At 71.9% G+C, this 922,746-nt stretch carries 833 protein-coding genes, 15 tRNA genes, 2 other RNA genes, 4 pseudogenes and 1 riboswitch (1 of these 855 only partly in view); of the genes and pseudogenes, 439 read left to right on the plus strand and 415 right to left on the minus strand.

The genetic code is table 11. From position 1 onward, the window contains the following. Positions 1-146 precede the first annotated feature (146 nt). From gltX to ACIP6W_RS07375, 3 genes are all read left to right on the plus strand, one after another. Entirely contained in the window at positions 147-1,634 is a 1,488-nt protein-coding gene (gene gltX / locus ACIP6W_RS07365; protein WP_251155140.1) for a glutamate--tRNA ligase, read from the plus strand. Positions 1,635-1,644: 10 nt separating this feature from the next. Further along, the gene (locus ACIP6W_RS07370; protein ID WP_400428891.1) at positions 1,645-2,604 is read left to right on the plus strand and encodes an NAD(P)/FAD-dependent oxidoreductase; all 960 of its coding nucleotides are present in this window, start codon (positions 1,645-1,647) and stop codon (positions 2,602-2,604) included. Between the two features lie 46 nt (positions 2,605-2,650). After that, positions 2,651-2,722 (plus strand) — tRNA-Gln (locus ACIP6W_RS07375). A 268-nt stretch (positions 2,723-2,990) separates the two neighbouring features. Here ACIP6W_RS07375 and ACIP6W_RS07380 read toward each other — a convergent pair. Further along, positions 2,991-3,869, minus strand: coding sequence for a glycoside hydrolase family 16 protein (locus tag ACIP6W_RS07380; RefSeq protein ID WP_271827093.1), 879 nt, complete (start codon positions 3,867-3,869; stop codon positions 2,991-2,993). Next, the gene (locus tag ACIP6W_RS07385; protein WP_400428893.1) at positions 3,859-6,078 is read right to left on the minus strand and encodes a hypothetical protein; all 2,220 of its coding nucleotides are present in this window, start codon (positions 6,076-6,078) and stop codon (positions 3,859-3,861) included. Before ACIP6W_RS07385 ends, ACIP6W_RS07380 begins: the two co-directional genes overlap by 11 nt. 229 nt (positions 6,079-6,307) lie before the next feature. Between ACIP6W_RS07385 and ACIP6W_RS07390 the strand changes: the two genes are divergently transcribed. The 3 genes from ACIP6W_RS07390 (at position 6,308) to ACIP6W_RS07400 (ending at position 9,919) form a co-directional block, all read left to right on the plus strand. Beyond that, positions 6,308-7,648 carry a glycosyltransferase family 2 protein gene (locus ACIP6W_RS07390; RefSeq protein ID WP_271827091.1) on the plus strand — a complete coding sequence of 447 codons (1,341 nt, stop codon included), beginning with the start codon at positions 6,308-6,310 and terminating at the stop codon, positions 7,646-7,648. Between the two features lie 487 nt (positions 7,649-8,135). Next, positions 8,136-8,963 (plus strand): glycosyltransferase family 2 protein, encoded by an 828-nt coding sequence (locus ACIP6W_RS07395; RefSeq protein WP_066654892.1) that lies wholly within the window; start codon positions 8,136-8,138, stop codon positions 8,961-8,963. Beyond that, positions 8,960-9,919 carry a glycosyltransferase family 2 protein gene (locus ACIP6W_RS07400; protein WP_251159663.1) on the plus strand — a complete coding sequence of 320 codons (960 nt, stop codon included), beginning with the start codon at positions 8,960-8,962 and terminating at the stop codon, positions 9,917-9,919. Before ACIP6W_RS07395 ends, ACIP6W_RS07400 begins: the two co-directional genes overlap by 4 nt. 92 nt (positions 9,920-10,011) lie before the next feature. Here ACIP6W_RS07400 and ACIP6W_RS07405 read toward each other — a convergent pair whose 3' ends face one another. From ACIP6W_RS07405 to ACIP6W_RS07420, 4 genes are all read right to left on the minus strand, one after another. Next, positions 10,012-11,565 carry a lipopolysaccharide biosynthesis protein gene (locus ACIP6W_RS07405; protein ID WP_400428895.1) on the minus strand — a complete coding sequence of 518 codons (1,554 nt, stop codon included), beginning with the start codon at positions 11,563-11,565 and terminating at the stop codon, positions 10,012-10,014. Beyond that, positions 11,562-12,467 (minus strand): beta-1,6-N-acetylglucosaminyltransferase, encoded by a 906-nt coding sequence (locus ACIP6W_RS07410; RefSeq protein ID WP_209682167.1) that lies wholly within the window; start codon positions 12,465-12,467, stop codon positions 11,562-11,564. Before ACIP6W_RS07410 ends, ACIP6W_RS07405 begins: the two co-directional genes overlap by 4 nt. Before the next feature lie 102 nt (positions 12,468-12,569). Continuing rightward, positions 12,570-12,773: a hypothetical protein gene (locus tag ACIP6W_RS07415; protein ID WP_209682169.1), complete on the minus strand. Its 204-nt coding sequence runs from the start codon at positions 12,771-12,773 to the stop codon at positions 12,570-12,572. A gap of 74 nt (positions 12,774-12,847) precedes the next feature. Further along, positions 12,848-14,194: a glycosyltransferase gene (locus ACIP6W_RS07420; protein ID WP_400428898.1), complete on the minus strand. Its 1,347-nt coding sequence runs from the start codon at positions 14,192-14,194 to the stop codon at positions 12,848-12,850. 102 nt (positions 14,195-14,296) lie between these two features. On the opposite strand from ACIP6W_RS07420, the gene ACIP6W_RS07425 reads away from it, so the two are divergent. From ACIP6W_RS07425 to ACIP6W_RS07435, 3 genes are all read left to right on the plus strand, one after another. After that, positions 14,297-14,929 carry an MBL fold metallo-hydrolase gene (locus ACIP6W_RS07425; RefSeq protein ID WP_251155132.1) on the plus strand — a complete coding sequence of 211 codons (633 nt, stop codon included), beginning with the start codon at positions 14,297-14,299 and terminating at the stop codon, positions 14,927-14,929. Between the two features lie 98 nt (positions 14,930-15,027). After that, a tRNA-Glu gene (locus tag ACIP6W_RS07430) sits at positions 15,028-15,103 on the plus strand. Positions 15,104-15,161: 58 nt separating this feature from the next. Then, positions 15,162-15,237, plus strand: a tRNA-Glu gene (locus ACIP6W_RS07435). A gap of 111 nt (positions 15,238-15,348) precedes the next feature. On the opposite strand, the gene ACIP6W_RS07440 is transcribed toward ACIP6W_RS07435, so the two are convergent. After that, positions 15,349-15,873, minus strand: a complete 525-nt coding sequence (locus ACIP6W_RS07440; protein ID WP_251155131.1) for a MarR family winged helix-turn-helix transcriptional regulator — start codon at positions 15,871-15,873, stop codon at positions 15,349-15,351. Between the two features lie 85 nt (positions 15,874-15,958). Here ACIP6W_RS07440 and ACIP6W_RS07445 point away from each other — a divergent pair, with 85 nt between their 5' ends. Continuing rightward, a complete protein-coding gene (locus ACIP6W_RS07445; protein ID WP_209682177.1) occupies positions 15,959-17,164 on the plus strand; it encodes an FAD-dependent monooxygenase in 1,206 nt (401 codons plus the stop codon). Positions 17,165-17,218: 54 nt separating this feature from the next. Here the strand turns inward: ACIP6W_RS07445 and ACIP6W_RS07450 are convergent, their stop codons facing one another. After that, positions 17,219-18,340, minus strand: a complete 1,122-nt coding sequence (locus ACIP6W_RS07450; protein ID WP_400429641.1) for an NAD(P)-binding domain-containing protein — start codon at positions 18,338-18,340, stop codon at positions 17,219-17,221. A 200-nt stretch (positions 18,341-18,540) separates the two neighbouring features. On the opposite strand from ACIP6W_RS07450, the gene ACIP6W_RS07455 reads away from it, so the two are divergent. The 7 genes from ACIP6W_RS07455 to ACIP6W_RS07485 all read left to right on the plus strand — a co-directional run bounded on the left by ACIP6W_RS07455 (position 18,541) and on the right by ACIP6W_RS07485 (position 25,816). Then, positions 18,541-20,040: a pyridoxal phosphate-dependent decarboxylase family protein gene (locus ACIP6W_RS07455; protein WP_400428901.1), complete on the plus strand. Its 1,500-nt coding sequence runs from the start codon at positions 18,541-18,543 to the stop codon at positions 20,038-20,040. Next, positions 20,037-21,548, plus strand: a complete 1,512-nt coding sequence (locus tag ACIP6W_RS07460) for a lysine N(6)-hydroxylase/L-ornithine N(5)-oxygenase family protein (protein WP_400428903.1) — start codon at positions 20,037-20,039, stop codon at positions 21,546-21,548. Before ACIP6W_RS07455 ends, ACIP6W_RS07460 begins: the two co-directional genes overlap by 4 nt. Next, positions 21,545-23,881 carry a GNAT family N-acetyltransferase gene (locus tag ACIP6W_RS07465; RefSeq protein WP_307810334.1) on the plus strand — a complete coding sequence of 779 codons (2,337 nt, stop codon included), beginning with the start codon at positions 21,545-21,547 and terminating at the stop codon, positions 23,879-23,881. The genes ACIP6W_RS07460 and ACIP6W_RS07465 overlap by 4 nt, the downstream gene beginning before the upstream one ends. A gap of 84 nt (positions 23,882-23,965) precedes the next feature. Further along, on the plus strand, positions 23,966-24,373 hold the full coding sequence (locus ACIP6W_RS07470; protein ID WP_251155126.1) for a RidA family protein: 408 nt from the start codon (positions 23,966-23,968) through the stop codon (positions 24,371-24,373). Positions 24,374-24,378: 5 nt separating this feature from the next. Further along, complete coding sequence (locus ACIP6W_RS07475; protein ID WP_251155125.1) at positions 24,379-24,828, plus strand: CrcB family protein; 450 nt, start codon at positions 24,379-24,381, stop codon at positions 24,826-24,828. Then, on the plus strand, positions 24,825-25,214 hold the full coding sequence (gene crcB, locus ACIP6W_RS07480) for a fluoride efflux transporter CrcB (RefSeq protein WP_400428906.1): 390 nt from the start codon (positions 24,825-24,827) through the stop codon (positions 25,212-25,214). Before ACIP6W_RS07475 ends, crcB begins: the two co-directional genes overlap by 4 nt. Beyond that, positions 25,211-25,816, plus strand: a complete 606-nt coding sequence (locus ACIP6W_RS07485; RefSeq protein ID WP_066654871.1) for a histidine phosphatase family protein — start codon at positions 25,211-25,213, stop codon at positions 25,814-25,816. The genes crcB and ACIP6W_RS07485 overlap by 4 nt, the downstream gene beginning before the upstream one ends. Positions 25,817-26,295: 479 nt before the next feature. On the opposite strand, the gene ACIP6W_RS07490 is transcribed toward ACIP6W_RS07485, so the two are convergent. Continuing rightward, positions 26,296-27,363: an FUSC family protein gene (locus ACIP6W_RS07490; RefSeq protein ID WP_271826064.1), complete on the minus strand. Its 1,068-nt coding sequence runs from the start codon at positions 27,361-27,363 to the stop codon at positions 26,296-26,298. A gap of 204 nt (positions 27,364-27,567) precedes the next feature. Between ACIP6W_RS07490 and leuC the strand changes: the two genes are divergently transcribed. The 6 genes from leuC (at position 27,568) to ACIP6W_RS07520 (ending at position 34,091) form a co-directional block, all read left to right on the plus strand. Then, positions 27,568-29,040: a 3-isopropylmalate dehydratase large subunit gene (leuC, locus tag ACIP6W_RS07495; protein WP_251159671.1), complete on the plus strand. Its 1,473-nt coding sequence runs from the start codon at positions 27,568-27,570 to the stop codon at positions 29,038-29,040. Then, on the plus strand, positions 29,040-29,636 hold the full coding sequence (leuD, locus tag ACIP6W_RS07500; RefSeq protein WP_066654867.1) for a 3-isopropylmalate dehydratase small subunit: 597 nt from the start codon (positions 29,040-29,042) through the stop codon (positions 29,634-29,636). Before leuC ends, leuD begins: the two co-directional genes overlap by 1 nt. After that, the gene (gene murA / locus ACIP6W_RS07505; RefSeq protein ID WP_066654865.1) at positions 29,636-31,003 is read left to right on the plus strand and encodes a UDP-N-acetylglucosamine 1-carboxyvinyltransferase; all 1,368 of its coding nucleotides are present in this window, start codon (positions 29,636-29,638) and stop codon (positions 31,001-31,003) included. Before leuD ends, murA begins: the two co-directional genes overlap by 1 nt. A gap of 4 nt (positions 31,004-31,007) precedes the next feature. Then, positions 31,008-31,856, plus strand: coding sequence for a lysophospholipid acyltransferase family protein (locus ACIP6W_RS07510; protein WP_251159672.1), 849 nt, complete (start codon positions 31,008-31,010; stop codon positions 31,854-31,856). Positions 31,857-31,947: 91 nt separating this feature from the next. Then, positions 31,948-32,961, plus strand: a complete 1,014-nt coding sequence (locus ACIP6W_RS07515) for an NAD(P)H-dependent glycerol-3-phosphate dehydrogenase (protein WP_066658371.1) — start codon at positions 31,948-31,950, stop codon at positions 32,959-32,961. A gap of 32 nt (positions 32,962-32,993) precedes the next feature. Then, positions 32,994-34,091 (plus strand): D-alanine--D-alanine ligase family protein, encoded by a 1,098-nt coding sequence (locus tag ACIP6W_RS07520; protein WP_066658373.1) that lies wholly within the window; start codon positions 32,994-32,996, stop codon positions 34,089-34,091. 44 nt (positions 34,092-34,135) lie between these two features. On the opposite strand, the gene ACIP6W_RS07525 is transcribed toward ACIP6W_RS07520, so the two are convergent. Next, complete coding sequence (locus tag ACIP6W_RS07525) at positions 34,136-34,621, minus strand: DUF3515 family protein (RefSeq protein WP_400428909.1); 486 nt, start codon at positions 34,619-34,621, stop codon at positions 34,136-34,138. Between the two features lie 34 nt (positions 34,622-34,655). Between ACIP6W_RS07525 and thiL the strand changes: the two genes are divergently transcribed. Beyond that, a complete protein-coding gene (gene thiL / locus ACIP6W_RS07530; RefSeq protein ID WP_400429644.1) occupies positions 34,656-35,648 on the plus strand; it encodes a thiamine-phosphate kinase in 993 nt (330 codons plus the stop codon). Positions 35,649-35,714: 66 nt separating this feature from the next. Here the strand turns inward: thiL and ACIP6W_RS07535 are convergent, their stop codons facing one another. After that, a complete protein-coding gene (locus ACIP6W_RS07535) occupies positions 35,715-36,275 on the minus strand; it encodes an RsmD family RNA methyltransferase (protein ID WP_066654862.1) in 561 nt (186 codons plus the stop codon). Between the two features lie 123 nt (positions 36,276-36,398). On the opposite strand from ACIP6W_RS07535, the gene ACIP6W_RS07540 reads away from it, so the two are divergent. The 7 genes from ACIP6W_RS07540 to ACIP6W_RS07570 all read left to right on the plus strand — a co-directional run bounded on the left by ACIP6W_RS07540 (position 36,399) and on the right by ACIP6W_RS07570 (position 45,530). Beyond that, a complete protein-coding gene (locus ACIP6W_RS07540; RefSeq protein ID WP_400429646.1) occupies positions 36,399-38,591 on the plus strand; it encodes an ATP-dependent DNA helicase RecG in 2,193 nt (730 codons plus the stop codon). Positions 38,592-38,617: 26 nt separating this feature from the next. After that, positions 38,618-39,112, plus strand: coding sequence for a pantetheine-phosphate adenylyltransferase (gene coaD / locus ACIP6W_RS07545; RefSeq protein ID WP_066654861.1), 495 nt, complete (start codon positions 38,618-38,620; stop codon positions 39,110-39,112). 70 nt (positions 39,113-39,182) lie between these two features. Then, entirely contained in the window at positions 39,183-39,773 is a 591-nt protein-coding gene (locus ACIP6W_RS07550; protein ID WP_400429648.1) for a YceD family protein, read from the plus strand. A 43-nt stretch (positions 39,774-39,816) separates the two neighbouring features. Further along, positions 39,817-40,020: a 50S ribosomal protein L32 gene (gene rpmF / locus ACIP6W_RS07555; protein WP_058728177.1), complete on the plus strand. Its 204-nt coding sequence runs from the start codon at positions 39,817-39,819 to the stop codon at positions 40,018-40,020. 14 nt (positions 40,021-40,034) lie between these two features. Beyond that, complete coding sequence (gene rnc / locus ACIP6W_RS07560; protein ID WP_066654858.1) at positions 40,035-40,760, plus strand: ribonuclease III; 726 nt, start codon at positions 40,035-40,037, stop codon at positions 40,758-40,760. A gap of 4 nt (positions 40,761-40,764) precedes the next feature. Beyond that, entirely contained in the window at positions 40,765-41,736 is a 972-nt protein-coding gene (mutM, locus tag ACIP6W_RS07565) for a bifunctional DNA-formamidopyrimidine glycosylase/DNA-(apurinic or apyrimidinic site) lyase (RefSeq protein WP_400428911.1), read from the plus strand. Between the two features lie 32 nt (positions 41,737-41,768). Beyond that, entirely contained in the window at positions 41,769-45,530 is a 3,762-nt protein-coding gene (locus ACIP6W_RS07570) for a chromosome segregation SMC family protein (RefSeq protein WP_400428913.1), read from the plus strand. A gap of 236 nt (positions 45,531-45,766) precedes the next feature. On the opposite strand, the gene ACIP6W_RS07575 is transcribed toward ACIP6W_RS07570, so the two are convergent. After that, a complete protein-coding gene (locus tag ACIP6W_RS07575; protein ID WP_400428914.1) occupies positions 45,767-46,792 on the minus strand; it encodes a TerC family protein in 1,026 nt (341 codons plus the stop codon). 214 nt (positions 46,793-47,006) lie between these two features. Between ACIP6W_RS07575 and ftsY the strand changes: the two genes are divergently transcribed. From ftsY to ACIP6W_RS07595, 4 genes are read left to right on the plus strand one after another with little or no spacing between them, the layout of a single operon-like run. Next, a complete protein-coding gene (ftsY, locus tag ACIP6W_RS07580; protein ID WP_400428916.1) occupies positions 47,007-47,876 on the plus strand; it encodes a signal recognition particle-docking protein FtsY in 870 nt (289 codons plus the stop codon). Continuing rightward, positions 47,873-49,243 (plus strand): hypothetical protein, encoded by a 1,371-nt coding sequence (locus ACIP6W_RS07585; protein WP_400428918.1) that lies wholly within the window; start codon positions 47,873-47,875, stop codon positions 49,241-49,243. The genes ftsY and ACIP6W_RS07585 overlap by 4 nt, the downstream gene beginning before the upstream one ends. Further along, the gene (locus tag ACIP6W_RS07590; RefSeq protein WP_400428920.1) at positions 49,240-50,610 is read left to right on the plus strand and encodes a hypothetical protein; all 1,371 of its coding nucleotides are present in this window, start codon (positions 49,240-49,242) and stop codon (positions 50,608-50,610) included. The genes ACIP6W_RS07585 and ACIP6W_RS07590 overlap by 4 nt, the downstream gene beginning before the upstream one ends. Positions 50,611-50,665: 55 nt before the next feature. Continuing rightward, positions 50,666-50,824: a DUF4175 domain-containing protein gene (locus ACIP6W_RS07595; protein WP_137767577.1), complete on the plus strand. Its 159-nt coding sequence runs from the start codon at positions 50,666-50,668 to the stop codon at positions 50,822-50,824. Positions 50,825-50,922: 98 nt separating this feature from the next. Here the strand turns inward: ACIP6W_RS07595 and lipA are convergent, their stop codons facing one another. Beyond that, positions 50,923-51,906 (minus strand): lipoyl synthase, encoded by a 984-nt coding sequence (lipA, locus tag ACIP6W_RS07600; protein ID WP_209682212.1) that lies wholly within the window; start codon positions 51,904-51,906, stop codon positions 50,923-50,925. After that, the gene (gene lipB / locus ACIP6W_RS07605) at positions 51,903-52,595 is read right to left on the minus strand and encodes a lipoyl(octanoyl) transferase LipB (protein WP_400428923.1); all 693 of its coding nucleotides are present in this window, start codon (positions 52,593-52,595) and stop codon (positions 51,903-51,905) included. The genes lipA and lipB overlap by 4 nt, the downstream gene beginning before the upstream one ends. Positions 52,596-52,681: 86 nt before the next feature. Here lipB and ffh point away from each other — a divergent pair, with 86 nt between their 5' ends. Then, a complete protein-coding gene (ffh, locus tag ACIP6W_RS07610) occupies positions 52,682-54,238 on the plus strand; it encodes a signal recognition particle protein (protein ID WP_400428925.1) in 1,557 nt (518 codons plus the stop codon). Between the two features lie 71 nt (positions 54,239-54,309). Here the strand turns inward: ffh and ACIP6W_RS07615 are convergent, their stop codons facing one another. Further along, positions 54,310-55,440 carry a glutamate--cysteine ligase gene (locus ACIP6W_RS07615; protein WP_251159680.1) on the minus strand — a complete coding sequence of 377 codons (1,131 nt, stop codon included), beginning with the start codon at positions 55,438-55,440 and terminating at the stop codon, positions 54,310-54,312. A 79-nt stretch (positions 55,441-55,519) separates the two neighbouring features. Between ACIP6W_RS07615 and ACIP6W_RS07620 the strand changes: the two genes are divergently transcribed. The 5 genes from ACIP6W_RS07620 (at position 55,520) to trmD (ending at position 59,786) form a co-directional block, all read left to right on the plus strand. After that, positions 55,520-57,670, plus strand: coding sequence for an FAD-dependent oxidoreductase (locus ACIP6W_RS07620; protein ID WP_400428927.1), 2,151 nt, complete (start codon positions 55,520-55,522; stop codon positions 57,668-57,670). Between the two features lie 183 nt (positions 57,671-57,853). Further along, positions 57,854-58,270 (plus strand): 30S ribosomal protein S16, encoded by a 417-nt coding sequence (rpsP, locus tag ACIP6W_RS07625; RefSeq protein WP_066654835.1) that lies wholly within the window; start codon positions 57,854-57,856, stop codon positions 58,268-58,270. 4 nt (positions 58,271-58,274) lie between these two features. Continuing rightward, a complete protein-coding gene (locus ACIP6W_RS07630; protein ID WP_058730104.1) occupies positions 58,275-58,511 on the plus strand; it encodes an RNA-binding protein in 237 nt (78 codons plus the stop codon). A 19-nt stretch (positions 58,512-58,530) separates the two neighbouring features. Then, on the plus strand, positions 58,531-59,091 hold the full coding sequence (gene rimM / locus ACIP6W_RS07635; RefSeq protein WP_307810335.1) for a ribosome maturation factor RimM: 561 nt from the start codon (positions 58,531-58,533) through the stop codon (positions 59,089-59,091). A gap of 2 nt (positions 59,092-59,093) precedes the next feature. Further along, complete coding sequence (trmD, locus tag ACIP6W_RS07640; protein ID WP_066654831.1) at positions 59,094-59,786, plus strand: tRNA (guanosine(37)-N1)-methyltransferase TrmD; 693 nt, start codon at positions 59,094-59,096, stop codon at positions 59,784-59,786. A 223-nt stretch (positions 59,787-60,009) separates the two neighbouring features. Here the strand turns inward: trmD and map (ACIP6W_RS07645) are convergent, their stop codons facing one another. Beyond that, complete coding sequence (gene map / locus ACIP6W_RS07645; protein WP_066654828.1) at positions 60,010-60,801, minus strand: type I methionyl aminopeptidase; 792 nt, start codon at positions 60,799-60,801, stop codon at positions 60,010-60,012. A gap of 164 nt (positions 60,802-60,965) precedes the next feature. Here map (ACIP6W_RS07645) and rplS point away from each other — a divergent pair, with 164 nt between their 5' ends. The 9 genes from rplS (at position 60,966) to ACIP6W_RS07690 (ending at position 68,115) form a co-directional block, all read left to right on the plus strand. After that, the gene (rplS, locus tag ACIP6W_RS07650) at positions 60,966-61,319 is read left to right on the plus strand and encodes a 50S ribosomal protein L19 (RefSeq protein WP_058730094.1); all 354 of its coding nucleotides are present in this window, start codon (positions 60,966-60,968) and stop codon (positions 61,317-61,319) included. A 183-nt stretch (positions 61,320-61,502) separates the two neighbouring features. Beyond that, the gene (gene lepB / locus ACIP6W_RS07655; RefSeq protein ID WP_066654826.1) at positions 61,503-62,246 is read left to right on the plus strand and encodes a signal peptidase I; all 744 of its coding nucleotides are present in this window, start codon (positions 61,503-61,505) and stop codon (positions 62,244-62,246) included. After that, positions 62,243-62,947 carry a ribonuclease HII gene (locus ACIP6W_RS07660; RefSeq protein WP_066654823.1) on the plus strand — a complete coding sequence of 235 codons (705 nt, stop codon included), beginning with the start codon at positions 62,243-62,245 and terminating at the stop codon, positions 62,945-62,947. The genes lepB and ACIP6W_RS07660 overlap by 4 nt, the downstream gene beginning before the upstream one ends. A gap of 49 nt (positions 62,948-62,996) precedes the next feature. Then, positions 62,997-63,320: a DUF2469 family protein gene (locus ACIP6W_RS07665; protein WP_058730091.1), complete on the plus strand. Its 324-nt coding sequence runs from the start codon at positions 62,997-62,999 to the stop codon at positions 63,318-63,320. Positions 63,321-63,455: 135 nt separating this feature from the next. Beyond that, entirely contained in the window at positions 63,456-63,812 is a 357-nt protein-coding gene (locus ACIP6W_RS07670; protein ID WP_066654821.1) for an Lsr2 family protein, read from the plus strand. Between the two features lie 153 nt (positions 63,813-63,965). Then, positions 63,966-64,319, plus strand: a complete 354-nt coding sequence (locus ACIP6W_RS07675; RefSeq protein ID WP_311205524.1) for a YraN family protein — start codon at positions 63,966-63,968, stop codon at positions 64,317-64,319. After that, positions 64,316-65,836, plus strand: a complete 1,521-nt coding sequence (locus ACIP6W_RS07680; protein ID WP_081984920.1) for a YifB family Mg chelatase-like AAA ATPase — start codon at positions 64,316-64,318, stop codon at positions 65,834-65,836. The genes ACIP6W_RS07675 and ACIP6W_RS07680 overlap by 4 nt, the downstream gene beginning before the upstream one ends. Beyond that, complete coding sequence (gene dprA / locus ACIP6W_RS07685; RefSeq protein WP_400428931.1) at positions 65,833-67,083, plus strand: DNA-processing protein DprA; 1,251 nt, start codon at positions 65,833-65,835, stop codon at positions 67,081-67,083. The genes ACIP6W_RS07680 and dprA overlap by 4 nt, the downstream gene beginning before the upstream one ends. Positions 67,084-67,110: 27 nt before the next feature. Beyond that, a complete protein-coding gene (locus ACIP6W_RS07690; protein WP_400428933.1) occupies positions 67,111-68,115 on the plus strand; it encodes a tyrosine recombinase XerC in 1,005 nt (334 codons plus the stop codon). Between the two features lie 64 nt (positions 68,116-68,179). On the opposite strand, the gene ACIP6W_RS07695 is transcribed toward ACIP6W_RS07690, so the two are convergent. Next, positions 68,180-68,794, minus strand: a complete 615-nt coding sequence (locus tag ACIP6W_RS07695) for a M23 family metallopeptidase (RefSeq protein WP_400428935.1) — start codon at positions 68,792-68,794, stop codon at positions 68,180-68,182. A 388-nt stretch (positions 68,795-69,182) separates the two neighbouring features. Between ACIP6W_RS07695 and ACIP6W_RS07700 the strand changes: the two genes are divergently transcribed. From ACIP6W_RS07700 to ACIP6W_RS07745, 10 genes are all read left to right on the plus strand, one after another. Further along, entirely contained in the window at positions 69,183-70,622 is a 1,440-nt protein-coding gene (locus ACIP6W_RS07700) for a sugar porter family MFS transporter (RefSeq protein WP_066654813.1), read from the plus strand. A 440-nt stretch (positions 70,623-71,062) separates the two neighbouring features. Continuing rightward, positions 71,063-71,971: a 30S ribosomal protein S2 gene (rpsB, locus tag ACIP6W_RS07705; RefSeq protein ID WP_066654811.1), complete on the plus strand. Its 909-nt coding sequence runs from the start codon at positions 71,063-71,065 to the stop codon at positions 71,969-71,971. Positions 71,972-72,051: 80 nt separating this feature from the next. Continuing rightward, entirely contained in the window at positions 72,052-72,879 is an 828-nt protein-coding gene (tsf, locus tag ACIP6W_RS07710) for a translation elongation factor Ts (RefSeq protein ID WP_066654809.1), read from the plus strand. Positions 72,880-73,034: 155 nt separating this feature from the next. Further along, entirely contained in the window at positions 73,035-73,754 is a 720-nt protein-coding gene (gene pyrH / locus ACIP6W_RS07715; RefSeq protein WP_058729969.1) for a UMP kinase, read from the plus strand. Between the two features lie 45 nt (positions 73,755-73,799). Further along, the gene (gene frr, locus ACIP6W_RS07720) at positions 73,800-74,354 is read left to right on the plus strand and encodes a ribosome recycling factor (protein WP_400428936.1); all 555 of its coding nucleotides are present in this window, start codon (positions 73,800-73,802) and stop codon (positions 74,352-74,354) included. Continuing rightward, entirely contained in the window at positions 74,354-75,364 is a 1,011-nt protein-coding gene (locus ACIP6W_RS07725) for a phosphatidate cytidylyltransferase (RefSeq protein ID WP_209682237.1), read from the plus strand. The genes frr and ACIP6W_RS07725 overlap by 1 nt, the downstream gene beginning before the upstream one ends. 72 nt (positions 75,365-75,436) lie before the next feature. After that, positions 75,437-75,985, plus strand: coding sequence for a DivIVA domain-containing protein (locus tag ACIP6W_RS07730; RefSeq protein WP_400428938.1), 549 nt, complete (start codon positions 75,437-75,439; stop codon positions 75,983-75,985). Between the two features lie 60 nt (positions 75,986-76,045). Next, the gene (locus ACIP6W_RS07735) at positions 76,046-77,026 is read left to right on the plus strand and encodes a transglycosylase SLT domain-containing protein (protein ID WP_400428940.1); all 981 of its coding nucleotides are present in this window, start codon (positions 76,046-76,048) and stop codon (positions 77,024-77,026) included. A gap of 14 nt (positions 77,027-77,040) precedes the next feature. Beyond that, entirely contained in the window at positions 77,041-77,346 is a 306-nt protein-coding gene (locus tag ACIP6W_RS07740; RefSeq protein WP_251159688.1) for a hypothetical protein, read from the plus strand. Further along, a complete protein-coding gene (locus ACIP6W_RS07745; protein ID WP_400428942.1) occupies positions 77,343-78,071 on the plus strand; it encodes an alpha/beta hydrolase in 729 nt (242 codons plus the stop codon). Before ACIP6W_RS07740 ends, ACIP6W_RS07745 begins: the two co-directional genes overlap by 4 nt. A gap of 177 nt (positions 78,072-78,248) precedes the next feature. Here the strand turns inward: ACIP6W_RS07745 and ACIP6W_RS07750 are convergent, their stop codons facing one another. Next, a complete protein-coding gene (locus ACIP6W_RS07750) occupies positions 78,249-80,096 on the minus strand; it encodes a hypothetical protein (protein ID WP_066654799.1) in 1,848 nt (615 codons plus the stop codon). A 185-nt stretch (positions 80,097-80,281) separates the two neighbouring features. Here ACIP6W_RS07750 and ACIP6W_RS07755 point away from each other — a divergent pair, with 185 nt between their 5' ends. Both ACIP6W_RS07755 and ACIP6W_RS07760 read left to right on the plus strand, forming a co-directional pair. Continuing rightward, positions 80,282-82,021, plus strand: a complete 1,740-nt coding sequence (locus ACIP6W_RS07755; protein WP_400428944.1) for a hypothetical protein — start codon at positions 80,282-80,284, stop codon at positions 82,019-82,021. After that, positions 82,018-83,052, plus strand: coding sequence for a tetratricopeptide repeat protein (locus ACIP6W_RS07760; RefSeq protein ID WP_271826048.1), 1,035 nt, complete (start codon positions 82,018-82,020; stop codon positions 83,050-83,052). Before ACIP6W_RS07755 ends, ACIP6W_RS07760 begins: the two co-directional genes overlap by 4 nt. Before the next feature lie 219 nt (positions 83,053-83,271). Here the strand turns inward: ACIP6W_RS07760 and glgB are convergent, their stop codons facing one another. The 3 genes from glgB to ACIP6W_RS07775 form a co-directional block, all read right to left on the minus strand. After that, positions 83,272-85,974 (minus strand): 1,4-alpha-glucan branching protein GlgB, encoded by a 2,703-nt coding sequence (gene glgB / locus ACIP6W_RS07765; protein WP_400428946.1) that lies wholly within the window; start codon positions 85,972-85,974, stop codon positions 83,272-83,274. Then, the gene (locus tag ACIP6W_RS07770) at positions 85,971-87,971 is read right to left on the minus strand and encodes a maltotransferase domain-containing protein (protein WP_400428948.1); all 2,001 of its coding nucleotides are present in this window, start codon (positions 87,969-87,971) and stop codon (positions 85,971-85,973) included. Before ACIP6W_RS07770 ends, glgB begins: the two co-directional genes overlap by 4 nt. 153 nt (positions 87,972-88,124) lie before the next feature. Continuing rightward, positions 88,125-90,179: a glycogen-debranching protein gene (locus tag ACIP6W_RS07775; RefSeq protein WP_066654790.1), complete on the minus strand. Its 2,055-nt coding sequence runs from the start codon at positions 90,177-90,179 to the stop codon at positions 88,125-88,127. 60 nt (positions 90,180-90,239) lie between these two features. Between ACIP6W_RS07775 and ACIP6W_RS07780 the strand changes: the two genes are divergently transcribed. The 7 genes from ACIP6W_RS07780 to ACIP6W_RS07810 all read left to right on the plus strand — a co-directional run bounded on the left by ACIP6W_RS07780 (position 90,240) and on the right by ACIP6W_RS07810 (position 96,580). Further along, on the plus strand, positions 90,240-91,403 hold the full coding sequence (locus tag ACIP6W_RS07780) for a cysteine desulfurase family protein (protein ID WP_400428950.1): 1,164 nt from the start codon (positions 90,240-90,242) through the stop codon (positions 91,401-91,403). A 108-nt stretch (positions 91,404-91,511) separates the two neighbouring features. Next, positions 91,512-92,621 carry a peptide chain release factor 2 gene (gene prfB, locus ACIP6W_RS07785; protein WP_066654787.1) on the plus strand — a complete coding sequence of 370 codons (1,110 nt, stop codon included), beginning with the start codon at positions 91,512-91,514 and terminating at the stop codon, positions 92,619-92,621. A gap of 72 nt (positions 92,622-92,693) precedes the next feature. After that, positions 92,694-93,452, plus strand: a complete 759-nt coding sequence (ftsE, locus tag ACIP6W_RS07790; RefSeq protein WP_066654786.1) for a cell division ATP-binding protein FtsE — start codon at positions 92,694-92,696, stop codon at positions 93,450-93,452. After that, a complete protein-coding gene (gene ftsX, locus ACIP6W_RS07795; protein ID WP_209682249.1) occupies positions 93,449-94,363 on the plus strand; it encodes a permease-like cell division protein FtsX in 915 nt (304 codons plus the stop codon). Before ftsE ends, ftsX begins: the two co-directional genes overlap by 4 nt. 213 nt (positions 94,364-94,576) lie before the next feature. Next, positions 94,577-95,053 (plus strand): SsrA-binding protein SmpB, encoded by a 477-nt coding sequence (smpB, locus tag ACIP6W_RS07800; protein ID WP_066654782.1) that lies wholly within the window; start codon positions 94,577-94,579, stop codon positions 95,051-95,053. A 132-nt stretch (positions 95,054-95,185) separates the two neighbouring features. Beyond that, positions 95,186-95,563: a transfer-messenger RNA gene (gene ssrA / locus ACIP6W_RS07805) on the plus strand. Between the two features lie 174 nt (positions 95,564-95,737). After that, positions 95,738-96,580, plus strand: a complete 843-nt coding sequence (locus ACIP6W_RS07810; RefSeq protein ID WP_400428952.1) for a hypothetical protein — start codon at positions 95,738-95,740, stop codon at positions 96,578-96,580. A 20-nt stretch (positions 96,581-96,600) separates the two neighbouring features. Here the strand turns inward: ACIP6W_RS07810 and ACIP6W_RS07815 are convergent, their stop codons facing one another. From ACIP6W_RS07815 to aroA, 10 genes are all read right to left on the minus strand, one after another. Continuing rightward, the gene (locus tag ACIP6W_RS07815; protein ID WP_400428954.1) at positions 96,601-97,905 is read right to left on the minus strand and encodes an LLM class flavin-dependent oxidoreductase; all 1,305 of its coding nucleotides are present in this window, start codon (positions 97,903-97,905) and stop codon (positions 96,601-96,603) included. A gap of 2 nt (positions 97,906-97,907) precedes the next feature. Beyond that, the gene (locus ACIP6W_RS07820) at positions 97,908-99,311 is read right to left on the minus strand and encodes an O-acetylhomoserine aminocarboxypropyltransferase/cysteine synthase family protein (RefSeq protein WP_400428956.1); all 1,404 of its coding nucleotides are present in this window, start codon (positions 99,309-99,311) and stop codon (positions 97,908-97,910) included. A 75-nt stretch (positions 99,312-99,386) separates the two neighbouring features. After that, the gene (locus tag ACIP6W_RS07825; RefSeq protein ID WP_251159698.1) at positions 99,387-99,983 is read right to left on the minus strand and encodes an NUDIX hydrolase; all 597 of its coding nucleotides are present in this window, start codon (positions 99,981-99,983) and stop codon (positions 99,387-99,389) included. Between the two features lie 192 nt (positions 99,984-100,175). Further along, positions 100,176-100,889 carry a M50 family metallopeptidase gene (locus ACIP6W_RS07830; protein WP_081984914.1) on the minus strand — a complete coding sequence of 238 codons (714 nt, stop codon included), beginning with the start codon at positions 100,887-100,889 and terminating at the stop codon, positions 100,176-100,178. Between the two features lie 167 nt (positions 100,890-101,056). Next, positions 101,057-102,895, minus strand: coding sequence for a glutamine--fructose-6-phosphate transaminase (isomerizing) (glmS, locus tag ACIP6W_RS07835; RefSeq protein WP_400428958.1), 1,839 nt, complete (start codon positions 102,893-102,895; stop codon positions 101,057-101,059). Positions 102,896-103,313: 418 nt separating this feature from the next. Further along, a complete protein-coding gene (locus ACIP6W_RS07840) occupies positions 103,314-106,028 on the minus strand; it encodes an AAA family ATPase (protein WP_400428960.1) in 2,715 nt (904 codons plus the stop codon). Positions 106,029-106,554: 526 nt separating this feature from the next. Continuing rightward, a complete protein-coding gene (locus tag ACIP6W_RS07845; RefSeq protein ID WP_209682271.1) occupies positions 106,555-107,340 on the minus strand; it encodes an inositol monophosphatase family protein in 786 nt (261 codons plus the stop codon). A gap of 18 nt (positions 107,341-107,358) precedes the next feature. Then, a complete protein-coding gene (locus ACIP6W_RS07850) occupies positions 107,359-108,501 on the minus strand; it encodes a hypothetical protein (RefSeq protein WP_400428962.1) in 1,143 nt (380 codons plus the stop codon). Between the two features lie 84 nt (positions 108,502-108,585). Next, entirely contained in the window at positions 108,586-109,644 is a 1,059-nt protein-coding gene (gene rsgA, locus ACIP6W_RS07855) for a ribosome small subunit-dependent GTPase A (RefSeq protein WP_209682276.1), read from the minus strand. Then, the gene (gene aroA / locus ACIP6W_RS07860; RefSeq protein WP_400428964.1) at positions 109,641-111,029 is read right to left on the minus strand and encodes a 3-phosphoshikimate 1-carboxyvinyltransferase; all 1,389 of its coding nucleotides are present in this window, start codon (positions 111,027-111,029) and stop codon (positions 109,641-109,643) included. The genes rsgA and aroA overlap by 4 nt, the downstream gene beginning before the upstream one ends. A gap of 135 nt (positions 111,030-111,164) precedes the next feature. On the opposite strand from aroA, the gene ACIP6W_RS07865 reads away from it, so the two are divergent. Next, on the plus strand, positions 111,165-111,941 hold the full coding sequence (locus tag ACIP6W_RS07865; RefSeq protein WP_400428966.1) for a sigma-70 family RNA polymerase sigma factor: 777 nt from the start codon (positions 111,165-111,167) through the stop codon (positions 111,939-111,941). Further along, on the plus strand, positions 111,938-112,180 hold the full coding sequence (locus ACIP6W_RS07870; RefSeq protein WP_066654764.1) for a zf-HC2 domain-containing protein: 243 nt from the start codon (positions 111,938-111,940) through the stop codon (positions 112,178-112,180). Before ACIP6W_RS07865 ends, ACIP6W_RS07870 begins: the two co-directional genes overlap by 4 nt. Positions 112,181-112,183: 3 nt before the next feature. Here ACIP6W_RS07870 and ACIP6W_RS07875 read toward each other — a convergent pair whose 3' ends face one another. After that, positions 112,184-113,602, minus strand: coding sequence for a LamG-like jellyroll fold domain-containing protein (locus ACIP6W_RS07875; RefSeq protein WP_251159705.1), 1,419 nt, complete (start codon positions 113,600-113,602; stop codon positions 112,184-112,186). A gap of 46 nt (positions 113,603-113,648) precedes the next feature. Beyond that, entirely contained in the window at positions 113,649-114,224 is a 576-nt protein-coding gene (locus ACIP6W_RS07880) for a CalY family protein (RefSeq protein WP_251159706.1), read from the minus strand. A gap of 107 nt (positions 114,225-114,331) precedes the next feature. Between ACIP6W_RS07880 and ACIP6W_RS07885 the strand changes: the two genes are divergently transcribed. Further along, entirely contained in the window at positions 114,332-114,772 is a 441-nt protein-coding gene (locus tag ACIP6W_RS07885; RefSeq protein WP_066654762.1) for a GNAT family N-acetyltransferase, read from the plus strand. Positions 114,773-114,937: 165 nt separating this feature from the next. Here ACIP6W_RS07885 and ACIP6W_RS07890 read toward each other — a convergent pair whose 3' ends face one another. Then, a complete protein-coding gene (locus ACIP6W_RS07890; RefSeq protein WP_400428969.1) occupies positions 114,938-118,684 on the minus strand; it encodes a multifunctional oxoglutarate decarboxylase/oxoglutarate dehydrogenase thiamine pyrophosphate-binding subunit/dihydrolipoyllysine-residue succinyltransferase subunit in 3,747 nt (1,248 codons plus the stop codon). Between the two features lie 289 nt (positions 118,685-118,973). Here ACIP6W_RS07890 and ACIP6W_RS07895 point away from each other — a divergent pair, with 289 nt between their 5' ends. Continuing rightward, on the plus strand, positions 118,974-120,413 hold the full coding sequence (locus tag ACIP6W_RS07895) for a GuaB1 family IMP dehydrogenase-related protein (RefSeq protein ID WP_251155094.1): 1,440 nt from the start codon (positions 118,974-118,976) through the stop codon (positions 120,411-120,413). A gap of 179 nt (positions 120,414-120,592) precedes the next feature. Here ACIP6W_RS07895 and ACIP6W_RS07900 read toward each other — a convergent pair whose 3' ends face one another. The 4 genes from ACIP6W_RS07900 to ACIP6W_RS07915 form a co-directional block, all read right to left on the minus strand. After that, positions 120,593-121,663, minus strand: coding sequence for a hemolysin family protein (locus ACIP6W_RS07900; RefSeq protein WP_066658342.1), 1,071 nt, complete (start codon positions 121,661-121,663; stop codon positions 120,593-120,595). Between the two features lie 23 nt (positions 121,664-121,686). Beyond that, positions 121,687-123,075: a hemolysin family protein gene (locus ACIP6W_RS07905; protein WP_400428971.1), complete on the minus strand. Its 1,389-nt coding sequence runs from the start codon at positions 123,073-123,075 to the stop codon at positions 121,687-121,689. 237 nt (positions 123,076-123,312) lie between these two features. Continuing rightward, the gene (locus ACIP6W_RS07910; RefSeq protein WP_400428973.1) at positions 123,313-124,395 is read right to left on the minus strand and encodes an NADH:flavin oxidoreductase/NADH oxidase; all 1,083 of its coding nucleotides are present in this window, start codon (positions 124,393-124,395) and stop codon (positions 123,313-123,315) included. Next, the gene (locus ACIP6W_RS07915) at positions 124,392-125,030 is read right to left on the minus strand and encodes an HAD family phosphatase (protein WP_066654754.1); all 639 of its coding nucleotides are present in this window, start codon (positions 125,028-125,030) and stop codon (positions 124,392-124,394) included. Before ACIP6W_RS07915 ends, ACIP6W_RS07910 begins: the two co-directional genes overlap by 4 nt. 24 nt (positions 125,031-125,054) lie before the next feature. On the opposite strand from ACIP6W_RS07915, the gene ACIP6W_RS07920 reads away from it, so the two are divergent. Continuing rightward, positions 125,055-125,915 (plus strand): ADP/ATP-dependent (S)-NAD(P)H-hydrate dehydratase, encoded by an 861-nt coding sequence (locus ACIP6W_RS07920; protein WP_251155092.1) that lies wholly within the window; start codon positions 125,055-125,057, stop codon positions 125,913-125,915. Positions 125,916-126,225: 310 nt separating this feature from the next. On the opposite strand, the gene ACIP6W_RS07925 is transcribed toward ACIP6W_RS07920, so the two are convergent. Continuing rightward, complete coding sequence (locus ACIP6W_RS07925) at positions 126,226-126,942, minus strand: YceI family protein (RefSeq protein ID WP_400428975.1); 717 nt, start codon at positions 126,940-126,942, stop codon at positions 126,226-126,228. A gap of 61 nt (positions 126,943-127,003) precedes the next feature. Between ACIP6W_RS07925 and ACIP6W_RS07930 the strand changes: the two genes are divergently transcribed. Both ACIP6W_RS07930 and ACIP6W_RS07935 read left to right on the plus strand, forming a co-directional pair. Next, entirely contained in the window at positions 127,004-128,284 is a 1,281-nt protein-coding gene (locus ACIP6W_RS07930; protein ID WP_209682290.1) for a glycosyltransferase 87 family protein, read from the plus strand. Further along, on the plus strand, positions 128,281-128,589 hold the full coding sequence (locus ACIP6W_RS07935; RefSeq protein WP_209682293.1) for a thiamine-binding protein: 309 nt from the start codon (positions 128,281-128,283) through the stop codon (positions 128,587-128,589). The genes ACIP6W_RS07930 and ACIP6W_RS07935 overlap by 4 nt, the downstream gene beginning before the upstream one ends. Before the next feature lie 11 nt (positions 128,590-128,600). Here ACIP6W_RS07935 and ACIP6W_RS07940 read toward each other — a convergent pair whose 3' ends face one another. Continuing rightward, positions 128,601-130,307 carry a DUF6119 family protein gene (locus ACIP6W_RS07940; RefSeq protein ID WP_209682295.1) on the minus strand — a complete coding sequence of 569 codons (1,707 nt, stop codon included), beginning with the start codon at positions 130,305-130,307 and terminating at the stop codon, positions 128,601-128,603. 332 nt (positions 130,308-130,639) lie between these two features. Further along, positions 130,640-130,819: a hypothetical protein gene (locus tag ACIP6W_RS07945; protein ID WP_209682297.1), complete on the minus strand. Its 180-nt coding sequence runs from the start codon at positions 130,817-130,819 to the stop codon at positions 130,640-130,642. Positions 130,820-130,918: 99 nt separating this feature from the next. Here ACIP6W_RS07945 and ACIP6W_RS07950 point away from each other — a divergent pair, with 99 nt between their 5' ends. Both ACIP6W_RS07950 and ACIP6W_RS07955 read left to right on the plus strand, forming a co-directional pair. Further along, complete coding sequence (locus ACIP6W_RS07950; RefSeq protein ID WP_400428978.1) at positions 130,919-131,137, plus strand: hypothetical protein; 219 nt, start codon at positions 130,919-130,921, stop codon at positions 131,135-131,137. 395 nt (positions 131,138-131,532) lie between these two features. Continuing rightward, entirely contained in the window at positions 131,533-132,798 is a 1,266-nt protein-coding gene (locus ACIP6W_RS07955; protein ID WP_066654725.1) for an MFS transporter, read from the plus strand. A gap of 80 nt (positions 132,799-132,878) precedes the next feature. Here ACIP6W_RS07955 and ACIP6W_RS07960 read toward each other — a convergent pair whose 3' ends face one another. The 5 genes from ACIP6W_RS07960 to ACIP6W_RS07980 form a co-directional block, all read right to left on the minus strand. Then, complete coding sequence (locus ACIP6W_RS07960) at positions 132,879-133,550, minus strand: response regulator transcription factor (RefSeq protein ID WP_066654724.1); 672 nt, start codon at positions 133,548-133,550, stop codon at positions 132,879-132,881. A gap of 96 nt (positions 133,551-133,646) precedes the next feature. Next, positions 133,647-134,969 carry a hypothetical protein gene (locus tag ACIP6W_RS07965; protein WP_066654722.1) on the minus strand — a complete coding sequence of 441 codons (1,323 nt, stop codon included), beginning with the start codon at positions 134,967-134,969 and terminating at the stop codon, positions 133,647-133,649. Then, a complete protein-coding gene (locus ACIP6W_RS07970) occupies positions 134,966-136,123 on the minus strand; it encodes a sensor histidine kinase (protein ID WP_209682299.1) in 1,158 nt (385 codons plus the stop codon). The genes ACIP6W_RS07965 and ACIP6W_RS07970 overlap by 4 nt, the downstream gene beginning before the upstream one ends. A gap of 186 nt (positions 136,124-136,309) precedes the next feature. Beyond that, positions 136,310-137,509: a homoserine O-acetyltransferase gene (locus ACIP6W_RS07975; RefSeq protein WP_400428980.1), complete on the minus strand. Its 1,200-nt coding sequence runs from the start codon at positions 137,507-137,509 to the stop codon at positions 136,310-136,312. Between the two features lie 104 nt (positions 137,510-137,613). After that, a complete protein-coding gene (locus tag ACIP6W_RS07980; protein WP_066654715.1) occupies positions 137,614-138,945 on the minus strand; it encodes a bifunctional o-acetylhomoserine/o-acetylserine sulfhydrylase in 1,332 nt (443 codons plus the stop codon). A gap of 284 nt (positions 138,946-139,229) precedes the next feature. On the opposite strand from ACIP6W_RS07980, the pseudogene ACIP6W_RS07985 reads away from it, so the two are divergent. Continuing rightward, a pseudogene (locus tag ACIP6W_RS07985) lies at positions 139,230-139,307 on the plus strand (DivIVA domain-containing protein); the annotation flags it as partial. Between the two features lie 72 nt (positions 139,308-139,379). Further along, positions 139,380-139,496, plus strand: a pseudogene (locus ACIP6W_RS07990) (DivIVA domain-containing protein); the annotation flags it as partial. A gap of 13 nt (positions 139,497-139,509) precedes the next feature. Here the strand turns inward: ACIP6W_RS07990 and ACIP6W_RS07995 are convergent. After that, positions 139,510-140,607: an acyltransferase family protein gene (locus ACIP6W_RS07995; protein ID WP_271826027.1), complete on the minus strand. Its 1,098-nt coding sequence runs from the start codon at positions 140,605-140,607 to the stop codon at positions 139,510-139,512. Between the two features lie 71 nt (positions 140,608-140,678). Here ACIP6W_RS07995 and ACIP6W_RS08000 point away from each other — a divergent pair, with 71 nt between their 5' ends. The 5 genes from ACIP6W_RS08000 (at position 140,679) to ACIP6W_RS08020 (ending at position 144,203) form a co-directional block, all read left to right on the plus strand. After that, positions 140,679-141,488 carry an SDR family oxidoreductase gene (locus ACIP6W_RS08000; protein ID WP_209682304.1) on the plus strand — a complete coding sequence of 270 codons (810 nt, stop codon included), beginning with the start codon at positions 140,679-140,681 and terminating at the stop codon, positions 141,486-141,488. 117 nt (positions 141,489-141,605) lie between these two features. After that, a complete protein-coding gene (locus tag ACIP6W_RS08005; RefSeq protein ID WP_235426338.1) occupies positions 141,606-142,139 on the plus strand; it encodes a phosphoribosyltransferase in 534 nt (177 codons plus the stop codon). Continuing rightward, positions 142,136-142,855 carry a Type 1 glutamine amidotransferase-like domain-containing protein gene (locus tag ACIP6W_RS08010; protein ID WP_251159720.1) on the plus strand — a complete coding sequence of 240 codons (720 nt, stop codon included), beginning with the start codon at positions 142,136-142,138 and terminating at the stop codon, positions 142,853-142,855. The genes ACIP6W_RS08005 and ACIP6W_RS08010 overlap by 4 nt, the downstream gene beginning before the upstream one ends. Positions 142,856-142,860: 5 nt before the next feature. Further along, entirely contained in the window at positions 142,861-143,541 is a 681-nt protein-coding gene (locus tag ACIP6W_RS08015) for a uracil-DNA glycosylase (RefSeq protein WP_081984910.1), read from the plus strand. 53 nt (positions 143,542-143,594) lie between these two features. Further along, entirely contained in the window at positions 143,595-144,203 is a 609-nt protein-coding gene (locus ACIP6W_RS08020) for a GNAT family N-acetyltransferase (RefSeq protein WP_066654705.1), read from the plus strand. Between the two features lie 370 nt (positions 144,204-144,573). Here the strand turns inward: ACIP6W_RS08020 and ACIP6W_RS08025 are convergent, their stop codons facing one another. After that, the gene (locus ACIP6W_RS08025) at positions 144,574-145,296 is read right to left on the minus strand and encodes a FadR/GntR family transcriptional regulator (RefSeq protein WP_400428983.1); all 723 of its coding nucleotides are present in this window, start codon (positions 145,294-145,296) and stop codon (positions 144,574-144,576) included. A gap of 261 nt (positions 145,297-145,557) precedes the next feature. Here ACIP6W_RS08025 and ACIP6W_RS08030 point away from each other — a divergent pair, with 261 nt between their 5' ends. Together ACIP6W_RS08030 and ACIP6W_RS08035 are read left to right on the plus strand one after the other, a co-directional pair. Continuing rightward, positions 145,558-147,123, plus strand: a complete 1,566-nt coding sequence (locus tag ACIP6W_RS08030; protein WP_400428985.1) for a GntP family permease — start codon at positions 145,558-145,560, stop codon at positions 147,121-147,123. Beyond that, positions 147,123-147,671, plus strand: a complete 549-nt coding sequence (locus ACIP6W_RS08035; RefSeq protein WP_400428987.1) for a gluconokinase — start codon at positions 147,123-147,125, stop codon at positions 147,669-147,671. The genes ACIP6W_RS08030 and ACIP6W_RS08035 overlap by 1 nt, the downstream gene beginning before the upstream one ends. A 6-nt stretch (positions 147,672-147,677) precedes the next feature. On the opposite strand, the gene ACIP6W_RS08040 is transcribed toward ACIP6W_RS08035, so the two are convergent. The 4 genes from ACIP6W_RS08040 to ACIP6W_RS08055 all read right to left on the minus strand — a co-directional run bounded on the left by ACIP6W_RS08040 (position 147,678) and on the right by ACIP6W_RS08055 (position 151,764). Then, positions 147,678-148,601: a L,D-transpeptidase gene (locus tag ACIP6W_RS08040; RefSeq protein ID WP_400428989.1), complete on the minus strand. Its 924-nt coding sequence runs from the start codon at positions 148,599-148,601 to the stop codon at positions 147,678-147,680. Positions 148,602-148,695: 94 nt separating this feature from the next. Beyond that, positions 148,696-150,360, minus strand: coding sequence for an ABC-F family ATP-binding cassette domain-containing protein (locus ACIP6W_RS08045; RefSeq protein WP_400428991.1), 1,665 nt, complete (start codon positions 150,358-150,360; stop codon positions 148,696-148,698). Positions 150,361-150,390: 30 nt separating this feature from the next. After that, entirely contained in the window at positions 150,391-151,002 is a 612-nt protein-coding gene (locus tag ACIP6W_RS08050; RefSeq protein ID WP_251155078.1) for a TetR/AcrR family transcriptional regulator, read from the minus strand. Between the two features lie 9 nt (positions 151,003-151,011). Further along, on the minus strand, positions 151,012-151,764 hold the full coding sequence (locus tag ACIP6W_RS08055; protein ID WP_251155077.1) for an acetoacetate decarboxylase: 753 nt from the start codon (positions 151,762-151,764) through the stop codon (positions 151,012-151,014). 76 nt (positions 151,765-151,840) lie between these two features. Between ACIP6W_RS08055 and ACIP6W_RS08060 the strand changes: the two genes are divergently transcribed. The 3 genes from ACIP6W_RS08060 to ACIP6W_RS08070 all read left to right on the plus strand — a co-directional run bounded on the left by ACIP6W_RS08060 (position 151,841) and on the right by ACIP6W_RS08070 (position 154,099). Further along, the gene (locus ACIP6W_RS08060; RefSeq protein ID WP_066654690.1) at positions 151,841-152,704 is read left to right on the plus strand and encodes a 3-hydroxyacyl-CoA dehydrogenase family protein; all 864 of its coding nucleotides are present in this window, start codon (positions 151,841-151,843) and stop codon (positions 152,702-152,704) included. Between the two features lie 100 nt (positions 152,705-152,804). Further along, positions 152,805-153,401 (plus strand): NAD(P)H-dependent oxidoreductase, encoded by a 597-nt coding sequence (locus ACIP6W_RS08065; RefSeq protein ID WP_066654687.1) that lies wholly within the window; start codon positions 152,805-152,807, stop codon positions 153,399-153,401. Beyond that, positions 153,398-154,099 carry an HAD family hydrolase gene (locus ACIP6W_RS08070; protein ID WP_066654686.1) on the plus strand — a complete coding sequence of 234 codons (702 nt, stop codon included), beginning with the start codon at positions 153,398-153,400 and terminating at the stop codon, positions 154,097-154,099. The genes ACIP6W_RS08065 and ACIP6W_RS08070 overlap by 4 nt, the downstream gene beginning before the upstream one ends. Before the next feature lie 7 nt (positions 154,100-154,106). Here ACIP6W_RS08070 and ACIP6W_RS08075 read toward each other — a convergent pair whose 3' ends face one another. Genes ACIP6W_RS08075 through ACIP6W_RS08085 form a run of 3 tightly spaced genes read right to left on the minus strand, consistent with a single transcriptional unit; the run spans position 154,107 to position 157,121 of the window. Then, the gene (locus ACIP6W_RS08075; protein WP_251155074.1) at positions 154,107-154,775 is read right to left on the minus strand and encodes a response regulator; all 669 of its coding nucleotides are present in this window, start codon (positions 154,773-154,775) and stop codon (positions 154,107-154,109) included. Next, positions 154,772-156,163 carry a sensor histidine kinase gene (locus ACIP6W_RS08080; protein WP_400428994.1) on the minus strand — a complete coding sequence of 464 codons (1,392 nt, stop codon included), beginning with the start codon at positions 156,161-156,163 and terminating at the stop codon, positions 154,772-154,774. The genes ACIP6W_RS08075 and ACIP6W_RS08080 overlap by 4 nt, the downstream gene beginning before the upstream one ends. Further along, positions 156,150-157,121, minus strand: a complete 972-nt coding sequence (locus tag ACIP6W_RS08085) for a CPBP family intramembrane glutamic endopeptidase (RefSeq protein WP_066654678.1) — start codon at positions 157,119-157,121, stop codon at positions 156,150-156,152. The genes ACIP6W_RS08080 and ACIP6W_RS08085 overlap by 14 nt, the downstream gene beginning before the upstream one ends. A gap of 121 nt (positions 157,122-157,242) precedes the next feature. On the opposite strand from ACIP6W_RS08085, the gene ACIP6W_RS08090 reads away from it, so the two are divergent. Both ACIP6W_RS08090 and ACIP6W_RS08095 read left to right on the plus strand, forming a co-directional pair. Further along, positions 157,243-158,157, plus strand: coding sequence for an NmrA family NAD(P)-binding protein (locus tag ACIP6W_RS08090; protein ID WP_400428997.1), 915 nt, complete (start codon positions 157,243-157,245; stop codon positions 158,155-158,157). 11 nt (positions 158,158-158,168) lie between these two features. Further along, positions 158,169-159,608, plus strand: a complete 1,440-nt coding sequence (locus tag ACIP6W_RS08095; RefSeq protein ID WP_400428998.1) for an amidase — start codon at positions 158,169-158,171, stop codon at positions 159,606-159,608. Between the two features lie 321 nt (positions 159,609-159,929). Here ACIP6W_RS08095 and ACIP6W_RS08100 read toward each other — a convergent pair whose 3' ends face one another. From ACIP6W_RS08100 to ACIP6W_RS08125, 6 genes are all read right to left on the minus strand, one after another. Then, complete coding sequence (locus ACIP6W_RS08100) at positions 159,930-160,712, minus strand: ABC transporter ATP-binding protein (RefSeq protein ID WP_209682341.1); 783 nt, start codon at positions 160,710-160,712, stop codon at positions 159,930-159,932. Further along, positions 160,709-161,521: an ABC transporter ATP-binding protein gene (locus ACIP6W_RS08105; protein ID WP_400429000.1), complete on the minus strand. Its 813-nt coding sequence runs from the start codon at positions 161,519-161,521 to the stop codon at positions 160,709-160,711. Before ACIP6W_RS08105 ends, ACIP6W_RS08100 begins: the two co-directional genes overlap by 4 nt. After that, complete coding sequence (locus ACIP6W_RS08110) at positions 161,518-162,498, minus strand: ABC transporter permease (RefSeq protein WP_400429002.1); 981 nt, start codon at positions 162,496-162,498, stop codon at positions 161,518-161,520. The genes ACIP6W_RS08105 and ACIP6W_RS08110 overlap by 4 nt, the downstream gene beginning before the upstream one ends. Further along, positions 162,495-163,448: an ABC transporter permease gene (locus tag ACIP6W_RS08115; protein WP_066654670.1), complete on the minus strand. Its 954-nt coding sequence runs from the start codon at positions 163,446-163,448 to the stop codon at positions 162,495-162,497. Before ACIP6W_RS08115 ends, ACIP6W_RS08110 begins: the two co-directional genes overlap by 4 nt. Positions 163,449-163,563: 115 nt before the next feature. Then, on the minus strand, positions 163,564-165,084 hold the full coding sequence (locus ACIP6W_RS08120) for an ABC transporter substrate-binding protein (protein WP_400429004.1): 1,521 nt from the start codon (positions 165,082-165,084) through the stop codon (positions 163,564-163,566). A 60-nt stretch (positions 165,085-165,144) separates the two neighbouring features. Further along, a complete protein-coding gene (locus tag ACIP6W_RS08125) occupies positions 165,145-166,089 on the minus strand; it encodes an alpha/beta fold hydrolase (protein ID WP_066654666.1) in 945 nt (314 codons plus the stop codon). Positions 166,090-166,149: 60 nt separating this feature from the next. On the opposite strand from ACIP6W_RS08125, the gene ACIP6W_RS08130 reads away from it, so the two are divergent. Further along, the gene (locus ACIP6W_RS08130; protein ID WP_400429006.1) at positions 166,150-167,079 is read left to right on the plus strand and encodes a siderophore-interacting protein; all 930 of its coding nucleotides are present in this window, start codon (positions 166,150-166,152) and stop codon (positions 167,077-167,079) included. A gap of 62 nt (positions 167,080-167,141) precedes the next feature. Next, a complete protein-coding gene (locus ACIP6W_RS08135) occupies positions 167,142-167,915 on the plus strand; it encodes an ABC transporter ATP-binding protein (RefSeq protein WP_066658332.1) in 774 nt (257 codons plus the stop codon). A 204-nt stretch (positions 167,916-168,119) separates the two neighbouring features. Here ACIP6W_RS08135 and ACIP6W_RS08140 read toward each other — a convergent pair whose 3' ends face one another. From ACIP6W_RS08140 to ACIP6W_RS08160, 5 genes are all read right to left on the minus strand, one after another. Beyond that, complete coding sequence (locus ACIP6W_RS08140; RefSeq protein WP_311205488.1) at positions 168,120-168,476, minus strand: Fe-S oxidoreductase; 357 nt, start codon at positions 168,474-168,476, stop codon at positions 168,120-168,122. A 2-nt stretch (positions 168,477-168,478) separates the two neighbouring features. Continuing rightward, the gene (locus ACIP6W_RS08145; RefSeq protein ID WP_400429008.1) at positions 168,479-169,882 is read right to left on the minus strand and encodes a dihydrolipoyl dehydrogenase family protein; all 1,404 of its coding nucleotides are present in this window, start codon (positions 169,880-169,882) and stop codon (positions 168,479-168,481) included. Between the two features lie 78 nt (positions 169,883-169,960). After that, the gene (locus tag ACIP6W_RS08150; protein ID WP_311205487.1) at positions 169,961-170,782 is read right to left on the minus strand and encodes an arginase family protein; all 822 of its coding nucleotides are present in this window, start codon (positions 170,780-170,782) and stop codon (positions 169,961-169,963) included. A gap of 45 nt (positions 170,783-170,827) precedes the next feature. Next, positions 170,828-171,553: a PspA/IM30 family protein gene (locus ACIP6W_RS08155; protein ID WP_066654658.1), complete on the minus strand. Its 726-nt coding sequence runs from the start codon at positions 171,551-171,553 to the stop codon at positions 170,828-170,830. 79 nt (positions 171,554-171,632) lie between these two features. Continuing rightward, complete coding sequence (locus ACIP6W_RS08160) at positions 171,633-173,546, minus strand: TPM domain-containing protein (RefSeq protein WP_400429010.1); 1,914 nt, start codon at positions 173,544-173,546, stop codon at positions 171,633-171,635. 343 nt (positions 173,547-173,889) lie between these two features. On the opposite strand from ACIP6W_RS08160, the gene ACIP6W_RS08165 reads away from it, so the two are divergent. Continuing rightward, positions 173,890-174,093 (plus strand): hypothetical protein, encoded by a 204-nt coding sequence (locus ACIP6W_RS08165; protein WP_058729997.1) that lies wholly within the window; start codon positions 173,890-173,892, stop codon positions 174,091-174,093. Positions 174,094-174,188: 95 nt separating this feature from the next. Here ACIP6W_RS08165 and map (ACIP6W_RS08170) read toward each other — a convergent pair whose 3' ends face one another. Further along, a complete protein-coding gene (gene map, locus ACIP6W_RS08170; RefSeq protein ID WP_400429012.1) occupies positions 174,189-174,959 on the minus strand; it encodes a type I methionyl aminopeptidase in 771 nt (256 codons plus the stop codon). 47 nt (positions 174,960-175,006) lie between these two features. Here map (ACIP6W_RS08170) and ACIP6W_RS08175 point away from each other — a divergent pair, with 47 nt between their 5' ends. Continuing rightward, a complete protein-coding gene (locus ACIP6W_RS08175; protein ID WP_209682366.1) occupies positions 175,007-175,312 on the plus strand; it encodes a helix-turn-helix domain-containing protein in 306 nt (101 codons plus the stop codon). Positions 175,313-175,328: 16 nt separating this feature from the next. On the opposite strand, the gene ACIP6W_RS08180 is transcribed toward ACIP6W_RS08175, so the two are convergent. Both ACIP6W_RS08180 and ACIP6W_RS08185 read right to left on the minus strand, forming a co-directional pair. After that, a tRNA-Arg gene (locus tag ACIP6W_RS08180) sits at positions 175,329-175,400 on the minus strand. A gap of 134 nt (positions 175,401-175,534) precedes the next feature. Next, positions 175,535-176,107, minus strand: a complete 573-nt coding sequence (locus ACIP6W_RS08185) for a hypothetical protein (RefSeq protein ID WP_400429014.1) — start codon at positions 176,105-176,107, stop codon at positions 175,535-175,537. Between the two features lie 72 nt (positions 176,108-176,179). Here ACIP6W_RS08185 and argS point away from each other — a divergent pair, with 72 nt between their 5' ends. From argS to prmC, 9 genes are all read left to right on the plus strand, one after another. Then, positions 176,180-177,850 carry an arginine--tRNA ligase gene (gene argS / locus ACIP6W_RS08190; protein ID WP_251159739.1) on the plus strand — a complete coding sequence of 557 codons (1,671 nt, stop codon included), beginning with the start codon at positions 176,180-176,182 and terminating at the stop codon, positions 177,848-177,850. 477 nt (positions 177,851-178,327) lie between these two features. Further along, positions 178,328-179,083, plus strand: coding sequence for an LmeA family phospholipid-binding protein (locus tag ACIP6W_RS08195; protein WP_209682376.1), 756 nt, complete (start codon positions 178,328-178,330; stop codon positions 179,081-179,083). A gap of 87 nt (positions 179,084-179,170) precedes the next feature. Further along, positions 179,171-180,571: a diaminopimelate decarboxylase gene (gene lysA / locus ACIP6W_RS08200; RefSeq protein WP_311205481.1), complete on the plus strand. Its 1,401-nt coding sequence runs from the start codon at positions 179,171-179,173 to the stop codon at positions 180,569-180,571. Between the two features lie 56 nt (positions 180,572-180,627). After that, positions 180,628-181,947, plus strand: a complete 1,320-nt coding sequence (locus ACIP6W_RS08205) for a homoserine dehydrogenase (RefSeq protein WP_209682380.1) — start codon at positions 180,628-180,630, stop codon at positions 181,945-181,947. Between the two features lie 50 nt (positions 181,948-181,997). Next, entirely contained in the window at positions 181,998-183,077 is a 1,080-nt protein-coding gene (thrC, locus tag ACIP6W_RS08210; protein WP_066654638.1) for a threonine synthase, read from the plus strand. Positions 183,078-183,109: 32 nt separating this feature from the next. After that, positions 183,110-184,066, plus strand: coding sequence for a homoserine kinase (thrB, locus tag ACIP6W_RS08215; RefSeq protein ID WP_251155148.1), 957 nt, complete (start codon positions 183,110-183,112; stop codon positions 184,064-184,066). A 177-nt stretch (positions 184,067-184,243) separates the two neighbouring features. Continuing rightward, positions 184,244-186,454, plus strand: coding sequence for a transcription termination factor Rho (rho, locus tag ACIP6W_RS08220; protein ID WP_251155059.1), 2,211 nt, complete (start codon positions 184,244-184,246; stop codon positions 186,452-186,454). A 3-nt stretch (positions 186,455-186,457) separates the two neighbouring features. After that, positions 186,458-187,540, plus strand: a complete 1,083-nt coding sequence (prfA, locus tag ACIP6W_RS08225; protein WP_066654635.1) for a peptide chain release factor 1 — start codon at positions 186,458-186,460, stop codon at positions 187,538-187,540. A 19-nt stretch (positions 187,541-187,559) separates the two neighbouring features. Beyond that, positions 187,560-188,435: a peptide chain release factor N(5)-glutamine methyltransferase gene (gene prmC, locus ACIP6W_RS08230; RefSeq protein WP_400429651.1), complete on the plus strand. Its 876-nt coding sequence runs from the start codon at positions 187,560-187,562 to the stop codon at positions 188,433-188,435. 123 nt (positions 188,436-188,558) lie between these two features. Here the strand turns inward: prmC and ACIP6W_RS08235 are convergent, their stop codons facing one another. Further along, the gene (locus ACIP6W_RS08235; protein ID WP_400338246.1) at positions 188,559-189,218 is read right to left on the minus strand and encodes an HAD family hydrolase; all 660 of its coding nucleotides are present in this window, start codon (positions 189,216-189,218) and stop codon (positions 188,559-188,561) included. Between the two features lie 25 nt (positions 189,219-189,243). Between ACIP6W_RS08235 and ACIP6W_RS08240 the strand changes: the two genes are divergently transcribed. From ACIP6W_RS08240 to ACIP6W_RS08345, 22 genes are all read left to right on the plus strand, one after another. Next, positions 189,244-189,918 (plus strand): L-threonylcarbamoyladenylate synthase, encoded by a 675-nt coding sequence (locus tag ACIP6W_RS08240; RefSeq protein WP_066654631.1) that lies wholly within the window; start codon positions 189,244-189,246, stop codon positions 189,916-189,918. After that, on the plus strand, positions 189,915-191,141 hold the full coding sequence (locus ACIP6W_RS08245; RefSeq protein ID WP_066654629.1) for an MraY family glycosyltransferase: 1,227 nt from the start codon (positions 189,915-189,917) through the stop codon (positions 191,139-191,141). The genes ACIP6W_RS08240 and ACIP6W_RS08245 overlap by 4 nt, the downstream gene beginning before the upstream one ends. Next, a complete protein-coding gene (locus ACIP6W_RS08250; protein WP_081984896.1) occupies positions 191,138-191,617 on the plus strand; it encodes a hypothetical protein in 480 nt (159 codons plus the stop codon). The genes ACIP6W_RS08245 and ACIP6W_RS08250 overlap by 4 nt, the downstream gene beginning before the upstream one ends. A 179-nt stretch (positions 191,618-191,796) precedes the next feature. Continuing rightward, positions 191,797-192,582, plus strand: a complete 786-nt coding sequence (atpB, locus tag ACIP6W_RS08255; protein ID WP_144411309.1) for a F0F1 ATP synthase subunit A — start codon at positions 191,797-191,799, stop codon at positions 192,580-192,582. 62 nt (positions 192,583-192,644) lie between these two features. Beyond that, on the plus strand, positions 192,645-192,881 hold the full coding sequence (atpE, locus tag ACIP6W_RS08260; protein WP_027465781.1) for an ATP synthase F0 subunit C: 237 nt from the start codon (positions 192,645-192,647) through the stop codon (positions 192,879-192,881). Positions 192,882-192,890: 9 nt separating this feature from the next. Beyond that, entirely contained in the window at positions 192,891-193,445 is a 555-nt protein-coding gene (locus tag ACIP6W_RS08265; RefSeq protein ID WP_066654628.1) for a F0F1 ATP synthase subunit B, read from the plus strand. Between the two features lie 2 nt (positions 193,446-193,447). Then, positions 193,448-194,242 carry a F0F1 ATP synthase subunit delta gene (locus tag ACIP6W_RS08270; RefSeq protein WP_066654626.1) on the plus strand — a complete coding sequence of 265 codons (795 nt, stop codon included), beginning with the start codon at positions 193,448-193,450 and terminating at the stop codon, positions 194,240-194,242. 109 nt (positions 194,243-194,351) lie between these two features. Further along, the gene (atpA, locus tag ACIP6W_RS08275) at positions 194,352-195,980 is read left to right on the plus strand and encodes a F0F1 ATP synthase subunit alpha (protein WP_066654625.1); all 1,629 of its coding nucleotides are present in this window, start codon (positions 194,352-194,354) and stop codon (positions 195,978-195,980) included. Next, positions 195,981-196,883, plus strand: coding sequence for a F0F1 ATP synthase subunit gamma (locus tag ACIP6W_RS08280; protein ID WP_069710758.1), 903 nt, complete (start codon positions 195,981-195,983; stop codon positions 196,881-196,883). Between the two features lie 46 nt (positions 196,884-196,929). Then, on the plus strand, positions 196,930-198,384 hold the full coding sequence (gene atpD / locus ACIP6W_RS08285) for a F0F1 ATP synthase subunit beta (protein WP_066654617.1): 1,455 nt from the start codon (positions 196,930-196,932) through the stop codon (positions 198,382-198,384). A gap of 1 nt (position 198,385) precedes the next feature. Continuing rightward, the gene (locus ACIP6W_RS08290) at positions 198,386-198,649 is read left to right on the plus strand and encodes a F0F1 ATP synthase subunit epsilon (protein WP_058729238.1); all 264 of its coding nucleotides are present in this window, start codon (positions 198,386-198,388) and stop codon (positions 198,647-198,649) included. Positions 198,650-198,654: 5 nt separating this feature from the next. Then, entirely contained in the window at positions 198,655-199,419 is a 765-nt protein-coding gene (locus tag ACIP6W_RS08295) for a YaaA family protein (protein ID WP_400429654.1), read from the plus strand. A gap of 108 nt (positions 199,420-199,527) precedes the next feature. Beyond that, entirely contained in the window at positions 199,528-200,139 is a 612-nt protein-coding gene (locus ACIP6W_RS08300) for a hypothetical protein (RefSeq protein ID WP_400429017.1), read from the plus strand. Further along, positions 200,136-200,867, plus strand: a complete 732-nt coding sequence (locus ACIP6W_RS08305) for an FHA domain-containing protein (protein WP_400429019.1) — start codon at positions 200,136-200,138, stop codon at positions 200,865-200,867. Before ACIP6W_RS08300 ends, ACIP6W_RS08305 begins: the two co-directional genes overlap by 4 nt. 52 nt (positions 200,868-200,919) lie before the next feature. Continuing rightward, positions 200,920-201,741 carry a protein phosphatase 2C domain-containing protein gene (locus tag ACIP6W_RS08310; protein ID WP_251159746.1) on the plus strand — a complete coding sequence of 274 codons (822 nt, stop codon included), beginning with the start codon at positions 200,920-200,922 and terminating at the stop codon, positions 201,739-201,741. Between the two features lie 152 nt (positions 201,742-201,893). Continuing rightward, on the plus strand, positions 201,894-203,303 hold the full coding sequence (locus ACIP6W_RS08315) for a serine/threonine-protein kinase (RefSeq protein ID WP_251155054.1): 1,410 nt from the start codon (positions 201,894-201,896) through the stop codon (positions 203,301-203,303). Continuing rightward, the gene (locus ACIP6W_RS08320) at positions 203,300-209,137 is read left to right on the plus strand and encodes an Ig-like domain-containing protein (protein WP_400429020.1); all 5,838 of its coding nucleotides are present in this window, start codon (positions 203,300-203,302) and stop codon (positions 209,135-209,137) included. Before ACIP6W_RS08315 ends, ACIP6W_RS08320 begins: the two co-directional genes overlap by 4 nt. A 48-nt stretch (positions 209,138-209,185) precedes the next feature. Then, the gene (locus tag ACIP6W_RS08325) at positions 209,186-210,157 is read left to right on the plus strand and encodes a MoxR family ATPase (protein WP_326496361.1); all 972 of its coding nucleotides are present in this window, start codon (positions 209,186-209,188) and stop codon (positions 210,155-210,157) included. Then, positions 210,154-211,566, plus strand: coding sequence for a DUF58 domain-containing protein (locus tag ACIP6W_RS08330; RefSeq protein WP_251159749.1), 1,413 nt, complete (start codon positions 210,154-210,156; stop codon positions 211,564-211,566). The genes ACIP6W_RS08325 and ACIP6W_RS08330 overlap by 4 nt, the downstream gene beginning before the upstream one ends. After that, entirely contained in the window at positions 211,563-214,079 is a 2,517-nt protein-coding gene (locus tag ACIP6W_RS08335; protein ID WP_400429022.1) for a transglutaminaseTgpA domain-containing protein, read from the plus strand. Before ACIP6W_RS08330 ends, ACIP6W_RS08335 begins: the two co-directional genes overlap by 4 nt. Further along, complete coding sequence (locus ACIP6W_RS08340) at positions 214,076-215,974, plus strand: zinc-ribbon domain-containing protein (RefSeq protein ID WP_400429024.1); 1,899 nt, start codon at positions 214,076-214,078, stop codon at positions 215,972-215,974. Before ACIP6W_RS08335 ends, ACIP6W_RS08340 begins: the two co-directional genes overlap by 4 nt. Before the next feature lie 109 nt (positions 215,975-216,083). Continuing rightward, on the plus strand, positions 216,084-216,950 hold the full coding sequence (locus ACIP6W_RS08345) for a hypothetical protein (protein WP_400429026.1): 867 nt from the start codon (positions 216,084-216,086) through the stop codon (positions 216,948-216,950). A 25-nt stretch (positions 216,951-216,975) separates the two neighbouring features. Here ACIP6W_RS08345 and ACIP6W_RS08350 read toward each other — a convergent pair whose 3' ends face one another. Continuing rightward, positions 216,976-217,968 carry an asparaginase gene (locus ACIP6W_RS08350; RefSeq protein WP_209682408.1) on the minus strand — a complete coding sequence of 331 codons (993 nt, stop codon included), beginning with the start codon at positions 217,966-217,968 and terminating at the stop codon, positions 216,976-216,978. A 70-nt stretch (positions 217,969-218,038) separates the two neighbouring features. On the opposite strand from ACIP6W_RS08350, the gene ACIP6W_RS08355 reads away from it, so the two are divergent. The 12 genes from ACIP6W_RS08355 (at position 218,039) to rbfA (ending at position 232,145) form a co-directional block, all read left to right on the plus strand. Next, positions 218,039-218,515 carry an OsmC family protein gene (locus ACIP6W_RS08355; protein ID WP_209682411.1) on the plus strand — a complete coding sequence of 159 codons (477 nt, stop codon included), beginning with the start codon at positions 218,039-218,041 and terminating at the stop codon, positions 218,513-218,515. Positions 218,516-218,521: 6 nt separating this feature from the next. Further along, on the plus strand, positions 218,522-219,493 hold the full coding sequence (locus ACIP6W_RS08360) for an FKBP-type peptidyl-prolyl cis-trans isomerase (protein ID WP_066654591.1): 972 nt from the start codon (positions 218,522-218,524) through the stop codon (positions 219,491-219,493). A gap of 3 nt (positions 219,494-219,496) precedes the next feature. Next, positions 219,497-220,582 carry a 1-deoxy-D-xylulose-5-phosphate reductoisomerase gene (gene dxr, locus ACIP6W_RS08365; protein ID WP_066654590.1) on the plus strand — a complete coding sequence of 362 codons (1,086 nt, stop codon included), beginning with the start codon at positions 219,497-219,499 and terminating at the stop codon, positions 220,580-220,582. A gap of 145 nt (positions 220,583-220,727) precedes the next feature. After that, positions 220,728-222,062: a M50 family metallopeptidase gene (locus tag ACIP6W_RS08370; protein WP_400429029.1), complete on the plus strand. Its 1,335-nt coding sequence runs from the start codon at positions 220,728-220,730 to the stop codon at positions 222,060-222,062. A 47-nt stretch (positions 222,063-222,109) separates the two neighbouring features. Continuing rightward, positions 222,110-223,558, plus strand: coding sequence for a cytosine permease (locus ACIP6W_RS08375; RefSeq protein ID WP_271825776.1), 1,449 nt, complete (start codon positions 222,110-222,112; stop codon positions 223,556-223,558). Beyond that, positions 223,555-224,130 carry a cysteine hydrolase family protein gene (locus ACIP6W_RS08380; protein ID WP_066654586.1) on the plus strand — a complete coding sequence of 192 codons (576 nt, stop codon included), beginning with the start codon at positions 223,555-223,557 and terminating at the stop codon, positions 224,128-224,130. The genes ACIP6W_RS08375 and ACIP6W_RS08380 overlap by 4 nt, the downstream gene beginning before the upstream one ends. A 50-nt stretch (positions 224,131-224,180) precedes the next feature. Continuing rightward, positions 224,181-225,314, plus strand: coding sequence for a flavodoxin-dependent (E)-4-hydroxy-3-methylbut-2-enyl-diphosphate synthase (ispG, locus tag ACIP6W_RS08385; protein ID WP_126892096.1), 1,134 nt, complete (start codon positions 224,181-224,183; stop codon positions 225,312-225,314). A 38-nt stretch (positions 225,315-225,352) separates the two neighbouring features. Further along, positions 225,353-227,107 (plus strand): proline--tRNA ligase, encoded by a 1,755-nt coding sequence (locus ACIP6W_RS08390; RefSeq protein WP_400429032.1) that lies wholly within the window; start codon positions 225,353-225,355, stop codon positions 227,105-227,107. Between the two features lie 143 nt (positions 227,108-227,250). Then, positions 227,251-228,246, plus strand: coding sequence for a transcription termination factor NusA (nusA, locus tag ACIP6W_RS08395; protein ID WP_066654582.1), 996 nt, complete (start codon positions 227,251-227,253; stop codon positions 228,244-228,246). A 99-nt stretch (positions 228,247-228,345) separates the two neighbouring features. Then, a complete protein-coding gene (locus ACIP6W_RS08400; RefSeq protein WP_082687788.1) occupies positions 228,346-228,663 on the plus strand; it encodes a YlxR family protein in 318 nt (105 codons plus the stop codon). 75 nt (positions 228,664-228,738) lie between these two features. Next, on the plus strand, positions 228,739-231,600 hold the full coding sequence (gene infB, locus ACIP6W_RS08405) for a translation initiation factor IF-2 (protein WP_400429034.1): 2,862 nt from the start codon (positions 228,739-228,741) through the stop codon (positions 231,598-231,600). Between the two features lie 89 nt (positions 231,601-231,689). Next, entirely contained in the window at positions 231,690-232,145 is a 456-nt protein-coding gene (gene rbfA, locus ACIP6W_RS08410; RefSeq protein ID WP_251159757.1) for a 30S ribosome-binding factor RbfA, read from the plus strand. 116 nt (positions 232,146-232,261) lie between these two features. Here rbfA and ACIP6W_RS08415 read toward each other — a convergent pair whose 3' ends face one another. Next, on the minus strand, positions 232,262-233,128 hold the full coding sequence (locus tag ACIP6W_RS08415; RefSeq protein WP_400429036.1) for an A/G-specific adenine glycosylase: 867 nt from the start codon (positions 233,126-233,128) through the stop codon (positions 232,262-232,264). An 85-nt stretch (positions 233,129-233,213) separates the two neighbouring features. Here ACIP6W_RS08415 and ACIP6W_RS08420 point away from each other — a divergent pair, with 85 nt between their 5' ends. From ACIP6W_RS08420 to ACIP6W_RS08440, 5 genes are all read left to right on the plus strand, one after another. Beyond that, complete coding sequence (locus ACIP6W_RS08420) at positions 233,214-233,660, plus strand: hypothetical protein (protein WP_144411305.1); 447 nt, start codon at positions 233,214-233,216, stop codon at positions 233,658-233,660. A gap of 48 nt (positions 233,661-233,708) precedes the next feature. Further along, positions 233,709-234,671, plus strand: coding sequence for a tRNA pseudouridine(55) synthase TruB (truB, locus tag ACIP6W_RS08425; protein ID WP_251159758.1), 963 nt, complete (start codon positions 233,709-233,711; stop codon positions 234,669-234,671). Beyond that, positions 234,668-235,033, plus strand: coding sequence for a hypothetical protein (locus tag ACIP6W_RS08430; protein WP_209682430.1), 366 nt, complete (start codon positions 234,668-234,670; stop codon positions 235,031-235,033). Before truB ends, ACIP6W_RS08430 begins: the two co-directional genes overlap by 4 nt. Before the next feature lie 65 nt (positions 235,034-235,098). Then, positions 235,099-235,539 carry a hypothetical protein gene (locus tag ACIP6W_RS08435; RefSeq protein ID WP_066654565.1) on the plus strand — a complete coding sequence of 147 codons (441 nt, stop codon included), beginning with the start codon at positions 235,099-235,101 and terminating at the stop codon, positions 235,537-235,539. 8 nt (positions 235,540-235,547) lie between these two features. Next, positions 235,548-236,510, plus strand: coding sequence for a bifunctional riboflavin kinase/FAD synthetase (locus tag ACIP6W_RS08440; protein WP_209682432.1), 963 nt, complete (start codon positions 235,548-235,550; stop codon positions 236,508-236,510). A gap of 261 nt (positions 236,511-236,771) precedes the next feature. Here ACIP6W_RS08440 and ACIP6W_RS08445 read toward each other — a convergent pair whose 3' ends face one another. Both ACIP6W_RS08445 and ACIP6W_RS08450 read right to left on the minus strand, forming a co-directional pair. Continuing rightward, a complete protein-coding gene (locus tag ACIP6W_RS08445) occupies positions 236,772-238,004 on the minus strand; it encodes a DUF349 domain-containing protein (RefSeq protein ID WP_400429038.1) in 1,233 nt (410 codons plus the stop codon). A gap of 149 nt (positions 238,005-238,153) precedes the next feature. After that, a complete protein-coding gene (locus tag ACIP6W_RS08450; protein WP_209682435.1) occupies positions 238,154-238,966 on the minus strand; it encodes a peptidylprolyl isomerase in 813 nt (270 codons plus the stop codon). A gap of 129 nt (positions 238,967-239,095) precedes the next feature. Between ACIP6W_RS08450 and ACIP6W_RS08455 the strand changes: the two genes are divergently transcribed. From ACIP6W_RS08455 to aroB, 9 genes are all read left to right on the plus strand, one after another. Next, a complete protein-coding gene (locus tag ACIP6W_RS08455; RefSeq protein WP_400429656.1) occupies positions 239,096-240,508 on the plus strand; it encodes a replication-associated recombination protein A in 1,413 nt (470 codons plus the stop codon). A 236-nt stretch (positions 240,509-240,744) separates the two neighbouring features. Beyond that, on the plus strand, positions 240,745-241,374 hold the full coding sequence (rpsD, locus tag ACIP6W_RS08460) for a 30S ribosomal protein S4 (RefSeq protein ID WP_066654559.1): 630 nt from the start codon (positions 240,745-240,747) through the stop codon (positions 241,372-241,374). Between the two features lie 136 nt (positions 241,375-241,510). Then, a complete protein-coding gene (locus ACIP6W_RS08465; protein ID WP_066654557.1) occupies positions 241,511-241,693 on the plus strand; it encodes a hypothetical protein in 183 nt (60 codons plus the stop codon). A 56-nt stretch (positions 241,694-241,749) separates the two neighbouring features. Continuing rightward, positions 241,750-244,407: an alanine--tRNA ligase gene (alaS, locus tag ACIP6W_RS08470; protein WP_251155042.1), complete on the plus strand. Its 2,658-nt coding sequence runs from the start codon at positions 241,750-241,752 to the stop codon at positions 244,405-244,407. Between the two features lie 8 nt (positions 244,408-244,415). Further along, positions 244,416-244,859: a Holliday junction resolvase RuvX gene (gene ruvX / locus ACIP6W_RS08475; RefSeq protein ID WP_066658313.1), complete on the plus strand. Its 444-nt coding sequence runs from the start codon at positions 244,416-244,418 to the stop codon at positions 244,857-244,859. Between the two features lie 89 nt (positions 244,860-244,948). Further along, positions 244,949-246,538 carry an endolytic transglycosylase MltG gene (gene mltG / locus ACIP6W_RS08480; protein WP_251155041.1) on the plus strand — a complete coding sequence of 530 codons (1,590 nt, stop codon included), beginning with the start codon at positions 244,949-244,951 and terminating at the stop codon, positions 246,536-246,538. A gap of 55 nt (positions 246,539-246,593) precedes the next feature. Then, positions 246,594-247,829 carry a chorismate synthase gene (gene aroC / locus ACIP6W_RS08485; RefSeq protein ID WP_066658306.1) on the plus strand — a complete coding sequence of 412 codons (1,236 nt, stop codon included), beginning with the start codon at positions 246,594-246,596 and terminating at the stop codon, positions 247,827-247,829. Then, the gene (locus tag ACIP6W_RS08490) at positions 247,826-248,470 is read left to right on the plus strand and encodes a shikimate kinase (RefSeq protein ID WP_400429041.1); all 645 of its coding nucleotides are present in this window, start codon (positions 247,826-247,828) and stop codon (positions 248,468-248,470) included. The genes aroC and ACIP6W_RS08490 overlap by 4 nt, the downstream gene beginning before the upstream one ends. Next, positions 248,467-249,564: a 3-dehydroquinate synthase gene (aroB, locus tag ACIP6W_RS08495; protein WP_200884091.1), complete on the plus strand. Its 1,098-nt coding sequence runs from the start codon at positions 248,467-248,469 to the stop codon at positions 249,562-249,564. The genes ACIP6W_RS08490 and aroB overlap by 4 nt, the downstream gene beginning before the upstream one ends. 177 nt (positions 249,565-249,741) lie before the next feature. Here the strand turns inward: aroB and ACIP6W_RS08500 are convergent, their stop codons facing one another. After that, on the minus strand, positions 249,742-250,086 hold the full coding sequence (locus tag ACIP6W_RS08500; protein WP_066654547.1) for a hypothetical protein: 345 nt from the start codon (positions 250,084-250,086) through the stop codon (positions 249,742-249,744). Between the two features lie 126 nt (positions 250,087-250,212). Here ACIP6W_RS08500 and ACIP6W_RS08505 point away from each other — a divergent pair, with 126 nt between their 5' ends. From ACIP6W_RS08505 to ACIP6W_RS08580, 16 genes are all read left to right on the plus strand, one after another. Further along, complete coding sequence (locus tag ACIP6W_RS08505; protein WP_400429043.1) at positions 250,213-251,901, plus strand: ABC1 kinase family protein; 1,689 nt, start codon at positions 250,213-250,215, stop codon at positions 251,899-251,901. 171 nt (positions 251,902-252,072) lie between these two features. Next, positions 252,073-252,636, plus strand: coding sequence for an elongation factor P (gene efp, locus ACIP6W_RS08510; protein WP_058729119.1), 564 nt, complete (start codon positions 252,073-252,075; stop codon positions 252,634-252,636). An 11-nt stretch (positions 252,637-252,647) separates the two neighbouring features. Further along, positions 252,648-253,133, plus strand: coding sequence for a transcription antitermination factor NusB (nusB, locus tag ACIP6W_RS08515; protein ID WP_066654543.1), 486 nt, complete (start codon positions 252,648-252,650; stop codon positions 253,131-253,133). Positions 253,134-253,190: 57 nt separating this feature from the next. Continuing rightward, a complete protein-coding gene (gene pyrR / locus ACIP6W_RS08520; RefSeq protein ID WP_209682451.1) occupies positions 253,191-253,787 on the plus strand; it encodes a bifunctional pyr operon transcriptional regulator/uracil phosphoribosyltransferase PyrR in 597 nt (198 codons plus the stop codon). After that, positions 253,784-254,746, plus strand: a complete 963-nt coding sequence (locus ACIP6W_RS08525) for an aspartate carbamoyltransferase catalytic subunit (protein ID WP_400429045.1) — start codon at positions 253,784-253,786, stop codon at positions 254,744-254,746. Before pyrR ends, ACIP6W_RS08525 begins: the two co-directional genes overlap by 4 nt. Next, complete coding sequence (locus ACIP6W_RS08530) at positions 254,743-256,116, plus strand: dihydroorotase (RefSeq protein WP_209682454.1); 1,374 nt, start codon at positions 254,743-254,745, stop codon at positions 256,114-256,116. The genes ACIP6W_RS08525 and ACIP6W_RS08530 overlap by 4 nt, the downstream gene beginning before the upstream one ends. A 16-nt stretch (positions 256,117-256,132) precedes the next feature. Beyond that, positions 256,133-256,675, plus strand: a complete 543-nt coding sequence (locus ACIP6W_RS08535; RefSeq protein ID WP_251155037.1) for a hypothetical protein — start codon at positions 256,133-256,135, stop codon at positions 256,673-256,675. Beyond that, a complete protein-coding gene (carA, locus tag ACIP6W_RS08540) occupies positions 256,675-257,904 on the plus strand; it encodes a glutamine-hydrolyzing carbamoyl-phosphate synthase small subunit (RefSeq protein WP_400429047.1) in 1,230 nt (409 codons plus the stop codon). The genes ACIP6W_RS08535 and carA overlap by 1 nt, the downstream gene beginning before the upstream one ends. Further along, positions 257,904-261,182 carry a carbamoyl-phosphate synthase large subunit gene (gene carB / locus ACIP6W_RS08545; protein ID WP_209682462.1) on the plus strand — a complete coding sequence of 1,093 codons (3,279 nt, stop codon included), beginning with the start codon at positions 257,904-257,906 and terminating at the stop codon, positions 261,180-261,182. The genes carA and carB overlap by 1 nt, the downstream gene beginning before the upstream one ends. Then, positions 261,179-262,063 (plus strand): orotidine-5'-phosphate decarboxylase, encoded by an 885-nt coding sequence (pyrF, locus tag ACIP6W_RS08550; protein ID WP_081984888.1) that lies wholly within the window; start codon positions 261,179-261,181, stop codon positions 262,061-262,063. The genes carB and pyrF overlap by 4 nt, the downstream gene beginning before the upstream one ends. 56 nt (positions 262,064-262,119) lie before the next feature. Continuing rightward, positions 262,120-263,013 carry a guanylate kinase gene (gene gmk, locus ACIP6W_RS08555; RefSeq protein ID WP_066658295.1) on the plus strand — a complete coding sequence of 298 codons (894 nt, stop codon included), beginning with the start codon at positions 262,120-262,122 and terminating at the stop codon, positions 263,011-263,013. A gap of 115 nt (positions 263,014-263,128) precedes the next feature. Further along, on the plus strand, positions 263,129-263,392 hold the full coding sequence (gene rpoZ / locus ACIP6W_RS08560) for a DNA-directed RNA polymerase subunit omega (protein WP_022906709.1): 264 nt from the start codon (positions 263,129-263,131) through the stop codon (positions 263,390-263,392). 5 nt (positions 263,393-263,397) lie between these two features. Next, positions 263,398-264,612, plus strand: a complete 1,215-nt coding sequence (metK, locus tag ACIP6W_RS08565) for a methionine adenosyltransferase (protein WP_066654523.1) — start codon at positions 263,398-263,400, stop codon at positions 264,610-264,612. Between the two features lie 7 nt (positions 264,613-264,619). Then, positions 264,620-266,602, plus strand: a complete 1,983-nt coding sequence (locus tag ACIP6W_RS08570) for a primosomal protein N' (RefSeq protein ID WP_400429050.1) — start codon at positions 264,620-264,622, stop codon at positions 266,600-266,602. Positions 266,603-266,758: 156 nt separating this feature from the next. After that, on the plus strand, positions 266,759-267,811 hold the full coding sequence (gene tdh / locus ACIP6W_RS08575; RefSeq protein ID WP_066658292.1) for an L-threonine 3-dehydrogenase: 1,053 nt from the start codon (positions 266,759-266,761) through the stop codon (positions 267,809-267,811). Beyond that, positions 267,811-268,992, plus strand: a complete 1,182-nt coding sequence (locus ACIP6W_RS08580) for a glycine C-acetyltransferase (protein ID WP_400429052.1) — start codon at positions 267,811-267,813, stop codon at positions 268,990-268,992. Before tdh ends, ACIP6W_RS08580 begins: the two co-directional genes overlap by 1 nt. Positions 268,993-269,086: 94 nt before the next feature. On the opposite strand, the gene ACIP6W_RS08585 is transcribed toward ACIP6W_RS08580, so the two are convergent. Continuing rightward, positions 269,087-269,542 (minus strand): DUF4383 domain-containing protein, encoded by a 456-nt coding sequence (locus ACIP6W_RS08585; RefSeq protein ID WP_174234689.1) that lies wholly within the window; start codon positions 269,540-269,542, stop codon positions 269,087-269,089. Positions 269,543-269,635: 93 nt separating this feature from the next. On the opposite strand from ACIP6W_RS08585, the gene ACIP6W_RS08590 reads away from it, so the two are divergent. The 19 genes from ACIP6W_RS08590 (at position 269,636) to ACIP6W_RS08680 (ending at position 292,428) form a co-directional block, all read left to right on the plus strand. Continuing rightward, positions 269,636-270,571, plus strand: a complete 936-nt coding sequence (locus ACIP6W_RS08590; protein ID WP_251159767.1) for a methionyl-tRNA formyltransferase — start codon at positions 269,636-269,638, stop codon at positions 270,569-270,571. Further along, positions 270,568-272,151: an RsmB/NOP family class I SAM-dependent RNA methyltransferase gene (locus ACIP6W_RS08595; protein ID WP_400429054.1), complete on the plus strand. Its 1,584-nt coding sequence runs from the start codon at positions 270,568-270,570 to the stop codon at positions 272,149-272,151. The genes ACIP6W_RS08590 and ACIP6W_RS08595 overlap by 4 nt, the downstream gene beginning before the upstream one ends. Before the next feature lie 183 nt (positions 272,152-272,334). Then, positions 272,335-273,210 (plus strand): Abi family protein, encoded by an 876-nt coding sequence (locus ACIP6W_RS08600; protein WP_307810340.1) that lies wholly within the window; start codon positions 272,335-272,337, stop codon positions 273,208-273,210. A 9-nt stretch (positions 273,211-273,219) separates the two neighbouring features. After that, the gene (rpe, locus tag ACIP6W_RS08605) at positions 273,220-273,879 is read left to right on the plus strand and encodes a ribulose-phosphate 3-epimerase (RefSeq protein ID WP_066654514.1); all 660 of its coding nucleotides are present in this window, start codon (positions 273,220-273,222) and stop codon (positions 273,877-273,879) included. 92 nt (positions 273,880-273,971) lie between these two features. Continuing rightward, positions 273,972-274,235, plus strand: coding sequence for a phosphoribosyl-ATP diphosphatase (locus ACIP6W_RS08610; protein ID WP_058726551.1), 264 nt, complete (start codon positions 273,972-273,974; stop codon positions 274,233-274,235). 75 nt (positions 274,236-274,310) lie between these two features. After that, the gene (gene hisG, locus ACIP6W_RS08615) at positions 274,311-275,150 is read left to right on the plus strand and encodes an ATP phosphoribosyltransferase (protein WP_066654512.1); all 840 of its coding nucleotides are present in this window, start codon (positions 274,311-274,313) and stop codon (positions 275,148-275,150) included. Between the two features lie 20 nt (positions 275,151-275,170). Beyond that, positions 275,171-275,968: an imidazole glycerol phosphate synthase subunit HisF gene (hisF, locus tag ACIP6W_RS08620; RefSeq protein ID WP_066658289.1), complete on the plus strand. Its 798-nt coding sequence runs from the start codon at positions 275,171-275,173 to the stop codon at positions 275,966-275,968. Positions 275,969-276,008: 40 nt separating this feature from the next. Next, positions 276,009-276,458 carry a phosphoribosyl-AMP cyclohydrolase gene (gene hisI, locus ACIP6W_RS08625; protein ID WP_066654510.1) on the plus strand — a complete coding sequence of 150 codons (450 nt, stop codon included), beginning with the start codon at positions 276,009-276,011 and terminating at the stop codon, positions 276,456-276,458. Next, positions 276,455-277,999, plus strand: coding sequence for an anthranilate synthase component I (locus tag ACIP6W_RS08630; RefSeq protein ID WP_066654508.1), 1,545 nt, complete (start codon positions 276,455-276,457; stop codon positions 277,997-277,999). Before hisI ends, ACIP6W_RS08630 begins: the two co-directional genes overlap by 4 nt. Continuing rightward, positions 277,996-278,700 (plus strand): Trp biosynthesis-associated membrane protein, encoded by a 705-nt coding sequence (locus ACIP6W_RS08635; RefSeq protein WP_066654506.1) that lies wholly within the window; start codon positions 277,996-277,998, stop codon positions 278,698-278,700. The genes ACIP6W_RS08630 and ACIP6W_RS08635 overlap by 4 nt, the downstream gene beginning before the upstream one ends. Further along, the gene (locus ACIP6W_RS08640; RefSeq protein ID WP_066654504.1) at positions 278,697-278,936 is read left to right on the plus strand and encodes a DUF6704 family protein; all 240 of its coding nucleotides are present in this window, start codon (positions 278,697-278,699) and stop codon (positions 278,934-278,936) included. The genes ACIP6W_RS08635 and ACIP6W_RS08640 overlap by 4 nt, the downstream gene beginning before the upstream one ends. A 13-nt stretch (positions 278,937-278,949) precedes the next feature. Beyond that, entirely contained in the window at positions 278,950-279,750 is an 801-nt protein-coding gene (gene trpC / locus ACIP6W_RS08645) for an indole-3-glycerol phosphate synthase TrpC (protein ID WP_251159794.1), read from the plus strand. 62 nt (positions 279,751-279,812) lie between these two features. Continuing rightward, entirely contained in the window at positions 279,813-281,027 is a 1,215-nt protein-coding gene (gene trpB, locus ACIP6W_RS08650) for a tryptophan synthase subunit beta (protein ID WP_066654498.1), read from the plus strand. After that, positions 281,024-281,827, plus strand: coding sequence for a tryptophan synthase subunit alpha (trpA, locus tag ACIP6W_RS08655; protein ID WP_400429057.1), 804 nt, complete (start codon positions 281,024-281,026; stop codon positions 281,825-281,827). The genes trpB and trpA overlap by 4 nt, the downstream gene beginning before the upstream one ends. Before the next feature lie 202 nt (positions 281,828-282,029). Next, a complete protein-coding gene (gene lgt, locus ACIP6W_RS08660) occupies positions 282,030-283,025 on the plus strand; it encodes a prolipoprotein diacylglyceryl transferase (protein ID WP_400429059.1) in 996 nt (331 codons plus the stop codon). Between the two features lie 347 nt (positions 283,026-283,372). Beyond that, positions 283,373-287,848: a glutamate synthase large subunit gene (gene gltB, locus ACIP6W_RS08665; protein ID WP_251159796.1), complete on the plus strand. Its 4,476-nt coding sequence runs from the start codon at positions 283,373-283,375 to the stop codon at positions 287,846-287,848. Between the two features lie 95 nt (positions 287,849-287,943). Further along, complete coding sequence (locus tag ACIP6W_RS08670; protein WP_066654496.1) at positions 287,944-289,401, plus strand: glutamate synthase subunit beta; 1,458 nt, start codon at positions 287,944-287,946, stop codon at positions 289,399-289,401. 139 nt (positions 289,402-289,540) lie between these two features. Beyond that, positions 289,541-290,986, plus strand: coding sequence for a pyruvate kinase (gene pyk / locus ACIP6W_RS08675; protein WP_066654495.1), 1,446 nt, complete (start codon positions 289,541-289,543; stop codon positions 290,984-290,986). A 365-nt stretch (positions 290,987-291,351) separates the two neighbouring features. Next, on the plus strand, positions 291,352-292,428 hold the full coding sequence (locus ACIP6W_RS08680; protein ID WP_400429061.1) for a VIT1/CCC1 transporter family protein: 1,077 nt from the start codon (positions 291,352-291,354) through the stop codon (positions 292,426-292,428). A gap of 88 nt (positions 292,429-292,516) precedes the next feature. On the opposite strand, the gene ACIP6W_RS08685 is transcribed toward ACIP6W_RS08680, so the two are convergent. Next, positions 292,517-293,089: an HdeD family acid-resistance protein gene (locus ACIP6W_RS08685; protein WP_158407755.1), complete on the minus strand. Its 573-nt coding sequence runs from the start codon at positions 293,087-293,089 to the stop codon at positions 292,517-292,519. A 223-nt stretch (positions 293,090-293,312) separates the two neighbouring features. Here ACIP6W_RS08685 and ACIP6W_RS08690 point away from each other — a divergent pair, with 223 nt between their 5' ends. The 3 genes from ACIP6W_RS08690 to ACIP6W_RS08700 are packed head-to-tail and all read left to right on the plus strand — an operon-like array spanning position 293,313 to position 296,530. After that, a complete protein-coding gene (locus ACIP6W_RS08690) occupies positions 293,313-294,854 on the plus strand; it encodes an aldehyde dehydrogenase family protein (RefSeq protein ID WP_066654488.1) in 1,542 nt (513 codons plus the stop codon). After that, positions 294,854-295,267, plus strand: a complete 414-nt coding sequence (locus ACIP6W_RS08695) for a DUF779 domain-containing protein (protein WP_251155023.1) — start codon at positions 294,854-294,856, stop codon at positions 295,265-295,267. The genes ACIP6W_RS08690 and ACIP6W_RS08695 overlap by 1 nt, the downstream gene beginning before the upstream one ends. A gap of 54 nt (positions 295,268-295,321) precedes the next feature. Beyond that, positions 295,322-296,530, plus strand: a complete 1,209-nt coding sequence (locus ACIP6W_RS08700) for a GAF domain-containing protein (RefSeq protein WP_400429063.1) — start codon at positions 295,322-295,324, stop codon at positions 296,528-296,530. Positions 296,531-296,614: 84 nt separating this feature from the next. Here ACIP6W_RS08700 and ACIP6W_RS08705 read toward each other — a convergent pair whose 3' ends face one another. After that, entirely contained in the window at positions 296,615-297,163 is a 549-nt protein-coding gene (locus tag ACIP6W_RS08705; protein WP_251155021.1) for a hypothetical protein, read from the minus strand. Positions 297,164-297,312: 149 nt separating this feature from the next. On the opposite strand from ACIP6W_RS08705, the gene ACIP6W_RS08710 reads away from it, so the two are divergent. The 6 genes from ACIP6W_RS08710 to ACIP6W_RS08735 all read left to right on the plus strand — a co-directional run bounded on the left by ACIP6W_RS08710 (position 297,313) and on the right by ACIP6W_RS08735 (position 301,852). Beyond that, positions 297,313-297,996, plus strand: coding sequence for a response regulator transcription factor (locus tag ACIP6W_RS08710; RefSeq protein ID WP_235426333.1), 684 nt, complete (start codon positions 297,313-297,315; stop codon positions 297,994-297,996). Then, a complete protein-coding gene (locus ACIP6W_RS08715; protein WP_400429065.1) occupies positions 297,993-299,570 on the plus strand; it encodes an ATP-binding protein in 1,578 nt (525 codons plus the stop codon). Before ACIP6W_RS08710 ends, ACIP6W_RS08715 begins: the two co-directional genes overlap by 4 nt. Then, positions 299,567-300,124, plus strand: coding sequence for an MOSC domain-containing protein (locus tag ACIP6W_RS08720; protein WP_066654478.1), 558 nt, complete (start codon positions 299,567-299,569; stop codon positions 300,122-300,124). The genes ACIP6W_RS08715 and ACIP6W_RS08720 overlap by 4 nt, the downstream gene beginning before the upstream one ends. A gap of 41 nt (positions 300,125-300,165) precedes the next feature. Then, positions 300,166-300,246: transfer RNA gene (locus ACIP6W_RS08725), tRNA-Leu, on the plus strand. Between the two features lie 231 nt (positions 300,247-300,477). After that, entirely contained in the window at positions 300,478-301,083 is a 606-nt protein-coding gene (locus ACIP6W_RS08730) for an ANTAR domain-containing response regulator (protein ID WP_022903868.1), read from the plus strand. Positions 301,084-301,381: 298 nt separating this feature from the next. After that, a complete protein-coding gene (locus ACIP6W_RS08735; RefSeq protein WP_400429067.1) occupies positions 301,382-301,852 on the plus strand; it encodes a GNAT family N-acetyltransferase in 471 nt (156 codons plus the stop codon). Positions 301,853-301,856: 4 nt separating this feature from the next. On the opposite strand, the gene ACIP6W_RS08740 is transcribed toward ACIP6W_RS08735, so the two are convergent. Further along, the gene (locus tag ACIP6W_RS08740) at positions 301,857-302,282 is read right to left on the minus strand and encodes a PaaI family thioesterase (protein ID WP_066658268.1); all 426 of its coding nucleotides are present in this window, start codon (positions 302,280-302,282) and stop codon (positions 301,857-301,859) included. 55 nt (positions 302,283-302,337) lie between these two features. Between ACIP6W_RS08740 and polA the strand changes: the two genes are divergently transcribed. The 15 genes from polA (at position 302,338) to ACIP6W_RS08815 (ending at position 323,756) form a co-directional block, all read left to right on the plus strand. Beyond that, positions 302,338-305,010, plus strand: coding sequence for a DNA polymerase I (gene polA, locus ACIP6W_RS08745; protein ID WP_251155017.1), 2,673 nt, complete (start codon positions 302,338-302,340; stop codon positions 305,008-305,010). 241 nt (positions 305,011-305,251) lie between these two features. Continuing rightward, complete coding sequence (locus ACIP6W_RS08750; protein WP_400429070.1) at positions 305,252-306,931, plus strand: DUF885 domain-containing protein; 1,680 nt, start codon at positions 305,252-305,254, stop codon at positions 306,929-306,931. A gap of 249 nt (positions 306,932-307,180) precedes the next feature. After that, positions 307,181-308,656, plus strand: a complete 1,476-nt coding sequence (gene rpsA, locus ACIP6W_RS08755; protein WP_066654468.1) for a 30S ribosomal protein S1 — start codon at positions 307,181-307,183, stop codon at positions 308,654-308,656. A gap of 89 nt (positions 308,657-308,745) precedes the next feature. Then, positions 308,746-309,348, plus strand: a complete 603-nt coding sequence (gene coaE, locus ACIP6W_RS08760; RefSeq protein ID WP_400429072.1) for a dephospho-CoA kinase — start codon at positions 308,746-308,748, stop codon at positions 309,346-309,348. A 96-nt stretch (positions 309,349-309,444) separates the two neighbouring features. Continuing rightward, positions 309,445-311,517, plus strand: coding sequence for an excinuclease ABC subunit UvrB (gene uvrB, locus ACIP6W_RS08765; RefSeq protein ID WP_066658265.1), 2,073 nt, complete (start codon positions 309,445-309,447; stop codon positions 311,515-311,517). Then, positions 311,507-312,430, plus strand: a complete 924-nt coding sequence (locus ACIP6W_RS08770) for an SDR family NAD(P)-dependent oxidoreductase (RefSeq protein ID WP_066654448.1) — start codon at positions 311,507-311,509, stop codon at positions 312,428-312,430. The genes uvrB and ACIP6W_RS08770 overlap by 11 nt, the downstream gene beginning before the upstream one ends. A 49-nt stretch (positions 312,431-312,479) precedes the next feature. Then, a complete protein-coding gene (uvrA, locus tag ACIP6W_RS08775; RefSeq protein ID WP_326496312.1) occupies positions 312,480-315,515 on the plus strand; it encodes an excinuclease ABC subunit UvrA in 3,036 nt (1,011 codons plus the stop codon). Further along, positions 315,516-317,687: an excinuclease ABC subunit UvrC gene (uvrC, locus tag ACIP6W_RS08780; RefSeq protein ID WP_400429074.1), complete on the plus strand. Its 2,172-nt coding sequence runs from the start codon at positions 315,516-315,518 to the stop codon at positions 317,685-317,687. A 108-nt stretch (positions 317,688-317,795) separates the two neighbouring features. Next, complete coding sequence (gene rapZ / locus ACIP6W_RS08785; RefSeq protein ID WP_066654437.1) at positions 317,796-318,707, plus strand: RNase adapter RapZ; 912 nt, start codon at positions 317,796-317,798, stop codon at positions 318,705-318,707. A 76-nt stretch (positions 318,708-318,783) separates the two neighbouring features. Further along, the gene (whiA, locus tag ACIP6W_RS08790) at positions 318,784-319,764 is read left to right on the plus strand and encodes a DNA-binding protein WhiA (protein ID WP_209682494.1); all 981 of its coding nucleotides are present in this window, start codon (positions 318,784-318,786) and stop codon (positions 319,762-319,764) included. 256 nt (positions 319,765-320,020) lie between these two features. Continuing rightward, positions 320,021-321,031, plus strand: coding sequence for a type I glyceraldehyde-3-phosphate dehydrogenase (gap, locus tag ACIP6W_RS08795; RefSeq protein ID WP_058749583.1), 1,011 nt, complete (start codon positions 320,021-320,023; stop codon positions 321,029-321,031). Continuing rightward, positions 321,028-322,245 (plus strand): phosphoglycerate kinase, encoded by a 1,218-nt coding sequence (locus ACIP6W_RS08800; protein ID WP_251159780.1) that lies wholly within the window; start codon positions 321,028-321,030, stop codon positions 322,243-322,245. Before gap ends, ACIP6W_RS08800 begins: the two co-directional genes overlap by 4 nt. Beyond that, positions 322,242-323,021: a triose-phosphate isomerase gene (gene tpiA / locus ACIP6W_RS08805; RefSeq protein WP_400429076.1), complete on the plus strand. Its 780-nt coding sequence runs from the start codon at positions 322,242-322,244 to the stop codon at positions 323,019-323,021. The genes ACIP6W_RS08800 and tpiA overlap by 4 nt, the downstream gene beginning before the upstream one ends. A 120-nt stretch (positions 323,022-323,141) precedes the next feature. Next, the gene (gene secG / locus ACIP6W_RS08810; protein ID WP_058727797.1) at positions 323,142-323,393 is read left to right on the plus strand and encodes a preprotein translocase subunit SecG; all 252 of its coding nucleotides are present in this window, start codon (positions 323,142-323,144) and stop codon (positions 323,391-323,393) included. 3 nt (positions 323,394-323,396) lie between these two features. Continuing rightward, complete coding sequence (locus ACIP6W_RS08815) at positions 323,397-323,756, plus strand: RNA polymerase-binding protein RbpA (RefSeq protein ID WP_066654425.1); 360 nt, start codon at positions 323,397-323,399, stop codon at positions 323,754-323,756. Positions 323,757-324,052: 296 nt separating this feature from the next. Here ACIP6W_RS08815 and pgl read toward each other — a convergent pair whose 3' ends face one another. The 5 genes from pgl to tkt all read right to left on the minus strand — a co-directional run bounded on the left by pgl (position 324,053) and on the right by tkt (position 330,963). Then, a complete protein-coding gene (gene pgl, locus ACIP6W_RS08820; RefSeq protein ID WP_251159782.1) occupies positions 324,053-324,823 on the minus strand; it encodes a 6-phosphogluconolactonase in 771 nt (256 codons plus the stop codon). A gap of 106 nt (positions 324,824-324,929) precedes the next feature. Continuing rightward, the gene (locus ACIP6W_RS08825; RefSeq protein WP_066654421.1) at positions 324,930-325,874 is read right to left on the minus strand and encodes a glucose-6-phosphate dehydrogenase assembly protein OpcA; all 945 of its coding nucleotides are present in this window, start codon (positions 325,872-325,874) and stop codon (positions 324,930-324,932) included. Then, complete coding sequence (gene zwf / locus ACIP6W_RS08830) at positions 325,871-327,409, minus strand: glucose-6-phosphate dehydrogenase (RefSeq protein ID WP_066654419.1); 1,539 nt, start codon at positions 327,407-327,409, stop codon at positions 325,871-325,873. Before zwf ends, ACIP6W_RS08825 begins: the two co-directional genes overlap by 4 nt. A 191-nt stretch (positions 327,410-327,600) precedes the next feature. Beyond that, a complete protein-coding gene (gene tal, locus ACIP6W_RS08835) occupies positions 327,601-328,713 on the minus strand; it encodes a transaldolase (RefSeq protein ID WP_066654417.1) in 1,113 nt (370 codons plus the stop codon). Between the two features lie 156 nt (positions 328,714-328,869). After that, positions 328,870-330,963, minus strand: coding sequence for a transketolase (gene tkt, locus ACIP6W_RS08840; RefSeq protein ID WP_209682499.1), 2,094 nt, complete (start codon positions 330,961-330,963; stop codon positions 328,870-328,872). 373 nt (positions 330,964-331,336) lie between these two features. Between tkt and ACIP6W_RS08845 the strand changes: the two genes are divergently transcribed. Next, a complete protein-coding gene (locus tag ACIP6W_RS08845; RefSeq protein ID WP_066654411.1) occupies positions 331,337-332,281 on the plus strand; it encodes a heme o synthase in 945 nt (314 codons plus the stop codon). 653 nt (positions 332,282-332,934) lie between these two features. Here the strand turns inward: ACIP6W_RS08845 and ACIP6W_RS08850 are convergent. Further along, on the minus strand, positions 332,935-333,921 hold the full coding sequence (locus ACIP6W_RS08850) for a heme A synthase (protein WP_251159784.1): 987 nt from the start codon (positions 333,919-333,921) through the stop codon (positions 332,935-332,937). Between the two features lie 250 nt (positions 333,922-334,171). Between ACIP6W_RS08850 and sufB the strand changes: the two genes are divergently transcribed. From sufB to ACIP6W_RS08875, 5 genes are all read left to right on the plus strand, one after another. Next, positions 334,172-335,590: a Fe-S cluster assembly protein SufB gene (gene sufB / locus ACIP6W_RS08855; protein ID WP_066654410.1), complete on the plus strand. Its 1,419-nt coding sequence runs from the start codon at positions 334,172-334,174 to the stop codon at positions 335,588-335,590. Beyond that, the gene (gene sufD, locus ACIP6W_RS08860; protein ID WP_081984872.1) at positions 335,591-336,925 is read left to right on the plus strand and encodes a Fe-S cluster assembly protein SufD; all 1,335 of its coding nucleotides are present in this window, start codon (positions 335,591-335,593) and stop codon (positions 336,923-336,925) included. After that, the gene (locus ACIP6W_RS08865; RefSeq protein ID WP_081984870.1) at positions 336,925-337,251 is read left to right on the plus strand and encodes a non-heme iron oxygenase ferredoxin subunit; all 327 of its coding nucleotides are present in this window, start codon (positions 336,925-336,927) and stop codon (positions 337,249-337,251) included. Before sufD ends, ACIP6W_RS08865 begins: the two co-directional genes overlap by 1 nt. A gap of 62 nt (positions 337,252-337,313) precedes the next feature. Then, positions 337,314-338,081 carry a Fe-S cluster assembly ATPase SufC gene (gene sufC, locus ACIP6W_RS08870; protein ID WP_400429079.1) on the plus strand — a complete coding sequence of 256 codons (768 nt, stop codon included), beginning with the start codon at positions 337,314-337,316 and terminating at the stop codon, positions 338,079-338,081. Beyond that, positions 338,081-338,410, plus strand: coding sequence for a metal-sulfur cluster assembly factor (locus ACIP6W_RS08875; RefSeq protein WP_022902786.1), 330 nt, complete (start codon positions 338,081-338,083; stop codon positions 338,408-338,410). The genes sufC and ACIP6W_RS08875 overlap by 1 nt, the downstream gene beginning before the upstream one ends. Positions 338,411-338,662: 252 nt before the next feature. Here the strand turns inward: ACIP6W_RS08875 and ACIP6W_RS08880 are convergent, their stop codons facing one another. Continuing rightward, entirely contained in the window at positions 338,663-339,304 is a 642-nt protein-coding gene (locus ACIP6W_RS08880) for a biotin transporter BioY (protein ID WP_308301845.1), read from the minus strand. A gap of 74 nt (positions 339,305-339,378) precedes the next feature. Between ACIP6W_RS08880 and ACIP6W_RS08885 the strand changes: the two genes are divergently transcribed. Then, positions 339,379-340,977: an ABC-F family ATP-binding cassette domain-containing protein gene (locus ACIP6W_RS08885; protein ID WP_066654400.1), complete on the plus strand. Its 1,599-nt coding sequence runs from the start codon at positions 339,379-339,381 to the stop codon at positions 340,975-340,977. Between the two features lie 134 nt (positions 340,978-341,111). Here the strand turns inward: ACIP6W_RS08885 and ACIP6W_RS08890 are convergent, their stop codons facing one another. The 3 genes from ACIP6W_RS08890 to ACIP6W_RS08900 are packed head-to-tail and all read right to left on the minus strand — an operon-like array spanning position 341,112 to position 342,852. After that, the gene (locus ACIP6W_RS08890; RefSeq protein WP_400429081.1) at positions 341,112-342,071 is read right to left on the minus strand and encodes an SURF1 family protein; all 960 of its coding nucleotides are present in this window, start codon (positions 342,069-342,071) and stop codon (positions 341,112-341,114) included. After that, positions 342,068-342,376: a hypothetical protein gene (locus tag ACIP6W_RS08895; protein ID WP_400429083.1), complete on the minus strand. Its 309-nt coding sequence runs from the start codon at positions 342,374-342,376 to the stop codon at positions 342,068-342,070. The genes ACIP6W_RS08890 and ACIP6W_RS08895 overlap by 4 nt, the downstream gene beginning before the upstream one ends. Then, positions 342,376-342,852, minus strand: a complete 477-nt coding sequence (locus tag ACIP6W_RS08900) for a DUF3099 domain-containing protein (RefSeq protein WP_251155007.1) — start codon at positions 342,850-342,852, stop codon at positions 342,376-342,378. The genes ACIP6W_RS08895 and ACIP6W_RS08900 overlap by 1 nt, the downstream gene beginning before the upstream one ends. Positions 342,853-343,031: 179 nt before the next feature. On the opposite strand from ACIP6W_RS08900, the gene fabG reads away from it, so the two are divergent. After that, positions 343,032-343,745 carry a 3-oxoacyl-ACP reductase FabG gene (fabG, locus tag ACIP6W_RS08905; RefSeq protein ID WP_066654398.1) on the plus strand — a complete coding sequence of 238 codons (714 nt, stop codon included), beginning with the start codon at positions 343,032-343,034 and terminating at the stop codon, positions 343,743-343,745. Positions 343,746-343,869: 124 nt separating this feature from the next. Here the strand turns inward: fabG and serB are convergent, their stop codons facing one another. Together serB and glgC are read right to left on the minus strand one after the other, a co-directional pair. Beyond that, on the minus strand, positions 343,870-344,508 hold the full coding sequence (gene serB / locus ACIP6W_RS08910) for a phosphoserine phosphatase SerB (protein ID WP_209682507.1): 639 nt from the start codon (positions 344,506-344,508) through the stop codon (positions 343,870-343,872). Positions 344,509-344,656: 148 nt separating this feature from the next. Continuing rightward, entirely contained in the window at positions 344,657-345,898 is a 1,242-nt protein-coding gene (gene glgC / locus ACIP6W_RS08915; RefSeq protein ID WP_066654395.1) for a glucose-1-phosphate adenylyltransferase, read from the minus strand. A 47-nt stretch (positions 345,899-345,945) separates the two neighbouring features. On the opposite strand from glgC, the gene glgA reads away from it, so the two are divergent. From glgA to ACIP6W_RS08930, 3 genes are all read left to right on the plus strand, one after another. Beyond that, the gene (glgA, locus tag ACIP6W_RS08920; protein ID WP_066654393.1) at positions 345,946-347,145 is read left to right on the plus strand and encodes a glycogen synthase; all 1,200 of its coding nucleotides are present in this window, start codon (positions 345,946-345,948) and stop codon (positions 347,143-347,145) included. A 9-nt stretch (positions 347,146-347,154) separates the two neighbouring features. Continuing rightward, complete coding sequence (locus tag ACIP6W_RS08925; protein WP_066654391.1) at positions 347,155-347,937, plus strand: ABC transporter ATP-binding protein; 783 nt, start codon at positions 347,155-347,157, stop codon at positions 347,935-347,937. A gap of 136 nt (positions 347,938-348,073) precedes the next feature. Then, positions 348,074-348,322 (plus strand): type B 50S ribosomal protein L31, encoded by a 249-nt coding sequence (locus ACIP6W_RS08930; RefSeq protein WP_022905175.1) that lies wholly within the window; start codon positions 348,074-348,076, stop codon positions 348,320-348,322. A gap of 841 nt (positions 348,323-349,163) precedes the next feature. Here ACIP6W_RS08930 and ACIP6W_RS08935 read toward each other — a convergent pair. Together ACIP6W_RS08935 and treS are read right to left on the minus strand one after the other, a co-directional pair. Beyond that, positions 349,164-349,862: a 3'-5' exonuclease gene (locus tag ACIP6W_RS08935; protein WP_066658248.1), complete on the minus strand. Its 699-nt coding sequence runs from the start codon at positions 349,860-349,862 to the stop codon at positions 349,164-349,166. 310 nt (positions 349,863-350,172) lie between these two features. Beyond that, positions 350,173-351,885: a maltose alpha-D-glucosyltransferase gene (treS, locus tag ACIP6W_RS08940; protein WP_251155510.1), complete on the minus strand. Its 1,713-nt coding sequence runs from the start codon at positions 351,883-351,885 to the stop codon at positions 350,173-350,175. A 215-nt stretch (positions 351,886-352,100) separates the two neighbouring features. Between treS and ACIP6W_RS08945 the strand changes: the two genes are divergently transcribed. Together ACIP6W_RS08945 and ACIP6W_RS08950 are read left to right on the plus strand one after the other, a co-directional pair. Next, positions 352,101-353,114, plus strand: a complete 1,014-nt coding sequence (locus tag ACIP6W_RS08945) for an alpha/beta fold hydrolase (protein WP_081984863.1) — start codon at positions 352,101-352,103, stop codon at positions 353,112-353,114. Between the two features lie 5 nt (positions 353,115-353,119). Continuing rightward, complete coding sequence (locus ACIP6W_RS08950; RefSeq protein ID WP_066658246.1) at positions 353,120-354,193, plus strand: glycosyltransferase family 1 protein; 1,074 nt, start codon at positions 353,120-353,122, stop codon at positions 354,191-354,193. Positions 354,194-354,240: 47 nt separating this feature from the next. Here ACIP6W_RS08950 and ACIP6W_RS08955 read toward each other — a convergent pair whose 3' ends face one another. The 3 genes from ACIP6W_RS08955 to ACIP6W_RS08965 all read right to left on the minus strand — a co-directional run bounded on the left by ACIP6W_RS08955 (position 354,241) and on the right by ACIP6W_RS08965 (position 356,705). Beyond that, positions 354,241-354,966 carry a hypothetical protein gene (locus tag ACIP6W_RS08955; protein WP_066654388.1) on the minus strand — a complete coding sequence of 242 codons (726 nt, stop codon included), beginning with the start codon at positions 354,964-354,966 and terminating at the stop codon, positions 354,241-354,243. A gap of 168 nt (positions 354,967-355,134) precedes the next feature. Beyond that, a complete protein-coding gene (locus ACIP6W_RS08960; protein ID WP_311205430.1) occupies positions 355,135-355,770 on the minus strand; it encodes a histidine phosphatase family protein in 636 nt (211 codons plus the stop codon). Continuing rightward, a complete protein-coding gene (locus ACIP6W_RS08965; protein ID WP_400429662.1) occupies positions 355,767-356,705 on the minus strand; it encodes a Sir2 family NAD-dependent protein deacetylase in 939 nt (312 codons plus the stop codon). Before ACIP6W_RS08965 ends, ACIP6W_RS08960 begins: the two co-directional genes overlap by 4 nt. 74 nt (positions 356,706-356,779) lie before the next feature. Between ACIP6W_RS08965 and ACIP6W_RS08970 the strand changes: the two genes are divergently transcribed. Further along, positions 356,780-357,607: an RNA methyltransferase gene (locus ACIP6W_RS08970; RefSeq protein ID WP_066654382.1), complete on the plus strand. Its 828-nt coding sequence runs from the start codon at positions 356,780-356,782 to the stop codon at positions 357,605-357,607. Positions 357,608-357,643: 36 nt separating this feature from the next. On the opposite strand, the gene ACIP6W_RS08975 is transcribed toward ACIP6W_RS08970, so the two are convergent. Continuing rightward, positions 357,644-359,215, minus strand: a complete 1,572-nt coding sequence (locus ACIP6W_RS08975) for an AtzH-like domain-containing protein (protein WP_400429086.1) — start codon at positions 359,213-359,215, stop codon at positions 357,644-357,646. Continuing rightward, positions 359,212-360,450 (minus strand): acetamidase/formamidase family protein, encoded by a 1,239-nt coding sequence (locus ACIP6W_RS08980; protein ID WP_400429088.1) that lies wholly within the window; start codon positions 360,448-360,450, stop codon positions 359,212-359,214. The genes ACIP6W_RS08975 and ACIP6W_RS08980 overlap by 4 nt, the downstream gene beginning before the upstream one ends. A 140-nt stretch (positions 360,451-360,590) precedes the next feature. Here ACIP6W_RS08980 and ACIP6W_RS08985 point away from each other — a divergent pair, with 140 nt between their 5' ends. Then, complete coding sequence (locus tag ACIP6W_RS08985; protein WP_144411301.1) at positions 360,591-361,922, plus strand: D-alanyl-D-alanine carboxypeptidase family protein; 1,332 nt, start codon at positions 360,591-360,593, stop codon at positions 361,920-361,922. A gap of 10 nt (positions 361,923-361,932) precedes the next feature. After that, positions 361,933-363,330, plus strand: coding sequence for a serine hydrolase domain-containing protein (locus ACIP6W_RS08990; RefSeq protein WP_400429090.1), 1,398 nt, complete (start codon positions 361,933-361,935; stop codon positions 363,328-363,330). A 73-nt stretch (positions 363,331-363,403) separates the two neighbouring features. On the opposite strand, the gene ACIP6W_RS08995 is transcribed toward ACIP6W_RS08990, so the two are convergent. Further along, the gene (locus ACIP6W_RS08995) at positions 363,404-364,195 is read right to left on the minus strand and encodes an SGNH/GDSL hydrolase family protein (RefSeq protein ID WP_209682530.1); all 792 of its coding nucleotides are present in this window, start codon (positions 364,193-364,195) and stop codon (positions 363,404-363,406) included. 23 nt (positions 364,196-364,218) lie between these two features. Here ACIP6W_RS08995 and ACIP6W_RS09000 point away from each other — a divergent pair, with 23 nt between their 5' ends. The 7 genes from ACIP6W_RS09000 (at position 364,219) to ACIP6W_RS09030 (ending at position 372,173) form a co-directional block, all read left to right on the plus strand. Next, positions 364,219-365,376, plus strand: coding sequence for an acyl-CoA dehydrogenase family protein (locus tag ACIP6W_RS09000; RefSeq protein WP_209682533.1), 1,158 nt, complete (start codon positions 364,219-364,221; stop codon positions 365,374-365,376). 45 nt (positions 365,377-365,421) lie between these two features. Next, positions 365,422-366,672 (plus strand): DNA polymerase IV, encoded by a 1,251-nt coding sequence (dinB, locus tag ACIP6W_RS09005; protein ID WP_400429093.1) that lies wholly within the window; start codon positions 365,422-365,424, stop codon positions 366,670-366,672. Between the two features lie 164 nt (positions 366,673-366,836). Next, complete coding sequence (locus tag ACIP6W_RS09010) at positions 366,837-368,636, plus strand: DEAD/DEAH box helicase (protein ID WP_066658243.1); 1,800 nt, start codon at positions 366,837-366,839, stop codon at positions 368,634-368,636. Continuing rightward, a complete protein-coding gene (locus ACIP6W_RS09015; protein ID WP_066654373.1) occupies positions 368,633-368,842 on the plus strand; it encodes a hypothetical protein in 210 nt (69 codons plus the stop codon). Before ACIP6W_RS09010 ends, ACIP6W_RS09015 begins: the two co-directional genes overlap by 4 nt. An 87-nt stretch (positions 368,843-368,929) precedes the next feature. After that, on the plus strand, positions 368,930-370,258 hold the full coding sequence (locus ACIP6W_RS09020; RefSeq protein WP_066654372.1) for an NAD(P)/FAD-dependent oxidoreductase: 1,329 nt from the start codon (positions 368,930-368,932) through the stop codon (positions 370,256-370,258). A 182-nt stretch (positions 370,259-370,440) separates the two neighbouring features. Then, positions 370,441-371,580, plus strand: coding sequence for a zinc-dependent alcohol dehydrogenase (locus ACIP6W_RS09025; protein WP_251155504.1), 1,140 nt, complete (start codon positions 370,441-370,443; stop codon positions 371,578-371,580). Between the two features lie 11 nt (positions 371,581-371,591). Next, positions 371,592-372,173, plus strand: coding sequence for a hypothetical protein (locus ACIP6W_RS09030; RefSeq protein ID WP_400429096.1), 582 nt, complete (start codon positions 371,592-371,594; stop codon positions 372,171-372,173). A 176-nt stretch (positions 372,174-372,349) separates the two neighbouring features. Here the strand turns inward: ACIP6W_RS09030 and ACIP6W_RS09035 are convergent. After that, positions 372,350-372,435, minus strand: a tRNA-Leu gene (locus ACIP6W_RS09035). Positions 372,436-372,622: 187 nt separating this feature from the next. On the opposite strand from ACIP6W_RS09035, the gene ACIP6W_RS09040 reads away from it, so the two are divergent. The 3 genes from ACIP6W_RS09040 (at position 372,623) to mshC (ending at position 376,072) form a co-directional block, all read left to right on the plus strand. Continuing rightward, positions 372,623-373,939, plus strand: coding sequence for a M20/M25/M40 family metallo-hydrolase (locus ACIP6W_RS09040; protein ID WP_400429098.1), 1,317 nt, complete (start codon positions 372,623-372,625; stop codon positions 373,937-373,939). A 61-nt stretch (positions 373,940-374,000) separates the two neighbouring features. Further along, positions 374,001-374,831, plus strand: a complete 831-nt coding sequence (locus ACIP6W_RS09045; RefSeq protein WP_326496292.1) for an undecaprenyl-diphosphate phosphatase — start codon at positions 374,001-374,003, stop codon at positions 374,829-374,831. Beyond that, positions 374,828-376,072, plus strand: a complete 1,245-nt coding sequence (mshC, locus tag ACIP6W_RS09050; RefSeq protein ID WP_400429100.1) for a cysteine--1-D-myo-inosityl 2-amino-2-deoxy-alpha-D-glucopyranoside ligase — start codon at positions 374,828-374,830, stop codon at positions 376,070-376,072. The genes ACIP6W_RS09045 and mshC overlap by 4 nt, the downstream gene beginning before the upstream one ends. Before the next feature lie 309 nt (positions 376,073-376,381). Here the strand turns inward: mshC and ACIP6W_RS09055 are convergent, their stop codons facing one another. Continuing rightward, positions 376,382-377,317, minus strand: coding sequence for a proteasome assembly chaperone family protein (locus ACIP6W_RS09055; RefSeq protein WP_066654364.1), 936 nt, complete (start codon positions 377,315-377,317; stop codon positions 376,382-376,384). A 158-nt stretch (positions 377,318-377,475) separates the two neighbouring features. Here ACIP6W_RS09055 and ACIP6W_RS09060 point away from each other — a divergent pair, with 158 nt between their 5' ends. The 9 genes from ACIP6W_RS09060 (at position 377,476) to ACIP6W_RS09100 (ending at position 388,004) form a co-directional block, all read left to right on the plus strand. Then, positions 377,476-378,186: an HAD family phosphatase gene (locus ACIP6W_RS09060; RefSeq protein WP_271827136.1), complete on the plus strand. Its 711-nt coding sequence runs from the start codon at positions 377,476-377,478 to the stop codon at positions 378,184-378,186. Continuing rightward, positions 378,183-379,313, plus strand: coding sequence for a tRNA (adenine-N1)-methyltransferase (locus ACIP6W_RS09065; protein ID WP_400429102.1), 1,131 nt, complete (start codon positions 378,183-378,185; stop codon positions 379,311-379,313). Before ACIP6W_RS09060 ends, ACIP6W_RS09065 begins: the two co-directional genes overlap by 4 nt. A gap of 40 nt (positions 379,314-379,353) precedes the next feature. After that, positions 379,354-380,280, plus strand: a complete 927-nt coding sequence (locus ACIP6W_RS09070; RefSeq protein WP_400429104.1) for an FKBP-type peptidyl-prolyl cis-trans isomerase — start codon at positions 379,354-379,356, stop codon at positions 380,278-380,280. Between the two features lie 72 nt (positions 380,281-380,352). Continuing rightward, positions 380,353-381,441, plus strand: a complete 1,089-nt coding sequence (locus ACIP6W_RS09075; RefSeq protein WP_400429105.1) for a helix-turn-helix transcriptional regulator — start codon at positions 380,353-380,355, stop codon at positions 381,439-381,441. Continuing rightward, positions 381,434-382,405: a YafY family protein gene (locus tag ACIP6W_RS09080; protein ID WP_066654356.1), complete on the plus strand. Its 972-nt coding sequence runs from the start codon at positions 381,434-381,436 to the stop codon at positions 382,403-382,405. Before ACIP6W_RS09075 ends, ACIP6W_RS09080 begins: the two co-directional genes overlap by 8 nt. A gap of 262 nt (positions 382,406-382,667) precedes the next feature. Then, on the plus strand, positions 382,668-383,420 hold the full coding sequence (gene tatC, locus ACIP6W_RS09085; RefSeq protein ID WP_066654351.1) for a twin-arginine translocase subunit TatC: 753 nt from the start codon (positions 382,668-382,670) through the stop codon (positions 383,418-383,420). After that, entirely contained in the window at positions 383,420-385,861 is a 2,442-nt protein-coding gene (locus ACIP6W_RS09090; protein WP_400429107.1) for a DEAD/DEAH box helicase, read from the plus strand. Before tatC ends, ACIP6W_RS09090 begins: the two co-directional genes overlap by 1 nt. Positions 385,862-385,872: 11 nt before the next feature. Further along, complete coding sequence (gene lnt / locus ACIP6W_RS09095) at positions 385,873-387,549, plus strand: apolipoprotein N-acyltransferase (protein WP_400429109.1); 1,677 nt, start codon at positions 385,873-385,875, stop codon at positions 387,547-387,549. Between the two features lie 104 nt (positions 387,550-387,653). Continuing rightward, a complete protein-coding gene (locus ACIP6W_RS09100) occupies positions 387,654-388,004 on the plus strand; it encodes an RNA polymerase-binding protein RbpA (RefSeq protein ID WP_058727838.1) in 351 nt (116 codons plus the stop codon). Between the two features lie 69 nt (positions 388,005-388,073). On the opposite strand, the gene ACIP6W_RS09105 is transcribed toward ACIP6W_RS09100, so the two are convergent. Both ACIP6W_RS09105 and ACIP6W_RS09110 read right to left on the minus strand, forming a co-directional pair. After that, entirely contained in the window at positions 388,074-389,228 is a 1,155-nt protein-coding gene (locus tag ACIP6W_RS09105; RefSeq protein ID WP_271827052.1) for an SPFH domain-containing protein, read from the minus strand. Then, on the minus strand, positions 389,225-389,695 hold the full coding sequence (locus ACIP6W_RS09110) for an NfeD family protein (protein WP_400429112.1): 471 nt from the start codon (positions 389,693-389,695) through the stop codon (positions 389,225-389,227). Before ACIP6W_RS09110 ends, ACIP6W_RS09105 begins: the two co-directional genes overlap by 4 nt. 188 nt (positions 389,696-389,883) lie before the next feature. Here ACIP6W_RS09110 and ACIP6W_RS09115 point away from each other — a divergent pair, with 188 nt between their 5' ends. The 4 genes from ACIP6W_RS09115 to ACIP6W_RS09130 all read left to right on the plus strand — a co-directional run bounded on the left by ACIP6W_RS09115 (position 389,884) and on the right by ACIP6W_RS09130 (position 391,851). Continuing rightward, a complete protein-coding gene (locus ACIP6W_RS09115; protein WP_251160213.1) occupies positions 389,884-390,645 on the plus strand; it encodes an SDR family oxidoreductase in 762 nt (253 codons plus the stop codon). Positions 390,646-390,684: 39 nt separating this feature from the next. After that, the gene (locus ACIP6W_RS09120) at positions 390,685-391,140 is read left to right on the plus strand and encodes an NUDIX hydrolase (RefSeq protein ID WP_066654338.1); all 456 of its coding nucleotides are present in this window, start codon (positions 390,685-390,687) and stop codon (positions 391,138-391,140) included. A 115-nt stretch (positions 391,141-391,255) separates the two neighbouring features. Next, positions 391,256-391,567 carry a DUF4190 domain-containing protein gene (locus ACIP6W_RS09125; protein WP_066654336.1) on the plus strand — a complete coding sequence of 104 codons (312 nt, stop codon included), beginning with the start codon at positions 391,256-391,258 and terminating at the stop codon, positions 391,565-391,567. Positions 391,568-391,686: 119 nt separating this feature from the next. After that, positions 391,687-391,851, plus strand: coding sequence for a hypothetical protein (locus ACIP6W_RS09130; RefSeq protein ID WP_158407754.1), 165 nt, complete (start codon positions 391,687-391,689; stop codon positions 391,849-391,851). Between the two features lie 748 nt (positions 391,852-392,599). On the opposite strand, the gene ACIP6W_RS09135 is transcribed toward ACIP6W_RS09130, so the two are convergent. Beyond that, a complete protein-coding gene (locus ACIP6W_RS09135; protein WP_368004015.1) occupies positions 392,600-393,004 on the minus strand; it encodes a hypothetical protein in 405 nt (134 codons plus the stop codon). Between the two features lie 106 nt (positions 393,005-393,110). Between ACIP6W_RS09135 and ACIP6W_RS09140 the strand changes: the two genes are divergently transcribed. Together ACIP6W_RS09140 and ACIP6W_RS09145 are read left to right on the plus strand one after the other, a co-directional pair. Next, entirely contained in the window at positions 393,111-393,761 is a 651-nt protein-coding gene (locus ACIP6W_RS09140; protein ID WP_368004014.1) for a hypothetical protein, read from the plus strand. Positions 393,762-394,102: 341 nt separating this feature from the next. Beyond that, complete coding sequence (locus ACIP6W_RS09145) at positions 394,103-394,558, plus strand: hypothetical protein (protein WP_368004013.1); 456 nt, start codon at positions 394,103-394,105, stop codon at positions 394,556-394,558. Positions 394,559-394,715: 157 nt separating this feature from the next. Here ACIP6W_RS09145 and ACIP6W_RS09150 read toward each other — a convergent pair whose 3' ends face one another. From ACIP6W_RS09150 to ACIP6W_RS09180, 7 genes and pseudogenes are all read right to left on the minus strand, one after another. Further along, on the minus strand, positions 394,716-395,762 hold the full coding sequence (locus ACIP6W_RS09150) for a hypothetical protein (RefSeq protein ID WP_368004012.1): 1,047 nt from the start codon (positions 395,760-395,762) through the stop codon (positions 394,716-394,718). A gap of 3 nt (positions 395,763-395,765) precedes the next feature. Further along, complete coding sequence (locus ACIP6W_RS09155; RefSeq protein WP_368004011.1) at positions 395,766-396,383, minus strand: recombinase family protein; 618 nt, start codon at positions 396,381-396,383, stop codon at positions 395,766-395,768. Positions 396,384-396,517: 134 nt separating this feature from the next. Then, complete coding sequence (locus ACIP6W_RS09160; RefSeq protein ID WP_400429116.1) at positions 396,518-397,330, minus strand: AAA family ATPase; 813 nt, start codon at positions 397,328-397,330, stop codon at positions 396,518-396,520. Continuing rightward, positions 397,327-398,721, minus strand: a pseudogene (locus tag ACIP6W_RS09165) (Mu transposase C-terminal domain-containing protein). Before ACIP6W_RS09165 ends, ACIP6W_RS09160 begins: the two are co-directional and overlap by 4 nt. A 6-nt stretch (positions 398,722-398,727) precedes the next feature. After that, on the minus strand, positions 398,728-399,330 hold the full coding sequence (locus tag ACIP6W_RS09170; RefSeq protein ID WP_002857200.1) for a recombinase family protein: 603 nt from the start codon (positions 399,328-399,330) through the stop codon (positions 398,728-398,730). A 140-nt stretch (positions 399,331-399,470) separates the two neighbouring features. After that, complete coding sequence (locus ACIP6W_RS09175) at positions 399,471-400,055, minus strand: uracil-DNA glycosylase family protein (protein WP_368004009.1); 585 nt, start codon at positions 400,053-400,055, stop codon at positions 399,471-399,473. Continuing rightward, complete coding sequence (locus ACIP6W_RS09180; protein ID WP_368004008.1) at positions 400,052-401,209, minus strand: TDT family transporter; 1,158 nt, start codon at positions 401,207-401,209, stop codon at positions 400,052-400,054. Before ACIP6W_RS09180 ends, ACIP6W_RS09175 begins: the two co-directional genes overlap by 4 nt. On the opposite strand from ACIP6W_RS09180, the pseudogene ACIP6W_RS09185 reads away from it, so the two are divergent. Continuing rightward, positions 401,208-401,483, plus strand: a pseudogene (locus ACIP6W_RS09185) (LysR family transcriptional regulator); the annotation flags it as partial. The gene ACIP6W_RS09180 and the pseudogene ACIP6W_RS09185 sit on opposite strands and share 2 nt — an antisense overlap. A gap of 12 nt (positions 401,484-401,495) precedes the next feature. Beyond that, a complete protein-coding gene (locus ACIP6W_RS09190) occupies positions 401,496-402,206 on the plus strand; it encodes a LysR substrate-binding domain-containing protein (protein ID WP_400429665.1) in 711 nt (236 codons plus the stop codon). Here the strand turns inward: ACIP6W_RS09190 and eno are convergent. The 6 genes from eno to ACIP6W_RS09220 form a co-directional block, all read right to left on the minus strand. Next, positions 402,191-403,525, minus strand: coding sequence for a phosphopyruvate hydratase (eno, locus tag ACIP6W_RS09195; protein ID WP_400429119.1), 1,335 nt, complete (start codon positions 403,523-403,525; stop codon positions 402,191-402,193). The genes ACIP6W_RS09190 and eno overlap by 16 nt on opposite strands. 137 nt (positions 403,526-403,662) lie before the next feature. Then, positions 403,663-404,148, minus strand: coding sequence for an inorganic diphosphatase (locus ACIP6W_RS09200; RefSeq protein ID WP_288468033.1), 486 nt, complete (start codon positions 404,146-404,148; stop codon positions 403,663-403,665). A gap of 47 nt (positions 404,149-404,195) precedes the next feature. Beyond that, complete coding sequence (locus tag ACIP6W_RS09205; RefSeq protein WP_251160802.1) at positions 404,196-404,567, minus strand: CrcB family protein; 372 nt, start codon at positions 404,565-404,567, stop codon at positions 404,196-404,198. Beyond that, the gene (locus tag ACIP6W_RS09210; RefSeq protein WP_368004005.1) at positions 404,564-405,067 is read right to left on the minus strand and encodes a CrcB family protein; all 504 of its coding nucleotides are present in this window, start codon (positions 405,065-405,067) and stop codon (positions 404,564-404,566) included. Before ACIP6W_RS09210 ends, ACIP6W_RS09205 begins: the two co-directional genes overlap by 4 nt. Beyond that, complete coding sequence (locus tag ACIP6W_RS09215; protein WP_400429678.1) at positions 405,064-405,801, minus strand: 2,3-diphosphoglycerate-dependent phosphoglycerate mutase; 738 nt, start codon at positions 405,799-405,801, stop codon at positions 405,064-405,066. Before ACIP6W_RS09215 ends, ACIP6W_RS09210 begins: the two co-directional genes overlap by 4 nt. 5 nt (positions 405,802-405,806) lie before the next feature. Beyond that, positions 405,807-406,313 (minus strand): universal stress protein, encoded by a 507-nt coding sequence (locus ACIP6W_RS09220; protein WP_400429122.1) that lies wholly within the window; start codon positions 406,311-406,313, stop codon positions 405,807-405,809. A gap of 388 nt (positions 406,314-406,701) precedes the next feature. On the opposite strand from ACIP6W_RS09220, the gene ACIP6W_RS09225 reads away from it, so the two are divergent. After that, positions 406,702-407,886 carry a permease gene (locus ACIP6W_RS09225; protein WP_368004003.1) on the plus strand — a complete coding sequence of 395 codons (1,185 nt, stop codon included), beginning with the start codon at positions 406,702-406,704 and terminating at the stop codon, positions 407,884-407,886. 34 nt (positions 407,887-407,920) lie between these two features. On the opposite strand, the gene ACIP6W_RS09230 is transcribed toward ACIP6W_RS09225, so the two are convergent. Then, on the minus strand, positions 407,921-408,421 hold the full coding sequence (locus tag ACIP6W_RS09230; RefSeq protein ID WP_368004002.1) for a DUF4396 domain-containing protein: 501 nt from the start codon (positions 408,419-408,421) through the stop codon (positions 407,921-407,923). Positions 408,422-408,625: 204 nt separating this feature from the next. On the opposite strand from ACIP6W_RS09230, the gene ACIP6W_RS09235 reads away from it, so the two are divergent. From ACIP6W_RS09235 to ACIP6W_RS09260, 6 genes are all read left to right on the plus strand, one after another. Further along, the gene (locus ACIP6W_RS09235) at positions 408,626-409,081 is read left to right on the plus strand and encodes a hypothetical protein (protein WP_368004001.1); all 456 of its coding nucleotides are present in this window, start codon (positions 408,626-408,628) and stop codon (positions 409,079-409,081) included. Between the two features lie 108 nt (positions 409,082-409,189). Further along, positions 409,190-409,786: a DUF305 domain-containing protein gene (locus ACIP6W_RS09240; protein WP_368004000.1), complete on the plus strand. Its 597-nt coding sequence runs from the start codon at positions 409,190-409,192 to the stop codon at positions 409,784-409,786. Between the two features lie 377 nt (positions 409,787-410,163). Further along, complete coding sequence (locus ACIP6W_RS09245) at positions 410,164-410,877, plus strand: M23 family metallopeptidase (RefSeq protein WP_368003999.1); 714 nt, start codon at positions 410,164-410,166, stop codon at positions 410,875-410,877. A gap of 95 nt (positions 410,878-410,972) precedes the next feature. Continuing rightward, positions 410,973-411,347: a hypothetical protein gene (locus ACIP6W_RS09250; protein ID WP_368003998.1), complete on the plus strand. Its 375-nt coding sequence runs from the start codon at positions 410,973-410,975 to the stop codon at positions 411,345-411,347. 78 nt (positions 411,348-411,425) lie between these two features. After that, positions 411,426-411,779, plus strand: coding sequence for an ArsR/SmtB family transcription factor (locus ACIP6W_RS09255; protein WP_400429125.1), 354 nt, complete (start codon positions 411,426-411,428; stop codon positions 411,777-411,779). Next, positions 411,776-412,459 carry a cation diffusion facilitator family transporter gene (locus tag ACIP6W_RS09260; protein WP_368003996.1) on the plus strand — a complete coding sequence of 228 codons (684 nt, stop codon included), beginning with the start codon at positions 411,776-411,778 and terminating at the stop codon, positions 412,457-412,459. The genes ACIP6W_RS09255 and ACIP6W_RS09260 overlap by 4 nt, the downstream gene beginning before the upstream one ends. Before the next feature lie 31 nt (positions 412,460-412,490). Here ACIP6W_RS09260 and ACIP6W_RS09265 read toward each other — a convergent pair whose 3' ends face one another. Further along, positions 412,491-412,889 carry a winged helix-turn-helix transcriptional regulator gene (locus ACIP6W_RS09265; protein WP_368003995.1) on the minus strand — a complete coding sequence of 133 codons (399 nt, stop codon included), beginning with the start codon at positions 412,887-412,889 and terminating at the stop codon, positions 412,491-412,493. Between the two features lie 59 nt (positions 412,890-412,948). On the opposite strand from ACIP6W_RS09265, the gene ACIP6W_RS09270 reads away from it, so the two are divergent. The 4 genes from ACIP6W_RS09270 (at position 412,949) to ACIP6W_RS09285 (ending at position 416,614) form a co-directional block, all read left to right on the plus strand. After that, entirely contained in the window at positions 412,949-413,785 is an 837-nt protein-coding gene (locus tag ACIP6W_RS09270; protein ID WP_368003994.1) for an SDR family oxidoreductase, read from the plus strand. Positions 413,786-413,989: 204 nt separating this feature from the next. Next, a complete protein-coding gene (locus ACIP6W_RS09275) occupies positions 413,990-414,175 on the plus strand; it encodes a hypothetical protein (protein WP_400429128.1) in 186 nt (61 codons plus the stop codon). Between the two features lie 29 nt (positions 414,176-414,204). Then, positions 414,205-415,161 (plus strand): hypothetical protein, encoded by a 957-nt coding sequence (locus ACIP6W_RS09280; protein WP_400429130.1) that lies wholly within the window; start codon positions 414,205-414,207, stop codon positions 415,159-415,161. Between the two features lie 55 nt (positions 415,162-415,216). After that, a complete protein-coding gene (locus ACIP6W_RS09285; protein WP_400429132.1) occupies positions 415,217-416,614 on the plus strand; it encodes a hypothetical protein in 1,398 nt (465 codons plus the stop codon). A gap of 77 nt (positions 416,615-416,691) precedes the next feature. Here ACIP6W_RS09285 and ACIP6W_RS09290 read toward each other — a convergent pair whose 3' ends face one another. Then, a complete protein-coding gene (locus tag ACIP6W_RS09290) occupies positions 416,692-417,471 on the minus strand; it encodes an alpha/beta fold hydrolase (protein ID WP_400429134.1) in 780 nt (259 codons plus the stop codon). 34 nt (positions 417,472-417,505) lie between these two features. On the opposite strand from ACIP6W_RS09290, the gene ACIP6W_RS09295 reads away from it, so the two are divergent. Further along, positions 417,506-418,429, plus strand: coding sequence for an AraC family transcriptional regulator (locus ACIP6W_RS09295; RefSeq protein WP_400429136.1), 924 nt, complete (start codon positions 417,506-417,508; stop codon positions 418,427-418,429). 229 nt (positions 418,430-418,658) lie between these two features. Then, a complete protein-coding gene (locus ACIP6W_RS09300) occupies positions 418,659-419,246 on the plus strand; it encodes a hypothetical protein (protein WP_400429138.1) in 588 nt (195 codons plus the stop codon). A 189-nt stretch (positions 419,247-419,435) separates the two neighbouring features. Here the strand turns inward: ACIP6W_RS09300 and ACIP6W_RS09305 are convergent, their stop codons facing one another. Then, on the minus strand, positions 419,436-420,635 hold the full coding sequence (locus ACIP6W_RS09305) for a Fic family protein (protein ID WP_368003989.1): 1,200 nt from the start codon (positions 420,633-420,635) through the stop codon (positions 419,436-419,438). 109 nt (positions 420,636-420,744) lie between these two features. Further along, on the minus strand, positions 420,745-421,407 hold the full coding sequence (locus ACIP6W_RS09310) for a nuclease-related domain-containing protein (RefSeq protein WP_400429140.1): 663 nt from the start codon (positions 421,405-421,407) through the stop codon (positions 420,745-420,747). A gap of 666 nt (positions 421,408-422,073) precedes the next feature. Here ACIP6W_RS09310 and ACIP6W_RS09315 point away from each other — a divergent pair. Continuing rightward, entirely contained in the window at positions 422,074-423,243 is a 1,170-nt protein-coding gene (locus ACIP6W_RS09315) for a hypothetical protein (RefSeq protein ID WP_400429142.1), read from the plus strand. 470 nt (positions 423,244-423,713) lie between these two features. Here the strand turns inward: ACIP6W_RS09315 and ACIP6W_RS09320 are convergent, their stop codons facing one another. The 6 genes from ACIP6W_RS09320 to ACIP6W_RS09345 form a co-directional block, all read right to left on the minus strand. Further along, positions 423,714-424,943, minus strand: a complete 1,230-nt coding sequence (locus tag ACIP6W_RS09320) for a Fis family transcriptional regulator (protein WP_400429143.1) — start codon at positions 424,941-424,943, stop codon at positions 423,714-423,716. A gap of 232 nt (positions 424,944-425,175) precedes the next feature. Beyond that, entirely contained in the window at positions 425,176-425,523 is a 348-nt protein-coding gene (locus ACIP6W_RS09325; RefSeq protein WP_368003985.1) for a helix-turn-helix domain-containing protein, read from the minus strand. Further along, entirely contained in the window at positions 425,516-426,562 is a 1,047-nt protein-coding gene (locus tag ACIP6W_RS09330) for a tyrosine-type recombinase/integrase (RefSeq protein ID WP_368003984.1), read from the minus strand. Before ACIP6W_RS09330 ends, ACIP6W_RS09325 begins: the two co-directional genes overlap by 8 nt. A 351-nt stretch (positions 426,563-426,913) precedes the next feature. Further along, entirely contained in the window at positions 426,914-427,282 is a 369-nt protein-coding gene (locus ACIP6W_RS09335) for a cupin domain-containing protein (protein WP_400429146.1), read from the minus strand. Positions 427,283-427,347: 65 nt separating this feature from the next. Further along, a complete protein-coding gene (locus ACIP6W_RS09340) occupies positions 427,348-428,379 on the minus strand; it encodes an alcohol dehydrogenase catalytic domain-containing protein (protein WP_066654332.1) in 1,032 nt (343 codons plus the stop codon). Between the two features lie 73 nt (positions 428,380-428,452). Further along, positions 428,453-429,133: an SDR family NAD(P)-dependent oxidoreductase gene (locus ACIP6W_RS09345; protein ID WP_066658234.1), complete on the minus strand. Its 681-nt coding sequence runs from the start codon at positions 429,131-429,133 to the stop codon at positions 428,453-428,455. 102 nt (positions 429,134-429,235) lie between these two features. On the opposite strand from ACIP6W_RS09345, the gene ACIP6W_RS09350 reads away from it, so the two are divergent. Then, complete coding sequence (locus ACIP6W_RS09350) at positions 429,236-430,075, plus strand: helix-turn-helix transcriptional regulator (RefSeq protein WP_251160215.1); 840 nt, start codon at positions 429,236-429,238, stop codon at positions 430,073-430,075. Between the two features lie 45 nt (positions 430,076-430,120). Here the strand turns inward: ACIP6W_RS09350 and dhaM are convergent, their stop codons facing one another. The 3 genes from dhaM to dhaK are packed head-to-tail and all read right to left on the minus strand — an operon-like array spanning position 430,121 to position 432,496. Beyond that, a complete protein-coding gene (dhaM, locus tag ACIP6W_RS09355; protein WP_251160216.1) occupies positions 430,121-430,840 on the minus strand; it encodes a dihydroxyacetone kinase phosphoryl donor subunit DhaM in 720 nt (239 codons plus the stop codon). Then, the gene (gene dhaL, locus ACIP6W_RS09360; protein WP_251160217.1) at positions 430,837-431,463 is read right to left on the minus strand and encodes a dihydroxyacetone kinase subunit DhaL; all 627 of its coding nucleotides are present in this window, start codon (positions 431,461-431,463) and stop codon (positions 430,837-430,839) included. Before dhaL ends, dhaM begins: the two co-directional genes overlap by 4 nt. Positions 431,464-431,494: 31 nt before the next feature. After that, entirely contained in the window at positions 431,495-432,496 is a 1,002-nt protein-coding gene (gene dhaK, locus ACIP6W_RS09365; RefSeq protein WP_066654323.1) for a dihydroxyacetone kinase subunit DhaK, read from the minus strand. Positions 432,497-432,808: 312 nt separating this feature from the next. Between dhaK and ACIP6W_RS09370 the strand changes: the two genes are divergently transcribed. Continuing rightward, positions 432,809-433,534 (plus strand): MIP/aquaporin family protein, encoded by a 726-nt coding sequence (locus ACIP6W_RS09370; RefSeq protein WP_251155489.1) that lies wholly within the window; start codon positions 432,809-432,811, stop codon positions 433,532-433,534. 43 nt (positions 433,535-433,577) lie between these two features. Further along, on the plus strand, positions 433,578-435,089 hold the full coding sequence (gene glpK / locus ACIP6W_RS09375) for a glycerol kinase GlpK (RefSeq protein ID WP_209682576.1): 1,512 nt from the start codon (positions 433,578-433,580) through the stop codon (positions 435,087-435,089). A gap of 215 nt (positions 435,090-435,304) precedes the next feature. On the opposite strand, the gene trpD is transcribed toward glpK, so the two are convergent. Next, complete coding sequence (trpD, locus tag ACIP6W_RS09380; RefSeq protein WP_066654317.1) at positions 435,305-436,360, minus strand: anthranilate phosphoribosyltransferase; 1,056 nt, start codon at positions 436,358-436,360, stop codon at positions 435,305-435,307. Between the two features lie 70 nt (positions 436,361-436,430). Between trpD and ACIP6W_RS09385 the strand changes: the two genes are divergently transcribed. The 5 genes from ACIP6W_RS09385 to ACIP6W_RS09405 all read left to right on the plus strand — a co-directional run bounded on the left by ACIP6W_RS09385 (position 436,431) and on the right by ACIP6W_RS09405 (position 441,832). Then, positions 436,431-437,069 (plus strand): heme-copper oxidase subunit III, encoded by a 639-nt coding sequence (locus ACIP6W_RS09385; protein ID WP_058727853.1) that lies wholly within the window; start codon positions 436,431-436,433, stop codon positions 437,067-437,069. A gap of 21 nt (positions 437,070-437,090) precedes the next feature. Then, positions 437,091-437,894 carry a cytochrome c gene (locus ACIP6W_RS09390; RefSeq protein WP_066654316.1) on the plus strand — a complete coding sequence of 268 codons (804 nt, stop codon included), beginning with the start codon at positions 437,091-437,093 and terminating at the stop codon, positions 437,892-437,894. Positions 437,895-437,927: 33 nt separating this feature from the next. Next, positions 437,928-438,995: a ubiquinol-cytochrome c reductase iron-sulfur subunit gene (locus tag ACIP6W_RS09395; RefSeq protein WP_066654314.1), complete on the plus strand. Its 1,068-nt coding sequence runs from the start codon at positions 437,928-437,930 to the stop codon at positions 438,993-438,995. Further along, on the plus strand, positions 438,995-440,689 hold the full coding sequence (locus ACIP6W_RS09400; protein WP_066654312.1) for a ubiquinol-cytochrome c reductase cytochrome b subunit: 1,695 nt from the start codon (positions 438,995-438,997) through the stop codon (positions 440,687-440,689). Before ACIP6W_RS09395 ends, ACIP6W_RS09400 begins: the two co-directional genes overlap by 1 nt. Positions 440,690-440,872: 183 nt before the next feature. Continuing rightward, positions 440,873-441,832 carry a phosphodiesterase gene (locus ACIP6W_RS09405; RefSeq protein WP_251160218.1) on the plus strand — a complete coding sequence of 320 codons (960 nt, stop codon included), beginning with the start codon at positions 440,873-440,875 and terminating at the stop codon, positions 441,830-441,832. 307 nt (positions 441,833-442,139) lie between these two features. On the opposite strand, the gene ACIP6W_RS09410 is transcribed toward ACIP6W_RS09405, so the two are convergent. The 4 genes from ACIP6W_RS09410 to ACIP6W_RS09425 all read right to left on the minus strand — a co-directional run bounded on the left by ACIP6W_RS09410 (position 442,140) and on the right by ACIP6W_RS09425 (position 446,336). Continuing rightward, positions 442,140-443,693 carry a stealth conserved region 3 domain-containing protein gene (locus tag ACIP6W_RS09410; RefSeq protein WP_209682584.1) on the minus strand — a complete coding sequence of 518 codons (1,554 nt, stop codon included), beginning with the start codon at positions 443,691-443,693 and terminating at the stop codon, positions 442,140-442,142. An 86-nt stretch (positions 443,694-443,779) separates the two neighbouring features. Then, positions 443,780-444,223 carry a DUF6804 family protein gene (locus tag ACIP6W_RS09415; RefSeq protein WP_400429150.1) on the minus strand — a complete coding sequence of 148 codons (444 nt, stop codon included), beginning with the start codon at positions 444,221-444,223 and terminating at the stop codon, positions 443,780-443,782. Further along, entirely contained in the window at positions 444,223-444,807 is a 585-nt protein-coding gene (locus ACIP6W_RS09420; RefSeq protein WP_209682587.1) for a GDSL-type esterase/lipase family protein, read from the minus strand. Before ACIP6W_RS09420 ends, ACIP6W_RS09415 begins: the two co-directional genes overlap by 1 nt. Continuing rightward, positions 444,804-446,336 (minus strand): SDR family oxidoreductase, encoded by a 1,533-nt coding sequence (locus ACIP6W_RS09425; RefSeq protein WP_251155484.1) that lies wholly within the window; start codon positions 446,334-446,336, stop codon positions 444,804-444,806. Before ACIP6W_RS09425 ends, ACIP6W_RS09420 begins: the two co-directional genes overlap by 4 nt. Positions 446,337-446,378: 42 nt before the next feature. On the opposite strand from ACIP6W_RS09425, the gene deoC reads away from it, so the two are divergent. The 3 genes from deoC to ACIP6W_RS09440 all read left to right on the plus strand — a co-directional run bounded on the left by deoC (position 446,379) and on the right by ACIP6W_RS09440 (position 449,044). Further along, positions 446,379-447,140, plus strand: coding sequence for a deoxyribose-phosphate aldolase (gene deoC / locus ACIP6W_RS09430; protein ID WP_400338111.1), 762 nt, complete (start codon positions 446,379-446,381; stop codon positions 447,138-447,140). 199 nt (positions 447,141-447,339) lie between these two features. Beyond that, complete coding sequence (locus ACIP6W_RS09435; protein WP_066654306.1) at positions 447,340-448,299, plus strand: ROK family protein; 960 nt, start codon at positions 447,340-447,342, stop codon at positions 448,297-448,299. A 166-nt stretch (positions 448,300-448,465) separates the two neighbouring features. Next, a complete protein-coding gene (locus ACIP6W_RS09440; protein WP_400338110.1) occupies positions 448,466-449,044 on the plus strand; it encodes a type IV toxin-antitoxin system AbiEi family antitoxin in 579 nt (192 codons plus the stop codon). On the opposite strand, the gene ACIP6W_RS09445 is transcribed toward ACIP6W_RS09440, so the two are convergent. The 14 genes from ACIP6W_RS09445 to ACIP6W_RS09510 all read right to left on the minus strand — a co-directional run bounded on the left by ACIP6W_RS09445 (position 449,031) and on the right by ACIP6W_RS09510 (position 463,367). Continuing rightward, on the minus strand, positions 449,031-451,373 hold the full coding sequence (locus ACIP6W_RS09445; protein ID WP_235426327.1) for a bifunctional (p)ppGpp synthetase/guanosine-3',5'-bis(diphosphate) 3'-pyrophosphohydrolase: 2,343 nt from the start codon (positions 451,371-451,373) through the stop codon (positions 449,031-449,033). The genes ACIP6W_RS09440 and ACIP6W_RS09445 overlap by 14 nt on opposite strands. A gap of 57 nt (positions 451,374-451,430) precedes the next feature. Continuing rightward, positions 451,431-451,793, minus strand: coding sequence for a rhodanese-like domain-containing protein (locus ACIP6W_RS09450; protein WP_081984848.1), 363 nt, complete (start codon positions 451,791-451,793; stop codon positions 451,431-451,433). Next, on the minus strand, positions 451,793-452,797 hold the full coding sequence (gene secF, locus ACIP6W_RS09455; protein ID WP_066654302.1) for a protein translocase subunit SecF: 1,005 nt from the start codon (positions 452,795-452,797) through the stop codon (positions 451,793-451,795). The genes ACIP6W_RS09450 and secF overlap by 1 nt, the downstream gene beginning before the upstream one ends. Further along, complete coding sequence (gene secD / locus ACIP6W_RS09460) at positions 452,797-454,548, minus strand: protein translocase subunit SecD (protein WP_066654296.1); 1,752 nt, start codon at positions 454,546-454,548, stop codon at positions 452,797-452,799. The genes secF and secD overlap by 1 nt, the downstream gene beginning before the upstream one ends. Before the next feature lie 92 nt (positions 454,549-454,640). Then, on the minus strand, positions 454,641-455,036 hold the full coding sequence (gene yajC, locus ACIP6W_RS09465) for a preprotein translocase subunit YajC (protein ID WP_066654294.1): 396 nt from the start codon (positions 455,034-455,036) through the stop codon (positions 454,641-454,643). 168 nt (positions 455,037-455,204) lie between these two features. Next, positions 455,205-456,233: a Holliday junction branch migration DNA helicase RuvB gene (gene ruvB / locus ACIP6W_RS09470; RefSeq protein ID WP_066654292.1), complete on the minus strand. Its 1,029-nt coding sequence runs from the start codon at positions 456,231-456,233 to the stop codon at positions 455,205-455,207. Next, complete coding sequence (gene ruvA / locus ACIP6W_RS09475; protein WP_066654290.1) at positions 456,230-456,850, minus strand: Holliday junction branch migration protein RuvA; 621 nt, start codon at positions 456,848-456,850, stop codon at positions 456,230-456,232. Before ruvA ends, ruvB begins: the two co-directional genes overlap by 4 nt. Positions 456,851-456,860: 10 nt before the next feature. Next, positions 456,861-457,502: a crossover junction endodeoxyribonuclease RuvC gene (gene ruvC, locus ACIP6W_RS09480; RefSeq protein ID WP_235426326.1), complete on the minus strand. Its 642-nt coding sequence runs from the start codon at positions 457,500-457,502 to the stop codon at positions 456,861-456,863. Between the two features lie 4 nt (positions 457,503-457,506). Beyond that, complete coding sequence (locus tag ACIP6W_RS09485; RefSeq protein ID WP_066654289.1) at positions 457,507-458,271, minus strand: YebC/PmpR family DNA-binding transcriptional regulator; 765 nt, start codon at positions 458,269-458,271, stop codon at positions 457,507-457,509. Positions 458,272-458,434: 163 nt separating this feature from the next. Continuing rightward, positions 458,435-459,028: a pyridoxal 5'-phosphate synthase glutaminase subunit PdxT gene (gene pdxT, locus ACIP6W_RS09490; RefSeq protein ID WP_400429153.1), complete on the minus strand. Its 594-nt coding sequence runs from the start codon at positions 459,026-459,028 to the stop codon at positions 458,435-458,437. Continuing rightward, on the minus strand, positions 459,025-459,945 hold the full coding sequence (gene pdxS, locus ACIP6W_RS09495; protein ID WP_066654286.1) for a pyridoxal 5'-phosphate synthase lyase subunit PdxS: 921 nt from the start codon (positions 459,943-459,945) through the stop codon (positions 459,025-459,027). The genes pdxT and pdxS overlap by 4 nt, the downstream gene beginning before the upstream one ends. 12 nt (positions 459,946-459,957) lie before the next feature. After that, positions 459,958-460,506: an HIT domain-containing protein gene (locus tag ACIP6W_RS09500; RefSeq protein WP_251155514.1), complete on the minus strand. Its 549-nt coding sequence runs from the start codon at positions 460,504-460,506 to the stop codon at positions 459,958-459,960. Between the two features lie 176 nt (positions 460,507-460,682). Next, a complete protein-coding gene (thrS, locus tag ACIP6W_RS09505; RefSeq protein WP_066658210.1) occupies positions 460,683-462,671 on the minus strand; it encodes a threonine--tRNA ligase in 1,989 nt (662 codons plus the stop codon). Between the two features lie 153 nt (positions 462,672-462,824). Further along, the gene (locus tag ACIP6W_RS09510; RefSeq protein ID WP_066654284.1) at positions 462,825-463,367 is read right to left on the minus strand and encodes an adenine phosphoribosyltransferase; all 543 of its coding nucleotides are present in this window, start codon (positions 463,365-463,367) and stop codon (positions 462,825-462,827) included. Positions 463,368-463,554: 187 nt separating this feature from the next. On the opposite strand from ACIP6W_RS09510, the gene ACIP6W_RS09515 reads away from it, so the two are divergent. Beyond that, positions 463,555-464,544, plus strand: a complete 990-nt coding sequence (locus ACIP6W_RS09515; protein ID WP_400429155.1) for a glycoside hydrolase family 6 protein — start codon at positions 463,555-463,557, stop codon at positions 464,542-464,544. A gap of 241 nt (positions 464,545-464,785) precedes the next feature. On the opposite strand, the gene ACIP6W_RS09520 is transcribed toward ACIP6W_RS09515, so the two are convergent. The 3 genes from ACIP6W_RS09520 to ybaK all read right to left on the minus strand — a co-directional run bounded on the left by ACIP6W_RS09520 (position 464,786) and on the right by ybaK (position 468,919). Next, positions 464,786-465,019: a hypothetical protein gene (locus tag ACIP6W_RS09520; RefSeq protein WP_400429157.1), complete on the minus strand. Its 234-nt coding sequence runs from the start codon at positions 465,017-465,019 to the stop codon at positions 464,786-464,788. Positions 465,020-465,734: 715 nt separating this feature from the next. Then, entirely contained in the window at positions 465,735-468,338 is a 2,604-nt protein-coding gene (locus ACIP6W_RS09525) for an ATP-dependent Clp protease ATP-binding subunit (protein WP_400429159.1), read from the minus strand. Between the two features lie 95 nt (positions 468,339-468,433). Then, complete coding sequence (gene ybaK, locus ACIP6W_RS09530) at positions 468,434-468,919, minus strand: Cys-tRNA(Pro) deacylase (RefSeq protein WP_400429161.1); 486 nt, start codon at positions 468,917-468,919, stop codon at positions 468,434-468,436. 67 nt (positions 468,920-468,986) lie between these two features. Between ybaK and ACIP6W_RS09535 the strand changes: the two genes are divergently transcribed. Both ACIP6W_RS09535 and ACIP6W_RS09540 read left to right on the plus strand, forming a co-directional pair. Continuing rightward, positions 468,987-469,289: a hypothetical protein gene (locus ACIP6W_RS09535; RefSeq protein WP_400429163.1), complete on the plus strand. Its 303-nt coding sequence runs from the start codon at positions 468,987-468,989 to the stop codon at positions 469,287-469,289. 57 nt (positions 469,290-469,346) lie between these two features. After that, positions 469,347-470,084 carry a YidC/Oxa1 family membrane protein insertase gene (locus ACIP6W_RS09540; protein WP_400429165.1) on the plus strand — a complete coding sequence of 246 codons (738 nt, stop codon included), beginning with the start codon at positions 469,347-469,349 and terminating at the stop codon, positions 470,082-470,084. A 29-nt stretch (positions 470,085-470,113) separates the two neighbouring features. On the opposite strand, the gene ACIP6W_RS09545 is transcribed toward ACIP6W_RS09540, so the two are convergent. Continuing rightward, positions 470,114-470,359 (minus strand): hypothetical protein, encoded by a 246-nt coding sequence (locus ACIP6W_RS09545; protein ID WP_326496612.1) that lies wholly within the window; start codon positions 470,357-470,359, stop codon positions 470,114-470,116. A gap of 109 nt (positions 470,360-470,468) precedes the next feature. Between ACIP6W_RS09545 and ACIP6W_RS09550 the strand changes: the two genes are divergently transcribed. Next, positions 470,469-471,377 (plus strand): hypothetical protein, encoded by a 909-nt coding sequence (locus ACIP6W_RS09550; RefSeq protein WP_400429167.1) that lies wholly within the window; start codon positions 470,469-470,471, stop codon positions 471,375-471,377. A gap of 233 nt (positions 471,378-471,610) precedes the next feature. Next, positions 471,611-472,993: an MFS transporter gene (locus ACIP6W_RS09555; protein WP_066654264.1), complete on the plus strand. Its 1,383-nt coding sequence runs from the start codon at positions 471,611-471,613 to the stop codon at positions 472,991-472,993. A 98-nt stretch (positions 472,994-473,091) separates the two neighbouring features. Here the strand turns inward: ACIP6W_RS09555 and ACIP6W_RS09560 are convergent, their stop codons facing one another. The 5 genes from ACIP6W_RS09560 to ACIP6W_RS09580 form a co-directional block, all read right to left on the minus strand. Further along, positions 473,092-475,380, minus strand: a complete 2,289-nt coding sequence (locus tag ACIP6W_RS09560) for a carboxypeptidase regulatory-like domain-containing protein (protein WP_400429170.1) — start codon at positions 475,378-475,380, stop codon at positions 473,092-473,094. Positions 475,381-475,475: 95 nt separating this feature from the next. Then, positions 475,476-475,946: an NUDIX domain-containing protein gene (locus ACIP6W_RS09565; RefSeq protein ID WP_400429172.1), complete on the minus strand. Its 471-nt coding sequence runs from the start codon at positions 475,944-475,946 to the stop codon at positions 475,476-475,478. Positions 475,947-475,979: 33 nt separating this feature from the next. Further along, positions 475,980-477,017 carry an SGNH/GDSL hydrolase family protein gene (locus ACIP6W_RS09570; RefSeq protein ID WP_066654256.1) on the minus strand — a complete coding sequence of 346 codons (1,038 nt, stop codon included), beginning with the start codon at positions 477,015-477,017 and terminating at the stop codon, positions 475,980-475,982. Positions 477,018-477,127: 110 nt separating this feature from the next. Continuing rightward, on the minus strand, positions 477,128-477,484 hold the full coding sequence (locus tag ACIP6W_RS09575; protein ID WP_209682631.1) for a PRC-barrel domain-containing protein: 357 nt from the start codon (positions 477,482-477,484) through the stop codon (positions 477,128-477,130). A 61-nt stretch (positions 477,485-477,545) separates the two neighbouring features. Beyond that, positions 477,546-478,523 (minus strand): glycosyltransferase family 9 protein, encoded by a 978-nt coding sequence (locus ACIP6W_RS09580; protein ID WP_400429174.1) that lies wholly within the window; start codon positions 478,521-478,523, stop codon positions 477,546-477,548. Between the two features lie 61 nt (positions 478,524-478,584). On the opposite strand from ACIP6W_RS09580, the gene ACIP6W_RS09585 reads away from it, so the two are divergent. The 7 genes from ACIP6W_RS09585 (at position 478,585) to ACIP6W_RS09615 (ending at position 485,725) form a co-directional block, all read left to right on the plus strand. Beyond that, a complete protein-coding gene (locus ACIP6W_RS09585; RefSeq protein WP_400429175.1) occupies positions 478,585-479,136 on the plus strand; it encodes a D-glycero-alpha-D-manno-heptose-1,7-bisphosphate 7-phosphatase in 552 nt (183 codons plus the stop codon). 71 nt (positions 479,137-479,207) lie between these two features. Beyond that, on the plus strand, positions 479,208-480,260 hold the full coding sequence (locus ACIP6W_RS09590) for a glycosyltransferase family 9 protein (RefSeq protein WP_400429681.1): 1,053 nt from the start codon (positions 479,208-479,210) through the stop codon (positions 480,258-480,260). 147 nt (positions 480,261-480,407) lie between these two features. Then, positions 480,408-481,409, plus strand: a complete 1,002-nt coding sequence (locus tag ACIP6W_RS09595; protein WP_311205391.1) for a glycosyltransferase — start codon at positions 480,408-480,410, stop codon at positions 481,407-481,409. Next, positions 481,406-482,812: a glycosyltransferase gene (locus tag ACIP6W_RS09600; RefSeq protein WP_400429177.1), complete on the plus strand. Its 1,407-nt coding sequence runs from the start codon at positions 481,406-481,408 to the stop codon at positions 482,810-482,812. The genes ACIP6W_RS09595 and ACIP6W_RS09600 overlap by 4 nt, the downstream gene beginning before the upstream one ends. Then, positions 482,809-483,435, plus strand: coding sequence for an SIS domain-containing protein (locus ACIP6W_RS09605; protein WP_066654250.1), 627 nt, complete (start codon positions 482,809-482,811; stop codon positions 483,433-483,435). The genes ACIP6W_RS09600 and ACIP6W_RS09605 overlap by 4 nt, the downstream gene beginning before the upstream one ends. Beyond that, positions 483,432-484,883: a PfkB family carbohydrate kinase gene (locus ACIP6W_RS09610; protein WP_400429179.1), complete on the plus strand. Its 1,452-nt coding sequence runs from the start codon at positions 483,432-483,434 to the stop codon at positions 484,881-484,883. The genes ACIP6W_RS09605 and ACIP6W_RS09610 overlap by 4 nt, the downstream gene beginning before the upstream one ends. A gap of 137 nt (positions 484,884-485,020) precedes the next feature. Further along, positions 485,021-485,725 carry an SDR family oxidoreductase gene (locus ACIP6W_RS09615; RefSeq protein WP_066654246.1) on the plus strand — a complete coding sequence of 235 codons (705 nt, stop codon included), beginning with the start codon at positions 485,021-485,023 and terminating at the stop codon, positions 485,723-485,725. A gap of 278 nt (positions 485,726-486,003) precedes the next feature. On the opposite strand, the gene ACIP6W_RS09620 is transcribed toward ACIP6W_RS09615, so the two are convergent. Continuing rightward, the gene (locus tag ACIP6W_RS09620) at positions 486,004-487,125 is read right to left on the minus strand and encodes a glycosyltransferase family 9 protein (RefSeq protein WP_400429181.1); all 1,122 of its coding nucleotides are present in this window, start codon (positions 487,123-487,125) and stop codon (positions 486,004-486,006) included. Between the two features lie 156 nt (positions 487,126-487,281). Here ACIP6W_RS09620 and ACIP6W_RS09625 point away from each other — a divergent pair, with 156 nt between their 5' ends. Genes ACIP6W_RS09625 through ACIP6W_RS09635 form a run of 3 tightly spaced genes read left to right on the plus strand, consistent with a single transcriptional unit; the run spans position 487,282 to position 491,140 of the window. Then, the gene (locus ACIP6W_RS09625; protein ID WP_400429183.1) at positions 487,282-488,703 is read left to right on the plus strand and encodes an aldehyde dehydrogenase family protein; all 1,422 of its coding nucleotides are present in this window, start codon (positions 487,282-487,284) and stop codon (positions 488,701-488,703) included. Continuing rightward, positions 488,700-490,253, plus strand: a complete 1,554-nt coding sequence (gene rfaE2 / locus ACIP6W_RS09630; protein WP_400429185.1) for a D-glycero-beta-D-manno-heptose 1-phosphate adenylyltransferase — start codon at positions 488,700-488,702, stop codon at positions 490,251-490,253. Before ACIP6W_RS09625 ends, rfaE2 begins: the two co-directional genes overlap by 4 nt. Then, positions 490,250-491,140, plus strand: a complete 891-nt coding sequence (locus ACIP6W_RS09635) for a glycosyltransferase (RefSeq protein ID WP_400429189.1) — start codon at positions 490,250-490,252, stop codon at positions 491,138-491,140. The genes rfaE2 and ACIP6W_RS09635 overlap by 4 nt, the downstream gene beginning before the upstream one ends. A gap of 46 nt (positions 491,141-491,186) precedes the next feature. On the opposite strand, the gene ACIP6W_RS09640 is transcribed toward ACIP6W_RS09635, so the two are convergent. From ACIP6W_RS09640 to ACIP6W_RS09665, 6 genes are read right to left on the minus strand one after another with little or no spacing between them, the layout of a single operon-like run. Then, a complete protein-coding gene (locus ACIP6W_RS09640; protein WP_066654237.1) occupies positions 491,187-491,843 on the minus strand; it encodes a TetR/AcrR family transcriptional regulator in 657 nt (218 codons plus the stop codon). Beyond that, on the minus strand, positions 491,840-493,885 hold the full coding sequence (locus ACIP6W_RS09645; RefSeq protein ID WP_400429191.1) for a CocE/NonD family hydrolase: 2,046 nt from the start codon (positions 493,883-493,885) through the stop codon (positions 491,840-491,842). The genes ACIP6W_RS09640 and ACIP6W_RS09645 overlap by 4 nt, the downstream gene beginning before the upstream one ends. Beyond that, entirely contained in the window at positions 493,882-495,714 is a 1,833-nt protein-coding gene (locus tag ACIP6W_RS09650; RefSeq protein WP_400429193.1) for a dipeptide ABC transporter ATP-binding protein, read from the minus strand. Before ACIP6W_RS09650 ends, ACIP6W_RS09645 begins: the two co-directional genes overlap by 4 nt. Beyond that, entirely contained in the window at positions 495,711-496,589 is an 879-nt protein-coding gene (locus tag ACIP6W_RS09655; protein ID WP_066654231.1) for an ABC transporter permease, read from the minus strand. The genes ACIP6W_RS09650 and ACIP6W_RS09655 overlap by 4 nt, the downstream gene beginning before the upstream one ends. Beyond that, positions 496,586-497,587, minus strand: coding sequence for an ABC transporter permease (locus tag ACIP6W_RS09660; RefSeq protein WP_209682659.1), 1,002 nt, complete (start codon positions 497,585-497,587; stop codon positions 496,586-496,588). The genes ACIP6W_RS09655 and ACIP6W_RS09660 overlap by 4 nt, the downstream gene beginning before the upstream one ends. Continuing rightward, complete coding sequence (locus ACIP6W_RS09665) at positions 497,584-499,185, minus strand: ABC transporter substrate-binding protein (RefSeq protein WP_400429196.1); 1,602 nt, start codon at positions 499,183-499,185, stop codon at positions 497,584-497,586. The genes ACIP6W_RS09660 and ACIP6W_RS09665 overlap by 4 nt, the downstream gene beginning before the upstream one ends. A gap of 249 nt (positions 499,186-499,434) precedes the next feature. On the opposite strand from ACIP6W_RS09665, the gene ACIP6W_RS09670 reads away from it, so the two are divergent. Both ACIP6W_RS09670 and ACIP6W_RS09675 read left to right on the plus strand, forming a co-directional pair. Continuing rightward, positions 499,435-500,028 carry a molybdopterin-dependent oxidoreductase gene (locus ACIP6W_RS09670; RefSeq protein ID WP_066654225.1) on the plus strand — a complete coding sequence of 198 codons (594 nt, stop codon included), beginning with the start codon at positions 499,435-499,437 and terminating at the stop codon, positions 500,026-500,028. After that, positions 500,025-500,822 carry an FAD-binding oxidoreductase gene (locus tag ACIP6W_RS09675; protein ID WP_271826142.1) on the plus strand — a complete coding sequence of 266 codons (798 nt, stop codon included), beginning with the start codon at positions 500,025-500,027 and terminating at the stop codon, positions 500,820-500,822. Before ACIP6W_RS09670 ends, ACIP6W_RS09675 begins: the two co-directional genes overlap by 4 nt. 84 nt (positions 500,823-500,906) lie before the next feature. Here the strand turns inward: ACIP6W_RS09675 and ACIP6W_RS09680 are convergent. Continuing rightward, positions 500,907-500,978, minus strand: a tRNA-Gly gene (locus ACIP6W_RS09680). Positions 500,979-501,268: 290 nt separating this feature from the next. Between ACIP6W_RS09680 and ACIP6W_RS09685 the strand changes: the two genes are divergently transcribed. Beyond that, entirely contained in the window at positions 501,269-501,475 is a 207-nt protein-coding gene (locus ACIP6W_RS09685) for a hypothetical protein (RefSeq protein WP_066654223.1), read from the plus strand. Between the two features lie 58 nt (positions 501,476-501,533). Here ACIP6W_RS09685 and ACIP6W_RS09690 read toward each other — a convergent pair whose 3' ends face one another. From ACIP6W_RS09690 to ACIP6W_RS09705, 4 genes are all read right to left on the minus strand, one after another. Further along, the gene (locus ACIP6W_RS09690) at positions 501,534-501,869 is read right to left on the minus strand and encodes a hypothetical protein (RefSeq protein WP_400429198.1); all 336 of its coding nucleotides are present in this window, start codon (positions 501,867-501,869) and stop codon (positions 501,534-501,536) included. Further along, positions 501,866-502,357 carry a hypothetical protein gene (locus ACIP6W_RS09695; protein WP_400429200.1) on the minus strand — a complete coding sequence of 164 codons (492 nt, stop codon included), beginning with the start codon at positions 502,355-502,357 and terminating at the stop codon, positions 501,866-501,868. The genes ACIP6W_RS09690 and ACIP6W_RS09695 overlap by 4 nt, the downstream gene beginning before the upstream one ends. After that, entirely contained in the window at positions 502,354-502,911 is a 558-nt protein-coding gene (locus tag ACIP6W_RS09700; RefSeq protein WP_400429202.1) for a hypothetical protein, read from the minus strand. The genes ACIP6W_RS09695 and ACIP6W_RS09700 overlap by 4 nt, the downstream gene beginning before the upstream one ends. 118 nt (positions 502,912-503,029) lie before the next feature. Next, on the minus strand, positions 503,030-503,458 hold the full coding sequence (locus tag ACIP6W_RS09705; protein ID WP_400429204.1) for a winged helix-turn-helix transcriptional regulator: 429 nt from the start codon (positions 503,456-503,458) through the stop codon (positions 503,030-503,032). A 48-nt stretch (positions 503,459-503,506) separates the two neighbouring features. Here ACIP6W_RS09705 and ACIP6W_RS09710 point away from each other — a divergent pair, with 48 nt between their 5' ends. Continuing rightward, on the plus strand, positions 503,507-503,833 hold the full coding sequence (locus tag ACIP6W_RS09710; protein ID WP_400429206.1) for a hypothetical protein: 327 nt from the start codon (positions 503,507-503,509) through the stop codon (positions 503,831-503,833). Between the two features lie 128 nt (positions 503,834-503,961). Here the strand turns inward: ACIP6W_RS09710 and ACIP6W_RS09715 are convergent. The 3 genes from ACIP6W_RS09715 to ACIP6W_RS09725 form a co-directional block, all read right to left on the minus strand. Beyond that, positions 503,962-504,036 (minus strand) — tRNA-Val (locus ACIP6W_RS09715). Between the two features lie 45 nt (positions 504,037-504,081). Then, positions 504,082-504,155: transfer RNA gene (locus ACIP6W_RS09720), tRNA-Cys, on the minus strand. Between the two features lie 82 nt (positions 504,156-504,237). Continuing rightward, positions 504,238-504,309 (minus strand) — tRNA-Gly (locus ACIP6W_RS09725). 441 nt (positions 504,310-504,750) lie between these two features. On the opposite strand from ACIP6W_RS09725, the gene ACIP6W_RS09730 reads away from it, so the two are divergent. From ACIP6W_RS09730 to ACIP6W_RS09750, 5 genes are all read left to right on the plus strand, one after another. Continuing rightward, a tRNA-Val gene (locus ACIP6W_RS09730) sits at positions 504,751-504,823 on the plus strand. A 110-nt stretch (positions 504,824-504,933) separates the two neighbouring features. Further along, positions 504,934-506,448, plus strand: coding sequence for a DUF3375 family protein (locus tag ACIP6W_RS09735; RefSeq protein WP_209682687.1), 1,515 nt, complete (start codon positions 504,934-504,936; stop codon positions 506,446-506,448). After that, positions 506,445-507,215 carry a DUF4194 domain-containing protein gene (locus ACIP6W_RS09740; RefSeq protein ID WP_066654213.1) on the plus strand — a complete coding sequence of 257 codons (771 nt, stop codon included), beginning with the start codon at positions 506,445-506,447 and terminating at the stop codon, positions 507,213-507,215. Before ACIP6W_RS09735 ends, ACIP6W_RS09740 begins: the two co-directional genes overlap by 4 nt. Further along, positions 507,212-510,577, plus strand: a complete 3,366-nt coding sequence (locus ACIP6W_RS09745) for an ATP-binding protein (RefSeq protein WP_400429208.1) — start codon at positions 507,212-507,214, stop codon at positions 510,575-510,577. The genes ACIP6W_RS09740 and ACIP6W_RS09745 overlap by 4 nt, the downstream gene beginning before the upstream one ends. A gap of 623 nt (positions 510,578-511,200) precedes the next feature. Next, positions 511,201-511,509 (plus strand): hypothetical protein, encoded by a 309-nt coding sequence (locus ACIP6W_RS09750; RefSeq protein ID WP_326496586.1) that lies wholly within the window; start codon positions 511,201-511,203, stop codon positions 511,507-511,509. Positions 511,510-511,691: 182 nt separating this feature from the next. Here the strand turns inward: ACIP6W_RS09750 and ACIP6W_RS09755 are convergent, their stop codons facing one another. Further along, positions 511,692-513,155 (minus strand): peptide MFS transporter, encoded by a 1,464-nt coding sequence (locus ACIP6W_RS09755; protein WP_400429210.1) that lies wholly within the window; start codon positions 513,153-513,155, stop codon positions 511,692-511,694. Between the two features lie 209 nt (positions 513,156-513,364). Here ACIP6W_RS09755 and ACIP6W_RS09760 point away from each other — a divergent pair, with 209 nt between their 5' ends. The 3 genes from ACIP6W_RS09760 to ACIP6W_RS09770 all read left to right on the plus strand — a co-directional run bounded on the left by ACIP6W_RS09760 (position 513,365) and on the right by ACIP6W_RS09770 (position 516,687). Beyond that, on the plus strand, positions 513,365-515,464 hold the full coding sequence (locus ACIP6W_RS09760; protein WP_400429212.1) for an acyl-CoA dehydrogenase: 2,100 nt from the start codon (positions 513,365-513,367) through the stop codon (positions 515,462-515,464). A gap of 69 nt (positions 515,465-515,533) precedes the next feature. Continuing rightward, positions 515,534-516,127, plus strand: coding sequence for a DNA-binding protein (locus ACIP6W_RS09765; protein WP_400429214.1), 594 nt, complete (start codon positions 515,534-515,536; stop codon positions 516,125-516,127). Then, positions 516,124-516,687, plus strand: coding sequence for a hypothetical protein (locus ACIP6W_RS09770; RefSeq protein ID WP_066654204.1), 564 nt, complete (start codon positions 516,124-516,126; stop codon positions 516,685-516,687). Before ACIP6W_RS09765 ends, ACIP6W_RS09770 begins: the two co-directional genes overlap by 4 nt. A 114-nt stretch (positions 516,688-516,801) precedes the next feature. Here the strand turns inward: ACIP6W_RS09770 and csrA are convergent, their stop codons facing one another. The 13 genes from csrA to ACIP6W_RS09835 form a co-directional block, all read right to left on the minus strand. Then, a complete protein-coding gene (gene csrA / locus ACIP6W_RS09775; RefSeq protein WP_066654202.1) occupies positions 516,802-517,077 on the minus strand; it encodes a carbon storage regulator CsrA in 276 nt (91 codons plus the stop codon). 4 nt (positions 517,078-517,081) lie between these two features. After that, positions 517,082-518,056 (minus strand): hypothetical protein, encoded by a 975-nt coding sequence (locus ACIP6W_RS09780; protein WP_251160245.1) that lies wholly within the window; start codon positions 518,054-518,056, stop codon positions 517,082-517,084. Next, a complete protein-coding gene (locus tag ACIP6W_RS09785) occupies positions 518,031-520,085 on the minus strand; it encodes a flagellar biosynthesis protein FlhA (RefSeq protein ID WP_066654198.1) in 2,055 nt (684 codons plus the stop codon). The genes ACIP6W_RS09780 and ACIP6W_RS09785 overlap by 26 nt, the downstream gene beginning before the upstream one ends. Continuing rightward, entirely contained in the window at positions 520,082-521,272 is a 1,191-nt protein-coding gene (locus ACIP6W_RS09790; RefSeq protein ID WP_066654196.1) for a flagellar biosynthesis protein FlhB, read from the minus strand. The genes ACIP6W_RS09785 and ACIP6W_RS09790 overlap by 4 nt, the downstream gene beginning before the upstream one ends. Before the next feature lie 6 nt (positions 521,273-521,278). Continuing rightward, a complete protein-coding gene (locus ACIP6W_RS09795) occupies positions 521,279-522,055 on the minus strand; it encodes a flagellar biosynthetic protein FliR (protein WP_251155454.1) in 777 nt (258 codons plus the stop codon). Between the two features lie 2 nt (positions 522,056-522,057). Then, on the minus strand, positions 522,058-522,330 hold the full coding sequence (locus tag ACIP6W_RS09800) for a flagellar biosynthetic protein FliQ (RefSeq protein ID WP_066654192.1): 273 nt from the start codon (positions 522,328-522,330) through the stop codon (positions 522,058-522,060). Further along, entirely contained in the window at positions 522,330-523,154 is an 825-nt protein-coding gene (gene fliP, locus ACIP6W_RS09805) for a flagellar type III secretion system pore protein FliP (protein WP_066658197.1), read from the minus strand. Before fliP ends, ACIP6W_RS09800 begins: the two co-directional genes overlap by 1 nt. Further along, positions 523,151-523,771: a flagellar biosynthetic protein FliO gene (locus ACIP6W_RS09810; RefSeq protein WP_400429218.1), complete on the minus strand. Its 621-nt coding sequence runs from the start codon at positions 523,769-523,771 to the stop codon at positions 523,151-523,153. The genes fliP and ACIP6W_RS09810 overlap by 4 nt, the downstream gene beginning before the upstream one ends. Positions 523,772-523,774: 3 nt before the next feature. Next, positions 523,775-524,476, minus strand: coding sequence for a flagellar motor switch protein FliN (fliN, locus tag ACIP6W_RS09815; protein ID WP_271826152.1), 702 nt, complete (start codon positions 524,474-524,476; stop codon positions 523,775-523,777). Then, positions 524,473-525,354 (minus strand): flagellar motor switch protein FliM, encoded by an 882-nt coding sequence (locus tag ACIP6W_RS09820; protein ID WP_066654188.1) that lies wholly within the window; start codon positions 525,352-525,354, stop codon positions 524,473-524,475. Before ACIP6W_RS09820 ends, fliN begins: the two co-directional genes overlap by 4 nt. Before the next feature lie 154 nt (positions 525,355-525,508). Next, complete coding sequence (locus ACIP6W_RS09825; RefSeq protein WP_066654186.1) at positions 525,509-526,441, minus strand: flagellar motor protein MotB; 933 nt, start codon at positions 526,439-526,441, stop codon at positions 525,509-525,511. 2 nt (positions 526,442-526,443) lie between these two features. Then, positions 526,444-527,259 (minus strand): motility protein A, encoded by an 816-nt coding sequence (locus ACIP6W_RS09830; RefSeq protein WP_066654185.1) that lies wholly within the window; start codon positions 527,257-527,259, stop codon positions 526,444-526,446. A gap of 2 nt (positions 527,260-527,261) precedes the next feature. After that, entirely contained in the window at positions 527,262-527,564 is a 303-nt protein-coding gene (locus ACIP6W_RS09835; protein ID WP_066654183.1) for a flagellar FlbD family protein, read from the minus strand. Between the two features lie 115 nt (positions 527,565-527,679). Here ACIP6W_RS09835 and ACIP6W_RS09840 point away from each other — a divergent pair, with 115 nt between their 5' ends. From ACIP6W_RS09840 to ACIP6W_RS09850, 3 genes are all read left to right on the plus strand, one after another. Then, positions 527,680-528,882, plus strand: coding sequence for a hypothetical protein (locus tag ACIP6W_RS09840; RefSeq protein ID WP_400429222.1), 1,203 nt, complete (start codon positions 527,680-527,682; stop codon positions 528,880-528,882). Between the two features lie 92 nt (positions 528,883-528,974). After that, positions 528,975-530,552 carry a UDP-N-acetylglucosamine 1-carboxyvinyltransferase gene (locus ACIP6W_RS09845; RefSeq protein WP_235426588.1) on the plus strand — a complete coding sequence of 526 codons (1,578 nt, stop codon included), beginning with the start codon at positions 528,975-528,977 and terminating at the stop codon, positions 530,550-530,552. A 163-nt stretch (positions 530,553-530,715) separates the two neighbouring features. After that, complete coding sequence (locus ACIP6W_RS09850) at positions 530,716-531,837, plus strand: DUF475 domain-containing protein (protein WP_311205370.1); 1,122 nt, start codon at positions 530,716-530,718, stop codon at positions 531,835-531,837. Between the two features lie 31 nt (positions 531,838-531,868). Here ACIP6W_RS09850 and ACIP6W_RS09855 read toward each other — a convergent pair whose 3' ends face one another. Beyond that, on the minus strand, positions 531,869-532,603 hold the full coding sequence (locus ACIP6W_RS09855) for a hypothetical protein (protein ID WP_066654178.1): 735 nt from the start codon (positions 532,601-532,603) through the stop codon (positions 531,869-531,871). After that, positions 532,594-534,546, minus strand: a complete 1,953-nt coding sequence (locus ACIP6W_RS09860) for a hypothetical protein (protein ID WP_400429225.1) — start codon at positions 534,544-534,546, stop codon at positions 532,594-532,596. Before ACIP6W_RS09860 ends, ACIP6W_RS09855 begins: the two co-directional genes overlap by 10 nt. Before the next feature lie 107 nt (positions 534,547-534,653). On the opposite strand from ACIP6W_RS09860, the gene ACIP6W_RS09865 reads away from it, so the two are divergent. Further along, the gene (locus tag ACIP6W_RS09865) at positions 534,654-536,234 is read left to right on the plus strand and encodes a Na+/H+ antiporter (protein WP_400429228.1); all 1,581 of its coding nucleotides are present in this window, start codon (positions 534,654-534,656) and stop codon (positions 536,232-536,234) included. A gap of 39 nt (positions 536,235-536,273) precedes the next feature. Here the strand turns inward: ACIP6W_RS09865 and ACIP6W_RS09870 are convergent, their stop codons facing one another. Next, positions 536,274-537,005 (minus strand): FadR/GntR family transcriptional regulator, encoded by a 732-nt coding sequence (locus tag ACIP6W_RS09870; protein ID WP_251155446.1) that lies wholly within the window; start codon positions 537,003-537,005, stop codon positions 536,274-536,276. An 84-nt stretch (positions 537,006-537,089) separates the two neighbouring features. Here ACIP6W_RS09870 and ACIP6W_RS09875 point away from each other — a divergent pair, with 84 nt between their 5' ends. The 3 genes from ACIP6W_RS09875 to ACIP6W_RS09885 all read left to right on the plus strand — a co-directional run bounded on the left by ACIP6W_RS09875 (position 537,090) and on the right by ACIP6W_RS09885 (position 540,535). Continuing rightward, entirely contained in the window at positions 537,090-538,004 is a 915-nt protein-coding gene (locus ACIP6W_RS09875) for a proline iminopeptidase-family hydrolase (protein WP_400429231.1), read from the plus strand. Positions 538,005-538,157: 153 nt separating this feature from the next. After that, positions 538,158-539,606, plus strand: coding sequence for an APC family permease (locus ACIP6W_RS09880; RefSeq protein WP_400429234.1), 1,449 nt, complete (start codon positions 538,158-538,160; stop codon positions 539,604-539,606). Further along, positions 539,603-540,535, plus strand: a complete 933-nt coding sequence (locus tag ACIP6W_RS09885) for an acetamidase/formamidase family protein (RefSeq protein WP_251155443.1) — start codon at positions 539,603-539,605, stop codon at positions 540,533-540,535. The genes ACIP6W_RS09880 and ACIP6W_RS09885 overlap by 4 nt, the downstream gene beginning before the upstream one ends. Before the next feature lie 66 nt (positions 540,536-540,601). Here ACIP6W_RS09885 and ACIP6W_RS09890 read toward each other — a convergent pair whose 3' ends face one another. Continuing rightward, on the minus strand, positions 540,602-541,171 hold the full coding sequence (locus ACIP6W_RS09890) for a DUF6611 family protein (RefSeq protein WP_066654152.1): 570 nt from the start codon (positions 541,169-541,171) through the stop codon (positions 540,602-540,604). 140 nt (positions 541,172-541,311) lie between these two features. Between ACIP6W_RS09890 and ACIP6W_RS09895 the strand changes: the two genes are divergently transcribed. Then, complete coding sequence (locus ACIP6W_RS09895; protein WP_066654151.1) at positions 541,312-542,061, plus strand: inositol monophosphatase family protein; 750 nt, start codon at positions 541,312-541,314, stop codon at positions 542,059-542,061. Between the two features lie 117 nt (positions 542,062-542,178). Here ACIP6W_RS09895 and ACIP6W_RS09900 read toward each other — a convergent pair whose 3' ends face one another. The 4 genes from ACIP6W_RS09900 to ACIP6W_RS09915 all read right to left on the minus strand — a co-directional run bounded on the left by ACIP6W_RS09900 (position 542,179) and on the right by ACIP6W_RS09915 (position 548,114). Beyond that, a complete protein-coding gene (locus ACIP6W_RS09900) occupies positions 542,179-543,609 on the minus strand; it encodes a UDP-glucose/GDP-mannose dehydrogenase family protein (protein ID WP_200884143.1) in 1,431 nt (476 codons plus the stop codon). A 63-nt stretch (positions 543,610-543,672) separates the two neighbouring features. Further along, positions 543,673-544,842: a right-handed parallel beta-helix repeat-containing protein gene (locus ACIP6W_RS09905; protein WP_066654146.1), complete on the minus strand. Its 1,170-nt coding sequence runs from the start codon at positions 544,840-544,842 to the stop codon at positions 543,673-543,675. A 3-nt stretch (positions 544,843-544,845) separates the two neighbouring features. Further along, positions 544,846-546,759: a right-handed parallel beta-helix repeat-containing protein gene (locus ACIP6W_RS09910; protein WP_066654144.1), complete on the minus strand. Its 1,914-nt coding sequence runs from the start codon at positions 546,757-546,759 to the stop codon at positions 544,846-544,848. Then, positions 546,756-548,114 carry a glycosyltransferase gene (locus tag ACIP6W_RS09915; protein WP_209682738.1) on the minus strand — a complete coding sequence of 453 codons (1,359 nt, stop codon included), beginning with the start codon at positions 548,112-548,114 and terminating at the stop codon, positions 546,756-546,758. The genes ACIP6W_RS09910 and ACIP6W_RS09915 overlap by 4 nt, the downstream gene beginning before the upstream one ends. Before the next feature lie 547 nt (positions 548,115-548,661). Between ACIP6W_RS09915 and ACIP6W_RS09920 the strand changes: the two genes are divergently transcribed. Then, on the plus strand, positions 548,662-550,194 hold the full coding sequence (locus ACIP6W_RS09920; RefSeq protein WP_209682740.1) for a family 20 glycosylhydrolase: 1,533 nt from the start codon (positions 548,662-548,664) through the stop codon (positions 550,192-550,194). A gap of 66 nt (positions 550,195-550,260) precedes the next feature. On the opposite strand, the gene ACIP6W_RS09925 is transcribed toward ACIP6W_RS09920, so the two are convergent. From ACIP6W_RS09925 to melA, 4 genes are all read right to left on the minus strand, one after another. Beyond that, a complete protein-coding gene (locus ACIP6W_RS09925) occupies positions 550,261-551,133 on the minus strand; it encodes a carbohydrate ABC transporter permease (RefSeq protein WP_400338050.1) in 873 nt (290 codons plus the stop codon). Then, complete coding sequence (locus ACIP6W_RS09930; protein ID WP_400429239.1) at positions 551,133-552,089, minus strand: carbohydrate ABC transporter permease; 957 nt, start codon at positions 552,087-552,089, stop codon at positions 551,133-551,135. Before ACIP6W_RS09930 ends, ACIP6W_RS09925 begins: the two co-directional genes overlap by 1 nt. Then, positions 552,073-553,377 (minus strand): ABC transporter substrate-binding protein, encoded by a 1,305-nt coding sequence (locus tag ACIP6W_RS09935; protein WP_235426583.1) that lies wholly within the window; start codon positions 553,375-553,377, stop codon positions 552,073-552,075. Before ACIP6W_RS09935 ends, ACIP6W_RS09930 begins: the two co-directional genes overlap by 17 nt. A gap of 169 nt (positions 553,378-553,546) precedes the next feature. Then, positions 553,547-554,977: an alpha-galactosidase gene (gene melA, locus ACIP6W_RS09940; RefSeq protein ID WP_311205362.1), complete on the minus strand. Its 1,431-nt coding sequence runs from the start codon at positions 554,975-554,977 to the stop codon at positions 553,547-553,549. Between the two features lie 158 nt (positions 554,978-555,135). On the opposite strand from melA, the gene ACIP6W_RS09945 reads away from it, so the two are divergent. After that, on the plus strand, positions 555,136-555,975 hold the full coding sequence (locus ACIP6W_RS09945) for a helix-turn-helix domain-containing protein (RefSeq protein WP_400429244.1): 840 nt from the start codon (positions 555,136-555,138) through the stop codon (positions 555,973-555,975). On the opposite strand, the gene ACIP6W_RS09950 is transcribed toward ACIP6W_RS09945, so the two are convergent. The 4 genes from ACIP6W_RS09950 to ACIP6W_RS09965 form a co-directional block, all read right to left on the minus strand. Continuing rightward, positions 555,972-556,712, minus strand: coding sequence for a 3-keto-5-aminohexanoate cleavage protein (locus tag ACIP6W_RS09950; protein WP_251155440.1), 741 nt, complete (start codon positions 556,710-556,712; stop codon positions 555,972-555,974). The two genes, ACIP6W_RS09945 and ACIP6W_RS09950, sit on opposite strands and share 4 nt — an antisense overlap. Positions 556,713-556,722: 10 nt before the next feature. Next, positions 556,723-557,631: a MerR family transcriptional regulator gene (locus ACIP6W_RS09955; RefSeq protein WP_251155439.1), complete on the minus strand. Its 909-nt coding sequence runs from the start codon at positions 557,629-557,631 to the stop codon at positions 556,723-556,725. 96 nt (positions 557,632-557,727) lie between these two features. Then, positions 557,728-558,411: a hypothetical protein gene (locus ACIP6W_RS09960; protein ID WP_251155438.1), complete on the minus strand. Its 684-nt coding sequence runs from the start codon at positions 558,409-558,411 to the stop codon at positions 557,728-557,730. 16 nt (positions 558,412-558,427) lie between these two features. After that, positions 558,428-559,450, minus strand: coding sequence for an App1 family protein (locus ACIP6W_RS09965; protein ID WP_209682747.1), 1,023 nt, complete (start codon positions 559,448-559,450; stop codon positions 558,428-558,430). A gap of 103 nt (positions 559,451-559,553) precedes the next feature. Here ACIP6W_RS09965 and ACIP6W_RS09970 point away from each other — a divergent pair, with 103 nt between their 5' ends. Both ACIP6W_RS09970 and ACIP6W_RS09975 read left to right on the plus strand, forming a co-directional pair. Beyond that, positions 559,554-559,781, plus strand: a complete 228-nt coding sequence (locus ACIP6W_RS09970; RefSeq protein WP_251155437.1) for a hypothetical protein — start codon at positions 559,554-559,556, stop codon at positions 559,779-559,781. 150 nt (positions 559,782-559,931) lie between these two features. After that, positions 559,932-560,096, plus strand: coding sequence for a hypothetical protein (locus ACIP6W_RS09975; RefSeq protein ID WP_251155436.1), 165 nt, complete (start codon positions 559,932-559,934; stop codon positions 560,094-560,096). Between the two features lie 20 nt (positions 560,097-560,116). Here ACIP6W_RS09975 and ACIP6W_RS09980 read toward each other — a convergent pair whose 3' ends face one another. The 4 genes from ACIP6W_RS09980 to ACIP6W_RS09995 form a co-directional block, all read right to left on the minus strand. Continuing rightward, the gene (locus tag ACIP6W_RS09980; RefSeq protein ID WP_209682752.1) at positions 560,117-560,539 is read right to left on the minus strand and encodes an NUDIX domain-containing protein; all 423 of its coding nucleotides are present in this window, start codon (positions 560,537-560,539) and stop codon (positions 560,117-560,119) included. Between the two features lie 4 nt (positions 560,540-560,543). After that, positions 560,544-560,990, minus strand: a complete 447-nt coding sequence (locus ACIP6W_RS09985) for a GNAT family N-acetyltransferase (RefSeq protein WP_209682755.1) — start codon at positions 560,988-560,990, stop codon at positions 560,544-560,546. A gap of 157 nt (positions 560,991-561,147) precedes the next feature. Then, a complete protein-coding gene (locus ACIP6W_RS09990; protein WP_066654131.1) occupies positions 561,148-561,351 on the minus strand; it encodes a LacI family DNA-binding transcriptional regulator in 204 nt (67 codons plus the stop codon). A 149-nt stretch (positions 561,352-561,500) separates the two neighbouring features. After that, the gene (locus tag ACIP6W_RS09995) at positions 561,501-563,021 is read right to left on the minus strand and encodes a SulP family inorganic anion transporter (protein ID WP_209682758.1); all 1,521 of its coding nucleotides are present in this window, start codon (positions 563,019-563,021) and stop codon (positions 561,501-561,503) included. Between the two features lie 187 nt (positions 563,022-563,208). On the opposite strand from ACIP6W_RS09995, the gene ACIP6W_RS10000 reads away from it, so the two are divergent. Continuing rightward, positions 563,209-563,589, plus strand: a complete 381-nt coding sequence (locus tag ACIP6W_RS10000; protein ID WP_058728562.1) for a MerR family transcriptional regulator — start codon at positions 563,209-563,211, stop codon at positions 563,587-563,589. Between the two features lie 43 nt (positions 563,590-563,632). Here ACIP6W_RS10000 and ACIP6W_RS10005 read toward each other — a convergent pair whose 3' ends face one another. Then, positions 563,633-564,781: an MFS transporter gene (locus ACIP6W_RS10005; RefSeq protein ID WP_209682761.1), complete on the minus strand. Its 1,149-nt coding sequence runs from the start codon at positions 564,779-564,781 to the stop codon at positions 563,633-563,635. A gap of 290 nt (positions 564,782-565,071) precedes the next feature. Here ACIP6W_RS10005 and ACIP6W_RS10010 point away from each other — a divergent pair, with 290 nt between their 5' ends. Next, on the plus strand, positions 565,072-565,461 hold the full coding sequence (locus tag ACIP6W_RS10010; RefSeq protein WP_209682764.1) for a MerR family transcriptional regulator: 390 nt from the start codon (positions 565,072-565,074) through the stop codon (positions 565,459-565,461). A gap of 345 nt (positions 565,462-565,806) precedes the next feature. Next, positions 565,807-566,859, plus strand: a complete 1,053-nt coding sequence (locus tag ACIP6W_RS10015; RefSeq protein WP_400429253.1) for a BLUF domain-containing protein — start codon at positions 565,807-565,809, stop codon at positions 566,857-566,859. A 106-nt stretch (positions 566,860-566,965) separates the two neighbouring features. On the opposite strand, the gene ACIP6W_RS10020 is transcribed toward ACIP6W_RS10015, so the two are convergent. The 17 genes from ACIP6W_RS10020 to ACIP6W_RS10100 all read right to left on the minus strand — a co-directional run bounded on the left by ACIP6W_RS10020 (position 566,966) and on the right by ACIP6W_RS10100 (position 581,869). Further along, a complete protein-coding gene (locus tag ACIP6W_RS10020) occupies positions 566,966-568,147 on the minus strand; it encodes a flagellar hook protein FlgE (protein ID WP_400429256.1) in 1,182 nt (393 codons plus the stop codon). A gap of 89 nt (positions 568,148-568,236) precedes the next feature. Next, positions 568,237-568,668, minus strand: coding sequence for a flagellar hook assembly protein FlgD (locus ACIP6W_RS10025; protein WP_251155430.1), 432 nt, complete (start codon positions 568,666-568,668; stop codon positions 568,237-568,239). 26 nt (positions 568,669-568,694) lie between these two features. After that, the gene (locus ACIP6W_RS10030; protein ID WP_400429259.1) at positions 568,695-570,473 is read right to left on the minus strand and encodes a flagellar hook-length control protein FliK; all 1,779 of its coding nucleotides are present in this window, start codon (positions 570,471-570,473) and stop codon (positions 568,695-568,697) included. Next, positions 570,470-571,198 carry a C40 family peptidase gene (locus ACIP6W_RS10035; RefSeq protein ID WP_066654116.1) on the minus strand — a complete coding sequence of 243 codons (729 nt, stop codon included), beginning with the start codon at positions 571,196-571,198 and terminating at the stop codon, positions 570,470-570,472. The genes ACIP6W_RS10030 and ACIP6W_RS10035 overlap by 4 nt, the downstream gene beginning before the upstream one ends. Continuing rightward, a complete protein-coding gene (locus tag ACIP6W_RS10040; RefSeq protein WP_066654114.1) occupies positions 571,195-571,626 on the minus strand; it encodes a hypothetical protein in 432 nt (143 codons plus the stop codon). The genes ACIP6W_RS10035 and ACIP6W_RS10040 overlap by 4 nt, the downstream gene beginning before the upstream one ends. After that, entirely contained in the window at positions 571,626-572,957 is a 1,332-nt protein-coding gene (locus tag ACIP6W_RS10045) for a FliI/YscN family ATPase (protein WP_400429263.1), read from the minus strand. Before ACIP6W_RS10045 ends, ACIP6W_RS10040 begins: the two co-directional genes overlap by 1 nt. Further along, positions 572,954-573,616 (minus strand): hypothetical protein, encoded by a 663-nt coding sequence (locus ACIP6W_RS10050; RefSeq protein ID WP_144411291.1) that lies wholly within the window; start codon positions 573,614-573,616, stop codon positions 572,954-572,956. The genes ACIP6W_RS10045 and ACIP6W_RS10050 overlap by 4 nt, the downstream gene beginning before the upstream one ends. Continuing rightward, positions 573,609-574,658, minus strand: a complete 1,050-nt coding sequence (gene fliG, locus ACIP6W_RS10055) for a flagellar motor switch protein FliG (protein ID WP_081984829.1) — start codon at positions 574,656-574,658, stop codon at positions 573,609-573,611. Before fliG ends, ACIP6W_RS10050 begins: the two co-directional genes overlap by 8 nt. Next, entirely contained in the window at positions 574,655-576,331 is a 1,677-nt protein-coding gene (fliF, locus tag ACIP6W_RS10060) for a flagellar basal-body MS-ring/collar protein FliF (RefSeq protein ID WP_066654109.1), read from the minus strand. Before fliF ends, fliG begins: the two co-directional genes overlap by 4 nt. Beyond that, on the minus strand, positions 576,331-576,648 hold the full coding sequence (fliE, locus tag ACIP6W_RS10065) for a flagellar hook-basal body complex protein FliE (protein ID WP_400429684.1): 318 nt from the start codon (positions 576,646-576,648) through the stop codon (positions 576,331-576,333). Before fliE ends, fliF begins: the two co-directional genes overlap by 1 nt. 38 nt (positions 576,649-576,686) lie before the next feature. Then, positions 576,687-577,082, minus strand: a complete 396-nt coding sequence (locus ACIP6W_RS10070) for a flagellar basal body rod protein FlgC (protein WP_224442989.1) — start codon at positions 577,080-577,082, stop codon at positions 576,687-576,689. Then, positions 577,079-577,423, minus strand: coding sequence for a flagellar basal body protein (locus ACIP6W_RS10075; protein WP_066654107.1), 345 nt, complete (start codon positions 577,421-577,423; stop codon positions 577,079-577,081). The genes ACIP6W_RS10070 and ACIP6W_RS10075 overlap by 4 nt, the downstream gene beginning before the upstream one ends. 339 nt (positions 577,424-577,762) lie before the next feature. Continuing rightward, the gene (locus ACIP6W_RS10080) at positions 577,763-578,104 is read right to left on the minus strand and encodes a hypothetical protein (RefSeq protein ID WP_066654105.1); all 342 of its coding nucleotides are present in this window, start codon (positions 578,102-578,104) and stop codon (positions 577,763-577,765) included. Continuing rightward, on the minus strand, positions 578,094-578,570 hold the full coding sequence (gene fliS / locus ACIP6W_RS10085) for a flagellar export chaperone FliS (RefSeq protein WP_235426581.1): 477 nt from the start codon (positions 578,568-578,570) through the stop codon (positions 578,094-578,096). Before fliS ends, ACIP6W_RS10080 begins: the two co-directional genes overlap by 11 nt. Before the next feature lie 11 nt (positions 578,571-578,581). Continuing rightward, a complete protein-coding gene (gene fliD / locus ACIP6W_RS10090; RefSeq protein ID WP_400429267.1) occupies positions 578,582-579,985 on the minus strand; it encodes a flagellar filament capping protein FliD in 1,404 nt (467 codons plus the stop codon). A gap of 92 nt (positions 579,986-580,077) precedes the next feature. Then, the gene (locus ACIP6W_RS10095; protein ID WP_400429270.1) at positions 580,078-580,932 is read right to left on the minus strand and encodes a flagellin; all 855 of its coding nucleotides are present in this window, start codon (positions 580,930-580,932) and stop codon (positions 580,078-580,080) included. Between the two features lie 121 nt (positions 580,933-581,053). Beyond that, positions 581,054-581,869 carry a sigma-70 family RNA polymerase sigma factor gene (locus tag ACIP6W_RS10100; RefSeq protein ID WP_400429273.1) on the minus strand — a complete coding sequence of 272 codons (816 nt, stop codon included), beginning with the start codon at positions 581,867-581,869 and terminating at the stop codon, positions 581,054-581,056. A 492-nt stretch (positions 581,870-582,361) separates the two neighbouring features. Between ACIP6W_RS10100 and ACIP6W_RS10105 the strand changes: the two genes are divergently transcribed. The 6 genes from ACIP6W_RS10105 to ACIP6W_RS10130 all read left to right on the plus strand — a co-directional run bounded on the left by ACIP6W_RS10105 (position 582,362) and on the right by ACIP6W_RS10130 (position 587,859). After that, positions 582,362-582,847, plus strand: a complete 486-nt coding sequence (locus ACIP6W_RS10105) for a flagellar protein FlgN (protein WP_066654099.1) — start codon at positions 582,362-582,364, stop codon at positions 582,845-582,847. Between the two features lie 4 nt (positions 582,848-582,851). Continuing rightward, positions 582,852-584,270 carry a flagellar hook-associated protein FlgK gene (gene flgK / locus ACIP6W_RS10110; RefSeq protein ID WP_400429276.1) on the plus strand — a complete coding sequence of 473 codons (1,419 nt, stop codon included), beginning with the start codon at positions 582,852-582,854 and terminating at the stop codon, positions 584,268-584,270. Positions 584,271-584,272: 2 nt separating this feature from the next. Beyond that, positions 584,273-585,154 (plus strand): flagellin, encoded by an 882-nt coding sequence (locus tag ACIP6W_RS10115; protein WP_066654097.1) that lies wholly within the window; start codon positions 584,273-584,275, stop codon positions 585,152-585,154. Beyond that, positions 585,151-585,519, plus strand: a complete 369-nt coding sequence (gene fliW / locus ACIP6W_RS10120; RefSeq protein WP_209682800.1) for a flagellar assembly protein FliW — start codon at positions 585,151-585,153, stop codon at positions 585,517-585,519. Before ACIP6W_RS10115 ends, fliW begins: the two co-directional genes overlap by 4 nt. Positions 585,520-586,317: 798 nt before the next feature. Beyond that, positions 586,318-586,809, plus strand: a complete 492-nt coding sequence (locus tag ACIP6W_RS10125) for a hypothetical protein (protein ID WP_400429279.1) — start codon at positions 586,318-586,320, stop codon at positions 586,807-586,809. Positions 586,810-586,893: 84 nt separating this feature from the next. Beyond that, on the plus strand, positions 586,894-587,859 hold the full coding sequence (locus tag ACIP6W_RS10130) for a hypothetical protein (protein ID WP_400429281.1): 966 nt from the start codon (positions 586,894-586,896) through the stop codon (positions 587,857-587,859). Positions 587,860-588,048: 189 nt separating this feature from the next. On the opposite strand, the gene ACIP6W_RS10135 is transcribed toward ACIP6W_RS10130, so the two are convergent. Both ACIP6W_RS10135 and ACIP6W_RS10140 read right to left on the minus strand, forming a co-directional pair. Continuing rightward, complete coding sequence (locus ACIP6W_RS10135) at positions 588,049-589,017, minus strand: beta-ketoacyl-ACP synthase 3 (protein ID WP_209682805.1); 969 nt, start codon at positions 589,015-589,017, stop codon at positions 588,049-588,051. A 137-nt stretch (positions 589,018-589,154) separates the two neighbouring features. Further along, on the minus strand, positions 589,155-589,547 hold the full coding sequence (locus tag ACIP6W_RS10140; RefSeq protein WP_400429284.1) for a ChaB family protein: 393 nt from the start codon (positions 589,545-589,547) through the stop codon (positions 589,155-589,157). Between the two features lie 129 nt (positions 589,548-589,676). Here ACIP6W_RS10140 and ACIP6W_RS10145 point away from each other — a divergent pair, with 129 nt between their 5' ends. Beyond that, positions 589,677-590,648, plus strand: a complete 972-nt coding sequence (locus tag ACIP6W_RS10145) for an aldo/keto reductase (protein ID WP_400429287.1) — start codon at positions 589,677-589,679, stop codon at positions 590,646-590,648. 201 nt (positions 590,649-590,849) lie between these two features. On the opposite strand, the gene ACIP6W_RS10150 is transcribed toward ACIP6W_RS10145, so the two are convergent. Together ACIP6W_RS10150 and zapE are read right to left on the minus strand one after the other, a co-directional pair. Continuing rightward, positions 590,850-592,124: an ammonium transporter gene (locus ACIP6W_RS10150; RefSeq protein WP_209682810.1), complete on the minus strand. Its 1,275-nt coding sequence runs from the start codon at positions 592,122-592,124 to the stop codon at positions 590,850-590,852. A gap of 259 nt (positions 592,125-592,383) precedes the next feature. Next, a complete protein-coding gene (gene zapE, locus ACIP6W_RS10155; protein ID WP_081985283.1) occupies positions 592,384-593,334 on the minus strand; it encodes a cell division protein ZapE in 951 nt (316 codons plus the stop codon). 191 nt (positions 593,335-593,525) lie between these two features. On the opposite strand from zapE, the gene ACIP6W_RS10160 reads away from it, so the two are divergent. The 8 genes from ACIP6W_RS10160 (at position 593,526) to ACIP6W_RS10195 (ending at position 598,930) form a co-directional block, all read left to right on the plus strand. Then, the gene (locus ACIP6W_RS10160) at positions 593,526-594,437 is read left to right on the plus strand and encodes a sulfurtransferase (RefSeq protein WP_400429291.1); all 912 of its coding nucleotides are present in this window, start codon (positions 593,526-593,528) and stop codon (positions 594,435-594,437) included. Then, positions 594,434-594,883 carry a SufE family protein gene (locus ACIP6W_RS10165; RefSeq protein ID WP_400429294.1) on the plus strand — a complete coding sequence of 150 codons (450 nt, stop codon included), beginning with the start codon at positions 594,434-594,436 and terminating at the stop codon, positions 594,881-594,883. Before ACIP6W_RS10160 ends, ACIP6W_RS10165 begins: the two co-directional genes overlap by 4 nt. Positions 594,884-595,027: 144 nt before the next feature. Beyond that, complete coding sequence (locus ACIP6W_RS10170) at positions 595,028-595,762, plus strand: hypothetical protein (RefSeq protein ID WP_066654082.1); 735 nt, start codon at positions 595,028-595,030, stop codon at positions 595,760-595,762. Between the two features lie 69 nt (positions 595,763-595,831). Next, positions 595,832-596,353 carry a hypothetical protein gene (locus ACIP6W_RS10175; RefSeq protein WP_066654081.1) on the plus strand — a complete coding sequence of 174 codons (522 nt, stop codon included), beginning with the start codon at positions 595,832-595,834 and terminating at the stop codon, positions 596,351-596,353. Positions 596,354-596,480: 127 nt separating this feature from the next. Continuing rightward, positions 596,481-596,867: an Imm26 family immunity protein gene (locus tag ACIP6W_RS10180; protein WP_251154997.1), complete on the plus strand. Its 387-nt coding sequence runs from the start codon at positions 596,481-596,483 to the stop codon at positions 596,865-596,867. 140 nt (positions 596,868-597,007) lie between these two features. Next, positions 597,008-597,412 (plus strand): hypothetical protein, encoded by a 405-nt coding sequence (locus ACIP6W_RS10185; RefSeq protein ID WP_251161058.1) that lies wholly within the window; start codon positions 597,008-597,010, stop codon positions 597,410-597,412. Beyond that, the gene (locus ACIP6W_RS10190; protein WP_251161059.1) at positions 597,409-598,626 is read left to right on the plus strand and encodes a DUF6188 family protein; all 1,218 of its coding nucleotides are present in this window, start codon (positions 597,409-597,411) and stop codon (positions 598,624-598,626) included. The genes ACIP6W_RS10185 and ACIP6W_RS10190 overlap by 4 nt, the downstream gene beginning before the upstream one ends. Before the next feature lie 151 nt (positions 598,627-598,777). Further along, the gene (locus ACIP6W_RS10195; protein WP_158407750.1) at positions 598,778-598,930 is read left to right on the plus strand and encodes a hypothetical protein; all 153 of its coding nucleotides are present in this window, start codon (positions 598,778-598,780) and stop codon (positions 598,928-598,930) included. Positions 598,931-599,460: 530 nt separating this feature from the next. On the opposite strand, the gene ACIP6W_RS10200 is transcribed toward ACIP6W_RS10195, so the two are convergent. Further along, positions 599,461-600,684 (minus strand): S9 family peptidase, encoded by a 1,224-nt coding sequence (locus tag ACIP6W_RS10200; RefSeq protein ID WP_209682824.1) that lies wholly within the window; start codon positions 600,682-600,684, stop codon positions 599,461-599,463. A 23-nt stretch (positions 600,685-600,707) separates the two neighbouring features. Between ACIP6W_RS10200 and ACIP6W_RS10205 the strand changes: the two genes are divergently transcribed. The 4 genes from ACIP6W_RS10205 (at position 600,708) to ACIP6W_RS10220 (ending at position 606,036) form a co-directional block, all read left to right on the plus strand. Further along, positions 600,708-601,289 carry a DUF3000 domain-containing protein gene (locus tag ACIP6W_RS10205; RefSeq protein WP_066654075.1) on the plus strand — a complete coding sequence of 194 codons (582 nt, stop codon included), beginning with the start codon at positions 600,708-600,710 and terminating at the stop codon, positions 601,287-601,289. Between the two features lie 29 nt (positions 601,290-601,318). Next, complete coding sequence (locus ACIP6W_RS10210; protein ID WP_400429687.1) at positions 601,319-602,557, plus strand: HRDC domain-containing protein; 1,239 nt, start codon at positions 601,319-601,321, stop codon at positions 602,555-602,557. Between the two features lie 126 nt (positions 602,558-602,683). After that, positions 602,684-603,895 carry a thiolase family protein gene (locus ACIP6W_RS10215; RefSeq protein WP_081984825.1) on the plus strand — a complete coding sequence of 404 codons (1,212 nt, stop codon included), beginning with the start codon at positions 602,684-602,686 and terminating at the stop codon, positions 603,893-603,895. A gap of 2 nt (positions 603,896-603,897) precedes the next feature. Further along, positions 603,898-606,036 (plus strand): 3-hydroxyacyl-CoA dehydrogenase NAD-binding domain-containing protein, encoded by a 2,139-nt coding sequence (locus ACIP6W_RS10220; RefSeq protein ID WP_400429299.1) that lies wholly within the window; start codon positions 603,898-603,900, stop codon positions 606,034-606,036. Positions 606,037-606,198: 162 nt separating this feature from the next. Here the strand turns inward: ACIP6W_RS10220 and dxs are convergent, their stop codons facing one another. The 5 genes from dxs to dut form a co-directional block, all read right to left on the minus strand. Continuing rightward, positions 606,199-608,133: a 1-deoxy-D-xylulose-5-phosphate synthase gene (gene dxs / locus ACIP6W_RS10225; RefSeq protein ID WP_400429301.1), complete on the minus strand. Its 1,935-nt coding sequence runs from the start codon at positions 608,131-608,133 to the stop codon at positions 606,199-606,201. 187 nt (positions 608,134-608,320) lie between these two features. Continuing rightward, positions 608,321-611,158, minus strand: a complete 2,838-nt coding sequence (locus ACIP6W_RS10230) for an aconitate hydratase (protein ID WP_066654071.1) — start codon at positions 611,156-611,158, stop codon at positions 608,321-608,323. Positions 611,159-611,286: 128 nt separating this feature from the next. Further along, positions 611,287-612,003 (minus strand): DUF3159 domain-containing protein, encoded by a 717-nt coding sequence (locus ACIP6W_RS10235; RefSeq protein WP_066658133.1) that lies wholly within the window; start codon positions 612,001-612,003, stop codon positions 611,287-611,289. Positions 612,004-612,185: 182 nt separating this feature from the next. After that, positions 612,186-612,908 carry a DUF3710 domain-containing protein gene (locus ACIP6W_RS10240; protein ID WP_235426579.1) on the minus strand — a complete coding sequence of 241 codons (723 nt, stop codon included), beginning with the start codon at positions 612,906-612,908 and terminating at the stop codon, positions 612,186-612,188. Next, positions 612,905-613,399, minus strand: a complete 495-nt coding sequence (gene dut, locus ACIP6W_RS10245; protein ID WP_400429303.1) for a dUTP diphosphatase — start codon at positions 613,397-613,399, stop codon at positions 612,905-612,907. Before dut ends, ACIP6W_RS10240 begins: the two co-directional genes overlap by 4 nt. 77 nt (positions 613,400-613,476) lie before the next feature. On the opposite strand from dut, the gene ACIP6W_RS10250 reads away from it, so the two are divergent. Next, positions 613,477-613,908 carry a DUF3093 domain-containing protein gene (locus ACIP6W_RS10250; protein WP_066654067.1) on the plus strand — a complete coding sequence of 144 codons (432 nt, stop codon included), beginning with the start codon at positions 613,477-613,479 and terminating at the stop codon, positions 613,906-613,908. A gap of 274 nt (positions 613,909-614,182) precedes the next feature. Here the strand turns inward: ACIP6W_RS10250 and ACIP6W_RS10255 are convergent, their stop codons facing one another. Beyond that, positions 614,183-614,482 (minus strand): DUF4193 domain-containing protein, encoded by a 300-nt coding sequence (locus tag ACIP6W_RS10255; RefSeq protein ID WP_066658128.1) that lies wholly within the window; start codon positions 614,480-614,482, stop codon positions 614,183-614,185. A gap of 318 nt (positions 614,483-614,800) precedes the next feature. Between ACIP6W_RS10255 and sepH the strand changes: the two genes are divergently transcribed. Continuing rightward, positions 614,801-615,805 carry a septation protein SepH gene (gene sepH / locus ACIP6W_RS10260; protein ID WP_066654065.1) on the plus strand — a complete coding sequence of 335 codons (1,005 nt, stop codon included), beginning with the start codon at positions 614,801-614,803 and terminating at the stop codon, positions 615,803-615,805. A gap of 94 nt (positions 615,806-615,899) precedes the next feature. On the opposite strand, the gene ACIP6W_RS10265 is transcribed toward sepH, so the two are convergent. Continuing rightward, positions 615,900-617,066: an alkaline phosphatase family protein gene (locus ACIP6W_RS10265; RefSeq protein WP_066654063.1), complete on the minus strand. Its 1,167-nt coding sequence runs from the start codon at positions 617,064-617,066 to the stop codon at positions 615,900-615,902. A gap of 25 nt (positions 617,067-617,091) precedes the next feature. Here ACIP6W_RS10265 and ACIP6W_RS10270 point away from each other — a divergent pair, with 25 nt between their 5' ends. Further along, positions 617,092-619,578: a DNA topoisomerase (ATP-hydrolyzing) subunit A gene (locus ACIP6W_RS10270; protein ID WP_066654062.1), complete on the plus strand. Its 2,487-nt coding sequence runs from the start codon at positions 617,092-617,094 to the stop codon at positions 619,576-619,578. Between the two features lie 453 nt (positions 619,579-620,031). Here the strand turns inward: ACIP6W_RS10270 and ACIP6W_RS10275 are convergent, their stop codons facing one another. Beyond that, positions 620,032-622,149 carry a type IIA DNA topoisomerase subunit B gene (locus ACIP6W_RS10275; protein ID WP_066654061.1) on the minus strand — a complete coding sequence of 706 codons (2,118 nt, stop codon included), beginning with the start codon at positions 622,147-622,149 and terminating at the stop codon, positions 620,032-620,034. A 177-nt stretch (positions 622,150-622,326) separates the two neighbouring features. Between ACIP6W_RS10275 and ACIP6W_RS10280 the strand changes: the two genes are divergently transcribed. After that, positions 622,327-622,551, plus strand: coding sequence for a hypothetical protein (locus tag ACIP6W_RS10280; protein WP_066654059.1), 225 nt, complete (start codon positions 622,327-622,329; stop codon positions 622,549-622,551). A gap of 83 nt (positions 622,552-622,634) precedes the next feature. Here the strand turns inward: ACIP6W_RS10280 and ACIP6W_RS10285 are convergent, their stop codons facing one another. From ACIP6W_RS10285 to ACIP6W_RS10305, 5 genes are all read right to left on the minus strand, one after another. Beyond that, on the minus strand, positions 622,635-623,408 hold the full coding sequence (locus ACIP6W_RS10285; RefSeq protein WP_066654057.1) for a type 1 glutamine amidotransferase: 774 nt from the start codon (positions 623,406-623,408) through the stop codon (positions 622,635-622,637). Continuing rightward, complete coding sequence (locus tag ACIP6W_RS10290) at positions 623,405-624,664, minus strand: MurT ligase domain-containing protein (protein ID WP_209682856.1); 1,260 nt, start codon at positions 624,662-624,664, stop codon at positions 623,405-623,407. The genes ACIP6W_RS10285 and ACIP6W_RS10290 overlap by 4 nt, the downstream gene beginning before the upstream one ends. Positions 624,665-624,668: 4 nt before the next feature. After that, the gene (locus ACIP6W_RS10295; RefSeq protein WP_400429309.1) at positions 624,669-625,961 is read right to left on the minus strand and encodes an RNA polymerase sigma factor; all 1,293 of its coding nucleotides are present in this window, start codon (positions 625,959-625,961) and stop codon (positions 624,669-624,671) included. A gap of 192 nt (positions 625,962-626,153) precedes the next feature. Further along, the gene (locus ACIP6W_RS10300) at positions 626,154-627,479 is read right to left on the minus strand and encodes a nitrate/nitrite transporter (protein ID WP_400429311.1); all 1,326 of its coding nucleotides are present in this window, start codon (positions 627,477-627,479) and stop codon (positions 626,154-626,156) included. Positions 627,480-627,596: 117 nt separating this feature from the next. Next, positions 627,597-628,529 carry a proteasome assembly chaperone family protein gene (locus tag ACIP6W_RS10305; RefSeq protein ID WP_066654048.1) on the minus strand — a complete coding sequence of 311 codons (933 nt, stop codon included), beginning with the start codon at positions 628,527-628,529 and terminating at the stop codon, positions 627,597-627,599. A gap of 76 nt (positions 628,530-628,605) precedes the next feature. Between ACIP6W_RS10305 and ACIP6W_RS10310 the strand changes: the two genes are divergently transcribed. From ACIP6W_RS10310 to sucB, 3 genes are all read left to right on the plus strand, one after another. Next, positions 628,606-630,087 (plus strand): leucyl aminopeptidase, encoded by a 1,482-nt coding sequence (locus tag ACIP6W_RS10310; RefSeq protein ID WP_400429315.1) that lies wholly within the window; start codon positions 628,606-628,608, stop codon positions 630,085-630,087. A gap of 153 nt (positions 630,088-630,240) precedes the next feature. Beyond that, on the plus strand, positions 630,241-631,614 hold the full coding sequence (gene lpdA / locus ACIP6W_RS10315) for a dihydrolipoyl dehydrogenase (protein WP_066654046.1): 1,374 nt from the start codon (positions 630,241-630,243) through the stop codon (positions 631,612-631,614). A gap of 73 nt (positions 631,615-631,687) precedes the next feature. Continuing rightward, a complete protein-coding gene (gene sucB, locus ACIP6W_RS10320; RefSeq protein WP_400429318.1) occupies positions 631,688-633,184 on the plus strand; it encodes a 2-oxoglutarate dehydrogenase, E2 component, dihydrolipoamide succinyltransferase in 1,497 nt (498 codons plus the stop codon). Between the two features lie 145 nt (positions 633,185-633,329). Here the strand turns inward: sucB and ACIP6W_RS10325 are convergent, their stop codons facing one another. Further along, a complete protein-coding gene (locus ACIP6W_RS10325; RefSeq protein ID WP_400429321.1) occupies positions 633,330-634,271 on the minus strand; it encodes a hypothetical protein in 942 nt (313 codons plus the stop codon). Positions 634,272-634,398: 127 nt separating this feature from the next. Here ACIP6W_RS10325 and ACIP6W_RS10330 point away from each other — a divergent pair, with 127 nt between their 5' ends. Then, positions 634,399-635,112: a DUF4191 family protein gene (locus ACIP6W_RS10330; protein ID WP_400429324.1), complete on the plus strand. Its 714-nt coding sequence runs from the start codon at positions 634,399-634,401 to the stop codon at positions 635,110-635,112. Between the two features lie 364 nt (positions 635,113-635,476). On the opposite strand, the gene ACIP6W_RS10335 is transcribed toward ACIP6W_RS10330, so the two are convergent. Further along, a complete protein-coding gene (locus tag ACIP6W_RS10335) occupies positions 635,477-635,947 on the minus strand; it encodes an RDD family protein (RefSeq protein WP_271826540.1) in 471 nt (156 codons plus the stop codon). 141 nt (positions 635,948-636,088) lie between these two features. Here ACIP6W_RS10335 and glnA (ACIP6W_RS10340) point away from each other — a divergent pair, with 141 nt between their 5' ends. Then, positions 636,089-637,513 carry a type I glutamate--ammonia ligase gene (glnA, locus tag ACIP6W_RS10340; protein ID WP_111225920.1) on the plus strand — a complete coding sequence of 475 codons (1,425 nt, stop codon included), beginning with the start codon at positions 636,089-636,091 and terminating at the stop codon, positions 637,511-637,513. Positions 637,514-637,858: 345 nt separating this feature from the next. Here glnA (ACIP6W_RS10340) and ACIP6W_RS10345 read toward each other — a convergent pair whose 3' ends face one another. The 6 genes from ACIP6W_RS10345 to ACIP6W_RS10370 all read right to left on the minus strand — a co-directional run bounded on the left by ACIP6W_RS10345 (position 637,859) and on the right by ACIP6W_RS10370 (position 647,517). Continuing rightward, positions 637,859-639,283, minus strand: coding sequence for a UDP-glucose/GDP-mannose dehydrogenase family protein (locus tag ACIP6W_RS10345; RefSeq protein ID WP_209682874.1), 1,425 nt, complete (start codon positions 639,281-639,283; stop codon positions 637,859-637,861). Continuing rightward, positions 639,280-640,872, minus strand: coding sequence for a glycoside hydrolase family 26 protein (locus ACIP6W_RS10350; RefSeq protein ID WP_400429327.1), 1,593 nt, complete (start codon positions 640,870-640,872; stop codon positions 639,280-639,282). The genes ACIP6W_RS10345 and ACIP6W_RS10350 overlap by 4 nt, the downstream gene beginning before the upstream one ends. Beyond that, positions 640,865-642,466, minus strand: a complete 1,602-nt coding sequence (locus ACIP6W_RS10355; RefSeq protein WP_271826537.1) for a glycosyltransferase family 2 protein — start codon at positions 642,464-642,466, stop codon at positions 640,865-640,867. The genes ACIP6W_RS10350 and ACIP6W_RS10355 overlap by 8 nt, the downstream gene beginning before the upstream one ends. A 503-nt stretch (positions 642,467-642,969) precedes the next feature. Then, positions 642,970-645,942 carry a bifunctional [glutamine synthetase] adenylyltransferase/[glutamine synthetase]-adenylyl-L-tyrosine phosphorylase gene (locus ACIP6W_RS10360; protein ID WP_400429330.1) on the minus strand — a complete coding sequence of 991 codons (2,973 nt, stop codon included), beginning with the start codon at positions 645,940-645,942 and terminating at the stop codon, positions 642,970-642,972. Between the two features lie 21 nt (positions 645,943-645,963). Then, positions 645,964-647,301, minus strand: coding sequence for a type I glutamate--ammonia ligase (gene glnA / locus ACIP6W_RS10365; RefSeq protein WP_066654028.1), 1,338 nt, complete (start codon positions 647,299-647,301; stop codon positions 645,964-645,966). A gap of 36 nt (positions 647,302-647,337) precedes the next feature. Further along, complete coding sequence (locus tag ACIP6W_RS10370; protein WP_066654026.1) at positions 647,338-647,517, minus strand: SPOR domain-containing protein; 180 nt, start codon at positions 647,515-647,517, stop codon at positions 647,338-647,340. Between the two features lie 610 nt (positions 647,518-648,127). On the opposite strand from ACIP6W_RS10370, the gene map (ACIP6W_RS10375) reads away from it, so the two are divergent. The 3 genes from map (ACIP6W_RS10375) to rnpB all read left to right on the plus strand — a co-directional run bounded on the left by map (ACIP6W_RS10375) (position 648,128) and on the right by rnpB (position 650,362). After that, a complete protein-coding gene (gene map / locus ACIP6W_RS10375) occupies positions 648,128-648,991 on the plus strand; it encodes a type I methionyl aminopeptidase (protein ID WP_066658125.1) in 864 nt (287 codons plus the stop codon). 28 nt (positions 648,992-649,019) lie between these two features. Beyond that, positions 649,020-649,769 carry a polyphosphate--glucose phosphotransferase gene (gene ppgK, locus ACIP6W_RS10380; RefSeq protein ID WP_066654024.1) on the plus strand — a complete coding sequence of 250 codons (750 nt, stop codon included), beginning with the start codon at positions 649,020-649,022 and terminating at the stop codon, positions 649,767-649,769. A 238-nt stretch (positions 649,770-650,007) separates the two neighbouring features. Continuing rightward, positions 650,008-650,362: RNase P RNA component class A (gene rnpB / locus ACIP6W_RS10385), an RNA gene on the plus strand. Positions 650,363-650,462: 100 nt separating this feature from the next. Here rnpB and ACIP6W_RS10390 read toward each other — a convergent pair. From ACIP6W_RS10390 to ACIP6W_RS10435, 10 genes are all read right to left on the minus strand, one after another. After that, positions 650,463-651,197: a zinc ribbon domain-containing protein gene (locus tag ACIP6W_RS10390; RefSeq protein ID WP_066654022.1), complete on the minus strand. Its 735-nt coding sequence runs from the start codon at positions 651,195-651,197 to the stop codon at positions 650,463-650,465. Next, the gene (locus tag ACIP6W_RS10395; RefSeq protein ID WP_400429334.1) at positions 651,194-652,099 is read right to left on the minus strand and encodes a Nif3-like dinuclear metal center hexameric protein; all 906 of its coding nucleotides are present in this window, start codon (positions 652,097-652,099) and stop codon (positions 651,194-651,196) included. The genes ACIP6W_RS10390 and ACIP6W_RS10395 overlap by 4 nt, the downstream gene beginning before the upstream one ends. A gap of 39 nt (positions 652,100-652,138) precedes the next feature. Next, complete coding sequence (locus ACIP6W_RS10400) at positions 652,139-653,269, minus strand: hypothetical protein (RefSeq protein ID WP_400429337.1); 1,131 nt, start codon at positions 653,267-653,269, stop codon at positions 652,139-652,141. 106 nt (positions 653,270-653,375) lie between these two features. Continuing rightward, on the minus strand, positions 653,376-653,960 hold the full coding sequence (locus ACIP6W_RS10405) for an alpha/beta hydrolase (protein ID WP_251154983.1): 585 nt from the start codon (positions 653,958-653,960) through the stop codon (positions 653,376-653,378). 58 nt (positions 653,961-654,018) lie between these two features. After that, positions 654,019-654,984 (minus strand): AraC family transcriptional regulator, encoded by a 966-nt coding sequence (locus tag ACIP6W_RS10410; RefSeq protein ID WP_400429340.1) that lies wholly within the window; start codon positions 654,982-654,984, stop codon positions 654,019-654,021. A gap of 142 nt (positions 654,985-655,126) precedes the next feature. Further along, positions 655,127-655,540 (minus strand): ATP-binding protein, encoded by a 414-nt coding sequence (locus ACIP6W_RS10415; protein WP_400429343.1) that lies wholly within the window; start codon positions 655,538-655,540, stop codon positions 655,127-655,129. Further along, complete coding sequence (locus ACIP6W_RS10420) at positions 655,537-655,875, minus strand: STAS domain-containing protein (RefSeq protein WP_400429346.1); 339 nt, start codon at positions 655,873-655,875, stop codon at positions 655,537-655,539. Before ACIP6W_RS10420 ends, ACIP6W_RS10415 begins: the two co-directional genes overlap by 4 nt. Before the next feature lie 57 nt (positions 655,876-655,932). Continuing rightward, the gene (locus tag ACIP6W_RS10425) at positions 655,933-657,147 is read right to left on the minus strand and encodes a multidrug effflux MFS transporter (RefSeq protein ID WP_251154982.1); all 1,215 of its coding nucleotides are present in this window, start codon (positions 657,145-657,147) and stop codon (positions 655,933-655,935) included. Between the two features lie 128 nt (positions 657,148-657,275). Continuing rightward, entirely contained in the window at positions 657,276-659,927 is a 2,652-nt protein-coding gene (locus ACIP6W_RS10430) for a phosphoenolpyruvate carboxylase (RefSeq protein WP_209682897.1), read from the minus strand. Positions 659,928-660,206: 279 nt separating this feature from the next. Then, on the minus strand, positions 660,207-660,884 hold the full coding sequence (locus tag ACIP6W_RS10435; RefSeq protein ID WP_066654006.1) for a heme oxygenase (biliverdin-producing): 678 nt from the start codon (positions 660,882-660,884) through the stop codon (positions 660,207-660,209). Positions 660,885-660,941: 57 nt separating this feature from the next. On the opposite strand from ACIP6W_RS10435, the gene ACIP6W_RS10440 reads away from it, so the two are divergent. Together ACIP6W_RS10440 and ACIP6W_RS10445 are read left to right on the plus strand one after the other, a co-directional pair. Next, positions 660,942-661,838 (plus strand): siderophore-interacting protein, encoded by an 897-nt coding sequence (locus tag ACIP6W_RS10440; RefSeq protein ID WP_251161053.1) that lies wholly within the window; start codon positions 660,942-660,944, stop codon positions 661,836-661,838. Between the two features lie 68 nt (positions 661,839-661,906). Then, complete coding sequence (locus ACIP6W_RS10445) at positions 661,907-662,488, plus strand: GIY-YIG nuclease family protein (RefSeq protein ID WP_400429350.1); 582 nt, start codon at positions 661,907-661,909, stop codon at positions 662,486-662,488. A gap of 116 nt (positions 662,489-662,604) precedes the next feature. On the opposite strand, the gene ACIP6W_RS10450 is transcribed toward ACIP6W_RS10445, so the two are convergent. The 5 genes from ACIP6W_RS10450 to ACIP6W_RS10470 all read right to left on the minus strand — a co-directional run bounded on the left by ACIP6W_RS10450 (position 662,605) and on the right by ACIP6W_RS10470 (position 666,634). Next, positions 662,605-664,194 (minus strand): GMC family oxidoreductase, encoded by a 1,590-nt coding sequence (locus ACIP6W_RS10450; protein WP_400429353.1) that lies wholly within the window; start codon positions 664,192-664,194, stop codon positions 662,605-662,607. Further along, entirely contained in the window at positions 664,191-665,528 is a 1,338-nt protein-coding gene (locus tag ACIP6W_RS10455; RefSeq protein ID WP_400429356.1) for an alpha/beta fold hydrolase, read from the minus strand. The genes ACIP6W_RS10450 and ACIP6W_RS10455 overlap by 4 nt, the downstream gene beginning before the upstream one ends. A gap of 73 nt (positions 665,529-665,601) precedes the next feature. Beyond that, the gene (locus ACIP6W_RS10460) at positions 665,602-666,198 is read right to left on the minus strand and encodes a TetR/AcrR family transcriptional regulator (RefSeq protein ID WP_400429359.1); all 597 of its coding nucleotides are present in this window, start codon (positions 666,196-666,198) and stop codon (positions 665,602-665,604) included. 38 nt (positions 666,199-666,236) lie between these two features. Beyond that, positions 666,237-666,440, minus strand: a complete 204-nt coding sequence (locus ACIP6W_RS10465; RefSeq protein ID WP_066653993.1) for a hypothetical protein — start codon at positions 666,438-666,440, stop codon at positions 666,237-666,239. Then, positions 666,437-666,634, minus strand: a complete 198-nt coding sequence (locus ACIP6W_RS10470; protein ID WP_066653991.1) for a hypothetical protein — start codon at positions 666,632-666,634, stop codon at positions 666,437-666,439. The genes ACIP6W_RS10465 and ACIP6W_RS10470 overlap by 4 nt, the downstream gene beginning before the upstream one ends. Before the next feature lie 241 nt (positions 666,635-666,875). On the opposite strand from ACIP6W_RS10470, the gene ACIP6W_RS10475 reads away from it, so the two are divergent. Continuing rightward, on the plus strand, positions 666,876-667,844 hold the full coding sequence (locus ACIP6W_RS10475; RefSeq protein WP_400429362.1) for an AraC family transcriptional regulator: 969 nt from the start codon (positions 666,876-666,878) through the stop codon (positions 667,842-667,844). Here the strand turns inward: ACIP6W_RS10475 and ACIP6W_RS10480 are convergent. The 5 genes from ACIP6W_RS10480 to ACIP6W_RS10500 all read right to left on the minus strand — a co-directional run bounded on the left by ACIP6W_RS10480 (position 667,832) and on the right by ACIP6W_RS10500 (position 672,856). Next, the gene (locus ACIP6W_RS10480; protein ID WP_400429365.1) at positions 667,832-668,842 is read right to left on the minus strand and encodes a hypothetical protein; all 1,011 of its coding nucleotides are present in this window, start codon (positions 668,840-668,842) and stop codon (positions 667,832-667,834) included. The genes ACIP6W_RS10475 and ACIP6W_RS10480 overlap by 13 nt on opposite strands. A 63-nt stretch (positions 668,843-668,905) precedes the next feature. After that, the gene (locus tag ACIP6W_RS10485; RefSeq protein ID WP_066653985.1) at positions 668,906-669,157 is read right to left on the minus strand and encodes a DUF4287 domain-containing protein; all 252 of its coding nucleotides are present in this window, start codon (positions 669,155-669,157) and stop codon (positions 668,906-668,908) included. A 58-nt stretch (positions 669,158-669,215) separates the two neighbouring features. Next, positions 669,216-670,184 (minus strand): helix-turn-helix transcriptional regulator, encoded by a 969-nt coding sequence (locus tag ACIP6W_RS10490; protein WP_144411287.1) that lies wholly within the window; start codon positions 670,182-670,184, stop codon positions 669,216-669,218. Between the two features lie 142 nt (positions 670,185-670,326). Beyond that, positions 670,327-671,811 carry a reverse transcriptase domain-containing protein gene (locus ACIP6W_RS10495; RefSeq protein WP_400429368.1) on the minus strand — a complete coding sequence of 495 codons (1,485 nt, stop codon included), beginning with the start codon at positions 671,809-671,811 and terminating at the stop codon, positions 670,327-670,329. An 82-nt stretch (positions 671,812-671,893) separates the two neighbouring features. Next, positions 671,894-672,856 (minus strand): SDR family oxidoreductase, encoded by a 963-nt coding sequence (locus tag ACIP6W_RS10500; protein ID WP_066658122.1) that lies wholly within the window; start codon positions 672,854-672,856, stop codon positions 671,894-671,896. A gap of 98 nt (positions 672,857-672,954) precedes the next feature. Between ACIP6W_RS10500 and ACIP6W_RS10505 the strand changes: the two genes are divergently transcribed. The 3 genes from ACIP6W_RS10505 to ACIP6W_RS10515 all read left to right on the plus strand — a co-directional run bounded on the left by ACIP6W_RS10505 (position 672,955) and on the right by ACIP6W_RS10515 (position 675,678). Next, positions 672,955-673,218, plus strand: a complete 264-nt coding sequence (locus ACIP6W_RS10505) for a hypothetical protein (protein ID WP_066653980.1) — start codon at positions 672,955-672,957, stop codon at positions 673,216-673,218. Positions 673,219-673,356: 138 nt separating this feature from the next. Next, positions 673,357-674,667, plus strand: coding sequence for a PP2C family protein-serine/threonine phosphatase (locus ACIP6W_RS10510; RefSeq protein ID WP_271825634.1), 1,311 nt, complete (start codon positions 673,357-673,359; stop codon positions 674,665-674,667). Positions 674,668-674,799: 132 nt separating this feature from the next. Continuing rightward, positions 674,800-675,678, plus strand: a complete 879-nt coding sequence (locus ACIP6W_RS10515) for a family 16 glycosylhydrolase (RefSeq protein WP_400429372.1) — start codon at positions 674,800-674,802, stop codon at positions 675,676-675,678. 55 nt (positions 675,679-675,733) lie between these two features. On the opposite strand, the gene ACIP6W_RS10520 is transcribed toward ACIP6W_RS10515, so the two are convergent. Next, positions 675,734-675,943: a hypothetical protein gene (locus ACIP6W_RS10520; RefSeq protein ID WP_058729470.1), complete on the minus strand. Its 210-nt coding sequence runs from the start codon at positions 675,941-675,943 to the stop codon at positions 675,734-675,736. Between the two features lie 46 nt (positions 675,944-675,989). Beyond that, entirely contained in the window at positions 675,990-676,331 is a 342-nt protein-coding gene (locus ACIP6W_RS10525; protein ID WP_066653974.1) for a DUF3140 domain-containing protein, read from the minus strand. Between the two features lie 150 nt (positions 676,332-676,481). Between ACIP6W_RS10525 and ACIP6W_RS10530 the strand changes: the two genes are divergently transcribed. The 5 genes from ACIP6W_RS10530 (at position 676,482) to ACIP6W_RS10550 (ending at position 680,260) form a co-directional block, all read left to right on the plus strand. Further along, positions 676,482-677,705 carry a zinc-dependent alcohol dehydrogenase gene (locus ACIP6W_RS10530; RefSeq protein WP_209682923.1) on the plus strand — a complete coding sequence of 408 codons (1,224 nt, stop codon included), beginning with the start codon at positions 676,482-676,484 and terminating at the stop codon, positions 677,703-677,705. Then, on the plus strand, positions 677,702-678,610 hold the full coding sequence (locus ACIP6W_RS10535; RefSeq protein ID WP_066653970.1) for an SDR family oxidoreductase: 909 nt from the start codon (positions 677,702-677,704) through the stop codon (positions 678,608-678,610). The genes ACIP6W_RS10530 and ACIP6W_RS10535 overlap by 4 nt, the downstream gene beginning before the upstream one ends. A 106-nt stretch (positions 678,611-678,716) precedes the next feature. Beyond that, positions 678,717-678,857: a hypothetical protein gene (locus ACIP6W_RS10540; RefSeq protein ID WP_158407748.1), complete on the plus strand. Its 141-nt coding sequence runs from the start codon at positions 678,717-678,719 to the stop codon at positions 678,855-678,857. A gap of 138 nt (positions 678,858-678,995) precedes the next feature. Beyond that, positions 678,996-679,913 (plus strand): isoprenylcysteine carboxylmethyltransferase family protein, encoded by a 918-nt coding sequence (locus ACIP6W_RS10545; RefSeq protein ID WP_066653968.1) that lies wholly within the window; start codon positions 678,996-678,998, stop codon positions 679,911-679,913. A gap of 191 nt (positions 679,914-680,104) precedes the next feature. Then, positions 680,105-680,260: a hypothetical protein gene (locus ACIP6W_RS10550; protein ID WP_158407747.1), complete on the plus strand. Its 156-nt coding sequence runs from the start codon at positions 680,105-680,107 to the stop codon at positions 680,258-680,260. A 19-nt stretch (positions 680,261-680,279) separates the two neighbouring features. Here ACIP6W_RS10550 and ACIP6W_RS10555 read toward each other — a convergent pair whose 3' ends face one another. Then, positions 680,280-680,573: a hypothetical protein gene (locus ACIP6W_RS10555; protein WP_066653963.1), complete on the minus strand. Its 294-nt coding sequence runs from the start codon at positions 680,571-680,573 to the stop codon at positions 680,280-680,282. A gap of 141 nt (positions 680,574-680,714) precedes the next feature. Between ACIP6W_RS10555 and ACIP6W_RS10560 the strand changes: the two genes are divergently transcribed. From ACIP6W_RS10560 to ACIP6W_RS10580, 5 genes are all read left to right on the plus strand, one after another. After that, on the plus strand, positions 680,715-681,272 hold the full coding sequence (locus tag ACIP6W_RS10560; RefSeq protein ID WP_066653961.1) for an RNA polymerase sigma factor: 558 nt from the start codon (positions 680,715-680,717) through the stop codon (positions 681,270-681,272). Next, complete coding sequence (locus tag ACIP6W_RS10565) at positions 681,269-681,847, plus strand: Asp23/Gls24 family envelope stress response protein (protein WP_144411286.1); 579 nt, start codon at positions 681,269-681,271, stop codon at positions 681,845-681,847. The genes ACIP6W_RS10560 and ACIP6W_RS10565 overlap by 4 nt, the downstream gene beginning before the upstream one ends. A gap of 69 nt (positions 681,848-681,916) precedes the next feature. After that, positions 681,917-682,327, plus strand: a complete 411-nt coding sequence (locus ACIP6W_RS10570) for a hypothetical protein (protein WP_066653959.1) — start codon at positions 681,917-681,919, stop codon at positions 682,325-682,327. Positions 682,328-682,594: 267 nt separating this feature from the next. Then, positions 682,595-683,200, plus strand: a complete 606-nt coding sequence (locus tag ACIP6W_RS10575) for an HD domain-containing protein (RefSeq protein WP_066653955.1) — start codon at positions 682,595-682,597, stop codon at positions 683,198-683,200. A gap of 46 nt (positions 683,201-683,246) precedes the next feature. Then, a complete protein-coding gene (locus ACIP6W_RS10580; RefSeq protein WP_066653953.1) occupies positions 683,247-684,215 on the plus strand; it encodes an AraC family transcriptional regulator in 969 nt (322 codons plus the stop codon). 9 nt (positions 684,216-684,224) lie between these two features. Here ACIP6W_RS10580 and ACIP6W_RS10585 read toward each other — a convergent pair. Beyond that, positions 684,225-684,311: transfer RNA gene (locus ACIP6W_RS10585), tRNA-Val, on the minus strand. Positions 684,312-684,655: 344 nt separating this feature from the next. Further along, on the minus strand, positions 684,656-685,366 hold the full coding sequence (locus tag ACIP6W_RS10590; protein WP_066653951.1) for a hypothetical protein: 711 nt from the start codon (positions 685,364-685,366) through the stop codon (positions 684,656-684,658). 637 nt (positions 685,367-686,003) lie between these two features. Between ACIP6W_RS10590 and ACIP6W_RS10595 the strand changes: the two genes are divergently transcribed. Together ACIP6W_RS10595 and ACIP6W_RS10600 are read left to right on the plus strand one after the other, a co-directional pair. Then, positions 686,004-688,208: a phospholipase A2 gene (locus ACIP6W_RS10595; RefSeq protein WP_066653949.1), complete on the plus strand. Its 2,205-nt coding sequence runs from the start codon at positions 686,004-686,006 to the stop codon at positions 688,206-688,208. Positions 688,209-688,697: 489 nt separating this feature from the next. Then, positions 688,698-689,342 (plus strand): hypothetical protein, encoded by a 645-nt coding sequence (locus ACIP6W_RS10600; protein WP_144411285.1) that lies wholly within the window; start codon positions 688,698-688,700, stop codon positions 689,340-689,342. A gap of 867 nt (positions 689,343-690,209) precedes the next feature. On the opposite strand, the gene ACIP6W_RS10605 is transcribed toward ACIP6W_RS10600, so the two are convergent. Together ACIP6W_RS10605 and ACIP6W_RS10610 are read right to left on the minus strand one after the other, a co-directional pair. Further along, positions 690,210-690,285 (minus strand) — tRNA-Val (locus ACIP6W_RS10605). 221 nt (positions 690,286-690,506) lie between these two features. Then, complete coding sequence (locus tag ACIP6W_RS10610) at positions 690,507-692,102, minus strand: long-chain fatty acid--CoA ligase (protein WP_271825425.1); 1,596 nt, start codon at positions 692,100-692,102, stop codon at positions 690,507-690,509. A 486-nt stretch (positions 692,103-692,588) separates the two neighbouring features. On the opposite strand from ACIP6W_RS10610, the gene ACIP6W_RS10615 reads away from it, so the two are divergent. The 3 genes from ACIP6W_RS10615 to ACIP6W_RS10625 all read left to right on the plus strand — a co-directional run bounded on the left by ACIP6W_RS10615 (position 692,589) and on the right by ACIP6W_RS10625 (position 693,548). Further along, a complete protein-coding gene (locus ACIP6W_RS10615) occupies positions 692,589-693,152 on the plus strand; it encodes a MarR family winged helix-turn-helix transcriptional regulator (RefSeq protein ID WP_066653947.1) in 564 nt (187 codons plus the stop codon). 79 nt (positions 693,153-693,231) lie between these two features. Next, positions 693,232-693,381: a hypothetical protein gene (locus tag ACIP6W_RS10620; protein WP_400429378.1), complete on the plus strand. Its 150-nt coding sequence runs from the start codon at positions 693,232-693,234 to the stop codon at positions 693,379-693,381. Continuing rightward, a complete protein-coding gene (locus ACIP6W_RS10625) occupies positions 693,378-693,548 on the plus strand; it encodes a hypothetical protein (RefSeq protein WP_158407745.1) in 171 nt (56 codons plus the stop codon). The genes ACIP6W_RS10620 and ACIP6W_RS10625 overlap by 4 nt, the downstream gene beginning before the upstream one ends. Here ACIP6W_RS10625 and ACIP6W_RS10630 read toward each other — a convergent pair. Beyond that, positions 693,521-695,275 carry an AMP-binding protein gene (locus ACIP6W_RS10630; RefSeq protein ID WP_271825653.1) on the minus strand — a complete coding sequence of 585 codons (1,755 nt, stop codon included), beginning with the start codon at positions 695,273-695,275 and terminating at the stop codon, positions 693,521-693,523. The two genes, ACIP6W_RS10625 and ACIP6W_RS10630, sit on opposite strands and share 28 nt — an antisense overlap. Before the next feature lie 83 nt (positions 695,276-695,358). Here ACIP6W_RS10630 and ACIP6W_RS10635 point away from each other — a divergent pair, with 83 nt between their 5' ends. The 8 genes from ACIP6W_RS10635 (at position 695,359) to ACIP6W_RS10670 (ending at position 702,164) form a co-directional block, all read left to right on the plus strand. Beyond that, positions 695,359-695,916 carry a hypothetical protein gene (locus tag ACIP6W_RS10635; RefSeq protein WP_400429382.1) on the plus strand — a complete coding sequence of 186 codons (558 nt, stop codon included), beginning with the start codon at positions 695,359-695,361 and terminating at the stop codon, positions 695,914-695,916. Positions 695,917-695,980: 64 nt separating this feature from the next. Beyond that, positions 695,981-696,976 (plus strand): aldo/keto reductase, encoded by a 996-nt coding sequence (locus ACIP6W_RS10640; protein ID WP_209682957.1) that lies wholly within the window; start codon positions 695,981-695,983, stop codon positions 696,974-696,976. Between the two features lie 92 nt (positions 696,977-697,068). Next, positions 697,069-697,590 carry a hypothetical protein gene (locus ACIP6W_RS10645; protein ID WP_326496140.1) on the plus strand — a complete coding sequence of 174 codons (522 nt, stop codon included), beginning with the start codon at positions 697,069-697,071 and terminating at the stop codon, positions 697,588-697,590. Positions 697,591-697,679: 89 nt separating this feature from the next. Continuing rightward, entirely contained in the window at positions 697,680-698,057 is a 378-nt protein-coding gene (locus ACIP6W_RS10650; RefSeq protein WP_209682962.1) for a holo-ACP synthase, read from the plus strand. 93 nt (positions 698,058-698,150) lie between these two features. Then, the gene (locus ACIP6W_RS10655) at positions 698,151-698,438 is read left to right on the plus strand and encodes an acyl carrier protein (protein WP_209682965.1); all 288 of its coding nucleotides are present in this window, start codon (positions 698,151-698,153) and stop codon (positions 698,436-698,438) included. Further along, complete coding sequence (locus tag ACIP6W_RS10660; protein WP_400429387.1) at positions 698,435-699,649, plus strand: acyl-CoA dehydrogenase family protein; 1,215 nt, start codon at positions 698,435-698,437, stop codon at positions 699,647-699,649. The genes ACIP6W_RS10655 and ACIP6W_RS10660 overlap by 4 nt, the downstream gene beginning before the upstream one ends. Beyond that, complete coding sequence (locus ACIP6W_RS10665; RefSeq protein ID WP_209682971.1) at positions 699,646-700,587, plus strand: amino acid--[acyl-carrier-protein] ligase; 942 nt, start codon at positions 699,646-699,648, stop codon at positions 700,585-700,587. The genes ACIP6W_RS10660 and ACIP6W_RS10665 overlap by 4 nt, the downstream gene beginning before the upstream one ends. After that, on the plus strand, positions 700,584-702,164 hold the full coding sequence (locus tag ACIP6W_RS10670) for an alpha/beta hydrolase (RefSeq protein WP_311205322.1): 1,581 nt from the start codon (positions 700,584-700,586) through the stop codon (positions 702,162-702,164). Before ACIP6W_RS10665 ends, ACIP6W_RS10670 begins: the two co-directional genes overlap by 4 nt. A 73-nt stretch (positions 702,165-702,237) precedes the next feature. Here ACIP6W_RS10670 and ACIP6W_RS10675 read toward each other — a convergent pair whose 3' ends face one another. Both ACIP6W_RS10675 and ACIP6W_RS10680 read right to left on the minus strand, forming a co-directional pair. Then, positions 702,238-703,110, minus strand: coding sequence for an alpha/beta fold hydrolase (locus ACIP6W_RS10675; protein WP_400429390.1), 873 nt, complete (start codon positions 703,108-703,110; stop codon positions 702,238-702,240). Between the two features lie 32 nt (positions 703,111-703,142). Next, entirely contained in the window at positions 703,143-703,631 is a 489-nt protein-coding gene (locus ACIP6W_RS10680) for a peroxiredoxin (protein ID WP_066653934.1), read from the minus strand. Between the two features lie 237 nt (positions 703,632-703,868). Here ACIP6W_RS10680 and aceE point away from each other — a divergent pair, with 237 nt between their 5' ends. From aceE to ACIP6W_RS10710, 6 genes are all read left to right on the plus strand, one after another. Next, the gene (gene aceE / locus ACIP6W_RS10685; RefSeq protein WP_251160094.1) at positions 703,869-706,613 is read left to right on the plus strand and encodes a pyruvate dehydrogenase (acetyl-transferring), homodimeric type; all 2,745 of its coding nucleotides are present in this window, start codon (positions 703,869-703,871) and stop codon (positions 706,611-706,613) included. 34 nt (positions 706,614-706,647) lie between these two features. After that, positions 706,648-707,850, plus strand: coding sequence for a CdaR family transcriptional regulator (locus ACIP6W_RS10690; RefSeq protein ID WP_200884165.1), 1,203 nt, complete (start codon positions 706,648-706,650; stop codon positions 707,848-707,850). Between the two features lie 89 nt (positions 707,851-707,939). Continuing rightward, complete coding sequence (locus tag ACIP6W_RS10695) at positions 707,940-708,932, plus strand: ACP S-malonyltransferase (protein WP_400429393.1); 993 nt, start codon at positions 707,940-707,942, stop codon at positions 708,930-708,932. Next, positions 708,929-709,984, plus strand: a complete 1,056-nt coding sequence (locus ACIP6W_RS10700) for a beta-ketoacyl-ACP synthase III (RefSeq protein ID WP_200884140.1) — start codon at positions 708,929-708,931, stop codon at positions 709,982-709,984. Before ACIP6W_RS10695 ends, ACIP6W_RS10700 begins: the two co-directional genes overlap by 4 nt. A gap of 91 nt (positions 709,985-710,075) precedes the next feature. Next, a complete protein-coding gene (locus ACIP6W_RS10705) occupies positions 710,076-710,324 on the plus strand; it encodes an acyl carrier protein (protein ID WP_058729431.1) in 249 nt (82 codons plus the stop codon). 181 nt (positions 710,325-710,505) lie between these two features. After that, complete coding sequence (locus ACIP6W_RS10710) at positions 710,506-711,750, plus strand: beta-ketoacyl synthase (RefSeq protein ID WP_066653928.1); 1,245 nt, start codon at positions 710,506-710,508, stop codon at positions 711,748-711,750. A 313-nt stretch (positions 711,751-712,063) separates the two neighbouring features. On the opposite strand, the gene ACIP6W_RS10715 is transcribed toward ACIP6W_RS10710, so the two are convergent. The 6 genes from ACIP6W_RS10715 to ACIP6W_RS10740 form a co-directional block, all read right to left on the minus strand. Next, positions 712,064-712,543 carry a DUF3145 domain-containing protein gene (locus tag ACIP6W_RS10715; RefSeq protein ID WP_081984811.1) on the minus strand — a complete coding sequence of 160 codons (480 nt, stop codon included), beginning with the start codon at positions 712,541-712,543 and terminating at the stop codon, positions 712,064-712,066. Positions 712,544-712,736: 193 nt separating this feature from the next. Next, a complete protein-coding gene (locus tag ACIP6W_RS10720) occupies positions 712,737-713,555 on the minus strand; it encodes a DUF1684 domain-containing protein (RefSeq protein ID WP_400429397.1) in 819 nt (272 codons plus the stop codon). Continuing rightward, complete coding sequence (locus ACIP6W_RS10725) at positions 713,552-714,673, minus strand: AI-2E family transporter (RefSeq protein WP_200884164.1); 1,122 nt, start codon at positions 714,671-714,673, stop codon at positions 713,552-713,554. The genes ACIP6W_RS10720 and ACIP6W_RS10725 overlap by 4 nt, the downstream gene beginning before the upstream one ends. 7 nt (positions 714,674-714,680) lie before the next feature. Continuing rightward, positions 714,681-714,754: transfer RNA gene (locus ACIP6W_RS10730), tRNA-Ile, on the minus strand. A gap of 13 nt (positions 714,755-714,767) precedes the next feature. Further along, a complete protein-coding gene (locus tag ACIP6W_RS10735; RefSeq protein WP_400429399.1) occupies positions 714,768-715,988 on the minus strand; it encodes a glycosyltransferase in 1,221 nt (406 codons plus the stop codon). 214 nt (positions 715,989-716,202) lie between these two features. Next, the gene (locus ACIP6W_RS10740) at positions 716,203-717,114 is read right to left on the minus strand and encodes a DMT family transporter (RefSeq protein WP_174234721.1); all 912 of its coding nucleotides are present in this window, start codon (positions 717,112-717,114) and stop codon (positions 716,203-716,205) included. Between the two features lie 39 nt (positions 717,115-717,153). On the opposite strand from ACIP6W_RS10740, the gene def reads away from it, so the two are divergent. Beyond that, positions 717,154-717,729, plus strand: coding sequence for a peptide deformylase (gene def / locus ACIP6W_RS10745; protein ID WP_066653925.1), 576 nt, complete (start codon positions 717,154-717,156; stop codon positions 717,727-717,729). Positions 717,730-717,791: 62 nt separating this feature from the next. Here the strand turns inward: def and ACIP6W_RS10750 are convergent, their stop codons facing one another. From ACIP6W_RS10750 to dusB, 11 genes are all read right to left on the minus strand, one after another. Next, on the minus strand, positions 717,792-718,322 hold the full coding sequence (locus ACIP6W_RS10750; protein ID WP_400429402.1) for a hypothetical protein: 531 nt from the start codon (positions 718,320-718,322) through the stop codon (positions 717,792-717,794). A 224-nt stretch (positions 718,323-718,546) separates the two neighbouring features. After that, positions 718,547-718,619 (minus strand) — tRNA-Asn (locus ACIP6W_RS10755). Between the two features lie 137 nt (positions 718,620-718,756). Further along, positions 718,757-719,779, minus strand: a complete 1,023-nt coding sequence (locus tag ACIP6W_RS10760; protein WP_209682991.1) for a D-isomer specific 2-hydroxyacid dehydrogenase family protein — start codon at positions 719,777-719,779, stop codon at positions 718,757-718,759. After that, complete coding sequence (locus ACIP6W_RS10765; protein WP_251154962.1) at positions 719,776-720,714, minus strand: ATP-binding cassette domain-containing protein; 939 nt, start codon at positions 720,712-720,714, stop codon at positions 719,776-719,778. The genes ACIP6W_RS10760 and ACIP6W_RS10765 overlap by 4 nt, the downstream gene beginning before the upstream one ends. Before the next feature lie 143 nt (positions 720,715-720,857). Beyond that, positions 720,858-722,543: an ABC transporter ATP-binding protein gene (locus ACIP6W_RS10770; protein ID WP_326496156.1), complete on the minus strand. Its 1,686-nt coding sequence runs from the start codon at positions 722,541-722,543 to the stop codon at positions 720,858-720,860. Continuing rightward, positions 722,540-723,535, minus strand: a complete 996-nt coding sequence (locus tag ACIP6W_RS10775; RefSeq protein WP_066653922.1) for an ABC transporter permease — start codon at positions 723,533-723,535, stop codon at positions 722,540-722,542. The genes ACIP6W_RS10770 and ACIP6W_RS10775 overlap by 4 nt, the downstream gene beginning before the upstream one ends. 2 nt (positions 723,536-723,537) lie before the next feature. Beyond that, on the minus strand, positions 723,538-724,644 hold the full coding sequence (locus ACIP6W_RS10780) for an ABC transporter permease (RefSeq protein WP_209682997.1): 1,107 nt from the start codon (positions 724,642-724,644) through the stop codon (positions 723,538-723,540). An 84-nt stretch (positions 724,645-724,728) separates the two neighbouring features. Continuing rightward, a complete protein-coding gene (locus ACIP6W_RS10785; protein WP_066653919.1) occupies positions 724,729-726,345 on the minus strand; it encodes an ABC transporter substrate-binding protein in 1,617 nt (538 codons plus the stop codon). A gap of 964 nt (positions 726,346-727,309) precedes the next feature. After that, positions 727,310-729,235: a DNA primase gene (dnaG, locus tag ACIP6W_RS10790; RefSeq protein WP_400429406.1), complete on the minus strand. Its 1,926-nt coding sequence runs from the start codon at positions 729,233-729,235 to the stop codon at positions 727,310-727,312. Between the two features lie 294 nt (positions 729,236-729,529). Beyond that, positions 729,530-730,819 (minus strand): deoxyguanosinetriphosphate triphosphohydrolase, encoded by a 1,290-nt coding sequence (locus ACIP6W_RS10795; RefSeq protein ID WP_251160102.1) that lies wholly within the window; start codon positions 730,817-730,819, stop codon positions 729,530-729,532. After that, positions 730,816-731,988 (minus strand): tRNA dihydrouridine synthase DusB, encoded by a 1,173-nt coding sequence (gene dusB / locus ACIP6W_RS10800; RefSeq protein WP_066653911.1) that lies wholly within the window; start codon positions 731,986-731,988, stop codon positions 730,816-730,818. The genes ACIP6W_RS10795 and dusB overlap by 4 nt, the downstream gene beginning before the upstream one ends. 47 nt (positions 731,989-732,035) lie before the next feature. Here dusB and ACIP6W_RS10805 point away from each other — a divergent pair, with 47 nt between their 5' ends. Continuing rightward, a complete protein-coding gene (locus ACIP6W_RS10805; RefSeq protein ID WP_251160103.1) occupies positions 732,036-732,518 on the plus strand; it encodes an aminoacyl-tRNA deacylase in 483 nt (160 codons plus the stop codon). A gap of 8 nt (positions 732,519-732,526) precedes the next feature. On the opposite strand, the gene ACIP6W_RS10810 is transcribed toward ACIP6W_RS10805, so the two are convergent. The 4 genes from ACIP6W_RS10810 to ACIP6W_RS10825 all read right to left on the minus strand — a co-directional run bounded on the left by ACIP6W_RS10810 (position 732,527) and on the right by ACIP6W_RS10825 (position 736,237). Further along, entirely contained in the window at positions 732,527-732,697 is a 171-nt protein-coding gene (locus ACIP6W_RS10810; RefSeq protein ID WP_158407743.1) for a hypothetical protein, read from the minus strand. Then, positions 732,694-733,428, minus strand: a complete 735-nt coding sequence (locus tag ACIP6W_RS10815; RefSeq protein ID WP_271825391.1) for a DsbA family protein — start codon at positions 733,426-733,428, stop codon at positions 732,694-732,696. The genes ACIP6W_RS10810 and ACIP6W_RS10815 overlap by 4 nt, the downstream gene beginning before the upstream one ends. A 260-nt stretch (positions 733,429-733,688) precedes the next feature. Continuing rightward, on the minus strand, positions 733,689-735,074 hold the full coding sequence (locus tag ACIP6W_RS10820; RefSeq protein ID WP_066653905.1) for a glycine--tRNA ligase: 1,386 nt from the start codon (positions 735,072-735,074) through the stop codon (positions 733,689-733,691). 113 nt (positions 735,075-735,187) lie between these two features. Next, complete coding sequence (locus ACIP6W_RS10825; RefSeq protein WP_400429411.1) at positions 735,188-736,237, minus strand: aminotransferase class V-fold PLP-dependent enzyme; 1,050 nt, start codon at positions 736,235-736,237, stop codon at positions 735,188-735,190. Between the two features lie 70 nt (positions 736,238-736,307). Between ACIP6W_RS10825 and ACIP6W_RS10830 the strand changes: the two genes are divergently transcribed. Beyond that, positions 736,308-737,219 (plus strand): LysR family transcriptional regulator, encoded by a 912-nt coding sequence (locus tag ACIP6W_RS10830; protein ID WP_400429414.1) that lies wholly within the window; start codon positions 736,308-736,310, stop codon positions 737,217-737,219. 107 nt (positions 737,220-737,326) lie between these two features. Here the strand turns inward: ACIP6W_RS10830 and ACIP6W_RS10835 are convergent, their stop codons facing one another. The 15 genes from ACIP6W_RS10835 to hrcA form a co-directional block, all read right to left on the minus strand. Further along, complete coding sequence (locus ACIP6W_RS10835) at positions 737,327-738,133, minus strand: isoprenyl transferase (protein ID WP_066653897.1); 807 nt, start codon at positions 738,131-738,133, stop codon at positions 737,327-737,329. Then, positions 738,130-738,963: a DNA repair protein RecO gene (gene recO, locus ACIP6W_RS10840; RefSeq protein ID WP_066653894.1), complete on the minus strand. Its 834-nt coding sequence runs from the start codon at positions 738,961-738,963 to the stop codon at positions 738,130-738,132. The genes ACIP6W_RS10835 and recO overlap by 4 nt, the downstream gene beginning before the upstream one ends. Positions 738,964-739,465: 502 nt before the next feature. Then, positions 739,466-741,235 carry a 2-isopropylmalate synthase gene (gene leuA / locus ACIP6W_RS10845; protein WP_400429417.1) on the minus strand — a complete coding sequence of 590 codons (1,770 nt, stop codon included), beginning with the start codon at positions 741,233-741,235 and terminating at the stop codon, positions 739,466-739,468. 199 nt (positions 741,236-741,434) lie between these two features. Next, positions 741,435-742,835 (minus strand): FtsX-like permease family protein, encoded by a 1,401-nt coding sequence (locus tag ACIP6W_RS10850; RefSeq protein ID WP_400429420.1) that lies wholly within the window; start codon positions 742,833-742,835, stop codon positions 741,435-741,437. Next, on the minus strand, positions 742,832-743,584 hold the full coding sequence (locus ACIP6W_RS10855) for an ABC transporter ATP-binding protein (RefSeq protein WP_251154955.1): 753 nt from the start codon (positions 743,582-743,584) through the stop codon (positions 742,832-742,834). Before ACIP6W_RS10855 ends, ACIP6W_RS10850 begins: the two co-directional genes overlap by 4 nt. A 136-nt stretch (positions 743,585-743,720) precedes the next feature. Beyond that, positions 743,721-744,410: a response regulator gene (locus ACIP6W_RS10860; protein WP_066653881.1), complete on the minus strand. Its 690-nt coding sequence runs from the start codon at positions 744,408-744,410 to the stop codon at positions 743,721-743,723. Next, on the minus strand, positions 744,407-745,642 hold the full coding sequence (locus tag ACIP6W_RS10865; RefSeq protein WP_144411283.1) for a sensor histidine kinase: 1,236 nt from the start codon (positions 745,640-745,642) through the stop codon (positions 744,407-744,409). The genes ACIP6W_RS10860 and ACIP6W_RS10865 overlap by 4 nt, the downstream gene beginning before the upstream one ends. A 56-nt stretch (positions 745,643-745,698) precedes the next feature. Next, on the minus strand, positions 745,699-746,679 hold the full coding sequence (gene era, locus ACIP6W_RS10870; protein ID WP_311205310.1) for a GTPase Era: 981 nt from the start codon (positions 746,677-746,679) through the stop codon (positions 745,699-745,701). Then, the gene (locus ACIP6W_RS10875) at positions 746,676-747,998 is read right to left on the minus strand and encodes a hemolysin family protein (RefSeq protein ID WP_066653872.1); all 1,323 of its coding nucleotides are present in this window, start codon (positions 747,996-747,998) and stop codon (positions 746,676-746,678) included. Before ACIP6W_RS10875 ends, era begins: the two co-directional genes overlap by 4 nt. A 4-nt stretch (positions 747,999-748,002) precedes the next feature. Next, positions 748,003-748,464, minus strand: coding sequence for an rRNA maturation RNase YbeY (gene ybeY, locus ACIP6W_RS10880; RefSeq protein ID WP_066653869.1), 462 nt, complete (start codon positions 748,462-748,464; stop codon positions 748,003-748,005). Further along, positions 748,461-749,522, minus strand: coding sequence for a PhoH family protein (locus ACIP6W_RS10885; protein ID WP_245171450.1), 1,062 nt, complete (start codon positions 749,520-749,522; stop codon positions 748,461-748,463). Before ACIP6W_RS10885 ends, ybeY begins: the two co-directional genes overlap by 4 nt. A gap of 109 nt (positions 749,523-749,631) precedes the next feature. After that, complete coding sequence (locus tag ACIP6W_RS10890; RefSeq protein WP_066653863.1) at positions 749,632-749,988, minus strand: histidine triad nucleotide-binding protein; 357 nt, start codon at positions 749,986-749,988, stop codon at positions 749,632-749,634. 32 nt (positions 749,989-750,020) lie between these two features. Next, complete coding sequence (locus tag ACIP6W_RS10895; RefSeq protein ID WP_066653860.1) at positions 750,021-750,767, minus strand: 16S rRNA (uracil(1498)-N(3))-methyltransferase; 747 nt, start codon at positions 750,765-750,767, stop codon at positions 750,021-750,023. Continuing rightward, positions 750,767-751,879, minus strand: coding sequence for a molecular chaperone DnaJ (dnaJ, locus tag ACIP6W_RS10900; RefSeq protein ID WP_066653858.1), 1,113 nt, complete (start codon positions 751,877-751,879; stop codon positions 750,767-750,769). Before dnaJ ends, ACIP6W_RS10895 begins: the two co-directional genes overlap by 1 nt. A 111-nt stretch (positions 751,880-751,990) precedes the next feature. Beyond that, positions 751,991-753,013, minus strand: a complete 1,023-nt coding sequence (hrcA, locus tag ACIP6W_RS10905) for a heat-inducible transcriptional repressor HrcA (protein ID WP_066653856.1) — start codon at positions 753,011-753,013, stop codon at positions 751,991-751,993. A 108-nt stretch (positions 753,014-753,121) separates the two neighbouring features. Between hrcA and ACIP6W_RS10910 the strand changes: the two genes are divergently transcribed. Continuing rightward, positions 753,122-753,565 (plus strand): DUF4870 domain-containing protein, encoded by a 444-nt coding sequence (locus ACIP6W_RS10910; RefSeq protein ID WP_235426567.1) that lies wholly within the window; start codon positions 753,122-753,124, stop codon positions 753,563-753,565. Between the two features lie 22 nt (positions 753,566-753,587). Here the strand turns inward: ACIP6W_RS10910 and hemW are convergent, their stop codons facing one another. Further along, entirely contained in the window at positions 753,588-754,823 is a 1,236-nt protein-coding gene (gene hemW / locus ACIP6W_RS10915) for a radical SAM family heme chaperone HemW (protein ID WP_311205307.1), read from the minus strand. 28 nt (positions 754,824-754,851) lie between these two features. Between hemW and ACIP6W_RS10920 the strand changes: the two genes are divergently transcribed. After that, on the plus strand, positions 754,852-755,544 hold the full coding sequence (locus ACIP6W_RS10920) for an HAD family hydrolase (RefSeq protein WP_311205306.1): 693 nt from the start codon (positions 754,852-754,854) through the stop codon (positions 755,542-755,544). Positions 755,545-755,611: 67 nt separating this feature from the next. Here the strand turns inward: ACIP6W_RS10920 and ACIP6W_RS10925 are convergent, their stop codons facing one another. The 7 genes from ACIP6W_RS10925 to ACIP6W_RS10955 form a co-directional block, all read right to left on the minus strand. Beyond that, positions 755,612-756,259: a DUF1990 family protein gene (locus ACIP6W_RS10925; protein WP_066653852.1), complete on the minus strand. Its 648-nt coding sequence runs from the start codon at positions 756,257-756,259 to the stop codon at positions 755,612-755,614. 37 nt (positions 756,260-756,296) lie between these two features. Further along, positions 756,297-757,604: a family 16 glycoside hydrolase gene (locus ACIP6W_RS10930; protein ID WP_400429426.1), complete on the minus strand. Its 1,308-nt coding sequence runs from the start codon at positions 757,602-757,604 to the stop codon at positions 756,297-756,299. Next, entirely contained in the window at positions 757,601-758,539 is a 939-nt protein-coding gene (locus tag ACIP6W_RS10935; RefSeq protein ID WP_251160113.1) for a S26 family signal peptidase, read from the minus strand. Before ACIP6W_RS10935 ends, ACIP6W_RS10930 begins: the two co-directional genes overlap by 4 nt. After that, positions 758,536-759,159 (minus strand): hypothetical protein, encoded by a 624-nt coding sequence (locus ACIP6W_RS10940; RefSeq protein WP_251160114.1) that lies wholly within the window; start codon positions 759,157-759,159, stop codon positions 758,536-758,538. Before ACIP6W_RS10940 ends, ACIP6W_RS10935 begins: the two co-directional genes overlap by 4 nt. 10 nt (positions 759,160-759,169) lie before the next feature. Continuing rightward, positions 759,170-759,793, minus strand: coding sequence for a hypothetical protein (locus ACIP6W_RS10945; RefSeq protein ID WP_271825370.1), 624 nt, complete (start codon positions 759,791-759,793; stop codon positions 759,170-759,172). A gap of 338 nt (positions 759,794-760,131) precedes the next feature. Further along, positions 760,132-761,979, minus strand: coding sequence for a translation elongation factor 4 (gene lepA / locus ACIP6W_RS10950; protein WP_066653837.1), 1,848 nt, complete (start codon positions 761,977-761,979; stop codon positions 760,132-760,134). 157 nt (positions 761,980-762,136) lie between these two features. Then, complete coding sequence (locus ACIP6W_RS10955) at positions 762,137-763,303, minus strand: pyridoxal phosphate-dependent aminotransferase (RefSeq protein ID WP_400429429.1); 1,167 nt, start codon at positions 763,301-763,303, stop codon at positions 762,137-762,139. 216 nt (positions 763,304-763,519) lie between these two features. Between ACIP6W_RS10955 and rpsT the strand changes: the two genes are divergently transcribed. Continuing rightward, positions 763,520-763,780 carry a 30S ribosomal protein S20 gene (gene rpsT / locus ACIP6W_RS10960; protein WP_066653830.1) on the plus strand — a complete coding sequence of 87 codons (261 nt, stop codon included), beginning with the start codon at positions 763,520-763,522 and terminating at the stop codon, positions 763,778-763,780. 540 nt (positions 763,781-764,320) lie between these two features. On the opposite strand, the gene holA is transcribed toward rpsT, so the two are convergent. From holA to ACIP6W_RS11025, 13 genes are all read right to left on the minus strand, one after another. Continuing rightward, positions 764,321-765,295 (minus strand): DNA polymerase III subunit delta, encoded by a 975-nt coding sequence (holA, locus tag ACIP6W_RS10965; RefSeq protein ID WP_251155002.1) that lies wholly within the window; start codon positions 765,293-765,295, stop codon positions 764,321-764,323. Next, positions 765,204-767,780 carry a ComEC/Rec2 family competence protein gene (locus ACIP6W_RS10970; RefSeq protein WP_400429431.1) on the minus strand — a complete coding sequence of 859 codons (2,577 nt, stop codon included), beginning with the start codon at positions 767,778-767,780 and terminating at the stop codon, positions 765,204-765,206. The genes holA and ACIP6W_RS10970 overlap by 92 nt, the downstream gene beginning before the upstream one ends. Positions 767,781-767,783: 3 nt before the next feature. Then, positions 767,784-768,536 carry a ComEA family DNA-binding protein gene (locus ACIP6W_RS10975; protein WP_209683039.1) on the minus strand — a complete coding sequence of 251 codons (753 nt, stop codon included), beginning with the start codon at positions 768,534-768,536 and terminating at the stop codon, positions 767,784-767,786. Between the two features lie 102 nt (positions 768,537-768,638). Beyond that, positions 768,639-771,230 carry a leucine--tRNA ligase gene (gene leuS / locus ACIP6W_RS10980; RefSeq protein WP_400429436.1) on the minus strand — a complete coding sequence of 864 codons (2,592 nt, stop codon included), beginning with the start codon at positions 771,228-771,230 and terminating at the stop codon, positions 768,639-768,641. A gap of 63 nt (positions 771,231-771,293) precedes the next feature. Further along, positions 771,294-772,982: a thiol reductant ABC exporter subunit CydC gene (gene cydC, locus ACIP6W_RS10985; RefSeq protein ID WP_400429439.1), complete on the minus strand. Its 1,689-nt coding sequence runs from the start codon at positions 772,980-772,982 to the stop codon at positions 771,294-771,296. Next, entirely contained in the window at positions 772,979-774,643 is a 1,665-nt protein-coding gene (cydD, locus tag ACIP6W_RS10990; RefSeq protein ID WP_311205299.1) for a thiol reductant ABC exporter subunit CydD, read from the minus strand. Before cydD ends, cydC begins: the two co-directional genes overlap by 4 nt. A 9-nt stretch (positions 774,644-774,652) precedes the next feature. Beyond that, entirely contained in the window at positions 774,653-775,657 is a 1,005-nt protein-coding gene (cydB, locus tag ACIP6W_RS10995) for a cytochrome d ubiquinol oxidase subunit II (RefSeq protein WP_311205298.1), read from the minus strand. Between the two features lies 1 nt (position 775,658). Continuing rightward, the gene (locus ACIP6W_RS11000) at positions 775,659-777,071 is read right to left on the minus strand and encodes a cytochrome ubiquinol oxidase subunit I (RefSeq protein ID WP_209683048.1); all 1,413 of its coding nucleotides are present in this window, start codon (positions 777,069-777,071) and stop codon (positions 775,659-775,661) included. 287 nt (positions 777,072-777,358) lie between these two features. After that, on the minus strand, positions 777,359-778,279 hold the full coding sequence (locus ACIP6W_RS11005) for an ABC transporter substrate-binding protein (RefSeq protein WP_209683050.1): 921 nt from the start codon (positions 778,277-778,279) through the stop codon (positions 777,359-777,361). Continuing rightward, positions 778,276-779,004 carry an ABC transporter permease gene (locus ACIP6W_RS11010; protein WP_209683052.1) on the minus strand — a complete coding sequence of 243 codons (729 nt, stop codon included), beginning with the start codon at positions 779,002-779,004 and terminating at the stop codon, positions 778,276-778,278. Before ACIP6W_RS11010 ends, ACIP6W_RS11005 begins: the two co-directional genes overlap by 4 nt. Continuing rightward, the gene (locus ACIP6W_RS11015) at positions 779,001-779,717 is read right to left on the minus strand and encodes an ABC transporter permease (RefSeq protein ID WP_066653814.1); all 717 of its coding nucleotides are present in this window, start codon (positions 779,715-779,717) and stop codon (positions 779,001-779,003) included. Before ACIP6W_RS11015 ends, ACIP6W_RS11010 begins: the two co-directional genes overlap by 4 nt. Then, a complete protein-coding gene (locus ACIP6W_RS11020; protein ID WP_066653812.1) occupies positions 779,714-780,628 on the minus strand; it encodes an ABC transporter ATP-binding protein in 915 nt (304 codons plus the stop codon). The genes ACIP6W_RS11015 and ACIP6W_RS11020 overlap by 4 nt, the downstream gene beginning before the upstream one ends. 191 nt (positions 780,629-780,819) lie before the next feature. After that, complete coding sequence (locus ACIP6W_RS11025; RefSeq protein ID WP_066653809.1) at positions 780,820-781,467, minus strand: TetR/AcrR family transcriptional regulator; 648 nt, start codon at positions 781,465-781,467, stop codon at positions 780,820-780,822. Positions 781,468-781,619: 152 nt separating this feature from the next. On the opposite strand from ACIP6W_RS11025, the gene ACIP6W_RS11030 reads away from it, so the two are divergent. Both ACIP6W_RS11030 and ACIP6W_RS11035 read left to right on the plus strand, forming a co-directional pair. Beyond that, positions 781,620-782,684 (plus strand): App1 family protein, encoded by a 1,065-nt coding sequence (locus tag ACIP6W_RS11030; RefSeq protein WP_066653808.1) that lies wholly within the window; start codon positions 781,620-781,622, stop codon positions 782,682-782,684. An 88-nt stretch (positions 782,685-782,772) separates the two neighbouring features. Then, a complete protein-coding gene (locus ACIP6W_RS11035; protein WP_209683055.1) occupies positions 782,773-784,659 on the plus strand; it encodes a glycoside hydrolase family 15 protein in 1,887 nt (628 codons plus the stop codon). Between the two features lie 248 nt (positions 784,660-784,907). Here the strand turns inward: ACIP6W_RS11035 and ACIP6W_RS11040 are convergent, their stop codons facing one another. From ACIP6W_RS11040 to ACIP6W_RS11065, 6 genes are all read right to left on the minus strand, one after another. After that, positions 784,908-786,281: a glucose-6-phosphate dehydrogenase gene (locus ACIP6W_RS11040; RefSeq protein WP_400429445.1), complete on the minus strand. Its 1,374-nt coding sequence runs from the start codon at positions 786,279-786,281 to the stop codon at positions 784,908-784,910. A gap of 188 nt (positions 786,282-786,469) precedes the next feature. Beyond that, positions 786,470-786,886, minus strand: coding sequence for a cytochrome c oxidase subunit 4 (locus ACIP6W_RS11045; RefSeq protein WP_066653799.1), 417 nt, complete (start codon positions 786,884-786,886; stop codon positions 786,470-786,472). 4 nt (positions 786,887-786,890) lie between these two features. Beyond that, positions 786,891-788,627, minus strand: a complete 1,737-nt coding sequence (gene ctaD / locus ACIP6W_RS11050; RefSeq protein ID WP_066653797.1) for a cytochrome c oxidase subunit I — start codon at positions 788,625-788,627, stop codon at positions 786,891-786,893. 11 nt (positions 788,628-788,638) lie between these two features. After that, positions 788,639-789,541 (minus strand): cytochrome c oxidase subunit II, encoded by a 903-nt coding sequence (gene coxB / locus ACIP6W_RS11055; RefSeq protein WP_066653795.1) that lies wholly within the window; start codon positions 789,539-789,541, stop codon positions 788,639-788,641. Positions 789,542-789,832: 291 nt separating this feature from the next. Next, positions 789,833-790,207, minus strand: coding sequence for an iron-sulfur cluster assembly accessory protein (locus ACIP6W_RS11060; protein ID WP_066653793.1), 375 nt, complete (start codon positions 790,205-790,207; stop codon positions 789,833-789,835). A 183-nt stretch (positions 790,208-790,390) separates the two neighbouring features. Beyond that, positions 790,391-791,836, minus strand: coding sequence for a dipeptidase (locus tag ACIP6W_RS11065; protein ID WP_400429448.1), 1,446 nt, complete (start codon positions 791,834-791,836; stop codon positions 790,391-790,393). 51 nt (positions 791,837-791,887) lie between these two features. Between ACIP6W_RS11065 and ACIP6W_RS11070 the strand changes: the two genes are divergently transcribed. Continuing rightward, a complete protein-coding gene (locus ACIP6W_RS11070) occupies positions 791,888-792,463 on the plus strand; it encodes a DUF3043 domain-containing protein (protein ID WP_066653782.1) in 576 nt (191 codons plus the stop codon). A 506-nt stretch (positions 792,464-792,969) separates the two neighbouring features. Here the strand turns inward: ACIP6W_RS11070 and ACIP6W_RS11075 are convergent. From ACIP6W_RS11075 to ACIP6W_RS11195, 25 genes are all read right to left on the minus strand, one after another. Next, on the minus strand, positions 792,970-793,977 hold the full coding sequence (locus ACIP6W_RS11075; RefSeq protein WP_066658063.1) for a quinone-dependent dihydroorotate dehydrogenase: 1,008 nt from the start codon (positions 793,975-793,977) through the stop codon (positions 792,970-792,972). 65 nt (positions 793,978-794,042) lie between these two features. Continuing rightward, the gene (gene nrdR / locus ACIP6W_RS11080) at positions 794,043-794,540 is read right to left on the minus strand and encodes a transcriptional regulator NrdR (protein WP_066653777.1); all 498 of its coding nucleotides are present in this window, start codon (positions 794,538-794,540) and stop codon (positions 794,043-794,045) included. A gap of 72 nt (positions 794,541-794,612) precedes the next feature. Then, entirely contained in the window at positions 794,613-795,923 is a 1,311-nt protein-coding gene (gene hisD, locus ACIP6W_RS11085) for a histidinol dehydrogenase (RefSeq protein ID WP_209683068.1), read from the minus strand. Next, positions 795,923-796,747, minus strand: a complete 825-nt coding sequence (locus ACIP6W_RS11090; protein WP_251160121.1) for a hypothetical protein — start codon at positions 796,745-796,747, stop codon at positions 795,923-795,925. The genes hisD and ACIP6W_RS11090 overlap by 1 nt, the downstream gene beginning before the upstream one ends. Positions 796,748-796,757: 10 nt before the next feature. Then, on the minus strand, positions 796,758-800,240 hold the full coding sequence (gene dnaE / locus ACIP6W_RS11095) for a DNA polymerase III subunit alpha (RefSeq protein ID WP_066658059.1): 3,483 nt from the start codon (positions 800,238-800,240) through the stop codon (positions 796,758-796,760). 526 nt (positions 800,241-800,766) lie between these two features. Continuing rightward, positions 800,767-801,696: an RluA family pseudouridine synthase gene (locus tag ACIP6W_RS11100; RefSeq protein WP_066653773.1), complete on the minus strand. Its 930-nt coding sequence runs from the start codon at positions 801,694-801,696 to the stop codon at positions 800,767-800,769. Further along, positions 801,693-802,361, minus strand: coding sequence for a signal peptidase II (lspA, locus tag ACIP6W_RS11105; protein WP_326496195.1), 669 nt, complete (start codon positions 802,359-802,361; stop codon positions 801,693-801,695). Before lspA ends, ACIP6W_RS11100 begins: the two co-directional genes overlap by 4 nt. Before the next feature lie 2 nt (positions 802,362-802,363). Beyond that, the gene (locus ACIP6W_RS11110; RefSeq protein ID WP_400429453.1) at positions 802,364-803,059 is read right to left on the minus strand and encodes a DivIVA domain-containing protein; all 696 of its coding nucleotides are present in this window, start codon (positions 803,057-803,059) and stop codon (positions 802,364-802,366) included. 184 nt (positions 803,060-803,243) lie between these two features. Continuing rightward, entirely contained in the window at positions 803,244-803,540 is a 297-nt protein-coding gene (locus tag ACIP6W_RS11115) for a YggT family protein (protein ID WP_235426555.1), read from the minus strand. A gap of 73 nt (positions 803,541-803,613) precedes the next feature. Further along, positions 803,614-804,204 (minus strand): cell division protein SepF, encoded by a 591-nt coding sequence (locus ACIP6W_RS11120; protein WP_209683071.1) that lies wholly within the window; start codon positions 804,202-804,204, stop codon positions 803,614-803,616. 43 nt (positions 804,205-804,247) lie between these two features. Then, positions 804,248-804,967, minus strand: coding sequence for a YggS family pyridoxal phosphate-dependent enzyme (locus ACIP6W_RS11125; RefSeq protein WP_400429456.1), 720 nt, complete (start codon positions 804,965-804,967; stop codon positions 804,248-804,250). Between the two features lie 8 nt (positions 804,968-804,975). Then, positions 804,976-806,139, minus strand: a complete 1,164-nt coding sequence (gene ftsZ, locus ACIP6W_RS11130; RefSeq protein ID WP_066653758.1) for a cell division protein FtsZ — start codon at positions 806,137-806,139, stop codon at positions 804,976-804,978. 191 nt (positions 806,140-806,330) lie between these two features. Further along, positions 806,331-807,713 carry an FtsQ-type POTRA domain-containing protein gene (locus tag ACIP6W_RS11135; RefSeq protein ID WP_400429460.1) on the minus strand — a complete coding sequence of 461 codons (1,383 nt, stop codon included), beginning with the start codon at positions 807,711-807,713 and terminating at the stop codon, positions 806,331-806,333. Next, complete coding sequence (murC, locus tag ACIP6W_RS11140) at positions 807,710-809,137, minus strand: UDP-N-acetylmuramate--L-alanine ligase (protein ID WP_209683079.1); 1,428 nt, start codon at positions 809,135-809,137, stop codon at positions 807,710-807,712. The genes ACIP6W_RS11135 and murC overlap by 4 nt, the downstream gene beginning before the upstream one ends. Next, positions 809,134-810,234 (minus strand): UDP-N-acetylglucosamine--N-acetylmuramyl-(pentapeptide) pyrophosphoryl-undecaprenol N-acetylglucosamine transferase, encoded by a 1,101-nt coding sequence (locus ACIP6W_RS11145; protein ID WP_209683081.1) that lies wholly within the window; start codon positions 810,232-810,234, stop codon positions 809,134-809,136. The genes murC and ACIP6W_RS11145 overlap by 4 nt, the downstream gene beginning before the upstream one ends. Further along, complete coding sequence (gene ftsW, locus ACIP6W_RS11150) at positions 810,231-811,535, minus strand: putative lipid II flippase FtsW (protein ID WP_209683083.1); 1,305 nt, start codon at positions 811,533-811,535, stop codon at positions 810,231-810,233. The genes ACIP6W_RS11145 and ftsW overlap by 4 nt, the downstream gene beginning before the upstream one ends. Then, positions 811,504-813,033 carry a UDP-N-acetylmuramoyl-L-alanine--D-glutamate ligase gene (murD, locus tag ACIP6W_RS11155; protein ID WP_400429465.1) on the minus strand — a complete coding sequence of 510 codons (1,530 nt, stop codon included), beginning with the start codon at positions 813,031-813,033 and terminating at the stop codon, positions 811,504-811,506. Before murD ends, ftsW begins: the two co-directional genes overlap by 32 nt. Then, on the minus strand, positions 813,023-814,126 hold the full coding sequence (gene mraY, locus ACIP6W_RS11160) for a phospho-N-acetylmuramoyl-pentapeptide-transferase (RefSeq protein WP_066653744.1): 1,104 nt from the start codon (positions 814,124-814,126) through the stop codon (positions 813,023-813,025). Before mraY ends, murD begins: the two co-directional genes overlap by 11 nt. Beyond that, complete coding sequence (gene murF, locus ACIP6W_RS11165; protein ID WP_311205286.1) at positions 814,123-815,619, minus strand: UDP-N-acetylmuramoyl-tripeptide--D-alanyl-D-alanine ligase; 1,497 nt, start codon at positions 815,617-815,619, stop codon at positions 814,123-814,125. The genes mraY and murF overlap by 4 nt, the downstream gene beginning before the upstream one ends. Next, positions 815,616-817,241: a Mur ligase family protein gene (locus tag ACIP6W_RS11170; protein ID WP_066658047.1), complete on the minus strand. Its 1,626-nt coding sequence runs from the start codon at positions 817,239-817,241 to the stop codon at positions 815,616-815,618. Before ACIP6W_RS11170 ends, murF begins: the two co-directional genes overlap by 4 nt. A gap of 14 nt (positions 817,242-817,255) precedes the next feature. Next, positions 817,256-819,025, minus strand: a complete 1,770-nt coding sequence (locus tag ACIP6W_RS11175; RefSeq protein WP_066653741.1) for a penicillin-binding protein 2 — start codon at positions 819,023-819,025, stop codon at positions 817,256-817,258. 49 nt (positions 819,026-819,074) lie between these two features. Then, a complete protein-coding gene (locus ACIP6W_RS11180) occupies positions 819,075-819,821 on the minus strand; it encodes a hypothetical protein (RefSeq protein WP_209683087.1) in 747 nt (248 codons plus the stop codon). Position 819,822: 1 nt separating this feature from the next. Beyond that, entirely contained in the window at positions 819,823-820,779 is a 957-nt protein-coding gene (gene rsmH / locus ACIP6W_RS11185) for a 16S rRNA (cytosine(1402)-N(4))-methyltransferase RsmH (RefSeq protein WP_066653737.1), read from the minus strand. Positions 820,780-820,887: 108 nt separating this feature from the next. Next, on the minus strand, positions 820,888-821,319 hold the full coding sequence (mraZ, locus tag ACIP6W_RS11190; RefSeq protein WP_058729729.1) for a division/cell wall cluster transcriptional repressor MraZ: 432 nt from the start codon (positions 821,317-821,319) through the stop codon (positions 820,888-820,890). Between the two features lie 755 nt (positions 821,320-822,074). Beyond that, a complete protein-coding gene (locus ACIP6W_RS11195; protein ID WP_066653735.1) occupies positions 822,075-822,476 on the minus strand; it encodes a DUF3040 domain-containing protein in 402 nt (133 codons plus the stop codon). Positions 822,477-822,601: 125 nt separating this feature from the next. Between ACIP6W_RS11195 and ACIP6W_RS11200 the strand changes: the two genes are divergently transcribed. Beyond that, positions 822,602-823,720 carry a polyprenyl synthetase family protein gene (locus tag ACIP6W_RS11200; protein WP_066653733.1) on the plus strand — a complete coding sequence of 373 codons (1,119 nt, stop codon included), beginning with the start codon at positions 822,602-822,604 and terminating at the stop codon, positions 823,718-823,720. A 153-nt stretch (positions 823,721-823,873) separates the two neighbouring features. On the opposite strand, the gene ACIP6W_RS11205 is transcribed toward ACIP6W_RS11200, so the two are convergent. Further along, on the minus strand, positions 823,874-824,230 hold the full coding sequence (locus ACIP6W_RS11205) for an Rv2175c family DNA-binding protein (RefSeq protein ID WP_251160128.1): 357 nt from the start codon (positions 824,228-824,230) through the stop codon (positions 823,874-823,876). A 171-nt stretch (positions 824,231-824,401) separates the two neighbouring features. Between ACIP6W_RS11205 and ACIP6W_RS11210 the strand changes: the two genes are divergently transcribed. Next, positions 824,402-825,667: a LysM peptidoglycan-binding domain-containing protein gene (locus tag ACIP6W_RS11210; RefSeq protein ID WP_400429473.1), complete on the plus strand. Its 1,266-nt coding sequence runs from the start codon at positions 824,402-824,404 to the stop codon at positions 825,665-825,667. Between the two features lie 112 nt (positions 825,668-825,779). Continuing rightward, the gene (pknB, locus tag ACIP6W_RS11215; RefSeq protein WP_251160130.1) at positions 825,780-827,822 is read left to right on the plus strand and encodes a Stk1 family PASTA domain-containing Ser/Thr kinase; all 2,043 of its coding nucleotides are present in this window, start codon (positions 825,780-825,782) and stop codon (positions 827,820-827,822) included. Positions 827,823-828,060: 238 nt separating this feature from the next. Here pknB and ACIP6W_RS11220 read toward each other — a convergent pair whose 3' ends face one another. The 3 genes from ACIP6W_RS11220 to ACIP6W_RS11230 all read right to left on the minus strand — a co-directional run bounded on the left by ACIP6W_RS11220 (position 828,061) and on the right by ACIP6W_RS11230 (position 831,309). Further along, entirely contained in the window at positions 828,061-829,404 is a 1,344-nt protein-coding gene (locus ACIP6W_RS11220) for a class II 3-deoxy-7-phosphoheptulonate synthase (RefSeq protein WP_144411431.1), read from the minus strand. 187 nt (positions 829,405-829,591) lie between these two features. Further along, positions 829,592-830,314, minus strand: a complete 723-nt coding sequence (locus ACIP6W_RS11225) for a 1-acyl-sn-glycerol-3-phosphate acyltransferase (protein ID WP_066653708.1) — start codon at positions 830,312-830,314, stop codon at positions 829,592-829,594. A 41-nt stretch (positions 830,315-830,355) separates the two neighbouring features. Beyond that, positions 830,356-831,309 (minus strand): ROK family glucokinase, encoded by a 954-nt coding sequence (locus ACIP6W_RS11230; protein WP_066653706.1) that lies wholly within the window; start codon positions 831,307-831,309, stop codon positions 830,356-830,358. Positions 831,310-831,542: 233 nt separating this feature from the next. Between ACIP6W_RS11230 and ACIP6W_RS11235 the strand changes: the two genes are divergently transcribed. Continuing rightward, positions 831,543-833,390, plus strand: coding sequence for a long-chain fatty acid--CoA ligase (locus ACIP6W_RS11235; protein ID WP_307810358.1), 1,848 nt, complete (start codon positions 831,543-831,545; stop codon positions 833,388-833,390). A gap of 112 nt (positions 833,391-833,502) precedes the next feature. Here the strand turns inward: ACIP6W_RS11235 and ACIP6W_RS11240 are convergent, their stop codons facing one another. The 3 genes from ACIP6W_RS11240 to ACIP6W_RS11250 form a co-directional block, all read right to left on the minus strand. Then, positions 833,503-833,628 (minus strand): hypothetical protein, encoded by a 126-nt coding sequence (locus tag ACIP6W_RS11240; protein WP_268746771.1) that lies wholly within the window; start codon positions 833,626-833,628, stop codon positions 833,503-833,505. A 189-nt stretch (positions 833,629-833,817) separates the two neighbouring features. Continuing rightward, positions 833,818-834,321: a peptide deformylase gene (locus tag ACIP6W_RS11245; RefSeq protein WP_066653701.1), complete on the minus strand. Its 504-nt coding sequence runs from the start codon at positions 834,319-834,321 to the stop codon at positions 833,818-833,820. Position 834,322: 1 nt separating this feature from the next. Further along, positions 834,323-837,733 (minus strand): pyruvate carboxylase, encoded by a 3,411-nt coding sequence (locus ACIP6W_RS11250; protein WP_400429477.1) that lies wholly within the window; start codon positions 837,731-837,733, stop codon positions 834,323-834,325. Between the two features lie 60 nt (positions 837,734-837,793). Here ACIP6W_RS11250 and ACIP6W_RS11255 point away from each other — a divergent pair, with 60 nt between their 5' ends. Continuing rightward, positions 837,794-838,606: a ParA family protein gene (locus ACIP6W_RS11255; protein ID WP_058729211.1), complete on the plus strand. Its 813-nt coding sequence runs from the start codon at positions 837,794-837,796 to the stop codon at positions 838,604-838,606. 760 nt (positions 838,607-839,366) lie between these two features. Here the strand turns inward: ACIP6W_RS11255 and ACIP6W_RS11260 are convergent. The 7 genes from ACIP6W_RS11260 to ACIP6W_RS11290 form a co-directional block, all read right to left on the minus strand. Continuing rightward, positions 839,367-839,927: a MerR family transcriptional regulator gene (locus tag ACIP6W_RS11260; RefSeq protein WP_066658032.1), complete on the minus strand. Its 561-nt coding sequence runs from the start codon at positions 839,925-839,927 to the stop codon at positions 839,367-839,369. Positions 839,928-840,126: 199 nt separating this feature from the next. After that, on the minus strand, positions 840,127-840,831 hold the full coding sequence (locus ACIP6W_RS11265; RefSeq protein WP_066653699.1) for a MerR family transcriptional regulator: 705 nt from the start codon (positions 840,829-840,831) through the stop codon (positions 840,127-840,129). Further along, positions 840,831-841,310 carry an FHA domain-containing protein gene (locus tag ACIP6W_RS11270; RefSeq protein WP_066653698.1) on the minus strand — a complete coding sequence of 160 codons (480 nt, stop codon included), beginning with the start codon at positions 841,308-841,310 and terminating at the stop codon, positions 840,831-840,833. The genes ACIP6W_RS11265 and ACIP6W_RS11270 overlap by 1 nt, the downstream gene beginning before the upstream one ends. Positions 841,311-841,500: 190 nt before the next feature. After that, positions 841,501-843,099 (minus strand): chitinase, encoded by a 1,599-nt coding sequence (locus ACIP6W_RS11275; RefSeq protein WP_400429479.1) that lies wholly within the window; start codon positions 843,097-843,099, stop codon positions 841,501-841,503. Next, positions 843,099-845,534: a glycosyltransferase family 2 protein gene (locus ACIP6W_RS11280; RefSeq protein WP_400429482.1), complete on the minus strand. Its 2,436-nt coding sequence runs from the start codon at positions 845,532-845,534 to the stop codon at positions 843,099-843,101. The genes ACIP6W_RS11275 and ACIP6W_RS11280 overlap by 1 nt, the downstream gene beginning before the upstream one ends. A gap of 687 nt (positions 845,535-846,221) precedes the next feature. Then, positions 846,222-847,202: an iron chelate uptake ABC transporter family permease subunit gene (locus ACIP6W_RS11285; protein ID WP_326496221.1), complete on the minus strand. Its 981-nt coding sequence runs from the start codon at positions 847,200-847,202 to the stop codon at positions 846,222-846,224. After that, positions 847,199-848,251, minus strand: a complete 1,053-nt coding sequence (locus ACIP6W_RS11290; RefSeq protein ID WP_400429485.1) for a FecCD family ABC transporter permease — start codon at positions 848,249-848,251, stop codon at positions 847,199-847,201. The genes ACIP6W_RS11285 and ACIP6W_RS11290 overlap by 4 nt, the downstream gene beginning before the upstream one ends. 189 nt (positions 848,252-848,440) lie before the next feature. On the opposite strand from ACIP6W_RS11290, the gene ACIP6W_RS11295 reads away from it, so the two are divergent. Beyond that, the gene (locus ACIP6W_RS11295; RefSeq protein ID WP_400429488.1) at positions 848,441-849,973 is read left to right on the plus strand and encodes a S1C family serine protease; all 1,533 of its coding nucleotides are present in this window, start codon (positions 848,441-848,443) and stop codon (positions 849,971-849,973) included. A gap of 79 nt (positions 849,974-850,052) precedes the next feature. On the opposite strand, the gene ACIP6W_RS11300 is transcribed toward ACIP6W_RS11295, so the two are convergent. Beyond that, complete coding sequence (locus ACIP6W_RS11300) at positions 850,053-851,210, minus strand: hypothetical protein (RefSeq protein ID WP_311205276.1); 1,158 nt, start codon at positions 851,208-851,210, stop codon at positions 850,053-850,055. Between the two features lie 200 nt (positions 851,211-851,410). Then, positions 851,411-851,701: a hypothetical protein gene (locus ACIP6W_RS11305; RefSeq protein WP_235426549.1), complete on the minus strand. Its 291-nt coding sequence runs from the start codon at positions 851,699-851,701 to the stop codon at positions 851,411-851,413. Between the two features lie 97 nt (positions 851,702-851,798). Between ACIP6W_RS11305 and ACIP6W_RS11310 the strand changes: the two genes are divergently transcribed. Then, a complete protein-coding gene (locus ACIP6W_RS11310) occupies positions 851,799-852,161 on the plus strand; it encodes an RNA-binding S4 domain-containing protein (protein ID WP_066653687.1) in 363 nt (120 codons plus the stop codon). A 23-nt stretch (positions 852,162-852,184) separates the two neighbouring features. On the opposite strand, the gene ACIP6W_RS11315 is transcribed toward ACIP6W_RS11310, so the two are convergent. Together ACIP6W_RS11315 and ACIP6W_RS11320 are read right to left on the minus strand one after the other, a co-directional pair. Continuing rightward, positions 852,185-853,126, minus strand: a complete 942-nt coding sequence (locus ACIP6W_RS11315; protein ID WP_209683119.1) for a DnaJ domain-containing protein — start codon at positions 853,124-853,126, stop codon at positions 852,185-852,187. A 355-nt stretch (positions 853,127-853,481) separates the two neighbouring features. Further along, on the minus strand, positions 853,482-854,234 hold the full coding sequence (locus ACIP6W_RS11320; protein WP_081984784.1) for a phosphotransferase enzyme family protein: 753 nt from the start codon (positions 854,232-854,234) through the stop codon (positions 853,482-853,484). 150 nt (positions 854,235-854,384) lie between these two features. Between ACIP6W_RS11320 and ACIP6W_RS11325 the strand changes: the two genes are divergently transcribed. Beyond that, on the plus strand, positions 854,385-855,026 hold the full coding sequence (locus ACIP6W_RS11325; RefSeq protein ID WP_400429493.1) for a GntR family transcriptional regulator: 642 nt from the start codon (positions 854,385-854,387) through the stop codon (positions 855,024-855,026). Continuing rightward, complete coding sequence (locus tag ACIP6W_RS11330) at positions 855,023-856,276, plus strand: MFS transporter (protein WP_400429496.1); 1,254 nt, start codon at positions 855,023-855,025, stop codon at positions 856,274-856,276. The genes ACIP6W_RS11325 and ACIP6W_RS11330 overlap by 4 nt, the downstream gene beginning before the upstream one ends. 79 nt (positions 856,277-856,355) lie before the next feature. On the opposite strand, the gene ACIP6W_RS11335 is transcribed toward ACIP6W_RS11330, so the two are convergent. Further along, positions 856,356-857,300, minus strand: coding sequence for an NUDIX domain-containing protein (locus tag ACIP6W_RS11335; protein WP_251160138.1), 945 nt, complete (start codon positions 857,298-857,300; stop codon positions 856,356-856,358). A 68-nt stretch (positions 857,301-857,368) separates the two neighbouring features. Then, a riboswitch (TPP riboswitch) is annotated at positions 857,369-857,464 on the plus strand. On the opposite strand from ACIP6W_RS11335, the gene thiM reads away from it, so the two are divergent. The 3 genes from thiM to thiD all read left to right on the plus strand — a co-directional run bounded on the left by thiM (position 857,453) and on the right by thiD (position 860,630). Next, positions 857,453-858,361, plus strand: coding sequence for a hydroxyethylthiazole kinase (gene thiM, locus ACIP6W_RS11340; RefSeq protein WP_081985263.1), 909 nt, complete (start codon positions 857,453-857,455; stop codon positions 858,359-858,361). Its footprint overlaps the riboswitch before it by 12 nt. Beyond that, the gene (gene thiE, locus ACIP6W_RS11345) at positions 858,358-859,026 is read left to right on the plus strand and encodes a thiamine phosphate synthase (protein ID WP_400429499.1); all 669 of its coding nucleotides are present in this window, start codon (positions 858,358-858,360) and stop codon (positions 859,024-859,026) included. The genes thiM and thiE overlap by 4 nt, the downstream gene beginning before the upstream one ends. After that, complete coding sequence (gene thiD, locus ACIP6W_RS11350; protein WP_400429502.1) at positions 859,023-860,630, plus strand: bifunctional hydroxymethylpyrimidine kinase/phosphomethylpyrimidine kinase; 1,608 nt, start codon at positions 859,023-859,025, stop codon at positions 860,628-860,630. The genes thiE and thiD overlap by 4 nt, the downstream gene beginning before the upstream one ends. A gap of 124 nt (positions 860,631-860,754) precedes the next feature. Here thiD and ACIP6W_RS11355 read toward each other — a convergent pair whose 3' ends face one another. From ACIP6W_RS11355 to ACIP6W_RS11370, 4 genes are all read right to left on the minus strand, one after another. Further along, positions 860,755-861,264 (minus strand): metallophosphoesterase family protein, encoded by a 510-nt coding sequence (locus ACIP6W_RS11355; protein WP_400429505.1) that lies wholly within the window; start codon positions 861,262-861,264, stop codon positions 860,755-860,757. Beyond that, positions 861,261-861,797, minus strand: a complete 537-nt coding sequence (locus ACIP6W_RS11360; protein ID WP_400429508.1) for a MarR family winged helix-turn-helix transcriptional regulator — start codon at positions 861,795-861,797, stop codon at positions 861,261-861,263. Before ACIP6W_RS11360 ends, ACIP6W_RS11355 begins: the two co-directional genes overlap by 4 nt. Before the next feature lie 87 nt (positions 861,798-861,884). Next, positions 861,885-862,346 (minus strand): VOC family protein, encoded by a 462-nt coding sequence (locus tag ACIP6W_RS11365; protein WP_066653671.1) that lies wholly within the window; start codon positions 862,344-862,346, stop codon positions 861,885-861,887. Between the two features lie 56 nt (positions 862,347-862,402). Next, on the minus strand, positions 862,403-862,699 hold the full coding sequence (locus ACIP6W_RS11370; protein ID WP_066653669.1) for a GNAT family N-acetyltransferase: 297 nt from the start codon (positions 862,697-862,699) through the stop codon (positions 862,403-862,405). Here ACIP6W_RS11370 and ACIP6W_RS11375 point away from each other — a divergent pair. Together ACIP6W_RS11375 and ACIP6W_RS11380 are read left to right on the plus strand one after the other, a co-directional pair. Continuing rightward, on the plus strand, positions 862,698-863,447 hold the full coding sequence (locus ACIP6W_RS11375) for an NAD(P)-binding domain-containing protein (RefSeq protein ID WP_311205270.1): 750 nt from the start codon (positions 862,698-862,700) through the stop codon (positions 863,445-863,447). The genes ACIP6W_RS11370 and ACIP6W_RS11375 overlap by 2 nt on opposite strands. 174 nt (positions 863,448-863,621) lie before the next feature. After that, a complete protein-coding gene (locus tag ACIP6W_RS11380; RefSeq protein WP_400429511.1) occupies positions 863,622-864,884 on the plus strand; it encodes a hypothetical protein in 1,263 nt (420 codons plus the stop codon). 3 nt (positions 864,885-864,887) lie between these two features. Here the strand turns inward: ACIP6W_RS11380 and ACIP6W_RS11385 are convergent, their stop codons facing one another. Beyond that, positions 864,888-865,745, minus strand: a complete 858-nt coding sequence (locus ACIP6W_RS11385) for a LysR substrate-binding domain-containing protein (RefSeq protein ID WP_066653658.1) — start codon at positions 865,743-865,745, stop codon at positions 864,888-864,890. 141 nt (positions 865,746-865,886) lie between these two features. Here ACIP6W_RS11385 and ACIP6W_RS11390 point away from each other — a divergent pair, with 141 nt between their 5' ends. Beyond that, the gene (locus ACIP6W_RS11390) at positions 865,887-867,209 is read left to right on the plus strand and encodes an MFS transporter (RefSeq protein WP_066653656.1); all 1,323 of its coding nucleotides are present in this window, start codon (positions 865,887-865,889) and stop codon (positions 867,207-867,209) included. A 324-nt stretch (positions 867,210-867,533) separates the two neighbouring features. Here ACIP6W_RS11390 and ACIP6W_RS11395 read toward each other — a convergent pair whose 3' ends face one another. Continuing rightward, a complete protein-coding gene (locus tag ACIP6W_RS11395) occupies positions 867,534-868,187 on the minus strand; it encodes an NAD(P)-dependent oxidoreductase (RefSeq protein WP_066653653.1) in 654 nt (217 codons plus the stop codon). A gap of 90 nt (positions 868,188-868,277) precedes the next feature. Between ACIP6W_RS11395 and ACIP6W_RS11400 the strand changes: the two genes are divergently transcribed. From ACIP6W_RS11400 to ACIP6W_RS11410, 3 genes are all read left to right on the plus strand, one after another. After that, positions 868,278-868,640, plus strand: coding sequence for a helix-turn-helix domain-containing protein (locus tag ACIP6W_RS11400; protein WP_251154911.1), 363 nt, complete (start codon positions 868,278-868,280; stop codon positions 868,638-868,640). Positions 868,641-868,786: 146 nt separating this feature from the next. Beyond that, complete coding sequence (locus ACIP6W_RS11405) at positions 868,787-869,815, plus strand: NADPH:quinone reductase (protein ID WP_400429514.1); 1,029 nt, start codon at positions 868,787-868,789, stop codon at positions 869,813-869,815. Between the two features lie 153 nt (positions 869,816-869,968). Then, on the plus strand, positions 869,969-870,841 hold the full coding sequence (locus tag ACIP6W_RS11410; protein ID WP_400429517.1) for a patatin-like phospholipase family protein: 873 nt from the start codon (positions 869,969-869,971) through the stop codon (positions 870,839-870,841). Between the two features lie 177 nt (positions 870,842-871,018). Here ACIP6W_RS11410 and ACIP6W_RS11415 read toward each other — a convergent pair whose 3' ends face one another. Next, the gene (locus ACIP6W_RS11415; protein ID WP_066653643.1) at positions 871,019-872,212 is read right to left on the minus strand and encodes an acyl-CoA dehydrogenase family protein; all 1,194 of its coding nucleotides are present in this window, start codon (positions 872,210-872,212) and stop codon (positions 871,019-871,021) included. A gap of 63 nt (positions 872,213-872,275) precedes the next feature. Here ACIP6W_RS11415 and ACIP6W_RS11420 point away from each other — a divergent pair, with 63 nt between their 5' ends. Then, the gene (locus ACIP6W_RS11420; RefSeq protein WP_066653639.1) at positions 872,276-872,896 is read left to right on the plus strand and encodes a QsdR family transcriptional regulator; all 621 of its coding nucleotides are present in this window, start codon (positions 872,276-872,278) and stop codon (positions 872,894-872,896) included. A 24-nt stretch (positions 872,897-872,920) separates the two neighbouring features. Here the strand turns inward: ACIP6W_RS11420 and ACIP6W_RS11425 are convergent, their stop codons facing one another. From ACIP6W_RS11425 to ACIP6W_RS11435, 3 genes are all read right to left on the minus strand, one after another. Next, positions 872,921-873,358 (minus strand): VOC family protein, encoded by a 438-nt coding sequence (locus ACIP6W_RS11425; protein WP_400429520.1) that lies wholly within the window; start codon positions 873,356-873,358, stop codon positions 872,921-872,923. Between the two features lie 77 nt (positions 873,359-873,435). Next, complete coding sequence (locus ACIP6W_RS11430; RefSeq protein ID WP_235426541.1) at positions 873,436-873,894, minus strand: VOC family protein; 459 nt, start codon at positions 873,892-873,894, stop codon at positions 873,436-873,438. Positions 873,895-874,254: 360 nt separating this feature from the next. Continuing rightward, positions 874,255-877,725, minus strand: a complete 3,471-nt coding sequence (locus ACIP6W_RS11435) for a proline dehydrogenase family protein (protein WP_400429522.1) — start codon at positions 877,723-877,725, stop codon at positions 874,255-874,257. Positions 877,726-877,806: 81 nt separating this feature from the next. Between ACIP6W_RS11435 and ACIP6W_RS11440 the strand changes: the two genes are divergently transcribed. Next, the gene (locus ACIP6W_RS11440; RefSeq protein WP_209683161.1) at positions 877,807-878,709 is read left to right on the plus strand and encodes a LysR family transcriptional regulator; all 903 of its coding nucleotides are present in this window, start codon (positions 877,807-877,809) and stop codon (positions 878,707-878,709) included. 162 nt (positions 878,710-878,871) lie between these two features. Next, positions 878,872-879,504, plus strand: a complete 633-nt coding sequence (locus ACIP6W_RS11445) for an FMN-dependent NADH-azoreductase (protein ID WP_209683164.1) — start codon at positions 878,872-878,874, stop codon at positions 879,502-879,504. Between the two features lie 57 nt (positions 879,505-879,561). On the opposite strand, the gene ACIP6W_RS11450 is transcribed toward ACIP6W_RS11445, so the two are convergent. Then, positions 879,562-880,605: an MBL fold metallo-hydrolase gene (locus ACIP6W_RS11450; RefSeq protein ID WP_400429525.1), complete on the minus strand. Its 1,044-nt coding sequence runs from the start codon at positions 880,603-880,605 to the stop codon at positions 879,562-879,564. Positions 880,606-880,741: 136 nt separating this feature from the next. Here ACIP6W_RS11450 and ACIP6W_RS11455 point away from each other — a divergent pair, with 136 nt between their 5' ends. Both ACIP6W_RS11455 and ACIP6W_RS11460 read left to right on the plus strand, forming a co-directional pair. Then, complete coding sequence (locus tag ACIP6W_RS11455) at positions 880,742-881,785, plus strand: ATP-dependent DNA ligase (protein WP_066653615.1); 1,044 nt, start codon at positions 880,742-880,744, stop codon at positions 881,783-881,785. A gap of 101 nt (positions 881,786-881,886) precedes the next feature. Further along, positions 881,887-882,030, plus strand: a complete 144-nt coding sequence (locus ACIP6W_RS11460) for a hypothetical protein (protein ID WP_153257421.1) — start codon at positions 881,887-881,889, stop codon at positions 882,028-882,030. Between the two features lie 47 nt (positions 882,031-882,077). On the opposite strand, the gene ligD is transcribed toward ACIP6W_RS11460, so the two are convergent. Then, entirely contained in the window at positions 882,078-883,097 is a 1,020-nt protein-coding gene (gene ligD / locus ACIP6W_RS11465) for a non-homologous end-joining DNA ligase (protein ID WP_400429526.1), read from the minus strand. A 256-nt stretch (positions 883,098-883,353) separates the two neighbouring features. Here ligD and ACIP6W_RS11470 point away from each other — a divergent pair, with 256 nt between their 5' ends. Genes ACIP6W_RS11470 through ACIP6W_RS11480 form a run of 3 tightly spaced genes read left to right on the plus strand, consistent with a single transcriptional unit; the run spans position 883,354 to position 886,134 of the window. Further along, complete coding sequence (locus ACIP6W_RS11470) at positions 883,354-884,190, plus strand: DUF429 domain-containing protein (RefSeq protein WP_400429528.1); 837 nt, start codon at positions 883,354-883,356, stop codon at positions 884,188-884,190. 10 nt (positions 884,191-884,200) lie between these two features. Next, complete coding sequence (locus ACIP6W_RS11475) at positions 884,201-885,403, plus strand: glycosyltransferase (protein ID WP_066658004.1); 1,203 nt, start codon at positions 884,201-884,203, stop codon at positions 885,401-885,403. Further along, on the plus strand, positions 885,400-886,134 hold the full coding sequence (locus tag ACIP6W_RS11480) for a hypothetical protein (protein ID WP_400429530.1): 735 nt from the start codon (positions 885,400-885,402) through the stop codon (positions 886,132-886,134). The genes ACIP6W_RS11475 and ACIP6W_RS11480 overlap by 4 nt, the downstream gene beginning before the upstream one ends. A 407-nt stretch (positions 886,135-886,541) precedes the next feature. Here the strand turns inward: ACIP6W_RS11480 and ACIP6W_RS11485 are convergent, their stop codons facing one another. Continuing rightward, positions 886,542-886,970, minus strand: a complete 429-nt coding sequence (locus tag ACIP6W_RS11485; protein ID WP_209683174.1) for a DUF6892 domain-containing protein — start codon at positions 886,968-886,970, stop codon at positions 886,542-886,544. A 123-nt stretch (positions 886,971-887,093) separates the two neighbouring features. Here ACIP6W_RS11485 and ACIP6W_RS11490 point away from each other — a divergent pair, with 123 nt between their 5' ends. After that, positions 887,094-888,599 (plus strand): APC family permease, encoded by a 1,506-nt coding sequence (locus tag ACIP6W_RS11490; protein WP_245171099.1) that lies wholly within the window; start codon positions 887,094-887,096, stop codon positions 888,597-888,599. Positions 888,600-888,854: 255 nt separating this feature from the next. After that, the gene (locus ACIP6W_RS11495; RefSeq protein ID WP_209683177.1) at positions 888,855-889,469 is read left to right on the plus strand and encodes a hypothetical protein; all 615 of its coding nucleotides are present in this window, start codon (positions 888,855-888,857) and stop codon (positions 889,467-889,469) included. 2 nt (positions 889,470-889,471) lie between these two features. On the opposite strand, the gene ACIP6W_RS11500 is transcribed toward ACIP6W_RS11495, so the two are convergent. The 3 genes from ACIP6W_RS11500 to ACIP6W_RS11510 all read right to left on the minus strand — a co-directional run bounded on the left by ACIP6W_RS11500 (position 889,472) and on the right by ACIP6W_RS11510 (position 890,965). Then, a complete protein-coding gene (locus ACIP6W_RS11500; protein WP_144411277.1) occupies positions 889,472-889,912 on the minus strand; it encodes a hypothetical protein in 441 nt (146 codons plus the stop codon). Positions 889,913-890,051: 139 nt separating this feature from the next. After that, complete coding sequence (locus ACIP6W_RS11505; protein WP_326496248.1) at positions 890,052-890,579, minus strand: DUF6264 family protein; 528 nt, start codon at positions 890,577-890,579, stop codon at positions 890,052-890,054. Beyond that, positions 890,579-890,965 (minus strand): hypothetical protein, encoded by a 387-nt coding sequence (locus ACIP6W_RS11510; RefSeq protein WP_066653598.1) that lies wholly within the window; start codon positions 890,963-890,965, stop codon positions 890,579-890,581. Before ACIP6W_RS11510 ends, ACIP6W_RS11505 begins: the two co-directional genes overlap by 1 nt. Positions 890,966-891,078: 113 nt before the next feature. Between ACIP6W_RS11510 and ACIP6W_RS11515 the strand changes: the two genes are divergently transcribed. Continuing rightward, entirely contained in the window at positions 891,079-891,411 is a 333-nt protein-coding gene (locus tag ACIP6W_RS11515; protein WP_066653595.1) for a hypothetical protein, read from the plus strand. Between the two features lie 76 nt (positions 891,412-891,487). On the opposite strand, the gene ACIP6W_RS11520 is transcribed toward ACIP6W_RS11515, so the two are convergent. Continuing rightward, on the minus strand, positions 891,488-891,979 hold the full coding sequence (locus ACIP6W_RS11520; protein WP_209683183.1) for a DUF427 domain-containing protein: 492 nt from the start codon (positions 891,977-891,979) through the stop codon (positions 891,488-891,490). A 46-nt stretch (positions 891,980-892,025) separates the two neighbouring features. Between ACIP6W_RS11520 and ACIP6W_RS11525 the strand changes: the two genes are divergently transcribed. Beyond that, on the plus strand, positions 892,026-893,435 hold the full coding sequence (locus tag ACIP6W_RS11525; protein WP_271826449.1) for an amino acid permease: 1,410 nt from the start codon (positions 892,026-892,028) through the stop codon (positions 893,433-893,435). A gap of 64 nt (positions 893,436-893,499) precedes the next feature. Here ACIP6W_RS11525 and ACIP6W_RS11530 read toward each other — a convergent pair whose 3' ends face one another. Then, positions 893,500-893,856: a hypothetical protein gene (locus tag ACIP6W_RS11530; RefSeq protein ID WP_251160159.1), complete on the minus strand. Its 357-nt coding sequence runs from the start codon at positions 893,854-893,856 to the stop codon at positions 893,500-893,502. A gap of 81 nt (positions 893,857-893,937) precedes the next feature. On the opposite strand from ACIP6W_RS11530, the gene ACIP6W_RS11535 reads away from it, so the two are divergent. Then, a complete protein-coding gene (locus tag ACIP6W_RS11535; protein WP_400429536.1) occupies positions 893,938-894,897 on the plus strand; it encodes a hypothetical protein in 960 nt (319 codons plus the stop codon). 63 nt (positions 894,898-894,960) lie between these two features. On the opposite strand, the gene ACIP6W_RS11540 is transcribed toward ACIP6W_RS11535, so the two are convergent. From ACIP6W_RS11540 to ACIP6W_RS11550, 3 genes are all read right to left on the minus strand, one after another. Next, positions 894,961-895,248: a hypothetical protein gene (locus tag ACIP6W_RS11540; RefSeq protein WP_066653582.1), complete on the minus strand. Its 288-nt coding sequence runs from the start codon at positions 895,246-895,248 to the stop codon at positions 894,961-894,963. Positions 895,249-895,320: 72 nt separating this feature from the next. Next, the gene (locus ACIP6W_RS11545) at positions 895,321-895,770 is read right to left on the minus strand and encodes a BLUF domain-containing protein (RefSeq protein WP_235426535.1); all 450 of its coding nucleotides are present in this window, start codon (positions 895,768-895,770) and stop codon (positions 895,321-895,323) included. A 64-nt stretch (positions 895,771-895,834) separates the two neighbouring features. Beyond that, positions 895,835-896,398, minus strand: a complete 564-nt coding sequence (locus ACIP6W_RS11550; protein WP_400429539.1) for a hypothetical protein — start codon at positions 896,396-896,398, stop codon at positions 895,835-895,837. 95 nt (positions 896,399-896,493) lie between these two features. Between ACIP6W_RS11550 and ACIP6W_RS11555 the strand changes: the two genes are divergently transcribed. Genes ACIP6W_RS11555 through ACIP6W_RS11565 form a run of 3 tightly spaced genes read left to right on the plus strand, consistent with a single transcriptional unit; the run spans position 896,494 to position 900,582 of the window. Continuing rightward, positions 896,494-899,814 carry an SNF2-related protein gene (locus ACIP6W_RS11555; RefSeq protein WP_400429542.1) on the plus strand — a complete coding sequence of 1,107 codons (3,321 nt, stop codon included), beginning with the start codon at positions 896,494-896,496 and terminating at the stop codon, positions 899,812-899,814. 55 nt (positions 899,815-899,869) lie between these two features. After that, a complete protein-coding gene (locus ACIP6W_RS11560) occupies positions 899,870-900,166 on the plus strand; it encodes a hypothetical protein (RefSeq protein WP_271826447.1) in 297 nt (98 codons plus the stop codon). After that, positions 900,166-900,582, plus strand: a complete 417-nt coding sequence (locus ACIP6W_RS11565) for a type II toxin-antitoxin system VapC family toxin (protein WP_400429692.1) — start codon at positions 900,166-900,168, stop codon at positions 900,580-900,582. Before ACIP6W_RS11560 ends, ACIP6W_RS11565 begins: the two co-directional genes overlap by 1 nt. Positions 900,583-900,601: 19 nt before the next feature. Here ACIP6W_RS11565 and ACIP6W_RS11570 read toward each other — a convergent pair whose 3' ends face one another. Continuing rightward, complete coding sequence (locus ACIP6W_RS11570; RefSeq protein WP_400429545.1) at positions 900,602-901,381, minus strand: aldo/keto reductase; 780 nt, start codon at positions 901,379-901,381, stop codon at positions 900,602-900,604. A 93-nt stretch (positions 901,382-901,474) separates the two neighbouring features. Between ACIP6W_RS11570 and ACIP6W_RS11575 the strand changes: the two genes are divergently transcribed. From ACIP6W_RS11575 to ACIP6W_RS11590, 4 genes are all read left to right on the plus strand, one after another. Further along, the gene (locus ACIP6W_RS11575; RefSeq protein WP_400429547.1) at positions 901,475-902,371 is read left to right on the plus strand and encodes an HNH endonuclease family protein; all 897 of its coding nucleotides are present in this window, start codon (positions 901,475-901,477) and stop codon (positions 902,369-902,371) included. A 126-nt stretch (positions 902,372-902,497) separates the two neighbouring features. Next, the gene (locus ACIP6W_RS11580; protein WP_400337665.1) at positions 902,498-903,289 is read left to right on the plus strand and encodes an SDR family oxidoreductase; all 792 of its coding nucleotides are present in this window, start codon (positions 902,498-902,500) and stop codon (positions 903,287-903,289) included. A 181-nt stretch (positions 903,290-903,470) separates the two neighbouring features. Then, positions 903,471-903,914 (plus strand): SseB family protein, encoded by a 444-nt coding sequence (locus ACIP6W_RS11585; RefSeq protein ID WP_400429549.1) that lies wholly within the window; start codon positions 903,471-903,473, stop codon positions 903,912-903,914. Between the two features lie 460 nt (positions 903,915-904,374). Beyond that, a complete protein-coding gene (locus ACIP6W_RS11590) occupies positions 904,375-905,145 on the plus strand; it encodes a hypothetical protein (RefSeq protein ID WP_400429551.1) in 771 nt (256 codons plus the stop codon). A 20-nt stretch (positions 905,146-905,165) separates the two neighbouring features. Here ACIP6W_RS11590 and ACIP6W_RS11595 read toward each other — a convergent pair whose 3' ends face one another. The 4 genes from ACIP6W_RS11595 to ACIP6W_RS11610 form a co-directional block, all read right to left on the minus strand. Continuing rightward, entirely contained in the window at positions 905,166-908,657 is a 3,492-nt protein-coding gene (locus ACIP6W_RS11595; protein WP_400429553.1) for a TM0106 family RecB-like putative nuclease, read from the minus strand. A 32-nt stretch (positions 908,658-908,689) separates the two neighbouring features. Next, positions 908,690-909,163 (minus strand): hypothetical protein, encoded by a 474-nt coding sequence (locus ACIP6W_RS11600; RefSeq protein ID WP_400429556.1) that lies wholly within the window; start codon positions 909,161-909,163, stop codon positions 908,690-908,692. Then, positions 909,109-909,366 (minus strand): DUF1653 domain-containing protein, encoded by a 258-nt coding sequence (locus tag ACIP6W_RS11605; protein ID WP_400429558.1) that lies wholly within the window; start codon positions 909,364-909,366, stop codon positions 909,109-909,111. Before ACIP6W_RS11605 ends, ACIP6W_RS11600 begins: the two co-directional genes overlap by 55 nt. A gap of 111 nt (positions 909,367-909,477) precedes the next feature. Then, a complete protein-coding gene (locus ACIP6W_RS11610) occupies positions 909,478-909,957 on the minus strand; it encodes a hypothetical protein (protein ID WP_400429560.1) in 480 nt (159 codons plus the stop codon). 1,031 nt (positions 909,958-910,988) lie between these two features. Between ACIP6W_RS11610 and ACIP6W_RS11615 the strand changes: the two genes are divergently transcribed. The 4 genes from ACIP6W_RS11615 to ACIP6W_RS11630 all read left to right on the plus strand — a co-directional run. Then, a complete protein-coding gene (locus ACIP6W_RS11615; RefSeq protein ID WP_400429562.1) occupies positions 910,989-912,113 on the plus strand; it encodes a hypothetical protein in 1,125 nt (374 codons plus the stop codon). Positions 912,114-912,270: 157 nt separating this feature from the next. Then, positions 912,271-915,240 (plus strand): SNF2-related protein, encoded by a 2,970-nt coding sequence (locus tag ACIP6W_RS11620; protein WP_400429564.1) that lies wholly within the window; start codon positions 912,271-912,273, stop codon positions 915,238-915,240. A gap of 3 nt (positions 915,241-915,243) precedes the next feature. Beyond that, positions 915,244-919,932: an Eco57I restriction-modification methylase domain-containing protein gene (locus tag ACIP6W_RS11625; protein WP_400429567.1), complete on the plus strand. Its 4,689-nt coding sequence runs from the start codon at positions 915,244-915,246 to the stop codon at positions 919,930-919,932. Next, positions 919,929-922,746: the 5' portion of a DEAD/DEAH box helicase gene (locus ACIP6W_RS11630; RefSeq protein ID WP_400429570.1), read on the plus strand. 3,581 nt of this gene lie beyond the right edge of the window; the window shows 2,818 of its 6,399 coding nt (coding positions 1-2,818); its start codon is at positions 919,929-919,931; its stop codon lies beyond the right edge, outside the window. Before ACIP6W_RS11625 ends, ACIP6W_RS11630 begins: the two co-directional genes overlap by 4 nt.

Raw genomic sequence — 922,746 nt, forward strand, 5'->3', positions numbered from 1 at the left:
GAGAGTAGGACGCCGCCGGACTCAACTTCAGCAACACCAGGAAACCCCTGACCGTGATCGGTCAGGGGTTTCCTGCGTTAACGGGCCGACCCGCACACCGCCACCGCAGGTCGGGTAGCCTGGCGCGCCGGTAGGATCGTGTGGTCATGACTGCACCGTTCACCACTGCCACCGGCTCCGACGTCCGAGTCCGTTTCTGCCCGAGCCCGACCGGGACCCCGCACGTGGGGCTCATCCGGACGGCCCTGTTCAACTGGGCCTACGCGCGCCACACCGGCGGCAAGCTCGTGTTCCGCATCGAGGACACCGACGCCGCTCGGGACAGCGAGGAGTCCTACGAGCAGATCCTCGACGCGCTCCGGTGGCTCCGGCTCGACTGGGACGAGGGCGTCGAGGTGGGCGGTCCGCACGGTCCGTACCGCCAGTCCGAACGCTCGGACGTGTACGAGGACGTCATCGCGAAGCTGCGTGCGTCCGGCCACGTCTACGAGTCGTACGTGACACCGGAGGAGATGGAGGCCCGGAACACGGCCGCCGGTCGCGACCCGAAGCAGGGGTACGACAACCACGAGCGCGACCTGACCGAGGCCGAGCGCCAGGCATTCCGCGACGAGGGGCGGCAGCCGGCGCTGCGGCTGCGTGTGCCCGACCGCGACCTCAGCTTCGACGACCTGGTGCGCGGCGAGATCACCTTCAAGCAGGGCACCTTCCCGGACTTCGTGGTGGTCCGCCCCAACGGCAAGCCGCTGTACACGTTCACGAACCCGGTCGACGACGCCCTGATGGGGATCACCCACGTGCTGCGCGGTGAGGACCTGCTGTCGTCGACCCCGCGGCAGATCGCGCTGTACGAGGCGCTCGTCGAGGTCGGCATCACCGACGTCGTCCCCCGCTTCGGACACCTCCCGTACGTCATGGGGGAGGGCAACAAGAAGCTCTCGAAGCGCGACCCCGAGTCGAACCTGTTCCACCACCGTGCCGCCGGCATGGTGCCGGAGGGGCTCCTCAACTACCTCGCGCTGCTCGGCTGGTCGATCGGCCCGGACCGCGACGTCTTCTCGTCGGACGAGATGGTCGCCGCGTTCGACGTCGTCGACGTGAACCCGAACCCCGCCCGCTTCGACCACAAGAAGGCCGAGGCGATCAACGGTGACCACATCCGTCTGCTCGACGCCGACGACTTCCGCGGACGCCTGCTGCCGTACCTGACGGACTTCGTGTCGGTGCCGCCGACCGCCGAGCAGGAGCGGGTGCTCGCGGCGGCGGCCCCGCTGGTCCAGGAGCGCATGCAGCTCCTCGGCGAGGCTCCGGCGATGCTCGGCTTCCTGTTCACGACCGACGACGAGCTCGTGGTCGAGGACGACGCCCGCGCCACGCTGAAGGACGACGCCGGGGACGTGCTCCACGCCGGGGTCACCGCGCTCGAGGGCGTCGAGGACTGGACGACCGGGTCGATCGAGGCAGCCCTGCGGTCCTCCCTCATCGACGGCATGGGCCTCAAGCCGCGCGTGGCGTTCGGACCGCTCCGCGTCGCCGTGTCCGGGCGCCGGATCAGCCCGCCGCTGTTCGAGTCCATGGAGATCCTCGGCAAGGAGTCCACACTCACCCGTCTCCGCCGACTCGCGGACCGCTGACACCGTCGTGGTGACGACTCCGGGTGCGCGGGACGGCGACGTCCTGTCCGTCGACGTAGCGGTCATCGGTGCCGGTCCGGCCGGGCTGAGCGCCGCGCTCAACCTGGTCCGCGCCCGGCGCACGGTGCTGCTCGTCGACGCGAACCGACCGCGCAACGCCGCCACACTGCGCTCGCACGGCTTCGTCACGCGCGACGGGATCTCGCCGCTCGAGCTCCGGAAGCTCGGCCGGGTCGAGGTCGAGTCCTACCCGGAGGCGACCGTCGTGCAGTCGGTCGTCGACCGCGTGGCCCGCGACGGTGACGGCTGGTCGGTGCACGGTTCCTCCCGCGGGGCCGAGCTGCAGGCCCGCGCGCGGGCCGTCGTGGTCGCGACGGGGCTCCGGGAGGAGTTCCCGGCACTGCCGTCCCTGCGAGCCCTCTACGGCACGTCGGTGCACAGCTGCGTCGAGTGCGACGGGTACGAGCACGCAGGGCAGCCCCTCGCGTTCCTGTGCGAGACGCCCGACGTGGTGGACCGCGCGTTGCTCGTCGGTTCGTGGACCGACGACCTGGTGGTCTACACGAACGGTGCCGCGGTGCTGGACGATGCCGGCCGTGCGCGACTGTCGGCGGCGGGCGTGACGGTCGACGAACGGCCCGTGGCCGACCTCGAGGGCGGTCGGGACGGCCTCACCGGTGTCCGCCTGGCGGACGGCGACGTGCGGCCGCACACCGGAGCGTTCGTGCGACCCCTGTGGCACGCCGACCTCGACTGGCTCGACGCGCCGGCGGACCGGGACGCCGAAGGGCTCCTCCGCGCGGACCGCGTCGGTCGGACCCGGGTGCCCGGGCTGTACGCCGTCGGGGACGTCACCCCGCCGGGTCCCGAGCAGCTCGTCGTGGCAGCCGGTCACGGGGCGTCGACGGCAGCCGCGGTGCACCGGGACCTGGTGGGTGGTCTCGAGGACCTCCGGGATGCTGTACAGTAGTTGATCGTGCCCCGGACAACGGGGAACGGAAGGCCAGCAGGCCTTTTGGGGTATGGTGTAATTGGCAACACAGCGGTTTCTGGTACCGTCGTTCTTGGTTCGAGTCCAGGTACCCCAGCTCGAAGGAAAAGCCCCCGGGAGATCCCGGGGGCTTTTCCCGTTCCCGGGCGCCTCGTACGAGGAGACACGCCCGGATCGACACGGAACGCCCGAATCAACACCCGGCGCGCGAACGGACGCGGAACGCCCGAATCAACACCCGGCGCGCGAACGGACGCGGAACGCCCGGAACGACACCGGACGCCGGCACCGAGGAGCGCCGGTGTCCCGGAGGTGTCGACGGTCGGTCCGTCGTGGTCGGCGTCCGGGCAGGAGCCCGCTCGGCGTCAGTCGGCCGCGCGGTACGCCACGACCCAGTCGACGAGCACGTGCCCGTCGGACCCCGCCGGCACGCGGGCGTCGCCGATCGCGGTCTCGGCCTGCAGGGTGACGCGCATCGGCACTCTCGGCACGGCGCCCGCCGTCGAGGCGACGAGTGCACCGTCCCACCAGAAGCGCACGACGTCGGCGGTCCACTCGACGGTGGCGACGTGCCAGTCCTGCTGGCCGCCCGGCACCGTCGGAGCGTCCTCCGGCAGGAACCGCATGGTGCGGTCCGCAGCGTCGAAGCTGCCCGGCACCGCCGACACCGGGCGGACGTCGCCGCCCAGGTCGCCCTCCGGCCAGTCGATCTCGCCCTCGTTCCAGTCGCCCGACAGCGGCCAGAGGAGCATCACGAACTTGTAGCCGGGGGCGTCACCGGCCCGGTAGCGGATCGAGACGCGCTGGTGCGTGTACGACCGGTAGCCCGCGGGCAGCACGGCCGCGACGAGTGGCTGACCGTCCTCGGTCCGCAGGTGGAAGTCGAGCGTCGAGTCGTGGACCGAGACGACCTCGTCCGGGTGGTAGATCCCCTTGCCCGAGGTGTCGCGGAACCCGCGGTACTCGGCCATCGCCGGGTAGACCGCGAGCAGGTCGCCGTGGGCGGCGTCGCGGTCGAAGTCCTCGGCGAGGTACGGGACCCAGCGGACCCCGCCCGACTCGACCGTCCCCGAGGGCATCTCCGCGGGCACGGCACGGTCGGCCCGGCGGATCGCCGTCGGCAGGACGACGGCCACGGTGCCGGTCAGCGCCGCGGCGCCGACGAGTCCCGCGACGACCGCACCGCGGCGCAGCACGTCGCGCCGTGTGGGGCCCGGTTCGGGCGTCGCGGGCTCACGCCGCACGGGCGACCTCGTAGATCCGGACACCGTCGCGGTCGTAGCGCAGCGTCCCGCGATCCGCTGCCGAACGTTCGAGGGCGTCGACCTCCGCGCCCGTCGCGGTGCCGCGGGCGACCACGTCCGCGCGCTCGGCGTCGGAGAACACCAGCCACGCGTCCCCGCCGTGCGCCCGGTCCGCGAGCGACTCGTCGAGGTCGGCCGGCGTGATGCCGTCCGGGTACCACTGCGTGAGGTCGCCCAGCGACTGCACCTGGCCCCAGCGCTGCAGGTACGCGGGGTACCCGGCGCCGATGACGGCAGGGAAGCCGCCGACGGTCGTCAGGGTGTCGTCCGCCGTGAAGCGGCCGTCCAGCCACCGCGCCGCCAGGACCTCGCCGGCTGGCGTCCGGTTCGCCTGCTCGGCCTGGAACGTCGTCGCGACGAAGAGCAGCGTCGTGACGCCGACCAGTGCGCCGGTGAGCAGGAGACGGAGCCGACGCCCGTGCAGCGCGTGGACGGCGGCGATCGCCAGGAAGGGCGCCGAGAAGAGCACGACGCGGAACCTGCCCTCACCCCCGTAGCTCTGCCCGAGGACGAGCACGACCGGGCACGCGGCGAGCCAGAGCACGAGCAGTGCCCGGTGGCCGTGACCGGCACGCACCGTCCGCACGATGCCGACCAGGGCGACGACCGCGACCAGGGCGGTGAGGGCGAGCACCCCGCGGCTCTGCAGGGTGGTCGCGAGCGACGGGATCGCGATCGACGTCGAGGCGGCCGTGGCGTTGCTCACCGGGTCGAACCCGGTGGTCAGGCCGAACTTCTCCTGCACGTAGTCGAGGTTCGGCAGGAGGTACAGCAGCGGTGCGGCGACGACGGGCAGCGCGGTCCACCAGGGTCGGACGACCCCGATCACGACGAGCGGGACGAACGCGGCGACGAGCACGTAGGGCGTGAGCTGGTGCGACGCCGTGATCACCGCCTGGAGGAGCACGACCAGGACCACCGCGGTGACGGTCGCGGTGCGGGTGGCGGCGGTACCGGGGTCGACGGCCGCGGCGGTCCCACAGGTCGGCACGATCGGTGCCCGGCGGGCCCGGAGCAGCCGGGAGACGACACCGACGATCCCGCGCCCGAGCGCGTTCGGGGTGCTGCGCAGCGTGGTGAGCACGACGAGCACGACGGCGAGGAAGAGCGCGAAGGCGAACGCCTGCGGTGAGTAGTAGTCCTGACCGACCCAGTTCGCGGCGCTGAAGACCACGGCGGCCGTGACCGCCCAGCGGCCCCGGAGCCCGAGCGCCCGGGCGATGCCGAGGACGAGGGCACCGTCGAGCAGGGCGAACGCGACCTCCACGAAGCGGACCGGCGCGGCGGCGTCCGTGGTCCCCGTGACGGAACCGAGGAAGGCGCTCACCGCGAAGAAGCCCGGCCAGCGGTTGTAGATGTCGATCGCCGGGTCGACCGAGCCGTGCTGCTGGATGTACGCGGTGACGGCGATGTGCTTGAAGACCCAGGGCGGTCGGGGCTCGGCAGCCGCGAGGTTCGCCGTGCCGTACACGACCACGACGAGCACGGCGGCGGTGGCGGTGCCGAGCGCGGCCGGGAACCGACGGTCGACCAGCGCGACGACGGTCACCGCGAGGACCGTACCGGCACCGACCCACCACACCGGGGGGACGGCGGTGAGCAGGCCCCACTCGCCGAGCGCCCCTCTGGTGGTCTGCGCCGTGCCGACGACCCAGAGCGCGACCCCCGTGACGAGCACGCCGCCGCCGACCGCGAGCCGGACGACCGTACCGTCGCGGCGTGCTGCCCAGGCGGAGCGGACGGCGTGCTGCACCGACGCCCGGTCGGACGACCGGGCCGTGACGACCCCGTGCGCCAGCGCCGCCCAGCCGCTGACGACGAGGACGAGGCCCGCCGCCGGGACGGGGGCCCAGCGCTGGGTCCAGACCATGGCGAGGGCGACGACGGTGTCGACCGCGGCACCGGCGACGAGGACGAGCGCCGCCCGGCTCACCGGCTCGGTCAGGCGGAGGGGCCGGACGACGGCCGTCCCGGGCACGACGAGGAGCGCCGTCAGGACCACGGCGGTCTGCACCGGACCGGTCGTCCCGGTGAGCAGCACCGCCGTCGCCGCGAACGCCAGCACCGCGGCAGCGACCGCCGGCAGCGGGGACCGGTGCACCCGGTGCGCCCGGCGGAGTTCCACCCGCGTGGGCGCCGTCGCGGTCACGGGGTGACCACCGCGGTGGTGAGGGGCATCGGGCGTTCCTTCGGGTCGGGTGCCGGCTGTCGAGGCAAGTCGACCATCGTCGACCGCCACCGACGAGGGTGCCGACGGTGTTGTGCGGGTGCCCTGCGGCATTGCGGCATCACGCACGGTCGCGTTCGCTCCTGCGGGGGAACCGCAGGCTCCCCGCGGCCGCGTTGACGCCACCGCCGGGGCCGACGACGGTGGTCCCATGACCTCCACGCCGCCGCGACCGTCGTCGTCCCGCCTCGTGCTCGAGCGCACGATGGCGAGCCCCGAGCCGCCCACCTGGCCGGGTGCGGTCTGGGTCGGCGCCGTCGACGCGCACGAGGTCCCCGACGGCGACGTCGCGATCCCGCTGGCGGACGCCGCCGGCCACCGGACGGCGCGGCTCCTCGTCCGTGCGGGCACGTCGCCCCGGGGCTTCGTCGACCTGCCCGTCACCGACGGGGCGGTCGACGCCTCCGAGCTCCGCGCGGCCGTCGACGCGCTGCCCCCGGCCGAGCACCCGCCCGTGCCGGTGCGGCTCCCGAGCACGACCGTCGTGCTCTGCACCCGCGACCGCGCCGACCAGCTCGCCGACGCCCTGCGGTCGGTCCTCGCGCTCGACCACCCCGACCTGGAGGTCGTCGTGGTCGACAACGCGCCGTCCGACGACGCCACCCGTCGACTCGTCACCGCGCCCGGCACCGACCCGCGCATCCGGTACGTGCTCGAGCCGACGCCCGGGCTGTCCAGCGCCCGGAACGCCGGTGTCCGCGCCGCCCGCGGCGAGGTCGTCGCGTTCACCGACGACGACGTGGTGGTCGACCGCGGGTGGCTCCGTGCCCTCGCGTCCGGCTTCGCCCGCGGGGAGGACGTCGTGTGCGTCAGCGGGCTCGTGGCGAGCGGCGAGCTCCGCACGCCGGCCCAGCGCTGGTTCGACGAACGGGTGACCTGGTCGCGGAACCTCACCCCGCGGGTGTTTCGGCTCACCGCCCCGCCGGCGGACCGGCCGCTCTTCCCGTTCTCGGTGGGCGACTACGGCACCGGGGCGAACTTCGCGATGCGCCGTGACGCGGTGCTCGCGCTCGGGGGCTTCGACGAGGCGCTCGGCGTCGGCACCGCCACGGGCGGCGGCGAGGACATCGACGTCTTCGCCCGCGTGGTGCTCTCCGGCGCGGCCCTCGCGGTCGAGCCCTCCGCCCTGGTCTGGCACCGGCACCGCGCCGACGTCGCCGCACTCCGCACCCAGGCGGTCGGGTACGGCACCGGGCTCGGGGCGTGGCTGACGAAGACCGCCCTCCGGCCACGGACGCTCGGGATGGCGCTGGTCCGCGCGCCCGGCGCGGTCCGGCACCTGCTCGCCGGGGCGGCAGTCCCCGCAGCGGACGTCGCCGGTGGGCCGGCGCGCTCCGACCCCGTCCCCGCAGCGGGTGACAGCGCCTTCGACCGCGAGGTCGCCGCGGTGCGCGGCGTCGAGCTCCGCGCCGTGCTGCGGGGTGTCGGTCGCTACGCGCGGTCCCGTCACACGGTGCGCGCCCGCTCGGCTGCCGCCCGCCGGACCTCCTGATCCGGCACGCGGTCCGACCGCGTGCCGACCGGGAGGCGCGCCGTGCGCCCGCACCGCGGTCTGCGGCCCGGCCCGGTACCGGACCGCAGCGACCGTCGCGCGGCCGCACCCCGCGCCGCGACGCGACGACGTGCGGGACGTCGGACGAACGGTCCACCCGTCCCGCCCCTCCCGGTCGCCACGTGGCGCGTCGGGCGGTGCGTCGGAGCGTCAGCACGTGCCTCCCGGCCGCCGTGCCCGCACGATCCGCGCCCGCTTGCGGGATTCCGTACGCGCGGTCGCGGCTGCCGCAACGCACCCCGCGCCGCGTTGACCGGTGACCACGGCGCGGACGAAGGTGGGACCGCCGCGGGAACGGCGTACCCCCGTCCCCGCGGTGAGAGCACCCCACCCGCCCCACGGACCATCCCCACACGTCCCACCGGCGCCCACCCAGCGCCGGACCGACGGGACACGACCCACGCAGCCTGAACCCGACAGGAGCACCATGAGCACCACCGTCCGACCCCGAGACCCCCGTGTCTCGGTCGTCATCCCCGCACGCAACGAGGCGCGCAACCTCGAGATCATCCTGCCGATGCTGCCGCCCGTGCACGAGGTGATCCTCGTCGACGGGAACTCGGTCGACGACACCGTCGCGACCGCGCGGCGCCTGATGCCGTCGATCACGGTCGTGCAGCAGACCCGGAAGGGCAAGGGCAACGCACTGGCCTGCGGCTTCGAGGCGGTCACCGGCGACGTCGTCGTCATGTTCGACGCGGACTGCTCCGCGGACGCCGCCGAGATCCCGCGCTTCGTCGACGCCCTCGTCGCCGGTGCCGACGTCGCCAAGGGGTCCCGGTACGCGCCCGGCGGCGGCAGCGACGACATCACGGTGATCCGGGGCCTCGGCAACAAGGGGCTCAACATCATCTCGAACCTGCTGCTCGGTGCGCGGTACACGGACCTCTGCTACGGCTACAACGCGTTCTGGGCGGACACGCTGCCGACGGTCGGTCTGCTGTCCTCGACGCTCCCGCAGCCCGCCGACGGATCGATGCGGTGGGGTGACGGCTTCGAGATCGAGACGATCCTGACCTGCCGGTGGTCCGCCGCCGGCTTCGCGATCACCGAGGTCCCGAGCCACGAGAAGCTCCGCGTGCACGGCACGAGCAACCTCAACGCCGTGAGCGACGGCATCCGCGTCCTCACCTCGATCATGCACGAGCGTCGTCGCGCCGGCGAGGTCGCCGCCCGCGCCCGTCTCGCGCCGACGCCGGTGCGCGCCCGCGCCGTTGCGGAGCCGGTGGCCGTCCTCGACGAGGAAGCCGCGTGAGCCTGCCCACGGTCGCGGTCGTCATCTGCGCCTACACCCAGCAGCGCTGGGGCGACCTGCAGGCAGCCGTGGAGTCGGCGAAGCGGCAGCCCGAGGCCACCGAGGTCGTCGTCGTGATCGACCACGAGCCCGAGCTGCTGCTCCGCGCCGCGGCCAGGTGGCCCGAGCTGCGGGTCGTCCCGAACGCCGAGGAGCGCGGCCTGTCCGGCGCCCGGAACACGGGCGTGGCACTCGCCGCGTCCGACGTCGTGGCCTTCCTCGACGACGACGCCGCGGCGGACCCGGACTGGCTGATGCACCTCGTCGAGTCCCTCGAGCTGCCCGACGTCGTCGGGGTCGGCGGCCGCGCGACCCCGTCGTGGCCGGACACCACCGGCGCCGGACCGTTCCCGGACGAGCTGCTCTGGATCGTCGGCTGCAGCTACACCGGGCTGCCGACCGAGGCCGGCGACGTCCGGAACGTGATCGGGTCGAGCATGGCGTTCCGGCGGGACGTCCTGCTCGCCGCGGGCGGGTTCCGGTCCGGCATCGGTCGGGTCGGCAACCAGCCGCTGGGCTGCGAGGAGACCGAGCTCTGCATCCGGATCGCCCAGATGCGCCCGACGGCCCGGATCCGCTACGAGCCGCGGTCGAACGTCTCGCACCGCGTGTCGGCCGACCGGGTGTCGATGCGGTACGTCCGTCGTCGCAGTTACTACGAGGGGATCTCGAAGGCCGTCCTGAGCCGACGGGTCGGTGCGCGGGACTCGCTCTCGAGCGAGGGCACCTACCTGACCCGGGTGCTGCCGGGGGCGCTCCTGCGCGAGCTCGGGACGGTCGGCCGTGGTGGTGGTGTCCGTGCGCTCGCGATCGTGACGAGCGTCGTCGCCACGGTGACCGGGTACGCGGTCGGGCGGACGTTCGGCGCCGTCGTGGTGCGGGCGACGGCGCCGGCTCCGGAGCCCGTCGCGGTCTGACCCCGGCAGATGCAAGGCCCCCGGTACCCCGAGTGGGTACCGGGGGCCTCGCGCGTGCTGCCCGGGCGGGCGTCGGTGCGCGCGGGTGCAGGTCAGCGCGAGCCGCCGCGGGCCGCCCGGAGCCGCTGCAGGAACCAGGGCAGGCAGGCGACGACGCCGACGATGCGCACGACGTCCCAGACGGTGTCCTGCGGGGCGAGCAGGGAGGCCGCAGCCAGGAGCACGGCCGGCACCACGACGAGGGGGACCCGGCGGGCGGGTCCACGCCACAGCCTCCGGTCCCGCAGCGCGGCCTGCTGCAGCACGGCGAGCAGCGCGTACGACAGCACCGTGGACAGCGCGGCGCCGGCGATGCCGAGCGGTGGGACGAGCAGCAGGTTCGCGCCGACGTTCACGGCGGCGGCGGTGGCGGCGATCACCCCGACGGCGACACCGCGGCGCTCCACGACGAGCAGTCGTCCGGTGGCGCCGCTCGCGACGACCGGGAAGGCCGTCAGGGCGACGACGAACACCACGACCGACAGCTCCTCGACCCGGTACGAGGGCGGTGCCAGCACCGGGAGCGCGACCGGCGACACGAGGGTCACGGCGAGGAGCACCGGCGCGAGGAGCAGGTACAGCTCGTCACGCGCGTGCATCGCGAGGCGCCGTCGTGCGGCGGCGTCGCGGAGCGCGGCGAAGTGCGGCGCCCACGCGCTGTTCGTGAAGGTCAGGAGCAGGACGACCGCCGAACCGACGACGTAGGCGATCTGGTACCGGGCCACCTCGTCGGGTCCGAGGAGGCGTTGCACGACGATGCGGTCCCCGGCGTTCAGGACGAAGTAGGACAGGTTGCCCAGCGCGATCGGCACGCCGAGCCGGAAGGCGCGTGCCGTCGTCGCGTGGTCGACCAGCCCCCGCAGGCGCGGGCGGACGGCGACGACGCCGATCACCATCGCCACGCCCTGCGCGACCACGCCGCCCCAGGCGTAGGTGGTCGCGTCGGCGTGCACGAGCACGAGGAGGCCGAGGCCGATGACCGAGCCGCCCACCGACGACAGCAGGCTGGTGACCGCGAAGACGCGGATCCGGTCCTGCGCCACGAGGAGCGCCAGCGACGTCTGCACGACCGCCGCGGGCAGCGTCCAGAGCACCGCGACCAGGAGGAGCGGGTGCTCGCCGACGAAGCCGGCCGCGTCACCCCACGCCGGCAGCGACCCCAGCGCCGCGAGCGTGACGAGGCTCGCGAGGACCGCACCGACCGGGACGAGCCCGCGGGCCCGACGGTCGTCGCCGTCCTCGGCGCGTTGCAGCACCGCCGCCTGGTCGAGTCCGGCCACGGCGAGGACGCCGAGCGCCTGGAAGAGCGCGATGGCGGACGCGAGCACGCCGAACTCCGACGGCGGAAGCAGGTGCGCGAGGACGGGGGAGACGAGCGAGCTGACGACCAGCTGCATGGACCAGACGACCACGTAGAGCATGCCCCGGCCGAAGAGCGCCGAGGCACCCGTGCGGACGGCGGTGCTGCCGGTGTCGGTGCTGCCGGTGTCCGTGCCGGCGGTGCTGCCGGGGCTGCTCGTGGTGTCGCGGGTACGGGCGACGTGCCGCCCGGCGCGCCGCACCGTCGTCGTCCGCGTCGCACTCCCGGTGTCGGACGGGACGCTCACGGCGCGGTGGCCCCGGCGGGACGGTGCGCCCGCAGGCCGACGGCCGCGTCGACGAGGTCGAGCAGGTCGGCGCTGCGGCTCGTGGAGAACTTCCGCGCGAACAGGTACGGCGGCTGGTCGTCCGGACCGGTCCAGTGCTCCAGCAGGCGTCCGGCGTCCGGCGTCCCGAGCCACGGCGGGCTCTTCATCCGGGTACCGTCCCACCCGATGTACCAGAGCGGGTGCTCGAGGTGCTCGTCGGCGAACCCCGGGACGAGTGCGGGGGAGTTCAGGATCGAGGCCACGAGCGACTCGTCGGCGATCCACACGCGGCGCCAGAAGCGCACGAGGTCCGGGCGGGCGTCCACGACGTCGACCACGGCCTGCGCGTGCTCGCGACTGATCAGCTTCACCTGGGACCCACCGGTCAGGACGACCCCACGCGGCAGCCGACGCGGCACCGGCAGCCGCAGCATGTGCTTGCGCCACGCCCAGTGGCGGTAGCGGAACCGCGACCAGCCCCCGCCGCGCCAGTCCGGGTGCGGGAGCGGGTGGGTGACGAGGAACGAACGACCGGGGTGGCGCCCGAGCACCGCGCGCACCTCGTCGGCGGTGGCGAGCGGGTAGTCGCTGCCCGTCAGGACGGCGATGTGGCTCGCATCCGTCCCGGCGAGCGCGGCGCGGTACCCGGCGAGCTCCGCTGCTGCGTTCTCCCACCGCGCCCATCCGGTGCGCCGGCGGTCGAGCAGGTGGACGCGCGACGGGAGCCCGTCGGTCATCGCGTCGTGCACGGCGGCCGGAGTGCGGACGTCGCAGTGCAGGAAGACGGGGCAGGGGTCCAGCGCCTCGAGGAGTCGGCGGACCTGGGTCGCGTCCTCGTGTGCGAGGACGACGCAGGCGAGCTCCGCGGTGGGGGTGGGCATGCGAGCGACGCTAACTCCGGCCCCGGAGCCCGACAAGGAACCGCCGGGGCGGCTGCGGGGATGCAGCGGTTTCCCGCACGCGCTACCGCTCGAGCGCGGCGGTCAGCCCCGGCGACGGAAGCGCGGGCAGTCGCAGAGCGCGCAGTCCGAGCCGCGTCGGTAGTGCTCGTGCGCCTCCCGCTGGTGGCCGCACGCGCACGTGGCGGTGTCCGTCGCGCTCGGTGCGACGAGGTGCAGCACCGGCGCTGGACCCGTGGCGTCGTCCGCCGGGACGTCACGGCGCTCGGTGTCGGTACCCAGCAGCATGCGCCCTCCTCGCGCCCGACGCAGTCGTCGGGACGTGACCGATCCTACGGTCACGCGTGGCGCCGCGCCTCCGGTCACCCGGCGAGGGGACGTCCCGCCCCGACGGCGCGCCAGCGTCGACGACTGCGGAGCCATGCGGACGGTCCCGCGGGGAATCCCCGGAGCTCGTGGTACGCCAGCGACCGTGGCACCGGTGTGCTCGCCGGAGCCGGGAGGGTCGGGTCCGCGGCCGGTCGGTGGTCGGCGCCACGGCCGCGGAACAGGGCCGCTGCCGCGACCCGGGCCTTCGCCGTCGCTGCGAGGGGGACGAGCCGAGCGAGGACGGCGACGTGTCGTCGGTCCCGGGCCACGAGTGCGCAGAGCAGGGCGGCGAACCCGACGCCGTTGCCGTGCAGCTGCGCGTGCAGCTCCGCGACGGTCCGGCGGTGCCGGTGGTGCACGACGGCGCGGGGTTCGAAGCCGATGCGTCCGCCGCGCCAGAGGGTCTCGACGAACATCGCCAGGTCCTCGCCGCCGCGTGCGGGGGACCCGGCGCCGAGGGTCGGGTCGAACCCACCGACCGACTCGAGCAGTGTCCGGCGGAACGCCATGTTCGCGCCGGCGCCGTACGCACCGATGCCGTACACCGGGAACCGTCGCCGGACCGAGCCGTCCGGTCGCACCGCGGCCACGCGGGCGAAGCGCATCGCGCCGGGCACGTCCTCGGGGACGATGGTCACCGGCTCGAAGGAGCGCTCGCCGCTGAAGCCGCCGTAGTACGCCTCGTACCAGACCTGCGCGGGCGTCGCGAGCTCGGTCGGCAGGACCACGCCGACGACGGCGTCGAGCTCCGGCTCCCGGACGAAGCGCTCGCCGAGGGCACGGAGCCAGCGCGGGTCGACCTGCACGTCGTCGTCGGTGAACGCCACGACCTCGCCACGTGCCGCAGCGACCCCCGCGTTCCGCCCGGCGGACAGCCCGGGGCGCCGTTCCTCGACGAGTCGGACACGGCGTCCCGCGAGCAGGGCCGGCAGCGGGTCGTCCTCCGGGACCCGGACACGGTTGTCGACCACGATGACCTCGTGCTCCGGGTGGTCGTGGCGCTCGAGGGCGTCGAGCAACCGACCGAGGCCCTCGACGCGGTCGACCACGGTGGACACGACGACGGAGACCGACGGAAGGTCGTCGTCGTGCACGGGGGCCGGCGCGGTCGGGGTGGTCCCGGACGACGATGCGGCGAGCGCCCGCAGCACCCGCGCGGCGTCGGACGGGTCGGCCGTCAGCGTCAGCCCGGCCGTGCAGACGGGGTACCCGTCGCGGCGTCCGACGACGAGGGCCTCAGTGCCGGTCCCGTCGGCGACGAGCTCCGGCAGCGCGGCATCGAGGTCGACATGCACGACGCGCCGGGGTCCGGGCAGGGCGACGGCGGTGGTGGTGGCCATGTCCCGGACGCTACGGGCACGCATCGACGTCCGACAACGGCGTGCCAGGACCGTGGCGGGACCGGTGCGGAACCCCGCAGCCACGCGCGTAGGGTCGCCCGCATGGAGGTCACCAAGCTCGAGCACGCGTGCCAGGTCGTCACGAAGGACGGGGCACGGCTCGTCCTGGACCCCGGCGGGTTCACCCGCCCGGTCGACGTGACCGGGGTCGTGGCCGTCGTCGTGACGCACGAGCACCCGGACCACGGCACCCCCGAGCAGCTGCACGGGATCCTCGAGCGGAACCCGGACGCGGTGGTCCTCGGGCCGTCGGGCGTGGCCGCGGCGCTCGCCGACGCGGGCATCACGGTCGAGGTGGTCGGCGACGGTGACCACCGCGAGGTCGGCCCCTTCACGCTCGACCTGCACGGCGCCCGGCACCAGCGCATCCACTCCTCGGTGCCCCTCGTCGACAACACCGGGGTGCTGGTGGACGGTCGTCTCTTCCACCCCGGGGACGCGTACACGGTGCCCGGCGTCCCCGTCGAGGTCCTCGCTGCTCCGGTCGGCGCACCGTGGCTCAAGGTCGAGGAGATGATGGACTGGATCGCCGCGGTCGGTCCGCGGCGCGCCTACCCGGTGCACGAGGCGACGCTGTCCGAGATCGGCTTCGCCATGCACACCGACCGGCAGCGCGAGGCGCTCGGGGACGGGGAACTCGTCGTGCTCCGGCCCGGCGAGTCGCTCACGATCTGAGACGCTGCGGATCCGCCCGGAGGCGCGGCACACCCGGGCGACACGCCCCGTTTTGGCAGCGTGCGCGCGTTGTGCCATACTTATCGGGTTGTCGGAACGGCCCCATCGTATAGCGGCCTAGTACGTCGCCCTCTCACGGCGGTAACGCGGGTTCGAATCCCGCTGGGGTCACCACAGGTGGCTAGCCTCCGAGTCCGACAACGAGTGTGTCCCGCTCCCGAGCGGGGCGTGCGGCCCCATCGTATAGCGGCCTAGTACGTCGCCCTCTCACGGCGGTAACGCGGGTTCGAATCCCGCTGGGGTCACCACACCCGAGAACCCCTCCGAGCTCCGGCCCGGAGGGGTTCTCGTCGTTCGCGGCGATGCAGTGCTCTCGGGGATGCGGAGCCCGTCGCTCCCGGCGAGGCGCCGCCCGTTCATCAGTGGGCGGTCGCGGTGGTCGAGCCACCGTTCCGACGCGCCGCGAGGCGCGTGTTCGCCGCGGTCGCCGCCGTCGTCATCCGCGCGAGGAACCGCAGTGCGGCCCGGAGCTCGGCGGGGTCGCTCTCGCGCAGGGCGCCGGCGATCTCGCGCCCGGCGAGCGCGAGGAACGCCTCGTTCGCAGCCCGCGCCGCGGCGGTCGCGCGCAGGGTCACCCGCCGGCGGTCCGTGCTCTCGCGGTGGCGGGTCACGTGCCCTGCCGTCTCGAGCCGGTCGACGAGCACCGAGGTCGCACCGGACGTCATGCCGATCTGCCGGGCGAGCTGCGCGGGGGAGAGCGGCTCGCCCGCCTGCTCGGCCCACAGCACCTGACCGAGGGCGTTCGCATCCGTCGTCGACATCCCCATCCACACGCCGAGGTGCCGGTCGAGCTCCTCGAACGCCACGGCCCAGTCCCGGAGGTGGTGCATGACGGCGACCTCGTCGTCCTGCCAGTCCGTCGTGAGCGGGTCGATGTCGGGCATCCAGGTTCCTCCACAGTCAAGTCGCTTCACTGTAAAGCACGAGCGGTCGGTCCCAGCCGACCGCGCAGCACACGAGGAGCAGGACATGTCCGCACCACACGCAGTGATCTCGGGAGCGAGCATCGCAGGTCTGTCCGCCGCCTGGTGGCTCCGGCACACCGGTTGGGACGTCACCGTCGTCGAACGCGCTCCGGCCTTCCGTGACGGCGGGCAGAACGTCGACGTCCGCGGCGTCGCGAAGCAGGTGCTCGAGCGGATGGGGCTGACGGATGCGGTCCGTGCCGCGAACACCACCGAGACCGGGACCGTCCTGGTCGACACCGAGGGACGGGTGACCGCGACCCTGCCCGAGGGGCCGGACGGCGCGACCGCCGAGCTCGAGGTGCTCCGGGGCGACCTGGCCCGCACGGTCCGCGACGCGCTGCCCGACGAGGTGCCCTTCGTCTTCGGTGAGCGGATCACCGACGTCGACGACACCGCGCCCGGACACGTCGCCGTCACGACGACCTCCGGTCGGACGCTCCGGGCGGACCTGCTCGTGGTCGCCGAGGGTGTCCGGTCGACCACCCGGGCGCTGGTGTTCGACCACCCGGGCGACGTCGCCGAGCGGGACCTGGGCGTCACGATGGCGTTCGGGACGATCCCTCGGACGGACTCCGACGATCGACGGTGGCGCTGGTACAACGCCGTCGGTGGACGCCAGGTGCACCTGCGCCCCGACCCGTACGACACGACCCGCGCGATCCTGGCCTGGGCCGGCGACGACGACGGGGTGACCGGCGCCGAGCGCACGGGGGTGCAGGCGGGGCTCGAGGAACGGTTCGCCGACGCCGGGTGGCAGTCGCGCCGTGTGCTCGACGGCTTCGCGACGTCGGACGACGTCTACGTCGACCGGCTCACCCAGGTGCGGATGCCCGTCTGGCGGCGGGGCCGCGTGGCCCTCGTCGGCGACGCAGCGTGGTGCGTCACGCCCATGGGCGGAGGAGGCGCGTCGCTCGCCCTCACCAGCGGGTACGTGCTCGCCGCATCGGTCACGGGTCGCTCCTCGGACCGTGCGGACCTCGACCGTGCGCTCGCGGCGTTCGACGACTGGATGCGACCGCTCGTGGACGACGTGCAGGGCATCCCGCGCGGGATCGTCCGGTTCGCCTACCCCCGGACCCGGCTCGGGCTCGCGCTCCGCCACGTCGCCGACAGGGTGCTGCTCGAGGGGCCGCTGCAGGGCCTCGCGGCGAAGGCCACCCGCGTCGCCGAGACCGACCGCGAGCTCCCACCGGTCCCGGTGGCCTGAGGCTGCTCGGCGGCACCGCTCGGCGAGACGCTGACCGGGTCCGGGGTGCGGCGGTCAGCGCTCGACGTCAGCACTCGGCGGTCGACCGTCCCCGCGGGTGCCCTCGTGGGTGTCGAGCCAGCGGTCCAGGTCGCGGGCGGCGGCCCGGCCCGCGCGGTTCGCCCCGACGGTCGACTGCGACGGGCCGTACCCTACGAGGTGCACGCGCGGCTCGTCGGTCACCTGCGTACCGGCGACCGGGACGCCGCCGAGCGGGCCGCGCAGGTGCATCGGTGCCAGGTGGTCGAGGTCCGCGCGGTACCCGGTCGCCCAGAGCAGGACGTCCACCGAGGTGTCGGTGCCGTCGGCCTCCACGACGCCGTGCGGTCGGACCCGCGTGAACATCGGCCGCCGCTCGAGCACACCGCGCCGAGCGGCGTCACACAGCGCGCCGGTCCAGATCAGTCCGGTGTACGACACGATGCTCGCCGGCGGTCGACCGGCCCGGACGTCGGCGGCCACGCGTCGTTCCACGTCGACGCCGTCGACCTCGTGGACGAAGCCGCCCGGCAGGAACACCGGTTCGCGCCGGGTGTACCAGACGGTCGAGGTGACGAGGCTGATCTCCCCGAGCAGCTGCACCGCGGAGATCCCGCCGCCGACGACGGCCACGCGCCTGCCGCGGAAGTGCTCGGCGTCGACGAAGTCGCGACTGTGCAGCTGCTCGCCGAGGAAGGACGCGGCACCCGGCACGTCCGGGACCACCGGGGTGTCCCACGTGCCGGTGGCGTTCACCACGGCGCGCACCAGCCACGAGCCGTGGTCCGTGTCGAGACGGAGTGCCCCGTCGGGGCGGTCGTCGACCGGGGTCACCGACCGCACGCGGACGGGCCGCAGCACCGGGAGGGCCTCGCGCGCCTCGTGGTCGGCGAAGTAGCGGGGGACCGCGGTGCGGGCCTCCTCCGCAGGGTCGACGGGTGGGAGCGGCGTGCCGGGCAGGTCGTGGATGCCGTTCACCGTGGCCATCCGCAGCGACGCCCACCGGTGCTGCCACGCGCCTCCTGGCCGCTGGTTCGCGTCGAGCACGACGACGGTCCTGCCGGCCGGCCCGCCGCGGTCCCCGGCGCCGGACACGGCGCGGAACCCGCGTCGGCGCAGGTGGTGCGCGACCGACAGCCCGGCCTGCCCCGCGCCGATGACGGCGACGGTCGCGACTGCGTCGACCGTCGCGACTGCGTCGGCGGTCGCGTCCGCGTCGGCGTCGGCGGCGGACGGAGGGCTGGTCACCCGGCGAGCGTACCGGGGCAGGCCGGGGCGGGCCGAGCGCGACAGAACGACCGGTCTTCCCCCGGGTGTGGCTTCCGTTTCGCGGAGGAGTGAGGTTAGCCTTACCTAACGTGAACAGCTCCACGCCATTGCTCGAACTCCTCACGTCCGACCGCTCCGACCGGTACCGCAGGGTCGTCCGGGGCGCGGTCGACCGGACCGCCGACCGACTCGCGGCCGTCACCGCGCCGACCACCGACACGCCCGCCGCCGTCCTCCGACAGCGGATCGCGGCGGTCGACCTCGACCGACCGCTCGGGTCGGCGGAGGCTGCCGTCGCCGAGGTCGACGACCTCTTCACCGCGAAGGCCGTCTGGTTCCACGACCCCGGGTACCTCGCGCACCTCAACTGTCCGGTGGCGGTGCCCGCGGTCGCTGCCGAGGCGGTCCTCGCGGCGGTCAACCCGTCGGTCGACACCTGGGACCAGTCGCGGATCGGCACCGAGATCGAACGTCGGACGGTCCGGTGGGTCACGGACGCGATCGGCTTCCCGACGGGGGACGGGGTCTTCACCTCGGGTGGGACGCAGTCGAACCTGCACGCCCTGCTCCTGGCGCGCCAGGCCGCGACCGCACCGCTCCGCGCGGGAGACCGTGCGCACCGCTCGCCGGCACTCGACGACCTCGTCGTGTTCGCCACCGCGTCGAGCCACTTCAGCGTCCGGAAGTCCGCGATGCTGCTCGGCCTGCCGGAACGTGCCGTGGTCGACGTCACCGTCGACGCAGCGGGCCGGATGCGACCGGACGCCCTCGCCCACGCGATCGCCGACGCCCGGCGCGAGGGCCGGACGCCCGCGGCCGTCGTCGCGACCGCGGGCACGACCGACCGCGGCTGCATCGACCCGCTCGAGGCGATCGCCGACGTCTGCGACCTCGAGGACGTCTGGTTGCACGTCGACGCCGCGTACGGCTGTGGTCTGCTCGTGTCCCCGACCCGCCGACACCTGCTCGCCGGCATCGGACGAGCGCGGAGCGTCACCGCGGACTTCCACAAGTCGTTCTTCCAGCCGGTGTCGTCGAGCGCGCTGCTCGTGCGGGACCCGGAGGACCTCCGCCGGGCCTCGTGGCACGCGGACTACCTCAACCCCGAGGACGCCGACGAGCCGAACCAGGTCGACAAGTCCCTGCAGACCACCCGGCGGTTCGACGCGCTCAAGCTCTGGGCGACCCTCCGGGCGAGCGGCGCCGAGGCGATCGGACGGGCCTTCGACGCGGTGCTCGACGTCACGGAGCGGGTGCACGAGCACGTCGCGGCACACCCGGACCTGGTGCTCGTCGCGCCGACGCAGCTGAGCACGGTGCTCTTCCGCTGGCAGCCGGACGGGGTGTCGGACGCCGAGGCCGACGCACTCGTCGCGCCGCTGCGCGCGGCCCTGCTCGCCGAGGGTCGGGTGCTCGTCGCGAAGACCGTGATCGACGGCCGTCCGTGCAGCAAGCTCACCCTGCTCAACCCCACCACGAGCACGACGCAGGTCGTCGCGGCGCTCGACCACGTGGTCGACACCGCGGCGCGCCTGCACGCCAGCGGCGTCCCCAGCACGGCCGGCACGACGACGGGAGCGACCCGGTGACCACCAGCACCAGCACCACCAGCACCAGCACCACCAGCACCAGCGCCACCAGGACCAGCGACACCGGCGACGGTGCCGGCCGCGTCCTCGACCTGGTCGGGATCGGGATCGGCCCGTTCAACCTCGGGCTCGCCTGCCTGACCGACCCGATCGACGACCTCGACGCCGTGTTCCTCGACCAGGCCGACGGCTTCGCCTGGCACCACGGCATGATGCTCGACGACGCCACCATCCAGGTCCCGTTCCTGGCCGACCTCGTGACCATGGCGGACCCGACGTCGCCGTTCTCGTTCCTCGCCTGGCTCAAGGAGACCGGGCGGCTCTACCCCTTCTTCATCCGCGAGGACTTCCACCCCCTGCGCGTGGAGTACGACGCCTACTGCCGCTGGGCCGCCGAACGGCTCGACACGCTGCGCTGGGGCCGTCGGGTCGTCGCCGTCGAGCACGACGAGGACACCGACCTGTTCACCGTGCACGCCGAGACCCCGAGCGGGCCCGAGCGGTACGTCGCCCGGCACGTCGTGCTCGGCATCGGCACGGAACCCGCGGTGCCCGAGGCGCTCCGCGACCTCGACGGACCGGTCGTGCACTCCGCGGGGTACCTGCCGGCGCGTGACGCGCTCCGGAGCGCCGACTCGATCGCCGTGGTGGGGAGCGGGCAGTCCGCGGCCGAGGTCTACCGCGACCTGCTCGAGGGCATCCGCGACGGCGGCTACCGCCTCGACTGGATCACCCGATCGCCCCGGTTCTTCCCGATGGAGGACACCAAGCTCACGCTCGAGATGACGAGCCCGGAGTACACCGACCACTTCCACGCCCTGCCCGACGAGGTGCGAGACCGGCTCGGTCGCGAGCAGCGGGGGCTGTACAAGGGCATCAGCGCCGACCTGGTGGACGAGGTCTACGACACGCTCTACCGGATCAGCGCCCGCGGGCCGGTCCCGACGACGCTCCGGACCGACACCAGCGTCGTCGCGGCTGCGTGGCTGCCCGAGCGGGACCGCTTCCGACTGACCCTCCGACACGCGCAGCTCGGCACCGAGGCGGTGCACGAGGTAGCCCGGCTCGTCCTCGCGACCGGGTACCGACCGCGGGACCCGGACTTCCTCGCCCCGGTCGAGCACCTCGTCCGCCGTGACGACCGCGGTCGGTTCGCCGTCGCACGCGACCTGCACGTCGACACCCTCGGCGGACGGATCTGGGTGCAGAACGCCGAGGAGCACACGCACGGTCTGACCGCCCCCGACCTCGGGATGGGGGCGTGGCGGAACGCCTCGATCATCCGCTCCGTCACGGGGCGGTCCGTGTACGGCCTGGAGGAGCGGATCGCCTTCCAGGAGTTCGGCCTGCCCGGTGGACGGCCGGTTCCGGACGCTGCTGCCGACACCGGAGCGGCCGCTGCGGCCGGCACCGGGCCGGACGCTGCGGCCGGTCCCGTCGCCGACGCCCCGGCGAGCGCCGCAGCCGCGGCAGCCCGTCGGACCGCGACCGCCGGGGCCGCGTCGTGAGCGCCCTGGCGACCGTCGCCGCACGGGCGGACGCGACCACGGGCCTCCCGTCCGTCCACCCGGTGGTCCCGGACCGCGACGCCGCCGTCGTGCAGGCGTGGCTCGCCGCCCCGGCGTCCTCGTGGTGGGCGATGTCCGACCACGACACCGACGCGGTCCGCACGTACCTCCGTTCGGTGCAGGAGGACCCGGCGCAGGCGGGGTGGGTGCTCCGGTGGGAGGGCGAGCCCGTCGCGTACGCGGAGACCTACGACCCGGCGGCCGTGCTGCTCACCGACGTGTGGGACGCGGAACCGGGCGACGTCGGCATGCACCTGCTCGTCGCTCCGCCGCCCGACGAGGGACGTGTCCACGGGCTGACACGTGCCGTGATGCGAGCGGTGGTCGAGCACTGCCGCGACGCCCTCGGCGCGCAGCGGGTCGTCGTCGAGCCGGACGTGCGCAACACGGCGGTGCAGCGGAAGAACGCCGAGGTCGGGTTCCGTGTCCTGCGCGAGGTCGACGTCGACGGCAAGCGCGCGCTGCTGTCGGTCCTGGACACCGGCCGGATCGGCACGCCCGACGACGACGGACCCGCCGCGCACCTGCGGCCGGAGCACCTCGAGCCGGCCGAGCGGCACCTCGTCGCCAAGGCGATCGCGGAGTTCACGCACGAACGGTTGGTCGCCCCACGGCCCGACGGTGCGGGCTGGGTGCTCGACGCCGGGGACTCGACCTACCGCTTCCGCGCGCGGGTGCACACGCTCGAGCACTGGGTCGTCGACGAGGCCTCGCTCACCCGCAGCCGCGCGGGCGTCCCGGCGCCGCTCGATGCACAGGACCTCGTGCTCGCGCTGCACGAGCAGCTCGGGATCCCCGACGCCCTCCTCGGGACGTACCTGGAGGAGATCGCCTCGACGCTCGCCAGCGCCGCGGCGAAGCACCGGCGCGGCGGCCCCTCCGCCGCGCAGCTCGCCCGCGGCCGGTCGGACGGCGACGTGGTCGCGGGGTTCCAGGACGCCGAGGCCGCGATGACCGAGGGGCACCCGGCGTTCGTCGCCGCGAACGGGCGGATCGGGTTCGGGCTCGACGAGTACCGCGCGTTCGCCCCCGAGTCCGGCGGGCGCTTCCGGTACCGGTGGCTCGCAGCCCGTCGTGAGCACACGCACCTGGCGCTCGCCGCGGACCGGTCCGAGCACCATCACTGGGACGCCGAGCTCGACGCGTCGACGGTCGCGCGCTTCCACGAGGTGCTCGACCGACGCGGGCTCGACCCCGCGGAGTACACGTGGTTCCCGGTGCACCCCTGGCAGTGGCAGCACCGGATCGCGGTGACGTTCGCCCCGGACCTCGGGCGGCAGGACCTCGTCGACCTCGGCGAGGGGCCGGACGACCACCAGCCGCAGCAGTCGATCCGCACCGCGTTCAACCGTTCCCGGCCGGAGCGGTCGTACGTGAAGACGGCGCTCGCCGTGCAGAACATGGGCTTCCTGCGGGGAATGTCACCGGCGTACATGCGGACCGCGCCCGCGGTGAACGACTGGGTGGCCGACCTCGTGGGGTCCGATCCGGTCCTGGCCGACGCCGGCTTCGGGGTGCTCCGCGAGCACGCGGCGATCGGGTACACGGGGGACGTCTGGCACCGGATCGGGGCCGTGTCCGCGCAGCAGGGTGCACCGCAGCGGAAGATGCTCGCGGCGCTCTGGCGGGAGAGCCCGGTGCCGCGCCTGCTGCCGGGGGAGCGGCCGATCACCATGGCGGCGCTGCTCCACCGGGACGCGAGGGGGCGGTCGGTGGCTGCTGCGCTCGTCGCGGAGTCGGGGCTCGACGCCGCGTCGTGGGTCGAGCGGTACCTTCACGCGTACCTCCGCCCCGTCGTGCACTGCCTCACCGAGCACCAGCTGCTGTTCATGCCGCACGGCGAGAACCTCGTGCTCGTGCTGCGCGACGGTGCGGTGTCCCGCGTGTTCATGAAGGACATCGGGGAGGAGGTCGTGGTCGTCGGGGACGTCCCGGTGCCCGCCGGGATCGAGCGGATCGTGCACCCCGTGGACGACGACGAGGCGGCGCTCGGCGTCTTCACCGACGTGTTCGACGGGGTGCTCCGGTACCTCGCGGCGATCCTCGACGACGACGGAGTCCTGCCGAGCAGGGTCTTCTGGCGGCTCGTCGGCTCCTGCGTGGACGACACCGCGGCGGGACGGGCGCGGCCGATCGACCTCCGCGTGCCGGACTTCGAGCACTCGTGCCTCAACCGGCTGCAGCTGCGGAACACCCTGCAGATGGTCGACCTGTCGGCGCAGACCGACTCGCTCATCCGCGCCGGCCGCACGGCGAACCCCGTCGCACGCTGAGGATCCGCTCACACGGGCGGCTCCGGGCCGGTCCCGCGGGCGGCGGGCACGCTCCCGCGGGTCCGGTCGTGGCAGGCTGGCAGGGTGACCAGCGCCGTGCAGCTCATCCGCTCCGACCGACTCAGCTCCGTGGCGGAGTACGCGTACGCCGCCACCGCGCCTGCCGGTGCCCGACTGGTGTTCCTCGCCGGGGCCTGCCCGCTCGACGAGCAGGGTCGCACCGTCGCCGTGGGGGACCACCGTGCCCAGGCCGCTCGGTGCATGGCCAACCTCGAGACGGCGCTCGCCGCGGCCGGCGCCGGACTCGGTGACCTCCTGCACACCCGCGTGCTCGTGGCATCGTCCGACCAGGCCGACCTCGTCGCCGCGTGGGAGGTCGTCCGGGCCGCGATGGGGGACCACGACGTGCCCAGCACGCTGACGGGCGTGACCGTCCTCGGCTACGACGACCAGCTCGTCGAGGTCGAGGGCGTGGCCGCCCTGGTGGACTGACGTCCGTGGACACCCGCACGACCGACCGGCCCCCGCACCTGCGCTGGCGGTACCTCGGACTCGTCGCGCTCGGCGGTGCGATCGGCACCGGGGTGCGGGCTGCGCTCGCCGCAGCGTTCCCCGCGGTGGACGGCATCAGCTGGACGATCCTCGGCATCAACGTCGTCGGAGCGTTCTGCCTCGGGGTGCTCCTGGAGGCACTCGCGCACGCGGGTCCGGACCTCGGCCGACGTCGGGCGCTCCGGCTGTTCGTCGGCACGGGCGTCCTCGGTGGTTTCACGACCTACTCGACCCTCGCCGACGACACCGCCCGGCTGCTCGACGTCGGGCGGTGGGGCGCCGGCACCGGGTACGCGCTGCTGTCGGTGGTGCTCGGGCTGGCCGCCGCGGCAGCGGGAGCGTGGGTCGCCGGCGCTCGGCGCTCCCGGGGCGCTCGGAGCGGGGGTGCCCGGTGACCCTGCTCGGACTCCTGCTGGTCTCCCTCGGCGGCGGGGTCGGCGCTGCGCTGCGCTGCTGGCTCGACGGCACCGTCAAGGCCCGGGTGGACGGCACCGCGCTCGGATGCTTCCCGCTCGGCACGCTCGTCATCAACGTCACGGGATCGCTCGTGCTCGGGCTCGTCACCGGGCTCGGGGAGACCGGCGCCCTCGGCCCCTCGGTGGTCGCCGTGCTCGGGACGGGCATGATGGGCGGGTACACGACGTTCTCGACGGCGAGCGTCGAGACCGTGCAGCTCCTCCGATCCGGCAAGACCCGGACCGCCGTCCTGAACGGCCTCGGGATGCTCGTCGTCTCGGTCGGCGCAGCCGCGCTCGGCCTGCTCATCGGAAGGAACACATGACCTCGGAACGCCCCGGCGAACTCGTCCTCGTCCGCCACGGAGAGACGGAGTGGTCGAAGAGCGGTCAGCACACCGGCCGCACCGACATCCCGCTCACCGACGAGGGCATCGAGCAGGCGAAGCGCGCCGGCCGGTACCTCGCCGACCGCACCTTCGCGCTCGCGCTCTCGAGCCCGCTGCAGCGCGCGCGGGACACCGCTGCGCTCGTCGGCGTCGACCCCGAGCTCGACGAGGACCTGTACGAGTGGGACTACGGCGCGTACGAGGGCCTGACCACCCCGCAGATCAAGGTCAAGCGGCACGGCCCGTGGGACCTCTGGACCGACGGGGTCCCTGCCGGCGACACCCCGGGTGAGAACGCCGCCGAGGTCCGGGTCCGCGTCGAGCGGGTCCTGAACCGCGTCCGTCCGGTCCTCGCCGAGGGCGACGACGCGATCGTGGTCGCGCACGGACACGTGCTCCGCGCGCTCGGTGCCGCCTGGATCCGCCTCGCGCCGCAGGACGGAGCCGTGCTCAAGCTCGGCACCGCCACCGTGAGCTCGCTCGGCTACGAGCACGGCCGCCCCGTCATCGACTCCTGGAACGTCGCCCCGCGCGACTGACGCGCGCTCGCTGGTGCGTCCTGCTCCCGCACGACCCTGGGCACGTCGCGCCCCGTGTTCCCGCGGCGCGACGTGCTGGCGGCTGTGCGCGTGACAGGCGACCCGGTTGCGGTCGGGAGGCGCGGTGCGGGCTGACCACGCGCCTCCCGTCCGGCGCGGGCTCGCTGGTGCGTCCTGCTCCCGCACGACCCGGAGCACGTCGCGCCACGTGTTCCCGCGGCGCGACGTGCTCGCGGTCGTGCGCGCGACAGGCGACCCGGTTGCGGTCGGGAGGCGCGGTGCGGGCTGCCCACGCGCCTCCCGTCCGGCGCGGGCTCGCTGGTGCGTCCTGCTCCCGCACGACCCGGGGCACGTCGCGCCACGTGTTCCCGCGGCGCGACGTGCTCGCGGCTGTGCGCGCGACAGGGCGCGCGGCAGCGGCGCCGGCACCGGCGCGCCGCGTCGGCGCCGCGCCGCGTCGGCGCCGCGCCGACGCCGCGTCAGACGGTGCGGATCGCGCTCGTCGCGCCGAGCGGCCGGCCTCGTCGACGCTCGACGAACCGCCCGACCACCAGGAGCGCGACGCTCACGAGCGCACCGAGCAGCGTCTGCGCGATGCGGTCGAGCGCGAGGAGCTCCGGCGCCTCGGGCAGGCTCAGCCACGACACGGCGAGCGCGAGCGGCGTGAGGAACAGCAGGGTCACGGCGTAGTGCCGCGCGACGAAGATCTCCGCGAAGAACTGCCCGACGACGGCGATCACGACGATCCACCAGACGCTCGGCTCGAGCAGCAGGATCCCCACGGCCACGACCGTGCCCCCGACGGTGCCGACCACCCGCTGCCAGGCGCGACGCAGCGTGTGCCGCTGCCGGAGCGCGGGCAGCGTCGACACCACCGCGATCACCGCCCAGTACGGGTGTCCGAGCCCGGGGATCGTGACGGCGACCGCTCCGGCCACGACGGAGCCGACGACGTTGAGGGCGACGGTCTCCCGCAGCGCCGGCGTGCGCAGGACGTCGAGCGTGCGGTGCTTGCGTGCCGCCAGCGGCCGGAAGCGGTGCGGTGCCCGCGGGTGCAGGAGTCGACGGAGCACCGCGCCCGACATCGCCACGAGCCACGCCCACGCGACCGAGCCGACGATGATCAGCAGGACCGTCGGCAGGTCGGCGGGCCGCAGCGGGACGAGCGAGGAGACGACGAACGCGAAGACCGGGAAGATCGGCTGCGCGGGGATCGTCTGCAGCGCCGTGAGCGTGCACACGGCGAGGACGAGCACCACCACGAGCCCGACCGCCTGCAGCCACAGCGGGTGCCCGAGCAACGCGACGCCGATGCCCGCGAGCATGCACGCCGCCTGGAGCGCACCGGCGACGCCGGTCGTGACGGCACGCTGGCGGTACGGCTCGGTCGCGCCGAAGATCGCCGTGAACCCGGCGAACATCGCGAACGCTGCGTAGCCCGGCATCCCCAGGGCGATCAGCAGCGCGAGCGGTGCGCCGCCGGCGATCGCGGCGCGGGCTGCGCCCTCGAGGTTGGTGGTCCGGGTCGAGTGCGCAGGCGTCGTCATGTCGTCACCATCTTCCCACCGCGACGGGTGTCGCCGACGCGGGTCGCCTCGTCCGGACCGCACCACGGCCGGACGGGAGGCGCGTGGCGGCGCCGCACCGCGCCTCCCGTCCGTCCCGGCCCGCGTTGGTATACCAACCTGCTAGACTCGCCGGACCGAGCCGCGAGAGCGGTACCGCAACGTCGATGAGGAAGGGCCGGGCCGATGGGAAAGACGCTCGCCGAGAAGGTGTGGGACGACCACGTCGTGGTCAAGGGCGAGGACGGGAGCCCGGACCTCCTCTACATCGACCTCCACCTCGTGCACGAGGTCACGAGCCCGCAGGCCTTCGACGGCCTCCGCCAGGCCGGCCGCCCGGTGCGTCGCCTCGACCTGACCATCGCGACCGAGGACCACAACACCCCGACCCTCGCGATCGACCGGCCCATCGCCGACCCGACGAGCCGCACGCAGATCGAGACCCTACGTCGCAACTGCGAGGAGTTCGGCGTCCGTCTGCACTCGCTCGGCGACAAGGAACAGGGCATCGTCCACGTGGTCGGCCCGCAGCTCGGCCTGACGATGCCCGGCATCACCGTCGTGTGCGGCGACTCGCACACGTCGACCCACGGTGCGTTCGGTGCGATGGCGTTCGGCATCGGCACGAGCGAGGTCGAGCACGTCCTCGCCACCCAGACCCTGCCGCTGAAGCCGTTCAGGACGATGGCGATCACGGTCGAGGGCACGCTGCGCCCGGGCGTCACCGCGAAGGACATCATCCTCGCCGTGATCGCGAAGATCGGGACCGGCGGCGGGCAGGGCTACGTGCTGGAGTACCGCGGGTCGGCGATCCGTTCCCTCTCGATGGAGGGGCGCATGACGATCTGCAACATGTCGATCGAGGCCGGTGCCCGCGCCGGCATGGTCGCCCCCGACCAGACCACCTACGACTACGTGCAGGGCCGCGACCACGCGCCGACCGGTCAGGACTGGGACGACGCCGTCGCGTACTGGGACACGCTGGCGACCGACGACGACGCCGTCTTCGACGCCGAGGTCTTCATCGACGCGGACGAGCTCGAGCCCTTCGTCACGTGGGGCACGAACCCCGGCCAGGGCGTGTCGCTGTCCGAGACGGTCCCGGACCCCGCGGGCTACAGCGACCCGAACGACCAGGCCGCCGCGCAGCGTGCCCTCGAGTACATGGACCTCGAGGCCGGCACACCGATGAAGGACATCGCGGTCGACGCGGTCTTCATGGGGTCCTGCACGAACTCGCGCATCGAGGACCTCCGGGCCTTCGCGTCGGTCATCCGGGGACGGAAGAAGGCGGACGGCGTGCGGGTCATGGTCGTGCCGGGGTCCGCCCGGGTCCGGCTCGAGGCCGAGGCCGAGGGGCTGGACAGGGTCTTCACCGACTTCGGCGCGGAGTGGCGGTTCGCCGGCTGCTCGATGTGCCTCGGCATGAACCCCGACCAGCTCGCACCGGGGGAGCGGTGCGCGAGCACCTCGAACCGCAACTTCGAGGGGCGGCAGGGCAAGGGCGGCCGCACGCACCTGGTGTCGCCGCTCGTCGCCGCCGCCACCGCGGTCCGGGGCACGCTGTCGAGCCCGTGGGACCTGGAGACCGACGACGCGATCGCGACGGTCACCGACGACACCGCCGCGACGGCAGCGACCGCTGAAGGAGCCAACTGATGGACAAGATCACCACCGTCACCGGGATCGCCGCGCCGCTGCAGCGCTCGAACGTCGACACCGACCAGATCATCCCCGCGGTCTACCTCAAGCGCGTCACGAAGACCGGCTTCGAGGACGCCCTGTTCGCCGGGTGGCGCCAGGACCCCGACTTCGTGCTCAACCAGCCCGTCTACCAGGGGGCGCAGGTGCTGGTCGCCGGCCCGGACTTCGGGACCGGGTCGAGCCGCGAGCACGCGGTCTGGGCGCTCCGCGACTTCGGCTTCCGCGTGGTGGTGTCGAGTCGTTTCGCGGACATCTTCAAGGGCAACGCGGGCAAGCAGGGCCTGGTCACCGCGATCGTGACCGAACCGGAAGTCGAGGCACTCTGGGCCGAGATCGCGGCGAACCCGGGCATCGAGGCGACCGTCGACCTGGTCGCGCAGCGCGTGTCGCTCGGCGCGGTGGACGTGCCCTTCGAGATCGACGCCTACACTCGTTGGCGGTTGATGGAAGGGCTCGATGACATCGGGCTCACCCTCCGTGACGAGTCCTCGATCACGGAGTTCGAATCCCGCCGCTCCCGATGGCGGCCGAAGACATTGCCGGTGAAGTAGTGAACTCCCTCGTACAGGACGCAGCAGCAGCAGGGGCCCGCGTCGGCCTCAAGTCGGACGAGATCGTCATCCGGGGCGGCAAGCCGCTCGTGGGGCGCATCGAGGTCCGCGGCGCGAAGAACCTCGCGACCAAGGCGATGGTCGCCTCGCTGCTCGGCGACACCCCGTCGATCCTCAAGGACGTGCCGGACATCTCCGACGTGAAGGTCGTCCGCGGCCTGCTCGAGGTGCACGGTGTGCGGATCACGGACCCTGCACGAGGCGAGCTCATCCTCGACCCGGCGAACGTCGAGTCGGCGCACTTCGCCGAGATCGACGCCCACGCCGGCTCGAGCCGCATCCCGATCCTGTTCTGCGGTCCGCTGCTGCACAAGCTCGGCGAGGCCTTCATCCCCGACCTCGGCGGCTGCCGCATCGGCGACCGTCCGATCGACTTCCACCTCGACGCCCTGCGCGCGATGGGTGCCGTGGTCGACAAGCAGCTCAACGGCATCCACCTCACCGCCCCGGACGGTCTCAAGGGTGCGAAGATCGAACTGCCGTACCCGAGCGTCGGGGCGACCGAGCAGGTCCTGCTCTCGTCGGTCCTGGCCGAGGGCGTCACCGAGCTCCGCAACGCGGCGATCGAGCCCGAGATCATGGACCTCATCGCGATCCTGCAGAAGATGGGCGCGATCGTCACGGTCGAGCCGAGCCGCACGATCTTCATCGAGGGCGTCGAGTCGCTGCGCGGGTACACGCACCGCGCGATCAACGACCGCAACGAGGCCGCGAGCTGGGCCTCCGCCGCGCTCGCCACCAACGGCGACATCTTCGTCGAGGGTGCCGACCAGCAGGACCTCATGACGTTCCTCAACGTCTTCCGCAAGGTGGGTGGCGGGTTCGACATCCAGGAGGACGGCATCCGCTTCTACCGCGAGCGCGAGACCCTGCGCCCGGTCGTCGTCGAGACCGACGTCCACCCCGGCTTCATGACGGACTGGCAGCAGCCGCTCGTCGTCGCGCTGACCCAGGCCGAGGGCACGAGCATCGTGCACGAGACCGTGTACGAGAACCGCTTCGGCTTCACCGACGCCCTGAACGAGATGGGTGCCGACATCGTCGTGCACAAGGAGGGGCTGCCCGGGCACGACCGCCGTGTCGCCCGCCGCCCGTTCGAGCAGGCCGCGGTCATCACCGGCCCGACGACGCTGCACGCCGCGAACGTCCGCGTCCCCGACCTGCGCGGCGGCTTCAGCCACCTCATCGCCGCCCTGACGGCCGAGGGCGAGTCGCACATCACGAACGTCGGCATCATCAGCCGCGGGTACGAGCACTTCATCCCGAAGCTGCGCAAGCTCGGCGCCGACTTCGACTTCGCGGGCTAGGCGCGTGGACGGCACGACGGGCGGCGACGGCACGGCGAGCGGCGCGGGTGACGGCCTGGAGGCACGGCGTGCGTCCGCCTCCGACGTCACCACGGGCCTCCCGAACCCGGGGCGCCGGTGGCGGCGCGGCGAGCTGAACACCGCCTTCCGCATCACGGCGTCCGTGGTGATCCCGGTCTTCCGGTTCACCGCCCGCTACCACTGGCACGGACCGAAGCGCCTGCCGGAGGGCGGCGCCTTCGTGCTGGCCCCGAACCACTTCACGAACATCGACCCGCTCGTGGTCGGCACCGCCGTCTGGCTGTCCCGCCGTGCGCCGCGGTTCCTCGCGAAGGCGTCGATCTTCCGGGTGCCGGTCGTCGGCAAGCTCATGGCCGGCATGGGGCAGATCCCGGTCGAGCGTTCCGGCCGCACGCGCCTGAACGACCCGCTCGGCGGCGGCAGGTCCGTCATCGAGCAGGGTGGAGCGATCATCGTCTACCCCGAGGGCACGCTCACCCGTGACCCCGACCTGTGGCCCATGCGCGGCAAGACCGGCGCGGTGCGGATCGCGCTCGAGAACGACGTCCCGCTCATCCCGATGGCCCACTGGGGCACGCAGCGGATCATGGGCCGGTACGCGAAGAAGCTCCGGCTGTTCCCGCCGTCGCGCGTCGACGTGATCGTCGGCGACCCGGTCGACCTGTCGGCGTACCGCGGGAAGCCGCTCGACCAGAAGACCCTGCTGGCGGCGACCGACCTGCTCATGCGCCGGATCACCGAGCTGCTCGAGGAGCTCCGTGGCGAGCAGGCACCGGCGACCCGGTGGGACCCGGCCGCCAACGACCAGAAGGAGACCGGGAAGTTTGACTGACGACCGCTCGGGCCTGCGCCCGCACGACGACCACCCGGACCCCGCCGTGGCAGCCCCAGGCGCCGTCGACACCGCAGCCATCCGCGTGGTCATGCAGTCCACCGACAAGCCGCGCGTCGCCGTCATCGGTGCGGGCAGCTGGGGGACCACCTTCGCGAAGGTGCTGGCCGAGGGCGGTGCCGACACCGTCGTCTGGGCACGTCGGCCCGAGGTCGCACGGGAGATCACCGAGACGAAGCGGAACTCCGACTACCTGCCGGGCATCAACCTGCCGCGCACGCTGACCGCGTCGACGTCGCTGTCCGCGGTGCTCGACGGCGCCGAGCAGGTGTACGTGTCGGTGCCGTCGCAGACGCTCCGGTCGAACCTGTCCGCGATCGCGCCGCTGCTGCCCGAGGGCGTCCCCGTCGTGAGCCTGATGAAGGGCGTCGAGAAGGCCACGGGCCTGCGGATGAGCGAGGTCCTGCACGAGGGTCTCGGCATCGATCGCGACCGGATCGCGGTCGCGAGCGGACCGAACCTGGCGCTCGAGATCGCCCGTCGGCAGCCGACCGCCGCGGTCGTGTCGTCGACGTCGCTCGAGACGGCGACCGCGGTGGCCGCGGTCGCCACGAACCCGTACTTCCGCTCGTTCACGAACACCGACGTCATCGGCACGGAGTTCGGCGGCGTGCTGAAGAACCTCATCGCGGTCGCGATCGGCATCGTCGACGGCGTCGGCTACGGCGAGAACACCAAGGCGTCGATCATCACCCGCGGGCTCGCCGAGATGACCGACTTCGCGGTGTCGCTCGGTGCGCAGCCGTCGACGCTGTCCGGGCTCGCCGGCCTCGGCGACCTGATCGCGACCTGCCAGTCCCCGCTGTCGCGGAACAACACGGCCGGCCGCCTGCTCGGTCAGGGGTACCGCTTCGACGAGGTCGTGCGCCAGATGAACCAGACCGCGGAGGGCCTGGCATCGGTCGCCCCGATCCTCGAACTGGCGGCGGCGAACGGCGTCGACATGCCCATCGTCGGGCAGGTGGCCGAGGTCCTCGCCGGTAGGCTCGACCCGCGCAACATCGCGCCGCACCTCACCGAGACCGACGAGCCGCAGGGCGAGTGACCGGTCCGGTCCCGACCACCAAGGGGACTGCCATGCCCACGATCGCTCCCGCTCCCACGACCGTCGCCGTGCTGTTCGGCGGCCGGTCCAGCGAGCACGAGATCAGCTGCGTGACCGCCGGCGGGATCATGGACGTCGTCGATCGCTCGGTCTACGCGGTCGTGCCGATCGGCATCACGAAGGAGGGCGCCTTCACCCTGCAGTCCGACGACCCGGCGCAGTGGGCGCTCCGGGACGGCGCGCTCCCCGTCGTGCCGGACAACGGCACCCGTGTGGCGTTCCCCACGTCGCCGGCCACGAACGAGCTGGTCGTGTCGCACCCGGACGGCTCGGTCACGACGATCGCGGTCGACGTGGCGTTCCCGATCCTGCACGGTCCGTTCGGTGAGGACGGCACGGTCCAGGGGCTCCTCGAGGTCGCCGGGCTGCCGTACGTCGGCGACGGCGTCCTCGCGAGCGCCCTGGCGATGGACAAGCACACCGCGAAGGCCGTGCTCGAGCACGCCGGGCTGCGGGTCGCGCCCTGGACGACCGTGCTCCGCCGGCAGTGGTCGGCCGACCCCGACGGCGTCGCCGAGGCCGTCGCGGTGCACGGGTGGCCGCTCTTCGTGAAGCCCGCCCGCGCCGGGTCGAGCATGGGCGTGTCCCGGGTCGACGAGCCGTCGCAGCTCGCGGCCGCGATGGACCTGGCGTTCGAACACGACGCGAAGGTGATCGTCGAACCGCGCGTCGTCGGGCGCGAGGTCGAGGTCGCGGTGCTCGAGGGCCGCGACGGTGTCCCGCGCACGAGCCTGCCGGGCGAGATCGTCGTGGCGGAGGACGGTTTCTACGACTTCGCGTCGAAGTACCTGGGCGGCGACGAGGCGCTCCTCTGCCCCGCGCCCCTGACCGCCGACGAGACCGACGCGATCCGGTCGATCGGTGCACGGGCGTTCGAGGCGATCGGCGGTGCGGGTCTCGCGCGCGTGGACTGCTTCCTGACCGACGACGGCTTCGTCGTGAACGAGGTCAACACCATGCCGGGGTTCACGCCGCTGTCGATGTACCCGCGCTGCTGGGCGGCGTCCGGGATGTCCTACGGCGAACTCGTCGCCGAACTCATCGAGCTGGGACGGGTCGCCGTCCGCTGACGTCCGGCGTCGCGTGCGGCAGGCCGTGCGCGCCGCACGCGTCGTCAGCCCTGCACGTCCGAGGGGTCGAGGCAGCGGTGTCCGTCCTCCGGCAGCGTCGACACGACGTCCGACAGGTCCTGCACCACCTGGTTCGTGGTCTTCGTCGAGTCGATGACGACCTGCACCGCGGGGGAGCGACCGAACGTCGTGTAGACGACCTGCTCGCCGCGGTCGTCGCGGATCCAGTCGACGCCGCCCTGGCTGAAGCACGGCAGGTCGGAGACCGTCGGCACCGCGACGCCGCAGTGGTAGAGCGCTGCGGCCGGGTCGCCCCACGCGGCGGTCGACTGCGCGTTCGTGTTCCGCAACGGCAGGTCGTTCCCGACGGTCGTGGGGAGGCGGACCTGCACGGCTGCGCACGCGGCGGTGTCGGCGGACGGAGCGGGTGCCATCGACACGGCGTTCGTGCACCCGGTCAGCCCGGCGGCGAGTGCCACGGCGACGCCCGCGATCGCGGTCCAGCGGAGGGGTCGGCGCACGGTGTCCATCGACGTCCAGGCTACCGTTGCGGACGTGGACGAGATGGACGACGCCTGGACCGGACCGACCGTGGGACAGCTGGGGGAGCTCGCCGTGCTGGACCGGATCGTCCGTCGACTGCCGGCGGGTGCACCGGACGTCGGTCCCGGTGACGACTGCGCCGTCGTCGCGGCCCCGGACGGCCGGTTCGTCGTCACGACGGACATGATGGTGCACGGGCCCGACTTCCGGTGGGCGTGGTCGTCGCCGGCGGACGTCGGGTGGAAGGCGGCAGCGACGAACCTGTCCGACGTCGCAGCGATGGGCGCGACGCCGAGCGGACTCGTGATCGCCCTGGCCGCGCCGCAGGAGACCCCCGTCGCGGTGCTCGAGTCCTTCGCGGACGGGGTGCGGGCTGCCGTGGACGCGCTCTCCCCGGGCTGCGGCGTGGTCGGCGGGGACCTGTCGACCTCGGCCGTGTTCACGGTCTCGGTGACGGCGTTCGGCGACCTCGGTGGGCGAGCGCCGGTGCTCCGCTCGAGTGCTCGTCCCGGCGACGTCCTCGCGGTCTCGGGGGAGCTCGGCCGCGCCGCTCGTGGCCTCGCACGGCTGTTCCGCGACGGCGTCGACGCGCACGGAGAGCCCTCGCGGTCGGTGACCGTCGCGAGCGGCGCGGACACCGACCCCGACGTGGACCGGCAGCGACGCCCGGTCCCGCCGATCGCCGACGGTCCGCTCGCGGCCACGGCCGGGGCGACCGCGATGCTCGACCTGTCCGACGGGCTGGCGATCGACGCCGGGCGGCTCGCCCGGGCCAGCCGGGTGACGCTCGACCTCGATGCCGACGGTGTCGCGGGCGCCGACGACCTCGCACTGCACGGCGGCGAGGACCACGGGCTGCTCGCGACCTTCCCGCCCGGCGTGGCGCTGCCCGGCGGCTTCCGGCGCATCGGCGCGGTCGTCGCCCGCGGCGACGCGGACCTGGTGCGCGGAGGCGAGCCGGTCCCGACGACCGGGTGGGACCCGTACGCCGACTGGGACGGCGCCGCGGGCTGACCGTCGGGGCCGCGCCGGGCCTCCCGGCCGCCCGATCGCGCGACCGCGCGCGTCCGACCGCCTGCGTCAGGCCGGGGTGACGGCCTCCCACGCCACGGTCTCGCCGTAGCTGCGCTTGCTGAAGGGCTCCAACCCGGCCGGCCACGTCGGCTCCGGCGACCGCTTGCTCCGCTCGACGACGACCACCGCGCCCGCCGTCAGGCGCGGCACGAGTGCTTCGAGCACGTCCGCGATCTCCTGCTCGGCGACCTCGTACGGCGGGTCGACGAAGACGAGGTCGAAGGTCCGCACCGTGCTCCGCAGGTAGCCGAGCGCCGGCTGCGGCTGCACGTCGATCCGCACCCCCGGCACCCGCTGCTGCACGGCCTTCGCGTTCGCCCGGCACGCCTGCGCGGCAGCGGACGCGCGGTCGACGAGCACGACCTCCGCCGCCCCGCGGGACGCCGCCTCGAGCCCGAGCGCGCCCGTCCCGGCGTAGAGGTCCGCGACCGAGGTGCCCTCCACGAGCCCGCGCGCGCCGAGCGACGAGAACAGGGCCTCGCGCACGCGGTCGCTCGTCGGCCGGGTGCCGGACTTCGGCACCCGGAGCGTCGTGGAACCGGCGGCGCCGGCGATGATGCGGGTCATGCAGCCACCGTAGCGGCGTGCACGGCTTCCACAGGCCGGACGGGAGGCGCGCGGTGCGTCGGACCGGCCCGGTACCGTGGTCGCGTGGTCACCTCCGACACCCCCGACACCGAGGCGCCGCCGGTGCGGCCCGACCTCGGCCCCGCGCCCCTCGACGCCCGGCTGGGCGGGGTCCTCGGCGGACGGACGGCGAAGGCGATCGAGAAGGCCTTCGGGTACCGCACCGTCGGTGAGTTCCTCGAGCACGCACCCCGGCGGTACGCGGAGCGCGGCGCCCTGACCGCGCTCGACTCGCTCGCGATCGGCGAGTCGGTCACGATCGTGGCCGAGGTCATCGACGTGCGCGAACGGACCATGCGCGCTCGACGCGGCTCGATCCTCGAGGCGAAGATCGGTGACGGCAAGGGCCTGCTCACGCTCACCTTCTTCAACCAGGGGTGGCGCACGAAGGACCTCGTGCCCGGTGCCCGTGGGATCTTCGCCGGCAAGGTCGGCGACTACCGGGGTGCGCGGCAGCTCGCCCACCCGGACTACGAGCTGTTCGACCGCGACGACCCCCGCGCGACGGCGGACCCCGAGGACGAAGAGGCGATCCGCTGGTCACGGCAGCCCATCCCGATCTACCCGGCGACGGCGTCGCTGACCTCGTGGCAGATCGCGAAGGCGATCGCCGTCGTCCTCGACACCCTGCCCGACGTGCCCGACCCGATCCCGGCACCCGCGCGAACGCGACTCGGCCTGGTGCCGTTCCGCCGAGCACTCGAGCTCCTGCACCGTCCGGAGAAGGTCGCCGACTTCAAGCGCGCGCAGGACGCGCTGCGCTACCGCGAGGCGTTCGTGCTGCAGACCGCCCTCGTGCAGCGGCGCATCGCTGCCCGGGCGACCGCTGCCACCCCGCGTCGGGCGGCGCCCGGCGGGACCCTCGAGCGTTTCGACGCCTCGCTGCCGTTCACCCTGACCGACGACCAGCAGGCGGTGGGGGCCGAGATCGCGCACGACCTGGCGGGGGACTGGCCGATGCACCGGCTGGTGCAGGGCGAGGTGGGCTCCGGCAAGACCCTGGTCGCGATCCGGGCGATGCTGACGGTCGCCGAGTCCGGTGGGCAGTCGGCCCTCATCGCCCCGACCGAGGTGCTCGCGGCGCAGCACCTCCGGTCGATCGTCAAGTTCCTCGGCCCCGACCTGGCGGCCGAGCTCCGGCCGGTCATCCTGACGGGCTCGCAGTCGACCGACGAACGGCGCCGGGCACTGCTCGCGGCGGCATCCGGCAGCTCACGGCTCGTCGTCGGCACGCACGCGCTGCTGGGCGACCGGGTCGACTTCGCGGAGCTCGGTCTGGTCGTGGTCGACGAGCAGCACCGGTTCGGCGTCGAGCAGCGAGAGGCCCTGCGGACGAAGGGCGCGACCCCACCCCACGTGCTCGTCCTCACCGCGACGCCGATCCCGCGCACCGTCGCGATGACGGTGTTCGGCGACCTCGACGTGTCCACCATCACCGGGCTGCCGTCGGGCCGTGCCGGGGTCGAGACCTTCGCCGTCGGGCTGGCCGAGCACCCCGGGTGGGAAGGGCGCATCTGGACCCGGATGGCCGAGGAGCTCGCCGACGGGCGGCAGGCCTTCGTGGTCTGCCCGGCGATCGACGACGCCCACGCCGAGGACGACGGCGGCCCCGAGCCCGCAGAGGACGACGCGCCGAAGCGCGCGCCGGCGACGGTGCTCGCGACGGCCGAGCGGATGCGGGCCATGCCGGTCCTGCAGGACCGACGGATCGAGGTCCTGCACGGGCGGATGACCGCGGACGAGAAGGACCGCGTCATGACGTCCTTCGCGGCCGGCGACGTCGACGTGCTCGTCGCGACGACCGTGATCGAGGTCGGCGTGGACGTGCCGAACGCGTCGATGATGGCGGTGCTCGACGCCGACCGCTTCGGGGTCTCCCAGCTCCACCAGCTGCGCGGTCGCATCGGTCGTGGGCAGTACGCCGGGGTGTGCCTGCTCGTGACGACGGCCGAGGCCGAGACGACCGCACGCGAGCGCGTCGACGCGGTGGCGGCGTCCGACGACGGCTTCGAGCTCGCCCGCGTCGACCTGGAGCTCCGGCGCGAGGGCGACGTGCTCGGCGAGCGGCAGTCCGGCGGCCGGTCGTCGCTGAACCTGCTCCGCGTCGTCGAGCACGCCGACCTCATCGTCGACGCCCGGGGAGAGGCGGAGCGCGTGCTCGAGCCCGACCCCGAGCTGCGGGACCACCCCGCCCTGCGCGAAGCCCTGGCACGGCGGCTCGACGAGTCCGACGCCGCGTTCCTCGGGAAGAACTGACGCCGGCGGCCGGTAGCGTGACGGACATGGCCCAGATCGCCGTCGTCCCCGGATCCTTCGACCCCGTGACCCTCGGGCACCTCGACGTCATCGGGCGTGCTGCTCGGCTGTTCGACGAGGTGCACGTGCTCGTCGTCCACAACCCGGACAAGCAGCCCGCGATGTTCGCCGCCGCCGACCGGGTGCGGTTGATCGAGCAGTCCCTCGTCGAGACCGGGGCGCCGGACAGCGTCCGGGTCGGGGAGTGGACCTCCGGCCTGCTCGTCGACTACTGCCGACAGGTGGGTGCGGGTGTGCTCGTGAAGGGTGTGCGCTCGGGCGAGGACGTCGCGTACGAGACCCCGATGGCCATCATGAACCGGCACCTGGCCGACGTCGAGACGGTCTTCCTGCTGCCCGAGGCGTCGCGGGCGCACGTGTCGAGCTCCCTCATCCGCCAGGTCGCGACGCTCGGGGGCGACGTGACGCCCTACGTGCCCGTCGTCGTCGCGGACGCGCTGGCCGAGCACCTCGGGCGCTGACACGCCGCGTCCCGGGCGTCCTCGACGTCCGCAGGAGATCGCGGTAGACTCGTCGATCGTGTCTTCCCCCGTGAACAGCCCCTTCGCCCTGCGCGTGCGCGACCTCGCGCACCGGCCGGGCGAGATGCGCGAGCACTCGCTCGACGTCGAGGTGCCGGACGCGATGGGCGCCGGCGTCATCGCCGTGCGCGAGGGCGCCACGCTGCAGCTCGACGTGAAGCTCGAGGGCCTGCACGAGGGTGTCCTGGTCTCCGGACACGCCTCGGCCGAGGCCACGGGGGAGTGCTCGCGCTGCCTCATCGACATCAGCGAACCGGTCGAAGTCGACTTCGCCGAGCTGTTCGCGTACGATGTCTCGGAGGATTTCGACTTCTTCGTTCACGATGACCACGTGGATTGTGAACCGGTCGTTCGAGATGCGGTAGTGCTGGCGCTGCCGTTCCAGCCGGTCTGCCGGCCGGACTGCCCCGGCCTCGACCCCGACACGGGTGAGCGGCTGGCCGACCTCGGCGAGGTCACCCCGCGCGAGGTCGTCGACCCGCGTTGGGCCGCGCTGAGCGGCTTCCGGGGCGCCGACGCGGACAGCACCGACGCCGACAGCACCGACGCCGACGACAGCACCCCCACCCAGAGCCCCGAGGGCGACGGCCGCACGGCCTGACGCACCTCGACCCTGACCACCGACCAACCGAAAGAGAACCACCATGGCCGTTCCCAAGCGCAAGCAGTCCCGTGCCAACACGCACGCCCGTCGTTCGCAGTGGAAGGCCGCGCCGGTCCAGCTCGTGAAGACGATCGAGAACGGCAAGGTCACCTACAGCCTCCCGCACCGCGCGAAGGTCGTCGAGGACTCGGCCGGCACCGCCCTGTACATGGAGTACAAGGGCCGCAAGGTCGCCGACGTCTGATCGGACCGGACCACATGACAGCGACGTCCGGCGCCACGGGGTCCCGCCCCGTGGGGCCGGACGTCGTTCGTCTGCAGGGCATCCTCGACGTCCAGATCGACGCCGAGCTGCTCCAGCTCGCCCTCACGCACCGCTCGTACGCCTACGAGCACGGGGGCATCAAGCACAACGAGCGCCTCGAGTTCCTCGGGGACTCCATCCTCGGCCAGGCCGTGACCGTGAAGCTCTTCCGGTCGTTCCCCGACCTCGACGAAGGTGAGCTCGCCAAGCGGCGCGCCAGCCTCGTCTCGACGGTCGCCCTGGCCGAGATCGCCCGCATGATCGGGCTCGGCTCCTACCTGCGCCTCGGCAAGGGCGAGGAGCAGACCGGCGGCCGGGGCAAGGCGTCGATCCTGGCCGACACGGTCGAGGCCGTCATCGGTGCGACGTTCCTGTCCGCGGGCCCCGACGCCGCGACGGACCTGGTGCTGCGACTGGTCGAGCCGCTGCTCGTCGACCCGGACCGCTTCGGCGCCGCCATGGACCCGAAGACGAGCCTGCAGGAGCTCGCCGCGAGCCTGTCCCTCGGCAACCCGGCCTACCGGGTGACCGAAGAGGGCCCCGACCACGACAAGACCTTCCACGCGACGGTCGTGCTGCAGGGCGAGGACGTGTCGACGGGGTCCGGCACCAGCAAGAAGACCGCCGAGATGGCCGCCGCGCTCGAGGCGTGGACGCGGCTCTCCGGCCGGGCGGCCTGACCGCGTGCCCGAACTCCCCGAGGTCGAGGTCGTCCGCGCCGGCCTCGAACCCGCCGTCAGCGGTGCCCGCGTGCTGCACGTCGACGTGGTCGACGACCGCGCACTCACCCGGCACGACGGCCCGGCCGAGGACTTCGCCGAACGCCTGACCGACCGCACGATCGCCGCGGCCGTGCGCCGTGGCAAGTTCATGTGGTTCCCCCTCGTTCCCGAGCGCGACGGCGACCGACCCGAGGCACTCGTCACCCACCTGGGGATGTCCGGTCAGGTCCTGCTCGGCCGCGACCGACCGGCCGCGAGGCACCGCCGCATCCTGATCGACGTGCAGCCGACGGGGACCGACCGCGACGGCCGTCCCGAGCAGCCGGTCGCGCTGGAGTTCGTCGATCAGCGGACCTTCGGCTCAATGGCGATCGATGCCATGGTGCCGACCGTCGACGGCGCCCCGGCCGGGTCCGCCGGTGCGGTCGACGCCCACGACCCCGACGCGCCGTGGCGGAGGAGCATCCCGACCCAGGTGTCGCACATCGCGCGGGACCCGCTCGACCCGGCGTTCGACGACGACCGCTTCGTCGCGATGGCGCGGAAGCGCTCGAGCGGCATCAAGCGTGTCCTGCTCGACCAGGGCGTGGTGAGCGGCATCGGCAACATCTACGCCGACGAGTCGCTCTGGGCCGCGCAGCTGCACTTCGACCGTCCGGCCGACCGTCTGCCGCGGGCCGACCTGCACCGGCTCCTGGCCGAGGTCCGCAGCGTGCTCGCGCGTGCCCTCGAGGACGGCGGCACGAGCTTCGACGCGCAGTACGTGAACGTCAACGGGCAGTCCGGGTACTTCTCGCAGCGTCTCGCGGTGTACGGGCAGCAGGGGAAGCCGTGCCCGCGCTGCGGCACGACCATCGTGCGCGAGGCCTTCATGAACCGGTCGAGCCACCGGTGCCCCGTGTGCCAACCCGCTCCGCGCCGACGCAGGCGTTAGCCTGACGCGCAACCGAGCACCCGGAGACCCGCATGTACTTGAAGAGCCTGACCATCAAGGGGTTCAAGTCCTTCGCGCAGCCGACGACGTTCGCGTTCGAGCCCGGCGTCACCTGCATCGTCGGCCCGAACGGCTCGGGCAAGTCGAACGTGGTGGACGCCCTCGCCTGGGTGATGGGGGAGCAGGGCGCGAAGACCCTCCGCGGCGGCAAGATGGAGGACGTCATCTTCGCAGGCACCTCGACGCGCGGTCCGCTCGGTCGCGCGCAGGTGCTCCTGACCATCGACAACACCGACGGCCTGCTGCCGATCGAGTACTCCGAGGTGACGATCGCCCGCACGCTCTTCCGGAACGGTGGCAGCGAGTACGCCATCAACGGCGAGAACTGTCGGCTGCTCGACGTGCAGGAACTCCTGAGCGACACCGGGCTCGGTCGCGAGATGCACGTGATCGTCGGGCAGGGCCAGCTCGACAAGGTGCTGCACGCCACCCCGGAGGACCGCCGCGGCTTCATCGAGGAGGCCGCCGGGATCCTCAAGCACCGGCGTCGCAAGGAGAAGACGCTCCGCAAGCTCGACGCCATGCAGACGAACCTGACGCGGTTGTCCGACCTCGCGGGGGAGATCCGTCGGCAGCTGAAGCCGCTCGGTCGGCAGGCCGAGGTCGCGCGCAAGGCGCAGTCCGTCGCCGCGGTGGCCCGCGACGCCAAGGCCCGCCTCCTGGCCGACGAGGTCGTCCGGCTGCGCCGTGAGCTCCACGAGCACCAGGAGGTCGAGACGGGCCGGAAGTCCGAGCGCATCGTCCTGCAGGAGCGCCTCGACCAGACCCGTGCCCGGCAGCAGCAGGTCGAGCAGAGCATGGTCGGTGACGCCGTCGACCGCGCCCGGACCGTCGTGCACCGGCTGGAGAGCGTGCAGGAGCGGCTCCGCGGGCTGTCGAGCCTGGCGAACCAGCGCTTGATGTTCCTCGCCCAGCAGGCCGACGCGCCGCAGCAGGGCCCCACGATCACGCCGGAGCGGGTGCAGGGCGTCCGTGCCGAGGCGGACCGGCTCGAGGCCCGTGCTGCCGAGATGGCAGCCGGGTCCGGGGCAGCGGCGGCGGCCGTCGAGCAGGCGCGGGCCCGCCTGGACGCCCTCGACGAGCAGATCGCCGCGCAGGCCGCGCTCGTCTCGCAGCACGACCTCGAGGCCCAGCGCCTCCGCAACGCCGTGGACGTGCAGCGGTCGCGCCGCGCCTCCGTCGTCGCGGACCGCGAACGGCGGGCCCGGGCACTGGCCGAGGCCGAGGACCGAGCGGCGCGTGCCGCCGCGGCCCTGCACGACATCGGGGACGACCCCTCCGCCGGGGTGGACGCGGACGCACTCGCCGCCGCGCACGACACGGCGCGGCAGCGGCTCGAGGCAGCGCAGACGGCGCGCGAGACCCTGCGCGACCGGCTCCACGCCCTGGAACGCGAGCGCGACGCACTCGACGCCCGGGTCGCGGCCCTCGGCATGTCGATCGACGTCCGGGACGGGTCGCAGGCGGTGATCGACGCCCGGCGCGACGGCGTGCTCGGTCGCCTCGCCGACGCGCTGACGGTCGAGCCCGGGTTCGAGGCCTCGATCGCCACAGCGCTGGACGGGCTCGCCGACGCGGTCCTCGCCACCGACCGCGGCACCGCCCTCGCCACGGTCGCCCACGCGCGCGGCGCCGACCTCGGCCGCGTGGACGTCGTCGTCGCGGACGCGGAGCTCGACGGGCCGGGGCTCCCCGCGTCGCTGCCGCCGGGCGTGCGTCCGGCCCTCGACGTGGTGCAGGGGCCGACCGCGATCACCGCGGTGCTCCGTGCGACGCTGGTCGCGGTGGCGGACGACGTCGACCTGGAGGCCGTGCTCGCCGCCGCCCCGCACGCGACGGTCGTCACGCGGTCGGGTGACCTCGTCCGCACCGTCCGGGTGACCGGCGGTGGCGCGCGCACGGTCTCCCGCATCGAGCTCGTGGCGGAACGCGACGACGCGCAGGCCCGCCGTGACGCGGTCGCGGCGGACGCGGCGGACGCGGCCACGGGCCTCCAGGCCGCTCGCCAGGAGGTCGAGGACGTGCGCCGCCGTGCCGACGAGGCCGATCGCGCGCTGCGCGCGCACACCGCGGCGGTCGCCGACTACGACCGCTCCAGTGCCGCGGTCCGCGCCGGGGCGGAGAACGCCGCGGCCGAGGTGGAACGTCTGCGCGCCGCCCTGGGCGAGACGGACGGTGCGGTCGAGGCGGTCGACGCCGCGCTGGCCGGGGCCGAGGACGCGCTGCGGGGGTTCGAGGAGCGACCGCGACCCGTCGTCGACGCGTCCGGGCGCCCGGCGCTGCAGGACGCCGTCGAGTCCGCGCGGGCCGCGGAGATCGAGCAGCGCATCCAGGTGGAGACCGTGCGGGAGCGGGCCCGGTCGGAGCGGAACCGTGCGGCCGGTCTGCAGCGGCAGCTCGAGGCGGAGCGTGCGGCTGCGGAGGAGGCAGCGCGGCTCGCGGTGATCCGGCGCGGACAGATCGCCGTCGCCGAGGGGGTGCTCGCCGACCTGCCGGGCGTGCTCGGCGCGGTCGACCGGTCGCTCGCCGAGGCCCGGGTGCAGCTCGCGACCGAGGAGGCCGAGCGCACGAAGCGGAACACCGAGCTGCAGGTCGTCCGCAACGAGGAGCGCGAGCTCCGCGAGCGGCTGCAGACCATCACCGACGGCGTGCACTCGCTCGAGATGGAGATCTACGAGAAGAAGCTGCACGTGTCCGGCGTGCTCGACCGCGCGCAGAGCGACCTCGGGCTGAACGAGGCCGTGCTCGTCGCGGAGTACGGGCCGGACGTGCCGGTGCCGGTGGACGTCCTGGTCGACCCACGGGTGCTCGCGCGTCGGCACCGCGAGGCCGACCGGGCACGGGCGGCGGCGGAGGCCGCAGCGGCGCCCGACGCGGACGCTCCCGATGGCGACGCCGCCACGACCGCCGTCGCCGATGTCGACGCCGATGTCGATGTCGACGCCGACCTGCCCGGGCTCGTCGACGCCGAGTCGACACTGCCGGGCGGTCCGGCGCTGCCCGAGCTCGACACCACCGACGAGGTCGACCCCGCCGACGTCGAGACGGTGCCGTACGTCCGCGCGGAGCAGGAGCAGCGGCTCGCAGCGGCGGAGCGGGACCTCGGCCGGCTCGGCAAGGTGAACCCCCTCGCGCTCGAGGAGTTCCAGGCGCTCGAGCAGCGGCACGCCTTCCTCGCGGAGCAGCTCGACGACCTGCAGAAGACCCGGACCGACCTCCTCACCATCATCGAGGAGCTCGACACGAAGATGCAGACGATCTTCGAGGCGGCGTACAACGACACGAAGGCCGCGTTCGACGTGATCTTCCCGATCCTGTTCCCGGGCGGCACGGGATCGATCACGCTGACGGACCCCGACGACATGCTCGCGACGGGGCTCGACGTCCAGGTGAAGCCCGCGGGCAAGAAGATCGACCGGTTGACGCTCCTGTCGGGCGGTGAACGCTCGCTCGCGGCGGTGGCCCTGCTCGTGGCGATCTTCACCGCCAGGCCGTCGCCGTTCTACATCATGGACGAGGTCGAGGCGGCGCTCGACGACGCCAACCTCGGGCGGCTGCTCACCGTGTTCGAGCGACTGCGGGAGTCGTCGCAGCTCATCGTGATCACGCACCAGAAGCGCACGATGGAGATCGCCGACGCGCTGTACGGCGTCTCGATGCGGCAGGACGGCGTGTCCGCCGTGGTCGGCCAGCGCGTGCAGCGGCGCGAGCCCGCGGCCGCGGCCGTCGCGTAGCGCGCCCGCGCCGCGCTGGCGCGCTGGCGGCCGCACGGCGAGACTCGGCTCGGCGGGCACGTTCGTGACGGGGACACCGCGAAACCGTCCGCTGGAGCGAGTCTCGGGGTGCGGAGACGGACGGGAGGCGCGGTGCCAGCCGGCACCGTCCTCCCTCGCAGGCTCGGTCGGCGCGCCCCGCGCAACGCTTCGCGTTGCCGCTGAGCGGGGCGCGCCCGTCCGCCACGTGGTCGCGACTACTTCGCGTCGGCCTCCACGGCCTCCTTCGGCTCGCCCGTCGGGGTCAGGCCGCGCTCCTGGCGCTTCTTCGAGACGATGAGCGAGGCGGCCGTGGCCACCGCGATCGTCAGCGCGATGAAGCTCAGCGAGAACCAGATCGGGATCTCCGGGGCCCACTCGATGTGCTCGCCGCCGTTGATGAAGGGCAGCTCGTTGACGTGCATGGCGTGGAAGACGAGCTTGACGCCGATGAAGGCGAGGATGACCGCCAGGCCCTGACCGAGGTAGATGAGGCGCTCGAGCAGCCCCGCGATGAGGAAGTACAGCTGACGCAGACCCAGCAGGGAGAACGCGTTGGCGGTGAACACGATGAACGCGTCCTGCGTCAGACCGAAGATCGCGGGGATCGAGTCCAGGGCGAACAGCACGTCGGTGAGGCCGATCGCGACCATGACGAGCAGCATCGGGGTGAACATGCGCTTGCCGTCGACACGGGCCGTGAGCTTGTCACCGTGGTAGTCGTCCGTGGTCGGGATGATGCGACGCAGGACACGGATGAGCTTCGAGTCGCCCTCGGTCTCGTCGTGCCCGCCGCCCTTCGCCTGCGACCAGGCGAGCCAGAACAGCAGCGCGCCGAACAGGTAGAAGACCCACGAGAAGTTCTCGATGATCGTGACGCCGAGGGCGATGAAGACGCCTCGGGCGACGAGGGCGATCGCGACGCCGACCAGCAGGACCTTCTGCTGGAACTCCTTCGGCACCGCGAAGCTCGACATGATGATGAGGAAGACGAACAGGTTGTCGACCGACAGGGCCTTCTCGGTCAACCAGCCGGCGAAGTACTCGCCACCGGCCTGACCGCCGCCGAAGACCAGGATCCCGACACCGAACAGGATCGCGAGCCCGACGTAGAACGCCGACCAGAACGCGGACTCCTTGATGTGCGGGACGTGCGGCGTCCGCACGTGCGAGTAGAAGTCGAACACCAGCAGCGCGAGGATGCCCGCGATGGTGAGGAGCCAGACGAAGAGGGGAACGTCCAATGGATGTCCTTCAGGTTCGGGGCGTCCCGCGGAGCGGGTACGCCGATGCCTGAAGGTCTCCTCCGCCGTGTCGACCGACTGGTCGGACACGACCGGCGTCCCGGGTCTGGATCGTCCCAGACCGTACTGACGGGTGCGCCGCGCGGGAGTACTCCCCTTCAGGAACCGAGGATACCGGGCGCAGCGCCCACTGGTCGCGCCCTAAGCTGGGAGCATGGCGAGTTCCTGGTCACTGTCCACCCGTCTGCGCGGCCTGTTCCAGCGGAAGACCATCGACGAGACCACGTGGGACGATCTCGAGACCGCGTTGATCGGTGCGGATTTCGGCCCCGACATCGCGGACGAGGTCATCGAGGACCTCCACGCCCGCGTCGACCGGTACGGCACGACGGACCCCGCCGACCTGCAGCGCATGCTCCGCGAGGTGCTCGAGGAGCGCCTGTCGAAGCTCGACACGACCCTCAAGCTCAGCAACCGCCCGGCGGTCGTGCTCGTCGTCGGCGTCAACGGCGTCGGCAAGACCACGACGATCGGCAAGTTCGCGAAGTTCCTCAAGACCTACGACCGCACGGTCGTGGTCGGCGCGGCGGACACGTTCCGCGCGGCGGCGGTCCAGCAGGTCGCGACGTGGGCGCAGCGCGCCGGGGTCGAGGTCGTCCGACCGGCGCAGCCCGGCCAGGACCCGGCCTCGGTGGCGTACCAGACGGTCGAGAAGGCCATGCGCGACGGCACCGAGATCGTCGTGATCGACACCGCCGGCCGACTGCACACCAAGGCCGGCCTGATGGACGAGCTCGGCAAGATCAAGCGCGTCGTCGAGAAGCAGACCGAGATCGCCGAGGTGCTGCTCGTCCTGGACGCCACCACCGGGCAGAACGGTCTCGCCCAGGCGCAGGCCTTCATCGAGGGTGCCGGCGTCACCGGACTCGTCATCACCAAGCTCGACGGATCGGCCAAGGCCGGCTTCGTGCTCAGCGTGCAGGAGAAGACCGGCATCCCCATCAAGCTCATCGGGCAGGGTGAGGGCATCAACGACCTCACCGGCTTCACCCCGCACGTCTTCGTCCAGAACCTGGTCGGTTGAGCGCCGTGGTGTCGTCCGCGACCGCGCCGTCCACGACCGGCGGGCGAGGGACCCGACCGCCGGCCACCGTCTCGGTGCTCGAGGTCGTCGTGATGTGCGTGGTCGCGGTCGGGCTGACGATCGGCAGCCTGGTGCACAAGCTGCAGTGCGCCGCCCCCGGGGTCGACTTCGTGACCGCCACCCGCAAGGCCTGCTTCGCGGACACCGTGAGCCTGTTCTCCAGTCGCGAGCTCGCGTCGCACGTGTTCCCGTACGTGCAGCCGCTCGGCGAGAACGGGCTGCCGCCGGGGAGCCTCGAGTACCCGACGCTCAGCGGGATCTGGGCGTGGCTGAGCGCGCTGCCGGTGAGCTCGCTGCACGGGTTCCTCGTGGTCACCGCGCTGACCTTCGTGCCCGTGGTCGTCGTCACCGTCGTGGCGCTGGCCCGCGTCGCCGGACGCCGGGCGTGGTTCTTCGCGGCCACGCCGCCGCTCTTCCTCTACGCGCTCTACAACTGGGACCTGCTCCCGGTGATGTGCACGGTCGTCGCGATCGCGGTGGCGGTCTGGTGGCCGGCCGGGCGGTCGCTGGTGTGGCGGGCCGTCGTCGTCGGTGCGCTGTTCGGTCTCGGCGGTGCCTTCAAGCTGTACCCGCTCGTCTTCGTCGCGCCGTTCGTCCTCGCCCTGCTCGTCGACGCGACCGCGTCGTGGGGCGATCGCGTGCGCCGTGCCCTCGGCGCGGTGGCGGGCTCGGTGGGCGTGGTCCTCGTGGCGAACCTGCCGTTCGTGCTCATCAACGCCGAGTCGTGGTTCTCCGTGATCCGCTACCAGGGCATCCGGAACATCGACGGGGCGACGCTCTCGGTCTGGTACTACGCCTTCCAGCCGTGGTCGGCCGAGGACTCGCCCGCGTTCCAGCACACGCTGAACCTGCTGGCGACCGGAGCGACGGCGGTGGCACTGCTCGCGGTGCTGGTCACCGGGTTCGTCCTCGGGGTCCGTCGCGGTCGCATGCCCTGGATCGAGACCAGCGCGGCGCTCCTCTGCGCCTACCTGGTCGCGAACAAGGTGGACTCGCTGCAGTACGCGCTCTGGCTCGCGCCGTTCTTCGTGTTCGTCCGGATCCGCAGCGGTTGGGTGATCGCCTACCTGGCCGCGAACACGCTGCTCTTCGCCGGGTGGTTCCGGCACATCTACCTGCAGGCGATCGGGACCACCGTGCGGACCTACGCGGACGAGGCGATGTCGATCGGTGTCTGGGCGCAGATCGTCCTGCTCCCGATCCTGGCGGTCGTGTTCCTGCGCAGCCGGGCGGTGGACCGCGACGACGAGGTGTCGGCGGTGCACGGAGCGCCGGAGCCGCAGCGGACGCCCACGCCGAGCGCGTGAACGCGCGCGCGATCGCCGGCAGCAGCAGCGTCCGTCCGGCCGGCGGGGTCGCCGCCGTCGAGCTCGTCGTGATGTGCGTGGTCGCCGTCGGCCTGACCGTCGGGAGCCTGTTCCAGAAGCTGCAGTGCGCGGGCGAGGGTCTCGACCTGGCGTACGTGACACGGCACGCCTGCCTCGGCGACACCCTGAGCCTCTGGGGCATCCGCGACCTCGCATCGCACGTGTTCCCCTACGTCGGGCCGCTGACCACCCGCGGCCTGCCGCCCGGCACGCTCGAGTACCCGACCCTCACCGGCCTGTGGGCCTGGCTCAGCGCCCTGCCGGTCGGGTCCAGCCGCGGGTTCCTCGTGGTGACGGCGCTCACGTTCGTGCCGGTGGTGGTGGTCGTGACCGTCCTCCTCGCCCGGATGGCCGGCCGGCGCGCGTGGATCTTCGCCGCGACACCGCCGCTGTTCCTCTACGCGCTCTACAACTGGGACCTGCTCACCGTGGTGTGCACGACCGCGGGCGTCTTCGCCGCGGTGCGGTGGCCGGCCGGACGTGCGCCGGTGTGGCGTGCCGTCGTGGTGGGCGCGCTGTTCGGCCTCGGCGGAGCGTTCAAGCTGTACCCGCTCGCGTTCGTGGCACCGTTCGTCCTCGCACTCCTCGTGGACGCCGGGCCGTCCCGGCCGGACCGGGTCCGTCGTGCCGCCGGGGCGGTGGCCGGCGCGCTCGGCGTGGTCCTCGCCGCGAACCTGCCGTTCGTGCTCGTCAACGCCACGTCGTGGTTCTCCGTGATCCGCTTCCAGGGCACCCGGGACATCGACCCGAGCACCCTGTCGGTCTGGTACTGGGCGCTGCAGCCGTGGTCCGCGCAGAGCAGCCCGGAGGTCCAGCTCCGACTCAACCTACTCTCGACGGCGGCGACCGCCGTGGCCGTGCTGGCCGTGCTCGCCGTCGGTCTGGTCATCGGGCTCCGGCGCGGCCGCATGCCCTGGATCGAGACGAGCGCGGCGCTGCTGTGTGCGTACCTCGTCACGAACAAGGTCGACTCGCTGCAGTACGTGCTCTGGTTGACGCCGTTCTTCGCCGTCGTGCGGATCCGCCTCGGGTGGGTGGTGGCCTACGTGACCGCGAACCTGCTGCTCTTCGTCGGGTGGTTCCACTCGTTCGCGCTGAAGGCCGTGGGCGTCTCCGCCCGGACCTGGGCGGACGAGGCGCAGACCATCGGGATCTGGGGGCAGATCGTCCTGCTGCCGATCCTGGCGGTGGTGTTCCTGCGGAGCCGTGCGGTGGACCGCGACGCGGACCTCCCGGGGCCGGATCCCCGACCGGGGGCAGCTGCCGGGCTCCGTGCTCGGGGAACGGCGTCGCCGGCTCGCGAGTAGCGTCCGCTTCGGCCCGGGCGTCCGCTCGGTCTCGTTCCAGGGATTGGAGACCCTCATGCCCGCACTGCTGATCATCGCGATCATCGTCGGCCTCGTCCTGCTCTTCAGCGGCATCTTCGTCGGTGCGCTGAAGTTCCTGCTCTGGGTGGGCATCGTGCTCATCCTGCTGGCGGTCATCGGCTGGCTCCTCCGGAGCATCCGCGGTCGCGCGTAGCGTCGGCCGGTCACGTCGGACGTGACCACGGACGGACGGGAGGCCCGGTACCAGCTGGTACCGGGCCTCCCGTCCGTCCGTCGGTCGCCGGATCGGCGCTACACGGCCTGGCGACCCGGGGTCGCCTCGAGCAGGTGGGCGAGGTGCGGCGGCACCGTGCCGCCGCGCGCAACGGTGGCGCGTGCCCACAGCCGTCCGGCTCGGTAGGACGAGCGCACGAGCGGACCGGCGAGCACACCCGCGAAGCCGATGTCCTCGGCGATCTCGCGCAGGTCGACGAACTCCTCCGGCGTCACCCACCGCGCGACGGGCAGGTGCCGCGGCGACGGACGGAGGTACTGCGTCAGCGTGATGATGTCGGTACCCGCCTCGTGCAGCTGCTCGAGTGCGTCGACGACCTCGTGCCGTTCCTCGCCCATGCCGAGGATGAGGTTCGACTTCGTCACCAGGCCCGCGTCGCGGCCCTGCGTGAGGACGTCGAGCGAGCGCTCGAAGCGGAACGCGGGCCGGATGCGCTTGAAGATCCGGGGGACCGTCTCGACGTTGTGCGCGAAGACCTCCGGGCGGGCGTCGAACACCTGCCCGAGCTGGTCGGGGCGGCCGTTGAAGTCCGGCACGAGGATCTCGACGCCGGTGCCGGGGGAGTGCTCGTGGACCTGTCGGATGGTCTCCGCGTAGAGCCAGGCGCCGCCGTCGTCGAGGTCGTCCCGGGCGACCCCGGTCACGGTCGCGTACTTGAGGCCCATCGACACGACCGAGTCCGCCACACGCCGGGGTTCGCCCCGGTCGAGCGGGCTCGGCTTGCCGGTGTCGATCTGGCAGAAGTCGCAGCGCCGGGTGCACTGCGAGCCGCCGATCAGGAAGGTGGCCTCCCGGTCCTCCCAGCACTCGAAGATGTTCGGGCAGCCGGCCTCCTGGCAGACGGTGTGCAGCTGCTTGTCCCGGACCAGTGCGGAGAGGTCCCGGAACTCCGGGCCCTGCGTCGCGCGGGTCTTGATCCAGGCGGGCTTCGTCTCGATGGGTGTCGCGGCGTTGCGGGCCTCGACCCGGAGCATGCGGCGGCCGTCGGGGGCGAGGGTCATGCGGCGACCTCCTGTCGCGTGGTGCTGCTGATGCGGTGACCGGCGTGCATGCCGTCGACCGCCTGCTGGATCCGCGGCCCGACGAGGGCGGCGACCTCGTCGACCGTGACGTGGCGGCCGGTCGCGCGGCTGAGGGTTGTGACGCCCGCGTCGGCGATGCCGCACGGGACGATCGCGCCGTAGGGGGCGAGGTCGTTGTCGCAGTTGACCGCGATGCCGTGGCTCGAGACGTGCTCGGCGACGTGCAGGCCGATCGCGCCCACCTTGTCGTGCGGGCCGCCGCCCGGTCGGCGCACCCAGACACCGCTGCGCCCGTCGACCCGTTCGGCGGTGACCCCGACCGAGGCCGCCGCGTCGAGGACGACCTGCTCGAGGTCGCGGACCCACGCGACGACGTCGAGCGGGTCGGCGAGCCGGACGATCGGGTAGGCCACGAGCTGCCCCGGCCCGTGCCACGTGATGCGTCCGCCCCGGTCGACGTCGACGACCGGGGACCCGTCGGTCGGCAGGTCAGCGGCTTCGGTGCGGCGCCCGGCCGTGTAGACGCTCGGGTGCTCGCAGGGCACGACGACGCCGGGGGAGCGGCCGGCGACGACGTCGGCGTGGAACGACCGCTGGACGGCGAGGCCCTCCTCGTAGTCGAGGAGCCCGGGCCAGCGGATGATCTCGAGCTGGGGCACGTCGAGCACGCTACCCCGGTTCCTGGACGCAGTCCAACAACCGGGCGGTGGGCGGTCCGGGGCGGTCGGAGGTGGCCCTGTAGAATCGTCGGACCATGGCACAATTCGGCTCACTCTCCGATCGGCTGACCGAGACCTTCCGCAACCTGCGGAGCAAGGGTCGTCTGTCCCCGTCCGACGTCGACGGCACCGTCCGCGAGATCCGCCGGGCCCTGCTCGACGCGGACGTTGCGCTCGAGGTCGTCAAGGCCTTCACCGCCTCGGTGCGGGAACGTGCGCTCTCGGACGAGGTCAACAAGGCGCTCAACCCCGCGCAGCAGGTCGTCCAGATCGTCAACGAGGAACTCGTCGGCATCCTCGGCGGCCAGCAGCGCCGACTCGAGTTCGCGAAGCGACCGCCGACCGTGATCATGCTCGCGGGCCTCCAGGGCGCCGGCAAGACGACGCTCGCGGGCAAGCTCGGCAAGTGGCTCAAGAAGGACGGCCACACGCCGATGCTCGTCGCAGCGGACCTCCAGCGTCCCAACGCCGTGCAGCAGCTCCAGGTCGTGGGCGAGCAGGCCGGCGTGCACGTGTTCGCTCCCGAGCCCGGCAACGGCGTCGGCGACCCGGTCAAGGTCGCGAAGAACGCGATCAAGGCCGCGGTCGACCAGCAGTACGACACCGTCATCGTGGACACCGCCGGTCGACTCGGTGTCGACGCCGAGCTCATGAAGCAGGCGGCGAACATCCGCAAGGCCGTCGACCCGGACGAGGTCCTGTTCGTCATCGACGCGATGATCGGTCAGGACGCCGTCGCGACCGCTCGCGCCTTCCAGGAGGGCGTCGACTTCACCGGTGTCGTCCTGTCCAAGCTCGACGGCGACGCCCGCGGTGGTGCGGCCCTGTCGGTCGCCAGCGTCACGGGCCGCCCGATCATGTTCGCGTCCACGGGCGAGGGGCTCGACGACTTCGAGCCGTTCCACCCGGACCGCATGGCGAGCCGCATCCTCGACCTCGGCGACATCCTGTCGCTCATCGAGCAGGCGCAGTCCGCGTTCGACGAGGACGAGGCGCGCAAGGTCGCCGAGAAGATCGCGACCGACTCGTTCACGCTGAACGACTTCCTCGCGCAGATGCAGCAGCTCCGCAAGGCCGGCTCGATCAAGGGCATGCTCGGCATGCTCCCGGGCGCCAAGGGCATGCGCGAGGCGCTCGACAACTTCGACGAGAGCGAGATCGTCCGGACCGAGGCGATCATCCAGTCGATGACGAAGCAGGAGCGCGAGCTCCCGAAGCTCCTCAACGGCTCGCGTCGACTCCGCATCGCGAAGGGTTCCGGCACCACGGTGACCGAGGTCAACGCGCTCGTCAACCGCTTCGAGCAGGCAGCGAAGATGATGCGCACCGTCGCCCGTGGTGGCGTGCCGCAGATGCCGGGCATGGGGCCGATCCCGGGCATGCACGGCGGCAAGAAGAAGCAGCAGCAGGGCGGCGCCAAGAAGAAGAAGGTCGGCAACCCCGCCAAGCGCGCGGCGCTCGCGTCGGGTGCGGCGGCCCAGCCGCAGCAGCAGGCACCCACCGGGTCCAGTCTCGGACTCGGCGGTCCGAAGGGCGGCAAGGCGCCCACCGAGGAAGAGCTGGCCAGCCTGCAGAAGTTCCTCGGCCGCTAGACGCGACCCATGACGGACGGGAGGCCCGGTACCAGCTGGTACCGGGCCTCCCGTCCGTTCCGTGGTGTCGTCTAGAGCGACTCCCGCAGCTCCGTCACCAGGTGGCGGACCACCGCGCGGAGGTCCCCGCCGTTCTCCTGCGCCACCCGCAGCTGCCGCTGGTACGACGCGCCGTCGGCGATCATCGTGTCCAGGTGGTGCAGCTCCTGCTGGCAGCCCAGCCGGCCGGCGATCGGGTCGAGCCGCTGAACCAGGTCGTGGACCTCGTCGGTGACCAGGCGCTCGTGGCCGGCGGCGTCGGTGATGATCTCGGCCTCCATGCCGTATCGGGCCGCGCGCCACTTGTTCTCGCGGATGAACCACGGCTGCATCGACGGCAGCGTCTCGCCGCGGTCGAGGCGGTCCGAGAGTGCGGTGACGAGGCACTGGACGAACGCGGTCACGGCACCGACCTCGTGGAGGGTCGAGATGCCGTCGGACACGCGGTTCTCGAGCGTCCCCCACCCCGGCGACGGGCGGATGTCCCAGCGCAGGTCCTTGAACCCGTCGATCACACCGGTCTTCGTCAGGTCGTCGACGACGGTCTCGAAGCCGGTCCAGTCGTCGATGCCCGGCGGCAGGCCGCCGGTGGGGAGCTGCTGGAACATGAGGGCACGGTTCGAGGCGTACCCGGTGTCGGTCCCGCCCCAGAACGGGCTCGACGCGGTGAACGCCTGCAGGTGCGGGACGTACGCGAGCATCGCGTTCATGATCGGGACCGCCTTGTCGCGGTCGTCGATCCCCACGTGCACGTGCACGCCCCAGATGAGCATCTGCCGACCCCACCAGCGCGTGCGGTCGATCAGCGTGGTGTAGTGCTCGCTGTCCGCCGTGATCTCCTGCTGGTCCCACTGCGCGAACGGGTGGGTGCCGGAGCACATCACCTGCGCGTCGAGCGGTTCGGCGGCGTCGATCACCTCGCCGATGATGCCCGCGAGCTCGCTCGTCGCCCCACCGACGGTGTCGTGCACCCCCGTGACCACCTCGACGGTGTTCGTGAGGAGTTCCTCGGTCACCCGGTCGGGATCGCCGAGGCGCTCCTGCACGGCGGAGAGCACGGCGGGGGCACGGGGCGCGAGGTCGCCGGTGCCGCGGTCGACCAGCGGGAGCTCCCACTCGACGCCGAGGGTCGACGGGCGGGACTCGGTGAAGCGGATGTCCATGGGGCCATCCTGCCCGTCGGCTTGGAGGGTCGGCACAAGGAGTTCGGTCCCGGGCACGTCGTCCGGCAGAGTGGTCGCCATGAGCAGCGTTGCCGTGCCCGACCTCGCAGTCCTCTCCTCGTCCTGGAACCTCGGACCGCTCCACCTGCGGAACCGGGTGGTGATGGGGTCGATGCACACCGGGCTCGAGGTCCTCGACGACGGCGGTGCCGCGATGGCCGCGTTCTACCGCGAGCGCGCGGCGGGCGGCGTCGGCTGCATCGTCACCGGCGGGATCGCGATCAGCGACGAGGCCCGTGGTGGTCCGGACTTCGCGGTGTTCGGCAGCGGGGGCGCGGACGACCGGTTCCGGGTCGCCGTCGCGGCCGTGCACGACGAGGGCGGAGCCGTGCTCGCCCAGCTCTTCCACGCCGGCCGGTACGCCCTCGCGAACGGCCTGGTCGACCGGTACGGCCGACCCCAGCGCGTGGTGGCTCCGTCGGCGCTGCCGTGGGCGGCGGCGCGCGGGGTCCAGCCGATCGCGCTCACCGACGCCGAGGTCCGCCGGACGATCGACGACTTCGCCGCCGCCGCCCGGTCTGCCGCGGCGATCGGCTTCGACGGCGTCGAGATCATGGCGTCCGAGGGCTACCTGGTCAACCAGTTCCAGTCGCCGCTGACGAACCTCCGCGACGACGACTGGGGTGGGGACGCCGAGCGACGCCGCCGCTTCGCGATCGAGGTCGTCCGGGCCGTCCGCACCGCCGTGCCCGACCTGGCCGTCACGATCCGGCTGTCCGGTGCCGACCTCATGCCCGGGTCGACGACGGACGCCGAGGTCGACGCGCTCGTGCACGACCTGCTGCCGCTGGGCCTCGACGGGATCTCGGTCGGCATCGGTTGGCACGAGTCGCGCACGCCGACCGTGCAGGCCGCGGTGCCGCACGGCGCGTGGCTGGCGTACGCCGAGCGGGTCGCGGGCGTGGTCCGCGAGTCCGCGCACCCCGAGGTGCAGGTGATCGCGTCGAACCGGATGACCGACCTGCGCGACGGCGAGGCGGTGCTCCGCGGCGGGCAGGTCGACGCCGTGGCCCTCGCCCGTCCGTTCCTCGCGGACCCGGACATCGTCCGCCGGTCGCTCGACGGTCGCTTCGACCTGGTGAACACCTGCATCGGCTGCAACCAGGCGTGCCTCGACCACTCCATCGTCGGACGGCCCGTGTCCTGCCTCGTGAACCCCCGCGCCGGCCGCGAGCTGACCATGCCGCTCCGGCCGACCGTCGAGCCGAAGCGCGTCGACGTGGTCGGCGGTGGCCCGGCCGGGCTGGCTGCCGCGGTGGACGCCGCGCGGCGCGGGCACGCCGTGACGCTGTGGGAGGCGACCGACGCCCTCGGCGGGCAGTTCGCCCTGGCCGCGGCGATCCCCGGCAAGGAGGACTACGCCGCGACCGTCCGGGCGGCGCGGGCCGAGCTCGACGACCGCGGGGCGACCGTGCACACCGGCCGTGCCGCCACCGTCGCCGACCTGCTCGACAGCGACGCCGTGGTGCTCGCGGCAGGGGTCGTGCCCCGCGTGCTGGACGTCCCGGGCGCCGAGCTGCCCCACGTGGTGTCCTACGAGGACGCCCTGCGCGACGGGGTCCCGCCCGGCACCGTCGCGGTGGTCGGCGGCGGCGGCATCGGGGTCGACACGGCGGCCTTCCTGGTCGAGTCGCCCGACGAGGCGGTGCGCGCGGCGGAGTTCGCGGCGCGGTGGGACGTCACCGTCGCCGACGACCTGGTCGGCGACGTCCCGCAACGGCTTCCCGCGGTGGCACGGACGCTCCGCCCCGGCGCCGACGTCACGGTGCTCCGTCGGTCCGGGAAGTTCGGCCAGGGGATCGGCATCACCTCGCGCTGGGTGGCGGTCGGACGACTGCGCGACGCCGGGGTGCGGATGGTCGGCGGGGTGCAGGAGTACCTGCGCATCGAGCCCGGGACGCTGTGGATCCGGGACGAGGACGGTCGGGAGACCGCGGTACCGGCCGACCACGTCGTCGTGTGCGCCGGGCAGGAACGTGCACCCGCGGTCGAGGGCGACGAGGCCGAGGACGCGTCGGGGGTCGCCGTCGCAGGGGGAGGGCTCGCACCGGGCCTGGCTGCCGCGGGGGTGCCGTACGCCGTCGTCGGCGGTGCCCGGGACGCCAGGAGCGTCGACGCGGTCCGTGCCACGAGCGAGGCGATCGAGGCCGTGCGCGCCCTCGCACCGTGACGACACGGCGGCCACGGCGCGTCCCGGCTCGCTTCTCCGGCGGAAACCTGCAAGAATGAACGGTCGAATCGCGTCTGCTCGACCCTCTATCCAGCAGGTCGCGACTTCCTTCGAGCTTCCACCGCGCGTGCCCCCACGCCCGCGGTTCCGGTTCAACCACAACAACACGCAACAGGAGTAATTGTGGCTGTCAAGATCCGTCTCAAGCGTCTCGGCAAGATCCGTGCGCCCTACTACCGCATCGTCGTCGCCGACTCGCGCACCAAGCGCGACGGTCGTGTGATCGAGGAGATCGGTCAGTACCACCCGACCGAGGAGCCCTCGGTCATCAAGATCGAGTCCGAGCGTGCGCTCTACTGGCTCGGCGTCGGCGCGCAGCCGACCGAGCAGGTCGCGGCGCTCCTCAAGCTCACCGGCGACTGGGGCAAGTTCAAGGGCGAGGGCAACACCGAGTCCACCGTCAAGGTCGCCGAGCCGAAGCAGGCCTTCGTCGCGGACACTGCCAAGAAGGCCGTCCTGAAGCCGAAGTCGGAGAAGACGGCCCCCGCCGCCGCTCCGGCCGAGTCGGCCGACGACGCCGCAGAGACGACCGAGGCCTGATTCCTTGCTCGACTCTGCGCTGACGCACCTCGTCAAGGGGATCGTCGATCACCCGGACGACGTCCGCGTCGCCAGTTCCACCTCTGCGCGTGGCGAGGTCCTCGAGGTGCGTGTGCACCCCGAGGACCTCGGTCGCGTGATCGGTCGCGCCGGACGGACCGCAAAGGCGCTCCGCACCCTCGTCTCGGCTCTCGCCGACGGCAAGCGGGTGCGGGTCGACGTGGTCGACACCGATTCCTAGGGAGACGACCCAACTCCGGGTGGGTCGCATCACGAAGGCGCACGGGCTCAAGGGCGGCATCAAGCTCGAGCTCTACACCGACGACCCGGATCGTCGGTTCACGCCGGGGGCGGAGTTCACGCTCCAGGTCCCCTCGGACTCGCCGTGGTCGGGCAAGACCCTGACCATCGACGAGCTCCGCTGGTACAACGGCCACCCGGTCGCCTTCTTCGAGGGCGTCGCGGACCGCACCGCCGCTGAGTCCCTCGCGCGGGCGATCCTCTGGGTCGAGCAGGACGCCGACGCCGAGACCGGTGAGGACGACGCCTGGTACGACCACCAGCTGGTCGGCTTGCGCGTGCTCCGCGACGGCGTCGAGGTCGGTACGGTCGCCCGCGTCGACCACCTGCCCGCGCAGGACCTGCTCGCGATCGACACCCCGTCGCGCGGCGAGGTCCTGGTGCCGTTCGTCTCGGCGATCGTGCCGACGGTCGACATCACGGCCGGGACCGTCACGGTGACGCCCCCGACGGGACTGTTCGAGGACCCCGAGGACACCTCGCGGCCCGAGACGGTCACGCCGACCGACCGCGAGGGCTGATCGTGCGCATCGACATCGTCACGATCTTCCCGGAGTTCTTCTCCGTCCTCGACGTCTCGCTGCTCGGCAAGGCCCGCTCGGACGGGCTGCTCGACGTGCACGTGCACGACCTGCGGCACTGGACGACCGACCGGCACCGCACGGTCGACGACACCCCGTACGGCGGTGGCGCGGGCATGGTGATGAAGCCCGAGCCGTGGGCGCAGGCGCTGTCGTCGATCCTGCGCGAGGACGGTTCGTCGACGCTCGTCGTCCCCACGCCGGCCGGCACCCCCTTCCGTCAGTCGATCGCCCGGTCGCTCGCGTCCGAGCACGACCACCTCGTGTTCGCCTGCGGGCGGTACGAGGGCATCGATGCCCGCGTGTTCGCGTGGGCTGCCGAGCGGTGCTCGGTCGTCGAGCTCTCGCTCGGTGACTACGTGCTGAACGGCGGCGAGGTCGCGGCCATGGCGATGATCGAGGCGGTCGGTCGTCTCGTCCCCGGGGTCGTCGGCAACCCGGAGTCGCTCGTCGAGGAGTCCCACGAGGACGGCCTGCTCGAGTACCCGTCGTACACGAAGCCGGCACTCTGGCGTGACCTCGAGGTGCCGGACGTCCTGCTCAGCGGGCACCACGCGCGCGTCGCCGCCTGGCGGCACGAGCAGCAGGTGGAGCGGACCCGTCGCGTCCGCCCGGACCTGCTGCCCGACGCGTAGCGCCGGCCGCATCGCCGCGCGCGCTGCGCCGGCTGGTCCGGCAGTGGTGCTCCGCGCCGTTCCGGTCGCATGACGTGCCACCTCCGCACGTTCCGGTCGCGCGACGTGCCGCCGGGCTGGATCGTGAGCGGCAGGTCGCGCGACGAGGGCGCCCGCGTCCCGACGGATGGATGGACGAACGGACGGGAGGCGCGGGGCGGGGTCGCGCCGCGCCTCCCGGCCGTCAGGCGGTCGCCTCGGTGCGCTGGGCGCGTCGCAGGGTGAGCACCTCGGGACCGTCGTCGGTGACCGCCACGGTGTGCTCGACGTGCGCGGCACGGGATCCGTCGACGCTCTTCAGCGTCCAGCCGTCCTCGTCCTGCACGAGTTCGTCGGTGCCCTGCATGAGCCACGGCTCGATCGCGACCACGAGGCCCGTGCGGAGCTTCAGACCGCGGCCGGGGCGGCCGTCGTTCGGCACGTGCGGGTCACCGTGCATCGTGCGGCCGACGCCGTGCCCACCGAACTGCGTGTTGACGCTGTAGCCGGCGTCCTTCGCCACCCTGCCGATGGCGTAGGAGACGTCGCCGAGCTTGTTGCCCGGTCGGAACTGCTCGATGCCGGCCAGCAGCGCGCGCTCGACCGTCCCGACGAGTCGCTGGTCCTCGTCGCGGGCCGTGCCCACCTGCACCGTGACGGCGGAGTCCGCCACCCAGCCGTCGACGCTCGCGGCGAAGTCCAGGCTGACGAGGTCGCCGTCGACGAGCACGCGGTCGTACGGCAGGCCGTGCAGGGCCGCGTCGTTCACCGACGTGCACAGGTTCCGGCCGAAGGGGGAGTTGCCGAACGAGGGGTGGTAGTCGACGTAGCAGCTCACGGCGCCACGGTCGGCGATCATCCGAGCGGCCACGCGGTCGAGGTCGAGCAGGTTCACGCCCACGTCGACGGTCTCGAGCAGCTCGTCGAGGACGTCGGCGACGAACCGTCCGGCGGCGCGCAGGCCCTCCAGCTCGGCGGGGGTGCGGAGTTCGATCATGCGTCCATCCTGGTCGTTTTGCGAGCGGGCTTCCCTGTGGCATGATGGACCGCTGTGCCCTGGCTGGACTCTGCCACGGGGGAGTCGCCGATTCCGGGCACGCACACTTCTTTCCACACACCGATCCGCGGCGACCCGTGCGCGTCCGCAGAGAGTGAACGAACATGCAGCTCCTCGACCACGTCGACGCAGCGTCCCTGCGCACCGACGTCCCGGACTTCCGCCCCGGCGACACCATCAAGGTGCACGTCAACATCATCGAAGGCACGCGCTCGCGTGTCCAGGTGTTCCAGGGTGTCGTCATCGCCCGCCAGGGCCACGGCCTCGGCGAGACCTTCAAGGTCCGCAAGGTGAGCTTCCAGGTCGGCGTCGAGCGCTGGTTCCCGGTGCACTCGCCGATCATCGACCACATCGAGGTCGTCACCCGCGGTGACGTCCGTCGCGCGAAGCTCTACTACCTGCGCGAGCTCCGCGGCAAGGCGGCCCGCCGCAAGATCAAGGAGAAGCGCGACGCCTGATCGCCTTCACAGTGAGGGCCCGCGAGCCGGGTTCCACTGGACGCCCCCCGCCGATGTACGGTTGTGCATCGACGGGGGGCTTTCCCGTTGTGCGCGCTCCACGGAGCGCAGGGTCTTCCACGTCCGACGAGTGCGGGTGTGGGTCGGCACGCTGGTCGAGCGTGCATGTGAACGAGAGCGGACATGACGGACACCACCGAAGGATCGGGACGCCGCCCACGGGCTGAGCACAAGGGCAACGGCGTCCTGACGTTCCTGCGGGACCTCGTCATCATCTTCCTCGCGGCACTGCTCGTCTCGTTCCTCGTCAAGACGTTCCTGATCCGGTCGTTCTACATCCCGTCGGAGTCGATGGAGAACACCCTGCAGGTGAACGACCGGGTGATCGTCAACGAGCTCGTGCCGGACGTGGTGTCGCTCAAGCGCGGTGACGTCGTGGTCTTCAAGGACCCGGGCGGTTGGTTGACCGGCACGAACGTGCCGGGCGTCGCGCCGACCACGCAGCCGGCGAAGGCGATCGACTGGCTCCTCACCCAGGTCGGTCTCGGGACCGGCGACAGCGACGACCACCTCATCAAGCGGGTCATCGGCCTGCCGGGGGACAAGGTCACGTGCTGCAACGACCTCGGGCAGATGTCCGTGAACGGCGTGCCCATCAAGGAGCCGTACACGCTGCTGCCGAGCGGCGCCCCGGCGTCGGCCGACCCGTTCTCGGTGACCGTCCCCGAGGGCACGATCTGGGTGATGGGCGACAACCGCAACGACTCGAAGGACTCGCGCTACAACCGCGACACCCCGTCGAAGGGCTTCGTGCCGCTGTCGGACGTCACCGGCAGGGCGTTCGTGATCTCGTGGCCCACGAGCCGCTGGACGTGGCTCGACGACTACCCCGACGTGTTCGCGGGTGTGGAGGAGAAGGACCGGTGACCCCGGTCCGGCCATCGCTCCGGGTCGAGAAGAAGCTGCTCGGCTCCGGTCGCGTGACCGTGATCGGCATGGACGAGGTCGGCCGTGGGGCGATCGCCGGTCCGGTGGCCGTCGGGGTCGCGGCGGTGACGATCGACATCGGACGCGTGCCCCAGGGGCTCGCCGACTCGAAACTGCTGTCAGCCGCTCGGCGCACCGAGCTCGAGCCCGTCGTCCGACGGTGGGCACGGACCGCCGTGGGCATGGCGACGGCGGACGTGGTCGACCAGCAGGGGATCGTCCCCGCGCTCGGCCAGGCCGGTGCGGCGGCGCTCGGCGCGCTCGTCGACGACGGGCTGTGCCTCGACGACGCCGTCGTGGTGCTGGACGGCTCGTTCGACTGGTTGTCCCGTGCCGTCCCCACAGCACTGGTCCCGTCCGCCCGGCCGCTCGACGTCGTGGTGCGCGTGAAGGCGGACCGCGACTGCGCCTCCGTCGCCGCAGCGTCCGTGGTGGCGAAGGTCGAGCGCGACGCCCTGATGGTCGCTGCGCACGAGGGGGCTCCGCACTACGGGTGGGCGTCGAACAAGGGGTACGGGTCCACGGCGCACTACGACGGGATCCGGTCCGTCGGGGCGCACGCGCTGCACCGGAAGAGCTGGCTGCACCAGGCGTCGAGCGTCGCCCTGGACGGGTTCGACGAGCTGGCCGTCACCGGCTGACCCACCTCGTCGTCCATCGTCGGTCGGCTCGCCGTAGACTGTGCGGGCGATGGATGACGACGAATTCGACGACTACGACCGCGAGGTCGAACTTGCCCTGTACCGCGAGTACCGCGACGTCGTGTCGCAGTTCCGGTACGTGGTCGAGACCGAGCGGCGGTTCTACCTGGCGAACGAGGTCGACCTCGTCCGCCGTGACACCGAGCACGACTTCTACTTCGAGCTCACGATGAACGACGTGTGGGTGTGGGACGTCTACCGTTCCGACCGGTTCGTGAAGTCCGTGCGTGTCCTCACGTTCAAGGACGTGAACGTCGAGGAACTCACGTCGCGGGAACTCGAACTGCCCAAGGAACTCGCACTCGACGAGTGATCCACAGCTTTACTGGAATTGCGACTCGGGCTTCTTCCGACGACATTTCCGCAATTGTCGCGCTACGGTGGCGGTGAAGCTTTTCCCGTGACCCACCGTCACGGGGATCACCACCCCTCGACCCAGGAGCACGACATGGCACAGAAGGTCACCGTCCAGCTCGTCGACGACCTCGACGATTCGCCCATCGCCGCCGGCGAAGGCCGCACCGTGGAATTCGCGTTCGACGGTTCGAACTACGAGATCGACCTGTCCGACGACAACGTGGACAAGTTCCGCGAAGCGATCTCGGACTACGTCGCAGCGGCACGGAAGGTCTCCGGTCGTCGTTCCGGTGGCAGCAGTGGTTCCGCGCCGAAGTCCGCACCCAAGCGCGGGAACTCCGAGGAACTCGCGAAGATCCGCGACTGGGCGAAGGAGAACGGTTACGAGGTCTCGAGCCGCGGCCGTATCTCGACCCAGGTGCAGGAAGCGTACGCAGCCGCGCACTGACGCACGACCTCACGAGACCCCGGATGTCCTGACGACATCCGGGGTCTCGTCATTCCTGCACAACATTTCCATCAAGAGTGCTCATCCACAGTTCCGCCATCCGACCGACGGCGCCGGTTGCATTGCCGCATCGTCGTCGGTGGAGGCGACGACATGGAACGACGAACACTCGGGCAGTACGGCGAGGACCGCGCGGTGGAATGGCTCACGGCGCGCGGGTACCGATTGGTGGAACGGAACTGGCGGTGCGCACGCGGCGAGGTCGACGTGGTCGCCTGGCACGGGCGGACACTCGTGTTCATCGAGGTCAAGACGCGAGCGGGCACGTCGACCGGGCACCCGTTCGAGGCGATCACCACGGCGAAGACCGCGCGCCTCCGACGGCTGGTGCCGATGTGGTTCGCGGCGCATCCCGACACGCACGCCCCGGCGGTCCGTCTCGATGCGCTGGCGGTGCACGTGGCCGGTGACCGGCACGGCATCGAGCACCTGACGGGGATCCTGTGACCGGCATCGGTCGGTCCGCCGCGGTCGCCCTGCTCGGCGTGACCGGACGGCGGATCGAGGTCGAGGCGCACCTGACGAGCCAGCTGCCCGCCTTCAGCATCATCGGGCTGCCGGACACCTCGTTGGGCGAGGCCCGAGAGCGGGTCCGGGCCGCAGCGGCGAACGCGGGGGCGCCCCTGCCGGCCCGGCGGATCACGGTCAACCTGACGCCGGCGGCGATCCCGAAGCGCGGATCGGGCTTCGACCTGGCGATCGCCATGGCGGTGCTCGCCGGTGCGGACGTCGCGCCCTGCGTGAGCGAACGGGTCGTGTACATCGGGGAGCTCGGGCTCGACGGGCGACTCCGGCCCGTACCCGGGGTCGTGCCGATGCTGCTCGCGGCACGGGACGCCGGAGCCGAGCGGGTGGTGCTCCCCACGGGGAACGCCGAGGAGGCCCGGTTCGTGCGCGGTGTGGACGTCCGCGCCGTGGACTCGCTCCGTGCCGCCGCGATCGACGCCGGGGCGCTCCTCCCGCCGGTCGAGGTCGACCCGGTCGCCGCGCCGCCGGTCCTCCCCGAGCGATCACCCGTCGCCGAGCTGGCCGAGGTCGTGGGCAACCCCACCGGCGTCCGTGCCCTCGTCGCGGCGGCCGCCGGCGGACACCACGCCCTGCTCGTGGGACCGCCGGGCGCCGGCAAGACGATGCTCGCGGAACGGCTGCCGGGCCTGCTGCCGGACCTCGACGACGACGCGGCGCTCGAGGTCGCGGCGGTGCGGTCGGTCGCCGGGCACGGGGTCGCATCGTGGACCACGAGACCTCCGTGGGAGGCCCCGCACCACTCGGCGTCCGCGGTGTCCCTCATCGGTGGCGGCTCCGGCACGGTCCGACCGGGCGCCGTCTCGCGCGCGACTCAGGGCGTGCTGTTCCTCGACGAGGCCCCGGAGTTCCCGCGCGCGGTGCTCGACGCGCTGCGACAGCCCCTGGAGTCCGGACGGATCACGGTGCACCGGGCCGCCGGGGCCGCCGAGTTCCCCGCACGCTGTCAGGTCGTGCTCGCGGCGAACCCGTGTCCGTGCGGCAACGCCGGCTCGATGCGGCAACCGTGCGAGTGCGCGCCGGCCACCGTCCGCCGGTACCTCGGCCGCATGTCCGGGCCGTTGCTCGACCGCATCGACATCCGGGTGCGCGTGCCGCGGGTGACCACCGGCCTGATCCGCGGTGAGGACGGCACGACGCCCAGCACGGCGCAGGCTCGAGCGACCGTCGAGGCGGCACGCCACGCGATGCGCACCAGGCTCGTCGGTACGGGGTGGACCCGGAACGCCGAGGTGTCGGGGGCGTGGCTCCGCGGCCCCGGGCGGGTGGACCGGCGGGCGACGACGGCGCTCGACCAGGCGCTCGACCTCGGCACGCTGACGATGCGCGGCTGGGACCGGACGATGCGCCTCGCCTGGACGCTCGCGGACCTGCAGGGGGACGACCGGCCGGGCGAACGGCACGTGCGCGAGGCCCTCGCCCTCCGGAGTGCGCTGTGACCGGGGCGCCCGACCTGCTCGAGACGGTCGCGGTGCTCCTCGGTCGGGCTGTGGCCGACGCGGTGGACCCGGTGGAGGCAGCGGCGCGCGTGGCGTGGTCGGCCGTCGTGGAGCCGGGGGACGCGGTGGCGGGGATGCTCGTCCAGGGACTCGGGGCCGAGCGCTCGTTCGCGCTCGTCCGGTCGGCGTGCGACGACGGACCCGTGGGCCTGCTCGACTCCTGCATCGACCGGGGTGTCCCGGGGGCTGAGTCCCCGGCACCCTTCGCCCGCACGCTGCGGGTCGCCCTCGAGCGCTGGCGCCCACGGCTCGCCCGGGTCGACGTGCTGACGACGCTCGAGGCCGCGCGCGCGGTCGGTGCGCGGCTCGTCGTGCCGGGCACGGCCGGGTGGCCCACCGGCGTCGACGACCTCGGGCCGCACGCGCCCGTCGTGCTCTGGACGCGGTCGGGGCGTCGGGCCTCCGGTCCTGCCCTGGCCGTCGTCGGTTCGCGGGCGAACACCGTCGCAGGCGCCGAGGCGACCGCGGAGATCGCCTCGGCCGCCGCCGACGCCGGGTGCGCGGTGGTGAGCGGTGGGGCCTACGGCATCGACGCGACCGCGCACCGGGTCGCGGTCGCGGCGGGCACGCCGACGGTGGCGGTCCTGGCCGGCGGGATCGACCAGCTCTACCCGACGGGCAACGTCGAACTGCTGCGGAACGTCGCACGGCAGGGCAGCCTGCTGGCCGAGTCCCCGCCGGGTACCCGGCCGACACGGTGGCGGTTCCTCGCACGGAACCGACTGATCGCGGCGCTGGGTGCGGCGACCGTCGTGGTCGAGGCCGGGGCCCGCTCGGGCGCGTTGAACACGGCGCACCACGCTGCGCAGCTCGGCCGACCCGTGTTCGCCGTCCCGGGGGCGTTCTCGTCGTCGGCGTCGGTCGGGTGCCACCGTCTCGTGGCGCAGGGGCGTGCTCAGATCGTCGTGGGTCCGGGCGACCCCGTCGAGGCCGTCGTCGGACGACGCGGATCCGGGCGAGGACACCCGTCGAGGGACGCTGGGCCGACGCACGCCGACGAGCCGATCGGTGGTCGGCAGGACCCCGAGGTGGTCCGGGTCCTGGACGCATTGGGACGGCGGGCGCTCGGCGAGCAGGAGATCGCCGTGCGCTCGGGCATGTCGGCGGGTGCGGTGGCGGACGCGCTCGCGCTGGCCGAACTGCAGGGGCTCGTCACGCACACCGTCGGCGGGTGGACCAGGTCGTGACGGCGCCGGACGCTTACCCTGGGGCCCGTGGCGGAGCAGACGGACGGGCGACTCGTGGCGGCGGTGGAGTCGTTCCTCGACCACGTCCGTGGCGCGCGCGGTCTGAGCGACCAGACCGTCCGTGCCTACGCGAACGACCTCGACCAGCTGGTGCAGTTCGCCGACGAGCGGCGGATCGCCGCCACCGCGGACCTCGGTCTCGAGGTGCTCCGCGACTGGCTGTGGGAAGCGGACCGACGCGGGCTCGCCCGGTCCACGATCGCGCGCCGGTCGTCGTCGGTGCGGGCGTTCACCCGCTGGGCCAGCGAGACCGGTCTGCTCGACACCGACCCCGGCGCCCGGCTGCGCGCGCCCAAGGGGGCGGGACACCTGCCGCGCGTCGTGTCGACCGACCAGGTCCGGACGGTGCTCGACGGACTCGCGGCTCGGGCGGACACGGACGACCCTGCTGCGCTCCGCGACCTGGCGGTCGTCGAACTGCTCTACGCCGCGGCGATCCGGGTGAGCGAGCTCGTCGGCATCGACGTCGAGGACGTCGACCGAGACCGCCTGACCGTGCGAGTGCTCGGCAAGGGCGGCAAGGAACGGGTGGTGCCGTTCGGCGTGCCCGCAAGGGACGCGCTCGAAGCCTGGCTCGGACGGGGTCGCCCGGTCCTCGCTGCGCGCGCTGCCGAGCGGTCACCGGCCCCCGCCCGGCAGTCGGACACCTCCCCGCAGGCGGACCCCTCCGAGCAGCAGGTGCAGCGCTCCGGTGGGCCCGCGCTCTTCCTCGGTGACCGGGGTGGCCGACTCGGGGTCCGCAGCGTGTACCGGGTGGTCGCTCGAGCGCTCGGAGACCTGCCGGGCGCGGGTCCGAGCGGGCCGCACACCTTCCGGCACACCGCGGCGACGCACCTGCTCGACGGGGGAGCGGACCTCCGGGCCGTGCAGGAGCTCCTCGGGCACGCGAGCCTCGGGACGACGCAGATCTACACGCACGTCTCGTCCGCCCGGCTCCGGGAGGTCTACCGAACGGCGCACCCCCGCGCTTGACGGCGAACGGCCGGGCGGGAGTCCCGACGCCGTTCCGCCGCACGGCCTCGCGGCCTCCGGCACGTCACCCCGGCCACGCCGACTCCGGGAGCAGGACCGGCCAGGCAGCCGGCGACAGGAACCGCAGCGGATCGACGTAGCGACCCTCGACCCGTGCGCCGAGGTGCAGGCACGAACCGGCGGCGGGACAGTGTCCGACCGTGACGACACCGACCACCATCCCCTGCTGGACGGCGTCGCCCGTCGCCACCGAGGGTTCGACGGAGTCCAGCGTGCTCACGAGGCCCTCCCCGTGGTCGATGGTCACGATGCCCCTGCCGGCGACCTGCCCGGCGAACGACACCGTGCCGTCCGCCACCGCGACCGCAGGGGTACCGACGGACGTAGCCAGGTCGATGCCGCGGTGACCGGGCGCGTAGTCGTCCGCGGGTGCCTCGAACGGTCGGACCACCTCGCGCGTGCCCGTCGGCCAGACCCACGGCGCCGGAGCGACGTCCTCGCTCGCCACGATCGTTCCGGCCGAGCGGCCAGCCTCGTCGGACGTCGCCGGGTGCCCCGACAGGAGCGCACTCGCGAGCGCGACCACGAGCGGACCCGCGAGTGCGACCAGGAGTGCGACCGCGAGGACGAGGAGCCCACCCGGCCGCCCGGGCCGAGGGAGGAGCGGTGACCGTCTCATGTGACGAGGGTCGTCGAGACGCGCCCGGGCACGGGCGGCGGCGGGCCGATCTGGGGACGGTGCCCGCTGCCTCCAGGGCTGTGCAGGGACGGCTGTCGGACGGCGCCGCGCCACACCACGTCCTCTCGCGGTGCCGGCTGCGACACGACACGCGTCGATCGACGCGTGCAACGTCGGCGAACCCGTGCGATCCACGGCGACCCCAGAACGCGTCCAACCCCGCATGCCCCGCCGCGCCGCCGCGCCGCCGCGCCCCGATGTGCCCCGCGAGCCGCCAGCGAGTACAGTCGGGGCCGCTCCGGAACACGCAACGCCGCTCGGACGGCGAACCAGCCGACCGCCGGGGCACCGTGCGCCACCCAGCACGGCGGCAAGAACCTGGAGCACCGTGTCGAACACGTCCACCCAGCACGGCGAGGACCGTGCGTTCAAGGGGAAGGTCACCCTGTTCGCCATCGCGGCGGCAGTCGGCGGCTTCCTCTTCGGATTCGACTCCTCCGTCATCAACGGAGCCGTCGACGCGATCAAGGGCGAGTTCGGCCTGTCCGAGGCCGCCAGCGGCTTCGCGGTCGCCTCCGCGCTCATCGGCTGTGCCTTCGGTGCCTACTTCGCCGGTCGCCTGGCCGACCGCTGGGGCCGGACGCGCGTCATGTTCTGGGCAGCGGTGCTGTTCTTCGTCAGCTCGATCGGCTCCGCCTTCGCGTTCGCGACCTGGGACCTCGTCATCTGGCGTCTCGTCGGTGGCCTCGGCATCGGTACCGCGTCGGTGATCGCCCCCGCGTACATCTCCGAGGTCTCCCCGAAGGCGATCCGCGGTCGACTGGCGTCCTTCCAGCAGCTCGCCATCACGCTCGGCATCTTCGCCGCCCTGCTCTCCGACCAGCTCTTCGCGGTGACCGCCGGTGGCGCCTCGGAACAGGTCCTCGGCCTCGCCGCCTGGCGATGGATGTTCCTCGTCGGTGTCGTGCCGTCCGTCGTCTACGGCGTGCTCGCGATCACCCTGCCGGAGTCCCCGCGCTTCCTGCTCTCGAAGGGCCGTGCCGACGACGCCCGTGAGGTCATGGGCAAGATCGTCCCGCGTGACACCGTGAACACGAGCCTGGAGGAGATCCAGGACGGCATCAAGAAGGAGGCCAACGAGAAGAAGGGCTCCATCCGGGGCAACCGCTTCGGCCTGCAGCCCATCGTCTGGGTCGGCATCATCCTCGCCGTGCTGCAGCAGTTCGTCGGCATCAACGTGATCTTCTACTACTCGACGACGCTCTGGCAGGCGGTCGGGTTCAAGGAGAGCGACTCGTTCCTCATCTCGACGATCACGTCGATCGTCAACGTCGCCGTCACGTTCATCGCGATCTTCACCGTGGACAAGCTCGGCCGGAAGCCGCTGCTCGTGGCGGGCTCGTCGGGCATGTTCGTCTCGCTCACGATGGTCGCGATCGCGTTCTCGCAGGCCACGATCGTGGACGGCGCGCCGAGCCTGCCCGGCTCCTGGGGCATCATCGCGCTGATCTTCGCCAACCTGTTCGTGGTCTCCTTCGGCGCCACCTGGGGTCCGCTCATGTGGGTCCTGCTCGGCGAGATGTTCCCGAACCGCATCCGTGCGACCGCGCTCGGCGTCGGCTCGGCCGCCAACTGGATCGCGAACTTCGTGGTCACGATCTCGTTCCCGGTGCTCTCCGGCTTCAACCTGACGGTGACCTACGGCATCTACGCCCTGTTCGCCCTGCTCTCGCTGTTCTTCGTCATCGCGAAGATCCCGGAGACGAAGGGCCGCTCCCTCGAGGAGATGGGCATCACGGCAGAGGGCGACACGGTGTCGGCGAAGTAGCGTCCACCGGCGTCACCACCTGACGGGAGGCGCGGTGCGGGTCGGACCCGCACCGCGCCTCCCGTGCGTCCCGGCTCCGTCGTGTCCCGGGCACGGTCGTGTCCCGGGCACGGTCGTGTCCGGGCGCCGTCGTACCGGGCGCGGTCGTGTCCGGGCTCCGTCGTGTCCGGCGACGGCCTGGGCGTCCGGACCTGCTAGCATTACGACCGCAGCGCGCTCCGGCGCGCTGACTTCGCGCGTCCACAGTGCTCGTGCAACAGCAGTGCTCGTCCAACAGCAGTGCTCTCGCCACGACACGTTCCGCGGCCACCGGTCCTGCTCTCACGAGCGGGCGGCCGCGCGGACAGGGCGCCAGGGGTCACGGCCACCGGTCGCGACCGACACAACCGCAACCGTGCGCACGGCCGAACAGTCGTGTGCCGAGAACAAGGAGGGACGGCATGGCCGTCGTCACCATCCGCCAGCTGCTCGACAGCGGCGTCCACTTCGGACACCAGACCCGTCGGTGGAACCCGAAGGTGAAGCGCTTCATCCTCGCGGAGCGCTCGGGCATCCACATCATCGACCTGCAGCAGTCGCTGGCCTACATCGACCGCGCGTACGACTTCGTCAAGGAGACGGTCGCGCACGGTGGCACGATCCTCTTCGTGGGCACCAAGAAGCAGGCGCAGGGCTCCATCGCCGAGCAGGCGACCCGCGTCGGCCAGCCGTACGTCAACCAGCGTTGGCTCGGCGGTCTGCTCACGAACTTCCAGACGGTCTCCAAGCGCCTCGCGCGCATGAAGGAGCTCGAGGAGATCGACTTCGACGACACGACGAAGGGCTTCACCAAGAAGGAGCTCCTCATCAAGAAGCGCGAGCTGGACAAGCTCCACAAGACCCTCGGTGGTATCCGCAACCTCACGCGGACCCCGAGCGCGCTCTGGGTCGTCGACACCAAGAAGGAGCACCTCGCCATCGACGAGGCGCAGAAGCTCGGGATCCCGGTCATCGGCATCCTCGACACCAACTGCGACCCCGACGAGATCACCTACCCGATCCCGGGCAACGACGACGCGATCCGCTCCGTCGGTCTCCTCACCCGCATCGTCGCCGACGCCGCGGCCGAGGGCCTGAAGACCCGCCACAACGGCGGCGACGAGGAGACGGCCGAGCCGCTGGCCGAGTGGGAGCAGGAGCTCCTCTCCGGTGAGCAGGGTGGTGCGCAGGCCGCTCCGGCAGCCGAGGCCGCCCCCGCAGCCGAGGCTCCCGTCGAGGAGAACGACGCCGACGCGCAGGTCGCCGCGAAGGAGATCGGCGAGCCGATCGCCGACGAGGCCAAGAACGCCGAAGCCACCTCGGCCGAGTAGTCACCGGGGGCGCCGGGCCGGTCGGCTCGGCGCCCCTTCCCTCTCTCTCCACAACACCAGTCCAGAAAGGACTCCAGTCAATGGCCAACTACAGCCTTGCTGACGTGAAGAAGCTCCGTGAGGACCTCGGGGCCGGCATGATGGACGCGAAGAACGCGCTCGTCGAGGCCGACGGCGACTACGACAAGGCCGTCGAGCTGCTCCGCATCAAGGGCGCGAAGGCCGTCGCCAAGCGCGACGACCGTGCGACCTCCGAGGGTGTCGTCGTCGCGACGACCGAGGGTGGCGCCGCCACCGTCGTCGAGCTCGCGAGCGAGACCGACTTCGTCGCGAAGAACGAGAAGTTCACCACCCTCGCCGACAAGGTCGTGGCCGCGGTCGCCGCCGCCGGTGCGTCCGACGTCGAGGCCGGCAACGCCGCGCCGCTCGACGGCAAGACCGTCGCCGAGACGATCGACGAGGCCGCCGCCGCGCTGGGTGAGAAGCTCGCGCTGCGCACCGTCGTCCGTGTCGAGGGCGACGCCTTCGAGGTCTACCTGCACAAGACCAGCCAGGACCTGCCGCCCCAGATCGCCGTCGTCATCGCCTACGCGGGCTCCGACGCCGCCGAGGCGCGGTCGATCGCCCAGCACGTCGCGTTCGCGAACCCGACGTACCTGACCCGCGACGAGATCCCGGCCGAGGCCATCGAGAAGGAGCGCGCGACCGTCGAGGCGATCACGCGCGAGGAGGGCAAGCCGGAGGCCGCCCTGCCGAAGATCGTCGAGGGTCGCCTCAACGCGTACCGCAAGCAGGTCGCGCTCCTCGAGCAGGACTACGCGAAGGACAACAAGCTGTCCGTCGCGAAGGCCGCCGAGAACGCCGGTCTGACGATCCAGGGCTTCGCCCGCGTCAAGGTCGGCGCGTAACGAACCCGTGACGGGGCTCGGAACCACATCGGTTCCGGGCCCCGTTTTCTGCGCGCTGCGACACGCGCGGAGCCGGCCGGGAGGCACGACCTCCTCCGCCGGACCGGCTGCGGCCGGGTAGATTCCCACGAGACATTCGACGAAGGGTGCGCCACATGACGAACGAGAAGACCGGACGCCGCCGGGTCCTGCTGAAGCTGTCGGGGGAGGCGTTCGGGGCCGGGTCCCTCGGGGTGAACCCGGACGTCATCAGCACCATCGCCAAGGAGATCGCGCAGGCCGCGCAGGACGTCGAGGTGGCCATCGTGGTCGGCGGCGGCAACTTCTTCCGTGGTGCCGAGCTCTCGCAGCGCGGCATGGACCGCGGTCGTGCCGACTACATGGGCATGCTCGGCACCGTGATGAACGCGCTCGCGCTCCAGGACTTCCTGGAGCAGGCCGGAGCGGCGACCCGGGTGCAGTCCGCGATCAGCATGACCCAGGTCGCCGAGCCGTACATCCCGCGGCGCGCCGAGCGGCACCTCGAGAAGGGGCGCATCGTGATCTTCGGCGCCGGTGCGGGCCTGCCGTACTTCTCGACCGACACGGTCGCCGCCCAGCGTGCGCTCGAGATCGACGCGCACGAGGTCCTCGTGGCCAAGAACGGCGTGGACGGTGTGTACACCGCCGACCCGAAGAAGGACGCCACGGCCGAGAAGCTGCACCACGTCACGTACCAGGACGCCCTGCTGCAGGGCCTGAAGGTCGTCGACGCGACGGCGTTCTCGCTCTGCATGGACAACGGCATGCCGATGCACGTCTTCGGCATGGAGGGCGAGGGCAACGTCGCGGCCGCCATCCGCGGGGAGCGCATCGGCACGGTCGTCAGCAACTGACCCGCACGCTGACTAGACTCGACGCAGTACCGAAGGAGAACCACCGTGATCAGTGATGTCCTGACCGAAGCCACCGAGAAGATGGCGAAGGCCGTCGACGTCGCCAAGGACGACTTCGCGACCGTCCGTACCGGACGCATCAACGCCGCCCTCTTCCAGAAGATCCCGGTCGACTACTACGGCACCCCGACGCCGCTCGCGCAGCTCGCGTCGCTCCAGACGCCCGAGGCACGCACGCTCATCGTCACGCCGTACGACAAGTCGGCCCTCAAGGAGATCGAACGCGCGATCGCGACGTTCCCGAACCTCGGCGCCAGCCCGTCGAACGACGGCGAGATCGTCCGCGTGACGATCCCGGAGCTCACGCAGGACCGCCGCAAGGAGTTCGTGAAGCTCGTGCGTGGCAAGGGTGAGGACCACAAGGTCGTCATCCGGAACATCCGTCGCCGCGCGAAGGACGACCTCGACGCGCTGAAGGGTGAGATCTCCGACGACGAGATCGGTCGCGGCGACAAGGACCTCGAGGCCCTGACGAAGAAGCACGTCGACCAGATCGACGACGCGCTGAAGAAGAAGGAAGCCGAACTCCTCGAGGTCTGATGCGTCTCCCCGAGCCGGGCGGCGACCGCCCCACAGAACCGCGCCCGACCGGAGCAGCCCCGACCACGAAGAAGGGGCTGCGACAGGACTTCGATGCCCGTGCCCGTGCGGCGCGCGCCGACTTCGAGGCGCAGCTCAAGCAGCGCAAGGCGGACTTCGGCGCGCGCAACGAGGCACTGACCGCCCGCACCGGCCGCAACCTGCCGGCCGCGATCGCCATCGCCCTGGCGTTCGCGGTCGTCATGCTGGGGTCGCTCCTCATCTGGAAGCCGGCGTTCATGGTCGTCGCGGCCTTCCTGCTCGGGGTGGCCGTCTACGAGCTCGCGAGTGCGATGCGGTTCGCCGGGCGCGACGTGCCGCGCATCCCGAGCGTGGCGGCGGCCGTCGTCATGGTCCCGGCAGCGTTCCTCGGAGGGCAGGTCGCGGCGCTGTTCGCGATCCTCGGCGGCATCGTCCTCATCGCGGTCTGGCGGCTCGTCGAGGTCGCGATCGCGCGGGAGAAGCCGCCGGCCGGTCACGTCGCCCGCGACCTGACGAACGGTCTGTTCGTGCAGGCCTACATCACCCTGCTCGGTGCGTGCATCGTGCTGCTCTCGGCCCAGCCCCGCGGTGAGCTGTGGGTGATCGCCTTCATCCTGGTGGTCGTCGCCGTCGACACGGGTGCGTACGCCACCGGGCTCAACCTCGGCAAGCACCCGATGGCGCCGCGGATCAGCCCGAAGAAGACCTGGGAGGGCTTCGCGGGATCGGTCGCCGCGAGCATCCTGGTCGGCATCGTGGTGACCTGGCTCATGCTCGGTCTGCCCTGGTGGACCGGCATCGTCCTCGGTGTCCTCATCTCGGGCTCCGCCACGCTCGGCGACCTGACCGAGTCGATGATCAAGCGCGACCTCGGCATCAAGGACATCTCGTCGTTCCTGCCCGGGCACGGTGGGCTGCTCGACCGCATCGACAGCATCCTGCCGTCGGCGGCCGTGGCCTACGTGTTGTTCCTGGTGGTCGTCCACTGACCTGAGCGCCCGACGCCCTGTCGGACCGCGCGTCCAGGTGGCGCCATGGTCCGGTGCTGGCAGAATGTCGCCGTGGCCACGACCTTCCCCTCCGCAGACCGCAAGTCCCTCGGGTACGACGTCGACGAGGTCGAGCGGTTCCTCGAGGACGCCCGTCGTGCGTACACCGCGGGCGACACCGCTCCCGGCATCGAGGCGGTGAAGATCCGCAGGACCGCCTTCTCCATGCGCAAGGGCGGCTACTCCACGGCACACGTCGACGCCGCGCTCGAGCGCCTCGAGGACGCCTTCGCCGCTCGCGAGCGGGAGCGCGAGATCGCCGAGACGGGTCAGAAGGCCTGGTACGCCGAGGCCCGCGCCAAGGCGTCGGACGTCGTCGCGCGACTCGAGCGTCCCACCGGGCAGCGGTTCGCACGCACCAGCCCGCTCGGCACCGGCTACCACCCGAAGGACGTCGACGTCTTCGCGGAGCGGCTGGCGGGCTACTTCCGCGACGGCAAGCCGCTCAGCCTGACCGAGGTCCGGTCGGTGGTGTTCCGCCCGAAGCACGGCGGCTACCGCGAGGCGCAGGTGGACGCGCTGCTCGACGCGGTCGTCGAGGTCATGCTCGCCGTCCGCTGACGACGCGCGGGACACCGGTGCTTCTCTTCCCGTGACCGTTCCGTTATCCTGGACCCACTCATGGGCAGGCACACGGCAGACCTCAGCTCCGACCGCGGTACCCGCGAGCACCTCGACCGTCCGGTCGTCGGTGAGCGCCGCGCGGCACGCGACCGACTCCGCACGACGGGGCACTCGGTCCTCCACGCGACCCCGCGGGTCGAGACGGCAGCGCTGCCGTCGACACCGCTGGGCCCACCGGTGACGGCGCCGACCCCGGTCGCGACGTCCGCCGCACCGGCGACCGCTCCGGTCCTCGTCCGCGGACCGATCGCGCCGACCGGTGCTGCCAACCCGCGCATCGTCCAGCAGCGGCGCGCGGTCGCCGTACCGGCGAAGCCGAAGGCCGCCCGGACCCTCAACTCGTTCATGCGCGGACGCGCGACGATCCCGACGCTGTCGTTCTTCGCCGTCTTCGGCTTCGTCGGCGGCTCGCTGTTCAACCCGATGCAGCCCGACGTCGCCCAGGCCGCCGTCGTCGCCCCGGTGCTCGTCAAGGCGCCCGTGGAGCCGCAGCAGTTCACGGCACACGGCACGTACGCCGCGTTCGACGTGACGCGGGACGGCTACGGCGTCACGCTGCCGAAGCCCAAGGTCGAGGAGAAGCCGGCCGAAGCCACCAACGACCAGGCCGACCCGGCAGCGAAGAGCACGGCCGTCACGCCGTCGAACACGCTCGCGGCGACGGCCGCGACGCCGAACCCGGGCAGCGCGCAGGAGATCGCCCAGCAGATGGTCGCCGCACGCGGGTGGGGGAGCGAGCAGTTCAACTGCCTCGTGTCGCTGTGGAACAAGGAGTCGGGTTGGCGCGTCAACGCGTACAACCCGAGCGGTGCCTACGGCATCCCGCAGGCGCTGCCCGGCAGCAAGATGGCCACGGCCGGTGCGGACTGGCAGACGAACCCCGCGACGCAGATCACCTGGGGTCTCAACTACATCTCCGGCGTCTACGGCACCCCCTGCGGCGCGTGGGGCCACAGCCAGTCCTACAACTGGTACTGATCGGCAGTTCCGGGGTGCCGCGCAGCAACCGACCGCGGCGACCCCGTGGTCGTGGTCCCGAGCCGACCGAGGACGAGACCGGTCTCGACCGCCTCATGAGTTCGTGGAGGCGGACCGAGGTCCGTCGCGGTCGTACCTTCACCGTGCAACCGGTGTCCGCGGCGTCCGCACAGAAGGAGTACGTCTGTCCGGGCTGCGGCCTGGCCGTGCTGCCGGGTGTCGCGCACGTGGTGGTCTGGCGCGCGGACGGTGTGCTCGGGGACGACGCCGACCTGGCGTCCCGCCGACACTGGCACAACCACTGCTGGAGCATCGCATGAGCACCGAGATCCGCTCGAACACCGAGCTCCCCGCCCGACGTACCGACATCGAACTGGTGACGGACGACCACCTCACCCTCGTCGGCGAGCTCGCCGAGCCGCTCGACCGGCCTGCGCGGGGCACGCTCGTGACGCTCCACCCGCTGCCGACCGCGCACGGGTTCATGGACAGTCACGTGCTGAAGAAGGCGGCCTCGCGCCTGCCCGCGCTGGCCGACATCGCGGTGCTGCGGTTCAACTTCCGGTCGGTGACCTCGCCACGGGGCACGTCCGAGGGCGTCTTCGGTGACGGTGAGTCCGAGGGCTTCGACCTCCGCGCCGCCGTGCACGAGACCGTCGGACGCGGACTGCCGACCCCGTGGCTCCTCGGCTGGTCGTTCGGCACCGAGGTCGTCCTCAAGCACGGCATCGAACACGTCGCCGCGGGGAACGTCGCCGGCGTGGTGCTGCTGTCGCCCCCGCTGCACCGGACCTCGGACGACGAGCTCCGACGCTGGGCGGACGTGGACGTCCCGGTCGTCGCGCTGGTCCCGGAGCACGACGACTTCCTGCAGCCGGAGGACGCGGTCCGCCGCTTCGCCGTCGCGCCGAACGTGCGGGTCGTCCCCGTCGCGGGCGCGAAGCACCTGTGGGTCGGGGAACGGTACGTCCGCACGGTCCTCGACGCCGTCGCGGACCTCGTGGTCCCGGGCAGTGCGCCGCTGCCGACGCACCTCGACGACTGACCACACGGTCGGCGTCGCGACCGGGCTGACGCCACCGACCGGTCAGGGCCGGACGGCGACCGTGCCCCGCGAGCCGACCGTCCCGGGTGAGCGGGGAGCGCCACGGCTGGCGCGGGGGGACGCGACCCGGCCCGGAGGCGCGCGGTGCGCCTCCGGGCCGGGTCGCGGATGTCGTCCTCAGCGGGCGGTGGCGTCCTCGTCGAGGGCCTCGTCGTCCGCCGGCCGGCCGGCCGCCACGGGGGACTCGTCGAGGAGCCCGGTGGCGTGCGTGAGCACGCCGCGCAGGTTCTCCAGGTACCCGGCGACGGCGTCGCGCTCGGTGCGGATGGCGGCGAGCCGGTCCTCGGACTCGGCGATCGCCGCGGCCGACCGTTCCTCGGCCTCCGCGATCATCCGGTGGACTCGCTCCTGGGCGTCGCTGACGATGGTGCGTGCACGTTCCTGTGCCTGCGCGGTGCTCGTGCGCTCGAGGTCGTCGGCCTCCTGCTGCAGCCGCTCGGCGCGCTCCCGCGCCTCGGACGCGCGGCGGGTCGCCTCGGCGAGCTGCAGGTTGGCCTCGTCGAGGTACTTCTGCGTCTCGGCCACCGTCTCCTGGTGCTTCTGCAGGTAGTCCTGCTCGGCGTCGTCACGGCGGGCGGCGAGCTCGGACTCGAGCGCCGCGCGGGCCTCGTCGCGTTCTCGGGCGATCGCCGTGCGGACCTCATCGCGTTCCTGCTGCAGGTCGGCGCGCACCGTGTCGACCTCCTGCTGCAGCGCCGTGCGCTCGGCCTCGAGGTCGGAGAGCTCGGCCGTGCGGCGGTCGGCGATCTCGGTGTCGACCTCGGCGTGCTCCCGCTCGCGGCGCGCAGCGAGCTCGTCGGCGTGCTCGCGAGCGGCGCGCTCGGCGGCGGCGTCGGCCTCGGCGCGCTCGCGTTCGAGGCGGGCGCGGTGCTCCTCGAGTTCCGCGGCGATGCGGGCAGCGGTCTCCTCCACCAGGCGTGCGTTCTCGGCCCGGGTCTGCTCCTCGTCGACACGGAGCTGCGCACGGGCGGCCTCGAGCTCCTGGTCGAGGGCGGTGCGGGCCTCGGCTGCCTCGCGCTCCCAGCGTGCGCGGGCGGCACCGAGTTCGGCGTCGAGCTCACGACGACGGTCGCTGGTCTCCGCCTCGAGTGCGGCCCGGCCGCGCTCGACCTCGGACTCGAGCTCGGCCCGGCCGGTCTCGAGCGCGAGCTCGTGCGCTCGGCGCTGCTCGTCGCGCTCGCGCTGCCAGGCAGCGCGGCCCTCGGCGACCTCCCGCTCGAGGGCGGCGCGCCGCGTGGTCTCCTCGCGGTCGAGGTCCGCGGTGCGCCGGGCGTGGTCGGCCTCGAACACACTGCGTCGGTGCTCGGTCTCACGGTCGAGGTCGGCAGCGGCGCGACGGGCGTCCTCGGCCGCGCGCTGCGCGTCCTCGCGCAGCTCGGCGACCTCGCGCTCGACACGGGCACGCAGGGCATCGGTCTCGCGGATGGCGACCGAGCGGACCTCGGCGGCCTCGGTGACGGCTGCACCCCGGACGGCGGCGGCCTCGTTGCGGGCGTCCTGGGTCAGCAGGCCGGCCTCGGCACGGGCACGCTCGATCGTGTCGGACGACTCGGCCCGGGCGCGGGTGAGCTCGTCGGTCGCACGGGAGCGGGCGTCCTCGAGGGTCTCCGACGCCTCCTGCCGGGCTTCGCGGAGCAGACGCTCGGCCTCGTGCCGACTCGATGCGCGGAGCCGCTGGGCGTCGATGTCCGCCTGGCTGATGAGTCGGGTCGACTGCTCCTCGGCCACGCGCAGGGTGGACTCGAGGCGGGTGCCGAGCCCGCTGTAGGTCGGGGTGCCGGCCTCGTCGAGCTCGCCCTGCAGGTCCGCGACACGCGCCTGCAGGAGACGGATCTCCTTGGCGGCCTCGGCGCGGTCGGTGTTCGACTTGATGAGTTCGCGGCGGAGCTCGTTCACCGAGCGGTCCACCTCGTCGCGGCGGTACCCGCGCAGCTCGGTCCCGAACTCGGCCTCGTCGTTCGCCACGTGTTGCTCCTGGGGGTCGGCGGAGGGCCAGCCCTTGGCCCGCGGACGAGTCTAGTGGCGGCCCACCGGTGCCGACTGAGCCCGTGGACAGCGGTGGGGGATGCGATGTCCAGGGTGCCTCGCTATCCTGGAGCGCTGATTCGCGCGCCGATCCCCCCACCCCCGGCGCGGTAGGGAGAAGATCCGTGCGATTCGTCCTGGCGATCGTCAGTTTCGTCATCGGTCTGCTGCTCGTCGGTCTCGCGGTCGGGCAGCGCACCGTGTTCGCGCCACCCTCGTCGCTCGTCGCGGAGTCGTCGAGCGCGGCCTCGGCCCCGGTGACCGTGATCCCGGGGTCGACGCTCAACGCGAACCCCGGGTACCAGCGCATCGATGTCTCGGGTTCCGGGACGGTGTTCGCGGCCTACGGCAGGACCGCCGACGTCGACGCGTGGATCGGTGACGCGAAGCACACCACCCTGCGCTTCGACGCCGAGCAGGACCGCCTGGTCGGCCGCACGACGGGATCGGCCGACTCCGTGCCGGACCCGAAGGGCAGCGACCTCTGGTACCAGGAGTGGGACGGTGCGGGGCGGTTCACCGTCCGGTTGCCCGCCGACGTCTCGGTCGTGGTGCTCGCCGACGGGTCCGACGCCGCGCCGACCGACGTGTCGGTGACCTGGCCGCGGGACACCGCGACGCCCTCCGTCGGTCCGCTCCTCGTCGCGGGCGGACTCTTCCTGGTCGGTGGCGTCGCGCTGCTGGTCTGGGCGTTCCTGCACCAGCGTCGTGGTCGTGGTCCGCGTCGCCGCAGCGGTGGGTCGCGTCCGCCGCGCGTGCGGGCGTCGCGTCGTGCAGCCGCCGCGGGGGCACAGGTGCCGGTCCGCGGTCGTCGTGGCCGTCGTTCCCTGGTGGCCGTGCCGATCGTGCTCGTTGGGGCGCTCGGTCTCGCGGGCTGCTCGTCGGACTACTGGCCGCAGGGCGGTGGCTCCGGCGCCACCCCGACGCCGACCGCCTCGGCCACCGGCGCCGCGGACTCGACCGAACCGACCGCTGCGACCGAGCAGCAGATCCGCCGGATCGTCGAGCGGGTCGCCGAGGTCGCGTCGAAGGCCGATGCCGACCGTGACGCGACGCTGCTCGAGACCCGCTTCACCGGGGCCGCCCTCGACTTCCGCAAGGCGAACTACGCGATCCGCGAGAAGGACACCGACGTCGAGACGCCGCCCGCGATCTCGGCCGGTCAGGTCTGCGTGGCACTCCCGCAGCAGACCGACAGCTGGCCGCGCACGATCTTCACGGTCGTCGCCGAGGACTGCTCCGCGAAGACCGCTCCGCAGGCCCTCACCCTGGTGCAGGACAGCGCGCGCGACGACTACAAGGTCGCCTACGACGTGTCGCTCGAGGCCGCTGCGGAGATCCCGAGCCTGGCGCCGACGTCGATCGGTGCGGCACGGCTCGCCGGGGACACGAAGCTCCTGCGCATGGCACCCGACGACATCGCGGCCGCGTACGGCGACGTGCTGGCGAAGGACTCCGACAGCGACTCCGCCTCGCTCTTCGCCTCCGACGGCGACGGTCTGCGCTCGACGATCGGCAAGGCGTACAAGGACAAGAAGGCCGAGTCGCTGCCGGACACCGCGAAGATCGAGTACTCGTCCGAGGTGCCCGACGACGGCGCCGTGGCGATCGCCACGGACGGTGCGGGTGCGCTCGTGTCGGCCTCGCTCGACGAGGTCGAGAAGGTGACCCCGACCGCGGCCGGCGCCGAGGTCAACACCGAGGGGGCGGTCAAGGCCCTCTCCGGCGTCGACTCGAGCACGAAGGGGATCAGCGCGACGTACAGCGTCCAGCTGCTGTTCTCCGTGCCGCCGGTCGGCAGTGATGAGAAGGTGGTCCTGCTCGGGTTCACGCAGGGCCTGACCGCAGCGAGTGAGGTGCAATGACCAACGTCCCCCCGACCCCGTCCGGTCTCCGCGGAGCCGTCGACCTGTCGTCCCTCGTCGACCGCGCTCAGCGGCCGACGCAGCAAGCGGGTGCTCCCGCCGGAGGCCCGGGCGCAGCCGCGGGCACCGGCGGCGCCGGCGCCGCTGCCGTGCCGGGCGGCGTCCCGGCGACCGGTGCCGGTCCCGATGCCGACCTGACCGTCCCGTCGCTCGTCATCGACGTCACCGACCAGAGCTTCCAGGACGTCCTGCAGCTCTCGTCCGTCGTCCCGGTGATCGTCGACATCTGGGCGGAGTGGTGCGGGCCGTGCAAGCAGCTCTCGCCGATCCTCGAGCAGCTGACCGCGGAGTACGACGGTCGCGTGGTGCTCGCCAAGGTCGACGCGGACACCAACCCGCAGCTCGTGCAGGCGTTCCAGGCGCAGTCGATCCCGACCGTGGCCGCCGTGATCGGTGGTCGGCCGCTCGGACTCTTCGTCGGCGCGCTGCCCGAGGCGCAGGTGCGCGACGTCTTCGAGCAGGTCGTCGCCGCTGCCGAGCAGAACGGCGTGACCGGTCGGGTCACCGTCGACGGCGCTGCCGAGACGGAGCCCCAGGGCGAGCCCGCTCCCGAGCCGCTGCCGCCGCACCACCAGGCAGCGTACGACGCCATCGAGCGGGGCGACTACGCCGCCGCCGTGCAGGAGTACAAGACCGCGATCGCGCAGGACCCGAACGACCAGATGGCCGTCGCCGGGCTCGCGCAGGTCTCGTTGCTCGACCGGTTGAACGGTCGCACGGCCGACGAGCTCCGCAGTGCCGCGGCCGCGGCGCCGCAGGACGTCGAGGCGCAGATGGCCGTCGCCGACCTGGACGTCAGCGGAGGGCACGTCGAGGACGCCTTCGGGCGGCTGCTCGACCTGGTCCCGACGGTGTTCGGTGCGGACCGTGAGACGCTGCGCGTCCGGCTCGTCGAGTACTTCGAGCTGATCGGGGTGGACGACCCGCGTGTGGCCGCGGCACGGCGCCGTCTGGCGAGCGCACTGTACTGACCAACGCGCCACCGTCGGCCGGTACGAGACGCCGGCGTCAGTGCGAGACGCCGCAGGAACCACGAGACGCCCCCGGGAACGGGGGCGTCTCCTGTGTTCGGGGGCGTCTCGCGCGGCGTGCACCGCGGACGACACGGGCGGACGACGGACGGGAGGCCCGGTGCCAGCTGGCACCGGGCCTCCCGTCCGTCCCGTGGTCGCGTCCGCGCGGCGGCGGGGTCAGTCGGCCAGTCGCAGCCAGACCGCACCCAGCGGCGGGACCACCAGGTGGGCCGAGGCCGGGCGGCCGGCCCACGGCGTCTCGTCGGCCGTGACCGAACCCATGTTGCCGACACCGGACCCGCCGTACTCCGTGGCGTCGGTGTTGAGCACCTCGTGCCAGGTGCCCGCAGCGGGCAGCCCGAACCGGCGCTCGACGGGTACCCCGGAGAAGTTCACGAAGACCGCGAGGCGGTCGTCGCCGTCCTTCCGGAGGAACCCGAGCGTCGAGTGCGGCGCGTCGCCGCCCTCGATCCACTCGAAGCCCTCGGGGGAGGAGTCGTGCGTCCACAGCGCCGGGGTCTCCTTGTAGACGCGGTTCAGCGACGCCACGAGGTCCTGCACGCCGAGGTGTCCCGGATCGTCGAGGAGCCACCAGTCCAGCCCCCGGGCCTCGGACCACTCCGACGGCTGGGCGAACTCCTGGCCCATGAAGAGCAGTTGCTTGCCGGGGTGCGCCCACATGAACGCGAGGTAGGCCCGGACGTTCGCGAGCTTCTGCCACTCGTCGCCGGGCATCTTCCCGTAGAGCGAGCCCTTCCCGTGCACGACCTCGTCGTGGCTGATCGGCAGGGTGAACTGCTCACTGAAGGCGTAGACCAGCGAGAACGTGATCTCGTCGTGGTGGTACGCGCGGTACGCCGGGTCACGCTCGATGTACTGCAGCGAATCGTGCATCCAGCCCATGTTCCACTTCTGGCCGAAGCCGAGCCCGCCGGCGCTCGTCGGCTGGGTGACCCCGGGCCACGAGGTGCTCTCCTCGGCGATCATCACGATGCCGGGGTAGCGCTTGTAGGCCGTGGCGTTCGTCTCCTGCAGGAACGAGATCGCCTCGAGGTTCTCGCGACCGCCGTGGATGTTCGGCAGCCACTCGGTGCGGGAGTAGTCGAGGTACAGCATCGAGGCCACGGCGTCGACCCGCAGGCCGTCGATGTGGAACTCCTCGAACCAGTAGAGCGCGTTCGCCACCAGGAAGTTGCGGACCTGCGGGTGCCCGAAGTCGAACACGAAGGTGCCCCAGTCGAGCTGCTCACCGCGACGCGGATCCGGGTGCTCGAACAGCGCGTAGCCGTCGAACTTCGCGAGTGCCCACTCGTCCTTCGGGAAGTGTCCCGGTACCCAGTCCATGATCACGCCGATGCCGGCGCTGTGCAGGCGGTCGATCAGGTAGCGCAGGTCGTCCGGCGTGCCGAAGCGCGCGGTCGGAGCGTAGTACCCGGTGACCTGGTAGCCCCACGAGCCACCGAACGGGTGCTCGGCGAGCGGCAGGAACTCGACGTGGGTGAACCCGAGGTGCTGCACGTGGCCGATGAGCGCATCGGCGGCCTCGCGGTAGGAGAGCCCGGGGCGCCACGATCCGAGGTGCACCTCGTAGACGCTCATCGGCGCATCGTGGGTCGTCGTCTGCGCTCGACGCGCCATCCAGGCGGTGTCGCCGTCGGACCACGTGTGGTCGGAGGCGGTGACGACCGAGGCGGTCAGCGGCGGGACCTCGGTGCGTCGGGCGAACGGGTCCGCTCGCTCGACCCAGCCGGAGTCGGTGAGGATCTGGAACTTGTACCGCTGCCCGACGAGGGCGCCGGGCCAGAAGAGCTCCCACACGCCGAGGTCGTTCAGGCGACGCATCGCGGTGGTGCGGCCCTCCCACCCCTCGAAGTCCCCGATCACGCGGACGGCGGTGGCGCGGGGTGCCCACACGGTGAACGCGACGCCGTCGACGCCGTCGACGGTGCGGACGTGCGCGCCGAGGTGCTGCCAGAGCTGCTCGTCACGGCCCTCGCCGAGCAGGTGGAGGTCGAGCTCGCCGATGGTCGGCGCGAAGCGGTAGGCGTCGTCGGTGGTCCACGTCGCGTCGTCGGCGTCGGTGGACTCGTCGAGGTCGTAGTCGGCCTCGACGCGGTACCGACCGAGCGTGCCGGTCGTGGCGCCCGCCCAGAGACCGTCGCCCTCGTGGGTCAGTTCGACGTCGTCGCCGTCGGGGCGCACGATGCGGACGGCCGTCGCGAGGTGCCGGACGACGCGCACGCTCGTGCCCCCGTCCACCGGGTGCGGACCGAGCACGTCGTGCGGCTGGGACCAACGGCCCTCGGCCACCTGCTGGCGGAGCCAGTCCTCGACCGGCGCCGGCCGGGGAGCCGCTCCCGAGGTCGGGGCGACGTCGGAGCCGCCGGCGGGCGCTACGTGCTGCGGTGCTGCGTGCTGCGGTGCCGCGGGCTGTGGTGCTGCGGACTCGGGTGCTGGGACGAGGTCCGCCGCGGTCGCCGTCGCTCCCGGTGCCGCCGAGCGTCCGCCCTCGGAGAGCGGTGCGTCCGCGCCGTCCGCCGACAGACCGGTCGGGTCCGTGTGCTCCGGACCGGTCGGTGCCGGGGAGCCGTCACGAGCTGCGCCGGCGAGGGTCGCCGACTCCGGGACCCCGCGGTCCGGCGTCTCCTTCGCCACGGGCGCGGCGCCGGGGAGGTCCTCGTGCGGTGCCGAGACCCGAGGCTCGTACCGGGGGGCCGGTTGGTCGGCCGGCCGGACCACGCCTGGGGCACGGGAGCGGGTCACGGGCGGCGGCGGGGGCGGCACCGGCGGGACGCTCGGCCCCTGGCCTCGGTCCGGGGTGGCGGGGGTGGGACGGTCGGAGCCCATCGGCGGGGTCCCCTTCGGGTCGCTGTCGGTCATCGGACGGGTCCCTCCACGACGAGCAGGTGCACGGGCTCCTGGAAGGCGTCGAGGCGGACGTAGTTGGACGAACCCCACTCCCAGCGCTGCCCGGTGACGACGTCGCGGACGACGAACGGCTGCTCGTTCGGCAGCCCGAGCGCGGCGAGGTCGAGGTGCACGGTGGTCTCGCGCGCCGAGTGCGGGTCGACGTTCGCGACGACGATCACCGTGTCCGCGCGGCCCGACCGGATGAACTCGGCGGGCAGGTGCTTCGAGTAGACGACGATCGCCGGGTCCTCGGCGTCGTGGACGTGCAGGTTCCGGAGCTGACGCAGCGCGGGGTGGGCCTGACGGAAGCGGTTGAGCATCGTGACGTACGGCGCGAGGCTCGCGCCCTCGGCCTCGGCCAGGGCGAAGTCGCGCGGCTTGTACTCGTACTTCTCGTTGTCGATGTTCTCCTCGGACCCCGGGCGTGCGACGTCCTCGAAGAGCTCGTACCCGGCGTACATGCCCCAGGTCGGCGCCCCGGTCGCGGCGAGCGCGGCGCGCACCTTGTAACCGGCGCGACCGCCGAACTGCAGGTACTCGGTGAGGATGTCGGGGGTGTTCACGAAGAGGTTCGGGCGCAGGTAGGCGCTCGTCTCGTGGCTGAGCTCGGAGAAGTAGTCCTCGATCTCCTCCTTCGTGTTCCGCCACGTGAAGTACGTGTACGACTGCTGGAACCCGGCCTCGGCCAGGGCGCGCATCATCGCCGGGCGGGTGAAGGCCTCGGCGAGGAACACCGTGTCCGGGTGCTGGTCGCGGACCTCGCGGATGACGCGTTCCCAGAACCAGAGCGGCTTGGTGTGCGGGTTGTCGACGCGGAAGATGCGGATCCCGAACGCGATCCAGTGCTCGAGGACCCGCAGGACCTCGGTGACGATGCCCTCGGGGTCGCTGTCGAACTGGATCGGGTAGATGTCCTGGTACCGCTTCGGCGGGTTCTCGGCCGTGGCGATCGACCCGTCCGCCCGGACCGTGAACCACTCGGGGTGCTGGTCCACCCACGGGTGGTCGGGGGAGCACTGGAGTGCGAAGTCGAGCGCGACCTCCATCCCGCTGTTCTTCGCCGTCTCGACGAAGACGCGGAAGTCGTCCTCGGTGCCGAGGTCGGGGTGGATCGCGTCGTGCCCGCCCTCGGGACCACCGATCGCCCACGGGCTGCCCGGGTCGTGCGGTCCCGGGGTGAGCGTGTTGTTCGGGCCCTTGCGCGCCGTGGTGCCGATCGGGTGGATCGGCGGGAGGTAGACCACGTCGAAGCCCATGCGCGCGACGGCCGGGAGCCGGCGGGCCGCGGTGCGGAAGTCGCCGCTCCTCCACGAGCCGTCGGCGTTCTTCTTCGCCCCTTCGCTGCGGGGGAAGAACTCGTACCAGGCGCCGACGCCCGCGCGCTGCCGCTCGACGTCGAGGAGCTGCGTGGGGGAGTGCGTCCGGAGCGAGGTCAGCGGGGAGTCCTCGACCTCACCCGTGATGCGCGGGTCGTCGACGGCCGTGAGGCGCTCGGTCGGCTCGAGGTCGGTGTCCCGCAGCTGCTCGGCCGCGCGGACGGCGGCGCTGGAGTCGGTCTCGGCGGCGAGTCGGTCGAGCAGGACGGCGCCGTCGAGGAGCGTCGCCTCGGTGTCGACACCGGCGGCGATCTTGAGCCGGGCGGCGTGCAGCCACGTCGCCCAGTCGTCGGAGAACGACTCGACGTGCCACGTCCAGACGCCGACGTGGTCGACCTGCACGGTGGCCTCGTAGCGGTCCGTGCCGGGGGCGCCGAGCAGCATCGGCACGGTGCGTGTGCCGCCGTCCGGGCGTTCGAGCACGAGGTCGGCGCCGATGATCCCGTGGCCCTCGCGGAAGACGGTCGCGCCGAACGTGATCACCTCGCCGTCGAACGCCTTGCCCGGGAACCCGTTCGGGGTCGTCGGCGCGAGCTGGGTGATCGGGATGCGTCCGATCTTCGGTCGGCGGGGTCGATCTGCGGTGGCCACGGAGGCGACGCTACCCGGCCGGAGCGCTCGCGTTCCCCGGAACGCGTTCCCTGTGCAGTGTCGGGCGCGTCACACGGCCTGTGCAGGACGCGCACGTGCGGGCTCCGTCGCCCGTTCCTTCCCCGGACGGGCGCGCGGAGGGCCACGACCGCCCTACGCCACCTCGAAGACGTGGATGCCGGGGCCGTACGCGGTGAAGACCTGCCCGCCCGGCCGGAGCCGCTCGTGGTCGCGGTGCTTCTCGCTCGACCAGGCCAACCGGTACCCGAGCACGTCCTGGCGCGCCGGCAGCGTCAGGTCCCGCGTCCGCCCGCTGCCGTGCACGACCACGAGCACCCGGTCGAACGGCTCGTGCTCCGGGGTCGACTCGGCGAAGTACTGCACGACCCGGTGGATGGGTTGGTCCCACCCCTCGGGGGTCATCGGCTGCCCGTCCGGTCCGTACCACGCCATGCGCGACGCTCCGGGCGTCTCCCGCCCCTCGACCCCGAAGCGCGTCGGCCGGAGCGCCGGGTGCGCTGCGCGCAGCCGCGTGAGCGCCGCGACCGCCTCGGTCATCGCCTCGGCGTCCTCGTCGTCCGACCAGTCGACGGCGGTCAGGTCGTCGGACACGACGTAGGCGTTGTTGTTGCCGTGCTGCGTCCTGCTGCGCTCGTCGCCGGCGGTCAGCATCGGGATGCCCGCCGAGAGCATCAGGGTGCCGACGAGGTTCCGCATCGACCGGCCCCGGGCGGCACGCACCCCGCGGTCGGCCGTGTCGCCCTCGATCCCGTGGTTGAACGAGCGGTTGTCGTCGGACCCGTCCCGCCCGTCCTCGCCGTTCGCCTCGTTGTGCTTGCGGTCGTGCGAGACGAGGTCGAGCAGCGTGAAGCCGTCGTGGGCCGTGACGAAGTTGACGCTCGCGAGGGGGCCGCGCTCCTGGCCGAAGGTGCCGCGGGACCCGGTGAGCGCCTCGGCGAGCCGACCGATGCCCGCCTGCGGGGTGCCGTTCCGGCGTTCCTCGGCGACGTCGGTCAGCCAGAACTGGCGGACGGTGTTCCGGAACCCGTCGTTCCACTCGCTCGTGCCGGGGCCGAACGCCCCCGTGCGCCACCCGTCGGGACCGACGTCCCACGGCTCGGCGACGACGAGCACGTCCTGCAGGTCCGGGTGCTGCCGGATGCGCTCGAGCAACGGGTGCGCCGGGTCGAACACGTGGTGCTCGTCGCGGGCGAGCGCCGCCATCAGGTCGAACCGGAACCCGTCGACCTGCACCTCGCGCGCCCAGTAGCGCAGGCTCTCGACGACCATGTCCGCGGTGGCCTCGACCGAGGTGTCGAGCGTGTTCCCGCAGCCGGTGGTGTCGTAGTACGACGCACCGTCCTCGGTCCAGCGGTACCGCCCCGCCCCGTCGATGCCGCGCAGCGAGGTGGTGGGTCCGCCGGTGCCCTCCTCGGCGGTGTGGTTGTAGACGACGTCGAGCAGCACCTGGATGCCCGCCTCGTGCAGGAGTCGCACCATGCCCTTGAACTCGCGGAGCACCGCGGAGGCACCCGCGGCACGGGCGTCCGACGAGGCGTGGGCCGCGTGCGGTGCGAAGAACCCGAGGGTGTTGTAGCCCCACGCGTTCTCGCGACCGGCGTCCCGGAGCCACGCCTCGGTGTCGAACGCGTGCACGGGCAGCAGCTCGAGGGTCGTCACGCCGATGCGGCGCAGGTGGGCGATGGTGCTCGGGTGCGCGACGCCGGCGTACGTCCCGCGCAGGTGCTCGGGGACGTCGGGGTTCGCAGCGGTGAGCGTGCGGACGTTCGCCTCGTACACGACGGTCCGGTCCAGGGGGACGTCGGGCTTCGGCACACCGCCCCAGTCGAAGGCATCGTCGACCACGACGCTCGTCCACCGTGGGCCGCCGCTCCCAGCGACCGTCGCCGCGGGGACGATGCCACGCGCGTACGGGTCGAGCAGCGGTCGCGCGGGGTCGAACGCGTGGCGGGGTCCGTCCGGACCGTCGACGAGCAGGTGGTACCGATCGCCCGGCCGCACGTCCGGCGTCTCCGCCGCCCACCGGTCGGTGCCGTCGGTCCGCGACAGGACGTGGCGGGTCTCGACACCGTCGGCGTCGACGACCACGAGGGTCACCGCGGTCGCGGAGGCGGAACGCACCGAGAAGCGGGGCACGCCGTCACCGAGGCGGAAGCCGGGGGTCTCGTCGATCGCGGTGCGGTGCATGACGACCAGGGTACGAGGGGCCGGAGGTATCCTGTGAACGCACACGGAAGGGGCGCAGTCATGCCGGTCTACCTCGACCACGCGGCGACGACGCCCATCCTGCCCGCGGCGCTCGCCGCGTTCACCCGGGCCCTGGCCACGGTGGGCAACCCGTCGTCGATCCACAGCGCCGGCCAGCGCGCGAAGATGCTGCTCGAGGACGGTCGCGCCGCGGTCGCCCGGTCGCTCGACGCGGAGCCGGTCGAGGTCGTCTTCACCTCCGGCGGCACCGAGAGCATCAACCTCGCGGTCAAGGGGCTGTACTGGGCGCGGCAGCAGGACCGTCCGCGGCCGCGCATCGTCGTGCCGGCGGGCGAGCACCACGCCACCGTCGACACGGTCGAGTGGCTCGAGCGCCACGAGGGCGCCGTCGTCGACGTGGTCCCGCTGGACGCGCAGGGTCGCGTCGACCTCGTCGGCCTGGAGGCACGGCTCGCCGACGCCTCGGACGTCGCCCTGGTCACGTTCCTGTGGGCGAACAACGAGGTCGGGACCCTGCAGCCGGTCGACCGCATCGTCGAGCTGGCGCACGCCGCCGGTGTGCCGGTGCACAGCGACGCCGTCGCGGCGTACGGGCAGGTCCCGGTGTCGTTCGCGGCCTCCGGCCTCGACGCGCTCAGCGTGTCGGCGCACAAGATCGGTGGGCCGGTCGGGATCGGCGCGCTGGTCCTCGGGCGCCGTGCGACGGTCGAGCCGCTCATCCACGGCGGTGGCCAGCAGCGACAGGTCCGCAGCGGGACGCAGGACGCCCCGGCGGCGGCGGCCTTCGGGGTCGCCGCCGACGCCGGGCTGCACGACGCGTCGGCCCTGCGCGACCGGCTCGTCGCGGGGGTCCTGGAACGCGTCCCGACCGCCGTGCTCATGGGCGACCCGGTCGACCGGCTCCCCGGCAACGCCCACTTCACCTTCCCCGGGTGCGAGGGCGACTCGCTGCTGTTCCTGCTCGACGCGGCCGGGGTCGCCGTGTCGACCGGGTCCGCCTGCCAGGCCGGCATTCCCGAGGCGTCGCACGTGCTGCTCGGCATGGGCCTGTCCGAGGACGAGGCCCGCGGCGCCCTGCGCATCACGCTCGGGCACACCTCGACCGAGGCCGACGTCGACGCCTTCCTCGCCGCGCTGCCCGACGCGGTCGCCCGGGCCGGCGCAGCCGGCCTGGCGTCCCGGACGCCTCTGCTCGGACGCTGAGCGACCAGGTCCCCACGGCTCTCCACAGCGGCCACCTGCCGGACGCGAGCCCACACGGCGCAGTGCGGCGAGCCTCCCGGCCGGTGGGCACCGGTAGGATCGGTGACCATGGTCGAACTTGACTTCACCGAGCAGCTGTCCGCCCTCCGCGAGACCTTCGGCAACATCCGCTCGGTCGTCGACGTCGACCGGCTCCAGCGCGAGATCGCCGAACTGAGCGAGCAGGCGGGTGCCCAGGACCTGTGGGACGACGTCGAGCACGCGCAGCAGGTGACGAGCGCGCTCTCGCACAAGCAGGCCGAGCTCCGGAAGATGACCGACACCGAGCAGCGCATCGACGACCTCGAGGTCCTCGTCGAGATGGCGAACGAGGCCGACGACGCCGACTCCGCGGCCGAGGCGCAGGACGAGCTCAAGGCCATCCAGAAGACCATGGGCGACCTCGAGGTGCAGACCCTCCTCGACGGCGAGTACGACGAGCGCCCCGCGGTGATCACGATCCGCGCCGGTGCCGGCGGTGTCGATGCGGCGGACTTCGCCGAGATGCTCCTCCGCATGTACCTGCGCTACGCCGAGCAGCACGGCTTCAAGACCACCGTCATGGACACCTCCTACGCGGAGGAAGCGGGCATCAAGTCCGCGACGTTCGAGGTCGACGCGCCGTACGCCTTCGGCACGCTCTCGGTCGAGGCCGGCACGCACCGCCTCGTCCGCATGTCGCCGTTCGGTGCCGCGGGCAAGCGCCAGACCTCGTTCGCCGCGGTCGAGGTCATCCCGCTCATGCCGGAGACCGCGGTCATCGACATCCCGGAGAACGACATCCGGGTCGACGTGTTCCGGTCCTCCGGCCCCGGTGGCCAGTCGGTCAACACCACCGACTCCGCCGTCCGCCTGACCCACCTGCCGACCGGCACCGTCGTGTCCATGCAGAACGAGAAGTCGCAGATCCAGAACCGCGCAGCCGCCATGCGCGTGCTGCAGTCGCGCCTGCTGCTCCTGAAGAAGGAGGAGGAGAACGCGAAGAAGAAGGAGCTCGCCGGCAACATCACGGCGAGCTGGGGCGACCAGATCCGCTCGTACGTCCTCGCGCCGTACCAGATGGTCAAGGACCTCCGGAGCGAGCACGAGGTCAACAACCCGTCGTCGGTGTTCGACGGGGACCTGGACGGCTTCATCAACGCGGGCATCCGCTGGCGCAAGCAGGGCGACGATTCCTGAGCGAGCTCGCGGGGGAGTCGAGCCGCGCGCCTCGGTTGACTTCCGGCCCACCCGACCTAGCCTGATCCGGTCATGATCAAATTCGACCAGGTCACCAAGGTCTACTCGGGCAACCCGAGTCCCGCGCTCGACGACCTCTCCCTCGAGATCCTCAAGGGTGAGTTCGTCTTCCTCGTCGGCGCGTCCGGCTCCGGCAAGTCGAGCTTCCTCCGTCTCGTGCTCAAGGAGGAGAAGCCGACCCGCGGGCAGATCCACGTGCTCGGCCAGCGCCTCGGCGCGCTGTCGTCGCGCAAGGTCCCGTACTTCCGCCGCAACCTCGGTGTGGTCTTCCAGGACTTCCGGCTCCTGCCGAACAAGAACGTCTTCGACAACGTCGCGTTCTCGCTCCAGGTGATCGGCAAGAGCAAGGGCTTCATCAGCGAGGCCGTCACCGACGTGCTCAAGCTCGTCGGCCTGGCCGGCAAGGCCACCCGGATGCCGCACGAGCTCTCCGGCGGTGAGCAGCAGCGCGTCGCGATCGCCCGTGCGGTCGTCAACAAGCCGGCGATCCTGCTGGCCGACGAGCCCACCGGCAACCTCGACCCGACCACCTCGGCGGGCATCATGGCGCTCCTCGAACGCATCAACCAGGGAGGCACCACCGTGCTCATGGCGACGCACGACGCCAGCATCGTGAACCAGATGCAGCGCCGGGTCATCGAGCTCTCGAACGGCACCGTCCTGCGCGACGAGCAGTCCGGCGGGTACCAGACGCAGGCGCTGCCGATCCAGCGCGGCTCCGGCGTCTCGAACACGACCGGCATCCAGACGATCCCGGGGCTCATCCGATGAGGCTCGGGCTCGTCATGTCCGAGGTCGGCTCGGGCCTGCGGCGCAACGCGTCGATGGTGGTCTCGGTCGTCCTGGTGACCTTCATCTCGCTCACCTTCGTGGGCACGGCGATCCTGCTGCAGATGCAGATCAACCAGATGAAGGGGTACTGGTACGACCGGGCGCAGGTCGCGGTGTACCTGTGCACCGACACCGACACCACCGGCAACTGCACCGGTGCCAAGGCGACCGAGGACCAGCGCGAGCAGGTCCAGGCGCAGCTCGACTCGTCCACCCTGAAGCCGTACATCGAGAAGACGTACTACGAGGACCAGGACCAGGCGTTCACGCGGTTCAAGGAGCAGTTCAAGGACTCGCCCGCGACCGAGTTCGTGAAGCCGGAGTACCTCAACGAGACCTTCTGGGTGAACCTGAAGAACCCGTCGCAGGCGGACGTGCTCGTCGAGAGCCTGTCGAAGGTCGCCGGCGTGCAGAGCGTCGTCGACCAGCGCGGGTACCTGCAGCCGATCTTCAACCTGCTCAACGCATCGTCGTACACGGCGATCGGCATCGCGTCGCTGATGCTCGTGGCGGCCGTGCTGCTCATCGCGACCACCATCCGACTCTCGGCGTTCAGCAGGCGACGCGAGCTCGGCATCATGCGCCTGGTCGGGGCGTCGAACCGGTTCATCCAGACACCCTTCGTGCTCGAGGGGGTGATCGCCGCCGCGATCGGAGCGGTGCTCGCCGGTGGCGCGATCACCGCGGTGGTCTGGTTCTTCGTCCGGAACTACCTGGCGCAGCGGTTCTCCGGCACCGCCTTCATCGGCATGAGCGACGCGGCCGTGGTCGTGCCCGCGGTGATCGTGATCGGCGTGCTCCTGGCCGGGGTCTCGGCGCTCATCGCGATCCGCCGGTACCTGCGCGTCTGACCCGGCCCGGGCGGCGGTCGATCGTCCGGCGCGAGGCTCGCCGTGGCGGACATCTTCGCGGTGGTCCTGCCATGAACGTGTCCGCCTGCGCGAGCCTGGGGTTGCCGGCGCACCGCGGCGCGCCGGGAAGGTGCGCCGCGGTCGTCGTGTTCACTAGGCTGTAGGGCTGCGCAGCAGCACCGGGGCCCGTGCCCGGTCACGAAGGGAGTCACCATGGCGAAGGAACGCGGCGAGAAGATCGTGGCGACCAACCGTCGCGCGCGCCACGACTACCTGATCGAGGACACGTACGAGGCGGGCATGGTGCTCTCGGGTACCGAGGTGAAGTCCCTCCGCGAGGGGCGGGCCTCACTCGTCGACGGCTACGCGTTCATCGACGGTGGCGAGGCCTGGCTCGACTCCGTGCACATCCCCGAGTACACCGAGGGGACGTGGAACAACCACGCGCCGCGGCGGAAGCGCAAGCTCCTCCTGCACAAGCAGCAGATCGTGAAGATCTCGCACAAGACCGCGCAGGGCGGGTACACGCTCGTGCCGATGAAGATCTACTTCCACGACGGCCGGGCGAAGGTCGAGATCGCGGTCGCCAAGGGCAAGCGCGAGTTCGACAAGCGTCAGGCCCTGCGCGAGAAGACCGACAAGCGCGAGGCCGAGCGCGCCATGCGCTCGCGCAACCGCCTCGGCGAGTGAGCGCGGCGGGGTGAGCCCTCGGCGAACGTCGGTGGCGTCGTCCAGCACACCCCGCTAGGCTGGGGTCCGCTCCTCACGGGGAGCATTGGCAACTCAACAGCGTGACAGCGGCTCGCACGTCACGGCCCGTACGGGGATGATCGGTTTCGACATTGCCTGTGTGCCGACGGGAAGCGGGCCGAGGACCCACGGTCATCTCGTGAACGATCCGTGGAAAACAACAAGTGCCAATTCCAAGCGCACTGACTTCGCTCTCGCTGCGTAAGCAGCCCAGCACATGAAGTCCGTCGGCCAGGTGATCGTCTTCTAACCTGAGTTCCGGCGTCATCCAGAGGACTTGCTGCACGGTTGCGCCTCAGGGCCGTGCGGGACTTGCACTGAGACTGGGCCCGTCGTCCTAGAAGCCGGTAGCAAAGGACGGGGCCGAGCAGAACGACTCATCCGGATACGCCCGTAGAAGACGTCGAACCGCAGCGATGGACGGGGGTTCGATTCCCCCCATCTCCACCAACGCCGTACCGTCGAGCCGCTGTCGCGCTGATCGAACCGAGATCGCCACCCGAACGCCCCGTCGTCGTCCCCCAGGACGGCGCCGGGGCGTTCGTCGTTCCCCCGGGGTCCCGGACTACTGTCCGGAGCGAGCGCGGGGCTGGTCCTGCGTCGACCCGACCGGGAGGGCAGCACGTGGTGCAGGAGATCGCGATCCGAGTCCGTCTGCGCGAGCAGGACCGTCTGGGACTGGCGGAGTACGAGCGGATCGTGGGGTCCGTCGCGACCGTCGCCGCCGTCGTCGCCTGGCTGCCGACGCCCGGGTCACGGCTCGTCGTCCGCGGTCGTGGTGCCGAGCCGGTGCGCCTCGAGACGGTGTCGTACGGCACCGTGTTCGAGATGCTCGTCGTGCTCGACCAGCGCTCGGCCGCGGTGGAACGGGCAGCGTCGGCGGTGGCCGCGCTGGTGACGTCGGTGCGCGACGAGCACGTCGAGGACGACGACGCGGGCATCGCCGGCGAGTTCGACCGCCTCGATCGGTCGGCGCCGCGTGGTCGCTCGGCGGTGGAGCTGGCGCTGCGTGGGTTCCTCGAGGGAGCCCGGGCCGACGTGCTCGCACGGAGGACCACCACGCGGGTCCGTGCTGCCCAGGCGCTCCTGCGGCTCGCCGAGGACGGGGCGGAGCTCGTGGTGGAGCGGGTCGAGGACGCCCGGGCACCCGTGGTCGAGGAGCAGCAGGTCGACGTGCTCTCGGACACCGGCACGTCCGTCGTGGTCGAGCCGGTCGACGGGATCGCGCCCTCCGGTGTCCGCGCCTCGCGCACGGTGGTCGACGACGACTTCCCGGCGGAACAGCCCGGCGAGCAGGACGAGGGCACGAAGCCCGAGGACGAGGACGAGGACGAGAAGCAGTCCGACAAGAAGAAGAAGGACAAGAAGAAGAAGGACAAGAAGAAGAAGGACAAGAAGAAGAAGTCCGACAAGAAGCAGTCCGACAAGAAGCAGTCCGACAAGAAGCAGTCCGACAAGAAGCAGTAGGACCACGCGGTAGGGCCGGGTCAGAAGTCGAACAGGTTCGCCCGCAGGCCGCCGTCGCCGTACTCCCGGCGCAGCAGCCCCCGGCGGCGCAGTGCGGGCACGAGGTCGCCCGTCAGCCGGTACACCTGCGCCGGGTGCAGGTCGCCGGACAGGATGAACCCGTCGTTGTCCGCGTCCGCCCCGAGCTCCTCCACGAAGTCCGCGAACTCCTCGGCCGTCCCGACGAACCCCTCGCGCGCGCTGATCCGCCCGAGCCGGGCCTTCCGGGTCAGGAGTTCCCGGAGGGGCGCGTCCGGCGTGTCCCCGACCAGCCCACGGACCGTGCCCGCGGACACGTGGTCGCCGAAGGTCCCGTCCGGGATCGGTGCGTCCAGGTCGAGGGCGAGCAGGTCCGTCTCGGAGTCGCTCGACCACGCGACGGCGGCGGCTCGGAGATCGGCATCCGACGGGTGTCGTGACGCGGCGACGACCCGCTCGGCCTCCTCGACCGAGGGCACCAGGACCGGCTTGAGCACGAACAGCACCCGCAGGTCGTCCGCGCTGCGCCCGGCGTCGGCCGCGGCGGTCAGCACCCGGGACCGGTACGCACGGACCGCCTCGGCCGTCAACGGTGCGAGTGCGAGCTGCACGTCCGAGTGCGTCCCGGCGAACCCGAGCCCGCGTCCGGATCCGCCGGGGGAGACCACGATCGGGTCAGCGTCGAGCGGGAGCGCATTGAGCGGGCCGTCGGCGGTGAAGTACGCGCCCTCGTGGTGGAACGCGTCGAGTGCGTCGCCGTCGGCGAAGTGCCAGTCCGTCGGGTCCCCGACGTAGCCGTCGCTCCACGAGTGCCAGAGCCGTCGGAGCAGCGTGATCCACTCCTCGGCGCGGTCGTACGCGGCGTCGTGCGGGAGCGGTGCCGCACCGACGTGCCGGGCGCTGCCGGTGTCGGTCACGACGTTCAGCCCGAAGCGGTCCGAGGACAGGTGCGCGAGTGTCGCGGCCTGCCGCGCGGCGAGGTACGGCGGTGTGATGCCGGCGTTCACCGTCGGTGCGATGCCGATGTGCTGCGTCACCGCGAACAGGTACGGCGCGAGCAGCAGCGGGTCGTGCTTCGGACCGCCGTACGCCTGCCGGATCCGCAGGTCGAGGGTCGCCGGACTGCCGAGGGAGATCGCGTCCTCGGCGATCACGAGGTCCATCCCCGCCTGCTCGAGCGCCCGGACGGACTGCTGGTACAGGTCGGGCTTCGTCCAGTCGTGGCCCCAGTCCCAGTCGGACCGTCCCCAGGCCTGCGGGCCGAACCCCCGCGAGAAGAAGTACCCGAAGTGCTGCAGGTCGCCCACCGTCAGACCTCCTGCCCGACGAGGTGGCCCTGCGGGACGGCGCGTGCGAGGGCCGCGACCTCCGTGGCGGGGGCGGGGCGGGCCTCCAGGCCGGCGCCGTCCCGTCCGGTGGCCGCACGCACCGCCGCGAGGCCGCGCTCCACGTCGGCGAGCAGGTCGGTGACGTCCTCGATGCCGACGGACAGCCGGACCAGGCCGTCGCCGATGCCGAGCTCGGCCCGCTCGGCCGCGGTGCGGCCGGCGTGCGTGGTGGTCGCGGGGTGCAGCACGAGCGAGCGCACGTCACCCAGGTGGGTCATCCGACTGATGAGCTGCACCGCGTCGATGAAGGCGCGGGCGGCCGGCTCGCCACCGGCGAGCGTGAAGGCGAAGACCGAGCCGGCCCCACGGGGCAGGTAGCGCTGGGCGAGGTCGTGGTACGGACTGGAGGCGAGCCCCGCGTGGTCGACGCTCGTCACCTCCGGCTGGCGCTCCAGGAAGGACGCGACGGCCAGCGCGTTCGCGACGTGGCGCTCGACGCGGAGCGACAGCGTCTCGATGCCCTGACGCAGCAGGAAGGCGTTGAAGGGCGACGGCGTCGGACCGATCCGCGACGCGACGACGTCACGCGCGTACACCGCGAAGGCCCGGCTGCCGTGGCGCTCGACGTAGCTCTGCCCGCCGAGGGCGCGGTCCGGCGTCGTGAGGTGGGCGAAGCGTTCCGGCGTACGGCCCCAGTCGAAGGTCCCGCCGTCGACGACGAGCCCGCCGAGGCCGGCACCGTGCCCGGAGAGGAACTTCGACGCGGAGTGCACCACGACGTCGGCGCCGTGCTCGACCGGCCGCACCAGGTACGGCGTCGCCAGGGTGTTGTCCACGACGAGCGGCACGCCCGCCCGGTGCGCGGTGTCGGCGACCCCGGCGATGTCGAGGACGTCGTTCTTCGGGTTGGGGATCGTCTCGGCGAAGAAGAGCTTCGTGTTCGGTCGGACCGCGCGGGCCCACGCGTCGAGGTCGCGCTGGTCCGCGACGAAGTCGACCTCGATGCCGAGGCGCGCCAGGTTCTGCAGGAGCAGGCCCTTCGTGCCCTCGTAGATGCTCCGGGCGCTCACGACGTGGTCGCCCGCCTGCAGGAGCCCGAGGAGCGCCACCGTCACCGCCGCCTGGCCGCTGCCGACGAGGATCGCCTCGGCGCTCCGTTCGAGCAGTGCGACGCGGCGCTCGACGTCGGCGTTCGTCGGGTTGCCCAGCCGTGTGTAGGTGTACCCGTCGTCGACACCGGCGAAGCGCTCGCGGGCCTGCTCGAAGTCGTCGAAGAGGAAGCCCGAGGTCATGTGGATCGCGGGGACCCGCGCTCCGTGTGCGGTGTCGGGCAGGAAGCCGCCGTGCACCTGCTCGGTGGCGAAGCCGTGGCCGTCGTTCGACATGGGGTCCTCCTGGCGTGTCCGTCGTGCGGGTACTCTCGCAGGCCGGACGGGCCGGTGGGGCATTGCGGCGTCGGGTTACGGGCCGGCGGTGCCACCCCGAGCGGGAGCGGCCGTGCTCACGTCTGCGTCTGGGTCTGTGTCTGTGTCTGCGTCTGCTCCGGCGAGCAGTGCGGCGAGGCGTCGGGGGAGTCCCGGGGCGATCGGCTCCGGGAGCGCGTCGACCGGGAACCACCGGACGTCCTCGCTCTCGTGGCTCACCGTCGTCCGGGTGGATGGGTCCGCCGTGGCGACGAAGCCGACGTCCCAGTGCGCCGCGCAGGAGAAGCCGCCGTGCAGGTCGTGGCGGTCCAGGTCGGCCACGACGCCGTCGTCGAGCTCGAGACCGACGATGCCGGACTCCTCGCGGGCCTCGCGCCGAGCCGCCCCGGCCAGGTCGGCGTCCCGAGGCTCGAGGTGCCCGCCGAACTGCACCCAGAACCGGCCCTTGCGGTGCAGGCAGAGCAGGACGCGGGACCGATCGGGCGAGAACACGAAGCACGACGCCGTCAGGTGCTCCGTGCCGAGGGAACGGTCGAGTGCAGCGTCCCCGGTGCTGCGGACGAACCCGACGAACCGCTCGCGGTCGGGCGACGGCGCGTCGGTGAGCGCGGCGAGGGCATCGGCGGGGCGCATCCGACGATCGTGGCACGGCGGACGGGTACGTGCACGCGACGAGACGCGTGTCGATCGACGCGTGGGACGGTTCGTGCGCCGGCATCGTGTGCGTGTGCATCGTTCGACACCGCACCGGTCGATCGACGCGTGCGATGTCGCAGGAGCGCGGCCGGGCTGCCGACGCCGGTCCGCCGACGCCTCGGCCCCGGGTCAGAACAGTGTGCGCACCCCGGCGGCGACGGTGTCCCACGTGGCGAGGAGCGGCTCCCGGGCGAGCCACACCGCCACCCCGTTCACCGCCACGAAGAGCACGAACCACAGCACGGCCGGCACCCGCATCTCGGCGGCGGCGATGTGGAAGTCCGTCTGCACCCGGGCGCCGGTCAGCAGCCAGCGGGCGACGTGCACGAGGGACCGCAGACCGTCCACCACGAACGCGGTGCCGACCGCCGCGACGACGAGCACGGTGGCCTCCGACGGCCGGACCGCCACCCACAGCGCGAGCGCGTCGAAGCCGAGCACGACGAGCAGGCCGAACCAGTTCCGCACGAACGCCAGGGCCACCAGGCCGACGACGGCGAGCACCACCACGGGGAGCCACCGCGACCCCTGGAGCACCCCGGAGACGAGCAGCACCCCGGCCCAGAGCGGCGCGCTGTACCCGGCGAAGAGGTTGAGGACCCGGACCAGCCAGCGGATCGCCGCCGGCACGCGCCCGAGTCGGACCCAGGCCTCGCCGGAGCCGTCGGCGTGCAGGTCGATCCGGTCGATGCGTCCGCCGAACGGCACCACGACGACGCAGTGGCCGACCTCGTGCACGATGGTGGCCGCGATCCGGGCGACCCGGCCGACCAGGGGCACGACGGGCAGGACGGCGCCGACCAGGACGGCGACGAACACGAGGGGCGGGGCTGCTGCGGTCAAGACGCCAGGATGGCAGCACCCACCAAGAGGACGCTGACCGCGCGGGCCGTCGGGTCAGTGGACGGCGTCCACGACGACGAGCACCACCACGACGACCGTCGCGACGACCGCGAGGCCGGTCAGGACGACGAGGAACACCGTCACCCGGTTGCGCTGCACGTGCCTGGCTACTCGACCGTCACCGACCTCGCGGCGGCGCGGGGCTTGTCCACCGCGCAACCGAGCTGCAGCGCGAGTTCACGCGCCAGCATCTGCAGGGGCACGACCGCCTCGACCGGACCCCAGGGTGCGAGCGACCGTCCCCAGGCCAGGTCGGTGGCCTCCGCGCGGTCGGCGATCGCCGGTACGTCGGAGCCCGCACCGCCGATCGTGACGACGAGGCCGCCGCGGGCCCGGACCTCGGCGACGGCGGAGGCGATGCGCGGGTCCCCGTGGTCGACCACCACGACCGGGGTGCCGTCGTCGACGAGCGCGAGCGGACCGTGCTTGAGCTCACCGACGGGGCAGGACCGTGCCCACCGGTAGGCGAGCTCCTCCACCTTCAGCGCACCCTCGGCTGCGTAGGGCAGCCCGGGCCCGCGGCCGACGAACAGGAACCCGGGCGCGTCCCGGACCGTCGCGGCCAGGAGCGGGATGCGCTCGGCTGCGACCGCGGCGGCGGCCGCCATCCGCTCGGGCAGTCCGGAGAGCTCGTCGACCAGGGCTGCGGCGCGGGTCGGCTCGAGCCGGCCCGAGGCGACCAGTGCCGACAGGACCGCGGTCACGCCGACGACCACCTGCGCCGTGAAGGTCTTCGTCGCGGCGAGCCCGACCTCGTGGCCGGTGTGGCAGGCGAGCACCGCGTCGGCTCGGCGGGCGAGGGACGAGTGCACGTCGTCCGTCAGCGCCAGGACCGGGTACCGGTCGTCGAGCCGGTCGAGCGCCCGGAGGACGTCCGCGGTCTCCCCGGACTGGCTGATGGCGACGACGAGGGTGCCGCGACCGAGGACGGCGTGGTCCACCTCGCTCGCGACGACGATGTCGGTGGGCACGCCGCCGAGGGTGCGCGCGGTGCCGGCGACGACCTGGCCGGCGTGCAGCGACGTCCCGCAGGCCACCACGGCGAGCCGCTCGAACGCCGGCAGCCCGAGCCCCGTCCAGGTGCTGCCGTCCGCCGTGCGCTGCCGGACGCGCTCGAGCAGGTCGGCGACGACCCGGGGCTGTTCGGCGATCTCCTTGGCCGTGTGGTCCGGGTGGTCGCCGAGGTCGACGTCGAGCGCGGTCGTGGCGAACGGGGACGGGGTGGGGAAGGGCACGGGCACGGCGATGCCCTCCGACGACCAGCTCCACGCCTCGCCGAGCTCGACGACGTCGCCGTCCCGGAGCGGCACGAAGGTCTCGCACCACCGGGCGATGGTGCCGACGTCGCTCGCGACGAAGTCACCCCGTGCCGAGCGTGCGACGACGAGGGGCGACCGGTTCGCGGCGGCGACCATGCGGCCGTCCCGGGCGTCGAGCACGACGATCGCCCAGGAGCCCCGCAGTTGCGCGGTCGCGATCTGCACCGCGAGCACGAGGTCGGGATCGACGCGGAGTGCACGCTCGACCAGGTGCCCGATGACCTCGGAGTCGACCTCGGACCGGAACACGTGCCCCTGCTGCTCGAGCGTCGCCCGCAACCGTCCCGCGTTCTCGACGGTCCCGTTGTGCACGACGCTGATCCGGCCGGAGCAGTCGGCGTGCGGGTGCGCGTTCTCCTCGCGCACCGTCCCGCAGGTCGCCCAGCGGGTGTGCCCGATCCCGAGCCCGGTCGAGGCGTCCTCGGCCGGTACTGCGGCCGCCCGTGCAGCGAGGTCCGCCCGCAGGTCCGCGACGCGGGACACCGACCGGACCGTGGCGATCCGACCGGCGGCGGTCCGCACCGCGACGCCGACGGAGTCGTACCCCCGGTACTCCAGCCGTTCGAGACCGTCGAGCAGGAAGGGGGTCACGTCGTCGCTGACGCGCGCCGCGATGATGCCGCACATACGGTGTCCGTTCGGGTGGTGGACCGGCCCGGTGCCGGGGAGCGGCACCGACCGCCGCCGGGTCTGCCGCGGGTCCGGGTCCGTCGCCCGGCCGGTCCACCCGCGGATCAGGCGGGGGCGGACCGGGAGGGTCGGCGGTTCGGGTACCGGACGGTCGTGATCCGCGGACGGGCCCTTCCGGGAAGGGCACGACGGTCGGTGCACCACGAGCCTCGCCCGGCGGGTCCGCCGGGACAACACCGCGCAGCGGCTCTTGCGGTTCACCGCGCGAGCGGTGCGACCCGACGTGTCGTCGGTGCGGACTCCCGCAAGCCGGCTCGCGGTCCGACGTCGGGCGTGACGGACGGGAGGCCCGGTACCAGCTGGTACCGGGCCTCCCGTCCGTCGAGCGGTCGCCCTGCGTCCGCGGGTCGCGCGATCAGGTGAGCAGCGCGACGAGGTGCGAGCGCGAGCGCGCACCGACCTTCCGGTAGATCTGCGTCAGGCGCAGCTCCACGGTGCGCTGGGACATGAACAGCGACGACGCGATCTCGCGGTTGCGGTAGCCCTCGGTCACCTTCTGCACCACGGCGCGCTCCTCCGCGGTCAGCTGGGTGAGCACCACCGACGCGTCCGGGGCGCTCCGCGGTGACCCGGGGACCGGGGCGGACAGCACCGGTCCGGACCGCAGCGACGTCGGCACGCCGAAGGCCGGCATGACCGCCGTCGGCGCGGGCGTCGCCAGCGGTCGTCGCAGACCGGCCGCCTCGTACGCGGCCGCGGCGGCGGCGCCGAGGCGGGGCCGCTCGGCGTCCGTGCCCACCGCCGTCAGGGCGGCGAAGGTGCGAGCGCGCTCGTACTGCGAGTCGTGCGGCTGGAACAGCTCGAGGGCTCGACGACGCGCCGTCTCACGGGTGGCGTCGTCGGCGACGAGCGCCAGGCTGCGGGCCAGCACGAGCGCGCCCCAGCGGGACGGCCTGGCGTGGTGGTCGGCCGCGAGCCGGGCCGTCGCGTTCCGGGCGTCGTCGATCCGGCCGAGGCGCACGTAGCCCTCGACCAGGTCGCCGAGGTGCCGCAGCACGGTCGGGTTGCGCAGCGACCGGCCGACGGCGTCCGCCGCCTCGAGGGCGGTCACCGCCTCGTCGACACGACCGTCGAGCAGCAGCACACGCCCGCGGAGTGCGTGCAGCCGGGCCGTGGTGCCCCAGAGCAGCACCGTGGAGCGGAGCGCCAGGCACCGGTCCACCACCTCGAGCGCCTCGAGCGAACGGCCCTCGGCGAAGTGGCGCCACGCGACCGCGACCGCCCGCGACGGCTCGCGGAGCCGCTGCGCGGACAGGGCGCTCCCGGCCTCCCAGGCGTCGATCGCGCGGAGGGCCTGCCGGAAGTTGCCGGAGCGCAGCTCGTTCTCGGCGGACAGGTAGCGGGCTCCCTCGACCCACACGGCCTCGGTGTCCTGCCCGCGGGCGACGACGAGCGCGAAGACGCGACGTGCGCTCCGGTACCGCTCGGCGAGGCTCAGCGCGTGTGCCACGAGCAGGAGTGCCGGGTCGGACATCGCCATCAGCCGCGCCGTCGAGAGCCCGTCGTAGAGCTCCGTGTCGGCGGGCAGCGAACCGTCGAGCGCGGCGACGAGGCACTGCACGGCGCCGGCGATCTCCGCGGTGTGCGGGGTGACCACCGAACCGAGCTGCTCGACCCGGGCGAGCAGGTCGCGGGCCTGCTCGAGGTCCCACGTCTCCGCCCGGAAGCTGGCGACCATCGCCAGGAGCCCGGCGGTCGCGGGGGCTTCGGGTGCCTCCGCGTCCACGGGCACGAGGAGCTCGTCCGCGTGCACGGTCTCGCCGCGCAGGTACTGCACGGAGTACAGGACCCGCAGGCGCCGGACCTCGTCCGACCCGCGCCGGAACGGGCGCATCGCGGTGAGGTAGCGCGCGGCGAGCCCGAGCTGACGCTGTGCGAACAGCGCCTCGGTGACGGCGAGCAGTGCCGTCCGCTCGTCCTCACCGCCCGAGCCGACGTGCAGGGCACGCTCGGCCAGGGCGACCGCGGCGTGCGGTGCCCCGTCGGCGACGTAGCCCGCGGCGGCGTCGAGCAGCGCGACCACGTCGGGGACGTCGTCGACGAAGCTCCGGTGCCACGCGGCGGCGCGCGGGTCCGCCTCGGCGCTCGCCGCGGCGAGCTCGCGGTGCAGCGTGCGCCGGGTGCGTGCGGACATCCGCCAGTACAGGGTTGACCGCAGCAGCGGGTCGCGGACCGTGACGGTCTGGCCGCGCACGACGACGAGCCCGGCGTCGGCGAGGTCGTCGACGGCGTCGCGGTCCCATCCGGTCGTCCTGGCGACCGGCACGAGGGACAGCCGGGCGAGGACGTCCAGACCACGTCCCGCGTCGTCGGTGTCCGTGTCGGCGGCACCCTCGACCACGTCGAGGGTCAGCGCCGCGATGGCCTCGGTCGTGGCGGTCGGGCGCAACGGCAGCACGAGCGGCTCGGTGCCGGTCAGCTGGGCGGTCGAGAGCATGTCGAACTGCTCGCGGAGCGCGCCGGGGTTGCCGCCCGTCGCATCGGCGAGGATCGCGAGGACGCCGTCGTTCGCGCCCTCCGGTGCCATCGACCGGGCCAGCGCGAGGGACACGTCGGCGGCCAGCGGTTCGAGCCGCAGCACGGGGAGGGCCGTGAGCGGACCGTCCGACGGCACGGTCCGGACCGTTGCGACCAGACGCAGTGCCGTGCCGGCGAGCCGACCCGCCAGGAACGCGATGAGCTCCTGGCTCTCGCGGTCCATCCGGTCGAGGTCGTCGATCAGGACGACCGTCGGCGGCAGGGTCAGGGTCTGCACGGCCTCGAGGAAGTCGTGCGCGGCGGCGAGCCCGCTCGTCGCGCCACCGGCCTGCAGCAGGTGCGCGATGTGGGCGGTCGCCCGGGGATCGTCGAGTGCGGTGAACAGGGAGGTCACGCCGGCCAGGGGCCAGCGGGACTCGCTCCCGTTGACACCGACCCGCACGACGGGGAGGGAGACGCGGTCAGCGACCGCGTCGAGGACGCTGCTGCGCCCGGAACCAGGGTCGCCGACGACGACCATCGCGGACTCACGAGGGAGTACAGCGAGGGTCGCGATCCGGTCGACCTCGAGACGGCGACCGGTGAGTGCCATGACTCACCGGCCTCCGGGTCCGGGGACGGAGACTGCGGTGGGCGTCCGGTCGGCAGCGCGGCGGGAGACCACGGCGACGGACGGGATCCGGTCGGCGGCACGGGCAGGGACCGTGGCGACGGACGGACGCGAGGCGGCGACGGAGCGCACACCAGGGCTGTCGGTGAGATGACGCGGACGACGAGTGAGGGTGCACTCGGTTCCGCCTGGGAACGATGAAGTCATCGTCTGGACCACCCCTCGGGTCAGGGTTTTCGGACGAGTAATGGACGACGGACCCGACACGGTCCGGGTCTAGGGAACCCGGTGCGTCCGATCAGCCGTGAGCACGATAACCCGCCCATCGGACGCCACCGAAGTGCTCGTCAGCAGAGTGTCCGACTCGCCTGGCCCCAGTCCGGGGGGTCCCTGCCCCCGTCCGGGGGTCCGGCACCGTCGGCCGGGCCGCGCGCAGGGGACAAGCGGGGTACACCGCGGCGCAGTGTCCGCCCTGCCCCGGTGTCGCCCGTGTCGGGACGACCAGGGGCTACGGACGCCGGATGACGTCCACGACGGCGTCGTGCACGTGCCCGTTCGTGGCGAGGGCGCTGCCGTGCCACGGGCCCGGGTCGCCGTCGAGCGAGGTGAAGCGGCCGCCCGCCTCCTCGACGATCGGCACGAGGGCCGCGATGTCCCACGGCTTGAGGTCGGGCTCGCCCGCGACGTCGAGGACCCCCTCGGCGACGAGCATGTACGACCACATGTCGCCGTACGCCCGGGTGCGCCAGACCTTGCGGGACAGGGTGACGAGGGCGTCGAGCCGGTCGTCCTCGTCCCACTGCTGGATGCTGTTGTAGCTGAGGCTCGCCTCGGACAGCGCCGTGACGCCGGAGACCCGCAGGGGCCCGTCGGTCGAGTGTGCGCCGAGCCCCTCCGCGGCCCACCAGCGCTTGCCGAGCGCCGGGGCGCTGACGACGCCGAGCACCGGGCGGCCGTCGACGGCGAGTGCGATGAGGGTCGCCCAGACCGGCACGCCCCGCAGGTAGTTCGCGGTGCCGTCGATCGGGTCGACCACCCACTGCCGGTGCCCCTCGCTCAGGGCGTCGGCACCGGTGTCCGCCGTCGTCTCCTCGCCCAGGAACGCGTCGTCCGGGCGCTCGGCGGCCAGGCGCTCGCGCAGGGCACGCTCGACCGCCTGGTCAGCGTCCGTGACGTGCGTGCTGTCGGCCTTCGTCGTGACGTGCAGGTCGGCGGCGCGGAACCGCTCGAGGCTGATCGCGTCGGCGGTGTCGGCGAGGGAGCGGGCGAAGTCCAGGTCGGCGCTGAGGTCCACGGATGTCAGGCTAGCGCCCTAGGCCGCGACGACCTGCTCCTCCTCGTAGCGCGACACCGCGCGCTCGCGGGCGATGCGGGTCCGACGTGCGGCGAGCCCGTGCACGAGGACACCGAGCAGCACCGCGACGACCAGCCACAGCACGAGCACGACCACCGACCGGGTCAGCGACGCTCCGGGGAAGTACACGAGGTCCTGCGCGGCGCCGAGCCAGGCCGCGCCGCTCCAGAACGTGTTGAGCGCCGCGAAGAAGCCGGGCTGGAACGACGGCTGGAAGATCCCGCCGGAGCTCGTGAAGTTGAGCATCACGAAGAGCATCGTCAGGATCGGCGTGGTCCACCGCCCGAGCAGCGGGTGCAGCCCGACGCCGAGGGCGACGATGACGGCGTCGTAGAGCCACGCGAACAGGAAGACCTGCCAGCGGTGGTCCGGGATGACGCCGTACAGCGGTCCGGCGACCAGGACACCGATGCCGGCGACGACCCCGGCGGTGACGGCGCCGACGACGACCGTCCAGAGCGCGCGGAGCTTCGCGGCCGCCGCGGCGACGGCGATCGCGGAGGCGTACCCGCCGACGCTCAGGCCGACGAGCAGGAAGAAGAGTCCCTGGCCGGTCGGGTCCTCGTCACCGGTGGGCACGACGTCGTGCACGGTGAACGGCAGGTGCTGCTCGTACGCGATCGGCAGGAAGACCTTCTGGGCTGCGGTCGCGGTGGTCTCGCTCGCGGCCGTGGAGACGTAGAGCACGGCGCCGTCCGTCCCCGGGGCGTACACGGCGGCGAGGTCGCGGTCCCGGACCTGCCGTTCGGCCTCGGCTGTCGAGCCGACGACGTGCGCGACCAGCCGGCCGTCGGAGCCGTCGGTGACGGTCTGGGCGAACACCTGGGCCTCCGGGCCCTGTCCGACGATGCCGACCGGGAGCTCGTGCGGGGTCGGAGCGTGGAACGCGCCGAGGTAGGCGAGGCTCATCCCGACCGCCAGGAACAGCGGCACGAGGATGTGCGACCCGAAGGACCGCAGCGACCGTCCGAGGTGCTCGGGGCGCAGGACCGCCGCGATCGCCGCCGTGGGGCGGTCGGCTCGCGCCGGGTGCTCCGCCGCGTGGTCACCGTGGTGGACCGGTTCGGGTCTGGCTGTGTTGTTCTCTGCAACTTCGGGCACGAGGGGCAACGGTACACCCGCGCCGCACGCGACGGTCCCCACGCACGCGACGGTCCCCACGCGCGGGACGACCCCCGCCTCGGGTCAGTCCGCGCCGGGGTCGTCCGCACCCATGCCGGTGAGCAGGGCGCGGAAGGAGTCGAGCCGCTCGACGCCGGTCGCCCCGAGCTCCCCGTCGTGCACGCGGTCGACGATCTCCCAGTCGTGCGCCTGCGCGAGCGGGATGCCGTCGGCGGGCTCGCGCACCGGGACGGCGTGCGCCGCGAAGGCACGGAAGACGTTCTCGGGCTGCACGTGCCCGAGCCCGAACGACCGCACGCCGGGGGTGTCGATGATCCACCCACCGTCACGGACGCGCAGCGCGATCGAGGACGACGAGGTGTGCCGCCCGCGACCGGTGACCGCGTTGACCACGCCGGTCGCGCGGGTCGAGCCGGTGATGGCGTTCACGAGCGTCGACTTGCCGACGCCGGAGTGCCCGACCGTGACGGTCACCGTGTCGTCGAGCACCTCGTGCAGGGCGTCGAACGGCACGTCGTCCGACCGGCTCGTGACGATCCGGAGGTCCAGGCAGGCGAAGTGCGCCAGGAACGGTGCCGGGTCGGCCAGGTCGGTCTTCGTGATGCAGAGCACCGGGTCCAGGCCGGCGTCGAACGCCGCGACGAGGTACCGGTCGATGAGTCGCGGCCGCGGCTCGGGGTCTGCCGCCGCGACGACGATCAGCATCTGGTCGGCGTTCGCGACGATCACGCGCTCGACCTCGTCGCTGTCGTCCGCGCTCCGTCGGAGCAGGGTCGACCGCTCGGCGACCTTGACGATCCGCGCGAGCGAACCGGCGTCGCCCGAGACGTCCCCGGCGAGCGACACGCGGTCGCCGGTCACGACCGACTTCTTGCCGAGCTCCCGGGCCTTCGTCGCCGTGATCACCCGCTCGTCGTCCTGGCCGGCCGACACCAGCACGCCGAAGCGCCCGCGGTCGACGTTCGTCACCCAGCCGGTCGGGGCGTCGTCGTAGTTCGGACGGGTCTTCGTGCGGGGCCGGTTGCCCTTCGGGTTCGGCCGGATCCGCACCTTCGACTCGTACTGTCCGTACGGCTCGTCCTCGTCGGTGTCGTCCCCGTCGACGTCGTCCCACCAGCTCACGGCGTCACGCTCCCGTCCCGGTGGCCCGCAGCCTGGTCCGCACCGGTCGCCACCAGGTCCGCCCAGAGCTCGGGGAACTGCGGCAGCGTCTTCGCCGTGCAGCCGACGTCGTCGACGGCGACGCCGTCGACGACGAGACCGACGAGGGCGCCCGCGGTCGCCATCCGGTGGTCGTCGTACGCGGCCCAGCCACCGCCGTGGAGGCGGGCGGGCGTGATCCGCAGGCCGTCGTCGAGTTCCTGCACCGAGCCTCCCGACCGGTTCACGTCCGCCGCGAGCGCGGCGAGGCGGTCCGTCTCGTGGCCACGCAGGTGGCCGATCCCGGTGATCTCGCTCGGCCCGTCGGCCAGGGCCGACAGCGCGACGAGCGCCGGTGCGAGTTCGCCGCCGCGGGACAGGTCGAGCGTCACACCCGGCAGGGAGGCTCCACCCGCCACCCCGACACCGCCGTCGAAGACGAGGTCGTCGCCGTCCCGCGTGACGGTCGCGCCCCACAGGGGCAGGAGCGTCTCGAGGTCGGCACCGACCTGCGTCGTGTCGGTCGGCCAGGTGCGGATCCGGACCGTGCCGCCCGCGACGAGCGCAGCCGCCGCGAACGGCGCGGCGTTCGACAGGTCGGGCTCGATGACGACGTCGCGCGCCGCGATCGGGCCCGGGTGCACCACCCACTCGCCGACGGTCGGCTGGTCCACGCGGACACCGCGGGCACGGAGCGCCGCGACGGTCATGTCGATGTGCGGCAGGCTCGGCAGCCGCTCGCCGACGTGGGTGAGGTGCAGGCCCTCGTCGAAGCGGGGCGCCGAGAGCAGCAGCCCGGACACGAACTGCGACGATGCCGACGCGTCGATCTCGAGACGGCCGCCTCGGACCGCTCCGGTGCCGGTGAACGAGAACGGCATCGCGCCGTCGCCGTCGTCCGTCACGTCGACCCCGAGGTCGGCGAGGGCGCTGATGATCGCGCCCATCGGTCGCCTCCGCGCGTACGGGTCGCCGTCGACCGTCACGGGGCCGGTCGCCAGCGCGGCGAGCGGCGGCAGGAAGCGCATCACGGTGCCGGCCAGCCCGCAGTCGACGGCGACGTCGCCGTGCATCGGCGCGGGTGTGATCCGGAGGTCCGGCCCGTACGGGTTCGGAGCCGTGCCGTCCGCGGGGACGACCTCGTCGATCCCGACGCCGAGCTGCCGGAGCGCGGCGACCATCAGGGCGGAGTCGCGCGAGTGCAGGGGGAGCCGGATGGTCGAGGGGCCGTCGGCCAGCGCCGCGAGGACCAGCTCCCGGTTCGTCAGCGACTTCGAGCCGGGCAGGGCGACGTCGCCGCGCAGGGGTCCGCGGGCGAGGGGTGCGATCCAGGGATCGGGCTGCTGGGAATGCGTCGACTGGGCCATCGGTTCACCAGGGTACTGAACACCGCGGGAGGACCATTGGCGACAGCGACACTCGAACGGTCACGGACGGCACTGCCGACCGTGCGGACGACGATCGACGGCTCGCTCGGCGGGCTCGGCCTAGACTCGTCCGTGATGACGACCGACGAACCGCAGGCAGCACCGCACGACCTGGTCGAGGAGACCGAGGCGCAGGTCGACGCGGTGTCCGAGGAAGCGGACGCCCTCGAGCCCGAGGCCGAACCGGCGGACGAGAAGACCGTGTCCGAGGCCGAACTGCGATCCCTGTTCGAGGACCAGGCGCTCCCGTTCATGGACCAGCTCTACGGCGCCGCGATGCGGATGACCCGCAACCCGGCCGACGCGTCGGACCTGGTGCAGGAGACCTTCGTCAAGGCGTACGCGGCGTTCCGGCAGTTCCGTCAGGGCACGAACCTCAAGGCGTGGCTCTACCGGATCCTCACGAACACGTTCATCAACACGTACCGCAAGAACCAGCGGAACCCGTACCAGGGCACGATCGACGAGCTCGAGGACTGGCAGCTCGGCGGCGCCGAGAGCGTCACGCAGTCCGTCTCGGCGCGTTCCGCCGAGGCCGACGCGATCGACCACCTGCCGTCCTCGGCCGTGAAGGACGCGCTCCAGTCGATCCCCGAGGACTTCCGGATGGCCGTGTACTTCGCGGACGTCGAGGGCTTCTCCTACCAGGAGATCGCCGACATCATGAAGACCCCCGTGGGGACGGTCATGAGCCGTCTCCACCGTGGACGCCGGCTCCTCCGCGGGCTCCTGGCGGACCACGCACGCGAGACCGGCATCGTCCCGGACGCAGCGTCGACGGCGACGATGCGCGGGCGGGGCCGGAAGACGACTGCGGCCGCTGGTCGCACCGACGGGAAGGACGCACGATGAGCGGCTGCGACTGCTCGAAGGCCAAGGCCGAGCTCGAGGAGTTCCTGCACGACGAGCTCTGCCGCGAGGACGCCGCGGACATCCGCGAGCACATGGAGTCCTGCGAGGACTGCACGAGCGAGCACCGGGTCGGTGTGGTGCTGATGGAGACGGTGAAGCGCGCGTGCGCCGAGACCGCGCCGGACCAGCTCCGGACCGAGATCCTCGCGCGCATCCGCGTGGAGCAGGCGACGCACTAGCGGTCATCTCCCGACCGCGAAGTGCGTGGCGACCGACGTCCACGGCAGTTCTCGGTTGTACACGCGAGCCGTGTCGACCTCGCCGACGAAGTTCGGCTTGGCCTTGTCCGCACCCGGCCAGTCGGCGGTGGACTCGCGTCCGACGCGCCAGTAGCCCTCGTAGGTGAACGGCTTGGTGTTGTCGGAGCGGTCGGCCACTTGGACACCGTCGAGCCAGAGCGCCATGTGCCCGGGCGTGGACGTGCCCACGGCCATGTGCCACCGGCCGTCGTCGACACGCGCGGTCGAGGTGACCGAGCGTCGGGTGGCGTTCCCACTGTCCTGCACGCCGAACGCGAGGGTTCCTTCCGAGGTGATGTACAGACGGCGGTCCTTGAAGCCGGACGCGGCCGTCTGCCCGGAGCCGAAGGACATGATGCTGCCCTGGGCACGGTCTGTTCGGAACCAGATCTCGATGCTGAAGGTCGAGGGCGCCTCGATCTGCGTCGAGCTGGTGGCGCGCGGCGAGTCGGAGGCGTCTTCGAAGCGGAGGGACGGGTTGTCCGCGCACGAGGCGTCGTGACGCTGTGCGTGCCCCGTCATCACCGCGGGCTGCCGCCCGACGTGGTCGACGATGTCCGGACCCGACTTCTCGTCGAAGTCCCACGCCAGCGACGGCCTGTCCAGCATCCCGCGGAAGCACGGGAAGGTCTTCGCCGTCGCTGCCGCCGCCGCTGCCCCGGTGTCCGCCGAGAAGACCGCGCCCGCCCCGGAGCCGGTGCCGACCGCGGCGGCGGTCACGGCGGCGAGGACGGCGAGGAGCGTCGCGGGGACCGTCGAGACCGTCCGCTCCACGACGGGCGGCGGGGTCGCGAGGTCCACACGCGGCGTGCCGCACCCGCCACACGGCGTGCCGTTGCGCATCCCGCGATCGCTCCCGGCGAGGAGCACGAGCGCGATCGCGAGCGCGAGGGTTGCGGCGAGGTGCGCGACGTCGCCTTCGCGGAGCCACGTCGCCGGGAGACCGACCGCGGGGAACCGCAGCAGGGCGACGCCGCGGACCGCTGACGGCGCCACGGCACTCCGGTCGGGTCGCGGGTTGGCGTCGCCGCGGAGGACGAGCATCCCGTCGTCCCGCACCCGGTCGAGACGGTGCAGGCGGAGGCGGCCCGGATGGTCGGGATCGTCGACCAGCAGGACCCGCCCCGGCGTCCGGGCGGAGTCCGGCAGCGGGGCTGCGGCGACGACGTCGCCGACCTGGACCGCCGGGGCCATGGAGCCGCTCACCACCGTCGTCGTCGGCCAGCCGAGGCAGACGGGCACCAGCGCCCAGAGGAGGAGGGCCACAGCCGTGAGGAGCAGGGTCCTGGCGGCGGTGGCGATCCCGAGCGCGACCGCGTCGCTCGTGCAGCGCCGTCGCGTCCGGGTCGTGTCGCGGGGCATCCGTCGTCCTCTCTCAGCTGGTGGTGGTGTTGCTCCGGAGCGGCCGCTACTTCGACTGCGCCTCCCACACGAACGTGGCCGACGCGGAGGTGTCCTGCGCCGAGTTCGGGGTGTCCTCGCCGAGGGTGTACGTGATGCGGTAGACCGTGGCCTCCGTGCCGGTGGTCGGCGTCCAGGAGCCGTAGCCGTCGGCGAACGAGGTGGATGCCTCGAGCGCGCTCAGCGTGTCGGCGAAGACGCCGTCCTGCGCGTTGAAGCCCTGGCAGTCGGCCCCGGTCGCGGTCCCTCGCTCGACGATGAGGTCGAGGTGGTCCGCGGCCCCGTCGTTGACCACGTCCGCGCCGTAGAAGCGGACCAGCGCCGGCTTGGTGGTCGTCGCGGTGACGGTGATGCACTGCTCGCCGGTGTCACCGGGGACGAGGTCACTGACGTCGAACAGGGCGGTGCCCTGGTGGTCGTCGTCGAGCGCGACGGTGCCGGTGCGCCAGTTGTTGCCGGAGTTGTCGGTCGACGCGGAGAACGCGGCGTAGGACGCGCCGGAGATCACGGCGGCGCTGGCGACGAGGGCCAGCGGGACGGCGACGAGAGCGCTGCGGCGGCTGGAACGGGTAGAGAGGTGCATGGAGTCTCCTTCGAGTGGACGAGTCCCATGAAGGATACGAAATATCAAGTGTTTGCACAAGCGTGTGCTCGTCGTCACACGTCGCCGGCGCTGGGTAGGGTCGCCCCATGACCCTCACCGCCGAGTCGATCACCACCTGGTCCGACACGGACGTCGCCGACGTCACCGCCCTCGTCCGTCTGCTCGGGCACGTCGTCGACGAGTCCGCGATGCGCGCACGGCTGGAACGGCTCGTGCCCGAGGCCGGACACCGCACGTGGCTGGTCCGTGGCGACGACGGCCGAGCGGTCGCCGTGGCGGGTGCGCAGGTCACGTGGTCGTACGCGAGCGACGAGCCCACCGCGCAGCTCCTGCTGCTGGTGGTCGACCCGTCGGCCCGGAGGCTCGGGACCGGTTCCGCGCTCATCGACACGTTCGAGACGTGGGCGAGTGAGCAGGGGGCGCACCGGCTGAGCGCCGTGTCGGCCGCCGCGACGGACAGCGCGCACCGGTTCTACCAGAAGCGCGGGTACCACGAGGCCGGGGTCCGCTACACGAAGCTGAAGTAGCGTCGGGCAGCCCCTGGCGCTGCACGTCGGTGCTGCTGCGTGCCGCGTGCGGCCGCCGCTGCTGCCGCCGCCGTCGGTGCGTCTGCGTGCCCGGGAGATGCGCGCCCTGACGAACGATGCGCCCCGTCTCCACGGGGCGCATCGTTCGTCAGGGGGCGCGGCGGATCAGCCGAGTGCCTTGCGGACGACGTCGGCGGCCTCACCCGCGGAACGCTTCGACGAGCCCGTCGCCGGTGCGGCACTCGCCGGGCGCGAGGCCACGGAGAGCGGACGGCCGTCGAGGTGCGGGGACAGGTTCATGCACACGAACGGCCAGGCGCCCTGGTTCTCCGGCTCCTCCTGGGCCCAGACGACCTCGGCCTGCGGGTAGCCCGCGAGCACCCGGAGCAGCTCGTCGAGGGGGAGCGGCGCGAGCTGCTCCAACCGGACGAGGGCGACGTCGGTTGCGCCGGACTTGTCGAGCTCGGCGCGGAGGTCGTGGTGCACCTTGCCCGAGTGCAGCACGACGCGGCGCACCCCGGCCTTGTCGGTCACGCGGTCGTCGTCGAGCACCTCGTGGAAGGAGCCGTTCGTGAAGGCCTCGACCGGGCTCGTCGCCTGGCGGAGGCGGAGCATGGCCTTCGGCGTGAAGACGACGAGCGGCTTCTGCGGGCGCTCCCACGCCTGGCGACGGAGCAGGTGGAACCACGACGCCGGCGTCGAGGGACGCGCGACGATCATGTTGTCCTCGGCGCAGAGCTGCAGGTACCGCTCGATGCGCGCCGAGGAGTGGTCCGGCCCCTGACCCTCGTAGCCGTGGGGGAGCAGGAGCACCAGCCCGGAGCGCTGTCCCCACTTCTGCTCGGCGGACGAGATGAACTCGTCGATGACGGTCTGCGCGCCGTTCGCGAAGTCGCCGAACTGCGCCTCCCACAGCACGAGGGCCTCGGGACGTTCGACCGAGTAGCCGTACTCGAACGCCATCGCCGCGTACTCGCTGAGCAGCGAGTCGTAGATGTACAGGCGGGCCTGGTCCTCGGCGACGTTGGCGAGCGGCAGCCACTCCTGCCCGTTCACCCGGTCGTGGAAGACCGCCTGGCGCTGCACGAAGGTGCCGCGTCGGGCGTCCTGGCCGGCGAGCCGGACGGGCTTGCCCTCGACCAGCACCGAGCCGATCGCCATGAGCTCCGCCATCGCCCAGTCGATGCCGCCGGAGCGGGTCATCTCGGTGCGCTTGGTGAGGAGCTGCTGCAGCTTCGGGTGGATCGAGAAGCCGGCGGGCGGGTTGCTGTGCGCGTCGCCGATGGCCCGGACGAGTTCCTCGGAGATCGCCGTCTCGTGCACCTCGATCTCGGCGTCGTCACGCTGGGCCGTCGGACGCTCGAGACCGTCCACGGCGCCGTCGTCGTCCGTCGTGATGACGGGCATCGTGCCGGTCTGCGCCTCGTGGGTCTCGGCGAAGGCGCGCTCGAGGCGGTCCTGGAAGTCGCGGTGCGCCTCGTCGTACTCCTCCTGCGTGATGTCGCCGCGACCGACGAGGGCCTCGGTGTACAGGGTGCGGACGGAGCGCTTCGCCTCGATGAGGTTGTACATGAGCGGCTGGGTCATCGAGGGGTCGTCGCCCTCGTTGTGGCCGCGGCGGCGGTAGCAGACGAGGTCGATCACGACGTCGCGGTGGAACTCCTCGCGGTACGCGAAGGCGAGCTCGGCGACGCGGGCCACGGCCTCGGGGTCGTCCCCGTTGACGTGGAAGATCGGCGCCTGGATCGTCTTCGCCACGTCGGTGGAGTACACCGAGCTGCGCGCGGACTCCGGGGGCGTGGTGAACCCGACCTGGTTGTTGATGACGAGGTGCACCGTGCCACCCGTGCGGTAGCCCCGGAGCTGCGACATCTGCAGGGTCTCGACGACGACGCCCTGGCCGGCCATGGCCGCGTCGCCGTGCACGAGCACCGGCAGCACGCCGAAGGTGCCGGGCGGGGTGCGGTCCTGCTTGGCGCGCACGATGCCCTCGAGCACGCCGTCGACGGCCTCGAGGTGTGACGGGTTCGCGGCGATCGTGACGGGGATGCTCGAGCCGTCCGACGCGCGGAAGACGCCCTCGGTGCCGACGTGGTACTTCACGTCACCGGAGCCCTGACCGGACACGGAACCCGGGAGCGACGACCCCTCGAACTCGCGGAAGATCTGCCCGTAGGTCTTGCCGGCGATGTTCGTCAGCACGTTGAGGCGGCCGCGGTGGGCCATGCCGATGGCGACCTCGTCGAGGCCGGCGCCCGCCGCGTGCTGGATGAGGGTGTCGAGGAACGCGATGGTCGACTCGCCGCCCTCGAGCGAGAAGCGCTTCTGGCCGACGTACTTCGTCTGCAGGAAGGTCTCGAACGCCTCGGCCTCGTTGAGCTTGCCGAGGACGCGGAGCTGCTCGTCCTTCGACGGCTTCGAGTACGGCACTTCGATGTGGCCCTGCACCCAGCGGCGCTGTTCCGGGTCCTGGATGTGCATGTACTCGACACCGACGGTGCGGCAGTAGGCGTCGCGCAGGATGCCGAGCACGTCGCGCAGGGGTGCCGTCGTGGTGCCGGCGAGGCCGCCCGTGACGAACTCGCGGTCGAGGTCCCAGAACGTGAGCCCGTGGTTCTCGAGCTCGAGGTCGGGGTGGGTGCGCTGCCGGTACTCGAGCGGGTCGATGTCGGCCATCAGGTGCCCGCGCACGCGGAAGCTGTTGATGAGCTCCTGCACGCGCGACGTCTTGTTGACGCGGTGGGCCAGGTCGACGTTGATGTCGTTCGCCCACTGGATGGGCTTGTAGGGGATGCGCAGCGCCGAGAAGATGCCCTCGTAGAACCCGTGCTCGCCGATGAGTCGCTCGTGCACCTTCTTGAGGTACTCGCCCGAGCCGGCGCCCTGGATGACCCGGTGGTCGTAGGTGCTCGTCAGCGTGATCGTCTTGCCGACGCCGAGCTCGACCAGGGTCTTCGTCGCGGAGCCCTGGAACTGCGCCGGGTACTCGAGCGCACCGGCGCCGATGATCGAGCCCTGGCCCTTCGTCAGGCGCGGGACCGAGTGCACGGTGCCGATGCCGCCCGGGTTGGTGAGCGAGATCGTCGTGCCCTGGAAGTCGGCCGGCGTGAGCTTGTTGTCGCGGGCGCGCTTGACGAGGTCCTCGTACGCGGCGAGGAACTGGCCGAAGGTGAGGGTCTCGGCGCGCTTGATGCTCGGGACGAGGAGCGAGCGGGTGCCGTCCTTCTTCGGGACGTCGATCGCGATGCCGAGGTTCACGTGCGCGGGCTCCACCACGAAGGGCTTGCCGTCGCGCTCCTCGTAGAACACGTTCTGGCTCGGGAAGTCCTTGAGCGCCTGCACCATCGCCCACCCGATCAGGTGGGTGAAGGAGATCTTGCCGCCCCGGGCCCGGCGGAGGTGGTTGTTGACGACGATGCGGTTGTCGATCATCAGCTTCGCCGGGATCGTCCGGACGCTGGTCGCGGTCGGGACCGTGAGCGAGGCGTCCATGTTCGAGGCCAGCGTCTTCGCCATGCCCCGGAGCGGGGTCGCCACGTCCTCGTGGGTCTCCTCGTGGTCGTCGGCCTCGTCGTTGGCCTCGGCCGGGATCGGCTGCGGGGTGGGCTGGCGCGAGGTCGTCTTCGCCTGGATCGGACCGGCGGGCTTCGCCTCGCCCGGGGCGTCACCCGTGGCGGGCTGCTGCGTGGTCGACTGCGACGAGGACTGCGCGGGGGCGGGTGCGCTGGGCGTCGAGCCGGCGGCGGAGTCGCCCCCGGTCTGCGAGCGGTGGTAGCTCTCGAGCACGGGCCACCACGACTTGTCGACGGACTCCTTGTCGGCGACGAACTGCTCGTAGAGCTCGTCGACCAGCCACTCGTTCGCCCCGAATTCGCCCGCGGTCTCGTCCGTACCCGTCAGATGGCTCGACACAGCCGATCGCCCACTCTCCGTCGATAGATGCTCGTGTGTGTCGTGCGGGGCAACCCTGCTCCGCACTGGCCGCCAGCCTAGCCGTTCCGCGCCGACCGTTCGGTGACCGTCGGACGCGCGCCGCGCCTCCGGGCCGTGCTCGCGCGTGTCGGGACGGGGGCCGCCTGCCGGACCGGTGGACCCGACGACGGGTGTCGCGCAGCAGGGGTCCTGCTCCGGCGTCGACGGTGCGCCGGGGAGACCTCCCGCACGCGTGTCCGCGCGGCTGCGGAGCCGTACAGTGGCACCCATGAGGTTCTACGAGACGCGGCCGACGCACGACCTGACCTACTCCGACGTCTTCCTCGTGCCGAGTCGGTCCGGGGTGACGAGCCGCTTCGACGTGGACCTCGCCACGAACGACGGCACGGGCGCCACGATCCCGATCGTCAGCGCGAACATGAACTCGGTGACCGGCCCGCGGCTCGCCGCGACCCTCGCCCGCCGCGGTGGGCTCGGTGTGCTGCCGCAGGACATGCACCTGCAGGACCTCGACGCCGCGATCCGCTGGGTCAAGGAGCAGCCGGTCGACTTCGACACCGCCTACGACATGCGCGCCGACACCACCGTCGCCGAGGCGCTCGAGCAGCTGCTGCCGGTGGCAGGTCGCGGGGTCGTGGTCCGCGACGGGGCGGGGGAGTACCTCGGCTGCGTGCCCGCCGTGCGGCTCGGCACCGCGGGTGCGGACGCGACGATCGGTGACCTGCTGCACGGACCCTCGACGGCAATCGACGCCGACGACGCCGGTACCCCGCGGCACGTGTACGACGTGCTCTCCGCCGCCGAGGTCGACTTCGCGCCCGTGGTCCGGCACGGCAGGGTCGTCGGCACCACGAGCCAGACCAGCGCGATCCGCTCCGACATCTACACGCCCGCCGTCGACGGGGACGGTCGCCTGCGGGTCGCCGCCGCGGTCGGCATCAACGGCGACGTCGCCGCGAAGGCGAAGGCCCTCGCCGCCGCCGGGGTCGACGTGCTCGTGCTCGACACCGCGCACGGCCACCAGGAGGGCATGCTCCGCGCGCTCCGCACGGTCTCGGCGCTGGGTCTCGGCCTGCCGATCGTCGCCGGCAACGTCGTCACCGCCGACGCCGTCGCGCACCTCGTCGACGCCGGTGCGACGATCATCAAGGTCGGCGTCGGACCGGGCGCGATGTGCACGACGCGCATGATGACGGCCGTCGGTCGCCCGCAGTTCTCCGCCGTGCTCGAGACCGCCGCGGCCGCCCGGTCGCTCGGCGCACACGTCTGGGCCGACGGCGGCGTCCGCTACCCGCGCGACGTGGCACTCGCCCTGGCCGCCGGAGCCTCCGCCGTCATGATCGGTTCGTGGTTCGCCGGCACGCTCGAGGCGCCGGGCGTGCTCCGTCGCGACGCCGCGGGCAAGGCCTACAAGGAGAGCTGGGGCATGGCGTCGGCGAAGGCCGTGCGGGAGCGCTTCGAGCGCCTCGACCCGTACGAGCGGGCCCGCAAGGCGCTCTTCGCCGAGGGCATCTCGTCGTCGACGATCTACCTCGACCCGGAGCGACCGAGCGTCGAGGACCTGCTCGACATGATCACCACCGGCATCCGCAGCTCGGCGACCTACGCGGGGGCGTCCTCGCTGACCGAGTTCGCCGAGCGGGCGCTCGTCGGCATCCAGTCGGCCGCCGGCTACGAGGAGGGCAAGCCGCTCCCCGTGAGCTGGTAGCGGCGCGGGGCGCGGCCGTCGGCGGGCCGCCGTCGGCGCGAGACTCGGTTCCACGGACAGTTTCGCGGTCCCACCGCCCCGAACGTGTCCGCCTGGCCGAGTCTCGACCAGGACCGACAGACGGACGGGAGGCGCGGTGCTAGCTGGCACCGCGCCTCCCGTCCGTCGTCCGGTCGCGGTCAGCGTCGCCGGGTCGCGTCCTCGACGGTGCCCACCAGTTCCTCGAGGATGTCCTCGAGGAACAGCACACCGATCGTGCGCCCCTCGGCGTCGAACGCCCGCGCCACGTGACGGCCCGCCGCACGCATGGTCGCGAGGGCGTCCTCGAGGTCCATGTCCGTGTACAGGGAGATGAGCTGCCGGATCCGCTTCGGGGGCACCGGCACGTCGAACTCGTCCGGACGCAGGTCGATGACGTCCTTGACGTGCACGTAGCCCGTCGGGTCGCCGTCGTCGCCGACGAGCACGTACCGCGAGAAGCCGCGCTGGGCGACCGCGCGCTCGACGTCCTCGGGGGTGGCGTCCTCGGGGAGGGTGACCAGGTCGGACATCGGCACCGCGACGTCCTTGACCTTCTTCTCCGTGAACTCGAACGCCATCGCGAGCTTGCCGTCGTCCGTCAGGGTGCCCTCGCGGCGGGACTGCTCGACGATCGTCTGGACCTCCTCCACGGTGAACGCGCTGACGGCCTCGTCCTTCGGCTCGACCTTGAACAGACGGAGCACGGCGTTCGCGGTCTCGTTCAGGCCGACGATCACCCAGTGCAGGGCGTGGCCGATGTACCAGAGCGTCGGGACGAGCAGCAGTGCGGCCCGGTCGGGCATCGAGAACGAGATGTTCTTCGGCACCATCTCGCCGAACACGACGTGCAGGAAGGACACGAGCAGCAGCGTGAAGACGAACGCCACGGTGCCGATCACCTCGACGCTCCAGCCGGTCAGTCCGAGCGGGACCTCGAGCAGGTGGTGGATGGCCGGCTCGGACACGTTGAGGATGAGGAGCGAGCAGACCGTGATGCCGAGCTGCGTGGTGGCGAGCATGCGCGTGGCGTGCTCCATCGCGGCGAGCGTCGTCTGGGCGGCCTTCGACCCGGCCTCGGCGCGCGGCTCGATCTGCGAGCGGCGGGCGGAGATCACGGCGAACTCGGCGGCGACGAAGTACGCGTTGCCGAGCAGCAGGACGACGAGCCAGAAGATGCCCCACCAGTCGGAGCCGCTCGACGCGGACTCACCGGCGGCGAGGACGACCATGCCGTCGTGGACGGACGCGGCGCTCATCGGGAGCCCTCCTTCGTGGCGGGGATGATGATCCCGGTGGCCGGGCGCTGCGCGGTCGCGGTGCTGCCGGTGGTCGGGACGGGATCGGGGTGCGTCGGGGTCCAGCGGACGCGGTCGACACGGCGACCGTCCAACCGCTCGACGCGGAAGACGCCGTCGTCGAGCGCGACCTCGTCACCGACGGCGGGCAGGCGTCCGAGGGAGGACATGATGAACCCGCCCACGGTCTCGTACGGACCGTCCTCGGGGACCGTCACGCCGGCACGGTCCTCGAGCTCGTCGGGACGCAGGAGTCCGGGGAAGGTCAACCAGTTCCGGGAGCGCACGACGTCGATGCGTGCGCGGTCGTGCTCGTCGGACACCTCGCCGACGATCTCCTCGACGAGGTCCTCGAGCGTGACGACACCGGCGGTGCCGCCGTACTCGTCGACGACGATCACCATCTGGTAGCCGCGGCTCCGGACCTCGGCGAGCAGGGTGTCGCCGGGCATGGTCTCGGGGACGCGCTCGGCCTCGGTCATCAGGGCGCCGACCGGCACCTCGGGGCGCTTCTCGCGCGGGACCGCGACGGCCTGCTTCACGTGCACGATGCCGACGACGTCGTCCGCGTCCTCCTCGATCACGGGGAAGCGGCTGAAGCCGGTGCGGCGCGCGAGCGCGATGACGTCGTCCGCCGACTCCGAGACCCGGATGGTCGACAGTCGCGGGCGCGGGGTCATCACGTCGCTCGCGTCGAGCTCGGAGAACGCGATGGTGCGCTGGAGCAGCGTCGCGGTGTCCTGCTCGAGCGAGCCCTCCGACGCCGAGCGGCGGAGGAGCGAGCTGAGCTCCTCGGCGCTGCGGGCACCGGACAGTTCCTCCTGGGGCTCGATGCCCATCGACCGGAGGACGGCGTTCGCGGTGCCGTTGAGCAGGGCGACCGCGGGCTTGAACACGGTGGTGAAGGCGACCTGCAGCGGCACGACGAGCCGCGCGGTCTGGAGCGGCAGCGCGAGCGCGAAGTTCTTCGGCACGAGCTCGCCGAGGATCATCGACAGCAGCGTCGCGATGACGAGCGCCACGATCGAGCCGACGGTCTCGACGAGTGCCTGGGGCAGCTGCATCGCGAGGAACGGCGCCTCGAGCAGCGTCGCGATCGACGGTTCGAGCAGGTAGCCGGTCAGCAGGGTCGTCAGCGTGATGCCGAGCTGCGCGCTCGACAGGTGCGTCGACGTGACCTTCAGCGCTGCGATCACCGGCGCCAGGCCGGACTCGCCGCGGTCGCGCCGGGCCTCGACCTCGGCGCGGTCGAGGTTCACGAGCGCGAACTCCGAGGCGACGAAGACACCGGTACCGAGGGTCAGCAGGATGCCGCCGACCAGCATGACGATGTCGAGGGGACTCATTCTCCACCTCCCGACGCACGGGAAGCGGGGCTGCTCACCGAGTGAGCGCCGGATGAGTGGGAAGGCGAAACGGAATTCGGAGGATCGTCCACAGTGAGCAACATCGTAGTGGGTGCGCTGCGTCGGAGCCGAGAACACGTACAGGGAGCGCGCCGTGCCTCCCGGCCCGCACGCCGCGCGCCCCCGGCCGGTGTCGGTGACCGGTCGCGAGGCGCGCGGTGCGCTGGGTGCGCCGGCCTACGCCGTGACGCGCGCGCGGTGGTACTGCTGCGGCTCGTAGTCGATCGCCACGCCGAGCTCGGCGGCGGCGCGCAGGGCGAAGGACGGGTCGCGGAGGAACTCGCGGCCGACCATGACGACGTCGGCCTGGCCGGTGGCGACGACCTGCTCGGCCTGGAAGGCGGTGGAGATCATGCCGACGGCGATGGTGCCGATGCCGGCCTCGCGCTTGACCGTTTCCGCGAAGGGCACCTGGTAGCCGGGCCCGACCGGGATCGGAGCCTTCGCGACGTTGCCGCCGGTGGAGACGTCGGCCAGGTCGGCGCCGTGCTCGGCAGCCCAGCGGGCGACCTGCACGGTGTCCTCCACCGTGAGTCCGCCGTCGACCCAGTCGGTGGCCGAGAAGCGGACGACCACGGGGAAGCCCTCGCCGACCTCGGCGCGGACGGCGTCGATCGTCTCGAGCAGGGCGCGGGCGCGGTTCTCGAGCGAGCCGCCGTAGGCGTCGGTGCGGTGGTTGCTCAGCGGCGAGAGGAACTGGTGGAGGAGGTACCCGTGCGCCGCGTGCAGCTCGACCAGGTCGAAGCCGGCCTCGACCGCGCGGCGTGCGGCCGCGGCGAACGCGAGCGCCACGACGCGGATGTCCTCGGTCTCGAGCTCGCGCGGCACCGCGTAACCGTCGAAGGCCACGGCCGACGGGGCGACCGTCGCCCAGCCGCCCTCGGCCTCCGGCACGCTGCCCGAGGCCCCGGACCAGGGGCGGTGGGTCGATGCCTTGCGCCCGGCGTGTGCGAGCTGGATGCCGGCGGCGGCGCCCTGCGCGTGCAGGAAGTCGACGATCGGCCGGAAGGCGTCGCGCTGCTCGTCGTTCCACAGGCCGACGTCCTGCGGGCTGATCCGACCCTCGGGCACGACGCCGGCGGCCTCGACGACGACGGCGCCCGCGCCGCCCTTGGCGAACCCGCCGAGGTGCACGAGGTGCCACGGGGTCGGGACGCCGTCCTGCTGCTCGACCGAGTACTGGCACATCGGGGAGACCCAGAGCCGGTTGCGGACGGTCAGGTCGCGGATGGTGATCGGTTCGAACAGGGCGTGCGTCACGCGGGTGCTCCTTCGTCGGTCCGTGCCGCCAGGTCCTGCAGGAAGGTCCGCAGTCCGGCCGGCGACGTGAAGTGGTGGCCGACCGCCCCGATCGCGTCTGCACCGGCGGCGTTCTCGGCCCTGTTGTCGACGAACACCATCTGCTCGGGCGTGATTCCCAGGCGCTCGCACGTCGTGCGGTAGACGGATGCGTCCGGCTTGAGGACGTGCTCCTCGGCACTGACCACGACCGTCTCGAACACCGAGCCCATCGGCGACCAGCGGTACGGGTCGCCGAAGTCGCGCCCGGCGTTGGACAGCAGGGCGAGCCGGGTCCCGGCGGCGTGCAGCTCCTCGACGATCGCCAGCGCCTCGGGGTCCACCTCGAACCAGCCCGTGAAGTCGACCGCCCAGAAGCGGTGGATCTCGGTGAGGCTCCACCGTCGGCCGGTCCGCGCCGCGATCGCGCGCCAGTACTCGAGCACCGTGAGGTCGCCCCGGTCGAGGTCGTGTCGCAGCTCCTGGTACACCGGCAGCAGCTCGTCCGCGGGTACGCCGGTCATCGCGACGAGAGCGTCCCACGCGCCGTGCGGTGTCCGGCTGATCACCTCGCCGTAGTCGAAGACCACCACGCGACCGGGCAGGAACAGGCTCATGCGCTCCACCGTAACGTGGCGGTCGTGAACGACTTCGCCCCCTTCGCCCCGACCGACGCCGCTGCCTGGACCACCGCTCCGCACGGCGAGTCGACCAAGTACCGCCGGGGTGTGCTCGGCGTCGCGACCGGCTCCGACCGGTACCCGGGGGCGGCGGTGATGGGCGTCGACGCAGCGGTGCACACCGGCGTCGGGATGGTCCGCTACGTCGGACCGGACCGTGCCACCGACCACGTGCTCGCCCGCCGTCCGGAGGTCGTCTCGGGTGTCGGTCGCGTGCAGGCGTGGCTCGTCGGCTCCGGGATCTCCGCGGACTCGCTCGACGAGCTCGACCCGTCCACCGCTGACGCGTTCCGGCACGCCTCGGACGACGGCGTGCCGGTGGTCGTCGACGCCGGGGCGATCCCGCTGGTCGACCTCGGACCGCTGGCGGTGCTGACGCCGCACGCGGGGGAGCTCGCCCCGGTGCTCGAGACCTCACGCGAGGCCGTCGAGCGTGATCCGGCGACGGCTGCGGTGCGCGCGGCGGAACGGACCGGCAGCGTCGTCCTCCTCAAGGGCTCGGACACACACGTGGCGACACCGGACGGGTCGGTCCGGCTCGTGGCGTCGTCGGCCACGCCGTGGCTCGCGGCGGCCGGCGCGGGGGACGTGCTCGGCGGGGTGCTCGGGGCGCTCGTCGCCGCACGGCAGGGCGCTGCGGAGGCGTCCGGTGCGTCGCTGTCCCCGTCGGACCTCGCGCACCTGGCCGCGACCGCCGCGGTCGTGCACGGGATCGCCGCCCGTCGTGCGTCCCGGGGTGGTCCGTTCACGATGACGGCGCTGATCGAGCAGCTGAGCGGCGTGGTCCGGGACCTGGTCGTCGACGGCGACGCGCGGGGGTAGGGCGCGCGGCCGGGCAGGCGCGGGCGCGGGCGCGGGCGCCGGGCGTGGGCGCGGGTGCCGGGCGCGGGCGGGCCGGCGTGCGACATCGCGCTCGTCGATCGACGCGTGCGGTGTCGCAGGATGCGTTCGCATCCGATGCGGGCGCACGGTCCGACGTGACGCGCGTCGATCGACGCGTGCGGTGTCGGCGACGTGACCCACTGCCGGACGGGAGGCGCGGGGCGGGCTGGCGGCGTGCCTCCCGGCCGGTGGCGGGGCGCGTCGGGACGTGGGGTCGCGTGACCGGGCGGGGTCGCGTTCGACCGACGCGTCAGGACGCGGGCGTGGCGTGCACGAGGAACTCGACGGCGCCCGCGTCGTCGACCTTCACGAAGCCGAGGTCGGGGGCCTGCACGCCGAAGTCCGAGAAGGTGATCGGGACCGTGCCGGACACCGCGACACCGTCGCCGTCGAGCCCGATCTGCAGGTCGGCGCGGACCGGCTTCGTCACGCCGTGCAGCGTGAGTTCCCCGTCGGCCCGGACCTCGGTCGTGCCCGAGCCGCTCGGGACGGCGTCGGTGATCGGTCCGGTGAGCGTGAAGGTCGCCTGCGGGAAGGCCGAGACGTCGAGGGCGGAGTCGCGGAAGTACGAGTCGCGCTGCGCGGAGTCCGTGGTGATGTCGGCGACCTGCACCGTGACGGTCGCCTCGGTGATCGTCGTGCCGTCGACCCGCGCCGAACCGGTGACGCTGTCCGTGCGCCCGGTCACGGTGACGTCGGAGCCGTTGAGGACCTCGTGCACGCGGTACCCGGCCTCGGAGTCGCCGCCCACGGTCCAGCTGCCGGACAGGTCGGCCGTGTCGAGCGTGGACGGGGCGCGGCTCGCGGCGACCGAGGGCGCCGCCGACGCCTTCGCGTTCTCGCTCGACGTGTACACGTTCGTGCCGACGGCGACGCCGACGACGGCGAGCACCGCGACGAGCAGGACGATCCCCGCCCAGACGAGGGGCTTGCGGGTGGTGGGACGCTGGCGCGGGTCGGTGCTCACCCGGGAACGGTGACACGTCCTCCTCAGGAGAGCCTGTGGAGCGGCCCGCTACGCTCGCACGGTGCAGCAGCGGTTCCGGTGGGTCGAGGGCGTCTCGCTCGCCGTGGTCGTCGTCGTGGTGCACGCTGTGCTCTGGTGGCTCGCCACGACCGCGCCGAACCTGCCGCTGGGTGACGTCACCATCACCTACCGACGGTGGATCGAGGTCGGGCGGATCGACCACTCGTGGGTCGGGGTCGACTCCGACTGGGTGTACCCGGTCTTCGCGCTCGTGCCGATGGCCGCTGCGGCCCTCGGCGGCACCGCGGCGATCGCGACCGGCTGGCTCGCGCTCATGGTGCTGCTCGACGCCGTCGCCTGTGCCTTCCTCTGGCGGTTCCGTGCGTTCGGCGTGCGGGTCGTCTGGTGGTGGCTCGTGTTCCTGCTCGCGCTCGGACCCATCGCACTCGGCCGGATCGACACCGTGGCCACCGCGATCGCCCTCGTCGGCGTCGCCTTCGTCGTGACCCGTCCGGTGGTCGCGTCGGCGCTCTTCACCGCAGCGGCCTGGACGAAGGTGTGGCCGGCTGCGTTGGTGGGCGTGCTGGTGCTGCTGCGTCGGGGACACCGGAGTGCCGTCGTGACCGGGGCACTCGTCGTGACCGGGCTGATCGTGCTCGTCGACGTGCTCTACGGCGGAGCGCCGTACCTGTTGTCCTTCGTGACCGAGCAGAGCGACCGGGCGCTGCAGATCGAGGCCCCGCTCGCGACACCCTTCATGTGGGCGGCAGCGCTCGGGGCCCCCGGAGCGGCCGTCTACTACGACCGCGAGATCCTGACGTTCGAGGTGTCCGGAGCTGGCACCCACGCAGCGGCCGCGCTGTCGACGCCGCTGATGGCCGTGCTCGTCATCGGCGGCGTGGTCCTCGCGCTGCTCGCGGTCCGGCGGGGCGCCCGTCGCACCGAGGTGGCACCGGTCCTCGCGCTGCTGTTCGTCGCGGTGCTGATCGCGGTGAACAAGGTCGGGTCGCCGCAGTACGTCGGGTGGTACGCCGTGCCCGTCGTCTGGGGGCTCGTCGCCGGGTACCCGAGCGCGCGGCGCTTCCTGCCGGTCGCGATCGGGGTGCTGCCCCTGGCGCTGCTGACGCAGGTGATCTACCCGGGGTTCTACGACGAGCTCCTCGCGGTGCACACCTGGATGGTGTTCGTGCTCACCGTGCGGAACGTCCTCGAGGTCGCCGTGCTGGTGTGGGCGGTCGTCGTGCTGGTGCGGCTCGCGCGGCGCTCGCCGGAGCCTTCGTCGGTGCGGGTGTCCGAGCCGCCGGTGCGCGGGGGAGTCGACCGGGGCAGGATGGACGCATGATCGTCGCGTTCTCCGTTGCTCCGTCCGGTGGTCCCTCGGCATCGTCGGACGGGTCCGTGCACGACGCGGTCGCCGCAGCGGTGCGCGTCGTCCGCGAGTCCGGTCTGCCGAACCGCACCTCGTCGATGTTCACCGAGGTCGAGGGGGAGTGGGACGAGGTCATGGACGTCGTCAAGCGCGCCACCGAGGCCGTCGGTGCGTACGGCACCCGGGTGTCCCTCGTGCTCAAGGCCGACGTCCGCCCCGGGCACACGGGGGAGATCGACGGCAAGCTCGAGCGGCTCGAGGCGGCGCTCGGCGAGTGACTGTGCCGCCGTCACTCCCTCCGATCCCCCACGATGCGGAGGGTTGTCGGCACACCCATCAATGAGAACAGCCGCGAGGTTCTCGCGAAGCTGATTTGGCTGAAGAGGGGTAGTTGACTCAATTCTTGTCGCGTACGGTCTCTGCGCGAGAGGATCAAGTAATCGACTCGAATTCGACGATCCGTAATACGGCGCTCAATCTTGCTCGAAAGGTCCGCACCTACTAACTTTCGCCGTCGGCTCTCTTCGGGGCGCAAAGTGTTGTCTCGCTCGAATGCGTCCGAAGCCTTCACCTTCGGGAGGCCAAGCGTTTTAGAAGCTACTACTTTCTCGATGAGAAGTTGAAGCTTCGCTCTCGCCCCCGCGTCCCGTGTCAGGGCGAGTGCAGCCACTTGGCCTTGATAGAAGAGATGGCTCAATTCACTCGAATCGAACCCTTTTTTCACATGAGTGAGTACGAGCTCGTCCCGATCCATCCAAATGACATCACAGGGCTCGATTCCAGATGAGCCAGAGGCGATCGATTTGCGGTCAAGGCAAATTCCGCCAACCCGAGTCGCCATGTTCATGTTGTAATCGGCTTCCTGATAGTCGCGCGCCGATCGCAAAGGGTAGCGATTATCGATGAGCTGACGATCTCTGGATTCGCGGCCGGCGTCGTTCAAAAGATCCTTTTGGATTCGATACCAAGACCCATCCGCTAGCGCTAGCGTCTCGCCTTCAACTTGAAGAGTGCCGTTCAGGCAGTCATAAAGGCGCCTACGCGTCCGATAACCAGAGGAGGTGCGAATCGGCAATTCAACACTTTTCAGCACTTCTACGGCCCTGTTGCTCCTCGATCGCAATTCAGCCTCATCGACAAAGGAGGTGAAGTCCAGTGGATCCGAGGTGGAGTGCCACTCTCCGCTGGTGTCGGCGACGCTATTCCCGTCGGTGCTTCCTCCGATGGCCGGAACTTGAACGGAGAAGCGAGTGCTTTGTCGAACTTCCGCGAGGAGGGCTCGATCGGCTGCTCGCTCCAGCTTGAGGTCGCGTACTATTTGAACGCCATTGTCAGGACGCGGTTCTTTTGCCGCACTCTGATAGCTCCTGAACAAGTGTTCCGCGATGGATTCGAGCTTTGTGGCGGGGGCTGTCGAGCTGAACTGTACGCTCGCAGCGCCGGTCGCGCGGATCGGCAGCCCGGGAAATTGGTCAGAGACACGGCTGGTCAACCTTCGCAGGATTCTCTCCTGCACTTCTGGATCGACGTAAGCGAGAGTGCTTTCGGTTGGCAGGAGGTTTCGCTGCCGTCGAATGTTGGTCGGGTCGAGAGTATCGGCGGAAACGATACCCGCAGGCGAGCCGAAGTGCTCGACCAGTAGCAGGCCAAAATCCGGGACAATCGTGCTTTTGTTGATCAAATGCGTTACTGTCCCGAAGCAGAATATGACGTATTGCCTTCTGCGGCCATTTGCGCCGGGCTTTGCAACTTCTGCGATGGCGATCGCGCCTAGAACAGAGCGACCCCCGGTGTCCGCATGAAGGTCAGGCGCGGTGCAGCGGTCGACTACGCTTCCTGCCTTGGCTTCGTCGTCGCGTTCGGGGTGTGGCGATGTGTTGGACAGTCCGAGGTAAGGTAGCCACCACTGCTGCTGGGGCTCGCGTGAATAGGTGTAGAGCGGCAGCTTGAATTTGTCGTTCGCAGACGCGGTCAGTTTAAGACTCGCGAGTCTCACGGCGGAGCTCAGGGCTTCGCCTGGTCTCGTTAGGTATGCATGAAGTGGGGTGCGCGCCATGTACTGTCGTCTCGCCTCTGGTCAGATCTCATCATTTTCTACCGTTCAGTGCACGGCGAGGCAAGTGCTTCCGACCTTTCATCATTGAAATCCAGTCGTCCCGTAGCCAGAGCGCTATAGCTCCTCTCGGCTGGGTCCCAGCGCGAAGTCTGAACCGCTTCACGATCATGGAAGAGCGCGATCAGGAGGGGGTGCTGCACAAAATCCCTGTTTGCAATGGTGAAATGTTGCGGCGATCTCGGGGTGCTGGTGGCAGACAGGGGTGATCGCCCTCAGGGGTACATGCGGCCGTTGTTGCGGTCCCGCTCCGCCTGGCGGAGTGCCTCGGCGATCTCGGGATCACTGCCGTCGTACTGCCGCGAGCGTGAGCCGAGGTCCGTGAGGTGGTGCATCCACAGCCACAGCCCGACTGCAGCGAGCACGACGACGCCGGTCACGATCCACCACCCCATGGCCTGATCGTACGCCGGCTGGGAGGTGCGGGACACGCCAGGCGCCTGCCCCGGGATGTCGGTGGTCGGGTGTCTCATGGTGCGCATCGAGCCGCACCGGTGGCTCGGGACGACCCGGACGACGACGAGGAGCGCGTGATGATGCACGACGGCTGGTGCCCTGACTGCGACCTGCAGACGGTCGTCATCGACGGTGACGAGCAGGGCGGCGACGCCTGGGCGAGCTGCACGGAGTGCGGGTCCGGGTGGGTCCACCGCGACGAGCTGCCCGAGCCGGCCTCCGCGGGGTCGTCGCGCGAGGAGCGCCGCGCGGCCTGAGGCCCGTCGAGCAGCGACGACGCGGCGGAGGCCCTGGCTGCGGTCGCCGCTCGTGGTGTCCCCGCCGGTGTGATCCGGCGGCCGTGTTCCGGCCGCTGGGTCCCGGCCGCTGTCGAATCGATTCGGCCCGTCGTCTTCCGTCGGCTGTTTGGAGCGGTCTACACTGCTGGGACCGGGCCGCAGTACGCGTGCTCGGGCCGTTCGACGCCGAACACGGACCGACCCCGCTGTCCACTCCGCCGCCCTCCGGCCGCCGCCCTGGCGCCGTGCGGGTCCGGGAGCGAGGGAACCTCGTGCACCCTGCGCGACGCGGCGGTCCGGCCGGTGTCCCGGCGCGCGAGCCGGGACGCGGCTCCGTCCTCCCGCCCCCGTTCCTCCCGATCCAGACAGGTCGCATGACGCTCACCACGCCGACGCAGCGCGCGTTCGCCCTCATCGCCCTCGCCCTCGGTGGCTTCGCCATCGGGTCGACCGAGTTCGTCGCGATGGGCCTGCTGCCGAACATCGCCGAAGCCCTGCTCCCCGCGCAGTACGCGGCCGACCCCGCCGCCGGGGTTGCGCACGCCGGCTGGCTCGTCAGCGCCTACGCGCTGGGGGTCGTGGTGGGTGCGCCGACGATCGCGGCGATCTCCGCCACGTTCCCGCGCAAGGGCCTGATCCTCGTGCTCCTCGTCGGCTTCGTGGTCGCCACGGTCGCGAGTGCGGTCCTGCCGAACTTCGGGCTCGTGCTCGTCGCACGCTTCGTCGCCGGTCTGCCGCACGGTGCGTACTTCGGCATCGCGTCGATCGTCGCGGGCGAGATCATGGGGCCGGGCAAGCGCGGCAAGGGCATCGCGATGGTGATGCTCGGCCTGTCGATCGCCAACGTCGTCGGCGTGCCCGCCATCACCTGGATCGGGCAGAACGCCGGCTGGCGCATCGCGTACGGCGTCGTCTCGCTGCTCTTCGCCCTGACGTTCCTCGCCGTCGCGGCCTTCGTCCCGCGGAGCGCCGCCGACGAGCACGCGACCGTCGGACGGGAGCTCCGGGCCTTCCGGTCGCCGCAGCTCTGGATCGTGATGGGGCTCGGTGCGGTGGGCTTCGGCGGGTTCTTCGCCGTCTACTCGTACATCTCGCCGCTCGTGCAGAACGTCACCGGACTGCCCGAGTCCGCGGTCCCGCTCGTGCTCGTCGTGGTCGGCCTCGGCATGGTCGTCGGCGGGGTCCTCGGTGGGCACCTGGCGGACCACAGCGTCAAGCGGACGATCTACATCGGGATGCTCGCGCTCATCGGCGCCCTGCTCGTGACCGTCTTCACCGCCCAGTGGGTCTGGGGGGTGTTCCTCGGCGCGTTCCTGCTCGGAGCGACCTCGTCGGCGATCCCGCCGGCGGTGCAGTCTCGCCTGATGGACGTCGCCGGCGACGCGCGGACCATCGCGGCGGCGCTGAACCACTCGGCGTTCAACATCGGCAACTCGCTCGGCGCGGCGCTCGGTGGAGCGGTCATCGCAGCCGGGTTCGGGTTCCTGGCCCCCGCGTGGCTCGGTATCGTCCTCGCGCTGCTCGGTCTGCTCGTGACGATGGTCAGCTACGGCGTCGAACGGCGGACGGACCGCCGCTCCGCCCTGCGGTCGTCGTCGCCGTCGACCGGGCCGATCACCGCGCCGGTGCCGACGGTCTGACCGGAGTCGACGCACCCACACGACGGACGGGAGGCCCGTGGCGACACAGCCACGGGCCTCCCGTCCGTCGTGTGGAGCGACTACAGCCCGACCGGGCTGCCGTCCTGCACGATGATGCCGTCGGTGATCGCGCGCTTCCGCAGCGCGACCTTCGTGCCGACGTCGAAGCCCGCGACGCGGTACTTCTCGCGGATGCGCTTGAGGTAGCTCTTCGCGGTCTCCTCGGAGATGCCGAGCTGGTAGGCGACGCTCTTGACGGGCTCGCCACCGCCGTACAGCGCCATCACGCGGCGCTCCTGCGCGCTGAGCTTCGGCACGCCGCCGACGTCGCCGCTGTTGATCGCCAGGTCGAGCTCGGCGGAGACGTACTGCTCGCCGCGCTGCGCGGCACGGATCGCCTCGACGATCATGTCGGCGTCCTCGCTCTTCACGAGGTAGCCGAGAGCGCCGGAGCCGAGGGCCTCGCGGACGACGTTCGGCTCCGAGTACGTGCTCATCACAACGGTCTTCACGCCGGCGGTCTTGAGCGTCGAGATCTTCAGCGAGACCGGGATCGAGTCCTTGAGGTCGAGGTCGAGCAGCACCACGTCGACCGGGAACGCCGGGCTCGTCAGGAGCTCCGGCCAGGTCGTGACGGCGGCGACGAGCGTGATGTCGTCGGCGGCGCTGCGGATCCACTCCGTGAGCGCGCCGAGCAGCATCCGGTGGTCGTCGACCAGTGCGAGTCGGATCGGTTGCTCTGGAGTCGCCATCAGGCGTCCTTTCTCGAAGGCGGTGCACGCCGATCCTAGGTGTCGGGACCGTCCGGGCTGGGGATGTCGGCCGGGTGTCCGGCAGTTCGCGCCCGTCTACATCGACGGGTGTCGGTCGACGACGCAGTGCGAGACGACGCGGAGCACGCCGTCGCGGAACGACTCGGTGTACGGGCCGATGCGCTGCAGGGCACTCCACGCGGTCGGACCGAGGCGTCGGCGCGGGGTCCCGCGCGACTCGAACACGATCGGGACGTCCATGCGCTCGTCGGACACCGGGTGCCCGTCGGAGCCGATCGGACCGAGCGTGACCGAGACGACGGGGGCACCCGGCTGTGCGGGGCGACCGTCGCCGACCATCTGCCACAGGGCCTGCAGCAGGCCGTCCCGCTGGGCGGGGCCGAGGTGCCCGGCGAGGGACTGCGGATCGGCCACGCTGACGGCGCGCCCGAGGTGGTCGGACTCCGTGATCGCGTGGTACAGCCACGTCTCGCGGCGTCCCTCGATGAGGTGCAGGCGCAGCTCCGTCGCCAGCGACGCGGCGACGGAGGCCGAGGCGTCCGAGAGCGGCAGCGGGTCCGAGCCGTTCGCGACGGCGTCGAGGAGCTTCTCGGCGGCCAGGTCGAGCCGGGCGAGCTCGTCCGACGCGAGCATCCCGACGGCGAACTGCGGCGCCTGGACGTTGCTCTGCACGAGCACCCGGTCCAGCTCGCGCTGCACGAGCTGGCGGAAGCGGTGCACCACGAACAGTGCGATCGACGGCGGGACCACCACGAGCGCCAGCAGCGAGACGATGCCCGGCAGGGTCGCCGGGGTGATCGGCGTCGACACGGCCGCCATCACGGCGAACCCGAGACCGAGCACCGCGATGGCGGCGGCGACCTCGCGCGCGGGCCGGAGCGTCGCCACCGGGAGCAGGGCGAAGCCGGCGGCGACCGAGGCGCTGGCGGTGTGCGCGATGTCGTGCTCGGGGAGGATCCCGACGAAGTCGAGTGTCACGACGCACGCCAGGACGGCGCAGATCAGCGCGAACGCGGTGCCGGTGAGCCGCTCGCCGTAGGTCATCAGGCTGAGGCCGACGCCGATCGCCGCGACCAGGTACAGCGCCCAGGCGCCGGCGGGCAGCCACGGGTTCGCGTAGTCCGGCAGCCGGACCAGGAAGAAGACGATGCCGGCGACGGCCTCGATCGCGGTGAGGACCGCGGCGCCGAGGCCGAGGTAGCCGGCTCCGAGCGACGCACCGGGCTTGGCGGCCTGCCGGAGCGAACGGGCACCCGTCGAGGTCGAGGGGAGCCCGCGGGCCTGCCGTCGCTCGCTGCCCCGGTAGCGCTCGCGCGCTTCGCGACGGGTGCGCGGTGCCGGCTGCACGGTCTCGCCCGGGAGCCCGCGGTTGATGGTGTCCTCGGGGACGCGGGTCATCGGGGAGCCTCCAGGACGACGGTGGTGCCCGATCCCGGGGCGGAGAAGAGCTTGGCGTCGCCACCGACCTCGCGGAGGCGGTTGACGACGCTCTCCTTGTAGCCGAGGCGCTCCGCGCTCACCGCGTCGAGGTCGAAGCCGACACCGGCGTCGGTCACCATCGCGCGGACGGTCTCCTGGTCGTGGACGATCGTGACGTGCGCCTCGCCGACGCCGGCGTGGCGCCGGACGTTCTCGAGGCACTCGCCGAGGGCCAGCAGGAACGCGTCGAGCACGTTCGACGGCAGCAGGACCTGACCGGTGCCGTGCCAGCTGACCTCGAGCCCCATCCGGCCGAAGCGCTGCTTGACGGACTCGAGGGTCTGGCCGAGCGGCGACTCCTCGACGCGGGTGAGCGAGTAGTCGCCGGACTGCTGGGGCTGCGGGGTCGCGCCGAGTCGCAGGTGCCGGAGGAGCCTGGCGTCCTCGGCGGCCTGCTCGCGCATCGCCTGCTCGGACACGCCGACCCCGGAGTGGGCCAGGAGCGTGAGGGTGGCGAGCACGGTGTCGTGCAGCAGTCGGGCGCCCTGGCGTCGCTGCGCCTCGGTCTCGCTCGCCTGCCGTTCCGCGCGGTGCGCCGTGCCGATGCTCTGGATGCGCCGGGCGACGCGGGGGATGCTGCGCGCGATCCACACCGAGACCACGGCGACGAGCACCCAGCCGAGCACCACACCGGCGGTCGGGCCGGAGAGCGGACCGCCCGATGCCCAGACGACGGCGCCCACGGCCGCGACTCCGGTGACGATCGTCATCGCGAGCCCGACCGGCGCGCCGCGCTGCGCCATCAGCGGGGCGGACAACGACCCGGCCGCCAGCGGCACGACGGCGCTGGCGACGACGGGCCGCACGTCGGGGTCGGCACCGAGCAGCAGGAGCGCGAGGGCACCGAGGCCCGAGGCGAGTGCGAGGGCGGTCCACCACACCGACCCGTTCGTGCCGAAGACGAGCAGCGCCGCGATGAGCACCGCGATGCAGGCGAGCGCGCCGAGCAGGGGCACCAGCGGGACCGCGAGTGAGCTGACGATGCCGACGACGGAGACCAGGGCGCAGGTGATGCCGACGACACGGGTCGTCGACCGCAGCAAGCGGTCGCGTTCCTGTGCGATGAAGTCCATCGGTGTCCTGGTGGTGACGTCGGTTCGGTCGGGTCCGGTGGTTCGCCGGACCCCGCGGGCGGGGTACCCGTCGCCATCATTCCACGCGGCCCACCCGTTGTGGGGTGTTCGGCACGCGGACGTGGACAGATCGGTCCGCGGGTGCGCCGGGCGCGCCGCGCCCGTACCGCGCCCGTACCGGGCCGTTCAGTCGAGCAGCCGTCGCAGGTGCGCCCCGACCGCCTCGTGCTCGATGAGGAAGCCGTCGTGTCCGAACTCGCTGTCGAGCACCGCGGCCCGGCCCCCGTCCAGTGTGTCGGGGATCCCCGCCGCGATCCGGTGCTGGTCCTCGAGCGGGAACAGGCGGTCGCTCGACACCCCGACGACCAGCGTCCTGGCGGTCACCGCCGCGAGCGCCGCCGTCACCCCGCCGCGCCCGGCCCCGACGTCGTGCGAGTCCATCGCGTGCGTGAGCGCGACGTACGACGAGGCGTCGAACCGCCGGGTGAACCGGTTGCCGTGGAAGTCGAGGTAGCTCTCGACCGAGAACCGGCCGTCGTCGCCGAGCGGGGAGACGTCGCTCTGCCACGACCGCGCGAACCGCCCGTTGAGCTCGTCCGGCGCGCGGTAGGTCATCAGCGCCATCCGCCGCGCGAGCGACAGCCCGCGGTGCGGTCCCTCGCCGACCGCCGCCTCGAAGTAGTCACCACCGGCGTACGCGGGGTCGGTCTGGATCGCGGCACGCTGCAGCGAGTTCGCGGCGATCTGGTCCGCCGTGGTCTGGGCGGTCGACGCCAGGACCGCGAGCCGGGCGACCCGGGAGGGGTGCGCCACCGCGAACTCGAGCGCGTGCATGCCGCCCATCGAGCCGCCGACGACGGCGGCGAAGACGTCGATGCCGAGCGCGTCGGCGAGCTGCACCTGGACCGCGACCTGGTCGCGCACGGTCACGAACGGGAAGCGCGACCCCCACTCGACGCCGTCCGGCGCCACCGAGGACGGGCCGGTCGTGCCCTGGCACCCGCCCAGCATGTTCGGGGCGACGACGAACCACCGGTCGGTGTCGATCGCCAGGCCCGGTCCGACGACGTCGCCCCACCAGCCCGCCGTGCGGTGCCCGGGTCCGGCCGGACCGGTGACGTGCGAGTCGCCGGTCATGGCGTGCAGGAGCAGCACCGCGTTGCTGCGCGCGGCGTCCAGCTCGCCCCACGTCTCGTAGGCCACCCGCACCGACGGGATCCGTCCGCCGCGCACCCACTGCTCGCCGAGCGCGGCGAACCGCCGGGAGCCGGGGTGGTCGCCCGGGCGCCAGGCGCCGGTCACGGGCGGCTTGCCGAGCGTCCCGAGCTCGGTCCCGGGCACGAGGGTGGACGGGACCGAGTCCTCGGGGATCGTCTGCCAGTCCATCGTGTCCAGTCTGCCGGGAGGCACGCCCCACCTCCGCCGTGTTACGTCACGCCCGGCGCGTCACCGGCGCGTGCTCCGCGAGCGGGACGGGCCGGGCCGGGGCGCTACGCCCGCTGGCCCTCCTGCGAGACGGCCCGCGCCGCCGCGAGCCCCGCCTCGAGGTCCGCACGGAGGTCCTCGACGTTCTCGATGCCGACCGAGAGCCGCACCAGGCCCGGGGTGACCCCGGTGGTGAGCTGCTGCTCGGGCGTGAGCTGCGAGTGCGTCGTCGACGCCGGGTGGATGACGAGGGAGCGCACGTCGCCGATGTTCGCCAGGTGCGAGAACAGCCGCAGCTCGTCGACGAACGCCTTGCCGGCCGGCACCCCGCCCTTGAGCTCGAACGACAGCACGGCACCGACACCGCGCGGCGCGTACCGGTTCGCCGCCGCGTACCAGGGCGACGTCGGCAGCCCGGCGTACGACACGGAGGCCACCTCCGGGTGCCGGTCGAGCCACTCCGCGATCTCCTGGGCGTTCGCCACGTGCCGCTCCATGCGCAGCGACAGCGTCTCGATGCCCTGGAGCAGCGCGAACGCCGTGTCCGCCGAGTTCGACGCGCCGAGGTCGCGGAGCAGCTGCACCCGGGCCTTCACGACGTAGGCGAGCTCGTTGCCGACCGCCTGCGCGAACACCGCGCCGTGGTACGAGGGATCGGGGGAGTTGAACTCCGGGAAGCGGTCGGCGTGCTCCGACCAGGCGAACCGTCCGCCGTCGACGATCACGCCGCCGATGACGGTGCCGTGGCCGCCGAGGAACTTGGTCGCCGAGTGCACCACGATGTCGGCACCGTGCTCGAACGGCCGGATGAGGAACGGCGTCGCGATCGTGTTGTCGACGATGAGCGGCAGGCCGGACTCGTGCGCGACGCTGCTGACGCCTGCGATGTCGAGCACGTTGATCCGCGGGTTGCCGATCGTCTCGGCGAAGAAGAGCTTCGTGTTGGGGCGGACGGCACGACGCCACTCCTCGAGGTCGTCCTGGTCCTCGACGAACGTCGTCTCGATGCCGAGCTTCGCCAGCGTGTACTTGAACAGGTTGTACGTGCCGCCGTAGATCGACGACGACGAGACGATGTGGTCACCGGCCCCCGCGATGTTCAGCACGGCGTACGTCTCGGCCGCCTGACCGCTCGACACCAGCAGCGCGCCCGTACCGCCCTCGAGCGCGGCGATGCGCTGCTCGACGACGTCGTTCGTCGGGTTCATGATCCGCGAGTAGATGTTGCCCGGTTGCGCCAGCGCGAACAGGTCGCGGGCGTGGTCCGAGTTCTCGAACACGTACGACGTCGTCCTGTAGATCGGCGTGGCCCGTGCGCCGGTGGTCGGGTCCGGCTGCGCGCCGGCGTGGACCTGCGTCGTCTCGAACCGCCAGGCGGCTGCGTCGTTCGTGCTCATCGGGGCTCCTGTCGGGTCCGGTCCGTCATGGCGTCGCCGCGGACGACCGGGAGGCCCGGGGCGTCGTCGCGACGTCCGTCACGCTACGCAGGTGGCGGGGCGGGCACCAGCGGGGCCGCCTCGCGACGTAACGCGCGTGCGCGGCGCGCGTCCGTGGAGTCGACGCGACCAGCCGAGGGACGGGAGCGGCGCGGTGCGGTGCGCCGTGCCTCCCGGCCGGACGCGTCGGCCCCCGCCTGGCAGGATCGGACGGGACGAGAGGGGGCGTCGTGCGCGCTCAGGACGTGGCGGACAAGAAGTTCCAGCCGACGGTGTTCCGGAACGGGTACTCGCAGGACGACGTGGACGACCTGCTCGACCGGGTGCAGGCGACGTTCGCCGCCGCCGAGCAGGGCGGCCGTCCGGCGACGGGACGGCTGGCCGGCGCACGGACGGTGACCCCGGAGGACGTCGCGTCGTCGCGCTTCCGTCGGACCCGGATGAAGTCCGGGTACGACTGCGACGAGGTCGACGACTTCCTCGTCGAGGTCGTGGTCGCGCTCCGGGCACTCGCCCGCTGAGCGGTCAGCGCTCGACGGGCTCCCGGCGGAACAGCCAGTCGACGTTCGGCTCGAGCAGCCAGCGCATGCCGCGCCGCACGAACGGTTGCGCGAGGAACAGGCTCACCGCGCACGCCACGGCGACCATGAGCAGCACGTACGGCCACGCCGAGTGCTCCCCGGCCAGGACGCCGGACTCGCGGATCGGGTAGAGCACGAACGTGTGCAGCAGGTAGACGTACATGGTCGCGGCGCCGAACCGGGTGAGCCAGACCGTCCTGCGGGGCACGAGCAGCAGGAACGACGCCGTCAGCACGGTGGCGAGCAGCACCAGGCCGAGGCGGACACCGCCGGCCCACCAGGCGTCCTCGCCGAGCCCGGAGTACGAGTCGTCGTAGAAGAACCAGTGGTGCAGGTCGAAGCCCTTGAACTGCGGGATGAACAGCACGCACGCGGCCGCCCACACCGCGAAGACGACGACCGCGGCCGCGCGGAGACGGACCACGACCCGGCGGGGGGCCTCGTACCAGCGGTCGAACACCCCCCACTGCTTGACCTGCCACCCGAGCAGGAAGAACGGCAGCAGGCTGATCGCGCGTCCCAGGGAGAACGTCGAGTCGACGTTGTCGAGGTACCCGACGCCGACACTGAGCACCACGGCCCAGACGAGCGGCCACCGCAGGATCGCCAGGTAGGGCAGGATCAGCCGGAAGATCCCCAGCGCGAGCAGGAACCACAGCGTCCAGGTCGGCTTCGTCGGGTTGAACTCCTTGCCGCCCTCGACGATCGCCTGCACCACCGTCCAGATCGTCTGCATGACGATGTACGGCACCACGATGTCCGTGAAGGTCCGCCGCATCCGCTCTGCGGTCGGGGTCGCCGCCGACGAGAAGTACCCGCTGATGACGCCGAACGCGGGCATGTGGAACGCGTAGATGAAGGTGTAGAGCGCGAGGGCGTGCTCGCTGCCGGCCGTCTGCCGCTGGATCGCGTGACCGATCACGACGAGCGTGACGGCGACGAACCGAGCCGTGTCCCACATCGGGATGCGTCGCGGCGACCGGCCCGGCTCGAGCGGCGTCGCCGGAGCCGAGGGCGCGGGGGGAGCGGCGTCCGTCGTCATGGCCGGTCACGTTACCGGATCGTGACCTCGACGGGTCGGTACGGTGGTGCCGACACCCACTGGAGGAAGCCATGGCAGCACGTCCCGACACCGGTCGACCCGACACCACCGAGCGGCTCGCCGTCGTCACGGGGGCGAGCTCCGGCATCGGTGCCGCCACCGTCCGGCTGTTCCGCGAGCGCGGCTGGCAGGTGCTCGCCGTCGCCCGTCGTCAGGACCGGCTCGAGGCGCTCGCCGCGGAGACCGGGGCATCGTTCCTGGTCGCGGACGTCACCGACGCCGACGCCGTCGCGGCGCTCGCCGCCCGGGTGGACGAGGCCGGCGGCGCGGACGTGCTCGTGAACAACGCCGGCGGAGCACTCGGGTCGGCGAGCGTCGAGGAGTCCGACGTGGAGGACTGGCGCGCCATGTTCGAGGTGAACGTCATCGGCACGAAGCGGGTCACCGCCGCCCTGCTGCCGCAGCTCCGGCGCCGTGCGGCCACGGCCGGGGTCGCGGACATCGTGACCGTGACGAGCACCGCGGGACACGTGGCCTACGAGAACGGCGGCGGGTACAACGCCGCCAAGTTCGCCGAGCACGCCCTGGTCGGCGCCCTGCGGCTCGAGCTGAACGGCGAGCCGCTGCGCGTGGTCGAGATCGCGCCCGGGCTCGTCAAGACCGACGAGTTCGCCCTGACGCGCTTCCGGGGCGACCGCGAGAAGGCCGAGGCGGTGTACACCGATGTGCCGGGGCCGCTCGTCGCCGAGGACGTCGCCGAGGCCGTCGTGCACGCGGTCGAGCTGCCGGCGCACGTCAACCTCGACCTGGTGACGGTGCGACCGGTCGCGCAGTCGGCACAGCACAAGCTCGCCCGCGGGCCGCTGACGCCCCGGAGCTGACACCGGGCGCGCGGGCCGGTTCGATCACGCGCGCTGGCGGGCCGTGTGCCGGTCCCGGCGCGCGCGGTGTCCGGGCGCGGGTCGCGGCGGGTGGCTCCCTGCCGGTACCGTGGGCGGATGCCGATCAGCAGCGAACCCGGGCAAGCCGCGCAGGCTCCCTCGACCGTGACCGTGACGAGCGGGCCCGAGGTGCTCGGTTGGCTGGAGTTCGGTGACGCGGCGCGGCTGCTCGCCAAGGACGTCCTGTCGTCCGGCTTCGAGCCCGAGGTCGTCGTGGCGGTCGCGCGCGGCGGGCTCATCATCGCGGGCGCTGTGGCGTACGCGCTCGGCACCAAGGAGTGCGGCTCGATCAACGTCGAGTTCTACACGGACGTCGAGCAGCGTCTCGACGAGCCGGTCATCCTCTCGCCCGCCCTCGACGCGCCGAGCCTGGCGGGCAAGCGCGTCCTGGTGGTCGACGACGTCTCCGACTCCGGCCGCACCCTGCGCCTGGTGGTCGACATCATCCGGAACGCCGGCGCCGACGTGCGGAGCGCCTGCCTGTACTCGAAGCCCGGCACCGTGCTCGAGCCCGACCACGTGTGGCGTCGTGTCGACGGGTGGATCACCTTCCCGTGGAGCGCCCTCGCCCCGGTGACGGCCGAGTCGTGAGCATCCACCTCGTCGGCGGGGGTCCCCTCGTCGCGGCCGACGTCGCCGCCCCGTTCCTGGCCGAGGCCGCCGCGCGTTCCGCCGCGGTCGGCCGGAGCGTGCCCCGGATCGCCCTGCTCTCCGTGGCCGGCCCGTCCGGTGCCGCCCCGTCGTCGACCGCCGACATCGCCGAGGTCCTCGGTGGCGCCCGACAGGCCGAGGTCCTGGTGACCGAGGTCGGCGCGGGCGAGGTCTTCGCCACGACGGTGCTGAGCGACGTGGACGCGCTCGTGATCGGCGGCGGGGTCACCCCGGCGTACCTCGACGCGATCCAGCCCCTCGTCGACCAGATCCGGCTCCTCGTCTCCGACGGGTTGCCGTACCTCGGCTACTCCGCCGGCGCGATGGTCGCCGCAGACCGGGCGCTCGTGGGCGGGTGGCGCATCGGCGGCGTCGAGGTCTGCCCGCAGGGGTCGTCCGAGGGCCTCGACGAGGTCGAGCTCCGCGAGGGGCTCGGGCTGGTCGACCTGACGATCGACGTGCACGCCGTGCAGGCCGGCACGCTGGCCCGGCTCGTCGCGGCGGCCGAGGCGGAGTTCGTCACGGCCGGGCTCGCGATCGACGAGGACACCGCGCTGGTCGTCGGCGAGGGTGCGCTCGAGGTCCGCGGGACGGGCAGCGTCTGGCGCGTGGTCGCCGGCGACGAGTCCGTCTCCGTCGCGACCATGGGCGCCTGACCTCCGTGCGCCCGCACCCGCTGCGCGACCTCGTCGACCCCGGGTGGGCCGAGGCCCTCGCACCGGTCGAGGCCGACGTGCACCGGATGGGCGACTGGCTCCGCGACGAGGTCGCCGCGGGTCGGCACTACCTGCCGGCCGGTGACGTCGTGCTGCGTGCCTTCACGCAGCCGTTCGACGACGTGAAGGTGCTCGTCGTCGGCCAGGACCCCTACCCGACACCCGGACACCCGATCGGGCTGTCCTTCGCCGTCGACCCGCACGTGCGACCGGTCCCGCGCAGCCTGGCGAACATCTACCGCGAACTGCACGACGACCTCGGGGTGACGCCTCCGCCGCACGGCGACCTGCGGGCGTGGTCGGAGCAGGGCGTGCTCCTGCTCAACCGGGTGCTGACCGTCGAGGCCGGTGCCGCCGGCAGCCACCGCGGCAAGGGCTGGGAGGCCGTCACCGACCAGGCCGTCCGTGCGCTCGTCGCGCGGGGGAAGCCCCTCGTCGCCGTCCTGTGGGGCGCCCAGGCCGCGTCGGTCCGCCCGTTGCTCGGCGACACCCCGGTCGTGGCGTCGGCGCACCCGTCCCCGCTCAGCGCCTCCCGCGGGTTCTTCGGCAGCCGGCCGTTCTCGCAGGTCGACGCGCTCCTCCGCGAGCAGGGTGCCGACCCGGTCGACTGGACGCTCCCCGCCTGACACCCCTCGTGGTGCGATGGCCCCGGGCGCATCGCAGCCCGTAGGCTCGGACCGTGCTCGAGGAGGAATACCAGCGCCGTCGTGTCCTGCCGCGACACCTGCGTGCGCCCGTGCCCGCCGAGGCGACGTTCTCGTACACGATCCGGGCCGCCGACCCGCGGGACCTGCCGGACGTGCGCGAGATCCACACGCACTACGTCCGGAACTCGTCGGTGACCTTCGACCCGTCGGCGTTCACCTTCGCCCGCTGGAAGCAGCGCTACGACGAGGTGCGCCGGCGCGGGCTGCCGTTCCTCGTCGCCGAGAACCCCTCGGGGCAGATCCTCGGCTACGCCCTGGTCGACCCCTGGAACCCCCGCGACCGGTCGAACCACGTGGTCGAGGACTCGATCTACCTCGGTGCCGCGTCGGGCGGGAAGGGTCTCGGACGGGCCCTCATGGAGGCGCTGCTCGCGGAGTGCCGTGCCGCCGGCGTCCGCGAGGTCATCGCCGTGATCGCCGACCGGCAGGCCGAGGCCTCGATCCGGCTGCACGAGCGACTCGGCTTCGAGGAGGTCGGCCGCATGGGCAAGGTCGGCTACAAGTACGACCGCTGGCTCGGCACCGTCACGATGCGGCTGCGCCTGCGCGGCCCGCGGTTGTTCGCGCGCGCCGGGCGCTGACGCGAGCGGTCCGAGGCTGCGCCGTCGAAGCGGTGTCCGACGTGCGCGAGACGCCGGCGTCGGCGCGGAGCGCCCTCGACGTGCGCGAGACGCCGCCCGGATCGCGGCGTCTCGCCATCCGTGCGGCGTCTCGAGCATCCTGCGGCCTCCTGCACGGGTGCGGGTCCGTCGGTGTCGGGCGGCGCCGGGCGGGAGGCGCGTGGCGGGGTCGCCGCGAGCCTCCCGGCTGCCCGATCCTTCCCATGACGTGTGCGATGGCTGGTCGTTCCGGGCGTCCCTGGTGCTCTGGGAACGTCAGGTACGCCCGGTTCCGTCAGGTACGCCCGGTTCCGTCAGGTCCGCCCGATTGCGCCGGGCTCGCCCGGTTCCGTCAGGCGCCCGGCGCCTCGGCGATGAACTCGTCACGGGTCACGCGCAGCAGCGCCGTGGCCGCCTCGCCGGCAGCGGCGGCGTCCCCGGCGACCACGGCGAGCGCCACCGCCTCATGACGGACCGCGGCGTCGCGGGTCCAGCGGGAGATGGTGTCCCGCGACTCCGACGTCCGCGTCCGCAGGAGTGCCTCGACGGTGCCGGCGAAGTGCGTGAACACGGCGTTGCCCGACCCGGTCAGGAGTGCGCGGTGGAAGCGGACGTCGGCCTCGAGGTAGGCGCGACTGTCCTCCCGGCCCCAGGCGTCGAGCATGTCCCGCGCGGCGAGCAGGAGCGCCTGACCGGGCGAGCCGGTGTCGTCGGACGCTCCGGCGTTCCCCGCGACGAGGGCCGCTGCGACGGGTTCGACCCCGAGACGGAGCTCGAGCAGCTCCCGCTGCTGCACGAAGTACGCGGGCGAGGCGCCGCGCCACCGGATGACGGTCGGCGCCAGGAGCTCCCACGACGACACGGGGAGCACCTGCGTGCCGACCCGCTGCCGGGGCTCGACCAGGCCGAGGGACTGCAGGACGCGCAGGGCCTCGCGCACGACGGAGCGGGAGACGCCGGACTCGGATGCGACGAGCTCCGGCCGGACGACGGTGCCGGCGGGCAGCACCCCGTCGACGATGCGCTGGCCGAGGGTCTCGAGCACGTGGGCATGGAGGCCGCGGGCGGTGGTCATCGTTCCTCCGGTCGTGCTCTGCGGGACGGACGGCGCGTGACGGTCCCGTCCCTGTGACGCGGACTCCATCGAAGCGGCAGAATGCGCCGGACGGCGGGTGCCGCGCGGCAGATCGTTGTACAGTCTGATTTATCAGATTATTGGGGTGCCCGATCGGACACCCGGAGGCGGCCGCGCCGAGCGGCCGTCCGGAGCGTACGACACGCACACGCACACGAAGGCGACGGAGCCGCGAGGCAGCGGCTCCAGGAAGGGGCACAGATGCCTCACGCACCCACCGGAGGAACCGCGGCGGCCGACGCGCTGCACGGCCTCACGGTCCTGGCCGCCGAGGGCGGCGGCACGCAGACCGTCGACCCGTCCGGCCCGATCGGTCAGCTCATCGTCGCGGCGCTGCTCGGCATCGTCGTCATCATCGTGCTGATCACCTGGCTCAAGGTGCACCCGTTCGTCGCGCTGACGATCGGCGCGCTCGGGGTCGGGATCGGTGCGGGTCTGGCGCCCGACAAGACGGTCACGAGCTTCGGCACCGGCTTCGGGTCGACGATGACGAGCGTCGGCATCCTGGTCGGCCTCGGGTCGATGTTCGGTCGGATGCTCGTCGACTCCGGGGCCGCCGACCGCGTGGTCGACACCCTCGTCCGTCGCTCGTCGAAGGCCGCGCTGCCGTGGACGATGGCGCTCATCGGCGCGCTGATCGGCCTCCCGATGTTCTTCGAGGTCGGCCTGGTGCTCCTCATCCCGATCATCGTGCTGGTCGCGAAGCGCAGCGGTGTCCCGATCATGAAGATCGCGGTGCCCGCCCTGGTCGGCCTCTCCACCATGCACGCCTTCGTGCCGCCGCACCCCGGCCCGCTCGTCGCGGTCTCGACGGTCGGCGCGAACCTCGGCACGACGCTCGCGTTCGGCATCGTCCTGGCGATCCCGGTGATCGTGCTGGCCGGTCCCGTCTTCGCGCGCTTCGCGGCCCGCTGGGTCGACATCCCCGCACCGGACATGTTCGGCTCGCGCGGTTCCGGCACGTCCGGCAGCGGTGGCTCGGGGCCGTCGGACCCCGCGCACGCCGGCCGGGAGGCGCGTCGCGGCCCCGCCACGCAGGACACCGCGTCCCTGCCGAACGGCAAGAGCGACTTCACCCGCGTCATCAGCGAACCGCGCAGCCCGTCGTTCGCCGTCGCGCTCGTCGGCATCCTGCTGCCGGTCGTGCTCATGCTCGCCCAGGCGGTCCGCGAGGCGGTCGCCCCCGACGCCGCGGGTGGCTGGGTGTCGCTGCTCGACTTCCTCGGTACCCCGATGATCGCCATCGGGATCGCCACCGTCTTCGCCATGGTCTTCTTCGCGATCGGCGGCGGCATGGACCGGAGCGCCGTGGCGAAGTCCCTCGAGGACGCGCTGCCCCCGGTCGCCGGCGTGCTGCTCATCGTCGGCGCGGGCGGTGGCTTCAAGCAGGTGCTCATCGACACCGGCATCGGCGGGGTGATCGCCGACGCGGTGCAGGAGTCCGGCATCTCGGTCCTGCTCGTCGCCTGGGTGGTGTCCGCCCTCGTCCGCGTCGCCACCGGTTCCGCCACCGTCGCGACCGTCACCGCCGCCGGCATCATGGCGCCGATCGCAGCCGACCTGTCCACGCCGGAGACCTCGTTGCTCGTGCTGGCGATCGGTGCCGGGTCGGTGTTCCTGTCGCACGTCAACGACGCGGGCTTCTGGCTCGTCAAGGGCTACCTCGGCACCACGGTCGGACAGACGTTCAAGACGTGGACGGTGCTCGAGTGCCTCATCTCCGTCATCGGTCTGGTCGGCGTGCTCATCGCGGGGGTGTTCTTCTGATGGCCGCGACCGTCGACGCTCCGGTCGGCACCGACGGCACCGAGCCGCGCGTCCTCGTGGTGATGGGGGTCTCCGGCTCCGGCAAGTCGACGCTCGCCGCGACGGTCGCAGCGCGGCTCGGGTGGGAGTTCGCGGAGGGCGACGACATGCACCCGCCCGCCAACGTCGCGAAGATGGAGTCGGGCACCCCGCTCACGGACGAGGACCGCTGGCCGTGGCTCGGGACGATCGCGGAGTGGATCCGGTCGCACCTGGCCGACGACGCTCCCGGGGTCGTCACCTGCTCGGCGCTGAAGCGCTCCTACCGCGACGTGCTCCGGGCGCCCGGCGTGGTGTTCGTGCACGTCGCCGGCGACCCCGCCCTCGTCGAGCAGCGGATGTCCGCACGGGCCGGGCACTTCATGCCGACGTCGTTGTTCGCCTCGCAGCTCGCGACGCTCGAGCCGCCGCAGCCGGACGAGGCGCACCTGACGGTGTCGGCCGAGCGCTCGCCCGACGAGGAGAGCGCCGACGTCGTGGAGCGCCTGGGGCTCGCCACCGACCGGTGACCGACGTCAGGTGAACCAGATCGCGGTCCCGACCGGCAGCTCTGCCAGCGTCTTCGTCATCGCCGCGGAGATCCGGACGCACCCGTGCGAGCTGCCGTTCGGGTCCGGGTAGTAGTGCAGGGCGGTGAGGGCCGCGTTGCCGCCGTACTGCGGGATGCGTGACGAGTGCGCCCCGGTCAGGATGATCGGGTTGCCCTGCGTGTACGTCACGCGCGCATCGACGTAGGCGGCTTCGACGTACGTCGCGGTCGCGGTGGGTGTGGGGTCGTCCGGGGTCCCCAGGCGGGCGGGCTCCGACGCCGACACCGAGTCGTCCTGGTGCACGACGGACACCGTCGACGCGGCGACGTCCACGCGGACCATCCGGTCGACCGACGCGATCGAGAAGTCCGACGCACGCGCCCACGCGAAGGTGGCGCTCGGCGCGGTCGGGTCGCCGCCGTCGCCGGGCGTGCGGTTCCGGGCGGGGGTCGACACGAGGACCATGCCGCCGTCCTCCCCGTCCGACCGGCCCCAGACGGCGGTCGCTGCGGGCGTCTCGATCGTGGAGACCGTCGAGGCGAGTGTGGCGACCGGGCGCGCGTCCGCCGAGGGGGCGGCGTAGAGCGCGACGAGGCGCTGCTTCGGGGTGGCGATCTGCCACTGGTTGTCGGGTCGGACGGTGCTGCCGTCGAGGAGTTCCGGGACGACCGCGTCGTGGAACGCCAGGGGGAGTGCCGCGAGCTCGGCGTCGGACGCGGCTGCCGGGATCGCGGGCAGCGTCGGCCTCGGTGTCGGCGTCGGGGTGGCCGTCCGGGTCGGCACCGACGTCGGCCGCGCGGCGGTCGTGGCCGCCGGTCCCGGCTGCTGCACGGCCGCGCCGATCCCCACCGCGGCCAGCGTCGCTGCCGCCACCGCGGCGATCGTGATGCCCCAGGTCCTGCGTCGCATGTGTCCCCTCCCGCACCCAGTTCACCAGATCGCGGCCGTGAGCGTGTCTCAGGAGACGCTCGACGGGTCCACCACGGGCCTCCCCGCCGTCCCGTCACACCTCGGTGACGCGACCCGCCTCGACCCGCCAGCGCCGGTCCAGTCGGACGGTGTCGAGCATCCGCCGGTCGTGCGTGACGAGCAGCAGGGTGCCGTCGTAGGACTCCAGGGCCTGCTCGAGCTGTTCGATCGCAGCCAGGTCGAGGTGGTTCGTCGGCTCGTCGAGCACGAGCACGTTGACGCCGCGGGCCTGCAGCAGCGCGAGGCCGGCACGAGTCCGCTCACCGGGTGAGAGCGCAGCGGACGGGCGACCGACGTGCTCCGCCTTCAGCCCGAACTTGGCGAGCAGGGTCCGGACGTCGGCGGTGGTCATCTCGGGGACGAGCTCCTCGAACGCCGCGGCGAGGGGCTGCTCGCCCGTGAACGCCGCGCGGGCCTGGTCGACCTCGCCGATCGCGACGCTGGAGCCCAGCGACGCCGACCCGCTCGTCGGCGCCGTCCGGCCGAGCAGGGCGCGGAGCAGGGTCGACTTGCCGGCGCCGTTCGGGCCGGTGATGCCGATCCGGTCGCCACCGGAGACCTGCAGCGACACCGGCCCGAGGGCGAAGTCGCCCTGCTCGTAGACGGCGTCGGACAGCGTGGCGACGACGGCCGAGGACCGCGGGGCACTGCCGATGGTGAAGGCGAGCTGCCACTCCTTGCGGGGCTCCTCGACCTCGTCGAGCCGGGCGATGCGCGACTCCATCTGCCGGACCTTCTGCGCCTGCTTCTCGCTCGACTCGCTCGCCGCCCGGCGGCGGATCTTGTCGTTGTCGGGGTTCTTCTTCATCGCGTTCCGCACGCCCTGGCTCGACCACTCGCGCTGTGTCCGTGCGCGTGAGACCAGGTCGGCCTTCGTCGCGGCGTACTCGTCGTACGCGTCGCGCTTGTGCTGCCGGGCGATCTCGCGTTCCTCGAGGTACGCCTCGTAGCCGCCGCCGAACAGCCGGTGCGACGACTGCGCCAGGTCGAGCTCGAGCACGGCGGTCACCGATCGGGCGAGGAACTCGCGGTCGTGGCTGACCATGACGGCACCGCCGCGCAGCCCCCGGACGAACTGCTCGAGTCGGTCGAGCCCGTCCAGGTCGAGGTCGTTCGTCGGCTCGTCGAGCAGCACGACGTCGAAGCGGGAGAGCAGCAGGGCGGCCAGGCCGACCCGGGCGGCCTGTCCGCCGGACAGCGCGGTCATCAGCGAGTCCGGGCCGACGCCGGAGCCGTCCGGGGTCGCCTCCAGCCCGAGCTCGGCGAGCACGACGGGCAGCCGCTCCTCGAGGTCGGCGGCACCGGACGCCAGCCAGCGTTCCAGCGCGGTGGAGTACCGGTCGGCCGCTGCGTCGCCGCCGTCCAGGTCGCCCAGGGCCTCGGCAGCACGGTCCATGTCCGTCGTGGCGTCGGCGCAGCCCGTGCGCCGGGCGACGTACGCCGCGACCGACTCCCCGGCGATGCGCTCGTGCTCCTGGGGGAGCCAGCCGACGAAGGCGTCCGGCGGGTTCGTCGACACCGTCCCGGCGAGGGGCTCGTCGACGCCGGCGAGGAGGCGGAGGAGCGTGGACTTGCCCGCCCCGTTCACACCGACCAGGCCGATCACGTCACCCGGGGCGACGGTGAGGTCGAGGCCCTCGAAGAGCGTGCGGGCGGCGTACCCGCCGGCGAGGTCCTTGGCGACGAGCGTGGCGGTCATCCGGCAATCGTCCCACGGCCGGGACGGCGCTCAGGCCGGGCGCGTGAGCCCGAGGATGCACCCCTCGACCGCCGCGACCCGCACCGCGTCCGTCCCGTCGAACAGCACGCTCTGGCTGACCGCCCCGACGTGGGCTGCCACCACCGCACGCGTGTAGAGCGCCGGGTCGACGGTGGGGACCCGGCCGGCTCGTTCCAACGCTGCGACGAGGAGTGGCTGGAGCGTCGCGTGGAACCGGTCGGTGTGCGCGCGGAGCAGGGCGTTCACCTCGGGGTCGTGCCGGGCGCGCGTGGTGAGCACCGAGCGGATCGCGTACCAGCGGTCCTCGGGCGGCAGGCCGTGCACGACACCCTGCACGACCCCGTCGACCGTCGGGTGCCCGTCGAGTGCGGCGCCGAGCTCGTGTTCGAGCACGGCGAAGACGGCTTCGGCCTGCTGCTCGTAGACCGCGAAGAACAGCTCGTCGACCGTCCGGAAGTTCGAGTAGAACGCCCCGCGCGTGAACCCGGCGCGGGCGACGACCGCCTCGACGCTGACCGAGGTCGACCCGGTCTCCTGGAAGATCGCCTCCGCGGCCGCGATGAGCGTCGCCCGGGTGCTGCTCCGCCGGCGGACGGCGCGCGGCGCGGCTGGTTCGGTCACGGCTCCAGGCTAGGCCGAGTGCCGGTCGGCCAGGTAGTCGTGCACGGTGCGCACCGGGGCGAGGGTCAGGTCCGTCAGGATGTGCGAGGCGCGGACGACCTCGAGCACCGGCAGGTCCGCCATCGGTGCGAGGGCGTGTGCGAACAGCTGGAGTCGGGCGGGTCCGGTCCAGGCCTGCTCGACGGTCACGTCGGTGATCTCGGTGCGGACGAGGTCGGCCACCAGGTGGCGCTGGGTCCGAAGGTCCGGGACCAGCTTCACCATGAAGGTCGGCACGGTGATCTCCGCCAGGGCGGCGTCGTGGGCGAGCGGCTCCCACTCGTACGCCATGGTCGCGGTGGCCACCCGCTCGGTCCCGCGGTCGAGGGTGCCGACGAGCGCGCCCTGGTCGACGCGGAGCGCCGGCGTGCCGAGGACCTTCGGGTAGGCGCTCAGCTCACGGCCGGCGAGGGTCGCGGCCGCATTGTCGAGGTACATCGCGTGCAGGTACTCGCCGCGTTCGCCCTCGTGCTCGACCTGGATCGCCTGCCCGGACTCGACGTACGGGCCGTACCCGTCGACCTCGCCCATCTTCATTACCTCGAACCGGACGAGCGGTTCGGTGACCTCGAGCGGCTCCGGGACCACGGCGCGCAGCGCGTCGGGGTCGGTGCGGTAGACGACGTTGAAGTACTCGCGGCCGGTGAACCGGGTCGGCCGGAGTGGGTAGACCGGCGCGGCGAGCGGGGTGGTCAGGTGCTGGAGGACGTCGTCGGCGCGCATGCGCATCTCCTTCGGAACTTGGATACGATCTGTATCGAATACGAACTGTACCGAACTCGACCGAGAGCAGGAACCCGTGCCCTACCAGCCGCCCCGCGACACCGCCGACCGCCCCGTGACCGTGATCGGCGGTGGCACCCTCGGACGCCGGATCGCCCTGATGTTCGCCAGCGGCGGTGCCGAGGTCCGGATCCACGACCTGTCCGAGGAGGTCCGTGCCGCCGCCGTCGCGTACGTCGAGGAGACCCTGCCCGGGATCGTGGCCGCGCGCGACGGCGCGACCGCGGGGACGGTCCGTGGCGAGGCGGACCTCGAGGCCGCGGTGGTCGACGCCTGGCTCGTCGTCGAGGCCGTGCCCGAGCGCCTGGACCTGAAGACCCCGCTGTTCGGACGGCTCGACGCACTGGTCGCCGCGGACACGATCCTCGCGACGAACTCGTCCTCGTACGCCAGCCGCCTGGTGATCGACGAGGTCGCGCACCCCGAGCGCGTCCTCAACGTGCACTTCTACATGCCGCCGCAGCAGAACGCCGTCGACCTGATGAGCGACGGCCAGACCGACCCCGCCGTGATCGACCTGCTGCTCGAGGCGCTGCCCCGCTACGGCGTCCACCCGTTCCTGGCCCGCCGCGAGTCGACCGGCTTCATCTTCAACCGCATCTGGGCGGCCATCAAGCGCGAGGCGCTCGCGGTCGTCGCCGACGGCGTCTCCACGCCCGAGGACGTCGACGCCATGTGGCAGGTGAACAGCGGCGCACCGGCCGGGCCCTTCCGGATGATGGACCAGGTCGGCCTCGACGTGGTCCTCGACATCGAGGAGCACTACGCGGCCGAGGACCCGCGCCTGCCGGAGGGTCCGCGTCGCCTGCTGCGCGAGCACGTCGACGCCGGCCGTCTCGGCGTGAAGACCGGACAGGGCTTCTACCGCTACGACGACTGACGTCGTCCCCACCCGCCGGGACGGGAGGCGCGGTGCCGGCCCGCACCGCGCCTCCCGTCCGGTGGGGCGTCCGTGCACCCGCTGCTGGCAGGATCGAGCCGTGTCGACGCTCATCGTGACCGCCCACCCGGACCCCGACTCGCTGACGCTCGCCGTCGCCCACCGCCTCGAGGCGGCGCTCGACGCCGCCGGCGCGGGCCCCGTCACGGTCGCCGACCTCGCCGCCGAGGGCTTCGACCCCCGGTTCACCGCCGCCGACCGGCACACCTACCGGACGGGGACCGACCCGGCGCCCGACGTCGCGGCCGAACAGGCGCGCCTCGACGGGATCGACCACCTCGTGCTCGTGTTCCCGGTGTGGTGGTGGTCGGTGCCCGCGCTGCTCAAGGGCTGGCTCGACCGGGTGTTCGTGAACGGGTGGGCCTTCGGCGTCGGCGAGGACGGGCGCATCGACCGTCGGCTCGGCCGACTGACGGTGCACCTGCTGCCGATCGCCGGGGACGACGCCGGGGTCTACGAGCGGCACGGGTACGAGCAGGCACTGCGGACGCAGCTCGAGCACGGCCTCGTGGACTTCTGCGGCGCGGCCCGCGGGGCGACGGCGTTCGTCCACGAGTCCGAGCACGAGGACACCACCGTGCGCGAGCGGGCCGTCGCGGCCGCGGTCGGACGGGTCGTCGACGCGGTGCGGGGATGACCCTCGACGTCCGTGCCGTGGTGTTCGACCTCGACGGCACCCTGTTCGACCACGCGGGAGCAGCGGCGCGAGCCGTCGACGACCTCCTCGGCGCGCTCGGTGTCGCCGCGACCGACCGCCTGCGGGCCGCGTGGGCCGAGGCGGAGGAACGGCACTTCGAGCGGTGGCGACGCGGGGAGGTCGACTTCGCCGAGCAGCGTCGAGCCCGGCTCGTCGAGGTCCTGCCCCTCGCCGGGCTCCGGCCACCGCACGACCCGCACGAGCTCGACCTCCTGTTCGGCCGCTACCTCGCCGCGTACCGGGGCGCCTGGCGTCCGTTCCCCGGGAGTGCTCCGCTCCTGCGCGCGGTCCGCGACGCCGACCGGCCCGTCGGTGTCCTGACGAACGGGACCGAGGAGCAGCAGCGCGACAAGCTCGCCGCCACGGGGCTGTCGGACCTCGTCGACGTCGTGTGCACGTCGGAGCGGATCGGGGTGGCCAAGCCGGACCGACGCGCGTTCGAGCAGGTCGCCGACGAGCTCGGCGTGCCGGCCGCCGCGTGCCTGTTCGTCGGCGACGACCCGCAGCGTGACGTCGCCGGGGCACGTGCTGCGGGGATGCGCGCGGTCCTGGTCGACCCGGCCCGCGACGGCGGTGCCGCGGTCCGGTCCTCCGTGCTGTCGGCCCTGCACGGGGCGTCGGGCACCGGACGGCGGTGACCGCCCCCTAGCCCTCGGGGACGGCCACGACGCGGTTCTGGTACGCCCAGACCACCGCCTGCAGGCGCGAGCGCACCCCGAGCTTCGGCAGCATCCGCGCCAGGTGCGACTTCACCGTGGAGACCTCGACGACGAGTGCCTCGGCGATCTCCTCGTTCGACATCCCCTGTGCGAGGAGCAGCAGCACGTCCCGCTCCCGCGCGGTCAGCAGCTCCGAGGCCCGGTCGCCCGTCACCGGCTGCAGGCTCCGCCGCGACACGAACTCCCGCAGCACCCGCCGCGTCAGGCTCTGGTCGATCGTGCCGTTCCCGGCGGCGACCTGCCGCACCGCACCGACGATGACGTCCGGCTCCGCGTCCTTGAGCAGGAACCCGGACGCCCCCGCCTCGAGCGCCCCGAACACCAGGTCGTCGAGGTCGAAGGTCGTCAGCATCAGCACCGGCACCGCCGGGTCCGCGTCAGGAGCGCAGAGCTCCCGCGCCACCTCGATGCCGTTCCGGACCGGCATCCGGATGTCGAGCACCGCCACGTCCGGCCGCGTGCTCCGTGCGAGCGTGAGGGCCTCGCCGCCGTCCGCCGCCACGCCGACCACCTCGACGTCCGGTTCGGCCGCCAGGAGCGCCGACACCCCCGCCCGGACGAGCGGCTGGTCGTCCGCCACCAGGACCCGGATCACCGGGTCACCTCGGGCGTCTCGCGTCCGAGTCGCAGCGTCACGACCCAGCCGCCGTTCGGTGTGGTCCCGGTCTGGAGGCGCGCCCCCACCAGGTCCGCCCGCTCACGCATCCCGCGCAGTCCGTTGCCGCCTGCTCCCGGACCCTCCGGGGTCGGCTCGCCCGGTCCAGCGGGAGCGTCCGCGCTCGGCGCGGACACCGCGGGTGCGGCGTTCTCGACGGTCAGCTCCAGGTGGTCGACTGCACGGTCGTCGAGCGTGACCGTGACGACGGCGCCGGGTGCGTGCAGGGCGGCGTTCGCCAGTGCCTCCTGCGCGGTGCGGTAGGCAGCGAGCTGCGCCAGGGGCCCGACGCCCTCGGCGACCTCGTGCGCACCGCGGAGGACCTCGAGCCGCACGTCCGACCGGTACCGGGCACGCTCGACCAGGTCCACGATGCCAGCGACGGTCTCGACGGCACGTTCCGCGGGGGCGTCGTCCCGCAGCAGGCCGACCAGGCGACGGAGGTCCTCGAGCACCGCGGTGCTCTGCTCCCGCACCTGACGGACGCCCTCGTGCGCCGCGGTCGGGTCGGTGTCGATCTGCCGGTCGATGACGGCCGACATGAGGGCGATCCCGGACAGGTGGTGGGCCGCGATGTCGTGCAGCTCCCGCGCCATGGCCGCGCGTTCGCGGGACACGGCTGCGTCGACCCGGGCGTCCTGCTCGCGGACCGCGGCGGAGGCCTCCGCGGTCCGGGCGGCGACCTCGGCGTCCCTCGCGGCCCGGACCTCGCGCCGGGACCGCACCACGAGCGCCACGACGAGCGGGAGCCCGACGGCCCCGATGGCCTGCGTGACGCCCTGGGGGAGCGCGTCACCGAGCGCGTCGGCGAGGGAACGGCCGGACAGCGCTCCGTTCAGCTCGATCCAGTTGCCCGCGGTGCCGGCGGACACGAGTGCCGCCGCCCCGACGACCGACGGCCAGAGCCTGGTGAGTGGCACCCGGAGGGCAGCGAGCACCACCGCCACGACGACGGGGAGCGCGGTGAGCCCGAACAGGTCCCCGCCGGAGGTGACGGCGACCACGAGGACGGGGACGGCGGCGACCGCGAGGAGGACCGCCCGGGGGAGTCGACGAGCAGCCAACAGGACCGCGGACTGGACCAGGAGCCCGAGTGCGACCGCGGTCCAGTCGGCGCTGCCGACCTCGGGAGCCGAGAGCGGGTGTCCGATCGTGTCCGGGTCGACGGTGTCGAGGTACGGCAGCCCGAGCAGCAGCGCGAGCGAGACGACCGCGGTGGCGACCGCGACCAGGACGTCGGCGCGGCGCAGGCGGCGGCCGCCGTCGACCTCCCGCGCGGTGCGGGGGTCGGCGGCGACGCGAGCCGCACTCGCTTCAGCGGGTGCCATCGTTCGATCCTACGAGGCGGGCGGAGGCCGACGCGGAGAGGTGGTCCGTGCCTCCCGGCCGGCGGTCGTACCCGAGCCGGCCCCGGGTGGCGACCAGCAGGACGGCGGCGGCCACCGTCGAGACGATCGTGAGCCCGTGCATCATCGTGCCCGCGGTCATCCCCGGGTACATGTCCGCCCACAGGGTGGAGATGGTGTTGTTCACGCCGACGTGCAGCAGCAGTGCGATCGGCAGGCTCTCACCGGTGCGGTTGAACACCCACGTCATCACGACGTTGAACGTGATCGTGAAGAGCGCGAAGACGACCGGCTCCGACCAGTGCGCGTCCGGCCACCCGCCCCAGTCCGACAGGTACAGCGGCATGTGCCACAGCGCCCACAGCGGACCGAGCACCGCGGCGGCACCGAGCGGGCCGAAGCGGTCCTGCAGTCGGGGGAGAGCGAAGTCGCGCCAGCCGGGCTCCTCCGACAGGCCGGTGGTGAACAGCTGCACCACGAGACCCGGCACGAGGGCGAGCAGGGCGAGGGCGGTCGGCGCCTGGACGTTCCCGCCGGAGAACGGCAGACCCGTCAGGACGATGAGCGCGGGGACGCCGACCAGTGCCAGTGCGTACCAGTACCAGGAGACCCGCCACCGCCAGAGCCGACCGACCCAGCGCCGCAGCCCCGGACGGCCGTCGGCGAGGGCGGTCACCACGAACGCACCGCCGAGCGGGCCGAGGAGCGCGCCGGGCAGGATCCCGGTGAACTGGGCCGTGCCGAGGAACTCCGGGAAGTGCAGGTCCCACACGCCCAGGCCGTGCGGACTCAGGATGTAGGGCACCCACGCGAGCCAGCTGAGGCCGAGCGCCAGGGTGGCGAAGGAGGCGAGCGGGTGCCGGGACACCACGCCCCGGACCCCCGTTGCGCGGGGTGCAGCGGTGCCGGCTCCGGGCCGGACTTCGGTCGTGTTCGTCATGACACCGACGCTAGGGAGGACCGTTCGTCGGGACGACCGGCGGAGGGATGCACCACCGGGAGTTCCACCGAAGGATGCAGGTGACGGACGGGGCGGGACGCCCGTGCGTAGCGTCGGGTGCATGACCAGCACCACCGTCCTCGTCGCCGGCGCCACCGGGGACCTCGGTTCCCGCATCGTCGACGCGCTCCTCGCGGCCGACCCCGACGTCCGGATCCGAGCACTGAGCCGCTCGGCCACCGGGCCCGCGGCCGACCGGCTCACCGCACGGTCCGACCGTGTCTCCGTCGTCAGCGCCGCCTACGACGACCACGACAGACTCGTGACGGCGCTCGCCGGGGTCGACGTCGTCGTCTCGGCGGTGAGCGGCACCCGCTCCGTGGTCGTCGACGCACAGACCGCGCTGCTCGCCGCGGCGGTCGACGCCGGCGTCCCGCGGTTCGTCCCGTCGGACTACTCGGCCGACTACCGCGCGATCACCCCCGGGACGAACCGGAACTTCGAGCTGCGTCGCGAGTTCGCCGCGACACTGGACGCCGCACCGATCCGGGCGACCTCCGTGCTGAACGGCGCGTTCACCGACATGCTCACCGGACAGGCCCCGATGATCCTGTTCGACCGTCGCACGGTCCTGTACTGGTCGTCCCCGGACCAGGTGCTCGACTTCACCACGAAGGACGACACCGCCTGGGTCACCGCGCGCGTCGCCCTCGACCCCGACGCACCGCGGGTCGTCGAGGTCGCCGGCGACCGGGTCACCGCCCGGCGCGTCGCCGACACCCTCTCGCGGCTCACCGGCACCCGGTTCCGCACGCAGTGGGCCGGGACCTCCGGGACGCTCTCCGCGATGGCACGCGTCGGACGACGGCTCTCGCGGGCCGACGACGCGGAGCCGTTCCCCGCCTGGCAGGGGATGCAGTACTTCGTCAGCATGTTCAGCGGCGAGGCCGAGCTCCACCACGTCGCGAACGACCGCTACGGGCCGCACGACTGGACGACGGTGCGGGACGTGCTCGCCGTGCACCTGCAGGCCTAGGCTCGGGGACCGTGTTCGAACTCCACCACCTCTCGGCGCAGGAACTCTGGGACTGGATCCGTCGGGGGGACGCGACCGCGCTCGAGGTGACCGAGCACTACCTCGCCCGCATCGAGCGGCTCGACCCGTCCCTCGGGGCGTTCGTCGCCGTCACCGCCGACACCGCACGCGAGCACGCGGCGCGACTGGGGACGCTCCTCCCGACCTCCCGGCCGCTCTGGGGCCTGCCCACCGCCGACAAGGACCTGTACGACCGCGCCGGTGTGCCCACCCGGCACGGCTCCGCCGCGCTGCCGGTGACACCCGCGACCGCCGACCACCCCCTGGTGGCGGCGCTCGCCGCAGCGGGGACGGTGAGCCTCGGCAAGACGACCTCACCGGAGTTCGGCATGTCGTCGTCGTCGGAGACCCGGATCGGTACCACCCGGAACCCGTACGACACCGCGCGGGCGCCCGGAGGATCGTCGAGCGGCACCGCCGTGGCCGTCGCCGCCGGACTCGTGCCCGCGGCCGTGGGGACGGACGGCGGGGGATCGGTGCGCATCCCCGCCGCAGCGACCGGTCTCGTCGGACTGAAGCCGAGCCGCGGCCGGGTCCCGTCGATGCCCGGTCGGTCCGGCCTCGGCGGGCTGAGCGTCGCCGGGCCGATCACGCGGAACGTCGCCGACGCCGGGATGCTCCTCGACGCCCTGGTCGCACCGACCGGGCTGCCCGAGCCCTCGCCGTACGCGCTGGTCACGCCCGACGTCGGGGACGGGCCCTTCACCGCCGCTGCGGTGCGCGGCGAGGGGCGGTTCGTGGTCGGCGTGCTCGACGGTTCGCCGTGGGACGACACCGTCGACGTCGTGGTCGACCCTGCCGCCCGGGCAGCGGTCGACACCGCCGTGCGGGTGCTCGGCGAGGTCGGGCACGGGGTCGAGGACGTCGCGATGCCCCGGCTGCCGTACGCCGAGGCGTTCCGGGTGGCGTGGGAGTCCGGCGCTGCGGGGCTGCCCCGCGTGCCCGGCATCAATCTGTCCGCGCTCACCCCGCTGGTGTCGTGGCTGGTGGAGCGCGGACGTGCGCTGACCGCGACGCAGGTGCTCGACGCGATGACGACGCTCGACGCGTTCTCGGCCGGGCTGATCCGGACGTTCGCGCCGTACGACGCCGTGCTCACCCCGACGCTGGCGCTGGCCCCGCGGCCGATCGGCTGGTACGGGGACGACCCCGAGGAGGACTTCCGGCGGCAGTGCGCCTACTCGCCCTGGACCTCGATGGCGAACGTGTCGGGGCTGCCCGCGATCACGCTGCCGGTCGGGGTGACGGACGACGACCACCCGGACGGGGCGGGCCTGCCGATGGGTGTGCAGCTCATCGGACGCCCGGGCGGGGAGCGCGTGCTGCTCGCGATCGGGGCGCAGCTCGAGCGGCGGCTGCGGTGGCAGCGGCGGCACCCGGCGACGTGGTGACGCCGGGCTGACGCAGGCCGGGCACCGGCGTCGGCGCGTCGCGACTGCGACGATGCGCACGTCGATCGACGCGTGCGATGTCGTGGCTCGGGAGGATGGCGCGACATCGTGGTCGTCGTACGACAGCGCATCTGTCGTCCTGACCGGAGCCCGGTCGCGGCTGTCGGGCCGAGCGACACCGTGGTCGTCGTACGACAGCGGAAGTGTCGCATCGCCCACTCCGCCCGCGCGACGCCCGCCGACCGACCCCCACCGACGCCGACCGCCGACGATGACCGCCGACGACGCCGACGACGCCGACCCCCGACCACCGCCGCGCCCCTACGGCAGCGTCGGCGCCGCGGCCACCAGTGCCCGCGTCACCGGGTGCCGCGGGTCGTCGAGCAGCGACACCGGCCCCTGCTCCACGATCCGCCCCTCGGAGAGCACCGCCACGGTGTCGCACAGCCGCTGCACCACGCCGATGTCGTGCGACACGAGCACGAGCGTCAGCCCGAGGTCGTCGGCGAGCGAGCGGAACAGGTCGATCACCCGCGCGCGGACGACCACGTCGAGGGCGCTCATCGGCTCGTCCCCGAACAGGATCCGCGGGGAGTGCACCACCGCACGGGCGATCGCGATGCGCTGCCGCTGCCCGCCGGAGAACTCGTGCGGGTACCGGTCGGCGGCGTCGGCGGGCAGGTCGACGCGCTCCAGGACCGAGGCCACGAGCGCGCGGTGGTCACCCGGTAGCTGCAGCGCACGGAGCGGCTCGGCGACGATCGCGCCGACGCGCATCCGCGGGTCGAGGGACGCGTACGGGTCCTGGAACACCACCCCGGTCTCGCGACGGAACCAGCGCATCGCGGCCGCGGAGGCCGACGCGACCACGGGACGACCGCCGGCCGTCACGGAGCCCGCGGTGGGTGCCTCCAGGCCGGCGAGCAGCCGCACCAGCGTCGACTTGCCGGAACCGGACTCACCGACGATGCCGAGCCGCGCCCCGGAGGCGACCGTCAGGTCGACCCCGTCGACGGCGGTCCGCACCGGCCCGGGTTCGAAGGGGCCACGGCGTGGCAGGCGGTACGTGCGGTGGAGGCCGCTGGCGTGCAGCGCGTCGGTCATGCGGGGCCTCCGGTGCGGCGGGCGGTGGCGCGGGCGGCGTCGACGAGGGCCGCCGTCGCCGGGTGCTGCGGGGCGTCGAGCAGCGACCGCACCGATGCCTGCTCGACCACGCGGCCGTGATCGAGGACGACGGCGGTGTCGGCGATGCGGGCGAGCACCGCGAGGTCGTGCGTCACGAAGAGCATGCCGGTCCCACGCTCGGTCGAGAGCCGCTCGAAGAGCTCGAGGATCCGGGCCTCGGTGGTGACGTCGAGCGCGGTCGTCGGCTCGTCGGCGACGAGGTAGGCGGGGGAGCCGGCCATCGCCATCGCGATGCAGATGCGCTGCCGCTGCCCACCGGACAGCTGGTGCGGGTACTGGCGGAGCAGCGCGGCGGGGTCGGGCAGTCCGACGGCGTCGGCGAGTGCGACCGCGGCGGTGGCGGCCGCACGGCGGTCCAGCCCGCGGTGCAGTCGGAGCGGTTCCGCCACCTGCGCACCGACCCGGCGGAGCGGGTCCAGGGCGGTCGCGGGCTCCTGGAACACCATGCCGATGCCGGATCCGCGGTGGCGCGCACGGTCCCGATCACGCATCCCCACGAGCTCGGTGCCGTCGAGGCGGATGCTCCCGGTCACCTCGGCCCCCGTCGGTTGGAGGCCCATCAGGGCGAGCGAGGTCATCGACTTGCCGGATCCGGACGCGCCGATCACGCCGACGCGTCGGCCGGGAGGCACGGTGAACGTCACGTCGTCGAGCACCGTCCGCCCCGCGATGCGGACCGTCAGTCCGGTCACCTCGAGACCGTCGCGTCCGGTCGGGTGGTCGCTCACGCCGTCACCCCCGGGGTCGTCGTGGTGCCGCCCGGTGCGCGTCGGTCTGCGCCCGGGGCGCCGGTGGCCGGGTCGTCGTCGGTCGGCTCGCCGGGGGCCGGGTCGTCGCCGGCCGGGGTGCCCGTTGCAGTCGGCGAGCCCGTGACCGCTCGGTCGCCGGTGGTCAGGCGCGGGTCGGTCGCGTCGCGCACCGCGTCACCGAGCAGCGAGAGCGCGGCGACGACGAGGGCGATCGCGGCGCCCGGCCAGGTCGCGCTCCACGGGTGCACGCCGATGTACGTCTGCAGGTCGGCGAGCAGGTTGCCCCACGACGCCGTGTCCGACCCCGCGCCGTAGCCGAGGTAGGAGAGGCCGGCCTCGGCGAGGACCGCCGTCGCCATCGCGAGCGAGAGCTGCACGGTGAACAGCGGCGCTGCGTTCGGCACCAGGTGGCGGGTGAGCACGCCGAGGGGCCCGACGCCGGAGGCCCGTGCGGCGACGACGTAGTCGCTCCGGGCGATGCGGCGGATCTCACCACGCGCGACGCGGGCGATCGTCACGCCGAACGACAGCCCGACGCTCACCACCACGACGCCGAGCGACCCGCCGAACACCGCCGTCAGGAGCATGGCGGTCAGCAGCGTGGGGAACGCGACGAGGATGTCGAGGAGGACGGCGGTGCCCTCGCGGACCCACCTCGTGGTCAGCGAGCCGATCGCCGTCAGGACGATGCCGACCAGGCTCGCGACGACGCCGGAGCCGATCGCGACGAGCACGGTCGTCCGGGTACCGGCGAGCAGGTAGCTCGCGATGTCCCGCCCTGCGGCGTCGGTGCCGAACCAGTGCGCGGGGCTCGGTGCTGCCCACTGCTGGAAGGGGTCGGCGCGGAACGGGTCCTGGGGCGTCCACACGAGGGACACCGCGGCGAGCACGACGAGGAGCGTCAGCACGACGACGGCGAAGCACCCCGTGGGTCGGGCGAGGAGACGGCGGATCACTCGCCCACCTCCCGCTGCCGGGGGTCGAGCGCACGGTGCACGACGTCGACCGCGAAGCCGACGACCAGCACCAGGCTCGTGAGCACGAGGAGCTCCGACTGCACCTTCGTGACGTCGCGTCGCCCGACGTCGGTCACGAGCATCCGTCCGACCCCCGGGAGCGAGAAGAGCTGCTCGACGACGACGGCCCCCACCAGCAGGCCGGCGATCTGCACGCCGAGGACGGCCAGCACGGTGAGCGCCACCGACGGCAGGCCGTGCCGCAGGAGCGCCCGCGTCCGCGTCAGGCCGATCGCCGCCGCGGTCCGGACGTGGTCGGCGTCGAGCACGGTGAGCGTGGCGGAGCGGGTGAAGCGCAGGATCACGGCACCCTCGACGGCGCCGATGGTGAGCGCGGGGAGCACGAGCGACGAGAACGCGCGACCGGGTTCGTCCCACCCGTCGAGCGGGAAGCCCTGCGTCGGCAGCCAGTGCAGCGTGACGGCGAACAGCGCGATGAGGAGCATGCCGGCCCAGACCACGGGGACCGCCGCGACCGCCTGTGCGACGAAGCCGATCACCGCACCGCCGGCCCGACGGCGCAGCACCGCGGCGAGCACCCCGAGCGGGACGCCGAGCACGAGGGCGGCCACGAGCGACATCCCCGCGAGCGGCAGCGTGACGGCGAGCTTCTGCGCGATCTCCGGACCGACGGCGCCGTTCGTCACGAGCGACCGGCCGAGGTCACCGCGGAGCACACCGCCGATCCAGTCGAGGTACTGCACGACGACCGGCCGGTCGAGGCCGAGCTGCTGCCGGAGCTGCTCGACCTGGGCCGGCGTCGACTGGGTGCCGGCGACGATCTGCGCGACGTCGCCGGGCAGCACGCGCAGCGTGGCGAACACGATGATGCTCGCCACGAGCAGGCCGACGACGAGCAGCAGCAGTCGCCCGACGAGGAACCGGGTCACGCGTCCGATGCTACGGGGGCGGCGGCGCGAGCCCGGAGCGCAGCGCCGGACGAGCGCCCGGCGACCGGCCGGACCGTGTCGCCGGACCCGCGCCCGGCGACCGGCAGGGCAGTGGTCACCGGACGGCCAGTCCGGCCAGGTCGAGCCGCGAGTTGCCGCCGTCGACCGGGAACCCGGTCACGCCCTTGCGCACGGCCGTGATCTCCGTCGCGGTGTACAGCCACTCGCCGGCGGCGTCCTCGCTGACGATGCGCGCAGCCTTGCGGAGTGCCTGTTCCTTCTCGGTCTGCGAGGTCGCGGCGATCGACTCCGCGTAGAGCCGCTGCACCTCGCGGTTGTCGTACCCGAAGTAGTAGTCCGGGTTCGCCCAGTTGCCGAAGTCGCGGGCCTCGACGTGGTCGACCACCGAGAGCTGGAAGTCCTTCTTCGTGAAGACCTGGTCGAGCCACGTCGCGAAGTCGACCCGCTCCACCTTCAGGGTGATGCCCACGTCGGCGAGCTGCGACTTCAGCACGTCACCGATCGTCGCCGGGTAGACGTTGGCGTAGGTGAGGGTCAGGTCCAGGTCGGTCTTCCCCGCCTCGGCCAGCAGCTTCTTCGCGTTGTCGGGGTCGTACGCGTCGATGTCGGTCAGGTCCTCGTACCCGGGGTCGAGCTCGGGGATCGGTCCGCCCTGCTCGACGCCCGTGCCGCCGATGGCCTTGATGAGCGCCTTCGGGTCGATCGCCTGCCGGATCGCCCGGCGCACCCGCTCGTCGGTGAAGGGCACCTGGGCGTCGTTGAAGGCGAGCGTGTACTTGTCGGTCGTCTTCCCGCGGTGCAGCTCGATGTCCGGGTTGCCCTGCAGCTGGCCCTGCAGGGTGCCGTCGACGGGGTTCAGCACGTCGAGGTCGCCGTTGGCCATCGCGTTGACGGCGGTCGACGGGTCGGTGATGTACCGGAACACGATCTTCGCGACCTTCGGCTCGGTGCCCCAGTAGTCGTCGTTCCGGCTGAAGGTGAGCGAGTCGCCCTGCTTCCACGCCGACACCTCGTACGGTCCGGTGCCGTTGGCGCTGTCGGAGAGGTCGTTCGTCGCGGCCTGCTCGAGCACGAGTCCGGCGCGGCCGGTCAGGTTGAAGAGCAGATCGGAGTCCGGCGCCTCGAGTTGCAGCTCGACGACCCCGTCCGACGGGGAGCTGATCGACGAGACGCCCGCCAGCTTGGCGGAGTCCACGTACGACGAGTTGTCCTTCGCCTGCTGCAGCGACCAGACCACGTCGGCGGCGGTGACGGGCTTGCCGTCCTGGAAGGTCGTGCCGTCGCGGAGGGTGAACGTGTACGTCTTCCCGTCCGACGAGACCTCGTGCTTCGACGCCAGCACGTCGCGGATCTCCCCGTCCGCCGTCCGGCCCACCAGGCCCTGGTACACGTTGTCGATGAGCACCTGGTCGAGCGCGGCACCGGACTGCGTGCGGATGTCGAGGCTCGTGGGCTCGAGCACGAGGCCGACGCGCACGGTGGCGTCGTCGCCACCGCTGCTGCTGTCGGAGCCCGAGCAGGCGGTGAGCGTCAGGGCCGAGGCGACGGCGACCGCGGTGGCGGCCAGGGCGACGCGTGCTGCACGGCCACCGCGGCGGGGGAGGAGCGGACTCATGGGTTGTGGGTTCCTTCCGGGCGCGTGGGGCGACGGTCGTCGCGGCGCGCTCGCACGAGGTTACCGGCGTTCGGGGCCGGATGACGGTTGTTGGACCTCGTGCAACAACCGGTGTCGTGCTCCCCATGCCCGGATCGCCGACGCCAGTTCGAGGGGGGCCTGGTTCTGCACCGCGTGCCGTGCCGTCACCGTCACGACCTCGGCGTCCGGGAGCCGCTCGGTGAAGCCGGCGTGCAGCTTCGGCGAGACGTACCCGCGGTCACCCCGGACGAGCAGCACCGGCACGGCGAGGGCCTCGAGGTCGGGCCACGCGTCGGCGAACCGCCCCACCGACGCCGTCCGGCCCGAGGGCAGGTGGGGGAAGTGGTGCCGGCGGACGAGCCGGCCGTCCTCGCCGAGCCGGGTGGTGTGCCGGGCCTCGCGGAGGAGCACCGCGCGGTCGTCCCCGACGCGGGCCTCGACGGCGCGGTCGACGACCTCGTCGAGCGATGCGAACGGCGTCTCGTCCTCCAACGCCCGGGCGATGCGGTCGACGGCGCGCTGCGCGAAGTCCGGGGACATGTCCACGAGCACCAGGCCGGTGACACGCTCGGGTGAGGTCGCGGCCAGGCGGGCGGCGAGGATGGCACCGAGCGAGTGGCCGACGACCACGCCCGGCGGGACCCCGAGGGCGTCGAGCGCGGCCAGCACCTGCGGAGCCGTCGCGCTCGCGCCGTAGTCGGCGTCGTCCCGCCAGGACGACCGGCCGTGCCCGGGCAGGTCGAGGGCGACCGCCGGTTGCCCGACCGCGATCGCGGTCTGGTCGAAGCTGTGCGCGTCGATGCCGAGCCCGTGCAGGTAGGTGATCCGTGCCTCCCGGCCGTCCGCCGTGTCCCAGCGGATCGCCGCGGTCTCGCGTCCGTCGTCGGTCCGGACCACCTGCCGGGAGGCGCGGAGCGGCTCCGTCACGCCGCTCGCAGCCGCCAGCGCGGCCAGGTCCGAGAATTCGTCGTCGGGTTCGTGCACGGGTCCGATCCTCGCACCCCGTCGGGTACCCCGTTGCACCCTGGAAGCCTTAGGTAAGGCATGCCATACTCGTACCTCGTGGCAGCCCGGTACCGAGTCTTCTCCGTCCGCGTCGCGGCCGTGTCGGCGCTCACCCCGTCGTTCGTCCGGGTGACGCTCACCGGTGACGCGCTCGCGGACTTCTCCGCGGTCGGGCTCGACCAGCGGATCAAGGTCGTCCTGCCGATCCCCGGACACGGGTTCACCGACCTGCCCGACGGTGACGACTGGTACGGCGCGTGGCGCGCACTGCCCGACGCCGAGCGGAACCCGCTGCGCACCTACACCGTCCGGTCCTTCCGCCCGGACGCCCGCGAGCTCGACATCGACTTCGTGGCGCACGGGGACACCGGACCGGCCTCGCGGTGGGTGTCGTCGTGCCGGGTCGGGGACGAGCTCCGCATCGTCGGTCCGGCCGTGCCGTCCTCGCCCGCCGAGCTGCCGAGCGGCGCCGCCGAGTTCGCGCCAGGGAGCGCGACCCGGATCCTGCTCGCCGGGGACGAGACCGCCGCTCCCGCGATCTGCGCCATCCTCGAGGCACTCGACGTGGCGACCGTCGGACACGTCTTCATCGAGGTCCCGACCGACGCCGACCGACTGCCGGTCACCGCGCCCGCCGGTGTCGAGGTGCGGTGGATCGCCCGCAACGGCGCCTCGCACGGGGTCCGGATGACGGACCAGGTGCACGCCTGGGCCGCCGAGGTCACGACCGGGGCCGCCTCGGTGGCGGAGCCGGTGCGCGGCGCCGTGGACCTGGCCGACGTGGACGTCGACGAGCAGGTGCTCTGGGACGTGCCGGCCGCGCTCGACGAGCGACCGGTGTACGCCTGGATCGCGGGCGAGGCCGGTTGCGTGAAGGAGCTCCGCCGACACCTCGTGCGCGGCGTCGGGCTCGACCGTCGGCAGGTCGCGTTCATGGGGTACTGGCGGCACGGCAAGGCCGAGCACTGAACACGGCAGCGTCCGTCCCGGCGCCGTCCGGGCGAGCCGGTGGTCCCGTCCCGACGACGGCCCTGGGTGCGCGCGGACTGACCCTGGCGTACGACGACCGGACCGTGGTGTCGTCGCTCGACGTCGACGTGCCCGACGGGGAACTCACCGTGATCGTCGGTCCGAACGCCTGCGGCAAGTCGACCCTGTTGAAGGCGTTCGCCCGCACCCTCCGGCCGAGCGCCGGCACGGTGTTCCTCGACGGCACCCCGATCGACTCGCTCCGCCCGAAGGCCGTCGCCCGTCGGGTCGGCATGCTGCCCCAGACGCCCGTCGCACCCGAGGGCATCACCGTCCGGGACCTCGTGTCCCGCGGCCGCTTCCCGCACCAGGACCTGCTGCACCCGTCGTCCGGCTCCGACCGCACCGCCGTGCAGGCCGCGCTGGAGCAGACCGACACCGTGTCGCTCGCCGACCGGAGCGTCGGTGAGCTCTCGGGTGGGCAGCGGCAGCGCGTGTGGATCGCGATGGTGCTGGCGCAGGAGACCGACATCGTCCTGCTCGACGAGCCGACGACGTTCCTCGACATCGCGCACCAGTACGACGTGCTCGAGCTCGCCTCGGCACTGCACGCTGCGGGCCGCACCGTCGTGGCGGTGCTCCACGACCTGAACCAGGCCGCCCGGTACGCGACGCACCTCGTGGCGATGCGCGACGGGGCGATCGTGGCACAGGGCACGCCGGCCGCGGTGCTGACCTCGGAGCTGGTGGAGGACGTCTTCGGACTGCCCTGCGTGGTCGTGCCCGACCCGGAGACCGGGACACCCCTGGTGGTGCCACGCCGGCGTGTCGCCTGACCGCCGACGGCTCGGCGCGGGTGCTGCCTGCCCCGAGCGGGCAGGACATGCCGCTCGCGTTCGTCGAGCGGGTGCGATCCGTCGGTCCGGGGTGGCGAGGGTGACGGATCCGGCCCGCTCGGTGGCTCGGAACGGGCCGCCTGACGGACGGGAGGCACGGGGCGGACCCGCCGTGCGCCTCCCGTCCGGTCGTGGGTCACCGGGTCAGCGGTAGCCGCCGTCCTCGAGACCGGCCTCCACCTCGAAGCGGTTGCGGGCGGCGTCGCGCCCCGCGAAGGCGTAGAGCAGCGGCATGAGCATGCCGTAGCGACGCCACTGCGTCACGTGCACCCGCTCGTGCCGCAGCACACGCGGGCCGTCGTTGTCCCGCGTCAGGTACACCGACCCGACGCACGTGCCGCCGCGCCGGAACGCCCAGCGCGGCAGCCCCGTGCACACGATCAACCCGTCCTCGACCCGGATCCGCCCGGTCGAGAAGGGCACCCCGACGGCCAGTCCGACCGCGGTGGCGAACACCCAACCGGCGCGCGAGACTGGGGAGTCGAGGAGCGGGTTGCGCACCCCTACTCCGGTCGGCCGTAGGTCTCGAGCAGGCGGAGCCAGACCTCGTTCATCGTCGGGTACGCCGGGACCGCGTGCCAGAGCCGGTCGACGGGGACCTCGCCGACGACCGCGACCGTCGCCGCGTGGAGCATCTCGGCGACGTCCTGTCCGACGAAGGTCACGCCGACGACGACGCCGCGGGACTCGTCGACGACCATCTTCGCCCGGCCGGTGTAGCCGTCGGCCTGCAGCGCCGAGCCGGCGATCGCACCGAGGTCGTACTCGACCGCGCGGACGTCGATGCCCTGCTCGCGTGCCGCGGCCTCGGTCAGGCCGATGCTCGCCACCTCGGGGTCGGTGAAGGTGACCTGCGGGACGGCTGCGTGGTCAGCGGTCGCGACGTGGGCGCCCCAGGGCTCGGCGTGCACCGGGCGGCCCTGCGCCCGTGCGGCGATGGCCTCGCCGGCGGCGCGTGCCTGGTACTTGCCCTGGTGGGTGAGGAGTGCGCGGTGGTTGACGTCGCCGACGGCGTAGAGCCAGTCGGTGCCCTGCACGAGCATCGTGTCGTCGACCTGCAGCCAGTCGCCCGGGGTGAGCCCCACGGACTCGAGGCCGAGGTCGGCGGTGTGCGCCTTCCGACCCGTCGCCGCGAGGACCTCGCTCGTCACGACCGTGGTGCCGTCGTCGAGCGTCGTGGTGACCAGGCCGTGCTCGTCGCGGTCGACCCGCGTCGGGCTGACACCGGTGCGGACGTCGATGCCGAGTTCCCGCATCGCGTCGGCGACGAGCTCACCGGCGAACGGCTCCATGCCGCCGAGCAGCCCGTGCCGGGCGACCAGGGTGACCTTCGACCCGAGGGAGGCCCACGCGGTCGCGAGCTCGGAGCCGGCGACGCCGCCGCCGATGACGAGCAGGCTCTCCGGGACCTGCTGGGCGCTGGTGCCCTCGCGGGTGCCCCACGGCTGCGCATCCGCGAGACCGGGGACGTCCGGCAGCTGGTGCAGCGAACCGGTCACGACGGCGACGGCCGCGCGTGCGGTGTGCGTCTCGCCGCCGACCTCGATGGTCTTCTCGCCGGTGATGCGGGCGTGGCCGCGGATCAGGGCGATGTCCGAGGACTCGAGCCAGGCCACCTGGCTGTCGTCCTGGTAGTCGGAGGTGAAGGAGTTGCGGCGCGCGAGCACCTTCGCGGCGTCCACGTGCCCGGTGACCGCCTGCGCGGCACCGTCGACGCGCTTCGCAGCCGCGACCGCGTGGCCGCTGCGGAGGAGCGCCTTCGACGGCATGCACGCCCAGTAGGAGCACTCACCGCCGACCAGTTCGGCCTCGACCACGGCGACCGACAGGCCGCGCTTGTGGGCGTAGTCCGCCACGTTCTCGCCGACTGCGCCGGCGCCGATCACGATGAGGTCGTAGTCCGTCATGCTCCCGAACCTACGCGGAGCGGCGGGGCGTCGGCCGTGTGCGGCGCGGCGCGGATCCGGAGGACCGGTCAGCCTTGGTCAGGCGGTGCGGGACGCGGTCGTCAGGGCACCGACCGCACGCAGGATCACGCCCAGGTCGTCGACCGCTCGGTCGGGATCCACCGGTGCGAAGCCGGTCAGCGCGGCCCCGACGAGTCGCCGTCCCCGCGTCGCGGCCTGGATGCGCTCGACCAGACCGGAGGCGTCGAGCCCGAAGGGCACCGGCTCGAGCAGTCCGTCCACCTCGGCCGGGTCGAGCACGTCGAGGTCGACGTGGACGAAGACGCGCTCGGCACCGGTGGACCCGACCGCGGCCGCGATCGCGTCCGGCGTCGCCGCGTCCACGTCGAGGTGGGTGATCCCGACCCGGTCGAGGGCGGCGATCTCGGCGTCCTCGACTCCGCGGACCCCGGCGAGCACGACCCTGCCCGGGTCCAGGACCGGCAGGTCGGGGAAGAGGTCCTCCGGGCGGTCGACGAGCAGGCGCAGGACGGCGGTCTCGGCTGCGACGGGTTGTGCGCGGTTCAGCGACCGGTAGCCGCTCGATCCGGCGATGCGCACGAACGCGGTGTCCGGACGCACGAGCACGGAGGCGCCGAGCACGCTCGACCCGTCACCACCGACCACCAGGACGGGTTCGCTCGCGACGCCGGTCTCCTCGGCGACGCGGTCGGCCACGGCACGGACCGACGTGTAGCGGGCGACGGCGGTCTCGAGCCGGTCGCCCGCGCCGGCCGGCACGTCGACGACGGTCGTGGCGGCACGGGGGAGATCGGCTGCGATGGCCTGTGCTCCGTCGCCGAGGCGCATCGCGCGCGACGACGCCGAACCCTGCCACTGACCGACGACGAGGAACTGCATCGTCTCAGTCTGGCAGCAGGGTCCGGCGCCGTCCGCAGTTCCGCGTCAGATACCCGCGGACCCGCCGTTCTTCAGCGCGGCGAGACGTGCCTCGACCTCGGCGTCGCGACCCACGTCCTCCAGGCTCTCGAACTGCGCGTCCAGGCTCGATGACTGCAGTTCCTGCTGCCCGAGGACCTTCGCCTCCTCGCGGCGGACCTTCTCCTCGAAGCGGTTGAGGTCGCTCGTCGGATCGGTGATGTCGATGTTGCCGATGGCGTCGTTGACCTTGGACTGCGCCTCGGCGGTCTTCTGACGGGCGACGAGCGAATCGCGCTTGGCCTTGAGCTGTTCGAGCTTCTGCTCCATGCCGGCCAGCCCGGACTTGAGCTTCTCGACCTGCTCGTTCTGCGTGGCGAGCGGGCCCTCGTTGTCCTTGACCTCCTGCTCGGCCGCGATCTGCTTGCCGATCGCGATCTTCGCGAGGTTGTCGAACTTGTCGGCGTCCGCGGTCTTGCCCTCGGCGCGGTACTTGTCGGCGGCGGCCGAGGCGTTGGCGGCCTTCTGACCCCACTCGGTCGCCGCGCGCTTGTCCTCCTCGTGGTCCTGCTCGAGCAGGCGGAGGTTGCCGATCGTCTGCGCGATCGCCGTCTTCGCGTCGGCGATGTTGTTCGTGTAGTCGCGGACGAGCTGGTCCAGCATCTTCTGCGGGTCCTCGGCGTCGTCGATGAGCTGGTTCACGTTCGCCCGGATGAGCGAGGAGATCCGGCCGAGAATCGTCTGCTTTGCCATTGTGTTCCCTTTCGTGGAAGGTCTCTCGTGGTGCTGCTGGTCCTGGTGGTCGTGTGTCCCGAGGGGGTGGTGTCGGCTGTCAGAAGCGGCCGCCGCCGGAGAAGCCCCCGCCGCCCCCGCCGCCGCCTCCGCCGAAGCCCCCGCCGCCGCTGAAGCCCCCGCCGCCGCCGAAGCCCCCACCACCGAAGGAGCCGCCCCCGTAGCTGCCGCCGCGTCCGCCGAGGAGGCCGCCGAGCACGATCCCGGTCACGAGGCCCCCGAGCTGTGCGCCGTTGCCGCCGCCGCCCTGCCCGGGCCATCCGCCCATGTCGTCGTTCGCCGCGTCCATCGCCGCGGCGGCGTACTGCTCGGCGGCGCGTGCAGCCCCGAGGGCACGGGCGGGGTCGCTCGTGGCGAGGTCGACCGCGTCGTCGAGCGCGCGCTCGGCCTCGGACAGGCGCGTCCGGGCCGTCGTGCCGACGGCTCCCCGGCGGAGCGAGATGAAGTCGCGCGCCTGGCTGATCCGGGCCCTGGCGTCGCGCAGGGCGTCGTCGAGGGCGCGGCGTGCGCGCTGCTGCTGTTCCTGTGCACCGCGCGCGGCGGCCAGTGCGGCGTCGATCTCGGTGTTCGCCTTCGTCAGCGCGTCGACGGCGGCGATCGGGTCGCGCGGGTCGGAGCCCTGGCGGAGGACGGTGTCGGCACGGGTCACCGCGGCCGCGAGGGCCGGGTCGCCGGACCGCATCGAACGGGCTGCGGCGACGTCTCCCTCGATGTCCGCGCGCATCGCCTGGACCCGGGCGGTCGCCTCGGCGAAGGTGCGCTCGGCGCCGGTCGCACTCGCGGTCAGCTGCTGCACCTGTGCGAGCGCGTGCTGGGCGTCGCGCACGGCGATGACCGCCTCGCCCTTGTCCCCGGACGCGATGGCCGCGGTCGCCGCCTGCGACCGCTTCGTCGCGTAGCCGAGGACCTGCTCGGCCTGGTCGACGTTGTCGGAGACCGTCGCCAGGGTCCGGCCGCCGTACGACCCGCGCACCCGGTCGAGCGCGCGGCGGGCGGCGTCGAGCTCGACCGGGGCTGCCGCGACCGCGGAGGCGAGGGCGGTCGCGGCGTCCTCGACCCCGTCCTCGAGGGACCGCAGGTGGTCGAAGGCCTCGGTCTGCTCGTCGATGGACGCGTGGGCCTGCTCGCAGATGGCGACGATCTGGTTCGCCCACTGCGCGCGCTGCTGCGGGGAGTCCGGTACCTCGTCGTCGAGCTGCTGCTGGTAGGAGAACGCCTGCCGCACGTTCCGCTTCGCGGTCGCGACGGCCTCGGCGAAGGGCTTCGCCGCGTCCTCGCCGAACTGTGCCGTGGCGAAGCCGACCTCCTGCTCGGCCGTCCGGAGCTCGTCGTCGATGGTGACCAGCGCCGCGCCCGCCTTGCGCTCGAGCCCGGCGAGGGACGCCTCCTGCGCTCGTGCGGCCTCGGCGTTGCGTCGCTTGTTGCGGGTGCGGATCACCAGGACGGCGACGACCGCACCGACGACGACCACGAGCAGCAGGACCCACAGCCAGGTGAGGTCCGGCGGGGCCTGCGAGGAGACGAGTCCGTCCGCGAGGGCGACGGCGGCGCCCGCCCAGTCGCCGTCCCGCAGCTGCGGGACGGCGTCCTGCTGGTAGGCGGACTCGACGTCGCTGCTCGACAGTGCGGTCGCGTTCGTCTGCTGGATGTCGGCGATCCGGTCGTCGACCGCCACGGAGAGCACGATCGCGTCGGAGTCGATCTGGTTGCGCTCCATCAGGGCGTCACCCCAGGCGGCGTGGTCGGTCGGGTTCGTGAAGGTCGGCACGTAGACCACGTAGAGCTGCGTCTGCGTCCGGTCGTAGAGGTCCTGGACCGCCCGTTCGACCTGGGTCCGCTGACCGCTGCTGAGGGCACCGGCCTCGTCGACCACGTAGGCACCGCCGAGGTCGACCGGGTCCGTCGCGTGGGCTGCTGCGGCGGGCGTGATCACGAGTCCGGCGGCGAGGAGCACGGCACCGATCCGACCCACGGCGCGTGTGATCGCCGAGCGGGCGCCGCGGACGGCCGCGTGGGGGCCTTCGCGATGCCGACCGAGCGCCCGAGGGGCCGATCCATCGTCGGTGCGCGATCCGTGGTGAGCCGCTCGCATCCGTCCTCCATCCGTCGTCCGGGAGCCCACGTTGCGCCCCCGACGGCCCCCGCACGGGCGCCGTCGCCCCGATGCTATCCAGGGCACGCACACAGCGGGTGGATCCTCGGACGACCCCCGGCGACGTCCGTCATCTGGAGGACTTGTACCCCGGACCGGGGTATGGTGGAGGCCATCGTTCGACGACGAGCGGAAGGGGAAAGCGATGGAGCGTACGACGAGCACCGAGGTCGTCCCACTGGAGGACGGCTACCACCGCGTCTCGACACCGGCGAGCGGTGTCATCGGCTTCGTCCGTGAGCAGGACGGCCGCTACGAGGTCCTCCGGGGCCGGGTCCGACAGGCCACGCGCTCCGAGGGCGCCTACAGCACCATGAACGTCGCGCTCATCGCGCTCACGCACGCCTGAGCCCGCGCCGGGTCCGCGGCGACCGCTCCAGCCTCGCGCTGACATGGAGGCGCCGAGACGCTGACGCGGAGGCGTAGTGGCCGGCCTCGACCGCGTCAGCTGCCGGGACGGGTGAGCACCTCGACGCCGTCCTCGGTGATCGCGACGGTGTGCTCGGTGTGCGCGGTCCTCGCCCCCGTCGCGCTCCGCAGCGTCCACCCGTCGGGATCGGTGACGAGCTCGTCCGTGTCCGCCATCACCCAGGGCTCGAGCGCGAGGAGCAGCCCCGGTCGCAGGGTGTAGCCGCGCCCAGGCCGACCCGTGTTCGCCACGTGCGGGTCCTGGTGCATCGTCGAGCCGATGCCGTGCCCGCCGAACTCGGTGTTCACGGGGTAGCCCGCGGCGGTGAGGACCTCGCCGATGGCGTGCGACACGTCCCCGGTCCGGACGCCGGGGCCCGCGGCGGCGATGCCGGCGGCCAGCGCCCGTTCGGTGGCGTCGATCAGGGCGGTGTCCGCCGGGTCGGCGCGCCCGACGACGAAGCTGATCGCCGCGTCGGCGGCGATCCCGTCCAGGGTCACCGCGAGGTCCAGGGTGAGCAGGTCGCCGTCGGCGAGCTCGCGGTCGTGCGGCAGGCCGTGCAGCACCGCGTCGTTCACCGCGGTGCAGACGTGGTGGCCGAAGGGGCCACGACCGAACGAGGGGGCGTAGTCGACGTAGCAGGAGATCGCGCCGGCCTCCTCGATCATCGTCCGGGTCCACCCGTCCACCTCGAGCAGGTTCGTGCGGACCGTCGTCCGCTCCCGGAGGGTCTGCAGGATCGTGCCGACGAGGGCGCCGGTGCGACGGGCCCGGTCGACCTCGGCGGGGGAGAGGATCTCGATCATGCCGATGATCGTACCGGTATTGTCTGGCCGGTACTAGTATCGGCGCCATGGTCCGACTCCCGCTGAGCCCCGCCGAGCTGGAACGCGGTCGCCGGCTCGGCGCACTGCTCCGTCGTGCTCGGGGTGAGCGCTCGATCCTCGACGTCGCCCTCGATGCGGGCGTGTCGCCCGAGACCCTGCGGAAGATCGAGACCGGTCGCATCGCGACGCCGTCGTTCGCCACGATCGCCGCGGTCGCGAGCGTCGTCCGACTGTCGCTCGACGCGCTCTGGGACGAGGTGCACCCCGAGGCGGAACGGGTGGCCCCGGACCGGGCGACGCACCCCGTGCACGAGGAGAGCCCCCGGCGATGACGCCGGGGGCTCGATGTGCCCCCAGGAGGATTCGAACCTCCGCCCCTGCCTCCGGAGGGCAGTGCTCTATCCCCTGAGCTATGGGGGCTCGTGGGTGAGATCAACCGTAGCAGGTAACGCGAGCCGGTCCCGACAGCGCGTGTCGCGTCCGTGTCGCGGCCACCGTCGGACGGGAGGCGCGGCACGGGCCCGCACCGTGCCTCCCGTCCGGCTGCGGTGCCGTCAGCCCGCCGGGCTGGCCGACGCGGACGGCAGCAGCACGGAGCGCACCGCGTCCACGACGGGCTGCGCCCCGCCGGGCTCGGTGTACAGCGTCGACTCGGTGGTGACCCAGTACGGATCCGGGAAGGCGTCCGCGCGGCCGACGCCGTCGTCCAGCGCGTAGTAGCCCTCGACGCGGTAGGTCGGGACGGACCCACCGCGCTCGTAGAGGGCGTCCTTGAGCGTCGTGAGCGACTTCTCAGGCAGGTGCGCCACGGCGAGCGTGATCGTCGTCGACGGGTCGTCGGTGGCGACGAGGTGGCAGACCCGGCCGCGCTGGCGGGCGATCGTCGCGGCCGGCGTGCCCTTCGCGGGCGTCCAGGTCGTGTCCTGCTCGAAGGTCTTGCCGTAGACGGCGAGGACGCTCGTGGGCAGCAGCTCGGCGCACGTCTGCCGCACGGCGGTGCCGATCGGGGTGGCGCTCGCGCTCGGGGCCGCGTCGTCGGACCCGCCCGTGCAGCCGGACAGGGCGACGGCGGCGGACACGGAGAGCAGGGCGACGGTGATCGCCCGGACACGGCTGCGGGAGGTCATCCAGCCATGATGCTGCACGCCGTCCGGCACCGGCCCGCGAGGCACCTGGGCGTCCCGGTAGACTCGACCCTCGTGACTCCTGCCGAACTCTCCGCCGCGTACCTGTCGATCCTGACCGGGATCGTCGAGCGACGAGGCGCGTCCGACACCGTGACGATCGGGGAGTCCCACGTGGCCCTCGAGCGGCCGAAGAACCGTGCGCACGGCGACTGGGCCTCGAACGCGGCGATGCAGCTCGCGAAGCGCCTCGGTACGAACCCGCGCGAGCTCGCGACCGAGATCGCCGGCGAGCTGACCGAGCTCGACGGTGTCGCGTCCGTCGACGTCGCCGGCCCCGGCTTCATCAACATCACGCTCGAGGCCGCCGCCGCCGGTGAGATCGCCCGCACGATCGTCGACCAGGCCGACGCGTTCGGACACGGCGACCTGTACGAGGGCGTGTCCATCGACCTCGAGTTCGTGTCCGCGAACCCGACCGGTCCGATCCACATGGGCGGTGTGCGCTGGGCCGCCGTCGGTGACTCGCTCGCCCGCGTGTTCGAGGCGCAGGGCGGCCTCGTCACCCGTGAGTACTACTTCAACGACCACGGCGCACAGATCGACCGCTTCGCCCGGTCGCTCGTCGCCTCGGCGCTGGGGGAGCCCACGCCGGAGGACGGCTACGGCGGTGCCTACATCGGCGAGATCGCCGCGCGGGTCATCGCGACGCTGCCCGCCGGCACCGACGTGCGTGACCTGCCGCGCGACGAGGCGCAGGAGCTCTTCCGTCGCGAGGGCGTCGAGTTCATGTTCGCCGACATCAAGTCGTCGCTGCACGACTTCGGCGTGGACTTCGACGTCTACTTCCACGAGAACTCGCTGCACGAGTCGAAGGCCGTCGAGCGGGCCATCGAGCGGCTGCAGTCCCTCGGCAAGATGTACGAGGCCGAGGGTGCGCTCTGGCTCCGCACGACCGACTTCGGCGACGACCGCGACCGCGTCGTGATCAAGTCCGACGGGCAGCCGGCGTACATCGCGGGCGACCTGGCGTACTACCTCGACAAGCGCGAGCGCGGGTTCGAGCGCAACCTCATCATGCTCGGCGCGGACCACCACGGCTACGTCGGTCGCATGATGGCGATGTGCGCGGCGTTCGGTGACGAGCCCGGCAAGAACCTCGAGATCCTCATCGGCCAGATGGTGAACCTGCTCAAGGACGGCCAGCCCTTCCGCATGTCGAAGCGCAACGGCACGATCGTGTCGATGGAGGACCTCGTCGACGCCGTGGGTGTCGACGCCGGTCGCTACGCCCTCGTGCGGTTCGCGAGCGACACCTCGATCGACATCGACCTCGACCTGCTCACCAAGCGCACCAACGACAACCCGGTCTTCTACGTGCAGTACGCCCACGCCCGCACGCAGTCGGTCGCCCGCAACGCTGCGGCCTCGGGCGTGGACCGCTCCGCGTTCGACGCGTCCCTGCTCACGCACGAGACGGAGAGCGCCCTCCTCGGAGCCCTCGCCGAGTACCCGCGCGTGGTGCGCCAGGCCGCGGAGCTCCGCGAGCCGCACCGCATCGCGCGGTACATCGAGCAGCTCGCCGGGCTCTACCACCGCTGGTACGACTCCTGCCGGGTGACGCCGCTCGGCGACGAGGCCGTGTCGGACCTGCACCGCACGCGCCTGTGGCTGAACGACGCGACCGGGCAGGTCGTCCGCAACGGCCTCGGCCTCCTCGGGGTGAGTGCGCCCGAGCGCATGTAGCGCGGCGCGCGGCGTCGCGTCGCGTCGCGTCGCGTCGCGTCGAACCACGTTCTCGACATCGAACCAGGCGATCCGCCTGGTTCGATGTCGTTTCAATGGTTCGTCGCCGGCGCGCCCAGCACGCATCCGCACAACCGGAAGCACGTCGCGCCAGGTGATCTCGTGGCGCGACGTGCTTCCGCTTGTGCGCGAGCACGTCGCGCCGCGTCGGGCCGTGCGCCGCGTCGCGCCGCGCCCCGCCTCGCGCCCCGCCGCGCCCCGCCCCGCCGCGCCGCGCCTCGCCCCGCCGCGCCGCGCCCCGCCCCGCCCCGCCCCGCCCCGCCTCGGCGCGCCTCGCCCCGCCGCGCCCCGCCTCGCCCCGCCGCGCCTCGCCCCGCCGGCCGCCGCGCCCCGCCGCCCCGCCCGCCGCAGCGCGCACACCGGGCGCACATCGCGCCTCCAGGCCGGCTGCGGGGAGCACCTGGCAGGGTGGGACGCATGTCCGTCGCCACCGAGCCCTCCCGGAAGCGCCGTCGCTGGCCCGTCGTCCTCGTCGTCCTGGTGCTCGTGCTCGCCGCGCTCGTCGTCGTCGCGGAGTTCGTGCTCCGGGGCGTCGTCGACCGGATCATCGCCGACCAGGTCGAGCAGTCCCTCCCGGAGGGCGCCACCGGCGAGGTCACCGCGCACGCCGAGGGCATCGTCGTCCCGCAGCTGCTCGCCGGCACGCTCGACCGGGTCGACATCACCTCGGACCGGCTGACCGTCGACGGGGTCCCGCTGGCCGCCGACGTCACCGCTCGCGACGTCCCGGTGGACGGCAAGGGCGACGTGCACGACGTCGACGGCCACGTCACCCTCGCCGCGACGAGCGTGCAGGACCTGGCCAAGTACAGCCCGCTGTTCGAGCGGCTCCGGCTCGTCGACGGCGGCGTCGAGCTGTCCGGTTCGACCGCGGTGCTCGGGTACGACATCGGCTACGCGGCCACCGGCGACGTGGTGGCGCAGCAGGACGGCCGTGGCGTCACGATCACCCCGCAGAGCGTCCGCATCACGAACTCGGACCTCGGCCTGAAGGTCGACCGCATCCCCGGCGTCACGGGCGTCCCGGTGCAGGTCTGCACGGCGCAGTTCCTGCCCGAGCAGCTCCGGGTCCGGTCCGTCGACGTGACCTCCGCCGAGGCCACCGTCCGGGTCACCGCCGACTCGCTGCCGCTGACCGAGCAGGGCCTGCGCACGGTCGGCGCCTGCGGCTGACACCGTCGATCCCGGCGCGTCACCACCGCGGTCGACGGGCGTAACACCGGCCTGGAGGCCCGTGGTGGCTCGGTAGGATCGGGTCCCGTGAGCGCCAACCCCCTTGCCCCGCCGCGGCTGCGGTTCCCCGCCGACGCCTCCGCGCTGACCGCGCGGATCTGGCCGGCCTCGGCTACGCGGACGGACGACGGTGAGCTCGCCGTCGGCGGCATCACGGCGTCGGACCTGGTCGCCCGGTTCGGTTCCCCGCTCTACGTCGTCGACGAGCGGGACGTCCAGGCACGCGCGTCGAGGGTCCGCACGGCCTTCACCGAGGCGTTCGCCCGCATCGGCACGCGGGCCCACGTGTACTACGCCGCCAAGGCGTTCTTCACGACCCAGGTCGCCGCGTGGATGACCGAGGCCGGACTGCGGTTGGACGTGTGCACCGCCGGTGAGCTCGCCGTCGCGCTGGCCGGGGGAGCGGACCCCGCGCTGCTCGGCTTCCACGGCAACGACAAGTCGGACGCCGAGATCGCCCGCGCGGTCGAGGTCGGCCTCGGCACGATCGTCCTCGACAGCCACGAGGAGATCGGCCGCGTCGCGCGTGCCGCCGCCGACGCCGGCACGGTCCAGCGCGTGCGCATCCGGATCAACAGCGGCGTGCACGCCTCGACGCACGAGTACCTCGCCACGGCGCGTGAGGACCAGAAGTTCGGCATCCCCCTGAGCGAGGCCGCCGCCGCCGCGGCGGCGGTCCGGGCAGAGCCATCGCTCGCCTTCGTCGGGCTCCACTCGCACATCGGGTCCCAGATCTTCGACGAGTCCGGGTTCCGTGAGGCAGCTCGGCGACTGATGGACGTGCACGCCGAACTCGTGGCGACGGGTCCGGTCCCGGAGCTGAACCTCGGCGGCGGGTGGGGCATCGACTACACCGAGGCCGACGAGGCGTTCGCGCCCGAGGACGTCGCCGAGGCCCTCGCCACGATCGTCGCCGACGCCTGCACCGAGCGGGGCATCCCCGTCCCGGAGATCGCCGTCGAGCCCGGTCGCTACATCGTCGGCCCGGCCGGCACCACGCTGTACCGCGTCGGCACCGTCAAGCCCGTCTCGCTGGAGACCGAGGACGGCTCCTCGGCGACCCGCACCTACGTGTCGGTCGACGGCGGCATGAGCGACAACGCCCGTCCGGCGCTGTACGGCGCCGACTACACGGCCCGGCTCGCCCGCAGCTCGGACGCCCCGGCGGTGCTGACCCGGGTCGTCGGCAAGCACTGCGAGTCGGGCGACATCGTCGTGAACGACGAGTACCTGCCGGGCGACGTGCACCGCGGTGACCTGCTCGCCGTCGCGGCGACCGGTGCCTACTGCTGGTCCCTCGCCAGCAACTACAACCACGTGGGCCGTCCGCCGGTCGTCGCGGTCGCGGACGGCGCAGCCCGTATCCTCGTCCGTGGCGAGTCGATCGACGACCTGCTCGCCCGCGACACGGGGGTCGTCGCCGGCTGACGCCGCTGACCCCGACCCGACCGGGCTGCCGCCCGCCCCACAGGAATGCGCACCACATGATCGAATACCGCAACGTCCGCGTCGCGCTGCTCGGAGCCGGCTCCGTCGGTTCCCAGGTGGCGCGCCTGCTCCTCGAGCACGGCGACGAGCTGGCCTCGCGCGCGGGTGCCGGCCTCGAGCTCGTCGGCATCGCGGTGCGGGACCTCGACGCTCCGCGCGACGTGGACCTGCCGAAGGAGCTCTTCACGACGGACGCGCAGTCGCTCATCCTCGGCGCGGACATCGTCGTCGAGCTGATCGGCGGCATCGAGCCCGCGCGCACGCTGGTGCTCCAGGCGCTGCAGTCCGGTGCGGACGTCGTCACCGGCAACAAGGCGCTCCTCGCCACGCACGGCCCCGAGCTCTTCGCCGCGGCGGAGCAGGTCGGCGCACAGCTCTACTACGAGGCCGCGGTCGCCGGCGCGATCCCGATCATCCGGCCGCTGCACGACTCGCTCGCGGGCGACCGCATCGAGCGGATCATGGGCATCGTCAACGGCACGACGAACTTCATCCTCGACCTGATGGACCGCGAGGGCTCGACCTTCGAGGCGGCCCTCGCGACCGCCACGGAGCTCGGGTACGCCGAGGCCGACCCGACCGCCGACGTCGAGGGCTACGACGCCGCGCAGAAGGCCGCCATCCTGGCCTCGCTCGCGTTCCACACCTCCGTGCCCCTGGCCGCCGTGCACCGCGAGGGCATCACCGCCGTCACGATCGAGCAGGTCCGCGCCGCGCGGAAGGCCGGCTACGTCGTGAAGATCCTGGCGACCGCCGAGCGCCTGACCGACGAGGACGGCGTCGAGGGCGTCAGCGCCCGTGTCTACCCGGCGCTCGTGCCGGAGTCGCACCCGCTCGCCAGTGTGCACGGGGCGAAGAACGCCGTGTTCGTCGAGGCCGAGGCCGCCGGCGACCTGATGTTCTACGGCGCCGGTGCCGGTGGCGTCGAGACCGCGTCGGCCGTGCTCGGCGACCTGGTGTCCGCCGCCCGTCGTCACGTCATCGGCGGCCCCGGCATCGCGGAGTCGACCCAGTCGGCCCTGCCGGTCTTCCCGATCGGCACGGTCCGCACCCGCTACCAGATCACGCTGCACGTGGCCGACGCCCCCGGCGTGCTGTCCACGGTCGCCGGCGTCCTGGCGAAGCACGGCGTGAGCGTCGAGACCGTCGAGCAGTCCGCCGCGACCGACCCGGGCGACGGCACGGCCGGCACCGCGAACCTCGTCATCGGCACGCACCTCGCCCGCGAGTCCGACCTGGCCGCCACGGTCGTCGCGCTCCGGGGCGAGGACGTCGTCGTCGAGATCACCAGCGTCCTGCGGGTGGTCGGGGCCTAGCCCCGCACCGTCAGCAACCCGACTGCACAACACCGAACAAGGAGAGCCTGATGGCCCACCAGTGGCAGGGAGTCCTGCGCGAGTACGCCGACCGTCTCGACGTCACCGAGGCGACGCCCGTCGTCACCCTCGGCGAGGGCGGCACGCCGCTCATCCCGGCCCGACGCCTGTCGGAGCGCACCGGCGCGGACGTGTACGTCAAGTTCGAGGGCATGAACCCGACCGGGTCGTTCAAGGACCGCGGCATGACGATGGCGATCTCGAAGGCCGTCGAGCACGGCGCGAAGGCCGTCATCTGCGCGTCGACCGGCAACACCAGCGCCTCGGCGGCCGCCTACGCCACGCACGCGGGCATCACCGCCGCGGTGCTCGTGCCCGAGGGCAAGATCGCGATGGGCAAGCTCAGCCAGGCCGTCGCGCACGACGCCCAGCTGCTGCAGGTGCAGGGCAACTTCGACGACTGCCTCGACATCGCGCGCGACCTCGCCGCCAACTACCCGGTGCACCTGGTCAACTCGGTGAACAACGACCGCATCGAGGGGCAGAAGACCGCCGCGTTCGAGGTCGTCGACGTGCTGGGCGACGCCCCGGACTTCCACTTCCTGCCGGTCGGCAACGCGGGCAACTACACCGCGTACTCCCGCGGCTACCGCGAGGACGTCGCCGCGGGCCGCTCGACGCGGATGCCGCGCATGTTCGGCTTCCAGGCCGCCGGCTCCGCCCCGATCGTCTCCGGCGAGGTCGTCCGCCACCCGGACACCATCGCCTCCGCCATCCGAATCGGCAACCCGGCGTCGTGGCAGTACGCGCTCGAGGCGCGTGACGAGACCGACGGCTACTTCGGTGCCATCACCGACGAGGGCATCCTCGCCGCGCACCGCATCCTGTCCGCCGAGGTCGGGGTCTTCGTCGAGCCCGCGTCGGCCATCGGCGTCGCCGGGCTGCTCGAGCGTGCGGACGCCGGTGTCGTGCCGCAGGGCGCGAAGGTCGTCATCACGGTGACCGGCCACGGCCTGAAGGACCCGCAGTGGGCCCTCCGCACGGAGGACGGCGGCGAGGTCGCACCGACGAGCGTCCCGGTCGACACGAAGTCGGTCGCCGAGGTGCTCGGACTGGTCGGCTCCGCGTGAGCGTCGACCGCTCGTCCGGACCGGGGGAGGGCGTGACCGCCCGCAGCGCTGTACCGGCCGGACGGGCGGTCCGTGTGCGGGTCCCGGCGACCTCCGCGAACCTCGGCCCGGGCTTCGACTCGCTCGGGCTGGCGCTGTCGGTCTACGACGAGGTGGTCGTCCGCGTCCGCCCGGAGCCCGGCGCGACCGTGATCGTCGAGGGCGTCGGTGCCGGTGAGGTCGCCACCGACGAGTCGAACCTGGTGGTGCAGGCCGTTCGTCGTGGCCTCGAGCACGCCGGCGTGGAGCAGCCCGGACTCGAGCTGCACGCCGTGAACGCGATCGCGCACGGCCGCGGCATGGGCTCGTCGGCCGCCGCCATCGTCGCCGGGCTGATGGCGGCCCGCGGCCTGCTCGAAGGGGTCGTCGACCTCGACGCGTCGACCCTGCTCACCCTGGCCACCGAGATGGAGGGCCACCCCGACAACGTCGCTCCGGCGCTCTTCGGTGGTCTGACGATCGCGTGGATGACCGCCGAGGGTCCCGCGGTCAAGCGCCTGCTGGTGCACCGAGGCGTCTCGCCGGTGGTCTTCGTGCCGACGTCGACGCTCTCGACGAAGCTCGCGCGGTCCCTGCAGCCCGCGAGCGTGCCGCACGAGGACGCCGCGTTCAACGTGTCGCGCTCGGCGCTGCTCGTCGCCGCCCTCATCCAGAGCCCGGAGCTGCTGCTCGCCGCGACCGAGGACCGGCTGCACCAGTCGTACCGTGCGAGCGCCATGCCGGAGACCGATGCACTGATCGGTCTGCTGCGGCAGCACGGGCTCGCCGCGGTGGTCTCCGGCGCCGGGCCGAGCCTGCTCGTGCTGGGCAGCGACCCGGCACAGCGCCTCACCGCGGCCGACCTGGTGGCGCGACACGCGCAGTCCGACTGGCGGGCGCTCATGCTGGCCGTGGACCTCGGTGGTGCTACAGTGGTGCCGCACTCGGCGCTCGAAGCCGATCCAGCGTAGGCGCACAGACCGATCCGAACCGGATCCGTCGGCGCTGGCGCAGGGTCCGGTGCGCGGGGGCACTCTCTTTCAGATCACCGAATCCCGGTCCGTCGTCTGAACGGCGGTCGCAGCGCACCCATGCGCCGGGACGGTGGAAACTCTCCGCGTTCTGCGGTTCGAAAGGAAACACCGACCTTGACGAACGTCAACGACTCCACCCCGGTGGAGATCCCCAGCGACCTGCGCGCGCTCCGCCTCCCGGAGCTCCAGCGCATCGCCTCCTCGCTCGGCATCACGGGGCTCTCGAAGCTCCGCAAGGGCGACCTCATCGCGTCGATCGAGGACAAGCGCCCCGCGACCGACGACGCCGCCCCCGCTGCCGAGACGCCGGCCGACGAGGCACCCGCCGCCGCGGAGGCCGCACCCGCGGCGCAGGAGACCCCCGCCGAGCAGCCGACGCTGGCCGCACCGGCGACCTCGCCGGCCGCCGACGACGCCGCAGCCGACCAGACGGAGTCGGCTCCGGAGCCCCGCGGTCGCCGCTCGCGCCGCGCCTCCTCGGCCGGCACGGTGAACACCGCGCAGACCTCGGCCGCGGAGCACACGAACCACGGGCACACCGGCACCGAGGACCTGCTCGCGGGGCTCGACCAGGTCCGTGCCGAGAAGGACGCGGAGGAGGCCGCGCAGTCCGGTCGCCGCCGCGGCCGCCGCGGGAACCAGGACGCCGGCCAGCAGGACGGCGGCCAGCAGCGGGACGGCGCCGAGCAGGCCGCTGCCCCCGAGACCGACGAGGCGACCGGCGCGCAGCCGACCTCGGCGACGGACCAGGGCGACCAGGCCGACCAGCAGGGCGAGGGCGGTTCGCGCCGCGGACGTCGCAGCCGTGGTCGCGGTCGTGGCCGCGGGCAGAACGCCGAGGGCACCGAACAGCAGAGCGGTGACCAGCAGGGCGGCCAGCAGAACGGCGGCCAGCAGAACGGCGGCCAGGCGAACGCCGGCCCGCAGAACGGTCAGCAGCAGAAGCAGAACGGCAAGCAGGACGAGCAGAAGTCCGGCGACGCGAAGCAGGACGACCGTCAGCCGAAGCAGAACGGCCAGCAGAAGCAGAACGGCCAGCAGCAGAACGCCCAGCAGCAGCAGCACGCCGACGAGGCCGAGGCCGGCCGCGGTCGTCGTCAGCGTGACCGCAAGCGCGGCCGCGGCGGTCAGAACGACGAGTTCGAGCCGGAGATCACCGAGGACGACGTCCTCATCCCGATCGCGGGCATCCTCGACGTCCTCGACAACTACGCGTTCGTCCGCACGACCGGCTACCTGCCGGGACCGAGCGACGTCTACGTGTCCCTCGGCCAGGTGAAGAAGTACCACCTGCGCAAGGGCGACGCGATCGTCGGTGCGATCAAGCAGCCGCGCGACAACGAGCAGCAGGCGCGCCAGAAGTACAACGCGCTCGTCAAGGTGGACTCGGTCAACGGCCAGACCGCGGACGAGGCAGCGGCCCGTGTCGAGTTCCACGACCTGACCCCGCTGTACCCGAACGAGCGTCTCCGCCTCGAGACCGAGCCGGCGAAGCTCAGCACGCGCATCATCGACCTGGTCGCACCGATCGGCAAGGGTCAGCGCGGCCTCATCGTCTCGCCGCCCAAGGCCGGCAAGACCGTCGTGCTGCAGGCCATCGCCAACGCGATCGCCAAGAACAACCCCGAGGCGCACCTCATGGTCGTGCTCGTGGACGAGCGGCCCGAAGAGGTCACCGACATGCAGCGCTCGGTGAAGGGCGAGGTCATCGCCTCGACCTTCGACCGTCCGGCGGAGGACCACACCACGGTCGCCGAGCTCGCCATCGAGCGTGCGAAGCGCCTGGTCGAGCTGGGCCACGACGTCGTCGTGCTCCTCGACTCGATCACCCGTCTCGGCCGCGCCTACAACCTGGCGACGCCGGCCTCCGGCCGCGTGCTCTCCGGTGGTGTCGACTCGGCGGCCCTGTACCCGCCGAAGCGGTTCTTCGGCGCTGCGCGCAACATCGAGGACGGCGGCTCGCTGACCATCCTCGCCACCGCGCTCGTCGAGACCGGCTCCAAGATGGACGAGGTCATCTTCGAGGAGTTCAAGGGCACCGGCAACATGGAGCTCCGCCTCAACCGGCACCTCGCAGACAAGCGGATCTTCCCGGCCGTCGACATCAACGCCTCCGGCACCCGGCGCGAGGAGCAGCTCCTCTCCGCCGACGAGGTCAAGATCACGTGGCGCCTGCGCCGTGCCCTCGCCGGGCTCGACCCGCAGCAGGCGCTCGACGTCGTCCTCCGCAACCTCAAGGAGACGCAGTCGAACGTCGAGTTCCTGGTCCAGGTGCAGAAGTCGGTCCCCACGACCGGCGGTCGCCACGACGGCCACCAGGAGTAACGCGTGTTCGAGTCGGTGGCCGGGCTGCTGGCGGAACACGAGGACCTGACGCAGCAGCTGTCGGACCCCGCGCTCCACGCCGATGCGGCCCGCGCGAAGAAGGTGAACCGGCGGTACGCCGAGCTCAACCAGATCAAGGCCGCGTACGAGGCCTGGCAGGCGGCGGGGGACGACCTCGCCGCCGCCCAGGAGCTCGCCCGCGAGGACGAGGCGTTCGCGGACGAGGTCCCGGCGCTCCAGGAGCAGCTGTCGGAGCGCCAGGAGCGACTCCGCCGGCTGCTCATCCCGCGGGACCCGGACGACGGCCGCGACGTCATCATGGAGATCAAGGGCGGTGAGGGCGGTGAGGAGTCGGCGCTCTTCGCGGCCGACCTCCTCCGCATGTACTCGCACTACGCCGAGACGAAGGGCTGGAAGGTCGAGCTCCTCGAGCGGACCGAGAGCGACCTCGGCGGCTACAAGGACGTGCAGGTCGCGATCAAGTCGAACGCGACCGACCCGTCCCAGGGCGTCTGGGCGCACCTGAAGTACGAGGGCGGTGTGCACCGGGTGCAGCGCGTGCCGGCGACCGAGTCGCAGGGACGCATCCACACCTCGACCACCGGCGTGCTGGTGTTCCCCGAGGTGGACGAGCCCGAGGAGGTCCAGATCAACCAGAACGACCTCAAGATCGACGTCTACCGGTCGTCCGGCCCCGGCGGGCAGTCGGTCAACACGACCGACTCCGCAGTCCGCATCACCCACCTGCCCACGGGCATCACGGTGGCGATGCAGAACGAGAAGTCCCAGCTGCAGAACCGTGAGGCCGGCATGCGCGTCCTGCGCGCCCGCATCCTCGCGCGACAGCAGGAGGAGCTCGACGCCATCGCCTCGGACGCGCGCAAGTCGCAGATCCGCGGCATGGACCGTTCGGAGCGCATCCGCACGTACAACTTCCCGGAGAACCGCATCGCGGACCACCGCACCGGGTACAAGGCGTACGACCTGGACCGCGTGATGAACGGTGCGCTCGAGCCCGTCGTCCGGTCCGCCATCCAGGCGGACGAAGAGGCACGCCTGGCCGCCATCGGCGACCAGGACGCCTAGGCCCGGTCTGGAGGCACGGATCACCTCCGACAGTCGTCCCACGTCCGCAGCGGATCGCCTCCTCGACGAGGCGACCGCTGCGCTCGTCGCGCGCGGTGTCCCGACCCCGCGCGTCGACGCCGAACTCCTGCTCGCCTGGGCGACCGACACGTCGCGGGGTGCCGTGCAGGCCCGTGCCCTGACGGGCGGCGCCATCGCGGCGGAGCACGTCGAGCGCTTCCGGTACGCCGTCGCCCGTCGCACCACCCGCGAGCCGCTGCAGCACATCACGGGCGAGGCGCACTTCCGGGCGCTGACGCTGTCCGTCGGGCCGGGCGTCTTCGTGCCCCGGCCGGAGACCGAGGGCGTCGTGCAGTTCGGCATCGACGCACTGCGTGCGACCGCGGTGGCCGAGCCGGTGGCGGTGGACCTCGGCTCCGGCAGCGGGGCGATCGCCGTCGCGATGGACACCGAGGTGCCGAACGCCCTCGTCTACGCGGTCGAGCGGTCACCCGAGGCGCTGCCCTGGACCCGGCGCAACATCGACGCGCACGGCGGCACCGTCCGACTGGTCGAGGGCGACCTCGCCGACGCGCTCCCGGAGCTCGACGGCACGGTCTCGGTCGTCGTCTCGAACCCGCCGTACGTCCCCGACGACATGGTGCCCGTCGACCCCGAGGTCCGCGACCACGACCCGGCGCTCGCGCTGTACGGGGGACCCGACGGGCTCGACGCCGTCCGGGCTCTCACCGACACCGCCTGGCGGCTCCTCGTCCCGGGAGGGCTCCTCGTCATCGAGCACGCCGAGCAGCAGGGCGCCGGCGTGCGCGACGTGCTCGCACGGCGGGGATTCCGGTCCCCGGAGACGCACGTCGACCTGACGGGGCGCGACCGCACGACCACCGCCACCCGCTAGGCGTGGTCGCTCCGGGCCTCCCGGCCGTCGTCCCGGTGCCCGCACGACGCGACCTCGGCGGAGCTGCGCAGCGGCACAGCGCTGCGAGGAACCGCGCTCGTTGCGTGTCGCGGACGTGACGGGTCAGGCGGTGGCGACCCGCTGCTGCGCTGCGACGAAGGCGCGGACCGCTCTGCGCAGGTCGGTGTGCTCCTCGACCAGGACCGCGTGGATGCCGACGTCGCGGGCCGCCTCGACGTTGACCGGCATGTCGTCGGCGAAGAACGCGCGCTCGGCGGGTACGCCGTGGTGCGCGAGCGCCCGCTCGAAGACCTCGGGCTCGGGCTTGCGCGCGCCGAAGTTGCTCGTCGTGTCCAGGTGCTCGCCGAAGAGCGGCGGCAACGAGGGTGCCCACGTCCCGATCCACCGGCCCGCGAGCGGACCGTTGTTCGTGAGCAGGCCGACACGACCGTGCTCGGACGCGATCCGGACGGCCTCGATGCGCTCGGGCAGCTCGGTCATCGCCGCGCCGCGGATGCGCGCCCAGTCCGCCTCGGGCACCGCACACCCCATCGCCTCGGCGAAGGCGGCGAGGTAGGCGTCCCCGTCGGGGAAGTGCCCGGCCTCGGCACGGGACTCGTGGCCGCAGTCCCACCAGCGTCGGCGGAGCTCCTCGAAGGAGTGTCCGGTGTACTCACCGAGGGCCGCCATCCGGACCCGCCAGTCGTACCGGACGAGCACGTCGTCCATGTCGAAGAGGAACAGGAGTCGGGGCGCGGGCGTCTCGTTCACGATGCCGTCCATTGTGTCGCACTATCATCGTCGAGTCATGGCCTCCCGATACGACTGCACCGACCCCGACGGGCTCCTGACCGGGATGCGGCTCGCACGTGCCGCCCTCGGCCGGGGAGAACTCGTCGTCGTCCCGACCGACACCGTCTACGGCGTCGCGGCGGACGCCTTCAGCGCGACCGCCGTCCAGCGCCTGCTCGACGCCAAGGGCCGCACCCGCCAGTCGCCGCCCCCGGTGCTGATCCCCGGACCGCCGACGCTCGAGGCGTTGGCGACCGAGATCCCGCAGCAGGTCCGCGACCTCGTCGACGAGTTCTGGCCCGGCGGGCTCACCGTCATCCTGCGCGCGCAACCGTCGCTGGACTGGGACCTGGGGGAGACCCGGGGGACCGTCGCGCTCCGCATGCCGGACTCGCGCATCGCCCTCGAGCTGCTGCAGGAGGTCGGACCGCTCGCGGTCTCCTCCGCGAACTCGACCGGAGACCCTGCCGCGATGGACGTGGACCGGGCCGAGTCGATGCTCGGCGACAGCGTGTCGGTCTACCTCGACGGGGGACCGCTCGCGGTGCACGACGGCTTCGCCGCCTCGACCGGGTCGACCATCGTCGACGCGACCGGCCTCTCGACCGGCGGGAAGCTGACGATCGTCCGACACGGGGTGATCGCCGACGAGGACATCGTCCGGGTCGTCGGAGCCGACCTCGTCACGTGAAGTACTACCTGCTCGCCGGGGCCATCGCGGCCGTGGTGAGCTTCGTCTGCAGCTGGGCCGTGTGGAAGCTCGGCCTGCGCTACGGCTGGTACCCGAAGGTCCGCGAGCGCGACGTGCACCGCACGCCCACACCGCGGCTCGGCGGGATCGCGATGTACCTCGGCGTGATCGTGTCGCTGCTGGCGGCCTGGTTCCTCTTCCCCTCCATCGCGGGGACCGACTACTTCCGGCTCGTGTTCTCGGAACCCGGGCGCGTGATCGCGGTGCTCGCGGGTGCGACGATCATCGTGGTGCTCGGTGTCGCCGACGACATCTGGGACCTCGACTGGATGACGAAGCTCGCCGGGCAGATCATCGCCGCGGGGATCCTGGCCTGGCAGGGCGTGGCGATCGTGTCGCTGCCGATCGGCAACACGCTCGGGGTCGGGTCGTCCTACATGAGCCTGATCTTCACCGTGCTCGCCGTCGTGCTCGTGATGAACGCCGTCAACTTCATCGACGGTCTGGACGGCCTCGTCGCCGGGGTCGCGATCATCGCCGGCGGCGTGTTCTTCCTCTACACGTTCTTCATCAACCGCGTGGTCGTGCAGACGGAGTTCTTCTTCAACCTGCCCTCGTTGCTCACGGCGGTGCTCGTCGGTGCCTGCACGGGGTTCCTCGTCCTCAACTGGCACCCGGCGAAGCTCTTCATGGGCGACGCCGGCGCGCTGCTCGTCGGGTTCCTGATGGCCACGAGCGCCGTGTCCGTGACGGGCAACATCGACCCCGCGGTCATCTCGACACGCCAGGCCCTGCTGCCGGCGTTCATCCCGATCCTGCTGCCCTTCGCGATCCTGATCGTGCCGATCCTCGACTTCGGGCTCGCCGTCACCCGTCGGCTCAGCGCGGGCAAGTCGCCGTTCTCGGCCGACCGGAAGCACCTGCACCACCGTCTGCTCGACATGGGGCACTCCCACTTCCACGCCGTGCTGATCTTCTACGCGTGGACGGCCACCGTCGCCGTCGGGTGCCTGCTGTTCCTCTTCGTCGAGTGGTACTGGGTGGTCACCGTCGTCGCGATCGGCTTCACCGTGTGCGCGATCGCCACCTTCGCCCCGCTCGGCCGGAAGCGCGCTGAGTTCGCCGCGCAGGCCGCCACCCGCTCGAACACCGTCGTCGACGCCAGCCTCGACCCGCTCGACCGCGCCGCCAACGACCGAACGATCCCTGGAGACCCCTCGTGACCGCACCGAACGCCCTCGACCACGTCCGGCCGGTGTTCCGCCGGATCCTCCTCTGGGCGGCCCTCCTCGCCGTCGGCCTGGCCGTCGTCGGGGGAGTCGTCGGGCTCGTCGTCGCCGGGACGCCGGGACTCGCCGGTGGCCTGCTCGGCGCGGTGCTGAGCGTGGTGTTCCTCGGGCTCACCGCGGTCTCGGTGCTCGTCGCCCTCCGGGTGTCGAAGGGGCAGATGATCTCGGGCGCCTTCTTCGGGATCGTGATGGGGACGTGGATCCTGAAGTTCGTGCTCTTCCTGGTGGTCCTGCTCGCACTGCGCGACCGCGCCTGGGTGGACTTCCCGGTGCTTGCCGTGGTGATCATCGCGGGCGTCGTCGGGTCGCTCGTGATCGACGTGGTGGCGGTCGCCAAGGCCCGCATCCCGATCGGGGTGCACCTGCCCGGCGACGCGGTCGATCCTGGGAACGACACCCCACGGCCCTGAGAGCCCGAGAAGCCTCTCGCACCTGATAGGCTTCTCGAAGTCCGCGTCCGGAGCCTCGCTCGGAGCGGACGAGCCTCCACAAAGTCCACCATCGCGTGCCGTGTGTGCGCGCGCCGACACAGGAGACAGCGCTGCTATCCCACGCTCTTCCCCTGTCCCTCACCGCCGCGGCCAACACCGTGGCGGCGGGGAGCAGCAAGGCCGCCGAATTCCATGGTCCGTCGATCAACGAGTTCTTCCCGGACCCGATCTTCTTCGCCGGGACCCCGATCGAGATGGACCGCATCGTCCTCATCCGCTTGTTCGCGGTGGCCGTGCTGCTCGTCTTCGCGTTCGTCGGGACCCGTGCCCTGAAGCTCGTCCCGAACCGCGGACAGGCCTTCATCGAGTACGCGTTCGACGTCGTCCGCCGCAACACCTTCGACAACCTCGGTGAGAAGGACGGCAAGCGCTTCCTGCCGCTCCTGGCCACGGTGTTCTTCGGTGTCCTGTTCATGAACCTGACGGGTCTCATCCCGTTCATGAACATCGCCGGTACGAGCCGCATCGCGATGCCGATGATCCTGGCGATCGTCGCGTACGTCGCGTTCATCTACGCGGGCCTCCGCAAGCACCCGGGCACGTTCCTCCGCAACGCGCTCTTCCCGCCCGGTGTCCCGTGGCCGCTCTACATCATCGTGACGCCGATCGAGCTCGTCTCGACCTTCGTGCTCCGTCCGGTGACGCTGACGCTGCGACTGCTCATGAACATGGTCGTGGGTCACCTCCTCCTGGTGCTCTTCTTCTCGGCCACCTGGTTCTTCTTCTTCGACGCCGAGAGCCTCTTCAAGCTCTTCGGCATCGGGACCCTGGCGTTCGGCATCGCGTTCAGCTTCTTCGAGATCCTCGTCGCGCTGCTGCAGGCGTACGTCTTCATGCTGCTGACCGCTGTGTACATCCAGCTCGCGCTGGCTGACGAGCACTGACCGACCCCTTCTGACCCCCATACGGCACGACATCCGTCGGGCCGCACTCGAAAGGAAAACACGTGGACGCAACGACCGTTCTCGCGGAGATCAACGGCAACATCGCGACGGTTGGCTACGGCCTCGCTGCGATCGGTCCGGCCATCGGCGTCGGCATCGTCGTCGGCAAGACGATCGAGTCCGTCGCTCGCCAGCCCGAGCTCCAGGGCCGTCTGACGACCCTCATGTACATCGGTATCGCCTTCACGGAGGCCCTGGCCTTCATCGGTATCGCGACGTACTTCATCTTCACCAACTAAGGCTTCTCGATGCAGACTGCACTCATCATCGCGGCGGAGGAGACCCACAATCCGCTGATCCCACCGGTGTACGACATCGTGTGGTCCGCGGTGGCCTTCGTCATCATCTTCCTCGTGATGTGGCGCGTCGTGACGCCGCGCATCACGAAGATGCTCGATGAGCGCACCGAGGCCATCGAGGGTGGCATCAAGAAGGCGGAGGCCGCTCAGGAGCAGGCCGCCGCTGCACTCGACGAGTACAACAAGCAGCTCGCCGACGCGCGTGCCGAGGCCTCGCGCATCCGTGAGCAGGCCCGTGCCGACGCGACCGCGATCGGCAACGAGGTCCGCGAGCAGGCGCAGGCAGATGCAGCACGCATCACCGCCAACGCCCAGGCGCAGATCGAGGCCGAGCGGCAGAGCGCGCTCCAGTCGCTGCGGAGCGAGGTGGGCACCCTCGCCCTCGACCTCGCCTCCGGTGTGATCGGTGAGTCCCTCCGGGACGACGCGAAGTCGGCTGCGGTCGTCGACCGCTTCATCGCCGACCTCGAGGCGTCCCAGGGCCAGCCGGCCGGGGAGCGCTGAGCATGCGGAGCGCCACGCGGTCCGCACTCTCGTCCACGCGGGCGGTCCTCGCTGACCTCGGCGGGTCGGTCGACCTCGCCACGGGCATCGAGATCCTCTCCACCGGGCGTGCGATCGCCGGTTCGTCCCAGCTGCTCGGACTGCTGGCGGACCCGACCGCGGACGTCGTCGGCAAGAAGGTCCTCATCGACCGCGTCTTCGCCGGTCAGTCCGAGGCGACGCGTGCGGTGCTGACCGCGGTGGCCGGCTCGCGCTGGTCCTCGCCGTCGGACCTGCTCGCGGGTGTCGAAGACGCGGGCATCCGCGCCGTCGCCGGAACCGCATCGTCGGAGACGTCGATCGAGGCCGAGCTGTTCTCCTTCGAGACCGCCGTCCGCTCGGACGCGGCGCTCGAGCTGGCACTGGGCACGAAGCTCGGCAGCCCGTCGGAGAAGGCTGCGCTCGTCCAGCGGCTCGTCGGTTCGAAGGTCTCGGCGCAGACCACCGCGATCCTGGAGCACCTCGTGCAGCAGCCGCGCGGCCGCCGCATCGGTGAGATCGTCCGCGATGCCTCGCGCATCGTGGCCGACCAGGCCGGCAAGCTCGTCGCCACGGTGACCACCGCGGCCCCGCTCTCGGACGGTCAGGCGGCTCGCGTCGCCCGCGGCATCAGCGAGCGGTACGGCAAGGACATCAGCGTCAACCAGGTCGTCGACCCCGCGGTCGTCGGCGGGATGCGCGTGCAGGTCGGTGGCGACGTCATCGACGGCACGGTGTCCACGCGCCTGTCGGAGCTCCGGCTCCAGCTGGCCGGCTGAGCGTACCGTCGAAGCCGACCCCTCCAAGTCCACAACGGGAACTGTCCCTCACCGGGCAGCATCACCCTCTCGGAGCCGCAGGGCCCCGGAAACCAACAAGGAAAATCCCATGGCAGACATCACCATCAGCCCCGATGAGATCCGTGATGCCCTGAAGGACTTCGTCTCGAACTACGAGCCGACGAAGGCCTCCACGGCCGAGGTCGGGCACGTCACCGACGCGGGCGACGGCATCGCGCACGTCGAGGGCCTGCCCGGCGTCATGGCGAACGAGCTCATCCGCTTCGAGGACGGGACCCTCGGTCTCGCGCAGAACCTCGACGAGGACGAGATCGGCGCCATCGTGCTCGGCGAGTTCGGCGGCATCGAGGAGGGCCAGGAGGTCACCCGCACCGGCGAGGTCCTCTCGGCTCCCGTCGGCGACGGCTTCCTCGGTCGCGTGGTCGACCCGCTCGGCAACCCGATCGACGGTCTCGGCGAGATCCAGGCCGAGGGTCGCCGTGCCCTCGAGCTCCAGGCCCCGGGCGTCATGTCCCGCAAGTCCGTCCACGAGCCGCTGCAGACCGGCATCAAGGCCATCGACGCGATGATCCCCGTCGGCCGCGGCCAGCGTCAGCTGATCATCGGCGACCGCCAGACCGGCAAGACGGCCATCGCGATCGACACGATCATCAACCAGAAGGCCAACTGGGAGTCGGGCGACGAGGACAAGCAGGTCCGCTGCATCTACGTCGCCATCGGCCAGAAGGGCTCCACGATCGCCTCCGTCAAGGGTGCGCTCGAGGACGCCGGTGCGATGGAGTACACCACCATCGTCGCCGCCCCGGCCTCCGACCCGGCCGGCTTCAAGTACCTCGCCCCCTACACCGGTTCGGCCATCGGCCAGCACTGGATGTACGGCGGCAAGCACGTCCTGATCATCTTCGACGACCTGTCGAAGCAGGCCGAGGCCTACCGTGCGGTGTCGCTCCTCCTGCGTCGTCCGCCGGGCCGTGAGGCCTACCCGGGTGACGTCTTCTACCTGCACTCCCGCCTGCTGGAGCGTTGCGCGAAGCTGTCCGACGACCTCGGTGCCGGTTCGATGACGGGTCTCCCGATCATCGAGACCAAGGCGAACGACGTCTCGGCCTACATCCCGACCAACGTGATCTCGATCACCGACGGCCAGATCTTCCTGCAGTCGGACCTGTTCAACGCGAACCAGCGTCCGGCCGTCGACGTGGGCATCTCGGTGTCCCGCGTGGGTGGTGACGCCCAGGTCAAGTCGATCAAGAAGGTCTCCGGCACGCTCAAGCTCGAGCTCGCGCAGTACCGCTCGCTCGAGGCGTTCGCGATGTTCGCGTCCGACCTCGACCAGGCGTCGCGTCGCCAGCTGGACCGTGGTGCGCGCCTGACGGAGCTCCTCAAGCAGCCGCAGTACTCGCCGTACCCGGTCGAGGAGCAGGTCGTCTCGATCTGGGCCGGCACGAACGGCAAGCTCGACGAGGTGCCCGTCCCCGACGTGCTCCGCTTCGAGGCCGAGCTGCTCGAGCACCTGCGTCGCAACTCCGACGTCCTGACCACCCTGCGTGAGACGAACCAGCTCAGCGACGAGACCGTCGCCGCGATGGACCGCGAGATCGACGCCTTCACGAAGGGCTTCCAGACGAGCGACGGCAAGACGCTCGGCTCGGAGTCGTTCGACGCGGCCCAGGCCGAGGACGTCGACCAGGAGCAGATCGTCAAGGGTCGTCGCTAGATGGCGGCACAGGTCCGGGTCTACCGCCAGCGCATCAAGTCGGCGAAGACCACGAAGAAGGTCACCCGCGCGATGGAGCTGATCTCGGCGTCGCGGATCCAGAAGGCACAGGCGCGCATGGCCGCGTCCGGTCCGTACTCGCGGGCCGTGACGCGGGCCGTGTCGGCCGTGGCGACGTTCTCGAACGTCGACCACGTGCTGACCACCGAGCCCGAGTCGTCGACCCGCGCAGCCGTGGTGCTGTTCACCTCGGACCGCGGCCTGAACGGCGCGTTCAGCTCGAACGTCCTCAAGCAGGGCGAGGAGCTCGCCTCCCTGCTCCGCAGCGAGGGCAAGGACGTCGTGTTCTACCTCGTCGGTCGCAAGTCGGTCGGGTACTTCGCGTTCCGCGAGCGCCCGTCCGAGCGGCAGTGGATCGGCGGGACGGACCAGCCGGAGTTCTCGACGGCGAAGGAGATCGGCGACGCGGTCGTGTCGAAGTTCCTCCAGGACACGGCGGAGGGCGGCGTGGACGAGATCCACATCGTCTTCAACCGGTTCATCAGCCTCGCGACCCAGGAGCCGCAGGTCGTGCGCCTGCTCCCGCTCGAGGTCGTCGAGGGTGTGGAGGAGCCGTCGAACGGTGAGCCCCTGCCGCTCTACGAGTTCGAGCCCGATGCGGACGCCGTCCTCGACGCGCTGCTCCCGGTCTACATCGAGAGCCGCATCTTCAACGCCATGCTGCAGTCGGCTGCTTCCGAGCACGCCGCCCGGCAGAAGGCCATGAAGTCCGCCAGTGACAACGCCGACTCGCTCATCAGCGAGTTCACCCGTCTCGCGAACAACGCGCGTCAGGCCGAGATCACCCAGCAGATCTCCGAGATCGTCGGCGGCGCCGACGCCCTCTCGTCGAAGAAGAAGTAGTGGTCCGCGAAGCTCGCGGACAGAACCCCTCAGGAAGGCACCAGCCATGACCGACACCGCCACCACCGCGGTCGAGACGTCGTCGGCGCCCGGTGTCGGCCGGATCGCCCGTGTCACGGGTCCCGTCGTCGACATCGAGTTCCCGCACGACGCCATCCCGGAGATGTACAACCTCCTGTACACGACCATCACCATCGGTGACTCGTCGCAGGAGATCGGCCTCGAGGTCGCGCAGCACCTCGGCGACGACCTGATCCGCGCCATCTCGCTGAAGCCGACCGACGGCCTGGTCCGTGGTCAGGAGGTCCGTGACTCGGGCGCCCCGATCTCGGTCCCCGTCGGCGACGTCACCAAGGGCAAGGTCTTCGACGTGCTGGGCAACGTGCTCAACACCGACGAGAAGCTCGAGATCACCGAGCGTTGGCCGATCCACCGCAAGGCGCCGGCCTTCGACCAGCTCGAGTCGAAGACCACCATGTTCGAGACCGGCATCAAGTCGATCGACCTCCTCACGCCGTACGTGCAGGGTGGCAAGATCGGCCTCTTCGGTGGTGCGGGCGTCGGCAAGACGGTCCTCATCCAGGAGATGATCCAGCGCGTCGCGCAGGACCACGGTGGTGTGTCGGTGTTCGCCGGTGTCGGCGAGCGCACCCGTGAGGGCAACGACCTCATCGGCGAGATGGAAGAGGCGGGTGTCTTCGACAAGACCGCCCTCGTGTTCGGCCAGATGGACGAGCCGCCGGGAACGCGTCTGCGCGTGGCCCTGTCGGCGCTGACGATGGCGGAGTACTTCCGCGACGTCCAGAAGCAGGACGTGCTCCTCTTCATCGACAACATCTTCCGCTTCACGCAGGCCGGCTCCGAGGTCTCGACGCTGCTCGGTCGCATGCCGTCCGCGGTGGGCTACCAGCCGAACCTCGCCGACGAGATGGGTGTGCTCCAGGAGCGCATCACCTCGACGCGTGGTCACTCGATCACCTCGCTGCAGGCGATCTACGTGCCGGCCGACGACTACACCGACCCGGCTCCGGCGACCACGTTCGCGCACCTCGACGCCACGACCGAGCTCTCGCGTGAGATCGCGTCGCAGGGTCTGTACCCGGCCATCGACCCGCTGACCTCCACGTCGCGGATCATGGACCCCCGGTACCTGGGTGCCGACCACTACGAGACGGCGACGCGCGTCAAGCAGATCCTGCAGAAGAACAAGGAGCTGCAGGAGATCATCGCGATCCTCGGTGTCGACGAGCTCTCCGAAGAGGACAAGATCACGGTGGAGCGCGCTCGTCGCATCCAGCAGTTCCTCTCGCAGAACACCTACATGGCCAAGAAGTTCACGGGTGTCGAGGGTTCGACGGTCCCGCTCAAGGACACGATCGAGTCCTTCCGCGCGATCGCCGACGGCGAGTTCGACCACGTGGCGACGCAGGCCTTCTTCAACGTCGGTGGCATCAACGACGTCGAAGAGAAGTGGGCGCAGATCCAGAAGGAGAACCGCTGACATGGCGGCACTCACCGTGAGCGTCGTCTCGGCGGACCGTGAGGTCTGGACGGGCGACGCCACCATGGTCGTGGCACGCACGACGGAGGGCCAGATCGGCATCCTCGCGGGGCACGAGCCGCTGCTCGCCACCCTCGCGCAGGGCCAGGTCCGCATCACCCGGGCCGACGGCTCGACGGTGACGGCGGACGCCGAGGACGGCTTCCTGTCGGTCGAGCACGACACGGTCACGATCGTGGCGCGGCAGGCCGCGCTGGCGTCCTGACCGGACTGACCGTCCTCCTCCCGCCGTCCGAGACGAAGCGGGAGGGCGGGGACACGGCACGCACCCTCGACCTGGGTGCGCTGTCCTTCCCGGAACTGGCCGACGAGCGGGCCGCGGTGATCACCGCGGCCCGCTCCGTCAGTTCCGAGGAGTCCACGGCACGGACGGCCCTCAAGCTCGGACCGAAGTCGGTGGCCGAGCGCCTCCGCAACCTCGAGCTCGACACCGCGCCGACACTGCCGGCGGTCGAGCGCTACACGGGCGTGCTCTACGACCCGCTCGACGCCACGGGCGCGGACGACGACACACGTCGCTGGTGGACGGACCACGTGCTGGTCCAGTCCGCGATGTTCGGACCGATCGGTGCCGGCGACCACATCCCGGCGTACCGGCTCTCGCACGACTCGAGGCTCGGTGCGCTCCGGCTCGCGAAGCACTGGCCGGGACCGTCCAGCGACGTGCTCGGCGCTCGGACCGGCGGTCTCGTGCTCGACCTGCGCTCCGAGGGCTACCGGTCGCTCGGACCCCTGGACGACGCGGTCGTCCTGCGGGTGGTCAGTGTCGACGGCGGCGGCGGACGACGTCGGGCGCTCAACCACTGGAACAAGACGGCGAAGGGTCGACTGACCGCGCTGCTCGCACGGACCGGTGCGGACGTCGGCGACCCGGCATCTCTCCTGCGGTGGGCGGGCGAGCACGGCGTCGTGGTGGAGCGGACCGACGACGGCTGGGACCTGGTCGCGGAGAGCCTCGAGCCCGCGCGGGTCTGACGGCGGAGCAGCGCTCGCTCCTGCACAACCGCCCGGACGGCCGCGGCCGTCCACAGACGGGTCGGGGCGCGCCGGTCTGGAGGCGCTCCTCCCGTCACGATCTCGTGCATGACCTCGACGAGACACGGACTCCCACCCACCCTGGTGCGCTACCCGCGCGAGATCGCCGCCGCGGTCACGCTGCGTGCCGCCTGCGTCGCCCTCGTGGCGCCGCCGGCGGCGACCGGTGGAGGCACCGGCGCGGAAGCGCTCGCCCGACCGCAGGCGGTCGCGGTCGCGACGGCGTGCGGCGCCCTCGCGACCCGCTTCGCGCTGGTCGGCTTCCTGGCCGCGCGTGACCGGCCGGACCCCCGGACGGTCGTGCCGTTCGACCCGTTCCACGATCCGACGCCGCCCGCGCTCGGTGGCTCGGGTCCGGAGCCGGACCGCGCGCGACTCCGGCTGGCCGGCGACCGATGTGCCTCGGCATGGCGGACCTGGCGTGCGGACGGAGCCCCGGGCGGCGACGTCGCGGTGGGGGCGGCCGGTGCGCTGGCGCTGGGCGCCTGGTGTGCCTGGGCGCTCGGGTCGTCCGCCCGTGCGGAGGTCCGCGCCCGGCACGCCCTCGACTCCCGACCGGACGACCCGTTCGGGTGGTTGGTCCTGCGCGCGGTCCGGTCCGGCCACGGACCGGCGTGGGGCACCCCCACGGGGTCGACCGGATCGTCTACGGTGGGATGACCATGGTGCGGGAACCGGTGCGCGAGGACGACGACACGGTCATCCGTGCGCGCCCCGGTGCCCGACCGTCGCCGACCGACGCAGGTCGTGACCCGTCCCGCACGGGGAGCGCCGACCTCCGTGCCCTCGGCGCCGCCGCTGCGGCCGCCGACGGTGACCTCGACGACGATCCGTACGGCGACCCCTACGGCGACACGGTCGTCCGGCCCGGGCGCGGTGCGCGACCGGGGGCCGGACCGTCCGACGAGGACACGGTCCTGCGTGCTCGTTCCGGTGGTCCACCGCCGGTGGTGCCGCCCGGAGCGGCAGCACCACGTGCCGAGGACGGGCCGCTCGTCCGTAGGACCCCGTCGGTCCGCGTCGGCGGCCGGGTGGTCCGCCTCGACCGGCCCCTGGTGGTGGGTCGTCGGCCCGCCGCGCCGCGCGTCGTCGTCGACGGCGGGCCGGTCCTGGTGACCGTCCCGTCGCCGAGCGGCCAGGTGTCGTCGTCGCACGTGCTGCTGCACGCCGAGGGCGAGGCCGCCGTCGTCGCGGACCTGCGGTCGACGAACGGGACCGTCGTCCGCCCTCCCGGCGCCGCGCCGTTCCGGATGACGGCGGGTGCATCGATCGTCGTCCTGACGGGTACGCTCGTCGAGATCGGTGACGGCAACGTCATCGAGGTCCTGTCGCCGCACCTCCGGGCCGGACCGGACGACGGCCTCCCACCGTTCCCGCCGGCCCCGTGACGGACCCACCGTCCGGCACGCCCCTCCACTCCCAGAGAGCGACCCTGAAACCGTGACCGAACTCGGCCGAGCTGCCACCGAGCACGCCATCGACGTCCCCGGCGCTGCCGGCACACCCCTGACGCTCTCGTGGGGAGCGGCGACCGACGTCGGTCGCCGTCGCGACCACAACGAGGACAGCTACCTCGTCGGCGCACCCTTCTTCGTGGTCGCCGACGGCATGGGCGGACACCTCGCGGGTGACCGGGCGAGCGACGCGGTCGTCCGACGGCTCGACCAGGTCACCACCGGTGCCTTCACCAGCCGCCAGGACATCCAGCGCGCGCTGCTGCTCGCGACCGCCGACATCGAGCGCGCCGCCGGTGGCAACGCCCTCGGCGCCGGCACGACCGTGACCGGGGTCGCACTCGTCGCGTCCCACGGGCAGCCGGCAGCGCTGGTCTTCAACGTCGGCGACTCCCGCACGTACCGGATCGAGTCCGGCGCGCTCCGTCGGGTGACGATCGACCACTCGGTCGTGCAGGAGATGGTCGACGCCGGGCTGCTCCGGGCCGAGGACGCCGAGCAGCACCCCGACAGCAACGTCATCACGCGGGCAGTCGGCTTCGGCGAGCCCCCGGAGCCCGACTGGTGGACGCTGCCGCTCCGCGCGGGGGACCGTTACATCGTCTGCTCCGACGGCCTCACCAAGGAGCTCGGCGACGTCGGCATCGCCCGGATCGCGGCCCGGGTGCCCGCGGCACAGGCACTGGCGGAACGTCTTGTCGGGGACGCGGTGGTCGCCGGCGGTCGTGACAACGTCACCGTGGTGGTCGTGCAGGTCGACACCGCACCGGAGGACTCCGACGTCGAGGACACCCTGCCGCGCCACTGAGCGTCGCACCCGTACGACCACCCCCGAAGTGGGGGATGGCCGTCCTCCACAGGGACGCCCGCGGCCGCCGGCTGTCGGATCGCCCTTCGTAGAATGGCCTGGCCGCGACGAACGGAAGGGCCGGCCGCGGGCCGGGGAAGGGAACGACGCTGATGGCTCGACGCCTGCCGTCCGACCCGCCGGTGATCGCCGGGTTCACCCCCGTCCACGTCCTCGGCTCCGGGGGCTTCGCCGACGTCTTCCTCTACGAGCAGGACATGCCACGCCGGCAGGTGGCGGTGAAGGTGCTCCTCGACGAGGTCGTGGACGAGCGCGTGCGGCAGATGTTCCAGGCCGAGGCGAACCTGATGGCGCGGCTCAGCACGCACCCCGCGATCCTCACGGTGTTCCAGGCGAGCATCGCGGCCGACGGCCGTCCCTACCTCGTCATGGAGCTGTGCTCGTCGTCGCTCAGCCAGCGCTACCGACGCGAGCCGCTCCCCGTGTCCGAGGTCCTGGCCGTCGGTGTCCGCATCGGCTCCGCGCTCGAGACGGCCCACCGCGAGGGCGTGCTGCACCGAGACGTGAAGCCCTCGAACATCCTGCGCACCGCGTACGGCAGCCCCGTCCTCTCCGACTTCGGCATCGCCGCGACCATCGGCAGCGCCGACCCCGACGAGCCGGTGGGCATGTCCATCCCGTGGTCCGCGCCCGAGGTGCTGGGGGACGAGTCCCGCGGCACCGTCCAGTCCGAGGTCTACTCGCTCGCAGCGACCGTGTACTCGCTGCTCGCGGGGCGCTCTCCGTTCGAGGTCCCGGGCGGCAGGAACTCGGCGGCAGACCTGATGGACCGGATCGACAAGGGCGGCGTGGGGTCGACCGGCCGGACCGACGTGCCCCCGTCGCTCGAACGGCTGCTCGCGACGGCGATGGCCCGTCGTGCGGCTGCTCGTCCCGCCACCGTGATGGAGTTCGTCCGCGGGCTCCAACAGGTCGAGGCGGAGCTCGGGATCCCGCAGACCCCGGCCGACGTGGCGGTCGAGTCGTGGGCGGTGGCCACCCCGTCGTCGGAGGGCGACCGGACCGTCGTGCGGGAACTGCAGGCACCCTCGCGTGTGGCGGCCCGCCGACGGACACGGCGGGCGGTGCAGGGCGGGACGTCGGTCGGCGTCCAGAGCGTCGGCACCGTGCACCGCACCGGGTCGGCGACGATCGCGCGTCGCCGGAAGCGCTCGACCCTCGTGGTCGCCGGGGCGGCCGGTGTCGTCGTGGTCGCGGCCCTCGCCGTGGTGAGCGTCCTGCTCGTGACGCGCGCCGGCACGGGGTCCGTCCCGACGGTGCGCGACGTGACCGCACGCGGGGGAGGCGACTCGGTGTCCTTCAGCTGGGACGATCCCGGGCTCCGTGCCGGGGACACCTACGTCATCACGTCGGCCGGCGCGACGAGCCAGCAGACCGGCACCACCTTCGTCGTGTCCGGGGACCCCGGTACCGAGCAGTGCATCACGGTCGCGGTGAACCGGGACGGCAGGACGGGGGCCGCGAGTCCCGAACAGTGCGGCACGATCGGGAGCGCCGGGTGATCCGGGCGTTCCTCGCCGAGCACCGTTCCGCGGCGGTGACGGCCTGCGCGTCGATCCTCGTCGGCGCCGTCGTCGCGACCGCCGCGGTGGTGTCCACGGGGTACCACACCCAACGGGTCGACCTGGGGGACGGCACCGTCTGGGTGCCGTCGGCGGAGTACGGCGCCGTCGGGCGCGCGAACACCGGCGTGCTCGAGCTCAACACCGCCGTCGACACCCCGAGCGACGACCTCTCGGTCGTGCAGCGCGGCTCCGAGGTGTACAGCGTGGACGGCACGAAGGGCACCGTCGCGAAGGTCGACGTCGCCGACGCCACCGTGGGCGATGCCGTGACGCTGCCGGCGGGCTCGCCGCAGGTCTTCTTCGCGGGGGACACCGCGGTGGTCGGGAACGGCGACACGGGCGAGCTCTGGGCGACCCCGGCGGCCGAGCTGTCCGACTTCGACGCGTCCACGAAGGCCGACCTGAGCCTCGGCGCCGACGCCGTCCTCGACGCCTCCGACGAGCGGGTCGCGGTGTACTCGCCGCGCACCGGCCGCGCCTCCCTCGTCGACGTCGGCACCGAGCTGACCGTCGAGCGGCGGTGGGAGGTCCGGTTCGACCGCAGCCACGAGTTCCAGGTGGCGTCCTTCGGGGACCACGTCGCCGTGCTCGACCGCACCTCGGGGCAGCTCTCGGTCGACGGGGACAGCGTCGACCTCGGCGACCGCGTCGGTGGATCGCCCGCGCTGCAGCGGTCCTCGGACTCCTCGTCCACGGTCCTCGTCGCCGGTACGGCCGGGCTGGTGCGCGTCTCCGCCTCCGGTCAGGTGGACCGGACCGCGCTCCGGGTGTCGGGTCGAGCGGCACGACCGACCGTCGTCGGCTCCTGCACCTACGCCGCGTGGGCGGGCGGACAGGCGATGGACTCGTGTCGGGGCACCGGCCTCCAGCGGCTCGCGCAGACCGCCGACGCCGACGACCTGCAGATCGTGCACAACGGCGACACCGTCGTGGCGAACGACCCGCGCAGTGGGCGGTCGTGGGCCATCGGCCGCAGTGGACAGCTCATCGACAACTGGGCGGACCTGGTCGACCAGGACGACGAGCGGCAGCAGGAACGGGTGTCGGACGACGACCCGCAGGTGGACAAGGAGCAGAAGCCGCCCGTGGCGGTGGACGACGACCTCGGCGCACGACCGGGTCGCACGACCAGCCTGCCGGTGCTCCTCAACGACTACGACCCCAACGGCGACCCACTCGTCATCAGCGAGGTCGGCGACGTCCCCGACGGCCAGGGCAGCGTCGCCGTCGTCGGTGACGGCCAGCGGCTCCAGGTCTCGCTCACGGCGGAGGCCAGCGGCACGCTCTCGTTCCCGTACACGATCACCGACGGCAACGGCGGGTCGGCCAGCGCGACCGTCCGGGTGACCGTCCGCCCCGAGTCCGAGAACGAGCCACCGCGGCAGGTCCGGAGCACCTCGGCGGACGTCGTGCAGAACGGGCACGTCGTCACCGACGTGCTGTCGGACTGGGTCGATCCCGACGGCGACCCGGTCTACCTGGAGTCCGCCTCGGCGGACGGCGACCGCGTCTCCACGACACCGGACGGGCTGCTCGACTTCCGCAACGCGAGCGGTCGCACCGGTGACCGCAGCGTCCAGCTCGTCGTGAGCGACGGCCGCGACCCCGGCCGCGGATCGATGACCGTGCGTGTCGCCGCCCAGGGGAGCGTGCCCCTGCGCGCCGACGCGTTCGCCGTGCAGGGCTACGCGGGCAAGGCGTTCACGGTGACGCCGCTCGACCACGTCCGCGGGGGCAACGGGGCCGTCACGCTCACCAGCGTCTCCTCTTCGAGCGGCCTGACGGTCACCCCGTCCTACGACGCGGGCACGTTCCGCGTCCAGGGGGCCGGAGCGGGGGACCACCAGCTCGAGTACACCGTCACGGACGGCACGAAGACCGCGAGCGGCGTCGTGCGCGTCTCCGTGCTCGCTCCGCCCGACGCCTCGACGCCACCGATCACGACGCCGAAGACGGTGTTCGTGACCACCCTCTCGACGAAGGACACCGACGTCACCGCGACGGACACCGACCCGGCCGGCGGTGTGCTCATGGTCACGGCGCTCGACGGCCCCGGCCGCGGCAGCGGGGTCGAGGCGAGCATCCTCGACCAGCACGTCGTACGGGTCACCCTGACCGCGCCGCTCGACGCACCGGTGACCTTCGCGTACACGGAGTCGAACGGTCTGGCCAGCGCCACCGGGACGATCACCGTCGTCGAGATCCCGCGACCGGACCGCATCCAGCCGCCGGTCGCGCAGTCCGACTCCGCCACGGTGCGGGTCGGCGACGTCGCCGAGATCGACGTGCTGGCGAACGACACCCAGCCGGAGGGCGAGCCGCTGACGCTCGACCCGCAGCTCGTGCAGAACGTGCCCGGTGGCGGCGGGCTGCTCTTCGTGTCCGGCGACCGGCTCCGGTACCTCGCCCCGGACACACCCGGCAACCACACCGCGGTCTACCGCGTCCACGGTCCGGACGGGCAGTACGCGGACGCGTCCGTCTCGATCTCGGTGCGCGAGCGTGACGCCGCGACGAACAACCCGCCGGTGCCGAAGACCGTGACGGCGCGCGCGGTCGCGGGGCAGGCGGTGCGCATCACCGTGCCGTTGAACGGCACCGATCCGGACGGCGACTCGGTGCAGCTCGTGGGGGTCGGCGACAACCCCGAGAAGGGCTCGGTCAGCGACGTCACCGCCGATGCGCTGACCTACGACGCCGGGGACTACTCCGCCGGGACCGACGAGTTCACCTACACGGTGGTCGACGCGCTGGGTGCCCGCGCGACCGGCACGATCCGGGTCGGCATCAGCCCCCGTGCGGAGCAGGCATCGAACCCGGTCGCCCAGGCCGACCACGTCACCATCCGCCCCGGTGGGTCCGTGACCGTGCGCGTGCTGCAGAACGACTCCGACCCGGAGGGCGGGCAGCTGTCCGTCACCGCGGCCGAGCCGACCGCCCCGGGGGTCACCGCCGAGGTGCTCCACCGCAGCCAGGTCCGGGTCACGCCACCGCGTTCGGCGACCGAGGGCGACTTCGCGGTGCTCTACACCGTCACGAACGAGAGCGGCGGTTCCAGCACCGCGTTCCTGACGGTGACGGTCGACCGCGACGCCCCGCCGCTCCGTCCCGAGGTCGAGGACACCACGCTCGACCTGCAGGACATCCTGCGTCGCGAGAGCGTCACCGTCGACGTCCTGCAGAACGTCTTCTTCGCCGAGGGGTCGACCTCCCGCCTCGAGGTCGGGGTGGTCGACGGGTACGGCGACACCGCCCGGGTCACGAGCGACCGTCGGATCGAGATCCGGTTGACGGACGCGTCACAGGTCGTGCCGTTCTCCGTCACCCGGAGCGACCACCCCGACGTCGTCGCCTACGGGTTCGTCCACGTGCCCGGGTTCGACGACGCCCTGCCGCAGGTGGACCGCAGCGTGGGCGCGGTGACCGTGAAGAGCGAGGCCACCGTGCGCATCCCGCTCGACCGCTACGTGGTCACGGCCAACGGACGGACCGCGCAGATCACCGATCGCGGGACCGTCAAGGCGACGCACGCGAACGGGCAGGACCTCGTCGTCGACCGGTCCACGCTGCAGTTCACGTCCTCGAAGCTGTACTACGGCAACGCGTCGATCTCGTTCGAGGTCACCGACGGGTCGAGCGCGAACGGCGGCAAGGGCCGCGTCGCGACGCTCGTGCTCCCGATCAAGGTGACACCCCGGTCGAACCAGCCGCCGGCGTTCACCGGGTCGTCGATCGACCTGCAGCCCGGTGACTCCCGCACCCTCGACCTGACGAAGCTGACGGACTACCCGTACCCGGACGACCTCCGGGAGCTCCGGTACTCGGTGGTCAGCCGCCCGGGCGCCGGCACCACCGCGACCGTGCAGGGCCAGCAGCTCCGGATCTCGGTGGCGGAGGACGCCCGGAAGGACACGACGGCCTCGATCGGCATCGGGGTGTCGGACGACGCGAACGCCGGTCGCGCCGGGGTGGTTCGGGTCGGCATCGTCGGTTCGACCAGACCGCTCGTGCAGCCCGGGGCGGACCGGGCGGTCGTCGAGCGTGGCACGACCGCGACCATCGACGTCCTGTCGAACGACCAGGCGACGAACCCGTTCCCCGACCAGCGGCTGCGGGTCGTCGCCATCCGCGGACTCTCGGGCGGTCTCCCCGCCGGCGTGAGCGTGACGCCCAGTGACGACCGGTCCCGACTCCAGGTCACCGTCGGCGACCGTGCCCAACCCGTCGACGCGCACCTGCAGTACCAGGTCGCCGACGCGACGGACGACCCGTCCCGGTACGTCTGGGGCGACGTGACCATCGCCGTCCAGGACACTCCCGACGCGCCGGGCGCGCCCACCCGGACCGGCACGTTCCAGGGTGGCCAGCTGACGCTGACGTGGGCCACCCCGCAGGCGAACAACGCACCGATCACCGGCTACCGGGTCCAGGGGACGAACGGCGTCGCGAACGACTGCGGCACCGCGACGGTCTGCACCCTGACGGGCATCGACCCGTCCGCGTCGTACCGTTTCTCCGTCGTCGCTCGGAACGCCGTCGGCGACTCGGAGCCCTCGCCGCAGTCCGCGCCGATGAGCGCCGACTTCGTCCCGGCAGCGCCGAAGGGCGTGCGCGTCACGCCGAGCAGCGCGACGCCGGACCAGCTCGACGTCGAGTGGGACCGTGTCGCGACGCCGAACGGCGGATCGTCCGTCTCGAACTACGTCGTGTCCGTCCAGGGGCCGGGACTGTCGGCGACGAAGAACGTCGGGACCGCGACGAGCACCTCCTTCCCGGGCGCGCAGAGCGGCGCCGAGTACACGGTGCGGGTCTCCGCCCGGAACGCCGCCGACCGCGACGGCAGCCCGGTGCAGTGGAACGACGCGTCGGCCACCGGCTCGGCCGTCGGTGCCCCCGGCACGCCGGAGCTGTCGGCCACGGGACAGCCGGACGGATCGACGACCGCGGTCGCCCTCAGCGCGTCCGAGGCCGACTGGGCCGGCGGGACCCCCGGTTGGCGCATCGCGAAGTACGCGGCGTCCACCCCGATCCCGTCCGGGTGCTCGACCGCCGGAGCCGAGAAGGTCTGGAACGGTTCGTCCGCGAACGACCGCATCACGAGTCAGTACCGCTACGTCGCCCTCGCCGACAACGGGCTCTTCTGCACGGCGTCGCAGCCGGCCAGCGTGCAGGGCTACCAGACGCCCGACGCCCCGACGGGCACGGTCGAACCGGCCGGTGGGCCCGACGCCGACGGGGCGGTCGGCCTCCGCGCCACCGCGCAGGCGTCCACGCCCTACCTCTACTACTCGGTGGGCGGCGGTCCCCGCGTGCGCTTCAGCGGGTCGGCGTCGCTCGGGGCGGGGGCGGGCTACGGGCTCGAGACGAGCGTGGTGTTCACCGCGTGCGCGACCGACGGACAGTACTGCGCGTCGAGCGCCCCGGCGACCGCCACCGCGTTCACCACGCGGGCGACCGTGGTCAGCGCGGTCGTCGGGCAGGCGCCGGTGATCAACCCGCCGGACAACAACGGCCGTCTGCTGCCGAAGCCGGATGACTACGAGATCTCGTACTGCACCCTTGCCGTGGTCTGCTCCGACACGAACCCGGCCACGGGCGCGCCGTGGACCACGAGCGACCCGGTTCCCGACGGGTACTCCTCGATCCGGGTCAAGGCCACGGTGCAGGGCCAGCAGGACCCGGTCGGTGCACGCAGCGCCGTCACCACTCCGGACGCCGGCGCGTCCGACCCGCCGTCCGGCACCGACCCGAGTACCTCCTCCGCAGGCTAGGGTCACGACCCGGCAGCGATCCCACCACCAGAACGAGGACCCCACCGCATGAGCATGACCCCCGAGCAGGCCGCCTGGTTCGCCGACGTCGCCGGACGGATCGTGACCAACGTCGAGCAGGTGCTCCTCGGGAAGACGTTCGTCATCCGCCTCGCCGTGACGACCATGCTCAGCGAGGGACACCTGCTCCTCGAGGACGTCCCCGGCACCGGCAAGACGAGCCTCGCCCGTGCGATGGCGCAGAGCGTGCAGGGGTCGACCAACCGGATCCAGTTCACCCCGGACCTGCTGCCCGGCGACATCACCGGCATCAGCGTCTACGACCAGCGCACGCAGGAGTTCGACTTCCACCGCGGGCCGGTGTTCGCCAACGTCGTCCTCGCCGACGAGATCAACCGGGCCAGCCCGAAGACGCAGTCCGCGCTGCTCGAGGCGATGGAGGAGTCGACGGTGACCGTCGACGGTGCGAACCACCGCCTGGCTGCCCCGTTCATGGTCATCGCCACGCAGAACCCGATCGAGCAGGCCGGCACGTACCGCCTGCCCGAGGCCCAGCTGGACCGGTTCCTCGTGCGCACCTCGATCGGTTACCCGGACCACGCCGCCACCGTGCGGATCCTCGAGACGTCGTCGGCGCCGTCCGCCTCGGTGCCGCTGCCGAGCGTCGTCCCCGCAGCGACCGTGACCGAGATGGCCGCACTCGCCCGTACGGTCCACGTCGACCCGACGATCGCCGACTACGTGGCACGCCTGGTCGACGCGACCCGCGCCGCGAGCGAGGTCCGACTCGGCGTCAGCGTCCGCGGTGCCATGGGGCTGATCCGTGCCGCACGCGTGTACGCCGCCGTGCAGGGCCGCCACTACGTCACGCCGGACGACGTCAAGGCCCTGGCCGTCCCGGTGCTGGCACACCGCCTGGTGCTCGACGCCGAGGCGGAGTTCGACGGGGTCAGCGCCACCAGCGTCGTGGCGCAGCTCCTCGTCGAGACCCCGCCGCCCGCCGACCGAGCGGCGTCGTGACCGACCGCCGTCCCGGCAGCACCAGGACGCGACGCGGCAGCACGAGGTCCCGTCGCGGCTCCGTCGCCGCCGAGCGGACGACGACGGTCGCCGGGCTCACGAACGTGCGCACCCGACTCGTCGGTGACCGCGAGGGCGTCGCCGCCGACGCCGTCGTCGGGATCGCGAAGGCGTGGGCGACGGCCTGGAGGACCGTGCGGCGTCTGTGGGGCGAGGTCGCCGCGGTGGTCACCGGCCTGGGCTGGACGGTCGCCGTCGTCACGGTCGTCGCCTTCGCCGTGGGGTACCGCTTCGGTCTGCGCGAGGTCGTCGTGGTGGGCTTCGCCGGGGCGCTGCTCGCCGTCGTGGCCGCCGTCGCCCTCGTCGGGCGGACCCGGCTCGTGGTCCGGATGCGCCTGCCGCAGCACCGTGTGGCGGTCGGCGACGACGCCGGCGTCGTGGTCACCGCGGAGAACCCGGCCCGGTTGCCGTCGGTCCCGACCACGGTGGAGCTGCCGGTCGGGGACGGACTCGTGGACGTCGCCGTGCCGACCGTCGCCCCGGGTGGCGTGTTCGAGGAACAGGTACCCGTGCCGACGGTCCGACGCGGGGTGCTCGACGTCGGACCGGTCACCGGCGTCCGGGCTGACCCGGTGGGGCTGGTGCGGCGCGAGGTCGTGTGGACCGCCCGCGAACAGGTCATCGTCCACCCGCGGACGATCGCGATCCCGTCGACGAGCACGGGACTCGTCCGCGACCTCGAGGGGCAGGCCACGACCGACCTCTCCCCGGCGGACATCGCCTTCCACGCCGTCCGCGAGTACGTCCCGGGCGACGACCCGCGCACCGTCCACTGGAAGTCGACCGCGAAGTCCGGCGCGCTCATGGTGCGGCAGTTCGAGGACACCCGACGCTCGCACCTGGTCGTCGCCCTCGCGAGCCGTCGGGCCGAGTTCGCGGACGACGACGAGTTCGAGCTGGCGGTGAGCGCCGCCGCGTCACTCGGGGCTCGTGCGGTCCGCGACGGACGGGACGTCTCGGTCGTGGTGTCCGAGCGCACGTCGGAGTACGCGAAGCGGCCGTCCTACGCGGTGCACCGGCTCGCCACCGTCACGCCGACCCGTCTGCTCGACGAGTTCGCGACCGTCGGGCTGTCCGACGCGTGCCTGCCCGTCGCGGAGGTCGCCCGGATCGTCGGGAACGACACGGCCGGCATCTCCGTCGCGTTCCTGGTCGTCGGGTCGACGGTCGGGCTCCCCGCGCTCCGGCTCGCCGCCACGCGCCTCCCCGTCGGGGTCGAGGTCGTCGCCGTCACCTGCGAACCGGAGGCCCAGCCCCGGGTGCTCCGGGTGGCAGGGCTCACCGTCCTGACCATCGGCTACCTCGAGGACCTCCGCCAGGCGTTGCACCGGACGGCGGCCGCCGCGTGAGTGCCGCACCCCCGCTCGACCGCCCGACCAGGGGCCGCCGCGCCACGCGCCGAGCGGCTCGCCGGCGCGCCCCGGTCCGCTCGGTCAGCGGCACCCTGGTCGTCTGGCTCCTGCTCGCCGTGGCGAGCACCGCCTGGTGGCCGGTCCACCGGGACGGGTCGATGGTGACCGCCGGCGTCACCGCCGTGGTCGCGGGCACCGCGGTCGCGCTGGCGGGTGCACTGGGTCGGCTGCCGGCGGCGGTCGTCGGTGTCCTCACCGTGGGCGTCTTCACCGTGACCGGGGTGCCCGCCGCGGTCCCGGGGGAGTCGGCGGGGCTGCTGCCGACCGGACCCGGACTCGTCGACCTCTTCGCCGGCGTCGCGCTCGACTGGAAGCGGCTGGTCACCGTCAGCCTGCCGGTCGGGTCCTACGAGTCGCTGCTCGTCCCGTACTTCGTGACGACCCTCGTCGCCACGGTGACGGCCGTGACCGTGGCGGTCCGTGCCTCCCGGCCGGAGACCGCGAGCATCCCGGCGCTCGTCCTCTTCGCGGCGGGCGTCGTGGTCGGTCCGAGCCGTCTGGACCTGTCGGTCGCGACCGCCGTCGGCCTCGGCGGGATCGCGCTCGTGTGGGCGCTCACGGTCCGGCACGCGCGCCGGGCCGTCGCCGTGGCGACGACCGTCGGCGCCCGTGTGCCGGTGTGGCGGTCCGTCGCGCGTCCGGCGCTCGTCGGCACCGGGACGGTCCTGGCCGCTGCGGTCGTCGCGACCGGTCTCGGGTCGGTCGCCCCGCCGACGGTCGGCCGGAGCGTCGCGCGCACCGACGTCGTGCGACCGTTCGACCCGCGGGACGAGGTGAGCCCGCTCAGCGCGTTCCGGTCGTACGAGGAACCAGGTGCTGCCGACGCACCGCAGCTGCGCGTCACCGGGCTGCCGCAGGGCGGGTTCGTGCGCATCGCGACCCTCGACACGTACGACGGTGTCGTCTTCCGTGTGGGTGGCGACGACGGGTCCTCGGCCTCCGGCACCTTCGAACGGGTCCCCACGACCGTGGACGTGGGCGACCTGCGCGGCAGCGACGTGCGCGTCGGGGTGGACGTCGCCGCCTACCGTGGCGTGTGGTTGCCCACCGTGGGCGACCTGGAGTCGGTGACGTTCCGCGGGGCCGACGCCGAGCAGGATCGCCGGTCCTTCTTCTACGACCGCGCGACGTCGACCGGTGCGGTGGTCGGCGGGGTGGGGACGGACACGCGCTACGACCTCGAGGCCGTGCTGCCCGACCAGCCGGACGACGAGCAGCTCGCGTCGGCGCGTCCCGGGACCGCCGACGTGCCGTCGCCGACCGGGGTGCCGGACGCGGTGCGGGAGCGGGTCGAGTCGACGACCGCGGACGCACGGACGCCCGGCGAGGAGCTCGTCGCGGCCGTCCGGTGGCTCACCAGCACCGGGTACGTCAGCCACGGCGTCGGCGACGACCGGGCCAGCCGGTCCGGGCACGGCGCTGACCGGATCCAGGAGCTCCTCACCGCGCCGGTCATGATCGGGGACCAGGAGCAGTACGCGGTCGCCGCCGCGCTGATGGCCCGGCAGATCGGGTTCCCGTCGCGGGTGGTGATGGGGTTCACCCCGGGCGGGGACGTCCGGAGGTCCTCGTCGGAACCGGGTTCGGCGGCAGCCGGTCCGTCGGGCGGGGCCACGACCCTGCGCGGGTCGGACGTGACCGCGCGGGTCGAGGTGGACACCGCGCAGTGGGGGTGGGTCACCCTCGACCCGAACCCCGTCCTCCGCGAGATCCCGGACGAGCAGGACCAGACGCCGCAACCCGTCACGCGCCCGGAGACCGTCGTCCCACCGCCGCCCGTCGAGCAGCAGGACCAGGACCAGCAGGCCCCGCCGCAGAGCGACCGCGAGACACCGCCCGTCCCGCCGCTGTGGCTGCAGGTGCTGCTCGCAGCCCTGCCGTGGGTGCTCGCGACCCTCGGGTTCCTCGCGCTCGTCCTCCTGCCCTTCGCGGTGGTGCTGCTGCGCAAACGGCTGCGCCGACGTCGACGACGCCGCGCCCCGACACCGCGTGCCCGGGTCACCGGAGCCTGGGAGGAGTACCGGGACGCGCTGGTCGACCGCGGGCACGAGGTGCCGGGCGCAGCGACGCGGCGCGAGGTGGTCGCCGGCGCGCCCGGGCGCGGCGGGGCCGGACTCGCCGCGCTGGCGGACCGCAGCGTGTTCGGACCCGGGGCGGTCGACGCGGCGACCGCGGACCGGATGTGGTCAGCGACGGACGAGGCCATCGCGAGCCTGGCCGATGACCGCACGCGGCGCCAGCGCTGGCGGGCGGCCGTGTCGCTGCGGTCCCTCCGCTCCGCCGGGTGGTGGGGTCGACGCCGTCCGGCGACCCGGCGGAGGCCGAGCGGTGCGGTGCGTCCGTCCGGCACCGATCGCCACGACCAGGGGCGTCCCGGGGCCGGTGACTACGATGGGCCGGAGGCCGGCGAGCGTCGTGGACGGCCGAGTGAGGACAGAGGCGAACCGTGATCAGATGCGAACACTGCGGCTCGATGCTGCCCGACGGGGCGATCTTCTGCGGTGAGTGCGGGCGGTCGGTGAACGTCTCGGCGAACCGTCGGCCCGCGCCGGCTGCGCCCGTCGACGACACCCCGCCGCCACCACTCCGGCAACCCGACCGGCACGGCCGCCGTCCCGATCCCGCCGCCGAGGCCTGGCTGCCCGAGGCGACGCTCGACCCCGCGACCCGTGCGTGGCTCATCGGCGAGGACCGGCAGCGCTCCGGCGCGACCGGGGACGCTCGCCCCACCGCACCGTCCGCTCCTGTGGTCCCGGCCGTTCCCGCAGCTCAGGCTGACGATCCGTCGTGGCTGCGCCCCGAAGGCGTCGACCCGGGTCGGTCGGACCGCGTCGGGGACGACCGGTGGACGCACGAGCAGCACCGCACGGACGAGCGGTCCGGGGCGTCGGAGCCGGAGCCGGAGCCGCCCCTCGATCCCGACGCGTACCCGTCGTCCCCGACGGGGTCCTCCGCCGACGACGAGGCCGACACCGAACGAACCCGTCTCGCGCCGGCCCCGGGGGACCAGTCCGGCTCCGGGACGCCGTCCCCCGTGCCCGAGGCACCGTCCGCTGCGCCCGAGGCGCCGCCGACGGCCCCGGTGTGGGCGCCGCCCGTCGCACAGCAGCCGACGGCAGCTCCGTCGCGACCGTCGTGGTGGGTGGGCCGCGGAGGCGCGGCAGCCGAGCCGCCGGTCGAGGACCAGGTCGAGGACCCGTCCGCCGACGAACGTCCCCGTGCCGGCGACACCGCCGTCGTGGAGCCACTGGTCGACCGTCGTCCGGCACCGACGCCCCTGATCGCTCCGGGGAACGGTCCGGCCACCTGCCCGGTGTGCGGCCACGCCCTCGAACCCGATGACATCTTCTGCGCGGAGTGCGGCGCCGTCCGTCCGACCGTGACGGCTGCCTTCACCGGGCCCGTCGTGCCGCTGCCCCTGGCGCGGCCGGACTGGGCGGCCGACGACGAGATCCGTGTGGACCACGAGCCCTCGGACCCCGGTTCCGCGGACGGCGGCGCCGAGCGGGGCTCCACGGACCACGCGTCGCAAGCGGATGTCCCCGAGGACGCCGGTTCCGGCACCGAGCACCGCGACGGCGCGGCGTCCGACGCCGGACAGCACGATGCCGGACAGCCCGACGCCGGACAGCCCGACGCCGGACAGCCCGACGCTGGACGTCCCGACGCCGAGCGGCCCGACGCGGACCAGGCGCACGAGGACCGGTCGGACGAGCCCGCTGCGGGGCCGGGCCGCCACCTCGCCGACGACGAGGGGGCCGCGCCCGGCGGGCACCGGAGCGCACACGACGGAGGACCGGTCCCGCCTGCTCCCGCTTCGCCGACCCTGCCGTCCTCGGCGCAGGGCGCCGGCGGTCCCGACCTGCCGCCGGTCCCGCGTGCCGCGCCGCTGCCCCCGATCCCGGGGGCGACCGGCCCGGTCCTCCCGCCCGTCGGGTCCACGACGGTGCCGTCGAGCGGCGACCTCGACCCCGACGAGGACGTCGAGGAGACGCGGATCGTCGTCAAGACCACCTCGGACGCGCCGTTCGTGCTGCACTTCAGCACCGGGGAGCGCACGGCGGTGCACGGTACGGGCCTGCTGGGCCGGCTGCCTCGACCGCAGCCGGGCGAGCGGTTCGACGACCTGCTCACGGTGCACGACCCCGGCAAGTCGGTGTCCAAGACGCACCTCGAGCTCGGGCGTGACGGCGACGACCTCTGGGTGTCCGACCGGCACTCGGGCAACGGCACGGTGATCCGGCACATCGACGGGAGCATCCGCCGCTGTGAAGCCGGGCGTCGCTACCGCGTGGAGCGCGGTGCACGGGTCGACATCGGGGAGCAGTTCTTCCTCGTGCAGTAGCCCTGACCGCCAGCCGGCCGTTCCTCCACAGGGCAGCGACCGCGACCCGATCTCCACCAGCAGCCCCGTGCGCCCGAACCCGGACGCGCGGGGCTGTCAGTCTCGGTCCGTGTCCCCGCTCGTCGCCCGCTGCTGCCTGGTCGGTCCGGCCGTGGTGCTGCTGCTCGTCGGGGTCGTCGGCGACCTCCCGGTGGTCGCCAGGACGGTGCTGCTCGTCGCCGCAGCGAGTTGCGCGGTGCTCGACGCCCTGACGGTCCGGGGCACCGGTGCCGATCCTCCGCCCGCGGTCGTCGTGACCATGCCGACGGATGCCGTCTCCGGACCAGCAGTCGCCGGACCAGCAGTCTCCGGACCAGCAGTCGCCGGACCAGCAGTCGCCGCACCAGCAGTGTGCGGAGACGACGCGCTGAGCGACGCCGTCGGGGCGTCGTCGTGGACCCCGGACCCGCACGCTTCCGGCGTCGGCGTCGGCGGCGCCGTCGTCGAGGGGCTGGTGCTCGGACGAGGACCCGACGGTCGAGCCGAGCGGATCCGCGCCGACCCCGGGTCGCCGTCCCACGTCGTCGTCGTCGGCACCGGGGCGTTCGCGCGGGCGGTGTTCGATGCGCTCGGCGCCCAGCTCGCCGCGTCCGCCATCGACGGGACAGCCGGTGCGGCGGGGAGCGCGGACGCCGGCGTGCGGATCGTCTCCGATGCGGGTCCGCAGTCCGGAGCGCCGCCCGGCGTGCGTCCGACACCGACGGGGACCGCGGTCGCCGTGCGCCACGACGGTCTCGGCAGGGTGCAGGCGACCGTGGTGCTCGTCCCCGGCGTCCACCTGCTCCCGCGTCGACGGGACCGCGTCATCGAGGTCACGCGGCACGGGTGCCGGCTGTGGAACGACGGCGACGGCGACGGGGACGGCGTGGCGCCGTCCTTCGAGCCCGTGCTCCCGCTGCTGGCCGGGGATCCCGTCGACGAGCTCGTCGCAGGGTGACCGTGCCGTGTCGGGCAGCCGGCGGTCAGCGCAGTCCGGCCCCCGCGCGCACGGCACCGACCGGCACGCCGCCACCGAGCACCTGCTCGCCGGTGGCGGCCAGCACGTCGGCGACGCCCGCGGCGTCCACCATGCCGTTCCGCTCGAGCAGCGTGAGCGCCGCGAGCGTCCCGGCACGCTGCGACCCGTCGAGCGTCTTGACCGCGACCGCCGCTCCACCGGGGAGCCCCATCACCATCACGCCCTCGGCACCGAACTTCGCGAGCACCCGGAGTCGTTCGATCGTCACCGTGTTCGCCCGACCCACACCGTCGATCGCCCACGGGTGGTCGAGCACGGCGTCCACGAGTGCCGCGGTGTCCGAGTCCGAACGGGCGACGACACCCGCGAACCCACGGGCGAGCCCCTGCAGGGTGAGCGGGAACACGGGCGCGCCGCAGCCGTCCGTGCCGACGACGTCGACGGTCTCGCCGGTGTACGCCTCCACGGTCTCCCGGACCCGCTGCTGCAGCGGGTGCGCCACGTCGAGGTAGGTCGCCTCGTCCCAGCCGTTCACCCGGCACGCGGCGAGCATCCCGGCGTGCTTGCCCGAGCAGTTCATCGCCAGGCGCCGCGGGCCGTCCATGGTGCGGGCGGTGGCCCGGTCGAACGGCAGGTCGGGCGGGCAGCCCAGGTCGGACTCGACGTGGTCGAAGGACTCGAGCATGTGCAGCGCGAGGGCCTGGTGCGCAGCGGTGCCGGCGTGACTCGCCGTCGTGAGCACGAGCTCGTCGTCGCTGAAGACCGCGCCGGCGCGACGGACGGCGAGGGCCTGGAAGGGCTTCATCGTGGAGCGGGGGTACACGCTCGCCGTCACGTCGCCGACGGCGTCGAGCACGGTCCCGTCGGCCGCGACGACGACGCCGGCACCGACGTGCCGGCTCTCGTCGAAGCCGTTCCGGTCCAGCACCGCGAGCTCGACGGAGCCCTCGGCGGTGAGAGGATGGCGGTCTGTGCGGACGTCGTGGCTCACCGTCATGCCGTCATCGTAGCGAGGGGCCGGCAGGCGCCACGTCCAGCACCCAGCAGCACGCCCGAAGGAGCGCACCGTGACCGACCACACGTACGAGGTCTCCGTCCGCTGGACGGGTGACCGCGGCACCGGGACGAGCGGTTACCGCGACTACGGCCGCGACCACGACGTCACGGCGCCGGGCAAGCACGCCATCGCCGGCTCGGCGGACCCCGCGTTCCGCGGCGACCGCGACCGGTGGAACCCCGAGGAGATGCTGCTCGGCGCCCTCGCCCAGTGCCACATGATGAGCTACCTGTACGTCGCCGTGCAGCGGGGCTTCACCGTGGTCGGCTACGAGGACACGGCGACGGCCTCGCTCGACGTGCACCGCGACGGCACCGGCGAGGTCACCGAGGTGACCCTGCGCCCCGTCGTCACCGTGCTCGAGGCCGACCGCGTCGCGGACGCCGAGGCAGCCCACGCCGAGGCGAACCGCCTGTGCTTCATCGCGCGCTCGGTGGCGTTCCCCGTCCACCACACGCCCGCCACCAAGGTGCGTGCGGCAGGATAGGGCCTCGTGAAGCGTCTCCGCCTGCTCCCGATCGCCATCGTCCCAGCCGTCGTGCTCGGACTCGCCGCCTGCTCCGGGAACGGCTCGGGTGACGCCTCGGCCTCGCCCAGCGCGTCCGCCAGCGCCACGGCGACGCCCATCTCGTCGTGCCCGGAGTCGGGCTCGGCGTCGAAGCGCATCGCGGTCACCGGCGCGGTCGCCGGGTCGGAGGCGCCGAAGGTCACCTTCGACAAGGGCCTCAGCGCGGAGACCCCGCAGGCCACCACGGTGGTGCAGGGCTCGGGCAAGGCGCTCAAGAGCGGCGAGTTCGCCCAGGTGTCGTACGCCGTCTACAAGGCCTCGGACGCCTCGAAGCTCGGCGCGGTCGGGTTCGACCAGGGGAACCCGCAGGTGCTCTCCGTCGGCGGGACCGGCTTCGGCGCGCTGCTCGCCTGCACGAAGGTCGGGGACCGCGTCGCGGTGGTCGGTGAGTCGTCGGCGCTCGGCTTCAACACCGGCGGCGAGATCGTCGTCGTGGCGGACGTCGTCGCGCAGACCCCGACGAAGGCGACGGGCACGCCGCAGACGCAGGACCCGTCGCTGCCCACGGTCGAGGACAAGGCGAGCGGCGAGCCGGAGATCACGATCCCGTCCGGTGCGACGGCCCCGTCGAAGACCGAGGTCGAGGTCCTCAAGCAGGGCGACGGCGCGACGATCGAGAACGGTGACACCGCGCTCGTGCAGTACAAGGGCGTGACCCTGGCGGACGGCAAGGAGTTCGACTCCTCGTGGTCGAAGGGTGCTCCGACCACCTTCACCGTCTCCGAGGGCTCGCTCATCAAGGGCTTCGTCACCGGGCTCGTCGGGCAGAAGGTCGGGTCCCAGGTCCTCATCGTGACCACGCCCGAGGACGCCTACGGCTCGAACCCGCCCGAGGGCTCGGGCATCCCGAAGGACGCTTCCCTCGTCTTCGTCGTCGACGTCCTCGCCAAGGGCTGACCCGTGCCGACCAGGCGTCGCATCGTCGTCCTCGGCAGCACGGGCTCGATCGGCACCCAGGCCCTCGACGTCGTCGCCCGGAACCCCGACCGCTTCGAGGTCGTCGGCCTGACCGCCGGCACGAACCGTGCCCTCGTCGCCGAACAGGCCGAGCGGTTCCACGTCCGTGACACCGCCTTCGGCGCGGCCGACGCCGAACGCCTCGTCCGGAGCGTCGAGGCGGACGTCGTGCTCAACGGCATCACGGGTTCCGTCGGCCTGGGTCCGACGCTCGCCGCGCTGGAGTCCGGTGCGACGCTCGCCCTGGCGAACAAGGAGAGCCTGATCGTCGGCGGTGCGCTCGTGCAGGCCGCCGCCCGTCCCGGGCAGATCGTGCCCGTCGACAGCGAGCACTCCGCGATCGCGCAGGCGCTGCGCTCCGGTTCCGACGCGGAGGTCCGCCGCCTGGTGCTCACGGCCAGCGGCGGACCGTTCCGCGGACGCTCACGGGAGAGCCTGCGCGACGTCACCCCGGCCGAGGCCCTCGCGCATCCGACGTGGGACATGGGCCTGGTGGTGACGACGAACTCCGCCACGCTGGTGAACAAGGGGCTCGAGGTCATCGAGGCGCACCTGCTGTTCGGCGTGCCCTACGACCGCATCGACGTCACCGTGCACGCCCAGTCGATCGTGCACTCGATGGTCGAGTTCGTCGACGGGTCGACGATCGCCCAGGCCTCACCGCCGGACATGCGGCTGCCCATCGCGCTCGGCCTCGCCTGGCCGGACCGGGTGCCCGGCGTCGGGGTCCCGCTGGACTGGACGACCGCGAGCACCTGGACGTTCGAACCGCTCGACGCCGAGGCGTTCGGCGCCGTCGACCTGGCCAAGCACGTGGGCGTGCTGGGTGGGACCTTCCCGGCGGTCTTCAACGCGGCGAACGAGCAGGCGGTCGCCGCGTTCCACGCGGGTGCGATCGGCTTCCTCGACATCGTCGACACCGTCCGTCGCGTCGTCGACGAGCACACCGCGGGGGAGTCCTCCCTCGACGGCGTCCTGGCGGCGGAGCGCTGGGCGCGCGTGACGGCGGACCGCCTGCTGGCCCGCTGACGCACCCGGGCGTCGCGAGCCCGCCGCGCGGTCGCGCGACGGGTGCGCCCACGGTGATCCGTGCCTCCAGGCCGGCCGGGAGGCACGGCAGACCTCTCAGGGCGCGTTCGGCTCCGTCATGGGAAGGGTCCCGTACCCTCTGACGGTGACCGTCGAATCCGTGCTCCTCTTCGTCCTCGGCGTGGTCGTCTTCATCGTCGGCCTGCTGGTCTCGATCGGACTCCACGAACTCGGACACCTGTCGTTCGCGAAGCTCTTCGGGGTGAAGGTCACGCAGTACTCCCTCGGCTTCGGCAAGGCGATCTGGTCCTTCCGACGGGGGGAGACCGAGTACGGCATCCGACCGATCCTGCTCGGCGGGTACATCTCCATGGTCGGCATGCTCAAGCCGCGTGCATCGGGCCGGCCGAACGCGATCACGAACACCGGCATGTACGGCGCGTTCGTGCAGGACGCCCGCCAGGCCAGCGCGGAGCAGATCGCCGACTCCGGCGGCGACGACTCCCGCGCGTTCTACCGGCTGACGCCGTGGAAGCGGATCATCGTCATGGTCGCGGGGCCCGCCATGAACCTGGTGATCGGCATCGTGCTGTTCGGCGTGCTGCTGTGCGGGTTCGGCGCGCCGACCACCACCTTCACGTCGAGCGTCGACTGCGTGCTGCCGACGAGCAGCGCGACGACCTGCACCGCCGGGGATGCCGAATCGCCCGCGAAGCAGGCGGGCATCCGCGACGGCGACGTCGTGCTCGCGGTGGACGGGCAGCAGGACCCGACGATCGCCGAGGTGTCCCGTGTGTTCCAGCGGTCGGCAGGGGAGAGCGTCAGCGTCGTCGTGGAGCGTAACGGCCAGCGGCGGACGCTCGAGGTCACGCCGCAGCTCGCGACCCGCGACGTCGTCACCGAGCAGGGCACGGTCGCGAAGAACGCGGACGGCTCGACGAAGACCCAGCGCGTGGGCGTGGTCGGTGTCAGCATCGGGCAGTCGCTGGTCCGGCAGTCGCCGGCGGCGGTGCTGCCCGCGACCGGGGCGCAGATCGCCGCGTCGGCGCACCTCATCATCGACCTCCCGCAGCGTCTGGTCGCCGTCTGGAACGCGGCCTTCGGCGCGCAGGAGCGGTCGCAGGACAGCCCGGTGTCGGTCGTCGGCGTCGGTCGGGCGATCGGCGAGGTCTCGTCGATGAGCGGCGTGCCGGTGGTCGACAAGGCGTACACGATCCTCGGGCTGCTCGCCTCGCTCAACATCGGCCTGTTCGTGCTGAACATGGTGCCGCTCCTGCCGCTCGACGGCGGGCACATCGCCGGTGCGCTGTGGGAGGCCGTGAAGCGCCGTGCGTACCTGCTCGTCGGCAAGCCGGACCCGGGCGCGATCGACCTGGCGAAGTCGATGCCGCTGACGATGGTCGTCGTGGTGCTGCTGGCCGGGATGAGCGCGCTGCTCATCTACGCCGACATCGTCCGTCCCGTGAACCTGTTCGGGTAGCGCGGCCACTCGCGCACGCGGGTCGCGCTGCCCACTACGCTCGGCGCATGAGCACCGCGCCAGAGGTCCGCGCCGTCGAGCGCCAGGGCATCGACGTCATCGCCGAGTCCGACCGGAAGGGGCGCCCGCGCGGGCTGTTCTGGCCGTGGTTCGCCGCCAACGTGTCGGTGCTCGGGCTGAGCTACGGTTCGTTCGTCCTCGGCTTCGGCATCTCCCTGGCGCAGGCCACGATCGTGTCCGTCGTCGGGGTGGCCTTCTCGTTCCTGCTGTGCGGCATCGTGGCGATCGCGGGCAAGCGGGGGTCGGCTCCGACGATGGTGCTGAGCCGCGCGGCCTTCGGCGTGCGCGGGAACCGGCTGCCGTCGTTCCTCAGCTGGGTCCTGACGGTCGGGTGGGAGACCGCACTGGCGTCGCTCGCGGTGCTCGCCACCTCGACGGTGTTCCGCGAGCTCGGCTGGGACGACGGTGTGGTGACGAAGCTCGTCGCCCTCGTCGTCGTGGCGGCCCTGGTGGTCGGGGCCGGGATCGCGGGCTTCGACGTGATCATGCGCCTGCAGACCGTCATCACCGTCGTGACCGCCGTGCTCACCGTCGTGTACGTCGTCCTCGCGGTGCCCTCGATCGACCTCGGCACCCTCGGCGCCCTGCCGGCGGGCAGCGCGCAGAACGTCATCGGCGCGCTGGTGCTCGTGATGACGGGCTTCGGCCTCGGCTGGGTCAACGCGGCGGCGGACTACTCGCGGTACCTCCCGCGGACGTCCTCGACGGGCGGCGTGGTCTGGTGGACGACGTTCGGCGGCGCCCTGGCACCCGCGGTCCTCGTCGTCGTCGGCGTCCTGCTCGCCGGCTCGTCGGAGGACCTGAACGCCGCGATCGGCGCGGACCCGATCGGCGCGCTGACGACGATCCTGCCGGTCTGGTTCCTCGTGCCGTTCGCCCTCGTGGCGATCCTCGGACTCGTCGGCGGTGCCGTGCTCGACATCTACTCGTCGGGCCTGGCGCTGCTCAGCGCCGGCGTGCGGATCCCGCGGCCGGTCGCGGCGGGCGTCGACGGCGTGTTCATGGTCGCCGGTGCCGTGTACGTCGTCTTCTTCGCGAAGGACTTCATCTCGCCGTTCCAGGCGTTCCTCGTCACGCTCGGCGTCCCGATCGCCGCGTGGGCCGGGGTGTTCGTCGCCGACGTGGTGTTGCGGCGTCGGGCCTACGCCGACGGCGAGCTCGACGACGTGCGCGGTCGCTACGGGGACGTGCGCTGGGCCGCGATCGCCCTCGTCGTGCTCGGGACGGTGCTCGGCTGGGGACTCGTCACGAACACGTACGGTGTGCCCGCGTGGCTCAACTGGCAGGGGTACCTGCTGGGACCGTTCGGCCTCGGCGGCCGCGAGGGCGCCTGGGCGTACGCGAACCTCGGGGTCCTCGTCGCCCTGGTCGTCGGCTTCGCCGGCACGCTGCTCACGGCGCGGGGGACGATCCGCCGCCAGGAGCACGACGCATGAGCGTCACGGTCCCGACCGACGCCTGGCTCGTCGCGATCGACCTGCAGGAGGTCTTCGCCGGCGACAGCCCGTGGGCGACACCGCGGTACGACGACGCCGCTGCCGGGACGCGACGGCTGCTCCCGCGGTTCGCCGGGCGCACCGTGTTCACCCGGTTCGTCGCGCCCGAGCGCCCGCAGGGCGCGTGGGTGCCCTACTACCGCGAGTGGTCGTTCGCGCTCGTGCCCGACACCGACCCCCTGTACGACCTGACCGCCCCCTTCTCGGCTGCGGCGACGGCCCACGGCGACCCCGTCGTCACCGAGCCGACGTTCGGCAAGTGGGGAGCGGGCCTCCGGGCCGTCGTCGGCGAGCACCCGCACCTCGTGCTCACCGGGGTGTCCACCGACTGCTGCGTCGTGTCCACCGCGCTGGCTGCGGCGGACGCGGGAGCGACCGTCACGGTCGTCGCCGACGCGTGCGCCGGCGCGAGCGACGAGGACCACGAGCGTGCCCTCGCGCTCATGCGGCTGTACGGGCCGCTCATCACGGTCGTGGACCGCGGGGCGGACCTGGTCACCGACCAGGTGTGACGTCACCGGGAGCGCGTAGAGTCACACCCGTGCCAGCAGTGAACCTCGGTCTGCCGAAAGTCCCCGAAACCCTGAGCCCGCGTCGGAAGTCGCGGCAGATCCGGGTGGGGAAGGTCCTCGTGGGCGGTGACGCCCCGGTCTCCGTGCAGTCGATGACGACGACGCCGACGACGAACATCAACGCGACGCTGCAGCAGATCGCCGAGCTCACGGCGTCCGGCTGCGACATCGTCCGCGTCGCCGTCCCGAGCCAGGACGACGCCGACGCACTGCCGATCATCGCCAAGAAGTCGCAGATCCCGGTCATCGCCGACATCCACTTCCAGCCGAAGTACGTCTTCCAGGCCATCGACGCCGGGTGCGCCGCCGTCCGCGTGAACCCGGGCAACATCCGGAAGTTCGACGACCAGGTCGGTGCGATCGCCCGGGCCGCGAAGGATGCCGGGGTGTCGCTGCGCATCGGTGTCAACGCCGGGTCGCTCGAACCGAGCCTGCTGCAGAAGTACGGCAAGGCCACGCCCGAGGCGCTCGTCGAGTCCGCCGTGTGGGAGGCATCGCTCTTCGAGGAGCACGACTTCCACGACTTCAAGATCTCGGTCAAGCACAACGACCCGATCGTCATGGTGAAGGCGTACCGTCAGCTCGCCGCCGCGGGGGACTGGCCGCTGCACCTCGGTGTCACCGAGGCCGGGCCGGAGTTCCAGGGCACGATCAAGAGCGCCACCGCGTTCGGCATCCTGCTCGCCGAGGGCATCGGCGACACCATCCGCGTCTCGCTGTCCGCGCCCCCTGCACAGGAGGTCAAGGTCGGCCTGCAGATCCTGCAGTCGCTCAACCTGCGTGAGCGCAAGCTCGAGATCGTCTCCTGCCCGAGCTGCGGCCGTGCACAGGTCGACGTCTACCAGCTGGCCAACGACGTGACGAAGGGCCTCGAGGGCATGACCGTGCCCCTGCGCGTCGCCGTGATGGGCTGCGTCGTGAACGGCCCGGGCGAGGCGCGCGAGGCGGACCTCGGCGTGGCCTCCGGCAACGGCAAGGGACAGATCTTCGTGAAGGGGCAGGTCGTCAAGACCGTCCCGGAGCGGGAGATCGTGCAGACGCTGATCGCGGAGGCGAACCGCATCGCCGACGAGATGGGTCCGGACGCCGCCACCGGGACCCCGCAGGTCGTCACGACGACCTGAGCCGCCGTCGTCGGACGCGCGCCGCTAGGCTTGCGTCCGTGGTCACACGGCTCTCCCATCTCTTCCTCCGCACGCTCCGCGACGACCCCTCCGACGCCGAGGTGACGAGCCACAAGCTGCTCGTCCGCGCCGGGTACGTCCGTCGTCAGTCCCCGGGCATCTTCGCGTGGCTCCCGCTCGGCCTGCGGGTGCGGCGCAAGATCGAGGACATCATCCGCGAGGAGATGGTGGCCGCCGGTGCGCAGGAGGTCCTGCTGCCGGCGCTGCTGCCCCGCGAGCCCTACGAGGCGACGGACCGCTGGACCGAGTACGGCGACGGCATGTTCCGCCTGCAGGACCGCAAGGGCTCCGACTACCTGCTCGCGCCGACGCACGAGGAGATGTTCGCGCTCCTCGTGAAGGACCTGTACGGCTCGTACAAGGACCTGCCCGTCACGCTGTTCCAGATCCAGGACAAGTACCGCGACGAGGCCCGCCCGCGCGCCGGTCTGCTGCGCGGCCGCGAGTTCACGATGAAGGACGCGTACTCGTTCGACCTCACCGACGAGGGGCTCGACCGCAGCTACCAGGTGATGCGCGACGCCTACGAGAAGATCTTCGCCCGCCTGGGCCTCGAGTACGTCATCGTCGCGGCCGATGCCGGCGCGATGGGCGGCTCGAAGTCCGAGGAGTTCCTGCACCCGATCGGCGTCGGCGAGGACACCTTCGTCCGCAGCGCCGGCGGCTACGCGGCGAACGTCGAGGCGTACAACACGCCCGTCCCCGACGCCCTGCCGATCGCGGGGCAGCCCGAGCCCGTGCTCCTGCCCGCTGCCGACACGCCGACGATCGACACGCTCGTCGCCCACGCGAACGAGGTCGCCCCGCGTGACGGCGCACCGTGGACCGCTGCTGACACGCTGAAGAACGTCGTGCTGGCGCTGACCCACCTCGACGGCACCCGCGAGGTCGTCGTGGTCGGACTGCCCGGTGACCGCGAGGTCGACCTGAAGCGCGCCGAGGTCGCCTTCGCACCGGCCGAGGTCGAGGCCGCCGGCGACGACGACTTCCGGAAGCACCCGGGCGTCTTCGTGAAGGGCTACATCGGCCCGCAGGTGCTCGGCTCCGCGAGCCCGTCGGGCATCCGCTACCTCGTCGACCCGCGCGTGGTCGAGGGGACGAGCTGGATCACCGGCGCGAACGAGCGCGGCGTCCACGTCTCCGGCCTCGTGATGGGTCGCGACTTCGCCGCGGACGGCGTCGCCGAGGTGTCCGACGTCCGTGCGGGCGACCCCGCTCCGGACGGCTCCGGCCCGCTCGAGACCGCCCGCGGCATGGAGATCGGTCACGTCTTCCAGCTCGGCCGCAAGTACGCCGAGGCGCTCGACCTCAAGGTGCAGGACGAGAACGGCAAGCTCGCGACGGTCACCATGGGGTCGTACGGCATCGGCGTGACGCGCATCATGGCGATCCTGGCCGAGGCGCACAACGACGAGAAGGGCCTGGCCTGGCCGAAGGAGGTCGCGCCGTTCGACGTCCACGTCGTGGCGACGGGCAAGGACCAGGTCGCGTACGACCTCGCTGCGTCGCTCATCGACAGCCTCGAGGGCGAGCGGTACGAGGTCGTGTACGACGACCGTCCGAAGGTGTCCCCGGGCGTGAAGCTCCGCGACGCCGAGCTGCTCGGTGTCCCGGTCGTCGTCGTCGCCGGGCGGAACGCCGCCGACGGTGTGGTCGAGCTCTGGGACCGCCGCTCGGGCGAGCGTCGGGACGTCCCGGTGGCCGAGCTGCTCGAGGCGGTCCGCGCGATCTGATCGCAACCCCTCCACGGACCGGAGGCGCGGTGTCGACCGGCACCGCGCCTCCGGTCCGTCTCGTGGTTCTGGGGTACGCTTGTAGCCGACTTCTGCGCAGTTCCACCCGCAGGAGCGACTCAGCTGAACACGGAGGCACCTCGGTGAAGATCGACCTCGCAGTCCTGCGACTCATGGAGCGCGAGCGGGAGATCCCGTTCGACGAACTCGTCCGCATCATCGAATCCGCCATCCTGACGGCGTACCAGAAGCACCGCGCGGAGAACGACGAGCCCGTCGACGCCCAGACCCGTGTCGAGCTCGACCGCAAGTCCGGCGAGGTCTCCGTCTACGTGCCGGAGCGCGACGAGGACGGCACCGTCGTCGGCGAGGCCGTCGACCAGCCGAGCGACTTCGGCCGCATCGCCGCCTTCGCCGCGAAGCAGGTCATCAACCAGCGTCTGCGCGACATCGGCGACGACAAGATCCTCGGCCAGTTCCGTGGCAAGGAGGGCGACATCGTCGCGGGCGTGATCCAGCAGGGTCCGAACCCGAAGATGGTGCACGTCGACCTCGGCACGGTCGAGGCGATCCTGCCGCCCGAGGAGCAGGTGCCGGGTGAGGAGTACAAGCACGGCAACCGCATCCGCGTCTACGTCACGAGCGTCGGCCGCGGTGCCAAGGGCCCGCAGATCACGGTCTCGCGCACCCACCCGGGCCTGGTCCGGAAGCTCTTCGCGCTCGAGGTCCCGGAGATCGCGTCGGGCGTGGTCGAGATCACGTCGATCGCGCGTGAGTCCGGGCACCGCACCAAGCTCGCGGTGAAGGCGAACGAGCCGGGCGTCAACGCGAAGGGCGCCTGCATCGGCGAGCTCGGTGCGCGCGTCCGCGCCGTGACGACCGAGCTCGGTGCGGAGAAGATCGACATCGTCGACTACTCGTCCGACCTGGCCTCGTTCGTCGCGAGTGCACTGTCGCCCGCGAAGGTCACGAGCGCGTTCGTGCTCGACGCGTCGACGAAGGCGGTCCGTGCCCTGGTGCCGGACTACCAGCTGTCGCTCGCGATCGGGAAGGAAGGGCAGAACGCCCGTCTCGCCGCGAAGCTGACCGGTGCGCGCATCGACATCCAGCCGGACTCCATACTGGACGGCGACGAGTAGGACACGACCGTGTCGGGCGACGCTCGTCGCCCGGCACCGTTTCGCTGGTGGCGTGGCCCGTCCGGGCGCGCCGGATCGCGGTGGTCGGAGGCAAGGAGTATGGTGGTTCCCGTCAGAACATGCATCGGCAGTCGTCGTCGTGCTCCCCGGTCCTCCCTCCTCCGTGTCGTCGCCCTGAGCGACGGTCGCGTCGTGGCGGACCCGAAGGCAGTCATGCCGGGGCGGGGAGCCTGGCTCACCCCGACCGTCGAAGCACACGATCAGGCCGTCAAGCGCAGGGCCTACCGCCGCGCGCTCCGGCTCGACCGTGAACCGGACACGTCAGCGGTACGTGACTACCTCGAGGCGCTCAGCGCCGAAGAGCAGGCGCGTCACCGGGACACGACAGAACAGGCTGAACGGCTTATGGACAACTGATGAGCGGCTCGAAGTGAGACCCGTCATCCAGTGAGTCCTGCCCCCTTCGCGGGGTGGGACCCGTGAAGGAGAACAGTGGCAAAACCACGCGTACACGAGATCGCATCCGAACTCGGTGTCGACAGCAAGACCGCAATGGAGAAGCTCAAGGAACTCGGCGAGTTCGTCAAGGGCCCGAGCTCCAGTGTGGAACCCCCCGTCGCGCGCAAGCTCCGTGCTGCGCTGCAGGCGGACGGCGCCTCGACGGCGTCGAAGCCCGCGGCCTCGGCGAGCCCGAGCGCTCCCGCGAAGGCCGCTGCCCCGCGGTCCGGCGCCCCGAAGCCCGGCGGTCCCCGTCCGGGTCCGGCGCGTCCGGCTCCCGCGCCGAAGGCCGAGCCCGAGGTCGAGGCGCCCGTCGCCGACACCCCGACGCCCGCCGCGCCGAAGTCGGTCGCGCAGCGCCAGGCCGAGGCCGAGGCTGCACAGAAGGCCGCGGCTGCCGAGAAGGCCGCCGCTGCCGAGCAGGCAGCGTCGGGTGAGCAGTCCGGCGACGACGCGAGCGCTCCGAAGAGCGACGCCGTCAAGCCGGGCGGCGCGCCGAAGCCCGGCTCCGCAGCCGGCCCCAAGCCCGGCGGTCCGAAGCCCGGCGCACGCCCGGGCAACAACCCCTACGCGTCCAGCCAGGGCATGGGCTCGCGCCCGCCGCGTCCCGGCAACAACCCGTACTCGTCCAACCAGGGCATGGGTCAGCGTCCCGCCGGCGGTGCCGGTGGCGGCAACGGCATCCCGCGTCCGGCCCCGCCGCGTCCCGGCGTGCCCCGCCCGGGCGCACCGCGACCGGGTGGCCCCGGTCAGGCGAACCGTGCCCCCGGCTTCGGGCAGCGCCCGGGCCAGGGCGGCGGTCGTGGCGGCCCCGGTGGTCGTCCGGGTGGTGCCGGTGGTGCCGGTGGCGGCTTCCCGCGCCCGGCGTTCAGCGGTCCGCGTCCCGCCGGTGGCGGTGGCCGCGGTCGTGGCCCCGGTGGTGGGACCGCCGGTGCGTTCGGTCGCGGTGGCGGCAAGAGCCGTGCCCGCAAGTCGAAGCGGACGAAGCGCGCCGAGTACGAGATGCGGCAGGCGCCGTCGCTCGGCGGTGTGCAGGTCCCTCGTGGCGACGGCAACACGGTCGTGCGACTCCGTCGCGGTGCGAGCATCTCGGACTTCGCGGACAAGATCGACGCCATGCCCGGCAACCTGGTGACCGTGCTGTTCCACCTCGGTGAGATGGCCACGGCGACCGAGTCGCTGGACGAGGCCACGTTCGAGGTCCTCGGCGAGGAGCTCGGCTACAAGATCCAGATCGTGTCGCCGGAGGACGAGGACCGCGAGCTCCTCGAGGGCTTCGACATCGACATCGACGCCGAGTACGCCGACGAGGACGACTCCGTCCTGCAGCAGCGTCCCCCGGTCGTCACCGTCATGGGTCACGTCGACCACGGCAAGACCCGACTCCTCGACGCCATCCGCAACTCGAAGGTGGTCGAGGGCGAGGCCGGCGGCATCACGCAGCACATCGGTGCGTACCAGATCGTCACCGAGCACGAGGGCATCGAGCGTCCGATCACGTTCATCGACACCCCGGGTCACGAGGCCTTCACCGCCATGCGTGCCCGTGGTGCGCAGGTGACGGACATCGCGATCCTCGTGGTCGCGGCGGACGACGGCATCATGCCCCAGACGATCGAGGCGCTGAACCACGCACAGTCGGCCAACGTGCCGATCGTGGTCGCGGTGAACAAGATCGACAAGGAGGGCGCGAACCCGGCGAAGGTCCGGCAGCAGCTCACCGAGTACAACCTGGTGGCCGAGGAGTACGGCGGCGACGTCATGTTCGTCGACGTGTCGGCGCGCAACAACGTCGGCATCCAGGACCTGCTCGACGCGGTGCTGCTCACGGCGGACGCCGGTCTCGACCTGCGTGCGAACCCCGACAAGGACGCTCGCGGTGTCGCGATCGAGGCCCGCCTCGACAAGGGTCGCGGTTCCGTCGCGACGGTGCTCATCCAGTCCGGCACGCTGCACGTCGGCGACGCCATCGTGGCGGGCACGGCCTACGGTCGCGTCCGTGCCATGACGGACGAGAACGGTGTGGCGGTCAAGGCCGCGACGCCGAGCCGTCCGGTCCAGGTGCAGGGTCTGTCGTCGGTGCCGCGCGCCGGTGACACCTTCCTGGTCACGGAGGAGGACCGCACGGCCCGCCAGATCGCCGAGAAGCGTGAAGCGGCCGAGCGCAACGCCCAGCTGGCCAAGGCCCGCAAGCGCATCTCGCTCGAGGACTTCACCCGTGCTCTCGAGGAGGGCAAGGTCGACTCGCTCAACCTCATCATCAAGGGTGACGTCTCCGGTGCCGTCGAGGCACTCGAGCAGTCGCTCCTGGACATCGAGGTCGACGACAGCGTCCAGCTCCGCATCCTGCACCGCGGTGTGGGTGCGATCACGGAGTCGGACATCGACCTGGCCACGATCGACAACGCGATCGTCGTCGGCTTCAACGTCCGCCCGGACGTCAAGGCCCGCGAGCGTGCGGCGCGCGAAGGCATCGACGTGCGCTTCTACTCGGTCATCTACAACGCACTCGAGGACATCGAGCAGTCCCTCAAGGGCATGCTCAAGCCCGAGTACGAAGAGGTCCAGTCGGGTGTCGCCGAGATCCGCGAGGTGTTCCGCTCCTCGAAGTTCGGCAACATCGCCGGTGTCATCGTCCGCTCCGGCACGATCACGCGCAACGCCAAGGCGCGCGTCATCCGTGACGGTGTGGTGCTCGCCGACGGCCTGGCCATCGAGTCGCTGCGTCGCTTCAAGGACGACGTCACCGAGGTCCGCACGGACTTCGAGGCCGGTATCGGTCTGGGCAAGTACAACGACATCCAGATCGGCGACGAGATCGAGACCACCGAGCTCGTCGAGAAGCCGCGCGACTGACGCCTGGCTATCCTGGACCCCGCTCCTCCCTCGGGAGGGGCGGGGTCCGTCCCGTTCCACCAGTAGATTCCCTGCCCCAGGAGGCACCCATGGCCGATCCGCAGCGCGCTCGCAAGATGGCGGACCGCATCAAGGAAGTCGTCGCACGGCGGCTCGACAGGGGGCTGCGCGACCCGCGCCTCGGATTCGTCACGATCACCGACGTCCGCGTGACGGGCGACCTGCAGCACGCGTCGGTGTTCTACACGGTCTACGGCACCGACGAGGAGCGTGCCGACTCGGCCGCCGCGCTCAAGGCCGCGACCGGGATGCTCCGCAGCGAGGTCGGCAAGAACATCACGGCGCGGCTCACCCCGTCGCTGGAGTTCATCGCGGACGCCCTGCCCGAGACGTCGGCGCACATGGAGGACCTGCTCGTCCAGGCGCAGCAGCGGGACGCGCAGGTGCGCGCCGCGTCGGCCGGCGCACAGTACGCCGGTGATGCCGACCCGTACAAGCACGACGAGGACGAGGACGAGGACGAGGAGCGCGACGAGCGCGCCTGACCTGCCGCAGCACCACGACGGCCGCCGGACACCCCGTCCGGCGGCCGTCGTCGTGCGACGGGCGGCCGATCGGCCACGGGGCAGGCGGGGGCGTCAGACGGCGGGCCCGACGGCCGTCAAGCGTCGGGCAGTCGGTACCCGGACGCGTCGTCGCCGGTCACGAGTCCGTCGCGCAGCAGGGACGCGAGCGCCCGGGCTCGCTGCTCGGCGTCCGGCCACACCAGGTCGACCTCGTCGCGCGTGACGGGCACGTCGCTGGCCCGCAGCTCGGCCATCACCAGACCGCGCACCTGGCGGTCGCTGCCGGCGAAGCGCGCCTGCTTCGGCGCCCGTGGCCCGTCGTGCTCCGGGTACCCGGCAGCCCGCCAGGCACACCGGTCGGCGATCGGGCACGCGTCGCACGCGGGGGAACGGGCGGTGCAGACGAGCGCGCCGAGCTCCATCACCGCGGCGTTCGTGGCCGCTGCGGTGTCGCGGTCCTCGGGGAGCACCGAGTCCATGAGCGGCAGGTCCCGCTTCGCGTTCGCCGGTCCGGGCTCGCCCTCGCCGAGGACCGCACGCGCGAGCACACGGCGGACGTTCACGTCGACCACGGGGTGCCGGTCGCCGTACGCGAACACCGCCACGGCGCGGGCGGTGTAGTCACCGATGCCGGGCAGGGCGAGGAGCGCGTCGACGTCGCGCGGGACCACGTTGTCGTGCTGCTCGGCGATCACGGTCGCCGCCGCGTGCAGTGCGAGCGCCCGTCTCGGGTAGCCGAGCCGGTCCCACGCGCGGACCGCGTCGCCGGGGGGTGACGCCGCGAGGTCCGCAGGCGTCGGCCACCGGGTGAGCCACGCCTCCAGACGGGGGACGACCCGCGCGACCTGCGTCTGCTGCAGCATGATCTCGCTGACCAGCGTGCCCCAGGCGGGGAACCCCGGCCGCCGCCACGGCAGGTCGCGGGCCTCGGTGCGGAACCAGGCCATCAGCGGGGACGCCATGTCGGGACGGCTCCGGTCCGTCGGGTTCTCCACAGCCGGTCGGGAGGCTCCGCTCGCGTTCACCACGACAGCCTACGGTGGGTGCATGGCACGCTGGGCACCGCAGGAGACCGACACGATGGCCGCGATCGCGAGCGAGGTGATCGCGCAGGTCGGGACGAACCGGACCGTCGTCGGCATCGACGGGCAGGACGGCACCGACCTCGAACGGGTCGCCGCGGCGCTCGTCGGGGCCTTCCAGCAGCAGGGGGTGTCCGCGATGGCTGCCGCTGCGCCGTCCGCCGACCTCGACGTCCTCCGCGCCGACGTCGTGACGCCGTTCCGCACGACCGGGGCGGGGGAGGGCGTGCTCGTCGTGCACGGGCAGGGACTGCTCGCACCGGGTCCGCGGGGGCTCTGGCGCTGGTCGCTGTGGGTGGAGCAGGAGGACGGCCGCCTCGAGCGTCGCGCGGACGTCAAGATCGCCGCCTCGGCCGTGCTCGACGTGACGGACCCGGACCACCCCCGTCGCGAGTGGAACGACGCCTGCTGACCACACCGGGCCGGTCGGGCTGACGCACGTCGCTGGTACCCTCGTCCGGTGCTCGCTACCCCGCCTGACGGTATCCTCCTCGTCGACAAGCCGCAGGGCATCTCCAGTCACCGGGTGGTGTCGATCGCACGTCGGCGCCTCGGCCTGAAGAAGATCGGCCACGCGGGCACCCTCGACCCGATGGCGACCGGTCTGCTGCTGCTCGGCGCCGGACCGTCCACCCGGCTCCTCACGCACCTGGTCGGACTCGGGAAGACCTACACGGCGACGATCCGACTGGGCGTCGGGACGGACTCGGACGACGCGGACGGCACGCCGACGTCAGCCGTCGGGGTCGCGGACGCCGACGTGTCCGACGACGCCATCGAGCGTGCGGTCGCCGCGCAGCGCGGGGTGATCGACCAGGTGCCCTCGACGGTCAGTGCGATCAAGGTCGACGGGCGACGGGCCTACGACCTCGCCCGGAAGGGCGAGGAGGTCGTGCTGCGCTCCCGCACCGTCACGGTGTCCCGCTTCGAGGTCACCGGCCGCGACGACCACACCGTCACCGTCGACGGTGCAGCGGTCCCCGTCGTGGACCTCGACGTCGTGGTCGAATGCTCCTCGGGCACCTACGTCCGGGCGCTCGCGCGTGACGTCGGGGCGGTCCTCGGCACCGGCGCCCACCTCACGGCGCTCCGCCGCACCGCCGTCGGCCCCTTCGCCGTCGCGGACGCGGTGGACCTCGAGGACGAATCGGTCGACGTCGCGGCGGCCCTGGCACGCCCGGCGGACGTCGCGCGTCGACTGTTCGACGTCGTCACGCTCGACGCGGTCGCGGCGAAGGACCTCACGGACGGCAAGCGGGTCGCGGTCGAGCACCCCGACCACGACGGGCCGGTCGCTGCGGTCGCGCAGGACGACGACCGGCTGGTCGGCCTCGTCTCGGTGCGGCGCGGTCGGTTGCGGGTCATCACCAACTTCCCGGCCCCGGCGACCGTCGGGACGACGACGGACGGAGCGCGCGCGTGATCGAGTGGTTCATGTGGGTGCAGCTGGCGGTGGCCGTGGTCGCCGGGCTGTTCGCCGTGGTCGTCGGGTTCCTCGGCTGGAAGCCCAACGACTACACCGTCGGCTCCCTCGCCCTCATCGAGCTGCTGCTCCTGGCGCAGGGCGTGGTCTCGCTCGTCCTCCCCGCCGTCGGCAGTCCGCCGCAGGGCAACGCGCTCGAGTTCGGGGTGTACGCCGTGTCGGTGCTGCTCGTGCCGCCGGCAGCGATCCTGTGGGCCCTGATCGACCGGACGAAGTGGAGCACGGTCGTGCTCGGTGCCGGAGCGTTCACCGTCGCGGTGATGGTCTACCGCATGTACCAGATCTGGTTCGCGCTGAACTGAGCCCGCCGTCGTCGCCGGTGCCCGCTCGTCCGCGCGCGTCACCCGTCGTCGGTAGACTCGTCGCCGTGGCGAACAGATCCTCCCTCGCGACCGGCATCGGCCGCGTCCTCATCGCCGTGTACGGCATCCTCGCCCTCGCGGCGACCGGGCGCAGCGTCGTCCAGATCATCGAGAAGTTCTCCTTCGCACCGTTCGCCTACACGCTGAGCGCCGTCGCCGCCGTCGTCTACATCGTGGCGATGATCGCGCTCATCGCCCCCGGCCGTGCCTGGTACCGCGTCGCCTGCGTGACCATCGGGTTCGAGATGGCCGGCGTGCTGGTCGTCGGCACCCTGTCGCTCCTCGACCGTCAGCTCTTCCCGGACGACACCGTGTGGTCGTACTACGGCCTCGGCTACCTCTTCGCACCGCTCGTGCTCCCGATCGCCGGGCTCTGGTGGCTCCGCAAGCACCACCGCACCGCCGTCGCCGGACCCGCTGCCGCGTCGGCGACGGTCGGCGAGTAGGGATCGACGTGCAGTACTACGACGACGTCGCCGACGTGGCGCAGGGCTTCGGACCGAGTGCGGTCACCATCGGCAAGTTCGACGGCGTCCACGTCGGACACCGGGCGGTGATCGCGCACCTCGAACGCGCCGCCCGTGAGCGCGGGCTGGTGTCCACCGTGGTGACCTTCGACCGCCACCCGCTCAGCGTCATCGACCCCGAACGGGTTCCGCCGGCGCTGACGAGCACCCCGCAGCGACGCGAGCTCCTCGAGGGCATCGGGGTCGACGCCATGCTCCTGCTGCGCTTCGACCAGGACCTGCAGTCGCAGGCCCCCGAGGCGTTCGTCTCCGAGATCCTCGTCGGCACCCTGCACGCCGAGCTCGTGTTCGTCGGCAGCGACTTCCGGTTCGGCGCCCGCGGTGCCGGCGACGTCGCGCTCCTGCGTCGACTGGGGGAGCAGCACGGCTTCCGCGTCGAGCTCATCGACGACGTCGACCTGCGCGACGACGTGCGCCCCGCTGACGAGCGACGCGTCTCGTCCACCTGGATCCGCGAGCTGCTCGGTGACGGACGTGTGGCCGAGGCTGCCCGTCTGCTCGGGCGCGAGCACGCGGTCCGGAGCACGGTGGTGCACGGGAACCAGCGTGGTCGGGCCATGGGGTACCCGACGGCGAACCTCGACCCTGCGTGCGAGGGCTTCGTCCCGGCCGACGGCGTCTACGCGGCTCGCGTGCTGCACGAGGGCACGGTGTACCCGGCGGCGGTGTCCGTCGGCAACAACCCGACGTTCGAGGGCGTCCCGGCGAAGCAGATCGAGGCGCACCTGCTCGACGTCGACATCGACCTGTACGGGGACACCATCTCGGTGCTGTTCGTGTCGTTCGTCCGCGGCATGGTCGCGTTCTCGTCGATGGACGAGCTCGCGGCCCAGATGCGGCAGGACGACCTCGACATCCGGCTGTTGCTCGGACTGCCCGCGCCGGTCTGACGCCGGGCCGGGCCCGCCCTGCGCGAGTCTCGGCCAGCCCCGCGCGGGTCTCGGCCGGCCAGGGGCGAGTCTCGGCCAACCGAGGGCGAGTCTCGGCCTGAGCGACACGTCTCGCGCGTCCGAGCACGAGCACCGTCGCTCAGCCCGAGACTCGGCTCGCAGCTCGCAGCTCGCAGCTCGCAGCTCGCAGCTCGCAGCTCGCAGCGACGCAGGACGCCCCGCGACCGATCAACGGTCACGGGGCGTCCTGCGCGGTGCTGATCAGCTCCCGAGGGCGTCGAGCCAGATCTTGCGGGCGTCGAGGGCCTCTTGCGCCGCCGTGATCTTGCGGGCGTCACCGGAGGCCTGTGCGGCCTCGAGCTCGGCCTGGAGCTTGCCGATGGCGTCCTCGAGCTGACTGGCGAGGCCGGACTGTCGCGCCTTGCGCTCCGGGTCCGAGGCCTTCCAGTGCTCGTCCTCGAGGCTCCGGACGTGGTCCTCGACCGTGCGCAGGCGGTCCTCGATCCGGCGGACGTCGCCGCGGGGGACCTTGCCGATCTCGTCCCACCGGCGCTGGATGTCCGTCAGGGTCCGGCGTGCGGCGACGCGGTCGGTCTGCTGCAGCAGCGGCTCGGCCTCGGTCAGCAGGGCCTGCTTCGCGACGAGGTTCGCGCTGAACTCCTCGTTCTCGACGGCGGCCTCGGCGTGGCGCTGCTCGAACAGCACGTCGCCGGCTGCCTTGAACCGTGCCCAGAGTGCGTCGTCGTGGCGCTTGCCGGCGCGCCCGGCCCGCTTCCAGTCGTCGAGCAGCTCGCGGTAGGCCGGGATGCCGTCCGTCCCGCGGGTCGCGAGCGCCTCGGCCTGCTGCACGAGCTCCTGCTTGCGGTTCCGCGCGTCGCGGTGCTGCGCGTCGAGCTCCGAGTAGAAGGCACGGCGGTGCTGGTCGACCGTCGAGCGGGCGGCACGGAAGCGCTTCCAGAGGTCGTTCGCGTCGTTCTTCGGCAGGCGCGGACCGTCGTGCTGGTGCTGCTGCCAGCGGGCGAACACGTCGTCGAGCTGCGCGGTGATCTGCTTCCACTGCGCGCGGGCCGGGTCGACGGCGGCGAGCGACTCGGCCTCCTCCACCAGGGACGCGCGGTACGCGAGCGCGTCCGTGAGCGCCTGCTGCGCCTGTGCCTGCTGCTCCTTGGTGAGCGACCCCACCTGCTCCGACAGGCTCGCGACACGGTTCTCGAGCGACTTCAGGTCGCCGACGACCCGGGCCTCGGCGACCTGCGTGCGCAGGTGCTCGACGGTCCGGGCGACGTCGTTCGCCGAGGCGCCACGCTGGACGCGCTGCTCGGCGATCTTCACCTGCCCCTCGAGGTCGGCGTACTTGCGCGCGAAGTACGCGAGGGCCTCGTCCGGGGTGGCGTCCGGGTACTCGCCGACAGCCTTCTCGCTGTCGTCGTACCGGACGTACACCGTCCCGTTCTCGTCGACCCGGCCCCAGGTCGTTGCTTCGTCAGGTCCCACAGGTCTCGCCTCGATCGTGGTCGTGCATCACCGACGTCCCCGTCGGCACGGTCAGGTCGTCAGCCTATTGCACCGGAGGGGCGCGGGGGCCAGTGGGACGTGCGGGCTGTGGACGACCGCGGACCCGGGTCCGTGGCGACCCGGTCCGGTCAGCCGTCCTTCCGGATGGTCGCGCCGGTGATCGTCGTGGCGACCTCCGGCTCGCCGGTGCCGTCGGACCCCGCCGACGCGATGCCCTTCGAGGTGATCTCGCGCTCCAGGTCGCCGAGCCCGCTCGTGACCTTGCCGACCACGGTGTAGCCGCCCGTCGACGCGTCGAGCGTCGTGTCGCCGTAGACGATGAAGAACTGCGTGGACTGCGAGTACGGCGACGCGCCGCGCGCGATCGCCAGCGTGCCCTCGGCGTAGCGGCCGTCGCTCGGGACGTTCTCGAGCGGGCCGTACTGGAACCCGGCGTCACCCGTGCCGTCGCCGTTCGCCGAGCCGCACTGCAGGAACCGGAAGTCGGCGCTGTCGGCCAACCGGTGGCAGGTGGTGCCCTCGTAGAACTGCTTCCGGATGAGGTCGATCTCCACGCTCGCCGCCTGCGGAGCGGCCGCGCCGTCGAGCTCGATGCCGAGCTCGACGTCCTTGTTCAGCGTCAGCGTGCCGGTCCAGGTCGCCCCGTCCGCGATGCCCTTGCTCGGCACCTTCCCGGTGTTGCCGGCCGTCGCACTCGCCGACGGGGTCGGGGTGGACGTGGCACTCGCGCTCGCGTCCGGTGCATCGCCGGCCCGCGATCCCGCGAAGGCGAGCTGCGACCCGGTGGCGAGCGCCGCCACGAGCACGAGCACACCCGCGCCGACGACGTTGTCCCGCACCCTCCGGCGTCGCTGCCGGTCGTGCAGGCCCTGTCGGGCCTGGTACAGACGGAGCCGCTCACGCGCCTCGCGGTTGTCGCGCGCCTGGTTCTTCGGTGCCACGGTGCTGATCGGACCTCTCGTCGACTGTGCCGACGAGCGTAGCGGACCGCGGGGGACGCCCGACCTGGAGGCACGCAGCACGTCGGCGGTCCGGCCTACCATCGGAGCATGGCAGCGGATCGATCGGGCATGCGCGCGCCCACGACGGGTGGTCGCGCCGGGTTGGCTCAGGGGTCCGTCCCGCTGGCGGTGCGGATGCGTCCGACGAGCCTGGACGAGGTCGCGGGGCAGCAGCACCTGCTCGGGCGGGGCAGTCCGCTGGTGCAGCTCGCCACCGGGACGCGTGAGAACCCCGGCGGGGTGTCGGTGATCCTCTGGGGTCCGCCCGGCACCGGCAAGACGACCCTGGCACAGGCGATCGCGCGGCAGTCCGGTCGCGAGTTCGTGGAGCTCTCGGCCGTGACGGCCGGCGTGAAGGACGTGCGCGAGGTCATGGAGAAGGCCCTCACGCACCGCGACCTGTACGGCTCGACCACCGTGCTGTTCCTCGACGAGATCCACCGCTTCAGCAAGGCCCAGCAGGACGCGCTGCTGCCCGGTGTCGAGAACGGGTGGGTCATCCTCATCGCCGCGACGACCGAGAACCCCTCGTTCTCCGTGATCTCCCCGCTGCTCTCCCGTTCCCTGTTGCTCACCCTCAAGCCGCTCACGGACGAGGACCTCGGCATGCTCGTGGACCGGGCGGTCGAGGACCCGAGGGGCCTGGGCGGCTCGGTCGTCCTCGGGGACGACGCTCGTTCGGCGATCGTCCGGCTGTCCTCCGGCGACGCGCGTCGGGCCCTCACCGCGCTCGAGGCCGCCGCGTCCTCCGCGATCGCGGCGCGGACCGGCGATGCGGACGACGACGAGGACGAACCGCGCGACGACCTCGCCCTCGACGTCGCCCTCGACGACGTCGAGACGGTGCCGCTGGTCGACGCCGACACGGTGGCCGCCGCGGTGGACCGTGCCCTGCTGCGGTACGACCGACAGGGCGACGAGCACTACGACGTCATCAGCGCCTTCATCAAGTCGGTCCGGGGGAGCGACGTCGACGCCGCGCTGCACTACCTCGCACGGATGATCGAGGCCGGCGAGGACCCGCGGTTCATCGCACGGCGCATCATCATCTCGGCGTCCGAGGACATCGGCATGGCGGACCCGCAGGCCCTGCCGATCGCCGTCGCGGCCGCGCAGGCGGTGCAGCTCATCGGGATGCCCGAGGGGCGCATCCCGCTGGCCGAGGCCGTGGTCTACCTGGCGACGGCCCCGAAGTCGAACGCGTCCTACAACGGCGTGAACGCGGCGGTGGCGGACGTCAGGGCCGGGCGGATGGGCGTCGTCCCGGCGCACCTGCGCGACGCGCACTACCCCGGCGCGAAGCGGCTCGGGCACGGCAAGGGCTACGTCTACTCGCACGACGCCGAGCACGGGGTCGCCCGGCAGCAGTACCTGCCCGACGCCCTCGAGGGCACGGAGTACTACACGCCGACCGGCAACGGGTACGAGCGTGAGGTCGGGCCCCGGCTCGAGCGACTCCGCAAGATCACCCGCGGCGAGTGACGCCCGGTGCTTCTCCGGGCCTCTCGATGCTGCTATCGTTGACGGGCCTACGTCCTGGTCCTCGCGTGCGGCTGCGCCGAGGACAGAGTCCCGCTCCGGCGGGACGGGGACAGAGGTTCGGACTGTAGCCGTCCGATCCCACAGGCTCATCCCTCTGGATCCCGTCGCCGGGACCGCGCGCACGAGTGCGTGCCGTGTCCGGCGAGTCATTCAGTTCAGACAGAGAAAAGGACCCTGTGTCTACCAAGTCACGCACCCGCAGCAAGACCCGCCTCTCGCGCGCGCTCGGCATCCCGCTGACGCCGAAGGCGGCCCGCTACCTCGAGAAGCGCCCCTACGGCCCCGGTGAGCACGGCCGTACCCGCCGTCGTGCGGACAGCGACTACGCCGTCCGCCTCCGTGAGAAGCAGCGTCTGCGCGCCCAGTACGGCATCCGCGAGAAGCAGCTCCGCATCGTCTTCGAAGAGGCCCGCAAGACGAAGGGCCTGACCGGTGAGAACCTGGTCGAGCTCCTCGAGCAGCGCCTCGACGCCCTCGTGCTGCGTGCCGGCTTCGCCCGCACCACCGCGCAGGCGCGCCAGCTGATCGTGCACCGTCACATCCTGGTCGACGGCAAGCTCGTCGACCGTCCCTCCTTCCGTGTGAAGGAGGGCCAGATGATCCACGTCAAGCAGCGCTCCGAGTCCCTCGAGCCCCTCCAGGTCGCCGCTGCCGGTGGTCACCTCGAGGTCCTGCCGAAGGTCCCGGGCTACCTCGAGGTCGAGATCGAGAAGCTCCAGGCCCGCCTGGTCCGTCGCCCGAAGCGCGCCGAGGTCCCCGTGACCTGTGAAGTGCAGCTCGTCGTCGAGTACTACGCAGCTCGCTGATCCACGGATCACGCCCGAACGGCGGGTCGTCCTCTCAGGAGGACGGCCCGCCGTTCGGCGTCCCGGCCGTCCCACGCCACTACACTCGTTCGGGCACGCACCGCTCGCGTGCGCGAGAGGGAGAGGGAGAGGCACCGTGAAGCAGCTGTTCTTCGTCGCCGTCGGCGTCGTCATCGGCTTCGCCGCCGCGCACCGGATCGCGAACACACCCGGCGGCGCCCGCCTCTTCGCGGACGTGAACGCCAGGACGAAGGCGTTCACCGACGCCGTCGCCGACGGGTACCGCTCCCGCGAGGCCGAACTCCGCACCGACGCCTGAGCGTCACCGCGCCCCAGCTCCCACGCACCCTCCGCCGACCTGAATCAGGAAGCACCATGCAGACCGCAGAGATCCGCCGCCGTTGGCTCCAGTTCTTCGGCGACCGCGGACACACCGTCGTCCCGTCCGCGTCGCTCGTCTCGGACGACCCGTCGCTGCTCTTCACGGTCGCCGGCATGGTCCCGTTCATCCCGTACCTGACCGGGTTGGTCCCCGCACCGTACCCGCGCGCGACGAGCGTGCAGAAGTGCATCCGGACCAACGACATCGAGGAGGTCGGCAAGACCCCTCGGCACGGCACGTTCTTCCAGATGAACGGCAACTTCTCCTTCGGGGACTACTTCAAGGAGCAGGCGATCCAGTACGCCTGGCAGTTCCTGACGACGCCGGAGTCGGACGGCGGCCTCGGGTTCTCGGCCGACGACCTGTGGGTCACGGTCTACGAGGACGACGACGAGGCGATCGCCTTCTGGAAGCAGCACTCGTCGCTGCCGGACGACCGGATCCAGCGCCTCGGCAAGGACACCAACTACTGGTCGACCGGGCAGCCCGGACCCGCCGGCCCGTGCTCCGAGATCTTCTTCGACCGCGGCCCGGAGTACGGCATCGACGGCGGCCCGGCGACCGACGACGACCGCTACGTCGAGATCTGGAACCTGGTGTTCATGCAGTACCAGATCGCCGACGTCCGGTCGAAGTACGACTTCACGATCACCGGCGAACTGCCGAACAAGAACATCGACACGGGCATGGGGCTCGAGCGCGTCGCCTTCATCAAGCAGGGCGTCGACAACATGTACGAGATCGACCAGGTGCGTCCGGTGCTGGACCGCGCCGCAGCGATCTCGGGCCGTCAGTACGGCGCCGTGCACGAGGACGACGTCCGGATGCGGGTCATCGCCGACCACGTCCGGTCGTCGCTCATGCTCATCGCGGACGGCGTCACCCCGTCGAACGAGGGCCGCGGGTACATCCTCCGCCGTCTGCTCCGCCGCACGGTGCGCGCCATGCGCCTGCTCGGCGTCGAGGGTGCGACCTTCCCGCAGCTCTTCCCGGCGTCGCGCGACGCCATGCGCGAGGCCTACCCGGAGGTCGCCGGTGACTACGACCGGATCGCCCGGATCGCCTACGCGGAGGAGGAGACGTTCCTCCGCACGCTGGCGCAGGGCACCACGATCCTCGACGTCGCGGTCGAGCGCGCGAAGCAGGACGGTGCCCCCTCGATCGGCGGCGACACCGCGTTCCTCCTCCACGACACGTTCGGCTTCCCGATCGACCTGACGATGGAGATGGCGGACGAGGCCGGCGTCCGGGTCGACCGCGGGGCGTTCGAGACCCTGATGTCGGAGCAGCGTGCCCGCGCCAAGGCCGACGCGAAGAGCAAGAAGACCGCCCTCGCCGACCTCAGTGTCTACAGCGCCTTCCGCGCGAAGGGCGAGACGGTCTTCCTGGGCTACGACGCGCTCGAGGCCGAGTCCGCCGTGCTCGGCATCATCGTGGGCGGCGTCAGCGTCGACCGCGCCGTCGCCGGTGACATCGCCGAGGTGATCCTCGGTGAGACGTCCCTGTACGCCGAGTCCGGCGGTCAGGACGCCGACCAGGGGTCGATCGTCGGCAACGGCTTCGACCTCGAGGTGCTCGACGTGCAGCGCCCGGTCGCCGGGCTCTGGAGCCACACCGTGCAGGTCCGCTCCGGCGAGGTCGGCGTCGGTGACGCCGCCACGACGGTCGTCGACGGCGAGTACCGCCGCGGCGCGACCCAGGCGCACTCGGCGACGCACCTGGTCAACGCGGCGCTGCGCGACGTGCTCGGACCGGAGGCCCTGCAGGCCGGCTCGTACAACAAGTCGGGCTACATGCGCCTCGACTTCTCCTGGTCGCAGCCGGTCTCCGGTGCCACCCGCTCGGAGATCGAGGAGGTCGTGAACGCGGCGATCCGCTCGGACCTCGCGGTGCAGACGCGCGTGCTGCCGCTCGACGAGGCCAAGGCGCTCGGTGCGCAGGCGCTGTTCGGCGAGAAGTACGGCGCCGAGGTCCGCATGGTCGACATCGGTGGTCCGTGGTCGCGCGAGCTCTGCGGTGGCACCCACGTCGCCTCCAGCGCGCAGGTCGGCCTCGTCAACCTGGTCGGGGAGTCGAGCGTCGGCTCGACCAACCGTCGCGTCGAGGCTCTCGTCGGACTCGAGGGCTTCCGCGACCTGGCCGTCGAGCGGACGATCGTGTCGCAGCTCTCGAGTGCGCTGAAGGCTCCCCGTGAGGACCTGCCGACCCGCGTGCAGGGCCTGATGGAGGACCTGCGCACCGCCCAGAAGCGGATCGCCGAGTTCGAGTCCGCCAACCTGCAGCAGCGGGTGCCGTCGATCGCACGCCGGGCCGAGACGGTCGGCGCGGTCACCGTGGTCGCCGAGACGGTCGACGGCCTGCAGTCCGGGGACGACCTGCGTGCCCTCGCGACGGGCGTGCGCGGTCAGCTCGGGGACGATGCCGCGGTCGTGGTGCTCGGTGCCGTGATCAGCGGCAAGCCCGTGGTGATCGTCGCGACGAACGACGCGGCGCGGTCGGCCGGCATGCAGGCGGGTCCCCTCGCCAAGGAGGCAGCCGGTGTCCTCGGCGGCGGTGGCGGCGGCAAGCCCGACCTCGCCCAGGGCGGTGGCACCGATGCGGCGGCGCTGCCCGCGGCGCTGCGCGCCGTGACCGCACGACTGGCGGGCTGATCGTGCCGGTGCGTCCGGGCCGCCGGCTCGGCGTCGACGTCGGCAAGGCCCGCATCGGCGTCGCGGTCTGCGACCGCGACGGCCTGCTGGCCACCCCGGTCGAGACGGTGCCCCGGGCCCAGGCGACCGACGTGCGCCGGATCGTCGAACTGGCCGACGAGTACGACGTGCTCGAGATCGTCGTGGGGCTGCCGCTCTCGATGTCGGGTGACGACACCCCGTCGACCGCCGATGCCAGGGGCTTCGCGGAGCGGCTGGCCGAGCACCGGACCGTACGGCTTGTCGACGAACGGCTCTCGACGGTGACGGCGCAGCGCGGTCTGCACCAGGCCGGGAAGAACACCAAGAAGTCCCGCGCCGTGATCGACCAAGCGGCCGCTGTTATCATCCTGCAACACGCGCTCGACCACGAGCGTGCGTCCAGCGCCGCTCCCGGCGCAACGCTCCCCTGACCGACCGGCCCCGGGACGGGTCGGGAGACCGTCGTTCCCGGACCGACGGGGCCCAGGTGGAGCCCCCGACCCGAGAGACCGAGGATCCCTTGGCAGACGACCTGGACTGGGACGCGATCATCGCGCCCGGTGACGACGCAGGGCGGCGACGTCGCCCCACCGACCCCGACGCCGAGCCCGACCGACCGATGTCCCGTCGTGAGGCGCGTGCTGCCGAGGCAGCCGAGTCCGAGCGGGCGCGGCGGGCGCCGGCGGAGGACACCGACGGTCGTCGTCCAGCGGACCAGGACCCGGCGTCGCAGCCCTCGACGGCGGCGACGCGACCGGCATCGCCGGCGGACGCCCCGGTCGCGCGGTCGGACGACGAGCTCCACCCGGACGTCCGAGCACTCCTGACCGGGGAGCTCCGGGCGCCCGATGCGCAGGCGGTGCGTGCGGCGCGGGCCGAGGCCGGCCCGGGCCGGGCCACGCGTGACGCGGGCGTCGTCGACGGTTCCGCTGCCGCCGCGGGCGGGCCTGCCGGAGCCGACCCGGGAACCGGCGGTACCGGAGGCGGACGTGGGCGTGGTGCCGGAGGCGGGGGAGCCTCCCGGCCGCCACGCGAACCGCGGCCGAAGCGGCGACGTGGCCCGCTCGTGGCGGGCATCGTGATCGTCGCCCTCGTCCTGGGCGGCGGCGTCGGCGCGTACGCCTTCGCCGCACCCAAGGTGCAGCAGGTGCTCAGTGCGATCGGCGGGTCCAGCGAGCCCGACGACTACACCGGCGACGGGACGAGCAAGGTCACCGTGACCATCAAGCAGGGCGACATCGGCGAGGACGTCGCGAAGACCCTGCAGCGCAGCGGTGTCGTGAAGAGCTCGAAGGTGTTCTACAAGCTGCTGTTGACCTCACCGGACGTCTCGTTCCAGCCGGGCTCGTACGAGCTCAAGAAGGAGATGAGCTCGAAGGCCGCACTCGACGCGCTCAAGGACTCCGACAACCGCGTCCAGGCCTCGATCGTGATCCCCGAGGGGACCGCGCTGCAGGACATCGAGGCGGGGATGGTCTCGAAGGCGGGGCTGACCGAGGCCGAGGTCAGTGCAGCGGCGAAGGACGTGCAGGCGTACGGGCTCCCGTCCGGCGTGACGACGCTCGAGGGATGGCTCTTCCCGGCGACGTACCCGATCAACCCCGGGTGGACCGCGAAGCAGTACTTCCAGTCGATGGTCGACACGATGAAGGAGCACCTGGCCGCCGCCGGCGTGGCCGAGGGTGACCAGGAGCGGGTCGTCGTCTTCGCCTCGCTCGTGCAGAAGGAGGCCGGCCTGGCTGCCGACTACCCGAAGGTCGCGCGGGTGTTCCAGAACCGGCTCGACATCGACATGGCGCTGCAGTCGGACGCGACCGTCGCCTACGGGACGGGCAACACGCACAAGGTGACCACGACCGACGAGGAGCGAGCGGACGCGGGCAACGCGTACAACACCTACGTGCACAAGGGTCTGCCCCCGGCACCGATCTCGAACCCCGGCGACCTGGCCATCAAGGCCGTCACGAACATGGCCGACGGGAAGTGGCTCTACTTCGTGACGGTCGACCTCGACACGGGTGAGACCGTCTTCTCGGACACGTACGCGGAGCACCAGGTGGCCGTGAAGCAGTTCCAGGCCTGGCTCCGCGCACACCCCGAGTACCAGTAGGCCCGCGGCGGTCCGGTCGCGTCGCACGACCGGACCCTGTGGGAGGATGGTCGACATGCTTCGTTGGTTGACCGCTGGTGAGTCCCACGGACCCGAACTCATCGCGATGCTCGAGGGCCTGCCCGCGGGCGTCCCGGTGTCGTTCGAGTCCATCCGCGCCGACCTCGCGCGTCGGAAGCTCGGCTACGGGCGCGGGTCGCGGATGAAGTTCGAGCAGGACGAGCTCCACGTCTCGGGCGGGGTCCGCCACGGGTACTCGCTCGGCAGCCCGATCGCCATCCGCATCGGCAACACCGAGTGGCCCAAGTGGGTCGAGGTCATGAGCCCCGAGCCGGTCGAGTCGACCGAGATGTCCCGTGGTCGCAGCGCGCCCCTGACCCGACCGCGTCCCGGACACGCCGACCTGGTCGGCATGCAGAAGTACGGGTTCGACGAGGCCCGACCGATCCTCGAACGCGCGTCCGCTCGCGAGACGGCGGCGCGGGTCGCCCTCGGCGCGGTCGCGAAGTCCTTCCTGGCCGAGCTCGGCATCCGCTCGATCGCGCACACCCTGCAGGTCGGCACCGTCCGCGTGCCCGACGGCACGCCGCTGCCCCTGCCCGACGACGTCGACCGCCTGGACGAGGACCAGCTCCGCTGTGCCGACCCGGAGACCTCCGCGCGGATGGTCACCGAGGTCGAGGCGGCGAAGAAGGACGGCGACACCCTCGGCGGGGTCGTCGAGGTCCTGTTCTACGGCGTCCCGCCGGGGCTCGGCTCCCACGTGCACTGGGACCGTCGTCTCGACGCACGACTCGCCGCGGCGATCATGGGCATCCAGGCGATCAAGGGCGTCGAGGTCGGCGACGGGTTCGCCACCGCGGGACGCCGTGGGTCCGAGGCGCACGACGAGCTGTACCGCGAGGACGGCGAGATCGTCCGGACGAGCGACCGCGCCGGCGGGACCGAGGGCGGCATGTCCACCGGGACGGTGCTCCGTGTCCGCGCGGGCATGAAGCCCATCGCGACCGTGCCGCACGCCCTGCACACCATCGACGTCGCCACCGGCGAAGACGCGGCCGCCCACCACCAGCGGAGCGACGTCTGCGCGGTACCGGCATCGGGCGTCGTCGCCGAGGCCATGGTCGCGCTCGTGCTCGCCGATGCCGTGCTCGAGAAGTTCGGCGGCGACAGCCTGACCGAGACGAAGCGCAACCTCGACGCGTACCTGGCGGCCCTGCCGGAGACCCTGCGCACCCGCCGGACGGACGGCGCTGAGTCGCGCGCGGCCGAGCCCACGACCGTCCGGTGAGCGGCGCCGACGCGTCGACCACCGGCGGTCTCGCGGGCACCGGTGCGCCGGTCGTCGTGATCGGGCCGATGGGGGCCGGCAAGTCGAGCGTCGGCAAGCGCGTCGCCAAGGCCCTGGGCGTGCCGTTCACGGACACCGATCGCGTGATCGCGCGGGAGCACGGCCCGATCCCGGGGATCTTCGCCGACCGCGGTGAGCCGGCGTTCCGCGCGCTCGAGGCCGAGGCCGTGCGCGCAGCCGTCGCGACCGGCGGTGTGGTCTCCGTCGGTGGGGGAGCCGTGACGCACCCGGACACCCGTGCTGCGTTGCGTGGCGCCCGGGTCGTGCTGCTCACCGTGTCACCCGAGGCCGTCGCAGCCCGGATCGCGGGGACCGACCGGCCGCTCCTCGCGCAGGGCGGGATCGACGCGTGGCAGACCATCGCCGACGAGCGGGCGGCGACCTACGCCGAGCTCGCACACGCGACGTTCGACACGTCGCGCCGCCCGATGTCGCACGTCGTCCGGGACGTCGTCGCGTGGGTGACCGAGCAGCAGACCGGCTCCGGCGAGGAGCGCACCGGCTCCGCCGAGGAGCGCACCGACTCCGCTGAGGAGCACATCGGCTCCGACCAGGAGCACACCACCGGAGGGACACCGTGACCGCGTCGAACCTGCCCGAGGGCACCACCGAGATCCGGGTCGGCGGCGAGGGCGGGTCCCTCGTCGTGGTCGGCAACGACCTGTCCGGCTCGGTCCCGTCGCTGCTCGGACCCCGCGTTGCGAAGGTGCTCATCGTGCACGCACCGACCCTGGGAGCGCGGGCGAACGAGCTGCGTGCCGTCCTCGTCGAGGCCGGTCTCGACGCACTGATCGCCGAGGTCCCGGACGCCGAGGCCGCCAAGCGCGTCGAGGTCGCCGCGTTCTGCTGGCAGGTCATGGGGCAGGCGGACTTCACCCGGACCGACGCCGTCATCGGGCTCGGCGGGGGAGCCGTCACCGACCTCGCCGGGTTCGTCGCGGCGACGTGGCTCCGCGGGGTGCCGTTCCTGGCGATGCCGACGAGCGTGCTCGGGCTGGTCGACGCGAGCGTCGGCGGCAAGACCGGCATCAACACCAACGAGGGCAAGAACCTGGTCGGGGCGTTCCACCACCCGCGCGCGGTGGTCGCCGACCTCGACCTCGTCCGGACGCTGCCGAGGAACGACGTGCTCACCGGGTTCGCCGAGATCGTGAAGGCCGGCTTCATCGCCGTCCCCGAGATCCTGGACGTCATCGAGGCCGACGTCGCCCGCGTCACCGACCCGACGACGCCCGAGTTCCGCCGCGTGGTCGAGCTCGCGATCGCGCTGAAGGCCGAGGTGGTGTCGGAGGACTTCACCGAGCAGGGGCGTCGGGAGATCCTCAACTACGGGCACACTCTCGGGCACGCGATCGAGCACGCCGAGCGCTACCAGTGGCGACACGGCGCGGCGGTGTCCGTCGGCATGGTGTTCGCCGCGGAGCTCGCCCGGTTGACGGGCCACCTGGACGACGCCACCGTCGACCGGCACCGCTCGATCCTCGAGTCGCTGGAGCTGCCGACGACCTACGGCCTCGGTCGCTGGGAGGGCCTGCTCGCGACGATGCGGCGCGACAAGAAGGCACGAGCGGGCATGCTGCGCTTCATCATCCTCGACGGGGTCGGCAAGCCCGCCACCCTCGAGGGTCCGGAGGACCACCTGCTGTTCACCGCGTACCAGGAGGTCGGCGTCTAGCCCACCGGCGACCGGTCCGGTCAGCGGAGCTTGCGGCGTGTGCGACGCCACCACCACTTGACGCGGAGCGACACGGTGAGGACGTCGGTCCGCTTCCATTCGCGGAACTCGTCGACGGTGGCTCCGTTCACCCACGCGTAGTACTGCTCGCGCCCGTCGAGGTCGAGATCCGGTGCGTCAGGGAGTGGTCTCCGGAGCGGCATCTGATCCGGTCCTTCCGTCGATGGTCGTCGTGGTGGGGTCGGGCTGGGCTTCGGCGGCGATGATGCGACGCAGCGCCTGGGTGGCGAGCCGCCGGTCCGGTTCGGACCACCACGCTACGTCTTCGAGTGCCACGAGCACACGTTTCGAGATGTCGTACTCCGGGCTGTCCCGTCGACGAGCGAGCGCCCAGACGAACCGTGTCCAGGCATGGTCGCGGTCCGCGGACCGTCGCGCCTGGAACGCGCCGAACCAGCTGACGACGGCTGCGGCGATCGACGCCGTCGCAGCGATCGCGGCGGTGGTGAGTGCAGTGTCCATGCCACGAGGGTCGTGCAGTGGACCTGACCTGACGCGTCCGGTCAGCCGACCTGTGGGCGGTGAACCGTGCCTCCCGGCTGTGCAGGGACGGGGCAGGCCCGCAGGCCCGGGGAGCAGACTGGGGCGGTGCCCACCCCGCCCCGCCTGAGCGACCTCGGCCAGCAGGACGCCGCCGTCGGCAGCCTGCGTACCCGTGCCCGACGCTTCGCCGAACTCCTGTCGATCGCCCGGCGCCACGAACTGGTGCCGATCCGACGGCTCGACTTCTCACGCGATCCGGGGACGTCGGACCTGCGGCGGCGGCAGGCCGAGCACCTGCGTCGCGCCCTCGAGGAGGCGGGCGGCGGGTTCGTGAAGATGGGACAGCTCCTGTCGACGCGCGACGACCTGCTGCCGGACGAGTGGACCGAGGGGCTCGCGCACCTGCAGCGCAGCGTCCGCCCCGCCGACGCGGTCGAGGTCGCGGCGCTCCTCGAGGAGGAGCTGGGCGCGCCCGTCGACGAGGTGTTCGCGTCCTTCGACACCGAACCGGTCGCCGCTGCGTCCATCGCGCAGGTGCACCGGGCCACCCTCCGTGACGGCACCGTCGTCGCCGTGAAGGTCCAGCGACCCGGGATCGACGCCGCGGTCCGGCGCGACGTCGACATCGCGCTGCGGGTCGTCAGGTTCCTGGCCCGGACGAGCACCGAGGCACGACAGGTCGGCGTCGCGGACGTCGCACAGCAGTACGCCGACGACCTCGTGCGGCAGGTGGACTTCACGTCGGAGATGCGGAACCTCACCGCACTGCGTGCGGCGCAGGCGCGGAGCGCCCGACCGGACGCGGTCGCCTACCCCGAGCCGTACCGCGACCTCTCCGGGCGTCGGGTGATGGTGATGGAGTTCCTCGAGGGCGAGACGCTCAGCGCGGTCCGGGCCGCCGGGGGCGGTCAGGACCTCGACGCCCCGATGCGTGCCGTCCTCGACGCCTTCCTCCGGCAGATCGTCTTCGACGGGATCTACCACGCTGACCTGCACCCGGGCAACGTCGTGCTGCTGCCCGACGGCCGCCCGGCCCTGATCGACTTCGGGTCCGTCGGTCGGCTCGACCCGGGCCTGCGGAGCACCGTGCAGGACCTGCTCGCCGGCTACATCCAGGACGACACCGAGCGGATCGCGGACGCGGTGATGCGCATGGCCCCGGTGCGCGACGTCGAGGACGAGCCGGACTTCCGCCGGGACATCGCCGCGTTCGTCGCGGACGAGCTCGGGCCCGGTGCACGGATCGGCGTCGAGACGGTGGACGACGCCGTCGCCGTGTTCGGGCGCTACCGGCTCAAGCCGCCGCCGGACTTCGTCGCCGCGGCCCGCGCGCTGGCGATCTTCGAGGGCACCCTGCGCAGCCTCGCGCCGTCGTTCGACCTGCTCGAGGAGTCCCGCGACCTGGCCAGGCGGCAGATCCGCGACCAGCTCCGACCGCGAGCGGTCCGGGACCTCGCGGTCCGTGAGCTCTTCGGCGTGGTGTCGGCCGCGCGCAAGCTGCCCCGGCGGGTCGACCGGATCACCGAGGCGCTCGAGACCGGCAGGTTCGCGGTGAACATCCGGCTGTTCTCGGACCGGCGGGACCGCGAGGTGGTCTCCGGTCTGGTCCGGCGCGTCCTGCTCGTCCTGCTCGGAGCGGGTGCCGGCGTTCTGGCGATCGTGTACCTCGCCTCGCCGGCGCGGCCGACCGCGGTGCTCTCCACCGGTGCCGCTGGCGGGATCCTGGGCGGTACCGCCGTGGTGCTGCTGGTGTGGGCCGCGATCGACGCGTGGCGGGCTCGACGCCGGCGGTGACCCACGGGTGGCCGGCCGGGCAGTCGCGCCGCCGCCCGCACTGCGCCCCGCCCCGGCCGGTCCGTGCCCGTCCGCTACACTCGACGGGGCGTCGGCGCGGGCACACCCCGCCGTCGCCGGGACCGGACGCACGTCCGGGAGACCTTCACAACACCATCGAACGGAAGACCCATGGCGAGTACCACTGACATCAAGAACGGCGCCGTTCTCATCATCGACGGGCAGCTCTGGTCGGTCGTCGAGTTCCAGCACGTGAAGCCGGGCAAGGGCGGCGCCTTCGTCCGCACCAAGCTCAAGAACGTCGTCTCGGGCAAGGTCGTCGACCGCACGTTCAACGCCGGCGCGAAGATCGACACCGCGACCGTGGACCGCCGCGACTACCAGTACCTGTACCAGGACGGCGAGTCCTACGTCTTCATGGACACCGACACGTACGACCAGGTCCCCGTGTCGGAGACCGTCGTCGGCGACGCCAAGAACTACCTGCTCGAGTCCGCCATGGTCACCATCGCGATGAACGAGGGCAACCCGCTGTACATCGAGCTCCCGACGTCGATCGTCACCGAGGTCGAGACCGAGCCGGGCCTGCAGGGCGACCGTTCCTCCGGTGGCACGAAGGACGCGACCATCATCGCGACCGGTCACCGCATCCAGGTGCCGCTGTACCTGGAGAACGGCACCACCGTGAAGATCGACACGCGCGACGGCAGCTTCCTCGGCCGCGTCAACAACTAGGCGCCGACCACATGAGTGCTCGTTCGAAGGCCCGCAAGCGCGCCCTCGACATGCTCTACGTCGCCGAGGTGCGTGAGCTCCCGATCGCGGACGTCCTGGCGACCGAGACGGTACGGCACCTCGACCAGCCCGAGCGCGCCTCGAGCTGGGACTACGCCCGGCAGATCGTCACCGGCATCGACGACGACCGCGCGGCGATCGACAAGGTGATCGTCGAGCACGCGCAGGGGTGGTCCGTCGCCCGCATGCCCGTCCTCGACCGCTGCATCCTCCGGATGGGCGTCTGGGAGCTCCGGTACAACCCGGAGGTCCCGGACGCGGTCGCGATCGCCGAGGCGGTCGAGCTCGCGCAGTCGCTCTCGACGGAGGACTCGGCCGGCTTCGTGAACGGCGTCCTCGGCGCCGTCGCGGGCGGCCGTGCACCGTCCGGTCGGAGCGCCGACGAGGCTGCCGCACCGTCCGGTCGGACTGTCGCGGGGGACCAGGAGTCCGAGTAGGGTTGTCCACGTCAGCATCCTTTAAGTCCGTCCGGTGAGGCGGGGAAGGAGGTCGGCGTGGGCACCAGAACGGTCCTGCAACACCCCGACATCACGCGTGCTCTGACACGCATCGCGCACGAGATCCTCGAGGCCAACCACGGCGCCTCGGACCTCGTGCTCCTGGGCATCCCGACACGGGGTGCCGTCCTGGCCGAGCGGCTCGACCGCGTCCTGGCCGACATCGAACCCGAGTGGGCAGCGGACCGCGACCAGCGGCTCGGCACGCTCGACGTCACGATGCACCGGGACGACCTCGGCCACGGCATCGGTCGTGCGCCGCACCGCACGACGATCCCGACGAGCGGCATCGACGGCAAGGTCGTCGTGCTGGTCGACGACGTGCTCTACTCGGGTCGCACCGTGCGGGCAGCGCTCGACGCCCTGCAGGGCATCGGCCGGCCCCGGGCGGTGCGGCTCGCGGTGCTCGTCGACCGCGGCCACCGCGAACTGCCCATCCGGGCGGACCACGTCGGCAAGAACCTGCCGACGGCCGCCGACGAGCGGGTCACGCTGCGCCTGACCGAGACGGACGGCACCGACGAGGTCGTCATCGAGCAGCACGAGCCGACGCAGCACGAGACGACGCGGCACGAGCAGGGGGTCGCCCCGTGAAGCACCTGCTCTCCACCGCCGACCTGTCGCGCGCCGAGGCCGTCCGGATCCTCGACGTCGCCGAGGAGATGGCCGAGGTCAACACCCGCGAGGTCCGGAAGCTCCCGGCCCTCCGCGGCAAGACCGTCGTGAACCTGTTCTTCGAGGACTCGACCCGGACCCGCATCTCGTTCGAGGCAGCCGCCAAGCGGCTCTCCGCCGACGTCATCAACTTCGCGGCGAAGGGCTCCAGCGTCTCGAAGGGCGAGTCGCTGAAGGACACCGTGCAGACCCTCGGTGCGATGGGCATCGACGGCATCGTCATGCGCCACTCGGCGTCGGGAGCCCCGCGGGTCCTCGCCGAGGCCGACTGGATCGACGTCCCGGTCGTGAACGCCGGTGACGGGACGCACGAGCACCCGACGCAGGCCCTGCTCGACGCCTTCACGATGCGCCGACGGATCCACGGCACCGACAGCCGCGGCCGGGCGCTCGACGGTGTCCGCGTGGCGATCGTCGGCGACGTCCTGCACAGCCGTGTCGCCCGGAGCAACGCCTGGCTGCTGCGCACGCTCGGTGCCGAGGTGACCTTCGCCGCGCCGCCCACGCTGCTGCCCGCGGTCGACCGTCCGTTCGGCGCCGCCGTGCACCACGACCTGGACGCCGCCCTCGGGGAGGACCCGGACGTCGTGATGCTGCTCCGCATCCAGCAGGAGCGGATGAACGACGCGTTCTTCCCGAACCCGCGCGAGTACACGCGGCACTTCGGTCTGACGGCGGCACGGGCGGCGGCCCTCTCGGAGCGCACGCTGATCATGCACCCGGGCCCGATGAACCGCGGCCTGGAGATCGCCGGCGTCGCCGCCGACGACCCGCGCTCGACCGTCGTCGAGCAGGTCGCCAACGGCGTGTCGGTCCGCATGGCCGTCCTGTACCTCGCCCTGACCGGCGAGCACGAACCGAAGGAGCCCGTCGCATGACCGCCCACCTCATCCGCGGCGCGCAGCTGGTCGACGGCTCGCGTGCCGACATCCGCCTGGAGGGACGACGCATCACCGCGGTCGGCTCCGGTCTCGACACGGTCGGCGCGACGGTCGTGGACGCGGACGGTCTGCTCGCCCTGCCCGGGCTCGTGGACCTCCACACGCACCTCCGTGAGCCCGGCTCCGAGGAGTCGGAGACCGTCCTGACCGGCTCGCGGGCCGCGGCAGCCGGCGGCTTCACCGCGGTGAACGCGATGGCGAACTCGTCGCCGGTCGCCGACACCGCTGGTGTGGTCGAGCAGGTGCAGGCGCTCGGCGACGACGCCGGGTACGTGACGGTCCGCCCGATCGGCGCGGTGTCCCAGGGGCTGCAGGGCACGCACCTGTCCGAGATCGGCGCGATGGCGACCTCGCGCGCCCGGGTCCGGGTGTTCTCGGACGACGGCTCCTGCGTGTCGGACCCGCTCCTCATGCGCCGGGCGCTCGAGTACGTCAAGGGCTTCGGCGGTGTGCTCGCGCAGCACGCGCAGGAGCCCCGGCTGACGATCGGCGCGCAGATGAACGAGGGCCGGCTCTCGTCGGAGCTCGGGCTCGCCGGGTGGCCGGCCGTCGCCGAGGAGGCGATCATCGCCCGCGACGTCCTGCTCGCCGACCACGTGGGCGCACGGCTGCACGTCTGCCACGTCTCGACCGCCGGCAGCGTCGAGGTGATCCGCTGGGCGAAGTCCCGCGGCATCGACGTCACCGCCGAGGTCACACCGCACCACCTGACCCTGACCGAGGACCTCATCGCGGGGATCGACGGCGCACCCGGGTACGACGCCCGGTACAAGGTGAACCCACCGTTGCGCTCCCGCGAGGACGTCGACGCGCTGCGCGGAGCACTGGCCGACGGCACGATCGACATCGTCGCGACCGACCACGCGCCGCACACCGCCGAGGCGAAGTGCTGCGAGTGGCCGGCCGCGGCGAACGGCATGGTCGGGCTCGAGTCCGCGCTGAGCGTCGTGCACGCCGCCGTGGTCGAGGACGGCCGGCTCGACTGGGCCGACGTCGCCCGCGTGCTGTCCGAGGCACCGGCGCGCATCGGCCAGGTCGAGGGGCACGGTCAGCGCATCACCGAGGGTGCCCCCGCCGAGCTGACGCTGTACGACCCCGCGGCGGTGCGGGAGTTCTCGGTCGACGACCTGCACGGCCAGTCGCAGAACTCGCCGTACCTCGGCATGCGGCTGCCCGGCAGGGTGGTCGCGACCTTCCACCACGGCTACCCGACGCTGCTCGACGGCGTGCTCGTCGACACCGAGACCGTCGCCGCGGCCGCAGCCGCGACCCCGTCGGCGCGGTCGACGAAGGCGGCGTCCGCGTGAGCCGGGCGGTGACACGGTGAGCGGCGACGCGCTGCGCTGGCTGACCGGAGCGGCGATCCTGCTCCTGGTGGCCGCGCTGTTCGTCGCGATGGCGCGCACCTGGCGGACCCGGACCCGCGCGCAGACGGCAGCCGTGCCTCCGGTCCCGGTCCCGACCGGGCTGGGACCGGCGGTCGGGTCGTGGGACGGGTTCACGGTCGCGACGACCCGCGCCGACGCGCCGCTCGAGCGGATCACGGCAGGCGGTCTCGGGTTCCGGGGCCGCGGCGGCGTGACCGTGCACGACACCGGCGTGGTCCTGCACCACGCCGGAGCCGAGGACCGGTGGATCGCCGCGACCGCCGTCCGCGGCGCCGACCGGGCCACCGCGGCCATCGACCGCGTGGTCGAACCCGGGGGACTGGTCCGTCTGCGATGGACGGCGACCGGCGCCGCAGCAGCGACGGACCTCGACACCTACTTCCGGTTCCCGGAGGGCGGCGCAGCAGCACTCGCCGCCCTGCAGGGACTGACGACGACGCACGAACACCCGCACACCGCGGGCGAAGGGACGAACTGATGACACGCGAACGGGCCGTACTGGTCCTCGAGGACGGCACCCGCTACGACGGACGGGCGTACGGCGCCCGAGGCCGATCCCTGGGAGAGGTCGTCTTCGCCACCGGCATGACCGGCTACCAGGAGACGCTGACCGACCCGTCCTACGCCGGACAGATCGTGGTGCAGACCGCGCCGCACATCGGCAACACCGGTGTCAACGACGAGGACCCCGAGTCCCGTCGCATCTGGGTCGCCGGGTACGTGGTGCGCGACCCCAGCCGCGTCGTGTCGAACCACCGCGCGAACGCGACGCTGGACGACCACCTGGTGCGCGACGGCATCGTCGGCATCTCCGGGATCGACACGCGCGCGCTCACCCGCCGGATCCGCGACGCCGGCGCCATGAAGGGCGGCGTGTTCAGCGGCGCCGACGCGGACCTGTCCGCCGAGGAGCAGCTCCGGGCCGTGCGCGAGCAGGCCGCGATGACCGGCGCGAGCTTCTCGTCGATCGTGTCGACCCCGGAGACCTACATGGTCCCCGCCGTCGGCGAGCAGATCGGCCGGCTCGCCGTGCTCGACCTCGGTGTCAAGGCCTCGACCACCCGCTACCTCGCCGAGCGCGGGTTCGAGGTGCACGTCGTGCCGCAGGACATCACGTCCGAGGCGCTGCAGCAGCTCGACCCGGACGCGCTGTTCTACTCGAACGGCCCGGGTGACCCCGCCGCGAGCGACGCGCAGGTGTCCCTGCTGCAGGAGTCCCTGCGGACCGGCCGCCCGTTCTTCGGCATCTGCTTCGGCAACCAGCTCCTCGGTCGCGCGCTCGGCTTCGGCACGTACAAGCTGCCGTTCGGCCACCGCGGCATCAACCAGCCCGTGCTCGACACCGCCACCGGCAAGGTCGAGATCACGAGCCAGAACCACGGCTTCGCGGTCGACGCGCCCCTGGGCGAGGTGCTCGAGTCGCCGGCCGGGTTCGGGCGGGTCGAGGTCTCGCACTACTCCCTGAACGACGACGTGGTCGAGGGCCTCCGCGCGCTCGACGTGCCCGCGTTCAGCGTGCAGTACCACCCCGAGGCGGCGGCCGGCCCGCACGACTCCATGTACCTGTTCGACCGGTTCGCGGACCTGGTCCGTGCGCGACGCGACGGGGAGCCGCTCGACGCGGCGACCGCCACCGCCACGACCCCCGCAGCCGACCCGACGACCGACGCCGGCGCGTCGGCCGCGCAGAACGAAAGCAGCAACTGATGCCGAAGCGCGCAGACATCAACTCCGTCCTCGTCATCGGCTCGGGCCCGATCGTCATCGGTCAGGCCGCCGAGTTCGACTACTCCGGCACCCAGGCGTGCCGCGTCCTCCGCGCCGAGGGCGTCCGGGTCATCCTCGTCAACCCGAACCCGGCGACGATCATGACCGACCCCGACTTCGCCGACGCGACGTACATCGAGCCGATCACGAGCGCCTCGCTCGAGGAGATCATCAAGATCGAGCGCCCGGACGCGGTCCTGCCGACGCTCGGCGGGCAGACGGCGCTCAACGCGGCGATCAAGCTCGACTCCGAGGGCATCCTCGACAAGTACGACGTCGAGCTCATCGGCGCCAAGGTCGACGCCATCCAGCGCGGCGAGGACCGCCAGCTCTTCAAGGAGCTCGTGCTCGAGTCCGGTGCCGACGTCGCCCGCAGCCACATCGCGCACACGCTGGACGAGGCGAAGGCGTTCGCGCAGGACCTCGGCTACCCGCTCGTCGTCCGGCCGTCCTTCACCATGGGTGGTCTCGGCTCCGGCTTCGCGTACAACGAGGAGGAGCTCGTCCGCTTCGTCGGCGACGGCCTGCAGTCGAGCCCGACCACCGAGGTGCTCCTCGAGGAGTCGATCCTCGGCTGGAAGGAGTACGAGCTCGAGCTCATGCGGGACAACTTCGACAACACGGTCGTGATCTGCTCGATCGAGAACGTCGACCCCGTGGGCGTGCACACGGGCGACTCGATCACCGTCGCCCCGGCGCTGACGCTGACCGACCGCGAGTACCAGAACATGCGGAACATCGGCATCGACATCATCCGTCGCGTCGGTGTCGACACCGGCGGCTGCAACATCCAGTTCGCCGTGGACCCGTCGAACGGGCGCCTGATCGTCATCGAGATGAACCCCCGCGTGTCGCGCTCGTCCGCGCTCGCGTCGAAGGCGACCGGCTTCCCGATCGCGAAGATCGCCGCGAAGCTCGCGATCGGGTACCGCCTCGACGAGATCGAGAACGACATCACCCGTGTGACGCCGGCGAGCTTCGAGCCGACGCTCGACTACGTGGTCGTGAAGACCCCGCGGTTCGCGTTCGAGAAGTTCCCGGCGGCCGACGCCACCCTGACCACCACCATGAAGAGCGTCGGCGAGGCGATGGCCATCGGCCGCAACTACGCAACGGCGCTGCAGAAGTCCCTGCGGAGCCTCGAGAAGCGCGGGTCGAGCTTCCACTGGGACACCCCGGCGGCCGAGCTCGACAAGGACGCGCTGCTGTCGAAGGCCCAGGTGCCGACCGACGGCCGCATCGTGACCGTGCAGCAGGCCCTGGTCGCCGGCGCCACCGCGGACGAGGTGTTCGAGGCCACGAAGATCGACCCGTGGTTCATCGACCAGATCGTCCTCATCAACGAGGTCGCCGACGAGGTGCGTGCTGCGGAGACGCTCGACGCGGACACCCTGCGGTGGGCGAAGGAGCACGGCTTCAGCGACGCCCAGATCGCGTCCCTGCGCGGCATCTCCGAGCAGGAGGCGCGCGACGCCCGTCACGCGCTCGGCATCCGCCCGGTCTTCAAGACGGTGGACACCTGCGCCGGTGAGTTCCCGGCCCTCACGCCGTACCACTACTCGTCGTACGACGCCGAGACCGAGGTCGCCCCGAGCGACCGGAAGAAGGTCGTCATCCTCGGCTCCGGCCCGAACCGCATCGGTCAGGGCGTCGAGTTCGACTACTCGTGCGTGCACGCCTCGTTCGCACTGAGCGACGCCGGCTACGAGACGATCATGATCAACTGCAACCCCGAGACGGTCTCCACCGACTACGACACCTCGGACCGGCTCTACTTCGAGCCGCTCACCACCGAGGACGTCCTCGAGGTCATCGAGGCCGAGGCGGCCTCCGGTGAGCTCGTCGGCGTCGTCGTCCAGCTCGGCGGGCAGACCGCCCTCGGCCTGGCGAAGCCCCTCGAGGCCGTCGGCATCCCGATCCTCGGCACGACCCCGAGCGCGATCGACTCCGCCGAGGAGCGTGGCCAGTTCGCCGCGATCCTCGAGCAGGCCGGGCTGCTCGCACCGCGGAACGGCACGGCCCACGACCTCGCGAGCGCGACCGCGGTCGCCGAGGAGATCGGCTACCCGGTCCTCGTCCGCCCGTCCTTCGTGCTCGGCGGACGCGGCATGGAGATCGTCTACGACCCGGCCGCCCTGGCGGACTACTTCGACCGGATGGCCGACCAGGCGATCATCGGTCCGGACCTGCCGCTGCTGGTCGACCGGTTCCTCGACGACGCGGTGGAGATCGACGTCGACGCGCTCTTCGACGGCGAGCGGCTCTACGTCGGCGGCATCATGGAGCACATCGAGGAGGCCGGCATCCACTCCGGCGACTCGGCCTGCACCCTGCCGCCGGTCGGACTCGGCAAGGCGGAGATCCGCGGCGTGGTCGAGGCCACCGAGAAGATCGCCCGCGGCATCGGCGTGCAGGGCCTGCTGAACGTGCAGTTCGCGATCGGTGCGGGCGTGCTCTACGTCCTCGAGGCGAACCCGCGCGCCAGCCGCACGGTCCCGTTCGTGTCGAAGGCACTCGGCATCCCGCTCGCCAAGGCGGCCTCCCGCGTGATGACCGGCACCTCGATCGACGCGCTCGTCGCCGAGGGGATGCTGCCGGAGCGGGACGGCTCCTCGGTGCCGCCGCAGGCACCGGTCGCCGTCAAGGAGGCCGTGCTGCCCTTCCGCCGCTTCCGCACCCACGACGGCCAGGTCGTCGACTCGGTGCTCAGCCCCGAGATGCGCTCCACGGGCGAGGTGATGGGCATCGACCGCGACTTCCCGCGGGCGTTCCTCAAGTCGCAGGACGCCGCGTACGGCGGCCTGCCGACGAGCGGCACGGTCTTCGTGAGCGTCGCGGACACCGACAAGCGCCAGGTCGTCCTGCCCGTGCACCGCCTGCAGCAGCTCGGCTTCACGATCACCGCGACCGAGGGGACCGCCGAGGTCCTGCGCCGCAACGGCATCGAGGTCACCCTGGTCGGCAAGTACAGCGAGGGCGGTGAGAGCGTGGTCGACCTGCTCGCCCGCGACGCGGTCGACATCGTCATCAACACGCCCTCCGGCGCCGCCGGTCGTGCGGACGGCTACGAGATCCGTGCGGCCACGGTCGCCGCGGACAAGCCGCTCTTCACGACGATCGCGCAGCTCGGTGCGGCCGTCGCCGCGATCGAGACGATCGGCACCCCGCTCAGCGCCCGCAGCCTGCAGGACTACGCGCTCGAGCGCGCGACCTGGTGAGCGACGGACGGACGGGAGGCCCGGCCTCCTTCGGTGTCCGCCTCGCCGCCGCCGTGGGGGAGCGTTCTCCCCTGTGCGTCGGCATCGACCCCCACGCCGCCACCCTGGCGGCGTGGGGGCTCGGCCGCGACGAGCAGGGCCTCACCGCCTTCGGCGCGACCCTGGTCGACGCGGCCGCCGGCCGCGCCGCGATCGTGAAGCCGCAGATCGCCTTCTTCGAGGCGGCCGGGGTCCCCGGCTACCGCGCGCTCGACGCGACCCTGCGTCGGGCACGCGATGCGGGCCTCCTGGTCGTCGCCGACGTGAAGCGGGGCGACATCGGCTCGACCGGCGACGACTACGCGCTCGCGTGGCTCGACCGCGACGGGCCGTTCCGGGCGGACGCGATGACGGTCTCGCCGTACCTCGGGTACGGGTCCCTCGCCGGCACGGTCGACGTCGCCCGACGGAACGGTGCGGGCGTCTTCGTGCTCGCGGCGACGAGCAATCCGGAGGCGCGCGTGCTCCAGACGGCCGTGCTCGCCGAGGGGCCGCGTGCCGGACGGTCCGTCGCTGCCGGTATCGTCCTTGCTGTGGCAGACGACAACCGGACCGGCGGCGAGCAGCCGCTCGGGGACGTCGGGCTCGTGCTCGGCGCCACCCTCGACCTCGACGACTTCGGCATCGACGCGGGCGCCATCGGCAACGCGCCGGTGCTCGCCCCGGGCTTCGGTGCCCAGGGTGCCCGGATCGAGGACCTGCGCGCCCGGTACGGTGCGCGGGCCGAGCAGGTCCTGGTGAACGAGTCGCGCGGGTTGCTGACCGACGGCCCGGACGGGGTCGCCGCGCTGGTGCAGGACCGCGTGGACCGCATCCACGCCGCACTCGGGGCCGCCGCGTGACGGACCAGACGCCCACGGACCAGACGCCCGGCTCCGGGACCCCGGACCGCAGCGACCTGCCCGCGCACCGCAACCCGCCGGAGGTCGACCGCGTCGCCGCCGCCCGCGCGGCAGTCGCCGCTCGGCGCGCCCGTGCTGCCGTCAAGGCGCAGGTGGCGTCGGGGGAGCGCAGCGCCCTCGAGGTCGCTCGCGCCGCGTGGTCCGACGCGGACCTGCCCGCCGAGAAGTCGCTGCGCGTGCGCGATCTGCTCACGAGCATGTCCGGGATCGGCCCGGCGCGTGCCGAGGCCGTGATGGGGGAGCTCCGCATCGCCCCGTCGAAGCGGCTCGGCGGGCTCGGCACCCGGCAGCGCTCCGCCCTGGCCGACTGGCTCGCCGCCCGCGGCCGGAAGCGCGGTGCGTCGAAGCTCGTCGTGCTTGCCGGACCGACCGCCGTCGGCAAGGGCACCGTGAGCGCGCACATCCGCGAGCACTTCCCCGACGTGGACCTCAGCGTGTCGGCGACGACCCGGAAGCCCCGCCCGGGCGAGGTCGACGGCGTGCACTACTACTTCGTGGACGACGCCGAGTTCGACCGGATGATCCGGGACCGCGAGCTGCTCGAGTGGGCCGTGGTGCACAACTCCTACCGGTACGGCACGCCACGGCCGCCGATCGACCGCGCGCTCGACGCCGGCGACAAGGTGCTGCTCGAGATCGACCTGCAGGGTGCTCGGCAGGTCCGCGACGCCATGCCCGAGGCCGTGCTCGTGTTCCTGCTGCCGCCGACGTGGGAGGAACTCGTCCGACGGCTCATCGGACGCGGGACCGAGTCCGCCGAGGAACAGGCACGCCGACTCGAGACCGCGAAGGTCGAACTGGCCGCGCAGGACGAGTTCGACGTGCGCATCGTGAACTCGGATGTCGGCACCGCGGCACGCGAGGTCGTAGACTTGTTCTCTGCGCCCTGACACGGCGCACCCGCGCGCGCCTCCTCGGCGTCGCGCCCGCGCAGCCCGACCGCGGTCGGGCGGTCCGATCCGGTCGGACCCGCGCCCCACGCACCCGCAGCCGACAGGAGACACCATGGCCAACCCCCAGGGCATCATCGACCCGCCCATCGACGACCTGCTCGCCAAGGTGGAGTCGAAGTACGCGCTCGTCATCTTCGCCTCGAAGCGCGCCCGTCAGATCAACGACTACTACGCCGACCTGCACGAGGGGTCGCTGTTCGACAACGTCGGTCCGCTCGTCGACTCGACGATCGACGACAAGCCGCTGTCCGTCGCTCTGCACGAGATCAACGAGGACAAGCTGACCGTCACCAAGCAGCAGCAGCCCACCGACTGACCCCGGTGAGCGGCACCAACCTGCGCCTCTTCACGTCCGAGTCGGTGACGGAGGGGCACCCCGACAAGATCTGCGACCAGATCTCGGACACGATCCTCGACGCCCTGCTCGCGGTCGACCCGCACGCGCGCGTCGCCGTGGAGACGATGGTCACCACCGGGCTCGTGCACGTCGCGGGCGAGGTCACCACGTCCGGCTACGTCGAGATCCCGAAGCTGGTCCGCGACGTCATCACGGGCATCGGGTACAACTCGTCCGAGGTCTCCTTCGACGGCCGCACCTGCGGTGTCGAGGTGTCGATCGGCGCGCAGTCGCCGGACATCGCCCAGGGCGTCGACGAGTCGCTCGACAGCCGGTCCGGCGCGGGCATCGACGAGCTCGACCGCCAGGGCGCCGGCGACCAGGGCATCATGTTCGGCTTCGCGACGAACGAGACGCCCGAGTACATGCCCGTCGCGATCTGGCTCGCGCACCGCCTGGCGGAGCGGCTGGCCGAGGTCCGCAAGAGCGGGCAGCTCGACTTCCTCCGCCCGGACGGCAAGACCCAGGTCACCGTCGGCTACGACGGCGTCGTGCCGAAGACCGTCGAGACGGTGGTCCTCTCCACGCAGCACTCGCCCGCGGTCACGCTCGACGAGCTCACCGCGCAGATCACGGAGCACGTCATCCGTCCGGTGCTCGACCTGGTCGACCTCGACTCGTCGCACGTCGACGTGATCGTGAACCCGACCGGTCGCTTCGAGATCGGCGGCCCGCAGGGTGACGCCGGACTCACCGGACGCAAGGTCATCGTCGACACGTACGGCGGGGCCTCCCGCCACGGTGGCGGCGCGTTCAGCGGCAAGGACCCGTCGAAGGTCGACCGCTCGGCCGCCTACGCGCTCCGCTGGGTCGCGAAGAACGCCGTCGCCGCGGGGCTCGCGGACCGGCTCGAGGTCCAGGTCGCCTACGCGATCGGCCGCGCGAAGCCCGTCGGTCTGTACGTCGAGTCGTTCGGCACCGGACACGTCGACGACGCCACGATCGAGGCCGCCATCACCGAGGTGTTCGACCTGCGTCCCGCCGCGATCATCCGCGACCTCGACCTGCTCAAGCCCCGGTACGCCCAGACCGCGGCGTACGGCCACTTCGGCCGCGAGCTGCCGGGCTTCACCTGGGAGCAGCTCGACCGCGTCGAGGAGCTCCGCGCCGCAGCAGGACTCGTCACCGCCGCCGTCTAGGCGCCGTGTGACCACCGTCGCGCGCGTCGTCCTCGACTCGCCGCTCCCGCAGTTGGACCGTCTGTTCGACTACCGGGTGCCGGCCGAGCTCGAGGACGACTGCGTGCCGGGGGTCCGGGTCAAGGTGCCGCTGCGCACCGGCGCCCGGATGTCCGACGCGTACGTCGTCGAGGTCGTCTCCGAGGGAGACTGGCCGGGGGAGCTCAGTCCCGTCGAACAGGTCGTGTCACCGGTGCCCGTGCTGGCCCCGGAGATCTGGACGCTCGCGCGTGCCGTCGCCGACCGCGCCGCCGGTGTCGCCTCCGACGTGCTCCGGCTCGCCGTGCCGACCCGTCAGGTCCGTGCCGAGAAGGCCTGGCTCGCCCGCGACACCTCGTGGTCACCGCCGATAGTCGAGCCGACCCCGGTGACGGGCTACGCCGAGGGCGTCCTGGAGGCCCTGCTCGCCGACCACGGACGGGCTGCGGTCGACGCCGTGCCCCACCCGGTCGACCTCGGGACCGTCGACGACCCCGTGTGGGTGCCCGGTTGGGCCGCGACGCTCGCACAGGCGGCGTCGCACGTCGTCGCCCGCGAGCAGTCGGCCGTGCTCGCGGTCCCGGACTTCCGCGACGTCACGGACCTCGAACGCGCGCTCCTCGCCGTGCTCCCGCCGGAGCGCGTCGTCCGGTTCGACGCCAAGCAGACGAACGGGCAGCGTGCGAAGGCGCTGCTGCAGGCGCGGACGCACGCCGTCGTGGCCATCGGCAACCGGACCGCGGCGTTCGCACCGGCGTCCGAGCTCGGGCTCGTGGCGATGTGGGACGACGGCGACGCGTCCTTCGTCGAGCCGCGGGCCCCGTACGTGCACACGCGCGACGTCGCCCTCGTGCGGACCGCGCAGTCCGGCGCCGCACTCCTCTTCGTCGCGCACGCCAGGTCGACCGACGTCCAGCGGCTCGTCGAGCTGCACTGGCTCCAGGAGCTCGCGCCGTACCGGGTACCGACGCCGAAGGTGATCCCGACCGCGCAGCAGGCGGGGGCCGAGGGCTTCGCGGCCCAGGCCCGCATCCCCAGCACGGCGTGGCGCGCCGCGCGGGAGGCCAGCCAGCACGGGCCCGTCCTCGTGCAGGTCGCCAACCCGGGCTTCGGCACCGGGCTGGTCTGCGCCGACTGCGGGGAACGCGCGCACTGCCGCGTGTGTGGCGGCCCCCTGGGGAGCCCGCACCGGAACGCGACCCCGCAGTGCCGGTTCTGCGGTGCCCTCGCCGTGGGGTTCCGGTGCCCGACGTGCGGCGGTGGGCGGCTCAAGCCCGTCGGGCAGGGGGCCCAGCGGACCGCCGACGAGCTCGGCCGGGCGTTCCCCGGCACCCGGATCGTGGTGGCGGACGGTTCCCGACCGCTCGACGAGGTCCCCGCCCGCCCCGCGGTCGTCGTCGCCACACGCGGCGCGGAGCCGAGCGCGCCGGGCGGGTACGCGTGCGTACTGCTGCTCGACGGCGAACGGCTCCTGGCCCGCGAGGGCCTCCGGGTGCAGGAGGACGTGCTCCGCTTCTGGACGAACGCCGCCGCGAAGGGCGCACCCGGCGCCGAGGTGTACCTCGTCGGCATCGGCGGCAAGCTCGCCACGGCGATGGCCCTCTGGCGGCTCGACGGGCCGGCGCACGACGAGCTCGTCGACCGACGGGCCCTGCACTTCCCGCCGGCCGTCCGGGTGGCGACGCTCACCGGTACGGACGAGGCGGTGACCGAGGCGGTCGAGGCCCTCGGTGACGCGGTGGTCGGGGCGGTGCTCGGGCCGGTTCCGGTACCCGACGACCCGGTGCCCGGGACGGTCCGTGCGATCGTGCGCTTCGCCTACGCGCACGGGGCCGAGGTCGCGGCGACGCTCAAGGCCGAGGTCATCCGTCGTTCGTCGACGCGCCGGGTGCTCCCGGGCGGCAACCGACGTCGCGCGGCGCCGACCCTGCGCGTGCGACTCGACGACGCCGAGCCGTTCACCGAGGTCTGACCCGCCGCGGACGCGCCCACGGAGTCGAGGTGCCGCGACGCGCCGGGCGCGCACCGAGCCTCCCGTCCGTCCGGACGGTGTGCCAGGCTGGTCGGTGGTGGCCACGAGCCGCCGCCGACCACACCACACGCACGACGAAGTGACGAGGTGACGCCGATGCGGGCGCTCTGGAAGCCGGACGCCGGTCCGGGACTGATCATGACCGACCGGCCGGTGCCGGTCCCGACCGAGGACGAGGTCCTCGTCCGCGTGCTGCGGACCGGGATCTGCGGGACCGACCTGCACATCGAGCGGTGGGACGACTGGGCCGCATCGGCCGTGACCGCACCGCTCGTGCCCGGCCACGAGTTCTCCGGCGAGGTCGTCGAGGTCGGCGCCGCCGTGCGCGACGTCGCCGTCGGCGACCTCGTGTCCGGCGAGGGGCACGTCGTCTGCGGCACCTGCCGGAACTGTCGCGCCGGGCGTCGGCAGATGTGCATCCGCACGAAGGGCCTCGGCGTGCAGCGCGACGGCGCGTTCGCGGAGTACCTGACGCTGCCGGGCACGAACGTGTGGGTCCACCACGGTCCCGTCGAACCCGAGGTGGGCGCACTCTTCGACCCGCTCGGCAACGCGGTGCACACCGCGCTCGCGTTCCCCCTGGTCGGCGAGGACGTGCTGGTCACCGGGTGCGGACCGATCGGCCTCATGGCGATCGCGGTGGCCCGACACGCCGGTGCGCGGTTCGTCGTCGGGACGGACGTCAGCACGGAGCGGCTGCGCCTCGCGGAGGGCATGGGCGCCGACCTCGGGGTGGACGTGCGTCACGACGGGGCGGCCACGGTCCGTGCGGCTCAGGAGCGGCTCGGCATGCGCGAGGGCTTCGACGTCGGCTTCGAGATGTCCGGCGCCCCGACCGCACTGCCCGCGATGGTCGAGAACATGAACCACGGGGGGCGGATCGCGATGCTCGGGCTGCCGAGCGGCCCGATCGCGGTGGACTGGGCCAAGGTCGTCACGCACATGCTCACGGTGAAGGGCATCTACGGCCGTGAGATGTACGAGACGTGGCAGGCGATGAGCTCGATGCTCGCCACGAGTGCGGTCCTGCGCGAGCGCATCGGCTCGATCGTGTCGGCGTGCCACCCGGCGCGCGACTGGGAGACAGCGTTCGCCGCGGCGGCGAGCGCGGACGGCGGCAAGGTCGTCATCGACTGGACGGAGACCTGATGTACGGCGCGATCAAGGACCACCTGGCGACGGAGCTCGCCGGGATCGAGGCCGCGGGGCTGACGAAGCGCGAGCGCGGCATCGCCGGTCCGCAGCGTGCGGCGATCGCGGCGGACGGCACCGACCTGCTCAACTTCTGTGCGAACAACTACCTCGGGCTCGGGGACTCGACCGACCTCGTCGACGCGGCGAAGGACGCCCTCGACCGCTGGGGCTACGGGGTGGCGAGCGTGCGGTTCATCTGCGGCACGCAGGACCTGCACCTCGACCTCGAGCGTCGGGTCGCCGGCTTCCTCGGCACCGAGGCCGCGATCCTGTACTCGTCGTGCTTCGACGCGAACGGTGGGCTGTTCGAGGTGCTGCTCGGCCCGGAGGACGCGATCATCTCCGACGAACTCAACCACGCGTCGATCATCGACGGCATCCGGCTCTCGAAGGCGCAGCGGTTCCGGTACCGCAACCGCGACACGGCCGACCTGGAGGCGCAGCTCGCCGCCGCATCGTCGGCCCGGTTCCGCGCGGTGGTCACCGACGGCGTCTTCTCCATGGACGGCTCGATCGCGCCGCTCGCCGAGATCTGCGACCTCGCCGAGCGGTACGACGCACTCGTCATCGTCGACGACTCGCACGCCGTCGGGTTCGTCGGCGAGCACGGGCGGGGCACCCCCGAGCTGTGCGGCGTCGCGGACCGCGTCGACGTCTACACCGGCACGTTCGGCAAGGCGCTCGGCGGGGCGTCCGGCGGGTACGTGGCCTCGCGCCGGGAGATCGTCGACCTGCTGCGGCAGCGCTCACGCCCGTACCTGTTCTCGAACTCGCTCGCGCCGGTGATCGCGGCGGGGACCGTCGCGGCGCTCGACCTCGTCGAACGGTCGGACGACGCCCGCGCCCGGCTCGCAGCCAACGCCAGGACGTTCCGGACGCTCATGTCGGACGCGGGCTTCGAGCTGCTGCCGGGGGAGCACCCGATCGTGCCCGTGATGTTCCACGAGGCCGGCCGCACCGCGCGGATCGCGGACGAGATGCAGGCGCGGGGCGTCTACGTGACGGCGTTCAGCTACCCGGTGGTGCCGCAGGGGAGAGCCCGGATCCGGGTGCAGCTCTCCGCGGCGCACACCGAGGAGCAGGTGCGCCGCTGCGTGGACGCCTTCGTCGGGGCCCGCGCCGCCGTCGACGCCTGACGACCTCCCGCGGAACGCAACGACGGCGGCCGCTCGCAGGGGAGTACCGCTGCGAGGAGCCGCCGACGTTGCGTGTTGCGGGTTCGGCCCCGGGTCAGGCGCCGACCGGACGGCGGCGCTCCCGCGGGAAGACGACGCCGAGCGCGACCATGCCGATCGCGAGCACCAGGTGCAGCCAGTTGTCCGCCCAGTTGAGCGGGACGAAGTTCGCGCCGGACATCGTGCCCGCCGTGAACAGGCCGTAGACCCACAGCACGAAGTAGACGACGCCGCCGATCACGAGGTACATCCGCGACCCCGTCGCCCGGTTCGCCGCGAGGAGGCCGACGACGCCGAACAGCAGGTGCACGATGTTGTGCAGGACCGACACCTGGAAGATCCCGAGCAGCATCGCCATCGAGTGGTGCCCGGCACCGCCGAGGTCGCCGGAGGTCAGCCCCGGCACGAACCCGGCGATCCCGACGAGCAGGAACACGATGCCGACGACGAGCGCGACCTTCTGGATCGACGAGCCGGCGTAGCGGTTGGTGGAGGTGGTGACGTCACTCATGGTCCGGACGTTACCCAGCCCGCTCGCAGTCCGTTCCCGGCCGGCAGCGTCCCGCGCGCGTCGGACACCGTCGGCCGTGGGACGATGGACCCCATGCGTCTCGTCGTCGCCGGCAGCCCCGCTGCGGCCGTCCCCACCCTCCGACGTCTCGCCGCCTCCGACCACGAGATCGCGGCCGTCCTCACCCGACCCCCGACACCCCAGGGTCGGAAGCGTGTCCTCACGCCGACCCCGGTGGCGCAGGTCGCCGAGGAGCTCGGACTGCCCGTCATCGAGGCCACCCGGGTGGACGACGCCGTCACCGCGCAGCTGGTCGAACTGCAGGCCGACCTCGGCGTCATCGTCGCGTACGGTGCGCTCCTCCGTCGTCCCGCCCTGGACGCTCCACGTCTCGGCTGGGTCAACCTGCACTTCTCCGAGCTGCCGGCGTACCGCGGCGCCGCACCCGTCCAGCGTGCCGTGATGGCGGGCGACACCCGGACCGCCGCGACCGTCTTCCAGCTCGTCGAGGCGCTCGACGCCGGTCCCGTGTACGCCGCCGACCCGTTCACGATCGACCCGGACGCCACCAGCGGCGACGTCCTCGCCGCGATGGCCGAGACCGGAGCGGACACCGTCCTGCGGGTGGTCGACGCCCTGGCCGACGGCAGCGCGGTCGCCACCGAGCAGTCCGGGACGGTGACCCTCGCCCCGAAGCCGACCGCCGACGACGCGCACGTCGCCTTCACGGAGCCGGCCGTGGCCGTCCGTGCCCGCGTCCGCGGTGTGACGCCCGAGCCCGGCGCGTTCGCCCACCTCGGCGAGACGCGGGTGAAGCTGCTCCGCAGCGCGCTCCTGCCGGGAGGCGCGGCCTCCTCCGCCCCGCACCTCGCGCCCGGTGCGCTCGCACTGGTCGACGGACGACTCCTCGTCGGCACGGCCGACGTCCCGCTCGTGCTCACCGAGGTCCAGCCCGCCGGCAAGAAGGCGATGGACGGCGCCGCGTGGGCACGCGGCCTCGGCTCGCTCGAGGGCGTGGTGCTCTCGTGAGCGCGGCGCAGCAGTCCTCCCGGCAGTCGCGCGGCGACCGACGCCCCCGTCCGACCAGCGCCAGGCGGGTCGCGTTCGACGTGCTCCGCGCGGTGCAGGTCGACGACGCCTACGCCAACCTGCTCCTGCCCACGCGCATCCGTCGCGCCGGTCTGTCCGCCCGCGACGCCGCCTTCGCCACCGAGCTCACCTACGGGTCGATCCGCATGCTCGGCCGCTACGACGCGATCGTCGGGGTCGCATCCGGTCGCCGGGTCGACAACATCGAGTCCGACGTGCTCGACGTGATGCGCCTCGGCGTGCACCAGCTGCTCGGCATGCGCACACCAACGCACGCGGCGGTCTCGGCGACCGTGGAGCTCGCACGCGAGGTCGGCGCCCGCCGGGCCACCGGCTTCGTCAACGCGGTCCTGCGCAAGGTCGCCGCGAAGACCGACGACGAGTGGGACGCCCTGGTCACCGAGGGTCGGAGCGGCGACGCGCTGCTGGCCACCCGCTGGTCGCACCCGTCGTGGGTGGTCGCCGCACTCCGTGACGCCCTGGCGGCCGAGCGGTCGCGGGACGAGCTCGCCGCCCTGCTCGCGGCCGACAACGTCGCGCCCCGCGTGCAGCTCGTCGCGCTGCCCGGGCTCGCCACCGACGAGGACGTCCGCACCGCGACGGCGACCGCTGCCGAGGACGGATCCGGAGCGGACGGCGGGGCCGAAGCCGACGGCGGGGACGGAGCCGACGGCGGGGACGGAGCCGACGAGCAGCCCCGCACCGACGACGGAGCCGGAGCCGACGACGAGACCGGCACCGCGCCTCCCGGCCGGGTCGCCGGGGCCGACGCCGGCCCGGTGTCCCCGGTCGGCATCCGCGGGACGACCGGCGACCCCGCACGGGTCCCCGGCGTCGCCGCCGGTCGGCTCCGGGTGCAGGACGAGGGGTCGCAGCTCGCGGCCCTCGCCCTCACGCGGTCGTCCGCCGTCCGTCCGGGGGAGCGGTGGCTCGACATGTGCGCCGGGCCCGGGGGCAAGGCCGCGCTCCTCGCCGCCGAGGCCGCCCAGGGCGGAGCGTCCCTGGTCGCCAACGAGCTCGTGCCCGCCCGCGCCGGACTCGTGCGCAGGGCCCTGTCCACCGTGGCGGGTGACGACACCGTCACGGTCGTCGAGGGCGACGGACGGCGCTTCGGCAAGCCGGGCGACGAGCTGTTCGACCGGATCCTGCTCGATGCTCCGTGCACGGGCCTCGGCGCGCTCCGTCGGCGTCCCGAGGCGCGGTGGCGCAAGCAGCCCGAGGACGTCCCCGAGCTCGCGGCGCTGCAGGCCGAGCTGCTCGATGCGGCGGTCCGTGCACTCGCCCCGGGTGGCACGCTCGCGTACGTGACGTGCTCGCCGCACCTGGCCGAGACGCGCGGGCAGGTCGACGCGCTGCTCGAGCGGCACGGCGACGTGCTCGAACAGCTCGACACCGCCGGCGTGGTCCGGTCGGTGGCGGCCCGGGACCCGCAGGTCGCCGACGGTCCGACGGCGCAGCTCTGGCCGCACCGGACCGGCACCGACGCGATGTTCGTCGCACTCTTCCGTCGTCGCCCCTGACCCCTCCCGCAACACGCAACCTCGGCGTCTGCTCGCGGGTTGTCGGCCCAGGAACGATCTGATATGTTGGAGGAACACGACCGGTTCCGCCTGCGAGAGCAGGTCCAGGGCCGGTCCTCTTCGTTCTCGGCCCGGGGGAGGCCCGCTGTGGAACCCAAGCCGTTCCGGCCGTACCGAGAGCAGGTGGCACTCCTGCGAGGACGTGGGATGCACGTGCCCGACGAGGACGCCGCCGTCCGCGAACTGCGCCTCGTCAACTACTACCGGCTGAGTGGCTACTGGTACGCGTTCCGCGAGACCACGGGCGGTGCGCGGGGTGATCGCTTCCGCCCGGGGACCCACCTCGAGGACGTCCTCGCGCTCCACCGTTTCGACGAGCGTCTGCGGACGACGGTGTTCGACGCCCTCGCTCCGGTCGAGCTCGCACTGAGAGCCGCGCTGGGGCACGCACTCGGGCGGCTCCACCCGAGCGCCCATCTGCGTCCCGATCTGCTCGGTCCGCTGGCACGCGCCGGCGACGGCCACCGCAACTGGCTGGAGCGGCACCGCGGTGAGGTCGCCAGGAGCCGGGAGGAGTTCGTCGAGCACCACCGGTCCGGGTACGGGGGAGTCCTGCCGGTGTGGGCCGCGGTCGAGGTGATGGACTGGGGGACGGTCTCGAGGCTGCTCGGCTTCGCGCCGCCGAGCGTCCAGACCGAGGTGAGCGGACGGTTCGGTCTCCGAGCACCGCAGCTGACCTCGTGGTTGCGCGCGCTCAACGTGGTGCGCAACGCATGTGCCCACCACGGACGCCTGTTCAACCGCGCGTACGCCATCCGACCGAAGCTGCCCCCGGTCGGCGCCGACCCTTCGTTGGACACCGCACGCGCATCGATGAACCGCACGTACGGGCAGCTCACCCTGGTGCAGTACCTCCGTGTCCGGAGCGGACTGGGGACCGCGACGCAGCTCACCGGTGTCCTGCGCGAGTTCCCGACCGTGCCGCTCGTCCCGTTCTCCGACACGGGAGCCCCGCTGGAGTGGGAGACCGCCGTCTGGACGGGCAGCGGCGCTCGGTAGGGTTGCCGGGTGACGATCCGCATCTCGCCGAGCATCCTGTCCGCCGACTTCGCCAACCTCGAGCGGGAGCTGCACCGCATCGAGAGCGCCGACATGGTGCACGTCGACGTGATGGACAACCACTTCGTGCCGAACCTCACCCTGGGCCTGCCGATCGTGCAGCGCCTGCAGGACGTCTCGCCGGTGCCGCTCGACGTGCACCTCATGATCACCGACGCCGACACCCAGGCGCCGAAGTACGCCGAGACCGGTGCCTCGAGCGTCACGTTCCACCTCGAGGCCGCCGACGACCCGGTGGCGACCGCCGCGGCGATCCGGTCGAACGGTGCCCGCGCCGCCGTCGCCGTGAAGCCCGGCACCCCGATCACGCAGGTGCTCCACCACCTCGACGCGTACGACATGATCCTGCTCATGACCGTCGAGCCCGGGTTCGGCGGGCAGTCGTTCATGCCCTCCGTCATGCCGAAGCTCGCCGACGCCCGTGGCGCAGTCGACGCCTCGGGGCTCGACGTCTGGCTCGAGGTCGACGGCGGCATCGCGGTCGACACCGTGCCCGAGGCGGTCCGCAGCGGCGCCGACACGCTCGTCGCCGGATCCGCCGTCTACGGCGGTGAGCCCGCGCAGCGCATCGCCGACCTGCGCGAGGCGGCTGCGGCGGCACGCGCGTGACCGCCCAGGTGGGCGGCGCGTCGGGGGCGACCGGCGCCTCCCGTCCGGACGGTGCGTCCGGTGCAGCCGCGCAGGACGGTAGCCTGGTCCCCGTGAAGACGTTCGACGACCTGTTCGCGGAGCTGACCGAGAAGGCGCGCACGCGCCCCGAGGGCTCCGGCACCGTCGCCGAACTGGACGCCGGCGTGCACCAGATCGGCAAGAAGATCGTGGAGGAGGCCGCCGAGGTCTGGATGGCGGCTGAGTACGAGGGCGACGAGCGCACCTCGGAGGAGATCTCGCAGCTGATCTACCACCTCCAGGTGCTCATGGTCGCGAAGGGGCTCACCCCGGCGGACGTCTGGCGACATCTGTAGGAACGCGTGTCGCGCTCACCGAGCGCCACCGCGACCCGCAGCCGTCCCGACCTCCAGCAGAAAGCAGACCACCTGATGCTCCGCATCGCCGTGCCCAACAAGGGTTCGCTGTCCGAGACCGCCTCCGAGATGCTCAAGGAGGCCGGGTACGCCGGTCGCCGCGACCCGAAGGCGCTCCACCTGCTCGACGAGCGCAACGGTGTCGAGTTCTTCTTCCTCCGTCCGCGCGACATCGCGACGTACGTCGGCTCCGGCGCACTCGACGTCGGCATCACCGGCCGCGACCTGTTGCTCGACTCCGGGTCGGCGGCGCACGAGGTCGACGCGCTCGGGTTCGCCGACTCGACCTTCCGGTTCGCCGGGACGCCCGGCCGGTTCACCGAGCTGCAGGACCTCGACGGCGTCCGCGTCGCGACGAGCTACCCGGGACTCGTGGGCGAGTTCCTCGCCCGGCACGGGGTGACCGCGACCCTCGTGAAGCTCGACGGCGCCGTCGAGAGCGCCGTGCGCCTCGGTGTCGCGGACGCCGTGGCCGACGTCGTCTCGACCGGCAGCACGCTCCGTGCCGCCGGGCTCGAGATCTTCGGTCCGGTGATCCTCGAGTCGACCGCGCTGCTCATCTCCAACGACGAGCGCATCCCGGGCATCGACGTCCTGCGTCGCCGCCTGCAGGGCGTGCTCGTCGCCCGCGGCTACGTCATGCTCGACTACGACATCCCGACCGACCTGCTGGAGCAGGCCACCGCGGTGGCGTCGGGCATCGAGTCGCCGACGGTCTCCCCGCTGCACGACCGCGACTGGTCGGCCGTCCGCGTGATGATCCCGCGCGAGGACGCGAACCTCATCATGGACGCGCTGTACGACCTCGGTGCGCGCGCCATCCTGGTCAGCCCGATCCACGCCGCACGCCTGTGAACGACGCGGTGCGAGCCGACGTGACCGGACCCGACAGCGGCGCGGCCGGTGTCGCCGGTGGCGTCTCGGTCCGGGTCATCCCGTGCCTCGACGTGTCCGGCGGTCGCGTCGTCAAGGGCGTCAACTTCCTCGACCTGCAGGACGCTGGGGACCCGGTCGAGCTCGCGGCCCGCTACTACGAGCAGGGTGCCGACGAGCTGACCTTCCTCGACGTCGGTGCCACGGTCGAGAACCGCGCGACCATGTTCGAGACGGTGACGCGCACGGCGGAGCAGGTCTTCATCCCGCTCACCGTCGGCGGTGGCGTCCGGAGCGTCGACGACGTCTCCCGCCTGCAGCAGTGCGGCGCGGACAAGATCGGCGTCAACAGCGCGGCGATCGCGCGGCCGGAGCTCGTGAGCGAGATCGCCGACCGCTTCGGCGCGCAGGCGGTGGTGCTGTCGCTCGACGTCAAGCGCTCGGACCGGATGCCCTCCGGTTTCGTCGTCACGACCCACGGCGGACGGACCGAGTCCGACCTCGACGCGATCGCGTGGGCACGCGAGGGCGTCGAGCGCGGCGCGGGCGAGCTGCTCGTCAACTCGATCGACGCGGACGGCACGAAGCACGGCTTCGACCTCGAGCTCATCGCCGCGGTGCGTGCGGTGTCGTCGGTCCCGGTCATCGGCTCGGGAGGCGCCGGTCGCCTCGAGCACTTCGCCCCGGCCGTCGAGGCGGGCGCGGACGCCGTGCTCGCTGCCAGCGTCTTCCACCGGGGCGAGATGACCATCGGGGACGTCAAGGCGGCGCTGCGCGCCGCCGGCCAGCCCGTCCGCTGACACCCCGTCCGCCGACACCCCGCCGTAGGCTAGGAGTCTCATGACCGACAGCACCAGCACCAGCACGGAAGCGGTCCTCGACCGCGCACGGTTCGGTGCGGACGGCCTGCTCCCCGCAGTCGTGCAGGAGGAGTCCTCGAAGGACGTCCTCATGCTCGGCTGGATGGACCGCGAAGCCCTCCGCCGCACCCTGACCGAGGGCCGCGTGACCTTCTGGTCGCGCTCCCGACAGGAGTACTGGCGCAAGGGCGACACGTCCGGGCACGCGCAGTACGTCCGGGCTGCCGCACTCGACTGCGACGACGACACGCTGCTCGTCACCGTGCAGCAGGTCGGGGCCGCCTGCCACACCGGTGCGCACAGCTGCTTCGAGGTCGACCCGCTCGAGCCCGTGACCGCGACCGCGCCGGTGCAGGCCGCGCCGGCGCAGGCCGGGACGGACGCGACTGACCCGACGTCGGCGACCACGACCGCGGAGGCGATCCGATGACCGGCGCGAGCCGCGCGGAGGAGCCGCGCACGACCTCCCGGCAGGCCTTCGACGACCTGCTCGACGGCCACCGCGTCGTCCCCGTCGTCCGCGCGCTCTACGCCGACAGCGAGACGCCGGTCGGTGTGTACCGCAAGCTGGCGGACGGTCGCCCCGGTTCGTTCCTGCTCGAGTCCGCCGGCCAGGGCGGCCTGTGGTCGCGCTGGTCCTTCGTCGGCGTCCGGAGCTTCGGCGTCCTGACCCAGGACGGCGACCGGGCGTCCTGGATCGACACCGGCATCCCGGCGTCGCGGGCCGTCGGCTCGCTCGACGGCGCCCCCCTCGACGTCCTCGCCCGCCTGCACGACCGGTGGGCGACGCCCCGCGTTCCCGGCACCCCGCCCCTGGTCGGCGGCACGGTCGGGTTCATCGGGTGGGAGGCCGTGCGGCAGCTCGAGCACCTGCCGAACGTGCCCGCGGCCGACTTCGAGGTGCCCGGGCAGGCCCTCGCCTTCGTGTCCGAGCTCGCGGCGCTCGACCACCGCACCGGCCTCGTGCTCCTCGTCGCGAGCGTCCTCAACGACGGCACCGACGACCCGGACACGATGTGGTCCGACGCGCAGTCCCGGCTCGACCGGATGCAGGCGGACCTGGTGCAGCCGAGCGCGGCGACGGTCGCCGAGGCGTTCGAGATCGCCGAGCCGACCCCGCGCCACCGGACGTCGCCGGAGGACTACATGGCCGCGGTCGAGCGGTCCAAGGACTTCATCCGCGACGGTGACGTCTTCCAGGTCGTCGTCTCGCAGCGGTTCGACCACGACGTCACCGCCGACCCGCTCGACGTCTACCGGGTGCTCCGGACACTGAACCCGAGCCCGTACATGTACTTCCTCGCGCTGGCGGACAGCGCCGACGAGCGCTTCTGGATCGTCGGCGCCTCGCCCGAGGCCCTGGTCAAGGTGCAGGACGGGCGGGCGATCACCCACCCGATCGCCGGCTCGCGCCCACGCGGCGCGAGCCCGGTCGAGGACGTCCGCCTGGGTGACGAGCTGTTCGCCGACCCGAAGGAGCGCGCCGAGCACCTCATGCTGGTCGACCTCGCCCGGAACGACCTGCAGAAGGTGTGCGAGCCGGGGACCGTCGCGGTGACCGAGTTCATGACCGTCGAGCGCTTCAGCCACATCATGCACCTGGTGTCGAGCGTCGAGGGATCGGTCCGACCGGGGGCGTCGGCGATCGACGTCTTCCGCGCGACCTTCCCGGCCGGCACCCTGTCGGGGGCACCGAAGCCGCGTGCGCTCGAGATCATCGACGAGCTGGAACCGGCGAAGCGCGGAGCGTACGCGGGCGTGGTCGGCTACTTCGACTTCGCCGGCGACGCCGACCTGGCGATCGCCATCCGTACGGCGCTCATCAAGGACGGGGTCGCACGCGTGCAGGCCGGTGCCGGCCTGGTCGCCGACTCCGACCCGCGCACCGAGCACGAGGAGGCCGTGAACAAGGCGGCCGCCCCGCTGCGCGCGGTCGCGACCGCGAACCGGATGCGCGAGGTGCGCGCGTGACGGCCCGGCGCTCCCGCCCGCTCGTCGTCGTCGCCGGCCTCGCGGTCGCCGGCATCGTGATGCTGTCGTGGACCCAGACGTGGTTCACGGTGCACCTGCACGCCGGCACCGCGGTGGTGCCGCGCGTGGTGGCGGACGGTGCCGCGGTCGTCCCGCAGTACACGGCGCTCGCGATCGCGAGCCTGGCGCTGTTCCTCGCGCTGACGATCGCCGGCCGTGTGCTGCGCGTCGTGCTCGCGGCCGTCGAGGTGCTGCTCGGCATCGCCGTCGTGGCGACCGGCATCGGCGCCCTGGCGGACCCCGTCGCGGCGTCGAAGGGCGCGGTGGGCGAGGTCGCGGGCGTCAGCGACACCGGCGCGGTGCGCCAGGTCGTCGACCGGGTCGACGTCACCGCGTGGCCCGCCGTCGGCATCGCGGGTGGCGTGCTCGCCGTGGTGCTCGGGATCGTCGTGTTCGTGGTGCAGCGGCAGTGGCCCGGGCCGACCCGGAAGTACGCCGCGGCGACCGCCGGGGCCGCCGCCGACGCCCGTGCGGCCGCCCCGACCCAACGCGACGCGATCACCGACTGGGACGACCTCAGCGCGGGTGACGACCCGACCGCCGGGGACGGTGCGGTGGGGGAACCGCCCACGACCGACACGGTAGGATCGGATCGGCGCCGATCGGACGACGGCGCCGGAGCAGAACGAGGAGCACCGTGAGCAACACTGAGCCCGCAGAACTCGGCGAAGGCCACTCGCCCGCCGCCTGGACCGCCGTCGTGATCATGCTGATCGGCTTCGCGGCAGGCACGCTGTTCTTCTGGTTCGACCTGGCGTGGGGCGTCTGGGCGTCCGCCGTCGTCGTGGTGATCGGCCTCGTCGTCGGCGCCGTGATGGCGAAGGCCGGCTACGGCGTCAACGGTCCGAAGTACGTCGCCAAGCACCACGCGGAGTAGTCCCGTGCCGAACGTGCTCGAGACCCTCGTCGCGGGCGCGCTCGAGGACGCCGCCGCCCGTCGTGTCGACCGTCCGCTCTCGGACGTCGAGCGCGACCTGGACCGGGTGGCGTCGCCGCTCGACGCCCTCGACTTCCTGTCGCCCGGCGACCGCGTGAAGATCCTCGCCGAGGTCAAGCGTGCGAGCCCGTCGCGCGGCTCCATGGCGCCCATCGAGGACCCGGCCGCCCTCGCCGCCGACTACGAGCGTGGCGGAGCGTCGACGATCAGCGTGCTCACCGAGGGGCGGAAGTTCCTCGGCAGCCTCGCCGACCTCGAGGCGGTGAAGGCGCGCGTGTCGCTGCCGGTGCTCCGCAAGGACTTCATCGCCGACCCGTACCAGGTGCTCGAGGCCCGTGCGGCCGGTGCCGACCTGGTGCTGCTGATCGTGGCGGCGCTGGAGCAGCGACAGCTCGTCGAACTGCACGAGCTCGCCGAGCAGCTCGGCATGCGCGTGCTCGTCGAGGCCCACTCCGGTGACGAGGTCTCCCGTGGCCTCGACGCCGGCGCGCGGATCCTCGGCGTCAACGCCCGCGACCTCACCGACTTCTCGCTGGACCGCGACCTCTTCGGCTCCCTCGCCGACCGCATCCCCGACGGGGTCGTGCGCGTCGCCGAGTCGGCCGTCGCCGGGCCCGCCGACGTCGCCCACTACCGCGCAGCGGGTGCCGACGTCGTCCTGGTGGGGGAGGCGCTCGTCACGGGCGCGGACCCCGCCACCACCCTCGCGTCGTTCATCGCCGCGGCGGACGGCTCCGGCCGCCCGCGCGCCTGACCGACACCGTCCCACCGGTCGCCCCGCACACCGGGGCGTCCGAACACCCCGGGAGACCCACCGTGACCTCACTCCGTGACCTGCAGGGCCCGTACTTCGGCGACTTCGGCGGACGCTTCGTCCCCGAGTCGCTCGTGCTCGCGCTCGACGAGCTCGAGACCGCCTTCCGCGCGGCCTGGGCGGACCCGGCGTTCCGCGAGGAGCTCGACACGCTCCAGCGCGAGTACACCGGCCGCCCGTCGATCATCACCGAGGCGCCGCGGTTCGCGAAGCACGCCGGTGGTGCCCGGATCATCCTCAAGCGCGAGGACCTCAACCACACCGGTTCGCACAAGATCAACAACGTGCTCGGTCAGGCCCTCGTCGCGAAGCGGCTCGGCAAGACCCGGCTCATCGCCGAGACGGGAGCCGGGCAGCACGGCGTCGCGACGGCCACCGCCGCTGCGCTCTTCGGGATGGACTGCGTCGTGTACATGGGCGCCGTCGACACCGAGCGCCAGGCACTGAACGTGGCGCGGATGCGGCTGCTCGGCGCCGAGGTGATCCCGGTCGAGACGGGGTCGCGCACGCTGAAGGACGCCATCAACGACGCGCTGCGCGACTGGGTGGCGAACGTCGACTCGACGCACTACCTGCTCGGCACCGTCGCGGGGCCGCACCCGTTCCCGGAGATGGTCCGCGAGTTCCACAAGGTGATCGGCGAAGAGGCCCGACAGCAGGTCCTCGACCGCATCGGTCGCCTGCCGGACGCCGTCGCCGCGTGCGTCGGCGGCGGCTCGAACGCGATGGGCATCTTCGAGGCCTTCCTCGACGACGAGTCGGTCCGGTTGCACGGCTTCGAGGCCGGCGGCGACGGCATCGAGACGGGGCGGCACGCCGCGAGCATCTCGCTCGGGCGCACCGGTGTCCTCCAGGGCACGATGTCGTACCTCATGCAGGACGAGGACGGCCAGACCATCGAGAGCCACAGCATCTCGGCGGGCCTCGACTACCCGAGCGTCGGTCCCGAGCACGCCTACCTGGCCTCGATCGGCCGCGCGCAGTACTCGCCGATCACCGACGCCGAGGCGATGGAGGCCTTCCGCCTGCTCGGCCGGACCGAGGGCATCCTGCCGGCCATCGAGTCGGCGCACGCGCTCGCAGGGGCGATCAAGCTGGGCAAGGAGCTCGGCCCCGACGGCGTCGTGCTGGTGTCCCTGTCCGGACGTGGTGACAAGGACGTCGCGTCCGCCAGTCGCTACTTCGGCATCCTCGACGAGAACGCGGTGCAGCTGTGACGAACCCCGGTCCCTCCACCTCGGTCGCGACGACGATCGACACCGCCAACGCCGAGCGCGCCGGAGCCGTCGTCGGGTACCTGCCCGCCGGCTTCCCCGACCTGCAGACGAGCGTGGACGCGGCGGTCGCCCTCGCCGAGAACGGCGTCGACGTCATCGAGCTCGGCCTGCCGTACTCCGACCCGGTGATGGACGGTCCGGTGATCCAGCGCGCCGCGGAGGAGAGCCTGGCGAACGGCTTCCGTGTCGCGCAGGTCTTCGACGCCGTCGACCAGATCACGAGCCGTGTCGACGTGCCCGTGCTCGTCATGACCTACTGGAACCCGGTGCTCCGGTACGGGGTCGACCGGTTCGCCGACGACCTCGTCGCGGCCGGGGCGTCCGGGCTCATCACCCCGGACCTCATCCCGGACGAGGGTCGCGCCTGGATCGACGCCTCCGAGCGCACCGGGCTCGACCGGGTCTTCCTCGCGGCGCCGTCCTCGACGGACACCCGCATGGAGCAGGCGGTCCGCTCCAGCCGCGGCTTCGTCTACGCCGTGTCGACGATGGGCGTCACCGGCGCCCGCGTCGGCGTCGACACCGCCGCCCGCACCGTCGTGTCGCGACTGCGCGACGCCGGTGTGCAGCGCACGTGCGTCGGCCTCGGCATCTCGACGGCAGACCAGGTGCGCGAGGTCCTCGAGTACGCCGACGGGGCGATCGTCGGGTCCGCCTTCGTGCGCGCCCTCGCCCACCTCGGCGTGCAGGGGGTCGCGGACCGCGCGGCCGACCTGACCAGCGGCGCCGCGCGCAGCTGAGGCGAGCACCGGTCCGGACGGGAGGCGCGGTGTCGGTGGGTCGACCGGCGCACCGGCCCCGCGCCTCCCGTGCACCGTGCTCCCAGTTCCCACGGGTCGAACCACCCCGTTCCTGGTCGGCGCGGTTCCCGCGCTACAGTGAGCGGGGCCGACCCTCCAGCGGCACCGCGGCCGTCCAGCACCGAAAGGCGACAGCACCTCCATGCCCCTCCTGAGCATCCCGAGCCCGAGCACCGCGTGGCAGTACTTCGACCTGACCGCCTGGCTGCGCGACGTCTTCGGGTGGTCGCTGCCGCTCGACTTCCGCATCCACGCGTACGCGATCTGCATCCTGCTGGGCATCGTCGCGGCCGTCGTGCTCGCGAACCGGCGGCTCAACGCCCGCGGGGTCGAGCGCTGGATCATCATCGACATCGCGATCTGGGCGGTGCCCGCCGGCATCATCGGCGGTCGGTTGTTCCATGTGTTCAGCCACGTCAGCGACTACTTCGGGCCGGGGCGTGACCCGCTCTCGTTCCTCTACATCTGGGAGGGCGGGCTGGCCATCTTCGGCGCGCTCATCCTCGGGTCGGTCGGTGCGTACATCGGGTGCCGTCAGGTGGGCCTGCGCTTCTCGACCCTGATCGACGCGATCGCTCCCGGCGTCCTGCTCGCCCAGGCGTTCGGTCGCCTCGGCAACTACTTCAACCACGAGCTCTTCGGCATGCCGACGAGCCTGCCGTGGGGGCTCGCGATCGAGTCGACGAACGCGGCGTTCCCGAAGGGGCTGCCCGAGGGCACCCTGTTCCACCCGACCTTCCTCTACGAGATCATCTGGAACGTCGTGGGCGTCGTCGTGATCCTGCTGCTCGACAAGCGGTTCCGGCTGCAGTGGGGCAAGGTCATGGCGCTCTACCTGATCTGGTACGGCACCGGTCGCTCGGTCCTCGAGTCCATCCGCGTCGACACGAGCGAGACCTTCGCCGGGATCCGCACGAACGTCTGGATGTCCTTCGCCGCGATCCTGCTCGGCATCGTGATCTTCCTCGTGCAGACCCGTCGGCACACCGGCAACGAGCCCAGCCCGTACCTGCCGGGTCGCGAGCCGCGTCGGTCCTCCGATGTAGACTCGGACGACACCTGGTCGGAACACGACGTCGACGCTCCGGCGGTCGCCGACGACGCCGATCCGGTCCCAGCAGCAGGCCGCGCGCGGTAACTCCGCGATCGGCAGCACCGGCTCCTCGGACGGCACCCGCCGGCCGCGGAGCACCATCCGAACGGTCGGGTCGCCACGAGCGGCCCCGCCACCTCGCGCGTCGTCTGCGCACCCTCCACGGCGACGCGCACGGGCACCAGGTCCGCCCGCTCGGGCGGAACGCACCACCGGGCCACCGACGTCCCTGTTCCACTCCCTCGTGAGGACGGTTCCCCATGGCGCTCCAGCCAGACCCTGCCCCCCGTTCGACGCGCTCCCTGCAGCCGGCGCACCGACGATTCTCGGCCGTGCCCGAGGCGACCGGTGCGTACGACCCGGCGAACGAGAAGGACGCCTGCGGCCTCGCGATGGTCGCGACGCTCCGCGGTACCGCGGGGCACGACATCGTCGACGCCGCGCTGGGTGCACTCCGGAACCTCGAGCACCGCGGTGCCGTCGGTTCCGACGCGGGCACCGGTGACGGCGCGGGCATCCTGTGCCAGGTGCCGGACGCGTTCCTGCGCGACGAGGTGCCGTTCGACCTGCCCGCCGCGGGGGAGTACGCCGTCGGGACGGCCTACCTGCCCGTCGACGAGGACGAGCGCCACGCGGTGAAGGGTGCGGTCGAGCGCCTGGCCCGCGAGGAGGGCCTGAAGGTCCTCGGGTGGCGTGCGGTCCCGGTGCGGCCGGAGGTCCTCGGGACGCTCGCGCGCGCCGCGATGCCGGCGTTCGAGCAGCTGTTCGTCGCCTCCACCCGTCACGACGTGCACGGCGCCGCCTGGAGCGGCATCGCCCTCGACCGGCAGGCCTTCCGACTGCGCAAGCGCGCGGAGCACGGTGTCGAGGTCTACTTCATGTCGCTGTCGAGCCGCACCATGGTCTACAAGGGCATGGTCACGACGCTCCAGCTCGAGCCGTTCTACCCGGACCTCAGCGACGAGCGCTTCGCCTCGAAGCTCGCGATCGTGCACTCCCGCTACTCGACGAACACCTTCCCGTCGTGGCCGCTGGCGCAACCGTTCCGGACGCTCGCCCACAACGGCGAGATCAACACCGTCCGCGGCAACCGGAACTGGATGCGGGCGCGCCAGTCGCAGCTCGAGAGCGAGCTGCTCGGCGACCTCGCACCGCTGCTGCCGATCGTCAGCCCGGGCGCGAGCGACTCGGCGTCGTTCGACGAGACCCTCGAACTGCTCACGCTGACCGGCCGCAGCCTGCCGCACGCGGTGTCGATGATGGTGCCGGAGGCCTGGGAGAACCAGGTCGGGATGGACCCCGACCTGCGGGCGTTCTACGAGTACCACTCGATGCTCATGGAGCCGTGGGACGGCCCGGCGGCCATCACGTTCACCGACGGCGCGGTCGTCGGCGCGACGCTCGACCGCAACGGCCTGCGTCCCGGGCGATTCCTGGTGACCGACGACGGCCTCATCGTGATGGGCTCGGAGACGGGCGTCATCGACGTGCCGCCGGGCAAGGTCGTCCGCAAGGGCCGCCTGCGTCCGGGTCGGATGTTCGTCGTGGACACCGAGGCCGGGCGGATCATCGAGGACGACGAGGTCAAGCGCGAGCTGGCGACCGCGGGGCCGTGGGCGCAGTGGCTCGACGAGGGGCGCATCAACCTGAGCGACCTTCCGGAGCGCGAGCACATCGTCCACACCCCGGCGTCGGTGACCCGGCGACAGCGCGCGTTCGGCTACACGGAGGAAGAGGTCCGCATCCTCCTCCGCCCGATGGCGCAGACGGGTGCGGAGCCCCTCGGCGCGATGGGCTCGGACACGCCGATCGCCGTGCTCTCCGAGCGCCCGCGCCTGCTGTTCGACTACTTCACGCAGCAGTTCGCGCAGGTGACGAACCCGCCGCTGGACTCGATCCGCGAGCAGGTCATCACCTCGATGGGCATGGGCCTCGGGCCGGAGCGCAACCTGCTGAGCGCCGGGCCCGAGCACGCGAAGCAGATCGTGCTCGACTTCCCGGTGATCGACAACGACGAGCTCGCGAAGATCCAGCACTTCGAGACGGAGTCCGGTCGCCACCTGACGGTGACGATCAAGGGCCTGTACCGCGTCGACGCGGGCAAGAAGGCGATGCAGAAGCGCATCGCCGCGGTCTGCGACGAGGTCGACCAGGCGATCGAGTCGGGCAAGCAGTTCATCGTGCTGTCCGACCGTGACGGCAACGCCGAGCAGGCACCCGTGCCGAGCCTGTTGCTGCTCGCTGCGGTGCACCACCACCTCATCCGCACCGAGCAGCGTATGAAGGTCGGCCTCATCGTCGAGGCCGGCGACGTGCGCGAGGTCCACCACGTCGCGACCCTGATCGGCTACGGCGCCTCGGCGATCAACCCGTACCTGGCCATGGAGACCTGCGAGAACCTCGTGCGCTCGGGGATGATCACCGGGATCACCCCGGAGCAGGCCGTCCGGAACGTCATCAAGGCGCTCGGCAAGGGCGTGCTCAAGATCATGTCGAAGATGGGCATCTCGACGGTGTCCAGCTACGCCGGCGCCCAGGCGTTCGAGGCGGTCGGGCTCAGCCAGGAGTTCGTCGACCGGTACTTCACCGGGACGTCGTCCATCCTCGGTGGCGTCGGGATCGAGGTCATCGCCAAGGAGAACGCCGAGCGGCACGCCCAGGCGTACCCGCAGGACGGCGCCGTGCTGTCGCACGAGCGGCTGCAGACCGGCGGCGAGTACCAGTGGCGCCGTGAGGGTCCGCCGCACCTATTCAACCCGGACACGGTGTTCCGGCTCCAGCACGCCACCCGTGCCCGCCGGTACGACATCTTCCGCGAGTACTCGCAGGCGGTCGACGACCAGTCCGAGGAGCTCATGACGCTCCGCGGTCTGTTCCGGTTCCGTCACGGCGTCCGGAAGCCGATCGCGTTGGACGAGGTCGAGCCGATCGAGTCGATCGTGCAGCGGTTCAACACCGGCGCGATGTCCTACGGGTCGATCTCACAAGAGGCCCACGAGACCCTCGCGATCGCGATGAACCGCCTCGGTGCGCGCTCGAACACGGGCGAGGGCGGCGAGGACGTCGAGCGTCTGCTCGACCCCGAGCGTCGCAGTGCGATCAAGCAGGTCGCCTCCGGTCGGTTCGGCGTCACGAGCATGTACCTGACGCACGCGACCGACATCCAGCTGAAGATGGCGCAGGGCGCGAAGCCGGGCGAGGGCGGGCAGCTGCCGCCGACGAAGGTGTACCCGTGGGTCGCCCGAACGCGGCACGCGACCGCCGGCGTCGGACTCATCTCGCCGCCGCCGCACCACGACATCTACTCGATCGAGGACCTCAAGCAGCTGATCTTCGACGTGAAGCGGGCGAACCCGGCCGCGCGCGTCCACGTGAAGCTCGTGAGCCAGTCCGGCATCGGCGCGGTCGCAGCGGGCGTGACGAAGGCGCTGGCCGACGTCGTGCTCGTGTCGGGCCACGACGGTGGCACCGGCGCGTCCCCGCTCAACTCGCTGAAGCACGCGGGCACCCCGTGGGAGATCGGTCTCGCCGAGACCCAGCAGACCCTGATGCTGAACGGCATGCGCGACCGGGTGGTCGTGCAGGTGGACGGGCAGATGAAGACCGGCCGTGACGTCGTCGTGGCGGCGCTGCTCGGCGCCGAGGAGTACGGCTTCGCGACGGCTCCGCTCGTCGTCGAGGGCTGCATCCTCATGCGCGTCTGCCACCTGGACACGTGCCCGGTCGGCGTCGCGACGCAGAACCCGGAGCTCCGGAAGCGCTTCACGGGCAAGCCGGAGTTCGTCGTCAACTTCTTCGAGTTCATCGCGCAGGAGGTCCGCGAGCTCCTCGCCGAGCTCGGCTTCCGCACGCTGGACGAGGCGATCGGGCAGGTCGACGCGCTCGACACCGACCGTGCCGTCGAGCACTGGAAGGCCTCCGGTCTCGACCTCGCGCCGGTGCTGCACGGACCGGAGTTCGGCCGCGACGAGCCCCGACGCCACCTGCGTGAGCAGGACCACGAGCTCGACGAGCACTTCGACGTGCAGCTCGTCCAGCAGACGGCGGACGTGCTGGAGCACGGTGGTTCCGTCGCGCTCGACCTGCCGATCCGCAACACGGAGCGCGCGGTCGGCACCATGCTCGGCCACGAGGTCACGCTGCGGCACGGCGAGCACGGCCTGCCCGCCGGGTCGATCGACATCACGCTGCGCGGCTCGGCCGGGCAGTCCCTCGGTGCGTTCCTGCCGGCCGGCATCACGCTCCGCCTGGTCGGGGACAGCAACGACTACGTCGGCAAGGGCCTGTCCGGCGGCGCCATCGTCGTCCGTCCGGACACCGAGTCGGCGTTCGAACCGTCGGAGAACGTCATCGCCGGCAACGTCATCGGCTACGGCGCGACCCAGGGCAGCATGTTCATCCGCGGCATCGTGGGCGAGCGCTTCCTCGTCCGCAACTCCGGCGCGACCGCGGTCGTCGAGGGCGTCGGCGACCACGCACTCGAGTACATGACCGGCGGGCTCGCACTGATCCTGGGCGAGACCGGACGCAACCTCGGCGCCGGTATGTCCGGCGGCACCGCGTACGTGCGCGGCCTCCGTCGGGAACACGTGAACGCCGACGCGCTGGCGACCGGTGAGCTGCGGCTCGAGGAACTGGACAGCGCCGACGTCGAGATCGTCACCGACCTGCTCCGGCAGCACCTCGCCGAGACCGGGTCGACCGTGGCCGGCGACCTGCTCGACTCCGGCGACCTCGGCGACTTCGTCAAGGTGCTCCCGCGGGACTACGCCGCCGTGCTCGCAACCCGCCAGCAGGCGGTCGACGAGGGCCTCGACCCCGACGGCACCGTCGTCTGGAACCGCATCCTGGAGGTCACCGGTGGCTGACACGACCCGGGCCGCCGTGCGGACCCCGATCCCGACCGACGCGGACATCCACACCCACACCCCCGTCCAGACCCAGACCGAGCAGGAGGCGAACCATGGCTGACCCGAAGGGCTTCCTCAAGGTGCAGGAGCGCGAGCTCCCGCCCCGCCGTCCCGTGCCCGTGCGCCTCATGGACTGGAAGGAGGTCTACGAGCAGCAGGAGTCCGGTGCCCTGAAGCGACAGGCCGGTCGCTGCATGGACTGCGGCGTCCCCTTCTGCCACCAGGGCTGCCCGCTCGGGAACCTCATCCCGGAGTGGAACGACCTGACCTGGCGCGGTGAGGGTCGACAGGCGATCGAGCGTCTGCACGCGACCAACAACTTCCCGGAGTTCACCGGGAAGCTCTGCCCGGCCCCGTGCGAGGCGTCCTGCGTGCTCGGCATCAACCAGCCGCCGGTCACGATCAAGCAGGTCGAGGTCTCGATCATCGACGAGGCGTACAAGAACGGCTGGGTCACCCCGCACCCGCCGGAGCGCCTGACCGGCAAGACCGTCGCGGTGGTCGGGTCCGGCCCCGCCGGTCTCGCGGCCGCCCAGCAGCTCACGCGCGCCGGGCACACGGTCGCCGTGTACGAGCGCGACGACCGCATCGGCGGCCTGCTGCGCTACGGCATCCCGGACTTCAAGATGGAGAAGCGCCAGATCGACGCGCGCCTCGCCCAGATGCAGGCCGAGGGCACCCGCTTCCGCGCCGGTGTGGAGATCGGCGTCGACATCACCTGGGACGACCTGAAGTCCCGCTACGACGCGGTCGTCGTCGCGACGGGCGCCACGGTGCCGCGCGACCTGCCGATCCCGGGGCGTGACCTCGAGGGCGTCCACTACGCGATGGACTACCTCGTCCAGCAGAACAAGGCGAACGCGGGAACCACCGTCGACAACCAGCTCACCGCCGAGGGCAAGCACGTCGTCGTCATCGGCGGTGGCGACACCGGCGCCGACTGCATCGGTACGGCCCACCGTCAGGGCGCCCTGAGCGTGACGAACCTGGCGATCGGCAAACAGCCGCCGCTCGAACGTCCGTCCGAGCAGCCGTGGCCGATGTTCCCGACGGTGTTCGAGGTCACGAGCGCCCACGAGGAGGGCGGCGAGCGGCACTTCCTGGCGTCGACCGTCGAGTTCCTCGGCAACGCCGCCGGCGAGGTCCGCGCGCTCCGGGTGGCGGAGACCGAGTACCTCGACGGCCGGCGCGTGCCGAAGGCGGGCACCGAGCGCGAGATCCCCGCCGACCTGGTGCTCATCGCGATGGGCTTCACCGGTCCGGAGACCGACACGATCGAGCCGCAGCTCGGGCTCCCCGCCACGGTGTCGGGCGCGGTCGCGCGCCAGGCCGACTACTCGACGAACGAGCCGGGCGTGTTCGTGGCGGGCGACGCCGGCCGTGGCCAGTCGCTCATCGTCTGGGCCATCGCCGAGGGACGCGCGGCTGCGTCCAAGGTTGACGAGTACCTCGAGGGCTCGACGATCCTGCCGGCGCCCGTCAAGGCCACCGACCGCGCGCTCACGGTCTGACGCCGTGAACGCCCCCGGAACACCGGTCCACCGATGAGCAGCAGGCCACCGGCACTCGATAGGGTGCTGGTGGCCTGCTCTCGTTCCGCGCGGCCCCACAGCGCGGAAACCGGCACCACCCACCACACGAAGGAATCCATTGAGACGCGCAAAGATCGTTTCGACGCTCGGTCCGGCTACGTCGGACTACGAGACCGTCAAGGAGATCATCGAAGCGGGCGTCGACGTCGCCCGCCTCAACCTCAGCCACGGTGACTACAGCGTCCACGAGGCCAACTACGAGAACGTCCGTCGCGCCGCGGAGGACCTCGGCAAGCCGGTCGCGATCCTCGTCGACCTGCAGGGTCCGAAGATCCGTCTGGCGAAGTTCGCCGACGGTCCGCACGAGCTCGCGGTCGGTGACGTCTTCACGATCACGACCGAGGACGTCCCCGGCTCGAAGGAGATCTGCGGCACGACGTTCAAGGGCCTGCCGCAGGACGTCAAGCCCGGTGACCCGCTGCTCATCGACGACGGCCGTGTGCGCCTGCGCGTGCTCGACACCGACGGCGTGCGTGTGCGCACCGAGGTCGTCGTCGCCGGTACGGTCTCGAACAACAAGGGCATCAACCTGCCCGGCGTCGCCGTCAACGTCCCCGCGCTGAGCGAGAAGGACGAGGCGGACCTCCGCTGGGCGATCCGTCAGGGCGCCGACCTCATCGCGCTGTCGTTCGTCCGCAACGCCTCGGACGTCGTCCGCGCCCACGAGATCATGGACGAGGAGGGCAAGCGCCTCCCGATCATCGCCAAGGTCGAGAAGCCGCAGGCCGTCGACGCCCTCGAGGAGATCATCGACGCCTTCGACAGCATCATGGTCGCCCGTGGTGACCTCGGCGTGGAGCTCCCGCTCGAGGCCGTCCCGATCGTGCAGAAGCGCGCCGTCGAGCTGTCCCGTCGCATGGCGAAGCCGGTCATCGTCGCGACGCAGATGCTCGAGTCGATGATCTCGTCGCCGATCCCGACCCGCGCCGAGACCTCCGACGTCGCGAACGCCGTCCTCGACGGCGCGGATGCCGTCATGCTCTCGGGCGAGACCAGCGTCGGCGAGTACCCGGTGCAGACGGTCCGCACCATGGCCCGCATCGTCGAGTCGACCGAGGACCACGGCCTCGAGCGCATCGCGCCGCTCGGCACGAAGCCACGCACGCTCGGTGGTGCGATCACGCTCGCCGCGGTCGAGATCGCCGAGTTCACCGAGGCGTCGTACCTCTGCGTCTTCACCGAGTCCGGCGACTCGGCGCGACGCATGTCCCGACTGCGCCACGGTCTGCCGATCATCGCCTTCACCCCGAACGAGGCCACGCGTCGCCGCATGGCGCTCACCTGGGGCGTCCGCTCGTTCCTCGTGGAGCGCAAGACGCACACCGACGAGCTGTTCTCGCAGGTCGACGACGTGCTGCTCGCGAACGGCCTCGCCGCCCCCGGCGACCGGGTCATCGTGACGGCCGGCTCGCCCCCCGGACTCGAGGGTTCGACGAACGACCTGCGCGTGCACCGCGTCGGCGACGCGCACGCCGAGGCGGCTCCCGCCTACGTGCGGGACTGACCCCGGTCACCGCACCCGGTCACCACGCCGACAGGGCGCGGACGGGAGGCACGGCGCGACATCGCGCACGGCCTCCGGTCCGCGCCCTGTCGCGTTGGTCCGCCCCTGCGTCGCGTCGAGTCACCGGCGTGCCGACACGCCGGCGTCGCTGTGAGACGGACCGGAGCGAGCGAGACGCCGTCGGATCCGGCGGCGTCTCGTCGGGACGGCGGCGTCTCGTGGGGACGGCGGCGTCTCGTCGGGACGGCGGCGTCTCGTGGGGACGGCGGCGTCTCGCCCGGTCCGCGGCGGTCTCGACACGCAGGAACCGGCCACCCGCGGTGCGGCGCGACCGCGCGTCGGGCCGAGCGGGCAGGATCGGTGCTGTGAGCCTCCAGGACGACCGCCCCACCGCACCCACCGCAGCGGACGTCCGCCGCTGGCGCCGCTACCTGGCGGACGAGCGGGCGGAGGCCGCGGTCTACCGGAACCTGTCGACCCGCAGGACCGGAGAGGAACGCGAGATCCTCGCCGCACTCGCCGACGCCGAGGGCCGGCACGAGCAGCACTGGCTCGACCTGCTCGGTGACGACGTCGGGCGGCCGCTCCGCGGCAGCCTCCGCACCCGCGTCCTCGCCGCGCTCGCGAAGCGGTTCGGTTCTGTGTTCGTCCTGGCGCTCATGCAGCGTGCCGAGGACCGTTCGCCCTACGCCGACGACGACGACGCGACCGCGCGCATGGCGGCCGACGAGCGGATCCACGGCGAGGTCGTCCGCGGCCTCGCGAACCGCGGGCGCATGCGGTTGTCCGGCACCTTCCGCGCAGCGGTGTTCGGCGCCAACGACGGACTCGTCTCGAACCTCGCGCTGATCATCGGCATCAGTGCCTCGGGCGCCGATCGGCACTTCGTGCTGCTCAGCGGCATCGCCGGGCTGCTCGCCGGCGCACTGTCCATGGGGGCGGGGGAGTACGTCTCGGTGCGGTCTCAACGCGAGCTGCTCGACGCCTCCGCACCCCACCCCGAGGCCGGGCGCGCGGTGGCCGACCTCGACGTCGACGCGAACGAGCTCGCGTTGGTCTACCGGGCCCGGGGCATGGACGAGGCCGCGGCGCAGGAGCACGCGGCCGAGGTCCTCGGCGGTCGAACGGTCACGGCAGCCGCCGCGACCGACGACCACGAGGCGGTGGGGAGCGGCACGAGTGCGGCGGTGTCGAGCTTCTGCTTCTTCGCCTCGGGCGCGATCATCCCCGTTCTGCCGTACCTGTTCGGGATGGAGGGCTGGCCGGCGATCGTGCTCGCGGCCGTGCTGGTCGGCATCGCGCTCCTCGGCACCGGCGCGGTCGTCGGCGTGCTCAGCGGCGCGTCGCCGCTGCGGCGGGCGCTGCGCCAGCTCGCGATCGGCTTCGGCGCCGCCGTCGTGACGTACGGCCTCGGCCTGCTGTTCGGGACGGGCAGCGCGTAGCCGTCACCCGGCCGGGCCTGCTGTTCGGGACCGGCAGCGCGGAGTCTGCACCCGGTCGGCGGTCACCGGTCGTCGGGGCTGGCGACCCTCACCGCCGGTCGGTGCGACCGGTGCCGACCGCCTCACGGCGGACCGCAGCGCGCGGCGGCAGCAGGAGGAGCGCGGCCGCGCCGACGCCGATCAGCGCGATGCCCGAGAACACCGTGAAGACCGACAGCGCGAGCGCCGGCGCGACGAGCACGACCACGCCGCCGATGCACGACAGCAGGCCGCTCACCACGGTCGGCGATCGCGAGGAACCGGGGTGGCCCACGACGGCACCGACGAGCGCGGCGACGCCCTCCACGAGGAACCCCACCCCGGCCAGCACCGCGTAGACGAGGAGCGGGACGGCGGGAGCGAGGAGCGCGACGAGTCCCGCCACCCCGACGAGCCCGCCGACGGCACCCGCCGTCCACCGCCACACCGCGGACGTCCCGTGCCCGCGGACCGCGGCGACCACGCGCATCGTGCCGGCGACCACGAGGTAGACGCCGAAGACGAGGGCGACGAGCACGATCGACGGCGCGGGCCAGACGACGGCCACGATGCCGAGCACGATCGCGACGACGGCCGTGGCGACGACGAACGCACGGAAGGACCGCACGGCGCGAGAGTCCACGGGTGCCCCTTCCGCTCGGTCCGCGAGGACACCGACGGTACCCGGGGGCGGTCGCCGGTGTCCGGGGGAGGCCGCGGGCGCTCTGGGGAGGTCACGGGCGCCCGGGGCGGTCGCCGCCGCCCGGGGTCGCCACCCGGCGCAACCGCTTGCAACCCCCGGCGTCGTACCGTCGCCGCAGGTGCTGGACCAGCGCCACCGACAGCGTCGTCGAAAGGTGTCCACCATGACCATCGCAGCATCGCCATCGACCTACGCCGCACCCGGCGAGGACGGGGCGCTCGTCTCCTACCGTTCCCGGTACGACCACTTCATCGGCGGCGAGTACGTCCCGCCCGCCGGCGGCCGGTACTTCGAGAACCCCACGCCGGTGACGGGCAGGGTCTTCACCGAGGTCGCCCGGGGGGACTCGACCGACGTCGACCGGGCGGTGGAGGCCGCCTGGAGGGCCTTCCCCGCCTGGTCGCGCACGAGCGTCGCCGAGCGCGCCGGCATCCTCAACCGGATCGCCGACCGGATGGAGGCGCACCTCGAGGAGCTCGCGGTCGCCGAGACCTGGGAGAACGGCAAGCCGATCCGCGAGACCCTCGGCGCGGACATCCCGCTCGCCGTCGACCACTTCCGCTACTTCGCCGGGGCGATCCGCGCGCAGGAGGGCTCGACGGGGGAGATCGACCACGACACCGTCGCCTACCACTTCCACGAACCGCTCGGCGTCGTCGGGCAGATCATCCCGTGGAACTTCCCGATCCTCATGGCGGTGTGGAAGCTCGCGCCCGCCCTCGCCGCCGGCAACTGCGTCGTGCTCAAGCCCGCGGAGCAGACGCCGGCATCGATCCACGTGCTGGTGGAACTGATCCGCGACCTCGTGCCCGCCGGGGTCCTCAACGTCGTGAACGGGTTCGGCATCGAGGTCGGCGCGCCGCTCGCCCAGCACCCGGACATCCGCAAGGTCGCCTTCACGGGGGAGACCACCACCGGCCGGCTCATCATGCAGTACGCCTCGCAGAACCTGATCCCGGTGACGCTCGAGCTCGGCGGGAAGAGCCCGAACGTGTTCTTCGCCGACGTCGCGCAGGAGCGGGACTCCTTCTACGACAAGGCCCTCGAGGGGTTCGCGTTCTTCAACCTCAACCAGGGCGAGGTCTGCACGTGCCCGTCCCGGGCGTTGGTGGCGCGCGAGATCTACGACGGGTTCGTCGCGGACGGGCTCGACCGGGTGCGCGCGGTCAAGCAGGGACACCCGCTGGACCCGGCGACGATGATCGGCGCGCAGGCGTCGAACGACCAGCTCGAGAAGATCCTGAGCTACATCGACATCGGGAAGCAGGAGGGGGCGAAGCTGCTGACGGGCGGCGAGCGGGCGGACCTCGGCGGTGACCTGTCCGGCGGCTACTACGTGCAGCCCACCGTCTTCGAGGGCGACAACGCCATGCGCATCTTCCAGGAGGAGATCTTCGGCCCCGTGCTCGCGCTCACCAGCTTCGACGGCTACGACGACGCCATCCGGATCGCCAACGACTCCCTCTACGGGCTGGGTGCCGGGGTCTGGAGCCGCGAGGCGACGACGCTCTACCGCGCCGGGCGCGACATCCAGGCCGGTCGCGTGTGGTCGAACACCTACCACCAGTACCCGGCCGGAGCGGCCTTCGGCGGGTACAAGCAGTCCGGCATCGGGCGCGAGAACCACAAGATGATGCTCGAGCACTACCAGCAGACGAAGAACCTGCTCGTGTCGTACGCCGACGGTCCGATGGGCTTCTTCTGATGCCCGACCCGGACCGCCCGGCCGCGGCGCGCGTCGCGGTGACGCCGGCGGCGGGGGAGCTCCTGCGCTCCCTCGCCGCCCGGCACGGGCCGCTCATGTTCCACCAGTCCGGCGGCTGCTGCGACGGGTCGAGCCCGATGTGCTACCCGGTCGGGATGTTCCGGACGGGGCCGGCCGACGTGCTCCTCGGCGCGCTCGACGTCGACGGTGCCGGCCCCGTCGAGGTCTGGATGTCACGCGCGCAGTTCGAGTACTGGAAGTACACGCACCTGACGATCGACGTGGTCGACGGTCGGGGCGCGGGCTTCTCGCTCGAGGTGCCGGAGGGCAAGCGGTTCCTCACGCGGTCGCGCATGCTCACCGACGACGAGCTCGACGACCTCGGTCTGGTCCCCGCGGACCACCGGACGTAGGCTGACCCCGTCGACCGCGACGACGCGGCGGACGTCTCGTCACGAGGAGGCCCGATGCGCGCACCCGCGGGGCTGCGTCCGCTCGTCGCCGCGTCCTGGCGTCGTTGTGCCCGGGTCGACCCGGACGACCGGCCGTCGCTTGCGCTGGGGCCCGACGAGCTCGACGCGCTCCGCCGCCACGGGCCGCTCGGGACGGCACTGCCCGTGGTGCGGCGGCTGCTGCTCGACGACGTGCGGTCCGCGGGGTGCGTCGTCGCCGTCACCGACGCCGCCGGGCGTCTCGTCTGGGTCGACGGCGCGCGTCCCGCCCGCAGCGCAGCCGAGGACATGGGCTTCCTGCCGGGTGCGGACTGGGCGGAGGAGCGCGCGGGCACGAGCGCGCCCGGTACGGCCCTGCGGCTCGACCGGGCGGTGCAGATCCACGCGGACGAGCACTGGGCGACCGCCGTCAAGGCCTTCTCGTGCACGGCGGTGCCGCTCCACGACCCGACCGGCGCCGTCGTCGGGGCGCTCGACATCACCGGCGACGCGCGCGCGGTCGAACGCCACACCCTGCCGCTCCTCGTCGCCACGGCCGCGGTGGCCGAGGCGGAACTGGCACTCCGGGCGGTGCAGGGCCTCCGCACCCCCGGACCGACCGGGGACGTGCCCCGTGGACGCGGACGCGGTGCGCCGTGTCCGGCCGTCGGACTGGCCCTCCTCGGTTCGGACACCGCGACACTGACCTCCGACCGGCGCACGGTCCGGCTGTCGGAACGGCACTCGGAGATCCTCGCGGTGCTCGCATCGACGCCCGGCGGCCTCGCGGCGGCGGACCTGGCGGTCGCCGTGTACGGCGACCGCGGTGCCGTCACCACGCTCCGTGCCGAGGTGGTGCGCCTGCGTCGCGTGCTCGCGGCGCACGCCCCCGGTGCGACGGTGACCTCGCGACCGTACCGACTCCAGGGGCTGCGGACGGACGTCGACTCCGTCCTGTCCGCGCTCGACCGCGGGGCGCGCCTCCAGGCCGTCGACCGGTACGTCGGCCCGGTCCTGCCCGGTTCCGTCTCGCCGGGCGTCGACGACCTGCGCGACCGGGTCAGGACGCGGTTCCGTGAGGCGCTCGTCGCCGACGGTGGCGTCGAGGCGCTCCAGGCGTGGGCCCGGACGGCGGACGGTGCCGCCGACGCGCAGGTGCTGCGCGCGCTGCTCGCGGTCCTGCCGCCGCGGTCGCCGCGTCGGTCGGCCCTGGTGGCGGCGATCGAGGCGCTCGACGGATCGTGACGGGCGACCCGGCCCGGCCGGGAGGCGCGCCAAGCGTCGACCGTCCGGCCGACGACGCGCGCCTCCCGCACCGGGTCGTCCCGCTCAGGACCCGGAGGTCGGTGCCGGGGTGGCAGAGCCGTCCGTGCCGCCGTCCCGGTCCGGCTGCGGCGGCTCCGGGGCGTCCGTGCCCTTCGGCGGCGTGGGTGCGTCGCTCTCCTCCGGCTTCGGCGCGTTCCCGTCCTTCGGCTTCGGCGCGTCGGAGCCCGTGGGCGGCTTCGGGGCGTCCGCGCCCTCCGGCGGGGCGGGGACGGCGCCGTCCTTCGGCTTCGGGGCGTCGCCGGCCGCGGGCGGAGCTGCCACGCAGCCCGGAGCCGGAGCGGCGCCCTCCGCGCCCTTCGCGCCGGGACCGGGGGCACCCTTCGTGCCCGGAGTGGGAGCACCGGAGGGTGCACCACTCGGTGCGCCGCTTGGCGCTCCCGTCGGTGCGCTCGTGGCACTCGGTGCGCCGGAGCCGTCCGCGACGGCAGCGGTGACGCCGAGCCCGCCGAGGAGCAGCGCCGCGGCGGCCGCGGAACCGATCCCCACGCGACGCAGGGTGCGCCGACGGCGGTCGGGCGCGGTGACGGGCTGGTCGTGTCGTTCGTCCTGCATGGTGTGCCTTCCGTGTCGGTGTCGGCGGACCGGGGCGGTCCGGCGACGAGGACGACGGTCGAGCTCGAACCTGAAGCAGGACTGAAGCACAGGCTCCGTCCAGCGTCCTCCATGCTGCTTGCGGGCAGTGCCCACCTACCGTGTCCGCCGTGAACGCACCCGCACGTGTCCTGGTGGTCGAGGACGACGACTCCCTCCGCACCGCCGTGGCCGCGACCCTGCGCGCCGAGGGGTTCGTCGTGACCGAGGCCACCGACGGCCGGGCGATCGCCGAGGACCTCGACCGCGCCGCTCCCGACCTCGTCCTGCTGGACTGGATGCTGCCCGGACCGAGCGGCATCCTGCTCGCGGCACGGATCCGGACGCGGTCGGACGCCGCCGTCGTGATGATGACCGCCCGCGACGAGCTCGACGACCGGCTGCGCGGCTTCGCCGAGGGGGCCGACGACTACGTGGTGAAGCCGTTCGCGATGGCCGAGCTCGTGGCACGCGTCACGGCCGTGCTCCGCCGCCGCGGTCGGGTCCCGTCGGTGATCGAGGTCGGCGACCTCGTGCTCGACCCGGAGGGCGCGACCGTGCGACGCGCCGGCGTCCTGCTCGACCTGACGGCCACCGAGTTCCGGCTGCTGCGGTTCCTCGCCGAGAGCCGTGGCCGGACCGTCTCCAAGGGGCAGATCACGACGCAGGTGTGGGGCTACGAGGACATCGCGCCGAACCTGGTCGAGGTCCACCTCAGCGCACTCCGCCGCAAGATGGAGGTGCACGGTCCCCGGCTCGTGCACACGGTCCGCGGGCTCGGGTACCGGCTCTCCGTCGACCGGGGCGCGGCGTGACCGCGGTCGACCGACGGCTGCGCACGTCCTCGCTGCGACTGCGGACCGTGGTCGCGGTGCTCGTGCTGCTCGCGGTGCTGCTGGCCGGGCTCGTCGTCGCGGTCGAGGCGGTGCTCGGCGCGCGACTGCGTGCACAGGTCGAGGACCGACTGCGGGACCGGGCTGCCGCCGCTGCCGCACTCGTGGGGGTGCTCGACGCGGACGACCTCGCCGACCGCTTGTCGGCGCAGGGCCTCTCGGTGCGGATCGTGCAGCCCGACGGCGCCGCGGTCGAGGCAGGGCCGACACCCGACCAGCTGCGCGCCGGACCGCCCGACCCCGGGCAGCTCCCGGGTCCGGCGCCGCGCGACCGGTCGTCCTCCAGCGGCTCGACCGGGGCTGCCGACGCCGGTGCACCGGCGTCGTCCGGTGCGACGGCGTCCTCCGGTGCATCGGCGTCCTCCGGTGTGACGGTGGTGTCATCGCGTGCCAGTGAGGACGACGGCGTGCTCACACTCCGGTCCGTCCTCGACGACGGCACACGCATCACGCTGACCGCCGGCACCCGCGACGTGCAGGAGACCCTGACGCAGCTCGGCTGGGTGATGGGCGGTGCGTCCGCGGTGTTCCTGGGTGTCGCCGTGGTCGGAGTGGTCCTGGTCGTGCGTCGCGCGCTGCGTCCGCTCGACGAGGTCACCGCGACGGCCCGTTCGATCGCCGACGGTGACCGTGGTCGGCGGTTGCGCCCTGCCAGGACGGACACCGAGATCGGCCGCGTCGCCGCCGCGTTCGACGAGATGCTCGACGCCGTCGAGGGTGCCGAGGCGCAGGCCGTGGCCGCTGAGGAACGGGTCCGGGGCTTCCTGTCGGACGCCGCACACGAGCTCCGCACGCCCGTCGCCGGCGTCCGCGCGGCGGCGGACACGCTGGTCCGGAGCGGTGGCGACGACCCGGCGACGACCGAGGTGCTCGCGGTGCACGTCGTCCGCCAGGCCGACCGCGCGGCGCGCCTCGTCGACGACATGCTCACGATGGCGCGACTCGACCGGGGGATCGCGCTCGACCGGCGGCCGACCGACCTCGTCCCGTGGCTGCGCGCCGAGGTCGACCGGCTCGAGCTCCGGCTGCCGGGGATCACCCTGCACCCCGGACTCCCGACCGAGCCCGTCCCGGTCGAGGTCGACGCCGACCGACTCGCGCAGGTGCTCGGCAACCTCGTCGACAACGCGGCGCGGGCCACGGGCGGGACGGGGACGGTGCGGCTGACCCTCGGCACGGACGCCGACGAGGCGACGCTCGTGGTCGAGGACGACGGGCCCGGCATCCCCGTCGGCGACCGGGAGCGCGTGTTCGACCGGCTCGTCCGACTGGGGGAGTCGCGGGACGTCCGGTCGGGTGGTGCCGGACTCGGCCTGCCGATCGCCCGCGGCATCGCGGTCGCCCACGGTGGCACGCTCGTCCACGACGACGACGGGACGCTCGGCGGCGCGCGGTTCGTGCTCCGCCTGCCCCGCGCGACCAGCGCCGTCGACCCCGGGTCGGGCGCGGACCGGGGTGTCGCTCCGGCCCCGGTGTCTGCCACGATGGGGACGTGAGCGCTCATCAGGAGAACGGACGGATCGTCGCGGTGAGCCGCGACGCCGAGCACCGCTTCAGCAAGCCCGTCGTCGAGGAGATCACCCTCGTCGCGGGGTGGGGCGTCGACGGCGACGCGCACGCCGGGACGACCGTGCAGCACCGCTCCCGCGTCGCCAGGGACCCGTCACAGCCGAACCTGCGGCAGGTCCACCTGCTCCACGCCGAGGTGTTCGACGAGGTCGCCGCCTCCGGGCACACCGTCGTGCCGGGGGACATGGGGGAGAACGTCACGACCCGCGGCGTCGACCTGCTCGGACTGCCGACCGGGGCCCTGCTCCACCTCGGTGACGCGGCCTGTGTGCGCGTGACCGGGCTCCGGAACCCGTGCCAGCAGATCAACGACTTCGACCCGGGGCTGCTGCGCGCGGTCCTCGGCCGAGCGGAGGACGGCACCGTGGAGCGCAAGGGCGGCGTGATGGGCGTCGTCGTGACGGGGGGCATCGTCCGCGCGGGCGACGCCGTCCGGGTCGAGCTGCCCGAGGGAGCGCTGCAACCGCTCGCCCCGGTGTGAGGACCGGGGGCGGGGCCGGGCCCTGCTAGCCTGGAGCCCTCGCGAGTGTGGTGGAACGGTAGACACGGGGCACTCAAAATGCTCTGCCTCACGGCGTGCGGGTTCGAGTCCCGCCACTCGTACAAGGTCGCTCACGGCGTGCGGGGCTGGGCGCACCGAGCGTCCCGCCACTCGTACAAGGTCGCTCACGGCGTGCGGGGCTGGGCGCACCGAGCGTCCCGCCACTCGTACGAGGTCGCTCACGGCGTGCGGGGCTGGGCGCACCGAGCGTCCCGCCACTCGTACAGAAGTTCGTCGAACCGCGCATCCACAGCTGACGGAAGCCACGCGCTCCGTCTAGTAGGCTCTCGGTCGTGAGTGACACAGAAGCAACCCCCGCAGCACCGCGTCGCGTCGTCGTCGCCGAGGACGAGTCGCTCATCCGTCTCGACATCGTCGAGATCCTCCGCGACAACGGGTTCGACGTGGTCGGGGAAGCCGGCGACGGTGAGACCGCCGTCCAGCTCGCGACCGACCTGCGCCCGGACCTCGTCGTCATGGACGTCAAGATGCCCCAGCTCGACGGCATCTCCGCTGCCGAGAAGCTCTCCAAGAACCACATCGCTCCGGTGGTCCTCCTCACGGCGTTCAGCCAGAAGGACCTCGTCGAGCGCGCGACCGAAGCCGGTGCCCTGGCCTACGTCGTGAAGCCCTTCACCCCGAACGACCTGCTCCCCGCGATCGAGATCGCCCTCTCGCGTCACCAGCAGATCATCACGCTCGAGGCCGAGGTCGCCGACCTCGTCGAGCGGTTCGAGACCCGCAAGCTCGTCGACCGCGCCAAGGGCCTGCTCAACGAGAAGATGGGCCTCACCGAGCCCGAAGCGTTCCGCTGGATCCAGAAGGCGTCGATGGATCGTCGTCTGACGATGCACGACGTCGCGAAGGCGATCATCGAGCAGCTCAGCGCCAAGAAGTAACGAGCACCCGCTCGCTCACGCCGAGAGCGCCGCCGGACACCGTCCGGCGGCGCTCTCCGCGTTCCGGACCCCGCGGACGTCGGTGCACGGGTACCGGCCGACATCGCGCCGGTCGATCGTCACGTGCAACGTCGGACGATGCGCCTCCACCGGATGCGCGCGCATCGTGCGACACCGCACCTGTCGAACGACGCGTTCCGTGTCGGAGACCGCGTGCAGCGGCAGGGCCGCGGCAGAGCGCCGGACGGGAGGCGCGGGTCGGCCCCGCCGCAGCCGCGCCACGTGGCAGGGTGGGGGCATGGACGACGTGGTGATCCGTGCCTCCCGGCCGGAGGACATGCCGACGGTGGCCGATCTGCGCTGGCGGTGGAGCGTCGAGGAAGACGGCGCCGTGCCCACGGTGACGCCCGACGAGTACCGCGAGGCAATGTCGGCCTTCGCCGCCGAGCACGCCGACTCGCACCGGTGCGTGGTCGCGGAGCGCGACGGGGTCGTGCTGGGGATGGCGTGGCTCGCACTGAACGCCCGTCCGCCGGTGCCGCACCGCCCTCGGGGCCGCGTCGCTGCCGAACTGCAGAGCGTCTACGTGCACCCGGACCTCCGCGGAGGGGGCGTGGCGAAGGACCTCGTCGCGGCGCTGCTCGACGTGGCGGACGAGGCCGGCGCGGAGCGCGTGGTGGTGCACTCGAGCGTCGTCGGCGAGACGCTCTACCGTCGGCTCGGGTTCGGCGATGCCCGCCTGCTGCTGCAGCGACCGCCCGAGGACTGAACCGCTAGCGCCGCTCGCGGATCATGTTCGTGATCCGCACGGTGGAGCAGCGTCGGCCCTCGTCGTCGGTGAGCACGATCTCGTGCGTGGTGAGCGTGCCGCCGAGGTGGATCGCCGTGCAGGTCCCCGTGACCCGGCCGCTCGTCGCACTGCGGGAGTGCGACGCACTGAGCTCGATGCCGACCGCGTAGCGGCCGGGCCCGGCGTGCACGTTCGCAGCCATCGACCCGAGGCTCTCGGCGAGCACGACGTACGCTCCGCCGTGCAGCAGCCCGACCGGCTGGCGGTTGCCCTCGACGGGGATCGACCCGACGGCACGCTCCGCGCTCAGCTCGGTGATCTCCATGCCCATCTTCGTGGCGAGCTCGCCCGTGCCGCGGTCGGAGAGTCGCTCGTCGACGGCTCCGGAGGCGGTCGGTTCGTGGGTCACGTCGTCGGTCACGCTCGCGGACTCCCGTGTCGGATGGCGTCGGTAGGCTGTCCGGGTGTCGGACTCCGCAAAGCCTACCCTCATGGTCATCGACGGCCACTCGCTCGCCTTCCGGGCCTTCTACGCACTGCCGGTCGACAGCTTCGTGAACCGCGAGGGGCAGCACACGAACGCCATCCACGGCTTCATCTCGATGCTGCTCATGCTCCTGCAGCGCGAGAAGCCGACCCACCTGGCGGTCGCGTTCGACATCTCCCGCTTCTCCTTCCGCACCCGCGAGTACGAGGACTACAAGGGCACCCGCTCGGAGACCCCGCCCGAGTTCAAGGGCCAGATCCCGCTCCTGCAGCAGGCGCTCGAGGCGATGGGCATCACGACGGTGACGAAGGAGGACTACGAGGCCGACGACATCCTCGCCACCTTCGCGCGACAGGGTGCCGAGCAGGGGTACCAGGTGTACGTGGTCTCGGGTGACCGCGACTCGATCCAGCTCGTCAACGACGACGTCACGCTGCTGTACCCGTCGGTCCGCGGCGTCTCCGAGCTCACGCGCTACGACCGCGACAAGGTGTACGAGCGGTACGGCATCGAGCCGCACCAGTACCCGGACATCGCGGCGCTCGTGGGGGAGACCAGCGACAACCTGATCGGCATCGACAAGGTCGGCGAGAAGACCGCGGTCAAGTGGGTGACCGCGTACGGCTCCCTCGACGGTGTCCTCGAGCACGCCGACGAGATCAAGGGCGTCGTCGGGAACAACCTCCGCGAGCAGAAGGACCGGGCGATCCGGAACCGCAGGCTGAACCGGCTCGTGAACGACGTCGAGCTGCCCGTCGGACCGGCCGACGTCGCCCTCCGCCCGCTGGACGAGCAGGCCGTCCGCGACCTCTTCGCCAAGCTGCAGTTCCGCACGCTGCTCGACCGGGTCTTCAAGGTCGCCGGTACCGGTGAGCCGAGCGAGGCGAGCGATGCTCCCGGCTCGGTCGACAGCGGCGCGCCGACCCCGCCGAAGGTCACCACGGTCATCGACGAAGAGCTCGGGTACTGGCTCGAGCGCAAGGGTGCGAACGACGCCGAGAACGGGTTCGGCGTCGCGGTCGAGGTCATCGACGGCCGGCTCAGCGCGATCGGCATCGCGACCCACGACGACGCCGTCCTGGTGCCCGGCGGCAGCGGCGCGAAGGACTACGAGCAGCTCGCCGCGTGGTTCGCCTCCGACGCCCCGAAGCACTTCCACGACGCCAAGGCCGCCATCAAGGCGCTCGGCACGGTCGGCATCACGGTGCGGGGCATCGCCGGGGACGCCCGCATCACCGGGTGGCTCGCGCAGCCGGGCAAGCAGGGGCAGCCCCTCGCCGACCTCGTGTACCAGGAACTCGGCGAGGAGCTGCCGACCGCCGACCCGAACCAGCTCGTCCCCGAGACCGAACCGGTCAACGTCGGCGTGCACGCCTGGTACGTCCTGCGGGTCGACACCGCGCTGCGCTCCCGCGTCGACGAGTCCTCGCTGCGGGTGCTCGACACGATCGAGCTGCCGCTCGTCCCGGTGCTGGCGGGCATGGAGACCATCGGTGTCGGTATCGACCGCCCGGTCCTGACCGGGCTGTCGCACGACCTGGGGGAGCGCGCCGCCGAGCTCGCGCAGCAGGCCTTCGCCGAGATCGGCCACGAGGTGAACCTCGGCTCGCCGAAGCAGCTGCAAGAGGTCCTGTTCACCGAGCTCGCGATGCCGAAGACCCGCAAGACGAAGACCGGCTTCTCGACCGACGCGGCGAGCCTGGCCGACCTGCAGGAGCAGCACCCGCACCCGTTCCTCGGACTGCTGCTGCAGCACCGCGACGCCACGAAGCTCCGGCAGATCGTCGACACGCTCGACGCCGCGGTCGTCGACGGACGCATCCACACCCGCTACGAGCAGACCGGCACGAGCACCGGCCGGGTCTCGTCGACGGACCCCAACCTGCAGAACATCCCGGTCAAGACCGCCGTGGGTCGCCGCATCCGGTCGGCCTTCGCGGTCGCCGAGCCGTACACGACGCTCGTGACCGCCGACTACTCGCAGATCGAGATGCGCATCATGGCGCACCTGTCCGGCGACCCGGGGCTCATCCAGGCGTTCAACGAGGGCGAGGACCTGCACCGCTTCGTCGGTGCCCGGGTGTTCTCGGTCGAGCCGGCGGACGTCACCCCCGAGATGCGCACGAAGGTGAAGGCGATGTCGTACGGCCTGGCCTACGGCCTCAGCCCGTTCGGCCTGTCGAAGCAGCTCCGCATCGAGCAGTCCGAGGCGCGCACGCTCATGAACGAGTACTTCGCCCGCTTCGGTGCGGTGCGCGACTACCTCCGGGGCGTCGTCGAGCAGGCCCGTGAGGACGGCTACACCGAGACGATCTTCGGTCGCCGGCGTCCGTTCCCGGACCTGAAGAGCCCGAACCGCGTCCTCCGCGAGAACGCCGAGCGCGCCGCGCTGAACGCGCCGATCCAGGGGTCGGCCGCCGACATCATGAAGATCGCGATGCTCGGCGTCGACGAGGACCTCCGCGAGGGATCGCTCGAGTCGCACCTGCTGCTCCAGGTGCACGACGAGCTCATCCTCGAGGTCGCTCCCGGCGAGCAGGAGCGCGTCGAGGAGATCCTGCGCACCCGGATGGGCGCGGCTGCCGAGCTGAGCGTCCCGCTCGACGTGTCGGTCGGCGTCGGCCCGAACTGGGAGTCCGCGGCGCACTGACGCGCGCGGGTCGCGTTGCGACGCGGCCACGTCACGGACGGGAGGCGCGGTGCCGGCTGGCACCGTGCCTCCAGTCCGTCGTCCAGACAGCTCGCGCGCCGCGGTCGCGTCGAGACGCCGCGGTTGCGTCGAGACGCCGCCAGATCCGGCGGCGTCTCGCTCACCGGAGGGCGTCTCGTGTCGACGCCCCCGTCCCGCCGTCCGCAGCTCCGCCTGCCGAGGCGCTCGGTAGGGTCGGGGCATGAGCGAAGACCGACCCGTCCGCCAGCCGTCCGCCGTCGACCGCGTCGCCGAGGACTGGGTGTCCACCCTCGTCGACCTCGACCCGACCGTCGCCACGTACGTCGGGGTCCCCGGGCGCACCGACGGCTACGGCGACACCTCGCCCGCCGGCGCCGACGCCCTCGCCGACGCCGCACGTTCCGCGCGCCGGGCCCTCGACGCCGCCGAGTCGACGGACGACGTCGACCGGGTGACGAAGACCGACCTCGGAGCGGAGCTCGACCTGGTCGTGGAGTCGCACGAGCGGAAGCTGCACCTGCGGGACCTCAACGTGATCGCGAGCCCCGCGCAGGAGTTCCGCGACGTCCTCGACCTGATGCCGACCGCGACCACCGACGACTGGCAGGACGTCGCGGGGCGCCTGCACGCGCTGCCGGACGCCCTGGAGGGCTACCGCGAGACCCTGCTGCAGGGCACGCGCGAGCAGGTCACGCCCGCTGCGCGCCAGGTCGCACTCATCGCCGAGCAGGCCGCGCGCAACGGTGCCGAGGACGGGTTCTTCCGCCAGCTCGTCGACGGCGCCGCGCTCGAGGGCGGCGCGCCGCTGCCCGAGTCGCTCCGCGGCGAGCTGGTACGCGGCGCCGAGGTCGCGGCGGCCGCGTACCGGTCGTTCGGCGGCTTCCTCGAGCACGAGCTGCTGCCCCTGGCGACCCCGGTCGACGCGGTCGGTCGCGAGGACTACGAGCTGCACTCCCGACGCTTCCTGGGTGCCGTCGTCGACCTCGACGAGACGTACGAGTGGGGCATCGAGGAGCTCGCCCGGATGCGCGACGAGCAGGAGCGCATCGCGGACCGCATCGAGTCCGGCGCCTCGGTGGCGCGCGCGATCGAGGTCCTCGACGCCGACCCCGCCCGCATCCTGCACGGCACCGACGCCCTGCAGCGGTGGATGCAGGAGACCAGTGACGCGTCGATCCGCGCGATGGACGGGGAGTACTTCGACATCGCCGACCCGATCAAGCGCCTGGAGTGCCGGATCGCCCCGACGCAGGAGGGTGGGATCTACTACACCGGCCCCTCCGACGACTTCTCGCGTGCGGGCAGGATGTGGTGGTCGGTGCCGCAGGGCGTCACGGAGTTCGGCACGTGGCGTGAGAAGACGACGGTCTACCACGAGGGCGTGCCCGGTCACCACCTGCAGATCAGCCAGGCGGTCTACAACCGCGGGGAGCTCAACACGTGGCGTCGGCAGCTGGCCGGACCGTCCGGGCACGTCGAGGGCTGGGCCCTCTACGCCGAGCGGCTCATGGAGCAGCTCGGGTTCCTCGACGACGAAGGGGACCGCCTCGGCATGCTCGACGGCCAGCGGATGCGGGCGGCCCGCGTGGTGCTCGACATCGGTGTGCACCTGCAGAAGACCAACCCCGACGGCGGTGGCTGGACGTGGGAGTACGCGCTCGACTTCATGGGCCGGAACGTCAACATGGCGCCGGAGTTCGTGCAGTTCGAGGTCGCCCGGTACTTCGGGTGGCCGGGGCAGGCGCCGTCCTACAAGGTCGGGCAGCGCGTCTGGGAGTCGATCCGCGACGAGCTCGCCGCACGCGAGGGCGCCGCGTTCGACCTGAAGGCCTTCCACCACCGGGCGCTCGCACTCGGCGGGGTCGGCCTGGACACGCTCCGGAGCGCGCTGCTCGACTGACGGCGTGACGGGTCGACGGACGGGAGGCGCGTGGCGGGGTCGCCGCGTGCCTCCCGTCCGTCCTCCGGTCGCCCCGCGACACGCGACACGCCCGGTTGTGGGGCCCGCGGCCCTGCGGCTAGACTCAATCGGCGCAATCCGCGCCAACCAACCACTGCCATGACGGCTCGCACCGACGTTCGGAGCGGACCAGGGGGTCGCTCCCTCGCCGTCACGGCCCGACTCATGTCCGTTCGGAGCAATCTCTACATGACAACCACCACGACCAAGGCTCCCAAGCAGGTCGCCATCAACGACATCGGCTCGGCTGATGACTTCCTGGCCGAGGTCGAGAAGACCCTCAAGTTCTTCAACGACGGCGATCTGATCTCCGGAACCGTCGTGAAGATCGACCGCGACGAGGTCCTCCTCGACGTCGGCTACAAGACCGAGGGTGTCATCCCCTCGCGCGAGCTCTCGATCAAGCACGACGTCGACCCCAACGAGGTCGTCGAGGTCGGCGACGAGGTCGAGGCCCTGGTCCTCCAGAAGGAGGACAAGGAAGGCCGCCTGATCCTGTCGAAGAAGCGTGCGCAGTACGAGCGTGCGTGGGGCGACGTCGAGAAGATCAAGGAGTCCGACGGCGTCGTGACCGGCACGGTCATCGAGGTCGTCAAGGGCGGTCTCATCGTCGACATCGGCCTCCGTGGCTTCCTCCCGGCCTCGCTCATCGAGCTGCGTCGCGTCCGCGACCTGACCCCGTACCTGGGCCAGGAGCTCGAGGCGAAGATCCTGGAGCTCGACAAGAACCGCAACAACGTGGTCCTCTCGCGCCGCGCCCTGCTCGAGCAGACGCAGTCCGAGTCGCGCACCACCTTCCTCAACAACCTCCACAAGGGCCAGGTCCGCAAGGGCATCGTGTCGTCGATCGTCAACTTCGGTGCGTTCGTCGACCTGGGCGGCGTCGACGGTCTCGTCCACGTCTCCGAGCTCTCCTGGAAGCACATCGAGCACGCCAGCGAGGTCGTCGAGGTCGGTCAGGAAGTCACCGTCGAGATCCTCGAGGTGGACCTGGACCGCGAGCGCGTGTCGCTCTCGCTCAAGGCCACGCAGGAGGACCCGTGGCAGGTCTTCGCCCGCACCCACGCGATCGGTCAGATCGCACCGGGCAAGGTCACGAAGCTCGTGCCGTTCGGTGCCTTCGTCCGCGTCGCCGACGGCATCGAGGGTCTCGTCCACATCTCGGAGCTCTCGAACAAGCACGTCGAGCTCGCCGAGCAGGTCGTCTCCGTCGGTGACGAGGTCTTCGTCAAGATCATCGACATCGACCTCGACCGTCGTCGCATCTCGCTCAGCCTCAAGCAGGCGAACGAGGGCGTGGACCCGGAGGGCACCGAGTTCGACCCGGCGCTCTACGGCATGCCGACCGAGTACGACGACCAGGGCAACTACAAGTACCCCGAGGGCTTCGACCCGGAGACCAACGAGTGGCTCGAGGGCTACGACACCCAGCGCACCGAGTGGGAGGGCCAGTACGCGGCCGCCCAGTCGCGCTGGGAGGCCCACAAGGCGCAGGTCGCGAAGACCATCGCGGACGAGGAGAAGGGTGGCTTCGACCTCCCCGCCTCGGCCTCGAGCTCGTCCTCGTCCTCGTCGACCTTCTCGAGCGAGTCGAACGGTCAGGGCACCCTGGCCGACGACGCCTCGCTCGCGGCGCTCCGCGAGAAGCTCAGCTCGAACAACTGATCGAGCGGGTCGCACGTCCCGGAAGCCCGGTACCCCTGAGGGGGTGCCGGGCTTCCGGCGTTCCACGACGTCCTCGGTAACCTGGACCGGTGCGCATCATCGGTCTGACAGGCGGCATCGCCGCGGGCAAGTCCACCGTCTCCCGTCGCTGGGCGGAGCACGGCGCGGTCGTCGTCGACGCCGACCGGCTCGCGCGGCAGGCGGTCGCTCCGGGCAGCCCCGGGCTCGCCCGTGTCGTGGAACGGTTCGGGACGGGCGTGCTCGCCCCCGACGGCGCGCTCGACCGGGCCGCCCTGGGCAGCATCGTCTTCTCCGACGCCTCGGCGCGGAAGGACCTCGAGGGGATCACCCACCCGGAGGTGTGGCGGCTCGCACGGGGAGCGTTCGACGCTGCCGAGGCCGCTGATCCGGAAGCCGTCGTCGTCTACGACGTCCCGCTCCTCGCCGAGGCCCGGGGGAGTCGGCCGATCCGGTTCCACGCGGTCGTCGTCGTGGACGCTTCTGCGGCGCAGCGGGTCGGACGACTCGTCGAGCACCGGAGCATGCCGCGTGACGAGGCCGAGCGACGTGTGGCGGCCCAGGCGTCGGACGCCGAGCGGCTCGCCCTCGCCGACCACGTCGTCGACGCGACCGGATCGCTCGAGGACACCCTGCGGTCCGCCGACGCGGTGTGGGACCGCATCGCGTCCTGAACGGGCCCCGCAGGCCCTGGTACCCGCTCAGCTGTGGGCGATCAGGGCCGTCGGGTGTCAGGGGGCGCGACTACCGTTGTCCCCATGGCAGTGTCGATCCAGCCCACCCGGGCGATCCGTCCCTTCGAGGTGATCAGCGAGTACTCGCCGAGCGGTGACCAGCCGGCGGCGATCGCCGAGCTCGCCGGTCGGATCAACGCGGGTGAGACCGACGTCGTGCTGCTCGGCGCGACCGGTACCGGCAAGTCGGCGACCACCGCGTGGCTGATCGAGCAGGTCCAGCGGCCGACGCTCGTGCTCGCGCACAACAAGACCCTGGCCGCGCAGCTGGCGAACGAGTTCCGCGGGCTCCTGCCGAACAACGCGGTCGAGTACTTCGTCTCGTACTACGACTACTACCAGCCCGAGGCGTACGTCCCGCAGACGGACACCTTCATCGAGAAGGACTCGTCGGTCAACGCGGAGGTCGAGCGGCTCCGGCACTCGACGACGAACTCGCTGCTCAGCCGGCGCGACGTCGTGGTGGTGTCGACCGTGTCCTGCATCTACGGCCTCGGCACGCCCGAGCAGTACATGAACGCGTCGATCGCGCTCCACGTCGGCCAGACGATCTCCCGCGACCAGCTCGTGCGCAAGTTCGTCGGCATGCAGTACCAGCGCAACGACGTCGACTTCGCCCGCGGCACCTTCCGCGTCCGCGGCGACACCATCGAGATCATCCCGATGTACGAAGAGCACGCGATCCGCATCGAGATGTTCGGTGACGAGATCGAGGCGCTCACCTCGCTGCACCCGCTGACCGGCAACGTCATCGCGGACCTGCCCGGTGTCTCGATCTTCCCGGCGTCGCACTACGTCGCCGACACCGACGTCATGCACCGGGCGATCGAGCGGATCAAGGACGAGCTGGCCGACCGACTCGCCGAGCTCGAGGGCCAGGGCAAGCTGCTCGAGGCCCAGCGGCTCCGCATGCGCACGACCTTCGACATCGAGATGATGGAGCAGATCGGCTTCTGCTCCGGCATCGAGAACTACTCGCGCCACATGGACGGGCGCGATGCGGGCGAGGCGCCGCACTGCCTCATCGACTACTTCCCGGACGACTTCCTCATCGTGATCGACGAGTCGCACGTGACCGTGCCGCAGATCGGTGCGATGTACGAGGGTGACGCCTCCCGCAAGCGCACGCTCGTCGAGCACGGCTTCCGTCTGCCGAGCGCGCTCGACAACCGACCGTTGACGTGGGAGGAGTTCCTCGAGCGCGTCGGGCAGAAGGTCTACCTGTCGGCGACCCCGGGCAAGTACGAACTCGGCGTCACCGACAGCGTCGTCGAGCAGATCATCCGTCCGACGGGTCTGGTCGACCCCGAGATCGTCGTGAAGCCGAGCGACGGCCAGATCGACGACCTGCTCGAGGAGATCAAGCTGCGCGTCGAGCGTGACGAGCGCGTGCTCGTCACGACCCTGACCAAGCGGATGGCCGAGGAACTCACGGACTTCCTCGGCAACGCCGGCGTCCGCGTGCGGTACCTGCACTCCGACGTCGACACCCTGAAGCGTGTCGAACTGCTGACGGAGCTGCGCCAGGGCGTGTACGACGTGCTCGTCGGCATCAACCTGCTGCGCGAGGGCCTCGACCTGCCCGAGGTGTCCCTCGTGGCGATCCTCGACGCCGACAAGGAAGGGTTCCTGCGGTCGTCGACATCCCTCATCCAGACGATCGGCCGTGCCGCCCGCAACGTGTCGGGCCAGGTGCTCATGTACGCCGACAAGATCACCGACTCCATGCGCCAGGCGATCGACGAGACCGATCGGCGCCGCGAGAAGCAGGTCGCCTACAACCTCGAGCACGGCATCGACCCGCAGCCCCTCCGCAAGAAGATCGCCGACATCACCGAGGTGCTGCAGCGCGAGAGCGACGACACCAAGGCGCTGCTCGAGGGTCGCCCGGGTTCCGACGGCCGCCGGTCGCCCACGCCGAACCTGCGTCGCGAGGGCATCGCGGGAGAGGGCGCGACCCAGCTCGAGGCGACGATCGCCGACCTCAACGACCAGATGCTGCAGGCCGCGGCCGAGCTGAAGTTCGAGCTGGCGGCACGGCTCCGCGACGAGGTGCAGGACCTGAAGAAGGCGCTGCGACAGATGGAGTCCGCCGGGCATGTCCGCTGACACCTCCGGGACCGCGCGGCGGACGGTCGTCGTCACGGGTGCCAGCGCCGGCCTGGGCTACCACGCAGCCGAGCAGCTCGCGGCACAGGGCCACCGGGTGGTGCTCGCCACGCGGAACCCCGAGCGTGCCGCCGCCGCCGAGCGGAGCATCCGGAAGCACGTCGACGACGCCGCACTCGTGCACCTGCACCTCGACCTGGCCGACCTCGACAGCGTGCGTGCCGCGGCCGTGCGGCTCCGGGAGCTCGGCCCCGTGCACGCCCTGCTCAACAACGCCGGCGTGGTCGGATCGGCTCGCCCGCAGCGCACCGCGCAGGGCTTCGAACTGCAGGTCGGCACGAACCACCTCGGACACTTCGCCTGGACGGCGCTGGCGCTGCCGGCCCTCGACCAGGACGCCGGGCGTGTGGTGCACCTCGGCTCCATCGCGCACCGCTTCACGACGCTCGACCGGACGGATCCGCTCGCGGTCGGCCGCTACGAGGGCCACCGCCAGTACGCCAGGAGCAAGCTCGCGGTGATGCTGTTCGGCTTCGAGCTCGCGCAGCGGCTCGGCGACGCCGGCTCGCGGGTGCGCAGCGTCGTCGCGCACCCCGGGCTGGCACTCGACGCCGCCGCCCCGCCCCGACCGGACGTCGCACCGACGCGGTCCGAACCGGCGTGGATGCGAGCGGGCTCGGGCTGGGTGGCGCAGGGCAAGGACGCCGGGGCGTGGCCGCTCGTGCACGCCGCCGTCGGTGAGGCCGTGCGCTCGGGTGAGTACTGGGGGCCGGCCGGCCCGCTCCAGTTCGCCGGTCGTCCGGCCCTCGTCCCGGCGCGCCCGCGTGCCCACGACCGCACCGTCGCTGCGCGCCTCTGGACGGCGAGCGAACAGGCGACCGGCGTCGCGTTCGCTCTCGACGCACTCGGCTAGACCGCCACGCCCGGACGGATGTCGGTCCTGCTTCGTAGAATCGTCTGCGATGACCATCACCTCTGACCGCGGAACCGCGACCCCGGGCCGGAACGCCTTCGGCGAGCCTGCAGACCTCCACATCCCCGGCGGGACGGCGCCGCACAGCACCTCGACGCTCAGCGTCCGGGGCGCTCGCGTGCACAACCTCCGCGACGTCGACCTCGAGATCCCTCGGGACTCGCTCGTCGTGTTCACGGGGCTGTCCGGGTCGGGCAAGTCCTCGCTCGCGTTCGACACGATCTTCGCCGAGGGCCAACGGCGCTACGTGGAGTCGCTGTCGGCCTACGCCCGGCAGTTCCTCGGCCAGGTGGACCGGCCCGACGTCGACTTCATCGAGGGCCTGTCGCCGGCGGTCTCGATCGACCAGAAGTCGACGAACCGGAACCCGCGGTCGACCGTGGGCACCATCACCGAGGTCTACGACTACATGCGTCTGCTCTGGGCGCGCATCGGTGTCCCGCACTGCCCCGTCTGCGGCGAGGTGATCAGCAAGCAGAGCGTGCAGCAGATCGCGGACCAGCTCATGGAGTTCGAGACCGGCACGCGCTTCCAGGTCCTCGCGCCGGTCGTCTCCAAGAAGAAGGGCGAGTTCGTCGACCTCTTCCAGGAGCTCGCGGCCTCGGGGTACGCCCGTGCGATCGTCGACGGTGAGCGCATCCAGCTGAGCGACCCGCCCAAGCTCAAGAAGCAGGTCAAGCACGACATCTCGGTGATCGTCGACCGTCTCGTGGCGAGCGACGACATCCTCGGCCGCCTCACCGACTCGCTCGAGACCGCCCTGCGGTTGACGAACGGCACCGTGGCGATCGACCTCGTCGACCACGAGGGGCCCGGCGCGGTCCGGACCTACTCCGAGAACCTGTCCTGCCCGAACAACCACCCGCTCGCGCTCACCGAGATCGAGCCGCGGACCTTCTCGTTCAACGCACCGTTCGGTGCCTGCCCCGAGTGCTCGGGCCTCGGTACCCGCATGTCGGTCGACCCCGACCTGGTGCTCGGCGACCCCGAGGCCTCGCTGCGAGACGGCGTCCTGCTGCCCTGGACGGGCACGAGCGGGCTGTACTCGTACTTCGAGAAGCTCCTCGCGGGTCTCGGCAAGGACCTCGGGTTCGGCCTCGACACCCCGTGGAACCAGCTCGACCCGTCGGTGCAGGCCGCGATCCTGACCGGCAAGGACTTCCAGGTCTCCGTGTCGTGGAAGAACCGTTTCGGCCGCGAGATGCGGTACACGAGCGGGTTCGAGGGCGTCATGCCCTACATCGAGCGCAAGTTCGCCGAGGCCGAGTCGGACTCGCAGCGGCAGCGCTTCCAGGGCTACCTGCGCGAGGTCCCCTGCCCGGTCTGCGACGGCACGCGCCTGAAGCCCGAGGTCCTCGCCGTGACGGTCGACGGTCGCAGCATCGCCGACGTGACCGACATGTCGCTCGACCAGGCGTACGGCTTCATGGAGGAGCTGACGCTCACCGAGCGTGAGGCGCACATCGCGGCCGCGGTCCTCCGCGAGATCCGCGCGCGGCTCGAGTTCTTGCTCGAGGTCGGCCTGAACTACCTGACCCTCGCACGCGGAGCCGGCGGGCTCTCCGGCGGCGAGGCACAGCGCATCCGGCTCGCGACGCAGATCGGATCGGGCCTGACGGGTGTGCTCTACGTGCTCGACGAGCCGAGCATCGGCCTGCACCAGCGCGACAACCGTCGGCTCATCGACACGCTCGTCAAGCTCAAGGACCTCGGCAACACCCTCATCGTCGTCGAGCACGACGAGGACACCATCCGCACGGCGGACTGGGTCGTCGACATCGGACCGGGCGCGGGCGTGAACGGCGGCAAGGTCGTGCACTCCGGCTCCTACGAGGGCATCATCGCGAACCGCGAGTCGGTGACCGGTGACTACCTGGCAGGTCGGCGCGCGATCGAGGTGCCCGCCGAGCGACGGAAGATCAACCCGAAGCGCGTCATCAGCGTGCAGGGCGCCCGGGCGAACAACCTCAAGCAGGTCGACGTCGACTTCCCGCTCGGTGTCTTCACCGCGGTGACCGGCGTCAGTGGCTCCGGCAAGTCGACCCTGGTCAACGACATCCTGTACAAGGTGCTCGCGAACCAGCTCAACGGCGCACGGCACATCGCCGGCAAGCACACCCGCGTGAAGGGCCTCGACCAGCTCGACAAGGTCGTGCACGTCGACCAGGCGCCGATCGGCCGCACCCCGCGGTCCAACCCGGCGACCTACACCGGCGTGTTCGACCGCATCCGGCAGCTCTTCGCCGAGACGCCCGAGGCGAAGGCGCGCGGCTACCAGCCCGGTCGCTTCAGCTTCAACGTCAAGGGCGGCCGCTGCGAGAACTGCTCGGGTGACGGCACGATCAAGATCGAGATGAACTTCCTGCCCGACGTCTACGTGGCGTGCGAGGTCTGCGGCGGTGCGCGGTACAACCGCGAGACGCTGCAGGTGCACTACAAGGGCAAGGACATCTCCGAGGTCCTCGACATGCCGATCAGCGAGGCGGCCGACTTCTTCGAGCCGATCTCGGCGATCCACCGCTACATGGCGACGCTCGTCGACGTGGGCCTGGGCTACGTGCGCCTCGGGCAGAGCGCGACGACCCTCTCCGGTGGCGAGGCCCAGCGCGTCAAGCTCGCGACGGAACTTCAGCGCCGCTCGAACGGCCGTACGGTCTACGTGCTCGACGAGCCGACGACCGGCCTGCACTTCGAGGACGTCCGGAAGCTGCTGCTCGTGCTGCAGAGCCTGGTCGACAAGGGCAACACCGTGATCACGATCGAGCACAACCTCGACGTGATCAAGTCCGCCGACTGGCTGGTCGACATGGGACCCGAGGGCGGCGCCGGTGGCGGTACGGTACTGGCCGTCGGCACCCCGGAACACGTGGCCGACGTCCCCGAGAGCCACACCGGTGTGTTCCTGCGCGAGATCTTCGATGCGCAGGACGCCCGTGTCGGCAAGGAGCAGGCGGTCGGTGCGCGTCAGGCCACCCAGAAGCACCAGGGCGGGCAGCAGAGCAAGCAGAAGGCGGGTGCTCGGTAGGTGGCGGACACCGTCTCCTGGCGGCCGAAGGCGGGGGAGATCCCGACCGACCCAGGCGTCTACCGGTGGCGTGACGAGGCCGGTCGGGTGCTCTACGTCGGCAAGGCGAAGAACCTCCGCGCCCGCCTGAGCAACTACTTCGCACCGCTGCCGACCCTCCACGAGCGCACCCGACGCATGGTGCTCACGGCCCGGAGCGTCGAGTGGACCACCGTCGGCTCCGAGATCGAGGCACTGCAGCTCGAGTACACCTGGATCAAGGAGTTCGACCCGCCGTTCAACGTCAAGTTCCGGGACGACAAGTCGTACCCGTACATGGCGATCACCCTGGGCGAGGAGTCGCCGCGGGTGATGGTGACGCGGAACCGGAAGATCAAGGGCGCGAAGTACTTCGGGCCCTACCCGAAGATCTGGGCGGTGCACGACACCATCGACCTGATGATCAAGGTGTTCCCGATCCGCACCTGCTCGGACTCGTCCTACAAGAAGGCGATGCAGACGGGCAAGCCGTGCTTCCCGGGCCAGATCGGCAAGTGCGGTGGACCCTGCTCGCAGAAGGTCACCATCGCCGAGCACCGGGCGATCGTCGAGGAGTTCGTCCGGTTCATGGGCAGCTACGACCGCAGGGTGATCACGACCCTGCGGCAGCGCATGGCCGCGGCCGCCGACGCCATGGACTACGAGCAGGCGGCGCGGTACCGCGACCAGGTCGGTGCCCTCGAAGCGGTGCTCGAGAAGTCGGCGGTGGTCCTCCGTGACTCGGTCGACCTCGACCTGTTCGGTGTGGCCGAGGACGAGCTCGCCGCCGCCGTGCAGCTGTTCTCCGTGCGCGGCGGGCGCATCCGCGGTGTCCGGGGGTGGGTGGTCGACAAGGAGCTCGACATCAGCACCGGTGACCTGGTCGAACAGATCGTCCAGGGCCAGTACGCGACGAGCGACGACGTCCCGCGCGAGGTCGTCGTGCCGGAACTCCCCGAGGACGCCGAGGCCCTGCAGCAGTGGCTCAGCGAGCGGCGCGGCGGGCGCGGCACGAAGCTCAGCACGGCCCAGCGGGGCGACCGGGCGGGCCTCGCGCGCACGGCCGCCCAGAACGCCGCGCAGGCGCTCATGCTCTACAAGACGAAGCGCAGCGCGGACTACACGACCCGGTCGGCTGCCCTCGCCGACATCCAGGACGCCCTGGGCATGACCGAGGCCCCCCTGCGGATGGAGTGCTACGACATCTCCCACCTGCAGGGCACGAACGTGGTGGCGTCGATGGTGGTGTTCGAGGACGGGCTCCCGCGCAAGGACCAGTACCGCCGTTACACGATCGCCGAGACGACCGACGACACCGACAGCATGTACCAGGTGCTGTCGCGACGGCTGGCGCGCCTCGACGAGGACGCCGCGGTGCCGGACGTCCCGGACGCCACGAGCGAGGACGTCGTCGAGGGCACGAAGCCGACGAAGCGGTTCGCGTACCGTCCGCAGCTGCTCATCGTCGACGGCGGCCAGCCCCAGGTCCAGGCTGCCAAGCGGGCGATGGACGAGGCCGGCGTGCACGACATCGCCCTGGTGGGCATCGCGAAGCGCCTCGAGGAACTGTGGTTGCCCGACGACGACTTCCCGGTGATCATGCCGCGCAACTCCGAGGCGCTCTTCCTGATCCAGCGGATCCGTGACGAGGCGCACCGGTTCGCGATCACGCACCAGCGGACCCGCCGGAAGCGCGACGTCCGGTCGCAGCTGTCGGAGATCCCCGGGCTCGGCCCGACCCGGGTGAACGCCCTGCTGAAGCACTTCGGGTCGGTCGCGCGCCTGCGTGAGGCGACGGCGGAGCAGATCGCCGAGGTGAACGGCGTCGGGCCGGCGACCGCGGCGGCGGTCGTCACGAAGCTCGCGCAGACGCCCCGCAGCGCGCCGGAGGGGAGCCCGCCCGGAGCGAGCGCCCCGGAGGCGGGCCCGTCCGGTGCGAGCGCCCCGGACGCGGGCTCGCCCGGAGGAAGCGTGCCGGAGGCGAGCAACGCCGACCCTGCCGGGCGCGCAGCCAGCACCCCCGGTCCGGAGCGGACGACGGACCCGGACGCGCCCGCAGCAGCCGCCGCGGAGGAGCCGAGCCGCGCCTCCCGGCCGGTCGGCCCCGTCCGCGTCCCGGACGTCTCCGCCGACGGCCCGTCGCGTCCACGGTGACCGGCCCCGCTCCGAGCGCGGGACGGTAGCCTGGTCGCGCAGCCGAGACCCGAAGCCGAGACCTCCCCGGGCCGTGGCCCGGGCCGCCACGACGGAGCCCTCCCACACATGAGCGACACGAGCGACGACCGAACAACCCCGACGTCCGCGTCGCAGCAGCACGACATCCTCATCGTCACCGGCATGTCCGGCGCTGGCCGTTCCACGGTCGGCAAGGCGCTCGAGGACCTCGGCTGGTACGTGGTCGACAACCTCCCGACGCAGATGCTCGGCCCGCTCACCGAGCTCGCGGACCGTGCCGGGGAGAAGATCCCGAAGATCGCGACCGTCGTCGACGTCCGCGGCGGACGGTTCTTCACCGACCCGGAGCAGGCGGTCGAGCAGGTCCGTGCCAGCACCTCCGCCCGGGTCCGGGTGCTCTTCCTCGAGGCGACGGACGCCGTGCTCGTGCGCCGCTTCGAGCAGGTCCGCCGGCCGCACCCGTTGCAGGGCGACGGGACGCTGCTCGACGGCATCGGCCTCGAGCGTTCGCGGCTGTCCGGGCTGCGCGAGGCCTCCGACGTCGTCATCGACACCTCGGACCTGAACATCCACCAGCTCGCCAACGCCGTCACGGAGCGCTTCGCCGACGACCACTTCGTCGGGGTCCAGGTCACGCTCATGAGCTTCGGGTTCAAGTACGGGCTGCCCGCCGACGCCGACATGGTCGCGGACGTGCGGTTCATCCCGAACCCCTACTGGGTGCCGGAACTCCGCCCGCACACCGGCCTCGACGCCCCCGTCTCGGAGTACGTCCTGTCGCAGCCGGGCGCCCGCTCGTTCGTCGAGCGGTACGCTGCCGTGCTCGAGCCCGTGCTGGCGGGATACCAACGCGAGAACAAAAGACACGCTACGATCGCCATCGGCTGTACCGGCGGCAAGCACCGCTCGGTCGCCGTCGTCGCCGAGTTGGCGAACCTCCTCCGCGGGATGTCCGACGTCGCCGTGCGTGTGAAGAACCGAGATCTCGGCCGGGAGTGACCGTTCCTCCGGCCGCTCCACACCCACGTGCGCCGGACCCGCGGACCCCACCAGAGAAAACGTTAGGAATGATGCTGTGCCGTTGACTGCCGAGGTCAAGGACGAACTGGCCAGGGTCGTCGTGAACCGCAACACGGTCCGCGCCGCCGAACTCGCGACCATCCTGCGGTTCGCGGGCGGCCTGCACGTCATCTCGGGCAGGATCGCGGTCGAGGTCGAGCTCGACACCCGGATCATCGTCCACCGCGTGCGCAAGGACCTGGCGGAGCTGTACGGCGTGCGGAGCGAGGCGTCGGTGGGGTCGTCCGCGTCCTCCCGCCGCGGCACCCGCTACCTGGTCCGCGTGCTCGAGGCGGGGGAGACGCTCGCCCGCCAGACCGGGCTCATGGACGCGCGCCGTCGCCCGGTGCGTGGCCTGCCGAACCGTCTGACGACCGGCAACCGCGAGGACCTCGCCGCCATCTGGCGCGGTGCGTTCCTCGCCTCCGGCACGCTGACCGACCCCGGTCGCGCCGCCGCGCTCGAGGTCACCTGCCCGGGCAACGAAGCGGCGATGGCACTGGTCGGTGCCGCCTCGCGCCTCGGGATCGCCGCGAAGGGCCGCGAGGTCCGCGGCGTCCACCGCGTCGTCATCCGCGACGGCGAGGCGATCGGCCAGATGCTCACCGTCATGGGCGCCGCCCGCACCACCGCCGAGTGGGAGGAGATGCGCCAGCGCCGCGAGGTCCGCGCCACAGCCAACCGTCTGGTGAACTTCGACGACGCCAACCTCCGCCGCTCGGCGCAGGCCGCCGTCGCCGCGTGCGCCCGCGTCGAGCGCGCGCTCGAGATCCTCGGTGACGACGTCCCGGACCACCTCAAGTACGCCGGGTCGCTCCGGCTGCAGCACCGTGACGCCTCGCTCGACGAGCTCGGTCAGCACGCCGAGCCGCCGATGACCAAGGACGCGATCGCCGGCCGCATCCGCCGCCTGCTCGCGATGGCCGACAAGAAGGCGGTCGACACCGGCGTGCCGGGGACCGAGGCCAGCGTGCCGGAGGAGCTCGAGGGGGCGTAGCCCCGACCGGCCCCACGACGGACGGGAGGCGCGGTGCCGGCTGGCACCGCGCCTCCCGTCCGTCCGGGGGAGCGTCCACCACCATCGGCGGGACCGTCCGGACGGACCGTCATCCGGCGCGGGCGCGCAGTGTCCGACTGCTAGGGTCGTTACGGCGACGTTACGGGGCGTATCGTCCACCACACGTGGGTCCGCAGGGCCGCACGACTCCGAAAAGCAGCGCCCCCGGGGCGCTCCACACCCACCAGGAGATCCATTGACCGTCAAGATCGGCATCAACGGCTTCGGCCGCATCGGCCGTAACTTCTTCCGGGCCGCCCTCGCCAAGGGCTCCGACCTCGAGATCGTGGCGGTGAACGACCTCACCGACAACGCGGCCCTCGCGAACCTGCTGAAGTTCGACTCCATCACGGGTCGTCTCGGCGTCTCCGTCGAGCTCGACGGCGACAGCATCGTCGTCGACGGCAAGCCGATCAAGGTCCTCGCGGAGCGCGACCCCGCGAACCTCCCGTGGGGCGAGCTGGGCGTCGACATCGTCATCGAGTCGACCGGCTTCTTCACCAAGGCAGCCGACGCGCAGAAGCACATCGACGCGGGCGCCAAGAAGGTCATCATCTCGGCCCCGGCGACCGGCGACGACGTCACCATCGTCCTCGGCGTCAACGAGGACCAGTACGACCCCGAGAACCACAACATCATCTCGAACGCGTCGTGCACCACGAACAGCCTCGCGCCGCTCGCCAAGGTCTTCCACGACAAGTTCGGCATCGAGCGTGGCCTCATGACGACGGTGCACGCGTACACCGCCGACCAGAACCTGCAGGACGGCCCGCACAAGGACCCGCGTCGTGCCCGCGCCGCGGCGCTCAACATCGTCCCGACCTCGACCGGTGCGGCGAAGGCCATCGGCCTCGTCATGCCCGAGCTCGCCGGCAAGCTCGACGGCTACGCCCTCCGCGTGCCGGTGCCGACCGGTTCGATCACCGACCTCACCCTCGAGACGTCGTCCGAGGTCACCGTCGACGAGATCAACGCCGCCTACAAGGAGGCCGCCGAGGGCCCGCTCAAGGGCATCCTGCTCTACAGCGAGGACCCGCTGGTGTCGACCGACATCACGACGGACCCGCACTCGTCGATCTACGACTCCGGCCTGACCAAGGTCATCGGCAAGCTCGTCAAGATCACCTCGTGGTACGACAACGAGTGGGGCTACTCGAACCGCCTCGTCGACCTGACCGAGTACGTGGGCGAGCGACTCTCGGCATGAGCCTCCGCACCCTCGAGGACCTCGGCGACCTCGCCGGCAAGCGCGTCGTCGTCCGGTGTGACCTGAACGTCCCGCTCAAGGACGGCACGATCACCGACGACGGCCGCGTGCGCGCGTCGCTGGGCACGCTCAACACGCTCGTCAACGCCGGTGCGCGGGTCATCGTGATCTCGCACCTCGGTCGTCCCGACGGCACGCCCGCGCAGGAGTACTCGCTCGCCCCCGTGGCGCAGCGGCTCTCCGAACTGCTCGGCAAGGAGGTCACCTTCGTCGGCGAGACCGTCGGCGACGAGGCGACCGCGGCCGCCGAGGCCCTCGGGGACGGCGACGTCCTGCTGCTCGAGAACCTCCGCTTCAACCCGGAGGAGACCTCGAAGGACGCGTCGGCGCGCACGGCGTTCGCCGAGCGGATCGCCGCCCTCGGTGACGCGTTCGTGTCGGACGGCTTCGGCGTCGTGCACCGCAAGCAGGCCTCCGTGTACGAGCTCGCGGCAGCGCTGCCCAGCGCGGCCGGCTCGCTCATCGAGTCCGAGCTGACGGTGCTCGAGCGGTTGACCAAGGACCCGCAGCGGCCGTACACGGTCGTGCTCGGCGGATCGAAGGTCAGTGACAAGCTCGGTGTCATCGAGCACCTGCTCCCGCAGGTCGACACGCTGTGCATCGGTGGCGGCATGCTCTTCACGTTCCTCGCGGCCCAGGGCCACGGGGTCGCGAAGTCGCTCCTCGAGCAGGACCAGCTCGACACCGTCCGGGCGTACCTCGCCAAGGCGGACGAGCTCGGCGTGACGATCGACCTGCCGACCGACGTCGTGGTGGCCTCCGGGTTCGCCGCGGACGCCGACCACGAGACCGTCGCCGCCGACGCGATCGAGTCCTCGTCGTTCGGCACGGACGGCATCGGCCTCGACATCGGCCCGGAGACCGCGGCGCGCTTCGCGTCGGCGGTGTCCGGCTCGAGGACCGTGTTCTGGAACGGTCCGATGGGCGTGTTCGAGTTCCCGGCGTTCGCAGCAGGCACGAAGACCGTCGCGCAGGCGTTGACCGAGGTCGACGGCCTCGGTGTCGTCGGCGGTGGCGACTCCGCGGCGGCCGTCCGGTCGCTCGGGTTCTCGGACGACCGGTTCGGGCACATCTCGACCGGTGGTGGTGCGAGCCTCGAGTTCCTCGAGGGCAAGTCGCTCCCCGGTCTCGAAGCACTGGGGTGGTCCCGATGACCCGCACGCCGTTCATCGCCGGCAACTGGAAGATGAACCTGGACCACCTCCAGGCCATCGCCACCGTGCAGAAGCTCGCGTGGACCCTGAAGGACGCCCGTCACGACCACGACGACGTCGAGGTCGCGGTGTTCCCGCCCTTCACGGACCTCCGCAGCGTGCAGACGCTCATCTCGGCCGACAAGCTCGAGATCCGGTTCGGCGCACAGGACCTGTCCCAGTACGACTCCGGTGCCCACACCGGTGACGTGTCCGGGGCGTTCCTCGCAGCGCTCGACGCGCAGTACGTCATCGTCGGACACTCCGAGCGGCGCACGCTGCACGGCGAGACCGACGAGGTCGTCGCCGCGAAGACCGCCGCTGCAGTCAAGCACGGCCTCGTGCCGGTGGTCTGTGTCGGTGAGACCGGCGAGGAGCGCGAGCAGCGCGGCGCCGGTGTCGTCCCGGTCGAACAGCTCAAGGTCGTCCTCGAGGCCGTGAAGCCGTCCGAGATCGTCGTCGCGTACGAGCCGGTCTGGGCGATCGGTTCCGGTCAGGCCGCGAGTGCGGAACAGGCCCAGGAGGACTGCGCCGCGCTGCGTCGCGGGATCGCCGAGGCCTGGGGCGACGACCTCGCCGCCAGCACGCGCGTGCTCTACGGCGGTTCGGTGAAGTCGGGCAACATCGCCGGCTTCCTGCGCGAGCCCGACATCGACGGCGCGCTCGTCGGTGGGGCCTCGCTCGACGTGCAGGAGTTCGCGGCGATCGCGCGCTTCCGGCAGCACGTCGGACTCTGATCCATCCCGCTCAGGCCGGCCACGTCCGCGTGGCCGGCCTGAGCCACGCCCGTGCCGGTGTCGGGGCTGCTCACGCGGCCCGCTACACTTGCAGGGCTGACTTCACACGAAAGGTACGTCGTGGCGATACTCTCCGTCGTGCTGCAGGTCCTGCTCGCGATCACGAGCCTCCTGCTCACGCTCCTCATCCTCCTGCACAAGGGCCGCGGTGGCGGTCTCTCCGACATGTTCGGCGGCGGCGTGACGAGCAACCTCGGGGCGTCCGGCGTCGCCGAGCGCAACCTCAACCGCATCACGGTGATCCTCGGTCTGGTCTGGATCGTCTCGATCATCGTGCTCGGTCTCATCAACAAGTTCACGGCAGGGAGCTGAGCCATGGCAACCGGAGGCAGTGCAATCCGAGGGTCCCGCGTCGGCGCGGGTCCGATGGGGGAGCAGGACCGCGGCGTCCAGGCCGAGCGCGTGGCCGTCTCGTACTGGGACGCCCTCGGCAACGAGGTCGTGCGGTACTTCTCGGCGACCCTGCCGGACGACGAGATCCCGGAGACGGTGGACTCGCCGTCGACGGGTCTGCCGGCCGGCCGCGACAAGGAGAACCCTCCCGTCGTCGCGAAGACCGAGCCCTACAAGACGCACCTCGCGTACGTGAAGGAGCGCCGCACCGAGGAAGAGGCAGCGCAGCTCCTCGAGGACGCGCTGCAGCAGCTCCGGCAGCGTCGCGGTACCGCGAAGTAGCACCTGGCGTCAGAAGGCCCCCGCACCGATCCGGTGCGGGGGCCTTCGTCATCCGCCGGACGTGTCGTCGGTGCCCTCGGTCCTCCGGTCCTGGCTGTTCCGGTCGCAGGACGTGCCGCGCGCGGTCGTTCGGGTTGCACGACATGCCGTCGGGATCGGAGGTGAGCGGCAAGTCGTGCGACCGGAAGCGGGCCGGCGACGTCCGCACGGCAGTTGCGCGGACCGACCGGACCACAGACGGATGGGAGGCGCGGTGCCAGCCGGCACCGCGCCTCCCGTCCGCCAGGGGGTCGCGTCTAGTAGGTCGACGCGATGAGGTTCTCGGGGACCTCGCGCGCGGCGTCCTGGTCCACGAAGAACACGGTGCGCTTGCGGCCCTGCACGCCGCCGACGGGGACCTCGTCCACCGCGGCACCGGCCAGGGCGAGGCCGAGCACCGACGCCTTCTCGGCGCCGGACAGGATGACCCACACGCGCTGCGAGGCGTTGATCACCGGGAAGGACAGCGTCAGGCGCTGCGCCGGCGGCTTGGGGGAGTCGTCGACCGTCAGCACGGCACGGTCGGTCACCGCGAGCTGCGGGAACTCGGGGAAGAGCGACGCCGTGTGGCCGTCGGGGCCGACCCCGAGCAGCGTGATGTCGAAGCGGGGCGCGACCGCGCCCTCGGGTGCTGCGTCCTGGAGCTCGCGCTCGTACTGTGCGGCGGCCTCGTCGATGGACAGCCCGGCGTCGGACGGTGCCATCGGGTGGATGTTCGCCTGCGGGATGTCCACGTGCTCGAAGAAGTCCGTCTGCGTGCCGGTGACGTTGCGGTCCGCATCGCCCTCGGCGACCCAGCGCTCGTCGACCCACCACACGTGCACCTTCGACCAGTCCACGCTCTCACGCGCGGGCGACTGCCCGATCGCCGCGAGGACCAGGGTCGACACCGAGCCGCCGCTGATCGCGATGTCCGCGCGCTCCTGCTCGTCCAGCACGTCGATGATCTTCGTGATGAAGCGAGCGGCGACCGACGCGCCGAGGGACTGCTTGTCCGGGTGCACCAGCACCCGTCGTTCGTTGGTCACGTGTCTCCCGTGTTCGTGGCGGCCGACCGGTGCGACCGCCTTCGGTCCGACCGGGGCGGGCGGCGGTCGTGTCGACCACCGCCCGGACCCCGGCCGTGTGCGGTGCTCAGCCGGCGATGGACTCGCGCAGCTGGGGCACCCCGTGCTTGACGACGTCTCCGAAGAGGACGTCCGCGTCGAGTCTACGGAGTTCCTCTGCGAGGCAGTCGCGCAGGTTCCGTCGGGGCAGCGACAGGTCGTGCGTCGGCTGCCCGGGCATCGACAGGGTCGCGACGTCGACGAGCGAGCGCTCGAGGTCGATCGTGCCTGATGCACGCTCGAGCTTGACCCCGTGGATGCCGCTCGACCCGGTGGCCCGCGGCGAGGTGACGACGGACACCGGCACCTGCAGCTGCAGCTGGAGCCACGCGGCGAGCAGGATCGTGGACGGGCTGTCGCTCGCACCGGACACCTCGACGCCGGTGACGGGCTCGTACGGCGGCTGGTCGAGCGCCGCGGCGAGCTGGTTCCGCCAGAGCGTCAGGCGGGTCCACGCGAAGTCGGTGTCACCCGGCACGTAGGACTTCCCGAGCGCCTCGATCGCGCTGTTCGGGTCCTTCTGCGCGGCGGCATCGGTGATGCGACGCTGCGCGATCCGGCCCAGCGCGGACGCTGCCGGCTGCTCCGGAGCGGCCTGCGGCCACCATGCGACGACGGGGGCGTCGGACAGGAGGAGACCGGTGACCAGGCTCTCCTCGTCCGTCGCGGTCTCGCCGTACGCACGGAGGACGATGACCTCGCTCGCGCCCGCATCGCTGCCGACGCGGATCTGGGCGTCGAGTCGACCGGGGGACTTCGTGTCGCCGTCGTTCTTCGACACGATGATCACCCGCATCGGGTGCTCGCGCGACGCCTGGTTCGCGGCCGAGATCGCCTCTTCCTCGTGCCCGAGGGCGGTCGAGATGATGAGCGTCAGCACGCGGCCGAGGGCGACGGCGCCACCCTCCTCGCGGATGTGGACGAGCTTCTTCTGGATCTTCGAGACCGTGGTGTTCGGCAGGTCGATCTTCATGGACGCCTCCAGGTCCGGCCGTCGCGGGCGAGCAGGGCATCGGCGGACGCCGGACCCCACGTGCCGGGACGGTACTGCTCGGGCTGGCCCTGCGTGGCCCAGAACTCCTCGATCGGGTCGAGGATCTTCCACGACAGTTCCACCTCTTGGTGACGGGGGAACAGGGGAGGGTCGCCGAGGAGCACGTCGAGGATGAGTCGCTCGTACGCCTCCGGCGAGGCCTCGGTGAACGCGTGTCCGTAGCCGAAGTCCATCGTCACGTCGCGCACCTGCGTGCCGACGCCCGGGACCTTCGAGCCGAAGCGGAGCGTGACGCCCTCGTCCGGCTGGACACGGATGACGAGCGCGTTCTGCCCGAGGGGTGCCTGCGTGTTGCCGTAGACGTCCTCGGGGACGCGCTTGAAGACGATCGCGATCTCGGTCACGCGACGGCCGAGGCGCTTGCCTGCCCGCAGGTAGAACGGGACGCCCTGCCAGCGGCGGGTCGCGATGTCGAGCTTGATCGCCGCGTAGGTCTCGGTCGTGGACTCGGGGTCCATCCCCGCTTCCTCGAGGAAGCCCAGGACCTTCTCGCCGCCCTGCCAGCCACCGTCGTACTGGCCGCGTGCCGTCGCCGTGGCGAGGTCCTCGGGCAGGCGCACGGCGGAGAGCACCTTCTCCTTCTCGGCGCGCAGGTCAGCGGCCTTGAACGAGACGGGTTCCTCCATCGCGGTGAGCGCGAGGAGCTGCAGCAGGTGGTTCTGGATGACGTCGCGCGCTGCGCCGATGCCGTCGTAGTACGCGGCCCGACCGGCGACGCCGATGTCCTCGGCCATCGTGATCTGCACGTGGTCGACGTAGTTCGAGTTCCAGATGGGTTCGTACATCTGGTTCGCGAACCGGAGCGTCAGCAGGTTCTGGACGGTCTCCTTGCCGAGGTAGTGGTCGATGCGGAACACGTCGTCGGGCGCGAAGACGCTCTCGACGATCGCGTTCAGCTCGCGCGCGGTGCGGAGGTCGGAGCCGAACGGCTTCTCGACGACCACGCGGCTCCAGGAGCCCTCGCGCTTCTCGGTCAGTCCGGAGACCTTGAGCTGCTCGGTCACCACCGGGAACATCTTCGGCGGGATGGAGAGGTAGAAGGCGTGGTTGCCGAGCGTGCCGCGCTCCGCGTCGAGCTCGTCGACGGTGCGCTTCAGCTCGAGGAAGGCCTCGGGGTCGTCGAACGAGCCCTGCACGAAGCGGATGCCCTGCTCGAGCTGCTTCCAGACGGCCTCGTCGAAGGGGGTGCGGGAGTGGTCCCGGACCGCGTCGTGCACGAGCTGGGAGAAGTCCTGGTCCTCCCAGTCGCGCCGGGCGAACCCGACGAGTGCGAAGCCCGGGGGCAGGAGCCCTCGGTTCGCCAGGTCGTAGACCGCGGGCATCAGCTTCTTGCGGGACAGGTCGCCCGTCACGCCGAAGATGATGAGGGTGCTGGGCCCCGCGATCCGGTTCAGACGTCGGTCGGTCGGCAACCGGAGCGGGTTGTGCTCCGGGGTGATCGCCACCGGTGACATGAGTGTGGACTCCTTGTGGGTCGAACGGAGACGGCGGAGCGCTGCGCTGCGGGGGCAGCGGCGACTCCGCCGTCGTGGTGGTCAGGTCCGGCCGGGAGGCGCGTCGCGGCTCCGGCGGTCGGGTCCTGACCGGGGGTGCCTGCGTCCGGGGGACGGCGGTCCCGTCCTCCGGACGCAGGCTCCGGTCGTGCTTACTTGCTGTTCTCGAGCGCGGTCTTCACCGTGTCGACGAGCTCGCCCCAGGAGACGTTGAACTTGTCGACGCCCTCCTTCTCGAGCAGCGCGACGACGTCGTCGTAGTCGACACCGGCGGCAGCGATCTGGTCCATGACCTGCTGCGCGTCGTCGAACGAGCCGGCGATGGCGTCACCGTGGATCTCGCCGTGGTCGAACGTCGCGTCGAGCGTCTTGCCCGGCATGGTGTTGACCGTGTTCGGCGCGGCGAGCTCGGTCACGTAGAGCGTGTCGGGCAGCGACGGGTCCTTGACACCGGTCGAGGCCCACAGCGGGCGCTGCGTGTTGGCACCGGACTCGAGCAGGCCGAGGGCACGCTCGGTGGCGAACTGCTCGGTCCAGACCTGGTACGCGAGCTGCGCGTTGGCGATGCCGGCCTTCGACTTGAGGGCCTTCGCCTCGTCGGTGCCCGCGGCGTCGAGGCGCTTGTCGATCTCGGAGTCGACACGTGACACGAAGAACGAGGCGACCGAGTGGATCTTCGAGAGGTCGTGGCCCGCGGCCTTGGCCTTCTCGAGGCCACCGAGGTAGGCGTCGATGACGGCGCGGTAGCGCTCGAGCGAGAAGATCAGGGTGACGTTGACCGAGATGCCGGCACCGATGACCTCGGTGATGGCCTCGAGGCCCTCGAGCGTCGCGGGGATCTTGATGAGGACGTTCTCGCGACCGACCTTCTCGAACAGGAACTTGGCCTGCTCGATGGTCTTCTGGGTGTCGTGGGCGAGGCCCGGCTCGACCTCGATCGAGACACGGCCGTCGAAGCCCTTGGTCTCGTCGTAGATCGGCTTGAAGACGTCGGACGCGTTCGCGACGTCCTGCGTGGTGATCTCGAAGATCGCCTCGGTGACGTCGGTGCCCTTCGCCGCGAGCTCCTTGACCTGCGAGTCGTAGCGCTCGCCCTTGGCGAGGGCCGACGCGAAGATCGTCGGGTTCGTGGTGACGCCGACGACGTTCTTCTGCTCGATCAGCTCGGTCAGCTTGCCGGTCTCGAGCAGCTCGCGCGACAGGTCGTCGAGCCAGATGCTGACGCCGACCTCGGAGAGGGCGGCGGTGGGGGTGTTCTCAGCCATGGTTTCTCTTCTTCTTTCGTCGACCGGCCCGGTGCGCGGAGGCGACCAGGGCCGTGTGTGTCGTGGTCTGTGGGCCGGGAGGCGCGGTGGCGGGGCCGCCGCGTGCCTCCCGGCAGAGGGGCCGGACCCGGCGTACCGGATCCGGCCCCTCGTGGGTCAGGACGCTGCGATCGATTCCTTGGCGGCGGCGACGACGTGCTCGGTGGTGAAACCGAACTCGGCGAACAGGCGCTGGTAGTCGGCCGATGCACCGAAGTGCTCGATCGACACGCTGCGGCCCTTGTCGCCGACGATGTCGCGCCAGCTCATCGCGATGCCGGCCTCGACCGAGACGCGCGCGGTGACGGCCTTCGGCAGGACCTGCTCGCGGTAGGACTCCGACTGCTCGAAGAACCACTCGAGCGAGGGGGCGCTCACGACGCGGGCGTTGATGCCCTCGCCCTTGAGCTGCTCACGCGCGTCGACCGCGATCTGGACCTCGGAACCGGTCGCGATGAGGATCACGTCCGGGGTGCCGTTCGGCGCCTCGGCCAGGACGTACGCGCCCTTCGCGACGTTCTTCGCCGAGGCGAGCGTCTCGCCGGAGGCGTCGCCCTCGCCACGCTCGAAGACGGGGAGGTTCTGACGGCTCAGCGCGATGCCGGCCGGACGGTCCTTGTGCTTGAGCATCTCGAGCCACGCGTACGACACCTCGTTGGCGTCGGCCGGACGGACGACGTCGAGACCCGGGATCGCACGGAGCGCGGTGATCTGCTCGATCGGCTGGTGCGTCGGGCCGTCCTCGCCCAGGGCGATGGAGTCGTGGGTCCAGACGTAGATCGCCGGCGCCTTCATGAGCGCGGCGAGACGGACCGCCGGACGCATGTAGTCGCTGAAGATGAGGAACGTGCCGCCGAAGGGGCGGGTGTTCCCGTGCAGGACGATGCCGGACAGGATCGAGCCCATCGCGTGCTCGCGGATGCCGAAGTGCAGCACGCGGCCGTACGGGTCGGTGCTCCAGGTCTTCGTCGACGCCTCGGCCGGACCGAAGGACTTCGCGCCCTCGATCGTGGTCAGGTTCGACTCGGCGAGGTCCGCCGAACCGCCCCAGAACTCGGGCATGAGCGGCGCGATGGCGTTGATGACCTTGCCGGAGGCGGCGCGGGTCGAGACGGCCTTCTCGGTGGAGAAGACCGGCAGCGCCTCCTCGAGGCCCTCGGGGAGCTCGCCCGCGTTGATGCGGTCGAGCATGGCCTTCTTCTCCGGGTTGGCCGCAGCCCACGCGTCGAAGGTCTTCGTCCACTCGGCGTGCTCGGCCTGGCCCTTGGTGATCGCACCGCGGGTGTACTCGAGCACCTCCGGGTCGACGTGGAAGGTCTTGTCCGCGTCGAAGCCGAGGACCTCCTTGAGGCCCTTGAGCTCGTCGGCACCGAGCGCCGAACCGTGGATCTTGCCGGAGTTCTGCTTGGTCGGCGACGGCCAACCGATGATCGTCTTGAGGACGATGAGCGACGGCTTGGTCGTCTCGGCCTTGGCGGCCTCGACGGCGCGGTGGAGCTCCTCGACGTCCTCGGAGTACTCGCCGGTCTTCTTCCAGTCGACGTGCTGGACGTGCCAGCCGAGGGCCTCGTAGCGGGCCGCGACGTCCTCGGAGAACGCGATGTCGGTGTCGTCCTCGATCGAGATCTGGTTCGAGTCGTAGAAGACGACCAGGCGACCGAGCTGCTGACGGCCCGCGAGGCTCGCGGCCTCGTTGGTGACGCCCTCCTGCATGTCACCGTCACCGGCGATCACGTAGGTGAAGTGGTCGAAGGGCGACTCGCCGTCGGCGGTCTCCGGGTCGAACAGGCCGCGCTCGAAGCGCTGCGCGTAGCCGAAGCCGACCGCCGAGGCGAGGCCCTGGCCGAGCGGGCCGGTGGTGATCTCGACACCGTCGGTGTGGCCGTACTCCGGGTGACCCGGGGTCTTCGAGCCCCACTTGCGCAGGTGCTGCAGGTCCTCGAGCTCGAGGCCGTAGCCGTGCAGGTAGAACTGCACGTACTGCAGGATCGAGGCGTGACCGGCGGAGAGGATGAAGCGGTCGCGACCGATCCAGGTGGAGTCGCTGGGGTCGCGACGCATCACCTTCTGGAAGAGCAGGTGGGCGACCGGCGCGAGGCTCATCGCGGTGCCGGGGTGACCGTTGCCGGCGGCCTCGACCGCGTCGGCGGCGAGGACGCGTGCCGTGTCGACGGCCTTCCGGTCGATGGCGTCCCAGGTGAATTCAGCCACTTGGATGTTGACCCTTCGTTGTTGCGACATGTGCGAGGGCTCGTGCCATCGCACGGACATGATCGCCGTCCCGGGGCCGTGTGTCGTGTCGCCGTCGAGCGGCGGCCGACCGGCTCTTCGCGGCCGACGTCTTCGGGGCACACGATGCGGGAGGGCGTGTCCAGCATAGTGACCACGCACTCAGAAGGTGTCCAGGTGACGACGGTGCCGTGTCGGGCAGCCGGCCCGGTCGGCGAGGCGGGGCATCCTCGCGGCGCCTCGATGGCCTAAACTGGTGTCGACCCGTGTGCATTCCGGGTCGACGCACGCCCCGACGGTGACGGAGCCGCCCACCGAGCGTGCGAGCTGACGCGAACGGACTGAGGTTCCCCTGTTGACTGCCACCGCGACCCGGCCCGACACCGATCGACCCCGCTCGACGCTGTCCCGCAAGGTCCGCGCGTACGTCTCGCTGACGAAGCCCCGGGTCATGGAGCTGCTCCTCGTCACGACCGCTCCGACGATGTTCCTGGCGGAGCGCGGGGTCCCGGACCTCTGGCTCGTGTTCTGGACGATGCTCGGCGGCGCGATGTCGGCAGGGTCGGCCTCGGCGTTCAACTGCTACATCGACCGCGACATCGACCGGCTGATGAAGCGCACCAGCCAGCGCCCCCTGGTCACCGGTGAGCTCTCCGACAAGGAGGCACTGGTGTTCTCGTGGACGCTCGCCGTCCTGTCGACCGCCGTCCTCGGCTTCCTGGTGAACTGGCTGGCCGCCGCGCTCAGCGTCGTCGCGATCCTGATCTACGTCTGCGTCTACACGCTCTGGCTCAAGCGCCGCACCCCGCAGAACATCGTCTGGGGCGGATCCGCCGGGTGCATGCCGGTGCTCATCGGCTGGGCCGGTGTCACCGGGTCGCTGACCTGGGCGCCGATCATCCTCTTCATGGTGATCTTCCTCTGGACGCCGCCGCACTACTGGCCGCTGTCGATGAAGTACCGCGACGACTACGACGCCGCCGACGTGCCGATGCTCGCGGTCGTGCGCGGCCGCACGGTCGTCGGGCTGCAGGTCGTGCTCTACGCCTGGGCGACGCTCGTCTGCTCGCTGCTGCTCATCCCGGTCGCGCACATGGGGCCGCTGTACACGGTCGTCGCCCTGGCCGGGGGCATCTGGTTCGTCGTCGAGTCGCACCGGCTGTACTCGCGGGCGATCCAGCACGTGGAGCAGGTCCAGCCGATGCGGGTGTTCCACAGTTCGATCACGTACCTGACGCTGCTGTTCATCGCGGTGGGCATCGACCCGCTGCTGCCGCAGGTCTTCACCTTCACGATCTAGCCAGGGTTCGTCGCCCGCGCACGGAGCGCCGCCTGTCTGCCGGCGGCGCTCCGTGCGTCGGGGCGCAGCGCGGGCGGTCCCGGGTCGGGCGTTCGCGGGTCGGGTGGGCGCGGCTCGGACACGGGCGCGCGGGGTGCGTGCCCGCGTCGACCCGGGTGGCGCGGGCCGACGCGACAGATCCGCTGTCGTACGCCGACGGGGATGTCGCGGGAGCCTGCGCGTGACGCGGGCTGCGCGAGGCGAGTGCGCCCAGCGACGATGCCGCTGTCGTACGACGACGGGGATGTCGCAGCAGACGCGCGGCCGCGACCGGGCGTCGGACGGGAGGCGCGGGGCGGGCGGTGCTGCGCCTCCCGTCCGCACCGTGGCCGGTCCGGTGCCGAGGCGGGGGGCGGGCGGTGCTGCGCCTCCCGTCCGCATCGTGGCCGGCCCGGTGCCGAGGCGCGGGGTGGCGGCGTCCGCACGAGACGGTCGCACCTGCGCGAGACGGTGCCGGATCCGGAGGCGTCCCGCGTGGTCGGAGGCGTCCTGCGCCGACGCCGGCGTCCTGTGCGTGGTCACGGGACCGGAGCCGTGCGGACGACGACGTCCCACGCGTCGGCGCTCGGGACGGAGGCGACGCGTGGGACGTCGGAGGGTGGCGAACGACCGCGTCAGGCGGTGATGCGCTCCCGCGCGGCCTGGCGACCGGCGCTGCCGCGCGTGCTGAGCACGACGACGGTGACCGCACCGACGAGGAGTCCGGCGAGCACCATGTGGGTCCCCACCAGGCCGACCGGCAGGCCCGTGCGCGCCTGGGTCAGGCCGACGGCGATCTGCACGAACTCGACGACGAGCAGGACGAGGGCCCAGCGGCTCGACAGCCGGAGGACGACCGCGCCGACGACGAGCGCCAGTGTCAGTGCGAACAGCGCGTAGGCCGGGATCGCGTGCAGGTGCTCCATCAGCTGCGGGTCGAACCCGGTGCGGTGCAGACGGCCACCGTCGACCGCCTCACTCGCACCCGCGTGCGGCCCGGAGCCCGTGGTCAGGATGCCGACCAGGACGGTGACGACCACCGCGACGACGGTGCCGCGGACCAGGCCGGTGTACCAGCCCGGGACGAGCCGCACCGCGGTGCGCGGACCGTTCATCGAGCGGTACACGAGCGTCGCCGTCACCGCGACGAGCGTCGTCGACACCACGAAGTGCAGTCCGACGACGAACGGGTTGAGGTTCGTGAGGACGCTGAGGCCGCCGATCACCGCCTGCACCGGGATCGCGATGCCCTGGGCGAAGGCGAGCCAGAAGAGCTCGGGGCGCGTGCGGCGCATGCGGACGACGGCGAGGAACATCGCGACCGCGACCACCACCAGCACGAAGGTGAGCAGACGGTTCCCGAACTCGATCACGCCGTGGATCCCCATCTCCGGGGTCGACACGAGCGACTCGGCGGTGCACTTCGGCCACGTCGGGCAGCCGAGGCCGGACGCTGTCAGGCGGACGAGGCCGCCGGTGCCGATCAGCACCACCTCGACGACGAAGGACGCCCAGGCGAGCCAGATCACGCGGGGGTCGACGGCGCGGGGGAGGGACCACCACCGCGGCGTGCGGGTGCCGGGGCGGACGCCCTGCTCGACGGTGGGTCCGACGCGAGTCACGAGGGTGGTGCCTTCCTGTTGTTCCGTGCGGTGAACCTGTAGGATTCGAGGGTTCAGCAGCAGTCAAGTCTAGGCAGGCGCCGGCTCCGAATGGGCCGTGATCGCCGATCGGTCGGACGACTGCGTGGGACCATCGACGTTGCGAGGCAGCAACGCCGTGGGACTCCTGTCGGAGGTCCGCGGTGGAATGGCGTCCGGACGTCACGGGTTGTCCCGACAGACGCTGCCGCGAGAAGGAAACGAGGAGACCATGTCCGACGTGCTCATCGACCGTCCAGAACTCGAAGGGCTCGGCCAGTACGAGTTCGGCTGGTCCGACTCCGACACGGCCGGCGCGTCCGCGCGCCGTGGTCTGTCGGACGAGGTGGTCAGCGACATCTCCGCCCGGAAGAACGAGCCCGAGTGGATGCACAAGCTCCGCCTCAAGGCGCTGACGCTGTTCGACCGCAAGCCCATGCCGTCGTGGGGTGCCGACCTGTCGGACATCGACTTCGACAACATCAAGTACTTCGTGAAGTCCACCGAGAAGCAGGCCCAGACCTGGGAAGAGCTGCCCGAGGACATCCGCAACACCTACGAGCGCCTCGGCATCCCCGAGGCGGAGCGCCAGCGCCTCGTCGCCGGTGTCGCCGCCCAGTACGAGTCCGAGGTCGTCTACCACCAGATCCGCGAGGACCTGGAGCAGCAGGGCGTCATCTTCATGGACACCGACACGGCGCTCCGCGAGCACCCGGAGTTCTTCGAGGAGTACTTCGGCTCGGTGATCCCGGCCGGCGACAACAAGTTCGCCGCGCTGAACACCGCCGTGTGGTCCGGTGGCTCGTTCGTCTACGTCCCGAAGGGCGTGCACGTCGAGATCCCGCTGCAGGCCTACTTCCGGATCAACACCGAGAACATGGGCCAGTTCGAGCGGACGCTGATCATCGCGGACGAGGACTCCTACGTCCACTACATCGAGGGCTGCACGGCGCCGATCTACAAGTCGGACTCGCTGCACTCCGCCGTGGTCGAGATCATCGTGAAGAAGAACGCCCGCGTGCGCTACACGACGATCCAGAACTGGTCGAGCAACGTCTACAACCTCGTCACCAAGCGCGCGATCGCGCACGAGGGCGCGACGATGGAGTGGATCGACGGCAACATCGGGTCGAAGGTCACGATGAAGTACCCGTCGATCTACCTCGCCGGTGAGCACGCCAAGGGCGAGACCCTGTCCGTCGCGTTCGCCGGTCCGGGCCAGCACCAGGACGCCGGCGCGAAGATGATCCACATGGCGCCGTACACGACGTCGTCGATCGTCTCGAAGTCGATCGCCCGTGGCGGCGGCCGCGCCGGCTACCGCGGTGAGGTCCGCGTCGACCCGGCCGCGCACCACGCCGCGAACACGGTCCGCTGTGACGCGCTGCTCGTCGACACGGTGAGCCGCAGCGACACGTACCCGGCGATCGACATCCGCGTCGACGACGTCCAGCTCGGCCACGAGGCCACGGTCTCCCGCGTGAGCGAGGAGCAGCTGTTCTACCTCATGTCGCGCGGCATGCCGGAGGACGAGGCCATGGCCATGATCGTCCGCGGGTTCATCGAGCCCATCGCCCGCGAGCTCCCGATGGAGTACGCGCTCGAACTCAACAAGCTCATCGAGATGAGCATGGAAGGATCCGTCGGCTAGATGTCGAACACCAGCACCAACCCGACACCCACCGACGGGGCCACCCCCGCACCGCGCATCGACCAGCCGGTCGAGCCCTCGGCCGTCGCACAGGGCCAGCAGGCTCCGTCCGCACGCAGCACGCAGGGCACCGACCAGCACGGTGCCCGCGCGCACTCCGACGGCGGCTGGGACGCGAAGGTCCCGGTCCAGACCCGGTCCGAGCGGCCGCAGTCCGGTGACCTCGACGCGTTCCCGCCGGTGACCGGCCGCGAGGTCAACTGGAAGTTCGCGCCGCTCGCGAAGCTCCAGCCGTTGCTCGAGGGTGGCCTCGACGGCTCCGCCTACCCGTTCCTGGCCCGCCAGACCGAGGGGGCCGACGTCGAGTGGGGTCGCAGCGACGACCCGGTCGTCGGCACCGCCGGCCTGCCCGAGGACCGCGCGGCCGCGGCGGCCTGGACCGCCCGCGACGCGGTGCTGAAGGTCACCGTCAAGGCGACCGAGGCGCACGAGTCGATCTCGATCACCCGCTCGGACTTCGGCACGCAGGCCCGCGCGGCGCACACGGTCATCACGGCCGAGCAGCACGCCCAGGGCATCGTCGTCATCGACAACCGCGGGTCGGCGCTCCTCAGCGAGAACGTCGAGATCGTCGTCCGTGACGGCGCACGGCTCACGGTGGTCAGCCTGCAGGACTGGGACGACGACGCGGTGCACGTGTCGACGCAGTTCGCCGAGGTCGGTCGCGACGCCTTCCTCAAGCACGTCGTGGTCTCGCTCGGCGGCGACGTCGTCCGCGTGAACCCCTCGACGCACCTCGGGGCGCAGGGTGCGGACACCGAGATGTACGGCGTGTACTTCGCCGACGCCGGGCAGTACATCGAGCAGCAGGTGTACGTGAACCACGACGCCCCGAACACCCGTGGCCGCGTCAACTACAAGGGCGCACTGCAGGGCGAGGGTGCGCACACGGTCTGGATCGGCGACGTGCTGATCGGGCGCGCCGGCGACGGCACCGACTCGTACGAGCAGAACCGCAACCTGGTGCTCACCGACGGCACGCGCGCGGACAGCATCCCGAACCTCGAGATCGAGACGGGCAACATCGAGGGGGCCGGGCACGCCAGTGCGACCGGTCGCTTCGACGACGAGCAGCTCTTCTACCTGCAGGCCCGTGGCATCCCCGAGGAGGAAGCCCGGCGCCTCGTCGTGCTCGGCTTCCTGGTCGAGGTCATCCAGAAGATCGGCGCGCCCGAGCTCGAGGAGCGCCTGATCGCCGCGGTCGAGCAGGAGCTCGCCGACGGCCGGACCGCGGTCGCCGCTGCGGAGCCCGAGGCCGAGCAGGCGGACGCCTGATGGCCGAGAAGGTCTGCGCCGAGTCGGAGATCGCCGTCGACAGCCCGATGCGCGTCGTCGTGGACGGCACCGCCGTGGCGATCGTGAAGGACTCGGCCGGGGCCGTGCACGCGATCGGCGACACCTGCACGCACGGGGACATCTCCCTGGCCGAGGGCTTCGTCGAGGGCGACACACTCGAGTGCTGGGCCCACGGGTCGCGCTTCTCGCTGGCCACCGGCAAGCCGCAGAACTTCCCGGCGTACGAGCCGGTGCCGGTCTTCCGGGTCGAGGTCCGTGACGGCGACGTCTACGTCGACGTGCACGACCCGGTCCCCGTCGACTGAGCGACACCACCACTCTTCCCGCGCGGCTGACGCCGCACAGCAGCTGTAACCGAAGGAACGCAATGTCCACTCTCGAAATCCGCGACCTGCAGGTCTCGATCGACACCGACCAGGGCACCAAGGAGATCCTGAAGGGCGTCGACCTCACCATCAACGAGGGCGGGATCCACGCGATCATGGGGCCGAACGGCTCCGGCAAGTCCACCCTGGCCTACACGATCGCCGGTCACCCGCGCTACAACGTCACCGGCGGCTCGATCACGCTCGACGGCGAGGACGTCCTCGCGATGAGCGTCGACGAGCGCGCCCGCGCCGGCATGTTCCTCGCGATGCAGTACCCGGTCGAGATCCCCGGCGTCACGGTGTCGAACTTCCTCCGTACCGCGAAGACCGCGATCGACGGCGAGGCCCCCGCACTCCGCGGGTGGGTCAAGGACCTGCGCCAGTCGATGGCCGACCTCAAGATGGACTCGTCGTTCGCCGAGCGCAACGTCAACGAGGGCTTCTCCGGCGGCGAGAAGAAGCGCCACGAGATCATGCAGCTCGAGCTCCTCAAGCCGAAGTTTGCCGTGCTCGACGAGACCGACTCCGGACTCGACGTCGACGCGCTGAAGATCGTGTCCGAGGGCGTCAACCGCGCGAAGGCAGCGACCGGCCTCGGCGTCCTGCTGATCACGCACTACACGCGCATCCTCCGCTACATCAAGCCGGACTTCGTCCACGTGTTCGTCGCGGGCAAGGTCGCCGAGCAGGGTGGTCCGGAGCTGGCCGAGCGCCTCGAGAACGAGGGCTACGACCGCTACGTGCAGGCTGCAGCGGCGGGCAACTGATGATCACCGCACTCTCCCCGGAGAAGTTCGACGAGGTCGTCGAGGGCCTCAAGGAGGTCCAGGACCCGGAGCTCGGCGTCAACATCGTCGACCTCGGCCTCATCTACGACCTCGCGATGGACGACGAGGCGAACGCCCTCGTGATCAGCATGACGCTGACGAGCGCGGGCTGCCCGCTGACCGACGTCATCGAGGGCGACACCGCCAACGCGCTCGACGGCATCGTCGACGCGTTCCGCATCAACTGGGTGTGGATGCCGCCGTGGGGTCCGGAGCGGATCACCGACGACGGACGCGAGATGATGCGCGCGCTCGGCTTCTCGATCTAGCCGCCACGACACACGGACGGGAGGCGCGGTGCCAGCTGGCACCGCGCCTCCCGTCCGTCGTCGGTGCGGTGCGCCCGCCACGCCGAGTGCGCACGATGCGTCACGTTCGACCGGTCCCCGCGACGCAGATCGCCCGCCCGGCGATCGTCGCGCGGCGTGTCGTGCTCGCTCGCGGCGGGAGACAGCAGCCCGGGTCGGAACAGCGACGGGCCCCGCACCAGCAGGTGCGGGGCCCGTCATCGTGCGGGTGCGTCAGCGGCGGCCGACCAGCTTCCACGCCAGAGGCAGGACACCGGCGGCGATGAGGGCCTTGGCGACGCCACCGACGATGAACGGGTAGAGGCCGGCGGCGAGCACCGACTGGAGGTCGTTGGGCGCACCGAGCTGACCGAGCACCACCGCGAGCCAGGGCAGGCCCGTGACGAAGGGGACGGCGGTCGCCAGGAGCATCGCGACCGTGGCACGCCCGACCTTCCGGTCCCAGTTCCGGCGGGCGAGCCAGCCGACCAGGCCGGCGGCCGGCACGAAGCCGATGACGTAGCCGAAGCTCGGCGATGCCAGGGCTGCGAGGCCACCGGAGAACTCGGCGAAGAACGGTGCGCCCGCGAGGCCCGCGACGGCGTAGACGAGCAGCGACAGCATGCCGCGTCGGGCGCCGAGCGTGGCGCCGACGAGCACGACGGCCAGGGTCTGCCCGGTGATCGGGACCGGCCACATCGGCACCTGGAGCTGTGCCATCGCGGCGGTGAACAGCGCGCCGCCGGCGACCAGGGCGGCGTCGGTGGCGAGCCCCGAGGTGCGAAGACGGTCGGCGAGGACTGCGCGGCGAGCGAACCCGGTGGCGTTCGTCATGGATTCTCCTAGAATGGACTGCTGGTCCCGTTCGAGGACCATCGGTCCCGTCAGCGTAGCGGTGCACCTCCCGCACACGTCGTTGTGCACATCACCAACTGATTGGACGTCCTCCTGTGCTTGCCGTGCACGACCTCGAGATCCGCGTAGGCGCTCGCCTCCTCATGGAGCACGTGTCCTTCCGCGTCGAGAAGGGTGACAAGATCGGGCTCGTCGGGCGCAACGGCGCCGGCAAGACCACGATGACGAAGGCCCTCGCCGGCGAGTCGCAGCCGACCGACGGCAAGATCGAGCGCTCGGGGGAGATCGGCTACCTGCCGCAGGACCCGCGCTCGGGCAACCCCGAGGACACCGCGCGCAAGCGCATCCTCGACGCCCGTGGTCTCGGCGAGCTCGTCGAGGGCATCCGTCAGGCGACGCTCGACATGGCGAGCGACGACGCCGACGTGGCCGAGAAGGCCATGCGGCGGTACAGCCGACTCGACGACCAGTTCAACGCGCTCGGCGGGTACGCCGCCGAGGCGGAAGCGGCGTCGATCGCATCGAACCTCAAGCTGCCGGACCGCATCCTCGACCAGCAGCTGAAGACCCTGTCGGGTGGCCAGCGCCGGCGCATCGAACTCGCCCGCATCCTGTTCTCGGACGCCGAGACGATGATCCTCGACGAGCCGACGAACCACCTCGACGCCGACTCCGTGGTGTGGCTCCGCGAGCACCTGAAGACCTACCCCGGCGGCGTCATCATCATCTCCCACGACGTGGAGCTGGTGGACGAGGTCGTCAACCGCGTCTTCTACCTCGACGCGAACCGTCAGACCATCGACGTCTACAACATGGGGTGGAAGCTCTACCAGCGGCAGCGCGTGGCCGACGAGGAGCGCCGCCGCAAGGAGCGTGCCGGCGCCGAGAAGAAGGCCGCGACCCTGAAGGACCAGGCCGCCCGCTTCGGCGCGAAGGCGTCGAAGGCTGCCGCTGCGCACCAGATGGTCGCGCGCGCGGACAAGCTGCTCGCCGGACTGGAGGACGAGCGCGTCGCCGACCGCGTCGCGAAGATCCGCTTCCCCACGCCGGCACCGTGCGGTCGCACTCCGCTGATGGCCGAGGGGCTGTCGAAGTCGTACGGCTCGCTCGAGATCTTCGCCGGGGTGGACCTGGCGATCGACCGTGGGTCGCGCGTGGTCATCCTCGGGTTCAACGGTGCGGGCAAGACGACGCTGCTCCGGATCCTGGCCGGTGCGGACCGACCGGACACGGGCGAGATCCTGCCCGGGCACGGCCTGCGGATCGGGTACTACGCGCAGGAGCACGAGAACATCGACGTGAACCGCACGGTGATCGAGAACATGGTGTCGGCGTCGACGGACCTCAACGAGACCGAGGCCCGTCGTGTGCTCGGTTCGTTCCTGTTCACCGGCGACGACGGCTACAAGAAGGCCGGCGTCCTGTCCGGTGGTGAGAAGACCCGGCTGTCGCTCGCGATGATCGTCGTGTCGGGCGCGAACGTGCTGCTGCTCGACGAGCCCACGAACAACCTCGACCCGGCTTCGCGCGAGGAGATCCTCAACGCGCTGGCCGGCTTCGAGGGCGCCGTGGTGCTCGTGTCGCACGACGCCGGTGCAGTCGACGCGCTCAACCCCGAGCGGGTGCTGCTGCTGCCGGACGGTACCGAGGACCACTGGAACAAGGACTACGCGGAGCTCATCGAGCTGGCGTAGCGACCCCCTGACGGACGGGCGCGCACCGCTCGACGGCAACGCGGAGCGTTGCGCGGGGCGCGCCGACCGAGCCTGCGAGGGAGGACGGTGCCGGCCGGCACCGCGCCTCCCGTCCGTCCCGGGGTCGCGATCCGTCAGCGGTGCGCGCCGAGCAGCTCGTCCTCGACCTCGTCGTCGGACCTCGGCTTGGCGTCCTTCCGCCGCTGCCGTTCGAGGGCGCGCTCGCGCTCCTCGGGGTCGTCCTGGTTGAGGTTCCGGTACTCCTGCACCATCACGTAGGCCAGGAAGCCGAAGCCTCCGGCGGCGAAGAGGAACCACTGGATGAAGTAGCTGAGGTGCAGACCGGTGTCCGCGGACGGACGGTCCCACCCGAGGGGCCGGGCCTCCGCAGGAGCGGGGGATTCGGAGGCGAGCTGGCCGTACGCGCCCGTCCAGATCGGTGCGTCCACCTTGCCAGCGACGTCGGCGAGCGTCACCGACTGCACCTGGTCGGTGTGCGACGGGTCGGTGCGGCCGGGGATGCGCGGCTCGCTTTGCTGCAGGCGCGCGATCACCGTCACCTGCCAGCTCGGCGGAGCGGGGACGCTGTCCGGCGCGTCCTGCCGGTTGCCGGTCGGGACCCATCCGCGGTCGACGACGAACGCGCGACCGTCGGCGGTGACGAGCGGCGTGAGGACCTCGAACCCGGGCTGGCCGTTGTGCACGCGGTTGCGGACGAGGAGCTGGTCGTCGACGTCGTACCGACCGGTGACCTCGACCCGGAGCCACTGCTGGTCGTCGGTCCACGACGAGGCCCGGGGGAGCGCCTGGTCGAGCGGCACGGGCGTGTGGTCGTAGTTCTGCGCGATCTGCTCGTTCTGCCGGACGGCCTCGTTGCGCCGGTCCCACTGCCACATCCCGAAGAGCGTGCAGATGATCGCGAAGGCCACGGCGATCGCGAAGTACCCGAGCCAGCGGCGGCTCCGGACGAACCGCCAGCCGACCGTCGGGCCGTCGGTGGTGTCCGCGTGGACGGACTCGGGAGCGGCATCGCGCTGGAGCTTCGCCGCGTGCTTCCGGCCGTAGCGGGCGCTGGGGTCGAACTCGTCCGTCATCGTCCGGTGCCGCTGGAGCGCACCCCGACGTCGTTCTTCGGGGCGTCCTCCCGCGCACGGACGTCGTCGAGTCTGTCGACGTCCTCGTGCATCCCGGTCACCCGGACCGGGAACGAGCGGGAGCGCAGGTAGTCGGCGAGGAAGTCGCAGTGCTCCTCGCAGGCCGCCCAGATCTTCACGCGGTCGACGGCGTGGATGCGCGGGTTCCGCCAGTTGATCCGCCACTCGGCGGTGTTCGTGCAGCCGGCCCGGGAGCAGACCGGTGTCGCGCCGGGCTCCGTGAAGAGGTCGAACGTCGCCCCCATCAGCGGCGCGTCCGGGACTTCGCGGACCACACACGGGAGCGGTCGCCGTTCCGCTGCCACTCCTCCTGCGCGTGCTGGGCCTGCTCGCGGAGGCGTTCCTGCTCGGCACGGTAGGCCTCGGCCCGGGCGTCCTCCTGCTGCTCGCGGAGGCGGGGGTCGACGGCGTCGTAGAGCTCGATGGCTCCGGCCGGGGCGACGATGTCGCTCTCGGCGTGGTTGCCGGCGTTTGCGAGGATGACCGCGACCCACGGGATGACCGCGGCGAGGACGATCGGGATGACCGCGAGCCAGGTGTGCCAGGTCGTCCACACGAGGACGGCGCCGATGAAGCACACCACGCGCACGGCCATCTGCCAGACGTACTTGGACAGGCGGTGCGCCCGGTCCAGCTCGGGGGAGTCCGGCAGGGACGTGATGCTCTGCGTGGACCCGGAGTGGGTGTGCGTCGCGTGGAACCGGCGCTGCGTCGACTTCATACGGTGTTCTTCCATTCGCCAGGGTCAAGCCTAAGCCCGGACCACCGACAGTTGCCCCGCCGCGCGGGGGACAGCTGCGGGGAACGGCTCCGGTACGCTCGTCCGGGCGTGTCCAGCGGCCCACGGCTCGGCCGTCAGGTCGGCGGACACCGCGTCACCACCACTCGAACGGAGCGATCATGACCACCCCCCGTACCGTCCTCATCACCGGCGGCAACCGCGGCATCGGGCACGCCCTCGCAGCGCGTTTCGTCGCCGCCGGGCACCGGGTCGCCGTGACCTCCCGCAGCGGCCAGGGCGGACCCGAGGGGGCGCTCACCGTCGCCGCGGACATCACCGACTCCGCCTCGGTCGACGCGGCCTTCACGCAGGTCGAGGCCGAGCTCGGGCCGATCGAGGTCCTCGTCGCCAACGCGGGCATCACGAACGACCAGCTCCTGCTCCGCATGTCCGAGGAGGACTTCACGAGCGTCGTCGACACGAACCTGACCGGCACGTTCCGGGTCGTCAAGCGCGCGACCAAGGGGATGATGAAGGCGAAGTTCGGCCGCATCGTGCTCATGTCGAGCGTCGTGGGCGCCTACGGACAGGTCGGTCAGGTCAACTACGCCTCGTCCAAGGCTGCCCTGGTCGGCATGGCGCGCTCGATCACGCGCGAGCTCGGGTCGCGCGGCATCACGGCCAACGTCGTCGCGCCGGGGTTCATCCAGACCGACATGACCGCAGCCCTGCCCGAGGAGCTGCAGGCCGAGTTCAAGAAGCAGATCCCGGCGGCGCGCTACGGCACGGTCGACGACGTCGCCGACGCCACGCTCTTCCTGGCGAGCGACGGTGCCGGGTACGTCTCGGGTGCGGTGATCCCGGTCGACGGCGGTCTCGGGATGGGTCACTAGCCCCGGACACCGACCGGCGGCCCGCTCGGACCGTCCTCGAGACTCGGCATGGCGGACACGTTCGCGACGTGGAGTCCGCGAACGTGTCCGCGGAGGCGAGACTCGGCTCCGCGGCGCGTGTGGCTCAGCCCCGCAGGCCCAGCGTCGCGAGCACCGCGGACAGGTCGCGGTCGACGACCGCCACGTCCGCCCGCTCGCGCACCAGCGGCTTCGCGTCGAAGGCCACGCCCAGGGCGGCGACACCCATCATGACCAGGTCGTTGGCGCCGTCGCCGACCGCGACCGTGCGCGACAGCGGGACGTCGTCCGCCCCGGCCCACGCACGCAGGGTCTCGGCCTTCGCCTCGGCGTCGACGACGTCACCGAGCACCCGACCGGAGAGCACGCCGTCGACCACCTCGAGACGGTTCGCCCGGCAGTGGTCGAGGCCGAGGCGCGCGGCGAAGGGGTCGAGCACCTCGTGGAAGCCGCCGGACACGACGCCGACCGTGCCGCCTGCGGCGTGGACGCCCCGGACGAGCTCCTCGGCTCCGCGCGTGACGCGGACCGCCTGCTGTGCGCGCGTGCAGACGTCGGCCTGGAGGCCCGCCAGGGTCGCGACCCGCTCCCGCAGGCTCTCGGCGAAGTCGATCTCGCCGCGCATGGCGCGCTCCGTCACCGCCTGCACCTGTGGCCGGGTCCCGGCGTGGTCGGCGAGCAGTTCGATGACCTCGTCCTCGAGCAGCGTGGAGTCGGCATCGAGGACGACGAGGAAGCGTGGCACGGACCAACGGTACCGACAGCTGGAGGCGCGGCCGACGTCTGTGACGTCAGCCGCGCCTCCTGGCCGGGTGGTGGGTGCGGTCAGGCCTCGACGCGGACGCCCTTGCCGACGTCGGTAGGTGCAGCCCGGACTCGGCGACCGTCCCGGACTAGGCCTCGACGCGGACGCCCTTGCCGACGACCGTGATGCCGGACTCCGTGACGGTGAAGCCGCGGGCCTCGTCGGTCTCGCGGTCGACGCCGACCTGCGCACCGGGCGCGATGACCACGTCCTTGTCGAGGATCGCGCGGTTCACGACCGAACCGGCGCCGATGGACGCCCGTTCGAACACGATGGAGTCGAGGACCTTCGCGCCCGAGTCGATCCCGCACCACGGACCGATGACGCTGCGCTCCACCTGGGCGCCGGAGAGCAGGCACCCGAGCGCCACGATCGAGTCGACCGTCGAGCCGGTGTTGCCGTTCGCGTCACGGACGAACTTCGCCGGCGGCAGGTTCGTCTGCTGGTTGAAGATCGGCCAGTCCTGGTTGTACAGGTTGAAGACCGGGACCGGCGCGATGAGGTCCATGTGGGCGTCGAAGAACGAGTCGATCGTCCCCACGTCGCGCCAGTAGTACCGGTCGCGGTCGTTCGAGCCGGGCACGTCGTTGCGCTGCAGGTCGTAGACGCCGGCGTCGCCGCGGGCCACGAAGTCGGGGACGATGTCGCCGCCCATGTCGTGCTTGCTCGACTCGATCTGGCCGTCGCGGAGCACCGCGTCGACGAGGGCGTCGGCGTTGAACACGTAGTTGCCCATCGACGCGAGGATCTCGTCCGGCGAGTCGGCCAGGCCGACGGCGTCCTTCGGCTTCTCGAGGAACGCGTCGATCTTGGTCGGGTCGTCCTGGTCCACCTGGATGACGCCGAACTGGTCCGCGAGGCCGATCGGCTGCCGGATCGCCGCGACCGTGGCACTGCGGCCGGAGGCGATGTGCGCCTCGATCATCTGGTGGAAGTCCATCCGGTAGACGTGGTCCGCACCGACCACGACCACGATGTCCGGGCGCTCGTCGCGGAGCAGGTTGAGGGACTGCAGGATCGCGTCCGCCGAGCCGGCGAACCACCGCTTGCCGAGTCGCTGCTGCGCCGGCACCGACGCGACGTAGGACCCGAGGAGCCCCTCCATGCGCCAGGTCTCGGCCACGTGACGGTCGAGGCTGTGCGACTTGTACTGGGTCAGGACGACGATCTTCTGCAACCCGGAGTTCACGAGGTTGGAGAGCGCGAAGTCGATGAGACGGAAGTTGCCGCCGAACGGGACGGCGGGCTTCGCGCGATCGGCCGTGAGCGGCATGAGCCGCTTGCCCTCGCCGCCGGCGAGGACGATGCCGAATACCTTCTTTGGTGCCATGTGGTTCACAGTAGGCGTCCGGACGGCGAACCCGTTACGTTGAGTGCGTGCGAGTCGATCTACTGACCAGGGAGTATCCGCCGGAGGTCTACGGCGGAGCGGGTGTCCACGTGGCCGAGCTCACGGCTGCGCTGCGGTCGGGGACGGACACGGACGTCCGGGTGCGCGCCTTCGGGGCGTTCCGCGACGAGGAGGGCGTGTGGGCGTACCGCACGCCCGAGGGCCTCGAGGACGCGAACGGCGCGCTCCAGGCGCTCGGTACCGACGTCCGCATCGCCGCCGACGTCGCGGGCGCCGACCTGGTGCACTCCCACACCTGGTACGCCAACGCCGCGGGGCGCATCGCGCAGCTCACCCACGGCATCCCGCACGTGGTCACGGCCCACAGCCTCGAGCCGCTGCGCCCGTGGAAGGCCGAGCAGCTCGGGGGCGGCTACCGCCTGTCGAGCTGGATGGAACGTGAGGCGTTCGAGCAGGCCGACGGCGTGATCGCGGTCTCGAAGGCCATGCGGGCGGACATCCTGCGCTCCTACCCGTCCATCGACCCGGCGAAGGTCCACGTCGTCTACAACGGCATCGACATCGACGAGTGGAAGCCGACCGTCGACGAGGACGCCGTGCGCGCGCTCGGCATCGACCCGTCGCGCCGCTCGGTCGTGTTCGTCGGCCGGATCACCCGGCAGAAGGGCCTGCCGTACCTGCTCCGCGCGGTGGCGTCGCTGCCGTCGGACGTGCAGATCGTGCTGTGCGCGGGCGCTCCGGACACGCCGGAGATCATGGCCGAGGTGACCGGACTCGTCGAGTCCCTGCGCGCGGAGCGCGACGGTGTGGTCTGGATCGACCGGATGCTCTCCCACCAGGAGGTCGTGAACGTCCTGTCGTCGGGGACCGTGTTCGTCTGCCCGTCGATCTACGAGCCGCTCGGCATCGTCAACCTCGAGGCCATGGCCTGTGGCATCCCCGTGGTCGGCACGCGCACGGGCGGCATCCCCGAGGTCGTCGCCGACGGGCTGACCGGGCGCATCGTCCCGATCGACCAGGCGCAGGACGGCACCGGCACGCCGAACGACCCGGACCGCTTCGTGGCTGACCTCGCCCGGACGCTGGACGAGGTCCTGGCCGACGAGGGGCTCGCCAAGCTCATGGGACGCGCAGGACGCCTCCGCGTCGAGAGCGAGTTCACGTGGGACGCGATCGCGCACCGCACGCGGCAGGTCTACGACGAGGTGCTCGCCCGGAAGCCGTAGGCTGGAGCCATGCCCTCGGTCGTGCGCTTGTCAGACGTCTCCGTGGTCCGCAACGGGGCCACCATCCTCGACGGGATCTCGTGGGAGGTGCAGGACGACGAACGCTGGGTGGTGCTCGGTGCCAACGGCGCCGGCAAGACCACGCTGCTGCAGGTGGCCGGTGCCCAGACGTTCCCGACGTCGGGCAGTGTCGAGGTGCTCGGCACCGAGCTCGGCGGCGCGGACCTGTTCGAGCTGCGTCCGCGCATCGGCTTCGCGTCGACCGCCCTCGCCCGCCGGATCCCGGTGACCGAGAAGGTCGTCGACGTCGTGCTCACCGCCGCGTACTCGGTCACCGGTCGCTGGAACGAGGAGTACGAGGAGCTCGACGTCCGCCGCGCCCAGCGGGTGCTCGACGAGTGGGGCCTCGGTGACTTCACCGACCGCACGTTCGGTGAGCTGAGCGACGGCGAGCAGAAGCGCGTGCAGATCGCGCGCGCCGTGATGACCGATCCCGAGGTGCTGTTCCTCGACGAGCCGGCTGCGTCGCTCGACCTCGGTGCGCGCGAGAGCCTGGTGCGCACGCTCGGCGGCTACGCGCAGAGCAGCGACTCGCCGGCGATCGTCATCGTCACCCACCACGTGGAGGAGATCCCCGAGGGCTTCACACACGCCCTCGTGCTCGCCGACGGTGGGATCCAGGCAGCCGGCCCCATCGACGAGGTCCTGACGGCTCCCACGCTGTCCCAGGCCTTCGGCGTGGAGCTGACCGTGTCGAAGGACGCCGGTCGGTACACGGCGCGCGCGGCCTGACGCTCCCGATCCTGCCCGTCGTCTGGTAACGTGGACGGCTGGCGCACGCCGCAGAATTCCCGCGCGGGGGTCCCGATCGAGTCCGCTCGAACCGGCCGTCCGCGTACCTCCCACCATCTCCAACCGAGGAATCTCCATGAAGACCGACACCCACCCCGAGTACAACGCCATCGTCTTCCGCGACCTGGCCTCCGGTGAGACGTTCCTGACGCGTTCGACCGCGACCAGCGACAAGACCATCGAGCTCGACGGTGCGACCTACCCGGTCATCGACGTCGAGATCTCGTCGGCGTCGCACCCGTTCTACACGGGCAAGCAGCGCATCCTCGACTCGGCCGGTCGCGTCGAGAAGTTCAACCAGCGCTTCAAGGGCTTCAGCAAGTAAGTCCGCGTTTGCGCTCGGACGGGCGGTCCTCCTTCGGGAGGGCCGCCCGTTCTGCGTTGCCCGGTCGGTGGTGCCGGGGTGGGGCGTCGGGTCCGGGCACGGTGCGCTGTGGTCGGTGAGAACGCGAGACGCGCCCTGCTGCGGATGCTGCACTCCGGTGCAACGGGGCGCAGCGTCCGGGACGTGGCGCGACGGCGCACGGGCGGCGCGGGCGCGGGCGCGGCGCGGGCGCGGCGTTCGAGCATGCGCGCACGGCGGCGTCGTCGTACTGTCGCGCCATGGCGCGTGGTGCTCGCGCGCAACCTGGAACACGTCGCGCCGGACGATCACGTGGTTCGAGGTGCGTCCGGCTGTGCGCGTACTGCGGGCGCGAGCCGCGGTCACGGCCGGGAGGCTCGGTGTGGGACCGCCGGGAACGCTCGCCGGTCGAGGTGGCAGCGTCGCGCCCCCCAACGGCCCGGCAGTGCACCGTGCGACGTAGCCGCGGTGCGCGGTGGGCGGTGCGCGGTGGACGGTGCGCTGCGCACGGGTCGTGATGCGCGGGCCGTGGTGCGCGATGCCCGCGCACCACGAAGAGCACGTCGCACCACGAGGTTCCACGGCGCGACGTGCTTCCGGTTCTGCGGGACCGCAGCGGGTGCCCGACGCCGGCGCCCGACGCTGGCCGGGAGCGCCGATGCGCGGCACCGCTGGCAGGGCGGCTCAGCGGCGGCTGAGCGTCAGCGCAGCGACAGCGGCCCAGCGGCTCAGCGCCGGCGCGGCAACGCCGGCTCAGCGGCAGCGCGGCGGCAGCGGCTCAGTGGCGGCACGGCGACGGCACCGCGGCGACCGTGCCGCGGCGCTACGAGCCGTTGCGGTGCGGCCAGCGACCGTCGGCGGTGAACGAGGGGTCGCGCTTCTTCCGCATGTAGTCCTGGAACGAGGTGGCCTGCTCGGCACACCAGCCGACCTGCTTGCGGTGCAGCTCCTCGGCGGAGACACCGAGCTCCTCCGGGTACTTCGCCGCGATGGCCTGCGCGACACGCCCGGCAGCGATCGCGTCCGCGGCGGCGTCGTGGGCGTCGGACAACGTCACGCCGTAGAGCTCGGACGCTGCCTCGAGCGTGCGCTTGCCCTTGCGGTAGGTGTCGAGCGCCTTGTCCATCACGAGCGGGTCGACGACGTTGCCGATGACGGGGGAGGCGATGCCGTGCCGTCGGGCCTCGCGGTCGAGCACCGTCAGGTCGTACGGAGCGTTGTAGATCACGAGCGGGATGCCGCGCGCGAACACGGCCTCGACCGCTGCCACGATCTCGGCGACGACCTCGCCGGCCGGGCGCCCCTCGGCCTGGGCGCGCTCGGTCGTGTAGCCGTGCACGGCGGCAGCGCCCTCGGGGATCGCGATCCCGGGATCGGCGATCCAGGCACCCTCCGCGATGGAGCGTCCGGTCATGTCGATCAGGCCGACGTGCGCCGTGACGATGCGGGCGGTCTCGACGTCGACGCCGGTGGTCTCGAGGTCGAACACGCCGAGCGCGTGCCACCAGGGACGACCGCTCAGGTCCTGCACGGCCGGGGCGGCGGGTGCGGGCGTGTCGAGCGCTGCTGGGGAGTACGTCACGGCACGAGGCTAACGGGACGGTCCGACACGCTCCACGCGACCCGCCTGGCGGACACGCCGCGACCCGCCCGCGTCCTGGTCGACGAGCGCGGCCCGTGCGCCCCGGTCGATGCGCCCGACGCGGCGACGAGCCGGTGGTGAGCCACCCGGCGGGGGCGAGTCGAGCCTCCAGGCCGGCAGCGCCTCCCCGACGGACGGTCGCCCTCTGACGGACGGTCGCCCCCGACCGACGGCCGCCCGCCGACGCTCGCTACACGCCGACCGGCGCGCCCACGTGCAGCCAGTAGAACGACTGCGTCCCCATGGTGAGGGTGACGTTGCCGTCCTCGTCGAACGCGGGGAACGACCCGCCGCCGAACAGGTCGTACAGCGGCCGTCCGGCGAACTCCGGCGCCGAGATCGTCACCGACGTCGGGTTGGTGGCGAAGGAGAACACGCAGAGGACGTCCTCGGCGGACGGGCCGAACTGCTGCCCGGACCCCTCCCACGACCGGACGAACGCGAGCACCGAGTCGTTGGTGGTGTCCTGTACGTGCAGCGAGCCCAGGCCGAAGACCGGGTGCGCCTTGCGGACGTGGATGACGTTGCGGACCCAGTGCAGCAGGGAGCGGGACTGGGCGAGCTGCGCCTCGACGTTGACCTGCGCGTAGTTGTAGACGAGCGACTGCACGACCGGCAGGTACAGCTTGCCCGGGTCGGCGGTCGAGAAGCCCGCGTTGCGGTCCGGGGTCCACTGCATCGGCGTGCGCGAGGAGTCGCGGTCCGGCAGCCAGATGTTGTCGCCCATGCCGATCTCGTCCCCGTAGTACAGGAACGGCGACCCGGGCAGCGAGAACAGCAGGGCGTGGATGAGCTCGAGCTCGGCCCGTGAGTTGTCGAGCAGGGGAGCGAGACGACGACGGATGCCGATGTTCGACCGCATGCGTGGGTCGTAGCCGTACCAGCCGTACATCGCCTGGCGGTACTCCTCGCTGACCATCTCGAGCGTGAGCTCGTCGTGGTTGCGGAGGAACACCCCCCAGGCGGCCTTCTCGGGGACGTCGAGGGTCTCGGACAGGATCGCCTTGAGCTCGGCGGCGTGCTGCGCGCGGAGCGAGTAGAAGATGCGCGGCATCACCGGGAAGTCGAACGCCATGTGGCACTCCGGCTCCTCGTCGGTGCCGAAGAACGCGGCGGTCTCACGCGGCCACTGGTTCGCCTCGGCGAGCAGGACACGCCCGGGGTACTCGTCGTCGACCATGGCCCGGAGCTTCTTGATGAACTCGTGGGTCTCCGGCTCGCCCTCGCCGTTGCCCTCCTCGGACTCGAAGAGGTAGGGGATGGCGTCGAGCCGCAGCCCGTCCACACCGAGGTCGAGCCAGTGCCGCACGACGTCGTAGACGGCCTCGACCACGGCCGGGTTCTCGAAGTTGAGGTCGGGCTGGTGCGAGAAGAACCGGTGGAAGAAGAACTGCCGGCGGACCGGGTCGAAGGTCCAGTTCGACTCCTCGGTGTCCACGAAGATGATGCGGATGTTCTCGTAGTGCTCGTCGGTGTCACGCCACACGTAGAAGTCGCCGTAGGGGCCGTCCGGGTCCTCGCGGGACTGCTGGAACCACTCGTGCTGGTCGGAGGTGTGGTTGATCACCATGTCGATGACGATGCGCATGTTCCGCTCGTGCGACTTCGTGACGAGCTCGCGGAAGTCGTCGAGCGTGCCGAACTCGGGCAGGATCGCCCGGTAGTCGGAGATGTCGTACCCGCCGTCGCGCATCGGCGACTGGAAGAACGGCGGCAGCCAGATGGCGTCGACGCCGAGCCACTGCAGGTAGTCGAGCTTGCCGATGACGCCCTGGATGTCCCCGATGCCGTCGCCGTTCGAGTCGACGAACGAGCGGATCATGCACTCGTAGAAGACCGAGCGCTTGTACCACTGCGGGTCCAGGGTCAGGCCGGGCAGCTGGATCGGGGCCGTGAAGGTCAAGCGTGCTCCTCGTCGTCGGCGGGCCGGCGGCGTGGCCCGACCACGGCCACAGTAGGCGCGTGCTGCTGCTGCTGTCCGCGGGTCGCCGTGACGACCGCGTCACGTGGCCGGACGGGAGGCGCGACACCCCTCCACAGCGTCCCTCCCGTCCGTCGTCCTCCACAGCGGGGCGCGGGGCGCACCCCGCCCGGTCGCCGCTTCGTAGACTGGCCGCGATGCAACCACCCGTGATCTCCCCGTACCAGTCGCTCGTCGCCGCGACGCCGGTCGTGCACCGGGCCGTGACCCTCGACGGCCGCACCACGCACTACTGGGAGTACGGGCCGGTCGACGCGACCGAGACGGTCCTCGCCGTGCACGGGTTCCGCGGCGACCACCACGGACTCGAGACGATCGCCGCCCACCTCCGGGGCGTCCGCGTGGTCGTCCCCGACCTGCCCGGCTTCGGGATCTCCGACCCGCTGCCGGTCTCCGACGTCGACGCCTACGTCGGGTGGCTCACCGGGTTCCACCGCGCGCTCGCCCTGGGTCCCGAGACCGTGGTGCTCGGACACTCCTTCGGGTCGATCGTCACGGCGGCCACCGTCGCGGCCGGCCTCCACACCCGGCTGCTCGTGCTGGTGAACCCGATCGCGGCACCCGCGCTGCAGGGGCCCCGGGCCGTCGGCACCGGCATCGCGATCAGCTACTACCGGGCCGGCGCGGTGCTCCCCAGGCCGCTCGGACTCGGGCTGCTCCGGAACCGCGCGATCGTGCGGGCGATGAGCCTCGCCATGCTGAAGTCACGCGACCGCGACCTGCGGCGATGGGTGCACGACCAGCACGACCGGTACTTCTCGGCATTCGCGGACCGCACGAGCGTGCTCGAGGCGTTCCGCACCTCGGTCACGCACGACGTGTCCGAGTACGCCGACCGCATCGACGTCCCCGTGCTGCTGGTCGCCGCGGAGCACGACGACATCACGGCCTTGCCCGAGCAGCGTGCACTCGCTTCCCGACTCCGCGACGCCGAGCTCGTCGTGGTGCCCGACGTGGGACACCTCGTGCACTACGAGACGCCCGGAGCCGCCGCCGACGCGGTGCTCCGTCGCATGGCCGAGCCGACGGCCCGCCGTCGTGCCGGACGTGGGAACCCGCGCAGGACGAGGTCCACCGCACCGCAGCAGGCTCCCGACACGTCGGCGGCGTCACCGTCGGCCGGCGGCACCCCGGGGGAGTCCGCGTCGTGAGGCGCCTGCGGATCGGCATCGACTGCCGGTACGTCCGGATCGGTCGGCACGACGGCATCAGCCGCTTCACCGCCGGCGTCGTCGCGCACCTGCCCGACCGGCACGACCACGTCCTGCTCGTGCACGACGAACGGCAGCTCGCGTCGCTGCCCGACGGCATCCCGTGGGAACGCATCCCGGCCCCGACGGACGCGGGGGAGCCGCTCGTGGCCCGGACGGTGAACCGGCTCGGTCTCGACGCGGTCTTCTCACCGATGCAGACCATGGGGTCCCGCGGCCGCCGCTACGCCCTCGTGCTCACGCTGCACGACCTCATCTACTACCGGAACCGCACGCCTCCGCGGGAGTTCTCGTGGCCGATCCGGCTCGGTTGGCGGCTCTTCCACCTGAGCTGGGCGCCGCAACGCCTGCTGCTGAACGGCGCGGACGGCGTCGTGACGGTGTCCGAGACCACCGCGGGGCTCATCGAGCGACACCGTCTGACGAAGCGCCCCGTCACGGTGGCGTACAACGCGGCCGACCCGGCCGTGCCCCGCGAGCCCGACGGGAGCCGTGCGCGGACGCTCGTCTACATGGGGTCGTTCATGCCGTACAAGAACGTCGAGACGCTCGCGGCCGCACTGCCCCTGCTCGGAGCCGACTGGACGCTGCACTGCATGTCGCGGGTGTCCGACGCGGACCGACGACGGCTCGAGGCCCTGGCGCCGACCGGGGCGATCGTCTTCCACGACGGTGCCTCCGACGACGAGTACCTGGCGACCCTGCGCGGGGCGACGGCGCTGGCGACGGCCTCGTTCGACGAGGGCTTCGGCATCCCCCTGGTCGAGGCGATGGGTGTGGGGACCCCGGTGGTCGTCAGCGACGTCCCGATCTTCCGCGAGATCGGCGGGGACGCGGCCGAGTACTTCGACCCGTCGTCGCCGTCCGCGGTGGCAGCGGCGGTGCGGCGACTCGAGGACCGCTGGGACGAGGCATCGCGGGCCTCGCTCGAGCGGGCGGCCCGGTTCCGGTGGCAGGACTCGGCGGAACAGGTGACCCGGGCCGTCGAGCGCGCGGTGCAGGACCGAGAGCAGCGCTGACCGGGACCGGCGCACGAGTGGTGGCGGCGCCGACAGCAGCGGTGTCGTCAGGACGGCTGACGCGAGGTCACCTCGGCGCCGGGGAAGACCCCGTGCGTCTCACGTTGTGCGACGTCCATGATCGCGGCGAGGGCCACACCGGTGCCGACCGTGGCGAGCTCGACGCGCTGCGCGTCCGGCTCGTCCGACGGTGCCCCCGGACCCCAGTCGCTGCGCACCGCGACGACCCCGCCGATCGCCGCGACCGAGCGAGCGACCTCGAGCCGCTGTCGCGTGACCTCGGCGTCCGTCGTGACCCCGACCACCAGGGTGTCGAAGCGGGCCTCCGCCGACACGACGACTCCGCTGCCGTCCGCGTCGGCCGCCGCGGCGCTCAGGGCGCGGACGAGGTCGACCTGCTGACCGGGCGACAGGTCCGGTGACGCCTCGACGACGGCGGACACCCGGTAGGCCGCGAGGGAGTCGCGCGTGGTCTCCTCGTCACGGACGGCGAGCACGCCCGGTACGTCGGCCGCCGCGGTCCGGAACCGGTCGAGCGCTGCCTGGGGTCGCGGGAACACCCCGCCGACCCCGGTCTGGATGCTGCCGACGATCGTCGACAGGACGACGGCGATGACGACGCCGACCGCGACGAAGGACAGCGTGATGACGGTGCCGCGTCGGAGTCGTTGGCCGGTGGACGGCCGGGTGACGGAGGCCGTGTCCGGGCCGAACGCCCGGTCGAGGTCGTCGGACGAGTCGACTCGGTCGTCCACCGGTCCCTGGTTCGTCACGGCCCCTCCTCGCGCACGGGTGCGAGCACCACCGGACGGTGGTCGGGCCGCCCGTGGACCGGAGCCTAGTCCGAGCGGGCCCCCGCGCTCGCGGAGCCGCAGGTAACGGTCCGGTACCGGTCCACCGTCCGGTGCCGGTCCACCGTGCGCGACGGGCCGCCGCCCGCGCTACCGGCGCTCGAGCGGGTTCTGCTCGGCGAAGGACTCATCGTCCGTCTGCTCCGAGACCTCGTCGAGCGGGTCGTCGAAGCGGACGAGCTCGGCACGGAACCGCTCGGGGTCCCAGCGGAAGGAGTGCACGGACCCGTTGCGGATCGGCGTCGTGTACCGGTCCGCCGTGCCGGGAGCCGCGGCGTTGACGACGGCCCGGATGACGGCACCGTGCGTGGCGACCACGACCGACCCCGCGTCGAAGCGGACGGCGATCTCGGCCAGCGTCTCGGTCGCCCGTGCGAGCAGCGCGGAGCGGGACTCCCGTCCGGGGACGTCGTCGTGCGGGTAGCGCTGGGCGACCTCGGTGTCGGTGAGCCCCTCGGCCTCGCCGTACGAGCGCTCCGCGAGACCCGGGTGGGTGGCTGGCTCCGGCAGCCCGAGGTGGCGGGCGATGATCGCGCCGGTCTCGAACGCGCGTGACAGCGGTGACGCGACGACCGCGTCGAACCGTCGGCGACCGAGGAGCAGCGCGGTGGCCGCGGCCTGGGAACGCCCGGTGGCGTTGAGGGGGATGTCGGTCGATCCCTGGATGCGCCGCTGCGCGTTCCAGTCGGTCTCGCCGTGCCGGACCAGGGTGAGGAGCGTCGTCACCCGTCGATCCTGCCAGAGCGCTCCGGAGCAGCCGACACCGGAGCGGACGACTCCGGAGCAGCCATCACCGGAGCGGACGACTCCGCAGCGGGCGGCTCCGGTGCAGCCGACGCCGCGGCGGACGGGACGAGCCGCGCAGCCAGTGCCTCGAGCGTCTCCGTGGTGCCGGCGTCGAGCTTCGCCACCGCGCGCCGGTCGCTGCGGGTGGCTCCCCGGTTCACGATGACGACCGGGAGCTTCCGCCGGGTGGCGTGGTCGACCAGTCGGACGCCGGAGTTCACGGTGAGCGACGAGCCCACGACGAGCAGCGCGTCGGCGTCCGCGACGATCGAGACGGCCTCGCGGAACTTCTCGGCGGGCACGAACTCGCCGAAGAACACGACGTCCGGCTTCAGCACCCCGCCGCACACCGAGCAGTCGGGCACCCGGAAGCGCTCCACGTCGGTGATCTCGACGTCGCCGTCCGGCTGCAGCTGCACCGTGCCCGGCTCGTCGATCCAGGGGTTCTCGCGATCGAGCACACCGGCGAGGTCGGCACGCGAGAACACCTGCCCGCACGTCAGGCAGACCGCACGGTCCATCGAGCCGTGGATCTCCACGACCCGCCGGGACCCGGCGCGGAGGTGCAGGCCGTCGACGTTCTGCGTGACGACCCCGGTGACGATGCCGGCGTCCTCGAGGGCGGCGAGCGCGCGGTGACCGGTGTTCGGCCGGGCGGCGGCGAAGGTGCGCCACCCCAGGTGCGAACCGGCCCAGTAGCGCTGGCGCTTCGCCGGGTCGGAGCGGAACTCCTGGAAGGTCATCGGCTTCCGCACCACCCGGCCCGCGCCGCGGTAGTCGGGGATGCCGGAGTCGGTGCTCAGCCCGGCGCCGGAGAGCACGGCGACGCGCTTGCCCGTCAGCAGCTCCACGACGCGGTCGAGCTCGTCCGTCATCGGGTCGGTCAGCACGTCGTCCACGGTACCCTCAACAGCCGAACGCCCAGCCGCCTTCCCACGAAACGAGCCCCGTGCACCCCGTCCGCATCGACTCCCTCGACGACCCCCGACTCGACGACTTCGCCCGCCTCACCGACGTGGCGCTGCGGCGGGTCACGGAGCCCGAGGGCGGGCTGTACATCGCCGAGTCGAACACGGTCATCGAGCGCGCGGTCCGCGCAGGGCACGTCCCGCGGAGCGTCATCGTGCAGGAGAAGTGGCTCGACAGCGTGCTGCCCCTGGTGGCGGACCACGACGGCCCGGTCTTCGTCGGACCGGATGCGCTGCTCGAGGACCTCACCGGCTTCCGGATGCACCGGGGTGCCCTCGCCGCGATGCACCGACCGGAGCTGCCGTCGGTGGCCGACGTGGTCCGGGACGCGAAGGTCGTCGTGGTGCTCGAGGACGTCGTCGACCACACCAACGTCGGCGCGGTGTTCCGCAGCGTCGCCGGCCTCGGGGCGGACGCGGTCCTGGTGAGCCCGCGCTGCGCGGACCCCCTGTACCGCCGGAGCGTCCGGGTGAGCATGGGCACGGTGCTCCAGGTGCCGTGGACCCGCATCGGGGAGTGGCCGGCCGCCGGCGAGGAACTCCGCGCGCAGGGCTTCCACCTCGCCGCGATGGCGCTCACCGACCGCTCGGTCGACCTGGACGCGTTCGTCGCCGACGTCCCCGAGCGGGTCGCGCTCGTGATGGGCACGGAGGGGCAGGGCCTGACCGACGCCGCGATCGCCTCCGCCGACACGACGGTCCGCATCCCGATGGCGCACGGCGTCGACTCGCTCAACGTGGCGGCGGCGAGCGCCGTGGGGCTCTGGGCGGTCACGCACGCGCAGCGCGCTGCACGTCCGACCACCTGACCAGCTGACCGCTCGTCGACGGCCCGGCGTACCGCTTCAGGCAGCGCCGGCCGGGAGGCCCGTGCCGACCCCGTCGCGCAGCCAGCGGTCCGCCGTGGTCACCAGTGCTCGGTCGGTGCCGGTCCCGCCGGTCAGGCACAGGCCGACGGGTGCGTCGTCGACGGTGAGCGCCGGCACGCTCAGGGAGGGCACCCCGCCCACGCTCGCGAGCGCGGTCATGGTGGTCGTCGCGGTGCGGACGCGCTCGAGCTCCTCCGCGCCGGCGCCGAGCGACGGGGCCGGGCCCGGAGCGGTCGGCGTGACGAGCACCCGGTCGACCAGGGCTGCTCGGATCGCTTCTCGGACCCCGGGGAAGCGCCGGCGGGCCTCCGCGACGAGGTCCGGCGGGTTCGTGGCGGCCGCGGCGAACCGCTGCCCGACGACGGCCCCGAGGGCGTCGGGGTGGGCCGCGATCCACTCCCCGTGCGCCGCCGTCGCCTCGGCACCCTGCACGAGCCGCAGGAGGTCGCGGAGGTCGTCGAGCGCGGGGAGCCCGAGGTCGGCGAGCGTCACGACCGGCACGTCACCGACGACGGCGTGGACGGCGCCCTGCGTCGCCGGGTCCGCGGCGGCGAGGAGCTCCGCGAGCACGACCGGCACCCCGGCCTCCGACACGGGGTGCGACCCGTGCGGCACCGAGGCGTCGAGGGCCCGGACCATGGTGTCGGCGTCCCTGGTCAGCCACCCGACGGTGTCGAACGACGGCGCGAGCGGCAGCAGCCCGGCGCGGTCGACGACGCCGTGGGTCGTCCGCAGGCCCCAGAGCCCCTGGTACGAGGCGGGGATCCGCAGCGATCCCGCGGTGTCCGTGCCGAGTCCGACGTCCGCCACCCCGGAACGGACGGCCGACGCTGATCCGCTGGACGAGCCTCCCGGCACACGCGACGGGTCGGCGCCGTTCGGCGGGGTGCCGTGGTGCTCGTTGCGTCCGGTCAGGGCGTAGGCGAACTCGTCCGTCCGCGCGATGCCGCGGACCGACGCGCCGGCGTCGAGGAGGGCGGCGACCGCCGCTGCGGAGGCGGGGACGGGCACGGACTCCTGCAGGTACGTCGGGTTGCCGGCCCCGACGCGGTGGCCGGCGACGGCGTACAGGTCCTTGACCGCCACCGTGGCGCCGTCGAGACGGCCGCGGCCGGTCGGCGGGAGGAGCGGGTCGCCGACGACGCGCCACACGGTGGTGTCGAGGGGTCGGGTCCGCCCGGTGACGTGTGCCGCCTCGATGCGCCACGTGTCGGCCTGACGGCGCCAGAGCTGGGTCTGCAGACCCGAGCCGCCGTCGCGGAACGCGGCGACGGAGACGACGAGGGCGAGGTCCTCGGCGAGCACCCGGACCTCGGTGCGGGACAGGTGGCGCGGTGCTACTCCACCCCGCGCACCGCGGAAGGTGCTGATCGCGTCGTGCCCGACGAGCAGGCCGCGGTCGTCGCCGCGCAGGGTGTCGGCGGAGCGGACGAACGCGTCGTCGAGCGCCGCGAGGTCGTCGTCGGCGAGTGCCCGTTCGTAGGCGTCGAGGGCGTCGAGGAGTCCGGCGTGTGCGGTCGGACCACCGGTCTGCCGTGCGGCGCTCACCGGACGTCCGCGAAGTCGGCCTTGCGGATGCGGGCGTGCGCCCCGGTCACCAGGTCGACCACCTGCGACACGTCGAAGTCCGTCGCCGCACTGAGGTAGGCGTACGCCAGGTGCGGTTCCATGCCGTACCGCGCGCCCAGGATCGCGATCGCGTGCCGGACGCAGGCCCGGACGGCCTCGTCGAGGTCGGGGTCGAGTCCTGTCGGCACCAGGTGGTCCCGCGTCTCGACGAGCGGCCAGACGAGCTCCCCGAACTGCTGCGCTGCCTCGGCGGCCGGCGTGACGTCGAAGCGCACCGTCGCACGGAGGGAGGCCTCCATGGCGGTGAGCGCGACCTCGCCGTCCCCCTGCGCGAAGTGCGGGTCGCCGACGTAGGCCAGGGCACCCGGCACGAGGACCGGCAGGTGGAGCTGCGCACCGGCCTGCAGCAGGTTGACGTCGATGTTGCCGCCGTGACGTCCGGGCGGGACCGAGTGCAGCCGCTCGCCGGGGGTCGCGACGCCCATGATGCCGAGGAAGGGCGCGAGCGGGAACCGGGCGTACCGGTCGCCGCGCTCGGTGAGCGGGATGCGTCCGAGGAGCCGGTCGTCGCCGGGTCCGTCGTCGCCGGGCCCGTCGTGGGCGGGCACCACGTCGGCGAAGACGCTGACGGTGCGCCCGTCGACCGGGTACTCGCCGTGCAGGGCCCCGCGGCCGTGCCGGTTCGACACCACGCCGTACGGCACGCGGGGGAGCGTCTCGAGCACGGTCATGGTCAGGACGTCGCCCGGCTCGGCACCGTCGACGGCGATCGGTCCGGTGACCACGTGCGGGCCGTCCCGCTCCGGGTCGCGGCGACCGGTCCGGGCGATCGCGACCGCGTCGGCGAGCACGTGCTCCGGCGCGACGCCGTGGCGGCCGAAGAAGGCGACGGGGTCACTGCCCTGGTCCGGCAGGAGCCCCTCGTGGCTCACGGTGTCGATCGTCAGGTCGTCACCGGGAGCGAGCGTCACGACCGGGCGGTCGTCGCCGTTCGGGAGCCGTCCCCAGAGCACCCGGTCTGCCTCGGCCGGCAGGTACCGCGACGACCGGACCGGGCCGGTGCCGGGCTGGAGCACCGTGACCGGAGCCGGAGCGGGGGCCGGAGCCGGGCCCGGTGCGGTCGTCGTGCCCTCGGCCGGGTCGGTGGCCGGGCCGGTGGACGCGGCGGTGGTGCGGCCGCCACGCGTGGCGCCCGGGGTGGTTCCGTGGTGCATGTCCAGCACGCTAGGGGCTGCCGGGCGACGCACGGATCCCGGAGCGCGATGTTTTACGTGTTCGTCACACGACGGTCGGGGGACGACCGGCGGCTCGCTGTCGGCCGGCACCCCGGGACTGCCCGGTAGCCTCGGTTCCCGTGCCCCGTGTCGTCCGCAGCCCCCGCTCCGCCGTCAGGAGGCCCGTGACGATCGGCGTCGTCGCGGTGCTCCTGCTCGCCGTCGGGTACCTGGTGGCCGTCGCCGTCGTGCCGTTCGCGCCGGCGAGCGCCACCACGACGAAGTACTCCGCCCCGACCTCGACCCTGCCGGACCTGCGGTTCCCGGGCTACGGGGCGACCGCGGTCCAGGCCACCGGGTTCCCGGAGAGCCTGCGCACCAGCGGGGACACCAAGGCCCGCTCGATCGCGAGCATCACCAAGGTCGTGACGGCCCTGGTCGTGCTCGATGCGAGACCGCTCGACCGCGGGGAGTCCGGCCCGACGATCCGCTTCGACGCGCAGATGCAGGCGCTCTACGCCGAGTACCTGGCGCAGAACGGCGAGGTGGCGCCGATGCCGGACGGCCTGCGGCTGTCCGAGCACCAGACCATGCAGGTCATGCTGATGAAGTCGGCGAACAACTACGCCGGTGCACTCGCGCTCTGGGCCTTCGGGTCGATGGACGGCTACGAGCGCGCCGCCTCGGCCTGGCTGGACGAGCACGGGCTGGACGACACGACGATCCACGAGCCGACCGGCCTCGACCCCGCGAACCGCTCGACGGCGACCGACCTGGTGCGGCTCGGACAGCTCGCACTGGCTGACCCCGTCGTGAAGGAGATCGTCGGGACGGAGCAGGTGACCGTGCCCGGGGCGGGCGAGATCGAGAACTCGAACAAGCTCCTCGGGATGGACGGCATCGAGGGCATCAAGACCGGCACGCTCGACGAGGCGGGGGCCTGCCTGCTGTTCGCCGCCACGTACCAGCGCGGGGGCCGGCAGGTCACCGTCGTCGGTGTCATGCTCGGCGGCAGGGACCACCCGTCACTCGACGTCGACGTCCGCCGCCTGCTCCGCTCGGTGGCCGACAACTTCCAGACGGTCACGCTCACGCACGCCGGCCAGACCTTCGGCACCTACTCGACGCCCTGGCGGGACGACGCCGACGCCGTGGCCGCCGATGCCGCCGAGGTCCTGGTCTGGGGCGACACGACGGTCACCGCACGCACCCGGCTCGACAGCGTCACGCTCGGCGAGCGGGGCGAGCGGGTCGGCTCCGTACGGTTCTCGATCGAGCACCACGACCCCGTGACCGTGCCGCTCGAGCTCGAGCGCTCCATCGAGGACCCGGGGCTCTGGTGGCGCTGGACGAACCCGTTCCGCGGCGTCGAGACCAGTCCGTCGGCAGCCGCCGCCGGCGCAGCCCCGCGCGCGGCCTCCACGTCGCTCGACCCCGCGTCGCCACCGCAGCGCTGGGGGCTCGCCGCGTAGGCTCTCGAGCGTGACGACGACGTTCCCGCGCAGCACCCCGTCCGCCCTCGGCATCGACGCACGCGGGATCACCGCGTTCCTCGACGCCCTCGAGTCGACACCGGACGTCGAGCCGCACAGCATCGTGCTGCTGCGACACGGCCGGGTGGCCGCCGAGGGATGGTGGGCCCCCTACGCCGCGGACCGCGTCCACCTGCTCTACTCGCTCAGCAAGAGCTTCACCGCCGCTGCCGTCGGCATCGCCGTCCGTGAGGGGCTCGTCGACCTCGACGCCACGGTGCTGTCGTGCTTGCCTGAGCTCGACGCGGACGTCACCGACGAGCGCAGTCGCCGGATCCGGGTCCGACACCTGCTCGCGATGGCGTCCGGGCACCGCGAGGAGACCCTGCAGCGGGCCGAGGCCACCGACCCGGAGGACCTGGTCCGCGGGTTCCTCCTCACCCCGCCGGACGAGGAACCCGGCACGGTCTTCGCGTACAACCAGCCGTGCACGTACACGCTCGCCGCGATCGTCCGCCGGGCGAGCGGCGAGTCCCTCGTCGACTACCTGCGCCCGCGCCTGCTCGACCCGCTCGGCATCGACGACCTCGCGTGGAAGCGCGACGACACGGGCGCCGAGCTCGGGTTCAGCGGTGCGTACGCGCCGACGGCCGCTGTCGCAGCGCTCGGCCAGCTGTACCTGCAGCGGGGCGTGTGGGACGGGCAGCGCATCCTCGACGAGGACTGGGTCGACGCCGCCACGAGCAGGCAGGTCGACAACCCCCACGAGGAGAACGCGGACTGGCGGCAGGGCTACGGCTTCCAGTTCTGGATGGCCCGCCACGGCTTCCGCGGCGACGGCGCGTACGGCCAGTTCTGCGTCGTGCTGCCGGAGCAGGACGTCGTGCTCGCCCTGACCGGGCAGTCGCTCGACATGCAGGCGGTGCTCGACGCGGCCTGGCAGCACCTGCTGCCGGCGATCGCGCCGCAGGACGGCGACGGGGGCGCTGCGGGCACGGCCGCCGGTGTCGACGCGGACCCCGGTCTGGAGGCACGGCTCGCCTCCCTCGGGCTGCCCCCGGTGCAGGGCGGTCGCCTGGCCGACGCCGTGGCCGGGTCCTACGAGTCCGACGGCGTGCTCGAGGGGCTCCGGTTGGATTCCGACGCCGAGGGCTGGCGACTCACGGTCGACGTCGACGGCGGGCTGCTGTCGGTCCCGGTCGGTCAGGGCGCGTGGTCGGTCGAGGGGCCGCTCGCCGCGAGCGGTGCGACCGGACCCGACGGCACCGTCGAGGTCGTCGTCCGCTTCGTCGAGACTCCGCACGCCGCCCGGCTCCGGCTCGACCCGACCGCGGGGACGGCGACGGGGGAGTGGACCACGCAGCCGCTGCACGACGGGCCGCTCACGCTGCGCCGCCCGGTCGACTGACCGATCGCGCCCCCTGGCGGACACCGCGCTGCGCACACCGGGGTGCGGCCTCCGACCGAGGGTGCATCCCGGGTCAGGGCGTGTCGGACGTCACCTCGACGGGCTGCAGGTCGGGCCGCTTCGCGCTGATGCCGTCGCCGGACGACGTGTGCCGGATGCGCCGCACGACCCAGGGGACGAGGTACTCGCGCGCCCACCCGAGGTCCTCGACGCGGGCCTCGCGCCACGGTCTGGCCTCGAGCGGCTCCGGCGTCACCGGGTCGAGCCCGTGCTCGACCCCGAGGGCGTCGAGCACGGCCGCGGCGACGGTCGCGTGGCCGGTCGGGGAGTGGTGCAGGCGGTCCGGCGCCCACATCCGGGGGTCGCGGAGGACCCGGAGCGCCCACATGTCGGCGACGAGGGCACCGTGCTTGAGCGCGATCGCGTGCAGGTTCTCGTTGTAGATCGCCGTCTTGCCGCGGACCATGCCGAGCACGGGTGTCATGCCGACGTCGGGGCCGGTGAAGAGCACCACGGTGGCGCCGTCGCTCCGCAGCCGCCCGACCATGCCGTCGAACCGTTCGGCGAGCTCGTCGGGGTCCGAACCGGGGCGGATGATGTCGTTGCCGCCCGCGGACACCGTCACGAGGTCGGGGCGGAGCGCGAGGGCCGGCTCGACCTGCTCGTCGACGATCTGCCCGAGCAGGCGCCCGCGGATCGCCAGGTTGGCGTACGCGAACCCGTCCGCCCGTCCGGCGAGGACCTCGGCCACGCGGTCGGCCCACCCACGGTTGCCGCCGGGGACGGTGGGGTCCGGGTCACCGATCCCCTCGGTGAACGAGTCACCGATCGCGACGTACCTGGACCACGCATGACGAGCTGACACGCCTCCGACCGTAGTCTCGTGGCATGACGTTGGCCGACGAACCCGGGTGGACGCTGTCGCAGGACCTGCTGGAGCGGATCGCCGCCCGCGCGCCGCGGTACGACGCCGAGAACGCGTTCTGCGCCGAGGACCTCGAGGAGCTGCGCGCGGCCGGCTGGCTGCGCATCGGCGTCCCGGTCGAGCAGGGCGGCGCTGGGCTCGGCCTCGCCGCGACGAGCACCCTGCAGCGGCGGCTCGCGCAGGCCGCGCCGGCGACCGCGCTCGGGCTCGGGATGCACCAGGTGTGGGTGCAGGCGGCGCGCGCCGTCACGGCGCGGGGCGGGTCGTTCCTCCAGACCGTCACCGACCACGCGGCGGACGACCACCTGCTCGCCTTCGGGGTGAGCGAACCGGGCAACGACGCCGTGCTGTTCGACTCGTCGACGACGGCGGAGCCGGACGGCGACGGCGGCTACCGCTTCACCGGCACGAAGGTGTCCACCTCGCTCGCCCCGGCGTGGGACGTCCTCAGCGTGTTCGGCAAGGACACCAGTGGTCCGGAGCCACGGCTCGTGCACGGCTTCGTGCTGCGGTCCGACGGCGACGTCGAGCACCTCGACGACTGGGACACGCTCGGGATGCGCGCGACCCAGAGCCGGACGACGCTGCTGCACGGCGTGCACGTGCCGGCGTCGCGGATCGTCCGGGTGCTCCCCGTCGGTCCGACGCAGGACCCGCTCGTCTTCGGGGTGTTCGCGGCGTTCGAGCTGCTCGTGGCGTCGGTGTACGTCGGGATCGCCGAACGGGCGCTCGGACTGGCCGTCGCAGCGGTGTCCGGTCGACGCGGGCGCGACGGCGTTCCGCGGTCGCAGGACCCCGACGTCCGCCGTGCGGTCGCCGACCTGCGCGGCGCGGTCGACGCGGTCGCCCTGCAGGTGTCCGCCCTGGCCCGGTCGGTCGACGAGCTGGACGACCTCGGCCCCCGCTGGTTCCCGCTGCTCGTCGGCACCAAGGCGCGGACGGTGGACGCGGCGCAGCACGTCGTGGACGAGGCGCTGCGGCTCGCCGGCGGCTCGGCGTTCCGGGCGTCGTCGGAACTCGCCCGGCTCGCGCGGGACGTCCGAGCGGGGCAGTACCACCCGTCGACGCGGGACGCGGCGGCGCGGACGATCGCCGCCGCGGAGCTCGGGCCGCTCGCCTGAGCCGGAGCCCGGCCGGGTGTCGGTGGTGCGTGGCACCATCGCCGGGTGAGCAAGCAGGACGGACGCAACCGGCTCGTCTCCGAGCGTCCGGTCGACGACGTGACGGCGACGGTCCTGCACGTCGACATGGACGCCTTCTTCGCCTCCGTCGAACTGCTGGACCGTCCCGACCTGCGCGGGCTCCCCGTCATCGTCGGACACGACTCGGACCGCTCCGTCGTCACCGCCGCCACGTACGAGGCCCGTCGCTACGGCGTGAACTCGGCGATGCCGATGGCCGTGGCGAAGCGCCGGTGCCCGAACGCCGTCATCGTCGAGCCGCACTTCGAGAAGTACGCGGCGAAGTCGGCCGCGGTGATGCGCGTCTTCGGGCAGTTCACCCCGAAGGTCGAGAAGCTCGGGATCGACGAGGCGTTCCTCGACGTCGCCGGTGCGCTCCGGCTCTACGGCACCCCGTGGCAGATCGGCACCGCCATCCGCGCCGCGGTCCTCGCCGAGACGGGTCTCCACTGCTCGGTGGGCGCGGCCTCCACCAAGTTCGTCGCCAAGCTCGCGTCGAGCCGGTCCAAGCCGGACGGGCTCCTCGTCGTGCCGGCCACGCACACCGTGGCCTTCCTGCACCCCCAACCGGTCGCGGCGCTCTGGGGCGTCGGCGGCACGACGCAGGAGAAGCTCGAGCGCCGTGGCATCCGTACGGTCGGGGACCTCGCCCACACGCCGCTGCCGTCGCTCGTCGCCGCACTCGGACCCGCCGGCGGACAGCGCCTGCACGACCTGTCCTGGGGCCGCGACCCGCGCGTGGTCGACACCGGCGTCAGCGAGAAGTCGATCGGGCACGAGGTCACCTTCGGACGTGACCTGACCGAGCGTGACGACGTCGCCCGCGAGCTCCTGCGCCTGGCCGACAAGGTCGCCGTGCGCCTGCGCCGCGCCGGCGTGCAGGCCCGCACGGTCGCGCTCAAGGTGCGGTACACCGACTTCAGCACCCTCACCCGGTCCCGGACGCTCGCCGAACCGACCGATGTGGCGAAGCGGCTCCACCACGAGGCGGTCGAGCTCTACGACGTCCTGCACCGGCCCGGCAACCGGATCCGCCTGATCGGCGTGCGCGGCGAGAACCTCGTCCCGGCAGCGGCGAGCAACGCGCTGTGGGACGACGACGCGCCGTGGCGGGAGACCGAGACGACGGTCGACGCGGTCGCCGCACGCTTCGGTGCCGGCGTGCTCCGGCCCGCCTCGCTCGTGCGCGGCACGCCCGAGCAGCGTCCGCCGCACGCCCGGCAGGACCCGGCCTGACGGTAGGATCGCGTGAAGTGAGCGCAGCGGAGTACGACGACCAGCAGCAGCCCGCGACGCTGTGGGGCGACGCTCCGGACGGCGACGACCGGGCGACGCGGGAGCAGTCCGCGGTCGGTGGTGAACCGGCCGCGCCGGGCGCTGCCCGACCCCACGACGAGGCCGTGGTCCAGGCGGAGAACGCCGGCAACGCGGCCGCCGAGCACCTGTCACCGGCCTTCCCGGAGCGGGCTGCGTGGGGGACCGCGTCGAAGCTCCGTGCGTGGCAGGTCGAGGCGCTCACGAAGTACTTCGAGACCGAGCCGCGCGACTTCCTCGCCGCTGCGACCCCCGGCGCCGGCAAGACCACGTTCGCGCTCCGCCTCGCCACGGAGCTCCTCGCCCGCGGCACCGTCGACCGCATCGTCGTCGTGGCCCCGACGGAGCACCTCAAGCGGCAGTGGGCGGACTCTGCCGACCGCGTGGGCATCCGGATCGACCCGATGTTCAAGAACGGCGACGGGATGTTCGGGCGGCACTACCAGGGCGTGGCGATCACCTACGCGCAGGTCGGCATGAACCCCGAGGTCCACCAGAAGATCACCGAGGGCGGTCGCACGCTGGTGATCCTCGACGAGGTCCACCACGGCGGCGACGCACTCACCTGGGGCGACGGCATCCGCGAGGCCTTCACGAAGGCGACCCGTCGGCTGTCCCTCTCCGGCACCCCGTTCCGGTCGGACACGGCCCCGATCCCGTTCGTGCAGTACGCCCCCGACGAGCAGGGCATCCGGACCTCGATCTCCGACTACAACTACGGGTACGGCCGCGCGCTCAAGGACGGCGTCGTCCGCCCGGTGCTGTTCATGGCCTACGCCGGGCAGATGCGGTGGAAGACGCGCATGGGCGACGAGATGTCGGCGTCCCTCGGCGAGCAGGTCACGAAGGACATCACCGCACAGGCGTGGCGGACCGCGCTCTCGCCGGAGGGCGAGTGGATGCCCGCCGTGCTGTCGGCCGCCGACAAGCGGCTGACCGAGGTCCGTCGCGGCGTGCCGGACGCCGGCGGCCTGGTGATCGCGACCGACACCACGACCGCGCGCGCCTACGCCCGGATCCTGCAGCAGATCACCGGCGAGCGACCGACCGTGGTGCTCTCCGACGAGGCCGCCGGATCGAGCCGGATCCAGGCGTACGCCGAGGACACCTCGCGCTGGATGGTCGCCGTCCGCATGGTGTCCGAGGGCGTCGACGTACCCCGGCTCTGCGTCGGCGTGTACGCCACGAGCGCGAGCACACCGCTGTTCTTCGCGCAGGTGATCGGGCGCTTCGTCCGGGCCCGCCGCCGCGGCGAGACCGCGAGCGTGTTCCTGCCGAGCGTGCCCGGGCTGATGGCCCTCGCGGCGTCGCTCGAGCTCGAGCGCGACCACGCCCTCGACCGGCCGAAGGACAGCGACGACGGGATGTACAACCCCGAGGACGCCATGGTCGCCGAGGCCAACAAGGAGGACCGGGCGTCCGAGAGCCTGCTCGAGGTGCAGCCGTTCGAGGCGCTCGACTCGCAGGCGTCGTTCGACCGGGTGCTCTACGACGGCGGCGAGTTCGGCACCGGGGGCGAGGTCGGCTCGCTCGAGGAACTCGACTTCATCGGCATCCCGGGGCTCCTCGAGCCCGACCAGGTGCGCGATCTCCTGCGGGCCCGTCAGGCATCCCAGGCGAAGCGGTCGAAGGGCCGCGCGGCGAAGGACGGCCTCCCCAAGCCCAAGCCCGACGAGTCGCGCCCGATGTACCAGACCATCAAGGAGCAGCGGACCGAGCTCGCACGGCTCGTCTCGATCTGGTCCCGGCACGCGAACGAACCGCACGGGGCCATCCACGCCGAGCTCCGTCGGATCAGCGGTGGGCCGGCCGTGGCGCAGGCGAGCATCGAACAGATCCAGAAGCGGATCGACGTGCTGCGCTCGCGGATCGGCAACCGACGGTGATCGAGCCCGTCGACGACCGCACGTGGCTGGTGAAGCGCACGCCGGAGTCCTCACCCGAGGCGATCATCGACCGCTTCGGCGGCGGGTACCGCCTGCGCCGGTTCTCGCTCACCGAGTCCCGTCGCACCCAGCACGGCGTCCACACCGGCCCCGAGCTGGCCGAGACCGCCTGGTGGCGCCTGCAGGACCGTCCGCCCGGACGGTGATCGCCCGGTGAGCGATCCGGTTGCGGTGCACGGACCGGGCGGCGCGGCTTGGTGACGTCACAGGGGTTCTTCCGGTAGACCGGGTGCATGGCAGACTCCATCCCTCACGTCCTCGTCCTCGGCGGCGGCTCCGCCGGCTACACCACGGTCAAGCAGCTCCAGAAGCACGCCGCGACCGTGCCGATGCGGATCACGCTGGTGGACCAGAACACGTACTACACGTACCTGCCGTTCCTGCCGGAGGTCGCGGGCGGGCACATCGCCCCGAAGGACGTCACCTTCGAGCTCCGTCGCGCGCTGAAGAAGACCCGCGTCATCCAGGGCAAGGTCACCGGCATCTCGTCGAAGGACAAGACCGTGTCCATCGCCACGGCCGGCGGCGACGACCGCACGCTCGGCTACGACCAGCTCGTCGTCGCGCTCGGCTCGGTGACCCGCACGTTCCCGACCCCCGGGCTCGAGGAGTACGGCGTCGGCTTCAAGACCGTGGAGGAGGCCGCCTACGTCCGCGCGAAGCTCCTCGACAACATCGCGAAGGCCGCTGCCACCCGTGACGAGGACGAGCGTCGCCGTCTGCTGACGAGCATCTTCGTCGGTGGTGGCTACACCGGCGTCGAGGCGATCGGTGAGCTCTTCGACGTCTCGCAGGCCGCCATCAAGACCTACCCGTCGCTCGCCGGTGAGCAGCCGCGCTGGGTGCTCATCGACGCGCTCGACCGCGTCGCGCCCGAGGTGGGCCCGGAGCTGTCGAAGTGGACCCTCGAGTCGCTCCGTGCCCGCGGCATCGACGTCCGGCTGAAGACCACCATGCCGAGCGCCGAGGGCGGGGTCATCAAGCTCTCCGACGGCGACGAGTTCGCCACCGGGCTACTCGTCTGGACCGCCGGCGTCAAGCCGAACCCGCTCCTCGACGCCACGGACCTGCCGCGTGGTCCGAAGGGCCACCTCGCTGCGAACGCCAAGCTCCAGGTCGAGGCCGAGGACACGCACGAGGTCGTCCCGGGTGTCTGGGGCCTCGGCGACGTCGCGCAGGTCCCCGACCTGACCGCCGAGAAGCAGCCGGCGTACTACCCGCCGAACGCGCAGAACGCCGTCCGTCAGGCCGTCGTCGCCGCGGACAACGTGGTCGCCACGATCACGGGCAAGCCGCTCGAGGAGTACCGCCACCCGTCGATCGGCACCGTCGCCTCGTACGGCGTCGGCAAGGGCGCCGGCAACATCAAGGGTGTCAAGATGACGAACCTGCTCGCCTGGCTCGCGCACCGCTCGTACCACGTGTACGCGATGCCGACGCTGAACCGGAAGGTCCGCATCGTCATCGGCTGGATCACCGGTGCGGTGTCCGGCCGCGACGCGACCAGCCTCATCAAGGAGACCGACCCGCGACGCAACTTCGTCGAGGCCTCCAAGAGCTGACACAGGTCGACGTCACCTCGTGACGGACGGACGGGAGGCGCGGTGCCGGTCGGCACCGCGCCTCCCGTCCGTTCGCCGGTCCGCCGTCGACGGTCCCGGTCGTTCTGCTCAGATCGCGCGGTCCTGGAGCGCCTCGCACGGCACCGAGGCGAGCGTGGGCTCCACGAACGAGGGGAGCGCCCATGCGTGCCATGACCTACCGCGGACCGTACCGGGTCCGTGTCGAGGAGAAGCCCGATCCGCGGATCGAGCACCCGAACGACGCCGTCGTCCGGGTCGAACGGGCCGCGATCTGCGGTTCCGACCTGCACCTGTACCACGGCATGATGCCCGACACCCGCGTCGGGCACACCTTCGGCCACGAGTTCATCGGCGTGGTCGAGGAGGTCGGTTCGTCGGTGGCGTCACTCGCCGTCGGCGACCGCGTGATGGTGCCCTTCAACGTCTACTGCGGCTCCTGCTGGTTCTGCGCGAGGGGGCTGTTCTCGAACTGCCACAACGTGAACCCGAACGCGACGGCCGTCGGCGGCATCTACGGGTACTCGCACACCACGGGCGGCTACGACGGCGGGCAGGCGGAGCGCGTCCGCGTACCGTTCGCCGACGTCGGCCCGTCCGTCATCCCGGAGTGGCTGGACGCCGAGGACGCCCTCCTGATGACCGATGCCCTGAGCACGGGCTACTTCGGCGCACAGCTCGCCTCGATCCGCGAGGGCGACACCGTGGTGGTGCTGGGCGCCGGCCCGGTCGGGCTGTTCGCTGCTCGGTCGGCGTGGTTCATGGGTGCCGGCCGCGTGATCGTCATCGACCAGCTGGAGTACCGGCTCGAGAAGGCGCGCACCTTCGCCCACGCCGAGACCATCAACTTCGCCGAGGTCGACGACGTCGTGCTCGAGATGAAGCAGCAGACCGACTTCCTCGGAGCGGACAGCGTGATCGACGCCGTCGGTGCCGAGGCGGACGGCAACTTCACCCAGCAGGTCACGGCGTCGAAGCTCAAGCTGCAGGGCGGGTCACCGACGGCGCTCAACTGGGCGATCGACGGTGTGCGCAAGGGCGGGACGATCTCCGCCGTCGGCGCGTACGGACCGATCCCGAGCGCGGTGAAGTTCGGCGACGCCATGAACAAGGGCCTGACGATCCACACGAACCAGGCGCCGGTCAAGCGCCAGTGGCCCCGGCTGCTCGAGCACATCCAGGCCGGACACTTCCGTCCGAGCGACATCATCACGCACCGGGTCCCGCTCGAGCACATCGACGAGGCCTACCACCTGTTCTCGTCGAAGCTCGACGACTGCATCAAGACGGTGATCGTGCCGTGAAGGAGACACCCGTGACCGACCACACGCCCTACATCGCCGACCCGCCCCGACGTGTGCCCTCGTCGGCGGAGCTCCGTGAGCGCATCCCCGGGTGGGGGAGCGACCTCGACCCGGCCGACCGTCCGTCGGTGCCGAAGCTCTCCCGCGAGGTCGGACTCGCCTCGTGTGCCCACTGGGACGTCCCCGAGCCACAGCCCGGCGGCGAGGGCCGCGAGCGGTCGATCGAGCACGCCCACGTCACGCCCGTGTTCGGGACGGCGCAACCGCTGTCCGGGCTCGCCGGGGTCGTGAAGCGGTTCGCCTACCGACGCTTCAGCGAGGGCCGGCTGGCGCACTGGCTGCTCCTCGTGCTGGGCGACCGGATCGACGTGGCCACCCACCGGGTGACGGACGCGCTCCGCGGCCGACCGGACCGGGTCGTGCACGAGACCGGGTGGCGCGCCGAGCTCGGCAACCGGCCCGTCTCGACGCGTCTGGGCTCCTCGCGACGGGACGGGCGCCACCAGCTGCTCGACCCGGTCGTGGCGAACTGGGGCTGGCTCGCCGCCCTCGGCGGCCTGGTGCTGGTCGTGCGTCGCCTGCGGCGTCACTGAGACGCGGGGCGGAGGCCCTCGCGCCGCGCGCCTCCTGCGACACCGCGCTCGTCGTTCGACAGCGGTGATGTCGCACGATGCGCGTGCATCGGGTCATCGGGCCCGCGATGCTCGCCGGGCGAGCACGGACGAGAAGAGCCCCCTGGCCGACAGGCCAGGGGGCTCTTCTCTTCTTGTGTCCGAGGGGGGACTTGAACCCCCACGCCCTAATACGGGCACTAGCACCTCAAGCTAGCGCGTCTACCAATTCCGCCACCCGGACAGGGTGTTCTGCACTTGTTCGGCTGTCGTTCCGGGCTGTTTTCCCGGCGTTCCTGCCGAGAGAAGACACTAGCACGGCTCTGAACGCACGATGAACACGGGCGCGCATCCCGGGCGAGTCCTTCGGAACGACGGGCGAGCAGGGGGCGTACGCGGGTGCGTCGCGGGCTGCCGGTAGCGTTGGTGGCATGAGCGACGCCCAGCCGACCGAGCCGGACCTCGAGGCCACCGCCGCCATCGCGCGGGACCTCATCCGCATCGACACCACGAACTGGGGCGAGGGCAGGTCGGTCGGCGAGACCGAGGCGGCGCAGTACGTGGAGGCGGAGCTGCGCGACCTGGGCTTCGCGCCGCAGCTCTTCGAGTCGGAGCCGGGCCGGGTGAGCGTCGTCGCCCGTGTGGCGGGGCGGAACGCCGACAAGCCGGGTCTCGTCGTGCACGGGCACCTCGACGTGGTGCCGGCCGACCCCGCGAACTGGACGGTGGACCCGTTCGGCGGCGAGGTGCGCGACGGCATGCTCTGGGGCCGCGGCGCGGTCGACATGAAGAACATGGACGCGATGATGCTGACGGCGTTGCGCGACGTGGTCGAAGGTCAGGGCGCACCCGAGCGTGACCTCGTCATCGGGTTCTTCGCGGACGAGGAGGCGGGCGGGGTGCTCGGCGCCCACCACGTCGTCGACACGCACCCGGAGGTCTTCGCCGGCGCGACCGAGGCGATCAGCGAGGTCGGCGGGTACTCGGTGACCCTCGGCGGGCAGCGGGCCTACCTGCTGCAGACCGGCGAGAAGGCCCTGATGTGGATCAAGCTCGTCGCGCGGGGCACCGCGGCGCACGGCTCGCACGTGATGCGGGACAACGCGGTGACCAAGGTGGCCGCCGCGGTGGCGCGCATCGGAGCGGAGGAGTGGCCGGTCCGGCTCTCCGGCACCACCGAGGCGATGGTCCGCGAGATCGCGCGGCTCCTCGGCGTCGACCCCGTGACGACCGGGCCGGACGAGGTCGCCCTCGCGACCGGGTCCGCCTCGCGCTTCATCCACGCGGCGCTGCACACGACGACCAACCCGACGGTCCTCCGCGCCGGGTACAAGCACAACGTGATCCCGGACGCTGCCGAGGCCCTCGTCGACCTCCGCTGCCTGCCGGGCGACGAGGAGACCGTGCTCGAGCGGGTCCGGGAACTCGCGGGCGACGACGTCGAGGTCGTGATGACGCACCGGGACGTCGGCCTCGAGCAGGACTTCGGCGGACCCCTCGTCGACGCCGTGCGCGGGACGCTCGAGCGCCACGACCCCGGGGCGCCCGTGCTGCCCTACCTGCTGTCCGGCGGCACCGACAACAAGGCGATGTCGCGGCTCGGGATCGCCGGGTACGGGTTCGTCCCGCTGCAGCTGCCGGAGGACGTCGACTTCCCGGCGATGTTCCACGGCGTCGACGAGCGCGTGCCCCTCGACGCCCTCGCCTTCGGGCGGCGCGTCCTCGGCGACCTGCTCGCCACGTACTGATACATTGCCGGGTCGCCCCTCGGCGGCGACCCGCGACGACCGGCACGAAAGGCCCCGCTCGATGCACATCCTCGAGGCGATCTTCCTCGGCTTCGTGCAGGGACTCACCGAGTTCCTGCCCGTGTCCTCCAGCGCGCACCTGCGCATCGTCGGGCTCTTCCTGCCCGATGCGAAGGACCCGGGTGCCGCGTTCACCGCGGTGACGCAGCTCGGCACCGAGACGGCCGTGCTGATCTACTTCTGGAAGGACATCACCCGGATCGTCGGGCGGTGGTTCCGGTCGGTGTTCCGGCGCGACGTGCCGAAGGGGGACCCGGACGTCCGCCTCGGCTGGCTGGTCATCCTCGGCACGATCCCGATCGGTGTCGCCGGACTCCTGCTCAAGGACTCCATCGAGACCACGTTCCGGTCGCTCTGGATCGTGGCGATCGTGCTCATCGTCTTCGGCGTCGTGCTCGGCGTGCTCGACGTCGTCGGGCGCAAGGTCCGTCCGATCGAGCAGATGACGTTCCGGAACGGCCTGCTCATCGGCGTCGCCCAGATGCTGGCGCTCGTCCCGGGCGTCTCGCGCTCCGGCGCCACGGTGTCGATGGGACTCGCCCTCGGCTACACCAGACCGGCCGCGGCGCGCTTCGCGTTCCTGCTCGCCGTCCCCGCGGTCTTCCTGTCCGGCTTCTACGAGGCCGCGACGAGCCTCGGCGACCACGGCGCGCCCTTCGGTCTCGTCGACACGCTGGTGGCGACCGTCGTCGCGTTCGTCGTCGGCTTCGTCGTCATCGCCGCGTTCATGAACTACATCTCGAAGCGCAGCTTCATGCCCTTCGTGGTCTACCGGATCGCACTCGGTATCGTGCTCATCGTGTTGCTGTCGCTCGGAGTGATCCAGCCGTGAGGGCCTGGCAGGTCCCGTCCGTCCCGTCCGTCCCCGGTGACGCGCCCCGACCCGTGGTGCACGACACCGCGGCCGGGCGGCCCGTGGACCCGACCCACGGCGCGGAGGGCGCGACGCTCTACGTGTGCGGCATCACGCCGTACGACGCCACCCACCTCGGCCACGCGGCGACCTACCTGGCGTTCGACACGCTCGGTCGCGCCTGGCGGGACGCGGGGCTCGAGGTCGAGTACGCGCAGAACACCACGGACGTCGACGACCCGCTGCTCGAGCGCGCCGCGCGGGACGGCGTCGACTGGCGCGAGCTCGCCGCGTCGCAGATCGACCTGTTCCGCCGCGACATGGAGGCACTCCGCGTCCTGCCGCCGGACGACTTCGTCGCGGTGACCGACGAGGTCGAGCGCATCGCCGAGGCCGTCGCGTACCTGCAGGAGACCGGGTACGCCTACGACGTGCCGACCGACGACTCCGAGGGCGACGACGTCTACTTCGACGTGAACCGCCCCACCGAGGCGTGGGCGCTCGGCGACGAGAGCCGCCTGGACCGCGAGACGATGCTCGTGCTGTCGGCCGAGCGGGGCGGGGACCCGGACCGCGCCGGCAAGCGCGACCCGCTCGACCCGCTGCTCTGGCGTGCCGAGCGCGCCGGCGAGCCGAGCTGGGACACCGAGCTCGGCCCGGGACGACCCGGCTGGCACATCGAGTGCAGCGTGATCGCGGGCGACAAGCTCGGCCTGCCGATCAGCGTGCAGGGCGGCGGCAGCGACCTCGTCTTCCCGCACCACGAGATGAGCGCCGGGCACGCCGCCGCGCTCGCGCACCAGCCGCTCGCCAACGCCTTCGTGCACACCGGCATGATCGCCTACCAGGGGTCGAAGATCTCGAAGTCGCTCGGCAACCTCGTCACCGTGCGCGGCCTGCTCGACGACGGCGCCGACCCGCGGGCCGTCCGGCTCGCGCTGCTGTCGCACCGGTACTCGGACGACTGGGAGTGGTTCGACGGCGAACTGACGAGCGCGACCACCCGGCTCGCGACGTGGGACGCCTGGGCGTCCGGCGACGCTCCGGGTCACGAGGACGACGCCGCCGACGCGATCGCCCGCATCCGCGCGCGTGTCGCCGACGACCTCGACACGCCGGGTGCGGTCGCCGCGGTCGACACCGCGATCGCCGCGGGGACCCGCGCGACACCGGAGCTGGTCGACCTCGTCGACGCCCTGCTCGGCATCCGCCTGGCCTGAGACCGGGGGCTCGGGCAGGCGCTCTCCCGGTCGCGCGACGTGCCGCCGGTGGCCGTCGCGGGGGGGGGGGGGGGGGGGGGGGGGGGGGGGGGGGGGGGGGGGGCCGCGGGGGGGCCCGGCGCGGGGGGGGGGGCGGGGCGGTCCCGGGGGCCGCCCTGCGGCGGGGGGGGGCGCGGGGGGCCGCCCGCGGCCCCGCTCACCCCAGAGGTGAGCGGCACGTCGTGCGACCGGAGCGTGTGCCGACGACGGGACGGACGGGAGGCGCGGTGCCAGCCGGCACCGCGCCTCCCGTCCGTCCCGTGGTCGCGACTACTGCTGCGGCGGCTGCGGGGGCCGCCACGGACCCTCGCCGCCGGCGGTGCCGCCGTCCTTGCCGTCCTTGCGCTCGCGTCGGCGGAGGTACTGCTCGAACTCCTGCGCGATCGCGTCCCCCGACGCCTCGGGGGAGTCGACCGTGTCGCGGGCCTGCTCGAGCTGGCCGATGTAGCTCGCCATGTCCTCGTCGTCGGCGGCGAGGGCGTCGATGCCCTCCTCCCACTCGGTGGCCTCGTCGAGCAGGCTGCCCCGCGGGACCGTGACGTCGGCGAGCTCCTCGATCTTGTCGAGGAGGGACAGGGTGGCCTTCGGCGACGGCGAGTTGTGCACGTAGTGGGGGACCGAGGCCCACAGGGAGAGCGTGGTGAGCCCCGCGGTGTCCATCGCGTCGGAGAGCACGCCGAGGATGCCGGTCGGTCCCTCGTACGTCGACCGGTCGACGTCGAACGCCGCACGGACACCGGCGTTCTCGCTCGACACGAACACCGAGATCGGTCGGGTGTGCGGGACGTCCGCCAGCATCGCGCCGACGAACACCACCGCGTCGATCGAGTACACGTCGGCGAGGTCGATGACCTCCGCACAGAACCCCCGCCAGGTCCGGGACGGCTCCGGCCCGACCAGGACGAACACGTCGCGTTCGGTCTCGGAACCGGCCGCGCCGATGACCGGACGCCCCTCGGCGCCGGGCCCGTGCAGGACGATGCGGGGCCAGCGGATGGCTCGGGAACCGTCCTCCGCGGTGCCGACCTCCGGCCGGTTGAACTGGTAGTCGACGTACCGCTCGCCGTCGATCTCACGCAACTCGTCGAGTTCCAGCGCGTCGACGATCCGGCGGGCGAGGCCGCTCGCAGCCTCGCCGGCGTCGTTCCAGCCCTCGAAGGCGACGACGAGCAGTCGGCCGTCGCTGAAGGGGGAGTGCTGTGGCACGGAGGGGCCTCCTGGTGGTGGAGCGGGGCGCGCACGGTGATCGCGCGCGGCCGGACACGGTCGATCACCCAGGATATGCCGGAGCCGCCCGCGGCACCCCTCCGTCCGCCCCGAGCGGAACCGCGGCGCCGGTCGGTGCCCCGGTAGACTCGTCGCCCGTGACCGCCCAGCACCCCGAACGCGTCCTCCCCGCAGCCGTGCTGTGGGACATGGACGGCACGATCATCGACACCGAACCGATCTGGCAGCAGTCCCAGGTCGAGCTGACCGACCGGTACGGCGCCGAGTGGACCCACGAGGACGGCCTCTCCCTGGTCGGGAGCGGGCTCGAGCGGTCGGGTGAGATCCTCCGCGACCGGGGCGTCGACATGGACGTCGAGGAGATCGTCCTGTGGATGACCGACTACGTGACGCAGCGCCTGCAGGGCGGTGAGCTCCCCTGGCGTCCCGGCGCCCGCGAACTCGTCGAGGAGCTGCACGACCGCGGCATCCCGACCGCGCTGGTGACGATGTCCCGCCGCACGATGGCGCTCGTCACCGCCGACGCCCTCGGTGCCCGCGGCTTCCGCGTGGTCGTCGCCGGCGACGACGTCGACCGTCCGAAGCCCCACCCGGACGCCTACCTGGCCGCGGCGGCGCAGCTCGGGGTCGACCCCACCGCGTGCATCGCGATCGAGGACTCGGCCACCGGGGTCGCCTCGGCCGTGGCCTCCGGCGCCGTCACCGTCGCGGTCGAGCACATCGTGCCGCTGTCCGAGATCGCCGGTGGCGACGTGCACCTGACGACGCTGGCGGACGTGGACGTCGACCGCCTCGTCGAACTGACCAGCCCGGCCCTCGCGGCCCGTACCGAGACGGCGAGCCGATGACCGAGCAGACCCAGCAGCCCTCGCAGGACGACGTCGTCGCCCTGCCGCACACCGCCGGTGGCGCCCCGCACACCCCGCCGCGCGGTCCGTTCCGCGCCGGTGACCGCGTGCAGCTCACCGGCCCGAAGGGCAAGCTCACGACGCTCTCGCTCGAGACCGCCGGCGAGTACCACACCCACCGCGGCGTGCTCCGGCACGACGACGTGATCGGGCAGCCCGACGGCTCCGTGATCCGGGCGAGCACCGGCGACGAGTACCTCGCGCTCCGGCCGCTCCTCAACGACTACGTGATGTCGATGCCCCGGGGCGCGGCCATCGTCTACCCGAAGGACGCCGCCCAGATCGTCGCCTTCGCGGACGTCTTCCCGGGCGCCCGGGTCGTCGAGGCCGGCGTCGGCTCGGGAGCACTCTCGCTCTTCCTCCTCCGGGCGATCGGCCCGACCGGCCGGCTGCAGTCGTTCGAGCGCCGCGAGGAGTTCGCCGCCATCGCGCGCGGCAACGTCGGCACGTTCCTCGGCGCCGTGCCGGACAACTGGTCGGTGACCGTCGGCGACCTCGTCGAGGAGCTCCCCGGCGCCACCCGACCGCAGAGCATCGACCGCGTGGTCCTCGACATGCTCGCGCCGTGGGAGTGCGTCGACGCCGCGGCGGACGCGCTCGTCCCCGGCGGGCTCGTCGTCTGCTACGTGGCGACGGTCACGCAGCTGTCCCGCACGGCCGAGGCGCTGCGGGACACCGGGCGCTTCACGGACCCGCAGTCGAGCGAGACCCTCGTGCGCACCTGGCACGTGGAGGGTCTCGCCGTCCGTCCGGACCACCGGATGGTCGGCCACACCGGGTTCCTCGTGACCGCCCGACGCCTCGCCGACGGCGTCGTGCTGCCGAACCTGAAGCGTCGTGCAGGCAAGGCCGAGTTCTCGGACGAGGACGTCGAGGCCTGGACCCCCGGCGCCGTCGGCGAGCGGTCCGCCAGCGACAAGAAGCTCCGGAAGGTCGCCCGTCAGGCAGCGGCCCAGGCGCGCAGGGTCGCCGCTGCCGAGGCCTCGACGGACGCGCAGGGGATCGCGCACGGCGGCGCCGAAGGCACCCCGGATGCCTCGCACGATGCCGCCGACGGCGACCGCTAGGCTACGCATGCCCGTCCAGCACCGAACGGAAAGAGGGTCCGTGCGCACCATCCCCGCACTCCTGGTCACCATCGGCCTCGCCGCGTCCCTGACGGGGTGCGCCGCCAGCGGGGCCGGTACGGCCGCGTCCTCCTGCCCGGCTCCCGGTGCCGCGTCGGCAGCGGTGACGGCGTCCGGTGCGTTCGGCAAGGAGCCGAAGGTGTCGGTGCCGTCCGGGCTGACCACGACGGACACGCAGGTGTCGGTCCTGCGCTCCGGCAACGGCCGCCAGATCGAGGAGGGGACGCCGGTCCTCGTCGAGTACACCCTCGTCGACGGCAGCACCGGTCAGGTCGCGCAGACCAGCGGGTACTCCGGGCAGACCGCCCCGATCACCGCGGGCGCTGCGAACTACGGCCCCCTGGGCACCGCGCTCGAGTGCGCCCACGTGGGCGACCGGCTCGCCGTCGCCCTGCCGAAGAGCGAGCTGAGCGGGAGCGCGTCCGCCGGATCCGGCACGTCGCGCAAGGCCGAGGACGCCGTGATCGCGGTCATGGACGTCAAGCAGGCCTTCGACGCCCGGGCGACCGGCACGCCGCAGCTCGCCGGCGACGGCATGCCCGCCGTCGTCCTCGCGCCGTCGGGTGCGCCCGGCATCACGATCCCGTCGTGGAGCGCCCCGAAGGACGACGCGCTGCACCTGCTCCGCAAGGGGTCCGGGGCGGAGCTCACCGCGAAGGACACCGCGGTCATCAAGTACACGGCCGTCTCGTGGGCCGGCAGCAACGGCGACTCGTCCGTCGTCGGCTCGAGCTGGACCGACGGATCGGGCGCACAGGCGATCCCGCTCGCGAAGGGCCAGGTCATCGACGGCGTGCGGAACGCCGTCCTCGGCCACCGTGTCGGCGACCAGGTCCTGGCGATCGTGCACCAGCAGGACGGCACCACCGCGTACGTCATCGACGTGCTCGGGAAGATGCCCGCCTGACCCTCGACGGTCCGTCCACCGACCGCGCGCGGGTGCACTCCGGCGCACCCGCGCTGCCGTAGGATCGGGCTCGTGCCAGCCACCCGAGCCCCCCGCGTCCCCGCCGAGGAGCGGCTCTTCAGCCTGGTGCTCGCGCTGCTCTCGACCGAGGCCGGGCTGACCAAGGCGGAGATCCTGGCCAACGTGCAGGGCTACCGGCAGCGGTACACGTCCGGTGGGGACAACGCGTCGCTCGAGCGGCAGTTCGAGCGCGACAAGGACGACGTCCGCGACCTCGGCATCCCGCTCGAGACGATCGAGACGCCCGGCGCCGCCGGCAACAACCAGACGCTCCGGTACCGCATCCCGAAGGGCGAGTACGACCTGCCGCTCGACGTCCGCTTCACCCCGGACGAGTCCGCACTGCTGTCGCTCGCCGCGATGGCCTGGCGCGAGGGCGCACTGTCCACCGACTCACGACGGGCGCTGCTGAAGGTCCGGTCCGCCGGTGCCGACGACGGTGGGACGACCACGGCGCAGGGTGTCGCCGGCATGGCCGCCTACTCGCCCCGGCTCCGCGCCCGTGACACCGCGTTCGAACCCCTGCGTTCAGCGCTCGACCGTGGCGCTGCCGTGCGCTTCGACTACATCACGCCGGGCGAGCACGCGCCCCGCCGGCGTGACCTCGCACCGCTCGCGCTCGTGCAGCACGGCGGTCGCTGGATGCTCGCAGCGCACGAGTTCTCCACCGGCGGCACGAAGAACTACCTGCTGTCGCGGATCGTCGGACCGGTCAGCGTGCACCAGGTCGGGCAGCACCCCGCTCCCGCCGGCGCCGCCGAACGTGCCCTGACCGAGCTGGACCGGGTGTGGGCCGAACGGACGGCGCGGATCGCGGTCGTGCCCGGTTCCGATGCCGAGCGCCGGCTCCAGCGTCGACGCGGCACCGAGGTCGACGACGACGGCGTGCTCGTCGTGCACCACGTCGACCCGCAGATCCTCGCCGAGGAACTGGCGGCCTTCGGTCCCGAGGTCCGGGTGCTCGAGCCCGCCGCGGTCCGCGAGCTCGTGGTCGCCCGCCTGCGCGCCCTCGTCGCCGACCACGCGGAGGCCGGCCGAGCCGACGCAGATCAGACCGCCGCCGCCGACCAGACCGCCGACGCCGGAGGTACCCGTGCCTGACCAGCAACCGCTCCAGGCACAGGACAAGCTCGCGTTCCTGCTCGTCCTCGTGCCGTACCTCATCGACCACGAGCGCGTGTCCGTGGCCGAGGCCGCACGGCACTTCGGCGTCCCCGAGCAGCGCATCCGCCGTGCGGTCGAGCTCATCGCGGTGTCCGGGGTGCCCGGCGAGACGATGCAGTACCAGCACGGTGACCTGTTCGACATCGCCTGGGACGACTTCGAGCAGAACGACATGATCGTGCTGACGAACCTCGTGGCGATCGACGACTCGCCCCGGCTGTCGGCGAGAGAGGCCTCGGCCCTGATCGCCGGCCTGCAGTACCTGTCCGCGCTGCCCGAGGCCGCCGACCGGGACGCGATCCGGTCCCTCATGGCGAAGCTCTCCCGCGGTGCCGGGGGAGCGGCGTCGAACGTCGCGGTCGGTCAGGACCTGCACGACGCGGCGCTCGCCACCATCCGCCGTGCCGTCGCCGACGGTCGTGGTCTGGCGTTCGAGTACGCCGGCCCGCGCACCCGAGGCGGGACCCGCCGTGTCGACCCGCTCCGCGTCGAGTCGATCGACACCGACTGGTACCTGCGTGCCTGGGACCTCGACCGGCAGGCGCTCCGGACCTTCCGGCTCGACCGGATGACGAGCGTGCGCGTGGACGACCGCCCGGCCGAGAAGACCATCGGCGACGTCGTGATCCCGGACACGCTCTTCCAGCAGTCCGGCGGCGACGTCATCGTCACGGTGGAGCTCGACTGCTCGGCGCTGCCCCTCGTCGCGGACTTCCTGGCGGACACCGCCGACGCCGAGGACGCAGACGGCCGCGTCCGCATCCGGCTCGCGGCATCGAACGGCTTCGACGGGGTCGTCCGGCTGGTGGCCGGCCTGCCGGGCCGAGCGGTCGTCCTCGACCCGCCGGCGGCCCGTGCCGCCGTCCGCGCGTTCGCCGAAGCAGCCCTGGCCGCCGAGTAGCGCGCGCACCGCGCCGTCGCCGGCCACCGCGTGCACCCCGCCAGCGCCGGCCACAGCGTGCACCGCGCCCGCCGCGCACCCTGACGGACGGGAGGCACGGGGCGGGCCCGCCGTGCGCCTCCCGTCCGGTCGTCCGCCTGTGGGTCCGCCGCCGACGGCCCGACTGTCGGCCCCGGTCCCGTAGGATCGGGCCATGGCTTCGACGACCGCGAGCGGGCGAGCGAGGCGACCAGGCCGTCCGGAGAAGGACACCGAGGGTCGCATGTCGCTCGGGCAGCACCTGATCGAGCTGCGGAACCGTCTCTTCAAGGCCGTCGTCGCGGTCGCGCTCTGCGCGGTCGGCGGGTGGTTCCTCACCCCGTTCGTGCTCGATGCCCTGCGGCAGCCGGTCACCCAGTTGGCCGAGGTCGGCGGCCACACGGCCGAGCTGAACTTCCCGCAGATCACCGGCGCGTTCGACCTGCGGCTGCAGATCGCGATCACGATCGGTGTCGTGATCTCGAGCCCCGTCTGGCTCTACCAGGTCTGGGCGTTCATCGTCCCGGCGCTGGTGCGGCGCGAGAAGCAGTACGTGTTCGGGTTCCTGGGCACCGCGATCCCGCTGTTCTTCGCGGGCTGCTGGTTCGGCTGGTACGTCCTGCCGCACATCGTCGGGATCCTGGGCAGCTTCGTGTCGGCGCAGGACACGTCGATCGTCGACGCCAAGGCGTACTACGACTTCGTCATCAAGCTCATCGTCGCCGTCGGCATCGCGTTCGTGCTGCCGGTGTTCCTCGTGCTGCTGAACTTCGTCGGGGTGCTGTCGGCCAGCTCGATCATCAGGTCGTGGCGCGTCGCGATCGTGTGCATCCTGGTGTTCTGCGCGATCGTGACCCCGTCGGCCGACGTCATCTCGATGTTCCTGCTGGCGATCCCGATGACGGTGCTCTACGCAGCAGCGTGTCTCGTGACCTGGCTCCACGACCGCAGGCTGGCGAAGCAGCAGGCGAAGCTCGACGAGGAGTACGCACGCTGATGACCGCCGGACCCACTGCCGCCGAGCGCTACCAGGCGGCGAAGGTCCGGAACCGCTCGCGCAACCTCGAGCTGTTCCGTTCCGACCTGCGCTTCGACCTCGACCCGTTCCAGGTCGCCGGCTGCGACGCACTCGACCAGGGCCGGAGCGTCCTCGTCGCCGCACCGACCGGTGCCGGCAAGACGATCGTCGCCGAGTTCGCGATCTGGCTCGCCATGCGGCAGCCGACCGCGAAGGTCTTCTACACGACGCCGATGAAGGCGCTGAGCAACCAGAAGTACAACGAGCTCGTGGCCGACTACGGCGAGTCCGAGGTCGGGCTCCTCACCGGCGACACGAACGTCAACCCGCGGGCCCGTGTCGTGGTGATGACGACCGAGGTGCTCCGCAACATGATCTACGCGGACTCCGACCTGCTCGACGACCTGGCGTGGGTCGTCCTCGACGAGGTCCACTACCTGGCGGACCGGTTCCGGGGAGCGGTGTGGGAAGAGGTGATCCTGCACCTGCCGACCGAGGTCCGGCTCGTCTCCCTCAGCGCGACGGTGTCCAACGCCGAGGAGTTCGGCGACTGGCTGCAGACCGTCCGCGGCGACACCGACGTCATCGTGTCCGAGGACCGGCCGGTCCCGCTCGAGCAGCACGTGCTCGTCGGCTCGAAGATGGTCGACCTGTTCGACTCGAGCGGTGCGGCGGCCACGAACCGGGTGAACCCGGAGCTGCTCCGACTCGTCGGCGGCGCCTCGCGCAGCGAGCGGCACGGCGGCAGCCACCGTGGTCGTCGCGGACGCGGCGGCTACCCCGAGCGCCGGGGCCCTCGTACCGAGAAGATGTACCGCGAGCAGATCGCGAAGGTGCTCGACGAGCGGATGCTCCTGCCGGCGATCTTCTTCGTGTTCAGCCGCAACGGCTGCGACCAGGGCGTCCGTCAGGTCCTCCGGTCCGGCATCTCGCTGACGACCGCCGACGAGCGCAACGAGATCCGCGAGACGGCCGAGTACCACTGCCGGACCCTGCTCGACGAGGACCTCGCGGTGCTCGGCTACTGGGAGTGGCTCGAGGGCCTCGAGCGCGGTGTGGCCGCACACCACGCCGGCCTGCTGCCCGCGTTCAAGGAGGTCGTCGAGGACCTCTTCCAGCGCAAGCTCCTCAAGGTCGTGTTCGCGACCGAGACCCTGGCGCTCGGCGTGAACATGCCGGCCCGGACGGTCGTGCTCGAGAAGCTCGAGAAGTTCAACGGCGAGGCCCGGGTGCCGATCACGCCGGGGGAGTACACGCAGCTCACCGGTCGCGCCGGACGCCGTGGCATCGACGTCGAGGGCCACTCGGTCATCCAGTGGTCGGACGGCCTCGACCCGCAGGCCGTCGCGTCGCTGGCGAGCCGTCGCACGTACCCGCTCAACTCGTCGTTCAAGCCCACGTACAACATGGCCGTGAACCTCATCGAGCAGTTCGGTCGGCAGCGGACGCGCGAGGTCCTCGAGACCTCGTTCGCGCAGTTCCAGGCGGACCGTTCCGTCGTCGACCTCGCGCGCAAGGTCCGCTCGCAGCAGGAGTCCCTCGACGGCTACCAGCGCGCGATGCAGTGCCACCTCGGCGACTTCACCGAGTACGCCGCGCTCCGCCGTCGCCTGTCGGACCTCGAGCGCACGAACGTCCCCGGCGGTCGCGAGGCCTCGCACGGCGCCCGGCAGGAGCGCCAGGCGGCGATCACCGAGGTCCGTCGGCAGATGCAGCGCCACCCCTGCCACGCGTGCCCGGACCGCGAGGCGCACGCCCGCTGGGCCGAGCGCTGGTACAAGCTCAAGCGCGCCAACGACAAGCTCGTCCAGCAGATCCGCTCCCGCACGGGCGCCGTCGCGACGACGTTCGACCGGGTCACCGACGTGCTCCTGCAGCTCGGCTACCTGGTCGCCACCGGGGACGACGAAGCGACCGTCGCCGCGGGCGGACGTCGCCTGCAGCGGATCTACGGTGAGCGCGACCTGCTCGTGGCCGAGTGCCTCGAGGCCGGCGTCTGGAAGGAACTGACCCCGGCGCAGCTCGCCGCCATGGCCGCCACCATCGTGTACCAGCCCCGGCGCGAGGACGCCCCGGGGACCGAGCACGCCCTGCCCCGCGGAGCCTTCCGGCCGGCGCTCGACGAGACGCTGACCATCTGGGCGCGGCTCGACGACATCGAGCGCGATGCGCGGCTCGCCGGTTCGCAGCCGCCGACCCCGGCGATGTCGGTCGGCATGTTCCGCTGGGCGTCCGGCTCCGCGCTCGACGACGTGCTCCGGACCCTGGACATGCCCGCTGGCGACTTCGTGCGCTGGTCGAAGCAGGTCATCGACCTGCTGGACCAGGTCCGGAACGCCGGCGACGAGGAGCTCGCCCAGACCGCGCGACGGGCGACGGACGCGGTGCGCCGCGGCATCGTCGCCTACGCGACGGTCTGACGGGAGGCCCGGTGCACGTCCCCGACGCGGCCACGCGCCCGCAGACCGGCGGTTCCACCGCGGGACGCCGCGTCGTCCGCGCCGCCTCGCGGGCGTCGACGGTGTCCCGTGTCAGGTCCGGGGTCCTGCAGGAGCGGCAGCGCGACGAGTTCGCCGCGCTGCCGCTGCGCCTCGCGTTCCCGCTCGCGGTCGTCGGCGGTCTGCTCTTCGCCCTGTCGTTCCCGTCCCCGGGCTGGTGGTTCCTCGCCTACCCGGCGATGGCCTGCATGCTGCTCGCCGCGATGGGGCAGCGCGCCCGACGTGCAGCCTGGCTCGGGTACGTGGCCGGCGCGGCCTTCTGGCTGCCCGCGATCTCCTGGGCCGGGCGGTACCTCGGGCCGGTCCCGTGGCTGGCGCTCGCGCTGTTCGAGGCCGCGTACTTCGCCCTCGGCAGCGTGGCGATCGCCCTCGCGTACCGCTGGGTCGCGCGCGTCCTGCCGTCGACCGCCTGGCGGGTGTGGGGCCTCCCGGCCGTCGTCGCCGGACTCTGGACCGGACGCGAGTGGTTCTCCGGCAGCTGGCCGTACGAGGGCTTCGCGTGGGGCCGGGTCGGGCTGTCCCAGTCACAGGGACCCTTCACGCACCTCGCGGCGTACGTGGGCGTGCTCGGCGTGACGTTCGTCGTCGTCTACTGCGTCGCGGTCGTGCTGTCGCTCGCGCTCGTCGTGCCTCGCACACCCGGCTCGGGCGTCGCCGCGTCCACGCGCGTGGCCACCGCCGGGCTCCTGGTCGCCGTGGTCCTGGCCGTGCCCGCCTGGCCCACCCGCATCGACGGCAGCATCCGCGTCGAGGCGGTGCAGGGAAACGGTCCGGCCGGGTACTTCGACCGCGCCCAGCCGGGCGAGGTCCTGGCCGCGCAGGTCGCCGCGACCGACGTCGAGGCGCGTGGCGTCGACCTGGTCGTCTGGCCCGAGGCTGCCGCCGAGGCCGACCCGCGGCGCTTCCCGGCCGTCGCAGGCGCCCTCGACTCCGTGGTCGACACGGTCGGGGCGCCGCTGGTCGCCGGGGCGATCACGCAGACACCGTCCGGCGTCCTGCACAACACGTCGTTCGTGTGGACCGCCGACGGCTGGCAGTCGTCCTACGACAAGAAACGTCCGGTCCCCTTCGGCGAGTACGTGCCCGACCGCTGGTTCTTCTCGAAGCTCGCGCCGTCGCTCATCGGGCTGCTGCAGCGCGACTACACGCCGGGCACCAGGCCGAACGTGCTCGATGTCGCCGGCATCAAGGCGGGGATCGCGGTCTGCTTCGACATCGTCGACGACGGACTCACGTCCGACATGGCTCGCGGGGGAGCGCAGGTCATCCTCGCGCAGACGAACAACGCCGACTTCTCCGGGACCGACGAGAACCTGCAGCAGCTCGAGATCGCCCGGCTCCGGGCGGTCGAGACCGGTCGCTCGCTCGTCAACATCTCGACGGTCGGTGCGTCCCAGGTCATCGACCCCTCGGGGCGGACCATCGACCGCGTCCCCGAGTACACGGCGACCTCGATGGTCACGGACGTGCCGCTCGGCACCGGGACGACCCCCGCCACGATCGTCTCCGGGTCGGTCACCCTCCTGGTGTCGCTCGGGGCCCTCCTCGCCCTGCTCGCGTGCGCACCGTGGGGCCGTCGATCGACACGGTCGCTCCGCCGCGATTCCTGAACACCGCCACCTCCCACTGGGAACGCTCTGTGAATGCGCCCAGTCGGGATGCATCCCGCGTGGGACAGTGTTGAGGAGGGCAGACGAGCGAGAGGAGCACACACATGGCTGATCGGAGTCTCCGCGGGATGCGGCTCGGGAGCCAGAGTCTCCAGAGCGAGGAGGGCGTCGAGCTCTCCGACCGGAAGCGCGCGGTCTACCAGACCGAGTCGGGGGAGACGTTCGACGTCGTCTTCTCCGCCGAGGCGGACGTACCGCAGACGTGGTCGGAACCCCGGACGGGGCGCGAAGGACGGCTGCTCGGCGACGACGGGATCCCCGTCGAGGTCGCTGCCGAGGACGTCAAGGCGCCGAGGACGCACTGGGACATGCTGCTCGAGCGTCGCTCGCGCGAGGAACTCGAGGAGCTCCTGGAGGAGCGTCTCGCGTTCCTGCGTGCACGTCGCGGCGCCTGAGCACCACCCCCGACACGACGACGCCCGCCCCGGGAGATCCGGGGCGGGCGTCGTCGTGTGCGGGGAGACCTACGGCCGGTGGTCGTCCCCGAGCGCGGTCTGCGAGGCCTCGTCGGCCGCGGCGAGGCGCGCGTCGACACTGCGGTTCGACTCCTCGAGCCGCTCGTCGAGCGCGGCGTCCGGGACGATGTCGGCCGCGGTGGCGTCCGGTCGGGGGTTCGCCGCCGCCGCGCCGTCCGCGGTCGCGGTGTTCGCCAGGCTCTCGTTCGCGAGCTTCGAGATGCGCGACAGGAAGTCCGTGCCCCCACCGGCTCCCGCGACCGGACCGCTGCCGGTCCGCCCGCCGGTGAAGCCCTTGGCGATCCCGGACAGCGCCTCGGTGAACTCGCTCGGGATCATCCACAGCTTGTTCGCCGTGCCCTCGGCGATCTTCGGCAGGGTCTGCAGGTACTGGTAGGACAACAGCTTGTCGTCCGGGTCGCCCGTGTGGATCGCCTCGAAGACGGTCGCGATGGCCTGCGCCTCACCCTCGGCGCGGAGCACCTGGGCCTTCGCGTCACCCTCGGCGGCGAGGATCGCGGCCTGCCGTTGGCCCTCGGCCTCGAGGATCGCCGACTGCTTGGTGCCCTCGGCCTGCAGGATCGCGGCTCGACGGCTCCGTTCGGCGCGGAGCTGCTGCTCCATGGCGTCCTGGATCGACACGGGCGGCTCGATCGCCTTGAGCTCGACACGACCGACCCGGATGCCCCACTTGCCGGTCGCCTCGTCGAGGACGACCCGGAGCTGGCCGTTGATGTTGTCGCGGCTGGTCAGTGCCTCTTCGAGGTTGAGGCCACCCACGACGTTGCGGAGCGTCGTGGTGGTGAGCTGCTCGACCGCACCCAGGTAGTTCGCGATCTCGTAGGTGGCGGCGCGTGCGTCGGTCACCTGGAAGTAGACGACGGTGTCGATCGAGACCACCAGGTTGTCCTCGGTGATCACCGGCTGCGGTGGGAAGGACACGACCTGCTCGCGCATGTCGATGAGCGGGCGGAGCCGGTCGATGAACGGCACCAGGATGTTGAGTCCGGGGCTGAGCGTCTTGTGGTACTTGCCGAGTCGTTCGACGATCCCGGCCGTCGCCTGGGGCACGATCCGGATCGCGCGGGACAGGACGACGATCACGAAGATCACGACGACGAGGACGAGGACGATCAGGGCGATCGTCCCGGCTGAGATGGTCACGAGGTGGCCCTTTCTCCGAGGCGGACGACCGCGGTCGACCCCTCGATGGACTCGACGACCACGGGGGTGCCGAGCGGTGGTGTGCGGTCGGGGGAGCCTGCGGCGAGCCGGGCGCTCCAGGTCTCGCCGTTCGCGAGACGGACCTGCCCGGGGGACGACGACGTGAAGGCCACCGCGACGGTGCCGCGCAGGCCGATCAGCCCCTCGATGTTGGTGCGGTGCGGGTCGGCGTTCCGGCCGAGCGCCACGAGCAGCCGGGGGCGGACGAGCGAGAGCAGCACGAGTGCGACGACGGCCGCGATGATCGCGGAGAGCCACCACGGCGCGCCGACCAGCGCTGCGATCAGACCCCCGGCCGCGCCCGTGGCGAGCATCAGGAAGATGAAGTCGAGCGTGAAGATCTCGACCACGCCCAGCAGCAGTGTCAGTCCGATCCAGACGACGGTCTGGATCCAGTCGATGTTCACGCGATCTCCCTCCCTTGCATCGCGCGCTCCGGCGTGCAGCGTCGCGACGGCCGGTCCAACTCCGTTCAACATATCAAGTCACGCTCGGGTCCGCGCGGGTGCGACTGACGCTCGCCCGGCGCGGGCCGCGTGGTTGGTAGGCTCGTCGGCGGCCGACCGGCCACAGCAGCGACCTGGAGAACACGCCCGTGACGAACCCCCTCGCCCCCGGATCCCTCGCCGACAAGCGCGCCCTCGTCACGGGGTCGTCGCGCGGTATCGGCGCCGACACCGTCGGCTACCTGGCCGAGGCCGGCGCGAAGGTCGTCGTGAACTACCGCAACAAGGCCCGGCGCGCCGAGCAGATCGTCGAGAAGGTCGTCGCTGCCGGCGGTTCCGCGATCGCCGTGGCTGCCGACCTGACCGACCACGACTCCGTCCAGGCGATGGTCGACCGCGTCGTGGCCGAGTGGGGCGGGATCGACCTGCTCGTGCTCAACGCCTCCGGCGGCATGGAGGCCGACCTGGGGGAGGACTACGCACTCCGCCTGAACCGCGACGCACAGGTCGACATGCTGCAGACCGCCGTGCCGCACATGCCGGCCGGCTCGCGTGTCGTCTTCGTGACGAGCCACCAGGCCCACTTCGTCGAGACCGCCGAGACGATGGACGAGTACGTCCCCGTCGCCAAGAGCAAGCGCGCCGGCGAACTCGCGCTGCGCGAGCTCATCCCGCAGCTCGAGGCCGCCGGCATCGAGTTCGTGACCGTCTCCGGCGACATGATCGAGGGCACCATCACGGCGACGCTGCTCAACCGCTTGAACCCCGGTGCGATCGAGGGTCGGCGCCAGGAGGTCGGGAAGCTCTACAGCGTGTCCGAGTTCGCGGCCGAGATCGCCCTGGCCGCCGTCGAGCCGGTCCCGGCCGACCACACGAAGCTCGTCGGCGACACGAGCGGTTTCACGGCCTGACACGGGGCGGGGGACGGCGCGACGGGTAGCCTCGGGCGGATGACAGCGAAGCCCGGCCTCCGTCTGACCTCCCGCATCCTCCTGCTCGACCCGGACGGCCGCGTGTTCCTCATGGACACGCGGTCGCCGTCGTCCGACCACGCGCACCGGTGGATCACCCCCGGTGGCGGCGTGGACCCGGGGGAGTCGCACCGCGACGCCGCCGTCCGCGAGCTCCGTGAGGAGACCGGCGTCGTCGTCGACGATCCGGGCGACCCCGTGTGGAGCTGGGACTTCACGGTCGAGTGGGACCTGGCCGACCACGACCGCGGCCACAGCGAGTTCTACGTCGTCCGGACGCCAGGGTTCGAGCTGTCCGACGCCGAGTGGACCGACGACGAGCGCGTCGACATCCTCGCTTCGCGGTGGTGGACCGCCGAGGAGCTCGACGCCACCGACGAGCCCTTCGAGCCGGTGGAGCTCCCGGACCTGGTCCGGCAGCACCGTGCCGTCTGATCCGGCAGCACCGGGTGCGTACAGCTGATGTGAACGCACTTCGCAGGAACCGCCTACCGTGTGCGCTGACGGCCGCACGCAACCCGTGCCAGCGGCCCTGACACGAGGAGCTCCCATGTCCACGAACGGTTTCCCGCCGGCACCGAACACGCCCGGCGCGGCACCCGCGACGAACGGCGGCAACGGCCTCGCCATCGGGTCGCTGGTGCTCGGCATCGTCGCCGTCGTCTTCGGCTTCCTGTTCTCGATCATCGGTCTGATCGCCGGCATCGTGGGCCTGATCCTCGGCTTCGTCGCGCGTCGCCGGGGCCTGAACCGCGGCATGGTCCTCGCCGGCATCGTCCTGAGCGTCATCGGCATCGTCATCGCGATCATCTTCATGATCTTCGGCGCCGTGCTGGCGACGCAGATGCTGCAGAACCAGTAGCACCACCGGACGGGAGGCGCGTGGCGGCACCGCCGCGCGCCTCCCGTCCGTCTGTCCGGTCACCGTCGACGACCGCACCGCCCGGACCGACACAGGCCGTGCCGAGTAGCGTCCCCGCCATGACGTACAGCCAGCCGGACCCCGCAGAAGAGACCACACAGGCCGAGCAGCCGGAGCAGCCGGACACCGACCGTTCCGAGGTCGAGGAGGACGGCAGCGAGCAGGCCGCCCTCGAGATCGACGCCGACGACGTGCCCACCGGCGACGAGACGCCCGAGCACTGACGACCCGGCCGTCGCCGCCGACCGCGCAGGTCCGCCGGACCCGCAACGCCACCGCGGAGCCGGCCACGATGCGCCGCCGGTCACGACGCGCCGCCGGTCACGACGCCCAGGTCGCACGACATGCCGTTCACGTTGATCGTGAGCGGCATGTCGTGCACCCACGGCGGACGAACGGCGGCGCGTCGTGCGACGAGAACGGTGCGTGGACGCGAGTTCCCCGGCTGCCTAGCTGTTCAGCGCTAACTGGTAACGACGGGTGTTCCACCCGCCGGAGTTGGTCCGTGTGGTCCGGCGGTCAAAACCTCGTCTCCCTCGGTGGGGCTCTTCGGTACCCAGTGGTCTGGAGTTGCGACGAAGTCCTAGACTGATCGCACGTCGTCCCGAGTAATGCTCGCAACGGACGCGGCGCTTGGGGTCCGTAGTGGGTATGCAGTGTGCCCGACTCAAACGGGACGCCATTCACCTTTACGCTGGCACCGTGAGCAATAAGAGCCGGAGTCGCCCCCGTGAGCTCGCTCCGGAGCCGTGGCCGGAGGTGCGGTCAGCTGACCCGATCGGTGAGGCAGCACGAGAGTTCGTTGTTCGGCTGGGAGGTGCCATGCACGAACAGAGCGCCCGTTCTGTGGCCGCTTCCGCCGGCGTCAACCATGTGACTCTGCTGAACATACTGGCCGGACGCACGTGGCCCGACCTGGCTACTCTCGCGAAGCTCGAGATCGCACTCGACGCCGAACTCTGGAAGCGCCCGTCATAGCCTCCAGTTTGCCGGGAGCGTCTCGAACGGGAACCACTCACCACTCGTGAGCCCGGCAAGTGGCTTCAGGTTGCCTTCGTGTTGGCGGCGGTGCTCTGGCGGCTCGTTGCGCAGGTGCGTGAGGCGGCGTGCCACTAGGCCGAGCGCAATCGCGGAAACCATCGCGGTGCCAGAACTCATCTGCGTCACGACGTACTCCCCAGAGTCGAAGTCGCAGACTGCACTGACGACCGCTTCGTTCCGTGCAACCACAAAGTTGCCTCTCGACCCGAACGCTGCGTACTCGACTCGCGTCCCACGGGGCAACGCAATCGATGCAAGCCAGCTGAGTTCGAGGTCGTCATCTCCGGCCTCGATGCTCACCTTGGCGCCAGATCGACCAGCATCCGATTGCCTCATGGTGGTTACTATAATAACCACAGACCACGTGAGCTGAGGAACCTGACTGGAGGCACCAGTGATGCAATCGGGCGAACCTCCACGACAGTCAACCTCGCCACTGCAAGTGAACGAGCGCGCCACGGCCGAGCTGGCGGGAACTCTCCTGAAGCTCGGACTGGAGCCGAGTACGGCGATGCTCGGACTGTCCGATGCGCTTGCTGGACTCCTGGACGAGCGCACTCGACGCGACGCGCAGCGTGCACTGGCACTCGAGTGGATCGGCGCCTTCACCCACGAGAATTACGCGGAGCCCGTCCTCAGCGATCGCAAGCTCATGACGGTCCTGACACGTCGCGTCACGATCGACTTCATAACGGTCATCGACGCCGAGGACATCGCCCGTCGCTTCGAGTGCTCAGTCGCCGAAGTGGAGGGCTGGGTCGCCGATCGATCCTGGTATGGCTATCGACTCGCGGATCGGCTCGTCGTGCCGACATGGCAGTTCTGCGACCTGCAAGCGCGGGACTTGAAGCCGATCTCGGAGCGATGGTCGACGATCGTGCAGTGCATACCCGAGCGTGCCCTTCCTGCGCTGGTCGCCCATGTGATGTGCTCACAGGATCCGCTTCTCCAGGGCTCCGTTCCGCTCTCTCCGCGTGATTACTTGATCGCGGGCGGCCCACCGTGGCCGGTAGCTCGCTCCTTGCTTCTCTACCTGGACGGCTCGATCGCGAAACTGTCGAGCATGATCCTGAGCGAGGACGGTCTGCTGTGAACCCCTCAAAGCCATCGCCGGCGCGGAACGACAGTCATTGGAGTAAGCCAAAGAATCGACCAACACGGCTCCAAATCGCGCGAGCGCGCGCCGCAGTCCACTGGGATCTCCCCCTTCCGGAGGACCTTCGACGCGGGCCGCTCGGCCGAGAGCTGTGGGCGTGGAGCTTCGCTGATGCAAGAGACGCCGTACTAGCTCGAGCCGGCAGCGATCGACCGAGTCAGTCGTACACCTTCGCCTACTCCGCCGGCGTTCACGCACATGGCTACGACTTCGGGCCCCACCACGACCCCTTCCGACTCACGGCATCTGCACCGCCACCGACTCCCGAACAAGAACGCGTGTTGATCGACACCTACGGCCTCGAGGGGTACGAGCAAGCTAAACGACGAGTCGCGAGCGGAGAGCTGGACGCACATATCCGACGGACGCGATCCAACGCGCTCAGTGCTGCGCTGACGGTGGGCGAAGCGGCCGAGTGGATCCGAAAGAGCGCCCAGCAGGTAGTCGCCGACATCCACAGGGGCCAACTGTTCGCGTTCGTCTGCGACGACGAGTTTCGCCTACCGGCATGGCAGTTCACCGCAGACCATCACTCGGCAGTTCTTCAGCATCTCCCTCAAGTGACCCCCCACTTCCAGCCGGATCAGCACCCGTCGGCGCTACTCGGGTTCATGACCACACCTCACGGCCAGACCGTGGTTCAAGGGGTACCCGTCACTCCGATCGGCTGGCTGCTCGCAGGTGGCGAGCCCCAGAGGCTGATCGACGTCCTCGACTCGTTCCTGATGACATGATCACCCCTCGGTTCTCCGATCCTGACGAGGGTCTAGACCTCCTACCCCGTACGGGAGAATGCGGTTCTGCCGGAGACCTGCACCTTCTCATTGGCAAGTGATCGTCTCGTCGGCAGGGCTGCGCGTCGAATTCTTGTCATGGGCGTCGTGTTATGGGTCAATCGTGAACTGCTGGTGTTTCCTGCGCGGCGGCTGCCTGTGAGGTGTTCATTCTGCAATGGGGGCGTCGGCGATGAAATGCCGAGAGGTCCTGAGTCTTTGGCTTCCAGTCAGCAGGTCGCGATTCAAACTCCTCCAGTGATATGGGGCTGGGATCGTTGCCTTGCACGAAGGCCATCAGTGCCTTCTCCCGCTTGAACACCGCTTCACGCGCTGGGGTCGTAGACACCCCACTGTGCGCGGCTACCGCAGTCAGCAGAACCCGTGCCGACGCGAGCACCGCGAACGTTGGCGCGCCGAACTGCTCCAGCTCGCTCGACAGCTTCTCGTCCGTGAGCCCGTCGAGCACGCTCGGTAGGAACCACGCCTTCGAGTGCGTGCCACCACTTCCCATGTTCCAGTGATGCGCATCAGCTTTGAGGTAGCGCTTGGCGGCGTCGGTGGCGTTGAACATGACGTTCTCGCGCTCACCGTCGTAAGTCAGCGAGGGGGTGGACCCCTTGTGGACCGGCGCGAGTTCAATGCCGAACCGCACAAGCATGGCGCGGAAGCCCTCGACGCCCTCGCGAATCTCGGCGGCGCGGTCTCCGACGACCGCACGAGGGAACGCCGCGGAGTTGCGTTCCGACCCCTCGAAGGCATCGAGCTGGCGGGCAAGGATGCGGAGCATGGTGCGCGCCGGGGTGGCGGCGGCGTCATGGACATAGCAGAGCGTCAGGACCGCCTCGATCAACGCGCGTTGGAGTGTCGTGAGCGATGTCGACGCCACGCCGGCTTCCATGACGAGCTGCATCGCATGCGCGTGCTCGTCAATCGCGGTCAGGAGACGTGTGGCGTCTTCCAGCGACTCGTCGGCCATGAACCGGAGGAAGCCCGCGGTATCTGGGTTGTCGATGCCGGCGATCCAGTGAATGAGCCGGCCACGGCCGGAGGAGCCCTCGCCCTCGTCGCGACGCTCCACTGCTTCGGCAATGGCGCCGGCAACGTCTGCTCGAGTCCGTTTGAGCAGCCGGGCGCAGTAGGTCGCTGGGATAACTGCGGTCATCCGCTACGCCTCGACGCGGGGGAGCGTGAGGTCCGGAGCGTCCGCGACCGGGTTTCGGTCGAGCGCCCGGTAGACCGTTGCGCGGCCGATGCCGAACAGTTCGACGAGCTCGGCGATCGAGTGATCCCCGGCGCGATGGAGTGCCACGAGGTGCCGCTCCTGCGCGGGGGAGAGCTTCGGCTTACGGCCCTTGAGCTTGCCGCGGGCCTTCGCCACGGCCATGCCTTCACGAGTGCGTGCCCGGATGAGATCGGCTTCGAACTCGGCGACCATGCCCAGGACGTTGAACAGCAGCCGGCCGACGGGGTCGGTCGGGTCGTAGATGGCGCCGCCGATGTTCAACCGCACCTGGCGGCGCGTCAACTCCTCGGCGATGTCCGTTGCATCCCGCAGGGAGCGGGCGAGTCGATCGAGCTTTGTCACCACCAATGTGTCTCCGGGACGGCACGCAGCCAGGACGGAGGTCAGCCCCGGCCTGTCCCGTCGTGTGCCCGTCATCCCCTTGTCGGTGAACACGCAATCGGCCGGCACCCCGAGCGCCAGGAGCGCGTCCGTCTGTGCGGTGAGATCCTGCCCTGCCGTGGAGACGCGGGCGTAGCCGAGGGTCCATCCGGATTCCATACTGACAGTCTCACATGGGGGACCCTCACCGGAACCAATTTCGGACTACCTATCCGGACAGTTCATCGGCGCAGATTGCTGCGGTGTGAGCAGCTTCGCTCTGTGTCGCGGTCTTCGCCGCGTTCCGTGTCGGGTTAGGTGGTGCCGATGACGAGGGTGCTGCGGGCGGCTTCGACGACGTCGTTGGTGATGACGTCGAGCTCGTTGATCTTCAGGACACGTTGAATCTGTGGGAGGAGACGTTCGAGGAGACGGAAGTTGCCGCGGGTGATGCGTTCGACGGCGGCGATGGCTTGCGCGTCAGTGAAGTCGTCGGGGTCGAGGGTCTTGCCGAGCTTGCGCCATTGACGTTCGAGGACGAACAGCAGCTCGTCGTGGCCGAGGGGGCGGTACTGGTGGGCGAACCCGAGTCGGCTGTAGAGCTGTGGGTAGTGAGTGAACTGCTTCTCGATGCCGGGCATGCCGATCAGGATCATCGCGACGCCGGTCCGGTCGTACTGGTCGCGGAGCCACTCGATCGCGTTGCCGGTGAGGCGTTCAGACTCATCGATGATGATCAGCTCGAGTAGTGACGGGTTGGGGCCGTGCGCGTGATCGACGTGGCCGCCGTGGAGGACGAGGTGTTCCTCGATGCAGCGTTCGGTGCGGATCATGTCGTGTCGGAGGTCCTCTTGCAGGGCGCGCATCGTCGCGGAGACCTCGGGCGTGTAGAAGACGGTCCGGGCGCGGTGGGCCGCGGCAAAGATCTTGGTGTCGTCTTCACTGCGTGCGGCCCACCTGGCGATGAACGGGCCGATGCTGTCCCAGTGCGCGTAGCGGCGCGCTGAGAGGGTCTTGCCGACGCCGGCTGGCCCGAAGCAGACGCCGATGGTGTTCTGCTTCCGGACCGCGTCGGCAAACTCCGCGAACCGGCGGTGCTCCTTGGTGACGATGAACTGGCTCGTCATGACCGGTCCTCCTCGTAGGTCTTCAGTCGCGGCCGATCCGTCTCGACGGCTGCCGGTGTGGTGGTGTCGTCGAGTTTGGGATTGACGATCGCGATGCGTTCGTGGATCTGCCCGCGTAAAGCCCGGCGCTGAGCGTTCCTGGCGGCTTGGATCTGCTTGAGGCTGATCGTCTCGGTCTGGTGCTCGGTGCTGATCGCGGTGCAGAGGAACACGTCGCGGTGGAAGACGCGGATCTCGGTGACGTCGCGTGGGTCGTACCGGACACTCACGGTGCTACCGACGAACGGCGCGAGGGTCGTCGCGGTGTAGCGGAGGCCCTCGAAGTGGATGCCATCGCGCTGCACGACCCGCGTCGTGGGGACGGTGAGCAGGAACCCGTCGAGCTGTTCAAGGGACTCCGGGAGCCGTGGCAGCCACCCGTCTGCAATCCACGCGTGCAGTGGGCTCGTCCGGAGCTCGCGGTGGGTGCGGGCGTTGTAGCTGCGGATGAACGTGCTGATGGCACTGTCGACGCCGCCGAGATCCAGCGCCGGCGTCGGCGCCGAGGATCCGGCTGCGAAATGGCCGGGGAGCGTTGGGAGCAGTTCGGTGTTGATCGTGCCGAAGAACCGCTCGATCTTCCCGCGCCCCTGGGGCCGGGCGACCTGCGAGTGGATGATGCGGAGGTGCAGCACAGCGGCGGTGTCGCCGAGACGATGGCTGGTGAAGTCGGACCCGTGGTCCGTGTAGAGCACGTCCGGGATCCCGCAGACGGGCCAGTCCGGTTCCGGCTTGTGCCAGATCGCTTGGCGCAGCGCGAGCGCGGTGTTCGCCGCTGACGGGGCACCGAGGAACACCATGTACCCGCAGATCGCGCGGGAGTAGTCGTCGAGGATCACCGTCAACTACGGCCGTGCGGGCTTGCCGTTGGGCCCGACGATGAGCAGGTCAAGCATCGTGTGGTCCGCCTGCCAGATCGCGTTCGGGCGGTCCGCGCGACGTCGGAGCAGCAGCTCGTGTTTGTCACGGTATGACGCTGGCCCCTCGAGTGCGAGCGTCACCATTCCGGGATCGAGCCCGTTCACGATCGACCGCACGGCGGAGTACGACGGCGACGGCAGTCCCCGTTCAGCGCAGTGGACGCCAACCTGACGGTGAATGGTGGCGATCGACGGCCGCGGCTTGGTGAGCGCAAGCCCTTCGACCAGGCGGACGAGTTCCGGTGCTGTGCGTCGGACGCCATGGTCGGCGCGAGCGTCGTCGGCGAGGGCGGCGTATCCGCCTGTCCGGTAGCGGGCGAGCCAGCTTTGCGGGGTGCGCTCGGTGACGCCCGTGCTGCGGGCCAGAGTGGCAAGCGGGATTGCGTCCTCGACGTGCAGTCGAAGGATTCGCCACCGCTCGCTCGCGTCCATGACCGGCTACATCGTCGGTGAGGGCTTTGCGCGTCGGCGGGCGACGGGTTCGGCGTGCTTCGCGAGCGTCCGGTAGATGGTGGTGCGGCTGACGCCGAGGACATCGCCGATCTGCGCGACGGTCATGTCCTGCTGTTCGTAGAGCCGGCGTGCGGTGCGCACCTGGTCCGCGGAGAGCCGAGATGGTCGGCCGCCGGTTCTGCCGCGGGCTCGGGCGGCGGCGAGGCCGGCGTTGGTGCGTTCCTTGATGAGGTCCCGTTCGAACTCCGCCAGCGCAGCGAAGACGTGGAACACAAGCCGGCCACCGGGTGAGGTGGTGTCAATGGTCTCCTGCAGCGACCGGAACCCGATGCCGCGTTCGGCGAGTGCGTGCAGCTGGTCGATGAGGTGCCGGATGGATCGACCGAGCCGGTCGAGTCGCCAGACGACGAGAGTGTCGCCGGGGCGGAGCTGGTCGAGGAGCTTGTCGAGCTCGGGCCGGTGTTGCAGCGACCCGGACATGGTGTCGACGAACACGCGGTAGCAGCCGGCGGCGCCCAGCGCGTCGATCTGTAGCGACGCGTCCTGGTCGGTGGTGGACACGCGCGCGTACCCGAGGAGGTGACCCATGGAGAGAACGTAGCGAAACTCGACCAGGAGGGGTAGTGGTGGCACGTAGATTCCGGGATTGGGTTCCGTTACAAGACACGCCGCCTCACACGCTGCCGAACCGTCGGCACGGGCAGTTGTAGCGGAATCGTTCGTATTTGCTACAGCCGGTGAGTCAGCGCCGCAAGCCGGAGCGCTTGGACGGAACGTCGTTGTTGTTCCGCGCGATGGCGGCCGTTGGCCGGAGAGGGGTGTGGTGCCGCGATGACGGGTACGAGTCGGGGGTGCTCGTCCAGGGTGAGGTGCCGCATGACTCCGTCGAGGGCGGCGGTCCCGTACGTGACGATGGCGTCGAGCACGGGGAGCACCTTGAGCAGAGTTTCGAGGGCGTGTCGTCCCTCGTCGATGTCCGCAGGTCGGACGCGGCCGGGGATCTCCCACGGGATGAGGTTCCAGCGGAGGTACTCGTTGCGTGCGAGTCCGGACTCGATGCGGGCTGCGCGGAACGCGGCCGCGGTCGGGCCCGGGTTGTCCTCGCTGCAGATCGCCGTGTGCGCTGTGGCGATGGTCTGGGGGCCGGGTGACTGCATGAGGACCAGGACGCGGCTGAATGTGCCGCCGGATCGTGGGTCGAAGTTCGGGACGAACCGCCGTGAACCGTCGGGTGCGGTGCGCCATGCCTCGGCGAGGGCGTTCAGGGATCGAACGTCCGCGACCTCGTCCGCGAGTTCGTCGGGGGTGCTCATGCCGGCTGTGGTGGTGCGAGGAGGGCGCCGCGGATGACGGAGCCGTGGAAGGTGCGGACGGCGACGGTGATCCACGCGGCGACGAGGCCCACGTAGTAGACGACTGCGAGGACGGCGACGACGGTGAGTCCGGAGTGCAGGGCCAGGCCGTTCAGCCCGGTGACGCAGGTGCCGACGGGGAACGTGAAGGACCACCAGGTCAGGCTGAACGGCAGGTGTTCTCGGGCGGTCCGGATGGTGATGGCGAGGGCGATGACGGTCCACAGCAGCGCGAAGCCGAGCATCGCGAACCCGTACACCAGCGCCACGACCAGCAGGGCGTGGGCGGTCGACGCGTCGACGACGGCGGGGGCGTTCGATGCGAGGAGGTTTACCGCGGTGATGGACTGTCCGACCGGTCCGAGGACGATCCACAGGGTCGGCACCATACCGGCGGCACCGACCTTGTGTTGCGCGAGACGGTTCCAGATCAGCGTAATGACGACCAGGGACGTGATGAGGCTGAGGCCGAAGAAGCCGTAGCAGGACCACAGCAGGGTCTCCCGTGCCTGCCCGGCGGGGGCATACGGCAGGAGGAGCGCACCGGTCGAGGCGGACACCATCGGCGGGACGATCGGCATCAGCCAGCCGCCGAACGCGGAGTCGGGCGTGTTCTCGTGGCGGGTGAACGCCAGGTACGGCACCAGGACCGCGGTGAGCAGGCCGCCGATGGTGCCGATGGTCCAGAGGACCCAGTCGACGGTGACGGCGGCGGGGAGGCCGATCCAGTCCTTACCGAGGAGGATCGTGCCGGCGCCGACGGTGAGGAACGCCATGGGCGGTGCGCCGTAGAAGTGGGAAATCACCGGGTTGAGGTGGTGCTTCGCTGCGGTGCTCCGGTAGCGGACCCAGTGCAGGACCGTCGCGATGGTGAGGGCGACGAGCAGGACCGCCGCGATCGCCCAGACGACCGTCGCCGCCGTGCGCAGACCGGGGAACTGCAGCGGTAACGACGCGGCCGCGACGGCGACGATCCCGGTCCCCATGATCGACGCGAACCAGTTCGGGGTCAGGTTCGACACGATCAGACCGGGCCGCTCCAGCTCCCGGAACAGCCGCCGGTCGCGCACACCGTGCTCAGAGGCTGCGGGTGCGTGGGCGAGGTGAGCGGACATGCACCCATCGTGCGCGTGTGCCCCGTGGTTCGGGAACGGCGGACTCGTTGGCAGGGCACAATGGTTGCTTGTGGCACTGCGGCGGTTGACGGACCGGACTCTGGACCTCGACACCCTCGAGGTTCTCGTCCGCGTCGCGGAGACCGGTTCGTTGACCCGCGCGGCCGAGGCGTTGGGGGTGACGCAGCAGGCGGTGTCTGCGCGGTTGCGTGCTGCGGAGCAGGCGACCGGTCAGCCGCTGGCGCACCGGACGGCATCCGGGACCGCGCTGACCGACGCCGGCCGGGTGGTGCTCGGTCTCGCCGTCCCGGTGTTGGAGGCCTCCCGGCGGCTTGAAGCAGGCGTCGCCGCGCTTCGAGAACCAGCGGGATCCCTCGTGGTCGCAGCGTCGCAGACGATCGCCGAACTCCTGCTGCCCGGATGGTTGCTCGCGCACCGTGCGGCCGCGCCGCCTGCGTCGGTGCGCCTGATCGCGGGGAACTCTGCCGCCGTGATCGAACTCGTTCGTTCCGGCGCTGCTGACGTCGGGTTCACGGAGACTCCTGCTGCGCCAGCTGACCTCTCGTCGCTCGTGGTCGACGAGGATGAACTTGTGGTCGTCGTCGCTCCGCACCATCCGTGGGCAAGCGCTTCGGGCATCACCGCGGATGACCTCGCGGGGACGCCGCTGCTGCTCCGTGAGGAAGGGTCCGGCACACGCGCCACGGTCGAAGCGTGGCTCGACCGTGCTGGGCTCCGCCTGGTCGCGCCGGCGGCGGTACTGGAGACGACGGGCATCATCCGCGCCAACGTTCGGGCGGGCATCGCGCCCGCGGTGATGAGTCTCCGCACCGTCGACACTGACCTCGCCGACGGTGCCCTCGTCAGGGTGCCGCTGCTCGGCCCGCCGCTGATCCGGCCGCTGCGTGCGATCTGGTCAGGCCACCCGGGGCCTGCCGCCACGGCGTTCTTGGACACCGCCCGCAGCTCGAGTACCGGTGGTCAGATCAGTCCGTAGGGCAGCTCCGGGTGCTGCTCGGCGATCTCGGTGAGCCGGTTGTACTTCGCGACGCGTTCCCCGCGGGCGGGTGCGCCGGACTTGAGCTGCCCGGTGCCGGTCCCGACAACGAGGTCCGCGATGAATGTATCCGTGGTCTCGCCGGAACGGTGCGACACCATGCTGGCCATCCCGACGCTGGTGGCGGTGGCGATCGCGACGAGGGTTTGCGAGACGGTGCCGATCTGGTTCGGCTTGATCAGTGCCGCGTTCGTCAGCTGCTGCTCGCCGCCCTCGCGGATCCGCTGTGGGTCGGTGACGTAGAGGTCGTCGCCGACGATCTGGATCCGGTCGCCGAGCGCCGCTTGCATGCGGCGGAACCCCTCATGGTCGTCCTCCGCGAACCCGTCTTCGATGCTCCGGATCGGATATGCGTCGACCAGATGCCGGTAGTAGTCGACCAGCCCGTCCCGGTCGAGGCTGTCGTCGAGCACCCGGTAGGAGCCGTCGCCCTGGGAGAACTCGTTCGCTGCCGGATCGAGCGCGATCGCCACCTGATCGACGCCCGGCTCGTAGCCGGCGCTACGGATCGCAGCGACCAGCAGGTCGAGCGCTTCCTCGGGGGCGGCAATCGACGGTGCGAAGCCGCCCTCGTCGCCGAGGCCGAGGCTGCCGAACCGGTCCCGCACGAGGGCCGCGAGAGCGTGGTAGACGTCCGCGCCGACGCGGACGGCGTCGGCCATCGACGTCGCCGCGACGGGGGCGATCATGAACTCCTGGAAGTCCAACTTGTTCGCTGCGTGCGCGCCGCCGTTGAGGACGTTGAAGTGCGGCACCGGCATCCGCGGCGTCGAGCCGGTGATCTCGGCGATCCACTGCCAGAGCGACCGGTCCGCGGCGTGGGCGAGAGCTCGGGATGCGGCGATCGAGGTCGCGACGACGCTGTTCGCGCCGAGCCGGCGGTACCCGGTGGTGCCGTCGAGTTCGGCGAGGGCGGCGTCGATCTGCCCGATCGCCGACCACGACCGGCCGGTGAGGTGGCCCGCGATGTCGGTGTCGATCAGGTGGAGCGCCTGGGCGACGTCCCGGCCCCCGAACGCGGAACCGCCGTCACGGAGCTCGACGGCTTCGTGGGCGCCGGTGGATGCGCCCGCGGGGGCGTCCCCCGTGACGGTGCGGCCGTCGTCGAGCTCGAGGGAGACGCGGACGGTCGGGTAGCCGCGGGAGTCGAGGATGCGGGCGCCGTGGACGGCGTCGATGGTGACGGGGTGGTCGTGGTGGGTGACGTACTCGCCCTGATGGGCTCCGTGGTGGTGGATGCCGCTGATGTAGTCGTTCATGGTGACGCTCCTTCGGTTCGGGTCATGCGTCGAGCGGGGGTGTGGTTGGAAGGGGGAGCCGCGGGGAGGCGGAGGGACGACCTGCTGGCGATCACTCGGCGCCAGTGCCTCCCCGCGGCAGTCTGTGGACCCGTGGGTCACGGGTGTCGGGTGTGGGCTTCCTGCGCGGTGCGAATGACGGCTTCGGCAGCAGCACGGTCGGCCCACCCGTTGGTGGTGACGTGCTTGCCGTGCTCGATCTCCTTGTAGTGGGAGAAGAAGTGCTCGATCTCCGCCAGCGTGTGCTCCGGCACGTCGGTGATGTCCTGCAGCTGCGCGAAGCGGTCGTCGTTGGCGGGGACGGTGAGGATCTTGTCGTCGCCGCCGTTTTCGTCGACCATGCGCAGCATCCCGACCGGCCGGACCGTGATGACGACGCCGGGGAACGTGGGACGGGGTAGGAGCACGAGGGCGTCGAGGGGGTCGCCGTCATCGCCGAGGGTGTTGTCGATGGAGCCGTAGTCCTGGGGGAACACCATGCTGGTGAACACCGCCCGGTCGAGCCGGATCCGGCCGGTGGCGTGGTCGACTTCGTACTTGTTGCCGCTACCGCGGGGAATCTCGATCGTGACGTCGAACAGCATGGATGCCTCCGGTTCTGGAGCGGGTGTGTGGTCCGTGGGCGGGGTGGTCACAGGGTGCCGCCGAGGAGGATGCCGGCGGTCGCGGCGGTGACGGAGACGACGAGCATTCCGAGACCGTTGATCGCGGCGGCGGTGATGCGGCCGCTGCGGGCGAGGCGGACGGTTTCGAAGCTGGCGGTGCTGAACGTGGTGTAGCCGCCCATCACCCCGGTGCCGAGGACGGCGACCGGCACCGCGCCGAGGTGGGTGGCGGCGCCGACGGTGATCCCCAGCAGCAGCGACCCGGTGATGTTGATCGTCAACGTGCCGACAGGGAGCCGGAACTCTCGGCCGGTGTTGATGAGCCCGTCGAGGAGGAACCGGCCGGCAGCGCCGGCACCGCCGCCGAGGGCGACGGCGAGGACCAGGAGCGGGCTCATGCTTCCTCCGTGCGGGGTCGGAACCAGCCGGCGACGACGAGACCGACCGCGGTCGCGATCGCGCCGGACAGGACGGTTAGGAGTGCGTAGCCGGTGCCGGCGAGGCCGTGCCCGTCGAGGAACAGGGCGGCGGTGGACTCGGCGAGGGTGCTGTAGGTGGTGAACCCGCCGAGGACCCCGGTGCCGAGGAGCAGCCGCAGCACGCGTCGGCGGCCGGCGTCGGGCCCGCGGTGCGCGAGCGCTTCCAACAGCACACCGAGGGCCAGCGCTCCGGTGATGTTGATCCAGAAGATCGACCAACTCACCCCGCCATCGGCGGGAAGTAGGCCGCTGATGACGTCGCGGAGGGCAGTGCCAGCGGTGCCGCCGACTGCGACGAGGCCGACGTACCGCCACCGCAGATGCACCGGCCGCATGGTCGTTGCCGGGTCGGAGACGTCGACGTCCGGGTCGGGAGGGAGCTGGTCGTCGGGCATCGGGGTGTCCGTTCGGGTGGTCATGTTCCGCCTTCTGCCGCGACCAGCGCCGCGGCGTGCTGTGCTGCTACCGGATCCAGGAACGCCCCACCCCGCGGGACGAGAGCACCCGTCGGGGCGAGGTGGTACTGCACGGGTTGCCCGGTCGGCAGGTTGAGCTGCTCGAGCTCCGGGTCGGTGAGGTCGTCGATGCATGCGCAGAGTGCGCGGAGCGAGTTCCCGTGCGCGACGACGAGGACGCTCCGCCCTGACCGCACCATCGGCAGGAGCCGGTCGTGCAAGACGGGGCGGACCCGCTTGATGACGTCCGAGAGCGCCTCGGTGCGTCGGAGGGCACCGTCGGGCAGGCCGCGCAGCGCGGAACTCGACCGCAGTTCCTCCCACAGGTGCAGCGACATCGGTGGCGGTGTGCCGGTACGGGACCTGCGGAGCCGCATGTACTCGTCGTCACCGAGCATCCGACGGGCGTCGGTCTTCGTCATCCCGGTCAGGGCGCCGTAGTTGCGTTCGTTGAGCTGCCACACCGCTTCCGTGGGCAGCTGTGTCCCGAGGGCGTCGCAGACCAGTTCGGCGGTGCGGACGGCACGGCGCAGTGTGGAGGTGACCACGACGTCCGGCGTGATGTGGTTCGACCGGAGGAGCTGTCCGGCTGCGGATGCTTGCCGTCGTCCGTGGGGCGTGAGCGGGACGTCGAGGAGCCCGGTGAAGGTGCCGGCTTCGTTCGCGGTGCTCTCCCCATGCCGCAGGAGCGTCAGCATGCCCGTCACGGGGCTTCCGACGGCCGGAGGACGGTGGCGCCGACCGGGTCGTGCGGGACGACCAGTATCGGCCGGTGCTGCTGATGCGTCAGGTGCGCGGCGACGGACCCGGTGAGCAGTTCCGCTATCCGGCGTCGGCCGACCTGCGATCCGACGACGATCATCACCGCGTCACGTTCCTCAGCCACCGCAGCGAGTGCTCGACCCGGATCTCCGACCCGGGAGAGAATCTCGACGCCCACCGACCGCGCCGCAGCAAGACCGTGAATGACCCGCACGTCATCGTCGGGAAGCTGCTGCGGGTCGCTGTCCGCCGTGTCCGGGTCGATCGGTTCGATGATCTCCGACCCGTCCGCACGCACCCCCGCTGACAGCAGCGCCGGATCGACGACCACACACACCATCGGGGCGCTGAAGCGTTCAGCGACGGCAGCCGCGACACCGACGACGTCGTGCCCCTGCCCGGACTGCACACCGACCACGACAACACCGGCAGTGCTCGACTCGACCATGACATCTCCCTACCTCAGGCGCACAGAAGCGCGACCAGCTGAGATAGGGACTGTTGTCGACGAGTGTCGAGGTTGGGTCCGGCAAGCCCCACTGCCGGGTCCGAAGACACCACCAGTATGCACCCACCACCCCATGCCCGCACCGACGATCTTCCGCACCTCGAGAACCGGTCCGCTTCGTGACGCGGGACGACAGGGAAAGAAGCTTGAAGGGCGACACTGAGCGGAGGTGCTCACACTGCGGACCGCGTCGAAGTGCCCGAGTGTCCGGTTGACGACCGGCTATTGAGACAGTGGCCCGGACTCATCGTGTGTGACCTCACATGCTTGCTGTGACACCTACTTGCTTGCCGTGGAGCAAGCTCGAACACCGATGGAGGAGGTAGCGGTGTTCGTGCTGCAAGCGATCGGTGACGCGCTGGCTGCGGCCGGTTCGATGGGGTGGGAGATCCTCTGGCCCCTCGTACTCGGCTTCACCCTGTCCGGCATCATCCAAGCGGTCGTCCGTACGGATCAGATCACGAAGCTGATGCGCGACGACTCGCCACGCGCGATCAGCGTCGCGACCGGGCTCGGCGCCCTGTCGTCGTCCTGCTCCTACGCCGCGGTCGCGCTCGCGCGTGCCCTGTTCCGGAAGGGCGCGAGCCTGTCATCCGCGATGGCGTTCGAGGTGGCGTCGACGAACCTCGTCGTCGAGCTCGGGCTGATCCTGGCGTTCGTGATGGGGTGGCAGTTCACCGTCGCAGAGTTCGTCGGCGGGCCGATCATGATCATCCTCATCGCCCTCGGGTTCCGGCTCTGGATGCGCGGCAAGATCCTCGACGCCGCCCGTGAGCAGGCCGACAAGGGCCTCGCCGGATCGATGGAGGGGCACGCGGCGATGGACATGTCCGTGCAGGGCGATCAGGGGTTCTGGCGACGACTGTTCTCGAAGCCTGGGCTGACGAGCGTGTCGCAGTACTTCGTCATGGACTGGGCGTCCGTGCTCCGCGACATCATCATCGGTCTGCTCATCGCCGGCGCGTTCGATGCCTGGGTGCCGAAGGCGTGGCTGCAGGCGGTGTTCTTCGAGGGGCATCCGACGTTGGCGTTCATCATCGACCAGATCATCGGCCCGGTGCTGGCGATGGTGAGCTTCGTCTGCTCCGTCGGCAACGTGCCCCTCGCCGCGGTGCTGTGGAACGGCGGGATCAGCTTCGGCGGCGTGGTCAGCTTCATCTTCGCGGACCTGATCATCATCCCGATCATCATCATCTACCGGAAGTACTACGGCTGGAAGGCAGCCCTCCGCATCACCGGGATCTTCTACGGGGCGATGGTCCTCGCCGGCTACGCCGTCGAGCTGCTGTTCACCCCGCTAAGCCTGATCCCGACGAATCGGCATCTGAGCATCGTGACGACCTCGATCAGCTGGAACTACACCACGTGGCTCAACATCGTGTTCCTGCTGATCGCCGCGTTCCTGCTGGTCGTGTTCATCCGCAGCGGCTCCTGGTCGATGCTCCGGATGATGAAGGGCGCACCCGACGACGGCGGCCACGACCACGCCGCACACGAACACTCACACGCCTGACCGCGCACCGCGATCGAGCTGACCAGCGGACCGGTCAGTGATGGCCGTGGACGACGGCGTGACCGAGACCGCGGCTGATCATCCACCGGTTCACGGGCGTGGTGATCACGAACGCGATCGCGAGGGAGAACAGCAGTGCCGTCCAGAACAGCCAGTCTCTGAGCTGCGCGTCCATCGCACCGGGAATCGCGACGATGACGGTGTTGTCGATCAGCTCCATGACCGCGATCGACACGGTGTCCGCGGCGAGAGCCACCTTGAACGCCGCTCCCAGGGTCAGGCCCGACTTGATGACGCCGCGCATGGTGAGGGCGTAGCCGAAGATGAACGCGAGGACGATTGACAGGACGATCGTGCCGGCGTTGTGGAAGCCGGCAGCGGTGCCGATGATCATGCCGAGGACCTCACCGATCGCGCAGCCGGTCAAGCAGTGCAGCGTCGCCTGCGCAGCCATCGACCACGACGTTGCCCCGCGACTACCGCCGTGGTTGGCGTGCTCGTCTCCGCTCATCTGGTGGTGTTCGTGCGTGTCCATGCTGCTCCGATCCGACGCGGCTGACGCCAACAGTTCACGTATACCCCTGGGGGGTACCATGCGCTGTAACGCCGAACCTTCGACTGTGTTCCCGATTCGTTCGGTCGCGGCGGGTTTCGTGTGAATCCGGACACTAGGTTGCCGCCGCCCGCAGGGGTACCGCACCATAGAAACGCTCACTCCACCCGTCCGCTCGAAAGACTGATGCTCACCACCACCGCCACCCCGCGTCGCCGACTGCTGTTGCAGGCCACGGCGACGCTGGCGTTGCTGCTGCTGGTCGGGTTCACGATCCTGATGCACACGATGGCTGGGCACACCGCCGGCCACGAGCACTCGATGGCGACTCCCGCGATCACCGCCGAGCACGGCCACGTCGCGGCCGCCGGCCACGGCGAGCACGTAGCTCCTGTGACTGCGGTGCTGACGGTCCTCACCGACGCGGGCTGCGACAGTGGCCTGTGTGCGCTGATGTGCTCGTTGATGGGGATGGCGTGCGCGCTGACGATCGCGCTGTTCACCTGGGCGCTGCTGCGTGCACGGACCGTCGGCATCCTCTACCTGCTCGCGCGGCTGCTCGCGCTGGCTGACCGGCTGCCGCGCCGCATCGCGGCACCGAAACCGCCATCACTGACGGCGTTGCAGATCATCCGCATCTGATCCGCCCCCAGCGGGATCCCACCCCCGATGGGTGGCCTCCGCATGCCCAGATCCGGGAGGCGTCCGCCTGGCCGGAACACCTGACGCATTCACGGGAACGGAAAGATCATGCACACCACCACCACGCGTACGCTCGCGATCGCTGCCGCACTGACCCTCGGCCTCACCCTCGCCGGCTGCTCCACCAGCAATAGCGGCTCCGACACGGGCTCCTCGTCCTCGTCGACGGCGGGTGCATCGGCGCACAACGACCAGGACGTGATGTTCGCGCAGATGATGCTGCCGCACCACAAGCAAGCGGTCGAGATGAGCGACATGCTCCTGGCCAAGGGCTCCGGCGTCGACATCGACGTCGCCACCCTCGCGAAGCAGATCAAGGCCGAGCAGTCCCCGGAGATTAAGCAGCTCACCAGCTGGCTCAAGGGTTGGGGCGAGCCGGTCGAGTCGGAGCACTCCGGGATGGGGCACTCCATGTCCGGGATGATGTCCGACTCCGACATGAGCGACCTCGACCAGGCGTCCGCGAAGGACGCCGGGAAGCTCTACCTCGAGCAGATGGTCCAGCACCACAAGGGCGCCGTCGACATGGCCAAGACCGAAGTCGACAAGGGCAAGAACACCGACGCCGTCGCGATGGCGAAGTCGATCGTGTCGAGCCAGACCGAACAGATCACCCAGATGCAGGACATGCTCGCGTCCCTCTAAACCCCGGCGTGGGTCGCGGCAGGCTCCCCCCTTCCTGCCGCGGCCCACGACCGGCCACACCTTCTCTCCTGCTCGACTCGCGTTCGGGCACTCCACGTTTCGGCCCAACGGCCCACCCCTCCTGGAGCCTGCCCGTGCCTCAGCAGCACCCCCAGACCCCCACGATTCCCGCACCTCGGACGCGCCGCGAAGCCCTCGCCGCCGAACGCGCCGCCGCAGTCCCGACCGCCAGCCGCACCCGAACCGCGACGACCACTGCCGCTGCCCAGCCGGCGCTGCGGCCACTGCCGACCGTCGCGGCTGCACCCGCAACACCGGCCCGCTCACTGCGCTCACGCGTTCTCGCCGCGGTCCCAATCACTGGTGCCGCGGCCGCAATGGCGCTGTTCACCGCTGCCGCAGCGCTGCCCGCGCAGGCCACGACCGGCCCCGCAGCAGTCGTGCCCGGTATCACTCCTGCCACCACCGGGCAGAGCTTCACCGCGTCCGGGCTGGCTCTCGCGGTCGACCGCGACGGGTACACGATCACCAAGCCGGCCCCGAAGCCCGTCATCACCAAGACCGCACCCGCCTCACTGGCCGCGTCAACCGGGGACGCACCGGCCTCGACGAAACAGAGCGTTCCCACGACCACGGGCGGCACGATCGTGAACACCGGAACCGGCGACATTCGCTGGCCCATCGCCGGAACCATCACCGTCAGCTCACCGTTCGGTCCGCGAAGCGCCCCGTGCGCGACCTGCTCGTCCATCCACCAGGGCGCGGACCTCACCCCCGGCGCCGGCACCCCCATCGGAGCTGTCGCTGCCGGCACTGTCCGAGTGTCGGCAACGCACCCCGAGTACGGGCAGTACGTCATCATCGACCACCAGATCGACGGCCGGCTCGTGTCCACCCTGTACGCGCACATGATCTTCGGCTCCTCGCCGCTCCGACCAGGCGACACCGTCGCCGTCGGGCAGCTCGTCGGCCTCGTCGGCAACACCGGAGCGAGCACCGGCGCGCACCTGCACCTGCAGGTCATGCCCGGCGGCACCACACCCATCGACCCGATCCCGTGGCTCACCGCCAACGCCGGACGAACGCTGTAGGAGCTGGTCCCAGCGGTGTCCGGCCAGCCATCCGTCTTCGGACGCCATCTGGTCGATACGGTTACAGCAGCGCCGCGTAGACAAGGGGACCACCGTTGACGGACCGCATCCGACGCGCACCGCTGAGCAACCGTGCCGCCGACTGGAACCTTGTCCTCGTCTGGGTCGCCATCGTTGTCGGTCTGCTTACCGCCATCGTCTGTGTCGGGTTCATCCTCGACCAGGCCATGACCTCGTACGCCACCTGTGGGTCACGCGATCACGGCTGCAACGGTGGAGACGTCGGCTGGTACAGCAGCATGGGGCTTACCCTCTTCGGAGGGTTCGCCGCCATCATCCTCGGTGGCGCCATTGGCATCCGCAGGCACACCCGCCGGAGCGCCGTCCTCTACCCGGTCGCCGGCCTCGGCGGGCTGCTCCTGCTTACCGCGGTCGGGTACGTCCTCCTCAAAGCGCTCACCGGTACGTAGTTGGCGGGTGCCGTGGGGCACGAACCGGCAGACCGAACCAGCCCCTCGAAGAGTCACCGGTCGCTGTATAGTCAGCATGTGCTGACTCTCGTTTCTCGGTTGGACGTGATGAACCGACTCGGCCGCGCGCTGGCTGATCCGACGCGCGCGCGCATCCTGCTCCGTCTGCTCGACAAGCCCGGGTATCCGGCACGGTTGGCAGAGGAGCTGGACCTGACGCGCACGAACGTGTCGAACCATCTCGCGTGCCTGCGGGGGTGCGGCATCGTCGTCGCCGTCCCCGAAGGGCGCAGCACTCGGTACGAGATCGCGGACCCGCACCTGACCCGCTCGCTGGACGCGCTGGTCGACGTCGTGCTCGCTGTGGACGACGGCGCGGTGTGCACGGATGAGAACTGCGACGTGCCGCTGTGTTGCGGAGCCGGCGCATGAGCGCCGCCGTGCAGCTCACCGCCCCACTGTCGGCCGCACGTCTAAGCGTGTTGCAGCGGCGCGTACGGTGGATCGTCGCCGCGACGATCACCTACAACGTGATCGAAGCCGTGATCGCGATCGCTGCTGGCACGGTGGCGTCCTCGACGGCGCTGATCGGGTTCGGGCTCGACTCGATCGTGGAAGTGCTCTCCGCCGCGGCGGTGGCGTGGCAGTTCGCCGGACGTGACCCGGAGGCGCGAGAGCGCACCGCGTTGAAGGTCATAGCGGTGTCGTTCTTCGGCCTCGCGCTGTACGTCACCGTTGACGCCGGCCTCACCTTCGCTGGGCTCCGCGAGCCGGAGCACAGCACCGTCGGGATCGTCCTCGCTGCGGTCAGCCTCGCGGTCATGCCGTTCCTCAGTCTGCTGGAACGGCGCACCGGGAAAGAACTCGGCTCCGCGTCCGCCATCGCGGACTCGAAGCAGACCCTGGTGTGCAGCTACCTGTCCGTCGCCGTCCTCATCGGCCTGCTGCTGAACACCCTGTTCGGCTGGTCTTGGGCCGACCCGGTGGCGGGGCTCGTCGTGGTCGTCTTCGCCGTTCGGGAAGGACTCGAAGCCTGGCGAGGGGACGCATGTAAGCAGCCAGTGTCGGCCCTCACCGGCGAGCGAGAAGTCGACGCCTGCGACTGCTGCTGACTGCCGTCGAGCCGTTCCGGTACGCCATCGGCTAGTGAGACGCTGCGGGCTCTTGCAGCGGTGAGACGTTGACGCAGGATGCCGCTACCGGGACTGCACCGTCGTCGGCGACTTGTGGCACCGTCGCGGCCCAGGCGTTCATCGCGTCCAGCACTGGGCGGAGCCCCTGCCCGATTCCGGTGAGTTGGTACTCCACCCGTGGTGGCATTTCGTCGAACACGGTGCGCGTCACGATGCCGTACGTTTCGAATCGCCGTAGCCGGCTGGTCAACGTGTGGGCGCTGACGCCCGGTAGTGCTGCTTTGAGGTCGGTGAAGCGCAGCGGGCCGTCGAGCAGTTCCCGCACGATGAGCGTCGCCCACGGCCCCTCGAGCAACGTCAGGAACCGAGCGATGCCACACTCCGGCCACGATTCTGCAGAGAACGACATGCTGACCCTTCATTTAGTGCACTTGATGTAACCGGTGCATCGTATGCACTAATTATGCCATGACCTACATCGTTCATGGAGCGACCGGCGCGCAGGGCGCTCCGGTCGCCGCCGCGCTCCTCGCCGCTGGCCACTACGTCACCGCCGCCGTCCGCAACCCCGCTACATACTCCGGCGATGCCGTCGCGGTGAACCTCGGCGACGTCGACTCCCTGGCCGCCGCCTACTCCGGCGCGGAGGGTGTCTTCGTCCACCTCCCGCTCGGCTCCGCTGCGCAGCAGCACGAGCACGCCACAACCATCCTCGCCGCCGTGGAGCAGGCGAAGCCCGGCCGCGTGGTGTTCTCCACCAGCGGCTACGAACTCGGCGACAGCGACGACAGCCCGCACGGCACCCTCTCCCGAGGCCTGTTGGCATCGAGCGTCTCCGCCGTGACCGTCGCACCGAAGCTGTACCTGGAGAACCTTCTCCTCCCGCCCGTCACCGAAGCCGCCCGCGGCCGCGGCGTACTGCTTTACCCGATCCGCGACGACTACGCCGTGTCGTGGAGCTCTCACCTCGACGTCGCCGACGTCGCAATGCGCCTCTTCGACCGCACCGACATCACCGGTGTCGTCACTGTCGGTGCACTCCCGGGCCTGCTCGGTGATGACCTCGCCGCCGGCTTCTCCCGCCACCTCGGCCGGGACGTCACCTTCGAAGCGCAGACCCCTGACGAGTTCGGCGACATGGTCACGCCGCTCTTCGGTGTTGACGGCATCGCCCCGGTGGTCGACTCGTACCGGTGGCGCGCCACCCAGCCGAGCGAACTCATCGACGAGAACACCAGCGCACAGAGAGTCCTCGACATGCACCCTCGCACCGTTGAGCAGTGGCTCCACGCCGTCAACGCCTGACCTGCCACCTACGGACGAGCGGCCGCCGGAACCTGAACCGGTGGCCGCTCTGGTGTTCGATGACCGATCGTCCATCGAGACTCGGCTTACATCAGGACAGCAATCTGGCAGTAGCACCGGACACCGACCCCGTGGCGGGAGCGTCGCCGCGCCAGCCCCGGACAGGCTGGCCGGCGGCCGACACCCGCCCGTAGGCTCAGAGGCATGCGTTGGACAGCGGTCACAGTTGTGCTGGTGCTCATCGGCTTGGTTCTGACCGGGTGCGCCGTCTGGCTCATCGCGCAAGGCAGCGGATTTGGTTGGCTTCTTCTCGCCGCGGACGTGGTGCTCGGGTTCGTGAACGTGCGTGCGCACCGTCGGCGAGAGACCCGCACACTGGCCGATCGGTAGACCAGGTAGATCCGCCGCGGGCACGTCTCTTGAGCGGCGAACTCGAGGAGCATCGCGGAGAAGATCGCAGCACCTCCGACGGCCGTGGAAGACGAGAGTTACTCCTGGTTAGGGTGAGCGCCATGCGAACGTGGGACTTCTACCTCCCGGACGAAGAGGTCGTGACCGACATCTGGGGTTCGGCGGTCAAGCAGAAGGCTGCCCTGGACACGGAGCTACTCGAGGGGCTGCTTCGGGCGCCGCATGCCGATCATGGGGACCTCGAAGTCGCAGTCCCGCTGGCCCGCGTTGTGCACGAGGAGTACGAGGCCTACGGCACGAGCGGCTCACCGCTCAGCAACGACGACTCGCGGCTGCTCGTTCGTGCGCTGAAGGCGGTGCTCGACCGTCTCGGCATCACCTCGTTCGATCCGCCCTTCCGCGACTTCGAGACGTTCCACAAGTACTGGAGGGCGAACGACGGCTACGGCAGCTGGCAGGCCCGGCGCGACATGCTCGACGAGCAGTTCGACGATCTCCACGCGCTGCTGGATGCTCGTGAGACCGACTCGCTCACTGGCGCACTCGCTGATCCGATCTCCCCGCGGGGATTCACCGGGTGGCAACGCGTCGACGAGGAGCTGAACGAGATGCGGCGCCACTTCCAGGCCGCCCGCACCGAGCAGGACTACTCGAACGTCGGCAACGACGCTGTCGCCGTGCTCGAGGCGCTCTCCGCCGCGGCGTACGAGCACGGGCGTCACGGGGAGCCGGGCGCCGACGAGCCTCCGGTGCCGAACACGAAGGCGCGGCTCGGTCGTGTGGTCGACGTCGAGCTGCCGGGGTCCGAGAGCGCCGAGCTCCGCAAGGTCGTGCGCGCGGCGATCGAGCTCGCGCAGGCGACGAAGCACCGGAGGAACGGCGATCGCCGGTCGGCAGGCATGGCGGCCGACGCGGTGCTCCTGGTGGTGAATCTGGTGCGCCGCGCGATCGAGCCAGTGGGCTGAGGCTCGTGTCGGGCGCGGTCGTGATCATGCGGCCACCGCTCAGTACCGTGGTCGCGTGAGCTTCGACGCACCAGACCGATCAACCCTCGTCCGTGCGGTGCACGATGCGTGGGACCGACGCCTGCGCCTGGTGCACATCACCATCGCGGACGAGGACGGCGACGGCTACCCGTCGTTCGACGTCGACCGCTGGGTCATCGAGGTACGCGTGCCGCTCACCGACGACGAGGCCGAGGCTGCCCCAGTTGCACGGGTGACGGCGTTCACCGTCCGCTCGCCCGACGAGGTCGACGAGATCGTCGAGGCGCTGCAGACCTCTGACGCGGCGGGCTCGTACGGGTCCGTGGTGACCGGCACGGGCCCGGACGGCGGCCCGTTCGCCAGCCTCTTCGCCGGCGCCGCCGAGGTCCTCGACCGCGACGGCCTGCTGATCATCGACCGTCTCGAGGTCGGGGTCGGCTTCGAGGATCTGCCGCACCTGGTGCCGGCGATTGTCGCGGCTGTCCAGAACGGGTCCGCCGGGCGCACGGCGGCGTTCGTGCTCGCCGACCCGGCGCAGTGGAGCGTCGCGCTGTCCGACGACGACCTCGAGGCGATCAACCTGGCCCAGTGGGCCGACACCGGCGTGCTCGTCGGCGTCAACGCGGATCCGCACGAGGCGCACGAGCGCGCCGCGGACCTGATCGCTGCGCGCACCGCCGAGGACGCTCCGACGCCGGGAGCCCGTCACCGCGACACCTGGGTCAGCGAGATCCTCGACCGCGCAGCCGAGGAGCCAGCCCTTGCGGTGCCGTTCGCCCTGCCGCCGGCGCTCCCAGCGCACATCTGGGGTGGTGCTCCGGCGGGGATCCTGCACGTGGACGCTGACCTGGACACCGGCGCGCTCACTATCCAGACCGACGAGGGGGAGTTCGAGGTGGTGGGGCTCCCCGGCAACGCGCCGCAGCTGGTCGGCGCAGCGGTCGGCACGTCGATCCAGACGCAGGAGTGGCTCCGCGCCGTACACGAGCGATGGTGGACGTACCAGCCGGCGCCTCACGACCGGGTGCACGAGGTCATCGATCAGTTCCTCGACGGCACGCTGGAGTTCGCGACCGACGACAGCGAGCCGCACCTGCACATGTCGGCCGTCGAGCTGCCGCGTTCAGCGTGGCCGCTTCCGGGCGAGCTCACCGTCGAGCCGGTCCGCGAGCACGCCGAGCCACTCGTGCTGGGCGTGCGCCTCGACGAGGACGGGATCCGCGAGAACGTCGGTGCAATCACCGTGCACGAGGACGGACACGTCGAGGCGTTCCTGCATGACGAGTGGCAGCCGTGGCTGCCCGACCAGGAGGCGGTGCTGCAGCATCTGCTGAGCCTCGGCGTCGAGGAGTTCATCGTCGGCGTGCTCCATGACGAACTCGATGGCGGCGTGATCACTGCGATCCTGACCGGCGACGTCGACGGGCACTGACGAAGGCCCGGCCAGAACAGTCCTTCCGCCGGACCCCGAACTCACCGCGGGTCGAGGTCCGGCGGCCGCAGCCGGTGTCAGAGCCGCCCGATGAACTCGTCGATCGCGGTGGCGAGAGCTTCGGTGGCTTCGAGGGGGATGAGATGGCCGCTGGCCGGAAGCACGAGGAACTCGCCGTCAGCGAGGTATGGGAGGAGGTTCTCACGCAGCACGTCCACGGGCTCGACGACGTCGCGTTCCCCGGCGACGACGAGGGTTCGTGCGGTGATCGCCCGCGTTGCGGCGGTGATGTCCTCGGCGATCCCTCGCAGCGGCCATTCGGTCCGGGCTTCGACGCTTCCGCTGGCGAGTGAGTCGGTGAGGACCTGCTCTGCCAGGTCGGTCGGCAGCTTCGATGCTGTGAGGACTGCATCGCGTGAGCCGACCACTGAGTCCGGCGACTCGTAGGCGTGGGACAGTCCCACCTGGTACTCCGACGTGATCATCGCGGCCGGCTTCGCAGGACCGGAGCCGACGAGCACGACGCCGCGCAGTCCGTTGGGTCGGGTCGCGGCGATCAGCTGCGCCACCTTTCCGCCCATGGAGTGTCCGACCAGGACGTAGTCGGTCACAGCTTCCGCTTCGAGGACTGCCATCGTGTCAGCTGCGAGCTGATGCAACGTGAACGGGCCCGGCAAGGCACGTGAGCGCCCCCACCCTCGGTGATCGATGGCGATGCTGTCTCGGCCGGCAAGCCGGTCTCGAACAGGCCCCCACGTGCGACCAGAACCACCCCAGTAGTGCAGGAAGACGAGGGTCGGGCCGCTGCCGGTTCGACGGTCGAAGGCAGGAAGGGTGGCGTTGTGTGAAATGGTCACGGTGCTCCTCAATCGGTGCGGATCGGTCGCATCCATGGAAGCGCTGATCCGGCGGAGAAACATCCCCACGAACGGACTGCATGTGGTGGAAACTGGTCACGTGGTGGCCGTGAAGCAGATGATCTACCAGTGGTCGGGTCCAGCGCAGGGCCCGATCGAGCTGCTCTCGTTCGCCTCGTTGCGAGCGCGGAACGACGGCGGCACACAGCGGGCCGACTTCTCTGTCCTCGGCTTGGTGGAATCGGGAGCGGGGATGCTCTCCGCTGACTTCGCCGAGTACGCCCTCGAACCCGGATCCATCGTGGCGCTCGCGCCGGGGGTAGTGCACCAGTGGCGGGACATCGACACGGTGGAGGGCGTCCTCGTGGTGTTCCTCCCCACCGCACCGGTGACGACGGCTGCCCAGGCTGCATCGACGGAGCTCGGACGACGAATCGTGTGGCAGCCATCCGAAGCGGATCGTCCGTTCATCGACATGGCTCGCGCGCACCTCGTGCTCGAAAGTGGCGCTGCACAATCCGCAGTCGCGGAGGAGTCGACCCGACTCGCACTGACCCTGTTGCTCACCCGCCTCGACCCCATGACCGACGACTCGGCCACCGGCCAGCCACTCTTCCGCTCGTTCCGGGTAGCGGTGGAGCGAGACTTCCGGTCACATCACGACGCCGCGCACTACGCCAGCACGCTTGGCTACTCGTCTCGAACCCTGACCCGCACCGTCCAGCGGGCCACGGGCGTGACTCCGAAGGCGTTCATCAGTGAGCGGCTGATCCTGGAGGCCAAGAGGCTGCTCGCGCATGACGGGCTGACGGCTGCAGCGTGTGCGGTCCGACTCGGGTTTCTGGATCCCTCGAACTTCTCCACGATGTTCCGCACGAAAACAGGTCAGACCCCTGGCGCATGGCAGCGGCAGTTCGCACCGCGTCGATCGAGTGAGGCTCGGACGACAAGCCCCTGAGCCACGCGAATCTGGGGTCGCCCGACGACGGATCAGCTACGTGAAGAACACCAGCGTCCCGACGCCGATCCAGGCGAAGAAGACGCCGGCCAGCGCCGCGAGGCTCGCCAGACTGGTCGCGATGATCGCGGAGACCTGTTCTTTCCATGTCCGGAGCGCGCTGCGTCTCCCCCCGGAACCCCATGTGCCGACACTAGTGTGGCGCGATGAGCGTGCGCGAGGAGGGGCGATGACGCAGACGCCAGGACCACCAGCCGCGGCTGACGGTCATCCGCAGCTCGGCTACGTGCACAAGAACGGCGACCGCCGCTTCGGGGTGTCGGGGCTCCTGGCGAGTGTCTACGCCGGCCGCGGGACGCCGCAGGCGTCGAACCTCTACCGCTCGACGGTGACCGAGCACGTACGCGACGTGCGCGTGGGCGATGAGCTCGGCGTCCGGTGGGACGGCGACCACTGGTGGGCGTCGTCACCTGCGGGCAGGGTGGGTCGACTCACCTGGTCGAAGAACCTTCGCGCGGAGACCGCGTACGTCGCCGGCGGCCCGAGCCCGTTCGACTTCGACGACGGGACGCTGCACGTGCAGAGCATCACCGTCGACGCTTCGGGCGAGGTCGTCAACTGCGGCGGCTACGTCGCGCCCGATGACTACGAGCCGTCGGACTGGCCGATGACGCCGGTGCCGGATCCGGCAGAGCGCGAGCTGACCGTGACGGTGAGATTCCCAGTACCGGCGCCGGGGGAGTCAGCCGTGCCCGAAGCGAGCTCCGAAACCAAGGCGCAACCCGGCTGGCTTCGACGGCTGCTCGGGCGCAGCTGAAGACGGGCGCCGGGCGCACGGCTACCAAAACTGAGGTTCGCTCTGTAGCGTGGGCGCACCGCGTTATCCGGATCAGGGGTCGCGCGGCCGCAGCGTCGATGGCGATGCGCGGACGGACGCTGCGGGGCGCATTCGGGCACGCCTCGCAGCGTCTACCCTGACGCTTCGGCGCCGAAGGTAGAGCGGGCGTCAGGCCGCGCGGAGCCTCGTGATCCGCTCGCGGATGCGGGCGTCGAGGTCCTCGAACTCGTCGAGCACGTCCATCGCAGCGTACGCGCGGCCGCGGACCCGCTCGGTGACGGCCTCGACGACGCGCGCCTCCTCGAGGGCCTGCACGCCGCGGTAGACGCTCCGCTCGGGAACATCGCCGAGCTCGTCGACGAGCTGCTCGACGGTGAACACCGGCAACGACAGCAGAACCTGCAGGATTCGCTCGGCGGCGCTGCCAGCGCGCGGCCCCGCCTGCTCGCGCCACGCGGTCTCGTACCGGGAGAACGCTCGCGCTGTGCCGCGGGCCTCTCGCGCAGCCGTCTCGACGCAGAGCGCGAGGTCGGTCACGATCGGCACCGCGTCGCCGATGCGGTAGGCGGTCAGCAGCGAGAAGTAGTGCGGCGTGTCGGCGGAGAGGGCGCTGGCGACCGGCAACACGGTGTGCGGCGTGACGCCCCTCCGGCGAAGGATCGCGCCGATGAGCGCCCGGCCGATGCGGCCGTTGCCGTCGGTGAAGGGGTGGATGCTCTCGAACTGCGCGTGCGCGATCGCAGCCTGGGTGACCGGCTCCACGTCGTCGCGGTTCGAGAACGCGATGAGGTCGTCCAGGAGCGCCGGGACCTCCTCGGGCGGAGGCGGAACGTAGAGCGCGCCGCGCGGCGAATGCTGCGAGCCGCCGATCCAGTTCTGCACGTCACGGACGCGGCCGGCGTAGGGCCGCTCGGACATGTCCGGGTCGGCCTCCATGAGCGCCTGGTGCGCGGCGAGGATCTCGTCGAGCGTGATCGTCGTACGGGATGCGGCGATGAGCTTCGTAATCGCGGTGCCGGCTGCGACCATCGACATCGCCGAGGCGTTCTCCTTCAGGCCGCCGATGGCGCGTGCGAACGCGACCGGCGTCGCCTCGACGTGCTCGATGCGACTCGAGGCGACCGACTCCATGCGGATCAGGAAGCCCGCCAGCGGGCTCAGCACGCCGTCGGCGACGCGCTCGAGGCCTTCAGCCTCGTACCGCGCGCGGGCGAGGTCACGCTCGGCGATGACGGGCACGTCGAGGTCGGCGATCCGCGGTGGGATCGAGACAGTGACCTCGGAGAGTGTCCGGTCCTCGCGGGTCCCGCGGCGGCTCGTGCTCGCCCAGGGGAGCACGCGCTGGGCGTGTGCTGGCCAGCTCGTCATCGCGGCTCCTTTCTGGCGATAGCCATGTCGATAATGTCAGTTATTCGGAAAAAGTGACAATACCGGCGAGGTTGCTGCCACGGCGCACCTACGGACCGCGCGGCTCAGCTCAGGCCGGCGGGAAGTGCGCGGCGATCGCAGCAGCGACCGCGGCCACGTCGACCGTTCCCTCGAGCGCGGCGAGCTGCTTCGCGAGCCGCTTCGGCCAGCACACGTCGACACCGCGCACCGTGAACGAGCCGCCGAAGAGCGGCCAGTCGGCGTCGACGAAGCAGAGCGCGCCGCGCACGGAGGCCGGAGCGACGACGTCCTGCACGAGCGACACCTGGTGGAGCACGCTGTCGACGAGCTTCGTGCGGTCGCCGCCGACGATGAGCTTCTCGGTGCGGGGACGGAACAGCCCGCCCTCAACCTGCAGGCGGGGCCGCTTGTTCCGGTAGCGCTTCGCGTCGATGACCCAGACCCCGGCGCGGGTGATGACGATGTGGTCGATGTTCGCGCGAGACCGGGGGATACGCCGGTCGTGGAGCACGACGACGTGCTCGTTGGCGATCGAATCGAGGGCTCGGGCAACTTCGGCCTCGCCAGCGGCGCCGGACTTCCACGCCGCGGTACTCTGGCGCTCGCCCGAGAGCGCGACGGCGATCGCGCCGATGCGGCCGTCACCCCAGGTCTCGCGGACCTTCGCCTCGTCGCGCGCCCGCCGGCGGTCGTACTCGCGCTTCGCAGATGCGCCGGCGCCGGTGGTGTCATTCGACCGCATGGCGTCCATCCAGTCAGTCCAACAGTGCGTATCGCGAGCCCCAGTGCGAGGCGCGGGCGCGCCGACTTCAGGGAAGCGGCGGCGGGGGTACTCACAGAGCCCGGGGGGAGCAGCCACCGTCGCTGCCACGCCCGGTGTAAGCGAGCTCCTGGTCCAGGATCAGGGCTCACCACCTGACCGATCCGGAAGGGATGCGGGCGGCGATGCGGGTACCCCTTCCGGGCATCTCTGATCATCTGGTCAGCTGTCGGCCTGGTCGACGAACGTCCTCGCCTTCGCGAGCGTCGCGACGAAGTGCTCCTTCACGCCGGCCTGCGCGAACGACTGATGTGTGCGCAGCACTCAAAGGCGCGTCGATCGTGTCCAATCTTGCCCTGTTGACAGAGCGGTAGGCGTGTAGCGCAGCTCTCACCGTCGTACCGACCGGGACGTCTGCTGTCAGGGCACGGCTACTCGCTGAACACGCACCCAGGCGAGCGCACCCAGCGTGGCGGTATGACGGTTCGCCAGCAGACCGTTGCCATTAACGACGATCTCGAGTGGGTCCGCGAAGGGATCGACGGGTTGCCCGTACTCGACGATGAGGAGGTGAAGCGGACCGCACGAGCCCGTCGCCCATCTTGTTGAGTCGCCTCTGTTCTCCGCGGGCTATGAGACATGCTCTAGATTTGCAACATGGCAACTCCGATTCAGCGATACCGAGAGCACAAGGTTTGGGAGGTCTTGCGTCTCAAGCATGATGCGCTTGTGACCAACCGGTACGGCAGTAAGGATCTGGAGGATTTTCGCGCTGATCTGGCTGCAGCGTTGGAGACAGCGCTTCAGTCGGAGAAGAACCCGCACCGAGTGGTCTACGACGACCTACTCCTGAGCACTCTGAGCAGCGTCAACGTGGATGAGTCGTCGATGCGTCAGCTCCAGAACTACAACAGTTCCGTGCTGCGCGAGCTGTACGCAGACATCCGGGCCCTGCCTGGCCCCGCCCCACGGAACTTGGCACAGACCTATGCCGCGTCGGTGCAGGAACTCCTCGACGCTCGTCACGAGGAGCTACAAATCCTTCGCGAGCGTGCGACCGAATTGCGCGCCAGCTTGGAGTCCGCAACGCGCGAGAGCGAGCAACTACGCACGCGCCTCGATGGAGCAGAGCAGCAGAGCCGCGATATACGAGATCAGGTGAGTCAGGTTGCGAGCGACGCCAAGACCGTAATCGCTGGTGAATGGCAACGGATTCTCAAACAGCAGTCGGACGCGATGACCGAGGAACAAACGACGATGCGTGAGCGATCCGAGATCGAGGTGCATCTCCTTGCGTCTGCTGCGCAGGTCGGCCGGCGGCTCCTGGAAAAGGCGGCGGCTCAATATACTGCGCTGGAGTGGACGCAGCGCGCTGCGCGCGAGCGCCGGTCAGGGCTCCGACTGCGAGGTTCGGCGATTGCTACGTTTGTTCTGGCAGGCGTGCTGGCAGGGTTCATCCTGACCGTCGCGCTGCGAGACGGCTTCGAACTCACGGTAGGTGATGGGATCCTCCGGGCCAGCCTCGTCCTGTCGATCGGTGCGATCGGTACCTATCTCGCAGCAGAAGGGCGCCGCCACTTTAGGGAAGCTGACGCAGCCGAAGAGGTATCGACCGCGCTCGTCGAGATCGAGCCCTTCTTCGCGGATGCGAGTACAGATGACCGCGCCGCCGCGCGACGCGAGGTCGGTGACACTGTGTTTGTACGAAACGTGCTTTCACGCTTCCGCAGCCGCGACGCGAGCCGGAATGCTTCTAATGCGGAGGTAACCGACGTGGTCGATCAGCTCACCAAGAGCGCAGACTTGTTTAAAAAGACGTCTGAATAGCGGCTGCGTCAAGGTCACGGTGCCAGTCCGTACCCACACTCGATGCTTGAATCCGTTGATTCAGGCGCTCGGCAAGCCTCTACCGCCTATTCGTCGCCTTCAACGGTGTACCGACCGCCGCATTGTTCGCGGCCCACGCGCAACCTCATGATTGCAGCGCATCTCGCCCGTGCTCGATGTGCTCAAGCATCTCCCAGCTGCCGAGCGCGTAGGAGTCGCCGTCTGAGGCGGCGCATGCGCCGCGCGATGCTCGAGCTCCGGTCGGTCGACGCGAGTTCATTGCTCGTACTCGGGCTGATCGTAGAAGACGTTGGGTTCGGTAGAAGCGTTGCCGCGTTACCAGTAGTCGAGAACAGTCGACTGCCGCCCCTCGAGGCGGGGCGCTCCGAGGACGTTCGGCTCACCGGACGATTTGTCCGTCGTCAATCCTTCTCTGTATTACACGCCGATCGATCCGATGCGGCTCATCTTCATATCCCTTGGGCGCGCTGTCGCCTAACCGCTCCGATGTATTGCGAATATGTGGAAGCGGAGTCGATGCGATGCGCTTCGATCGTGGCGGGGGAGTAGCCCAGTGCCTCAGCGATGATCGGTACTGGTCCGAGCTTGCTCAGCTCGTTTAGCGTGCCTAGGCGAGCCGCGCGAGCACTGAAGACGTCGCGCAGGTGGCTAGCGATGTGGCTGGGGTCGATCGGTCGTCCTGGTGCCTGTCCAACGAAGACCCAGTCGCTGCTCGGGTGTGACGCGGTTCGAAGGTTGACGGGTTCCGCGAGCAGCTGCCGCCAAGGCGCGTCCAGTGGTGGAGGCAGTTCGACGTTGATAGAACCGAGTCGAACACGGACAGCGTCTTCGCTGATCTCAAGGTCACGCCACCGTAGTTGGAGGCTCTTGCGGAGCTGCTGGCCAAACACGAGCACCAAGATTCCGATTGCCCGGTCTCGCGGAGACAATTCGTCTGTATGGACGATGCGCTCCGTTGCGCGGGCCTGGTCAGTCGAGCTCATGCGCGAGGCGGTCCCGCGGCGGTGCCGGGGAACCAACAAATCCCGATTGATCAATCGGGCGCTCTGCGCCCAGGGGATCAGCCGGTCGATGAACTGCCGCGTGGAGGGTCCGCTGGCGAGCCAGCGGTCGATATCGCCCTGCGTTATGTCGACGAACGAGACGTGGCGTTCGGTGAGCCAATTGAGGAATTCGATGCCGACGGTGATCGTCTGCTTGGCGCGCAAGAAGGCGCCTTGAGGAACTTCGTCCATCGCGCTGAACTTTCGAAGGAAGCTCCATCGGATCCATCGGTCAATCAGACGACGATGCTCGTCGGCGGCGACGCGGTCGGGGATCTGGACGAGCCACTCGGTGAAGGCTGCGAGGTAGTGGTCGCGCCGGGGGAGCACACCGTGTTCGACGAGGAGGCCACGGACGAACTCCCTCGTTCTGGATCTCGGCAGCTCGTCGATTGCCTCATGTGTGATGGTTCCGGTCGCAGCGATTTCGCGGAGCGTGGCCTGTACGTGGTCCTGTCTTATCCAGGTCAAACCGGAGTTCGCGCGCTGCATTCGCTTGAGAGCCTCTGCCAAGGGCCTGAGCTGGGCGGGGACGTTGCCGTGCGGCGCAGTCAATGCGGCATCGACGTAGTCGGAAAGTGCGCATGACCAGCACCGGCCCTGGGAATAGAGCTCGTCCTCGGCGCCGCAGCGCACGCAGTCGATATTGATACGGATGCCTGAGCAGGTGCGGCAGGTCGGGCCGCCCTTGGAGGTTCCAGGTAGGACACCGACATGTCCACAGACGGTGCAGGTTCCCGACGTTCGGATCGCCTTTCGATAGCAGTTCTGGCAGATCAGCCCGTCGGGCCAACGTGCGGCTGCGGGCCGGTGTTCGCGGCAGCGGCCGCAGGCCTCGTGAGCATTCGCGTCCTCTGGCGCTTTCGGCCTAACCATGATCGTCGGCGAGGCGGATCCGATGGGCCACGGGGGCGCCGTTTATGTTGGGTGGTGCATCGCCCGGCTTGGGGGCGTTGACGCGGCCGGCTGCTCGCATCTCAACGAAGGGCTCGAAGAGGTCGTTGGGGGTGCAGTCGAGTATGTCGCAAAGCGCAGCGAAGGTTCGAGCGGGGATGCGTTCTGGGGTGCCGGTGACGAGACGATAGACCTGGCTCTCCGAGAGGTCGATGCCGCGAGCTCGCAACAGCGGGACGAGTTCAGTGCTCTTCCAGAGATTGTGTTGCGCCATCAGGGTGCGAAGGTTCCAGCGGTAGCCGATTCGACGCTGCTCACTCATCTGGGTGTTCCTCTCGCTGAGCGATCCGGGCCGAAACCATCTGTTGCAGGATCTTCTGCTTGAAGTCGGATCCAACTGAAGTGTAGAGACTTGTCGTTGAGGCGTGGCGGTGCCCGACCTGCGTTTGAACGAACGTTGCGTCGTAGCCGGCTTCTAGCAGATGCGTGACGTAGGAGTGTCGAAGACAGTGCAGGTTCAGGCCCTCGTCATAGCCGACGGCGCGACGAAGGGCCACGAAGGCGTCACCGACCGTGCTGACGGCGACTCGGCCGCGCTCGCTTGGCCAGAGCGCGGAGGACCGGTCTGCGGTCTTGAACCGGTCGCGGTGTCCGGGGGAGAGCCAGTTCCTGAGGAGCGGGACCACCCACTCGAACTCAGGAACGGTCAACACGGTCCGGCGCCGTGGCCCAGATCCCTTCGTGCCCTTGCCCCAGCGGACCGTCAGCGCGCCGAACAGGCCGTAGTCCGGAACATGAGGGTTGGGTCCGAAATCCTCGATCTCCAGCATCGCGAGTTCGCGACGTCGGAGCCCAAACGCGTAACCGACCTTGAACGCCGTCGAATTTCGCATCAGAGCGGGCCACTGCTTGAGACGCTTCTTGTAGGCGAAGTCAACCTGATCGTCGATGTGGTCGAACAGGGCTTGCAGTTCTGAGATCGTGAACGCACGTCGCCGCGGATCCCGAGCGTCGTCCGCCGTGTGCTGCGGGGAGTTCCATTCAAAGACGATCTGCGCCGGAACATCGCCGAACATCGACTCGCAGTAGTCCACCCAGCCGTAGGCAGTATTCGCGACGTACCCACAGAACGCCGCGATCGCGTTGCTGTACGCCCGCAGTGTCGTCAGGGCGTACGCGTGCTCTCCCAGGCGATGTTCCGCGAGGAACTCGTCGAGGTCTGCCGGTCGCCACGACCACGGAAAAGTGCCGGCGTAGCTCTGGAACCTTCGGATGAGACTGAGTCTTGGCTCGATCGTCGAAGTCTGCAGACCTCGCGCCAGCATCTGGCTTGTCCACCCGTCGATCATCGCTTCGAACACGCGCTCGTCAGCGCGGAAAAGGTGTGCGGAGCGATCCCGTAGATGCCTCGGTACTGCGCCCGGAACCTCACTCACCATGCCGCCCTCGATCCGTGGAATCCTGCGTTAGATGCAGGAAACCTACGCCCATGCAGATCGGAAGCACAAGGGTGAACCTTCGGTGAGAGAGGGTCGTCCTCGCAACCGCGGTCCTGATCGGGCGTTTAGTAGCTGTGCTGCCCTTGCCGGAGTACTTGCATCTGATGCAACTCACGATGTTTGAGCGCCGATAATGCATATTATGTCAACTTGGGTGACTCGAGACGGTCGGACTCCCACCTGTGCGGCCCCCCTTGATCGCCCCGCCCTGCGTCAGGGCGCGGGTCTCGGCGTGACCAGCGGGCAGTCGTCGACCTGCGCCGCGACGAACACGAGCACCAGTTCCTCGTCGGACACGTTCGTTGCCTCGTGGTCGACGAAGGGTGCCTCGACGAGCATCTGACCGGCTTCGTGGTACTGCACGACGTCGGCCGTCCGGTGTCGCAGTCGCCCCCGGGCGACGATGCCCGTCTGCCAGGCGTCGTGCCGGTGCCACCCCGTCGACGCCCCCGGTGGGATCCGCGCCACGAACGAGCGGACGACTCCGTCCGCCCGGTCGACGCCCGGTGGCACCGTCAGCCGACAGTCGTCGATCACTGCGAGCTCCGCGAGCTCGACGCCAGCTCCGCTTCCCCACGTCATCTCCGCAGTATGTCAGATGACACACCGGCTGTCCGCAGGTCGCAGATGACCGGGACGGCGGCGTCTCAGAACACCGCGACGGTCATCCCCGACCCGGTCGCCGGCCGGTCCATCGCCTCGAGCGCATCGGGCAGGTCGCCGAACCCGATCGTCCGTCCGATCGACTCGGCGGGACGGAGCCGACCGGCGACCACGTCGTCGAGCATCGCGGCGTACTCCCCCACTGCGATCCCGTGACTCCCGAGCAGCTCGAGCTCGTCGGCGATGACCCTGCCCATCGGGATGACCGGCACGGCCTCGTCGTCGAGCAACAGGCCGACCTGCACGTGCCGACCGCGCGGACGGAGCGAGCCCACCGCGGCGAGCGAGGTCGCCCGGCTGCCGTAGGCGTCCACCGACACGTGCGCGCCCCCTCCGGTCACACCGTGCACCGTCGCCGCCACGTCCTCGCCCATCGGCAGCGTGGTCGCGCCGAGTGCCGCCGCCCGCTCGAGCGCTGCCGGCGAGACGTCGACGGCGACCACGCGTGCGCCCGCTGCCACGGCGACCAGCACGGTGGACAGTCCGACACCGCCGCAGCCGAAGACGGCGACCCACTCCCCTGCGGCGACCCGACCCCGTGCGTGCAGCGCGTGGTACGCGGTGCCGAACCGGCAGCCGAGCCCCGCCGCCTCGGCGAAGCCGACCTCGTCGGGCAGCGCCACGAGGTTCACGTCGGCGTGCGGCACCACCACCGCCTCGGCGTACGAGCCCGGCAGCGTGAACCCGGGCTGCTGCTGCCGGGTGCACACCTGCGTGGCCCCGTCGCGGCACTGCTCGCACGTACCGCAGGCGAAGACGAACGGCGCGGTCACCCGGTCGCCGACGGCGAAGCCGGTGACGTCGTCGCCGACGGCCGACACGGTCCCCGAGAACTCGTGGCCCGGCACGTGCGGCAACGACACCGAGTCGTCGTGGCCCTTCCACGCGTGCCAGTCGCTCCGGCACACCCCGGTCGCACGGACGGTGACGACGACGCCGTCGACGGGTGCCTCCGGCGTCGGGAGCTCGACGATGACGGGCATGGAACCGAAGCGGTCGTACCGGACTGCGCGCATGCCGTCATCCTGGCAGACCGACCGACGGCAGGCGCGTGGCGGACCCGCCACGTGCCTCCCGTCCGCCGCCCGGTCAGTACTCGATGCGGCCGGTCCGGTCGTGGAACTCCCCCGTCGGTCCGTCCGGGCCGACCTGCGCGAGCGCCACCGTCGCGTCCGTGCCCTCCGTGACGGTCTGGTGCCCGCCGAAGCCGTTGAACGCGGTCGCGGTGTAGCCGGGGTCGGTCGCGTTCACGCGGAACCCGGGCAGGTTCTTCGCGTACTGCACCGTCGCGGCGATGAGCGCCGCCTTCGACGCCGCGTACGGCACGGCGGGGACCGGGTGCTCGTCGCGACCGGGCGTGATGAGCCAGCGCGCGAAGCCGACGCCGGACGCGACGTTGACGATCACCGGGTTCGACGAGCGACGCAGCAGCGGCAGGGCCGCCTGCGTCACCCGGACGACCCCGACGACGTTCGTGTCGAGCACGTCGGCCATCGCGTCCGCGTCGAGGTCGTCGACGCCGAACGCGGTCCCGAGCACCCCCGCGTTGTTCACGAGCACGTCGAGTTCCGGCAGTGACGCGAGCGCGGCGTCGACGCTCGCCTGCTCGGTGACGTCGAGCGCCACGACGTGCGCGCCGAGGGCGCGCGCCTCGTCCCCGGAGGCGGGGTCACGCATGCCGGCGTACACGGTGTGCCCGGCCTCGACGAGTCGGCGTGCGGTCTCGAGGCCGAGCGAACGGTTGGCCCCGGTGATGAGTGTGGTGGTCATGCCGTCCACGATGCCCGCGTCGCCGTCGGGTTCCCAGGCACCGGTCGACGGTGGGACCGGCAGTACCAGGACCGCCTGCCCGAACCGGGTGATGATGGTCGCATGAGCGAGTTCGCGGAGGTGTTGCGCGCCTGGCGTGACCGGGTGCGTCCGGCCGAGGTCGGACTGCCGGCGGGGCCGGGCCGGCGCACCGCCGGGCTCCGACGCGAGGAGCTGGCGACCCTGGCCGGGGTCAGCGTCGACTACGTGGTGCGCCTGGAGCAGGGCAGGGCGACGAACCCCTCACCGCAGCTGCTCGGCGCACTCGCGACCGCGCTCCGGCTCACCGAGGCCGAACGCGACCACCTGTTCCGGGTCGCGGGCGCCGCGGTGCCCTCGCGGGGCGAGGTCCCCCGCCACGTCCCGCCCGGCGTGCACCGCATGCTCGACCGGCTCGGGGACGTCCCGCTGGCCGTGTTCACGGCGGCGCACGACATCGTGCTGTGGAACGACCTCTGGGCCACGGTCTCCGGCGACCCCGGGCGCTGGACGGGCCTCGAGGCGAACCTCGTGTGGCGGCACTTCACGCAGGGGCACGACGGCGTCGAGTGGGACGACACCCACCAGGAGGACTTCTCGAGCGACCTGGTCGCCGACCTCCGCTCCGCCCTGGGCCGGTACCCGGCGGATCGGCGTCTCGCGGAGCTGGTGGCACGGCTGCGCCGTGCGTCCCCGGAGTTCGAGCGGCGCTGGCACGGCGGGCGCATCGCCGAGCACCGGACCAGTCGCAAGGTCGTGCACACCCCGGTCGGCCCGGTGGAGATCGACTGCGACGTGCTCAGCGTGCCGGGCAGCGACCTGCGGATCGTGGTCTACACGGCGGTGCCCGGCAGCGAGGACGCCGCGAAGCTGGACCTGCTCCGGGTCACGGGGCTGCAGGAGTTCGTGACACCCGGACGCTGAGCACCTCCGCCGCGCCCGCCCCCTCGGCGCGCGCGGCGGCGCTCGTCACTCGCCGAAGCCGGAGCGGACGAGCGCGACGAGGGTGTCGACGGCGTCCCGTGCGTCGGGTCCGTCCGCCTCGATCGTCACGCTCGCGCCCTTCGGCAGGGCGAGCGCCATGATCGCGAGGAGGCTCTTCGCGTCGACGCCGTTGACGCGGACGCGCGACTCGTGCTTCGCGGCGGCCTTCACGAACTCGGCCGCGGGCCGGGCGTGCAGGCCGCTCTCGTTGACCAGTTCGACGGTCTCGGTGACCGCCCCGTCGGTCGGATCCGCGTCGTCGGCGGGCGCCGTGCCTCCCGGCTGGTCCCCCGTCGGGTCGGAGGCGCTCTCGTCGTCGTCCGCGGACCGTGCGGCCGATGACGCAGCGGCCAGGACGGCGTCGACGTCGCCGCCGGTCTGCGCGGCGACCGCCGCGGCCACCGTGCCCTCGACCAGCGGGGCCTGCGAGACGTGCACCCGGTCGCGGTCGGCCTCGTCGAGGAAGTCCAGTGCGGTGTCGGTGGTCAGGTAGGCGGAGCCGAGGTCGCAGAGCACGACGACGGCGTCCGCCGGCGCGAGCTCCTGGATGCCGTCGGCGATCGCCTCGAAGGACGTCCCGATGCCGCCGTCGTCCGTGCCGCCGGCGGCCACCATCGGGACGTCCGCGGCCATCTGGCGGGCGAGCTCGACGGTGCCGGTCGCGATCGCCGCGCTGTGCGAGACGACCAGGATCCCGACGGTCACGCGGCGTCCACCGCTGCGCGCAGGATGTACGCCGTCGACTGCGCCCCGGGGTCGCGGTGTCCGATCGCCCGCTCCCCGAGGTAGCTGGCGCGGCCCTTGCGGGCGACGAGGGGGTCGGTCGACTCGGCGCCGGTCACGGCGGCGTCGGCGGCGGCCTCGAGCACGCGCTCCGGCCCGTCGCCGGCCGCCGCAGCGGCGGTCGCGGCGTCGACGGCCGCGGACCACGCGTCGACCATCGTCTTGTCGCCGACCTCGGCCTTGCCACGGGAGACGACACCGTCGCGTGCGGCGGTGAGCACGGCCACGACCGTGTCGGCGTCGAGCTCGGTCGCGTCGCCGGCCGCCTGGGCGGCCTTCAGGTAGGCGGTCCCGAAGAGCGGACCGGCGGCACCGCCCACCGTCGAGATGAGCTTCGTCGCGACGGCCTTGAAGACCGCTCCGGGGGTGTCGAAGGAGCCGCCGTCGACGGTCTCGAGCACGGCGCGGAACCCCCGGTCGAGGTTCTCTCCGTGGTCGCCGTCGCCGATCTCACGGTCGAGCGTGACGAGCTCGGCGCGGTGGTCGTCGATCGTCGCGGCGGTGCGGCGCACCCAGTCGATGGCCCATGCGGTGTCGAGCGCCAATTCGTGTTCCTTCCTGGATGGTGGACGGTGGTCAGCGACCCCAGCGCAGCGCCGGGGTCTCCACCGGGGCGTCCCAGAGTGCCGTGAGCTCCTCGTCGAGCACCGTGACGGTGATCGAGAAGCCCGGCATCTCGAGGGACGTGACGTAGTCGCCGACCACGCTACGCGCGACGTGGTGGCCACGGTCCGTGAGGACCTCGGCGGCGCGCCGGTAGACGATGTAGAGCTCGGACAGCGGGGTCCCGCCCATCCCGTTCACGAGGAGCAGCAGCTGCGAGCCCGCAGGCGCGTCGAGGTCGGCGAGCACCGGTTCGAGCACGCGGTCGACGAGTTGGTCGGCCGGAGCCATCGGGATGCGCTCGCGGCCGGGCTCGCCGTGGATGCCGATCCCGAGCTCGACCTCGTCGTCGGCGAGCGTGAAGGACGGCTCCCCCGCGTGCGGGACGGTGCCGGAGCCCAGGGCCAGGCCCATCGACCGGGTGACCTCGTTGACGCGGCGGGCGACCGCCGCGACGGCGTCGAGGTCGTCGCCGCGCTCGGCTGCGGCGCCGGCGCACTTCTCGACCACGACGGTGCCGGCCACGCCGCGGCGTCCTGCCGTGTAGAGCGAGTCCTGCACGGCGACGTCGTCGTCGACGACGACGGACTCGACGCGGATGTCCTCCAGCTCGGCCAGCTCCGCCGCGGTCTCGAAGTTGAGGACGTCGCCGGTGTAGTTCTTCACGATGTGGAGCACGCCCGCTCCCCCGTCCACCGCCTTCGTCGCGGCGACGATGGGGTCCGGGGTCGGACTGGTGAAGACCGGCCCCGGCACGGCTGCGTCGAGCATGCCGTGGCCGATGAACCCGGCGTGGAGCGGCTCGTGCCCGCTGCCGCCGCCGCTCACGATGCCGACCTTGCCGCGGACGGGGGCGTCGGCGCGGTGCAGGTGGATCGGGTCCTCGACCAGGACGACGTGCCCCTCGTGCGCCCGGGCGAACCCACGGACGGTCTCGGTCACGACGTCGTGCGGATCGTTGATGAGCTTCTTCATGACGGACCTCCACGAGGACGGGGGTCGACCGCGGGCGGATCCACACCGCCGTCGTCGACCGGAGTGCGTTCACCCTACAGCGACCGCCCGTTCGCCTCGGGTGCACGTTCGTGCAGGGCCATGCTCCCGCGGCCCCGGTGCGGGATGCCGGACCGCACACCGCTCGTGCACGTTCGTGCAGTTTCGCGGACTCGACTCGTTGCGTGATCGCGTCGCGACGATTCGCCTCACTATGCTCGGCCCCAATCACTCGACGGGGAGTGCCGGACGCAGCAGCCACCGGACCCCCACCACTCGCACTGGAGGTCACCGATGGACGGCATCGGCGTCAATTTCATGTCAGAGCTCGTCGGTACGGCGTTGCTCATCATCCTCGGTGGCGGTGTCGTCGCCGCCGTCTCGCTGACGAAGTCCAAGGGCTTCGGCGCCGGCTTCCTCATGGTCACGATCGGTTGGGGCTTCGCGGTCTTCGCCGGCGTCACCGTGTCGTACAGCTCCGGTGGTCAGCTCAACCCCGCCGTGAGCCTCGGCCTCGCCCTGCTGGGCAAGATCACCGTCGGCGAGATGTTCCTCTACTGGATCGCCCAGCTCATCGGCGCGATCATCGGTGCCGTCATCGTCTGGCTGGCGTACAAGCAGCACTTCGACGAGGAGCCCGACGCGGCCGCCAAGCTCGGTGTCTTCTCGACCGGCCCGGCCATCCGCAGCTACGGCTGGAACGTCGTCACCGAGGTCATCGGCACCTTCGTGCTCGTGTTCGTCGTGCTCGCCTTCACCAACGGCAAGACCCCGGCCGAGCTCGGTGCCGTCCCCGTCGCCTTCCTCGTGATCGCGATCGGTGTCTCGCTCGGTGGCCCCACCGGCTACGCCATCAACCCGGCCCGTGACCTCGGCCCGCGCATCGCCCACGCGATCCTCCCGATCAAGGGCAAGGGTTCGAGCGACTGGTCCTACGCCTGGGTCCCGGTCGTCGGCCCGCTCGTCGGTGGCGCCCTCGCCGCCGGTGCCTCGACCTTCCTGCTCCCCGTCGTCTCCTGACGACCACCCGTCCACCACACCGAACGCAACCCAAGGAGAACCCATGGCCGACTACATCGTCGCCATCGACCAGGGCACGACCTCGACGCGCGCCATCGTCTTCGACCACTCCGGCTCGATCAAGTCGGTCGGCCAGAAGGAGCACGAGCAGATCTTCCCGCGTGCCGGTTGGGTCGAGCACGACCCGGCGGAGATCTGGGACAACGTCCGCGAGGTCATCGGCCAGGCCCTGTCCCGCGCCGACATCACCCGCCACGACGTCGCGGCGGTCGGCATCACCAACCAGCGCGAGACCGCCGTGGTCTGGGACAAGAACACCGGCAAGGCCGTCTACAACGCCATCGTCTGGCAGGACACCCGCACGCAGTCGATCGTCGACGAGCTCGCCGACGGTGACACCGACCGCTACAAGGCGATCGTCGGCCTGCCCCTCGCCACGTACTTCGCCGGTACCAAGATCGCCTGGATCCTCGACAACGTCGAGGGTGCGCGCGAGAAGGCCGAGGCGGGCGACCTGCTCTTCGGCACCACCGACACCTGGGTCCTCTGGAACCTGACGGGTGGCACCGACGGCGGCGTCCACAAGACCGACGTCACGAACGCGTCCCGCACGCTGTTCATGGACCTCGAGACGCTCCAGTGGCGCGACGACATCCTGGCCGACTTCGGGGTGCCGAAGTCGATGCTCCCGGAGATCGTCAGCTCCTCCGAGGTCTACGGCCACGTCGAGTCCTCCAGCCTGCTCCGCGAGGTCCCGATCGCCGGCATCCTCGGCGACCAGCAGGCCGCGACCTTCGGTCAGGCCGCGTTCGACCAGGGCGAGTCGAAGAACACCTACGGCACCGGCAACTTCCTCATCTTCAACACGGGCACGGAGATCGTCCGCTCGGAGAACGGGCTGCTCACCACGGTCGGCTACAAGCTCGGCGACCAGGAGACGCACTACGCCCTCGAGGGTTCGATCGCCGTCACGGGCTCGCTCATCCAGTGGCTCCGCGACAACCTCGGCATCATCGGCAGCGCCCCGGAGGTCGAGGCCCTCGCCAAGACCGTCGAGGACAACGGTGGCGTGTACTTCGTCCCGGCGTTCTCGGGCCTGTTCGCGCCGTACTGGCGACCGGATGCCCGCGGTGCCCTGGTCGGCCTGACCCGCTACGTCAACAAGGGGCACATCGCCCGTGCCGCCCTCGAGGCGACGGCGCTGCAGACCCGCGAGGTCCTCGACGCCGTGAACGCGGACTCCGGCGTGGACCTGACCGAGCTCAAGGTCGACGGTGGCATGACGGCCAACGACGCGCTCATGCAGTTCCAGGCGGACATCCTCAACGTGCCGGTCGTCCGTCCGGTCGTCGCGGAGACCACCGCCCTCGGTGCCGCGTACGCCGCCGGTCTGGCCGTCGGGTTCTGGGCGAACCTCGACGAGCTCCGCGCCAACTGGCAGGAGGACCGGCGCTGGGAGCCGCAGCTCGACGACGCCGAGCGCGACCGCCAGCTCCGCCTGTGGAAGAAGGCCGTCACGAAGACCTTCGACTGGGTCGACGAGGACGTGCGCTGACGCGCTGACGAGGTGACCGCCTGGAGGCGCGGTGTCGGTCCGACGGGCCGGCACCGCGCCTCCAGGCCGTTGCGGTGGTGCGTCCGGCGCGGGACCCCCGTGTCCGTCTGCTCGCCACGGGACGCCGCCCGCACGACGAGACGCCCCCGGATCCGGGGGCGTCTCGTCTTCTCCGGTGCGGCTCGCGCCGACGCCGGCGTCCCGCGCGGGGCTGCTCAGGCCGCCGGCGCGGCGCCGACCCAGTCGGCGAGCTTCCGCGCGGCGGCGCCGGAGTCGACGGCCTCGGCTGCGACGGCGAGCTGCTCGCGGAAGCGCTGCAGGATCGGTCGGTCCGCCTGCTCGGGGTCCTCGGCGAGGCGGAAGGACACCAGGCCGGCGGCGGCGTTGAGCAGCACGATGTCGCGGACCGGACCGGTCTCACCCGCCAGCACGCGGTGCACGACGGCGGCGTTGTGCTCCGGGTCGCCGCCGAGCAGGTCCTCGGTGCGCGCGCGGGCGATCCCGAGGTCGCGCGGGTCGAGGTCGTGCTCGGTGACGCGGCCGCCCGTGACCTCCCAGATGTGGGAGTGGCCCGTCGTGGTCAGCTCGTCGAGGCCGTCGTCGCCGCGGAACACGAGCGCCGTGGCGCCGCGGGTCTGGAAGACACCCGTGATGATCGGGACGAGCTCGAGCTGTGCGACGCCCACGGCGTTCGCCTCGCACCGTGCCGGGTTCACCAGCGGGCCGAGGAAGTTGAAGACCGTCGGCACCCCGATCTCACGCCGGACCGGTGCCGCGTGCGCGAAGCCGGGGTGGAACGCGCTCGCGAACGCGAACGTCAGACCGACACGCCGGAAGGTGTCCGCGACACGCGCGGCGTCCATCGTGAGGTCGAGTCCGAGCGCGGCGAGCACGTCGCTCGAGCCGGACTTCGACGAGCTCGCGCGGTTGCCGTGCTTGACGACCGGCACGCCCGCGGCCGCGATGACGATCGCGGCCATCGTCGAGACGTTGACGGTACCGACGACGTCGCCGCCGGTGCCCACGATGTCGAGCGCCATCGGGTCGACGTCCAGCGGGACGGCGGCGTCGAGGATGGCGTCGCGGAAGCCCACGACCTCGTCGACGGTCTCCCCCTTGGCCCGGAGCGCGACCGCGAAGGCCGCGATCTGTGCGGCGGTCGCACGTCCCTGGACGATCTCCTCCATGGCCCACGTGGACTGCCTGATCGAGAGGTCCTCGTGCGCCATGAGCGCGCTGATCACTGCAGGCCAGGAGAGTGCGTGGGACATGGCTCGATCGTACTGAGTTCGAACGACCCGCCAGTGTCCTGCGAAAACACTGTCAGTGGTTTCGGCCATAATGGAGGACGTGACTAGCACCCCTCTCTCCAGATCCGCCAGCGGTCCGGTCCTGAACAGGCCGAACGCCGTTGCCGTGGGGACGATCGTGTGGCTGGGCAGCGAGGTCATGTTCTTCGCCGGCCTGTTCGCGATCTACTTCACCCTGCGCAGCACCTCGCCCGAGCTCTGGGCGACCGAGACCGCCAAGCTCGAGGTGCCGTTCGCCTCGGTGAACACGATCATCCTGGTGCTGTCCAGCTTCGCCTGCCAGTTCGCGGTGTTCGCCGCGGAGCGCTTCCAGGTGCACCGCACGAGCTGGAACCCGAAGGACTGGGGCATGACGGAGTGGTTCTTCGTCACGTACTGCATGGGCGCGATCTTCGTCTGCGGCCAGATCTTCGAGTACGCGAACCTCTGGCACGAGGGCGTGACGCTCTCGTCGAGCGCCTACGGTTCCGCGTTCTACATGACCACCGGCTTCCACGGCCTGCACGTCACGGGTGGTCTCATCGCCTTCCTCCTGACCCTCGGCCGCGGCTTCGCCGCCAAGAACTTCGGGCACAAGGAGGCGACCACCGCGATCGTCGTGTCGTACTACTGGCACTTCGTCGACGTGGTCTGGATCGGCCTCTTCGCTGTCATCTACCTTCTCAAGTAGGAACTGGACACCCCCCACCGCATGTTCACCAGAAGCAAGTCCAAGAAGGGCCGCCGTTCCCCGATGGCGACCGTCTCGCTCATCGTCGTCGGTCTCATGACCACCGGCGGTGCGTACGCGCTGTTCAGCTCGACGGCCAACGCCGACGACAGCACCACCTCCGCGGTGTCCAGCCAGTCCAAGGTCAACGAGGGCGAGAAGCTCTTCGCCTCGAACTGCGCCACCTGCCACGGTCTCGACGCGCAGGGCACCGGCGAGGGTCCGTCCCTCATCGGTGTCGGCGCCGCGTCGGTCGACTTCCAGGTCGGGACCGGTCGCATGCCGATGGCCGCGCAGGGCCCCCAGGCCGAGGAGAAGCCCGCCCAGTTCACGGACGAGCAGATCGACGCCATGGGCGCCTACGTCGCGTCGCTCGGCCCCGGCCCGTCGATCCCCTCCTCCGAGCTCACGAACGGTGGCGGCGACGCTGCCGAGGGTGCCGAGCTCTTCCGCATCAACTGCGCGATGTGCCACAACGTGGCCGGTGCCGGTGGTGCGCTGACCGAGGGCAAGTACGCCCCGAACCTGCAGTCGGTCTCCGGCAAGCACATCTACGAGGCCATGGTCACGGGCCCGCAGAACATGCCGGTCTTCAACGACCTCAACCTGACGCCGGAGCAGAAGGCCGACATCATCACGTACCTCAAGTACGTGCAGGACAACAAGTCGCCGGGCGGGTTCGCCCTCGGCTCCCTCGGCCCGGTGGCAGAGGGTCTGTTCATCTGGATCTTCGGACTCGGCGCGGTCGTCGCGATGACCGTCTGGCTGACCGCGAAGTCCAACTGATCGTCCGTGTCGAACGACACTGAAGGGAACACCATGGCAGAGCACGACGACGAGGCAGTGAACTCGTCCTCGGCTGTCGAGAAGCACGGCGCGACCAGCACGTCGGCCGGGATCGCGGTCGTCCCCGCGGACCCGTTCGAGAACCCGGGTGAGCCGCCGCACCGCGCGCGCCGCACCGATGTCGACCCGAAGAAGCAGCGTCTGGCCGAGCGTCAGGTCGCCACGTTCTTCTACCTGTCCATCGTGGGCAGCGTCCTCGCGATCGCCGCGTACATCGCCTTCCCGATCGACCCCGAGGACTTCGGCACGGTCCGTGCCGGCAACCTCTGGCTCGGTCTGGCGATCGCCCTGGCCCTGCTCGCGCTGGGCCTCGGCGCCGTCTACTGGTCGAAGTCGCTCGTCGTGGACCGCGAGATCACGGAACTGCGTCACAGCACCCGTGGCACCGACGCGACCCGTGCCAAGGCGGTCGAGGCGTTCCAGCTCGCCGACAAGGAGTCCGGGTTCAGCCGTCGCAAGCTGATCCGCAACTCGATGATCGGTGCCCTGGTGGCCTTCCCGCTGCCCGGTGTCGTCCTCGTCCGTGACTTCGCCCCGGCGGAGGACCCGAACGAGCTCCTGCGCCACACCTTCTGGAAGTCCGGCATGCGACTGACGAAGGACCCGACGGGTCTGCCGATCAAGGCGTCGGACGTCACCATCGGTTCGGTCTTCCACGTCATCCCGGACGGCATGCTCGACTCCGAGCACATGCTCGAGGAGAAGGCCAAGGCCTCCGTCCTCCTCATGCGTCTCGACCCGAAGGACCTCAACCCCTCCGCGGGGCACGAGGACTGGGGCTACGACGGCATCGTCGCCTACTCCAAGATCTGCACCCACGTCGGGTGCCCGGTCGCGCTCTACGAGCAGCAGACGCACCACCTGCTGTGCCCGTGCCACCAGTCGACGTTCGACGTCTCGAACAACTGCGAGGTCATCTTCGGCCCGGCTGCACGTCCCCTCCCCCAACTTCCGATCGCGATCGACGACGACGGCTACCTGGTCGCACAGAGCGACTTCCACGAGCCGGTCGGACCGTCCTTCTGGGAGCGTGAACGCTGATGACCAGCACCACCACCACGAGCGCGCCGGCCACGGCCACACGGCCCGAGCCGACGCGCGGGTCCCGACTCATCGGGGCCACCGCCAACTACATCGACGAGCGCACGAGCATCTCGGGCCTGGTGAAGGAGGTCGGGCGCAAGATCTTCCCCGACCACTGGAGCTTCATGCTCGGCGAGGTCGCGCTGTACAGCTTCGTCGTCGTCCTGCTGTCGGGGACCTTCCTGACGTTCTTCTTCCAGGCGTCGATGACCGAGGTCGTCTACAACGGCTCGTACGTCCCGCTCAAGGGCGTCGAGATGTCGACCGCGCTGCAGTCCACGCTGAACATCTCCTTCGACATCCGCGGTGGTCTGTTCGTCCGACAGATCCACCACTGGGCCGCCCTGCTGTTCGTCGCCTCGGTGATGCTGCACATGGCCCGCGTGTTCTTCACCGGTGCATTCCGCAAGCCGCGTGAGCTCAACTGGGTCTTCGGCTTCGTGCTCTGGGTCCTGGCCATGGCCGAGGGCTTCACCGGCTACTCGCTCCCCGACGACCTGCTCTCCGGCAACGGCCTGCGCATCATCGTCGGCATGATCGAGGGCGTCCCGGTGATCGGCGTGTGGATCGCCTACCTGCTGTTCGGTGGCGAGTTCCCGGGCACGGACATCGTCGGCCGCCTCTACACGCTGCACATCCTGCTGCTCCCGGCGATCCTCGTCGCGGTGCTCGGTGTCCACCTCGTGCTCGTCGTCATCAACAAGCACACGCAGTTCGCGGGCCCCGGCAAGACCAACGAGAACGTCGTCGGCGTCCCGATCCTCCCGGCGTTCGCCGCGAAGGCCGGTGGCTTCTTCTTCATCGTCGCGGGCATCCTCGCCCTCATCGCGTCGCTGTTCACGATCAACCCGATCTGGAACTACGGCCCGTACGACCCCTCCCCCGTGTCCGCCGGTACCCAGCCCGACTGGTACATCGGCTTCGCGGACGGTGCGCTCCGTCTGGTGCCGCCGCACTGGGAGGTCGTGTGGTTCGGCTACACGGTGTCGTTCAACATCCTCGTCCCGATCGCCGTCCTCATGGCGCTCATCATCGCGATGTTCGCCTACCCGTTCCTCGAGGCGTGGGTCACGGGCGACAAGCGTGAGCACCACCTGGCCGACCGTCCGCGCAACGCTCCGACCCGTACCGCCTTCGGTGCCGCGGGCATCACGCTCTACGCGTCGCTCTGGGCCGCTGCCTCGTCGGACATCATCGCGACGCACTTCATGGTGTCGATCGAGCACGTGATCCACGTCATCCAGGCCACGACGGTCCTCGGTCCGTTCGTCGCCTTCTGGATCACGAAGCGGGTCTGCCTGGCGCTGCAGAAGAAGGACCGCGAGATCGTCCTGCACGGCTACGAGTCGGGTCGCATCGTCCGGCTCCCGCACGGCGAGTACATCGAGGTGCACGAGCAGCTCGACGAGTACGAGCGCTGGAAGCTCCTGCAGTTCAACGAGTACAAGCCGCTCATGGTCCGTCCGGACGCCAAGGGTCGGATCACCGGTGTGCAGAAGGTCCGTGCGAACCTGTCCCGCTTCTTCTTCGAGGACCGCATCGCGCCGGTCACGAAGGCCGAGCTCGAGGCAGCGCACGCCGCGCACCACGGCCCGGAGCTGGAGGGCGACCACCAGGCCCAGGCTCCCGCGCTCGGCGCAGGCAACCACTAGGTTCCTCGGCAAGAACGAACGAGCCCCTCGACCACACCGTGGTCGGGGGGCTCGTTCGTTCGCCTGTTCTGGTGCAGACTCGCCACTCCCGGTTCACCGTGCATTCAGAGTGGCGTGCTGGACTCGTCATCGACGGTGTGGCAACGTGTTGCACCACGCATCCGCCAACGGAACGAGAGACCGATGGACAGCCGGACGGCCGAACACCCCAGGCCGAACCACTTCCTCCTCCACCTCAGCGACACCCACCTCGTGGCGGGTGACGGCGCGCTCTACGGCGACGTCGACTCCGCAGCACGGCTCTCGGCGATCGTCGCCGACATCGAGGCCTCCGGCACCCACCCGGAGGCCATCGTCGTCACCGGCGACGTCGCCGACAAGGGCGAAGCCGGTGCCTACGTCCGGATCCGCGACATCGTCGAGCCGGCTGCCCGCCGGATCGGCGCGCAGGTCATCTGGGCCATGGGGAACCACGACGAGCGCGGGGCCTTCCGCCAGGAGCTCTTCGGGCTGCAGCCGACCGATCGTCCGGTCGACTTCGTCTACGACGTGAACGGCCTCCGCGTGATCACCCTCGACACGAGCGTGCCGGGGGCACACCACGGCGAGGTCTCCCCCGCGCAGCTCGACTGGCTCGCCGAGGTGCTGTCCGAGGCGGCGCCGCACGGCACGATCCTCGCCATGCACCACCCGCCCGTGCCGAGCGTGCAGGACCTCGCCGTCCTCGTCGAACTGCGCGACCAGGCGGCCCTCGCGGAGGTGGTCGAGGGGTCGGACGTCATCTCGATCATCGCCGGACACCTGCACTACTCGACGAGCGCCGTGTTCGCGGGCGTGCCCGTGTCCGTTGCGAGTGCCACCTGTTACACGCAGGACCTCACGGAGTACCAGGGCGGTACACGGGGGCAGGACGGCGCGCAGTCGTTCAACCTCGTCCACGTGTACGGGAACAACGTCGTGCACTCGGTGGTGCCGATCGGCCACTACTCCACGGTCGGCGAACCGGTGTCGTCGGAGCAGACGGAGGCGCGTCTCGCGGCGGCCGGCATCGCCATCGCCCCGGCCGTCGAGCCGGCGCCCGTCACCTCGAGCATCCCGGTGTTCACCCTCGACACGGTGCCCACCTCCCCCGTCCGCCGCTGACGGCTGTCCGTCCTCGACGGCTGTCCGTCATTGACGGCCGTCCGCCGATGACGGCCTGACGTCGCTGCAGGCCGCACACCGACATGCGGGTGACGTCCCTGTGGGACGCGCGCCGAGCCTCCCGTCCGTCGCTGAGGCCACTCCTGCCCGCCGAGCGAGCACGACATGCCGCGCGCCGGTCGTCCGGCGGGCACGACTCGTCGCGCCAGCGCGCTGAGCGCGACAGGAAAGACCCGCTCGCTCGGCGGCGCCAGGGCTGGCCCGCTCGCCGCCACGAGGGAGACCGGGCCGGACGGTCCGCTGGGGGCTACTGCGCGTCCTGCTCCCACGGCGCCGGGAACGGGAAGTACTTCTCGAGGAAGTCCGTCACGCGCCGGGTGCGCTCGTCGTCGGAGACCTCCGGGAAGCTCCCGTCGTTCAGGCAGAAGAAGTCGACGTTCCGCTTCTTGAGCAGGTCCTCCAGCGCCTTCAGCCCGGACTGCATCGTCGTGTCGACGTAGCGCACCGGAGCGTTCTCCTGCACGATCGCCCGACCGGTGAGCAGCGCGTAGTAGTGGTACAGGGAGTTCGTCACGGAGATGTTCTCGGCCGCGCGGAACCGCGATGCCATCGTCGCGCGGAACTCGTCTGCGAACTCGTGCTCCATCTCGGTCATGATCGAGGCGCGCAGCGGTGTGGGCGCGTGCTCGAGGTGCCGTGTGGTCACCGCGCCGAAGCGCTGCTGCAGCAGGCGACGGTTGACGCGGGCGGAGTTCTCGAACCCGCTCCGTGCCGGGTTGTTCGTCCCGAGCCCGATGCGGGTGGTCGCGAGGATGAACTTCGACACCGACCCCGGGCTGAAGAACACCGAGGGCTCGACCATCCGTCCGAAGAACATGTCGTCGTTCGAGTAGATGAAGTGCTCGCTGATGCCCGGGATGTGGTGCAGCTGCGACTCGACGGCCTGCGAGTTGTGCGTCGGGAGCACCGAGGGGTCTGCGAAGAACTCCTCGCTCCGGACGATCCGGACCTTCGGGTGGTCGGCGAGCCACGCGGGCGCCGGCGAGTCCGTGGCGATGTAGATCTGGCGGATCCACGGCGCGAAGGTGTGGACGGAGCGCAGCGCGTACTTCAGCTCGTCGATCTGTCGGAAGCGCGCCGGAGCATCGTCGCCCTCCCCCAGCACGGCGTTCGCCTGCGCGGCCTGACGTGCCCGCTGGTACTCGATCGCGTTGCCGTCGACCCACGAGAAGACGATGTCGATCGGGAACCGGATGTCCGACACGTGGTCGTCGAACATGTGCTCGACGGTGCGCCAGGTGCGGCCGTAGCGTTCGATGTCGACGAGCTCGAACTCCTCGACGGGGAGACTGCGGCGCATCAGGGCGTTCTCGACGGGGGCGAGCACCTCGGTGTCGGTCACGCGCCAGAACTCGAGCTGCACGCTCGTCTCGGCGCCGTAGCGGAGGCGTCCCATCGGCTCGAGCCGGGGTCGGAAGAGCCGGAGCACCGGCTCGTCCACCGATCCGAGACCGTCGTCGACCACGAGCACGGCGGGCTGTCCCGGCGGCTTCGCGTAGAACGGCTCGTTGACCGCGGCGGCCATGATCGCGCTCTCGGCACGCTGCCGGTCGCGCTCGTCGACCGCGACGACCGGACGTCGGTCGTTGCCGCGGATGAGCAGGTGGTCGACGTCGCCGGCGGTGAGCGCGTCGTCGAGGAACAACAGGTCCTCGATCATCGACTGCTGGGGCGTCAGGTGCCCGTTGACCAGGGTCAGGCGTCCCTTGCGGACGACGACGTCAGGTCGGTCGAGACCGCCGGAGGACGGTCGAGGGTTCAGCAGAGGACTCTCGGTCGCCGGCTCGGTCTCGTGGCTCATCCATGCCCTTCGCATCGCGTCAGCCGGGCCCTGTGCCCGGCTCCTGCGATCCTACCGTCCGACGGGCGCGCGCGAGCGCCGCGCGGTCACGGTCGGGAGGCGCGCCCCGCGTCCGTCTCGCGCGGCACCTTGACGGCGATGCCGGTCAGGATGAAGGCCGCGGCAGCGACGAGCTGGAGGCCCGCCCAGACCTGGCCGGGGATCGGCACGATCACGACGGGGTTCCAGCACACCGCGATCGCGGCCGTGAGCGCGACGGCCCACCAGGAGCGGCCCCGGACGGCGAAGACGAGCACGATCAGCGCGAGCACCGTCACGCCCCACCGGACGAAGACGAAGCCCGAGGAGTCGAGGACCGCGACGAAGGCGATGAGGACGACCGCGGCGAGCAGCGACGGCGCGAGTGCCGGGCGCGTGAAGGGCGGCATCCCGTCGGCCGACGCCGCGGTGGTCGCCGGGCGCTCGTCGGGGCGGTGCGTCGGCACCCCCTGCAGCGACGAGCCTGCGGGGGGCCGACCCTTCCGTGCCATCAGGCGCCGGCCTCCTCGAGGTCGATCGCCTGGATCGGACGGGACATCGGCGGCAGCCCGCGGACGCGCTCGAGCGCCGGGACGAGCTCGTCGACGACCGCGCGGTAGCCGTCGGCGGTGAGGTGCAGGCCGTCCTCGGTGTAGCGGTCGGCGAGGTGGTCGTCCTCCGCGAGGGCCGGCCAGAGGTCGAGGTACTGGGCGTGGCAGGTGGCGACGAACTGACGGAGGTGCCGGTTCGCCTCCTCGATCTTGGCGCACCAGTCGGCCTGGCGGGGCAGGATCGACACGAGCAGCAGACGGACGCCGGGGAGCTCGCGGCGGAGCGTCACCAGGATCGACTCGACGCCGCGGACGACGTGCTCGACGCTCGACCGGTGGTTCCCGAAGTCGTTCGTCCCGATGAGCAGCACGATCACCTCGGGCTGCTCGGCGATCACGGCGTCGAGTCGCGCGAGCACCCCGTCGGTGGTGTCGCCGCCGACGCCCTGGTTGCTCGTGCGCTCGCCCGGGAGCCACTGGTCCCAGGAACCCTGCTCGGTGATGCTGTCGCCCAGGAACAGGACGGTGGGGTGTTCGGTGGTCATGCTGCCTCCTCGTGTACCGGTTCCTGCGGCCCATTCTGCTGGGTCCAGTTCCGCCCCGTCGACTCCGTGTGCTGCGACTCGCGCTCGGCCGCCGCCGTGATGCGTTCGACCATGCCGGGGAAGATGATGCCGTGGAAGGGCAGGATGCCGTACCAGTACAGGCGTCCGGGCAGTCCCTGGGGGAAGTAGATCGCCCGCTGGTGGTAGTCGCTGCCGCCGTCGTCGCTCGGGGTGACCCGCATCTCGAGCCAGGCGCGTCCCGGCGACTTGAACTCGGCGCGGAGCCGCAGGTAGCGCCCGCGTTCGAGCCGCTCCACCCGCCACCAGTCGAGTGCATCGCCCTGCTCCAGGCGGTGGGGGTCGCGTCGACCGCGGTTCAGGCCGACCCCGCCGGCGACCTTGTCCATCCAGCCGCGCGCCACCCACGCCAGGGGGAAGGAGTACCAGCCGTTCTCGCCGCCGATCGACTCCACGACGCCCCAGACGTCGTCCGCGCTCGCGCTCGAGTGCCGCTTCCGGTCGTCGACGTAGACGGTGTGCCCGGCCCACTCCGGATCGCTCGGCAGCGGGTCCGCCGGGGTCGAGGAGAGCGTGGCGCTGCGCCAGCTCGTCTGCACCTCGCCCTTCCGCATCTTCGTCAGGGCCAGCCGGACGGCACGGCGGTAGGAGGTGAGTCCGCCCTCCGGACGCGGGACGTACCGGTCGATGTCGTGCTCGCGTTGCACGCACTCGAACTGGAGCGACTCGATGATCGGTGTCGCGAGCTTCCGCGGGATCGGCGTCACGATGTTGAACCAGTGTGCGGAGAGACCCGGGGTCAGCACGGGCAGCACGGTGAAGCGCCGCTGCGGCAGCTTCGCCTCGACCGCGTAGCCGTTCAGCATCTGCCCGTACTTGAGGACGTCGGGACCACCGATGTCGAACGTCCGGTTGACGTCGGCGGGGATGCCGAGCGCCTCGACGAGGTAGTACAGGACGTCACGGACGGCGATCGGCTGGATGCGGTTGCGGACCCAGCGGGGTGCCGGCATCCAGGGCAGGACGTCCGTCACGTGGCGGATCATCTCGAACGAGGTGCTCCCCGAGCCGATCACGACACCGGCCTGGTAGGCGATCGTCGGCACGCCGGAGGCCAGGAGCACGTCCCCGACCTCCTTCCGGCTCCGGAGGTGCTTCGACAGCTCGCCGTCGGGGTGCAGTCCGCCCAGGTAGACGAAGCGGCGCACACCGGCGTCGTGGGCCTCGCGCGCCATCGTCTCGACGGCGTCCCGCTCGGCCTGCTCGAAGTCGCCGTCGGCACCCATCGCGTGCGCGAGGTAGTAGACGGCCCCGACACCCTGGACGGCGGACCGGACTGCCTCGGCGTCCTGCAGGTCGCCCTCGGCGACCTCGACGTCGTCGTGCCAGGGCACGTCCTGGAGCTTCCGCGGCGTGCGGACGAAGACACGGACGTCGTGCCCGGCCTCGAGGAGGCGGGGCACGAGTCGTCCGCCGATGTACCCGGTCGCACCGGTGACGAGGACCTGCATGGAGGGCACGGTACGCGCGTCGCCTCCGGGTAGGCTTTCCGGGTGGACAACGCAGCGATCCCCGCACACCAGGACCGGGCCGACCAGCACGAGCTCGGCGCCGACGCCGTGCGCGCCCTCATCGACCACGCGATCCTGAAGCCCGAGCTCACCCGCGCCGACGTCGATGCGCAGCTCGACGAGGCCGCGGCGCACCGGGTCTTCAGCGTCTGCGTCCGTCCGAGCGACGTCGCGCACGCCGTGGAGCGCCTGCAGGGCACCGGGGTGGGCGTCGGCACCGTGATCGGGTTCCCGCACGGCACCACGACCACCGCCGCGAAGGTCGCCGAGTCGCTGCAGGCCCTGGCCGACGGCGCCTTCGAGCTCGACATGGTGCAGAACGTCGGCGCAGCGCGCTCCGGTGACTGGGACCGGGTCGAGCAGGACGTCCGTGCGGTCGTCGACGCCGCCGGGGACACCGTGGTGAAGGTCATCCTCGAGACCGCGTTCCTGACCGACGACGAGATCGTCGCCGCATCGCGAGCGGCCCAGCGCGCCGGCGCGGCCTTCGTGAAGACGTCGACCGGGTTCGCCGGCGGCGGCGCGACGGCCGAGCACATCCGCCTGATGCGGGACACCGTCGGTCCCGACACGGGTGTCAAGGCATCCGGCGGCGTCCGCGGCCTCGACACGCTGCTCGAGATGGTCCGGGCGGGTGCCGACCGCATCGGCACGAGCGCCTCGGCACGCATCCTCGACGAGGTCGCACACCGTGCGTCCACCGGCACCGCGTCGGCACTCGGCGACGACACCTCCTCCTACTGACGTCTCGGCCGCCCGCGCGCGCGAGCGGCCCCACCCGGGCCCGAGCGGACCGACCCGGTCCCTCCGGACCGACCCGGTCCGTCCGGACGTCCGGACCAGCAACGACCGACCCGACCACACCGCCGGGGCCGGCTCGCACCGACGCGAGGTCACGTCGTCACGGTGAGCCGGGCCTCCAGACCGCCGCATCGGAGCGCGCATGTCCAGCACCGCACCCCTGTCCCCCTCGTCCGCGATCGCGCTGGCCGTCGATCTCGGCGGCACCAAGGTCGAGGCGGCCCTCGTCACCGACCAGGGCGTCGTCCTGCCGGGCACCCGGCACCGGCAGCCCACCGGACCGTTGCGGAGTGCGGACGAGCTGCAGGCGGCGGTCGACCAGGTCGTGACGGCGACCCTCGCGACGCTGCCGGCGGACGCCCGGCTCGTCGGCGTGGGGGTCGGCGCGGCCGGTCCGGTCGACGAGGAGCACGGCCTCGTCTCGCCCCTGAACATGCCGGTGTGGCGCGGGTGGCCGCTCCGCGACCGGGTCGCGGCCCTGGTCCCCGAGGGGGTGCCGGTGACGCTCCGGATGGACGGGCTCGCGATCACCCTGGCCGAGCACTGGGTCGGTGCGGCGCAGGGCTCGGACCACGTCATGGGGATGATCGTGTCGACGGGCGTCGGCGGCGGCCTCATCCTGCACGGGCGCACCGTGAGCGGACCCACCGGCAACGCCGGACACATCGGCCACGTCGAGTGCGGCGGCTTCGATGACCCGTGCGCCTGCGGCGGCACCGGCTGCCTCGAGGCGGTCGCCAGCGGGCCGAAGACCGTCGCCTGGGCCCAGCGACAGGGCTTCGCCGGGAGCACCGGCGAGGAGCTCTCCGCCGCGTACGCGGCCGGCGACGAGATCGCGGTGGCGGCGGTCCGGCGGAGCGGGCGGGCGCTCGGACAGGCCGTCGCGGCGGCGACGAGCCTGGTGGACCTCGAGGTCGTGGCGATCGGCGGGGGCTTCTCGCACGTGACGCCGGACCTGTTCGAGTACGCCCGCGAGGCGGTGGCCGAGCGGGTCGAGTTCGGCTTCGTGACGAAGGTCCGGATCGTGCCGACCGCGCTGTCCCAGGACGGGCCGCTCATCGGGGCGGCAGCGCTCGTCCACCGCGCAGACGTGCTGCGCTGACGCGACGCGGGCGAACAGGCGCTCAGGCACGCGGGCGCGTTCACGGGTGCGCACTCGTGCTGGGCGCGCGGGTGGGGTGGCGGTCACGGCTGCGCCCGCAGCGCCGAGGCCGGCGTCCTCTCCACAGGCCCGACCGCGCTGGTCGTCCGTCCGGCAGGATGAGCGGGTGCCGACGCCCCGCCTGCTGACCAGCGACGACTGGCCGGAGACGGAGCTCCGCGCTGCGGTGCTCGCCGGCGAGCTCGTCTCCGTCGGGTGGTGCTGGGCCTCCCCCGCGGAACCGCAGACGCCCGCCCTCCGCGCCGCCGCGCACGCGTGGCGCGTGCCCGACGAGCGTGTGATGGCGAGCGGGCGGTCCGCTGCCTGGATCTGGGGTGCGACGTCGCGCCCACCCTCGCCGGTCGAGGTGAGTGTCCCGCCGACCGTCCGCATCCGTGTCGATCCCGACGTGCGGCTGCGCGAGGTCCGGCTCCCCGCCGAGGACACCGTGCTGGTGGGCCCGATCCGGGTGACCTCGCCGGAGCGCACCGCGGTCGACCTGCTCCGCGCGCCCGGCGCGTTCGACGCGTCCGCGCACGATGCCCTGCGCGGCCTCGTGGCGATCGGGGTGGTGCGGGTCGGCGAGGTCCGGCGCCGCCTGGCAGCGCTCGGGACGATCCCCATGGTGCGGCAGGCGGCCCGGCGTCTCGACCAGGCGATCGCCGCGACACCCGATCAGGCGCCGGCCGGGGTCAGCCCGCGCTGACCCGGTACACGTCGTAGACCGCGTCGATCCGCCGCACGGCGTTCAGCACCCGGTCGAGGTGCGTCGTGTCGCCCATCTCGAACACGAACCGGCTGAGCGCCAGGCGGTCCGAGGACGTCGACACCGTCGCGGACAGGATGTTCACGTGGTGGTCGGTCAGGACGCGCGTGACGTCGCTGAGCAGCCCGGAGCGGTCGAGCGCCTCGATCTGGATCTGCACGAGGAACACCGACTTCGACGACGGGGCCCACTCGACCTCGATCATCCGGTCCGGCTCGTTCATCAGTGACTTCACGTTCGTGCACGACGCCTGGTGCACGGAGACGCCCTGACCTCGGGTGATGAAGCCCACGATCTGGTCGCCGGGCACCGGCGTGCAGCACTTCGCGAGCTTCACCAGGATGTCGGGCGCGCCGCGGACGAGCACACCGCTGTCGCTGTTCCGGAGCTGGCGGCTCGTGACCTGTCGCGGGAAGGCGAGCTCGGGCTCGTCCGTCTCGGCCTCGGTCTGCACGTTGCCGAGCACCTTCTCGATGACGGACTGCGTGGACACGTGGCCCTCGCCCACCGCCGCGTAGAGCGCGGAGACGTCGTCGTACCGCATCGACGAGGCGACCTCGGCGATGGAGTCCTGGCTCATGATGCGCTGCAGCGGGAGGTTCTGCTTGCGCATCGCCCGGGCGATCGCGTCACGGCCCTGCTCGATGGCCTCTTCGCGGCGTTCCTTGGTGAACCACTGCTTGATCTTGTTGCGGGCACGGGGGCTGCGGACGAACGTCAGCCAGTCCTGGCTCGGGCCGGAGTCCGGGTTCTTCGAGGTGAAGATCTCGACGACGTCACCGCTCGACAGCGTGCTCTCGAGCGGGACGAGGCGCCCGTTCACCTTGGCACCCATCGTGCGGTGCCCGATCTCGGTGTGGACCGCGTAGGCGAAGTCGACCGGGGTCGCACCGGCGGGCAGGCCGATGACCTTGCCCTGCGGGGTGAAGACGTACGTCTCCTTGGCGCCGATCTCGTAGCGGAGCGAATCGAGGAACTCGCCCGGATCGCTCGTCTCGGCCTGCCAGTCGGTGATGTGGGCGAGCCACGCCATGTCCTGGTCGTCGGTGGTCGAGGAGGCGTCGACGTCCCGTCCCTGGGCACGCTGCTTGTACTTCCAGTGCGCCGCGACACCGAACTCGGCACGCTGGTGCATCTCGTGCGTGCGGATCTGGATCTCCACGGCACGGCCCTGCGGTCCGAGCACCGTCGTGTGCAGGGACTGGTACAGGTTGAACTTCGGCGTCGCGATGTAGTCCTTGAAGCGACCGGGCAGCGGGGTCCACCGGGCGTGCACGGAGCCGAGCATCGCGTAGCAGTCGCGGACGGTCGGCACGAGCACGCGAATGCCGACCAGGTCGTAGATCTCGTCGAACTCGCGCCCGCGCACGATCATCTTCTGGTAGATCGAGTAGTACTGCTTCGGCCTGCCCATGACCTCGCCGCGGACCTTCGCGGCCTTCAGGTCCTTCTTGAGCGTGCCGATCACGTTCTGCACGAACTGCTCGCGCTTCGGCTGCCGTTCCTTGACCAGGCTGTCGATCTCGACGTACAGCTTCGGGTGCAGGACCGCGAACGACAGGTCCTCGAGCTCCAGCTTGATCATCTGGATGCCGAGCCGGTGCGCCAGGGGCGCGTAGATCTCGAGCGTCTCCTTGGCCTTGCGCGACGCGGACGCGGACTCCACGAAACCCCAGGTGCGCGCGTTGTGCAGGCGGTCGGCGAGCTTGATGACGAGGACGCGGATGTCCTTCGACATCGCGATGACCATCTTGCGGACGGTCTCGGCCTGCGCGCTGTCGCCGTACTTGACCTTGTCGAGCTTGGTGACACCGTCGACGAGCATCGCGATCTCGTCGCCGAAGTCCGCGCGCAGCTGGTCGAGCTGGTAGTCGGTGTCCTCGACCGTGTCGTGCAGGAGCGCCGCGGCGATCGTGATCGTGCCGATCCCGAGGTCGGCGAGGATCTGCGCGACCGCGACCGGGTGGGTGATGTACGGCTCGCCGGACTTCCGCTTCTGGCCGTCGTGGGCGCGTTCGGCCACCGAGTACGCCCGCTCGATGAGCGTGACGTCGGCCTTCGGGTGGTGCGACCGGACGGTACGGATGAGCGTGTCGACCGCCCCTGCGGGCTGCGCCCGCGAGAAGAGGCGCGGCAGCAGCGACCGCAGGGAACCGAGGTTGCCGGTGGTCGTCGCGTTCAGCGGACTGGAGGGCCGTGGCGCGGACCCGGGACGGCTCGCGCCGGGCGTGGACGCACCCTGCGACGAGGACTCACGGGTGTCCGTCATGATGCGCCTCCTGCGACCGGTGTCCGGGTACGGTCTGGCAAGCCTACGCGCGTCCGGTCAGTGCTCGTGACGCGGTTCGCCCTGGGCGTCGCCGAACGATCCGGCGCGCACGACCGGCTCGCCCGCCTGCTCCCAGGCGACCATGCCGCCGGTCAGGTTCACCGCCGGCACCCCGGACTGCTCGAGGGCGGCGACGACCCGCGCGGAGCGGGCGCCGGAGTGGCAGACGACGATGGCGGGCTGGTCACCCCCGTCGATCTCCTGCCAGCGGGCCACGAGCTCGGACATCGGGACGAGCGTCGCCTCCGGGGCGTGCACCTCGTCCCACTCCCCCTGCTCGCGCACGTCGAACAACCGCGCGCCCCCGTCGAGCCGGCGTCGGGCTTCGGCCACGTCGACGTCGTGCACCTCGACCGCCATCAGGCGACCTCGGCCGCGGCGTCGACCTCGCGCTGGCGCTTCTCGGCCGCCCGCGTCTTCTTCGCGTCGGCCTCCTTGACCTTGGGCTCGTTCTCGCGGAGGTGGGCGTACATCGGCGACGCGATGAAGATCGTCGAGTAGGTGCCGACGATGATGCCGATGAACAGTGCCAGCGAGATGTCCCGCAGGGTGCCGGCGCCGAGCACGTACGACCCGATGAAGAGGATCGCGGCGACCGGCAGCAGCGCCACGACCGAGGTGTTGATCGACCGGACGAGCGTCTGGTTCACGGCGAGGTTCACCGACTGCACGAAGGTGCGGTGCGACTCCTGCGACGTGTTCTCGCGCACCTTGTCGAACACCACGACGGTGTCGTACAGCGAGTAGCCGAGGATGGTCAGGAATCCGATGACGGCAGCGGGGGTGACCTCGAGCCCGACGATGCCGTAGACGCCGGCGGTGATGAGCAGGTCGTGCAGCAGCGCGACCATGGCGGACACGGACATCTTCCACGTCCGGAAGTAGACGGCCATCACCACGGCCGCCAGCGCGAGGAAGATGACGAGACCGCGGATCGCCTGCGCGAGCACGTCGGCTCCCCAGGTCGCGCCGATGTACGTCGAGGCGACCTGGTCGTCCGACACGCCGTAGGCCTCGGCCAGGGCGTCCTGCACCTCGCTGGTCTCGCGGTCCGTCAACTGCTCGGTCTGGACGCGGATGCCGTCCTGGCCGACCTGGGAGACGCGCGGCACGCCCTCGGGGACGATCGACTCGACCGTTCGGGTGGCGACCGACTGGTCGAGGTCCTTCGCGTTCGAGATCGTGAACTCGGACCCGCCGGTGAACTCGATGCCGAGGTGGTAGCCGCCGCGGAGCCACGGCACCGCCAGCGACACGACGATCGCGATGAGGGCGATCAGGTACCAGGTCTTGCGGCGCCCGACGATGTCGTACGAACGCTTGCCCGTGTAGAGGTCGCTGCCGAACTGGCTGAAGCTGGCCATCAGTCGTCCTTCCCGTCCGGCGTGGAGCCGTTGTCGCCGGAGGCCTGCTGGGCCTTCCGCTCTGCGATCGTCTGGCGGCGCTGGGCCTCGCCCGCGCTGCGCTGGCGCTTGCCGTCCACGACCGGGGCGCGGAACTGCGCCCGACCGCGGTAGACGGCGCCGAGGGCGGACGGGTCGAGTCCGCTGAACTTGTGTCCCTCGCCGAAGAACCGGCTCCGGGCGATGAGCTGCATCATCGGGTGCGTGAAGAGCACGACCACGACGACGTCGATCAGGGTGGTGAGGAGCAGCGTGAACGCGAAGCCCTTCACGTCGCTGACGGCCAGGATGTAGAGCACGACCGCGGCGAGGAAGTTGATCGAGTCCGACGCCAGGATCGTGCGGAGCGCGCGCTTCCAGCCCGACTCGACGGCACTCTCGAGACCACGGCCGTCGCGGAGCTCGTCACGGATGCGCTCGAAGTACACGATGAACGAGTCCGCCGTGATGCCGATGGCCACGATGAGACCGGCCACGCCGGCGAGTGACAGTCGGTAGTCGACACGCCACGACATGATCGCGATCACGAGGTAGGTCAGCACCGCCGCGACGCCGAGCGAGAGCACGGTGACGAACGCGAGCGCCCGGTACTGGATGATCGAGTAGATCACGACCAGGATCAGACCGATCAGGCCGGCGACGAGACCGCCGACGAGCTGTGCGGTACCGAGCGTCGCCGAGATGTTCTCGTTCGACTGCACCTGGAAGTTGATGGGCAGGGCGCCGTACTTCAGCTGGTCGGCCAGGGTCTTGGACGACTCGGCGGTGAAGTTGCCGGTGATCTGCGCCTTGCCGTTCGTGATGGCCGCGTTCGAGGCGGGCGCCGTGATGACGGTGCCGTCGAGCACGATCGCGAACTGGTTCTGCGGCGCGGGGAGCTTGACGAGGCGGCTCGTGACGTCGCGGAAGTCATCCGAGCTCTTGCCCGAGAACGTCAGGTTGACTGCCCACTGCCCGGTGGTCGCGCCCTGGGAGTCGGTGGCGAGACCCGAGGTCGCGTTGCTGATGCCGGAACCGGAGACCTCGACGGGGCCGAGGATGTACTTCGCGGCGCCGTCCTGGTCGCACGTGACGAGCGGCTCGTCGTCGGGCGCCGCCGTGACGTCGTCCGGGGCAGCGCAGTTGTAGTTCGTGTACAGGTCCTGCAGCGCCGGAGTGACCTGGGACAGGTCGCTGCCGTTGGTCGGCTTCGCGCTCGGGGTCGCGTCGAGCGATGCCGGCGGCGAGTACGGCGTCGGCGAGGCGGTCCCGCCGTCACTGCCGCCGACCGCCGTGTTCGTGGCCGCCTCGGTGTAGAGCACCGGTCGGAAGGTCAGCTTCGCCGCTGCCTCGATCCGGTCGATCGTCGCCTTGTCGGGCTTGCCGGGGATCGACACGACGATGTTGTTCGTGCCCTGCGTGTTGATCTGGGACTCGGAGACGCCGGTCGCGTTGATGCGCTGGCGGATGATGTTGACCGCCTGGTTCAACTGCTGCGAGGTGACGGAACCGCCCTCGGTGTTCTGCGCCGCGAGGGTCAGCTGCGTGCCGCCCTGCAGGTCGAGCGCCAACTCGGGGACCCAGCTCGCGCCGGCGAACCACTCGTCGGTGTCGTCCTTGCTGTTGGCGGCGAGCACCGACGCGGCGGTGTTCAGGCCGGCCAGGGCAGCCATGATGATCACCAACCAGGTGAGCGAGCGCAGCGCCTTCTTGACGGGTGTCGATCGTGCCACCGGTCGTCTCGTCTTTCTGTTCAGGACCGACGACCTCACGGCCGGCGGCAGGGGTGTGGCCGCCGGGTCGGTGGACCCGGCGGCCGAGGGCGTCAGTCTTCGGTCTTGCGCTTCGTCGGGTCCGACTCGTCGACACGCTCGCCGTAGACGGGCTCGCCGTTGAGGTCGGCGATCGGCTTCGGCGCCGCAGCGTCGTCCTCGGGCACGACGGTGGTCTCGACGTCGGACGCGTCCTCGTCGACCACGCGCGACAGGGTCTGGCGGTGCACCGTCACGATGGTGCCGGGGGCGACCTCGACGTCCGCCGTGACCTTGTCGTCGTCGACGGACACGAGCGTGCCGTAGAGGCCGAACGAGAGCATGACACGGGAGCCCGGGACCATCTTCGTCTGGAGCTCCGCCTGCTGCTTCTTGCGCTTGCGGCTGCTGTAGAACATGAACGCGGCGAACGCCACGATGATGACGATGAGGAAGAGTGATTGGTCCATGGGGGCGGTGCCTTCTCTGGTTGCTCGGATCCAGCCGGAGCGGTCGCTGCTCGGCTTCGGGCCGTAGCAGTCTAGGGCACGGGCGTGTCCGCGATCGGGCAACCGCCTGAGTCCGTGCGGGCCGACCACGACACTCGGGCGACCGGGATCAGAATATCGTATACCTGATCAGTCGTCGAACAGGCCGGGCTGCGCGCCGACTCCGTCGCCCGGGGACATCCCGAAGTGACGCCAGGCCTGCGGGGTCGCGATCCGCCCGCGGGGCGTCCGGGTCACGAGTCCGACGCGGACCAGGAAGGGCTCGACCACCGACTCGATCGTCTCGGACTCCTCGCCCACGGAGACGGCGAGGGTGTTCAGGCCCACGGGGCCACCGTCGAACCGCGTGAGCATCGTCTCGACGACGGCGCGGTCGAGCCGGTCGAGCCCGAGCTCGTCGACGTCGTACAGGTCGAGCGCCCCCTGCACGGCGGCCATCCCGTCCGAGGTGCCGTGCACGAGGGCGTAGTCGCGCACCCGGCGCAGCAGGCGGTTCGCGATGCGCGGGGTGCCGCGGGAGCGACCGGCGATCTCGCGCAGGGCGGACCGGTCGATGCGCAGGTCGAGCAGGTGCGCCGCGCGGATCAGCACCTGTTCGAGTTCGTCCTTCTCGTAGAACTCGAGGTGCGCGGTGAAGCCGAAGCGGTCGCGGAGCGGGTTCGGCAGCAGCCCGGCGCGCGTGGTCGCACCGACGAGGGTGAACGGCGCGAGGTCGAGCGGGATGCTCGTCGCGCCGGCACCCTTGCCGACCATCACGTCGATCCGGAAGTCCTCCATCGCGAGGTAGAGCATCTCCTCCGCCGAGCGCGCCATCCGGTGGATCTCGTCGATGAAGAGCACTTCGCCGGGGACGAGGGAGGACAGCACCGCGGCGAGGTCGCCGGCGTGCTGGATCGCGGGGCCGCTCGACATCCGCAGCGGCCGACCGGACTCGTGCGCGACGATCATCGCGAGGGTCGTCTTGCCGAGCCCGGGCGGACCGGCCATGAGGATGTGGTCGGGGGTGCGTTCCTGCATGGCCGCCGCCTTGAGCAGGAGGTCGAGCTGGCCGCGGACCTTGCGCTGCCCGACGAACTCGTCGAGCGACTTCGGTCGGAGCGCGCCCTCGAAGGCGAGCTCCTCCTGCGACTCGGCTCCCGCCGAGGTGATCCCGCTCACCGGCCGGCCCCCGCGGGACGCAGGGTGCCGAGCGCGGCGCGGAGCAGGGCCTGCGTGCCCATCGCAGCGGCACCCGGGTCGCTCGCCACGACGGCGTCGACGGCGGACTGTGCCGCGTCCTCGCGCCAGCCGAGTCCGACGAGCGCCGACACGACGTCGAGCGCGGCCGGGTGCGCGCTGCCACCCGCGACCGTCGCGGACGCAGGCGCCTGCTCGAAGGCCACGAGCTTGCCGGAGAGGGCGACCGTGATGAGCTTCGCGGTCTTCGGGCCGATGCCGGACACCTTGCGGAACGCCGCGTCGTCCTCGCTCGCGACGGCGTTGGCGACCTGTGCCGGGTCCATGTGGGCGAGGACGCCGAGCGCCGACTTCGGCCCGACGCCGGAGACGCTGCGGAGCAGGTCGAACACCTGGAGCGCGTCGGTCGACTCGAAGCCGAAGAGCAGGTGCTCGTCCTCGCGCACGATCATCGCCGTGCGCAGGAACACCTCGGAGCCGTGGCGCATCGTCAGTGCGTGCGCCGGGGTGACCGTGACGGCGTACCCCACTCCCCCGACCTCGACCACGACGGCCGATCCGGAGACGTCGATGCAGGTTCCCCGGAGGCTCGCGATCATGCCCACGAGCCTAGGGCCGCCCACCGACGGCGCCGGCCCGCCGCGCGGCGGCACCCGGACGCGATGCCGCGGCAGCGGCACGCGCGAGCGGCGTGTCCGCGACCCCGGCCTGCGCGTCCCGCCAGGCGCGCTGTGCCGGGGTGAGCGTCGACGGGCCGGGACCGACCCGGTCGGGTGATCCGAGCCTCCAGGCATGGCAGACCGCCAGGGCGAGCGCGTCCGCGGCGTCGGCGGGCTTCGGGGCCTCGTCGAGCCCCAGCACCCGCGCGATCATCGTCTGCACCTGGCGCTTGTCGGCGTTCCCGTAGCCGGTGACCGCCGCCTTCACCTCCGACGGCGTGTGCAGCCCGACGGGCAGCCCACGGGCGGCGGCGGCGTGCAGCGCCAGCCCCGCCGCCTGCGCGGTGCCCATGACGGTCCGGACGTTCGCCTGTGCGAAGACACGCTCGACCGCCACCGCGTCGGGGCGGTGGTCGTCGATCTCGGCAGCGATGCCGTCGGCGATGCGCAGGAGCCGCTGCTCCAACGCCATGTCCGCGGGCGTGCGCACGACCGTCACGTGGACGAGTCGTGCGCGCCGGTTCGGTGCGACCTCGACGACGCCGACGCCGCACCGGGTGAGCCCGGGGTCCACCCCGAGCACACGGAGCACCGGACTAGTCCTCGTCCTCGTCGAGCTCGGCCTGGACGTCCGCGGGGATGTCGAAGTTGGCGTAGACGTTCTGCACGTCGTCGCTGTCCTCGAGCGCGTCGATCAGCTTGAAGACCTTGCGGGCGGTGTCGGCGTCGACCGGGACCTTCACCCCGGGGACGAACTCGGCATCGGCCGAGTCGTAGTCGATGCCGGCGTCCTGCAGCGCCGTGCGCGCCGCGACGAGGTCGCTCGCCTCGGTGATGACCTCGAAGCCGCCGCCCTGGTCGACCACGTCCTCGACACCCGCGTCGAGGACGGCCGTCATGACGGTGTCCTCGTCGAGACCGTCGGTCTTCGTGACCGAGATGACGCCCTTGCGCGAGAAGTTGTAGGCGACGCTGCCCGGGTCGGCCATGGTGCCGCCGTTCCGGGACATCGCCGTCCGGACCTCGGCCGCAGCGCGGTTCTTGTTGTCGGTGAGGCACTCGACGAGCATCGCGACACCGTTCGGGCCGTAGCCCTCGTACATGATCGTCGTGTACTCGATCGACTCACCGGTCAGGCCGGCGCCGCGCTTGATCGCGCGGTCGATGTTGTCGTTCGGGACCGAGGTCTTCTTGGCCTTCTGGACGGCGTCGACCAGGGTCGGGTTGCCCGACAGGTCCGCGCCGCCCATCTTCGCGGCGACCTCGATGTTCTTGATGAGCTTGGCGAACGACTTCGCACGGCGCTGGTCGATGACCGCCTTCTTGTGCTTCGTCGTTGCCCACTTGGAATGCCCGGACACGGTGCTCCTTGCGTCTAGCGGAAGATCCGGACCAGTCTACCGGCCGCGAGGCGCGGATCACCGCCGCCCCGCCCCCTTGCGCGAAACGCAACGTCGGTGACACCGCGCAGTGCGATGCCGCTGCGAGGAACCGCCGACGTTGCGTCTTGCGGGTCGGGAGGACCTAAGCGCTGCGGACGATGTCGAGGAAGCGGCGGTGGAAGCGGTCCTCGCCGGCGACCTCGGGGTGGAACGCGCTCGCGAGCACGGCGTCCTGCTGCACGGCGACGACCTGCCCGTCGGCGAGGGCACCGAGCACCTGGACACCGGCGCCGTGCTCCTCGACCACGGGGGCGCGGATGAACACCGCGTGCACGGGGGCCTCGCCGAGTGCCGGCATCGGGATGTCGGTCTCGAAGGAGTCGTTCTGGCTGCCGAAGGCGTTGCGGCGCACGGTCGTGTCGAGCACGGCGAGCGTCTGCTGCCCCGGGATGCCCGCGGCGATCCGGGAGGACAGCATGATCATCCCGGCACAGGTGCCGTAGGCGGGGAGTCCCCCGCGGATCGCTGCGCTCAGTGGTTCGGCGACGCCGAACGTCCGGGACAGCTTGTCCATGACGCTCGACTCACCGCCGGGGATCACGACGCCGTCGAGCGCCTCGATCTCCTCGGGCCGACGGAGCGGCACCACGTCGGCGCCGAGCTCCGTCAGCGAGGCGATGTGCTCGCGGAAGTCACCCTGCAGCGCGAGGACCCCGATGCGGGGTCGGGCGCTCACCAGCCGCGCTCGGCGAGGCGATGCGGAGCGGGGACGTCGGCGACGTTGATGCCGACCATGGCCTCGCCCAGACCGCGGGAGACCTCGGCGATGACCTTCGGGTCGTCGTGGAAGGTCACGGCCTTGACGATCGCCGCGGCGCGCTTCGCCGGGTCGCCCGACTTGAAGATGCCGGACCCGACGAAGACGCCGTCCGCTCCGAGCTGCATCATCATCGCGGCGTCGGCCGGGGTGGCGACACCACCGGCGGTGAAGAGCACGACGGGGAGCTTGCCGGTCTGCGCGACCTCCTTCACCACGTCGAACGGGGCCTGGAGCTCCTTCGCGGCGACGTAGAGCTCGTCCTCCTTGAGGTGACGGAGCGCAGCGATCTCCTTCGAGATGGTGCGGATGTGCTTCGTGGCCTCGGACACGTCACCCGTGCCGGCCTCGCCCTTGGAGCGGATCATCGCGGCACCCTCGGTGATGCGACGGAGTGCCTCGCCCAGGTTCGTGGCGCCGCAGACGAAGGGCGTCGTGAACTTCCACTTGTCGATGTGGTTGACGTAGTCGGCGGGCGACAGCACCTCGGACTCGTCGATGTAGTCGACGCCGAGCTCCTGCAGCACCTGCGCCTCGACGAAGTGGCCGATGCGGGCCTTCGCCATGACGGGGATCGAGACCGCGGCGATGATCTCCTCGATCATCGACGGGTCGGACATGCGGGCCACGCCGCCCTGCGCGCGGATGTCGGCGGGGACGCGCTCGAGGGCCATGACGGCGGTCGCGCCGGCTTCTTCCGCGATGCGGGCCTGCTCGGCGTCGATGACGTCCATGATCACGCCGCCCTTGAGCATCTCGGCCAGGCCGCGCTTGACGCGGTCGGAGCCGGTGATCGAGGTGCCGTTGGTGCCCGAGGTGCTGGTGCTGTCGCTCATGATGCCGACAGTCTAGTCCGCAGCGGGCCAGCCGTCGGCGACGAGCCGGCGGGTGTCACCGAGCATCTGGGACATCGACTTCGTCCGGGCGATGATCGGGAAGAAGTTCGAGTCCGACGCCCACCGCGGCACGATGTGCTGGTGCAGGTGCGCGGCCACACCGGCGCCCGCGATCTCGCCCTGGTTCATGCCGATGTTGAAGCCGTCGCAGTGCGACACCGCACGCAGTACGCGCATCGCGGTCTGGGTCAGTTCGGCGATCTCCCGGATCTCCTCGGCGGTCGCCTCGTCGTACAGCGGGACGTGGCGGTAGGGGCAGACGAGCAGGTGCCCGTTGTTGTACGGGAACAGGTTGAGCAGTACGTAGGCGTGCTCACCGCGGGCGACGATCAGGGCGTCCTCGTCGGACTTCCGCGGCGCCTCGCAGAACGGGCAGTCGTCCTCGTGCCCGCGGCCCCGACCTTCCCGCCCGGCGTCGATGTAGGCCATGCGGTGCGGGTTCCACAGGCGCTGGAAGGCGTCCGGCACCGCCGCACCCGTGGCCGCGTCGCGGATCACCAGCGGGTCGTCCGCGCTGCCGGTGCCCGCGGCACCGCCCGTGTCGACGACCGGCGGACCGGGGTCGGCCGGGATCGCGGAGCCGGCCGGCCTCCCGGAGTCGGCCGGGGCCCCGGAGCCGGCCACGTCGACGACGTGACCGGTCCCGGGGACGGACTCCGTGCCTCCCGTGCGGTCCATCAGACCTGTGCGCGGTCGCGGATCGCAGTGAGGATGCGGTCGACCGCCTCGTCGACCGGCACGCCGTTGTCCTGGCGACCGTCGCGGAAGCGGAACGAGACCGCCCCGGCGTCGCGGTCGTCGCCACCGGCGATCAGCTGGAAGGGCACCTTCGCCTTGGTGTGCGTGCGGATCTTCTTCTGCATCCGGTCGTCCGAGTGGTCGACCTCGGCGCGGACACCGTGCGCACGGAGCTTCGCGACGACCTCGTCGAGGTAGTCGCCGTACTCCGCGGCGACCGGGATCGCGACGACCTGCACCGGGGACAGCCACGCCGGGAAGGCACCCGCGTAGTGCTCGGTGAGGACGCCGAAGAAGCGCTCGATCGAGCCGAACAGGGCGCGGTGGATCATCACGGGACGCTGCCGCGAGCCGTCCGGGGCCGTGTACTCGAGCTCGAAGCGCTCGGGCAGGTTGAAGTCGAGCTGCACGGTCGACATCTGCCACGTGCGACCGATCGCGTCGCGGGCCTGGACGGAGATCTTCGGCCCGTAGAACGCCGCACCGGCGGGGTCCGGGACGAGTTCGAGACCGGACTCCTCGGCGACCTCGCGCAGGGTGTTCGTGGCGATCTCCCACACCTCGTCGTCGCCGACGTACTTCTCCGGGTCCTTCGTGGAGAGCTCGAGGTAGAAGTCGTCGAGTCCGTAGTCGCGGAGGAGCGAGAGCACGAACTCGAGCGTCGTGGTCAGCTCCTCCTTCATCTTCTCCTGCGTGGTGAAGATGTGGGCGTCGTCCTGGGTCATGCCGCGCACGCGGGTCAGGCCGTGGATGACGCCGGACTTCTCGTTGCGGTAGACCGTGCCGAACTCGAACATCCGGAGCGGCAGGTCGCGGTAGGAGCGGGCCTGCGAGCGGTACGCCAGGATGTGCATCGGGCAGTTCATCGGCTTGAGGTAGTAGTCCGCACCCTGTCGGGTGACGTTGCCGTCCTCGTCGCGGGCCTCGTCCATGTGCATGGCCGGGAACATGCCGTCCTTGTACCACCCGAGGTGGCCGGACTGCTCGAACAGGTCGCCCTTCGTGATGTGCGGCGTGTAGACGAAGGAGTACCCCTCCTGCTCGTGCCGGCGGCGCGAGTAGTCCTCCATCTCGCGGCGGATGATGCCGCCCTTCGGGTGGAAGATCGCCAGGCCCGAGCCGATCTCGTCCGGGAACGAGAACAGGTCGAGCTCCGCGCCGAGCTTGCGGTGGTCGCGCTTCGCGGCCTCCTCGAGTCGGACGAGGTACGCCTTGAGCTGGTCCTTGTCCGGCCAGGCGGTGCCGTAGATGCGCTGCAGCTGCGGGTTCTTCTCCGAGCCGCGCCAGTACGCCGCCGCGACGCGCATGAGCTTCGCCGCGTTGCCGATCCACCGGGTGTGCGGGACGTGCGGGCCACGGCAGAGGTCCTGCCAGACGACCTCGCCCGACTTCGGGTCGACGTTCTCGTAGACCGTGAGCTCGCCGGCCCCGACCTCGACGCTCTCGCCGGAGTCGCCCTCGGCCGCGGCGCCCTTGAGGCCGATGAGCTCCTGCTTGAAGGGCTCCCCCGTCATCAGTTCGCGGGCCTCGTCGTCGGTGACGACCTTGCGCCGGAAGCGCTGGGCCTGCTTGACGATGCGGTCCATGCCCTTCTCGATGGCCTTGAGGTCCTCGGGGGTGAAGGGCTCGGCGACGTCGAAGTCGTAGTAGAAGCCGTCGGTGACGGGCGGGCCGATGCCGAGCTTCGCGTCCGGGTTGATCTGCTGCACGGCCTGCGCGAGCACGTGTGCGGCGCTGTGCCGGAGGATGTCGAGGCCGTCCTGCTCATCGAGCGTCACCGGTTCGACGGTCTCCCCCGCCTCCACGTCGGCCGCGAGGTCCTTGAGCACCCCGCCGACGCGGATCGCGACGACACCGCGGACGCCGTCGAAGAGCTCGGTGCCCGTCGTGGCCGTCGTCGCGGTGCGGGGCTCGGGTGCCTGGGGCAGGTCTGCGGGCTCTGGTGCGACTGCGTCGGTCACGATCGTGGTGCTCCTCGGTTGGTTCAGGGGTGGGTCAAGACTAGTGCGCGGCCGCAGCGGTCCAGGCGCGGCCGCGGCGGTGAAGGCGCGGCCGCGGCGGTCCAGGCCGGCGGCAGCGGTTCAGGCGGGGACGCGGCCGAGCGTCGTGACGGGCAGGCGCGGCTCGAGGCGCTCCCGACCGGAGAGCCCGTCGAGCTCGAGCAGCGACGCGAAGCCGATCGCCTCGTACCCGGCACGCTCGAGGAGCGTGATCGTCGCCGCAGCGGTGCCCCCGGTCGCGAGGACGTCGTCGACGACGAGCACGCGCGTGCCCTGCGGGAGCTGGCCCGGCCGGAGCTCGAGCTCTGCCTCGCCGTACTCGAGCGCGTACTGCTCGCTCAGGACCTCGCCGGGCAGCTTGCCGGCCTTGCGGACCGTCAGCACGCCGACCTGGTGCTGGGCCGCGATGCCCCCGGCCAGGGCGAAGCCACGGGCCTCGATGCCGGCGACCGCCTGGAACCCCGCACCGATCGCGAACGGCGCCGCGAGGGCCTCGCAGACCCGTCCGAACGCCACGGGGTCGGAGAACACCGGCGTCACGTCGCGGAACAGGATGCCGGGCTTCGGGAAGTCCGGGACGATGGCGGTCAGGCGTTCGACGAGTGCAGCTGCGGTTTCGGTCACCGCACAACGGTACGCGACCGCAGGCGCCGCACGCGCCCGGCCGCCCGTCGCCTGTCCCTCGTTCTGGAGATCGCCCCGACGCCGCCCCGCGGGTTCTGATGGTCTGCGGCAGGTGGAGCGGGACGGCAGGGACGTCCCGACAGCGGACGGACACAGGACGGGGACCATGTACTCGAGGATCAGGACGATGGTCGCGCTCGCCGTCGTGGCGACGGCGGTGGTCGGGGGCACCGTGACGTTCCCCGCGGCTGCGACGGCGGCGTCCACCGCGCCGCTGCCGCGCGCTGCCCTCCACTCCGCGACGCCCGGGCAGGTCTTCGCCGGTGGGTTGTACCGGCAGCCGGACAGCCAGCCCGCCCAGGCCGCGGCGGCGCTGAGCGCGGCGGGGAGGACGACCGAGGCCGCCGCGGCCCGCACCATCGCGCAGCAGCCGATCGCGATCTGGCTCGGCGAGTGGTACACGGGCGACGCGCTGGACCGGGTGATCGCGCGGAACCTCGCCGCCGCGGAGAAGACGGGCACGACGCCGGTGTTCGTCACGTACGCCGTCCCGAACCGCGACTGCGGCGGGTACTCGGCGGGCGGCCTCTCCCCGTCCCGGTACGCCGCGTGGAACCGTCGCATCGCGGCCGACCTCCAGGGGCACCGGGCCGTCGTGATCGTCGAGCCGGACTCCCTGGCACACCTGAGCACGTGCACCGCCGAGCGAGCCCGACGGCCGGGCCTCATCGCGGCGGCCGTGCGCGTGTACGCCGCCGCGGGGGTCCCCACCTACCTGGACGGCGGGAACGAGGACTGGAACCCCGCGGAGCTCCAGGCGACGTACCTGCGGGAAGCCGGTGTCGCCCAGGCCCGGGGGTTCTTCACGAACGTCGCGAACTTCTACGGCGTCGACGGTGAGCGGGCCTACGCCGAGCGGCTCAGCGCGATGACGGGTGGAGCACGGTACGTCGTCGACGTGTCGAGGAACGGTCGTGGGTGGCTCGGCACCTGGTGCAACCCGACCGGTGCCGGTCTCGGAGGGAAGCCCCACGTCGCAGCGGGCACGACCCGGCTCGACGCCCTGCTCTGGGTGAAGACCCCGGGGGCGAGCGACGGGACCTGCAACGGTGGGCCGGCGGCGGGGACGTGGTTCCCGTCGTACGCGGTCGCACTGGTGGCCAACCGGAAGCGGTAGGCGCGGGGTCGCGGTCCCGCGGGGCGGGTGCCGTATGTGCGGCGGGCGCGGCGAGCCCAGCGGACGCGGCGGGCGCCGCGTTCGTCGTGGAGCACAACGGGAAGCACCTCGCGCCATGCGATCGCATGGCGCGAGGTGCTTCTGGTTGTGCGGAGGCCGTGCGCGCGGCGCTGTCGCGGCTGCGGCTGCGGCTGCGCGCCGCCGCGTCGGCGCAGCCGGAGCGGCGGCGGGTGGCGGCGCGTCAGCGCCACATGCGCATCGCGGCGCTCTGCACGAGCAGCTCGAGCTCGCGCTCGCGCCGCTCCCGGTCGAGCCGCTGACGGGTGGCGTGGTCGACCGACGGACGCACGTGGTGCGTCCGACGACTCCAGATGATCAGCGACATGCCGATCCGGAGGGCGATGCGGTCGGCGAGCGTGACCCGGCGGCGCACCGCGCGGGTGTCAGGGGGACGGACGTCGATGTCGTTCGACACGATGGTGCCTTTCGTGGGTGCCCGAGGGCATGACGGAGAACCCGACCGCCGACCGCGTGGATGCGCCGGGAACGGGATCGCGAAGAACGCCCGGTGAATGCGGGCGAGAATGATCGGCAGGGCGCGCAGGAATGCGCGCGGCTGCATTGTCGGTGACCGATCGGGTCACCGAGTGGAATCGTCGGAGAGACGTCCGCCGCTCGCGGTCCGACCTCGATCCACCACGCCGCGCCCCCGGCTGCCGTCAGCAGGACGGGCGTCCGTCAACGGGACGGGCGTCCGTCAACGGGACGGGCGTCCGTCAGCTGGACGGGCAGCCGTGGCCTGCACGGCGTGTGTGGTGCGGCACAGCGGGGCTGTGCGACGACGATCGGGACCCCACCACCGCGTGCTCAGGGCAGCGACGAGCGGGACCTCGGTCGATCGAGGAGAACGGCTGGAGCGGGACGTCCCGCGTCAGTGCGAACGGAGCGGGGTGCCGCCGATCCCACGGATTCCACGGAACGGGTTCGTCATGGCGATCATCATTGTCGGCCCCCTCTCGGTCTCGTACAGCCGGTGATGCTCGTGAACACTATCGGCGTCGGGAATGCGAGCGCAACCCCTTTCTCGAACATTTCCGGAATTGCATCCGAGAACACACGAGGACGTCGCAGGACGCGGAACGGCCCCGGTACCGCTGGGGTACCGGGGCCGTGTCCGGGTACGGGTCGGACTAGACCGCTGCGGGATCTGACGCCCGGGCGACGAGCCGGCCGTCCTCGAGGTCGATCCGGACGGTGTCGCCGGCGTGCGCCTGCTCGTCGACCACCAGGGTCGCGATGCGGTCGTCGACCTCGCGCTGGATGAGTCGACGGAGCGGACGGGCGCCGTACTCGGGCTCGTACCCGTGCTCGGCGATCCAATCGGTCGCCGCCTCGGACACCGCCAGGGTCATCCCCTGGGTGAGGAGCCGGAGCGCGGTGTCCTGCAGCAGCAGGTCGACGATCGACCGCAGCTGCTCCCGCGACAGCTTGCGGAAGAGCACGATCTCGTCGATGCGGTTGATGAACTCGGGCCGCATCGACTCGCGCAGCCTGCCCATCACACGGGCGCGCAGGTCCTCCTCGGAGTAGCCGCCGTCCGCCGAGGCCGAGAACCCGAGCGCACCGGACCGCGATGCGAGGAACTCCGAGCCGATGTTCGACGTCATGATGACGACGGTGTTCCGGAAGTCGACCGTGCGTCCCTGTCCGTCGGTGAGGCGGCCGTCGTCGAGCACCTGCAGCAGCAGGTTGAAGACGTCCGGGTGCGCCTTCTCGACCTCGTCGAGCAGGACCACCGAGTACGGGTTGCGACGGACGCGCTCGGTGAGCTGCCCGGCCTCCTCGTGACCGACGTACCCGGGAGGGGCACCGACCAGGCGGGAGACGGTGTGCCGTTCGCCGAACTCGCTCATGTCGAACCGCAGCATGGCGGACTCGTCGCCGAAGAGCGATCCGGCCAGGGCCTTCGCGAGCTCGGTCTTGCCGACGCCCGTCGGGCCGAGGAACAGGAAGCTGCCCACGGGACGACGCGGGTCGCCCATGCCGGTCCGGCTGCGTCGGACGGCGGTCGCGATGGCGCGCACGGCGTCGTCCTGGCCGACGACGCGCTCGTGGAGTTCGTCCTCGAGCGCGGCGAGGCGCGAGCGGTCACCCTGCGAGATCCGGGTCGCCGGGATGCCGGTGGCACGCGACACGACCTCGGCGACGTCTGCCTCGGTGATCACGCGGTCGGCGGTCGACGGCCGGGAGGCACTGCTCGCGTCCCCCTGCGAGGCGGCGGTGATCTGCGCCTCCAGTCCGTCGATCTCGTCGCGCAGGCGCGACGCCTCCTCGTACAGCTCCTCGGCCACCGCGCGGTCCTTGTCGGCCTGCAGCTCCGCGACCTGGTCACGGAGCGCCTCGACGTCGACGTCGCCCGACAGGGCGAGACGGCGTCGTGCCCCGGCCTGGTCGATGAGGTCGATCGCCTTGTCCGGCAGGTGCCGGTCGGTCACGTACCGGTGCGAGAGCTCCACCGCGGCGCGCAGGGCGTCGTCGGTGTAGGTCACGTCGTGGTGCTCGGCGTAGCGCGGGGCGAGGCCGCCGAGGATCGCGACGGCATCCTCGATGCTCGGCTCCCCCACCCGGACCGGCTGGAAGCGCCGCTCGAGCGCGGCGTCCTTCTCGATGCGGCGGTACTCGCGCAGCGTCGTCGCGCCGACCAGGTGCAGGTCGCCGCGGGCCAGGCGGGGCTTGAGGATGTTGCCGGCGTCCATCGAGCCGCCCTCGCCACCGCCCCCGGCGCCGACGACGGTGTGCAGTTCGTCGATGAAGACGATCAGCTCGTCCGCGTGCGCCGCGATCTCGTCCATCGCCGTCGTCAGGCGCTCCTCGAAGTCGCCGCGGTACCGGGTGCCGGAGAGCATGCCGGCGAGGTCGAGCGCGACCACCCGCTTGCCCCGGAGCAGCGCGGGCACGTCGCCGTCGGTGATCCGCTGGGCGAGTCCCTCGACGATCGCGGTCTTGCCGACGCCGGGCTCACCGATGAGGACGGGGTTGTTCTTCGTGCGGCGGAGCAGGATCTCGACGGTCTGCTCGATCTCGTCGGCGCGGCCGATCACCGGGTCGATGCGGCCGTCGCGGGCGCGTTCGGTGAGGTCGGTGCCGAACCGGTCGAGCGTCGGGGTGTCGCTCGTCGTGCCGTTCGTGGGGTCGGCGGTGGTCTCGGTGGCTCCGGGCATCGGGCGTCCCTCTCGTGCTGCTGCCGCGGCCTGCTGGGCGTGCTCCTGCAGGTGCTGCGGGGTGACACCGGCGCTCGCGAGCAGCTGCCCGGTGACGGTGTCCTGGTCGGTGACGAGCGCGAAGAAGACGTGCTCGGGGTCGGTGTAGGTGCTGCCGAAGGCCTTGGCGGCCTGGGTCGCCTCGAGCAGGATCCGCTGTGCGGTCCCGGTCAGGGCGGGCTGCCCGGTGCGCTCGGGACGCGGGTCCGTCGGCGCGGGGAGGCGCTGCTCGACCTCGGCGGCGAACTGCTCCGGGTCGACACCGGCGGTGCGCAGGACCGCGGTGAAGGGCTCGGTGCGCACGAGCACGTGCAGGACGTGCAGCGCGTCGATCTCGTGCTGGCCCTGTGCGACGGCGTACTCGGCGGTGTGCTGGAGCACCTCGTGGGTACGTCGGCTGAGGAGCCGCGTGATGTCGACCGGGCGTCCCAGCGGGACGGATCGCTGGGCACCGGACTGCTGGGCCGCGATGAGCCGCGCGAGGAACGCGTCGAACGCGTCGTCGCCACCGGTCGGGCCGAACGTTGCTGGCAAAGGGACCTCCTGGGAACTTGAGTGCCTTCGACTCAATGCAACGCTGGAGGACCCGCTCCATTCCCGGCGGGTGAAGAAACTTGCGTCAGACCGACTCAGGTCCTCGCGATGGCCGCCGTGGAGGCGCCGGTGACGCGGACCAGGTCGGCCGGCGCGACCTCGATGTCGAACCCGCGGCGCCCGCCGGAGACGAAGATGCTCGGGTGCTCGAGCGCGGTCTCGTCGACGACCGTCCGCAGGCTGGACTTCTGTCCGACCGGACTGATCCCGCCCACCACGTACCCGGTCCGCTTCTCGGCGAGGGCAGGTTGGGCGAGCGTCGCCTTCTTGCCGCCGAGGGCAGCTGCGATGGCCTTGAGGTCCAGGCGGTTCGCGACCGGCACGACCGCCACGGCCAGCTGCCCGTCCACCGAGACGACGAGCGTCTTGAACACCTGGTCCTCACGGAGCCCCAGTGCCGCGGCGGCCTCCTCACCGAAGTTGGTCGCGGTCTCGTGGTGCTCGTAGACGTGCGGCGTGAACGGGATCCCCGCCCGCTCCAGGGCGAGGGTCGCTGGGGTGCTCGGCGATCCTGCGGTCATGCCTGCGATCCTGCCCGTCCGGGGCTGCCGGTCCTCGACGGCACGCGGGGGTTACGCTGAACGGACCATGACCGTCGTCGAACTCCTGCTGCGCGCCCTCGCGGTGCTGCAGATCGGCGATGTCGGCCTGCTCGGTCCGTCGGGTTCCCCGGCGCCCCTGCTCGCCGTCGCCGCGCTCGGCCTCGCCGCCGTCGCCGTCACGGTGCTCGTCGTCCGGCTGCTCGCGACGGCGCTCGGTGTCGATCCGGGTGCCGAGGGCTCCGAGCGGACGGGCGCAGCGGTGGAACGGCCGACCCGCATCGCGTGGAGCCACCCCGACGCCGACGGCCAGGTGCGGTCACGAGCACCGGGAGCGCTGACCCCGGCCTGACCGCCCGCGGGTGGTCGGGTCACGTCGTCACGGACCCCTCCACTCGAACGGAACGTCATGGACATCACCACCCTGCCCGTCGTCGGCGACCTGCTGCGCGCCGGCGTCGACCTGCTCACCGCGCTCACCGCAGCCCTGTCCCCCGTCGCCGGTGGCGCCGCAGCGGCGCTCGCCGTCGTGGCGCTCACCCTGGGCGTGCGCATCGTGCTCGTCCCGCTCGCCGTCCTGCAGGTCCGGGCCGAGCGCGACCGGCGTCGACTCGCCCCGCAGCTCGCCGCCCTCCGCAGGCGCCACGGTGCGGACGCGCGACGCCTCCAGGAGGCCGTCCAGCGCCTGTACACCTCCGAGCGCGTCTCCCCGCTGGCCGGGTGCCTCCCGGTGCTCGCGCAGGCTCCGGTCCTCTCGCTCGTGTACGCGCTCTTCACGCACGCGTCGGTCGCCGGTGCCGCGAACGCCCTGCTCGACGCGACACTGGTCGGGATCCCGCTCGGGCACACGCTCCTGGTGGCGCTCGCGTCGCCGCTGTGGAGCCACGCCTGGGTGGTGCTCGTGCTGCTCGTCGTGATGGCGGTGGTGGTCGAGGCGTCGCGCCGGGCCACCGTGCACTGGAACCCGACGGCGGAGCCGGTGGCCGGTACGCCCGGGGCCGGTCCCGCGGCTGCCCTGGCGCGCTGGGCGCCCTTCGCGTCGGTCGTCCTCGCCGCGGTCGTCCCGCTCGCCGCGACGCTCTACGTCGTCACGAGCGCCGCCTGGACCCTCGGGGAGCGCGCGGTGCTGCGGCGGATCGTCCGCTGAGCCGGGCAGGGGGCGCGGGGCGGCCGGTCTCAGCCGCCCTGGCCCTCCTGCTGGGGCCCCTGGTCGACGGGGTCGTACTCGGTGCCACGGCCCTGCTCCTCGTCGGGGGTGGGGACGTGCCGCTCGGTCCCGCTGCCGCCGGGGCTCGTCGCCACGTAGTCGGCCTCGCCGGACTGGGTGTCGTGGCTCAGGGGCTCGAGCGTCTCGGGATCGGCGTCGTGCCGGGTCTGGTCGTGGCCGGAGGCGTCGTGCCCGGTTCCTGCGTCGGTGCTCATGCCACCCGTCTACGCCTCGGGGACTGGACACCTCCCGCTCGGGGGGCGGACGTGCCGTCGTCCGGGTGGGAGCATGTGGGTGTCCGGTGCGTCCGGACCGGGAGTGCGCATGGCCGACGAGGACGTCACGGCGGAACGGGCACGACTCGAGGCCCTTGCGTGGGGCGCCGGGGTCGCGGCCGAGGACGCTGCGCGCGCCCGGCTCGAACTCCGTGGGCTCCGGGACGGCAGCACCGTCGCGGGTGCGACGCCGCCGGCCGGGACGACGACCGACGACGGACGTCCGGCGGACCGCACGACGAGCGCGGCCGGACGGTCGTCAGTCGCTGCGTCGACCGCTGACCGACCGACACCGGCGGCGGGGCCGATCCGGACCGGGCCCGGCTCGGCCGGTGCGTCGGCGCCCGCCGACCCGGTCGGGCCGGAGGGCGAGCAGGAACCGGCCACGGGACCGGGTGCCGTCCGCGCCGGGGGCGGGGCGGACCTCCAGGCCGGGAGGCCCGCGTGGCGGACACGGGTGAGCGGACTGCTCTGGACCGCGCGGCCGCGCGCCTGGATCGCGCTCGGCGCGGCGGCGGTCGTCGGCCTGGCGTTCGCGGCGGGCACGCTGGTGGGCACGACCGACGGGCAGCTGGCCGCCGCGCCCAGCACGACACCGACACCCGGCGCGATCACCCTCGAGGAGCTGCTGGACATCCCGCAGACCTCCGCGGACCAGCTGCCGGGCCCGGTCGAGGCGCCCGTGAGCCTCCGCACGACCCGGCTCGTGTTCACGAACCGGGCCCTGGACGGCAGCGCCTTCGAGACCCCGTGGAACGTGTGGGCCGGGGTCGGGACCGACCGCGAGACCATCTGCCTGGTGGCGACCGCGAACCGGCTCGAGTCGACCACCGCCTGCTACCCGCGTGAGGACGCCCTGCACGGGAACGTCTCGCTCTCCGCCCAGTCGATGAGCGGCACGCTCACCGTCACCCTGCGCGGCGGCGGTGTGCAGGGCACGGTGACGAACGAGAACTGATCGGGAATGCTCGTCCGAGCATCTCGTTGGAGCGCTACAAGATTCTTCGGCGACCCCCTCGCGCGATCCGGATGCTCCGTGCAACACTGGATGTGCGCACTCGCCGTGGAGTCGTCACAACCCGACCGGGTCGTTCGACCCGGACCACACCCACCGCGAGCGCGCACCGCGCACCGCCGTCACGACGGCCGGTCCGACGCGTGCTCCGGCGTTCCCCGGAGGAGGTCAGCAGCGTGTCCACCAACACCACCACCTCGGCCGTGTCGACGAGCACGCGGCCGATCACCGTCACCAACCGGTCGATCGTCGGCATCGCCGTGCTCGGGCTCGCCACCTTCTTCGCGATCACCACGGAGCTCATGCCGGTCGGGCTGCTCGGCACGATGAGCCGCGACCTCGGCGTCAGCGAGTCGACGATGGGCTTCGTCGTCACCGTCTACGCCGCAGCCGTGGCGATCCTCGCCCTCCCGCTGACGTCGCTCACCGCGCGGCTCCCCCGCAAGGCGGTCCTGGTGTCGACCCTGGTCGGCTACGCCGTCTCGAACGTGCTGGTCGCGGTCGCGCCGAGCTTCGCCGTCGTCTGCGCGGGTCGCGTCGTCGGCGGCGTCGCACACGCGCTCTTCTTCTCGGTCGCGTCGGCCTACGCGACGCGGATCGTGCCCCCGCGGCTGGCCGGACGCGCGATCGCCTTCGTCTACTCCGGCAGCTCGCTCGGCTTCGTCCTCGGCGTGCCGCTGGCCACCTGGGTCGCGCAGACGATCGGGTGGCGCCCCGCCGTCGGCTCCGTCGCGCTCGCCGCAGCCGTCCTCGCGCTGGTCGCGGTCGCGTTCCTGCCGGCGGTCAGCGGGACCGCGTCCCCGCACATCGGTTCACCCCGCGCGTGGGCCCGCACCGGACTGCTCTCCGTCGTCGTCGCCGACCTGCTGCTCTTCGCCGGGCACTACGTCGTCTACACCTACATCGGCCCGTACGCGATCGACGCCGGGCTCGACGCCGGCATGGTGAGCGGTGCGCTCCTGGTGCTCGGCGGGACCGGCATCGTCGGCCTCTGGCTCGCCGGCACCTTCGTCGACCGGGCACCGCGGCAGACGTTGATCGCCGCCGTCGCCGTGATGGCCGCCGCCTTCGCCGTGCTGCCGTTCGTGCACGGCTCGCTGTTCGGCACCATGGTGGTCGCCGGGGTCTGGATGGCGGCGAACGGCACGACCGGCACCCTCTTCATGGCCGCGGCGATCCGCACCGGTGGCGTCTCCCCCGACATCGCCGGCGCCCTCGTCAACGGCGCGTCGAACATCGGCATCGCGGGCGGGGCAGCCGTCGGCGGGCAGGCGCTCGGTGCGGTCGGCCTGCAGTACCTGCCGTTCGCCGGCGCCGTCGTGCTGATCGGCTCGCTCGGCGTCGTGCTCGCGGCGCGCCGCGGCTTCCCGGTGCACACGCACGCGCAGGAGCACCTGTCCACGACGTCGGTCGAGGCGATCACGTCCTCGCTCGCGGTCGTCACCAGCTCGGTGCCGGTCGTCAGCCGTGCGATCGCCACCATCACCGGGTCGATCGGCGTCGCCACCGGCACGGTGTCGACCGCGACGGGATCCGTGCGGACGCAGCGGCGGCGCTGAGCCCGGGACACGGGAGCGGGGCGGGCCGACCGGTGTCGACCCGCCCCGCTCCCGTCTCCCGGAGCCCGGAGCCCCGAGCCCGACGGCCGGGTGTGCGGTCAGTCCTGCGGGACCGACCGTCGACGACGTGCCGCGCGGACCGACAGCAACCCGCCGCCGGTCAGGAGCAGCAGCGCTGCGACGGCGACCGCGGCGGTGACGTCGGCTCCGGTGAAGGCCAGTCCGCCACCGGTCGGGCCACCACCGTCGCCCGTGCCGGTACCGCCCGCGACGGGTGCCGCGCTCGGGGTCGGGCCGTCGGTCGGCTGCGGCGTCACCGTCGGGGTGGGCTCCGGCGTGACGGCGACCTCGGCGAGGACGAGGCGCACGGGCTCCGGCGTGCCGCCGACCGCGGCGGTCGTGACCACCACCGGGTCCGACTGCTCGGGGCCGGTCCCGGCCGTGATCGTGTACTCGGTCAGCGGGCGGAGCCCCTCGAGCACGAAGGTGCCGTCGTCGCCGGTGGTCGTGCTGACCGGCTCGCCGTCGTCGTCACCGGTCAGCGTCGCCACGACCGGGACGGCCGCGGCGGGGGCGCCGTCCGCGTCGCTGACCGTGCCCGGCTGGTCGACCGTCGGCAGGGGCAGGACGAAGTCGACGGCGTCGGCGGCGGTCCCCGTGGCGGGCGTCGTGACCGTCCGGACGGGGGCCCCCTCGACGCTCACGGCGTACTCCGTCGACGGCGTCAACCCGGCGAGCGAGTACCCGCCGTCGGCGGTCGTCTCGACCGTGACCACGGCACCCGAACCGGCCTCGACCGGCCGTGCGGTGACGGTCGTGTCCACGACGGGCGTGCCGTCCTCGTAGCGGACGGAACCGGCCTGCCCGACCGTGACCGCCACCGGCGTCGTGAACGGGAAGTCCGCTCGGACCGTGCCGTCGGCGGTGACCTCGACCGTCAGCTCGGTCGGCTCCGGAGCACCGGCGACCGCGGCCTCGGTACGGACGGTGTAGGTGCCGGGCCGGAGCGCCAGACCGTACGTGCCGTCGGCGTCCGTCTCGACGGTGGCCACCACGCCACCGCCCTGCAGGACCTCCACGAGCGCGGGTGCGGCGGGGGCGCCGCCGTCGAGCGTCACGCGGCCCGTGATCGTCCCCACGCTGATCGGCAGGACGATCGGGTCGAGCGCAGCCACCGGGGCACGGTCGGCACCGGTCGAGCCCGACACCGGCGGGGCACCGCTCACCGTCGCGACGACCGCAGTGCCGGCCGGCAGGCCGACGGCACGCCAGCGCCCGTCCGCGTCCGTGACGACGGTGGCGAGGGGCAGCCCCGAGGTGTCCGTGACGGTCACCTCGGCGTCGGCGACGGGGCGGCCGTCGGCGTCGACCACCGAGCCGTCGAGGTCGACGGTCCCCGGGACCGTGCTGAGGACGAAGTCGGCGTCCGTGACGTCGGTCCGGAGGTCGACCACCGCGGGAGCGCGGTCGACCGCCGCGTTGTCCGGGGTCGCGATCGACACCCGGTACCCGTCGGCCTGGGTGAGCGCGGGGAACGCGTACGCACCGTCGGCACCGGTGGTCGTCGTGTACTCGGTGCCGTTCGGAGCGGTCACGGTGACGAGCGTGTCCACCAGTGGTTCGCCGTCGAGTGCCGCAGTGCCGGAGAGGGACGAGGTCCGGTTCGCGAACCAGGTCTGGTAGACGGGGAGGCCACTGCGTTGCTGGTAGGCGATGGTCAGCGTCGCGAGCGACGCCGTCGGTGTGAACCATGCGCTCGCGCCGGCGGTGTCGTTCGCGGCGTCGTTGCCCCGCAGCACCCCCGTGGCCGGGTCCCAGGACGGCAGGTCCTGACCCGCCGCCACGCCTCCGGGATCGCGCGGGCAGCTCCACCCGCCGGGCGAGACGGTCGAGCACGAGTTGTACGAACCCGCGTAGCCGAGCTGGTCCACGGTGGCTGGGGTGCCGTCCGCGAGGGTCGCCGAGATCGTCGCCTGGTCGGCGTCGACGTCGCCCAGGACGAAGGACCAACCGCCGGCCCCTGGCGTCCCACCGTCGAACGTCCAGGTCGTGACGGCAGGGCTCCGCGCGTCGTCCGCCGCCGGCCGCTGGTTGAGGTACGTCGCACCGCGACTGGTGCCGTAGACCGTGCCGGGCGGCGTCGACGCCCCCTGCCACGTCGATGCGCCGGAGACGACCGTGGCCTGCCGGGAGGTGGACGTGAAGGTGGTGTCCGGGAACCCCGGGAGCGCGATCGAGCCGGTGTACGCACGACTCGTGCCGTCCACCGTGACGGTGGCCCAGTTCCCCGTGGTCGCGGCCGTCGCGCTCGTGACGCCGCTCACCGCCAGTCCTGCCCCGAGTGCGACGGCGATGACGCCGGCGATGACGGAGCGCCATCTGCGCATGTGTGCTCCCCTGTGTCGGCGCCGACGAATACCCGACGCTTGCTCAGGCTATCCGGGCAGCGCGGACGAGGGACAGCCCCGGTGCGGGTCGCGGGTCACCGGCCCTCCAGGACCGCGAGCAGCCGGTCGAGCGCGACGACCTGGCCGGACACGAGCACCCCGCGCGCCTCCTCGACGCCGAACCAGCGGGCGTCGTCGACCTCGGGGACCGCGACGAACCGACCGGAACCGCGCGGGAGCTCGACCTGCACCGTGTTGCTCAGCACCTCGTCGACCTTGAAGTCGTCGGCCCGTGCCGCGAAGACCCGGACGCGCTTCCCGGAGGCCTGGCGGACCTCGCCGAGGTCGAGCACGGGTCCCGTCGGTGCGGGGACCCCGATCTCCTCGGCGAACTCGCGGCGCGCGGTGTCGAGTGCGTCCTCACCGTCCTCGACGAGCCCCTTCGGGATCGACCACGCGCGCGGGCGTCGACGCCAGAACGGTCCGCCCATGTGCGCGACGAAGACCTCCGGGGTGCCGTCCACGGGCGACCGACGGTGCAGCAGGAGTCCGGCGCTGGTGACCACCGATCGACCCTACGACGAGCGGCCGTGCACGGCTCAGTCCGCGAGCCGGCGGAGCTCCGAGGCCACCTGCCCGGTCAACCACGCCACCCCGCGCCCGTTCGGGTGCAGGGCCCCGGGCACCATGTCGATGCGGCTCAGGTCGCCCGCCCCGGAGAGCGAGACGCCCGCGACGTACGGGTCGTCGGTCGCGCAGGCCGAGTGCGCCTGCGACCGGGCGAACACGTCGACGAACGGGACGCCGGCCGCCTCGGCAGCGGACGCCGAGACCTCGTCGAGCGACTCCTGGACCCCGTGCAGGTACCGGACGTCGCCGTCGGTGAACGGGTAGGTGTCCCGCGGGAAGGACCCCACGAGCGAGCCGAGGTCGAGCGCCGAGCGGAAGCACCCCCGCGCCGGCGTGTGGGCCGCGTCCGGGAAGATCGCCGGGTAGCCGAGGAAGACCACGACCGCGTTCGGCGCGGCCCGGCGGACCGCGGCGAGCGTGTCCGCGATCCCGAGCGCGACCCGGGACCGGATGCGCACGTCGAGGTCGTCCACCCCGTCGTGCACGAGGGTGCTGCGGCACGACGGGGCGTCCCGACCGGAGAACACCGGGCCGCGGGAGGACAGCGCCAGGCAGGATGCGGCGGTGCCGAACAGGTCGGCGTCGTTGCCGCCGATCGTCAGCGTGACCAGCCGGGTGTCCTCGGACAGTGCCCGGACCTGGGGCGGCACCCCGCGGAACTGGTACCCCGACACGACGTCACGACTGGTCGCCCCCGCGCACGTCACGTCGGTCAGGTCGAGTCCGAAGCGCGCCGCGAGCCGGTGGGGGTAGTCGCGCGCCGACTGCGCGCAGGCGCTCGTCGGCAGCCGGGTCGGGTCGCCCAGGCCGTAGCCGGCCGAGTAGGAGTCGCCGAGTGCGACGTACTCGCTGCCCGGCGGCAGGTCGGCGAGCGTCTCGGCCGGGTCGTCCGTCACCGGGTACGGCTCCGGGACCGGCCACATCGGCGCCGCGACGGCGCCGTCGGTCGGTGCGACCGCGACCGGGCCCGACGGCGCGACGACGACCGCGGCGAGGACCGCGAGCACGAGGGCGACGGCGGTCGACCGCTTCGAGCGGGTGGTGCGCTGCAGGGGGTCCTCCGGGTGGACGCGACGACGGGACGGGCAAGGCTACCTGCCCGTCCCGGGTGCCGGTGTCAGCGACGACCCAGGCGCCGTTCCCCGTTGCTGCCGGTCTGGTACTGCAGGCCGTAGTGCTCGTACAGCACGGGTTCGGTCGAGGCCTCGAGCTCACCGTCGGTCGGGATGGTCGGGGCGTCCTTGACGAGCTTCTTCGGGAACGTCACGAGCAGGTGCTTCGGCGCCACCGTCGCACCGACGAGCGGGACGAAGAGCAGCTTCTGGAACCCGGGCAGCCCGGTGGTGACGGCGCCGAAGGCGGGATCGGACGTCGCGGTGTCGTAGTAGATGCTCTCGAGCGTGCCGATCTTGTCCTCGGTCTCGTCGACGACGGGCAGGCCGATCCAGTCACGGATGTTGGCGGCTTCGAACACGGGGCGCTCCCTTCGAGCAGGACAGGTACGCCTCGACGCTACCGACGACCCCTCGGCGGGTTCACGGCGAAGTGGCGGGGGCGACCGGGAGCGAGTCGACGGCGGCGAGCACGTCGTCCACGCCGACGGCCAGGAGCGCCGGGTCCGGGTCCTCCGCGAACACGTCCCCGCGGCGCACGGACGCGTCGGTGAGCACGACGTGCGGACCGGAGGCGGGCGGTCCCCAGGCCTCGGGCGGCGCCGGTCCGAACACCACGACGGACGGGATCCCGTAGGCGGACGCGAGGTGGGCCGCCCCCGTGTCGACGGTCACGACGAGCGCTGCCGATGCGATGACGCCGGCGAAGGCCTGCAGCTCCAGCGCGCCCGCGAGGACCGCCTCCGGCGGCAACCCGGCCGACTGCGCGACGGCGGTGGCGCGCTCGACGTCGTCCGCGCCTCCCGTCAGGACCACGTCGAGGCCGCGCTCGCGGAGCCCCCGCACCACGGCTGCGAAGCGGTCGGTCGGCCAGTGCCGCGCACCGTGGAAGGCACCGATGTGCACGACCGCGGCACCCGGCGCGGCGGACGGGGCGGCCGGGCGGGCGATGGCGACCTCGTCGGGGTCGGCGGGGATGCCGTGCCAGGTGAGCAGGTCCGCCCAGCGCTCCCGCTCGTGGACGTCGTCCGGCCACTCCGGGCCCTCGTACCCGTGGGTCGGGTCGGCGTGGCCGATCACCCGCCGGGCACCGAGTGCGGCGACGAGGTCGGACGACTCCGGCCCGGCACCGTGCAGGTTGACCGCGACGTCGACCGCTCCGGCGGGGGCGGCGATCGGGTGGTCGAGCCCGTGCTGCGCGAGGTGCACGTCGACGGGCAGCAGCTCGACGACCGGGGCGAGCCACGCGGTCGTCGCCAGGGTGACCCGGTGGCCGGGGAACGCCCGGCGGAGCGCGTGCAGTGCGGGGACGGCGACGAGCGCGTCCCCGAGCTTGATGGCGCGCAGGACGAGCAGGTCGGGGCGTCCGTCGGACGGGGGCAGGGCGGGGACGGCGGTCACGGTCCGACGGTATCCGGCCGCGCCTGGGCCGGTTCCCGGCCGGCGGACGGTACCAAGGAGCATGGCTCTCGCGAAGGACCGCGCCGTCCGCGGTCTGCTCTTCGACCGTGACGACACCCTCGTCGTCGACGTCCCGTACAACGCCGACCCCCACAAGGTCGTCCCCGTGCCCGGCGCCCACCGCGCGGTCGAGCGCGCTCGGACCGCCGGTCTGCGCGTCGGGGTCGTGACGAACCAGTCGGCGATCGCGAAGGGCCTGGCGACCCGCGAGCAGGTCGACGCGACGAACGCCCGCGTGGACGAGCTGGTCGGCCCGTTCGACGTCTGGTGCGTCTGCCCGCACGACGCCGGCGACGGGTGTGCGTGCCGCAAGCCGCGTCCGGGGATGGTGCTCGACGCCGCGCGACGGCTCGGGCTCGACCCGTCCGAGATCGTGGTGGTCGGGGACATCGGCGCCGACGTCGGTGCGGCGGCGGCGGCGGGTGCGCAGGGCGTGCTGGTGCCGACGCCGCGGACGCGCGCCGAGGAGGTCGAGGCGGCGGAGACCGTCGCCGGCTCCCTCGACGACGCCGTCTCCCTCGTGCTGGCCCGGGTCCCGGCGGCCCGGGCGTGAGCCGCGCCGAGCAGCGCGGTCCCGAGGGTGCGGAGTCGACCACGGCCGACGAGCGGACCGGTCCGCGCGTCCTGGTCGTCCGGCTCGACTCGTTCGGCGACGTCCTGGTGGCCGGCCCCGCCGTGCGCGCCGTCGCCGCGGGGGCCGCGCACGTCACGATGCTCTGCGGCCCGCAGGGCTCCCCGGCCGCGGACCTGCTGCCCGGGGTCGACCGGGTGCGGGTCTGGGCAGCGCCCTGGGTGACCGAGACCGCGCGGCCGATCGACGACGCGCTGCTCGGCGAGTTCCGTGCGCTCGTCACCGAGGAACAGCCCGACGAGGCCGTCGTGCTCACCTCGTTCCACCAGTCGCCCCTGCCGGTCGCCCTGCTGCTCCGCCTGGCCGGGGTGCCCCGGGTCTCCGGCGCCTCGGTCGACCACCCCGGGTCGCTGCTCGACGTGCGGCTCCGCCCGGGCGAGGACCTGCCGGAGGACCTCCCGGAGCCGGAGCGCGCCCTCCGCATCGCCGAGGCCGCCGGGTTCGCCCTGCCGCCGGGTGACGACGGGAGGCTCGTGGTGCGGCACGACGCCGTCGCACCACCCGAGGTGGCGGCCCTGGACCGCTACGTGGTCGTCCACCCCGGCGCGAGCGTCCCGGCGCGCTCCTGGCCGGAGGAGCACCACCGTGACCTCGTCGCGGCCTACGCCGAGCGCGGGATCCCCGTGGTCGTCACGGGCAGCCCCGGCGAGCGGGCGCTCACGGCCGCCGTCGCGGGCGACACCGCGGTCGACCTCGGCGGTCGGACGTCGCCCGCCGAGCTCGCCGCGGTCCTCGCCGGCGCCGAGGTCGTCGTCGTCGGCAACACCGGTCCGGCACACCTCGCCGCCGCGGTGGGGGCGCGCATCGTCAGCCTGTTCTCGCCGGTGGTGCCGGCGGTGAAGTGGGCCCCGTACGCACCCGAGGTGGAACTGCTCGGCGACCAGACCGCCGCCTGCCGCCTGAGCCGTGCCCGGGAGTGCCCGGTCCCGGGCCACCCGTGCCTGTCCGGAGTGCGCGTGCAGGACGTCCTCGACGCACACGGACGCCTGCTGGCGCGCGGCACCGGACCCGGCGCCGTCGCGGACGGCAGTGCGCTCAGCGGATGAAGCAGGAGAAGCTGCGAGGAGGACCAGCAGTGCTCCCGTAGCGTGCGCCACTGCTCCTCCTGCTCCTCTTCCCGGCACCCGCGCAGCGCGCGCGAGCGCCGGCGGGGCAGCTGTCCGGAGGGGCACCGAACCGTCGAAAGGCCCTGCATGCGGATCCTCGTGTGGCACGTGCACGGCGGCTGGATGGACGCCTTCGTCCGCGGCCCCCACGAGTACCTCATCCCCACCACACCGGCCCGCGACGGCTGGGGGCTCGGGCGGGGCGGCCGCGACTGGCCGGCGAACGCGATCGAGATCGACCCGGCCGACCTCGCCGACGCCGAGGTCGACGTGGTCGTCCTGCAGCGCACCGAGGAGCTCGAGGAGGCCCGTCGCCTGCTCCGCGGCCGCGAGGTCCCCGTGGTCTTCGTCGAGCACAACGCCCCGCGCGTCGACGTCCCGAGCAGCCTGCACCCGATGCGAGACCGCGACGACCTGGTGATCGCGCACGTCACGCACTGGAACGCCCTCATGTGGGACTGCGGCACGACCCGCACGACGGTGGTCGAGCACGGCGTCGTCGACCCGGGCCCGCTCTACACCGGCGCACTCGAGCGCTTCGGTGTCGTCATCAACGAACCGGTCCGCCGCGGCCGTGTGGTCGGCACGGACCTGCTCCCCCGCTTCGCCGAGGTCGCACCCGTCGACCTCTGGGGCATGGGCACCGACCGGCTCCCCGAACTCGGGTTCGGCGACCGAGTCGTCGCCCTCGGCGACGTCCCCGCAGACCCCATGCACGCAGCCCTCGCGCAACGACGCGCGTACGTGCACCCGAACCGCTGGACGTCGCTCGGCCTGTCGCTGATCGAGTCGATGCACATGGCGATGCCGGTCCTCGTGCTCGCGACGACCGACGCACCACGGACCGTGCCCGCCGAGGCCGGCGCGATCGCGACCGACGTCGACGAGCTGGTCCGTGCCTCCAGGACGCTCCTGGAGGACCCCGAGGAGGCCCGTCGCCGCGGTGCCGTCGCCCGAGAGGCCGCGCTCGAGCGGCACGCGCTCGGCCGGTACCTGGCGGACTGGGACGACCTCCTCGACGACGCCGTCGCGCGTGGTGCGCGACGCGGACGCGCGGCGGACGCCGCGCTGGAAGGGAGCCTCCGATGAAGATCGCGATGGTGTCCGAGCACGCGAGCCCGCTCGCGGTGCTCGGCGGAGTCGACGCCGGTGGACAGAACGTGCACGTCGCCGAGCTGTCCGCGGCCCTCGCGGACCGCGGCCACCAGGTGACCGTGTACACGCGGCGCGACGACGCCGACCAGCCCGTCCGCGTGCTGCTGCGCCCGGGCGTCGAGGTCGTGCAGGTCGACGCCGGGCCCGCCCGCCACGTCCCGAAGGACGACCTGTTCCCGTTCATGGACACGTTCGCCTCGGTGCTCGCGGCGGAGTGGTTCGTCGACCGCCCCGACGTGGTGCACGGGCACTTCTGGATGTCCGGGTACGCCGCGCTCGAGGCCGTCAAGCAGGTCCACGCCCGCACCGGTGGCGTCCGGATCCCGGTCGTGCAGACCTTCCACGCGCTGGGCGTCGTGAAGCGTCGCCACCAGGGCACCGCCGACACGAGCCCCGCGGAGCGCGAGTGGATCGAGCCCGCCGTGGGCCGGAGCGTCGACCAGGTCGTCGCGACGTGCTCCGACGAGGCCTTCGAGCTCAAGACCCTCGGCGTGCCGCTGCACGCCATCTCCGTGGTGCCGTGCGGTGTGGACACCGAGCTCTTCCGGCCCGACGGCCCCGTCGAGGAGCGTGGGCGCCCCTTCCGGGTGCTCACCGCGTCGCGCCTGGTGCGCCGGAAGGGTGTCGGCACGACCATCGCCGCGCTCGCGAAGCTGCTCGACGAGGGCCGCGAGGCCGAGCTCGTGGTGGTCGGCGGAGCCGGCACGGCCGGAGCCGACCTCGCCGACGACCCGGAGTACCAGCGCCTCGACGCCCTGGCCCGTTCGCTCGGGGTGCGCGAGCACGTGACCTTCCGCGGCCAGCTCGGGCAGCACGACATGCCCGCCGTCTACCGCAGCGCCGACGTCGTCGTGTGCGCCCCCTGGTACGAGCCCTTCGGCATCGTGCCGCTCGAGGCCATGGCGTGCGGTCGTGCCGTCGTCGCGTCGAGCGTCGGCGGACTCATCGACACCGTCGTGGAGGACGCCACCGGCCTGCACGTCCCGCCCCGCGACGAGGAGGCCGTGGCCGCCGCCGTGGGCGCGCTGCTCGACGACCGCGAGCGGCGCGACGCGTACGGACGCGCGGGACGCGAGCGCGCCGAGTCCCGGTACACCTGGCACAAGGTCGCCGCCGAGAGCGAGCGCGTGTACGAGCGCCTCGTCGCCGGCGCCGCGAACGGCCTCGCCGCGCCCGCCGTCGCGGCGACCGGGACCGACACGGCACCCGTGTCGAACGACCCCGTCGGGATCACCCCCGCCACGACCATCCCGGGCGCCCGTCCCGGACGCGCCGGACGGACCGCCCGCCCGACGCCCGCGGTGCTGCCGCACCCGACGGAGAGGACCGCACGATGACCATCGAGCAGCAGACCGGCACGCGTGAGCCGGAGACCGAGAGCGCCAGCGTCCGGACCGTCGTCGACCACATCGCCGCGTCGGTGCCCGTGATCGCCTCGCTCGTCGACCACAAGGACCACATCGCGGCGTGGGCGGACGACATCGCCGCGCGGCTCGTCGCGGGCCGTCGGCTGCTCGCCGCGGGCAACGGCGGCTCGGCGGCGGAGGCCCAGCACCTCACCTCCGAGCTGACCGGCCGCTTCGACGGGGACCGTCCGGCGTACTCGGCGATCTCCCTGCACGCCGAGAGCTCCGCCGTCACCGCGATCGGGAACGACTACGGCTACGACCAGGTCTTCGCCCGCCAGGTGACGGCGCACGCGCGCGCCGGTGACGTCGTCGTGCTGCTGAGCACGAGCGGCAAGAGCCCGAACCTGCTCCGCGCGGCCGAGGCCGCTCGGGCCGTCGGTGCACGCTCGATCGCGATGACCGGCCCCGGGCCGAACCCGCTCGCCGACGCGGTCGACGACGCGATCCGCATCGAGGGCCCCTCGGCCAACGTGCAGGAGGCGCAGCTCGTCCTCGTGCACGCCCTCTGCCGTGCGATGGAGCCGGCCCTCCGCCGCGGCGGCCGCCGGTGAGCGGCACGGAGCGCACCGCCAGCGCGACGCCGGGCTCCGGCGACGGCACCCGGCGTCGCATCGTCGTCGTCGGCGACACCCTGCTCGACGTCGACGTCTCGGGCACGAGCGAACGGCTCAGCCCGGACGCCCCCGTCCCGGTCGTCGACGTCCGGACCGACGACCGTCGTGCCGGTGGCGCCGGCCTGGTCGCCTCGATGCTCGTACGCGACGGCCACGACGTGACGCTCGTCACCGTGCTGAGCGACGACGATCGTGCCGACGAGATCCGCGCCCTGCTGCCCGACGTGCACGTCGTCGCCGGTCCGTCCGGTGCGCCGACCCCGGTGAAGACCCGCGTCCGCGTGGTCGACCACGCGCTCGTCCGCATCGACGAGGGGTGCGCCACCCCGCCCGTCCCCGGCACGACCGCCGAGATGACCGCGGCGCTCGAGGGCGCCGACGCGATCGTCGTCGCCGACTACGGCCGTGGCGTCGCGGCCGCCGACGGGCTCCGTACCGCCCTCGCCGCCGTGGCCCGCACGACGCCCGTGGTCTGGGACCCGCACCCGAAGGGTGCCTCCCCCGTCGCGGGCACCGCGGTCGTGACCCCGAACACCAGCGAGGCCCGGCGCTTCACCGACCTGTCCGGCGAGGGCGTGCCCTTCGCCACGGACGCCGCGGCCGAGCTCGTCCGGACCTGGGACGTCGACGCCGTCGCCGTCACGATGGGCGACCGCGGCGCACTCGTCGCCTCGCGTCGCAGCGGGGACGGCACCCGGCCGGCCGCGCTGGACAGCCGGTTCGTCCCGGCCCCGTCCGTCACCGCCGGCGACCCGTGCGGCGCCGGTGACCGCCTCGCCGCGGGCGTCGCCATCGCCCTCGCCGAGGGTGCTGACGTCGCCGAGGCCGTCGCCGCGGGCGTGCTCGCTGCCTCGGAGTACCTCGCGGCCGGCGGCGTGACCGCGTTGTTCGCCGACGACGGCCCGGCCCCGGTGCCCGTCCCCGGCGTGGACCGCGACGCGCTGCGCGTCGTGCACGACGTCCGCAGCGCCGGTGGGACCGTCGTCGCCACCGGCGGCTGCTTCGACCTGCTCCACGCCGGGCACGCCCGCACGCTCTCCGCAGCGCGGGCGCTCGGCGACTGCCTGGTGGTCTGCCTCAACTCGGACGACTCGGTGCGCGCCCTCAAGGGGCCGGAGCGCCCGATCATGACGCAGGACGACCGGGTCGAGCTGCTGCTCGCGCTCGACTGCGTCGACGCCGTGGTCGTCTTCGACGAGCACACCCCGGACGAGGCCCTCCGCCGCTTCCGCCCGGACGTCTGGGCGAAGGGCGGCGACTACGCCGCGAGCGAGCTCCCCGAGGCAGCCACACTCGCCGAGTGGGGCGGTCGGGTCGTCACCGTCCCGTTCCACCCCGGTCGGTCCACCACGCGGCTCGCCGCGGCACTCGCCGCGGTCCGCTGAGGACCCACCCCGACCACACGTCGGACGGGAGGCACGGCGCACCGCCGCCACGGGCCTCCCGTCCGTCACCGGTCACCACACACGTCCCGTCGGCACCGCCGACGGACCGGCACCACGCCACTCCCGGAAGGAAGTCCATGCCCGTCCCCACCACCCCCATCGGTCGCGTCCTCGTCACCGGCGGCGCCTCCGGTCTCGGCGCGGCCGTCGTCGCCGCGGTCGTCGAGGCCGGCGGCACCCCCATCGTCCTCGACCTGCGCGTCGACGGCGTCCCGGAGGGCACCGACGCCGTCGCCGTGGACGTCACGGACACCGAGGCGACCGAGCGCGCCGTCCGCGAGGCCGCGGAGCGCCACGGCGGACTCGACGCCGTCGTCACCGCCGCGGGCATCGACAAGCCCGCGCCGATCGGCGGGATCTCCTCGGGCGACTGGGAGCGCATCGTCGGGGTCAACCTGCTCGGCACCGCCGCCGTGGTGCGCGCCGCGCTGCCCGCCCTCGAGGCGACGCACGGCCGCGTCGTGACGATCTCGTCGTCGCTCGCGCTCAAGGGCGTCGGCGACGGCACGGCCTACTCGGCGTCGAAGTTCGGCGTGCGCGGCTTCTCGCAGGCGCTGGCCGCCGAGACCGCCGGGCGCATCGGTGTGACGAACATCATCCCCGCCGGCATGCGCACCGCGTTCTTCGAGGGCCGGACCGAGCAGTACAAGCCGGGCCCGGACGCGCAGCTCATCGAGCCGGAGTACGTGGCGAACTCGATCCTGTTCGCGCTGTCGCAGCCGGCCGGCTGCGAGATCCGCGAGCTGTCGATCATGCCCGCGACGGAGCCCAGCTGGCCGTAGGCCCCGCTGACGACGCAACGGGAGGCGCGGTGCCGGTCGGTACCGCGCCTCCCGTCGTTCGGTCCAGCTGCCCGGCTGTCCGCTCGGTCTGCCCGCTGGGTCTGCCCGCTGGGTCTGCCCGCTCGCTCCCGCCCTGCCGAGCGGGCCCGATCCGTCACGCTCGGCGCCGCCCGGCGACGGATCGCGCCCGCTCGGCGCAGTGCGCGTGGCACGTCCCGCCCGATCGCTCGGTTCCCGACGGGGTCGGAGCCGGCGTCCGGGTGCACTCCTGCGCCGGCTCAGACGACCGGTGCGGCCGTTCGCTCCCGGGGTCGCACGGTCGCGAGGAGGTCCTCGACGTCGGTGAGCACGGCCTCGGGCTGGACCTCGTCGACGTACGACGGGTCGTGCTCGCAGCGCTCAGCGGTCCACCCGACCTGGGTCACGTCGATGCCGCACACCGGGCAGCGCGTGACGAAGGACATGTGCACCCGGTGCCGTCCGCGGTCGATCGGGCCCGCGTTCACCACGTTGCCGAACCAGAACACGCCGACCGTGGGGGTGCCGACCGCGACGGCGAGGTGCCGCGGGCCGGAGTCGTCGCCGACCATGACGTCAGCGGCCGCGAGCACCGCGGGGAGCTCCGCGAGCGGCAGGGCGTCGGTCAGGTCGTGGAGACGGTCGTGCAGGGCCACCGGCACGGCACCGCGGATGGCCTGCGCCGCCGGCACGTCCGTCGCGTCGCCGACGAGCACGACGTCGTCGCCGGCGTCGAGCCGCGCGGACACCACGGCTGCGAACCGCTCGGGGCTCCACCGGCGCCGCGGGTCCGTCGCGCCGGGGTGCACGGCCACCATGTGGCCGGCGACGCCGAGGCGGTCGCGCACGGCACGGCGCTCCTCGGCGCTCACGTGCACGCGCGGGTCCAGGGTGACCGGGGCGGCACCGGCGAGCGAGACGACTTCGAGCCCGCGGAGCACCTCGTGCTGGTAGTAGACGTAGCGGACCCACCGCTCCAGGACCTCGGCGTCCTCGGTCGCGGTGCCGACGGTGTGCGGTGCGGCGAGGCGCAGCAGGAACGGGTTCGAGTTCCGACCGCCGCCGTGCAGCTGGACGGCGAGGTCGAACCGGCCGCGGAGCCGCGACTCGAAGTCGTGCAGCGCCGGCGCACCCTCCCCGGCGTCCCGCACCCCGGGCGACACCGGGAGTTCCTCGAACGCGTGCACCGCGTCGGTCCGTCCGCGCAGGACCGCCGAGGCCAGCGGGCTCCCGAGCAGCGTGATGCGGGCGTCGGGGTACGCGGCGTGCAGCGCCTCGATCGCGGGGACCGCGAAGAGCAGGTCCCCCAGGCCACCGCCGCGGAGCACCGCGATCTCCCGGACGTCGTCGAAGCGTTCTCCACCGTTGCCGATCAGTTGCACCACACCCGTCTACCGGAACCGAGCCGAGAGCGCTGCCGGGCCGACGCCGTCCCGGACCCGACCGGTGCGCTCTCCGGACCGAGCACCCGAAACCGGCACCCCGCACAGGTCCCCGGGAGCAGCGTGGAACCGTACGCCCGTCTCCGGAAGGACACCATGACCCTCGCCACCCCGTCAGCGACCGCGACCGACACCGACCACATGGTCGTCACCGACCCCGTCGACGGGTCGATCGCCACGACGACCCCGCGCTCCACGAGCGAGGACGTCGCGAACGCTGTCGCGCGCGCACGGGCGGCCGCACCCGCGTGGGCGCGCACCGCACCGGCGGAGCGCGGAGCCCTGCTGCACGCAGCAGCAGCGCACCTCCGTGACCACGCCCAGGAGCTCGCCGACCTGAACACCCGGGAGACCGGGAAGGTGCCCGGCGACGCGATGGGCGGCGTGCAGGCCGGCATCGGGACGCTCGTGCAGTACGCCGAGCTCGGCCCGGTCCACCGCGGCGAGGCGCTCCGCGGGCAGTTCGGTGCGGCCGACTGGTCGGTCCCCCACCCCCGCGGCGTGGTGCTCGCCCTGACGCCGTGGAACGACCCGGTGGCCGTGGCGCTCGGGATCCTCGGTGCCGCGCTCGTCACCGGGAACACCGTGGTGCACAAGGGCAGCGAGCGGTGCCCCGGCACGATCGCCCGGCTGAACACGCTGCTCGCCGAGGTCCTGCCGGAGGGCGTCCTGGTGGGCGTCGACGGTGACGCCTCGACCGGCGAGGCGCTGCTCGGGCAGGACGGCATCGACGTGTACGCCCACGTCGGCTCCACCGCCACCGGCGACCGCCTCTCCGAGGTCGCCGCGAGCACGCGCGCGCACGTCATCCGCGAGAACGGCGGCAACGACGCGGTCGTCGTGGACGCCGACGTGGACCCCGCGTGGGCCGCCGCACAGGTCGCGCTCGGCGCCTTCGCGAACACGGGTCAGATCTGCACGAGCGTCGAGCGCGTCTACGTGCACCGCGACGTCGCCGTGGAGTTCACCGCGGCGCTCGTCGCCGAGGCGGAGCGACGGACGGCATCGCCCGCCGCCGAGTTCGGTCCGCTCGTCGACGACCGGCTCCGCGGCACCGTGCAGGCCCACGTCGACGACGCCGTGCAGCGCGGCGCCACCGTGCGCACGGGCGGGACGACGCCCGGCGGTGTCGGCACGTTCTACCCGGCCACCGTCCTGACCGACTGCACCGACGACATGCTCGTGATGACCGAGGAGACCTTCGGCCCCCTCGCACCGGTCCGTGTCGTCGAGTCGTTCGACGAGGGCCTGCGCCTCGCCGCGGCCGACCGGTACGGCCTCGCGGCGACGGTGCTCACCGGCGACACCGGTCACGCCCTCCGCGCCGCAGCCGAGCTCCCCGTCGGCACCGTCAAGGTGAACGCGGTGTTCGGCGGGGCACCGGGTGGCAGCGCCCAGCCGCGCGGGGCCTCGGGCGCCGGCTTCGGCTACGGCCCGCACCTGCTCGACGAGATGACGACCACCACCGTCGTGCACCTCGAGTCCGCCCCCGCACGCACCACCGGAGGAACCCGATGACCGCCGACGTCCGCCTCGTCCGCGACCTGGTCGCCTCGGTCGACGACCGCGAACCGCTCGTCGTCGTCATCGGCGACTGCATCCTCGACCGCTGGACCGTCGGGGAGGCCGAGCGCGTCTCCCGCGAGGCCCCGGCGCCCGTGGTCCGTGTGACCGAGACGGTCGCCGTCCCGGGCGGCGCCGCGAACACGGCGGTGAACGCCCGCGCCCTCGGCGCCCGTGTCCGCATGGTCGGACTCATCGGTGACGACGAGTCCGGACGCGTCCTCCGCAACCGGCTCGAGACCGCCGGCGTCGACACGACCCACCTGGTCGAGGTCGCCGGTGCCCGCACCACCACGAAGTCGCGGGTGGTCGGCGGCGACCGCGTGGTCGTCCGCGTCGACGAGATCGCGGCCGCGCCGGACGCGCACGCGGGTGCCCGCCTCGGCGAGGCCGTCGCACGCGCCGTCCGGGGCGCCGACGCCGCCGTGGTGTGCGACTACGGCCTCGGTGTGCAGCCCGAGGACGTCGTGCCCGTGCTCGACCGCGACCGCCCCGGTGCCGTCGTCGTCGATGCCCACGACCTGACGCGGTGGGCCGACCTGCACCCCGACCTGGTCACCCCGAACGCCGGCGAGACCGCCGGCCTGCTCGGTCGCGACCTCGGAGCCGGCTCGGCCCGGGTGCCCGTCGTCGTGGACGCCCGGCAGGAGGTCCTCGCCCGCAGCGGCGCCCGTGCGGCGGTCGTCACCCTCGACCGCGACGGTACCGTCCTGCTCGAGCCCGGCGCGGACCAGGCCTTCCGCACCCGCGCGACGCCGGCGTCCGAGCAGCAGGCATCCGGCGCGGGTGACACGTTCTGTGCCGCCGCCACGGTCGCCTTGGCTGTGCGTGCTCCGCTCCGTGACGCGATCGCCGTGGCGCAGGCCGCCGCCGACGTCGTGGTCCGCGAGGCGGGCACCTCGGTCTGCACCGCCGCGGCCCTGATCGACTCCGTGACGGCCCCCGCCGCGACCGTGGTCGACCACGACGACCTCGCCCTGGCCGTCGACGCCGCCCGTGCCGCTGGCCGTCGCGTGGTCTTCACGAACGGCTGCTTCGACGTCGTGCACCGCGGGCACACCACCTACCTCCGGCAGGCCCGCGAGCTCGGCGACCTGCTCGTGGTCGCCCTCAACGACGACGACTCGGTCCGCCGGCTCAAGGGTCCGGAGCGTCCGATCAACACCGCCGAGGACCGGGCCGGCGTGCTCGCCGCCCTCGCCTGCGTCGACCTCGTGACCGTCTTCGCGACGGACACCCCGATCCCGCTCATCGAGCGCCTGCGCCCCGAGGTCTACGTCAAGGGCGGCGACTACTCCCCCGAGATGCTCGAGGAGACGGGGGTCGTCCGGGCGTACGGCGGTGAGGTCGTGATGGTCGACTACGTGCCGGAGCACTCGACGACCGCGGTCGTGCGGCGCATCCGCGAGGCCACCGCAGCCGCAGCCGCAGCCGCCGGCACGGCTCCGGCGACCGACACCGCGGACTCCACGGCACCCGCCGTCGAGCCCGACCCGGCACCGTGACCGCCGCCCGGTGGTCCGGTGCCTGGGCACGCCCCCGGACGGACGACCGCGGTCCGGCCGAGGTCGACGTGCTGGTGCCGACCGTCGGGCGGCCGGCCGAGCTCGCGACGACGCTCGCCGGGCTCGCGGCGCAGACCGACGTCGACCTGCGACTGGTCCTCAGTGACCAGTCAGCGGGCCAGGACGCCGCCTCCGAACCGGCGGTTGCCGCCATGCTCCGCGTCCTGGAGGCACAGGGCCGTCCCGTCACGCTCCTCGCCCACCCGGAACGGCGTGGTCTGGCGGAGCACCGGCAGCACCTCCTCGACCACGCGACCGCCCCCGCGGTGCTCTACCTCGACGACGACGTCTGGCTCGAACCGGGCACCGTCCGCCGGATGCTCGACGCGCTCCGCGACCTGGGGTGCGGCTTCGTCGGCAGCGCCGTCCAGGGCCTGTCGTACCTGGAGGACCGTCGACCGCACGAGACCGCCGTGTTCGAACCGTGGGACGGCCCGGTCGTGCCCGAGGTCGTGCGCCGCGGGACGCCCGGCTTCGACCGACTGTCGCTGCACAACGCCGCGAACCCGGCACACGTCGCAGCGGAGCTCGACGTCGAGACCGGAGGGTGGGTGCCCTACCGGGTCGCCTGGGTCGGCGCGTGCGTCGTCTACGACCGTGCCGCCCTCGAACAGGTGGGTGGCTTCCGGTTCTGGGACGCCCTGCCCCCGCAGCACTCCGGCGAGGACGTCGTCGCGCAGTGGCGGGTGATGGAGCGCTTCGGCGGCGCGGGCATCCTGCCGTCCGGCGCCGTGCACCTCGAGAGCCCGACCACCGTGACCGATCGCCGGGTCGACGCTCCCGACGTCCTGTTCGACGACCACGAGACGAGCGCGCACCGGCGCTGACGTGCTCCGGCGCTGACCTGCTCCGCCTGCGCCGTACCGGAGCACGTCAGCCCTCGTCGGGGGTCCCCTGCCCCGCGCCCGCGATCGTCGCCGCGTCGATCCCCAGCTCCTGGGACAGGAACCGCCACATCCACGCGAGCGCGACCGCGTTGGTGAGGGTCGGGACGCCCTGCGCGATCTGCGTCGCGACACCGTCGCTGTAGGCCGCGAGTCGCAGCGCCACGACCTCCGGGCCGTCCTCGGTGTGGAACACGCCGTCGGCGAGCCCGCGCTCGACCACACGGACGAGGCACGCCTCCCACACGCGGATCCGTTCGGCGTACTCCGCTGCGACCTCCGGCCGTCGGGCGACGGCGGTCCAGTAGTCCGACCAGATGCGCCAGTGCTGCCGGACCTGCTCGGTGTCGCCGAACAGTGGTCCGACGAGCATCCGGAGTCCGACCACGGGGTCCGGCTCGGCGTCCACCGCGGCGACGATCGCACCGTAGAAGCGCTCCGTCTCGAGCACGACGACCTCGTTGAGGATCTCCGCGACGCTGCCGAAGTGGTAGGTAACCGTGCCGACCGACACGTCCGCCGCCGCCGCGATGTCGCGGAGGCCCGTCGCGCCGACGCCGCGCTGCACGATGACCGCGCGCGCCGCGTCGACGATCATCGCCCGGCGCACCTCCGGACGCTGCCGGACGCGGGAGGCCCCGGTCACGCCGACGTCCTCGGGACCTCGTCGGTGAAGGTGTGCTCGGCGACGAGCACCTCGGGCGCTCCGGTCGCGCCGTCGCGGGCCCAGGCGCGCACGGTGTTCACCAGCTGGAAGGCGTCGGCCGTCGCGGTCACGTCCGACGTCGTCTCGACCCGTGCCGCCCACTCCGGCTGGTCGAGCCCGATAGCCCAGCGCGAGGTGGCACGAGCGCTCGTCGGGTCGTCCTGTCGGATCCGGTACGTCTCGCGCGCGTCCTCGGTGAAGACGAGCCCGTCCGGGTAGACGCGGCCGCCGCCGTACCCCGGGTCGACGTCGAGGGTCCACTCCCCCGTCTCCACGTCGTGCGTGACGGTCCGCTGCGGCAGCGGGTCGACGGGCGAGGTCCGCTCGATCGCGAGTGGGGTCGACCGGATCGGCTCCTCGAACCGCACACCGTCGTCCGTCGCCCTCGTCCACGTGGGCAGGGTGACGGACGACGCCGCCGGGTCGAGCGTCACGGTCGCCGCGGCACCGTGCGGCCAGACCCAGGGCCAGTACGACGAGGACACCGCGAGCCGCACCCGGTGGCCCGCGGCGAAGCGGTGTCCGGTCGAGACGAGCCGGACGTCCAGCTCGGTCGGCACGCCGGGCTCGAGCGGGTCGGCACGGTCGGCTCCGGCCCGCTTCGCGGCGTTGCACACGCCGCGGGTCACGAGTGTGGAGGACCCGTCCGGCGCGACGTCGCACAGCCGGACCGTGAGCGTCGCCCGCGGGAGGTCGCTCGTCACGGTGAGGCGCACCGTGACGTTGCCGAGGACGTCGAACGCCTCGTCGACGGGCAGGTCGAAGCACACCGAGCGGCCGTCCTCGGCGCGCTGGTCCGGCGGCAGGTCGGTGGCGTTGCCGAACGGGAAGAACCGACCGGCGTCGACACCGGTGTGCTGCGGCGACCGCACGACCACCGGGCCGTCCCCACCACCGCGCAGCAGGTCGAGGGGGACCGTGCGGTCGGCGGAGGCGGTCGACGGCCAGGCCTCGGCGGCGACCCACCGGCCCCGGCGCTCGGCGTAGTGGGTGGCGGGGGCCTCGCCCTCGTTGATCCAGGCGCGGAGGGCCGGGTCGTCCTCGACCCCGGTGTCGACGTCCTGCAACCACCGGTCCCACCACCGGAGCGTCTCCTGCAGGAACCCGATGGACGGCCCCGGCGCGAGACCGCGGTCCGGGTACTGGTGCGACCACGGACCGACGATGCCCTTCACCGGTGCGTCGACGTGCTCCACCAGGCGGAGCACGGCGTCCCGGTAGGGGTCCGCCCACCCGCCGACCGCGAGCACCGCTGCCCGGATCGCGGAGTGGTCCTCACCAGCGCTGCCGTGCCGCCAGTAGTCGTCGCGCTCCTGGTGCGACAGCCACACGGGGGTCATCGGCCGGTTCCGGCCCAGCCGTGCCCGCCACCGGTCGACCCAGTCCGGCCCGACGACCTCGGGACGCGGCGGCCGCGAGTTGAAGGCGAACATGGTTGCGCCCCAGGCCGTCATGTCGATGCCGAGGACCGCACCGCCGACGTAGTGCACGTCGTTGTCGTACCGGTCGTCGGTCGAGCACACCGTGACGATCGCTCGCAGGGCCGCCGGGGCCCGTGCGGCGAGCTGCAGCGCGTTGAAGCCACCCCACGAGATGCCGAACATCCCGACCGCACCCGAGGACCACGGCTGCGCGGCGAGCCACGCGATGACCGCCTCGCCGTCACGGAGCTCCTGCTCGCTGTACTCGTCGTCGAAGAAGCCGTCCGACGACCCCGTGCCGCGGATGTCGACCCGGACCGACGCGTACCCGTGCTGCGCGTACCAGGGGTGCCGTTCGGAGTCGCGGGGGGCGGTCCAGTCGTCGAGCCGGTACGGCAGGTACTCCAGGAGCACCGGCAGCGGTCCGTCGGGGGCGGCGGGCGCCCAGGTGCGCGCGTGCAGCCGGACGCCGTCGGGCATCGGGATCCACTCGTCCCGGACCGTGACGCCCTCGGGCAGCTGCGGGTCGGGGCCGATCGCGGTCAGGTGCGGGGTGCTCATGCGTCCTCCCAGTTCCTCGTGCGGTGTCCGTCGCCGTGGTCCGTCCAGCCCGGGGCATCCCGCCAGCGCTGCACGCCGTCGCCGACGTCGGGGAGCTCGGTCTGCCCCGGTTCGAGCGTCGCCCGCAGCAGGGTGCGCGTGTACGGGTGGTTCGTCCCGGTGAAGACGCGCTCGGTCGGGCCGACCTCGACGATGCGCCCGCCGGTCATCACCGCCACCCGGTCGGCGACGCCCCGCACGACGGCGAGGTCGTGGCTGATGAACAGGCAGCTCAGCCCGCGCTCGCGGCGGAGGTCGTCGAGCAGCGCGAGGATGCCGGCCTGGACCTGCACGTCCAGCGCCGTGGTGATCTCGTCGGCGATCACGAGCCGGGGCTCGGCTGCCAGAGCGCGGGCGATGCCCACGCGCTGCCGTTGTCCGCCGGACAGCTGCGCCGGCAGCCGGTCGGCGTACTCCGGGCCGAGTCCGACCTGCGTGAGGAGTTCGCCGACGCGCGCCCGCGAGGAGCTCCCGGTGAACAGCCGGAGCGGCCGACCGACGGCAGCACCGACGGTGCGACGGGGGTTGAGCGAGGTGTCGGCGTTCTGGAACACGAGCTGCACGGCACGTCGGAGCTCCTGCGACCGCGCCGCGACCGGTTCGCGGAGGTCACCGCGCACCGTGCCGTCGTCGTAGGTGAACGAGCCCGACTCGGCGGGCACGAGGCCGGCGAGGGTCGTCGCGAGCGTGGACTTCCCGCTGCCCGACTCCCCCACGACCGCGAGGGTCTCGCGCGGCGCGATGGCGAACGAGACACCGTCGACGGCGGCCGGCAGGCCGCGTCGGTACCGGACCACGAGGTCCTGGGCGTCGACGACGGGGCGCTCGACCGCCGGCTCGACCGGCGACCCGGGAGGCACGCTGCCGGTCGCGGTGTCGGCGACCGTCCCGGGGACGCGCGCGTCACGCCGGGGGCGGTCCGCGCCTCCCGTCCGGCGCTGCTCCGGTCGTCGCTGCTCCGGCCGTCGGCCGTCCGGTACCGCGGCGAGCAACGCGCGGGTGTACTCGTGCTGCGGCGTGGCGAAGAGCGCCGCCGTTGCGGCGTGCTCGACGACCTCACCGGCGCGCATGACGGCGATCTCGTCCGCCATCGCGGACACCACCCCGAGGTCGTGGCTCACGAGCAGCACGGCCATGCCGAGCTCGCGGCCCAGGTCGGCGACGAGGTCGAGGACGGCCGCCTGCGTGACCACGTCCAGCGCGGTCGTCGGTTCGTCGAGCACCAGGACGCGCGGGCGCGCGGCGACCGCCATGGCGATGGCGACGCGCTGCTGCTGCCCACCGGAGAGCTGGTGCGGGAAGCGCCGGACGATGGTGTCGGGGTCGGGGAGCCGGACGAGCCGCAGGAGCTCCACGACGCGGTCGGGCCCGTCGGGCTCGCCGTGTGCGCGCAGGGCCTCGCGGACCTGTTCCCCGACGCGCATCGACGGGGTGAGCGCCTGCCCGGCGTTCTGCGCCACCACCGAGGCCGTCCCGCCCCGCAGCGCCCGACGCCCCGCGGCCGAGAGGGCGAAGACGTCCTGACCGTCGACGAGGACGCGGCCGTCGGTGATGCGCGACCCGGCGCGCAGGTGTGCGAGCAGGGTGCGGGCCACGGTGGACTTGCCGCTGCCCGACTCACCGACGAGGCCGAGCGTGCGACCAGCGGCGACGCTGAAGGACACGCCGCGTACGACGGGCACCGTGCGACGCCCGGCGGCGTAGGACACGGCGAGGTCCTCGACGCGCACGAGCGGCCGCTGCTCGGGCTCCCCCGCCTGCGGGCGGTGGACGGTCTGCTGGTCGGTCATGCGCCCGCTCCCTGCTGTGCGCGGTCGACGCCGAGCGACTTGGCCAGCCCGTCGGCGGCGAGGTTGAGGCCGACGACGAGCGTCGCCAGCGCCACGATCGGCGCGAGGGTGCCGAGCGGCACCACGGTCAGCGCCGTCCGGTTCTCCTGCACCATGAGCCCCCAGTCGGGCGTCGGTGGGTTCGCCCCGAAGCCGAGGAAGGACAGCGACGCGACGAGCAGGACGATCCAGGACGCCCGCATGGCGAACTCGACGAGGACGACGTCGAGCACGTTCGGCAGGATCTCACGGAACACGATCGACACGGCGCGCTCGCCGCGGGCGCGGGCCGCGGTGACGTAGTCCTGCGTGATCACCGTCCGCGCGGCACCACGGACGACGCGGGTGACGGCGGGTGCGTAGACGACGGTCACCGCGAGCACGATGACCCAGAGTCCGGCGTCGAAGACGGTCACGACGACGAGGAGCGCGAGGATCGAGGGCACGCTGAGCAGCGCGTCGACCACGCGCATGACGACCTCGTCGAACCAGTTGTCCGCGTACGCCGTGACGCAGCCGAGGACGCTACCGACGGCGACGGCGATGGTGGTGGCGAGGAAGGTCACGAGCAGCGCGTACCGGCCGCCGTTGAGCGTGCGCGACAGCAGGTCGCGTCCGTACTGGTCCGTGCCGAGCCAGTGGGCCCAGCTCGGGCCGGCGAGCACGTCCGCGGCGTCCGTCGCGACGGGGTCGTGTCCGGCGATGACGGGCGCGAGCACCGCCAGCACGAGGTGCACGGCGATGAACGCGAGGCCGACGCCGAGTGCCGTCGAGCTGCGGAACGGCGCGACGGCCGCGCCGAGGACGCTGCGGGAGCGTGGGGCGACGGCGGTCATGCGTGGGCCTTCCGTGTGCTGCGGACCGGGCGGGTCCGGGTGCGGCGTTGCCGCGTGCGGAGCTTCGGGTCGAGTGCGAGGGCGACGAGGTCGGCCGCGAGGTTGCAGACGACGTAGACGAGGGCGCTCAGCAGCGCGATCGCCTCGATGGTCGGCAGGTCGCGGTTCGAGACCGACTCGAGCATGAGCTTGCCCATGCCCGGGTAGTTGAAGACGTTCTCCACGACCACCACCCCGCCGAGCAGCCAGGCGACGTTGAGCGCGATGACGTTGAGCGTCGGCAGCAGCGCACTCGGCAGTGCGTGCTTCCACACCACCCTGCGCATCGTCAGGCCCTTGAGCTCGGCGGTGGTCACGAACTCGGACGCCATCACGTCGATGGTCGACGAGCGCGCGGTGCGGAGGATGTACGCCGCCATCGCGAGCGTCAGCACGACGATCGGCAGCCAGACGGTCGGCAGGAGTTCCGCGACGGTGGCGTCGCTCCCGCGGAGCACGACGGCCGGGAACACCGGCAGGCCGATCGCGAACAGCAGCACCAGGACGGTCGCGACCATGAACTCGGGGACGCTCATCACGAGGAGGCTGACGGTCGAGACGACCCGGTCGGTCGCACGACCGCGGCGGACACCCGCGAGCACGCCGAGCGCGAGCGACAGCGTCACGCCGACCAGCATCGCCGGGAGGGCGATGAGCATGCTGTTCCGGAACGCCGTGAGGAGCGTCGGCGCCACCGGCTCGCCGCTGACGAGCGACGTGCCGAAGTCGCCGTGTGCGGCGCCGGCGAGCCACTGCAGGTACCGGAGCCAGACGTTCTCGTCGAGCCCGAGGGTCGCCCGGAGCTGCTGGACCGCCTCGGGCGTGGCGTTCTGCCCGAGCAGCTGCTGCGCGACGTCGCCGGGCAGCGCCTGCACCGCGAGGAACACGAACAGTGATGCGAGGACCACCGTCAGCACGGCGATGCCGAGTCGACGGAGGGCGGGGACGAGGACGTTCATCGGCGCAGTCCGATCCGGAGCCAGTCGAACTCGAAGCCGTACTCCGAGTAGTTGACGACGTCGCGGGACAGCCCGACCAGGCGGTCCCCGAACATCGGGGTCATGTCGGCGCCGTCCTCGACGACGAGCCGCTGGGCGTCCTGGTAGAGCGTCCGGCGCTTCGCGTCGTCCATCTCGGCGCGGGCGTCGTCGAGGAGCGTGTCGAAGGTCGGGTTCGACCAGGCGCTCTCGTTGTAGGAGGATCCGGTGCGGAAGATCTGGTTGAGCAGCTGGTCGATCGGTCGCCCGGTGAACCAGTAGCTCACCATGAGCGGCTTCTGCATCCAGATCTGGGTGTAGTAGGAGTCGGCGCTCGCGTTCCGGATCGTCAGCCGGATGCCCGCGTCGGCGACCGCGTCGCGGTAGGCCACCGCCAACGGGGTGAAGACCGACTCGTAGGACGACGTGTAGATGGACGTGCGGAGCCCCTCGGCACCGGCGGCCCGGAGCAGTGCGCGCGCCTTGTCCGGGTCGTGTTCGCGGTGCTCGTCGACGAAGGCGGCGAGCTGCGGCGGCACCGGGTTGTCCCAGCCGGGCGCCCCCGTGCCCTGCAGGGCCGTGTCGACGATCGTGCGCGGGTCGTACGCGAGCTTCATCGCCTGTCGAACCCTCGGGTCGGCGAACTCGTCGCTCGTCGCGAGCATCGGGATCGTGTACCACTGCGCGTTCGTGGAGCGGGCGATCGTCGCGCGGTCGGAGGCCGCGACGACCCGGGCGGTGGCGAAGTCGAGGTTCGTCTGCGAGATGAGGTCGACCTGGCCCGCGAGCAGGGCGTTGACGCGCGCGGTGGTGTCCTGGACGGAGAAGAAGTCGATGCCGTCGAGCGTCGGGCGACCCGCGAAGTGGTCCTCGAACGCCTCGACGCTCCCGGCACCGGCGGGCGTGAAGGACGAGAGGCGGAAGGGACCGGTGCCGATGCCCGTCCGGCCGATGTCCGCGACGGCGCCCGCCGGCACGATGTAGCACTGGTAGGCGGTGAGCAGCGACGGGAACTCGGCGTTCGGCTTCGTGAGCGCGAACCGGAGCGTGTACGGGTCGACCGCGGTCATCGACGAGGCGTCCATGACCTCACCGAGGACCCCGGCCTGCGGCGACGCGGTCGCCTCGTCGAGGATGTGCCGGATGCTCGCGATCGCGTCGTCCGCGGTGAACCGTGCGCCGTCGTGGAAGCGCACGCCACGCCGAAGACGGAACGTCCACTCGGTGCCGTCGGCGTTCGCGGACCACTCCTCGGCGAGGTCGGGTACGGTCGTCCCCTGCTCGTCGAGCCTGACCAGCCGGTTGTACAGGGCACCGAGGTACTCGTAGGCGGACAGCGAGCTGGCCGAGTCGAGTGTCTCCGCGGCGGAGGCAGCGGGGCGTGCCACCCGGAGCCGTCCCCCCGCTCGGGTCGCGCCGGTCACGGCGGCCTCGGGCAGCGCCGCGGTGCCGGCTGCCGCGCCGGAGCTGCACCCGGTGAGCGTGAGCAGGCCGAGCCCGGCCAGCCCGGCGGCACCGGTCAGCAGTGTGCGCCGGCTGGGACCGCGGACGTCGCGGTCGTCGTGGACGATGGGTTGCATTCGGGGTGACCCCTCCTGGTAATCGTTCCGGTGAACGATAGAGGGAGTCAGCTCGGAGCGCGAGCCCCGCTCCTCGGCCCGACGGCCGCTCGGCGCCCCCTCGATGCCCGTGGGCGCACCGATCCGAGGGCATCGGTACGCTGGTGACGACGCGCTCCAGTGTTTACCGATCCGTTACACGGCGGGTCCGCGGGAGCGCCGGACCGAGCGGGACGGCGGGGAGCCGCCGCACCGAGACGAGGAGCTTCCATGGCGACGTTCACCCGGGGCTTCGGCGGCCGCCGCGACGACCGCGACGACCCGCGCATCCCGCCCGGACAGACCCTCGTGCGCGACTGGCCGGTGCTCTCCGCCGGGGCCACCCCCGACATCGAGCCGGCCGACTGGAGCTTCTCCATCCGCACCGAGACGGGGCTCCGCACCTGGACCTGGGACGAGGTGCACGCCCTCGGCGTCGAGGACGTCACCGTCGACATCCACTGCGTCACCCACTGGACGAAGCTCGACATGCCCTGGCGTGGCGTCTCCCTCGACCGCCTGTTCGCGGACGTCGAGACCTCGCTCGACTTCTGCACGGTGCACAGCTTCGGGGGCTACACGACGAACGTGCCACGCGCCGAGCTGCTCGGTGGACGGTCGTGGATCGCCTTCGAGGCCGACGGCGCGCCCCTCACCCCCGAGCACGGTGGCCCGGCCCGCCTGCTCGTGCCCCACCTGTACTTCTGGAAGAGCGCGAAGTGGGTGCGCGGCATCGTCATGCAGGCCGAGGACGAGCCGGGCTTCTGGGAGAACGCCGGCTACAACATGCACGGCGACCCCTGGAAGGAGGAGCGGTACTGGTGAGCGGTCCCTCCCCCGTCGACGGCCTGGAGGCGCGGACCGCCCCGAGCGCGTCGGCCCCCGCCCGCAGACGGCCGGCCTGGCACGCCGCCACGGTCGCCTCCGTCGCACCAGAGACCCCGGTCGCGCGCCGCATCGTCCTCGACGTCCCGACCTGGCCGGGCAACGACCCGGGGCAGCACCTCGACCTGCGCCTCACCGCCGAGGACGGCTACCAGGCGTCGCGCTCCTACTCGATCGCCTCGTCCGGTGCGGGCACCCGGGTGACGCTCGCGGTCGACCGGGTCGAGGGCGGCGAGGTCTCCCCGTTCCTGGTCGACGCGATCGAGGTCGGCGACGCCCTCGACGTGCACGGGCCCCTCGGCGGGTGGTTCGTGTGGCGGCCCGGTGCGTCGACGAGGCCCGTGCAGCTGATCGCCGGCGGGTCGGGCATCGTCCCGCTGCTCCCGATGGTCACCGCGCACGCCGAGGCCGCCGACCGGACGCCGTTCCGGCTGCTGTACGCCACCCGCACGCCGGAGGACGTGTTCTTCCGCGAGGAGCTCGCGGACGCCCTGCGCGCGGCCGCGCCGCTCGAGGTCACGCACGTGTACAGCCGACGCGCTCCGGAGGGGTCCGACGAACCCGTGGGGCGTCTCACACGGGAGCGACTCGACCGGGCCGTCCTGCCGCCCGGGTCCGGAGCGCTCGTCTACGTCTGCGGGTCGACCCCGTTCGTCGAGCAGGTGCTGCGGTGGCTCGGCGAGCTCGGCCACGACCTGTCCGACGTCCGAGCAGAGCGCTTCGGCGGCGCGTGACAGTCCTGGTCGTCCCGGTTCTCCGAGGAGACCGGGCCTGAGACGACGAAGGCCCTGGTCGGTGACCAGGGCCTTCGTGTTCCGAGCGGATGACGAGATTCGAACTCGCGACCCTCACCTTGGCAAGGTGATGCGCTACCACTGCGCCACATCCGCGTACACGCACACTCTACCCCGAACCGTTCCCGCGACCGTGATCCACGGCGCAGCCGGGCGCGTCGCACGCACCGTCGATCGCCGTCGGGTGCGGGATTGCGGGAAACCGCAAGCCTCGGACGCCGACCGATCCGAGCCGCCGTCGGCTCCGGATGCTTCCTCGGTGCCCCGAGTCCGTCCGGGCGGGGCGCCGGGGCCACCCACCCCTCGTCCGGCCGATCGCGGCGACCCGAACCCTGCGAGCGGCCGGACGGTCCCGGACTCCCAGGCCGACCGGGTTCACTCGGGGCATGAGCTACGTGCACGACAACCCCGGTGGCACCGAGGCACACGGTGTGGACCTGATCGACGGCGACTCGCCGGCCGTCCGCATCCTCGTGCACGGCAACCTGCCGACGACCATCGAGCACGAGGGTCGCACCTGGCTCGCCACGGGCGACGCGCACGACGACGGCGACCCGTCCGCTCCCCCGATCGCGATCTACCGTCCGGTCTGACGAGCACCGTCCGCGCCCGTCGTCGGGCTGGCGTGTCCTGTCAGGCGGGCGTCTTCCGTCAGCCCGGCGCTGTCGCAGCTGCCTGGCTCAGCAGGGCGACCACCGTCAGGTACAGCCCGGAGGAGAGGACCGCCCCGGGCAGCAGGGCGACGACGGCGACCGGGATCGCCCAAAGCTGGTGCGCCCCGGGATTCCCGTCAGGTGGCGTGCTCGCCATGGCGGCGAACGAGGACGCGGAGACGAGCACCGCGAACGCCGCCGTCATGCAGACGATCGGCCACGACCGGTAGCCGCCGGAGAACATCGGGACGAGGAGCGGCAGGAAGAACATCGCCGGAGCAGCGGTGAAGCCGATGCGGGAGACGATCCGGTAGGCCCGCCGGTCATCGGTCACGATCTCCCCGCTCCCCGGAGTTCCGCGACGCTCCCGTCGAAGCAGGTCGACTCCGCGGTCACGCTGTAGCGCTGGGGGAAGGCGTTGAACCCGATCGACGTCACGGGCCCCCCGGCACCGCGGACGCCGAGCAGGGGGTCCGCCGATCCGCTCGCGAAGCGCTCGGTGGTGATCTCGAGTTCGTTCCACGCCTGCTCGACCCGTTCGACGTCAGCGGCCGGGTCCACTCCGTCCGGTGCCGACCGCTCGACGATGGAGCTCCAGCGAGCTCCGGGCGCAGCGCCGGCACGTTCGCAGTGCTCCGCCGCCGGGCCGCTGTACACGCTCCAGTCCCCGCCGATCGACTCCGTGGTGTGCTCGACCACGTCGACGATCGACCGCTTCGCGTGGGACGCATCCGTCCCGGACCCGCCGGGGTCGGCGCTGCACGCCGTGAGGACCGCTGCGGTCACGACGAGCACGGCGATCCAGCTCGTCCCACGACTCACCGTTCGTCCCCGACCTCGTCGTCCCGCAGCTCCGAGGCGTTCCCGGGCGCGCACACGCTGACCCCGGACATGCTGTACCGATCCGGCCCCGCATCGAGACCGATGGAGGTCACCGGACCGCTGGTCCCGCGGATGCTGACCCGCGTGCCTGCACCACCCGTGTCCGTGTCGACCACGTCCGTGCCCGCGTCCTCCCAGACCGCACGAACGGCTTCGACGTCACGCTGCCGCCCGGTGGTGGAGCCGGCTCGTTCCACGATGTAGACGTACCGGACGCGATCCCCGACGTCCTGTCCGCACGGCTCGACCGCCGGGCCACGGTAGACCGTCCAGTCGCCACCGACCGCGGACGTCGACCGCTCGACGAGATCGACGATCGACCGCTTCGCGGTCGCCGCATCCACCTCGGAGCCGCGCGGTGCCGTGCTCACGCAGCCGGTGAGCACGAGCAGGACGAGTGCCGTGGTCGGACCGAGCAAGGCGGTGCGCTGTGTCCTCGACCCGTCTCTCGTCGTCGTGCCGGCCGCCGCTTCGTCGCGCCGGATCTCCCCCATGTGCTCCCCCTCGTGCGCCCACTGTACGCAGGTCGGCCCGGAGCGCGCGGGCAGGACCGTCGTCACCGTCGGCGGTGCGGCGCTGCGCAACTGGGCGCTCGAGCGCGGTGCCGTGCGGTCAGCCGGCCGGGTGCGTGTCCGCGTCGACGGACCGTGCCCGGCCGACACCGATCCGCTCGTGCAGCGCCCGGTTCGCGGCGACGGCGGCGTGGTTCTCCGCAGCCCACTGCGCCAGCTGCATCACCGCGACCTGCAACGACCGACCCAGGTCGGTCACGCGGTAGTCCACCCGGGGCGGCATCTCCGCGTGGGCCTGCCGGACCACGAGTCCGTCGCGCTCGAGTGCCTTGAGTGTCACGGTCAGCATCCGCTGCGAGATGCCGGGGATGCTCGCCAGCAGGTCCGAGTAGCGCAGGGTCCGGTCGCCGAGCGTGGTCATCACGAGCACGGTCCACTTGTCACCGGTGCGGTCCAGGACCTCCCGGATGAAGCTGCTGTCCTCCGGCCACGCCACGCACGGACCGGCGAGCACCCGTTCCACGGTCACGGCATCCTCCTCGTCACCGACACCGTACAAGGTGGTCCGGGCACCTTCGTGCGAGCGGAGGACGACGACGACGACGAGGCCGCCGTCCTCGGGGTCGCAGGAGGTGCCGACGACGCTGCGCTCGGTTCGACGGCGGTGCGGAAGCGATTCGAACAGGACCTCGCCGCGCTCCGGGCAGCCGACGAGTTCGTGCTCGTGCTCCCTGCGGGCGCTGCCGCGCACGTCGAAGCAGGCATCGCCTCCGGACTCGGCAAGCGGTGCTGGGCCGTCGGCCCCGTCGATCGGTCCGAGACCCTCCGCCCGATCTCCGCGGCGATGCCGTCGGACGCCGCGGGGCTCGTCGATCGGCTCAGGGCACTGTACATCGTCCAGTAGTCGTTCCCGACCGGCCGACGACGGCCACCACCTCGGCGACGGCCACGGGCGATGGAGGGGTGTCGTCGCGGATCCCGTGTTCCGACCGCAGGAACGAGAAAACCCCCGCCGGAGCGGGGGTTCTCGGATGGTGGGCGATACTGGGATCGAACCAGTGACCTCTTCCGTGTCAGGGAAGCGCGCTACCGCTGCGCCAATCGCCCAGAGATCTGCTGACCAGGGTCGTGCAGGATCTTGGAGGGTGTTGCTGGAGGTGGGGACGGGATTCGAACCCGCGTGGACGGCTTTGCAGGCCGCTGCCTAGCCTCTCGGCCACCCCACCATCGAGGTTCACGTCTCCGTGAGTACCCGAACGGTGGGATACCCTCTGGTGAGTCGTGGTCGTCCGGAGACTCCCACACTCGAGCGGATGACGAGATTCGAACTCGCGACCCTCACCTTGGCAAGGTGATGCGCTACCACTGCGCCACATCCGCATTTCGGCGACCCGAGGGCCGCTCCTGTCTCTCCGCTGTCGCGGCGACGAGAAGAACTCTATACGAACCGGACGCCTTCCGCCAAAATCCTCCTCGTTCACCGGGCGTGTCCCCCGCGTTCATGCGGATCGCGGGGCTTTTCGAGTGCCCGTTCTTTCCCATGACGGCCGCAGTGCACTGTGGAAACGGGCGTACCTGGTCGTCGCGGAGCACCAGGTACGCCCGTTCCCATCAGGTACGCCCGTTCTCACCCGGCGCCAGCACGCATCAGCACGAGCGCGAGCAGAAGCACCACGCACGAGCACGACGCACCAGGCACTACGCACGAGCACGACGCACCAGGCACCAGGCACCGAGGGCACCCGCGCCACACCCGGGTGACGCGCCGTGTTCGGTGCAGGCCCGAACGTCCGCTACTATCGACTGGCACGCAAGTGCAGGGGGCGATTGGCGCAGTTGGTAGCGCGCTTCGTTCACACCGAAGAGGTCATCAGTTCGAGTCTGGTATCGCCCACGTGCCCATTCAGGGCCTGAAGAACACCCGAGCAGAGCCCGGCGCACACGCGTCGGGCTCTTCTCGTTCCTCGGCCCGGACCGTCACGACACACCAGCGAGCAAGGACCCATGACCGACGTCGACCTCGAGTTCTCCCGCGTGCGCGCGGTGCTCGACCGCCCGACCCTCCGGCTGATGTCCCGCCCGACGAGCGCCGCCGTCATCGCGGTGTTCCGCACGGTGTTCGACCGTGACGTGCAGTACGTCCCGGCCGACCGCATGCACCTGCAGGTCGAGGAGCACGTCGCCCGCCTGCAGTCCACCGGTGCCCGCGTGCCCGCGAGCGAACACGGGGAGAACGAGGCCGACGCCCGCCCGAACGGCCGCGCGCTCTGTCGCGACTGGGTGGCGGCGCAGTGGCTGGTCCGCTCGAACTCCCCCGACGGCGACGAGCAGTACTCGCTGACGAGCCACGCCCTCGAGGCACTGAACCTCGTCGACGCCCTGAGCGCCGACCGGGCGCTCATCAGCGAGAGCCGCCTGGCGATGATCGTCGAGGCCGTGCACCGCTGGGCGGCCAGCGCGGAGCCGGACCCGGACGTGCAGGTCCGTCGCATCGACGCCCAGATCGCGGAGCTGCAGGCCGAACGCGAGCGGATCGCCCGCGGCGAGGTCACCGAGGTCGACGACGCACGGATGCACGACGGCTACACGAACGTGGCCGACCTCATCCGGCAGCTGCCCAGCGACTTCAAGCGCGTCGAGGAGGCGGTCGCGACGATGCACCGCTCGATCGTCGAGGACTTCCGGCAGGAGGTCCGTCCGATCGGCGAGATCCTCGACGACTACCTGGCCCGGACGGACGACCTCATGCAGGCGACTCCCGAGGGTCGGGCGTTCGAGGGCGCGTTCGAGCTGCTGCGCGACGACGCCCTGCTGCTCCGGCTCCGGGACGACATCGCGACGATCCTCGCGCACCCCTTCGCCGAGTCCCTCGGGGCGGGCGAGCGCCGGGCGTTCCGCAACACGGTGAGCATCCTGCGCCAGGGCATCGAGGACGTGCTCGCCCAGCGACGCCAGCTCACCGCGACGCTCCGCGACCAGATCGTGGCCCACGACGTCGTCCGCGACCGTGAGCTCGACGCGGTGCTCCGCTCGGTGAACCGCGGGCTCGCCGCGTGGATCGACTCGGGGTCCGCCCGCGACCGCGTCCCGCTCGGACTGCTCCCCGCGACCGCCGAGGTCGGCACCCTGCGCGAGCGCTTCTACGACCCCGACAACGAGGCGGTGCCACCGCCGATCGAGGAGCCCGACGACGACGTCTTCGAGGAACTCGACGTGGAGTCGCTGCGCCGCCACGGCGGACCGCTGCTCGCCGAGCTCCGCGCCGCGCTCCGCAGCGCCCCGGACAGCGTCTCGGCCTTCCACGCGCTGCCGCCCGAGCAGCGCCGTCCGGTCGAGCTCTTCGGCCTCGCGCACCTGCTCACCGGCAACGACGACTTCGAGACCGCCACCCACCTGGTCCCGCACCGCACGGTGCGACCGGACGGCGAGACGGTCACCTTCCGCATGCCCTCGGCGTCCCTGACCGGCGCAGGGGCGGATGACCAGCACGACGACGACAACGGCCTGGAGGCACGGTGAGCGACACCACGACGGCTCCCGTCGACGAGACGGACCCCGAGGGCTCCGACCCCGTCCTCGACGAGCGTCACGACGAGGACGAGGAACGCGACGAGTCGAGCTTCGCCCTCTTCGAGGGCGACGAGGGCCGGCTCGACGAGCCGCAGCGCCGCGCCCTGGTCGCGCTGCTCCGCCACACCTACGTGAGCGCGCGGACGCACGCCGACGAGTGGCGCGCGATCACCGACGGTGAGCACCAGCTCCGGTCGCGGCTGAACGACCTCTTCCTCGAACTGCACGTCGACCGCGACCGCGAGGTCGCCTGGAAGCGGCAGGCACGGTCCGAGAGCCAGCGCCGGGCCTTCCCGACGCTGCTGCGTGACGTGCCGTGGACGCGTGAGGAGACGATCGTCCTCGTCTACCTGCGCATGCGCCTCCGCGCGGACGCCCGGCCGGGCCTCGACCAGGTCGTGGTCGACCGGTCCGAGATCATCGGGCACGTGTCCGGCTTCCTGCCGGCGACCACCGACCGCACCCGCGACGAGTCCCGCGTCGCGAAGGCCGTCGAGCGACTCGTGACCGCGCGCATCCTCATCCGCACGACCGACCCCGACCGCTTCCGCGTGGCCAGTGTCGTCGAGGTCCTGCTCCCCCTGGAGCAGCTCCGCGAACTGGACCGGTGGCTCCGCGACGCGACCACCGACGGCGGTGCGCCGACCGACGGAGCCGTGACGGGCCTCCCGGCCGAGCCGACCGACCCCGACGACGAAGGCGAGACGGACGCATGACCGACACCGCGATCGACACCGGCGCCCTGCCGGCGCTCTTCGACACCGTCGCGCAGTGGCGGGCGGAGTCGATGCAGGTCGTCAACTGGGGCGGCTTCCACGGCCACCGTCAGGTCGAGCTGTCCGGGACCGCGACGCTGATCTCGGGCGCCTCCGGCACCGGCAAGTCGACCCTGATGGACGCCTACCTGGCCGTCATGATGCCGTCCGACGTGCCGTTCAACGGCGCCTCGAACGACGCGACCACCGGGCGTGCGCGGAGCGCCGACCAGCGGAACCTGCTCACGTACCTGCGCGGCAAGGTGGACACCCGCCGCGACCCGGAGACGGGCGCCCTGCGCGACGTGAACCTGCGCGGCGACGACCAGACCACCTGGGGCGCCGTCGCCGTGACCTTCCGGAACGACGACGAGCGGCGCTTCACGGTGCTGCGGGCGTACCTCGTGCCGAAGCGGGCGCGGGGCGTCGGCGACATCCAGATGACCATGGCGACGGTCGACGACACGTTCGACCTCCGCCGGCTCGAGGACTTCGTGCCGTCGCGCTTCCACCACCTCGAGCTGACCGGACGTGTGCCGGGGCTCGTCGTGCGGGACACCTACCAGGAGCTCGCGTACACGCTCCAGACCCGGCTCGGGATCGGCGACTCCGGTGGTGGCAACCGGGCCATGCGCCTGCTCGCGCGGATCCAGGCCGGGCAGCACCTGCCGACGGTCGACGCGCTCTACAAGTCGCTCGTGCTCGAGACCCCGGGGACGTACGAGGCGGCCGACCGCGCCCTCGCGCACTTCTCCGCGCTCGACGAGGCGTACGAGGCGATGGACACCGAGGAGCGCAAGGTCCGCATCCTCTCCCCCATCGTCGAGCTGCACGACGAGATCGCCCGGTCGCGGGCCGCAGCGGACGCCCTGGACGGCATCGCCACCGGCGCCGAGGTCTCGCCGTTCGCGCACTGGACGGCATCGCGGAAGCGTGCCCTGCTCGACGCCGAGGTCGAACGCAACGCGCGCGAGCGCACCGCAGCCCGGGCCGACGTCGCTGCGACCGAGGCCCGGCACGCCGCCGTCGAGGTCGAGCTCCGCGAGGCGGAGGGACGCCTCCGTGACCAGGGCGGCAACGCCCTCGCGCAGCTCGAGGACCGCATCGACCGCCGGACCCGGGAGCGCGACGCGGTCGCCCGGGCGCGCGCGACCTTCGACGAGCGCACCACCGCGCTCGGGCTGACGCTCACCTCCGAGCGCACGTTCACCGAGGCGCAGGCGGCGTCGCACGCGTTCCTCGGGTCGTACGCGACGGCACGCGCCGAGCTCGACGACCGTCGGGACGCCCTGACGCGCGAGGAGTACCCGCTCCTCGACCGCGAGCGGACCCTGCGCCAGGAGCGCCGCTCACTCGAGCACCGGCAGGGCGCGATGCCGCTGCCGATGCACGAGGCGCGGTTGGCGATGGCCCGGGCCGCCGGCATCTCCCCCGACGCGCTGCCGTTCGTCGCCGAGCTGCTCGACGTGCTCCCGGCCGAGGAGCACTGGCGGACGGCCATCGAGTCCGTGCTGGCACCCGTCGCGCGCACGCTGCTCGTCGACGAGGACCACCTGTCGTCCTTCAGCGAGGCGATCGACGCGCTCCAGCTCCCGGTCCGCGTGCAGTTCGAGGGCGTGCCCACCGGCCCGCACCTCGACCTCGACGGCGACCCGGCGATGGTCTCCGGCAAGCTGACCATCAAGGACTCCCCGTTCAGCACCTGGGTCCGCGAACGCATCGAGTCCGACCGCATCGACGCACGGTGCGTCGACTCCGCCGCGGAGCTCGGTGGTGGCGGCCGCCGCGTGACCCCGTCCGGTCAGCTCCGGGACGGCCGTCGCGGCGCGCACGGCGACCGACGCCAGTCGAACGTCATCGGCTTCACGAACGAGGCCCGGATGGCCTCCGTCGAGCGGGAGCTCGCCGCGATCGCGCAGGACCTCGCGACGCTCGAGGCCCGACGCACCGACGTCGCGCAGGACATCGCGACCCTCGACGCCCTGCGCGCCGCACACCAGCAGGTCGTCGACACCACCTGGGACGGCATCGACGTCGCCGGGCTCGACGAGTCCCTGGCGCGGCTCGACGCCGAGCGGCAGGCGCTGCTCGCCGCCGACGACGGACTCCGGACCCTGCGCGAGTCGGTGGCCCGGCTCCGTCGCGCCCTGGACGAAGCCGCCGACCGTCGAGCCGGTGCACGGCTCTCCGTCACGCGGCTCGAGGAACGCCACGCGGTGCTCGTCGACGGCCAGGACGCCGCGGCCGAGATCCTCGCCCGCTTCGAGGACACCCCGGAGTCGCTGCCGGACGACGAGCAGTCCCGGCTGCTCGCCGAGACGTTCGAGGAGGTCGGCGCCCCGGACGGCATCGACGGGTTCGACGACGCCGCGCGCCGACTGCGACGCCGGCTCGAGGAACGGCTCGCGCAGGCGCTCGACGGCGCCGCCGCCGCCTCGACCGCGCTCACGCTGACGTTCCAGCGGTACCAGGACGCCTGGCCCGACCCGAACCTCGGCACCGGTGTCGCGTCGTACCCCGACTACCACGCGATCCTCGACCAGATCCTCGCGACCGGGTTGCACGCGCGCCGCAGCGAGTGGCGTCGGCGGCTGTCGCAGTGGAGCGGCGAGGACCTCGTCCCGCTCGCCGGTGCCTTCGACCGCGCGGTCGTCGAGATCGAGGAACGGCTCGAACCGGTCAACGAGATCCTGCGCGAGCTGCCGTTCGGTGCGAACCGGGACCGCCTGAAGATCCAGATCCGCCGGGTCACCCGGGAGGACGTCACCGCCTTCCGCCGGGAGCTCCGCGCGCTGTCGGCGTCGGTCGACACCGAGCTGACCGACGACGTGCTCGAGACCCGCTTCCGCCGCCTGCGTCGGTTCATGGCGGTCATCCGCCCCGACCCGGCGGCAGCACGTGGACGGACGACCCAGCGCGACGCCGTGCTCGACGTCCGCCGGCACATGGAGATCACGGCCGTGCGGTACGACCCCGAGGGCAACGACCTCGGCGTGTACTCCTCGCTCGGGGACAAGTCGGGTGGCGAGACGCAGGAGCTGGTGGCGTTCATCGTGGGTGCGGCGCTGCGCTACCAGCTCGGCGACGAGACCCGGCCGCGGCCCCGGTTCGCGCCGGTGTTCCTCGACGAGGCGTTCATCAAGGCGGACTCGGAGTTCGCCGGGCGTGCCGTGACGGCGTGGCTCCGGCTCGGGTTCCAGCTCGTGGTGAGCGCTCCGCTCGACAAGGTCACCGCACTCGAGCCGTCGATGGAGCGCCTGCTGTCGATGCGGAAGCACCCCGACACGGGCCACTCGTCCGTCACGGAGATCGCCCGGGCGTAGGCGCCGCGGCGCTGCGGCGCTGCGGCCGGTCGGCGGCCGGTCGGCCGGCGCGGCAGGCGGGTACTCGGAGGCAGGTCCTGGTCGCACGACCTGCCGCTCACCTCCCGACGCGACGGCAGGTCCTGCCACCGGAGCGGGAGCGGACGGCACGTCGTGCGACCGCGGTGGGCGCCGACGACGGGTGCGGGTCGGGGCGGTGACCAGGGCTCCATCCGCGAGCGGGCGAGATCTGTCACAGTCGAATCCGGCGGGCGACGGATCAAGCCCGCTCGGCGGCCTGCGCGCGGCGTGTCCTGCCCACTCGTCGGACGGGAGGCGCGGCGCGGCGCCGCCGTGCGCCTCCCGTCCGACGCCGCCGGCGCCGACCCCGCCGCACCGCCGCCGCACCGCCGTCTGCCCGCCACCGGCCCGCCGCCGGCCTGTGCGAGCGGGCGCGAGCGGGCGGGATCTGTCACGGTCTGGGCCGCCGGCCGACAGGTACCGCCCGCTCGGCGTCCTGCGGGCGGCGTGTCCTGCCCGCTCGAGCGGAGGGCGGAGGGCGGAGGGCGGAGGGCAGAAGGCGGGGGGCGGAGTGCGGGACCGGCGTCCGCCGATCGCCGTGCGGGGCGCGGTACGGTGGCCGGGTGTTCGGACGTCGCGCTCGCAGCCCCCGCCCCGACGACGGAGCGCGCCCGGGCGACCCCGGCGGCCTGGGCATCGGAGCCCTCGTGCAGGTGGTCGACCTCGAGCGCGGGGGCGAGCAGTGGGAGGGCGAGCCGATCGGGGTGATCGTCGCTCCGGGAGGGGTGCAGCTCGGTGGGACGCAGCGCACCTGGACCATCGCGTTCGACGAGCCCGCGTACACGAAGGACGGCCGCGGCCCGTTCGAGCGCGCGACCGTCCTGGGTCGTCAGTTGGTGCCGGTCACGCCGGACACCGCGGACGGGGTCTAGTACTCCTCGTTGCCGCTCTTCAGCATGGCGGCGACGGCCATGCACATGCCCACGCCACCGAGCACGCCGATACCGATGATGACGCCTGCGATGAGTTCGAGCATTGGTGACTCCTTGGGTTGCGGGGCCGGTGTGGCGGTGGCCGTCGTGGCCGTGTCCAGGCTACCGGATGCGGCTCGGGGCTAGCGGATGCCGCGCATGAGGCGCAGGACGGGCTTCGCGCAGACGAGCAGCACGACCCCGACCGCCACGGCGACCAGGCCGAGGACGGTGAAGTACGGGACCTCGTTCGTCGGCGAGTAGTACTGCGAGAGCACCCCGGTGGCCGCCGTGCCGAGGGACACCGAGAGGAAGAAGAGCGCGACCATCTGGGTCTGGAACTTCGGCGGCGCGAGCTTCGTCGCGACGGACTGCCCGACCGGGGAGAGCAGGAGCTCGGCGATCGTGAAGACGAGCAGGATGCCCACGAGCGCGATCAGGGGCGTGCCGTTCTCGCCCGTGCCCGAGAACGGCAGGAAGAGCAGGAACGCGATGCCCATGATCCCGGTGCCGAGCGCGAACTTCGTCGGGGTGGAGGGCTGGCGGTCACCGAGCTTCGTCCAGATCGCGGCGGCAACACCGGACAGCACGATGATGAACACGGGGTTGATCGACTGGACCCACGACACGGGCATCACCCAGTCGCCGAGCGATCGGTCCAGGCGCTGGTCCGAGTACTGGGTCACGACCGTGAACTGCTGCTGGTAGAGCGACCAGAAGACGGCGCTCGCGATGAAGAGCGGGATGAAGGCGAACACCCGGGAACGCTCCTCGGCGGTGATCCCGCTGGTCAGGATCACCACGAAGTACGCGATGGTGGCCACGATGACGATCACGACGACGACCGTCGGCAGGTTCGTCACCGTGAGCAGTCCGGTGAGCACCGAGACCACGACGACCGCGAGCGCGACGACGACGAGCACGGCGACGAGCGGCAGGCGGCGACGCTCGACCGGGTTGGTGACGTGCCGGACGGAGTCGGGGAGCTTCCGGCGGCGGATGCCGTACTGCACGAGCCCGGCCGCCATGCCGATCGCGGCGAGCCCGAAGCCGTAGTGGAACCCGAGCGAGGACTGCAACAGCCCGGTCAGCAGCGGACCGAAGAACGCCCCGAGGTTCACCCCGAGGTAGTAGAGCGAGAACCCGGCGTCGCGACGAGGGTCGTCGCGGCCGTACAGCCCGCCGACGATCGTCGTGGCGGTGGCCTTGAGCCCGCCGGAGCCGAGGGCGATGAGCACGAGGCCGACTCCGACGCCCGCGACCCCCGGGATGAGCGCGAGCCCGATGTGGCCGAGCATGACGACGACCGCGCTGGTGAAGAGGGTGCGGTCGGCGCCGATGAGCCGGTCCGCCACCCAGGCGCCGATGATCGTGAACAGGTACACGGCGCCGCCGTACGCGCCCATGATCCCGTTGGCGATGCCCTCGTCGATGCCGAGGCCGCCGCGCGTGACGGTGTAGTACATGTAGATCAGGACGATGCCCTGCATGCCGTAGAACGAGAACCGCTCCCAGAGCTCCACCGCGAAGGGCGTGGACAGCTCGAAGGGCTGCCCGAAGAAGGTGCGTTGCTGCGCCGGAGCGCTGGGTGGAGTGGTGCGAGACATCCGTCCACTGTGCCCCCGGGCACCCCGCTCGTCCGAATCGGAGCGGGGCGCGTACAAACCTCCGCGGGCGGGCCTTGGAGGATTCCCACCACCCGTGTCCGGCCCCGCGGTCTGCCGTTGTGCGCCCGCACGGCGTTCGAGCAACACTCGGCCGAGGTGCCTAACGTGTGGAGTGCAACACGGACAGAGCAGTTCAGGAAGGCTCCCCCATGGTCGACACCGCCCCCGCACGCCCCACCTCGACGACCGAGGCCCCGAACGCCGACGCCACGGGCGACCCGGCGGCCGGCACGCCGACGGGCGGGACGGACACCGACGTCCGCATCGACACCACGTTGCTCGGGGAGCTCCTGCTCGGCCGCTGGGCCGAGGACCGGCGCATCTCACGGCGCCTGTCCCGCGACCCCGGGCTGCACAAGATCGAGGGGCAGCCGATCGCGGAGCACCGGGCCCGCGTCCTCGAGCAGCTCCGGGTGCTCGTCGACGCCGGTGCGATCCAGCGTCCGTACCCGACCGAGTTCGGCGGCCAGGAGAACCACGGCGGGAACCTCGCGGCGTTCGAGGAACTCACGACGGCGGACCCGTCCCTGCAGATCAAGGCCGGCGTGCAGTGGGGCCTGTTCGGGTCCGCGGTGCACCACCTCGGCACCGAGCGCAACCACCGCGAGTTCCTGCCTGGGATCATCCGCTTCGACGTGCCCGGCTGCTTCGCGATGACCGAGACCGGGCACGGCTCGGACGTGCAGAGCATCGCGACGACGGCGACCTACGACCCGGACACGCAGAAGTTCGTCGTGCACACGCCGTTCCGGGGCGCCTGGAAGGACTACATCGGGAACGCGGCGCTGCACGGGCGGGCGGCCGTGGTGTTCGCGAAGCTCGTGACGCAGGGCGTCGACCACGGTGTGCACGCGTTCTACGTACCGCTGCGCGACGGCGACGGTGCGTTCCTGCCCGGCGTTGGTGGCGAGGACGACGGCGTCAAGGGCGGCCTGAACGGCATCGACAACGGGCGGCTCTGGTTCGACCACGTCCGGGTGCCCCGCACGAACCTGCTCAACCGGTACGGCGACGTGGCCGAGGACGGCACGTACACCTCCCCCATCGCGTCGCCGGGCCGACGGTTCTTCACCATGCTCGGCACCCTCGTGCAGGGCCGGGTCTCGCTCGACGGCGCCGCCGTGGTCGCGCAGAAGGTCGGCCTGCAGATCGCGCTGACCTACGCCGCCGAACGCCGGCAGTTCCCGACGGGCGGCGGCGACGAGGGCGTGCTGCTCGACTACGGCCGTCACCAGCGCCGACTGATCCCCCGGCTCGCGACGGTCTTCGCCCAGTCGTTCGCGCACGAGAAGCTGCTGAAGACCTTCGACGACGTCTTCAGCGGGCGCGAGGACACCCCGCAGCGCCGCGAGGACCTCGAGACGCAGGCGGCGGCCTTCAAGGCGATGTCCACCTGGTCGGCGCTCGACACGCTGCAGGAGTGCCGCGAGGCGTGCGGCGGCGCCGGGTTCCTCGCCGAGAACCGGCTGACGAGCCTCCGCGCGGACCTCGACGTCTACGTCACCTTCGAGGGTGACAACACGATCCTGCTGCAGCTCGTGGGCAAGCGCCTGCTCACCGACTTCCGCGCGAAGGCGCCGCGCGACGCCGCCTCGACCGCCCGGTTCGTCGCTGCGCAGGCAGCGACGAAGCTGGCCGACGCGTCCGGCATCCGTCGACTCGGGCAGACGGTCGTCGACCGGGGATCGCTCGCGGCGAGCGTCACGGACCTGCAGGACCCGCGCACCCAGCGCGCGCTGCTGGCCGGTCGTGTCGACACGATGGTGTCCGAGATCGGGGTGCGCCTCGCCTCGGCCGGCAAGGACCGGGCGCGGGCCGCGAAGCTCCTCAACCGCTCGCAGCACGAGCTCATCGAGGCCGCGAAGGCGCACGCCGAGCTCATGCAGTGGGACGCGTTCACCGATGCCATCGAGGCCGTGGCGCCCGGTGACACCCGCCGCGTGCTCGTCTGGCTCCGCGACCTCTTCGCCCTCGGGCTCGTCGAGCAGCACCTCGACTGGCACCTGGTGCACGGACGCCTGTCGGCGCAGCGTGCCCGGGCGGTGTCGGCGTACGTCGACCGGCTCGTGGCCCGGCTCCGCCCGGTGGTCCCGCAGCTCGTCGAGTCGTTCGGCTACGACCCCGAGCTCGTCCGCGCGCCGATCGCCCTGGGCGAGGAGCGCGCGCGGCAGGAGGAGGCGGCAGCGTGGTTCGCCGCCGAGGCCGCTGCGGGACGGCTGCCGGAGCAGGAGAAGAAGCCGCGTCCGTGATCAACCCTGCAGGGTTGATATCGGGAGAATCAACCTTGTAGGGTTGACAGCGGAGGTGCGATGTACGCGGTGACGGTGGACCAGGTGGGCAGTCGTTCGGACGACGACCGGGTCGAGCAGGCCATCGACGTCGTCCGGACCGCGTCCGAGGGGCACGTGGTGCTCCCACCGGAGCGGACCGCCGGCGACGAGTTCCAGTTCCTGCTCGACGACGCGGAGACCCTGCTCGACGTGGTGTTCGCCCTCGCCCGGACGGACGGCTGGAGCATCGGCATCGGCATCGGTGACGTCGAGGAACCGGTGCCGAGCTCGACCCGGGCCGCGCGCGGCGACGCCTTCGTGCAGGCACGCGCCGCGGTCGACCGCGCGAAGGACGTCCCCGAGCACCTCGCCCTCGAGGTCGCCCCGGGTCGCCGGCTCGGTACCGCGGACGTCGAGCCCCTCGTCGCCCAGACCGTCCGGGCCCGTCGCCGCCGGTCGCGGGAGGGCTGGGAGCTCGCGGACCTCCTCCGCGCCGGCCACTCGCGCACCGAGGCCGCCGAGCTGCTCGGCGTGACCCGGCAGGCGGTGGCGAAGCGCTGGCTCGCGGCCGACCTGCGCTCCGACGACGCCGTGCACGCGGCACTCGCGCGGCTCCTCACCGAAGCGGACACCCCGGCATGACGGTCTGGCTGGTCGGTGCGGTCGTGCTGCTCGCGGTGGCCGCGCTCAGCGCCGTGCACCGCGTCCCGCCACTCGCCCGCGCGGTGCCGGCGGTCGTGGTCGTCGCGGTCGTCCTCGCCGCCGAGCTCCTCGACCTGGCACCCGCCGCACCGACGACCGCGCTCCGCGTGCTCGGCACCACCGCGGTCGTCGCCGTCGGCGTCCTCGCCGGGAGTGCCGTCACGGGGACCGTGCTCGGCTTCGCCATGCGCGAGGGCGTCGAGCGGGGTCGGCACGGCGGCATCCTGGTCTCGCGCGCCGACGAACCCGCCGTCGAGCGTCGACGCCCGGAGGTGCTCCGGGGCGGGGCGGCGATCGGGTTCCTCGAACGGTTCGCGGTGATCGGCGCGGTGCTGGTGGGCCGGCTCGAGATCGTCGCGGCGGTCGTCGCGGTGAAGGGCCTCGGTCGCTTCTCGGAGCTCGACTCCGCCGAGGCGCGAGAGCGGTTCATCGTCGGGACGCTCACGAGCACGTGCTGGGCCGGACTCGCCGCCTGGACCGCGATCGGCCTGCCGGGCTGACCGCACAGCCACACGGCCGCACAGACGCACCGCCGCACAGACGCACAGCCACAGAGCCGCACGAGCGTGCGCACGAGCGGGCGGACACCGCCCGACCGGACGCCACCGCGGCACTCAGCCCTGGTCCGACGCCCGTCCCCGGTCGCCGAGCGCAGCGCGCAGTCGCGCCTCGGCGTCGTCGGCGCCCTCGGCACCGGACGCAGCGGCCGCCGCAGCCGCCTCCGCGTTCGCCTCGATCACGGCGCGCACGACCTCCTCGCGCTGGATCTTGACCCCGCGCGGTGCGTCGATGCCGATCCGGACGCCGTCGCCGCGGCTGTCGAGGACCGTGATGACGACGTCGTCACCGACGAGGATCCGCTCGCCGACCTTCCGCGTGAGTACCAGCACCCCGTCAGCCTAGCGACACCACCGGCAGGCCCAGCTGGTGGACGGACTCCGGCGTGGCGGTCTCCCCCGCACCGATGGCCACCACACCCGCGACGGGTACCCGCCCGGCGACCGCGGCCACGACGGCCCGGGCGTCCTCGGTCTTCCGACCGACGTCGACCACGACCCACACCTGGTCGGCGGCGAGTCCCTCGATCGTCGCCGCGTCGTCCCACGCGGAGACGCCCAGCAGCGCGTGGCCGTTCCGCACGCCCTCGGCGCGCGCGAGGATCCCCGCCCGACGGTCGGCCGCGTCGGTCGGGCGCAGTGCGTACCGTCCGGCGAACACCCCCGCCGCCGCGTCGACGTCGGTGGCACGCCCGACGAGCAGCACGAGGTCGCCGTCGGCCGACCGCACGGCCGGGACCGGCAGCACCGGACGGACGGACGCCGGGGCGGACACCGCAGTGACCAGCGGGACGACGGGAGCCGGTCCCACGACCGGCAGGGGGCCTCCCGGCCGACCGTGGTCCTCGTCCGTGCCCGGTACGGCCGGCGACGGGCCGTCCTGGAGGCGCGGCACGGCCGGGTCGACCCGACCCACGTCCGTCCCGGGGCGGCCCGGGCGCGGGGCGCCCGCGGCGATCCCGTCGGCCGCGAAGCCGTCGAGCACCGAGGCGAACGCATCCGCCCGCGTCGACGCGGTGCCGTCGCCGGCGGCGATGCGGGCCTCGGCGGCCTCGGCGTCGGCGAGGAGCGCGGCGATCCCGATGCGGGTGGCCGGGCCGTCGGCGATCGCCACCCGGGCGGTCGGCGGGTCGAGCGGGTCCGGCACCTCGACGACGGCCTCGACGTGCGTGCGGCGGAAGAGCCCACCGATCCCGGGCGTGGACACGCGTTCGGCCGAGACGATCCGGGCGCCCGCACCGAACTCGGTGCGGAGGGCGTCGCGGACCGCCTCGAGCGTCGGGCCGCTACGCAGCGATCGGGTCGGCGGCACGGACCACTCCCACGGTCTCGATGGTGGAGCCCGCGGCGGTGGCCTCCTGGTAGGACAGCACGGGCAGGCCGTTCGCCTGCGCGGACACCATGCGGTGCACGGCCGGTCGGAGCTGCGGGGCGCAGACGAGCACGGCGGACAGGCCCTGCTCCTCGACGCTGCGCACGGCGTCGCGCAGGGACCCGAGGACCTGCTCGATGCGGTGGGCGTCGAGCACGATCTGGGTGCCCTGCTCGGACGGGCGGAGCCCCTCGAGCATCGACTGCTCGAGCAACGGGTCGATCATGATGACGCGGAGCGTGCCGGCCTCGGCGTGGCGGGCGGGCAGGGCGGGGCCGAGGGCTGCGCGGGCGGCCTCGACCAGGCCCTCGGGATCGGTCGACACCTTCGCGCGGAGCGTCAGCGCCTCGCAGATGCGGCCGAGGTCGTTGATCGGCACGCGCTCGGCGAGCAGGCCCTGGAGCACGCGCTGCACCTCGGCCAGGGACAGCATGCCGGGCACGAGCTCCTCGACCGCCGCGGGGTTCACCTGCTTGACACCCTCGGTGAGCACCTTGACGTCCTCGCGGGTGAGCAGCCGGGCCGCGTTGTCGCCGATCACGGCCTGCAGGTGCGTGACGAGCACGGAGACCCGGTCGATGACGGTCGCGCCGGTCATCTCGGCCGCGTGCCGGAGCTCGGCGGGGACCCACTTGCCGGCCAGACCGAACACCGGCTCGACCGTCGTGGTGCCCGGGAGCCCGTCGAGCTGGTCGCCGAGTGCGAGCACGCTGCGGGACGGGGCGGTCCCGCGACCGGCCTCGACCCCGGCGATGCGGATCGCGTAGGTCGACGGGGGCAGCTCGATGCTGTCCCGGGTGCGGACGGGCGGCACGACGATGCCCATGTCGACGGCGATCTTCCGACGGAGCGCGCGCACGCGACCGAGCAGGTCGTCGGACGACCCGGACACCATGTCGACCAGGTCCGGTGCGAGCAGGATCTCGAGGGCGTGGACACGCATCTGCTCGAGCAGGTCCTCGGGGCTGTCCGCCGAGGGGGCCGCGGCCTCGAGTGCCTGCTGCTGCTCGGCCGCTGCCGCCTGCTGCGCCGCCTGCCGCGAGAGCCGCCAGCCGGCGAACAGCAGCCCGGCGCCGATGAGCAGGAACGGCACGATGGGCATGCCGGGGATGAACCCCATCGCGATCGCAGCGACCCCGGCGATCACCAGCGCGTTCCGCGACTGCGTCAGCTGCGTCGTCGCCGACGCGCCGATCTCGGTCTCCGCACCCGACCGGGTCACGATCATGCCGGTCGACACGGCCATGAGCAGTGCGGGGATCTGCGAGACCAGGCCGTCGCCGATGGTCAGGATGCCGTACTTCGACAGCGCGTCGGTGACGGAGAGCCCGTTCTGCAGCATGCCGATCGCGACGCCACCGAGCATGTTGATGACGAGGATCAGGATGCCGGCGATCGCGTCGCCCTTGACGAACTTCGACGCGCCGTCCATCGCCCCGTAGAAGTCGGCCTCGGCGGAGACCGCCGCACGGCGTTCCTTCGCCTCGGCATCGGTGATGAGTCCGGCGTTCAGGTCGGCGTCGATCGCCATCTGCTTGCCGGGCATCGCGTCGAGGGTGAAGCGGGCGCCGACCTCGGCGACGCGCTCGGCACCCTTCGTCACGACGACGAACTGGATGACGACGAGGATGAGGAAGACGACGGCGCCGATGATGATCGAGCCGGACACCGCGACGTGCCCGAAGGCCTGGATGACGTCGCCCGCGAAGCCCTCGCCGAGCACCAGTCGCGTCGAGGCGACGTTGAGGCCGAGGCGGAACAGCGTCGCGACGAGGAGCAGCGACGGGAACACCGAGAAGTCGAGCGGCTTCTTCACGAACAGCGTCGTGAGCAGGATCACCAGCGCCAGCAGGATGTTCAGGATGATGAGCACGTCGAGCAGGAACGACGGCACCGGCAGGATCAGCAGCAGGACGATGCCGACGATGAAGACCGGGACGGCGAGCTTGGGCAGGTCCTTGCGGTTCATGCGGGTGCCCCTTCGGTGGTGGACGGACGAGTGCGGAGGCGCCGTGGTCGGGCGTCGCCGGTGAGCGTGGTGGGGTCGAGGACGGTCGCGACCTCGTCGGCCGTGGTCGGCGTCGGCGCGGCGTGCGTCCCGGCGGCGGCGCCGCGGGCCTTGAGCGCCATGACGAACGAGAGCACCCGGGCGACCGGCGTGTAGAGGTCGACCGGGACCTCCTGCCCGAGCTCGCACGCCGCGTGCAGCGCCCGGGTGAGCGGGACGTCGCGGACGATCGGCACGCGCGACTCCTCGGCGGTCGACCGGATGACGTCGGCGACCGGCCCGGCACCCTTCGCGACGACACGGGGTGCGGACTTCCCGGGCTCGTAGCGGAGCGCGACCGCGTAGTGCGTGGGGTTGGTCATGACGACGTCGGCGTCCCCGACCGCGGCGATCATCCGGTTCCGGCTCATCGCGAGCTGTCGGGACCGGCGCTGGCCCTTCACGAGCGGGTCGCCGTCGGTGCGCTTCGACTCGTCCTTGACCTCCTGCTTGGTCATCATCGTGCGCTTGCGGTTGCGGCGCACGACGACCAGCACGTCGACCGCGGCGAGCACCAGACCCGCGGCGACGGCGGCGCGGAGCAGGGTCCCGGTGCCCTCCTCCGCCGCGTCGAGCACGGACGACAGCGGCAGCGAACCGCTCGTCATGAGGACGGGGACGAGCGACTGCACGGCGAACCACAGGACGAGCCCGACGACGGCGGTCTTCAGCAGTGCCTTCACGCCGTTCCAGAGCGCCTGGACGCCGAAGACCCGCTTGAACCCGGCGACCGGGTCGAAGTGGTCCGGCTGCGGGGCCATCCGCCGGAAGTGCACGCCGCCCTGCGCGACGGAGACCGCCGCGACGGCGACCGCGACGACGGCGAGCATCGGGCCGACGGTGCCGGCCACGGAGCCGAGCGCCTCGGACAGTGCCTGCCGGACCGCGGGGACGGTCGGGTCCGCGATGACGCGCTGCACGGCGTGGAGCTGCTGCTCCCCCGCACCCGCGGCGTTGCCGATCGCGGCGGGCATGACCAGCGCGGCCGTCGCGATGCCGACCCAGGCGCCGAGGTCCTGCGAGCGGCCGAGCTGCCCCTTGCGGTGCACCTCCTGCATCCGCTTCTGGGTGGCCTTCTCGGAGCGTTCGCCGCTCCCTCCGTCGGACACGTCGCCTCACCCCCGCCCGGTGATCGCGGCGACGGCGTCGCCGGTCAGGGACGACACGACGGCCGGCAGCGCCATGAAGAGCGCACCGGCGAACACGACGGTCAGCCCGATCTTGATCGGGAAGCCCATCTGGAACGCGTTGAGCGCCGGGGCGACGCGCGTGAGCAGCCCGAGGCCGACGTCGGCCAGGAACAGGACGACGACGAGCGGCCCCGCGATCTGCAGTGCGGCGAGGAACATCTGCCCGGCCGCCGCGACGAGCACCGAGGCGAAGCCGCCGACGGCGAAGGTGCCCGGCGAACCGTCGGCCGTGACGAGCGGCACCGCGTCGAACGACCGCACGAGCCCCGCGACGATGAGCTGGTACCCGCCGCTGGCGAAGAGCAGCGCGAGCGACGCCATCTGGAACAGCCGGGTGAACTGCGCGCCGTTGACCTGGGACTGCGGGTCGTACGCCTGGGCGAGGGTGAAGCCGCCGAACAGGTCGATGAGACCGCCGGCGGACTGCACCGCGGCGAACACGAGGTACACGAGGAAGCCGAGGCCCAGCCCGACGACCAGCTGGGTGAGCAGGGCGAGCAGGAACCCACCGGTGTCGAGCGCGGTGTACCCGAGGCCGACCCGCGGTGCGACACCGATCGCCAGACCGAGCCCGAGGATCACCTTCACCGTGCCGGGGAACGCCTTGTAGGCGAACGGCGGCGCGATCACGAGGAAGGCGACGAGCCGGACCCCGGCGAGCATGGTGGCTTCGAGCCGGTCGGCGTCGATGGCGAGGTCCACGGCTACGTCCCGAGGAGCTTCGGGATCATGTCGAACGCGACGTGGGTGAACGCGACCATCTCGGCGATCATCCAGTTGCCGCAGACGACGAGCGCGATCGCGACGGCGACCGCCTTCGGCACGAACGAGAGCGTGACCTCCTGGATCTGCGTCACCGACTGGAAGAGCGAGATCGCGAAGCCGACCACGAGCGAGGTCACGAGCACGGGGGCCGCGAGCTTGCCGGCCACCAGGAGTGCCTGGAGGGTCAGGTCGATGACCGCCTGCTGGTTCATCAGCGCACCACCTGGTAGCTCTCGATGAGGGACGTGATGATGAGCCCCCAGCCGTCGACGAGGACGAACAGCAGGATCTTGAAGGGCAGCGAGATCATCACCGGCGGCAGCATCATCATGCCCATCGACATGAGCGCGGCGGAGACGACGAGGTCGATGACCAGGAACGGGATGAAGATGACGAAGCCGATGATGAAGGCGCTCCGCAGCTCCGAGATGACGAACGCCGGGATCACGGTCGTCATGGGCACGGCGTCGAGGTCCGTCGGGTTCGCCTGGCCGGCGGCGCGCGTGATGAGCGCGACGTCCTCCTCGCGCGTCTGGTGCAGCATGAACGTCCGCAGTGGCTTCGTGCCCACCTCGACCGCCTTCGCGAAGTCGATGTGGCCGGCGAGGTAGGGCTGCAGGGCGTCGTCGTTGATGTGCCCGAGCACCGGGGCCATCACGAACAGGGACAGGAAGAGCGCGAGCCCGGCGATGACCTGGTTCGGCGGGATCCCCTGCAGCCCGAGGGCGTTCCGGGTCATGGCGAGCACCACGAAGATCTTCGTGAACGACGTCATCATGAGCAGCAGGGCCGGCGCGACGCTGAGCAGCGTGATGCCGAGGAGCGTGACGATCGCCGAGGACGGCGCACCGTCGGGCCCGTTCACGCTGACGCTGAAGTCACCGCTCGCGGGTGCCGTCGGGGCCGCCGGCGCGGTCGGCTCGGTGACGCCGACGGCATGCGCGCCGGTCGTGGTCAGGAGGACGAGACCGGCGACCGTCGCCAGTCCCAGGACGACGAGGGTGGCGGTGCGGCCGGTCCGGAGCGCGGCCGTCACCCGGCCCGCCGGCCTCGGAGCGCGGCGGCGGCCTGCCGCCACGTGTCCGCGGAGAGCACGGAGCCCTGGAGCTGCTGCGCGGTCGGCACGACGGTCCGGGCCGGACGACGCGCGGGACCGCGGGGACGCATCGGGAGCACGGGCGCGGCGTCGGCCGGGAGGCCCGTGGCGGCGTGGTCCTGTCGCTCGAGTTCCGCACGGAACGCGTCGGCGGACGGGGCCGCCACCGTGGTCGGCTCGGCGGACGTCGGCCCGGCGGAGGTCGGCTCGGCGGACTCGGGTGCTGACACGACGGCGCGCGGGGCGGTCGGCAGTGCGACCGGCCCGGCGACGACGGTGAGCTCCGGCGCGGGGGTCGGACCACTCCGGAGCAGCGAGACGCTCTGCTCGGACACACCGAGCACGAGACGCTCCCCCTCGACGTCGACGACGACGACGCTCGCCTTGCCGCCGATGCCCTGTCGACCGACGACCTCGACCGCGGCGGACCGGCGTCCCCGGGCCTTCACCGCGGCTCCGAGACCGCCCTTCGTCGCACGGCGGTGCAGCACCCACATCAGCGCGAGCACGACGCCGAGCGACACGGCGACCCGGAGTGCCATCCAGAGGGTGTCCACGGATCAGACCGCTTCGGCGACGTCGAGGATCCTGGTGATGCGGACGGCGTAGTCCTGGTCGACGACGACGACCTCGCCGTGGGCGATCAACCGGCCGTTGAGCAGCACGTCAGCGGGGGCACCGGCGCTGCGGTCGAGCTCGACCACGGCGCCGGGTTCCATGCCGAGCACGTCGCGCACCGACATCCGGGTCCGACCGATCTCGACGGTCAGCGTCATCTCGACGTTGTTGATGCGACCGAGGTTCCCGGCGGGGACGGCGCCGAGCGGTGCCGAGACCGTGCCGTTCTCACGGACGCGCAGCGCGAACCAGCCGCCGGGGACCCCGCCCGCGGTGAGCTCGAAGACGACCGTCTCCGGGTCGGCGAACAGCGAGGCCGCCGACTCGCGACGGGCGTCCCCGAGCACACCGACGCCGAGCACGGAGGCAGCGGCCTCGAGCGACGGGCGGAGCACGTCGGTGACGTCGACCAGGCCGGCGTCGGCGCCGCCCGCGGCGACGACCGCTCCGAGGTCGGTGAGGACCAGCGCGAGGTCCGCGGAGAGTCCGCCGACGAAGGACGCGACCACACCGTCGACGGCGGCCTCGAGGACGACCGGGGTCGCGCCTCCCGGCAGGGGCACGGCGGTCAGGGGTGCCGCCGTCGGGAGCTGCGCCGCGAGCGACTCGGCCGCGGTGGCGTGGAGGGTGGTGGTGGCGCTCATGCGTGCTGCTCCGGATCGGTGGTGGTGACGACGATGCCGGCCAGGCGCGAGCCGTTGGCGCCGACGGCGGCGGTACCGACGGGTTCGCCGTCGACCGCGATGGTCAGGGGGCGGTGCTGCGGGTGCGGCAGCGGCAGGACGTCGCCGACGGCCAGCCGGAGCACCTGCGTGGGCAGCACGGCGGCGGGCGCGAAGTGCAGGCTGACGCCGACCGGGACGTTCGCGAGCTGCGCGTCGAGCAGGGCGCGGGCGTCGGCGGCCGAGACGCTCGTGGTGTCCTCGCCGAGCTGCGGCAGCACGGCCTCCGCCGGCAGGGCGAGCGTGCCGGGTGCGACGCGGTCGCCGACCCGGATCGAGAACGCGGCGACGATCATCAGGTCGCCCTTCTGCGCGGCCTGGGCGAACTGGCTGTTGAACTGGAAGCCGCCGGTGGTGACCTCGTGCGCGAGGAGCCCGCCGAACGAGTAGCGGAGGTCGTCGAGGGCGTCCTCGACGATCTTCCGCACCAGGGCCTGCTCGATCGGCGTGAAGGTGCGCTCCGGTGTCGGCAGCGGCTTCGATGCGCCGAGGGCGTGCGACACCCACGTCAGGGCCGCGTCGAGCGGGACCTGCAGCACGCCCTTCGGCGCGGTGTCGGCGATCGGCAGCAGCACCATGCCGGTGAGGGCGGGCAGGGACGCGGCGTACTCGTCGTACGTCGTCATCGAGACCTGCTCGCAGGTCACCTGGCTGACGGCACGCACCTTCGCGGTGAGCTGCGTGCCCCACTGCCGCGCGAACGTCTCGAAGGCGAGCTCGAGCACCCGTGCGTGCTCGCGGGCGAGCGTCGACGGGCGCGCGAAGTCGTACACCTCGGGCGCGGGCAGGGTGTCGGTCACGGGTGCGTCTGTCGACCGGCGACGGGCAGGCGTCAGCGCTGTGCCCCGTTCTGGGGCGGCGGCGGACCCGGCGTCGGGGCGACCCGTGGCCGCTCGTCGGCGCTCGTCCTGCGGTCCGGTCCGCGCTGTGGTGCGGGCCCTGCCCAGCCGGGGTCTACCCCTGTCGCGCTCCGTCCTGCGCCGTGGCGAGGGCGGGCATCAGCTCGCTGACGTCCTGGTCCTGGTTCGACAGCACGACGATGTCGACCCGGCGGTTGAGGGTGTTGTCCGCGTCGCTCGCGCCCTTCGCGAGCGGGCGGCTCGACCCGAAGCCGACGCTCTGCACGTGGTCCGCCGGCATCCCGCCCCGTTCGACCAGGTCGCGGAGCACCCCGGTCGCGCGTGCGGCGCTGAGCTCCCAGTTCGTCGCGTACGGGGCCGTCGAGTTCCGCTGGTCGGCGTGGCCCTCGACGCTGACGTCGTGTCCGCTGGTCTTCAGGACCGGCGCGATCGCGTCCATGATGCGGCGGGCCTGGTCGGACAGGTCGGCGCTGTTCGTCGCGAAGTAGGTCTCGCTCCCGACGAGCCGGACCGTCAGGCCGCGGTCGTCGACGGCGAACTGCACCTTCGACGACTCCCCCGCCTGCTCGAGGTTGCCCTGGATGGCCGCCTCGATCGCCTTGAGGTCGTCGAGCTCCCGCTGGGCCGCCGCCAGGTCGGCCTTCGACGCGACCGGCGGCACGGCGGTCGACGCCGGGTCGACGTTCGTGTCGTCGGCGCCGGACGCGGCGGTCGAGTGGTCGGCGTCGGACTTGTCCGTCGCGTACCCCTTGCCGTCCTTCGTCACCTGGGACTTCGACACGATCGTGCCCGAGGCGGTGTCGACCTTGCCGGACTTCACCTCGCCGAACCCCGTCGCGAGCGAGTTCTTCAGCGCGATGTACTTCTCCTGGTCGACCGACGACATGGCGAAGAGCACGAGGAACATGCACATGAGCACCGTGATCATGTCCATGTACGACGCCATCCAGCGCTCGTCCGGGTGCTCGGCCTCGTCGTGGCCGCCCTTCTTCCGGCCGCGCCCGCGCCCGCGAGGGTTCGCGCTCACGGTCAGGCCGCCAGCTGCTGGTCGTCGGCGGTGGCCTTCGCGGTCTTCCCGTCCTTGCCGCCGGCACCGCGCGCAGCGGGCGGGACCATCGCGGTGAGGCGCTCACCGAGCAGTCGGGGTTGGCTGCCGGCCTGGACGGCGAGCAGACCCTCCATCAGCAGGGTCTGCCGGTCGGCCTCGAGCTGCGCGAGCTTCCGGAGCTTGCCGCCGAAGGGCAGCCAGAGGAAGTTCGCGGTGAGCAGGCCCCAGAGCGTCGCGACGAACGCGCTCGCGATGAGCGGGCCGAGCTCGTCGGGCTTGCCGAGGTTCGCCAGCACGTGGGTCAGGGACACGACGGTGCCGATGATGCCGACGGTCGGGGCGAAGCCGCCCAGGCCCATGAAGAACGCGCTGGCGCTCCGCATCGGTGCGGCGTTCGACTCGATCTCGTCCTCGAGCAGGATCCGGAGCTCGTCGCCGTCGGTGCCGTCCGCGATGTTCTGCAGGGCCTTCTTCATGAACGGGTCGTCGTGCTTGTCGGCCTCCTGCTCGAGCGCGAGCAGGCCGTTGGCGCGGGCCGTCTCGGCCAACCCGACCACGTCGTCGATGACCGTCTGCGGTGGGGTGACCTTGCCGGTGAACGCCTTCGGGACGGTCTTGAACGCGGCGAGGGCGTCCTTCATGGTGGTGCTCGCGACGCCGCAGCCGATGGTGGCGACGAAGACGAGGAGCATCGGCGCGGGCAGGAAGAGTCCCGCCATCTCGACGTGCTCCATCTGCGCCATCCCGAACAGGGCGCCGAAGGCGAGCAGGATGCCGACGATCGTTGCGATGTCCACGGTCAGCGCCCCCCGTCCTGGCTCCGGACGGCGTCGCGTCGTCCGTTGGTGACGAGCGGCGCGACGGGCGCGAGGACCGGCTGCGGTCCGGTCGCGTCCACCGCGGTGTCCGTGCCGTAGGCCATGCCGACGATCCGCGCGCGGTAGGCGGCGACGAGGCCGATGACGTCGGCCATGGACTCGCGCACGATGTACTTGGCGCCGTCGACCATGATGAGCGTCGTGTCCGGCGTCTCCTGGATGCGCTCCACGAGGTCGGGGTTGACAGCGAAAGCGCTGCCGTTGAGTCGTGTGACGACGATCATGGCCCGTCCTGGTTCTCGATCGTCCCGCCGCCGTCCGTGGGGCGGGATGCAGACCCGTCCGTGGGTGTGCACCGGTCGTTATCGGCGACGATGGCACCCCCGTTAGCCTGGCGTGGTGACCATCGTCGAGGACCTGCTCGCCGGGCCGCGGGGGCGGCGCCTCTGCTGGGAGGTCGTGCTCGGTACCGTCGGCGACCAGCCGGACGACGACACGCTCTTCTGGGCGTCCTACTGGACCTCCGTCCACCGCGGTGACGGCGTCTCAATGTTCGGACCCGGAGCGTCCGAGCCGCGTCCGGCTCCGTCGGACGACGACGTGGTCACCGCCGTCGAGGCCCTGTTCGACGCTGCCGACCCCGCGTCGGCCACGCTCGACCAGGTGCTCGCGGCCCTCGGACGCGCAGCGGAGTCGGCGATGTGGTGGCAGGAGCCGGACGCCGAGGACGTCCTGCTCCAGACCGTCGTCCCGCGGTCGCTGCACGAGCGGATCGCCACGGCGGTGGCGGCTGCCCCCGGCGTGCAGGCACTGTTCGCCACGGCCACGGCCACGGCCACGGCTCCGGCCACGGCTCCGGCTCCGGCTCCGGCTCCGGCTCCGCGACAGTGGGCCGTCATCCCGGACACGTCCGGGTACGGCGGCGCCGTTCGCCCTGCCGCAGCAGTGCTCGCCGAGTGGCGGCGCGAGCTGCTGGACGAACGCTCCCACGGCCTGGGCGACCCGGTCACCGCGCCGATCAGCGGGACGTGGTGGACGACCCCTCCCAGCGGGCTCCTCGACACCACCACCGAACGCGACGGCCGCGGGCCACTCGGGTTGTGGGCGGTCGAGGACCACACCGGGTGGGAGCGCGCGGCGGTCGCCCCTGCAGCGGTCGATCCGTCCGCGCGCATCGTGGTGGTCGACGACGCCGAGGACTGGGCCGCACTCTGCCGTGCGGCACCGATCGACGTCACGGCCACGACCCGTCGCCACGACTGGTACCGGGCGACCGGTCGCGACGGCGCCTGGGTGGTGCCGGACTGGGCCGCGATCGCCGAGCGGTACGACGCGGTGCACCTGACCCTGCGGGGGTGGCTGCGCGCCTCCGGAACCGCGATCCCGGTCGACGCGGACTCGGCCGACGGCACCGCGGACTCGGCCGACGGCACCCTGGACTCGGCAGAGGGCGTCCTGCACTCGGCTGACGGCACCCCGGCGAGCGTCATCGCCGGGTGGACCCCCGACACGACGGTCTGGCTGCGCGACCCCCGACCCGCGCTCGGCCCCTCGACGATGTGGCGGTGGAGCGGCGAAGACCGCGGCTGGTTGCCGGCCTGAACTCTCATGGACGAGTTATTCCCGATCCGATCCTGGATGATCGCCGGGCGATGTCCCCTGTTTTATCTCATGAGCGTGTTACCGTGGCGACCATGTCCGACACCACCACCGTCGTCACGCCCGCCGAGCCGACCGGCACCGCGCCCGCCGCTCCGCTGCGCGAGGTCGGCGCCCTCATCCGGGGCGCTCGCAAGGGCCGCAGCATGACCCAGACCCAGCTCGCCGAACGCGTCGGCACGAGCCAGAGCGCGATCAACCGCATCGAGCAGGGCGGACAGAACCTGTCGCTCGAGATGCTCACGCGCATCAGCGACGCGCTCGACCAGCAGATCGTCTCGATCGGCGGCGCCCCGCAGCGCGCCCACCTCCGGGTGCAGGGCGGTCGGAAGCTCAGCGGCTCCATCGCCGTGAACTCGAGCAAGAACGCCGCCGTCGCACTGCTCTGCGCGTCGCTGCTCAACCGCGGGGTCACCCGGCTGCACAAGGTGGCCCGCATCGTCGAGGTCGACCGCATCATCGACGTGCTCCGCAGCCTCGGGGCCACCGTCACGTGGTCGGAGGACGGCGAGGTCCTCGAGATCGTCGCCCCGTCGGACCTGCGACTGGACGCGATCGACGCCGACGCCGCCCGGCGCACCCGGAGCGTGCTCATGTTCCTCGGCCCGCTCAGCGGTCGCTACGGCTCGTTCCGTCTGCCCTACGCCGGCGGCTGCGACCTCGGCACCCGCACGGTCGAACCGCACCTCATCGCCCTGCGGCCGTTCGGCGTCGACGTCGAGGCGACCTCCGGCTGGTACGAGGTCGACGTGGCGAACACCGAGGTGCCGACGAAGTCGGTCGTGCTGACCGAGCGCGGTGACACCGTCACGGAGAACGCGATCCTCGCCGCGGCCGCCCGCGACGGCGTCACCACGATCCGCAACGCCAGCCCCAACTACATGGTGCAGGACCTCTGCTTCTTCCTCGAACTGCTCGGCGTGCAGGTCGAGGGCATCGGTTCGACGACGCTCCGCATCACCGGGAAGAGCCGTATCGACGAGGTCGTGGACTACTGGCCGAGCGAGGACCCGGTCGAGGCGATGAGCCTCCTGACCGCGGGGATCGTCACCGCGTCCACCCTCACGGTGACCCGAGCGCCGATCGAGTTCCTCGAGATCGAGCTCGCGACCCTCGCCGAGATGGGCCTGCGGTTCGACGTCAGCGAGGAGTACGCCGCCGCCAACGGTCGCACGCGCCTGGTCGACATCACGGTGCACCCGTCCGAGCTGCACGCGCCGATCGACAAGATCCACGCGATGCCGTTCCCGGGCCTCAACATCGACAACCTGCCGTTCTTCGTCGTCATCGCGGCGATGGCCGAGGGCACGACGCTCGTGCACGACTGGGTGTACGAGGGCCGGGCGATCCACCTGCTCGATCTCACCCGCCTCGGCGCGAGCGTCACCCTGCGCGACCCGCACCGCCTCGACGTGACCGGCCCGACGCACTTCTCCGGCGCCGAGGTCAGCTGCCCGCCCGCCCTGCGGCCCGCGGTCGTCATCCTGCTGGCGATGCTCGCCGCGAAGGGCGAGAGCGTCCTGCGCAACGTCGGCATCATCGCCCGCGGCTACGAGCAGCTGCAGGAACGCCTCAACTCGCTCGGCGCGTCCATCGAGACGTTCCACGACTGACCCTCAGCACCGCCCGGGCGACCTCTCCGGTCACCGCACCCGACGGCCCGTCCCCGCAAGTGGGGACGGGCCGTCACCCGTTCCGGAGAACGCACCGGTGCCTCCGACGCGTCTGCCAGACGGGACGGATGCGCGATCCAGCCGACAGGTGCTGCATGGGGACATGGCCACGAGATCGCTCCTGACCGTCCCCCTCGTCCTCACCGTGGCGGCCGCCGCCGCCGCGTGGGTCACCCTCGGCCCGGCAGCCGCCCTGGCCTTCGCCGCACTCGCCCTGCTCGAGATCGCGATGGCCGCGGACTCGTCGGTCCCGATGGCGGGCATCGCCGGTCGGCTGCACTCCCCCGCACGACGGCTCTTCCTGTCGCTCGGCATCGTCGCCGGAGTGCTCGCGATGCGCCTGCTCCTGCCACCCGCGGCCGTCGCCGTCGGCGGAGCGGCGGACCCCGCGTCCGCCGTCGACGAGGCCGTCTTCGCCCCCGGGTCCTTCTCGGCGCACCTCGCCGAGGTCCGTCCCGCACTGGCTTCCTTCGGCGCGGCCTTCATCTGGTTGGTCTTCGCCGAGTACCTGTTCAACACCGACCGCCTGTCACGGCGGTCCTGGCTGGGCGGTCTGGAGGCACGGCTCGCCCGGGTCGCGCGGCCGCGCGTCTGGTCCGTGGTCACCGCTGCGACCGGCGTGCTCGTCACGACCGTCCTGGTCGGACGCCACGACGCGTGGGCCCCTGACACGGTGCTGCCGGTCGCCGTCTGCGGCGCGGCCGGCGTCGGCGCGTACCTCGTGTCGAAGCGGATCGCCCGGTGGGCGCTGCGGGGCGTGGACGGCACGGACACCGGAGCGGTCGGGACGAGCGGCGCGTGGCGGGTCCACGCCTACGCCTCGACGGTGGTCTTCGAACGCGGGCTCGTCGTCTTCATGCTGTTCGAGATCCTCGACGGCGTGTACAGCCTGTCGGGGTCGGGCGTGCTCGGCGTGGACGGACTCGGTGCGCTCGAGCAGGCCGCACTCGCGGTCGCAGCCATCGCCGTCGGCGCGGTGTTCCTCGCCCGGACGACGTCGCGCCTGGACCAGGCGGCGACGCTCAAGCGCCTCCGGTACCTGAAGGCCGGGGCCGCGTACGTCCTCGGGGTCCTCGCGGTGCTGCTCTGGACGAGCCTGCTCGTGCCGGTCCCCGGGGTGGTCGTCGCCTGGTTCGGCACCGTCGTCATCGGTCTCGCGCTGGCCAGCTCGCTGCCGTGGCGGGCATGGGCGCGACGGTTCCGGCGGCGGACCCTGGCGGGCTGACGCGATCGCGGTCCGTGCCGCCCCTCGCCGTTCAGGGGATCGGCACCGGCTCCCAGGAGACGAAGAGCTGCATCCGGAACGTCGGCGTCGTGTCCGACGGACGGAACCGCGAGCTGAGCGCCGCGGACATCCCGTCCGGCACGGGCACGTCGGTGCTCGCGCCCAGCCGCCCGCTCGTCTCCGTCCCGTCGATCGAGGGGACCGACTCGACCTTCTCCTGCAGCTCGTCCGCTCCGTTCGTCGGGAGGTCGGCCGACTCGAGCGCGTCCCGGTAGGCCGCGACCCCTGCGGCCGCACCGGAGGTCGTCGGTCCCTCGACCTGCAGGACGAACGACCGACCTGCCGGGGTGATGACCTCGCCGGAGGAGTCGGTGAGCCCGTCCGGGTAGTCGTCGACGGTGACGATCACCTCGCCGACCGGCAGGTCGACGACCCGGTCGCCCGGGAGGACGAAGCGTGCCGGTCGATCATCGGTGGAGCTGTAGGCGGCGACCGCGTTCCGGACCGGCGACTCGCCGTCGGTGTCGACGCCGAACGCCTCGACGCTCGGCGTGCCGGTGAGGTCCCAGACCTCCACGCCGTCCTCGAGGCGCATGGCGGTCGGGGTGGGGCCGTTGTGCTGCACGTCGGTCTCGCTTCGGTCGGGACGGGTGGAGGGGTCGGACTGGGCCCCCGGTGGCGGGCCGGCGCAGCCCGACAGCAGGGCGACGACCGCGGTGGCGACGACCGCTGCCGCGATCCCTGGGCGACGAGCGTTCAGTGCCATGCGAGCTCCGAGTCGTGGAGGTTGTCGAGGAGTTCCGGGATGCGGTTGTCGAGCCGACGTTGCTGGATCCGATCGGGGACCGACCCACCCACGAGTTCGCGGGCACGGTCGGGGTCGTCCTGGACGAGCTGCTGCCACGCGGGCAGCGTGTCTCCCTCGATGTAGTCCCACCGGGTATCGAACTCCGAGATGTTCCCCTGGGGGATGTACCAGTGGTCCACCCAGCCCTGTGTGCCGGGGCTGAAGGGGTTCACGTCGACCGGTACGTCGATGCCGCCCTCGAACTGGCCGAGCGTCTTGGTTCCGGGGATGGACGCGTCGCCGACGATCCCCAGCATCGTCGTGAGGGCCTCACCGGTCGGCTCTCGGTCGTGCATCTGCTGGTAGGCGCCCTGGATGGTGTCGCGCTGCTCGCGGAGCAGCAGGGTCTCGTTGCCCTGTGCGATGCGGTCCTGGTCCCCCGTGCGCCTGCCGGCGTCGATGTCCTGCCAGGCGGAGTACGTCTGCCGCTCCGACAGCGCGGCGTCGACCGGGTCGTCGTTCGCACCGCGGAGGAGCCCCGCGGCACGGAGCTCGTCGATGCTCGTCATGCCGCCGTCGAGGTAGGCCTCGTGCATCGTCGAAGCGTCCAGGAAGATGTCCTTCTGCATGCCGAGGAACGTGCGTTCGTAGAAGGCGATCTCGTCGTCGCCCATCCCGGCCAGCTGGTCGATGAGCGGTCGGATCGACGGAGGCGCCAGCGGACGTGCCGTCTGGATGTGGTCGCGGAACGAGTGCAGGTCGAGGAAGCCCGCCGCGAAGTCCGGGCCGACCATGTTCGCCATGCCGGCCCACGTGAAGGCGGGATCGTCGAGGTACAGGCTCGCGTAGTACTCGTACGAGCCGGCGACCTGCGGCATCAGTGCCGGAGCTCCACGGTCCAGCTGCCACGTCGCCATGTCGATGCCGACCTTCTCGGCCGCACGGGTCACGTACATGCGTTGCAGCACGTCGGCGTACCGGGTCGGCGGCAGGTCGGCGGCGCGGGCCGCTCCGACGATCGCCGACAGCACCGTCGACGACGTCCCCCACGCGGGTGGATCCGCGACGAGCTGGTCGAGGACGTCCGGGTTCGCCGCCAGCCATGCCGCTCCGACCTCCGGATCCATGTGCGACAGGACCTCGAGGGGGTCGACACCCTCGGCGGAGAGGGCGGCGGCGACGACGAGGTCGAGGACCCGGTCGGTGAGGGTGCCGTTGCCCGCCTGCTCGAAGGCGCCAGCGACGTGCTCGATCCATCCTGCGTCCGCGTCGTTCTCGTCCACGAGGCGCCGAGCGCCGTCGACGAACCCCGGGCCGCCGGTCGGCACCCACGAACACGAGGCAACGAAGCGCGACCACGCGGTCCCGACCCGGTCCACCTCGGCGCGGAGCGCGGTGTCGGCCGCTCGGGCGTGCGTCACGAAGCTCCGGAGGTCGGTCGGGTCAGCGCTGCTCGTCGCGGATCCGGAGCCGGTCGAGGTCCTGATGCGCTGCGTGGGCGAGAACGCGACGGCGACCGTCGGGGGCTGCACGGGCGGCGCGGTCGGCCGCGGGTCGAAGAGCCCCTCCACCCCCGAGGCGATCCACTGCACCGCGTCGTCGTCCCGTCGTTCAGCGCGGTCCGCCTCACGCGCGTCCCAGGCCGCGACGTCGGCGAGCCGAGCGCGCTCCTCGGCGGCCAGCTGCGTGGCGAGCCGGACCTGCCGCGCCAGGTCGTCGAGCACCGACGCCAAGCGGGCTCGATCCTGGGCCTCGGTCGCGCACGCCTGTTGGAAGAGGCGTGCGTACGCGCCCCGGAACTCCTGCGACGCCGACTCTGCCGAGCTGCGTCTCCCTGCCCCCTGCTCAGCGAGGACCCGGTCTGCGTGTGATGCTGCCGTCACGAGTCCCTGCGCGGCGCCGTCGTCGAACTGTACCCCCATACAGGTGGAGCATAGCCGCCCTCCACCATCCGTGCCGGACCGATCGGGAAGGACGTGCAGCACGTTCGGCGTTGACTGACGCGTCGCAACGAATCCTGAGGAGACACGTGCTCGGTCCAGAACTGGTGGTGGCCCTCGGGCTCGCCATCGCCGTGACGGCTGCCGTCGCGGACCGCATCAGGATCGCGCCGCCCGTGCTCCTGCTCGTCATCGGCGCGCTGCTCGCCTTCGTCCCCACCTTCGGTCGGGTCGAACTGCCCGCCGAGGCCGTGCTGCTGCTGTTCCTCCCCGCACTGCTCTACTGGGAGAGCCTCACCACGTCGCTCCGGGAGATCCGCAAGAACCTGCGCGGCATCGTGTTGATGGGCACGCTGCTCGTCGTCGTGACCGCCGGCGTCGTGGCGACGCTCCTGCACCTGCTGGGCATGCCCTGGGGGCCGGCCTGGGTGCTCGGCGCAGCGGTCGCCCCGACCGACGCCACGGCCGTGGGTGTGCTCACGAAGATGCTGCCCCGCCGGAACGTCACGGTCCTCCGCGCGGAGAGCCTGGTGAACGACGGCACCACCCTGGTCGTGTACGGCATCGCGGTCGCCGTGACCGTCGGGACGCAGGAGCTCACGTTCTGGAACGTCTCCGGCATGCTCGTCCTGTCGTACGTCGGCGGGGTCGCGGCCGGACTCCTCGCCGCGTGGCTCGGCTCGCTCGTGCTCCGACGGGTCGACACGGTCGTGCTCGAGAACCTCGTCACGCTGCTCGTGCCGTTCGCGGCGTTCCTCGGCGCCGAGGCCGTCGGCGCGTCCGGGGTGCTCGCCGTCGTCGCCGCGGGCATCGTCGTGAGCCAGGTCGCTCCGAAGCTCGACCGGGCGGAGACCCGCCAGCAGGTCCGCGCCTTCTGGTCGTTCCTCACGTACCTGCTCAACGGTGCGCTGTTCGTGCTCGTCGGCATCGAGGCGATGGTCGCTGCCCGTGCCCTCGCCGCCCGTGAGCTGTGGAGCGGCGTCGGTCTCGTGCTCGCGGTCTCCGTCGTGCTCGTGCTCGTGCGGTTCGCCTTCGAGGGCACGATCGGAGGAACCGTCTGGCTCGTCACCCGGCGGTTCGGCGGCGAGCCGCGGGAGGGTCGACGCGACCGACTGGTGAGCGGCTTCGCCGGGTTCCGCGGTGCGGTCTCCCTGGCGATGGCGGTGGCGGTGCCGCGCACGCTCGAGTCCGGGGGCGCCTTCCCCGACCGCGACCTCATCGTGTTCGTCACCGCCGGCGTCGTCGTCGTGACCATCGTCGCCCAGGCACTCGTGCTCCCCGCCGTCCTGCGGCGCGCGGCGCTCCCCGAGGACGAGTCCGTCGGCGAGGAACGCCGCTACGCCGAGCGCACGGCGGTCGAGGAAGCGCTCGACGCGCTCCCCCGCCTGGCGCGCAGGGCAGGTGCCGACCGGGCGACGATCGACCGCGTCCGACGCGACCTGGAGGCCCACCTCGACGTGATCCAGGCTCGGGAGGAGGACGACGAGGACCACCCGACGCTGCAGCGGCACGACGCGACGGTCGCGCTCGAGCTCGCCCTGGTCCGGCACAAGGCCGCCACCCTGCTGCGGCTGCGGGACGATGACGAGATCGACGACCTGGTGCTCCGGCAGGTGCGCGCGGGCTACGACGCCGAGGAGGCGCGGCTCGAGGGATCGACGCCGAGCTGAGCCCGCCCCGTGGGCGGACCCGCGGACCCGCCGACGCCGTCAGGAGGTCGGGACCTGCCCTGCCCGGAGCATCGCGCGCTCGAGCAGTTCGAGGTCGATGCCGACGTGCCGACGTGCGAGCACCCCCGCGTCGACCGACCGCCCGGCGCAGACGGCGTCGACGAGCCCCTCGTGCTCGAGCAGGGCACGGTGCTCCATCTCGGCCATGCCCTCGGCGGTGCCCCAGAGGTGTGCGGGCGCCGCGATCGACACCTGCGACTCGAGGTCGGCGAGCGCCGCTGCGAGCACGGCGTTGCCGGCGGCGTCGATGATCGCTCGGTGCAGCACCGCGTCCGCCTGCTGCTTCTCGAGCCCGGACGCGGCGGCGCGGAAGTCCTCGAGCCGGGTGCGGAGCGTCGTCCGGCCGTCGTCGGTGATCCGCTCGGCCGCTGCGGTGGCGAGTGCGCCGTGCAGCAGGGCGATCGCGTCGGTGGTGTCGCGGATGCCGGCCCAGCGGGCGAGCAGCGTCCGGGCGACGGCGTCGGAGGACGAGTCCGGCCACTGCGAACGGACGAAGGTCCCGCCGCCCCGTCCTCGACGTGTCTCGAGCAGGCCGCGGTCGACCAGTCGCGCGAGGGCCGCGCGCACGGTCACACGTCCGACACCGAGGAGCACGGCGAGCTCACGCTCGGGCGGCAGCCGAGAGGCGGGCAGGTACTCCCCGACGGCCACGGCGGTGACGAGCCGGTCCTCGACCTCGTCGACACGGGTCTCCGTCGCGCGATCTGGCACTCGGCCCCCTCCTTGCGTTTCGTCCACGTTAAAGGACGAGAAAAGGTATTGCAGAGAACCTTTGCCCGGTCCATGCTGTGCGTCATGTCCCGCATCACCGAAGGCACGATGCCGTTCCAGGACGGCGAGACCTGGTACCGCGTCACCGAACCCGACGCCCCGACCCCCGGTGCGCTCCCGCTCGTGGTCCTGCACGGCGGCCCCGGCATGGCGCACGACTACCTCCGGAACCTCGCGGCACTGGCCGACGAGACCGGTCGCACCGTCGTGCACCACGACCAGTTCGGCTGCGGCCGCAGCTCCCACCGACCCGACGCCCCGACGGAGTACTGGACCCCGCAGCTCTTCGTGGACGAGTACGCGGCCCTCGTGGACCACCTCGGTCTCGGCGACCACCACGTGCTCGGCCAGTCGTGGGGCGGCATGCTCGGCTCCGAGATCGCGGTCCGGCAGCCGGAGGGCCTCCGCTCCCTGGCGATCTGCAACTCCCCCGCGTCGATGCAGCTCTGGGTCGAGGGCGCCGCCGAGCTCCGCGCGCAGCTGCCCGAGGACGTGCAGGACGCCCTCACGCGGCACGAGCAGGCCGGCACAGTCGACGACCCCGAGTACCTCGCTGCCACGCAGGTGTTCTACGAGCGCCACGTGTGCCGCGTCGTCCCCATGCCACAGGACTTCGTCGACTCCGAGACCCAGATGGAGCAGGAGCCGACGGTGTACCACACCATGAACGGGCCGAACGAGTTCCACGTCGTCGGCACGATGCGCGACTGGACCGTCGTCGACCGGCTCGACCGTGTGGTCACCCCGACCCTCGTCGTCGCCGGTGAGCACGACGAGGCGACGCCCGCCACGTGGCAGCCCTTCGTCGAGCGCATCGCCGACGTCCGCCAACACGTCTTCCCCGGTGCGAGCCACTGCTCGCACTTGGAGCAGCCCGAGGAGTTCCGCCGCGTGGTCGCGGCGTTCCTCGCCGAGCACGACGACCAGCCCACCGGCTGAGGCGACCAGCCAGCCGGCCGGGAGGCGCGCACCCAACCCCGCCACGCGCCTCCCGGCCGACACTCCACCGGACCCGACCGGCGTGCCCACCCAGCCACACGCCCGGCGTCCGTCATCCCCCTCCCACGCACCGTCTCCCCGAACGGAACCACGATGTCGCAGCAGCACAGCGAGCTCTCTGCACAGCAGCAGCTCGAGGCCTACGGCTACAAGCAGGAGCTCAAGCGCTCCGTCTCCACCACCGACCTGCTCGTCTACGGGCTCGTCTTCATGGTGCCGATCGCCCCGTGGGCGATCTTCGGCACCGTCTACAACGCCTCGAGCGGCATGGTGCCGCTCGTCTACCTGGTCGGCCTCGTCGCGATGATCTTCACCGCGCTCGCGTACGCGCAGATGGCGAAGTCGATCCCCCTCGCGGGCAGCGTGTTCTCGTACGTCGGTCGCGGCATCCACCCCACCGCCGGGTTCTTCGCGGGCTGGGCGATCCTGCTCGACTACCTGCTCGTCCCGACGCTGCTCTACGTGTTCGCGGCCGAGAGCATGGTCGGCATCTTCCCCGGCACGCCACGCTGGCTCTGGGCGCTCGTGTTCGTCGCGATCAACACCGTGATCAACCTGCTCGGTGTCTCGTCTCTCAAGCTGGCGAACCGCATCTTCCTGCTCATCGAGCTCGTCTTCGTGGCGATCTTCGTCGTCATCGCGATCGTCGCGTTGACCGGCGGGACCGTGCCCGGCGCCTCGTTCAGCACCGACCAGGTGTGGGACCCGTCGAAGGTGTCCGCACCGCTCATCGCGAGCGCCCTGTCGATCGCCGTGCTGAGCTTCCTCGGCTTCGACGGCATCTCCACGCTGTCCGAGGAGTCGACCGGTCGCCGCGGTGGCGCCGGACTCGCGATGGTCCTGGCACTCGTCATCGTCGCGTTCCTGTTCGTGCTGCAGACGTGGCTCGCGTCGGCGCTGGCGGGCGGTCGTGCCTCGTTCCCGGAGGGCGAGGCCGGGAACGCGTTCTTCACCATCGTCGAGCAGGCCTCCTCGAGCGGGTGGGCCACCGCGTTCTTCGCCGTCAACGTGCTCGCCGTCGGCATCGCGAACGCCATGGCCGCCCAGGCCGCGACGAGTCGCCTGCTCTTCTCGATGAGCCGCGACCGGCAGCTGCCCGCGTTCCTGCACAAGCTGAACGGCAGGCTCGTTCCGCAGAACGCGATCATCGTCGTCTCGGTGCTCTCCGCGATCCTCGTGCTGTTCTTCGTCGGGCAGATCGACACCATCTCGTCGCTCGTGAACTTCGGCGCGCTGTTCGGCTTCATGCTCCTGCACGTGTCGGTCTTCGTGCACCACGTCGTGAAGGGGAGGTCCCGCAACTGGCTGCTGCACCTCGTCGTGCCGCTCATCGGCTTCCTGATCATCGGCTACGTCCTGCTCAACGCCGCCGTCGAGGCGAAGGTCGGCGGCATCGTCTGGCTCGTCGTCGGCGCCGCGGTGTTCCTCTACTACCGGCGGACCGGCCGCTCGACCGAGGTCGGGTCGGAGGAGCCCGGCACACTGGGCGAGGGGTCCGTCGGCGGCCTCGACACCACCACCACGGAGAAGGGCCAGCGATGACCACCCCCGACCACTTCCTGCCGAGCACCCTGGGGCGGCCCGGGTTCGCCGCCGACCGGGAGCCCGTGCTCCGGATCACCCCGGGCACCGGCGAGACGATCGGCTTCGAGACCACGGACGCCGTCTACGCCGAACTCGACGAGCACCACGACCTGGCGCAGCTGCAGGCACCGATCAACCCGGTCACCGGCCCCGTCTGGGTCGAGGGTGCCGAGCCCGGTGACGTGCTCGCGGTGCACATCCACGACATCCAGCTCACGACCCACGGGTGGTCGGTGTCGCTCCCGGGATCGGGCGCGCTCCAGCACGTCATGCCCGAGGGCGTCTTCGCCCGCCGCTGCCCGATCGAGGACGGCGTGGTGCACGTCACCGACCGGCACGCCTTCCCGGTCCGACCGATGATCGGCTGCATCGGCGTCGCACCGGCATCGGGGACGAACTCGACGATCATGCCGGCGTACGCCGAGGGCGGGAACATGGACGTCACCGAGGCGCGTCCCGGCTCGACCGTGTACCTGCCGGTCCGGGTGCCCGGTGCCCTGCTGTCGATCGGGGACATCCACGCGATCATGGCCGAGGGCGAGTCGTCCTTCGTCGCGATCGAGGCGCAGGGCACCGCGATCGTCTCCGTCGACCTCGTACAGGGCGGTCGGCCGATCCGTGCGCCGCGCATCGAGACCGCCGACGAGTGGCTCTTCGTCGGGCTCGGCGACCCCGTGCAGGAGAGTGTCCGACGCGGCTACGAGGACGCGTTCGCGTTCCTCGTCGAGGACCACGGGTGGACGGCCGAGGACGCCTACGCGGTGCTCAGCGCGGTCGGCGACTCGAAGCTCGGCGGGCCGACCGGTTCCGGCGACCCGGACCCGCTGCACCCGTTCGCAGCGGTCGGGGCGGTGACCCTGCACCGGGTGCCGAAGGCGGTCCTGTAGCGGACGACGGACGGGAGGCGCAGGGCGGGGCCGCCACGGGCCTCCCGTCTGGTGGTCCCCGCGGCATCAGCGGTGGGTCCCACGCCGCTGGGCGACCTCGCCGGACCGCGGTCGGCCTGCGGCCCGCGCCGCGGGCTCGGGCATCGCCCGCCACACCTGTCCCCAGACCTGCTCGTACTCGACGCGGGACACCTGCCCGCGACGGACGGCGTCCTCGACCAGGCAGAGCAGGTCGAGCGAGGCCTCGAGGAGCCGGACGTCGCCGTGCACCTCCGGCTGACCGTTGCCGTGGAACACCGTGATCGTCAAGCGTCTGACCCCGGGACGCAACCGCCGTGTCGCCCGGACGAGCAGGACGGGACCGGCGGCGTAGAGCAGGACGGCGACGACGAGGCCGACCGCCGGCACGCGGTGCAGCGCCACGACGAGTGCGACCGCTACGAGTGCGCCGGCCGCACCCCAGACCTGGAGCGCTCGGAGCAGCAGGAGCTCGCCCGCGGTGGTCCCCGGGGCGTGCACCTCGAGCGTGCGCCCGCTCCACAGTGCGCGGGAGACGGGCTGCACGGTGCACCGGCCCCACGGGTGCCACCCGGTGCGCCGTGTCGGGAGCGGTCGTCGGTCTCGGTTCGTGTCCACGACGACCAGCCTGTGGCGGACTGTTCGGGGCCGAGCCGGTCCTGACGGCGTCCTGACGGCTCGGACCGGATCCCGTACGACGTCCTGACGCTGCGACGTCGGGCCTGCGTCGTCCGTCCTCCGCCCGCTACCGTTGCCGGATGGACGACCACGCCCTCGCCGCTGCCCTCGTGACCGACGCCGCCCGGCTCGCGGCCGACATGCGTCGGGACGGGACCGACGCGGAGCGGAAGACCTCGGCCGCCGACCTCGTCACCGCCGCCGACCGCGCCGCCGAGGACCTCGTCCGTCGGATGCTGCTCGAGCACCGCCCGGACGACGGGGTGCTCGGCGAGGAGGGCACCCGGTCCGAGGCGACCCACGGACGCCGGTGGACCGTCGACCCGATCGACGGGACGTTCAACTACGTCGCCGGCCTGCCCGCGTGGTGCAGCGCGGTGTCGCTCGAGGTCGACGGCGTGCTCCGGGTCGGTGCGGTCCGTCGTCCGCTCGCCGACGAGACGTGGGTGGCGTCGGACGGGGTGACGACCCGTGACGGCGAGGCCGTGCCGCCGGTGCAGGACGTGACCCTCGCCGCGACGAGCGTGGCGACCTTCCTCAACAGCTCGCACCTGCGCGCCGCCGAGGCGGCGCCCATGACGGCGCTCCTGGCAGCGGCGGCAACGGTCCGGATCAGCGGGTCGGGGTCCTGCGACCTGGTGGACGTCGCAGCGGGCCGCATCGGCCTCTGGGTGCAGACCGACTGCGCCGACTGGGACTGGCTCCCGGGGCGGGCGCTCGTCGAGGGCGCCGGTGGCGCGGCCACCGTCGTCCGGGCCCACGGGCACGACTGGCACCTCGCCGGAGCCCCGACCGCGGTGCGCGAGGCCGCCGAGCTGCTCGGCGCCTGAGCAGCACCCTGCGCGGAGGGGCGGCACTGCCCGAAGCCGCCTCCTCCGCACCGCCCGGTGCACGTCGTCGTGAACCGGGCGCGTCCTCGGTGGTACCCCCACCGAGACGTCCGGCCGTCAGGCCGTGGCCTGCAGGCGGTCCTGCTCGTCGACCGCGATCTCCACCGTGCCGGACGCGGACGGTCGGCCGAGCGCACGGTGCTCCCAGCCGGCCGCGCGGTACGCGTCCGCGTCGAGCGCGTGCCGGCCGTCGACGATGCGTCGGTGGTGGACGAGCGCGCCGAGGTCGTGCGGGTCCACCGTGCGGAACTGCTCCCACTCGGTCAGCAGCACGACCACGTCCGCATCGATCACCGCCGCGGTGAGCGACGGCGCGTACCGCAGGGTCGGGTAGGCGCGCGCGGCGTTCTCCATCGCCTCGGGGTCGTACACGGTGACGACGGCACCCGCCTCGTCGAGCATCCGTGCGACGTCGAGCGCCGGCGCATCGCGGATGTCGTCGGAGTTCGGCTTGAACGCCGCGCCGAGCGCCGCGATCCGCTTGCCCGCCAGGTCCCCCTCCGCCATCTCCGTGACCAGGTCGACGGTCCGCTGGCGGCGGCGCAGGTTGATCGCGTCGACCTCGTCGAGGAAGCGGACCGCCTGGCCGACACCGAGCTCCTGCGCCCGGGCCGAGAACGCGCGGATGTCCTTCGGCAGGCACCCGCCACCGAAGCCGAGGCCGGGCTTGAGGAAGCGGCCGCCGATGCGGGTGTCGTGGGACAGGGCGCTCGCCAGGACGCTGACGTCCGCACCGGCCGCCTCGCAGACCTCCGCCATCGCGTTGATGAAGGAGATCTTCGTCGCGAGGAACGAGTTGGCGGCCACCTTGACGAGTTCCGCCGTCGGCAGGTCGGCCACGACCAGCGGCGTCCCCTCGTCGAGGACCGGGCGGAAGGCTGCACGCAGCTGCGCCTCGGCCCACGCCGTCTGCACGCCGAAGACGAGCCGGTCGGGGTGCAGCGTGTCCTGCACGGCGTAGCCCTCGCGGAGGAACTCCGGGTTCCAGGCGACCTCGACCTCGGTCCCGGCGGGGGCGACCTCCGCGACGAGCGCGGCGAGCCGTTCGGCGGTCCCGACCGGCACGGTCGACTTCCCGACGACGAGCGCGCGGCGGTCGATGTGCATCGCGAGCTCGCGGAAGGCGGAGTCGACGTACGTCATGTCGGCGGCGTGCGACCCCCGCTGCTGGGGCGTGCCCACGCAGACGAAGTGGACGTCGCCGAACTCGGCGGCCTCGCGCAGTGACGAGGTGAACCGCAGCCGACCGGACGCCAGGGCCTGCGCGAGCTGCTCGGGCAGGCCGGGCTCGTGGAAGGGCACCCGGCCGGACATCAGCGCCTCGACCTTGGCGGGGTCGACGTCGACGCCGAGGACCTCGTACCCGAGGACGGCCATCGAGACGGCGTGGGTGGCGCCGAGGTACCCCGTGCCGATGACGGTCAGGCGGGGCTGGTGGGCGACCGGCGGCATCGCGGTGTCGGGGATGGGTGTGACGGAAGCAGACATGGGAAGGGCTCGCTCTCGGGTCGCGAAGGGTGGGTGGTGACGGACCGCGGTGGCCGTCGGGTGTCAGTCGGTGCAGGCCGTGGTGCTGAACTCGTTCGAGCCGACCACGGTGTTGTCGCAGGAGACGGTGTTGCCCTCGACGGGTCGGAGGGCGAACGCGACGCCGTCGGTGTTGCCGAGGTCGACGCGGTTGTCGGTGAAGGTGTTGTCGGTCCCCCAGCCGGACAGCAGTTCGTGGGTCTGGAAGCCGTCGAGCGGTGAGCGGACGCCCCGGTTCCCGGTGACGGTCCACCCGTTCCCCTTGACGTCCACCCACGAGTCGGCGTGGTTCTCGCCCTGCATCCCGACACCGTCGAAGGAGTTGTCGGAGAGGGTGCCTCCGGTCGTCCCCTCCTTGATGTCGACGTTCTCGGCAGCGGTGTCGGCGATGGTGTTGCCCGTGACGACGTTTCGGTCGCTGCGGTCCTCACGGCAGTCCGAGACCTTGCACCAGTTGCTCTTCGAGGAGCCGATGTAGATGCCCTCGCCGAACTGCGGCTTCCGGAGACCGGTCCTGCTGACGCTGTTGCCGCGGACGGTGTTGTCGCTGCTGTCGGCGCGCAGGTGGATCCCCTCGTCACCGATGTCGGTGACCGTGAGGCCGTCGACCGTCGAGTGCTGGACGTCGTCGAACATGACGCCCTTCTGCCCGTTGCGGACCGTGAACCCCTCGAGCCGCCAGTAGGACGCGCCGTCGAGGTGCAGGACGTACCCGCCCTCCACGTCGCCGCCGTCGAGCACGGCGTCACGCGGGCCGCACAGCGTCACGGGTGCGTCCGACGTCCCGGCCGCGGAGGCCTCGAACCGGCCGGTGTACGTGCCGGACGCGAGCCGGATCACGGCCCCTGCTCGAGCGTCGTCGAGTGCCTTCTCCAGGGCCTTCGCCGTGCTGACCGTCGTCGTCGCGGCGGCGTCGCACCGGGCCGTGTCGACCGGGGAGGCCTGTCCCGTCCCGGCGTCGGGCGATCCAGTCGCGGTCGCGTCGGGCGTCGCACGGGTGTCCGGGACACCGTTCGGCGTCGCGGCCGGGGTCTGCTCGACGCTCGGCGTCGGCCGGGGGCGAGCGGCCTGCTCGTCCCCCCGGTCCGCACCGCTCGTGGCGGCCCACACACCGCCGACCACCAGCGCTCCGACCGCCAGGCCCGCTGCGCCGACGACGAGGTGTGACCGCAGGCGACGGGGTCGTCGCGTCACCGGTCAGCTCCCCGAGGGTGCGACCGCACCCGGCTCGGCAGCGTGCGTACCGCGGCCCGCCACGGGCGGGAGACCGAGCGAGGCCGGGTCCACCGCGCCGCGGGTGTAGCTGGACAGCGGTGCCTGCTTCGCGTACGGCAGCTCGCGCTGTCCCCGACGTCGACGTCGTGTCCCGCCGATCGCCGCGACCAGCACCACCGTCAGTAGCAGGAGCCACAGCACCGTCAACGGTTGGAACACCGCGCGCAGGGTGACGAGGAACGGTTTCGTCGACTGCCACTCGACGGTCGTGTTGCCCTGCTGGGCGGCTCCGTCGGACCGGGCGAGGTCGATCGCGCTCGGCCCGCGACCGTCCACCGTGTTGTTCTCGACGGCCGTGCCACCCACCGCCCCGACCATCGTGACCCCGTGCACGCGGGCATCGTCGATCGCGTTGTTCGTCACCGACGAGGTCGCGCTGTCCCGGACGTACACGCCGATGTCCGCGCCGTCGACCGAGTTCTCGGAGACCTCGGTGCGACTGGGCCCGTCGAGGACGGCGATGCCGTTCTGCGACGAGTCCTTGACCACGTTGTTGCGGACGACCACGTCGTCGGCGTCGTGCCGGACGACGATGCCCATCTCGTTGCGTGCGACCGTCGACCCGCTGATCCGGACGTTCTTCCCGCCGATCACCTCGATGCCGTAGCGCCCGTTGCCGGAGCTGTTGCTGTCCGAGAGCGCGTTGTTGCCGTAGGTCGTCGTCGGCATGCCGGCCGCGTTCGGCCCCGCCGCGAGCCCGCTGCCGTTCAGCGTGATCCCGTTGCGACCGTTGTCCGAGGCGGTCACCTGGCTGAGGACGATGCCGGTCGACGCCCGCGTCATCTTCACCCCGTCCACCGCGTTGTCCGTCGACCGGACCGATGTGAACGTCGAGTTCGTGACGTAGCGGTGCAGCACGAGGCCGTCGATGAGCGAGTGCTCCACCGTGGCGTCCGACATCGTCACGCCGTCCGCGCTCGTCAGGAAGAGGCCGTAGGCGTTCCCGGCGAAGGTGACGTGCTGCACGAGGGCGGACACGTAGCTGTAGCCGCCGGCGCTCGCCGTGGCGCTGCCGCTCTTCGGCAGCTCGCCGGTCGGCAGGATGGCGTTGCCGAAGACGTCCTTCGTGGTCCGTTCGGTCTTGCCCTGCTGGTCGCCGGAGGCCTGGTCCAGGGTGGAGAGGTTCGTCCCGGTCAGGGAGACCCCGCCGGTCGTTCCGCTCCAGAACCCCAGGTGCGAGAACGCCGCGTACTGCAGGGTCGCGGTCCCGCCCTGCACCCGGACGTACGCCCGTCCGTCCGAGGTCTGCTGGTCGACCCGCCCTGCCTGCGGGTCCCAGGCGTCGATCGTGACCGGAGCCTTCGCCGAACCGACGACCTGCAGGCTGCCGGCCTGGGTGACGATCGACACGAAGCCCTCGTGGTTGCTCGCGAGGTGGATGCGCAGGCCGTCGGGGCTCGCGAGTCGCAGGGTCGCGCCGTTCTCGACGACGATGTTCTCGCTGAGCAACCAGGAGCCGTCCGGCTGCTTGACGAACGTGGACGGTGCGAGCCGTGCGAGGTCGTCGACGGTGTACGCCGCACCACGGGCGACGAGGACGAGTGTGTACGACGAGCCCGTGGCGAGCCGGTACGGCTGCGAGACCGCGAGGCCGCTCCACCGCGCCGCCGAGGCCAGTGCACGGACGTTGTAGATGCGGTCGTTCTCGGCCGTCACCAGCCGGGCCTCCTTGTCCGGGTCGCCCCCGTAGGGTCGTCCCGTCACCGGGGCCGCGGCCGCGGACGTCGTCGCCGCGACGGCGGCGGTGGGCACGCCGAGGACACCCGTGAGCAGGAGCCCGGCACCGACGAGCAGCCCCGCGGCGAGCCGCGGCGTCGTCTTCGTCAGCGCGCTCATGCCGCGACCGCCTGGTCGTCGGAGGTCGCCGCGACGGCACCCTGCGGCAGGACGACACCGGGTGAGGCCACCCGGCGACCGGTCGTCGTCTCCGGCTGGAGGGTCCGAGCCTGCTGCCCGTCACCCCCGACCTGGTCGGCGTGCCGGGTGAGCCACCCCTGCTTGTTCATGGTGACGAACGAGTACACCTTGATCGGCAGGGCGACCGCGATCACGACGAGGGCGAGCATCGGCAGCACGAGCAGGTCGAGCGGGTGGCGCTTGAGGTTCGAGACCCCGCGCACCGCACGGCCGAAGAGCAGCCAGCCGATGGTGAACAGGACGCCGACGGTGCTGAGCTCCAGGCGGCTGAACAGCAGGTACCACATCGTGATGCCCATCGTCACCGGGGTCAGGATGATCTGCAGCACCGTGATCTTCGTCACGAAGGGCACCCGCCAGACCCACCCCTTGGCGATCGCCGTCAGGTACGTGCGGTAGGAGTTGCGGCTCCAGCGGATGCGCTGCTTGAAGAACGCCTTGCCGCTCGCCGGGAACATCGACAGCGCCTTCGCCGACGACTGGTGCACGGTCTTGTAGCCCGACGCGATGACGAGCCACGTCAGACGGCCGTCGTCCCCGGCGATGCACCGGCGGCCGAGGAAGAACTCGTTCTCGAGGTTGTCGAGCACCGGCAGCACGGCGGAGCGCCGGTAGGCCGCGGTCCGACCGGACAGGATCGGGACCGCACCCGCCGCGCCCATCGCCGGGACGTAGTTGAAGTACCGCAGGTTGACCAGCCAGTCGGCGATGATGCGCCAGATGCTCGAGTTCCGCTGGTAGACGTTCTGCTGCGTGCCGACACCGCCGACGCGCTCGTCGACGAAGGGCATCTGCACGGCTTCGAGGAGACCGGGCTCCCACGAGGTGTCCGAGTCCACCAGGACCAGGACGTCGTACTTCGCCCGACGGATGCCCTCGCCGAGCGCGCTCCGCTTGCCGACGTGGTGGAACAGCACCGGCTTGACGGTGGGGTCGCCCACCGCCACGATCCGGCGGTACGCCTCGGTGTCCGCCACGTCGAGGACGATGATGATCTCGTCCGGGTGCTGCTCCCGCCAGGAGTCGAGGCAGCGGAGCAGGATGTCCGGGTCCTCGTGGAAGGACGGCACCACGACCGAGGTCGTCGTGCGGAAGCCGTTCTCGACCGGACGAGCGCGCGCCGAGAGCACGACGCGGTAGAGCCACAGTGCCCAGACGATGATGCCGGCGATGCCGATCGGGAAGTACTTGAGCGCTTCGTGACCGAAGGCGGCGATGTTGTCGAGCACGACCTGGGTCGAGGTCTGCGACGCGAAGAGGACGAGCGGGTGCATGAGGTCGGGTCCTTCGTGCGGTGTTCGGTTTCGGGTACGGAACACGACACTCGGCAGCACCGCACGACGGCACGCCGCGCAGGGTGACGCGGGAGCCGCCTGGGTCAGCGGTGCGGAGAGGGTCGGGACAGCGCCGGATCCCCCCGTCGCTGCATGTCGCCAGCCCGGATCGGGGACCGTGGTCCCACTCCGACGCTGAGCGTTGGGCTGAACGTACTCTCGGGTGTGTCGCTCCACAAGCACAGGGGAACCGCATTGCGGTCTTGCGGGATTCCGTAGCGGGGTGCTCCGCCGTTGCGGTGCGGTCCGGTGGGATGCCGCGCCGCACCGGACGGGAGGAACGCGGCGGTCCCGCCGCGCGCCTCCCGTCCGTCACCGGCAGGTCGTCTCCCCGCGCGGGGACCGGGCGGCGTCCCCTCGGCGGGCTGCAGCGCCCGCAGCGCGTCCGCGCTCCGCTACAGTCGGGCCTGTCTGCTCGACCCGGGTCGGAGCAGGACCGCACAGCACGACCCCCGTGCACGGCGCGGTGACCGAGGGGTGGGACGTCGTGGCGCGTGCAGGATCCGACGAGGAAGGCCAGGGGTCGCGGGCACCCGCGGAGAGCGGACCCCCGCGTCGCCGCCGCGCAGCTCGCGCCGCTGCGCTCGCCCTGACGATCGTCACGTGCGCGGCGGTCCTGGTGGGTGTCGACACGCTCGTGCCGAGCGGCGACCCTGCCGGAGCCGGCACCGCGGGGCGCGCCCCCAGCGTCACCGCGACGAAGCTCACCGCGACCAGCAGCGTCACGGCGACCCGGACGACCGTCCGGACGACGCTGCGCTTCACGAACCACTCGACGACCCGCAAGCCGGCCCGCGACGCCTGGCTCTCGCTGACCGCCGGCAGCCGGCAGTACACGCTCGGGCACGTCGGGATCCCATCGCTCGCTGCCGGGGCGAGCACGACCGTCCGGGTGTCGCACCGGGCACCGGCACGCGCACCGGCCGGGACGTACGCCGTCCGCGCCTGCACCGGTGCGTACGCGGCGGCCGGGTGCCGGGCGTCGGCCGCCTCGGTCAGGACCGGCCGGTCCGCACCCGCACGACCGACCACCGGGGTGATGCTCGACGTCGCTCGCGCGTACTACCCGGTCCCGCTCATCGAGCAGTACGTCGACCTGCTCGCGGACGACGGTGGGCGCTTCCTGCACCTGCACCTGACCGACGACCAGAACGTCGGCATCGAGAGTGCGGTGCTCGGGCAGACCACGGCGAACGCCGACCTCGAGGACGGCGTGTGGACCAGCCGGGTCACGGGCCGTCCCTTCCTCAGCGCCGCGCAGGCGCGCGAGATCGCCGACCACGCGGCACGGCGCGGCATCACGATCGTGCCCGAGATCGACACACCGGGGCACATGGCGGCTGCGTTCGCCCTGCTCGAGGCCCGGCACGGTGCGCGCTGGGTCGACCGGATCCGAGCCGACGAGAGCGAACTCGACGTGACGGCGCCGGCGAGTGCCCGCCTCGCCGCAGACCTGCTGCGCGAGGTGACCCGGACCTTCCCGGCCAGCCGCACCGTGCACATCGGCGGCGACGAGTGGGGCGACGACGCCACGGCGGCCCAGCGGGTCGGGTGGTTGAACACGATGGCCGCCGCCGTCGGTGACCGGGAGGTCTGGGCCTGGAACGACGGCATCGACCGGGCCGTCGTCGGACGGCTGGACCCGCGCATCCACGTCACGTACTGGAGCTTCGACGGCGACACCGAGGACCCGGCGGAGCGCCGCGACCGCCGAGCCCACCGAGCCGGCGCGGACGACCTGGCGGCGGTGGGGACCGACCTGCTGAACTACGACTCCTACTACCTGTACGAGGTGCCGACCGACCTCGACCCCGCCGACAGCGCGTACACGGCGGCCGACCTCCGGGCCCACTGGTCGTTGCGGACGTGGGACGGTGACTCCGGGTCGCGGCTCGCCGCACCGATGTCGGGCGCGGCGGTCGCGATCTGGGGCGAGGACCTCGCGTCACCGCCGTCGGACGCGCTGTTCCGGTGGAGCGCGCCCCACGTGCTCGCGATGCTCGAGACAGCGGGGTCCTGACGACTGCCTGACCGGGCGGCGGAACGGTGTCGGTGCCACGCTCCGGGGGCGGCACCGACACCGGTCCTACTTGATGCCGGTCGACGCGATGCCCTGCACGAACTGCCGCTGGAAGGCCAGGAACACCACCAGCAACGGGAGCACGGTCACCGTCGCGATCGCCATCACGGCCCCCCACGGGGAGCTGAACGCCGGGTTGTTCGTCAGGGTCGAGAGCGCCACCGGCACGGTGAGGTTCTCGTTGCCCTGCAGCACGACGAGCGGCCAGAGGAAGTCGTTCCACCGGGTCATGAAGCCGAGGATGACGAGGACACCGACCAGCGGTCCGCACGACGGCAGCACCACGCGGAAGAACGTCTGGAACTCCCCCGCACCGTCGAGCCGGGCGGCCTCCATCAGCGCGTCCGGGACGCCGAGCATGAACTGCCGGGCGATGAAGATCCCGACGACGTCGAACAGCGTCGGCAGGATCACCGCCCACGGGGAGTCGACGAGCCCCATCTTCGCGACGACGAGGAAACTCGGCACGATCGTCACCTGGATCGGGATCATGATCGTGACGAGGAACGCGGCGTAGAGCAGACCGCGGCCGAGGAACCGGAACTTCGCGAGCGCGTACCCGGCCATGAGTGACACGACGACGCTCAGCGCGGTACCCAGGCTCGTGATGAGCGCCGAGTTGCCGAGCCACCGCCACACCGGCTGGGTGCTGAACACCTGGGCGTAGTTGTCGAACGAGGGCTCTGCGGGGAAGAGGTAGAACGAGCCGCTCTGCGACTGCCCTCCGGGCGTGAGCGCAGACACCACCATCCAGTACAGCGGGAACACCATCACGACCGCCAGTGCGGTCAGGACGGCGACGAGCAACCACCGACGCGGGCGGTGACGTCTCCGGGCGCGCGGTGTGGCCGAACGACCACGGGTCTCCAGGACGGCCATCAGAGCACCTCCTCCGCCTTGCGGTCGGCCCGCTGCCGCAGCAGCGTGAACACGAGCAGGATCGCGACCAGCACCAGTCCGAGGGCTGCCGCGTAGCCCATCCGGGCGTCGATGAACGCCGACCGGAACACGTACTGGATGAGCACGGTGGTGGAGAAGCCCGGACCGCCGCCGGTCATCACGTAGATGACGTCGAACGCCTGCAGCGAGAACACCACGTTGAGGATCGTGAGGATCGACGTGGTCGGTCGGAGGAGCGGCCACGTGATCGTCCGGAACCGGGCCCAGCGGGACGCCCCGTCGATCGCTGCGGCCTCCTTGAGCTCGGCGGGGACGGACTGCAGCGCCCCGAGGTAGATCACCATGCAGAACCCGATGCGGGTCCACACCACGACGATCACCAGCGTGGCCATCGCCCACCCGGGAGCGGTCAACCACGGCGACCGTCCCAGCCCGAGGGCTTCGAGCAGGTTGTTCACCACGCCGTAGTCACCGTTGAAGATCCACGACATGACGACGCCGACGACCACGCCCGCTGCGACCATCGGGACGAAGAACAGCGCACGGAAGACCCCGCGACCGGGCAGCGGTCGGTTGAGCGCCACGGCGAGCGCGAGTCCGATCGCCATCGACGTCGGGACGGTCCCGATCGTGAACACGAGCGTGTTCCGCAGCGCGGTCACGATCAACGGGTCCGAGCCCATGGAGACGAAGTTGCTGCCCCCGATCCACTCCCCGTCGCCGATCGAGGTGCTGCTGTCGCGCAGGCTCAGCAGGACCGCGATGACGATCGGGACGAGCGAGAACGCCAGGAAGAGCAGTCCCGCGGGACCGATGAAGACGTACGGGACGAAGCGGCCCCGTCGCGACCGGGTGGCCCGTCCGGCGCGGAGCCCGCCGGTCGGCGGCCTGGTCGTCGCCGGGTGCACCGGCGCGGTCTCAGTTCGCAGTGACACTGCGCATCGCCCCCATCATCTGGTCTGCTGCGTCCTCCGGGCTGAGCTGCCCGAGGAGACACAGGTCGAGGTAGTCGGCGAAGACCGCGTTGAGCGACGCGAAGTACTGCCCGCTCTCGGCCTTCACCATCGACAGCGGGATCGTCGCGCCCTGGTCGATGAACTGCTGCATGGTGTCGGAGTGGGTCGCGTACCCGATGTCGGCGGCGTCGAGGGACTTCCGCGCCGGCAGCCAGTTGCCGTCGTGGCAGAAGCGTTCGACGTTCGCCCGGCTCGTGATCATCACGACGAGTTCCGCTGCAAGCTCCGGGTACCGGCTCGACTTGGTGACCGCCAGGGCGTTCCCGCCCAGGTCGCTCGCCTCGCCGGTGTTGCGCACCATCGGCGCGGTGCCCCAGTCGTCGGGCATCTCCTCGTCGAGCTGTGCCATCGGCTCGGGGTTGTTGAGCATCATCCCGATCTGCCCCGTCATGAAGAGGTTCCGGGCGACGTCGCCGCCGCCGGTCTTGCTGAGGTTGCCCGTGGTGGCGAGGCCCTCGGCGTACCACTTCCGTCCGAACTCGAGGGCACCGATCGCCTCGGGGGTGTCCATCGACGGGGTCGCTCCGTCCTCGCCGAGGAAGGCGCCGCTGTTCTGGTACACGAAGGGCAGCCACCGGTACGCGGTCTCCGGTCCGCTCCAGCCGTAGCCGAAGGCGTACTTCCCGGTGACCTGCTTGACCTCGCGGGCGACGTCGAGGAACTCGTCCCACGTCCAGGCGTCCGCGACGGCGGTCGGCGGCGTGACGCCGATGCGTTCCATGACGGTGCGGTTGTAGTAGGTGATGAAGTTGTCGGTGTGCTGGAACACCCCGTACACGCCGTCGTTCCGAGCGCCGATCGCCCAGAACGGGTCCGTGTAGTCGGCCCGGTAGTCGGCGGGAACCTGCCCGCTGATGTCGACCAGGCTGCCGTTGGCGGCGTACCGACCGATCTGCTGCGGGGTGATCCGGATGATGTCCGGGGCGAGGTCGGCGGCGAGGCGGGTGATGAACCACTGGTGGAACTGGCCCGTCGTGACCTCGACGGCGACGCTCGTGCCGGGGTGCGTGGCGACGAACTCGTCGGCGATCGCCTGGTAGCTGGTGATGTCGGTCGGGATGTTCCAGGTCGACAGGCGGATGTGCTTGGTGCCGCCGTGCGCGGCGGTCCCCTGCCCCGCGCAGGCCGCGAGAGCGCCGGCCATGGAGATGCCGGCGAGCGCGAGGAACCCCCGTCTGGCCAGCTGGGGGGATGGTCGGGTCGGCATGGTCCTCTCCTTCGAGGTCGTGGTGCCGTGTGCGTTCGGACGGGAGGCGCGGCCTGCGCGGGCGCGTCGTCGCGCCCCGCGTGGACGGGTCGCGACCGGTGCGGCGGTCGCGACCCGACGGGTGGCCGCGCCGGCGCGGGGACGGTGGCCCCGCGCCGGGCGTGCGGGGTCAGACGAGCGCGGGACGAGCCTCCCGGTCGGCTCCCGCGGGCGCACCGGAGGTGACCGCCGACGCCGGACGCAGGGACTCGGGCAGCAGCGCGGCGTGCGCGTGCAGGAGTTCGTCGGTCATCGCGGCGATCCGGTCGAGGGTCAGGTGCGCTGCGGTCAACGGGTCGAGCGCGACCGCGTGGTGCACGTGTGCCACGTCCCCCGTGAGTGCGGCGCGCACGGCGAGCGTCTGCACGTTGGTGTTCGTGCGGTTGAGCGCGGCGAGCTGGGGCGGGAGTTCGCCGAACGACGTCGGCTGCACGCCCTTGCCGTCGACCAGGCACGCGACCTCGACGCAGGCGTCGGACGGCAGGTTCTGGATGACGCCCGTGCTGTTCGGCACGTTGCCGTACACGACCGCAGGGACGCCGGTGACGATCGCGTTGACGATGGACGCGCCGTACTCCACGCTCGGCGACAGGTCGGCCTTGAGCTTCTCGAGCTGGGCGTCCACGTCGCCCTGTTCGTCGTGCGCGAGGCAGATCTCGTAGTAGTCCCAGCGCTCCGGGATGTACTCGAGCACGGTCTCCGGGTCCTTCCGGAAGTACGGGACGTACTCGCTCGCGTGGTGGCTGGACTCGGTCTCGAAGTACCCGAAGGACCGCATCAGCTCAGTGCGGACCTGTTCGTTCCCGCCCTCGTAGTTGCTCGCGGCGACGGCGGCCTCGCTGTGGTCACCGTCGTCGTCGTGCAGGTCGGACGCCGCGGTCCCCCGCCGGTGCTTGGCGGACATGACCTCGCGGAGGCGCGGGTACAGGTCCTCGCCGCCCCGGCGGCGGAACTCGAGGATCCAGGCCTGGTGGTTGATGCCGGCGCTGACGAACTCGACCTCGTCGTACGGCACGTCGAGGGTCCGGGCGAGCATCCGCGTCGTCCCCTGCACGCTGTGGCACAGCCCGACGGTGCGCAGGCCCTTCGCGTTGAGGAACGCCGTCGCCATCGCCATCGGGTTGGCGTAGTTGATGAACTGGGCGTCCGGGCAGAGCTCGAGGGCGTCACGGGCGATGTCCTCGTAGGCGCGGACGGACCGGAGGAACCGGAAGACGCCGCCGGGGCCGACGGTGTCGCCGACCGCCTGGTCGATGCCGTACCTCCGCGGGATCTCGACGTCCCACCGGTACGACTCGACCCCGCCGACCTGGAACGTGATGATGACGACGTCGGCGCCGTCGAGGGCTTCGCGCCGGTCGGTGGTCTCGAGGACCTCGACCCCGAGCCCGTGGTGGGCCACGAGTTCGCGTGCGGCCGTCGCGGTGCGGGCGACCCTGCCCGCGTCGAGGTCCATGAGGTGCAGGGTCGCGTCCTGCAGTGCGGGGAAGCTCACGAGGTCGCCGATGAGGCGGAAGGGGAAGACGAAGCCGCCGGCGCCGATGATGGTGATCTTGGTCATGTCGTCACGCTAGGAAGCGAGGCTCCCCCGGGTCCTCCGGCTTCGGACGGGAGGGTTCCAGGATCCTCGGACGGGCTGCTCCCCGACGGGTGCCCGCCCGGCCGAGCGGGCGGTGCCGGCCCTGCCGGTCGGGCGGTGCGCTGTCGTAGGCTCGCGGTGTGCTCGACGTGGAGACGGTGGAAGCGGCGTACTGGAGCCATCGCGGCCCGGCGCCGCTCATGGCGTCGTCGCACCGGCACGACGACCTCGAGATCAACCTCGTCCTCGAGGGGCGGCTGGACTACCGGTTCGGCGGTGCGCCCGTGAGCGTCCACGCCGGGCAGATCGCACTCTTCTGGGGGTGGACACCCCACCAGCTCGTCGGCGACGCGACCGGGACCGGGCAGTTCCGCTGGGTGCACATCCCGCTCGGCGAGGTCCTGGCGTGGGGGCTGCCCGACCACGACCTGGGCGCCATGCTCCTCAACCGGCCCGTCGTCGTGCCCACGGCCGCCGCCGGTCGGGACGTCGAGTCGATGCTGGGGTCGTGGCAGCGGGACTTCGCGGACGACGGCGCCGAGGTGATCGCGAACCTCGAGGCCCAGGCGCTCGTCCGGCGGCTCCTCCGCCACCACCGTGACGCCCTCGCCCTGCGCGCCGAGGACGGACACGGCACCGCGGACGCGATGCACCGGGTGATCGACATGGTGCGGTTCGTCGTCGACCGGTTCCGGGACCCGATCGAGGTCGCCGACGTGGCTGCCGCGGCGCACCTGCACCCGCACTACGCGATGACGGTGTTCCGTCAGGACGTCGGCGCGACGATCCTGGAGTACCTGACGCGCTGCCGGGTCGCCGAGTCGCAGCGGTTGCTCGCGACCACCTCGCTGACGATCTCGGAGATCGCGCACGCGGCGGGCTTCGGGTCGCAGTCGAGCTTCTACGCGCACTTCACCCGGGCCTGCGGGACGGCACCGGGCACGTACCGGGCGCAGCTCCGCGACGGCCCGAGGCGCTAGCCGGTCGCGCTGGCACGTGGCTCGCCGGCGGACCTGAGGGCCGCGGCGGCGCGCACGAGTTCGGTGTTCGACTCCACCCGTGACCCGTCCTCGAGGTGCACCGTGTCCTCGAACCCCGTGCGGATGGCGTGCCCGTTCGCGACGGCTCGACGCATGATGCCCCACGAGGCCGCACCGACGCCGTGGTGCAGCTGCGGGAGCCGGACGTCCTCGGTCGACAGCAAGGCCTCCATCTCCTCCGACAGGGACAGGGCGTCGGCGAGCACGGGTTCCAGTGGCTCGACCACGAGCCTGGCGAAGTGCGCCCACCCACCGCGGCGCAGGAAGACCCGGACGTCGTCCACGCTGAGCACGCACGCCTCGACGGCGACTCCGCGGGCGGCGAGGACGGCGCTGACCTCGTCGATCCCGGTCTCTCCCTGGTTCGCCGCCACCAGGTCGGGGAGGTCGGTCCACGACTCGACGAGCCGGAGGCGCTCTGCGGGATCGGGGACGACGGCCGCGAAGGTGGTGAGGTTGATCGGCGTCCCGGGGCACACGGCGCGCACCGCACGGAGCACCCGGGCGACGTGGACGCCTCCGAGGGTCTCCTGCCCGTCGTCGTCGAAGACGTGGAGGTGCAGCAGCGTCGCTCCGGCGCGGACGCAGGCGGCGGCATCGGCGGCGATCTGCTCGGGGGTCCGCGGCATCGCGGGGTGATCGACGTCCCCGTTCGGAGCGACCTGCAGGTCGAGCATGCGCACGACCCTACGGGCGGTCCGTCGAGTCCTGTTCAGGCTCGTCCGGGGCGATCCCGAGCTGCAGGGCGAGCTCCATCGCCCGGAGTCGTGCCGGCGAGAGGTCGTAGGGCATGCGCGCGATCACCGCCGCTGCCTTCGTGGCTCGACCTCCGGCGGCCGCTGCGGTCCCGTCGTCCTCCGCTCGGTGGCCCTCGTCCCAGGCGTCGAAGAGCGCGTCGTCCTCCTCCGGTTGCCCGGACTCCTCGATGACCCGCATCAGGGTGGTCTCGAAGGCGTGCCGCTCGGTGGCGACCTGCGCGACGCGCGGGTCATCGACCGCCACGGTGTCGTCGAGCGCCGCCTCGGCAGCGTCGACGCGGTCCGACTCGGCGCGCAGGGCCGGGTCCCGTGCGAGGGCGAGGAACCGGCCGGCCTGCGCGACCGCTCCGAGCGGGCCGAAGATGCGCTCGGTGACGAGCAGCGTGTCGAGGTCGTCGGTCCGGAGTGCCCCCGCCGGCGCCTCCTCGAGCCGGCGTGCGACGACGTCGTGGAGCAGGCCGAGGCGACTGCCGAGCGCGCGCATCCGACGCACCGCGGCGCGCTTCCGCTGCAGGGCGGCCTCCTGCTCGGCGAGGTTGTCCTCGAGGCGGCCGAGGACGCTCGTGACCGCTCCGTCGTCGTCCAGGGTGCTCGGGGCGGCGCCGTCGAACGCATCCCGGATGTCCTCGAGCGCGAGGCCTGCGTCGGCCATCCGCCGGATCCAGAGGAGTCGGGTGAGGTCTGCCGATCCGTACCGACGCCGACCGTCGCTCCCCCGATCGGGCTCGGGGAGCAGGCCGAGTTGGTGGTGGTGCCGGATCGCCCGCGGTGTGGTGCCGACGAACGCTGCGGCGTCACCGATCAGGACGTGGCGGGGCGGGACAGGGAACGAGTGCACGGCGGACCTTCCAGGGTGCGACGGGACGGGACGTGCTCCGAGCAGACCACATGACGCAACGGCAGGAGCAACGTGCTCCGCACCGCGCGTCGTTCCTCACCGGGGCGCCGCTGCACGCGCGTCCACGTCGGCGAGCAGCGCCCGGATCTCCTCGGCGTCCCCGGGCGGCCAGCCGCCCGAGCTCGCCAGCGGCAGCTCGGTCATGTGCCGCCGACGGTGCTCGGGGTAGTCGCGCGCGATCCGGTCCGGGTCCGTCCGCGCGGCGGCGTAGAGCACCGGTCCGTCGGCGTAGAAGAGATCGGCGACGACGAGTCTCCCGTCCGAGCCCCGCATGACGTTGGCGGGGTTGTCGTCGAGCGGCCCCCACCACGGCTGCTCGGCGGCACCGCGCGCGTGCACCTTGTCGATCACGTCCGCCAGCACGGCGACGGACGGCTCCCGACCGGCGAGCGCCTGGTGGAAGCGTGCGCCGATCGCGACGGAGACCGGTTCCAGGTACTCCATGACGGTGAGGTCGGCTCCGCCGTCGAGCACGCGGTGGTGGACCAGCGCGGGCACCTGGCGGGTGTGTGCGGCCAGTCGGTAGAGCATCGCGGAGTACGGCCCGGCGGGGTCGAATGGGCTGATCCGGGCAGCGAGTCGGCCGGACGGCGATCGGAACGCCTGTGCCCAGTCCCCCGTGCCGCAGCGCACCCAGCCCAGGTGTCCGAGGAGGTCGACGACCGCGGTCCACGACTGCTCGGGGGTCAGGAGTCGCAGGAGCCGGGTGGAGTCGTCCACGTCGCCGTCCTGCCGGTCACTGCTCGAGCGCTCGGCGCAGCAACGGCAGCAGCGCGTTCCCGTCGCGGCCCCGGACGACGGGCACGCCGTGCACCAGCGTCACCTGCTCACGCCCCGACGTGGACTCCTGCACCTCACGGATGGCGATCGCTGCGACCGCGTCGTGGTGGTCGCGGGCGAAGGCCGAGTAGAGCTCGGGGTCGTGTTCGCCGTCGTCGCCGATGAGCACCCAGGAGACGTCGGGCAGGTCCTCGCGCAGCCGGAGGAGGGAGGACCGCTTGTGTTCCTTCCCGTCCCGGAACCAGTGCGTCGGCGTGATCCCCCAGTCCGTCATGAGCAGCGTGCCGGCCGGGAACCCGTTGCGCTGCAGGAACCGCGAGGCGATCCCCGCGAAGTTCCACGGACCGTTGCTGACGTAGACGACCGTCGGCTGACCTTGACCACGGACGACGTCCTGCACGAGCTCGGCCATGCCGGGGACGGCCTTCCGCGTCGCACTCCTGCCGAAGAACGTCCGTCGGGCGGCTGCGAGCGGGTTCGACATGCCCGTGACCCACACGGTGTCGTCGATGTCGCAGACGACGCCCCGGTGTGACCCGCCTGCGACGGCGTGGATCGGCACACGGGTCGGCGCTCGCCCCGGCAGCCGCAGGACGGCGTCCTCGGGAGCAGACCCCGACGAGTGCTCGAGCGCCACGCTCACGTCCACGAGCCCTTGCTCGTCGCTGATCGCCGTCGTGGTCGTGCCGCCGAGCTCGACCTCGACCTCGACGTCGGGGCGCTCCACCGTCAGCAGCCGACGCCATGCGGCGATCCCACGTCGGGCGGCCGGGTCGACCGATGCCGGCGCGAGCACCACCCGGGCCAGGACACGGCCCTGCTGCGCGTCGGCGTAGCCGGAGTACGGCAGCAGGGCCGGGCGCCAGCCGAGCTGCGTCAGTCCGCGAGCGAGCCACTTGCGGGCACCGGTCACGACGACGTACGTGACGGTGAGGAGCTTCGGACGCGAGGTCCCCGGGCTGCGGAGCGACGATGACACCCGTCCACCGTACGGGGCAGGGTCGACCGGGGACTGCCCGACGGGTGATCACCGACGATCCAGGGCAGCCGGACCGTCGACGTGCCCGTGGAAGACTCGCGACATGGACCTCGACGACCTCGGCCAGCGGATCTGCATCCTGGGGCCGTCGAACAGCGGCAAGTCGACCCTCGCGGCGGCCGTCGGCCGAGTCCGTTCCCTTCCGGTGATCCATCTGGACCAGTACCGGCACCTGCCCGGGACACAGTGGGTCGAGCGCCCGGACGACGAGTTCGAGCTGATGCACGACGAGGTGGTGCGCACCGATCGGTGGGTCATCGACGGCAACTAGTCCCGCTGGCTCCCCGAGCGGCTCCGGCGGGCGACGGGCCTGGTGGTCCTGGATGCCTCGCCGGCAGCGAGCGTCGTCCGGTACGTCCGCCGGACGCTCTTCGAACCCGACCGCGCCGGGAGCCTGGAGGGCACTCGCGACCGTCTCCGCATGGAGATGATCCGGTTCATACTCGGACCCGCCAGGACGAACCGGCTCCGGTACCGACACGCCTTCGACGAGTTCGGACGACCGAAGGTCCTCCTGCCGGACCGTGCGGCCCTCGAGGACTTCTCCCGTCGCAACGACCTGGCCCGGCGCAGCCCCGACGGCTGAACCGTCCGCTGGGCGGTCGGCTACCGAAGCGGCTCGGACGATGGCGAGGTGGCGCGCAGGACGAGGCGTACCGCCTGTACCGCCTCAGCGGGCACGAGGTGCACGTCGTCGAGCGACGTCGCGGCGATCCAGGTCGGGGCGTACTCGTTGCGCTCCGAGGCACGCTGCAGCTCCGGGCCTCCGAGCGACAGCTCCGCGGAGCTCACCCGCACCGTGAAGTACACGGCAGGTGTGTCGCTCTCCACGGGGACGTCGAGCAGGTCGCCCACGTGACCGTCGAGCCCGGTCTCCTCGAGCAGCTCACGGCGGCAGGCCGCACGGAGGTCCTCGCCCGCTTCGACGCCACCACCGGGGAGCACGCAGTAGCTCCGCCCGTCCTTGCGTCGCTCGATCACGAGCACCCGCTCGTCACGGACGACGACTGCCACTGATCGGATGCGCACGACCTCACCTCACCACGTTCTGCTGCTCGTCCGTCTCCTGGAGCGGGTACGCCATGGTGCCTCGGCCTCGGAAGCCGACAGCTCGCCAGAACGCGACCGCACCGCGGTCCTCGGGTGACGGGTCGACCACGAAGTGGGTCCTGCCGCTCGCCCGGACCCGCTCGAGCAGGGCCTCGACCACCTGTCGACCGACACCCGCACCACGCTCCGCGGGCAGCAGGATGAGGTCCGTACCGGCGCCCGATCCATCCGCGTACAACTGCGTGAAGCCGACCACTCGGTCGTCGACCTCGACGAGGAAGCACTCGACGTCCGGGAGACGAGCGCCCACGTACTTCTCCCGGAGCTGCGAGTCGGACCGGAACCCAGGCCCGCCCCATCCCTCGAACGCCGGATCGCGGAACAGTGCCCGCACCTCGAGGAGGTCGTCAGGCGTGGTGGGCCGGAGCATCAGCGCTCGCTCACTCCCTCGCATCGAGCGAGCCTCCCACCGCACGTCTCGCCGGTCAACGAGCAACGCGTCGATCCGGACGACACCGTGCTGAGCCACGAACAGCCCCTGACGGCGAGTTGCCGGAGGGGCCGTGGGCGTCAGGGGGGGACCGTCGTCAGTCGGTCGTCCGTCGCCGCGGGCGGCGGGCGAGTGCTGCGGCTTGGTCATCGCGGGTGTAGTCGAGCGCCTGGATCGCGTGTTCGACGCGCGAGCGGGTCGTGGGTCGGACGTTGGTGGCGCCGTTGAGGACGCGGGACACGGTCTGGTGTGACACGTGCGCGGCGGCGGCGACGTCGTGGATGGTGGGTGGTTTCGGCACAGCTGGCTCCCGTGGACGTGAGGTGCGGGCACCGTCCGTGGACGACGTGACGGTGCCCGCCGCGAAGCCGGTGGATCAGGAACCGGCCTCGCTGCTCCGCCCGTTCACTCGGTGCCCCGGGTCGGGGCCGGGCGGAGGTCGGAGCGGCCTCAGTGGCCGGCGCCGAGGTTCCCGGCGAGGCGGCCGTGGAAGGCCCGGCTGGCGTCGTTCATGCCGCGGATCTCGACCCGCTTGCCGTGCTGGTGGTACTTCGTCTCGATCGAGTCGAGCGCGGCGACGGTGGAGGCGTCCCACACGTGCGACCTGGTCATGTCGATGATCACGAGCTCGGGGTCGTCCGAGTAGTCGAACTGGGTGATGAGGTCGTTGGAGGAGGCGAAGAACAGCTCACCCTCGACGGTGTACAGCGCGTGTTGTTCACCGGTCGGGAGCGTCTCGATGCTCCGCGAGACGTTGGTGAAGTGGGAGACGCGGCGGGCGAAGACGACCATCGCGGCGATCACACCGATGATCACACCGATGGCGAGGTTGTCGGTGGCGACGACGATCACGACGGTGAGGACCATGACGATCGTCTCGCCGACCGGCATCCGCTTGAGCGTGGAGGGCTTGATGCTGTGCCAGTCGAAGGTCCCGACCGACACCATCACCATGACGGCGACGAGGGCTGCCATCGGGATGATCGCGACGACGTCGCCGAGCCCGACGACGAGGACCAGCAGGAACACGCCGGACAGGAACGTCGAGATGCGGGTCCGAGCGCCGGAGGCCTTGACGTTGATCATCGTCTGGCCGATCATCGCGCAGCCGCCCATGCCGCCGAAGAGGCCCGAGGCGATGTTCGCGACGCCCTGCCCGAGGGCTTCGCGGGTCTTGCGGGAACCGGTGTCGGTGACCTCGTCGACGAGCTTCGCGGTCATCAGCGACTCGAGCAGCCCGACGAGCGCCATGGCGAGGGCGTACGGGGCGATGATCGTGAGCGTCTCGAGGTTCACCGGGACGTTCGGGATGAACAGGCTCGGGAGGCTGTCGGGCAGCTTGCCCTCGTCGCCGACGGTCGGGACGGCGATCGACGCGAACACGGTCACCAGGGTCAGGACGACGATCGCGACCAGGGGTGCAGGGATCGCCTTCGTGAGGCGTGGCAGCAGGACGATGATCGCGATGCCAGCGGCGGCGATCGGCCAGACGAGCCAGGAGACGCCGATGATGTTCGGCAGCTGCGCGGTGAAGATCAGGATCGCGAGCGCGTTGACGAAGCCGACCATCACGGACCGGGGCACGAACCGCATGAGCTTCGCCGCGCCCAGCCCGCCGAGGACGAGCTGGAAGATCCCGCCGAGGAGGACGGTGGCGATGAGGTAGTCGAGACCGTGTTCCTCGACGACGGGCGCGACGACGAGGGCGATGGCTCCGGTGGCGCCGGTGATCATCGCGGCGCGGCCGCCGACGAAGGAGATGACGACAGCCATCACGAACGCCGAGAACAGGCCGACGCGGGGGTCGACCCCGGCGATGATCGAGAACGAGATCGCCTCGGGGATCAGGGCGAGGGCGACGACGAGGCCGGCCAGGACCTCACGGAGCAGGATCTTCGGGTTCCGCAGTGCGGACAGGACGGTGGGGCTGTGGTGCACCTGGACGGGCACCGACTGCGTGACGGTGGTCACGGGTCTCCTTCGGATGGGGGTGCGGGCGCTGCGCCCGCGAGAGCTGTCGTGGGGCGCGTCATCGCGCACGGCCGGCGGCGGCAGAGCGTCCAGCCGGATCCAACCCTTCCGTCGCGGGAAGGTTGGTATGGTTCGACTTTAACGCAACGGAAGGGTTGTTGCGCAAGTGGAGGGTGACGACGTGACGATGTCGAACGAGTACCTGATGCACATCGGCGAGGTCGCCGAGCGCACCGGGTTGAGTGTGAAGACGATCCGCGACTACGACGCCGCCGAGGTGCTGCACCCGTCCGGCCGCACCGAAGGCGGCTTCCGCCTGTACTCCGAGGACGACGTCGCCCGACTCCTGATGGTGCGGCGGATGAAACCGCTCGGGTTCTCCCTCGGGGAGGCCGGGATCCTGGTGGACGCGGTGAAGATGCTCGACGAAGCGCAGCCCGACGTCGACCTGACCGCGGTCCGTTCGCGGGTCGCTGCGTTCATCCGGGACGCTGAGACACGACGAGGGCGCCTCCAGGAGCAGCTGCACATGGTCGACGAGTTCCTCGACGAACTCCGCGCGCACTGACCCGCGCGCGGGCGGCCGCTGGTACTCGCGTGCCGCTGGCCGATCAGCTGTGCAGTGCCGGGTGACGTGGGGCGCGGGCGAAGACGGAGACGACGGCGACGACTGCCGGCAGGATCGCGGCGACCAGCACCGGGGTGGTGTAGTCGCCGGCGACCTCGTGGCCGAGCGCGAGCAGCAGCGGTCCGAACGCGGTCGAGGCGAGGTTCGTCCCGGTCGCGACGCCGCGGATCACGCCGATGTTCGCCGTTCCGTAGTACCGGACGTACGCGGCGGCTTCGATGCCACGCAGGGCTCCGCCGGCGGCGCCGAGGACGAGCCCGTAGAGGACAGCGGTCCACCCGGTGTGCACGATCGGGAGCAGCAGGAGTGCGCCGGTGAGGGTCGTCATCGCGATGGTGACGCCGAACTTCGGCGGGATGCGGTCCGACAGCGCGCCCGTGAGCAGGGTCGCGGCGATGCCGGTGACGGTCTGCGGGAGGAAGTTCGCGGCCGCTTCCCCCGGGGTGAGGCCCCGCTCGCCGAGGACGGCGACCTGGTGGAAGGCCAGCGCGGTGCTGAGCATCCCGGACACCGCGAGCCCGGCAGCGATGGTCCAGAACATGCCGGTGGCGGCCGCTTCCCGGAGCGTCCACACCGGCCCGCCACCGGCAGTTTCCGCGGACTTCCTGCCCTGGGCAGTGGCGGTACGTCGCGGAAGGAGCAATCCGATCGGGATCACGACCGCGGCGACGACGACCGCCTCCACCCGCCACGCGACGTGGATGTCGGTGCCCGCGATCAGGGTCTCGACGAACACCGGCACCAGGGAGATCCCCCCGGAGCCGATCCCTGACGCGATCCCGAGCGCGAGGCCCCGTCGGTCGGCGATGCTGCGGGCGACGAGCGTCGTCGCGGCGAGCGAGAGCGCGCCCTGCCCGGCCATGCGCACACCGACGAACCCAGCCGTCAGGCCGACGATCCCCGCGACGAAGCTCAACGCGGCGAGGAACACGGCGAACGCGACCCCGATGATGATCGTCATCCGCCAGACGCCCCACCGGTCCAACGCTCGACCCGTCAACGGCAGGACGCACGCACCCAGCAGGGTGCCGATGAGGTAACTCGTCGACACCTCCGTCCGTGAGATGCCCAGCTCCCGGATCAGCGGGTCCGTGAACACCGACAGGCCCGCCGTCTGCCCCGGCGCACTCATGACCGACAGGGCACCGCCCGCAGCGATCACCGCGACCCACGGCAACCAGCCACGTACACCCCTCGCCGTCCGGCCGGGCGGCGTCGCTGTCGGATCCGCCGGTGGGACGGCACCCGGGGTGGGCAGGGTGATGTCAGATGTGTTCGGGGAGGACGTGATGCCACGCTCGCTTTCACTGGGGACTCCCGAACCCTACCGCCACGGAAGGGTTGTCGATACCTGGTACAGGGGCCGGGGACACGACGGCGCTACGCTCGCCAGAGCCCAGCAGGACCACGAAGGAGAAGCCGATGACGGAGCGAGCCGCACCGACGACGATGCACATCGGCGAGCTCGCCGACCGTACGGGCCTGTCGAACCGGACGATCCGCCACTACGACGAGGTCGGTCTCCTGCACCCGTCCGGCCGGACCGAGGGCGGCTTCCGGCTCTACACCGACACCGACCTCGCCCGGCTGCTCATCATCCGTCGCATGAAGCCGCTCGGCTTCTCCCTCGAACAGATGGCCGAACTGCTCGCCGTCGTCGACGCCCTCGAGGTCGTCGGTGACGGACCCGGGCAGGCGCGTCTCCGCGAGCAGCTCGACGAGTACATCCGCGACACCGAGCAGCGGCGCGCGAAGCTCGAACAGCACCTCGGCATGGCCGACGAGTTCCTCGGGATCCTCCGCGAGCGGTGAACGCCGGAGCACCTGCGAGGCGATCTGTCGACGAGCGAGGTACGCCGGGGAACGGTCGTTCTCCCCGCGTTGTGGGTCTCGAGGGCCTCCTCACGGCCTGGTTCGATGGTCCCCGTACCGGACTCGTGATCCGGACGGTGTCGTGTCTGGCTGCATTCGGGTTGCAGCCAGGCACTGCTTCCCGTGTCCCGTGTCCCGCCCGTCTCCGGCCGGTCCGCAACTCCTGCACGGGGGCGTTCACGGGATGACCACTGTCCGCGCCCGGTCGGGGGGTTGCGGAGCAGTAGACAGGGCAGTTCACTCGAGAGCGCACCGTGTTCCACTACGGCAGGGAGACCAGCACCGATGCGTTCGATCGTGTACACCAGCACACAGACCCGTCCGATCACGGACACCGAGCTCGCGCAGATCCTCGCGGTCGGGCGGGAGAAGAACACAGCCCTCGGTGTGACGGGCATCCTGGCGCACAAGGGTGACAACTGCCTCGGGATCATCGAGGGCGACGACGAGACCGTTGCTGTCCGCTTCGAACAGGTCCGCCGTGACCCTCGGCACACGAACGTCCGGATCCTGGCGGACGAGCCCGTCGCCCAGCGGTCGTTCCCGGACTGGTCGATGGCGTTCCAGCCGCTCGATCCGCTGATGCAGGAGGTCCCGGGCTTCAGTGACCTGTTCGGCCCCAGCCAGCCAGCAGACCCCATGTTCGGCCTGACCCGGGCGCGAGGGCTGTTGGAGTGGTTCCGGAAGCACCCGCTGGCACCGTTGACGAGCCGGACGGCCGAAGCGGACGAAGCACCACGCACACGCGCGATCGGCGGGGCGATCGCCGCGCTCCACGACGGCGGCATCTCCCGGTTCACCCTCGACGTCGTCGCCGAGCGTGCGGAGATGGACGCCGACGAGGTCCGTGCGGCGTTCCCGACGGAGCGGGCGCTGCTGGCCGCGACCGTCGAACGGTGGACGCAGACGATCGCGGCGCCGCTCGTGCCGTTGATGGCGGAGAAGGGCACCGTCCCGTTCCTGCACGCCCTGCTCGCTGCACATGCGGAGCAGCCGGCACTGATGGAACTCCTCGCGGCGAGTCTCGCGTCCGCCGCTGACCCGACGGTGGAGGGTGCCGACTACCACCGATCCACCTACCGGCGGTTCCGGCAGTCGATCCGTGACGGACTCGCAGCGGACGTCCGCGACGGACGGGAGCCGGCGACCATGGACCCGGTCCGGGGCGCGCAGCAGTTGCTGGCGCTGTACGACGGGCTCCGCCTGCAGGCGCTGCTCACCACGGACACGGACCTCGTCGACGCGTTCGACCGTGCGGCGACGCGAATGCGTCGCGGGTGGTCGGAGCAGTACGAACAGCCGTCGTACTGGGACACGCCCGGCGCCGGGACCCGCTAGCGAGTGAGGGACCGCCCCTCGAGCCGTGGTTCGCCACGGCCCGAGGGGCGGCGCCACACCGAGCAGGAGCAGGGACGGAGCGGCCGCGACCGACCGCCCCGCTCCCCTACCGCTTCAGGTTCGTCAGCTCCTGCAGCACCTCGTCCGAGGTCGTGATGATCCGCGCGTTCGCCTGGAAGCCGCGCTGCGCCACGATCAGGTTCGTGAACTCCTGCGACAGGTCCACGTTCGACATCTCGAGGGTGCCCGAGGCGAGCTGACCCACACCCGGGTCGCCGGGAGCGCCGACGGTGGCCTGGCCGGAGTTCGCGGTCGCGCGGTACCCGGATGCGCCGGTCTTCTCGAGGCCGGCCGGGTTCGCGAAGGTGGCGAGGGCGATGCGGCCGATCGCCAGCGAGGACCCGTTGGAGAACGACCCGACGACGGTGCCGTCCTTCGAGATCGAGTACCCCTGCAGGGAGCCGGCCGCGCTGCCGTCCTGCTCCGAGATCGACGCGGTGTCGAGCGACGCGTAGCCGGTCGTCTTCGAGACGTCGACGGTGATCCCGCCGACGGTGACGGGGCCACCGCTGGCGAGCGACCCGTCGGTGTTGAACGTCAGCGTCGTCGCCGGGCCGGGCGTCCCGCCGTCGATGCGGCCCTGGACGCTCCACTGCGTCGCCGAGGTCTTCGTGTAGGTCAGCGTGAGGGAGCGCTTCTCGCCGTCCGGGCCGTAGACGGTGGCCTCACGGACCTTCTGGGCGTCGACGGCGGTCTCGGACGGCAGGTTGCCCGTGACCCCGGCCGTCGTGGTCCGCACCGCGGGTGCTGCGGCGTCGATGGGCAGCCGGATGTCGGTCAGGCCGCCACCCTCGTTGACGACGCCGTTCGTGGCCGAGTAGCCCTGCACGATCTTGCCGTCGGCGGTGACGAGGCGACCGTCGGCGTCGAAGTCGAACGCGCCGGCGCGGGAGTAGACGGTGTCGTTGCCGAGGCGGGTGACGAAGAACCCGTCGCCGGAGATCATCAGGTCGGTGGCCTTGCCGGTGGCCTGTGCGGAGCCCTGCGCGAAGTTGGTGGAGACGCCGGCGACCTGCACGCCGAGGCCGATCTGTGCGGGGTTCGTGCCGCCGAGGCCGGTCTGCGGCCCTCCGGCACCCTGGGTCATCTGCGACAGGGTGTCCTGGAAGACGGTGGTCGACGACTTGAAGCCGACGGTGTTGACGTTGGCGATGTTGTTGCCGGTGACGTCGAGCATCTGCTGGTGCGAACGGAGACCGGAGATGCCGGAGTAGAGGGAGCGGAGCATGGTGCGACCTTTCGTGGAAGGAAGACTCGTGGAGGGAAGACTCGAGGAGGGAGGACGAACAGGAGGGGGACGAGGAGCGCGGCCGCGGGTCAGGCGGCCTTGATACCGGAGATCACGTCGAGGTCGACCTCCTTCCCGTTCACGGTCACGGTCGGCACGCTGTTCGCGTACGACACGGCGGTGGCGGTGCCCGAGACCGCGGTCCCGGTGCTCGCGTCGGTGTAGCTGACCTGCTTCCCGACGAGGTTCGCGGCGGCGATCCGCATCTGCAACGAGAAGTTCTCGTTCGCCGTCGTGGTCTGGTTGGTGATCTGCTCCATCGTCGCGAGCTGCGTCTGCTGGCTGATCATCTGGTTGGTGTCCATCGGCGAGGACGGGTCCTGGTTCCGGAGCTGCGTGACGAGCAGCTTCATGAACACCTCCGAGTCCATCGTCTGGGACTTCTTCGCACCGGCGGTCTGGGCGATCGCCGCTGCCTGCGTGGCAGCGTCCACCGAGCCGGTGATGCCGTCGAGGGGCATGGTGTGGTCTCCTTCTCGTGTCCGCGTCAGGCGAGGACGTCGAGTCCGACGGATCGGACGGTGGTGGGCCGGGTGGTGACCGGCGCGGTCGGGGTGGGGCGGGCCTCCAGGCCGACTCCCGGGCGCAGCACCGTCGGTGCCGGCCGGTCGTCGCGACCGGGCTGCGCGCCCGGGTGGTTCTGGGAGGACAGGTCGAGGGTCGTGGTGGTCCCGCTGCCGGCAGCGTCACGGCGGAGGTCGGGCAGCACCTGCCGGACCGCGTCGCGGCCGGCGTCCGACGCGGCGAAGAGCTCGACGTGCATCCCGTGCGCGGTCACGTGCGCGCGGACCGTGACGGGACCGAGCGCGTCGGGCGTGACCTGCACCGTGACGACGTGGTCGCCGGGACCGGCCTGCGCGAGCGTGAACACCGGGCGCGCGAGCTGCTGTGCGAGGGGCACCGGGGCGTTCGCCGTCGCCGCGCCCGGCGCGGTCGGGAGCCCGGTCGTCGCGGGTGCGGGGACCGCGAACGGCGTCTCGCCACTGCGCGGGGCGGTCACGGCCTGGAGGCTCGGATCACCCTGGCCGCCCGTCCGCCGGTCCGACCCGTGGTCGCTCCGGGCCCCGGTGGCCGGTCCGGTCTGCACGACCGGGGCGGCGGCGGTCGCCGTGCTCGCCGTAGCGGTGTCGGCAGGGCGACCGGCCTGCGGCGCCGACGACACGCTGGTCGCTGCCGTGGGGCCGGCGGCGGCGGCCGCGGCGTCCGTCGTCGCGAGCGGGCTGCTCGCCGTCGTGGTGGGAAGGGTCGTGGCGGTCAGGGTCGCGGTGGCCCCGGTCGTGGTGGTCCCGGTCGTGGTGGTCCCGGCAGTGGTGGTCTCGGTCGTCGTGCTCGCGGACGCGGTCACGGCGACGGCTGTCGCGGCTCCGGGAGCGGCGGAGCTCGACGCCCCGTCCACCGCGACGGGTCCGAGGACCGACGGGGACGCGACGGTCGAGCCGGTCGCCGCAGAGGTGGCGGTCGTCGAGGGCGCGCCGGGTGCACCGGTCGTCGACGGCGTGGTCGCGAGGACGGGCGTCGTTCCCGCGGACACGTCGGATGAGTCGGACACGTCGCCTTCGAGCGGCGCCGCAGCGGGACGGACCACGGCGGGCTGTGCCGCACCGGGCCGGGGAGCGCCGGACGTTCCTGCAGGTCGAGCGGTCGTGGACGGCACGACGCCGACCTGCGGTCCGGTGGAGCGCGCAACGGCGGGTCCGGAGCCGGCAACCGGTGCCGGCGTAGCGATCCCGGCCGCCGCTGCGCGGTCCGCGGTGCTGGCAGGACCGGCGGTCCCGCGCGTTTCTGTGACTCCGAGCGGGTCGGAGGCCCCGGTCGGTCGTGCATTGCCGGCCGAGGGCGCGACACCGTCCGTCCCCGCGGTCCCGACCTGGGGCGACACCGCATCGTCCGACACGGCGGCGGCGCTGGCCGACGGGACCGCGACGAGGGCGGTGGGCACCGGCACGATGCCGAGCAGCGTCGGGTCGGTGGCGGGGACAGCGGCCGTCGTGTCCGCGGTGGTCGTGTCCGCGGTGTTCGGGGCAGCGGCGGTCGAGGCCGGAGCGCCCGTGGCGGGGGCACCCGAGGCGGCGGCCGTCCCGGACGGCGCACCGGTGACGCCCGCGGTCCCCACCGACACACCGAACGCCGTGCTCGACGCGGCCGGCGCGAGCACCGCGGCGAGGGCGGCGCCGAACGGCAGCGCCGAGGTCGTCGACCCGGCGGTCGCAGCGCTCCCCGGTGCGGCGGGGGCCGGGGAGAGGGTCGTCGTGCTCACGGTGCTCATGCAGCACTCCCCCGCATCGCCGACAGGAGTGCCGCGGTCTGCAGGTCGGTGACCGACTGCGCCGCACCCGCTGCGGAGACCGAGCGGGTCGCCGCAGGAGCCGCGGCCTCGCTCGGCACGATGCGGCGGATCGTCGCGATGTCGGAGTCCTTGTACCAGTTGTCCACGATCCGGACGTCCTTGCCGGGTCGGGGTGCGTGCAGCACCTTGCCGTCACCGACGTAGATCACGATGTGCTGCTCGCCCTTCGGGATGATGAGGTCGCCCGGCTTCGCGTCCTTGAGCGACCCGACGGGCACCCCCATGTCCGCCTGGTCGGGCACCACGCGCGGCATGGTCACCCCGAGGTCCTTGAACACCGTCTGCACGAGCCCGGAGCAGTCCATGCCGGACCGGGTCGTCCCGCCGAACACGTAGGGCACGCCGAGGTACTTCTTCGCGTCCTCGACCACGTCGGACCCCGTGGCGCCGCTGCCGGTCGCCAGGGTGCCGCGGCCCGCGTCGACCGAGGTGGCCGGCGTGCGGGACGCCCCGTCGGCAGCAGCGGTGCCGGCGGCGCCGGCGCTCGTCGACGTCCCGGTCGCGGTCGCCAGGGCGTCGGCGAACGCGCGGGTCGTGGCCTCGTTCGAGGCGGAGCCGCCCGCGGAGGCGGTGGTACCGCCGCGCAGGGCGTCGATCTGGGTGCGGATCTCGGCGATCCGGGAGAGCACGGCGTCGACGCTCATCGGACACCACCTTCCGTGCGGCGTCGTGCCGCGATCTCGTCGAGGGCGTCCTGTTCGGCGCGCAGGTCGGCGGCGGCCTGCTCGTGGTCGTGGTGGCCCTCGAGCTTCTCGAGGCCGAGCGCGGCACGGCGGGCGGCGGAGTACGCGGTCCGGGCGGCATCGGCATCGGCACGACGGGTGCGTGCGACGGCGTCGAGCTCCTCGAGCATCCCGCGGGTCGAGGCCCGCGCGGCCGCGAGCGCGCTCAGCGTCGCGGCGTCCGTGACGAGCTGCTCCTGCTCGCGGTCCGCCAGGTTCCGCCGCGCGGCGATGCGGGCGTCGGCGGCGTCGCGGACACGGTCGTTCGCGGCGGCCAGGGCGGCGGCGGCGCGGTCCTGCTCGGCGTGCCGCAGACGCAGCAGGCCGGCGAGGGGGAAGCGTCGGGCCATCAGGCGGACACCCCCAGTCGGGCGACGAGGGCGTCGAGGGCTCGCCAGGACGTCCCGGCGTCGGCGCGGTCGTCCATCCCCTGTCGGAGGAACGCGTCGATCGCGTCCTGGTGGGTGACCGCTGCGTCGACGAGCGGGTTCGTGCCGGGCTGGTAGGCGCCGACGTCGAGCAGGTCCTGCGCGTTCCGGCGGGCCGCCATCACCTTCCGGAGCGCGGTGGCCGCAGCACGCTGCCACGGCTCGGTGACCTTCGAGGCGACGCGGGACACCGAGCCGAGCGCGTCGACGGACGGGAAGTGCCCGGTCACGGCGAGCTTCCGGTCGAGCACGACGTGCCCGTCGAGGATGCTCCTGGCGCTGTCCGCGATCGGCTCGTTGTGGTCGTCGCCGTCCACGAGCACGGTGTAGAGCCCGGTGATGCTGCCGACCCGGTCGGTGCCCGCGCGCTCGAGGAGCCCGGCGAGCACCGAGAAGGTCGACGGCGGGTAGCCCCGGGTCGCGGGCGGTTCGCCCACGGACAGTCCGATCTCGCGCTGCGCCATCGCGACGCGGGTGAGCGAGTCCATCATGAGCACGACGTCCTGCCCGGCGTCGCGGAACGACTCCGCGATCCGGGTGGCGACGAACGCCGCGCGCAGGCGCATCAGGGCCGGCTCGTCGGACGTCGAGACCACGACGATCGAGCGGGCGAGGCCCTCGGGCCCGAGGTCGTCCTCGAGGAACTCCCGAACTTCGCGGCCGCGCTCCCCCACCAGGGCGATGACGTTGACGGCTGCGTCGCTCCCGCGCGCGATCATCGACAGCAGCGAGGACTTGCCGACGCCGGAGCCGGCGAACAGGCCCATGCGCTGTCCACGACCCACGGTCGTCAGGGTGTCGAGCACGCGGACGCCGAGCTGCATCGGCGCGTCGATCCGCGTGCGCGCCATGGCGTTCGGCGTCGCGTGGTCGAGCGGCACCCAGCCGTCGGTGTCGAGCGGACCACGGTCGTCGATCGGCCGTCCGAGCCCGTCGAGCACCCGGCCGAACAGCCCTGCGCCGGTCGGCACCAGCACGGGACGGCCGGTCGGGCGGACCGGGGTGCCCGCGGTCACCGCGACGAGGCGTCCGAGCGGCATGCAGCGCACACCGGTTGGATCGGTGGCGACGACCTCGACGGGGGTCTGCGGAGCGCCCTCGGTGCCGACGGTCAGGACGTCGCCGATCCGGGCGTCGACCCCGGCGACGGTCAGCCCGAGGCCCACCGCGCTCGTGACGAGGCCCACGCGCTGCGGCGCGGCGAGGGCGATCGCCTCGTCGAGCCCACGGGGACGGAGGAGGGTCGCGGTCACCGGGACGCCTCCGGCCGGTCGGCGGAGCGGCCCAGCGCCGCGCGCGCACGGTCGAGCGCTGCGCCGATGCGGAGGTCGAGGAGCCCGTCCGGCAGGTCCACGACGGCGTCGCCGTCGAGCAGCGCCACGTCCGGCACGACCGGGACCGGCAGCGCGAGGTCGGCGACGCGGGCGGCGTCGGCGGGGCTGAGCCGGACGGCCACCGCGACGGTGGCGTCGACCGAGGCGAGTGCGCGCCGGACGGTCGCCTCCGCACCGGTGGTGGGGCGTGCCTCCTGGCCGTCGCCCTCGCCGGTCGCATCGTCCTGGCGCCCGGAACGCACCACGTGTCCGACGACGGCCTCGGCCAGGTCGAGCGCGGCGTCGACCAGGGACTCCTCGGCGTCGGCCAGCACCGGCACGACCTGGGAGAGCATCGCGTTCGTGGCCGCGTCGAGCACCTGGACACGGCGGACGGTCTCGGCCTGGAGCGCCGCGAGTCGCGTTGCGTGCTCGGCCTCGAGCCGGGCGTGCAGCGCAGCGGTCTCGGCCTGGGCGGCACGGAGGCCCGCGGCGTAGCCCGCGGCGTGGCCGCGTACGTCGGCGGCCGCTGCGAGGTCGCGGGTCGTCGCGCTCCCGAGCACGGGGAACGCGACGCGCTGCACGGTGGTGTCAGTCAACGAGCTCGTCCTCCTCGGCGCGGTGGACGGTGATCGTGCCCTCGGCCTCCAGCTCGCGGACGGAGCGGACCACCTCGGCGCGCGCCTCCTCGACCTGCGAGACGCGCACGGGGCCCATGGCCTGCAGCTCGTCGTCCAGCAGCTCGCGGTTGCGCTCGGACACGTTCGCGCGGATCGTCTCGACGACCGGCGTCGGCGCACCCTTCATGGCGGTCGCGAGGAGCTTCGAGTCGATGCCGCGGAGCACCTGCTGGATGTCGCGCGACTCGAGCTTGACGATGTCCTCGAACGTGAGCATCCGCGAGCGGATGTCCTCCGCGAGCTCCGGGTCGCGCGCCTCGAGGCCGTCGAGCACGGCCTTCTCGGTGGCGACGTCCGAGCGGTTGATGATCTCGACCAGGGGCGCGATGCCGCCGACGACCTCGACGCTCTCGCGCGGCGAGACCACGGCACCGGCGCGCTGGCGGAGGACGCCGGCGACGATCCCGACGGCCTCGGGGGTCGCCGTGCCCATCGTCGCGAAGGCCTGGGCGACGTCGGTGCGGACACGGTCGTCGACCCCGGCGAGCACCGCGCTCGCCTGCCCGGGCTGCAGGTGCGCGAGCACGAGGGCGATGGTCTGGGGCAGCTCGCCCTCGAGCAGGCTGACGACCTGGCCGGGTTCGGCGTCGTCGAGGAACTCGAACGACTGTCCGGCGAGGTTCGAGGCCAGCCGGTCCATCACGCCCGCGGCGCGTTCGGACCCGAACGACGCCTCGAGCAGCCCGAGCGCGGCGTCCTTGCCGCCGCGCTTCTGCACGCGGCCGCGCTGCGTGATGCGGTGGAACTCGCTCATCGTGCGGTCCACGACGGAGTCGTCCACGCGGCGCATCCGGACGATCTCGGCGCTGATCTCCTCGGCCTCGAGCTCGGTGAACTGCTTCATCACCTCGGCCGCGCGCTCGGTCTCCATCTGCATGAGGATGAGCGCGACCTTCTGCGCGCCGGTCAGGGCGCGGTCGGTGGTGCCCCCGCCGGCGGGGACCGGGACGAGCGCGCTCACACCGGCGACCGGTCGTCGAGGAGCCCGCGGAGCAGGTCGGCGGTGCGCTTCGGGTCGCGCTCGGCCAGCGCGGAGATCTCCTGCCGGCGACGCTCGGCGCTGATCTCGTCCGTCGTCAGCACCTCGGTCGGGGCGTCGTCGTGGGGCAGCGTCTGCAGCGCGACCGTCTGCGGCTCGACGGCCGGGATCGCCAGGTCGTCGGTACCGAGGGGCAGTTCGAACGTCTCACCGGCGAAGGCGTCGAGCTCACCGACGTCGACGGCCTCGCGCGACTGACGGCGGGCACGGCGGGCCAGCACGATCGCGAGCACGATCGCGGCGGCGAGGACCGCGACGACGATGCCGGCGGTGCGGATGGCCGACCACATGGCCTGCTGCTGCTCGGCCTGCTGCTGCTCCTCGAGGGCCTTGGCGGCGTCCTTCGCGGCGGAGTCGTCGAAGTCCATCATCGCGACACGGACCTGGTCGCCCCGGGCGTTGTCGGCTCCGGCGGCGGCGGACACCAGGTCGTTGATGCTCTGCAGGTTCGCGTTCTGCACCGAGTCGGCGCGCGAGTTCAGGGCGACCGAGATGGTCTGCCGCTCGACACCACCGGCGGGGATCTGCGTCGTCTCGGTGGTCTTGTCGACGGCGTTGTTCTTCGTCGCCGACTCGTTCTTGTAGCCGTCGTCACCGGCGGCCGTGCCGTTCGTGGTGGTGCCGCCGGCGGTCCCGTTCGGCACCGCGATGTTGTCCGGACCGAGGACACCGGTCGCACCGGCGCCCGCACCGGACCCGGAGCCGTACTCCTCCGTCGAGCTGGACTCGTTGAGGGCGACCGCGCCGCCCTTCGGCTGGGCGAAGCTCTCCGAGGTCCGGGTGCCCGACTGCTGGTTCATCGTCGCCGAGACCACCACGCTCGCGTTGCCCGGTCCGAGCGTGGTGTCGAGCAGGTCCTGGATCTTCTTCCGGGTGGCCGCGTCGTAGTCGGCCGCCTGGTCGGCGCCGCTGCCGGTCGCTCCGGTGCCGACCGCGGAGAGGGTCTGGCCCTTCTGGTCCACGACGGAGACGTCGGTGGGCTGCATCCCCTCGACCGCGGCGCTCGTCAGGTGCACGATCGACTGCACCTGGTCCGTGGTGAGCTGCGCGCCGTTCTCGGTCGCGACGAACACCGACGCCGTCGGGTCCTTCTCCTCGGACACGAAGACGGTCTTCTCGGGGATGGCGAGCTGCACGGTGGCGGCCTTCACGCCGTCCATCGACGAGATCGTCTTCGCCAGCTCGCCCTCGATCGCCCGCTTGTAGGTGACGTCCTGCTGGAACTCCGAGCTCGTCACGCCCATCTTGTCGAGCAGCGAGTATCCGCCCTCGTTCGACGACGGCAGGTTGTTCGACGCCGCCTTGAGCCGCTCCGAGTACACCTTGTCCTGCGGCACGAGGATCGTCGCGCCGCCGTCGGTCAGCTGGTACGGCACGCCGTCGGTCGTCAGCTGGTCGGTGATCGAGCTCGCGTCGGCTGCGGCCAGTCCGGTGAAGAGCGGCGCGTAGGACGCCTTGCCGAGCCAGCTGGCGAGGGCGATCCCGCCGAGCACGAGTGCGGCGACGCCGATCAGCGCGATGGTGCGCTGCGCGGCGGAGAAGCCCTTCACGTAGGCGACGAGCCGCCCCCACGTGTTCTGCATCGCGGCGGGCATCAGGCCTGCATCCGCATGATCTCGTTGAACGCGTCGACGCCCTTGTTGCGGACGGCTGCGACGAGCTCGAGGGTGACCTGGGCACGGGTGGACGCGATGGTGGCGTCGTGGATGTCGTCGAGGTTGCCCGTGACGGCCTTGAGCGCCAGGGTCTTCGAGTCGCTCTGCAGCTGCTGGAGCCCGTCGACCGCGTTGCCGAGGCGCGCGGCGAAGCCGTCGCCGCCGGTGGTCGGCTGGACCGCGCCGGCGCCCGCGGCACCGCCGAGCGCTCCGGCACCGGTCGCGGCGTCCGTGGCGCCGGCGAACGCACGGGTCATCGCGTTGGTGGTCACACCGTTCAGTGCGTCGATGGGCATCAGTTCTTCCCGATCTGCAGTGCCGCCTCGTAGGCGGTCTTGGCACGGTCGACCACGGCGGCGTTCGCCTGGTACCCGCGCTGGGCCATGATGAGGTCCGCCATCTGCGTGCCGAGGTCGATGTCCGGCATGCGGACGTAGCCCTCCGCGTTCGCGAGCGGGTTGTCCGGGTCGTAGGTCACGCGTCCGGCGGCGCTGCCGAACGCCGCGCCCTTGACGTAGGCGCCCGACGTGCCGGCGCCCTCCTGGACCTCGACGTAGCGGGCCTGGAAGGCGGAGTCGTCCATCGAGCGGACCGTGTTGACGTTGGCGATGTTGTCCGAGATCGCGTCGAGCCACTTCCGGTGCACGGTCATGCCGGTGCTCGCGATGCCGATCGCGTCGAAGGTCGTCACGAGTTCGTCCGCATCGCGGCGCGGAGGGCCGTCGCCTCGCCGCCGACCGCCTGGGTGGCGAACTGGTAGCGCAGGACCGTGTCCACGTTCGACAGGGTCTCCTGGTCGAGGTTGACGTTGTTGCCGATCTCGTTCGTCGGCTCGAGGCTGCGCGCGGTGGTCGCGGTCGCGTGCCCGTCACCGTGCACGATCGACTGCGCGAGGGCGTCCTCGAAGCGCACCTTCTCGGCGTGGTAGTTCGGCGTGTTGATGTTCGCGACGTTGTTCGCGATGGTGCGCTGTCGCAGCGACAGCCCGTCGAGCGCGCTCTGCAGCGCGACGCTCGTCACGGAATCGAACACGGGTGGCCCGTCCCCTCGGTGTGCGACGTCGTGCGACGTCGCCGATTGGCGGTGGCCGATCCGTGGCCGAACGAGTGAGCGATCCGTGCTCGGAGGGCGCTGTCGGCGGCGGCGCTGGGGACGTTAGGGCTCGCCCCGAACGGGGGGCGGGGGCTGGCTGCGGCGGCGGGGCTCGTCGAACACTCGTCGCGCGTTCCGCTGTGGTGCGACGAAGTCGCTGTCGTCCGACGACGCATCTGTCGTCTCGCCCGGAGGTGCGCGACGGCCCACGACCGACACGACGGAACCGCTGTCGTGCGACGACGCATCTGTCGTCGTGCTCGCTCGAGCAGGCGCGCCTCAGGCGGAGGCGTCCAGGTACACGGAGCCGCGCGGCTCGTCCGTCGCCGCGACCTGACGGAGCGCGCCGAGGTGCTCCAGGGTCTGCCGCCGCTCGGTCTCGAGCGTCGACATCCGGTCGCGCTGCGCGGCCAGCAGCCGGGAGGCACGACCCACCAGCGCGCGCGGCACCGGTCCGAGCGTGGTCGGGACGACCCACGGGGTCGCGTCGAGGACGATCGCTGCGGTGCCGTCCGTGGTCGCGTCGATCGTGGTCAGCTCGTGCTCGAGGGCGTCGAGCACCGCGGCCCACGCACCGTCGGCGGTCTCAGCGGCGGGGGTGGGGTGCGGGTCAGGCGACACCGAGCGCTCCCCCGGTGCCGACCTGCGGCGCCTGGGTCGTCGGCAGCGCCGCGGCGGCCTCGTGCCACGACTGGCGCAGCGGCTCCAGGATCCGGATGCAGTCGCGCGTCGCCTGCACGTCGCGGTGCACGTTCGCGGTGATCAACGACGTCGACGCGTAGTTGTAGATCGCGAGGAGCCCCTCGCCGCCGTCCCACACGTCGATGCGGAGCGTGGACGACAGCTCGCCGACGATGGCCTGGGCGTGCAGCAGCTGCTCGCGCGCGGCCTCCCAGTCGGACGTCGTCTGCGCGGCCTCGGCGCGGTGCAGGTCGAGGAGCAGCCGGTCGTAGAGCATCGTGACGAGCTGTGCTGGCGTCGCCGAGAGCACGGCCTCGTTCGTGTACTGCGCTCGGCGCTGGTCGGTCACCGTGCGGGGCTGTGCGGCCTGACGGAAGGCGGCGGACTGCAGGTCGAAGGCGTTCATGGTCGTTCCCGTCAACTCGTCGACGTCGATGCCAGCTGGCTGGAGAGCCACGCCGACTGGGACTGGAGCTTGCTGAGGCTGGTCTCGAGGGCGGAGTACTGCGCCTGCAGCGTCGCCCGTCGTGCGGTGAGGCGGTCCGACCAGTTGTCGATCTGCGTCGTCAGGTCCTTCGCGACCGACTGCTGCCCAGTGATCGAGGTCGTGATCGACCCCGTGTACTTGTCCGACGCGGCCGTCGCCGCGGCGCCGACGTTCGTCGCGACGCCGGACAGCATGGCCTGGGTGCCCTGCGGGTCGTCCGCCAGGGCCTTCTGGAAGACTGCGGCGTCGAAGTTGAAGGTGCCGTCCTTCTGGATGACGATGCCGATGGACGACGGCGACTTCCCGTTCACCGGCGTCGACATCGTCGTGGTGAGGCGCTGCACCGCGTCGCGGGTCGTGCCGTCCCCGGTCAGGACCCCGGCCTTCGTCGACGTGGTGCCGGTGGTCGGACTCGTGGTGCTCGTCACCGCCGTGTTCGTGGCGTAGTACGAGGTGATCGCGTTGAGCGCGTCGACGAGCCCCGAGGCGACGGCCTGGGCCTTCGTGGTGTCCTGCACGACCGTGACGGTCACCGGGTCGGTCGTGGTCTGCGTGACCGTGACGTCGAGCCCCGGCAGCAGGTCGTCGAACGTGTTCGTGGCGCTCGTGACCGTCTGCGCGGCGGCGGTCCCCGCCCAGAGTGTGACGCTCGCGTCCTTGCCCTGGGTGACGACGGCGGCCCCCGGCTGGGTGAAGACGTTCGTCGCGGTCCCGGCCGTCACGTCGTCGGACGAGCCGCGGTAGAGCGTGAAGGAGGCCGCTGCGCCGGTCTTCGTCGCGCTGAGCTGCAGGCGGTAGAGCTTCGTGCCGTCGGCGTCGGTCCCGGCGGCGACCTTCGTCGCGGTCACACCGGCGCCGGCCTTGTTGATCGCGGTGACCGCGTCGTCGAGCGAACCCGAGGCCGGTGTGACGGTGGTCTTCTTCCCGTCGGCACCGACGAGCGTGAGCGGCTCGGCTCCGGACGCCCAGGTCGACATCGCGGCGGTGACGCCGACGTGTGCCGCCGCGGTCGACCCGACCTGGAAGCTGACGGAGCCGGCCGAGGCCGTGGCGTCGGTCGCGACGGTGACCCCGGTGGACGAGCTCTTCGCTCCGTACACGTCGAGCGACGTGGCCTTGGCGGCGTCGCCCGCCTTCGTCGCGAGGGTCTGCACCAGCGAGTTGATGGTCTGCAGCGACGACACGAACGAGTTGGTGTCGGTGAGCTTGTTCTTGAGCAGGGTCTGCGGGACCTGCTCGACGGTCATCAGCGAGTTGATCAGGTCGGTGGTCTTGAGACCGCTGACCAGACCATCGATCGCGAGACTGTTGCCCGACACGGACGACGTCGACATCGCGGGGCTCCCTGTCGTCGGGGGTGGTCGTGGGTGTGGTGACGCCGCCGTCCGGAGGACTCGAACTCCTCCGGACGACGGCGTCGGTGGTGCTAGCGGAGGAGCGAGAGCACGCCCTGGGTGCTCTGGTTCGCCTGCGCGAGCATCGAGGTGCCGGCCTGGCTCAGGATGTTGTCGCGGGTGTACTTGACCATCTCCTGCGCCATGTCGACGTCGGTGATGCGCGAACCAGCAGCGGTCAGGTTCTCCTTGGCCACGTTCGTCACGTTGATGGCGTGGTCGAAGCGGTTCTGGACCGCACCGAGGCTCGAACGCGCCGCGGACACGTACTGGATCTGCTCATCGATGGCGTCGATAGAGTCCTGCGCGCCCTTGGCCGTGTCGAACTTCAGGATGCCGGTGTCACCGGTCGTCAGCGCCGCGGCGACGTCCTTCACGCTCGACTTGCTAAGGTCGACATCAATCTGGCTCGACGTGCCCGAGTTCGCTCCGACCTGGAACTTCATCACGCCGTCCGTGCCGGCACTACCGTCGAGCAGGTTGATGCCGTTGAAGTTGGTCGACTCCGAGATGCGGCCGAGCTCCTGCTGGAGCTGCCCGACCTCGGTCTCGATCGCCTTGCGCGACGTGGTGTTGTTCGAGTCGTTACCCGCCTGCACGGCCAGGTCGCGCATGCGCTGGAGGATCGAGTGGGTCTCGGTGAGGCCACCTTCAGCGGTCTGCACGACGGAGATGCCGTCCTGCGCGTTGCGGGCGGCGACCGTGAGGCCACCGACCTGCGACTTGAGTCCCTCGGAGATCGTCAGACCGGCAGCGTCGTCGGCAGCACGGTTGATGCGGAGACCCGTCGAGAGCTTCTCGAGGGACTTCGACAGGTCGTTCTGCGTCGCGTTGAGGTTCCGGTACGTGTTGAGTGCCGAGAGGTTGGTGTTGATGGACATACCCATGGTGGTTTCCTCCGTGAATCCTTGGGTGGTGGTGTCTGCCCGTCCATGGGCTGACATCCGTGACTCTCGGCAGGTTCGCCGAGGTCGTTAGGTGTCGGCGAGGAAATCTCCTCGCCGAAGATCAGCTGGCTGCGACGACCGTCGGCGCCGACGCGTCCTGCACGGCGCGGGCGACCCCGGCGGCGGCGTTCGCCGCGACCCGCGCCAGGTACGCACTGCGCCGCGCGGCGGTCGTGCGCGACACCGGCTCGACCGCGGTGCCGTCGCCGTAGTGCTCGGCGAGCCCGTCCCGCAGCAGCCGCATCGCCTCGGACCGCTGCTGCGACACCGCGGAGTGCGTGATCCCGAGCTCGGCCGCGACCTCGGTGACCGAGCGGTCGCCGAAGTAGACGTTCTCGACGACGTACCGCATGCGCTCGGGCAGGGCGGCGACGGCGGCGCGCAGGTAGCGGCGCTTCTCGGCCTCGAGCAGGTCCTCACCGGGAAGCGGGTCCTCGGACGCGATGACGTCGTGCACGGTCTCGTCGATCGTGCCGACCGTCCGGGCGGCGTCGGACATGGCATCGGCGGCCGTCTGGCGGTCGACGCCCATCGCGTCGGCGATCTCCTGCACGCCGACCGAGCGACCGAGCCGGGCGGACAGTGCCTCCTGCGTCGCGAGGGTCTCGCGGATGCGCTTCCGGGTGCCGCGCGACGCCCAGTCGGACGAGCGCATGTCGTCGGCGAGCGCACCGGTGATCCGGGTGCGGGCGTAGGCGCCGAAGGGCACGCCGAGCTCCGGGTCGAAGGCCTCGGCGGCGGCGACGAGTGCGAGCGAGCCCACGGCAGCCAGGTCGTCTCGGTCGAGGTGGGTGGCCCGCGCACGGACGTCCGACACGATGTAGCCGACGAGCGGCAGGTGCTCCACGAGCATCGCGTTGCGTGCGTTCCGGTCCATTGGCTTCCCCTGGTCGACGTGCTGACTGACCCGTCCGTGGGCGCGACGGACACCGGCCCTCGGGAGGCCGGTGCGGTCGACGAAGAACCACCCGGTTCCCTCCGGGCGGTGCACCCGCGCCCCTGCGACGCGGTGCGGGAGTGTCCCCCGCGGTGCGCTTCGAATGTATCGGCTGGGAAGTGACCGGTGCAGGCTGTGAACGTCCCCAGTGCGGGGGGACGCGGGGTTCCGGGGGTCCGCACTTCGGCGGACAAACCGGCACGAACCGCCGGTTCTGTCCCCCGGTCTGGGTGACGGTGCGTCCCCCGGGAGCGCACGGCCGGGAGGCGCGGCACCGCTCCGCCGAGCAGCGCCGGCCCGTCTCGTGCCCGCGTCCACCGCCGCGGTCCGCTTACGACGGACCGCTCGGCGTCGATAGTCCCCGCTGTCCACCGGAAGGCGGACCGGCACGACCCGCTGGTCGCCGACACCGATCCCGAACCGGGAGGAGCCATGAGCGTGAACGACCTGTCCGCCGTCCTCTGGCGCGAGCGCGAACTGCTCGAACTGCTCACGTTCAAGCTCGAGGAGGAGCAGCTCCTGCTCGCCGCCGGGCGCTCCCGCTGGGTGTCGCACGCCAGCCGCGAGGTCGAGCAGGTCCTCGAACGGCTCCGCAGCACCGGGCTCGAGCGCGCCGCGTCGAGTGCCGCCGTCGCCGAGGAGTGGGGTGTCGACCCCGACGCTCCCCTGCGCGACGTGGTCGCCGCCGCGCCGAACGGACCCTGGGGCGAGATCCTCGCGACGCACCTCGCCGCGATGGTCGAGCTGACGACGCACATCGGCGCGCTCCGCGACGAGAACGACCGCTTCCTCCGGACGGCTGCCCAGGCCACCGAGGAGACCCTCGCCGGCTCGGTCGGCGACGCGTCCACGTACGACGCCTCGGGCAGCTCCGGCTCCCGTCCCGACGGCGCACGCCTGTTCGAGGGGACCCTGTAGCACCGTGGTGAGCACCTTCGGATCCCTCGCGACCGCCTACTCCGGCCTGACCGCGGCACGCGCCGGCATCGACGTCACCGGGCAGAACATCGCCAACGCCGGCACCGCCGGGTACACGCGCCAGCGCGTCACGCAGTCGTCGGTCCCCGCCGTGCAGACCGGCTTCGTGCACGGCACCGCTGCCCTCGCCGGGCAGGGCGTCTCCGTCGACGGCATCGCACGCCTCGGCTCCCTGACGCTCGACGCCGGCCTCCGTGCGGCGACCGGCTCGTCGTCCTGGGCACAGACCCGCGCGACCGGGCTCTCGGCGATCGAGGACGGCCTGCACGAGCCCGGGAAGAACGGCCTGTCGGCACAGCTCGACGTCTTCTGGTCCGCGTGGGGCGACCTCGCCGCGCACCCCGACGACGCGGGCGCCGCCTCGTCCGTGATCGCCGCCGCGACCACCGTCGCGACCGCCCTCGCCACCGGCTCGAAGGCGCTCGACACGCAGTGGACGACGGTCCGTTCGACGGCCGCGACCCAGGTCGACCAGCTCAACGACGCGGCGGAGCAGGTCGCCGGGCTGAACGTGCAGATCCGGTCGGCCCTCGCCGCCGGTGGCAGCGCGAACGAGCTGCAGGACCAGCGCGACCGGCTCACGCAGCAGATCGCGGGACTCGCCGGTGGCACGGTACGGACGAACACCGACGGCACCATCGACGTCCTCCTCGGCGGCAACCCGCTCGTGCAGGGCGACACCGTCCGCACCGTCGCGCTCGAGGGCGGCGCGCGTCTGGGCGACGGCGCTGCCGTGTCCCTCCGCTGGACCTCGGGCAGTGCCGGCTCGGTGACGCTCGACGGCGGCTCGATCGGAGGCGCGCTCGCACTCCTCGCCCCCGCTGCCGGCGGCACGGGCGGCGCCATCGCCGAGGCGTCAGCCGCGTACGACCGGGTCGCGACCCGACTCGCCGAGACCGTGAACACCGAGCACGCGAAGGGCACCACGCCCTCGGGTGCCACCGGAGCGCCGTTCTTCGCCCTCGCCGCGGGCACCTCGGCCGCGCAGGGCCTCTCGGTCGTCCCGACCGACGGCGACGGGCTGGCGACGCGGAACGCGGCGGGACAACTCGACGACTCGTTCGCCGACACGCTCTCGCGACTCGGCACGGTCGCCGGGGGTGCGGACAGCACCTGGGCGAGCTTCGTGGCGGGGGTGGGCAGCGCCTCCCGGACGGCCTCGTCGGAGGCGACGCTCACCGGACTCGCGCTCACCAGCGCACGCACGCAGCAGCAGTCCGGCGCCGGCGTGGACCTCGACGAGGAGAACGTCAACCTGCTCAGCTACCAGCACGCCTACCAGGGCGCAGCGCGCGTCCTCACCGCGGTCGACGAGATGCTCGACACGCTCATCAACCGCGTCGGACTCGTCGGGAGGGGCTGACCGTGATCACCCGTGTGACCACCCAGATGTCGATCACGGCCGCGACGGAGCGGCTGCAGGCGAACGCCGCCCGCGTCGCCGACGCCACGCAGCGCGCCACCACGCTGCAGGCGATCGCGAAGCCGTCGGACGACCCGGTCGGCACCGGCTCGTCGATGCAGGTGCGGAAGGAGCAGGCCGCCGCCGCGCAGTACACGCGCAACGCGAACGACGCGGTGGGCTGGCTCGCGACGACCGACAGTGCCCTGTCCGGCGCCCACGCGGTGCTGACGACGGTGCGGGACCTGACCGTGCAGGCCGCGAACTCCGGTGTGATGGACGACACCGCCCGCGACGCGTTCATCACGCAGTTCCGGGCGCTCAAGGCCGACCTCGAGTCCGCCGCCAACACGACCTACGGCACGCGGTCGGTCTTCGCCGGCTCCTCGACCGAGGCGACCGCCTACACGAGCGCCGACGGCTTCGCCGCTGCGACCACCGCGGTGTCCCGACGCGTCGGCGACGCCCAGACCGTGCGGGTCGACACCCCGGGGGCCGCGGCGTTCGGCTCCGGCGCGACGTCGGCCTTCGCGGTGATCGACGGCATCGTCGCCGACCTGCAGAACGGTGTGAACGTGAACCCGAAGCTCAACGACGTCGACGCGGCGTTCGGCACCCTCCGTGCGGCGCAGGCCGACGTGGGTGTGCGGCACGCGGCGGCACTGGGGGCGCAGGACGCGCTGAAGACCTCGTCCGTCGCGCTGGAGACCCGTCGCGCCGGCATCGAGGACCTCGACCTCGCCGGTGCGGTCCTCGACCTGCAGGTGCAGCAGACCACGTACCAGGCAGCCCTCGCCGTCACCGCGAAGGTCCTGCAGCCGACCCTGATGGACTACCTCCGATGAGCATCGACCTGACCTTCCCCACGCCCCCGTTCGGGCTGTCGCCGGCACCCGTGTTCACCCTGGAGCCCGTCGAGGGTGCCGAGGGGCTCTTCGCCCTGCACGGCGACGACGCGCGGCTGTTCCTGCTCGACGCCGCGGTGCACCTGCCCGACTACGCGCCCGAGCTCACCGACGAGCAGGCGGCCCTGATCGGCCTGACCGACCCCGCCGACGCGATGCTCCTCGTGGTCGCCAACCCGGGGGCGTCCGGCACGACAGTGAACCTGCTCGCGCCGGTCGTCGTGCACGCGCGCACGGCCGTCGGCGCCCAGTTCATCCTCGAGGACCAGGACCTGCCGCTGCGTGCGGAGCTCGCGCGGCGGTAGCGCCTGGGGCCCTGGCGCACGCTGCGGGCGCGGGGAGCGGGGCTGGCTGGCTGGCGCTGTCGTACGACTCACCCGCTGTCGTACGACAACGGATTCGTCGTACTTCTCGCGAGACCGCGGCCCCTCGCGGCCGACACGACAAGTGCGCTGTCGTACGACATCAACGTTGTCGCACTGCTTGCGCAACGGCGGCGTCTCGCGGCCGGCGCGACAGATGCACTGTCGTACAACATGGACGTTGTCGCACTCCTCGCCGCCATCTCTCCTGCACAGCCGGGAGGCGCGGCTCACCGTCCCCAGTTCGGCCAACTGCCGTCGTCGATGCCGATCCAGAGCACGAGGCTTGCGGGCATGCACGAACGAGTCCTCGCCGTCCCCCTCATCCACACGAGCTGTTTCCCCTCCGCCGAGCGCCGTGCGCTCCAACGTCGCGCACAGCGCGGCGACCTGCGGAGGATCCGCCCCGGTGTCCTCGTCGACCCAGGAACGGTCGTCGGTCTCCTGCCGGAGGAACACCACCTGCTGCTGGTCCGCGCCACTGCACACCGCATCCGTCCGCCGACACTGTTGGCGCACCGCAGCGCCGTCCTCGCCCACGGACTCCCCCTCGTCGGCGCCCTGCCGGATCGAGTGGAACTCCGCGACCCGCGGCGTTCTCGCGTGGAGACGACGACGTACCAGCGAGTCCGGCCAACCGTCGCGCGTGCGCCCCGCGGCCGATGGGAGGGGACGCCGCCATACACCCCCTCCAGGTTCGGAGGGCTCACGGTCGAACCGCTCGTCGACGTCCTGGTGGACATGGCCGTGACCGAACCGCTCGGCGCAGTGCTCCCGGCCGTCGACGCGGCGTTGCACGATCGCCGTGTGCTCCCGGAGATGCTGGCGGAGGCGGCCGACACGGTCACCGTTGCACGTGACAAGGCGGCGACGGCGCTCGGGATGGGGTCGGCGCTGTCCGACTCTCCGGCGGAGTCGGTGTGCCGGGTGCGCTTCCGACTGCTCGGGACGCCGGAGCCCGTCCAGCAGCACGTCTTCAGCCGCGCGGGAGACCGGACGGCAGTCGTCGACTTCTGGTTCCCGGACCAGGGCGTCGTCGTCGAGGTCGACGGGCGGGCGAAGTACGGCGACGGTGCGGACGCCGCCGCCGCACACTGGCAGGAGAAGCAGCGCGAGGACTTCATCAGGTCGTTCCCCGAGGTCCGCACGGTCGTCCGGGTCGTCTGGGCCGACCTGATGGAACCCGAGCGCTTGCGCGCGAAGCTCCTCCGAGCGGGTGTGCCGTGCCGGTGACGGCGACCTGCACGACCACCGAGCCGGCGCGCGCGGCATGCTGCGAGTGCGGAGCTCCCACCGCGTCGGCGTACGTTCTGCGTCATGGCCCGACAGCACAACGACGGGGCGATCGTGCCGATGCCGCCCGCCCCGGTCCAGTCCGACACCCGCGACGACCGCACCCCCGCACCCGAGAACCCCACGGGGTGGACCAAGATGCTCGACCGCGTCATCGCCGTGCAGCGTCCCGTGGTGGTCGCGCACGTGAACGCCGTGCGGCGTCGCCACCCGGATGCGAGCCCTGCCGAGGTCATCCAGATCCTCGAGCGGCAGTACCTCACGGCGGTGACCACGGGCGGCGCTGCCGTGGGAGCGAGTGCGGTGATCCCCGGGGTCGGCATGGCAGCGGCGCTCGGCCTCAGCGGTGCCGAGACGGTCGGCTTCCTCGAGGCCACGGCACTCTTCGCGCAGTCGGTGACCGAGGTGCACGGCATCGCCCTCGAGGACCCGGAACGCTCGCGCACCCTCGTGATGGCCCTCATCCTCGGCGCTCCGGGGACGCAACTCGTCAAGCAGCTCGCCGGTCAGGCCACCGGGGGCCAGGCACGCTCGGCGTTCTGGGGCGAGATGGTGACCGCCTCCCTGCCGAAGCAGGTGGTGAGCGGCATCGGTGGCAAGGTCCGCGACCAGTTCATCAAGCGCTTCGCAGCGCGGCAGGGCGCCTCGGTCCTCGGCCGTGCGCTGCCGTTCGGCATCGGCGCGGCCGTCGGCGGCCTGGGCAACCACGCACTCGGCAAGAAGGTCGTCCAGGCGTCCCGCGAGGGCTTCGGACTGCCACCGCGGCACTTCCCCGTCGTCCTCGAGACGAGGCCGACGAAGCCGACGAAGGAGCGCGGCCGTGGGGCGAAGGACCGAGCGGCCGGCGACGGACGAACGGACGAGAAGGAACGTCGAGCGCTGCCGTGGCGCCGGAAGGAGCGAGACGACGAGGACCTCTGGGCGGACACGCCGCACCGTGACCCCCAGCACGACCGCGAGGTACCCGACGGGCGCGGCGAGCGCGGCTGACGTCGCACGGCTGACGGACGGGAGGCGCGGTGCCAGCGTGCACCGCGCCTCCCGTCCGTGCGCAGTCCGCGTCCGTCGACGGTCAGCGCCGTCGACAGGCTCCGTCCAACAACTGCCGATGCCCGACGTCCGACGTCCGTCCACTGATGGCGCCCGTCGACGGGCCGCCTCCGTCAGCGCGTCACCGGGTCACGAGCGCCGCTTCGGCGTCCGCACCACCTGCCCGGCGTGTGCGAAGCCCCCGCCGAACCCGAACAGCAGCGCCAGGGTGTCCTCCGGCAGCTCCCCGCGGTGCCACGCCTTCGACAGCCCGAGCGGCACGCTCGCGGCCGAGGTGTTCCCGGACTCGACCACGTCCCGCACGACGTACTTGTCCCCGCCGCCGAGTGCTTCGGCCAGGGGCTCGATGATGCGGAGGTTCGCCTGGTGGAAGGCGAGGACGCCGATGTCGTCGAGCGTCACTCCGGCTGCGTCGACGACCGCGCGGGCGTGTCCCTCGGCCTCCGTGATCGCCCAGCGGTAGATCGACCGACCCTGCTGCGTGAAGTACTCGGGGTCGCGCGTGACCAGCACGGCCTCGTTGAGGTGCGGCACGCTCCCCCATGACACGGGTCCGATCTCCGCGGTGTCGGCAGCACCGATCACCACGGCTCCGGCACCGTCGCCGACGAGCACGCATGTCGAGCGGTCCGTCCAGTCGGCGATGCTGGACAGGGTCTCGGAGCCGATCACGAGGGCGGTGTCCGAGGCGCCGACGCGGATCGACTGGTCGGCGAGGGCCATCGCGTACTCGAAGCCGCTGCACGCCGTGTTGATGTCGATGGGTGCCGGACCGTTCGCCATCCCGAGCGCCGCGGCGACCCGTCCGGCCGTGTACGGCGACCGCTCGCGGTGCGTGGTCGAGGCGACGATCACGAGCCCGATGTCGGAGGGCTCGAGACCGGCGTCGGCGACGGCCATCCGACCGGCCTCGATCGCCATCGACACGACGCTGTCGTCAGGGCCCGCGATCCGGCGGGTCCTGATGCCGGTGCGGGTGGTGATCCACTCGTCGTTCGTGTCGACCATCGTCGACAGTTCGTCGTTGGTGAGGACCCGGTCGGGTTGGTGGTGGCCGAAGCCGAGGATCCGGCTGCCACGGAGTGCTGGCGTGTTCACCCGCGGCACGCTACTCCCCTCGGTCCACGGCGCATGCCGGGCGGAGCATGCACGAACGAGTCGACAGCCGGTCCGGACGCCGCGCAACCGCAGCCGTCGCCGGCGCGGTCACCCCCACGCGAACGTCGCCGGTCCGGTCACCGCCGCGCCGCTGCCGTCGCCCGGTCGTTCGCCCGCTTGATCGCCTGGACGAGTTCGTCCTTGTCCATCTTCGAGCGGCCGCTGACATCGAGGCGCTTCGCGACCTCCATCAGGTGCGCCTTCGAGGCGTTCGCGTCGACGCCGCCCTGGGTCTCCCCGGAGCCGCGCGTGCCCTCCGCGCCGGAGTCCGACGGACCGGAGGAGTCCTTCTCCTCCCAGTGGTCGCCGACCTTCTCGTACTCGTGCTTGACGGCGGCGTAGGCGGTGCGGTGTGCGCGCTCTCCCGGACCGTACGTCTCGTTCGCCGAGTCGAGCGTCTCGGCGAAGACGTCCTGCGCGTGCTCCGGCGACCGCTGCAGGGTGCTGGGGATCTCGTCCTTCGCGGGCATGGTGCGTCCTTCCGTGTGGGGTCCATCGGCCGCGCTCCGTGGAGGACGGCTCGTCCCGTTCTACGCCGGGCGCATGACCGGCACCCGCAGGGCCTGGTTCGCACACCCGCACCCGCGTAGACCGGAGGCATGGACTGCACACACCTCGGACGGACAGGGCTGTCGGTGTCACGAGCGGTGCTCGGCACGATGAACTTCGGACCGGAGACCAGCGAGGACGACTCGCACGCGATCATGGACCGGGCGCACGAGCTCGGCGTGAACTTCTTCGACACCGCCAACGGCTACGGCGGCTCGGTGGGCAAGGGTGCCACCGAGGAGATCATCGGCCGCTGGTTCGCGAAGGGCGGCGGTCGACGCGAGAAGACCGTCCTCGCGACGAAGGTCTACGGCGAGATGACCGACTGGCCGAACGGCGGCAAGCTGAGCGCGCTGAACATCCGGCAGTCGCTCGACGCGAGCCTCCGTCGGCTGCAGACCGACCACGTCGACCTGTACCAGTTCCACCACGTCGACCGGGCGACCCCGTGGGACGAGATCTGGCAGGCGATCGACGTCGCCGTGCAGCAGGGCAAGGTGCTCTACGTCGGATCGTCGAACTTCGCCGGGTGGCACATCGCGCAGGCGCAGGAGGCAGCCGTACGCCGGGGCAGCCTCGGCCTGGTGAGCGAGCAGTCGATCTACAACCTCGTCGTGCGCGACGTCGAGCGCGAGGTCCTGCCCGCCGCCCGTGAGTACGGCCTCGGGGTCATCCCGTGGTCGCCGTTGCAGGGCGGACTGCTCGGCGGGGTCATCGAGAAGACCGAGAACGGCTCCCGGCGCCTGTCCGGCCGCAGCGCGGAGTACGTCGAGGGACACCGCGACCAGCTCACCGCGTACGAGTCGCTCGCGAAGGAGCTCGGTCACACCCCGGGCGAGCTGGCCCTGGCGTGGCTGCTGCACCAGCCCGGTGTGACGGCGCCGATCACCGGCCCGCGCACGATGGAGCAGTGGGAGTCCGCGGTGCGCGCCGTCGACATCCGACTCGACCAGCGCGCCCTCGACCGGCTCGACGAGATCTTCCCGGGCCACGACACCTCGCCGGAGGACTACGCCTGGTGACCTGACAGCACGGCGCACCAGGCGCCGTGGTCGCGACCACCGGACGGGAGGCGCGGTGCGGGTCCGCCCCGCACCGCGCCTCCCGTGCGTGGCAGGCGCCACGCGCCGTGGTCGCGACCACTGTGACCGGCACCGCACAGGACGACGGGCCCCGCGCCTGCTGTGTGCGCGGGGCCCGTCGTCATGCGGGTGGTGCGGTGTCTAGCGGACCGCGACCGGGGTCTCGTCGCGCTCCTCGTAGAGCACGTAGCCCTCTTCACCGTGGACCGCGGTGTCGATGCCGGCGACCTCGTCCTCGGTCTTCACGCGGAAGCCGATCGTCTTCTCGATGGCGAAGCCGATCACGAAGGCCAGGACGAACGAGTAGACCAGGACGGCTGCGGCTGCGACGGCCTGCTTGCCGAGCTGCTCGAAGGAGCCCGAGTAGATGAGACCGGTGTCGTCGGCGAAGAAGCCGAGGTAGAGCGTGCCGAAGATGCCGCCGACGAGGTGGACGCCCACGACGTCGAGCGAGTCGTCGAAGCCGAGCTTGTACTTGAGGTCGATCGCGAAGCAGCAGACCACACCGGCGAGGAAGCCGAGCAGGATGCCCCAGCCCGGGGTGAGCGCGGCGCAGGCCGGGGTGATCGCGACGAGACCGGCGACGGCACCCGAGGCAGCACCGACGGAGGTGGCCTTGCCGTCCTTGAGCTTCTCGATGAGGAGCCACCCGAGGATCGCGGCGGCCGGAGCGGCGAGCGTGTTCACCCAGGCGAGGGCGGCGATGCCGTCGGCGGCGCCCTCCGAGCCGGCGTTGAAGCCGAACCAGCCGAACCAGAGGATGGCTGCACCGAGGAGCACGAAGGGCGGGTTGTGCGGCTTGTGCGCGCCCTTGGCGAAGCCGACGCGCTTGCCGAGCACGAGCGCCAGGGCGAGACCTGCGGCGCCGGCGTTGATGTGCACCGCGGTGCCACCGGCGAAGTCGATGACGCCCCACGTGGCGAACATGCCCGAGGTGAGGTTGAAGACCCAGGAGGCGACCGGGAAGTAGACGACGGTGACCCAGACGCCGGCGAAGATCATCCACGCGCCGAACTTCGCGCGGTCGGCGATCGCGCCGGAGATCAGGGCGACGGTGATGATCGCGAAGGTGGCCTGGAAGCCGACGAACGCCATCGACGGGTACGCAGCGTTGATCGTCGAGGCCTTGGCCTCCTCGAACGCCTGGCCGAGGCCGATCTGGTTCCAGTCGATGCTGAAGAACCCGACGATGCCTGCGACGTTCGTGCCCTCGCCGTGGTTCGCGAAGGCGATCGCGTAGCCGTAGAGCACCCAGAGGACGCCGACCAGGGCGATCGCTCCGAAGGACATCATCATCATGCTGATGACGGACTTGGCCTTCACCAGGCCGCCGTAGAAGAAGGCCAGGCCGGGTGTCATGAACAACACCAGCGCCGCCATGATCAACACGAATGCCGTGTTGCCCTGATCAAGCATCTGTTCACCTCTCGCGATTGCAGTGCGGCTCTCGGGACCGCCCTCGGGTGCTGACGAGTCTGGCGAGGCGACGTTTCGCGAGGGAGCACGATGTGTTTCGCGGGTGTAACGCGTGGGGCTCCCGTGTGAACGGTGTGTTTCCGGACACCGGATGCCGGGTCCGACACCGCTGACGGGACGCCGCGAGGGCCGGACGGACGCGCGCGTCGGACGGGAGGCCCGTGGCGGTGTCGCCACGGGCCTCCCGTCCGACGGTGGCTCAGTCGGCCGCGCGGGACAGCGCGACCACGCGCGACGCGGCCCGCAGGTACTTCTTGCGGTAGCCGCCGTCGAGCATCGCCTGCGGGTACACCTGGTCGAGCGGCGTACCGGACGCGACGATGCGCACCTGCGCGTCGTAGAGGCGGTCGACGAGCGCCACCCAGCGCAGTGCGTCGGTCTGGTCGGTGAACGCCTGCACGTCGGTGAGCCCGACGGCGTCGAGCCCGTCCACCAGCGCGACGTACTTCGACGGGTGCACGGTCGCCAGGTGGTCCACGACCGCCCGGAAGTCGTCGAGCGTCGTCGCACCACCGGGCAGTGCACCGACGACGTCCCCGACCACCCGCGCCGACTCGTCCACGGCCCGACGGCGGTAGTCGAGCCCGTCGATCCGCATCGTCTCGAACCGGTCGGACATCGCCTGGATCTCGCGCAGGAAGTCCTGCGCGGCGAACCGGCCCTCGCCCAGCGCACCGGGCGGGGTGTTCGACGTCGCCGCGAAACGCGTGCCCGACTCGGACAGCTCCTTGATGAGCCGGGTCATCACCATCGTGTCGCCCGGGTCGTCGAGCTCGAACTCGTCGATGCACACCAGGGACGTCCCACGGAGCAGGTCGACCGTGCCCTGGAACCCGAGCGCGCCGACGAGCGCGGTGTACTCGATGAACGTACCGAACGTCTTCCGCGACGGCTCCGCGTGGTAGGCCGCGGCGAGCAGGTGCGTCTTGCCGACGCCGAACCCGCCGTCGAGGTACACGCCGGAGCGCGCCGGCTGGACCGGTTCGCGGCGGCGGCCGAACAGCCCGCGCCGCGCTGGCTCCGGCCGCGTCGCGACGAAGGCCTCGACCGCGTCGCGCACCGCCGCCTGCGACGGGTACTCGGGGTCCGGCCGGTAGCTGGCGAACGACGCGTCGGCGAACTGCGGCGGCGGGACGAGCGCGGCGGCCATCTGCTGCGGCGTCACCTGCGGATCACGGTCGACGAGGTGTGCAGGCAAGTGTGGCCCCTCCGGGAAGCATGTCGTGCGGTGTCACGTTGCAGGTGGCGGTCGGTACGTCCGCGTACCGTTGCCCGCGGGCACCGAGGACCGATCCTATGCCTCGCCCGCCCCGCTCGTCCCGCAGCCTGGAGGTACCCCCGATGACCGCACCGGTCGACCCGTCCGAGAAGTTCGCCGCCTACGCCCACCCCGAGCGCCTGGTGTCGACCGAGTGGCTCCAGGAGCAGCTCGACGCCGGTACCGGGTCCCCCGACCTCGTGGTCGTCGAGTCCGACGAGGACGTCCTGCTCTACGAGACGGGCCACGTCCCCGGAGCGGTGAAGATCGACTGGCACACCGACCTCAACGACCCCGTCCAGCGCGACTACATCGACGGCGAGGCCTTCGCCCGGCTCGTCGGCGGCAAGGGCATCGGCCGCGACACCACCGTCGTCATCTACGGCGACAAGAACAACTGGTGGGCCGCGTACGCCCTCTGGGTGTTCACGTTGTTCGGCCACGAGGACGTCCGGCTGCTCGACGGTGGCCGGGCGAAGTGGATCGCCGAGGACCGCGCGGTCACGACCGACCGTACCGAGGTCACCCCGGTCGAGTACCCCGTCGTGGAGCGCCGCGACGAGCAGGTCCGCGCCTTCAAGGAGGACGTGCTCGAGCACCTCGGCAAGCCGCTCATCGACGTGCGCAGCGCACCCGAGTACTCCGGCGAGCGCACCACGGCCCCGGACTACCCGGAGGAGGGCGCCCTGCGCGCCGGACACGTCCCGACCGCCGTCAACATCCCCTGGGCCACCGCGGCCGCTCCCGACGGCACGTTCAAGAGCCGGCAGGAACTGGACGCCGTCTACCGCGACGGTGCCGGCATCGGGGATGCCGACGAGGTCATCGCCTACTGCCGCATCGGCGAGCGCTCGAGCCACACCTGGTTCGTGCTGCAGCACCTGCTCGGCTACGAGAACGTCCGGAACTACGACGGATCCTGGACCGAGTGGGGCAGCGCCGTGCGCGTCCCGATCGCCACGGGCACCGAGCCGGGTACCGTTCCCACCCGATGAGCACCGAACTCCCCCGTCCCCTCGCCGAGATCCGCGACGACTTCCTCGAACTCTCGCAGCAGGACCGCCTCCAGCTGCTCCTCGAGTTCTCCGACGAGCTGCCCGCGCTGCCCGAGCGGCTGCAGGGGCACGAGGACGAGCTCGAGCGCGTCGAGGAGTGCCAGTCCCCCGTCTTCATCACCGTCACGGTGGGTGCGGACGGCGACGCCCCGGACGTGGTCCGGATGCACGCGACGGCGCCCCGTGAGGCACCGACCACCCGTGGCTTCGCGTCGATCCTGGCGCAGGGACTGTCCGGGTTGTCCGTATCCGAGGTCCTGGCGGTCCCGGTGGACTACCCCCTGACGCTCGGGCTCACCGAGGCCGTCAGCCCGCTGCGGATCCGGGGCATGGTGGGCATGCTCGGTCGGGTGCAGCGGCAGGTGCAGGCGGCCGTCGCCGCCTGAGACCGAGCTGACCGACGGACGGGAGGCGCGTGGCGGGTCCGCCACGCGCCTCCCGTCCGTTCGATGGTCGCGTACGACATTTCTTCCGATGGTCATCCGCGCTCCTCCCGTGCCAAGATCGAGGAGTCATCGGGGGGAGACATCATGGCGAAGGTCCACGGCAACGATCCGACTGGGTACTCGTACGGTGACGCCGACGCACTGACGACCGCGGCGCGCAACCTGGCGTCCGCGATCAACGGACAGACTGCGACGCGTGCCGCTGCGGTGACGAGCGCGGGACGCGAGTTCCGCGGGTACTTCTCGCAGGTGTTCGCCGACAACGCCGGCATCGCCTCCCGCAGCGCGAGCAAGCTCTCGGACGCGCTGTCGTCCCTGGTCGGCTTCGTCGACGAGCTGCGCGAGGCGGCGAAGCAGGAGGACCGACGACGGGCCGACGCCAAGGCATGGGAGGCACGGAAGCGCGAGCGCGAGGAGAACTTCTTCGTCGGTGCCGCGCACGAGGTGTCGACGTGGTTCGGCGCCGAGGACGACCCGAAGCCCCCGGAACCCGAGCCGGAGCCCCAGCTCCAGGCCGATGCGGTCTCGGTCCGCAGTCGCACGATCCCGGCGGGCGGTGGCGGCAGCGGGGGCACGTCGTCGGCGGTGCCGGCCGATCTCCGATCGTTCGCCTCGAGCACCCGTGGTGCCGACGACTCCCTGTCCGGCGCGGTGTCGTCGTTCCGCAACGCCCTGGCCGACTACGAGTCGGGGTGCAACACGTGCTGGGGCACGCTGCACGCACAGTCCCTCGTGACGGCGGTGCAGGACTGGCTCACGGACAACGGACACGACGCCTCGTGGGCGTCTCGGCGGTCCGACCAACAAGGGCAATCCTGATGGGTTGCTCGAGAACAAACGACACCAGATGCGCGAGGCGCGCTACCAAGCAGCAGGAGGGGATCCGTATTGAGTGCTTCGAAGGACGTCCTGGAGGTCAGGGTCAGCGACGTCTTCAGTGTGAAGATTGACGACGATCGCGCCTATGTCGGTCAAGTTCTGCATGTCGGCGAGGGTGCGGTCTTCGTCGTTGTCTTCGACCACCTCGTTCGGCATCCGGTCGCGATCCCCGATGCGCTCGCCGCGCTGATGCACCCGCCGATCGTGGCCAGTTGGACCCACGACGCGCGATTCCGGCCGGGAATGTGGGAAGTGGTCACCCAGGCGCAGACCGACAATCGGCGGTATCTGCCCGCTTCCACCTGGGGGCTGCCAGAAACCGGGGGCGTCCGACTTACGAGCTTCGATGAGACGAGGACCCGCGCGGCGACCGCCGAAGAAGCCGCTACCATCCCTCCGAGAACGACGCGATCGCCCATGCTCATCGAGAAGTTCCTGATGATGGCTGCCGGTGTGGCACCCAGAAATCCCGCTCTCGAGAAGGTGCGCTGGGTGCCGATGCCATCATCGTCGGAACTCTTCCCGGACTGAGTTCGGCTTGTACCGGGGCCAGCGTCAACGTCTCGCGATCGCCTCGCCAATGGTACTGGAGAGGGCTTTCGAGGCTCACCACAGCATCGGTCGCTTGATGTTGAACAATGCGAGGAGCGTCTCCGACGTGTCCATCGGCGACGTGTTCACGATTCCCGTCGACGACCAGCGCCGCTCGGCCGGCCAGGTCGTAAGCGAGTACATATCTGCTCTCTACGTCATCATCCTCGACCGAATCTTCGGAACTGACGAGGACCCGTCGCTCAGACTCGACGATCTGACGGGGTCGGAACCGCTGTTTTCCCGGCTGATCTTCGACTCCCGATTTCGACCAGGAATGTGGGAGATGATCGGACACGCTGCCGCCGACTCTGAGCGGTATCTGCCTGCCTTCACCTACGGGGCTGCCGAACTCGATGGCGTCAAGATCACGAATTCAGCGGCTCCGAGGTTCGGCATGCGACAGAATCCGAGTCGAAGGAGATTCCCCGTCGCGCGATCGACTCGCCGCTGATCTTGGAGAAAGCCATCCAGGCACATCACGGCATCCGTCGCTGGCTTCCGGCTTTCGAAGAAGTTCGGCACCGACCGGGGATAGCGTCGGCGAAGCTGTTCGATTGATCGTGTATCTCGGCATCAGACCGGAGTTCTGACATGCAAGAAGTGTTCTTCCTCTCGTCCATGGACAGCCTGCGGTTCTCGTCCGTCTTCCGGTGCGAGGTCGAACGACCGGTCGAGCTCCCGAACGGTCGTCATGCGCTGATGGTCAGCTGCGATCCACCCGTCCACGGTCAGGAGCTCGGTCACCCGCTCGGCATCAGCGAGTTGTTGCTGTGGAGTCGGTTCGAGGACGAAGACCTCTGGACGTTCCCCGCCTTCCCGCACTTCGTGCAGATCTGTCTGCCTGACGTCGACCAGCCTGCCCATGACATGCCTGCGAGCATCGCCTGGGGTGAGATCTACAAGACTGAGGCGGACGCGCGGATGCACGAGCTGGCCGCTCAACCTTCTGAGCGAGCACGCACGAATCCGGACCGCCCGCGGAAGAGCGAACGATGAGCGAACTGGCCATCGAGGACGTCCCCCTGCTCCTCGTCGGAGAGACGATCGACGCCATCTGGGTCGACTACTCGCTCCGACTCCTGCTCTCGAACGGCGCCACCGTCATCCTCGAGTGTCCGTTCTCCCTTGGTGGGTCACCGGACACCGCAACGATGATCGATCCGGAGGGCGACAAGTCGGGGCTGGTGCCGGCTCTCCGCCTGCACACGCTCGTGGTCACCGAGGCGCACGCCACGGGCTCGACGCTGTCGATGACGTTCTCCGACGGCTCGCGTCTGACCGCCGGACCGCACCCCGAGTTCGAGTCGTGGCACTACATCGGACCGGAGACGCCCCCGACCAGGATCATCATCATGCCGGGCGGGGGCCCTGCCATCTGGCTTCACCACCCAGAGACCGAAAGCGGCCTTCTGTCCTTCCGGACACGGCCGTCGGACGAACACCTGCTCCCCGCGTTCCACGACGTCTTCACATCGCTGACCGTCCCACCGCTCCGGTGGCTCGTCACCGATCTCGACATCGTCGTGCGCTCGGGATCGACGGTGAACGTGCACGAGTGGGACCGTCGTCTCAGAGCAGCACCGCCACCTGGCCTGTGGTTCTCACACGACGAGATGCTGACGCTCGTCCGTGACAACGACCAGCTGATCGACGGCGAGTTCTTCGGCGTCCCGTTCGGCGCCGCGGCTGACCCGGCCCGGGCGGTCCTCCGCATCGACTTCTTCCACAGCGGCGAGGCCTCCGTGGTCCTGGATCCCTCGGTCATCGGCGTCTCGGAAGCGTTCGAGCGGCTGTTCGGTCCGGAGGTCGCGGTACCCTCGATCGGCACTCGAGACGCTGACCTCGCCGCGTACCGCGTCCAGTCGCTCCTGCTCGCGTTCCTCGACACGCTCCCCGCGCCGGGAGCGGCGGAACTCCGACAGCAGGCCGAGGCGGTGCGAGCCGTCCAGGAGACAGCTCCGAGGATCTGGGACGTCGTGCTCGCGGAGACACCCCGAGCCGACTTGCCCGACGGTCGTCTGCCGGGATCGCTGGCCTACCGCACGGACGAGGCACCGCTCGCGGGTGAAGTCCTCGTGTGGATGCTCGACGGCCGGATTGACTCCTTCGAGCTCCCGTGGTTCACGACGGAGATGCCGGCCGAACTCCCCCGGCCGGACCAGCTCATCCGCGCCGCGGACGAGGGCGACGGAGGTCACGGTGTCCGGTAGTCGGCACGGCCACAGCCGACACGCTCCGGCTGCTCCCCGCATCCTCGTGGAGGCATGACGTGACGACCTCCGGCACGAGCGTGCCACTGCTCCGCCTGACCCTCCCCAGACGCCTCGACGTCCCACCCGAGCCCACGAGATCCTGGACGCCGTGCCGGACGACGCGGACGTGCTCGGGTACGACGCCCCTGCCGCCGCGATCGCCCGCGCACTCCGCCGGAGCAGACGAGCGGGGACGCCCCGCGACGATGCCCTCGTGACGCCCCTCGACGAGCTCGGGCACGACCCGGTGCTGGTCCGGTAGGTCGACCTCGGCGACGAGGTCCTCACGGTCCTGCTCCGGGCGTCGGACGGCGCGTTCCTGTCCGCTACGGTCACCGACCGTACCGCCGGGGTCGAGACCATCAGCGCCGCTGAACTCGCGACGCTGCTCGCCGCGACCGCGGCACCCGGCGCGGACCGGGCCCTCGAACTCGTCCGACTCCTCGCGCCCGACGACCGCATCAGACTCGTCGAGCAGGGCGCTCGAACGACCGCGGAGACGTTCGCGACCAAGTACGGTCTGCCCGCCGAGCGGGGGTTCACGGTCCTCGACCTCGAGTCCTTCGTCGCCGCAGTGGCACGCTTCGACGCTGACGACCTCCCCTTCTGCGCTCTCGACGCTCCCGGAGTGGTCGCGACCGTCGCGTTCACACCGGACCGCGCCGCGGTCCTCGCGACGACGATCGCGCGACGTCTGCCGCACGACCAGGACGACGACCGACCCTGACCCAGGACGGCCGGGAGGCACGGTGCCAGCTGGCACCGTGCCTCCCGTCCGACGATCGTTCGCGTCTACCGCGCGCTCGTCGCGTCCGTCGGTTGCACCACCTCGGTGAGCCACGCGAGGATCCGTGCGTCGAACCAGTCGGCGTCGTGGTTCCAGAGCTTCGTGTGCCGCGCGGTCGTCTGCACCTCGAGCCGGACGATGTCCGGCCGGACCCGCGCCAGTTCGTGCGACGCCGATGACGGCACGAACCCGTCGTCGTCGCTGTGCAGGATGAGGATCGGCACGTCGAGCTCGTCAGCTCGGGCGACCATGTCGAGTTCCCGGAGGTCCACCGGGTGGTGCAGCCCGGCGACGTGGTGCAGCACGGGCGTCCGGAGGATGCGCTGGGCGACCTTGCGCACCGGGCGCGGGAGCTTCAGGACACGGCTCTGCGACTCGAGCACCGCGTGCCAGTCGACGACCGGCGACTCGAGCACGATCCCGTCGACGAGCCCGGCGAACCGCGACCGCACGAGGGTCTGCAGGACGACCGCGCCGCCCATCGACCACCCCATGAGCACGACGCTCCGGGCCTGCTGCGCGGTGAGCCAGCGGAGCACGCCGTCGACGTCCTCCCACTCGGTGCTGCCGAGGCCGTAGCGTCCGTCCTCGCTGCGCGGGGCGACGCCGTCGTTCCGCCACGAGGCGAGGACGACCGAGTAGCCGGCGGCGCGGAAGACCGGGACGGCGCGGATGGTCTCGGCGCGGGTGACCCCGCGACCGTGCACGAGCACGGCCCAGGGCGCGTCGGGGTCGTCGGCGCGGACGACCCACGCCGGTGCGGCGCCGTTCGGTGTCGGGATGTCGACGTCCTCGACGGGCACGTCGAGCTCGCCTGGCGTGAGGTAGAACCACCCGCCCCAGCGCCCGCGCCGAGCCGCGGTCGGGTCGCCGGCGTCGATCGCGATGATGCGACGCGTGACCGTGGTGTCGGTCGTGCCGAGCACCTCACCGACGCGCATGTGCCCGGTACCGCCGCCGAACCACAGGCTGTAGCGCCCCTGCAGCTCGGTGTCGGCGGTCCGTTCGAGCGTCACGGTCATCCGACCGGTGTCGACCGCGTGGATCGGGACACGCTCGACGCGCTTCCGGTCGGGCGTGACGACCGCCCGGGCGACGGCGGCGACGAAGCCGCCGATGACCGCGGTGGTGACCGCAGCGGCCGCGATGCCCGCGCCGAGCGCGACGACCCCGGCCGATCGTGCGGTCTCCTGGGCCACGTCCTCGGCGGGTCGCGCTGATCGGGACATGGTCCGGAGCCTAGTCTGCAAGCGTGTCCGAATCCCGAGAGCCCGAGGCCTTCGAACGCCTGCGCGCGTTCGTCGCACCGGGCCGGACCCGCACCGAGACGACCGTCACCGAGATCCCCTCGCCGTCACGCATCGCACCGCACTCGATCGCCCTCGCGGCGGACGTGTCGGGCGCCGTGCACGGCATCGACTCCGACCTCGGGACCGGCCGGTTCATCGCCCTGTACGACCCTGCAGAACCGGAGGGCTGGGGCGGCGCGTTCCGCGTCGTGACCTTCGCCCAGGCACCGCTCGAACCGGAGATCGGCGTCGACGAGTTCGTCGCCGACGTGACGTGGAGCTGGCTCGTCGACGCGCTCGCTGCCCACGGTGCGACGTACGACCGGGCGTCGGGCACGGCGACCAAGATCATCTCGCGCGGCTACGGCGACCTCGCGGCCCAGGGCGACGGCGCACAGCTCGAGCTCCGGGCCTCGTGGACGCCCCGCGACGAGGACCTGACCGCGCACGTCGAGGCCTGGGAGGAGATCGTCGCGATGCTCGCGGGGCTCCCTCCGGCGTCCGACGGCGTGACCCTGCTGGCCCCGAGGAGGACCACGAAGTGACCGACCCCGCCAGCCAGGCCCGCGACGCCGTGTCGGGCGCCTCGGCCGACCCCGCGTTCGAGGACGCGCACGCCACCGTGCGCGTGATCGAGGACCGCGACGAGTACCTGCAGGCGGTCGACGCGATCGCCGCCGGACACGGCCCGGTCGCGGTCGACGCGGAGCGTGCGAGCGGCTACCGGTACTCGCAGCGCGCCTACCTCATCCAGGTCTTCCGCCGCGGTGCGGGCGCCTTCCTGTTCGACCCGATCGCGATCGGTGACTTCGCGGAACTGCAGGCCGCGATCGTCGACGAGGAGTGGCTGTTCCACGCCGCCTCGCAGGACCTGCCCTGCCTGCAGGAGGTCGGCCTCGTCCCGACCCGCATCTTCGACACCGAGCTCGGTGCCCGCATCGCCGGGTTCCCCCGCGTCGGTCTCGGGGCGGTGGTCGAGCATCTCCTCGGCATCACGCTCGCCAAGGCCCACTCCGCCGCCGACTGGTCGACGCGTCCGCTCCCCCAGGCCTGGCTCGTCTACGCCGCGCTCGACGTCGAGCTGCTCCCCGACCTGCGCGACGCCCTCGCCGCGGTGCTCGACGCCGCCGGCAAGTCGCGGATCGCCGCCGAGGAGTTCGCCGCCGTCCTGACCCGCGCCCCGAAGCCCCCGAAGGCCGAGCCGTGGCGCCGCCTGTCCGGCATGCACGCGCTCCGCGGCGCCCGGGCCCTCGCGATCGCCCGGTCGCTCTGGACCGCACGCGACGCCTACGCCCGCCAGGTCGACACCGCCCCGGGTCGCATCGTGCCCGACTCGGCGATCGTCGCCGCAGCGGCGGCGAACCCGACCTCGAAGGCCGAGCTGAGTGCCGTGAAGGCCTTCACCGGCCGAGCGAGCCGGTCGGAACTCGACCGCTGGTGGGCCGCCGTCGAGGAGGGGCGCACGACCGAGGACCTGCCGAAGCTCCGCGGCACCGGCGAGGCCACGCTCCCGCCGCCCCGCGCGTGGGCGGACCGCAACCCGGAGGCCGACCGCCGCTACAAGGCCGCTCGCGCCGCCGTCGTCGCGCGTGCCGAGGAGCTCGACGTCCCCGTCGAGAACCTGCTCACCCCGGAGACCCTCCGGGTGGTGTCCTGGGAACCGCCGACACCGATCGCGACCGAGACCGTCGGAGCCGCCCTTGCCGGGCACGACGCCCGCCCGTGGCAGGTCGAGGAGACGGCGTCGATCATCGCGCACGCCTTTGTCGACGCCGCACAGCAGCCTGCTGCCGAGAGCAACACCGGCTCGTAGGAACACCCCAACCGGCATGCGCTCGCCCAGGCGGCGGGCATAGCGTCGGTACCGTCGCCGGGCTCGGCCCGGCCGGTCGGGGCGGAACGTGCCCCGACTCGATCGAAGAGGATCTGGAGGCCCGGATTGGCCAGAGCAGCAGACGTCGTGTTCGTGGACGGTGTGCGCACACCGTTCGGACGAGCCGGTGAGAAGGGGGTGTTCTGGAAGACCCGCGCCGACGACCTCGCGGTCCACGCGATGCGCGGTCTGCTCGACCGGAACAGCCAGCTCGACGGCGCGGCGGTCGACGACGTCGCCGTGGCCGCCACCACCCAGCAGGGCGACCAGGGCCTGACCCTCGGCCGCACGGTCGGCATGCTCGCCGGGCTGCCGAAGTCGGTCCCGGGCTACGCCATCGACCGCATGTGCGCCGGTGCGATGACGAGCGTCACCACGCTCGCCGGCGCGATCGCCTTCGGCGCTGCCGACGTCGCCATCGCCGGCGGGGTCGAGCACATGGGCCGCCACCCGATGGGCTTCGGCGCCGACGTGAACCCGCGCTTCGTCGCGGAGCGCATGGTCGCGACCGACGCGCTGGTCATGGGCAGCACCGCCGAGCGGCTGCACGACCGCTTCCCCGCCATCACGAAGGACCGCACGGACGCCTTCGCCGTCCAGTCGCAGCAGCGCTACGCCGCCGCGTGGGCGGCCGGCAAGCTGCAGCCCGACGTGGTCCCGGTCGAGGTGAACACCGGCGAGGGCTGGGACATCGTCACGGCGGACGAGCCGCCGCGTCCCGGCACCACCCTGGAGGCCCTGGCTGCGCTGCGCACACCGTTCCGGCCCCACGGACGGGTCACCGCCGGCAACGCGGCCGGTCTCAACGACGGCGCCACCATGAGCCTCCTCGCCTCCGAGGACGGCGCGAAGCAGCACGGCCTGCCGACGAAGATGCGCATGGTCTCGTTCGCCTTCGCGGGCGTCGAGCCCGAGGTGATGGGCGTCGGGCCCGTCCCCGCGACCGACAAGGCGCTCCGCAAGGCAGGGCTGACGATCGACGACATCGGCCTCTTCGAGATCAACGAGGCGTTCGCCGTCCAGGTGCTCGCCTTCCTCGACAACTACGGCATCGCCCAGGACTCCGCGAACGTCAACGCCTGGGGCGGCGCGATCGCCGTCGGACACCCGCTCGCGTCGAGCGGCGTCCGGCTCATGAACCAGCTCGCGGCCCAGTTCGCCGAGCGGCCGGACGTCCGGTACGGCATCACGACGATGTGCATCGGCCTCGGCCAGGGCGGCACCGTCATCTGGGAGAACCCGAACTTCAGCAAGAGCGCGGCACGGAAGGCGGCCTGACGATGACCACCACCCCGATCGACCAGCTGACCGAGCTCAGCGCCGACGAGGTCGTCACCCACTCGTACGTCAAGCACGTGCCGCTGCCGTCCGGCGGCACGCTCGCCCTCGTCACGCTCGACAACGGCAAGGACTACAAGCGCCCGTCGACCCTCGGCCCGCGCACCATGCGCGAACTGTCCGACGTGCTCGACACGCTGCGCGCAGCGGCCTCCGCCGGGAGCATCCAGGCCGTCGCGATCACCGGCAAGGAGTACTGCTTCGCCGCCGGCGCCGACCTGTCGCAGGCGGCAGCGCTCCCCTCGCGCGAGGTCGCCCACGAGCTCGGCGCCCTGGGACACGCGACGCTCCGCAAGCTCTCCGACCTCGGTGTGCCGTCGTTCGCCTTCGTGAACGGCATCGCGCTCGGTGGTGGGCTCGAGATCGCCCTGCACTGCACCTACCGCGTGTTCTCCTCGGCGGCGCAGGGCATCGGGCTGCCCGAGGTCTTCCTCGGCATCATCCCCGGCTGGGGTGGCGCCACGCTGCTCCCCCGCCTGATCGGTCCCGAGAAGGCGCTCCGCGTCATCGTGGAGAACCCGCTCAAGAACAACCGGCTCATGGACGGCAAGGCCGCCGTCGAGCTCGGCATCGGCGACGCGCTCATCCCCTCCGTGACCTTCCTGCCGTCCGCGGTCGCGTGGGCCGACGGGGTCGTCAGCGGCCGCACGAAGGTCAAGCGCGCGAACGAGCCCGGCATGCTCGAGAAGGCCGCCTGGGGCACCGTGGTCAAGGTGGCGCGACAGCAGGTGGCCTCGAAGATCGGAACCGTCCCGAAGTCGCCCTTCCGTGCGCTCGACCTCGTCGCTGCAGCGAAGTCGGGCTCGCTCGACGACCGGTTCGCCGATGAGGACGACGCCCTCGCCGACCTGCTCGCCGGTGACCAGTTCGCCGCGTCGATGTACGCGTTCGACCTCGTGCAGAAGCGCGCGAAGAAGCCCGTCGGCGCTCCCGAGGGCGTCGAGGCGAAGAAGATCACGAAGGTCGGCGTCCTCGGCGCCGGGCTGATGGCGTCGCAGTTCGCGCTGCTGTTCGCCCGCCGTCTCGGCGTCCCGGTCGTCATCACCGACGTCGACCAGGCCCGTGTGGACGCCGGGGTCGCGCGCATCGCCGGTGAGGTCGAGAAGCTCCGCGAGAAGGGCCGCATCTCCCCCGACGACGCGAACCGAATCACGGCGCTCGTCAGCGGGTCGGTGTCGTACGACGCGTTCGCCGACGCCGACTGGGTGATCGAGGCCGTCTTCGAGGAGATGTCGGTCAAGCAGGACGTCTTCCGGAAGATCGAGCAGGTCATCGCGCCCGACGCGATCCTGGCGACGAACACCTCGTCGTTGTCGGTGGACGAGATGGCGTCGGTGCTCGAGCACCCGGAGCGCCTCGTCGGCTTCCACTTCTTCAACCCGGTGGCCGTGATGCCGCTGCTCGAGGTGGTGCGGGCCGACGAGACCTCGGACGAAGCGCTCGTCACCGCACTCGCGGTAGCGAAGACCCTGAAGAAGACCGCGATCATCACCGCCGACCAGCCGGGCTTCGTCGTCAACCGCGTGCTCGCTCGGGTGCTCGGCGAGGCGATGCGCGGCGTCGAGGAGGGCACGCCCTTCGAGACCGTCGCCGAGGGTGCTGCGCCCCTCGGCCTGCCGATGTCGCCGTTCGAGCTGCTCGAGCTCGTCGGCCTGCCCGTCGGTGCGCACGTGCTCGACTCGCACCACGCGGCATGGCCGGAGCGCTTCTACCCCGGTGACGGCCTGAAGCGGATCGCGGAGCACGGCACGATCCTGACCCGCGACAAGAAGGGCACCGTCACCGGGTACGACCCCGCCGCCGTGAAGCTCGTCGCACCGTCGAAGAAGGACGCGAAGCCGATCGACGCGGCGACGATGCAGCAGCGGTTCGAGGACGCCCTGGCCGACGAGGTGCACCGCATGCTCGAGGACCACGTCGTCGAGCACGTCGAGGAGATCGACCTCGGTCTCATCCTCGGCGCCGGCTACCCGTTCCAGGCCGGTGGCATCAGCCCCTACCTCGACCGTTCCGGCGCCTCGGAGCGCGTCTTCGGCGGCACGTTCCACACCCCGGCGATCGTCGGCCCCGCCTCGCGCTAGCCGCCGGCTCGGCCACTCCGCACAACCGGAAGCACCTCGCGCCACGGGAACCCGTGGCGCGAGGTGCTTCCGGTCGTGCTGCGGCACGCCGAACCACGCGCCGGCAGGACGAACGGTGCCGCGACTCGCGCCGGTGCCGCGCCGACCGACGCCGCACCAACCTCAGTGGTCGGCCGACTCCCGAGTCCGCGCCGGCTTCGCCTGGGGCAGCTTCGTGCCGACCACCTGGTCGATGACGTCCCGCGCGATCGCCTGCGCCGTGAGCCCCACGTCCGACAGGATCTGCGACCGCGAGGCGTGGTCGATGAACTCGTCCGGCAGCCCGAGCTCGTTCACCCCGGTGTCGACCCCGGCGGCACGCAGGTCCTGCCGCAGCCGGGTCCCGACTCCACCGACGCGGACGCCGTCCTCGATCGTGATGACGAGCCGGTGGTCGCGCGAGAGGTCGATGAGCGAGGTCGGGATCGGCACGACCCACCGGGGGTCGACGACCGTGACGCCGATGCCCTGCGATTCGAGCAGCCCGGCGGCTTCGAGGGCGACCGGCACCATCGAGCCGACGGCGACGAACAGGACGTCGGGTTCCTGCCCCTCGGACGGGTCCCGCAGGACGTCCACGCCGTCGTGCAGCCGACGGATCGCCGGGACGTCCGGTCCGACGGATCCCTTCGACCAGCGCAGCACCGTCGGGGCGTCGTCCACGGCGACGGCCTCGCGGAACTCCTCGCGCAGCGTCGCGGCATCGCGCGGTGCGGCGATGCGGATCCCGGGGACGACCTGCAGCAGCGCGAGGTCCCACATCCCGTGGTGCGACGGCCCGTCCGGCCCGGTGATGCCCGCGCGGTCGAGGACGAACGTCACGCCGGCACGATGGAGCGCCACGTCCATGAGCACCTGGTCGAACGCCCGGTTGAGGAAGGTCGCGTAGAGCGCCACGACGGGGTGCAGCCCGCCGTAGGCGAGCCCCGCCGCGGTCGTCACGGCGTGCTGCTCCGCGATGCCGACGTCGATCACCCGGTCGGGGTGTTGCTCCTGGAAGCGGTGGAGCCCGGTCGGTCGCAGCATGGCCGCGGTGATCGCGACGATCCGCTCGTCGGCCGCACCGACCGACGCCAGCTCCGAGGCGAACACCGACGTCCACGAGGGCCCGGACGACACGTCGAGCGACTCCCCCGTCTCGGGGTCGATGTGCCCGACGGCGTGGAACTGGTCCGCCTGGTCGCGGAGCGCCGGCTCGAAGCCGTGGCCCTTCTCCGTGATCGCGTGCACGATGGTCGGCGCGCCGTAGGCCTTCGCCTGCCGGAGCGCCGCCTCGACGCCCCGCTGGTCGTGACCGTTGACCGGCCCGATGTACTTGATGTCGAGGTTCGAGTAGAGCGCCTCGTTGTTGGTGAACCGCGCCAGGAACCCGTGGAGTCCGCCACGGACCCCCCGGTAGAACGCACGACCCGGCGCACCGAACCGCGAGGCGACGGCCTGCGACTTCTCGAACAGCGCCCGGTACTCACGGCGGGTGCGCACCGAGCTGAGGAAGCGCGCCATGCCCCCGATCGTCGGCGCGTAGGACCGACCGTTGTCGTTGACCACGATCACCAGGCGGCGGTCGTTGCTGTCCGAGATGTTGTTGAGCGCCTCCCACGTCATCCCGCCGGTGAGGGCGCCGTCGCCGACGACCGCCACGACGGTGCGGTCGTCCTGCCCGGTCTGCCGGAAGGCGCGGGAGATCCCGTCGGCCCAGGACAGCGACGAGGACGCGTGCGAGGACTCGACGATGTCGTGCTCCGACTCGCTCCGCTGCGGGTAGCCGGCCAGCCCGCCGCGCTCGCGCAGCTTCGAGAAGTCCTGCCGCCCGGTGACGAGCTTGTGCACGTAGGACTGGTGCCCCGTGTCGAAGACGAACGGGTCGTGCGGCGAGTCGAACACGCGGTGCATCGCGAGCGTCAGCTCGACGACCCCGAGGTTCGGTCCGAGGTGCCCGCCGGTCTTCGCGACCTCGGCGACGAGGAACCGTCGGATCTCGGCGGCGAGCTCCGTCATCTGTGCGTCGGACAGACGCCTGAGGTCGCGCGGCGACGTGATGCTGCTCAGCAGGCTCACGGGCGCTCCTTTCGTGTGGCAGGTCCCCACACTATCCGCGCGACCGGGACACGGACGGGAGGCGCGTGGCGGCCCCGCCACGCGCCTCCCGTCCGTCCGGTCGCACTCCGCAGAACGCAACGAAGGCGGTGCCGCACAGCGCTGTGACGCTGCGCGGAACCGCCTCGGTTGCGTTTCGTGGAAGGGATCAGACGAGCGAACGGAGCACGTACTGCAGGATGCCGCCGTTGCGGTAGTAGTCCGCCTCACCGGGGGTGTCGATGCGGACGACCGCGTCGAACTCGACCGTCTGCTTGCCGGCCGGCGAGTGCTCGCTCGGCTCCGCGGTGACGTGCACGGTCTTCGGCGTGCGGCCCTCGTTCAGCTCGGTGAGCCCCGAGATCGAGACGACCTCGGTGCCGTCGAGACCGAGCGACTCGACCGTCTCACCCGCCGGGAACTGCAGCGGGACGACACCCATGCCGATGAGGTTCGAGCGGTGGATGCGCTCGAAGCTCTCGGTGATGACCGCCTTGACGCCGAGCAGGTTCGTGCCCTTCGCCGCCCAGTCGCGCGACGAACCGGAACCGTACTCCTTGCCACCGAAGATGACGAGCGGGATGCCCTGCTCCTGGTAGTGCTGCGAGGCGTCGTAGATGAACGACTGCTCGCCGTCGGGCGTCGTGAAGTCGCGGGTGTAGCCGCCCTCGACGCCGTCCAGCAGCTGGTTCCGCAGGCGGATGTTCGCGAACGTGCCGCGGATCATCACCTCGTGGTTGCCGCGACGCGAGCCGTAGGAGTTGAAGTCCTTGCGGTCGACGCCGTGCTCGTCGAGGTACCGACCGGCCGGGCTGTCGGCCTTGATCGAACCGGCGGGCGAGATGTGGTCGGTCGTGACCGAGTCACCGAGCTTCGCGAGCACGCGGGCACCGGAGATGTCGGAGACCGCGTCGGGCTGCATCGTCATGCCCTCGAAGTACGGGGGCTTCCGGACGTAGGTCGACTCGGTGTCCCACTCGAACGTGTCGCCCGTCGGGGTCGGCAGGTTCTTCCAGCGGTCGTCGCCCTCGAACACGGAGCCGTACTCGTGGGTGAACATCTCGGTGTCGATCGACGTGTCGATCACGTCCTGCACCTCGGCCGCGTCGGGCCAGATGTCCTGCAGGTAGACGTCGTTGCCGTCCTGGTCGGTGCCGAGGGCGTCCTTGTCGAAGTCGAAGTGCATCGACCCGGCCAGGGCGTACGCGATGACCAGCGGCGGCGAGGCCAGGTAGTTCATCTTCACGTCGGGGTTGATCCGGCCCTCGAAGTTGCGGTTGCCCGAGAGCACCGCGGTGACGGCGAGGTCGTTGTCCTGCACGGCCTGCGAGATCTCCTCGGGCAGCGGTCCCGAGTTGCCGATGCAGGTGGTGCAGCCGTAGCCGACCGTGTAGAAGCCGAGGTCCTCGAGGTAGCTGGTGAGCCCGGCCTTCTCGTAGTAGTCGGTGACGACCTTCGAGCCCGGCGCGAGGGTGGTCTTCACCCACGGCTTGGCCTTGAGGCCCTTCTTCGCGGCGTTCCGCGCGAGGATGCCGGCGGCCATCATCACCGACGGGTTCGACGTGTTCGTGCAGGAGGTGATCGCGGCGATCGCGACGGCACCGTGGTCGATCGTGAACGTGTCGCCGTCGGCCACGGAGACCGACGTCGGCTTCGACACCGTGCCGGGCGCGCTCGAGGCGTGCACGGGGACCTCGGACGCGGGGGCGTCCTGCAGGTCGTCGACGGCGTGCTCGTCACCGGGCGCGGCGGCGACCGGGTCGGACGCCGGGAAGGTGTCCGCCACGGCCTTGTCCTCGTGCGTGTGGTCGATGCTCGCGTAGTTGGCGAGGTCGACCTCGAACTGGTCCTTGGCCTTCGACAGCTCGATGCGGTCCTGCGGGCGCTTCGGGCCGGAGATCGACGGGACGACCGTCGAGAGGTCGAGCTCCATGTACTCGGAGTACGCGGGCTCCACCGACGGGTCGTGCCACAGGCCCTGGGCCTTGGAGTACGCCTCGACCAGGGCGATCTGGTCCTCGGACCGGCCGGTCAGGCGCAGGTAGTCGAGCGTGACGGAGTCGACGGGGAAGATCGCGGCGGTGGAACCGAACTCCGGCGACATGTTGCCGATGGTCGCGCGGTTCGCGAGCGGGACCTCGGAGACGCCCTCGCCGTAGAACTCGACGAACTTGCCCACGACGCCGTGCTTGCGGAGCTCCTGGGTGATGGTCAGCACCACGTCCGTCGCGGTGACGCCGGCGGGGATCGAACCGGACAGCTTGAAGCCGACGACCTTCGGGATGAGCATCGACACGGGCTGGCCGAGCATCGCGGCCTCGGCCTCGATGCCGCCGACGCCCCACCCGAGCACGCCGAGGCCGTTCACCATGGTGGTGTGCGAGTCGGTGCCGACGAGGGTGTCCGGGTACGCGTAGAGCTCGCCGTCGAACTCGCGGGTGTACGTGACCTTCGCCAGGTACTCGATGTTGACCTGGTGCACGATGCCGGTGCCCGGCGGGACGACCTTGAAGTCCTCGAACGCGGTCTGGCCCCAGCGGAGGAACTGGTAGCGCTCCCCGTTGCGCTCGTACTCGAGGTCGGTGTTGCGCTGGAGGGCGTCCTCGCGGCCGAACAGGTCGGCGACGACGGAGTGGTCGATGACCATCTCGGCCGGCGAGAGCGGGTTGATCTTGTTCGGGTCGCCGCCGATCTGCGCCATCGCCTCGCGCATGGTGGCGAGGTCGACGATGCACGGGACGCCCGTGAAGTCCTGCATGACCACGCGGGCCGGCGAGAACTGGATCTCGGTGTCCGGCTCGGCCTCGGGCTTCCAGGAGCCGAGCGCGCGGATCTGCTCCTCGGTGACGTTCGCGCCGTCCTCGGTGCGGAGCAGGTTCTCGAGCAGCACCTTCAGGCTGTACGGGAGCTTCTCGTGCCCCGGCACCGTGTCGATCCGGTGGAACGCGTAGTCGACACCCCCAACCGAGAGCGTGTCCTTCGAGCCGAAGCTGTTGACTGCAGCCACTGTGCCGCCTCCCTACTGATCGGTGTGCCCTCATCATCGCGGGCGTCGGAACGTCCCACCAGCAAGGCAAACCTAATCCCGACGGTGCTGGCGCGCCCCCGGGAAACTGTCTCGATGTCGAGACAACTCTACACCGCGGCCGTGTCCTCCCGACGCACGAACACCGTGCGGACGAGCAACCACGTGACCCACAGCACGGCCGCGTAGAGCGGGACGCCGAGCACGAGCTTCACCGCGGCGAGGAGCTCGACCTGCGCGGTCAGGTACAGCGGTACCTCGACGGCCAGCCGGAGCGCGAAGAGCCCGACCCAGATCCACGTCGCCACCGTGAGCACCCGGCGCTTGGTGGGGTCGGCACGCCAGTCGACGTGGGAGCCGTCCTCGTCCGGCGGGAGCAGGAAGCCGACCACGACGCCGATCAGCGGCCACCGGATCGCCAGGGTGACGAGCAGCCCGACGAGCCACACCGAGTTGATGACGATGCCGGGGATGAAGTTCGTCTCGGCCCGGCCGGTGACCAGCGCCAGGACCGCCGAGACGACCACGCCGGCGATGCCCGCGAAGGACATCACGAGCGACTGCCGCTGCGCCAGACGGACCACCACGAACACGAGCCCGACGAGCACCGGGATGACGACGCTCGGCACGAGCTCCTTCGTGATCGCGTAGACGACGAGGAACGCGAAACCGGGCAGCACCGACTCGGCGAGCCCGCGCACGCCGCCGACCGCACCGAGCAGCGCACGGCCGGAGGGCGCCTCGCCCGGCGCGACCCGGGCGATGCCGGCGTTCTGCACCGCCGCGCGGAACTGCGCCGAGAACGACGGCACGGCGTCCTCGTCCACGGAGTCGTCACCAGCCGTCCGGGCCGGGGCCGTCCGTCCAGCCGGGACGGCCGGCCCCGGCCCGGTCGGACCGTCGACCGGAGCCGCGCCCTGGTCGCTCGCGTCCGCGGGACGGGGGGTCTCGTCGTGGTCCGGCACCGTGCCTCCAGGCCGTGTCGTGGGTCGTTCGTCGCGGACGGTCGTCAGACGGCGGTCTGCGTCGACTTGGGCATGTGCAGCGGGATGAGGTCGCGCGGCGGCATCGGCGTCGTGCCACGCACGACGACCACGCTGCGGAAGAGCTCCTCGATCTCTGCGGCGTCGTCCGGCTGTTCCGCGGCCTTGCCGGCGATCACGCCGCGCAGGAACCAGCGGGGGCCGTCGACACCGACGAAGCGTGCGGCGCGTGCACCGTCGGTCGCGCCGGAGCCGTCGACGACGACCGGCACGAGAGCGCGGAGCTCGGGACCGAAGGGGCCGTCGACCTCGTCCACGCGGCCGCCCTGCCGCTCGATCTGGTCGGCGATCTGCGCGCGGATCTCGTGCCACAGCCCGGTGGACCGGGGCGCGGCGAAGGGCTGGACCTGGAGCGTGGACTCGTCGTAGTCGAGCCCGACCGCGACGACGCGCTGCGAACCCTCCTCGACCTCGAGGCGCAGGTGCAGGCCCTCACGCGGGAGGACCTTCACGCCGCCCAGGTCGACGTACGGGCGGACCAGGTTCGCCTCGGTCTCGTCGTGCGGGCCGTTGTCGGCACGGTCGGCCGGAGCCGACTTGTCGGTCGGTGCGACCGCGTCCACCTCGTCGAGGTCGGCGTCGGCATCGGTCGCGATGTCGACCTCCGGCGTCGTCCCCGCGATCACGGCGTCGTCGGCGACGGCGTCCGCCACCTCGACCTCGTCACGCTTGCGTCGACCGAACTTCATGCGCCCGTTCCTTCCTGGAGGTCGTCGGCGGCACCGTACAGTGCGCCGCTGCGGTGGTCACCGTAGCCCGAGGAGCCGAAGCCGCCCTCGCCGCGGACACTGTCCGGCAGCTCCTCGACGCGGGTGTAGGTGACCCGCGGCACCGGCATGACGATCACCTGCGCGATGCGGTCCCCCACGTGCACCTCGTACGGCTCGGACGCATCGGTGTTGAGCAGGGCGACCTTGACCTCGCCCCGGTAGCCGGAGTCGACGGTGCCGGGGGCGTTCACGATCGTGATGCCGTGCTTCGCCGCGAGGCCGCTCCGGGGCACCACGAAGGCGACGTGGCCGTCCGGCAGTGCGATCCGGAGCCCGGTGCCGACGAGACGGCGCTCCCCGGGCTGCAGCACGAAGGCCTCGGTCGAGACGAGGTCGGCTCCGGCATCACCGGGGTGGGCGTGGACGGGGGCGTTCTCCCCGGTCCAGAGCACGTCGACTGGTTCGGTCACGAGACGAGGGTAGTGCACGAGCGTGGTCGTTCCGTGACCGTTCCGTGACCTGCCCCGACTCGTGGTGGGATGGAGGGGTGACCGTGTACCGCGAACGACTCTGGGCCCCGCCCGCCCTCTACCTGGCGACGGCGCTCGTCATCCCCGCGAGCCTGCTCGTGTTCCTGCCGATCAGCGTCCTGGCCGGCGTCCTCGTGGCGATCGGCATGTACCTCGGCGTGGTCGTGCTGCTCTGGGCGCTCGCCCCGACGATCGAGGTCACCGACACCGAGTTCCGCGCCGGCCGTGCACACCTGCCGCGGACGCTCGTCGGCGAGGCCACCGCGCACACCGGCGCCGAGGCCACGACCCAGCGCGGTCCGGCGCTCGACGCCCGCGCGTGGACGCTCTTCCGCGGGTACGTGCGCGGGGTCGTGCGCGTCGAGGTGACGGACCCGGCGGACCCGACGCCCTACTGGCTGGTCAGCGCACGCAACCCGCAGGCCGTGGTGGACGCCCTGCGTTCCTGACGCCCCGGGCGCGCGGGCCGGGAGGCTCGCGCCGCCCCCGCCCCGCCCGTTCCTTCCCGCAATGTGTGCAGGAGGAAGCGGTTCCGGGCACACCTGGTCGTTCCGGAAGACCAGGTACGCCCGATCCCCCCAGGTACGCCCGCCCCCGCCAGGCACGCCCGCCCACGCCAGGCACGCCCGCCCCCGCCAGGCACGCCCGCTCCCGCCCCGCGCCGCAACGCGGAACGGCCCGCCACCCACGAAGGGTGACGGGCCGTCCCGGTGGAGCTGCGACTCAGAGCGCCGCGCACTCCGCGCACACGGGGCCGAGCTTCGACTCGTGGTCGAGCTGCGAACGGTGCTTCACGAGGAAGCACTCGACGCAGGTGAACTCGTCCACCTGCGGCGGCAGCACGACGACGTCGAGGTCGACGTCGCTGAGGTCCTGTCCAGCGAGCTCGAAGCTGCCGGGGTTGTCCGAATCATCGTCGACGACCCCCGACATCTTGTCGGGAACGCGCTCCTTGAGGGCCTCGATCGACTCCGAGTCAGAGGATTCGTCGGTCTTCCTGGGGGCGTCGTAATCGGTGGCCATGCCCATCCGTTTCTCGTGTCGAGAGGTCGTCGCCGGTGATCGGCGGCGACAGTTTGCACCACGACCCGCGAGAGCGCAAACCGAACGCCGTGCGGGATCGTCAGGCCGTGCAACCCACCGTGGTGGTCGGACATTCCCGGCGGCCGGGAGCGGACGAGGACGGTGCGCGGGGCCGGCAGCGGACGAGGACCGTCCCCGGGCGTGCGGGAGTCCGCGGCACGCCCGTGCGCCTCCGCGGCAACGGGGATGCACCGCTGCATACTCCTGGGGTACGAGCACGACCGTACGCAACGCTCGGGAGGCGCAACCATGCAAGACGTGAGAGTCATCGGAGTCGAGTCCGGGGCACTCCTGCTCGCGACCGACGGCGGCACCGAGTACCGGTTGCCGGTCACCGCGTCGCTGACGAGCCAGGTCCGCCAGGCCAACCCCGACGCCGGCCCCCAGAAGCGCGTGTCGCCGAAGGACGTGCAGGCCCGCATCCGTGGTGGCGCCGACGCGGCCGACGTCGCAGCGGCGCTCGACGTCGACGTCGAGTACGTCCGGCGGTTCGAGGGTCCGGTGCTCGCCGAGCGCTCCTTCGTCCTCGACGCCGCACGACGTGTCCCGGTCACCCCGACCGACGCCGAGGCGCCCGACACCTTCGGCGAGGCCATCGAGGCCAAGCTCGAGGCCGGCGACGCGACCGGCGTCGCGTGGGCGTCGTGGAAGAACGCCGAGCAGGGGTGGCAGGTCCGGGTCCGCTACACCGCGTCCGAGGTCGAGCACGACGCGCAGTGGTCCTTCGACCCCAAGACGTCGACGCTCACGCCCGACAACGGCGACGCCCACCGTCTCTCCGACACCGACGACGAGGGCATCGCTCCGCGCCTGCGTGCGGTGGAGAACGACCACCACGACGCCGACGGCACGCGCTTCGACTCCGGTGCCTTCCGCGTCGAGCAGGCCGAGGACGCGCCGGCCCCCGAGGCCCAGGAGCGTCCGCTCCGTGCGCCGCTCCCCCGCATCGGGGCCGCGCCCGTCGAGGAACGCTCGCCCGGCAACGAGACCGCCGACCTGCTCGAGGCACTCCGCCGTCGGCGCGGTGAGCGCGAGGCGGCATCCTTCACCGAACAGCAGGACGAGCCCCGCGGGACCTCCATCAGCGTCGTGGACGTCCCCCTCCAGGGCTGGGACTCGCCGGCCTCCGCCCCCGAGCGTGACGACCGTCCGGCATCGGCTCCCGAGACCGACGGCCGCTCCGAGCGCAAGAAGCGCAACCGCCGGTCGATGCCGAGCTGGGACGAGATCGTCTTCGGCACCCGCCCGGAGGACCCCGCCTGATCCAGCCTCCTCGGTCCGGTCCGTCCGGCCTGGAGGCCCGGTGCAGCCCCGCCACGCTCGTCGCGTCGCGGGGCTGCTCGCGTTCCCGCCCGGGTCAGCCCGCGAAGGCGCCCGCCAGCCGCAGGGGCACGAAGACCTCGTCGTCCGTCATGGCACCGTGCTGCCCGATCATCCGCTTCGGCTCCTTGCGCGGGTCGAGGTCGCGGTCGTCGTTGAAGGCCCACGACCCCCTCGCGACCACGACGACGTCCCCGATGCGCGGGAGCACGCGGTCGTCCACGGCACCGAACCACCCGGCGGCCACGGCCTCGTCGCGGCTGGCGACGTACGCCTTCTTGCCGTAGCGGGTGCGCCAGGCCTCGACCAGCGCCGGGACGTCGGTACCGGGGCGCACGGCCAGCTGTCGGCAGCGGGGGTCCCCGGCGATCCCCACGACGTCCACGAGGAGCGCGGGGTCCATCGCGATGTTCGCCTCGGCCGGCACGTCGAGCACGCCGTGGTCGGCCGTCACGAGGATGCCCACGTCGGCGGCGCCGCGGGTCGCGAGCCGGGCGAGCTCGCCGTCGAGTGACTCGAGCGCCGCGGTCCAGCGGTCGGACTCCCACCCGTGCTTGTGCCCGATCGAGTCGAGCTCCGGCACGTAGAGGTAGACGAGCGATCGGCCGGACGCCGTCGCCGCCAGTGCGGCGTCGACCCGCTGCGCGATGCTGTCGGCTGCGGTGTACCGGGCACCGCCGAGCACGTTCGCGGTCATCCCCGAGGACTCGTAGCGGGCCGGACCGACCACCACGGGCTCGATGCCGAGCGCGCTGGCCTCGGTGAAGACGGTGTCGGCGAGCAGCCAGCCCGTCGGCACCTCGGAGTCCCAGCCGGACAGCAGGTTGACCACCCGCTCGCCCTCGGGCTCCCACCCGCTGTAGCCGACCACGCCGTGCGTGCCGGGCGAGCGGCCGGTCGTCAGGGTGCTGAGCGCCGCGGCGGTCGTCGTCGGGAACCCGCTGCGCAGGCGCTTGAGGGTGCCGCCGCCGGTGGCGGCGGTGAGCCAGCGGGCGTGCCCGGCGCGGGCCGACAGGGCGGACGACCCGAGGCCGTCGACCAGCACGACGACGACCGAGCGGGCAGGACGGAGGGTGATCCGTGCCTCCCGGCCGGTGGTGCGCAACCACGTGTTGTCGGCGGCGCCGAGCGCGACGAGGCAACTCGGCAGCACGTCGGCGAGGTTCGCGGTGGTGTCTGGGGCGCTCGGTACGCTGGGGGGCACCCCACGATCCTCCCAGAAAGGTCCCATGGCACGCACGGAAGCAGTCGGTCTGCCCGACGGTGAGCGCATCGAGGACGTCGACGTCTCCGAGGAGATGCAGGGTTCGTTCCTCGAGTACGCGTACTCCGTCATCTACTCGCGAGCCCTGCCGGACGCGCGCGACGGCCTCAAGCCGGTGCAGCGACGCATCCTCTACCAGATGGCGGAGATGGGGCTCCGACCGGACCGTGGGCACGTGAAGAGCGCCCGCGTCACCGGCGAGGTGATGGGCAAGCTGCACCCGCACGGCGACGGCGCGATCTACGACGCCCTCGTGCGCCTGGCGCAGCCGTTCACGATGCGTGTGCCGCTGGTCGACGGGCACGGCAACTTCGGGTCGCTCGACGACGGCCCCGCGGCCGCCCGGTACACCGAAGCCCGTCTGGCCGAGCCGTCGATGGCGATGACCGAGGGCCTGGGCGAGGACGTCGTCGACTTCGTCCCGAACTACGACAACCAGATCATGCAGCCGGGCGTGCTGCCGGCGGCGTTCCCGAACCTGCTCGTCAACGGCGCCTCGGGCATCGCGGTCGGCATGGCGACGAACATGGCGCCGCACAACCTGGGCGAGGTGGTCGAGGCCGCGAAGCACCTGCTCCTGAACCCGACGGCGACCCTCGAGGAACTGATGGAGTTCGTGCCGGGCCCGGACCTGCCGTCCGGTGGCACGATCGTCGGGCTCTCCGGGGTGCGCGACGCCTACGCGACGGGCCGCGGCTCGTTCCGCACCCGGGCGAAGGTGTCCGTCGAGAACCTCACGCCGCGCAAGGTCGGCCTCGTCGTCACGGAGCTGCCGTACCTGGTCGGCCCCGAACGCGTGATCGAGAAGATCAAGGACGGCGTCCAGGCGAAGAAGCTCGTCGGCATCTCCGACGTCAACGACCTGACGGACCGGAACCACGGGCTGCGGCTGGTCATCGGCATCAAGTCCGGCTTCAACCCGACGGCCGTGCTCGAGCAGCTCTACAAGCACACCCCGCTCGAGGACGGCTTCGGCATCAACAACGTCGCGCTCGTGCAGGGGTCACCGCGCACGCTCGGCCTGCGCGAACTGCTCGACGTCTACGTGCAGCACCGGCTCGACGTGGTCACCCGGCGCTCCCGGTACCGGCTCGCCCGTCGGAAGGAACGGCTGCACCTCGTCGAGGGTCTGCTCATCGCGATCCTCGACATCGACGAGGTCATCGAGGTCATCCGCTCGTCCGACGACTCCGAGGCCGCACGGACGAAGCTGCAGGACGTCTTCGACCTGTCCGAGGTGCAGGCCGAGTACATCCTCGAGCTGCGTCTGCGGCGCCTGACGAAGTTCTCGCGCCTCGAGCTCGAGGGCGAGCGCGACCAGCTCCTCGCCGACATCGCCGCGCTCGAGGAACTGCTGGCGTCCGACGCCCGGCTCCGTGCCCAGGTGGCGGTCGAGCTGACCGAGGTCTCCGACCGGTTCGCCACGCCGCGCCGCACCCTGCTCACCGAGGCCGATGCCCCGGTGCGCGGTGGCCGCAAGGCCGCGGTCGACCCCGAGTCGCTGCAGATCGCCGACGCTCCGTGCCGTGTGCTGCTCTCGACCACCGGTCGACTCGTGCGGGTGGACATCCCCTCCTCGGACCTCGGGATCGTGCGGGTGCCGAAGCGGTCGAAGCACGACGCGGTCCGCTCGACCGTCGTCTCCACCGTCCGTGGGCAGGTCGGTGCGCTGACCTCGACCGGCCGCGTGCTGCGGTTCTCCCCCGTCGACGTCCCCGCGGTGCCGCCGGCGTCCGTCCGGCTCGACGCCGGCGTGCGGGTGTCCGACTACCTCGGGATCGCTCGCACCGAGTCCGTCGTCGCACTCGTCGACCTGTCCGCAGAGGCGGGCGACTCGCTCGCCATCGGCACCGCGCAGGGCGTCGTGAAACGCGTCGCGACCGGCGCCTGGCCGGACAAGGACGAGTTCGTCGCCATCGGGCTGAAGCCGAAGGACACCGTCGTCGGGGCCGCGCAGGCGCCGGAGTCGGACGACCTCGTGTTCATCACGTCGAACGCGCAGCTGCTGCGGTTCCCGGCCTCGGGCGTCCGACCACAGGGGCTGCCCGCGGGCGGCGTCGCCGGGGTCTCCCTGGCTTCCGGTGCGTCGGTGATCTGGTTCGGGTCCGTCGCGCTGTCCGAGGACGCAGTGGTCGCCACCGTGTCGACGGCGTCGGGGGCGCTGCCCGGCACGGACCCCGGACGGGCGAAGGTCTCGGCGTTCTCGGAGTTCCCCGCGAAGGGCCGTGCGACGCAGGGTGTGCGGGCGCACGCGTTCCTCAAGGGCGAGGACGGTCTGACCGTGGCGTGGGCCGGCATCGCGCCGCCGCACGCCGTGGGGTCGGACGGAGCCGCGCGGACCCTGCCCGACTGGCTGTCGAAGCGCGACGGGTCGGGAGCGCCGCTCGAGGCCGTGATCGGCTCGATCGGCGGCAGCGCAGCAGCCCTGGACGGTACCGCGGGCGAGGCGTAGGCGGGGTCCCGCCCGCCGCTGCGCGCGAGTGTGCGGCCGCCGTGTTCCCGCCCTGGTCGCACGACTTGCCGTCCCGTGCCGCTGGTGACGGCGTGTCGTGCGACCGGAACGTCAGCACGCGGCGTGTCACGCGCCCGCAGGGTCGACCCGTCGGCCGGGAGGCGCGGTGGCCGTCATCGCCTCGCCTCCCGTCCGCCAGCTGGTCCCTCGAGACGCCCGGGACGCCGCGAGACGCCGTGGGATCCACGAGACGGGGCCGAGTTCGCGAGACGCCGCCGGATCCGGCAGCGTCTCGGCACGACGACGGCGTCTCGTCCGGCCGGCGGTGTCTCGGCCAGACAGCAGAGGGCGAGAACCGTCGGCCAGCGCGAGTCTCGGGCCGTGCGCCGCCGCCAGGCGCCGCTCCGCGTCGCTGTCCGTGCGCCGCTCCGCGTCGCCGCCGGGCCGCCGCCCCTACGCGTCGATGCGGTCGCGGTCGAGGCCCTCGCCGGCCAGGATGAACTCCTTGCGCGGCGCGACGTCGTTGCCCATCAGCAGCTCGAACACCTTCGCGGCGCTCTCGGCATCGGTCACGTTCACCCGACGGAGCGTGCGGTGCGCCCGGTCCATCGTGGTCTCGGCGAGCTGGTCGGCGTCCATCTCCCCCAGGCCCTTGTACCGCTGGATCGGCTCCTGGTACTTCTTGCCCTGCTTCGCGAGCTTCTTCAGCACCGCCTGCAGCTCGGCCTCGGAGTAGGTGTAGAGCGTGTCGTTCGGCTTGCCGCGGTTCACCACGACGACCCGGTGCAGCGGCGGCACGGCGGCGAACACCCGGCCCTGCTCGATCATCGGCCGCATGTACCGGAAGAACAGCGTCAGCAGGAGCGTGCGGATGTGGGCACCGTCGACGTCGGCGTCCGACATGATGATGATCTTGCCGTAGCGGGCCTGGTCGATCTCGAACGAGCGGCCGGAGCCGGCGCCGATGACCTGGATGATCGAGGCGCACTCGGTGTTGGACAGCATGTCCGACACCGAGGCCTTCTGCACGTTGAGGATCTTGCCGCGGATGGGCAGCAGCGCCTGGTACTCGCTGTTGCGGGCGAGCTTGGCGGTGCCGAGCGCGGAGTCGCCCTCGACGATGAAGAGCTCCGTACCCTCGGCGTCCTGCTTGCGGCAGTCGGCGAGCTTGGTCGGCAACGAGGAGTTCTCCAGCGCGTTCTTGCGCCGCTGCGTCTCCTTGTGCGCCCGCGCCGAGATGCGGGTCTTCATCTCGGCGACGACCTTCTCGAGCAGGGTCGCGGCCTGCGCCTTCTCGGTGCGCTGTGTCGAGGTGAGGACGTCGGTGAGCTGCTTCGCCACGACCTGGTCGACGATCTTCCGGACCGCGGGGGTGCCGAGGACCTCCTTCGTCTGCCCCTCGAACTGCGGCTCGGGCAGGCGGACGGTCAGCACGGCGGTGAGGCCTGCGAGCACGTCGTCCTTCTCGAGCTTGTCCTGCCCGACCTTGAGCTTGCGGGCGTTCGCCTCGACCTGCGTGCGCACGGCCTTGACGACGCCCGACTCGAAGCCGGTCAGGTGCGTGCCGCCCTTCGGCGTCGCGATGATGTTGACGAAGCTCCGCTCGACGGTCTCGTACCCGCTGCCCCACCGCATCGCGATGTCGACCTCGCAGGTCCGCTCGACCGAGGTGGACACCATGTGCCCCTTGTCGTCGAGCATCGGAACGGTCTCCGTGAAGGTCCCGGTGCCCTGGATGCGCCAGACGTCGGTGACCGCGGAGTCGACCGCCAGGTGCTCGACGAACTCGCTGATGCCGCCCTCGTACCGGAAGCGCTCGATGACCGGACCGGGCGCGACCGTCGTCCCGGTCGCCTCGGCACGCTGGGCGGCAGCCTCGATGGACGCGGCCCGTTCGTCGGTGATCGTGATGCCGAGCCCGGGCACCAGGAAGGCGGTCTGGCGGGCGCGGTTGACCAGGTCGCCCGTGCTGAAACGGGCGTCCGTGGTGAAGATCTGTCGGTCCGCCCAGTACCGGATACGGGACCCGGTGACCCCCTTCTTCACCTTGCCGACGACACGGAGCTCACTGCCCGAGGTGAACGGGGTGAAGGGCGCATCCGGCCCGTCACCGGCGAAGGTGCCGGGCTCGCCCCGGTGGAAGGACATCGCGTAGGTCTTGCCACCGCGGTCGACCTCGACGTCGAGGCGCTCCGACAGCGCGTTCACGACCGAGGCACCCACGCCGTGCAGGCCACCGGAGGCCGCGTACGACCCGGACCCGAACTTGCCGCCGGCGTGCAGCTTCGTGAACACGACCTCGACCCCGGTCAGGCCGGTCTTCGGTTCCACGTCGACGGGGATGCCGCGGGCGGTGTCGCGGACCTCGACGGAGCCGTCGGCGTGCAGCACGACCCCGATCTCGTCGCCGTGACCCGCGAGCGCTTCGTCGACGGAGTTGTCGATGATCTCCCACAGGCAGTGCATGAGCCCGCGCGAGTCCGTCGAGCCGATGTACATGCCCGGACGCTTCCGAACCGCCTCGAGCCCTTCGAGGACGGAGAGGTGTCGTGCAGAGTAGTCGGAGCTCACATCCCGATGGTACCGAGGGGCACCGACAGCCAGACCGCCGGACAGCGGCGCGGCTCGGACTGGGGACAACCGCTCCGCGCTCAGCGAAACAGGCGGTCCGGGATGCACGGCTCCCAGCCACCACGTGTTCAAATGGTGGTCCACCCGCACCACCTGCGATCCGTGAGGAGCACAGCAATGACCCAGACCGTGCAGGACCTCTCCATCGACGAAGCCAGCAGCCACCAGCTCACCGCCGCTGACCGCTGCGACAGCTGCGGAGCGCAGGCGTACATCCGCGCCACCATGGCCAGCGGCGAGCTCTACTTCTGCGCCCACCACGGCGCCGAGTTCAAGGAGAAGCTCGCAGCCACCGCGCTCGAGTGGCACGACGAGAGCAGCCGACTCCACGAGTCGAAGTAGTCGTCACCAGACGGACGAACGGGAGGCGCGGTGCCAGCTGGCACCGCGCCTCCCGTTCGTCGTCGTGACGACCGCCAGGTCGACTAGGCGATCCGCTTGAAGGCCTTGTCGACGTAGCGGTCGACGGTCGCGCGCGCTTCGCGCGCGTACCGGTCGACGGTCGCCGTCCGCTCCGGGTCCGGCGCGTACTCGCGCCCGAGGCGCTTGGTCGCCGCAGCGAGCACCGCATCGGTCAGCTGCGGGTTGAGCGGCAGGATCGGCCCCTGGGTGTGCGTGCCGAAGGACGAACCCGTGATCGCCCCCTCGACGGCGGACCCGGCCTGGTTGCCGCCACCGGACACGACGTCGGCGAAGGGCTCGACGCCCGGAGCCAGTTCGATCCGGGTCGCGTGGTCCTCGAAGCCGGCGAGACGCTTCGGTGCGCCGGGCAGCAGGGGGTACCGCGTGTCGAGCACGAAGTAGTTCACCCGACGCTCGGCACCGCGGACGGCCCGCGCGTCGAACACGCCGAAGCCCGCGACGGGTGATCCCTCGGTGGGGACGACCTCGTTGGTCGCGAGGTCGAAGCCCCCGCCGACGGCCACGACGGGCACGCCGGCAGCGGCGAACTCGCGGAGGGACGCCCCGACACGCGTGACGTCGGCCCCGAGCGAGCGCATGGCGCTGAGCGGCCCGTTGCCCACGACGACGACGTCGGCCGCAGCAGGGAGCTGGTCGCCCGGCGCGTACGTGACGACCTCCGTGGCGATGCCGGCGGCCTCGGCACGGCGGGTGAGGGCCACGACGTTGCCGCGGTCGCCCGAGACCCCCATCTGACGCGGGTAGACGTGCAGGATGGTCAGCCGGTCGGCCGTCATGCGGTCTTCTCCATGTCGCCGTGGCCGAGGGCCTTGCGGGCGATCATCATGATCTCGTAGTTGACGATGAAGTTCTTCGTCCCCGACGTCGTCGAGCCGAGCTGCTCCATGTGCCGGATGGCAGCCTCGACGTCGGGCTCGACACGGCCGATGCGGACACCGGCGTGCTCGAGCGCGATGGCGATCTGCCACGCCTTGTCCCCGGACACGACGTCCACGTGGTCGAGCTTCGAGAAGTCGATGTCGTAGATCCAGGAGATGTCCGGGGTGCCCTCGTCGATCGCCATGAGGACCTGCTCCGGGCGGTCCGGCAGGGCGTCGAGGTTGAGCTGCAGGCTCGCCGCGTTCTTGAACATCGTGAACTCGGCGGACTCGCCAGCGATCGGCAGGCGCTCGCCTCGCCCGTACGCGGGCTTCATCGTGCCGAACGCCCTCGTGACGGCGTCGGCCCGGAACTGCGCACCCAGTGCGGCGCTCGCAGTCGCGGTCGCGGCCGCTGCGTCCACCGCGTAGTGCAGGCCCCGTGCCGGCAGCCGGACGGGGATGTCGGTGCCGTCGAACCGGATCGTCGCTCCGTCGCCGGTGTTGGCGACGACCTCGGACTCGGCGGGGTTCGGCTCGCCGGCGGTCCGGTCGAAGTCGTCGGCGTTCTGCAGCCCGTTCGGGGCCGCAGCGACGACCTCGGCGCTCGCGCCGAAGCGGAGCACGCGCTGGCCCGAGCGGCCCGCGTACGCGTCGAGGAACTGGTCGTCCCGGTTCGTGATGACGTTCGCCGTGGACAGCGCCGCCGTGTCGAGCATCATCGTCGCGACGCGCTCGGTCTCGAAGAACCGGTAGAGCTGGTCGACCTGCACGTTGAGCATCGTCACCGTCGACGGGGACAGGATGCCGGCGAGCTCGACCGCGAAGGCCTCGTCCACCTCGAGGATGCCGATGTCCGCCTTGAGCCTGCCGGTCAGCGACACCTCGGACAACAGCGCCGAGGCGATGCCCTGCGGCAGGTTCGCACCGGACGGGTTCGTGAAGACGCGGAGGCCGTGTGCCCGGACGATGTCCGAGATCATGTGCGTCGTCGTCGACTTGCCGTTGGAGCCGAGCACGAAGACGACGCCGTTCGGGAACTGCTTCGTCACGTGCTGGAGGAAGTCCGGCACCAGCTTGAGGACGATGTAGCCCGGGTAGGCGGACCCGCCGCCCCGCGCACGTGCGAGGGCGCGGAGGACCCGCCCGACCAGGATCGGGATGAGGAAGCGCATCGGCCTACTCGAGGTAGTCGCGGAGCGACTGCGACCGGGACGGGTGGCGGAGCTTCGCCATCGTCTTGGACTCGATCTGTCGGATCCGCTCGCGCGTCACGCCGAACGTGTCCCCGATCTGGTCGAGGGTCTTCGGCTGACCGTCACCGAGGCCGAAGCGCATGCGGATCACGCCCGCCTCGCGCTCGGACAGGGAGTCGAGCAGGCTCTCGAGCTGCTTCTGCAGCATCGTGAAGCCCACGGCGTCGGCCGGCACGACCGCCTCGGTGTCCTCGATCAGGTCGCCGAACTCCGAGTCGCCGTCCTCACCCAGCGGGGTGTGGAGCGAGATCGGCTCGCGACCGTACTTCTGCACCTCGACGACCTTCTCCGGGGTCATGTCGAGCTCGCGGGCGAGCTCTTCCGGAGTGGGCTCGCGACCGAGGTCCTGCAGCATCTGGCGCTGCACACGGGCCAGCTTGTTGATGACCTCGACCATGTGCACCGGGATGCGGATGGTGCGGGCCTGGTCGGCCATCGCGCGGGTGATCGCCTGACGGATCCACCAGGTGGCGTACGTCGAGAACTTGAAGCCCTTGGTGTAGTCGAACTTCTCGACCGCACGGATCAGACCGAGGTTGCCCTCCTGGATGAGGTCCAGGAACTGCATGCCGCGGCCCGTGTAGCGCTTGGCCAGCGAGACGACGAGGCGCAGGTTCGCGCCGAGCAGGTGGGACTTCGCCCGCTGCCCGTCACGGGCGACCCAGCGGAGCTCGCGCTCCTCCGGCTTGGAGAGACCGGTCGAGTGCTGCAGCTTGTCCTCGGCGAACAGGCCGGCCTCGATCCGCATCGCGAGCTCGACCTCCTGCTCGGCGTTGAGGAGCGCGACCTTGCCGATCTGCTTCAGGTAGTCCTTGACCGGGTCGGCGGTGGCGCCGGTGATCGTGGTCGAGTAGACCGGTGCCTCGTCGTCGTCGGACTGCGAGATGACGAGCGCGCCCGCGGCGACCGCTGCTGCGGCGTCCGGCTTGGCGTCCTTGTCCTCGGTCTCGGTGTCCTCGGCGTCGTCCGTCGAGTCGACGGCGTCGTCCGCGGGCTCGACGGCCTCGTCGTCCTCGTCCTCGTCGTCGGCCTTCTTCTTCGCGCGCGTGGCCGTCTTCTTCGGCGCTGCCTTCGCAGCGGGCTTCTTCGCGGCGGTGGTCTTGGTGGCGCGCTTCTTCGGCGCAGCCTTCCCCTCGGCCGCGTCGGCGTCGTCCGCCGCGACGGCCTCGGGCTCGGTGTCCTTCGTGGGATCGATCGTCGTGCTCCGGGCAGCCATGCGATCACCTCTCTCGTCGTGCCACGTTCGTGGGGTCGTGGCTTCCCTCGCCGCCCAGGGCCTGGGCCGCAGTCCCCCGCGTCGTCAGGTCCTACCGTTCCGGGCAGCATGAGGACCCATGTCAAGTCCCCCGACCCCCGCGGCGCAGCGAGGCGACGCGGTAGTGAGGGGCCCGAACGGGTCCGTCCTCCATTATTGCACGGCCTGCTTCCGCAGGCGCGCAACCAGTGCAACCCAGAGCGGCCCCACCCGTATTCCGTCCTGCGCGTGCATCTGCCGCCGGGTCCGTCGGCGCGCGAGCAGCAGCATCACGACGCCGAACCCGACCACCACGTACTGGACGGTGAGCGCGATGCGGAAGTTGTCCCAGGCGAACACCGTGCGCCCCGTCGCGCCCGACACGACGTCGAGCAGCGTCCCGATGAGGAACATCATGACGAAGGCCGCCAGGAACCCGCCGACGTTCACGACGCCGTTCGCCGAGCCGAGCGACCCGACCGGGTTGAAGCTGCGTGCGAAGTCGAAACCGATGAGGGATCCCGGGCCGCCGACCCCCATCGCGACCACGAGCAGGACGAGCAGCCACGTCGGCGGGTGCCCGGGCCAGAGCAGCACCGCCGTCCACACCACCCCGAGCGCCAGGACGATGCCGAGCACCAGGTTCGACCGCCGGAGCGGGAACCGGGCGCAGAGCACGCCGAGCACCGGTCCCACGACGAAGCCGGTGACGACGACGACGGTGAGGAAGCCGGCCGCCTCGGACGGGCTGTACCCGAGGCTGCGCAGCATCGGCACGCCCCACAGCAACGAGAAGACCGTGCCGGACGACTGCGTGACGTAGTGGGACCAGAAGCCGAGCTGCGTGCCCGGCCGCCGCAGCGCGTGCCCGAAGGTGTGGAAGGCGCCGCGCCACGAGTGCGGCAGGGGCAGTGGGATCGTGTCGGTCCGCACCGCGACGGGGCCGTTGCGGACGAAGACGACCGCCAGCACGAGACCGACCAGGCTCGCGGCCGCGGCGACCCCGAACGCCGGGGTCCACCCGGCGGTGTGCAGGAGCACGGCGAACGGGAAGGCCGACAGGACCTGTCCGACCTGACCGAGGTTGCCCGTCCACTGGGAGATCTGCGGCAGGATGCGGCCCGTGAACCACATCGGGACGAGACGGATCACCGAGATGAAGGTCATCGCGTCGCCGGCTCCGACGAGCACCCGGCCCGCGATGGCCGGGCCGATCGTCGGCGAGAACGCGACGACGACCTGGCCGACCACGAGCAGCGCGGCGCCCAGCAGCACGAGCCTGCGCGGCCCCACCCGGTCGAGCGCGATCCCCACCGGGATCTGCAGCCCGGCGTAGACGGCGATCTGCACGACGGCGAGCGTGGACAGGACCGCGGCCGAGACCGCGAAGCGGTCCTGCGCGTCGACGCCGGAGACCCCGAGCGACGACCGCTGCACCACGGCGAGGACGTAGGCGAGCACCGCGACGCCCCAGACGAGGAAGGCACGGCGGGAGTTCACCCGACAAGGCTACCGACGCGCGGCCCGCGCCCGACACGTGCTGTGGAGGACGGGAGGCGCGGTGCGGGCCGTGGAGGAGCCTCCAGGCCGCGAGCGGCGCAGCCCGCTCCCTGTCAGTCAGTCGGTCGACGCGTCGCCGTCGGACCGCCGGTCGGCCAGGAAGCGCTCGAGCTCGGCCGCGATCGCGTCGGCGGTCGGGACCTCGCCGTCCTCGTTCGTCAGGGGCGACGCGACCGGGTTGCCCTCCATGTAGGTGTCGTGCCGTTCCTCGAGCACACCGACCAGGCGCTGGAGCTCGGGGTTGCCCGCGACCTGCTCCTCGACGCGTGTGCGGAACTCGCGGTCGGACGCACGCAGCGCGTCGGTCGGGAAGATCAGACCGGTGGCCGCCGCGATGCTCGACAGTGCGGTGACCGCCGCGTCGGGGAACTCGGTGTCGCCGAGGTAGTGCGGGACCAGCAGGACGAGCCCGGTGACCGATGCACCCAGCTGCGTCAGCCGGTGCTCGACCAGGTGCAGGACGTTCGCGGGCGCCTGCGTCTCCGGCTTCCACACGCTCAGCTGCTCGACCAGGTCCGCGCGGGTCCCCGACACCGTCAGGCTGATCGGACGGGTGTGGGGGACGGGCATGGGGATGGACTGGACCCACGTCGTGTCCGCGACCTGCAGGCGGTCGGCGAGGCCGGTGACGGCGTCGACGAACCGGTTCCACTGGAAGTCCGGCTCGTACCCGGTGAGGAACAGGAACGGCTGCCCGAGCTCGTCGCGCACCAGGTGCAGCGCCAGGCGCGGCGGTTCGACGGCCGTGATGTGGTCGTGCTCGAAGGTGATGACCGGCCGGCGGGCGCGCCAGTCGAGCAGGACGTCCGGGTCGAACTCCGCGACGAGCTCGTGGTCGAGGCCGTCGAGGATCGACGTGGCCACCTGCGCGACGGCGGACCCCGCGTCGACGAAGCCGGTCAGGCCCGCGACCAGGTGCAGCCCGGCCGGGACGGTCGGCGCGCCGTCGGGAGCGGAGTACAGGTCCTCGGGGTGGTTCACCGTCCCCATGCTAGGCGGCACCCCCGACCCGACCCCTGCGTCGGCCCGACGCTCTCGGCGAACACGTGCTGGCTAGGCTGGGCGCATGGTCCGACCGACGCTCTCCACCACCACCTCGACCCCCTCCGACGTCGACGCCGACGTCCTCGTGCTCGGCGTCCGCTCGGGCACCGACGGCGGTGCCCCCACGATCGCTCCGAGCGCTGCCGGCGCCCTGGACGCGCTCGCCGACCTCGACCTCGGCTCCGTCGGTGTGACGGGTGCGAAGGACCAGCTGGTCCGCCTCCCCGGTACCGGCGTCGCCGCGGCCGGGATCGCACTCGTCGGCCTCGGTGCCACGGTCGACGCGGCGTCCGTCCGCGCGGCCGCCGGCAGCGCGGTCCGCCAGCTCCCCCAGGCTGCGTCGATCGCCCTGGCGCTGCCGACCGACTCGGCCGAGCTCGTCGACGCCGCGCTCGAGGGTGCGGCGCTCGGCTCCTACGCCTTCACCCGGCACAAGGGCACCGGCACGACCGCTCCGGCCCGGGGCGACCAGCGCATCGCGGTCGTCGCGCCGGCCGACACCGCCGCCGACGCCACCGTCCGGCCCGCGATCATCGCCGACGCGGCAGCGCTCGTCCGTGACCTCGTGAACACCGCCGCCGGCGACCTCGGCCCGGCGGACGTCGCCGACGTCGCCGTCGCGCAGGCCGAGGGCCTCCCCCTCACCGTCGAGGTCCTCGACGAGCAGCAGCTCGAGGAGCAGGGCTTCGGGGGCATCCTCGGGGTCGGCCGCGGCTCCGAGCGTCCCCCGCGCCTGGTCGTCGTCCGCTACGAGCCGTCGTCGGCGTCCAGGCACCTCGCGCTGGTCGGCAAGGGCATCACCTTCGACTCCGGCGGCCTCTCGCTGAAGCCCGCCGCGTCGATGCTCGGCATGAAGACCGACATGACCGGCGCCGCCACCGTGCTCGCCGCGACGATCGCCGCCGCGCGCCTCGGCCTCGACACGAAGGTCACCGCCTGGCTGTGCCTCGCCGAGAACATGCCGTCCGGCTCCGCGACGCGCCCCGGCGACGTGCTCACCCTGAAGAACGGGAAGACCGTCGAGGTCACGAACACCGACGCCGAGGGCCGACTCGTCCTCGGCGACGGCATGGTCGCCGCCTCGCTCGAGCAGCCCGACGCCCTCGTCGACGTCGCGACGCTCACCGGCGCACAGGTCGTCGCCCTCGGCGACCGGACCACCGGCCTGATGGGCAGCGACGACCTGGTCGCACGGGTCCGCGCGGTCGCCGACGCCGTCGCCGAGCCGATCTGGCCGATGCCCCTGCCCGAGGAGCTCGACGCGCGACTCGCCAGCGACGTCGCCGACATGGTCAACGCGACCGTGGGCAACCCGGCCGGTGGGATGCTCCTCGCCGGCAAGTTCCTCGAGCGGTTCGTGGGCGAGGGCGTGCCGTGGGCGCACCTCGACATCGCGGGCCCCTCGGAGCACAAGGGCGGCGGGTACGGCTGGCTCGGCAAGGGCGCGACCGGCGTCATGGTCCGGACGCTCGTCGGGCTCGCAGAAGAGCTCCAGTCCAGGTAGTAGGTTGGTGTCCGGCGGGCTGCGCACCGACGCGCGTCCGCCGGAACCAGCGGGACGGGACCGGAACCATGCGGTCCGACCGTCGGACGCCGCCGCCGCGGTGTCCAGTGGGGTCCGACCGGGATCCCGACACGCACGAGGGAGTTGCACCAGGTGACGGAACAGACTTACGACGTCGTGGTCCTCGGTGGCGGCAGTGGTGGCTACGCCGCTGCGCTCCGGGCCGCCGAGCTCGGCATGAGCGTCGCGCTCATCGAGGGAGACAAGCTCGGGGGGACCTGCCTGCACCGCGGCTGCATCCCGACCAAGGCGCTGCTGCACGCCGCCGAGGTCGCCGACGCCACCCGCGACGCGGAGAAGTACGGCGTCATCGCCGAGTTCGCCGGTGTCGAGGTGCCGAAGGTCATCGACTACCAGCAGGGCGTCATCAACTCGAAGTACAAGGGCCTGCAGGGCCTGGTCAAGGCGCGCGGCATCACCGTCGTCGAGGGCTGGGGCCGTCTGACCTCGCAGAACACCGTGCAGGTCGGCGACCAGACCGTCACCGGCAAGAACGTCGTGCTCGCCACGGGTTCGTACTCGAAGTCCCTGCCGGGCCTCGAGATCGGCGGTCGCGTGATCACGTCCGAGACCGCGCTGAAGATGGACTACGTCCCGAACAAGGTCGTCATCCTCGGTGGTGGCGTCATCGGCGTCGAGTTCGCCAGCGTGTGGAAGTCGTTCGGCGCCGACGTCACGATCGTCGAGGGCCTGCCCCACCTCATCCCCGCCGAGGACGAGTCGATGTCCAAGCAGCTCGAGCGCGCCTTCCGCAAGCGCGGCATCGAGTTCTCGCTCGGCGTGCGCTTCGACCACGTCGACCAGCACGAGAACGGCGTCGTCGTGACGCTCGAGGACGGCAAGACCTACGAGGGCGACGTGCTCCTCGTCGCGGTCGGCCGTGGCCCGCTCACGCAGAACATGGGCTTCGACGAGGTCGGTGTCGCGATGGACCGCGGGTTCGTCACGACCGACGAGCGCCTCGCCACCAACCTGCCGAACGTCTACGCCGTCGGCGACATCGTCCCCGGCCTGCAGCTCGCGCACCGCGGCTTCCAGCAGGGGATCTTCGTGGCCGAGGAGATCGCGGGCCTGAAGCCCGTCGTCATCTCCGACACGAACATCCCGAAGGTGACCTACTCCGACCCCGAGGTCGCCTCGGTCGGACTCTCCCAGGCCAAGGCCGAGGAGGAGTACGGCAAGGACAAGGTCGACTTCTACGAGTACAACCTCGCGGGCAACGGCCGCAGCCACATCATCGGGACCTCCGGCGCCGTCAAGGTCGTCCGGGTCGTCGACGGACCGGTCGTCGGTGTCTCGATGATCGGCGCGCGCGTCGGCGAGCTCATCGGTGAGGCCCAGCTCGCGGTGAACTGGGAGGCGCACCCGGAGGACGTCGCACCGCTCGTCCACGCCCACCCGACGCAGAACGAGGCCCTGGGCGAGGCCTTCCTCCACCTCGCGGGCAAGCCGCTGCACGCGCTGTGACGACCACGTCCACCGTGCACACCGAGACAATGACAACCACCACCACAGCAACCCGCGAACAGGAGCCCACCCGATGAGCGAATCCGTCAACCTCCCGGCGCTCGGCGAGAGCGTCACCGAGGGCACGGTCACCCGATGGCTGAAGAACGTCGGTGACCGCGTCGAGGTCGACGAGCCGCTGCTCGAGGTCTCGACCGACAAGGTCGACACCGAGATCCCGTCGCCGATCGCCGGCGTCGTCGAGGAGATCCTCGTCCAGGAGGACGAGACCGTCGAGGTCGGCACCGCGCTGGTGAAGATCGGCGACGGGTCCGGATCGGACTCCGGTTCGTCGGACGACCAGGGTGCGGACCAGGACGCCGCAGCCGCCGAGGAGAGCGAGCCCGAGACGGCTCCGAGCACCGAGCAGGGCGAGGAGCAGAAGGCTCCGGAGCCGCAGCAGGCCGAGCCGGCGCCCGGTGGCCAGACGCAGCCCGCCGCCCCGCAGGCACCGTCGGCTCCGCCCGTCCCGCAGGCCGCTCCGGTCCCGCCGCCCGCCGCCGTGCCGGCAGCGGTCCCCGCGCCCGCCGCGGCTCCGGCTCCGGCCGCTGCTCCGGCGCCGGCCGCAGCCGGTTCCACCGCGTCGGCGTCGGTGCCGAACCCGAACCAGGACGCGTCGGCCTCCGGCTACGTCACCCCGCTGGTGCGCAAGCTCGCCAACGAGCAGGGCGTCGACCTGTCGACGGTCTCCGGCTCCGGGGTCGGTGGCCGCATCCGCAAGGAGGACGTGCTCGCCGCCGCCGCGAAGGCGTCGTCCGCCGGTTCGTCGGCTCCGACCGCCGCGGCGTCCGGCCCGTTCGTGGCCGAGACCTCGCCGCTCCGCGGCACGCGCGAGAAGATGACGCGCCTCCGCAAGGTGGTCGCCGAGCGCGCCGTGCAGTCGATGACCTCGACCGCACAGCTCACCAGCGTCGTCGAGGTCGACGTCACGAAGGTCGCGCAGTTCCGCGACGCGAACAAGGCCGAGTTCCTCGAGAAGACCGGTTCGAAGCTCAGCTTCATGCCGTTCTTCGCCCTCGCGGCGTCCGAGGCGCTCAAGGCCCACCCGAAGATCAACTCCACGGTCGAGGGCGACGAGATCGTCTACCCGGACCACGAGAACGTGTCGATCGCGGTGGACACCGAGCGCGGCCTGCTCACCCCGGTGATCAAGGACGCGTCGGGGCTCTCGCTCGCCGACTTCTCGAAGGCGATCGCGGACCTGGCCGAGCGCACGCGCAACAACCAGCTCAAGCCGGACGAGCTCGCGGGTGGCACCTTCACACTGACCAACACCGGTTCGCGCGGCGCGCTGTTCGACACCCCCGTGGTGTTCCTGCCGCAGTCCGCGATCCTCGGCACGGGCATCGTCACCAAGCGTCCGGCGGTCGTGAAGGTCGACGGGCAGGAGGCGATCGCCGTCCGTTCGTTCGTCTACCTCGCGCTGTCGTACGACCACCGGATCATCGACGGCGCCGACGCGTCGCGGTACCTCGTCGCGGTGAAGAACCGCCTCGAGGAGGGCAACTTCGGCCCGAACCTCGGCTACTGAGTCGTCGCTCCGATCCGCACCGGACGGCCCCGGTCCCCTCGTGGGACCGGGGCCGTCCGGCGTTCCACCGGGAGCGGCGGAGCCGGTCCGGTGCGTCGCGGGCCGGGGCCGTCGGCGATCCTGCGGCCGCGGACGCGGGGCACGGTCAGCGCAGACCGGTCGCTGCGGTCACGAGACCACCCGCGACCACCGTGCCGACGAGGACGTGCCGGACCGGCACTCGGCGCTTCCGTCCCAGGGGGATCCCCCGCTCGACCAGGTCACGCACCACCCGGGCGACCGAGTCGATCGCGTCCGTGGTGTCGTCCGGCAGACGCCCGACGCCGACGTGCTCCTCGTCGGGGAAGGCCAGGCCCGGTCTGCTCCAGCGCACTGGTCGGGGTGGCGCGGCTCCGACGACGAGGTCGAGCGCGTCCGAGATCGTCCGAGCGTCTCCGTCCCGCGCGGCGTCGAGGACCGGGTCGAGCGTGCTGCGGACGGCTGACCGCGCGTCGACACGGTCCCACACGGAACGGGCGGCGGTCACGAGCTGGCGGGCGCCGTCGAGGTCACGGGGAGACGGGAGCGGGTGCGCCGGCGGTGGCGTGCACGCGACCCGCGAGGAGGCTGCCGCTGCCTCGGCCCGAGCGGCCGCCGTCGCCCGGGACAGGGCTCTGGTGGCACGGGCCGTCGCCCGGGGGTCCGCAGCGGGATCGGCCGACGTGCGTGTCGTGCAGGCGACCGACGCCCCGGGAGGACGGTCGGCGACGACGATCGCTCCCGCTTCGTCGACGCGCACGGCGTCGAAGGGGACGGCTCCGAGCACGACCGCACCCGATCGTGCCCGCGCAGCGAGTTCGAGCAGGGGCACCGTCAGGGTGACCGCCACGCCCTCGGTCGGCGTGCCGAGTGCCTCCAGTGCGTCCTCGAGCGCGCGGGTCGACGGGTCGAGGACCTCGGCGGCGAGGTGGCCCTGCGGGCACCTGCCGACCCGGGTCACCGGAACGAGGTGCGGGCCGGCGCCGGCGGCGCGGTCGGCGACCCACCCCGAGAAGTCGGCGGGGTCCTGTGCACCGCACCACCGTCTGCTGCCCGCTGTCGTCGTCATGGTGACGAGCTTCGCGGACGCCGGACGGGCCCCCCGGCCGGCGTGCGGTACCTGTGGACGGCGACGTTCGCCCACAGCCTGGGCACCAGCGGTCTGCGAGCGATGGTCGAGGCCGTATCCTGGTCGCATGGCACGCAGCACTCCCCAAGCAACGACGGCGAAGGAGCCGGGTCGTCTCAAGCAGATGTACCAGGTCTTCACCATGACCCGTCGGGCCGACCCGAAGTCCGTCTGGTGGTTCCTGCTGGCGTTCGTCGGCCCCGTCGTCGCGGGTGTCCTGCTCGCGCTGCTCCTGCCGGGCCAGAACTGGCTCGCGATCACGCTGTGGATCGTGGCCGGCGTGCTGCTCGGTGTGCTGCTCTTCCTCATCGTCCTCGGTCGGCTGGCGGAGCGTGCCGCCTACTCGCAGATCGCCGGGCAGCCGGGCGCCGTCGGCGCCGTGCTCTCGAACTCGCTCCGCCGCCAGTGGCGATCGAGCGAGATGCCCGTCGCCGTGCACGGCCGGTCCCAGGCCGCCGTCTACCGCGCGGTCGGCACCCCGGGTGTGGTCCTCATCACCGAGGGGCAGCGGGGCAACCTCAAGCGCCAGGTCGACGAGGAGCGCCGCAAGGTCCAGCGCATCGTCCCGAACGTCCCCGTGCACGTGGTCCACGTCGACGACGACGAGGACGGCGTGACGCTGCACAAGCTCCCGCGGGCGATGAACAAGTACAAGAAGGCGCTCAACCGCAACGAGGTCCTGGCGGTCGCGAACCGTCTGGACTCCCTCACGCACAGCCCGGCGGCCTCGATCCCCAAGGGCATGGACCCGATGCGTGCGCGCGCCGGACGTCCGCGCTGATCGTCTCCCCCGCGCTCCGAGCGACGACGCCCCCGACCGTGCCAGGTCGGGGGCGTCGCTGCGTGCGAGGCGCGTGCTCCTCGTGACTGTGGTCTCGTCGGAGCGCCGAGCTTGCCGGTGGTGCTGCCAGGCAGAACGACACCGCCGCTGTCGTCCGACAGCGATCTCGTCGTTCTCCCCCCGCCGCCGGGCGACCGCGGGCTGAACGACACCGCCGCTGTCGTGCGACAGCGATCTCGTCGCTCCGCCCGTACCCGCCGGACGACCCGCGGGCAGAACGACACCGCCGCTGTCGTACGACGTCGACGATGTCGTTGCGCGTCGTTCGCACGCCTCCGGCTCCGCGCGCGTCCGGCCGCGCCGGTCAGCGCCGGACGAGCACCGTCCCCGCGATGCGGTCGTGCGCACCACGGCTGTCACGGTCGATGATGAGCGCCGGGACGACCAGGCAGAGCAGCACGGTGCGGACGATCGGTCGCCACACCCCGACGTAGCCGCCGCGGATCGGGACGACCCGCAGGCCGACGCACACGTGACCGAAGGAGCCCGACAGCGTGCAGATGAACAGGACCTGCAGCACCGCGAAGATCGCGAGCTGGATCCACGTGTGCGCGATGTCGCCGGATCCCTCGAGCGGCGACCACACGCCGGTGACGTACGCCACGAGGTCGGCCAGGATGCCGTCGATGAGCAGCCCGACGACCCGGCGACCGATGCGGCCGACGCTGCGCGGCCCGTCCTCGGGGAGCCCGAGGTCCTTGCCCGGCCACCCGTCCGGGTGCTCCCCACCGGGGTGTGCGGACGACGCCGAGGGCGGGGTGGTGCTGCGGGCCATGCTCCAAGGGTAGGCGACTCCGTGCCCGTAACACGCACGAAACAATGCAGTCATGTCCGGGAAACCCGGTGTCAATAGCCTCGTCGGAGGGTGCACCCGCGGCACCTCCGACATCACCTACCCCCCAGGAGATCGACACACATGTTCAGCGATTCCTCCGAGGTGCTCGCCTTCATCAAGGACACGGACGTCAAGTTCCTCGACATCCGCTTCACGGACCTGCCCGGTGTCCAGCAGCACTTCAACATCCCGGCGTCGACGGTCGACGAGGACTTCTTCTCGGTCGGACAGCTCTTCGACGGCTCCTCGATCCGCGGCTTCGCGTCGATCCACGAGTCGGACATGCAGCTCATCCCGGACGTGACGACGGCGTACATCGACCAGTTCCGCGCCGAGCGCACGCTGATCATGATCTTCGACATCTACAACCCGCGGAACGGCGAGATCTACGGCCGCGACCCGCGCCAGGTGGCGAAGAAGGCCGAGAAGTACCTCGCGTCGACGGGCATCGCGGACACCGCGTTCTTCGCGCCCGAGGCCGAGTTCTACATCTTCGACGACGTCCGCTACTCGGTGACCCAGAACAAGTCGTTCTACTCGGTCGACTCGGAAGAGGGCGCCTGGAACACCGGCCGCGAGGAAGAGGGCGGCAACCTCGCCAACAAGACCCCCTACAAGGGCGGGTACTTCCCGGTCTCCCCCGTCGACAAGACGGCCGACCTGCGCGACGACATCACGCTCAAGCTGATCGAGGCGGGCTTCGAGCTCGAGCGCTCGCACCACGAGGTGGGTACCGGCGGCCAGCAGGAGATCAACTACAAGTTCGACACGATGGTCCACGCCGCGGACGACATCCTGAAGTTCAAGTACATCGTCAAGAACACGGCCGACCAGTGGGGCAAGGTCGCCACGTTCATGCCGAAGCCGCTGTTCGGCGACAACGGCTCGGGCATGCACACCCACCAGTCGCTCTGGAGCGACGGCAAGCCGCTGTTCTACGACGAGAACGGCTACGGCGGCCTCTCGGACGTCGCGCGCTGGTACATCGGTGGCATCCTGAAGCACGCCCCGGCGCTGCTCGCCTTCACGAACCCGTCGATCAACTCCTACCACCGTCTGGTCAAGGGGTTCGAGGCTCCGGTCAACCTGGTCTACTCGGCCGGCAACCGCTCCGCCGCGATCCGCATCCCGATCACGGGCACGAACCCGAAGGCGAAGCGCATCGAGTTCCGCGCGCCGGACGCCTCGGGCAACCCGTACCTCGCCTTCGCGGCGCAGCTGATGGCCGGCCTCGACGGCATCCAGAACCGCATCGAGCCGCACGAGCCGGTCGACAAGGACCTCTACGAGCTCCCCCCGGAGGAGGCCAAGGGCATCCCGCAGGTGCCGGGCTCCCTCGACGAGGCGCTCGAGGCCCTCGAGGCGGACCACGAGTTCCTCACGAAGGGCAACGTCTTCACCGAGGACCTCATCCAGACGTGGATCGACTACAAGCGTGAGAACGAGATCCTCCCGCTCGCGCAGCGTCCGCACCCGTTCGAGTACGAGCTGTACTTCGGCGTCTGATCCTCGCTGACACCACGAAGGCCCCGCTCCGGTTCCGGTGCGGGGCCTTCTGCGTGCGGGGCGCGTCGTGCCGTCGTGGTGACCGCCTGGAGGCCCGGTGCCGGTCCGGCGGACCGACACCGGGCCTCCAGACAGTCGCCTGCTGTGCGCCCGTTCCTTCCCGTGACGCGCGCGATGGCGGGCGGGAACGGGCGTACCTGGTCGGAACGAACCACCTGGTACGCCCGGAAGGACCAGCCACGCCCGGAAGGACCAGGTACGCCCGGAAGGACGAGGTACGCCCGGACACACAGGAGCGGGGTCCCTGCCGCCCCCGGCACGGACCCCGCTCCTGCGCGGTGACGACTAGCGCGCTGCGGCCAGCACGTCGTTCGACCCCGCCGCCACGCTCACGGCCGAGCTCGCGACCGGTGTGGGCCGCCCCAGGGAGCGGACGGACCACCCGGCCTCGACCCAGTCGGCGACCGGGAGGCAGTTGCGGGCGTCGATGACGGTGCGACGGCCGACGATGCCGCCGAGCGACACCGGCGACGCCTGCACGATCTCGTCCCACTCCGTCAGGACGAGCACCACGTCCGCACCCTCGACCGCGTCCTCCTTCGTCGCCGCGTAGGACAGCGTCGGGAAGGAGCGACGAGCGGTCTCGTTCGCCTCCGGGTCCCACAGCGTGACCTGCGCGCCGCGGAGGTGCAGCGCCGCAGCGACGTTGAGCGCCGGCGAGTCCCGGACGTCGTCGGTGAGGGGCTTGAACGCGGCTCCGACCACGGCCACGCGGCGGTTCAGCACGGAACCCCCGAGCGCCTCGATCGTCATGTCGATGACCCGTTCGCGCTGCCCCATGTTGATCTCGTCGACCTGCTGCATCAGTCCGACGACCCGACCGGCGCCGATCTCGTTCGCACGGTGCATGAGCGCACGGATGTCCTTCGGCAGGCAGCCGCCGCCGAAGCCGAGCCCGGCGTTCAGGAACTTGCGCCCGATGCGGACGTCGTGCCCGAGAGCGTCGGCGAGCGTGGTGACGTCGGCACCGGTGATGGCGCACATCTCGGAGATCGCGTTGATGAAGGAGATCTTCGTCGCGAGGAACGCGTTCGCGCTGACCTTCACGAGCTCGGCGGTCGCGAGGTCCGTCGTGATGACCGGCGTGCCCTCGGCGATCGGTGCCGCGTAGACCTCGCGGATCACCGCGTCCGCCGCCGCCGACGCGCCGCCCCAGACCAGACGGTCGGGGTGCAAGGTGTCGTCGACGGCCTTGCCCTCGCGGAGGAACTCCGGGTTCCAGACGAGCTCCGCCTGGATGCCGGACGGGCTGAACTCGCGGACGATCCCGCGCAGTCGCTCCGCCGTCCCGACGGGCACCGTGGACTTGCCGACGATGAGCCCCGGGTGGGTGAGGTGCTCCGCGACACCGCGGGTGGCGGCCTCGACGTAGGTCAGGTTCGCAGCGTGCGACCCGGCCTTCTGCGGCGTCCCGACGCAGACGAAGTGGACGTCCGCGGCGGCGACGGCCTCGGCCAGGTCGGCGGTGAACCGGAGCTTCCCGGTGGCGACGTGCTTCGTGATGAGCTCGGGCAGGCCGGGCTCGTAGAACGGCACCTCGCCGGCGGACAGGGCGGCGAGCTTCGCGGGGTCGACGTCCACGCCGATGGTCTCGAAGCCCATCTCGGCCATGGCGGCCGCGTGGGTGGCGCCGAGGTATCCGGTGCCGATGACACTGATGACGGGAGCCGGCCGCACGTCGGCGGCGTCGGTCTTCTTCTGAGCGGTCACTGCTTGACCTCCTGCAGGTCGTAGTCGGTGTCGGTGCGGGCGATGCCCTCGGCGAAGGTCGCCAGGCTGTCGGCGCGGGAGTCGAGGCGCCAGTCGTTCGTGGTGCGGGCGCCGTCGACGATGGTGGTGGCCACCTGGCTGAAGTACGCGAAGCCGATGACGTCGCGGTTGGCGGGGTCGGCGAGGGCGTCGAAGAGCGAGTCGATCCACTGCGACTTCTGGCTGTCCGAGACGCTGCCGCCGGTCTCGGTGGCGCCGATCTCGTTGAGCAGGACGTGCTTGCCCGGCGCGACCTGCCGGAGCTGCGCGAGGGTCGCTCCGAAGGTGTTCTGGAACGTGGGCTGCTCGGTGGCCGTGCGGTAGTAGCCGCTCATGCCGACCCAGTCGACGTAGTCGGCGCCCGGGTAGTACTGCCGCATGTAGTCGAGCGTCTGGTACTTCGGGTTGCCGAGCTTGTCGATGCGCGACGGCGACCAGTTCCAGATGACGTAGTCGTTCGCTCCGTTGGCCTGGAAGACGTCGTGCACGTGCTGCCACATGGCGACGTAGGACCCCGGCGCGTTCTGCTGCTTCGACCCCTCGGACCAGTTGTACCACTGGCCGTTCATCTCGTGGTCGAGGCGGATGACGACGGGCATCCCGTTCGCCTTCAGCGCCGTCGCGTAGGACGCGAGGTAGTCGTCGAACTTCCCAGAGACGATGTCCTGGTTCGTGTAGCCCGCGACGTACGGCTGGTCGTTCCCGGTCTTCGCGGGCACGGTCTCCCACGTCATCATCGGCAGGCGGCCGTTCGCCCACGACCGTTGGACGGCGCTGGCATTGAAGTCCTGGTCGAACCCCTGGAAGTAGCCCACCATGTTCGTGGCCCGGCCGACCTCCTGCGAGACGCGGTCGTACTCGGCCCAGTTGAAGGGCGACTGCGTCGTGTAGAGCCCGTACCAGCGGGACTGCTGACCGAGGATCTGCGCCTTGGTCGGGGTCGTGATCGGTTCGGACGCGACCGGGTCCTTCGACGGTCCCGCGGTCCCGCCGGTCCCGCCGCTCCCGCCCGTCCCGTCGGAGGCGCCCGAGCCCGAGCCCGCGCCCGAACCGGAGCCGGAGCCCCCGCCCGAGCCGGCGCCGGAGTCGGAGGCGCCGGCGGCGGTCCCCGCAGCGCTCCCGCTCGGACCGGACCCGCCGGAGGAACCCGCCGGGCCCGACCCCCCGGCGGACGCCTTGCCGCCGCTCGTCGCAGCGCCGAGGTCGGACTGCAGCGAGGCGATCTGCGCCTTCAGGCGGGTGATCTCCTCGGCCCGCGACCCGGCCTGCGCTCCCGAGGAGTCGAGCTTGCCCTCGAGCTTCCAGATGGTCTGCTGCGCCGCGTCGAGCTTCGCGCTGAGTTCGGCGGCGGTGGGCTGCTTCGCCTTCGGCGGGGTGACGCCGAGGGCGGTCTGCACCGCGCTCGACACCGGGCCGGCCGGCGACACCCACACGGTCCAGGTGATCAGGCCGAGCACCAGGACGATCGCGACCGTACCGATCGCGGTGCGACGGGCGTGCTTGCTCGACTGGGCCCACCACGTGCTGGTGGAACGGATGAGGTCAGACAATGAGGAACGCCTCCAGTGCGAGGATCGCGAACCCGATGAGGTACGGGATCGCGGCGTACGGGTTGCGACGGCGGGCCTTCGCCGACGCCGGACGGACAGGCGCGGCGGGGGCCGCAGCCGCCGCCGCCGATCGCCGGGTGGCGAGGACCGTCGCGGTCGAGTTGGTCGTGGCGTCGGCACCGAAGAGCTCGTCGAACGCGCGGTCGGCCGCGGTCTGGTCGCCGACGTCGACCCGGGACCGGGCGACGTCGGTGCGGTCCGCCGGTGGCAGCCCGGCGTCGACCGGGCTGACCGGCGTGCCGGTGGCGGTCGGCTGGACGGCGGCCGCAGGGTCCTCCTCCATCGGTCCCCCGGCGTACGCCCCGGCGCGGGTCCCCCACCCGGACGCGTGCGCCAGGCGGAAGAAGCCGATGAGCCGGATCGGCATGAGGAAGAACGTGGAAACGATGATGAACATCGGCAGCCGGAAGAAGTCGCTCGGCTTCTCGGCGAGGTGGCGCATCTGGCGGACCGCCATGCTCAGCACGCTGGAGACGACCATGAGCCCGGCGACGTAGACGAAGCCCGTCGAGAAGCCGTACTGCTGCAGGATGCCCTGGTACAGGTTCTCGCCCTGCCCGGTCACCGCGCGGTAGATCCAGCCGGCGATCACACCGAAGAGCATGAACGGCAGGATGATGTCGGTGAGGAAGAACACCGCCAGGATCGGCGCGTGACCGAGCATCCACGGGAGCATGCGCAGCGTGTTGTACTGCGAGCCGCGGGCCCAGCGCAGTTGCTGCTTGAACAGCTTCTTCACCTGCAGCGGAGCGTCCGTGTAGACCAGCGACGTGTACTGGTAGACGGTCCGGTAGCCCTCCTTGAGGGTCAGGTTCGTCAGGGTGCGGTCGTCGGACACCTCGAGGAAGACACCCATGAACTCCTCGTGCATGAACCGGTCCATGACACGGGCGAGGATGTTCCGGCGGAAGGCGATGGTGCGCCCGGGCAGGCACCCGATCTGGCCGAGCACGCTCTGCGCCGGCATCGAGTAGAGCGCCCGCGAGTTCTCGAGCCAGTCGGCCCACCGGGTGATCCACGAGCGCGTCGGCTCGAGGATGCGCTGGCGGGTGGTGACCCCGCCGACGGACTCGTCGGCGAAGGGCTTGAGCAGCTCGGAGAGCGTCCCCGGGGTCCACACCGTGTCCGAGTCGACGAGCACGGTGATGTCGCCCGTCGACATCTCGGTGCCGACCTTGACGGCGTTGCGCTTGCCCGGGATCGGCGTGTGGGTCCAGCGGACGAGCGGGGCGAACTCGTCGCAGACCTGCTCCAGCGCCTCGTTCCTCGCGCCGTTGATGACGACGATGATCTCACCCGGCCCCTGCTCGACCATGCGGCCGATCACGTCACGGAAGAGGTCGATCGGCTCGTCGACGACGGGGACGACCACGCTGGTCGTCCCGACGAAGGTGCCGGTGTAGGGGCGGTAGCGGGCGGACAGGACGACCTTGAGCAGCCAGAGCAACCAGATCACCGCGGAGTACACGGCGAACAGGTAGAACTCGGGGTGCCCTTCGACCATCTGCCGGATCTGCAGAATGAAGGTGAACATCGATCCCTGCTTCAACGTTCGAGGTGGGGATTCCGCTTCATCGAGGAACCGTGGGCGGTTCGGGTGAGCCCATTGAGGCAGAAGCTGGGTGCCACCGCAACGCGACCCCTGTCCGGGGGTGTTTCCAGGAGGTCACGGGGTACAACGCAGTCCCCCTCGCGGCAGACCACGGCTGTCCGCACTGCTGCTGACAGCAGGAATGTGGACCGGTCCACCGCCGTCCGGAGCGCAACAGCAGCCGATGACGGCCCGGGAGGCGGGGCTCATCAGTGCAGGAAACCCCAGGTCGAAGGGCACGTACCCCCGTCCGGGGGGTGCCTGGTCGGGGCCGCTGCCGCCCCGGTCCGCAGCCCCCGATCACGGTCCGGTCACGACGGGTGGGCCCGTGCCGGTCGGGGTACAGCGCGGCAGCCGTCGGGGGACGGCGGACGACATCAGGAATTCATCGACGACGACGTGTCACGTTCCCCCGCGGACGTCGGTCCGGGCGTGTCGCCCCACCCTCAGGCGCCGTAGAACTCCCGCTCGAAGACCTGGCGAGCGCGCCGTGTGACGCCGAGGTAGTCGTCCTCGAGCCGGGACGCCGATCCGGGCGGGTACTCCATCAGGCGCGCGATGCCCTCGAGCTGCACCCGGTCGACGGGCAGCACGTCGGTCGTCTTCCCGGACCAGAGCACGAGGGCGCTCCGGGTGCGGGACGCGAAGCGCCAGGCGGCGCCGAGGCGGTCGGCGTCCTCCGCCGCGACGAGCCCGGCGGCGGTGGCGGCGTCGAGCGCCTCGAGCGTCGAGGTGGTCCGGAGCCCGGGCACCGTCGTCGCGTGCTGCAGCTGCAGCAGCTGCACGAACCACTCCACGTCGCTGAGGGACCCGCGGCCGAGCTTCAGGTGCCGCGCTGGGTCGGCTCCGCGTGGCAGCCGCTCGGACTCGACGCGGGCCTTGATGCGCCGGACCTCGCGGACCGCCTGCTCGTCGATGTGCTCCGGGTACCGGGTCCGGTCCGCCAGGTGCTCGAAGTCCCGCAGGAGTCCGTCGTCGCCGACGGCACCACGGGCCCGGAGGAGCGCCTGCGCCTCCCACGTCAACGACCACCGGGCGTAGTACGCGCCGTACGACTCGAGCGTCCGCACCACCGGTCCGTTCTTCCCCTCCGGACGCAGGTCGATGTCGAGCTCGAACGGGTGGATGGCGTCGTCGGTCAGCCGCGACAGCTCACGGACGATGCGCTGCGCCGCCCGCGAGGCCTGCTCCGACTCGAGGCCCTCCGGCGCCCGGTACACGTAGAGCACGTCGGCGTCGGACCCGAAGCCGAGCTCCCGGCCACCGAAGCGTCCCATCGCGACGATGCCGAACGCCAGGCCCTCGGGAGCGTCCCGCCGCGCGAGGGTGAGCGCTCCGGTCAGGGTCGCCTCGGAGACGTCGGACAGCGCCGGACCGAGTGCGTCCACGTCGAGGTGGCCCAGCACTGCGGCCATGCCGAGCCGGAGCGTCTCGCGACGTCGGGCGGACCGGACGAGGGCGGCGGCACCGTCGACGTCGTCACCGTGTCGGGCGGTCGTCGCGGCGTGTTCGGCGAGCAGGGACGCCAGCGGTCGGGGCCGGAGGAGCGTCTCCGGTTCGTCGAGCCACGCGACCGCTTCGGGGAAGCGCTCGAGCAACCCGGCGAGGAACGCCGACTCGGACAGCACGGTCGTCAGGGAGTGCGCGGCGCCCGACGAGTCGCGGAGCATGCGGAGGAACCAGCTCGACTCCCCCAGGGTGTCGCTGAGGCGCCGGAACGCCAGGAGCGCCCGGTCCGGAGCCGGCCCCTCGGCCATCCACCGCAGGAGCACGGGGAGCAGGTTGCGCTGGATCGCGGCCCGCCGACTGGTGCCCTGCGTGAGCGCGCGGATGTGGCCGAGCGCGCCCGAGGGGTCCGCGAAGCCGATCGCGCCGAGGCGGTCGGCCGCCTGGTCGTTCGTCAGGACGATGTCACCGTCGGTCGCGGCCACCGCCGAGAGCAGCGGTCGGTAGAAGAGCCGCTCGTGGAGCCCGCGGACCTCGAGCTTCACGCCGCGCCACCGCTGCTCGAGCGCCGACGCCGAGGTCGCGAGCCCGGTCGAGCGTGCGAGGACCCGGAGCTCGTCCTCGTCGGAGGGCATGAGGTGCGTGCGCTGCAGTCGTCGGAGCTGGATGCGGTGCTCGAGGAGGCGCAGCAGGGCGTAGTCGGGGCCGAAGCGTGCGGCCTCGGGTCGGCCCACGTACCCGGCGGCGGCCAGCGCGTCCATCGCCTCGAGCGTCGAGCGGACCCGCACGGTGTCGTCGTCGCGGCCGTGCACGAGCTGCAGGAGCTGCACGGTGAACTCGACGTCGCGCAGCCCGCCCGGCCCGAGCTTGATCTGGCGGTCGACCTCGTCGTCCGGGATGTGCTCGGTGACGCGTTCCCGCATCCGTTGCACCGACTCGACGAACCCGGGCCGGCCGGCGGAACTCCAGACGAACGGGGCGACCGCTGCGGCGTAGCGCTCCCCCAGGTCCCGACTGCCGGCGATCGGCCGCGCCTTGAGCAGCGCCTGGAACTCCCACCCCTTCGCCCAGCGCTCGTAGTACGCCACGTGCGAGTCGAGCGTCCGGACGAGCGCGCCGTCCTTGCCCTCCGGCCGAAGGTTGGCGTCGACCTCCCACAGTGCCGGTTCGGCCGCGAGGTCGGTGATGGCGTGCGTCGCCGCGATCGCCAGCCGCGTCGCGATGAGGACGGCGCGGTCGGTGCCGACGCCGGAGCCGGTCTCGTCGTCACGGGTCGACTCGGTGACGAAGATGACGTCGACGTCGCTGACGTAGTTGAGCTCGCGTGCGCCGGCCTTCCCCATGCCGATCACGGCGAGCGGGGTGGCCTCGACGTCGGCGGCGGGGAACGGGACCTCGCGCCGGGCGACGGCGACCGCCGCCTCGAGCGCCGCGCCGGCCAGGTCGGCGAGCCCCGCGGCGACCGCCGGGAACGCCTCGGTCGGGGCGGGGTGCAGCACGTCGAACAGGGCGATCTGCGCCAGGTGTCGCCGGTAGCGCACCCGCAGCCGGAGGCGGGCGTCCTCACCGGTGGCGTCCGCGACCGCCTCGGCCAGCGACTCCGTGTACGCCTCCTGCGACCACGGCGGGGTGACCGGCTCGAGCAGCAGCGCGATCTCCGCCGGACGACGGTGCAGGAACTCCCCGAGCCCCGTCGACGCACCGAGCAACCGGACGAGCCGCTCGGTGGCCGCCCGGTCCGCCAGGACCGGCCGCAGCTCGTCCGGCGCACGCTCGAGGAGCCGCTCGAGCAGCCGGAGCGCACCGTCGGGATCGGCCGTGGACTCCCACAGGGCCGGGGCGTCGGCGACCGGCACCCGCAGGTCGGGGCCGAACCGGGCCTCCAGGCCGGCGATCCGCTCCAGGCTCTCCGACAGCTCCGCGAAGCCCAGGCGGGCCATCTCGGAACGGGACGTCTTCGTCCGACCGGTCATGGGTGGCGCACCGGGCGGCTGCTAGAGCGCGCCGAGGTTCGTGCGGAGCTCGAACGGCGTGACCTGGTCGCGGTAGGCCTTCCACTCCTGCCGCTTGTTGAGCAGCACGAAGTTGAAGACCTGCTCGCCCAGGGTCTCGGCGACGAGCTCGGAATCCTCCATCAGCCCGAGGGCGTGGTCGAGGCTGGCCGGGAGCTGCTTGTAGCCGAGGGCCTTGCGCTCGGCGTCGGACAGGCTCCAGACGTTGTCCTCGGCCTCCGGCGGGAGCTCGTAGCCCTCGTCGATGCCCTTGAGGCCCGCCGCGAGGAGCAGCGAGTACGCCAGGTACGGGTTCGCGGCGGAGTCGATGCCGCGGTACTCGACGCGGGCGGACTGGCCCTTGTTCGGCTTGTACAGCGGCACGCGGACCAGGGCCGAACGGTTGTTGTGGCCCCAGGTCACGAAGGACGGGGCCTCGTCACCGCCCCACAGGCGCTTGTACGAGTTGACGAACTGGTTCGTCACGGCGGTGATCTCCGGCGCGTGCCGCAGCACACCGGCGATGAAGTGCTTCGCGGTCTGCGACAGCTGGTACTCGCCGCCGGCCTCGTAGAAGGCGTTCTGGTCGCCCTCGAAGAGCGAGACGTGCGTGTGCATGCCGGAGCCGGGCTGCCCCGACAGCGGCTTCGGCATGAAGGTCGCGTAGACGCCCTGCTCGATCGCGACCTCCTTCACCACCGTGCGGAAGGTCATGATGTTGTCCGCCATCGTCAGCGCGTCGGCGTAGCGGAGGTCGATCTCGTTCTGCCCGGGGCCCGCCTCGTGGTGGGAGAACTCCACCGAGATGCCGAGGTCCTCGAGCATGCGCACCGAGCGGCGGCGGAAGTCGTGGGCGCTGCCGCCGGGGACGTTGTCGAAGTAGCCGGCCTGGTCGACGGGCTGCGGGCCGCCGTCCGCCCAGTCGCGGCTCTTCAGCAGGTAGAACTCGATCTCGGGGTGCGTGTAGAAGGTGAACCCACGGTCACTCGCCTTCGCCAGCGTCCGCTTCAGCACGTTGCGAGGGTCGGCGACGGCGGGCTGGCCGTCGGGCGTCGTGATGTCGCAGAACATCCGCGCCGTCGGGTCGACCTCGCCCCGCCAGGGCAGGATCTGGAACGTCGAGGGGTCCGGGTGCGCCAGGACGTCGGCCTCGTAGGAGCGCGTGAGGCCCTCGATCGCGGAGCCGTCGAACCCGATGCCCTCCGCGAAGGCCCCCTCGACCTCGGCCGGGGCGATCGCGACGGACTTCAGCGTGCCGATGACGTCGGTGAACCAGAGTCGGATGAACTTGATGCCCCGCTCCTCGATGGTGCGGAGCACGAAGTCCGTCTGCTTGTCCATGGACGCCCTTTCCGTGGTGCTGCTGGGGCTCCCAGCCTATTGGTCCGCGTCGTCCCAGCGCTCGTTGTTCGCCTTGATGCGGTCCAGGGCGTGTTGCGCGTCCTCGCGGGTGTCGAACGGGCCGATGCGGTCGCGCTGCGGCGACTGCGGGCCCTGCTCCACCTCGTGCGTCTTCTCGTTGAACCACCACTGGGACTCGATGCGTTCGTCGCTCATGGCGCCACCGTACCCACGGCGGTCGGGCGGTGCCCGCGCGCGACGGGTGCGGGGTCCGCAGCCGAGTCTCGGGCTTGGCGACGGTCCTCGGGCACCGGGGCGCGCGATCGGTCGCTCAGCTCGAGACTCGCGGGGTCGCGGACCGGCGGACCGGCGGACCGGAGGACGGGCCCGGCCGGGCGGTGGCGGCGACCGGCCTGGAGGCTCGGTGCCGGTCCGGCGGGCCGGCACCGCTCCTCCAGGCCGTCGCGTGGGGCGCGGGGCGCTGGGCGGGCGGTCCTGAGGGCGGGTTCGAGCCGGGGCGTCGCCGGTGCCCCGCGCGGCGCCGCGAGACGCCGGCGTCACCGCCGGACGCCCTCGACACCGCGAGACGCCGCCGGATCACGCGGCGTCTCGGCACGGACGGGGCGTCTCGCACCGACGCCGGCGTCTCGCGCACGTGTCGGTCGGCGCGGCGTCTCGGCACCGGCGAGGCGTCTCGCACCGACGCCGGCGTCTCCCGCACGTGCCGCGCCTCGCGCACGTGCGGGGCGTCTCGCGCGGCCGCCGGCGGCTCGGCGCCGGCGTGCGGCGGGACGGCGGCCTGCCGCACCCGGTTAGAGTGGTCGGCATGCCCCGGGACGAACACGGACACCTGACCGCCGGCCGGATCTCCCCCCAGCGCCCCGTGCCGAAGGACATCGAGCGTCCCGAGTACGTCGGGCGCGTCGAGCCCCACGAGCACGGACTCGGTGACACGTACACGCCGGACGAGGTCGAGCTGATCCGGGCCGCGGGACGCATCGCCTCGCAGGCCATCGATGCCGTCGGGGACGCCATCCGCCCCGGGGTCACCACCGACGAGCTCGACCGGATCGGCCACGAGTTCGTCGTGTCCCACGGGGCCTACCCCTCCACGCTCGGCTACCGCGGGTACCCCAAGTCGCTCTGCTCGAGCCTGAACGAGGTCATCTGCCACGGCATCCCGGACGACACCGTGCTGCAGGAGGGTGACCTGGTCAACATCGACATCACCGCCTACAAGGACGGCATGCACGGCGACACGAACCGCACGTTCGTCGTCGGGCAGGCGTCGCAGGAGGTGCAGGACCTGGTCGACCGCACCCGCACCGCGCTCGAGCGCGGGATCAAGGCCGTGGCCCCCGGACGGCAGGTCAACGTCATCGGACGAGCGATCGAGGCCTACGCGAAGCGCTTCGGCTACGGCGTCGTCCGTGACTACACCGGTCACGGCGTCGGTCGGGCCTTCCACTCCGGGCTGATCATCCCCCACTACGACGCGCCGCGCTTCGACGACGTCATGGAGCCGGGCATGGTGTTCACCATCGAGCCCATGCTCACGCTCGGCGGCATCGAGGCCGACATCTGGTCGGACGACTGGACCGTCAGCACCCGCGACAAGTCCTGGACCGCACAGTTCGAACACACCCTCGTCGTCACCGAGCGCGGCGCGGAACTCCTCACCGTCTCCTGACGGACACTCTCGAAAGGCACCGCTTCTCATGACCTCCCTCGCAGTCGGCGTCGACATCGGCGGTACGGGCATCAAGGGCGCGATCGTCGACGTCGCCACCGGCGAGCTCACGACCGACCGGATCAAGAAGGCCACCCCCGAGGGCGGCAAGCCGCACGACATCGTCGCGGTCGCGAAGTCGATCCTCGACGAGCTCGCTCCGGCGGCGGACGTGCCCGTCGGGGTCTGCTTCCCCGCGATCGTCCGTGACGGCAAGACCATGTCGGCTGCGAACGTGTCGAAGAAGTGGATCGGCTTCGAGGCCGAGGCGCTCTTCGAGAAGGAGCTCGGTCGTTCCATCCACTTCGTCAACGACGCCGACGCCGCCGGGTTCGCCGAGCAGCAGTTCGGCGCGGCGAAGGGCAAGGACGGGCTCGTGGTCGTCACGACCCTGGGGACCGGGATCGGCACGGCGCTGATCAACGACGGCGTGCTCATCGTCAACTCCGAGCTCGGCCACCTGGAGATCGACGGGCACGACGCCGAGACGAAGGCCTCGTTCGCGGCCAAGGAGCGGGACGAGCTGTCCTGGAAGCACTGGGCGAAGCGCCTGCAGAAGTACTACTCGACGCTCGAGGCCCTGCTCTCCCCCGAGCTCTTCGTGGTCGGCGGCGGTGTGTCGAAGCACCACGAGGAGTTCCTGCCGCTGCTCGACCTGCAGGCGGACATCATCCCCGCGACCCTCCGGAACAACGCCGGCATCATCGGGGCAGCGACCCTGGCGGCGCGCAGCAAGTAGGCGGCGCTGCCGGCAGCGCTGCTCCTGCCCGGCGGCCGGCTCCGGCTGTCCGGCGAGCGGGCAGGACATGCCGCGCGTGATCCGACGAACGGGTGCGATCGGTCGGGTGTCAGCGTCGAGCGTGACAGATCTGGCCCGCTCGGCGAACGACGGCGGGCAAGAGAGGGGCCGGACGGCGGGACCGTCGGCAGCAGGCGGGCGCGGGACGGGGTCGGCAGCGGTAGACTCAGGGTGCGAACGGGTCGGTGAGACGGTCGCGTCACTCCCCCGGGAGTGCCGAGGAACGTCCGGGCTCCACAGAGCAGGGCGGTGGGTAACACCCACCCGGAGCAATCCGCGAGACAGTGCCACAGAAAGCAGACCGCCGGCGGCGACGTCGGTAAGGGTGAAACGGTGGTGTAAGAGACCACCAGGGGTCCGGGTGACCGGATCCGCTCGGTAAACCTCGCCCGGAGCAAGGTCAGACAGAGGACGACGAGGCTGCTCGCTGAGTCCTCGGGTGGACCGCTGGAGGCCGGCGGCAACGTCGGTCCGAGAGAGATGGCCGTCACCGCGAGAGCGGGACAGAACCCGGCGTACGGCCGGCCCGTTCGCACACACGACACCACGAGCGCGCCCCGCGCGTCCCCACCGACGACGGACGGGAGGCTCGTGGCGGTGTCGCCACGTGCCTCCCGTCCGGTGGTCCCGCGTCTACAGGCCGGACTCGGCCGTGCGCACCAGGATCGCGTCGCTGTCGGGGCAGAGCACGACGTCGTCGGGCGCGGCCCGACGGATGTCCTGCAGGTCCGAGTTCGTGAGGGTCACGCCCGAGGCGGTCGAGACCCCGCCCTGCAGCAGCGACGCACCGAAGCCGTAGCGGGCACGCTGCCGGTCGTACAGCGCCAGCAGGTCCGCGGGCACCTTCGTGGCGACGGCCGCACGGCTCTGGACCGCCGACTCGCGGTCGGCCTCGGCACGGGCGATCTCGGAGTCACGTTCCGCGACCAGGGTGGCACGGTCCGCCTCGACCCCGGCGAGCTTCGCCTCGATGTCCCCGACGCGAGCGCGGTGCACGTCGAGCTGCTCCATCACCTCGAGCTCGGCGGTCTCCAGGTCGCCGATGCGGCGACGGAGGGACTCCATCTCGCTCTCGAGCCCGGCGGCGTCCTTCGCGCTGGAGACGTTCTGCAGCATCGTCGTGTCGCGCTCGATGCGGGCCTGCGCCGTCGCGGTGTCCGACTCGAGGCGTGTGCGTTCCCGTTCGGCGTCCTCGACCTGGCCGGTCGCGGCGGCGAGTTCGGCGCGCAACGAGGCGGCGGTCGTGCCGAGCTCCGTGAGACGGTCGCCCTTCTGCAGGGCGGTGATGCGGTGCGACAGACGGGTCACGTCGTTGTCGAGGCGCTGGAGGTCGAGGAGGACGACCTGGTCCTCGGGTGCTGCCTTCACGGTCGGTCTCCTTCGGGGGCGGGGGTGGGAGCGGCGGTGCCGGTCGAGCCGGAGCCGTCCGCAGCGGTCGGTCCGGGTGTCGGCTCGGCCGCGGGCAGGACGGCGAAGTCCCAGGGGTCGGTGCGCAGGTCGCTGACGGTCACGCGGACGCCGGCGAGTCGTCGGAGCTGCTCGGCGGCGACGTCGAGCCAGAGCCACTCGGTCGCCCAGTGCGAGGTGTCCACCAGCGCCGGGCCGTCGACGAGCAGGGCCTGCTCGCGGAACTCCGAGGCGGGGTGGTGCCGGAGGTCGCTCGTGACGTAGACGTCGGCGGTGCGGACCGCGGCGTTGCCGAGGTAGGCGTCGCCGGCCCCGGCGCACAGCGCGACCGTGCGGACGGGCCGGTCGAAGTCGCCCGAGACCCGGACCCCGGTGGCCGTCGGCGGCAGGAGGTCGACGAGCTGCCGGGCGAGCGCGCCCAGGGTGATCCCGTGCGGCAGGACCCCGACACGACCGATGCCGGTGCCGGCCTCGGCCCCCGGCTCGAGCGGCCGCTGCTCGGAGAGACCCAGCCGGTCCGCGAGCACGGCCGAGGTACCGGTCGTCACGACGTCGGCGTTCGTGTGCGTGGCCAGCAGGGCGGTCCCGCCCCGCACGAGCGTCGCGAGGACCCGTCCCTTGGCGGTCGTCTCGTCGATCGTGGTGACGCCGCGGAGCAGGAGCGGGTGGTGGGTGAGGAGCAGGTCGGCACCCACGGCGACGGCCTCGTCTGCCGTGGCCGGCACGGCGTCGACGGCGAGGTGGACGTGCTCGACCGGCTGGTCCGGGTGCCCGGAGACGAGCCCCACGGCATCCCAGGACTCGGCGCCGGCGGAGGGCCACAGGTCCTCGATCACGGCCTGGAGTTCGCGGAGCGTCGGCATCCCGTCAGTCTACCGAGCCGCAGGCGGGGTCCGGGTCGCTCAGCGGCGGCCGAACAGGGACCGCAGACGTGCCACGAGGCGCGCCCACCAGCCGGGTCCGGTGCTGTCCGTCGTCGGCGCGTGCTCGTCGTCGTGGCTCGCCGTGGTCTCGCTCGCGGGCAGGGCCACCGCCTCGGGCAGCACGACCGGCGTGCTCGCCGTCGCACCGGTGTGCGCGGTCAGCGCGGCCGCGAAGGCAGCCCGGTCGATGACGGTGGGCCCGGTGGCCGGCTGGACGAGCGGAGCGGGCCGGGTCGCGGCCGACAGGGGCGAGCCGACCGGGAGGCCCAGCACCGGCCGGACCGGCAGCTCGCGGCCCGGGGTGGTCGCCGCAGCGTCGACGGCACCCGAGCCCGTGGTCGCGAGGACCCCGGTCGTGGTCGGTGCGGTCGTGGCCCGCTGGACGGGACGCGTCGGGGTCGCGACGTCGGTCCGGGGTGCGGCGGCGCGCGGGGCGGCTGCTGCACGCACCGGCGTCGGCACCGGTGCGGTGGCGGCGCGTCGGGCGGCGGCACGATCACGGCGCGCGACCTCGTCCGCTGCGTCGGCGAGCAGGTCCGCGAAGACGGCGCGGGCGAACGCGCGCGCGGCGTCGACCTCGGCGTCGTCGAGGTGGGCGACGGTGGCCTCCCAGGCGGCGAGGCGCGCGAGGTCCTCGTCGCGGCGGCGGACCTCGTCCTCGAGCAGCACGATGCGGTCGATCGTGGTGCGGCCGCTCGTGGCGGAGACCTCGACCGCCAGGTCCTCGATGCGCAGGGCGATCCGGGCGGGCGGCTCGGGGAACGACGGGGCGCAGGCCGCCACGTGTCGTGCACGGTCACGACGACGGAAGGCGGTGGGCTCCGAGTGCTCGGCGGCGGGCGCGGCAGCGGCGGGTACGAGCGCGGGTGCGGGTGCGTCCGACGCCGACCCGGGCTCGGGCTCGGCAGCAGCCGCACCAGGGCCGACGGGCACGGCAGGCTCGGCGACGGCGTCCGTGGTCACCGGGCGCTGCACCGGACCCGTGACCGGCGGCACCACGAGGTCCGCCAGGTACGGCGTACGGGTGGCCGGGACGTCTCGGAGCCACTCCTCGAGCTCGCGACCGAACGGGTCGACGAGGGGGGTGCGCGCACCGGGCTGGGTCTCCATGTGACGCAGGATAGATATCACGCGCGCCGGATGCGGGGAGATCCGCGGTGTGTCGCGCATCCCGCACTCTCGGACGTGACGTACCGGGTCGGAGATGAGCGGCGTGTCAGGGCCTCGGGAGCGACTCCGCGAAGTCGTCGAGCAGGCGCCGACCCTCGTCCCAGGCACCGACACCGCTCGCGACGTTCACGTGCTGCCGGTCCCCCACCCGGACCACCCGGGACCCGAGCGTGCCGGCGAACGCGACGGCTCGGTCGACGGAGCAGTACGGGTCGTCGTCGCTGACCACGAGCACGGTCGGTACCGCGACGGGTCGGCGCGGAGCGCGGAAGCCGGCAGCCTCGGCGGGGAACACCGGCGCCCCGGGGTCCGGGGGTGCCACCAGGAACGCGCCGACGACCCGCTCGTGAGCGCCGTCGACGACGTGCTCTGCCAACCAGTCGGCCACCGCCAGGACGCCCAGGCTGTGCGCGACGAGCACCGGCGGCCGGGAGCAGGCGTCGACGGCCTCGGTGATCGCCCGGCTCCAGTCGCCGGGCTCCGGGTCTGACCAGGACCTCGGTGCGATGCGTACCGCACCGTCGGCGCGCTCGTCCTGCCAGCGGGACTGCCAGTGCTCGGGGTCAGACCCCCAGATGCCCGGGACGACGACCCAGGGGTGCCGGTCCGCCGGGCGCAGCTGCTCCTCCATCCGGGCAGCGTAGCGGGCATCCGGGCAGCGGAGCGGGCAGCCCTGGCGGCGACGGCCGTCAGCTGTGCAGGGTGTCGCGCGGGTACTCGCCGAACCGCGCCGAGTAGGCAGCCGAGAACCGACCGAGGTGCGCGAAGCCCCACCGGACCGCGACCGCGGCGACCGTGAGCTCCCCCGGGGTGCCCCGGTGGAGCTCCTCGCGCACGCGGTCCATCCGGATGCCACGGAGCATGGCGTTCGGGGCGGTCCCGACCTGCCGCTGGAACGCCTGCTGCAGCCCGCGGACGCTGAGTCCGACGTGTTCGGCCACGTCGGTGGTCGTGATCGGGGTGTGCGCGTAGGCGTGCATGTACTCGACCGCGTCGCGGACCCGGCTCGTCGCACCCTGCGGCATCGGGACCTCGGGCGCGATCTGCTCGTGCGGGAAGGTCCGCAGCATCGCGAGTGCGGTCTCGCGTGCGGTCTCGGCCATGACGAGCGGTGAGGGAGCCGCGGGGCCGAGGACGACCTGCGCGGCCCGTCGGACCTGTGCGTTCCACACCCGCAGGTCCTCGGCGTGCGGTCTCGCGGTGTGGTCGAAGACGATCGCGCCCGCCTGCCCGCCGTGCTCCTCCGCCGCGATGCCCTCGAGGAACCTCCGGTCGAAGTGCACGAGGTTCTGCCGGACGTCCTCGACCTCGAAGACGAAGGGCCGACCTGCCGGGAACACGAGCGCGTGCCCGGGAGCGAAGGACGCCTCGTCCCGACCGACGTCGACCGTGCCTCCGCCGTCGGTCGCCCACATGACGGCGTAGTCGTCGCCGGAGGACGCCTCACCCGTCGCGTGCGCGTCGAAGTGGGTCGACCGGAACGACATCGACGCGTCACCGACCGCCTTGAAGCGGTACCCGAACGACCGCGCGGTGTGGCGCGCAGCGAAGTGCGCGCCGTCGTACGCGTCCGAGAAGAGCTGGAGCGCCGCGCCGAGGTCGGTCCCCACGGCTTCGTAGCGCATCCGGGTGTCAGCGCGCGTCTCGGTCGTCACCGGACCGAGCGTGACACGACATCGCCGGTCCCGCATGCGCACCGTCCCGGGGTGCGCGGACCGGCTCCTCCCGTGCGGGAAACGGATGATGCGCGGGCCGGACGCGGAGACCGGTCAGCGGCGACCGGTCAGCGGCGGCCGGTCAGCGGCGGCCGCGCCGGACGACCCATCGGTTCCGGTCGTCGACCCGCTCGTAGCGCAGGTCGTCGACGACCATCTGCACGAGCGCGAGCCCGCGGCCGCCCTCGGCCAGCGCGTCCGGCAGGTGCGCCGCCGACGGGTCGACCAGGACCGGCACACCGTCGTCGGACAGCGACACCGTGACCTCGTCCGGGCCGACGTCCATCCGGAGCGAGCAGGACACCGGACGACCGCCGGCTCCGTGCTCGATGACGTTCGAGGCGAGCTCGACGAGGGCGAGTTCGAGCGCCATGCGGTCCTCGAGGGACAGCTCGGGCTCGTGTGCCCACACCGAGGACAGGAACGTGTGCACCGCCGTGACGTCGCCGGGCGGGCAGGCGAGGTCGAGGACGTGCTCGCCGGTGGCCACGGTCATGCCCAGATCGTCACCGCGGCGTCCCCGTCCGGGTACGTCCGCAGGATCTTGTCGATGTTGGAGAGCTTGAGCACCATCTGCACCTGCTCGGAGGGGGCGGCGAGCCGCAGGTCTCCCCCGGCCTGGCGCGCGGTCTTCAGGCAGCCGACCAGGGCGCCCAGTCCGGACGAGTCCATGAACTCGACGCCGGAGAGCTCGACGACGAGACGCGAGCGTCCGCCCTCGACGACCTTCGCCACGGTCTCGCGGAAGGCTCCCGCGCTCACCATGTTGAGTCGTCCGCTGCACTCCAGCACGGCGGTGTCGTCTGTCGCCTCGTGTACGACGATGTCCATGCAGGGGCCTCCTCGGTTCGGTGCGGGTGCACCCTGCAACCTACCGGGTGTGAGCCGTCAGGCGGTACGGCCTCGCCGCGTCGCGAGGACCTGGACGACGACGGCGGCCGCCATGAGCGTCGCCATCACGGCGCCCATCGCGGTCGCGGTCCCGCCGAGCGCACCCGCGAGCGGCGTCCCGAGCCCGCCGAGTCCGAAGGTGAGACCGCCCTGCAGTGCGGCCGCGGTCCCCGGGTGGGCAGCGCCGACGTGCTGCGTCCGGGTCATGGCCGCGGGCAGCACGAACCCCCAGGCCCCGGTGACCACCGCGAGCCCGCACCAGACCGGCACGGGTCCCGCTCCGGCGAGGGCGGCGACCAGGACGACCGCGCTGCCGAGGGTCCCCGTGGCGAGCCCCGCGGTCAGCAGGGAGTCCTCGGAGAACCGGCCGACGACGCGGCGGAACACGAGCGTCGTGACGACCATCACCGAGGCGTTCGTCGCGAACACGAGCGTGTAACGCTGCTCCGAGAAGCCGTACTGCTGCTGGAACACGAACGAGCTCGTCGCGATGTAGGCGAAGAAGCCGATAGTCGAGAGCACCCCGGTCAGGACGTAGGCCCGGAAGCGCCCGATCGCGAGCAGGTCCCGGATGCGACGCCCGTTCGCCCGGAAGCCGGTCCCGCCCCGGGCGGCCGGCGGGAGGGTCTCACCGAAGCGCAGGACGACCGTGACGGCGAACGCCACCCCGAGCACGGCGAGGACGACGAACATCAGGCGCCAGGACCCGACGGTGAGCACGGCGCCGCCGGCCAGCGGTGCGACGACCGGCCCGACGGCGTTGATCGCGGCCAGGGTGCCGAACACCGTCGCCGCCCGTGGCCCCGAGGCCGTGTCGGAGACCATCGCACGACCGGCGACGGCTCCGGCCGCACCGGCGAGTCCCTGCAGCACGCGGGCGGCCACCAGGGTGCCCGCGTCCGGTGCGAGCGCACAGCCGACGGACGCCAGCGCGAAGCCGACGGTCCCGACGAGGAGCAGCGGTCGCCGTCCGGTGCCGTCGCTCACGGGCCCGGCGAGGAGCTGGCCGACCGCGAACGCGACGAGGAAGGCCGTGAGCGACAGCTGCACGACCCCGGGCGTGGTGTCGAGGTCGCGGGCGATCGTCGGGAGCGCCGGGATGTACATGTCGGTGGCGAAGGGCGAGACGCCGACGATCAGTGCCAGTGGGACGATCGGCGGCAGCCGGGTCGTCGCGGTCGTCGGTCCGGTCCCCGCGCGCTCCGTCGTCACCGACGCCACGCTACGCCTGCGCGGACCGATCCGCGACGGCCGTCGGGCACCACGCTGACCCGTGACGGACGGGAGGCGCGGTGCCCGCCGGCACCGCGCCTCCCGTCCGTGACGCGGTCGTGGGCGGATCAGCCCGTGTTCTGCAGACCGGCCGCGACCCCGTTGACGGTGAGCAGGAGCAGGCGGTGGTCGCCGTCCGTCGGGTCGGTGCTGCCGGAGGTCCGGATCGCCCGCAGGGCGCGCAGCTGCAGGTGCGACAGCGCGTCGACGTACGGGCTGCGCAGCCGCACGGCACGCGCGAGCACCGGACGGTCCTCGAGCACGTCGCTCCCGCCGGAGACCCGCAGCACCCAGTCGCGGGTGCGGAGCATCTCGTCGAGCACCTTGGCGGCCAGGTCGTCGCGGTCGGCGAGCTCGAGGTAGCGGCGGGCGATCTGCTCGTCGGTCTTCGCGAGCGACATCTCGACGTTCTTGATCATCGCGCCGAACAGCGGCCACTCCGCGTACGCGGCGCGCAGGGCATCGACGTCGCCGACGGCCTCGAGCGCGGAGCCGAGGCCGTACCACCCGGCGAGGTTGATGCGTGCCTGCGTCCACGAGAACACCCACGGGATCGCTCGGAGGTCCTCGAGCGACTCCACGCTCAGGCCGCGTCGGGCCGGGCGGGAGCCGAGCGGCAGGAGTCCGATCTCCTCCATCGGGGTGACGCGGGCGAACCACGGCGCGAAGCCGTCCGCCTTGACCAGGTCGTAGAACGCGCGGCGCGAGACGTCGTCGAGCTGCTGCGCGAGGTCGGCGAAGCGGGTCGCCGCGACGGCCGTGCGCTCCTCGTTCGACGGCGACGACGCGAACAGCGTCGCCGAGGCCATCTGCTCGAGGTGCCGTGCCGCGATGTCCTGGTCGCCGTACTGGGCGAAGATGACCTCGCCCTGCTCGGTGAGCTTGAGCCGCCCGTCGATCGACCCCGGCGGCTGTGCGAGGACCGCCTCGTTCGCCGGGCCACCACCGCGGCCGAGCGATCCGCCGCGGCCGTGGAACAGCGTCAGCTCGACGTCCTGCTCGCGCGCCCAGTCGGCGATCCGTGCTTGAGCGTCGTAGAGCGCCAGGTTCGCCGAGACCGGGCCGACGTCCTTCGACGAGTCGGAGTAGCCGAGCATGACCTCGAGCCGACGCCCGGTCGCCGCGAGCCGCCGCTGGAAGGGCTCGGTGCGCACGGCCTCGTCGAGGATGTCGACGCTCGCGTGCAGGTCGGCGAAGGTCTCGAACAACGGGATGACGTCGAGCACCGGGGCCGCGTCACCGCAGGCGGCACGGGCGAGCTCGTGCACGTTCGCCAGGTCGGCGGCCGACTGCGTGAAGGAGACGATGTAGCGGTGCGCGGCACGGACGCCGTAGCGCTGCTGCAGGTCCGCGACGGTGCGGAACACCGCGAGGACCTCCTCCGTGGTCTCGCTCAGCTCGCCGCCGGCCCGGATCTCCGCCAGCGCGTTCCGGTGCACCTGCGAGTGCTGACGGACCTCGAGCTCGGCGAGGTGGAACCCGAAGGTCTCGACCTGCCAGACGAGGTTCTGCAGGTCGCCGTTCGCGGTCCGGACGGCACCGGCGGCGACGAGCGACGCCTGGATCACCCGGAGGTCGGCGAGCAGTTCCTCGGGGTCGCCGTACGCCAGGCCCTCCTGGCCGCGGCGCGTCGCGCGGATGCGGGCGGCGACGAAGAGCAGTGCGCGACGGTGCGTCTCGTTCGGGGCACGGACGCCGATCCGCTCGGCGATGCCCGGGTCGAGCTGCTCCTGCGCTGCGACGAGGGCCTGCAGTCCGGCGTCCGCGGGGGTCTCGGCGGCGTCGAGCGTCAGTGCCGAACCGATGCGGGTGGCCGCGCGGGAGAGGCCGAGCAGGATGTGCTCGGCGGCGATGTCGGCGGCCTGCTTCGTGACGCCGGCGGTGACGTGCGGGTTGCCGTCGCGGTCGCCGCCGATCCAGGTGCCGAAGCGCACGAAGGCCGGTGCGGTCACCGGGACCCGACCGGCGTCGTCCCCGAGCAGCCGGTCGTCGAGCAGGCGGTAGACCTGCGGCACGATCTCGAACAGGGTCTGGTCGAACACGCTCATCGCCGTGCGGACCTCGTCGAGCGGGGTCGGCCGGGTCGTGCGCAGCGGTGAGGTGCGCAGGAGCGTGGTGATCTCCTCGAGCAGCCGCCGCTCGTTCTCGGCGCGGGCGGTGGCGTTGCGGGAGCGGTCGCGCTCGTCGATGAGGTCGGTGATGCGCCGGACGGCCGTGGTGACCGCGCGACGGCGGGCCTCGGTCGGGTGGGCGGTGAGCACCGGGTGGAACCGCAGGTCGGCCAGGCGCGCGGCGGCCTCGTCGGCGCCGACCTGCTCGACGAGCGAGGCGTACGTCGCGGGGAACGAGTCGCCGGGCAGGCCGCCGTCGTCGCCCCGGGCACGGAGGACGCGCACGCGGTGGTGCTCCTCGGCCAGGTTCGTCAGGTGGAAGTACGTCGTGAACGCCTGGGCGACGGCCTCGGCCCGCTCGGCGGACATGCCGGCCACGATCGCCTCGGCACGGGCGGCGCCCTCGGCGTCGGAGCCCTCGTAGGCGTCGATGACGGCGGCGCGCAGGCTCTCGACGTCGTGCAGCAGCTCGTCACCCCCGGTCTCCCGCAGCACCCGCCCGAGCAGGTTGCCGAGGTACCGGACGTCCGCGCGCAGGTCGCTGTCGACCGCGCCGCTGACGTCGTCCCGTGCGCGCCCGTGGCGCGTCGATCCGTCGATCGCCGTCATGGGTTCCTCTCACGTTGCGCCGGGACCGCGTCCCGGGTCCCCAGCACTGTACCGGCGGACGCGGGCACGTGACGACGACCGTCCGGACGGACCGCGGACCGCCCAGGGCATGGCCCGCCAGCGCGCCGACGGACGCGGCGGCGGGCGCAGCGGCGGTCGCGGCGGCGGTCGCGGCGGCGGTCGATCTGCCCCGTCGTCACCGGATCCCGCTCAGGCGGGGAGCACCGGCACGGTCAGGCGGGGAGCACCGGCACGGTCAGGCGGGGAGCAGCGGCACGGTCAGGCGGGGAGCAGCGGCACGGTCCGGCCGTCGCCCGCCGTCGGGCGACGCACCGAGGCCACGAGCGCCCGGTCGAGGCCCGCGGCCAGCTCCACCTCGGCGAGCACGGCCTCGCGCTCGGCGTCCGACCACGGGGCCGCGTCGAGCTGGGCCCGGTAGGTGTCCTCGAAGGCGGCGGGGTCGGCCACCTGGTCGAAGATCGTGAAGAGCACGCCGTTCGTGTCGAACCCGAACCGGTCCTCGAGCATCCGGGCCAGCGTGGGGCCGCCCGTCAGGTCCCCGAGGTACCGCGTGTAGTGGTGCGCGACGAACGCCCCGGGCGAGGTCGCCGCGACGGCGCACAGGCGACGGACGTACGCGGTGGTCGCCGCGGTCGGACAGCAGAGCTCGGACCAGTCCGGACCGACGAGGTACTCGAGGTCGGCGCGGATCGCGGGCATCCGGGTGAGCTGCGTCGTGACGAACGGTGCGGCGACCGGGTGGTCCGCCATCCGCTCGGCGGCACGCTCCAGGGCGTCGTACACGACGGCGTACTGGCCGAGCAGGTCGGCGTAGTCGGCGACGTCGCACTCCCCCGCGAGCAGGTCGTGGGCACCGCCGGTCCACACGGCCGGGTCCGCAGCGGTGCGGGAGCGCCGGCGCAGGAGCTCGGAGAACGGCGTCACGGTCGGACTCATGAGGTGAGGCTAACCTCAGTAGCTGGCAAGGTCGAGCACCGGAAGAGGAATCCCAGGATGAGTCCCAAGCGCACCCAGCACGTCTTCGTCGTCGACCGCACGGAGCACCTGTCCCCGCACATGGTGCGCGTCCACCTCGGTGGTCCGGCCTTCCGGGACTTCGTCGACGGGGCCGACCCGGACCGCCTCGCCGCCACCGACAAGTACGTCAAGCTCCTGCTCGCGCCGCCGTCGAGCGGCCTGACCCCGCCGTACGACCTCGAGGCGCTGCGCGAGACCCTGCCGAAGCACGAGCGGCCCGCGCGCCGCACCTACACGGTCCGGTCCGTCGACCACGCCGCCGGGACCATCGCGATCGACTTCGTGCTGCACGACGACCACGGGCACGACGGCCACGGGCACGACGACCACCGGCCCGAGGACGGGCACGGCGACCGGGGTCTCGCCGGCCCGTGGGCGGCCGCCGCCCAGCCCGGTGACCTGCTCGCCCTGTCCGGGCCCGGCGGCGGGTACGCGCCGTCGACGGACCCGACCGTCACCCACGTGCTCCTCGGCGACGACAGCGCACTGCCCGCGATCGGCGCGGCCCTCGCCGCGATGCCCGACGACGCCCGCGGCGTCGCGCTCGTCGAGGTCGGCGGCGCAGCCGACGAGCAGCCGCTCGAGCACCCGGACGGGGTCGACCTGCGGTGGCTGCACCGCGACGCCACCGGCGCCGAGCCGGGCACGCTGCTGGTGGCCGCCGCTCGGGCGCTGCCCCGTGCCTCCCGACCGGTGCAGGTCTTCGCGCACGGCGAGCGGACCGCGGTGAAGGCGCTCCGCCGCGTGCTGCAGGACGAGTGGGGCCTCGAGAAGGCGGAGATGTCCCTGTCCGCGTACTGGGCGCTCGGACGGGCCGAGGACCGGTTCCAGGAGGAGAAGCGCGAGCCGGTCGGCGTGATCTTCGCGGACTGAGCGACCCCGCTCCGTGCGTCGGCCGGGAGGCCCGGTGCGCGTCGGTGGCGCACGCTAGCGTCCGCCGGGTGGTCACCCCTCCTGCCGTCCCCGCCTGCTGCGTCCCCGATTGCGACGCGCCGTCCGCGGACGGCTTCGCCGCCGTCCTGCCGCTCTGCGGCGGACACGTGACCCTGGTCGCCGAGGTCGCGGCGGAGCACGTCGGAACGGAGGACGCGCTGCCGGGCCCGTGCCCGGTCTGCGGGTCGCGCGTGGGCGTGCGCTGGCCGAGCGCCGTGCTGTGCGGGACGTGCGAGTGGCGGTGGGGCGACGTGCCGGACGGCGAACTGCCACCGCCGCGCGTCGACGTCGTCTACTACCTCCGGCAGCGCGACGACTTCGGCGACCGGGTGAAGATCGGCACGACCGCGAACCCGCGGCGACGGCTCGCAGCGGTGCCGCACCAGGAGCTCCTGGCGTTCGAACGCGGCGACCGGTCCGTCGAGCGACGACGGCACACGGCCTTCGCGGACGACCGGTTCCCGGGGACGGAGTGGTTCCGGACCACGCCGGCACTGCTTGAGCACGTCGCGCGGGTCGCCGCGGGCGTGGACGACCCGTGGGCGCTGCACGCCCGGTGGACGAGCGAGGCACTGGCGCTGCGCGGCTGAGGCCGGCTGCCGGTCCCTGCACGGCAGGGACCGGCTCCCGTTCCCTGCGCGGACGTGTGCCGTGCGCGACGCGGGTCGTGGAGGTGCTGCGCGGCGGTGCCGCGCAGCACCTCGGGTCAGGCCGCTGCGGCCGTCGCGCGCTGCCGGTCTGCTGCCGGGTCGTCCCGCAGGAACCGGTCGGCGGTGCGCAGGGACAGCGCCATGATCGTGAGCGCGGGGTTCGCGATGACGGCACTCGGGAACACCGAGTTGTCGCAGACCCACAGGTTCGGCACGTCCCACGACCGACCCGCCGGGTCGACGACGGACGACCCGGCGTCGGAACCCATGCGCGCCGTCCCGATCGTGTGGGCGGTGCGTTCGAGCACCCGGACGTCGGTCCCGCCGGCGGCCTCGACGATGGCGGTCATCGTGCGGACGGCGTGGGCGCGGATCGCGTCCTCGTTCGAACCCGGCGAGAACCTCACACGGGCCCGCGGCACGCCGTGCTCGTCGAGGTCGTCGGAGAGCACGAGCCGGTTGTCGTCGTACGGCAGGCACTCGGCGTTGATCCCGACGCCGGCCGTCCGCGGGTAGTCGCGCATGGCCTTGACGAGCTCGGCACCGCGCAGCCCCCCGCCACGGACCAGGGTGGTCGCGAAGGTCAGCGGCTGGACGCCGAGGCTCTGGATCAGGTACCCACCGGCGAAGTCGGCGTCCGCGGGCCGGACGAAGTCCTCGGTGATGATCGACGACGGGTAGCCGCGGTACGACCGCATCGACTCGTCGAAGGTCGCCCACACCTGGGTCGCCCCGTGCGCCGTGAAGTTCCGACCGACCTGGCCGCTGCTGTTGGCCAGCCCGGTGTGCAGGAGCAGACGCGGCGTCTCCACCCCGCCCGCGGCCAGCACGAGGGACCGGCACCGCTGGCGGCGCTCACGGCCGTCGCGCGTGTAGAGCACGGCGCAGACCCTGCCGTCGGCGTCGAGCTCGATGCCGTGCACGAACGACTCCGGACGGATCTCCGCGCCGAAGGCGACGGCGGCGGGCAGGTAGGTCGTGTCCATCGACACCTTCGCCCCGTTGCGGCAGCCCTGGTGGCACGACCCGCAGGACACGCACGCCTGGCGCAGCCCGTGGTGCTCCTGCACCCGGTCCTCGGTGGTCAGGGCGACCGGTGCGTCCGTCGCGGTGATGCCGAGCGCCGCGGTGCCGCGCATCATCATGTCCGACGAGGCGTTCCGCGCGGGTGGACCCATCCGGTACCGGCGGTCCGGGTCCCACGGGTAGTGCGCGGGGCCGGCGACGCCGACCTCGTGCTCGACGCGCTCGATGTACGCGGTGAGCTCGGCGTGGTCGATCGGCCAGTCCTCGCCCTGCCCGCTCTCGGTGCGCAGACGGAGGTCGTGCGTGCTCGGGCGCGGGGTGAAGGCGCCCCAGTGCAGGGTGGAGCCGCCGACGCCGGTCCCGCTGTTGTTCGGACCGAAGGCGGTCGGAGCGGCACCACCGCTGATGCGTTCGTCCATCCAGTTGATGTCCGCCGGTGCCTCGACCTCGTCGGGCGTGTGGTCGCCGGGCTCGGTGTTCCGACCGGCCTCGAACGCGACGACGCTCAGGCCCTCGCGGGCGAGGCGAGCGGTCAGCGGGGCGCCGCCGGCACCCGTCCCGACGACGACGACGTCGACGACCTCGTCGTCCTGGTGGTGGCGCTGTGCGTCGAGTCTCATCGTCCTGCTCCCTCGGGTTCCCACGCTTCCCGCTGCCCGGCTCCGAGCAGCTGGAAGCCCTGCTTCCGGACGCCGTCGCCACCGTTGGCGAAGCCGTCGTAGTCGATCTCGGACATCGTGGCGGGGTGGGCGAGCCACTGCTTCACGAGGTCCACGCTGGCGTCCTCGAACCAGACGCGCAGCTGTTCCGCCCCGAGCGGGCCGTCCGGCCGGTACCGGCCGGCGGCGACGTCCTCGAGCACCGCGGGCAGGTCGTCGGAACCGACCGTCGCGAGCACGTCCAGCGCGCCGCGGTAGGCGTCGGCGTCCTCCGGCATCCCGTCGGGGCGCCATCCGTCGCCCTGCCCGGCGGCGAGCTGACGGTCGACACGGAGCGCGACGTCCACCTCTCCCGGCCCTGCCTGCGGGACGACGATCCGAGCCACCGCCCGGAGCACGTCGAGCTGCTGCGGGGACAGGGCCTCCGGCGTCGCGGCGGGGTCGTCGGGCAGCGCACGCACCGCGAGCACGCCCCGGGTCCGAGCACTCACCCGCGGCGAGGCGATCACCCGGGCCTGGTCGGCGGGGACGACCGGTCCGTGGGCGACACGCCGCTCCCAGAAGCTGCGCACGAGCGCGGCGACCTCCTGCGGGCGCTCCCACGGCAGCAGGTGCGCGGCGCCAGGTACCTCGTGCAGCTCGGCGGCGGGCCAGTGCGGCATCGTGAGGCGACGCTGCGCTCCGGCCGCCAGGTCGCCGTCCTCGGCGCCGGCGAGCACGAGCGCCGGGACGGGGTTCGGCTCGGCCGTCGTCGACCAGTCCTCCCGACTACCGCGGAGCAGCCAGTCGCGCCAGGCGCGCGGGTCGGTGCGGCGCACGTCCTGCACGGCCTGCTCGTGCCGGTCCGGGGGCAGCACGTCGGCGGTGTTCGCGTCGACGAACTCCGCCGCGTGGTCCGGCTCGATCGGCCCGTCCGCGGCCCACGAGAGCATCGCGTCGCGGCGGTCCTCGTCCATCGGCTCGGGAGCGAGGGGCGAGGCGGCGAGGAGGACGACGGCGCGGAGTCCGAACAGGCCGTTCGCGCCCGAGACCGTGCGGTCGGCGACGACCGTCGCGACCTTGCCACCCATCGAGTGACCCACGATCGCCCACTCGGTGGCGCCGCTCGCCCCGATCGCCCGCTCGACGAGCACGGCCATCTCCTCGACGGTCGTGCCACCGGAGGCGGGGCTCCGCCCGAAGCCCGGCAGGTCGATGCCGACGAGGTCGAGGGTGCCGGCGAGCTCGGAGCGGAGGAGGGCGAACTCCTCCGAGCTCGAGCCCAGCGCGTGCAGGCAGAAGGCGGTCGCTGTCATCCTTCGTTCCTACCGTCCGGATCGCGCGGGACCCAGGCTCCTGTACCCCTGCGACGTACCCCGACGGGCGGTGTCAGGAGGACGTGCGCGGTTCGTAGACCGAGAGGAGCATCGCGGCACCCAGGCGAGCCACCCGTGCGGGCTGCGCCGACCGCTGCACGGCGGACTCCACCCGGGCACCCTCGACGAGCAACGAGAGCGCCTGCGCCACGTGCGACGGCACGCCGGCACGCGCGCAGAGCTGCGTCAGGTGTGCCTCGACGTCGGCGAAGTGCGCTCGCGCGAGCTCGGCGATCGCCGGGTCGGTGCGCCCGAGTTCCGCGTGCCCGTTGATGAACGCGCAGCCGCGCCAGCCCTCGTCGGCGAAGCACTGCTCCAGGTACCCGAACACCCCGAGGACCTCGTCCCGCGGATCGTCGGCGTCCCGAGCGATGCCGTCGAGTGCCCGTCGCCACGCGCCGTGCCAGCGCTGGAGCACGGCGATGACGAGCTCCCGCTTCGACGGGTACGCGGCAGTGAGCTCGTCGCGCGTGAGTCCGGCCTCGTCCGCGACGTCGTCGAGCGTCACCGGGGTGACGCCGTGCTGTGTGAACAGGGTGTCCGCCGCGGTCGACGCCCGGCGTTGTGCCGGGGACTCACGGACGGTGGGGGTCAGAGTGAGGAGGGTCATGTGCCTTCTGCAGGGTCGGGACCGCGGGTGGCGCGAGCCTACTGGCCCGACACGCGAGCGGCGTCGAGGGCCTCGGCGAGCAGGGCTCGCATGTCGATCGGCTGCGTCGGTGCGTCGGCGGCGGCCGACCGTCGGACCGGCAGCACGGTGTCGGCGACCGAGTGGTCCGCCCCGGGCAGCGCGCGGGTCCCGCGGGAGAGCCGCGACCCGCGGATGCCGAGTTCGTTGCGCGGGATGCTCATGCGGACAGTCCCAGCAGGATCGCTGCGGACGCGGCGACGGTCACCGAGAGCAGACCGGTCGACACCGCGGCGATCTGGAGGCCACGCTGTCGGCGGGCCTCCACCACCTCGGCGAACCGCGGGGTCGTGCGACCGATCCCGGCGGCGCGGGCGGTGGTGGGTCCGGTGTCCAGGTCGGTGGCGATGATGGTCACGGTCGTCGTCCTCGGGTCTCCGGGGGGCCGGCCGATCCGGCACCCGTCCACCGAGGACGCTAGGAGACCGCGGCGCCGGGCGGACGCCGACCGGGCGACGACGACGAAAGACGGACGTCCGGCAGTCCTCGTCCGACGATCTCCGGACATCCCTGCTGTGCGGACCACGTCGTCCACCCCCGGACCGGGGACACCGGTGTCCGGACAGCGCCGCGTCCGGCGGACAGAATGCACGGGACCCATGAACCCGATCACGCCGCCACGCATCGACGTCGAGACCCAGAGCTCCGACCTCGACGAAGCCCGCGACTTCCTCGCGACCGCCTACGCGGGGAACGAGTGGAGCGCCGACGCGACCGGACAGCCGTTCGCGTTCCGCTACTCGGCGGTGGGGGACGCGGCGATGTCGCTGCGGTCGATCCGCTTCGACGGCCACCTCGAGGGCGTCATGACGCCGTCCGACGACTTCGTGGTGCAGTGGACGACCCGCGGCACCGCTGCGATCGGGTCCGGAGACGCGCAGATCGTGATGGAGCCCGGTCGACCGCAGCTCTGGCCGCAGCAGGGCGCCGCGTTCTCGTACGACGACTACGACCAGCGCATCGTCCAGGTCAACCGGAGCGCCCTCGAGGAGGTCGCCGGTGAACGCGGGACGGCGCCCGGGCAGCTCGTGCTCGACCACACCGTCCGACCGGACGAGCGGGCGATGCGCGTCTGGCGGAGCAGCGTCCAGCTCATCTCGCACACCGTCCTCGACCGCCGTGCCTCCCCGCTGCTGCAGGCCGAGATGGGTCGGCTCGGGGCGCTGGCACTGCTGGAGCTCTACCCGATCGTCAGCGCGTCGCTGCCGGACGAGCTGCTGCTCCCCCGCAACGCACACGTCCGACGAGCCGTCGAGTACGTCCACGAGCACGCGCACCTGCCGATCACGAGCACCGACCTGGCGCGGGTCGCATCGCTCAGCCTCCGCGCCCTCCAGACGGCGTTCCAGCGCACCTTCGAGCTGTCGCCGAACGCGTACATCCGACAGGTCCGGCTCGACCGCGTGCGCGAGGCGCTGCTCGCCGGCGACCCGGCGACGACGAACATCGCCGAGGTTGCGCGCGAGTGGGGGTTCGCCCACGCGGGCCGGTTCTCCGCGACCTACCAGCAGCGCCACGGCGAGTACCCGCGCCAGACCCTGCGCCGATCCGGCCGTCAGCGCGCGTAGGCGTCGACGAACAGCGCTCCGCGGAGGTCCCGCAGGGTGTCGACGAGCCGCTCGATCGTGCGCCCGGAGATGCCGGACACCTCGAGGTCGTGCGGACCGAGTGCGGGCAGGCGGCCGGTCCGGATCCGCACGACCTCCCACCCCACGGCGCGGACGGCACGGTCCTTCCGCCGGTCCGTCTCCTGCCGGGGTCCGACGTGCTCGAGCCCGTGTCGGCCCGTGCTGTCGTACTCGATCGCGACGCGCAGCTCCGGGAGCACGATGTCCGGCCAGGCCTCGACGTGGTCGAAGAACGGGCGGTCGAGCCGGATGGCCGTGTGGTCGAACGTGAAGGCGAACCGGTCACGCAGCGCCTGCCGCAGGTCGGCCTCGACCGCCGACGCCGGCGCGGGGGCGCACACGCTCGTGAAGGAGTCCCCCGACGGGATCCTCGGGGTCTGAGGGCAGATCGACCGTGGGACCGGCTGCGACGACCGTGCGCCGCTCGCCCGTGTCGAGCGTGCGCCAGACCGTCCCGCAGCACGGGCCCCCGGTCGGGACGACGCCACCGTGCCCGTGGGTACCCGGCCCACCCCGGGGACCGGGCCGCGCCCCGGAGCCGACGGGAGCGTCCGGCGGCCGTTGACCCGCTCGGCCCGCTGCGGCGGCGGGACCGCTGCCGGCCAGTCCTCGGGGAGCACCGGCCACCGCTGCGGTGCCGCCTGCAGGTGGCACTCGGGGCACCAGACGGACCGTCGGCGCTCCCGCCCGGGTCGCGACCGCTGCTCGGCAGGCGTCGCGACGAAGACGTGACCGACGTCGCACTCCCACGTCAGCAGGACCTCGGCCGCGGGCGGCACCTGCGTGAGCACCACGCCGTGGTTCCACTCCGGGTGGTACTGCCGCACGAGCACCGGGTACGACGCCCACGCCGAGCGGAACTCGCCGACGGCGTACGGTACGGCGGTGCCCCGCGACCACTGTCGCCGTCGCCACCACGCGTCCACCGGTTCGACCACGCCGTCACCGTAGGGAGCACCACCGACACCGCGGATGCCGAACCGTCGGGTGCCCGGGCCGGGTCAGCCGTCGAGCGCGTTCCGGACGTACCCGACGACCGCGTTCGCGTGCCCGTGGCCGAACCCGTGCTCGTCCTTCAGCCAGGCCACCACCTCCGCGTGCCGGTGCCCGTCGAGCTGCTCGGCGACCAGGTCGAGCCAGTCCTGCACGGGGCGCCCGTAGGTCCGCTCGATGCTCGGGAAGTACGAGGCGGGGCCCTTCGGCTTCGACCCGTCCTCCGGCGGCTCCGGAGCGGTCACGCGGCGTGTCGTCATGGCCGCCAGGGTAGCCGTGGTCGCAGGACGTGCGGACGCCGGCGCCGCCGCCGTGGCCTCAGCGGAACCCGTCGTCCCGCCGGCTGCGGTGCAGGGTGTCGCTCGGGTGCTCGCCGAAGCGGTCGGCGTACGCGGCGGCGAACCGACCGAGGTGCGCCCACTGCCACCGGCGCGCGACGTCGGCCACCAGGAGGTCCCCGCCGGACGTCTCGAGCTCCCGTCGGGCACCGTCGAGCCGCTCCGCCCGGAGCCTGGCCATCGGCGACTCCCCGAACCGACGGTGCATCGCGTTCTGCAGCCCCCGCTCGCTGATCCCGACGGCGTCCGCGATGTCCCGGAGCGTGACCGGCTGGTCGGCGTGCGCGCGGATCCACTCCGCTGCGCGCGCGGCGGAGCCACGGCCGGTCGGCGCGACGGCCGGCAGGACCGGGAAGGCCGCCACGACGGCGTCGGCGATCTCCGCGTTGATCGTCTGTCGGACGGCGTCGGCGAGCGCGGCGTCCATGACCGGTCCACCGTGCGCACGGATCACGGCACGCAGGGCCCGCCGCGCGGACTCGTCCGGGGACTCCGGCGCGAGGACCACCGGCCCGGTCGGCAGGTGTCCCCTGCGCACGAGCGCGCGACGGAGCACGCGGTCCGACAGGTGGACCATCGTGATCGTGCGGACGTCCGCCGTGAAGGCGTAGCGACGCGAGGCGGTGAGCAGGACCGGTGCACCCGGCTGCACGGCGAGCGGGTCGCCGCCGTCGAGGTCCTCGATGGTCGCACTGCCGTCCCCGATCCAGAAGACGATGTGCTCGTCGCGCGGCTGCATGACGCCGGCCCGCGTGCCCTGGACCTCGGCCCGGCGGACCGAGACCTCGGCGTCGCCCGCGCCGAGGTAGCGGAAGGTGTCGAGCGCGCTGTCGATCCCGCCGGCGGTCCCGTAGATCTCGTCGAGTTCGTCACCCCGGTGCTCGCTGACGGCCTCCACCCGGAAGCGTCGGAACGTGGGGTGCTCCGTCCCTCGTGCCTGCCCAGTCACGATCGCATGGTCTCAGGACCGGCGGCCGGTGTGCGCTTCCCGGACAGCGTGTCCCGGTGTCGGAGTCGCCGTCCGTGCACCTCCGGACGGCCGAGGGCGGACGGCGGACGGCGGACGGCGGACGGCGGAGCGTGCGGACGGGTCACCACCGGATGCGGGCGAACTCCTCGCGCAGTCGCCGCGCGCGACCGGGGTGCACCTGCTCGACCCAGCCGATCCGGCCGAGCAGGTGCGCGCGGAGGTCGGGGTGCCCGGCGCGGTCCTGCGACGCCGGGCCGTGGACGACGCAGTTGTGCAGGACGGCGTGCAGCCGGTCGACCTCACGGCGACCGGGCGACGGCCGCTCGTTGACGACGACCCCCGTGACCGACTGCCGGCTCCCCCGCCTCCGGACCCGGCTCTTGCGGGGGTTGAGCCGGTACCCCTGCTCGGTCACGATCCGCTCGACGCCGCGCAGGAAGGCGTCGGGTCGGGCGGCCAACCGGTGGTCGCCGCTGAAGGTCAGGTCGTCGGCGTAACGGGTGTACCGGGCACCGGTCGCTCCCGCCCAGCCGGCGAGGCGGGCGTCGAGGTGCCGCAGCGCCGTGTTGGCGAGGGCCGGCGACGAGGGCGCGCCCTGTGGCAGGTGGGCGACGGCGAGGGCCTCGCGCAGCGCGGCGCGTTCCTCGGGACTCCCGCCGGCGGGCATCGCGACGAGGACGTGGGGCGGGACCCGGTGGGTGCAGAGCCCGGTCAGGACGTGCGCGAGCGGTTCCGCGTAACCGGCGGACCGGAACACGCCGTAGACCGTCGGGGCGGTGACGCTGGCGAAGAACGTGGTCAGGTCGGCGCTGAGCACGACGTGCTGCCCGGTGTGCACCGCGGCGCCGGTGACGACGCTCCGTCCCGCCACGAACCCGTGGGCGGCGTCGTGCACCGGGAGCCGGACCAGCAGGCCGTCCAGGACGGTGCGCTGCGTCCGGCGGAGCAGGTCCATCGGCTTCTCGAGCAGGCGCGGTACCCGTCCGGGCCGGACCACCCACTCGTGCCGGACGTGGTGGAGCGGACTGCCCGCCGGGGCGTGCCGGTTCCACGCCCGGGTGTCGGCGAGCCAGAGCAGCCGACCGACGGTGACGTCGAGCGCCCGGGCGAGCTCCGGGAGCGTGTCGACGAGCAGCGGGCTCTCGGTTGCGGGACGTGCGCGGACGGCGGTGACCGGACGGGCGAGCACGCGGACCGGACGCCGGGCCTCGCGGGAGCGGTGCAGGGCGGCGAGCCGGGGCGCCGCGGCGAGCACCCGGGCGAGCTGGCGGGGTGCGTCGACGGGCGGTCGCGGGTAGGTGTCGAGCGCCGCCCCGACGGCTCGTCCCACGTAGGCGCGGTCGACGCCGACCACGGCGTAGCCGGCGGCGGTCAGGTCGTCGACGGCCCACGAGTCGGCGGTGAGGAAGGCGTCGGCGAGCGCCGTCGCCACGACCTCGAGGGGCGTGGGGTTCCCGGAGGACCCGTCGGTGCCTCCGTGCGGCGTCGCGCGCGGAGCGCGCCGTCCCGCTCGGGGCGTGTCGTCCTGCTGGTCCTGCGTGCCCCGGGGTGACCCCGGAGAGGTCGACGCGTCGCGCGCGTCGGCCGCCTCCCCCGGGAACTCCACGCGGTCACCCTACGGTGTGCGACCGACGGACGGGAGGCGCGCGGCCGGACCGCCACGCGCCTCCCGTCCGGCTCCGGTCCCGCTAGCGACGTGGGCGGCCGAGCAGGACCGTGCCGACCACCGCGGCGATGCCCGCCCAGACGAGCGGACGCGTCACGCGGCGGCGCTTCGCCACCCAGCCGCCGTCGGTCGCGTTGTGGGCGTCGGCGGGCTCGTACAGGTTGCCGTCGCTCGGCACGCCCTTGCCCCGGAGCGCGAACGTCTCCACCATCGGCTTCGTGATCTTGTGGAACAGTCCCGGGAACACGTACTGCAGCGGCACGAGCGACGCCTGGATCCGCCCGACGAAGCGGTAGCGCTTCGGGTGCAGCGCGGCGCGGACGACGGCCCGACCGGCGCGCTCGACCGACACGGTGGGCGGCAGGGGGTGCGAGGTCTTGCCGGTGTAGTTCGCCCCGTTCTGGTAGATCGGGGTGTCGATCGTCGAGGGGAGCAGGGCGGTGAACCGGATCCCGGTGCCCGCGTACTCGTCGCCGAGGACGTCGACCAGCCCGAGTGCGGCGTGCTTGCTCGTCACGTACGCCGACTGGTACGGCGCGGAGAGCAGCGACTGGATCGACCCGACGAGCACGTACGTCCCCGTGCCGCGCTGCTTCCAGTGCGGCAGCAGCGCGGAGATCGCGTGGAGGTGCCCGTACAGGTTCGTGTCGACGACGCGCTTGAACGCCTTCGTCGGGGTCTGCTCGAAGAGCCCGTAGACGAAGAGCGCCGCGTTGCCGACGAAGACGTCGATCCGGCCGAACCGTGCGGTGGTGGTGGCGACGAGGTCGCGCACGGCGTGCTCGTCGGCGACGTCGGTCGGGATCGCGACCGCCTCGGCGCCGAGTGACCGGCACTCGGCCGCGGCGGCCTCGAGGCTGTCGTGGCTGCGAGCGGCGAGCACGAGGGTGGCCCCCTGTCGGGCGAACTCGTGCGCCGCGGCCCTCCCGATGCCGCTCGATGCTCCGGTGACGACGACGATCTTCCCGCGGAACCGTTTGGTCATGACCTCGTTGCTACCCGCGACCGGCTGCGACGACGCCCAGGCCGGGTGCGGTTGCCCCACGGCTTCCCGGACGTGCCCGGGGGTGCGACGATGGGCGCATGCCGAAGGACGAGCTGACGGTCGAGGAGGCGACGGCGATCGCCGAGCACGCCCGGTCCGGGGCGCTCCCGCTCGAGGACCCCGAGGTGCGCCGCGTCGTCGAGCAGGCGAACCGGACGCTGGTCCGGGCGCAGATGTGGGGCGAGGACCGCAGCCCGAGACTGCGCCGGCGTCGGCGGTGGCTCGCCGCGGGCGCGCTGGTGATGGTCCTCGTCTGGGTCGCCGGGCTGCTCGTCCCCCTCGCCTTCCGTCTCGGCCTCTGAGACCGGCGGTCGACCGACGCGCGAGCGCGGGCGCGTCGACCGATCGTCGCGTGAGCCGCGTCGCGTGAGCGCGGCTCAACACGCCCGGCCCTCGGAGTGGGGTTGCCCGGAACACCCCGTCCGGGTTGACTCGACCGCGTGACGAGCACCGCGGACCGCCCCTCGTCGACGCCGACGTGGACGATCAGCGTGCGCGACGACACCGGTCCGATCGTGCTCGGCGGCCTCCGGACGTCGTGGGCTCCGCTGGCGAAGCAGACCATCATCGCCGCGCTGATCGTCGGGGCTGCCGTGGGGAGCACCTTCTCCCCGTGGCTCGAGGTCACCGACGCCCCGCTGATGTGGAGCGGGGTCGCGATCGCCCTCCTCGGCCTGGTCTTCGCCGCCGTGGCCGTGCGCTCGTCCGCGGCGATGCGGGTCGAGCTGCTCGTCCCCGCGATCGACTTCTTCGCGGTCGGCTTCCTGCGCTTCGGCACCGGCGACGCCGCCTCGGTCTTCACCGCGATCGTGGTGCTGCCCGTGGTGTGGGTCGCCGCGAACCCCGGGCGACGGCACGTGGTGTGGCCGGTGCTCGGCACGACCGGCACGCTGCTGCTGTCCTACGCGATCTCCCCGACCGAACCGCGGCCGAGCGAGCTCGTGCGGCTGTTCATCGTCGTGTTCGTGTTCGGGGCGACGGCTGCCGTGACGAACGAGCTCGCGCGGCAGGCCGGCCTCCAGCTCGCCGCGGTGCAGCGCCGGCGTCGGGTGGCCGAGGGCGAGATCGACCGCGCGGCCCTCGTGCAGCAGTCGCTCCTGCCGACGACCGCCGCGGGGCTGCCCGGGGAGCTCCGCGCGGTGGGCGTGTGCATCCCCGCGCGGACGGTCGGCGGCGACTTCTACGACTGGTTCCCCACCCCCGACGGCGCCGCCTTCACCCTCGGCGACGTGATGGGCAAGGGCGTCGGCGCCGGCATGATCGCCGCCGCCGTGCGCTCGCTCATCCGCAGCACCGTCGACGAGTCCGACCCCGCGGTCGCCGTCCGCCGCGCCGCGACCGGGCTCGCGACCGGGACGTCCGACCTGACCAGCGGACAGTTCACGACGTGCTTCCACGTGCGGGTCGACCGTGACGGGCACGCCCGGTGGGTGGACGCCGGGCACGGGCTGACGGTGCTGCGGAGCGTCGACGGCACCGTCCGCCCGCTGCGGTCGGCGCACCTGCCGATCGGTGTCGGCACGAGCTGGACCGCCGAGGACACCTCCCTCGAGCCCGGCGACGTCATCGTGGCCGTGAGCGACGGCGTGCTCGACCTGTTCGGCGGCGACCTCGACTCGCTCGACCGCTTCGAGGCGTGGGTGGCGGAGCGGGACCACCCGCAGCAGGTCGTCGACGGCATCGCCGAGCTCGCGCACGCCGACGAGCACCCCGACGACGTCACCGTGCTGTGCGTCGGCTACGTCCCCTGAGCGGACCGACCCCTCGTCGCGACCGCGGTCCGGCGCGCGTGTCCCTCGAAGTGTGGACTGGTCACCGGACCGATCACGGGGGATGATCGTGCGTCCCGTCCACCGACGGGCACGAGGACAGGGATCCCCCGGATGCTGCACGACCACACGCCGACCGACGCCGCCCACACCGTCGACCGACGCCGCTTCCTGGCGCTCGGGCTGGGCAGCGCCGCAGCCACGACGGCCGCCGTCGGAGCGGCACTGACGCCGGACGACCACGCCGCTGCGGCCACCACGACGTCGTCCGGAGGGGTGCTCCTCGCCGCTGACGAGTTCGACGGCGCCGCCGGCAGCGCCCCGAACCCGGGGATCTGGCGGTTCGACACGGGCGCCGGCGGGTGGGGGAACGCCGAGCTGCAGACCTACACCGACTCGCGACGGAACAGCGCGCTGGACGGCGCGGGCAACCTCGTCATCACCGCGCGACGCGAGGCCGACGGCACGTACACCTCCGCGCGGCTGAAGACCGAGGGCACCTTCACCGCGCAGTACGGCCGGATCGAGTCACGCATCCGGATCCCGCGCGGGCAGGGGATCTGGCCCGCGTTCTGGATGCTCGGCGCGGACATCGGGCAGGTCGGATGGCCGGCCTGCGGCGAGATCGACGTGATGGAGAACGTCGGGTACGAGCCCGGTGTCGTGCACGGCACCGTGCACGGACCCGGCTACTCCGGAGCGCAGGGGATGTCGGCCGCTGCGACGCTGCCGAACGGTGCGGCCTGGGCGGACGCGTACCACGTCTTCGGGGTCGACTGGCGCCCCGGATCGGTCACGTGGCTCGTCGACGGCGTCGCGCAGCGCACGGTCACCCGGGCCGACGTGGGGTCGTCGCCGTGGGTCTTCGACAAGCCGTTCTTCGTGCTGCTCAACGTCGCCGTGGGCGGCACCTGGCCCGGGTCGCCGGACGCGACCACGCGGTTCCCGCAGCAGATGCTCGTCGACTGGGTGCGGGTCTGGCAGCAGGCCTGACAGCGAACGGGACCCGCGGGGCGAGCCCGCCACGCTCCTCCCGTCCGTCCAGTGCTCAGCGCCTCGCGCGTGCCAGCAACCAGAGGTACGTCGCGTGGCCGACCAGCGCCAGGCCGAAGAACACCGCGGCGACCGCGTAGACGCGGTCGAGCTTCCCCTGGCCGATGACGAGCATCACGACGCAGAACACCACGGCCGCGGCGAGCACGCCGACCTGGATCGTCGACCAGATGCGGCGGAAGCGGGGCATGCCGGAGTCGTCCACGACCCCATTCTGCCCGACCGGCATGACGGTCCCGGGTCGCCGCGGCCTACTTCTCCGGGTCGTGGCCCCAGTTCATGAGCGAGTACCGCCACTTCGAGTCGTGGGAGTCGCCCTTCGGCTCCTGCTTCGAGTGCCGCGCCACGTAGCCGACGACCTTCCGCATGTGGGCGTAGTCGTCGTCGGTGTAGTCGCCCTGCTTCTTCTCGAGGATGCGGACGATGTGCCGCCCGCTCTCGTGTCCGGTGGACTCGCCGCCGCCGTCGGACTTCTGTCCGACCTCCTTCGACTCGTCCGTGTCGAGCCACTTCCGCAGTTCGGACGCGGTCATGTTCACCGCGTCGGCGAAGTCGTCGCGCGTCTGCTTCTCGTCGTGCTGGTCGTCGCTCATGGCGGCCAGCGAACGCGCCGGGCCTGGGTGTCCACGCAGCGCTGCGTGTCCCCCGTTCCGGTGCGCTGATCGGACGCCGCTCCGCGTCCGTCCAGCACTGGTCGGGTTGTGTGTCCCCCGAACACCCCCACGACAGGAAGCGAGAGCAACATGCGCGCAGTGGTCTGGCACGGCATCGGGGACATCCGTCTCGACGAGGTCCCGGAGCCCACCATCCAGCACCCGGAGGATGCGATCGTCCGGATCACCCGCAGTGCGATCTGCGGCACGGACCTGCACTTCGTCCGCGGCACCATGGCACCGATGGAGGAGGGCACCATCCTCGGGCACGAGGCCGTCGGCGTCGTCACCCAGGTCGGTGACGCCGTCCGCGGGTTCAGCGCCGGGGACCGCGTCGTCATCAACTCGACGATCTCGTGCGGCGCATGCCGGTACTGCCGGATGGGCAAGACCGCGCAGTGCGACGTCGCGAACCCGAACGGCCCGCAGGCCGGCACGAGCTTCTTCGGCGGCCCGCAGTCGACCGGGCCGGTGAACGGTCTGCAGGCGGAGTACGTGCGCGTGCCGTACGCCCGCAACACGATGCACCCGCTGCCCGAGAACGTCAGCGACGAACAGGCGATCCTGCTCTCCGACATCTTCCCGACCGGCTGGTTCGGCGCCGAGCTCGCCGGGGTCACCCGCGGCGACGTCGTGGTCGTGTTCGGCGCCGGCATCGTCGGCCAGTTCGCCGCCGCCTCCGCCTACAAGCTCGGCGCAGCCCGCGTGATCGTCGTCGACGGCGAGGAGACCCGGCTCGCCGCGGCGCTCGCGCAGCACTGCGAGGTCGTCGACTACAACCGCGAGGACCCGGTGCAGGCGATCATGGACCTGACGAACGGCATCGGCGCGGACGCCGTGATCGACGCCGTCGGGGTCGACGCGGAGCGCCCGAAGCAGGGCCCCGCAGCAGTGTCCGACGAACAGGCCCAGCAGTTCGACGCCGAGGTGCAGCAGGTCGCGCCCGACGCCTCGCCGGACGGCTTCGGCGAGCAGCAGCAGTGGAAGCCCGGTGACGGCCCGTCGCAGGTCGCACAGTGGGCGGTCGCGTCGGTCGCGAAGTACGGCCGCATCGGCATCATCGGCGTCTACGGTCCGACCGCACAGTCGTACCCGATCGGCGAGGCGATGAACAAGAACCTGACGATCCGGATGGGCAACTGCGACCACCACTCGGTCACCCCGCCGCTCATCGACCTGGTGGCATCGGGGCAGTTCGACCCGACCGCGCTGATCACCGAGCACGAACCCATCGGCGACGCGATCGCCGCGTACGAGGCCTTCGACCGCCGCGAGCCCGGCTGGGTCAAGGTCGAACTGGAGGCGACACGATGACCACCGCACCGAGCGACCAGTACGCCTTCGGCGACCCGCGCAGCCGCTACCCCGACGTCTCTCCGGAGCCGCAGACCCAGGACGAGCCAGGCCTGCAGTCGCAGATGACCCCCGTCCCCGACCTCGGCGAGTCCAGCTACCGGGGCACGGGGCGCCTCGAGGGCCGGAAGGCCCTCATCACCGGAGCCGACTCGGGCATCGGCGCCGCCGTGGCGATCGCCTTCGCCCGCGAGGGGGCCGACGTCGTCCTGGCCTACCTGCCCGAGGAGCAGTCCGACGCCGACCACGTGATCGAGCAGATCGAGGCGGCCGGGCGGAAGGCGGTCGCGGTCCCCGGTGACCTGCGCGACAAGGCCTACGCGGGGCAGCTCGTCGAGCGCGCCGTCGCCGAGCTCGGGGGCATCGACGCGCTGGTCAGCGTCGCCGGCAAGCAGCGGTGGCAGCCCGACCTGCTCGACATCACCGACGACCAGTTCGAGGCGACGTTCGACGTCAACGTGTTCGGGCTCTTCCGCCTGGTGAAGGCAGCCCTGCCGCATCTGCAGCCGGGGTCGACGGTCACGACGACCGCGTCCATGGAGGCCTACCAGCCCGCGCCGGACCGCCTCGACTACGCGGCGTCGAAGGGCGCGATCAACAACTTCTCCAAGGGGTTGTCGCAGCTGCTCGTCGAGCGCGGCATCCGGGTCAACATCGTCGCCCCGGGTCCGACCTGGACCGTCCTGCAGCCGAGCGGCGGCGTCGACCCGGAGTCGCTGCCCGAGTTCGGCAGCAGCGAGTCGCCGATGGGCCGCGCGGCCCAGCCCGCCGAGCTCGCGCCGGCGTACGTGTTCCTCGCGTCGCAGGAGTCGAGCTTCGTGGCCGGCGAGACCCTCAACGTCAACGGGGGCATGGTCACGCCCTGACCCCGGACCGCCTCGGCTCGTGGAGCGGACACGCTGCTCCCCGAGCGGGAATGCCCGCGCAGCCGCCGACGTCGAACCATCCACACACCACGCGAAGGAGCACACCATGACCCTCGACCTCCACAAGGGGAACAGCGTCGACACCGAGCGTCACTGCCTGCCGACCAGCACCCTGCACGCCCTGCACGACGACCAGCAGGAGCAGACGTTCGGACGCTGGCTCGGCCAGATCAACGGACAGCGCTGAGCGCGTTCGCTGCGCGCTGACGGACGGGAGGCGCGGTGCCGGCTGGCACCGCGCCTCCCGTCCGTTCGTGGTCACGCCGGACACCGCCGGTCACGGCGAGACGCCGTCACGTCGGCGCGGCGCTGCTAGGTTGCAGCTGTGTCGTGGGGTCGGTGGTGGTTCGCGCTGCAGGCGTCGGGCGGCGCCGTCTGGTGGCTGCTGGTCCCCACCGTGCCGATCGTCCGGACCGCGACGCTCGGCTCGCTCGACCCCGTGCCGGTCGCCGCGCTCGACGTCCCGCTGTTCGTCGTCGCCTCGGCACTTGCCGCCGCGGGCCTCCGCTGGTCCGCCGTCGTCGCCACGGGGTGGACGGTGCTCGTGCTGCTCGGGACGGCCGCCTGGGCGACGGTCACCCGTGAGGCGGGCTGGGGTGTCGTCGCGATGACCGCAGCGACCGTCGGCTCCGTCCTCGCGCTGTGCCACGTGCTGCTCGGGCGGGTGCCGACCGAACTCGTCACGTCGGGTCCGCTGCGCTTCCGGACCGCCGACCCGGACGCGGGACCCGTCCGGCACCTCCTCGGGACCGCGGTGCAGATCGTCGTGTTCTGGGGGCTCTTCCTCGGCGTCCTCCCGCTGCTGATCGCCGCCGCCGAGACCCGGTGGCGGCTCCGTCCCCCGCTGCCCGACGCCGTCGTGCAGGTGGTCAGCGGGACCGGTCTCGTCGTCTTCGTGCTGGCGAGCCTGCTCGGCCTCGCCTCGGCGGTGTCGATGTCGACGCGTGGCGGCGGAACCCCGTTGCCGTCGGCGATGCCCAACCGGCTCGTGGTCGCCGGCCCCTACCGGGTGGTGCGGAACCCGATGGCCCTCGCCGGGCTGACCCAGGGCGCTGCGGTGGGGCTCGTCGCGGCGTCCTGGACGGTGCTCGTCTACGCGGTCGCGGGCTCCGTCGTGTGGAACTGCGTCGTGCGCCCGCTCGAGGAGCGCGACCTGGAGCAGCGGTTCGGTGACGACTTCCGCCGCTACGCCGCAGCCGTCCGGTGCTGGGTGCCGCGGTTGCGCCCGGTACCGCGGAGCTGAGCGCGCGCCACGGGACGCAGCACGAGCGCGCGAACCGGATGGTCCGCCCGTCCGCGTCCGGAACACGACCGGACCCGCCGGGTGCCCCGGAGCGCGTGCAGTGTGGACGGAGCCGTCCGACCGGGCGGCACCCCGCTCGCGCAGACCCGCCGGCGAGGACGGCCGGCGGGACGACGCGGGAGGTGCAACGGGTGCGATCGAGACTCTCCGACCTGCACGAGGAACCGGGCGAGTGGCACCGGCGTGGGCTGCGTCACCCGGACGAGATCGCGTCCCTCGTGCACACCCGGCTGCTGGAGAACGTCCCGGCCGACCCCGCGTACCGCGACTTCTTCTCCGCCGAGTGAGCGTCGTGCGTTCCTCCGCTCAGAGCTCCCGGAGCATGCGGCCGGCGACGGCGTCGTTCCAGGACGTGGTGGCCCCGACCTCGGTCGCGGTGTGCAGTCCCCCGTGCCCGTCCTCCAGCCCGCACCGCCACCGGTCGAACACGCTCATGCAGAGCGTCCGTGCCGTGCGCACCGCGCCGGCGACGGGCCGCTGCGGCGCTGCCTGGCGGAGCGGACGCTGCGGCGTCCTGTCGCCGAGCGGGTCCGTGGTCGCGTCGTCGGTCGGCTCCGGTTCGACAGCGGGCAGGGGGGTCGTGGTGGTGTCGTCGTGCATCTCACCAGTGGGACGTCACGAGCAGCGGATCCGTCACGAACTGACGCACCCGACACCACGCGGGCACTCCCCGCGCTGCCGGTGCATGCTCGGTGGAGACCGGTCCACCGACCGGCAGCCCGAGTCGGACGGAAGGCGGGGATGAGCGACGGCACCGCGCTGCAGCACGCGTCCGACGCGACGCTCGTGGCCCGCGCGGCCGACGGCGACGTGCTGGCCTTCGAGGTGCTCGCCCGCCGGCACGGACCGCTGATGCGCGTCTACGCGGAGCAGGTGCTCGGCTCCAACGTCGAGTCCGACGACGTCGTGCAGGAGGCCTTCCTCACGGGGTGGCGGAAGCTCGCGGACCTCGAGGACGCCGAGCGGTTCCGCCCCTGGATCATGCAGATCGTCACCCGCCGGGCCCTCGACCGTCTCCGGCGTCGACGTCACCACGACGACCTGGACGACCACGACGAGGCGGCCGACCCGTCGCAGGCCCCGGAGCGTACCGTCGAGACGCGCATGCAGCTCGACGCGATGTGGGCTGCTCTGGACCGGATGCCGATCGACCAGCGTCGGTGCTGGCTGCTCCGGGAGACCGCCGGGTACAGCTACCAGCAGATCGCCGAGGAACTCGAGCTCCCGACGTCGACGGTGCGGGGCCTGCTCGCACGGGCGCGACGGTTCCTCGCCGCGGAGATGGAGGGATGGCGATGACGACCGACGACCTCCCCCTGCCCGACGACGACCTCGACGGCCACACGATCGAGGAGATCGCGGACTACCTCGACCGCGGTCGGGACCCGATCGACCCGTCCATCGAGGGCTCGGCGGTCTGCCGACTCGCGATGACGAACATGCAGCGCCTGCGCGAGCTCTCCCTCGGCGCGCTCGAGCAGCGCGCCGGTGCCGAGCCCGACCGGGAGACCGCCTGGGTCGACCGGTTGCTCGGGGCGATCCGCGCCGAGGTGCGGCCCGGTCGCGACGTCCCGGTCGCCCACCCCGATCCGCGCCTGCGCCTGGCGGTCACCGAGGCGGCCGTGCGCGGACTCGTGCGCCGCGCCGGTGACACGATGGGCGGCGTCGTGATGGGCCGCTGCGTGCTGCGGGGCGACGTGGAGGAGCCCGGAGCCGCGGTCAGCATCGATGTGACTGCCGGGCTCGTGTACGGCGGGTCGGCCCCGGAGACCGCCGAGCGCCTGCGGGTCACCGTCGCCGAGGCCGTCGAACGGCACACCGAGCTGCGCGTCGAGGCCGTCGACGTCCACTTCGACGACGTCTACCTGCCCTGACGACCACCGCCTGACCACGACCTGCCCGACCGGCGGCGAGACGACCCACCAGCAGCGAGGAGCGCGACCATGGACGACGAAGCGATCTCACGCACGGTGACGGCCGGCATCCGACACGTCCCCGGGGTCACCGGGGTCTACCCGCCCCGCCCCGTCGCCGCCGCGGCCGAGACCGTGGTCGACGCGGTGGTGCCCGTACCGCTCCGTCTGCACGACCCCGACGTCCTGGTCGACGTGGACCGACGCGGCGGCCGCGTGCACGTCGTCACCGGCATCAGCGTCGACGGCGGCCGTCCCGCCGCGGACACCCTCCGCGCGGTGGGCGAACGGGTGCGCGACCTGCTCGACGCCGACACGACCGCGACGGCGGACCTCATCAGCGTGACCGTCCGGCTGGTCGAGGACCCGGTCGACGCGGCCGTGGCGCCTCCCGAGGGCGGGCCGTCGGACGCGACCGCGCTGCCGACGAGCGATGTCTGAGCGCTTCCGCTCGGAACTCCCCCACCCGAACGGTCGTACCGACGCGGCGGGACCGTACACGCTCGTGGTCGGCGAGCACGAGCTGTCGTCCTGGGACCTCGGCCCCACCGGCAGGGCCGGCAGCGCACCGGACGGGAGGCGCGTGGCGGATCAGCGCCACGTCGCGCGTCCGACGCCGCGCCGGTCCGGAGGCACGTGGCCGGCCGGCACCGTGCCTCCCGTCCGCCGCGTCACCGGTCCGAGCGGTGAGCATGCCATGATCCGGGGGTGCGCATCGACGACTTCCCCGTCCCGGAGACCCCGGCCGCCCGAGCGGCTGCGTCGCTCGCCACGCGCTACCAGTCGACGGCGATCACGGCGCACGCCGTCCGGTCCTGGTACTGGGCAGCGGGCTTCGCGGCGCTCGACGGGCTCGACGGCGTCGACCACGAACTGCTGTGGGTCGCGGCCGTCCTGCACGACATCGGCACCGTGACCGAGTTCGACAACCACACGGTGTCCTACGAGCACGCCGGTGGGCACGTCGCCGTCGCCCTGACGACCGGGGCGGGTTGGGCCGTCGAGCGGCAGCAGCGCGTGCTCGACGTGATCGTGCGGCACAACTGGCCGGACGTCGACGTCCTCCTCGACCTCGAGGGGCACCTGCTCGAACGCGCGACCGGGCTCGACGTCTCCGGTGCGGGGGCCGAGCTGCTGCCGGAGTCGTACCTGCGCGAGGTGCTCGCACGGCACCCCCGCGGCTCGCTGGCTGCGGAGTTCGGCGCGTGCGTCGCCGACCAGGCCGCTCGCAAGCCCGACACCGCAGCGCGGCGCCTGGTCGACGGCGGTGTCGTCCGGAAGCTCGCGCAGAACCCGCTCGAGGCGCTGTCCTGACCACGACGCGCGCGCGAGGCTCAGCCGGACGTGTCAGCATCGGATCATGACCACCGCCGAACCCGACGTCCGTCACGTCGTCGAGGCGTCCGGCGACGACCTCGACGCGGCCCGAGCGGTGTTCGAGTCGGCGTACGGTGCCGCCGGGTTCCTGCCCGAGCGGACCGAGCGGGACTTCGGCTACCGGTTCCGATCGGTCGGTGGCGAGGGGATGTCGCTGGACTCGAAGCGCTTCGACGGTCGGATGGCCGGCGAGGTCGACGCGACGAGCCACTACTTCGTGACGTGGGTCAGCGACGGCGGCGGACTGCTGGACATCGACCGCGACGAGGTGGCGCTCGCGCCCGGACGCCCGATCGTGTTCCCGAGCGAGCGCCCGTACCGCTTCGACCTCGCCGACGTCCGGCAGAACGTGGTGCAGTTCGACCGCCGCACGCTCGAGCGCACCGCCGCCGAGCTGCACGGCACGGAGCCGGCGCCGCTCGTGTTCGACCACGCCGCGCTGCCCCGACGGGAGGACGTCCGGACGTGGAACGCCGAGCTGCGGGCCTCCGCGCAGGTCGTCCTCGGTGCCACGCCGCTGTCCCCGCTCGCGATGGCCGAGGCCACCCGGCGCACCGCGCTGGCGATGCTCCGGACCTTCCCGCACACGACCCTCGCGCCGGCCGCGCCGGTGCCCGTCGGCGCACGGGGCCGGGTGCAGCAGGCGATCGAGTACATGCACGCCAACGCCGACGTCCCGATCACCACGACCGACGTCGCCGAACACGTCGGGCTCAGTGTCCGCGGGCTCCAGCAGGGCTTCCAGCGGCAGGTCGGGATGTCACCGAACTCGATGCTCCGCGGGATCCGCTTCGACCGGATCCGGACGGAGCTCCGGTACCACTCGGTGGGCGAGACGACCGTGGCGGACACCGCACGACGGTGGGGGTTCGCACACGCCGGGCGGTTCTCCTCCGCCTACGCGAAGCGGTTCGGGGAGCTGCCGAGCGAGACCCTGCGCGCGCGTCGCTGAGCGACTGCGTGGGCCCTGCCGGGATCGAACCGACGACATCCACGGTGTAAACGTGGCGGACCGCGCAAACGTCCGCAGCGATACGCAGCGCTTCCCAGTGATGGCGCGGAAGTAGCTTGCGGACAACTGCGAACAAAAGCACCCGGCTGCGCGTGGTCACCGGCAGCACACCGGCAGCTTGTGCCGGTCGTCCTCGAGTTCCCCGCCGTGGCGCCGGCCTCCCCTACGCCGACGACACGCACCGCTACCGCCTCGGCCGCCGATATCGCCGCCCAATGAAACGGCGGCTGCCTGGCGACGCTCGGCAGGCGGCGCGAGCACGGCGTACTCCCCCCCCCCCCGCGGCAAACCGCTAACGTGTGTCGCGCCGTGCACGTAAAGGTCCGCCGCCGAGCAGCTGCTGATGCTTCCGGCCGAGACGACAGGCGCCCACCTCGGAACTACTGGCCGAGCTGTCCGAGCGCCGCTGCGACACCGTCATAGCCGAGAGTGGCCGCGTGTGTGATGGCACCCGTGACCGCAGGGACAATCAGCTTGGCCGCGGCGTCCCGCCATCGGGGACTACGCTCCTCGTCCGCCTGTCCGGCTGCAGCCTGCATGGCAACCCAGAGCCGCTCAGCAGCGCTCGCATAGTCGAAGCCCCCAGCGAGCGTCTCATCCTCCATCGCATCGCGAATCTCGCGCACCAGCTTCACCAAGTAGTAGCGAAGCTCCGCGCTGATGGTCTGGTCTTCCTCAAGGAGGCCAATCGCTTCGTCGACGACGGCACTGAGCCGGTCGAGTCCGCCCGGCGCGATCCTCCCCTTGGTCGCTTCAATGAGGGTGCCCAGCATCTGCAGCTGCCCCATCGCTGCTGAAGGGAATGCCGCGCCAGGGTCGGACTGCTGACCCCAAGTGGTCCCCGCATTGGCCGCCATGCGGCCCCATTGCGGGAACGACTCCCTCGAGACGTAGACGTTGAGACCGTCCGCCTCCATCTCGCTGAGCGCACGATCGATAGCCGTGAGCAGAGCGCTGGTCTCGAGCATCTTTGTAGTCGCAACCATCGGGTCAGCGTTCCAGCCTCGGGCGTCATTTGCGACCACGCCGGCTGCGGCCGCCTCGCGCCACTCAAGGAAGATGTCGTACAGCGCGTATGCGGCGTTGATCATGAGAAGAGCCTAGGTCTCGCGTGGAAGAGAGGCTCGATCGCCGGCATCGGCTTCGGCGCTTACTTCAACATCAATGTTGTCGAACCCGCCGGCTGTGACCCGGACACGATGGGTCGTCACTCCTTGCGGGCTCGTGGGTCTTGAATCTGGAACCCACTGGTACCGGGTCAGGCCTTGCGATGGTGCGCGTCCTTGTGCCCTTGATCCGCGTCGTTCCGCGGTTCTGGCTGGTGTGGAGCATCGTAGCGTTCGCGTCGCTACGCCCTTGATGTGCCCTTCCTGCGCATCGTTTTAGGACCCAAAACGGACCCTGCGGCCCCCCGGCGCGTCGCGGCGTTGTGGCTGTTCACGCTGACTTGCGTGAGAATGCCCCACCCTCTCTTGCGTTCGATCAGCCCAGAGCTCCAACTGGACAGCTGTTCGGCGCTAGCCATTTGGCGCTAGCCGACTGGCTGGGATCATCAGCTCGCAGGTTGACATAGACTGAGAGAACGCTCAGCCCATTCCGGAACTATTACCTCTGAACTGGGATTTTTCTGGCGAGCCCCTCTTCGGGGGACCTGTGCCGGTATTCAGACTTCTTCTAGCCTTCGCGAACTGACGGCAACCCGTGCTGTCAGCTGACCTAGGGGGTCTCGTGCGCACGCTGCTGCACAGGCCGCGCCAGAGGAAGCGCAGCATCGCTGCCGCAACCCTGAGCGCGCTCGCAATCCTTGGCTCGCTGCTGGTCGCAACGCCAGCGCAAGCCCTCAACGACACCGGAACCGGCGGCGTATTCGTCCCGGCAACCGGACGCTTCCTCGACACGGGGAGAAACATCGGCGGCTTCGACACCCCGATGCCTGCCAAGGGCTGGCGCACCGTCCAGGTGACCGGCAAGAACGGCGTCCCGGACGACGGTTCCGTTGGAGCTGTATCCGTCGTTGCGACCGCGGCGAGCATCTCGCATCAGGGCATCCTCTACGGGCGCCCGAACGCAGCCGCGAAGACGACGCTCATGGGTATCTACGGTGGTGAGAGCGAGCAAAACACCTCGTTCTCCGCTGTCCTCGCGGTGAATCCCGACGGCACGATTCAGGTGCAGGCCGAGACCAGCATCCGGCTCATCCTCGACGTGCAGGGCTACTACACCGCCAGCGACGACGGTACTGCCGCCGGCGGCTTCGTCCCGCTGAACGGCTCGCGCATCGCTGACACCCGCTCCGGGCTCGGCTTCCCACAGCAGACCATCGGCGCCGGCGAGCGTGTCGACCTGCAGGTCTCCGGACGCGGCGGCATCCCGAAGGGTGCTTCCGGCGCGATCATCAACATGATCGCCGTCAACCGCACCGCCTCCGTCGGGTACCTCACCCCGTACGCCACGGGCGACACCCGTCCGTCGAACTCCTTCAACTACGCCGGCAACGTGCCGACCTCGATGCAGGCGCAGGTCAAGCTCTCCGCTGACGGCAAGATCACCATCTACAACAACAACAGCACCACCGACCTCGTCGTCGACACCCAGGGTTACTTCACCGCCGCTGGGAAGGGAGGCGCCGTCTTCACTCCCGGTGCTGGCCGTGCGTACGACACCCGCTCCAGCGGCAACACAGTCATGGGAAAGAACGAAACCCGTTCCATCCAGATCGCCGGCAAAGCAGGCGTCCCCGTCATGGGCTCTGGTATCAAGGCCGTTGTCCTCTCGCTCACCTCGCTGAAGTCGACCGCTGGTGCCGGCAATGCGACGGTGTGGGCAGACGGCACAACCCGCCCGAACACGACGTCGATCAATTTCGACGAGACTACGATCCGCACGAACACCATTACGGTACCGCTCGGCGCGAACGGCAAGGTCGCAATCAACAGTGTCGCTGACCCGACCGACTACGTTTTCGACGTCCAAGGCTGGTACAGCAATCCTCAAGCCCCTCGTCTGACTTGCGCCGCTCCGTTCGGGGCTGGAACATGGACCGCTACCACGGGAAGCGATGATATTGCGGCGTCTTGCACTGTAAGCGCGCCTGCTGCAGTCGAGGCTGGGCAAACGGTCGACGTGTACCTGAACGACCTTCCGCTCGAGTCTTATTCACTGAATGACACTACGACGTCCTCGTTCACCTTCACGACTCCACCCTTGTCTGGGCTAGTGAAGCTGCGTGCAGAACTGTCCAGCAGCACGGGGTTGGCGCCCTCCGTGGCCTACGAATTTGGGGTTGGTCAGTGGCAGAACGAGGCATTACAGCCAAGTCTTGCGAACGGGGCAGTGGTGAACCCGGAAGTGGTTTCCCTTTACCCGCTTCCCCAGTCAGGGCTCCTACCTGGCGATGCTGCGATCGCTTATGAGCTCCGCGACCTGACAACCGGCGTCACGCAGGCGACCACTACTGGTAACGTCCCGCTCGGCCTTTACGACCTTCCCCGAGGGCACTCCTACTCATGGAAGGCGAAAGTTTCGGCTGCCACCGCATGGGACGAACGAGGCGATATTCAGACCGCAGATTGGTCGTTCCGAGTCGCGAACGAGGGGGAGGACGTTCCTGACGCCACCGACCCCGAGCCGACCGCGAGTGGGGAGATGACCACTTTCGCTGCACCCAACGGTTGTAGCTATTCGCCCGACACGTGGGGTAAGGCGAAGTTCAGGCCCGCTTGCGACGCCCACGACATCTGCTATGGCAATAAGAAGAAGATTAACCGCCTGACCTGCGACGTCGCGTTCCTCGGTAACCTTACGTATGCTTGCAACAAGGCTTACCCCAAGGGTGCTACGCGAAACTCTTGTGCTGGTGTCGCTGGTGGCTACTACACCGCTGTTCGTGGCGCTGGCTGGGCCTTCTATAAGGGAAACGGACGTAATAACTGATGAGAATGCCAGGGGTAGTCGTTGCTGCAATCGTTCTTCTTGCGGTCGGTTTCGTTGCAACTGCAATCGGCTCTGTATGGACCATACTGAGTCCTCCCGGTGGGGGCGTTAACTTCGCTGCAGGATTGATTTACAACGGAGGAATGCTGGTCGGTCTAGCTGGCCTCGGTTTTGGAGTTGCCGCTGCTGTTACTGCACGTCGTAGGTGAGGTCGTAGGCGCTGATCCGGACGGCGACTAACGACAGGTACGCGTAGATCCTCGAGCATGCCCGATCTTTTCGTAAGTCCCCTCAATACAAGCACCCTCAGCCACTGGACTGAGGGTGCTTGCTTTGAGGGGTGTTCGGTGGACCTAGAGGCTCTTCTTCACTGGGGAAGACAGCGCGATGGCAAACCTGCTGCTGACCTGATCGACCAGAGGCCTACCGGCGCCCCGGACGGCGCGGTCGTGATGCCGATCGACGGCGGTCGATGCAAGACTCCCACGCATGACACTTCCTCTATGGCTGCAAATCGTCACCCTTGCCGTCCCCGTCGCCGTCGCCGTGATCTCCAGCATTCTGGCGTCGCGGGCCGCGGGCAGAGCGCAACACGCAGAGGCGGAGGCTGCACGTCTTAGAGCGCTTGAGGAGCGCACAGCGCAGAAAAAGTTCGAGCTGTATCAGCCCTTCCTCACAACGCTAAACGACCTTCTCACTCCGAATCGGAGCGCGGCCGCTCTGGCCGGTATGGAAGACGTCATTACGAACTTTCAGGGCTTCGTGACGGTTTGGGGTTCGGACGAAGTGATCGAGACATTTTACCGGTGGCGCACTTCAGCCAACTTGAATCCGCCGAACTTGGTGACGATGCGACTCATGGCTGATCTTCTCGTGGCAGTGCGTCGCGACATCGCTTGGCCTGATACCAAGGTGCCGACGCTTTACATGATCGGTCACCGAATCAAAGACATTCACGAACATCCCGAGATGGTAAAGGCGATGACACTGCCACTAGATCAGTTTTTGGCGAGCCAAGATTGGACGCCGCCGTTCACGGTCCCGACAGGCACGGCAGGAAGAAGCCAGCGGTCAGCAGCTAACCCCAAGCGTCTGACTGTTCACGAGTCCAGTAGTGGTCGGGACGAACAGTGAGCCGGCGCTGGCCAACGAAGGAGACGGGGCCTTGCGTCCAGCGGAACTGCACTCGCCAAGACGAACGAGCTGGCTCCGACGCTAACGCGGCGTACTCCTCTTCAGTAAGTGGCACCCTGTGGCCGACCTCACTCTTGGCATCCAAGACCGGAGCGAGGCTCGTCCAGGGCGTCCATCGGGCCTTGCCCTGTCGAGTTCGTACCTTGACGTGCCGCGCTGACCCTGCCCCGAGGTTACGGAAATACAGCGACCAGTAGGGCTTTCCGTACTCGGCCGACACATCGTTACGGATCACGTGCATAAGCGGCACTGGCTCTTTGAAGTAGTTGAACAGCAGCGCGAAGGTCGCAACCAAAGCCGCATAGATGGAGAGAACGAGGGAGAGCATGCCTAGATTCTGGAGGTTGTAGGGTCAACGCAAGGGGCGCCGCTCCGATGCATCATCTGTCGAACCTGACCTTAGCGCGGCTTGCACGGTGAAATTCGATAGGGCCGGGATTGGACCAAGGTCTAGCCAGTAGACCGCCTGTATGACGCGGCTCACCGTCATGGAACTCGATTGTCGACGTACTCGCCCGACTTACACTCCAAGTTCGGCGACTCTTCGCTACCCCTGGCTTGGCACAGCGTCGCTGCGAAGAGGCCATCAGCGTGCAGTCATTGGAGGGCACGATCGCGGCACAATCTCAGGCACCACTTCAAGCGGGCCGAGCGGCGTGCATGCTTCTCCCAGCGTCAACCGCGGCGCGCACACCTCAATCCCCCAGCTCCCAGGTTAGACACCGGCAGCTCACCGGCAGCTGCCCGGATTCTCCTCCCGCCGGCCACACATTATTTCCGCATGGTGGGGCCTGAACTGGGTTTTTCTGGTGGGCCCTGCCGGGATCGAACCGACGACATCCACGGTGTAAACGTGGCGCTCTACCAGCTGAGCTAAAGGCCCCTGGAGTCGATCCTAGACGCTCGGTGGGAACACCCTGTCCACGGTCCTGCGGTGATCGGGGCGGTGTTCCTCGTCTTGGCCACGGCTGACGAGCAACGCCGCCGCCGGGCGGCGCCTGGTCCACGCGCCCGCTGACGTCGGCGACGGTCGGCCGCGAGCACGATCGCGACCGGTCCGGAGCGCGAGCCGCGCTCCGGACCGACGACCCCGCCGCGGGGCGCTCAGCCGAACCGCTCGACGAGCTCCCGCTTGAGCACCTTCCCGCTCGGACCGAGCGGCAGCGCGTCCACCACGTGCACGACCCGCGGGTACTTGTACACGGCGATCTCGTCGGCGACGAAGCGGATCAGCTCCTCCGAGGTCACCTCGGCGCCCTGACGGAGCACGACCGCCGCGGCGACCTCCTGCCCGTGCACCTCGTGCGGGATCCCGAACACGGCGGCCATCGTGACGTCCGGGTGGGCGGCGAGGACCTCCTCCACCTGCCGGGGGTACACGTTGTAGCCGTTGCGGATGATCATGTCCTTCGTGCGGTCGACGATGGTGAGGTACCCGTCGTCGTCCTTCCGCCCGAGGTCGCCCGTGCGGAACCACCCGTCGACGATCGCCTCGGCCGTGGCCTCGGGTCGGTTCAGGTAGCCGTTCATCAGGTTGTGGCCGCGGATCACCAGCTCGCCGATCTCGCCGCGCGGCAGCAGGACGGTGCGGTCCGTGACCTCGGGGTCGGCGATCTCGATGTCGACACCCCAGATCGGCGTCCCGATGGTGCCCGGGCGCGGGGTGGCCCCGACGTGGTTGAACGACGCCACCGGCGAGGTCTCCGTGAGCCCGTACCCCTCGTGGACCGGCGCGTCGAACACCTGCTGGAACCGTTCGAGCACGGCGAGCGGCAGCGATGCCCCGCCGGAGATCGCGTACCGCAGGTGCGGTCGGGCCTCGGACCGGGTCGCGGCGTCGAGCAGCGCGATGTACATCGTCGGGACGCCCATGAAGATCGCCGTGTCGTGCTCGACCATGGCCGCGAGTGCGGCGTCGCCGTCGAACCTCGGCAGCATGACGATCGTCGCGCCGGCGCGGAACCCGGTGTTCATGGTGCAGGTCTGCCCGAAGGTGTGGAAGAGCGGCAGCGCACCGAGCAGGACGTCACCCCGACGCATGTCGAAGGTCGTGAGCAGGCACGTGTTGACCTGTTCGAGCAGGGCGAAGTGGGAGCCCTCGGCGCCCTTCGGCTTTCCGGTCGTCCCGCTCGTGTACAGGATCGTGGCGGTGTCGAACGGGTGGCGCGGGACGTAGGTGTCGAGCGGTTCGCTCGTCGCGGCGACGGTCTCGAGTCGGTCCGGAGCGCCCTCGGCGTCCGCCGGGGCGAGCACGCTGAGCACGTCGACGCCGGCGGCTGCCGCCCCGGCGCCACCCTCGCCGAGCAGGGGGGCTGCGCAGACGAGCAGTCGGGCGTCGCTGTCGCGGAGCACGAACTCGATCTCCCCGCGCTTGAGCAGCGCGTGCACCGGCACGACCACCGCGCCGAGCGCGAGGACGGCGTAGTAGACGCGCGGGAAGTCGGCGACGTTCGGCACGAGCATCGCGACGCGGTCGCCTTCGCGCACACCGCGCGCGCGGAGGCCGCCGGCGTAGGCGAGGGTCTGCTGCCACAGCTCGGCGTACGTGGTCCGCTGGTCCCCCACGACGACCGCGACGTCGTCCGGGAACCGCGCCGCGGACTCGGCGAGGATCGCGGCGACGGAGGCGGTGGCCTGGGTCGTCCGGGCGCCGTGTGCGGCGCCGGGTGCGGGGTGGCTGCTGGTGGTGGTGCTGGTCATGCCGGCCTTCCGTCTCCCGTGACGAGTTCTCCTCACGGAGCCTACGGCGCTCGGGCCTCCTCGGTCTGGACGCGCGATCTCCGGCGCGCCCCGGCGACCGCGTGTCTGGACGTCGGCTGCACGCAGTGCGCGCAGCGGCTGTGGGCTTGCGCTCACAGCAGGATCGTGTTCAATCGAGACGTCGTGGTGCGGGTCAGGCACCACGGCACGGGCGGCCGGTCTGTGTTCGGGTCACGGATCGGCCGCCGCACCCGGTCCTCGTCCGCGCATCGGGACGAGACCGCTGCGGGACGAGCCGCTCCGCGGCAGTGAGCCGGTGCGTGCCGGACGGGAGGCCCGCAGCCGACCCGCCTCGCGCCTCCCGTCCGCCGGGTGGCCCGCTCGAGACCGGTGTCGTGGGTCGCCGACCCTCGTCACGTACCCCGCTGCTCCCCGCGCGCCCGGACCGGCTCGGTACTGTCGGGCGGACGAGGTGAGGAGGCTGCGATGACCGAGGACGGCACGCACGGAACGTCCGGGTACTGGTACCCGGACCGGCCGGCGAGGACCGGTGTCGAACTGCTCACCGCGATGCGGCGCTACCGCGCCGCCGAGGTCGCGATGCGGGAGCGCAAGCGCCGGTCGATGGGGATGAACGCGACCGACATGGAGGCGGTCCGCTTCCTGCTGCGCGCCGCGGAGCAGGGCCGCGCGGTGCGGCCGGGCGACCTGACCGCGCACCTCGGGATCACGTCGGCGTCGACCACGGCCGTCGTCAAGCGACTCGTCGCCAGCGGGCACGCCGAGCGCCGGCCGGACCCGGCGGACGGCCGCGGCGCCCTGCTGGTCGCGACCGTGCACAGCGACGACGAGGTCCGGTCCGAACTCACCGACGTGCACGCCCGGATGATCGCCGCGGCGGACCGGCTGTCGCCGCAGACGGTGGTCGAGATGCAGGCGTTCTTCGCCGAGGTGATCGACGCGATGGGCGCCGACTCACCCGCGGACGAGGCCGACGGCGCCGCCCGCCCGGGTGCGATGGCCGATATGCGTACGCATCCACTTCGGTAGTTAGACAAACTAGAGAAATCGGAGCAAGCTGGCCCCAGTCGCCGATCGGCGGCGACCCACAGCACGGGAAGGGCCGGCCATGAGCACCATCGACGCGACGAACTCGCAGTTCTCCGAGGTCCGGGAGGCAGCCCGTGGACGGGTCCTCGCCACCCTGGCGACCAGCCTCGGCATCGTCGCCGTGACCGTCGCCACCGCTGCCGTCACCGTCGTCACCCTCGGGGCGTGAGCACGGTGCGCACCGCGAACGACCTCCGCGAACTCCAGCGCCACCCCCACGAGTGGCACCGCCGCGGCCTGCGGCACCCCGACGAGATCGACGCCCTCGTGCACCACCGCACGCACGGCGACGTCCCGCCCGAGCCGACCTACGGCGACTTCTTCCGCGTCGCCTGAGCCCGTCCCACCGAGCGGAGCTCCGGGAACTGGTCGTCCCGCCACTCCCCCTCGACCGACACACCGCCCGACGCCGCGGACTCCTCGCGCTCGCGGAGCTCGACCCGTCGGATCTTGCCCGAGATCGTCTTCGGCAGCTGCCCGAACTCGACTCGGCGGACCCGGGCGTACGCCGGGAGCGCGACCCGTGCGTGCTCGAGCACCGCACGAGCGGTCTCGGCCGTCGGCTCCCACCCGGCCGCGAGCGTGACGTAGGCCTTCACGACGTTCAGCCGTGCGTCGTCCGGTGCGGGGACGACGGCGCTCTCGGCCACGGCGTCGTGCTGCAGCAGGGCGCTCTCGACCTCGAACGGCGACACCTTGTAGTCGGAGGACTTGAAGACGTCGTCGGTCCGGCCGATGAAGGTCAGCTGCCCGTCCGCGTCGCGGACCGCGATGTCGCCGGTGTGGAAGAAGCCGTCCCGCATCGCGTCGGCGGTGCGCTCCGGGTCGCCGAGGTACCCGGCCATCAGGTTCGTCGGCCGCTCGGTCAGGTCGAGGCAGACCTCGCCCTCGTCCCCGACGCGCCCGGACAGCGGGTCGAGCAGCGTCACGGCCACCCCGGGCAGCGGACGACCCATCGCCCCGGGTGTCACCGCCCCACCGGGCACGTTGCCGATGATCGCCGTCGTCTCGGTCTGGCCGTAGCCGTCGCGGATCGTCAGGCCCCAGGCCGCCTGGACACGGGCGATCACCTCGGGGTTGAGCGGCTCGCCCGCGGACACCACCTCGCGCAGCGCGCGCGGCCTCGGTCCGAGGTCGGACTGCAGGAGCATCCGCCAGGCGGTCGGCGGCGCGCAGAACGTGTCGACGCCGGCCTCGTCGAGCTGCGCGAGGAGCCCTGCCGGGTCGAAGCGCGGCGTGTCGTACACGAAGACGGTCGCCTCGGCGATCCACGGCGCGAAGAAGCAGCTCCAGGCGTGCTTGCCCCACCCGGGTGAACTGATGGCCAGGTGCACGTCGCCGGGCCGGAGTCCGAGCCAGTGCATCGTGCTGAGGTGGCCGACCGGGTACGACGCCTGCGTGTGCACGACCATCTTCGGCCGCGAGGTGGTGCCCGACGTGAAGTACACCAGGCAGGGGTCGTCGGTGCTCGTGGTGACCACGGGCCGCACCTCGTCCGCCGGCGCCGGGGTACCGAGGTCGTCCGGGTAGGACGTCCAACCGTCGACCGCTCCCCCGACCACGATGCGCGACGGAGCACCCGTCACCCCGTCGAACTTCGGCGTCTCCCCGTGGTTCGTGACGACGTGCGCGACGCCGCCGCGGTCGATGCGGTCCTGCAGGTCGGCGGTGTCGAGCATGGTCGAGGTCGGCAGGATGACCGCGCCGAGCTTCATCACCGCCAGCATCGTCTCCCACAGCTCGAGCTGGTTGCCGAGCATCAGGAGCACGTGGTCGCCCTTCCGGACCCCGAGCCGGTCCAGGCGGACCGCGAGCCGGTCGGAGCGGGCGGCCATCTCGGCGTACGTCGTGCGCGAGCCGCCGTCCTCGTCGACGATCCACAGCGCCACGCGGTCGTTCCCACGGGCGACCACGTCGAACCAGTCGGTCGCCCAGTTGAAGGTCCGGCCGAGGTCGGGCCAGCGGAACGCACGTCGGGCGGCCTCGGCACGCTCGGTGTCGTGCTCGTCGAGGACCGCGAGCAGTTCGTCACGGGCGGCGCGGTACACGGCGGTCGGGTTCAGGGAGGACACCGGTCGATCATGCCCCACCGGGCACCCCGCGCGCTCGCAGCGGACGGTCGTCCGTCGCGGGTAGCGTCGTCCTCGTGGACGGTGTCGGTGTGGTGGACGAGTCCGGGCGGCTGCGGCTCCTCGGCAGCGCCGTGGCCGGCGCGGCCTTCGGCGTGGTGCTCGCGGTGCTCGTCGCGTCGTCCTGGCTGACGACCACGACGGCGCTGCTCGTCGGGGTCGGTGTGCCCGCGGGGATCGCCGGTGCGGCCATCGGCGTCTGGACGCAGCTGCGGGCCTGGCGAGCCGCCGGCGGCTACGAGCGATCGGCGGCCGTGCAGCGATGGGTCGCGGAACAGCGCGTGCCACCGGGGGTCACGGCCGACGAGTGGGTCCCGGCGCTGCAGGCGCAGGCCGACCGCGAGGGCGCCGGCTGGGGCAAGATCGTCCTCTGCGTGCTCTGGACCGCGATGACGCTCTCGATGGCGGACCAGCACGGCCCGCTCCTGACGGGGTTGCTCGTCGCGCTCTGGGTCGGGATCGGCGTATGGTCCGCGCTCTGGGTCGTCCCCCGCGCCCGCGCAGCACGGGCACTGCTCCGTCGCGGGGTCGCGACCGAGCCGTACCCGACGGAGTCCCGACCGACCGAGTCCTGAGCCGACCCTGCGCCCCGGGGATCGTCACGGGACGTCCGCGGCTGCCGTGACTACGCTCGTCCGCATGCAGAGTCGCACCCTCGGCCGCACCGGCCGCTCCGTGTCCGTCGTCGGCCTCGGCACCTGGCAGTTCGGCGGTGACTGGGGTCCCGTCAGCGAGCAGGACGCCGCCGCCGTGATGGACGCCTCGGTCGAGTCCGGCGTCACCCTCTTCGACACCGCCGACGTGTACGGCGACGGTCGCAGCGAGCAGCTCATCGGGGCATGGCGACAGGCCAACCCCGACGTGCCGCTCACCGTGACGACCAAGATGGGTCGACGCGCCGACCAGGTCCCCGCGAACTACGTCGCGGCCAACTTCCGCGAGTGGGTCGACCGCTCCCGGCGCAACCTCCGGCAGGACACCCTCGACCTCGTGCAGCTGCACTGCCCGCCGACCGCGGTCTTCGAGGACGACGCCGTGTACGACGCCCTCGACGCCCTCGTCGCCGACGGGTCGGTCGCCGCGTACGGCGTCTCCGTCGAGACCGCGGACCAGGCGCTCACCGCGATCGCCCGCCCGCACGTCGCGAGCGTGCAGGTCATCCTCAACGCGTTCCGGCTCAAGCCGCTGGACCGCGTGCTGCCGGCCGCACGGGAGGCAGGGGTCGGGATCCTCGCGCGCGTGCCGTTGGCATCGGGACTGCTCTCCGGGAAGTACACGACCGAGACCACCTTCAGCGAGGGCGACCACCGCAACTACAACCGTCACGGCGAGGCCTTCGACCAGGGCGAGACGTTCAGCGGCGTCGACTTCGCGGACGGCGTGCAGGCCGCCCGGGCGTTCGCGGCGGCGCTGCCCGAGGGCATCTCGGTCCCGCAGGCGGCGCTCGCGTGGATCGTCGCGCAGGACGGCGTCACCGCCGCCATCCCGGGCGCCAGGAACCCCGAGCAGGCCCGCTCGAACGCCGGAGCACCGGACCTGGTCGACGGCGGCGCACTCGACCTCGGCGCCCTCGACAGCACGGTGCACGAGCTCTACGACCGGTGGTTCCGCGCCACCGTGCACGACCGGTGGTGAGCCGCCGGCCCGGCACGCGAACCGGCCGGGCCCCGCGGACGGGCGGTGCGCGGAGGGCGCCCCGGAGCGTCGTCGTCACGCTCGTCGCGGCGGTGGCCGTCCTCCTGCTCGCCCTCTGCACGGCGCCGGCGGCGGGGACGACCCGCACCGCGCCTCCCTGGCCGGCACCGACCGACCTGCAGACGCGCGCCGAAGCGGCGGGCCTGCGGAACGTCTGGGGCGAACCGCTCGCCGAGCACGTGCACACGCACCTGACGATCCTGGACGGCTCGACACCGGTGACGGTCCCGGGCGACGTCGGGCACTCGTCGCGGGAGCGGTTCGCCGCCGAGCTCCACACCCACGACACCTCCGGCATCCTGCACGTCGAGTCGCCGACCCGGCAGACGTTCACACTCGGGCAGTTCTTCGACGAGTGGGACGTCTCGCTCGGCGCGGGGCACGTCGGCGGGCTGCACGGGGAGCTGACGACCTGGGTCGACGGACACCGGTACCTCGGCAACCCGCGGTCGATCGCGTTGACGAACCGTCGCGAGGTCGTGCTCGTCGTCACCACGATCGGCGAGGTGCCGCACCTGCCGGCGCCGTTCGACTGGCCGCCGCAGTACCGCTGACGGGGGTCGGCACCGGGGTCGGGGGCGGCTCGCGGCCACGCGGCGACGCCGTGGTGCCACCGCGTGGCTGCGAGCCGTACGCTGCACCCGTGACGACGATCCGGACCGGTACCGACCTCGCGGCGGTCGAGGACGTCGTCGCGGGCATCGCCACACACGGCGAGCGCTACCTGTCGCGGGTGTTCACCGACCGCGAGCGCGCCGACTGCGGTGACGACCCCGAGCGTCTGGCCGCCCGCTTCGCCGGCAAGGAGGCCGTGCTGAAGCTGCTGCGACCCGCGCCGGGCGACGCGGTCCCCCCGACGGACGTCGCGGTGGTGCTGGACGCCGCCGGCGCCCCGGTCGTCGAGCTCTCCGGCCGCGCCGCCGAGCTCGCCGCGGCGGTCGGCTGCGGACCGGTCGCGGTGTCGTTGTCACACGAACGGGGGCTGGCGCTGGCGACCGCCGTGGCGCTGTCCCGACGCTGACCGACCCGGTCCCGCGTTCCTTGCGGCGCACGTGCGGGATCACGCACGTGCACGGCGGTTTTCCGGGCCCGCATGCTCCCTATCGTTGCTCGCATGCACCAGGACCCGACCTCCGCACCCGCCCCCGTCGCCCTCGCCGCGCCCGGCGCCGAGCAGGCCGTCCGACGGGCCCTCGCCGACCACGGACACCTCACCGTCGACGCGTCCGACATCGCCTCGATCGCCGACCTGTACGCGCTCGGCCTGACCTCGCACGCCACCGTGAACGTGATGCTCGCGGTGGAGAACGAGCTCGACGTGGAGTTCCCCGACGCCGTGCTGCACCGCTCGACCTTCGCCACGATCGAGTCGATCGCGGCCGCCGCGGAGGCAGCAGCGTGAGCACCCCCGTCCTGGACGACCCGTCGGTCCCCGTCGGCCCGGACACGACCGGAGCGACCACGCCCGTCGACCGCTTCGCCCTCCGCGCCGCACTCGTCGCCGAGGTCGCCGCCCGGCACGCCGACGAGGTCGACCGCGACGCCCGACCGCCCCGCGAGGCGATCGCGGCGATGAAGGAGCACGGCCTCCTGGCGGCCGCCGTCCCGACCGCACTCGGCGGCGAGGGAGCCACCCTCGCCGAGCTCTCGACGATCGCCACGGCCCTCGGGCGGGCGTGCGCCGCGACCGGGATGGTCTTCGCGATGCACCACGGACAGGCGATGGCGCTCTGGCGGCACGGCGGCGTCGGCCTCGGTGTCACCGCGATGACCGAGGCCGTCCTGGCCGGAGCGCTCGTGGCGTCCTCGACGACCGAGAAGGGCATCGGTGGCGACGCGCGCCGGAGCACCTGCGCCATCGAGGTCTCCACCGCTGGTCGCATCCACCTGCACAAGGAGGCGCCCGTCATCTCCTACGCGACCGAGGCCGACGCGGTGTTCGTCACCGCCCGTCGCGACCCCGACGCCGCGCCCTCGGACCAGCGTCTCGTCGTCTGCCTGCCCGAGGACACGACCCTCACGCAGACCTCGACCTGGGACACCCTCGGTCTCCGCGGCACCTGCAGCAACGGCTGGGTGCTCGACGCCGACACCCACGAGGACCGGGTGCTCCGCGACGACTACGCGACGATCTCGGCGCAGACGGTCCTGCCGGTCTCGCACGTGCTGTGGGCGTCGGTCTGGACCGGCATCGCCGCCGGCGCCGCCGAACGCGCCCGGCAGGCCGTGCGGAAGCAGGCGCGGGCCGCGGTCGGGACGACCCCTCCGGGAGCCCTCCGGCTCGCCGAGCTCCTGGTGGAGCTGCAGACCCTCGCGGACGCGGTCCGTCACGCCGCGGAGCGCTTCGACCGGTCCGCCGACGACGCGACGGTGCTCGGCTCCCCCGCGTACACACTCGCCGCCAACGCCCTGAAGATCGCCGCATCGGAGCGGGTCGTCGACATCGTGACGACCGCGATGCGCATCGTCGGCATCGCCGGGTTCGCCGCGACCGGGCCGCTGAGCATCGCCCGACACCTCCGGGACGCCCACGGAGCCGCCGTCATGGTGAGCAACGACCGGCTCCTGCAGAACGACGCCGCACTGGCACTCATGAGCGGAGCACTCCTGTGACCATCACCGACCACACCACCACGTCCGACCTCGACGCCGCGCGCGCCGACCTGCGCGGACGTCTGCTCACCGACCGGGTCCTCGTCGACCTCGGCTCCCCCGGGCTCTACGGCCGCACCGGCGTCTTCGAGCGCGTGTACGGCGCGGTCGACGCCGCCGTCGTGCGGAGCCAGGCCGACCTCGACGCCGAGGTCCTGCGCTTCCCGCCGGTCGAGCCGCTCGCCGCGTTCGAGCGGACGGACTACATCGCGTCGTTCCCGGACCTCGCCGCGTCGATCTCCGGCTTCACCGGCGACGACCGGACGCACCGCGCACTGCTGGCCGCCCGGGGTCGCGGCGAGCGCTGGGAGTCGTTCCTCGAGCCCGCCGACCTCATGCTGACCCCGGCCGTCTGCCACCCGCTGTACGGGCTGATCGGCGACACGGTGCCGGCCGGTGGTCGGACGTTCGACATCGTCGGCGACTCGTTCCGCCGCGAGCCCTCGCTCGACCCGATGCGACTGCAGGCCTTCCACATGCACGAGTTCGTGCACGTCGGCACCCCCGAGTCGGCGAAGGCGCACCGCGACGGCCGCACCCCGGGCATGCGCGCCCTGCTCGAGTCCTTCGGCCTGGCGATCGACGTCGTCCCGGCGAACGACCCGTTCTTCGGTCGGGTCGGCCAGATGCTCGCCCGGAACCAGGTCGAGCAGTCGCTGAAGTACGAGTTCGTCACCCCCGTGTACGGGCCCGAGCACGAGGCGACGGCGATCTCGTCGGCGAACCTGCACGAGGACCACTTCGGCACGTCGTTCGGTCTCCGCACCGCCGACGGCGAGGTGGCCCACAGCGCCTGCACCGCGTTCGGCCTCGAGCGCATCACGATCGCCCTGTTCGCCGCGCACGGCACCGACCCGGACCGCTGGACGACCGACGTCCGCGCGGCCCTGGCGCTGTGACCACCCACCACGGCTGGTCGGGGTCGCCCGCGCTGCGCCTCGCCGTGCAGCTCCCGCCGACCGCACGCGCCGGCGTGGTCCTCTGCCCGCCGCTCGGGCAGGAGGGCGTCATCGCCTACCGCACGCTGCGGCTGCTGGCGGACGGCCTGGAGGCCCGTGGCGTGGCCTCGGTGCGCTACGACCCGTCCGGACGTGGGGACTCCGCGGACGACGGCGACCCCGACGCGCAGGTCCGGTCCGCTCGCGCCGCCGCGGCGGTGCTGCGCCGGTCGGGGGTCGAGCGCATCGCGTTCGTGGGTCTCGCCTCGGCAGCCCTGGTCGCGGCCGCCGCCGTCGGTGACGACGACGCCCTGGTCGTCTGGGACGCCCCGGCGTCCGGACGTGCCTGGCTGCGACGGCAGCGGGCGCTCGCGACGATCACGATCGGCCCCGACCGGATCGTGGAAGGGGTCGAGTCGCTCGTGGGCATCGACCTCGGACCCGCCGAGACCGCCGTCGTCGGCGCCCTGGCGTACGCGCCACGCTCCGCGACGACGGTCGCCGTCGTCCGCCCGGGTGCCGTCCCGCCGCGCGGACTCGGCCCGGTCGAGGTCCTCGAGGTGGACGGCACCGCCGAGCTCCTCGACGGCACGAGCATCGACGCCCGGATCCCGGCGGACGCCGTCGACGCCGTGGTCGGTCGGCTGGACGCCTGGGCACCCGCCACCGCTGCTCCGACGACCCCGCCCGCGCTCGACGAGGTGCTGGACGTCGACGACCGCGTGTCCGAGCGGGTGCTCCGCATCGGCCCGGACGGGCTCTTCGCCGTCGAGACCGTGTCCTCCGCCCAGGACGAGGACGCCCCGGTGGTGCTGCTCCACAACGGCGGCGCCGAGCACCGGACCGGCGCCGTCGACTACCAGGTCGCCCTCGCGCGGACGCTGGCCCGTGACGGCGCCCGCGTCGTGCGCGTCGACCGGCGGGGTACCGGGGAGAGCTCGGACGTGCGCGCCGACGAGGACGCCTTCCTGTTCGCGCAGGAGTGGGTCGACGACCAGCACGAGGTGGTCGCGGCGTTGCGGGTCCCCTCCGAGCGGCTCGCCATCGTCGGCATGTGCGCCGGTGCGTGGCTCGCCGGCCGCGCGGTCGACGAGCACCCGCGGCTCGTGGTGGAGATCAGTCCGAACGACTACCGCCGCACGCCCGCGGCTCCGGGCTCGTACGCCGGGTCCGCGCAGGCGGTGGCCGACGCGTCCCGGCTCCGTCGCGCGCTCCGCGCTCCCTACAACCGCCTCGTCCCGGCGCGGGTCCGCGACGCGATCGCCCGCCGCGGGGCGCTCGGCGGCGTCGTCGGCCACCTCGGCCCGATCGTCGAGCACGGCACTGACGTCGTCGTGGTCGCGGCGCCGGAGGACATCGAACGCTTCGAGCGGTACGGCGGCCGTCGCGCCGTCCGCCGCTGGGGTGCGAAGGTCTCGGTCGTGGAGGTCCCGGACGGCGACCACGCGCTGTTCTCGCCGGCGATGCGACGCGCGGTGGTGACCGAGGTGCGGTCCCGCATCGCGGAGACGTTCCCCGCCGGGGCAGTGGCGGGCTGAGCGGGGCCGCGCTCGCACGGCCGCGCTGGGGGCGCGGCGCCGTCGGACGACCGCTGCGGAACGGCCCGACCCGTCAGGCCGGTGCGGAGGTGAGTCCGAGGAACGCCGCCACGGCACCGGGGTGCTCGACGTGTGCGAAGTGCCCGCAGTCGTCGAGCACGGCCGTCCGGGCTCCCGGCACCAGGCCGCGCAGGTCGTCGAGGTCGGACACCCGGGCGAAGACGTCCCCGCGGCCGAGCACCGCAGTCACCGGGCAGCCGACCGAGCGCCAGCGGTCGACGTCGTAGCCGGCGGCGTCCCGGGCGGCAGCCGTGAAGCGCTCGGGCCGGAACTCGTCGACGAAGGCGTCGAGGACACTCGGGTCCAGTCGACGGACGTGCGCGAACACGGGTGCGGCGACGAGCGGCAGGAGTCCGACGCGGGCGGTGCCACGGAGGATCGCCCTCGCCCGACGACCCGTCACGAGGAGCCCGGCCCGCAGCAGCGTGAACGCGGGGAGGGACGCGAGCGCACGCCAGGGTCGGCCGGAGGCCCGCACGGTCGCGGTCGTCGTGCCCGACACGAGCCCGAGCGACCCGACGCGCTCGGGAGCGACCACGGCGAGGTGGAGCGCGACGAACGCGCCCATCGAGTGCCCGACGACGTCGACCGACCCCACGGCGAGGGCGTCGAGGACCTCCAGCAGCACGCGGACGCCGTCGTCCACGGTGAACGGCCCCGCGGGCGCCGGCGAGGACCCCCACCCGGGCAGGTCGACGAGCACGAGACCCCGCGCGCCGACACCACCGGCGGCGGCCAGCAACGGCGTCCAGGTCGTCCACGACCCCGCCACGCCGTGGAGCAGCAGCACCGGGTCGGCACCGGGACGGTGGTGCACCACCACGGGCCCGCTGCTGGTGGGCACCGTGGTGCTCCGGAGCGACCACGCGGCGGCCGCGTCGGTCACCGGCCAGGGTGCGTAGGGGCTCGCGGGGACGGTCAGGCGACCGGGACCGGCGCGGTGCACGCGGCGAGACGGTCGAGCGCCTCGCGGTACTCGGCGACGTCGCGCTGCAGCCCGGGCTCGGTGATGATCGACGCCTTGATGCGACCGTGCACGTCGATGACGAACGTCGCGCGGGTCGCGAAGCCCTTCTTGTCGAGGAACACGCCGTACTCCTTCGACACCGCGCCGTGCGGCCAGAAGTCGGCGAGCAGCTCGAAGTCGTAGCCGTGCGTCTCGGCGAACGAGCGGAGCGTGGCCTTCGAGTCGACGGAGATGCCGATCAGCTCGACCCGCTGGTCCTCGAACATCGCGATGTTGTCCTGCAGGGTGCAGAGCTCGTTCGTGCAGCCGGACGAGAACGCCAGCGGGAAGAAGACGAGGGCGACCGGGCGGACGCCACGGAAGTCGCTGAGGCGGACGTGCTCGCCGAACTGGTTCGGGAGCTCGAAGTCCGGCGCGAGGGAGCCGATCTCCAGGGCCATCGGTGCGCTGCTTCTTCCTCGGGCGTGGGGTGTGCCCGTGTCGCGTGCGCACGTGCGGGTCGTCCGTGCACGATCGGCAATCGTACGCCGACCGCACCAGGACGCAAGTACCACCTGCACGACACCATCAGCGAAGGCGTCGGTCGTGGGGCCTAAGGTGGTGTGGGCTCCGACCGGTCGTGACCCGACCATCGGTGGCCCCCATGTCCACCACCACGAGAACGAACGAGGTCAAGGGTGACGGTGAACGACCAGGACCCGCGCAGCACCGCAGGGACCGACCAGGACCCGGAGGAGACCGCAGAGTGGCGTGAGTCGCTCGACGGACTCGTCGCGACGCACGGCCACCAGCGGGCCCGCGAGATCATGCAGAGCCTGCTGAAGCGCTCGAACGAGCTGCACCTCGGCGTGCCGATGGTCCCGACGACCGACTACGTCAACACGATCGCGCCCGAGGACGAGCCGGAGTTCCCCGGTGACGAGGAACTCGAGCGCCGCTACCGCCGGTGGATCCGGTGGAACGCCGCGATCACGGTGCACCGCGCCCAGCGCCCCGGCGTCGCGGTCGGTGGGCACATCTCGACGTACGCGTCGAGCGCCGCGATGTACGAGGTCGGCTACAACCACTTCTTCCGCGCGCAGGACCACCCGTCCGGCGGTGACCAGGTCTTCTTCCAGGGCCACGCCTCCCCCGGCATGTACGCCCGCGCCTACATGGAGGGCCGCCTCAGCGAGGACCAGCTCGACGGCTTCCGCCAGGAGAAGTCGCACGCGGGCGGTGGACTGTCGTCCTACCCGCACCCGCGCCTCATGCCGCACTTCTGGCAGTTCCCGACCGTGTCGATGGGCATCGGCCCGATCAACGCGATCTACCAGGCCCAGCAGGCCAAGTACCTGTCCAACCGCGGCATCAAGGACGCCTCCGACCAGCAGGTCTGGGCGTTCCTCGGCGACGGCGAGATGGACGAGGTCGAGTCGCGCGGGCAGCTGCAGGTCGCGGCGAACGACGGGCTCGACAACCTGAACTTCGTCATCAACTGCAACCTCCAGCGCCTCGACGGACCCGTCCGCGGCAACGGCAAGATCATCCAGGAGCTCGAGGCGTTCTTCCGCGGCGCGGGCTGGAACGTCATCAAGGTCGTCTGGGGCCGCGAGTGGGACGACCTGCTCGCCCGCGACACCGAGGGCGCGCTCCTCAACCTGATGAACGCGACGCCGGACGGCGACTACCAGACCTACAAGGCCGAGAACGGCGCCTACGTCCGCGAGAACTTCTTCGGGCGCGACCCGAAGGCGCTCGAGCTCGTCGAGGGCTACACGGACGACCAGATCTGGAACCTCAAGCGCGGCGGGCACGACTACCGCAAGGTCTACGCCGCGTTCAAGGCCGCGACCGAGCACAAGGGCCAGCCGACGGTCATCCTGGCGAAGACGGTCAAGGGCTACGGCCTCGGCCCGAGCTTCGAGGGGCGCAACGCGACCCACCAGATGAAGAAGCTCACGCTCGACAACCTCAAGCAGTTCCGCGACGAGATGCGCATCCCGATCTCCGACGCACAGCTCGACGAGGACCCCTACACCCCGCCGTACTACCACCCCGGTCACGACGACGAGGCGATCCAGTACATGCACGAGCGTCGCCGCGAGCTCGGCGGGTACGTGCCGGAGCGTCGGACGAAGTACACGCAGTTCACGCTGCCGGAGGAGTCGAAGTACCAGGTCGTGAAGAAGGGCTCCGGCAAGCAGGAGGTCGCCACGACGATGGCGTTCGCCCGCCTGCTGAAGGACCTGCTCCGCTCCCCGGACTTCGGCAACCGCGTGGTGCCGATCATCCCGGACGAGGCGCGCACGTTCGGCATGGACGCGTACTTCCCGACCGCGAAGATCTACAACCCGAACGGCCAGCACTACACGTCGGTCGACCGCGAGCTGCTCCTGGCCTACAAGGAGAGCCCGCAGGGCCAGATCATCCACGTCGGCATCAACGAGGCGGGCGCCCTCGCGGCCTTCACCGCCGTCGGGTCCTCGTACTCGACGCAGGGCGAACCGCTCATCCCGGTCTACGTCTTCTACTCGCAGTTCGGGTTCCAGCGCACCGGCGACGCGATCTGGGCCGCCGGTGACCAGATGGTCCGCGGCTTCATGATCGGTGCCACCGCAGGGCGCACCACGCTGACCGGCGAGGGCCTGCAGCACGCCGACGGTCACTCGCCGCTCCTCGCGGCGACGAACCCGGCGGTCGTGTCCTACGACCCGGCCTACGGCTACGAGATCGGGCACATCGTCCGGTCCGGCCTCGAGCGCATGTACGGGACGAACGAGGACGGCTCGCCGTCCCACGACGACCCGAACGTCATGTACTACCTGACGGTCTACAACGAGCCGCTCGTGCAGCCCGCCGAGCCCGAGGGCGTCGACGTCGAGGGCATCGTCAAGGGCATGTACCTGCTCAAGCCGAGCGAGCACGACGGCCCGAAGGCCCAGCTGCTCGCGTCCGGCGTCGCGGTGCCGTGGATCCTCGAGGCGCAGCAGCTCCTCGCCGAGGACTGGGGCGTGTCCGCCGACGTCTGGAGCGTCACGAGCTGGGGCGAGCTCACCCGTGACGGTCTCGACGCCGAGCAGCAGGCGTTCCTCAACCCGAACGAGCAGCCGCGCACCCCGTACGTGACCGAGCGCCTGCTCGGCACCGAGGGGCCGGTCGTGGCGGTGAGCGACTTCATGCACGCCGTGCAGGAGCAGATCCGTCCGTTCGTCCCGACCGACTACGCGACGCTCGGTGCCGACGGCTTCGGCTTCTCGGACACCCGTCCGGCGGCACGCCGCTTCTTCCACATCGACGGTCCGTCCGTCGTGGTGCGGACGCTGCAGCAGCTCGCGAAGCAGGGCAAGGTCGACCACGCCGTCGTCCAGCAGGCGATCGACAAGTACCGCCTGCACGACGTCAACGCCGGCACGACCGGCAGCGCGGGCGGAGAGGCCTGATCCGCCGGTGAGCACACCCCGCACCGACGCTGCCGTGGGCCAGGAGAGGGACCGCGAACGCGCGCTCTCCTGGCTCCGGCAGGTGTCGGGCGAACTCTCGACCGCCACGATCAAGCGGCTCGAGGACACCCTGCCGTGGTACAGCGAGATGCCCCCGGGGCGCCGGTCCGCCGTGGGCCTCGTCGCCCAGGCGGGGATCACCTCGTTCATCTCCTGGCTCGAGGGCACCGCGTCGACCCCGTGGATCGCCGCCGCCGACGTCTTCGGGTCCGCCCCGCGTGAGCTCCTGCGTTCGGTGAGCCTGCAGCAGACGCTGCAGCTCATCCGCGTCGTGGTGACCGTGGTCGAGGAGCGCGCGAAGGACGACGAGATGCTCCAGGAAGCGATCCTGAAGTACTCGCGGGACATCGCCTTCGCAGCGGCCGACGTCTACGCCCGCGCCGCCGAGGCCCGCGGCCTGTGGGACGCCCGGCTCGAGGCACTGGTCGTCGACTCGATCCTGTCGGGCGAGTACGACGACGAGCTGCCCTCCCGCATCGCCGCGCTCGGCTGGCACGGCCACGGCGAGGTCGCGGTGCTCGTCGGGAACGCACCGAAGCAGCTCGAGGTCGACCAGATCCGCCGCACCGCGCGCCACATGGACGCCGACGTGCTCATCGGCGTGCAGGGCTCTCGGCTCGTGGTCGTCATCGGGCGGGCCACCCCGCGTGACGACGTCCCCGAGGGCGAGGAGCCGGTGTCCTTCACCGCCATCGCCCAGGCCCTCGAACCGTCGTTCGGCGAGGGGCACCTGGTGCTCGGCAACGAGGTCCCCGGGGTCGTCGACGCCTCGACCAGCGCGAAGGGCGCCCTCGCCGGGTTCGCCGTCGCACGGGCGTGGCGCGGTGCTCCCCGTCCGGCACTCGCCGACGACCTGCTGCCGGAGCGGGCCCTGGCGGGTGACCCGCTCGCTCGGTCGGCACTGGTGCAGCGCATCTACGTCCCCCTCAAGGACCAGTCGACCGAGCTCCTGCAGACGCTCTGGTGCTACCTCGACACCGGCCGGTCGCTCGAGGCGACGGCGCGCGAGCTGTTCGTGCACCCGAACACCGTGCGCTACCGGCTCCGCCGCGTCGCCGACGTCATCGGGTGGGACGCCACCCACGCGCGTGACGCCCTGATCGTGCAGTCGGCGCTCATCCTCGGCGCGATGTCCGAGTCGAACGCCGGTCGACGGCGCCTGCCGCCGCGTCGCTGACCCGACGGTAGGGATCGCACAACGTCCCCGCCGGATCGCTGTCGGATGTCCACACGGGCCGACAGCGGCGCGGCGACGAGGATTGACCGGTGATCGTCGTCGTCGCGCCCGGACAGGGCTCCCAGACCCCCGGCTTCCTCGCCCCCTGGCTCGAGGACTCCGCCGTCCGTGACCGCGTCGGAGCGTGGTCCGAGGCGATCGGCGTCGACCTCGTCGAGCACGGCACGAACTCCGACGCGGACACCATCAAGGACACCGCCCTCGCGCAGCCGCTCATCGTGGCTGCCGGGCTCGTCACCGCCGACGCCCTGCTCGCCGACGGCCGTCGTGCCCTGGTCGGTGGCGTCGCCGGACACTCGGTCGGCGAGTTCACCGCCGCCGGTGTCGCCGGGATCCTCGAGCCGACCGACGCCGTCGCGCTGGTCGCCGAGCGCGGCCGGGCGATGGCGGACGCCGCAGCGCTGGAGCCGACGTCGATGGCCGCCGTGCTCGGCGGCGACGCCGACGCGGTCGCCGCAGCCCTCGAGCAGCACGGGCTCGTGCCGGCCAACCACAACGGCGGCGGCCAGACCGTCGTCGCCGGTCCCGCCGCCGCCGTCGCAGCACTGGCCGCCGATCCGCCGGCTCGCGCCCGGGTCGTGCCGCTCGCCGTCGCCGGCGCCTTCCACACGCGGTACATGGCCCCCGCGGTCGACCGGGTCGCACCGGTCGCGGCCGGGGCGTCGGTGCAGGACCCGACGCTGCCGATCTGGACGAACGCCGACGGATCGCGCGTGGACGACGGCCGACGGTTCGTCGACCTGATGGTCCGCCAGATCGCGAGCCCCGTGCACTGGGACGCCGTCATGGCGTCCTTCTCCGCCGCCGGTGTCACCGGCATCATCGAACTCGCGCCGGCGGGCGCGCTCGTCGGGCTGGCCAAGCGTGGCCTGCGCGGCACGCCCACCGTCGCCGTCAAGACCCCCGACGACCTGCCCGCCGCCGTCGAGCTCCTCGAGCAGGACGCGCGCGCAGCAGCCGTCCCGGACGATCAGCCGGTGGGCGAGCAGCCCGCAGGCGAGGAAGCAGACGCAACCGCATGACCGACGCCACCACGCCGTCCCCCGCAGCCGACGGGACCGACGCGCCCCGCGCCTCCCGTCCGGTGCTGCAGCAGCGTCGCGGCCACGAGTACACCCGCATCATGGCGTTCGGTGCCGCCCGCGGTGAGCACGTCGTGCCGAACGAGGACCTCGTCGGTCCGATCGACTCCTCCGACGAGTGGATCCGCCAGCGCACCGGCATCGTGACGCGCAAGCGTGCCGGCGCCGACGTCGAGGCGGTCGACCTCGCCGAGGCCGCGGCGCGCGAGGCCATCGAGAAGGCCGGCATCACGCCCGAGCAGGTCGGCGTCGTGCTCGTCAGCACCGTCACCCACACCGTGGCGACGCCGTCGATGGCGTCGTTGCTCGCGGAGCGCATCGGCGCGACGCCCGCGGCGGCCTACGACGTCAGCGCGGCCTGCGCCGGCTACGCGTACGGCATCGCCCAGGCCGACTCGTTCATCAAGTCCGGGCTCGCCGACCACGTGCTGGTCGTCGGGGCCGAGAAGCTCAGCGACGTCGTCGACCCGACCGACCGCTCGATCTCGTTCCTGCTCGGTGACGGTGCGGGTGCCGCGATCGTCGGCCCGAGCGACTTCCCCGGCATCGCCCCGACGATCTGGGGCTCGGACGGCTCGAAGTGGGACGCCATCGGCATGACGGCGACGTACAACGAGTGGGCCGCCGGAGCCCCGCGTCCCACGATGCGCCAGGCCGGTCAGACGGTGTTCCGCTGGGCCGTCTGGGAGATGGTCAAGGTCGCGCGGCAGGCGCTCGAGACCGCTGGCGTCCGTCCGGAGGACCTCGCCGCGTTCGTGCCGCACCAGGCGAACATCCGCATCATCGACGAGTTCGCCAAGCAGCTCGGCCTGCCCGAGACGGTGACGATCGCCCGCGACATCACCACCACCGGCAACACCTCCGCCGCGAGCATCCCGCTCGCCACGCACCGCCTGCTCGAGGAGCACCCCGAGCTCTCCGGCGGTCTCGCGCTGCAGATCGGCTTCGGTGCCGGTCTCGTGTTCGGCGCGCAGGTCGTCGTCCTCCCCTAGTCCCCCATCCCGGCTCGGCTCCGGGCACCCGTACCACTCGTGCCCTAGGCTGGTCCACGGTCAAACGACACCCCCCTCAAGGAGAACACCCATGGCCCTGTCCAACGAAGAAGTCCTCGCCGGCCTGGCCGAGCTGATCAACGACGAGACCGGCATCGCGACCGACACCGTCGCCGCCGACAAGTCGTTCACCGACGACCTCGACATCGACTCGATCTCGATGATGACCATCGTCGTGAACGCCGAGGAGAAGTTCGACGTGAAGATCCCGGACGAAGAGGTCAAGAACCTCAAGACCGTGGGCGACGCCGTCGACTACATCACGAAGGCCCAGGCCTGACGCGAGCTTCCTGAGCGCCGCGGACCGCGCAGATCCCGCGGGCCGCGGCGCTCACCTCGTCCACCAGCGGTGGAGCTCCCACCGGCGCTCGACCACACCGGACGGGCGCCCACCGGCGCTCGACCACACGGACGGGCGTCCACCGGCGCTCGACCAGTCCACACGAAAGACACGTCGTTCCATGACCAAGAAGACCGTCGTCGTCACCGGGATCGGTGCGATCACACCCCTCGCCGCGACCGCCCCGGAGACCTGGGACGCGCTGCTCGCCGGCGGGTCCGGCATCACCCGCATCGAGGACGAGCGCTACTCGTCGCTCGAGATCCCCGTCGAGTTCGCCGGCCAGGCACGCCGCTTCCTCACGGACCAGCTCACGCGCCCGGAGACCAAGCGCCTCGACCCCTCCTCGCAGCTGTCGCTCGTCGCCGCTCGTGAGGCCTGGGCCGACGCCGGCATCGACCCCGAGACCGTCGTCCCCGAGCGCCTCGTCGTCGACTGGGCGACCGGCATCGGCGGCGTCAACACGCTCCTCGACGCCTGGGACACCCTGCGCGAGAAGGGTCCGCGTCGCGTCATGCCGATGACGGTCCCGATGCTCATGGCGAACGGCCCCGCCGCCGCCATCGAGATGGAGTTCGGCGCGCGCGGCGGTGCCCGCACGTACCTCTCCGCCTGCGCCTCGTCCACCGAGTCGCTGGCCGAGGCCTACCGCCACATCGCCGACGGCGACGCCGACATCGTCATCACCGGTGGCGCCGAGGCCGCACTGCACCCGCTGCCCCTCGCCGCGTTCGCCGCGATGCAGGCACTCTCGCGACGGAACGACTCCCCCGAGACGGCCTCGCGTCCGTACGACGTCACGCGCGACGGCTTCGTGCTCGGCGACGGCGCCGCAGCGCTCATCCTCGAGTCGAAGGAGCACGCAGAGGCCCGCGGCGCGACGATCTACGCCGAGGTCGCCGGTGCCGGGATCACCTCGGACGCCTTCCACATCACCGCGCCGGACCCCGAGGGCAGCGCCGCCGCCCGCGCGGTCATCACGGCGCTCGAGCACGCCGACGCCGCCCGCGAGGACGTCGTCCACGTCAACGCCCACGCCACCTCGACCCCGGTCGGCGACGTGGCCGAGTACCACGCGATGCGCCGCGTCTTCGGCGACCACCTCGACAACGTGGTCGTCTCGGCCACCAAGGCGTCGACGGGGCACCTGCTCGGCGGTGCGGGTGCGATCGAGGCCGCGTTCACGGTGATGGCGCTGCACCAGCGCGTCGCGCCGCCGACGATCAACCTGACCGAGCAGGACCCGGAGATCGTGATGGACGTCGCGACCGCGCCGCGCGAGCTGCCCGCAGGCGACCTGCTCGCGGTGAGCAACTCGTTCGGGTTCGGCGGGCACAACGCCGTGGTGGCGTTCCGCACGGCCTGATCCGTCGTCGCCGACCCGTCGTCGGCCTGGAGGCCCGTCCTGCGTCCGCAGGGCGGGCCTCCGTCCGTCACGGGCTGGGTCCGCCCCTCGGCCGCCGGTGCCCGGGCCGTTCCGGTCCCACGACCTGCCGCTCATGTTCCGCGACGACGGCGTGTCCTGCGACCGGGACGTCCGCAGGCGGCACGTCGTGCGACCTGAACGAGGCCAGGGCACAGCTCCTCGACGACAGGCGTGCCGCACGCGGGGACGACGGACGCCGCCGACTCCGGAGGGAGCGGGCGGCGTCCGAGTGGTGCGGAGGGCGCGGGCGGGGTCAGCCGACGCGGTGCAGCCAGACGACGGGGTTGCCCTCGGCGGCGTGCCGGAAGGGCTCGAGCTCGTCGTCCCAGGCCTGCCCGAGGGCGAGACGGAGTTCGCGGTGGAGTTCGAGTGCGTTGCTGCCGGCGACCTCCATGGCGTAGCGCACACGGTCCTCGGGGACGACCATGTTTCCGGACACGTCGGTCTGCGCGAAGAAGACGCCGAGGTCGGGCGTGTGCATCCACCGCCCGCCGTCGGACTGCGCGGTCGGTTCCTCGGTGACCTCGTAGCGCAGGTGCTCCCACCCGCGCAGGGCAGAGGCGATCGCCGCACCGGTGCCGACCTGGCCCGTCCACGTGAACTCCGTCCGGCGGGAGCCGTCGAGTGCGGGCTGGTCGAGCCACGAGAAGTTCACGGCGCGGCTCATCGCGCGACCGGCTGCCCATTCGACGTGCGGGCAGAGCGCGCGTGGTGAGGAGTGCACGTACAGCACCCCTGTCGTCGTTCCGTTCACGATTCCTCCGCTTCGTCAGGTGCGACTTCCCCATCGACCTGTGGTGCGGAGTCCCGGTAGCGGAACCATCGGTATCAGATTGTGATGTCCCTGCGGACACGCCCATTATGCAGCGTCCGCGCTGGGAACGCCACACCCGGCGCGCAGACCGCGCGGGCGGACCGGGCGGGCCTCAGTGCAGGACGGCGCCCTGCTCGTCGACGGGGTGCCGCTCTCCCGCGGTGAGTGCGACCGGGAGGCGGTTCTCCTCCGGGGGCACCGGGCAGGCGTACTGGTACGAGAACGCGCAGGGCGGCAGGACGAGCCGGTCCCAGTCGAGCACGACCTCGGCCGCGCCGTCGGGCTCGGGCAGGTACAGGAAGCGTCCCATCGAGTACGAGCTGCCCGGGTCGCCCTCGGGCAGGGCGCTGGTGGTGTCCTGCACGATGAGCTGCAACCGCGGCCGGCCGTGGAACGGCGCGGACCGCACCGCGGTGAGCCGCACGGGAACGTCGTCCACCGTGGTCTCGATCGTCCCGGCGACGGGCAGGGGGTCGCCGGCGGCGTCGGTGAGGTGACCGGGTGCCTCCTGACCGGACCAGGGTTCGTACCTGCCGGCCGTGACCCACCCGCCCGGCCGCGGCGCGAACCGCGCGATGCGTGCGAAGCGGGAGACCGCGTCGGAGGCCGGGTCCCAGACGCGGAGCGTGGAGCCGTGCACCGTGCCGGCGAGCCCGTCGGCGAAGGCGACGGTCGACGGAACGACGGCGGTGTCACCGGCGACCAGCACCGTGCCGTCCACCGGGACGCCGTCGACCACGACGCCGTCCGCCGCCGCGGCGGTGACGGTGAGACCGCCGGGGACCGGCGCCCACTGCCCGGCGACCGGCCACACGGGCTGCGGGCGGTCGACGTGCTGCGCGTTCACCAGGGCGAGCGGGCCGCGCGCGCTGCGGGCCCAGGCATCGCGGGCCGCGACGTGCTCGGCCAGGTCCGGGTCGACGGTGCTCACGACTGCTCCTGGCGGGGGTAGATGACCTTCTGCACGATGATGATCACCGACGCGGCGACCGGCACGGCGACGAGCGCCCCGAGGACCCCGCCGATCGTGCCACCGGCGACCGCGGCGATGACCACCAGGGCGCCCGGCACCTGCACCGCGCGCGACATGATGCGCGGGGAGATGAGGTACGCCTCGACCTGCATGTAGACGAGGTAGTAGATCGCGGCCGCGAGCGCCGTGGCCGGCGAGGCGAACAGGCAGAGCAGGGAGATGACGACCGCCGCGGCGAGGGTGCCGACGAGCGGGATGAGCGAGCCCAGGAACGCGAAGGTCGCCAGCAGCACGGGCAGCGGTGCACCGATGATGAGCAGGAACACGAGGCTGAGGATGCCGTTGATCAGCGCCTGGCTGATCTGTCCGACGACGTAGCGGCCGACGGCCTGGGTGATCTGCTCGCTGACGTCGACGAAGTTCTGCCGACGTGTCGCCGGCACGAAGCGGTAGGCCATCGACTTCAGGCCCCGCATCGACGCCAGGAAGTACAGCATCAGGATGATGACGATGATCGCGCCGGTCAGGCCGGACAGGATGCCGCTGCCGACCGCCAGGATCCCGCCACCGAGGCTGAGGAGGTTGCCCGGGTCCTCCACGAAGGACTGCAGCGACTCCAGCGCGTGGTTGACGTCGACGGCGCCGGCGAACTGCTGTGACAGGTCCTGGACCCACTCCTGCTGCGAGATGTCCTGGACGATCTCCGGGAAGTTCTGGACGAGGTTCGTCGCCTGCTGGATGAGGATCGGGACGACCGCGAACACGACGCCGGCGAAGGCGGACAGGACACCCACGACGACGATCGTGATCGCCGACCAGCGCGGGATGAACCGTTCGAGGAAGGACACCAGCGGGTCGATGCCCAGCGACAGGAAGAGCGCGACGCCGATGTAGACCAGGACCGTGCTGAGCTGCTGGACGATCACGCCGGCCAGCAGGGCGATGAGCACGCCCAGGGCTCCCATGAAGCCGATGCGGAACGCGTTCACGCGCACGCCGGTGCCGACCCGGGTCGCCTCGAACGTCACGTTCGGGGTCGGCGCGTGGTCGTCGGGGGTCTCACGTCGTCGCGGCAGGTGCACGTAGGGCGGGCGGGACTTGAACCCGCGATCGTTCGGTTATGAGCCGAGTGCCTTGACCAGCTTGGCTACCGCCCCTCGTCGGGGACCGTCAGGCCACCGACTCCCCACGATACAGCGACTCGAACGTCGCGAGCGTGCGGTTGATGTCGTGTGCCTCGATCATGGCCAGGCTGCGCTCCCGCATCGCCTGGTAGTCGTCGTCGGACGCCTGCAGCACCAGGGCGAGCTTCGCAGCGAGGTCCTGCACGTCGCCCGGCGTGAAGAGGTACCCGTTGCCGTCGATGAGGTGCGGCAGTGCCATCGAGTCCGCGGCGACCACCGGCAGCCCGGACGCCATCGCCTCGAGGGACGAGATGCTCTGCAGCTCGGCGGTCGACGGCATCGCGAAGACGGTGCCGTTCGTCAGCGCCTGGCGCTTCGCCTCGTCCGACACGAAGCCGGCGAAGCGCACCCGGTCCTCGAGTCCGAGTTCCTGCACGAGCGTCTTCAACTTCGGGATCATCTCGCCGCCACCGACGATGGTGAGCGTCGCGTGCAGCTCACTCGGCAGCAGTGGGAGCGCCCGGACGAGCACGTCGAGGTTCTTCTCCGGCGCGACCCGGCCGACGAACACGATGTCGTTCCCCGCGGGGCGACCACTGCGGGCGCTGTAGCGCGACGCGTCGATGCCGCACGAGATCGCGAGGACCTGCTGCCCGGCGATGGCCTCGCGGAGGTAGTCCGCGGCCAGCACCGTCGGCGTCGTGATGGCGTCGGCGAGCCGGTAGGTCTTGGCGGCGTCGTTCCACGCGATCTTCAGCGCGATCGGCAGCGTGCGACGGCCGAACGGGACGTACTCGAGCAGGTTCTCGGGCATGAAGTGGTTGGTGCCGACGATGCGGATGCCGCGCTCGTGGGCCTCCTGCACGATGCCGCGCCCGATGACGATGTGCGACTGGATGTGCAGCACGTCCGGCTGGACGGCGTCGAGGATCGGACCCGTCCACTTGCGGACGCTCCACGGCCACACGAAGCGGAGCCACGCGTGCCACGGCCACTTGTACGACTTCAGCCGGTGGACGGTGAGGACGACGCCGCGGTGCTCCTCGTCGAACGTGCCGTGGTGGGCGCTCGACGCCGGGGCCACGACGTGGACCTCGTGGCCGCGCTCCGCGAGCCCGACGGCGAGCTGCTCGGCGAAGGTCGCGGCGCCGTTGACGTCCGGCGGGAAGGTGTCGGCCGCGATCATGACGCGCAGCGGTCGGGACCCGCCCGTCGCACCCGTCGACTCGGCGGTGGCGGTGGTGGCGTCCTCTGACACGGCTGGCATCGTCCTCTCGTGGGCGGTTGCTGGTCGGGCCTCGACGGTACCGCACGGGCCCGAGCGCCCGCGTCAGCCGCGCGGACGACGCCGATGGCCGACAGCGACCACCGACGCCGTCAGCAACCGCGTCAGCCGCGCGGACGACGCCGACGGCTGACAACGACGACCGACGCTGTCAGCAACCGCGGACACGACCGCCCACGCCGCGAGCCGACCGCGGTCAGCGCCGCGTCTCGGGGTGGTGCTTCGCGAGCAGGAACACGCCCGTGATGGCGATCACCGCAGCGACCAGGAAGCCGACCACCGCGATCCACGGCGCCCCGGCAGCCTCGCCGAGCACGATCACGCCGATGCCCACGGCGACGATCGGGTCGATGACGGTGAGGCCGGCGATCACCAGGTCGGCGGACCCGCTCGAGTACGCGTTCTGCACGAAGTACCCGCCGAGCACCGCGGCGACGATCACCCCGACGACGGCGATCGCGGTCAGCCAGTCGAACGTGCCGTGCAGGAACCGGTTCAGCACGACCTTGGCCAGCGTCGCGACGAAGCCGTAGAGCACCCCGGCCACGACGATGTAGTACATGGCGCTCGCCCGCTTCGCCGCGAAGCGGAACGACAGGAACACGGCCACCAGGACGATCGCCAGCACCACCAGGATCGTCACGAGCTGCTCGTGGGTGATCGCGCTCTCGCGGCCGACGACGGCGGCGATGCCGACGAAGATCCCGACACCGATGATGCAGGTCCAGACCGCCCGTCGCGCCTGCTGTCCGAGCGGCACCCCGGAGGACCGTGACGAGAACCACGTGGTGATGACGAGCGCGACGGCGCCGAGCGGCTGCACGACGATGAGCGGGGCGTTCGTGATGCTGATGAGCTGGAGCACGACGGCCAGACCGAGCATGAGCGTGCCCAGCACCCACCAGCCGCTGCCGAGCAGCCCGAGGACGTGCCGCACCGACAGCCCCTTCGACTGCCGACCGAGCCGGGCCTCGACGCGCTGCACCCCGCGGCTCTGGAACTGCGCTCCGAGCGACAGGAAGACCGCACCGACGAGCGCGACGGGGATCATCAGGGCCTGGAACGGGGTCAGGTTGACCGCGTCCGGGATCGGGAGGTCCGTCGTCACGCGACGAGGCTACCGGTCCTCGCCGGATAACCTGGGTGAATGCCCGTCCTCCCCATCCGCATCACCGGCGAACCCGTCCTCCACGAGCGCGCTGCCGAGGTCACCGCGTTCGACGACGACCTCCGCGCACTGGTGCAGGACATGTACGAGACGATGGACCTCGCCCCCGGGGTCGGTCTCGCGGGTCCGCAGGTCGGGGTCGGCAAGCGCCTGTTCGTGTACTCGTGGACCGACGACGACGAGGTCCTGCACCGCGGGGTCGCGATCAACCCGGTGCTCTGGACCACCCCGCCCGTGCCGGAGACGGTCGAGGAGCTCGACGAGGACGAGGAGTCCGAGGGCTGCCTCTCGATCCCGGGTGAGCGCTTCCCGCTGCGTCGGGCCGAGGGCGCCCTGCTCCGTGCGGTCGACGAGCACGGGGAGCCCTTCGAGGTCGAGGCCCACGGGTGGCTCGCCCGCGTCTTCCAGCACGAGTACGACCACCTGGACGGCTACCTCTACGCCGACCGGCTCGTGCACCCGTACGGCAAGCAGGTCGCGAAGGCGATCCGCAAGAGCAGCTGGGGCGGCCCGGGCAAGTCCTGGCTCCCCGGTCGCGACCACCCCGAGGGCTGACCGCGCGGTCGGCTCCGGCGCACGTCCCAGGGCGGCACCGGCGGGCGGCCGGGAGGCCCGGCTCAGCCCCGGTAGGCCGTCAGCGACTCCTGCAGGCGATCCCTGTCGGGGTGACCGGGGCAGTACGCGACGAGTCCGGCCGCCAGCTCGGCCTGTTCCGGCGTCGAGACGCCGTCACGCCACGGCGACGCTCCGCGCTCCGCGCAGGTCGCCGCGAGCTCCTCGAGCGTGGCGGTACCGTCGGCCGCCCGGACCGCGGCCCGCTGCTGCGCCGACATCTCGGTGCCGGTGATGCGCTCGGCCCGGCAGTCGGTGCGCTCGGCCTCCCACACGGCGGCGTACGTCGTGTACGTCTCCCCCGTGCCGTCGGCGTCGTCACCGGTCGTGTCGCTGCCCGCGCCGCTGCTGTCGTCCGCGGCGCCGCTGCACACGAACGCGAAGACGATCGGCGCGCTGCCCGTCGCGGAGACCTCGGACCGTGCTGCGGAGTCGAGCGAGTCCTCCGGCTCCGGTTGCCCGGCGGTGCACGCGGTGAGCGCCACCGCTCCGAGGACGACGAACGCCGCGGCGAGGGTCCGGCGCACGGTGATCACCTGTGAACGCTAACAGCTTGCGACCGGGCGGCGCCTGCGAGCCAGCCGGAAGCCGAACACCGGCCGGTGCCCAGCGCCGGCTCCGCGCGAGACTCGGCCGTGCGGACACGTTCGTGGTCCGGTGCCCGCGAAGGTGTCCGCGGAGCCGAGTCTCGCGGTAGCGGCAAGGGCGCCGGACCCCGGGAACGCAAGAGGCCCCCACCCCGGAGGGTGAGGGCCTGTCGCTCCCCGAGTTGGACTCGAACCAACAACCTGCCGGTTAACAGCCGGCTGCTCTGCCAATTGAGCTATCGAGGATCACTGTCCGCTGGCGAATGTGGTGCGAACAACGGGTAACAGCATAGCAGCACCCCGAGCCCGCTCCGCGCATCGGCCGCGCATCCCGGGCGCGCCGCGTCGTCGAACTCCCCGGCCGGGCCCGGCGGCGTCGGTGTTCAGTAGCCCGCGACGGGATCCACGACGCCGACGAACCCGTCACCGGAGCCGGACAGGAACGCGGCGGTGTTCGCCCGGACGCGCTCGGCCAGCAGCGGCGCGACCATGTCCGGGGTGTCGGCCTGGTGCGGCGTGACGACCACACCCGGCTCGTCCCAGAGCGGGTGGCCGTCGGGCAACGGCTCCGGGTCCGTCACGTCGAGGCCGGCGGCGGCGATCGTGCCCTCGCGCAGCGCCGCGACGAGCGCGTCGGTGTCGACCAGTCCCCCGCGTGCGATGTTCACGAGACGCGCCGAGGGCTTCATGAGTCCGAACCGACGCGCGTCGAACAGCTTCGCCGTCCCCGAGGTCATGGCCGCCGCGACCACGACCACGTCGGCGTCGGGCAGCACCTCGTCCAGGGCGTCGGTCGTGACCGTGCGGTCGGCTCCCGGCACCGGGTCGTCCGAGCGGCGCACGACCGTCACGGAGACCTCGAACGGGGCGACGAGCCGGATGTACTCCAGGGCGATCCCGCCCGCGCCGATCACCACGACGTTCCGCCCGTAGAGCGACACGCCCTCCGGCTCGGTCGCCCAGGACGTCGCGCGGGCGCGCTTCTGCAGCACCCGGAGCGTCGCGAGCGTCAGCGCGAGGGCGTGCTCGGCGACGGGTTCCGCGTAGGCGCCCTTGGCCGACGTGAAGAGCACCCGGTCCCCGTGCTCCTGGATCAGGTGGGCGAAGGCGTCGACGCCCGCGAAGGGCAGCTGGACCCAGCCGACCGAGGCCCCCTGGTCCAACGCCGCCGCGAGCCCGTCGGGGTCACGGGCGTCGAGCCAGACGATCCCCCGCGTGTCCGCGCCGAGGTCGCCGACCGTGCCGCCGGCGGCCCGCACGGCGTCCGCGTGCAGGTCGGCCGCGGTCGGCAGGATCGCGACCGGTCCGGCCGTGGGTGCGTCGACGGGGAGCGGGGCGCCCGCGTCGGTGACGACCGCGCGGTGTCCGCGGCTGCTCGCCGTGTCGTGTGCGGTCGTGGTGCTCATGCGTTCTCCTGACGCTCGGTCCGGGGAGCGGTGCCCGCCCCGGCACCGACCGGACGACGGGGGGCGGACGAGCGCCGCGGGGCGGTGGTCGCGGTCGGACGACGCTTCACGGGGCGTGACGCGGTCGCGGCGAGCGTCTGCACGTAGGGGTCGACGGGGTTGTCGAGGACCTCGTCGAAGGTGCCGAGCCCGACCAGGCGGCTCTCGGCGAGCACACCGACGCGGTCCGCGAGCGCGCGGGCCTCGCGGAGGTCGCTCGACACCACGACGGCCGAGAACTGCCGACCGCGCTGCAGGTTCGTCAGGGCCTCGAGCACCGACTGACGGACCAGGACGTCGACGCCGCGTGCGGGTTCGTCGGCGACGAGGAGCTGCGGCTCGAGGATGAGCGCGCGTGCGAGGGCGACACGCTGCCGCTGCCCGCTCGACAGCTCCCACGTGTTCAGGCGCATGATGCCGAGGGGCAGGTGCACGGCGTCGACCAGTCGCGCGACCATGAGCCCGGCCTCCTTGCGGTCGAACCGCCGGTCGCGCAGGTAGATCGGTTCGGCGATCGCCTCGCCCACGGTCAGGTCGGGGCTCAGCCGGTCGGCGCCGTCCTGCGGCAGGTACCCGATGCGGCCGGTCAGCCGCTGCGCCTTCCGCGAGGACGGGCGGAGCCCGCGCACGTGCTGACCGAGCACGGTGAGCTCGCCGCCGACGATCTGTCGCCGGTGCGCACCCTCGCCCTCGCCGGTCGCGCCGAGCTGCCCGGCGATCGCGGCGGCGAAGGTGCTCTTGCCGGAACCGGACTCACCGATGAGCGCGAGGATCTCGCCCTGGCGGACGGTCAGGCTGACCCCGTCGACCGCGCGGATCGGCTCCGATCCGCGGACGCCCCGGTACTCGATCGAGACGTCGTCTGCGACGACCGCCGGGCCGTTCACCGCGATCATGGGTCCCCTTCCGCGCCGCCCCCTGGCGGCGGTTGCGCGACGGACCGGTGTCGCGTCGTCGGTGGTTCGCCGGAGGTGACCGGCCGGGAGGCGCGGCGTGCGTCGACGACGCAACGCCGTGCCTCCCGGCCGGTCGCGTCGGGTCAGGACCCGGCGTTCTCCAGTGCCACCAGCGTACGCCGTCGCTCCGCCTGTTCCGCCGGGTCCGGCACGGGCAGCGACGCGAGCAGCCGCTGCGTGTAGGGGTGCTGCGGCGCACCGAGGACCTCGGCGGTGGTGCCCGTCTCCACCAGGTCGCCGCGGTACAGCACCGCGATGCGGTCCGACAGTGCGCCGACGACCGCGAGGTCGTGGCTGATGAACAGCGACGCGAACCCGAGGTCCTGCTGCAGCTCGAGGAAGAGCTCCAGCACGCGGGCCTGCACCGACACGTCGAGCGCGCTCGTCGGTTCGTCCGCGATGAGCAGCTTCGGCCGGAGTGCGATCGAACGCGCGAGCGAGGCGCGCTGCCGCTGGCCACCGGACAGCTCGTGCGGGTACCGGTCGCCGTAGGACGCCGGGAGCTGCACCATCTCGAGCAGCTCGCCGACGCGCTTGCGGGCGGCTCGGGGGTTCCGCACCTCGCCGTGCACGACGAGCGGCTCGGCGACGCACTCGGCGATCGTGAGCAGCGGGTTGAACGAGGTCGCCGGGTCCTGGAACACGAACCCGATGTCCTTGCGGTGCCGCTTGAAGTCCCGCTCGCGGTACCCGAGCATCTCGGTGCCGAGGACCTCGAGCGACCCGCCGGTGACGCGGGTGAGCCCCGCGATGGCCCGACCGATCGTCGTCTTGCCGGAGCCCGACTCCCCCACCAACCCGAGCACCTCGCCGGGACGGACGTCGAGGTCGACGCCCTTCACGGCCCTGAAGGCGGGCGAACCGAGGCGGCCCGGGTACTCGATCTCGAGCCCCTTCGCGCTGACGAGGGGCTCGACGTCGGTCGCGATCACCGCTCGGCGGGCCGTCCCGGTCGAGGCCTCCAGCCGGGGCACGGCGGCGAGCAGGCGCTTCGTATAGTCGGCCTGCGGGTCCGCGAAGAGCTGCGCGACCGGTGCCTCCTCCACGACCTCGCCCTGGTACATGACGGCGACCCGGTCGGCCAGGTCGGCGACCACGCCCATGTTGTGCGTGATGATGACGATGGCGGCGCCGAACTCGTCGCGGCAGCGCCGGAGCAGGTCGAGGATCTCGGCCTGCACGGTGACGTCGAGCGCGGTGGTCGGCTCGTCGGCGATGATCACGCTCGGCTCGAGGGCCAGTGCACTCGCGATGACAACGCGCTGCTTCTGCCCGCCGGAGAACTGGTGCGGGTAGTGGTCGACCCGCGTCTCCGGGTCGGGGATGCCGACGCGTCGCAGGTAGTCGATCGCCTTCGCGCGGGCGTCCTTCTTCGAGACGCCGCCGTGCGCCCGGAGGCCCTCGGCGATCTGCCACCCCACCGTGAAGACCGGGTTGAGCGCGGTCGACGGCTCCTGGAAGACCATCGCACCGGCCGTGCCGCGGAGTTCGCGGAGCTTGGCCGACCCGACGCTGACCACGTCGGTGCCGTCGAGGTACACCGCACCACCGAGCGTCGCCGTCTCGGGCATCAGCCGCAGCATGCTGCGGGCCGTGACCGACTTGCCGGAGCCGGACTCGCCGACCAGCGCGAGGACCTCGCCCGGACGGACGTCGAGACTGACGCCCTTGACCGCGTCGACGGCACCGCCGTCGGTCGCGAAGGTGACGGTCAGGTCGTCGACGACCGCGACCGGTCGGTCCTGCTGGTCGTTCGCTGCGTCGGTCATGCCGTCGCCCCTTCCGTGCTGGCGGCCTGCTTCCGCGAGACCAGCTGCTTCAGCCTCCTCCGGGCGCGCAGGCGCGGGTCCGAGATGTCGTTGAGGCTCTCGCCGATGAAGGTCACGCCGAGCACGAGCACGACGATCGCGACGCCGGGGAACACACCGGTCCACCAGACGCCCGACGCGACGTCCGACAGCGCGCGGCTGAGGTCGTAGCCCCACTCCGCGCCGCTGGTCGGGCCGATGCCGAACCCGAGGAAGCCGAGGCCGGCCAGGGTGAGGATCGCGTCGGAGGCGTTCAGCGTCAGGATGAGCGGCAGGCTCCTGGTGCTGTTGCGCAGCACGTGGCGGGTCATGATGCGCCACGGGTTCGTGCCGATGACCCGCGCGGACTCGACGAACGCCTCGTTCTTCAGGCGCACCGCCTCGGCACGCACGACCCGGAAGTACTGCGGGACGTAGACGACGGTGATCGAGATCGCCGCCGCGACGATGCCGCCCGTGTAGCTCGAGTTGCCGCCGGAGATCACGATCGACACGACGATGGCGAGCAGCAGCGAGGGGAACGCGTAGATCGCGTCGGCGACGACGACGAGGACCCGGTCGAGCCAGCCGCCGACGTACCCCGAGACCATGCCGAGGATGACCCCGATCGTGATCGACACGACGACCGCGACGATGACGACGAGCACCGCGGTGCGCGCGCCGAAGACGACGCGGCTGAACACGTCGAAGCCACCGACCGTGGTGCCCCAGACGTGCTCGGCGCTCGGCGGGGCGGTGCGCGGGAAGCCCTGGCCGTCGGCGCCCTGCAGCTGACCGAAGCCGTACGGGGCGATGAGCGGCGCGGCGAGGGCGACGATCAGGTACAGGGCGCAGATGACCACGCCGGTGATGAGCATGGCGCGCTGCCAGCCGGTGCTCCTGCGGAGCTGGACCACCACGGGCAGCCGCTTCCAGAGCGGCTCGTGGCGGTCGACGAGCGAGGTGTCGGCCATCGCTAGAACCTCACTCTCGGGTCGATCAGCGCCGCGACGACGTCGACGACGAAGTTCGTCACGGCGACGATCACGGCGAGCATCGCGACGATGCCCTGGACCGCGACGAAGTCGCGGGCCGACAGGTACTGGTTGAGCTGGAAACCGAGCCCGCGCCAGCCGAACGTGGTCTCGGTGAGCACCGACCCACCGAGCAGCATGGCGATCTGCAGACCCATCACGGTGATGATCGGGACCAGCGCCGGACGGAAGGCGTGCGTCCGGACGAGCCGGGCCTCCCGGACGCCGCGCGAGCGGGCCGCGTCGACGTACTCGGACCCGAGCGAGCCGATCATGTTGGCACGGACCAGACGCAGGAAGATGCCGGCGGTGAGCAGGCCGAGCGTCAGCGCGGGCAGGACGGCGTGCGACAGCACGTCGCCGATCACCTGCGCGTTGCCGGTGCGGAGTGCGTCGATGAGGTAGATGCCGGTGGCACCCGGGATGTTGTCGAGGATGAGCGACACCCGGGTGGAGGCGCGGTCACCGAGCGGCAGCCAGCCGAGCCAGACGGAGAAGACGAGCTTGAGGAGCAGACCGCCGAAGAACACCGGCGTCGCGTACGTCAGGATCGCGAGCGCTCGGAACAGCACGTCCGGCCACTTGTCGCGGACGTACGCCGCGAGCATGCCGAGCGGGATGCCGAGGACGAGGGCGACGATGAGCGCGTAGAAGACCAGCTCCGCGGTCGCGCCGCCGTACGTGACGATGACCTCGGTGATCGGACGGTTGTCGGTCGACGTCGTGCCGAAGTCCCCGCGCACGATGCCGCCGAGGTACTCGAGGTACTGGACGATGACCGGCCGGTCGTAGCCGGCGGCGTGCAGACGTTCCTGGAGCTGCGAGGGCGTCAGACGGCCACCGACCGAGGCGGTGATCGGGTTCCCGATGACGCGCATCAGGAAGAAGACGAGCGTCACCAGGATGAACACCGTCGGGAAGATGAGGAGGAAGCGGACCAGGATGTACCGACCGAGCCCGCCGCCCTGCCCACGGGCACGTCGCTGTGCCTGGGGCTTGGTGGGGTCGGTGGCCAGCTCCGGTGTCGCCTCGGGGGTGCTGAGGGTCACGGGGACGGGTGCCTTTCGGTGCCGTTCGGGACGTGGCCACGGGGGCGCTCCTCGTGGGAACGCCCCCGTGGGCCGACGCCGGTCTTACTTGGAGAGGGTGGCGTAGCGGAACTTGTACGAGGAGTCGAGGGTCAGGCCCTTGACGTCCTTGCCCGCGACCGCCACGGACTTGCCCTGCAGGAGCGGCAGCGTCGAGATCTGCGTGGCCTCGCGCTCCTGCGCCTGCTCGATGAGCTGCGCGCGCTTGTCCTTGTCGGACTCCTGCTGCTCCTCGGAGATCAGCTTCTGGATCTCCGGGTCGTCGTAGTGGTTCTGCACGAAGTTGTCCTTCGTGAAGAACGGCGACAGGTAGTTGTCGGCGTCCGAGAAGTCCGGGAACCACCCGAGCTGGTACACCGGGTAGGAGTCCTTCGTCCGCTCCTGCGCGTAGGTCGTGTAGACCGTCGACTGGATCTTCACGGAGAACAGGCCCGAGTTCTCGAGCTGCGTCTTGAGCTCGGCGTACTCGTCGTCCGACGTCGAACCGTAGTGGTCGGGCGCGTACTGGATGTCGAGCTGCACCTTGCCGGTGACACCGGCCTTCGACAGCGTCTCCTTCGCCTTGTCGACGTCGGGGCCGCCCTTGCCGTTGCCGTAGAGCTCCTCGAACGGCTTCGCGGCACCGGTCAGGCCGTCCGGCACCATCGAGTAGACCGGCGAGTACGTGTTGTTGTAGACGTCCTTCGCGATCTTCTCGCGGTCGACGACGTCGGCCACGGCCTGGCGCACGGCGAGGGCCTTCGCCTCGTCCGCGTCGGACTGGCTCGCGCCGAACGGCTGCGTGTTGAAGTTGAAGACCAGGTAGCGGATCTCGCCACCGGGGCCGTCGGTGACCTTGACGGAGTCGTCCTTGCGCAGGTCGGCGATGTCGGTCGGCGTCAGCGAGCGGTACGCCACGTCGACGTCGCCCTTCTGCACGGCGAGCTTCAGGTCGGTTTCCTTGGTGTAGTAGCTGGCGGTGACCTCCTTGGTCTTCGCCTTGCCGAGGAGCCCGTCGTACTCGGGGTTCGCCGAGTACTGGATGGTGTCGTTCTCCTTGTACGAGGTGATCTCGTACTGCCCGGCGAACGCCTTGCCCTTGACGATGTCCGCCGCCGGGGTGAGCTCGTCCGCCGAGAAGACCTGCTCGTCGACGATCGGGCCTGCGGGGCTCGAGAGCACCTGCGGCCAGGTCTGGTCGGCGTGGTCGAGGTTGAAGACGACCGTGGTGTCGTCCGGGGTCTCGATGCTCTTGAGGTTGGCGAGCAGCGACTGCGGACCGTTCTCGTTGTTGATCTTCAGCTCGCGCTCGAACGAGAACTTGACGTCACTCGAGGTGAGGTCGTTGCCGTTCGCGAACTTCAGCCCGCTCTTGAGCTTCACCGTGTAGGTCGTGTCGTTCGTGAACTCGCCGCTCTCGGCGATGTCCGGCTTGACGTCGGGGCTGCCGACGGGGGTGTTCATCAGGAACGGGAACACCTGGTTCTGCACGGCGAAGGAGCCGTTGTCGTAGGACCCGGCCGGATCGAGGGACGTGACCTTGTCCGTCGTGCCGATGCTCAGGCCGTTGAGGTCGGTGTCGGAGACGCTGCTGCTCGCGCAGCCCGTCAGCACCAGCGCCGTCGCTGCTGCCCCGGCGCCGAGCGCGATGCCGCGCCTGCCCCACTTGGATACGGATGCCATGTCCGCTCTCTCTCTCGGTGATGGTTCGCAAGGGGTCCCGCGGAGGGCGATGGATCGACTGTGAGGCCCGCCGGGAACGCTCATTGGTACCACCCTGACACGGAAGTCCACGATTCGAGGGACATTTGTTTACACCCTTGTAATGCACGACCGCGTCGCGTGGCGCATGATGCGCGCGTCACGGAGCGGCGTGTCGCGCACGAAAGTTGCGTGCTGCAACGGGGGCCGGAGGTCGGGCCGCTGCCTGCCACCGGGCGGGCGGGCGGCTGCCTGCGGCCGGCTGTCCGCTGCCCGCTGCCGGCTGCCCGCTGCCCGCTGCCCGCTGCCGAGCGGGCGAGATCCGTCACGCTCGCCCTCCCCGGCCGACAAATACCGCCCACCCGACGTCACGCGCGCGGCACGTCCTGCCCGCTCTGCGCCGGTCGGTGGTGCTCGCCTCCTGGTGGCACGACTTGCCGCTCAGTTCGGGCCGCGGCGGCGGGTCGTGCGACCAGGACGACCGCACACGGCACGTCGTGCGACCGGAACGGCCAGTGCGAGTGGCCGGGCCACGGCGGGACACCGAGCGGGCGGAGTACGTCACCCTCGGCGTCTCCGGGCACCGATCCCCACCCGCTCGACGTCGTCCACGCGGCGATCCCTGCCCGCTGCGGCGGCGGCGACGGCGACGGCGACGGCGACGGCGGCGACGGCGACGGCGACGGCGACGGCGACGGCGGATGGTGCTCGCGCCCTGGTCGCGTGACCTGCCGCTCATTCCGGGTCGCGGCGGCGAGTCCTGCGACCAGATCGACCGCACGCGGCAGGTCGCGCGACCCTGGGGTCCAGCACGAGTGGTCGCGCGACCCTGGGGTCCAGCACGAGTGGCCGCGCGACCGTGCGGGCCAGCACGAGTGGTCGCGCGACCGAGCGGGCCAGCACGAGTGGCCGGGCGACGACGCGCTGCCGCCCCTCGCGGGACGGCTCAGCCCTGCGCTGCCGCCTCGGCGTCGGCGCGGAGGCGCATCCGCTGCGCGTCGATGTCGACGAGCTGGCGCTGGATCTCGGCGCGCCGGTCGGACTGCTCGTGCGGGTCGGCCCGCTGCAACTGCCCGAGCAGCGAGGCCTTGCGGGCGAGCAGGTCCCGCTCGACCAGGGCCACGACGATGCTCCGGGCGTAGAGCGCCAGGTCCTCGTCGGTGCGAGCCGGGATCGGCGCGAGTGCGAGCTCCTGCACGAGACCGCGGAACGGCGCCGGCACGTCCTGCAGCAACCGGTCGAGCCAGTCCCCCGCACCGATCGAGTCGACGTTGGCGACCACGGCGTCCCGCACGACCGACAGCATCGGCGCCGAGAACGTCGCGCCGGCCGCGAGCCAGATGAGCGGTGCGCCCACGTACCCGGGCTGCTGCACCATCGCCATCACGGCGTCGCGCTCCATCCGGGTGATCGGGTCGTTCGGCAGCAGCCGCAGACCGGCCACGGGCTCCTCGGGCGGGGCGACCAGCTCGCCACCGGGACCGGCCTGACCGACCGGCACCGGGCCTCCCGTCCGGTCGGTGCGCGCTGCGGACGCGCGCTGACGCGCCGAGTCGACCGCCCACCGGACGTCCGGGATGTCCATGCCGAGCCACCCGGCGAGTTCGCGGACGTACCCCTGCGTGAGGGAGCGGTCGCGGATCCCGGCGAGGACCGGCGCGGCGGCCCGCAGTGCGCTGACCCGCCCCTCGACGGTCTCGAGGTCGTGGCCGTCGAGCGTCCGACGGATCATGAACTCGAACATCGGGCGCTTCGCGCTGACGAGCCGGCGGATCGCGTCGTCGCCTCGCGCGAGTCGGAGGTCGCACGGGTCGAGCCCGCCGGGAGCCACCGCGACGTAGGTCTGCGCGGCGAAGCGCTGCTCCTCGGCGAACGCCCGCGAGGCGGCACGCTGCCCGGCCTCGTCGGGGTCGAACGTGAAGACCACCTCGCCGTTGGCGTTCGGGTCGGCACCGCTGACGTCGCCGAGCATCGGCCGGAGGACCTTGATGTGGTCGACACCGAACGAGGTGCCGCACGTCGCGACGGCGGTCGTCACACCGGCGAGGTGGCACGCCATGACGTCGGTGTAGCCCTCGACGATCACGACCTGCTTGCCCTTGGAGATGTCCTTGCGGGCGAGGTCGAGCCCGTAGAGGACCTGGCTCTTGTGGTAGATCGGCGTCTCGGGGGTGTTGAGGTACTTCGGGCCCTTGTCGTCGTCGAGCAGTCGACGCGCGCCGAAGCCGATCGTCGCACCGGTCACGTCACGGATCGGCCACACGAGGCGTCCGCGGAACCGGTCGTACGGCGAGCGGTCACCCTGTCCGGCGAGTCCCGCCGCGAGGATCTCGTCCATCGAGAACCCACGGCCCCGCAGGTGCTCACGCGTGGCGTCGTACGACTGCGGCGCGAAACCCACGCCGAAGTGCTGTGCTGCGGCGGGGTCGAAGCCGCGCTCCCCGAGGAAGCGTCGCGCGGGCTCGGCAGCCGCCGAGGTGAGCTGCGACTGGTAGAACTCGAGCGCTGCCTCGTTCGCGGCGATCAGCCGCGCGCGCTGGTTGTAGTCGGTGCGCGGGCCGTCGCCCTCTTCGTAGTGGAGCGTGAAGCCGATCTTCGCGGCCATGCGCTCGACCGCTTCCTGGAACGTCGTGTGGTCCATCTTGATGATGAACTCGAAGACGTCGCCGTCCTCTCCGCACCCGAAGCAGTGGTACCGGCCGACCTGCGGCCGCACGTGGAACGACGGGGAGCGCTCGTCGTGGAACGGGCAGAGCCCCTTCAGCGAGCCGACGCCCGCCGACTTCAGCGTGACGTGGTCGCCGACGACGTCGGCGATGTTGACACGCGAGCGGACCTCGTCGATGTCGTTCCGCGCGATCCTGCCAGCCACCCCTCGATCCTAGTTCGTGCGGCCGGTGTCGGAGGACGGTCCGTGTCCGCCTGTGGAGAGCACGACGGCCGGGAGGCGCGGTGCACGATCAGCACGCGCCCCACCTCGGTCGGTGCGCACGTCGACACGCGCGGCGGCCGGGCAGGAGCCACTCCGGTCTCACCGAGACGGCGCCGTCCGCACGAGACGGTGCCAGGTCGGCGAACCGGACCCAGATCCGGCGGCGTCTCGCCCTCACGGCGGCGCCTCGTCCTCACGGCGGCGTCCCGCACGCCGGCGTCCCGCACGCCGGCGTCAGACCGCGATGTGCGTCGTCTCCCGGTCCCCCACCACGAGTCGCTTGTGCCACGCCAGCGCCCCCTGGTCCGTCAGGCTCGCGACCTGGTCGACCACGGCCCGCAGCCGCCCGGCGTCGTCGGACGCCGAACGCCAGTCCGCCGCGAAGCCCGGCTCGAGGTCCGCACTGCCCGTCGCCGCCAGGGCGTCGAGCAACTCGGTGAGCACGCGACGCTGGTCCTCGTACACGGGCTGCCGATTGCCCTGCGTCATGACGAACGCCGCGACGATGCCCTTCAGCACCGCGATCTCGCCGATGATCTCCGGCGGGGTGACGACCGAGGCCGCGAACCGCACGAGGGACCCGGACGCGTAGGACTCGCGAGTCGCCGCCGTCGCCGTCCGCGCGAACCGTCCGATGAGCTGCGAGGTGAGGTTCTTGAGCCGCGCCATGTCCCGCCGCGACCCGTCGTACGACGTCATCCACAGCGGCAGCGACCGGAGTCGGTCGAAGGCCTCGAGCAGTTCGTCACGGCTGAGGTCCGACCCGACCCAGGCGTGCATCGCGGTGACGATGTCGTTCTCGCCGACCCGGTCGCCCAGGGCCGCGACGTCGATGAAGCCCGCGACGACGGCGTCCTCGAAGTCGTGCACCGAGTAGGCGATGTCGTCGGACAGGTCCATGACCTGCGCCTCGATGCACCGCTGCCGACGCGGAGCACCGCGCCGGAGCCACGCGAAGGCGTCGTGGTCGTCGTCGTAGAACCCGAACTTGGTGCGCCCCGACGATGCCTCGGCGACGCCCTGCGCCGCCGGCCACGGGTACTTGCAGCTCGCGTCGAGCGAGGCCCGGGTGAGGTTGAGCCCGTAGGGACGCTCGTCGTCCGGCCCGTCGCCGTAGACCTTCGGCTCGAGGCGGGTCAGCAACCGCAGCGTCTGGGCGTTGCCCTCGAAGCCGCCGATGTCCGCCGCCCAGGCGTTGACGGCGGTCTCGCCGTTGTGCCCGAACGGCGGGTGCCCGATGTCGTGCGCCAGGCACGCGGTGTCGACGACGTCGGGGTCGAGCCCGAGGGAGTCGGCGAGCTCGCGCCCGACCTGCGCGACCTCGAGCGAGTGCGTCAGGCGGTTGCGGGCGAAGTCGAGTCCGGTGGTCGGGCTGAGCACCTGGGTCTTCGCGGCGAGGCGTCGGAGCGCGCTCGAGTGCAGCAGGCGGGCACGGTCCCGGGCGAAGTCGGAGCGACGGCTGCCGTGGGTCTCGGGCAGCCAGCGCTCCGCGTCGGCCGGCCCGTACGAAGCGGTGGCGCTCATCCGCCGCTGTGGTGCAGCTCGGCGGCGGCGAGGACCTTGCGGAACTCGGCGTCCACGTCGCGCGACTCGAGCCAGCGGTCCGGCAGCGCCGTGCGCTTCGGGTGGCCGGCGCGGCCTCGCGGGCCCTCGACGTCGGCACCGGGGTACGGCGCCGACCAGTCGAGCTGCCCGAGCAGGTCGTCGATCTCCTGCAGGCTCGAGGCCATGGAGAGCGCCGAGCGGACGTCGCCGCCGATCGGGTACCCCTTGAAGTACCAGGAGACGTGCTTCCGGGCGTCGCGGCACCCGTGGTCCTCGGACCCGAAGAACTCGACGAGCAGCTCGGTGTGTCGACGGAAGGCGGTCGCGACGTCGCCGAGCGAGGGCATCGCGCGCACGTCCTCACCGCGGAACGCCGCCGCCAGGTCGCCGAACAGCCACGGACGACCCAGGCAGCCGCGGCCGACCACGACACCGTCGCAGCCGGTCTCGTCGACCATGCGCAGGGCGTCGGCGGCGGACCAGATGTCGCCGTTGCCGAGCACCGGGATGTCGGTGATCGTCTCCTTGAGCGTGGCGATCGCGGACCAGTCCGCCTGCCCCGAGTAGTGCTCGTTCGCGGTGCGGGCGTGCAGCGAGATCGCGGCGACACCGGCGTCGCGGGCGATGCGTGCCGCGTCGAGGTAGGTCAGGTGGTCGGCGTCGATGCCCTTGCGCATCTTCACCGTGACCGGGACGTCGCCGGCGGCCTTGACCGTCTTCTCGACGAGGTCCTTGAAGAGGTCGGTCTTCCACGGCAGGGCTGCTCCCCCACCCTTCCGCGTGACCTTGGGCACGGGGCACCCGAAGTTGAGGTCGATGTGGTCGGCGCGGTCCTCGCCCACCAGGATCGTCGCCGCCTCGGCCACGGTGTTCGGCTCGACGCCGTACAGCTGGATGGACCGCGGCGTCTCCGATTCGTGGTGCTGGATGAGCTGCATCGACACCGGAGTCCGTTCGACCAGCGCCCGCGAGGTGATCATCTCGCAGACGTAGAGTCCGGCGCCGTACTCGCGGCAGAGCCGGCGGTAGGCCATGTTCGTGATGCCCGCCATCGGCGCGAGCACGACCGGCGCCTCGACCTCGATGGGGCCGATGCGCAGGGGCTTCGCCGTGCGGGGCGCCGTCGTGGGCGCGTCGGTGATCGTCATACGTGCTCCATTCTCCCACGCGTGTCCGCGCCGGTAGCGTTCTCCACATGACCGACTCCGCGATCGCCCGGTTCGACGCCGACGCCGCCGCCCGAGGGCTCGCGGTGGACGTCGTCCAGCGCCCCGCCGCCGACTCCCTCGAGGGTGCCGCAGCCCTGCTCGGCATCGACCCGGGCGACATCGTGAAGACGCTCGTCGTCAAGCGTCACGACGGTGGCTTCCTGCTCGCGCTGGTGCCGGGCGGCCGCAGCATCGCCTGGAAGAAGCTCCGCGCCGTCGTCGGCGTCAACAAGCTGTCGATGCCCGACGCAGCCACCGCGCTCGAGGCCTCGGGCTACGAGCGCGGCACGATCACGCCGATCGGCGCGACCGGCGACCTGCCGGTGTACGCCGACGAACGCGTCCTCGGCCGCCGCATCGCGCTCGGTGCCGGTCGCCACGGCGCGAGTGCCTTCGTCGACGGCGACGCGCTCGTCGCCGCGTACGACGCGACCGTCGCCGACATCACCGACGAGGAGCCCGTCCGCTAGCGGACGGCTCAGTCGGGGACCTCGGTCCAGTCGCCCTCGGCACCGGGGACGAAGCAACTGTCACCCTCGCAGACCGGCGCACCGCCGGGCGTGACGAGCGTGAGCAGGGCGGGTCGCGCCTCCCGGTCGTCGGCCTGGAGGCCCGGCTCGACCGGGCCGGTCGTCGTCACGCCGGTCACCGGGTCGCCTCCGCGTCCGCGGTCGCGTCGTCCGCGGCACGCTGCTGCTGCGCCGCGAGCTCCTCGGGCGTCACGTCGCGGAGCGCGACGACCTGGCGGAGCACCTGCTCGAACGCCGCCGGGTCCTGTGCGCCGGAGACGCCGTACTTGCCGTCGATGACGAAGAACGGGACGCCGTTGATCCCGAACGCCTGCGCCTGGGCCTGGTCGGCCCGGACGGCGGCGAGCTGGGCGTCGTCGCGCAGGGTCGCCAGGACCTCGTCGCGGTCCAGACCGATCGAGGCGCCGAGGTCGGCCAGGGACTCGTCCTGTCCGACGTGCTCGCCGCGCTCGAAGTACGCGGTGAAGAGGCGCTCGACCATCTCGAGCTGCTTGCCGTGCTGCTTCGCCAGGTGGATGACCTGGTGCGCCTTGACGGTGTTCGTGTGGCGCAGTGCGTCGTAGTCGTAGTGCAGTCCGACGGACGAGGCGATGCCGGCGACCTGGTCGATCATCTGCTGTGCCTGCTGCACCGGCAGGCCCTTGTGCTGCGAGAGGAACTCGGCCTCGGTGCCCTCGAAGTCGACCGGGGTGTCCGGGCTCAGCTCGAAGGAGTGGTACTCGACCTCGACCGGCTGGGCGTCGGGCGAGGAGGCGAACGCGGCGACGCCGGCCTCGAACTTCCGCTTGCCGATGTAGCACCAGGGGCATGCGACGTCCGACCAGACATCGACCTTCACAGACTCGTTCACACGAGGTGCAAGCCCGGCCCCTGCCCGCGCATTCCCGCGGTCACGACCCGCTCCTCGCGCACCGTGTCTCGTGCGCCGTGTCTCGTGCGCCGTGTCTCGTGCGCCGTGTCTCGTGCGCCGTGCACAACGAGAGGCACCCCGAACAACGGGATTCCGTGGTCCGGGGTGCTTTCGGTTGTGCAGCGGCAGGTCGCACCGGCGATCGCTGACCGCGGCAGCGGCAGCGGCAGCGGCAGCGGCTGCCGCAGCAGCCGCGCGCGCTACGCGCCGAGGAGGCGCTGCGCCAGGTAGCCCTGCAGCTGGTCGAGCGAGACGCGCTCCTGCGACATGGTGTCGCGCTCACGCACCGTGACCGCCTTGTCGTCGAGCGTGTCGAAGTCGACCGTGATGCAGAACGGCGTGCCGATCTCGTCGTGGCGACGATAGCGACGACCGATCGCGCCGGCGTCGTCGAAGTCGACGTTCCAGTGCTTCCGCAGGTCGTCGGCGAGCCCGCGCGCCACCGGCGACAGCTGCTCGTTGCGGGACAGCGGGAGCACCGCAGCCTTCACCGGCGCCAGCCGCGGGTCGAGGCGCAGGACGGTGCGCTTGTCGACGCCGCCCTTCGCGTTCGGGGCCTCGTCCTCATGGTACGCGTCGAGCAGGAACGCCATGAGCGCACGGGTGAGCCCGAACGACGGCTCGATGACGTAGGGCACGTACTTCTCGTTCGCGGCCTGGTCGAAGAAGCGCAGGTCCTTGCCCGACGACTCGATGTGGTTGTTCAGGTCGAAGTCGGTGCGGTTCGCGACGCCCATGAGCTCGCCCCACTCGGAGCCGGCGAACCCGAAGCGGTACTCGATGTCCGCGGTGGCGTCCGAGTAGTGCGCGCGCTCGCCGTCGGGCACGTCGAAGCGCCGCAGGTTCTCGGGGTCGATGCCGAGGTCGGTGAAGAACGCCACCGCGTCGGCGATCCACTGCTCGTAGTGCGTGTCGACGTCGGCCGGCGGCACGAAGTACTCGATCTCCATCTGCTCGAACTCGCGCGTGCGGAAGATGAAGTTGCCGGGCGTGATCTCGTTGCGGAACGCCTTGCCGACCTGGCCGATGCCGAACGGGGGCTTCATGCGGCTCGTCGTGACGACCTGCGCGAAGTCGACGAAGATGCCCTGCGCCGTCTCCGGGCGGAGGAAGTTCAGCCCTTCCTCGGACTCGACCGGGCCGAGGTAGGTCTTGAGCATGCCGGAGAACTCGCGCGGCTCGGTCCACTCACCCCGGGTGCCGCAGTTCGGGCACGGCACCTCGGCCATGCCGCCCTCGGGCGCTCGACCCTTCTTCGCCTCGAACGCCTCGAGCAGGTGGTCTTCGCGGAACCGGTGGTGGCAGTGCAGGCACTCGACGAGCGGGTCGGTGAAGGTGGCGACGTGACCCGAGGCCTCCCACACCTTGCGGGGCAGGATCACGGCGGAGTCGAGGCCGACCATGTCGCCGCGGCCGCGGACGAACCGCTGCCACCACTGGCGCTTGATGTTCTCCTTCAGCTCGACGCCGAGGGGCCCGTAGTCCCACGCGGAGCGGGATCCGCCGTAGATCTCCCCCGACTGGAAGACGAAGCCACGGCCCTTGGCCAGGGCGATGACGCTGTCGAGACGGGAGGACGGTGCCAAGAGGACTCCTGAGTTCGCCGGACTGGGTGCCCGGTGCGGGAACGGTACCGGGCAAGCGTACCGGCCCCGCGGCGACCGACGGACGCCGGTCGCGCACCCGTGGACGGCCCGGCTCACCCCGCGGGACGGAACCCCTCCACCGTGCCCAGCACCGCGACGACCCGGTCGACGTCGGCGTCGTCGTTCCACAGGTGGAAGGCCAGGCGCAGCCGGCCCGCCCGTCCGCTCGCCGTGACCCCCGCCGCGGTCAGGGCGCGGAGGGCCGACCCGTCCGGGTCGGGAAAGGTCGTGATCGCCTGACCGGACCGGGGCGTCCCGAGCGCGTCGGCGAGCCGGTCCGTGCGGCCGGTGGCGTGCCTCCAGGCCGAACCGGCGTCGACGGACGCGAGGTGTCGCAGGGCGGCGACCGCCCCCGGCCACGCCTGCCATGCCGGGGACACGTCGAAACGGCGGGCGTCGTCGGCGAGCTGCATGGTCGGGCCGTAGCACGAGGACCAGATGTCCGCTCCCGCGTACCAGCCGGCCTGCACGGGGCGGACGCGCTCCAGCGCCGCGTCGGAGAACGTCGCGAAGGCGACGCCGCGCGGTGCGCACAACCACTTGTAGGCGTGCGTGACCGTGACGTCGAACGGCGCGGCGGACACCGGCAGGACGCCCGCGGCCTGGGTGAGGTCGCAGAGGGTGAGGGCACCGGCGGCGCGCGCCGCGTCGAGGACCGGGGCGGGGTCGGTCACCACGCCGGTGGCGGACTGCACGGCGGACCAGGCGACGAGCGCGGTGCCCGGGCGGACGGCGTCGGCGAGTCGCTCGAGCGGGACACTGCGGACCGTGACGCCGCGGTGCGCCTGGACGAGGAACGGGAAGACGACGGACGAGAAGTCGCCGTCGGGGACGACGACCTCGGCACCGTCCGGCAGTGACGCAGCGACGAGTGCCACCATCGCCGAGGTCTGCGACCCCGTCGCCACCCGTGCGGCGTCCACGCCGACGATGTCGGCGAAGAGCGCGCGGCCCTCCTCGACCAGGGCACCGTACGTCGCGGGCGAGCTCTCGGCGCGCGACCACGCATCGAGGTCCGACCGCTGTGCGGCGAGGGTGCCGAGCGTGGGGAGCCCGGCGGTGCAGGCGGCGAGGTAGCCCGATCCGTCGACGAAGGAGTCCATGCCCCCAGGCTCCGACGGCCGGCACCATCACGCCAGGGCAGGCTTCTTCGGGGACCCATAACATCGTGTTGTGGAGTCCATCGAACCGCAGCTGCTCCGGGTCCTGCTCGCCGTGCGCGACGGCGGGTCGATCAGCCGTGCGGCCGCGGCGCTCGGCTACAGCCAGCCCGCCGTCAGCCAGTTGCTCACACGCGCCGAACAGCGGCTCGGGCACGACCTCGTGCTCCGCGGCGGCCGCGGTGCGACCCTGACGGAGTCCGGACGCGTCCTCGCCGACCACGCCCTGCACGTCGAGGCGGCCCTGGCCGCAGCACGAGAGGACCTCGACGCGGTCGGCGGTCTCGCCCGCGGGCGGGTGCGGCTCGCCGGCTTCCCGAGCGCGTCGTCGACCCTCGTGCCCCCGGTGCTCGCGGCGCTGGCGACGGACAGCCCCGGGGTGGTGACGTCGTACGTCGAGGCCGAGCCGCCCGAGGCCGTCGAACTGCTCCGGCGCGGCGAGGTCGACGTCGCCCTGACCTTCTCGCACGCACTGCAGGACGACGCCGCGAACGATCCGACCCTGACCACGCGCGTGCTCGGGCGCGATCCGCTCGCGCTCGTCACCGCCGCGGGTGCGGTGCCGCCCGGGGACCGGGCAGCCGACCTCGCCGCGTTCCGGGACGCCCGGTGGATCGGCGGCTGTCCGCGGTGCCGCGGGCACCTGCTCGCGTCGTGCGCGGCGTCCGGGTTCACGCCGGAGATCGTGCTCGAGACCGACAACGCCGCGGCGGTCGTCGGGCTGGTCGCGGCCGGACTCGGCGTCGCCCTGCTGCCCCGGCTGGCGCTGTCGACCACCGTCGTACCGTCCGGTGTGGCGGTCACGCCGGCCGACGACGCGCTGGCACGACGGGTCGAGGTCGTGGTCGCCCGCGGCGCGGACCGCGTGCCGAGCGTGCGGGCGGCGCTGGAGGCGGTCCGTGGGGTGGCGCACCTGCTCACGTGAGGCGCGGCGCGCTGTCCGTGGCACGGGTCTCGTGTCGGCACCGACGGCCGCCCGGCCGGCCGCGGGTCGGACGGGAGGCCCGTGGCGGCGCCGCCACGGGCCTCCCGTCAGGCGGTCGGTGCGTCCACCGCGCCGCCGTAGCGTCGGTCGCGGCGCGCGTACTCCTCGATCGCTCCCCACAGGTCGGTGCGGCGGAAGTCCGGCCAGAGCTGGTCGAGGAACACCATCTCCGCGTACGCGGACTGCCACAGCATGAAGTTCGACGTCCGCTGCTCGCCCGAGCTCCGCAGGAACAGGTCCACGTCGGGCAGCTCGGGCACGTAGAGCCGCTTGGCCAGGGCCTTCTCCGTCACCTGGCTCGGCTTCATCCGACCGGCGGCGACGTCCTCGGCCATGCCCCGGACCGCGTCGACGATCTCGTTCCGCCCGCCGTAGTTGACGCACATCGTGAGGGTGCAGACGTCGTTGTCGGCGGTCATCCGCTCCGCGGTCTGCAGCTCGTCGACGACGCTCCGCCAGAGCCGGGGTCGCCGGCCCGCCCACCGCACCCGGACACCCCACGCGTGCAGCTGGTCGCGACGGCGGTGGATGACCTCGCGGTTGAAGCCCATCAGGAAGCGGACCTCGTCCGGCGACCGCTTCCAGTTCTCGGTCGAGAACGCGTACGCCGACACGTGCTTGACGCCGATCTGGATCGCGCCGGCGACGACGTCGAGCAGCGAGGCCTCGCCGGCCTTGTGCCCCTCGACCCGCGTCAGGCCGCGCTGGTTCGCCCAGCGGCCGTTGCCGTCCATGACGATCGCCACGTGCTCCGGGACGAACTGCGCCGGGATCGCCGGCGGCTGCTCCCCCGTCCAGTCGACGGGTCGCAGTCCCTCGGACACGGCTTCGGACGCGGACCGGCGTGGGCTCATGCAGGTGTTCCTTCGTGATCGGACGTGACGGGCACGGCGGGCGCCGGGGTGGCGGCCACGGCTGCCGGAACCCCACCGGGGGTCGGTGCGACCGGAGCGGGGTGTTCACTGCGGTCCACGTGGGGCAGTGACCGGAGCGATCGTTCCAGGTGCCACTGGGCGTAGGCCGCCACCACGCCGGAGGCCCGCGACCGCGTCCGCTCGTCGGAGGCGTCGACGGTCGACCAGTCCCCGGCGAGCAGTGCCCCGAGCAGGCCGAGCGTGTCGGTGTCGAGCCGGGGCGTCCCGGGCGGCGCTGCACGGTCCGCCACCACCCCGCCGAGCTGCACGACGAAGGCGGTGTGCGGCCCGGGCTCCCCCGTCACCGCACAGTCACCGAACGACGGCGCCCACCCCGCGATGCTCATCGCCCGGAGCAGGTACGAGTCGAGCGTGGCGCTGACGACGTGCTCGTGCCTGGACAGTGAGCGCAGGGCACCGACGAGCAGCAGGTACTGCTGGAGCCCGGCGTCCGCCTCGCTCAACCGGTCCGCCGTCTCGACCATGGCGCTGGCCGCCGTGTAGGCGCCGTAGTCGGTGACGATCTGGGCGCCGTACGAGCCGAGGCTCTCGGCCTGGGTGACGATGTCGAGCGACCGACCCTCGTAGAACTGCGCGTCGACGACCATGAACGGCTCGAGTCGCGACCCGAACTTCGACGCCGTGCGCCGTACCCCCTTGGCCACCGCCCGGATCTTGCCGTGCTGCCGGCTCAGCATGGTGACGATGCGGTCGGCCTCGCCGAGCTTGTGGGTGCGCAGCACGACGCACTCGTCCCGGTACAGCGGCATTGCCCCAGTATCCCCCGCGGCGCCGACAGCGGGTGCCGGCGTCGCGGCCGGCGCGGAGCGCGGTCTCAAGAGCGGCGAGCGCGGAGCGGCGAGCGCCGAGCGAGCGGGACGCGCCGCGCGCGTTCTCCCGAGAGGGCAGATCCCGTCGCCGGACGACGCCGAGCGTGACCGAATCCGCCCGCTCGACGCACCGCCGTCGCCGGACGACGCCGAGCGTGACCGCATCCACCCGCTCGAGACACCGCCGTCGACGGACGACGCCGAGCGTGACGGGATCCACCGGCTCGCGGCACCGCCGATGCCGCACGACGACCGGTCGTCGGCGTCCTGTCCGGTCGGCGCCGAGCGGGCACGACACACCGCGTGAGTTCCGTCCGGCGGGCAGATCCCGTCGACGGACGACGCCGAGCGTGACGGGATCCGCCCGGTCGACGACGCGTCCACAGACGGGAGGCGCGGTGTGGGACGGACCCGCACCGCGCCTCCCGAGAGCGCTGGCGTCCTACGCCGTGACCAGCTCCGGCGTCCCGGTCGCGGCTCCGGCGCGTACGGCCCGGTTCACCGCGGAGACGATCGCCTTGAGCGAGGCGGTCGCGATGTCGGCGTCGATCCCGACGCCCCACAGCCGGGTGCCGTCCACGTCGAGCTCGACGTAGGCGGCGGCCTTCGCGTCACCCGAGGCGCTCATCGTGTGCTCGGAGTAGTCGTACAGCGTGACCGCGACGCCCTGCTCCCGCATGACGGTGAGGAACGCGTCGACCGGACCGGTGCCGACTGCATCGGCGGCGACGGACCCCTCGTCGACACGCATCGCGACGTGGAGCTCCGTGGTGCCGTCGAAGTCGCTCGACGTCGCCGTCTTCGTGATCTCGTACCGGCCCCACTTGTCCGACTCGTCGTCGGCGGGCAGGTACTCGTCGCGGAACAGGTCCCAGATCCGGTCGGACGAGAACTCGCCGCCCTCGGTGTCGGTGCGCTGCTGCACCACGCCGGAGAACTCGATCTGCAGCTTGCGGGGCAGGTCGATCGCGTGGTCGGTCTTGAGCAGGTACGCGACGCCGCCCTTGCCGGACTGCGAGTTGACGCGGATGACGGCCTCGTACGAGCGGCCGATGTCCTTCGGGTCGACGGGCAGGTACGGCACCGCCCAGGCGATGTCGTCGACGGACTTCCCCGCGGCGGAGGCCTTGGCCTGCATCGCCTCGAAGCCCTTGTTGATGGCGTCCTGGTGCGAACCGCTGAACGCCGTGTAGACCAGGTCGCCGGCCCAGGGCTGCCGCTCGGGCACCGGCAGCTGGTTGCAGTACTCGACGGTGCGCTTGACCTGGTCGATGTCCGAGAAGTCGACCTCGGGGTCGATGCCCTGCGTGAACAGGTTCATGCCGAGGGCGACGAGGTCCACGTTGCCGGTGCGCTCGCCGTTGCCGAACAGGCACCCCTCGATGCGGTCCGCCCCGGCCATGTAGCCGAGCTCGGCGGCGGCGACGGCGGTGCCGCGGTCGTTGTGCGGGTGCAGCGACAGGATGACGTCCTCGCGGTGGTCGAGGTTGCGCGACATCCACTCGATCGAGTCGGCGTAGACGTTGGGCGTGGCCATCTCGACCGTCGCCGGGAGGTTGATGATCACCTTGCGGTCGGGGGTCGGCTCGAAGACCTCCAGCACGGCGTTGCAGATCTGCGCCGCGACCTCGAGCTCGGTGCCCGTGTAGGACTCCGGCGAGTACTCGTAGAACACCTGCGTGCCGTGCTGCAGCCGGGCCTCGGCCGCCTTGCACATCCGGGCGCCCACGACGGCGATGCCGACGACGCCCTGCACGTCGGTGCGGAAGACGACCTCGCGCTGGACGATGGACGTCGAGTTGTAGAGGTGCACGATGGCCTGCTTCGCCCCGTCGATCGCCTCGTACGTGCGGTCGATGAGGTGCTCACGCGCCTGGGTCAGCACCTGGATCGTGACGTCGTCCGGGATCGCGCCGTCCTCGATGAGCGACCGGACGAAGTCGAAGTCGGTCTGCGATGCGCTCGGGAAGCCGACCTCGATCTCCTTGTAGCCCATCCGGACGAGCAGGTCGAACATGGCCCGCTTGCGCTCGGAGTCCATCGGGTCGATCAGGGCCTGGTTGCCGTCGCGGAGGTCCACCGCGCACCACCGAGGCGCCCGGTCGATGCGCTTCGTCGGCCAGGTGCGGTCGGGCAGGTCGACGCGGATCTGCTCGTGGAAGGGAACGTACTTGTGGATCGGCATCCCGGAGGGGCGCTGGGTGTTCTGCATGGTCGTCGCTTTCGTCGTCTCGCCGGCATCGGCGCTGTGGGGGGCCACGACGGACTCCGCGACGAGGTGGGCCGTGTGTCAGGCCTCGTCGCGGCAGCGAAGGAGGAGGAGCGCCGAGTACATCGCTGCCACCGTAGCACTGGTACACCAGCGCGGTGCAAGTGGATGACGTCCCGGACGCTCCTCCCGACCCGTGCGGTCAGTCGACGGCGAGCGCCTCGGTCGGTGACACCCGCATGGCCCGCCGGACCGGTGCGACCGTGGCGACGACCGCGAGCACGAGGGCCCCCACCACCACGACCGCGACGGTCAGCGGCGGCAGCACGGGCGTGACGACCGTCCCGAGCGAGCCGAGCATCGTCTGCCCGCCGACCCAGCCGTACAGGGTGCCGAGGACGAGTCCGGTGACGACCGCGGCGACGACCATCTGCACGGCCTCGGTCACGATCATGCGGCGGACCTGCGCCGCGGTCAGCCCGAGGACGCGCAGCAGGCCGAGCTCACGACGACGCTGGAGCACGCCGAGCGCGAGGGCGTTCACGACGCCGACCGCGGCGATCACCGCGGAGAACCCGACGATCACGCTCACGACGGCGTTCAGCTGCACGAAGAAGTCCCGCTGCGCCTGGACCGCGTCCGCCGACAGGGAACCGTCGCCCATCGCCGCCATCTGGGTCTCGACCACGTGCTGCATGATCCCGAGCGCGACCGCGAAGGTGACGAGCAGGGTCACGCCGATGACGAGCCCGATGGTGGCCCGTGACGACCGGCCCGGTGCCCGCATCGCGTTGCGACCGGCGAGCAGGACGACCGGGTCACGCGACCCGATCCGGCCGATGAGCTGCAGGACCGGGGGCATCACGATCGTCGCGCCGACCGCGACCCCGGCGAAGGAGACGAACCCGCCGAGGGCCGCCGGCAGGACGGCCGCGGGCGTGGCGGGGCTGAGGACGAGACCGAGCACCATCAGCAGCGCACCGACCGTCATGAGCAGGACCGCCCAGACCGTCCGCGCCCGGCCCGACCGGACGTCGGCGTGGCTCGGCTCGACGGTCGATGACAGCGCCTGCAGCGGCGTGACCGTCAGCACCCGGCGGGACCCGACCGCGAACGCGCCCCAGGTCGCCAGGACCACGGCGACGAGCGGCAGCACGAGTTCCCACGGGACGAGCGTGTAGGTGGTGTCCGGGAGGAAGCCGGTGCTCCGCAGGACCGCGACGAAGCACGCGGACAGCCCGGTGCCGACGACGGTGCCCACCGCGCCGCCGACGGCACCGACGACGAGGCCGGTGCGGGTCGTCCGGGCACGCAGGGTGGCGCCCGTCGCCCCGATCAACCGCTGGAGGGCGATCGTGCGGGTCTGCCCCGCGATGATCGTGGCGCAGGTGTTCGCCGTCACGATCGCACCGACGTAGAGGGCGATGCCGAGGAAGAGCCACCCGACGACGGACAGGATCGCCCGGACGGGTGCGAGGTCGTCGAGACCCGCGGCAGCCATCGCCTGGGTCACGATGCCGGGAGCGATGACGAGGGCGGACCCGAACGTCGTGCCGAGGGCTGCGACGAGGACCGTCGGGGCGAACGTGCGCAGGCCGGTCACGCGGCTGCCTCCATCCCGAGCATCGTCGCCGAGATCTCGGCGGCGGTCATCGACGGGCGGTCGTCCACGATCCGCCCGTCGGCGAGGAAGAGGATGCGGTCCGCGTTCGCGGCGGCCGTCGGGTCGTGCGTGACCATGACGACGCTCTGCCCCCACTCCTGCACGGCGCCGCGGAGGATCGCGAGGACGTCACGCCCGGTGCGTGAGTCGAGGGCGCCCGTCGGCTCGTCCGCGACCACCACGGCGGGACGCGACGCGAGCGCACGCGCGATCGCGACGCGCTGCTGCTGTCCGCCGGAGAGTTGGTGCGGCCGGTGGGTCAGACGGTCACCCAGGCCGAGCAGGTCGACGAGCCGGTCGATCCACGCCGACTCGTCCCGGCTCGGCTGGTGCCCACCGAGCAGGAACGGCAGCCGGATGTTCTCCCGCACGTCGAGCGTCGGGACGAGGTTGAAGGACTGGAACACGAACCCGAGCCGGCGACGGCGCAGTTCGGTGAGCTCGCGGTCCCCGAGGCCGGTGATGTCGACCCCGTCGATCGTGATCCGCCCGGTGCTCACCGCGTCGAGCCCCGCGGCGACGTGCATGAGCGTCGACTTGCCGGAGCCCGACGGCCCCATCACGGCGGTGAACTCCCCCGCCCCGATGTCGACGCTGACGTCGTCGAGCGCGGTGACGCGGCGGGCGGCGTCGCCGTAGTGCTTGGACACGTGGTCGAGCCGGATGATCGGGGTGTGGTTGGTGGTCATGCTCCGAGCCTGGCGGCCGGGAGGCGCGTCCCGCGTCCGTCGCGCGGCTCCTGTGGATGGTCCGCTCGGCTCGACGTGCTGTGGAGGGGTCATCCTGTCGGATGACGGCGGGTCGCTCCGCCGGTCGACGCCGGGGTCAGTCGGCCCTGGGCACCAGCCCGTGCTCGTGCGCGAACACGACGAGCCGGACGCGGTCCCGCAGGTCGAGCTTGCTGAGCACGCGCGAGATGTGCGTCTTCACCGTCGCCTCGCTGACGTACTCGTGCTGGGCGATCTCGCTGTTGCTGTACCCGCGTGCCGCGAGGTCGAAGATCTCCCGCTCACGGGGCGTCAGCTCGGCGAAGGCGGCGGGCACCGCGGCGGCCTGGGCCGCGCCGTCGTCGTACCGGCGGAGGAGCTCGCGGGTGGCGGAGGCGGCGAACACGGCGGTGCCGGCGTGCACGGTCCGGACCGCGGCGAGCAGGAACTCCGGGTCGGCATCCTTGAGCACGAAGCCGCTCGCGCCCGCCCGGATCGCCTTCGCGGCAGCCTCGTCGAAGTCGAAGGTGGTGAGCACGAGCACCTTCGCGGCGTCTGCCCCGCCCTGCTCGACGATCCGTGCGGTCGCGGTGATCCCGTCCATCACGGGCATCCGGACGTCCATGAGCACCACGTCCGCCCCGGTGCGCCGCACGAGCTCGGCGCCCTCGGCCCCGTCGCCGGCCTCACCGACGAACTGCAGGTCGGGCTGTGAGTCGATGAGCATCCGGATCCCGGTGCGGAAGAGCGCCTGGTCGTCGACGAGGGCGACCCGGATCGGGCCACCGGTCGGCTGGGACGTGGTCATCTGGTGCGCTCCTGCTCCATCTGGGTGATACGGCCGCGGGGGAACTGGCCGCTCGCGGGGACCGCGGGCATGCGCACGGCCACCACGAAGTCGTCACCGCGGTGCCCAGCCGTCATCGACCCCCCGGTCATCGTGACACGCTCGCGCATGCCGACCAGTCCGTGCCCGGTGCCGGGACCGCTGGAGCCGTCGTCGGCGCGCCGGTTCACGACGGTGATCTCGACGGTGTCGGGACGGTAGGTCAGCGCGGTGTGGACCGGTGTCCCGCTCTCCCCGTGCTTCCACGCGTTCGTCAGGCTCTCCTGGACGATCCGGTACACGGCGAGCTGGGTCGTCGTGGGCAGACCGGTCGGGTCGCCTTCCCGGTCCACACGGACGTCGAGGCCGACCTCGCGCATCTCGGCCACGAGCACCTCGAGGTCGGCTGCCTCGGGCGTCGGGGCGGTCCCCTGCTCGTGCCGCAGGGCGCCGAGCAGCTCGCGGACGTCACCGAGGGCACTGCGAGCGGTGCTCGAGATGGTCTCGAGCGCCTGGTCCGCGATCGCGGGGTCGGTCTTGGCGGCGTAGCGTGCCCCGTCCGCCTGGGCGATGACGACAGCCAGCGAGTGCGCGACGATGTCGTGCATGTCGCGGGCGATCCGCACCCGCTCCTGCTCGACCGCGACCGCACGGTCGGCGCGTGCGGCATCCCGTTCGGCGACCAGCTGGGCCTCCCGGCTCATGCTCGCGGACCGGCGGGCGCGGCGGACGAGTCCGGCGAGCCACGGCAGCAGGAGCAGCAGCAGGACGCCGGCGAACGTCGCGAGCACGACCTGCAGGGTCTCGAGCGTGGGCGACGAGGCGGTCTCGATGCCGGAGCGGCGCTGGTGGTCGTACAGCCCGACGTACGCCGCCGCGACCGCGGATCCGCCGATGGCCGAGACCAGGCCGGCGATGCGGACGCGCTTGCTGCCGTAGGCGCTCGTGGTGAAGAGCACGCCGGCGAGCAGCGCGTTCGAGTAGTCCGGCACCTGCATGGTCACCATCTCGAAGACGGCGATCACCCACGAGAGTGCGAGCGACAGCCCCGGCGACAGTCGACGGATCGCGAGGGCGATGCTCAGTCCGACCACCGTCACCAGCCAGAGGGACGGCAGGTCGGCGGACGCACGCAGGAGCGTCAGCAGCCCGCCGAGCAGCACCGCTGTGGTGACGTCGGTGACGAGCTGCGCGCGCAGCAGGGGGCGGAACACCACCCCACGGTACGACGCGGCCGGAGGACGCGCGTCCGACCAGGGGATGACCCGGATCAGAAGCCCAGACGGCCGAGCTGCTTCGGGTCGCGCTGCCACTCCTTGGCGACCTTGACACGGATGTTCAGGTAGACGTGGCGACCGCCGAGCAGCGACTCGATCTCCGCGCGCGCCCGGGATCCGACGTCCTTCAGCCGTTCCCCGCCGCGGCCGATGACGATCGCCTTCTGGCTGTCGCGCTCGACGAACAGGTTCGCGAAGATCCGCAGCGGTCCGTCGGGGTCGTCCTCGTCGTCGGGCTCGACGACGTCCTCGATGACGACCGCGAGCGAGTGCGGCAGCTCGTCGCGGACGCCCTCGAGCGCGGCCTCGCGGACGAGCTCGGCGATGCGGTCCTCGTCGGTCTCCTCGGTGACGGTGGAAGCGTCGTACAGCTGCGGCGACTCGGGCAGCAGCTTCGTGATCTCGGCGAGCAGCACCTCGAGCTGCAGGCCCTTCGTCCCCGACGTCGGGATGATCGTGTCCCACTCCCGCAGCTGGGACACCGCGAGGAGCTGCTCGCCGACGCGGTCCTTCGGGGTGCCGTCGATCTTCGTGACGATCGCGATCTTCCGCGCCCGCGGGTACTGGTCGAGCGACTCGTTGATGAACCTGTCGCCCGGCCCGATCGGCTCGTCGGCCGGCACGCAGAAGCCGATCACGTCGACGTCACCGAGCGTCGACTGCACGAGGTCGTTGAGCCGTTCGCCGAGCAGGGTGCGGGGGCGGTGCACGCCGGGGGTGTCGACGATGATGACCTGGCCGTCGGGCCGGTGCACGATGCCCCGGATGGCGCGTCGCGTGGTCTGGGGCTTCGACGAGGTGATCGCGACCTTCTCGCCGACCAGGGCGTTCGTCAGCGTCGACTTGCCGACGTTCGGACGCCCGACGAAGGAGACGAAGCCGGCGCGGTACGGCTGGCCCGGTGTGTCGGTCCCCGTGGTCGCGTCGGTGTCCGTACCCGTGTCGGTGCCGTGGTCGGGTTCGTGGTCGGTCATGCGTTCGGGGTTCCCGTCGTGCTCGGAGTGGTCTCGTCGAGGGCGTCCTCGGCGTCCTGCAGGGCGGCGCTCCGCTCGGCCAGGACGGTGATCAGGTGGCGGCGCTTGCCCTCGACACGGTCGGCGGTCAGCGCGACCCCGGAGACGGTGACCTGCTCGCCGCGGACCGGCAGCCGGCCGAGCTCCTTCGTCAGCAGGCCACCGGCGGTGTCGACGTCGTCGTCCTCGAGCTCGACGCCGAAGAGGTCGCCGAGCTCGTCGATCGGCATGCGGGCGGAGATGCGCCAGACGCCCGGGCCGACCTCGGTCCGGTCGACCACGGTGCGGTCGTACTCGTCGGAGATGTCGCCGACGAGTTCCTCGATGAGGTCCTCCATCGTCACGAGCCCGGCGACGCCGCCGTACTCGTCGACCACGAGCACCAGGTGGTTCTTGGCGACCTGCATGTGCCGGAGGGTGTCGTCCGCGGGCTTCGACTCGGGGACGAACTCGGCCGGTCGCAGCAGCGCCGTCACCGGTTCCCGCTCGCTGCCGGGCTGCTCGTACAGGGCGCGGGAGACGTCGCGCAGGTAGAGCACGCCGAGCACGTCGTCGCTGTCCTTACCGGTGACCGGCATGCGCGAGACGCCGGCGACCAGGAACCGTTCCATCCCCGCGGCCAGGGTGGCCTCCCCGTCGACCGTGAGCATGTCGGTCCGGGGCACCATGACCTCGCGCACCAGGGTGTCGCTGAACTCGAAGACCGAGTGGATGAGCTCGCGGTCGTCCTGTGCGAGCACGTTGCTCTCGGTCGCCTCGTCGACGAGCGAGAGCAGCTGCTCCTCGCTCGACACCGTCGATGCGCTGCGGCCACGGCCGGGGGTCACCCGGTCCCCGATCGCGACGAGGAGCCCGGCGAGCGGACCGAGCACGATCCGGACGGCGCGCACGAGTCCTCCGGTGGCGCCGATGAGGCGCTCGGCGTGTGCGCGTCCGACGCTGCGCGGGCTCGACCCGACGAGCACGAACGACACGGCCGTCATGATCGCAGCGGACACGACCAGGGCCACCCACCAGGTGTCGAACACCGTGACGAGGGCGATCGTGACGAGCACCGCGGCGGCGGTCTCGGCGAGCACGCGGACGAAGTTCAGGGCGTTGACGTGCGCGCCGACGTCGTCGGCCACGGCCTCGATCGCACGACGGTTACGGCTGCCACGGGCGATCTCGTCGAGGTCGGCGCGGGACAGCACGGTGAGCGCGGCGTCGGACGCGGCGAGCAGACCGCCGACGACGACCAGGACGAACGCCGCCGCGAGCAGGACGGCGACGAGCACCATCAGGTCACCGCCCGCGTCGCTGTGCCGCGAAGGCGGAGAGGATCTCGCCCTGCAGCCCGAACATCTCGGCCTTCTCCTCCGGCTCGGCGTGGTCGAAGCCGAGCAGGTGGAGGATGCCGTGGCACGTGAGCAGCAGCATCTCGTCGGTGGTGGTGTGCCCCGCGGTCTTCGCCTGCTCGGCGGCGACCTGCGGGCACACGACGATGTCGCCGAGCAGCCCGGCCGGTGTCGGCTCGTCCTCGGTCCCCGGACGGAGCTCGTCCATCGGGAAGCTCAGGACGTCCGTCGGACCCGGCTCGTCCATCCACCGGACGTGCAGCTGCTCCATCGCGCCCTCGTCGACCAGGACGATCGCGAGCTCCGCGTCCGCGTGGACGTGCAGCGCGTCGAGCGCGAAGGCGGCGAGGCGCTGGACGGCCTGTTCGTCGACCTCGACACCCGACTCGTTGTTGAGCTCGATGCTCACCGGTTGCCTCCTCGGGCGTCGTTCTGGGGGTACGTGGACTGCTGGCGGTCCTGCGGCGGGCGCCCGCGACGCTCGGCTCGGTTCGCTCCGGCGGGGTTGCCCGTCGGCGCGGTCCCCCGGCCGGCGGGACGGTGCCCGGCCTGCTCCGCCAGACGTTCCTCGTCGTACACGGTGTAGGCGTCGACGATCCGTCCGACCAGGGTGTGGCGGACGACGTCCTCGCTGCCGAGCCGGGCGAAGTGGATGTCGTCGACGTCGCCCAGGATCCGCGTGACGAGCCGGAGACCCGACAGGTTGCCGGGCAGGTCGACCTGCGTGATGTCACCGGTGACGACCATCTTCGAGCCGAAGCCGAGGCGCGTCAGGAACATCTTCATCTGCTCGGGCGTGGTGTTCTGCGCCTCGTCGAGGATCACGAACGAGTCGTTCAGCGTCCGCCCGCGCATGTACGCCAGCGGTGCGACCTCGACGGTGCCGGCTGCCAGCAGCTTCGGGACCAGCTCGGGGTCCATCATCTCGTTGAGGGCGTCGTACAGCGGGCGCAGGTAGGGGTCGATCTTGTCGGTCAGCGTGCCCGGCAGGAACCCGAGCCGCTCGCCCGCCTCGACCGCGGGACGGGTCAGGATGATGCGGGTGACCTCGCGCCGCTGCAGTGCCTGGACGGCCTTCGCCATCGCCAGGTAGGTCTTGCCGGTGCCCGCGGGGCCGATGCCGAAGGTGATGGTGTGCTGGTCGATGGCGTCGACGTAGGCGCGCTGCCCGTCGGTCTTCGGCCGCACCGACTTGCCGCGGCTCGCCACGATCGGGGTGCCGAACGTGTCCGAGGGCTTGCGGTCCTCGTCGAGGATCCGCGCCGACGTCGGGATGTCGGCCGGACCGATGTCCTGCCCGCGCTTCACCATGCCGACGAGCTCGTCGACGAGCGCGTGGGCACGGGCGACGTCGCGCTCGGGTCCGGTGAGCGAGACCTCGTTGCCGCGGACGAGCACCCGGACGCCCGGGTACTGCCGCTCGACCGTCTTGAGCAGGCGGTCCTGCGGGCCGAGGAGCTGGACCATCGCGATGCCGTCGACCCGGATGTCGACGACGACGTCGGACGGGTCGGACACGGGTCGGGTCGTGGGTCGGTCCGGTGCGGGCGCGTCGGACGCGGGGTGGACGGAGTCGTCAACCGGCAAGGAGATTCCCTTCGTGCAGATCACCTGCGAGGACGTGCGCGTGCACGTGGAACACGGTCTGACCGGCGGCTTCGCCGGTGTTGAAGACGAGACGGAACTGGCCGCCGGCCCGCTCGTCCGCGATGCGGCGGGCGGTCGCGACGACGTGCGCCAGCAGCTCGGGGTCACCGGCGGCGAGCTCGGTGACGTCGCGGTACTCCTCGGTCTTGGGCACCACGAGCACGTGGACGGGTGCCTTCGGGGCGATGTCCTCGAACGCGATCACCCGGTCGTCCTCGGCCACGATGGTCGCGGGGACCTCGCGCGCGACGATCCTCGAGAAGATGCTCGGCTCGCTGCTGCTCATGGAGACCATCGTAGGACCCGCCTCCGACGCCGCTACCAGCGCCCGAGCATGGTCTGCAGGACGGCCAGGGCGGACGGTCCGGCGGTCGAGGTGCGGAGCACGGTGTCCCCGAGCCGCACGCGGACGGCGCCGGCGGCCTCGAGCCGGTCGAACTCGGGACCGTCGATCCCGCCCTCGGGTCCGACGACCAGGACGATCTCGTCGACGTCGGCCGGCGGCTCCCACGCCGAGAGCCGCACCGCGCCGACCGGGTCCAGCACGACCAGCGCACGCCGCGCCTCCCGGCCGACCGCGGCCAGCTGCGCCGTCGTCACCGGTGCGTCCACCGTCGGGACGCGCGACCGGACCGCCTGCTTCGCGGCCTCCTGCGCGATCGCCGCCCACCGGGCGCGTCCCTTCTCGACCTTCGCGCCGTCCCACCGCGACACGCTGCGCGCTGCCGCCCAGGGGACGATGCGGTCGACGCCGATCTCGGTGGCTGCCTGCACCGCCATCTCGTCACGCCCGCCCTTCGCGAGCGCCTGCACGAGCACCAGCGCCGGACGCGGTTCCGCCTCGACGTCGACGTCGGCGACCGTCAGGGTCAGCGTGTCCTTGCCGGTCGACGCGACCGCGCCCGTGACGACCGTGCCCCGGCCGTCGGAGAGGCGCAGCGTCTCGCCGACGCGGACCCGCGCGACCGAGACGGCGTGTCGGCCCTCCGCGCCGTCGAGCGACACCGCGTCACCGGCGCCGAGGCCGTCGAGGGTCCCCGGACCGACGAGGTAGAGCGATGCCATCAGAAGTTGAAGAAGCGGTCGCGGAGCTTGCCGAACATGCCCTGCTGGAAGCGTGCGAGCTGCGGTCCCGGTGCCTTGTGCGTCTTCGCGAGCTGCTCGACGAGCCCACGCTCCTTGTGCGAGAGCTTGGTCGGGGTCACGACCTGCACGCCGACGCGGAGGTCGCCCCGGCCGGTGCCGCGCAGCTTCGTCACGCCGCGGTCCTTGATGACCAGGACGTCGGCGCTCTGCACGCCCGGACGGATCTCGAGCTCGACCGGCCCGTCGAGCCCGTCGATCGTCGTGTGCGCGCCGAGGATCGCATCGGTCATCTGGACCTCGAGCGTCGCGAGCAGGTCGTCGCCGTCGCGGCTGTAGACGTCGTGGTGGCGCACCTTGACCTCGAGGTACAGGTCGCCGGACGGGCCGCCCGCGGGTCCGACCTCGCCCTGGCCCGGCATCTGCAGGCGCAGCCCGGTCTCGACGCCGGCGGGGACGTCGACGGGGATGGTCCGGCGGGCACGGACGCGCCCCTGGCCCTGGCACGTCGGGCAGGGACTCGGGATGACGGTGCCGTAGCCGCGGCACGTCCCGCAGGGCGCGCTGGTCACGACGTTGCCGAGGAGCGAGCGGACCTGGCGCTGGATGTGCCCGGAGCCACCGCAGATGTCGCAGGTGCGGGGGCTGGTCCCCGGCGCGCAGCACGAGCCGTGGCACGTGTCGCAGACGACGGCCGTGTCGACCTCGACGTCCTTGTGGGTGCCGAAGACGACCTCGTCGAGGTCGACCTCGATGCGCAGCAGGGCGTCCTGCCCGCGCTCGGCACGGCTGCGCGGACCGTTGCCGCGTCCGCCGCCGCCACCCCCGCCGAAGAAGGCGTCGAAGATGTCGCTGAAGCCACCGGCGGCACCGCCGCCGAAGGGGCTCTCCTGCGGGCCGGCGTCGTAGCGTCGGCGCTGCTCCGGGTCGCTCAGCACGTCGTACGCGTGCGTCACGTCCTTGAAGCGCTCGGCCGCGTCCGGGCTCGGGTTGACGTCCGGGTGGAGCTCGCGCGCCAGCCGTCGGTAGGCCTTCTTGATGTCGGCATCGGAGGCGTCCGGCTGGACGCCGAGGACGTCGTAGTGGTCTGCCACGGTTCCCTCAGTCGGTTTCGGTTCGGTCGGTGGGTCGCGGCGGTCGCCGCGGTCCGGTCTGGAGGCGCGGAGCCGGTCCGCTGGACACCGCGCGTCGGGCGCAGGGTCCGGTCAATGTTCGCCCAGCAGCTTGGACAGGTACCGTGCGACCGCACGGACGGCGGCCATGTTCGTGCCGTAGTCCATGCGGGTGGGGCCGAGGACCCCGAGTCGGGCGACCGCTCCGCCGCCGGCGAGGTAGCCACCGGCGACGATGCTCGTCGCGTCGAGGCCGTACTCGGCGTTCTCGACGCCGATGCTCGCTGCCACGGCCACGTCGTCCACCTGCATCTCGCCGAACAGGCGGAGCAGGGTCACCTGCTCCTCGATCGCCTCGAGCACGGAGAACAGTCCGCCGGAGAAGTCGCGTTCGCTCTTCGCCAGGTTCGCCGCGCCGGCCATGACCAGGCGGTCCTGCCGGTTCGCCGCGACCTGCTCGATGAGCGTCGCGACGACGACGCCGCCGAGGGTCTGCGCGTCCGGACGGAGCTGCTGCGGCACCTCGCGCAGGGCACGCGGGACGTCCTGCAGCAGGAGCCCGACGCTCGCCCCGTTCACGACGGTGCGGAGCTCGGTGAGCGCCTCCTCGTCGAGGGGGACGTCCGTCTCGACCACGCGCTGCTCGACCCGGGCGGTGTCGGTGATGAGCACGACCATCAGGCGGGTGTCACCGAGCCGGACGAGCTCGACGTGCTGCACGCGTGCGCGCACCATCGACGGGTACTGCACCAGCGCGACCTGGTTGGTCAGCTGGCTGAGCAGGCGGACCGTGCGACCGAGGACCTCGTCGAGGTCGTTCGGCGTACCGAGGAAGGTCTCGATGGCGTGGCGCTGCGCGCTCGACAGCGGCCGGGCGGCGGCCAGGTGGTCGACGAAGAGTCGGTACCCCTTGTCGGTCGGCACCCGCCCCGACGAGGTGTGCGGCGCCACGATCAGCTGTTCGTCCTCGAGCTGCGCCATGTCGTTGCGGATCGTCGCGGCGCTGACCCCGAAGGCGTGGCGCTCGACGATCGTCTTCGAGCCGACGGGCTCGCGCGAGGCGACGTAGTCCCGCACGATCGCCTTGAGGACCTCGAGGGAGCGTTCGCTGACCATCCGGACCCCTTCCGTTCGATGCTGGCACTCGGACGTGTCGACTGCTGATCCTACGCCCGACCGCCGACCGACCGGGACCGCCGGGGCCCACGCCGGTACGCTCACGGCATGAGCTACGGACAGCAACCGGGCGGCCCGCAGGACGGCCGCTACGGCCAGCAGCAGGGCGGACCCCAGAACCCGCAGGGACCGCAGTACCCGGCCGGCTTCACGCCGCCCCAGCCGATGTCGCCGGAGGACCAGCGACTCTGGGCGACGCTGACGCACGTCGGCGGCATCTTCTTCAGCCTGGTCGTGCCGATCATCGCCTACCTGGTGCTGCGCGACCGCGGGCAGTTCGTGAAGGAGCACACCCGTCAGGCACTGAACTTCCACATCACGATGGCGATCGCCGGGTTCGTGTGCAGCCTGTTGGCGTTCGTCGTCATCGGACTCGTGCTGCTGCCGATCCTGTACGTGATCGTGATCGTCTTCGCGATCATGGCCGCCCTCGCGGCGAACCGCGGTGACTTCTACCGCTACCCGCTCACCATCGAGTTCATCAAGCAGTAGCGCGCGAGCGACCGCCGGCGCGTCAGTCGAGCAGCTCGCGGACGACCGCGTCCGCGAGCAGCCGGCCCTGCAGGGTGAGCTCGATGCGTCCCCGCACCGCGGCCGTGCCGTCCACGAGGCCACGCGCGATGAGACCGGCGACCCGGCCACGTGCCTCCCGGCCGAGCTCCGCGGTGGTGAGCTCGCCGCGGACGCGCGCGGCGAGCAGCACCCGTTCGACGTACCGGGTGTCGGCGTCGAGCGTCTCGCGCCCCGCCGCGGGCGACTCGCCGGCCAGCACCCGGTTCGCGTACGCGGCCGGGTGCTTCACGTTCCACCAGCGGGTGCCGGCGACCGCGGAGTGCGCACCCGGGCCGACGCCCCACCAGTCGTGGCCCTTCCAGTAGGACAGGTTGTGTCGGCTCGCGTGGCGCTCCGGACCACCGGCCTCGTCGGTGCGCGCCCAGTTCGAGACCTCGTACCAGGAGTACCCGGCGTCGGCGAGGGTCCGGTCGGCGAGCTCGTACATGTCGGCGGCGAGGTCGTCGTCCGGGGCCGGCAGGTCGCCGCGGGCCACCATGCGCCCCATCGCCGTGCCGTCCTCGACGATGAGCGAGTACGCCGACACGTGGTCGGGCGCGCAGGCCAGCGCGGCCTCGAGCGAGGTGCGCCAGTCGTCGAGCGACTCCCCCGGGGTCGAGTAGATGAGGTCGAGGCTGACGTCGAGGCCCTGCTGCTTCGCGAGGTCCACCACGACCGGAACCCGCTCGGGGTCGTGGGTCCGGTCGAGCGTCGCGAGGACGTGCGGGACGGCCGACTGCATGCCGTAGCTCATCCGGGTGAACCCGCCGCGCTGCAGGGTCGCGATCGCGTCCGCGTCCACGGAGTCCGGGTTCGCCTCGGTGGTGACCTCCGCCCCCGGCAGGATGCCCCACGTGTCGTCGATCGCCCGGAGGATCATCACCAGGTCGTCCGCCGGCAGCATCGTCGGCGTGCCACCGCCGAAGAACACCGTCGAGACCGGGCGTCGCGGCACCCCGGAGCGGTCGAGGACCTCGGCCGCCCACCGGATCTCCTGCACCGCGTGGCCGGCGTAGTCGTCACGGCGCACCCCGCGCAGCTCGGACGCCGTGTAGGTGTTGAAGTCGCAGTAGCCGCACCGCACCCGGCAGAACGGCACGTGGACGTAGACGCCGAAGGGGACGTCGCCGACGCCGGGGCCAGGGGTGAGCAGGCCGTCCGCGGGAGCGGGATCGGCGATCGGGAGCGCACTCGGCATGGACTCCATTCTCGGCCATGATGGAGCCATGGAGCACCACACCGTCCCCACCACGGTGCTGTGGGACATCGACGGCACCCTCGTGCTGAACGCGGCGTCGCCCGGCAACCTGTACCACCTGGCCGTCGAGCGCGCGGTCGGCCGCGACCTCGTGCTGAAGGTCGGGCACCAGCACGGCCGGACCGACGCCGGGCTCATCGCGGACCACGTCCGGGCACACGACCTCGACGACGCGCTCATCCCCACGGTCAGCGGGCACCTGCGGGACCTGACCGACGAGCGCTACGGCCGGGGTGAACGCCGCTCCCCCGCCCCCGGAGCCGCCGCGCTCGTCCGCCGGTTCGCCGGACTCGGCTGGCGGAACGGCCTGCTGACCGGCAACTCCGAGCACCGGGCCCGCGTGAAGCTCGGCGGGGCGGGCTTCGACCTCGGCGCCTTCGACTGGGAGCACTCGTACTTCGGGGACGCGGAGGTCGAGCGCACCGGCGTCACCGCACGCGCCGCCGCCGCCCTGTCCGGGGAGCGAGCCGTCATCGTCGGCGACACCCCGCGGGACGGCGAGGCGGCCGACGCGGTGGGGATCCCGTTCGTCGCGGTCGCGACCGGGGTCTACGAGGTCGACGCCCTGCGTGGGACGAGCGCGGTGTGCGTCGCGCGGGACTGCGTGCAGGACGCCCGACTGCTGGAGGAGGCGATCGCCGCGCTGCCGCCGCTGCGCTGAGCGGCGGCGGTGGCGGTCGGTCGGTGCGCCGTGCCGAGCACGCGGTCGGATGCCTCGTGTCGACCGGTCAGTCGCCGCGCAGTGCGCTGAGGTACTTCGCTGCCATGACCCGCTGCTGTCGACGGAGCAGCGGCGCCACGAACGCCCACTTCCGGCTCGACGGCTGCGAGAACTGACGGACCTGCAGCCACACCGAGCCGTCGCTCGTGCGCTCGACCACGAAGGACTCCTCGCCGGACAGCGGGTGCCCCTCGAGCGTGCCGTAGGCGAAGCCCTTGCGGTCGGTCTCGTCGATGATCGACACGACGCGGACCGGCGCGTGCACGGTCTGCCCGAACGCGTGCATCTCGAGCGTCGCCGTGGTGCCCGCCGTCAGCAGCGGGGTGCCGTCGGCGGCGAACTTCTCCACCCGGGGCGTGCCGATCGAGGCCGGTGCGATCGGGACACCGTGCTCGTCGAACGTCACCGGGTTGTAGCGGACCTCGTCGTCGTCGGGATGGTCCTCGACCTGCACCCGGATGCCGCTGCGCTCCTGGATCTGCCAGGTCAACGCCTGCGTCACCGCGGTCTCGAACCGGGCGTCGCCGTGGCCGATGCGCGCCCGCGACTCCGCCGGGGTGAAGCCCTCCGGCGGGTAGGTCATGAGGTCCGCCGCCTGCGTGGCACCGACGGCACCGTAGGTCAGGGCGGTCCGGTAGCTGCCGCGGGAACTCATGGACCCATCGTACCGGGGCCGCTCGGCCCGACCTGTGTCAGCGTGGCGTGACGGCGAGGTTCCGCCACTCGGCCTCGGTGCCCTGCTCGCGGATCCCGACCGCGCCGCTCGTCGACGAGCAGGCACCGAAGGACACGCGACCCTGGACGGGTGTCCCGCCGTCGGCCGGTGACGCGGTGGCCGTGATCGTGCAGCCGACCGCCTCGACGGTGAGGTGCCACCACTCCTCGGCCTGCACCGTCCGACCGAAGGACACGAACGACCCGACGAACCCGGGCGACCGGTGCTCGCCGATGGTCATCCCGGTCGCGGTGATGCCGACGGAGTAGGCGCGCATCGAGTCGATCCCCGTGGACGGGTCGTTCACCCGGACGACGAGACCCGCGTCGCTGCCCGACCTCGGGGTGCGCATCAGGCGCACGTCGCCCGTCAGGGTCATGTCGCCCCAGACCCGGTTCAGGACCTGCTTGTCCCCGGTGTTCGCGTAGGCCGTGCTGCGGATCCGTTCCTCCTGCTGGTCGATCGCCCACGTGCCCCCGAACACCCGCGCGGGCGCTCCGTCCTCGAACCGGCCCGTGGCGAGGGTCGAGTTGTACGGGTCCGCCGCGACCGAGGGTGCGAGGGCACCCGTTGTGGCCGTCACGAAGCGGTAGCCGGCTGCGCTGCCGTTGCCGCGCAGCCCGATCGCGCCCGACGTCAGGCAGTCGGCCGACGACTCCGAGACGCTCGCCCGCGTCCAGTCGTTCGCGCCGACGGTGGTCGACCAGGCGGTGATGCCGCACCCGGCGGCCTGCACGACCACGTGGTAGAACTGTCCGTTCGCGAGCCTGCCGGGGATCGTCGCGGACGCCAGTCGGGTCGTCGCACCGTGCTTCGTCCGGCTGATCGACAGCGTGTTGTCCGTCCGGTCCAGACCGATCGAGTACCCCGTGAACGCATCGGCACCCGGAGCGGGATCCGTGACGCGGACCAGGAGCCCTGCGTTCGTCCCGCTGTTCACCTGGACGTCCGCCTGCATCGTGTAGTCCGTCCACGACGGGTCACCCGTGACGGCCTTGGGCCCGTCGGAGGAGCCTGCCGTCTCGGTGAACGTGCCGTAGCCGAACTGCGTCCGGGTCGTCCAGGAGCCGCCGTAGGTCCTCCACGCCCCCTGCCCTCCGGCGAAGGAGTCACGGAACGGCAGGCCCGTCAGGGCGTAGTCACCGACCGTGCTCGCGGTGCTCCGGTTCGACGACGCCGCCGTGTACGCGGCGAGGGTGGGATCGGCCGTCGTGGTGACACCGGTCGCCACGGTGAGCGCCACGACGAGCGCCCCGGTGAGCACGCCCGCCGTCCTGGCACTCACGACGACACCGCCGGGAGGTCCGTCGCAGGGTCCTCCGTGTGCCCGGGATCGGGGACACGGAGGCTCTGCGACCGGGCCAGGAGGGCCCCGACGACGAGGGGTGCGGCGCAGAGCAGGGCGAGCACCGCCCAACCGAGCGGGGAGAGGTCGAGTCGAGCGGCGAGCGCGACCGCGCCGTCCGACCCCGGAGGCAGGGGCACCTGACCGACGGCACCGCTGACGAGCCGGTCGGACGCACCGGACGGTCCGACCACCCGGATCGGCAGCAGACCGGTCGAGACCACGTGTGCCACCGGCCGCGTCCCCGGGTCGACGCCGGTCACGACGAGGGCGGCGAACGGTCGGAAGACCGTCACCACGCCGGCCAGCACCGCGGCCGAGCCGAGCAGGCGAGCGGCGGTCCGCGGAGCGCCCGCGCCGAGGAGCCCGGTCAGGAGCCAGACGAGACCGACCCCGCCGACGGACCACGGCAGCATGCGGAGCGCCCACCCCGCACCGGGCAGGACTGCGACGACCCTGCCGACCACGTCAGCGCGGCTGACGGTCCAGCCGTCGGCAGCACCGTTCGCGTCGCCCTTGGTGGTGAACGCGCCGTCCTCCACCGCGCTGATGCGGTGCGTGTAGGGCAGTCGAGGCGCCGTCCCCCCGCCCTCGGCGACCGGTGGGACGAAGGTGATGACGTCGCCGACGGCCAGCCGGTCCGGTCCGGGCGGCAGGGTGACGACGAGCGAGCCGACGGGTGCCGTGCGGCCCATCGACGGCGTCCGGACGTCGAACGTCCGGACGCCCGCGGCCGTCGCGGCCCCGACACCGAGCAGCACGAGCAGGACGACGGCGACGGTGGCGACGAGCCGCACCCGCACCGCGCGGCCGGGAGCACGCCGGCGACCAGTCGCGGGGACGCCGATCGCGTCCCCGGTCTCCGCCACCGTCATGCGGTGAACGTCCACACGAGCGACTGGCTCATGCTCTGCGCCTGCGAGTCGTTCGGAGCCGCCGGGTCGAGGGCGACCGACACGACGGCGGTACCGCCCTGACCGGCCGCAGGCGCCGGGCTGACGGGGAAGGTCCGCCCGCCGACCGCCGCGGCGCTCTCCCCCGAGACCACGGTCGTGGTCCCCGTCGGCGTCGTCCACGTGACGGTGACGCGCAACCAGGAGCAGATGCTGTTCGACGTCGAGACGGTGCCGATGCAGGTGCCGGGGGTGAGCGAGAAGGCGGACGCGGTGACCCCTCCGGTGTTCCTGATCACCGTGGAGGTGCCACGCGTCGTGTCCCCCGGCCGGAGGTCCTTGCCCGCGTAGAGGTCGGTCGAGCAGGTCGTGGTGGCCGTGGCGGTGCTCCTGCACGCCACGGTCGAGGCGTCTGGGCCCTGCGTCATCTCGATCGAGACGGTGTTGGCGGTGTTCGTGGTGTTCGAGATCGACGCCGTGTACGCCGACGTCGTGCCGGTCGCCGTCAGTGCGAGGGCGACCGAGGCGACGAGTCCCGCCGCCGTGAGGAGCCAGCCCGTGCGCACCGAAGCCCGCGGGACGATCGTCGAGTGCCTTCCCACGACGGCACCGTCAGGCCGAGAACGTGAACGTGAGGGCCTGTGAGAGGGTCACACCCGACGTCGGCGCGGTCGCCCCGTCCGGGAGCGAGACCTGCACGGCCAGCGGGTAGCGCTCGCCTGCGGCGGGTGGGTAGGGCAGCGTGATCGCGTTCGCCGCGAGGTACGCGGGCGTCGTGGACGCAGGCAGCACGTCGGCGCCGCGCCAGGTCATCTTCACGACGAGCTGGCGGCACAGTTCCGACCCGCTCTCGGGCCTGGTCGCGCACGGTCCGCCGATCAGCCGGAAGCCGGTGGGCGTCGCCGTCCCGGTGTTCTCGAAGAAGATCGTCTGGGATTCCGACCGGCCCCCTGGTCGCAGGGACTGGCCGCCGTAGAGGTCCGGGTCGGTGCAGCTCGCCGTGCCGTCGGCCGCGGTCGTGCACGCACCCGGCGAACCGTCCGCCGTCGTCTCCACGATCTGGATGGTCGAGGTCGCGACCGTGTTGGTGCCGTGCAGGAAGGCCTGCGTGAAGACCGACAGCGTGCCGCTGAAGCTCATGGCGAGCACCACCGCAGCAGCGACGCCGGCGGCGACCAGGACGAGTTCGGACCGTCGGCGCCGTGCGCGGGGGACGGTCGTTGCGTGACGGGACATCGTGGTTCGCACCTCCGTGTGCACCCCGGGTCCTCGAGCGCCGTGGCGCAGGAGCACGCACGGTCCGGGCGGCCGGGTCCACCCTGAACTGAGGGGTCTTCAGTCGCCCTCGGTACAGATGCGACCGTACAGATCGGGTGACCTGCCCGGTCCCCCAGAGTGCGGGCAGACTGCCCGGTCCACCCACCGCATCCGCGGAGGACCAGGCCGGCCGCCCCCGAACCCCCGGCGGACTGCGCCCCGATCTCGTCCGCTTCGCGCACCGGGACGAGCGGATCCGGGAACGACGGAGCCCCGCTCGTGGCGGGGCTCCGTCGTGCTGCTCGTGCTCGCTGCGGCTACTTCTTCTTCTCTTCGACGTCGCCCGAGAGCGCTGCGATGAAGGCTTCCTGCGGGACCTCGACGCGACCCACCATCTTCATGCGCTTCTTGCCCTCCTTCTGCTTCTCGAGGAGCTTGCGCTTGCGGGTGATGTCACCGCCGTAGCACTTCGCCAGGACGTCCTTGCGCATCGCACGGATGCTCTCGCGGGCGATGATCCGCGCACCGATCGCGGCCTGGATCGGCACTTCGAACTGCTGCCGCGGGATGAGCTTGCGGAGACGCTCGGTCATCAGCGTGCCGTACGCGTACGCCTTGTCGCGGTGGACGATCGCGCTGAACGCGTCGACCTGCTCGCCCTGCAGCAGGATGTCGACCTTGACGAGGTCGGCGGCCTGGTCGCCGGTCGGCTCGTAGTCGAGCGAGGCGTAGCCCTGCGTCTTGCTCTTCAGCTGGTCGAAGAAGTCGAACACGATCTCGCCGAGGGGCATCTCGTACCGGATCTCGACGCGGTCCTCACCCAGGTACTCCATTCCGAGCAGGGACCCGCGTCGCGACTGGCAGAGCTCCATGATCGCGCCGACGTAGTCCTTCGGCGCGAGGATCGCCGCACGGACCATCGGCTCGCGGACCTCGACGATGCGACCGCCCGGGAACTCGGAGGGGTTCGTGACCTCGGTCACGGTCGTGTCCTCGTTCGTGACCTCGTAGATCACGCTCGGGGCCGTCGTGATGAGGTCGAGGCCGAACTCCCGCGACAGGCGCTCGGTGATGATCTCGAGGTGCAGCAGGCCGAGGAAGCCGCAGCGGAAGCCGAAGCCGAGCGCCACCGAGGTCTCGGGCTCGTACACGAGGGCCGCGTCCGACAGCTTGAGCTTGTCGAGCGCCTCGCGCAGGTCCGGGTAGTCGGAACCGTCGATCGGGTACAGCCCCGAGAACACCATCGGCTTCGGGTCCGTGTACCCGGGCAGTGCCTCGGTCGCCGGCTTCTGCGCCGTCGTGACCGTGTCACCGACCTTCGACTGCCGGACGTCCTTCACACCGGTGATCAGGTAGCCGACCTCGCCGACCGACAGCCCCTTCGTCGGCTTCGGCTCGGGCGACGACACACCGATCTCGAGGATCTCGTGCGTCGACCGGGTCGACATCATCTGGACCTTCTCGCGCGGGTGGATCGTGCCGTCGATCATCCGGACGTACGTCACCACGCCGCGGTAGCTGTCGTAGACCGAGTCGAAGATCATCGCGCGGGGGGCCGCCTCGACGTCGCCGACCGGCGCCGGCACGGTCCGGACCACGCGGTCGAGGAGCTCGGCGACACCGACACCGGTCTTGCCCGAGACGCGGAGGACGTCCTCCGGCTTGCCACCGATGAGCTGCGCGAGCTCGGCAGCGTACTTGTCGGGGTCGGCCGCCGGCAGGTCGATCTTGTTGAGGACCGGGATGATCTCGAGGTCGTTCTCGAGCGCCAGGTACAGGTTGGCGAGCGTCTGGGCCTCGATGCCCTGCGCCGCGTCGACGAGCAGGATCGCGCCCTCGCACGCCGCGAGCGAGCGCGAGACCTCGTACGAGAAGTCGACGTGCCCGGGGGTGTCGATCATGTTCAGGGCGAAGGTCTGTCCGTCGAGCTCCCACGGCATGCGGACGGCCTGCGACTTGATCGTGATGCCGCGCTCGCGCTCGATGTCCATGCGGTCGAGGTACTGCGCACGCATCGCCCGCTCCTCGACGATGCCGGTGATCTGCAGCATGCGGTCGGCCAGCGTGGACTTGCCGTGGTCGATGTGCGCGATGATGCAGAAGTTGCGGATCGCCTCGGCCGGGGTCGCGGCGGGCTCGAGCGGCGCGGATGCTTGTGGGCTCACGGTTCCTCAGGGGGTCGGTGCGGTCGAACGATTGTCCCACGGTTGCACACGGGCAGCGCGCACCGCAGGCCGACCTGTGGAGGCGCGCCGGGGCCCTGGACGGTGTGCAGGACGGACCGGAGGCGCGTGGTCGTGCCCGTCACGGGCCTCCCGTCCGTCAGACGGTCACGCTGGCGGGCGCCGGCAGCGCTCCCAGGCCGCGACGGAGGTCGTCGACGGTCGCCGCCAGGCAGACCCGGATCCACCCCTCACCGGACCGACCGAAGGCGCTGCCCGGGGCGACCGCGACGTGCTCGCGGCGCAGGAACGCCAGCGCCCACTCGGCGACGTCGCCCTGCGACGCGTGCGAGACGTCGATCCACAGGTAGAAGGCGCCGCGCGGGTCGAGGTAGCGGATGCCCGCTGCGTCGAGGACCTCCTTCGCGACGGCGAGGTTCGCTCGGTAGTGCTCGCGTGCGTCCTGCACCGCCTGGTGGTCGCCCACGATCGCCGCCAGCGCCGCCCACTGGTCCGGCTCCGCGACGCAGCTGATCATCGCCTCCTGCGTCGTGCGCATCGTGGGCCCCATGCCCTTCGGCGTCACCAGGTAGCCGACCCGGACACCGGTCATCGCGTACGTCTTGCTCAACGAGAAGGCGGTGAAGACCCGGTCGTCGTCGTCGAGGGCCGCGATGCTCACGTGACGCGTGCCGTGGGTGAAGTACTCGTAGACCTCGTCGCTGATCACCCACAGGTCGTGCCGCTTCGCCAGGGCCAGGAGCGCGCGCAGGGTGTCCTCGCCGAACACCGAGCCGAGCGGGTTCGACGGCGAGTTCACCACGATCGCACGGGTGTGCTCGGTGACGCTCGCCTCGAGTGCCGCGAGGTCGGGTTCGAAGTCGTGCTGCGGCTCGAGCCGGTACGGCACGGGGGTGGCACCGATGATGTGCGCGTTCATCGTGAAGGTCGTGTAGCCGGGGTCGGGCACCAGGACCTCGTCCCCGGGGCTCAGCACGAGGGTCATCGCCTGGAACAGTGCCTGGGTCGCGCCGATCGTCGTCCAGACCTGCTCGACGTCGACCTCGATGCGGTTCTCGCGACGCAGCTTGTCGCGGATCGCCGCACGGAGCGGTGCGATGCCGCCGTTCGGCGTGTAGTCCGTGCGGTCCTCGGTCCACGCGCGGCGTGCGGCCTCGCCGATGTGCGGCGCGACCGGGACGTCGGGCTCACCGATCACGAGCATCGCGACGTCGGTGTCGTCGGCTCGCAGCAGGGCCGCCTGCTCGTAGACGCGACGGATGCCGGAGGCGGGGACGGAGTCGATGCGTGGAGCGAGGGATGGCACCTCGTCACGGTAGCCCGTCCGTGTTGCGGTGGCGTTTCCGCCGAGCGGCCCTGCGACGGAGCCCGGCGCGTCGGGGCTTTGGCGGTCCGTGGGTCTGCTGGTAGGGTTGGTGGCTGGCTTCCGCGTTCCCCGCCCACGGGTGGAACGCGATGCGACAGAGGGCCCCTCTACCCGACGTCGCGACCACCCGTAGCAGACGAACAAGGAGCAACACGCATGGCGAACATCAAGTCGCAGATGAAGCGCATCAAGACCAACCTCAAGGCCCAGGAGCGCAACAAGGCCTACCGCTCGGAGCTCAAGACGGTCATCCGCCACACGAACGAGGCCGTCGTCGCCGGCGACAAGGACAAGGCCGTCGCAGCGCTTGCCCTCGCGGCGAAGAAGCTCGACAAGGCCGTGAGCAAGGGCGTCATCCACAAGAACCAGGCGGCGAACCGCAAGTCGGCCATCGCCAAGAAGGTCTCCGCGCTCTGAGCGTCTGACACCTGCACGAGAGCCCCGCACCGATGGTGCGGGGCTCTCGTCGTTGCGGGGCGTGTCCGGGCGGGGCGTGGCGGCGCGGCGCGCTCGTGGCGGCGCGGCGGCTGCGGCGCCGCGCTCGTGGCGGCGCGGCGGCTGCGGCGCCGCGCTCGTGGCGGCGGCGGCGCCGCGGCAGCGCCTGGTCGGCCGCTGCGACGGCGCGCTCGTGGCGGCGGCGGCGCCGCTGCGGCAGCGCGTGGTCGGCCGCGGCGCGACTCGCTCGAGAACAACCGGAAGCACCTCGCGCCACAGAGATCCGTGGCGCGAGGTGCTTCTCGTTGTGCCGCAGCCTCGTCGCCGCGCGCGGTATCCCGTGCGGATCGAACCACGGATCCGACATCGAACCAGCCGATGGTGCTGGTTCGATGTCGGATCCGTGGTTCGTCCCGTGCGAGAACGAGCGGGCGCGTGCACGGGCGCCGCACCGGCACGAGCGGGCACGGGCACGGCGGCCGCGGCTCGGCGTCCGGGTGCGGCCTGGAGGCGCGCCCCGCCTCAGCGCTCCTCGCCGCGACGGGCGATGGTGCGGACCATGACCTCGAGCGCGTAGTGCGCGTCGCGCGAGCCGCCCTTCACCGCCGTGTCCGCAGCCGCGATGCTCGTGATCGCGTTCGCCAACCCGGCTTCGCTCCACCCGGCGACGTCGCGCTGCGCGCGCTGCACCTGCCACGGCGCCATGCCGAGTGCAGACGCCGCCTGGCCGCTCGGCCCGCGGAAGGCGCTGATCTTGGCCATCGTGCGGATCTTGCTCGCGAACGCCGCGACGATCGGCACCGGCGCCTCCCCCGTCGCGAGGGCGTGCCGCAGCTCGACGATCGCCGGGGCCGAGCGTCCTGCGAGCGCGATGTCCGCGACCTTGAACGCGTTGGTCTCGACGCGACCGCCGTAGTACTTGTCGACGGTGCGGTCGGTGATCTCCTCGGCCTCGTCGGCCAGCAGCTGCCGACACGCCGCCGCGAGCTCCGCGAGGTCGTCGGAGAACGCCGCGACGAGCGTGCGGACCGCCGACGGCGCGATCTTCCGCCGGGCGGCCCGGAACTCGGCGTTGACGAAGTCGATCTTGTCGGTGTCGCGCTTGAGCTCGTCGCACTGGACCTCGACGCCGCCGCCGACCCCGCTGCGGATGGTGTCGAGCAGCTTCTTGCCGCGCATGCCCCCACCGTGTCGCAGGACCAGCGTGACGTCGTCCGCGGGCGCCTGCAGGTAGGAGATCGTCTCGGTGATGAAGGCGTCGGTGCACTTCTCGACGTTCGTCACCCGCACGAGCCGCGGTTCGCCGAAGAGCGACGGGCTCGCGAGCGTCGCCAGGAGGCCGGGGGCGTACTGGTCTGCCTCGAGGTCGTGCACCTCGAGCGCCGGGTCCTCGCCGACGAGCAGGTCACGGAGGACGCTGCTCGCCCGCTCCGCCAGGAACTGCTCGGGACCGGTGACCAGCACGACGGGCGCCGGCCGGACACCGGACCACGGCACCTGGTCGATCTTCGCGGCGGCGCGCGTGGGCTTCTTGGCGGGCATGCGTTCCTTCCGTCGGCTCCGGAGCGAGCTGGTCGGGGGCTGTTCCGATCCTACGGGCCGCCACAGACGGACCTCCCGCCGGACGGACCCCCGTCGTCGTGGCCGGCGCCGTCCGCTCGGTCCAGACCTGCAACGACCCGTCGGCCGATCGCGAGACCACGACGGTGCCCTGCTCGTCGGTGCGGAACGCGGTCGTCCCCGCGGCGCGGAGGGCGTCGAGCGCCGACGCCGTCGGGTGCCCGTAGGTGTTGTCGGCGCCGACGCCGATGAGTCCGATCGGCGCCGCGAGCTGTCGGTACAACGCCGGGTCCTGATCGGCCGATCCGTGGTGGGCGACCTTGACGACGTCCGGGTGCGCCTCGACCAACGGTCGGAGCCGGCGCTGGGCCTGTTCCCCGAGGTCGCCGAGGAACACCCCGGACACACAGGTCGGGCAGGGTCCGTCGGCGGTGGTCTCGAGGACGACACTCGCGTCGTTGCCCGATGCTGACGATCCCGCGCGCGGCCACACCACCCGCCAGCGCAACGCGCCGAGGGTGCCCGACGTGCCGTCGTCCGCGGTCCGGACCTCGACCCCGGCCCGCTCGAGCGTCCCGACGACCCGCTCGTCCTCGGGCCGTCCGACGGGACCGACGAGCGCCCTCGCCACCCGGTCCGCCACCGCCCCGACCGCGCCGACGTGGTCACGGTCGAAGTGGGTCAGCACGAGCAGGTCGACCCGGTCGACACCGACCAGGTCGAGGCACCGCAGCAGCAGTTCCTCGTCGTCCCCGGTGTCGACGAGGGCGACCGGACCGGCGCCGTCGCGCACCAGGACGGCGTCACCCTGCCCGACGTCGCACGCCACCACCGACCAGTCCCCCGGCACGGTCGAGCGCACCACGAGCCGCGGGACGGCCACGAGTCCGAGCCCGATCGCGACGACGGTCCCCGCCGCGACCAGCGCCCACGTCCGTCGCGGAGGATCCACGAGGACGGCACCGGCGACCGCCAGGCTGACCAGCCCCGCCGTCGCGGCTCCGACCGGTCCGGCGGGCCAGTCGAGCGTCGCCGCCGGCAGTGCGGCCGCCCCGTGCGCGACGGCGCCGATGACCGCCGCGGGAGCCCAGGCCACGTGCGCGACGACCGCGGCGCCCCAGGGCCAGACGGGAGCGAGCACGCACGCGGCGAGCCCGCCGACGGTGACGACGGGCGAGAGGGGCTCCGTCAGCATGTTCGCCGGGACCGCGTAGGTCGGGAGGGTCGGGGCGAGCACGACCGTCACGGGCCAGCAGGCGAGCTGTGCGGCGACGGGGATCGCGACCGCCGCAGCGAGGGGCTGCCACCACCGCCGCGCGAGCAGGGCGGTCAGGCGCGGTGCCAGCACGATGATGCCGCCGGTGGCCAGGACCGACAGCGCGAACGCGGGCGCCCGGGCGTACCAGGGGTCCACCACGAGCATGCCGAGGACGGTGAGCGCCAGGAGCGGCACCCCGCGGAGCGGGCGGCCCGACAGCCGGACCGCCAGGACCACCACCGCCATCACCGCGGCACGCACGATCGACGGGTCCGGTCGCACGAGCACCACGAAGGCCACCAGGAACCCGACGGCCGCGACCGCCCGGAGGACCCGAGGGAGCCCGAGCGCCCGGCACCCGGCAACGACGAGCGCGACGACGACGGCGCAGTTCGAGCCGGAGACCGCCGTGAGGTGGGTCAGCGCGGTCGTCTCCATCGCGGACTCCGTCGCCGGGTCGAGTCCGCTGCGGTCCCCGATCGCCAGCCCGCGCAGCAGCGCGCCGCCGGGTTCGGGCAGGTCGCGCGTCACCGCCGTGAAGTCCTGCCGCACGCGCTCCGACGCTGCCAGCAGACCGGTCGGCGGCAGGCTCGTCGGACGTCCGCGCAGGAACACCACCGCCGCGGTCGGTGCGCCGCCGTCGTCGGTCTGCACCGTCGCCCGGGCGTGCAGCACCGCTCCGGCCGACGCACGGAGACGCCCGGCCGGGACCACGCGCACGGGGACCTCGAGCCCGCCCACGTCACCGATCGCCCGCAGCGTGCCCGTGGTCGACCGGTCGGAGGCGGCGAGGTCCCGGGTCAGCACGACCTCGACGGCCACGGTCCGTCCGGCACGGTCGGCGAGCGCCTGCGGCGACCGCGCCGCCGCGCCCACCCCGACCGCCACCGCGACGAGCAGGCAGCACGCTGCCGCGACGAGCACGCCGCCCAGTACGTCGCCCGGCACGCCACCCAGCAGACCACCGCGACCGCCGGACAGCGCTGCACGCCCACGCCGGCCCCGCACCACGAGCGCCAGGACGACCACGGTGCCGGCGGTCGCCGCGGTCGTCGCGCACCACCATGCGAGCCCCGGCGCCCCGACGAGCAGTGCCGCCTCGACCCACGCGGCGGCCACCGGTCCCGCCAGGCGCAGGTCGACGAGGCTCGGCTGCACGTCCACGATTCAGACCCGGACCCGGTCCCGCAGCTCGGCGAGGCGGGTGTCGCCGATGCCGCTGACCTCGAGCAGGTCGTCCACCGACGTGAACCCGCCGTGCTCCTCGCGCCACGCCAGGATGCGGGCCGCCAGTGCCGGGCCGATGCCGGGCAGGGTCTCGAGTGTCGGCTGGTCGGCGGTGTTGAGGTCGACGACGGCCGCGCCCGTGTCGTCCGCGCCGCCGGCACCACCCCCGACGGCGGCACTCCCGCCCCCGGCACCCGGCGCGTCCGGCCGGAGCGCCTCGGGCACCTCGGTCTCCCCGACCCGCGGCACGTACAGGCGTTCTCCGTCCACCACCGGACGGGCGAGGTTGAGCCGGGCGAGGTCGGCGTCGGCCGTGGCTCCCCCCGCTCGCTGCAGCGCGCCGTCCACGCGGGTCCCGGCGGGGACCTCGACGACCCCGGCCCGGACCACCGCGCCGAGCACGTACACGGTGACCGCCGCGGCACTCGCCGATCCCGAGCGCGATCCGGACCCGGGAGCGCCGCCCGTGGCGTCCGTGCTCGGACCCGGATCCGGTCGGCCGGGCGCCGTCGAGGGCGCGCTCGTCACCGTCACCCCGGCCGTCGATCGCGTCCCGAGGGTCCCGATCGCGACGACCACGAGCGCGAGCCCGACCACCACGGCGGCCAGCACCACGGCCGCTCGGGGCGAGAGCGCGAACCGGGACGCCCACGACCCGTCGGCACCGGGTCCTCCAGGAGACGAAGCAGTCATGCCCGGCACGGTAGGTCCCGCCACGGGGACGACGACGGCCCGGCGGCCCCTCCTGTGGAGGGACCGGCCGGGCCGGTCAGGTGGGGAGGACTCCGGGAGCCGTCAGCCCTTGATCGCGATGTTCACGAGCTTCGGCGCCCGCACGATGACCTTGACGATCTCGCGGTCACCGATGTACCGCTGCACGTTCGCCGAGGCCCGCGCGAGCTGCTCGAGCTCGTCCGCCTCGATCGACTTCGACACCTCGAACGAGTCGCGCACCTTGCCGTTGACCTGCACGACCGCGGTGAGCGTCTCCTGCACGAGCAGCGTCGGGTCCGCCTTCCGCCAGCCGTACGTGGCGACCGTGGCCTCGTAGCCCAGCTTCTCCCACATCTCCTCACCGGTGTACGGGGCGAAGACGGCGAGGGCGAGGGCGATCGTCTCGACGGCCTCGCGCACGGCGGGGTCACCGGCGCCGGGGCCGCTGTCGATCGCCTTGCGGGTGACGTTCACCAGGTCCATCAGTCGCGCGATCACGACGTTGAACTTGAAGGCCTCCATCATCCCCGGCGCGTCGGCCAGGAAGCGGTGCGTCACCTGGCGCAGGGCACGGTCACCGTCGGCCCAGACGGCGTCCGGTGCCGAGGTGACGTCGAGCGCCAGGCGGTAGGCGCGGGCGAGGAAGCGTGCCGACGCCGACGGCGACACGTCCTCCCAGTTGATGTCGTCCTCCGGCGGCCCGGCGAAGCCCATCACGAGGCGGATCGCGTCGACGCCGTTCGCGTCGAGCTCGTCGCCGAGCGAGACGCCGCCCTTCGACTTCGACATCTTCGAGCCGCCGGAGAGCACCATGCCCTGGTTGAGCAGCGCCGAGAACGGCTCGGTGAAGTCGAGGTAGCCGAGGTCGAACAGGACCTTCGTGACGAAGCGCGCGTAGAGCAGGTGCAGGATCGCGTGCTCGATGCCACCGATGTACTGGTCGACCGGCGCCCACCTCCGAGCGGCCTCGGGGTCGAACGCCTGCGTGTCGTCCTGGGCCGACAGGAAGCGCAGGAAGTACCACGACGAGTCGACGAAGGTGTCCATCGTGTCCGTGTCGCGGAGCGCCGGGGTGCCGTCCACCGGGTTCGGCACGTTCACCCAGTCGGTCGCTCCACCGAGCGGCGAGGTGCCCTTCGGCTTGAGGTCGAGGCCCTCGGTCGACGGCAGGCGCACCGGCAGCTGGTCCATCGGGACCGGGTGCTCGGTGCCGTCGGCGCCGTGGATGATCGGGATCGGGGTGCCCCAGAAGCGCTGACGGGAGATGAGCCAGTCGCGCAGGCGGTAGGTCTTCGCGGCCCGGCCGGTCCCGCGCTCCTCGAGCAGGGAGATCGCCGCGGTGATGGCGTGCTGCTTCGACATGCCGTCGAGCGGCCCGGAGTTGATCATCCGGCCCTGGCCGGTGAGCGCCTCGCCGGTCGAGACGGGGTCGAGCGCGGGCAGGTCCTCGAGCGTCGCCCCCTCGGGGATGACCGGGATGGCACCGGTGACCGGCTGGTTCGTGTCGACGACGACCTTGACCGGCAGGTCGAAGGCCCGGGCGAAGTCGAGGTCGCGCTGGTCGTGCGCCGGGACCGCCATCACGGCGCCGTGGCCGTAGTCGGCGAGCACGTAGTCGGCGGCCCAGATCGGCAGGCGCTCCCCCGTGAGCGGGTGGATCGCGGAGCGGCCGAGCGGCACGCCGGTCTTCGGCCGGTCGGCGTTCTGCCGGTCGATCTCCGAGGTCTTCTGCGTCGCGGTCAGGTACGCGTCGAAGTCGGCACGCACGTCGTCAGGGGCGGCGGAGACCAGCGACGCCGCCAGGTCGGAGTCCGGCGCCACCACGAGGAACGTCACCCCGTGGATGGTGTCCGGGCGCGTGGTGAACACGGTGACGGGCTCGTCGTGCCCCTCGATGACGAAGTCGACGTCGGCGCCGACGGAACGGCCGATCCAGTTGCGCTGCTGCGCGATCACCTTCGCCGGCCAGCGACCCTCGAGCTGGTTGAGGTCGTCGAGCAGCCGGTCCGCGTACTTCGTGATCGCGAAGTACCACTGCGTCAGCTTCTTCTTGACGACGACGGCGCCGGAACGGTCCGAGGTGCCGTCGGGCAGCACCTGCTCGTTCGCGAGCACGGTCTGGTCCACCGGGTCCCAGTTGACCCAGCTGTCCTTCCGGTAGGCCAGGCCCTTCTCGTACATCTTGAGGAACAGCCACTGGTTCCACTTGTAGTACTCGGGGTCCGACGTGTGGATCTCCGTCGTCCAGTCGAACGACGGCGCGTAGCGCTTGAACGAGGCCTTCTGCTGCTCGATGTTCGCGTAGGTCCACTGCGCCGGGTCGATCCCGCGCTTGATCGCCGCGTTCTCGGCGGGCAGGCCGAAGGAGTCCCAGCCGATGGGGTGCAGGACGTTGAAGCCCTGCTGCCGCCAGTAGCGGGCCACGAAGTCGCCGAGTGCCCAGTTCTCGGCGTGCCCCATGTGCAGGTCGCCGGACGGGTACGGGAACATCTCGAGGATGTACTTGCGCGGGCGCGAGTCGTCGAGGTCGGTCGTGAAGAGGCCGAGCTCCTCCCAGCGGGGCTGCCACTTCTCCTGGATGCGGCGGAAGTCGTAGGCGTCGGGATCGACGGCTGCGGGTCCGGCGGGGTGCTCGGTTGCGTTCGCAGTGGAGTGCTCGGTGGTCACGATCACCAAGGGTACAAGGCCTGGAGGCCCGCCCCGGTCCCGCCGACGCATCCTCCGTCCGGCAGGTGGTCACCCCTTGACGAGGCGCCCGTCACGCATCCGCAGGGTCCGGTCCACCAGGTCGGCCGGGACCGGCACGTGGGACACGACCAGCACGGTGCGTCCGGCCCGCCGCGCCGCACCGACGAGGTCGCGGAGCACCGCGTCGCCGAGGTCGGGGTCGACGTCCGCGGTCGGCTCGTCGAGCACCAGCACCGGGAACGCGTGCAGCAGCGCCCGGGCGAGCGCGAGGCGGTGCGCCTGCCCGCCGGAGAGCAGTCCGCCGCGCTCCCCCACCGGGGCGTCGAGCCCACCGCGCGCCGCGACCCACGGGCCGAGCCCGACCCGGTCGAGCACGTCGCTGAGCTCGGCGTCCGTCGCGGTGTCCCGCGCGAAGAGCAGGTTCTGCCGCACCGACTGGTCGAACACGAACGGGTCCTGCTCCACGAGCCCGACCCGTGCGCGCACCGCGTCCGGGTGCATCGACCGCGTCTCGACCCCGTCGAGCGTGTACGACCCCTCGTGGTCGACGAACCGCACCAGGGCGTCCACGAGGGTGGACTTCCCGGCACCGCTCGGCCCCTCGAGCACGACGACCTCACCCGGGTGGAGGTCGAACGACACCCGGTCCACCGCGGGCGCTGACGCGCCGGGCCACCGCACGGTCAGGTCCCGCACCGCCACCCGCACCGGCCCGTCGACGACGAGGTCCGACGGGTCGGCCGGCACGTCGGGCTCCGGAACGATGCCGGCCGGGAGCTCCGCGGGGACGACCTCCTCGACCCGTTCCGCGGCGGAGCGGACCCGGCGCAGCGTCAGGACGGCGAGCGGGACCCCGCCGACGACCTCGAAGAGTGCGAGCGGCACGAAGACGGCGAGCGCCCAGAGCGGTCCGTCCAGCGCGCCCGAGACGACCGCGGGAGCACCGACCGCGAGCACCCCGACGACGGCGCCGCCACCGACCAGGCCGACGAGGGCCCCGACGAGCGACTCGACGGTCGCACGACGCCGGACGGCGCGGGTCACACGGGCGTCGAGCGCGGCGATGCCGGCGAGGCGGTCGGGCAGCGTGCCGTACGCGGCGAACACGTCGAGGGTCCGGACGGTGTCGAGCACCAGGTCCGCGACCCGTCCGCGCTCGGCCGCCGTCTCGCGGTCCGATCTCCGCGCGACGGACAGGGTCGTGACCGTCCCGAGCAGCGCGGCGACGGCGAGGGCGACGACGAGCACCACCGCCGCGGGCCACCAGACCACCGCGACCGCGACGACGGAGAGCAGGGCGACGACCCCGGCCGACACGAGCGGGCCGACGACGCGGATCGGCAGGTCCTGCAGCCGGTCGGTGTCCGTGACGAGCCGGGTGAGCAGGTCGCCGCGCCCGGTCGCCCCGAGCCCGGCCGGCGCGACCGATGCGAGCCGTCGGTACATCTCGGTCCGGACGACGGCGAGCTGCCGGAACGACGCGTCGTGCCCGGCGAGCCGGTCGACGTAGCGCAGTGCGGCCCGGCCGAGGGCGAACGCACGCACCCCGACCATGACGAGCGTCAGGTAGAGGATCGGCGGCTGCTCGGCCGCGCGGGTGATGAGGTAGCCGCTCGCCGCCAGGAGCGCCACCGCACAGACCGCACTGAGCGTGCCGGCGGCGACCGCCTTCGCCCAGCCGGCCCCGTGCGGGAGCGCCAGCCGCAGGACGGGGGTGGGACGGGCCTCCCGGCTCACGAGCGTGCCTCCTGTCGGTGCGTCACGGTCACCGCTCCGCCGGGGCGGAGGTCGACGCGGACGTCGGCGGCGGCCAGCACGGCGGGGCGGTGGCTCGCCACGACGACGACCGCGCCGTCGGCGGCGAGCGACCGGACGGCGTCGACGACGATCTGCTCCGCGTCGGCGTCGAGGGCCGACGTCGGCTCGTCGAGCAGGACGAGCGGGGTGCGGGCGCGACGCGCCCGGTACAGGGCCCGGGCGACCGCGACGCGCTGCGCCTGACCGCCCGAGAGACCGGCTCCCCCGGGTCCGACCGGGAGGCTCGGCTCGACACCCAGCCCCGCCTCGCCCAGGGCGCGGCGCACGTCGTGGTCGTCGGGTCGCGTGTGCAGGGCGACGTTCTCGGCGACCGTGCCGCGCACCAGGCGCGGACGCTGGTCACCCCAGGTCGTGCGGTCGGCGCGGGTGGCGTCGGCCGGACCGGGCACCGTCACCGTGCCGTCGTGGGCGAGGACACCCCGGATCGCCGCGATGAGACTGGACTTACCGGACCCGCTGGGCCCGGCGAGGGCGACGACGGTGCCGGGCGCGACGCGCAGGTCGAGCGGTCCGACGACGACGTCGGGGCGACGGACCACCACGCCCTCGAGCACCAGGTCGGTGGCCGCGGCGGCCGGGGCGCCGGGCGCGGGTGCGCTGGTCGACGTGTCGCGTCCCCGGTCGTCGAGGACGTCGAGCACGGCGCCGGACGCCTCGACGCCGTCCTGGGCGGCGTGGAAGTCGGCGCCGACCTGGCGGAGGGGTGCGAACGCCTCCGGGGCGAGCACCAGGACGAACATCGCGGCGCCGAGGCCGAGCGAGCCGTCGACGAGTCGGACGCCGATCGACACCGCGACGAGGGCGACGGACAGGCTCGCGGCGAGTTCGAGGGCGAAGCCGCTGACGAAGGACAGACGCAGGACGCCGATGGTGCCGCGCCGGTACTCGTCGGTGACGGTGCCGATGCGGTCGACCTGGCGGCGGGCACGTCCGAAGACCTTGAGGGTGGCGAGGCCCTCCACCGCCTCGGTGAAGGCGCCGCCGAGGCGGGTGAGCGCGTCGGCCTGCCGCCGCTGCAGCGCCTGGGTCGCCAGACCGATGAGCACCATGAACACGGGGATCACCGGCATCGCGAGCACGATGACGACCGCGCTCGTCAGGTCACCGAGCCCGATCGCGACGAGGAGCACCGGGGTCGCGACGGCGGTGAGCGCGAGCTGTGGGACGTACCGCCCGAAGTACGCGTCGAGGGCGTCGAGCCCGGGGCCGAGCGCCGTGGCGAAGCCGGCGCTCGACCGGGCGGCGAGCCAGGACGGTCCGCGCTCGGCCGCCCGGGAGAGGACGGTCGCACGGAGCTCGCTCTTCACCGTCGCCCCGGCCCGCGCCGCCAGGTCGTCCGTCGCCCACGCGGCGACGGCACGGACGACGAACGCACCGGCCAGCAGCGCCAGCGTCGGGACGAACGTCTCCGGGAGCCGGCCGTCGCGCACCGCGTCGACGCCGAGCGTGACGGCCGCCGCGATCCCCCACGCGACACCGATCGTCGCGAGTGTGCGGACCAGGCCCGTCCCCGCGGACGCGACGACGGACCAGCGCGCGGCACGCGACAGGCGCAGCAGACGAGGATCGAGCGGCTTCACCGGGAGCCCCTAGTGCGCGGCCTGGTCGATGTGGGCCCGCGAGACGCGCTTGCGGAACACCCAGTAGGTCCAGGCCTGGTAGGCCAGCACGAGCGGGACGAAGATCAGCGCGACCCAGCTCATCACCGTCAGCGTGTACTGCCCGCTCGACGCGTTGACCACGGTCAGGCTGTTGGCCGGGTCGTTCGACGCCGGCATGACGTCGGGGAAGATCGCGGTGAACATCGCCAGGACCACGGCGGCGATCGTGACCGCCATCAGCGTGAACGCCCGCCCCTCCTTGCCCCACGCGGTGCAGAGCACGGCGAGGACGAGCGCGAGTGCCGCGACGACCGAGAGCACCAGGCTCGCCGGCGTCGCCCGCACGAACGCCATCGCCACCAGGAACGCGGCACCGACGACGATCGTCAGCACGCCCGCCCGGGTCGCCAGGCGCTTCGCCCGCACGCGGATCTCACCCTCGGTCTTCAGTGCGACGAACACGACGCCGTGCGTGAAGAACACCATCAGGGTCGCGAGGCCGGTCAGCAGCGCGAACGGGTTGAGCAGGTCGAGGAACGTGCCCGTGAAGTTGTGCTCGGCGTCCATCGGGATCCCGCGGACGACGTTGCCGAACGCGACGCCCCAGAGGAACGACGGCACGGCGCTGCCGACGATGATCATCAGGTCGAACCGGCGCTTCCACTCCGGGTGCTTCCGCTGGTGGCGGTACTCGAACGAGACCCCACGGGCGATGAGCGCCACGAGGATGAGCAGCAGGGCGAGGTAGAAGCCGGAGAACATCGTCGCGTACCACTCGGGGAACGCCGCGAACAGGCAGGCCCCGGCGACGATGACCCAGGTCTCGTTGAGGTCCCACACCGGGCCGATCGTGTTGATGAGCACACGGCGGTCGGTGTCGTCCTTGCCGAGGAACGGCAGGGACATCCCGACACCGAAGTCGAACCCGTCGAGGACGAAGTACCCGACGAAGAACAGTCCGACGATCGCGAACCACAGGACTGGCAGATCCATCTCAGTACACCGTCACTTCGTGCTCGACCTCGCCGGTGACCTCGTCGACCTTCGCAGGGGCGGCGGGGCCCTCCTGCGCGACCTTCTTGATGAGCCGGAACTCGACGACCGCGAGCGCGCCGTAGATCAGCGTGAACACGACCAGGGAGATGAGGACCTCGACCCCGGTGACGTTCGGCGAGACGCCGTCCGCCGTGCGGAGCAGCCCGAACACGAGCCACGGCTGGCGGCCCATCTCGGTGAAGACCCAGCCCATGATCATCGCGGCCATCGGCAGCGGGACCGACCAGGTGGCGATGCGCCAGACCCAGCGCTGCGTCGGGAACCGGCCCTTGCGGGTCAGCCACAGGCCGACGACCGACACGAGCACCGCCCCGACACCGAGGGCGATCATCCAGCGGAACGACCAGTAGGTCACCCAGATGATCGGCTTGTAGTCGCCGGGGCCGTACACCTGCGTGTACTGCGCCTGCAGGTCGTTGATGCCCTCGACCGTGCCGGTGAAGGTGTGCGTCGACAGGAACGAGAGCAGGTACGGGATGCGGATCGAGAACAGTTCGTGCACACCGTCGGGGGTGCCGAGCGTGAAGATCGAGAACGAGGCGTCCTTGCCCGTCGAGGTGTTGTAGAGCGCCTCGGCCGCGGCCATCTTCATCGGCTGGGTGTCGACCATCGTGAGCCCGAGCTGGTCGCCGGACAGCACGGTCAGCGCGCCGGACGCCAGCATCGTCCACATGCCGAACTTGAGCGCCGGCATCATCGTCTCGAGGTTCTGGTTGCGTGCGAGGTGCCACGCCGCGACCGCGATGATCACCGAGGCGGCGACCATGAAGGCCCCGAAGAGCGTGTGCGGGAAGGCGGCCAGCGCGACCTTGTTGGTCAGGACGGCCCAGATGTCGGTGAGCTCGGCGCGGCCCTTCGCCTCGTTGATCGCGAAGCCGACGGGGTGCTGCATGAAGGCGTTCGCCGCCAGGATGAAGTACGCCGACATCATCGTGCCGACGCTGACGCACCAGATGCTCGCCAGGTGCAGCGCCCGCGGCAGGCGGTCCCACCCGAAGATCCAGATGCCGATGAACGCCGCCTCGAAGAAGAACGCGAGGATGCCCTCGAGCGCGAGCGGGGCACCGAAGACGTCGCCCACGAACCGCGAGTAGTTCGACCAGTTCATGCCGAACTGGAACTCCTGGACGATTCCGGTGACGACGCCCATCGCGAAGTTGATGAGGAAGATGCGCCCGAAGAAACGGGTCAGCTGGAGGTAGTGAGCGCGCCCGGTCCGCACCCACGCCGACTGGAAGACGGCTACGACGAGCGCCATGCCGATCGTCAGCGGGACGAAGAGGAAGTGGTAGATCGTCGTCAGACCGAACTGCCACCGCGACAGGATCAGGGGATCGAGGATGTCGTTCATGCGGCGTGTCCGAGCCGGTCCGCCGCGCGCTGTTCGTGCACGAGAGATGCCTCTTCCGGGAGGAGGAACTGGTACTTGTCACCCCATCGGGACACCTCCACGCTACCGCCGGGACACCTGCTTCGACAAGTTGTAGAGGGGCACTCTGCACGAACGTGCACGAGCATTGGTCGGCACAACCGTGCGGAACGACGGTGCCCGAGTGCCCTCCGCGTGAACGACGACAGGTGCCGGGCCGAAGCCCGACACCTGTCGTTCAGTGCTGATCGGCGCCGAGCGCCGACCGACTAGAGCAGACCCTCGTCCTGGAGGAACTGCTTCGCGATCTGCGAAGCCTTCTCCTTGTCCGTGACGCTCTTCTCGTTGAGCTCGATGAGCTTGTCGGTGGTGAGCTTCTCGTTCACCTCGTCGATGGCGTCCGCAGCCTTCTCGTCGACCTTGTCGGAGACCACCGGGATGACGTTCTGCGGCAGGATCAGGTTCTCCGGGTCCTTGAGCGAGACGAAGTCGTTCGCCTTGATGCTCGGGTCCGCGCTGTAGATGTCGGCGAGCTGGACGGTGCCGTCCTTGAGCGCCTTCACCGTCAGGGCGCCGCCGGAGTCCTCGACCGCCTTGAAGTCGACGTCCACGCCGTAGACCGACTTCAGGCCCTCGGGGCCGTACGGGCGGGTCTGGAACTCGGAGTTCGCGCCGACGGTCAGCTTCTCCTTGACGTCCTTCAGGTCGGCCAGGCTCGTGACGTCGTTCTCCTCGGAGAACTGCTTCGTCACGGTGTAGCTGTCCTGGTCGGTGGCGTCGGCCTCGTCGAGGACCCGCAGACCCTTCGGCAGGGCCTTCTCGAGCGCCTCGTCGATCTGGTCCGCGCTCTTGGCCGTCGACTCCTTGTCGAAGTACTGCAGCAGGTTGCCGCTGTACTCGGGCATGACGTCGATCGCGCCCTTCTCGAGCTGCGGGATGTAGACCTCGCGCTGCCCGATGTTGAAGTTGCGCTCGACGGTGAAGCCGTCCTTCTCGAGCACCTGCGCGTAGAGCTCGGCGATGATCTCGTTCGAGTAGTACTGCTGCGAGCCGATGACGATCGTCTTCGAGTCGGACGACGCGCTGGAGCCGCTGCTGAGCGGGTCACCAGAGGAGCAGCCGGTCAGGGCTGCGGCGACGCCGAGTGCCGTTGCGGCGGCGAGGGCGACGCGGATCCGTGCTGTGATCACGATGGGTTTCCTTCCGGGATGGGATTGCGGGCTCGCTCGCGCGATCCCTGGCGCTGCCGCGCGGACGGGTCGAGGGTGCCCTTCGGCACCGACGCCCGCTGCAGCGCGGCGAACACGATCTCGAACGCGATCGCGAGCGCGATCACGAGGACGGACGCGCCGAGCATCTCGGCGTAGTCCTGGGTCTTGAGGCCGAGGAAGAAGTAACCGCCCAGTCCCCCGGCGCCGACGTAGGCAGCCAGGGTGGCGGTGGCGACGACCTGGAGCACGGCCGAACGGACGCCGCCGATCAGCAGCGGCAGCCCGAGCGGGATCTCGACCTTCCAGAGCACCTGCCACCCGGTCATGCCCTGGGCCTTCGCCGCGTCGATCGTGACCGGGTCGACGGACTCGATCCCCGCGTAGGCACCGGCGAGCACCGACGGGACGGCCAGGACCACGAGCGCCAGCAGCGGTGCCTCGAGACCGATGCCGAGCAGCAGGCCGAAGAGCGACAGCACGCCGAGCGTCGGCAGGGCCCTGATGCCGCCGGACAGCGCGATGGAGAACCCGCGTGCCCGGCCCGTGTGCCCGATCGCGTACCCGATCGGGACCGCGATCACGGCCGCGATCACCACGGCGAGCAGGGTGATCCAGACGTGCTCCCACAGCCGCTCGGGGATCGCGTTGACGCCGGTGTAGTTGGCCGGGTCGAACACCCAGCCGAACGCCTGTCCGATGATCACGAGGCGACCTCCGCTCGCTGCAGGACCCGACGCGCGGCGCGACGGCTCCGCGGCGCCCGCCGTGTCCACGGCATGACGAGCCGTCCGAGCAGCACGAGCAGGCCGTCGAGGGCGAAGGCGAGCACGAGCACCATGACGATGCCCGAGAGGATCTCCTCGTAGATGCCGCGCGCGAGTCCGTCGGTGAACAGCGAACCGAGGCTCTGGATGCCGAGCACCGCACCGACGGTCGTCAGCGAGATCGTCGACACCGCGATCACCCGCAGGCCGGCGAGCAGCACGGGACCGGCGAGCGGGAGCTCGACGCGGAAGAAGCGCTGTACGCCCGAGTACCCCATGGCGGTCGAGGCTGCCTTCGTGCCGGCGTCGACCGAGGAGAGGCCGTCCACCGTCGACCGGACCATGAGCGCGAGACCGTAGATCGTCAGGCTGATGATCACGTTGACCGGGCTCTGCAGGCTCGTCCCGATGATGCCGGGCAGGGCGACGAACAGCGCCAGCGACGGGATCGCGTAGAGGAGACCCGCGAAGGTCACGATGCCGCTGCCCAGACCGGCGGCGAAGCGGGATCCGCCCGTGCGCTGCAGTCGGACCACCACCCAGCCGATCGGGATGGAGAGCAGGAAGCTGATGATGATCGGTGGGATCGCGATCGCGAGGTGCGCGATCGTGGCGTCACTGATCGTGTCGAGGTTCGACAGGATCCAGTTCACCGCGGTCCCCCACCCTGCGCCGGAGCACCCGGGGCGGTGTCACGCGCCCCGGCCTCTGCTGCCTGTGGCACCGCGGCTGCGGCGTCGACCACCTGGACCGGACCGGTGAGCACTCCGGCTGCCCGGCCGTCGCCGTCGACGACGATCGGGCCGGTCGGCGTCTGCTCGACGCGCAGGGCACGCCGACCGCGGCCGGCACCGATGAAGTTCGCGACGAAGTCGTCCGCCGGTTCGGCGAGGATCTCGGCGGGGGTCCCGAGCTGCGCGATCTCGCCGCCCTTCTTGAGGATGACGACCTGGTCGCCGAGCTTGAACGCCTCGTCGATGTCGTGGGTCACGAAGACGACGGTCTTGCCGAGCTCGCGCTGCAACCGGATCAGCTCGTCCTGCAGGTCGTTGCGGACGAGCGGGTCGACGGCGCCGAACGGCTCGTCCATGAGCAGGACGTTCGGGTCGACGGCGAGGCCGCGGGCCACGCCGACGCGCTGCTGCTGTCCGCCGGAGAGCTGCGAGGGGTACCGGTCCGCGAACGCCCGGTCGAGACCGACGGTGTCCATCAGTTCGAGCGCCCGGGCACGGGCCTCGCCCTTCGGGACACCCGTCAGGAGCGGCACGGTCGCGATGTTGTCGGCGACCTTGCGGTGCGGCAGCAGGCCGGCGTTCTGCATGACGTAGCCGATGCGGCGACGGAGCTGTACGGGGTCGACCCCGGCGACGTCCTCACCGTCGATCTCGACGGTCCCCGACGACGGGTCGACCATCCGGTTGATCATGCGGAGCAGGGTGGTCTTGCCGCAGCCGCTGGAGCCGACGAAGACCGTGGTGGTCCGCGACGGGATGACGAGGCTGAAGTCGTCGACCGCGTTGGTGCCGTCCGGGTACGTCTTGCGCACCGAGCGGAACTCGATCATGTGGGTGCCCTTCTGTTCGGAGGTAGCCCGACTCCGCACGAGCGTACCCGCGCATCGAGGACAGCGTTCCACCGTGACCGGTCATGACGGCTCGCGGACAACGACGCCCGCACTCCCTGTTCGGGAGCACGGGCGTCGGTGGATGGTCCGGTGCGTCGGTCGGGCGCGTCGCGCGTCCGGCCGATCGCGGTTCAGGCGGCTGCAGCGACCGCCTCGAGGTGCGCCCGGCTCATCGTGCGGTACTCCTCGATGAGCGCGGTGTCGGGAGCGGTCCGGTCGCGGAGCGCCCGGGCGATCACGGCGTGCGCGGACTCGGCCAGGACGACCCAGGCGCGCTCCGCACGCTCGCCCAGCGGGTAGCCGAAGCGGTCGTGCAGGACCTGCGCGACGGCTGCCCCCAGCGCAGCCATGCGGTCCTCCGCGTCACCGGTGCCGGTGTCCGCGGGGTCACCGAAGCGGATCGCGCGGAAGCCCGGCTCCGCGCGGTACATCTCGACGGTCGCGTCGATGAGCGCGTCGTGCGCGTCCTGCCAGGTCGTGGCGTCGCTCTCGTCGAGGGCGGTGAGGAAGCGCTCGGCGAGCCGCTGGGTGCTCCGGATCGCCAGCGCCTCGACCACGGCGATGCGGTCCGGGAAGTACCGGTAGACCGTGCCGATCGACGCCCCCGCGCGCTCGGCCACCATCGCGGTGGTCAGTCGCTCGAACCCGATCTCGTCGATCACGGCAGCCGCGGCGTCGAGGAGTCCCGCGAGGCGCGCCGAACTGCGGGCTTGGACCGGCTCGTTCCTGAGCAGTGATGATCCCCCCGGCAGTGCGTTCGATACCTCGGTGACGAGCACGTGTTCTCCTCTTGCGCTCCCGGCGGAGCGCGGTCATGTGGGATGTGACGGGAAGGACTCTCGCACAGACCGGCTGGATCATCGCTGCGACTCACCCCGTCGTGGTCGTCCACCGCCCGCCGTCGGGGTCCCGCGCGTGGGAGGATGGGGCCATGCCCGACCCGACGCCCCACGAGCCGTCGTTGGCCGAACCGATCCTCCACCGGGCCGCTCGGATCGAGGACGCCGTCCAGGAGTTCCGCGAGCACCGGGCCCGGCGTCGCGGGCTCGTGCCGACCGTGATCCCCTACACGGGCTACGGCGCACCGGGCTGGATCCGCGTGCTCTGCCGTGTCCTGCTGACGCGACGCGGCCTGGCGTCCGACGCCTCCTACTACGGCGTGCGCGGCTGGCGGAGCTTCACGAGTGTCGCCGTCGACGACGCCGAGGTCACCGTGACGGCCGGTGGCACGACCCACGTGGTGCAGTCCGACCGTGGCGGCGTGGTCGACGTGAAGGTCCCGATCGACCTCGAACCCGGATGGCAGACGGTGCGCCTTTCGGCCGGTGGGATGCGCGACGTCGAGGCCGACGTCTTCATCGTGGACCCGGACACGCGCTTCGGTCTGCTGTCCGACATCGACGACACGGTGATGGTGACGTCGCTCCCCCGCCCGATGCTCGCGGCGTGGAACTCCTTCGTCCTGACCGAGCACGCCCGTCGCCCGGTCCCGGGCATGTCCGTGCTGTACGAACGCGTGCTCGCGCAGCACCCCGGCGCTCCGACCGTGTACCTCTCGACCGGGGCGTGGAACGTGGCGCCGACGCTGCAACGCTTCCTGACCCGGAACATGTACCCGACCGGCACGCTCCTGCTGACGGACTGGGGGCCGACCCACGACCGCTTCTTCCGGAGCGGCCAGTTGCACAAGCAGCAGAACCTGCGGCGACTCGCGAGCGACTTCCCGGACGTGCAGTGGCTCCTGGTCGGCGACGACGGGCAGCACGACGAGACGCTCTACGGCGAGTTCGCCCGGGAGCACCCCGAGAACGTCGCCGGTGTCGCCGTCCGGCAGCTGTCCACGAGCGAGGCGGTCCTGGCCGGTGGTCGGTCGCGCGCGCAGGAACGGACGCGCGCCGGGTCCGCACCGTGGGTGTACGCCCCGGACGGTGCCGGCATGTGGTCGGAGCTCGCTCGCGTGGGCCTCGTCGACGCCGACCCGTCAGCCCCGCTCTGATCCCTGCACCGGCAGCTCCGACGGCTCCGCTGTGCACACCTTCAGCGCTGCCGGGCCGCACGGCGGCGGCCGGTGCCAGGATCGAGCCATGAGCACCGTCACCCCGCCGAACCGCATCGAGGACCACGCCCTCATCGGGGACACCCACACGGCCGCACTCGTCGGCCGCGACGGGACGATCGACTGGGCGTGCCTGCCGCGCTTCGACAGCCCGTCGACCTTCGCCTCACTGCTCGGGACCGAGGACCACGGGCACTGGTCGCTCCGCCCGACGGACCCGGACGCCACGAGCACCCGGCACCACCACCCGGACACGCTCGTGCTCTCCACCGTGTGGACGACGTCGACCGGCGTCGTCGAGGTCACCGACCTCATGCCGATCGGCGCCCACCGCGCGGCGATCATCCGACGGGTCCGCGGCCTGCAGGGCTCGGTCGAGGTCGAGCAGACGCTCCGCATCCGGTTCGACTACGCCCGAGCGCTCCCCTGGGTCCGGCAGATCGGCGGTGACGAGGACCCGGCGCTCCTCGCGACCGCCGGCCCGGGCTCGGTGGTGGTCCGTGGCGTGCGCTTCCGGGCCGACGACCACCGGCACACGCACACCGTCACGGTGCACGACGGCGACGTCGTCGACACCGTGCTCACCTGGTACCCGTCGCACCGCGAGCCACCGGAGCCGCTCGACGTCGACGCCGCACTGCAGGCGACGGAGCGCTGGTGGCGCGACTGGATGGCGACCGCGCACACCGAGGGCCCCTACGCCGAGGCGAGCCGACGGTCCCTGCTGCTGCTCCGTGCGATGACCCACGGCCAGACCGGCGGCGTCGTGGCGGCCGCGACCACGAGCCTCCCGGAGGACCCGGGTGGCGAACGCAACTGGGACTACCGGTACGTCTGGCTCCGCGACGCGTCCCTGGCGCTCGCGTCGCTCATCGCCCACGGTTACCGGGACGAGGCGATGCACTGGCGCGGGTGGCTGCTCCGTGCGATCGCAGGTGACCCTGCCGACGTGCAGATCATGTACGGCATCGCCGGCGAACGCGAACTGCCCGAGCGCACGCTCGACGAGCTCCCCGGCTACCTCGACTCGACGCCGGTCCGGCTCGGCAACGGCGCGTCGACCCAGTACCAGGGGGACGTCTTCGGCGAGGTGCTGGCCGCCCTGCACGACGCGCGCGAGCTCGGTGTCGAGGAGAACGCGGACTCGTGGGCCCTGCAGCGTGCCCTGCTCGGCTACGTCGAGGAGCACTGGCAGCACCCGGACAACGGCATCTGGGAGATGCGCGGACCGCGGCGGCACTTCACGCACTCCCGGGCGATGATCTGGGCCGCCTTCGACCGCGGGGTGGCGGCCGTCGAGGAGTTCGGCCTCGAGGGCCCCGTCGACCGGTGGCGCAGCCTGCGCGACGAGGTCCGCGCGGAGATCGAGGAGCACGGCTGGAACGCCGAACGCGGCAGCTACCGGCAGCACTACGACACCGACGAGGTCGACGCGAGTCTGCTCGTCCTGCCGCAGATCGGGTACCTGCACGCCGACGACCCGCGCATGACGGGGACGGTCGCGGCGATCGAGCAGGACCTCCGCGTCGGCGAGCACGGCCTGGTCCTGCGGTACCGGACCACCGCGGGCTTCGACGGGCTGTCCGGCTCCGAGCACCCGTTCCTGGCGTGCTCGTTCTGGCTCGTCGAGCAGTACGCCGCCTCCGGGCGCATCGCCGACGCCGAGCGGCTGATGGACGTCCTGGTCGGTTACGCGAACGACGTCGGCATGCTCTCCGAGGAGATCGACGTGGCGACCGGTCACCACATCGGCAACACGCCGCAGGTGCTGTCGCACCTGACGCTCGTGTCCGCGGCCGACGCGATCGCCCGTGCACGCGGAACCACGTCGGGCCACCGGACGCGGCTCGCCGTGCACGACGGCGGGACGCGGTCGTCGACCGGCGGTGGGCGGCGGGCCGGCGCCCCGTCCTGACCGGCCGGCGGCGCGTCGCGCCGCGTCGTGCTGGGCGCACCTGGTCGTTCCGGGCGCACCTGGTCCATCCGGGCGTACCTGGTCCATCCAGGCGTACCTGGTCCTCCTGATCCGGCAGGTACGCCCGGTTCCGCACGGCACGTCACGCGTTCCGGGAAGGAACGGGCAGACGAACGGACGGGAGGCACGGTGCCAGCCGGCACCGCGCCTCCCGTCCGTCAGGTGGCTCCGTCAGGAGACGGCGTCGGTCAGGACGACGACTCCCAGTCCGCGGGACCGCGCGAGCCCGCACGGTACTCCTCGAGCGGCACGTCGCCCGACTTCCAGGCGTCCACGACCGGCTCGACGATCTCCCAGCACCGCTCCGCGACGTCGCCGCGGATCGAGAGCAGCGGGTCGTCGTGGAAGATGCCGTTGAGCACCTCGCCGTAGGGGGTGAGCTCGCCGTCGTCGAACGACGAGGACAGGGTGACCTGCCCCATCTCGAACGGGTTGCCGCCGCCGTTCGCCGACACGCTCAGCTCGATCTCGTCCGGGTTGAGGACGATGCGCAGCGTGTCCGCCTTCGGCCGACCGGACAGGCCGGAGGGCAGGCGCGTCACGGGCTTGAAGGTGATGAGGACCTCCTTGCGGCTGGCGCCGAGCGCCTTGCCGGAGCGGAGGGTGAAGGGGACGCCCTTCCAGCGCGCGGTGTCGACCTCGACCTGGATCTCGGCGAGGGTCTCGGTACCGCGCGACTTGTCCACGCCGTCCTCGTCCTGGTACGACGGCAGCTCCTTGCCGTCGATGGTGCCGGCCGTGTACACGGCGCGGCGCGAGGCGATCTTCGCGTCGTCGCCCTTGAGGCGGGTCGACCGGAGGACACGCGCGAGGGACGACCGGAACTCGACCGCGTCGATCGCGGACGGAGCGTCCATCGTCACCAGGCCGAGGATCTGCAGCAGGTGCGACTGGATCATGTCGACCAGGGCGCCGGCCTCGTCGTAGTACTGCGCCCGGTTCTCGAGCCCGAGGGTCTCGTCGTAGAAGACGTCGACCTTCTCGATGTTGTCCGCGTTCCAGATCGGCTCGAACAGGCGGTTCGCGAAGCGCAGACCGATGATGTTGAGGACCGTGGTGCGACCGAGGAAGTGGTCCGTGCGGTGCACGCGCTCCTCGGGGACGAGCTCGAGCACGGTCTTGTTGAGGGCCTCGGCGCTGGCGACGTCGGTGCCGAAGGGCTTCTCGAACGCGAGGGTCGTGCCCTCGGGGAGCTCGACGCCCTGCAGCGCCTCGCAGATGTCCGAGGCGATCTGCGGCGGGAGCGCGAAGTAGAGGATGGGCTCGGCCTCGGCCGCGTCGAGCAGCGCCTTGAGGTGCTCGGGGTCGGTCGGGTCGCCCTGGATGAAGGTCGTGGACTCGAGGGTCGCGTCGACCTCGGGACCCTTGACGTCCTGCGACGCGAAGGACTTCGTGACGACGTCCTTCCACTGCTCCGAGCTGCGGGCGCTGCGGCCCGTGCCGATCAGCTGGACGGGGACCGCTCGACCGCTCTGCAGGAACGTGCCGAGTCCCGGGAGCAGCAGGCGGGAGGCGAGGTCGCCCGTCGCGCCGAAGATGATGAGGGTGCGCTTGTCGGTCACCGGAGGTGAGTCCTTTCGCTGTGGTTGCGGGGTCCGCACGGGTCAAGCCGCGCGCGGGCCGGTTGATTCCCTGTGACTTCCGGGATACCCGCTCCGGGCCGAGAGCTCGGGCCGGGTGGGGTACGGGCCCCGGACGCACCACGGGCGGCACCGGATGTGGTGCCGCCCGAGGTGTCAGGTGGATCGGATCAGTGTCCGAAGTTGCCGCGGTAGTACTCGTAGACCCAGCCCACGAGGGTGACCGTCACGAGCGCGAGCCCGATCGGCACGATCCAGAGGCCGGCCGCGAGACCGAGGAAGCAGATCGCGGTCGAACCGGCGAGCAGGATCGGCCACCACGACCACGGGCTGAAGTGCCCGAGTTCGGCGTCGCCGTCCTCGATGTTCGCGTCGGGGCGGTCCTCGGGGAGGACACCGCCCTGCGAGGACATGACCTTCCCGAGGTAGAACGCGATGAACGCGGACATGATCCCGGTGAGGCCGATCGCCACGGTGCCGACCCACTCGGGCCGCCCGTAGTAGATGAGCGCCCAGATGGTGTACGCCGCGTCCGCGAGGACGAAGAAGACGAACAGGATCCAGAACAGGTTGGTGTTGGCGCGCATGGCGTTACTTCACCTCGCCCTTCGCGGCGTCGTAGGTCGGGGCGTCCGGAGCGTCCTTCGCCGGACCCACACCGATCGGCACACCGGCCTCCGGGTGGTTCAGGTCGAACGCCGGGGACTCGGAACGGATCCGCGGGATCGACGTGAAGTTGTGGCGCGGCGGCGGGCAGCTGGTCGCCCACTCGAGCGAGCGGCCGTAGCCCCACGGGTCGTTCACGGCCACCTTCGGGGCGTTCCGTGCGGTCACGTAGACGTTGAAGATGAACGGCAGGAACGAGATCGCGAGGATCATCGAGCCGATCGTCGACAGCTGGTTCATCCAGGTGAACCCGTCGTTCGGCAGGTAGGTCGCGTAACGACGCGGCATGCCGATGACGCCCAGCCAGTGCTGGATGAGGAACGTCGTGTGGAAGCCGATGAACAGCAGCCAGAAGTGGATCTTGCCGAGGCGCTCGTTGAGCATGCGACCCGTCCACTTCGGCCACCAGAAGTAGAAGCCGGAGAACATCGCGAACACGACGGTACCGAAGACCACGTAGTGGAAGTGCGCGACGACGAAGTACGAGTCGGACACGTGGAAGTCGAGCGGCGGCGACGCCAGGATCACACCGGTGAGACCACCGAACGTGAAGGTGATGAGGAAGCCGACGGCCCACAGCAGGGGGGTCTCGAACGTGACCGAACCGCGCCACATCGTGCCGACCCAGTTGAAGATCTTCACGCCGGTCGGGACCGCGATGAGCATCGTCATGAGCGAGAACCACGGGAGCAGGACGCCACCGGTGACGTACATGTGGTGCGCCCACACCGTGACCGAGAGGGCCGCGATGGAGATGGTCGCGTACACGAGGGTCTTGTAGCCGAAGATCGGCTTGCGGCTGAAGACCGGGAAGACCTCGGAGACGATGCCGAAGAACGGCAGCGCGATGATGTACACCTCGGGGTGGCCGAAGAACCAGAAGAGGTGCTGCCAGAGCAGGGCACCGCCGTTGGCCGGGTTGTAGATCTGCGCGTCGAACACGCGGTCGAGACCGAGGCCGAACAGCGCGGCGGCGAGCACCGGGAAGGCCATCAGCACGAGCAGCGAGGTCACGAGGGTGTTCCACGTGAAGATCGACATGCGGAACATCGTCATGCCCGGGGCGCGCATCGTGATGATCGTCGTGATGAAGTTCACCGCGCCGAGGATCGTCGAGAAGCCGGTCATGCCGAGGCCGAAGACCCAGAGCGTCCCACCGAGACCCGGTGTGAACGTCGTGTCACTCAGTGGCGCGTAGGCGAACCAGCCGAAGGACGCGGCACCCTGCGGGGTGAGGAAGCCGCCGACCGCGATGAGCGAGCCGAAGAGGTAGAGCCAGAAGGCGAACCCGTTCAGACGCGGGAACGCGACGTCCGGCGCACCGATCTGCAGCGGCATGATCGCGTTCGCGAAGCCCGAGAAGAGCGGCGTCGCGAACATCAGCAGCATGATCGTGCCGTGCATCGTGAAGAGCTGGTTGTACTGCTCCTTCGTCTCGACCACGTGCAGGCCGGGCTCGAAGAGCTGCGCACGGATCACGAGCGCCATGACGCCCGCGAGCAGGAAGAAGACGAACGAGGCGATCAGGTACATGTACCCGATGGTCTTGTGGTCGGTGGAGGTGATCCACCGGACGATGATGTTGCCCTTCCGACCGACCTTGGACGCCTGGAAGTCCGGCGTCGTCGGCGCTGTCGGCTGGCCGACGAGTGACGTTGTCATCTGACGGACCCCTACTTGTTCTCGCTCGACGCCTCGACCGGCGCCTGGTTGTTCGGTTCGTTCGTGTTGGTGTCGTACTCGTTGCCGAGCAGACCGACCTTGCCCTGCTCGCGCAGCGTGTCGAGGTACTGCTGGTACTCGGAGTCGGAGACGACCTTCACCTGGAAGAGCATCAGGGAGTGGTACTCACCGCAGAGCTCGGCGCACTTGCCCTGGTACGTGCCTTCCTTCTGCGGGATGAAGTACTCGTAGTTGGTCTTGCCCGGGAGCATGTCCTTCTTGTACAGGAAGTCGATGACCCAGAAGGAGTGGTCGACGTCGCGCGAGGAGAGCTCGATCTCGACCTTCTTGCCGACCGGCAGGTACAGCGTCGGGAGCTGCGACTCGTCGATCGCGCCGTCGCCGTTCTCCTCTTCCTGGGCCTGGATGCCCTGGTAGTAGACGCTGTCCTTCGGGTTGTCCTTGTCGATGTAGTTGAAGTCCCAGGCCCAGCGCTTGCCGTACACGTGGATCGTGGCGTCCGGGTCGTCGAAGGGCTTCTCGATCGCGGACTGGTCCTTCGCGGTGAACGCGAAGAAGCCGAGCACGAGGATGAGCGGCACGATCGTGTAGAAGATCTCGAGCGGCATGTTGTACCGCATCTGCACCGGCAGGCCGGTCTGGCCCTTGCGACGACGGTAGACGATCGCCGCCCAGATGATCAGGCCCCACACGATGAGACCCACCGCGAGCAGGACGATCCAGCTGGTGGTCCACAGGCCGACGATGCGGCTCGTGTGATTCGTGACGTCCTTCGTCTCCTCCGTGCCGGGGAGCCATCCGTTCATCTGCTGCTGCGTGCAGCCAGCCAGTGCGATGACCAGACCGACGGCCACCGGGACGGCCGCCCAACGTATACGGCGATTCGAACGCACTGTTACCTCTCGGAAGACGTTGCTGAGGGACCGGCGGTGCGGCCGTGCCGAGCACGGAGGCCGCTCATTGCTGGTTCCCAGCTTGGTTGGAACACTCCTAGCTTACTCGCAGCCGGTGACGTCTCGCGCACACCGGGCGCGGTCCGGCGCGGCATCGTCGACCCCGGCGCACCGCTTTCCCCCGGTCGTGCGGGCTCGGGCAGCGCCGGGGACGACGAACGGGGAGCGACCAGATCGGTCACTCCCCGCTCGCGTGTCGGTTCGGTCGGCGGACAACCGCCCGCCGTGGCGTCAGTGGAAGCTGTCGCCGCACGCGCAGCTGCCCTGCGCGTTGGGGTTGTCGATGGTGAAGCCCTGCTTCTGGATGGTGTCCTCGAAGTCGATGGTGGCGCCGTCGAGGTACGGGACGCTCATCTTGTCGACGACGACCTCGACACCGCTGCCGAACTCGGTCGTGGCGTCCCCGTCGAGCAGGCGCTCGTCGAAGTACAGCTGGTAGATCAGGCCCGAGCAGCCACCGGGCTGGACCGCGAGGCGCAGGCGGAGGTCGTCGCGCCCCTCCTGCTCCAGCAGGCTCGCCACCTTCGCCGCCGCAGCGTCGCTGAGCGCGACCCCGTGGGCACGTGCGTCCGTCGCCGGTGCGTTGTCGGTGATGGTGTCGCTCATCCGCGCGTCTCCCTCCGGGCGGTGTCGGTCACCGCGCCTGAGGTCGATTGTAAGCACGCGAGCCGACAGGACGGGCCGTCCGTGCACAGGGCGGGACCGGACGACGGACGGGAGGCCCGTGGCGGCGTCGCCACGGGCCTCCCGTCCGGCGCTCCCCCGGTCCCCACCAGCGGTGGGGACGCGTCAGGCGCGCGTCGCCAGGCGCGCCAGCAGGATCGTCTCCGACGCGATCGCGCGGTGCAGGACCCCGAGGTGCTGCGACTCGTTCGGGCTGTGCGCCCGGGTGTCGGGGTCCTCGACACCCGTCACCAGGATCTGCGCCTCCGGGAACTCGGCGGCCAGGTCCGAGACGAACGGGATGGATCCGCCGATGCCCTGCTCGACGGCGGGCGCGCCCCAGCCCTCGTGCATGGCAGTGCGGGCCTCCTGCACCGCCCAGCCGGCGGTGTCCACGAGGAAGCCGTCGCCGGTGTCCACCTCGGTGACGTCGAGCTTCGCGCCGAACGGCACGTGGGCGCGGAGGTGGCGTTCGACGGCCGCGTACGCGTCGGTCGCCGACTGTCCGGGGGCCACGCGGACCGAGACGCGGGCGGCAACGGTCGGCAGCAGGGTGTTCGACGCGTTCGCCACGCTCGGCACGTCCATGCCCGTCACGGTGATCGACGGCTGGAACCACATCCGGGACAGCACCGGACCCGTCCCCACCGGTCGGACGCCCTCGAGCAGGGCCGCGTCGGTGGCGAGCTCGGCCTCGGAGCGCTCGGGCACGTCGGCGTCGTACGCCGTGAGCCCCTCGACGGCGACCGAGCCGTCGTCGTCGTGCAGCGAGGCGAGCAGCCGGACCATGGGGATCATCGCGTCCGGGGCCGCACCGCCGAACATGCCGCTGTGGCTCGCGTGCTCGAGGGTCGTCAGCGTCGCGCGGAACGTCACGTTGCCGCGGAGCGAGACGGTGATCGACGGGACGTCGACCGACCAGTTGTCGCTGTCGGCCACGACGATGACGTCGGCCGCCAGGTGCTCCTTCTGCTCGCGGAGGAAGGTGCGGAACGAGCGGGAGCCGAACTCCTCCTCGCCCTCGACGAAGAGCACGACACCGAGCTCGAGGTCGTCGCCGAACTGCGCGTGCAGCGCGCGGAGCGAGGCGACGTGGGTCATCACGCCGGCCTTGTCGTCCGAGGCGCCGCGACCGTACAGGCGGTCGCCGCGGAGGGTCGGCTCGAAGGGCGGGGTCTCCCACAGGGCGTCGTCGCCCTGTGGCTGGACGTCGTGGTGCGCGTAGAGCATGACGGTCGGCTTCCCGTTCCGCGCAGGACGCACCGCCAGGACGGCGGGCTGCCCGAGCTCGCGGCCGGCCTCCTCCGCGCCCGCGGTCTCCCCCTCGACCGCGGAACGGACGATGCGGACGGCGTCGTCGGCGAAGACCCCCGTCGACCGGGCCAGATCCGCGACCGCCTCGGCACTCGCCTGCACGTGCGCCGGGTCGAACGCCGACCAGGACACCGACGGCAACCGGACCAGCGCGGACAGGTCGGCGATCGTCGTCGGCAGGCCTCCCTGCACGTGTTCGCGGAGGGCGTCGAGGAGCGCGGGGTCGGTCGCGGGGCTGTGCTGGTCGGTGTCGGTCATGTCCCGTAATCTAGAGGAGATCCAGCACGCAACCGCAGTCAGGAACGCACCGTGGCGAAGGCAGCCCCCAAGACCAACACGACCGTCAACCCGTCGGAGGAAGAACTCCTCGAGTCCGGCAAGGGTCGTCCGACGCCGTCGCGTCGTGAGCGCGAGGCAGCCAACCGACGCCCGCTCGTCGGCAACAGCCCGCAGGACAAGAAGGCCGCTCGCGCGCGGCTCAACACGGAGCGCGAGAAGGCCCGTGTCGGCATGGCGAACGGCGAGGAACGCTACCTCCCGGTGAAGGACAAGGGCGAGCAGCGCAAGTTCGTCCGCGACTGGATCGACGCTCGCTGGAACGTGGGCGAGGTCATGATGCCCGTGCTCGTGCTGTTCCTCATCGTCGGGTTCGCCGCAGCGCAGACCGTCCTGGCGTCGTACTCGCTCCTGCTGGTGTGGGCGTTCGTCGCGCTGTTCGTCCTCGACTGCATCGTGCTGTGGCTCTCGCTGCGCAAGAAGATCACCGCGAAGTTCGGCGACATGCAGCGCGGGACGTTCTTCTACATCCTGACGCGGGCGTGGCAGCTCCGCTTCCTGCGCCTGCCGAAGCCGCAGGTGCGCCGCGGGGAGTACCCCTCGCTGTAGGCGCAGTGCCACGAGCGCCGTCCGGCCGAGCCGGGCGGCGCTTCGTCGTTCCGAGGCGTTCCGGGGTGTTCCGGGGTCGCGCGGTGCCTGACGGTGTTCGTCGACCGGGCCAGATCCGTCTCGGTCGGCGTCGCGCGCCGACGGATCACGCCCGAACGCCGAACGCGAGCGGCGTGTCCTGCTCGGTCGGCTCGGTGCCCTCCGGACGGCTGGCCTTCCGGTGCTCCGGGGTCCCGGTCCCGGGGTCGTGGTCCCGCGGTGCTCCGGTCGCTCCGACGCTCGGCGGTCCCGGTCCTGGTCCCGGTCCTGCGGTCTTCCAGTCGCAGGACATGCCGCACCGAGCGAACATGAGCGGCAGGTCGTGCGACGAGAGCGGCAGCGGGCGGCGGGTCCTGCGACGAGAGTGGGCGAACCGGCGAACCGGCGGACCGGCGAACAGCCCGACGGCAGTGGGCCGTGTGCGGAGCACGACACCACGGTCGGCGCAGAGCGAGTGCCGCCTGCCGCTACCGCGCTGCGCGCCGCAGCCGCCGACGCCGCAGCCGGTTGATGCGCATCGCCCAGGTCGGCCCCTCGTAGAGGAACGCCGTGTACCCCTGCACGAGCGTGGCGCCCGCGTCGATGCGGTCCTGCACGTCCTGCTCGCTCGTGACTCCCCCGACGGCGACGACGCAGAAGTCCTGCGGCACCGCGGCACGGACCCGACGCAGCACCTCGAGCGACCGAACGGCGATCGGGGCACCCGACAGGCCGCCGGCACCCATGGCCTCGACCTCGGCGTCCGGCGTGGTCAGCCCGGTGCGGGCGATCGTCGTGTTGTTGGCGATGATGCCGGCGAGTCCGAGGTCCACCGCGAGCCCGGCGATCGCATCGATCTGCTCGTCGGTCAGGTCCGGGGCGATCTTCACGAGCACCGGGGTCCGCCCCGCAGCGTCGCGGACGGCCGTCAGCAGGGGTCGGAGCTGGTCGGCCTCCTGCAGCCCGCGGAGACCGGGCGTGTTCGGCGAGCTGACGTTGACCGCGAGGTAGTCCGCGAACGGGGCGAGCAGGCGCGTCGACTCGAGGTAGTCGTCGACCGCGTCCTCGACCGCGACGACCCGGCTCTTGCCGATGTTGACTCCGATGACCGGGCGACCCGGGTGCCGTCGTGCCCGTTCGAGCCGCCGTGCAGCCCTGGCGGCACCGTGGTTGTTGAACCCCATCCGGTTGACGAGCGCCCTGTCGCGGATGAGCCGGAAGAGCCGGGGCTTGTCGTTGCCGGGCTGCGCCTTCGCGGTGATCGTGCCGACCTCGACGTGCCCGAACCCGAGCAGCCCGAGTCCGGCGATGCCCTTGGCGTCCTTGTCGAAGCCGGCCGCGAGACCGAAGCGCGAGGGGAAGTGGATCCCCATCGTCGTGATCCCGTCGGCAGCTGCTGGCCTGGCGTAGCGCTCCACCGTGCCGTTCAGGAACGGCACCCTCGGCAGCGCGCGGATCACGGCGAACGCGACGTGGTGTGCGCGCTCCGGGTCCATGTTGGCGAACACCGTCCGGAAGACGACCGCGTACCCGTTCCGGACGAGGCGCTCCGCGACCCCGCTCACGCGCTGCTGCCCGAGCCGGCACCGCCGGACGCTGCGGCCCCGGCTGCGTGGTGGTCACGGCGCAGCTGTGCGATCGCGTCCTCGAAGTCCTCGAGCGTGTCGAAGGCCTGGTAGACGCTCGCGAACCGCAGGAACGCCACCTCGTCGAGCTCGCGCAGCGGCGGCAGGATGGCGAGACCGATGTCGTTCGCGTCGATCTGGCTGGACCCCGACGAGCGCACGGTCTCCTCGACGCGTTGTGCGAGCACGGCCAGGTCCCCGTCGGTCACCGGGCGTCCCTGGCACGCCTTGCGCACGCCGGAGACGATCTTGTCGCGGCTGAACGGCTCGGTCACGCCGTTGCGCTTCACGACGTTCAACGACGCGGTCTCCGTCGTCGAGAACCGGCGCCCGCAGTTCGGGCACTGGCGTCGGCGACGGATCGAGGTGCCGTCGTCGCTCGTGCGGGAGTCGACGACGCGGGAGTCCGGGTGGCGGCAGAAGGGGCAGAACATGTCGTGTCCCAGGCTATCGGCTCGACGACGCCCACCGGGCGCGGTGACGACCCTGTGGACGATCGGTGGCGCTCAGGACCGCCCGGTGCGTTCCGTCACCGCGGCACCGTGACCGGGCAGCTGTTCCTCGGTCGCGAGTGCCACGATGTGCGGCGCGACCTCGGCCAGCGCGGCGGGCGTGTAGCGGATGACCTGCTGCGGTCGGAGGAACGTCGAGGCCGACAGTCCGGACCCGAACCGTGCCTGTCCGCCGGTCGGCAGCACGTGGTTCGACCCGGCGAGGTAGTCGCCGAGGCTCACCGGGGTGCTCGGCCCCACGAAGACGGCTCCGGCAGCGTCGATGTCCGCCAGCACGGCGTCGTCGTCCGCCGTCTGGATCTCCAGGTGCTCGGGCCCGTACGCGTTGCTGACGGTCGCCGCGTCGGCCAGCGAGTCGACGAGCACGATCGCGGACTGCGGGCCGTCGAGTGCGGTCTGGAGGCGCGCAGCCGTCCCCAGCGCCGCCACCCGTTCCGGGATCGCGGCCTCGACCGCGTCGGCGAACGCGGCCGAGGTGGTCACCAGGACGCTGCCGGCCTGCTCGTCGTGCTCGGCCTGGCTCACCAGGTCGGCGGCGACGTAGCCGGGGTCCGCGGTGTCGTCGGCGATGACGAGGATCTCGGTCGCGCCGGCCTCGGAGTCGATGCCCACGACCCCGCGCACCAGGCGCTTGGCCGCTGCGACGAAGTTGTTGCCCGGACCGGTGACCAGGTCGACCGGCTCGAGGCCGATCTCGGCGACGCCGTACGCCAGCGCACCGACCGCACCGGCCCCGCCCATCGCGTAGACCTCGTCGATGCCGAGCAGTCCGGCCGCGGCGAGGATCGTCGGGTGCACGCGCCCGCCGTGGTCGCGCTGCGGCGGCGAGACGAGGGCGATCGACCCGACGCCCGCGACCTGCGCGGGGACCACGTTCATCACGACGCTCGAGGGGTAGACGGCCTTGCCGCCCGGCACGTAGAGCCCGACGCGACGCATCGGCTGCCAGCGCTGGTGGACCTCGGCGCCGTCGGCCAGGCACGTGACCGACGCAGCCGGGACCTGGGCAGCGCTCGCAGCACGGACGCGGCGGATGGCCTCGTCCAGGGCCTCGCGCAGCTCCGGCGTCAGGCCGGCGACGGCCGCGGCGATCTCGGCGGCGGGGACCCGGACGTGCTCGGGGGCGCCTCCGTCGAACCGCTCCGCCTGCTCGCGGAGCGCGGCTGCCCCGTCTTGCCGGACCGCGTCCACGAGGTCGCGGGCGGCGTCGACGGCGTGCGAGACGTCACCGACGGCGCGGGGCATCAGGCGGAGGAGGTCGGCACGGGCGGGCAGTCCGCCGCGGAGGTCGATTCGCTGCATCATCAGGCGTCAAGCGTACCGGCGGCACCCGACAGGATCGCCGTCGCGAGGGGGCGGTGCCGCTCGGCGTGGTCGTCGTCCCACACCCCGAGCACGTGCAGGACGAGGACGCGGAACGCCAGCGCCCGGACGAGCAGCTGTGGCCAGTCGGACACCCCGGCGAGCTGCCCGAGCGCCGGCAGCCGCTCGACGGGGACCCCGTTCCAGCAGACCGCGTCGACGACGGCGATCGCAGAGGCGTACCCGGCCGGGCGCCACGAGGGTGCCCAGTCGAAGACGGTCGGTGGCTCCCCGGCGGCGAAGAGCACGTTGCCGAGCAGGTCGCGGTGCACGACCTGCGACGGCGCTCGGACCGGCCGGAACGCCGCAGCGAGCCGGTCGAGCAGCGGCCCTGACGGCCGCAGCGTCCCGGCCCAGACCATCCGGTCCGCCCGACTCCACGGGTCGTCGACGAGGTCGAGGAACGCCGGGCGGGGCAGGTGGGCGACCGCTCGGTGGAAGGCATCGCCGGCGGCGAGGACCTCGTCGACGCGGCTCGGGTCGGTCGCGCCCGGCAGCCACTCCCATGCCTCCCACCCGCCGACGAGCCAGGACCCGTCGGCCGACGCCACGGGACGCGGCGCGCGGAAGCGGTCGGAGTGCGCGAGGCGGGCCAGCGTGGCGGACCGCCACCGAGCCTCCCGGGCGTCCCCGTGCGGCCGCAGGACGATCCCGCCCGCGCGCCACGTCGTGCCCTGCCCGCCGGGCAGCAGCAGCGGGCGCCGCTCCCCCGCTCCGAACGCCCGGAGCACCACGGCCGACGGCCGCGGTGCTCCGGGAACGATCACGTCGACCGCCTCAGACCAGGCAGCGCGGTCCGAGCAGGCTCTTCAGCTCGCCGAACAGGTCGGGCGTCAGGCTGACCGGGAACGGCAGCTCGAAGGTCCGCGCGACGTCGTCCTTGAGCAGCTTGAGGCGGACCTCGGTCTCCCCCTGGTGCCGGCCGAGCACCGCGGCCAGCTCGGTCACCGTCGAGGTCGTCGCCCGGCGTTCCGGCAGGGACAGGGTCAACGGGCCGGACCCCATCGCGTCGCCGACGTTCGGCTGGAACATGCTCACGGCGTGCAGCGCCTTGCCGTCGTCACGCACGTTGACCCGGCCGCGCAGGACGACGATCGAGTCCGCCACCAGGGACGGACCGAACTCCTGGTACGTCTTGCCGAGGAACATGACGCCGATCTCGCCGCCGAAGTCCTCGATCTGGACGATGCCGTACGGGTTGCCGCTCGACTTCGCGACCCGGTGCTGCACGCTCGTCAGGAGCCCGGCGACCGTGACCGTCTCGCCCTCGATGCCGTCGTCTGCGGCGATGAGGTCGGCGATGGTGATCGACTGGTGCTTCGCGAGCTCGATCTCGAGACCGGCGAGCGGGTGGTCCGACACGTACAGCCCGAGCATGTCCCGCTCGAAGGCGAGCTTGTCGCGCTTCGCCCACTCCGGGCGGTCCGGCACCTGGGACACCGGCGCTGCAGCGGGGGTCTCCTCGGCCACCTCGGCGAAGAGCGAGTCGAAGTCGAAACCGATGTTGCCGTTGGCCTCGTCGCGCTTGACCTTCACCGCGCCCTCGACCGCGCCCTCGTGGATCTCGACGAGCGCACGCCGGGTGTCACCGAACTCGTCGAAGGCACCCGCCTTGATGAGCGACTCGACCGTCCGCTTGTTGGCCGACGAGATCGGGATCTTCCGCAGGAAGTCGTGGAACGACTCGAACGCGCCCTTCTCGGTGCGCGCCTTCACGATGTCGTCGACCACGTTGAAGCCGACGTTGCGGATGGCGCCCATGCCGAAGCGGATGTCGTCACCGACGGCGGCGAAGAAGCCGATCGACTCGTTGACGTCCGGCGGCATCACCCGGATGCCCATGCGGCGGCACTCGTTCAGGTACAGCGCGAGCTTGTCGCGGGCGTCGCCGACGCTGGTCAGCAGCGCCGCCATGTACTCCGCCGGGTAGTGGGCCTTGAGGTAGGCGGTCCAGAACGACACCACGCCGTACGCCGCCGAGTGCGCCTTGTTGAAGGCGTAGTCGGAGAACGGCAGCAGGATGTCCCACAGCGTCTTGATCGCCGCGGCCGAGTAGCCGTTGTCCTGCATGCCCTTCTCGAAGCCGGCGTACTGCTTGTCCAGCTCGGACTTCTTCTTCTTGCCCATCGCGCGGCGGAGGATGTCCGCCTGTCCGAGCGAGAAGCCCGCGACCTTCTGCGCGATGGCCATGACCTGCTCCTGGTAGATGATCAGGCCGTAGGTCGTGCCGATGATGTCCTGCAGGGGCTCCTCGAGCTCCGGGTGGATCGGCGTGATCGGTTGCTCGCCGTTCTTGCGGAGCGCGTAGTTCGTGTGCGAGTTCGCACCCATGGGGCCGGGGCGGTACAGGGCGATGAGCGCGGAGATGTCCTCGAAGTTGTCCGGCTTCATGAGCCGGAGCAGGCCGCGCATCGGGCCGCCGTCGAGCTGGAAGACGCCGAGGGTGTCGCCGCGCTGGAGGAGCTGGTACGCGGCGTCGTCCTCGAGGCCCATGGTCTCGAGGTCGAGCTCGATCCCACGGTTCGTCTTGATGTTGTCGAGGGCGTCGCTGATGATCGTCAGGTTCCGGAGGCCCAGGAAGTCCATCTTGATCAGGCCGAGCGACTCCGCTGCCGGGTAGTCGAACTGCGTGACGATCTGGCCGTCCTGCTCGCGCTTCATCACCGGGATGATGTCGATGAGCGGTTCGCTCGACATGATCACACCGGCTGCGTGCACGCCCCACTGCCGCTTCAGGCCCTCGAGCCCGAGCGCCGTGTCGAAGACGGTCTTCGCCTCGGGGTCGGTCTCGACGACCGTCCGGACGTCGACCGCTTCCTTGTACCGCGGGTGGTCCTTGTCGAAGATCCCGGTGAGCGGGATGTCCTTGCCCATCACGGGCGGCGGCATCGCCTTGGTGAGCTTCTCGCCCATGCCGAACGGGAAGCCGAGGACCCGCGAGGAGTCCTTGAGCGCCTGCTTCGCCTTGATCGTGCCGTAGGTGACGATCTGCGCGACGCGCTCGGACCCGTACTTCTCGGTGACGTACTTGATCGCCTCACCGCGGCGCCGGTCGTCGAAGTCGACGTCGAAGTCGGGCATGGAGACGCGGTCCGGGTTGAGGAAGCGCTCGAAGATCAGGCCGTGCCGGATCGGGTCGAGGTCGGTGATGCGCATCGCGTACGCCACCATCGAGCCGGCACCGGACCCTCGGCCCGGACCGACGCGGATGCCGTTGTTCTTCGACCAGTTGATGAAGTCCGCGACCACCAGGAAGTAGCCCGGGAAGCCCATCTGGTTGATGATCCCGACCTCGTAGTCGGCACGGTCCTGGACCTCCTTCGAGATGCCGCCCGGGTACCGGTACTGCAGCCCCTTCGCGACCTCCTTCTCGAACCAGGAGTGCTCGGTCTCACCCTCGGGCACCGGGAACTTCGGCATGTAGTTCGCGGCGGTGTCGAACTCGACGTTGCACCGCTCGGCGATGAGGAGGGTGTTGTCGCAGGCCTCGGGGTGGTCGCGGAAGACGTGGCGCATCTGCTGCGGCGTCTTGAGGTAGAACTCGTCGGCGTCGAACTTGAAGCGGTTCGGGTCGTTGAGCGTCGACCCGGACTGCACGCAGAGCAACGCCGCGTGCGACTTCGCGTCGTGGGAGTGCGTGTAGTGCAGGTCGTTCGTGCCGACCAGCGGGATGCCGAGGTCCTTCGAGATGCGGACGACGTCCTCGATGACCCGGCGTTCGATCTCGAGGCCGTGGTCCATGATCTCGGCGAAGTAGTTGTCCTTGCCGAAGATGTCGCGGTAGTCCGCCGCCGCCTTGAGCGCCTCGTCGTACTGCCCGAGGCGCAGGCGCGTCTGGATCTCGCCCGAGGGGCAGCCCGTCGTCGCGATGATCCCCTCGTGGTACTGGTCGAGGAGCTCGATGTCCATGCGGGGCTTGAAGTAGTACCCCTCGATCGATGCCCGGCTCGACAGGCGGAACAGGTTGTGCATGCCCGTCGTGTTCTCGGCGAACATCGTCATGTGGGTGTACGCACCCGAACCGGACACGTCGTCACCGCCGCCGTCACCCCAGCGGATGCGGGTCTTGTCCGACCGGTGGGTCCGCGGCGTGATGTACGCCTCGGTGCCGATGATCGGCTTGACGCCACCGGCCTTCGCGGCCTTCCAGAACTCGAACGCGCCGAACATGTTGCCGTGGTCGGTGACCGCGACGGCCGGCATGCCCTGCGCGGCGGTCTCGGCGACCAGGTCGCTCAGCCGGGCGGCACCGTCGAGCATCGAGTACTCGCTGTGCACGTGCAGGTGGACGAAGGAGTCGGAATCCGACACGGGACCTCCGGTTACGACGGGGACTGCTGCGGGGCGGGACAACTCTAACCGCCGGCACCGACGTCCCCCGCGTGTCCGGCGTGCCCGCCGACCGGCGTCCGGCGGTGCCGCACGCCGAGCGGGCAGGACACGCCGCGCGTGTTCCGCCGAGCGGACCGAACTCGTCGGCTGGTGCCGCCGAGCGTGACAGATGCCGCCCGCTCGGGAGACCGCGACGGACGCGACCCGGTGACGGACGGGAGGCGCGTGGCGGCACCATCCCGTGCCTCCCCTCCGGCACGCGCCGCTCGACGGGCGCGAGGGCCGCGACGGCCCGGAAGCGGCGGCGCCGCCGAGGTCGCACGACCTGCCGCTCGGTCTTCCCCCGGACGGCATGTCGCGCGACGAGGACGACTGCGGACGGCGTGTTGTGCGACCGGACGAAACCGCCGGCAGCCGCCGCCCGCTCGGCGCGCCCGCCCGCGCCGCCGCCGGCCTACGCCGAGGCGGCGCGGATGCGGTCGAGCGCCTGCTGCAGGTCGTCCGGGTACTCGGCCCGGAACTCCACCCACGCGCCCGTCCGCGGGTGCTCGAACCCGAGCCGCACCGCGTCGAGCCACTGCCGCGTCAGTCCGAGCTCGGACGCCAGCACCGGGTCGGCGCCGTACATCGTGTCGCCGACGAGCGGGTGCTTCGTCGCCGCCATGTGCACGCGGATCTGGTGCGTCCGCCCGGTCTCCAGGTGCACCTCGAGCAGGCTCGCCGACCGGAAGGCCTCGAGCGTCTCGTAGTGCGTCACGCTCGGCTTGCCGTCGGCCGTGACCGCGAACTTCCAGTCGCTCGACGGGTGCCGTCCGATGGGTGCGTCGATGGTCCCCGAGGTCGGATCCGGGTGCCCCTGCGCCAGCGCGTGGTAGACCTTCTCGACGGTGCGCTCCTTGAACGCCCGCTTGAGGTGCGTGTACGCGAGCTCCGTCTTCGCGACGACCATCAGGCCCGAGGTCCCGACGTCGAGCCGGTGCACGATCCCCGCGCGCTCGGCGGCGCCGGACGTCGCGATGGTGAAGCCGGCCGCGGCGAGCCCGCCGGGCACCGTCGGCCCGTCCCACCCGGGCGACGGGTGCGCGGCGACGCCGATCGGCTTGTCGACGACGACGATGTCCTCGTCGTCGTGCACGACCCGCATGCCCGGGACCTCGACCGGCACGATGCGCGGGGGCTCCTTCGGGGACCACTCGACCTCGAGCCAGGAGTCGGCGTGCAGCCGGTCGGACTTGCCGACCTCGACGCCGTCCACGCGGACGCCGCCGGCCGCGACGACCTCGGCCGCGAAGGAGCGCGAGAACCCGAGGAGCTTCGCGATGGCCGCGTCGACCCGCTCACCGGCGAGGCCGTCGGGCACGGGCAGGGAACGCTGCTCGCTCACGTCGCGTCGTGCCCGAGGACGTCACGACCGTCGCGCGGCGCGCGCGGGTCGGGCTCCGCAACCACCGGACGGGAGGCGCGGGACGGCTCCGCCCCGTCGGCGACCGAGGAGCGGGCCGCCGCGTCCGCAGCGCGCTGCTGCTTCGCCGAGAGGGCACGGGTGCCGTCGAGGTTCACGCCGACGATGACGAGCAGGACGAAGACGACCATGCTCACGCAGATGAACGAGTCGGCGATGTTGTAGATCGCCGGCATCATCCACGGCGTCGAGATGAAGTCCACCACGTGACCGCGACCGAAGCCCGGTTCGCGGAAGAGCCGGTCGAGCAGGTTGCCGAGCGCCCCGCCGAGAAGCATGCCGAGCACGATCGCCCACCACATGGACCGGATGCGACGGGCGAACACGATGATGCCGACGACGACCGCGGTCGACACGATCGAGAACACCCAGGTCATGTTGACCGCGAAGGAGAACGCGGCGCCGGGGTTCCGGACGTAGAGCAGCTGGAGCGCGTCACCGAGGACGGGGACCACCTGTCCGTACGGCAGGTGCGCGACGACGAGCGCCTTCACGCCCTGGTCGAGCGCCACCACGACGACAGCGGCGAAGGCCAGTGCCGCGATCGCGCGGACACTGACCTTCGCCGTTGGTGCTGGTCGGACCAACGTCAGTTGCCGAAGCCCTGCGCCGATGCCGGCGCGGGGGTGAGGCCGGACTCCTGCGAGCCGGACCCGTCGAGCTCGGCGAGCTGACCCTGGATGTAGCTCTTGAGCTGCGCACGGTAGTCGCGCTCGAACGTGCGGAGCTCGTCGATCTTGCCCTCGAGCTGACGCTGCTCTCCCTCGAGCACGGCGACGCGCTGGCGGTTGGTGTTCTCGGTGTCGGCGATGATCTGGCGCTGCTTGGCCTCGGCCTCGGAGACCAGGCGAGCTGCCTGTGCGGTGCCCTCGGCGATGAGCGCGTCGCGCTTCTCGATGCCCTCGCGGACGTGCTCCTCGTGCAGACGACGAGCGAGCGTGAGGAGGTTCGTGGTGCCCTCGGTGTCCTCGTCGGCCGGGACGGTCGACGGCGCCGGAGCAGCGGCGGCGACCGGCGCGGGCTCCGGAGCAGCGGCGACGGGGGCCGGCTCGGGCTCGGGGGTCGACTCGGGCTGCTGCTCGACGGCCTGCTCGGCGGCGGCCGGCTTCGGCGCCGACTCGGCGGCCTGCAGGCGCTGGCGGAGCTCGTCGTTCTCGGCCGTCAGGCGGCGGAGCTCGACGACGACCTCGTCCAGGAAGTCGTCGACCTCGTCCTGGTCGTAGCCCTCGCGGAACTTCGTCGGCTGGAACCGCTTGTTGACTACGTCTTCCGGCGTCAAAGCCATTGCCGTCACCTCAATAGAACTGCTGAACGTGTGGAACCACTTGCGTCGCGACCGAATCTACCAGCCACCACGAGCGGTGCGGATGCCCGCCGGAGCGGACATCGATCCCGACCACCGTACACCGCGGCCGGAGGGGAACCGCGACGTTCGCCGCGGCGTGGCGCGTGTCGCGGTGGGCGCGGGCTCAGAACCCGCGTGCGAGACCGCCGACGATCACCCGGAGGATGATCACGACGAGCATGACGATCGTCCACCCGAAGTCGAGCGCCACCGGCCCCAGCCGGAGCGGCGGGAGCAGGCGTCGGACGAACCTGATGGGCGGATCGGTCAGCGTGTACACCACGTCGGCGACCACGAGCAGGGCGCCACGAGGACGCCAGGACCGGTTGTACGCCTGGACGATGTCGAACGCGAACCGACCCCACATCACGAAGAAGTAGAGCAGGAGGGCGAAGGAGAGGATCCCGAAGACCACGGACACGATGGGGCTCGCTCGGCTCGGGTGCGTCCGCCGTCAGGGCGACCGCACGGGGCGGGGTGAACCGGGGTACGGCTCAGGACTGGGCGAAGAAGGACGCCTCGATGTCGGACTCTACCTCAGCGGGCTCACCGCTCACCGCGACGTGGGCCGGCGACAGCAGGAAGACCTTGTTCGTCACGCGCTCGATCTTGCCGTACAGGCCGAGCGACAGGCCCGACGCGAAGTCGATCATGCGGCGGGCGTCCGACTCGGTCATCTGCGAGAGGTTGATGATGACGGGGATACCGTCGCGGAAGCTCTCGGCGATGGACTGGGCGTCCTTGTACTCGCGCGGGTGGACGGTGAGGATCTCGTTCATTTCCTGGACCGGGGTCGCCTTCTGTGCGGTCGTGTGCGAGCGGCGGAGCGGGGTGACCTGGGCGCCGCGCTGGTGGGTGTGCGTCTTGGGCTCGGCGGGGACCGCTGCGGGAGCTGCTGCCGCCGGGGCAGCGGCTGCGGGCGCAGCGGCGGCCGGAGCCTGCGCGGCCGGAGCTGCAGCGGGAGCCGCGGCAGGGGCGGCGGCCTGGCGCGTCGGCGCGGCCTGCTGCTGCTGCTGCTCGTCCTCGTACAGTTCCTCGTCGGCGAGGCCGAGGTAGACCATCGTCTTCTTGAGCGGGTTCGCCATGGTTCCTCCGGAGGTCGGTGCTCGTGGGTGCCCTGCAACGAGGCTAGGGCGCGGCCGGCCGGTTTCCCGTGATTGCGGTCCCGATCCGCAGGTGTGTCGCGCCCTCCGCGATCGCCTCGGCGTGGTCCCCGCTCATGCCGGCCGAGATGTCGGTCGCGTCGGGGGCGATCGCCGCGACCCGGTCGGAGACGTCGCGGAGCCGCGCGAAGGCCCGTCGGGGATCCTCGTCGAGGGGCGCGACGGCCATCACGCCGCGGAGTCGGATCGTGCCGGTGCGCAGGACCCGTTCGACCATCGCCTCGACCGCGTCCGGCTGGACGCCACCACGATCGGGGTCGTCGGTCAGGTTGACCTGCACGAAACCGTCGACCACCCGGGGATCCGGCTCGGTCTCGGTCGGCGCGAAGGCATCGACGACGGAGTCGCGGTCGAGCGACTGCACGACGTCGGCGTAGCGGCGCACCTGCCGCGCCTTCTTCGACTGCAGCTGCCCGACGAAGTGCCACGTCAGGTCCAGGTCGGCCAGCTCGGCGGCCTTGGCCTGCGCCTCCTGGTGCCGGTTCTCCCCCACGTCGGTGACCCCGAGTGCGGCGAGCTCGCGGACCAGCGACGCCGGGTGGTACTTCGTCACGACGACGAGCGTGAGGTCGTCGGCCGAGCGCCCGGCGGACCGGGCGGCGTCGGCGACGGACGCGCGGACGGACGCGAGACGCGCCTCCAGTCCGTCACGGTCGACGGTCCGGAGGCGCGCATCACCTGCCACGGGTCGGCTTACTTCAGGAAGTCGGGGACGTCGAGCTCGTCGTCGTCGTCGAACGCCGGGTCGGCGGCACGACGCACGGGCGCCTCGTGCTCCTGCGTCGACCAGGACGGCGCGCTGGTCGCGGTGTCCTCGATCGCGCCGGTGCCGGCCGACGACGCCGCGGACGACGTGCCGGAGTCCGCCTCGACCCAGCTGGAGCGACGCTCCTTCTGCTGCGCGCCCGGCTCGCCGCCGTCGAAGCCCGCGGCGATGACGGTCACGCGGACCTCGTCGCCGAGGGTGTCGTCGATGACGGCACCGAAGATGATGTTGGCCTCGGGGTGGACGGCCTCCTGCACCAGGCGGGCGGCGTCGTTGATCTCGAAGATGCCGAGGTTCGACCCACCCTGGATCGACAGGAGCACACCGTGCGCGCCGTCGATCGAGGCCTCGAGCAGCGGCGACGCGACGGCGAGCTCGGCCGCCTTGATCGCACGGTCCGCCCCGCGGGACGAGCCGATGCCCATGAGGGCCGAACCGGCACCCTGCATGACGCTCTTGACGTCCGCGAAGTCGAGGTTGATGAGACCAGGGGTGGTGATGAGGTCGGTGATGCCCTGGACACCCGCGAGCAGCACCTGGTCGGCGGTCGCGAAGGCCTCGACCATCGAGATGCCACGGTCGCTGATCTCGAGCAGGCGGTCGTTCGGCACGACGATGAGCGTGTCGACCTCGTCCTTGAGTCCGGCGACGCCGTTCTCGGCCTGGGACTGCCGACGCTTGCCCTCGAAGCTGAACGGCTTCGTGACGACGCCGATGGTGAGCGCACCGATCGACTTCGCGATCCGTGCGACGACGGGCGCACCGCCGGTGCCGGTACCGCCGCCCTCACCCGCGGTGACGAAGACCATGTCGGCGCCCGCGAGGGCCTCCTCGATCTCCTCGGCGTGGTCCTCGGCGGCACGACGGCCGACCTCGGGGTCCGCGCCGGCGCCGAGGCCCCGGGTGATCTCACGACCGACGTCGAGCTTGACGTCGGCGTCGCTGAGCAGCAGCGCCTGCGCGTCGGTGTTGATCGCGATGAACTCGACCCCACGGAGGCCCAGCTCGATCATGCGGTTCACGGCGTTCACGCCGCCGCCGCCGACACCGACGACCTTGATGACGGCGAGGTAGTTGTGGTTCGTGGTCACGTCAGTCGGGCCTCCGGTTGAACCCTCAACCTCTACTTGAAGTTCAGGGGCAATGCTGGTAGTTGCGGTGCTTCCACGACGCTACGGGTGCGCTCCGCGGGCTGTCGCCCCGCCACGCCGCGTGTCGCGGATCGCGTCGCCGAGATTCCCGCCGCGAGCGGCTCGGCGGTGGTCGTCGGTCCCTCCGCTCGTCACTGCGCCGGTCGGACGATGCCGTTGTCCGGTGCCGAGACGTCGAACTCGACCTCGGTGTCGGGATCGCGCGACGCGTGGTCCGCGACGAGGGCCGCGAGCAGCGACGCCTTCGCGTCGGAGGCGTCCGGGCTGCCCCAGACCACGGTCGACCCGTCGTCGAGCGTGAGCGTGACGTCGTCGGCGGTGGTCGCCCGGACGTCCGTGACCTGCCGACGGACCGTCGACGGCAGCGACAGCACGACCTCGGTCATCGTCCGGAACACCGGCGAGCCGAGCTCGGCGCGCTGCACGTCGGCGACCGGCACGCCCTCCGGACGGTCCGGCGACGACTGCACCACGATGCCCGCCGGGTCGACCAGGTCGAACGAGTCCCCCGAACGGACGGCGACGACGGGCGTCCGCTCCGTGACGGTCACGACGAGGGTGTGCGGCGGGACCTCCTCGGTGACGTAGCTCTCGATCAGCGGGAAGCCGGCGATGTCGCGCTTGACCTCGCCGAAGTCGATGCGGGCCAGCGGGGTGCCCACCTGGTCGGAGAGCGCCTGGCGGAGCGCGGTCGCGTCGACGCGCTCGGTGCCGCGGACCTCGATCGTGCGCAGGGCCATCAGCGGCGAGTAGACGGCGACCAGGATCGACGCGCCGAAGACCACCACGACGGTGCCCGCGGTGATCCAGGCAGCACGGCGGTGTCGTGCACGCCGGGTGAAACGCCGGACCTCGGCCCGCTCGAGCAGCCGACGGCGACGTCTCGCCACCCGTGCCTCGCGCGCGGTCTCGGCAGCGCGGACGCCGGCACCGATCGGGGACCCGTGCTCGTCGTCGGCCGCCGGGCGCGCAGCACCGGGCGCGTCGATCACGTCGGTGACGGTGGCCGCACCGGTCGCGTCGTCCGGGGCCGGCTCCTCCGTCGTCGGGTCGGCCGTGGTCGCGCCCGCACCGCGGGGCGCGGTGTCCGCACCGGGGCGCGACGCGGCGCCGCCGTCACGGGCGCCGGCGGACGTCCTGCCCGAGTGCTCCTCGTCCGGGGTGTACTCGCGCAGGCGCTCGGCCACGGTCGACCAGCCGGCGCCGAGGCGGCGGCCGGCGGCGCCGGCGAGGGCGCCCGCACGCTCGCGCTGCCCCTGCGCAGACGGCGGCTTCGACGAGGATCTCGGCGTCGCGCGGTGCTCGTCGGGACCTGGCGCGGCGGTGGGGACGACCGGCTCGTCGACGGGGGCCGGCGGGGCGGTGGTGGGTCGCGCCTCCCGGCCGTCCGCCGCCGCGCCGCGTGCCGGTCGACGCGACGTCAGGGGACCACGGCGCTGCCGCGGGGCGCGGGCACCGTCGGCCGGGGCCTCCGGTTCCTCCGGACGCCCGTCGAAGCCCTCGGGACGCTTCACTGCGCGCGGTCCCCGTCGCCGTCGTGCCGCAGCGCGCCGAGCACCTGCGGGATGATCCGGTAGACGTCGCCGCAGCTGAGCGTCATGACGATGTCACCGTCGCGGGCGACCTCGGCCGCGCGGGCAGCGGCGTCGTCCCAGTCCGGCAGGAACTCGACCCTGGACTGGTCCACGAAGCGCTCCTGCACGAGGGCACCCGTGACGCCGGGCTCCGGGTCCTCGCGGGCGCCGTAGACGTCGAGCACGACCGTGTGGTCAGCCAGCTCCTCGTAGACGCGGGCGAAGTCGCCGGCCATGAGCCGCGTGCGCGAGTACAGGTGCGGCTGGTGGATCGCGATGATCCGACCGTCGCCGACGACGTTGCGTGCAGCGCGGAGCGCGGCCGCGACCTCCGTGGGGTGGTGCGCGTAGTCGTCGTACACCGAGACCCCGCGCTCGACACCGTGCAGCTCGAAGCGACGCTCGGTGCCGCCGAACGCCTCGATCCCCCGGATCGCGTCGGCGGGCGCGACACCCAGCCCGGTGAGCACCGCGAAGGCGCCCACCGCGTTGACGGCGTTGTGGCGGCCGGGCACCCGGAGCGTCATGTGGTGGTGTTCCCCGCCGGCGCGCAGGTCGACCTCGACGCTCGCCGCCTCGACGATGCGCTCGATGCGGACGTCGGCGTCGGCGGCCTCGCCGAAGGTGACGACCTCGGGTGCGTGCTCGCGTGCCCGCACGCCCTCGGTGACGCGCTTCGCGCCCGCGTCGTCGCTCGACACGACGATGCGCTCGCTCGCCTTCGCGGCGAACTCGACGAAGGCGTCGATGAAGGCCTGCTCGCTGCCGTAGTGGTCGAGGTGGTCGGCGTCCACGTTCGTGATGAGCGCGACCGCGACGTCGTAGAGCAGGAACGACCCGTCGGACTCGTCCGCCTCGACGACGAAGAGGTCGCCGGCGCCGGGGGCCGAACTCGTGCCGAGCGACTGGATGACGCCGCCGTTGACGAAGCTCGGGTCGAGACCGAGCTCGACCATGGCGGTCACGATCATGCCCGTCGAGGTGGTCTTGCCGTGCGCGCCCGCGACCGCGACGAGGCGGTGCTCGGCGATCAGCGCGGCGAGGGCCTGGGACCGGTGCAGCACCGGGAGCCCGCGACGCTGCGCCTCGAGGAGCTCGGGGTTGTCCGGCCACAGCGCGCTCGTGACCACCACGGTGTCGGCGTCGGCGAGGTTCGCGGCGTCGTGGCCGATGTGCACCTCGGCACCGAGGTCGCGCATCGTGCCGGTCGTCGCGGTCTCGCGGGAGTCGCTGCCCGTGACCCGGTGCCCGGCGGCCAGGAACATCCGCGCGATGCCGCTCATCCCAGAGCCGCCGATGCCGACGAAGTGGACCGTGCCGAGGTCGTCCGGGATCGGCTGGGTCAGGTCCGGCTTGATGGTCATCGTTCCTCCGTGGTGCTGGTGCTGGTGCGCTGCGCGGCCTCGCGCACGAGGGCCGTCATCCGGTCCGCCCCGTCGCGGTGTCCGACGCTGCCGGCTCGGACGGCCATGTCGGCGATCCGCGCACGGTCACGCAGGATCGGCAGCAGCTGGAACGTCACCCACTCGTCCGTGAACGCCGCGTCGTCGACGAGCACCGCTCCCCCGGCGCCGACGACGTCCGCCGCGTTGTGCCGCTGCTCGCCGTTGCCGACCGGGTACGGCACGAGCACGCTCGGCAACCCGACGGCCGTCAGCTCGCACACCATGCCGGCGCCCGAGCGGGACACGACGAAGTCGGACGCGGCGTAGGCCAGGTCCATGCGGTCGCAGTACGGCAGGACGTGGTAGCCGTCGAGGTCGCTCGGTCCGATGTCGGACTTGCCGCCGACGACGTGCAGGACCTGCCACCCGGCGTCGACGATCGCCGTCGCCGAGCGGTTCACCGTCGTGTTGATGCTCCGCGCACCGGACGAGCCGCCCGTGACGAGCAGCACCGGGCGCTCCGCGTCGAGGCCGAACTCGGCCAGGCCCTCGGCCCGCGCGGCACGGCGGTCGAGCGTCTCGACCTCCCTGCGGAGCGGCATCCCGACCACGCGTCCGTGGCGCAGGTGGGTGTTCGAGAACGTCAGGCCCACGTGCCGGGTCAGCAGGGCGGCGAGCCGGTTCGCGAGCCCGGGCTTGGCGTTCTGCTCGTGCACGACGATCGGCGTCCCGGTCCGCTTCGCAGCGATGTACGCCGGCGCCGCCGCGTAGCCGCCGACGCCCAGGACGACCTCGACGTCGTGCTCGCGGATGAAGCGCTCGGTGCGTCGGACCGCACCGAGGAAGCCGCCGGGGAACCGGAGCGCCCGGGCGTCGAGCCGGCGCGGGAAGGGCAGGCGCGGGATCGTCAACAGCTCGTAACCGCGCATCGGCACGAGTCGCGACTCGAGCCCCTCGGCGGTGCCGAGGACGAGCACGCGGGCGTCCGGGTCCTGTTCGGTCAGCCGGTCGGCGACCGCGAGCAGCGGGTTGACGTGTCCGGCGGTGCCACCGCCGGCGAAGAGGTAGGTGCTCACCGGAGCACTCCGTTCTGTGGTGCGGAGCCGGCGCGCGGTGCCGCGGTCCGGCCCTTGCCGGGCAGTTCGCGGGCGAAGGACAGCACGACGCCGATCGCCACGAGGGTCATGATGAGGGCCGATCCACCGGCCGAGATGAGCGGCAGCGGCACGCCGAGGACCGGCAGCAGGCCGAGCACCACCGCGATGTTGACGAGCGCCTGCCCGATGATCCAGGCGAGGATCGCGCCCGTGACCGTCCGGACGAACGGGTCGTCCGACTGGCGGATGACCTTGATCATGCTGACCGCGAGGACGATGAACAGCGCCAGCACGACCACGGCGCCGATGAGCCCGAGTTCCTCGCCGATGATCGCGAAGATGTAGTCGTTGTCCGCCTCGGGCAGCCACGACCACTTCGCCTTCGAGTTGCCCAGGCCGACGCCGAACACGCCACCGGACGCCAGGGCCCACATGCCGTGCACGGGCTGCCAGCAGAGGTCCTGGTACTGGTTCGAGTCGGTGCAGCCGGAGAGCCACGCGTTGATGCGGTACTGCCGCGAGGCCGACGCCATCGTGACGAACGGCAGCACGACGGCGACCGCCCCGAGGATGACGAGCAGGTGCTTCGCCCGCGCGCCCCCGATGAAGAGCGCACCGAGCAGCAGGACCAGCATGATCATCGCGGTTCCCTGGTCACCGCCGAGCAGCACCATCCCGAGCGGCAGCACCGTCGCGATGCCGACCGGCACGAACAGTTCCTTCCACTCCCGCAGCCGGTCACGCTTCACGTAGATGATCGCGCCGACGGCCAGGGCGATGCCGAGCTTGACGGCCTCGGACGGCTGGGCGCTGAACGAGCCGAGCTTGATCCAGTTCCGGTTGCCCTGGATCTCGATGCCGAGCGGCGTGTAGACGAGCAGCTGCAGGACCAGCGCCGCGGCGAGGATCCGCATCGCCCACTTCCGCCAGAGACGCGCGGGGACGCGGCTCGCGACGAGCATGAGCGGGACGCCGAGCACGGCGTACAGCCCCTGCTTGGACGCTGCGCCGAAGAAGTCGTGGGTGGCGGCGTACTGCTCGACGCTCGACGACGACAGCACCATCACGACGCCGAACACGACGAGGAAGAGCGTGACGCCCAGGATCGTGTAGAAGGTGCTCGACTCGGCGACGAAGACGTTCTTGACCGCGACGACGGCGCCCCGCGCACGGCGCTGCGGACCGGCGTGCTCGCCGCCCGCGGACGCGGTTCCCGTGTGTCCGGTGCTGCCCGTCGTGCGGCCGCCGCTACGGCCGCTCGGGAGATCCGTGGTCGCCATCGGCTGTGCCTCCCAGGTGTTCGTGGACCGCCGCCGCGAACCGGCGCCCCCGGTCCGCGTACGAACCGAACTGGTCGAACGACGCCGCCGCGGGGGCGAGGAGGACCGTGTCGCCCGGTCGTGCGACCGATGCGGCATGCCGGACCGCCTCGGGCATGACGTGATCAGTGTCCGTCGCCTCGACCTGCAGGACCGGGACCGTCGGCGCGTGTCGCGCGAATGCCTCGAGCACCGGTGTGCGGTCCGTCCCGATGACGACGACCGCTCGGGCCGTGGGGCCGAAGCGCTCGACGAGGCCGTCGATGTCGACGCCCTTGAACTGCCCGCCGACGATCCAGACGACGGTCTCGAACGATGCCAGCGATGCCGTGGCGGCGTGCGGGTTGGTCGCCTTCGAGTCGTCGACCCAGGCGACGCCGTCCGCCGTCGCGACGTGCTCGGTCCGGTGGTGGTCGGCGCGGAAGCCCTGCACGGCAGCGCGGATGTGCGCGGGCTCGACGGCGGCGGCACGCGCGAGGGCGGCCGCGGCGAGGACGTTCATGGTCATGTGCGGACTGGCGAGCCCGGCCTGCTCGAGGTCCGCCACGGTGGCGAACTCGAGCGCGCTGTTGCGCCGGTCCTCGGTGAAGGCGCGGTCGCAGAGCACGTCGTCCACGATCCCGACGTCGCCCGGCGCGGGGACCCCGGGCGTGAAGCCCACGGCACGGCACCCCTCGACCACGTCGGCGCCCTCGACCATGCGACGGGTCGCCTCGTCCGAGGTGTTGTAGACGCAGGCCGTCACGGTGCGCTCGTAGACCTTGGCCTTCGCCGCGCGGTACGCCTCGGCGGACCCGTGCCACTCGAGGTGGTCGTCCGCGATGTTGAGGCAGGTGCTCGAGAGCGGGACGACGGCACCGTCGCCCGAGGTGGGCATGTAGTGCAGCTGGTGGCTCGAGAGCTCGACGACCAGCACGTCGAAGCCCTCCGGGTCACGGACGACGTCGAGCACCGGTACGCCGATGTTCCCGCAGGCGACCGCGCGGAGCCCGGCGGCCGCGAACATCGCGGTCGTCAGCTGCGTGGTCGTGGTCTTGCCGTTCGTCCCCGTGATGGTCACCCACGGTGCGGCGATCGGGCCACGGACGACCTTGTCGCGCACGCGCCAGGCGAGCTCGATGTCACCCCACACGGTGCTGTGCTCGACCGCCCAGCGGACCGTGGCGTTGTGCGGCGGCAGACCGGGCGACACGACGACGACGTCCGGGGCCTGGGCCACGAGGGCGGCCGGCACGGTGTCGAGCGACGTGCGCTCGAACCGGGCGCCGATCACGTCGAGCAGCTCCACGGTGTCGGCCGGTCCGTCCGGCGCGAGGACGACCAGGTCGCTGCCGAGCTCCACGAGCGTGTCGGCGACGGAGAAGCCGGTCGAGCCGAGGCCGAGCACGGCGACCCGCAGCCCCTTCCAGCCCTCGGCGTACCAGCTGTCGAGTCCTTCGAGGCGGGCGTCAGCCGACACGGGCGATCCACTCCAGGTAGAAGAGCCCGACACCGGCCGCGACGCAGAGCCCCGCGATGATCCAGAACCGGACGACGACGGTCACCTCGGCCCACCCCTTCAGCTCGAAGTGGTGGTGCAGCGGGCTCATCCGGAAGATGCGCTTGCCGTGGGTGATCTTGAAGTAGGCGCGCTGCAGGATGACCGAGCCGGTCACGATGAAGAACAGGCCACCGATGAGGATCAGCAGCAGCTCGGTGCGGCTGAGGATCGCCAGGCCGGCCAGCGCTCCGCCGAGGCCGAGCGAGCCGGTGTCACCGAGGAAGATCTGCGCCGGCGAGGTGTTGTACCAGAGGAACCCGATCAGGCCACCGCAGACCGCGGCCGCGACGACCGCGAGGTCGAGCGGGTCGGACGTGCTGTAGCAGGCGTGCGCGGTGCTCTCGTCGAGTCGGACGCCGCCGCAGATCTGGTTCGACTGCCAGAACCCGATGATGACGTACGACCCGATCGCCAGGATGCTCGAGCCGGTGGCGAGGCCGTCCAGCCCGTCGGCGACGTTCACGCCGTTCGACGTGGACACCGTCAGCAGCACGATCCACGCGAGGTACAGGATCGTCCCGATGACGGTTCCGAGGACCATGAAGTCCAACCACGGGACGTCGCGGATCGCGGAGATCATCGTCGATGCCGGGGGCTTGCCGTTGCCGGTCGGCACCACGAGGGCGATCGTCGCGAACACGACGCCGACGATGACCTGCCCCAGGACCTTCGCCCAGCCGCCGAGCCCGAGGCTCCGCTGCCGACGGACCTTGAGGAAGTCGTCGATGAACCCGACGAACCCGAGCCCGACCATGAGGAAGAGCACGAGCAGACCGGACAGCGTGACCGAGTCGCGGCCCACCAGGTGTCCGACGAAGTAGCCGAGCACCGCGCCGATGATCAGGACGATGCCGCCCATGGTGGCGGTACCGCGCTTCGTGTGGTGCGACTGCGGGCCGTCGTCACGGATGAACTGTCCCCAGCCGAGGCGGTGGAACAGCTTGATGAAGAGCGGTGTGAGCAGCAGTGTGAACACCAGCGCCACGGCGCCGGCGACGAGGAGCGCGATCATTCGGTGACACCTCCGAGGCGGTCGCCGAGGAATCGCAGTTCGGCGGACTTCGAGGACTTGACGAGGACGACGTCGCCGGGGCGGACCATCTCCTGCAGGGCGTGGACGGCTGCGTCGACGTCCTCGATGTACACGGACTCGCCGTCCCACGATCCCTCGAGGGTGGCGGCCTGGTGGATCGGCGCGGCGCCGGGTCCGACGACCACGAGCTGTCCGATGCCGAGACGGACGACGAGCCGACCGATGCGGTCGTGCTCCTCCGTCGAGAACTCCCCGAGCTCCGCCATCTCGCCGAGCACGGCGACGGAGCGCTCCCCCGGACGCACGACCTGCGCCAGGGTGCGGAGTGCGGCGGCCGTCGAGTCCGGCGACGCGTTGTAGGCGTCGTTGATGACGGTCACGCCCTCCGGTCCGCCCTGGAGGAGCTCCATGCGCCAGCGCTCGGCCCGCGTCATCGACGCGAGCGCCTCGGCGCCGGCGGCGAGCGGGACGCCCCACAGGTGGGCGACGGTGAGGGCGGCCGACGCGTTCATCGCGTGGTGCTCGCCGAGGATGGCGAGGCGGACGTCGACGGTCTGCGGGACCGGGGACGTGCCTCCAGGACGGTCCGCGGCGGCCTCGGCCGGGACGGGAGGCGCGGTGAGCGTGAAGCGCGTACCGCTGCGGTCCGTCTCGATGCCGGAGACGCGGTAGTCCGCGCCGGCCGACGTGCCGAAGCCGACGACGGTCGCGTCGGTGAGCGCACGCATGGACGCGACGCGGTCGTCGTCCACGTTGAGCAGTGCGGTCGCGGTGGCGGGCAGGTCGGTGACCATCTCCGACTTCGCGCGCTGGGTCGCCTCGATCCCGCCGAACTCGCCGGCGTGCGCGAGCCCGACCTTCAGGACGACACCGACGTCCGGCTCGGCGATCGCGACGAGCTTGGCGATGTGCCCCTTGCCGCTGGCACCCATCTCCACGACGAGGAACCGCGTGTCGTGGGTGATGCGGAGCATCGAGACGGGGGCGCCGACGTGGTTGTTGAACGATCCCTGCGGCGCCACGGTCGCACCGTGCTGCTCGAGGATCGTGCGCAGCATGTTCTTGGTGCTCGTCTTGCCGTTCGAGCCGGTGATGCCGACGACGCGCAGCGGCGCCGGCCGTCCCTGCTCGTCGACGCGGTGGGCGCTCGAGGCACGGACCCGCGCCACGACCTCGTGCGCGAGGGCGGCGAGGGCGGCGTAGCCGTCGGACACGACGACCTGCGCGGTGCCGGCGCCGTCGGGCAGGTCGACGGCGCGCTCGGTCACGACCAGGGCCGCACCGGCCTCGACCGCGTTCGGCACGAAGCGGTGGCCGTCGGTCTCCTCCCCGAGCAGCGCGAAGAACACGCTGCCGGTGTCGACGAGGCGCGAGTCGGTCTCGACGCTGCCGTCGACGACCTGCTCCGGGGCACCGCTGACGAGCTCGCCGCCGATCGCGGCGGCGATCTCGGCGAGGGTCAGGGCGATCATCGGGTCTCCTCCGCCGGGCCGGAGTTCGGCTCCCAGCCGGCTTCGCGCAGTGCCTGCCGGGCCTCGTCACGCGCCGAGTAGGGCGTCCGGACGCCCGCGATGTCGCGGTAGTCCTGGTGGCCGGGGCCGGCCCAGAGGATCGAGTCTCCGTCGCCGACCAGGCTCACGGCCGTGCGGATCGCCGCCTCCGGCGGGCTGACCTCGTACGTCTCGTGGTCCGGGTAGGCCTCGCGCGCGGCGTCGACCAGGGTCTTCCGGATGGACGCGGCGTCCTCGAAGCGAGGGTGGTGGTCCGTGACGACGAGGATGTCGCTCCCCGCGGCGGCGACGCGCGCCATGTCGCCGCGCTTCGTCGTGTCGCGGTCGCCGTCGGCGCCGAAGAGCATGAGGACCCTGCCCGGCGTGAACTGCCGGACGGCCGCCAGCGTATTCTCGAAGGCGTCGGCGCTGTGACCGAAGTCGACGTAGACGCTCGGGCCGGCGTCCCCCGACACCCGCTCGGTCCGACCGGGCAGGTAGCACTCGATGGCGCTGACCGGCTGCTCGTCGGTCTCGTCCGCGTAGTGCCGGTGGTTCGAGCCGAGGGCGTGCGCGATGGCGCCGAGCTCGAACCCGCCCTCGACGAGCATCACGATCGCGAGCGCCGCGTTGGCCGCCATGTGCCAGCCGATGAGCGGCACACGGGTCGTGAGCTCACGCCCCTCGGGCCCGGTGAGGCGGAACTCGGTGTAGGCGGCGTGCGCCTCGACGATGTCGACGTGCCACTCGGCCTCGACCTCGGGGTGCACCGTGATCGTCGTGACGGGGATGCGGGAGTCCTGCACCACGCGGTGGCCCCAGTCGGTGTCCAGCGAGACGACGCCGCGACGGGCGTGCTCGGGCTGGAACAGCGGGAGCTTCGCCTGGTAGTACTCCTCCATGTCGGCGTAGTCGTCGAGGTGGTCGTGGGACAGGTTCGTGAACCCGGCGACGTCGAACACGATGCCGTCGACGCGATGGCGGCTCAGGGCCTGGGCGCTGACCTCGACGGCGACGGCGCGGACCTCGGACTCGCGCATGCGGGCCAGGAGCGCGTGCATCTCGCTCGCCTCGGGGGTGGTCAGGCGGCTCGTCACGCTGAGCGAGCCGATGTGGCGCTCCGCGGTCGAGCTGAGGCCGGTGACCAGGCCGAGCTGCTTGAGGATGCCCTCGAGGATGTACGACGTGCTGGTCTTGCCGTTCGTGCCCGTCGTCGCGAAGAGCTGCGGCAGGTCGGTGGCCTCGTCCGGGTGGGTGCGGTAGACCCACGCCGAGACGTCGCCGAGCGCGGCGCGCGGGTCCTCGACCACCAGCACCGGCAGGCCGGAGGGCTCGGCGAGTGCGACGCCGTCGGCGTCGGTCAGCACCGCGACGGCACCGCGCTCGGCGGCCTCGGTCGCGAACTGGGCGCCGTGTCGGTTCGCGCCGTGCACGCCGACGAACAGGTCACCCGGCTGCACCTCGGCAGCGCTCAGCGTGACGCCCGTCGTCTCGACGGCGTCGACGGAGCCGACCACGCGCATGCCGAACGCGTTCGCGAGTTCGGCGACGCTCCTCGGGGTCGGGTGTTCGGGTCGGAGGACCGGGGGGATCCGTGCGGACAAGTGCTCCTTCTTCCTCACCACGTGGACGGGTACAGCTGCGCCTCGGCCGTGGAGGGGGCTACTCGGTACTTCTCGAGCACCTGGGACATGAGAGTGCGGAACGCCGGAGCCGCTCCGCTGGACCACTTGTTGGTCTGCGGCTTCGTGAACGTCACCGTGACAACATACTGGGGGTCCTCGGCGGGTGCCATTCCGGCCACCGAGGTGATGCGCTGGCCGCCGTAGCCCTTCCCGCCCTCGGCGACCTCGGCGGTACCGGTCTTCGCCGCGATGTTGTAGCCGGAGATCGGCTTCATCCCGACGAGCGTGCCGCCCGTGACCACGCTCTGCAGCATCTTGACGGTCTGGTCGGCTGCCGCAGCGGACACGACGCGCGTGCCCTCCACGTCGGGCGCGTCGATCATCTTGCCGTCCGAGGTCTTGCAGCCCTTCACCATGTGGAGCGGGATCCGGACACCCTGGTTGGCGAGGGTCTGGAACACGCTCGCGACCTGGACGGCGGTCGTCGAGATGCCCTGCCCGAACATCGAGTTGATGTTCGTCTGCTGGTCCCAGTCCGGGCTCGCGCCGTACTGCATGCCCGGCTGGCCGGGGTACTGGATCGCCGACTCGGGCTCGAACAGGCCGAACTTCTTCATGTAGTCGTACCGCTGCTGGGTCGACAGCCGCTCGCCGAGCTCGGTGATGCCGACGTTCGAGGAGTTCTGCAGGATGCCGGTCAGCGTCAGGTTCTCGGTCGGGTGGAGCTCGGAGTCCTGGATCTTGCCGCCCCACGGGAAGGACCGCGAGTACGGCACCACCGCTCGGTCGGTCGGGCTCGACTTGCCCTGGTCGATGAGCGCGGCCGCGATCGCCGCCTTGATGGTCGAACCGGGCTCGTAGGTCGAGGTCAGCGCACGCGAGCCGTACGCACCCTTGTCCGTGGTCGCGTCGACGTCGTTCGGGTCCACGGTGGGCCAGTCGGCGACGGCGAGGAGCTCACCGGTCTTGACGTCCACGACGGTCGCGGTCGCGGACTCCGCCTGCAGCGACTGCGCCGCCGACGCGATCGTCTGCTGCGCCATGTACTGCAGGTCGCTGTCGATGGTGGTCTCGAGCGTGCCGCCGTCCTTGGCCTGCTCCGTCGTCCGGGTGCTCCCGGGGAGCTGCACGCCGTCCTCGCCGCGCTCGTACGTCTCCGAGCCGTTCTTGCCCGCGAGGCACTGGTCGTACGAGTACTCGAGGCCGGCCTGGGCGCCGTCGGTGCCCATGAACCCGGTCAGCGCACCGCCGGTGGCACCCATCGGGTAGACGCGGGCGGACTGCTGCTCCTTGTAGACCCACGGGATGCCGAGGGCGACGACCGCCTCGTAGTGCTTCACGTCGAGCCCCTTGACCAGGTAGGCGAAGTCCGACTTCGGGTCGGCGGCGATCGCCTTCTGCATCGCCTGCACGTCACCGCCGGACGCCTTCGCCAACGCCTGCAGGGCGTCGTCCACCGAGACCTTCTTCGTGCGCTCGCCACCGAGCTTGCCGTCGAAGCCCGCGACGAGTCGTGGCGAGGTGACGATGTTGTAGCGGTTGACGCTCTCCGCGAGTTCGGTGCCGTTGCGGTCGACGATGGCACCGCGGTTGCCGTAGATGGTGACCGGGATGCTCCGCTTCGCCTTCGACGCCTCGTTCAGCGCCGCTGCCTGCACCACCTGGATGTCGACCAGTCGGATCACGAAGACCGCCACGAGGGCGATCACGGCGATGATCACCACGCTGTAGCGCAGTCGAGGGTTGCGGATCGTCTTCGTCACGCGGTGCGGTCCTTCCCGGGTGGTGCGGCAGTCTGATCCCGCCCGCAGGTCACCGGGTGGTGGGTGCCTGGAGCGGGTTCGCGTCGGACTCTACGTCGGTGGTCGAGCCGGTCCGTCCCGACTCGCTGGTGCCTGCGCTCTTCTCAGTGTCGGCCGTCGCAGCAGCCTGCTGGGCACCGGTCGCCGACGTCCCGCCCGCGCTGGTGTCCGTGCTGCCGCCGGTCGTGCTCGTGGTGCCGTCGGCCGGGGTCGCACCGGTGCCGGCGGCACCGTCGGTCGTGCTCGCCCCGCCGGCGGACGCGTCCGGGCCGGCGGCGAGCGGGACCGGGTCGAGGAGCGCGTTCGGCACCTGGTTGTCGCCGCTCGCGGTCGCCTCGTCGGGGGCCGCCGGGGTCGGCGTGCCGTACACGTGGCCGGTCTTCGGGTCGAGGTACACCGGGGTGGAGTTCGCGATCATCCCCAGCGCCTTGGCGTTGCGCGCCAGGTTCTGCGGCGAGTCGAGCACCCGCAGCTCCTCGGACAGCGACTGCTGCGTCCGGGAGAGCCCCGTCTGCTCGGCGCCGAGCGAGTCCAGCGTGTACGCCCCCTGGCTCAGCACCATGCTGATGCCGAGCTGCGCGAGGAGCAGCACACCGAGCGACACGACGCCGACCACCGCGTAGGCGATCTTCGGCCGTGCTCGGCGCTGCGCCCTGGACGGCGCGACCTCGACGAGCTCGGGTCGCTCCCGGCGCGGTGGGTGCGGGGCACGGGTCGGTGCGCCGACGGGGTCGACGAGTGCGAGGTTCGTGCTCATGTCACTTCCGGATCCGCTCGGCCGCGCGCAGGCGCACGGGGATGGCTCGGGGGTTGGCGGCGCGTTCGGCCTCGTCGGCCAGTTCCGCGCCCTTGACGACGAGGGAGTAGGTGGGAGCGTGCTCCGGCAGCTCGACGGGTAGTCCTGCCGGGGCGCTCGAGGTCGTGCGCTCGACCAGTGCCCGCTTCACGAGGCGGTCCTCGAGCGACTGGTACGACTCGACGACGATCCGACCACCGACCGCGATCACGTCGAGCGCGGCGGGGATCGCCCGCTCGAGCACGGCGAGCTCGGCGTTGACCTCGATGCGGAGCGCCTGGAACACGCGCTTGGCCGGGTGCCCCTGCCGCTGCACGGCCACGGGTGTCGCGTCGTGCAGCACCTGGACGAGGTCGCCCGACATCTCGAACGGGCGCTCGGTGCGACGCTCGACGATCGCACGGGCGTACCGGCCGGCGAGCTTCTCCTCGCCGTACCGCTGGAAGATCCGGCGCAGCTCGCCCTCGTCGTAGGTCGCGAGGACGTCGGCGGCGGTCTGCCCCTCGGTCCGGTCCATCCGCATGTCGAGCGGGGCGTCCTGGCTGTAGGCGAACCCGCGCTCGGCACGGTCGAGCTGCAGCGAGCTGACGCCGAGGTCGAACAGCACGCCGTCGACCTGACGGAAGCCCTCGCCCTCGACCGCGTCGACGATCCCGTCGTACACGGTGTGGACGAGGCGCACGCGGTCGCCGAAGCGAGCGAGCCGCTCCCCCGCGATGCCGAGGGCGTCGGTGTCGCGGTCGAGCCCGATGAGCGTGAGCTCCGGGAACCGTTCGAGCAGCGCCTCGGAGTGGCCGCCCATCCCGAGGGTCGCGTCGACGACGACCTTGCCCGGGCCGTCGAGGGCCGGGACGAACAGGTCGACGATGCGCTGGAGCATCACCGGCGTGTGCGGGAACTTCGGCTGGTCTTCGGCCATGTGCAGCCCCTGTGACCGTCTGGGCCACGCACCCGGATCCCCATCCATGCGACCTGACACCGGGGAAGGTGTGTCAGGGCACCACGGCTGGGAGTCCCGATCCGCGGATCAGAAGATCCCCGGGATCACCTCCTCGTCGTTGTCGGCGAAGCCCTCTTCGACCTCGGCGTAGTAGGCCTCCCACGCGGGGGTCGACCAGATCTCGGCACGGTCACCGCTGCCGATGACCGTGAGGTCCCGTTCGAGCCCCGCGTACTCACGGAGGTTCTGCGGGATCGTCACGCGGTTCTGCTTGTCCGGGGTCTCCGCGCTCGCTCCGGAGAGGAACAGGCGCATGTAGTCCCGGGTGCGCTTCGACGTCATCGGAGCCGTCCGGATCCGTTCGTGCAGTTGCTCGAACGTGTCCGCACTGAAGACGACGACGCAGCGCTCCTGCCCACGGGTCATCACGAGTCCGCCGGACAGTTCGTCCCGGAACTTGGCGGGGAGGATCACGCGACCCTTCTCGTCCAGCTTCGGGGCATGGGTACCGAGCAGCACGTCGGGGCCTCCCCTCCGCTCCACCGGACCGTCGTGATCCCCACTTTACTCCACTTCGCTCCCCGCGGAACGGTCGGCGCTCCCGAATCTGCCCCGATCCCCCGATCTGGGGTGGTCACCGGAGCTCGTAGCTCGCCTCTCTGCGCGTCACTTCCCCGGAAGCACGCGGACGTGGAGCGGAGTGGAGGGGGTGGAGGGAAGTGGAGGACATTCGCAGGCTCGGGAGCAGCCGAGGGCGCGCCGGACGGGAGGCTCGGCGCACGACCGCCCCGCGCCTCCCGTCCAATGCGTGCTCACGCCCATCGCGCCCGTGGCGCACGTCGCGCCCCTCGCGCCCCTCGCGCCGTCGCGCCGTCGCGCGCGTCGCGCCGTCGCGCCGTCGCGCCCGTCGCGCCGTCGCGCCCGTTCCTTCCCATCACACCCGCGATGACAGGCGGAATCGGGCATACCTGATGGTTCCGTTCGACCCGGTACGCCCGGTTCCACCAGCTATGCCCGGTTCCACCAGGCACACTCGAGCGCGCCGGCACCCGCGAGCCCGGGACGCCCGGTTCGACCAGGCACGTCCGGATTCGCCAGGGACAGCGGCAGGAGCACGGGGTGCGAGGGCGGGCACGGGTGCCACGGGCGGGTGTCACTGGCGGGCGGACGGCGCGGAGCAGCGGCCCCGAGCACGACCGCGACCCCGGACACGACGACGGGGCCGGTCCCGAAGGACCGGCCCCGTGGAGGCGTGTGGAGGGCGTGCGGTGCGGCTACTGCTGCCCCGGGTCGTTGCGCTTGTCCCAGCGCTCGTTCATGCGGTCCATGAAGGAGCCACCGGAGGAGGACGGGCGCGACGGCCGACCCGCGGACTGCCCCTTCGCCCGCGGCGCCTTCGCCCCGGACTTCGACATCCGCATCCCCGGACGCAGCGCGTAGAGCACACCGGCGAGCATCACCACGAAGCCCGGCAGCCCGAGCCACGGCTGCTTCACGACGAGCGCCACGATCACGATGGCGATCCCCACGAGGGCACCGAGCACACCGATCGTGATGGACGTGTAACTCGCGCGTCCCTGGCGGCGCGTGACACGCGCCACGAAGTCGGAGTCGTTCTGGTAGAGGCTCCGCTCCATCTCTTCGAGGAGTCGCTGCTCTTGCTCCGAGAGTGGCATCTCGTTTCCCTCTTGTTCCTGGGGATGCTGTCTGACGACCGCTGGTGTGCCGCGCTGCCGCCGGGTTGTGGCATCGCTGAAGTGGACCGATTCTATGACTCGACCGCTCCACTAGGGTAGGAGTCGTGGCTGAGAGTACGCGATTAGTGGACCTCGTTTCGGCACGGGTCGGACGGGCACTCGACGAGCAGCGTGATCGGCTCCTCGCGATCAGCCCGGACCTCGCGCCGTTCGACCGGTACGCCCGTGACCTGCTGTCCGGCGGCAAGCGCTTCCGAGCGCTGTTCTGCTACTGGGGATGGCAGTCCGTGGCCGGCCGCTCGGGGTCCTTCGACCCCCTCGCCGAGGGCTCCCGCCAGACCACGGCCGAGGCCGTCGTCACGGTGGCCGCCGCGCTCGAGATCTTCCACGCCGCCGCCCTGGTGCACGACGACATCATGGACCGCTCGGACACCCGTCGTGGTCGTCCCGCCGCGCACCGGCGCTTCGAGTCCCTGCACGAGGAGTCCGGCTGGGTCGGCGACCGCTCGCTGTACGGCACGAACTCGGCGCTGCTGCTCGGGGACGTCCTGCTCTCGTTGAGCGACTCCGTCTTCGACGAGGGGCTCGCGCTCCTCGACCCGGCGCGCGCACGCATCGTCCGCCAGGAGTTCCACACGATGCGGCTCGACGTGACCGCGGGGCAGTACCTCGACGTGCACGAGGAGACCGCCTGGCCGACGATCGACGAGACCGAGCACCTGGTGCGGGCACAGCGGGTCATCGTCTTCAAGTCGGCGAAGTACTCGATCGAGGCACCCCTCGTCATCGGCGCTCTGGTCGCCGGCGCCTCGGAGGCGCAGCTCGAGGGCCTGCGGTCCTTCGGCCTGCCGCTCGGCGTCGCGTACCAGCTCCGCGACGACGTGCTCGGTGTGTTCGGCGACCCCGAGGTCACCGGCAAGCCCGCCGGCGACGACCTCCGCGAGGGCAAGCGCACCGTCCTCATCGCCTCGGCCCGCAAGGCGCTCCCGCCCGGCCCGAGGCAACTGCTCGACGAGCTGCTCGGCGACCCCGACCTCGACGAGGAGCAGGTGCAGATGCTGCGCGCCACGCTCACCGAGTCCGGGGCGGTCGCCGCCGTCGAGCGCTCGATCGACCGGCACGTGCAGCGCGCGAAGGCAGCGCTCGAGGCCGCGCCGTTGACGCCGTCGGCGCGCGACCAGCTGCTGTCGCTGGCCGACACGGTCAGCAGCCGCGTCGCCTAGACGCCGACCACGACGACGGACGGGAGGCCCGTGGCGACACCGCCACGGGCCTCCCGTCCGTCACCAGATCGTCCTCACCGGGGCGGCTCCTGCTGCGCGAGCCAGCCCGCCGGGACGGGTCTCCGGTCCAGGGCGCCGGGTCGGCTCCCGGGCTCAGAGCAGGGACTGTGCGACGCGGCGCACCTCGGCCTTGCGGCCGGCGCGCAGCGCGGCGATCGGCGAGGTGCGGAGTGCGGGCTCCTCGGAGAGCATCCAGCGGACCGCCTCGTCGTCGGAGAACCCGTTGTCACCGAGGACGATCAGCGTGCCGCGCAGCTCCGGCATCGGCTCGGAGCCGTCGAGGAACTCGCTCGGCACCCGCAGCACGCCGCCCACGCGGGCAGCCAGCAGCGTCTTCTGCTCGAACAGGCGGTGGATGCGCCCGGGGCTCACCCCGAGCAGGTCCACGAGGTCGGGCACCGTCAGCCAGCGCTCGGAGAGGGTCGTGTCGTCGGTGGGTCCATCACTCACCCGCCCCATGTTGCCAGAGCACCGGCCTGCGTCGTGCCGTCACGCTGATCACACGAGTCACACGCGCAACACGCGGCTCTCTGGTTGACTTGGGAATCACGCCATGTCAGCGTGGAGCCACCTGTGAGTACCCGCTCCCGCGCACGGCTCACCCAGGACAGGAGACAACCCGTGGACAACGCTGCAGACGACGCCGCCCGGCGCGCTCGATCCGCCCGGTTCGCCACCATGCCCATCGTCCTCGCGGGCACGATCGCCGTGACCGCCGGCCTCACCGGCCCGGTGGCGCACGCCGAGCCCCGGCACGACGACGCCGCGAAGAAGCGGCACGTGGACGAGGACCGGAACGTGGGCCAGCGCCCGGTGTTCGGCACCGCCGTCGCCCGCCCGTCGACCACCACCGTCACCACGGTCGCCGCGGTGTCGAAGGCCCCCACCACCTACACGGTGCGTCAGGGCGACACCGTCTCGGGCATCGCCGCGCGCTTCGGGCTCTCGGCGCAGGAGGTCCTGGTCCGCAACGGCCTCGGCTGGAACACGATCATCCACCCCGGGCAGACGCTGCACCTGTCCTCGACACCCGCCGCCCCCGCAGCAGCACCCGCGACGTCGAGCACGAGCGGCAGCTACCACGTGAAGTCGGGCGACACCGTGTCCGGCATCGCCGCCCGCGTCGGCGTGTCGACCTCGGCGATCCTCGCCGCGAACAACCTCTCGCAGCGCTCGCTGATCTACCCGGGCCAGACCCTGACCATCCCCCGCGCCGGGACGGCACCCGCCGCGAAGCCGGCGCCTGCCGTGAGCACCGCGCCGGCCGCACCTGCCCGGGTGTCGAGCGTGAAGATCGTCGCCGGCGACACCATCGGGGCGATCGCGGCGAAGCACGGGGTGTCGGTGAAGGCACTCCTCGCGGCGAACGGCCTCAGCTACACGAGCACGATCTACGCGGGGAAGACCCTCGTGCTGCCCGCTGCGACCTCGAAGCCGACGACCACGCCGACCGGGGGTGCCGTGACCACGGCCGTCGGCAGCGTCAACGGCGTCGAGCTGACCGGTGAGCAGCGGCGCAACGCGGCCACCATCGTCAGCGTCGGCCGGACCCTCGGCGTCCCCGACCGCGGCATCGTGATCGCCCTCGCAGCGGCTCTGCAGGAGTCGAGCCTGCGCAACCTGTCGCACGGCGACCGCGACTCCGTCGGCCTGTTCCAGCAGCGTCCGAGCCAGGGCTGGGGCACGTCGGCAGCACTGCAGGACCCGGCCACCGCCGCCGAACTGTTCTTCGTGGGCAACCCCGGCAAGACCCGCGGCCTGCTCGGCGTGCGTGGGTGGTCGTCGATGGCCCTGACCGACGCCGCCCAGGCGGTCCAGGTCTCCGCGTACCCGAACGAGTACGCGAAGTGGGAGCAGACCGCGCGCGCCCTGCTGGCCTCGCTCTGAGGTCCCGCCCGTCTGGTCGGCCGGACAGCCGACTCATCCTCGAGATCGAGATTGGGTCACGGTCGGTGCGTCAGGTCGGACCATACCGGCAGCCCTTCGTAGAATGCCGCCGATGACCACGAACGCCGCAACGGACCCGATGATCGGTCGCATGATCGACCAGCGGTACCGCGTGCGCTCGCGCATCGCGCGCGGGGGCATGGCGACGGTGTACCTCGCCACCGACGTCCGGCTCGAGCGTCGCGTCGCGATCAAGATCATGCACGGGCACCTGGCCGACGACCAGGCCTTCCGTGAGCGCTTCATCCAGGAGGCCCGCTCGGCGGCCCGGCTCTCCCACCCGAACCTCGTCGGCGTGTACGACCAGGGTGCCGAGGACGACACGGCGTACATCGTCATGGAGTACATCCCGGGCATCACCCTGCGCGACCTGCTGCAGGAGCACCGGGCACTCACCCCGGAGCAGGCCACCGACATCCTGCGCGCCGTGCTCGCCGGCCTCGCGTCGGCGCACCGTGCCGGCATCGTGCACCGCGACCTCAAGCCCGAGAACGTCCTGCTCGCCGACGACGGGCGCATCAAGCTCGGCGACTTCGGCCTGGCGCGGGCGACCACGGCGAACACGGCCACCGGAGCAGCCCTGCTCGGCACGATCGCGTACCTGTCCCCCGAGCTCGTGACGCGCGGCGCCGCCGACTCGCGCAGCGACATCTACGCACTCGGCATCATGCTCTACGAGATGCTCACCGGCGAGCAGCCCTACAAGGGCGACCAGCCGATGCAGATCGCCTACCAGCACGCCAACGACACGGTCCCGGTGCCGAGCGCCGCGGAGCCGGGCGTCCCGCCGGAGCTCGACGACCTGGTCGCCTGGGCCACCGCCCGTGACCCCGCAGACCGTCCGCGTGACGCCCGCGAGATGCTCGACCACATGTCGGGCAACCAGCAGCGCGCGACCGGCCAGTACCGCACCGCGGTGCTGCGTCCGGAGAACGCCACCGCGATCCTGCCGGCCGGCAGCGCGTCGCCCTCCTCGGCCGATGCGTCCGGACGGTGGGACGGCCCCGAGCAGGACGACGCCACCCGGGTGATCGCCGACACGACGGGCGGTGCGCCCGCTGCTCCGGCCCGCCGCGGTGCGCCCGGCCCCCGACGCACGGGAGCCCAGCCCGGGACGCTCTCCCCGGCGGCGCAACGCCTCGCCGACAAGTCCGTCAAGCGTCGGAAGCGCGGGTGGATCCTGCTCGCGGTCGTCGTGGTCCTCGCGATCATCGCCGGCGTCGTCGGCTGGGCCCTCGGTCCGGGGCCCTGGGGCAACGTCCGCATCCCCGAGGTCGCCGGGAAGTCCGTGGCACAGGCCCGGCAGCTGCTCCAGGCACAGGGGCTCCAGCCCACCGCCGAGACCGACAGCCGGTACGACGCCGTCGTGGCGAAGGGGCAGGTGTCGACGACCAAGCCGGCGGCCGAACGCGAGGTCCGCAAGGGCACCCCGGTGCGGATCGTCGTGTCGGACGGCCCGCGGATGATCGCCCTGCCCGCGATCGTCGGGCAACCGCTGTCGACCGTGACGGCCGCACTGGACGACGACTTCCAGCTGCAGGACGACCAGTACGAGTTCTCGGCCGACGCTCCGGAGGACACCGTGATCGCGGCGAAGGGCCTGGGCACCGACGGGCAGACGGTCGACCTGTCCTCCGTCGGCGAGTACGCCGAACGCGGGCCGGTCACGCTCACGGTCTCGCTCGGCGCCGTCCCGGACGTCACGGGCAAGACCCTCGACGGCGCGACCGCCGCGCTCGACGCCGTCGGTCTGGTCGTCGGGGCGCAGCAGGAGCGCTACAGCGACGACGTGCCGAAGGGGCAGGTCATCTCGTCCAGCGTCGAGGACTCCCCCGCCGTGCAGGGCTCTGCCGTCGACCTCGTGCTCTCGAAGGGCCCGACGCCGATCACGCTGCCCGACGTCGCCGGCAAGACCATCGACGAGGCGACCTCCACGCTCGAGAACCTCGGCCTCGACGTGAAGGTGCCCGACTGCACGAACGTGCTCTGCCGCTTCTACGACTGGAAGTCGGCGCTCCCGGTCACCGCGACGGACCCGGTCCAGGGTTCCACGGTGTACCGCGGCGACACGATCACGCTCTCCTACGAGCAGTAGCCGCCAGGCGGCCGCTCGGCTGCTCGACCGCTCGCCGGTTCCGGTCGCACGACGTGCCGTCGGCGGTCGCTGCGGTCGCACGACGTGCCGTCCGCGCGGAACGTGAGCGGCAGGTCGTGCGACCGGAACCGGGCAGGACGGGCGACCGGGGCCGGGCAGGACGGGCGGGCGACGAGCGGACGGACGGGAGGCGCGGTGCCGGCTGGCACCGCGCCTCCCGTCCGGCGTGCGGTCGCGACTACGGCCGCTGGTAGGGGTGGGCGCTCAGCTCCTCCGCCACCAGGAAGGCGAGCTCGAGCGACTGCATGTGGTTGAGCCGCGGGTCGCACAGCGACTCGTAGCGCGTCGCCAGGGTCGCCTCGTCGATCTGCTCGGAGCCGCCCAGGCACTCGGTGACGTCGTCACCGGTGAGCTCGACGTGCATGCCGCCCGGGTAGGTGCCGACCTGGCGGTGCGCCTCGAAGAAGCCGAGGACCTCGTCCACGACGTCGTCGAAGCGACGGGTCTTGTAGCCCGTCGGGGTCGTCAGGCCGTTGCCGTGCATCGGGTCGGTCACCCAGAGCGGGTTCGCGTCCATGCCCTTGATCGCCTCGAGCAGCTTCGGCAGCTCGTCGCGGATCCTGCCCGCACCCATCCGGGTGATGAACGTCAGACGACCGGGCTCGCGCTCCGGGTCGAGCGTGTCGACCAGGGCCTTCATGTCGTCCACGGTCGTCGTCGGGCCGAGCTTCACACCGATCGGGTTCCGCACGCGGGACAGGAAGTCGACGTGGGCGCCGTCGAGGTCGCGGGTCCGCTCGCCGATCCAGATGAAGTGGCCGGAGGTGTCGTAGGCGAGACCGGAGCGCGAGTCGATGCGGGTCATCGGCCGCTCGTAGTCCATGAGGAGCCCCTCGTGCGAGGCGTAGAACTCGGTGTGCTTCAGCGCCTCGAAGTCGGCTCCGCAGGCGTCCATGAAGCGGATCGCGCGGTCGATCTCCTTCGCGAGGTGCTCGTAGCGGGCGTTCGCCGGGTTCGACGCGAAGCCCTTGTTCCACGAGTGCACCTGCCGCAGGTCGGCGAACCCGCCCTGCGTGAAGGCACGGACCAGGTTCAGCGTCGACGCGGCCGTGTGGTAGCCCTGCACCAGGCGGCGGGGGTCGGCCTGGCGGCTCTCCGGGGTGAAGTCGTAGCCGTTCACGATGTCGCCGCGGTACGCCGGCAGCGTCACGTCGCCGCGCGTCTCGAAGTCGCTCGACCGCGGCTTGGCGAACTGCCCCGCCATGCGTCCCATCTTGATCACCGGTGTCGAGGCACCGTAGGTGAGCACGACGGCCATCTGGAGGATGGTCTTCACACGGTCACGGATCGAGTCCGCCGTGGCTCCGGCGAAGGTCTCGGCGCAGTCGCCGCCCTGCAGCAGGAACGCCCTGCCCTGCGCCGCTGCGGCGAGCCGGTCACGGAGCTTGTCGACCTCGCCCGCGAAGACGAGCGGCGGCAGCGTCGCGATCTCGGCGGACGCCGCCTCGGCCGCGGCGCGGTCGGGCCAGGTCGGCTGCTGCTTGATCGGCAGGGTGCGCCAGTGGTCGAGACCCTCGATCACGTCCGGATCCTGCAGGGCGACGACGTCGGTCGACTCGATCAAGGCGGTACCTCGGTGTTCTGGGTCGGGCGGGAGCGGGAGGCCTGCGCGCAGGCCGGTCCGGCCGGGGCCGGAGTGCTCAGATCCTACCGTCCGCGCCCGACCCGCCGCTCCCGCGTGACGCGGGGGCGACGACGGCGGTCGCCCGTCAGGCGGTCGGCGTGCGGCGGTCCTTCATGACCTGCTCACGAGCGCTGCTGGCACGCTCCTTGACGCTCGTCGCGTAGACGTCGACGTACTCCTGGCGGCTCAGTCCGGCGAGTTCGTGCATGACCTCGTCGGTGACGCTGCGCAGGATGAACCGGTCGGTCTCGAAGCCCTCGAAGCGCGAGAAGTCGAGCGGCCTGCCGAAGACGACGCCGACGCGCTTGAACTTGGGGAACTTCTGGCCGATCTGCTGCACCTCGCGCGTGCCGACCATCGCGACCGGCACGACGGTCACCCGGCCCTCGAGGATCATCCGGGCGATGCCGGTGCGGCCGCGGTAGAGCTTGCCGTCCGGGCTGCGGGTGCCCTCGGGGTAGATGCCGAGCTGCTCGCCGCGTGCCAGGACCTGGAGCCCGGTGTGGAGCGACGCCTCGGACGCCTTGCCGCCGGAGCGGTCGATGGGCAGCTGCCCGATGGCGTTGAAGAAGGTCTTCGTCGCCCAGCCCTTGAGGCCCCGACCGGTGAAGTAGTCGCTCTTCGCCAGGAAGGAGATCCGCCGGTCGAGCACCGCCGGCAGGATCACCGAGTCGATGAACGAGATGTGGTTCGACGCGAAGATCACCGGGCCCTTCGCGGGCACGTGCTCACGGCCGACGACCCAGGGTCGGAAGAGCGTCAGGATGAGCGGGCCGAGCAGGAAGTTCTTGAGCAGCCAGTAGGTCATCGTCGACTCCAGTTCGGGACGCGCGTACCGTCGGGGTGACCCTACGCCGTGCGGGCGTGGATGCGGGCGAGGTCGGCCGCGCCGACGACGCCGGCGTCGTTCACGAGCTCGGCGATCACGAAGTCGGGCTCCGGGTGGTACCCGCGCGCCGGCAGGTTGTTGAGGTAGGCCTGCTTGATCGGCTCGAGCAGACGGTCGCCGGCGCTCGCGACACCGCCGCCGAAGACGAACAGCTGCGGGTCGAGCACCGCGGACAGCGACGCGCAGGCCTCGCCGAGGTGGCGACCGAGGCGACGGAGCGCGGCGAGGGCGCCCGGGTCGTCGGCCAGGATCAGGTCGCCGACGATCGCGCCGTCGAGCTGCCCGCCGTTCTGCTCGCGCGCGTCGGCGAGTGCCGAACCGATGCCGCCGGCGTCGGCGACGTCGTTCGCCATGCGCTGCAGGGCACGGCCGGAGCCGTACTGCTCGATGCAGCCGCGGGCGCCGCAGCCGCAGGGCAGGCCGTTCGGGACGATCCGCAGGTGACCGATCTCGCCGCCGGTGCCGAAGCCGCCGCGGAAGAGCCGGTCCTCGGTCACGATCGCGCCACCGACACCGGTCCCGATCGTGAGCATCGTCATGTCGGACACGAGGCGACCGGCACCGAAGCGGAACTCCGCCCAGCCGGCGGCGTTCGCGTCGTTGTCGACGGTGATGTGCAGGTCGCCGAGGCGCTCCTGGAGCTTCTGCCGGAGGGGCTCGTTCCGCCAGCGGATGTTCGGCGTGTAGTAGACGATCGACTGCGACGCGTCGATGAAGCCCGGTGCCGCGACACCGACCGCTCCCACGTCGTGGGCGGCTCGCAGACGGGTGACCATCGTCACGACGTCGTCGAGCATGGCGTCCGGGTCCGCCGCGTTGGTGGCGACGCGGTCCTCGGCGAGGATCTCGCCGAGCTCCGAGACGACCGCTCCCGCGATCTTGGTGCCCCCGATGTCGATTCCGATGGCATGCACGAGGGTCGAGCCTACCGTCTCCGCGTGGCGACGCCGAACGCCGGCAACGCGACCGAGGTGGGCGCCGGGCACCGCTTGCCCGCACGGCGCCGACCGACGACGCCCGACGGCTGACGAGGTGCTGCGAACCGCACCGGAGCCCGTCCGTCCGGTGCCGCTCCGCCCGTATGCTGGCGGTGACGTCTCATCGTCGAGGCGTCCTCGTATCGCACCGGCCGACAAGGGAGTCAACCGTGAACGATCAGCGGCAGCCCGCACCCAACTCCGCACCCGACCACGGCTCCGCCGCCCGACTGCTCTCCGACCGGGCGCGTCGGACGCCCGACCGGCCGATCCTCGCCCAGCGGCACGGCGACACCTGGACGACCGTCAGCGCCGCGGACACCCTCGCGCGCGTCCGCGGGATCGCGAAGGGCTTCGTCGCCGCCGGGCTCGAACCGGGTGCGCACGTCGCGATCCTGTCCCGCACCCGCATGGAGTGGACGCTCGTCGACTTCGCCGTCTGGACCGCGGGGCTCGTGTCCGTGCCGGTCTACGAGACGAGCTCCCCCGACCAGGTGCGCTGGATCCTCTCCGACTCGGAGACCGTGGCGATCGTGGTCGAGCAGGAGGAGCACGCACGCCGGGTGGCGTCGATCGCCCCGGACCTGCCGCACCTCGGACAGCACTGGACGATCGACGGCGGCGGTCTCGACGACCTGGTCCGCCTCGGCGAGACGGTCACCGACGCCGAGCTCGACGCCCGCACGGCGGACGTGCACGGGCACGACGACGCGACGATCATCTACACGTCGGGCACCACCGGACGCCCGAAGGGGTGCGTCCTGCGGCACGACAACTTCACCGGGACGGTCGAGGGCGCCACCGAGGCGATGCCCGAGGTCGTCGCCGACGGGTCCTCCACGCTGCTGTTCATCCCGATGGCCCACGTCTTCGCCCGCTTCATCGCGGTGATGTCGATCTCGACCGGGGTGCTCGTCGGCCACGAGCCGGACACCCGCGACCTCATGCGGGCCGTGTCGACGTTCAAGCCGACCTTCCTGCTGGCGGTGCCCCGCGTCTTCGAGAAGATCTACAACTCGGCCGAGCAGAAGGCCGACCTCGGCGGCAAGGGTCGGATCTTCCGTGCCGCGGCCGACGTCGCGGTCGCGCACTCCGAGGCGGTGGCCGCGGGACGGGTGCCCCTCGGCCTGAAGCTGCGGTTCGCGCTGTTCGACAAGCTGGTCTACGCCAAGCTGCGCGACGCGATCGGTGGACGCGTGCAGTACGCGATCAGCGGCTCCGCTCCGCTCTCCCCCCGCTTGTCGCACTTCTTCCGCTCGATCGGCGTGCACATCCTCGAGGGCTACGGCCTGACCGAGACGACCGCGCCCGCGACCGTGAACCGGGCGCGCGAGCTCCGCATCGGCACGGTCGGTCGAGCACTCCCGGGCGTCGAGGTGCGGATCGCCGACGACGGCGAGATCCTGATCCGCGGCGTCGACGTGTTCGACCGCTACTGGCACAACGACGAGGCGACCGCGAAGGCCTTCAGCGACGGCTGGTTCCGCACGGGCGACCTCGGGCGGCTCGACGCCGACGGGGTGCTCACGGTGACCGGTCGGGCGAAGGAGCTCATCGTCACCGCGAGCGGCAAGAACGTCGCGCCGGCACCGCTCGAGGACGGCATCCGCGAGCACCCGCTGGTCGGGCAGGTGGTGGTCGTCGGCGAGGGCAAGCCCTTCGTCGCCGCGCTCGTCACGCTCGACCGGGAGATGCTCCCCGGCTGGTGCGAGGCCCGCGGCATCACCCCCGCGCTCACGCCGCGCGAGGCCGCCTACGACGAGCGCGTGCACGTCGCCGTGCAGGAGGCCGTGGACACCGCGAACCAGCGGGTGTCCCGGGCCGAGTCCGTGCGGTCCTTCACCATCGTCGACACCGAGCTGACGGAGGCCTCCGGCCACCTCACCCCGAAGCTGACGATCAAGCGCGCCGTCGTGCTGCGGGACTTCGCCGCGGACGTCGAGCACATCTACTCGGGGTCGAAGGTCCAGACCACGGCCACCCCCGTGGTCGCGTCCCGACGACGGGGCCGCGCGTAGGGACGACGGACGGGAGGCCCGGTGCCGGTCCGACGGACCGACACCGGGCCTCCCGTGTGTCGTCTGCGCGCGGGGCGCGACCCGTCGCCGGGTCCGCGGACGCGCTTCCGGATCAGGCCTCCGGGGCCTGCACCTCCGGCGCGTCGAGGACGGCGACCGACGACGTCGTCGGCGCGGGGTCGGGGCGGCGGTTGGTGCGGGTGCGGTGCGAGCTGAGCTCGTCGTTCTGAACGGTCATGCTGGGTGTCCTGAGGGTGTGGGAGCCGTGTCGGTGGGAAGCCGACGCGGACACGGTACCTCGCGACCGGGACGTTCGGACAATCCCGCGAAGGGGTGTCACGCCCTGGTCGCCGGAAGCGGCCCGACCGCGTGCGCCGTCGATCGCGGGAGCGGCCGGGGCGCGGTCGCCCGCGTGCTCGGGACGCGGTCAGTGGAACCAGGACTGGGCGCGGACGTCACGCAGTGCGGCGCGACGGACCTCCGGGGCGAGGGTCATCACGTAGACGGTGCCGTCGAGGTGGTCGACCTCGTGCTGCAGCGCCTCCGCCATCAGCCCGGTGCCCTCGAGGACGACCTCGGCGCCGTCGACGTCGACGCCGCGGACCCTGGCCCACGGGTGGCGTGGGGTCGGGTAGGAGAGCCCGGGGACGGACAGGCAGCCCTCGTCCATGAGCTCGACCTCGCCGCGCACCTCGACGACCTCGGGGTTGAGCACGTACCCGACCTCGCCGTCGACGTTGTACGAGAACGCGCGCAGGCCGACACCGATCTGCGGAGCGGCCACGCCGGCACGACCGGGCTCGCGCACGGTGTCCAGGAGGTCCTGCACGAGGTCGCGCACGCCCGGCGAACCGAGGGCGTCCGGTGCGATCGGGTCCGCGGGGGAACGGAGGACGGGGTCGCCGAACAGGCGGATGGGACGGACGGTCACGTTACTGCAGCACCACCAGGAGGTCGCCGGCGTCCACCTGCTGGGTCACCGGGATCGCGAGACGGCCGACGGTGCCCGACACGGGCGCCGTGATGGCCGCTTCCATCTTCATCGCCTCGATGCTCGCCACGGGCTGACCAGCCCGGACGACGTCACCGACGGCGACCTTGAGCGTCACCACACCGGAGAACGGTGCGGCGACATGCTTCGGGTCGGACGGGTCCGCCTGCTCGGCGACCTTCGTCGCGACCTCGACCGAGCGGTCACGGACGGCGACCGGGCGGAGCTGCCCGTTCAGCGTCGTCATGACCGTGCGCACGCCCCGCTCGTCGACCTCGCCGATCGCCTCGAGCCCGACGAGCAGCTCCACGCCGCGCCCGAGCGGCACGACGTGCTCCTGCCCGGGACGCAGACCGTAGAGGTAGTCGAGGGTCGGCAGCACCGAGAGGTCGCCGTACTGCTCCCGCACCGCGGCGAACTGCCGGGTCGGCTGCGGGAAGAGCAGTCGGTTGAGGGCCTGCTGCCGATCGGGTCCGGCGGTCGCGAGCGCGGCGCGCTCCGCCTCCGGCACGGGGGTCGTCCCGACGTGCACCTCGCGGCCCTCGAGCACCTTCGACCGGAACGGCTCCGGCCACCCGCCGGGCAGGTCGCCGAGCTCGCCGGCCATGAAGCCGATCACCGAGTCGGGGATGTCGTACTGCTGCGGGTTCTGCTCGAAGTCGTCGGGGTCGGCGCCGACCGCGGCCAGCTGCAGCGCCAGGTCGCCGACGACCTTCGAGGACGGCGTGACCTTGGTCGGGCGGCCGAGGATGCGGTTCGCCGCGGCGTACCAGTCCTCGACCTGCTCGAAGCGGTCGCCGAGTCCCAGGGCGATGGCCTGCTGCCGGAGGTTCGACAACTGCCCGCCGGGGATCTCGTGCTGGTACACGCGGCCGGTCGGACCGGGCAGGCCGGACTCGAACGGGGCGTACGCGCGACGGACCGCCTCCCAGTAGGGCTCGAGCGCGCCGACCGCGGTCAGGTCGAGGCCGGTGTCGCGCTCGGTGTGCGCCAGCGCCGCCACGAGCGCGGACATGCTCGGCTGGCTCGTCGTCCCGGCCATCGGCGCCGCCGCGACGTCGACCGCGTCGGCGCCGGCCCGGCTGGCCGCCAGGAGCGTCGCGAGCTGCCCGCCGGCGGTGTCGTGCGTGTGCACGTGCACGGGCTGGTCGAACCGCTCGCGCAGCGCGCCCACGAGCCGCTCGGCCGCTCCCGCACGGAGCAGACCGGCCATGTCCTTGATGCCGATGACGTGCGCGCCGGCCTCCACCATCTGCTCGGCGAGCCGCAGGTAGTAGTCGAGCGTGTAGAGGTCCTCTGCCGGGTCGAGGAGGTCGCCGGAGTAGCAGAGCGCCGCCTCGGCAACGGCCGTGCCGGTCGCGAGCACGGCCTCCAGGGCGGGACGCAGCTGGCTGACGTCGTTCAGCGCGTCGAACACACGGAAGACGTCGACGCCGCTCGCGGCGGCCTCGGCGACGAAGGCGTCGGTGACCTCGGTCGGGTACGGGGTGTAGCCGACCGTGTTGCGCCCGCGCAGCAGCATCTGCACCGGGATGTTCGGGATCGCCCCGCGGAGTGCCGCCAGGCGCTCCCACGGGTCCTCGCCGAGGAAGCGCAGGGCGACGTCGTAGGTCGCTCCGCCCCAGGCCTCGACGCTCAGCAGCTGCGGGGTGAGCCGGGCCACGTGCGGCGCCACGGCGACCAGGTCCTTCGTCCGGACGCGCGTGGCGAGCAGCGACTGGTGGGCGTCACGCATCGTCGTCTCGGTGACCGCGAGCGCGGTCTGGGCGCGGAGCCGTCGCGCCCACTCGGCGGGGCCGACCTGCAGCAGCAGGTCGCGCTGCCCGGACGGCGGCGCGGCGGACAGGTCGACGGCCGGGAGCTTCTCGACCGGTTCGACGGTCTGCGGGCGACGCTCGCCGTTCGGCTTGTTCACCGTCACGTCGGCGAGCCACCCGAGCACCTTCGTGCCGCGGTCCTTCGACACGTGGCCGCCGAAGAGCTGCGGGCGCTCCTCGATGAACTGCGTCGAGACGTCACCACGGGCGAAGTCCGGGTCGTCGAGCACGGCCTGCAGGAACGGGATGTTCGTGCTCACGCCGCGGATGCGGAACTCGGCCAGGGCACGCTTCGCCCGGGCGACGGCCGCCGGGAAGTCCCGGCCACGACAGGTCATCTTCGCGAGCATCGAGTCGAAGTGCGGGCTGATCTGCGCACCCGTCGCGACCGTGCCGCCGTCGAGCCGGACCCCCGCGCCACCCGGGCTGCGGTAGGTCGTGATGCGTCCGGTGTCCGGACGGAAGCCCTGCGTCGGGTCCTCGGTCGTGATGCGGGTCTGCAGCGCCGCACCGTGCACGGCGACGGTGTCCTGCGCGAGCCCGAGGTCGGCGAGGGTCTCCCCCGCGGCGATGCGCATCTGCGACTGCACGAGGTCGACGTCCGTCACCTCCTCCGTCACGGTGTGCTCGACCTGGATGCGCGGGTTCATCTCGATGAAGACGTGCTGACCGGCACGCTCGCCCTCGGTGTCGAGGAGGAACTCGACGGTGCCGGCGTTGACGTAGCCGATCGACCGGGCGAAGGCGACGGCGTCACGGTGGAGCGCGGCGGCGATCGCCGGATCGAGGTCGGGCGCCGGTGCGATCTCCACCACCTTCTGGTGGCGGCGCTGCACCGAGCAGTCGCGCTCGAAGAGGTGGATCGTGCCGTCGTCCGTGCCCGTGGCGTCCGCGAGGATCTGCACCTCGATGTGCCGCGGACGCAGGACGGCCTGCTCGAGGAACATCGTCGGGTCGCCGAACGCGCTGTCGGCCTCGCGCATCGCGGCCTCGAGCGCCTCGCGGAGCTCGGCCTTCGTCTCCACGCGGCGCATCCCGCGCCCACCGCCGCCGGCGACCGCCTTCGCGAAGACCGGGAACCCGACGGCGTCGGCGCCCGCGAGCAACTCGTCGACGTCGCGGCTCGGTGGGGTGCTCGCGAGGACCGGGACACCGGCGGCGATCGCGTGCTCCTTCGCGGTGACCTTGTTGCCGGCCATCTCGAGGACGTGCTCGCCCGGCCCGATGAACGTGATCCCCGCACCGGCGGCAGCGGCGGCCAGCTCCGGGTTCTCGGAGAGGAAGCCGTACCCCGGGTAGATCGCGTCGGCACCCGACTCGCGGGCGACACGGATGATTTCGGAGACGTCCAGGTAGGCACGGACCGGGTGCCCCGGCTCGCCGATGACGTAGGCCTCGTCGGCCTTCAGCCGGTGCAGGGATCCGCGGTCCTCGTACGGGTAGACGGCCACCGTCCGGGCCCCCAGCTCGTACGCGGCACGGAACGCGCGGATGGCGATCTCGCCACGGTTCGCCACGAGGATCTTGCTGAACACGACGTCCCTTTCAGCCCGGGTTGAGGTGTCACAACCTTACTGGCGGTAACGTGGCTCACCGTGCATGTACTCAGCGTGAGCTCCCTCAAGGGTGGTGTCGGCAAGACGACGGTGACGCTCGGCCTGACATCGGCCGCGTTCGCCAAGGGACTGCGCACGCTGGTGGTGGACCTCGACCCGCAGTCCGACGTCTCGACCGGCCTCGACATCGACATCTCCGGCCACCTCAACGTCGCCGACGTCCTCGAGAACCCGAAGGAGAAGATCGTCCGCCAGGCGATCGCCCCGTCCGGGTGGACGAAGGGCTCGCAGGGCAAGGTCGACGTGCTCGTCGGGTCGCCGTCCGCCATCAACTTCGACGGTCCCCACCCCTCCATCCGGGACATCTGGAAGCTGGAGGAGGCACTGGCGAACGTCGAGCAGGACTACGAGCTGGTCCTCATCGACTGCGCCCCGTCGCTCAACGCTCTGACCCGCACCGCCTGGGCTGCCTCGGACCGCGTGACCGTGGTCACCGAGCCGGGCCTGTTCTCCGTCGCCGCCGCGGACCGCGCGCTCCGTGCGATCGAGGAGATCCGCCGTGGGCTCTCCCCCCGCCTGCAGCCGCTCGGCATCATCGTGAACCGGGCGCGCGTGCAGTCGCTCGAGCACCAGTTCCGCATCAAGGAACTCCGGGACATGTTCGGCCCGCTCGTGCTCTCGCCGCAGCTGCCGGAGCGCACGTCGCTGCAGCAGGCGCAGGGCGCGGCGAAGCCCCTGCACGTGTGGCCCGGCGAGTCGGCGCAGGAGATGGCGAAGAACTTCGACCAGCTGCTCGAGCGCATCATGCGCACGGGCAAGATCGGTCCGTACGCCGAGGGCGGCGCCGCCTAGGCGCTGCCGCCTCTCCGGGCCGGCTTCCTCCCCCGGACCGGCTGCTCCCCGGCCGGCTCCTCGCTGGGCCGGCCGTCGAGCGTGCAACATCTGTCACGGTCGAGGTCCCGGACCGGCTTCGCGCTGGGCCGGCCGTCGAGCGCGCACCATCTGTCACGGTCGAGGTCCCCGGACGACGGATCCCGCCCGCGCCGTGACGACCCGGCGGCATGTCGTGCTCGCTCGGATCGGCGCGCACTGAAGCCGCTGCGTACGAGGCGAGCCCTCGACCGTTCGGGCCCGTCATCCGCTGAACGGCCGAGATGTCGCACGCTCGACTCGATGCAGTCGTCGACGGTCCTGGTCGCACGACGTGCCGTCCGCACGGGAGCTGAGCGGCAAGTCGTGCGACCGAGACGGACACTCGCGGCAGTTCGCGCGACCGGAACCATCCGCGCGGGAAGTCGGGGCCCGCGGTCGGGGCTCGCGTCCCGGGGGTCGGGGCTCGGGGTCGGGGCTCGCGTCCAGGGGGTCGGGGCCCGGGGCTCAGCAGCCGAAGGTCAGTGGTCGAACGCCGAGTGAGCAGGACACGCAGGTCGTCGGCCGCCGGGCGGGCTCTGCCGGGTGCCGAGTGGGCACGACACGCAGCTGGTGGGACGCCGAGTGGGTCGGGGACGTCGTCGGACGGCGCGAGCGTGACAGATCTGGCCCGGTCGAGGGCACCGGACGACGCACCGACGACTGTCCGGCGGAGCCGGACGAGCGGGAGGGCGAGGAGCGACTAGGACGCGCGGTTCGCCCGGCGGGCGGCGAGCTCGTCGGCGGGGTCCGCAGCGGGGGTGGCGTCGAGCTCGACCAGGGAGCTCTCGACCTCGCGCAGGACCTTGCCGACCGCGATGCCGAACACGCCCTGGCCGCGGGACACCAGGTCGATGACCTCGTCGTCCGAGGTGCACAGGTAGACCGACGCCCCGTCGGACATCAGCGTCGTCTGGGCGAGGTCGGACACGCCGGACTCGCGGAGCTGGTTCACGGCGGTGCGGATCTGCTGCAGCGAGATCCCGGTGTCGAGGAGTCGCTTGACGAGCTTGAGCACGAGGATGTCCCGGAAGCCGTAGAGCCGCTGCGACCCCGACCCGGCAGCGCCGCGGATGGTCGGCTGCACGAGCTCGGTGCGGGCCCAGTAGTCGAGCTGTCGGTACGAGATGCCGGCCGCGCGTGCGGCGACGGTGCCGCGGTAGCCGTTCTGCTCGTCGTGCTCGGGGAGGCCGTCGGTGAAGAGCAGGCCGAGGTCGTACCGAGTCATCTCGGACTCGGTACCGGGGGTGTCAGTCCCACTCATGTGCATGCCTTCCACGACGTTCGAGCTCCCACCAGAAGGTTCAACGACGGGTTGAGAGTTGTTCCGAGGTCCACGGTAGCGACTCGGACACGGTCTGCCCGGCACATCCGCACCGGCGCGTCCGGCGTGTCGAGGATACGCCCCGACCACCGACGGTCGACAGGGCGCAGCCCCGGTCCGGACACCGACCGGTCGCCGGTCATGCGTCGAGTCGGCCGATCGCCGTGCGGATCAGGTTCGACCGGACGACCTCGAGCTGCCCGGCGATCTCGCGCGCGAGCTCCGTCGCCTTGGCCCGCGAGGTGGCGTCACCCCGACGGGACACCGGCATGAGGGCCGACTCGATCAGGCCGACCTCGCGCTCGACGACACCGCGCATGGTGCGCAGGTGCCGCGGCTCGATGCCGGTGCGCTGCAGTTCGACGAGGGCCTTGAGCACCGCCACGGCGTCGTCGCCGTAGGTGTCGGCCGCGGGCAGCAGCGACGCCGAGACCGCGTCGGTCAGCAGCATCGGCGAGGCACCTGCAGCGCGGACGGTCTCGTCCCGCGTGTACCGACGCTCGCGGCCGAGGATCGACGGTCTCGGGGCGTCACCGCCGCCGGGCAGGACGGGCTCGCGCCCCGCGTCGAGATCGGCGAGGTAGTCCTTGATGACCTTGAGCGGCAGGTAGTGGTCACGCTGCAGACCGAGCACGATCCGGAGCCGCTCGACGTCGGCCGCCGAGAACTTCCGGTACCCGCTGGCGGTGCGGATCGGCGTGACGAGCTCGCGTTCCTCGAGGAAGCGGAGCTTCGAGCTCGACAGGTCGGGGAAGTCGGGCTTCAACCGGGCGATGACCTGCCCGATGGTGAGCAGGTCCGGTACCGCAGCACCGGCCCGGGCTGCGGCGGACCGCGCAGCCACTACGCGGTCGCCAGGCGCGCCAGGTCGACCCGGGATGCGTAGAACGTCAGGCGGAACTTGCCGACCTGCACCTCGGCACCGTCGGTCAGGAGTGCCTCGTCGATGCGCACGCCGTCGAAGTAGGTGCCGTTCAGCGACCCGTTGTCCTTGACGCTGAAGGCCGTGCCGTGGCGCAGGAACTGCGCGTGCTTCCGCGACACCGTCACGTCGTCGAGGAAGATGTCGGCAGCGGGGTGCCGACCGGCCGTCGTGACGTCGGAGTCGAGGAGGAACCGCGCGCCGACGTTCGGACCACGCCGGACCACCAGCAACGCCGAACCCGAGGGCAGGGCGTTGATCGCCTCGCGCTCCTCGGTCGAGACACCGGACTCGGCTGTCAGGGCCGCTCCCATGTCCATGCTGAAGGTCAGGGTCGTGTCGACCAGCCGCTGTTCCGGAGTCTTCTGACCACCCGGCTGCGGGACCACTGGCTCTGGCATCGTGGACCTCCTCCTCTTGGCGCACCAGCGTATCGGAAACGGGTGACCTCGCGGGAGCCCCGAACGGGGCTGGGGAGAACTCAGGAGCACGCGCACAGCGAACGCACCGCCGTGACCCAGCCGACGAACGGGAGGCACGGGGCGGACCCGCACCGTGCCTCCAGGCCGGACCGGATCACGGGGTGCGTCGTCACGGTGCCGGCGTCGCCGTCGCGGTGGCGGTCGGTGCCGGCTCGCCCGAGGCGAGCCCGTCGAGGATCCGACGTACCTCGGCATCCTTCAGACGGACCCAGGGCGACCCGTCCGGGTCGCTCGTGGACGCCTCGGGGCTGTCGCCGGTGTTCCACCACTTCGACTGGTACGGGATGCCGTGGAACAGGACGCGGGCGCCCGTGTCGTACTGCTTCGTCCCCGACCACGCGGCGTAGGTCCCGTCGGGCAGGGTCAGCGGTTCCACGGGCTTCTCCCCCGGCAGGACCGGGCCGATGATCTGCCACGGCGTCTCGTACGCGCTGAGCACCGGATCGTCCGGCAGGTCGCCCGACGTCCACCACTTCGCCTCGTAGACGTTGCGGTGCCACACCACCTTCGTGCCCTCGAGGTAGGACGCGTCCTGGTCCCAGACCGGGTAGGGACTGGTCTTCGGGTCGTCGGTGGGCTGCTCGGTGGCGGAGGGCTCGGCCTCCGTGACGTCGGAGGCCGCCGCGACGATCCCGCCGCCGAACCCCTTGCCGAGCACGTCGGCGAAGAGCAGTCCGTCCTGGTCGACGCCGGAGCACGAGTTCGAGACGGTCGACAGGTTCACGTAGTTCGACCCACACGTGGTGTCACGGTTGAGCGACCACATCGACATGCGCCCCAGCCCGCGGTCGCGCGCCCAGGCGTTGAGCTTCCGGGCATCGCTGAGCGAGAACACCTCGTCACGGACGTCGTTCTGCCCGATCATGGGCGTCGCCCCGACCTTGTGCCAGAGGGTGCCGTCACCGAGGGGCGTGCCCGCGCGCTGGTACAGGACACCGAGCTGTCGCTGGACCTCCTGCAGCGCCTGCACCGATGCCGAGTACATGCTCTGGCTCGACCCCTTGGCCTCGCCGTAGTCCATCGTCATCGCGTTCACCCCGGCGAGGTCCACGCCGGCGGCGAGGAACTGCGCGACCGCGGTGGTCCCGTCGGACGTCAGCCCCGAGGGCGCGGCCGGCAGGGTGAGCCACACCGCGAGCGGGTGACCGGCGGCCCGACGCTCGTCCTGGAGCGCCGCCACCGCCTTGGCACGCCGTTCCCCCGCAGCGCGGTTCGTGAGGTCGTCGCCCTCGACGTCGAAGTCGACGGTCGACAGGTCGTAACGCTGCACGACCTGCCGGTAGGCACCCAGCAGGGCGGACGCCTTCGTGCAGGTGGTGGCGAGCTCGTCGTTCGCCAGGCCGCCGAACGACACCCCGACCTCGCCGTGCTGCTGCTGCAGACGGGCGACACGGCGGTCGAGGTCGAGCTGGTCCGCCGCACCCTGCAGCGAGTAGTACGAGCCCCAGGTCGGCGAGCAGGCGTCGTCGTGGTCGGCGACGACGAAGGACAGCACGACGTTGCGTCCCTTGGCCGACTTGACGTCCTCGAACGCGAAGACCGGGGTCGCGGTGACGTCGGTGTAGGCGGCGAACCACGCTGGTTGCCGTTCGGTCGCCTGCGCCGAGTGCCAGCGGTCGAAGCCGGCGTACCCGGCGACGGCGACGGCGGCGGCGACCACGACCGCGATGGTGACCCGGACCGGGGAGAGTCGTCTCGTCGTCGACATCAGGCTGCGCTCCGTTCCTGGCGCGGGCCGGTCGCGTCGGCCTGGGCGGACGCGGTGGCACGTGCGCCCGCCGCTCCGACGACGTCGGCGTCGTGCCGGACGGGCAGGTTGCCGCCGCCGTGTCCGAAGTACAGGACCGCGTGCCAGTCCTCGAGGACGGGCTCCGGGACCGGGCGGACACCGCCGCGACGACGTCCGCGCCGACGGTCGGCACGCGCGGCCGCACGAGCGGCACGACGAGCGGCACGACGTGCTGCGCGCGCCGAGGGGTCGTAGTACATCCAGCGCGTGGCCCACAGCCAGACGTCGACCACGGAGTTCCACACGCCGATGTAGGCGACGATCGCGTAGGTGGCGAGGAGCGCATTGAAGGCGGCGAAGACCGCGTTCCCCCAGTTCTGCGCGCCGTAGTCGCGGACGAAGGTGAAGACCGAGAAGGCGACGATCGCGTAGGGCGCGAGGACGTAGAGCGCCGGCGAGGCCGTGCGGTCCCGCACCTTGGGCGTCCGCGCGAACGGGATCTTCTTCGCCGTGAGGGCCTGCTGGATGCTCTTGAGCACGCCCGCGACGTTCACCGGCGTGAGGATGAGGTTGAAGCCGTAGATGCGGAAGACGTCCGTGCGCTTGTAGCCGCAGTACCGCAGGTCGCTCGACAGCAGCCAGAAGTAGGGCAGCGCCGCGAGCAGCACCATCGGGCTGAGCAGCCGCGAGTCGTACGGGTACGCGAGCAGGAAGACGAGCCCGAACGACGCCCAGGTGATCGACGCCATGTAGTTGACGCGCAGCGCCATCTCGACGAGACCGACCCGCTCGCCTCGTGCCCGGCGCTCACGGACCTGGCGGACGTACTTCGGCAGGATGAGGAGGCCGCCGTTCGCCCAGCGGCGGCGCTGGACGACGAGCGACCCGAAGTCCGGCGGCGTGGCACTGTACGAGAGCCGCTCCGGGTAGTTGACGAGCGTCCAGCCGTGCATGCCGAGGTCGACGCTCGACTCGGTGTCCTCGATCACGGTGCGGTCCTGGACGTAGCGCTTCACCTCGAAGCCGCCGACGGTCTCGACCTCCTCGATGTCACGGAGCGCCTGGGTGCGGATGACGGCGTTCGCCCCGACCCAGAACGTCGCGTCGTACCGGGACATCCCCTGGTGGAGGATGTGCTGGATGTCGGTGGTGGCCCCCGCGAGCCGCTCGATGCGCGTGGCGGCACCGCGGAAGGACGAGTACGGGGTCTGCGTCACGGCGACCCGGGCGTTCTCCGGCTGCTCGAGGAAGTAGACCAGGCGCAGGCAGTAGTCGCGGAGCAGGACGGAGTCGGCGTCGAGCGTCAGGAGGTAGTCCGACGCCGGGACCACGAGGTCGGCCGCGTCGGCGTCGTCCACGGTGCGCAGGACGGTCCCGGACGCGGTCTCGTCGAACGCGTACGCCCCGCCCATCAGGCCGATGTAGGCGTTGAGGTTCATCGCCTTGTTGGCCTCGTCGGAGAGGTTCACGTACCGCTTCCGCTCGAACGTGGTCAGCTCCGCGGTGAAGGTCCAGGCGAGACGGCGATGCAGCTCGAGCGCCCGCGCCGAGGTCACCTCGCTGAAGTCCTGACCGAGGGCGACGGCGTCGGCGATGGCCGCTTCGAGGGCCTCGGCGGTCAGCCGGAACTCGTCGGCGAGCCCGACGAGCACCTGGTCGTGGAAGAACCGGTCGACGTGGTCGGCGACCTCGTGTTCCCGGGCGTTCCGGCGGAGCCACGCGTCGGCCCAGCGGTGGTGCTCGACGAGGGTCCGGAGCGCGTGCGTGCTGGCGAACGGTGCAGCGTCCGCCTCGACCTCGGCCGAGAAGAGCGCTTCCTGGAACCGGCGCGAGGGGACCTCGAGCTGCGCCTGGATGCGGTCCGCGACCGCGCGCGTGCGCTCCAGCTTGTCGAGCGTCGCCGGGTCGGTCGGGAACGGTGCGTCGTCGACGAGCAGGACGACGCGCAGGGACGGGTACTCCTGGAGCGCTGCCGACCAGAGCGTGGTCGCGACGACGTCCGGCTCCTCGGCGTAGCTCGGGACGAGGACGGTCATCGGCGCCTCGTGGCCGGAGGCGAAGTGTCGGTCGAGCTCGGCGCGCGGGACCCGCACGTGGCTCGCGAACCGCTCCATCGCACCCTGGCGGGCCACCAGGTGCATGAGCGCGGAGAAGGTCAGGAAGGTGACGACGACGAGGTACGAGATCGCCTCGGTGGTGAAGCGGAAGCTCTCGGTGCCGTAGTCGAGGAACTGGCGGATCACGGTGTAGACGACGTACGCCAGCCAGAAGGCGACGGTCAGGATGATCGCCACGCGACCGGAGACGAGCTTCCGGTCGGAGGGGCGTGCGTGCAGGGTGTCGAGCGGACGGGTCCGGCGCTCGGCACCCCACTGACGACGGCGCGTCGGTGCGCCGGCAGACGGATCGGGCATGGCAGTCCTTCGTTCCTTCCGGACCAGCGCTCCGTCGGGTCGGGCGCTGTCGGGGGTCCGGTCGGTCGGGACGACGGTACGAGAGATCCCGCAGGCCGCCGACACCCGAACGGGGGGTCCGGGCGGTTGTGTGCGGCATCACGCAGCGCAGTGCGGCATCGCGGGACCGCGCGCGGTTTCCCGCACGAGGGGGGGCACGCCCAGCTGCTTCGGCCGGCACCGCCCCGCGTCACCAGCGCCACCAGCGCCCCGGGTCACCAGCGCAACCAGCGCCACCAGGGCCGCCAGGGCCGCCAGGGCCGCCAGCGCGACCATGTGACGGACGGGAGGCGCGATGCCGGCCCGCACCGCGCCTCCCGTCCGCCCGTGCATGCGTCGATCCCCGACACCCGTTCCGTGCGCCCGTTCCTTCCCAGAACGGGTGGGATGCCTTGCGAGAACGGGCGTACCTGGTGGACCAGGACGATCAGGTACGCCCGGATCGACCAGGTACGCCCGAACCAACCAGGTACGCCCGGAACGACCAGGTACGCCTCGCAGGGCCGGTACGCCCGGATCGACCAGGTACGCCCGAACCGACCAGGTACGCCCGGAACGACCAAGTACGCCTCGCAGGGCCGGGTACGCCCGGAACGACCAGGCACGCCCGGCAGGGCCAGGTACGCCCGGCGGGGCCGGGTACCGCGCCTACCGCCCGCGTGCGAGGAGCCAGAGCAGGTACGGCGCCCCGACCACGCCCGTGACCACACCGACCGGCAGGGCGTTGCCGGGGATCGCGAACTGCGCCAGCAGATCGCTCGCGAGCGTGACGACCGCGCCGACGGCCGCGACGACGCCGAGCGCGACCCGCCCGTTGCCGACGAGACGGCGTCCGATCGGTGCCGCCATCAGCGCGACGAAGGCGACCGGGCCCGCCGTCGCGACCGCTCCCGCGGTGAGGCCGACGGCGGTGAGGAGCAGGAGCGACTTCGCGCGGTCGGGCCGGAGTCCGAGGGCGGCGGCCACCTCGTCCCCGAGCGCGAGGACCGTCAGCCGACGGGACTGCGCGAGCGCGGCGGCCAGGAGCAGGACGACGGCGACCGCGAGGATGCCGACGAGGGTGCGGTCCACCGCGTTCAGGCTGCCCGAGAGCCAGAGGAGCGCGGTGCCCGCCTGCTGGACGGTGCCCGCGGTCAGCATCCAGCCGGTGATGCTGAGGCAGATCGCCGCCACCCCGATGCCGACCAGGACGACGCGGTTGCCGGTGATCCCCCGACGCCAGGAGAGCGCGGCGATGACGACCGACACGAGCAGGGCGCCGACGACGACGGACCCGAAGAGCACACCGCCGCTCGCCCCGAAGAGCACGATCGCGGTCAGCCCCGAGGCACTCGCGCCCGAGGTGATGCCGATGACGTCGGGGCTCGCGATCGGGTTGCGGACGACGCTCTGCACGATGCCGCCGGCGGCGCCCAGCGCGGCACCGACCAGCACGGCACCGGCGACCCGGGGGCCGCGGAGCTGCCCGACGACGAAGTCCGAGACGGTGTCACCGTGTCCGACCAGGGCGCCGGCGACCTGCAGCGGCGAGAGCGGGATCTCCCCCACCCCGAGCCCGACGAGCACGAGGGCGACCAGGAGCACGAGCACCGCGCCGAGGACGGCGAGCTCGCGACGGACCGCGGTCACAGGCCGGTCACCACCCGCGACCGGACGAGCCAGATGAACACCGGGGCACCGATGAGCGCGGTCACGATGCCGACCTGCAGCTCCCCCGGGTACGCGACGACCCGCCCGATCACGTCGGCGACGAGCAGGAGGGCGGGTGCGACGAGGGCGGACAGGAGGATCGTCCAGCGTTGGTCGGGCCCGCTCAGCCGGCGGACGGCGTGCGGGACGGCGAGGCCGACGAACGCGATCGGTCCGGCGGCTGCCACCGCGGACCCCGCGAGCAGGACCGTCACGGCACCGCCGACGATGCGGACGAGCACGACCCGCTGGCCGAGCGACGCGGCGAGCTCGTCCCCGAGCGCGAGGGTGTTCAGGGAGCGCCCCAGGCCGGCGGCCACGACGAGTCCGACGAGCACGGGGACGGCCACGACGCCGGCGGTGCCGAGGTCCTTGCCGGCGAGCGCCCCGACCTGCCAGAAGCGCAGCTGGTCGAGCAGGCTCTGGCTCGACACGAGGACCGCCGTGGTGACCGACGACAGGGCGGCGGCGACGACCGCTCCGGCGAGCGCGAGGCCCACCGGCGACAGGCCCCGCCGGGCGACGGCCGCGATGCCGTAGACGAGCAGCGCCGCGAGCCCGGCCCCGACGAAGGCGAAGGGCAGGTACGCGGCGGTCCCGCTGATGCCGAACACCGCGATCCCGACGACCACGGCGAGGGCTGCTCCGGCGTTGATGCCGAGGATGCTCGGGTCGGCCAGCGGGTTCCGGGTCACGCCCTGCATCACGGCACCGGCCACCCCGAGCGCGGCGCCGGCGAGCAGCCCCACGACGGTACGCGGGACGCGGTTGCCGAGCACGATGAGTCCCACCTCGTCGTCCCGGTGCGGGTGCAGGACGACGTCGAGGACGGTGCCGAGCGGGATCGGGCGCGAGCCGAACGCCACGGAGAGCGCGACGGCCACCACGAGGACGGCGACGGCGAGCAGCGCTGCCCCGACGAGACGGGACCGCGAGGCGGGTGCCGGGCGGGGCCGGACTGCAGGGGTGACGGGTGAGGACGCGCGCATGGGAAGTGCGGCAAGCCTAATCCCGCCCCTCGTTCGGCGGCCCCCGAGGAAGCCCGGAGCCGGCACAGGGTCCGTTCATAGGGTCGTCATGGGTTCGGCTCCTGTACTGGTCTCCGTCGACGCCCGACCGGGTCGTCGAGGAACGAACCGCCACCCCCCGGGTGGTCGAGGGACGACCGGAGAGCACCCATGAACGAGAACCCCGCCGACGACCAGCGCGCGACCGACCGTCCCGGCTGGGAGGCCCCGCACGCCGACCGCGACGCCCTCCGCCCGGCGTACGCCTTCGACGGCAGCGGCCCGTGGCTGTACGGCACCGACGGCTCGGGGCCGTACGCCTACACCCCGGACGGTCGCGGCCCGTACCTGCTCGGCAGCGCGGCCCTCGGCGGTCCCACGGACCCGCGTCCCGGTGCCGCGAGCACGAGCACGGCGGCAGCAGGCGCGACGGCCGGCAGCACCCCCTGGGGCTGGACCTCGGGCGCGGCGGCAGCGAACCACCCCGGCGCGAAGCGCCCCCGGCGGCTCGGACTCGTCATCGGCTCGGGCGTCGCGGCGCTGGCGATCATCGGCGCGGCCGGCGGGACGGCGCTCGGCCTGTCCTCGCAGGGCACCACGACCACGTCGAGCCAGTCGCAGGGCACCACGACGCTGCCCGGCGGTGGCTCCGGCACGAGCGGTGGGACGAACGGTTTCACCGTGCCCGGGTACGGGAACGGCTCGGGCAGCGACGGCAGCAGCGGCAGCGGCAGCGGCAGCGGCAGCGGTACCGGCACGGGCACGGGCACGCAGACCGCCGCGACCCCGGCGACCGCGGCCCAGACGAAGGGCGTCGTGACGATCGACACCGTGATGAACTACGACACCTCGTCGCAGGCCGCGGGCACCGGCATGGTCCTCACCGCGGACGGCTTCGTCCTGACGAACAACCACGTGGTGCAGGGCGCCACGAGCATCGCGGTCACCGACGAGACGACCGGCAAGCAGTACCGGGCCGAGGTCGTCGGCACCGATGCCACGCACGACGTGGCCGTGCTCAAGCTGCAGGACGCGTCCGGCCTGTCCACGGTGACGCTCGACGACGACGGCGAACCGTCGACGGGTGACGCGGTGACCGACGTCGGCAACGCGGAGGGCACGGGCAACCTCGTCGCCGCCGCGGGCACGGTCACCGCCCTCGACCAGGACATCCAGGTGCAGAGCGAGTCCGGCACGGGCACGGAGTCGTTGCAGGGCCTGATCGAGGTCGCCGCGCAGATCGTCCCGGGCGACTCCGGCGGTCCGGTCCTGGACAGCGAGGGCGAGGTGGTCGGCATGGCCACCGCGGCGTCGTCGGGCTCCGCCGAGGTCACCGGGTACGCGATCCCGATCACGACCGCGAAGGCCATCGCGGACAAGATCCTCGCCGGGGAGTCCTCGGACACCGTCACGATCGGCCTGCCGGCGTTCCTCGGCGTCGAGGTCGGCTCGACCGCGACGACGCAGACCACCGCGGGTGTGCCGGTCGCCGGGACCGTCGACGGTTCGGGCGCCGCAGCAGCGGGACTGGTCGCCGGCGACACCATCACGAGCCTCGACGGCACGGCGGTCACGAGCAACGACGCACTGACGTCCGCGATCCGCTCGCACGCCGTCGGTGACCGGGTGCAGGTCGGCTACACCGATGCCTCGGGCACGGCGCACACCGTGACGGTGACCCTGACCGCAGGCCCCGCCGCCTAGCGAGGGCGCCGCGCGAGCGCCAGCGGCAGCAGCGGCAGCAGCAGCGGCAGCGGCAGCGGCAGCGGCAGCGGCAGCGGCCTCAGCCGAGCAGCGCGCGCACCACGGACCGGTACACGTTCGCCGGGGAGTCGGACCGGAAGGCCGTCTCCCCGGCCTCCGTGCGTCCGACCCGGGCGAACCCGATGCCCTCGGCGTGCACGACGACGACGGGGGCCGGTCGACCCGGGCGACGGATCGACGAGACCGTCCACGGCGCGGCCCAGAAGCGCGCGAGCCGCGGGTCGGCCTCGGCGACGGCCACCGGCAGGTCCGGCGCGGTGTCGGCCGCACCCGTCCTGCGGGCCAGCAGGTCCGCGTGGAGCGACCCCGTGCGGAAGGGGAAGGTCCACGACGGGCGGATGCCGAGCCTCCCGGCCGCCAGCGCGACCACGCGCTCGACCGGCAGCCGGGCCACGGTGCCGCCCGTCTCGTCCGTCCCGTCCACGACGGTCTCCGACCAGGCCTGGAGGCGCGTGGTCCGCCCGTCGGGCAGGCGCTGTTCGAGGGTGACCGGCCGGGTGTCGTCGGCCCACGGCGCGAGGAGCTCCTGGGTGGTCTCGGGGAGCGTCCCGAGGCGGCCGACGAGCCCCGTCTGCACGAGCTCGCGACCGGCGGGCGAGCGCAGGAGCATCGGGTCCCACCGGCGTCCTGCCAGGCTGCGCAGGGTCGTGAGCGCGTCGGGACCGAGGTGCGTCCCGTCGAGCTGCGGGACCGGCGCCGCGACCGGCAGGGCCTCGAGCTCGCGCTGCGGGCGGGACGGTGCCGGCTCGGTGGCACGGACCGACTCGAGCACGGTCGAGACCAGGTCGTCGGTCGCGAGCATCCGGGTGAGCGGTCGCTCGACGGTCAGGTCGACCCGGTGCCGGCCGGTCACGAAGAGCAGGTGGGCGCCCGCGACGTCGCCGTCCTCGTCGGGGCGCACGTACTCGACCAGGCGTGCCGGGGCGCCCGCGGTCGTCCACGGGTCGCAGCCGATGAGCCGCAGGCCCTCGACCGACCCGGGCAGGCGTTCGAGCAGGCTGGTGTGCTCCTCGGCGACGGTGCGCTCCGAGGGGCGGGACCGGACGGTCAGGACGACGTCGTCACCGGTCAGCCGGAGGTCGGCCTGCGGGGAGTCCTCGCGGTGCCAGCGGTCGGGGCGGCGGAGCGTCAGGCGGGAGGTTCGGTCCTCGGTACCGAGCGGGACGGGGACGGCCATGGGTCGAGGCTACGTGGCGACGGCTGCGGGGACGGCGACGGCTCGCCGGTGCGCCGCGCGGGCGGAGCCTGCTCGCCGTCGGGCGAGGTGGGTGGAGCTGCGTCGCGGGCTGCGTCGCGTGCTGCGCTGCCGGCCGCGTCGCGGGCTGCGTCGCGGGCTGCGTTGCCGGGCTGCGTCGCGCGGCTGCGTCCCCTGGCCCTTCAGGGGCGGCGCGTCCGCGGTGTCGGCGGCGGGGGCACGTGCTTCGCCGCGACCACGTCGGCGAGCGGGACGTCGACGTGCCCCCGTCGCGTCTCGATCGTGACCGTGTCGACGGTCCGTGCGGACAGGGTGCCGAGGGCGTCGCGAGCGCCGTCCCCGACCCGTGCCCGCACGACGAGCCGGTCGCCGGGGGACGCCGCACGCAGGACGCCGAGCGCCAGCGCCCGGGCGAGGGCATCCTGCTCGCTCGGAGCCCGGCCGTCCGGGTCCTGCTGCCGCGGTTCCTGCACCCGTCGAGCGTACGGCCCGGTCGCACGGCTCGGGTGTCGGCCCGCTCGGCTCCCCGGCGCGGGCTGCTCGCAGGGCTGCGCCGCCTAGGGTGGTGGGATGGAGAAGGCGCGCGTCGACAGCTGGATCTGGGCGGTGCGGATCACGAAGACCCGGTCCGCCGCGACCAGTGCGTGCAAGGCCGGCCACGTCCGGGTGAACGGGGAACGTGCGAAGCCGGCGCAGCCGATCGCCCCCGGGGACGAGGTGCGGGTCCGTCAGCACGGGTTCGACCGCATCGTCGTCGTGACGGGCATCATCCTCAAGCGGACGAGCGCGACCGAGGCGGCGAAGCACTTCGAGGACCGGACCCCGCCCCGGCTCCCCCGCGAGGAGGCCGGGTTCGTCCCGACCCGGGACCGAGGCGCCGGTCGTCCGAGCAAGCGGGAGCGCCGCGACCTCGAGAAGCTCCGCGGCCACTGACGCGACCGGGCGTCGCGCCGCCGTCAGACGAAGCGGACGGTCTGCTGCAGGCGGTCGCGGACGTCGAACACGTCGACCGAGCCCTCCGGGGAGAACACCCCGTTCAGGACCTGACCGAGCGCACTGCGACGGACCACGAGCGCGGTGGGCTTGCGCGCCGACCCGACGACCTGGACGTCCTCGTCGACGGCGGAGTCCGGCACGACCATCAGCCGTCCGGTGAACTTCACGCGGGTCTGCTTCTGTACCGCTCGGGCCGCCCGCACGAGCTCCTTGACCGGACGCTCGCCCGGCGCCAGGGTCTCGCCGGCGATGTCACCGTGCTCGATGCGCACGGGAGCGCCCCAGTCGATCGACTCGACGGCCCAGAGTCCGCTCGGGGTCAGCACGGCGTGGTCGAGCTTGCCCTCGGCACCGGCGTCGAGGTCGTGCCACACGGTCACGCCGATGCCCATCTCCGCGATGATCGACGCCGTCGCCTCCTCCGCGAGGGCCTCGGCGAGCAGTCGGCGGATGTGCCGCGGCGCGGAGCGGACCAGCGCCGGGTCGTACGGGTCCTCGACGGGGTCGCCGAGGCCGACCCACTCGCGTTCGGCCTGCAGGAAGACCTCGCGGGAACGACCACCCGGGTGCCCGTACGAGCGCGCCCGCGGCCGGGAGTCGCGCCGAGCCGTCGGGGGCGCGAACCCCTCGCCGTCGTGCGACCAGACCGAGGACCCGGACGGACCGGACGCTGCGCTGGGGGTCGACGTGCGGGAGCCAGCGTCGTACGCCCGGCGGGCAGCCGGGGTCCCGATGCGCTCCCACGCGATCTGCACCTGGCGGAAGCGCCGGGCGTCTCCACCGAGGTCGGGGTGGGTCTCGCGGGCGGCACGACGGTACGCACGGCGGAGCGCGTCGTCGTCGGCGGTCGCGGGGACGCCGAGGACCTCGTACGGGGTGGCGTCGGCCGGGCTGTCGGTCATGGCCCTGCGACACTACCCGCTGGAGCATCGGAGTCCGCCGCGTGCGGGCTGGGAGCTGCCGGGAGGCCCGGTGCACGTCCGACGCGCGCGTCGCGCCCCGAGACGCCGGCGTCTGCGCGGGACGCCGCGGTCCGACGCGCGTCCCACACCGGCGAGACGACGGCGTCGGTGCGAGACGCCGTCCGCCGGTCGAGACGCCGCGGGATCCGGCGGCGTCTCGACGGCTCCGCGGCGTCCGGCACCGACGCCGGCGTCTCGACGGCTCTGCGGCGTCCGGCACCGACGCCGGCGTCTCACGTGCACGGCGGTGTCCCGCACCGACGCCGGTGCCCCGCGCAGCTCGTCCGCGCGGACGTCAGTCGGCGGTGACGGCCGCGCGGATGAGGTCCGCGTGGGACTCGATCCACGCCACGTCGGCCCGGTACAGGTCGGCGTGCCCGTGCTCGAGGTCGCTGAGGAACTTCGGGTTCCCCGCGGCGGCCTCGGTCTCCATCGTCGTGACGAGGGCGACGAGCGAGGCCGTGATCGTCTCGACGAGCACCCCGCGGGAACGGTCGTCGAGCCCGTAGGCGCGGCAGAACTCCGCCGCGCGGTCGAGGCGCTCGTCGAGTCCCGGCGCCGAACTGCCCTCGACGAGACCGGTGGTGAACGGCGCGAAGCGGTAGACCGCGCTCGCGACGTCCCAGACGCGCGGCCCGGGGTGCGCGGTGTCGAAGTCGATGAGCCCGACCGCGGCGATGCCGTCGTACACGCAGTTGTACGGCGCGAAGTCACCGTGCACGATCGTCTCGACCGGCAGCCGTTCGGCCTGCGACCAGACGTCGACCGCGTCGTCCCGCGGGTAGGTCGCCGCGACGTCGTGGTACTGGCGCAGCAGTCGCGCGGACGTGACGAGGGCCGCCTCGCTCGCGATCTCGGTGCTCCAGGGGTAGTTGCCCGCCGTGCCCGGCACGAAGCTCACCGTCTCGAGGGCGTCCCCGACGGCGATCGGTTCGGGTGCCGCGACGAAGCCCTGCTCGTGCAGGTGCGCGAGCAGCCGGTGCACCGTCGGTGTCCAGGGCCCCGCAGGGCGGTGCACACGGTCGTCGGCTCTGGTGACACGCTCCATCGTGACCTCCTGATCGGTACGTCTCCGTTGACGTGAGGGTCAGCGTAGCGACGCCGGGTGGGCGATGTCTCGATCCGGTCACGACGGCCGCGTGACGATCTCGCTCCACCACGTGTGCAAGCTTGCATGCAAGGCGTAGGATCGGCTGCCGTGAGCGACACCAGCACCGAGGTCTCCGCCGCAGGGCGGGCGTACGAGCACGTCAAGCGGGCGATCATCCGCGGCGACCTGCCGGGCGGCACGGCGATCAGCGAGAACCTGCTGTGCCGGGAGATCGGCGTCTCGCGGACACCCGTGCACGAGGCGTTCCTGCGCCTGGCGGCCGAGGACCTCATCCTGCTCGGCGCCCGCCGGGGCGCCGTCGTGCGCCCGATGTCCCCGAACGAGGCGGCGGACGTGCTCGAGGTGCGTGAGGCGATCGAGTCGACCGCGGCGACCCGCGTCGTCACCGACGGCCGCGTGCCGGAACTGGCACCGCTCCTCCAGGCCGAGCTGGCGGAGCAGGAGGCGGCGGTGGCCGCCGGGGACGTCGACCGCTTCGTCGAGCGGGACGCGGCGTTCCACGGCGCCGTCGTCGCGGCGTCGCGCAACGCGATCGCCGTCCGCTTCGCCCGGACGCTCGGCGACCGGCAGCAGCGGCTGCGGCACCAGCTGATGCGCGTGCGACCGGAGCAGTTGCAGGCGTCGCTCGACGAGCATCGGGCGCTCGCCGCGGCCCTCGACGACGGGGACGCCGAGCGGTACGCGGCGGTCCTCCGAGCGCACGTCGCGTCCCACCGGGGCGCGCTGTGAGCGGCGCGACCGGGAGCATCCCGACCACCGGCTCCGTGCCGGTGCCGGTCAGCCGGGTGGCCCCGTGGGCGATGGTCTGGGGCGCGGTCTTCGTGTGCTCGTGGGGCGGAAACCAGTTCTCGCCGCTGCTGCTCATGTACGAGGAGCGGGCGCACTACTCGTCCGTGCTCGTCAACGTCTTCCTCGGGGTCTACGTCCTCGGGCTCGCACCCGCGCTGCTCGTCGCCGGGTCGCTCTCGGACCGGCACGGGCGGAAGCCGCTCATGCTCGTCGGCATCGCCGCGGCCGTCGTCGGCAGCGGACTCCTGGCACTCGGGCCGTTCGGACCCGGCTTCCTCGCGGCCGGCCGGCTGTTCTCCGGCATCACGGTCGGCATCGCGATGGCGGTCGGCAACAGCTGGGTGAAGGAGCTCTCGCAGGGCCGCCACGACCCCTCGGCCGATGCCGGCTCCGGGGCACGGCGCGCGTCGCTGGCCTTCACGCTTGGGTCCGGGATCGGTGCCCTCGTCGCCGGTGGGATCGCGCAGTGGGGGCCGGTGCCCGAGGTCCTGCCGTTCCTCGTGCACATCTGCGTCGCGGCACCGTTCGCCCTCGTCGTGTGGCGGGCGCCGGAGACCGCGGTGAACGGTGGCCTCGCCGGTCCGTGGTGGCGGCAGCTCGCGATCCCGAGTGCCGGGCACCGACGGTTCACGCGGGTGGTCGTCGTCGCGGCACCGTGGATCTTCGGGTCCGCTGCGATCGGCTACGGGTACCTGCCGACCCGGCTCGCGGGAGCGACCGGTCCGTGGGGCCTGGTGTTCGCGACCGCCGCGACCGTCGTCGCCCTCGGGGTCTCGAGCGCGGTGCAGCCGCTCGCCAAGCGCGTGCACTCGGTGTCCTCGGCGCGCGGGCTCGTCACCGCCGTCGCCGTGATGACCGTCGGGATCGGGGTCGTGCTCCTGGCGGTGGAGCTGCAGTCGGTGTGGGTCGGGCTCGCGGCGAACGTGGTGATCGGCGTCGGGATGGGGACCGCGCTCGTGTCCTCGTTGCTCGAGGTCCAGCGGATCGCCGGGTCGCGCGACCTCGCCGGCCTGACGGGAGCGTTCTACGCGGTGGCGTACAGCGGGTTCCTGGCGCCGGCGGTCATCGCGGCGATCGCGGGCGGTGCCGGGGTCCCGGTGTCGGTGATCCTGGCCGTCGTGGTCGGGCTCGGGGCGGTGTCGTGGGTGGCGCTGCTGGTGTCGTCGAAGCGGTACGTGCCGGAGGGCTGACGCCGCACCGGACCGACGCAGCAGTGTGCCGGCGCTGCACCGGACCGACGCAGCAGCGGACCGACGCGGCCGCGGCGGGCTACTGCTCGCGGAACCAGCCGGGGCCGCGGACCTCGGCGCCCAGGGCCTCGACCCGGGTGCGGAGCTCCCGGTCCGCCGTGACGACGACGACCGGTGCGTGTCCGTCGCCGAGCGCCGACCGGGCAGCCTCGACGATCGCGTCGTCGCCGGAACCCTCGGCGCGGACGACCCCGACCGAGTCGGCCGCACCGCCGAGGTCACCGGCACCGACGGCACCCGCCGCCGTGCCCGCAGCACCGGCACCCGCGCCGGCCGCCCGCGCCTCGCCCTCGAGCACCACCGTCCACCGCGGCCACCAGCGGGCGAAGGGCAAGCCGAGCTCCCCCGCGCCGACGCCCCGTCCGGCGAGCGCCGCCACGGACGACAGCAGCCGCTCCGCCGCGCCCGCACGGTCCTTCCACCAGCCGTCCGGCACGCTGCCGACGACGTTCGCCGCGTCCACCACCACGTGCGGGACCGTCTCGATCGCGCCGCGCAGCGCCGGCCACGAGGCGCCGAAGCCCGGGTGCAGGGGCAGCGCGTCGACCTCGGCGACGGGGACCCACGACAGCGCGAGGCTCTCGCGGTCCGCGATCACCGGCTCGAACGGGCGTCGGGCGCGACCGACGACGGTCGTGTAGGTCCAGAAGCCGAGGTCGAGCACGGCGGCGTGCCGCAGGTCGATGCCGTCCTCGGGCACCCCGGCCTCCTCCGCGGACTCCCGGAGCGCGGCGGTGACGGCGTCCTCGTCCTGGTGGCGTGCACCACCGGGGATCCCCCACGTGCCGCCGTGGTGGCTCCACTCCACGCGGTGCTGCAGGAGCACCCGGCCGGCACCGTCGTCGACGAGCAGGCCGGCCGCGCCGAAGCGTCCCCAGGCCTTGGTGCCGTCCGGTCCGACGGCCCACGCGTCGCCGGGGTCGCGGGGTCCGGGCGGCGGTCCGGGAGGGGTCACGTCAGGCACCCGTCAACACTGGCACACCGCACCCCCGGAGTGCCCGGAGGAGGTCGTCGGACGTCGTGTACGGTGTCGTCCGAGACACGGGGTGCCGCACCGAGCGGCTGAGATCACACCCGTCGAACCTGCTCGAGCTCGTACTCGCGAAGGGATCGTCCATGCACACTGCTGCGCCCGTACCCGGACCCGCCGGCTCCCCGTCCCCGGACTGGGCCGACCGCACCGCCACGCTGCTCGAGGAGGTGCGCGCCCGCAGCCCCCTGGTGCAGTGCATCACGAACACCGTGGTGCAGAACGTCACGGCGAACGTCCTGCTCGCCCTCGGCGCCTCCGCGGCGATGGTCGACGTCACCACCGAGGCCGGTCCCTTCGCCCGCGTCGCCGACGCCCTGCTCGTCAACACCGGCACCCCGCACCCGGAGCCGCGTGCGGCGTCGGTCGAGGCGGCATCCGCAGCCGTCGACGTCGGCACACCGTGGGTCCTGGACCCCGTCGCGGTCGGCGCGCTGCCGGTCCGCACCGCCCTCGCCCGCGAGCTCCTCGCGCTCCGGCCGACCGTGCTGCGCGGGAACGCGTCGGAGGTCCTCGCCCTGCTCGGCGACGCCGACGGCGGCCGCGGGGTCGACAGCACCGCCGGCACGGACGAGGCGCGGGCGGCAGCGCTCCGGGCGTCGGACGGGAGGCTCGTGGGCGCCGTGGCCGTGTCCGGTCCCGTCGACCTGCTGGTCGCGCCGGGTACCGGCGTGGTACGGGTCGCGAACGGGTCGCCGCTGCTGACCCGCATCACCGGGGGCGGGTGCGCGCTCGGCGCGGTGGTCGCCGCCTTCGCGGCGGTGGTCCCGGACGACCCGGGCGCAGCAGCCGTCGCCGGGACGGTGGTGCACACGGTCGCCGCCGAGCTCGCCGCGCGTGACGCCGGCGGCCCGGGGACCTTCCAGCCGCTGTTCCTCGACCGGCTGGCGACGCTGACCCCCGAGGACGTCCTCCGGGTGGCGCGCATCACCACGGAGTCCGCACCACCGACGATCCCGGGGTCCGCTGCAGCGCCGACGGTGGTCCGACCGTGAGCGCCCCGACGGACCTGGGCGTCTACCTGGTCACCGACCCGGTGCTCGTCGACCGGCACGGCAGGGGCGTGCTCGGCGTCGTCCGTGCCGCGGTCGACGCCGGGGTGCGGCTCGTGCAGGTGCGCGACAAGCAGGCACCGGTCCGCGACCTCCTCGCCCTCACCGCCGCGGTGGCCGACGCCGTCGGGGACCGCGCGACCGTCGTGGTGGACGACCGGACGGACGTCGCGCTCGCCGCCCGACGTGCCGGACACCGGGTCGCGGGCGTGCACCTCGGCCAGTCGGACCTGCCCGTCGCGGCCGCCCGCGCGCTCCTCGGGCCGGACGCCCACGTGGGGCTCACCGCGAACACCCCGGCCCACCTGGCGGCCCTCGCGGAGCTGCCCCGCGGCACCGTCGACCTGCTCGGCGTCGGTGTCGTCCACCCGACCTCGACGAAGCCGGACCACCCGCCGGCGCTCGGCGTGGACGGCGTCGCCCGGATCGCCGGTGCGGCGCGCCCGCTCGGGGTCCCGTGCGTCGCGATCGGCGGCGTGACCCTGGACGACGTCGCGCCGCTGCGTGCGGCCGGTGTCGCCGGTGTCGCGGTGGTGTCCGGGATCTGCGCCGCCGCCGACCCGCACGCGGCAGCGGCGGCGTACCTCCGCGCCTGGAGCGGGTCGTGACCGCCGCCGAGCCCGCCGTGGGCTCGACGTCGCCGCCGGTGCCGCCGGTGCCGGTGCCGGGGCGGCCGCACGTGCCGCGGGTCCTCAGCATCGCGGGCACCGACCCGACGGGCGGCGCCGGACTCCACGCGGACCTCAAGGCGATCACGGCGCACGACGGCTACGGCATGGGCGTCGTGACGGCCCTGGTCGCGCAGAACACCCACGGCGTGCGGTCGGTGCACGTGCCCGACGTCGGGTTCCTCCGCGAGCAGCTCGACGCCGTGTCGGACGACGTGGTGGTCGACGCCGTCAAGGTCGGGATGCTCGGCACCGTCGAGGTCGTCCGTACGGTCACGGACTGGCTCCGCGACCACCGCCCGCCCGTGGTCGTCGTGGACCCGGTGATGGTGGCCACGAGCGGCGACCGGCTGCTCGACCGGCAGGCGACCGCCGCGATGGGCGACCTGCTCGCGCTCGCCGACCTCGTGACCCCGAACCGCGCGGAGCTGACCGACCTCGTCGCGCTCGCCGGGGGCACCGCACCGACGCCCCTCGAAGCCGCACGGCTCGTGGCCCGTCGGTGGGACGTCCTGGTGCTCGCGAAGGGCGGGCACGACACGGGGCCGACCGCCGACGACGTGCTCGTCCGGCCCGACGGCTCCGCCCGCACCTTCCGCGGCCCGCGCATCGCGACGACCAACACGCACGGAACGGGGTGCTCCCTGTCGAGCGCGATCGCGACGCTCGCCGCACGGGACGGCGACTGGGAGCTCGCGGTCGGCGGGGCGAAGACGTGGCTCACCGCCGCACTCCGTGGCGCCGACGCGCTCCGGGTCGGGACGGGCAACGGACCGGTCGACCACGGTGCGCTCACCCGTGCCGCGCTCCCCCCGACGACCTGGACGGACCGGTGGTGGGCGGACGTCGCCGAGACCCTCGACCGGACGCTCTCGTGCTCCTTCCTCGAGGGCCTGCGTGACGGCACGCTCGACGGGGACGTGTTCGCCCGGTACCTCGCGCAGGACGTCCACTACCTGCGGGCCTACGAGCAGCACCTGCGACGGCTGGTCGCCACCACGGACGGCGACCCCGCGGCGTTCTGGGCCTCGGCCGCCGCGGGCTGCGCCGACGAGGCGCGCGACCTGCACCACCGCCGCCTGGCGGGCACGCACGCCGACGACCCGGTCCACCCGACGTGCGCCGGGTACCTCGCCCACCTGCAGGCCGCGGCCGACAGCGGGTCGGTCGCGGTGCTCGCCGCCGCCGTGCTGCCGTGCTTCCGGGTCTACGCCTGGGTCGGCACGCAGCTCGGCCGCGCCCCGGAGGGACACCCCTTCGCGGACTGGCTCGGCGCGTACGGCGACCCGGCGTTCGCTGCGGCGAGCGCCGAGGCGACCGCGCGCGTCGAGGGGCTCGGGGCCGCCGCGGACCCGTCCGAGCGGGGGCGGATGGCGCGGGCGCACCGACGGTCGACCGAGTGGGAGCTCGCGTTCTTCCGGATGCCGACGGAACAGGTGGACCCGTCGGCTCGGGTTGACCCCGCGGACGCGGCGGACCCGCCGGAACCGGCGATCCTGGAGGACCCGTCGGCCCCGGCGGACCCGCCGGCGCAGCGCGACTGACCGGACCACGGCCGTCGCACGCGGCACGGGACGGACGGGAGGCTCGGGGCGGACCCGAGCCGTGCCTCCCGGCCGGTGCATCCCCCGTCTGACGACTCGCCCGTCCGGTGGTCGTGCGGTCGCGTCAGCGCGCCGCCGGCGGCAGCCGGACCGTCTCGACCGTCAGCGCACGCCCGTCCACCGTTCCCCGCATCCACGTGAAGTCGGGCTGCCTGCGGCGGTCCGTCGGCGACCCGGGGTTGAGCAGGCGCATCCCCGACGGCGCGACCGAGTCCCACGGGATGTGCGAGTGCCCGAACACGAGCACGTCGGTGTCCGGGTACGCGGCGTCCGCCCGGCGCTCGCGTCCCGTCGACGCACCGGTCTCGTGCACCAGGGCGAAGCGGAGGTCCTCCACCGTGAAACGGGCCACCAGCGGCAGCCGGTCGTCGAACTCGGGGCCGTCGTTGTTGCCGCGGACGCCCTCGAACCGACGCGACCGACCCTGCACGGCGTCGAGGGTGGCGAGGTCGACCCAGTCCCCCGCGTGCACGACGAGGTCCGCCGCGTCGACGTCCGCCCAGAGCCCAGCCGGCAGGTCCTTCGCGCGCTTCGGCAGGTGGGTGTCGGAGAGCAGGACGAACGAGGTGGTCACGGGGCGTCGCGACCGTCCGCACCGGCGTGGCCGTCCGGGGTCGCGCGGGCGGGCATCGGCAGACCGGCCTCGTCGGCGGCGCCGAGTCGTTCGAGCAGCCCGGCGAGGAGCGCGATGTCGTCGTCCGACCAGTCGGCGAGCCGTTCCTCGAGCGCGTCGCGGTGCAGGCGCACCGAGCGGTCGAGGGCGGCACGACCGGCGTCGGTCGCCTCGAGGGGCTTCGCGTTGCCGGAGCCGCCGTCGGTGGTCCGCACGAGCCCCGCCGCGAGCAGGCCGGACAGCTGCCGCGAGATCGTCGAGCGGTTGAGCCGCAGGTACCGGGCGATGTCGATCGCCATGCACCCGGGGTGCTGCACGACGAAGTCGACGAGGGACTGGTCGACGACGCTGAGCACGAGGTCGTCGCCGCGCGCCCGGATGCTCGCACGTCGCGTGATGCGGGCGAGTTCGGTGTAGGCGCGTCCGATGTCGCCGTTGCGGACCTCGTCGTCGGGGCGTCCGCCGTCACGGACCGCCGAGCTCGGGCTGCTCATCGCGTTCTCCAGCCTGTCACTGCGTGCGCCGGGTGCTCGGCGCTGGTGGGTGCCGCCACCCTACCGGCGGTCACGGGCTGCTCCCCCTCAGTGACCGGCGGCTGCGGCCTGCAGCGCGGGGATGTCGAGCTTGACCATGTCCTGCATCGCCTTGAACACCCGGGCGTTGGCCTCGGGGTCACCGCCGCCGGTCATCAGGTCGCCCATCATCGACGGGGTCACCTGCCACGTCAGGCCCCAGCGGTCGTGCAGCCACCCGCACGCGAGCGGTCGGCCGCCGTCGGCGAGGAGCGCGTCCCACACCCGGTCGAGCTCGTCCTGCGTGTCGACGTCGACCTGGAAGGACACGGCGTCGGTGTGCGGGTGCCCCGGGCCACCGTTCATCGCCCGGTAGGGCTGTCCGAGGAGCGTGAACTCGACGACGAGGGCGGTGCCGTCCGGCGTCCGCGCGACGCTGTCGACCCGACTGTCCGGGAAGAGCGACGTGTAGGTCGTGGCGGCCTGTTCGGCCTGGTCGTCGAACCAGAGGAACGGGGTGATCGTGGGCACGGTGCCTCCGGGTGCTCGGGTGCGGCCGCGACGCTGCGGCCGGAGCGTGGGGTGGGTCAGTCCGCGGTGCCGCGGCTGAGCAGGTCGGCCTTCTCGGGGTGTTCGTCGAACCACTTGCCGACGAACCAGCACATCGGCACGATGCGCTTCGTGGTCCTCGCCTCGACGTCGGCGACGGCGTGCGCGACGAGCTCCGCCGCGTAGCCGTGCCCGCGGTGGCTCGGGACCGTGTACGTGTGCGGGAACGACACGGCGTCCTCCGCGGCCCGGTAGTCGAGCACGCTCACGAGCTCGCCGTCGACGTACATCGCGTAGCGGTCGCGGTCGGCTTCGTCGCGGAACTCGTGGGCCATGGCGCCATCATGCACCCGACGGGCAGCGGCCGCACGGCGACGACGGCCCGGGGCGACCGCCGGTGGGAATGCACTGCTCGGCGCCGCGTTGCACGACCGCATGACAACGATCGGCATCATCGGAGCAGGCAACATCGGATCCCAGCTCGCGCGCCTCGCCGTGCAGCACGGCCACGAGGTCGTGATCGCCAACTCGCGCGGCCCCGAGACCCTGCAGGACCTGGTCTCGGAGCTCGGCGAGCACGCCCGCGCGGCCACCCGCGACGAGGCGGCAGCAGCGGGCGACATCGTCGTCGTGACCACCCCGCTCGCGGCGATCGAGACGATCCCGGTCGAGCCCCTGGTCGGCAAGGTCGTCATCGACACCAACAACTACTACCCGCAGCGCGACGGCCACATCGCGTCCCTCGACGAGGAGACGACGACCACCGCCGAGCTCCTGCAGGACCACCTGCGCGGTGCACGGGTCGTCAAGGCGTTCAACCACATCGCAGCCACGGCGCTGACCGACGAGGCCACCCCCGCCGGCACGCCCGACCGCCGCGCCCTGGTGGTCGCGGGCGACGATGCCGACGCCAAGCGGGTCGTCTCCGACCTGATCGACGAGTTCGGGTTCGACGTGGTCGACGCGGGCCCCCTCGCCGAGGGCTGGCGCATCCAGCGCGACACCCCCGGGTACGTCACGCGGTACACCGCCGACGAACTCCGGGCGAAGCTCGCCGAGGCGGAGCGCTACCGCGACATGTAGCCCCCACCTCCGCAACACGCCACGAAGGCGGTTCCCCGCAGCGGTACAGCTCGGCGCGGAGCCGCCTTCGTTGCGTCTCGCGAGCCCCGGCCGCGAGGCATCCTGCGCGAAGTGGACTGCGCGACCCCGGAACTGGGGCTGCGCAGCGGTCCATGCACGCGGATAGAAATGACGATGGATCAGAAGAGCGAGGGAGCACGAGTGGCGTCGCACCGCATGCCGGACCGAGACCGGCCGCGTCGAGCGGTCCCTGCGTGGGTCGTCGCACCCCCCGAGGACACCGCCGTCGGCCGGGAGGCACCACGCGCCCCCGCCCCGCAGGCACCCGTCCTCGACGCGGTCGCGGCCGTCCCCGTGGTCACCTCCGGCACGCCGGGTGCGGCGGGTCCGACGCTGCCGCAGGACCCGACCGACGTGCTGCCCGCCGTCGACGTCGTCGTGCCCGACTACCCGCCGCAGGAGCACCTGCTCCCGCCGGCCCCGACCTCGCCCGCGGTGCAGGTGCCGCCGTTCGACACCGCACCCCTGCCGGTGTCCCCCGTCGACGCCGCCGAGTCGGGCGGCCCCCTCACACCGCCGGTCGACCCGACGCACAGCGCCCACGCCCCGGCACCGGTGCAGCCCCCCATTCCCGGCGCCCCCGTCGTCGGACAGCCCCGCTTCTCGGTCCCCGGACTCGAGCACGTCCTGGTCGAGGGCGCGGAACCCGAGCCCTCCGGACCGATCGGGTACCGCACGCCGGCGCGCTTCGCCCGGCAGCAGGCACCGCGGCCGACCGTCGTCGACCCCGTGCCGTCCGGCTTCGACGCCGTCATCGCAGCGCCCGCCGCGCCCACCGTCCAGGCACCGTCGGTCTTCCCGGGCGGACCCGCCGCCGCGTCGACGCCGGCGGCCGCCGTGCCCACGGCAGCGGCTGCCGCACCCACGGCGGCGGCCGGGCCGTCGGCAGCCGGTGCCCCGGTCACCGGCGGTGTGTCCGCGCCCTACCGGCGGGGTCGCCGGTCGGGACCGGCCGCGGCTCGCACCGGCACCGAGGCCGAGGTGGGCGGGCACGACGACGGTGAGCAGGGCCTCCAGGCCGACCGTCGGACGTCCCGCGACCGCAGCCGCACCGCGATCGGGGCGACCCCGGCAGCCGTGCTCGGCGCCGTGACCGGTGTCGCCGCCCTCGCCCTCGCCGCCTCGTGGTTCACGGCGCCGGCGACGGTGCACGCGACCGGACTGGTCCTCGGGGTGCTCGCCCTCGCACTGTCGGTGACGGCCCTCCGGACCCCCGCGGCGACGTGGCAGCGACCGGTGGCGCTCCTCGGGGCGGTGCTCGGCGGTGTCGGCACGCTCGTGCTCCTCTGGGCGGTCGCCGCGGCGCTGCTGGCACCCGCCGGCGTGACGCTGCCCGACCTCACCGGCACGGGGACGACGCCGACCCTCGCGCCGTAGCGCTCAGACGGCGCGGACGACCCCGCGGGACAGGATCGCGCTCGTCAGGGCGTCGATCGGCTCGCGCTGCACGGTCGGGTTCGCGATGAGCACGTAGTCGACGGCGGGCAGGTCGGGCAGCGAGAGCCGCTGCGACACCTTCACGAGGTCGGCCGGGATCAGCGAGTGCGGGAACACCGCGACCCCGATGCCCGCCCGGACCGCCGCGAGCACGCCGTTCACGTCACGGGTGTTGCAGGTGATCCGCCAGGTGCGCCCGGCGGACTCGAGGGCGTCGATCGCCATCTGCCGGCTGATGCTCGGCGCCTGGTACGCGATCAGCGGGACGGGCTCGTCGGCTTCGAGCGCGATGCCGTCCTGCGCCATCCACACCATCTGGTCGGTCGCGACGCGGGTGCCCTCGGCGGACTCCCCCGCGGTCTGCTTGATGAACACGAGGTCGAGCTGACCCGCGTGCACCCGGCGGAGGAGCGGCGCGGACTGGTTCACCGTCAGCTCGAGGTTCACCTGCGGGTGCAGCCGGCGGAAGTCCCGCAGGATGCGCGGCAGCTGGGTGATCGCGAGGTCGTCCGCCGCACCGAAGCGGAGCCGGCCGCGGGTCGCGGCCCCGGAGAAGTAGGCGTCGGCGGTCGCGTGCGCGGCGAGGATCGAGCGGGCGAACCCGGCCATCGCGTCGCCGTTGTCGGTGAGCGCCACCCCGCGGGTGTCCCGGGCCACGAGGGTCCGCGCCACCGCGGTCTCGAGCCGACGCACGTGCTGCGAGACGGTCGGCTGGCTGATGCCGAGGCGCTGCCCGGCGAGCGTGAAGCTGCCGGTCTCGGCGACGGCGAGGAACGTGCGGAGCAGCACCGGGTCGAGCACGTGACCTCCTCCGGCGGACGGGCCGCCGCCATTCGACATCGCAATGGAGTGATAGCCACCATAGGGGTGTCGAATGGGCCCGCGCCACGTAGTTTCGAACGGGTACCGACTCCACCCCCGACGATCCGGAGCCCCACCACCGTGAGTGCGTCATCGACGACCCTCCCTCCACCCACCGAACCACTCCCGATCCAGGCCGAGCGTCCACCGTGGCGGCACACTCTCATCGCCCTGTCGGTCCCCAACTTCCGGCTGTTCACCGCGACCAACCTCGTCGCGATGACCGCGGGCTGGATGCAGCGGATCGCGCAGGACTGGCTCGTCCTGCAGCTCACCGGCTCCGTCGCGCAGGTCGGCATCACCGTCGCGTGCCAGTTCGCGCCGATGCTGTTCTTCGGGCTCTGGGGCGGGGTGCTCGTCGACCGGTTCTCGAAGCGCGCGCTCATGATGCTCACCCAGGGCGCCTTCGCGGTGCTCTCCGCACTGCTCGCCGTCCTGACCCTCACCGGCGTGGTCGAGGCGTGGCACATCTGGGTCATCGCGTTCCTGGTCGGGATGGTCACCGTCATCGACAACCCCGCGCGGCAGGTCTTCGTCACCGAGATCGTCGGGCACCAGCACCTGCGGAACGCGATCAGCGTCAACTCGAGCGTGTTCCAGCTCGGCGGGATGATCGGGCCCGCGCTGTCCGGAGCGCTGCTCGTCGCCGTCGGGGCGGGGTGGTCGTTCGGGGTGAACGCGATCGCCTGCGTCGCCGTGGTCGTGACGCTCGGGTTCCTCCGGACCTCGGAGCTCCACCGGACCCCGCCGATGCCGCGCGCCAAGGGACAGCTCGTCGAGGGCCTGCGCTACGCCGTCCGGAAGCCGACGATCCTGGTGCCGGTCGTGCTCATGGCGTTCTTCTCGGTGTTCGCCCTGACGATGCCGGTGCTGCTCTCGGCCTTCGCGTCCGAGGTCTACGACGTGGGCGCGGGCGGCTACGGGGTGTTCAACTCCGCGGTCGCGGTCGGAGCCCTGGCCGGGGCGCTGCTCTCGACCAGGCGCGCGACCGTGCGGCTGCGGACGATCGTCGGCGGGGTGTTCTGGACGGGCGTGCTGCTCGTCGTGAGCGGCTCGATCCCGGTGATCGCGCCGTTCACCGTGGCGCTCGTCGCGGTCGGGATGTCACAACTGCTGTTCATGACGGCGTCGAACTCGCTCGTGCAGCTGTCGTCGAACGTCGCGATCCGAGGCCGGGTGATGTCGCTCTACGTGCTCGTGCTGCTCGGCGGCCAGGCCGTGGGCGGGCCGGTCATGGGGCAGGTCGTCGACCACTTCGGCGCGCACGTCGGCATGGTGGTCGCCGGGGGCGTCCCCGCGGTGGCGGCGGTCGTCGCCGGCGTCGTGCTCGCACGGCGGGGCGGGCTGCACCTGGCGGTGCGGATGCGGCACCACGTGCCGCTGCCCGCGATCGAGGCGCGGTAGCGCGCGGCGCGCGGCGCTGGAGCACAACCGGAAGCACGTCGCGCCACGGGAACACGTGGCGCGAGGTGCTTTCCGTTGTGCAGGAGCACTCCGCACCACGCAACGGACGGGAGGCACGGTGCCACCCCGCACCGCGCCTCCCGTCCGGCAACGGAACACGCGCAGGGGCGCAGCACAACCGAAGGCACGTCGCGCCACGGAAACACGTGGCGCGACGTGCGTTCCGTTGTGCGGGAGCACGCCGCACCACGCGACGGACGGGAGGCACGGTGCGAGCCCGCACCGTGCCTCCCGTCCGTCAGCGGGTCGCGCCGACCGCTCGGCTCAGTACGCGACGCCGAACCGCGCGCGGTGGTGCGCCGGGTGCTCGATCTCGTCGACGATCGCGATCGCGTAGTCCGCACCGGAGATGTCCGAGTTGCCCTCGGCATCGGTGAGGAGCAGGTCGTCCGTGGTGCGGTAGGTGCCCCGACGCTCGCCGGGGTTGTACCCGCCGAAGGCCGCGGCCGGGCTCACGTAGAACCAGTCGACGTCGCCGGTGTACCCGCCGGAACGCAGGCGGTCGAGGATCTCACCGTGGCTCTTCGCCTCGCCCTTGAAGGCGTCGGGGAACTCGGCGGTCTCGTAGAGCGCCGGACCGCCCTCGGCGACGAGCAGCGAACCCGCACCACCGACGATGCCGAGCCGGGCGCCGGCAGCAGCCGCTGCGTCGACGAAGTGCTGGAACTTGTCCTTGAGCTCACTGCCGTCCGCCTGGACCGCGTGCAGCGAGACCACGACGACGTCGGCGTCCTTCGTGACGTCCGCCACGAACGACGGGTCGAAGGCATCGCCCTGCGCGAGGGTGAGCCCCTCGGCGGCGTCGAGCTTGGAGGTGTCGCGAGCGACGGCGGTGACGGCGAGACCGCGGGACAGGGCCTCGCGGACGATGGCGGAGCCGGCGTACCCGGTGCCGCCGAAGACGACGATGTTGGTCATGAGAGTCCTTCCGTGACTGGTGCGACCGACGGTACTCGCGTTACTCTCTTCTGGGAAGTAGGCACCTCACAGTGCGTAACGGAGGTCGGGATGTCAGCACTCGAGTACAGCCCCTACGCGGCGGACTGCCCCTCGCGGCAGCTGCTCGACCGCATCGGCGACCGGTGGAGCGTGCTGGTGATCGGGTCGCTCGTCGACGGACCGCAGCGCTACTCCGCCGTCGCGAACCGGGTGCAGGGGGTGTCGCAGAAGATGCTCACGCAGACGCTGCGCGCGCTCGAGCGGGACGGACTGGTGACACGCACGGTCTTCCCCGAGATCCCGCCGCGGGTCGAGTACGAGCTCACCGAGCGGGGTCGCTCGCTGCGCGCGGTGCTGGCGCCGCTCGAGGACTGGGCGACGTCGCACATGGCGGACGTGCAGGACTCGCGCGACGTGTACGACGCGCGCTGAGCGCGTCGCCGTGTGGCGCTGTACCGCGCAGCACCGGGACCCGCACGGCACCGGTGCGGCGTCACGCGGCGCCGCGGACACGCGCGGCCGACCGCCGCTGACCGTCCGCAGGAAGACCCGGGAACCGGCGGTGGTTGCCTGGACACATGCGATCGATCGTCTACACGAAGCCCGGTGACAGCAGCGTCCTCGACCTGGTCGAGCGGGAGGTCCCCCAGCCCGGCCCCGGCGAGGTCCGCGTCCGCGTGGTCGTCTCCGGTGTGAACCCCACCGACTGGAAGGCCCGCGCCGGCGGTACCTACGGCGACGGCCTGCCCTTCCCCGAGATCACCCCGAACCAGGACGGCGCCGGCGTGGTCGACGCCGTCGGCGAGGGCGTCGAGACCCTGCACGAGGGCGACCGCGTGTGGCTGTACATGGCAGCCGCCAGCCGTCCCACCGGCACCGCACAGGAGTACACGGTCGTCCCGGCAGCGCGCGCGGTCGTGCTGCCCGAGGGCACGAGCTTCGACGTCGGTGCCTCGCTCGGTGTCCCGGCGATGACCGCCCACCGCGCACTCACCACCCACGAGGACGGTCCGGACCGCCTGACCCCCGGTGCGCTCGAGGGCCGCACGGTCCTGGTCGCCGGTGGCGCCGGGGCGGTGGGGCACGCCGCGATCCAGCTCGCCCGGTGGGCCGGCGGAACCGTGATCAGCACGATCAGCTCCGACGAGAAGGCTGCCCTGGCGACCGCCGCCGGCGCGCACCACACCGTGAACTACCGCGACGAGGACGCCGCCGCGCGCATCCACGAGATCGCCCCGGACGGCGTCGACATCGTCGTGGAGGTCTCGATCCCGCAGAACGCCCAGCTCGTCGCCGACGTCCTGGCGAACCACGGCGTCGTGTCGATCTACGCGAACAACGGTGGCGACGACGCGACGCTGCCGATCCGTCCGAACATGTCGGTCAACGCGCGCTACCAGTTCCTGCTGCTGTACACGATCGGCGACCGAGCGCTGGCTGCCGCCGCCGAGGACGTCACCGCCGCGCTGCGCGCCGACGTCCTGCCCGTCGGCGAGGACGCCGGCCTCCCCCTGACGCGCTTCGCGCTCGAGGACACCGCGGCCGCGCACGACGCCGTCGAGGGCGACGCGGTCGGGAAGGTCCTGATCGACGTCGCGTCCGAGTAGGGCCGGTCACCGACGCGACCGGGTGACGGACGGGAGGCGCGACCCGCGTCCGGACGCCGCGTCACCGACCCGACCGCGGGACGGACGGGAGGCGCGTGGCGGATCCACCCCGCGCCTCCCGGCCGTCCCGCGCCCACCTGGTACACAGGACCCATGACCGACGTCTCGACGCCCGCGCCCGGAACCAGAGCACTCGTCCTCGGGGGTGGCGGCGTCGCCGGCATCGCGTGGGAGGTCGGGGTCCTCTCCGCCCTGCAGGACGCCGGGGTCGACCTCGATGCAGCGGACCTCGTCGTCGGGACGAGCGCCGGCAGCGTCGTCGGGTCGTTCGTCCGCGCCGGCGCCGTGGCCCAGGCGTGGGAGCAGCAGCACGCGCCGCTGCCGAGCACCTACGTCGAGCCGGAGCGGATCGCCGGCGAGGACTTCCAGGACCGCCTGCTGCAGGTGCTCGCGGGCGCGACCTCGGAGCAGGACGCCCGTGCGCGGCTCGGTGCCGTGGCGCAGCAGGTCGTCACAGGGCAGTCCGACGACGAGCGCACCGCGACCTTCGCCGAGACGCTGCCGTCGACCGACTGGCCGGCGAAGCGGCTCGCGCTGACGACGATCGACGCCCTCGACGGGGCGTTCCGGGTGCTGACCGCGGAGTCGGGCGTGCCGCTCCCCCGCGCCGTGGCCGCGAGCTGCTCCGTGCCGTTCGTGTGGTCCCCCGTGCACATCGACGGCGTCCCGCACTACGACGGTGGCCTCCGCTCGGCCACCAACGCGGACGTCGCCGCCGGGTACGAGCGCGTGCTCGTCGTCGCGTGCGGGCCGGAGGGACCGTCGCCGCTCGGGCCGTGGCTCGACCTGGCGGTGGAGTCCCTGCGGGCCGGCGGCAGCTCGGTCGAGACGATCGTGGCGGACAGCGGGGCGCAGCACGCGTTCGGCGAGAACTCGTTGTCACTGTCGACGCAGGCGCCCTCGGCGACCGAGGGTCGACGGCAGGGCGAGGCGGCGGCGGAGGCTATCGCGGCGTTCTGGGCGTAGCCGTCGGCGGTCGCCGGCGCGGTGTCCGTCAGGTCTCGAGCGCGCCGTTCCCGACACCACACGCGTCGATCGACGGGTGCGGTGTCGCACGATGAACGCGCACCGGGTGCGGTCGCATGCTCCGACGTTGCACGCGTCGATCGACGCGTGCAACGTCGCGAGGACGGGCGGCAGCCGTCAGACGAAGGCGGCCTCGCCCGTGATCGCCCGGCCCACGATGAGCGTGTTCACCTCGCGCGTCCCTTCGTACGAGTAGATCGCCTCGGCGTCGGAGAAGAACCGCGCGACACCCTTGTCGAGGACGATGCCGTTGCCGCCCTGGACCTCGCGGCACCAGCCGACGGTCTCGCGCATCTTCGCCGTCGCGAACGCCTTCGCCATCGCGGAGTGCTCGTCGCCGCCGATCCCCTGGTCCTGCATCGCCGAGGCCTGCGTGCACAGCGCGATCGACGCGGTGATGTTCATCAGGGACCGCACGAGCAGGTCCTGCACCATCTGGTGCGCGGCGATCGGCTTGCCGAACTGCACGCGCTCGCGGGCGTAGGCGAGCGCTGCCTCGTAGGCACCGATCGCGATGCCGACGGCCTGCCAGGCGACCTCCGTACGGGTGAGCCGGAGCACCGCCGCCGTGGTGCGGAACGAGTCCGCGCGCTGGAGTCGGCGCGACTCGGGCACCCGGACGCCGTCGAGCACGATGTCGGCGTTCTGCACGGTGCGCAGCGCGATCTTGTCCTCGATCTTGGTGGCGGTGAAGCCCGGCGTGTCCGTGGTGACGAGGAAGCCCTTGACCTGCTGGTCGGCGACGTCCTTCGCCCAGATCACGACGACGTCCGCGAAGGTCGCGTTGCCGATCCACCGCTTCTCGCCGTCCAGCACCCAGGTGTCGCCCTCGCGCCGCGCCGTGGTGCGGAGCCCGCGCGCCGAGTCACTGCCCGACAGCGGCTCGGTCAACCCGAACGCGCCGACGACCTCGCCTCGGGCCATCCGCGGCAGCCACTCCTGCTGCTGCTCGTCGCTGCCGCCGACGGCGATCGAGTTCATCGCGAGGCCGGACTGCACCCCGATGAACGTGGAGACGCCGGCGTCGATGCGACCGAGTTCGAGCGCCGCCCAACCGCGGTACACAGCCGAGTTCTCGAAGTGCCGCACGAGCGGGATGCCCGGGCCGTACATGCCGAGCTCGGCGAGCGGCGCGATGGTCTGCACCGGGAACTCCGCACGGGCCCAGTACTGGTCGGCGATCGGACGGACCTCGGCCTCGAGGTACGCACGCAGCTGCCCGAGCGACTCCCGCTCACGGGCCGTGAGCCCCTCCTGGAACCGGTAGAAGTCGGACTCGAGCAGAGGCGTGTCGGTGATCGACGTTGACATGACACCAACGATGCATCATTCTCGAAAACGTTGCAAGACCGGAATCGGCACTCAGGGGGAACGGTGAGGAACGAACCACTCGGCACGCTCGGGTCGACGCTCGTCCCGAGCGCGCTCGCGGCCAGACTGGAGGCCCACGGCGACTCCCAGCGCGCGTTCCGGTCGGCGCGACGTGCGTTCATCGACGGAGCGCGCATCGACATGGGCTCGCTCGCGTCGTCGCTCGGTGTCGACCGCACCTCGCTGTTCCGGTGGGTCGGCAACCGCGACCAGTTGCTCTCGGAGATCCTGTGGTCGCTCGCCGTACCGACGTTGGACGCCGCGGGGCGGGCGGCGGCCCCGTCCGGCGCGGCGCGGATCGTCGACGTGCTCGACCACTTCACGGCGGACCTCATCCGCGCGCCGTACTTCCGCGCCTTCCTGACCCGCGAACCGAGCCGCGCCCTGCGCCTGCTCACGACGACCGACAGCGACGTGCAGCGCCGGTTCGTCGCCGTCGTGACCTCCGTCATCGCGACGGAACAGGAGGCCGGGGCGTTCGACCCGGCACCGCTGTCCGCTGAGGAGCTCGCACGGCTGCTGGTCCGCGTGTCGGAGTCGTTCACCTACGCGGACCTGATCTCCGGCGACGACCCCGATCCCGTCCGGGCGAGGACGACGTTCGCGTACATCCTCCGCCCGTGACGGCCGGGGCCCGTCGCCGTCCGGTCACTTCTGCGCGGCGAGCTCCAGGTTGATGTCGTCCGGGTCCTGCACCGAGAGGATGACCATGCCGGCGTCCCCGAGGTCGGTGACCTCGCCGTGCTCGATGCCGGCGGCGTCGAGGCGTTCGGCAGCAGCGTGCAGTTCGTCGACGGAACCCACGACGAAGCTCACGTGGTCGAGGCCGACGGTGTCCGGGTCGAAGCGCTGTCCGCTCGGCGCGACCGGACGCAGCCCGAAGAGCTGGTCGCCGACCGGGAAGATCGCGCCGCCGTAGAGCCGCTCACGGTCCTCGCTGATGCCGGGCTCGTCGGCGTGCTCGCTGAAGTCCATCGCCGGTGCCGTACCGAGCAGCTGCTCGTAGAAGGCCTTGCTGCGGTGGATGTCGGTGACGGTGACCCGCACGTGGGCGAGGCCGAGGGGCTTGACGATCTGTTCGCTCATGCACCCGAGCCAACGCCGGAGGGCTGAGCGACACCGGGCAGCGTGCGGCTACCGGCCAGCCCGGCGCACCCGGTCGGTCAGGCGTCCGACGGTCGCGGCGCCGCGAGCTCGAGGTTGATGTCGTCCGGGTCCTGCAGCGACAGGACGACGAGTCCGAACGGTTCGAGGTCCGTCACCGCCCCGTGCACGATGCCCGCCGCGTCGAGCCGTTCGACGGCGCGGTGGAGGTCGTCCACGGACCGGACCCGGAGGCTGAGGTGGTCGAGGCCCACCCGGTCGGGGTCGAAGCGGTCCCCCGCGGGAGCGACCGGTCGGAGCCCGAGCGTCTGTCCGTGGAACGTGAACGAGCACCCGCCGTACGTCCGCCAGGGGTCGTCGTGGATCGTGGGGTCGTCGATCTCGTCGCTGAAGTCGCTCCCGGGGGCCGTGCCGAACAGCTGTGCGTAGAACGCCTTGCTCCGTCGGATGTCCGTCACGGTCAACCGGACGTGCGCGAACCCCTGCGGATCGACGATGCCGCCGTCGGCCGTCCTCACCGGAAGCCCGCGGTGTCGAGGACGTGCCGAGGGAGCCCGTGGCCCGTGCAGCGATCTCGACGTCGGACGCCTCGGAAGACATCGCGCACGTGGTCGCCGCAGCCGGTCCACGAGGTCTTGCCGCACACCGGGCACTGGACGGACTCGCACATGCGATCGACGGTACGCAGCGCGGCTGCCGGACGGTACGGCGCACCGTCCCCCACGCGTCCGACGGTCCGGAAGGCGCACGGACCGCCTCGCGCATCGAACCACGAATGCGACATCGAACCAGCGCGCGGTGCTGGTTCGATGTCGCTTCCGTGGTTCGACTCCGGCCGCCCGCGCGTCGGGCGGCCCGGTCGAGCCGCCCGACGCCGGTCAGATCAGCGCGTCGGTGAGGTGGTTCGGCGTGCCGAAGCGGTGCGCCGTGATCGACACCGCCTGCTCGCGGAGGAACGGGAGCAGCTCGATCCGGCCGGCCTCGGTCACGGGCTCCCCGTACACGGCGACGTCCGGACGGCCACCGATCGCGGTCGTCAGCGCCGCGGTGTCGCCGCCGACGAGCCGCACGCGGGTGGACTCGCCACGCTCGACGCGCTTCGCGAAGGCCTCGTCGGACTGCCCCTCGGCGACGGACCGGACGTTCGGGAGGGCGCGGACGGCCGATGCGACGACCGACGGCAGCGCGGCCACCGACGAGACGTCGATCGTCGTCCCGGCGCGGACCGCCGCGGCCACGACACGCACGAGGTCGGCGACCGCGGGCTCCTCCGCCGACGCCAGGCGGACGTGGACTCCGGGGTACGGCAGGTACCGCGCGATGTTCCGCTCGGCCGAGAGCGCCGAGACGTCGACCGCTGCACCGAAGAGCGACGACCAGGCCTGCTCGTCGGACGCGGCGGCCCGCTCGAGCGACCCCGACGTGACCCCGGCTGCGCTGAGGAACGAGCGCACGGGGGCGGACGTCGCCCCACCGGCCGACGCCGGTGCCGGCGACCACGAACCGAGCCCGAGCAGGTAGTTCAGCCCGCCCGCCTTGGTGCCGGCTCCGACGGCGGACTTCTTCCACCCGCCGAAGGGCTGCCGCCGCACGATGGCACCGGTGATCCCGCGGTTCACGTAGAGGTTGCCCGCCTCGATCCGGTCGAGCCACGTGCCGATCTCGGACGCGTCGAGCGAGTGCAGTCCCGAGGTCAGGCCGTAGTCGACCTCGTTCACGATGTCGATCGCCTCGTCGAGGGTCTTCGCGGTCATGATGCCGAGGATCGGGCCGAAGTACTCGGTGCGGTGGAACGCCGAACCACGCCGGACGCCGTCGCGGACACCGGGGCTCCACAGCTTGCCGGTGTCGTCGAGGCGCTTCGGTGCGACCGCCCACGACTCCCCCGAGCCGAGCCTCGTCAGACCCTCGAGCAGCTTGCCGGCGGCGGGCTCGATGATCGGCCCCATCTGCGTCGTCGGGTCGGTCGGGTACCCGACGGTGAGCGAGGACACGGCGTCGAGGAGCTGCGAGCGGAAGCGGCGCGACGACGCGACGGACCCGACGAGCACCACGAGCGAGGCGGCGGAGCACTTCTGCCCGGCGTGCCCGAAGGCGGAGGCGACGACGTCCTTGACCGCGAGGTCGAGGTCGGCGGACGGGGTCACGATGATCGCGTTCTTGCCCGACGTCTCCGCGAGCAGCGGCAGGTCCGGACGGAACGACCGGAACAACTCGGCCGTCTCGTACGCGCCGGTGAGGATCACCCGGTCGACCTGGGGAGCGGCGACGAGCTGCTTGCCGAGGTCGTCCTCGGCCACCTGGACGAAGGCGAGCACGTCGGCCGGGACGCCGTGGGCGTCGAGCGCGGTCTCGATGACCGTCGCCAGCACGGCACCGCAGCGCTCGGCCGGCGGCGCGGGCTTCAGCACGACGGCCGACCCGGCAGCGAGGGCCGCCAGGGTCGAGCCGGCCGGGATCGCGACGGGGAAGTTCCACGGCGGCGTGACCAGCGTCAGCGCGGCCGGCGAGAAGGACGCGCCGTCGACGTCGTCGAGCTGCGCGGCGAGCTCGCCGTAGAAGTGCGCGAAGTCGATCGCCTCGGACACCTCGACGTCGGCCTGGTCGATCGTCTTGCCGGCCTCGGCCGCCATGACCTCGACGAGGGCGGCGCGGTTCGCCTCCAGCGCGTCACCGACGGCGTGGAGCACCGCGCCGCGCGCAGCACCGGACCACGAGCCCCACTCGGTCCCGGCGGCGCGGACGCGACCCAGGACGGTCTCGAGCTGCTCGGCGGAGGTGAGCCGGGCCTCCTGGACGGCGCGTTCCCCGAGCGTCGACGTGGCGACGCGCGACGTGATCGCCGCACCCCACTCGCGGACCGTCGCGACCGACGGGTCGCTGTCCGGCGTGTTCTCGAAGTGACCGGGGCGGGGCCGCTCGACCGCCGCGTACCGGTCGCCGACGCGGTGCGGCGCCGGGGCGTCCAGGCCGCCGGGCTGCGAGAGCGGGGCCAGGGAGTCGCGGAACCGTGCTTCCTCGCGGGCGAAGAGCGCGGGCGACGACGCCAGCGAGAAGACCGCCGACATGAAGTTCTCCTGCGACGCGCCTTCCTCGAGCCGTCGGATCAGGTAGGCGATCGCCACGTCGAACTCGCCCGGGTGGACGACCGGCGTGTAGAGCAGCAGCGAGCCGACCGTGCGACGGACCGCCTCGGCCTGCCCCTGCGCCATGCCGAGCAGCATCTCGAACTCGATGCCGTCACGGACGCCGCGCTCCCCGGCGAGCAGCCAGGCGTGCGCGACGTCGAACAGGTTGTGCCCGGCGACGCCGACGCGCACGTTCGCGATGCGCTCGGGCGTGAGGGCCCAGTCGAGCACGCGCTTGTAGTTGGTGTCCGAGTCCTGCTTCGTGTGCCAGGTGGCGAGCGGCCACCCGTGCACCGAGGCCTCGACCTGCTCCATCGGCAGGTTCGCGCCCTTGACGAGGCGGACCTTGATGTCGGCACCGCCGCGGGCACGACGGGCGGCCGACCACTCCTGCAGGTGCTGCATCGCGGCGAGCGCGTCCGGCAGGTACGCCTGGAGCACGATGCCGGCTTCGAGGTCGGTGAACTCCGGCTCGTCGAGGAGCTTCGTGAAGACCGCGATCGTCAGGTCGAGGTCCTTGTACTCCTCCATGTCGAGGTTGATGAACTTGCGCGGCGAGCTCTGCACGGCGCGACGGAAGAGCGGGCGGAGCTTCGCGATGATGTCCTCGACGGCGTGGTCGAACGCCCACGGCGAGTGCGGGTGCACGGTCGATGAGACCTTGATCGAGACGTAGTCGACGTCGTCACGGGCGAGGAGCCGCTGCGTGCCCTGGAGCCGGCGCGAGGCCTCCTTCTCACCGAGCACCGCCTCGCCGAGCAGGTTCACGTTCAGTCGGACGCCGTCGCGCTTGATCTTCGCGATCGCCGGCCCCAGCTTGGCGTCGGTCGCGTCGACGATGAGGTGTCCGACCATCTCGCGGAGCACCCGCCGCGCGATCGGGACGACGACACCGGGCAGCACCGGGGCCATGCCACCGCCGAGCCGGACGAGCCCGCGGAGCGCGGCGGGCAGGAACCCCGGCGCACCGGGCGCGATCTGCCGGAGCTTCCGGGCGGCCACCCCGAGGTCCTCGGGCCGGACGACGCCGTCGACGAACCCGACCGCGAAGTCGAGCCCGGCCGGGTCGGCGAGGACGCCTGCGAGCTGCTTCGCCGAGCCGTCGACCGGGTAGGTCTCGGCCTCGGCCAACCACTGGCGGACGAGGGCGACGGACTGGTCCGCCAGGTCGTCGTGCGGGGTCGGTGCGGCTTCGGCGTCGCGTGCCTGGAGGTCGGTCATGGGTTCAGTGTGGAGTTCGAGAAGCGTAAGCGGAAGCAACTCCTGCTGATGCGTACCGTGCAGGACAGCTACTGTTTCTGCATGCTCGATGTCCGTCGTCTCGTCCTCCTCCGGGAGCTCTCGATCCGGGGCACCGTGGCAGCCGTCGCGGAGGCCCTCAACTTCACGCCGTCCGCGGTGTCGCAACAGCTCGCCGTGCTCGAGCGTGAGGCCGGCGTGCCCCTGCTCCGCAAGGTCGGCCGTCGCCTGCAGCTCACCCCGCAGGCCGAGGTGCTCGTGCAGGCCGCCGGGCACGTGCTCGACGTGCTCGACCAGGCGCAGGCGCAGGTGGAGTCGTCGCTCCCCACGGTGCAGGGACGGGTCCGCGTGGCGGTGTTCCAGTCGGCCGCCCTCGCCCTCATGCCGAACGCGCTGCACGAGATGGCCGTCGCGCACCCGGACGTGCGCATCGAGATGGTCCAGCGCGAGCCCGAGACGGCACTGCACGAGACGTGGGCCCGCGAGTTCGACATGGTGATCGCCGAGCAGTACCCGGCACACACCGCGCCGCACCTGTCCGGGCTGCACCGGTCGGACCTGACGACGGACGAGGTGCGCCTCGCGCTACCGCCGGTCGACACGGCCCTGGCACCGGTGTCGTCCATCGAGGACGCCGAGGCGATGCCGTGGGTGATGGAGCCCCGCGGCACGGCGTCGCGGCACTTCGCCGAGCAGGTCTGCCGCCGGTGGGGCTTCGAGCCCGACGTGCGGTACGAGACCGCCGACCTGCAGACCCAGATCCGCCTGGTCGAGTCCGGGAACGCCGTCAGCCTCATGCCCGACCTGATGTGGACGGGTCGGACCACCACGTGCCGGCTCGTCGACCTGCCCGATCGTCCGCGACGGACGATCTTCACCGTGGTCCGCGCCGCAGGGTCGTCCTCCCCGGCGGTCCGTGCGCTCCGCGACGCCCTCGAACGCGCGGCGGCGTCCGTGCACCGCTGACCCGCAGCCTCCCGTCCGCCCGTCACGCCGTGGCCGGCCGGGAGGCTCCTCCCGCGGCCCCGCCGTGTCCCTCGCGGACACGACGGGGCCGCTCCACGTCCACGGGGACACGGGCCGTCGGCTGCCCGTCCCACCGGGGCACGCGTCGGTAGCGTGGGCCGCATGCCCACGCTGCTGCACATCGACTCCTCCGCCGACCTCGCCCACTCGCGTTCGCGCGCCCTGACCGCCGCGTTCGCGGACGCCTGGCGCGCCCGCGGGCCGGAGTACACGGTGGTGCGCCGGGACCTGCACGTCGACCAGCTCCCGCACCTCGAGACCTCGGCACTGCACTGGGCAGCGTCCGACCGCACCGCCGAGGAGTCCGTCGCGCCCGAGGCCGAGGCACTCCGCCAGGAGGTCATCGACGAGCTCCTCGCCGCGGACGCCGTCGTCGTCGGGGCGCCGCTGTACAACTACACGGTGCCGTCGACCCTCAAGGCCTGGATCGACCGGGTCCACGTGCCCGGGGTCCTCGCCGGCGACGTCCAGCCGCTCGCCGGTCGGCCGGTCGTGACGGTCGTCAGCCGCGGCGCCACCTACGACGCCGGCTCCCCGACCGAGACCTGGGACCACGGCTCGCCCGTGCTGCACCTGATCCTCGGGACGGCGCTCGGCATGAAGCTGTACCCGGTGACCGTCAGCGCCACTCTCGCGGACCGGATCCCGGACCTCGCACCGCTCGCCGAGCACGCGTCGGCCGATTTCGCCGACGCCCGGACCACGCTCGAACGACTCGCCGCGACGGTCGTCTGAGCCGGACCGGAGGCAGCTGGACCGGAGGCAGCTGGACCGGCGTCAGCCGGACCGATCTCAGTCTCGCCGGATCTCGTCCGCCCGGCCGAGCAGGTCCGCGTGGAAGGCCGTCTGCGTCAGCGTGCTCGCGAGCAGGAACCCCGTCATCGAGTCCATCCCCCCGCTGAACGGCACGCGCGAGGCGACCTCGAACAGGGTCGGGGACGTCAGGGTGTCGAGCGCCGCGGCGACGTGGTGCGAACGCTCCGCTCGGTGCCGGGCGAGCGTCCGGGCACGCGTGACGACGTCGCGGAAGCGGTACTCGTGCCCCGGACAGACCTCGAGGTCGCCGTACCCGTCGAGCCGTGCGAGGGAGGACAGGAGGTCGCCGAGCGGGTTCGTGGTCGTCCGGCCGCCGAGTCCGATCCCGGAGTTGATGCGCGGCAGCACGTGGTCGCCGGTGAAGAGCAGCCCGTCGCCCTCGTCGACGAGGCACAGGTGCCCGGCGGTGTGCCCCGGTGTCCACAGCGCCCGGACCTCGCGCCCGGGGATCGGCAGCACGTGGCCGTCCGCCACGAGCAGGTCCGCGAAGGGCTCGACGGCGCGACCGAGGCCGATCCGTCGTCCGCTCCCCCACGCGGCGACCACGCCGGCGACCAGCTCCGCGGGCAGCCCCCACCCGGCGATGTCGGCGTCGTTCGCGGCGGCGTCCTCGCGCTCCCGCCGCAGGGCCTCGACCTCGAGCCGGTGCATCGCGATCCGAGCCCCGCTCGCACGCCGGAGCGCGGCGGCAGCACCGAGGTGGTCGGCGTGCAGGTGCGTCACGACGACGAGTCCGACCTGGTCGACCGAGCGCCCGATCGCCGCGAGACCGGCGCGGAGCACTGCGAGCTCGTCGTCCTCCGCCCAGCCGGGGTCGATCACGGCGAGGGTCCCGTCGGTCCCCTCCACCACGTAGGACAGGGTCGCGTCCGGCACGCCCCCGCGGAACGGCACCGCGAGGGTCCAGACGCCGGGGCGCACCTGCTCGACGGGCGGCAGGACGCCGTCGCGGAGCGCGGCGGCCTGCACGGGGCTGATCGGTTCCGGTGCCGGCGCTGCCGGCGGGGGCACGGTCGTCACGCGACCACCCTAGTGACGACGCCAGCGCGCCGGGGTGGGCCGCGCCTCCCGGTCGGGACCCGTGCGCGTCGCGACGGACGGACCAAGCCGAGCCGAGCCTCCCGTCCGCCGGAGCGACCGCGAGTAGACAGGCCACATGGAGATCGCACCGATGCTCGCCAAGGCCGTCGCCACCGTGCCCGACCCCGACAGCGTCCGCGGCGGGCTGCGGTACGAGCCGAAGTGGGACGGCTTCCGGGGGATCGTGACGGTCGACGGCGACGACGTCACCATCGGCAGCCGCGGGGCGAAGCCGCTCACCCGGTACTTCCCGGAGCTGGTGGAGGCCTTCCGCGCGCAGTTCGGCGGACGCGACCACCCCGTCGTGCTCGACGGCGAGGTGGTCCTGCGGAGCGGCGAGCCGGGGAGTGAGCACCTGGACTGGGAGGCCCTCTCCCAGCGGATCCACCCGGCGGAGTCGCGCATCCGCACGCTGAGCGTCGAGACCCCCGCACAGTTCGTCGCGTTCGACCTCCTCGCCGTCGACGGGACGGAGCTGCTGGACCTGCCGTTCGACGAGCGGCGCGAGCGGCTGGAGGCACTCGCCGACGGCATGACCGACCCGCTGTTCGTCACCCGCACCACGCTCGACGTCGACCTCGCCCGCGAGTGGCTGACCACGTTCGAGGGCGCCGGCCTGGACGGCGTCGTGGCCAAGCCCCGGGCGAAGGCGTACGAGCCGAACAAGCGCACCATGCTCAAGGTGAAGCACCACCGGACCGCCGACGTCGTCGCGATCGGGTACCGCGTGCACAAGAGCGGCAGCGGCGTCGGCTCGCTGCTCGTCGGGCTGTACGACGCGGACGGTGACCTCCGCCAGGTCGGCGGCGTCTCCGCCTTCACCGACCGCCGGCGGCAGCAGTTGGTGGAGGAGCTCGAGCCCGTCGTGCTCCGCGATGCGGACGGGAGGCCCGTCACCGGTGACGGGGAACGGTCGCGGTTCTCGTCGGGTCGCGACACCTCGTTCGTCCGGCTCGCGCCGGAACGCGTGCTCGAGGTGCGGTACGACCAGATGGAGGGCGACCGGTTCCGGCACACGGTGCAGTTCGAGCGGTGGCGGCCCGACCGCGACGCCCGGTCGTGCGGGTTCGAGCAGCTCGATGTCCCATCTGCGTACGACCTGCGCGACGTGTTGTCCTAGCGCTTGCACCGGCCGCCGCGCGTCAATATGCTCGCAGTAGTTAGGCTAACTAGTGACTTCCGGACGGGGATCCGGGGGCGCGGTGGAGACGGGAGCGGGACATGATCATCGACGGCATCAGCGACGCCAACCGAGGCACCTGGTCCCGCCTGACGCGACTGCACACGGCGAGCGTCACGCTGCCGATGCACACCAGCCGGGTCGCGAAGCCCGAGCACCGCGCCGAGGACGTCGCCGCGGCCTGAGCCGGCCCGGTCAGGGCCGGTCCGTCTCGCACGGTCCGTTCCGCGCTTCAGGCCTTCTTGGCCCGGGACGGCTGCACGCGCGGCGGCTCCCCCGGCATCTTCGGGAAGTCGGGCGGGAACGGCAGCTCGCCGAGCCCGGACGCCAGGTCCCGTTCCCACCACCCGAGCAACGGAGCGATGTCCCCCGGCTCCGCGTGCATCGACTCCCACGGATCGCCGAGGGTCCGCAGCCGTTCCGGGACGGTGATCACCGTCAGGGCCGTCGGGTCCACGCTGTCGAGCTCGTCCCAGGTGATCGGCGTCGAGACGCTCGCATGTGCCAGGGCTCGCGGGCTGTAGGCGCCGGCCATCGTGCGGTCGCGGTTCGCCTGGTTGAAGTCGACGAAGACGCGCTGCCCGCGCTCCTCCTTCCACCACGCCGTCGTCACACGGTCGGGCATCCGCCGCTCGAGCTCCCGCGCCGCCGCGATCACCGCGTGACGGACGTCGAGGAACTCGTGCTCGGGCCGGATCGGTGCGAACACGTGCAGGCCGCGGTTGCCGCTGGTCTTGATCCACGCCGTGAGCCCGACCTCGTCGAGCACCTTCCGGAGCTCGTGCGCGACCGGCACGGTGTCGTGGAAGTCGGTGCCCGGCTGCGGGTCGAGGTCGATGCGCAGCTGGTCGGGGTGGTCGGAGTCCTCGGCGCGGCTCGCCCACGGGTGGAACACGACGGTGTTCATCTGCGATGCCCACACCGCGACCGCCGGCTCGTCGACCACGAGCTGCGGGTGTGACCGGCCGCTCGGGTAGGTGACGACGACGTCGCGCACGTACTCGGGAGCACCCTTCGGCGGGTTCTTCGAGAAGAACGAATCCCCGTCGATGCCCGACCCGAACCGCTGCAGCGAGATCGGTCGGTCGCCGTTGGCCCGGACGAAGGGCTCCCCGACGGCGACCAGGTACTCGGCGAGGTCGAGCTTCGTGATGCCGACCTCGGGGAAGAGCACGCGGGACGGGCTGCTGATCCGCACCTCCCGGTCGCCGTCCGGACCCGGGACCGTCAGCGTCGTCGCCTCGCTCGCCATGCAGCGGACCGTACACGGCCGGCGCTCCGGGCGTCCCGGCCCCGCCCCGCCCTCCCCGCCGAGCTCTCCCCGCTGAGCTTTCTCCGCCGAGCGGGCCAGATCTGTCACGCGCACCGCCGTCGGCCGACGAGTTCCGCCCGCTCGGCGCGCCACGCGCGGCGTGTCCTGTCCGCTCAGGCGCGGCTGCGGAGGGCCGGCGAGCGGCACGGGGACGGGCGTGGAGCGTCGACCGAGCGACGCCGGGCACGATGGACCGGTGACGGCGTACCTCGGGGTGGACCTGGCGTGGGGCCTCGGCAGCGACCGGAAGCCCGCGAACGAGACCGGTCTCGTCGCGATGGCCGATGACGGCACGATCACGGACGCCGGGTGGGCCCGCGGGGTCGACGCCGTGACGGACTGGATCGCGGCGCACCTCGGGCGACGGACCCTGGTCGCTGTCGACGCCTCGCTCGTGGTGACGAACCCGAGCGGCATCCGCGAGGCCGAGCGGCAGGTCGGGCAACGCTACGGCCGGTGGAAGGTCGCGGCGAACCCGACGAACCTCGCCTCGGCGGCGAGCGCCGGGGCACGGCTGCTCGACCGGCTGACGGACCTCGGGATCGGCTACGTCAGCGACACCGCGGCGATGCGGGAGCGCACCGAGCCGGCGGCGTTCGAGTGCTACCCGTACACGACCCTCGTGGGGGTCGAGGAGCTCGGCTACGACGACGAGCGTCCGCGCTACAAGCGCCTCGACCTGAAGCTCCCGGCCGCCGTCGCCCGACAGCGGCGCGCGGAGGCGTTCGACGACCTGGTGCACCGGCTGCGCACGACCCCGCTCGACCCGCCGCTGCTGCTGGACTCTCATCCCCTGACGGCCGGGCTCGCCGACCCGTCGGTGCTGCACGGGCCGACACACAAGCACCGGGAGGACCTGCTCGACGGAGCCCTGTGTGCCTGGACCGCCGCGTTCTGGGAGCGGCACGGCGACGAACGGGTGCAGGTGCTGGGAGGTGATCCGGGCCTCCCGTCCGACCCACCGGACGAGGCGGGCCGCCAGCCCGTCGTGGTGGCACCCGCGCGTGGGTCGCAGCGGCGGCCGCGCGGCTAGGCTCGACGCCGTGAGCACCACGAGCGAACCCCTGCGCATCGGGCTGGTGTCGCTGCACACCTCCCCCGGCGACGAGCCCGGCTCCGGCGAGGTCGGCGGCATGAACGTCGTGGTCCGACACCAGGCCGAGGCCCTGGCCGACCGCGGCCACCAGGTGGAGATCATCACGCGGCGGTCGGCGCCCACGCAGCCGGACAGCGTCTCGCTCGTGCCGGGCGTGTGCCTGCGGTTCCTGTCCGCCGGGCCAGCGGAGCCGGTGCCGAAGGGCGAGCACGACGCGTTCATCGAGCCGTTCCGGGCGGGCCTCGAGGAACTCGGCCCCTACGACGTGCTGCACTCGCACCACTGGTTCTCCGGCGTCGCCGCCCTGCCCGTCGCCCGCGAGCGGGGCATCCCGCACGTGCAGTCCTTCCACTCCATCGCGGCCGAGTCGGACACTCCCCTGTCCGAGGGCGAGCGTCCCGAGTCCGCTGGCCGTCCCGCAGGTGAGCGGATGCTGGCGCGCGACTCCGACGCCGTCGTCGTCGTGTCGTCCGCCGAGGCGTCGACCGTCCGCACGCGTCTCGGCGGCGACGAGTCGCGGACGTGGATCGTCCCGCCGGGCGTCGACGGGTCCGTCTTCCGCCCCGCCGGCGCCGGCGCGCGCCGCGCGGAGACACCGTACGTCGTCGCGGCGGCACGCGTGCAGCCGCTGAAGGGGCTCGACCTGGCGATCGAGGCGGTCGCGGGCATCGGCCAGGAGGTCCGCCCCACCCTCGTCATCGCGGGCGACGCCTCGAGCGAGGCAGGCGACTACGTGGACGAACTGCGTCGGCTCGCCGCCGCGCACGGCATCGCCGACCGCGTGACCTTCGTCGGTCCGCAGTCGCGTGCCGACCTGGCGTTCCTGTTCCGTGGCGCAGCGGCCGTGCTCGTGCCGTCGCACTCGGAGACCTACGGACTCGTGGCGCTCGAGGGCTCCGCCTCCGGGGTGCCCGTCGTCGCGGCGGCTGCCGGTGGGCTGCGGGAGGCCGTGGTCGACGGGGAGACCGGGGTCGTGCTCGAGTCCCGGGACCCGGGCGACTGGGCTGCGGAGATCGAACGGATCCTGACCGATCGGACGTACGCGGCCGGGCTCGCCGCCGCGGGTCGGGAGCACGCCGAGCGCCTGAGCTGGGAGCGCTCGGCGGCCGGACTCGAGGACGTGTACCGGCGGGTGCTCGGACGCTCGTGACGGCCGGAAGCGCGGGGATCGACCGGCCGGGGTCGGCTGGCGGGCTCGACCCGTCGGGGTCGGCCGGCGGGCTCGACCTGTCGGGATCGGCTGGCGGGCTCGACCTGTCGGGGTTCTGGGCCGCGCTCGACGCCGTGCCGGTGGCCGAGGACGCCGAAGCGCTCTACTCGACCGACTCGGCCGAGGGTCGACTGCGACGGGCGAACCTGTCGGCCTACCTGTCCCACGTCGGGGCAGCGGCCGACACCGTGCTCGTCGCCGAGGCCCCCGGCTGGCGCGGCATGACCAACACGGGCATCCCCTTCACGAGCATGCGGGAGCTCGGCACGCTCGGCTTCGACGTCCTCGTGCCGCCGGAGCCGACCGCGCCGTGGGAGGCATCGTCCCGGGTCGTGCACGCGGCGTTGCAGGACTGGTCGGGTCCGCTCCCCCTCGCCTGGGCGATCTTCCCGCACCACCCCTTCGTCGCGAGCGACCGGCAGACGAACCGGACCCCGCGTCCGGCCGAGGTCCGCGACGGTGCTCCGGTCGCACTCGCGCTGCTCGAGGCGCTGCGGGACGCTCGTGCCGCCGATCGTGCCGGTCGCCGCCGGGACGTGCGGGTCGTCGCGGTCGGGCGGAAGGCACAGGGGGCGCTCGCGCTGGCGGGCATCGACGCCGTGGCGGTGCGGCACCCGGCGCAGGGCGGCGCGGCGCAGTTCACGGAGCAGGTGCGGGCGCTGCAGGGGTAGCGCGGTCCCCGCCGGGCGGAACGACGAATCCGCTGTCGGACGACACCCGCGATGTCGCACCAGCCCACACAGCCGAGCACCGTGGGAGCGAAACGACGGACCCGCTGTCGTACGACAACCGCGATGTCGCACGAGCCCGCGAACGCTCAGTGTGCGGGCGGGCTCGCGGGCGGAACGACGATGACGCTGTCGCACGACAACCGCGATGTCGCACGAGCCCGCGAACGCTCAGTGTGCGGGCGGAACGACGATGACGCTGTCGCACGACAACCGCGATGTCGCACGAGCCCGCGAACGCTCAGTGTGCGGGCGGAACGACGATGCCGCTGTCGGACGACAACCCCGGTGTCGCGCGGGCCCGCGCGCAGTGTGCGGCTGCGATGCCTCGGCGCCCGAGCGTCGCGGGCTCAGGCGGAGCGGACCTCGACGCCCTTGGCTGCCAGGCGCTCGGTCACGTGCGCGGGCAGCGGCGCGGCGGCGTACACGGTCGTCAGCGCGGGGAGGTCGAGCACGTCGTCCCAGTTCTGCGGGTCGTAGCGGTCGTCGGACCCGTCCCACCCGGGGTGGACGTCCTGCAGGACTTCGAGGTCGGAGTCGACGGTGAGCTCGGTCACCAGCGCCAAGTGCGACGGCAGCAGGTCGAGGTCGTCGTAGTACTCGCGAGCGCGGTCGTCCTGTCCCTCGACGTCGAGGTCCTCACCGGCGTCCTCGTCCTCGTCGCCGTCGTAGGGCTCCAGCACGTCGAGGTCGTAGCAGAGGACGTCGAGCACGAGCAGCTTGGCGTTGAAGTCGGCGAACTCGACGGGCTCTTCGGTGGTGTCGGAATCGTCGTGCATGCCCCGGAGCGTAGCCACCGGAGCCCGTGAGCGACCGCGCGATCGCATCACGGGCGTGTTGCAGCCGGCGTCGATCTTCCTGTGAGAGTAGACAGAGTGCCATCCCTCGGGAAAGGCTGACGTATGACCACCACCAAGTCGGACACGACGCAGCAGGAGCAGCCCACGCTCAAGCGCGTCATCGGTCCCAAGCTGCTGCTGCTCTTCATCGTCGGCGACATCCTGGGGACGGGCGTCTACGCGCTCACCGGCCAGGTCGCCGCCGAGGTCGGCGGTGCCGCATGGCTCCCCTTCCTCATCGCCTTCGCGGTCGCCCTGCTCACGGCGTTCTCGTACCTCGAGCTCGTGACGAAGTACCCCCAGACGGCGGGCGCCGCGCTCTACGTGCACAAGGCGTTCGGCATCCACTTCGTCACCTTCATCGTCACGTTCATCGTGATGTGCTCGGGCATCACGTCGGCGAGCACGGCCTCGCGGGCGTTCGCGGCGAACCTCGGCGCCGGCTTCGGCCTCGAGCTGCCGAACGGCGTCGTCATGCTCATCGCGATGGGGTTCATGCTCGCGGTGATGGCGGTCAACTTCCGCGGGGTCAGTGAGAGCGTCAAGACGAACGTGGTGCTCACCCTGGTCGAGCTGTCCGGTCTGGTGATGGTGATCCTCATCGGCTTCTGGGCGATCGCCGGTGGCAACGCGGACTTCTCGCGCGTGGTTATGTTCGACACCCCCGAGGACAAGACGCTGCTGCTGTCGGTGTCGACCGCGACCTCGCTGGCCTTCTTCGCGATGGTCGGTTTCGAGGACTCGGTGAACATGGCCGAGGAGACCAAGGACCCGTCGCGGATCTTCCCGAAGGTGATGCTCACCGGCCTCGGCATCACGGCGGTCATCTACGTGCTCGTGTCGATCTGCGCCGTCGCGGTCGTGCCGATCGGCGAGCTCGCCGGCAACGAGACCCCGCTCGTCACGGTCGTGCAGACCGCGGCGCCGGACTTCCCCATCGCCGACCTGCTGCCGTTCATCTCGATGTTCGCGGTCGCCAACACCGCGCTGATCAACATGATGATGGCGTCCCGGCTGCTGTACGGCATGAGCAAGCAGGGCGTGCTGCCAGGCTTCCTCTCGCGAGTGTCGCCGGCGCGTCGCACGCCGTCGACCGCGATCGTCTTCACCACCGTCATCTCGCTGCTGCTCATCGGCTGGGTCTCGCTCGACCCGGACTCCCCCATCGTCGTGGTCCTCGGCGGCACGACCTCGTTGCTCCTGCTCTCGGTCTTCACGGTCGTGAACCTCTCGGTGCTGGTGCTCCGTCGCGACCGCGTCGGGCACAAGCACTTCCGGGCCGGTGTCGTGATCCCCGTCATCGGCGTGGTCACCTGCCTGTGGCTCGTCCTCCCCTTCTCGTCCGGTCGCGACCCGCAGCAGTACCAGATCGCCGGCGCACTGCTGGGGCTCGGCGTCCTGCTCTGGCTCCTCACGTGGTTCACGCACGGCCGGAAGCAGACCGAGAAGGCGCCCACCGGACTCGTCACCGAGCCGACCGCGGTGGTCCGACCGGGCACCGGCCACCGGCACCACGAGGACGGCGACGGCGGACACGGCGACGCGGACGGCCATCGCCGGGACGGCTGATGGAGGCGTCCGAGGTCATCTTCGCGATCTCCATCGGGACGATCGTCCTGCTCTCGCTGTCGGCTGCGTTCCGATCCGGCCGCCGACGCGACTGACCGGAGATGGGCGCCGCCGACAAGACCGACCGGGAGCACGGGGCCGCCGACACCCCCGATCGGGCGGCTGCGGTTCCCAGCCGACGCCCGTACGCTCGTCGTGCCCTGCACCCGACCGTCCGGTACTCGCGACGGACCGCCCGCCCGGAAGGACCCCGACATGCGCCGCGCCGGCATCACCATCGCCTCGGTGTTCGGGGCAGGCGTGGTCGCGGCCGTCATCGGCGTGGTGGTCGTCGTCGTCATCGCGGTGCACTCGCTGACCGGCGCAGCGAAGTCCGTGACCGCGGCGCCCGCCTGTCCCGACGTCGCCTCGCGCACGATCGGCGGCATCGTGGTGCCCGCAGGCCCGGTCGCCGGCTTCTGCCAGGACCGCCTGGTGAACGCCGCGTACGTGATCGAGGCCGCCCAGGCGCTCGGCATCGGCCCGCACACCCAGGCCGTCGGCGTGATGACCGCGATCGGCGAGTCGAGCCTGGTGAACCTCGACCACGGGGACGCCGCAGGACCGGACAGCCGCGGGCTCTTCCAGCAGCGCGACAACGGCGCGTGGGGCACGTACGAGCAGCGGATGGACCCGTACACGGCGGCGACGATGTTCTACGCGAAGCTCGTGAAGACGCCGGGGTGGAAGACGATGACCCCGACCCAGATGGCGCACGCGGTGCAGATCAACGCGGACCCGGACCACTACGCGAAGTTCTGGCCGGAGGCGAAGGCCGTCGTCGAGGGTCTCACGGGGCAGTCGGTGCCGGACACCGCTCCCCAGGGCTGAGGTCACCGCAGCACCGGCCCGAGCTCCTCGGCGTCGTGGAGCTCGACCATCGACGCCCCCGTGGCGTTCACGACGACCTGCCCCCGCAGTCGCACCGCACGCTCGGCGAAGGCGCACGCGCAGGCGTCGATCCACTCCCAGTCGACCGGGAACAGCTGCGTCTCACCCGGCCGTTCCCACGCGAGCACGACCTCGGACGCAGCGTTGTCGACGCAGACCTCCGCGACCAGCGTGGCGAAGTCCTCGACGTGCTCGTCCGGCTGCAGCGGCAGGTCCGACACGGGCAGCAGGAACGGGATCGGCAGCGCCCGTTCGTCGAGGAAGAGCACCCAGCACTGCCGCCGGATCGGGGGCCCGACGACCCCGGAGACGAGGGCGACGACGTCGGCGTCGGTCCGGGCGGACGTGGTGAACAGCTGGTCGAGCACTTCGGTTCCTGACATGCTCCGAGCCTGCGGCCCGAGCCCGGCGGGCAGCAGCGTCGACCGACGATCTGTGGACGACGATGCCGAGATCACACCCTGTGCAGGACGACCGACAGGAGCCCGGCAGATCCCCGGCAGGAGCCCGGCAGGACGAGCGTCAGAACCCGTGCTGCACGGCGGAGTCGACGAGCAGCAGGGCAGCGAAGAACACGACGACCTGCGCGGCGATGCCGACCAGCACCAGGGGCCACGCGAGCCGTCGCCTGACGAGCCGCAGGACGCAGCCGACGACCGTCCCGACGAGCACCAGCACGACGAGCACCGGACCGACGGTCACCACCCCGCCGCCGAGCCCGGCGTCGCAGGTGTTCCCCGGCGCCGCACACGAGTGGAACGCCATCGACAGGAAGACGATGCCGCCACCGACGGCCACCGACTCGACGGCCAGCAGGACGAGCAGCAACACCGTGGCGACCACGTCCGCGACGCGGCGGTGCGTGCCGGCGGCGAGCCGTGCCTCCCGGCCGACCGCGGCAGCCGACGCAACCGCCCCGTCCGACCCGACCCCTGCAGCCGACGCGACCGCCCCGTCCGACCCGACCCCAGCAGCCGCCCCGTCCGACCCGGCCACGCCGACGGACCCGGACGACACGTCCGGGTCCTGCGACGCCGCCGGGACAGCCATCAGCGCCCCGTACCGGACCCGCGGGTCGACCAGAGCGCCGCCCAGATGAGCAGCGGCTGCCCGAACAGACGGGCGACGCGCTTCTCGTCGGAGTCGAGGCCGAACGCGTCGCGGCGGTTCACCCACTGCGACAGGTTGCCCGGGAAGATCACCGTGAAGAACAGGGCCGCGACCGTGCCGACGGTCTTCCGGCGGCTGCGCGGCGTGAAGAGCAGCGCGCTGCCGAGCCCGATCTCCGCCACACCGGAGGCCAGCACGGTCGTGTCCGTGTCGAGCGGCACGAAGTCCGGCACCTGGGCGCGGAAGTCACGACGGGCGAAGGTGAGGTGGCTGGTGCCCGCGAAGACGAGCGCAGCACCGAGGAGGACACGGACGAAGGAACGCATGCCGTCATCGTGCTCGCTCGCGCAGTGTCCGTCCGGCGCGTCGCGCGGTGATGCGCGGACCGGCCGTCCCCGGAGGCGAGCGCACCGGGCCACGGGTCGGTACGTTCGGACCCATGGCAGCCGTCGCTCGCGACCACGAACCGCCCGCCGTCCTGGCGACCGTCGCCGTGCTGCTCGCTCCCCTCTCGCTTTGGATGGGCATCATCGTGCCCGCCGCCGACATGGCGCGGCACGTGCTCCTCGAGGCCGTGTTCGGCATCGTCTGCGTGCTCTGCGGCGTCCGCGCGGTCCGGATCGCCGGTCGACGTCGCGCCGTGCGCGTCTGGGCGTGGATCGGGATGGTGCTCGGTGGCCTCGGCCTGGTGATGACGGCCTGGCAGCTGCTCACCTTCGCGACCGACGGAGGCTTCCCGCCGCCGTTCTGGTCGCCCTACGCGCGCCGCTGACCGCGGTCATCCACCACCGGTCGACGGCCTGGAGGCGCGGCGGACCTCCGCCCCGTCGCCGCCACCGGGCGGGCGGTCACCAGCCGAGCGTGCCCGGCCCGCCCTTGAAGGGTCCGACCACCCGCGAGGTGATCCACCCGCCGTAGAAGTCGCCCTCCTGCGCCTGCACGACCTCGCCGCCGACCTCGCAGGAGTCCATCGCCGACGGGTAGATCGCCACCCGGTCGCGGAGGTCCTCGTACCCGGGCTCCGGCGTCGGGTAGTTCCACGCCGCCCGGGGCGCGACGACGCCGTCCCCGCCGACCACGTCGAAGTAGCGCGCACGCCCCTTGAACTCGCACATGCTCGACCCCTGCGCCGGACGCAGCTCGAGCCCCGCCATCGGGACGTAGTACACCGGCGGGTGCGAGGTCTCGAGCACCCGGACGGCGTCGGTCGTGTCGACCACGATCGTCCCGCCGAGCCGCACGACGACGCGGTCGGGGACCGCCTCGACGGCGGGAGGACGCGGGTAGTCCCAGACGGACTCCTGGCCGGGACCGGGTTCGACACGAGCAGCACGTTGCATGCAACCGGGTCTACCACCGCCGCCGCAGAAGGAGCAGAGTGGGCGCGTGACGACGACGACACAGGGGATCTTCCGGCGGAAGCCCATCGACACGATCGACGACGACCCCGAGGGCGAGGGCGGCCTGAAACGGCACCTCGGCCTCTGGCAGCTCACGGCCATCGGCATCGGCGGCATCATCGGCGCGGGCATCTTCACCCTCGCCGGCACCGTCGCGAACGGCGTCGCCGGCCCCGCCGTCCTCATCAGCTTCCTGATCGCCGGTGTCGCCAGTGCCGCCGCCGCGCTGTCGTACGCCGAGTTCGCCGGGATGATCCCGAAGGCCGGCAGCGCCTACACGTACGGGTACGCCGTGCTCGGCGAGGTCGTCGGGTGGTTCATCGGCTGGGACCTGCTGCTCGAGTACACCGCGATCGTCGCCGTCGTCGCGATCGGCATCTCGGGCTACGTCGGGTTCCTCGTCGGCCAGTTCGGCATCGAGCTGCCCGCGTGGATGCTCGGCGCGCCCGGGACCGGTGACGGCCACGTCGTGGACGTGTTCGCGATCGTCCTCTGCCTGCTCACCGCGTTCGTGCTGACCCGGGGCATCCGGAGTGCCGCGCGCTTCGAGCTCGTGGCCGTCGCGATCAAGGTCGCCCTCGTCGTGCTCATCGTCGTGCTCGGGGTGTTCCACATCAACAGCGCGAACTACTCGCCGTACTTCCCGTTCGGCTTCGGCGGCGTGATGACCGGCGCCGCCACGGTGTTCTTCGCCGTGTTCGGCTACGACGCGATGTCCACCGCCGCCGAGGAGTCCACCGACGCGCGGAAGCACATGCCGAAGGCGATCCTGCTGTCGCTCGGCATCGCGATGGTGCTCTACGTCCTGGCGACGCTCGTGCTCACCGGCATGCAGAAGTACACCGACATCGATCCCGCCTCGGGCTTCTCGTCGGCGTTCGCATCGGTCGGGCTCGGCGGGGTCGCCAACGTCATCGCGATCGGGGCCATCGTCGGCATCGTGACCGTGCTGGTCACCTTCATGCTCGGGGCCTCGCGCGTCTGGTTCTCGATGAGCCGCGACGGACTCATGCCGAAGTGGTTCGCGAAGACCGACCCGAAGCGGCACGTGCCGACCCGGGTGACGTGGATCCTCGGCATCGCATCGGCGGTGCTCGCGGGGCTGCTGCCGATCGGCGTCGTCGCGGAGCTGACGAACATCGGGATCCTGCTCGCGTTCGTCGTCGTCTGCTCGGCGGTGATCGTGCTGCGCTACCGGCGGCCCGACCTCGACCGGCAGTTCCGGCTCCCGTTCATGCCCGTCGTGCCGATCATCGGGGTCGTCGCGTCGCTGTGGCTCGTGACGTTCCTGCAGTGGGAGACCTGGGTGCGGTTCGCGATCTGGTTCGCGATCGGGCTCGGGGTGTACTTCGGGTACTCGCGGAAGCACAGCAAGCTGGCCGCAGAGCAGCGCTGAGGCTCCTCACCCCGAGGGCGACGGTGCGCGTCCTCCCGTCAGGAGAGCACGCGTACCGCCCGTCCTAGTCGAGCCAGCGGACGTCCCCCGGCTCCCGCACGAGTCCGTCCGCCCAGTCGACGTCCTTCCGCTCTCCGTCCCCCGACGGGGCCGTGATGTCGGACACCCACGCCTCCGTCGCCAGCCACTGCGCCGTCGCACCGCCGAAGAGGGCCGAGTACTCCCGCAGGAGGTAGCGCCGACCGAGTACCGGTCCGCCGGGCCGGTCCCGGTAGAGGATGACCGCCGCGTCCGGCGGCTGCACGCCACCGGCGACCCACTCCGTGCCGTTACGCAGGAGTCCGCTGTCGTGAAAGCGGGCACGGACAGCCGCCACGAACTCGTTCGCGAACGGCTCGTCGATCGTCTCGGATGTGCTCACGACGGTCATCCTGGGCGTTCCTCGGCCGTGTTGTCACCTCGGCAGGACGTCGCTTCTGCGAAGCACCCGTCCTGAGCATCCGTGTCGTCCTTGCTCCTCGACGTATATGGTCGACCCGTGGTGGGGGAAGCGGCACGGGCCGTCGTCGGGGCGCGCCCGGTCACGGTCCGCGGCGGCGTCATCGCGCCGGTCGCGTGGACAGCACTGTGCGCGGGCGTCCTCGCGCTCGGGGTCTGGCTGGCCTCGACCCGCCTGGTGTTCGGAAGTGCCTGGTTCACCCAGCTGTGGACGAGCGGCCTGGTGCTCGTCGCCGGCGTCCTCGGCCTGTACCTGAGCGTCGGGAGCATCCGGAACCGCATCCGTGTGTTCCCCGATCGGCTCGAGGTGGTACCGCACATGCGGCGGACCGTGACGATCTCGCCCGGCGAACTCGTCGGGTTCAGCGCCTCGGGACCGGGCAACACCACGATCCGCGGCAGGACCGCGCGTGGTCGAGGCTTCTCCACGGACCGGTTCCGCCACAACCACGACGTCCTCGTCCACTGGCTCGAACAGAACGCCACCGAACCGTGGACGGCGTTCACGAGCTTCTTCGACAAGCTCACCGTCGACCGGGAGCCCAGACGGGTGCGCAACGTGCTCTTCACGCTGTTCTCCGTGGCCTTCTTCCTCACGACGCTGTCGGCGTTCCCGGGGCTGCCCGTCATGATCGCCTACGACGACGCGCACCAGGAGCAGGTGACCTGCACGATCACGTCGGCGCGAGCCGTCACCGTGTCCAACCGCTCGTTGAAGGGTGTGGGGTCCTCGCACCCGGCCGTGTCGCTCGAGACGACGGACTGCGGGCACCTCACCCTCTCCCGGGGCATCTTCGCCGACAACCGGGACGCCGTCGCACGACGGTACGACCGGGCCCCCGGCCCCTACCGGCTCACCGTGGGCGGTGGCGGCTTCTGGCTCCGGCAGCACGCTTCCGTGCCCGTCCCGGAGCCGACGGTCTACAGGGTCGACGAACCCGTGACGGGCGCGCCCACCGGCTGAGGAACGAGCAAGAACGAGCAGGAGGAGCAGGACGAGCAGGAACGAACGAGGGCGCCGGACGCGCTACTCCGCCACCACCCACACGTGCTGCGCCTGCCACCCCTCCGGCACCGTGTTCCGGTACGCCGCCAGCGCCGCCACGTAGTTCGGCCCCGACGCCTCGTGCTCCCGCGTCGCGGTCGACCGCGCGGTCGCCTTGATCGTGGTCTCCCCCGTCGCCTTGCTCTCGACCGCGTTCGTCTGCAGCAGCGCGAACCCGTCCAGGTCGAGTGCGGCGACGGCTGCCTCCTTGGCCGCCACGACGGAGTCCGCGTAGCCCTCGGCCTCGCGCGTCTCGGTCGAGCGGATCATGCCTCGCAGTGTCGTCACCGAACCAGTATGACCCGATCGATCCGGGTCTCCGAGCGCGACGGCGGCAGGGCGTCAGGCGTCGCGCCGGTGCTTGCCCTTCGCCGCCGTCGGGTCCGCCATCGGGTGGTTGCGGAACCACCGCAGCAGCTCGCGGGGGCGGCTCTGGTCGGCGCTGTCGTCTCCGCGATCGAGGAAGGTGCTGAAGCCCTCGGGCACCTCGACACCGTCCGTCTCGCGGTCGTACGCCATCGACCACTCCGGGAACCGTCGCGTGTGGATGGACTCCTCGACGAGCAGCCGGACGTCGTCGTGCCGCTCGTCCGCGACGATGCGCGCGTACGTCGCCATCACCGCGTCGTACGGCCCCTCGAGCAGCTGCATGAAGCGCCCGCCGCGGTGCACGAGCATGCCGGTCAGTCCGTCGGCGGTGTTCCGCGTCCGGGCGTGGTCGAGCACCGCCTCGAGGTCACCCTCGTCGAAGGGCTCGGTGGCGGAACTCATGTACACCAGTGACTGCAGCACGCATCGATCCTGCACCTGAGCCGCTGTCAGCGACGCCCCCAGAACGGGACGCGGACAAGTCACGTCAGTCGAGCGGCGTCCAGTCGAGGACCTGACCGTCCTCGGTGCAGTACGTCGTGTCCGAGTCCTCGGTGGTGGTCTTCGACCACGACGGCGACCAGTACGAAGCGTCGATGTCCCGCTGCTTCGGAAAGACACCGACCACGGTGCCGGCCGACGTGTCCGGGTCACCGGGCACCGGATCGACGTCGAGGGTGTCCGGGTCGAACCATCCGTAGGTGGTCGCCCCGGTGATGCTGTCGAACTCGATGTACATCGTGATGTGGTCGTCCTGCGAGGCGGTGCCGAGCTGCACCTGGTACTCCTGCCGCGCCCCGTCATCGTCCGTCGGCACGCCGGACCACTCGACGCGGTAGGCGTCCGCGGTCTCCTCGATCGACACCGAACCGGTCCCGGAGGCCAGGTCACACGACGCCGTGCCGGGCGTCGCCGCCGTCGTCGCGCTCGCGCTCGGAGCCGGCGCCTCGGCCGTCCGTGTCCCCGCCCCGAGCACACTGCACCCCGACAGGGCGACCACCGTCGCCACCGCCCCTGCCACCACGACTGCGCCGCGCAATGCGTTCCCCATGCGATCCCCCTCGTGTCGCGCGCCGTCCGGCGCCCGCCCACGCTAGCAGCGGAGGGCCAGCAGCGAAGGTCGGTGGCGCCTGGCACGATGGACCCGTGCCCGCCGCCCCGATGATCGACGCCGTCGACGTCATCCGGTTCGTCGGGCCGCAGACCTTCGGCCGCGCGCGCGACGTGGTCCGCGCGGGCCTGGTCGAGGACGCCACCTGGCACGACGACGACGGCACGGTCACCGCGACCGTCTCCGGCTCCGCCGACGACCCCTACGAGCTCCGCGTCGAGACCACCGTCGCCCGCGGCGAGTTCGTCCGCCCCGTCCGCAGCACGTGTTCCTGCCCCCTCGGCGGCGACTGCAAGCACGTCGCCGCCGCGCTCCTCACCATCAACGCGCGTGCCCTCGCCGCCGAACCCCGAGCAGCGGCTCCCCTCGCCCCACCGCCTGCCCCGGACTGGAGGCTCGACCTCGCCCGCCTCGCCGGTGACGACGACCGGGCGGTCGCCCCGCAGGGCACCCCCACGGGTCTGCAGTTCGAGTTGCGCGACGCGGTCCCCGCCGCACTAGCCTCCCGTGCGCGCGCCGCCGGCCGGGCGCTGCCGTCCCGTGCCCGCAGCGTGCGGCTCGGCGTCCGCCCGGTGACCCGCAGCGCCGCCGGCAACTGGGTCCGCGGGCAGCTCACCTGGGGCACGCTCCCCTACTCGATGAACCGGCTCGGCATCGCGCCCGAACAGCACGCCTGGTTCCTGCAGTTCTCCGCGCTGCACCGCGCCGGGCAGCTCGCGGGGCTCCCCGGCGAGAGCGACTGGGTGCACCTCGACGACTTCGGCAGCCCCCTGCTCTGGCCGCTGCTCCGGCAGGCAGCCGGACTCGGGATCGCCTTCGTGACGGGCAAGCGCGAGGGCGGCGCGGTCCTCGGCGGCGACGGGCGCGTGCTCCTCGACGCGGCCCGGCACGACGGCGCGCTCGTCATCGGTGCGAGTGCGGTCGTCGACGGGCGCCCGGTACCCGACGGCTCGGCGCGCACGATCGGCGACCACGGTGTCTACGCCTTCCGCGAGAGCCCCGAGTTCCACGTCACCCTCGCCCCGACCCCGGTTCCGGTCCCCGAGGACCAGCGCCGCATGCTCGTCGAGGGCGCGCGCATCACCGTGCCGTCCGATGCCGTCGACGAGTTCCTGGCCGACTGGTCGCCGCGGCTCCGCGGCGCGCTCGGTCTCGTCAGCTCCGACGGCTCGGTCGAACTCCCCGAGCGGACACCGCCCGAGCTCGTCCTGACGGCGACGTTCGAACCCGCCCGGGCACCCCGGACCGACGACCGCCTGCACCTGCAGTGGCGGTGGCACGTCGACGGACGGAAGGACCCGGTCACGCTGCACGGGCCGCTCCCCGACCTCAGCGGGCTGCACGCCGCCGACGAGTCCGTGACGACCGGCCCCGGCGGCGGTCTCGCCTGGTTCGAGGACGGCACGGTCGACGGTGCGGACGTCGCCGTCTTCGCGACCGAACTCCTGCCGGCCCTGCCCGCACTCGGTGTCCGGACGGTCGTGCAGGGCGAGCCCGGCGACCACGAGCGGCTGACCGGGCGACCGCACATCCGCGTCACGACGATGCCGTCCGAGAAGCACGACTGGTTCGACCTCGGCATCTTCGTCACCGTGAACGGACGGCAGGTCCCGTTCACCCCGCTGCTCCGGGCGCTGGCGAAGCGTGACCGCCGCATGAAGCTCATCGACGGGTCGTACCTGTCGCTGGCCGACCCGACGTTCGACCGGCTCAAGGAACTCATCGAGGAAGCGCGCGAGCTCGACGAGTGGGAACCCGACCAGGCCCTGACGGTGACCCCGCTGCAGGCCGGACTGTGGTCGGAGTTCGACCAGCTGGCCGACGAGACGGAGCACGACGAGCGCTGGCAGCGGATCGCAGCGGGTCTGCTCGACGCCGCACCGCAGGACGAGGTCCCCGTGCCGGACACCGTGCACGCCGAGCTCCGCCCCTACCAGCACGCCGGCTACGCCTGGCTCCGGTTCCTGCGGGAGCACGGCATCGGCGGGGTGCTCGCCGACGACATGGGCCTCGGCAAGACCCTGCAGGTGCTGTCCATGATCGCCGCCGCCCGCCGGTCCGAGCCCGACGCTCCGCCGTTCCTCGTCGTCGCGCCGACCTCGGTCGTCGGCAACTGGGCGGACGAGGCAGCCCGCTTCACCCCCTCCCTGCGGGTGACCGCCGTCACCGCGACCTCGCTCAAGGACCACGCCCGGGTCGCCCGGGCGGCGGCGGAGTCCGACGTCGTCGTGACCTCGTACGCACTGCTCCGGCTCGACGCCGCCGAGTACACCGGGGTGTCCTGGTCGGCGCTCGTGCTCGACGAGGCGCAGTTCGTGAAGAACCCGCAGTCGCAGACGCACCGGGTCGCGGCCGAGCTGCCCGCGCCGGTGAAGTTCGCGGTCACGGGAACCCCGCTCGAGAACGGGCTGACCGACCTCTGGGCGCTGTTCCACGTCGTCGCGCCCGGGCTGCTGTCGTCGTGGTCCCGGTTCGGCGACGACTACGTCAAGCCGCTCGGCTCCCCCGACCTGCGCGGGGACGCCCGCAAGGAGCTCACCGACCGGCTCCGGCGTCGGATCCGACCGCTCATGCTCCGCCGGACGAAGGAGAGCGTCGCCGCCGATCTGCCGCCGAAGCAGGAGCAGGTCGTCCGGGTGACGCTCGACCCCGCGCACCGCGCGCTGTACGAGCGGACCCTCAACCGGGAGCGCCTGAAGGTCCTCGACCTCATCGACGACCTGGCGCGCAACCGGATGGTCGTCTTCCGGTCGCTGACCCTCCTCCGGATGCTCGCCCTGTCGCCGGCACTCGTGCAGCAGACGGACCACGACGCCGACGACGACGACGCTGCCGGTGCGGATCCCATCCCCTCGGCGAAGCTCGACCTGCTGCTCGACGAGCTCGAGCAGCTCGCCGCCGAGGGCCGCCGCGCCCTGGTCTTCAGCCAGTTCACCACGTTCCTGCGCATGGTCGCCGAGGCACTCGACGCCCGCGGCATCGGGTACGAGTACCTCGACGGCTCGACCCGGAAGCGCCCGCAGGTCATCGACCGCTTCCGGACCGGCGCGGCACCGGCGTTCCTCATCTCCCTCAAGGCCGGCGGCTTCGGGCTGACGCTGACCGAGGCGGACACCGTCTTCGTGCTCGATCCCTGGTGGAACCCGGCCGCCGAGTCCCAGGCGGTCGACCGGACGCACCGCATCGGGCAGACCCGCTCCGTGAACGTGCAGCGCTTCATCGCCGAGGACACCATCGAGGAGAAGGTCCTCGCCCTCGCCGCCAAGAAGGCCGAACTCTTCGCGACCATGATCGACGACGACGCCCTGTTCGCCGACGACCTGACCGCCGAGGACATCCGCTCGCTCCTCACCTGAGCCGCGACATACGAACTCCTTCGCGTCCGGACGCCCACGTCGGTACCGTCGCCGCATGTTCGTCGAGACCAGCCGCTCCGCCCAGCCCCGTCCCGCTCCGCAGGTCCCGGTCGCGGGCCTCCTGACACCGACTCCGGCCGATCCGGACGTCGAGCCGCACGCCGATCTCGAGTCGCACGCCGATCAGGCGCCGCCGCGAACAGGAGTGGTCCGGCGCGACGGCACCACGGCGACGTCCACCTTCCGCCTGCGCAACGGCGCCGAGGTCACGCTCGGCGGCTCCTTCGGCGGCAGCCGAGGCGTCTGGTCGAGCGTGTTCGAGGGGCATCGGCGGAGGCGGCCGGCACGGTGATGGTCCTCGACGCGAACGTCGTGATCGCGCTGCTCGACGAGGGCGACGGCCTGCACGAGCGGGCGTACGACCTGGTCGAGGACCACGCGTGGGACGAGTTCTGCACCTCGGCCCTGACCCTCGCCGAGATGCTCGTGCGACCGGCGTCCCGTGGGCACGCCGACCGTGAGCGCGGCACCATCGAACGACTCGGCGTGTCGGTCGTCCCGGTCACGGGCCGTACCGCACGCCGGGCGGCGGACATGCGCGCCAGCCGCCGGCTCGGCATGCCGGACGCGGTCGTCCTCGTCACGGCGCAGGCCGTGCGCGGCCAGCTCGCCACCTTCGACCGGAAGCTCCGCCGCATCGCCCAGGCCGAGGGACTCGACCTCGCCGAGCCCGACGACGACGGCGGGCCCTGGCCGTTCCCGACCTGAGCCCGCCGTCGCGACCGGGTCAGCCGGCGAGACCGTCGATCCGCGACACCTCGTCGGTGGTCAACTCGAGGTGCGCCCCGAGCGCGTTCGACCGGATGCGCTCCGGGTTGGACGACTTCGGGATCACGACGAACCCGTGCGCCACGTGCCACGCGACGATGACCTGCGCGCTGTCGGCGTCGTGCGCCTCCGCGATCTCGACGAGCGTCGGGTCCTGCAGGTTGCTCGCCTTGAACGGGCTGTAGCCCTCGAGCACCACGCCGCGTTCGTGCAGCCCCGCGGCGACCTCGGCGTCGTACTCGGCGGGGCTCCACCGGATCTGGTTCACGGCCGGGGTCGTCCCGGTCGCGTCGGTCAGCTCGTCGATCTGCGCGAGCGAGTAGTTGCTCACGCCCACCGCCCGGGTCAGCCCGTCGGCCTGCGCCTGGACGACCTGCTCCCACACGTCGGGTCGGGCCTCGCCGTTCGGCGGCCAGTGCACGAGCCACAGGTCGAGGTGGTCGAGCCCGAGCTGCTCGAGGCTCTCCTCGATGGTCTGGCGCACCCGGTCGGCGTTGTCCGGCGGGAGCTTCGTGGTGACGAAGACGTCGTCGCGGGCGAGGCCGGCGTCGGCGAGCGCCTTCCCCACGCCGCGCTGGTTCGAGTAGCCCGTGGCGGTGTCGATGTGGCGGTAGCCGGCCTCGAGCGCAGCGCCCACGGCGGCGGGAGCGTCGGCGTCGGGGATCTGCCAGGTGCCGAAGCCGAGGAGCGGCATCGATCCACCGGTGACGGGCACGGAGGGGTTCGCGTGATCGGTCATGCCCCGTGTCTACGCCCTGGTTCGTCGGTGCCGCACGGGATGATCGTGGACGGTCCACCCGGGCCCGCTCCACCGCTCCACCGAAGGCCTCCCATGACGTCCCGTCGACGCCGTCCGCGTTCCGCCCGTTCCACCTCCTCGCGCCGCAGGGCTCGGGCATCGCTGACGTCGCTCGGCCTCGTCGCGGTCGTCGCCCTCGCCGGCTGGCTGCTGCACACCACCGGAGTGACCGACGCGGACGCCGACGACGCCGCGGACGGGACGTCCTCGTCGACGGCCGCACCGACGATCACCACCGCACCGACGGCCGACGCGGGCGGTGGGGCCGAGGCGGGCGGCGCCTCCCGGCCGACCGTCGACGCGACCGAGCCGACCAGCCCGACCGAGGCGACCGAGGCGCCCAGCCCGACCGAGCCGACCAGCCCGACCGACGCGACCGCAGCCGCGACCGCCCGCAGCGAGCTCGCTGCCCTGCCGGTGAAGGGCAAGGCCGCCGCGACGGGCTACGACCGCGAGGCCCGCTTCGGCACCGCCTGGCTCGACGTCGACCACAACGGCTGCGACACCCGGAACGACGTGCTCGCCCGCGACCTGACGGACATCGAGCGGCAGGGGCCCTGCAAGGTCCTGCGCGGCACGCTGGTCTCCCCCTACACCGGCGAGCGGGTGGACTTCGTCCGCGGGAACCGGACCTCGACCCTCGTGCAGATCGACCACGTCGTCGCGCTCGAGAACGCGTGGCGCACCGGCGCACAGCAGCTGACGCAGGAGCAGCGCGAAGCCCTGGCGAACGACCCCGCGAACCTGTTCGCCGTCGACGGCCACTCGAACGCGCAGAAGCGTTCGGGCGACGCGGCGACGTGGTTGCCCGCGGACACGGCGTTCCGCTGCACCTACGTCGAGCACCAGATCACGGTGAAGACGACGTACCGGCTCTGGGTGGCGCCCGCGGAGCGCGACGCGATGGAGCGGGTGCTCGCGCGCTGCTGAGCGACTGACCGACCGAGCAAAACGACAGGTGTAGCCTAGAGCTATCGATGCAGATGCATCGAACGGACTCGTCGACCCACCGCTGGACCCGAGCCCTTCATAGTCGAAGACCGCAGGAGGCCATCCATGACATCCACCACCCGCTTCACCGACCGCGTCGTCCTCATCACCGGCGGCGGCTCCGGCCTCGGCCGCGCGACCGCCGTCCGCCTGGCCGCCGAGGGCGCGCAGCTCTCACTCGTCGACGTCTCCAGCGAGGGACTCGAGGCCACGAAGGAGGCCGTCCTCGAGGCGACCCCCGACGCCCAGGTGCTCACCACCGTCGCCGACGTCTCCGACGAGGCCCAGGTCGACGCCTACGTCACCGCCACCACCGAGCGCTTCGGCCGCATCGACGGCTTCTTCAACAACGCCGGCATCGAGGGCAAGCAGAACCCCACCGAGTCCTTCACCGCCGCCGAGTTCGACAAGGTCGTGTCGATCAACCTCCGTGGCGTGTTCCTCGGGCTCGAGAAGGTGCTGCGGGTCATGCGCGAGCAGGGCTCGGGCATGGTCGTGAACACCGCGAGCGTCGGTGGCATCCGCGGCATCGGCAACCAGTCCGGCTACGCGGCCGCCAAGCACGGTGTCGTCGGCCTCACCCGCAACTCCGCCGTGGAGTACGGCCAGTACGGCATCCGCATCAACGCCATCGCCCCCGGTGCGATCTGGACGCCGATGGTCGAGAACTCGATGAAGCAGATCGACGCGGAGAACCCGCGGAAGGCCGCCGAGGAGTTCATCCAGGTCAACCCCACGAAGCGCTACGGTGAGGCCCCCGAGATCGCCGCCGTCGTCGCCTTCCTGCTGTCCGACGACGCCTCGTACGTCAACGCGACGGTCGTCCCGATCGACGGCGGGCAGTCGGCCAAGTACTGAGCGTGGTCCGTCCGGCGCCCGGCCCACCTCGTGGGTCGGGCGCCGTCGTCGGTCTGGAGGCACGCCTCACCCCCGCAACGCCGCTCGCGTCCGGTGGGGAGCTGGCTGTGACGGTGCCGCATTCGGTTCCGCCCGCACCACGTGGGAGCATGGCCGGGCACACCACGGCGGAGGGAACCCCATGAGCAGCAACGACACGAGCGGGTCGGCGTTCGGCCCCGGTGCCGGCAGGACCGAGTCACCCGCCGGAGCCCTGCGGCGCCGCATGGCGTCGTCGGCGCAAGGGTTCCTCGGCAGTGCCGCGTGGGTGCCGTGGAAGCCCGCGGGCGACCCCGAGGGCGGGAGCATCGCCCACGTGATGATCCGCGACCTGCCCTTCGTCCCGGTGTTCACCGACCCCGCCGAACTCACCGAGGGCGTCCCCGGCACCGAGGCCCGCCCGGTCCGCATGGCCGAGCTCGTGACCGCGGTGCCCGAGGAGTTCGGCATCGTCGTCGACCCGACCAGCGCCGAGGACGCCAACTTCCTGCACGCCGACGTGCTCGCGGGGATCCGGGCGCAGATGCGCGGCGAGATCCCCGGCGACGACGCCGACGCCGAGGCCGACGACTCCCCCCAGGGCTAGGCCACTGCCGACCAGGTCGGCCCGCCGGGGACTGGCCTGGCGGACCTGCTGGTTGCGATCTGCGGCTGACGATCCTGGTTCACGATCCCCGGCGATCGCGAACCGAGATCGTCACGCCACGTTCGCTGCCGGCGACGCGGTCCGGCGGTCCGCTTCCGGACGGGACCGTCGTGGACTCCGGAGCCCTCGACACGCCCCGTGTCGAACCCGGCACCCACCCAGTTCTGGGGATCGCTCAACTCGCGACCGACAGCCAGACTCGGACCGTCGTTGAACGAAGAACGAGGGGACGACGATGCCACTGGGCGGTCCAGGACCACGTGACTGGTCTCCTCCGGGGTACTTCGCCGACGCACCGTCCGGGCCGCCGCCGCGACGGCCGAGATCCGCGTTCCTGACCGCCGAGCCGCCCCGAGGCGCCCGGCGAGCCACCCGACCGTGGGCATGGGCGACCCTGGCGATGTTCCTCGGACTCGGCAGCCTCGTCATGGCACTCGCCGAGCCGCAGGAGGCCGGGGTCCAGAGCGGGTTCATCGCATCGACCATCGGAGTCACAGCCATCGTCATCGGACGCCGTCTCGTGACCGACCGGAGCCGCTTCGGCAGCGTCGCGCGCGCGTTCGGCCGCGGCGCGATCATGCTCGGCACCGTCGGTACGGCCCTCATGGCCTACGCGGTGCTCGCGTTCGGGCTCTCCACCGTCGGGGTGCAGTGGCCCGTGCTCTCGCTGCCGGCATCGCACGAGGGGCAGGTGTTCGACCCCGGCTTCCCGATGGCGGTGTCCTCGCCCGATGCGGTGCCGGCCGCTCCTGCGACCGAGGACCAGGTGCCGGCAGAAGCAGCGCCGGAGCCGGCAGCTGCAGGCGACAGCACGGAGCAGGGAGCGGCTCCGGTCCCGGCCGAGGCGGCTGCACCGCAGGCGCCCGCGGTTCCCGAGCCGACGAGCTTCGACAGCGAGCGGTCCGCGGTCGCCATGGGCGCTGGGACCCTGGCGTACGCCATGGAGGGACGGTTCGGAGCCGGGAACTACCCGACCGAGCTCACGACGGCGAGCGACCCGTCGCGGATAGCCCTGATGGACGGAACGGGGCTGGCGCCGATCCCGGCGGGCGCGCGGGTCCTGTACTCGGTCGCGCCGGATCGGAGCGCATGGTCGGTCACGATCATCGGGGCGCGGTTCGGCGCGACCGCCAGCTACAGCTCGGCGGTCGGCACCGTCCAGGCCGGCTGATCGTTGTCGCCCTGCCGGCGTCAGTGGGGCGGCTCGACCAGCTCGATGAACCGGGAGAGCAGAGACAACCCGCTGATCGACGGGGGTAGGCCCGTGGTGAGCGCCGGCGAGTAGACGAGGTACGCCGCCCACTGCGCCCGCGACAGCGCCACGTTGAGCCGGTTCGGCATGAGCAGGAAGTCGAGCCCGCGCGGGATGTCTGCCGCGCTCGAGGCCGCGAGCGACGTGATGGACACCACGGCCTCGCGCCCCTGGAACATGTCGACCGTGCCGACCTGGGTCCCGCGGAGTCCGGCGCGGTCGAGGGCCTCGCGGATCAGCGCTCCCTGCGCGTTGTAGGGCGCGACGACGATCACGTCCTCGTCCGTCAACGGCCGAGTCACCTCGCCGTCGACCCACCGGCGGCCGATCAGGTTCTGGGCGAGCTCGACGACCCGTGCGGCCTCTTCCTCCGACGACGTCGTGTTCCCGCTGTGGACGACCGGCACGGGGTGGACACCGGGGTCGAGGTCGTCGAGGTGCCGACCACTCACGATCGACGTCAGCTGCCCGTCGTACGACAGGCCCGAGACCGATGCCGTCAGCGCGGGCTCCATGCGGCGGGTGTGCGCGAGGAAGTAGCCGAACTCCGGCGGGAGCACGTGCTCGCCGTCCGCCAGCCACCCGAGCGCTGACTGGTCGACCGGCTCGGGGTGCGACCCCTGCGACACCTGCGGGAGCTGCTGCGGGTCGCCGAGCAGGAGCAGGCGCGTCGCGGCGATCGAGGACGCGATCGTCGGGGCGAGCGAGAACTGCCCGGCCTCGTCGACCACGAGCAGGTCGAGGGAGCGCCGCGGAATCGTGCCCTCGTTCGCGAACGTCCACGCGGTGCCGCCGACGACTCCCCCGGTGCCGGTCTCGGCGCACGACGACAGGAAGGCCGCGACGGCGGCGTTGTTCTTCACCGGGGTCCACGCGGCGGCCTCGAGCTCGTCCTCGGTCGCACCGGACTTCGGCACCTTCACCACGCGGTCGGCGGGCACACCGGCGCGGACCACCGACGACAAGAAGTTCTCGCTCGTCGCGTGGGACTGGCCGACGACCCCGACGCGCCAGCCGTGCTCGCGGACGAGCCGGGCGACGACGTTCGACCCGACGTAGGTCTTGCCCGTGCCGGGAGGACCCTGGATCGCCAGGTACGACCGGTCGAGCCCGAGCAGCGTCGTGACGACCGCGGAGACGGTGTCGTCGCCTGCCACTGGAGCGAGGGCACCGCGCGGTGGGACCCGGCGGAGCAGGTCGAGCGCGGGATCCGGCAGCATCTCCGGCAGGGCGTCGAGGACCTCCTGCCCCCACTCGGCGATCGCCTCGGGCTGCGGCTTCGCCCGTGGCGGGGCGGCCGGCGCGAGGGCGACCGGGAAGTCGTGGTGGGGCTCCCCGCCGCCGACCGGCAGGCTCTCCTTCACCAGGACCTCGAACGCGTCGCCGTTGTCGGCCGCTTCCAGCACGACCGCGCGAGCCGACGCGCCCTTCGAACCCGGCGCCGGAGCGTTGACCGACGGCGGGAGTGGGTCGTCGTAGACGAGGTGGGGCGTGCCTCCCGGCCGGATGCGCGAGCCGGGCGCGAGCGTCCCCGACAGGCGGATCTCTCGAGACTGCGAGCGGGCACGCGGCAGCGTGTCCCAGTCCCGCTCGACGGAGGCGCGCTCGATGACCAGGACGTCGCGGGTGTCGGCCCAGTCGTCGACGGGGTTGCGGAGGCGGTCGAAGTGGTCCTGCCAGAAGGTCTTGGCCTCGCGGCGGTGGTAGTCGATCGCGGCGGCCGCGAGCGCCAGGGCGGTCTGGTCGGCGTCGCGGTCGAGGGGGTCGACGTTCGCGATCTGCGCGGCGAGTGCCGTGTACACGGGGTTCGGCTCGCGCTCGACAGGGATCGGCGGCAGGAGTTCCGTGTCCTCGGTCGCGGGCTCCGTGCGCGGGAGCCGGAGCGACAGCAGCCAGTCGCGGAGCCGCAGCGTGGAGCGGCAGTCGTAGGCGTTGTAGTCGGCGACCTGGTCGAGCATGCGCTGGCCGGTGGCGGGGTCGCCGCTGCGGAGTTCCTCGATCGCCTCGACGTACGCGGTGATGCTGTCGGCGGCGTTCGTGACGTCACTGAGGCGGAAGTCCTCGCCCATGTACAGCGGCTCGAGCTTCTTGATCGAGTAGCTGTGGCTGCCGACCACAAGGGCCTTGCGGACGATCGGGTACAGGTCGACGAGCACGCCGGCGCGGAGCAGGTCGTCGACGTCGTCCTCCCCCACACCGTGCCGGGCGGCGAGGGACAGCAGGTGCGTCCGCTCGTACGCGGCGTAATGGTAGACGTGCATGCCCGGATGTTGGGCACGGCGTTCCTTGACGAAGGCGAGGAAGTCGATCAGCGCCTGGCGCTCGTCGCGGATCGTGTGCGCCCAGAAGGCGGTGAAGTCGGCGCGGTCGTCGACCAGGCCGAACAGGTAGTCGAGGCCCCAGTGCACGCCGTCCTCGGTGTGCAGGGGGTCCCCCTCGAAGTCGAAGAAGACATCGCCCGGGTCGGGCTCCGGGATGGCGTCGAGGGCGCGAGGGTCGTGGAGTTCGAAGCGGGGCTTGGTCGGGCCTGTCTTGGCTCCGCTATCGCGCTGCTCGGCTTCGGTCTCGGTCTGGAGGCGCGCCTGACGCACCAGCCTCTCTTGCGTCGACCGCGACATGCCGGGCACGGCCGCGGTGCGATCCGCCAGGTCGTCGATCGTCCGCACTCCCTGCCGGATCAGCTTCGTGCGCTGGTCGAGGCGCATGCCGGCGACGAGGACCAGATCGCGGTGCTGCTGCACCTGGGTCTGGCAGATCGTGCAGCGGCCGCAGCTGGAGTACCGGGGGTCGCCCCACTGCAGTTCCTCGTGCTCCTGCATGCGCTCCGCGATGACCCGCTCGAGTTCGGCGCGCTGCGTGCGGTACACCGGGGCGATGTCGGCGAGGTCGTGAGTAGTGGTCGTGCGGTCGCCGAGGACGAGGTGGACCTGCTCGCCGGTGGGGATGCCGTGCGCCTGCATCTGCTCGGCGTAGGCCGCGAGCTGGAGCAGGGCGCTGATCTTGGCGTGGCGGGCGAGCTTGGTGTCGTAGACCTCGTAGGCGCCTTCGGCGTTGCGGAGGATGAAGTCGGCGAAGCCGATGAAGCCCGGGCGGGCAGGGGTGGGCGGCTCGTGGAAGGTCGGTTGGTAGAGGACGTCGGCGCCGGTCTGGAACGCGTTGATCGCTCGTTGCGCTGCCGCTGCGTAATCGGGGGGTGCCGGTCGGTCGAACTCGACGACGTCGCGGGTCTGCTTCAGGATGTCGAGGTAGTCGAGCTCGTGCTGGTCCCCCAGGCGCGCCGTGCGCTCGAGCATGTCGTCGTGCTCGTCGGGCAGGGGGCCGCCGCGGCCGAGCTTGGCGTCGAGGCGACGGAGGAAGGCCCACTCGCAGGTCGCCCACGTGCTGAGGTCGCTCGGGCTGAGGAGAACCTGCCCGTCGGTGGTGATCTGCATGCGTTGCAGCGTATGGGCAGCCTGCGACGTGATCAGCCGGAAAAGGCGAGATCCCCCGGCCGAACGACCTCGGCAGCGTCGTTCAGGCCAGTCTTCCTGAGACGAGCGTGGAGTTCATCGCGAAGCTCGGCGGCCAGGAACCAGTAACGGGGCGGATCACCGGCGCTGCGCTCCAGGTATCTGTTGCACGCCTGGATCATCGACGTGAGCGCCTCTTGCGCCTGCGAGTGACGAACCAACTTCGCGCGTGTCTCTCGAATGCGTTCTCGCACCAAGAGGACACTGGAATTGAGTTGCTTGAAGTATTGCCCTGCAGCTGCGCCCGGGATCAGACGCGGCTCCGCGATCGCGAAGGCTCGGCGCTCACTCAATTCCCTGACCAGCTCGTTGATCGCCGCCTTCTCGACCTTGTTGCGCTCGAACACGTATGCCACGTAACCGAGGCCAGCGGTCAAAAACGCCCCAACGACCGCACCGAGCAGCGCCCCCATCCAGTCGACATCCATAGATTTCCCTTTGTTCGACGTTTGAACGACCCTAACGGCTGCTCGTTGGCTCGCCTGAGGAACCGCGGCCCCGCGTTCCCGTCGCGCGTCACGTGCGCCGTGAAGTCGGCGAGCGACCGGACCCAGCGACGTCGCTCTCCGTTGAGCGCCGCATAGACCACAATCGGCTCCTCGGTGTCGACGTCTTTCGCCACGAGGACCACCTCGTACTCGCCGTGACTGGCGCGGCGGAGTGCGATCGGCTCGGCGTTCCCGAGGGGCTGGTTACAGGTCGGCGACTCTCTACAAGCACAACGGTCAGCGGCCCGTGACGTTCAGCACGGCCTGAGCCACGGCTCGACCCGCACCAGGTCGTGCCATCCATCACCCAGGACGGTGTGAAGCTCCTGCTCCGGCACCGGAAGCAACGTGCCGACGAAGGCATCCCACCGTGGACCCGGCCGCTCGCCGACTCGCACCTCGTACGGCAGCCACGAGTCCGGTACCCGATCAAGACAGTCGAACACGGCGTCGGCGTCCGACGGCAGCGCACGCTCGTCGGCCTTCGATCCAGCCGAACGGCCGAGCACCCGCGTCACGTTCCCGATGCTCCCGTGATCCGGGTACGAGCTCGGCGCGTCGATCTCCACGAGGTACCGCTGATCTCCGTCCGTGACTTCCAGATCAGGACCGGTGCGCGCCCACCAGCACTGCGGATCGGAAGAGGGAATCCACCGTTCGACTCCACCGGTCGGCTCGGCGATCAACACGCCGGCCCGGCGGACGAAGAACACCTCCGCGAGCATCAGCGCCACGTGGTCACACCCACTGCTTCCGGTAGGTGTACAGCCACCACCGGCCGCACGGCTTTCGGCAGGAGAAGTCCTTCACATCTTGATAGTGCCGCATGATGGCGCGCCCGCGGGCTCGACAGGTGGCTTGGGACGAGTAGGTCGTACCGTCCCACCGCTGCCACACGTACGACCATCGGTACGGCGAGATCTCCACAGCGGAGGTGGCGGCGGAATGAGCAGGAGCCGCCTCAGCACGATCGGCAGACGTCGGTAGGACGACCCCGGCCGCGGTCACAGCAGCAGTCGTGCTGAGGACCAAGCGAAACCAAAAGCCGTGAATCATCGTGTGGTTGTTCATACGGCGAAGCTGCCAAGGATCCGCAACTGATGTATCAACATCAAGTGACGGGCTTGCTACGAGTACGTCATGACAGGTGCGAGGTCGTCTGCGCTCGCTTGCGCGCTGCGCAGCGGCAGTCGAGACGTCGCAGTGCTCAACAACTCCGCGACCGGTCGCCGCGCGCCGAATGTTCCCCGCACGACCGTCCCTCTCTCGCTCGCGGTCGTCGCCGGTGTCCTCGCCCTCGCGACGGTCCCCGGCTTCCTGCTCCGCAGCTGGACCGGCCGAGGCCGCGCGGTCACTCCGGACGCTGGTCGCCCCTCCACGTCGGTGACTGACCTCGCCAGCCGGCAGGCTTTCGGCACCGCCGCCACGCTCCTCCAGCTCTCGACTCCCACGTGTGCGCGCTGCCCCGCCGGGGCGCGGCAGCTCAATGGGGTCGCCGCGTCGAGGTCGACGACGGCAGTGGGTCCGGTCCGAGTCCGACGACTCGAGATCGCACCAAGAAGCAACTGCCGCTGGAACCGTCGTCGAGGCCGAACTCGACCGGTGGGCGAGAGTCGTCGAAACAACTCGACGCAGTGGCGGTGGCTGACTCTCAGCCCATCTCAGGCGACGTCGGTCCCGAGCATCCGTTACCGAGAAGGACGAGCATGCGTCAGTATTGATCCGAGGCGCCCGCCCTACCCGAAGTCCTCAGCAGGAGACCACGATGACGAAGTCCACCCAGCCCGACGCCACCGACGAAGAGCGAGCCGCAGTCGAGCACGAGCGCGAGGAGCTCAAGGACTTCGTCAAGGGCCTCACCGGCGACGACATCAAGTCAGGGAACTGGTTCTCGAAGCTCTTGGGAAGTGCTCTGGCTACCTACACGAAGAAGGTGGACGCCGGGTACTTCCAGGAGCGCTACAAGGGCGTCCCCGCAGACGCCATCGTCGACCAGCGCATCAAGATGGCGGCCCGCTATGCAGCGATCGAGGGCGGTCTCTCGGCGAGCGCGTACACGGCGGCGATGGTCGCAACACTCGGGTCGCTTGGTGGCGCATCACCTCTGACGCTCCCCGCCGCCGGTGTGACCCTGCTCGTCGACGTTGCCCACACAGCGCGGCTCCAGCTGCACCTCGCTTACGACATCGCAGTGCTCTACCGCGTGCCCATCGACATCGACGACCCGGACGACCTGTGGAAGCTGATCCGTGTCGCCTTCACGATCCGAAGCGCGCAAGCGGTCAACGAGGGCGTCCTCAAAGTGGTCCCCGCCCTGGTCCGACCCCTGATCAAGACCTTCTACTCGAAGGGCGTACTGACGACGGCTCGCGGCCTGCCCTACGTCGGGAAGTTCCTCCTCCAGCGGAACGTCGTCAAGATCGGGATCCCGCTCGTCGGCGTCCCGCTGTCCGTCGCACTCAACTACTACTCGACCGTGGTCGCCGGGAAGCATGCGCGCACGGTCTTCCGCAACGACGCACGCGTGGAAGAGGCTGCGGTGGCATCGGTGGTCAAGTCCGACCACCCCCGTTCGTTGTTGTGGGTGGCGTGGATGATGGTGCTCGCGGACGGCAAGATCACCGACGACGAAGCGCTCTTCATGCGGAGGCTGGCTGCACAGCTGCACGACCAGCACGATCTGACCGATGAACAACTCGCGAACGTGATCGATCTCGACGTCGAGGATGTGTGGCGGCGACTCGACGACGAGACCGGCGATCTCGCTGACCTCATCGACGTGGCGGTGAAGACCGCAGAGATCGATGGGACGGTGCACAAGCTTGAGACGGCCGTGCTCGATGAGCTGCGGGAACGGTACGGCGATCGAGGACGCGCGGCCGCCGAGTAGCTGGAACGGGCTCGACCACCGCTGAGTCCGAGTAGCAGCAACGGCGGAGGGACGCTGCGCGCATCAGTGCGGGAACTGGCGCGTGCGGCGGCGATCACCCCCTTAGGGTGAGAGTCGGTGCAGCTTGTAGCAGCACAGGGGTGAGAGGGAACACGACGTGTCGTTGATCGAAGTCGATTCGGCAGCTACTGGCCAAGGAAGGCCGAACATCGCGCCGGGGAGCGTGGTGCTCGTCCGTGACGCCGAGTGGCTCGTACTCTCGACGGCGCCGACCGGCTCCGGCCTCCTCGTCACGGCGCAAGGCCTGTCCGAGCTCGTCCGGGACACCACCGCGACCTTCTACAGCGACCTCGACGACATCGAAGCACTCGATCCCGCTCAGGCGAAGGTCGAAGCGGATGGTTCGTCCGGCTACCGCCGCGCGAAGCTCTGGCTCGAGGCGACCCTCCGGAAGGCTCCGGTGCCGCTGCACGAGGACGCCCTGACGGTGAGCACGCAGATGCTCGCCGACCCGCTCGACTACCAGCGCGCGGCAGTCCGGAAGGCCCTCGACCGCGACAACCTCCGTCCACGCCTCCTGATCGCGGACGCCGTCGGCCTCGGCAAGACCATCGAGATCGGCATGATCCTCTCCGAGCTCGTTCGTCGAGGCCGCGGCGAGCGCATCCTCATCGTGACGCCGAAGCACGTCCTCGAGCAGATGCAGCAGGAGATGTGGACGAAGTTCGCACTCCCCTTCGTCCGGCTCGACTCCCTCGGTATCCAGCGCGTGCGTCAGAAGCTCCCGGCGACCCGCAACCCGTTCAGCATGTACAAGCGGGCGATCATCTCAGTGGACACGCTCAAGCAGAGCCAGTACCGCAGCCACCTCGAGAAGCAGCGCTGGGATGCCGTCGTCATCGACGAGGCACACAACGTGATGAACAACACGACCTTGAACGGCGAGCTCGCGTCGCGTCTCGCCCCGCAGACGGATGCGCTCATCCTCGCGTCCGCGACGCCGCACAACGGCAAGAAGGATTCGTTCGCACGGCTCGTGCGCTTGCTCGACCCGACCGCGGTGACGCCGGAAGGTGAGCTGATCGAGGACGAGGTGAAGCGACTCATCATCCGCCGCCACCGGCACAGTCCTGCCGTCGCGATGGAGGTCGGCGCCGACTGGGCAGAAAGGCAGGAGCCGAACAACGTCCTGGTCCCTGCGTCTCCTGCCGAGGCGGCGATCGCCGAGGAGCTCTCCACAGTGTGGCTCCACCCGAAAGGCGGTCGGTCCCCGTACTCCGGCGAGAACGCGTCACTCTTCCCCTGGACCCTCGCGAAGGCGTTCCTGTCGTCACCTAGTGCGCTGGACGAATCGGTGCGCGAGCGCCTGAAGCGGCTCCCGAAGGGCGATGCCGACGGCGATGTCCAGCGCGAGATCGACGCGCTGGAGCGACTCGAGCAGCTCACCGTCACCGCGCTGAACTCGAGATCCGGGAAGTACGACGCCCTCCTGCAGCATGCCAAGAACATCGGCGTCGGCCCGAAGTCCGAGGAACGCCTCGTGGTGTTCTCTGAGCGCGTTGCGACCCTGCACTGGCTGCGCCAGAAGCTCGCGAAGGACCTCAAGCTGTCGGACAAGCAGATCCGCGTGATGCACGGAGGTCTGACGGACCAGGAGCAGCAGGAGCTCGTGGACAGCTTCAAGCAGTCCGCCTCCCCCATCCGCGTGCTGATCACCGGCGACGTCGCGAGCGAGGGAGTGAACCTCCACTCCCAGTGCCACGAACTCGTGCACTTCGACATCCCGTGGAGCCTCATCCGCATCGAACAGCGGAACGGCCGCATCGATCGGTACGGCCAGCGGCACTCCCCCCGCATCACGACCCTGCTGCTCGACGTCGACGACGACGAGTTCTCGGGAGACGTCCGCGTCCTCCGGAACCTGCTCGAACGCGAGACCGAGGCGCACGCAGCGCTCGGCGACGTCGCTTCGCTCATGGGTGAGTACAGCGCTGCCGCCGAAGAGTCAGCCATCCGCGACGTACTGCTCCGCAAGCGCAGCTTCGGCGACGCGGTGCCGACAGTCGAGGCCATTCTCGAGGACGGTGACGAGATCACGCGGCTCATGGCGGAACTCGCGGCCGAGCAGGCGAGCGAGAGCAATCAGGACGCCACACGGGCACCCGATGACACCGCGAAGAACGAGACCGCGAACCGTCAGCAGCGCGACAAGACTGACATCGGTACCGGCCTGTTCCCGGACCTCGTATCGTTCCTCGACACAGCGCTGGCCGAACGCTTCACCACGCCGACCGCCGACGTCAACCACGGCGGCGTCGCCTGGTCCCGCACCAACGCCATCGCGCAGATCGACCCCACGGCCGATCTCCGACAGCGGCTCGAAGTCCTGCCGCAGTCGTACCTCCGCGACCGGCGGGTCACGGAGCGACTGCTCCTGGCGACCACACCGATCCAGGGCAAGGCCGAGGTGAACAATGCCATCAACGACAAGTCGAGCCCCTCGACCTGGCCGCACGCGCACTTCCTCGGCCCGCTGCACCCGGTCCTCGACTGGGCGGCGGACAGCGCACTCTCCCGGCTCGGGCGCAACCGCGTGTATGCGGTCCGTGGCGTCGTCGACCACCCCGTCGTCGTCGTCCACGCCACCCTGACGAACCGCGCCGGCCAGGTCGTCGCCGGGTCGTTCCTCACCGTCGACTTCCCCGACGTCGCGCAGCACTCGTTCCACTTCACCCAGCCGCACGCCGACGCACGCTCCGCCCTGGCGCACGTCGGGTTCACCTCGGAGGTCAAGACCAACCCGGGAGCGGTCGACGTCGCACCACTGCAACACCTCATCCCCGTGGCCGTCGAGGCCGCCCGCAACCAGGCGGTCCAGCAGATGGAGGCCACAGCAGACGACATCCGCCGTCGCGTGCACGAGTGGGCCGCACGGATCGACGACTGGCAGGGCGCCGCCGCGGAGCAGGCCCAATTGCGCGGGCTCCGCGAGCACCGAGACCGCGTCGACGACGAATCGAAGCTCGTGGACCGCATGACACCGAACCAGCACTTCGTGCGACCCCTGTTGGTCGTCGTCCCGCAGGACAGCCCGGCAGCCCCCGAACACCCTGGAAGCGAGCACTGACCCGTGGGAACCCTCACCTCGGAAGCGATCGTCGTCGGCGAAGACTGGATCAGCGAGCACTACCTCACCACCGACGCGAAGTCGCAGTCCTTCCAGAGCCGCGTGCTCGAGCGACGGGCGGCCTGGGATGCGGAGGACGCAGTGGGCGGCCCGTCCACGCGCGCTCGCTTCACAGCGAAGCGGGCCGAGCTGATGGGGCTGCTCGCGGTCGTCAACCCGGAGGGCGTCGACGTCGCCGCTGACGGACGGGAGGCGCTCCACGCGCTGTCGACGCAGCTGCGGTCCGTCTTCGGATACGTCCAGGGCGTCTTCCACCTCGGCGAGACGGGTCCGGTCCGGCGCGTCGCAATCCACGGACTGGAGGACGCAGCGCCGCTGGCACTGATCGATGCCAAGCCGGTCGCGCAGATCGAGGACCTGCTCACCAAGGACGGCGACACGCTGCTGTCGAGCTGGACGCCGAACGATGATGACCCGAAGCCGCTGACCTCCGTCGTTCGCGCACTGTCGGTCGTGTTCGAGGGGACGGCGAAGTTCGCGCTCGTCTTCGCCGGCCGGTGGCTGCTGATCGCCGAACGCGACCGGTGGTACGAGGGCCGGTACCTCGCGCTCGACCTGCAGCTCGTGTGCGAGCGCAACGACGCCAAGCGTGGCGGTGAGATCGACCGTGTCCTGACCTGCGTGGAGGCCGCGTCGCTCGCCCCCGACGGTGACGGCGACGTGTGGTGGAGCGCGACGCTCGAGGACGCAGTCAAGCACACAGTCGGTGTCTCCGAGGACCTCCGTGAGGGTGTCCGGGAGTCGATCGAGATCATCGCGAACGACGTGGTGGAGCGCCGCCGGGAGCGGGGCCTGGATCCGCTGCCGAAGGAGCAGGCCCAGCCGCTGGCCAAGCAATCGCTGCGCTTCCTCTACCGGATCCTGTTCCTCCTCTACGCCGAGGCCTCTCCGCAGCTCGGCGTCCTGCCGGTGAACGCGCCGGAGTACGAGAACGGCTACAGCCTCGACCGTCTCCGGGAGCTCGCGCTCGTCGTGATCGAGAGCCCGCAGGGTGAGCGTGCCACGCACCTGTACCAGTCGCTCGACGTACTGTTCCGCCTCGTGGACCGCGGCCACGCGCCCGAGGCGAGAGACGACGACGGAGCTGAGCCGGGCCTCCAGTTCGAGAGCCTGCGAGCGGACCTGTTCAAGCCGGAGGCGATCGCCCTGATCGGCGAGGTCGGTCTCAGCGACCGGAACCTGCAGCAGGTGCTTCGCCGACTGCTCCTGAGCAAGGAGACGAAGGGCAGGGACCGGGGCTACATCAGTTACGCCGATCTCGGGATCAATCAGCTCGGTGCGGTCTACGAGGGCCTGATGTCCTACACGGGGTTCTTCGCCGAGGAAGACCTGTTCGAGGTCGCGCCGAACGGCGACCCGTCGAAGGGCTCGTGGGTCGTCCCCGTCGGGCGCGAGAGCGGCATCGAATCGCACCACTTCGTGACACGCGAAGATCCGACAACAGGCCAGCCGAAGCGGGTGCGGCACCCCGCGGGCTCCTTCGTCTACCGGCTCGCAGGACGCGAGCGCCAGCAGTCCGCGTCGTACTACACCCCGGAGGTGCTGACGCAGTTCACGGTGTCCCAAGCGCTCGAGGAGCTCCTCGACCAGGACGGCCAGCGGACGAGCGCGGAGGACATCCTCTCGCTGACGGTCTGCGAGCCCGCGCTCGGCTCGGGCGCGTTCGCGATCGAGGCCGTTCGCCAGCTCGCTGAGCAGTACCTGAAGCGCCGAGAGGAGGAGCTCGGTGAGCGCGTCGATCCTGACGACCGACCGCGTCAGCTGCAGAAGATCAAGGCGGCGATCGCGCTCCACCAGGTGTACGGCGTCGACCTCAACGCGACCGCCGTCGAGTTCGCAGAGATCACGTTGTGGCTCGACACCATGTCGGAGGGGCTCGAGGCTCCCTGGTTCGGCCTGCACCTGCGACGCGGGAACTCGTTGATCGGTGCGCGCCGCGCCGTTTACGACCGGTCGTCAATCTCCAGCAAGGCGTGGCTCAAGCAGGTGCCGCGCGACGTTCCGCTCTTCAACGAGACGGAACTCGGCGACGGCCAGCTCCGCGCGACGACCGCTGGTGCTGTGCATCACTTCCTCCTGCCCGCTGAGGGTTGGGGCAGCGCGGTTGACGCAAAGGAGGCGAAGGAACTCGCGCCGGAAGCGCTCGCTGCGTTGAAGACGTGGCGACGCGGCATCTCGGCGAAGCCGAACTCGAAGCAGATCGACCAGCTCATCGCGCTCGCCTACCGTGTCGAGACGCTGTGGGACCTCGCGCGGCGGCGACTGACGATCGCCGAACAGGAGATCCGACGCGACATCCCACTGTGGGGCCGCGAGCGGCCAGATTCGGAGCGGAAGCCCGTCGTCTCACGCGAAGAAATCGAGCGGACCCTCAACGACCCGGACGGCGCGTACCAGCGACTTCGTCGTGGGATGGACGCGTGGTGCGCGATGTGGTTCTGGCCGCTCACGAACACGCTCACCGACGGCGCGACGCCGCCAACGCTCGACGAGTGGATCGCGACGCTCCGCGAATTGCTCGGAGAGCACACGGTCGCAAAGCCCAAGGCGGTCGCCCACGGCCAGGTCACCCTCGGATCGTCACAGTCCGGCTGGGAGGCGCTCAACGACGAGGAGCGCGACGACCTCGACTTCGCGAGCGCCCGCCGCGTCGAAGACGTTCTCCGGGACCACCCGTGGCTCGTTGCGACGCAGCGAGTCGCAGAGCAGCAAGGCTTCTTCCACTGGGAGCTCGACTTCGCGAGCGTGTTCGAGCGCGGCGGCTTCGATCTGCAAGTGGGTAACCCTCCTTGGGTGCGGCCGCGCTCCGACGTCAACGCGCTCCTCGCAGAGGGCGATCCGTGGTGGCAGCTCGCGGTCAAGCCGACGCAGTCGACGGTCACCTCCCGGCGAACGCAGACGCTGGAGATTCCTGGCATTCGCGAGCTGCTCCTGGACGGAACCATCGAGGTCGCAGCCTTGTCGAGCTTCGTCGGGTCGCCCGTCAACTTCCCGGTGCTGTCTGGACTCCAGCCGGACCTCTACCGCTGCTTCATGGCGCAGACGTGGAGTCACAGCAGTGAGTCCGGAACGACCGGGCTCATCCATCCTGAAACACACTTCACCGATGAAAAGGCCGGCCCTTTACGAGCCGCTACTTACCCTCGCCTGCGGCGCCATTGGCAGTTCGTCAACGAGCTCCGCTTGTTCGACATCCACAACCTTGTCACCTACGGCACGCACGTGTACTCGAGTGCCGGCGCAGTCGGCTTTTCCCAAGCGACGAATCTTTACCACCCGCAGACTGTGCTCGGATCGCTGCGGCACACTGGTGAGGGCGAAGAGCCGGGTCTGAAGGACCGCGACGGCAAGTGGGACCTCCGGCCGCACCGCTCCCGTCTCGTCCGCGTAGATTTCGATGAACTCGCGACATGGCATGCAGTTTTGGAGAACGACTCCACTCCCGTCATCCAGTCGCGCATGATTTACACCGTCAATCGCTCCATCGCGGCCGTTCTCGGCAAAGTCGCCCGTTCGCCGCGGACAGCAGGCGATGAACATCTCCTCTTCTCCCCGGGCCTCACCGAGACACAAGCCCGTGAAGACAAGGTCATCGCCTTCGACTGGGGCGAGGCACGCACACCGCGCGATGTCGTCCTTCAGGGTCCGAATATCTTCACATTGAATCCGTTCTATAAAGCACCGAATGAATCAATGCGGAACAATAAGGATTGGGTACAACTAGACCTGGAGCAACTCCCAAGGGACGCTCGACCAGTTACCTCATACACCCCAGAAGCTGACTTCGACACTTACAGAAACAGTTACACAAAATGGGGGCAAGGAAGGCCGATCGATTACCCTCGGGTGAGCTGGCGCGCAATGGCCGCAAACACGGGGGAACGCACGTTGATACCGACCGTTCTGCCACGCCACTACGGGCATGTGAATGTTATATTCAGCGCCGGAAGCCCTTCCGCGAAAGTAGAAGACTTATTGCGGATCACGGCCGGTATGAGCTCAATGATCGCCGACCTGAGCGTGCGAGCCGCACCAAAGAGCAACATATACATGTCAGTCACGAATAGGCTCCCGGTGCCAGCGCAATCTTTTCGAGGGAACACCGGCCTACGCTTGAGGGCAGCGCGGCTCGCCGCCCTCACCGAGGACTTTGCCGAATTCTGGATTCCGAGCGCCTTCACTTCCGGCACGAGCTTTGGAGAGTGGGCAGGAGGAATTGCTTACGAGGGGCGCCCGCCACTCAGCATCGAATCAGCCTCCTGGGATGTCGACGTGCCTCTTCGCCGAGCGTCCGACCGGCGTCAAGCTCTCGTTGAGATCGACGCGCTTGTCGCGCTGGCGCTTGGCCTGAGTGCCGACGAACTGTGCACGGTTTATCGAACCCAGTTCCCCGTGCTGTACGGCTACGACCGCAACGTGTACTTCTACGATGCGAACGGCCGACTGGTGCCGAACGAGGTGCTCAAGGTGTGGCGTCAGAAGCAGGACGCGATCAGCGAGGAAGAACGGACCGCGACGAATGCGTCGGGCAACACGTACACGTACGAGTTGCCGTTCCGCACGCTCGATCGCGAGGCTGACATGCGCCAGGCGTACGCCCACTTCGAGAAGCTCTTGAAGGACGAAGCATGAGCGAGCTCCTCCCCTCCGTGCAGGCCGGCGAGATCACGAAGGGGCTCGTCGACTTCTTGACGACGACGTTCGCGCTTTCCGAGCCCGAGGCGCAGACGACACTGCAGCAGTTCCTGCAGGACCCGGATGACGGCATCTTCCGCGGCCCGTACGTCCGGCTCCGGCTACCGTTCCGCGCGGCGGATCCCGGCTGGGAGACGGCACTCGAGTGGACTCCCCCGGTTGCCCCGTACGGGCACCAGGCAGAAGCGATTGCTCGGCTCTCCAGTCTGCAGACGCCCGAGCACGACGGTCCACAGCCGACGCTGGTCACGACCGGAACCGGTTCGGGCAAGACCGAGGCGTTCCTCTACCCGATCGTCGACCACGTCCTGCGCGCGAAGCGCCAGGGCATCGAGGGGATCAAGGCGCTCATCCTCTACCCGATGAACGCGCTGGCGAACGACCAGGCTCGGCGCATCACCGACCTGATCATGACCGACTCGGCCCTCGGCGGTATCCGAGCGGCGCTCTACGTCGGCGAGGAAGGCCCCCAGCGTTCGGCCGTGACGAAGGACGGGCTGATCACTTCCCGTCCCGCCATGCGGGAGCAAGCGCCGGACATTCTGCTCACCAACTACAAGATGCTGGATCAGCTGCTGTTGCGTCCGTCGGACGCGACCCTCTGGGACCAGAGCGCCACGAGCCTCCAGTACCTGGTCCTGGACGAGTTCCACACGTACGACGGCGCGCAGGGGACGGACGTGGCGATGCTGCTGCGTCGCCTCGGACTCGCGCTCAAGGGACGTTGGGCAGACGATGACTTCGACGATGCGGCGCGGCAGCGTCCACTCGGCGTCGTGACGCCAGTCGCCACGTCGGCGACGCTCGGTGACGGGAGTGATCCGACCGCGATGATCGCGTTCGCGAACACGGTGTTCGGCGGCGGCTTCGACGCGTCGAGCGTCGTCACGGAAACACGTCTGTCCGTCGACGAGTGGGCTCGTGAAGCCATCGAGGCGGTCGAGAAGCTGCGCCTGGCACCGGTTCCGCTGATCGACGCTCGCGCCGCGCAGCTCCAGGAGCAGCTCTCCGGTCATCGGCGTAGCCCGGAGGAGATCACCGCGGCGGTGCTCGAGCTGCTCTACGTCGCGGTGGAGGACGAGGACGGGCAGGAGCGCTACGCCGAAGCGCTTGCCTCGGCGACCGACGCCGCTGACCGACTCGAGCTCGAGTTCACCCTCGTGTTGGCTCACCCGTTCGTCCGCTCGCTCGTGATCGCGAGCGAGCAGGCGACGTCGCTGGCCGAGCTCGCGCGGACGCTGTTCCCCGACGAACTCGTCTCAGGTGAGCGGCCGGCGGACCGTGACGACGCCCGCCGCACCACGATCGTGATGGTGCTCGCCGCGCTCAGCCACCTCCGCAAGGAGGTCGGACGCCGGTCGGTCTCGGTCGACCTGCACCTCTGGGTGCGTTCGCTCACGCGCGTCGACCGGGCGGCACAGGCGCTGCCCGAATTCCGCTGGGCCGACGATGGCGAGCTGCGCACCGATGCCGGTGTCGGGTCGGCCGGCGCTGAGGTCGCGCCCGCCTTCCCCGCCCTCTACTGCCGGCACTGCGGTCGCAGCGGCTGGGGTGTCGAACTGGCCCCGACCGGCTTGGACCTGGCGCAGACCGATGCGAACATCCGCCGGAATCACGCCACCAGGCAGTCGAAGAGCCGGTTCCGAGCGCTCATCCACGCACCCCGCGAAGGAGAACTCGCCCTCGCCGGCGAGAATGACGACGACGGCCTGACCACCGGTCCGTGGTGGTTCCGCGTCGCCGATCGACAGATCACGAGCGAACGCCCGGACGCCGACGACGAGGGCGTCGCGGTGCCCGTCCTGACGCTGACGGGCAACGACGCGGACGACGAGTCCCGCGACGACGTCTGCCCCAACTGCGGCAAGACGAACGGCATCCGCTTCCTGGGCTCGGCGATCGCCACACAGCTCTCCACGGTGGTGACGACCTTGTTCGGTGATCGGCACCTCGACGTCGGTGAGAAGAAGGCGCTGGTCTTCACCGACAGCGTGCAGGACGCCGCGCACCGCGCGGGCTTCATTCAAAGCCGAGCTCGGGTCTTCAACCTGCGGAACGCCGTTCGACAGGCGGTCGTCGAAGAGACGACGCTCGACGACATCCCGGCAGCGATGATCGCCGCCGCGCGGACGCCCAGCGAGCGGTACCGGCTCCTCCCGCCCGACCTCGCCGAGCGGAACGGCTTCCGCGGGTTCTGGGACACGGACAAGGCCGTGTCTGCAGTCGTCAAGAAGCGTGTGCAGCGGAGGCTCGCCTTCGACCTCGCGCTCGAGTTCGGGCTCGAATCGCGGGTCGGGCGCACCCTCGAGGAGACCGGCAGTCTGGCCGCGCACGTCGAAGCGGGGCCGGCAAGCCGCCTGGAGGCAGTGGGGCGCGCAGCCGTCGAAGGTCTCGAAGTCGCCTGGTCGCTCGACGACACCCGTGACGGTCTCCTCGACGCCGCATCCGTCGTCCGCTGGTTGCGCGGCACCCTCGAGCGGCTGCGCGAGCGCGGCGCGATCGACCACCCCTGGCTGGTCCGGTACGTCGAGAACGACGGCAACCGTCACTGGGTGTGGGGCGGCCGGCCGCGGCACGAGGGCATGCCTGCGTTCCCACAGGGTCGCGAAGCTCCGGCGTTCGCGCGGGTGGGCAAGAAGACGACCAGCGCACGTGAGTCGGCGCTCGACACCGTCACATCGTCGCAGAGCTGGTACGCGCGCTGGACTGCTCGCTGCCTCGGGGTCGTCCCGTCTGCGGGCGAGAAGCTCG

It is taken from the genome of Curtobacterium sp. NPDC088465 (assembly GCF_044753165.1).
Lineage (GTDB): Bacteria > Actinomycetota > Actinomycetes > Actinomycetales > Microbacteriaceae > Curtobacterium.

Bases quoted from the DNA above. Each gene is read 5' to 3' on its own strand.
- gltX (WP_251155140.1), top strand. From the start codon at position 147: ATGACTGCACCGTTCACCACTGCCACCGGCTCCGACGTCCGAGTCCGT.
- ACIP6W_RS07390 (WP_271827091.1), top strand. From the start codon at position 6,308: ATGACCTCCACGCCGCCGCGACCGTCGTCGTCCCGCCTCGTGCTCGAG.
- ACIP6W_RS07395 (WP_066654892.1), top strand. From the start codon at position 8,136: ATGAGCACCACCGTCCGACCCCGAGACCCCCGTGTCTCGGTCGTCATC.
- ACIP6W_RS07410 (WP_209682167.1), bottom strand. From the start codon at position 12,467: ATGCCCACCCCCACCGCGGAGCTCGCCTGCGTCGTCCTCGCACACGAG.
- ACIP6W_RS07415 (WP_209682169.1), bottom strand. From the start codon at position 12,773: ATGCTGCTGGGTACCGACACCGAGCGCCGTGACGTCCCGGCGGACGAC.
- ACIP6W_RS07420 (WP_400428898.1), bottom strand. From the start codon at position 14,194: ATGGCCACCACCACCGCCGTCGCCCTGCCCGGACCCCGGCGCGTCGTG.
- ACIP6W_RS07425 (WP_251155132.1), top strand. From the start codon at position 14,297: ATGGAGGTCACCAAGCTCGAGCACGCGTGCCAGGTCGTCACGAAGGAC.
- ACIP6W_RS07440 (WP_251155131.1), bottom strand. From the start codon at position 15,873: ATGCCCGACATCGACCCGCTCACGACGGACTGGCAGGACGACGAGGTC.
- ACIP6W_RS07445 (WP_209682177.1), top strand. From the start codon at position 15,959: ATGTCCGCACCACACGCAGTGATCTCGGGAGCGAGCATCGCAGGTCTG.
- ACIP6W_RS07485 (WP_066654871.1), top strand. From the start codon at position 25,211: ATGACCTCGGAACGCCCCGGCGAACTCGTCCTCGTCCGCCACGGAGAG.
- ACIP6W_RS07490 (WP_271826064.1), bottom strand. From the start codon at position 27,363: ATGACGACGCCTGCGCACTCGACCCGGACCACCAACCTCGAGGGCGCA.
- leuC (WP_251159671.1), top strand. From the start codon at position 27,568: ATGGGAAAGACGCTCGCCGAGAAGGTGTGGGACGACCACGTCGTGGTC.
- leuD (WP_066654867.1), top strand. From the start codon at position 29,040: ATGGACAAGATCACCACCGTCACCGGGATCGCCGCGCCGCTGCAGCGC.
- ACIP6W_RS07515 (WP_066658371.1), top strand. From the start codon at position 31,948: ATGCAGTCCACCGACAAGCCGCGCGTCGCCGTCATCGGTGCGGGCAGC.
- ACIP6W_RS07520 (WP_066658373.1), top strand. From the start codon at position 32,994: ATGCCCACGATCGCTCCCGCTCCCACGACCGTCGCCGTGCTGTTCGGC.
- ACIP6W_RS07525 (WP_400428909.1), bottom strand. From the start codon at position 34,621: ATGGACACCGTGCGCCGACCCCTCCGCTGGACCGCGATCGCGGGCGTC.
- thiL (WP_400429644.1), top strand. From the start codon at position 34,656: ATGGACGACGCCTGGACCGGACCGACCGTGGGACAGCTGGGGGAGCTC.
- ACIP6W_RS07535 (WP_066654862.1), bottom strand. From the start codon at position 36,275: ATGACCCGCATCATCGCCGGCGCCGCCGGTTCCACGACGCTCCGGGTG.
- coaD (WP_066654861.1), top strand. From the start codon at position 38,618: ATGGCCCAGATCGCCGTCGTCCCCGGATCCTTCGACCCCGTGACCCTC.
- rpmF (WP_058728177.1), top strand. From the start codon at position 39,817: ATGGCCGTTCCCAAGCGCAAGCAGTCCCGTGCCAACACGCACGCCCGT.
- rnc (WP_066654858.1), top strand. From the start codon at position 40,035: ATGACAGCGACGTCCGGCGCCACGGGGTCCCGCCCCGTGGGGCCGGAC.
- ACIP6W_RS07570 (WP_400428913.1), top strand. From the start codon at position 41,769: ATGTACTTGAAGAGCCTGACCATCAAGGGGTTCAAGTCCTTCGCGCAG.
- ftsY (WP_400428916.1), top strand. From the start codon at position 47,007: ATGGCGAGTTCCTGGTCACTGTCCACCCGTCTGCGCGGCCTGTTCCAG.
- ACIP6W_RS07595 (WP_137767577.1), top strand. From the start codon at position 50,666: ATGCCCGCACTGCTGATCATCGCGATCATCGTCGGCCTCGTCCTGCTC.
- lipA (WP_209682212.1), bottom strand. From the start codon at position 51,906: ATGACCCTCGCCCCCGACGGCCGCCGCATGCTCCGGGTCGAGGCCCGC.
- ffh (WP_400428925.1), top strand. From the start codon at position 52,682: ATGGCACAATTCGGCTCACTCTCCGATCGGCTGACCGAGACCTTCCGC.
- ACIP6W_RS07615 (WP_251159680.1), bottom strand. From the start codon at position 55,440: ATGGACATCCGCTTCACCGAGTCCCGCCCGTCGACCCTCGGCGTCGAG.
- ACIP6W_RS07620 (WP_400428927.1), top strand. From the start codon at position 55,520: ATGAGCAGCGTTGCCGTGCCCGACCTCGCAGTCCTCTCCTCGTCCTGG.
- map (WP_066654828.1), bottom strand. From the start codon at position 60,801: ATGATCGAACTCCGCACCCCCGCCGAGCTGGAGGGCCTGCGCGCCGCC.
- rplS (WP_058730094.1), top strand. From the start codon at position 60,966: ATGCAGCTCCTCGACCACGTCGACGCAGCGTCCCTGCGCACCGACGTC.
- lepB (WP_066654826.1), top strand. From the start codon at position 61,503: ATGACGGACACCACCGAAGGATCGGGACGCCGCCCACGGGCTGAGCAC.
- ACIP6W_RS07665 (WP_058730091.1), top strand. From the start codon at position 62,997: ATGGATGACGACGAATTCGACGACTACGACCGCGAGGTCGAACTTGCC.
- ACIP6W_RS07670 (WP_066654821.1), top strand. From the start codon at position 63,456: ATGGCACAGAAGGTCACCGTCCAGCTCGTCGACGACCTCGACGATTCG.
- ACIP6W_RS07675 (WP_311205524.1), top strand. From the start codon at position 63,966: ATGGAACGACGAACACTCGGGCAGTACGGCGAGGACCGCGCGGTGGAA.
- ACIP6W_RS07695 (WP_400428935.1), bottom strand. From the start codon at position 68,794: ATGAGACGGTCACCGCTCCTCCCTCGGCCCGGGCGGCCGGGTGGGCTC.
- rpsB (WP_066654811.1), top strand. From the start codon at position 71,063: ATGGCCGTCGTCACCATCCGCCAGCTGCTCGACAGCGGCGTCCACTTC.
- tsf (WP_066654809.1), top strand. From the start codon at position 72,052: ATGGCCAACTACAGCCTTGCTGACGTGAAGAAGCTCCGTGAGGACCTC.
- pyrH (WP_058729969.1), top strand. From the start codon at position 73,035: ATGACGAACGAGAAGACCGGACGCCGCCGGGTCCTGCTGAAGCTGTCG.
- ACIP6W_RS07725 (WP_209682237.1), top strand. From the start codon at position 74,354: ATGCGTCTCCCCGAGCCGGGCGGCGACCGCCCCACAGAACCGCGCCCG.
- ACIP6W_RS07735 (WP_400428940.1), top strand. From the start codon at position 76,046: ATGGGCAGGCACACGGCAGACCTCAGCTCCGACCGCGGTACCCGCGAG.
- ACIP6W_RS07745 (WP_400428942.1), top strand. From the start codon at position 77,343: ATGAGCACCGAGATCCGCTCGAACACCGAGCTCCCCGCCCGACGTACC.
- ACIP6W_RS07760 (WP_271826048.1), top strand. From the start codon at position 82,018: ATGACCAACGTCCCCCCGACCCCGTCCGGTCTCCGCGGAGCCGTCGAC.
- glgB (WP_400428946.1), bottom strand. From the start codon at position 85,974: ATGACCGACAGCGACCCGAAGGGGACCCCGCCGATGGGCTCCGACCGT.
- ACIP6W_RS07775 (WP_066654790.1), bottom strand. From the start codon at position 90,179: ATGCACCGCACCGCGATCGACGAGACCCCCGGCTTCCGCCTCGGTGAC.
- ACIP6W_RS07780 (WP_400428950.1), top strand. From the start codon at position 90,240: ATGCCGGTCTACCTCGACCACGCGGCGACGACGCCCATCCTGCCCGCG.
- prfB (WP_066654787.1), top strand. From the start codon at position 91,512: ATGGTCGAACTTGACTTCACCGAGCAGCTGTCCGCCCTCCGCGAGACC.
- ftsE (WP_066654786.1), top strand. From the start codon at position 92,694: ATGATCAAATTCGACCAGGTCACCAAGGTCTACTCGGGCAACCCGAGT.
- ftsX (WP_209682249.1), top strand. From the start codon at position 93,449: ATGAGGCTCGGGCTCGTCATGTCCGAGGTCGGCTCGGGCCTGCGGCGC.
- smpB (WP_066654782.1), top strand. From the start codon at position 94,577: ATGGCGAAGGAACGCGGCGAGAAGATCGTGGCGACCAACCGTCGCGCG.
- ACIP6W_RS07820 (WP_400428956.1), bottom strand. From the start codon at position 99,311: ATGTCGAACGACGGCCACGGCTTCGCCACCGAGCAGGTGCACGGCGGC.
- ACIP6W_RS07825 (WP_251159698.1), bottom strand. From the start codon at position 99,983: ATGCGCCCCGCCGATGCCCTCGCCGCGCTCACCGACGCGCCGTCGCCC.
- glmS (WP_400428958.1), bottom strand. From the start codon at position 102,895: ATGTGCGGCATCATCGCGGCGCGCGTCAGCGACGACGTGACCCCCTTC.
- ACIP6W_RS07840 (WP_400428960.1), bottom strand. From the start codon at position 106,028: ATGGCACTCACCGGTCGCCGTCTCGAGGTCGACCGGATCGCGACCCTC.
- aroA (WP_400428964.1), bottom strand. From the start codon at position 111,029: ATGGCCCAGTCGACGCATTCCCAGCAGCCCGATCCCTGGATCGCACCC.
- ACIP6W_RS07865 (WP_400428966.1), top strand. From the start codon at position 111,165: ATGACGACCGACGAACCGCAGGCAGCACCGCACGACCTGGTCGAGGAG.
- ACIP6W_RS07870 (WP_066654764.1), top strand. From the start codon at position 111,938: ATGAGCGGCTGCGACTGCTCGAAGGCCAAGGCCGAGCTCGAGGAGTTC.
- ACIP6W_RS07875 (WP_251159705.1), bottom strand. From the start codon at position 113,602: ATGCCCCGCGACACGACCCGGACGCGACGGCGCTGCACGAGCGACGCG.
- ACIP6W_RS07880 (WP_251159706.1), bottom strand. From the start codon at position 114,224: ATGCACCTCTCTACCCGTTCCAGCCGCCGCAGCGCTCTCGTCGCCGTC.
- ACIP6W_RS07885 (WP_066654762.1), top strand. From the start codon at position 114,332: ATGACCCTCACCGCCGAGTCGATCACCACCTGGTCCGACACGGACGTC.
- ACIP6W_RS07895 (WP_251155094.1), top strand. From the start codon at position 118,974: ATGAGGTTCTACGAGACGCGGCCGACGCACGACCTGACCTACTCCGAC.
- ACIP6W_RS07900 (WP_066658342.1), bottom strand. From the start codon at position 121,663: ATGGTCGTCCTCGCCGCCGGTGAGTCCGCGTCGAGCGGCTCCGACTGG.
- ACIP6W_RS07905 (WP_400428971.1), bottom strand. From the start codon at position 123,075: ATGAGTCCCCTCGACATCGTCATGCTGGTCGGCGGCATCCTGCTGACC.
- ACIP6W_RS07915 (WP_066654754.1), bottom strand. From the start codon at position 125,030: ATGAGCCTGTTCCTGCCCGGTCGCGTGGTGGTCTTCGACTACGGCGAG.
- ACIP6W_RS07935 (WP_209682293.1), top strand. From the start codon at position 128,281: ATGATCGTCGCGTTCTCCGTTGCTCCGTCCGGTGGTCCCTCGGCATCG.
- ACIP6W_RS07945 (WP_209682297.1), bottom strand. From the start codon at position 130,819: ATGGGGTGGTGGATCGTGACCGGCGTCGTCGTGCTCGCTGCAGTCGGG.
- ACIP6W_RS07955 (WP_066654725.1), top strand. From the start codon at position 131,533: ATGACGCTCACCACGCCGACGCAGCGCGCGTTCGCCCTCATCGCCCTC.
- ACIP6W_RS07960 (WP_066654724.1), bottom strand. From the start codon at position 133,550: ATGGCGACTCCAGAGCAACCGATCCGACTCGCACTGGTCGACGACCAC.
- ACIP6W_RS07965 (WP_066654722.1), bottom strand. From the start codon at position 134,969: ATGACCCGCGTCCCCGAGGACACCATCAACCGCGGGCTCCCGGGCGAG.
- ACIP6W_RS07970 (WP_209682299.1), bottom strand. From the start codon at position 136,123: ATGGACTTCATCGCACAGGAACGCGACCGCTTGCTGCGGTCGACGACC.
- ACIP6W_RS07975 (WP_400428980.1), bottom strand. From the start codon at position 137,509: ATGGACTGGCAGACGATCCCCGAGGACTCGGTCCCGTCCACCCTCGTG.
- ACIP6W_RS07980 (WP_066654715.1), bottom strand. From the start codon at position 138,945: ATGAGCACGAACGACGCAGCCGCCTGGCGGTTCGAGACGACGCAGGTC.
- ACIP6W_RS07995 (WP_271826027.1), bottom strand. From the start codon at position 140,607: ATGACGACGGACGCCGCTCCCCCCGCGCCCTCGGCTCCGGCGACGCCG.
- ACIP6W_RS08000 (WP_209682304.1), top strand. From the start codon at position 140,679: ATGGCAGCACGTCCCGACACCGGTCGACCCGACACCACCGAGCGGCTC.
- ACIP6W_RS08005 (WP_235426338.1), top strand. From the start codon at position 141,606: ATGCCGATCAGCAGCGAACCCGGGCAAGCCGCGCAGGCTCCCTCGACC.
- ACIP6W_RS08025 (WP_400428983.1), bottom strand. From the start codon at position 145,296: ATGACCACCGCCCGCGGCCTCCATGCCCACGTGCTCGAGACCCTCGGC.
- ACIP6W_RS08030 (WP_400428985.1), top strand. From the start codon at position 145,558: ATGCCTCACGCACCCACCGGAGGAACCGCGGCGGCCGACGCGCTGCAC.
- ACIP6W_RS08035 (WP_400428987.1), top strand. From the start codon at position 147,123: ATGGCCGCGACCGTCGACGCTCCGGTCGGCACCGACGGCACCGAGCCG.
- ACIP6W_RS08040 (WP_400428989.1), bottom strand. From the start codon at position 148,601: ATGCGACGCAGGACCTGGGGCATCACGATCGCCGCGGTGGCGGCAGCG.
- ACIP6W_RS08045 (WP_400428991.1), bottom strand. From the start codon at position 150,360: ATGACCGCCACGCTCGTCGCCAAGGACCTCGCCGGCGGGTACGCCGCC.
- ACIP6W_RS08055 (WP_251155077.1), bottom strand. From the start codon at position 151,764: ATGCGCGCCGACGACGTCCTCCAGCACCTGACCACCCCGCTCGCCGCG.
- ACIP6W_RS08070 (WP_066654686.1), top strand. From the start codon at position 153,398: ATGACCCTCGACGTCCGTGCCGTGGTGTTCGACCTCGACGGCACCCTG.
- ACIP6W_RS08080 (WP_400428994.1), bottom strand. From the start codon at position 156,163: ATGGCACCCGCTGAAGCGAGTGCGGCTCGCGTCGCCGCCGACCCCCGC.
- ACIP6W_RS08085 (WP_066654678.1), bottom strand. From the start codon at position 157,121: ATGACGAACACGACCGAAGTCCGGCCCGGAGCCGGCACCGCTGCACCC.
- ACIP6W_RS08090 (WP_400428997.1), top strand. From the start codon at position 157,243: ATGACCAGCACCACCGTCCTCGTCGCCGGCGCCACCGGGGACCTCGGT.
- ACIP6W_RS08100 (WP_209682341.1), bottom strand. From the start codon at position 160,712: ATGACCGACGCGCTGCACGCCAGCGGCCTCCACCGCACGTACCGCCTG.
- ACIP6W_RS08120 (WP_400429004.1), bottom strand. From the start codon at position 165,084: ATGAGTCCGCTCCTCCCCCGCCGCGGTGGCCGTGCAGCACGCGTCGCC.
- ACIP6W_RS08130 (WP_400429006.1), top strand. From the start codon at position 166,150: ATGCCATACTCGTACCTCGTGGCAGCCCGGTACCGAGTCTTCTCCGTC.
- ACIP6W_RS08145 (WP_400429008.1), bottom strand. From the start codon at position 169,882: ATGACGGACTACGACCTCATCGTGATCGGCGCCGGCGCAGTCGGCGAG.
- ACIP6W_RS08150 (WP_311205487.1), bottom strand. From the start codon at position 170,782: ATGCAGTTCCTCGTCGTCGGTCAGTGGCAGGGTTCGGCGTCGTCGCGC.
- ACIP6W_RS08155 (WP_066654658.1), bottom strand. From the start codon at position 171,553: ATGGCAAAGCAGACGATTCTCGGCCGGATCTCCTCGCTCATCCGGGCG.
- ACIP6W_RS08165 (WP_058729997.1), top strand. From the start codon at position 173,890: ATGGAGCGTACGACGAGCACCGAGGTCGTCCCACTGGAGGACGGCTAC.
- map (WP_400429012.1), bottom strand. From the start codon at position 174,959: ATGATCGAGATCCTCTCCCCCGCCGAGGTCGACCGGGCCCGTCGCACC.
- ACIP6W_RS08175 (WP_209682366.1), top strand. From the start codon at position 175,007: ATGGTCCGACTCCCGCTGAGCCCCGCCGAGCTGGAACGCGGTCGCCGG.
- ACIP6W_RS08185 (WP_400429014.1), bottom strand. From the start codon at position 176,107: ATGACCTCCCGCAGCCGTGTCCGGGCGATCACCGTCGCCCTGCTCTCC.
- ACIP6W_RS08195 (WP_209682376.1), top strand. From the start codon at position 178,328: ATGTCCGTCGCCACCGAGCCCTCCCGGAAGCGCCGTCGCTGGCCCGTC.
- ACIP6W_RS08205 (WP_209682380.1), top strand. From the start codon at position 180,628: ATGATCGAATACCGCAACGTCCGCGTCGCGCTGCTCGGAGCCGGCTCC.
- thrC (WP_066654638.1), top strand. From the start codon at position 181,998: ATGGCCCACCAGTGGCAGGGAGTCCTGCGCGAGTACGCCGACCGTCTC.
- ACIP6W_RS08235 (WP_400338246.1), bottom strand. From the start codon at position 189,218: ATGGACGGCATCGTGAACGAGACGCCCGCGCCCCGACTCCTGTTCCTC.
- ACIP6W_RS08240 (WP_066654631.1), top strand. From the start codon at position 189,244: ATGGCCTCCCGATACGACTGCACCGACCCCGACGGGCTCCTGACCGGG.
- ACIP6W_RS08265 (WP_066654628.1), top strand. From the start codon at position 192,891: ATGCAGACTGCACTCATCATCGCGGCGGAGGAGACCCACAATCCGCTG.
- ACIP6W_RS08270 (WP_066654626.1), top strand. From the start codon at position 193,448: ATGCGGAGCGCCACGCGGTCCGCACTCTCGTCCACGCGGGCGGTCCTC.
- atpA (WP_066654625.1), top strand. From the start codon at position 194,352: ATGGCAGACATCACCATCAGCCCCGATGAGATCCGTGATGCCCTGAAG.
- ACIP6W_RS08280 (WP_069710758.1), top strand. From the start codon at position 195,981: ATGGCGGCACAGGTCCGGGTCTACCGCCAGCGCATCAAGTCGGCGAAG.
- atpD (WP_066654617.1), top strand. From the start codon at position 196,930: ATGACCGACACCGCCACCACCGCGGTCGAGACGTCGTCGGCGCCCGGT.
- ACIP6W_RS08290 (WP_058729238.1), top strand. From the start codon at position 198,386: ATGGCGGCACTCACCGTGAGCGTCGTCTCGGCGGACCGTGAGGTCTGG.
- ACIP6W_RS08300 (WP_400429017.1), top strand. From the start codon at position 199,528: ATGACCTCGACGAGACACGGACTCCCACCCACCCTGGTGCGCTACCCG.
- ACIP6W_RS08305 (WP_400429019.1), top strand. From the start codon at position 200,136: ATGACCATGGTGCGGGAACCGGTGCGCGAGGACGACGACACGGTCATC.
- ACIP6W_RS08315 (WP_251155054.1), top strand. From the start codon at position 201,894: ATGGCTCGACGCCTGCCGTCCGACCCGCCGGTGATCGCCGGGTTCACC.
- ACIP6W_RS08325 (WP_326496361.1), top strand. From the start codon at position 209,186: ATGAGCATGACCCCCGAGCAGGCCGCCTGGTTCGCCGACGTCGCCGGA.
- ACIP6W_RS08350 (WP_209682408.1), bottom strand. From the start codon at position 217,968: ATGACGGTGAGCCACGACGTCCGCACAGACCGCCATCCTCTCACCGCC.
- ACIP6W_RS08375 (WP_271825776.1), top strand. From the start codon at position 222,110: ATGAGCACCGCGCCAGAGGTCCGCGCCGTCGAGCGCCAGGGCATCGAC.
- ACIP6W_RS08380 (WP_066654586.1), top strand. From the start codon at position 223,555: ATGAGCGTCACGGTCCCGACCGACGCCTGGCTCGTCGCGATCGACCTG.
- ACIP6W_RS08400 (WP_082687788.1), top strand. From the start codon at position 228,346: ATGGTGGTTCCCGTCAGAACATGCATCGGCAGTCGTCGTCGTGCTCCC.
- rbfA (WP_251159757.1), top strand. From the start codon at position 231,690: ATGGCCGATCCGCAGCGCGCTCGCAAGATGGCGGACCGCATCAAGGAA.
- ACIP6W_RS08415 (WP_400429036.1), bottom strand. From the start codon at position 233,128: ATGGCGTCCCCGCTGATGGCCTGGTTCCGCACCGAGGCCCGCGACCTG.
- ACIP6W_RS08420 (WP_144411305.1), top strand. From the start codon at position 233,214: ATGGCACGCTGGGCACCGCAGGAGACCGACACGATGGCCGCGATCGCG.
- ACIP6W_RS08455 (WP_400429656.1), top strand. From the start codon at position 239,096: ATGCGCGCGCCCACGACGGGTGGTCGCGCCGGGTTGGCTCAGGGGTCC.
- alaS (WP_251155042.1), top strand. From the start codon at position 241,750: ATGCAGACCGCAGAGATCCGCCGCCGTTGGCTCCAGTTCTTCGGCGAC.
- aroC (WP_066658306.1), top strand. From the start codon at position 246,594: ATGCTTCGTTGGTTGACCGCTGGTGAGTCCCACGGACCCGAACTCATC.
- ACIP6W_RS08500 (WP_066654547.1), bottom strand. From the start codon at position 250,086: ATGGACACTGCACTCACCACCGCCGCGATCGCTGCGACGGCGTCGATC.
- efp (WP_058729119.1), top strand. From the start codon at position 252,073: ATGGCGAGTACCACTGACATCAAGAACGGCGCCGTTCTCATCATCGAC.
- nusB (WP_066654543.1), top strand. From the start codon at position 252,648: ATGAGTGCTCGTTCGAAGGCCCGCAAGCGCGCCCTCGACATGCTCTAC.
- ACIP6W_RS08530 (WP_209682454.1), top strand. From the start codon at position 254,743: ATGACCGCCCACCTCATCCGCGGCGCGCAGCTGGTCGACGGCTCGCGT.
- carA (WP_400429047.1), top strand. From the start codon at position 256,675: ATGACACGCGAACGGGCCGTACTGGTCCTCGAGGACGGCACCCGCTAC.
- carB (WP_209682462.1), top strand. From the start codon at position 257,904: ATGCCGAAGCGCGCAGACATCAACTCCGTCCTCGTCATCGGCTCGGGC.
- rpoZ (WP_022906709.1), top strand. From the start codon at position 263,129: ATGGCCAACCCCCAGGGCATCATCGACCCGCCCATCGACGACCTGCTC.
- tdh (WP_066658292.1), top strand. From the start codon at position 266,759: ATGCGGGCGCTCTGGAAGCCGGACGCCGGTCCGGGACTGATCATGACC.
- ACIP6W_RS08580 (WP_400429052.1), top strand. From the start codon at position 267,811: ATGTACGGCGCGATCAAGGACCACCTGGCGACGGAGCTCGCCGGGATC.
- ACIP6W_RS08585 (WP_174234689.1), bottom strand. From the start codon at position 269,542: ATGAGTGACGTCACCACCTCCACCAACCGCTACGCCGGCTCGTCGATC.
- ACIP6W_RS08590 (WP_251159767.1), top strand. From the start codon at position 269,636: ATGCGTCTCGTCGTCGCCGGCAGCCCCGCTGCGGCCGTCCCCACCCTC.
- hisG (WP_066654512.1), top strand. From the start codon at position 274,311: ATGCTCCGCATCGCCGTGCCCAACAAGGGTTCGCTGTCCGAGACCGCC.
- hisI (WP_066654510.1), top strand. From the start codon at position 276,009: ATGACCGACAGCACCAGCACCAGCACGGAAGCGGTCCTCGACCGCGCA.
- ACIP6W_RS08630 (WP_066654508.1), top strand. From the start codon at position 276,455: ATGACCGGCGCGAGCCGCGCGGAGGAGCCGCGCACGACCTCCCGGCAG.
- lgt (WP_400429059.1), top strand. From the start codon at position 282,030: ATGCCCCTCCTGAGCATCCCGAGCCCGAGCACCGCGTGGCAGTACTTC.
- gltB (WP_251159796.1), top strand. From the start codon at position 283,373: ATGGTCGCGACGCTCCGCGGTACCGCGGGGCACGACATCGTCGACGCC.
- ACIP6W_RS08670 (WP_066654496.1), top strand. From the start codon at position 287,944: ATGGCTGACCCGAAGGGCTTCCTCAAGGTGCAGGAGCGCGAGCTCCCG.
- ACIP6W_RS08690 (WP_066654488.1), top strand. From the start codon at position 293,313: ATGACCATCGCAGCATCGCCATCGACCTACGCCGCACCCGGCGAGGAC.
- ACIP6W_RS08695 (WP_251155023.1), top strand. From the start codon at position 294,854: ATGCCCGACCCGGACCGCCCGGCCGCGGCGCGCGTCGCGGTGACGCCG.
- ACIP6W_RS08700 (WP_400429063.1), top strand. From the start codon at position 295,322: ATGCGCGCACCCGCGGGGCTGCGTCCGCTCGTCGCCGCGTCCTGGCGT.
- ACIP6W_RS08705 (WP_251155021.1), bottom strand. From the start codon at position 297,163: ATGCAGGACGAACGACACGACCAGCCCGTCACCGCGCCCGACCGCCGT.
- ACIP6W_RS08735 (WP_400429067.1), top strand. From the start codon at position 301,382: ATGGACGACGTGGTGATCCGTGCCTCCCGGCCGGAGGACATGCCGACG.
- ACIP6W_RS08750 (WP_400429070.1), top strand. From the start codon at position 305,252: ATGAGCGAAGACCGACCCGTCCGCCAGCCGTCCGCCGTCGACCGCGTC.
- rpsA (WP_066654468.1), top strand. From the start codon at position 307,181: ATGACAACCACCACGACCAAGGCTCCCAAGCAGGTCGCCATCAACGAC.
- ACIP6W_RS08770 (WP_066654448.1), top strand. From the start codon at position 311,507: ATGTCCGCTGACACCTCCGGGACCGCGCGGCGGACGGTCGTCGTCACG.
- uvrA (WP_326496312.1), top strand. From the start codon at position 312,480: ATGACCATCACCTCTGACCGCGGAACCGCGACCCCGGGCCGGAACGCC.
- rapZ (WP_066654437.1), top strand. From the start codon at position 317,796: ATGAGCGACACGAGCGACGACCGAACAACCCCGACGTCCGCGTCGCAG.
- ACIP6W_RS08800 (WP_251159780.1), top strand. From the start codon at position 321,028: ATGAGCCTCCGCACCCTCGAGGACCTCGGCGACCTCGCCGGCAAGCGC.
- tpiA (WP_400429076.1), top strand. From the start codon at position 322,242: ATGACCCGCACGCCGTTCATCGCCGGCAACTGGAAGATGAACCTGGAC.
- ACIP6W_RS08815 (WP_066654425.1), top strand. From the start codon at position 323,397: ATGGCAACCGGAGGCAGTGCAATCCGAGGGTCCCGCGTCGGCGCGGGT.
- ACIP6W_RS08825 (WP_066654421.1), bottom strand. From the start codon at position 325,874: ATGAAGATCGACCTGCCGAACACCACGGTCTCGAAGATCCAGAAGAAG.
- zwf (WP_066654419.1), bottom strand. From the start codon at position 327,409: ATGTCACCGGTGGCGATCACCCCGGAGCACAACCCGCTCCGGTTGCCG.
- tal (WP_066654417.1), bottom strand. From the start codon at position 328,713: ATGGCTGAGAACACCCCCACCGCCGCCCTCTCCGAGGTCGGCGTCAGC.
- sufB (WP_066654410.1), top strand. From the start codon at position 334,172: ATGTCCGACGTGCTCATCGACCGTCCAGAACTCGAAGGGCTCGGCCAG.
- sufD (WP_081984872.1), top strand. From the start codon at position 335,591: ATGTCGAACACCAGCACCAACCCGACACCCACCGACGGGGCCACCCCC.
- ACIP6W_RS08865 (WP_081984870.1), top strand. From the start codon at position 336,925: ATGGCCGAGAAGGTCTGCGCCGAGTCGGAGATCGCCGTCGACAGCCCG.
- sufC (WP_400429079.1), top strand. From the start codon at position 337,314: ATGTCCACTCTCGAAATCCGCGACCTGCAGGTCTCGATCGACACCGAC.
- ACIP6W_RS08875 (WP_022902786.1), top strand. From the start codon at position 338,081: ATGATCACCGCACTCTCCCCGGAGAAGTTCGACGAGGTCGTCGAGGGC.
- ACIP6W_RS08880 (WP_308301845.1), bottom strand. From the start codon at position 339,304: ATGGTCCTCGAACGGGACCAGCAGTCCATTCTAGGAGAATCCATGACG.
- ACIP6W_RS08890 (WP_400429081.1), bottom strand. From the start codon at position 342,071: ATGACGGACGAGTTCGACCCCAGCGCCCGCTACGGCCGGAAGCACGCG.
- ACIP6W_RS08895 (WP_400429083.1), bottom strand. From the start codon at position 342,376: ATGGGGGCGACGTTCGACCTCTTCACGGAGCCCGGCGCGACACCGGTC.
- ACIP6W_RS08900 (WP_251155007.1), bottom strand. From the start codon at position 342,852: ATGAAGTCGACGCAGCGCCGGTTCCACGCGACGCACACCCACTCCGGG.
- fabG (WP_066654398.1), top strand. From the start codon at position 343,032: ATGACCACCCCCCGTACCGTCCTCATCACCGGCGGCAACCGCGGCATC.
- glgC (WP_066654395.1), bottom strand. From the start codon at position 345,898: ATGGCACCAAAGAAGGTATTCGGCATCGTCCTCGCCGGCGGCGAGGGC.
- ACIP6W_RS08925 (WP_066654391.1), top strand. From the start codon at position 347,155: ATGCCCTCGGTCGTGCGCTTGTCAGACGTCTCCGTGGTCCGCAACGGG.
- ACIP6W_RS08930 (WP_022905175.1), top strand. From the start codon at position 348,074: ATGAAGACCGACACCCACCCCGAGTACAACGCCATCGTCTTCCGCGAC.
- ACIP6W_RS08945 (WP_081984863.1), top strand. From the start codon at position 352,101: ATGCAACCACCCGTGATCTCCCCGTACCAGTCGCTCGTCGCCGCGACG.
- ACIP6W_RS08965 (WP_400429662.1), bottom strand. From the start codon at position 356,705: ATGACGGACGAGCTCGACCGCGTCGTGGAGCTGCTGACGGGCAAGCGC.
- ACIP6W_RS08980 (WP_400429088.1), bottom strand. From the start codon at position 360,450: ATGCACCACGGAACCACCCCGGGCGCCACGCGTGGCGGCCGCACCACC.
- ACIP6W_RS09000 (WP_209682533.1), top strand. From the start codon at position 364,219: ATGACGTTGGCCGACGAACCCGGGTGGACGCTGTCGCAGGACCTGCTG.
- ACIP6W_RS09020 (WP_066654372.1), top strand. From the start codon at position 368,930: ATGGCAGACTCCATCCCTCACGTCCTCGTCCTCGGCGGCGGCTCCGCC.
- ACIP6W_RS09025 (WP_251155504.1), top strand. From the start codon at position 370,441: ATGCGTGCCATGACCTACCGCGGACCGTACCGGGTCCGTGTCGAGGAG.
- ACIP6W_RS09040 (WP_400429098.1), top strand. From the start codon at position 372,623: ATGAGCGACGCCCAGCCGACCGAGCCGGACCTCGAGGCCACCGCCGCC.
- ACIP6W_RS09045 (WP_326496292.1), top strand. From the start codon at position 374,001: ATGCACATCCTCGAGGCGATCTTCCTCGGCTTCGTGCAGGGACTCACC.
- ACIP6W_RS09065 (WP_400429102.1), top strand. From the start codon at position 378,183: ATGACCGAGCAGACCCAGCAGCCCTCGCAGGACGACGTCGTCGCCCTG.
- tatC (WP_066654351.1), top strand. From the start codon at position 382,668: ATGTCGCTCGGGCAGCACCTGATCGAGCTGCGGAACCGTCTCTTCAAG.
- ACIP6W_RS09090 (WP_400429107.1), top strand. From the start codon at position 383,420: ATGACCGCCGGACCCACTGCCGCCGAGCGCTACCAGGCGGCGAAGGTC.
- ACIP6W_RS09100 (WP_058727838.1), top strand. From the start codon at position 387,654: ATGGCTGATCGGAGTCTCCGCGGGATGCGGCTCGGGAGCCAGAGTCTC.
- ACIP6W_RS09120 (WP_066654338.1), top strand. From the start codon at position 390,685: ATGACAGCGAAGCCCGGCCTCCGTCTGACCTCCCGCATCCTCCTGCTC.
- ACIP6W_RS09125 (WP_066654336.1), top strand. From the start codon at position 391,256: ATGTCCACGAACGGTTTCCCGCCGGCACCGAACACGCCCGGCGCGGCA.
- ACIP6W_RS09130 (WP_158407754.1), top strand. From the start codon at position 391,687: ATGACGTACAGCCAGCCGGACCCCGCAGAAGAGACCACACAGGCCGAG.
- ACIP6W_RS09135 (WP_368004015.1), bottom strand. From the start codon at position 393,004: ATGAGGCAATCGGATGCTGGTCGATCTGGCGCCAAGGTGAGCATCGAG.
- ACIP6W_RS09150 (WP_368004012.1), bottom strand. From the start codon at position 395,762: ATGACCGCAGTTATCCCAGCGACCTACTGCGCCCGGCTGCTCAAACGG.
- ACIP6W_RS09155 (WP_368004011.1), bottom strand. From the start codon at position 396,383: ATGGAATCCGGATGGACCCTCGGCTACGCCCGCGTCTCCACGGCAGGG.
- ACIP6W_RS09160 (WP_400429116.1), bottom strand. From the start codon at position 397,330: ATGACGAGCCAGTTCATCGTCACCAAGGAGCACCGCCGGTTCGCGGAG.
- ACIP6W_RS09170 (WP_002857200.1), bottom strand. From the start codon at position 399,330: ATGGGTCACCTCCTCGGGTACGCGCGCGTGTCCACCACCGACCAGGAC.
- ACIP6W_RS09175 (WP_368004009.1), bottom strand. From the start codon at position 400,055: ATGAGCACCCCCGACGAACTCGCGGACGAGGTCGCGGACGTTCGATCC.
- ACIP6W_RS09180 (WP_368004008.1), bottom strand. From the start codon at position 401,209: ATGTCCGCTCACCTCGCCCACGCACCCGCAGCCTCTGAGCACGGTGTG.
- eno (WP_400429119.1), bottom strand. From the start codon at position 403,525: ATGAACGACTACATCAGCGGCATCCACCACCACGGAGCCCATCAGGGC.
- ACIP6W_RS09200 (WP_288468033.1), bottom strand. From the start codon at position 404,148: ATGCTGTTCGACGTCACGATCGAGATTCCCCGCGGTAGCGGCAACAAG.
- ACIP6W_RS09205 (WP_251160802.1), bottom strand. From the start codon at position 404,567: ATGAGCCCGCTCCTGGTCCTCGCCGTCGCCCTCGGCGGCGGTGCCGGC.
- ACIP6W_RS09210 (WP_368004005.1), bottom strand. From the start codon at position 405,067: ATGACCACCCGAACGGACACCCCGATGCCCGACGACCAGCTCCCTCCC.
- ACIP6W_RS09215 (WP_400429678.1), bottom strand. From the start codon at position 405,801: ATGCTGACGCTCCTGCGGCATGGGGAGAGCACCGCGAACGAAGCCGGC.
- ACIP6W_RS09220 (WP_400429122.1), bottom strand. From the start codon at position 406,313: ATGGTCGAGTCGAGCACTGCCGGTGTTGTCGTGGTCGGTGTGCAGTCC.
- ACIP6W_RS09230 (WP_368004002.1), bottom strand. From the start codon at position 408,421: ATGGACACGCACGAACACCACCAGATGAGCGGAGACGAGCACGCCAAC.
- ACIP6W_RS09235 (WP_368004001.1), top strand. From the start codon at position 408,626: ATGCTCACCACCACCGCCACCCCGCGTCGCCGACTGCTGTTGCAGGCC.
- ACIP6W_RS09240 (WP_368004000.1), top strand. From the start codon at position 409,190: ATGCACACCACCACCACGCGTACGCTCGCGATCGCTGCCGCACTGACC.
- ACIP6W_RS09245 (WP_368003999.1), top strand. From the start codon at position 410,164: ATGGCGCTGTTCACCGCTGCCGCAGCGCTGCCCGCGCAGGCCACGACC.
- ACIP6W_RS09260 (WP_368003996.1), top strand. From the start codon at position 411,776: ATGAGCGCCGCCGTGCAGCTCACCGCCCCACTGTCGGCCGCACGTCTA.
- ACIP6W_RS09265 (WP_368003995.1), bottom strand. From the start codon at position 412,889: ATGTCGTTCTCTGCAGAATCGTGGCCGGAGTGTGGCATCGCTCGGTTC.
- ACIP6W_RS09270 (WP_368003994.1), top strand. From the start codon at position 412,949: ATGACCTACATCGTTCATGGAGCGACCGGCGCGCAGGGCGCTCCGGTC.
- ACIP6W_RS09275 (WP_400429128.1), top strand. From the start codon at position 413,990: ATGCGTTGGACAGCGGTCACAGTTGTGCTGGTGCTCATCGGCTTGGTT.
- ACIP6W_RS09295 (WP_400429136.1), top strand. From the start codon at position 417,506: ATGGAAGCGCTGATCCGGCGGAGAAACATCCCCACGAACGGACTGCAT.
- ACIP6W_RS09300 (WP_400429138.1), top strand. From the start codon at position 418,659: ATGACGCAGACGCCAGGACCACCAGCCGCGGCTGACGGTCATCCGCAG.
- ACIP6W_RS09305 (WP_368003989.1), bottom strand. From the start codon at position 420,635: ATGACGAGCTGGCCAGCACACGCCCAGCGCGTGCTCCCCTGGGCGAGC.
- ACIP6W_RS09310 (WP_400429140.1), bottom strand. From the start codon at position 421,407: ATGGACGCCATGCGGTCGAATGACACCACCGGCGCCGGCGCATCTGCG.
- ACIP6W_RS09315 (WP_400429142.1), top strand. From the start codon at position 422,074: ATGGCAACTCCGATTCAGCGATACCGAGAGCACAAGGTTTGGGAGGTC.
- ACIP6W_RS09325 (WP_368003985.1), bottom strand. From the start codon at position 425,523: ATGAGTGAGCAGCGTCGAATCGGCTACCGCTGGAACCTTCGCACCCTG.
- ACIP6W_RS09335 (WP_400429146.1), bottom strand. From the start codon at position 427,282: ATGACGTGGGGAAGCGGAGCTGGCGTCGAGCTCGCGGAGCTCGCAGTG.
- ACIP6W_RS09340 (WP_066654332.1), bottom strand. From the start codon at position 428,379: ATGCGCGCAGTCCGGTACGACCGCTTCGGTTCCATGCCCGTCATCGTC.
- ACIP6W_RS09345 (WP_066658234.1), bottom strand. From the start codon at position 429,133: ATGACCACCACACTCATCACCGGGGCCAACCGTTCGCTCGGCCTCGAG.
- ACIP6W_RS09350 (WP_251160215.1), top strand. From the start codon at position 429,236: ATGAGCGAGTTCGCGGAGGTGTTGCGCGCCTGGCGTGACCGGGTGCGT.
- dhaK (WP_066654323.1), bottom strand. From the start codon at position 432,496: ATGAAGAAGCTCATCAACGATCCGCACGACGTCGTGACCGAGACCGTC.
- ACIP6W_RS09370 (WP_251155489.1), top strand. From the start codon at position 432,809: ATGGACGGCATCGGCGTCAATTTCATGTCAGAGCTCGTCGGTACGGCG.
- glpK (WP_209682576.1), top strand. From the start codon at position 433,578: ATGGCCGACTACATCGTCGCCATCGACCAGGGCACGACCTCGACGCGC.
- trpD (WP_066654317.1), bottom strand. From the start codon at position 436,360: ATGTCCCACGCACTCTCCTGGCCTGCAGTGATCAGCGCGCTCATGGCG.
- ACIP6W_RS09385 (WP_058727853.1), top strand. From the start codon at position 436,431: ATGGAGGACGTGACTAGCACCCCTCTCTCCAGATCCGCCAGCGGTCCG.
- ACIP6W_RS09390 (WP_066654316.1), top strand. From the start codon at position 437,091: ATGTTCACCAGAAGCAAGTCCAAGAAGGGCCGCCGTTCCCCGATGGCG.
- ACIP6W_RS09395 (WP_066654314.1), top strand. From the start codon at position 437,928: ATGGCAGAGCACGACGACGAGGCAGTGAACTCGTCCTCGGCTGTCGAG.
- ACIP6W_RS09400 (WP_066654312.1), top strand. From the start codon at position 438,995: ATGACCAGCACCACCACCACGAGCGCGCCGGCCACGGCCACACGGCCC.
- ACIP6W_RS09405 (WP_251160218.1), top strand. From the start codon at position 440,873: ATGGACAGCCGGACGGCCGAACACCCCAGGCCGAACCACTTCCTCCTC.
- ACIP6W_RS09410 (WP_209682584.1), bottom strand. From the start codon at position 443,693: ATGAGCCACGAGACCGAGCCGGCGACCGAGAGTCCTCTGCTGAACCCT.
- ACIP6W_RS09415 (WP_400429150.1), bottom strand. From the start codon at position 444,223: ATGGCACGGAAGGGTCGGCCCCCCGCAGGCTCGTCGCTGCAGGGGGTG.
- ACIP6W_RS09420 (WP_209682587.1), bottom strand. From the start codon at position 444,807: ATGACCACCGAACACCCCACCGTCCTGTTCCTGGGCGACAGCATCACC.
- ACIP6W_RS09425 (WP_251155484.1), bottom strand. From the start codon at position 446,336: ATGCAGGTCCTCGTCACCGGTGCGACCGGGTACATCGGCGGACGACTC.
- ACIP6W_RS09435 (WP_066654306.1), top strand. From the start codon at position 447,340: ATGTCCAGCACCGCACCCCTGTCCCCCTCGTCCGCGATCGCGCTGGCC.
- ACIP6W_RS09445 (WP_235426327.1), bottom strand. From the start codon at position 451,373: ATGACGGACACCCGTGAGTCCTCGTCGCAGGGTGCGTCCACGCCCGGC.
- ACIP6W_RS09450 (WP_081984848.1), bottom strand. From the start codon at position 451,793: ATGGCGGTCGAGGTGCACGACGTCGACGTGGCCGAAGCCCGACGCCGG.
- secF (WP_066654302.1), bottom strand. From the start codon at position 452,797: ATGGCCAGCTTCAGCCAGTTCGGCAGCGACCTCTACACGGGCAAGCGT.
- yajC (WP_066654294.1), bottom strand. From the start codon at position 455,036: ATGGACCAATCACTCTTCCTCATCGTCATCATCGTGGCGTTCGCCGCG.
- ruvA (WP_066654290.1), bottom strand. From the start codon at position 456,850: ATGATCGCGAGCCTCCGGGGAACCTGCATCGACGTCTCCGGATCGGCC.
- pdxS (WP_066654286.1), bottom strand. From the start codon at position 459,945: ATGAGCGACAGCACCAGCACCTCGGGCACCAACGGCACCTCGATCACC.
- ACIP6W_RS09515 (WP_400429155.1), top strand. From the start codon at position 463,555: ATGGTCGCGCTCGCCGTCGTGGCGACGGCGGTGGTCGGGGGCACCGTG.
- ybaK (WP_400429161.1), bottom strand. From the start codon at position 468,919: ATGACCGCAGGATCGCCGAGCACCCCAGCGACCCTCGCCCTGGAGCGG.
- ACIP6W_RS09535 (WP_400429163.1), top strand. From the start codon at position 468,987: ATGACCGTCGTCGAACTCCTGCTGCGCGCCCTCGCGGTGCTGCAGATC.
- ACIP6W_RS09540 (WP_400429165.1), top strand. From the start codon at position 469,347: ATGGACATCACCACCCTGCCCGTCGTCGGCGACCTGCTGCGCGCCGGC.
- ACIP6W_RS09545 (WP_326496612.1), bottom strand. From the start codon at position 470,359: ATGAGCACCGACGCAGGAACCGGGCACGACGCCTCCGGCCACGACCAG.
- ACIP6W_RS09550 (WP_400429167.1), top strand. From the start codon at position 470,469: ATGGCCGACGAGGACGTCACGGCGGAACGGGCACGACTCGAGGCCCTT.
- ACIP6W_RS09560 (WP_400429170.1), bottom strand. From the start codon at position 475,380: ATGCGCAGATGGCGCTCCGTCATCGCCGGCGTCATCGCCGTCGCACTC.
- ACIP6W_RS09585 (WP_400429175.1), top strand. From the start codon at position 478,585: ATGGCTCTCGCGAAGGACCGCGCCGTCCGCGGTCTGCTCTTCGACCGT.
- ACIP6W_RS09595 (WP_311205391.1), top strand. From the start codon at position 480,408: ATGCGGATCCTCGTGTGGCACGTGCACGGCGGCTGGATGGACGCCTTC.
- ACIP6W_RS09600 (WP_400429177.1), top strand. From the start codon at position 481,406: ATGAAGATCGCGATGGTGTCCGAGCACGCGAGCCCGCTCGCGGTGCTC.
- ACIP6W_RS09605 (WP_066654250.1), top strand. From the start codon at position 482,809: ATGACCATCGAGCAGCAGACCGGCACGCGTGAGCCGGAGACCGAGAGC.
- ACIP6W_RS09615 (WP_066654246.1), top strand. From the start codon at position 485,021: ATGCCCGTCCCCACCACCCCCATCGGTCGCGTCCTCGTCACCGGCGGC.
- ACIP6W_RS09625 (WP_400429183.1), top strand. From the start codon at position 487,282: ATGACCCTCGCCACCCCGTCAGCGACCGCGACCGACACCGACCACATG.
- rfaE2 (WP_400429185.1), top strand. From the start codon at position 488,700: ATGACCGCCGACGTCCGCCTCGTCCGCGACCTGGTCGCCTCGGTCGAC.
- ACIP6W_RS09645 (WP_400429191.1), bottom strand. From the start codon at position 493,885: ATGAGCACCCCGCACCTGACCGCGATCGGCCCCGACCCGCAGCTGCCC.
- ACIP6W_RS09650 (WP_400429193.1), bottom strand. From the start codon at position 495,714: ATGACCGACCAGCAGACCGTCCACCGCCCGCAGGCGGGGGAGCCCGAG.
- ACIP6W_RS09655 (WP_066654231.1), bottom strand. From the start codon at position 496,589: ATGACCGCCGTCGCCCCACGCTCCCGCAGCGTCCTCGGCGCGGCCGTC.
- ACIP6W_RS09660 (WP_209682659.1), bottom strand. From the start codon at position 497,587: ATGAACGTCCTCGTCCCCGCCCTCCGTCGACTCGGCATCGCCGTGCTG.
- ACIP6W_RS09665 (WP_400429196.1), bottom strand. From the start codon at position 499,185: ATGCAACCCATCGTCCACGACGACCGCGACGTCCGCGGTCCCAGCCGG.
- ACIP6W_RS09670 (WP_066654225.1), top strand. From the start codon at position 499,435: ATGGCGACGTTCACCCGGGGCTTCGGCGGCCGCCGCGACGACCGCGAC.
- ACIP6W_RS09685 (WP_066654223.1), top strand. From the start codon at position 501,269: ATGAGCTACGTGCACGACAACCCCGGTGGCACCGAGGCACACGGTGTG.
- ACIP6W_RS09700 (WP_400429202.1), bottom strand. From the start codon at position 502,911: ATGGGGGAGATCCGGCGCGACGAAGCGGCGGCCGGCACGACGACGAGA.
- ACIP6W_RS09735 (WP_209682687.1), top strand. From the start codon at position 504,934: ATGACCGACGTCGACCTCGAGTTCTCCCGCGTGCGCGCGGTGCTCGAC.
- ACIP6W_RS09745 (WP_400429208.1), top strand. From the start codon at position 507,212: ATGACCGACACCGCGATCGACACCGGCGCCCTGCCGGCGCTCTTCGAC.
- ACIP6W_RS09755 (WP_400429210.1), bottom strand. From the start codon at position 513,155: ATGTCTCGCACCACTCCACCCAGCGCTCCGGCGCAGCAACGCACCTTC.
- ACIP6W_RS09760 (WP_400429212.1), top strand. From the start codon at position 513,365: ATGGTCGACACCGCCCCCGCACGCCCCACCTCGACGACCGAGGCCCCG.
- ACIP6W_RS09770 (WP_066654204.1), top strand. From the start codon at position 516,124: ATGACGGTCTGGCTGGTCGGTGCGGTCGTGCTGCTCGCGGTGGCCGCG.
- ACIP6W_RS09785 (WP_066654198.1), bottom strand. From the start codon at position 520,085: ATGAACCGCAAGGACCTGCCCAAGCTCGCCGTCCCGGTCTTCATCGTC.
- ACIP6W_RS09800 (WP_066654192.1), bottom strand. From the start codon at position 522,330: ATGAACCAGCAGGCGGTCATCGACCTGACCCTCCAGGCACTCCTGGTG.
- fliN (WP_271826152.1), bottom strand. From the start codon at position 524,476: ATGAGCGCCACCACCACCCTCCACGCCACCGCGGCCGAGTCGCTCGCG.
- ACIP6W_RS09835 (WP_066654183.1), bottom strand. From the start codon at position 527,564: ATGATCGTCGTCACACGACTCAACGGCAGCGCTTTCGCTGTCAACCCC.
- ACIP6W_RS09845 (WP_235426588.1), top strand. From the start codon at position 528,975: ATGTCCGACACCACCACCGTCGTCACGCCCGCCGAGCCGACCGGCACC.
- ACIP6W_RS09850 (WP_311205370.1), top strand. From the start codon at position 530,716: ATGGCCACGAGATCGCTCCTGACCGTCCCCCTCGTCCTCACCGTGGCG.
- ACIP6W_RS09855 (WP_066654178.1), bottom strand. From the start codon at position 532,603: ATGGCACTGAACGCTCGTCGCCCAGGGATCGCGGCAGCGGTCGTCGCC.
- ACIP6W_RS09860 (WP_400429225.1), bottom strand. From the start codon at position 534,546: ATGGGGGTACAGTTCGACGACGGCGCCGCGCAGGGACTCGTGACGGCA.
- ACIP6W_RS09875 (WP_400429231.1), top strand. From the start codon at position 537,090: ATGTCCCGCATCACCGAAGGCACGATGCCGTTCCAGGACGGCGAGACC.
- ACIP6W_RS09880 (WP_400429234.1), top strand. From the start codon at position 538,158: ATGTCGCAGCAGCACAGCGAGCTCTCTGCACAGCAGCAGCTCGAGGCC.
- ACIP6W_RS09885 (WP_251155443.1), top strand. From the start codon at position 539,603: ATGACCACCCCCGACCACTTCCTGCCGAGCACCCTGGGGCGGCCCGGG.
- ACIP6W_RS09895 (WP_066654151.1), top strand. From the start codon at position 541,312: ATGGACGACCACGCCCTCGCCGCTGCCCTCGTGACCGACGCCGCCCGG.
- ACIP6W_RS09900 (WP_200884143.1), bottom strand. From the start codon at position 543,609: ATGTCTGCTTCCGTCACACCCATCCCCGACACCGCGATGCCGCCGGTC.
- ACIP6W_RS09910 (WP_066654144.1), bottom strand. From the start codon at position 546,759: ATGAGCGCGCTGACGAAGACGACGCCGCGGCTCGCCGCGGGGCTGCTC.
- ACIP6W_RS09915 (WP_209682738.1), bottom strand. From the start codon at position 548,114: ATGCACCCGCTCGTCCTCTTCGCGTCGCAGACCTCGACCCAGGTCGTG.
- ACIP6W_RS09925 (WP_400338050.1), bottom strand. From the start codon at position 551,133: ATGGCCGTCCTGGAGACCCGTGGTCGTTCGGCCACACCGCGCGCCCGG.
- ACIP6W_RS09935 (WP_235426583.1), bottom strand. From the start codon at position 553,377: ATGCCGACCCGACCATCCCCCCAGCTGGCCAGACGGGGGTTCCTCGCG.
- melA (WP_311205362.1), bottom strand. From the start codon at position 554,977: ATGACCAAGATCACCATCATCGGCGCCGGCGGCTTCGTCTTCCCCTTC.
- ACIP6W_RS09950 (WP_251155440.1), bottom strand. From the start codon at position 556,712: ATGCTCGACCTGCAGGTCGCTCCGAACGGGGACGTCGATCACCCCGCG.
- ACIP6W_RS09970 (WP_251155437.1), top strand. From the start codon at position 559,554: ATGGACCTCGACGACCTCGGCCAGCGGATCTGCATCCTGGGGCCGTCG.
- ACIP6W_RS09975 (WP_251155436.1), top strand. From the start codon at position 559,932: ATGGAGATGATCCGGTTCATACTCGGACCCGCCAGGACGAACCGGCTC.
- ACIP6W_RS09985 (WP_209682755.1), bottom strand. From the start codon at position 560,990: ATGCTCCGGCCCACCACGCCTGACGACCTCCTCGAGGTGCGGGCACTG.
- ACIP6W_RS10000 (WP_058728562.1), top strand. From the start codon at position 563,209: ATGTCGAACGAGTACCTGATGCACATCGGCGAGGTCGCCGAGCGCACC.
- ACIP6W_RS10005 (WP_209682761.1), bottom strand. From the start codon at position 564,781: ATGAGTGCGCCGGGGCAGACGGCGGGCCTGTCGGTGTTCACGGACCCG.
- ACIP6W_RS10010 (WP_209682764.1), top strand. From the start codon at position 565,072: ATGACGGAGCGAGCCGCACCGACGACGATGCACATCGGCGAGCTCGCC.
- ACIP6W_RS10015 (WP_400429253.1), top strand. From the start codon at position 565,807: ATGCGTTCGATCGTGTACACCAGCACACAGACCCGTCCGATCACGGAC.
- ACIP6W_RS10020 (WP_400429256.1), bottom strand. From the start codon at position 568,147: ATGCTCCGCTCCCTCTACTCCGGCATCTCCGGTCTCCGTTCGCACCAG.
- ACIP6W_RS10025 (WP_251155430.1), bottom strand. From the start codon at position 568,668: ATGCCCCTCGACGGCATCACCGGCTCGGTGGACGCTGCCACGCAGGCA.
- ACIP6W_RS10030 (WP_400429259.1), bottom strand. From the start codon at position 570,473: ATGAGCACCGTGAGCACGACGACCCTCTCCCCGGCCCCCGCCGCACCG.
- ACIP6W_RS10035 (WP_066654116.1), bottom strand. From the start codon at position 571,198: ATGAGCGTCGACGCCGTGCTCTCCCGGATCGCCGAGATCCGCACCCAG.
- ACIP6W_RS10040 (WP_066654114.1), bottom strand. From the start codon at position 571,626: ATGGCCCGACGCTTCCCCCTCGCCGGCCTGCTGCGTCTGCGGCACGCC.
- fliF (WP_066654109.1), bottom strand. From the start codon at position 576,331: ATGCCCGCCGCGATGCAGAACACGTGGGGGCGGCTCGTCGCCTACGTG.
- fliE (WP_400429684.1), bottom strand. From the start codon at position 576,648: ATGACCCGTGCGTTCGCCGGCGCCACGGACGCCGCGACCGGTGCCGGA.
- fliS (WP_235426581.1), bottom strand. From the start codon at position 578,570: ATGAACGCCTTCGACCTGCAGTCCGCCGCCTTCCGTCAGGCCGCACAG.
- fliD (WP_400429267.1), bottom strand. From the start codon at position 579,985: ATGTCGACGTCGTCCGTGTCGGGCAACAGTCTCGCGATCGATGGTCTG.
- ACIP6W_RS10095 (WP_400429270.1), bottom strand. From the start codon at position 580,932: ATGGGTATGTCCATCAACACCAACCTCTCGGCACTCAACACGTACCGG.
- ACIP6W_RS10100 (WP_400429273.1), bottom strand. From the start codon at position 581,869: ATGGACCGGAACGCACGCAACGCGATGCTCGTGGAGCACCTGCCGCTC.
- ACIP6W_RS10105 (WP_066654099.1), top strand. From the start codon at position 582,362: ATGAGCGTGAACGACCTGTCCGCCGTCCTCTGGCGCGAGCGCGAACTG.
- fliW (WP_209682800.1), top strand. From the start codon at position 585,151: ATGAGCATCGACCTGACCTTCCCCACGCCCCCGTTCGGGCTGTCGCCG.
- ACIP6W_RS10125 (WP_400429279.1), top strand. From the start codon at position 586,318: ATGGCCGTGACCGAACCGCTCGGCGCAGTGCTCCCGGCCGTCGACGCG.
- ACIP6W_RS10130 (WP_400429281.1), top strand. From the start codon at position 586,894: ATGGCCCGACAGCACAACGACGGGGCGATCGTGCCGATGCCGCCCGCC.
- ACIP6W_RS10140 (WP_400429284.1), bottom strand. From the start codon at position 589,547: ATGCCCGCGAAGGACGAGATCCCCAGCACCCTGCAGCGGTCGCCGGAG.
- ACIP6W_RS10145 (WP_400429287.1), top strand. From the start codon at position 589,677: ATGGACTGCACACACCTCGGACGGACAGGGCTGTCGGTGTCACGAGCG.
- ACIP6W_RS10150 (WP_209682810.1), bottom strand. From the start codon at position 592,124: ATGCTTGATCAGGGCAACACGGCATTCGTGTTGATCATGGCGGCGCTG.
- zapE (WP_081985283.1), bottom strand. From the start codon at position 593,334: ATGGCCGCCGCGCTCGTCCCGCCGCCGCAGTTCGCCGACGCGTCGTTC.
- ACIP6W_RS10160 (WP_400429291.1), top strand. From the start codon at position 593,526: ATGACCGCACCGGTCGACCCGTCCGAGAAGTTCGCCGCCTACGCCCAC.
- ACIP6W_RS10165 (WP_400429294.1), top strand. From the start codon at position 594,434: ATGAGCACCGAACTCCCCCGTCCCCTCGCCGAGATCCGCGACGACTTC.
- ACIP6W_RS10170 (WP_066654082.1), top strand. From the start codon at position 595,028: ATGGCGAAGGTCCACGGCAACGATCCGACTGGGTACTCGTACGGTGAC.
- ACIP6W_RS10185 (WP_251161058.1), top strand. From the start codon at position 597,008: ATGCAAGAAGTGTTCTTCCTCTCGTCCATGGACAGCCTGCGGTTCTCG.
- ACIP6W_RS10190 (WP_251161059.1), top strand. From the start codon at position 597,409: ATGAGCGAACTGGCCATCGAGGACGTCCCCCTGCTCCTCGTCGGAGAG.
- ACIP6W_RS10200 (WP_209682824.1), bottom strand. From the start codon at position 600,684: ATGTCCCGATCAGCGCGACCCGCCGAGGACGTGGCCCAGGAGACCGCA.
- ACIP6W_RS10220 (WP_400429299.1), top strand. From the start codon at position 603,898: ATGACCACCACCCCGATCGACCAGCTGACCGAGCTCAGCGCCGACGAG.
- ACIP6W_RS10240 (WP_235426579.1), bottom strand. From the start codon at position 612,908: ATGAAGTTCGGTCGACGCAAGCGTGACGAGGTCGAGGTGGCGGACGCC.
- ACIP6W_RS10255 (WP_066658128.1), bottom strand. From the start codon at position 614,482: ATGGCCACCGATTACGACGCCCCCAGGAAGACCGACGAATCCTCTGAC.
- ACIP6W_RS10270 (WP_066654062.1), top strand. From the start codon at position 617,092: ATGGCACGCACGGAAGCAGTCGGTCTGCCCGACGGTGAGCGCATCGAG.
- ACIP6W_RS10280 (WP_066654059.1), top strand. From the start codon at position 622,327: ATGACCCAGACCGTGCAGGACCTCTCCATCGACGAAGCCAGCAGCCAC.
- ACIP6W_RS10285 (WP_066654057.1), bottom strand. From the start codon at position 623,408: ATGACGGCCGACCGGCTGACCATCCTGCACGTCTACCCGCGTCAGATG.
- ACIP6W_RS10290 (WP_209682856.1), bottom strand. From the start codon at position 624,664: ATGCGCTTCCTCATCCCGATCCTGGTCGGGCGGGTCCTCCGCGCCCTC.
- ACIP6W_RS10295 (WP_400429309.1), bottom strand. From the start codon at position 625,961: ATGGCTGCCCGGAGCACGACGATCGATCCCACGAAGGACACCGAGCCC.
- ACIP6W_RS10305 (WP_066654048.1), bottom strand. From the start codon at position 628,529: ATGGGGACGGTGAACCACCCCGAGGACCTGTACTCCGCTCCCGACGGC.
- ACIP6W_RS10310 (WP_400429315.1), top strand. From the start codon at position 628,606: ATGGTCCGACCGACGCTCTCCACCACCACCTCGACCCCCTCCGACGTC.
- sucB (WP_400429318.1), top strand. From the start codon at position 631,688: ATGAGCGAATCCGTCAACCTCCCGGCGCTCGGCGAGAGCGTCACCGAG.
- ACIP6W_RS10325 (WP_400429321.1), bottom strand. From the start codon at position 634,271: ATGACGACGACAGCGGGCAGCAGACGGTGGTGCGGTGCACAGGACCCC.
- ACIP6W_RS10330 (WP_400429324.1), top strand. From the start codon at position 634,399: ATGGCACGCAGCACTCCCCAAGCAACGACGGCGAAGGAGCCGGGTCGT.
- ACIP6W_RS10335 (WP_271826540.1), bottom strand. From the start codon at position 635,947: ATGGCCCGCAGCACCACCCCGCCCTCGGCGTCGTCCGCACACCCCGGT.
- glnA (WP_111225920.1), top strand. From the start codon at position 636,089: ATGTTCAGCGATTCCTCCGAGGTGCTCGCCTTCATCAAGGACACGGAC.
- ACIP6W_RS10355 (WP_271826537.1), bottom strand. From the start codon at position 642,466: ATGTTCACCTTCATTCTGCAGATCCGGCAGATGGTCGAAGGGCACCCC.
- ACIP6W_RS10360 (WP_400429330.1), bottom strand. From the start codon at position 645,942: ATGACCGGTCGGACGAAGACGTCCCGTTCCGAGATGGCCCGCCTGGGC.
- glnA (WP_066654028.1), bottom strand. From the start codon at position 647,301: ATGGACAAGCAGACGGACTTCGTGCTCCGCACCATCGAGGAGCGGGGC.
- ACIP6W_RS10370 (WP_066654026.1), bottom strand. From the start codon at position 647,517: ATGAGCGACGAACGCATCGAGTCCCAGTGGTGGTTCAACGAGAAGACG.
- map (WP_066658125.1), top strand. From the start codon at position 648,128: ATGCCCCGGGACGAACACGGACACCTGACCGCCGGCCGGATCTCCCCC.
- ppgK (WP_066654024.1), top strand. From the start codon at position 649,020: ATGACCTCCCTCGCAGTCGGCGTCGACATCGGCGGTACGGGCATCAAG.
- ACIP6W_RS10395 (WP_400429334.1), bottom strand. From the start codon at position 652,099: ATGCCGACGCTCCGCGAACTCCAGGCCGTGATCGAGGACCTGTGGCCC.
- ACIP6W_RS10400 (WP_400429337.1), bottom strand. From the start codon at position 653,269: ATGGAGACCCAGCCCGGTGCGCGCACCCCCCTCGTCGACCCGTTCGGT.
- ACIP6W_RS10405 (WP_251154983.1), bottom strand. From the start codon at position 653,960: ATGGAGGAGCAGCTGCGCCCGGCGGACCGGCACCCCTGGGTCGTCGTC.
- ACIP6W_RS10415 (WP_400429343.1), bottom strand. From the start codon at position 655,540: ATGACCGTGGCCACCGGCGAGCACGTCCTCGACCTCGCCTGCCCGCCC.
- ACIP6W_RS10420 (WP_400429346.1), bottom strand. From the start codon at position 655,875: ATGGACATCGTCGTACACGAGGCGACAGACGACACCGCCGTGCTGGAG.
- ACIP6W_RS10430 (WP_209682897.1), bottom strand. From the start codon at position 659,927: ATGACGGCGATCGACGGATCGACGCGCCACGGGCGCGCACGGGACGAC.
- ACIP6W_RS10435 (WP_066654006.1), bottom strand. From the start codon at position 660,884: ATGAGTCCGACCGTGACGCCGTTCTCCGAGCTCCTGCGCCGGCGCTCC.
- ACIP6W_RS10440 (WP_251161053.1), top strand. From the start codon at position 660,942: ATGAGTCCCAAGCGCACCCAGCACGTCTTCGTCGTCGACCGCACGGAG.
- ACIP6W_RS10450 (WP_400429353.1), bottom strand. From the start codon at position 664,194: ATGAGACTCGACGCACAGCGCCACCACCAGGACGACGAGGTCGTCGAC.
- ACIP6W_RS10455 (WP_400429356.1), bottom strand. From the start codon at position 665,528: ATGACAGCGACCGCCTTCTGCCTGCACGCGCTGGGCTCGAGCTCGGAG.
- ACIP6W_RS10460 (WP_400429359.1), bottom strand. From the start codon at position 666,198: ATGACCCTCCTCACTCTGACCCCCACCGTCCGTGAGTCCCCGGCACAA.
- ACIP6W_RS10465 (WP_066653993.1), bottom strand. From the start codon at position 666,440: ATGAGCATCCCGCGCAACGAACTCGGCATCCGCGGGTCGCGGCTCTCC.
- ACIP6W_RS10475 (WP_400429362.1), top strand. From the start codon at position 666,876: ATGAACCCGATCACGCCGCCACGCATCGACGTCGAGACCCAGAGCTCC.
- ACIP6W_RS10485 (WP_066653985.1), bottom strand. From the start codon at position 669,157: ATGACGACACGCCGCGTGACCGCTCCGGAGCCGCCGGAGGACGGGTCG.
- ACIP6W_RS10500 (WP_066658122.1), bottom strand. From the start codon at position 672,856: ATGACCAAACGGTTCCGCGGGAAGATCGTCGTCGTCACCGGAGCATCG.
- ACIP6W_RS10505 (WP_066653980.1), top strand. From the start codon at position 672,955: ATGCCGAAGGACGAGCTGACGGTCGAGGAGGCGACGGCGATCGCCGAG.
- ACIP6W_RS10515 (WP_400429372.1), top strand. From the start codon at position 674,800: ATGCTGCACGACCACACGCCGACCGACGCCGCCCACACCGTCGACCGA.
- ACIP6W_RS10525 (WP_066653974.1), bottom strand. From the start codon at position 676,331: ATGAGCGACGACCAGCACGACGAGAAGCAGACGCGCGACGACTTCGCC.
- ACIP6W_RS10530 (WP_209682923.1), top strand. From the start codon at position 676,482: ATGCGCGCAGTGGTCTGGCACGGCATCGGGGACATCCGTCTCGACGAG.
- ACIP6W_RS10535 (WP_066653970.1), top strand. From the start codon at position 677,702: ATGACCACCGCACCGAGCGACCAGTACGCCTTCGGCGACCCGCGCAGC.
- ACIP6W_RS10540 (WP_158407748.1), top strand. From the start codon at position 678,717: ATGACCCTCGACCTCCACAAGGGGAACAGCGTCGACACCGAGCGTCAC.
- ACIP6W_RS10555 (WP_066653963.1), bottom strand. From the start codon at position 680,573: ATGCACGACGACACCACCACGACCCCCCTGCCCGCTGTCGAACCGGAG.
- ACIP6W_RS10560 (WP_066653961.1), top strand. From the start codon at position 680,715: ATGAGCGACGGCACCGCGCTGCAGCACGCGTCCGACGCGACGCTCGTG.
- ACIP6W_RS10565 (WP_144411286.1), top strand. From the start codon at position 681,269: ATGACGACCGACGACCTCCCCCTGCCCGACGACGACCTCGACGGCCAC.
- ACIP6W_RS10570 (WP_066653959.1), top strand. From the start codon at position 681,917: ATGGACGACGAAGCGATCTCACGCACGGTGACGGCCGGCATCCGACAC.
- ACIP6W_RS10580 (WP_066653953.1), top strand. From the start codon at position 683,247: ATGACCACCGCCGAACCCGACGTCCGTCACGTCGTCGAGGCGTCCGGC.
- ACIP6W_RS10590 (WP_066653951.1), bottom strand. From the start codon at position 685,366: ATGATCAACGCCGCATACGCGCTGTACGACATCTTCCTTGAGTGGCGC.
- ACIP6W_RS10600 (WP_144411285.1), top strand. From the start codon at position 688,698: ATGACACTTCCTCTATGGCTGCAAATCGTCACCCTTGCCGTCCCCGTC.
- ACIP6W_RS10610 (WP_271825425.1), bottom strand. From the start codon at position 692,102: ATGACCAGCACCACCACCAGCAGCCACCCCGCACCCGGCGCCGCACAC.
- ACIP6W_RS10615 (WP_066653947.1), top strand. From the start codon at position 692,589: ATGACCGAGGACGGCACGCACGGAACGTCCGGGTACTGGTACCCGGAC.
- ACIP6W_RS10620 (WP_400429378.1), top strand. From the start codon at position 693,232: ATGAGCACCATCGACGCGACGAACTCGCAGTTCTCCGAGGTCCGGGAG.
- ACIP6W_RS10640 (WP_209682957.1), top strand. From the start codon at position 695,981: ATGCAGAGTCGCACCCTCGGCCGCACCGGCCGCTCCGTGTCCGTCGTC.
- ACIP6W_RS10655 (WP_209682965.1), top strand. From the start codon at position 698,151: ATGCACCAGGACCCGACCTCCGCACCCGCCCCCGTCGCCCTCGCCGCG.
- ACIP6W_RS10680 (WP_066653934.1), bottom strand. From the start codon at position 703,631: ATGGCCCTGGAGATCGGCTCCCTCGCGCCGGACTTCGAGCTCCCGAAC.
- ACIP6W_RS10700 (WP_200884140.1), top strand. From the start codon at position 708,929: ATGACCGACGCCACCACGCCGTCCCCCGCAGCCGACGGGACCGACGCG.
- ACIP6W_RS10705 (WP_058729431.1), top strand. From the start codon at position 710,076: ATGGCCCTGTCCAACGAAGAAGTCCTCGCCGGCCTGGCCGAGCTGATC.
- ACIP6W_RS10710 (WP_066653928.1), top strand. From the start codon at position 710,506: ATGACCAAGAAGACCGTCGTCGTCACCGGGATCGGTGCGATCACACCC.
- ACIP6W_RS10735 (WP_400429399.1), bottom strand. From the start codon at position 715,988: ATGCCAGCCGTGTCAGAGGACGCCACCACCGCCACCGCCGAGTCGACG.
- def (WP_066653925.1), top strand. From the start codon at position 717,154: ATGCCCGTCCTCCCCATCCGCATCACCGGCGAACCCGTCCTCCACGAG.
- ACIP6W_RS10760 (WP_209682991.1), bottom strand. From the start codon at position 719,779: ATGAGCACCACGACCGCACACGACACGGCGAGCAGCCGCGGACACCGC.
- ACIP6W_RS10765 (WP_251154962.1), bottom strand. From the start codon at position 720,714: ATGATCGCGGTGAACGGCCCGGCGGTCGTCGCAGACGACGTCTCGATC.
- ACIP6W_RS10770 (WP_326496156.1), bottom strand. From the start codon at position 722,543: ATGACCGACGCAGCGAACGACCAGCAGGACCGACCGGTCGCGGTCGTC.
- ACIP6W_RS10775 (WP_066653922.1), bottom strand. From the start codon at position 723,535: ATGGCCGACACCTCGCTCGTCGACCGCCACGAGCCGCTCTGGAAGCGG.
- ACIP6W_RS10785 (WP_066653919.1), bottom strand. From the start codon at position 726,345: ATGGCATCCGTATCCAAGTGGGGCAGGCGCGGCATCGCGCTCGGCGCC.
- ACIP6W_RS10795 (WP_251160102.1), bottom strand. From the start codon at position 730,819: ATGAGCGCCACCGCTTCGTACGGGCCGGCCGACGCGGAGCGCTGGCTG.
- dusB (WP_066653911.1), bottom strand. From the start codon at position 731,988: ATGACGATCACCGACGCGCCCACGACGGCGCCCCGCACGGCGAAGCCC.
- ACIP6W_RS10805 (WP_251160103.1), top strand. From the start codon at position 732,036: ATGACCGACTCCGCGATCGCCCGGTTCGACGCCGACGCCGCCGCCCGA.
- ACIP6W_RS10825 (WP_400429411.1), bottom strand. From the start codon at position 736,237: ATGGACTCCTTCGTCGACGGATCGGGCTACCTCGCCGCCTGCACCGCC.
- ACIP6W_RS10835 (WP_066653897.1), bottom strand. From the start codon at position 738,133: ATGAGCCCACGCCGGTCCGCGTCCGAAGCCGTGTCCGAGGGACTGCGA.
- recO (WP_066653894.1), bottom strand. From the start codon at position 738,963: ATGCCGCTGTACCGGGACGAGTGCGTCGTGCTGCGCACCCACAAGCTC.
- leuA (WP_400429417.1), bottom strand. From the start codon at position 741,235: ATGCAGAACACCCAGCGCCCCTCCGGGATGCCGATCCACAAGTACGTT.
- ACIP6W_RS10855 (WP_251154955.1), bottom strand. From the start codon at position 743,584: ATGACCACCAACCACACCCCGATCATCCGGCTCGACCACGTGTCCAAG.
- ACIP6W_RS10860 (WP_066653881.1), bottom strand. From the start codon at position 744,410: ATGACCACGTCCCAGCCGACCGGTGGCCCGATCCGGGTCGCCCTCGTC.
- era (WP_311205310.1), bottom strand. From the start codon at position 746,679: ATGACCGACCACGAACCCGACCACGGCACCGACACGGGTACGGACACC.
- ACIP6W_RS10875 (WP_066653872.1), bottom strand. From the start codon at position 747,998: ATGGTGCTCGTCGCCGTCCTGCTCGCGGCGGCGTTCGTCCTGGTCGTC.
- ACIP6W_RS10885 (WP_245171450.1), bottom strand. From the start codon at position 749,522: ATGGTCCAGCTCCTCGGCCCGCAGGACCGCCTGCTCAAGACGGTCGAG.
- ACIP6W_RS10890 (WP_066653863.1), bottom strand. From the start codon at position 749,988: ATGAGCAGCAGCGAGCCGAGCATCTTCTCGAGGATCGTCGCGCGCGAG.
- ACIP6W_RS10895 (WP_066653860.1), bottom strand. From the start codon at position 750,767: ATGGCATCGCTCTACCTCGTCGGTCCGGGGACCCTCGACGGCCTCGGC.
- hrcA (WP_066653856.1), bottom strand. From the start codon at position 753,013: ATGGTCAGCGAACGCTCCCTCGAGGTCCTCAAGGCGATCGTGCGGGAC.
- ACIP6W_RS10910 (WP_235426567.1), top strand. From the start codon at position 753,122: ATGAGCTACGGACAGCAACCGGGCGGCCCGCAGGACGGCCGCTACGGC.
- hemW (WP_311205307.1), bottom strand. From the start codon at position 754,823: ATGCCGAGTGCGCTCCCGATCGCCGATCCCGCTCCCGCGGACGGCCTG.
- ACIP6W_RS10920 (WP_311205306.1), top strand. From the start codon at position 754,852: ATGGAGCACCACACCGTCCCCACCACGGTGCTGTGGGACATCGACGGC.
- ACIP6W_RS10925 (WP_066653852.1), bottom strand. From the start codon at position 756,259: ATGAGTTCCCGCGGCAGCTACCGGACCGCCCTGACCTACGGTGCCGTC.
- ACIP6W_RS10935 (WP_251160113.1), bottom strand. From the start codon at position 758,539: ATGACGGTGGCGGAGACCGGGGACGCGATCGGCGTCCCCGCGACTGGT.
- ACIP6W_RS10945 (WP_271825370.1), bottom strand. From the start codon at position 759,793: ATGTCCCGTCACGCAACGACCGTCCCCCGCGCACGGCGCCGACGGTCC.
- rpsT (WP_066653830.1), top strand. From the start codon at position 763,520: ATGGCGAACATCAAGTCGCAGATGAAGCGCATCAAGACCAACCTCAAG.
- ACIP6W_RS10975 (WP_209683039.1), bottom strand. From the start codon at position 768,536: ATGACTGCTTCGTCTCCTGGAGGACCCGGTGCCGACGGGTCGTGGGCG.
- cydB (WP_311205298.1), bottom strand. From the start codon at position 775,657: ATGGATCTGCCAGTCCTGTGGTTCGCGATCGTCGGACTGTTCTTCGTC.
- ACIP6W_RS11000 (WP_209683048.1), bottom strand. From the start codon at position 777,071: ATGAACGACATCCTCGATCCCCTGATCCTGTCGCGGTGGCAGTTCGGT.
- ACIP6W_RS11020 (WP_066653812.1), bottom strand. From the start codon at position 780,628: ATGATCGAGTTCCGCTCGGTGCGCAAGACGTACCCGGACGGCACCAAC.
- ACIP6W_RS11030 (WP_066653808.1), top strand. From the start codon at position 781,620: ATGCCCGACCCGACGCCCCACGAGCCGTCGTTGGCCGAACCGATCCTC.
- ACIP6W_RS11035 (WP_209683055.1), top strand. From the start codon at position 782,773: ATGAGCACCGTCACCCCGCCGAACCGCATCGAGGACCACGCCCTCATC.
- ACIP6W_RS11045 (WP_066653799.1), bottom strand. From the start codon at position 786,886: ATGCGCGCCAACACCAACCTGTTCTGGATCCTGTTCGTCTTCTTCGTC.
- ctaD (WP_066653797.1), bottom strand. From the start codon at position 788,627: ATGACAACGTCACTCGTCGGCCAGCCGACAGCGCCGACGACGCCGGAC.
- ACIP6W_RS11060 (WP_066653793.1), bottom strand. From the start codon at position 790,207: ATGAGCGACACCATCACCGACAACGCACCGGCGACGGACGCACGTGCC.
- ACIP6W_RS11065 (WP_400429448.1), bottom strand. From the start codon at position 791,836: ATGACCGACACCGACCAGCACAGCCCCGCGACCGACCCCGCGCTCCTC.
- ACIP6W_RS11075 (WP_066658063.1), bottom strand. From the start codon at position 793,977: ATGGACCCGGAGCGCGCACACCACGTCGCGTTCGCCGTGATCCGCGCG.
- nrdR (WP_066653777.1), bottom strand. From the start codon at position 794,540: ATGTTCTGCCCCTTCTGCCGCCACCCGGACTCCCGCGTCGTCGACTCC.
- hisD (WP_209683068.1), bottom strand. From the start codon at position 795,923: ATGATGCAGCGAATCGACCTCCGCGGCGGACTGCCCGCCCGTGCCGAC.
- dnaE (WP_066658059.1), bottom strand. From the start codon at position 800,240: ATGCTCGACGGTGCCGCCCGGCTGAGCGACCTGGTCGCCGAGACCGCC.
- ACIP6W_RS11110 (WP_400429453.1), bottom strand. From the start codon at position 803,059: ATGGCTTTGACGCCGGAAGACGTAGTCAACAAGCGGTTCCAGCCGACG.
- ACIP6W_RS11120 (WP_209683071.1), bottom strand. From the start codon at position 804,204: ATGGCGAACCCGCTCAAGAAGACGATGGTCTACCTCGGCCTCGCCGAC.
- murC (WP_209683079.1), bottom strand. From the start codon at position 809,137: ATGACCATCAAGCCGGACCTGACCCAGCCGATCCCGGACGACCTCGGC.
- ftsW (WP_209683083.1), bottom strand. From the start codon at position 811,535: ATGGCGACCACGGATCTCCCGAGCGGCCGTAGCGGCGGCCGCACGACG.
- mraY (WP_066653744.1), bottom strand. From the start codon at position 814,126: ATGATCGCGCTCCTCGTCGCCGGCGCCGTGGCGCTGGTGTTCACACTG.
- murF (WP_311205286.1), bottom strand. From the start codon at position 815,619: ATGATCGCCCTGACCCTCGCCGAGATCGCCGCCGCGATCGGCGGCGAG.
- ACIP6W_RS11180 (WP_209683087.1), bottom strand. From the start codon at position 819,821: ATGAGCACGAACCTCGCACTCGTCGACCCCGTCGGCGCACCGACCCGT.
- rsmH (WP_066653737.1), bottom strand. From the start codon at position 820,779: ATGGCCGAAGACCAGCCGAAGTTCCCGCACACGCCGGTGATGCTCCAG.
- ACIP6W_RS11195 (WP_066653735.1), bottom strand. From the start codon at position 822,476: ATGCCACTCTCGGAGCAAGAGCAGCGACTCCTCGAAGAGATGGAGCGG.
- pknB (WP_251160130.1), top strand. From the start codon at position 825,780: ATGACCACGAACGCCGCAACGGACCCGATGATCGGTCGCATGATCGAC.
- ACIP6W_RS11225 (WP_066653708.1), bottom strand. From the start codon at position 830,314: ATGACCTACTGGCTGCTCAAGAACTTCCTGCTCGGCCCGCTCATCCTG.
- ACIP6W_RS11240 (WP_268746771.1), bottom strand. From the start codon at position 833,628: ATGACCGTTCAGAACGACGAGCTCAGCTCGCACCGCACCCGCACCAAC.
- ACIP6W_RS11260 (WP_066658032.1), bottom strand. From the start codon at position 839,927: ATGAGTGGGACTGACACCCCCGGTACCGAGTCCGAGATGACTCGGTAC.
- ACIP6W_RS11270 (WP_066653698.1), bottom strand. From the start codon at position 841,310: ATGCCAGAGCCAGTGGTCCCGCAGCCGGGTGGTCAGAAGACTCCGGAA.
- ACIP6W_RS11275 (WP_400429479.1), bottom strand. From the start codon at position 843,099: ATGTCGACGACGAGACGACTCTCCCCGGTCCGGGTCACCATCGCGGTC.
- ACIP6W_RS11280 (WP_400429482.1), bottom strand. From the start codon at position 845,534: ATGCCCGATCCGTCTGCCGGCGCACCGACGCGCCGTCGTCAGTGGGGT.
- ACIP6W_RS11290 (WP_400429485.1), bottom strand. From the start codon at position 848,251: ATGCGCGCGTCCTCACCCGTCACCCCTGCAGTCCGGCCCCGCCCGGCA.
- ACIP6W_RS11295 (WP_400429488.1), top strand. From the start codon at position 848,441: ATGAACGAGAACCCCGCCGACGACCAGCGCGCGACCGACCGTCCCGGC.
- ACIP6W_RS11300 (WP_311205276.1), bottom strand. From the start codon at position 851,210: ATGGCCGTCCCCGTCCCGCTCGGTACCGAGGACCGAACCTCCCGCCTG.
- ACIP6W_RS11310 (WP_066653687.1), top strand. From the start codon at position 851,799: ATGGAGAAGGCGCGCGTCGACAGCTGGATCTGGGCGGTGCGGATCACG.
- ACIP6W_RS11315 (WP_209683119.1), bottom strand. From the start codon at position 853,126: ATGACCGACAGCCCGGCCGACGCCACCCCGTACGAGGTCCTCGGCGTC.
- ACIP6W_RS11320 (WP_081984784.1), bottom strand. From the start codon at position 854,234: ATGGAGCGTGTCACCAGAGCCGACGACCGTGTGCACCGCCCTGCGGGG.
- thiM (WP_081985263.1), top strand. From the start codon at position 857,453: ATGCACACTGCTGCGCCCGTACCCGGACCCGCCGGCTCCCCGTCCCCG.
- ACIP6W_RS11360 (WP_400429508.1), bottom strand. From the start codon at position 861,797: ATGAGCAGCCCGAGCTCGGCGGTCCGTGACGGCGGACGCCCCGACGAC.
- ACIP6W_RS11375 (WP_311205270.1), top strand. From the start codon at position 862,698: ATGGCGCCATCATGCACCCGACGGGCAGCGGCCGCACGGCGACGACGG.
- ACIP6W_RS11370 (WP_066653669.1), bottom strand. From the start codon at position 862,699: ATGGCCCACGAGTTCCGCGACGAAGCCGACCGCGACCGCTACGCGATG.
- ACIP6W_RS11380 (WP_400429511.1), top strand. From the start codon at position 863,622: ATGGATCAGAAGAGCGAGGGAGCACGAGTGGCGTCGCACCGCATGCCG.
- ACIP6W_RS11395 (WP_066653653.1), bottom strand. From the start codon at position 868,187: ATGACCAACATCGTCGTCTTCGGCGGCACCGGGTACGCCGGCTCCGCC.
- ACIP6W_RS11400 (WP_251154911.1), top strand. From the start codon at position 868,278: ATGTCAGCACTCGAGTACAGCCCCTACGCGGCGGACTGCCCCTCGCGG.
- ACIP6W_RS11405 (WP_400429514.1), top strand. From the start codon at position 868,787: ATGCGATCGATCGTCTACACGAAGCCCGGTGACAGCAGCGTCCTCGAC.
- ACIP6W_RS11410 (WP_400429517.1), top strand. From the start codon at position 869,969: ATGACCGACGTCTCGACGCCCGCGCCCGGAACCAGAGCACTCGTCCTC.
- ACIP6W_RS11415 (WP_066653643.1), bottom strand. From the start codon at position 872,212: ATGTCAACGTCGATCACCGACACGCCTCTGCTCGAGTCCGACTTCTAC.
- ACIP6W_RS11425 (WP_400429520.1), bottom strand. From the start codon at position 873,358: ATGAGCGAACAGATCGTCAAGCCCCTCGGCCTCGCCCACGTGCGGGTC.
- ACIP6W_RS11435 (WP_400429522.1), bottom strand. From the start codon at position 877,725: ATGACCGACCTCCAGGCACGCGACGCCGAAGCCGCACCGACCCCGCAC.
- ACIP6W_RS11440 (WP_209683161.1), top strand. From the start codon at position 877,807: ATGCTCGATGTCCGTCGTCTCGTCCTCCTCCGGGAGCTCTCGATCCGG.
- ACIP6W_RS11445 (WP_209683164.1), top strand. From the start codon at position 878,872: ATGCCCACGCTGCTGCACATCGACTCCTCCGCCGACCTCGCCCACTCG.
- ACIP6W_RS11455 (WP_066653615.1), top strand. From the start codon at position 880,742: ATGGAGATCGCACCGATGCTCGCCAAGGCCGTCGCCACCGTGCCCGAC.
- ACIP6W_RS11460 (WP_153257421.1), top strand. From the start codon at position 881,887: ATGATCATCGACGGCATCAGCGACGCCAACCGAGGCACCTGGTCCCGC.
- ligD (WP_400429526.1), bottom strand. From the start codon at position 883,097: ATGGCGAGCGAGGCGACGACGCTGACGGTCCCGGGTCCGGACGGCGAC.
- ACIP6W_RS11485 (WP_209683174.1), bottom strand. From the start codon at position 886,970: ATGCACGACGATTCCGACACCACCGAAGAGCCCGTCGAGTTCGCCGAC.
- ACIP6W_RS11490 (WP_245171099.1), top strand. From the start codon at position 887,094: ATGACCACCACCAAGTCGGACACGACGCAGCAGGAGCAGCCCACGCTC.
- ACIP6W_RS11495 (WP_209683177.1), top strand. From the start codon at position 888,855: ATGCGCCGCGCCGGCATCACCATCGCCTCGGTGTTCGGGGCAGGCGTG.
- ACIP6W_RS11500 (WP_144411277.1), bottom strand. From the start codon at position 889,912: ATGTCAGGAACCGAAGTGCTCGACCAGCTGTTCACCACGTCCGCCCGG.
- ACIP6W_RS11505 (WP_326496248.1), bottom strand. From the start codon at position 890,579: ATGGCTGTCCCGGCGGCGTCGCAGGACCCGGACGTGTCGTCCGGGTCC.
- ACIP6W_RS11510 (WP_066653598.1), bottom strand. From the start codon at position 890,965: ATGCGTTCCTTCGTCCGTGTCCTCCTCGGTGCTGCGCTCGTCTTCGCG.
- ACIP6W_RS11515 (WP_066653595.1), top strand. From the start codon at position 891,079: ATGGCAGCCGTCGCTCGCGACCACGAACCGCCCGCCGTCCTGGCGACC.
- ACIP6W_RS11520 (WP_209683183.1), bottom strand. From the start codon at position 891,979: ATGCAACGTGCTGCTCGTGTCGAACCCGGTCCCGGCCAGGAGTCCGTC.
- ACIP6W_RS11540 (WP_066653582.1), bottom strand. From the start codon at position 895,248: ATGATCCGCTCGACCGAGACGCGCGAGGCCGAGGGCTACGCGGACTCC.
- ACIP6W_RS11550 (WP_400429539.1), bottom strand. From the start codon at position 896,398: ATGGGGAACGCATTGCGCGGCGCAGTCGTGGTGGCAGGGGCGGTGGCG.
- ACIP6W_RS11560 (WP_271826447.1), top strand. From the start codon at position 899,870: ATGTTCGTCGAGACCAGCCGCTCCGCCCAGCCCCGTCCCGCTCCGCAG.
- ACIP6W_RS11565 (WP_400429692.1), top strand. From the start codon at position 900,166: ATGGTCCTCGACGCGAACGTCGTGATCGCGCTGCTCGACGAGGGCGAC.
- ACIP6W_RS11570 (WP_400429545.1), bottom strand. From the start codon at position 901,381: ATGACCGATCACGCGAACCCCTCCGTGCCCGTCACCGGTGGATCGATG.
- ACIP6W_RS11575 (WP_400429547.1), top strand. From the start codon at position 901,475: ATGACGTCCCGTCGACGCCGTCCGCGTTCCGCCCGTTCCACCTCCTCG.
- ACIP6W_RS11580 (WP_400337665.1), top strand. From the start codon at position 902,498: ATGACATCCACCACCCGCTTCACCGACCGCGTCGTCCTCATCACCGGC.
- ACIP6W_RS11585 (WP_400429549.1), top strand. From the start codon at position 903,471: ATGAGCAGCAACGACACGAGCGGGTCGGCGTTCGGCCCCGGTGCCGGC.
- ACIP6W_RS11590 (WP_400429551.1), top strand. From the start codon at position 904,375: ATGTTCCTCGGACTCGGCAGCCTCGTCATGGCACTCGCCGAGCCGCAG.
- ACIP6W_RS11595 (WP_400429553.1), bottom strand. From the start codon at position 908,657: ATGCAGATCACCACCGACGGGCAGGTTCTCCTCAGCCCGAGCGACCTC.
- ACIP6W_RS11600 (WP_400429556.1), bottom strand. From the start codon at position 909,163: ATGGATGTCGACTGGATGGGGGCGCTGCTCGGTGCGGTCGTTGGGGCG.
- ACIP6W_RS11615 (WP_400429562.1), top strand. From the start codon at position 910,989: ATGACGAAGTCCACCCAGCCCGACGCCACCGACGAAGAGCGAGCCGCA.